The sequence below is a fragment of the Brevibacillus centrosporus genome (assembly GCF_046622605.1).
Lineage (GTDB): Bacteria > Bacillota > Bacilli > Brevibacillales > Brevibacillaceae > Brevibacillus > Brevibacillus centrosporus.
Genome location: NZ_CP176856.1, coordinates 1,113,192 through 2,035,937, shown reverse-complemented (window position 1 = coordinate 2,035,937; position 922,746 = coordinate 1,113,192). Strand labels below are relative to the sequence as shown.

Below are 922,746 nucleotides of genomic sequence, written 5' to 3'. Positions count from 1 at the left end.
CGCCCCTGGATAGATGGTATCGGGAGTCTTGATCTGACTGTTCAGTCGTAATAGCTCCTTGTAATCGACGCCATATCTCTTGGCGATCTTCCACATGGTGTCGCCTTTTTGGACTACGTGGATTCTCACTATTTCTCCTCCCTCGCGGAAACTCCCTATCATGGTATGCACCTATGGGCGTTTTGCTCCTGAGTGAGCCCTTTTCTTGAAGGGAATCTAAAAAGAAAAAAGCCAACTCTAGGAGTTGACCTTTTGCAAGTAAAATGGATATGTTCCCAATTGCCGGACCTGGCAGCCGATCGCTTCAATCTCTGCAAACGCACCTGGAAGCAGCACATCATCCATTTTTTGTTCAATGTCGATCACAAAGAAATAGCTGCCCAACCCTTTTTTGGTAGGACGGGATTCCAGACGGGACAAGTTGATCTTTCGCCAAGCAAAAGCGGCGAGCACCTGATAGAGCGCACCCGGAAAATCCTCAGGGAGGATAACCTGGATCGTAGTCTTCTCCCGATCAGATACTGGCAGCTCAATCGGCTCTTTTCCGACCAAGACAAAGCGGGTATAGTTGTTTGAAAAGTCTTGAATATGAGGCTGCGCCACTTCCAAAGGATAAATATCCGCATTTAGGCGGGTCCCGATGGCTGCCCACGGCTCATCTGGATGTTCACTCACTGTTTGGGCTGCCAGAGCCGTACTGTTTACATTCTCCACTACAGCCTGCGGCAGGTTTTCCCGTATGAAATGAAAGCTTTGGGCAATCGCCTGAGGATGGGACATCACCCGGGTAATAGCCGAGAGCGGCAACGGCTGATCGCGCTTCGCTACCAGCAGATTCTGGGTAATCGGCAGAGCCAATTCTGCGAGGATGGGCAAATCAACCTCATGAATCAACCAATCCAATGTGGAGTTCACAGTGCCTTCAATCGAGTTTTCGATGGGTACAATTCCGTAATTCACTTCGTCTTTAGCTACTGCATTCAACACTTCAATAATGCTCGGATATGGCACGTAATCCATTGGCGTCCCGATCGGTATCGAACGAGCAGCCTCTTCGGAAAACGTCCCTCTTGGCCCGAGAAATGCGAGTTTGTTCAGCATGGCGTTTCTCCTATCCATTTTATCTACGTCTGATGGATTTCGACCTGCACGCCATGTTCATCCGGTTGCAATATCATCACACGATACGGGATGTCGTGACTGTTCATCACACTGTCTACAAATCCTTGTAATTTTTCCCGCTGTTCGTCCGTCGAGAAAAAACAAAGGATTGTCGGACCAGCACCACTCAACGCCGCACCTAATGCTCCGTGGACTGTTGCTCCATCCAGGATGTCTTTTAGGCCAGGAACAAGCTCTGCGCGGTACGGCTGATGCAGCCGATCCCCCATTGCTTGTCCTAACAGGTCCAGCCTGCCTTGCGCCAATGCGGCCGTAAGCAGGCTGCTATGACCAACATTATATACAACATCCTGCTTGCTGTACACCTGTGGCAATACGTTTCGCGCTTTTTCTGTCGACAGAGGGAACTTTGGAATGACTACGAGTGCCTGCAAACCAGCAGGAGGTGCGATACGAATATAGGGGATTGGTGAACCAGCATTCTCAGGCATAGTAGCTACGATAATGCCACCGAACATGGAGGCTCCTGCATTGTCTGGATGGCCTTCCATCTCCGTAGCAAACTGGAACAATTCTTCTCGGGTGAACGGCTCCCCAGCTAAGTGATTGGCAGCGACCAAGGCCCCAACAATCGCTGACGCACTGCTTCCCAAGCCTCTTGTCAGGGGTGCGTCACTAGAAGCGCGAATCGCGAGCTCTGGGGTTGGCAAGCCCGCTTTTTCAAAAAGCGTGCAGGCAACCTGATAAAGCAAATTGCTTTTGTCTGTTGGAGCGCCTTGCAGCTCCTTGCCCACGATTTCAATCGTTGTTTTCTCGCTAAGCTTCATCTCCACGACGGAATACAACTGGAAAGCCAGGCCCAGGGCATCAAACCCTGGACCCAGATTCGCCGTACTCGCTGGAATGGTGACCTTTACGAGGTTGCCATTCATGACCGAACTTCACTCCCTCTTTGGCTTACCAAAGCCATAACGGCTTCACGCGTGGCAGGAACGGAGCGAGGCTCTTCCCCAACCAGCCCCAGTGCGATATTCGGGTCCTTCAGACCATTTCCGGTAAGCACGCAAGCCACTTTCGCACCCTCTGGAAGCTTACCTGCTGCTTTCAGCTTCAGAATGCCGGCAAGAGATGCTGCTGAAGCGGGCTCGCAAAATACGCCTTCGCTTTTGGCAATCAATTGATACGCATGAAGAATTTCTTCGTCTGTCACGCTGTCAACCAGACCGTTCGATTCGCTGATGGCATTGAGTGCGCCATCCTTGCTGGCAGGATTACCGATGCGGATCGCAGTCGCGATCGTTTCCGGATTCGGTACAGGCTGCCCATGAACCAGCGGTGCAGCTCCTGCTGCCTGGAAGCCAAACATGCGTGGCAGGCTTTGCGACTTTCCTGCTGCCTTGTATTCTTTAAAACCTTTCCAGTAAGCAGTGATGTTGCCCGCATTCCCTACTGGAATAGCGAGAATGTCAGGAGCATCTCCCAATGCGTCACATACCTCAAAAGCCGCTGACTTCTGGCCCTCGATGCGGTATGGATTCACCGAGTTGACAAGGGTGATCGGCTCATTCGCCGTTATTTCCCGAACAATATTCAAGGCTTCATCAAAATTGCCATCGATAGCAATGACTTCTGCACCGTACGCAATCGCCTGGGCGAGCTTGCCCAATGCGATGTTTCCGCTAGGGATCAACACGATGCAACGGAGCCCGCAACGAGCTGCATACGCGGCAGCAGCGGCCGAGGTATTCCCGGTGGACGCACACATGATGGTTGTGCTTCCTTCCTCCACCGCTTTTGCTACCGCCATCACCATACCGCGGTCCTTAAAGGATCCGGTTGGATTCAAACCTTCGTACTTCACATACAGCTCGACACCCAGTTGCTTTGACAAATTTGGTGCATGGATCAGAGGGGTATTCCCTTCATGCAGGCTAACTAATGGTGTTTTATCTGTGACCGGGAGAAATTCCCGGTAACGTGCGATAATCCCTGATTGACGATTTTGACTCATTTTTGTTCTCCCCCTTCCACTCGGTAACAGCTTTTGACTTTGGTGACGATGTCCATTTGTTCCATATAGGCGAGCACGCCATCCATGTCACTCTTCGAAGACAAGTGGGTGATCATGATGATCTCTGCCTCTTTATCGTTGTTGTACGGCTGTTGAATGACCTGCTCCAAGGAGATGTTTTTGTCAGCTAACAGCTGGGTAATTTGTGCAAGCACGCCACGCTTGTCGGCCACGACGATGCGCAGGAAATATTTCGAAAGCTTTTGGGAGTCATCCTTGAGGATTTTCTCTTTGTACGGAGCTACCATGCCCCGTCCATTTACACCGAGCTTTCGATTTTTCACGACGGTCACTAGGTCAGAGACAACAGCTGTCGCAGTTGGCAGCTCCCCTGCCCCCGGCCCGTAGAACATGGTCTCTCCTACCGCTTCTCCGTGAACGTATACGGCATTAAATACGCCGTTCACAGACGCCAGCGGGTGGGATTTTGGAATCATCGTCGGCTGGACACTGACTTCGATCGCTTCTGCATCCCGACGAGCCAAGCCCAGCAGCTTGACTTCATAACCGAGCTGCTTGCCGTACGCGATATCCTCCTTGCTCACGCCGCTGATTCCTTTGACGTCGACATCCTCCAGCTTCATGGGGACACGGAAGCCCAGCGTTGCCAGGATCGCCATTTTACGAGCCGCATCATAGCCTTCCACATCAGAGGTCGGATTGGCTTCTGCATATCCAAGCGCTTGTGCTTCTTTCAGTACGTCAGCATATTCTGCTCCTTCCTGACTCATTTTGGTCAGGATGTAGTTCGTAGTACCATTGACGATCCCCATCATTTTTGTGATGCGATCGGACGAGAAGCCCTCCACCAGCGCGCGCAAAATCGGGATTCCTCCGGCAACGCTCGCCTCGTAGAACACGTCACAGCCCTTCTCCTGCGCTTTTTTCAAAATCTCAGCGCCGTGCAGCGCCATTAGATCCTTGTTAGCTGTGACAACGTGCTTGCCTCGCTCCAATGCGCCCAAGATAAAATCCTTCGCCGGGTGAATGCCCCCGATTACTTCCACGACCACTTCAATTTCCGGATCTTCCAGGATATCTGCCGGATTCGTCGTCAATTTGCCTTCCATCGCCACAATATTGCGGGACTTTTCTGCGTCCTGCACGAGAATTTTGGTGATCTCGATTCCCAGTCCAGTTTGTTTTTGCAGATCTTCTTGATGTGCCTGGATGATTCGAACGACTCCGGTACCGACCGTTCCGAACCCCAACAGCCCTAGTTTTATCGTTTGCTTCTCCATGTTCTCTCCCCCTACCCTTTTTCTACCCTCTACCAACGATCATTGCTTTGCGCACGCCGGGTAGTTGTTGTAAGCCATCCAAGAATTCCGTGCTGGAAACCTTCATATGCGCCATATCAACGGACATGGAAATCGTAGCAATTCCCTGCAACGGTATCGTTTGATTGATGGTTAATACGTTTCCGCCCTGATCCGCCATGTAGGTCAGCACTTTAGACAGTAAGCCAGACGTATGCTCCAGCGAAAATGTGATGGTCATAATCGTCTCGTTCATCATGGAGTTGAATGGGAAGATGCCATCCTTGTACTTATAAAAGGCACTCCGACTCAATCCCACCCGTTCCACTGCTTCATTCACCGTATCCACTTCGCCTGATTCGAGCATTTTTTTGGCCTCGATCGTTTTAACGATGGATTCTGGCAGGATGTCGGATCGAATTAAATAAAACTTTTCATCCCGTTTCATCCGTTGTGTCCTCCTGAGAAAAACAGTTGTTTCTTCATAGAGGACATTATAACCTTTCCAACTTGCTGTGACAATCCTTATTAGCCAATTTTTTTCATGGAATGATATTCAGTTCACTTGTGCTTACATGACGATGGCCCGCTTCGTACAGAATAGAAACGATTGATTCCACAGGAGGTGACTTTTACATGGCAGGAAGAGGTAAGTCAGACAAGTCCGAGCGTCGCAATAATCATCCTCCTGGAAAGCCGAGCGATCTTGACCAATTTGGCACGCAGACCCAGGGCAAAAAGATGGCGCAATCCCCTAACATTGTCGAGGATCCAAGCGGTAACGGATAAACGACTGCATAAGAAAACCTCTATCGAGGCCATCTCATGGGGGGCGCGACCGCGATTTAGCGGAAAGTTTTACCGAAGTGATGCCAGAAGAGGACGCTGAGGCACTTCGTCATGGGCTCCGGAATTCATAAGCATTACGCTTATAAGTTCCTACACGTTGAAAAAAACCCGGGAGTAAGCTCCCGGGTTTTGCCTTGTTGTCTGTTCTTCTACATAAAGAGATTAATATGCCAAAGAGGACAATCCATTGATGTGTGACAGGTAACGAACGTTACTTGCTTCCTTCATCAAGGAAGCAGGCAAGCCTTTCAGCTTGATTTGGCTAGCGCCGATGGTACCGATTGCATCTTTGCGTCCCAAGCTGCCCAGTGTACCGGAGAATACAGGTACGAACGTTTCCATTTTGGTACCGTTGAAATAAGCGAAGAGGTTGTAGCCTACTACTTCACCCATTTGCCATGCCAGCTGAGCTGTTGGCGGATATGGACGACCTTCTGGACCCATCACGACTGCGCTGTCTCCAGCCAGGAATACTTCAGGGTGAGACGTGGATTGCAGGTTTTCTGTGACAGTCGCGCGTCCGCGGTTTACTTCGATGCCGGATTCCGCTACAACGTGATTTCCTTGTACGCCACCCGTCCAAACCATGGTTTTCGTTTCGATGGTGTTGCCGTCTTTCAGGAAAACTGTGGTTTCTTTCATTTCCGTTACTGGTACGCCTGTCAGGAAGGTCACGCCGCGTTTCTCCAAGCTTGTTTTTGCGCGTTCAACCAGCTCAGGAGCAAAACCAGCCAGGATGGACGGACCAGCTTCCACACAGTACAAGGATACGTCTGCGAAGTCTACGCCATGCTTGTGGCACAGGGTAGGCAGCATATCTGCGAATTCCCCTACCAGCTCGATCCCCGTCAGACCGCCACCACCGACAACGAAAGTAGCATCTGCTTTATCCTTGCTTTCTTTGTAAGCCACGATGCGCCCTTCTACGTGTGCACGCAGGCGGTTTGCTTCTTCTACAGACTTCAGGGTAAAGCTGTACTCTTGCAGTCCTGGAATGCCGAAGAAAGCTGTTTCGCTACCCAGCGCGACAACAAGTGCATCGTATTTAATGGACTCGCCACTCGCCAAAGTGACACGCTGTGAATCCAAGCCAATTTTTTCAACCGAGTCGATAACCAGGTTAATGTCTTTGCCACGCAGCAATCTTTCCAAAGGCAATGCCACGTTTTGCTCAGACAGGTTGCCTACTGCCAAACGGTGCAATTCGGTGATGATTTGGTGAGTAGGAAAACGGTTTACAACCGTGATAGTAGCTTCTTCAGCTGTCATGTATTTGCGGGCAGTCAATGCGCTCAACAATCCGCCGTAACCGCCGCCCAGAATCAAAATATGCTTCGACATGCGTTGGTCCTCCCGTCCTTGTCTTTCGTTCGTTATGTGTGGTTAGCGCTTTTGCTGCTCGCGCTCAGCGAGTACTTCCAGGAATGCTTGAGCAAAGCGCAAGGTTTTTTGTACTTGCGGATCCTTCAGCATTTTGAGCATACCAAACAAACCGATCGTAGACGACTCGACGTGAGAACGGTCGTTAGCTTCGATTGCTGCTTGGGCGATTCCTTTTGCTTTGTCTTGGATCGGTTTGACGAACTCTTCCATTCCGCCTTTGAGGTCCTGGATCAGCACTTGGTCATTTGCCACTGTCTGTACCAGATCGTACGTTTTGGTCAGGATTGTTGTCATCTCTGCCAATTTAGGCAAATTCGCCACCAAAACAGTTAACGATTCTTGGATTTCCGGTTTCATCAACTGATCGAGCACATCCATTTGCTCGGGTGCCAGAGCCGCTGTAGTAGCTGCTTCAGCTTGTTGCGTAGTTGTTTGTGACATAAGAAAACGTCCTCCTTTGCTTTGGAATAGAGGCCTGGTATTCTCGTTGCCTGTTCATCCGAGTGACGGCCGAAATTCACCCTGTATCCGATAGTCTAACCTATTTGTTCTATTTTTCACAAAGTGCAGTATGCAAACGGATGGAAATATCAATGTGCAATATTTCACAAGTTGATATAACAGGCTAGTCGCTCTTCCAGATCAATTCTAGGGAACAGGCACGAATAAGAACTCTATGCCTATACTATATACCTTCTTCGCAGGAACAGCAAAGGAAAAAAACCGCTTCTTCAGTAAGAAGCGGCGGTCGACAGTTTATTATAATAATCTTTGATGACTTGATGATGCTTGTCATGTATATCCGTAAAGATCAATTCAATCACTGTCTGCGTGTCCTGAAACGTCTTTTCTACCACTTTGGCCATTCCGACAATCTCCATCTGCTGGTTCGGTACCGTAAACGACAGATGGATGAAATCACCCTTTGACACGTAGGAGTCGGTACGAAGCACCAACCGAGTCGGAGAAAATTTGAGCAGTTCCGCTTCTCCTTTTTCCTCGATCGGTCTTGCTCCCATCACCTTGAACGGAACGTGAATCGGCCTGTCTGGTGAGACTAGTCCGTTTTTTCCCATCGTCACGATTTCTACGCCTATCGCGATTGGGATCAATGCCAACAGCTTGACCGGCCATATCGTTTGCTCTTGTACGACTTCCAGATCAACGGTGTTGACAGCCGCATCCGTTTCCCACCGCAAACGCACGGTTGAACCAATCAGTGCTGTCTTGGCTTCCGCGTTCATCTCTGTGGACACTACGAGATACCCACCTTTTACATGCTCCACCATGACTTGCAATGGTGTCTTGACTTGCCTGGAGATCATCATCGGTAAAATGGATCCGCGCTGGAACCGTTTATCTGATAGAAATGGGCTAAGAGATGGGACATCCGTCATGGTTTTCGTCACTCCACGAAATCAAACTCAAGCTTACCGATGCGTACGGTATCTCCATTACGGGCACCGTGCTTGCGCAGGGCTTCATCCACTCCCATGCTGCGCATGATTTTGGCAAAGCGCTGAGCGGCATCGTAGCTGTTCAGGTTGGTCATTCTAACCAGCTTTTCAATTCTATCCCCACTGACTACGAACACGTCATTGTCACGTGTGATTTCAAATGGATCTGGCTCTTTCTCAGCCTTGAACACGACACGTTCTTCGACTTCAGCCACTTCTTCGACAGCTGGCTTGTCCGGAATAGTCGCCAAGAGATCACCGACGGCATACATCAGCTCCTGAACGCCTTCTTGAGTAGCCGCAGAAATTTCGTAAACCGTCACGCCCGGGACTTTTTCCTTGAAGCGCGCCAGGTTCTCCTGGGCCTCGGGAATGTCCATTTTGTTGGCAGCCACGATTTGCGGCCTGTCTTCAAGCTTCAGGTTGTACAGCTTCAGCTCGCGGTTGATCTGCAAATAATCCTCGTACGGGTCACGTCCATCGACGCCAGCCATGTCAATCACGTGCACGATCAAACGCGTACGCTCGACGTGACGCAGGAACTGATGACCTAATCCGACGCCTTCATGCGCCCCTTCGATCAAACCTGGCAGGTCGGCCATGACAAAGCTGTTCTCCCCTACTTCCACCACACCGAGGTTTGGTGTCAGCGTCGTGAAGTGATACGCGGCAATTTTCGGCTTGGCTGCAGTCACGCTGGACAACAGAGTAGACTTCCCTACGCTCGGATAGCCAACCAAACCTACATCTGCAATCAGTTTCAGCTCCATCACGATGTAGCGTTCCTGACCCGGTTCCCCGTTTTCCGAGATGTGCGGAGCTGGGTTGGATGAATTGGCAAAACGCATGTTTCCTCTACCGCCGCGCCCGCCTTTTGCAATGACTGCTTTCTGGCCATGCTCGACCAGATCCGCGATCACTTCTTTGGTATCATCATCGATGACGGTTGTTCCCGGTGGCACGCGCACCAGCATGTCGTCCGCGCCTGCGCCGTGCTGGCCTTTATTGCGGCCATGCTCCCCACGCGGTCCTTTGAAGTGCTTCTGGTAGCGGAAATCAACCAGTGTTCGCAGTCCTTCATCTACTACAAACACAACATCTCCGCCGCGACCGCCGTCACCACCGGCTGGTCCACCTAATGGAACGTATTTCTCCCGGCGAAAGGAGACGGCTCCGTTTCCCCCGTCCCCGCCTTTTACATAAATCTTTACCTGATCGACAAACATGGTGTCACCTCTTTCATTACGCGAATGGAATCCGCAAGTCCAAAATCCATTCCTCTTCCGTATGTATCCACTCGGTGACCTCCACCGTACTCTGTTCATTTTTACGTATCAGTTTTTCCAGTTCTTCCAATCCGGATGCACATAGCTTTCCGGCCAGGTCAAAACGAAAATGAACGCCGCATGCGTCCGCTACCAAGGAAAGCTGCATGCTCGCAGGTTCATAGTTGTTAGGATCTACATGATCGTTCACTGTGCATAATATCTCTGACATCAACTGAAACAATTGCTGCTCACTCAGTGCGACCCTCATCAGATCCACTTCGTTGCACACTTCTACTTCCAAAAGCATTTCCTTGTTCAGCGCATTAAATGTCAAGAAAAAGACAGACAACAGAGAGCTGTTCAAACGGGCGATCATGCTTTCTTGCATAGCCAGCTCCGCAATGCGTTTTAAATGCGCCTCTCCCTGTTCAGTACGGTTCAAATGCAAATAGCCGAGCAGAACCTGAACGTGGTTCAACCAGTCATGCCGCTGCCGGTTCAGTACGGTAAGCAGCTGGTCAGTTTGCTGCGTAAACAGCCTCCGCTCGTCCCTCATCACATTCACCCAAGTCGATAAGATTTCTTTCTGTCCTATTGTACCACAAAAAATTCCCGTATAAATAAGAAAACCTCTACTGAATGAAACAGATCGCTATCCTTTATTTTTCCCCTTTTCTCCAAAGAGAAAACACCAGCTAGAAAAAGAAAAACCCAGCAACAAGGCTGGGTTTCCTTTCATCCACTATTTACGCTTCAGAAGCAACTGGTTCGATCACAACTTGTTTGCGATCGCGGCCCAGACGTTTGAAACGAACAACGCCGTCTGCTGTTGCAAACAGAGTGTCGTCTCCGCCCTTCATTACGTTAGCACCTGGGTAAATCTTCGTACCGCGTTGGCGAACGAGGATGTTTCCAGCTGTAACGAATTGACCGTCACCACGTTTCACTCCCAGACGTTTGGAAATGGAATCGCGACCGTTCTTTGTGGAACCTACCCCTTTCTTCGAAGCGAAGAACTGTAGGTCTACAGGAAAACGAAAGTTCATGTCAGACACCTCCTTGCCATTTTGTATCATGAACCGTAACGTATTTTCCGTATGATTCAGCAATCATAAACAGAGAGACAACCATGCCCTCAGCTAAAAGCTGCTGCTTTTCGCTGACCAGCGGGTCTTCTACAGGACGCACGTTCCATTTCAGGAACCCGCCATCCTTCTCTGCGAGCTGAACATCCGGATCACTATTGAGCAAAAGATCTACGGCATTAATCGTTCCCATACTCACCGCCGAAACAGCGGAGCAGACAATGTCTGAACCATGCTTAGCAGCGTTGGCATGTCCCGAAACGGTAATGGCTTCAATCTCATTTTGCTCATTTCTCTGCACTTTTACGGTAATCATCGGATTCGTCCAAAATTAAGCGTTGATTTTTTCAATCACAACTTTGGTGAATGGTTGACGATGACCTTGTTTGCGACGGTAGTTTTTCTTGGCTTTGTATTTGTACACGATAATTTTGGATTGTTTACCGTGTTTTTCTACTTTACCAGTTACCGTAGCACCAGCAACAGTAGGAGCACCTGCAGTTACTTGACCGTCCTTGTTTACCAACAGAACTTTGTCAAAAGTAACAGCTTCACCTTCGTTGCCAGCCAGTTTCTCGATGAAGAGAACAGAACCCTCTTCAACTTTGTATTGCTTTCCACCGGTTTCGATAATTGCGTACACTGTGTGCACCTCCTATACTCAGACTCGCCCCAGCAGGTGCGTCGCAAGCGACGACTTATGTACCTGATTCGTGCGGTTACAGTATGCACGAGACATAGCTGCATGACAAACCTTAGGTTATCACAGCACAGAGCGCCCAGTCAAGTCATTTACTCTTGTTTTCCGTACAATCGTTTGGCTTCTTCTGTACGACCGGCGTACACGATTCGATACTCGTCCGGCTTTAACGCAGGAGCTTCAAGCAGGAACAAGTGCACAGGCCACAGCTTCTGCTGCTCGCTGCCCAGCTCAGACAAAGGATGATACAGCCGTCTCGGCAGTTCAATTACCGCTGCCTCTGCCTCTTGGCCTTTCGCAAGAGACGTCAGCTCGCTGCATAGACGGCGCTTCATTTCATCGACCGACCTTACTCGACCACGGCCATCGCACGCAGCACAAGCTTCCGTCAATCTCTCCGACAAGCTCGCACGCACGCGCTTCCTGGTCATTTCCACAAGTCCAAGAGCAGTCATGCCTAAAACGGTGGACGGCACAGGATCACGGGCTAGCTCCCGTTTCAGCACCGCCAATACCTTTTCCTTGTTCGCCGCTTCCTTCATGTCGATGAAATCGATGATGATAATCCCGCCAATATCGCGAAGCCTAAGCTGTGCTGCAATTTCTACAGCAGCTTCCACATTCGCGGCAGTAATCGCCTGTTCCCTTTGCTGGCCGCCTTTCCCTGTGAATGCGCCTGTATTGACGTCGACAACCGTCATCGCTTCTGTTCGATCGATGACCAGATGCCCCCCGCTTTGCAGTGGTACTTGCCGGTTCAATCCCCGCTGAAGCTGCGCATCGATTCCCAGCTGCGTAAATAACGGCTCTCTGCCCTGGTACGCGCGCAGCTTGTTCAAGTCTTCCTCGGCAAGCAGCTGCATTACTTCTTTTACCTGCTGAAGTGTAGGAGCGTGCTCCACCAGCACTTCCTCCACACCCCAAGCAGCCAAGTCTCTGATGATCGACTCTAGCAACGCCATTTCTCTCGTCACAAGTCCAGTACCTTTTAACTGGTCGGCATGAGCCATGATTTCGCTCCAACGCTTCTTCAAATATTCCAGTTCTTCGCGGAGCCTATCTTCTGGCGCGTCTTTCGCTTCCGTCCTTACGATGACGCCTTCTTCAGTTGCGAGATGCGCCGAAAGCCTCTCAGAGAGCTGCTGTCTGACTGCCGGATCGGTAATCTTGCGGGAAAGGGATACACCTGCTTCCACCGGGAGATACACGAGGAACCTGCCCTGCAAGCTAATCCGCGCCGTCACTTTCGGCGCCTTCAGCTCCGTGCCTTCCTTGCTCACCTGTACGATTACCTTTTCACCGACCTGCACTCGCTCGCTGATATTCGCTTTGCCAGGTGCAGAACCTCTCCTCGGCAAGGTGTCATCCACATACAGATAAGCATTTTGACCGACGCCAATATCGACAAAAGCGGACGAAATCCCCGGCAAGACATCCGCGATCCGACCGCAATACACATCTCCTGCCAAAACTCCCTGCCCTTCGTTCTCCTCACGCCACTCAAGCAACCGCCCGTTTTCGAGCAATGCTGCTCGCAGCACACCACCGCTCCCGCTAATCGCTACTTGTCTCAACGCATTCACTCTCCTACTCCCTGCTTGTCCCGTACCTATTTGCCCGAAAAAAGGACTTTCGGACTTCCAGGAAGTAATCCTATCACAGGTATTTGGAAAAGAAAAGGCAAGCTGCCAAAGGAGAAATGACGATGAGAGCTGACTTGTTGAAAATGCGCCCCCTGCTTCAGCAGGATGCTCCTTTCTTGGTTAAATGGCTTTCGGACGAGCGTGTGCTGCACTATTACGAAGGACGTGACCGCCCTCATGATCTACAGCTTGTTCATGAGCATTTCTACCCGAAAGATGACGATACGTCCCGCTGCCTCTTTCTCTATGACGGACATCCTATCGGGTACGGGCAGTATTACCCGTTGGATCAGGAGAGCAGGCAGGCATATGGCTATGATGCTTCTACCATCATCTACGGCATAGATCAGTTCATCGGGGAACCGTCGTACTGGGACAGAGGCCTCGGGACCTTCCTCGTTCAAAGCCTTCTCGTTCACCTGTCTACGCATTTTGGTGCTCAGAAGGTTGTCCTCGATCCGCAGGCTTCCAATGCTCGCGCGATACGCTGCTATGAAAAGTGCGGCTTCCAGAAAGTAAAATGGCTTCCTCGTCGCGAATGGCACGAAGGAAGCATGCGAGACTGCTGGCTTATGGAGTGGAATTCCCTTTCCTAGACAAGCTGACCGATCTTGGCATCGTGCTTCTGCTCAAAAAGCAAGGCATGCAAAAGCTGTTCCTCCGCGAGCAGCCCGGCTCCCTGAACGTAAAACAGGTGGGAGCACCCTCGCCTCAGCTTGTGCGCAACCTCCAGAACAGTCTCTCCCGGCTCGACACTGAGTGCCTGAACCGCGTATTCATCCGGCTGCCGAACGTATTTTTCCATGAGAAAACGAAAGAATTGATAGGGAAAACGAAGAAACGCTTGAATATTGACCGCAAGCAGGTATACCCCGATCACAAGCACATTGATCTTAAGCTCCCATGCCGACAAGCCTACCAAAAGACCCGCCAAGAGCGTACTGCCTGTCAACGAAATAATCGCTGCTTGGCGGTAAGGCATAAACCAGCACAGGATCGCCTGGACAATCCGTCCGCCATCGAGCGGCCAGATGGGAAGCAAATTAAACAAAGCGATCGTCACGTTGCTGATCAGAAAGAAGTACGCCCATTCCTCTGTCCATATGCCCGTGTACCAGAACAAGTAGGAGACAGCCATCATCACGACATTCAAGAATGGTCCAGCCAGCGCGACCACGATTTCATCCAGAGGGTCGGTCGCATAGGCATCCTCCATTGTTGCGACTCCACCGAAGGGCAGCAGCTGTACTTCTGTCACGGTCCAGCCCAGCTCACGCGCCATCGCTACATGGCCAATCTCGTGGATGAGCACAATGACGAACAGCGTAAGTACCTCTAAAAAATGGCCCGTCATGATCGACAGGCCAATAACCGCCCAGAACAGCAAGTGTATGCGAATTCGAACCCCAAAGAAAGCTCTACTCAAATGGGATCACATCCAGCGGATTCACGAATTGATCCTCCTGCTTGACCCCCAGATAAAGATGCCTGGAGCTGTTGTTCACCGCCCTTGCCACTCCGATTTCCTGCCCTGCCTGCAAAACGTCATCTTTTGCTACAGCGACTCGCTCCAGATTTCCAAACCACACTTCGCGGTCTTTCGTTAAACGGACAACTACCGTTGTTCCGTATCCTTGCTTTTCCCCCACATACGTGACCCAACCCGTTTCACCAATCGTTACCTGATCATCCAAAGCCGTGGTCAGTACGACTTTCGCACTTTTTGGTTCAAAGGATTTGACTACCTTCCAGTTCGCCGGCAGTTTCCAAGCATCCACCTGTTTTGTCGTCGTACCCGCTGCAGGTATAGCATTCGGACCATGAAGAGAAGGAAGCAGAGTAGGCAACGAGCCAAACCGTGCTTCATACCAATCGGCCACACCCGAAAAATTAAAGTCACGAGTCATGACTTCACGTGCTGAGTTTTTCCACGTCGCAGGAATGAGCGACGTCTGAAAGAGCAAGTAGGCTGCACCGACTAACAGTACCGATGCAAGAATTTGCAGCCCCCACATTTCATGTGAATGGCGGTGATTCACCGGATCTTCCTCTTCTTTGAGCGAAAAGGCGAACGGCTCCGCAGTAGGCTCAATAGGGTCCTTCCAATCGTCCACAAAAGGCGAAAAGCTGTCCCGCGGCTGCATGCGGATCCGCTCTAACCTCTCCCGTCTTCTCTCTTTCACCCGATCGACTTCACGAAACATCCTCATCCCTCCGCAGGCCAAGCCTTTGTACCATCTTATGACTTGTCTACCTGCTTTATGACCCGTGTCCAAGTGGGCATTTCGTATCAATAGGCTCTTGAAAAACAAAAAAGACAGTCTCCCCATTGAGAGACTGCCTCTGAATCTGCCGAAGTTAAATTACAGTTTAGTTACACTAGCAGCTTGAGGTCCACGGCTACCTTGAACGATTTCAAACTCAACCTTTTGACCTTCGTCCAGAGATTTGAAACCTTCTGACTGGATCGCGCTGTAGTGTACGAATACGTCGTCTCCACCTTCAACTTGGATGAAGCCGTATCCTTTTTCCGCATTGAACCATTTTACGATACCTTGTTGCATGAAACAAAACCTCCCTGAACATTACGCCCCACGAGGCGAAAAAGTGTAGCGTCAACCCTTTTTTACAGAAAGCTTTTTGCGTCAAGGAAAAAAGTCGTACATAGCTGAGATTGACAAATGGTTCGTCACACTCAACCGGTACGACTCCATAACCAATCCATCAAACACTATAACTTGTAAAAATGGTTAACTTAGGATGATTTTATCACAGCGCCTTCCATTTGTCACGCTTTTTAGTCAAAACGCAGCTTGTCCTTGCGCATGCCTACATTCAAAACTACACCGATAATCAGGAAGTTCGTAATCAGCGAGCTCCCCCCGTAGCTAATAAAGGGAAGCGGAATCCCGGTGATCGGCATCAGCTGAATGGTCATGCCGATGTTCTCAAAGATTTGGAAGGTCAGCATGCCGACCACACCCGCTACTACATAGGAGCCAAATGGATCTTTGGCTTCCATCGCGATACGGATCATGCGATAAATCAAAAAGAAGAACAGGATCATCAGAAGCCCTGCACCCATAAACCCAAGCTTTTCTGCAATGACGGTGAAGATAAAGTCGCTCTCTCCAACCGGAACCCAACCAAAGCTCGCTTGCGTCGGTGTATCGATACCTTTTCCAAAGAGCTGACCAGAGCCAATCGCGATCAAAGCCTGCTTTAGCTGAAAGCCTCTTCCCATCGCCTCCAGATCCGGATCCATCCAGAAGATGATCCGATCCCATTGGTACGGCTTTATAATCTTAAAGAAAATCTCTTGCTTGTATTGATAAAGCAGCGTCATGCCAGCAAAAAAGCTGCCTACAAGAGCTCCCGCGTAGACGACGTGCTTCAAGCGGATCCCCCCGACAATCAGCATCGTTGCGAGCATACCGGTATAGACAAGGGCCGTCCCCAAGTCAGGCTGTACCAGAATTAACAGCAACGGAACGCCTACGAGCGAAACCACCGGGATCAGCTTGTAAAAATAGTAAAACCGATCCGGATCCTCTGCCCGCTTTGCCATGAACCGGGCTACCGTCAAGATGGTGAACAGCTTCATCGGCTCTGACGGCTGCAGCAGCACTGGGCCGAGATCATACCAGCTTGTTGTATTGTTGATCGGCTTAGTCTGAAAAACTCCGATCAAGAGGATCAGTCCGATCGCGTACAAAACATACGACATGTTGTAGAACAGGCGGTAGTCAAACAACAAGGTACCCACTAGTACCACAAATCCAACGATGTACCAGACGACCTGTTGATGAGCTTTATCGACACCTGCGGCAGAACCGGAGATTCCCAGGTAACTGAAGATCCCGAGTCCCACCAAAATCATGATGATGGTCCAGTCGACAGTTTTCAAATGTCGTTTTTCCAGGTCCATGCTCGTCCTCCTAGAAAACGTGGCTCCCACCTTTTTCAGACGGGAGCCATGCCTAACCTATTTCAAGCCAAAAAACTTGCGCATTTTATGGAGCATCCCTGCTTTTTCTTCTAATGGCTGCAGGGGTACAGCTTCACCCAAAAGTCTGCGGGCAATATTGCGATACGCAATCGAAGCGCGAGACTCGTGGTTCATCACAGCTGGCTCCCCTTGGTTTGCTGATTTGATGACATGATCATCATCCGGTACCACACCGATCAAGTCAATGGCGAGCAAATCCAGAATGTCCTCTACATCCAGCATATCACCATTTTTCACCATATGCGAACGCACACGGTTGATAACCAGCTTCGGCATGCCTACCTTTTCCCGCTCCAAGAGTCCAATAATCCTGTCAGCGTCACGCACTGCCGCTTTTTCCGGTGTCGTAACGACTATCGCCTGATCAGCACCTGCCACTGCATTGCGGAAGCCTTGCTCAATTCCGGCAGGGCAGTCGATGATGACGTAATCGAATTCACGTTTCAATTGCGTAACGATTTCTTCCATTTGTTCAGGTGTAACTGCAGACTTGTCTTTCGTCTGGGCAGCCGGCAAAAGCGACAGATTTTCAAATCGCTTGTCCTTAATCAACGCCTGCTGCAATCGGCATGCGCCTTCTGCAACATCGACCAGATCGTAAATGATCCGATTCTCCAAGCCCATGACAACATCCAGGTTGCGCAGACCGATATCCGTATCGACCATGCACACCTTTTGACCCAGCAAAGCAAGTGCAGTACCTAAATTCGCGGAGGTGGTCGTCTTACCCACGCCGCCTTTACCCGAAGTTACGACTATTCCTATCCCCACGTCCGTTCCCCCTCTTCACTCTACCCACAAGCCTCAAGCCTTCTTTTCTCCCAGTTCTGGCCGGATCCGCGCCAGATAGTTCATTTTCGCCACCAGCATCGTTTCATTTTCCAGGTACGCAAACTCTGTACCCCCGGAATGATTGGTCCACTCTTCCCCTGGCTTGCTGATTACATCGGCAATCCTCAGCTGGGTAGGACTCATCACGGCTGCGGCAATAATGACCTGACTGTCACCATCGATCCCTGCATGGGCATAGCCTCGCAGATGACCCAGAACATAGATATTTCCCGTACTGCGAACGATTCCTCCCGGGTTGACATCCCCCAAAAGGAGCAAGTCTCCGTCGTACTCGAGCACTTGACCGGAGCGAACCGTGTGTACCTGGACGGAAAAATGTGTTTTCAGGCGTTCGGCAAAAGCTTCCTCTTTTGTGATCACATCCGCCTCAACGGTATGAATGACCAGATTCCCCTTTTGCCGAATAATTTGAGTCAACTGCTCCTGTTGTTCTGGTGAGCAGTACCTTTTCCCCAATTTAATGGATACCCGTATCAGCGGTCCTGACAAAATCTGTTGATGGCTATGCTCTATTTTTTCACGCACATCGGTCAGCAGTTCTTCGAAGGAACAGGTATCGTCCATGAAGAAGACGAGCCCCTCTTTTGTTCCTTTGATTGTGACCTTGCTTTTCACAGTCGTCACCTGTTTCACCTCGACCGATACCATTCGCCATACAGAAACTTTTTTCCTGCTCTACTTGAAAAATTTGCCGAATCGGGTCACATCACGCCGTTTGAACCTTTAGGGCTTGGTTGTGGATGAAGAAGTGGGCGATGCTGGGTGCAGAACACCCGGGTTTAATTCGTCATACGCCTCCAGCAAGCGACGAGAAATGGGACCTGTCGCATCCGAGCTGGAGGTTCCGTCCTTCAAACTGTTAGGTGCCACGACGACAAACACGATTTGCGGATTTTCGTAAGGAGCAAACCCTACGACCAGCGCGTTCTCTGCCCGACGCCCAGTCTGAGCGGTACCAGACTTGGCAGCGACATTGTACGGCAAGCCGGTAAAGGCACGGGAAACGGTACCACCTGGCTGCGTAACCAAGTGCATCCCTTCTTTTACGACCTGAATGTACTTCGGATCGATGTTTACCCGATTCAAGACTTGCGGCTCAATCAAAGTCAGCGTCTGTCCCGGTTTTTTCGGATCTGTTGTCCCTCTGCGGATTTCCTTGACGAGATGCGGACGAATCCGGTAGCCACCGTTGGCAATCGTCGATATATACTGCGCGATCTGAATGGGGGTAAACAGATCGTACTGCCCGATCATCGCATCCGCCAAGTTACCGTAGTACAAGTTGGGGTTTTCCCAGCCTGTCTTTTCTCCCGGCAAGTCAATACCAGTTTTTACCCCGAGACCAAACTGCGCATTGTAGAAATCGAGTACGGAAAACTGTTTCTCCCAGCCTTGTGTGCCTTTTTTCGCCAGACGAATCGCCATTTCGTACATGTACGTGTTATTGGATACTTGCAGCGCACGTCTCGCATTGACCGGACCGTGTCCCCCCGCTTTCCAGTTCCGCTTGTACGAAGTCCCTACCTCCAAGCCTCCGCGGTCATAAATGGTTTCATTCGGAGTTGTCAACCCTTCCTGCAGGGCAATCATGACAGACAACGGCTTATACGTGGAAGCCGGCGGGTAAGGCGTGTAAATGAAACGGTTGGATTCGTTCGGGAGAATCAACGAGGAGTATACCTTGTTAAATTCTTTCCGGTCGTAGTACAGATTCAGATTGTAGTCAGGGTAGCTCGCCATAGCCAGAATTTCCCCCGTATTCGGGTTCATGGCCATTACGTGAGCATCCTTAAATTCCTTTGGCGTGGTCGGCTTCTTTTTGTAGGCTTCGACTTCTTCCTTTAAAATAGCCTCTACCTTGCTCTGGAAGCGCCAATCCAAGGCAAGCACGAGATCATTACCCGGCTCAGGTGCCTGACGCATGGTCTTCTCTACCGTCTCCGAGTTTTTGTTGACGTGGACATCCATGATCCCGTCTTTTCCACGCAGGTATCGCTCGTAGTAGGCTTCAAGTCCGGTTACCCCTACACGGTCGATTGCATTATACCCTTGCGCCTCGTATTCCTTCAGGCTCTCCGGGCGAATGGCATTGATGTACCCGAGGAAGTGCGTGCCAAAAGCTGTACCGTCGGGATCGGGCATGATTTGTCTTACCGGCTCCAGCTCTACGCTGATCCCCGGCAGCTCTGTCCGCCTCTCTTCGATCTGGAACATTTCCTGCTGTGTGATGTTTACCTTCACACGACGCGGGATGTAGCTCGCCATTTGAGGAGAGCGCATTTCCTGGAGCAGGGACAGCTTATGCCACTGGAACTGGCGCTGTTGATCCGTCAAAGGCAGAGGAACGTCCAATTCGAACAAGGAGGCGTAACGGAGCAAATCCATGTCAGACTTGTCCGAGAGCTGAGCAGGTGTCGGCAGCTGTCTGATTTGTGCCTTTACTTCCTTAATCAAATCATCGCGGTCTTCTTTATCCAGTGTAAGGGAGAACTGGACGTTTGCATTGAAGGCCGTCTTTAGCAGCTCCAGGTCGGACAGTCCATCTAGAGCAGTAGCATTGCCGTTCTTCATACTCGTTTTTAATTTGTTGATGACGTTCTCTCTCTCTTTATCATCAAAAGGAGAGCGTACACGCAGCCCCACGTACAGAGCTGTCTTCACCAGGTTGTAATCGGACATCGAATCGACCTGCTCCTGCTTTGGAACCAGCTGGAGCTTCGGCGTGATCAGCGCCTTCAGCTCATTCGTTTTCTTCTCATCAAAAGCTACCGGCAATGTAGACCGCAGCTCAATGGTCTTTTTCAGCAGCTCTTTGTCCGTCCCCAATTTCCCACCATCGGGAATCAGGATTTTGGCTAGGCGATCTGCTACTTTTTCTTCATCAATATCCTGTCCTTGCTCTTCCACATACTGCACCGTATAAACCGGCTTGTTGGAGACGAGCACCGCTCCATTCTTGTCGAGAATCCTGCCCCGCGGAGCTGAAATTGGCAGCTCGCGAATGCTGAATTTCTCCAGCTCATGTCGGTACTGCTCTCCTTCTACCAGTTGCACGAAAGCGAGACGCAAAATGATAGCGGCAAAAAACAGGAACACGATCAGGAACAAAATGTTCAGCCGAATCGGTATATGCGATTTCGGTTCTTTCGTTTCCTCCACGAGTTCTCCCCTCCTTACAGATACGCCGTAACCATGGTTATTCTGCGTGCAAATCTCGCTTCTTCGCCTGAATCTTGTTGCACATTCTCATGATCGGGACATAAATCAGCAGTGTCACAACGAGGTTGAGTATGACACTGGGCAGAATTTGGCGGTTCAGCATCCATCGGACGTCATAGGGCGCAGCCGAAAACAGTCGGAACAAGCTGTAGAGCAGCCACTCATGACCAAACAGGATCAGGGCGCTTGTTACGAATACCATGCCAAATCCACGCTGGAACAGCAAAACGATCAAGCCTGCAAAATAGCTCGCTACCATCATGGACATCGTGTAAATGCCGATGACCTGACCGAAAAGCACATCCTGCAAAAACCCGAACGCGAGTCCGTAGTAGAGACCTTCCCGCCTGCCCATGAACATGGAGATGAGAATGCAGCATACTAGCGCAAAGCGGGGTACTGTCATCCACGACAGACCCCATGTAGCTGTTGCAATCACTTGAACGACAGTTCCTTCTAGAAGGAACAAGACCAGTACTGTTAGCGTCAAAATAAAGCGTTGCATTACTGCCCACCCCCAACCTGCGATGTCGAGGTCCCTTGATTCGGTACATTCGTTGTCTGGCCAGCATTTTGCTGAGGGATCAGCTCTCCGGTCGGGGAGATGGAAAAGTTTCTTTCCACGATCATGACTTCATTTAATTGTGAGAAGTCGGCACTCGGCTGAATGTAGGCCGTTTGGGTCAGACCGTAATCGTCAGGTTCTACCCGAACAATGTAACCGATGGGCAGGTTACGCGGAACTACTCCGCCTAGACCCGAAGTGATGACTTGCTGCTTTGCTTCAATTTTCTGTCCCCAAGGAATCTTCCGCATGATGAGCAAACGCTCCTGTGGATCGTATTCCTCAACGACCCCGCTCACAGGGTGCACCGTCGTTTGACCGTTCACGACCTGTGTCGTTTGGACAACAGCCGAAATATGGTCGCGTCGTTCATAACTGGTCAAGAGTTCAACCGAAGATGAAAAGTTGGCTACACTCTGTACTCGCCCGATCAAGCCCTTGGACGTAATTACCGCCATGTCTTTTCGGATCCCCTGCTTCAGTCCCTTATCGATTGTTATGACGTTGTTCCAGGTATCCGGGTTACGGGCAACGACCTCTGCAAAACGGAGCTGGTAGGATTTGAGTGATTCTTTTGCCTGAAGCGCTTCTCTCAAACGCGTATTCTCCGCTTGCAAATCAAGCAATTCGGCAGACATACGGGCGTATTGATCGAGTCCAGCCTTCAGTGCCTTGTTTTCCTCGTAGACATTGTAAGCATCGTCTACTTCCTGAAAAAAGCCAGAAACAGCCTGGGCAGGGCGATAAAAAAAGCCCTGCACCACGCTGAAGGTATCTTTAAAAAACATCTCGGGCCAGGTCAGCTTCACTCGTTCACGGGAAGTAAAACCCACGACAGAGATGAGCAGAACCAAGCCGACGAGTACAATAATCAGCCGCTTGTTCCCGAAAAACGACATGCCCTAACCTCCGTTTATTTACCCCGTTTTTGTCGGGAAGAGGTGATGCCGTGCTTTGACTTGAACAGGTGAATGTTCTCCAATGCACGTCCTGTTCCGATCGCAACGCAGTCCAGTGCATTTTCTGCCACATGTACAGGCATGCCTGTTTCTTTGCTCAGCAAGCGATCCAGATTTCGCAGCAATGCCCCGCCACCAGTCAGTACGATGCCTCTATCCATGATGTCGGCAGCCAGCTCTGGCGGACTTTTCTCCAGAGTCACCTTCACTGCTTCCACGATAGCAGATACGGTTTCTGCCAAAGCATCTGCAATTTCCGAGCTGCTGACGGACAACGTCTTCGGCAGACCTGTCACCAGATCGCGACCGCGGATTTCTACATTTTCAGGCTCTTCCGGTGCGATCGCAGAACCGATTTCCAGCTTCAGCGTCTCAGCTGTGCGCTCCCCGATCATCAGATTGTATCTGCGTTTGATGTACTGAATAATCGCTTCGTCCATCTCATCGCCTGCTACGCGAATCGAACGGGAGGTAACGATCCCACCCAAGGAAATGATCGCGACTTCAGTCGTACCGCCACCAATATCGACAACCATGCTCCCTGTCGGCTCCCAAACAGGAAGATCCGCACCGATTGCCGCTGCGAATGGTTCTTCAATCGTGTGCGCTTCCTTCGCTCCCGCTTGCTTCGTCGCATCTTCCACCGCACGTTTTTCTACTGCAGTAATACCGGATGGCACACATACCATGACATTCGGACGGCGGCTGAACAGGCCTTGATTTTTTTGGGCCTGGTTAATAAAGTAGCGCATCATGGTTGCGGTCGTATCAAAATCCGCAATGACCCCGTCCTTCATCGGGCGAACAGCCACGATATTGCCTGGAGTACGTCCGATCATGCTTTTCGCCGCATTCCCTACCGCTTCAATCGAATTGTTGTTGGTGCGGATCGCCACAACGGACGGTTCCCTTACCACAATTCCTTTGCCTTTTACAAACACCAGTGTATTGGCAGTGCCGAGGTCAATCCCCAAGTCACGTGTAAATCCACCAAACATAAAAAAACTCCTTCCGATATTTACAGTTGCAAGCAAATTGTCTTTTAGAAGTACCCCTGCTCTTTCAAGCTGACATACTTTCCATCCCCAATGATTACATGATCCAAGAGTGCAATTCCCACCAGCTCGCCTGCATCTCGCAGTGTTTGCGTAATCGCAATATCTTCCCGGCTGGGTGTAGGATCGCCGCTTGGATGGTTATGTAGGCAAATCACCGATGCACTGCTGCGACGTATGGCTTCCTTGAAAACCTCTCTAGGGTGCACGATCGAAGCGTCCAAACTGCCTACAAAAATCGTCTGCTTGCCAATAACCCGGTTCTTGGTATTGAGGAAGAGACAAACAAAGTGTTCCTGTGTCAAATGAGCCAACTCAGGTATCATCAAATCAGCCACATCACGGGGCAATCGAATAGCTGCACGGCTCTGCCGCGGCACACCCGTGAGCCTTCTTCCCAGCTCAAATGCGGCGTGCATTTCGATCGCCTTGACCTGACCAATTCCCTTTTGTTCGATTAACTCAGCGTGAGAGGCCTGGGCCAATTCCCTCAAGTCGCCGAACCTGGCCAACAGATTCTGTGCCAGCTCATATGCCGTCTCTTTCTCTGTGCCTGTCCGCAATAAGATGGCCAGCAGTTCTGTATCAGACAGATGGTCCGCTCCCACGCGAAGCAGTCTTTCGCGTGGACGGTCATAGTAAGGGACGTTTTTGAGCACGTTTTTGTTACAGGTATTTGTTGGCATTTGAACCGACCTCCAGCCATTCGATAATTCGGAAACGGCTGGCTCGGAGACGAACATGTGATGGAATGCCGTTGCCGCTTGAAACCAGGCAATGTATTGCTTACAAAACAGTGATTCCAAAGCGGGAAAGCATCTTGGCTGTGAGACAGAGAGGAAGTCCGACCACGGTAAAATAATCACCCGTGATGCCTTCCACGATCGTCGCACCGATTCCTTGGATCGCATACGAGCCAGCTTTATCCATCGGCTCTCGCGTCGCAATGTAAGCTTTTATTTCGGATTCCGAGAGAGAACGAATCCGCACCTGTGTGTGACTGTGTGCAACCTCTGCTCGTCCTGTAGCTGCATCAAGCAGTGCCACTCCGCTGTATACAGTATGCTCGCGGCCTTGCAGCATGGACAGCATGTGAAACGCATCAGCCTCATCCACCGGCTTACCTAAAATCTGATCGTCGAGAACGACAATCGTATCCGACCCCAATACTACCCCTTCCTTGCAGGTAGAAGCGACCGTCTGCGCCTTTCGAACCGCCAATTCTTCCACTACTTCTTTTGGGGACATGCCAGGCGCAGTCGTCTCGTCCACGTCACTCGTCTGCACGGTAAAAGTGAGCCCCAAGGTGTGCAGCAATTCTCTGCGACGTGGCGAGGATGAGGCAAGAATAAGAGATGTTTGTGTTTTCATCGTTTTTCAACCTACTTCATTCGTCGATGTATCCAAAAAGCGAGGGCTAACCCTCCTACACTGGCTAGATTTAGTTTTACCTGAAAGTTCAGGTCGTACTTCAAAATTTCTAAATCCGCCGAGGGTGACCATCTTAATTCTTTGCTCTTCATGAGGAAAGGGATCCAGGGCTCCAAAATCTCCCCGATAATGCTGCCACACAATAGTCCACAAGCCAGAAGAAGCAATAGTATTAGTGTATCTTTCCCCATAACCTTCCCACTCCCTGTTTACTAGGGATTCTCTTTTTGCCATCAATAAGTGTAGCAAATGGGAGGGTACGAAACAATCCCCGAATACTCCTGGTAGTTACTGTAAATAAAGAAAAGACCTCCTGCAAGAAAACCTTTGCGGAAGTCTGTTCCATGGCTGATTATTCGGTTTTTTGCGCCTGTTTGACCCATGCCGCATAATTCTCCAAATACTTCAACACGCCTGCCTGAACCTGCCAGGCATACGATTCAGCACTTTGCGCCTTCTTGCCTGCATTTGCCTCCGCCATTTTATCGCGTGCATCCATCGCCTGATTGATGCCATTCACCATTTCACTAAAGTATGGCGTAGTGCCTGCCTGCGCCGAAACGAGACGGCTTTCCTCCAGGAATTGGCGATGCTGCTCCTTCATCGCGGCTGCCTCTTCCGTGGAAAGAACGGGCTGGGCGTTGGTAATCACTTGCCCGGAGTGAGCGGAAAGCGTCTGTGCAAGCTTTGTTCCGTTGGCAAAAAATACGTTCAAATCTGGAGCGGCGGAAGAATTGGCTGAGGCCACACCCACTGTCCCTTGATAGGTCGGAAAGGAAAATTCCTTTACATACACATCGACACCCTTGCTCTTCAGGTTCGTCGCAAAACCGAGCACGGCATCTCTTGTCGGAGCGGCTGCCGCAAACATGTACTGATTGGCCGTGTCCTTGTAAAGCAGGTGCGGCACACCCAGCTTATCGAGCGGCTCGACGGCAGCTTGCGCCGAGGCATCTGGCGAAAATACCCCTGCTTGTGCGACAAACATCTTCAAATCCGGAAGCTGCACTTTGACATCAGTCGGTACCCCGGAGGCTGGTGCTGCAGGCGCATCTGTCATTGGCCGATCCATTCCTGGCAAAACGGGACCCGCGATAGGCAGCTGTCCCTCGGGAGACCCTGCTGCCGGATTTGCTGTCAGCGTTTGGACTGTGTCGCTCAGGACATTCCGATACGACTGGGACAGCTCCTTTTCCGAAAAGACGGTGAGGACGAGGAAGCCGAACAAGAGGCCGATCGCAATACCGCCACCCGTTGTCAGCACCGTCCGAAAAATGGGTCTCTTCGTCCATGAAGAAAACAAACGTGTCGCCGGCCTTTTGCTCAGCACACTCTCCTCTTGTTCGTCTTCAAAGCGAGCTTCTGTGGATTCTTCCAAAACGATTCCCGTCTCTCTGCTAGGCTCCCGCTCTGCCCGGCTTCGCAGCTGCATCATGCGTTCCCAGGCTTCGTTTCCCTTTTCAACGATCGGCTGAGCAGGAAAAGGGATCGTGCGTTTCCCCGTTCCTTTTTCTGTGTTCACCGTTTTCACCGTTTCAGCCGGCTTGGCACTCTCTCTTTTTTCATCCCAGAACTTTCCGTTCATTTTGACAGTGACATTGCTTCTTTTATCTCCGCTCACAACCATGCCCCCCTGCAACAGGCTCTTTCTACTAGCTTACGTTGTCCAAGGACAGGTTATGACTACGAGATGCCAAGCCCATACACGAGCAGTCCAACAGTTAGAAACGGAGCAAAAGGAATGGGGGTACGGCTGTCGATTCGTTTTAGCAGCAGCAAGAGCAGGGATACCAGAAACGCCATCGCACACGCCCATGTCATGGTGAAGACAAACCCTCTTATACCTAGCGAAAATCCTAGAAGTCCTAGCAGTTTTACGTCCCCCATCCCGATGAGTGCCGGTCGATGCCAGGCAATCAGGCCAAGTGCGAGCAGGATTCCTCCTGTGAGGAAAAGATGCTCCATCCACTGCTCCCATCCCCAAAGAAAGGCCCCGGAAAGACCCGTGAAAATGCCGCTTACCAAAAGTACCATGTTCGGTATCCGTCTTTGTCGCATATCTGTCCAGGAAAGGTAGAAACAAATCACCACAAGTAGCAGCCAATGTATGTGCACGGTCTCCCTCATTTCCGATAAGATCCTCCCCGCAACGTACGAAGAGATTCATGTTTGGCGAAGCTGCATGTCCATTTTCCGCTTGCTCACTGGCACAAAAAAAGTCGCCCTGCGAGGTTGATTGACCCGCGGACGACTTCAAGGTATTCAGGAGCGATTGGAAGGATTCCAGGTTATGAGCATGCCGGCGTGGACGAGGCCACCCCCAAATCCGTACAGCAAGAGGGTGTCTCCCTCTTTTACCGATCCTTCCCGAATGCCTTTGTCCAAAGCGAGGGGAATCGTCGCTGCCGAGGTATTGCCGTAATACTCCAGGCTATAAAGCGTCTTCTCGATGGGAAATTCACTCTTTTCACAAACGGATTCAATCATGCGCAGGTTGGCACTATGCGGGATGAACCAATCTACTTCCTCCAGCGTCGCGTCTGCTCGGTGAACGACCTCCTTCATCCCACGGGGAATGGTTGTCGCCACCCATTTGTACACTTCTCTGCCGTTTTGGACGATGCACCCTTCGCCAGTAAGCTCACGATCAGCCATCGTTTTGGCAAGCCCCGATCGATATACGTGTATACCCCCGTCCCCTTTTGTCCCCAAGTAAACAGAACGAAAGCTTGGATTGGCTTCGTCATACTCCACCAGTACCGCACCAGCACCGTCTCCGAATAAGATGCAGGTCGTCCGGTCCGTATAGTCCGTCACCTTCGAAAGCGTCTCCGCACCGACAACCAGCACTTTTCGATGCATCCCGGAGCTGACTAATGCGTTTGCTGTATGCAGTGCGTACGTAAAGCCCGCACAGGTGGCACTCAGATCCATGGCTCCGGTTTGCTCGATGCCAAAGTGCGCCTGTAATTGACTGGCGACGCTCGGAAACGGATAGTCAGGGGTCGAGGTCGCCACGAGAATCATATCGACATCTTCGACTGACTTGTCGTATTGCTTGATCATATTTTCTACAGCAGCTATGGCAAGATGGCTGGTGAATTGCTTTTCGCTGGCGATTCGGCGTTCATGAATCCCGGTTCTTTGCAAAATCCATTCATCGGATGTATCCACCATTTTTTCCAGATCAGCATTCGTCAGTCTGCGGTCCGGAACATAAGTGCCGATTGCCGTAATTCTAGCTTGGGAGCGAAGCGTCATGATTCATCACCTCTCCTTTTTATAACCTCATTATAACATCAACTATTAGTATCTGGTACTAAAATATATTTTGTCTTAAGAAATAAGAAAAAGGCTTGAACCGAATGGGTCCAAACCTTTTTCTGCACGAGCGTCTTCTTTATTTACCAAGCTTTTCTGCAAGCCAGAAAGCTGACTTCCAAATGTCGCCCGCCCCCATGGTCAGCACCAGGTCGCCAGGCTTCAGATCGTGAAACAGCTGTTCCTGCAGCTGTTCTTTCGTCGGGATGTACTGCGCCCGTTCATGACTGTTCACCCGAATTTTTTGCACTAGTACCTCAGAGGATACACCTTCGATCTTGGCTTCCCCTGCAGGTGAGTAAATATCCGTGATGATGACCTCATCTGCGTCCGCGAACGCACGACTGAACTCATCCATCAGGAAAAAGGTTCTCGTATAGCGCTGCGGCTGAAATACCGCGATCACACGTCGCCCAGATGCCTTGGCACCTTTCAGTGTCGCTATGATTTCCGTCGGATGGTGCGCATAATCGTCTACCACGAGAATGTCACGCGCCTCTCCGATGATTTGGAAACGACGCTTCGCACCCCGAAACGAAGTCAGGGCGTTTGCAATTTGTTCAAACGACAAGCCCATATCGAGGCAGACGATGATTGCAGCCAGCGCGTTCGCAATATTGTGCTTGCCCGGAACAGTCAGGATCAGCTCTCCCAACAGCTGCTCGCGATGATACACTTCGCAGCGGCTGCGCCGATCCCCACACTCGATGGAAACTGCCCGATAATCTGCCGTGTCCACGAACGGCTTTTCAATGGCATACGTGACAACTGTTTCGGTCACAGACGGCAGCACTTCCCTTACATGCTGGTCGTCGATACACAGGACCGCTTTTCCTCCTGGTTTTAGGTGACTCAGAAATTTCACGTACGCTTGTTTCAGGTTATTAAAGTCACCATCGAAATGCTCCAGGTGATCGGGTTCGATACTGGTAACGATCTCATATACAGGGCGATACTCGAGGAAGGAACCATCACTCTCGTCCGCTTCCGCAATAACATAGTCACTGCTGCCTGCTTTTGCATTCGTTCCAGCGTTCATCAGCTCTCCGCCGATGATAAAGGTCGGATCGACTCCACACTCCTCTAAAACATGGGAGATCATGGAAGTCGTCGTCGTTTTCCCATGAGCTCCTGCAACCGCAACACCGGTACGTTCGTTCAAAATTTGGGCAAGCATTTGCGAACGATGCAGGACGGGAATACCTTTTGCTTCTGCCGCAACAACCTCAGGGTTATCTTTTGGAATACTGGTGGAGTATACAATGATGTCTGCTCCCTCCACATGGCTTGCAGAATGGCCTATATGTACGGCCGCCCCTCTTGCTTCCAGCTTCTTCGCCAAATCGTTCATGGCGACATCGGAACCGGTTACCTTGTATCCAAGGTCAATCAAGACGCGGGCAATAGCACTCATACCATATCCGCCTATACCCACAAAGTGGACGTGCTCTGCCTGATCCACCCTATTCACCTGCCTCTTCTACTGTAGTGGGAAAGAATGCGCGCACTTGGGCGATGAAGTAGAGCGATCCGCAGACGACTAACCAGTCATCCGCCTTCGCTGATTGCTTCTCACGCATCCAAGAAAGGAGAAATGCTCGCCAGTCAGGGACTGCCTCCAGTTTTTCCGCTTCCCATCCTCCTGTGTGGAAGGCATCGTGCAGCATTTCGCTCTCTGCAGCACGAGGGAAGTCGAAAGTCGTTACATAGAGGGACTCTATCCGCGACTGTAGCGGCAAAAGCGTCTCAGCCATTTGGGAAAGCGGCTTATCCGCCAAGCCGGAAAACAGCAGATGCAAACGGGCACCCTCTGGCAACAGCCTCTCCAGACTGCCTGCGAGCGCCTCCATTCCTTCCTGGTTGTGTGCCCCATCCAAGATCACCAAAGGTCTCGGGGAGACGATTTCTAGACGACCAGGCCAACGCGTTTGTTGCAAACCGCGAAATATTTCTTCGTCCTCCAGCAGGAATGAGAAGTAGTTCCGTAGGATATCGATCGTCATTAAAGCGATCGATGCGTTGTCCGTCTGATGGATGCCATTCATGGTCAAACGATAGGTTTCCTCGTTGCGGCGGAGCCTGCTTCTGTAACGGAACTGCTGTTCACCCAGCTTCTCCTCGACTTGCTCACCGGCAAAATGGTTCCCGATCTCGTAGACCGTGCTTCTCGTCTGCTTGGCTTTTTCATGGAAAACTGCGAGCACTTCAGCTCGACGCTCTCCCGTGACTACAGGCACACCTGGTTTGATGATACCGGCTTTTTCCCCTGCGATATCGACCAGATTGTCGCCTAACACACTTGTATGATCCAGCCCGATGTTCGTGATGACGGAAACCAGTGGAATCACCACATTTGTGGAATCCAATCGACCACCAAGCCCTGTTTCCCATACAACTACTGCGGGAAGCTTTACTCTCGCGAAATAGAGAATAGCGATGAGCGTGATCACTTCGAACTCGGTTGGAGAACCGAATTCCGTCTCTTTTTCGCAGCGCTCTACCAGCACACGGACTTCGTTTGCCAGCTGCAGCAGATCCTCTTCCTCAATCATGCTGCCATTGTAACGAATTCGCTCGCGAAAATCGATTAAATACGGAGAGGTAAACGTTCCTACGCTATACCCTGCTTCCATGAGCATTTGGGTCAGGAATGCGCAGGTCGATCCCTTTCCATTCGTACCTGCAACGTGAATAAAAGGAACTCTGCGCTCCGGATTGCCCAGCTCACCAAGCACCCACTGCATCCTCTCCAGCCCCGGCCGTTGGCCGAAGCGGAGAAGTCCATGCAGCCAGTCAAGGGCTTGCTTGTATTCCACAAATCGTTCTTCTGCATGCATACTACCATGCTCCATTCTCAAAAATATGCGCTGGATCAGCGGATCATTCGCTCTTCAATTCAGCCAGTCGAGCAACGACCTTATCCCGCTTTTCCATGTAATCCGCCATTTTCGCTCTTTCTTCTGCTACTACTTTTTCCGGTGCTTTTGCCATGAAGCCGGCGTTGTTCAATTTCTTTTCAATCCGGTCCACTTCATTGTGCAGTGTTGCCAGTTCTTTTTCCAAACGCTTGAGCTCTTGATCCAAATCGATCAAGCCTGCCAAAGGCAAGAACAGCTCTGCTCCCGTAATCACAGCGGACATCGCTTTTTCTGGAGTCGTCAGCTGCTCACTGATTTCCAGGCGCTCCGGATTGCAGAAACGACTGAGGTAGTCTTCCCCACGCCTTAGACGCTCACTTGCGAGGGCGTCGCTTGGCTTGATCAGCAGCTCGATTTTTTTGGACATTGGCACATTCACTTCCGCACGGATGTTGCGGACACTGCGAATGACTTCCATCAAAAGACCCATTTCCGCTTCTGCATCAGCAAAGATCCACTGCTCGTTGACCGTTGGCCATGCAGCGACAGTAATGCTCTCCCCTTGGTGTGGAAGTGCTTGCCAAATTTCTTCCGTGATGAACGGCATGAATGGATGCAGCAAGCGCAGCGTCTGGTCGAGTACCGTTACAAGTACGGATTGCGTCGTTTTCTTTGCAGCCTCATCGGTACCGTAGAGCGGCAGCTTCGCCATTTCGATATACCAGTCGCAAAGATCGTCCCAAATGAAGTTGTAGAGAACACGGCCAACTTCACCGAACTCATATGCATCTGTCAAGCGGGTCGCATCGGCAATCGTAGCTTGCAGTCGAGACAGAATCCATTTATCCGGTGTAGAGAGCTCGCCGCTAAGGTCGATATCTTCATAGCGGAAGCCTTCCAGATTCATCAGAGCGAAACGAGAAGCATTCCAGATCTTGTTGGCGAAGTTGCGGTTCGCCTCCACCTTTTCCCAGTAGAAGCGTTGGTCGTTGCCTGGAGAGTTCCCTGTTGCCAAGGTGTAGCGCAGCGCATCTGCCCCGTATTTCTCAATCACTTCCATCGGATCGACACCATTTCCAAGCGACTTGGACATTTTGCGTCCTTCCGAGTCACGGATGATTCCGTGGATCAGTACGGTTTCAAACGGATTTTGTCCGGTGAACTCCAAGCCGTTAAAAATCATGCGGGCAACCCAGAAGAAGATGATGTCGTAGCCTGTTACCAGAACGTTTGTCGGATAGAAATACTTCATGTCCTCGCTATCTTCTGGCCAGCCTAGTGTGGAGAACGGCCACAGGCCGGAAGAGAACCAGGTATCGAGAACATCGTTGTCCTGCTCCAGCTTGTGGCTGTGGCAGCTCGGGCACTCCGTCACGTCTTCACGGGAGACGATCGTCTCGCCGCAATCGCCGCAGTACCAAGCCGGAATGCGGTGACCCCACCAGAGCTGACGGGAGATGCACCAGTCGCGGATGTTTTCGATCCAGCGCAGGTAGTTGTTTTTAAAGCGCTCCGGAACGAATTTGACGCTCTCCTCGCTCGCTGCATTCGCCAGCGCCGCATCAGCGAGTGGCTGCATGCTCACGAACCATTGCGTGGACAGATACGGCTCTACTACAGCATCGCTGCGTTCGCTGTGCCCTACCTGGTGGATATGCTCTTCGACTTTGAACATTACGCCTTGCTCGGTCAGATCCTTGATAATCTGCTTGCGGCAGGCAAAACGATCCATGCCTTTGTAAATGCTCGCCTGCTCATTCATCGTGCCCGATTCATCCATGACCACGATTTGCGGCAGGTTGTGGCGCAATCCCAATTCAAAGTCATTCGGGTCATGCGCTGGAGTAATTTTGACTGCACCTGAACCAAACTCAGGGTCTACATAGTCATCTGCCACGATCGGAATTTCACGTCCTACGATTGGCAAAATAACGGTTTTTCCGACCAGGTGCTTGTAGCGTTCGTCCTCTGGATGAACCGCAACAGCTGTATCCCCCAGCATCGTTTCCGGACGGGTAGTCGCAACCTCGATATAGCCCGTGCCATCTGTGAGCGGGTAGCGCATGTGGTGCAGAGCGCCTTTTACCTCCTTGTAGATTACTTCAATATCGGAAATGGCAGTGCGCGCCGCTGGGTCCCAGTTAATGATGCGGTTGCCGCGGTAAATCAGGCCTTTTTCATACAGGCGAACAAAAACTTCGCGAACGGCACGGGACAATCCCTCGTCCATCGTGAAGCGCTCGCGGGAGTAATCCAGCCCCAAGCCAAGCTTTTCCCACTGCTCACGAATGTGCGTAGCGTAAATATGCTTCCATTCCCAAACCTTTTCTACGAACTTTTCACGGCCGAGGTCGTGACGGGAAACGCCTTCCTCGCGCAGGGTAGCTTCTACACGGGCTTGTGTCGCGATTCCCGCGTGGTCCATCCCTGGCAGGAACAGGGCGCTGTACCCTTGCATCCGCTTGGTACGAATGATGATGTCCTGCAGTGTCGTATCCAGCGCATGCCCCAAATGCAGCTTACCTGTTACGTTCGGAGGGGGAATCACGATCGTAAACGGTTTTTTGTTTGGGTCGCGCTCGGCCTTGAAAAATTGTTTGTCTATCCAGTATGGATACCACTTGGCTTCAGCTGCTTTTGGATCGTAATTCTTGGGCAGCAGCTGATCGATGTCTTGTGTCGGTTGAGATGACATACGTGACTCCTCCTAAAAAAAGCATGTATTGAAGCACTCTCGAAGAAGGTGGTTCTTCGTTAGAGGAAGCTTTTTATGCGTTCCGGAAAGTCAATTTCAACTTTCCTACACGTAAAAAAAAATAAAAAAACCCTTCATCCAAAGGACGAAAGGATATTTTCGCGGTACCACCTTTGTTAACACGCACGATAGGTAAACACCATGCGTATTCCCTCAAACACGATAACGGCTGCGAACCGTTTCCGGCTGAACGAACATGCGTCTCACCGGAACAACTCCTGGGCGACCTTCAGTCATCATATTCCTTAGAGAATCTCGCAGCTGGTGATTCTCCTCTCTGCCAAGGCATCATGACCTACTCTTCCCATTCAACGTTGATTACATATGGAATTATCATTGACAGTTCATTGCTATTATATACAATCACTCGCTTACGCGTCAAACCCAGTTTCAGCAGCCTTTGCCACGGAAATACCCAATGCCTCTGTGAAGCCAAGCACACTCAAAATATCTAGTATTTCCTCCCGCACATTCACAATCTCTACCTTTTTGCCCAATGCCAGCAATTCTTTCGTCGTAAAAAACAGACTGCCTATTCCCGAAGAATCAACAAAAGAGACGCCCTGGAAATCTACAGTAACGGATTCATTGCGCGTCCCGTACTGCTGGAGCAATTCGCCTACTCGGTCCCCCACCGCCATGTCCAGTTCACCGTCAAAAAACAGCGTGGCTTGTCCATTTGTTTCTGTTGCTCGATAGTCCATGCACAAACTCCTCTCCTTGATGATAGGTCCCTTCAGGTTCACCCTCTATCCTTGTACCCCCTTTTTTTGTCTAGCAAACATTTGTTTATCCCTCTCTCATTCTTCCACGGGGGATACGCATTCCAGAATGAGCTTGGTCCCTGCAAACGAGCTGCCGAGGTACACCCTGTCACAATACTGCAGCATCACCGAAAAGCCAGCCCCGAGTGATTCACGCGTGGAATACCCCTGCTGCAATGTAGCGCGCGGCAATTCCTCCAGCAAAATGCCCTGGCCTTGATCGTGAATCACCACCCTGCACATGTGCTGCTCGAAAGATGTGTAGACCGTGATCATGCCGCCATCGCCATGCTTCAGCGTATTCGACGCTGCTTCACTGACGGCAACCATGAACTGCAAGATCCGCTTGTCCGACAACCCAAGCGGTTCCAGTGAACGCTTGCAGGCCCTGCGCAGATCTGCCAGATGCTCGGGTGCGCGTAAGTCCATGGCAAACGATTTTCGGCCGTTTCGCAACAGAAAAAACAGCTCTTCATCACTTAGCAAGAGCAGCTTGTTTTGCGTAACCACCCCGAGAATGTCCCGGTAAATTTCCCACTCGCGCCTCTGCCGGCGACGCTCTTCTGTGATCGCCTCTGTCACGTCGATCAAGGCGATTCCACAAGTTTGATCAGGCAGTAGCGAGGCATACATCTCGTAGAGCTTCCTGCCATCCTCAGATACGAGCTGCTCCCGTATCGATACGCCTGTACTCACATCATTCTGGATCAATCGAAACATTTCCTGCTCGATTTCCCTCTCTGCCCGCGTTGTCCCCAGCGGTCGAAGCTTGCCTTCATCGAACAGATAGAGAAAAATGGTCCCGATTTGGCGCAAGATGGACAGCTTTTGCAGCTCTTGCTTAATCAGGCGTTCTCTTTCCCCATCCCGCTTTTTCACATCGTTCAAAAGCGCAGACGGGTCCAGCTCTCCACTCATGTGCCAATTGTGAAATTCTTCGAGCAGCAGCCGCCCTAATACCTCATCCCGGCGCAACACCTTTTCGATATCAATCACGTAGTACGGCACGCCCTCAATACCGTGCAGCCCGTTCCCAATAATCCGAAAATCTCCGGCCAGCTCTATCTCCAAACGTCCATGCAATGGTTTATCCCGACTGATTATGCCAATCGCCGTTCGGCTGACTGCAATCAACTGCGCATTACAAACTTTCGCTGTTGACAGGTTCGTAACTCTTACCGTCCGAGCCGGTATCACCTTTTGAGCCGATCCTCCCATACCGAGTTGATCAAGGCAATTGTGGCAACCGGGATTGTCGGGACATCCCTCACACAAAATCACAGGTTATCCTCCTTTCATGACCAGTAGTGAGGTCAAGATACATCCGCGTCCGCGAAGAGCTGTTCCCCGGCAGACTGGAATTGAATAATCAACACAGACATATCATCTGTCTGCTGTCCTTCTCTCGTCTTTTCCCAAATATATGTCTCCACATGATCCATCGTAGCTTCTTTTTCTTTTCCATACCTGTCCAATATTTGGGTCAGGTCATGCTGCCACGTATGCAAGCAGCGGTATAATTCTTTTCTCCCTGATTCTACGAGCCCATCCGTATACATGAGCAGCAAGCCCGCTTCTTTTAATGGTACTTTTTCCAGCTTGTAAGTGCTATCAGGCGAAAGCCCTAGGCCTATTCCCCCTGCCAAGGGTAGCACAGTTCTCTGTGTTGCGGTCAAATAGAGCGGCTGCGGGTGTCCGGCGCGGCTGAGGAGCAGAGCATGCTCCTGTGCATCATACAAGCACACCAGCATCGTAATATACGTTCTCGTCTTTGACAAATCCTCAAAGAGCAGCTGATTCAACCGCTCTAGCACTTCATCAGGCGAGATGCTTTTTTGCAGCACGGCGCGAACCGCAGTACGAATCCCTGCGGCAAGCAGACTGGCTGGCAAGCCATGTCCGGAAACGTCCGCGACAATAAAGCAAGTATACCGCTCATCCACGCCTATGTAATCAATATAATCTCCACCAACATAAGTAAACGGAGCATATACCGACCGTGCCCGCAGGCTTTTTAACGTCAGCTGCTCTTTTGGAACAAGCATGGATTGGATTCGCTTGGCAAGCTCCATCTCAGACTCCATGAAACGCAGCTCAAGCTCCTGATGCTGGTGCCGACAGCGCAAAGCCAGGTCGCGAACATTCACTAATAGTAATTGAAAAAAGGACTGCTCCAGCTCTTTTTTCAGACAATCATCTTCTTTTACAAAAGCTTCAAGGGTGACAAAGCGGGGAGTCAAGCCTGAATCCAGCGTTTCGTGGACCACGATCTGCTCCTGGAACTGATGAATCCCTGCCCACTCCCTTCTCTTCCCTCTCTCCGCCTGAAAGTAGACGCGACGATCGGAGGACTCCAGCGAGAGCCGTAAATAGACGAGATTATCCAGCTTGGAATACCACGTCTCAACAAGTTCTTCGATTACCTGCTGCATCGTTTCATACGTAACCTTTTTCAACCTCTGTTGATTGCTTGCCACCAGCAAATGCTCGTAGTTTTGCTTCAGCCCCAGTACCTGCGTCAGCTGCTGGTTCGATCGCTGGGTCAATGCGAGCTGTTCAATCAGCTGATGCTCCAAACGGGTGGCGGACATCAACGTCTGGTTGACCAGCAGCTGGTGGTCGCGAATCGTCAGATACACACGAATGCTGCCAAACAAGATGGCGACCCACAGCCCGAACTGGCCGTCTTCAGGAATCGCCGGAACTCCAAGCAGCAAGGCTCCTGATAGGACCAGCAAGACTTGGACCATAAATGCATCCCGCTTGACAAAGTTCAGCTTTTGAAACAGGTAGCGATACTCAGGCTGCTCCATTCGAGCCCGTGATATTCCAGGAGCACGGTAATGGGCCAGTATGAGAAAGGCGATGCTGACAACACCTGCGGCAATGCGGGCGACAGAAGGAACAAACGGGATTAACATCGTATAGACGATAAACACGCTCGTAGCCAAGATCAATGTCCGATGCTGTTTTCGCTCCTTCATCGCTTGTCCAGATGCTTGTCCTTTCTGAGCACACGTGGTGATGGCGGGGATCAACAGAAAGACGCCTCCCAGGATATGCATCATAACCGGCAAGTGGCCGCTTGAGGTGTAAGCGAGTTCATGGACAACGACAATAGCTGTAAACGTTACGATCAAGGTGACGCTATCCCAAACCGTCTTCCAGGATTCATACGCTAAAGTCGCATGCTGAAGGGCATGCAGGGACAACAGAAAGAACGTATACGTAAAAAAACAGGCAGGCATGCAAATCTTTTGCACCCAGGCAACCGAAGAAAGCGCCAGCAGATTGCCAAGCCCCCATGTGAGCAATCCGATTCCCTGTAAGAACGAAACATGATACCACCGTCTCACCGAGTAACGACCATATATGCGTGTCATTATCCAAATCCCTACGAGCATTTCCAGCCCGTACAGAAAGGCTTCCAAAATCATGTCAATCACCTTCGTTTACGTCCTATTGGTACCTGCCCATTTACGTTCCCCTTTGATTCCCTTTTGAAACCTCCTTCTGCCAGCCCTCGCTTCCCGATCGGCCTGCTTCTCATCTTTTTGCCTATCTAGCACTGTCCCTTCCATTGGCGCATAGGATAGTAATGAGGTGATTGTGATGAATTTTCGCTGGAAGTACAATCCTACCTACCTGCGTATCAAATACGGATTAAAGCAAGTGTTGATTCCCCTGATAATCTTTCAATTCGTCCGCACGATCATTTTGCCAACCTCCTTTGACGTCGTCATCCTGGGAATCCTGGCGTTGACCTATGTAGCAATAGCGCTGGACTGGTGTTAGCGCAAAGAAAAACAACGCCCCACACGTGAGACGCTGCTCCCTAAAACGCTTGCTGGACCCAACGATGCAGCCGCATCAAGCGGTCCATATCTTTTTCCAGCCGTTTGACGGCATACAACTCGCTCCATTCTTGACGTCCATTGTAGTAGATATCGACATCCCGCATGATGCGCTCCGGATACGAAAGAAACGCAGCCAACAGCTCGATCTCTTCGGGCCGCAGCGGGAAGATGGCAGAGTAATGGCGGAAAAGCTGCGAAGCGCCGGTTTCATCTCCAGCCATTTGAAAGTACGTCCGATAAAACAAGGTCAAATCCCTGATTGGCGTATCAAATGTCGCACGATCGAAATTCAGCAGCTTGCCTTTTCCAAAGCGGTCCAATATGACGTGGGCAGGATGCGGGGATCCATGGATCAATGACAGTCGAAAATGCGCGTGCGTCTCATGTCGCTCCCTCCAGTCAAGTAACAGATCCGCAGCTGACTTGGCCAACTCTGCGATGAACGCTCGATTTGCTAGAAAGACCAAATCAAACGGAGACTGATAGGGACGCTCGCTTGCAATTTGTGCCGCCTTTTCCACTTGCTTTTGCCAATAGTGCCAGCGATTGAGCAAGGAATCAATCAACGGCTCCACCTGCCGCGGATCATCGAAGCGGTAATTTTGCGTCAAATGGTGAAGCTCTGCCAATCGCTCCAAGGTAGGGGTAGCCCAAGCAAGCGGTTGATCCTCTCCTGGCTCACTGCTCGGCTGCCAGGAGGTTAGATAGTAGGTCGCATCCTGGTATTGGACGAACGGATCGTCATATTTGGTGTGCAAAAATGGGACAGCCCCATCCCATCCCCGTCGTTTCAGCTGACGCAATACATCGCTCACATAGAGAAGGCGCTGTCCAGGAGCCTGTGTTCGTTTGCAGACGTACGAGCCATACGGAGTGATCGCCTTGAAGACGTTTGGCTCCTTCAGGACATCGATGTTCTGGGCAAACATGTCATACTCCTGAAACAGTGGGAAGATGTCTTCAAAGCGGCTCATTGGCGCTCTCACTCCTTGGTCGCTCGGCCCGGTCAGCAATGTGCCGCAGCAAAACATCCACGGACTGCTGGCTCTTAATGGCCTGCTCGATTCCGGTTATCGGCATTTCCTTGTTTTTCGATACGCGATTGACGTAGGCTTCCACACTCCGCCAAATCTCCCTTGGACGTGCCATGAATGCGAGCATCAAGGTGTAATCTTCACGGGTGAGAGGCTTCACTTCCTCATAGCCATCCAGAAAAGCATCGACTTGGCTCAGATCGAGCTGTGTCAAATACAGGTGGCGTAAATATCCGGCTACGTCACGCTGCTGGACGGAGAGAGTAGGTCGGAAGAAGCCTCGCAAATGCAGCCTTCCGTTGGCAAGTCCCCAGTTGTCAGGTATCAGATCTTTATGAGAAACACTGAGCACATCCGCTGCGATCCGGTCATCTCCGAGCATCGTGACCGAGCGTTCCATTCGCTGCAGCAATGGCTGCATCAAGCTGACTACCCAGCGCTTTTCTCCTTTTTCCTTGGCGAATTTGGCACGATAGGATTCGAACAGGGACTTGGCCCGCGTCCATTCCGTCTCTGCCTTCATCTGCTCCTGCCGTAAATAATCTGCACCCGCCAGCAAATTGCTTTCCTGTTGGGAGAGATGCATCATGGCGACGACACGGCCACTTTGATAGGCCGTATCCCGCTCAGGATGAAACGCCTCCAGCTTCCTTACGTGATCGGTCATCGTGACACCCTGCTTGCCTACGAGGACATACGGTTTGGACTCGCGTGTGCGGATAAAGCGCTCCACCTCACGAAAACCTTGACGCGCCAGTCGTTCGCGCCAGGCAAACGACCAGCGCATCACGTCGATACGCGGCCAGACATGCAGTTCTTTGGGGCCCCGGTTTGTCTCCAGCAAATAGCAATCATCGAGTGGCGTGACACGGATTACGCGTGCTCGATAGTTTTGACAAACCTCGGATAAATCGATCTTGTCCACGGTCCCCCACTCCTCACTGTGGAATGTACAGGATTTGTCCGGCGACAAGCTGCTCCGATGCGAGTCGATTCACTTCCACAATTTTGGAAACGGGCAGGGAATAGCGTTGGGAGATCAGCTCCAAAGTCTCATCTCGCTGAATAATGCACATCTTCAAACGACTGGAGCGCTCCTCTTTATGGCGAATAAAGGAGGTCAGGTTTTGCATCGCTTCCACAGTGGACGGAGTGGCATTGGCTGTCGAGCCTCCCCTGCGTGAGGAGCTGGAGGATTCTGCTGCCTCCTGGGCCAATGCTTCCTGTTTTGCACGACTGGCTTGCGAAAAGATGGAGGTAATATTGACATTTCCCGTCTCTTCGCGCGAAGGCTTGCCTGAAATCGCTACACGCAGTTCAACTTCTTCACTGGCTTCTGGCTCTGCCATTACCGGAACAGCTTCCTCCACCTGCTCTTCTGCCTGCGAAGTCTCTTCCGTAGCTATCGGTGTAAAATCCGGATCATGATGGTCGTGAATAGCCAGGGTCGCTTCTTCCGGCTCATCTCTCTGCAGGGGAGCATCGCCCCATTGATTATCTACCTGATCCACATTCGTTACTTGCGGTTCATAAACAGGAGACTCCTCATATCCCGCTGATTCGATAGCGGGTGTATCTGCTCCCCAGGCTATCGAAGTATCGGTATACGCCTCTTGTGGATAATAGGTAGGCTGCTCCTCTGTCGATTCGGTCACTTCCCCATAGCTTTGAGGCTGATAGTAGTCATGTGTTGAAACCTCGACAGCCGGTGCATTGTATAACGAAGTCGAGTCTTCTTCCTCGTAAGCGATTGGTTCTGCCTGCCTCTCCATCTGCTGCTCAAGCTCAACCAGCTTTTGCTCGATTTCCTCGAGTGAAGCGGGCTCCACTACGTTGTCTGGTTGCTCGGATGCCACATGTGCGAACTCCCATGCCTCTTCCTGACGGGCAGACTCTGGTTGGGCAGGCGATTCTGCCGTCTGATCCGAAAGCATGATTCCAACGATCTTCAGCTCTGCTTCGATCAGCAGTTGATGCGGGGATTCCATGCTGTAGTCAAAGCTGTCCACGATCGCGTAGATATCGCCGATCTCCGCAATACGTTCTAGTGGAATCGTGATGTTGAGCGGTACGCGATGACTGATCTGCTCCTCCCAGCCGTAATACGGCCCCTCCGAACCTTCTGGCCGAAATGGCGCGAAAGTCATTGCCTCAACCAGAGTTTCCGTTCCCCCGCCGTTCGCTGCAGCGGTATCCCTGATCGGCTCGTACTTCCCGAACAACTGCAAGCAGCCTGTGATGGAGATGTAGGATTCATTCTCCAATACCTCTACATCCGGTACCAGTTCCAGCTCTTGCAACTCGCCTATTCCAGCTCTATCGGATGAGAGGAAAATGGTCTCCTTGATGGCAAACGAGAGCAATCCATCCTGTAATGCCATTCATGCTCCTCCTTTCAGGTGCAGGACATTTCCCTATACTATATGGACAGGACAAGTCGTTTAGCACCGGAAATTCTAGAAACAGTGAATGGCATGCAGGATGGGAAGATGCTGGCTTGGGATCGAGCTTTGGCGGAGGGGAGGAAAATTTTCTCCCTTTTCCTCGGCCAGCTTTTCCTTTCTGCGGCAGCTGCGGCATTTCACGATGATCCGGGTTCAAGAGCATAAAAAAGAAGCCCGCTCCACAAGGCGAGGCTTCTTTGCACTAATCATCATTTTCTCAATCTCTGAACAGTCTCTAGCAAATGGGGGACAGCCTTTTTCCCCTGATCGATGCAATCCGGCACACCTACACCGTTGTACGATGCCCCAGCCAGCATGACTCCCGGGAGGCTGCTCGCCACTTTTTCGGAAACGTCCCGCGCCCATGCCTGGTGGCCCACGACGTACGGAATGGCGTTCTGCAATCGCGTCACGCGGTAGAAGTCTGGTTTCTGACGGATCGTCATGGTTTTGTGCAAATCGCGCAGCGCGAGCTCCATGACTTCTTCATCGGTCAGCTCCATGAACGATTGCTCCTTGGCTTTCCCTACGAAACAGCGCAGCAGTGCCGCTCCTGCGGGAGTCGTATGCGGCCATTTACGATGCGCCCATGTACACGCTGTGATTTTCGCACCAGCGTTGCGAGGAACGATAAAGCCCGTTCCCTCCAAGCCTAAGTCAACAGCTGATTCCGGAAACGCCATGCTGATCGTAGCCACCATATGGGGCTTTGCCTGTGGCAAGGAAGGTACAGACGTATAAGGACGTAATAACGGTTCGGCAACAGCATGAGGAACGGTGAACAAAACGGCATCTGTTTCCATCCGCTCCCCGTCTTTCATAACGAGCGTATATTTTCCGGATTCCTGCTTCAGCAGCTCTTTGACCCCTGTATTTTTACGGATGGCACTGGCTGGCAGCTCCTTCTCAACCCCCTCAACCAACGATTCCAAACCGTTTTTCAGGGTGAGAAAAATTCCTTTGGGCTTTCCTTGCACCTTCGCCTGCGGCCTAGACTTTTTCATAGCCAGGATGAGACTGCGGTGCTGCTTCTCCATCTGGGCGAATTGCGGGAAGCTGGCGAGGAGACTCAGGTTGTCAATATCGCCCGAGTAGACGCCAGACAGCAACGGCTGAATCAGATTTTCAATGACCTCATCACCCAAGCGGCGGCGGAAAAATTCTCCGACCGAGATGTCCCCGTCACCACTTGATGCAGGCAAGATCAAGTCAGCAGCGGCACGAATTTTCCCTGACCAGGAAATCAGATCGGTCGTGACAAACGGCATGAGCTTGGTGGGAACGCCCATGACAGCCCCTTCAGGAATCGGGATCAGCCGTTCGTTGTGCCAGATGTAGGCCTGTCCCGTGCTGTTTCGAACGAGCTCCTGCGCAAGCCCGAGATCCGTCGCTAGCTGCGCCGCGCTTGTTTTTCGCTCCAGGAAGGAATCTGGCCCTTGCTCGATGACAAAGCCTTCATGCCGCCATGTCTGAATCTTGCCGCCGAGTCGTCCATTTTCCTCAAGAAGCTGGAACTGAATCGGCAAGCCTTTTTCTTCAATTTCCTTCTGCAAATAAAAGGCGGCGGTCAAACCTGTGATGCCGCCACCTACTATCGTAATATGATAGGTTTTGTCACTCATACAAATCGATCCCCTAGTCCGCCAGCTTTTTCCCGACGGCATCGGCCAGACAGGAGATAAAAGCAGGTCTGGCATTCGGCATCGGCGGGCGGTAATATTGGACGCCCAGTTCTTCGGTGACCGTCTTGCATTCATAATCGTTGTCGTACAACACTTCCAGATGCTCGGCAACGAAACCAACTGGACAGTATACGTAAGTGGTAAAGCCGTATTTCGAATAGAGCTCGCGCGTCAGATCCTGAACGTCGGGACCCAGCCATGGCTCAGGCGTGTTTCCCGCACTTTGCCAGCCGATCGCAAAATCAGGAATCCCCGACTTTTCCGCAATCAGCTTGGCGGTTTCCTCCAGCTGGCGCGGATACGGATCGCCCGCTTTCAAGATTTTTTCCGGCAAGCTATGGGCAGAGAAAATAACGACTGCCTTTTCCCGATGCTCAGCCGGCATTTGGGCAAACGTATCGTTGATCGCTTTGACCCAGTAGTCGATAAAGCCTGGCTCGAGATACCAGCTCTCGATGCTGTGAATCTCTGGGCCATTAATCGCCTCAGCATGCTCCTTGGCCCGGCCGTTGTACTCTTTTACGCTGTAGCTGGAGTAGTGCGGCGCGAGGACCAGGCTGACCGCTTCCGTAATTCCGTCCTGCTTCATCTGTTCCACGGCATCCTCGATAAAAGGGGCAATGTGCTTCAGGCCGAGGTATCCGACGAACTCCCGATCCGGATAACGCTCGTTCATTTCCTTCACCAATGCCGATACTTGCTCGTCTGTAATCTCAGCGAAACGGTTCAGCCCTCCGACAGCCTCATAGCGTGCCTTCAGATCGTCCAGCTGCTCCTGTGGAGGTCTTCTTCCGCGTCGGATATGTGTGTAGTACGGTTCAATATCTTCGCTGCTGCGCGGTGTGCCATAGGCCATCATCAGCAGCCCCGTCTTTCTTTTTGCCATCGTCCATACGCCTCCTGGCTTACAAGTTGCGTTTGTAGCTGTGAATGAACTGGGTCAGCTTTTGCAAAGTCTCTACCTTCGCATCAGGGAAGACACCGTGGCCCAGATTGAAAATGAAGCCTGGCTGACGGGTTCCCTCATCCAAAATTTCCTTTGCCTTGGACTCGAGCTTTTCCCATGGCGCCAAGAGCAAGGTAGGATCCAGATTGCCCTGCAGCGTCTTGGTTACGCCCATTTCTCTCGCCGTAGTGATCGACGTGCGCCAATCCAGACCCACGACGTCCACCGGAAGAGCATTCCAGTCCATCAAGAGATGTCCCGCACCGATTCCGAAGTAAATGGTGGGAACGCCCGTGTCCTTCAATGCATGGAAAATGCGGGTCATCACTGGAGTAATATATTCACGGTAGTCCTCGTCGTTCAATGCACCTACCCAGGAGTCAAACACCTGAACAGCCTGTGCACCTGCTGCGACCTGTGCTTTGAGGTACGTAATCGTCAAGTCGCCTAGTCGGTCCATCAGCGCTTGCCATGCTTGTGGCTCGGTATACATGAATGCTTTTGTTTTATGGTAATGCTTCGAAGGGCCGCCCTCAATCATATAGCTGGCAAGCGTAAACGGCGCACCCGCGAAACCGATCAGCGGCACAGACAGCTGCTGGCGCAAAATCTTGATCGACTCCAAAATGTACGGAACATGCGTTTCTGGTTCCAGCTCATGCAGTCGCTGTACATCTGCAAGTGACTGAATCGGATTGGCAATCACTGGACCAATTCCCGATTCAATGTTCACATCGACCCCAATCGGCTTGAGTGGCGTCATAATATCGGCAAACAGGATAGCTGCATCCACGCCCAGCTGCTCCACTGGCAAACGCGTTACTTCCGCACAGACTTCCGGTATGTAATTCATTTCAAAAAAGCTATGCTTCGCCCGGATCGCACGGTATTCAGGCTGGTAACGTCCAGCTTGCCGCATGTACCAAACTGGTACATGGTCCGTCGCTTCCTTTCGACATGCTTTCAAAAACGTATCGTTAAATGGTTTTGCGGTCATGAATAAACCTCTCTTTACACAAGAATCTTCCCCTACCCTATGATACCATTGGGCATTCGACAATGTAGGGACCTTTTGTGTCAAAATCTTTTCGTTTCTCGTTTTGCCAAGCTATTCCATCAGTCTTTCCAATCTTCCCCTATTGAATGCGAATATCGCCTGTCGATGTTTTTACGGAAAGAATGGAACCACCCGAACCAGCCGAAGCTTTCACGTAATGCTCTTCTTTTTGTTCGTAATTCAACCCTGGCCAATCCACTTGAATATCGCCTGTATCTGTTTGCAGCTCCAATTTGGCTTCTTGTGGCTTTTTCTCAGTGAGGAGGCGTATGTCTCCTGTGTCCGTACGAATATCCACATCGTGCATAAGCTCAGGCAGCGCTAATTTGGACACGTCTCCTGTACTGCTTTCGATAGTCAGAGCCGATCGAATGTTCAAAAGCTTCATATCCCCGGTATCCGTTTCGAGAGTGAGCCTGTCTCCCGTAAATCCTGCGATGTCGATATCTCCTGTGCTCGAGGTCACATTTGCTTCCTTGGCTGCGATCGCTTCGCTCTTGATATCGCCCGTAGCCGTTTCCAGGGAAATGGAATCGTAGACTGCTTCCGGCAGCATGACTTCTACCCGCAAATGGCCATTCCCCATGAAAAACGGTTTGAACTGCATGGGCTTTCGCACACTCACGCGCAGCGTTCCATCTGCGTCCACATTGCTCTCAAATTGAATTCTGTCCACATCGTCTTCTGCCGTTTCCCCTACCAGCCGGACCATGGTCGAACCCGTATCGCTCTTTTTGATCAAGACATCCGTCGTGTCGACCGACAAATCCAATGCTTTGACCTTCTGTTCCATGGTTCGAGCCTCGTCGATTGTCTTTAAGGAAAATGCAAACTGCTCCTGCTTGGAAAATAGCCAACCAAGTCCGGCTACTCCAATGATAAAGAGCAGCAAGCAGAGACCGAACAGCTTCTTTGCTACGTTTCTCATTTTATTTCCCCCTGATCATTTGCACGTTGAACTGGAGATACCGCAAAAATTGCCGATACATCCATCTGGTTAGACGCAGCAGGCCGATGATCAGCATGCCACCCAATCCAACAGAGGCCAGACTGCCGAACAGCAAAAAGAGCCTTTCCTGGGAAACCGTTGGGATACCGTACTGAACCACCATCCCCAGCGGCGCCGCCAGCAGAGTCACAGCTACACAATAACAGGAGATCAGCACCCCGATCAAAGCCAAGAACGGCCCCAGCACGAATATCAAATTAAAAAAGCCGAGACTGACGGTGGCCACGATGGCACGGGTCATGTTTCCAACGGAAGCGTTGGACTGCGCCTGATTGATCCGGTACCCTGCAAGCAGCTCACGAGCCAGCAGCTTGGGACTTCCCAATGCCTCTGCGATCTCATGCTCATTTTTTCCTTCCTGTATCCCCATCAAAAAATGCTCGGTATAGTCTGCCAAAATATCGAGCCGTTCCTTGTCTGGCAATTCGCTTAGCAACGAGCCCATTTCATCCATGAACTCACGTCTCGTCATAACCGAGTCCCTCCCCTATGATCTGGTTGACACCGCGGTCAAAAATGCGCCACTCCAAAACAAGATCGTTCATATACTCACGCCCTTGCTTTGTCAACCGGTAGTATTTGCGCGGCGGCCCTTCCTGTGATTCCATCAGATATGTGGTAAAGTAACCATCCTGAGTCAACCGACGCAGCAAGGGATAGACCGTACCTTCGGCGATGTGAAACTTTTCCGAGATGCTCGCAACAAGCTCGTAGCCGTACCTGTCACGCTTGGCCGTCAAAACCAAGACACAAAGCTCCAAAACGCCTTTTTTAAATTGCACATTCAATGCCCATCACCCATGTCAAAGTTTACCAAACAGGTACTGTATATTGCAAGGTACTTTACGAAGAAAAGGACAGGGTGCCTTGCAGCGCCCTGCCCTTGCTAAACGTCCTTATTTGACTTCTACAATGCGGCCTTCCACTTTTGGATTGACCACTTGGCGCTTGATCAGTGCTTCTTCTACGACACTGTACATCGACAAGCCTGTATTGAAGAATGGCTTTTTGAAGGACTCATAGCCATCTCCGCCAGCTGCCAGGAAGTCAATGGTAGCCACTTTGTACGTTTTGGTCAGGTCAAGCAGCTTGTCGCCAACTTTTACCTCGATCACACGTTCGCCAGCCGGTTTGGTCGGGTTGTACGAGAAGCTCATGCCGCTGATTTGCGGGAAGCGTCCAGCACCTGTTTCTACTTGGCTTACCCCGTTTTCCAGTGCTGCTTTCAGCTCTTCACCGGTTACTTCTACGATGGACAAGGTATTGTTTTCAAACGGCAGGAGCGTGTACAGGTTTTTCTTGGTGATGTCGCCTGCGTTCAGCTGGGTACGGATTCCTCCGCCATTTGCCAGTGCTACATCTGCTTCATGGCCTTTGATGGACTGCGTGCGCTCCAGCATGATGTCCGCGATCAGGTTTCCGACGTTGGTTTCTTTCGCACGAACCAGTGCGCGGTCGCCATCCAAAGGTACTTCGGACTTCGCGATCACTACGTTCATTACGCTGTCAATCTGAGACACGACGTCTTTTACCATTTTGTCCACTTCTGGATCCGCTTGGACGGTTTCATCGTACTCTTTCAATCCGCCGGAAAAGGCAACGAGCTCTTCGCCCAGATAGTACAAGTCAGCACGTCCGAGAGACTTGCCGTACTCCCAGTCTTGAACGATGTAGGTGCCGTTTACTACTTCTGGTGCTTTCAGTGGCGTATGGGAATGACCGCCTACGATCAGATCGATTCCCGGTACGTTTTTCGCGATTTCACGGTCTACGTCCACACCGATATGGGAGACTACCACTACGTGATCGGCTTCCTTTTTCAGCTCAGGCACGATCGTTTTAGCCACTTCTACCGGGCTTTTGAACGTCAGGCCTTTTACGTTGTTCGGGTGAGTCAGAACAGGCGTATCTTCTGCTACAAAGCCCACAAACGCGAACTTCTTGCCGCCGATCTCCGCTTTGTACGTCGGTACCAGCAGGTTTTTGCCATCTGCGGTAAATACGTTTGCATTGATCACGGGATGATCCAGGGAATCGCGCAGCTTCAGCAATTGCTCGTAGCCAAAATCAAACTCGTGGTTACCAGCCGTCATCAGCGTGTAGTCCAGGCTGTTGAGGATAGGCAGGATGGACTCCCCTTTGAACTGGTTCACAAATACCGTTCCTTGGAAGGTGTCACCTGCATCCAGCAGCAAGAAGTTTGGATTTTCTGCGCGCCACTCTTTAATGAGCGTAGCGATTTTCGCATAGCCGAATTCTTTTTGTGCGGTGTCTTCTTGGATATGTCCATGTGTATCGTTGGTATGAGCAAGCGTGATATGCGTAGTAGCAGCTTCACCCAAGGCGTTGAAGAAATCGCCACGCGTTACTGTCGCTTTGTTTTCCAATGCGATCTTGTAGCCCAGTTTGCTTGCTACTTCTGCCAGCTTGGTGGAGGTGAGAACTTGCGTTGCTTTTGCCGCATCCTCTGCAGAGACAGCGCCTTGTGCTTTTGCCCAAGCCAGGTAAGGAGCAGACCAGCTTTCGCCTTTTGCAGGTGCAGCGATTTGTGCGCCTTTCAGTTTTGCAAAGACAACCGTTGCTTCTGCCAGTGTTACGCTGCGATCCAGAGCCAGATCGCCGTTTTGACCAGCGGAGATGATGGATTTTTTGACCATCCAGTCAGCGTGCTGTACAGGATGAAGCGGTGCAGCAAATGCAGAGGTAGCCATCATGGAAGCAAAGACCACCGATGCAAAAGCTGTCATCGTGATACGACGTGCCTTTTTCATTTGGGAATTCCCCTCTCTCATATGTATCTATATTGATAGAATTTCCTTGTCCATTATAGCAAAATTTACTAGGCCATTGGTGAGAATTATCTAATTTTTCGACACGAAACGGACGATTGCTTCTGTCAGCTGTTCCGGTGCCTCCAGCATCCCCATATGACCAGCACCCTGCAGTTTCACTTGCTCGATGTTTTCCCCATTTGCAGTGAACGTTTTTTCAGCAGGAATGATTTGATCCTCTTCACCCGCGACTAATAGCACGGGGAGCTTTGTTTGCTGCAGAACTTCGGTACGATCTACGCGATCGCGCATTCCTTTTAATGTCTGAATGGCTCCGACTGGCTTCGTGAACAGTCCGATCTCCTTTGCCAGCTGCACGTTTTCAGGCATCGTCGCCACATGACCAGGCGCAAACAGTTTCGGGATCAGTGCCTTGATAAATGGCTCCATGCCGTTTTCCCGAATGTTTTCAGCCCCTTTGTCCCGATTTGCCTTCGCTGCCTCATCGTCTGGATAGCCTGTCGAATGAATCAGCCCAAAACTGGCCAGCTTGTCCGGATACTTCTGCGCGAAGGCGAGGGTCACATACCCGCCCAGTGAATGCCCAAACAAATGAATGGGTCCCACCCCAAGCTTGTCCACAAACTGGGCGAGATCTTCTGCAAATGTTTCCATCGAATACGTCTCTTCTGGAGCGGAGCTGCCCCCATGACCTCTCAAATCAACCGCGATGACGCGAAAGGATGGAGAAAGCGCAGGGAGAACTTTCTGCCAATAACCAGAGCTGCCGCAAAAACCGTGCAGCAAAACGACCGTTTTCGTGCCGCTGCCTTCCTCCTGATAGACGACATGCACGTCATTTTCGAGCTGTATCTGTTTTTCCAAATGTGATCTTCCTTTCCAGGCTTTTTTCAATAGAGCTTTCAAAGGATAGTATTCCCTCTTTTGATGGGGCTCGTACACAAGAGATCGAACAGCCGGTAGTCAGTCCCGGACTAGGAACTCAGGGGCAGGTAGATTTCGTACGCATTTTCTTTGCGCTCGGAAGCATGCACCGAGGGGACGAACCGATCGTCGTACCGCTCCATACGCAGCGCTTGCTCATCTACCAGATGCCCATTGTCTTTCACCCATTGGAACGCACCGAGATACGTTTGCTGCACCTGCTCCATGGGGCCTTCATGCCTAAAACGGGCATAGGTCTTCTCGGGCAGCGTCAAACCGACCATACCTGCGGGAATCTGGGCAAATGCTTCCACTTCGACAGCGATGTACTCCGTAAAGAATTGGTACTTCTGATTTTCGCTGCTGATGTCGTAACGGACATGCGGGTCGATCACTTGGGCAATTTCTGGCTGTCTTTGCAAAAACATTTCCCATACTTTTGGCATTTCTGCAGCCAGGGCTGGGAAAGTCCCTGAAAAGCTCACTCCAATCAGCAACTTCTGTGGTACGACCACGATTCTTCCTTCCACCTGCTTCACGCCCCTATTCCCATTTTTTTCTTCTATTTTACCATAGTCGAAAGGACAACCCGCAAAAAAAGAAAGCCTCTCCTGATCCGTTCAGGAGAAGCTCTCAGTATACTTCCTACAGTTTTTTCATCGCTTGATAGCTTGCTTCAATCGTTCTTTCGATATCCGCTTCCGTGTGTGCCAGGGAGACAAACATGCCTTCAAATTGGGACGGTGGGATCATGATGCCTTCCTCCAGCAGATGGCTGAAGTAGGCAGAGAACCGCTCCAGATCGGAGGTTTTGGCTGTCTCGTAGTTGATAACCGGTGTATCGGTAAAGAACAGACAGACCATGGATCCAACGCGATTGAGCGTATGCGGGATGCCGAGCTTCGCAGCATTGTCCGCCAAGCCTTCTGCCAGACGCGCGGACAGCTTTTCTAGATACTCGTAAGCGCCCGGTTTGCTGAGCTCTTGCAGCGTAGTCAGACCCGCAGCCATTGCCAGCGGGTTGCCGGAGAGCGTCCCTGCCTGATAGATAGGACCGGCCGGTGCGATTTGCTGCATGATTTCCCGTTTGCCGCCATATGCGCCGACTGGCAGTCCGCCACCGATCACTTTCCCCATCGTGGTCAGATCAGGTGTAATGCCAAACAGCTCCTGCGCTCCACCGCGTGCGACACGGAAGCCTGTCATCACTTCATCGAAAATGAGCAGTGTTCCGTATTGCTGTGTGATCTCACGCAAGCCTTCCAGGAAACCTGCAACCGGAGGAACTACCCCCATGTTGCCGCCGATCGGCTCGACGATCACTGCAGCGATATCGTCTCCATACGAGGAGAAAGCAAGCTTTACGCTTTCCAAATCGTTGTACGGAACGGTAATGGTATTGATCGCGGTTCCTTCAGGTACGCCTGGGCTGTCAGGCAGTCCGAGCGTCGCGACACCGGAACCGGCCTTGATCAGAAGGCTGTCGGCATGACCGTGATAGCAGCCTTCGAATTTCATGATTTTATTGCGCTTGGTGTAGCCGCGAGCGAGACGCAATGCGCTCATAGTCGCTTCCGTACCGGAGTTTACCATCCGCACCACTTCTACCGATGGCACCAGCTCGCATACGAGCTTTGCCATTTCGGTTTCGCGCTCGGTTGGTGCACCAAAGCTCGTTCCAAGTGCTGCGACTTCCGTAATCGCTGACAGCACGCGTGGATGCGCATGTCCGAGAATCAGCGGACCCCAGGATCCGATGTAATCAATATAGCTGTTGCCGTCTACATCAAAGATATGGGAGCCTTCTCCCTTTTCGATGTAAACCGGGTTGCCACCTACACTTTTGAAAGCACGTACCGGGCTGTTAACCCCGCCTGGAATGTAGTGCTGTGCTTCCGCAAAGAGCTGTGTCGATTTTTCTCTCTTCATGCTCTCGTCACCCTTTCAGCCATTTGGAAACGTCTTTGGCGTGATATGTAATGATCAGATCGGCACCCGCACGCTTGAAGCCGACCAATGTCTCCATCACGATACGCTCTTCATCGATCCAGCCATTGGCAGCTGCTGCCTTCACCATGGAGTACTCGCCGCTCACGTTGTAAGCCACGATAGGCTGGTTGAAGTTTTCACGCAGACGCACCACCATGTCCATGAAAGCCAAGCCTGGCTTGACGATCAAGAAGTCCGCGCCCTCTTTTACGTCAGAGGCAGCTTCACGCAAGCCTTCACGCGAGTTGGACGGATCCATTTGATACGTTTTGCGGTCGCCGAACTGTGGAGCAGAATTCGCTGCATCGCGGAAAGGACCGTAGAAAGCAGAAGCGTATTTAACCGCATAGGACATGATCGGAATATGCGTAAAGCCAGCTTCGTCGAGCGCTTCACGGATGGCAATCACAAAGCCGTCCATCATGTTGGAAGGCGCGATGATGTCAGCTCCGGCCCTCGCTTGGGATACAGCCGTTTGCGCCAAAAGCTTGAGCGACTCGTCGTTATCCACATCTCCATCGTGGATGACGCCACAGTGTCCGTGATCGGTGTACTCACACAGGCAGGTGTCCGCGATCACGATCATTTCTGGGTAAGCTTCTTTAATCAGACGAATCGCCTGCTGGGTAATCGCACTGTCATCGTACGCGCCAGTACCGCACGCATCTTTCGCTTCCGGTACACCAAACATGATGACCGATTCAATACCTGCCCCAACGACTTCCTTCATCTCGATTGCCAATTGATCCAGGGAAAACTGGTACACGCCTGGCATGGAAGGAATCTCTTTTTTCACATTGCTTCCTTCTACAACGAACAGCGGGTAGATCAGGTCCTCCATCCGTACGTGGTTTTCCCGAACCAGATTGCGCATGGCCGCACTACTACGCAGGCGGCGATGACGGTCAAATGTTTGTGCCATGTCTATTCCCTCCCAGTTTCTCTATCAAAGCTGTAAGCAAGCCCTCCACAGTAAACTCCGTTGCGACCACCTGAACCTTCAGCCCATTTTTCTGTGCCGTTTCCGCTGTGATAGGACCGATGCAGGCGATTGTCACCTGATCGAGCCATCCTTCCTGGGCAAAAGGAGCCATGGCCTGCACAAAATGAGTCACGGTGGAAGAGCTGGTAAACAGGATTCCATCAATGTCGTGGTTATGAATGCGCCGAGCCGCTTCAGGTGCCAGCTCAGCATCGATGACGGTATGATACACATCTACTTCCGTCACTTCCAATCCTAGTCGAACCAATTCTTGCGGCAAAGTTTTGCGAGCAATGTCCGCCCTTGGGAGCAGCACACGCTGACCGGGAACAAGCCGATCATGCAAGCTCGAAAGCAGCCCTTCTGCTACATAATCCGAAGGGATGACAGCAACGCTCAGCCCCTCTTTTTGCAAAGCTGCGGCTGTTTTCGGGCCAACTGCTGCCACCTCGGCACGGATCATTTCGATACCAGCTCCGACGGCTCGCATCCGCTCCAAAAAGAACTGAACGCCGTTCACACTGGTAAAGATCAGCCAGTCAAACGTCTCGAGCTGAGCAATCGCTTCATCCACCTGACTTGGATCATCGGGCGCAACCATTTTCAGAAGAGGAAAGGCATAAGCCTCTCCTCCCAGAGCCTCTATCTTTCCTACGAGCTCCCGCACCTGGCTGCGAGCCCGCGTGACCATGATGCGCTTGCCTGCCAGCGGTCCAGCAGATTCGAGCTGCGCATCTGTCATTCTCATTGCTCATTCTCCCGCAGCACTTGGGCCAGCACCTCTCCGGCGCCTTGGGCAAGCAGTGCCTCCGCTACTTGTATACCCAGAGCAACAGGATCCGTACCGCTCGCGGTATTTTTAAACATTTGCTTGCCATCCGGGGAACCGACCATTCCCGTCATCGTGATCAGGTCGCCTTCTCCAATCGTCGCATACGCACCGATCGGCACCTGGCAGCCGCCCTGCAGTTTGTGCAGGAAGCTGCGTTCAGCTGTTACCGCCAATCTCGTCGGTTGATGATCCAGCTGACGCAGCAGCTCTAGCGTCTCTGTATCATCAGCACGGCATTCGATTGCGAGTGCACCCTGCCCTACTGCAGGCAAAGAGATTTCGACTGGCAGGTACTGAGAGATCGTTCCATCGAAGCTCGCACGCTCCAATCCAGCTGCGGCCAGGATGATCCCGTCGAAGTTTCCTTCCGCAAGCTTGCGCATACGAGTGTCGATGTTTCCGCGCAAGGACTCGATCTGGATGTCAGGACGATACGCCATCAGCTGTGCGGCACGGCGCAGACTGCTCGTTCCCACAATCGCTCCTTCCGGGAGTTCATCCAGCGTTTTTCCGTCCTTCGAGAGCAGCACATCTCGCGGATCCACTCGTTTGGGAATCGCGCCAATGACCAGCCCCTCCGGAAGCTCTGCAGGCATGTCCTTCAAGCTGTGTACGGCAAAATCCGTTTCTTTATCATACAGAGACTGTTCAATCTCTTTTACAAACAAGCCTTTTCCCCCGACCTTAGACAAGGTCACATCGAGGATGCGGTCGCCCTTGGTCACGATCTCATGCAGAGCAAAATCCGCTTCCGGCGCGATCTCCTTCAGACGGTCTACCACCCAATTCGTCTGAATCAGCGCCAATCTGCTGCGCCGCGTACCCACGTTCCATTTTTTCATGACTGCCTCCTAGAACAGCTTTACCACCAGCTGTGAAATGTTGAAGTATTCGCTCCAAAAAAGTTGATCAAAAGCAAAGCGAATGCAAGGATGTTCCAAATCTGCATTTTGCGAATCGGCATCGTATCCCTGTATCTTTTATAAACCCAGAAGGAATAGCTGGCTAGCACGATGAGAGAAAGGACCACCTTGGCATCCAGCATAAATTTATCCGGCAGTACCATTTTCGCCCAAATAATCCCCAATACAATCGAAAGCAACAGCATGGGCACACCGAGCATGTTCATCCGGTATGCGTAGCTCTCCAGCTGATCGAGGCTCGGTAGCCTCCGCAGCAGCGGTGTCCATCGGCGTTCCTTGAGCATTTTATGCTGCAGCAGGTACATGCCGGAAAAAATCAGGGACAAGGAAAATGCGCCGTAGCTGAACATCGCCAGCGTTACATGTGTCAACAGCAGCTCGGACTGCAAAACGCTCGATACGGCGACGATCGGTGTCTCCGGCAAAAACATGGACATGACCAGAACGACAAACCCGATAATATTCGTAAAAAACACCAGTAAGTCTATTCGAAAAAAATAGTGAATGGCAAGTGAGAGACTTACCAACACCCATGAATAAAAAAAGAGCGTTTCAAACAAAGTGATGACAGGAAAATACGTCTTCATGATTGTCTGTGAAACAAAAAAAGCAGTTTGCAAGGCCCAAACGACAACAAGCAACCCGAAAGCCAAACGATTGACTTTCCGGTTGCTTTGCAAGAAGTCGTTAAAATAGAAGAGAACACTTGCAGCGTAGAGAAAGATCGTCAGGTCGTAGATCCATCTCACCTCGGCCATGCACTCTCTCCCCTCTTTCCCATCGGTTTCTATCGGTTTGCTCTAATCGCGGGCGCGGGAGAAGCTACTTGTTTGGTTTTCTCGTCTGCCCACTTGGCTTCCTTTTCTGTACGTTCCAAAATATCCTCCAAGGCAAACATCTTGGAGAACATCTCCAAAACTTCCTCGCCATCTTTTGAAGCCGCCATCTCTTTCAAGCGCACCACCGGATCATGCATGAGCTGATTCACGATCCCTTTTGTCGTCTTGCGAATGATATGTAGGTCGCGCTCTGTCAGGTTAGGCAGCTTGTTTTCGATCTTGCGCATCGCTTCCACCTGGACACCCAGCGTCTTTTCACGCAGAGCAGCAATCAAAGGTGCCACGCCAAGCGTTTGATACCAGTTGGAAAAAGCGAGGATCTCGTCCTGAATCATGGCATCGATGCGATCTGCTTCACGGGAACGCTCAGCCACGTTGCTCGCCACGATGCCTTCCAGATCGTCGATATCATAGAGAAACACATTGTCCAGATCGTGCAAATCAGGGTTTAAATCACGCGGTACCGCGATATCGACCATGAACAGTGGACGATGCTTGCGCTTTTTCATGATCGGAGCCAGTTCGTTTTTGCCCAGGACGTAGCCGTTTGCCCCAGTCGAGCTGATGACGATGTCTGCTTCGAGCAGCGCCGCTGGCAGCTGCTCCATCGTACAGGAGTCCCCTTTGAATTTCTCGGCCAGCAGCTGCGCTCTTTCCAGTGTGCGATTGGCCACGATCACTTTTTCCGAGCCATTCGCATGCAAATGCTTGGCTGTCAGCTCACTCATCTTGCCTGCCCCTACGATCAGCACCGATTTCCCTGCAAAGGAACCGAAAATCTTCTTCCCGAGCTCAACAGCCGCGTAGCTGACCGATACGGCATTTTGACCAATCGCTGTCTCGGTATGCGCACGCTTGGCAAACGTAATCGCTTGCTTGAACAGCATGTTAAACACAGTGCCCGTCGTCGCATGCTCCTGCGCCAGCAAGAAAGCGTCACGCACCTGTCCCAAAATCTGCGTCTCTCCTACGACCATGGAATCCAGTCCAGAAGATACACGGAACAGATGGTCTATCGCCTCTTCGTTTTCCTTTATATACAAATGATCCTTAAATTGCTCTTTCTCCACACCAAACCATTCCGCTAAAAAGCGACGTGTATAGTCACGGCCGATGTTGGCCTGATCACATACGACATAAATCTCCGTGCGATTGCACGTACCGAGAATGATACATTCCGCAATACTCTTCGTCTGGGAGAGTAGATGAAGAGCACGGGCGGTCCCATCGTCACTAAACGTAAATTTTTCGCGTATTTCGACAGGCGCCGTTTTATAATTGAGGCCCAGCAAAAGAATATCCATAATGTCCTCCCAGCATGACGTGCTTACATACACCATGTGTAAAATGCACTATTATTATAACATTATGTCCAGAATCGACCACGAGTAATTGTGAAAAATTTATTAACGGCGTGCACTTTCCATCCGGCGGAGTCGGTTTTCATATCGAAACTCATGGTTCCATTCCCTTGCTTTCCCCTGTAGAATGGCTTAAGATGCAGGCTAGATAAGAGAAAAACCATAACATTTCGAATGTTGGTGGAGGGGAGATTAGAAGCATTGAAAAAACCATGGGTGGCAGATTTCACACTGCTATTAATTGCTTTTATCTGGGGGTCTACTTTCCTGGTCGTCCAACAGGCGATCGAGTTGCTTCCTCCAAACACGTTTAATGCGGTTCGCTTTACCATCGCTGCACTCTTTTTGCTCATCATACAAGTCTTCTTGTACCGTCATCGTTGGAAGGATTGGAGCCGCCAGCTGGTCAAATCCGGCGTGATCCTCGGGTTTTGGCTCTGCCTCGGCTACGCTCTGCAAACAGTGGGGCTTCTCTACACGACGCCATCGAAAGCAGGCTTCATCACAGGTCTGTCTGTCGTTCTGGTACCGTTGTTCTCCATGCTTCTATTAAAAGAGCGTGCCAAACCGGCAGCAGTTGTCGGGGTTATCCTTGCTGCATTTGGTCTGTACCTTCTAACACAAAATCAAGAGTTCTCTTTTAATCTTGGTGACATTCTCGTATTCGGCTGTGCGATCTGCTTTGCGATGCAAATCGTCTTTACCGGAAAGTACGCGCCGCAATTTTCCGCCCTGCCGCTTGCCATCACCCAGCTTGGAACCGTAGCGATCATGAGCTGGATCTACGCGTTCTTCTTTGAGGATTACAGTCGTGCCTTTGATCCACACATTTTGTTCCAGACAGAAGTTGCATTCGGGCTCATCATCACTTCTATCTTTGCAACAGCCTTGGCCTTTCTGGCACAGACGGCCCTGCAAAAGCAGACCAGCTCGACCAGGGTCGCGCTTATTTTTGCACTGGAACCCGTATTCGCCGCACTGACCTCCTACATCTTCATCCACGAAGTCTTGAACGGACGACAGCTCGTCGGCTGTCTGCTGATCTTCATCGGGATGATACTGGCAGAGCTTCCCATCCAGGAATGGATCCGCAGCAGTCGGGTAGAAAAGAACAAACCGAATGATAGCAGCGAATCTGTATAAGATAAGTTCCATCTGATACAAAAAGGTTCCCTTCTCACGGATCGAGAGGGGAACCTTTTTGTTTTTCTGTAGGGGCAATCAGGTCGCCTTCCGAACCTCCTGCATGACCGCCTCGACAAACAGATTCATGACTTGCCCGCATACTTTTTGCGGCAGCTTCTCCGTCCGCTTCAGCCATTGCTTCAGCTTCAGCAGGTGAAAGGCAGCCTGTGTCAGCCTTCCACTCGTCCCTGCCTCGACCAGACCGACAGCCGATTGGCCGACTTTCGCCCAGTGGCGGTACTTTTCGAGCCATGGCCTGCATTCGAGTGCGAGCTTTTGATTGGTCATTCCCTGCAGCAGCTGCTCTGCGGCTTCCTCCATTTCGACAAACAGAGACTGCAGCTGCGCTACCGCCTCCTGTCGGTCTCCCTGAAGAAATTGAAAGCGAAACTTGAGCAGGGCTTCCATCATCCGCGGAGATTCGATTTCGTTCAGAAAGGAGCTCTGCACGTTATCAGCGAAGCGCATAAAGGCAGCTGCGTCCTTTTCACCGACTACCTCATTTACAGCTTCTTCCCACGCCGTCTGCGGATCGTAGCCCAGCGGATCGCGCAGGTAAGCCGCCGTCGTAATCAAAGGAATCTTCGAGCATTCCGGCCTGGACATCGCATTCGCCACGTAGCCTTCAGAATGACTCCACAGATCGGGGTCCCGGTGACGCAGCGGACCGATATGCAGCTCGTTTGCCATCGCCAAATCATTCACGGGATAATTGTCCCAGTACAAAGGCTTGTGATTCGTATATTTCTGAAATCGCTGTGCGTCGCCATCCGTTAAAAATGGGGAGCAGACAAAACGACCTGTCCAGAAAAGATCGATCCCCTTTGGCAGATGCATTCCCACATACTGGACGTACGGTTCTTTTCCAAGCCCGTTGTACTGGGTTGGACAGATTGCCAATTTGATCGACTGCGACCAGCTTTTCAGCTCACTCCACACACGCATCGTGACATCGACATGGGCTGCCGCCAAATGATCGTATCGCGCTGTATCCGCCGCGTGCAGGAGGTGCATCGGAATATCATCAAACAGCAGAGCAAAAAACCGAACCCCTTTGTCGTACATCATGCGGTATTTCCTCAAAAGCAAGTTGGTATGCTCCTGATTGCTGTACTCCATACTCAATCCCGGACTGAGGCAGTAGACGAATTGGACCTTGTCTTTTACGGTCTGCCGGATCAGCTCGTCAATTTCACGCTCAGCCGCTTCTGGATGCTTTTCCATCCATTTTTCCCGCAAGTACAAATCGTCCTTTGGGGAATAAAAATAGGTGTTGTAGGCATGTCTGCCAAGGAAATGGATCATGTCCAGCCGCTCTGCATGCGTCCAGGGCGTTCCGTAAAAACCTTCGATTACGCCACGTATGGCAAAGCGTGCAACCTCGCTCACGAATGCTGCCTCCCCTTCCCCCTCCGGAAATAGCGTCAGTCGTTTTTACCTGCTACAGGCGCAGGAGTTTCCACGGGTGTCTCCGCCACTTCTGCCGTCTGATCGCCACCACGCAAGCGGCGGAGAATTTCTCCCCATAGCTCATCTTTACCCTGTCCTGTCTCCGAGGAGAAGACGATGATTGTGTCATCTCCGCGCAAACGCAGACTTTGACGGATTACTTTTGTATGCTGCAGCCAGCGTCCACGTGCAATTTTATCGCCTTTGGTCGCCACCACCACAGTCGGAATCCCGATTTGCTTGCACCAGTCATACATGGCGATATCGTCCTTGCTCGGTGCGTGGCGAATATCGACCAGCTGAATCACGAAGCGCAGCTCCTGGCGATTCTTCAAATAGCCTTCAATCATCTTGCCCCATTGCTCTTTGATGGTCTTCGCTACTTTCGCGTAGCCGTAGCCAGGAAAGTCTACAAAATAGAGCATGTTGTTGACGCGAAAGTAGTTCAAGGTTTGCGTTTTCCCTGGACGGGAGCTGATACGCGCCAGACCTTTGCGATTCATCATTTTGTTCAAAAGGGATGACTTACCGACGTTGGAACGGCCCACGAGAGCGATCTCATGCAGGCCGTCCTCCGGGTATTGCTTGGGTCCAACAGCGCTTATGATAAACTCGGATGATGTTACTTTCATTTCTTTTCACCTACCGGTTGTTTCGTTAGAGCATGCTGCAGCACTTCGTCCAAATGCTCAACCGGATAGAAAGTAAGGGCTTCGCGAACGCTTTCTGGAATGTCCTCGATGTCTTTTTCGTTGTCCTTTGGCAAAATGATCGTCGTCAAGCCTGCGCGGTGTGCAGACATGCATTTTTCTTTCAGGCCACCAATCGGCAGCACACGGCCACGCAGGGTAATTTCGCCCGTCATTCCGACTTCCTTTTTCACCGGAATTCCTGTCAGAGCAGACACCAATGCGGTTGCCATCGTAATCCCTGCAGACGGACCGTCTTTAGGAATCGCGCCTTCTGGTACGTGGATGTGGATGTCGTTCTTCTCATGGAAGTCGGGGTCGATCCCCCATTCGTTGGCACGAGAGCGGATGTAGCTGAATGCAGCTTGCGCCGACTCTTTCATTACGTCGCCCAATTGACCAGTCAGAGTCAGCTTGCCTTTCCCCGCCAAAATGCTCACTTCTACATTCAGCGTGTCGCCGCCAGCCTGTGTCCATGCCAATCCTGTGACGGAACCAACCTGATCCTGTTTCTCAGCCAGACCGTAGCGATAGCGAGGTTTACCGAGCAAAGCTTCCAACGTTTTGGCCGTAACCACTACGCGCTTTTTCTCTCCGCTCACGATGATCTTGGCCGCTTTTCGACATACGTTTGCCGCTTCGCGATTCAGATTGCGCACCCCGGCTTCGCGCGTGTACAAACGCACGAGCTTGAGCATTGCATCCTCATTTACTTGCAGCTTATCTTTACCCAGACCGTGGTCTTCCATTTGCTTAGGCAGCAGGTAGCCACGCAGGATGTTCAGCTTCTCCAGCTCGGTGTAGCCGGAGATCGAGATGACCTCCATCCGGTCGAGCAGTGGACGCGGAATGGTGTCGAGGCTGTTCGCCGTCGTAATGAACATCACGTTCGTCAGGTCATACGTTTCTTCTATATAATGATCGCTAAACTTGTCATTCTGGTTTGGGTCGAGCACTTCCAGAAGAGCGGAAGCAGGATCGCCGCGGAAGTCAGATGCGAGCTTGTCGATCTCATCCAGCAAAAATACAGGATTAATCGTGCCAGCCTGCTTCATTCCCTGGATAATCCGTCCTGGCAAGGCCCCTACGTATGTGCGGCGATGACCCCGAATCTCTGCTTCGTCCCGCACACCACCGAGGGAAATACGGACAAACTCACGGCCGAGTGCACGAGCAACTGAGCGAGCGAGTGACGTTTTCCCTACCCCAGGAGGGCCGACCAGACAAAGAATCGGGCCACGCATGGAATTGACGAGCTTTTGGACAGCCAAGTACTCCAGCACGCGCTCTTTTGGCTTTTCCAGACCGTAGTGATCTTCGTCCAGTACTTCTTCTGCATGCTTGATGTCGAGGTTATCCTCGGTCGTCTTTGTCCACGGCAACGCAAACAGCGTATCAATATACGTACGAATGACAGAGCCCTCTGCGGAGGTCGACGGCATTTTTTCCAGACGCTCCAGCTCTTTTTCGATCTTGGTTTTGATCCGCTCAGGTGCATCGGACTTTTCCAGCTGAGCACGCAGCTCATCTACTTCGCTCTGGCGGCCGTCCTTGTCGCCCAGCTCTTTTTGAATCGCCTTCATTTGCTCACGCAGGTAGTATTCCTTCTGCGTGCGCTCCATCTGCTTCTTTACTCGGTTGCCAATCTTGCGCTCGAGCTCCAGCACCTCGCGCTCGTTGTTCAGGATCGTGAGCAGAATCTCCAGACGCTCCTGGATGTTAATCGTCTCGAGAATTTCCTGTTTGTCCTTCATTTTCAAAGGCAAATGAGAAGCAATCACGTCAGCAAGTCTGCCCGGCTCCTCGATGTCCTGTACGGATGTGAGCGTCTCCGGAGAAACCTTTTTCGACAGCTTGATGTATTGCTCAAAGTGGTTGAGCAGCGAACGCATCAACGCTTCCACTTCGTTTTCCTCAGCTTTTTCTTCCTGCAAATATGTAATGGACACGACGAAATAATCTTCCTGTTGAAGATATTCCTCGATTTTGGCACGCTGCAAGCCTTCTACCAATACACGAATGGTACCGTTTGGCAGCTTCAGCATCTGTTTTACGCGCGCAACGGTTCCGATGCTGTAGATTTGCTCAGCATCTGGTTCCTCTATGTGTACTTCTTCCTGTGTCGCAAGCAAGATCTTGTTGTCGTCCACCATCGCTTGCTCCAAGGCACGAATAGACTTTTCACGTCCCACGTCCAAATGGAGCACCATAGTCGGATACACAAGCAAGCCACGCAGCGGGAGAAGCGGTAATTCTCGTTTACCGGAACGTTCGCCCAAGCGGATGCACCTCTCCTTGTTGAATCTATCCCTCTTGCAATGAGTCAGCTTAAGAGTTTTCAGTCTTTTGGTCGTACATGCAAAAACGGCTGAAATAGCCGTTTTCGCTCCCGTACGGCGCCCCCAAAAGCAAAGCGGGCCAAGGAATAGCGGCCCCCTACTCTTTGCAAGCAGAAGCTTTTTTCCATTGTAGCGCAAACGCCATGCGATGTCTAATTTGCATGCGCTCCCGAGTGTTACAAGGAAAATGGCGAAGATGCCAGATCCTCAGCAGGAAGCTGCAGCGTAAAGCCCGTCGTTTCCGCCTCGGGCTCGGCCTGTTCAGGTACCGCGAGCTCCATCACTTGGGCAACCGTCGATACCGGGATAATCTCAATGCCTTTCATCTCTGCAAAAATGCTTTGCCAGTTCTCCTCAGGAATGAGGACGCGTGTCGCCCCTGCTTGTCTGGCCGCTTCGACCTTGGCAACCACCCCGCCCACTGGCTTCACTTTCCCATGTATGCTGACTTCACCGGTCATCGCCAAACGGTTGTCAACCGGAATGCCGCGGATTGCAGAGTAAATCGCTGTTGCAATCGTAATTCCTGCTGATGGTCCATCTACAGGAATCCCACCTGGAAAATTGATGTGCAGATCGTAATCGTATGGACGTATGCCCATGCGATGCAAAACGGTCAACACGTTTTCCACGGAACCTCTCGCCATCGATTTTCGGCGAATGGTCCTGCTGCGACTGCCCATTTCCTCTTCCTCTGCCATTCCCGTAATCGCCATTTTCCCTTGGCCGTTGACCATGGCTGGCGATGCTGTTACCTCAAGCTCCATCACACTGCCCATGTTGGGGCCATAGACGGCAAGACCGTTGACCAAGCCGATTTGCGGGGTTTCATGCACCTGTTTTTCCGGGCGCGGCGATTTCTGGCTGCTGTGCATCACCCACTCTACATCTGCGGCGACGATATTTTTCCGTTCCTCCGTCAAAGCGATCCCAGCGGAGATTTGCAGCGTGTTGATCGCTTCCCGTCCGTTTGTCGCATAGCGCTCAATGACAGAAACTGCCGCATCCTCAATATCCAGTTCCATCTTGGCAACTGCCGTACGCACGATGCTGCCAATCTCACCTGGCTTCAATGGACGGAAAAAGATCTCCAGACAACGGGAGCGCAGCGCGGCAGGCAGTTCCTCCGGCAATCGCGTCGTGGCTCCCACCAAACGAAAGTCAGCAGGCAGCCCATACTTGAACACGTCGTGAATATGCGAGGGAATTTGGCTGTTTTCCTCGCTGTAATAAGCGCTTTCCAGCATGACTTTACGGTCTTCCAGCACCTTCAGCAGTTTGTTCATTTGCACAGGATGTAGCTCGCCAATTTCGTCGAGGAACAGCATTCCTCCGTGTGCTTTGGTAACCGCTCCTGGCTTCGGCTGGGGAATCCCTGCCTGACCGAGGGAGCCTGCTCCTTGGTAGATCGGATCATGGACGGAGCCAATCAACGGATCCGCTATCCCGCGTTCGTCAAATCGCGCAATCGTCGCATCAATCTCAATGAATTTGGCATCCGCAGTAAAGGGGGAAAGCTGATTTTTCTTGGCTTCCTCCAGAACGACCCTGGCTGCTGCCGTTTTGCCTACTCCCGGCGGCCCATATACGATGACATGCTGTGGGTTTGGTCCGCACAGCGCTGCCCGCAATGCACGCAGCCCATCCTCTTGTCCGACGATCTCCTCCAGCGTGGACGGTCTCGTCTTCTCGGATAGCGGCTCCGTCAAAGCCACCATTCTCATCCGCCGAATCGAATCCAGATCCTTTCTCGACTCTTTTTCCGTGGACGTCTTGGTATTCCGTTGTGCTCGCAGCAAATTCCAAAAGTAGGTCCCGATTACGATCCCAACGACTACTTCAATGACGGCAATGACCAATGTCGTATAGTCCATTTGAATCCCTCCCACTGCACCTATGTAAAAGCGTCTCTTGAACTATATCTTGTAGTATTGCCCCGCAATCGTAGACGTAAACCAAGAACCCGCGTCCCCAAAAGGCTTTCGGATACGCAAAAAACCGCCCCGAATGCACGGAGCGGCTTTTTTTCCAGCAAGTGCTTATGCAGTTTCTCCGCGAACTTCATGACCTTCTTTGTTCATGAGCTGCGGCTTCACTTTATCACGTACGGTTTCTTCCGTAATGACGCACTTGTCGACGTCTTCACGAGAAGGCAGTTCGTACATCATATCGAGCATGATTTGCTCGATGATCGCACGAAGTCCGCGTGCACCTGTATTGCGTTTGATCGCTTCTTTCGCGATTTGCAAGAGGGCACCCGCATCGAACTCGAGCTCGACTCCATCCAGACTCAGCAGTTTTTGATACTGCTTCACGAGGGAGTTTTTCGGCTCCGTCAAAATGCGTACGAGCGTCTCTTCATCCAGTGGCTCGAGGGTCGCCAGTACAGGCAAACGACCGACGAACTCTGGAATCAGACCGAATTTCAGAAGGTCTTCTGGAAGTACGTATTTCAGATACTCTCCAGCTTTCAGGTCGCCTTTTACGCCTTCTGTAAAGTCGGCACCGAAACCAATGACCTTTTTGCCCAAACGGCGTTTGATGATTTGCTCCACCCCGTCAAATGCACCACCGCAAATGAACAGGATGTTGGAGGTATCGATCTGGATGAACTCCTGATGCGGATGCTTGCGGCCGCCTTGCGGAGGAACACTCGCAACGGTACCTTCCAAAATTTTGAGCAAAGCTTGCTGTACGCCTTCACCGGAAACATCGCGTGTAATCGACGGGTTTTCCGATTTGCGGGCGACCTTGTCGATCTCATCGATGTAGATAATGCCTTTTTCTGCTTTCTCTACATCGTAATCAGCTGCCTGGATCAGCTTCAGCAAGATATTTTCCACGTCTTCGCCCACATAGCCGGCTTCTGTCAGGGAAGTGGCATCAGCGATTGCGAACGGAACATTCAAGATGCGAGCCAGCGTTTGCGCCAGCAAGGTTTTTCCGCTACCAGTCGGCCCGATCAGCATGATGTTGGATTTTTGCAGCTCCACATCCTCGATCTTGGCGCCGGAGTTGATCCGTTTGTAGTGGTTGTATACCGCGACAGACAGCGATTTTTTCGCCAGATCCTGACCGATGACATAGTCGTCCAGGATTTTGCGGATTTCCACTGGCTTCGGAATTTCCTTCATGTCGATTTCTTCTTCCGTGCCCAGCTCTTCCTGTACAATCTCATTGCACAGTTCGATACACTCGTCACAGATGTATACACCAGGACCAGCTACCAGCTTGCGCACCTGTTCCTGGGACTTGCCGCAGAAGGAGCACTTCAGTTGGCCTTTGTCGTCGTTAAACTTAAACATGCGCTTCACCTCACAACGGGTCAGTTTTTGCGTTCAATAATAGCATCGATCAAGCCATAGGCCTTTGCGTCCTCTGCGCTCATGAAATTGTCGCGATCCGTATCTGCCTCTACTCGTTCGATAGGCTGACCTGTCCGCTCTGACAAAATTTCATTCAGCTGGCGTTTGGTTTTGAGGATCCAATCTGCATGAATGCGGATATCCTCTGCTTGCCCTCGCACGCCGCCGAGCGGTTGGTGAATCATGACTTCACTGTTCGGCAGAGCGAAACGCTTGCCCTTTGCTCCCGCCGCCAAGAGGAACGCTCCCATGCTTGCTGCCATGCCTACACAGATCGTAGAAACGTCAGGCTTGATGTACTGCATCGTGTCGTAGATAGCCATGCCTGCGGTTACAGAACCGCCTGGAGAGTTTATGTATAGCGAAATATCTTTGTCCGGATCTTCTGCCTGCAAAAACAGCAGTTGGGCGACGATCAGATTGGCGACTTCATCATCAATCTCTGTGCCCAAAAGGATAATCCGGTCTTTCAAGAGGCGCGAGTAGATATCATAGGAGCGTTCGCCTCTGCTCGTTTGTTCAATGACCATAGGGATCAGCATATGTATGTTCCTCCTTTGCCGAAAAGCATGCGGCTATGCGACCTCGTAATGCAGTGAGAAGGACCTCGAAAAAATATCCTTTGGTGGAAAAACAAGGCACGAGCGTATCGTGCCTTGTCTTTTCCAAAAGCAGCAAACGGTTGCCCGCCTACTGGTCAATCATTCGTTCTTCCTAAGCTTATGCACTTACTTTGCTTTCTGCAACCAGGAAATCTACTGTTTTGCGAGTTTGAACATCGCGGTACAGGGCTGCCATACCATCTTGAGCGGAGAAGATTTTACGCAGCTCGTCTGCAGGGCGGCCATAAACGCCAGCCAGCTTGTTCAGCTCTTCGTTTACATCTTCTTCTGTTGCTTCGATGTTTTCAGCTTTTCCGATTGCTTCCAGTGTCAGGGATGTACGAACACGGGAAGTTGCATCTGCGCGCAGTTGGTCACGCAGTTGGCTTTCGTCCATTCCAGAGAACTGGAAGTACAGCTCCAATGTCATACCTTGGTATTGGAGGCGTTGACCAAACTCGTTTACCATTTGATCCAGTTCGTGTTCTACCATAACTGCTGGCATATCGATCTCAGCGTTTTCAGCTGCTTTCAGAACGAGTTGCTCACGAACATACTGATCTTTGTCTTGCGCGGATTTTTCTTCGAGTTTTTTCTTGGTGTCAGCTTTCAGCTCTTCCAGCGTGTCGAACTCGCTCACGTCTTTTGCGAACTCGTCGTCCAAAACTGGCAGGTTTTTGCGCTTCAAGCTAGTCAGTTTCACTTTGAATACCGCTTCTTTACCTGCAAGGTTTGGAGAGTGGTATTCTTCTGGGAATGTTACGGTAATGTCTTTTTCTTCGCCAACATTCAAGCCTACTACTTGCTCTTCAAAGCCAGCGATGAAAGTACCGGAACCCAGTTCCAGAGAGTAGTCTTCTGCTTTTCCGCCTTCAAATGCTACACCGTCTTGGAAGCCTTCGAAGTCGATTACTGCCAGGTCGCCGTTTTGTGCAGCGCCCTCTTCAACTGCTACCAGTTCAGCATGACGCTCTTGCATACGCTTCAGCTCAGCATCAACGCTTTCTTCGGTTACAGAGAAGTCTTTTTCTTCGATGCTCAGGTTTTTGTAGTCGCCGAGTTTCACTTCAGGCTTCACAGTTACTGTCGCTTTGAAGATCAGGTTTTTTCCTTGCTCCATTTGTGCTACGTCAACTTCTGGACGGTCAACTGGCTCGATGCCAGCTTCTTTCACAGCTTGTCCGTATGCAGTTGGAAGCAGAATGTCGAGTGCATCCTGATACAAAGATTCTACACCAAAACGCGCTTCAAACATTTTGCGCGGAACTTTCCCTTTACGGAATCCAGGAACCTGAACTTTTTGTACCACTTTTTTAAACGCTTGGTCCAATGCTGCGTCTACTTCCGAAGCATCTACTTCAACCGTCAGGACTCCCTGGTTATTCTCTACCTTTTCCCAATTTGCTGCCACGTAAACTTCCCCTCCTAGATTGGATCAAAGAACACCGCCAGCCGCGCGTCTAAATTCGTTCGCGGGCTCGGACGATAATATTCTAGCCATTATAACCATTCTAGTATAGCACAAAACTTTTCATTTTCAACAAGACCCTGTTTTAGCGTCTAAGAGAGTATTTTCCTCCCAGACTTTTCACCGGGTTGCCCAGATGATCGTAGAAAGAAACCGAGACTTGCACGGCAGTGGATGTCACTCCTGTCTGCTCCAAAATCGCATAGGTCGGGACATCAAAACCGCGCGGCATCTGGAGGCTTCCGGGGTTGAGGAACAGGACATCCCGCTCCACGCCACAGACGGGAACATGGGAGTGGCCAAAAATAACGACGTTTGCACCCGTCTCCTCTGCACGGTAATGAAGACGCAGCAGCGAGCTTTTCACGCCGAACAGATGGCCGTGGGTTTGGAGGATATGTAAATCATTCCATTTCGTCTGCTGCTCCGTCGGGACCGCCTTTGTGGTATCGCAGTTGCCCCGGACGAGCGTCATTTTGGAAAAGGGATCTCGCGTATGATCCACACAGAAATCCCCGCAATGCAGGATTTTCTCTACTTTATGTCTGCCCACAACTTGCGCAACTTCCCTCACCAGACCATGGCTGTCGCTCATCACCAGAATCCCCACCTGCGACCTCACTCTCCCGTTCTCTCTTTTAGCTGGCACCGCTTGCTTACTTTTGCTCGCGCAGGACTTGCAGCAATTTTTGCATGGCACGCGCTCTATGGCTGATCTGGTTTTTCTCCTCCGGCGCCAGCTGTGCCATCCTTTTATTTTGCTCGGGCAAATAAAAGACAGGGTCATAGCCGAAGCCGTTCGTCCCAGCCGGTTCGCGCGCGATCACTCCTTCGCAGGCACCACTCGTGATGACAGGCTCCCCTCCTGGCACAACAAATGCCAGTGTGCAGCGGAAGCGCGCCGTACGAGCCGCATCCGGTACAGCTTCCATTTCCTGCAGGAGCTTGCGCCAATTCTCTTCGTCGGTAGCGTCCTCGCCTGCATAGCGTGCCGAGTAAACGCCAGGTCTACCCTCCAGGGCATCGACCTCCAAGCCCGAATCATCGCCGATCGCAGGCATTCCCAAGTATGTAGAAATCGTCACTGCCTTTTTTATCGCGTTCGCTTCGAATGTTTCGCCATCCTCTACTACTTCAGGCACGTTTTCAAAATTCGCCAGGCTAATACCTTCCCAGCCTGCTTCCGCAAAGAGTCTGTTAAACTCTTTGACTTTTCCCTGGTTGCGCGTGGCAAGCACCACTTGTTTACGCTCAGACATGGCTTTCCTCCGCTACATTGTCTGCAAACGTCAAAGGTACGTCAGCCAGTGCCTCTTTCTGTGCGGCAACCAGCTGGTTGATCCCTGCTTTCGCAAGTGCGATCATGTCTTGCAGCTGTTCAGGCGAGAATGGAGCATCCTCCCCGGTACCTTGCAGCTCAACAAATTTGCCTTTGCCTGTCATGACGACGTTCATGTCTACGGTAGCTGTCGAATCTTCTTTGTAATTCAAGTCCAGCAGCGTTTCTTCCCCGATGACGCCTACCGAGGTTGCTGCCAGAAAATCGTGCAGGGGCAACTGCTTCCAGGTACCGCTCTCCACCAGCTTTTGCATCGCGTCAACCAAGGCGACGAATGCACCTGTAATGGAGGCTGTTCTCGTACCTCCATCCGCCTGAATCACGTCACAATCAATCCAGATCGTCTTCTCGCCCATCGCTTCCAGATGAACGACTGAACGCAGGGCACGCCCAATCAAACGTTGGATCTCCATCGTGCGCCCGCCTACTTTCCCTTTGGACGACTCCCGAGCATTGCGCGTTGCTGTCGCTCGCGGAAGCATGGAGTATTCGGCTGTGATCCATCCCTTTCCGCCACCACGCATAAACGGAGGTACTCGATCCTCCAGAGTTGCCGTACAAATCACCTTTGTATCTCCGACTTCGATCAAGCAAGATCCTTCTGCGTGTTTAATGTAATTGCGCGTAATCGTAACTGGGCGCAATTGGTCATGGGCACGGCCATCCACTCTCATTCCAAGTTCCTCCTAAATCGCTTTGATACACTCCGCTCATTATACCAGAGGCAGGATTTGGTCTGCCACTGAACAAACGCCCAACGGCTATTTGCCTTAATTGCAAATATTCGCATGAATAGGATGATTCCTCCTTCGGGCGAGAAAAAGGGTTGCGATCGATTTATAAATTCGATTACTATCTAATTAGCTAAATGTCTAATTTATAGAAATCAGGTGATACTCATGCAATCGGTACACGTTTTACGCCATCCACACCTGCGCCGGATGCTCACGGCGAATCTGCTTAGCGGCATCGGGGATTGGTTCAACAGCGTCGCCGTGCTCAGCCTGCTCATGGAATTGACGTCAGGCGCAATGGCTGTCGGCATTACGCTTGCTCTGCGAACGCTTCCCCATCTGCTGTTCGGCCCTCTCGGCGGCGTCCTTGCCGACCGCTGGGATAAAAAGAAAGTCATGATTTTCTGTGACTTTGCCCGTGCCTTTCTCGCTTTGAGCTTCTTGCTCATTTCTTCGGCGGACGACATCTGGCTCGTCTATCTCGGGACGTTTTCTCTCGTGGCATTCTCCTCCCTGTATCAGCCATCCCGCCTGTCGATCCTGCCTCATCTCGTCGAACCAGAGGAGCTCGCGACAGCAAACGCACTCGATCAAAGCGTGTACGGAATGGTAATGGCGATCGGCTCTTTGATTGGGGGGATTTTTATCGCCTTATGGGGGACAGAGGCTGCCTTCGTCTACAACTCCTTGTCGTTCCTTTTGTCCGGAATTCTGATTATGCGTCTTGCCTTTCCTCGTCCCAAACGCAGCTGTCCTTCCCCATCAACGCCTCAAGCCTCTTTTCGTGACGTGCTTGCCTTTGCAGCTCACACTCCGATCGTTCGCTCCATCCTGTTGATGACTGCCCTGTGGCCGATTGGAGGAGGAATCATCAACGTTCTGATCAGCGTCTATGCCTATCAGGTCTTCCAGGCGGGTGAGATGGGGATCGGTCTATTCTATGGTGCGATTGGTGTTGGCTTTATCCTTGGGGGATTGGCAGCGGATCGCTTTGCGAAAAAGCTGTACAAAACGTCCTTCTGGAGTCTGGCATTGGAGGGTGTCGCATTAATCCTGACCAGCATGGCTCCAACCATCCACGTGGCGGCGGCCTGCTATGCCTTGTCCACGGTTGCGGGAGGCATCGGAAACGCTAGCTTGCGCACCTTGCTGATGCAGCATGTCCGAAGTGATTATCAAGGGCGGGTATTCGCCCTGGAAGCAACAGTATCCAACGTGCTTATCGGGCTGTCGATGCTGGCTGGAGGCTGGCTGCTCTCTTTTGCGGAGCCCAGACTTGTAGGGTTTGCTGCTGGGACATGTGTCACGCTTTTCTCTGTCGTCATCGGTTGGAGTCTGTGGAGAGCCTCTCGAAAAAGCGCATTCGAAAACTTGGCTCCGCCAAGCTCTGTGACGGAGCCTTAGTTGCACTTATACCGGCCAAGAATCTTACAAATTGTTACTGCACAAAAAAACCACGCTCGCATCACCGAACGTGGTCATTTGCCTCATACAGATTAGAATTGCAGCGGATTTAGCTGAACGGGACGGCTCACCGGTTTGGTGTAGTCGCCATTCGCCAAGGGCTTGCCCTCCACCAATAGCTGCACTTTTGGTGCACCCGTACTCTCCGTCAGGGACAAAACGAGCGACTCCAGTGCATCCGGACTTGCTTCCTTGCCTTCGTCATACTTGAGGATGTCGTTGCTCAGGTTGACAGTGAGCAGGTCTTTCTCCTGTTTGACATCCAGGACGCGGGTCGTACGGAGCAGGGAGCTGAACAGCTGCGAGCCTTCTTTCGGCCCTTTGATCAGCTCTTCTACTGTCGCCTTCGCGATGTCTGCCGTAGCAGGAACCAAACGAGTCACAGGTACAAAATACGTACGGGAGTCATCCAGCTGCCCTTGGAAAAATACGGTCACGGACGATGTGTTGCCCGGAATGGCGCCATCCGCCAACTCGAGATTGACTCCATGACCGCGGTCGAGCTGCGTAATCGGTGTACTGGCTGCCGGCATCTCCGTCAACGGCGTTCCATTCACCCAGATCTGCACCGTTTTGACGTTGCTGAACTCTGTCATGGCCCGAGTCACCGCATCCAGAATCCGCTTTTCGTCTTTTTCCTCATACGTCTTGAACTCTTTGGAAAAGTCGACGGTCGCTACTCCGTTTTTGATGACGAGGCCCTTCACTTCTGTCCCTTGCGGCAGTATGGCAGTGAATCCACCTTGGAGCAGGCTTTCTACTGGCCCACCTTTGACCATGTAGCTCAGAACCTGCTTGGCAACCCCTTCTTCTTTTGGAAGAGTCAAAGATACAGGCACGACGTACCCGTTCGGATCCTGCAAGTACACGGTACGCTCAGCTGTTCCCTGCACAACTGTCTCTGTTCCCTCTGTCGCTGCACCATTGTCAGGCGACGTCAGATCCGGCACATCCACTGCCACCTGTGACTGCGGAGGTGCATCGATACTAGTCGCTTCCTTTTCCGGGCCAAAGAGACCGCAGCCTGATAGCAGCAAAGCGCTGACCCCTAGCACAGCTGTCGCTTGGCTAATGCTTCGAATCTTCATTTCCCAGCCCTCCTCGAGACACTTTGTACTACCATGTATACGAGCAGGGCTTGGGTTTATGCGTTCAAAGTCGACATTTACGACTGAAAAGACTTTTCCAGGGAGTGGTGTTCGACTTGCACCGGGCATTTCAGCCACTCTTCTGCGATGGAGCGGAAACGCGATGTTTCCCCACTCGTCACAAACAAATGCTGTGGCCCTTCCCGCGTCTGAATACTCTTGATCGCCTCAATCTGATTCGCGAGCTCACTGGCCGTTTCTTCGGCAGAATTGATCAAAGTGACCTGATCTCCCATCACTTCCTGAATGATCGGTGCCAGCAGCGGATAATGTGTGCACCCCAGGATAAGAGTGTCCAGCTCTTGGCCGACGAGAGGTGCCAGTGTTTCCCGCACCACGCGGCGTGCCTCATCTGTGTCGGCCATATGGTTCTCCACCAACGGAACAAACGGCGGACAAGCCATGCCCGACACGATCAAATCAGGTTGAACACGCAGCAATGCGCGCTCATATGCTTTCGTACGGATCGTCGTCTCTGTGCCGATGACCCCGATATGACCTGTTTTCGTTGCTTTGACAGCAGCACGTGCTCCCGGATCGATCACGCCGATGACCGGCAGCGGCAAATGCGCCTTCGCTTCTTCCAGAACAACTGCAGTCGCAGTGTTGCATGCAATGACCAACGCTTTTAGCGGAGACTTCATCACAAAATCAATCATCTGAAAACTGTAGGCACGAATTTCTTCCGGTGATTTGGAGCCGTACGGACAACGGGCATTATCTCCCACGTATACGATCCGTTCCTCGGGCAGCTGACGCATGACTTCCTTGGCTACGGTTAATCCTCCCACTCCTGAATCAATGACGGCTATAGCTCGCTCTCTACTCATGCAATTGTGTCTCCCCTGTTGTGATGAATATAGTACAGCATACCACTCTGACATGTGTGCTACTACCATATGCGTAGTTTAAATTTCTTGTACTCCGCGAATGCCGCACACACACTGGGCCCTTTTCATACGTTGGGAATGAGAATTGCCTAAGGCAGGAGGAATTTCCTTGGAAGAGCAAACCAAGCAGCTGCTGGACTGGAGTCAGTGGGGCCGTCAGTGGATTGAACGCATGAGAGACCAGAAAAAATGGAATCGCGAGCTAGAGCATCACCTGCATAAATTCGAAGAAACCTTTATCCAATTGGGCAGGAAGGCAGCACGGCTGAATGCTGACACCCAATCCGAGGAGCTGCCTGTCCTATTGGCGCGCGCGGAAGAAGTACAGGAGCAGTTTCACCGTTTCCTGCGTCTGGTGCAGTTAAACGAGCCTGAGAAGATTGATGCAGTCGTCACTCCCGTTTCCTACCCTTCCCAGCGCGAGCCTGTTCCTGTCGCCCGCCCTCTCGCTGCTGGCCGCCATACACTGCCCCCGCTCCCCTACAGCTACGATGCACTGGAACCGCATATCGACGCGGAAACGATGCGGATCCATCATGACAAGCTGCATAAAAAATACGTAGACGACTTGAATACTGCCGAGCTGAAGCTCGCCGAAGCACGCGCCAACGGAAACTTTGATCTGATTCGGCATTGGGAGCGCGAACTGGCATTCAACGGCGCTGGACACTACCTCCATACCATTTTCTGGCCATCCATGAGCCCAAATGGAGGCGGGGAACCGAGCGGAGATTTGGCCGAAGCAATCCGGCGCTACTTCGGGTCTTACGCCGCATTCCAAGAGCAGTTCACCCAAGCGGCGAAAAAAGTGGAGGGGCCTGGATGGGCCATCCTCGTCTGGTCACCTCGCGCCCAGCATCTGGAGATTTTAATGGCGGAAAAGCACCAAAACCTGTCTCAATGGGATACGGTCCCCCTGCTCGTCCTCGATGTCTGGGAGCATTCGTATTTTCTGCATTACCAAAACGAACGGGACCGCTACGTAAACGCCTGGTGGAACATCGTCAACTGGCGGTACGTCGAGGAGCGCTTTGCCCAAGCCCGCAAGCTGCGCTGGCAGCCATACTGACTTCAAGCAAAAAGTCCCCTCACTATTGGAACTGACCTCCGTCCGGATGACAAATTTGTCTCATATTACGGTGTCAGTCCCTCACGCCATAGGCACATGAAGGGGACTTTATTTTTGAAGTTATTACTCCGCTTTCAGGTGAAGCTGACCTGCAATCGTGACATGGGCAGCGCCACCGACACGAATGACCGGCGTTTCCCCTGTCATTTCTACCGTTACATACAAGGTACCTGGGCGTTGGATCGCATGCCCTTGCCCTACGACGAGGTGATGCACGCTTCCTTTTTCCAAAATGCCTTCCAAAGCAAAGTAACCTGCCAAAGCTCCATTGGCTGCACCTGTTACGGGATCTTCAGGGATGCCAATCGCCGGAGCAAAATCGCGCGTGTACACATCGTAGCCTTCTGGCCCATTCCAAGTGAACAAATGCGTAGTGGTAATTTGGTGTTTCCGATTCAATGCTTCCAGCTCTGGAATCAGCGGTACAGCCCGGTCAATCGCCTCATATGTGCGTACCGGAACCAGCAAATGCAATCCACCAGTGGAAGCCAGCTTCATCGGGTAGCGATCGTCCAGATCTTCCGGGCGAATGCCTACCATACGTGCTACCTCTGCTTGATCTAGCTCGATCTCACGCACAGATGGAGCAATCTGGGTCATTGTCACTTTTTTTAGCTGTCCGTCCTCGACGTCAAGGGTCACAGGAATCAACCCGACATTGGTCTCGAATACAATCGGACGTCCCTTCTCCAGCCATCCTCTTTCGGTTGCCAATAGCCAGGTCGATCCGACTGTGGCATGGCCGCAAAAATTGATTTCGGTCGTAGGGGTGAAGTAGCGGATTCGAAAATCGGCCTCCGGGTGATCACTTGCCATCAAAAAAGCCGATTCAGGAAGGTTTAGCTCGTTGGCAATCTGCTGCATTTGCTGTACAGTCAACGTATCAGCATCAGGAACAACGCCTGCGGGGTTCCCTGCGAAAGAATCTTGCGTAAACGCGTCCACGTGATAGACATTTACCAATTTCATTTTGCTCTCTCCTTTAGAGGTCTCGGATCTGCTTCCTTGTTTATTATCATAATTCTGCCACAATTCTGTGTAAAATGAGAGTTTCCCATGCTAGACATGACATTTCCTTCATGAAAGGACGAGAGGCATGACCTTGTTTCAAATCGAAGTGCTGGTAGCGGTTGCAAGCAAAGGTAACTTCACACGGGCAGGTGAGGAGATCGGACTTAGCCAATCGGGGGTGAGTCATACAATCGGTACCTTGGAAAAGGAGCTTGGCGTCTCGTTGTTTGTGAGGAATCGCACGGGCGTACAGCTTACCGCAGCCGGAGAAGAAATCGTTGCCTCTGCCCGATTGATTTTGCAGCATTCATCACGTATCAAAGAAATTGCAGCAAAGTCATCCGGCCTTTTACATACAACGATTCGCATCGGTTCTTTTCCCAGTGCCACGGAGCATTTCGCGCATCCGCTCATCCGGGAGCTGGGCAGCCTGTATCCCCACCTGGAAACACGCCTTTTTGAGGGGACCTATCCTGAGATCAAAGAGTGGATTCACTCTGGCGTCATCGATGTGGGATTTCACATCCTGCCGGAAGAAGGGCTGGAAGGGATTTTACTCAGGAAGGATCCGCTAAAGGCCGTCCTGTCCTCAGAGCATCCGCTGGCAAATGAAAGAGCGCTCACCTTTGAGCAGCTCGCCTCTGAGCCGTTTATCATGCCCATGGCCGGCTGCGAGGTTCTGCTGCATCAGGAATTTGCCAAAAGAAGCCTAACACCACAGATTAAATACGAGGTCGTCGACAACACGACGATTCTGGCTATGGCAGAAGCCGGCATTGGCGTGACCGTCGTCCCTGAGCTCACGCTGCCCTCTTCGTTGCCAAACGTGAAAGTGATCGAGCTCTCACCGCCTGTCTATCGGCAAATTGGGCTCGTCGTCCGCTCTCTTGCGGCCTGCTCGCCATCCACACTGGCCTTTATGCGGGAGGCAGAGCGGTTGCTCACTACCCCTACATTGAAGTAAAGGACGTGCACCCGCCATGAAAAAATGGACGTACCCGCTACTCGCGCTCATGATCGCGAGCGGCGTCGTGCTAGGATTCATCACCCAGACATCGAGCCTCTTGCCGCTGATTAATAACAGCTTTCTCTACGGACTCTTTTTCGTCATCTTCGGCTGTATCATCCTGGTCATTCGCTCAGGGTTCTTCACCGCTTTCGCACGCGGCTTCCAGCAGTTAAAAGACATGATCTTCCGCAAGCCACGCGTCCTGGAAAGCGATCTTTATTCGGTAGAGGATGCTTCTTTTCGGCGAAAAAAGGAGGCGATCATGCGAGGCGGAACGTCGCTATTGCTCGTATCCGGTTTCGGGATGATCCTGTTTTCCCTGGTCCTCACCTGCTTCTACTACGTGTAACGAAATGGCAGGGCAAGAATTCTTCTATCGAAAGCATGACCATGCACATGTAGAATAGGTCATGCTTTTTTAAGTTCAAAGGATGTTGCCTCTAATACCAAGATAACCCTATCATTATTAACAATAAAAAAACTTAGAGGTATGCCAAGTTTTGTAGAAGAGTCATTGATTACTATGTATTTTACTTTATCATTGATATTTATATGTAAAGGATCGGGATCTGTTTTAAATAAACGATAAAAAGAGTCTGAGTTATAGCATATAAATTCTAGCCTATATATTGGGTTTTTCAGTTCATGTTGATAATCCTTATAGTTTTTAAGTCCTTTTGATGAAAAGAAGTCTTTTTTGATTATAAATTCATCACCAATCATTTTTTGCCCTGTTGGATATTCAGAAGCATCATTGTATGAATTTGCAAACCCCAAAAGTTTCTCAACTTTCCAAGTTCCATAGAAAAGCTTTTCAGTTTCACTATCCAAATTTGTCCATACCCCATCACAATATTCAGCGGTATTTTCTGGAATATTGGGCTCATCCGTTTCAGATTCATGCTCACGGGTAGTATTTGTTTGAGAAATATTTGCAGTTGATGTTGTTTCAACATTTTCACAAGCCGACGATAGCATCAACATGATCGTAATACAAAGCATTAATCCTTTTTTCATATTGGACACCCTTTTTTTATTTTTTTACTAACCTGCCTCGATAATAAAGGGCTACTACAGCATTTTGACAAACGCAAACTTCTAACAAGTTGTCATCTGTAAGGAACCAACACTCTTTCGCCTGTAACAATTGCCCACTGATATAGTAACAAAAAATAGGGTACGGGAACCATTGCGATTCCGTACCCTATTTATGTTGCGAATTTACTATTTGTGATTCAACAGAGAACGTCTTAGCAGGATCGGAACGTCTCTTTTTTCGTTGTATCCTTACCCCTCAAACAAATGACAAGCGACCCAGTGGCCCGCCTCCGCTTCCTTCCAGATCGGCTCCGCCTGTGCACATCGCTCCATTGCCGCCGGGCATCTCGTCCGAAATCCGCATCCGCTCGGTTTGTTGGCAGGGCTCGGCAAATCCCCTTGCAAAACGATTCGCTCCCTTTTGATCGTGGGATCAGGCACAGGTACAGAGGAAAGCAGAGCTTGGGTATACGGATGCAGCGGTCGCGCATACAAGGCATCGCTTGCAGCGAGCTCTACCATTTTCCCCAGGTACATGACTCCGATGCGGTCCGAGATATGCTTCACCATCGACAAATCATGGGCGATGAACAAATAGGTCAAGCCCCGGTCACGCTGCAAATCCTCCAGCAAATTGACGACCTGTGCCTGAATGGATACATCGAGCGCCGAGATCGGCTCGTCCGCAATGATGAATTCCGGTTCCACCGCGAGCGCTCTCGCAATGCCGATACGCTGCCGCTGTCCGCCGCTAAATTCATGAGGAAACCGCTGCGCATGCTCCTTGTGCAAGCCTACGAGAGACAACAGCTCGGCTACCCGCTCCCGGCGCATCCCTTTGGATAGTCTGTGGATATCCAGCCCTTCCGCAATGATGTCTTCCACAGTCATACGTGGATTCAAGCTGGCCTGCGGGTCCTGAAAAATCATTTGAACGTCGCGGTTGAACTGTCCGACTTCCTTCCCGCGAAGCTGATGTACGTCTTTTCCTTTGAAAAGCACTTCTCCGCCCGTATTTTCATAGAGCCGGATAATCGTGCGGCCAAGCGTCGATTTGCCGCAGCCACTCTCGCCTACCAGCCCTAAGGTCTCTCCCTTTTGAATCGTAAAGGAGACACCATCTACGGCTTTCAGCTCAAAATCGCCACCGATGGAAAAATACTTTTTCAAATCGCGAACTTCAACTAATGCGTCCGTCATACGCCTTGCCTCCCTGCTGCAACCAGCTCATCGATGCGCGGCGCTCGTGAATCATGCAGCCAGCATGCTGCTCTGTGATTTCCGCCAAAATCCGTCGCTGCCGGCATCTGCTGATCGCAAATTTCCATTGCAAAGTCACAGCGAGCTGCAAACGGACAGCCTTTTGGCGGATTGAACAGGTCTGGCGGGGTGCCATCGATAGGAACCAACCGCTGTTTTTCCCCTTCATCCAGCCGGGGCAGCGACCTCATCAATCCCCATGTATACGGATGGCGCGGATTGGCGAAAACATCTTCCACCGAGCCCGTCTCTACCACGATTCCCGCGTACATGACAACCATGCGATGCGCAATTTCTGCGACAACCCCCAGGTCGTGCGTGATAATGACGACGGACAGCTCCTGCTCCTCCTGCAATCTGTGCAGCAGATCCAGAATCTGCGCCTGAATGGTCACATCCAAAGCAGTGGTCGGCTCGTCGGCGATCACGAGCTTTGGCTGACACGCGAGTGCAATGGCGATGACGACCCGCTGGCGCATCCCGCCACTAAATTGGTGCGGGTACTGGTCTACTCGATCCTCAGGGTCAGGAATGCCGACAAGCCGCAGCATTTCAATCGCCCGCTTCCGTGCTTCCTCTCGTGTTACCTTTTGACTGCGAACGAAGCCCTCTACAATCTGGGCGCCTACTTTCATCGTCGGATTCAGCGCGGTCATCGGGTCCTGGAACACCATGCCGATCTCGGAGCCGCGAATTTTGAGGAGTTCGCTTTTCGGAAGCTGGCTGATTTCCCGGCCCTCAAAGACGACCTTTCCACCAACGATCTTGCCTGGCGGATTTGGAATCAGACCCATGATGGCCTGCGCAGTCACGCTTTTGCCACAGCCGCTCTCCCCTACGATCGCAACGGTTTCCCCTTTATCCACGTGGAAGCTGACGCCGCGAACCGCCTGCACTTCTCCGCCGTACGTTTTAAAATTCACCTTTAGATCTTCTATCTCAAGCAAATGCTTCGTCATCGCAAAGGCCCCCCATTCCTAATCGCGCAAACGTGGATCGAGCGCGTCCTGCAAGCCGTCCCCAAATACGTTGAAAGCGAACATCGTCAGCGAGATCATCAACGCCGGGAAGAACAGCCGCCACCAGTCTCCAGTCAAAATAACGCCCAAGCCGTCGTTTGTCATCGTCCCCCAGCTAGCTACCGGAGCCTGTACACCCAAGCCCAAAAAGCTCAGGAACGACTCAGCAAAAATCGCCGACGGAATGGTAAAGGTCAGATTGACAATGATGACGCCGAATGTGTTCGGAATCAGGTGCTTCAAAAGGATACGGGAAAATTTGGCGCCCAATACCTGTGCTGCCAGGATGAACTCTTGGTTCTTCAGCTGCAGAATTTGCCCGCGCACGAGCCTCGCCATGCCTACCCAGCCCGTCGCAGAGAGCGCGATGATAATCGTCAGGAGCCCTGGCTCCATCACGACCATGAGCAGGATCACGACAAGCAAATACGGCAAGCCATACAAAATCTCAATGACCCGCATGATGATGGTATCGATCCGCTCTCCACGCTTGCCTCGTCCAGCCATGTAGCCGGCAATGCCCCCGACGGCCACTCCGATGATCAAGTCGATAAGAGCTGCGACTACACCAATAGTTAACGAAATGCGCGCCCCGTACCAGGTACGCGCAAACATATCACGTCCGAGCTCGTCTGTACCAAACCAATGCTCTGAGGATAGCTCCTGATTTTTCATCAGAAGACTTTGATCCGAATAGCTGTACGGCACCAGATTGGGGCCGATGATCGCCATCGCAATGAGCACCACGATGATGACAAGCCCCAGCATCGCCAGCTTGTTTTTCACCAGCTTACGGATGACTTGCTGCCCAAATGAAAGACTCGGCCTCGAAATCGCTTGGGCCTGTGCGTTCTTGGTCAACGGGCGAAATAAAGGGTCTATTCTTTGTTCCATCGCCACTGTTTATCTCTCCTTGTTGGTCAACTTGATCCGCGGGTCAATCAGCGTATACGCGATATCGATGAGGAAGATGGTCACGATCAGGATCGCGCTGTAAAATATCGTCGTTCCCAAAATGACGGGATAATCCCGGTTGAAAATACCGTCTACGAAATACTTTCCGATGCCCGGAATCGCAAAAATCTTCTCTACCACAAACGTCCCGGTAATTAAGGAAGCGATCAGCGGTCCTAGAAACGTGACGACAGGAAGAATCGCGTTGCGGATGCCGTGGCGGATGACGATGAGGAACGTAGGTATCCCTTTTGCCTCTGCGGTCCGGATGTAGTTCTGGTTCATCACTTCAATCATGCTGGCACGCATATAGCGAGTGATAACCGCGACGGGTCCAAATGCGAGAGCCAGGGAGGGAAGCACCGTATGCATCCACGTACCCCAGGTTGCGACCGGAAAGATCGTCAGCTTGATTGCGAAAAAATTGATCAAGAGAGGCGCCATGATGAAGCTGGGAACGGCTACCCCCAGAACGGCAAGGGCCATCGCGATGTAATCAAGCGGCTTGTTGCGGTTTAGGGCAGCGATGATTCCAAATGTGATGCCCAGAATAAGCGCTATCACAATAGCTTGGGCTCCCAGCCAAGCGGAGGCACCGAAACCGTCTGCGATCATATCATTCACACCGCGTGAATCGGATTTGATCGATGGTCCCAAATCGAGCATGACCAGGTTTTTTAAATACAGCACATACTGTACGGGCAATGGCTCATCCAGATGGTATTTCGCCCGCAAATTGGCGAGAATTTGCTCCGGCAGCTGATCGGACTCGGAGGCAAACGGATTGCCCGGGATGGCATGCATCAGAGAAAATGTCAGCGTCACGATGATCCACAGGGTGACCAGCATCATCAGCACGCGTTTGACCAGAAAGTTGGACACAGGTAGCGCCTCCTTGTTTATTTGGCAAGCTCTGCGATGGCATGTGCGTAAATCCCCATCGCACGCAGCAAATCGTTGATGTCGGCATATTCGTCTGTGAGGTGTGCCATGGATTCCTTGCCAGGGAAAAGCGGTCCGAATGCGACACCTTCGCTCATAATCTTGGCGTAGGTGGCTCCTCCCGAAGACAGCAGATGGGCCGGCAAGCCTGTATGCTCCTCGTAGACGCGTGACAGCGTCTGGATGACAGGACGATCCTTTGGCACATAGTGCGATTTGGAGGTACGCAGGTTGGAAATCGTCCAGCCGAGCTCATCCACTCTTTGCGTCAGCTTTTCCACGTACTCTTCACAGGAGACCGTAGCGGGATAACGGATATTGAGCCGCACACTCCCTCCCTCCAAGCGATCGTACCTCAAGATACCTGCATTGACCGTCAGCTTCCCTGACACTTCATCCTCACAGGCCACATGCAGCCGCTCGCCATAAAAATCTTCGTGCAGTACTTCGCCAAGCAGCGATAAGAATGAATAATCGGAAGCTTCAAAATCCAAAGAGAGCAAAAACGCAGCAAGCAGTGTGCCAGCATTCACCCCATTTTGCGGGACCATGCCATGTGCAGGTTTGCCGTGGAGGACAAATGTGAGATCACCAGCCTTAGTGATCTCAAGTTCCCCTGTCGTTGCCTGCGCCTCCAAAAACGCTTCCCAGCCGCTCTTCACTTCTCGCTGCCATTCTGGGCTTGTCTTTTGCGGTGCTTTTACAGCTGCCCTCGCCAATTCCGGTACGCTGTTTCCTTGATCGCCCGATTGAAAGGACAGCAGCTGAAAGCATGCATCAGCGTTAGAGCTCACTTGGACTGGAAGCGCCAAGGTTGGATTGATCTGACCTTTTTCCGCATGTGTCATGGGAAAGGATGAATCCGGCGAAAACCCGATTTGCGGGACTTTATCGTGCAGGGCGAAGTGCTTCATGCACAGCCAGCCGCTCTCTTCGTCCCCTCCGATGATCAGCCGGACTTTTTTGGTTAGCGCGAGGCCTGAGTCCTTCACCATTTTCAAGGCGTAGTAAGCGGCTAGAGCTGGCCCTTTGTCATCGATCGCGCCTCGTGCGTAAATCCTGCCTCCTCGAACATTCGGTTCGAAGGGAGGAGTCGTCCAGCCCTCACCTACAGTGACAACATCAACATGGACGAGCACCCCAATTTCTTCTTCTCCTTCTCCGTATTCAATGACACCGGCATACCCGTCCACATTTCTCGTATGAAAGCCATCGGACTCGCCGCGGGCCAGCATGTATTCCAGCGCCGCAGCGACTCCTTCTCCAAATGGCTTGCCCTCGGCGGCTGTGCTCATATCCTCGATGCTGTTAATGGACAAAAACGAGTGCAGCTCTTTCACGAAACCATCCCGATGAAGCAGTGCCTGCTGTTGCCAATAATCCTTCATATAGTAGCCTCCATTCACTCAAGATCTCGACGACTTCAGATAAGCAAGCAACGCTTCTCCTTTGGAGGATATTTGACTGCCCTGTCTGCCTTTGCCGACATGGATCAGCTCATCCTGCTGGAGCAGCTTCAAACGATAACGCAGCTGCTGCGACGATACCTGAAGGCCACTCTCCTGCAGTTGCTCTACAAGGTTGTAACGCCCTTGCCCTCCTTGACTGAGCTGCTGCAAAATCGCCGTCATTTCCTCCAGAAATCCGCGCTTCCCGTATTCCGCGATCATCGCTTCGCATTCCTGATCCATCACGACAGAAGGCAAAGGAGTGTGCGTGACCTCGCGCAAAAACGGGAGGTGACAGCTGTATGCCTCGTCGTCTACGATGTGGGCCAAATACTCCACGACATTCTCCAGCTCACGAATGTTGCCCGGCCAATCGTAATCCAGCAGGGCTTTCATCGCTTCCGCTGAAAGAGTGAAGGGAGGTCGCCGCAGATCAAACGAGTACTTTTTCACGAAATGCTCGACTAGCCAAGGGATATCCTCCCGCCGCTTGCGCAGAGGCGGCAGATGGATCGGTAAAATGTTCAGGCGGTAGTAGAGATCCGCACGAAAAGTTCCTTCCTGCACCATTTGCTGCAAGTCCTGATTGGTCGCTGCAATGACGCGTATATCTGTGGGAATGACCTTACTCCCTCCGACGCGCATGATCTGGCGCTCTTGGAGGACACGCAAGAGCCTGTTTTGTATCGCGCCGCTGGCATCCCCGATCTCGTCCAGGAAAATGGTTCCTTTATGGGCCAGCTCGAACCAACCGATATGTCCGCCTTTCCGCGCCCCCGTAAAAGCGCCTTCCTCGTAACCGAACAGCTCGCTCTCCAGCAAGGATTCGGAAATAGCAGCAAAGTTCACCCCTACAAACGGCTCTCTACGCCGAGGCGAAGCGTTGTGGATAGCCTGGGCGAGCAATTCCTTTCCTGTCCCCGTTTCTCCCAGAAGCAAGACGGTGGAATTGCTCCTAGCAATCTTTTTAGCAATCTGAATCACCTGCGAAAACGTGGCGCTCGCACCGTAGATATCGTCAAACTGGTATTTCGCTACGAGGCCTTTGCTGTAAAGACGAAGCCGGTATTCGTGCTCCATTTTTTCAATGTCGGCCGCCTTGCGAAACAGGATCAGACTCCCTAGAAAGCTTCCTTCCATCACGATGTGCATCTTGCGAAAAAAGTAGGTTTTGTTCGCCCAATCTACCAATACATCCTCATTTTCCTCACATTGCTGGATGGCTTCATAAAAATCAGGCGGCAGGCAGACCGCTGACTTTTCTCCCACCACATCGACGCCATGCAGATTAAGCGAGTCCACTGCCTTTTGATTGACGAACCGGACGATCTCGCTTTCATCAAACGCGATAACAGCATCCTCAATTCGGTTCACGATGGCTTCCAAATATTTACTCAACAAATGAGCATGCTGAATTTCCTTGTTCAGTTCCTTCGTGATGTAAATTAAGGACTGCATGGCTCGTGCCGTCACTTTTTGAAAATTGTCGCTGTTGAAGTGGGCGTAGATCGCGAGCAGCGTAGAAAGATCGATGACGCGAAACCCGATGTCCACCACCTTGCGGATATGGGGAGGGACATGCTCCGCTTCTCCTGGCGTCACGGCGATCTCGACGTCAGGCGGGTAATCGGCTCCCGGGTAGTACGGATACACTTCAAAGTCCATACCTGATGCGCGTAATAGCTCTACATTTTCCTGCGCGGTTTCCGCTGTATCGCTCACCAGCAGCACCTTGACACCCTTGGGAATTTCCAGCATCTCGCGCAGGTTGTGATAAGGCAGCATTCGCTTGGCAACGATCAGCTTGGATCCAGGTGGCACATACGACTCTACCTGGGGGACTATACTTTTGGTAGAGAGCACGACCAGCGAACCTGGCGTAATCGGACGAAACGGCAGCTGGTCTACCCGGATCGCCTCGATGTGGATGTCCTCCGAGATTCCAAGCTCATGGCACTGACTGACAACTGATTGCAAAAACTCATCCATTTTGGCTACAAACGTGACTGTTCTTTTCTCCATAACATTCGCTCCATACTCTTCTTCGGTGATCGAAAGCGCCAAAACGTGTAAGACGTCGATGAAAACGGGAAAGCGAAGACCAGAGCCGAAAAGCAGGCGGCTCCAGTCTTCCTTCTACCTTACTTCTTCCCAATTTCCACCCATTTGTAATCAATTGTTCCTACAGGGTGGCGGATGATGCCTTTAATATTTGACTGATCCATATACACTTTTGTTCCGAAGTAGATAGGCACCAGTGGCATATCATCCATGAAGATCTTCTCCGCGTCATGCATCAGCTTGAAGCGTTCCGTCTCATTTGCCGTATTGCGGATTTTTTCTACGAGTGCGTCGTAATCTTTGTTGCTGTAATTGATGCGGTTGCCCGGGTGGTCTGTCACGAACAGCTCCAGATAGTTCACAGGATCGCCGTAGTCCGCGGGGATCGTGGAACGGGAGAACTGCAGCTTGCGGGCACGCTGGTCTGCCAGGAATACGTTCCATTCCTTGTTTTCCAGCTTTACATCAACACCGAGGTTTTTCTTGTACATTTCCTGGAGTACCTGGGCGATCGCTTTGTGCGTATCGCTCGTATTAAAGGTCAGGGTCACTGGCGGCAGTGTCGTCCAGCCCTCTTCTTCCATTCCTTTTTTCAGCAGCTCTTTCGCTTGCTCGACATCATTGTCTTTGAAGAAGTCTCCACCCTTTTCGCGGAAATCTCCGCCCTCCGGCTCTGGGAATCCGAGCGGTACGTGTGCAAGCGCAGCTGGCTGTTTGCCTTGTACGACATTTTCGATCAAGGTCTTGCGGTCGATGGCCAGAGCAAACGCCTTGCGCACATTGACGTTAGTAAACGGCGGCATGGTCGTGTTCATGCGGTAGTAGTAGATGGATGCTTCCGGCTCTACCTTTGCCTCACCAGAGTCGATCAATTCCTTTTTCATATCGATCGGAACGGTCTGCACCATGTCCAATTGACTGGTTTTGTACATTTGATATTGCGTGTTTTCATCGTTGACCATGACCCAATCGATTCCTGCGAATTTGACGGATTCCTTGTCCCAGTAGCCGTCGTTCTTCACGACCTTCACGGATTGGTCATGCACCCAATCTTCCATTTTGAACGGCCCGTTCGTCACGAGAGAGGACGCATTCTCTGCCCATTTCGGATTGCTCTCGACTACCTTCTTGTTGACTGGGAAGAAAGTCGGCTGGGTGATGATGTGCAGGAAGTAAGCCGCAGGTGCGTTGAGATGGACTTCAAAAGTCTTGTCGTCCAAGGCTTTCACTTTCACGCCGTCCGCTGTTCCCTCTCCTTTGTTGAACGCTTCGCCGCCATCGATGTAGTACGCCAGGAAGGCCGACGGAAATGCGTTGTTCGGGTCGAGAATCCGCTTGAAGGCAAATTCAAAGTCTTGAGCCGTCACTGGATCGCCATTGGACCATTTGCTGTCGCGCAGCGTGAAGGTATACGTTTTTCCATCTTCGCTGACGGTCCATTTCTCTGCCATCGCCGGTTGAGGCTTGTGATCTTTGTCCAGTCGGACCAAGCCCTCCATGGTGGCATTCAACACCTCATTGGACGTGCTGTCGAAACCTTTCGGCGGATCGAGTGAAGGCGGCTCCGTTTTCAGATTCAACCGGAGCTTGGCTGTCATGTCAGCTTGTCCGCCAGCATCCTGAGTCGCTTGCCCTGGTGTTGATCCCCCTTGCGCACCCTGCTGTGGTGGCGCTGCCGATTGGCTGCAGCCAGTGACTGCGAGTACAGCCAGAAGAGCAGCTGTACTGAGAACCTTCCATGCTTTTTGCCTTTTCATTTGTGTAAGACCCCCTTATTCTTTGCCACATGAGTATATGGATAAACAGCTCCCGAAGAGAGAAGCCATTTATGCACGAAGAGATTGCTTGACTGCCTCGAGCGTAAAGGCGGTTTCAATGCGACCCACTGTCGACCCGCTCATGTTTTTGATCAACGGGTTGGTGTAGGCACCGAGCTCTTCCAAAGGACCATCCGTGCCTATTCCGAGCTGACGAAGCACTTCATTGACCACCGGATTGATCGCTCTGGCACCCCCGTCCTCGATTTTCACCGCAACGCCCAAGCCCGTTTTGCGGTCTCCCAGGCAATAGACGGATTCAGCACCTGCCTTGCCAACGATTCTTCCTTTAAAAGCGGTCATCAGGTCCGTGCAGTATCGGTTGTTGCCGCCTACCATCTCGGGGTGAGCTGTCATGGCATCGGTGATTCGCTGGATCGCCTTCTGACGGTCAGGACTTTTCACGACTTCCGGCTTCGCCAGTTTGGCAAATGCCCAGGCGTAGTTGGCCAAAGGCAGCTCGTGGACCGGCACTCCACATCCGTCTGTTCCCATGTAAATCTTTTCTTTTGGATAGCCCGTGATGTCTTCCACGACGTCGAGAATGCGCTGCTGCACCGGGTGGTCGGGCAAGTGATAGGTGCTGACATCCTCTCCCATATGCGTTGCTGTGGCGATCATACCGGAATGCTTACCTGAGCAGTTGCTAAATACAGGTGTCAGAGGCTTCCCTTCGCGGATCAGCTGTTTGTAGCTCTCCTCATCACGCGGCACATGTGTCCCGCATTGCAGCATAGCTTCCTGCTGACCTGCGCGCGCAAGGATTCCCATCGCACGAGAGCGATGACGCTGTTCCCCACTGTGAGATGCGCAGCAGAGCGACAGATCGGCAGGCTCCAGTCCGAATCGATCGGCAGCTCCCGTCTCCACGATCGGAATCGCCTGCAGCGGCTTCATGCTGGACCTTGCGTACGTGAGTCGAAATGGATCGCCATAGGAGTAGAGCAGAGTACCATCAGGATGTACGACAGCAATATGGCCGAGATGGGAGCTTTCTACCTTCTCGCCCCGGTATACGTTTGCTACCACGTTCATAACAAGTCTCCTTTGACTGCGTTAGTTTGAATGTTTGTACTTTTCTTACTAAGCAAGTCGCGTGCCAACGCTAAAAAATGTACCTCAACTATCGTTTCTTTCCCATTTTCCAAGTAAAAAGGGGACAACCCGTTCCAAACTTCCAAGAAAATAGGTTAACCTATTTTACGCAATAGGTCCATTCATTCCGGTAACAGGGTAACCTCTCCTTGTTTGCACAAAAAAACACCCTACATTCCCGTACTTTCCGGAAATAGGGTGCTGAATTCTTTCTATCTACATGCCATGCGTACGTTAGGGAGCAAACCCGTTTTGACTCACGTAGATTTGATCAGCAGAGAATACCTGCCCCATTCGCTCCAGGACGATTTTGTACGCATCAGGATGATACCATTCCAACAGTCCCAGCTCCTCGTACCTTTTGGAAATACCGAGACTTCGCGTCCTTTTGCCACCGCTGCCATCCCCCATGAAATAGTCGTCCACGCAGACACGATTAACAAGAGGAACTAGCCTATCAGGAAAGGCTTCACTGCTCGGCAATAACGGAGCAATCGTCGCTTGCGTAGGCACTCCCGCTTCTTTTAACCTCTCCAAAGCCTTGAGCCTTGCTTGGATCGGAGGAGCCACAGGCGAAAACGCTTTGCGGATGTCATCGCGGTCTGTCTCTATCGTCATGCTGACCCGTACTTTGTCTTCCAGTTTTTGCAGCAAGTCGATATCGCGGGTGACGAGAGGGCTCCGTGTTTGTACGAACAGAAAATCGGGAGGATCCTCTACCATTACGGTCAGCAACGAACGCGTAACCTCTTCTTTAAATTCGATAGGCTGGTAAGGGTCCGTGCTCGATGACATGAAAATGGTGACCTTCCCTTTGGCTTTGGCTCGTGACAGCTCTTTGCGCAACAGCTTTGCCGCTTCTTTCTTGATATCCACCCATGTGCCCCACTTCTGTGAACGAAAGAGGGATACAGGCATCTGCCTTACATAGCAGTACGAGCAGCCAAAGGAACAACCGGTATAAGGATTCAATGAATGACTGTAGTCTACTAGAAAGCCCGTTCCTTTATTCAAGAGCGTCTTCGGGTGCTTCTCTCCTATTTCCACATGCATGCCAACCCGTTCCCTTCCAGACGCGAGCCTACTTGGCGTCGTGAAAAATAATCCCCAGACTATACCTTGTCCCAGACGCAATCGTACTGACGCCATGGCGAAGGGTCGTCCTGTAGTAACCACGCGTCCCTGCCACCGGCCGATGCTGCGTGGGGAAAATCAGGCCAGCTCCCTGTTCAAGCGCGATGACATGACCTCTGCTCTGAGCACGCGGTCTCTGTTCGATGAGTAAAAACTCGCCGCCCGTGTAATCCCGCTCCTTTTGATTTAACACGAATACTACCTGAAACGGAAAGAATTCCTCTCCATACAAATCCTGATGCAGACAGTTGTAGCCGCCTGCTTCGTACTTTAGGATCAGCGGAGTCGGCCGCGTTTGTCCTAGCTGGTGGCAATGATCGAGATATTCAGACAGCGCAGCAGGATAATAGGGTTCGCGGCCAAGCTGCCCGAGCCAGCGATTTGCCGCTTTGGCAAGCTCTGGGTAGAACCCTTCGCGCAGCTCCAGCAGCAAGTTTGGCAGAGGAGACTGATAGTATTTATATTCGCCGATTCCGAAGCGATAACGCGCCATGTCGATCGTATTGCGAAAAAGCGCGGGGTTCTGATAGGTCTCTATCATTTTGTGGCATTCCCTTTCGTTTAGCAAGGGCGGCAGGACCGCATAGCCTTGTTCGTCCAATGATTGCTGCAAGCTCTCCCACTCGAGGGCAGCAATCCTCTCTCCCATCGGCTTAGACACGCAGTGCACTCCCCTCGTGAGACAGGAGGACTTCCTTCATCTCCATCCCGCCCCGATACCCCGTCAGCGTCCCGTTCTTTCCGATCACGCGATGGCAGGGAACACAGATCAGCACTGGATTCGCTCCAATCGCGGCTCCTACCGCCCGCACCGCAGCAGGCTTTTGAATCTGCGCGGCGATGTCCGAGTACGTCCTCGTCTGTCCAAACGGAATCTGACAGAGGGCCTCCCAGACCGCTCGTTGAAAGGGGGTCCCGCGCACATCGAGAGGGATCGAAAAGCGATCTTTTTCCCCGTCGAGGTACGCGATCAATTCTGTGACATACGGCTGCAATCTCGCATCATCCTGTGTAAGCTTGCTGCCCGGAAAACGCTGGCTAACCCATGAGGACAATTCGTCCCACGGATGGTCCTGCGATCCAACGAAGCATAGGCCCTCCGAGGTCGCTGCCACATACAGACTCCATCCCTCATGGCTCAGCAATGTCCAGTACACTTCCGGCTTCTTCTCCATTTTCATGAATAAATCCCTCCACGGACGATTGTTTATGATGAAATTGGCGATACTCTGTAGGTGTACGCCCTGTCAGTTTTTTAAAGAGTGTCATGAAATAAGACGTATTTGGCATGCCTACTGCAGCGGCGATCTTCGCTACCTGCTGATCGGTATGAGCGAGCATTTCCTTGGCCGTCTCGATCCTCGTTTGCTGGACGTATTCGACCACAGTGACACCTCTGATCCGTTTGAAGGTGCGATGCAAATGGTACGGACTGCCGTGGCACTCTTCTGCCAAACTTTCGAGTGTCAGCCTCTCGCAAAAATGCGTGTCGATATATTGCGTGATCTGCTCTACCCACTCCCTGTCAGGCAAACGCTGACCCGTCGGCTTGCATCTTTTGCAGGGACGGAACTTTGCGGACAGGGCTTGCTGCGCATTTTCAAAGATACGTACATTTTCCTTGTTCGGCGGCTTCGACTTGCAGGATGGCCGACAAAAAATGCGCGTCGTCTTTACGGCGTAAAAGAAGCTCCCATCGAAGGCAGTGTCGTTGCCCACGATGGCCTGCCATTTTTCATCTGTCAGCTGTTCAGAATTGGTTCCTGCTGTTTCCATTTCCCTTCACCTCCAACGTCAGTATACCCGCTGGGAAGGGGTTCTGTACGCATTCTCGAATAGATAAGCAAGATAGTGAAGCTGGATTGCACGTCTGCCTGTGTCTTCCCGATGGACGAATCGCTCATCTTCGGCTATGTTAGGAAAGAGACAATTGCAGCTTTTCGCACTACCTGATAAGAGAGGAATGATTGCTGGATGGTTAAGATCGGATCGCACGTATCGTTCTCGGGCAAAGGACTGCTGAATGCAGCGGAAGAGGCTGTCACATACGGCTCGAGCACTTTTATGATTTATACAGGGGCTCCGCAAAACACGCGGCGCAAACCGATTGAAGATCAATTCATCACGGAAGGCAAGGCCGTGATGGACAAGCATGGCATGGAAGAAATCGTCGTCCACGCGCCGTACATCATCAACCTGGGCTCGTACAAGGATGACACGTATGAGCTGGCCGTCAATTTCTTGCAGGAGGAAATCCGCCGCACGCACTATCTCGGGGTAAAAAATATCGTGCTTCACCCGGGAGCTTATACGGACAAAGATGCGGAATACGGGGTTGCGCGCATCGCGGAGGGCTTAAATGAGGTACTTAACGGCGTCAAGGATACCGACGTCAACATCGCGCTGGAAACGATGGCAGGGAAAGGAACCGAAATTGGCCGCTCTTTCGAGGAGCTTGCCTCGATCATGGAAAAGGTAGAAGACAACCGCCGCCTTACCGTATGTATGGACACCTGCCATATTCACGATGCCGGCTACGATGTCGTGCACGATTTTGATGGGGTTCTCGACCAGTTCGACCGCGTGATCGGCCTAGATCGACTCGCCGTTGTCCACTTGAACGACAGTAAAAACTTCCGCGGCGCAGGTAAAGACCGCCACGCTCCTGTAGGGGCTGGCCTCATCGGCTTTGACGCCATGAAGTACATCGCCGGGCACGAAAAGCTCCGTCACCTGCCGCTGATTCTGGAAACCCCCTGGATCTCCAAGGAAAAAGGCAATGAACGCCCGATGTACGAAGCGGAGATCGCCCTCCTGCAAGGAAAGGCGGAAAATCGTTTTGGCAGTGATTTCCTCGACCACGTCGAGCGCTTGGAATTCTTCTTCCACAAGCAGGAGGTTGACCGTCGCGACTTCGTCGTGAATACGTGGGAGCTTCTGAAAAACGACGCGAAAGCCAAAAAAGCAGACGGTCGCGAGCCAATGGAGCGCCTGTACGACATGGTCGTGGAAGCCAGACTGTTTGAGGATCTCTCCGAGGAAGACATCAACAAGCGCATGATCGCTTGGTTCGCGGGGAAAGCTGCTTTTTAATTAGAAAACTTGGCTCCGCCAAGCTTTGCGGTGGAGCCTTAGTTGCACTTATACTGGCTAAGAATCTTATAAATTCTTACTGTAGCGCAAAAAACGAGGCTGCCTGAAGTGCAGCCTCGTTTTTTCATGGCTCATGACATTTTGGCTACCCGCCGCAGATCCGCTTCGACCATCATGTGGACGAGCTGCTCGAGCTTTGTTTTGGGCGCCCACCCCAGCTCCTGCTTCGCTTTTTCCGGATTGCCGAGCAAAATATCTACCTCTGCCGGTCTGTACAGCGCTGGATCAATGACGACGTAATCCTGATAATTCAAGCCTACGTAATCAAACGCGATCCTGCACATTTCCTCGACTGTGGAGGTCTTGCCCGTAGCGATGACAAAATCATCGGGCGTATTTTGCTGAAGCATGAGCCACATCGCTTCCACATAGTCTCCCGCAAAGCCCCAGTCTCGCTTCGCCGCAATGTTGCCAAGCCGCAATTCCTTTTGTTTTTGATGCACGATCCTGGCGACAGCATCAGTTACCTTCCTCGTCACAAACTCCAAACCCCGCAACGGTGATTCGTGATTGAAAAGAATTCCGTTACAGGCGTACATCTGAAAGCTCTCTCGGTAGTTTTTGGTCATCCAGTAGCCAAACAGCTTGGATACGGCATAGGGACTGCGTGGATAGAATGGGGTATTCTCCGACTGCTGCGGCTCTTGGATGAGTCCGTACAGCTCGCTGGAGGATGCCTGATACATCTTTATGAATGGATCCACTTCCCGGATCGCCTCCAGCACATGCAGGACTCCCATACCAGTCACCTGAGCTGTCAGTATCGGCTGCTCCCAGGAAGAGCCGACGAAGCTTTGTGCGGCCAAATGGTAGACCTCCTGCGGCTTGCATGCCTTCAACCCACGAATGAGAGAGGACACATCCATGATGTCCCCGTCGATGTATTCCACTTGGTCCACAATGCCCAGGTAGTCCAGCCGCCATCTGTCCACCGTGCTGCGACGAGGAACCAATCCTGCTACATGGTAGCCCCTCTCCAGTAAAAACTTGGCCAGATAAGCCCCATCCTGACCAGTGATCCCTGTAAGGAAAGCAGTTTTCATAGACTCCCTCTCTCCTCAGTCACATAAGTTCCCTGGTTCGTGTCAACATGCTTATAAGTATGTCAAGGTCACGAAGTTCGTTCGACTCAGCGCTAGATTGGGTTCACCCGATATGCAGAGGTTATCGCTGTCTGACAGTCTACAGCACACCGCTCCGCTCTTTGTTGCAAAAACAAGGCGATCTCACATAATTTCACATTCATATGATACAGGACAGAGAATGAAAGGGGGCCTCGAGATGAACATACCTATCCTTTTTTTGCAGAGAAATCATCAAGAGCACGTGAAGTACAGCTTGCAGCAAGCAACCGTCAGCAATCCTTCTTCACGCGTCATCCTTCTGGGACCAGAGGACTGCGCTCCCTTGTGCGAAGGTGGCGTAGAGCACTACCTCATCAGCAATTACACAGAGAGTGCTTCTTCCTTTGAAGCTATTTATCAGCACAAATCCACGAATCCCTATATCTACAGCCTTTTTAACTTTCTGCGTTGGTTCATCTTGAAGGATTTCATGAAACAGCACACTCTGTCACAGTGCTGTGTTCTAGACTCCGATGTGCTCTTATACGCCTCCATTGACTCTCCCCGCTTTCATTCTTTTTCTATGGAATTTTCTTGGACGTCCTTTTGTTCCCTCGACAGGCTAGATTCCTTTTGCAGTTATGTGATGAAGCAGTTCCAAAATCCCACGCTTTATTCCCGGACGGTGTACTACGCTGAAAGACTCGGGCATGGTCTCTTATCCGACATGGTGCTTTGCGATCTCTTTCATCTCGACCATCCGAAACTCCCCAAGTGCTTCGGCCTGTTTTCCGACTGCTTTTTTGATCACAACGTGAACTGCCCCCTGCCGAGCTACCTTTTTCAGTTAGAGCAATTGGACGGCAAAAAGAAAGTGTACCTTCAAAGCAACCAGCTCTATTGCAAAAAGGTCGGATCAGGTGATTTCATCCGTATCTGCTCTCTGCACTTCCAAGGACTTGCAAAGCCCTATATGAAGCACTTTGTGTCTCCCGGTTTCTCCACTGTCTCTTCTCCTTCTTATTTTGATTACCAGACCTCTCGATGGATCCCTTGCAGTCTATAAGTTCCTCTGGAATCATATTTCCAAATGTGGGCCAATACGGCGAGGATGACCTCCCTCTACGGGTCCATATGACGGGGGATGATAGGCTTGCTCTGGCGGTTGTTCCTCGAAACCGCTGGCAGCAAGTAAATCACGGCGGATAAAAAAGGCATTGACGCCGCGTGTATCCGTTCCGATAAGCGCGTAGCCAAGCTGCTTGCCAAGCCCAGCCAGGGAAGTCAGACTTGCTCCAAAATGTGTCGTCCCATCCCAAGAAAAGTTTGGATCGTAGACCACAACCATTTTTTGCGGGGGAGGAAAGGATGCATTGTATTCAATCACGACGACACGTGGTTTCCATTCAGATAAGGCTTGCCAGACCCAATAGTCGTTTCCGTCAATGTCGATGGAGAGGAAATCAAACGATGCTGGAATGTGGTTCGCACGGAAAATAGAAGCAATATTCTCCCTCGATACCCGCTCGTGGTGAAGGGTGACACGTAAAATGTGACCAAAGTTCACTTCCAGCTGCTGGAAGTGCTGCGGATCTGCTTCGATCATCAAGCCGGACCATCCGTGATGAACGAGGAGATTGTGGGTCAGGCACTCCAGTCCCACTGAGACTCCAAACTCTACAAAGATTTGGTTAGTCGTCCCGATTCGGGAAAACAGCTCTTCAATCATTCCGTCTTCCCCGTTCTGCGAATAGACTTGTTTTTCGTAGAAAGAAAGGGTATCCATCCCATTTCACTCCCTGTGGTTGAAATTTATCTCTACTCTTTCACGGATATCTTATGTCTCCATCCGAAAAAAGCTTGGTCTTTCCAGCCTCAGAAAGAAAAATAGGCCCTTCTATGATCCTGTTTAACGGAAATGTCCACATAAAGGCTGCCGCCGTTGCTTTCTTCTCTTTCGGTACATATGCTAACAAGAAATTTTTGTCTGCATGTATTTCAGCATCGACAGAGGAGCTGATGCGGTTGAACATCCCTGTGATTTTTATTCATCGCGCAGATGAAGAACACCTCGGGTTGTGCATGCAGCAAGCCAAGGCAAGCAACCCGAAGTCACGTGTCATTCTCATCGGAACCCGCGAAAATCGAAAACATACCCCAGATGGGACAGAGCATCACCTGATTGACGATTACTCCCAAAGCGCCAAGGGCTTCGCCAGCTTCTACCGCCACCTTTCTCCCAATAACTTCGCCTACAATCTGTTTTGTTTTCAAAGATGGTTCCTATTGCGAGACTTCATGAAGGCAAATCAGCTCCAGAAGATTCTTTATCTCGATTCAGATGTGCTTTTGTACTGCGACATCAACAAGCCTGATTACGAGAGACTCGCCTTGGAATTTTCTTGGACAACTGTTTGCAATCGTTCTACACTGGATCACTATTGCGCGTATCTCACCGCTCATTTCAGGGAGCCCCAGATGCTGCACAAGCTGCTGGACTATTGCCGCGTGATTGGGAATGTTCCTCTTTCCGACATGGTCACTTGCATTCATTTTCGCAATTACTATTTGCGGATGGACAGTACCTATGGCGTAATCGGCGACTCGTTCTTCGACCATAATCTGAGTTGCCCGCTCGCTCCCCCTTGCGAACAAATTGAACTCTTGGATGGGAAGAAAAAGATTTATTGGAAGGACGGAGCCCTGCTTGGCAAGTTTTCCGAAAAAAATGGATTCCTTAAAGTAAACACACTGCATTTTCAAGGGGCCGCCAAGCATTACATCCCCGCTTTTCTCACAGGCAATTTGCCCAGTCGCGATGAGCTCCACTACTTTGATTACGCCACATGCCAATGGCTCCTGGCTAACTTGAAAGACTAGTCATGCAAAATCTATGGGAGGCAACTGCCGTGACGTCCTCTCGTACTGGCTCATATCCATACTATGTTAAGCTTTTTGTCATCCGCAGACGATCTTTGCTCCTGTAGGAGGTTTTCTCCCATGAAGGCTCTGATTACCGGAATAAGCGGATTTGCTGGAAGTCACCTGGCAGAGTATCTCCTATCGCGTGGAGATGTCGAAGTGATCGGAACCTTTCGTTCGCCTAGTCGTTTGGAGTCGCTCGGAGCACTACAGCAGAACGTGCAGCTCTTGAAGTGCGAGCTGACAGATGCTGAATCCGTGAATCGCCTCATTTCGCAGACGCAGCCGGATCTGATTTTCCACCTCGCAGCCCAGAGCTTTGTCCCTACTTCTTTGCACGCACCTGCAGAGACTCTCGTGAACAACCTGGTAGGTCAATTAAACATACTCGAGGCTGTCCGTCACTTGGAGGTGGACTGCAAGATTCAGATTGCATGCTCCAGTGAGGAGTACGGAAAGGTCCATCCAAACGAGTCCCCGATCAAGGAAAACAATCCTTTTCGCCCTCTCAATCCGTACGCAGTCAGCAAAATAGCCCAAGATTACCTCGGCTATCAATACCACCAAAGCTACGGGCTGAACATCGTACGGACGCGTGCCTTCCATCACACAGGTCCGCGTCGGGAAGAATGCTATGTGACCTCCAATTTCGCCAAGCAAATCGCTTTGATTGAAGAAGGCTTGCGACCGCCCCATGTCTATGTCGGAAATCTTTCGGCCGTCCGCGATTTTACAGATGTACGCGATATTGTCCGGGCGTACTGGCTTTCCCTCGAATCGGGAGTGCCCGGTGAAGTCTACAACATCTCATCTGGCACGAGCATCACGATCGAGGAAATGCTGCAAACCTTGCTGTCCAAAGCCAATGTCCATGTAGATATTCACATCGATGCAAAACGGCTTCGTCCTTCTGATGTAGATGTCGTTCTCGGGGATTCTTCCTTGTTCCGTTCTGTTACAGGCTGGGCTCCAGAAATCTCGTTCGAGCAGTCGATGGAGGATCTGCTGAATTACTGGCGTGGGATCATTCGGCAGCAAAAATCTGCGGGAGGTGATTGTTGAAGATGAATCAGTCCTTGCCGCTCGTCAGTATCATCACGCCTTCGTTCAACCAAGCCAGCTTTATCAAGCAGACCATCGACAGCATTTTGATGCAGGATTATCCCCACATCGAGCATATCGTGGTAGACGGTGGCTCGAAGGATGGAACGGTCGCGATTTTGCAGCAATACAGTCATTTGGGTGAACGCTTCCGATATGTCTCTGAGCCTGATCGCGGTCAATCTCACGCCATCAACAAGGGGCTGAAAATGGCGCGAGGCGAAATTATCGGCTGGCTCAATTCAGATGATACGTACTTTCCCGGGGCCGTCACCAAAGCCGTAGCAGCGCTCCTCGCTCATCTCGACTGGGGCGTCGTATACGGGAAGGGGATGCACATCGACGAGCACAATAAAATGAAATATCCCTATGTATGGATGGAATTCGATCGGAAAAAGCTGTTTCATCTCAACCTCATCTGCCAGCCCACAGCCTTTCTCAGGAAGCACGCATTTGAAAGTGTAGGCGGAGTAGACGAGGAACATGATTGGTGCATGGATTACGATTTATGGAACCGGATCTCGCTGCATTATCCGATCGGATGGGTGCCGGAACTTTTGGCCAACTCCCGGTTGTATGCAGCCTGCAAAACCATTGTCAATGAGCTGGAACCGGGTTTTTCCGAAATTTTGAAAACAAGTGTCAAGCATTTCGGAACGGTCTCAAATGAATGGCTCTACCACTACACCACTCATCACTACCATAAAGGGGCTCACTGGTTCTTAAGCAAGCTCAAGCACTACCATGCCTTTGGCATAGGCCCGCAGCTGGTCACTTCCAATCGCTATGCGGACCGATGGGCTCCACAGCATTTGCGTCTGTCGATACAGATTCCTCCCATTCTGCCTATGCAGGTACTGGTTATGAAAGGACGCAGTACCATGGTGGAGCTTCCCTTGCATTTTCACGTCATGGTAAATGGTGCCCTCGTGCACAGCTTCAAAGTGACACAGCCCCTTTTCGATATCGCGATTCCCCTTTATTCCCGCGGTCCCAGCTGTGATGTGAGCATTATTTGCAACCGCCAGACACTGCTCTGGCAACCGGACGGAAGCTCTCGATCGGTCAGCTATCACGCCCTGGAGATCCTTCCTCTCTCCGCAGAAGAATATGCCTTTTACCAGGAGTTCACAAAAGGATCTGCCCACATTCAGAACTGGGTCAATAACCGCAAACCAACTCCCTTACACTACTGACATTCGGAAAGGAAGGTGGATACCATGCTGAATCTGGCGGAAAAGCGAATCGTCGTCACGGGAGGAGCTGGTTTTTTAGGAAGACACGTTGTGGAAAAGCTGCATCGTGCATCCTGTGAGCACATCTTTATTCCCAGGAGCCGTGACTACGATTTGCGGAAGGAGCACGACATACAAAGCATGCTGCAAGACTTTCGCCCGGACATCATTATCCATTTAGCCGCGGTGGTTGGTGGAATCGGAGCGAACCAAAAAAATCCCGGGAAGTACTTTTACGATAATCTGATCATGGGAACGCAGCTTATCGAGCAGTCGAGGCTGTTTGGCGTCGAAAAATTCGTGGCCATCGGTACGATCTGCTCCTATCCCAAATTCACGCCTGTCCCCTTTCGCGAAACGCATTTGTGGGACGGTTATCCTGAAGAAACGAATGCTCCCTACGGATTGGCCAAAAAGATGATGCTCGTCCAATCACAGGCCTACCGCGAGCAGTACGGCTTCAATTCCATTTATTTGCTTCCGGTCAATTTGTACGGACCCCGGGACAATTTTGACCTGGAGACCTCTCATGTCATACCGGCGATCATCCGAAAATGCATAGAAGCTGCGCAAAATCAGGAAAAATCGATTGTACTTTGGGGAGCAGGAGAAGTAACCCGTGAGTTTATCTACGTCGAAGATGCTGCAGAAGCGATCGTGGCAGCCACTCGCTCCTACAATCAGTCTGAACCTGTCAATATTGGATCTGGCGAGGAGATGTCTATCCGGGAGCTGGCAGAGGTCATCAAATCTTTATCCGGCTATCAGGGCGACATCCTCTGGGATTCGAGCAAACCTGACGGACAGCCTCGAAGGCTGCTAGACGTCAGCAAAGCAAAGGAACACTTTGGCTTTGAAGCCAAAACCTCCTTGCTTGCGGGCATTACGCGAACCATCGATTGGTATCGCAACCATATCCAGCAGGAAAAGGGGGGTTCAGATTGAGGATTGGCATTAACCTGCTTTCTGTCATCCCCGGCAAGATCGGCGGCATGGAGCAATACGTGCGAAATTTGCTCTCCTACTCCATGAATGCAGGAGATGGCAAGACGTGGTTTCTCTTTCTCACCAACCATAATTTCCATACCTTCGAAACGCAGAGCAACGTCCATAAAATCATGATCCCGGAGAACGCGAACGCACATCACCTCTTCCACCACTGGATACGTACCCTGAAGCTTGATCTGTGGTTTTGTCCGTTGCTGGTGCTCAACCCGGCAGATGTCACGATCCCGAGCGTTATCAACATCCCGGATATCCAACACGAATACTACCCGCAATTTTTTGAGAATCATGCCTTGCGATGGAGACTGGAAAACTACAAATCCTCTGCCTTACGCAGCAGCGCTGTCCTGACCCTCTCCGAATTTTCCAGGCAAACCATCCTCCAAAAATACGGGCTTCCTGCGCACAAAGTACATGCTATTCACTTGGATGCATCCAAAGAGTTTTCCTTGCCTTTTGACGAGGGCATCAACCAGCACGTGATCCAAAAATATCAGCTGACCCCAGGCTACGGCTTTTTCCCCGCCAACACCTGGCACCACAAAAACCATTTGAATTTGCTGAAGGCGCTCGTCATCCTGCGGCAAAAGTACGACCTGCGTATCCCGATGGTCTTCACCGGCTTCGCTCAGGAGGCCAATCAATCCGTCGTCAACTTCATTTCCCAAAACCAGCTGTGGGATCAGATCAAATGGTTGAATTACGTTCCACAGGGGGAGATGCCTTACTTGTACAGAAACGCGGGCTTCCTGTGCTTCCCTTCTCTTTTCGAAGGCTTCGGCATTCCGCTGGTTGAAGCCATGCGCTCGCAAATCCCCATCACAAGCTCCAATTGCGGCAGTATCCCTGAGGTAGCAGGTGACGCTTCACTCTTGTTCGACCCGACCATTCCCGAGGACATTGCCGTGAAGCTGGCGGCTATTTTGCTTCCTGACATCAGAGATGATCTCATCGCAAAAGGAATCAATCAGGCAAAGAGATTTTCTTGGGAGAAATGCGCACGAGAGACTCTCGCCGTCTTTCGTTCCGTCGTTCGAAAATAAACGTTGAAAGGAGGGGGACCTGCCATGTCACGGATGAAAGAAATTGTGCAAGCGTGGAGATCAGAGATGAAAATACCTTTCGCACTGACTGAACAGGAGACTTGGGACTTTTGGATGCACGAGATACCCACCGTGCAGTTGAAGGTATCCACGATTTCGCTTTACGCCAAAGGCTACAACATCCACAGCTTTTTCGAAACGGGGACATTCAAGGGAGACATGGTCGAGTGGATGAAGCACAATTTTCACAAGCTTACATCGGTTGAGCTGGACCCGCAGCTGTATCAGGCTGCAAAAAGCCGCTTTGCGGGCGATACCAACATCACCATTCTCCATGGGGACAGTGCCCGTGTATTGCCGAGTATTTTGGAATCCGTCACGGAACCATGCCTGTTTTGGCTAGATGGGCACTACATTCCGCTGTCTCTGGAGTCAGCACGAGGAGACATCGATACCCCCATCCTCCAAGAGCTGGAAGCCATCCTGCAGCATACTGTCGACAATCATGTCATCCTCATCGATGATGCGCGTTGCTTTATCGGTCCGAATCCCTTGCTGAAGGATTATCCGACCATTGCGCAGCTGGAAGAATTTGTTCACCAGCTGCGGCCTGACATGTCGTTTTTCGTTCAAAACGATATCATCCGCATTTGCAAACCTGTAGAAGGAGCGACAAGCTCGTTGAAAAAAGAAGAATTCCTCCTGCCATTTGATGAAAAGTCTTTTACCGTGTATGGAAGTGAATCAGATGAAAGTGTCCTTCACTTTATTGGGACAGAAAAGGGCTACTATGAGCACTATGTGATTTCTCCCCTGAAAAAAGTCATCCAGCCTGATTTCATTTGCCTGGACATCGGCGCCAACATCGGCACCATTTCACTCGCCCTCAGTTATTTGGCGAACCAAGGCAAAGTGTACGCCTTTGAGCCATCTCACATCAATTATCCCTATTTGGTGAAGAACATCGCGGAGAATCAGGTCAAAAACATCGAGCCCCTGCATCTTGGGGTATTCGACCGAAATGGAACCATCCACTTTCACGAAGATTCCCGCGGAGGAGGCTGGTCCTTTATTCCCCCAGATGAAAAAGTGGCTGCGCAATCCAACCAGAAAGTCAATTGCGTGCGCCTGGATGACTGGATGGATCAAAACCTGATTCCGCGTGTAGACCTGATCAAGCTTGATGTGGAGGGGTCGGAATATACCGTCCTGGAAAGCGGATTGAACACGATTCGAAAATGGAACCCCGATTTGATCATCGAGTTTAATCTGGACAGCATTCGGGAAAATTTCAACCGGCATCCGCTCGTACTGTACGTCCTCTTAGAAAAACTGTTTTCTCACATCTACATTTTGAAGAGAGACGACACGGTCGTGAAAATCAACAACTACAATCAGCTGCTCGATGAAATGAAGCCGTTCCACGCCGACTTGTTTTGTACAAACAAAACCTTCCTCGTTTGATGTCGATTGCACCTTTGATCCAGCATGGCTCCCTTACAGCCATGCTTTTTGGTGTTCGCCCATGCTCGCCGAAATTAGAAAACTTGGCTCCGCCAAGCTTTGTGGCGGAGCCTTAGTTGCACTTATACTGGCCAAGAATCTTATAAATTCTTCCTGTATGAAAAAACCGGCAAAGAGTACCCTCTTTTACCGGCTCGTATCCCGTTTGATCATGTTACGGATCCCGTCTGTGAGTGTTGTCTGTGGGGACCAGCCCAGCTGCTCCAGCGGAAGCGTATTTGCTTGTGACAGCATGATTTCGTGCGCGGCATAAGGGAGCGCACCGAAGCGCAGGATCGTTTGGGATGCTGTCAGACCGTGAACCAGCCGAACGAAATCACGAACGGAAGTCGCCTCACCGGTTCCGACCTCATACTCCAGAAACGGCTCCTCAGAATCTCCCGCACGTCTCAGGACCGTCAGAAATGCCGACACCACATCGTCAATATAAATGAAATCACGCTTTTGCTCGCCAAGCGTCAGCGCAAGCTCGCCTTCCTGCTGAAGACAACTGCGAATGACAAACGGAACAAATTTGTTTGCGCTGTCCATAGGCCCATACACATGCTCCAAACGCAGGCTGCGAAATCGGAGGGTTGGCGAGGAGCTCGCCAGCAAGCTTCCCCATTCGAGAAACTGCCTCTTGGTAAGATTGTAGCCAGACAGATGGGAGGAGAGCACAGATGGCACCCTTGAGAAGGTATCCGTATTGAGAAAAAAGGGAACAGCACGCCGGATGGCCAGCTCGAGCAGCTGCAAGGGAAAGGTCACGTTTGATTGCACCAGCTCCGCCAAACTCTCACCCTGACGGCCGTAGCTTGTTGCTGCATGGATGATCGCCTCTATCTTCCCGCACGCTTCGAGCTGTTCCTCCCAATCGGCCCGGTCCACATCAAAGGCGCACAGCTGCGGCAAAATATCGGAAATCCGCGAGCAATCTGAGCGGCTTCTCTTCAGGATCGCAACTTTGTGACCGTCCCTGAGGAGCCCTCTGGCAAGATGACTCCCCAAGAAACCGGTCGCCCCCGTCATGAGCACGAGCATGTCTTTACACCCAGTTCAGATCAATGTTATGAATCTGCTGCTCTGCCATTAGCTTTCGAAAATTGGCTGCGATCGGCCTTAGATGCTCAATCAGCCATTCGTGATTTTCCACGACGATTTTCTCGATCCGCTTGTGCTGACCTTTAGCTACCATCTTCTCCAGCAATTCAAATTCGGCACCTTCAATATCGATTTTGACCAGCTTGATATCGCGATTCAAGCTATCGATAAATTGTGTCAGGTCAATGATTTCTGCAACAACGAACTGGCTTGTGTCGGTGACGGGATGCTGTGCCAGGATGGAAGATGCATAGGCAGACCCTACTGGATCCAGCTGATAATGCTGGTGCAAATACAGGCGCAGCTGGTAATTCTCATGCCACACACCCTTGTTGATACATATGACATTGGGATAGCCCTTGAATCGATTCCAAAGGGCCTGGTACACAAACGGATTTGGTTCAAAGGCAAAGACGAACGCGCCTTTATCCGCCAGCCGCTGCGTCACTTCCCCCACGTTTGCCCCACAGTCAATGGCGATATCTCCTGGACGGATGGAAGCAAACAATTCCTCGCTGTTTTCATTCAACACTGCTGCGCTACCCCCTCGTTGGTCCCGTCTACTTTACGGTTCGTGACTCCATTCTGCCTTGCCTGATCTCCACAGCTCTTCCAAGTAATTTTTGTCCCGCAGCGTGTCCATCGGATGCCAGAAACCGTTATGCTTGTAGGCCATCAGCTGTGACGTGCGCGCAAGGGCTTCCAGCGGCTCTTTCTCCAAAACGGTGTCGTTACCTGAAATGTAATCAAACACGCCGGGCTCCATCACAAAGAAGCCGGCATTGATCCAGCCTCCATCCCCTTTTGGCTTTTCGCGAAAGCCCGAGACCGCACCATTCTCCGTCAGATCAAGCGCCCCAAACCTTCCTGGAGGCTGCGTCGAGGTGATCGTCGCCAGCTTTTTATGCGCTCGGTGGAACTCAACCAGTTTCGCGATATCTACGTTGGAGACTCCATCCCCGTAAGTGAGCATGAACGGCTCGTTCCCGATATACTTCTGGATTTGTTTGACCCTGCCTCCTGTTGCCGTATCCTTCCCCGTATCGATCAAGGTCACTTTCCACGGATCCGTCTTATGCCGGTGATAGTGAACCTGGTTGTCATTGCGAAAATCGAATGTCACATCGGAGTGATGCAGAAAGTAATGGGCAAAGTACTCTTTAATCATGTACCCTTTGTACCCGAGGCAAATAATGAAGTCATTGTAGCCGTACCGCGAGTAGTGGGACATGATGTGACAAATGATCGGCATCTCTCCGATCTCGATCAGGGGTTTAGGCCTGATGTGCGTTTCCTCTCCGATTCTCGTGCCATACCCTCCAGCAAGTATGACTACCTTCATTCAGCTTTCCCCCCCTTCCTTGAACTTTTTGGCTGCTCGGTTTCCCCTTGCATGAACTGTTCAATCTGGGAGAGACAAACCGCCCTCATATCTTCTCCGCGCAGGTATGCCTGATTCCATTCCACGATTTTGTCCAGCGCCTGTTCGAGTGACCACAGCGGCTTCCACCCCAGCAGGCTTTTCGCTAGCGAGCAATCGAGCTTCAAATAATGGGCTTCATGCCAAGTAGTGTCCGTAGCCCGCTCGTAGCCGGGATTTTCTCCCCAGCTTGCCAGCAGCTTTTCAACCACCCACTCAACCGGCTTGGCATCGCCATCCTCAGGGCCGAAGTTCCAGCTCTGCGCGAAGGAAACGCCTTCCTTCCACATGCTTTGGGCAAGCATCAGGTACCCTCTCAGCGGCTCCAGCACATGCTGCCAGGGGCGGATTGCACCGGGGTTGCGGATCTTGATTTTCCGCCCTTCTCCGATCGCCCGAATACAATCAGGGATTAGCCGGTCCTGTGCCCAATCCCCGCCTCCGATGACATTTCCCGCACGAGCTGCTGCGAGTGCCACCCCGTGATTTGCGTAGGTGGCGGCAGAAAAAAAAGAATGACGGTAGCTCATCGTCACCAATTCGCTGCACGCTTTGCTATTCGAATAGGGGTCGTAGCCTCCGAGGCGGTCATTCTCCCGGTACCCCCAGCTCCACTCTTTGTTCTCATAGCATTTATCCGTCGTTACATTAATCACGGCCCGTATGGGAATGCCGCTGTCGACTGCTTGGCGCACTGCCTCCAGAACGTGAACGGTTCCCAGTACGTTGACTGCATACGTTTCTACCGGGGATAGGTAGGAAAATCGCACAAGTGGCTGAGCCGCCATGTGGATGACGATATCCGGCATCGCCAGGAAGAGAGCTTCCTGTACCTGTTCCTTTGAGCGGACATCGCCGATGATGGAATGCACGAGCTTGTCGATACCGGCAGACTCAAACAGATTGGGCTTCGTTGGAGGAGCCAATGAAAATCCGGTTACATTCGCTCCCAGCTCGTGAAGCCACAAGCAGAGCCAGGAGCCTTTAAACCCCGTGTGCCCTGTGATCAACACCTTTTTGTTTCTCCAAAAGCTTTTGTCAATCATGAGCATCACGTTTCGTTTGGCAGGGTTTGGCAATCTGATCCGTGATTTCCTCCCAAGACATCCCCAACCGGACGATATCTTCCTCAATGAGCTGGCTTCCCATCTGTACTTCGATGAACTCCAAATCTTTCAGCGCCCGGATGGAGTGCTTGGCCCCCACGGGTATTTCCAAAACATCGCCAGGACCGACGCGCCGAAGCTGATCATCGAGAATAAACTCGCCCTCTCCGGTGACGACCATCCATACCTCGCTGCGCTTGTTATGGTATTGGTAGCTCAGATTTTTCCCCGCGTGGATGTGCAGCCGTTTCGTGAGCACCTCTCCCTTTTCTTCCGTTTTTTGGAAGTGAAGAACATGATACCAGCCCCATCGCTTTTCTTCGTACATCGGCCTGTGATTCCAGTCCGTGGCGATATCTTTGACCAAGTGACTTTTCTCTTTTGCCGCTACAAGAATCCCGTCCGGACTGGCTGCGACGACTGTGTTCGCAAGTCCGATCGCTACGACAGGTATGTCCAGCTCACTTAATACATGGGTGTTGGAGCTGCTTTCAATCAGATGCACCCGCCCGACCGATTCCACGTTCATCTCTTCAGTCAGCGTGTTCCAGGTGCCCAGGTCCTTCCAATCTCCGTAATAGGGGACGACTACTACTTTTTCTGCTCTCTCTACAATCTCGTAATCAAAACTGATTTTCGGCAGCTGTCCGTATTGCTGCACGAGCGTGTGATAATCCGTTGGCCACTTTTTGCTAGCAAGCTCCCGGATCAGATAGCCTAGCCGGAAAGCAAATACCCCGCAATTCCACAATGCCCCCCTTGCGAGTAACGCTTTTGCCTGTTCTGTTGCCGGTTTTTCTTTGAAAGACTGCACCTCGTAATAGAGCGGACTGTCTTTGCTCTCTTCCTTGATGTTGCGAGGGACAATATAGCCGTATTTGGTAGAAGGGTAGGTAGGCGTCACTCCGATTAGAGCCAGATCTGCTTCTGATAGGCGTAGGACCGACTCCAGCTCCTTCATTTTTTCCATGAAGGGCAGCTCTACGTACGCATCCACCGGCATGATGGTAACTACCTCTTCCAGTCCGACACCTTCGCACGTGTGCAAATAGGATGCAGCCAAAGCAATGGCAGGGAACGTATCGCGCTTCTGTGGCTCGATGATCAGCGGGACGTCTTCTCCTAGCTGGCTGTGAATCAAATCGATATGCGCGCTTCCAGAGGAAATGTACACCGGCTGCTGCCAATTTGTTTCTGCCAGCTGCCTCCAGACGCGCTGGACCATGGCTTCTTGTTCCCCCAAGGGATTGTGGAGCACTTTTAGAAACTGTTTGGATCTGACATCATTGGAGAGCGGCCACAGTCTTTTTCCTGAACCACCCGATAGCAATATCAGTTTCACTCAGGCCACCTCAGTCCATTAATCTCGTTGCTTGACTCATCATATGCGTATCGTGAAATGGATGCTCTACTGTCCCATGAAAATGGTCAATTCACTAGGGTAGGGAAGATAGCTGCCCACAGCAAAAAGCCCGGCGCAAACAGCACCAGGCTCCTTTCCCTATGCGTGTACGGGCTGCCATTTCGCCCTCTGATAATCAAAGTAAAAGGAACCTGCCTGCGCGAGGGCGGGAGAGTAAAAGAATTTCATATAATGCTTCATGATCGTCCCCTGAAAATGCAAGGTATAGAGCTTGTGATCACGCATTGACTGACTGTCTTTGCAATAGAGGGCGCCATTTTTCAAATAGACTTTCTTTTTCCCGTCCAGACTCTCCGTCAAATACGACTGCTGTATGTTTCCGTCAAAGAAGGCGTCGGGAAACAGACCGTGCTTCAATCGATATCCCGCAAATTGCCTCAGATACATCACACTCAGCACCATGTCTGTGATCAGGGGCATGCCGTCCCTGACGTGATCCTTGCTTTTATGGGCAAACGAGACCACTTGCCCAAACAGTCCCAAGTCTTCGAAGTGGCTTGTGACAAAAGCGCAAAACCGATCGAGCCGCTGTATATCAACGAAATTGGTCCAGACAAATTCCATAAAAAACGATTCAAATTGGGTTTGATTTACGTCCGTGTACAGCATTACATCGGAATCAAGATAGCAGCATTTCTGGATATTGTGACTCTTCATGAAATCGCGCAAAATAAACCATCTTTGAAAACAAAACAGATTGTATTCAAAGGGCATGTAATGAATATGCTTGTATACTTTCGCAAAATGCGCAGCGGTCTCCATGTAATCGTCCATCCTCACATGGATGACCCCATTTTGTGCGAACTGCTGATTCAACGGCTTTCCTAGCAAAAAAATGGGTGAGTTGGGATTGCTCCATTTTGCCTGCGCCAGAGCATAGGCAAGATACTCGTCATCCCCCCGATGGATGAAAACAATAGGTAAAGACATTTAATTACGCCTCCTGCCTCTCTCCTAATTCCCTGCATTACTCTATGTCTTTTGCAAGCAAGGAGAACCGGACAATTGCCAGCATGCAGAAGAGGTTTTCTCGCATTTACAAAAATGGGGACAAAAATAATATTTCTATCCCGTTTCCATGAAAACACCTTGTACATATGGTATAGAGCAACAAATTCACAGCAATACCAGCATGGCCGAAAATAAAGGGGGAAGCAGGAAATTGGGAAGGCACTGGACCAATGAGGAAATTCTCCAAGAGATCAAAAAACGCGCCTGGTATCATAAAATTCAGCTGCGACCAGGCATCGTGACTCCAGGTATTGAGCAGCTAGTCGATTTGTGGAACATGACCCGCCAATCCAGGGGTCATATCTCCTATACGGGTAAACGTGTTTTGGACCTCGCCAGCTTTGACGGCATGTGGTCTTTTGAAGCAGAAAAGCTCGGGGCAAGCCTGGTCGTAGCGACAGATTGCCTGCATCTTCTGTATTCCAATTTCGAATTCTGCAAAAACATCTTGCAGAGCAAGGTTGTACCTTTTTACAACATCACACCCTACAAGCTTTGGGAAGGGCTGCAGGTCCTCCTGATGGATGACGTCACCGTTCCCTTGCCGTTTCCGAAGCAAATTTATTACAACAAATTTGATGTCGTGCAGCACCTTGGGCTGCTCTATCACCTTCGTGACCCGATGTCGACTCTGTCCCAGAGCAGAAGCGTCTTGAAAACAGGCGGGCATTTACTCCTGGAGACAGCCTGCATCCTGGATATGAATCAATCCATGATGGTGTACAACGGCCCTCCCGGTAAACAAAATCGGCTTTATTCGGACATCACCACTTGGTGGCTGCCAACCGTTCCTTGTTTGATGGAAATGCTGCGTGGCACCATGTTTGAGCCTATTCCCGAATCGATCCGCACCATCCCGTCCGGATCGCTTGGCGGCTATGAAGGCGGGCGGATCAGTCTGGTAGCACGAGCCATTCCAGCCAGTGAAATGGACCGAGAAGCCTATGCCGAGCTCCTCCGAATTTACCGCAACCCTGGATTGGTCCCTGATTATTTGTAGCTGCAAATAGAAAAAAGGTGCACACAGCTGTTGAAGGCTTGTGTACCTTTTTATCGTGCTTGCCTCACGGAGAGCTGGAAAATCGGGCGGCCACCCCGATGCAGAAAGGAGCCCTTGTACATAATCTGTAGGTAGCACGTTTTTGTTCGTGTTGACTTCACGCAAGGGAGTGTTCCAGTTGTCTCTACCACAGCTGCCTTTAGTGAGCGTAATTACGCCCTCCTATAATCAAGGAAAGTTCATCCGCGAAACGATAGATAGCATATTGAAACAGGACTATCCAAACATCGAACACATCGTCGTAGACGGAGGCTCGACTGATCAGACCCTTTCCATCCTGCAGGAGTATGCGCAAAAAGACCCACGCTTTCGATTCATCTCGGAGCCGGACAACGGACAGTCTCACGCCATTAACAAAGGCCTGGCATTGGCAAAGGGACAAATCATCGGCTGGCTCAACTCCGATGATACGTATTTGCCAGGTGCGATCCGAAAAGCTGTCCATGCATTCCAACAGCAGCCCGCATGGGGCATGCTTCATGGGCGAGGTCAGGTTGTCGATGAGTCCGGTACAGCTTACAGTGCCTATCCCTCTGAAAAAGCAGATGCCAAGTCCTTGTACCAGTCCTGCGTCATCTGTCAGCCAACCGCTTTCATTCGCACCCATGTTTTTCGTCAAATGGGCGGCGTCGATGAAAGACTTCAATTTTGCATGGACTATGACCTGTGGATGCGAATTGCCAAGGCTTATCCAATCGGTTTCATCCCCGAGTTTTTGGCAAGCGCGCGCATACACGGTGCCTGCAAATCAGCTACGCAATGGCATTCGGTCGGGGTACCAGAAGTATTGAAATCTCTCGCCAAAAATTACTCTTCGATCCCACCTGGCTGGGTGTCCTACGTCCCCCAATATCGGGGCATGGGCGTCGTCGATTTGCTGAGACAGCTCAAAACGCTCCGTTCCAACTCATCAAAGATTACGAGCATGAATCGGTACAGAGATCTTTGGGCCCCCCCGATCCTGCGCATCACGATGGAGTCTGACCCTGCGGCCCCAGCCCAGTTTTTGCTGCTAAAAGGCAAGATTCCGGGTGTTCCCATGCAGCTGCCGAAGCCTTTTACGCTGACTGCGTTGGTAAACGGAATGCTGGTAAAGAGCTTCACGGTCACGAAAGCACTCTTTGCCCTGGAAATCCCGCTCGATCCACGAAGTCTGACTCATCGGATCGATATTTCTTCCACCAGCACGAGCGTCCCTGCCATGCCTCAGATCGATAACATGCGCGTAGGCGGTTATTTGGCCGAAGACGTGCTCCCGCTCAGTCACGAAGAAGCCATCGTGTATCGCGCGTTTCGCAACTGATCGTTAGCTCATGTACATCTTGGTTTCAATCACGGCTGCCGCTCCTGCGATCGCCAGCAGGAGAAGAAGCGGATAGGCAGCCGGTACATACAAGTACAGCCCCACCACTACCAGCGCCACCCAAATGCCTACGCACCAGTAGCAGCTGAGCAGCCGCCCGATCCAGCTGCGAATTTTGCCCCCTTTAAAGTCGATCTGTCGCAGGAGCTGACCGGTTGCATCTGTCACATAGGTCACCGTAAAAAAGGGATTCCGAAGAAACGCCGTGATTTCGTCGAAGACTATCAAATGGGTGAGACGAAAACTAGCCAGCACCAGTATGGTCAGGTCAATCCATGAAAGGTCGAACACAGGCCATTTTCCTCCCTTTCCAATATTTTTCACTTTTCATCTATCACAGCACTTTGTTAACATTGGTCAGGACAAACCAGAGAAAGGCGTGATGACATGAATCGCCACGTAACGAAGATTGCAGCTATCCTTTCCCTGTCCGTCTCCTTCACCATGATCGGACAAACAGCTGATGCAAAAACCACGTTTACTCCTCTAAAAAAGGGTATGAACAACTCCAGAGTCCTTGAAGTGGAAAAGATGCTGGATGCTTTGAAGTTTGACTATAAACTCAAAGTGGACAAGATTTACAACGTCAATACTGTTTACAATGTCAAGAAGTTTCAGAAGAAGTACAAGCTGAAGCAAACAGGCATCGTAAACCTCGCAACGTACAACAAATTGAAGCAAGTGTACAATGCTTCGAAAAAACCGGCGACGAAGCCGGAAACCAAACCGACCAATCCCACGAAGCCAAGTGATCAAGCAACAACTGCTACACTGAAGCTTGGCTCTACCGGTGAACGAGTCAAAGATTTGCAAAAAATGCTGGCTGCACTTGGCTACAAAGTCACGGCTACCGGTACTTACGACGACTCTACCCGCTTCGCTGTCATGCTGTTCCAATCTCGAAACAAGCAAACATTGACTGGCGAAGCTGATTCGAAGACGTATAGCGAAATCTCTAAGCAATTTAAAAATATCAAACCAGGTACGACAACACCTACGACACCACCGTCTCAAAACAATGGCTCCTCGCAAAATCCAGGAACGGGTCAAAATCCAAGTGCCCAAGTTCCATTGCCATCTGAACTGACTGCAGACGAAAAAGAAATGGTGCAGCTCGTCAATCAAGAACGCGTGAGTAAAGGGCTGACTCCTTATCAGGTCGATATGCAGCTGACGAAGGTCGCACGCGTAAAAGCACAGGAAATGGTAGACAAAGGCTATTTCAGCCACACGTCTCCTACGTACGGCTCGCCATTTCAAATGATGGAATCTTTCGGCATTAACTATATGGCCGCAGCTGAAAACATTGCGCAGAACCAAACCGTAAGCGGTGCTCATCAAATGTTCATGAATTCTTCGGGACATAAAGCCAACATCATGAGCAGCTCCTACGACTATGTCGGGATCGCCGTAGTCAATGGCGGACCGTACGGGAAAACGTTTGTACAAATGTTCCTGAAAAAATAAGATACGAGGATGAACCCATCATTTCACGAGGAAATGGTGGGTTTTTCTTTTAGAACGAAATGGCGATCCGATTATTGGCAGAAAAATTTACTTCCTGATTGTTGCAAAGGACGACTCCTTCGACCGTGACACCCTTTCCGGAAGGCTGCTTCAAAAAGGAGATTTGGAAATTTTGGAAGGCTTCGGTCGCTTTCGGCTCGATCAGGACCGGCTGAATCGGTGCGATCCAGTATTCCCCGCGTTCCTGCGCTTGCACAAACCAGTCATCGTTCAAATACCTCCATCCACTTAAGCCCGAAGCTCCTTGAACGGCCATCGTTTCCACAAACTTCGGAGGAAGTATCTGACCACCCATTTTGATCGAATCAGCCGGTGTCACACGCAGGCACACAATCGGGTTGTAGAGATCCGCTGTCCCTGTATTTTTGACTTGCAGGGTCCCGATCAGCAAAAAGGGTCTGTCCTCGGAATCGGAGTGGATCAACGTGTAGTCAAAGTAAACTTCTGCCTCCAGGGTCTGGGCTGTCTGCATCGATGCGGGAATGGGATGATGAACGGTCGGTTCCGCTAAGACCAGAGATGTCTCGCCCCTATTGGTTTCCTCGATCGGTGCTTGATTTACCGGGAAGTCTTGTTCTTCTACAGCGGATGATTCCTCCGCTTTAGCTTGGCTTTTTGCTTCGACTTGGTTTTCCGCTTCCGTCAGGTTTGCTTCCGCTTCTGAGCTCTGCTGCGACTCTTCCGTGACCTCATCCAGCACCGGCTCATCCTCGGGTTCGTGTATCGTCAGAATCAGCTCATCTTCTCCCAGTTCCTGAAGCTCCTGAAGCTCGTCGAGTTCCTGCATTTCATCCCCATTGAGCTTGTCGTCGTCATCTGACTCCTCGTGACTTGCTCCTGACGCATCCCGTTCATCGCTGTCCTGCGGATCTTCCACGTCTTCGTCTGCATTCACCTGCTCGGATTCGCCATCTCCTTGCAACGATTGACCAAGCATCACGCTGTCAAAGAACACTTTTAACAGATTTGGCGGCAAATACGCAAAAGGTTGAATATGCAAATCTTCCTGAAAGTAATTCAAAATACCGGATGCTAGGTAAAAAGCAAGTTTTTCTGCATAGGTCTTCCGCTTGTAGATTTCCGTAAACTGAGGAATCTGCAGCTGCAAATGGACGGCGGCATTCCCAGATTTAGCCGCTTTGTTCGCTCGAATCAGGCACGGCATCCCTGTCTGCTTTAATTCCGACTGCAAGGATTTGACCAGCTCTCTGCGATCCTCCTGCTGAAAGAGGAGAATTCTCGGCTTTTCCAGCAAACGCATCTCTTTTACACTTACGCGAATGGCAACGTCAGCATTCGCAGCAGCTGCACTGTTTTTTGGCCCAAATACAACCTCCATTCGATATTCGGAAACGAACCGCTGGACCTTTTCCACGATTTCCTTTTCATAGGCGTTCTCCGTGGAAGCAGGTCCTGTATACAAGACACATACCTTTCCTTTTAACCCTGAATCCAGATCGACTCTTTTGTTCTTAGGGTCCCACTTGAGCTGAAAACCATTCTGTTTACAAAACAATCGAAAAGCAGGCAGTGCCGTATATGGCATCGTTCCCCCACGCTGCCCGCCGTAATATACCTCGACGTCCATCCCTGTCACTCCTTCACAGCACTAACGGTATCCGCGATATTGTATGAATGCCCATCGCCATGAGTGAACATCTCCCTCTATGATTTTGGGCCTCCGGGCGTTCCCCCTACAGCAAAGCGGCATACCATGGCTTATGAGAAAGGAGTGGTCATATGTCCATACACCAAAAGCCGCTGGTTTCCATTATCATTCCCGTGAAAAACGAGGGGGACAACGTGCGCTCTACCATCATGTCCCTTTTCAATAGCAGAACCAGCTTTCCTTATGAGGTCATCGTGGTCGATGATGCTTCCACCGATCACTGCTGTCACTTTCTTTCCCAGCAGCCGAAATCACCGCAAATCACCCTGATTACCACCAAAGGAATCGGCGCAGCCGCAGCTCGTAATCTGGGTGCCGAGCGTGCGAGAGGGAGCTACTTCATTTTTTGCGATGCCCATCTGACGTTTGAAAACTTTTGGATTGACCGATTGATGGAGATGGTTCTTGCGAAAAAGGCAGATGGGGTGGCACCAGGTATTGCTTCCATGACGGAGCCGCACAAAATCGGATATGGGCAAAATCTGGATCAGCGTCTGGGGATTACGTGGAATCCCCATCCTCAAAAGCCGATTCCAGTTGCCATCTTGCCTGGGGGATGTTTTCTCGTATCGAAAGAAGTCTTTCAAAAAGTAGGCGGCTTTGATCGGGGGTTTCGTGTTTGGGGATTTGAGGATATCGAATTTTCCATCAAGATGTGGCTTTTCGGCTACACCTGCATGGTCCAGCCTTCTGTAAAAATTCTCCACCTGTTCCGACAGACACATCCTTATTCTGTTGTACATGAGCATGTCTACTACAACATGCTTCGAATGGCGTACAGCCACTTCAGTGAGCCGCGTGTGGAGGCGACGAAAAAGCTCATTCTCTACGCAAAAGCGTCTGAAATCGATGACGATGTTCTGACTCATGGGGCAGCCGCACAGCGCATGCGCTACTTCGCCCAACGGAAATACGACGACAGCTGGTTCTTTAAACGATTCAACATTCCATTTTAATCAGTTGATTTACCTAAAAATAGGCATTCGTTGACAAGCAAATTTCCCATTGCCCACATAGTATGTAACTGCAAAGCAAATCCCCTAGGAAAGGAAGGATTCATACGGTGAATCATGTGAAGCCCATTAAGGGTCGCCAGCTCCCTACACCGACGCCTACCGCCACTCCACCGATCTCCAACAACCTGCAGCCAGAGTGCATTCGCGTCAACAAAGTGTATGACTGGGTCGTTCTTGCCAACAGCTACCGTAACAAGATTGCCCTTCCCGACGATTGTCGAGCTCTGGTAGACGCAGCTATTCGTGCCGGTCAAGAGATCACCATCTCCTGCATCGAGCCAGTCGTACCAGGTCCTACTTGCAATGTCGTAAGCATTCGTCGCGAAAACATTGTAGTTGGTGGTACTTCTGTTCGCGTTGGGGTCGTTCGCTTCGTATTTGGTGCGACTGTTGTCGTGCGCGTTTTTGCCGACAGCACGCCTCTGTGCGAATTTACGACAACCGTTCAGTTCGATCAGGAAGTCGTCTTGTGCCTGCCTGAACCGCTCGATGAAAGCAACATCGTTTGCCGCATCAGCGCAATCGAGTGCAACCCAATTGGAAATGTCCTCCTGGGTGGCATGGTGCAACTCGACGTCATTGTGTGCGTAGAAATCCAGGTGGAAGCGGAAGTTAAACTCGAAGTGCTGGCGAAATTCTGCTCTCCTCGTCCAAACAACATTCCTGTTCCATCGCCAACACCTTCCTTCCGTTGCCCACCAATCGTCTTCCCGCCACAATGCCCGCCAATCTTCCCTGTGGCGAACTGCGATTGCCAAGCGTCCGTCAACGCACTCGTACCAAACATCTCCGTATCCCTCGGTATTCCGCTTACGCTTGCAGTCGGTACGATTCAGCTCATCGCCGATATCTGCCCAGTCTGCGATCCTTCCAGCAGCTCGTTTACCTTTAACTTCTTTGATAATATCCTGCCTGATGTACTGCCTGGCGACCAAAGCTTCAGCTTCTCGCCTACGTCCATCAGCTCGCCAACCTGCATTACCGTCCTGCCTGGTCTCGCCATTTTGACAGGACTCACCGTAACCGGTACAGGTGTACGCACCTTCACATCCAGCGGTGTACAAGAGACGATGACTTACTCGCTGACCGTTGCCGAAACTGGACTCGGACTGCCAGACGTCATTATCCTGACACTGACCGATGTGAATGGTATCCTCGTGTTCTCTGCAACCGTCACGGTCGTTCCAGACGAACAATTGCTGGTTGCCGATTGCGTAACCTTCGGCGATATCGTCATCACTACCCCGTAAGCTATTCCTCTTCAGACAACTTTCCTTCCATAACTCGACGGGAGAAGGCCATGGCTTCTCCCGTCTTTTCTTTGCTCGACTGCTCCCCGGGATACAGGCACCAATCCCTGCCCGTTACATATGTCTATAGTGGATACCTATATGAAAAAAGGAGGACAACACTATGCTCAAAAAAAGGACCTCCACCTCTGGCCAAAGTGTGTCGAGCACCACTACCAGCAAGGGAAAGAGCGGAAAAGAAAAGCTGCTGTTATTAAAAAAGCAAGCGTACTATTATGAAGCAAAAGCAACGCAATACAGTCTGGAAATATCCCAGCTTCAGGAGCAGCTGCAAGCCTTAGTAGAGAAGGAGCAAGCCTATCAGGATGTCGTGAATCAATACGAGCAGGCGCTGCAAGACCTCCAAGAAAAGGAGCAAGGCACAAGACGCTCTCTCGGCCAAACACAAGCCAAGCTCGAGCAGCTTGAAGAAAAGTTCAAGCAGCATCAGCAGGCGCTTGAGCAGCGAGACAAGACCATCTCTCTCTATAAGGAACGCGAGGGCAAATGGAAACAAGTGGCGGAAGATCTCAGAGAAGAACTGTTAGAGGCAAAAAACGCCACCACCATCGATGAAGAGCTTCTCCTCGCGCAGCAAGAAGCAACCGAGGTGCATTTGAAGCAGCTCACTTCGCAATGGGAACAGCAGCTTGCGCAGATCGCGAATCGCGCCGCTGAAGCCGAAAAGCAAAGCCAGCAAAAAGATGAGATCATTGCGCGTTATCAGGAACAGGAGGCAGCGTTCCAGCAGGCAATCGAAAGCTTGCGTCAGCAGCTTCAAGAACATGAGCTGGATTCCTCAGACCAGCTGAATCAGAAGCTGGAAGCGGCTCAAAAACAGCTGGGAGCCGCTGCGAAAAGAGAATCGGAGCTCATCCAGCTCGTCGCGGATCAGGAGCATGTCATCCTCTTGCTGCAAGAGCACGAGCGCGTATGGAATGGAAAGCTGGAGGCAGCGCAGAATCAAATCTCCGCTGCTGGTCAACGCGAAGCCCAGCTGCTTCAAGAACGCGAGCAGCTTGAGGAAACCATCGCCAAGCAGGAAGCACAAGAAAACGAATGGAAGCTCGCTCTTGAGCAGAAAAACGAAGAGCTCCTGGCAGCCTTAAGTACCCACGCTGTAGACAGCGATCAATTGGCTGAGAAGCTGCGAGGCGCATTGCTGCAAATCACGAAGCTCCAGCAGCGCGAAACGGAGCTGCTCGAAGCTCAGTCACAGGTACAGCTCGCTCTTGATCAAAAAACGGAAGAATTGCATGCGGCTCTAAGTACTCATGCCGAGGACAGCGATCAGTTGGCTGAAAAGCTGCAAGACGCTTTGCAGCAAGTCGCAGAGCTCCAGCAGCGTGAAGCTGAGCTGCTCGAGGCGCAATCACAGGCTCAGCTCGCTCTTGATCAAAAAACCGAAGAATTGCATGCGGCTCTAAGTACTCATGCCGAGGACAGTGATCAGCTGGCGGAGATGCTGCAGGCCGCTGCGCAGCAAGTCGCAGAGCTCCAGCAGCGTGAAGCTGAGCTGCTCGAGGCTCAATCACAGGCTCAGCTCGCTCTTGATCAAAAAACGGAAGAATTGCATGCGGCTCTAAATACTCATGCCGAGGACAGTGATCAGCTGGCGGAGATGCTGCAGGCCGCTGCGCAGCAAGTCGCAGAGCTCCAGCAGCGTGAAGCTGAGCTGCTCGAGGCGCAATCACAGGCTCAGCTCGCTTTCGACCAGCAAAACGATGAGCTGAAGACTGCTTTGAGCGCACAGGCAGCAGAATTCAAGGAACAGACCGAGAAGCTGCAAGACGCTTTGCAGCAAGTCGCAGAGCTCCAGCTGCGCGAAGCTGAGCTGCTCGAGGCTCAATCACAGGCTGATGAGACGCTTGCTCACTGGGAAGTACAGATCGCTGAATGGCAGCAGATGCTTGATCAGCACAAGGAAGAACTGCAGGCCGCATCACAGCAGATCGAGCAGCTTCAACAGCGAGAAGCAAGCCTGCTCCAAGCTCAGTCCCAGACAAGCGAGACGATCGCTCACTGGGAAGCCAAAGAAGCTGAGTGGCAAGAGGAACGCCAAGCACTTAATCAGCAGCTGGAAGAGCAAATAGTCCTCTTGACCGCTCAAGCCGAAGAAATCGAGCAAACGTCCCAAAAGCTGCAAACCTCCTTGCAACAAATCGAGGAACTCCAGCAGCGCGAAACTCAGCTACTCCAAGCACAGACGCAGGCAGACGCTCACTGGGAGGCCAAAGAAGCTGAGTGGCAGCTCGCGCTCGATCAGCAAAAAGAAGCGCACCAGACGCTGGGCCAGCGGTATGAGGAGCTGCAGGCTCAGCTGAACACGCAAACCGAGCAAAACGAACAACAGGCAGAGCAGCTGCAAGCAGCCTTGCAACAAATCGAAGAGCTCCAGCAACACGAAGCTCAGCTACTCCAAGCACAGACGCAGGCAGACGCTCACTGGGAGGCCAAAGAAGCTGAGTGGCAGCTCGCACTCGATCAGCAAAAAGAAGCGCACCAGACGCTGGGCCAGCGGTATGAGGAGCTGCAGACTCAGCTGACCAGGCAAACCGAGCAAAACGAACAACAGGCAGAGCAGCTGCAAGCAGCCCTGCAGCAGATCGGGGAGCAAAAGAAACGAGAAGCGCAGTTGCTCGAGGCCCAAGCGCAGGCAGATGAGACCATTGCCCAGTGGGAAGCCAAGGCAGACGAATGGAAGCTCGCTCTCGACCAGCACGATCAGGAGCTGCAGGCTACCCTGACCAGCCATGCGGAATGGAAAGAGCAGCAAGCGCAGGAGCTGCTCTCCGCTATGCAACAGATCGAAGACCTCCAGCTGCGAGAAGCAACGCTGCTTCAGGAAAAAGCAGATGCAGAAGAAGCTATCTCCCATTGGAAGGCGCAAGCGAAGGAAAGTACGCTCAGCCTTGAGCAGCGCGAGCATGAGCTCAAGCTGGCAGCATCCGCTGAAGCCACCTGGAGGGAAAAGCTGACCGAAGCAAGCAAATCGCTGGAAGCTGAGAAACAAAAAACGGCGGACTATGAGCAGAAGGTGAAAGACGCCAATGACGCAGCCGAAAACTACCAACAGCTGCTCTCGAAAATGACGATCATCGAGCTACAGTACAAACAAATGCAAAGTGAAAAGGATAAGCAATATGAGCAGCTCGCCGCACAAGAGAAAGTGCTTAAGAAAACAGTCGATGGGCTCAAACAGATGGTAAAGGAACTCCAAGACAAGGAAGAAAGATACAAACAAGCCATCAAAGACTTTACACAGAAGGAAGCCCGCGCAAACAGAATGCTCAGTCAGCTGCCTAGCTCCTATACTTCACCCGGCAATTCCGTATCTGGGCAGTCCTCTTCACAATCCCAGCAGATCCAGCCACAAAACCAGCAATTCTCCAACTCGATTCCTGCCAACTTTCCACTCCCTCCACACTTGAACCGAGGCAACACCTTTAATCCGTTCAAGTGAACTCTCTGCCAATGTGCAATAGCCGTTCCCACGGTGCCAGACACTGAATAGAACATAGTACAGTAAAGAAAGGGAGGGAAATACCATGACACCTGAACAACTACGCGCATACCATCAACAACGCCAGCAAATGGCTATCCGTCAAGCTCAACTCCAGCAGCAGCAAGCGGCTAGAGGGCAAGTTCAAGCGCCTAGACCTATGACTCCATTGCCCAAAACAGGCCCTGTTCACAACGTCAAGCCTCACGTTCAATCGAAAACAACCGGGGGCTGCTGCGGCAGGCGTTGGCAAGCCTGAGTCCTCCACGCCACCTTTCTTGGTGTCCCATTCGGTCTGGAACGAAATGATCCGACACTGTATGGAGGAGCGCCCTTTCGAAGCCTGCGGTTTGCTTTCGGGACGAAACGGTTGTGCAGAAACCATCTGGAGAATGGAAAACATCGAAAAGAGTCCGGTTGCCTTTTCCATGGACTCTCGTCATATACAAAAAGCACTGCAGAAAATGGCGTTAAAGGGGGAAGCTCTGGTAGGGATCTATCATTCCCATCCTACGGCTCCTCCCTTGCCATCCCCTGAGGATATCGCGTATGCCTACTATCCGGAAGCAGCCTATCTGATCGTCTCACTCGCCTCCAAACAGCCAAATATCGGCTGTTACCGGATCGTCGGGTCACGAGCACTGCCTCTGCGCGTAGAACTTAGGTAGCTAGGTTTTGAAAAAGAAACAGCGGGTGCCCTCGGCCCCGCTGTTCTTTGTTTTTGCTATCGGAAAATTTTCATGAATCGTTCGGCTCCAGACGCAAAAGCTCGATCTTTTCCCAACTGACAAACTCATCCTCCCACAAGACGTGGCAACGATCTGCTTCGACACGGATGACTATTCCGCGAACCCCATCCTTCAGAAATACTACTTTGTCGCCCTCTTGTATCATCGTGCTTCCCCGCCTATTAACCGAGTCTGAAAATGATTCCGTGACCACCTTTTGGGTATTCCCACTTGATGTTTTCATAGGGACAACCGATCCGGCAGCTTCCGCATTCGTGGCACCCTTCGTATCCCACATGCATCCGCACCTCTTCCCATTTGTAGACTTCCGCTGGGCAAAAGATTGTACAAAGCTTATCCGGGCATTGGGTAGCACAGACATCTGCACTCAGCACGTGGAGATGAGACTGAGTATCAGCCTTAAACCGAACCAAATACTGCTTCTCTTCGATCGACTGGCCTTTGGGTATGTTCGCCATCACTTCATCACCCTCCATGCATTCATCAGATCGCGAGCCATTTTCCATTTATCCTTGGCTGTCCCAAGTTCGCTCCAGATCTTCTTCTGCTTGGTCCATTTTGAAGTGCCGTCTATGGTAAACATCTGGCTCGCTGCCTTGTTCATCATCGGAATGTACTGTTCAAAATACTGCGGGAACTTCTCAAAGTGATGAGTAGCATCCTTGTATTTTTTTAGATCCTGGCCGACAAAGCTGTTCAAAAGATTTGTCCGATAGGAATCGAGCATTCGCTCTGAAAAATCGCCGGCTTCGCGCGCTTGCATGATGGTTTCAGCAGCCATCACTCCGGAAGCCATGGCCATATTGGAGCCTTCCCGGTGGATCGCATTGACCAGCTGAGCCGCGTCTCCCACAACGATGACCCCGTTTCCGACAACCTTTGGCATCGAGCGGTAGCCTCCCTCTGGGATCAAGTGAGCCAAGTATTCCTGCTGTTCACTTCCTTGTATATATGGTCGAATCATCGGGTGGTTTTTGACATAATCCAGCAGCTCATACGGTTTGATCTTGTTCTTGATCAGACCGGAGAGCATCGTGCCTACCCCGATGTTCAAGCTGTCTTTGTTCGTATACAGCCAGGCCGTCCCGAGAATTCCCTTCGTCGAGTCCCCAAAAATTTCAATGGTACAGCCATGATCCCCTTCCAGATTGAAGCGGTCCTCGATAATTTTCCGATCCAGCTTGAGAACCTCCATGACGGCCAGCGCAACCTCATCCGGACGGAACTCTTTATGGAAGCCCAGCGATTTGGCAAGCAGCGAATTGACACCGTCTGCAAGGACAATGACATCCGCGTACACATCCCCATCGGGGCGGTCTGTTCGGATTCCGACGACCTTTCCGTTTTCTACGATACAATCGAGTGCCACCGTCTCATTGAGCAGCAGCGCTCCCTCCTGCACGGCCTTGTCGGCAAACCACTGATCAAATTTCGCCCGCAGCACAGTGAAGTTGTTGTACGGCTCCTGTGCCCATTCCATCCCTTTGTAGCTGAAATTAAGAGCGGATTCTTTGTCCAGCATCATGAAGCGCTGCTCCACGATCGGCCGCTCCACAGGCGCTTCCTTGTAGAACCCAGGTATGATGTCCTCCATGGTTTTCCGATACAGGACGCCGCCCATCACGTTTTTGGAGCCGGGATACTCCCCCCGCTCCATCAACAGGACATTCACGCCTTTTTTCGCCAGTGTATATGCACAAGCCGTTCCCGCCGGACCTGCTCCCACCACAATGACATCAAACTTTTCCGCCATATTGAACCTCCTTGTCCGGCTCCTTTTGAAACGCTTCCATTAATATCGGCACGATTTCAAAGGCATCACCAACGATACCGTAGTGGCACGATTGAAAAATAAGCGCATTGGGGTCTTTGTTGATGGCGATAATCAGACCGGAATTGCGCATTCCGACCAGATGTTGAATCGCCCCTGAAATGCCGATCGCGAAATATACTTTGGGGGTGACCGTCACACCCGTTTGCCCGACCTGATGCTCGTGATCAATCCAGCCAGCCTCAACGGCATCCCGGCTTGCCCCGACCGTCGCCCCGATCTTTTCGGCAAAGCGGTGAATTAGCGCAAAGCCCTCTTTGCTTCCCATGCCTTTCCCGCCTGCGACAATCACGTCGGCTTCGTCCAGTCGGACCTTTTCTTTCGTTTCGCGCACGATCTTGAGTACTTTTGTGCGAATGTCTTCCTCACGCAGGGTAATCGTTTCTTCGATGACTTCTCCCGTTCGATCCGCGTTCGGCTCCAGCGCTTTCATGACCTTGGGCCGGACGGTTGCCATTTGCGGTCGATGCTTTTTGCACAAGATCGTCGCCATGATATTGCCGCCAAATGCCGGACGGCTCGCTTCCAGAAGGCCCGTTTCTGCGTTCACATCGAGCATCGTCGTATCCGCTGTCAGTCCAGTCTCCAGATCCGTGGCTACCGCGCTCGCCAGATCTTTTCCCGTGGAGGTCGCCCCGTACAGAATGATTTCAGGCTTGTGTTTGTTCACACACTCGATGACTGCACGCATGTAAGACTCCGTTCGATAATCGTGAAAGATCGGGTCGTCGTATACATAAACCTGGTCTGCCCCATACGGAAAGACCGTTTTTGCCAGCTCCTTCACCTTCTCTCCGATCAAAAGACCTGCGAGCGGCACTCCCCTTTTGTCTGCCATTTGGCGTCCAGCACCCAAAAGCTCCAAGGAAACCGGCGCGATCTTACCGTCATTCACCTCCAAGTACACCCAGATGCCGCTATATTCCTCGATATTCATGCCTGCCCCTCCTTAACCCGGAACAACCGTTGTTTCTCCTGTAAAATCTCCATGAGCCGCGAAACCTGTTCTTGGGCTGTTCCTTCCAGCATCTCGCCGCCTTTTGGCTTTTCGGGCGGCCATACCTTGGCTACGATGGTTGGCGAGCCTTTCAGTCCTAGCAGGGTGCGATCGATATCCCCCAAGTCGTTCACAGCCCAAATGACAGGATCGTAACGCGCTGCCCGCAGCATGTTGGGCAAAGGTGAATACGGCACCTCATTGATCTCCTTTTCTACAGAGAACAGGCAGGGCAGCGAGGATTGGATCACTTCGTAGCCATCCTCTAATTTGCGGTGAACAATGCAGTAGCCTTCTGCTTTGTTTACTTCCACTACCTTTTTGACACTCGTCAACGGGGGAATGTCGAGCCTTCTCGCAATGCCTGGACCTACCTGCCCGGTATCGCCATCGATGGTCATTTTTCCACAAATCACCAAGTCTACGGGCTGCGTTTCCGAAATCTTCTCAATTGCCTTGGTAATGGCGTAGCTCGTCGCCAGCGTATCTGCTCCAGCAAAAGCCCTGTCTGTCACCAGATACCCGGCATCCGCGCCGATTTCGATGCATTTCCGAATAGCCTTGACTGCTGGTGGCGGCCCCATCGTAACGACCGAAACGACACCGCCATAACGCTGCTTCAGCCTTACCGCCTCTTCAACCGCATGAGCGTCATAGGGGTTGAGGATCGCAGGTGCGCTCGCCCGATCCATCGTGTTGGTCTTGGGATTCATCTTGATGATTTTCGTATCCGGCACTTGCTTAATACAAGCGACGATGTGCAGCATGTTCTATCCCTCCTTGCTGCCCAGCCGCGTATACTTGTACCACTGGTTGTCTCCTTCGCGCGCGAAGCTACGGGCAGCTTGTCGTTCATTGTTATAACCTATTTCAGAATAGGGAGGCTTAGACCAGTTACACGGGCAATCGAAGGCACGAACAAGAGAATGAAAAAAGAGGACACGATACCCTCATTCTGGGTATGCATCCTCTTTCTATGACGATCACGCCTATTCTTATTTTTTGATCGAGAACTGCACACGAGCATTCGTAAACTTCTTGCTCACGCTCAACAGCTTGATTTGCAGACCGATCTCCGGCAAGATTTTCCCTATTTCCGGCGCCTTTGGCATCGAATAGTCATTGCTGTCTTTAAATTCGGTAACGCCTTTTTCCGACTTGTAATCCATCGTACCGAGCTTGTAATCCAGATTCACAGGAGATGTTTTCTCTGGGCTGAATGCCGCATCGTTCAATTGGTAACGGGATTCTGCGATTGCATCTTTATTTCCCTCATCGTTATTCCAATAGTGGAGTTTTTGATGGGAATCAACTACGCCCAGCATACCGTAGCCTGGATGGTTGCTCGTATTGTTATCTTGCGTTTTTCCATAACGGCCATCGTAGTACCAGATAACCATACCTGGATCATACGTCATGAACGTATCGTTGCGACGGAAGTACTTCAGGCCGATATCTACTCCTTCATGGGAGCGTAGCTCCACCAAGTAATAGGCATCGTACATTTTGCCTTTTCCATCGAATTGGAGGAAGCCATCCAAGTCAAACTTCTTGTCGCCTTCCGCATCGTCAGCGAACACAACCTCTCCGTCTGCTTCGACTTCAAAGTTGTCCAGATAGAAGCCGGACATTGCCAAACCGCCGTCTGTTACGTAATTGAATTCGACCTGAATCTTTTTACCGACGAAATCTTTCAGGCTGATTTCTTCTTTATCCCAACCCTTGGTTTCGTCGTCGTATGACTCGATTCTTTCGCTCTCACCTGTGTCAGCGTCAATAACGTTCACATAGAGGTAGTCATAGCCCGTTTCAATCGATCTCCAGGAATCAAAACTCATGGAAGCATCGCTTGCCCCTGTCAAGTCAATGACTTCAGACGTCATTTTTGTGTTCAGGTTATCCCCTTCATCAGAAAAATAGGAATAGTCTCCATCTTTCGGCTGGATGGGTGGCAGCTTCTCAACCTGTGGCATGTTCAGCTTGATCACTTTTCCACCTTTGTCAATACTGCTTCCATCGATGAGCGACAAAGTTTTACTGCGCTTCTTAAGATCCTGGTAGTTAAGAACTTCCGGTTGAATCCATCTGTCGCCGTACATCTCCTGCAGCATTAATTTGGACCAAGGATCGAAGCCGGTTGGCTGGGTTTGGAACACTTCGCCTGTATGGCTGCCAGAAGACATCAATGACCATACCCCTACCGGAGAATCAAGGCCAGCTCGAGACGTGTCGTAAAGGTCTGGCAGTCCCAAATTGTGGCCATATTCATGCGCGAAAACACCTGGTGCTCCATTTTCGGGCTGAATCATATAATCATACGCTTTCAAGTCAGTACCAGGAATTTTAATTGGCTCTTCCAACGTCCAGCGATGGGACCAAATAGCATCCTCATCTTCCAAGGTTTCTTCCCCGATCCCGGAGTGAACGAGCATCAGGTTGTCCAGCATGCCGTCCGGTTCCATCAGATCGCCATCTTCGTCCAAATCGTATGGATCACGCTGGTCGTAATCGTCTTCATGTCCAGCGATTGCATCCCCTACTGATTCCAGCGTCTCAATCACCAGTTCGCGAGGGCGCGCATCGTTACCGTTCTTGTCATTGGCACCGTAGTATTCCTTGTCATTCTCTGCAGTAAGCCATGGCGTTACGACTCCATCAACTGTCCAGGTATTTCCGGACTGTTCGTAATAGTATTTCGCCATTGTCGTCATTTTCGTGCCTTCAGGTGTTTCATAGCCTTTGCGGTCAAAGAGCATCTTCTCGTAATGCTCTGGGTTGAAATCCTTTGTCCACAAGGTGTCGCTCTTCTTCTCCAAACTGTTATGTTCCAGGTCAGAGAACTCTACGAGTGCAATTACTAGATTATCCGTATGTACCCCTCTGGAAGCTCGTACTTGATTGTCATCCTTCACCTTGGTAACTTTATTGACTGCTTTTGAAACGGCTGCCAGCTGAGACTTGCTCGCTTTTTTTCCGAAGGAGCTGGACTCATCGATCCCATGTGGAACTTTTTTGCTGCGCAGAAACTTCTCGACCGCCTTGTCGATTTCCTCTGGATCTGCGTCCTCGTCGATCTCCCCTTGCTCCACCAACGCTTGAATCAACTTATCCATGTTGACCGTTGCCAAGTCCATTTCAAGCGGGGGCTTGTCCTTTGACTTGGCCATACCTACTGCCGGAAACGCTACAAAGCTGCTGAAAACCAAGGAAGAAGAAAATAAGATGGATAAAAACTTCTTGCCACTCTTCACTGCGTTCACCCTCTTCTATCTCTCGTGATTGGCCGGAAAACCGATTACCCCCCAGTTCCGACACAAGTCAATTATGACACGCAGACTGTTTTTTACCAATTTTAATTATTCGACAAATATATCATGTTTGATCAAAAGAGTTTATTCCACAAAAAGGAAACCCACCGAAAGTCCTAGCTTGATTCCCTCGAAAAAAGTCGTAAAAGCTCGAAATATCCATCCGATCGAACTAGCATATTCATGATGGTAGCATCATAAACGAAGCGGCAAATGCACCGTGAATTTTGTCACACCCTCGCTTGACACGGCCTCAATCCTACCACCGTGCTTCTTCACCACCGACTGCACAATACACAGACCCGCTCCACGCGCCCTTCCTCCGACGGAGTGCTTCGTCGAATACCCAAAGTCGAAAAGCTTGTCCATTTGTTCTCGCAGTATTTCGGGGCCAGAATTCTCGATCTCAAATCGATACTCCCCCTCTACATGCTTGCAGGCGACTCGAATCCACTTTTCCCCTTGGCCGGATGCTGCTGCATCCAGCGCATTATCGATCAGGTTGGACATCAATTTGATCAGGTCAATCGAGGGGATCTCGTCAAATTGATCCGGGCATTCCGCAAATTGCATCACGATATTTCGCGATTTCGCCTGCTCCCATTTGGTGTGAAACAGAATCATGAGCGCCGGGTTGCTGATGCGAACGGAAATATCCAGCAGCTTGGTCTCCTGTAACAAGGACTTGACGTATTCACGCGCTTTGTCAAAGTAACCAAACTCAATCAGTCCGTACAATACCTGGATATGGTTGATGAAATCGTGACGGACAGAACGGATCGAGGAGATCACGGAGCGCAGCTCGTCTTGATATGTCCTCTCTGCATCCCCAACAGCCGCTTTCAGTTCCTGCTGATACCAACGCTGCAGCCCAAGAATGACGAATACGAGCACAGCGACAAACAGTCCTTGGAAGAGGAAGAGGGGGACGCTTCTTCGGACTACATCGCTGCCGATTCCATCAACAGACAGCACATCCATATCCACCCCTACAATTCCTAGAAGCTGGCCGCTTTCCCCCAAGAGAGGTGCCCCTGCCGATAGGTATTTGCCGTGTATTGGATCCGAAATAACATCGGAGTAGTAAGTTTGACCGCTCACGATCATCTGGATTTGCTCTGCGTTAATATAGCAGGGCTCTCCGATTTGCATCGTGTAATCCAAGTCTGGAGGAAGGGAAGCAATCATGACACGCCCCCCTTGCTGATCCGCATCAATCTTTGAGATGTATAAAAATAGCGCTCCAAACTGCTCTCTCGCCTTTGCCAGCTCTTTCTCCAGCTGCTTATATGCCGGATTTTCTTTTACCGGGTTCTCGAGAAAGGCTTGGTAGGCCCGCGTATCCAGCTGGCTCGCGACAAAAGAAGCCGCCTTCATGCTCTGGTTGGCAATCGAAAGGCGGACGGATTGAATCGTATTGAAGTAAGAAGCGGCGATACTCACACATGTCATTACGAAGAAAAGTACAGCCGAGATGAGCATGATGAGCAGAATCCGATAGTTTTTCAAATAGGAAGTAACCATGTCCTTGAAACCATTGCCTTTCTTTTTGTAGTCGGCACGGTTTCCATTCTAGTCTATCGGAAAAGGAAATGTCCAGTTAGGCCTCGGAAATCAACACCTGCTCCAGTGCATCCAAAGCCAGCCTTGCATCTGCGCCTTCTGCCGTCAAGGTGACCGTATGCCCCTTTGCGACCGCCAGTGACATGACTCCGATGATGCTTTTCCCATTTACGTGCTTGTCTTCTTTTTTTACTCCGATTTCACTGGAAAAGGAAGCCGCCAGCTTCACAAACAATGTAGCAGGGCGAGCATGCAATCCTTGCGACAGCTGAACGGTCACCTGTCTTTCATTCACTTGAATCACTCCTTACTTGATCATTATTTGTCTACGGCAGCCAGCAGCTCTTCTACCTGCTCAAGCCGGGTCAGACCTGTTGTTTTATCCACGATCGAGGTGTAGATATGAGGGATGACCTGCTGGACGCCTGCTTCCAAGCAGACCTCGACAATCGGACGGATCGAGGTGGCATCGATTCCCCCTGTCGGTTCAAAAACGGGAATTCCGAAACGGACGGCAGCTCTCGCCATTGCTTTGATCTCATCCAGCTTCTCCATTCCGTTTACCGGATAAAATTTGACCGAATGCACCCCGATTTCCGCCAGCATGGCCGCAGCTGCCTCGCAGGAGAGCACTTCCCCCACCTTTTCACTTACAGGCCCCGTAGTCACTTGCACTTTTCCTGCCTGGTTGCTTGGGGTGATCAATGCATTCACAAGCGTATGGCTGTTGCCGATTGCCTGCAAGGCGCCCAGCGTATAGCCTGCTGCGGGAAAGATCTGGTTGACATGATCGGGCCTTGTTTGGATTGCCACCTGCGCTACTTTTTTCCATTGTGCTGGATCGCCCGCTCCTAATCCTACTGAAACGGGTATCCCCTCTTGCTGGTATTGCTGGACGGCTCGAACGGCCGCTTCGACGGTGGCAAATCCTTTGACCATCACTCCGATCAACACGCGGCCCTTTGCCAAGGTATTGATCTGCATTGCGTTTTCTACATCCTTTGCCAGTACATTCAAGCGTATGTTTGTTGTGCGCACGCGGACTACTCTCCTTCTTTTCGTTTTTCCAGCAGCTCTTTCATCCGAGCGGCAATGATTTTCTCCTGCCCTGCATGAAACGGCCGAGGATCAAAGGCGAACACGTCTGTATTAATAGCGTGGTTGCGCGTGAATATGGCCGGGTCGCCCTGCTCCAGCAAGCGAACCAGCTCCTGTGCTGTCCTCCCCGTCACTTGTTCGTCCATGCGTACCTGCACGCGGTAGATAGCTCTGCCTGCTTCGTCCTGGACGATGTTTGCTGTCACGCCAGCGATGCTGCCCAGCTCCCCTGCCAGCCACTCTACCCGTGTGCGCTGCCATGATGCGTCCTGATTCTCCGGGTCGTATTGCTGCAAAGCTGTCAGTAGGCCTACGATCGCCTCTTTCCCGACCTTCATTGCCCGGCCAATCCCTTTATACTGAGCGCGGCAGGCTGCAATCAAAGGCGCTCGACCTGCAATAAATCCAGAGGTCGGCCCGCCGACCGCCTTTCCTCCACTGTAAATGACCAGATCCGCTCCCTTGGCTAGATAATGTCGCAGATCCTCCTCCGCTGCAGCGTCGACAATGACAGGTATCCCTTGCTCGCGGCCTATCCGGATCATCGTCTCGAGCGATTGCATCCCCTTTTGGATGGCATGATGGGACTTGACGTAGAGCAGTGCTGCCGTCTGTTCATCGATGGCCTCGCGCAGATGAGCTTCCTCAACATGATTGGCACTTCCAGCTTCCACTGCTCTGCCACCGCCCAGTGCAATCATTTGCTGAACCGGCGCACCGAAATGGACGGCGTGTCCTTTTTGGATCACGATCTTGTTTTTCAAGCCTTCCGAGCAAGGCAGTTTTTCGATCAAGCTCAAATGCGTGCCCGTGATCACCGCTGCTACACTGATGGCGATACCCGCCGCTGCCCCCGAGGTCGGACAACCATCCTCCGCCCCAGTAGCCGCTGCGATGTGCTGGCCAGCCGCGAGCATCAGCTCACTCATTTCTACGTAATCCATGGCGGCATCGCCCATCGCTTGTGCGACAGAAGGAGCGACGGCACTTGCACCCAGCGCCGTCATCTTCCCGCTCGCATTGATCACCTGCTTTAGTCCCAGCTTTTGATAAATGCCCATTCGGTGTCCATCCTTCCCGTTGATCGTACTCATTGTGTCGGTATGGGGAAAATCGCGCCGAGGATCATCGCACCGATAATCGCTCCACCCGCAATCGGTTTATTGTAATAGTAGAAAATCGCCGCTCCCGCCGTGGCACCCAGTCCTACGGGAATGGAAGCCATGATCGCCGAAATCACGATCAGAGGTCCCAGATAACGTCCCGCAGCATTTCCCGCTCCCATCATGACATCCGCACCAAATGTGGAGTTGGCCGCATTGATCGTATACTTGCGAATCAAAATGATGATGGAACCAATGACGAAGCCGAGCAATGCCCCTGTCACCAACGCCAATGGGAAGGAAGTCAGGGGAGCCGTAAAGCCTGCACCCAGCATAAGGGCAGGAACGCCGATCCCGATCCCCGTCTGCAGGGAGCCCCCGATGTCAAGAATCCCGACCAACGGCCCCTCTAAAATTCGCGCGAACAGGAAGCTTGCTCCGAACGCAGCAGCTGCGCCGTATCCTCCTCCCTTGATCCCTGCTTCCAGCATCGCGACGATCGCGATATCATTGAAAGCCCCGATATGATACACGTAGTAGAGATGAGTACCGGCAAAAATTCCTGAAGCCAAGCACGCGACAAAGAGAGGAAACGCCCATTCGGAATACCAAAATCCTTTTGCTGTAAGTTCACCCATTACTTTTTCACCGCCGATCCAAACGTTTCGTGAAGCTGTACCAGCCAGTCAGGAATTTCTACATGCATGCTCTTCAGTAGGGCGACATCAAAGGCACGGAAGAAACCGCTCAGTACAAACAGCAGGATCACGGCAACCAGCATCGTCTTCGTGATTTTGTTCCAGCCGCTGTCGTCCAAGCCTTTTCCGATCAAGATCCCCAAAACGATCCCCGGAACAGCGTTGCCCATGACCAGATGCGACATACCGCCCAGGACAGTTCCCCATATCCCTGTCCGCTTGCCCGCATCCATAGCCGCCATCCAGAATACGATCGGCATGATCGGATTGATCAGCCAGTTCGCGGCTGGCACCAGCACTTTTGTCGCCACGAGCTGCATCGATTCGGGAATCGCCGTCGCCGTGGAATTCAGGAGAGTCACCACAACTACCCCTACAGCCGCTCCTGCGATCGCCATCCGCTTTGGATTGTGCAAAGTCTCTTCGACATTCTTGTTTTTCCACAGCAGGATTGCCGCCGCCCAGTTCGGAATGACACGATGGTCCACATCCTGTGTCAATGCACCGGCACCAACGACGGATGCCCAGGAGTTGAACAAAAAGCCCAGTCCGAACGAAAAGTGGGATATCGGATCGCCCGCACACGCATTAAGCTCACCGAATGTCCGGAACGCCCCCATCCCCTGGACATTGGGCGCATGAAACATCCTCGCCGCCCCTGCCCCAACACCGAAGCCGACCAACGCTCCGATGACGATGGACTTCAAAATGATCATCAAAGTTACCATGAACCTTCCCCCTGTTTGTTTCTATCGCTGACGAACGAGCTGCCAGGCATCTGCAGTCTGCTCGGTCTGCTGATGAAACGAAATGTTTTCTACCTGCACGACGCCGAGCCTCACCTGCATATCGACTGTGATGTCATAGCGCGTCCGTTTCCGTGGGAAGAACAAGCCGAACAGCCGCTCCTGGCGAACGGTCTCCGTGGCCGAAATCACCTCTAGACCAATCGGTTCGATCCGCACGACCAAATCGTTTGTCTGTCTCGCCACCACGTGCTTGATCTGGGAAAATATCTTGTTGAAGGCCCCTTCTTTCGTATCGGCGCTTCCGGATAATCGCAAGGTCTGCGTCGTTTCCTTATACATGCCCTACCTCCCTCCCAGCTTGACGAATTCTTCCACCATGCGCCTGCCCAGCTCCTCGGTGTCCATAAAGCCAAATCCAATCACTTTTTTACCGCTGCGCAAGGCGGTGATACCCGCGTCGATTGAACGCAGTCCGTACTCGACAGGAAAGCCGTACTTGGTCTTGGCTGTGAGCGCTCCTGCCCCTCCGCTCCCGCAAAACGACAGCCCGAGGTCTGCTCCCTCCCGTACCATCACGTCCCCTACCTTCATATCTGCTCCAACACCTGGTATGATGATGGCCGTCCCGCCAGCGGCTTCAATACCTCTGGCAATGTTTTGCCCTTTTCCCAGACGATCCCCGATCACGATCTTTACTTTGGACATGTGTAGACACCCTTTCTTTCCTACCCGTTTTCACTGCGATGGATCTGTCTGCATGACGCGAATGGCCTCAAAATGTACAGCAAGCAAAAAGGCTTCTGTTTCATCCACTTGCCAGGCTTCGCCCTCAAATGTCAGCACCCGGCGTGAGAGCGCGACCATGTCCGGATGGATTTCTGCAAACAGCTCCGCTTCAATTACGGGCAGCCTTTCCTTGTTTTTCATGCGGCGTACAAACCCGAGAACATGAGCGCCGATGGCTAGCCACCTGTCTTTTGGAATGTCAATGCCCACGCGCCGGGTTTCCCCTTCGATCCTTTGAAGAATCGCCTTACATTCAGAAATTTCAGATATATTTTCTGATTTTGATTCTGTCAACTCTTTGAGGATGTCATCCATCATTTGCATGTCAGTACCTTTCCTGAAGTAATCACTTGATGAGCTACCAGTCGTTCACTTGTCTCTATGGTTTCCTTTTCACAATCCGTTAAAAGTGTCGGCTCTTTTCGCAGCTGCAGAATAGTAACGTCTGCGCTGGCTCCTGGCTTCAGTGTCCCGATCTCGTTTTCCATTCCGAGGATGCGCGCTGGTGCGCTGGTGCATGCGGCGACGATCGCTTCGAGCGGATAGCCATTTGCGAGAAATTTGGTGAGCGTATGCGTCAGGCTATGCACGGGACCATCCAAATTTCGCCGATGCACGTCTGTGCTGATCACATGAGGGGCGACTCCTTTTGCCTGCGCGAGACGTAATGTGCGAAAGCTGAAGCTGGACTCCCCATGCCCGATGTCGAGCAAAACACCGCGATCCAGTGCATCCTGCGCCTCTGCTATCAGCTCACCACCCTCGTCAAATATCCCTCCCGCTTTTCCGTGAAAAGCATGTGTAACCACATCCCCTCGATCCAGCAATGCCAGAACTTCCGCCAGCCTGGGTGGAGCGTTGCCAATATGAACCATCATGGGAACACCGGCTTCCCTCGCCGCCTCCTTGGCTATATGCAAGGGTCGAATCCCATTTTGCTTGACTACCGAGCTGCTCATGCGGGCCTTGATTCCCCGAAGGAGCGGCTGCTCGCGGATGAGCGCGGCAGCCTCGCGTGGAGTCAGGCGGGACATATCCCCTAGCTCTCCTCCCCCTTTGCACAAGCCGTCACCGGATATATTCAGAAATGCGAGAATTCGCGTGACAGAAGGACGTACCGCTTCTTCAAGAAAAGCATCAAAGGCCCATATCCCTGTGCTCCCTGCGTCGACGACTGTAGTGACTCCTTGCTCCACTCCTACCCGATCAGCTTCCACACCGAGGAAGGTTTGAGTCGGGAACACATGCGCATGAAGGTCGATCAGACCAGGCGTGATCAGGCAGCCTTCCGCGTTGATTGTCTCGTTTGCTTCGATTGGGTAGGGAAGGGGCTGTTTTTCCCCTGCCTGCTGCTTTTCATACAAGCCCACAACTCTGCCTTCCCGTATAGCAAGATCATAAAGCCCGTTCAGGCTCTGGGAGGGATCGATGACTCGCCCACCCTGTACCAGCAGATCCACTTTCACTCTCTGAAGTCCCCTTTCCTGAAAAATAGCGCAGAATGGCTGTCACTTCGCTCGGAGGGACATGAAGGTCCGCCTCTGCCAGGAGCTCATTTAGCTGCTCACGCCAGCGCTTCCATTCACTCGACTCGGCATCACCCACAGATTCCCATTCCTCCTGATACGGAGAGCCAAAGACAAGTCGATTGACCATGAGCAGCAGGTGCAGGGTAAGCCCGCTTGCCGTCTGCTCGGTCAAATAGTCCCGAAAAGCTTCCACGATACGGTGGCTGATCTCGTAGCCCTTGCAGATGACATCCTGGGACAGTCTTTCCACCACAGGCAAATCTTTGGGGTTCAGATCGGAAACGAGACTGGGAATCCAGGCATCTTGTCTAATGGGTGCCGCCTTTGGCTTGTCGGCCATTTCCGGAAGCAGTCTCTCCAGACACCGCTGGATTTGGCTGATGTCCTGGCGAGTCGGCAATGGGCTGACGACGACAACTGGAACCTCTGCCTTTACCGGAAGCACACTGATGATGACATCCACTCGACGGCTCGCTAGGTACTTATCCACTTCTGTGCTGGAACAAAGCCCTACGACTCGCAGGGAGCGCAGCTCGTTTTCCAAGTACGCTTTCAAAAATCGCGAGGAGCCGCGTCCTGTCCCGCAAACCACGAGCGCATCCGCTTTTTTCTGTTCGAGCCACCGATCGTAGCCTGCCTGAAAATGAAGCACGAGGTAGGCGATATCTGCATCGAGCAAATAGACTCCGCGATGCCAAAACACTTCTTCACACGAGCGTTTCACAGCATCAAACATGCGGGAGTACGTCCGTCGAATCTCATCCGAGAGCGGATTGGCAAAAAGCACACCCTGGCGATAGCGGTTCAGACTGTCGTCCAGATGGGCGAACAGCAGTCTGCCCAGCTCCTGATCATCGTACAACGGAGCTTGCATCCGGCTGCTGACGGCATGAGTCAGCTCTTTCCCCGCCTGATATACGTCCAGTACCGTACGCCGGAAGGGCATCTCAAGCAAAGGCAAGCACGCGTAGGCAAGCTCTTGCTTCGGTATGTGGACAGCCAGGCGATGACACAAGGCCATGACTTCACTGGAAAATCGATCGTAGCCCTGCCACTGCTGCACTTCGTCTGTCTCGGCATCGTCCTCCAGCACCAGCTGGCCTCGCTGTACGCGATGGACCAAGATGCACAGGCGAATAAGCAGGCTGATCAGCGTTCGGTCTGGCAGGCTCTGTTCGGCAGCATTCATCCACGCTTTGATGCTTCCGATGATTGTTCCGAGCTCCTCTCGGCTGATCAACCATTTCTCCAATAAGGTGCCAGTCCAGGTATCCGGTCCATGCTCCGGCAATAAGCCTTGCACGATTCGGTACATATCTGCTCCATCCAGCAAATCATGGATAAGACTTTCAAGGGCAAACCTCTTTTGCCGCTCACTGCCGTCCACTCGTATCCCGTAGCGCTGCTTCGTTACCAGTTCCAGGCGCCACCCGTCGAGCAGCTTCTCCGCTTCCTTGATATCAAGCGCGACCGTGTTTCTGCTGACCGCCATGTGATCAGCCAGATCGTTCATCCGCAAATACCCTTCCGCCAGAAGCAGGATAAAGGTCAACAGCTTTACGCGATCTTTTTGATGCAGGATGAGGGTTTTGCTCTCCTCTCCCTGCAGCATCTCGCGCAAAGTCCCTCTTCGCTCTTGATCCTCGCTGATCCACAGCCCTTTATTCGGTTGGGAATGGAGAGTGACATTTCGCTCTTTTAGCCATTGTCTGACGTTCTCCAGATCGTATTTGACGGTTCGTTCACTTACCTGAAAATCGCGAGCGATATCCTTGATTTTCAGCGGATAGGAGCTGTCGAGTATGACTTTCAGTAACGCGTGGGAGCGTGCTGTTAAAAAGACCATTCCGTTCTCCTTTCCGTCCAAATGCATCCTGTCCTTGCTTGAGACTCATTATAGAAAACGCTTTCGCAGCGGTAAAGAACGATTCCTTTCCCCATCAATCGTGCAATTTTTGTAATTATCAGTTTCATTCGACAGCAATCTCTCCCCTTTGCCATTTTCATAGATGGATCGCGCAGAAAATAGGGATTGCCAATGGTTTCTGAATATTTCTATAATGATAGAGATTGGTTACATAAATCCCTTTCAGACAAAGGAGTGGGTAGCGTGCGTGAAAAGCTTTTTGCCCGATTGCAGGAGATTTATCCGGAGCTCGTCCAATTCAGACGTGATCTGCACATGTACCCGGAGCTTTCTTTTCAAGAGGAAAACACAGCGAGAAAAGTAGCGGCCAAGCTAGAGTCCTTTGGCATCGAAGTAAAAACCGGTGTAGGCGGCATGGGTGTTGTGGGGCTGCTGCGTGGCGGTAAGCCAGGAAAAACAGTTGCGCTGCGTGCCGATTTTGACGCCCTGCCCATCCAGGATGAAAAAGAAGTAGAATACAAGTCTCGCATTCCTGGCGTAATGCACGCCTGCGGCCATGACATTCATACTGCAGGGCTGCTGGGCGTCGCTCAAGTCCTCAGCGAATTCCGGGACGAGCTGCCAGGAAACGTCGTCTTCCTGCATCAGTTTGCCGAAGAGCTTCCTCCTGGCGGTGCGAAAGCCATGGTAGAAGCCGGGTGCCTCGAAGGCGTCGATGTCGTGTACGGTGCGCACGTCGCCTCTGATCTGCCTCTTGGACAAGTGGGAATCGGAACCGGTTTTGTGACGGCAGCTGCGGATGGATTTGAGATCGTTCTCTATGGAAAAGGCGGTCACGGTGCCTATCCGCATACCTCCATCGACCCGATCGTCCTCGGCAGCCAGATCGTTATGAATCTGCAGCAGGTCGCCAGCCGTCAAGTGGATCCGCTGAAGCAAGTCGTGCTCTCCGTCTGCTCGTTCATCGGAGGCGGCGAGGCGTTCAACGTCATCCCTGACCAGGTTCGCCTGAAAGGGACCGTGCGTACCTACGATGAGCAAGTGCGCGATGCGGTCGAAGCCTCGCTCATCCGTATCGTCGAGGCAAACTGCCAGGCTGTCGGTGCGAAATGCGAGATCAAATACCAGCGCGGCTATCCAGCGACCTGGAATGATCCGGTCGAAACGGCCTTCGTCGAGGAAGAAGCGAAGCGACTGTTTGGCGAGGAAGGCTTCTACCGGATGCCTCCGGGGATGGGTGGAGAAGACTTCTCGTACTTTGCGAAAGAACGTCCAGCTACCTTCTTCATGACAGGCGGACGCAACCCTGACATCCAGGCGACGTACCCGCATCACCATCCAAAATTCGATGTGGATGAGCGCTCCATGCTGCAAACCGGTCAGCTGTTCATCGGTGCGCTGCTCTCCTATCAGGAACGTCATCAGGAAGCGGTTGTCACGAAATAGTGCGTGCGAAGTAAAGAAGGGCAGTGGAGCTTCGGCTCCCTGCCCTCTTTATTTTACCGTGAGAATGGATCAGATTCTTAGACAGTAAAGGCTTGGCCGAGCCAAGTTTTCTAATGGCCTTTAGAAAAAGTTCATGCTCAGGTAGCGCTCACCGGTATCTGGTGCAATGCAAACGACCTTTTTGCCCGCTCCCAGACGTTTGGCAACCTCAATGGCAGCAAAGACCGATGCACCCGAGGAAGGTCCGACGAGGATTCCCTCTTTGGCACCCAGAGCCTTCATCGTCTGCAAAGCGTCCTCATCCGCGATTTGAATAATCTCGTCGTAAATGTCGGTGTTGAGGATTTTCGGCACGAAGCCTGGGCTGGTACCGACCAGCTTGTGCGGACCTGGTTTTCCTCCCGACAAAACGGGAGATCCTTTTGGTTCGACCACAGCGATATACAGCTCCGGCAGCTTTTCGCGCAATGCTTCCCCTGTCCCGGTAATCGTCCCGCCCGTACCTGCAGTCGCCACGAATGCATCGAGCTTTCCATCCATCTGCTCGTAGATTTCTTTCGCCGTTGTGACACGGTGGATGTCGGGATTCGCCCTGTTCTCAAACTGCTGGGGGATAAAGCTGCGCGGGATTTCCTTTCTCAGCTCCTCCGCTTTGGCAATAGCTCCTGGCATTCTCAGCTCGCTTGGGGTCAATACCACCTGTGCCCCGTAGGCTTTCAGCAGGTTGATTCGCTCCTTGGACATGTTGTCCGGCATGACCAAAATCGCTTTGTAGCCTTTCGCCGCTGCGTTCATCGCAAGGCCAATACCCGTATTGCCGCTGGTTGGCTCGATGATGGTATCACCTGGCTGAATCAACCCTGCCTGCTCCGCGGTCAAGATCAGGTTGTAGGCTGCCCTGTCCTTGACGCTGCCGGATGGATTGAACTTTTCCAGCTTCACGTACACCTCCGCTGCGCCAGGCGGCACGATGCGGTTGAGGCGTACGAGAGGGGTATTTCCAATCAAGTCGGTTATATTCTGATAGACGCTCATAGGAACCTCCTGGGAAGACGCGAACTGCTCGAATCAGTCTGTCTTTTCCCTAGGATAATACAAGTAAGTCGATATGAAAACCCCATTTCCGGTATAAGGAATTCCTAAAGCTTACCGAATCCACCTGGTGACTTGATCGATCGTCCGCCGTGTTTTTGCGCGCGGCTCGATGGCGCGATAACCAAACGCGATCATGGCGCTGACGCCGAATTCGCCGCCACCCAGTAGGCCATGTCGATCGAGTATGCGGTCGATCTCGGCAGGAGCGAACCCTTCGATCGGACATGAATCGATGCCGATCATCGCGGCGGCCGTCATCATGTTGCCCATGGCAATGTATGTCTGCTTTGCGGCCCAATCGAATATCGCCTTCTCTTCTTGCAATTGGAAGTCTTCGAAAAACATCTTCCACGGGTCAGCCATCCCGTCAAAAACGTCTCTTGGGATTCCCTTGACCTCGGTCAGTTGTTTGATGACGTAAGGGGAGTCGTAAGTGAGGCCTTTCCTAGCCAGCACGACGACAAAGTGGCTTGCCGTATCCAGTTGCCGGTACGCCCCATAAGCATGCTCTCTTAACTCCGCCCTCAATTCCTCATTCTGGACGACAAGAAATTTCCAGGGCTCTAAGCCGTTCGAGCTCGGCGACAGCCTCCCCGTTTCCAGAATGAATTGGAAATCATCCTCCGGAATGCTACTTCGAGGATCGAACTGTCTCGTCGCATGCCGAAAATGATAGGCGTCAAGTATCTCCTTCTTGCGATTCTCTTTGTCCATCACCATGTTGACCACTCCTGTCGTTGCATCCCAAATGGAATGAATGTAATTTTTTTACCGTTTTTTACATGAAGCTGTATGACCGATCGTCATTCGTTCGAGGCGTCCACGTACTGCTCTGCCCCCGTACGGGATGCGGCCATGATCGTATCGTATAAGCGGTGGCGCTTCACGGCGTGGGCGAAATCTGGCGTCAGGCGTGTCCCTTCTCGGATATCCTCGGCCAGGCTCTCGTAGACTTGAGCAATGTTGCTGTACCGAGCCGGTCCTTCGGGAAGATCTTTGAGAATGGCCGTATAGCGTTCCGGAATGTCGATCTCGTGAAGCGACTTCTCTTCGCCTTGTCCGCCTTTCAGCTTAAGCTCCGTATTTTGGATGTTGCCGTTGAAGTCCGCTGTAATGACTAGTTCGCCTTTCGTGCCAACAATCTCCCAGCGAAGATCGACATCTCGGGACGTGCCGCTTCGGTAAAGTACCGTCGCAAGCGCACCGCCTGTAAGCGTTCCGGCTACGGCCAGATGATCGGGAGCAGTGACCTGCAGCTTGTCCCCGGTCTCCGTGAGCGTTACCTCCGGATGGCGCACCACCAGCTTTGCTACGAGAGACTCATACTCTCCTAGCACGAAAATCAGTCCGTCGATGGCGTGCAGTCCCACAGAAGCCAACATCGTCGCCCCGCCATTCACGTCGTAAATGTAATCGAATTTGGACGGACTGGCTGGTCCCCAGATCAACGCCGTGCCGGAAAGAGCCGTCGACAACACCTCCCCCACGTAGCCATCTACAACGAGATCACGGGCATAGCGAATGGCCGGTGAAAACCGCGCTTGCAAGCCGATAATCGTACGGACGCCAGCACTTTCGGCCAGCTTGGCCAATTCCTCGGCTTCTTTTGTATTCATGCCGAGCGGCCATTCGCTGTAAACCATCTTACCAGCCTCGATCGCCGCGCGAGCGATTTCGTAATGGTGCGGTACTTTGACTGCGATGACCACGAGATCGACACCAGGATGTTCTATCAGTTCCTTGTAGTTATCGAATGCCGATACGCCAAATTCGCGTGCAGCCGCAACTGCGGATTCGTGATTGCTCGTGCTGACGGCTACCAGTTCGTAATCACGCAATTTCCGAATCGCGGGTATATGAGCCCCTACCGCCCATCCCGGATTATTCGGGCTGGCACCGATTATGCCGACTCCAATTTTATGTTGAATGTCTGTACTCATCATCATCTCTCCTGTCACGGTTTTTATAAGTCGGTTCATGGTCCATAGGTCATCGATCTTGACGAGAAGTCAGCCTTTATCGGTGCACTCATTAATCGGACCACGTTCCGCTTATGCAATCAACAATAACCGGACTACGGTCCATTTGTCAAATGGTATTCATTTCGTTTGTCGCCAGTGCAACCAAAGTTTTATGCAAAGCCGAACTTACAGGCAGCTACACGCCTGTTAGAAAAAAAAAAGCCGCACAGAGCAATTGGCTCATGCGCAGCATGTACTGGTTTAAAACAAGGGCTCGACGAACGTCTGGTACAGTCGAAGCTTGATGTCCTCTGGCGAGAGTTGGCGATGCTCCCGCAGGAAAATATAAACATCTGGCCTTAAAGTCGCCATAATTGCATCCGCATGGAATATGGGATCCGGAAGGCGCGACGTATGAGACGCCTGCCGCTCCTTCAACAGCCGGACCAAGACCTCGTGGATGGCCTCGTAATGCTCCGAATAAAACGGAAGGCCTCCCTGATCCTCTCCCCCTCCACTCGCCTGAATGGCAGCAAGCACAGAAGAATGGGTCTCCAGCGATTCCAGATGATACAACAGCACGGTTTCGAGCCGTTCCTTAAGGGAATGTCTCATCTTATGCTCGTCCAAGTAGTCGTTCATCCTGGCATAGTTCTGGACGCAGCTTTCCTCGATCAAATCCCAGCACAGTTCTCCTTTATTGGTATAGCTTCGGTACAACGTGCCTTGGCCGACGCCCGCCTCGCGCGCGATCTGACGCATGCTGACGTTCTGCACGCCGTGCTCCGCGAATAGTCTCGCCGCCTTTGCCAAGATTACCTGACGGCGTTCCTCTGCATCCTTACGCAGCCCACGTTCCTGCATGCTGACTCCCCTCTTTCCTATCCTCATCCATTGTTGCAGAGAGCTGCTCATCGATAACGTATAGCATCCCGGTTATCACTATACTCCTAATGTACCGTTTATGAAGAAAGGGGTCAAATATGCGATCGCTGCCCACACCGGCAGAAAAAAGGGTTCTCCTCGTCTTATTTCGGCTTGGACTTAGTCAAGAGCGCATTGGCTTCGCTATACAGTTGCGCAGCCTTCTGCCCGGCGGATGCCTGCTGCTTGTCGATGGCAGCCATACGCTGCTTCGCTTGGGTAATTGCTTCAGAAGCGGTGCTCACTGCCTTATCCTGCGCTTTTTGGCGCTCATCAGGCTTCGGCACCCCTTTGGTTTTGATCTCCTCCCACGTCGCCTTCACTTCAGCCAGATCGGCTTCTATCACGCTCATAATGTCCGACATGCGCTGCTTTTTGTCTTTGATGGATGCATCCATCGCCTTTATGCCATCCACGAGAACCTCCATGGCACTCACATGTTCTTTCATGACCGCATACTCGGTCTGTTGCAACCCTGGTTGCTCGGCGTACAGCTTGACTTCTTCCAGAAGCCCCTGCATATCCGTCACCTGTTCCTGGCACAGCGAGGCTTCATCCGCAAACTGCAGGTCAGTCAAATACTGCGAGTTCTCCACCAGATCCGCAACCAGCCTGTCCGTCTTCTCGACCTTCTTGGCAAACTCCACCCGCGCCGCTTCCTTTGCCTGCTTCTCTTCCAGCTCTTTTTTCTTCACTTCGGCCTGCTCATTAATGCGCGCAGTCATGGCCGCAAGCTGCTTCTGATAGGCTACGTCCTGGCTCGCCACCAGCTTCGGTAGAGCTTCTCCTCCCTCCTCCAAAGGTCCCTGGAAGACCAGCTCGTCCGCCGTCACAGTCGCTTCGACCGGCTTGGCCGGCTGCTGCGCGGACGTGAGTGCCAGTTTGCCGTTCTCTGCGCTTCCCTTATAGACATAGGACGCCGTCTTGAGAACGGGAACACTGTCTTTCTCCTCCACATACGTGTCGGTGACCTCTACCTTTATTTGGCTCTGCTCCTGAACAGGAGTTACTTTGGCGTAGATCATGCGGTTCTCTTCTTCGTGCAGGTAGCCTTCTGCATACGAGACTCCCCCAAAAAACCGGCTGATCGCAAAGCCTGCCGCCGCGATGACGATGAGTGCGACCACGATGATCGCGAACCTGTTTTTGTTACGCATACGGTGACTCCAACCCTTCCTCTGTCTCCCCCACCCGGCCTTTTTTCTTGCCAAATGGTACCATATCACCATCATACATGATCGACAGGGAGAAACCCTATAAGTCGAAAGGCCAATAATCGCGTCGAGGCATGGCAGATAAAAAGACTAAACGGCACGATTGGAAATAAACTCCCAAAACATCTCCAAAAAGGAATGCAGGACCTCCGACTTCTCGCCCTTCCTGTACGCAATTCCCCCTTCTGTAGCCACAGCCCGTTCGGCCAGCTCTCGAAACACCACACCACTCGCCCGAGTCCGTATGAGAGGGGTCAAGGATATCCCCATGCCGGCAGATACGAGAGCAAAAACGGTCGGCATATCATGAGTCTCCACCGTAATTTTGGGAGAAAAGCCAGCATCGTGACAAATCCTGGTCACGGAATCATAAAAGCCTTGCCCGATCGAACGCGGTGTAATCACGAAGGATTCTTCCGCAAGTTCCGCGATAGCGACAGGCCCACCTCTTTCCGCCAACGGATGATTCGCGGGTAAGACAACTCCCAATGGGGGATTCTGGAATTTCGTTACCAGTATTTCTTCATTGGTAACCGGCGGAGTGAGAATCCCGACATCGATTCGTTTTTCTTGGAGTGCTGCGACTTGCGCAGTAGTCCCCATCAGCTGGAGATTCAGACTGACTTCTGGGTATTTCCTTCGATAGTCGGATAGGAGAGGCAAAAGATTTTCAGCCGTGCCTGTAAAACCAATAATGAGCTTTCCGTGCTCCGCTCTGGCTGCCATCCGGGCTGTATCGCATGCATCCTCTACCAAATCGATCATCTCAAACGCCTTTTCCAAAAATGCTTTACCCGCATTCGTCAATTCCACCCGACGCTTGTTACGGTAGAACAAAGGAACACCCACCTCGTCCTCCAGCTGCTGAATCTGCCTGCTGAGCGGCGGTTGAGCGATATGCAATCGTTCTGCCGCACGACTGAAATTCAGTTCCTCGGCTAGTGCCAGAAAATAACGGATATGTCTGAGTTCCACAGCAAGCTCCCCCCACCCTCTTATACTTTAAAGGTATCATTATCCCTTTTTTCAAATATTTCCGCAATTGCAGATACCTTTTTATACTAGGAATATCCCTCATCAGACAAGCTGAACTTCAAATTCAGTAATAGCTGATCCGGTGGCGAAACACGTATCTCTCATGGGGATCCTCGGCGTTATCCTCACGCAGTTGGGTTCCCTCCTACCTCATGAATGTCAGGTAGATCAACTTGCTGGACGCAGGTCTACGCCTCCTTTCCTAACGCCAGCTATCATGGGAGCCCTGATCCAAGCCTTTCATGGGTCTTATGAGATCGCTTTTGCTTATTAAATTGTGGGAAATCTCGTTTCACTCGTCATGGGACTGTACCTTGGCAAGACCAAGAAGCTTTTTGCAGCGACACCCCATTCCTGATCACTGTACGATAAAACGATAGTATAGGAGGACAATCATGTCACATCCAAAACGTCTGGAAATGATGCAACAACTAATGAACAAGCACCAACTTACGGCCATCGTGCTATCTTCTCCTACCAGCCAGCATTATGTAAGTGGCTATAAAGCCATCACGTATTCCCGTCCGCTCTTTTATGTTCTCTCCCAAAAGGAAAGCGCTTTTATCGTGCCTGGGCTAGAGGAAGAACACGCTCGTCACGTTGCCCGGGTGGATCGTGTCATCGTGTATTACGAGCATCCCGAGCAGGCACACCAAGGAACGAACCCTGTCACCTCCCTCCTGTCATACTTGCAGGCAAGCGTGCCTGGTGGAAAATTAGGCGTCGAGTTCAACGCCGTTTCCATAAAGGTAGAAAAAGCATTGATAGAGGCAGGCTGGGAGCTGGTCGATGTTTCGGATGATCTCCTGGGTGCACGCGTCGTAAAAGATGCCGAAGAATTAGATCTTTTACGTTCCGCAGGAAAAATGGTCAGCCTGGCTGTTCGCGCATCTCTAGAAGCAGTAGCCCCCGGCGTCACTGAGCTTGAGATTGATCAGCAGGGACATCGAGCCGCTCTCGAAGAGGTCTCTCGTCTTTACCCGAATACCATTGCAGCCGTAAATGCAATGACCCCATCTGGAGTAGTGCGTACAGTCATGCCTCACGTATATTCCAATACGCGCAGGCTGGAGAAAGGAGACATCCTGATCCACACTCACCACGTTGTGCTAAACGGCTATATCGCGGAGTGTGAACGAACCTGCTTTTCCTGGGAAGCCAGCGACAGTCAAAAAGAAGCTTTTTCCGTCATGCTAGCCGCTCAGCAGGCTGCCTTTGCCACAATCAAGGCAGGAGTACCTATGTGTGACGTTGACCTCGCTGCTCGCGCTGTCATTCAAAATGCAGGCTTTGGCGATTATGCGATTCACCGCACGGGACACAGCATGGGATTGGATATTCATGAGCCTCCCTTTTTCCGATTTGATGAGAAGGCCCTCTTGCAGGAGGGGATGGTCTTTACCGTTGAGCCTGGATTTTACGTTCCCGGATTGGGTGGATTCCGCCACTCCGACACCGTCATCATCACGAAGGATGGCTATGAGCTTGTTACCAATGTGGCAAGCGACTTGGAAAGCATGATTTTGTAGGACTGCTTTTCTCCTGCCTACGAACATACAAATAACCTCCCGACTGCTCATTGGCTGCCGTCGGGAGGTCTTTCCGCATTTCTAGAGCTCTACGTTCATGACCAAAAAAACAGTCTCTTTGCTTGGAAAGGATCCTACTTCCTGAAAGCCCATCTTTTCGTACAAACGGATCGCTCGCTTGTTAAAAGCAGCTACACTCAATCTCAGCTGACTCGGTGCATAGTGCTTTACAGCAAACTCCATTCCTCGCTTCATGAAAGCAGCCCCAAGTCCAAGTCCCGTAAGCTCTGGCTTCATCCCAAGCCCAATATCACACACATTTTCCCCCTCGTACAAGCCCGCCGCGAAACCCGCTGGCACCTGTGCGTTCTTCCCAAAACAAAAAAAGCCGATCAGCTGATTGCTTCTTTTTTCTCGATTTTTACTTGCTAGAAAGGATTTCTCTCACTTTAACAGAAGCTTCCATGTGAAAGAATCCTTTGATGAAAATCCGTCACGAAAAGGAGCTGCAGCCATGTCTGCTTTTTTCAAACGCATTGATACCGTTTTTGTCCCCACCCGAGATGTCGATCGTGCACTGGATTGGTACGTCACGGTGCTGGGGGGTACTCCCGGCTGGCGAAGCGAGAAAGGAGAGTACCAAAGTGTGACCTTCTCCGATACGTCCATCACCTTGTTCCTGACCAGCGATGAGAACGAATTTACTCCCAGACATTGCGCCTTCAACTTTTACGCACCCAGTGCAGAAGCAGCCTATCAGCACTTGGTTTCCCATCAGGTAAAGGTCGAAGAGATCGCCGAGTGGGGAGCGAAATACTTTGTTTTCTATGATCTCGATGGAAACCGCCTAGAAGTGTGCGAATACTAAAGCAAAAACCACCCTGCGCTTTTCAGGGTGGTCTCTCTTTTGCTTATCCGACTTGCTGTGCTTGTGAAAACTGGCTGTTGTACAAATCTGCGTAAAAGCCGCCCTTTTCCAGGAGCTGTTCATGATTTCCTTGCTCGATCACTGTTCCTTGATTCATGACAAGGATCAAGTCTGCATCGCGGATCGTCGAGAGCCGGTGAGCGATGACGAAGCTCGTTCTGCCCTCCATGAGACCCTCCATTGCCTTTTGGATCAGTAGTTCTGTTCGCGTGTCCACGCTGCTGGTTGCTTCATCGAGAATCAGGATGGCAGGGTCAGCCAGAAATGCCCTGGCGATTGTCAAAAGCTGTTTTTGTCCCTGGGAAATGTTCGAGGCTTCCTCATTCAAAATCGTCTCGTATCCGTCAGGCAGCGTGCGCACGAAATGATCGACATGCGCTGCCCGCGCGGCTTGCGCGATTTCCGCTTCACTCGCTCCCGCTCGTCCATAGGCGATATTTTCCCGAATGGTCCCATTAAACAGCCATGTATCCTGCAGCACCATACCGAACTGGCTTCGTAGCTCTCCCCGCGGCATGCTGCGGATGTCCTGCCCATCGATCGTGATCGTTCCGCCCTGGATCTCATAGAAGCGCATGAGCAGATTCACCAGCGTCGTTTTCCCTGCTCCGGTCGGTCCTACGATCGCTACAGTCATGCCGGGCTTCACGTCGATGTTCATGTCTTGAATGAGCGTCTCGCCTTCCTTGTACCCAAATGAAACATGCTCAAACCGTACATGCCCTTCCACCCCTGTTGCCCCTGCACGCGAAACTGCATCCTCGGATTCCTCCGATTCATCGAGGATCTCAAAGACCCGCTCAGCTGATACGAGCGTGGATTGAATAATATTGGCGATGTTGGCTGCTTGTGTGATGGGTTGGGAAAACTGCTGGGCGTACTGGATAAATGCCTGGACATCCCCAATGGCAATGCTGCCGAGGGTGACGAGCACACCGCCAACTACACAGACGAGAACATAGCCGATGTTTCCTACAAACATCATGAGCGGCATCATGATCCCCGAAATGAACTGAGCCTTCCAGCCCGACTCGTACAGCTTTTCATTGATGGCATCGAATTTCTCCATCGCTCTCTTTTCACGTCCGAAGGCTTTTACGATCTTGTGCCCTGTGTACATTTCCTCGACGTGGCCATTCAATGCCCCGAGCGCTTGCTGCTGCCCTTTAAAATGTGGCATCGAACGCGACGCCACCTGCTTGATCACGACAAAGCTGAGCGGAATGGTCACAAGTACAATCAAGGTCATCAACGGACTGATCGTCAGCATCATGATGATGACACCGATCAATGTGATGACAGAGGTGATCATCTGCGTCAAGCTTTGCTGCAGCGTGCTGCTGATCGTATCCACATCGTTGACGACGCGGCTCATCACTTCCCCATGCGTGCGGCCGTCGAAGTATTTTAAAGGCAGCCGGGCCAGCTTTTCATTGACTTCCTTGCGCAGGGTGTAGACGACTTTCTGGGCGATGCCTGCCATTAAAAACTGCTGGATATAGGCAAAAAGCGCCGAAAACAAGTACAATCCGATCAATACCAAAACGATCTGCCAGACTGCGGCAAAATCAAAGGTTGCTCCCGGTACGCCTTTTACTTTTCCCATGAAGCCCTCGAAAATCGTCGTGGTTGCGTGTCCCAGCAATTTCGGGCTTACGATGCTGAAAACCGTACTGAGCGCTGCTGTCAAAAATACGACGATCAGCTTCCAGCGGTACGGCTTCAAGTAACGAAGCAAGCGCCCAAGCGTTCCCTTGAAGTTTTTTGCCTTTTGCCCTGGCATCGTCATCATCCCGGGTCCACCAAATCCCCCTGGCCGAGGGCCTGGCCCTGGCCCTGGAGGTGTGCGCCGTTGTTCTTCACTCATGCGATTTCCTCCTCTGTCAGCTGGGATGTAACGATCTCCTGATAGACGCTACAGGTCGAAAGAAGCTCTTTGTGTGTTCCGATCCCTGCAACTTCGCCTTCCTCCAGCACGATGATCTGGTCAGCATCCATTACCGTATTCACACGTTGCGCTACAATAAGGACAGCTGCTTCCCCCATCTCTTCCTTCAGAGCAGCGCGCAGGTTGGCATCCGTCTTGTAATCCAGGGCGGAAAAGCTGTCATCGAAAATATAAACCTCTGGCTTGCGGACGAGAGCACGTGCGATAGAGAGCCTCTGCTTTTGCCCCCCGGACAAATTCGCTCCGCCCTGCGCCAGGATCGTTTGAATCCCGTCTTTCATGCCAGCGATAAAGTCAGAAGCCTGTGCGACCTTCGCAGCATGTTTGACTTCTTCGTCGGTTGCGTCCTCTTTTCCGTAGCGAATGTTGTCCGCGATCGTCCCCGTAAACAGGAGTGCCTTTTGCGGAACGAAGCCGATTTTGGAGCGAAGGGTACTCTGCGGCATGTCCCGCACGTCGGTCTCGCCCATTCGAACACTGCCGCTTTCTACATCGTAAAAGCGGGGAATCAGGCTGACGAGGGTCGTTTTTCCGGCCCCGGTCCCACCGATAATCGCCGTAACCTGCCCTGCTTTTGCGGTAAAGGATATCCCGGACAGAGCAGGCTTCTCTGCACCCGGGTAGCGAAACGTCACTTGATCGAATGTAATGTGTCCTCGTGAATTCTTTTCTGCTTCTTTTGTCTGCTCCCTGTCCAGAATGACCGGAGCTGTCGCGAGCACTTCATGGATGCGCAAGGCAGAAGCAGAAGCCCTCGGCAGCATGCTAAACATCATGGAGGCCATCATCAGCGAGAACAGGATTTGCATGGCATACTGCAAAAAGGCCATCAAATCGCCTACTTGCATATGTCCCGTACTGATTCGCAGTCCTCCGAACCAGATGATGGCAATCGAAGTCACATTCATCATCAGCATCATGACAGGCATCATTCCCGCCATGATCTGATTGGCTTTGATCGCTGTTGCCGTGACGTCCTCATTGGCGTCATTAAATCGATTCTGCTCATGCTCTGTCCGGTTGAAAGCCCGTACCACCCGGATACCTGTCAAGTATTCGCGCAGGACGAGATTCAGTCGGTCTATTTTCGTTTGCATCGCTTTGAAATACGGAATCCCTTTCGATCCAATCCAAAAAATCGCCAAAGCGAGGATCGGGATCGCGACGATAATCACCAGAGACAGATGCGCATCCTTGGACAAAGCCATGATAATCCCACCGATGCACATCATCGGCGCCATCACCATCATCCGCAGCATCATGTTAAGTACTTGCTGGACTTGTGTAATATCATTGGTCGTCCTTGTTATCAAGGAAGCCGTACTGAGTGTGTCAAATTCCTGCAGCGTGAATTTTTCGATGTGGCTAAATACGCTGCTGCGAAGTCTCTTGCCGAATCCAGACGCAGCGCAGGATGACAAATAGCTGGCGGCAACAGACAGTGCAGCTCCAACTGCCGATACGATCAGCATCAAGCCGCCAATCTTCCAGATATAGGCTGTATTTTCGTGCACAATACCTTCATTGACGATATCGGACATCAACGTTGGCAGGTACAGGTTCGCTATGGATTGCAGCAGCACAAATACCATGGTCATCACGACCATATACCGGTAAGGCCGCAGGAAATTCATTAACTTAAGCAAAGGTCTCACCCTCCGGTATGATTAGTAATGGACTAGGAGAGCATATCCGAACGGATCGTCGCCGCGCACGTGTCTGTCGCGTCTTGGATCTCACTCGAAAGAAGCTCTCGCATCTCGTCCAGGCTTTTCCCTTCTTGCAGCAAAGCCTCCCTTTTTCTGTACAAGAAAAGCATGCCGCTCATCATCGTTCCCCAGAATTGCTCGACCAAGAGATCAGGTGACATGCGCCGGACATGGCCTTCTTCCATTCCCTTTTCAAGCGTTTGCGCTACGGTGCGCATATTATTGTCCCGCCAAAGGCCCGTCTGCAGCTCCTCTGGTGCAAACAACTCCGGCAGATCAAAACGCATTCGAAAAAAGAACATCACGTGCTCAGAGTTTTTAAACAGAGAAAGATACATGCTGTTCGCAAATGCCCGGCACAGCTCGATCGCTGTCCCCTCTTTGGCAAAATGGTTTTGCGTATGTGTGTTGGACATTTGAAACATATGCGTGAACAAATCGCGAAACAACGATCGTTTGTCCTTATAGTAGTAGTACACGAGCCCCCGAGCGACACCGGCGCGCTCCGCAACATCCCCGATATCAGCCGCTGCATATCCTTTTTCCACGTAGACGCTCAATGCGCCCTTCATGATCGCTTCTTTTCTGCGAAGACGTATCTCTTCGTTTTGCTCTTTTGTGCGGGGCACGCGCACTTCCCCTCCCGTGCTTTTTTTATTGACTTTTTTGTCAGTCAAAATATAAACCTCATCGCAGGATGTGTCAATAGGTGATACGAAGGTAGGAGGGAATCAGGTACATGTCATATTTCTTCCAGACTTAGTAAAGAGTAACCCATGTAGGTAGTAGCTTGCTGGAGGTCAAGATATGCCCCTTTATTCCCGTCACTTCCCTCTCGAGCGGTCTCGGTCAAAATGTCACACCGGACTTGTACTGCCTTTGCATTCAGGTCGTAAACGTCTGCTTTATCGGCCAAGTGGATGAACCTAACGGGTGGTTTCTGGAATGTGCCTGTCTATGCCCATGAAAAGGAATTCCCCTATTTGACACGGGAACAGAATTATCCGGAAGCAGATTTCACTGTTGAAGGAGGATTGGTCGCCAAGCTGTCCTCGCTTTTTCCAAACGAAGCCATCACAGTAGGCAAGCCTCTGAAAAAGCTTCCAGACGATGGGAGCATCCCCGGACTAGCGGGCTGGCGCTGGATTCATACGCCTGGACACTCTCCTGGGCACGTCTCGTTTTTCAGGGAAAAGGACCGCGCCTTGATCGCTGGCGATGCTTTTATTGCCGTCAGACAGGATTCCCTTTTTCAGGTATTGACGCAGTTACCGGAAATAAGCGGTCCGCCCCGCTACTTCACGACGGATTGGGTAGCGGCTCGAGATTCGGTTCGGAGACTAGCGGACCTCCAACCATCTGTAGCGATTACGGGTCACGGTCCTCCATTATCAGGCGAGACTCTCTCCTCTGGCTTACAAAAGCTGGCCGCCGATCTCGATCGCGTCGCCGTGCCGGATTATGGACGGTATGTAGAAACGTAAAAAGTCACCCCTGGAGCTTCATCGGATGATCCCATTTCATGGGGGCGATCCCATGTGTGCACCTAGGGGTGACTTTTTTCATTTCTTGTCCCATATATTGTCGATGAAAAGTGCGACTTTTTCCCGGCATCCCCTGCTTGCTAGACTTCCGTTTTCATTCTGGTATTTATTCCATGTCACTGCGTTGATGCTTGAACCGCACTTCTTCAAGAGAAACCTATCGTGTAAATCTGGAAAAGGTAGTCGCTATTGAAAATGACTATTTATGAAGACAAGCGTGATGGTAGTCCCCCCTGTCTGCTATTAAGCATAGTGTAAAAGTAGAAAAAAAGGGGGAACAGAACAACTATGCGCAAGACTCAACTACGTCTTCCAAGGCTTACGCTATAAAGTGACGAAAACTTTCGTGGAAGGATCAGGATTTTTCGCGGCAATAGGGCGATCCGCAATACAGAGAGAATCTTTGACGAACCCGAAAGCTTACGATTCCGCTCAAACGGCAGAGGTGCAACTTTCGTTTTATTCTCAAGAAACATATTTTAAAGGCACCTTTCGGATCATTCGGATAAGCAGAAGTATTGCTGATGTGGAAAGAGCCCTCGGCTTCGAGGTCCACTCCATCATCATGTCGAGCAGCCGATTAAGCTGCAACAAGTATTAAATATTCGCAGGACTGGAAACCTCCCGAATAGGTTTAGAGTTTTTTAGGGAGGGATCTTTCCTAGTCGTCTTTGGAATACAGGAGGGATGCATGCGCCCCCTTTTTAAGTCCCAATTAGTTAAACAAGATTGAAAAAAAGCAAAAAAGAACGGGAGCAGTACAGGTATCACGTGAATAGACTGAAGTGTCGGGGGCGGTGTTGGCCTTGGGTTCCGACGCCAGACTCCTTTCCGTGAGCTGGAGAAAACTGGCGGCCATCGTCGTCCTAGAATTGCAACGTGTTCGCGACGCCTGCCGAACATGCAATAAAATTTCATCAAGCACGAACCTAAGGCTCGAGACATGGTTCTTGAAAATGAGACAGCAGAGATGTAGGTGTTCGGAACCCATTGCCCATTTTTTGAATAGGATGTATGGCAAAAGCCTAAAATCCTTGAAATTCCGGCACCATCACCCACCCCCCATCATAGGATAAGGTGACTCTGTAATCCCTCAACCTTGTTCCTGTAGAGCCCACAAGGAGGGGTGGCACGATTGAAGGGTAGCGACCAAACCAAGCCGTTGTTAACGAATCGCGAAAGAGAAGTGTTTGAACTCTTGGTCCAAGATAAGACAACCAAAGAGATTGCCGGACAACTCTTCATCAGTGAAAAGACTGTACGCAATCACATTAGCAATGTTATGCAAAAATTAGGTGTAAAAGGTCGATCTCAAGCAGTAGTCGAACTCGTTCGACTTGGTGAACTAGAGATTTGAGCCCAGTCCACCCAGCCTCCCTTTTCTTCCCTAGGTCGGAAGGGAGGTTTTTTTTATTTATGCGGAATGTTTTCATGAAGTGCTGTATCCTTTTGCATTGGTCTCCCTTTCATGGTCATTGCTACACAGCGCTCCTCCACAAAAAAAGCTCCGGATCCGCGAAAGATCCCGAGCTTTTTGTCCTTACCTTTTTAGATAAACGGTGTCCGATGATACGTCTGTTCGAACTTTTCCCGCAGTCCTTTTGCCAGCAAGGTAAAAGAACCGATCGCCCAGACGAACGCCACCAGCGGCGTGAGAAAAATCCACGTGTAGTTGCTGTATACAAATCCGCGATACGACCCGAGCAGCCCTGCCCATTCATGGGTGATGGAGTGGTACAGCACTGGATCCATCGTCATTTTCGTACCGCCAACGAAGAGATCAAACATGCCCAACAGCCCCATCAAGGTCATGATCGCCACCATCTCCGTGACGAGAATGATGATGAGCTGCTCTTTTAAATGCGGAACGATATGTCGAAAAATGATTTGCTCTCTGCCCGCCCCCAGCGATGTCGCAGCCAAGACGTACTGCGTCTCCTTGATTTGCTCTGTTTTTTGCCGGATAGAGGAGGCTACACTCGGCGCTCCCAAAACAGCCACGACGCCAATAAAAAGGGCTACCAGCGTTGACGTCGGCATCAGTGGGTTGATGCTGACACCTTTGAGCAGGAAATATACGGGGATGAAGATCGGCATGTAGCTCCAAGCATTTTCAATCGCCAGCCACCAGCGCTGCGGCTTGTCCTGCACACCGATGTACAATCCGATCCCCATACCGATCACCAAGCGGACTAAAGCTATCGCCAGTGTAACAAATACCGTATAAGGAGCCCCGTGCAGGAGCAGCGTCAGCATGTCGTAGCCCCACTTGTCCGTCCCGAAAACATGTTCATCTGACGGGGGCAGCGGTGGCGAAATGATGACCGTCTTGCCGCCTACCACTTCATTGCGCAGCTTTTCCTGAAAGTCCAGTTCATAGGGAGCCACGTAAGGCCCGATCACTCCGACAATGAGCAGGAGCAGCACCAGGAAAGCCCCCATCCATAGCGACCAATTCATTCGTTTTTGCATAGAAAAACCTCACTCATGACAATAAGAGTACCGCCTACTTGTAAACGACCGCGCGTTCGAACAGGTACAAGATCACGCGGATCAGGAGATAGACGAGAATGGACAAAAAGATGATGCCTAATAGCCCCATGACAGCTGCGTTAAATTGATACGCTCCGCTTTTGCTGAAAATGAACCGCGTCAGCCCTACTACATTGAGCAGGTATTCGACGATAAACAGGTTGGCTACCGTAATGGCGATTGTTTTTTTCAAGTCAGCCAAGAGAAAGGGCTTAATATTCTTGTATACGTGGTGAATGAGGACATGCCAGACTCCCATCCCTTTTGCCAGGGCCGTCTTGATGTAGTCCTCTCCGCCGATCTGGGTATATTTCAAGCTGATGACTTTCATGAGAAAAATCGTAGGGCCAATCGCAAGCAGAGTCATCGGGAACCAGCTGTTGGCAGAATCGCTCGTAGGAGATAACGTAATAATCCGTATGTTGGTCATCTTGTAAAATCCAATCGCTGCTAGAATCGACACAAAAATCAGAATAAAGTCCGGAATCGTCGCGAGCAGATTCAATCCTTTTTGAAGATGCCGCACGATGCGAAAACGCTGCAAAAACAAACCAAACACGAGACTTGCGACTACGGCGATCAAAACACTGGAAAAGAGCAGTTCAAACGTACTGATGGCGAACGGCACGATGTCCTCGGCTATGCTTCTCTCATTTTCTCCCAAATAATAGGTTCCCAGAGAGCCCCCAGCGATTTGCTGGATCAGATACACCGTGTGCACCACGACATTTTCAGGTGCAAACACAATCTCTTCTTTTACCGTATACAACATGAACGGCCCGCCACAGACGGCAATGACCAGGAAGAACATTCCCAGCAGTTGTTTCACATATGACAAGCATTCATACCCCCTTGCTAATCCAACAATACACTATCTAAAAAAATTCATCCAGACAATCAAAAATATTTTATGTTTTTTTATATTTCAGATAATAGATTGGAATAATAGTCAAGAAAAATCCCCTTTCTCCCCAAAGCGAAGCCCCAAATAGAAGACTTCTCGAGAGGAAAAGGGGAGGTGGCCTATCCGCGAAATCAGCGAATTACGTAAAAAGCTGTCTGTCTTTTTGCCAGGTAGTGCAGCTTGTTATGGATGTAGGAAACGGGCTCTTCCATATAGAGCGAGATTTCCTGATCCCATTCCTGAATGTACTGCCGGATATTGAACTCCATTGCGTAGCACGTGTTGTTTTGCAGCGCCAAGTCCCCACGTACCGGTATCTCTTCCTGTCTGTCGTACATCCCGATCAAGGGACCAGCCGCATGACAATGATTGCCGATCGGGTGAGAGTAAATCATCGGCTGTATGCCTTCCGCTTTTGCTTGCTGCATGCTCGCAGTGAAGATCTCGTTGCCTGTGCGGCCTTCTACGAAATTTTCTGCCAGGATGTCCTCAAACCGAATGGCTGTACGCATCGCAGCCTGCAAGCCCTCTGGCACTTCCCTCTCACCCGCACGCAGTACGTAAGCCAGCTGCTGTGTGTCTGTCGCAAGTCCCAGATAATGAATGCCAAAATCGATATGCACGATATCCCCTGGTACGATGATGACCCCTTCCAAGCGATCACCGTCTTTTCTCACGACGTCCACCGTTGGGTAAAAGGATGTAAGAATCCCCAAATCGCTGACCCGCTGCCGGATCCAGTCCACTACATCGTTCGTTGTCGTAATTCCAGGGTGTATCACTTTATTCGAGAGAGCTTCTTGTGCGAGGCATCTTGCTGTTTCTGCGATCGTCGGATAAGCGATCAGCTCTTCCTCACTCCGGATCTGCAGCCAGTCGAGTGCAACGCTCTGTGCGCTGACTACGTTGGCCGCAAGCTCACTGCCTACTGCGCCGATCAGCTTCTCGTAGAATGTATGAGTAAGTCCATCGCAAAAGCTGTATTGGCTGGATGTATTCACACCAATCTGTCTCGGGCTTCTCTCCCGAATGATTCGCCCAAGACACTCCCACTGATCCTCGCGCCCAGGCTTCCATACCCGCTCGTAAAAAGGATCGTAGGCAGGATTGGCATGAAGGACATACCGGCTCACCGTTTTGTCCTGGTTTAAAAAGAAAGCAAAAATCGTCAGTCGACGCGAGCTGTCAACAGCCGCAGGGAACAAGGTTTCCATGATGGGATCCTCGTGGTATTCCCTCCCGACGATGACCCATACGTCCAACTGATGCTTGTCCATGATTGCAGGCAGGAGCGTCTCCAGTCTGTGCTTGAGCCACCGATCCTTTGTCCGTCCACGCTCTTTTAAGGAAAGGATCGTACCGCCAAAACCGAAATCTTCCACTGTTACATCCCCCTCACACAAATGCCGTTCTCCATTTTCTAACATTTATGAGTATCACGATAAAGCATGAGAAAGAGGGTCGTCAATCATTCGAAAAAGTCATTGCTTTTCTGCATTAGAAAACTTGGCGCCGCCAAGCTTTGCGGTGGAGCCTTAGTTTCACTTATACTGGATCAGAATCTTATAAATTCTTACTGTATAAAAAATAGACGGTCTCAGCCGTCTCTTAGTCTATTACCACCATCTGAATTTCCATCCGTCCCATATCATGAAGATCCAAGGGTGCGGATAATGCTGTCCCCGATATTCCTTGCATATCATCCTGAAACAAGAAAAGCGGCGGGGTAATATCAACGGTTACTCCTCGATTGGAGAGGATTGTACTTGCATTCCCTGAAATCATATTGCCCAATTCGGATATGGCACTTTTGCTCATCTCATCCATTTCCTGAATAGGGAAGCCACCCATCATGGCAGACACAATGCGCAAAGCCAATTCTTCCTGCAGTCCGAAAAAGACTGTTCCTTGCAGCTGACCCGTCATTCCGATCCGTATCCAGGTATGATTCTCCGGATAAATCCACTCCTTTTCAGCCATTTCCCCACGAGATATGCCTACATTGCAAACTTGCTGAATCACGGACGTTGCAGATTCTAGGAATGGATCCAAAAAGTCATGGTCTTTCATTTAAGCAATCTTCCTTTCCCGGGCAATTGTCTTTCTATAAGCCTTATCATAATGTCGATTTTTGGCAGAAGCAAGCCATTCAACAAAACTTTATAGGAATTTGGTCCCTCCAGCATGGAATGCTCGGAAAAAGCTCCTCTACTTTGGCCTCATGCAAACTAGTAAAAATGTAGGAGCATGTTCGCAAATCCAGTACCTCTACCCCAACTTCGTGACTGCTCAACTGCCACATCGGCAGGCGAAGCCGCTTAAACATAAATACGGTATCCCCAAACGCCAGGCACTCCTGAATGCAACGTTCTGGAGGATAGCTGTCATCGTCTTCCAGCAAATGGATCGGCTCAAGCCCAAATTGCTGAATCAAATGCAGGCGATCCAACATTTGTTCCTCTTTTTTGGCATTCACCGTTCTTCTAGGGGAAAGCAACGGATACTCCCTACACACATATTCCCATTTTATGCCGTGGTAAAACATACTTTTTCCTCCAAAAATGAAAACACCCGGATATAGCATGAACATACGCTACCCCGGGTGCCTCCTTACCGCTTTTTGCCTTGCACCAACACTTCGGCTCGGGCTTCGCGACCCAGAGCATCTTTTGCTTGAAGCGAAAGCTTGTGTTTGCCGTCGAGAACCTGATCCACGATAATCCGGAATTCGCCCCGATCGTTGATATCTGCCTGCAGCTTTCGATCGCCGTAAGTGCCTGTCAAGGAAACACTGCCCGTCCCTGTCGCTTTCCCATGAATGGCAACGGTATCACCCGACTTTGCTTCTACCTGCTTTTGGGCGATGGATACGGTAGGAGCTGCGCTTGCTCTCGCCTGATACGTAAAACGCTGCTCTCCTTGATTCAAGACAACTGACCCTGCGTTGGCATCTACATATCCATAAACGACCAAAGCGCTCTGGTTGCCTGCTCCATCCTTCCCTTCTATGAGTATCCGGTTTTCTCCTTGCTTGAGTGCCAGTGTCTGCGTCACATTCTTTTGGACTGGCTTTTCCAGTTGATCTTCCTCAAAGCTTGAGATGATTTGCCCATTCAGACTGACCTGACCTTTGTAGGTTTGATCCCGGTACATGAAGCGGATCGGTATCATGACCTGCTTGGCATTGGCATCGAAAACGACATCCTCTGTCCCGTCATTCTGGAATTGCAGCAATGGGGCTGTCGTGTCCACGATCACTCTTTGCGTAAACTGACGTGTGTTGCCGTACATATCCTGTACGCTGTAGACCACGTAATTGAGCCCTTCCGGCAAGTGCAGGATGGTCTCAAATGCGCCATCTGCCTCCACCTTCACGGGCGCTTTGTTGATCGAGAGACGAACACGATCGAGCATATCTTCATTGGTTACTTTTCCGCGAATCGCTACATCTGCCTGCTTGGATATTTTCACGTAGGTAAACAGATCATCCGGGAACTCTACAAATGGCGGTACGGTATCGCTTTTTCCATTGATATCCACGACACTCACATTGCCGGCAAAATCGTAGGCAACCACGCTCATTCGCTTATCCGGCTGATTGACGATCGTACTGCTGACGCTGCTCGAATACGGGCCACCTGCCTTTTTCCCGTTCACATAGAGCAGATAGCCCTGAACGTCTTTGTCTCGACTGCTCCACTGCACGCGATTTCCTGAGAGCGATGCCGAGATGACTGGCGGCTTGGTGTCCACTCGCACGGGCAGCGTGAGCGTTTGCCAATTGGCATTGCGCGCGTCAATTTTGGCTTTGATGACGAACTGATAGGCTCCATCAGGGACCTTTTCGTAAATTCCTTTTTCCGGCGAAAAGGCTTTGCCATCCCAGCTCCATTCTTCCCGCTCTGTATAGTAGTAGGGTGTTCCCAGCTTGGACTGATCAAATTTGCTGATCCGCTCGACACGGGTCAGCGGACGAACCAGCTTTCCGTTTGCATCTGTGACATCTACAACTACCTGGCGTGCATTTCGCAAAAACGTGATCGAGGGAGCTGCCACATCGTAATGGCCATCCCCGTTTGGAGAAAAGGCGACCTTCGTCGGATCGATTTGCACACTGCCTTCTTCCCCTACCCCTGTCACGCCCAGATAATCCCGATACTTCCACTTGTCATTCTGCTTGTCATGGAACCACGTCGTCTTGATTCCCGTCCGTTTTTCCTGACTACCTACCTCCCACATCGGTGCATCCATGATCCGCGGCTCATCCCATTTTCCGTAAAACCCGTAATAAGGAACGCGCAGCTTCGGCAGATCCGTGTCGTCAGGCTGAAAGGAAATATAGCCTTCTGCGAATTGATTTCGCGCAGCGCCCTTCGGAATTTGCAGCGTCACCTTTACTTCTGCCTTGCTGCCGGGAGCGACTGTTACCTGCTGTTTGGAAAAGCTCAGCTGTGCGCCGTCCATGGCAGTTTCCGTCAGCAGATTCACGCCATTTCGGCGCATGTCCGTCAGCACCCCAAACTCATCCTGAAGCTGATAAGTAATCGGGTTTTTCCCAAACTTGTTTTCCACAAACAAGGAGAACGTAGTCGTCTCTCCCACCTCTCCCAAGGAGACCCCCGCTTTTCCTCTCCGGTCTACAACAATGACCGGTGTTTGGATCGCCTTGGCGATTTGCATCAGGCCCGCTCCTTGGACACGCGGACTGTACGGCAGTTTTTTCTGCTGCTTCTCTGCAAAGACAGAAACGGCTTGCTGTGGGTCAATAATAGGCTCCGCCGTGTTCATCGCAGCTGCCTTCAACGTTTCAACCAGCTGGCGTCCGGAAAGCGCACGTCCTTGCTTCTGGTAGGCTTCTTTCAGCAGGGCCATGCCCCCCGCGACATGCGGCGTTGCCATGGACGTTCCGCTTTTTACCGCGTACTCCGATTCTCGTACCGTCGATAAAATTCCTCCACCGGGAGCGGAAATCTCTGGCTTGAATTGCAGGTCAGGAGTTGGCCCCCAGGAAGTAAACGCCGATACCGTCCCCCCATCCGGATATGGCATGGGGTTTTGCGCGTACTGACCGTCAAAGCTGATCGTTACCTTTTTGCCCTTTTTCAGTGCCTGAGCTAGCTGTTCGCCCATCTGCTTTAAAATGGACACGGCAGGAATCTGCTTCAAATGCTCCGCACTGATGAGCAGAGGTCCTGGTTCGTTATTGTAAATGACAGCTCCGACAGCACCAGCTTCACTCGCGAGACGAAGCTTCTCATCAAAGGAGATATCTCCGCGCTCCAGAAGCACGACTTTTCCTTTGACAGAGACGTTGTAGTCCTCCTTTTTGCCTTTTCCCATATAAACCAGCGGATACGGCTTCAACAGGGCGGAAACCGGTGTGATTACCGCACCGTTTCCCACGTGTCCATGCAAGTACACAACGCGTGCAATTCCCGGCACGCCTTGTACCTGGAAGCTGTACCCGGCCAGCGTCGTCGCATTGACAGAGGCTACCGATAAAGCGTCTGGCGCAAGTCCTGGCGAGCCGATCATCGCTACGTCAGGGTTTGTCTCCCGTACCTTGTCACTCCCGAAATAGGCGTCATTCCCCGCTGCTGCGACGACGATGACACCGTTGTCTACCGCCCGCTTGACCGCGTACTGCTCCGTATTCGCTTCATCCACGTAGCCTGCCGAGGAACCTAGGCTCAGGTTGATGACATCTGCTTTTTTCGTGATCGAATCGTTGATCGCAAACAAAATCGACTCGCTTAGCCCTGGTACTTCCCCTTGATAATTGGAAAAGACCTTTTGGCTCAAAATCTGTGCCTCAGGTGCGACCCCTTTCAGCTTTCCGTTGGCTGCAATAATTCCCGACACATGTACGCCGTGCTGCGATTCACTTACATCCTCAGTCGTCTGATTCCGGTCTGCCCAGTTGAAGCCTCGCAGGACCTTTTGTGTCGAGCCGGATTTTTGCTGGGCCAAACGTTTATCCCGTGGGGCCGGCATGTCGGGATGTGCGGGATTGACCCCCGTATCAATCACAGAGACGAGCATTCCTTCCCCCTTCACCCCTGCCGTCTCCCACGCTTTCGGGGCTTCAATCATGTCCAAGGTTGAATTCGAAGCAGACGATACCTGCTCGCCTAAAAACGAATGACTCATTCGCGTCCATTCATCTGCCGAGGCCCACTTCTCCTGTTGGATCGCTGCTGACAACGTTCCTGTATATGGCTGCCAGTCGGTTTTGCTTAAATCGTGTATGACCTGATCGTACAAAGCCGTTGACGCATCTGCAGAATCTGCCTGTACGGACCGGATGTCCCATGCGGTAGGAGGAAGCAAAAGCAACGCCAACCCTAAGCTGATCATCTGTTTTTTCATCGTTTGCCCCCTTTTGGAAAAGCTTCCATTGTCATTAAGTTTTCACTGGGAACCGCTCAGGTATTCCCTCAAGTGAAAATGTGTAGTTGACAAACCTAAGGGACAAGCATATATTTAATTACGTTAACTTTTCTACACGTGAAATATTCGCGTTAGGAAATGTAGGATAACTTAGGAGCTGAGGCTATGCAACAAGATCTCACAGTGGCCATGGAGCGCCTTCAAGAGGCTGTCCGATCCACCATGCGTGTGCTGGGTCCACAACTGTCCGAGCCTATCTTTGGTCTGACGGGCCCCCAATTTTACATTTTGCATCAGCTTGATCAAAAAGGGAAATGCACGGTCGGTGAGCTGGCAGAATCCATGGCAGTCAAGCCCAGTGCCATCACCGCTATGATTGATCGTTTGGATAAGCATGAATTCGTCGTTCGTGATCGAGATGAAAACGATCGGCGTGTCGTTCATATTCGACTTACGGCATCTGGCATCGAGACACTGAATCAAGTCAAAGCGCACAGGCTGGAAATCCTGCAGCACTACCTGTCTCATCTAAGCCCTGAAGAGCTGGAAAGCCTCATTCATGTCTTTGAAAAGATGGCAAAGGTTGCGCCTCCAGTCAAAAGTGAATAAGTAATTTGTTTGCTTCTGTCCATTCCCTCCGTCCACACAACAAGAAGCGTTTCAACAAGTCTAGGAGTGATCGAAATTGGAAGAACAAATGAAAAATCGAGGCTTATTAATAGCAGGTTTACTCGTAGCGATGCTCTTCGCTGCATTGGACGGAACCATCGTCGGTACGGCGATGCCGCGAATCGTGGGTGAGCTCGGCGGATTGGGTGTCATGACGTGGTTGACCACTGCGTACATGCTGAGCTCTACATCCGTCGTCCCCATTGCAGGGAAACTGGCCGACCTGCTTGGGCGAAAATCCGTCTACGTGACAGGCTTGATTATTTTCATGGTCGGCTCGATGCTGTGCGGCATGGCCGAAACGATGAACCAGCTGATCTTCTTCCGCGCCCTGCAAGGGATTGGCGGCGGGATCATGATGCCGATGGCCATGATCATCATCGGGGATATTTTCACAGGTCAACAGCGTGCGAAATGGCAGGGCGTGTTTGGTGCCATCTACGGCCTATCCTCCATCGTTGGCCCACAAATCGGTGGATGGATTGTCGACTCCCTGAACTGGCGTTGGGTGTTTTACATCAACCTGCCCGTTGGGATTATCGCCACCATTTTGATTTCCATTGCTTTGAAAAGCTTTAAAGCCTCAGGTCCTGTGAAAATAGACATTTGGGGCATGTTTACCATGATCGCCGGTGTCGTCAGCCTGCTGTTGGGGCTTACTTTCGGAGGAAAAGATTATCCGTGGGGCTCCTGGCAAATCCTCTCGTTGTTCGGCTTGGCAATCGTGTTTTTGACCAGCTTCCTGGTGATCGAATCCAGAGTCAGCGAGCCTATTTTGCCGCTGCGACTCTTTCAAAGCAAGACGTTCTCTTTGCTGTCCGGCATCGGCTTCCTGATGTCCGTCGGTATGTTCGGCGCAATCATGTTTGTCCCTTTGTTTATGCAGGGTGTGATCGGGATTAGCGCCTCCGAATCAGGTACCGTTATGATTCCGATGATGCTGTCGATGATGCTGACCAGTATTTTTGGCGGGCGTCTGGTCCACAAGCTCGGTTTGCGTACCCAGATGCTGATCGGTATGCTGACGATGAGCGCCGGCTTCTGGCTCCTTTCCGGCATGAGTCTGGATACAACGAAGCTGAGTGCGATGTGCTACATGGTAGTGCTCGGTCTTGGCATGGGTCTCGTCATGCCGCTGATCACGATCGCTTTGCAGGAATCGTTCCCCAAATCAGAGCTGGGTGTCGTTACATCCTCCAGCCAGTTCTTCCGCCAGATCGGTGGGACTTTTGGGATGACGATTCTCGGAGCCGTGATGAATGTTCAGTCCAGTGGTCTTTTGCAGACCAAGCTCGTTCCGTTTCTGGAAAAGCTGCCTGCCCAGTCTCATGAAATGGTGCAGCAGATGGAGGGCATGATCGCTACCAATCCACAGGGACTCTACTCGATGATGTACAGCCCTGAGACACTGGCGCAGATCCCCGCCGCTATTGGCGATACACTGCTGCCGATTCTGAAGTCTTCCATGGTGGACTCCCTGCACTACGTCTTCCTGTACGGAATGCTCTTTGTCCTGATCGGTGCGGTCTTGACCTTCTTCCTAGGAAAGATCACGATCAGCAAGCCTGTCAAAGACGAAGACGATAAAGAAGTGGCAGCCTAAACCAAAACAATAGCCAGCAGCCCCCAAAAGGCTGCTGGCTTTTATTCATGCCTGTAACTCCCCCATTTTTGTCCCCATTTTTCCATTTCTTTTAAAGCGGCCTGAAAGTCGCTCCCCTTTTCCGTTAACGAATACTGGACGGTGACTGGAACGGTCGGGAACACTTCTCTGTGTACAAGACCGTTTTGCTCCAGGTGCCGCAGCGTATCTGTGAGGGATTGCGTCTTGACGATCGAAAGTCTTCGCTTCAGCTCATTAAACCTCTGTGGTCCTTTCAATAACTCATCCAGAACGAGAAACGCCCATTTCGCTCCTAGAATCCGCAGTACGGCACATATCGGGGAATTTTCGGAGTCGCTTGCGTTCTGGCTGTTTTTTCTAGCATCCTGCTGATTCATGATCGATCCTCCTTTACTAACAAAAGGTTAGTAAGTCAATGTAGTTGGATAATATCCAAAATCTTTGCCTTCTTACATTATGTAATGACGTATTTTATACTGTCAATCAATGACAATCCCTGATACCCTTCTTCAGCAAAACGAAGCGGTGTCCAGCAGAAAGAAGGCGAATAATAGCATGGAACGCTCTATCCTATATGTACTCACTCTCGGGATTTTTTTAACGGCGACTTCCGAATTGATTGTCGGGGGGATCCTTCCCATTATGGCTCAAGACCTGCATATATCCGTTGCTCTTGCTGGTCAGCTCATTACTGCGTTTTCCCTAGCCTATGCGATCGGCACTCCTATTGCGGTGACTCTGACCTCTCACCTCGAGCGCAAGAAGGTCTTGCTCGGCGCTTTGCTCGTATTTATTCTTGGCTGTTTGCTTGCCCTCTGGAGCCCTTCATTCCTGATGCTCCTAGGTTCTCGTGTCGTAGTAGGCACGAGCGCTGGCTTATTTCTCGTCGTCTCGTTCGGCGCTGTATCCCGCTTGGTGTCACCAGACAAAATCGGAAGCAGCATCAGTACCCTGATTCTCGGGTTTAGTGCAGCTCTCGTCCTTGGTACCCCAATCGGTATCGCCATTTCCAATTCGATGGGCTGGCGTGTTATCTTTCTTTTTCTGGCAGTTCTCGGCGCAGTCCTTTTGCTAGTTCTGATCCGCTTGCTTCCGACTATGGAAGGAAGCCCCCCTGTTCCTATCCGTTCCCAGCTTCAGCTCCTCCTGCATCCCGTGCTTCTCTTGACCTTTTCCTTCACCCTCTTTCGGGAATCAGGAATTTCGATGATGAACACCTATGTCAGCCCGTATCTCATCCAAGTCCTCCACTACAGCATCTCGGAAACAGGCCTTCTCATGCTCGTCTTAGGCCTGATCGGAGTACTTGGCGCAAGACTAGGTGGTCATGCCGCAGATAAATGGGGGACACGACGGATCATTCTGTCCTCTATCGTCGTTCTTGCCACTTCATTTGCGTTGTTACCACTTATGGTTACCAGTCCGATCATGGGAGCAGCCTTGCTGGGAGTCTCATTCGGTACATTGTTCTTCGTGTCACCGTCTATTCAGACCTATTTGATTCAGCTGTCTCCCGCCTCGGCCGATCTGCTGCTCAGTGTTCACTCCTCCTTTATTCAGCTCGGACTGGCGAGTGGTGCTGCGATCGGCGGCCTCTTGATTCATACGACTGCTACTGTCGCCTACAATCCTTGGGGAGCTGGCCTGTTTCTCATGATCGGGCTCGGATTCATTCTGCTCGCCTTTTCCAAGCAAAAGCAGGCTCAGATCGTTTCCGACTAATCTCTCTTCTGCTCCCGCTATAACAAAAAGCGTGCAACCCTCTATCGGATTGCACGCTTTTTTGATCACGCGATTACGAGAAGAAGAATTTCTTCACAGCGTGTTTGGTTGTTTCTTTGTTCATGTGAGCGATCGACGTTGTGAGTGGAATGCCTTTCGGGCAAGCCTGTACGCAGTTTTGCGAGTTACCGCAATCACCGATACCGCCATCTTCCATCAAAGCTTCCAGACGCTCATGTCTGTTCATTTTACCAGTTGGATGCTCGTTGAACAGGCGAACTTGAGAAATCGCGAAAGGACCGATAAATTCGGATTTCGCATTTACGTTCGGGCAAGCTTCCAGACATACACCGCAAGTCATGCATTTGGACAGCTCATACGCCCATTGACGATCAACCTCGGGCATACGTGGACCAGGACCGAGGTCATGTGTACCATCGATTGGGATCCATGCTTTTACGCGTTTCAGTGCGTCGAACATACGGCTGCGGTCAACGGACAGGTCACGTTGTACCGGGAATGTGCTCATAGGTTCGAGACGAATCGGCTGTTCGAGTTTATCGATCAACGCAGAGCAAGCTTGGCGTGGTCTTCCGTTGATGACCATCGAGCACGCACCACATACTTCTTCCAGGCAGTTCGATTCCCAGTTTACCGGAGCCGTTTTTTGGCCTTGTGCAGTCAAAGGATTACGCTGAATTTCCATCAGCGCCCCGATGACGTTCATGTTCGGACGGTAAGGAATTTTGAACTCTTCCTTGTACGGAGTGCTGTCAGGGCTATCTTGACGAGTAATAATCAGATGTACTAATTTTTCTGCCATGATCAGTTACCTCCTATCTATTAATGCTTTGTCGTATAGTCACGCTTACGTGGCGCGATCAGGGAAACGTCGATTTCTTCGTAGTAGATTTCTGGCGCAGTTGTTTCTGCATTGAACTTCGCCATAGTAGTCTTCATGAAGTTCTCGTCATCACGCTCAGGGAAATCTGGTTTGTAGTGAGCGCCACGGCTCTCGTCACGCTTGAGCGCACCGATCGTGATCGCACGGGACAGAACCAGCATGTTCCACAGGTGACGGGTAAACGCTGCACCCGAGTTGCTGAATTTGTTCGTATCGTTGATGTTGATATTTTTGTAGCGTTCCATCAGCTCTTGGATTTTGTCGTCTGTTCTTTGCAGACGATCGTTGTAACGCACAACGGTTACGTTGTCCGTCATCCACTCACCCAGTTCTTTATGGATCAAGTAAGCATTTTCGGTACCATCCATTTTCAGGATGCTATCGTATTTCGCTTGCTCTTTGTTGGTGAAGCCATCGAAGAGTGTAGAGGACAGATCGTCTGCGGACTGCTTCAGACCTTCGATGTACTCGATTGCTTTTGGACCTGCTACCATACCGCCGAAGATCGCGGACAGGAGGGAGTTTGCACCCAGACGGTTCGCACCGTGTTGGGAATAATCGCACTCACCTGCTGCGAACAAGCCAGGGATGTTGGTCATTTGGTTGTAATCTACCCACATACCACCCATGGAGTAGTGAACAGCAGGGAAGATTTTCATTGGAACTTTGCGCGGGTCATCCCCTACGAATTTCTCGTAGATCTCGATGATTCCGCCCAATTTAACATCGAGCTCTTTTGGATCTTTGTGAGACAGGTCGAGGTAAACAGTGTTTTCGCCGTTTACGCCCAGCTTCATGTCTACGCACACGCTGAAGATTTCACGTGTTGCGATGTCACGAGGTACCAGGTTACCGTACGCTGGATATTTTTCCTCCAGGAAGTACCAAGGTTTACCGTCTTTATATGTCCATACGCGTCCACCTTCACCACGAGCAGACTCAGACATCAGGCGGAGTTTGTCATCGCCTGGGATCGCTGTCGGGTGAATCTGGATCATTTCGCCGTTCGCGTAGATTACGCCTTGTTGGTAAGCTGCAGATGCTGCTGTACCTGTGTTGATGATCGAGTTGGTCGATTTACCGAAGATGATACCAGGTCCGCCAGTCGCCAGGATAACGGCATCCGCGCGGAAGGATTGAATTTCGCCGGAACGCATGTTTTGCGCCGTGATCCCTTTACAGGTACCGGTATCGTCCAAAACAGCTCCGAGGAAATCCCAATATTCATACTTGGTAACCAGACCTTCTGCTTCGTAGCGACGTACTTGCTCATCCAAAGCATACAAGAGCTGTTGACCAGTGGTTGCACCAGCAAATGCTGTACGGTGGTGCTGCGTTCCCCCGAAACGACGGAAGTCCAAGAGACCCTCAGGTGTACGGTTGAACATAACACCCATGCGGTCCAGCATGTAGATGATACCAGGTGCTGCGTCACACATCGCTTTAACTGGCGGTTGGTTCGCCAGGAAGTCGCCGCCGTAAACGGTGTCGTCGAAGTGAATCCAGGTGGAGTCGCCTTCCCCTTTGGTGTTTACCGCGCCGTTAATTCCGCCTTGGGCACAAACAGAGTGAGACCGTTTCACCGGAACCAGGGAGAAAAGCTGGACGGGAACGCCTTTTTCTGCTGCTTTGATGGTAGCCATCAAGCCGGCCAAACCACCACCGACAATGATTAGTTTACCTTTTGCCATAATGAAGTCCCCCTATCCCTATACAATGAAAGCTGACATCGCACGCAAGCCGATGTAAGTCACAACTACGAATACGATCAATGTGAAGTAAGTAGCGATACGTTGGGAACGTGGTCCAACTGTAATACCCCAGTGAACCAGGAACGACCAGATACCGTTAGAAAAGTGGAAAACAGTGCTGATGATCCCGATGGTGTAGAACACGATCATTGCAGGGCTGCTGAAAATGTTCGCCATCATATCGAAGTCTACGGTTGCTCCCATTGCTTTAGCAATGCGGGTTTCCCATACGTGCCAAACAATGAAAATGAGCGTAATGATACCTGTTACCCGTTGCCACAGGAACATTTGGTTCCGGAAGTAGCCGAAGTTCCCTACATTTTGCTTTGCCTGGAAAGCAATGTAGATACCGTAAATCGCGTGAAACAGGATCGGGATGTAGATGAAAACGAATTCAACTACAAGAAGAATTGGAACGGATTCAATCGCGCCGACCGTAGTGTTGAAGGCTTCCGCTCCGCGGGTTGCTTGATAGTTTGCTGTCAAGTGGAACAGCAGGAACAGCCCGATTGGAAATAATCCGAGTAGTGAGTGTAGCTTGTGACTGAGAAAGCTATTGCCTTTCGCCATACTATGGTCCCCCTTTCAATGTATGTAACGCTCTTTTAATAGACCTTTCCCCCATATCCTAACCCATTGGATCATCCATTAGACATGACATGGTTCTCTCCACCACAATGTCTATATGCGTCGAAATGTGTCAGAACACGAAAAAAAGTTGGGCAAAACTTTGACCAAAACAATTGTACTCCTGTACTCGGGGAGCGTCAAGACAGTTAATAGACTAAATCCATTGATAGATCATACTTTTCTATCGGCGTTATTTTCCTATTATTCTGTCATAACAAATACAGGTTCCTCATAATCTAGTACAGACAGGAGGGAAGCAGAATGAAAGAGACGGATCAACTGTCCGCTTTACTGCCGCAAAAGTCTATCGCATATGCCGAACGCATGAACATGCCCTATCTCGGCTATCACGTCTTGCGAGAAGCACTCACCCACACCATGCTCGGTGAAAGCGAAAGCCCTATCCTTTATTGGCTCGGAAAAGACATCGGTGGGAAGATTCCCATCCAATCGGCAAACGGGATTGTTATGCCCTTCATTCGGCTAGGCTTGGGGCAGCTCGACTTGTTGGAAGAGTCGGAATCACGCATTCTCTTCAAGCTCTCTCACGCTATCTTCCCCTATATGTCCGAGCAGCGAAAAAGCCGTGCTCTTTCCCTAGAATGCGGTATCGTCGCAGGGGCGGTAGAACAGTGGAGAGGAAAGGAAACGACTGCTCAGCTCTTGCTCGAAGGCGAGAGTGAAATACGCATTGAGGCATCCCATTAAAATCCTCGATGAGAACAAACATGGGAAACCCCTCTTCCCAGGCAGGAAGAGGGGAGTATAGCCGCATCGCAAAATTCAAATGCCTACAGTCCGTGTACGACAGCGGTTTCTGCCACGTCCAGTCCGTAAGCCGAATGCAGGCTGCGCACAGCGAGCTCCGTCAAATGAGCTGGAATCACGCATGAAACCTTGATATCAGAAGTGGATACCATTTTAATAGAAATTTCTTGTTCAGCCAAAACGCGGAACATTTCAGCTGCAACACCTGGATTGTTGATCATGCCGGAGCCGACGATCGATACTTTCGTCAAGCCTTCTTCATGATCCACCTTTTCAAAGCCGAGCGTTTCCTGATGGGCTGCCAGGGTATCCAGCGCCTTCTTCAAATCATCGGATGCGCACGTAAACGAAATGTTTGTTACAGCTGCATCGTAGGAGCTTTGAATAATAATGTCTACATTGACTTGATGATCTGCCAGTGTATTGAAAAGGCGAGAGAGGGTTCCTACTTTCGCAGGCATCCCGACAACCGTAATTTTCGCAACATCTTCATCGTGAGCGACTCCACTTACCACTCTTCCTGTTTCCATGTTGGCAACCTCCTCTACGTACGTACCATCTTCAGCGGTAAAGCTGGAGCGGACCACCAGCCGTACCTTGTATTTTTTTGCGGCTTCTACTGAACGCGGATGCAGCACACCAGCTCCGAGATTCGCCAGCTCCAGCATCTCGTCATAGGAAATGCTGTCGAGCTTGCTGGCTGCCGGAACGACGCGTGGATCAGCCGTGTACACACCGGACACGTCTGTAAAAATCTCGCATTTCTCAGCATTCAAGCTGGCTGCCAAAGCCACTGCCGACGTATCCGAACCACCGCGGCCGAGCGTAGTGATCTCGCCCTCTTCACTGAGGCCCTGGAAGCCTGCCACGATAACGACGCGGCCACGCCCCAGCTCCGACTGAATGCGCGCGGCATCAATTTGCTGGATTCGCGCTCTCCCATGGATCGACTCCGTCGTGATACCGGCCTGCCAGCCAGTCAGCGAAATGGCATCGTAGCCTTTCGTATGCAAAGCCATCGACAAAAGCGCGATGGATACCTGCTCCCCCGTGGTCAACAGCATATCCATTTCCCGCTCAGACGGGTAATCCGTAATTTGCTTGGCCATATCCACCAAGACATCTGTGGATTTTCCCATGGCAGAGACTACCACAACGACATCGTGTCCCTCTTCTTTATAGCTGATAATCCGGTCCGCTACTCGCAATATACGCTCAATGGTACCAACGGAGGTGCCTCCGTATTTCTGCACGATCAACCCCATGCTGGCTTCTCTCCCTTTTCCTATTCTCTCGTTTCCTATATGGTTTCGTATGGTTTCTATTTTTTCTCCATGCGTATTATTACATTTACGCCATTTCCTGTCATTTTCCCATTCTGATCAGGCAGACTATTCATGAAGTTATGACATTCGCAATTAGTAAAAAAGACACCGACGAGGTAGCACCTGCCGCTGTCTATTGTTTCGACATCCCGGTTCCTCCCTTCCAATACACGCGGACAGCAAAGCATGACAAAACCATTCATCATGACTCACACTGACACACCGTGAGATAGCTCTCCATCTGGCAACTGGTGATTGCGCAGATGACAGTCCTGCATTTGTTCAATGCAGACCCAGCATGGAGAGAGGCGGGTCAATCTCCACACTTCGGCGAATTCCCCTTTCCCATACCCTTCACAGATTCCCGATCTCAGGGAGGTACTCTTGGTTTTCGCGCCTCTACCTCACTCCATAATGGAAGTGAGGCTTACTATTCTGTTTGAATCGCATTATATCATGCGAATGCGTGAGGTTCAATTCCTTTTTGTCGGCCTATTACGATTCCAACTTGCGTAAATGCGAAATGATCTCTTTTGCGAGCTTGTCGCCAATCCCCAGCTGCCTGAAGTCTTCTACCGTAGCTTCCCGCATTTTTTTCAAGGAGCCAAAGTGAGTGAACAGTAGCTTGCGGCGCTTTTCCCCGATTCCCGGAATTTCGTCGAGTTGCGAGGAAAGCATCGTTTTCGAACGAGACTGACGATGAAACGTAATGGCAAACCGGTGCACCTCGTCTTGTACGCGCTGCAGCAGGTAAAACTCATAGCTGTCCCGCTTGAGCTCTACCGGTTCAGGTGGATCACCGAACATCAGCTGTGCGGTTTTGTGCTTTTCATCCTTGGCGAGACCACAAACGGGGATGTATAGGCCCAGCTCATTTTCCAGCACGTCCATAGCCGCGCTTATTTGGCCCTTTCCGCCGTCGATGACGATCAGGTCAGGCATACGGCCATCTTCCTTTAAAAGGCGCGAATAACGGCGTCTGATGACCTCACGCATGGAGCCGTAATCATCCGGACCCTCCACCGTTTTGATTTTAAACTTGCGGTATTCCTTTTTATCGGGTCGTCCGTCCGTAAAGACAACCATCGCAGACACGGGCTCCGTCCCCTGAATATTCGAGTTGTCAAACGCCTCAATCCGGTTTGGTGTGCCAATCCCGAGAATATGACCCAGGTTGTGAACAGCCTGAATCGTACGAGCATCGTCCTTGGACATCAGCGCAAATTTCTCCTGCAGGGCAATCCGCGCATTTTCCGACGCCATTTGCACGAGCTCGCGCTTTTTGCTGCGCTTCGGTGCGTGGACTTTGACACCTAGCCATTCTGCCAGCAGATCCGGGTCACTGCTCTCCGGAAGCAAAATCTCTTTTGGCAAGGCATTTTGCTTGTCGTAGTAAAATTGGCTGACGTACGACATGAAGTCCTCTGCCTCGTCTCCATAATAAGGAAAGGAAGTCGTATCCCGCTCGATCATCTTGCCCTGTCGCATGTAAAAGACCTGTACGCACATCCAGCCTTTTTCTACTGCATAGCCGATGATATCCCGATCCACTGTATCCATCATGGTGACCTTTTGTTTTTCCATCACCGCATCGATGCTGATGATCTGATCGCGGAATTCCTTTGCTCGCTCGAACTCCATGTTTTCGGCAGCCTCATGCATTTTTCCGGTCAGCTGCTGCTTCATTTCCTCATGCCCGCCATCGAGAAACTTGCTGATTTCCTCTACAAGCCGTTGGTTTTCTTCTTCTGCGACGTCCTGAATACAGGGCGCGAGACATTGCCCCATATGATAGTACAGGCACACCTGCTTTGGAATCGTCCGGCATTTGCGCAGTGGATAGAGCCGATCCAGCAGCTTTTTCACTTCGGAAGCTGCCCCGGCATTCGGGTATGGCCCAAAATAACGCGCTTTGTCCTTGATGACCTTGCGTGTGATTTCCAGCCGCGGCTGCTTTTCATTCGTAATTTTAATGTATGGATAAGTCTTGTCGTCCCGCAGCATGACGTTATAACGCGGGTTATGCTGTTTGATCAGGTTGCACTCCAGGACCAAAGCCTCAATAGCCGAGGAGACGACGATATATTCAAAATCGACGATCTCGCTGACCAGAAGCTGCGTCTTCCCGTCGTGGCTACCGGTGAAATACGAACGGACGCGATTCTTCAGGACCTTTGCCTTCCCGACGTAAATAATCTCACCGCTCTTGTTTTTCATCAGGTAGCAGCCTGGCTTTTCCGGAAGTACAGCCAGTTTATCTTTCAAGGAGCTGTTCAAGGCTGCTCCCTCCTTTTATCTTTCATTAGGAAGACACCCGGCCTCAGCGACCAGATGCAGATGGCTTTTCCAACACGTACAATTCGTCCTCCAGCGACGCAAACCGCTCTTGCAAAAGCTTTCTTGCGTCCTGCACACCCAGATTATAGAGAATGGGACCTAGCTGCTTCCAAAAAAAGTCGATCATCTCTTCCGTCTCCAGATTCCCCAGCTCTTCTCCACGCTGCTCGTGGAAAAAGCGCTGCACCTGATGGACGAGGTATTCTTTTTGTTCCCGGGACATTTTTTCCGCCATAGGCCGTTTGCGCACCCTTCCTCTATAACTCACGAAATAGGAATATACGTTCTTTCTCCATGTTACCACGGATCGTAGATGAAAAAAACTGCCGCCCTTTTGGTAAGAGCGACAGTTTTCTGGCTGTCTGATGATCTTAATGCTTGCGGCCACCCAGATACGCTTCTTTGACACGCTCGTCGTTCAAGAGCGATTCAGCCGTTCCGTCGAGTACGATCTGACCTGCTTCTAGCACGTACCCGTAATCCGCGATTTTCAACGCCTGCTTGACGTTTTGCTCCACGATGAGAACCGTCGTGCCTTCCGCATTGATCTGCTTGATTACTTTAAAAATATCCGATACGACAATGGGAGCGAGGCCCATAGAAGGCTCGTCCAGCAAAAGCAGCTTCGGACGGGACATTAATGCACGGGCAATCGCCAGCATCTGCTGCTGCCCTCCCGACATCGTACCACCAAGCTGAGACAAACGTTCCCGCAAAATCGGGAACCAATTCATCATCTTTTCCATATCGTCTTTGATGCCTTGTGAATCGTTGCGCTGGAAAGCACCCATCTCCAGGTTTTCCAGCACCGTCATTTTCCCGAGAATTTGACGGCCTTCCGGGACAAGCGCCAAACCTGCTTTCACGATCTGGTGCGGCTTGGAACCGTCAATCTTCTGCCCGCAAAACACGATGCCCCCGCTTTGCGGCTTTAGCTGCCCTGCAATGGTTCTCATCGTCGTTGTTTTGCCGGCACCGTTTGCACCGATCAGGGAAACGATTTTTCCCTCCGGCACTTCCAGAGAAATTCCCCGGATCGCTTTGATCTGCCCGTAGGAAGTCGTCAGGTTTTGAATACTCAGCATGCTTATTCCTCCTCCTTGCCGAGGTAGGCTTCAATTACGTCCGGATTGTTCTGCACCTCTTCAGGTGTACCATCGGCGATCTTCACACCGAAGTTGATGCAGACGACTTTATCGCACAGAGTCATGACCAGACCCATATCATGCTCAACCAAAAGCACGGTAATGCCGCTGTCGCGAATTTTGCGCACGAGCTCCGTCAAGGACTTCGTTTCACTTTCGATCATCCCTGCGGCTGGTTCGTCCAGTAAAAGCAGCTTTGGCTCAGTAGCTAGCGCGCGAGCAATTTCCAAGCGGCGCTGCTGTCCGTAAGCCAGCGTATCGGAACGAACGTCTCGCACGTCAGACAGCCCAACAAATTCGAGCAAAGCCTCTGCTTTTTTCTCGACTTCGCGCTCTTCCCTTCGTTGGCTTGGAGTGCGGAGCAGCGCTGCCCAGAAGCCAGCCTTCATCCGGGAATGGCAGCCGATCTTGACATTATCAAGCGCACTTAAATGACCAAACAGGCGAATATTCTGAAACGTCCGGGCGACGCCCATTTCTGTAATTTTGTTTGGGGCAACCCCGTTTAGCTCCTGCCCTGCAAACGAGAAGGTCCCCGTCGTCGGTGCAAAAATACCCGTTGCCATGTTAAAAATCGTCGTTTTCCCCGCTCCGTTCGGGCCGATCAAGCCGACGATCTCGCCTTCCTTCACACCAAAGGAAACGTCACGCAGGGCTGTGATCCCACCGAAGCTTTTTCCTACGTTCTTCAGTTCTAGCAGCACGTCACATTCCCTCCTTCGCTTCATTTCCCGACTTGCCTTTGCGGCGGCGGAAAAGCTTTTGGAACGTATCGGCACCGATCAAGCCGTGCGGTCTAAATGCCATTACCCCTACCATGATCAAGCCGTACATCAGCATCTTGTACTCCGCCAAGCCACGCAGCACCTCTGGCAGAGCAGTCAGCACAAGCGCACCAAACAGAGGACCCCAAACAACTTCGCTTCCTCCGATAACGGCATAGGACAAAATCTCTACGACTTTGTGATAGTTAAAGTCGTCAGGTGTAATCGTCGTCGTGATGTGCGCATACAGACCGCCGCAAATCCCTGCCAGCACAGAGCCAATGATAAAGGCGAGCATTTTGTAATACGCAACCTGCAGCCCCATCGCACGAGCAGCTGTTTCGTCCGCTTTGATCGCTTCAAAGGCACGGCCCAGACGCGAGCGGTTCAGACGCAAAGTCAGGAACAGCACAACAGCGAACAGGAGCACCATAAACACGAATGTCGTCAATGACTTCATCTGAATGACGGAAATACCCAGCGATTGCGCTTTCAGCCCCATCGCTTTTTCGAAATCATATAAATAGTTCCCGATGGACTGCAGACCAGTAAGTCCCAGTGCACCGTTCGTAATTTTCATGTTCAGCAAAATAACGCGAATGACTTCACCAAACCCAAGCGTAGCGATCGCCAGATACAAGCCGTGGAGCTTCAAAGTCGGGGCTCCGATCAGCAAAGCGACGATCCCCGCAGCCAGTCCTCCAATGATGATCGCGATAAACAGCGGCACGTCCGCTTGCTTGGACAAAATACTCGCCGTAAAAGCACCAATGCTCATAAACCCTGCATGTCCCAACGAGAGCTGGCCGGTCGAGAGCGTGATATAGATACTAATCGCAAGAATGCTGTTTAGCAAAATAAATGTGAATACTTGTAAATTGTACGGATTCAATATATCCATCTCGTGTGCACCTCCTTTACGCTTTTCGTCCGAATAGTCCTTCCGGTTTCAACAGCAAAATGACGATAATCAAACCGAATGCCACTGCATCCCGGTACGAGGAATCCCCGTACGCTACTGTGAACACCTCGATCACCCCGAGTAGTACGCCGCATACCATCGCACCCGGAATGCTGCCGACACCACCCAAAATCAATACGGCCAGTCCTTTAAATCCAAGAGTCATCCCCATGGTTGGAATCAAAGCAGAGTATGCCATCCCGATCAAAATACCCGCTACGCCCCCAAGAGCAGAAGCCAGCATGACGGTAACAATGATGACCATGTTCGTATTGATCCCCAGGATATTGGCGGTATCGGTATTTTCCGCTGTGGCCCGGATCGCTTTTCCCATTTTGGTCTTTTGAATCCAGAAGTGCAGGACAAACATCAAAATCAGTGCAATAGCGAGAATGATAAGATCCACACTGCGTATTTGGATGACGCCTAAATCAAACGTCTTGTCACCGAATGATTGCGGAAACGCACGAGAGTCTGCACCAAAGATTTTGTGCATCGCCTCTTCCACGAGAATCGCAAAGCCAATGGTACTGATCAAGGACGCCAAGTGAGGAACGTTCTTTTTGCGCAAGGGACGCAAAGCTGTATATTCCAAAATAAGTCCCAGGATCGCAGATATGACGATCGACGCAACCAGCGCTACTCCAAGCGGCATCTGCATGCTCGTCATCAAGACGAGTCCGACCAGCGAGCCAAAAATAAAGATCTGTCCATGCGCCATGTTAATGATGCCCAAGACACCGAAAATGAGCGTATAGCCCAAAGCAATCAACGAATAGGTACTACCAACTGTCAAGCCATTGACTAATTGCTGCCAAAACAACTGCCTCACCTCACTGTAAAGTGGTTCTATCACCTTCGAGACGCACGCCTAAAGTCCTGGTCAGACCGCTGGAGCGCGGAAAGTTATTCTGGCTGGATCAGCAAGTAAAAGATCGGCGTTTATACTTACTGATCCAGTTAGAAAACTTGGCCCCGCCATATTAGACGGAGCCCCTTCTTACTGGTAGGACATGCGCTTGGCAGATGACGAACGTAGTTTACTTCCTCGTTTGTTGAAAGAAGAGCCCGGGAGTCCCCGGGCAGCATCCCTTATTCAAAAGGAACGAATTTACCATCCTTTGCTACTACAACAACGGCATCTCCAATTGGGTTGCGTTTTTCGTCAAAGGACAATTTGCCGGATACACCGGTAAAGTCTTTCAGCTGAGCCAGTTGGTTACGCAATTCTTCACGGTCAGCTTTGCCAGCACCCAGGAGGGATTGGGACATGATGTACAGAGAGTCGTAAGCTTGAGCAGCGAATTGGTCAGGCTTCTTGTTGTATTTGGCTTCGAATGCTTTTACGAAGGCTTGTACTTTGTCATCTTGTTTTTCTGGGCTGAAAGGTGTTGCTACGATCAAACCGTCAGCTGCAGGACCTGCGATTTCAAATACTTTCGGGTTGTTGAAGCCGTTACCGCCCAGGATCGTTGCTGTGATACCCAGTTCACGAGCTTTTTTCACTACCATGGAGCCTTCTTTGTACAGGGCGGATACCAAAAGCGCATCCGGGTTGGTTTGCTTCAGCTTGGTCAGCTGAGCGGAGAAGTCAACATCGCCGTTGGAGAAAGTAGCTTCGCCAGTGATCTCCAGACCCATTTTTTCAGCAGTAGCTTTCATCACTTTGTAGCCGTTTACGGAGAAGTCATCGTTTGATGCGTAGATCAATGCTACTTTCTTGATGCCTTTTTTCTCCACAGCAGCTTTCATCGCGGTTGGAATCGCGATGGACTCAGGCAAGGAGTTGCGGAATACGTATTCACCGATATCGTTAATGCCTTCAGATGTGTTGGAGATACCAAAGATCGGAACTTCCGCTTCGTTCGCTACTGGACCTGCCGCGAACATTTCACCGGATAGAGTTGGCCCGATGATCGCTACCACATTATCCTGATTTATCAGTTTATTTACAGCGTTAATTGCTCCTTCTTTCTCTCCGCCAGAATCTTCAAACTTTAATTCCATCTTGAGTTTGCCTTTGTTCGCTTCGTTCAACTCGCCCAAAGCCAACTCCAGACCTGCTTTTTGTGCTTCGCCGTACGCTGCACCCGAACCGGACAAGAACCCAACCACACCGATTTGTGCTGTAACTTCTCCACCGGCACCTTCTGCTGCTGGAGTCTGTGCTGGTGTGGAACCTCCGTTTGCTGCTGGTGCTGCACTATTTCCGCTAGAACATCCTACCATCAATACGGCACCCAATGAAATCGTCGCCAGTGACTTGAGTAAGCTGAACCCTTTCATCATGAAAAGCCTCCCTTAATTTTTATAAATCTTTCTAAAAAATTGAATATATGAATTTTAATCAATGTATTACGAAAACGCAATCAATTTTCTCTCTTTAAACTTTGTTTTTTGACAAACGATCGCTCAGAATTTTTATGCTCTTGTTAAAAATCCAATCCTTTCGGCGATGTCGATTCAGGCCAGAAAGCTAGTGGCCTCATGGGTTTTCCCCTACCGAATAGACCGCCATACTTCCGTTTAATCACACGAAAAAACGGCACCCTCGAAGGATGCCGTTCCCTACCTGTCAGCAGGTATTTTTTTACAGATGTTTGCCAACGGTTGCCATCAAAGCTTCTTTTGGTTGGAAGCCGATGACTTTGTCAACAGGTTGACCGTCTTTGAAAACGATCAGGGTTGGGATGGACATTACGCCAAAGCGTCCAGCGGAGCCTGGGTTGTCATCCACGTTTACTTTTACGATTTTGAGCTGGGAGCCCACTTCGCTGTCGATTTGCTCCAAAACAGGAGCGATCATTTTGCAAGGGCCGCACCAAGGTGCCCAGAAGTCAACCAGGACAGTACCGCCTTGCTCTACTTCCTGGGAAAAGTTTTGGTCCGTTCCATTTACAATTGCCATGAGTAATTACCCCCTAGAATTCAATTACGGAAAAAGGTTCCACACGCACAGTATATCATCCAATCCTGAAAATGACTACGGCGCCGAGCACTTTGGACGCACTTCACGCTTTAGTCTATCCACTCTTATGCTGCTCTCATTCATCGTGTGAAACACAGGGGCATGGACAAGGAAAAAAGCGCCCGCTATTTACGGACGCTTTTGTTCTATAAGTCAGGCTGGACTACACCAATACCTTTTTGAATTCGGCTGTCAGAAGGGGAACGACTTCGAACAGATCTCCTACGATCCCGTAATCGGCCACTTGGAAAATCGGCGCTTCCGGATCCTTGTTGATCGCGACGATGACCTTCGAGCTGGACATCCCAGCCAAGTGTTGAATGGCTCCGGAGATGCCGCACGCGATGTACAGGTCAGGAGTAACGACTTTCCCTGTTTGACCGATTTGCATGGAGTAATCGCAGTAGTCAGCATCGCACGCACCACGGGATGCGCCGACCGCTGCACCCAGTACATCCGCCAGCTCATTCAGCGTGTTGAAGCCTTCCGCACTCTTCACGCCACGACCACCGGAAATGATCACTTTGGCCTCGGAAAGATCCACTTTGCCACTGGTTTTGCGTACGACTTCCTTCACGATAGAACGCAGATCCTTGATTTCCAGCTCCACAGGAACCACCGTTGCCGTTTTGGAAGCGTCTGCTGCGCCAATTGCGATATTGTTTGGTCGTATAGTAACGAAAGTTTTTCCATCAACAAATTTACGTTGTTGAAAAGCTTTTCCTGCGTAGATCGGACGTACGAATACTTCTCCTGCTTCCAGGCTTGTTACGTCGGAAACCAGACCGTATCCGAGACGGGCAGCTACGCGCGGTGCCACATCGCGTCCGATGGCCGTGTGACCGAGGACAACCGCATCCGGATTCGCCAGCTCAATCAGTTGAACCAGCGCCTGTGTATAAGCATCCGGTGTATATTGTGCAAGTGCACTGTGGTCAGCTGTATAAACGGTGCTTGCACCATGCTGTCCGAGAGTCGCTGCGAGTTCTGCTGCATTTGAGCCAAAAACAGCTGCTGTCACTTCACCGCCGTCTGCCAATGTAGAAGCGGCAGCCAAAGCTTCCAGCGACACGTTGCGGAGTTGTCCGTCACGAACTTCTGCCAATACCAGTACTTTTTTCATGGATATCCTCTCCTTCTCGCTTAGATCACTTTCGCTTCGCTGCGCAACAATTGCACCAGTTCTGACGCCTGAGCCGCCAGTTCACCAGAGAGAATTCGTCCTGCTTGCTTTTTCGGTGGCAGCGTTTGATCCACGATCTCTGTTTTTGCTTTGACAGCAGCTACATCCAGCCCCAGATCATCTGCAGACAGGCGATCCAAAGGCTTTTTCTTCGCTTTCATGATCCCTGGAAGGGAAGGATAGCGCGGTTCGTTCAGACCTTGCTGTGCCGTGATCAGTACTGGCAGGCTCGTTTCTACTACTTCGTGGTCGCCTTCCACGTCCCGTTCTACACGCACGGCTGTGCCGTTCACTTCCAATTTCACGACAGTGGACACATGGTTGATTCCCAGCTCTTCCGCCAGACGAGGCCCGCCTTGTCCCGCGCCAGAGTCTACCGCCATCTGTCCGCCGATGATGATGTCATAGCCGACCTTTTGTGCGACAGCTGCCAGTACTTTTGCTGTCGTAAACTCATCACCGAAGAGCTCCTCGTCGTCTACGAGAACGGCTTTGTCTGCGCCCATCGCCAAAGCAGTACGCAGTGAGCTCTCCGCGCGATCTGGACCGATGCTGATGACGGTTACTTCCCCGCCGTGCTCTTCTTTCAGCTTGATTGCCTCTTCTACTGCGTACTCATCGTACGGGTTGATGATAAACTCTACACCATCTTCGGAAATTTTTCCGTTTTGGATAACGATTTTTTCTTCGGTATCAAAGGTTTGCTTCATCACAACCAAGATATTCATTTCGTTGCCCTCCCTCGAAATGGTATTGCTGAAATGACCTTTTTAGCGGTCAGCGAAATTTGGTTTGCGTTTTTCTAAAAAGGCACCTACGCCTTCTTTTACATCTTCGGAGGTGAATGCTTCGCCAAACAGGGTTGCTTCTTTTGCCAAACCTTCTGACAAAGGAAGATCCACTGCGCCTTGGACGGCAGCAAGCGCCAGCTTTAAGGTAACTGCGCTCTTCGTCGCGATCGTAGCAGCCAGCTTTTTGGCTTCCTCCAGCAGCTGCTCTGCCGGATATACAGCTTCCACAAGACCGATGCGATGAGCTTCCTCGCCACCAATCATCTCGGAAGTGAGGATCAGCTGTGTCGCTTTCCCGCGACCGACCAGACGAGGCAAGCGCTGCGTACCTCCGTATCCAGGAATCAATCCCAGATTCAACTCAGGCAATCCAAGCTTGGCTTCTGGTGCAGCCAGTCGAATGTGGCAGGCCATCGCCAGCTCCAGCCCTCCACCCAGGCATGCTCCATTAATAGCGGCAATGATCGGCTTTGGAAATTTCTCCATACGGTCAAACAGCGCTTGGCCATTTTTCGCCATGACTTCGGCGTCGGCCGGCAGCAGCTCAGTAAATTCCTTGATATCTGCTCCTGCAACGAAAAAACGTCCTTCCCCGGTCACGACGATTGCTTTGATCTCGGTATCTTTCTCCCATTGATCCAGCAGTTCACCAAGCTGTGCCAGCACAGGCTTGCCTAGTGCATTGGCAGGCGGGTTGGTGATCGTAGCTACAGCTACACGATCGACGATCTGCACATTCCAACGCGAATCCATTTCTCTCCCCCCAAGCTCTATCTTAAGTAAGTTTTTATTGAAGTTCTTTCGTTTCTGAGCGATCGCTCAGTCTCGCATTCTTATTGTATCAAAGGTGTCACTTCAAAAAAAGCTTTTTCTTTCATCATTTTCCTTTCAAACCGTACAGGAAGAGGTTATGAACGGAATCCGTATAAGAGACCAGGTCGTACTTGCACTGCTTCATCACCCAAGACGTCGTAACTTCATCCAGCGTACCAAAAATCATTTTCCGCGCTACCCGCACATCCAGGTCTGGGTTCAAAATGCCTTTGTCGATCCCTTCACAAAGCACTTCGTCGATCAGGTCGAAGTACTGCTTCATGACATTCCCGATCCCTTCGCTGATGACAGGATTGGACTGGCGCAGCTCGATTTGCGTCACTTTCGCAAACTCATGATCCAATGAAAGCTGGCTAAAGTGAGCATGAACGAGTACATATAATTTTTGCTCGATGGATGATGCCTCTGCGATGTGTCTCCGGTTTGTTTCAACAAAATGACCCATCTTTTCGTTGAACAGAGAAATCAAAATATCATCCTTGTTTTCAAAATAGAGGTAGATCGTGCCGTCCGCTACCTTCGCCTCTTTTGCAATCTTGGATACCTGGGCATTATGATAACCCTGACGAGCGATGACACGAACAGCTGCATCAATAATGGCCTGATACTTTTCCCCCGTTTTCTTTGCCATACATACCTCCATCTTTACTAGCACTGACAATAAAATGAATGACCATTCATTCATAATCAGTTTATATCAGCCGATGATTCATGTCAATCATCGCTGGCTGCAATTCCAGAATTGTGTCTACACTTTCCAGCCCGCAATTCGGGGCAGGTCCATCTCCTACCGTTTGTGGGAAACAGACCTGCTTCGTTTTGCTCCTAGCTGGTTTTACTTTCACTGCTCTCTGCTTCTCTTCGCTTTTTATCCTCGTCCTGCAGCTGACGCCGGAGTACCTTGCCTACCATCGTCTTAGGCAGATCAGAACGGAATTCGTATTGCCTCGGGATTTTATAAGCTGCCAGCCGCTCGCGACAATGCTTTTCGATCTCATCCTCGCTCGCCTGCTGGCCTTTCTTGAATACGATGAACGCTTTGACCGTTTCTCCGCGGTACGGGTCGGGAACCCCGATGACAGCTGCCTCCTGAATCATCGGATGCTCGAACAGAACCTCCTCGACTTCTCGTGGATAAATATTGAAGCCGCCTGCGATGATCATGTCCTTTTTGCGATCTACGATGTAGAAATAGCCCTCTTCGTCCATATACCCCATATCGCCTGTCAAAAGCCAGCCATCCTGCAAGATCGCCGCTGTCTCTTCCGGGCGGTTCCAGTAGCCTTTCATCACCTGAGGTCCTTTGACTGCCAGCTCTCCGATTTCCCCTTGTGGCAAAGCTTCTCCGGTAGCGGTATCGACAATCCTGCAGTCGGTATCCGGCCAAGGCAATCCAATACTTCCGGAAATTCGTTTGTCCCAGATCGGATTCGAATGAGTCACTGGCGAGGCTTCGGTCAGTCCGTACCCCTCTACAAGCTTGCCGTGCGTCAGCTCCTCGAATTTGCTCTGCACCTCGAGCGGCAATGGGGCTGATCCGCTCACACAAGCCTCGATGGAGGACAGATCATGATTTTTCAAATCGGGATGATTGATGAGGGCGATGTACATCGTCGGAGCGCCTGGAAACAGGGTAGGCTTTCGCTTGTCGATCATCTCAAATATTTGTTTGACCTCGTATTTGGGCACGAGAATGATCTCTGCTGCGATCGAGATCCCTTTGTTCATCACCGTCGTCATCCCGTACACATGGAAGAGAGGCAGGGCTCCAAGGATTCGTTCCTTGCCCTTTTTTAGCTTGTAGAGCACAGCCTGGCATTGGATGGCATTGGCAATGAGATTACCATGTGTCAGCATCACGCCTTTGGCTACCCCTGTCGTACCACCGGTATACTGCAAAAGGGCGATGTCTGCCTCTGGGTCCATTTCTGTTTTCACCGGTGTGGTAGCGCTTTCTTTTATAATAGAAAGAAAAGGCTCAACTTCGCTGCCATACGGTATTTGCGGATTGTGGCCTTGTTTCTTTTGGACCAACGGATACAGCATTTTCTTGAAGAATGGAAGGAAATCTCCAACGCTCGTTACGATTACTCGTTTCAGTGGAGTGGATGCCTTTACAGAAGAAACGCGCTTGTATAACAAGTCAAGGGTGATGATGGTTTCTGCGCCTGAATCATTCAGCTGGTGGATGAGCTCCCTTTCTGTATAGAGGGGATTGGTCATCACGACAATGGCACCTGCAAACAAGGCACCGTAATAGCTGACGACCGCCTGTGGAGTGTTGGGCAGCATGATGGCAACGCGATCGCCCTTTTTCACTCCACGACGAATGAGTCCGTGGGCGAATTGGTACGACATCTGCAACAGCTCACGATAGGTAATACGCTTTCCCATAAAATAAATCGCATAGCTATCTGGATACTCTGCGGCTGACTGCTCCAAAAAAAACGTCAAAGGAACACGGGGGTATTCCAATGAGGGTGCAGTTTCTGGCGGGTAATTCGCAATCCAAGGCTTGGCATTTGACATGGGCGTTCCCTCCATCCAAAATTGGCCTTGCCTCTCCCGTAAGATCCGCTTTCACAACCTCTTCCTTCTTCTTATTTTATTCGAAAAATAGCTAATTTTACAACTAATTAGCAAATTCGCCTTCCCACGATTTTCTTGCTATCCCTTCAAAGCGAAAACAGCAAAAAAGGGCTGCCAATCATGCAGCCCTTCTGTTGCTTGAAGGAAGAGATTTATGGGGTCGTTGCGTGGACGATTTGCTGACGCACGCGCTCCCGTTCCGAGCTTGGCACCAAGTGATACCAGCCCCAAATGCCATTGTGCCAAATGCGTTCGTCCTGACCAATTAGGGTGTCCGTATGAATCTCATTCGGTGTCGGATCCCCGTAGGAGATGAGCAGCGAAGCGATCTCCCCTTCTGTCAAATCCGTTTTGACGTGATTGCCCACAATCTCCATCAAAGAAAATGCCTTCGCATACGCCTGCACGCTCGATCCCTTGGAAGCAAGCGCACGGACGATTTCCTGCTGGCGATTGATGCGCTGGTAATCACTGTCCTCTTTGCCAAGATCACTTTTTCGATAACGCGCGTAGTCGAGCGCCTGCTCCCCAGATAGGGTTTGCAAGCCAGGCTTGATGTCGATATAGGTGTCATCGCTTGGGTCACTGTATTTCATCCGCTTTTTCACATCGACCGAAACGCCTCCGAGCTCGTCGACGATTTGGCGAAATCCATCAAAATCTACAGACATGTATCGATCGATCTTTACTTGTAAAAATTTCTCCAACGATTCCTTCACCATTTTGGGACCGCCAAAAGCCATCGCGTGGTTGACTTTATCGTATCCCTTTCCGCCAAGCTCCATATAGCTGTCCCGTGGTATGGATAAGAGATAAGCGCCTTGCTTGGCAGGATGAATTGCGGCCAGCATGATGGTATCCGAGCGAGCACTCTCGCCATCCCTGCTGTCTACCCCGAGCAGCAGCATCAAAAAAGGCTTCATTGGCTCTGTACCTGCCAGAAAATCCCGAGGCGGCAAAGAAGCAGAGGCCTGCGTGCTATTTCCGTTTTTTTCTTCGATAGGGGCATACCATTTTTGTGTCATCTGTTTGTATTGATAGGCTGTGTACGCTACCGCGACGAGCGCTCCTATCAACATGCACGATATCGTGTGAAACGCGATTTTTTTCCAATTCTTCCTCAAAAAAGAAAAGAGCATCATAGCAAAGAGCCTCCCCCTATTCTAGCAAAACCCCCGTCTTTACGAATTCAGACAGGGACTTGCTTTCATTCTTAACAGGGGAGGCTCTCTTTAAACATTTTGGAGTATTCGTTTTTCTTGGTGGATGCTGCTTTTAGTCGCGTTCCACAACCATGGCCATTCCCATTCCGCCGCCAACGCACAGAGCTGCGAGGCCACGTTTTAGCTGACGGCGTTTCATTTCATGGAGCAGTGTAATGACAATACGGCAGCCTGTAGATCCTACAGGGTGGCCGAGCGAGATACCGCTTCCATTTACATTCGTGATTTCGCGCGGGAGCTCCAGCAGCTTTTCTACCGCCAGATACTGGGCAGCAAAAGCTTCATTGACCTCAATCAGCTCGATGTCAGACAAGGAGAGTCCTGCTTTCGCCAGCGCCTTTTTGACAGCGGGCACAGGGCCATACCCCATCAGATCTGGCTCCACGCCTGCCCACGCCCACGATACGATTCGTCCGAGCGGCTCAATCCCGAGCTCTTTTGCTTTTCCTTCCTTCATGAGGATCGCAGCAGATGCCCCGTCATTCAGTCCCGATGCATTGCCTGCTGTCACCGTTCCATCTGCGCGGAAGCCTGGCTTCAGCTTGGCAAGCCCCTCCAGCGATACGTCTCTGCGAGGAAATTCATCTGTGGTCACGAGTGTCTCCTGCCCTTTCTTTTTGACAGGTACAGGGATGATTTCTTCTGCAAACAGACCGTTGTCGATGGCTCGAATCGCATTTTGCTGACTGCGCAGTGCAATCACATCCTGCTCTTCCCGGGTAATGCCGTAGCGATCAACCAATCGCTCTGCCGTTTCGCCCATTAAAATCTGGTGGTGTGGATCGGTCAAGAGATCCCACATGGCATCCGTCATTTCGCCGTGCATCAGGCGTTTTCCCCAGCGAGCGTTTTTCAGCACATAAGGAGCATTGCTCATACTCTCTACGCCACCCGCGATCACGATCTCACTGTCACCGAGCAAAATTTCAGACGCGCCGCTTGCCAAAGCTTGCATGCCGGAAGCGCATTGACGCTGCACCGTAAAGCCCGTCACTTCTTTCCCGAGTCCGGCATCAATCGCGACGACACGGGCGATGTTTGCTTCATCACTTCGTTGAATGCAGTTGCCGAGGATCACTTCATCAATCTGGCTCGCCTGAACTCCCGATTTGTCCAATACTCCCCGAATAACGGTTTCCGCCAGCTTGCGAGCGCTTACATCTTTCAGTACACCACCAAAAGAGCCGATTGGCGTACGCCCAGCAGCGGCAATGACTACTTGCTCCTTCATTGTTTCTCCCTCCATTGCGGCAAAGCTTCCGCCAGAGCAGCCTTTGGCAGAAGCTTTCGTATTTTTCTCTATTATCGCACAGATGAGTTACAAGTTCACTTCATCGTGATTTTTCGCAGCAGTAAAGTAACCCACTCGTCACTGTGACGCTCTTTTTCCAGTCGATAGCCAGCTTCCTCGTAGGCGGATAACACATGGCTGCGATTCCAATCGACGATTCCGGAGAGAATGACCAAGCCGTCCGGCGCTATATGCTTGTCTACCACTGGCAGCATCGCAATATCCTCGTCTCCTCCGATATTGAGCAAAATAAGGTCTGAGCGCTCTGGAAGCCTCTCCGCTACTTCCGGCAAGAGCGCATCCCCAATCACAACTCGTACAGCCGAATCGGGCAAATGATTGTTCGTTGCATTGACCAGCACCTGGTATTCGCTCTGCGGATTGATATCGACTGCGTAAACAGGTTGACGAGCTCCGCTTAGAACACAGTAAAGGGAGAGAATCCCCGAGCCTGCCCCGATATCCAGCACGTTTTTTTCTGTCAAGGAAAGCTCCTGAAGGAATAGCAGGCTGTCCTGCGTCGTTCCATGATAGCCAGTCCCGAAAGCAGCACCCGGATCGATCCAGAGCACATGCTCTGCCCCTTCCAAAGCCTGCGGGTCCGTCCACGTCGGAGCTACCCACCAGCTGCCTATCTTTACCTCGCGAAACTCCTCTTTCCAGGAATCGTTCTCTTCAGGAACCTGCTCTACTTCTTTTAGCGTGACATGGCCATTCCAGCGCTGTATGTAAGCTTGCAATCTCTCTACATGCGCCTCTTCCCCATCCTGCATGGGCTCGAACAAATAGCCGACTGCCGGTCCGTCCGTGTTTTCCGCATAGTCGTAGCCATTTTCCGTCGTCAGCACTTCAATCTGTGGCTCGATCCACCCGAGTGTATAGGGACTCCCCAAAACCTCTGCCACGAACGTATCTTCTGTTTCCCTCTCTACCAGCAAGGTGTATTTCAGCCACATATTTTCCATGATTGCTTTCTCCTTTCCTTGGTGCCATCCCTGCGTAGGCTCCATCTGCTAATGGCGAGGTTCCTACTCTACGTGGTATGATAGTAGAATGGACTATTTTTCCGTTGGGAGGCTTACCATGTTTGACGAATTCTTTTATCGACGCCGCAAGAACAAAGGACTTCTCGTCACGATGATTGCCCTGATCGTTCTTGGGATCGGCATGTTCGTTATGGGATTCCTCTATATGTTTTCGTAATGTAGCCTATTCATTATACCCTATCAGGTTGCAGACGATGTAGAGGAAGCAAGTTTTTACTAGGGTTGCTTTACTTCCCCTTGTTTACTCGATTATACTTGAGAATGTATTTTTCCTGTACGTTTGATATAGAAAGAAGGTTCACTCCATGTCGCGAATTCTCATCTCCGGGTATTACGGATTTAATAATGCCGGAGACGATGTGGTCCTGTACGGCATCATCAGCTCCCTCAAGAGGGAACAACCAAATATTTCCCTGGCGGTTTTGTCCAATCAGCCAGATCGCACAGCGGAACTGTTTGGGATTGAAGCGTATGACCGCTGGAGCTTCGGTACCATCGTCCGCGAGCTGATGCGAAGCGACATGCTGGTGATGGGCGGCGGTACGCTGATGCAAGACGTAACCAGCCCGCGCAGTGTCCTCTACTATTTGGGCATTGTCACGATCGCCAAGCTGCTGGGCAAACCTGTCGTCTTTTACGCGCAAGGTTTTGGTCCGATCCTAAAGCCACTCAGTCGTTCCATGATCAAACGAGTGGTCAACCGGGTAGACGTCATTACCGTGCGTGACTACGAGTCCGGCGAAGACTTCAAATCCTGTGGGGTAGTAAAAGCGCCCATTCATATAACAGCTGACCCAGCTCTGACGATCTCTCCGGAGGATATATCGGACGAGCGCGGCCTTGAGCTTTTGCAAGGCAAGTTTGCAGATCCTGCCAAGCCTCTGGTCGCCATCTCTGTTCGGAACTGGAAGCAGGAGCAGGCTTTCAAAAAGGTCATTGCCAGGGCCGCTGACTGGTTTCTTTTGCGCGGGTGGAACGTCCTGTTTTTACCGATGCATGTTCCCAGCGACCTTGCGCCTTCCCGTGAAATCATGGATCAGATGCAACAGCCTGGTGCCAGGCTTCTTGATGAGCCAGTGACCTTCCATGACATCATGTCCGTCTTAAAGCAATGCGATTACGTGGTGGGCATGCGCCTGCATTCGTTGATTCTCGCTTGCATGCTGCGAACCCCTTTTATCGGAATCTCCTACGATCCGAAAATTGATCGGTTTGTCGAGCGCGCCGGTATGCCAAATGCAGGGCATATCACGAAGCTTGCGGAAAATAGCTTGCTTGCCCTCTTGGCAGAGCGTCTGGACCGCATGGATCAGGAAATTGGCGTGGTGACAGAGCACTCCCGTCTGCTCGAAATCGAAGCAGCCAAAAGCAGCGAATTGGTGCTGCAAGCTTTGCGAAAAAAACACTGATTCGTAGAAGGGGCTTTGTCCAGCTTTTGGCGCAGGCGAAGCCTCACCTGCGCTTATACTACCTTCCTTGAGAAATTTCCATTTCTACAGGAATAGGATAAGGAGGACTAGCAAATGTCCGTTTCCTCTCAACTATTAATTGGCATGAATCGATTATTCCCTCTCCCCGTTCACCCGTTTAATCTGGCCAACAACGGAGAGATGAGCTATACCGAATGGCAGTTTCAAAAAGGGGACCAGACAATCCAGTTCTTCCTCCCCTTCCACTCCCAGGAGCAAATGTTCCGGGACAAAACAGTACTGGACATCGGCTGCGGCGGTGGTGGGAAAACCTGCTACTACGCCACATATGGTTCGAAAAAAATGATCGGCATCGATATCGTCCCTCACTATGCAGAGGAAGGAAATGCATTTGCCAAAGAAAAAGGGCTCGCAGACGTCGTTTCCTTCATGACAGGCGATGCTGCGCGAATGATCTTCGAGGATAACACCTTTGACACCATCATCATGAATGACGCGATGGAGCATGTGGGAGAGCCGGAGAAAACGTTAGAGGAATGCTTTCGGGTGCTGAAGCCAGGCGGTCATCTCTATATCAACTTCCCGCCTTACTACCATCCGTACGGAGCCCATCTTTCGGATGCGATCGGAATTCCATGGGTACACGCCCTCTTTTCCGAACAAGCATTGATTGATGCCTACAAAGAGCTCGTTCGCGATTTGCCAGACGGTTCTGACCGTATCTCTTTTCGCTTTGACAAACGTCCGGACGGCAGCGATACCATCTCCTATATCAACCGCATGACGATCAAGCGTTTTCGCCGGATCCAGCAAGGTGTCACGCAGCCTGCTGTCTACCAGAAGGAAATTCCTCTGCGCAGCCAGCTACAAGGTCTCGCACAGCTACCTGGTTTCCGAGAATTCTTTGTCAAAATGGTCGTATGTGTCTATCAAAAGAGGTAATTCCATAAAGAAGCCCGGGTGATTGAAACTCACTCGGGCTTGTTTTTCTTCGTTACATGCGTCCCCTTATACAAAACAGGTATGGCCGCCACTATTAGAATGCTCCCCATAAAAGCGGGGGCGGCATGACCAAGTGATACATAGATTTGTCCTCCAATAATAGGTCCAGCTATTCTGGCTAAAGCCTGAATAGATTGGCTCCCTCCCTGAATCCTTCCTTGCTCACTTGAATCGACAGACTTGGATAGCATCCCATTGAATGAAGGCCCAAAGATCGAATCGCCAAAACCAAAGAGAAACATTCCTGCGATTATAAGCGGATAGAAGGAGAACAAAGCTGATGCTGCAATCAGAATGTAGCCGATCACCTCCGAAACCATTCCCAGAATGGCTATCTGTGCATCACTGCGTTTTTTCAAAAGCTTTGGCATAATGAAACCTTGTGAAATGATGTCTTGGACGCCCAATATGGAAAACATAAGTCCAATGAGTGCAGGCGCCCAATGGAAAGTATCTATTGTCAATTGGGAGAAAACTGCCTGTAAAGATCCGTTGGGTACCCAAATTAAGAATGCGGAGACCAGCAGCCTTTTTACGTTTCTAACGGAAAGTACGTTGACAAGCTGTGTGAATGGATTCAGTCTGACAAAGGTAATCTTTTTCAGTCTACTCTTCTCGTCAAGGCTCTCCGACAAAAAGAAGAATCCAAAAACCACATTTATTAGGGTGATGATCGCACCAAAATACATAGGGGCAGCGTAACCAAACCTGGCAATCAAACCGCCTAGAGCTGGACCAATGGCGGAGCCTACACCTGCTGCCGCACTCATCCACCCAAAGTAATTGGTGCGCTGTTCTCTAGGGGTGATGTCTGCAAAGTATGCGAAGAGAGTGCTGATGCTCCCGCCTGCAATTCCTTCTATGATGCGACCAGCAAATAGTACCCATAGCGCACCTCCTAAGCCAAAAACGAAGTACCCGATTGCGGAGCCCAATAGACATAGTAAGAGCAAGGGACGACGACCAAATCTGTCGCTCAAAGCTCCAAGTCCAGGGGCCGCAAAAAACACGCAGATCGCGTTAACAGAGGTCAGCAGTGTAACAACGATCGCTTGATCTCCCGGATTGTTTATATAAGGCTGCACCAAGAATGGGCCGACGGGTGCTATGATACTGAAGCCAAGCCCGCAAAGAAACACAGACATCAGTCCGAATAGTAACGCCCTTTTATCTATGGCAGTTTCTGTGCTCTGTTCATGATGTGATCGAAATGTAGACACTTACATGCTCCTTTCAAGGCTGCGATTTTCCTTCCTCGGAAACAAAAAAATCGTACTCCATTTTTCCTTCCTTGGCAACAAAATAATGCGAATAAAAAAAGACAGCCCGCTCTCCGTAGAGTTGGGCTGCCTGTGTTGTCCTTTTCATTCATCCATTATTCTGACCGAATATTTATACCCAGTTTCTTTATTTCCTCATCCAAATGCCTGCTATATCTTTCTATGAAGCTCAGCATACTGTCAAATTGTTCCTCGGTTACCTGCTCAAATACGGCTTTATCCCGCTCTTGAAACTCTTTGTGCAGGTCCTCATGGATTTTATAAATGACTTTTCCTTGCTCCGTTAGCCTAAAATAAATTTCTTTTTTATTCTCCGGCTTTTGGTAACTTTCGATCAAGCCTTTTTTTATGAGCTTCTGCGTTAATTTACTGATGGCACCGCTAGTCATATAAAGGGACTCCGCAAGCTTTGTCACGTTGGAGTCTACATTTCTTTCGATGTATTCGATGCAATGTACTTCAGAAGGCTTAAAGCCCTTCAGACTGTCTTCCATCTTACTCTTATTCAGCCAAACCATTTTGTTGAATAAGTCCCTGAACTCCATGATGACCAGCTCTTCTTTATTCATGGCTTGTCCTCCCACACGTTGGTACATTAGCAATATGTAAATTGCGTTCAAACGCTCATTCTTTACGGTATATCTTATTATAAGCAACCTGACCTAATAAACCAATCCTGCTTCCACCCCCTAACGTTTGCATGCATGCTGCATCATGTTTAGAAACTTGGCTCTACCTAGCCTTTTGCACCCAAAGAGTACAGACCTCACCTTAGTTGCCCTTATCCTGGATAAGAATTCCTCAAATTCTTCCTGTATAAAAAAAGGTGTCCCTCTATCACTCATCGACAGAAGGACGCCCTTTTTCATTTTACCCTTTATTGAATCTTGGACTGCGTCTGTTTTTTGCGAATGGCATTCATCAAGGTTCGCAGTTTATTGCCTCCAGGCAGCCATTCCAGCTCTTTTTCCTCAATCAGCGGGATGAGCAGCAGCAGACCCAGGTAGATGATCAGACCTACACCGACTCCTGAAACGGTCTCCAACGCTCCCAGCAAGCGCACCTTTTCTTTGCCAGCAAGCAGCAGCTCAACAGCCTCTGTCGCTCCCCATGCCAGAAGCAGCATGAGATTGGCGACGAGAAGGGGATAGAGCGTATCAAATCGCCAGTTGATCGGCACCGTTACCAGACGGTTGATCGTCCGCATGTTGAGGATGCAGACAAATGCTGTCGCGCACAGCCAGGACAGAGAAAGACCGTCCATGCCCAACAGCGACGTAAAGACGAGAGTCGCAGCTACCTTCACCAGCACACCGTAGAGCAAATGGCGTGCCGGGATTTTCTCTTTTCCAATCCCTTGCAAAATGCCGTTGGTCGCGAGAAGGAGGGACAATGGAATCGCACTGATTCCTAGAATCGCCATCGCTCGTGTGCCCTCCATATCACCGTAGAGAGCCAGGTTCGCGCCTTCTGCTACAGCGGTCAAGCCCAGTCCGGCTGGCAGTCCAATCAGCCACGCATAGCGCAAAGACAGCTTGGTCAAGGTCGTGACACGTTCAGAGTCCTTTTGCCGTACTGCTTCAGCAATGGCGGGAACGATAGAAAGAGCAATCGAGGAGCCGAACAAGCTCGCCATCTGCAATAGAGGACCACCACGGCTATAGATTCCAAACCACGTATCTGCAGTGAGTCCATCCACGTTCCAAATATAACGGAAAATATTAATCGCAAGAAAAGAGTCGGTCAGAGAAAAGATCGGGATCACCAGGGCAGAGATACAGATCGGCCAGGCAATGCGCCACATGGATGCGAAGAAGGCACGATCGTACCACCAATCTACGCGCTTCCACTGAGCACCCGTGAATACTGAATCTTTGCGATTGTGCATCCACATCAGCAAGGCCAAGAAACCGAGACTCAAAAACGTACTGATCATCGTACCAAAATTGACACCGGTAATCACTGTGTCGGTATCCTCACCCAGCGAAACCAGATAGAGCGAAGCGACCAGAATAAAGACGACACGCAAGGTCTGCTCGACGATCTGGGACAAGCCGACGTACAGCATCTTTTGATAGCCGTAAAAAAATCCGCGAATGACCGCAATCAGCGGGACGAACAGCAGGGATAAGGATATCGCACGGATCGGCTCGATCAAATGCGGATTTCCCATCATCTTTGCAATCAGAGGAGATGTCACATACAAAATCGCAAACAGAGCGACACCGATAGCTCCCATCATGACCATGCTCCGCGCCAGAATCTGTCCGACGGAGCCTTGCTTGCCCTCTGCCAATGCTTCCGCTATGACTCTGGACAAAGCTACAGGAACACCCGCAGTAGCCAGAATCAGAAAGGTCAGGTAGAGCGGATACACCTCTTGATAGAGTCCGAGACCGTTGTCCCCCACAATTTCCTGAAGTGGAATGCGGTAGAACATCCCGATCACTTTGGACAAAATCCCCGCCACGGCGAGAATTAACGCGCCTGCGAGAAAATGACTTTTTTTCAACATGGGAAACTCCTTTATAGGGGGGATCCCCCGAATCGACATGAACCCACTCTCTATCCTACTATCATTTACCCTTTCCAGCAAACAGGTATAACGATGGAATTTGGCAGGAATACTGTTGAAACGTAGATTGATCGACTTCTTAGAATCGTCTGCCATGAATAGGAGGGGTAATCATGCCTGTTACCGGATTTTTGATCCGAAACGTTCAGTGGCCACTAATGGAACGACTGAAGGAGAATCGGACACGCCACTACTTGCGAGATTTGCAGAATGCGCAGGGCTTTTCTCAGGAGCAGCTGCTAGATCGACAAAGACAAAAGCTGGGACGCCTGTTGCAGCATGCTGTGCACAATGTCCCGGCTTACGCGTCGTTCGCGTCTGAGTGGGACACGAGCCGCATTCCTCCTGAGCGTTTTTTACAGCGCATCCCCATCCTCAGCAAAACTCATTTCCGCTTGCATGCGGACGATTACGTAACGAAAGGCGTAAATTCCGCCCAGCTCATCGGAAACCGGACAGGCGGTTCAACCGGAGAGCCCACTCGCTTTTATCTGGACCGCATCGCCGTCGAGCACTACGAAGCGGCTCGCTGGCTTGGACTATCGTGGCACGGCATCCAGATCGGGGATCCTTCTGTGATGATCTGGGGATCCCCCTTGGAGCTGAACCAGCAGCAAGCCAAACGGTATCGCTGGAAGGAACGCTGGCTGAAAAACCGGCTGCTTCTCTCCGCCTACGAACTGGACGAACGCAGGCTGCAGACTCATTTGACGCTCATTCAACGCTTTCGGCCTGCTTATTTATACGGGTATGCCTCTGCTCTTCATATACTTGCCGAAATGATGCTGAACCGAGGCTGGACGATTGGAATCCCGCTAAAGGGCGTCGTTTCAACGGCAGAGAGCCTGCATGAGCATCAGCGAAAAGCAATAGCAGAAGCTTTTCAAGCTCCCATCATCAATGAATACGGAGCCCGTGATGGGGGGATCATCGCCTATCAGTGTCCTGCCGGCAGAATGCACGCCTTCAGTGAGAATTGCTTCCTGGAGGTCGTCGATCCCATCACCCATCTCCCCCTTTATCCAGGGGAATCCGGTGTCTTGCTCGTCACGGATCTGCACAATACGGTCATGCCTCGCCTGCGCTATCAGTTGGGCGATGTCGTCGCGCTTTCCCCAGAATTATGCTCTTGTGGCATCAGCTATCCACTCCTGAACACGATTGACGGAAGAGAAGACGACATGTTTATTTCGCAAAATGGGCAGTATGTCCATGGTCATTATTTCAACCACATCGTGCGCAATTTGGAAAGCTTTCGCACCTTTCAGCTCATCCAGCATGAGCCGCAAAGTCTGAGCCTGAAGCTGGTAAAAGAGCCCAGTCGCTTTCACACCGCTGACGAGGATCGCCTGCTGGCGGGCATTCGGATGGCACTCGGCGAAGTCAGTGTACAGGTAGCGTACGTTGACCATATCCCACCTACCGGCTCAGGAAAATTTCGTTATGCCATTCGGGAATGCCCGCTCAAGAGCGTCCAGCCGCTGGAGTAGAACGTCTGCGTACCTTTTGCAGCAGCTCTGAAACCAAAGGCTCTCGCAGGATCGCGAGCACAGCCAAATATAGCAGCGCTGCAGCCACAATCCCGAGCGGCAGATAGATCCACAGAGGCAACAGGGACAGCCACGGATCTGCCAGCACAATCGCAGCACCCATTACCAGACAAGCGATCAGCGTCTTGGCGAGCGTTTTCAGGAAGCCGCTTTGCACAGGGACACCTACCGCCTTCCACAGCCAAATAAACAGCAAAACAGCTTGACTGAGGGCTGAAAGGGCATTGGCCAGGGCGATTCCACCGTGCCCCATCCAAGGAATCAAAAGCCAGTTGGCAGCTGCGTACACTCCGATCCCGATCGCTCCGATCACCACGGGAGTACGCGTGTTTTCCAACGCATAAAACGCTCTTGTAAGCAAATCGCGTGCTGCCAGAAAATAAAGCCCGAGGCCATAGAACGGCAGCGCCCACGCTGTCAAAGCGACGGAGTACTCATCAAAAGCGCCACGTTGAAAAGCCAGGCGGACGATTGGCTCCGCGTACAAAGCCAGACCGACCGTCACCGGGATGAGCAGGATGAGCAGGTAGGCCAGCCCTTTTTGCAGGATTTGCTTCATCTCTTTCATCTCGCCGCGCTTCACGTGACTGGCGAGCAACGGAAAGAGAGGCAGCGTGAACGCTCCTACGAATATCGCCATAGGCATTTGCACGATCTGGTTGGCATTCGCAAGTGCAGAAATCACTCCTGTCCCTACTCCCTCTGCGAAACCGCGCTCCAGAAATGTCGTCGCTTGCGCCACCACAGCCCCGATCAAAATCGGGATGACACGCTCACCCATACCTTTTAGTGCCTCGTCATTTTTCCAGGCAAATGACAGGCGATGGTCGTAGCCGAAACGGCGCAAGGTTGGGATCATGGTCAGCATCGCTGCCAAGTAGCCCAAGGTAGTGGCAATCACCAGGCCGTTCGGTCCGTAGATCGGCACGAGAACGTACATGCTAACAATGACGACAGCCCCGTTCGCCACTGTCCCGAGCGTCGGTGTAAAGAAATGCTGATGCGAATTGCAAATGCTCGACCAAAGCCCGGTCAAGCCGATAAAGATCGCGGATGGCCACATCCAACGCAGCATGTCAGCCGTCATTTCCAGCTTTGCACCCGACAAACCGAACATGGCAGCCAGTTCCCTCGAGAATCCTACTCCCATTCCAGCCAACACGACGAATATGACCAGAATGACCGTCAGCATTTTGTGGTACAGCTCCGTTGTGCGCTGCTGCTTTTCCATCAGCCCGCGCATGGTCGGAATCAGGATGGCATTGACAGCTCCAGGCACGACCAAGAACAGCGTGAGTGGAATCGTCGCCGCAATGTTAAAGGCATCCGACTCCATTCCCGTGCCGTACAAGCTGGATAGATAGATGCTGCGGAAAAAGCCGAGCAGCCTTCCTACCAGCGTCAATACGACGATCATTGAAGCGATTCGTAACAAACTCATGTACCTTATCTCCTATCTCTAGTAAACGACGAATGCTGTTAATACCTTGATATCATATCTTATTTCTATGGTTCCTACCAACCTCTTTCCTGCCTGGGTTGCGGCGAGATAGATGGATTCATTATAATAGACAGGTTAATCCTAAGCGTGTAGGAGGACTACAATCAAAATGAGAGAAACCGTGTTGAAGTGGGGAAGCCAATCAACTACGTGGTTGTATTTGCTTTTGGCCTATCCTGTCATTGATTATGTGTTGCGGAAAATTCTACCGATTCCTGTCGTTTCGTCTTTTTGGGATGAAGGTCTGCTCCTGATCCTTTTAGGCTTTACGTTCGTTGCCTATTTTCAAGGCAAAAGGACGATGCCCAAGATCAAGCACCTGTTGATCGCCTTTCTGGTCCTCGGCATCGCCTTGATGGTAACCGACATGGCCAACTGGGATGCGAGCGTGGAAGGTTTCCGTTCGGTCTATCAGTACATCATTGCCTTCCTGATGGGCTTTTACCTGCTGCAGTCGATGGAGCAGCTGGACAAGCTGATGAAGGGACTTGCCCTCGTCGGATTTTTGGCAGGTCTCGTCGGTGTCATGCAGGTAGTCCTGGGTGTACAGACTCCTGAATCCTGGGTACAGGAAGGAGAAGCGATCACGACTCGCGCTTTTTCCTTTGTGACAAGCCCCAACGTTCTGGGAAGCTACATGGCTCTGATTGCTCCTGTGGCTGCCGGACTTTTCCTGAAGGCACCATCCCGGAAAGAAAAGATTGTGTGGGCAGTCGTTACGTTGACTACACTGCTTGCGCTGCTACTTACCGGATCTCGCGGCGCTTGGTTTGCTTTAGCGTTTTCGCTGTTCATATGCTGCTACATATGGAACAAGCGCATTGCAGGCTACCTCGTTCTCGCTGGAATCATCGGGGTCGTGGCTCTATTCTTTGTTCCTGAGTCAGTCCCACTCGTAGGTACGATCAAAAACCGGATTTTCACTCTGTTTACGGCTGACTATATGTCTTCCAGTCTGGAAGGCGGACGCCTCGGTCGCTGGGGTGAAGCTTATGACAAAATGCGTGTCGAGCCACTGTTTGGCGTTGGCCTCGGTCATCACGGCGGAGCGGTTGCTTCGCGTCATTTCGGAACCATTTACTCGGACAGCTACTTCTTCAAGAGCCTTGCTGAATTTGGCTTGATCGGGATTATCATGCTGATCGGCCTCGTCGCGCAAATTCTTCGTTACAGTACTAAAGTCATTCGCAGCCTGACAGAGTCGCCGTATTTCTTCGCCCTGTTGGGACTATTCGGTGGACTCTTTGCGGTCGCCCTGCACAATTTGGTGGAAAACATTTTTGAGGTGCCGTTCATGGCCCTTTACTTCTGGCTGTTTGGCGGCTTCTTCTGCGCTTTATTCGTCGACCAAACCCAAACAAAAAGGTGGTGAATCCCATGCGACGCAATCCTATTCTAACTACGGTCGGCTGGGCATTGTACGCCATTGCTCTGCTGCTCATTTACCACTTGCTCATCAAACCTGCATTTCTCGACCTGACGTGGATCGCTCTCTTGGTGTTTCTGCCACTTCTGGCCTTCTGCTATTACGTGGTCCATCCAAAGGAACGCAGGCAAGTTCTTGCCTTCACGATCGCTGTCTTGCTGCTTGACCGTGCGCTTACACGGGTCGATGTGAAAACAACGGCAGCTCTTTTGATAGGCGGAGCCATTGCAATCATCGTCATCGCGCTCCTCGCCAAATGGTATGGACGTCTGAACTGGAAAGCGGTTGGCTCCCTCGTGATCGTTGCCCTGCTCGCCAATGTGACCTTCAATCGGGACACGCTGGCTGCCCTGAGCCATTTCACGGTGAAATACGAATCCGATCGCCTCTACAACGGTCAATGGGTTGACTACTTCCCGATGGCTTTGTACGACGTGGATCACGACGGCAAGCAAGAGATTATTACTTATGGAAATGCTGAAGAGCTCCCTCTTCCGGAAGAGGCGGCGAAAAAGCCGGAGACCGAAGAAGAGAAAAAGGCACTGGCTGACAAGCTTCTGCACCTGCAGCCTGAACCGGTCTCGTTGTACGTCTTGACCTGGAGAGATGGCAAAATGGTTCGCATGCCAAATGACCAGATCCCTGCTGAGACCATGACGGTTCTGAAGCAACAGCTGCCTACAGACTACCCTGGCTTTCCGTACTATACGATGAAAGACGGTCAGCTCGTGCCAAACGTACAGCGCCAGCCTTACGCGGAAGCTATGCTGCAGGTAGGAACTGCTCCTTATCGCGCTTTCATGCTGGATATGGACAACATCGCCAATCAGCTGGAGGAAAACGACGGAAGCATGGACCTGCGCAGGCAGATGGGCAGCAAATACAAAGATTTGCACATCAAGGGCGGCATGCTGACAGGTACGTATGATGGCAAACCGTTTGGCGGAACGACCAAAGCGACAAAGCTCATGACAACCATGATGCTCCCGGATGGCAGCGAAGGCTTGGTCACGATGGGCGAGCACCTGAGCGTCCTGAAGGTAGAAGCAGATGGTACACTTACCGAAGCCTACACACTTACTCGTAAAGAAGCGGAGCTGGCTACAGGTGAATTCATCCCGGCAGATATCGACCATGACAAAGTAGACGAGCTTTTGATCGCAGGAAAGCCGTCCTACATCCTGAAGCCGAAAGCAGATGGCGCCTGGGAGATTTTGTGGGCAAGCGCTGAAAACGACAAGAGCTTCCGCTTCTCCAACTTCGCCTCTGTCGGAGCTGGACAGCCGGAAATTATCGCCAAGGCCAAAAGCTGGGTAAGTACGACAGACAGCCGCTATTTGAGCGGATACAACTATACCCCAGATGGGCTGGAAGAAAACTGGCGGATTTACCTGCCGCTGATCAACGTCCAAGTCGGTGACGTCGATGGCGACAAGCAAAACGAAATCGTCGCCACCATTTACAACACACATCGCGTGCTCGTATTCAAACCACACAACGTCCCAGTGCTCACACTCACGATTATTCTGTTTATCGGGCTATTGGGTTACGGCGTAGTAAGGAGGGTTCGCCATGCGTAAGCTTACGAAGGCATCGGCATTGCTCGCTGGCATCTGCGCGGCTGCCCTGCTCGGCGGTTGCACCTATGAGTCTGGTCCAAAATCGTTCGCTTCCACCAATTTTGGGACTACACCGGAGCAGACGACAACGGCGCAGACGGAATCCGGAGCGGACTGGCTGAAAACCGCTTTGGAAAAAGCGAAAACAGACCCGGAAGCTCAATCCTACTGGTATAAAGGACATGTAAAAAACATGATCCTCTCCCGTTCCACGACCAGCATGTTCAACGGAGCCGTCGTCAACGGCAAAGGCTACAACGTAGATGCCCGCATCGCGGCACAGCCATACCAGTACTACCGCATCGACGACAAGCGCTACATCCGCGCCAACGATTACTGGCTGACGGCAAATGAAGATCCACTTGCGTTTGACGTATTGGCTGGCTTTGACGACTGGCTGCCTTTCATGGACAAAGCCGTTCAGCTGCCAGATGATAAAGTATACGGAACCGTATGCGTTCCTTTCCAGCTCAAAATGACGGGTGCAGATTGGCTGAAAACCAGCCAAAGCGCTCTTCTGGATCCGCTGAAGCAGAAGCTGGGCAATCGACCTGATCTGGACTACATTTTGAATGAATCCACGATCAAAACAACGTTCTGGATCGGCAAGGACGACCGTCTGATTCACCAGTACGAAACATGGATCATCCTCCCGCTGCCGGAAGCCGGGACAATGGATCAACAGGTGCTGTTCCAGCTATACAAATACAACGATCCGGGTATTCATATCAAGGATCCGTCGGAAGTCGAAAAGTACCTGCTTTACTAATCAAGTCTGCAACATGAGATACAAAAAGAGCTGACGCGGCAAAGGCGATCAGCTCTTTTTTTGCTTACGATTGGATTTCTTCAGTGCGCTGTGACTTCCAGAGCGTCAAGCTATACCCACAGGCAACTAGCGAGAGGACGCCCATGACCATGTACAAGGCCGCTCCTCCCCATTGCTGAAACACCCATCCCCCAGCGATCGATCCGATAATGCCGGAGATTCCGAAGAACAGGACAGCCAATATCGTTTGTCCGGTTGCTTTCCACTCCTCAGGAATGATCCGATACAAGTACTGAATGGTCGCCGTATAGAAGATGACAAAGGTTACGCCTTGGGTCAGCTGCAAATATACGACCCACTCGGCAGACGGCGCCATCGCACACAAAGCGTAACGGATCGTGTACAAAGCGGTTGCCCACGTAATCAGCTTGATCTCGCTCCACTTTTGCAGGATACGTGCACTGAGGGCGAAAAATAGCACCTCGCTGATAGCCGCAAAAAACCACGCCTGTCCCACATCGCCCGTGCTCCCGCCGAGACTCTGGACGAAAACGCCGAGAAAGCTGTCATTCGTGCGATGCGGTGTCGCCGCGATCAGCACCAGCAAAAAGAATTGCAGGGTCTTGGGATAGAAGAAAAATTGCTTGAGCTCCTGCCTGGACAGCTTCTTGCTGCTGGAGGGTGCATCAGAGACGACAAGCGCAAACACAAACGCGAGCAGTCCATAGCCCAAAAAGAGCCAGCTAAGACGATCCATCCCCAGCTGATCCACCGTCCACCCGATGATCAAGGACGCTGTGGCATATCCGATCGCGCCGAACGTCCGAATCGATCCGAAGCTGATCTGATGCTGCTGCGCCACTCGGTAATTGAGGCTTTCCGTCAACGGGTCCGTAGGCAGCAGGAAGAAGTACATCGCGCCAACTAACAGAAACAAAAGGGAAAAATGGTTCGTGGTAAACAACGTCATGCCTACCAGTATGGATGCTCCCAGTGTGAGGAGGATAATGCGCTTGATTGTCTTGTACTTGTCACTCACCATCCCCCAGAAAGGCTGGGAGAGAATGCCGATGAACGAGCCAAAGCCAACCATCATCCCGATTTCCCCTGGGGTAACGCCGCGGAACGTCAAGTACACGGGCACAAATGAGATGAAGATGGACAGAAGAGAAAAATAAAAAAAGTTATAAGCGCGCAAGGTTTGAATGCCCAGCTTCACTGTATTCAGTCTCCATTTCCGACGAAAATCCCCGTAACCTGTGGCTACGGGGTATGTGATTTCCTCTTTCTACTCCACCAGATCCGTCATGAGCTCAGCCAGCTGTCTCGCCTGCTCGCGGCGTTCGTACGGCTTGACTCTGCTTGCGAAGTCGGCTCCGCGCTCCGCCTGGCTCCGAATCCCCTGAGCTTTCCAATCCTTGTACAGCTGCAGGTAAGCCTCTTTGATCGCATCCTTTTCCTCAGGGTCTGCAACCTGGCCCAATTGGAACTTCTCAATGATTTCTGTCGCTTCCCCAGCCTTGTTCAGAGCGAGAATCGGATTTCCGATCCCCATGTACTCATAGAGCTTACCCGGGATGTACGCACCTGCGTCAGCAGAAACATCGCCAATCAGCAGCAGGGCGTCTGCTCCTTTCATCAATCCGAGGGCATCCTTGTGCGGCAGGTTGCCCAATACACGGACAATGCTTCCCAAGTTTAGCTTCTCTACGCAGTCGCGATTTTCGGAATAGCCCGGATAGTCAAACACACCTGCAAAGCTGAGCAGCAGGTCATTTTGATCGACTTCTCCTGCGTCAATCAGCTCGCGAATGGCTTGCAACAGCAGCCGTGGATTGCGTTTTTGATACAGAATTCCAGCGTATACGGCGTGGAATTTGCCTGGTGCTTCATGGCTCGGCGCAAGTCCTTCGAAGTCAGCCTGATCAAATCCGTTGTAAATGAGCTCAAGGCGCTTGATGCGCTCCTGATACTTGTCTTGAAAATTTTTCGCAAACGTCGCTGTCACCGTCGTGATCGCATCCGCTTCCAGCATGACATCGGCTTCCATCCGCTCTTCCATCTGCTCGCGCCATGCGATCCCCGATGTGTGCATGTTTTGCGTCCACGGATCTCGGAAATCGGCTACCCATTTGCAATCAAACTGTCGCGCCAGGTTGCGGGCGACCAAGTGGTTCGTAACAGGTCCCGATGTGGAGAAAATCACGTCGATCTTCTCACGCTTCATGATTTCGCGCCCAAGCTTCACAGCGTTCGGCAGCCACAATATTTGATCGTCCGGAATCAGCAAGTACGGCTTGGCTTTCTTCAGAACGTTGATCACCTGTTTTTTCAGCGCGGCCTTGGCAGAAGGCTTCGACACTGGTACTCCTTCTGAAGCCGGCTTCGCTGGTACTGCCGCTGCTCCCCGATTTGGCAGCAGCTTCCACTCCTTTGCCCGATGAATGGTCACTTCAGCTGGAAGCTGTGCTAAAAGAGATGGATCCAGCGTGGCATGATAGGCAGGCTCCACTGTCAGCACATGAACTCTCCAGCCAAACTCCCCCAAATATTTGGCCATTTTCAGAGGTCTTGGCACACCACCACCTCCGATGGGAGGAAAGATGTAGCAGATGATCAACACGTTGCGCTTATTCATTTCTGTAACCGTCCTTGTCCTTTTCATTTTCCTGAATACACGATACCATAAGTCCTGGCTTATTGCGAATCTATCAGGCATCTGCTATAGTGAAAATGGCTTTTTATTACGATTCGGGTGAATTTAGATGAGCAAATTACGAGTCCTCCACGTGATTGGCGGGGGGGAGTTTGGCGGAGCGGAACAGCATATCCTAAATCTTGTCTCCACGTTTTCCGTCGAGGAAGTAGAGGTAGCAGTCGTTTGCTTTTATGACTCCCTCTTTGCCAGCAAGCTGAGACAAGCGGGGATCACTGTCTTTACGCTGAATCAGTTCGGGCGCTTTGACTTACGACTGCTCCGGGCTTTGCGGAATACGTTCCACGCCTTTCAACCAGCAATCATACATACACATGGTGTCAAAGCGAACTTCTTTTCCAGACTGGCGGCCCGCGGACTGAGAGTCCCGATGCTGACGACCGTCCACAGCTCGCTGCGCTACGATTATTCCAGCCCTCTCGCCTACGCGATCGTCAATCTGATGGAGCGGAGTACCCGGCAGTGGAATCAGCACTACATCGCGATCAGCGAAGCTTTGGCGAGCATCTTGCGCGAGCAGGGCGTCGCTTCTCGTGATATCAGCGTCATTTACAATGGAATGGATTTGTCTCCCTATCGCCAACATCAGTTGCGCGAAGAGGATCGTACTCGTTTGCGAACGGAGTGGGAGCTTCCCCAGGATGCTTTTGTCTTTGCCACAGTCGCACGCTTCGTCCCGGTGAAAGGACTGCCTGTCCTCGTCGATGCCTTTTCCAAGTTTGCGGCCAATACCGCCAGCAGTCCCTACCTCGTGCTCGTAGGAGACGGTCCTGAACGGGAGAGCCTGGAAGCGCAGGTACGCAAGCTCGGTCTGGAAGCACGTGTCCGCTTTGCCGGCTTTCGCCAAGACATTCCTGCATGCCTGCACGCTTGTGATGCCTTCGTACACTCCTCGTTTTACGAAGGTCTCGGCTACACCATCATCGAAGCGATGGCCTCGGAGGTTCCTGTCATTGCCAGCAATGTCGGCGGAGTAAAAGAATTTGTCTTCCACGAGGACACCGGGTTGGTCGTCGAGCCTGGAGATCCATCTGCCTTGTCAGGCGCCATGGAAAAGCTGCTGAACTCGCCAGAGCTGTCAGATGCGATGGTCCAGCAGGCTTTATCGCGGGTCGAACGCTCCTTTACGATCGAAAAAATGACGGAGCAGATCGTGAGTCTCTACCGGAAAATGCTCCACTAAAAAGCACGACGTGTCGTCTTTCAAACGCCGTCGTGCTTTTTCTTTGCGTAAGGTTTTTCGTAGTTGCCTGTTGTCGAACAATCTGGTTTCATAGAACTGAGGCAATTTTTTGAAACATACCCGAGAGGATGAACAACGGATGAAACTATTTCTATCAGTTGACATGGAAGGGATCTCAGGCATCGTCGATAACAGCTATATCAATCCTGATGCGGGTGTCAACTACCAGCGCGGCCGCAAGTTTATGACAGACGACGCCAATGCGGTGATTGAAGCCGCTTTTGATGCGGGCGCGACAGAGATCGTCGTTGCTGACAGCCACAACACGATGAACAATATTTTGTGGGAGTCCTTGCATCCAAAAGTAAAGCTTCTGGCTGGCTCCCCTCGCAATTACTCCATGATGCAGGAACTGGATGAAAGCTTCGACGCCGCCCTGTTTGTTGGCTACCACACACGTCAGGGCGTACCTGGTGTACTAAGCCACACGATGTCCGGTGTCATCCGCAACCTGTATATCAACGGGCGTGTCGTGGGCGAATTCGGCTTTAATGCCATTTACGCTGGAATGTTTAAAGTACCGGTCGTCATGGTATCCGGCGATGAGCTAATCGCAGAAGAAGCCAAGGCCCTGATCCCTGGCATCTCAACAGCCGTCGTCAAGAAAGCCGTATCACGTACCGCTGCACTCTGTCTGTCCCGCGAAGCTGCAACGGCTGAGCTCAAAACAAAAACGATGCTGGCACTCTCCCAGATCGGCAGCATCGCGCCGCTTGAATTTGGCGAGCCTGTAGAGATGGCTGTGGAGTTTTCCCATGCCGGACAAGCAGAAATGGCTGCGATCACGCCAGGTACCCGCTATGAGACCGAAACCAACACCCTGTATTACACCGTGAAGGACGCACATGACCTGTACAAAACGATGCGTTCCATGCTCAATCTCGCTGGGGGAGCTGAGTTTTTCTAAAAGGCTTTCTCACAATAAGACAGTGGCAGTCATGGACGCAAAATCCTAGACTGCCACTGTTTTGTTTGTTTATCTCCGCCTAGTGAAGACCCCATCCAAGAATCAGCTCTCTTAGCTCTTGGAGCATCACTCGCTGATACTCGTTTCCATCTCGGTAAAGCTTCCCGATATCCCTATAGGTCTGATTCAGGCTTTCTTGGTATTTCGGATCTTGTTTATCGGGATGTGTGGCTTTAAAGTGATTCATCACTGCTTGAATATAAGCTGGACGAGCCCCCCATCTGCCTAGTACCTCTCCACTTCTCCTTAAAAATACTGCGATCGGCTGAGCCCGGCCACCATCCGTAAGAAATTGGTCCATCGTCTCCAAGTGATCTTCCATTATCAAGACTTCTGTCGTCATTCGTGCCTGTTCCATTACTCGAAATAACACTGGCACGTTCCAGATGACATCTGGACACCAATCCGTACACAGGATGAGACAATGAAGATCCTCATGCTCGGGAATGGAGCCAAAGAATGCTTTGTCCTCTGCACTTGCCCACGAGAAATGCTCGTAATTCGCGATCATCTTTTCTTTCGTGTTCGGGATCCCGCTGAGCTCCATCGTCCTGATCTCCATGCTCTCCATGAAGGTATGTGGTGAGATTCCCTGTCCTATTTTATGTTTCAGGTTCAACGTCTTGTTCATTGCGGCACATCCTTTGCTAGGTCGATTGTTACAAAAAGCTTACAAAAAAACTGACCCTTTAAACAGGGTCAGTTTCTCCTGAAATGTCATGGTCAGTTTTTTGTATTTTGCTGAGCGTCCTCTAAAAATAGAAAAACAGACTCAAGGAATGAGTCTGTTGGTTGTTTGGTTAGACTTTCTGGACGTTTGTTGCTTGCGGTCCACGTTGGCCGTTCTCGACATCAAACGTAACTTCCTGTCCTTCATCCAGTGTCTTGTAGCCATCCCCTTGAATAGCCGAGAAGTGAACGAATACATCCTCTCCGCCTTCGCGCTCGATGAAGCCAAACCCTTTTTCGCTGTTAAACCATTTTACTTTACCGCGTTCCATTTTTGCCTCCTAGCATGTAACCCTTACATGAAGTTAAAATTTTGTCTTACCTTGACTAGCTTTCCCTTCCAGATGAAATCTATTCAGCATGGCTCATCCTCTAGAGGAACACATTATACAAGTACAGGAGGTGATCGATTCATGGCTGGTCAAAAGGAAAGGCAGGCTGACCTCGAAAAGCAAGCTGAGCTGCAGCAAGCCGCCCTGGACGAAAAGGAAATCGAGATTCGCCATCAGTATCAGATGTTTCCAACCCCCGACGAAAAGTTCGCATCCGAGGTCATTACTGAGCTGAAGGATTAACTGGCATGCAAGCAAAAACCTCCACGTGACCTGTGTCTGTGGAGGTTTTTCGCTGGGAGTACTTTCCCTTCTAGATGCGCACCACAGTAGCCTTGCTCACCAGGTCTCGCGGGATGCGGTTTTTCGTATCAAACAGGATCGGCGAATCAGCCATTTGTTCGGCTACCGCTGCCCAATCCGCTTCGGCAAACTCTTTTTGTACTGCTGTAAGGAACAGTGCGTCTGCATCCTTGACCGCCGCCTCAAAGCTATCTACCTTGTGCTCGTATCGTGTCGGCACAGCTGGGTCATAGGAACGAACCTCTACTCCTTTTGTCTGGAGCAGCCCGATCAGATCATTGACAGGGCTGACACGGTCGTCGTTGGAGAAGTCCTTCATAGCCAGTCCCAGAACGGCTACACGGCTTCCTGCCAGCGTTTTGCCCTTTTCCTTCAGCACGTCCTCCAGCATGTTGATCAGCACTTCCGGAACAGCATCGTTGGTCATGCGAGCTTGCTGCAGGATCGGAAGGCTCACTTCCAGTTCTCTCGCCTTTGGCTGCAGGTAGTACAGAGCATTCGGCAAGCAGAATCCTCCCACTCCTGGCCCTGGCGTCAACAGGTTTACGCGGGTATGCGTATTCGCTACTTTAATCAATTCGAACGTATCGATTCCGAACGCCTCAGCAAAACGGGCAAATTCCTGAACCATGGCAATATTGACATCGCGCTGGATGTTCTCAATCACCTTTGCCGTTTCCACGACGCGAATATCCGAAATCGTCACGTCAGTTTCACTAATAAACGAGAGAAGTTCTTTCCCTTTTTCCGCACTTGCCTCGTTGATTCCGCCCAAAACGAGAGGCATGTGGATGAACTCTTCGAAGGCTCGTCCCTCCGCAATGCGCTCCGAGCAATAGGTCAGATAGAAATCCGTGCCGGCAACCAGGCCGCTGACTTCTTCCAGAATGGGCATAACCACTTCTTCCGTCGTCCCTGGCACGACCGTACTGCGGATCATGACCGTATCACCTTTTTTCAGTACACTGCCCAGCGTTTCTGCACAGCTTTTCAACGGTCCCAGGTCCGGGTCTCCGTTATGAACAGGCAGCCCTGCTGTTACAATATAATGATTCACGTTTGCCGCTGCTTCCGCATACGAGGTCGTGGCATAGAACCGCCCCGCGTCAATCTGCTCACGAAGGATTTCAGGTAAGGTCTTTCCCTGATAAGACTCCAGATGATGGGAACGCCCCGCATTAATCTCTTCGACAACACGCGGTACAACGTCAATACCGATCACGCTTGCTCCTTTCATGGCATAGGTAAGGGCCAGCGGCAAGCCGACAAACCCCAATCCCACAACAGCTACGCGTACAGGCTGAGTCATGTTTCTATCTCCTCTTTCACGTTCTCTAGATATCGTCCACGCAAGTTGTTACGCAGACATCTGCAAATTGGTTACGACAGATAGTAAATCCCTGCCGCTAAAAATACGACACATAATCCCAGAAGGACCTTGTATAACGTTTCCAAGGCTAGTTCCTCCTCATAGGTTTCCATCTAGTCCTAGGCAGCAGCCCTAGAAGGAACCGGGCGCTTTGCTGCCAAAACCTAATTATACTCTCGATTTCCTCGTCGTTCAATCACGGTTTCACGGCAGAAACACACGCATATTTCCCGTTACAAACACCTGACAAGCCAGACGATAGCCTTTGGCAATCGCCTCAATCCCCAAGCGATACTGCTCCGTCTCGGAGGGTGGCTTTGCAGAATCGCCAGTCATTTCCACCCGCAAGCGACAGGTTGTGCACTTTCCAGTCGTACAGAAGAACTCCACGGGCAAATTCGCGAGGACCAGCCCCATGAGCAGATTGTCTCCATCCGCCAAATATACAGTTGACTCGACTTCGCCCTGCACAACCGTCACAACGTTTTGTTTCAAGTCAGGTTGTTCCATCTCTCACCCTCCCTAGAAATCAACGCAATGCCTATTCCTAGCGCGTCAAGCTTGCACCAATGATGTACGAGAAGCCGATGGATAAAACCATGGCGATAAATCCGATCGCCCGGTTGTCTTTGGCGATTTCTTCATCAATATTGTAGCTGGGTGTCATAAACTCAAAAATAAAGTAGCCAACCAACAGGAGGAAGTACCCGAATGTCGCCCCAATCAATGCCTGCCCCATCGAGGCATGCTCCTGAATGGAATAGCGAAAAATATTGGCGATGCCGAATATTTTCCCTCCTGTTGCCATGGCCACGGCCATATTCCCTTGTTTTAGCTCATGCCAGACACGGTAGCGCGTCACCAGCTCAAAAATGGATAGGAACAGGATCATCATCAGCCCTGTTACGGTAAAGTAAGCAGCCGTAGCAAAGTATTGATTGTGCAGCATGTTCCCCATGGTGTCCCCTCCCGTTTATTTCAATTCGGCAATGGTAGCACCCACTCCGCCTTCTCCTTGACCGCCCAGGCGAAAGGATTTGACGTTGCGATGGTGGCGCAAGTACTCGTGGACACCTTTACGTAGAACACCGGTACCATGTCCGTGAATGATCGAGACGGAGTGCAGCCCCGCCAGCAAGGCGTCGTCGAGGAATTGATCGATTTCGCGAATGCCATCCTCTACATTGTAGCCGCGCAAATCCAGATCCATCTTGATGTTGTCGCTTCTGCGCTTGACCGAAGTATAAGGGGTCGCCTGCGGCTTTTGCTGCACCGAATTTTGGACGTGCATGTCTTCGCGCTTTACCTTCATTTTCATGATGCCAATTTGCACGAGGAACTCATCGTTATTGACTTTTTCCAGCACAGTCCCTTTTTGTCCAAAGCTCGTCACCATGACCTCGTCGCCCACTTTAATCTGTGTCGCACGTACCGCCTTGGCTGGTTTCTTCACTTTTTCTTTGTCCAGCTCGAGGACAGCATTGCCGAGGCGCTTCTTGGCATCGATCAGGCGATGCTCTTTGATTTCCACACCTTCTGCCATCATCTCACGCAGCTCGCGGATAATGGTCTCCGCTTCTTCCTTGGCCAGCTGAACGGCGATGCGCGCCTCGTCTTCTGCCCGCTCCATCCGCTTGTTTTTCTCTTCGGCAAAACGCGCACGCTCTTCTTCCAGCTCACGTTGCAGTCTTTCTGCTTCCCGTCTGATTTCAGCTGCCTTTTGTCGATCTTCCTCCGCTGTCTTGCGGTTGCGTTCCAGGGAGGCAATCATGCTTTCGACCTGGTTGTCTTCTTCGCTGATGGAGCCGCGCGCAGCATCGATGATCGCTTCTGGAAGCCCGAGACGTCTGGCAATGGCAAACGCATTGGAGCGACCTGGCACCCCGATCATGAGGCGGTAGGTTGGCCGCAGCGTCTCCACATCGAATTCCACACTCGCGTTGATGACCTCCTGCTTGTCGTACGCATACGCCTTTAGCTCGCTGTAGTGTGTTGTCGCAACCAGACGAGCACCCGACTCGATGACGTGGTCGATAATGGACATCGCCAAGGCAGCGCCTTCTGTCGGGTCTGTACCTGCCCCCAGCTCGTCAAACAGAACCAGGCTTTTCTCATCCATCGTTTCCAGGATGTGAATGATATTTTTCATATGGCTGGAAAACGTCGAGAGGCTTTGCTCGATGGACTGTTCGTCTCCGATATCGGCAAACACGGAAGAAAATACCGTCATCTCGCTCTCTTCCTCGGCTGGCACATGCAAGCCCGCCATCGCCATCAGGGAAAGCAGGCCGATCGTTTTCAGGGACACGGTTTTCCCCCCGGTATTGGGACCAGTCACGACGATCGCCTGATACTCTCCACCAAGCTCTACATTGACCGGTACGACGACATCGCGGGGAATCAAAGGATGCCGCGCTTTACGCAAATTCAAATATCCACGATCGTTCATGCGCGGACAGATCGCCTTCATACTCCAGGACAGCTGCGCTTTGGCAAACAGAAAGTCAAGCTCTGTCAAAGCCTCGACATTTTCCAGAAGCGCCTCTACAGCAAAAGCTACCTGTTCAGTCAGCAAGTACAGGATGCGCTCTACCTCACGCTCCTCGCGCAGACGCAGTTCGCGAAGCTTGTTGTTCATGGAGACGATGACCTCTGGTTCAATAAAGAGCGTGGCCCCCGAAGCAGACTGATCGTGGACGATTCCCCCGAAAACGTGACGGTATTCCTGTTTGACCGGAATGACAAACCGGTCTCCGCGAATCGTCACGATACTTTCCATCAGCATTTTCTGGTACGAGGAAGAACGCGTCATCTGATCCAGCTTTTCCCGTATTCTCGCTTCCAGCTGACGAATTTCTTGCCGAACGGAACGCAGCTCTACGCTGGCACTATCCAAAATGTCGCCGCTCTCATCGACACAGCGGCGAATCTCCATCTCCAGCTCTCGCAAGCCCTCGATCCGCTCTGCCTGATCGCGCAGCAGCGGCAGCTCATGGTCGTCGCACATATCCAGCAGGAAATGCTTGAGCTTGCGTCCTGCCGCAATGGTACTTGCTGTATCCATAAGCTCCAAAGGCGCCAGCATCGCGTTGAGACGAGCGCGTTGAACAGGGCCACGGATATCACGGATTCCTCCGAGCGGTACGCTGCCTTTCAAACGCAGTACGGTAGCGGCCTCAGACGTCCCTCTTTGGGCGATGCTCACTTCCTCCATACGTGTAAACGGGAGCAGCTCTGCCGCCTTTTCTTTTCCATATGTGCAAGTCGCTTTATCCACCAGGAGAGCAACGATTTTATCGTATTCCAATGTTTTTAACACTCGTTGTTCCACTTAAATCCTCCTTACTTTCCGCCAATGGCACACCTTACAAGAACCTGCTGATCATGGGGAATGATAAACACATGCTGTATGAGCCATTCGTACTAACCATTATATCATGCTAGCCGTTCCAAGGATAATTTTACACGCCCTTCTGTAGCATAGTTCGACACCCAAAGAGCCAGAATGAGTATGAAACAATTTAAAAGGAGGAGTACACATGACGATCATGCGCCATATCGTCCGCTTTATCGTCGCTGCCGTAGTCCTGATGTTTGTCGGATTTCTCGTACCTGGCTTTTCCGTTAGCAGCTTCTGGACAGCTCTTCTCGCAGCTGTTGTCATTGCCCTGCTGGGCTGGGTCATCGAAGCGATGTTTGGCGATCGTATCTCCCCTTACAATCGGGGGATCGTCGGCTTCATCGTCAGCGCCGTCGTTATCTACCTCACCCAGTATATCGTTTCCGGTTTCCACGTAACGATCTTGGGGGCGCTGCTCGCTTCGCTTGTCATCGGGATTATCGACCTGTTCATCCCGATCAAGACCCATATGGATCTGCACAACGGAGACGCTGGGAACAAGCAAGAGACGTAGCTGAAATGAAAAAAGAGCCAACTCTTCATGGGTTGGCTCTTTTTTCTGTTAGACAGACTTTCGCAGTAAAAAGTTATAGAAAATCGGGCTAGCTTATGCCTGCCTCCGCCAGCTTCTCGTCCAGCTTCGCCTTCTGGCGCAAATGGTGCCTGCTGTGCATACCAACCATCTCAAACCAATCACGCGCGTTGAGCCAACCAAACCAGCCATGGCGCACCTTGCATTCCGGATTTGCCTCATCTACACGACACTCCCAGTGGGCTAACTTCTCTATCACCTGTTCCAGGCCGGCTATGATCTCATCCTTGCTTTCGGGGTTTTTTGTCGCGTTTGGCGGTTGCTCAAGCTTCACACTGATGTTGGGCCACTCTTTTTCGGCAAGTGCCTTTGTTCCGACTTCCGTCTTGCCTCCAGGCTCTTCGTTTGTTGCCTTGGTACATGTTTCAATATGCCCGATGTACTCTTTCGCCACATCGATCACGTGAATATACATTTGTCCGACCGACCATACGTCTTCGTCGGAATTAAATCGCAGCTGTTCTATCGAATATCTGTCCAGTTCCCTTATGTATTGCTCGATAATAGCCGAAGAATTATTCAACATCCAGATCCTCTCCCTGCTATTTCAATTCATTACAGTACCTGCGCGATCTCCCACACATGCCCGTCCGGATCAGCTAAACAAGCCGTCCGCCGCCCCCAGGAACGCGTTATCGGTCCGTTCAATAACGTAACGCCCCGCGCTTCCAGCTCATCGCATACCCGGTCAACGTCCGGCACTTGGATCGTGAACTGAAACCGCGCGCCATCTCCGCCGTGACCAACCTTCGCGGGCTCAATCTTGTGATTTCGGTAATTTTGTTTACCCAATCGGCTGTCGCCATCTGCACACGACCCCATTTTCAATTTTTTACAATTCTAAATTTGATCATACGAATTGCCAGTTCCATTGTCAATGTGAATAGGGAGGCTGCGCACGTCGCGCGAATTGCGCGTAACTGCTCGTTAACGCCCACGCCAGTCTAATCCTATACTTTCCGTGTCTACAACTAAATTTCCCAGTCTAAAGCTTTATTTCGTCGAGCATCTATGTATCATTCCCGCCATGTAGCCGGCGCCAAAGCCATTGTCAATGTTGACGACAGCCACTCCGGTAGCGCACGAATTGAGCATGGACAGCAAAGCAGAAACGCCGCCGAAGTTTGCTCCGTAGCCAACGCTGGTCGGCACTGCAATTACCGGGATATCCACCAGCCCCGCGAGCACACTGGCAAGCGCACCTTCCATGCCGGCCACACAGACGACCACGGACGCTCCCCTGATTTCCTCCAATCGCTCGAACAAGCGGTGAATGCCTGCCACTCCTACATCTGCGATGACTCTCGCTTCACTGCCAAAGCAGCGTACGGTCCAGGCAGCTTCTTGCGCCACTGACCAATCAGACGTTCCTGCAGCCACCACTGCCACATAACCTTCGCGCACGGGCTTTAGCCGTTCTCGACTGGAAATGAGCAGAGCAGCCTCCTTTTCATACTGAATGTCTGGCCAACGCTCCTGGACATGCTGTGCCTGGTTATCGTTCACTCTCGTCACCAGCACCAGCTCCTGATGTTCGCGCAGCCGCTCCATGATCCCGATCAGCTGCTCCACACTTTTCCCAGCCCCGTACACCACTTCAGGAAATCCGGTTCGCTCGGCACGCTCTAAGTCCAATGTAGCGTAATCAAGCTTTCCCGCTGCTTGCAAAAGCTCACTCGCCCGCTCAATATCCAGACGGCCAGCCTGCACTTCCTGCAAAATCCGCTTCACATCAGCCATGCTGTTTTTTCACGTCCGATCCCAATACAGCGTTCATACTACCTGTCTGGTAGCCAAACAAATCCAGCGTCACGTAGGAAAAACCGATATCTCGCAGAACCTTGTTTATTTGTGCATGATGAGACAGCAAGCGGCTAAAATCATCCGGGGCAACTTCAATCCTCGCAATCGTATCGTGATGGCGGACCCGCACCTGATGAAATCCGAGACTGAGCAAATAGCCCTCAGCCTTGTCGATTTGATCAATTTTTTCCAAGGTGATGTGAGAGCCATAGGGTATTCTGGAGGACAAACAAGCAAAAGACGGCTTGTTCCAAGTGGATAAGCCCATTACCTTGGAAAGCGTGCGGATGTCTTCCTTATAAAATCCTGCCTCCTGCAGCGGGCTTCTTACTCCCCTTTGTGCAGCAGCGACCCGGCCTGGGCGATAATCCCCCTGATCATCCATGTTTGCTCCATCGCAAATGATCGCCTGCCAATCGTTTTCCTCCGCCATTTTTCCCAGGTGTTCGTACAAACCGTCTTTGCAAAAAAAGCAGCGATTTACTGGATTTGAGACAAAATTCAGATTTTCCATTTCGCGTATTTCCGTGGTCATAAACCGTGCACCCAGCTGCGCTGCAAGCTGTTTGGCTGCTTCGAATTCCCTTGTCGGAAAGGTCTCGGATGCAGCGGTAACCGCAATCGCTGATTCGCCGAGCTCTTGTACGGCTCTCGCCAGCAAAAAGGTGCTGTCAACGCCGCCAGAGAATGCGATCAAGACAGCCTTCATCTCACGCAAAATACGTCCAAGCTTTTCGTCTTTTTCCGCCAATGCTTCATTCGCAAGCACGCTCATCCCTCCGTCTCCCCTGTTTTCTTATTAGAAAACTTGGCTCCGCCAAGCTTTTGTGGTGGAGCCTTAGTTGCATTTATACTGGCTAATAATTTTATAAATTCTTACTGTAGAGTAGAAAACTGAAACTTTCGGGCGACCTTGAGGTCGCCTTACTTGTTTCAGCTCCCCCTCATCAAACCGTACGTGAGGTTTTCCCTCATACGGCTTTCCGATGTTCTTCTTTCTTTGGCATTCGGCACTGCTTATCCGGCAAGTTTCACAAGTATTCCTTGAGTATCTTTAATGACTTTTCCTTCCCACGAGTGTTTCTTTCGCACATTCCTTTTCTTGTTAACGAAAAGGGTAAGCCTTTCAATAACATACCAGTCAATCCGATTTAACCATCTTGCAGCTATTGGCGATAGCGAGTAGTAGTTCTTGAAGCCTTGAAGTTTTCGATTTAGCCCCTGTACTAACTCCGTTAACGACCAATACAACTTGCTGCGAGGTTCGGTATACACTTTTATTTTCCGGCGCATTTCCTTCATAGCTTTCTTACTCGGAATATGGGACATGACAAACACCTTCGATCCGCCCTTGTTAAGGACCGGAAATTTCCGGTGATGTAGACCAAGGAAATCAAAGCCCGAAGTATTATCCCAGATGTTGACCAGTCGAGACTTGTCCTTACTAAGTGCAAGATCCAATTTGTCCATAATAGCTTTAATGACCTGAATACTTTCCATGGCATCCTTTTTCGTTTTGCACATGATGACGAAGTCATCGGCATATCGAATCAGTTTTCCCAAATGGGCAAATTGCTTTCCCCATACCGTATCCATGTAGTTGAGATAGATGTTGGCTAACAGTGGGGAAATGACTCCTCCTTGCGGAGTACCCAATTCGGTGTCATGAAACTGTACATCTTCCATCACGCCTGCTTGTAGCCAGTTCCGAATCAGCTTTAGTACCCTACGGTCAGAAATCCTCTGCTCAACTAACTTCATCAGCTTCTCCTGATTGATGTTGTCAAAGTACCCTTTGATGTCTGCATCAACCACCCAGTAAGCATTTTTACTTGCTTTCCTGATTTGTGCAATCGCTTGATGAGCGTTACGTTTTGGGCGAAATCCGTATGAGCAATCTTTAAAGTCCGCTTCAAAGACTGGCTCAATGACCATCTTTGTCGCCATCTGAACAACCCTGTCTCGAATAGTTGGGATTCCGAGTGGTCTTTGTTTCCCATCCGCTTTCGGAATGTAAGTACGCCGTACCGGTGCTGGATGATACTGATTTCTCTTTAGGTCGAGATAAATTTCATTAAGGAATTTACTCTCTCCATACTCATGCACAATCTTATCTATCGTTTGACCATCCACTCCGCCACTTCCTTTATTGGCTCGTACTCTACGCCAAGCTTCTGCAAGAATGTCTGGTCTGTATACTTTGTCGTACAGAGCATGAAACCGCCGTTTTGGCTTTTCCTTGGCACAAAGATATAGAGTTGTCCAAAGTTGTCGAGCTTTTGCATCGGTGTAGTTAGCAAGTTTACTTGCATTCACTCACTCTTACCTCCTTTCAACTCTTGAACAAAGCAGGGCTCCTTCTCTCCATAGAGTTTTGTTGTCTCTACTTCATCGGTACTATGAACCCCTCCGACTCCCTTCCTGCCGTCCTCCATTTCCCTTTCGGTTATAGGATTCCGCTTTACGCTCCAACGGAGCGTGCAGGGGAGGGTCTCCCCAGTTCCGTTAGCTACTTTCTCAACATACCGCTCCCCATACTCCGGGAGGTTCCTGGGTGCTGCATTCCAAGTGCTACACACCTTCCATGGACTTCGCCCAATATCCCAAGGCTCGTCTCCCCCTTGTCCATCTTCCGATGGTCTCTTTTAACGAAGCGGCAGGATTCACTTTATGTTACGGTCTGCTGATTTGCTCGCACTCCTGTCGGAGTTACTTTGTCACAGGGCTTCAACCTTAGGATCTCTCCACCAGTTGCCTGTCAGCTACGAGGCGACTTGGCTCTTACCTCGGTCGGACTTTCACCGACTAGCAATTAACGGCTTGCTGGGCGCGCAGACAACGTGAAAAGAGGGGCAGCTGCCCCTCTTTTAGTCTATCTCTTTTCCATTTGCATCTTCCTGAAGAATCTTCAGCAGCTCTTCGTACTCCTGACGCAGGCGGAAGTATTCATCCGCAATATTGACTGCCGAAAGTACGGCGATTTTGGCCGTGTCCAAACGATGGTTACCGTTGGCGATTTCGTTCATCTTATCATCAACGAAACCGGCCACCATGCGTATGTGATTGACACTAGCTTTCCCACTGAGCCGGTATTGTTGGCCAAAGATATCCACCGTCAAACGATTTTTCCCATCACCTTGCACGAGGGGTTCCTCCCTACTGCGACCTTTGCTCTACTTTTCCATTTTAGGTTACTGAAAATGTCAGATTTCGTCAAGCTATCTTACATGCGAAGCTCAGCACCTGTATTGACTTTCAGAGCTTCGATAACAGCATTCGTCACCTGCTGGATCTCTTCATCCTGGAGAGTACGCTCTGCATTGCGCAGAACCAAAGCAAACGCCATACTTTTCTTATCCGAAGCAATCCGCTCGCCTGTGTATACGTCGAACAAGGTCACGGACTCGAGCAGCTCCCCTGCCGCCTCGCGGATTGTCGCTTCCAGCGCACCTGCTGGAACAGTGCGATCTACGACAAGAGCAAGGTCACGGGTCACAGCCGGGAATTTTGGAAGCTGGTTATAGAAGCCCATACCTGTTGCGGCCTCAACCAGTTTCGCTACATCCAGCTGGAATACGTACGTTTCGTTCAGATCGTACGCCTTTTCCGTACCTGGATGGGTTTGACCCACATAGCCCAAACGAAGCTCCTGCGCCCACACTTCTGCCGTACGGCCTGGATGCGTGCCCTTCAGATCAGATACAGCTTTGTATTGCACATTTTGGATACCGAGGCGCGCCAAGAGAGAATCTACAATCCCTTTAGCCTGATAAAAATCTACCGCCTGTTTTGCACCCATCCAGTTTTGAGGAATCCATTGGCCTGTCACGGCACCACCGACATACAGACGCTCTTCTGGCAACTGTGTTAGTGTTTCTTCTGTGCTAAGGAATACTCGACCCAGTTCAAAGATCCCTACATCGTGGTTTTGGCGGTTTTTGTTATAGGCGATCGTCTCCAGCAAGCTTGGAATCAAGCTCGTGCGCAAGACGCTGCGCTCTTCGCTCATTGGCATGAGCAGAGCAACCGGTTTTACCTGCTCCTGATGCAAGCCTGCCGCATCCTCTACGCGGTCTGGATGCAGCAGTGCGTAAGAGATCGCTTCGTTCAGTCCGACTCCGATCAAATGGCGGCGAATGGTACGGCGCAGCTGCTGCTCAGGTGTCAGGAAGCCTTGACTGGTCACTCCGCTCGGCAAGCTAGTCGGGATGTTGTCGTAGCCGTACAAGCGAGCCACTTCCTCTACCAGGTCCTCCGGCAGGGTGATGTCGCCACGGCGGGTTGGCACGGTTACCGTCCAGCTGTCGTTTGCTGTCTCATAAGGGAACTGCAGACGATCAAAGATAGGCGATACCTCAGAGGCAACCATCGATGTCCCCAGATGCTGATTGATTTTTGCCAAAGTAACGCTAACCACGGCAGCTTGCGGTTCCTTTTCAACTGCAGACGCAATTCCTTTGGAAATAGTTGCACCGGACAGCTTTTGAATCAGGGAAGCTGCACGCTCACCCGCTTCCTGTACACGCTTCTGGTCTACGCCTTTTTCCCAGCGAACGCAGCCCTCTGTGCGCATCCCGAGCAAACGTGCTGTGCGACGAACGGTTTTCGGCGTGAACCAGGCTGCCTCCAAAATGATCTCGGTCGTTTCGCCTGTGATCTCGGAGTTGGCTCCACCCATTACCCCAGCGATCGCCAAGCCTTTGGTGGGATCAGTGATCAACAGGGTTTGCGCGTCCAGCTTGCGCTCCTGATCGTCCAGCGTCACAAGCGTTTCGCCTTCCTGTGCAAGACGTACGATGATGGAACGATCCGCTACCTGTCCCGCGTCGAAAGCATGGAGAGGCTGACCGTATTCGAGCAGAACGTAGTTGGTTACGTCCACCACGTTGTTGATTGGGCGTACCCCCGCGGCCATCAGACGGTTTTTCATCCATTGCGGGGAGCTTGCAATCTTCGCGTTCTTGAAATGACGTCCATGGTATTGGTAGCACTCTGCACTCGCATCGATTTTCACGCGAAGCGGATTTTGCTCGTCGCTTTCTACGAGGTCGATTTGCGGCAGCAGCACTTCTTTTCCTAAGATCGCACCTACCTCATAGGCAACACCCAGCATGCTCAAGCAATCGGAGCGGTTTGGCGTGAGGCCCAGCTCCAGAATAGAATCGTCCAGTCCCAGATAAGATACGGCATCCATTCCGATTTCCGCATCTTCTGGCAGGACCATGATGCCTTCTTGCTGATCTTTTGCCAGCAGCTTGTCGTTGAGACCCAGTTCTTTTGCCGAGCAAATCATCCCTTGAGATTCTACTCCGCGCAGTTTCGAGCGCTTGATGCTCAAGCCGCCTGGCAGTTTGGCACCGATCAGGGCTACGATTACCTTTTGTCCTTTGTCTACGTTTGGCGCACCGCAAACGATTTGCAGGTCCTGCTCTTGGCCGGCATCTACGATACATACGTTCAAGCGGTCCGCATCCGGGTGCTTGCTGCGCTCCTTCACATAACCGATCACACAGCCAGAAACGCCAGCATTGCGCGATTCAACTGCATCTACCTCTACCCCACTGCGAGTCAGCTTTTCCGCCAGCTCTTGAGGCGTGCAATCACTCAGATCCACGTATTCCGATAACCATTGGTATGATACCTTCATCTTTGCCTCTCCTCTCTACTCTCGATTGAACTGACGCAAGAAACGAACGTCGTTTGTATAAAAATGGCGAATGTCTTCTACGCCGTATTTCAGCATCGCGATGCGTTCTACACCCATACCGAATGCAAAGCCGCTCACTTCTTCCGGGTTGTAGCCCGCCATCTCCAATACGCGCGGGTGGACCATACCGGAGCCGAGGATCTCGATCCAGCCTGTTTGCTTACAAACGCGGCAGCCATGTCCTCCACAGTTGAAGCACTGTAGGTCAACCTCTGCGCTAGGCTCTGTGAACGGGAAGAAGCTCGGACGCAGACGAACCTGCTGATTCTCACCGAACATTTGGCGAGCGAAAGTCAGCAAAATGCCTTTCAAATCACTCATCCCGATGTTTTTATCGATGACCAGACCCTCGATCTGCGTGAATTGATGGGAGTGAGTCGCGTCGTCATCATCACGGCGGAACACTTTACCCGGGCAGATGATTTTCACCGGTGTTTTGCCTTCTTTTTTCAACATCGTACGCGCCTGTACAGGGGAGGTATGCGTACGCAGCAGGATCTCATCGGTCACGTAGAATGTATCTTGCATGTCACGTGCCGGGTGGTCCTTTGGCAGGTTGAGCATTTCGAAGTTGAAGTGATCCATCTCCACCTCTGGACCCTCTGCTACCTCAAAGCCCAGCCCCACGAAAATGTCTTCAATTTCTTCAATGATGCGGGATAGCGGATGCATGCTTCCTGCTGGAACAGGACGGCCTGGCAGGGTCACGTCTACTGTCTGCGACGTAAGCTTTGCGTTCAATGCCGCTTCTTCGAGCTGCTGCTGTTTACCAGAAAAAGCAGACTCCAGCGCTTCTCGCACTTCATTGACCAGTTGGCCTACCAGTGGACGCTCTTCTGCGGAGAGGCTTCCCATGCCGCGCAAAAGCTCTGTCAGCTCCCCTTTTTTCCCCAAGTACTTGACTCGCAATTCCTGAAGTTGTGCACTTTCCGTCACTTGGCCAATCTGGCCCAGTGCGGCGTCTTTCATCTCTTGCAACCGAGTTTGCACTTCGTATCGCTCCTTTATTGGTTTTTGGTAAGTAAACCCTTTATCGAGGCCTATTCAAGGAGGAGCGACCGCGTTTTTGCGGTAAGTTTCCATGCGCTCCGGAATTCATAAGCGTAACGCTTATAATTCCTATACGTTGAAAAAAAAGAAAAACCCGCCCCTCAAAAGGGACGAGTTACTTTTTTTCTCGCGGTACCACCCTTGTTAGACAAGTCCACAAGCCTACTTTCCGGCGTGACTATTGTCTCACTCAAGACCACTGGTAACGGGCGTGACCCGGCTGGCTCCTACTGCGTAAAAACGGTTCAGAGTGCGGCTATGGAGTGAATTCGGCAGCTACAGTGCTAAAGATGCTCTCAGTCTGTGGCATCCTCTCCCTGAAAACATGTAGGACCTGCGTACTATTCTCCGTCATGGCTTTACGTTATAATTAGACGTAGGGAAATTATAGCGTAAGAAAAGCAAACTTTCAATTGCACAAATCGTACATATAGATCAGCATTTCCAGACCGATCGATTTTTATAAGAGAAAGGGGACTTTTGCCATGATCGATAAGGTTTCCGCATTATACGACAGGTCTTGCACATGCCGGCACTGCCAGACTCCCTTTTCAACCAAGCGAATTCGCGGCGGTTCGCTCGCAATGGCACATCGCGATTCTGATTTTTATACCCGTTTCAAGGAGCAGTCACTCAATCCCATTCTCTATACGGTAAACGTTTGCCCGGCATGCGGCTTTGCCTTCACGGACCAGTTCAAGCCCAAGCTCAGCCCATGGGAAAAGCAAGCGGTGGAAGAGCAGATCTCGTCGAAATGGACTCCAAAAGACTTTGGTTCGATCCGGCAAGTCCCGGAAGCGATCGTCAGCTACAAGCTCGCGATATACGCGGCAGAAATAACCGATCAGCCCCATTCCGTGAAAGCAGGTCTATACCTGAGGCTGGCTTGGCTGTACCGCTCCCTGGAGAAAACAGAGGAAGAGCTGCGCTTTCTGGGTATGGCCGTCGATGAGTACGAACTGTCTTACATACACTCCGACTATACGCAGGGAGACAAGGAAATGTCCGAGGTTCGCCTCTTGTACTTGATCGGTGAGCTGTATCGCCGTCTGAAAAAATTTGATCTCGCCATCAAATACTTCGGCAAAGCTCTCGCCTTTCGAAATACGACCATGGAAAGCGGGATTATCCGCATGGCCCAGGATCAATGGCAGCTGGCTCGCGAAGAATATAAAGAAAAGCAAAAGATCGGCTAAATGAGCCGATCTTTTCAGATTGTTGAGAAAGCCTTGCTTTTAAGCAGGGCTTTCTTGCTTCTAGTTGGTTCAGTGGAAAAAAGTTACTTTGTTCTTGAGAAAAAAGGATTGCCCTCCATTTTACCCCTGCTTCGCAAGGTGGAGGGCAATCTTTTTCATGTTCTGTACCGCTGCGGTCATCAGTGCCTGTTCACTGACGTTGTGCAACCCTCGCAAACGGCAATAGCGAAACCCGTGGAGCTGTTTGGCATCCGCGAAGCTTCGCTCAATCGTTTCTCTTCTTCTTTTGTAGAGCTTTTTCCCTGATTTACTTAGTCGGTTTGTACGCACCCAATCCTTGCTGTCTTCCCAGACATGTCTAGTGACCACTTTGCGGTGGTTCTTCGATCGGGTGCATTTCGAGAGGAAAGGGCAGGTTTTACAAACCTCCGGGTTTGATTTGTAATGACGGTACCCTTTGCGGTCCGTAGTGCTGTATGGCAGTTCATGATTCTGAGGGCACAAATAACTATTCGTTTCGGAGTTGTATGTAAACTGCCACTTGTGAAATAAGCCTTGAGTCGGATGGTACCTACGGTGTGCAATAACGGCAAAAATGTTTTTCTCTTTTAACTTGTTGCAAATCGGGTTTGTTAAATAGCCAGAATCTAAAGCAACAGCTTCTACTTTAAAGCCAAACCGCTCGGTTTGGCGTTCTAGGCGATCAAGATAAGGGATCGAATCATGTACGTTTCCTGGTGTAACATAGACATCCGTTATGAGATTGTATTTTGCATCCACTGTGCGATGATCCAGATAAAAAAATCCTTCGGGCTTACCCTCTCTCACCATATAACCGCTATCTGGATCTGTTGTGCTCACTTTTACTTCTTTTTGTTCAACCACTTCTTTCTCAGGTTTTAGAGCTTTTTTCCGTTGTTCTTCCGATCGATTTCCACAGCAGCATTCAGTTCATCCATATAGCTTTTGGTGTTTTGTAATACCTGCTCTTTCGTGTATTTATTCTTGTTTGCGTTGGCTTTTACATGCGTAGAGTCAGAAATAAGCATCCGCCCTCCCACCATTCTGTGACCAATGGCTTGAAGAACGATTTCATCAAAAATGTCTTGAAAGATAGTGGAATCTTTAAAGCGAACACGACGGTTTAAACTGATGGTACTGTGATCAGGCACCCGGTCCGTCAAACCCAATCCAAGAAACCAACGATAGGCCACATTGGTTTGGATTTCTTGCTCAAGACGCCTTTCCGAGCGAATGCCGTAAAAGTATCCCAAAAAGATCATTTTAAATAAAACCAATGGATCAATGGCAGGGCGCCCATTATCCTCGCAATAATAGGGCCGAACTTTTTCAAGGATAAATGAAAAGTCGATGTATTTATCTATTTTACGGAGCATGTGGTCTTGGGGGACGAGTTGCTCAATCGAAACAAATTCGTATGCGGTTTGTTTATCTTTATTTGAACGTAACATTACGATCACCTACAGTTATAGTATACTTATATTATAACACATTAACGCGGAGTCGTATTGAAATTTTTAGGTATTAAGAAAGGCTGCCGACTTTATCGACAGCCTGAAAAGATCGGCTAAATGAGCCGATCTTTTCTTTTTCGCTGGGCCTCATACACAAACACACCCGCTGCCACAGCGGCATTCAATGATTCCGCTCGTCCGTAAATTGGGATGTGGACCAGGTAATCCGCCCGCTCTACCATTGCGGCAGATACACCTCGTCCTTCATTGCCAATCACGATAGCTGCTTTTGGTGCGTAGGGAACGGCATCGTATGAAATACTTTGCTCATGGAGGGTCGATACGAGCAGCTGCCCGCCCTGCGCCTGCCACTCATCGGCTACTTCAGGCAAGGAACGCGTGAACACCGGCAGCCTGAATAATGCCCCCATCGTCGAACGCATCACTTTCCCATTGTACAGATCGACACTGCCTTTTCCTAAAACGACGCCATCGACTCCCGCAGCTTCCGCCGTGCGCAAGATCGTCCCCAGATTGCCCGGATCCTGGATTTCATCGAGCAGCAACAGCAGCATCCCCTCTTGCCCTGCCGCCTTTTCCGTCATCCAGTCATCCCAGTTGAACTGCTTCTTTTTTACTTCCGCCACAATTCCTTGCGGGGATTTCGTTTCCGAAAGCTTCGCCAATACGGCAGCGGAAGCGGCAATCACCTGTACGCTGTGCGGATGGTTGTTCAAAGCTTGTCTACAGACCGCGTCCATATCCCGCTCACTGTCATACAAAATCGTCAGCACCTCAGCTCCGCTCTTCAGCGCCTCTTCAACCAGATGCGCTCCTTCCACGAGAAAACGGCCCTGTGCTTCTCTCCCTTTTTTCTCCAGCAATTGATGCAGCCGCTTGATCTGCGGATTTTGTACCGACGTAATGCTTTCCTGTGCCATGTTTCTATGCCCGCTCCTCAAATGCCTTCAAATCCTTGTTGTTCCCGATAACGACGAGGACATCCCCGTATTGGATCACTTCTTCTGGATTTGGTGCGATGTTGAATTTGTCACCACTCTTGATGGCGATTACGTTAACCCTGTAATTCTTCCGGATGTCCAGCTGACGCAGATCCTTTCCCACAAACTTGGAGGATACGACGACCTCCGCTACGCTGTAATCGTCTGCCAGCTCGATAAAGTCCAAGACGTTAGCCGAGATAAGATTATGGGCGACCCGCACTCCCATGTCTCGTTCTGGAAAGACGACTCGATCTGCCCCAACCTTGTACAGAACCTGTCCATGCCGTTCGTTTTGCGCCTTGGCTACGATTTTTTTCACGCCAAGCTCCTTTAACGTCAGCACAGTAAGGATACTCGCTTGTATATCCACGCCGATGGCAACCACCACGACATCAAAGTTACGGATACCGATTTCCTTTAAAGCCCGCTCATCTGTCGAATCAGCTGCGACTGCATGGGTAACGTACTGAATGTTTTCGTTAATGCGTTCCTCATTTTCATCGATCCCCATAACCTCGTAATCCATTTCGTACAAGGTCCGGGCAACACTGGAACCAAAGCGTCCCATTCCAATAATGGCAAATTGCTTTGACATCCTGATCTACTCCTCCACGCCGCTCACCTAGCGGCTTTTTCCAATACCTTGCATTATAACACAACCCTGTCCCCACCTACAAAAGACGTATGAGGCATGGCTGTGGGACAAATACTAAGTGCGATTTCATTTTCCCCAAGAGAGGTGTGCGGTCCGTCATGAACATTGCCTCGCTCAATCTTCGTCAAGCCATCATGTACAAAATGCAGGGTTCAGATGCATCAGCGGTAGAAGAGACGATCACCGATGCCATTTCCAGCGGTCAGGAAAAGACTCTTCCTGGGCTGGGCGTCCTGTTTGAAGTTCTGTGGCAAAACAGCGATACCTCATCCCGCCAAGATATGGTGGAAACAATCGCTGGTCACTTGCCGGAGCAGACAGAAAAACCGATGTAAAAAAGCGCTGACCGCTTGCGTTGGCAGCTTCTACCAAAAAGGGAGCGACGAATTATGTCACTCCCTTTTTGCTGTCTTGCGTCTCATCGAAAGTCTTCTTTCGCAGCCAATGAATGATCGCTAAAAGCACAGGAATCAGCACCGTGCTGATATATCCATAATAGGTCAGGTACCTGGCATAGGCAAAGAACTCCACAATGCTCTGCGGTAAAAGCGTGACGTACAGCAAAGGAATGAGTAGCACGAACGAAAGAATTCGCTGAAACCGAATGCTTTTCCCCAGTAACAATCGGATCCCGTACACCGTGGAATAAAACATATTCCCCAACGTCGTAAACACCGATGCGACCCAGATCGCCAGAAACGCAGATTCCAGCCGCTCCAGAAACCATCCGGTGCGGGTTGCGGTCTTGACCAGCTCCAGTGTCGGCCAGATCATGTTTTGCAATTCTTCATAGCCAAACACGACGATGCCCGCTACTGCCGTCAGTGCGTAAGAAACTATTGTGAATACGAGTCCAATCCAGGTAGCCAGTCCGATTTTTGCTCCAGGCATCGCCAAACCAAAAAAGATCATCAACAGCTCATATCCGGTATAGAGCGAGAAGGTATTGATTCCGGTTTCAACGAGCGCCTCGAACGAATCCAGATGCAGCGGCAGCAAATTGTTCCAATCCGCGCTTGTTAAGGAGACATAAGGAATCAGGAAAACCGGGATGAGCATGATGGGAAACAGGAGCTCGTTGACGCGAACTAGGACATCCACTTCATGCATACAGAGAAACAATACGATCAAAAATAGGGTGATCAGGATGGCTTCCAACGGCGTTTCCAAGAGAACTGCTGTCACAACGACTTCTCCGAACCCCCTGGCAACCATCCCTGCATTTAGGAATTGGAACGAGAAGAAGATGAAGAACCACGGGATGCAGAGAATTTTCCCCCATTTGACGTGCTTCTCTCCACATAGAATCAATGGGCTGTACTCAATAAAGGTAAGTCCGGGATACTCCTTGCTTAAGTACACCATCCCAAGCAACGGCAGCATCGCGATGAGCCCCCCAACGATCGGCCCCATCCATCCCATTTCATTTAAAGTTTCACTGGCTGTGCGAGGCATCGATAAGATCCCGACCCCAATCATCGAGCTAATCATAAAACTGATTAGTTGCCAGGTGCTGACGACTCTCCGTTGACTTTTCATTCTCTCTCGCTCCTATTGCATTTCCATACCCAACCGGCGAATCTTGATGGTATAGACAGCCTCGACCGGAAAGTCTTTAAATTCCTTTTTCCAATCGTGTTTTTCCCAATAATCGCGGTAATGATGGGCACGCAATGCGAGTCCAATTCGCAAGATATCGCTGTTGTAGTCCTTCTGCAGCTGGGTGAACAGTTTTTTCGCCCGATTTTCCATTTCTTTCTTGATCAATGTCTGCATTTTCTTGATGAATTCTTCTGGCGGGATATGCAGGTCTTTGGTTACTTCAACAATGTCTCCCTGAAGCTCGCAATAAAACGTGGCTGAGTGCTGATGGTTTGACTTCTTTTGATTGCCAAGAGAATGACTGTCATTTAGCTTTAACTTGGTCTTGACAAAATGCGGGCGAAACGTTACAAAGCCCCCTTGCTCGCCTGGGAGAGGGATAATGACATCGCCTCCACGCTGTTTGTTTCGCAGCTGCAGCAAGGACCAGGATTGAATATCGTTGATCGCACCTACCATTTTGTGACCACGAAAGACGGCTATGCCCTTCCATCTCACTTCACTCTCGCTAGCCTGTACGTAATTGAGGAACGGCTCCATCGACTTGTTCGAGGTTTGATTAAAATAGTCTCCTAACGTCTGATCCGGGATCGTCCCCATCTTCGCGCCATTCTCGATGAGATCCATCAAAAACACCACAGGGATTTGCGCCAGCTGCGGCTTGATTTTCAAAAGGGAGGCAGCCTCGCCCTTCACAATGATCGGCCACATCAGCCTGCGGATCTGCGGTTCGCGGCGATAGCCGTCCATGATGTCCTGAATCCCTCTTTTTGCCACCTCTTCACTGATGGCAAGAACGCGGGTATGGCCGAGAAACAGCTTTTGATTGAGCCGCAGCTGCAGGTTATTTGCTGCATCTGTCACGGTCCTGCCCGTCACGCTCATGATTTTGACGGCGTCCGAGTTCCCTCCGCCGCCTTGTCCACTGCTCCCCGCGATCTTGATCGGAATGGGAATCTGGACAGTCATTTTATACAGATCCTCTCTGCCCTCCACAATATCGACCGCGACGGCTAACACAGAGGTACGCTCCTCCAGCTCCCTCCGATCCCAGCAGCCTGTCAGCATCGTCACGAAAACCAAAAGAACAGCGAATCGGCACCAGTGTTTAGCCACCCGCTTTCCTCTCCTTCGCCTTGCTCCCCATTCCTCGAGCAAATACTACGAGTAAATAGAGAAGCGGAATACCCAGGTTGAGGTAAAGGCTAAAGATCCCTAAATAAGAGCTGGCACGAAAAATATCGACGATGTTTTGCGGCCACAGCGCAATAAAAAAAAGAGGAACAAAAAGGAGGGCAGAGATAATTCGCTGGAACTGTATCCCTTTGTTAAACAGCTGTCGCAAGCTGTACACAAAGGCATAATAGACATTAGCCACCGTAGTGAACACGGCGGCTACCCATACGGCCAAAAAGGCGGATTCCAGACGCTCCAGAATCAGGCCCGGGACTTGAGTCGTTTTCACAAGCTCCAGCGTCGGCCACGAGACTCTCTGCAGCTCCTCAAAGCCAAATACTACGATGCCAGCCAAGACAATGAGCGTATAGACAAACGTAGCAATGCCAATTCCATAAAACCCCGCCTTCACCTTACTCTGGTTGACATGGGCGTACGCGTAGAAAATCAACATGATTTCATAGCCGGAAAAGGAGTAAACCGTTTCATAGATTCCTTCAAAAAGAGCCTTTCCCGACGCGCGATACAAAGGGAGCATGTTGTTCCACTCCGCTTTTTGAAAGGATGCTATCGCAATGACAAGAACAGGAAACAAGATCAGAGGAAACAGCAGTTCGTTAATGCGGGCAAGCACATCGACCTCATGCATACAGAGCATTTGCGCGAGCAGAAACATCGTGATGATGATAACCTCCAGCGGGGTATCCAAGAGGACAGAGGTCACGACCACCTCACCGAATACACGGGCGACAATAGCCGTAGATAAATACAGGTAGAGCAAATAGCTGATCACCCAGGGAAGACTCAGCCATCTCCCCAGCCGCGGATTCTTTGGAGAACCCCAAACAATGGGACTGTATTCGATAAATGTCTTCCCCGGGAATCGATTGCTCAATTTGGCGATCATCCATACGGACAAAAAGACCCAAAAGGAACCGACAAGAGGAGCGATCCACCCCGCCTCATACAGCTTGGCGCTTGTCGTCCTCGGCAGCGTCAAGACACCTACTCCAATCAGCGTGCTCGCAATCAGGGAGGTTTGCTGCCACAGCGAAAAGGTATTGATATCGCGGCTCACCTGCTTATGACTCATGGTTTATCCTCCTCTCGTATCCGGACTTTATCATGAACATGAAACATGCTAGGACGCGTTTTCAATAAATGATGCGGAGCGCGTATGAACAAATCGCGCATGCCGAGCAAATTCAAGGGACTGAGTGGTGACATATACGGGACACCAAACGACTTGATAGACGAAAGATGCACGAGAATGACAATCAGGAACAGCATGATTCCGTACAAGCCGAACATTCCCGCCAAAAGCATCACTGGAAAACGCAGCATGCGAATGGCAATCGCGGCACTGTAGCTTGGAGACGCGAATGAACCGATCGTCGTCACAGCGACGATAATAACCATGACTGGACTGACGAGTCCCGCGGAAACCGCCGCTTCCCCTACCACCAAAGCTCCGACAATCCCAATAGTAGGCCCAATCGGACCCGGCAGGCGCACACTCGCCTCCCGCAGGATCTCAATCGCCAGTTCCATGAATAGCGCTTCCACGAGGGAGGGAAACGGCACAGTGGAGCGTCCGGCCGCCATCGCGATCACAAGCCGTGATGGGATCATCTCCGGATGAAAGGAGCTGAACGCGATGTACAGCGAAGGCAGCAGCAAGGCAATGGAAATACTGATGACGCGGATGAAGCGGATCAATGTCGCAATGTAAAACCGTTCATAGTAATCTTCCGGGCTTTGATAGAACTGGGAAAAGACAGCAGGCGCAATCAATCCGAACGGAGTCCCGTCGACCAAGATCCCCACTTTTCCTTCCAACAGATTGGCGACGACTTTGTCAGGCCGTTCGGTATTTTGAATCTGAGGAAAAGGAGACCAGCGGCGATCTTGAATCATTTGCTCGATATAACCACTCTCCAGTACAGCATCTACATTGACCTTTTCGATCCGGCTAATAACTTCTTCGACGATCGGCTGATGAGCCAAGCCCTCAATATACATGACGTAGATATCGGTTTGCGTCCTCTGCCCTACGACCAAATGCCGTACTCTTAGATTCGGGTCTTTCAGCCGAAACCGTATGAGGGCCGAATTGACACAGAGTGTCTCGCAAAAGCCGTCACGGGGCCCACGCACGACGGACTCTGTCTGCGGCTCTTCTACGCTGCGTCGATCCCAGCCCCGCGTATTATTGAGATACGCCTGATTGTTGCCATCAATCAACAGAACTGCCGTACCAGACAAGATATTGCGAATGACCTGCCTCAAACTGTCTGTGGCTTCCAGCTCATTCGTTGCCGGTCCCTCATAGGTGACATCCTTCGTCGTCGTATAGCGAATAATAAAGTCGCTGATGATGTTTCGGTCAACCATTCCATCCAGGAAAAAAATCGCGCAATCCTTATTATCTTTGTTTTGAAATCGGCGAATGACCAGATCGTCGCATTTTCCAAGCTCCTCGCGAATGAGCGAAACATTTTCACTCACATCTTCACAAAGAATCAGGTCAGAGACGCTTTCCATACTTTTATCCGCATGCAGATTCAAGGATTGTGACTGCAGGGTTTCCTTCCGTCTCTGCCACGCCTTCCAAAACTGGCTCAACGCTCTCACCCCTTTGATTCGCTCTTTTCGATAAAGATGTACGGATAGTGTGCCCAAGAAAGGAAATGAAAACCCAATAAAAAAAGGACCTCGCACGCCATTCATGCGAAATCCTTCTTTTCTCCTAGGTAAGTGACTGCAAAAGCAGGAACAGTTGCAAGATACAGAAAACAGGGACGACAATCATAAACGAGATATGCTTTGTCTTGTGACGAAGCGTCAGCATCCCGATCAAGGCACCTATTCCTCCACCCAAGATCGCCGTCAGAAAGAGACTCGCCTCCGGAATTCGGAAGCTTCGTTTGGGAGCGAGCCGTTTGTCGATTGCCATCAAATAATACGCATACCCATTCAGGAGCAAACCGCCAGCTCCCCATAGCCACAGGATCGACGAGACGCAGCCCGCGGTTACCAATACCCACCCTACAGCAAGCAGGAGATTGCGGTTTCTCCGATGTGTGTGCAATTGCTTATGAAACATGACCTACCTACTCTCCTTTTGCCCGATAGGCCCGATTCCCCATGACGTATTTGCGAATGACCAGGCCGATCACGAGCAAGGCAACCAACACGAGCAGCGTGTAGAAGCCGTAATGACGAATCATGACTACAATGGCCTCCACGTGGTTCCCAAACACGTATCCCAGCAGGTAAAACGCGATCGTCCATACCAAACCGATCGGGTAAGAGAGCAGGGCATAACGGCGATAGGTCATGCCCCCCATCGCTACCAGATAAGGAACGACATGTCGTACGACTGGAAACAAATAACTAATACAAAGCGCCGAAGTCCCGTACTTTCGCAATAGCTCCGTCGAGCGTTCTACGGCGTGCCTCATTTTCTCGCTTTTCGACAGCCACTGTAAGATAGGCTTGCCAAAAAATTTTCCAAGCAAAAAGCCTATTGTCAATCCGGAGGCCACACCTAGATACCCTGCCAAAAAAGAGTACACCGGGTCAAGCAGGCCAATCGATACCAAAAATCCTCCTGTCGCCACAACAAGCTCGTCAGGAATTGGCAATCCTACGATTCCCAGCCAGAGCAAGAAGAAAATGGCCAGGTAACCGTATTGCTCTATGATTGACATCAGCAGGTTGATTTCCATGAGCAAATTCCCCTATCCTCGCCACTTTGCGGCTGTTTCTAGGATTGCATGTGAATCATTGTCCTTCCGATCTTTACCCCTTCTAATACGAAACAATCCTCCAAAAAGGTACTCGTCTATTTTGCAATAGAAGCCTTCTTTTTATCAAGGGAAGAAAATATGTCTACGAGCTAGAAATGCTTGAGCGCTTCTCTTCTGCTCAGACTCGCCAGCGGCGTCTGCTCGACAAAACGGAGCACCGCATCGGCATCCGTTTTTGCATACTCCCTTAATGACCAGCCTATCGCTTTTTGGATGAAAAATTCCTGGGAGTCTTTATAAATTCGAATGTTGCTGAAGAGCAGCTCCTGATCTGTCCTTTCCTTGTAAGAAAGCTGAAACAGGATCGTCGTCCGTTGCAGCCACAGATTCCCGCTGGCGATCCATCTTTCATTTGTCGGAGCGATCAGCGCAGGAAACAGACGAAACAGAGTCCCGACGGTATGAGCTGCCAAATAATCGACGGTGTCCCACCAGGATTTTGTCGTGATCAGCTCTTCCACCAGTCTCAAATGGCCCGCTTCGAGCTTTTTTTTCACCTTTTCAAGCAGGTCCATGGCCGCATATTGAAACTCGCGTTCTGGCATCGTCCAAAGCTGCCGGACGACCGCCTCCCAGTCGTCCGGAATTCCCTGCTCTTTCAACAGTCTTTTGCTCAGTTCTTTTCGCACGGGAGCTTTGATCCCCAAGAAAGGAAAATGGTCCTTCATATATTTTCTCATCGGCCCAGCAAGCTCCGGGTTTGCATGCTCTTGGAACAGACGGACAGCTTCCTCTACAAATGGATGGATCATAGCTGTCATGCGCTTGCAATCGTATTGGCATCTACCATCGTAAAGGCATTGTGCTCGCCCTCCACGTATGGATAGTAGACGACCAGTGTATAGTCTCCCTCGATCACGTCTCCGGTTTTAATCCAGGTATCAATGTCAAAGGATACTTTAGCTGTGAGCGTATGCTTGAAATAATCTTTTTCTAAGGAAGCATGGCGAGCGAAGTCTTCCCGCAGCTGGTCCCTCTGTTCAAAGACCGCCGAGAATGTAGCCTGCATCTCCTGCTTCTCCATGACATCTTCCCACCAAAGCTTGCGCGGTCGATGCTTCTGGTTGTGCAGGAAGTCGAATTTCATCAGGCTGATGACATGCTCGAGCTTCTCCACCTGCTGCGTTTGCAAAAAGCTTTGCAGGCGGGTGAACAGATCCTCCAGCTGGTGTCCAATCCGGCTCCAGCCTTTTGATTCCCAGTAGTCGCCAAATGACTGGAAGAAGTCGAACGGCGATTCGAACACGTGCTCCAGCAACCATTCCAGCGTATGGTCCATCCGATGGGCATTCCAGTATTTCTCAAGTACGTCTTCTACGCGTTTGATTTTTTGCATGTCGCCAAATGACAGGATGTTGTTCCCGAGAATCTCATACGGGGATTCATCCATGAAGACGTAGCCATGATCTTTTGCACGCGCACGTACACCGGTTCCGCGCAGCATTTTCAAAAAGCCCAGCTGGAGCTCTTCTGGCCGCAGGGCGAATACATCGTTGAACGTTTTTCGGAAGGACTGATAGTCTTCTTCCGGCAATCCGGCGATCAAGTCCAGATGCTGATCGATTTTGCCGGAGTTTTTGATCTGTGTAACCGTCCGAGACAATCGGTCAAAGCGCTGAATGCGTTGAACGAGTCGGTTCGTCTCGTCATTGGTCGACTGTACGCCGATCTCAAAACGGAAAACTCCCGGTGGGGCATTCTCGGTCAAGAAGTCGAGGACATCCGCACGCAAAATATCGGCGGTAATTTCAAATTGAAAAACCGTGCCGTTGTGATTGTCGATTAAAAATTGAAAGATCTCCAATGCGTACTTTTTATTGATGTTAAATGTACGGTCAACGAATTTGATCGTCTTGACCCCGTGGTTGATCAAGCGAAGCAAATCTTCCTTTACCCTCTCCAGACTGAAGTAGCGAACGCCGTCTTCAATGGACGACAGGCAGTACTGACATTTGAACGGGCAGCCTCGGGACGCTTCGAAATACACGACCCGGTTGTTTAGCTCATCCAAATGATCCTGATACGGAGAAGGAATGGTATCCATCTCCTCGATCTGGGCACGAGGCATGGAGAAACGGACGTGCTCCTGGTCCCGATAGGCGATCCCGGCTACGTCCCGCAAGCGCGGAGGCTGTCCCGTCACTTTCGCCTCCTGATATGCCTGGAGCAGCTCCAGGAAGGTCTGCTCCCCCTCACCGATGGCAATGACATCAATCTCCGGATGCTTTTTCATCCAAAAATCAGCGTCGTACGTGACTTCAGGTCCCCCTAAAATGACAGGTACATCTGGGCAAACCTTTTTCAGATTGCGAATAACGTCTAGCGTTTCACGGATATTCCAGATGTAACAGGAAAACGCCACTACATCCGGCTCACGCTTGTAGATGTCTGCCACAATGTTTAACGTCACATCATTAATGGTATATTCGACCAGCTCAATTGTTGGAAAGGAAGCCTGCGCATAGCTGCGCAAATAGCGTAGGGCCAATGAAGAATGGATAAACTTTGCATTTAACGTCGATAACAAGATATTCATGTTTCTGTCTACTCTCCTTGCACGATCTGGCTCATGCCTTGACTTGTATTTTGACTGCATGAGTCATATTCCTTTGGTAACAGTACCATAAGCGGACAGAATACGGCAAATCCCGTCCACTCTTCCTGCGAACCATCTGCATGAAAAAAGGGCAACATGCGCGCACCGCCACGTCGCCCCCCTCCCTATCTTTTAGCGGTTCAGCTCTCGTACCACATGCCCAAGCTCGGGTACGATCAGCTTGCTCATCGCCAATCGAACGGCTCCCGTCGATCCCGGTGTGGAAAAGATCGCCTTGCCGGCTCTCGTTCCTGCGATCGCTCTGCTGAGCATTGCGGCAGGTCCGATGTCTTCGGTGTAACTCAGCATCCGAAACAGCTCGCCAAAGCCTGGCAGCTCTTTTTCCAGCAAAGCAGAAACGGCCTCAAACGTGTTGTCGCGAGGTGAGATACCTGTTCCACCGTTTAACAAGATCACTTGTACATCTGCATGATTCATGCCGCTCTCGATAGCAGCGCGTACTTCAGTAGGCTCGTCCTTGACGATTTGATACAGAGCGACAGCATTTCCCGCTTCTTCAAGCAGCGCTTTCATCAGCTGACCACTTTTGTCCGTCTCCTCTGTTCTCGTATCAGAGACAGTGATGACCATGCACGTTACCTGCTTGGGCGATAGTGCTTTATGTTCCTGCGTACTCATGTCCGCTTTGTCAGCTCCCATCCGTAATCTCTTTGATTATCATACCATGCGCGCGAATGGCAACGGGAGTTTTTCTAATTGTTCGCTACCTACATCCGCTTCTTTTCCTATATAATTCTCTTGACTGCTATTTTTGACAGACAAGGAGGCGCAGCCGAATGGCAAACCGCCCTTTTTTCGCGTTTCACTTTCACAAGCAGGCACACACGCCCATGTACATACAGCTTGCCGAACAATTACAGACAGCGATCCTGCACGGCGCTTTTCTCGTAGACGGGCAGCAGCTGATCTCCTTGCGCGACATGAAAACCGTGAGCGGCTGCTCGCTGGAAACCGTAAAAAAAGCCTACGATCATCTGGCTGAAGAAGGCTGGCTGGAAGCGGTCCACGGCAAAGGCTACTATTTGACGCAAAGAGCCAAGGAAGCTCGGCTGGAAAGCCGGCTGCCGCTCACCGATATCCCGATCGCCTCGCTCGCCGACTCTTCTCCCCGCCCTGGCGAAGAGCTGGTAAAGCGGCTGCGCAGTGCTTTTAACGACAGTCTGGCCGTGCTGGATGAGCCATCTGCCCAAAAGAAAGTCCGGCTCGCTCATGCTGCAAGAGTCTTTGCGGACCATTTGAGCCGCAGAGGACTCCCCCATTTCCCGGAGCGCGTGCTGTCGTTTAACCGCAGCACCAGCGGCTTTGCTTTCCTGGCACAGCGAGTCATGAATCCTCGGGATGTGGTTTACGTCGAAGAATACAGCTATCCGGTATTTTTGCGTCTGCTCAGTCAATGCGGGATCACCGTCCGTCCCATTCGCATGGATGAGGAAGGCATCTCCATACATGCGCTCGACGAAGAGCATGAGCATTACCCTGCCAACTGGCTGCTCATCAACCCGCACCATCACTTCCCTACAGGGATCAGCTATTCGCACCAACGAAAGGAAGAGCTGCTGCAATGGGCGGCTCAAAAGAACGTGCGCATGGTAGAAAACGACCACTATGGAGATCTGTGGTTTTCAGAGCCCAGCACTCCTCTGTACCAGATGGCCATCGATGCGAAAATCTCCGTCCAAGTCTATTACCTGCACTCTTTGTCCAAAACACTCGCACGGGATCTGCAGCTCGGTATCCTGTTGCTGCCAGCTGAGCTTAGCAAGGAAGAGCTGGAAAGATCCCGTCAAATCGTATCCATGACTGGTGCTGAGCCCTCTCTCGTCGTAGTTGAGGCTGCGATCAAGCTCTTGGATGATCCGTGGTTTTCGGATGTGTACCTGGCTGACAGGCGTGCTCTTTTTCATTCCCGTTTTCAACGTCTGTGGGAGGAGCAGCGTCACTCCCTGCCTGCCCATGCCCGCATGTATCCGATTTCGGGAGGCTTAAACACGTGGATCGAATGGGGAGTAGCATCTGACAGAGCGGCTGAAAGTGAGGACAGGATCGTCGCCATGCTGCTGGAGGAAGGCCTGGAGCTCACGCCCGGGCACGCTTTTCGGGTGGCCGATGAACCGGAAGATACCGTGCGCCGCCCCGCCGTGCGCTTCCCGCTCGCTCCTATGGAGGAACGCGAGCTCAAGCACTGGCTGTATCGTCTGGGTGCAGCTTTGATCCGATAAACGCATCTCGTTATATTTCCAAGCATTCCTACCATACTAAATGGAAGCGAGTGCCTAGATCGTCCCTACTTTGAAACATCGAAAAGTCGAGGTCATCCCTACTATGATACGGAAAGTTGTTGAGAAGCTTCGCCTGGACCCGCCCAAGACACTTGTCATCGGGTTTGCTCTCATTATTCTGATCGGCTCCTTCTTATTAACCCTCTCTTCTGCTACCGTGGATGGAAGAGGACTAAATTGGCTGGATGCCTTGTTTACCGCCACTTCAGCTACCTGTGTCACCGGACTGGTAGTCGTAGATACGGGTACTACCTTTACCGTTTTTGGCCAGATCGTCATTCTTTCGCTCATTCAAATCGGCGGACTCGGATTTATGACACTCGCCACTTTTTTTGCCTTACTCATGCGAAAAAAAATCTCTTTACGTGAGCGCCTTATCCTGCAGGAATCGCTAAACCAGCTTTCCATAGAAGGAGTCGTGCGGCTCGCAAAAATGATTCTGGTCTTTACTGCTTTAGCCGAGCTAATTGGTGGGATCTTGTTGTCCATCCGCTTTGCTTTTGATTTTCCTTTGGGGAAAGCCATTTACTTTGGCTTCTTCCACGCGATCTCCAACTTTAACAACGCCGGCTTTGACTTGATGGGGGATTACGCCAGTCTGACTGCCTACGTAGATGATCCCTTCGTCACACTCGTCGTCTGCGCACTGATCATCGTAGGCGGGATCGGGTTTATGGTCGTAAGCGAGGTATATGACTATCGCCATACACACCGGCTATCCTTGCATACAAAAGTCGTTCTATCTACGACCGCTTTCCTCGTCGTCTTAGGAACTGTCCTGATTTTCGCACTGGAATACACAAATCCAAAGACGCTTCAGCCGTTGTCCATTCTAGGTAAAGTTCTCGGTTCTCTCTATCAGTCCGTGACGGCACGGACTGCCGGCTCCAATACGCTCAGCATTGGCGATATGCATCAATCTTCCTTGTTCCTCATCATTCTGCTGATGTTTATCGGGGCTTCTCCCGGATCAACCGGCGGCGGGATCAAGACGACCACCTTTGCCACGCTGATAGGGGCTGTTGTAGCCCAAATCAAAGGGAAGGAAGATGTCATCTTCTTCCGTCAGCGCATTCTGCCTCACATGATCTACAAGTCTTTGACTGTTACGATGATCGGTCTATTCATCGTGATCGCCGTCACGATGATCCTTGCCATTACGGAACCGAGTGCACCGTTTCAGATGATCTTGTTTGAAGTCACCTCTGCCTTTGCCACTACTGGCTTATCGATGGGGTTAACGCCTGAGCTATCGCCTTTTGGCAAGATTCTGATCGTGCTGACGATGTTTGTAGGCAGGTTGGGGCCACTGACGATCGCCTTTGCCCTGGCTCAACGCAAGCAGAAGGAATACTTCCGCTATCCAAAAGGCAAGATCACAATTGGGTAGAATCGTGCGAAAAACCCCGTACTTCCTTCTAAAAAGGCAAGTACGGGGTTCGCTTTCTTCCACTACCGTGTATCCACATGCCGTAGAGACATGTCATTTTGCCGCAGCTCTTTGCGCACTAGCTGAGCCTGCACTCCATACTGCAGCCCGATCAGCTCTGGCAGCGTCTCCACCTGCATTTGACGAAAGCGTTGCGCTGTAAATCCTAGCAGGATCACTGCAACACCGCCCCCCAAGGTAAACCAGAGCGAAGCGAGTCCATGCGAAAAGGCCAGCTCCCCCGTACCTACGATCGACGTCCCGCCGACAAACCCGCCTACCAATGCCCCCGCGACCATCCCTGACGTCAAAGAGCCGCTCGCATTGGTAAAATCACTCGTTTCCTTCACTCTTCGTTTTGCTGCCAATCCGGCAATCACCGTGAGGAACAGAACGAGTAAGAAACAGATGAAAAACGGTATGGAAGCCACAGTATGTTCCCTCCAAGATTACCTATCTACAGTATATTATAATACTTAGTACAGTTATTTGGTCAAACAAAAACCCTGCCATTCATCCCAAGGGAAAACGGCAGGGTTTGCTTGCTTACTTCTGTACCCAAGTTTTGGACAGCTCGTCGCGAACCAGTTGCCCCATCTCCACTGTGCCGATAGCTTTGCTGCGATCGCTGGAGATGTCACCTGTACGATGGCCAGCTTCCAGAACCGACCAGACGGCATTTTCCACTGCATTGGCTGCCTCATCCATCCCGAGGGACAGACGGAGCATCATCGCTACAGACAGGATGGTTGCCAATGGGTTGGCAATTCCTTTTCCTGCGATGTCAGGCGCAGAGCCGTGAACAGGCTCATACAGCCCGAAGCTGCCTGCAGCCAGACTTGCAGAGGACAGCATACCGATGGATCCGGTCAACATAGCTGCCTGGTCACTGAGAATGTCCCCAAACATGTTCTCGGTCACAATGACATCGAACTGCTTCGGTGCACGTACCAGCTGCATCGCGCACGAGTCAACCAGCTGGTGCGACAGCTCCACATCTGGATAATCCGCAGCGACACGCTCAGCAACTTTGCGCCAGAGGCGGGAGCTTTCCAGCACGTTTGCTTTGTCAACAGAAACGAGGCGCTTTTGACGCTTGCGAGCAATGTCAAAGCCTACGCGAATGATTCGCTCGATTTCTGCCTCATTATAAATGCATTGATCTTCTGCTACTTCCCCATTTGGGCCATCGTAGCGTTTTTTCTCTCCGAAATAGATACCGCCTGTCAGCTCACGAACGACGATCAGATCCACACCCGATACGACTTCCGGCTTGAGCGTGGAAGCTTCTACCAGGGAGCTGTGCATCGTTGCTGGGCGGATGTTTGCAAACAGTCCCAGCGCCTTGCGGATTCCCAAAAGACCCGTCTCTGGGCGCAAATGGCCTGGATTTTGATCCCATTTCGGCCCGCCAACAGCTCCCAGCAATACAGCATCTGCTTGTTTTGCCAGGTTCACCGTTTCTTCCGGCAACGGCGTTCCGTCCGTATCGATGGCGATCCCACCGATGCGGCCTTCTTCACACGTAAAGGTGACTCCTTCGCGTTCTCCTACAAGAGTGAGGACTTTGACCGCTTCCTGCATGATTTCCGGTCCAATACCGTCTCCTGGAAGAACGGCAATACGATACTCTTTTTTCATCGTCTATCCCGCTTTTCTATTCTGTAATGGTTTCCGTTCTCTACTGGTTCCCTCATCCTACCCAAAGGGGGAATGCGGTTATTAGTTGACACCTACTGGCACGGATTCGCCCCGACGCTCGAGAATCTTGTTGATGGCACGTACATAGGCGATCGCACTCGCTTCCAAAACGTCTGTGCTCACACCGCGGCCAGTCACCGTGAGATCACCCTGCTGCAGACGGACGAACACTTCACCTAATGCGTCCTTCCCTTGTGTAACGGAAAGGATCTTGTAGTCAACAAGCGTCACATCTTCGCCTGTCGCACGGTCAATGGCTTTGTAGATCGAATCGACGGAGCCATTCCCGACTGCTGCTTCTTCCACCGCGGAGCCATCTGCGCACATCAACCGCACACTCGCTGTTGGCACGGAGAGGTTTCCGTAAGTGAGCTGGACAGATTCCAGCTGGAAGGCTTCCTGGCCTTTTACCATTTTGGTATCGACCAGCGCGAGAATATCGTCATCGCTGATTTCTTTTTTCTTGTCGCACAGTACCTTGAAGGCAGCAAACGCTGTGTTTACTTCTTCCTGCTCCAAATGGTAGCCGAGCTCAATCAGCTTCTCTTTAAACGCATGGCGACCCGAGTGTTTACCGAGCACCAGTTTGTTCGACTTGAAGCCGACCGACTCTGGACGGATGATCTCGTACGTGGTAACTTCCTTCAGCACGCCGTCCTGATGAATGCCAGATTCGTGTGCAAAAGCGTTTGCTCCCACAACGGCTTTGTTCCCCGGAACGATCATCCCTGTCAAACGACTGACCAGTTGGCTGGTACGTGCGATTTCTTTCAAATGAAGCTTGGTCGTCGCCTGGTAGTAATCCTTGCGCGTTTCCAGAGCCAGTGCGACTTCTTCAAGGGCCGCGTTACCGGCACGCTCGCCGATCCCGTTGATGGTTCCCTCTACTTGTGTCGCTCCTGCTTCGACAGCAGCAAGGCTGTTGGCTACCGCCATACCCAGATCGTCATGGCAGTGGCAGCTCAGGCGAATGCCTTCCGTTGCCGGTACGAGGCGTCTTAAGTCACTGAAGATCTGTCCGTACTGGATTGGCGTCATGTAGCCAACCGTATCCGGAATATTGACCGTGGTAGCGCCGGCCTTGATGACCGCCTCGACGACCTGTGCCAGAAAGTCGATTTCTGTACGAGCCGCATCCTCTGCGGAAAATTGTACCTCTGTGAAGTACTTTTTCGCGTAGGTGACCGCTTCGACAGCGCGCTCCAGCACTTGCTCCTTGCTCATATTCAGCTTGTACTGACGGTGAATCGGAGATGTTGCAAGAAAGACGTGGAGGGATGCGTTTTGCGCGTCGCGAAGCGCTTCGTATGCTTTATCCATGTCGTCTTTAACGGCACGTGCCAGGCTTACGACAGTCGAGTTTTTCACCCGCTTCGCCACTTCGGCCACCGACTTTTGGTCACCAGGGGAGGCAGCTGCAAAGCCTGCCTCGATCCTCGTTACGCCCAACTTTTCTAGTTGAAGGGCAATCTCCACCTTTTCGTTCGTGCTGATATTGACGCCAGGAGACTGCTCTCCATCCCGCAGGGTCGTATCAAAAATCTCAATGGTCCGCATGAACTTTTCACCTCCACTTTATTTCCTACATTATATATTGTCTGTGAGCAGGCCAATTATTGACCGATTTTCGCTTCTTCTTTTTTCGTTTCTTTATTCAGCCAAGACATCATGCCACGCAGCTGCTCCCCTACTACTTCGATGCCGTGTTCTGCTTCCAGGCGACGGCGGGAAGTGAAGCCAGGACGGTTTGCTTGGTTTTCCAGGATCCAGTTGCGAGCGAAGGTACCATCTTGGATTTCAGCCAGTACTTTTTTCATTTCTTTGCGCGTTTCGTCAGTGATGATACGGCGGCCTGTGCTGTAGTCACCGTATTCAGCTGTGTCGGAGATGGAGTAGCGCATACGAGCCAGGCCACCTTCGTACATCAGGTCAACGATCAGCTTCAGCTCATGCAAGCACTCGAAGTAGGCGATTTCTGGAGCGTATCCAGCTTCTACCAATGTGTCGAAGCCAGCTTTTACGAGCTCGCTCGCGCCACCGCAAAGGACAGCTTGCTCACCGAACAGGTCTGTTTCGGTTTCTTCACGGAAGGTTGTTTCGATAACACCTGCTTTGGTGCAACCGATCCCGCTGGAGTATGCAAGAGCCAGGTCTTTTGCATTGCCAGTCGCATCTTGGTAGATGGCGATCAAGCCAGGTACGCCAAAGCCTTCTTGGTATACGCGGCGAACCAGGTGACCCGGGCTTTTTGGAGCTGCCATGATTACGTCAACGTCAGCTGGTGGCAAGATTTGAGCGTAGTGGATGTTGAAACCATGGGAGAAGCACAGAGCTGCGCCGGATTTCAGGTTTGGAGCTACTTCATCGCGGTATACTTGTGCTTGACGCTCGTCTGGCATCAGGATTTGTACCACATCAGCGCGTTTTGTTGCTTCTGCTACTGTTAAAACTTCGAAGCCGTCTTTTACTGCAACGTCCCAAGATTTCCCTGGGCGCAGACCTACAACTACTTTATATCCGCTATCGCGCAGGTTCTGTGCTTGCGCGTGTCCTTGGCTTCCATAACCGATGATCGCGATTGTTTTGCCACGCAGTACCTCTTGTTTTACGTCTGCTTCATAATACATTTTTACCATTTGTGTAGCCTCCCTAAAATGATGTTTAGTGTGAATTTCTATTCAGAATTTTGCAATTTAAACCATTGCAGCGGCTGTTGCTGGAACAATACTGCGAGCCATCGCTACTGAGCCGGTTCTCGTCAATTCGAGTACACCATAGCTTTGCAGCAATACGAGCAGCGCGTCAATCTTCTCAGAATCACCTGTGACCTGAACAATCAAGGAGCTTGGCCCTACGTCGACGATCGCTGCACGGAACGGTTCAACAATCCCGTTCAGCTCAGCCAATTGACTAGGTGATGCGCTGACCTTAATGAGCGCCAACTCCCGAGACACGTACGGGTTTGCACTGAGATTGGTCACGGAAATAACGTCGATCAGCTTGTGCAGCTGTTTCATCAGCTGTTCAATCTGACGGTCATCTCCCCCGGTGGTGATAATCATCCGCGACAGGCCTGCCTCTTCTGTGCCCCCTACCGTGATGCTGTCGATGTTGAACGCGCGTTGACCAAACAAGGTGGATACGCGGGTCAACACCCCGGGGTAGTCGTTGACGAGTACGGCAATCGTGTGCTGCTGCATCTTACTCTTCCCCCAATTCCATCTGATCTAGTGTGTCTCCAGCAGCTACCATTGGATAGACGTTTTCTCCCTGTGCGACACGGAAGTCAACCACGACTGGACCGTCATGTGCCAGCGCTTCTGCCCACACTGCTTCGGCTTCTTGCGGAGTTGATGCCCGCAAGCCTTTGACGCCGTATGCTTCAGCCAGCTTGACGAAATCCGGGCTGCAGGTCAGGTCGATTTGGCTGTAACGGTTGTCGTAGAACAACTCTTGCCATTGACGAACCATCCCTAAGCACTGGTTGTTGACGATTGCGACCTTCACCGGAATGTTGTATTGGGATACGATTGCGAGCTCCTGATTCGTCATCTGGAAGCCGCCATCTCCCACTACAGCAATGGTCGTGCGTTCCGGGTGAGCGATTTGCGCCCCGATCGCAGCCGGGAAGCCAAAGCCCATCGTGCCAAGACCACCGGAAGAGATGAAAGAGCGAGCGTTTTTGAACTTGTAGTATTGTGCTGTCCACATCTGGTGCTGTCCTACGTCAGTAGTGACGATCGCTTCCCCATCTGTGGAGCTGTACAGCAGTTCAATGACAGCTTGCGGCTTCAACGTATCTCCGTCTGTCTTGTACTTGTACGGCTGTTTTTGCTGCCAGTCTTTCAGCTGCTTGATCCATGCCTCTGATTCACATGCGGTCACCAGCGGAATCGCTCTTTCCAACGTGTTTTTCACATCGCCAGTGACGGTCACCGCTGTGGATACGTTTTTACCCAACTCGGCCGGATCGATATCGACGTGGACGATGCGAGCATTTGGTGCGAATTCCTTGGTGCGACCCATGGTGATCCGGTCGTCGAAGCGGACACCTAAACCGATGACACAATCGGCGTTGAGCAGCGCTTGGTTCGCCGTGAAGTTACCGTGCATTCCTGGCATTCCGAGAGACAGCTCATGTGTTCCCGGAAAACCACCCAGACCCATGAAAGTATTGATAACCGGAATCCGTGTTTTCTCTGCAAAAGCAAGCAGTTCCTTGTCGGCACTGGCTGCGATGATACCGCCACCTGCCATGATTACGGGACGCTTTGCCGTTTTGATTGCATCGATAAACTTTTGAACCTCTTCATCCTCCGGAACTACCTCAGCTCGGTAGCCGCGAATTTCTACATGATCTGGATAGGTGAACGGTGCAATGGCATTCGCGACATCTTTAGGGATATCGATCAACACAGGGCCCGGACGGCCTGTCGTGGCGATGTGGAACGCTTCTTTTACGATGCGTGGCAGATCGCGCACGTCCCGAACGAAATAGCTGTGCTTCGTAATCGGAACCGTGATCCCCGTGATATTTGCTTCCTGGAAAGCGTCTGTCCCAATCAACGACTGAGCGACGTTACCCGTGATGCACACCAGCGGAACCGAGTCCATTTGCGCAGTCGCAATTCCTGTTACCAGGTTGGTTGCCCCTGGACCGGATGTTGCGATACATACTCCCGGTTTGCCCGTAGCACGAGCGTACCCGTCAGCTGCGTGGATCGCTCCTTGTTCATGGCGGGTCAAAATGTGTTTGAAGTAGCTCCCGTACAAGGAATCGTAAATCGGAAGTACTGCCCCACCTGGATAGCCGAAGATGTATTCTACTTCTTCGAGGAGTAAACACCGAAGCAATGTTTCTGCCCCCGTAACCTCTTCGCCGAACTGAATCGGTGGAATACTATTCTTTCTCTGCATTTCGGCCATTTCAACACTCATTTCCTCTCCTCCTCCCACTTTCCAACAGGTATTGAAAATAACTATAACAACATAGAAAAACCCTTTCGCCCCGACACGGTTCGATTTCCATGTCTTTTGGGGCGAAAGGGTTCGCGGTACCACCCAACTTTATCGGCGCCTCACGGTCAGCCGATCTCAGCCAGTCACAACGTATTGTGGACTGTAACACGCTAACGGGTGTTAAACGGTTCTGCCTACTACCTACTTGCGCAAGTTTCAGCGAAACAGCTCGGAGGCGAGCAATGCGAGCGCTCTTTACCCGGTTCTCAGCAATCCGGGCTCTCTGGAAAAGAGTTGACGCGCATCCTCCTCGTCATAGCCTGATATTATAACAATATTTTCAATATTGTTGTTGTCAGAATATAAAGTGTTACGTCTGATTATAGCTAGGCACCTAGGGGGTGTCAACGAAAAGAACGACATTTTTTTAGACTTTCGTCCGAACGAACGTTCAATAAAAATCGGCGACATAGCAAGGGTTTTGGATGAAAGCGCATACAAGAACAAGCTGGCTCGTCCTCATAAAAAGAGAGGAAAACGGAACGGCACAACCCGTTCCGCACTCTCTCACTCACGCTTTTCGTGCCTTCTCACTCAATCCATCGATCAATATTTTCGCCACTTCCGGTCTACTGAATTGCGGAGGAGGGACGATACCGTTTCTCAGCATTTCACGTACCTTGGTTCCGGATAAAGTCACATGCTGACTCTTATCGTGCGGGCACGTCTTGGTCGTGGCCATCCCTTCGCAGCTCTTGCAATAAAAGCTGTGCTCGAAAAACAAAAGTGATATCCCCAGCTCTTCTGGCTCGAATTCCGAGAAGATATGCTGGGCGTCATAGGTTCCGTAATAATCGCCTACCCCTGCATGATCGCGTCCCACGATAAAATGAGTGCAGCCGTAATTTTTGCGCACCATCGCATGGAAAACTGCTTCTCTCGGGCCTGCGTAGCGCATCGCAGCGGGAAAGGCAGCGAGCAGGACACGATTGGCTGGGTAGTAATTTTCCAAGAGTGCCAGATAGCTTTCCATTCGCACGACAGCCGGAACGTCATCTGATTTCGTTTCACCCATCAACGGATTTAAAAACAGGCCATCGACGGTTTCCAATGCTGCTTTTTGGATATATTCATGTGCCCTGTGCACGGGATTGCGCGTTTGAAAGCCCACGATGGTTTTCCAGTTTTTTTGCTGAAAAATCTCTCGCGTCTGAGTCGGAGTGAGGTAATAGTCAGCGAATTGCTCAGGTACTGGCCGCTGTAAATATTCCAGCGGTCCGCCCAAGTACACCTCGCCTTTTTGCATCAGTTTTTTTACCCCTGGATGCTCCAAATCTGTCGTCCGAAAGACCTGCTGGGCTTCCCGCCTTTTGTCTGGACGATAGCTGCTTTCCACGTGTAAAATCGCATAGTCGACACCGTCTTCGCCACGCAGCAAGACACGCTCGCCGACCTGGATGGTGCCATGCTTTGCCTCGTCTACAGCCAGTGTGACCGGCAGCGGCCAAACGGCTCCACTCGCCAGTCGCATCGTCTCGACAACAGCGTGATAATCTTCTTCTCCCATGAATCCGGCAAGGGGTGCAAATGCGCCAATCGCGAGACAATCAATGTCAGATAGCGTCCATCTGTCGATGATAATGGTCTTTGTCAGCAGGTTTGTCTGTGTCATTTTTTCTCCTCCCCTGCCGCTCATTTGTGCAGCCCGCATTCCGTTTTTTCGTGACCTGCCCATCTTCCCGATCGAGGGTCCTGACCCGGCAGTACCGCACGCGTACACACGCTGCAGCCGATGCTGGGAAAGTTTCGATCGTGCAAAGGATTGTATGGGACATCATTGACATGTATATATTCCCAGACTTGGCGCTCGGTCCAATCTGCGAGTGGATTGAACTTCACCAGGTTGAACTTTTCATCCCATTCCACTTTTTTTGCGTTTGCCCGGGTAGGCGCCTGCTCTCTGCGGATACCCGTCACCCAAGCCTGATACTGGGAAAGCACCCGCTTCAACGGCTCTACCTTGCGAATCTCACAGCAGAGATTCGGTTCTCGCTCCCACAGCTTGTCGCCATGCTGCTGGGCTTGCTCCTCTAGCGTCAGTTGGGGCAGAACCTGAATAAATATTGTCCCGTACCGCTCCTGCAGCCGATCACGTGTATCGTACGTCTCGTTAAAATGTTTGTTCGTGTCCAAATAAAAGACAGGAATCGTGGGTGCTAGCTTGTGCAGCATGTCGATCAATACGACGTCTTCCGCACCAAAGCTAGATGCGAGAACGAGTCCGCTCGCATAATTTTCCACCGCTGTCACCAAAACGTCCATGGGCGCCTTGGCTTCCAGTCGGTATGCCCAGACCTGCAGATCCTCATCCGCCATCATGTGGCGATCGCTCATCAGCCAAACTCCTTTCTTGCATTGATTCACCCACCATCATATGTGGGAGGACAGCAACTGGCGATTCGTCCCCCGAAAAGAAAATAGCCGCCAGACCTATCCCAAGTCTGACAGCTTATGTCCATCAACCGTTCCTGGCTTTAGCGATCGTTGTTCTCGTTTTCTGGTGGTGCAAAGAAATGGGCTGGACCGTATGTCGGCAGCTTCTTCTCTCCAAACAAAGCCTGCGAACCAAAGACGCTGGAAGGCGCTACATACGAATCGTCCTTCTCTTTTGCGAAAGCACCTGGCACAAGCATAGCGGCAGCTACCAGCATAGAAGCACCTGTCATCATCCATTTTTGTTTTCTCATCTAGTCTCTCTCCCTATCCAATGTTTTCCTGTAACGCTTTTTATTGTATGGCGACAGTAAGTCAACCCGACACAGACGTTTGATGGTTTTTTCTTCCGACTTGGGTCGGAGCTGCAGTTCCCGCTTTTTCCTGATGTCTAGTACATGCAAATGAAAAAGCACTCAGGAATTCCCGAGTGCCTGCAGTATTTTATCCTTCAAAGAGGCTATTCCTATAGATCCACCGCTGCTCTTGTCTGCTTATACAGCTCTTCCATCGTCTGGCCCTTTGCTCTTGCCAGCACTTCCATGCGCACCGCCAATTGCTTTTTGGCAAATTGCTGGACTTCCTCTACACGGACGCCGTATGCGCTTGCCTTTCTTTCCGGATCGACTCCCTGGTACAGCTGGGTCGCTAACGGAGCTAGCTCTGCCATCTTTTTGACGATCACGTCGTGGACATGCGGATGCTCACAGATCAGTCGCTGCAAGAGAAAGGTGCCATAGCTAATATGCCGGGCCTCATCGGTCTTGAGGTAGCCAATCCCTTTCATCAGTCCGGGCATGACTCCCGCTTTGTTCAGACCTTCATAAAAGGCGTAATATCCCGTTTCCGCCAAGACCCCTTCTACGAACATGTTGTACACAGTCGATGCTTCTGCAAGCGCTTCTGGTGATTCATCCGTCAGCAGCCGGTTCAATGCGGTAGGGAGTATATCGTGAAAGATCTTTTTATAGACATCCCCATGAAACTGACTTAAATCTCGTTTCTCTCCAATTTCATCAACAGCCAGCCGAAAAAATTCGGTATGCTTCGCCTCTTCGAACAGGAAGGTCGTCAAAAACATCTCTTCCTCAAGTCGGCCCTGCTTGGCTATTACCATGATCAAAGGCAGCAGATCCAAAGTAACGGCTTCTTCTCCTCCTAAAAATCCGGCGATTCTGCCCAAGGTCTCGTTTTTCTGCTCCTCTGTCATCGCAGCATAGTCTTCGCGATCCTGAGAGAAGTCGATATCTTGGGGGTCCCACATGCCAAACCGCTTCGCTTTTTGATACAACTGGTAAGGCAGCAGCTCTGTACGCAATCCTCGCTGCTGGGTCGAAATGAACTCCTGTCTCATCCGTTTACCCTCCCGTAGGCATCGTCCTGATAAGCTCCCACAAACCCTTTGACCGCTTCTAAAACCTGCTCCGTCTGCTCCAACGTCACGAGATGTGCCGCCTGATCGATCACCACCAGCTCGGAACGGATGATGCCCCTGCAAAAATCCTCCGCGTACGAAACAGGGATGAAGCGGTCTTGCTGTCCCCAGATCAGCAGTGTCGGCGCTTTGATTCGGTGCATTCTGCGCCCCAGTCCTTTATCTGGGATGGGCCAAAGAAATTTTGCTGCCGCCTGCATATTTTGCATACGCTGAATCGTTGCTTCGATCCGTTTTTCCGTCTCCCTCGGCATATATCGCAGCATCTCAGCTACGGGTGAAGCCGTGTCCGCTACCATGATATTTGCTACCTCATCTGGCAGCATAGCGAACAAATCCGGTACGGGCTCTTCGTCTTTAAACAATCCTGTTGGCGCGATCGCGACAATTTGTTTCACACGGCTTTGATCAGAGGCGGCCAGCTCCAGGGCTATCATCCCGCCCAGCGAATGCCCAATCACCGTAGCGCTATCCAATCCCAATCCGTCAAATAAATCGTAATAGCAGAGAACCAAATCCCACAAATCCCGTATGTTTTCCAGCCCGGAGGAATTCCCTGTTCCCGGAAAATGCGGCGCGATTACCTGGTAATGATTGGACAACTCATCGAGAAACGGATCCCAAGTAAGGCCTCCTGCACCGGCCGTTGTAGGTCAGGATCTCATCCGTCTTCCACGTCTTCGTGATCAGGTCGTGTGCCTCGTAGTAGCGTTCGCGAAGCTCGGCAGGATTGATCCCGTACGCGTAGTTTTGATCCATGGACGTCCCTACCGGAAAGCCAGCGATAAACTTGCCACCCGAGAGCACATCCAGCATCGCCATTTCCTCCGCCACCCGAATCGGTGGATTGTACGAAGCCAAACTGTTTCCTAGGACGATCAGGCTTGTTTGATCACTGTGCCGCACTTTACGGGAGAGAATGGCACCCATCAGATTGGGCGAGGGCATCAGACCGTACGCGTTGCTATGATGTTCATTTACGCCTACAGCGTCAAACCCGAGGTCCACCGCAAACTCCAGTTCATCCAGATAATCGTGGTACATCCGATGACCTTTTTTCGGGTCATACAGCTTCTTGGGAGGCGTGACCCAGACGCTTGGGTACGTTTCCTCAAAATCGGCAGGCAGCTCCCGATAGGGCATCAAGTGAAAGGCGACAAACTTCATCGACGATTCCCCCTCATCACCAGCGAAAAGTCCTTTTTTTACAGTCGCTCAAAAACCGACCGTAAGCGACTCGATACCTGCGAAATAGCCTGGCCGCCTTGGTCCATAATGCCCGCCATCCAAAAAAAACCATGAATCATTCCATCATACCGTGTGAGCTCGACCGATACCCCTGCCTGCTTCAGCCGTTCCGCGTACATTTCTCCCTCATCCCGCAGCGGGTCGTATTCTGCAGTAATAACCAAGGCCGGCGGCAGCCCGCGCAAATCTTCCGCGAGCAGCGGGGACACACGCACGTCCATCTTCTCTTCGTCCGTATTCAAATACTGCTGGAAGAACCACTGCATGCTATCCGCCGTGAGGAAGTAGCCCTCTCCATTTTCACGATAGGACTCGGTGTCACTCCCTACCTGTGTGACCGGATATATGAGTACCTGGAGAGAGATCTCTGGACCTTTGCGTTCTTTTGCCAGCTGGGAGACGACCGCTGCTAGATTTCCTCCCGCGCTGTCTCCTCCTACAGCGAGACGCGAGGCATCTTCTTGCAATTCCTGCGCATGCGAAGCTACCCACTGCACGGCCGCGTAGCAATCTTCTACAGGTACTGGAAATTTATGCTCAGGTGACAATCGATAGTTGACAGAAGCCACCACACACTCGGACTCGTGCGCAATATTGCGGCATACCGTGTCCACCGTCTCTACATCCCCGATGACCCAGCCGCCTCCATGAAAATAGACAAGCAACGGAAAGGATCCCGAACCTTCAGGCGTGTAAATGCGCAGCTCAATCTCTGCTCCCTCTACAGGAATCATCCGGCTCTCTACTTTTGCTACCGGCTTGGGCTCTCCCGACAGTGCCTTCAAGCCCGCTGTGCGCTCTCGGTTTTGCTCTGGGGTCAGGGTACTCATAGGTGGGTCCCCTGCCGCTGCCCCCATGTCCAGAAATGCTTTTGCTTTCGGATCCAGTGTCATCGCGAGCTCTCCTCCTGTACGGATAATGGTGCACCTGCTACCTCCTGGCAGATTTGCACGATCGTATCTGATGGGATTTTGAAGGCGAGTGCGGTTGGATCACTCAGCACCGCCGGAACCATAACGGCGATCCTTTTCTCATCGAATCCAAATTCAGCGAATGTGTCTGGCAAGCCAATTCCCGAGCGCAGCTCTCGAATAAAGGCAATGACCTGCTGCAAGCATGCCTTTGGTTCGACATCGTGGACCGATAGCCCGAGCGCTTCTGCAAACCCGTTGATTCTAGGCAGGTACAAGTGAGGGAGAGCACCCATCACATTTGGCAGCAAAACGGCATTTGCCAAACCATGCGGGATCCCGATTTTCGCTCCAAACGCATGAGCCATATTGTGAACAGGGATGGCAGTGATCGCGAGGCTAAAAGAAGTAATGGCCATCGCGCTTGCCATCAGCATGTTTGATCGTGCCTGCAAATCGGTTCCCGAAGACACCGCTTTTGGCAAATTCTCGACAATGATCTTCGTCGCATGCAACGCAAAGGCATCCGTCATAGGATTTGCTCTCGGGGAAAAGTAAGCTTCGACTGCGTGTGTGAGCGCATCATATCCCGTGAAGGCAGTAATTCGCGGCGGAAGTCCGACTGTAAGCTCAGGGTCCAGCAAAGCAATATCCGCGCTGATGAACGGGCTCGACAAATTCGTTTTTATTTGCAACCGATCATTGTACACCACTGCGATCGGGGATACTTCTGAACCTGTTCCCGCTGTGGTCGGAATCGCGATGTGAGGAATGGGAATCGGCTGTACCTGCGGCCACGTCTCTCTCGTGGAGCCCTGCATCAAATCGCGGATGTCAGGGTGATTCTTGTGCAGCAACCACTTTGTCGCCTTGCAGGCATCCAGAACACTCCCCCCACCCAAAGCGATCAACGCATCCCCTTGACATTCCTTTACAAACATCGCTGCCTTGTTTATGTTTTCTGCCTTGGCGTCCTGCTCAATTTCGTCGAAGACGCCTACCAGCTGAACCGATTCCGGCATTTCCTGAAACAGCTCTGTAATTTTTTCTGTAATCCCGGCACGATTTAATCCTTGATCCGTGAAGAGTACAGCGCGCCTCGCTCCCAGCCCTCGCAATAGCTCAGGCAGCATGCTGCGCACCCCAGCTCCGTTGATCACTTCCGTCCTCACACCGAAACGCGATGAAGCTATCGTCATAAACTCACCTGACCCCTCTATTCTTCTTCTAAAAAATCCATGCCCATAGGTGCTTCCTTTGCTCGGATACCAGTGTCGTGTGGACAAGCTTGGTCCAGCACGTGACTCCAAAGCTCACGGCAAATTCACTCGGCTTCGATCTGCCAAGTGTTCGCGCTGGATGCGAGCCAGCTGTGTAGTCGTTTTCGTAAACACCCCTTTTATTGTCGAATTATTCCGACAATACTTCCTTTACGCCTAGATAAGCCTTTTGTTAAAATGAAAGCGCTACAATTCTATTATATTTCGTGAAAAAAAACGGATATATCCCCTAAAAACAGGTAGTGCACGACCCCTAAAATGGAGGGAGGATACCACTCCATGGTCAGTCCGGCATTGCGAGCGTATATCCAGCGTATTGAAACGGCTGCTTATCACGAGGAAAAATTAGTGTTAACCGTCCGCGGATTCATTGATTTGTTCCCATTCATGGGTGCTGTCCTGTACAACTATTCGATGCTTAGCCATATGGGAGAAGGATTACTCAGGGCAAATGCACAGGGACTGTATTCCGTCAACGATCAGCGTGAAGACATCCGAAACATGCCCCCTATCTATTCAGCTATTCGTGAAAAGCGAGCTGTCCTGCTCGATTCAGATCTGATCAGACAAATTCCAGCGAAGTATGTACATGGTACCACCTACGCCCTTATTGTCCCTATATTTCACGGCTCTAACGTCATTGGTTACGCAGGCATTTCCGGACATCCAGATGGCTGTGATGGTATCAACAGAAACTTGATCGACGCTCTCAGCCAATACGGCGAGCAGGTAGGAAAGGCGCTAGCTACTGAATTTCCACTATCCAAAGCAATCAAGCTGACCAAGCGCGAGGTAGAGGTATTGCAGCGAATGTCTTGGGGAGAGAGCATCAAGGAAATGGCTGATCACATCGGCATCAGTGAATTCACCGTTCAGGACTATGTCAAGTCTGCCCTAAAGAAATTAGGTGCCCAAAATCGGACACAAGGTGTCGCCGATGCCTTGCGACGACGAATCATCAGTTAAGTAAAAAGAACATCCGGCGTCCGCATCAGGGAACCGGCTGTTCTTTTTCTGTTTATGAGTCGATTGCAGTCGGTACACTCTTGGTCAATGGCCGCTTGAACCAGCGGCCTTTGCCCATAATTAGAGCCCGATGTCCCGTAGCTCCAAAAGCCAAATGACAGCGCCCTGCCCATCCGTGGTGAAAAATCCCGTACAAGACCCGCCGTAGCACCTATAAATCCACCTTCAATAAAGTTGAGCAGCAACCGCATAAATAATAGAGAGCCAAAAGAATGGACAAAGCCATGCCAAATACGCAGAGAACGGTCAGTAACAAGCCTGGAACCAGGATCAGCGTGCGACCATAACGATCTGACAGAGGTCCTCCGAGCAAGGCACCAAATGCAGCCGCTACGACTGACAGGGAGACGATTAGGCCGTACTCAGGGTTTGAGATTCCGATATCTTTCAAAATTAAGGAAAGCACCGGAGCTATCTGCGACTCGTAGTTGGCAACAAAATTGGCTAATATCACAACGAACAAAAGAAAAACCCTTCTTTTCCCCGTCGGATACGCATCCAGCTCCCTTACGAAAAACATCCATTTCGGCCGCCTCATTTTACCTGCCCTCCCTTTTTCCTAAATGACGGAATATTCGAATTAATTATAGCTTGACTCATGGCATGGCGATATTCCACCTAAACAGGGGAGGGCACCCTTATTTCGGGGAATGCTTCGCAACTCCTAGATACATGTAAAAGCTCAGAAAAATTCCTGAGCTACTTTCATTTTCCTTGCCTTGTTTTATTTTTTATGAGGCTTGCCACATTTTTTGCAGCAGTGCTCTTTCCGTTTCTTTCCTTTTTTCATCTGCCGCAATTACATTCGTCCTCATCTTCGTCATCGTCTTCCTCGTATTCATGCTCCCAGTCGCCATTCATCCTCGCCCACTTTTCGGCAGCAACAGCAGCACTCACACTTGCGCTCCCGCTCCCTACAGCAGCAACAGCATGCACTTTTTCGTTCTCGCTTTTTCCATTCGTATGCATCCCTCGGTTCTGGCCTTTTGTAGCAGCAGTGGCACCTATGGTTCGACTCACGCTTTTTTGCGCTGTGATCGTAATCCTCATAGTCATGCTTACAGAATGTTTGAATATCCTCTCTCCCCCCTTCCTTTCGCGTCATTATTATCCATATGGTTTGTCCGCCAAATTGCTTGTACGGAAGCCCTCCAAGAAGCGCTCTTTTTGCTTTTTGTAGCGGTTAAAATAAAAAAGCCGACCCTCCCTTTTGAGGAAGATCGACTTCATCGGCAAATCTTACGCGTTCAGTTTGCCTTTTGCAACTGTAGCCAGCTCGTTGAAAGCTGCTTTGTCGTTCACAGCCAGGTCAGCCAGCATTTTGCGGTTAACTTCGATGCCAGCTACTTTCAGGCCGTGCATGAGACGGCTGTAGGACAGGCCGTTCAGGCGAGCTTGTGCGTTGATACGAGTGATCCACAGTTTGCGGAAATCACGTTTCTTTTGACGACGGTCACGGTATGCATACAGCAGGGATTTCATTACCTGCGCATTAGCGGATTTAAACAGGCGATGTTTGGAACCGAAGTAACCTTTCGCCAGCTTCAGGATTTTCTTATGACGACGGCGTGAAACAATGCCACCTTTTACTCTTGGCATACTAAACTCCTCCTGGTCTTTCCAGCATGGCGGCCTATCACTAGGCGCTTAGGGAGCTCATGCTGCGTAATGGTGTGTAATAAAGATAAACTTACAGGTAAGTGAGCATTTGCTCCATACGTTTTTGATCGCCTTTGGATACCAGTGCAGCTTTACGCAGGTGACGTTTAGCTTTAGTGGATTTGTTAGCGAACAAGTGGCTACCAAACGCGCGGTCGCGCTTCAATTGGCCGCTTCCGGTTTTTTTGAAACGTTTCGCAGCAGCCTTGTTGGTTTTCATTTTAGGCATCTGAAAAATCCTCCTGTCTAAACTACTATCTTACTTTTCCGCTTTCGGAGCCAGAATCATGATCATGCTGCGGCCTTCGATCTTTGGCTTGCGCTCAGGCGAAGCGAGATCTTCACACTGGGCTGCAACACGTTCCATAACGGCAAGTCCGATTTCGGAGTGGGTGATTTCACGTCCACGGAAACGGATCGTACACTTCACCTTGTGTTGATCCTCCAAGAACTTACGGACGTTACGAAGCTTTGTTTGGAAATCGTGTTCCTCGATGTTGGAAGAGAAACGCACTTCTTTGAGCTCGATGATCTTCTGGTTTTTACGTGCTTCTTTTTCCTTTTTCGCCTGCTCGTACTTGAACTTTCCATAGTCCATGATACGGCATACAGGCGGCTTGGCTGTAGGAGCAACATTTACCAGATCCAATTCAGCTTCCTGGGCGATGCGCAAAGCTTCCCTAAAGGCTACGACTCCCAATTGGCTCCCGTCAGCACCGATCAATCGGACTTCACGGGCACGGATCGCTTCGTTAATCAACATTTGATCCTTGCTAATACTTGCCACCCCCGTCAATTTCGAGAAGGAACAAAAATGTGCGAACGCATTATGCGCCCGCACATATCTCACCTAGCAAATTCATCAGATCCAAGGATCTTTGCGTAAGAGTTACCTGTCAACAGTCGTGTAAGACGTCGACCCAGGTGAGAAGCTGGGCGCCTCTGCTTGTTCTCGAAGTATGAAGTGTTTCGTGTTTATACACGCTCTTTATAATACAGGGCGTATTCCCCTTTGTCAAGCGCTGTTTACGCTTTGTGTTAGCCGCCGATATGGGACATTTCCACCTTGTCGGGCTTGTTCAGTCCCGGGGTATCGTTCAAGCGCACTTCCGAGTACCGGTCATCGCGTTTCCCCCAGATCGTGCGGATCTGCTCCCGGATTTCCTCGTCGCTTTTCCCTTCCCGCAGCGGTGCCCGCAAATCATCCCCAACGGAGGCGAAAAGACAGCTGTACAGCTTGCCTTCTGCCGACAGCCGCGCTCTGGTACAAGTCGAGCAAAACGCCTGTGTCACGGACGAAATCAGCCCGATTTCCTGATCGGTCCCCACGTAACGGTAACGGGAAGCCACTTCCCCGAAATAATTCGGATCGATTGGCGTGAGAGGCATTTCCTCGTGAATTCTCTGCACAATTTCGCTGGAGGGAACTACTTGATCCAGCTTCCATCCGTTACTGTTCCCTACATCCATGAATTCGATGAAACGAAGTGTATGCTTTTGCTCGCGGAAAAAGCGGGCCATCGGCAAAATATCCTCATCGTTCACACCGCGCTGCACGACCATGTTCAGCTTGATCGAAAGTCCTGCTTCCGCTGCGGCTTCAATCCCTTTCAACACGTCAGACACGTGATAGCCTCTGCCGTTCATCCGTCCGAACCGCTCATCGTCGAGGCTGTCCAAGCTGACAGTTACCCGATCCAGCCCCGCTTCCTTCAGCGCTTTTGCGTGGCGGGCGAGGAGAGAGCCATTGGTCGTCATCGCAATATCCTGAACACCTTCTACCTGTCTTATCATTTCAATTAATTTTGGCAATTCCTTTCGCATGAGCGGCTCTCCGCCTGTGATCCGGATCTTGCCAACACCAACGGAAGTAAAAATTCGAGTCAAGCGCGTAATTTCTTCAAATGACAGCAGCCTGTGCTGAGGAAGGAATTCGAAGTCTGGACCAAATATTTCTGCGGGCATACAGTATTGGCAGCGAAAATTGCATTTGTCTGTCACGGAAATACGCAGATCTCGGAGAGGGCGATTTCGTGTATCAAGAATTTGCTCAGACATTGGTGATCACTCTCCTTTTCCATGATGGGCAGATTACATTCTCATATTTCTGACATTGCCGCTGAGTAGACGATTTGTCCAGAGTCCCGGCAACTGTATCCACCTAACGCTTCCATTTCCAAAGCGAACGCTTCTGAACGAATGCAGGCTAAGAGCTCCTGGCCTCGACTGCTGTGATAGAAAGCTTGGGTCATCAACAAGTCGTAGCGCTCTTCTGCAACGGGGATAAAATCCAGATCCATCGCAGCTGCCGCAGAGTAAATCCCGAGGCCTACATCAGCAGTCCCACCTGCGACTGCTGCAGCCACACTCAAATGGGAGACTGCCTCTCGAGAATAGCCGTAGATGCCATCTCTGTCCACCGCTTCCTGCTTGAGCAGATAGTCAAAGAGAAGTCTGGTTCCAGCCCCTCGTTGGCGATTGATATACGTAATGCCGGGCTTCGTCAGATCATGTACAGACGATATCCCCAGCGGATTGCCTTTCTTCACAAACCAGCCTTGCTGCCGATACACCAATTGGACGAGCACGACTTCTTTGTCCTTCATGTATTTTTCTACATAGCTCTGATTATACTCTCCTGACTCCTCATCGAAAAGATGGACACCCGCGATATGTGCTTCCCCTTTTTGGATAGCCAGGATACCACCCATACTGCCAACATGCGAAGAAACGAGGAAGCGCTCTGGATTCTTTTTGCGCAGAAGCGAATGCAGCACGTCCATCGATAGATCGTGACTGCCAGTCGAAACAATCGTATTTTGTATCTGCTCCACAGGTCGGTACAGCTCTACCTCCACAACCTCCCCCTGTTCGTAGCCAAGGTTTCCCGGTGGTATACGCAACAGCCCATCCGCACGTACCATCGACATCGTGACACCAGCAGAGCGAGTCAAAGGATTGGCAATGAATTGTCCATCCATACAGCCTATGGTAACGCGGATGAAGTCCTCCGCTCCCATGACAGATACGATACGCCTTCCGACTGTGGCTTTGATCCGCTGCCTTTCTGGCTGAAGCAGTCCATAATAATGATAAACGAGGGAACGTGCGAACCATTCCAGATTCAAATACGCGGATACCGGATAGCCGGGCAGTCCAATCACCGGCTTTTCCTCGATGACACCGACTACAACCGGCTTACCTGGACGAGTAGCTACGCCATGCGTCAGCACTTCTCCCAGCTCTTCTACCACATGGACGGTGAAATCTTCCCGCCCTGCGGATGAGCCTGCATTTAAGAGTACCATATCGGCACCCTGGAGAGCGGTCTTAACTGCCCTTTTGATCATCTCGTAATCGTCTTGCACGATTCCGTGGTACACGGGCTCAGCTCCCCACTCCTTCAAGTAGGCGGCAAAAACGGTGCCATTAAATTCGATAATCTGCCCTTCTGCCACATTCTCCGAAGGCTCGATAAGCTCGGTACCTGTGGGAATGATGGCTACACGAGGCTTACGAAAAACCGGCACCGTGACATTGCCACCCGCCAGCAATGCTCCCAAATCCACCGGACGCAGCCGATGTCGGTCTGGGACAATGACCTCGCCGATCACAACATCCTCTCCGATTGGCCTGATATGCTGCCAAGGAGCGACTGCTTCCAAAATCTCAATGGTCTCCTCGTCAATCTGATGAACGTTTTCGATCATAATCACCGCATCAAAGCCATTCGGGATCGGATCACCTGTATCAACCTCCACGTAATCCACGAGATGGCGCAATCGAACGGGGTGCTGCTCATCCGCCCCGTACGTTGTTTCTGCTTTTACCGCAATCCCATCCATCGCCGAAGCATGGAAATTAGGCATCGATACTTTCGCGTAAATCGGCCGTGCCGTGACTCTCCCCAGCGCCTCTCGCGTCGGAATGACCTCCACTTGCGGCTGGAACGAAATCCGATTCGCGATTCTTCGCTGCGCTTCGTTCAGGGGTGTGTCTTCCAGGTAGATTTTGCGCATCGTTCTCCTCCTGCCATTCCTTCTTCTTTATCTTTTTCCTTGCTATCTCAATTCCGAATTTATTGAAATAAATGGACGTGCACAGCTTCGCCTTCCAGTATCCCTTCCTTGTTTGCTGATATTTCCACCATTCCATCGCTTTTCACTAATGTCGAGATCAAACCTGATTTTCCGAAGACAGGTACAGCCCAAAGCCCGTCCTCTCTCTCCTCCAGCTTAACACGGATGTAGTCCGAGCGTCCCACCGCCGATGCAATGTTGCGAGAAATTCTAGCCGAAATCCGCGAAACGTATGCGGCTGGCTTCTGTCCCTGCAGCCTTTGGATCAGGGGTGCCACAAACAGATGGAAAATAATCAAAGCAGAAGCCGGGTGACCAGGCAATCCCACAACGGGCTTTGCGCCTGCTTTCGCGATGATTGTCGGCTTGCCTGGCTTAATCGAAACACCGTGGACCAGAACGCCCGGATCTCCCAAAGACTGCATGACCTGTTCCGTATAATCGCGAGTCCCGACAGAGCTTCCTCCCGACAAGAGCAGCAGGTCGGATTGGTCAAACAGGTCTTTGGCTCTTTTGGCGAACGACTCATAGTCATCCGGGACGATCCCCCCGTAAATGACTTGCGCCCCGCATTGACGTGCTGCCGTAGCCACTGTAATGCTATTGATGTCGCGTATTTCTCCTGGCGACAGTACCTTCTTATCCGCCGGAACGATTTCATCCCCCGTCGATAAAATCGCGACAATCGGCCGGGGATACACACGTATACTTGTCTTGCCAATCGCTGAAAGGACTCCCAGGTCTTGCGGGCGAAGCCGCTGTCCTGCTGCTATCACCAGTTCTCCCTTTTCCACATCGTCCCCCGCGCGAATTACATTTTCGCCCGGTGCCACCTGACGATAGACATTGAGCAGATCATCTACCTCTTCTACATGTTCGATCATGACAACACTGTCTGCCCCATCTGGTACCATCCCACCTGTCGGGATTGACTGTGCCTGTCCTTCCTTGACAGGCTGCACAGCCGACTTCCCCATATCGATTTTTCCTGTCACATCGAGAAAAGCCGGTAACGAGTCAGAAGCGCCGTACGTATCGCGCGCACGCACCGCGTAGCCATCTACGGTCGAACGGGAAAAATGAGGAACCTGCTCATCGGAAAACACGTCTTCAGCCAGCACCATATCCAACGCATCGATCAACGATACCTCGATGGAAGGCCTATTTGGTTTAAATTCGCCTGCAATCACTTCTAACGTTTCTGCAACTGTCTTTACATGGAAGAATTTCATGATTGCCTCCATCCATTTCCTTCATTTTGCTTCTTTGTTAAATCCAGTATAATAAAAAGAAAAAGGAGAATATTCAAATATGAAAGTAAAAGTCTTTGCCAATTTTCGTGAGATCTGTCAGGCCAAATCTGTGGAAGTTCCCATGGACAGTGGCAATCGAGTCATTGATATTCTCGAAGCCTTGATTCAGATGTATCCTGCTTTGGATGAAGAAATCTTTACACCGGAGCGAACATTCAAACCGTTTGTCCATGTGTTTCTAAACGGGCGCAATGTCATTCATGCAGAAGGACTCCAAACCCGCGTGCTAGAAGATGATCAATTTGCTTTGTTCCCGCCGGTGGCAGGAGGATAAGATGATCGAGAAAGTTATGGAGCTGCGCGGGATTCCCGTGTCCGCGCTCGTTACCTATTTGACCGAGTGCGGGGGCGAAGCAAAATCGGAAAGCTTGCCAATCCAGGTTGTGGGCGATCAGTGGCAAGCAGAGATTTTGCGAGAAGAGCAAGTGAGGATTACTTCCCGCTTTCATGTCAACGCCGTCTTTATCCGCATGACAGCGCTTGGACCGGAAAGCTTTGAAAGGCTCATGGCTCAATTTCGCCTCAAAATCTTGAGGGTCGGAGGCTAACTACGCGATCACGGAATAGAAAGAGTGCAAAAAGGTGGAAAGCAGGTTTCCACCTTTTTGCTTTGCCACGAGAGGCAAGTTTATACGATGTGGAGTTCTTTTAGTTTTTCCTCAGGAACGACACCATCTACCCAGCCGCGCAGCTGATAGTAGTCGTTCAGCATGACTTCAAGCTGGCTAACGTGCCCTGCACTGTTTCCGCTTGCAGGCTCTTGCATAAAGCGTTTTGGCAAATAGTCATCCTCGCGTTTGTCAAAGCCCGCCAGGTTGTTGTAATGTCGCTCCAGATTGTAAATCCGTTCGCCAATTTTCATGACGTCATCTGCGGTTACTGGAACGCCTGTCATCGTCGAATACTGCTCTGCGTAATTCTCCGCGTTTTCCGAGAACGACGAGAACTTGCAAATATTCATGGAATCGGAGAAAGCCAAGAGATCCTGGAATATTTTGAGCAGCTCGCCTTTTCCTTCTGGCACCAGGCGATCTGTCGGTACCGGGATTCCTGCAATCTCGCTCGCAACAGTATAGCCGCGCAAGTGACATGCACCGCGGTTGCTGGTCGCATACCCGAGACCGATTCCCTGGATTCCGCGCGGGTCGTACGCAGGGATCGCTTGCCCTTTGACGCACATCGCCAGATTTTCATCGCCAAATGCTTTGGCAGCACGAGCTGTTCCCTCGGCCAGAATATCTCCCACGCCTTTGCGGAAGACCATCATCTCGGTCAGCTCGATCATGCGATCAGCATCGCCCCAGTCGACCTTTTCCTCTGTTAATCCTCTTTCGTAGGCCTCCATCATACAGGACAAGGTGTTGCCGAGCTCAATCGTGTCCATGCCGTACTCGTTGCACAGATTGATCAGGAACGAGATCGGTGCAGCATCACTCACGCCACAGTTGGCGCCGAGCGCCCAGCCTGACTCGTATTCAAAGCTCTCTACCCGCGTCTTGTACTTGCCTTCTCTCACTTCAACTTCCTTCTTGCATGCCACAGGACAAGCATGGCAGGTGTTATCTGCTACCAGCAACGTGGCATTCACGGTTTCTCCGCTATGCCCTTCTGCTCCGTCCCAATGCGTATATTTGGAGTTCATGGTCGGAAGAGCACCTACTTCATTAATGATGCTGGTCAGTACGTTGGTACCGTAGACGGAGAGTCCACCCTTTTTCGGTGCTGTCAAGCCGCCCTCCATGATGGCCTTGAGCGCCTTTTGATTGGCCTTTTTGTACTCCTCATCTTGAGCAGGCTGTGGCATATTGCCTTTTTGGGCAGCCTTGATGACAATCGCCTTGAGCTTTTTGGACCCTGCGACTGCACCTGTACCTCCCCGACCAGCTGCACGGTCATTCTCGTTCATAAAACCCGCATAGCGAACGAGATTCTCTCCCGCTTGTCCGATACAGATGACACTCAAGTCTTCTTTCCCATATCGCTCTTGCATAGCTGCTACCGTCGCACGAGTTCCTTTTCCCCACAGCTCGCTGGCATCTCGCAGCTCGCCTTGGCCATTCTCGATATACAAATAGACAGGCTTGTCACTCGCACCCTTGAAGATCACGTTGTCAATACCGGACCATTTCAGGCGCGCCGCAGACCATCCGCCCATATGCGAGTCCGTAACGGTACCCGTCAAGGGAGATTTGGTGACCATACAGAGACGCCCACTCATCGATGAACGGGAGCCTGTCACCGGCCCTGTCATCATACACAGTATGTTGTCTTCCGAAAATGGCTCTACCTGCGCCCCGTTGTCATAGACGTACTTGACTCCCAATCCGCGGCCACCGATGTATGTCCTCGCCAGGCCTTCGTTAATCGGACGATAATCAACCGCACCTGAAGTGAGATCGACCAGCAATTCACGGTTTTTGAATCCCCCCAAAGCCATCGCTCTTTCCCTCCCCAATCTTCATTCACATTGAACTCACAAAATATACCTACTATTACGACTATTATATGGGTAATCCTTCCTGAATACCACGAAAATCCAGCAAAATTGCTAATTTTTCGATTATTTTCTTGCCTATCCACCTGCTGGTAAAGTATGTTATTTATAGACCAAAACATGTAAAACAAACTAAAACTAACTAAAACCAATTCAACCAAACTGAAAAAGAGGGTGACACTTTGGAAAGCGATTACCTGACTCCAGACGAGGTTGCTGCGGAGCTAAAGCTTACCCGGTATACCGTCTATGAGTTGATCAAACGCAAAGAATTGCCTGCCTCCAAAATCGGGCGCACACTGCGCATTTTACGCACGGATCTCGACACCTTCATGCACAAGAGCAAGGCGCGGGACGAGCAGCTTTCCTCAAACGGCTTTTCTTCTCCCCAGAGACAGACATCCCAGCCCTACGAAATCATTTTTGCAGGGAGCCATGACCTCACCATCGACCTCTTGACGAGGAAGCTGGCAGAGCGCGGAATTACGCTGCTACCTGCCTTTTCTGGAAGCTTGGACGGGCTGATCGAGCTCTACAAAGGGCGCGTAGAAATGGCTGGCACCCATCTTCTCGATCGAATGACAGGCGAGTACAACCTGCCTTACATCCGCTGTCTACTTCCGAACGAAGGAGTCACTGTCGTCAATCTGGTCAGCCGCTGGCAAGGCTTCGTCGTGCCAAAAGGCAACCCGCGGATGATCACCAGCTGGGAGGAATTGTTCAGCGGAAAACATCGCATCGTCAATCGCCAGCGCGGATCCGGGACTCGGGTACTTCTCGATTTCAGCATGCAGCAGAAGAAAGTATCCGCGCAAGCCATTCCTGGCTACGATGTCGAGCTGACGACGCATTACGCTACCGCCTCAGCCGTCTTGCAAGGTACGGCAGATGTAGCATTGGGCATAGAAAGTGTGGCCCGCGGAATGGGACTAGACTTTTTTCCGATCCAGGAAGAGCGCTACGACCTCGTAATTCCTGAGCGCTTCGTCAAGCAAGAACGCTTTCGCGAGCTTCTCTCCCTCCTGCGCGACCCTTCATTCAAGCAGGAAGTCGTTGCTCAAGGCGGCTACAACGTCTCTCAAACTGGCAAGGAAATAGACAGAATGTATTGACGAATCCCATCAATTTGATTAGGAGTGATCATGATGAAGAATCTGCGTTTTGCCAAAGTCTTTTTGTTATTTTCGCTGATCCTGTTACTTGCTGCCTGTTCTCAATCTAGCTCTGCTCCGGCGCAGTCTCCCACTGCTACTCCCGCTCCTGAAACGCAGGAAGTCAAGGAAATTACCCTCGCTACTACAACGAGCACCCAGGATTCCGGCTTACTCGACTACCTGCTGCCAATCTTTGAGCAACAATCTGGCATTAAAGTAAAGGTAGTCGCTGTCGGAACTGGACAAGCCATCAAGCTTGGGGAAGACGGAAACGCGGATGTTTTGCTCGTTCACGCTCGCAAGTCCGAGGATGAATTTGTCGCAAAAGGATTTGGCGTCAACGCTTTTGATGTCATGTACAACCAGTTCTACATCGTAGGTCCAGCAGACGATCCTGCCGGAGTCAAGCAAGCGAAAACAGCCAAAGAAGCGTTTGGCAAAATCGCCGAGAAAAAAGCAACCTTTATCTCGCGAGGGGATGACTCGGGTACAGATAAAAAAGAAAAAGGCATTTGGACAGAAGCCAAGATCAAGCCAGAAGACAGCTGGTATCTCTCGTCAGGCCAGGGAATGGGCGAGACGCTGCAAATGACGGATGAGAAAAAAGCCTATACCCTGACGGACGAGGCTACCTTTCTCTCTCGAAAGCTCAATCTCGATGTGGTCATGCAGGGTGACAAATCGCTTTTGAATCCATACGGGATCATTCAGGTCAAGTCTTCTGCCAAGCAAGAAGAAGGCATGAAGCTTATCGAATTTTTCACAGGGGCTGAAGGCCAAAAGCTGATTGGAGAATTTGGGCAAAAGGACTACGGAAAAGGACTGTTCGTGCCTGATGCCAAGAAACGCTAGGAGACTCTTTTCATGATGCTCACACAGGATGTCTGGGAGGTCATCTCGCTCTCCCTGAAGGTAACGACTTCTTCTGTTCTGCTCGGGATGCTCATGGGAATACCTTTTGGCGCTATTCTAGGGCTGTACTCCTTCCCAGGAAAGCGACTGATCATCGCCCTGATCTATACCTGCATGGGACTGCCTCCCGTTTTGGTCGGTGTGATCGTTTACCTCCTCCTCTCCCGGTACGGTCCACTCGGTTCGCTCGACCTTTTATTTAGTGCCGAAGCCATGATTATCGCTCAGGTCGTACTTGTAACGCCAATACTGGCCGGCTTAACCATGGCAGCTGTGCACGGAAAGGAACGCACCTATTGGGAAACAGCGAAAAGCCTGGGAGCTACTCCCCTGCAGATGATGCTGACCATTATTCGCGAGGCGCGCGGGGGGATTTGGTCAGGAGTTGCCGCTGCTTTTGGCAGAGCGATTTCCGAGGTCGGTGCTGTCATGCTGGTTGGAGGGAACATTGAGCACCACACACGCGTGATGACAACGGCCATTATTCTGGAGACGCGAACAGGGAATTTCACAGCAGGCCTGCAATTGGGGCTCGTCCTTTTGGCAATCAGCTTCTTGTTCAACAGCTTTCTGATGGTTGGCATGATGAATCAAATGAAATCCAGGCGGAGATGAATAGATGAACCGATTGAAGCTCAAAGATCTCGAAGTCTCTTACGAAGGAAGAACCGTTTTGCAGGTCGAGCAGGCTATTTTTGAACGCGGTCGAATTTACGGTATCGTCGGTCCGAGCGGTGCGGGGAAAAGCACGTTATTGCGCGTCATGAATCTGTTGGAGAAGCCAACTCGCGGGAGCATGCAGCTTTTCGGAACGGATGTGGAGCTGCCTTCCCTCACCTATCGCAAGGGGGTGCCGATCCAGCGCAAAATGGCTTTCGTCGCACAAAGACCCTCCATGTTTCAGGCGACCGTTTTTGACAACGTAGCATTAGGACTGCGGTATCGGAACCTAGATAAGTCTACTGTCCAAAAAAGAGTAGAGCATGCCCTGGGGCTGGTGGAGCTGTCACCCCTCGCGAGACAGCGAGCCCAGACCCTATCCGGTGGAGAAGCACAGCGAATCGCTTTGGCACGCGCACTCGCCTGCGAGCCTGAGCTCCTGCTGCTCGATGAACCGACCGCGAGTCTCGACCCGTACAATATTTCCATTTTTGAGCGCGTGATTCAGCAGGTTAATCATCAGCAGCACACGACGATCCTCATGATCACACACAACCTTCCCCAGGCAAAAAGACTCGCAGATGCGTGCCTGTTTTTGCACAAGGGGAGACTCGTCGAGTTGGCTGACACCCATACCTTCTTCCACCACCCTGCAAGTGCAGAACTGCAGGATTTTGTATCAGGACGAATGATTTGCTGATCGACGGAAAGGAGTCAGCTATGGATTCCAGCACGCGCTACTCTAGGCAACTGTTATTTTCCCCTATTGGACCACAAGGGCAAGAGAAACTGGCGAATAAAAAAGCTGTCATTGTCGGGATGGGGGCTTTAGGTACAGTACTTGCCAACCATCTCGTTCGCGCAGGTGTCGGACACGTCCGGATGATCGACCGCGATTTCGTGGAGCCAAGCAATCTACAGAGACAGATGCTCTACGATGAAGCAGATGCAAATCAACATACCCCAAAAGCGATCGCTGCTGCCGATAAGCTGCGGACGATCAATTCCACCGTGAGCATTGAGGGCATCATAGCCGACCTGCATGCGGGAAATGCCGAAAGCCTGCTTTCAGATGCTGATGTCATTCTCGATGGATCCGATAATTTTCAAGTACGCTACCTGATCAACGATGTCGCGATCAAATATGGAAAGCCGTGGGTGTATGGAGGTGCTGTAAGCTCTCGCGGCATGTTTGCAGTCATTCGCCCGGGCATCACTCCATGTTTTCGCTGTCTGTTCCCCCATGCACCGGCAGGAAGGGGGGAAACCTGCGACACGGTCGGCGTACTCGGTCCCCTCGTCTCCATCATCGCTTCTTATCAGGCGACAGAGGCAATGAAGCTTTTAATTGGGGATCTGGAGCATCTCAACCCACATCTGGAGCAATTCGATATTTGGCAAAACGACCATGACCAGCTCCCTATTTCCTCAGGGCAAAATCCAGCATGCCCTGCCTGCGTCAAAAAAGAGTTTGAATCATTAACGTTGAAGGATACAACGGAAGAGTTTGCTACACTCTGCGGTCGCGACACCGTTCAGATCCGCCCGAGCTACCCTGTGTCTGTCGATCTGACCCTGCTTGCCAAGCGATATGCGCCTTTGGGGGGGATCGAACACAATCGCTTCTTGCTCCGTTTTCGCACGGATGATTACACCCTCGTTTTTTTCCAAGATGGACGCGTGCTCGTACAAGGAACTGATGACGTTACCATTGCACGCTCTCTGTACGCCCGGTACGTCGGGCATTAGAAAGCATGTAAAAAAGGGGCAGCACCTTCAACACGGAAGGAGCTGCCCCTTTATCCATTTAAAACCTAGGCGTCGGACGCCTCTTACTTCATTTCGTTGATTTCGGCACGAATTTTTTCAACGAACGCATCCACGCTCATTGCACCTTCATCCCCTACTCCGCGTTTACGCACGGACAGAGTGCCGTCTTCCATTTCTTTTTCCCCAATGACGAGCATGTATGGGATTTTTTGGACTTGGGCTTCACGGATTTTGTAACCGATTTTCTCATTGCGCGCATCCAGCTCTACGCGGATACCTGCTTGCTGCAGCTGTTCCTTCACTTTTTCTGCGTAAGGAGTGTGCACTTCGCTGATGTTCATCAGGCGAGCCTGGATTGGAGTGAGCCACACTGGAAATGCCCCTGCATAGTGTTCGATCAGGATACCGATGAAGCGCTCCATGGAACCGTACATCGCACGGTGCAGAACGACTGGACGATGCTTTTCGTTGTCTTGACCGACATAAGTCAGGTCAAACTTCTCTGGCATTTGGAAGTCCAGCTGGATAGTACCGCATTGGTGACGGCGTTTCAGCGCATCTGTGATGTGGAAGTCGATCTTCGGTCCATAGAAGGCACCGTCGCCTTCTTCGATACCGTATGGCATTCCGGATGCCTCCAGCACTTTTTTCAAAGCACCTTCAGCTGTTTCCCACAGCTCGTCGGAGCCCATGGAATCCTCTGGACGAGTAGACAGAGACACACTGTATTCGAAGCCGAACACTTTATAAATACTGTCGATCAGCTTGATCATGCCTTTGATTTCGGTTTCGATCTGATCCGGACGAACAAATACGTGCGCGTCATCCTGGCAAAAAGTCCGTACGCGAAGCATACCGTTCAGAGCACCGGAGTACTCGTGGCGGTGAACCTGACCAAACTCGGAGTAACGGATTGGCAGATCGCGGTAGGAATGCATCGCATTTTTGTACATCAGCATGTGTCCTGGACAGTTCATCGGCTTCAGAGCGTAAGTCGCATTATCTACTTCAGAGAAGTACATGTTCTCTTGGTAATGCTCCCAGTGGCCGGATTGCTTCCAGAGGCGCTCGTTCATCAGGAACGGAGTGCGTACCTCTGTGTATTGCGCCAGCTGCTGCAGACGGCGGGAGAATTGCTCCAGCTCGTTGCGGACAGTAAAGCCTTTAGGCAGGTAGAACGGCATACCTGGAGCTTCCTCAGAGAACATGAACAGCTCGAGCTCTTTTCCCAATTTGCGGTGGTCGCGTTTTTTCGCTTCTTCGATGAAGTGCAGATATTCTTCCAGCTCGGCTTTTTTCGGCCATGCAGTACCGTATACACGCTGCAGTACTTGGTTTTCCGATTTTCCGCGCCAGTAAGCACCCGCTACGTTCATCAGCTTGAATGCTTTGATGAAGCCAGTGGAAGGCAAATGAGGTCCACGGCACAGGTCGAAGAATTCGCCCTGTTCATACAGAGTGATGGTCGCATCTTCTGGCAGGTCGCGGATCAGTTCCAGCTTCAGATGGTCATTCAAGCCTTGGAAAATCTCTGTTGCTTCTGCGCGGCTAACGACTTTGCGGCGAATTGGCAAATCCTCTTTCACGATTTTTTCCATTTCCGCTTCGATTTTTCCGAGGTCTTCCGGGCTCAAAGATACAGGAATATCCATGTCGTAGTAGAAACCGTCTTCGATTACTGGACCGATCCCGAATTTCACTTCACTGCCGTAGATGCGTTTTACTGCTTGTGCGAGCAAGTGAGCGGTACTGTGACGATATACTTCAACGCCGTCTGGGGAGTCCAGCGTCACGATCTCGATCGCTGCATCCTCTTCCAGCGAGGTGTACAGGTCAACGACTTTGCCGTCTTTTTTACCAGCGACGGCTTTCTTTTTCAAGCTGGCGCTAATGGAACCAGCGATGTCTTCGATGGTAGTCCCGGCCTCGTATTGACGAACTGCGCCATCCGGGAAAGTCACGTTAATTTGTGCCACGTTAGGTTCTTCCTTCCTTTACCAAGATTTGAGATTTACTAAACTCGGCAATGCCAAGTAAATAAAAAAACACCCATCCCAAAAAGGGACGAGTGTCATCTCGCGGTACCACCCTAATTCAAGTCTGTCAGTCTTGCCCAAACAGACTCCTCAAGGAATTTTAACGGTTATTCACCGGCTGACCGATACTGGAAGGCAAATGCCTTTGTTCCCGGTGGCTACTCAAAGGGGGTAGATCCATATGGGTGCGCAGCGGGCTTCCAGCCATGTCCCGCCTCTCTGAAGCGACCTGCATATCGTCCATGTCCTTCTCATCGTATTTCCTGTAAAGTTGTTGTTGCTATTATAGTTTAGACGGATTGTGCAAGTCAAGTACACGTCTGTCTGCCAGACAAAGGGGGCAAGACTGGCACGTACTCAACCGGCTGTCGAAAATGCTGCGAATCGTCTGCGTCAGTCCTGGCCTCTCCGTTGCCATGTGCAGGACGATACTCTCCGGTGCCAAGGTCACGAGGGCGCTGACCAAATAGTCTTCGTCCCGGCAGTTTTGCTCTTCCATGCTCAGAACGGAATCCAGCTGATCCAGCCACAGGCGATCCCCTTTTTTATCATAGAGGTGGAAAGGTTTGTCCACACTAGGAACGACGTGAACCACTTCCTGCTTGGTCTCCTGGACGGCGATGAAATAACGCAGCAGTTCCACAAATTCCTGATATTGCTTGTCTTCCAGATATTCGTCGATTCCTGCCTCCACCAGCTCAAACAGTTCATTCCAATGGTCCTGCAGACGAAAACGGACGAAGCCCAAAACGTTGACGGTTCTCTCGTATTCCAAATACGTAAATGCCTTGCGATAGACATTCGCCTTGCGTGTTGTAGCGGTAAACAGCTCCGTGCCGGCAGGTTCATGCTCTTGGCACATACGCTGGATGTAGGGAAGGATTTCTGCCCATTCTTCCTCCAGCTGCTCGGACTGCAGCAAATCCTCTGCCATTTCCTCGATGATCTCGGATTCCTTTACCTGCATGATCCACTCAGCTAATGACAATGCCACGAAAGCACGAGCCCAATCAATCGTCTGCGCATCGTATTCTTCTTCGCACCAGCTCTGAAAGAAGAACACAAGGTACCCGTTCTGGTCCTCCTCTTTATATGTAATACGCACCGGTGCAGTGTTGACCCGCTCCGTCATCTCTTGCAAGATGGCGCGATACGTGCCACTATGCGCAGGGACATTCTCCAGCAATACGCGGAACGCTTGCATAACCATCCCCCCAACCCGCAATTGTACTTACAGTATATGTCCCGACAGGAGCGATATACTTTTAAACGGTTGGAAACGGAGGGAAGGATAGATAGAAAAAGCACGCTTCCGTCAGTCCCATACAAGGGACCAAAACAGAAACGTGCTTCCACTCGATATCGTTTTCGTCGCAAAGCTTAGTTCTGCATCACAAAATCTTTTTCCGCCATCTCGCCATCCTCGAACACGCGCAGGATATCGTACTGAGTGTTGCGTTGCGCAGGAATCTTGCCTGCTCCGCGAATCAGCTCCAGAATTTGGTTGGTGTTCACTTTGTGGGTACAAGCTGCTGCAGACACCACGTTTTCTTCCATCATCGTCTGACCGAAGTCATTGGCTCCATAGGATAGAGACAATTGGCCGTAGTGTGGGCCCATCGTTACCCAAGACGACTGGAAGTTCTCCACATTGTCCAGCATCAGTCGGCTGATCGCCAATGTTTTCAAATACTCTTCCGGCGTGTTGTTGACTGCCTTCATGTTGGTATTGTCTGGCTGGAACGTCCATACGATGAACGCTTTGAAGCCGTGCGTCTCATCCTGGGCTTCACGAATGCGCAAGAGAGAAAGAACGCGTTCTTCCATTTCCTCACCGAAGCCGATGACCATCGTCGCGGTTCCTGGCAAGCCTGCGCGATGTGCCGCTTTTTGGGTGTCGATCCAATCCGTCCAAGAGCCTTTCAGTCTGGAAATCTTCCGACGAGTACGATCATCCAAAATTTCTCCACCTGCTCCTGGCAAGGAATCCAGACCAGCAGACTTCAGTTCTCTCAATACATCCTCTACGGACATATTCGAAACCTCGGCAATTTTCATAACCTCAGCAACAGACAGAGAATGCATGGTGATTTGCGGGAAGCGTTGCTTGATCGCCCGCAGCAGGTCGGTATAGTAGTCGAGCTTTAAGTCCGGATTGGTTCCGCCCTGCATCAAAATTTCGGTACCGCCTACGTCTACCGTTTCTTGAATTTTTTGGAAAATGGTCTCTCTTGGGAGAACGTATCCTTCCGAAGATCCAGGCGCGCGATAAAACGCGCAAAAGCGGCAATACGTGTCGCAAACGTTGGTGTAGTTGACATTACGGCTAATGACAAATGTTGCGATTGGGTCTGGATGGTGCTTTTGCATCACCAGGTTCGCGTAATGCCCCAATTTTTCAATTTCATTACTTGCAAACAAGGCCAAACCATCTTCAAGGCCCAGGCGTTCGCCTGCAAGAGCCCGTTCCAATATACTGTCGATCATAAGGATCACTCCTTGTTACCTACGTAAATTCCACTCCACATGATATCACACTTGGCCTACCCCGGCTATTCCCAAGGTGCATAGGTGTAAAAACTTACATATAAAAAAACAACCCTGCAGAGGGCAAGGTCGTCTGTGTTTGCTATTCGAAACCGATTTGCTCGTATACTTCTGGCTCCCAATAAATGACGGTCTGAGCGAGTGGCAGATTCGTCTCACGAGCGCCGTTTGGCTGACCATTAAAGTAGATGATTTCCGTAACAGAAACGCGTTCTCCTCGAACGTCAATTTCACCGGAAAGCTGCAGATTCGTTCCATCTGGTGCATAAAAAATGACTTTCCCCGAACCTAGTGTTTTCACTTCGGCCCCTCCCACTGATGTTTGTCCTTTCTCTATAGTAGTGGATATTATTTCCTATCGTCAATGAAAAAACAAGTACCTATTGACCAAGCAGGGAATCCGAAATGGTATTCTTTTTGCGACTTCGGTTCTGCTTCCCTTCTGCTTGCTGGTACAAACCGCCTGTCGCTTCGATCCCTTGTGTCTGTAACGCATCGGTAGTCATCGCCGTATCTTCAGAAGGCCCATTGAAATCCGGGCGGTACGGCTGAGGGGAAAAAATCGGTGCCGCATTCACAGGGCTCAGCGGCTGGTCAGCTGGGGAAGAAGCTCTTGCGCCGCTTACCGTCTCTCTCTGCAAGTGGGCGGAAATGGTGCCTTTTTCCTGAGGCGGCTGCGTCGGAGCTGCCGCTGGAGAAACTGCTTGCTCCATCATCCCATTCTCGGGGCGCAAAGGCTGATAACCGCGCAGCAGCTCGGCATTGGTCGACTCAGACATCGTTGCCAGCGGATAGAACCCTCTGCTTTGCATGTAAACCCATATTTCGTGAGCCTGATGCGCACAATTGACGGCTCCCTGCAGCAGCAGCTCACGAATCTGCGGATGTGCTGCCTCGAGTGCCGCTGCCAGCTTGGTTTTGGCTCCTGTTTTATGCATACCGAGAAAAGCGGACGCTACATCGCGGTCATCGATTTGGGGTGAATAAGCATGTGGTTCACTCATTTGCGCAGCCATGGCTGGAGCTGCTGATGCAAACGTCCGATTCGGGCGATAGGGCAGCATCTCTCCTGCGCCAAGCCCTTGCACGGTATAAACGAAAGTATTGTACTCATTTTGCATGAATTGCAGCTGATGAGCTGTGATTTGGGCCAGCTGTGCATCGCGAATAAATGGGACGTACAAATGGGCCGTATTCATCGCGTCAACCGCTCCGTTCAAAACCTCATGAAGCTCTATGACTTCGTGTGCACCATAGGGATGAGATTGCATAGATGGTTACGCCTCCTTTTTGTCTCTCGTCAAAATCTCTAACAGTATGTCCGAAAATTTTCCGTCCTAGAAGCTGGTGCTGACTTTGGACAAACGGACATATCTTAGCTACAGAAACCAGAATCTTTCCTGTATAATGGCTAGGGAAGGAAAAATCGCAAGGAGATGCCCATGCTGGAACAAATCACGCAACTGTTTATGAATTACGGAATATGGGGACTCTTCGGAATGGCATTTTTGGACTCGTTTATCAGTCCAGTTCCACCTTTCTTCATGCAAATTGCGATGAGTTTGCTCGATCCTGGCTCCGCACTGCGATTTGCGACTGTAGCTTTCACGGCTTCCATACTCGGTGCTCCCATCGGATTTATGCTGGGAAAATGGCTAGGGAAACCGCTTTTACAGAAACTGCTACCCGCAAAATGGACAGCTCTCGCGACCGAGCAATTTGCGAAAAACGGAGATGCTGCTGTACTGATTGGGGCTTTTACCCCCATTCCCTTCAAAGTTTTTACCGTGCTTAGCGGGGCATTCAATTACTCTTTAACGAAGCTGATGCTCTTCGCCATCGTCGGGCGGGGATTAAAATTTTTTCTAATCGGCACTCTGTTTCATTTTTACGGAAAGCACGCAAAAGTACTCCTGGATGAATATCTGGAGGTCACGATACTCGGGATTGGTGCCTTGGTCGCGATCGCCTGGTTCATCTGGAACAAGCGCAGGAAACGGTATTTGTAAACAGAAGACAGCCTCATACAGAAAAAGCGTCCAAGCCATGTCACTGGCTCACGGACGCTTTTTTCATGTCACTTGAAAAGGATGGACTGACAAAGCCAGATGCAAGCCCACAGAAAAATTCTCTTCGGTAATCACCGATCGCACATGCGCCCATATATTGTAATTGTGAGTTTTTGGAGGAGGTGAGGCAATGGCCGTAATCAAAGCGAACTCGAATGACGTGGATCTGCTAGCTCGATTGCTTCGTGCTGAAGCGGAGGGAGAAGGCGAGCTAGGCATGCTGATGGTCGGCAACGTGGGTGTAAACCGCATCCTTTCCAACTGCCTTGACTTTAAAAACATCCGAAGCATGAATGACATGGTGTTTCAGTCTCCAGGTGGCTACGAATCGGTGCAAAAACCGTATTTTTACCAACGCGCGCGAGATCGAGAAAAACGTTTAGCCAAACGCACGATCAATGGAGAACGGACGCATCCCGCGTCAAACGCTTTGTGGTTTTATCGCCCTGCCGGGAACTGTCCGCCAACCTGGTGGAATCAACGAAATTCTGGACGTTACAAAGCGCACTGCTTCTTCGTTCCGACACCTCAGGATTGCCCACGCGTCTATTAGAGTAAGATAGATAAAGGAGCGAGTTCATCATGAGCCAACAAATGCCTTACCCTCAGTATCCGCAGTACGGATACGACATGTACCAGTCCCCGCAAATGCCCTATGGAATGCCACAACAGCAGCAGCCTCAGCTGGTACCCATGCAGCCAAGCGGTTCCGCTATTCCTGGCATCCCGTTTACACCTGGCCAAATCGTCGAGGAATCTTATATCGAGAACATCTTGCGCCTGAATCGCGGCAAAGTCATCACTGTGTATCAAACGTTTGAAAACAACAGTCAATGGAATGCGAAAATCTTCCGTGGTGTGCTGGAAACAGCGGGCCGTGACCACATCATTCTTAGCGATCCGCAAACCGGCAAACGCTACCTGCTGCTCATGGTCAACACCGATTACATCACTGCCGATGAAGAATTGAACTACGTTCCTCCTACCCTGCCACAAGGCATCCGTTAAGAAAGCCTCGATCGCGGAGTTGCGCTTACGCTGGATAAAAATATCTGTATAAAAAAGACAGACTTCCCTGCAGCGAGCATTCGGAAGTCTGTCTTTTTCCATTCTGTGAATCCATTCTGTTATGATAAGGAGAGTAAAAGAAATAGCCCAAAGGATGAAGAAACGTGGCATTTGGAATCACTCGTGCAGAATTAAGCCGCTGGAAGCAAGCCGTGACGAGGGAGGAGATCGCCTATCTCACCCACTATTGGATCGATCCCCGCTTTCCTGGCGTAAAAACGGTCACCAAGGTTGGCTGTGCCAACCGCGCCCTTCTCACGCAATGGTGCTTGGAGAATGGCTTAAATCCTGCCTACATACACGATCGACCACCTTTTCCTCACTTTGACCTAATCGGTCCTAAGCAAAGGGAAATCTTGAAAAAAGAAGGCTTATGGGATCAGCTGGAGCGTTTTCACCTGCTCGACTGATTCATAAGCCTAACGGCGGTATATTACCGCTTTTTCTTTTCGTTGTAGCCTTTCTCTTCATAGGGCTGAAGCTGGTCGAGCCATTTGTTCTCCAATTTTTCCAAGGCATCCTCTAAATCGAAAAAGGGATCTGGCTTTTGCTCCAATACCTCCAGCACTTCAAATACGAAAGCATCCTCTCCGTATTCGTTCCATTCCTTTTGGAGTGCTTTGTTGGTATGCGACCCGTGCTTGAGCGTAAATTGTTTGCCATTCATTGTTTTCAGGTTTTTCGTCGCATCGACCCATACTTTGCCGTTCTGTATGTTTTTGATCTGATAAACGCCGGCTTCTGTTTTGACTTCCCTGTACATCTGTTTGAGCTCTTGCTTGCGATTCATCTGTTTTTCCTGCTCCTCTCCGTTGCTTCTCACCCAGTACTCGCTGCCATCTGCTGCTCGATCCAGAAAGCCGTGGTCAATCAGGTACCTCCTGATCGTCACGTAATCCTCGTAGGCAGTTTCCAACACCGCATTCACTTCTTTTTCGCTGTAGATTTTCTTTGGATCAAAACGCTTGGTGATCTCCTCCAGAACGACCAGCCGATGCTTGAGCTTGCGTGGATAATGCTCCAGGCGGCCAAGCGTTCCCTCAGGAAAGTATTTTTGTGTAATTTCCGCATACTCCGAAGAGGACACTTGTAGCTCATCGTCTTTCTTTTTCGTGGACCTTGGCGCATCCGATATCACGGCTGTCACAGGCGATTTCTTGGCCGTCCCTTTCATCAGCTCCATCATCACCAGAAAGACCTTGGCCTGACGCTCCTTTTCCTTTAATGCAAAGCGATGATTGCGAATGGTAGACGCGCTTCCAATGCCCATCTCCTTTTGCACTTCCTGATCGCTCTTCCCTTGGAAGAATAGGCGCATGAGCTGATTCTGGTGATCGGACAAGCCCGTGATCTTTTTATCCAGCTCACTCAAATACAGAAACACGGAGCCATGCGCTTCTTCTATGTGATGGTGGGTAAATTTCGCCGCGTCATAAAGACGTCCCTCGACAGGATAGATGATTCCTTTTTCAATGGATTCCCCGCAAAGCAAACAGAAATAGTCATGCTCGCGCTCACAATATCCCTGTGTTACCTCCTCAAAGGTAGCACTCCAAAATTGTTCTGTAAGTGACATACATAAACACTACTTTCTTTTGTTTGTCTTATAATAGATAATTTATCATTACGTTTATAAAATGTCAAACATTCAAGAAACCTGTCTATACAAAGTCCTGGATCTATGCAAAAAAGCTCCCCGTTCGCCAAAGGCTAAACGCAGGAGCTTTTCGTTTATGGTCAGGTTCAAGTGGACTCCATCGTAAGATTCGCCTGTGCCGTGAGAAAGGCACGTCGATCTCCCTTCCAAAACAGGCTATCCTTGACCTCTTTTTGATTCCGATAGCGTATGGCAAGGCGGTTGACCAGTCTATTGATCTCGAGATGCTGGGCTTCTTCCATCGTAAAGCGCACCGCGTATTCATAAAAGCTATCTTCCCAGGAGCCCGTGCGAACGATATGGCCGTACATCGTAATCGGCTCCCCGCACAGCTCCGTGGCAAATTGCAGGACGAGCTGGTCGTTGGCAGGCATTTTTAAATGGGATAAAAAACGCAATCCCCCTGCGCCAATATCTTCGATCAAAACGTGAGCGCTTCCAATTTCCATCATCTTGCCCTTGATGAGCACGATCGTCATCTCTGCGCACAAAGGCTGCACCAACTTCAATCGAAAGTATTCCCGTTGATGTACCCCTGTGACTCCAGTCAATCTGCTCACCACCTTGGAAGGAATAGGATCTTATCACATCGGACAAATTGGCATTCCTATTTTTTCTGCTTCGGATAACGCATGTCCTGCAAGTCGACTTCGTAATGTTCCCACAGCTGGCGCTGGTCGTAGATGATCGAGTCGCGTTTGTCCAGACGGAAGAGGAGCTTAACCACGAACCAGACAACCAATAGGAAACCAAAAAAGATCACGAGCGTTAAATAGATCACCGACTTTCCCCCCTCCCATTTTGTACCATGATATGGGAGGAGGGAAAAAAAGATACCTAAATGTGTCTGATTCGTGACAATTTTCACTTTAAAACGGAGTTGTGCTTCTCGGCTTGTCTCCCGTGGCAAACAACCTGTCCACGAATGGAATCTGTTTTTCATCACTGATGTCTGCAAGACCGTACAGATGCAGCTTACGCAAGCTGATCACCCCCATGACAAGAGAGGAAAAATCCGAAATATCCATCCCCAGCTCGACATCCGGCTCTCCTGCCTCTACCACCTGCGGATGGCCTTCCGAAAATTCGATTAGCCAGCTCCCCTCATTTTCCGGGAGAAAGGAATCACGAATGTTCAGACGCACAAGTCCGCTTTCTCTGCCAAAACGACATGGCGCGAGCTGATGGAAAAATCCCGGCACATCGATCACGCGGTACATCAAACCGACACCAGAGACATGACTCTCGTGGTAGATGCTTGGAATCAAGCGGTCCGTTCCATTTCCAGGATCAGAAAGCAGCATGTGAAAATCCTCGTCCGCCGTAGTCAGCACAACACGCTGGATCTGATCAGACTGACTGTGCAAAAAGGACAGGAGCTGCAGTAGCGCCTCTTGATTTTCATATAAAAATTCTTTAATGACAAGATCATTATGCAATCGATTCTCTTCGTGAGTACGTTGAAAGTGGAAAACGAGATAGCCCGTGACTCTGCCGTCTTTTTTGCACCCGACGATCACCTGTTCCGGTTGATCCAGGAAGGTCTTCAGCTCCCGCTCTGTCTTTTTAATCATCCCGTGCGTGCAACGGACGATGCGGTGATAGCAGGCAAGGATCTGCTCCCGATCTGCCTCTCCCAAATAGGAGACCTTGTCCTTCGCAGTATAGGGAAAGCTGGCTGGAGCGATCCGATATTGATGGACTTTGGTCCCTTGGCCAAATCCCATCTTTTTGTAAAAATCGACGCGAAACGGATAGAGCGACACCAGACAGACACCACGCTCCCGGTACGTCGCAAGGAAGCCTTGCAGCATCGCTTTCGCTACTTTTTCCTTTTTATGCAGCAATTCAACAGCGACCGTGCCGATTCCACCAGTCAGCATCTGAATTCCGCGGACATTCATAAAAAAATCGTACCACTTCATGACACCGAGCAAGCGCTCTTCCCGAAACAGTCCGTGGAAGCTGGCATTTTGGTCATTCTCCAGTGTATCCTGCACACGCTCCGCAAAACGCTGCCGATTGTCGGGGGCAAGGAGATTGCTTCCGGGGTACGCCAACGCTGTAATCCTGACAACATCATGGATATCCTCGTGTGAAATCGGTCGAATTTCCTCCATCGTCCTGCACTCCTGTCCATCGCAATATTGGAAGCATCCATATTCTTACAGGGACATCGTACCGAATCGGTAGGGGGATAGGCAATACGTTTTCGTTATTACGGGTGAAAAAAGGCATCGACTGATCGCCGATGCCTTTTCTGTACCTAGTATTCTCTACGTGCATCTGCAGCTTTTTGCGCTCTCGCAATCATCAAGGCGATCACCAGACAACCAATGGCCACGATCCATGTTCCCGTGAAGACGACGTGTACCCCGGAAGCCAAAATGCTGCGAACGTGGTCGAGCTGCTCGACAGGCAGACCGCCGCTTTCAAACGACGCCCCCAGATTGGTCTGTCCGCTGGCTACCGTCACCATATTGAAAAACATCCCGAAAACCGCAGCCCCAAAGGTCTGGCTAAACGTCCCTGTAAACGTGTTTAGAGCAATCGCTGTACCTCGCTTATCTACCGCAACGGAAGCCTGAATCTTGACCATGACAATCGGACTGATGAATCCCATCCCCAAGCCAATTAACCCGACAGCCACATAGATCAGGAATCCTGGCGAACTCTCCGCCAATAGGAATAGAAGAAACGAAGCGATCGCAAGCACGGTTGTCCCTGTCGTCACCAGCTGCTCTGCGCGAAGGCGTCCAAGCAGGTTCCCGGACAGCACAGCGCCAAACGTCCAGCAAACAGGCATGGGAGTTAGGACAAAGCCTGCCATGGTCGCACTTTCCCCCAACACGCCTTGGCTCCAGATCGGCAGGTAGACGACCAGGCTGATCACAATGGCGTTGGACAATAGCGTCAGCAAGTTGATCATCGTCACATTGCGATTCGTAAACAAGCTGAGCGGGATTAAAGGCTCTGGTGACTTTCTCTCGACGGTCACGAAGATGAAATAGGTGATCAGACTAAACGCAATCAATGAAAGGATGGTCGGACTCAGCCAGGACTGGTTTTGGCTGCCGGTCAAAAGCGCGTACAGCAAAGCGATGGTCCCGATGCTAAAGATCAGCGCACCTGGGTAATCGATATGCCGCTTTGTTTTGGCCCCGAACTTTTCCTTGTAGTACAACATGAGCATGAAAAAGGACAAAAGCCCAAAAGGCAGGTTCAAGAAAAAGATATAGCGCCAAGACAGCATGTCGACGAGGAAGCCCCCCACAAGCGGCCCTGCTACACCAGAAAGTCCCCACACGGCACTGATCCAGCCCTGTGCCTTTGCACGTGAGGATTGGTCGTTGTACAAATCCCCGATAATCGTCATCGTAATCGGCATCACGGAGCCTGCACCCAAGCCCTGCAGCGCCCGAAAAACGATCAGCTGCTCCATGGAACTTGCCAGTCCGCATAAGGTGGAGCCAGCAAGAAAAATGCCGATCCCGAACATCATGACATTTTTTCTGCCAAACAAATCGGCCAACTTTCCGTAAATGGGCGCGGAAACCGCTGTTGCCAGCATATAGATCGCATACACCCAGCTGACTTGTTCAAATCCAGACAAATCACTTGTAATCCGAGGCACGGCGGTACTCACGATCGTTCCTTCCAGCGCGGCCAGGAACGTCGAGAGCATCAGTGCGATCATGATTTTTACCCTCATACAATCTCCTCTCTATCTATGCACGCATTCTCTATCTAAAAACATTGTAACAGTATAGCACGAAAAGCCACTCGTACAGCATGGCCGCCAAAACAAAAATACCCTCCCACCATGTGGCAGGAAGGCACCCCAAACCATCCTTTATTTTGCTTGCCGCTTTTTGCCCAGAGAGCGCACCGCTGCAAACACTTGCTGATAATAGTGAGCCTCGTGAGGGACAAAAGCCGACTGCTCCACGCGAAGCTCGACTTCCTGCTTAGTACCGTCCGGCTCGGATAAAAAGCCGTGCACCGCAATCGTGGACATTTCTCCCGCGAATAGTCGTTCCACCTCATCCAGCTCAGCCCACAATAGCCCCGTTACTTCTTCCGCTTGCAGCACATACGCTTGCAGGGGCTGATCACAAGCATAGGCAAACACATGGCACATTTCTTTGTCGATGAGCTCTGGAGCCTCCAAGACATCATTTATTACTCCAATCTCATCGAGCACATCGAACGAGACAGTCAAGCCCAGCTCCTCCTCCAGCTCTCGGACGCCGTCTGCCGGACCCTCGGACGCTACCAGATGGCCAGCCGATGTAATGTCCAATAAATTGGGGCATGTATCCTTCTGCGGGTGGCGCTTTTGAAACAGCAGCCATACCTTGGATTGCTCTACGCGATAGATCCAGCAGTGAAACGTCTGGTGCCAATGCCCGAGTCGGTGTACTTCTGTGCGCGGCGCCACGCCTATAGGTGTTCCGGATTCGTCAAAAATGTCCAGTATCTCCGCTTTCAATTCTCTCCACCTCTTCCTATCGCTCTTGTCTTCTCTACCTTACCAGTCCTTGTGCATACTGGCTACAGCAAGGAGTGGTAGCCGTCGAGGAACACTTTTCCGGCAAAGTACAAAAAGAGCAGTGCAGATACAAATGAGAAGCCCCGAACGAGACGATGTCCCAGCCATTTGCCGCCTTGGCTCGACACGCCTGCCATAAACAGGGACCATGTGATCGAGGCCGTAAAAAAGCCGCTGAAAAAGAGCAATAGAGCAGACGCCGAGTTTGCATCGGAAGAAGCGATCACGCTGCCGCCGATCGTCGCAAACCACAGAATAGCCGAAGGAGAGGCCAGCGCCAAGCCAAGCCCTGAGGAAAAGTCTTTCCAGCTGCGTTTCCGATTGTTCTGCTCCCCGCCCTGTTCCTCTAGGTCAATTTTTTTCGGGCTTCGAAATTCTTTGATCATGTTCCAAGTCATGTACAAGAGAATCAACGTCCCTCCCAGCCAGAGCACCCAGCGGATGACCCGATTTTCCATCAGGAGCGAGATCCCGACCATGGAAAGCAAAGCGTAAATCAAGTCACCGAAGCTCGAGCCAACACCAATGAGAAAGGATGGGAGCAAGCCTCGTGCTACTCCTGTGCGAATGATCGCGACATTGACGATCCCCAAATCCAGACAGAGTGATAAGGATAGAAAAAAGCCAGAAAGAAACCAGGTCAAATGAATCCCCTCCACCAATAAACAGATGTCAGAAAACCTAACCTATTTATAACATGAATTTGTTCGTAATGGGTATGATTTCATGAAAGGAGAGCAGCAGCATGAACGATCCCGTAACCAGCGGGGTAAACCACATCGCAATCCGATGTGCCACTCGGCTGATCAGGAGCAGGAGCACTCCAGCCAGGATCATTCCACCCGTCAGTAAGGATAGCGTAGCTGAGGGATCGCATGATGAGGAGTCCTCCCAACAAAATCGGGGATAGCGCATTCCGCCATCCCCGTCTCTTTTTTCACTATTGGATCGTTACTTCATCCAGCATCAGGTATCCTACCGGACTCAACCAGAAGCCGCGTACATCTTTGGCCGTTACCGACACGTGATCGATCGTGCGGATCGGAATGAGCGGTACTTCCTTCAGCTCGATTTCCTGCAGCTTTGCATAGATTTCATTGCGTTTTTGCGGATCTTTTTCACGACGGCCTTGCTCGATCAGCTGGTCAACCTCAGGATTGCTGTAGAAGGCAATGTTCCCCATACTGCCTTTCGAGGAGCTGTGGAAGACGTTGTACTGGTTGTAGTCACCGTCTCCTGTCGCATTCCCCCAACCACCGATGAACATATCGTGCTCGCCTTTGTCAGTGAAATCGAGGTAGGCGCCGTACTCCATTACCTTGATTTCCACGTCGATGCCAATCCCTTTCAGCTGGGATTGAATAACCTCTGCTACGTTCATGCGCTCTTTGCGGTCATCTGTGACGATTGTCGTCTTAAAGCCGTTAGCATAGCCAGCATCGCTCAACAGCTTCTTCGCTTCATTTACATCGTAGGTGTAGTCCGTAAGGTTCGGGTTGTAGCCGATTACTTTAGAGGACATCGCAGATACCGCTTCGTTCCCTACGTTGTTGTATACGCCTTTGACGATCGCTTCTTTTTCCACAGCGTGGGCAACCGCTTGACGGACACGAATATCGTCAAAAGGCTTCTTCGTTACATTGAAGCCGATATACTCGACGCCCAGGCCCTCAGCGCGAACCATGTTCATGTTCGGGGAAGATTGGGCACGTTCTACCTCTGTTACAGGCAGCTGGTCACCAATGTGAGCTTCTCCTGCCTCTACCATCGCGATACGAGTCGTGTCCTCAGGAACCACCTTGTAAACAACTTTGTCTACCTTAGGCTTTTCGCCCCAGTAGCTGTCATTTTTCACGAGTGTCATATCTTGGCCAGGTGTCCATGATTCAAACTTGAACGGACCTGTACCTACAGGCTGCTTGGACAGCGTGTCCGAGTGCTCAGCGATCGCCTTTGGACTCAAGATGCTGCCTTCTGAGCTAGCGAGAATGGAGAGCAATGGTGCGAAAGGATAGTCCAGGATAAAGTGAATGGTCTGCTCATCCACCACCTTGACTTCTTTGATCATGGAAAAGTTGGATGCACGTGGAGAGCCTACCTTCGGATCCACCGCTCGTTCAAAGGTCTTTTTTACAGCTTCTGCATTGAACGGAGTACCATCGTGGAAGGTTACGCCGCTTCTCAGCTTGAACTCCCATGTCAAATCGTCCAGCTGCTTCCACTCCGTTGCCAAGGTAGGCTTGTACTCGGAATTTTTATCCCGCGAAATCAAGCTCTCGTACACTTTTCCATAAATGTAGTTCGCGGAAGGAATGTTGGTGATGAATTGAGGGTCGAGATTGTTCGCGTCTGCCTTGCGCGCTACAATCAGTGTTCCCCCTGCTTTTGGGCCGTCCGCTGGTGCGGATGCTCCCGATCCCGATTGCTCTTGCCCTGCACCGCAGCCGGTCAATACGGCACCGACGGTCAGCGTCAAAGCGAGCAAGGATCCAAACAAACGTGCTTTTTTCATTGGATTGTCCCCCTGTAAGATGCTGTCGAAATTTCTGCAATGTTTGCTTAACTGCATTATACGGTAAGGGGCCAAGCAAGCCTTTCAGCATCTTTACATCTATTTATAATATTTTTACTTTTGTTTAACTTTACACTTCTTCTTGCCAAACTATGTTTCCCTGAAAAAACACTGCGGCTTTTGCTGACTGACGGGCTACTGCTTCCGCCGAGCAGCTCGCTTGCAAAAGCACTGCATCCGCCTGATCGCCGACTTTCGGCCAGACACGTACGCCAGTGTCATCAAGCGAAGTCACCCCACCTGTCACATATCCGAGCGCACGAGACAGCCGGAATTCATCCGTCCATCGGAACCGCTCCGCCAAGCGATTGGCCTTTTGCAGCATGTCTCCCGTCCCGAAGGAATCCCAGTGATCCGTGATGTTGTCGTTGCCCAGAGCAAGTTGAATGCCTTTTTCGCTCAGAAGAGGAACGGGAATCGTCGGAATATCGATCGGGATCGCAGAGACGATACGAATCTGTAAATGCGCGAGAAGCTCCGCTGTGTCGGGAGCAATCGCTTCGGGAACCTCCCCCAATCCATAAGCGTGGCTAATCGTGACACGTCCTTGCCATCCTGCCTCCTCGGTCAAAGCTGCGATCCGCTTCATGATGAAGACACCCAAGTAACCCGGCTCATGCAGATGCAGGTCAATATCTGCGTTTGCTTCGACGGCCAGATCCATAACGGTATGCAGCGATTTTTCAATGTCGTCGTCAAATGTCGCAGGATCTACTCCACCAACCAATCCAGCACCATTTCGCAGTGCTTCTCGCATCAGTCCGACCGATTGACTGCGGAGCAAGCCGTGCTGAGGAAAGGCGACCATTTCCCAGGAAAGTTTCCCGCTGTATGCCTCCAAAGCCCGCAGCGTCTCCTCCATGTTTTTCAGGCCGATGACCGGGTCAATGTTGCAATGTGTACGAACATGGGTAGCCCCGTTTGACTGGAGCAAATGCAGCAGCTTCTCCGCCCGCTCTCGCACAAACGGTAGTTGCTTAGGTAACAGATCTTGCTCCTGTTCGATCCGAAAAAAGCGATTCGGAGCAGGAACGCACGCTCGCCATGGTCCCCCGTAAAAGGTCTTGTCCAGATGAATGTGCATTTCCCGAAAGGATGGCAGCATCAGGTGTCCGCGCGCATCCCAGCTCGGTACCTCATCTGGCAGTGCCTGCGCTGCTGGCACGATCTGTGCGATACGCCCTTCCTGTACGCGAAGATGGAATGGCTCCGTGCGAGTACCATCCACTCTCCCATCCTTCCATTCAAAGCCGGTTTCCAAGGTTGCATTGGCAATCCAGAAGCTGCCCTTTTTCTCCGTCATCCGTCTCTCTCCCTATCACTCAATCGTAATGTCGTTAATCATCATGTACCCGGATGGGCTGATCCAAAATCCTTTGATATTTTTGCCAACGGCTGCGACATTCTCCAGATTGCGGATCGGTACCATTGGCGCCTCGCTCGACTCGATCTGCAGCGCACGGGCGTAGATGTCTCTTCGTTTTTGCGGATCCTGTTCCCTGCGACCTACCTCGATTAGTTGATCAACCTCTTTGTTTACGTAAAAGGTGGTATTTCCCCCTTTGCCCAAAGAGCTGGAGTGAAACAGGTTGTACTGGTTGTAGTCACCATCGCCAGTGGCATTCCCCCAGCCACTGATGAACATATCCGTCTCTCCATTATCTTCCGCATCCAGATAGGCTCCGTATTCGAGAACTTTCACTTCCACTTCGATCCCGATACCTTTTAATTGCGATTGGATCACTTCTGCCGCATTGATTCGCTCTTTGCGATCGCCTGTCCAGATCGTCGTCTTGAAGCCGTTCGGATAGCCAGCTTCCTTCAGCAGAGCTTTCGCCTTGTTCGGATCAAAGGTGTAGCCCTGCACGCTATCGCTGTAGCCCAGCACCTTTGGACTCATGGCAGAATTGGCTCTCGTGCCAACACGATTGTACACGCCTTGAATGATAGCATCTGTCTCAATCGCATAGTTGATCGCCTGGCGGACACGTACATCGTCAAACGGCTTTTTCTTCGTGTTAAATCCGACAAACTCCGTGCCCAGCCCCTCGCTGCGATACAAGTCGAGCTGCGGTGAGGTTTTTACGCGATCAATTTCTGTGACAGGCAACGGCTCTGCGATGTGCGCTTCTCCGGTCTCAACCATCGCAATCCGTGTCGTATCTTCCGGAACTACTTTGAATACAGCCTTGTCTACCTTGACCTTTTCTCCCCAGTAGTTTTCATTTTTTGCCAAGACGATTTCCTGACCAGGTGTCCACGATTCAAATACAAATGGTCCCGTCCCTACCGGATGCTTGCTCAAATCTTTTCCGTACTGTTCGATCGCCTTCGGTGAGAGAATGCTGCCCTCATGATTTGCGAGGATCGAAAGTAGCGGCGAGTACGGATACTCCAGCTTGAATTGAACGGTGTAGTCGTCGATGGCCTTCACTTCTTTTATCATTTTAAACTGAGTAGCACGAGGAGAGCCTACTTTTTCATCGAGAACACGAGCAATCGTCGTTTTCACGGCTTCGGCATTGAAGGGGGTGCCGTCGTGGAATTTGACATCCTGACGCAGCCTGAATTCCCACGTCACATCATCTACCTGTTTCCATTCCGTCGCCAGCATCGGCTTGAACTCCATGCTCTCGTCCCGCTGGATCAGCCCCTCATACACTTTGTGATGGACAACGCTTGCAGCATTGATCGCCGAAATGAAATGGGGATCCAGGTTGTTGGCATCGGACTGACGGGCAATAATCAATATCTTTTGCGCTGAGTCAGAGGCTTCTGCCCCTGCTTGCTTGCTACTGCCTCCTGTCTCACCACCGTTCGAACAACCGGACAGCAGAAGACCGACGCCCAGTACGCCCGTAAGCATCCATTTCCACGTTTTGTTTTTCTCCATGTGACACGCCCCCAAGTATGGTTATCTATCTTTTTGTATAGAGCAACAGCATAGCTCGACCCCGCAGGAATCTCGCTATGCTGCTCATCTGTCTAGCTTTTACGGAAGAACCACGTCGTCGACTTCAATGTGACCAGCTGGGCTGATCCAGACGCCTTCTACCCCTTTTTGGATCGCAGCGAGATTCTCAGAGAAACGGTACGGAATCAACGCCACGTCGTTCATTTCAATTTGTTGAGCTTGCTCATAGATTTGCTTGCGTTTTTCTGCATCCTTTTCCTTGCGGCCGTCCTCGATCAGCTTGTCCACCTCTGGATTGCTGTAGAAGGAGTGGTTGCCTGGAGCACCTTGGGATTTGGTGTGGAACAGGTTGTACTGGTTGTAGTCCGCATCACCCGTTGCATTTCCCCAGCCACTGATGAACAGGTCAGTTTCGCCTTTGGAAGCGGCATCGATGTACGCCCCGAATTCCAGAACCTTCACTTGCAGGTCGATCCCGATTTGCTTCAGCTGTTGTTGCAATACTTCCGCCACATTGATACGAGCTTTGTTGTCGTTGAGGTAAATCGTTGCTTTCAATCCGCTCGCGTAGCCAGCTTCAGCAAGCAGCTGCTTTGCCTTTTCCAGGTTGTACTCGGTGTCTTTTACATTTTCACTGTAGCCTACCATGGTTGGGGTAACCGAAGAGTGTGCGATCTTCCCTACATCGTTGTATACCCCTTTGATGATGGAATCCTTGTCAACTGCAAGTGCAATAGCCTGACGGATACGAATGTCATCAAACGGCTTTTTCTTGGTGTTGATCCCGATGTGGTCGCTGGAGAAGGAAGCGTAGCGTCCCAGCGTCATGCTGCTGGAGTTTGTCACACGATCTACCTCGGTCACAGGCAGCTGCTCAGCTACTTGCGCCTCGCCTGTTTCTACCATGGCGATACGAGTCGTGTCTTCCGGAACGGTTTTAAAGACGACCTTGTCCAGCTTTGGCTGACCACCCCAGTAGCTGTCATTTTTCACGAGCACGACCTCTTGTCCAGGCGTCCACGATTCGAATTTATAAGGCCCGGTACCTGTTGGATGCTTGGTCAGATCCTTGCCGTACTCCTCGATGGCTTTCGGTGAAAGAATGACGCCTTCTGCGCTTGCCAGCACGGACAAGAGCGGGGCATATGGATAGTGCAAAATAAATTGTACGGTTTGGTCATCCACGACCTTTACTTCCTTGATCGCTTCAAACAGATTCGCCCGGTTGGAGCCGACATTTGGGTCTTGCACGCGAGCGATTGTCTTTTTCACCGCTTCTGCATTGAATGGAGCTCCGTCATGGAAGGTTACGCCTTGGCGCAGCTTGAATTCCCAAGTCACGTCATCCAGCTGCTTCCATTCTGTCGCCAAAGAACCGACGTATTTGCTTTCCTTATCCATCCGCACAAGTCCCTCATACACTTTGTGATGAATAATAGCAGCTGAGTTGATTTGGGTGAGGAAATGAGGATCCAGATTGTTCGCATCGGAAAGCCTTGCGATGACCAAGGTGCCGCCTGTTTTCCCTGCCGCAGGTGTGCTTGCACCCGGCTGTGCTGCTCCATTTGTCCCCTGACTAGCTTCCTGACCGGATGAGCAGCCAGCCAGTGCAGCCGAAACCGCAACGGTCAGTGCCATTAGCGTCTGGAAAAAGCGCGTCTTTTTCATGAAGATGTCCCCCTCTTTCGCGCGTTCTTATTGTGTTAATTTTTTCACCATTCGCGCATATTTCATTTTACCTACTATTCTGGCTATATTTTTTCACTCTCTTTACTACTATTTTCAATTTCTTTACTTTCGTTCGGCCAACTGATCCTCCATGTGACTTCTCACGCCAAATTATTTCTTTCATCGAAATATTCACGCATGCGCCATTTCATCTACTATTCCGCCTTATCCCATTAAACTAACTATCCCGATGGTTAATTCCGATATAAAACATTGTTGAAGCGATTATGACTTTATACCTACACACCACGAAAGGATGCTAAGCATGAAAAATCGCAGTGGAAAGACCCCTCGAGGAAATTTCAAAACGAAGCTCATTACTGCGTTTCTCTTGATTCTGGTGATTCCTTCCCTCGTCATAGGCACACTGGCTTATGTCCAGTCACGTACCGAGATGGAAGCCCAGATCATGAAAAGCGCAGACGAGAATGTCAAGCTGGTGAATTCCATCGTCAGCTCTACCTTTTCTCCCAAAATGAAGGATGCCGACTACTTGGCTTCTCTCATTACGAGAAGCATGTATAAAGAAGGAGATAGTCCAGAGGTCACTCGCCTGTTTGAGATGTACATAGGAATGCATCCCGAAGTGGCCAGCATCAGCATGGGCACCGATACAGGCAGCTACTATCGCTTTCCAAAGCAGCAAACCAAGGCTGGCTTTGATCCCCGTACTCGAGACTGGTACAAAAGCGCTATGGAAAGCAAAGGCTCTGCCATCATTACCGCTCCTTATCTGTCTGCGGTAACAGGAGAAGTCATCGTAACGATCGCGCAATCGACAGACGACGGCTCCGGTGTCATCGGTATTACACTGGGGATCGAGCAAATCAAAAATGTCGCTTCCTCTGTTCAAATCGGGAAGGCAGGCTACGTTCTGATTTTGGACAAAGACAAAAAATACATCGTCCATCCTACGATGAAAGCCGGAGAGGTAGCGGAGGATGCGTTCTACGAGCAAGCCTATCAGAACCATACAGGCCGCATTTCCTACAATCTAAATGGCGATGAAAAAATGATGTCCTTTACCACCAATGAGCTGACAGGCTGGAAAATTGGCGGGACGATGCTTATGAACGAGATCGCGGATTCCGTTCAACCGATTTTCATCAATACGCTCGTCACCATCATTGCCTGCCTCCTTATTGGGGGAGCGCTGATCGCAATCATCCTGCGATCTATCATCCGCTCTATCAAGCAGCTGAGCCAGCAAGCTGTCAAGGTCAGCAACGGCGTCCTTACCGAGACCATCCACGTTCAGTCAAAGGATGAAATCGGGGAGCTCGCTCAAGCGTTCAGCCAAATGCAGCAAAATCTTCGTACGCTGATTCAAGACGTAGAAAGCAGAGCCGAGCAGGTCGCAGCTTCCTCCGAGCAATTGACAGCCAGCGCCCAGCAAACGAGCGCTTCCTCCGAACACGTCGCTGCTTCTGTGCAGGAGGTTGCCAGCAGCGCGGAAAAACAAACAACCGGAGTCGATCAGAATGTCCACGCTTTAGAGGAAATCTCCCACGGAGTCGATCGGATCGTGGAGAGTGTGCGTGTACTCGCAGACCTTTCGAAGGATACGTCCGTTCAGGCGGATGAAGGCGGCGTGTCCATCCAGCAGGTCATGGGACAAATGAATTCAATCCACGAGTCCGTAGAAAAATCAGATGCGATGATCAAATCGCTGTATGATCGCTCCAAGGAAATCAGCAACATTTCCGAAGTCATCAGCGGAATTGCCCAGCAGACGAACCTGCTGGCACTAAACGCGGCGATCGAAGCAGCCCGCGCCGGAGAACATGGAAAAGGATTTGCCGTAGTCGCAAACGAGGTACGCATTCTGGCTGAGCAATCTCAGCTTTCCGCTACCCAAATCTCCGAGCTCATCACGGAAATCCAGCGGGAAACAAAAGAATCGGTAGCCACCATGGAAAAAGTACGCCAAGACGTTGCCGGCGGTCTGGAGGTTTCCACCGAAACCATCCACAAGTTTAAACAGATTTTGCTCAGTACGCGCGAAACCGCACCACATATTGACGAGGTATCCAGCATCGCAGCGCAAATAGCAACCGGTGTGCAAGCCGTCAGCCAAGTGGCTAGCCAGCTTGCCCAGATCGCGAAAAGCAATGCAGAGTCTGCAGAAGAAGTAGCCGCCTCGACAGAGGAACAGCTCGCCTCCATGCAAGAGATTTCTGCATCCTCGCAGTCCTTGGCAACACTTGCGGAAGAGCTCAAGGCGCTTCTCAACAAATTTACTTACTAATGTAGAGTAGAAAACTGAAACTTTCGGGCGACCTTGAGGTCGCCTTACTTGTTTCAGCTCCCCCTCATCAAACCGTACGTGAGGTTTTCCCTCATACGGCTTTCCGATGTTCTTCTTTCTTTGGCATTCGGCACTGCTTATCCGGCAAGTTTCACAAGTATTCCTTGAGTATCTTTAATGACTTTTCCTTCCCACGAGTGTTTCTTTCGCACATTCCTTTTCTTGTTAACGAAAAGGGTAAGCCTTTCAATAACATACCAGTCAATCCGATTTAACCATCTTGCAGCTATTGGCGATAGCGAGTAGTAGTTCTTGAAGCCTTGAAGTTTTCGATTTAGCCCCTGTACTAACTCCGTTAACGACCAATACAACTTGCTGCGAGGTTCGGTATACACTTTTATTTTCCGGCGCATTTCCTTCATAGCTTTCTTACTCGGAATATGGGACATGACAAACACCTTCGATCCGCCCTTGTTAAGGACCGGAAATTTCCGGTGATGTAGACCAAGGAAATCAAAGCCCGAAGTATTATCCCAGATGTTGACCAGTCGAGACTTGTCCTTACTAAGTGCAAGATCCAATTTGTCCATAATAGCTTTAATGACCTGAATACTTTCCATGGCATCCTTTTTCGTTTTGCACATGATGACGAAGTCATCGGCATATCGAATCAGTTTTCCCAAATGGGCAAATTGCTTTCCCCATACCGTATCCATGTAGTTGAGATAGATGTTGGCTAACAGTGGGGAAATGACTCCTCCTTGCGGAGTACCCAATTCGGTGTCATGAAACTGTACATCTTCCATCACGCCTGCTTGTAGCCAGTTCCGAATCAGCTTTAGTACCCTACGGTCAGAAATCCTCTGCTCAACTAACTTCATCAGCTTCTCCTGATTGATGTTGTCAAAGTACCCTTTGATGTCTGCATCAACCACCCAGTAAGCATTTTTACTTGCTTTCCTGATTTGTGCAATCGCTTGATGAGCGTTACGTTTTGGGCGAAATCCGTATGAGCAATCTTTAAAGTCCGCTTCAAAGACTGGCTCAATGACCATCTTTGTCGCCATCTGAACAACCCTGTCTCGAATAGTTGGGATTCCGAGTGGTCTTTGTTTCCCATCCGCTTTCGGAATGTAAGTACGCCGTACCGGTGCTGGATGATACTGATTTCTCTTTAGGTCGAGATAAATTTCATTAAGGAATTTACTCTCTCCATACTCATGCACAATCTTATCTATCGTTTGACCATCCACTCCGCCACTTCCTTTATTGGCTCGTACTCTACGCCAAGCTTCTGCAAGAATGTCTGGTCTGTATACTTTGTCGTACAGAGCATGAAACCGCCGTTTTGGCTTTTCCTTGGCACAAAGATATAGAGTTGTCCAAAGTTGTCGAGCTTTTGCATCGGTGTAGTTAGCAAGTTTACTTGCATTCACTCACTCTTACCTCCTTTCAACTCTTGAACAAAGCAGGGCTCCTTCTCTCCATAGAGTTTTGTTGTCTCTACTTCATCGGTACTATGAACCCCTCCGACTCCCTTCCTGCCGTCCTCCATTTCCCTTTCGGTTATAGGATTCCGCTTTACGCTCCAACGGAGCGTGCAGGGGAGGGTCTCCCCAGTTCCGTTAGCTACTTTCTCAACATACCGCTCCCCATACTCCGGGAGGTTCCTGGGTGCTGCATTCCAAGTGCTACACACCTTCCATGGACTTCGCCCAATATCCCAAGGCTCGTCTCCCCCTTGTCCATCTTCCGATGGTCTCTTTTAACGAAGCGGCAGGATTCACTTTATGTTACGGTCTGCTGATTTGCTCGCACTCCTGTCGGAGTTACTTTGTCACAGGGCTTCAACCTTAGGATCTCTCCACCAGTTGCCTGTCAGCTACGAGGCGACTTGGCTCTTACCTCGGTCGGACTTTCACCGACTAGCAATTAACGGCTTGCTGGGCGCGCAGAAATGAAAAAGGGATAGACAGCCAGTTTGACGTGGCTCTCTATCCTTTTTTTCGTGGTTGGCAACGCGATTGTTTACTGAATCGTCACATCGTTGATCTCTACATAACCAGATGGACTGATAGTGATGCCTTGCACGTTTTTCGCGATCGCGGCCAGATTCTCACTGCTGCGGTACGGGATGAGCGGCACTTCGTCGATCTCGATTTGCTGTGCTTGCTCATAAATTGCTTTGCGTTTCTGCGGATCTTTTTCTTTGCGTCCTGCTTCGATCAGCTCGTCGACCTTTGGATTGGCGTAGAAAGAGTGGTTGCCTGGTACTCCCTTGGACGTGCTGTGAAACAGATTGTACTGGTTGTAGTCAGCATCTCCTGTCGCATTTCCCCAGCCGCTGATGAACATCTGCGCTTGGCCTTTTGCTGCCAGGTCTAGGTAAGCCCCAAACTCCATCACCTGAATCTGCAGGTCGATTCCAATCCCTTTCAGCTGGGACTGCAGAACTTCGGCTACATTAATGCGCGCCTTGTTGTCATTGAGATACACGGTCGCCTTGAAGCCGTTGGCGTAGCCTGCTTCGGCGAGCAATTGTTTCGCTTTGTTCAGATCGTAATCCGGCGTTTTCAAGTTCGGGCTGTATCCGATTACTTTTGGACCCAGTGAAGAAACGGCTACTTTCCCGACATTGTTGTAAACTCCCTGGATGATCGCTTCCTTGTCGATCGCGTGGGCAATGGCCTGGCGTACGCGTACATCGTCAAACGGCTTTTGCGTTACGTTCATCCCGATGTGATCGACAGCGAAGGACTCATACCGCCCCAGCGTCATGCTGGAAGAATTTTTTACGCGATCGATTTCGGTCACGGGCAGCTGCTCGGCGACGTGAGCTTCGCCTGTTTCCACCATTGCTACACGGGTCGCATCTTCTGGCACGGTCTTGAAGACGACCTTGTCGATTTTGGGCTTGTTCCCCCAGTATGCTTCATTTTTTACCAGTACGATTTCCTGACCGGGCGTCCAAGACTCGAATACGAATGGACCGGTGCCTACAGGGTGCTTGCTCAAATCCTTTCCGTATTGCTCGATGGCCTTTGGACTAATAATCCCGCCTTCTGCACTCGCGAGTACGGATAGCAGCCCTGCAAATGGATAGTGAAGAATAAGCTGCACTTTATGCGGATCGACAACTTTCACTTCTTTAATCATGCCAAACATATTGGCTTTCGGCGTAGGCGCATTCTTGTCCAAAATGCGGTCAATCGTCTTTTTCACAGCTTCGGCATCAAACGGTGTTCCATCGTGGAAAGTGATTCCATCCCGCAAAGCAAACTCCCACGTGAGGTCATCGAGCTGCTTCCACTCACTGGCCAAGAGAGGCTTGTACTCGCTGTTAGCATCCAGCATCACGAGCCCTTCGTACAGCTTGTGCTGAACAACGGCCATAGAATTGATCTGCGTGCTGAAATGCGGATCGAGATTGTTGGCATCGGACAAGCGGGCGATGATCAGAGTCCCCCCACTGGATGCCGCTGGAGCTGGAGCTGCCCCTGGCTGACTGCTCGTTGGCGCATTGGCGCCGTTTGGACTGCTGCTTGCCTGCTGCCCGGTCGAACAACCCGCGAGGACGGTAGCCAACAGTACAGATAGGGCGAGCATAGAACGTAGCCTGTTTTTTCTTTTCACGAGAATGACCCCCTCTTTCTTCAGATGAGAATGGAAGAATAACTACGTAGTTCTAATTTTAATAATTTTCTAACTTTTTTCTTTCGACTATCTTTACCTTTCTTTTCATTATTTTTACTATTGTTATTTTTCGCGATCATAAACTTCTGATCGATAATGTGAAAATATAACGGGAAAAGCAGCTAGGAAAATAGCAAAAAGCACAGTCCCTTCCTCGTTGGAAGGCAACTGTGCCTGTCAGCAAAAACTCGTTTATGCTTTTGTTACTTCAACAGACCAACCGAACTTGTCTTCCACAAGTCCGTACTGGATGCCTGTCATCTGATCGTACAGCTTGGAAGTCAATTCTCCGATCTGTGCGTTGTTGATGACCATTTTGTGCTCGTTCCAGCTCATTTCGCCAATCGGAGAAATCACTGCCGCTGTACCTGTTCCAAAGGCTTCTTCCAGCTCTCCTTTGGTATAAGCCTCGTACAGATCCTCCATGGAAATGCGTTTTTCCACAACTGGAAGGCCCCAGTCCTTCAGCATATGGATGGTGGAATCTCTCGTAATCCCCTCGAGGATGCTGCCGTTCAATTCCGGTACCCACACTTCCCCGTTTACCTTGAAGAAAACGTTCATGCTGCCGACTTCTTCTACGTATTTGTTTTCAATTCCATCCAGCCATAGAACTTGCTCGTAGCCCTTTTCCTTTGCTTCTTCCTGTGCTTTCAGGCTGCCTGCATAGTTACCAGCTGTTTTTGCATTTCCCGTACCGCCACGAACTGCGCGTACGTAATGGTTTTCTACATAAATTTTTACCGGCTTCATGCCACCAGCGTAGTAAGCACCTACCGGAGACAAAAGAATGATCAATTTATACGTATGAGATGCACGAACACCAAAGCATGCTTCGGTCGCAATCACGAAAGGACGAATATATAGGGACGTTCCGCTCTCTGTTGGAATCCACTCTTTTTCCGTGGCTACCAGCTGCTTGAGCGCCTCGAGCATGAAATCCTCATCAATCAAAGGCATGCTGAGTCGGCTCAGGGAACGATTCAATCTTTTGAAATTTTGATCCGGGCGGAACAGCCACGCGCGGTCTTCTTTATTGCGGTAAGCCTTTAGTCCTTCAAAAACAGTTTGTCCATAATGGAAAACCATTGCTGCCGGATCGAGAGTGACCGGGGAGTACGGTACGATTTGTGGATCGTGCCACCCTTTTCCCTCTGTGTAGTCCATCGTAAACATGTGATCGGTAAAATGAACACCGAATCCAAGTTTGTCGCTAGCAGGCTTTTCTTTTCTCTGTTCGGTCAGGGTAATTTTTAACTGACACTCCATCTTCTACATCTCCCTTAGCATTTAAAAATCCTACACTTCTAGTACTACATAATGTTATTAAAATATCAACAATTTTGAACGATTTCCACCGTAAGTTTATTCCGAAAAGTTCATCTTTGTACAAAAAAACACTTTCCGCTTGTTTTCTACACGTTCTTCATAAAACTTCATACTTTTTTCAGAGCTAATACAGAAATGTCGTTTATAACTGGGTATGTAAAAAGATTTCCCTCGAGGGAAGGGAAAGATGGAGGATGAAAAAGATGAAAAAAACCTGTCGTTTTCTTACATTCACAGCTATGATGGCTGTTGTTGCTTCTTTGGCTGTTCCGGCTTTCGCTGCTAGCGAGCCAGGCGAAAATGAAGGAACTCCTAGCTTCTTCAGCTCTTTTGTTGGCCAAAACCACATTGTTGTGAACCCAGCTGCAGAAGAAGCTACTACTTCTACTGGCACAGCAGCTCCAGCTACAGAAGGTACTGCTCCAACCACAACTGTTGATGCAAGCGTTCCTGCTTACACACTGGGTGGCGGATGGATGAACTTCCCTGCGCAAGCTGACAACAACAACGATCGCTAAGAATTCGCAAGAGAAAAAGGTGCTCCGCTACACTGGAGCGCCTTTTTTTTACTGGGAAGGCATTTACTCCTTATATGCCTAGGTAACGCAACTATTTTATAATAATGGTGAATAAGGAGGTCTCTCTAAATGAACAGCCCTACGATTTTAATCGCTGACGACGATCCGGATATTGTCCGGTTGCTCGCCGAAAGCTTTCAGGATGAAGGATTTCTCACGATTGAAGCGCATAACGGCAAGGAAGCCATGGAAAAAGCGCTTGATCCCTCTCTCTCCTTGATCCTGCTCGACATCATGATGCCGGAAATGGACGGTCTTGATGTTTGCCGGAAAATACGTAATGTCGTCAATATTCCCATCTTATTCTTGAGCGCCAAAGATCGGGAGCTGGATCGGATTATCGGCTTGGAAGTCGGTGCGGACGATTATATTTTGAAGCCTTTCAGCATTTCAGAGCTGATCGCCCGGGTACGCGCGCATCTGCGCAGGGAGAATCGATACATATCCGCCGCCAAAACGATTCACAGTGGAAGCCTGGTTATTAACAAGGACACCTTTGAAGTCTTTCATCAAGATAAACGGATCGATCTGTCGACCAAGGAATTTCAGATTCTTTTATATTTGGCGGAAAATGCGAATCGCGTACTCAGCCGCGAGCAAATCTACAACGCCATCTGGGGAGAAACCGAGTACGGAGATATCAATACGGTCACCGTGCACATTAAAAATTTGCGCTCGAAACTGGAGCATGACAAGCATTACATCAAAACGGTCTGGGGTATCGGATACAAATTTGTTGGTGACATGCAGTGAGACATCATATTCAGTTGAAAATGCTAATCGCGCATGGCATCGTCCTTCTGCTAAGCCTCATCCTACTTGGCCTTTATTATTGGAAATTTGAAATTGCGGACTTTGCCACGGAATGGGAAAAACTGCGCCACCAATTCCAGCAGCAGGACCGCCAATTTATTAACGAAATCAATGAATTCCGTGGGAAGCCAGACGAGACTCGGACATTTTTGTACAGCTACGCGCAGGATCACTCTATGCGCATCAGCATGTTCGACCGTGAGAAGGGAAAATCCATTACAGCTGATTCGCTGTCGCACAACATTTTCTCAGTCACGCTGCAGGATGATCAGTACACCGATCAAAAGCATCGGTACGACTTTACCTTTACACATCCCGTCACCTGGAATATGCTGCGGCCCGTTCAGTCTTCCAGTCACATTCTCGCCGTAGCCGTTTTGCTCTTTTGCCTGTCAACCGTCTTCCTGGGCATCTATAGTAGGAGGTTAGCCATGCTGCCGCTCGTGACATTCTACAAAAAGCACAGTGATCTCATCAAATCCGATTTTCCTCACTACCCGAACGAGATGGAATGGGAAAAAATCTACAGCTCCCTGCTAAAAGCCAATGAGACCCTCTCCCTGGAAAAGCACAGGCAGTCTGCAGCCATGGCTGCAATCTCGCATGATCTAAAAACACCGCTCACCTCGATCAAAGGGTATATGGAGCGTCTGATGCGAGGACGTGTCCAATCGGAGGAAAAGCGTCAGGAATACTACCAAATCATCTACCGCAAAGCGACGGAAATTGAAAAGCTGACCCAGGACCTCACTGAGTACGTACAGAATGCCAATCACCCTCTCCTCGTCAGGAAGAGAGTGCCACTTCATTCTTTCGTGCGATCGATCGCTTCGGAATACGAAGAGGAGCTGCCGACATTTTCTGCCAAGCTCAGCTGCTCCTGCTCCATTACCGGAAATCCGAATCTATTCGTAGACGAACAGCGCATTCGCCGTGTCTTTGCAAACGTCATTCACAACTCGCTCAACCACTCATCGACACAGTCCGAGGTTCACATCTCTTTCCGCGTCTATACGGAAAACGATATGGCGATATTCGAGCTGGAGGATAACGGACCAGGAGTCCCTAAAGAAGAGCTGCAAAAAATATTTGAGCCTTTTTATCGCGTAGACAAAGCGCGGTCTAAGGTCAAAAACGGCAGCGGTCTCGGGCTTGCGATCTGCAAAGGAATGGTCGAGAAGCAAGATGGCCGCATCCATGCGTACCTGCCGGAAAAAGGCGGTCTCGGCATCAAAATCGCACTCCCTCTACAAGCGGCGGAATGAAACAAGCCCAGTCTCCTATAGACTGGGCTTGCTCGATTAACCTGGGATAGTGAATCAAGAGAAAAACGCTTCTAGCACTTGCTCCTGCTCATGAATGGCGACTCTCGCCTCGTAGTCTCGTACGGCCTGATTACTCGCAGCCATAAAGGCCTGTGCCACTGCCATCAACACATCGCGATGCTCGGAAACACCCTTGAAATGACTGCCGTTTGCACTGACTGTCACGATCGCTTCCCCGGTCGCGTGTTCTCCAGAAGAAAGGGAATACAGCTCCATATCGGTGAACTCCACTTCGATCGGCAGCGCCTGCTTGATGCCTGCCACCAAAGCCTCGACTGGACCTTCGCCTGTGCCAGAGTACGTTTGCTCTTCTTTTGTGACGTTGTTTGTGATCGTGCAGGATGCCATCCGGTTGCCGGAAGTTCCGGTCAGCACCTGCGCATTGACCAGTGTAAATGGCTCCAGCACTGCGTTGACGGTGTGTCCGACCAGCTCGAGCAGCTGATGGTCCTGTACCACCTTTTGCTTGTCGGCCAGCTCCTTGAATTGATTGTACAGGGCTTCCATCTGTTCCTCATTCAGCTGTACGCCAAACTCGTTTACACGATGCTTGATCGCATGGCGTCCGGAGTGCTTGCCGAGAATGATCATGTTGCGCGGCACGCCCAGCTTCTCTGGGTCCATGATTTCATAGGTGCTGCGCTCTTTCAACAGGCCGTCCTGGTGAATGCCCGCTTCGTGCTGGAAAGCGTTGCGGCCGACGATCGGCTTGTTGAAAGCGATTGGGAAGCTCATCGCACGGCTGACCTTTTGCGAAGTCGTGTAAATATGCTCCGGACGAATGCCCGTCTCGGCATCCAACGCTTCCTTGCGCGTTTCAATCGCCATCACCAGCTCCTCAAGTGAGCAGTTTCCTGCACGCTCTCCGACACCATTTACCGTTACTTCCACCTGTGTCACACCCGCCTTGATCGCGGCCAGGCTGTTGGCAACGGCAAGGCCAAGGTCGTTGTGGCAATGGGCGCTAAACTCCACTCTGTCGCTGCCACGGACGTTTTTCATGACGCGGGTGAACATCGCCCCATACTCTTCCGGCAGTGCGTATCCCACTGTATCCGGGATGTTGATGATCGTTGCCCCCTCTTCAATCGCCGCCTCGATCATTTCAAACAGGAACTCGTCTCCTGTACGTGTCGCGTCCATGGGGGAAAACTCAATTCTGTCCACAAATTGCTTCCCGTAAGCAATCATCTCCCGAGCAATCTGAATGACTTGCTCGCGCGACTTGCGCAGCTGGAAGTCCAGATGAATGTTGGAGGAAGACAGGAACATATGCAGTCTGCGTCGCTCAGCTGCCTCTGTAGCGCGAACGGCAGCATCGATATCCTCCTTCACTGCGCGGGCAAAGCCACAGATTTCGACGCCATGCACTTCTTGGGAAATTCGTTGCACCGCCATAAAATCACCAGGGCTGGAAATCGGGAAGCCCGGCTCAATGACATCCACACCGAGTTCTGCCAGCTGTTTTGCGATTACGATCTTTTGCTCGGGATGCAGGGATGCTCCTGGCGCTTGTTCGCCGTCACGCAGGGTTGTATCGAAAATATGGATTCGTTTTGTCATGGGTATTGCCTCCTCAAAGGTTGTTTTTGTTTTTCGGAAATAAGAAAACCTCTATCGAGGCCATCCCATGGAGGAGCGACCGCGTTTTAGCGGAACGTTTCCATGCGCTCCAGAATTCATAAGCATTACGCTTATAAATTCTTATACGTTAAAAAAAGCCCGCCGTCTCCTATACAAGAGACGACAGGCCTGTCAGCTGCCGCGGTACCACTCTCGTTGATCCCCCTTCGCTGGGGATCCACCTCATAACCCCGATGACGTGGGGTGATTCCGTCAAGGTCTACCGTCCCTAGTAGGGGGTTCAACCTTGCCGCTCCCGGGTGAGATTCAAGCTACTCTTGACTGCGTCGCACCGTCCCGCAGCTCTCTGGACAAAAGTTTTGCTTTACTAGCTCCCGTTCTTCGCGTTTGTTTCTATGCTATTTTGGGAATTTAGAAAACTTGGCGGAGCCTTAGTTGCCAACAAAAAAGGCCCGCCGTCTCTATCGAAGAGACGACAGACCTTGTCTATCGCGGTACCACTCTCGTTGACCCCAGCTTACGCCAGAAGTCCACCTCATGTACGGAATCAAACTGTTCCGCACGACCCGATCACGGAGGTTAACCGTCAGGACTTACTGGCTTCGGTGCAGCGCTACATCCGATTTCAGTCCTGCCGCTCCCGGGCGAGCTTCACTGGCTTCTCTGACTGCGTCGCACCGTCCCGCAGCTCTCTTTACAGATCAGACCACTTACTGTTCCCGTTCTTCGCGTTATACGTTGTTCTTGTTGTTTGAAATTCTATTCGCTTTGGCTGTCCTTGTCAATGACTCTTTTTGAAAAAATTCATTTGATCCATCAACATTTCGTCTTTTCAAGAATTGCTCTGTTCTGTAAGCCAATCTACGATTTTCTCCTGCAGCTCCCCTACTTGTCGGGCGAAGCTATGGTCCGCATCCTCCATCAAGAATAGGTCGACGCGTCCCTCGTAAGCTTGGGCAAACTGCTCGGAGCCTTCTGCCGGTACCGCTGTATCTGCTGTTCCATGAATGAGGAGTACAGGATTTTCATAGTTTTTAGAAGCCTTTATGGGAGCATGTCCCTTCTCGATCAGATCCCGAACAAAATCCGGCTGCAAGGACATCGCTTTGCCATAAAAATGTGAGATGGTCTCTCCGGACTCTGCCGCAGCCCAAAGCTCAGGGCCCAAGATGATGTCATGGAAGTTTTCCCTGGGATGGATGACTGGAGCAAGAGCAATTCTTCCTGCTACCGGTATTTTCGTGTCATCGTGAAGCAAAGCGATGCACCCTCCCAAACTATGGCCGAGCACATAGATCGGAGACTTTTGAAAAGCTGGCTGCTCATGGACCCATTCCACGACTGTGTTCAGGTCATCCTTCCATCCGGAAATGGTCGTATCACGAGCAAATTCTCCTGCACTTTCCCCAGAGCCGGAGAAGTCAAATCGAACGGCTGCAAAGCCTGCAGCTTCCACCGCATTTGCCAGACCTAATACGAACTGATTGCCTCCGACTTTTTCCCCTGTAAACCCGTGACAAAGAATAACGACTGGTGGGTTTTCTACTACTAATTCAGGCATGTGAATCATTGCAGATAAACGTTTTCCGTTACGCTCAATCCATTTGTGGTCTTTCACGGAGCTCCCCTCCTCATAAGCATTGATTATACCTTTCTGCTCATCATTTTTTCAATATTTTGCATAAAAACCCTTTGACTGACTCTACCTACCTGCAAAAAAGCACAGCCTGCTCTTTCGAAGCGAGGCTGTGCTTGTGTTTTTATTTAGCTCGATTGAGGCTTCCTACTTTTGAACGCGAAACGAAGGCATAAACAGCTCCTCTTCACCGAGCTGCTGGTAGTCTCTCTCAACGTAGCCCAGTTTCATTTTTTCAAAGTAGCGCTGTCCTCTTGCCTTGATTTCCTCCAGATCGAGCCCTGGAATCAGGCGGTCCTTCATGACGACACGTCCATTAATGATCGACAGCTTGACGTCGCGGCCTGAGCCCGACATGATCAGTGTGCGAATCGGGTCTTCGATTGGTCCCAAGTGGAAGCCGTCCAGGTCGATTGCGATCAAATCCGCTTTTGCTCCCGGCGCCAGTCTACCAAGATCCTCTCTGCCGAGGAAGCGAGCTCCCCCCAAAGTAGCTGCACGGAAAATATCTGCGTAAGACGAATCGGTGACATCTCTCTCCAGAAGGCGGGAGAACATGCTTGCCGTACGGATGTTTTGAATAAAGTCTGGCGGGAAGGTGTCCGTACCGATCGCGATGTTGATACCACGACGCTTGTAGCGCGCAAAAGTCTCCAGCGCATCTCCGTGACGTCCAATTACCAGTGGGCAATGAATGACGGTCGTACCCGTCTCCTGTAAAATCGCGAGGTCGTCCCCTTCTCCGATCGTCGCGCCACTGTACCCTGGAACGTAGTGAGCGTGCGGAATGGCCGTACGCTCCCCCAGGAAACCGATGCTGTGCAGGAACTGAACAGGTGACATGTTGTGACGGCGGTGCATCTCGCTGTATTCAAAGCTGCCCTGTGCTGCGTGCAGACGAATCGGACAGCCCAGCTCTTCACTGTATCGTTTTGTTTGGATCAGGTTTTCCGGTGTCTGCGTCTCGATGCGCTCTGGTGCGAGCATTCCCCGGATTAGGCCGTTATGCGCTCCATCGAAATCTTTGACGAACTGAACGGCGCGCTCAAGTCCAGCACGACCTTCTTCTTCGTTCCACAGTACCTCGATTTCTCCGTTTTCTTTGACCACACGCATCCCCGACTGATAGCTTGGCCCCATGTACATCCGCAGACCCAAGCGACCTGCATGATTGGCTGCTGCCGCCAGCTCCTCGTACGTTTCCGCCCAACGCTTGTAAAAGACGGATGTGATCGGCATCGCAGTCGTCACGCCATTTAAGATCAGCTGGCTGTAGGCATATAAGGATTTGAACGCCTCTTCTTCCGGAGTCATGACTTCATGGTAGCCACTCTCGTAATACTGCTCGGACCAGAGCAGATTTTTCGATCGGCTGGCAGGTACCTCCAAATGCACGATATCATGATCAATGTCGCCTAAGGCATTCAAATCGATAAATCCCGGGCTGATCACCGCGTTTCCTGCGTCAATCACTTCATCGGCATGTCCCTCGTATTTTTGGCCCACATACAAAATCGTGTCATTCTCGTATACCACTTCTCCATTGCGGATGATGATGTGGTCGTCCCCATCAAAGCCGATCACGTATTTGGCTGTGACTTTCGTTTTCATCCTGCGATTCCCCCTCGTATTTTCTCCCAGCGATGTGTCCAGACCTACCTCAGGCTATCGTATAAAATATTCTGGCAACTGTGTTTCATTCGCTTTACCTGTATTTGCACAATCTTTACTCCTTCGCGAAAATAGCGACCTTTCCCCCAATACGTAAAGATCATGCAAAAAAAAGTAAAGAACCTGAACCTAGATGTTCGAAATATTCCGTACAATTTACTAGTGAGGAGTTTCCTCTAAGAGAGATTATGGATAGAGATGAATGCGAAGGGACGGATCATTGCATGACGAATGCTTTTTGGTTAACGAATGTACGCCTGGACAGCGGTTTTGAAACGGGAGACGATGGGGTCGACCACACGCTCACGGAGCTGTCTCACTTGCTCGTTGAAGACGGACGAATTGCGCGAATCGAGTCGGCGGAGCAGCCTTTGGACACAACGCTGCCGATCCAAGATGCAAAAGGGCTTTTGGCACTCCCCTCATTTGTAGAAAAGCATAATCATCTGGATAAAACGTATGCCGGTGCAGCCTGGAAATCATGTCTGCCTCCGAAAAAGCTCATCGATCGTCTGCAGTTTGAAGAAAAGGAAATGCCGCTGATCTCGGGTACGACCAAGCAGCGTGCACAAGCCATGCTCTCCTGGCTGCTCGCGGGCGGCGCAACTCATGTGCGGACGCATGTCAATATCGATCCGTTTATCGGGCTGAAAAACCTCGAGGGTGTACGTAAAGCCCTCGAATCCTACAGCGACAAAATGACCTACGAAATCGTGGCGTTCCCGCAGCAAGGCCTGCTTCGTACGAAGGCTAGCGATCTCATGAGACAGGCTATGCGCGAAGGGGCAACCCACGTCGGCGGATTGGATCCTGCTGGCATCGATAACGAGCTGGAAGGCTCCCTGCGCGAAATGATGGACATCGCGCTTGAAGCCAATGCAGATGTCGATATCCACCTGCACGATCCCGGTACACTTGGCTTCTATACAATCAAGCGTATCATGGATCTGACAGAAGAAGCTGGCTGGCAAAACCGGATGGCGATTAGTCACGCTTTTGCCCTGGGTGATGTCTCCCCTGAGGAAAGCGCGGAAATGGCAGACCGTCTCGCCCAAAATGGTGTGCAGATTATGACGACGGTTCCGATTAATCGTCCGATGCCGCCTGTACCCATCCTGCATGAAAAAGGCGTTCGCGTCGCTCTTGGCTACGATGGCTTCTACGATTCCTGGTCTCCTTATGGCACCGGGGACATGCTGGAGAAGCTGAACCGTCTTGTGGAGCGATACCGTTGGGTAGATGAGCGTTCTCTTGTTCAGTCGCTGTTCTTCATTACCGGTGGAAAAACGACATTGGACAAAGAAGGAAATCGTCTCTGGCCAAAGGTTGGGGACGAAGCAAACATCGTTTTTGCTGAAGCGAGCTGCTCGGCAGAAGCCGTGGCGAGACGTTCTCGTCGTCCAGCTGTTATGTTTAAGGGGTGTATCGTTTTGGGGGAGCTATCTTAAAAAGTTGCTTCCGGGGCGAGAAGAATTTTTCCATTCTTCGCTCCGGGCTCCGTCCCGCTGGGGGTTTCACTGGTCGCTGCGCAACGTCTGGCGGGGAAACGCAAAAGCGGTAGCCGCTTCGTCGTTTTTACAGGTTGCGTTTCTTTTGCCCGCCAACCGTCGCTCCGCTGGGCTGGACTCCACAGTCGCTCCGCCTGGAAAAATTCTTCTCTGGCGTTGCTTTTTTTCGATAGCTTGGGCTTGGTAGCATTGTGAGGGCGCGTTCAGGGGGGCGCTTTTTTCTGAAATGTGGCTTCCGCGGGGGAGAAGAATTTTTCCATTCTTCGCTCCATGCTCCGTCCTGCTGGGGGATTCACTGGTCGCTGCGCAACGTCTGGCGGGGAAACGCAAAAGGGGTAGCCGCTTCGTTGCGTTTACAGGTTGCGTTTCTTATTGCCCGCCAGCCGTCGCTCCGCTGGGCTGGACTCCACAGTCGCTCCGCCTGGAAAAATTCTTCTCTGGCGTTGCTTTTTTTCGATTGCTTTGGCTTGGTAGCATTGTGAGGGCGGGTTCAGGGGGGCGCTTTTTTCTGAAAGGCGGCTTCCGGGGGGAGAAGAATTTTTCCATTCTTCGCTCCAGGCTCCGTCCCGCTGGGGGATTCACTGGTCGCTGCGCAACGTCTGGCGGGGATACGCAAAAGGGGTAGCCGCTTCGCTGCGTTTACAGGTTGCGTTTCTTTTGCCCGCCAGCCGTCGCTCCGCTGGGCCGGACTCCACAGTCGCTCCGCCTGGAAAAATTCTTCTCTGGCGTTGCTTTTTTTTCGATTGCTTTGGCTTGGTAGCGGCAGCTTTGGAGCCTATTGGGGCACAAGGCTGCCGCTTTTTTTTGGCGTCTGGCTTCCCGAGCAGCCTCGTCATCCGGACACAGGTTTCCCAAAATGTGATAATGTTGTGATCAATTTTCTATTTGACCTCTTTATTTATGGAAGTTTAGTACCATCTAGTAAGAAAATGGTAGGAGGTTTGTCAATGCCTAGTTTCTTGCTGGTGTTTTTCTTGTTTAACTTTTCTCTATTTCTCCTGCACGAAATGGATGCGATTAGACGGTCTGAGTGGAAATTGTTTATCGTGCTAAAGGATATGGAAGAATCTAAAGCTTATCGAGTCTTCACGTTTATTCACCTTCCGCTTTACACAATCATTCTCTGTTTCCTTTTTAGTAAATATCAGACGGTTACTTTTTGGGTCCTAGATTCATTCTTTATCATACATGCGATCCTACACCTATTTTTTGAAAAGCACCCCCGTAATGGACTTAAAAATACCTTTTCGAGAACCATAATTTACCCCATGGGACTTCTTGCGACTATCCATTTCCTGCTTCTCTTTCAAAACTGAGTACAAATCAGGTCCGAAGTACGAAGCGGATGGGCAACCTTGTAATCAGGCGGATGACGTGTGGATTATCGTACAATTAAGGGACGCTTCCTGCGCAGATTGTAGGTGAGCGAGCAAATTGGAAGATACGAGGTTCCTATCTATGAAGTATAAACTCGTGTTAGCCTTCATGCTGGTTGCCCTGCTCGGTACGGTTAACTCTATGCCAGCTTTCTCCGCTTCCCCAGTTCTAATCGCGGTAAATGGAGAGACGGTAACATTTCCCGATGCCGTTCCTTTTGTTGAACCGGGGACGGATCGGACGATGGTTCCAGCGCGGTTTCTGGCGGAAGCGCTTGGACTGAGTGTGAAATGGAATGAGCAGTCGAAGCAAGTAACCCTCAAGAAAAATGACACCACGATCCTGCTCTCGATTGATCAAAATCATGCTCTGGTGAATGGGAAATCCGTCGCATTAGATGCCCCTGCGATGATTAGGAACGGCCGCACGATGGTACCTCTTCGCTTCATTGGCGAAGCCCTTGGCGCCGGAATCACTTGGGAAGCCGAGCGTAATCTGGTTAACGTGACGACGCACTTTCAGCAAGGAACGTGGATTTGGGATGCTACACTCATCCAAACAGAGCCGGATAAGATTTTGGCGTTTGCCAGCGAAAATCAAGTGACCTCGCTCTACCTTCAATTTGATAAAAGTGTACCTTCCTCCTACTACGAGCAATTCATTCGACAGGCAAAGGAAAAGCAGATTGAAGTAGAAGCACTCGCAGGGCGGCCGCAGTGGGCTCTTCCCGAATATCAAGGCCAGATCCGCACATTCATTTCCTGGGTAAAAGCCTTTAATGAAAGCGTGGAACCAGAGGCGCAATTCGCAGGTCTTCACTTCGATATTGAGCCTTATTTGCTGCCTGAATGGAAGACGAACCAGCAGCAGGTCGCCCTGCAGTGGATGGACAATATGCGTTTGATTGAGCGGGAGGCAAAAGCAAGCAGCATGAAGCTGACCCTGGATGTCCCTTTCTGGCTTCCCATGGTTAAAGTCCCCGACTCCAGCTACAGCTTTAGCGCATGGCTGCTGGAGAAAGCCGATACACTCGTCATTATGGATTATCGGAACACGGCTTTAGGGAGAGATGGGATCGTTGCCAACGCCAATGCCATCCTGAGAGAAGCACACACCCTCAAAAGGAAAGTGATTATTGCAGTGGAAACAGCCCCGAATTCGGAAGGCGATTTCACTTCGTTTTATGAATTAAGTACAGGAGCGATGGAATCCGAGCTGCAAATTGCAAGGGAGCAGCTTTCTAGCTTTTCAAGCTTTGCAGGATTTGCTGTTCACGACTATACGAGTTGGGCAGAATTAGCTAAAAAATCGGAGCGACCACGATAACACGGGCTCCTCCCTTGAAACAAGGGGGAACATAGAGACTCCGTAAATTGGCAGAAGAACGTATGTATATAGCGCTCCCTGTTTTCAGCAGGAGAAAAACCCGCATGAGCGGGTTTTTGTGTTTCTTGTACACGATTACTGAAAAAATTGGAGAAAGCCAAAGGATACAGCAGCGGTTAGGATTACACTCCAGATCACAATGCCAACCGACATCCACCACATTAGCTTACCTGTCGGGGCACCGAGCGATATCCCAATCGCCGCTCCCAGTGGGGCACCCGTGATCAACGGCGAAGCTAATCCAAGTCCGATCACTCCATATTTGTCCCAAATGCGAACCATCCGCCCTTGCCTTTTTCCTTTTTTCTCAAAACGCTTGATTAGCCAGCTGCGAAGTGATCCTCCCAAGAAGATGACAATGCCGGCACTCGCAATCGCTCCGATAGCACTGAGGATGCCGGTTACTACCGCGGGAAGCTGCAGGGCAAAACCAAGCGGAATGGCTGCCCACAGTTCCAGCATGCTCGTTCCGAAAACACTACCCCATTTCCATACCACATCCATGGTGATCCGCTCTGTCCCCTCTCGTTGTCTTTTCCCTATCTATTATTAGACGGTTACAGCAAACATAAAGTTACTGTTTTGGAGAAGATATGCAATCTCATGTAAAAATCTAAAGGGTGCCTCTTCAGCAGCTTCCACTGCTTCTGGAGACACCCATCTCTCTTATTTTAACGCTTTCTAAACAGCTGCTTACAAAGAACCGTGAACGACCTTACCTTTAAACATCACAGCTTGGCGCTTGGAGCGACGTGCCACTGCTTCTCCCGCAGATGCTGCATGGAGGAAGACGATGTCGGCATCGTCACCAACGTTTGGCCATTGACGGTTGCCTTCTTTGTCCAAAGGCGTCTTGTGGCCCGTGATAAAGCCCAGCGCTTGCGAGAGAGATCGCTCGTCCTGCATGCGGAATCGCTCTGCGAGGCGGCCTGCTTTCTCCAAGCTGTCCCCTTGGCCAAATGGCGACCAGTGGTCTGTGATGCTGTCGTCCCCAAGAGAAACCGACACACCTTTTTCATGCAGCAAGGGGATCGGGATGGTCGGTTTGATTACGGGAACCGTGCTGGTGATGGAGATGCCTTGCTCTGCCAGCATTTCCGCTACCTCTGCTGCTTCTGCCAGGCTGATGTCTCCCAATGAGTTGGCGTGGCTGATCGTGACTCTTCCTTTCCATCCCGCGTCCTCCGTCATTTTTGCCAGACGCTTGAATGTAAAAATCCCCAAGTAATCAGGATCGTGCAGATGCAAATCGATTGGCGCATCCGCCTCAACGGCCAGTTCAAACACAGTTGAGAGCGACTTCTCGATGTTCTGATCCACATTAGCTGGGTCGACACCGCCAACGTAAGTCGCGCCCATTTTCAATGCCTCGCGGATGTTCTCCACCTGGTTGCTGCGCAAAAGCCCTTGCTGCGGGAATGCCACGATCTCGCAGCTGAGCTTGCCTTTGAAGGTCTCGATCGCAGCCAGCGTTGCCTCCAGGTTTTTCAGTCCGATATATGGATCGATGTTGCAGTGCGAGCGAACATGCGTCGTTCCCGAAGAGAGCAAGAGAGCGAGCATTTTCTCCGCGCGTTCCTGTGCTGTCGGCAAGAGCTGCGTCATGAGGGTAGCTTCTTCCGACAGGCGATCCAAAATGGTCTTGATCGGCGTTACTGCTTTCCACGGGCCGCCATAATAGGTCTTGTCGATGTGGATGTGCATATCGCGGAAGCTGGGCAAAGCCAGAAGTCCAGCAGCGTCCTGCTTCGCGAGCTCCGTCTGCGGCAATGCTCCGTATGCGATTTGCGCGATTTTGCCGTCTTCGATCAAAAGATGTGCGACCTGTGTTTCCGTAGCCACAATCTTGTCATTTTCCTTGCGGTATCCGCTCTCCAAGCGGACGTTGGTGATCCAATAGCCTGTAGACATCTATCCTGACACCCTTTCTTTGTATGATGATCTATCTACCACTCACCGGAGATACGATTTCCTTGGTACAGCACGACACGGCGTTGGGCTCTCCTCGCCACCGCTTCTGCCGAGCAGGTCGCCTCGACTGCCATCAAGCTGGCCTCATCTCCTACTAGCGGCCAAATCCGGTTGCCCTCCTCGTCAAGCGGAATTCTTCCCTCTGTAACATATCCGAGAGCGACACCCAACGAGCGCTCATCCGTCAGACGAAAACGTTCCGCCAGGCGCCCCGCTTTTTCCAGAAGATCCCCTGATCCGAAAGGCGTCCAGTTATCCGTCAACGAGTCGTTGCCAAGCAAGACGGCGACTCCAGCAGCTTGCAGCAAAGGAATGGGAATCGTAGGGCGATTGATCGGCACGGTAGAGGCGATCGAAATGCCCAGAGCTGCTAGCTGCTGTGCCATGTCCCGCGCTTCCTCTACGGACACATCTCCCAGGCCCATCGCGTGACTGACCGTGACGCGGCCCTGCCAGCCCGCTTCTTCTGTCAGCGCCGCCAAGCGCTTGATGGTAAATGTTCCGAGATGGCCCGGGTCATGCAAATGCATATCGATATCCGCATCGGCCTCAACTGCCAGCTCCATCATGGTCACAAGCGACTTCTCGATGTTTCCGTCTACCCCGCCAGGATCGACACCGCCTACGTGTGTCGCCCCATTCCTGAGCGCTTCCCGCACGCTGTCTGCCGCGTTTGTACGAAGCATGCCGTAGTGAGGAAAAGCTACAATCTCATGCGACAGTCTTCCTGCGTAGGTTTCAAATGCTCCGAGCATGCCTTCCAAAAAACCAAGCCCTACCTGCGGGTCAACGTGGCAATGCGTGCGTACATGGGTGACTCCTGTCTCTACTAGCAAGGACAGGATGTTTTCCGCCCCCTGTCGCGATTGCTGCAAGTATCTAGGTAACAATCCCTTGTCTTCCTCGTGCCGTTCAAACAAGTTTTTTACCGGCGTGGTCGCCTTCCAAGGTCCACCGTAGTAGGTCTTTTCCAAATGGATGTGCTTCTCCGCCATCGACGGCAGGATCAGCAGTCCACAGGCATCCTTTTTCGGCAGACCATCCTCCAAAATCTCACTGGAAGGCACTATCCGGCTGATCTTTCCATTTTCAATCAGCAAATCGCAAAGCTCCGTCTTGGTCGCGCAGATCACACCTCGCTCTCTCTCGTATCCGCACTCCAAGCGAGCATTGACAATCCAATACGGGGACGGCATGTCCGATCAAGCCTCCTCAGCGTTCACAGCATCAAGGGCTCCAGCTGCCAGTTTGCCCTTGAAGAATACGGCTTTGCGGTCCGCACGACGCGCCACTGCTTCTGCGGTGCAGCTCGCCTCAACCAATACTAGGCTGGCGTCTCCACCTACTGCAGGCCACAGCTGTGTACCATTTGCGTCCAGCGTCGTTTTGCCTCCTGTAATAAAGCGCAGCGATTGGGACAGGGACAGCTCATCCAGCCAACGGGAGCGTTCAGCCAATCTCCACAGACGCTCCAGCACATCCCCGTTTCCGTACGGCTGCCATGTATCGAAAATGTTGTCGCAACCAACGGCTACGTCGACGCCGTTTTGATGCAGCAAAGGAACGGGCGGGATCACGCGGCTGTAAGGCACGCTCGTGATGATCGTAATACCTGCCTCACTCAGAATCGTCGCCATTTCTTCCGCTTCCGGCGCAGGAATGTCACCCAGTGCAAATGCGTGGCTGATCGCCACCTTCCCTTGCAAGCCAGCCTCTACGGTCATCGCCGCCAAGCGCTTCATGGTAAACGTTCCGAGGTGTCCCGGATCGTGCAGATGCAGGTCTACTCCCGCATTTGCCTCTACTGCCAGATCGATCATCTGATGCAGTGATTCCTCGATATCGCCATCCACCATCGCAGGGTCTACCCCCCCGACATGTGTCGCTCCCTGCGCCAATGCCTCGCGCAGCAAGCCCTTTGCTCCTGTACGCAAGAGACCATGCTGCGGAAATGCCACGATCTCGTGGGAGACGCGGTCCTTGTAAGTCTCAAGTGCTTTTTGGACCTCCAGCAGATTGGCAATGCCCACCTCTGGATAAATGTCTACATGTGTGCGTACGTGCGTAGATCCGTACGAGAGCAGTACCGCGAGCAGGTTTTCCGCACGCTCCTGCGTGGTAGTCGGCAATCCGGGAAGCACACGCTTTTCGATTTCGCAGCGCTCAATGATGTTTGCGACTGGAATCACCGCACGCCATTCTTCGCCCAGCAACGTCTTGTCGAGATGCACATGCTTCTCCACAAAGGAAGGCAGTGCCAAGAGTCCGCCTGCATCGCGCTGGTCGATTCCGTCGGATAGCACCTCTGTCGCCGGCGTGATCCGCGCAAATTTTCCGTCTTTTATCAAAATGTGAAACAATGCAGCATCCGTTCCGCTGACGACTCCGTTATCCCGACGATAGCCTGTCTCTAAACGAACATTGGTTAACCAATAGGTAACGCCCATCCACCATCCATCCTCTCTGTTTTGGGTTCTCTCCAAGCCTTTCTCCCCCATTATCAGGCAGGCGGAAAGACTAGATTTGCACAATCTTTACGTCTATTTTCACTATTTTTACGAGTTGTTCAAATTGCCTTTACTTCATACATTTTTCTGATAACTTTGGACTAAGCAAAAGGAGGGTTGCACCATGAAGGTTGAGTACGCTACGCCAACCAATCAAGCCATTCCACCCAAAACTGCGGCTGCACGCCCAGGCAGGTGGCGCACTTTTTATCGCAAGCTTCGCAAAAACAAACTTGCCATGGTCGGCGGCTTTATCGTTGTGTTCTACATCGCGATCGCCCTGCTGGCACCGCTCATCGCTCCACATGATCCGTATGCCATTGATCTGGTGGGCAAGCTTAAGCCGCCATCCGCTGAACATTGGATGGGAACAGATGACAAAGGCCGCGATGTATTAAGCCGCCTCTTGTACGGCACGCGCTTGTCCATGTCCGTCGGTTTTGTCGCCGTATTTATCGGAGCATTCTTTGGAATCATCCTCGGACTCTTGGCTGGCTACTACGGCAAATGGGTAGATACGGTTATCTCCCGTGTCATTGATGTTCTCTTGGCATTCCCGGGTATCCTGCTTTCTCTGGCAATTGTAAGCGCACTCGGACCAAGCTTGTTCAACGTGATGATCGCCGTCGGTGTGTTTTCCATTCCCGTATTCGCCCGGATCGTTCGCGGTTCGACCTTGACCGTGAAGAAGCTCGAGTACATCGATGCGATTCGCTCACTGGGCGCCAGCGATTTCACTATCATCTTCAAACATATTTTTCCAAACATTCTGTCACCGATTATCGTTCAGGCAACCATGCGCCTTGCAACAGCGATTCTGTCGGCAGCCGGACTTTCCTTCCTCGGCTTGGGTGCACAGCCTCCCCTGCCGGAATGGGGTGCCATGCTGAGTAACGGACGCGACTTTTTGTTCACGGCTCCTTACCTCGCCATGTTCCCTGGGCTTGCCATTTCGACGCTTGTTCTCGGCTTCAACATCTTCGGAGACGGCCTGCGGGACGCTCTCGACCCACGGATGAAACAATAGGAGGGAATGCTCAATGTTCGTCTACTTGATACGTCGCTTGCTGCAGATGATTCCCGTCCTGCTCGGTGTGATTCTGGTCGTTTTCCTGATCATGCAGATGGTCCCTGGTGACCCTGCTGTCCTGCTCGCAGGGGAAGGCGCTTCTGCAGAAACGATTGCCAATATCCGCACACAGCTCGGTCTTGACCAGCCTGTCATGGTTCAGTACTTCCATTATGTAACAGATGTTTTCGCTGGTGATCTGGGAACTTCTCTGCGTTCGAATCTGCCCGTGTTTGACGAGATCATGGCTCGTCTGCCCGCTACGATCGAGCTTGCCATCGCCAGTATTTTTGTCACCATCGTTCTCGGTATGATCGCCGGTATCATCTCCGCGACCAAGCAATACTCTGCTGCTGATATCACGATCATGATCGTCGCCCTGCTCGGGGTATCCTTGCCAAGCTTTTGGCTCGGTCTGAGCCTGATCTACTACTTCTCGGTCAAACTGCATCTTCTGCCTGTAGCCGGTTGGGGTACATGGAAGCACGTGATCCTGCCAGCTATCACACTCGGAGCAGGGGGAGCCGCTATCGTGGCACGGATGACTCGCTCCAGTATGCTGGATGTCGTTCGCCAAGACTACATTCGTACAGCGAAAGCAAAAGGTCTGCGCGAGACAGTCATTGTTTACAAGCACGCCCTGAAAAACGCGCTCATCCCGATCATCACTGTAGTCGGTCTGCAATTCGGTTACCTGCTCGGCGGTACGGTTCTCGTCGAATCCGTCTTTGCGATTAACGGCTTGGGTCGTTTGATCGTCGACGCGATCCGCATGCGCGATCTGCCAGTCGTCCAGGGCGGCGTCCTGATCGCCTCCATTATCTTCGTTTTCGTCAACCTGCTCGTCGATGTCCTGTATCGCTATTTCAATAAACGAATTGACTTGAACTAAGGAGGGAGCACCATGCCGGGACAACAAGAAAAAATCCTGGACGTTCGCAATCTGCAAACGCACTTCTTTACAGACGATGGTGTCAGCAAGGCCGTCGATGGCGTTGATTTCTCTCTGAACAAGGGAGAGACGCTCGGTCTCGTTGGCGAATCAGGCTGTGGAAAAAGTATCACATCCCTTTCGATTTTGCGATTGATTGCCAGTCCTCCGGGAAAAATTGTAGGAGGAGAAATTCTTTTCAAAGGCCAAGACCTGCTGAAAAGATCCGAGCCGGAAATGCGTGCCATTCGCGGCAACGAAATCTCGATGATTTTTCAGGAGCCGATGACCTCGCTTAATCCGGTATATACCGTGGGTGAGCAAATCGCTGAGGTATTGCGACTGCACCAGAACATGGGACGAAAGGAAGCTTGGGATAAAGCCGTGGAAATGCTGAGGCTTGTCGGGATCCCTTCACCGGAAAAACGGGCTACACAAGAGCCGCATGAGCTGTCCGGTGGTATGCGTCAGCGCGTAATGATCGCCATGGCACTCGCTTGTCGTCCGGAAATTCTCATCGCTGACGAGCCTACCACTGCACTGGATGTAACGATCCAGGCGCAAATCCTGGAGCTGATGAAAAAGCTGCAGATAGAGCTCGGCATGAGCATCATCATGATCACCCACGATCTCGGCGTTGTTGCGGAGACGTGTGATCGCGTGGCCGTTATGTACGCAGGAAAAGTCGTGGAGTACACCACTGCGAAAAACCTGTTTGAAAGCCCTCGCCACCCGTATACGATCGGCCTGATGAACTCCCTCCCCCGCCTCGATGAAGACGTGGAAGAGCTGCAGGCGATCAAAGGGAATGTTCCAAGCCCGTTCAACATGCCACTGGGCTGCCGCTTTGCCCCTCGTTGTCCGCATGCGACACCGCTATGCGAGACTCGCTTGCCTGAGCTTCTCGAGCAAGCAGACGGCAGCCAGGTACGGTGCTGGATGTACACTCCGGAATGGGATGGACAAACGAAGATGGCTACGGAAACGGGGGTATAACACATGACTGGACTCGCTCCAAACGAGAAAAAACCGTTGCTTCAGGTAAACAATCTCAAGCAGCACTTTCCGATCAAAGGCGGCATTTTTGGCCGTACTGTCAACCATGTAAAAGCGGTAGACGATATCAGCTTCACCATTTTTGAGGGCGAGACGCTCAGCATCGTTGGCGAATCCGGCTGCGGGAAATCCACGACGGGACGTGCGATTCTGCGCCTGGATGAACCGACGAGTGGCTCTGTATTGTTCGAAGGAAAAGACCTGCTCGCCATGTCCAAATCGCAAATGCGCGACATGCGAAAAGATCTGCAGGTCATCTTCCAGGACCCGTTCGCTTCGCTCAATCCAAGGCAATCCGTTTCCCAGATTCTTGGAGAAGCTTTGGCGATCCAAAACGTCATTCCTGCGAACAAACGCCGTGAGCGCATCATCGAGCTGCTCAGCTACGTAGGTCTTCGCCCGGATCAGATCGACCGTTTCCCGCACGAATTCTCCGGCGGACAGCGCCAGCGGATCGGGATCGCCCGTGCCCTCGCGATGCAGCCCAAGCTGATCATCTGTGACGAGGCCGTTTCTGCTTTGGACGTTTCCATCCAGGCGCAGGTGCTGAACCTGCTGAAAAGTCTGCAGCGCCAGTTCAAGCTGACGTATTTGTTCATCTCCCATGACCTCGGTGTCGTGCGTCACATTTCCGATCGCGTCATGGTGATGTATCTGGGTAAAGTCGTAGAGATCGCGGATAAAAAATCGCTGTTCGACAGCCCGAAGCATCCGTACACCCAAGCGTTGCTTTCGGCGATACCGGTACCAGATGTGACCAAGAAACAGGAGCGAATCATCCTGCGCGGCGATGTTCCTTCACCGATCAACCCGCCAACGGGCTGCCGTTTCCACACACGCTGCCCTTTTGCGGTTGAGCGCTGCAAGACAGAAGTACCTGGCCTGACGAGCCTGCATTCCACACACCAGGTCGCATGCCATCTCGTTGAACAATAAATCATTAAAATTGATAAAAAACCTCTACCGAGGCATGTTCATGGAGGAGCGACCGCGTTTTATCGGAAAGTTTCACCGCCGTAATGCCAGATGCGGACGCTGAGGTACTTCGTTATGCGCTCCAGAATATAAAAACGTTCATGTTTTTATATTCTTTTACGTTAAAAATGAAAAGCAACACCTTCCTCATGCTATGATGGACTGTAGCAAATCAAGTGAGAAATCATCGTACAGAAGGGATCTCATGATTAGTTTTGAAGGTTTCACGTTGCTCATTCTGTTCTTCATTTTGGCTCCTATCATAGGAGCTATTGCTTTATTGTTTCTGTTTATTTTTGAGAAGCGGATCGACCTGTTGGAAAATCGAAACGTGAAAATCGAGCTGGAGAAAGAGCTGCAGCAAGCCTTGTACAACCAGCTGAATCAGCAAATCCAGCCTCATTTTTTGTTCAATACCTTGAATGTCATCCTCAGTCTGGCCAGGCTGAACCGGACGCGCGAGCTGGTGCGTGCACTCGAGGTATTGTCCCAGTTTCTCAAATTCAAGTACAAGTCGACGGAGCCGCTCATCTCGCTGCAAAGAGAGATCGACTACACCGAGCAATATTTGGAGATTCAGAAGCTGCGTTTTGGCAGCCGCCTCTCCATCCAGCTCGACTGCGCGGATGATCTGTTATCTGCCTGCATCCCTCCGTTCGTCCTGCAGACTTTAGTCGAGAATGCTTTCAAGCACGGACTGGAGCGCAAAATGGGAGAGGCGCTTCTAGAGATCCGAATCAGCTCAGAAGACGAAGAAGTCCGTCTCGAAGTCATCGATAACGGATCTTCGGGCATGGAAGACCTCTCTCATGAGGCTCCCCCGACAGAGGAACCTCAGCTGGAAAAGAGCGGCCACGGCTTGGACAACATCCGCCGACGGCTGCACTTATGCTTTGGGGACCATGCCCAGCTGTCTTTATCCCCTATAGAAGAAGGCGGAACGCAGGTGCTGGTCGTATGGCCTTTTGTATTATGCGACCCCTATGAGAGTGAGGTGAGAGGATGAACGTGCTGTTAGTGGATGATGAACCGTTGGAGCTGGATCAGCTCGAGTTTCTGATTCAGCCCATGTTTCCCTTGTGGAATCTATACAAGGCAGCGGATGGTAGTCAGGCCATGGCGATCAGCCAGAAGGTGCCTCTTCATCTCGCCTTTCTGGATATCAATCTTCCTGGAAAATCCGGCCTCGCCTTAGGCGAAGAGCTGCGTGCCCAGCATAGTGACATCGATCTGATCATTGTCACTGCCTATCAGGATTTTCACTACGCCAAGCAATCGATCCGACTCGGCGTGGAAGACTATTTGACCAAGCCGGTCATCGAGAGTGAGCTGGTGGAGATCCTGCAAAAGTATCAGAAAAGCCCTGCTCTGGCTGCCTACACGCGAATCATTACAGACGCGATGAACATCATCCACCAGAAATTTGCGGAGAAGCTCAACCTGGCCGATCTTGCGTCAGAGGTGCACATCAACCCGACCTACCTCAGCCGGCGTTTTCACGAGGAGGTTGGCGTCTCCTTTTCCGAATACTTGATGCAGTACCGGATTCAGATGTCGAAAAAGTTTCTGCTCGCCCATCCGGACTGGAGCATCTCGACGGTAGCCGAACGGACAGGCTTTAACAGCCAGCATTACTTCAGTACAATTTTTCGCAAAGTCGTGGGGAAAACGCCTAAAGAATACCGGGACAAGGGGAATGCATCTTGACCTACCAATCCTTTCGCGAGTACGTCTTAGGCGCTTTTCATATCGGCATCGGACTAGGTGTCGTCTCCATCCTCGCCAGGTGGGTGACGGGAAATACCATCTTTGGCTCCCCGGAAGCATTGGTCAAATACGGCATGTTCGGTGGAATCGGCTTCTCTTTGATGGGTGCTTTTGCCCTGATCGCCTTTGGCTGGCTCGGCCGCAAAGTCCGCAGTGATTTGGCTGGCGGAATGACCATCGGTGACTACATGCGCAGCAAGCTGCATCCCTTTGGTTATTGGGCCATGATCGCTATTCTGCTCATCACCAGCATCGAGGGCATGTTTGTCCAAGGCATGGCTGGCGGCGTGCTGCTGAACATCCTGTTCGGCTTGCCGATCCCTCTGGGCCTGCTCTGTTTTTTTGTCTTCTGTGTCCTGTTTGCAGGTATTGGCGGCATTCGAACCATTCATCGTTTTGCGAATGTGCAGATCGTGATCACCTTTGCCACGGCGATCTTGATTCCGGTTTACTTTTTTATCGGAAAAGGGGTCGAGCACGTCTTCAACGGCTTGCGGCTCTATCATCCGTACCTGTTAGTGCTGAACAATCACGAGGGAATGCTCTTCATCGTGACAGGCGTGCTGATCGGCTTCGGGCAGGTATTCGTCGATCAGGCGACGTGGCAGCGGCTCTATATGATGGAGGAGAAAAAAGTCGTCCCTACCTTTCTCTTGTCTGGCTTGATCTTTGCTACAATCCCCCTCGCCTTTTCGGCCATGATCTTCATCGTGCTGTTTTCCGGCGGCTTTCATGACATCTTTTCCCTGTTGTTTGAGCTTGTCAGAAAGATCGATACACTGTTTTTGCTCGTGCTTTTCGTGCTCTGTTCCTTTGGCGCCATCACCTCTGCCTTCGGAGCCGGGCTGCACTCGATGATCAGCCTCATGGTGAACAACGTCTATCAGCTGTTTCGACCGGAAGCGAGTGAGCGGCAAAAAATTCGTCTCGGCTACACCCTCGCAATCGTGACTGGTGCAGTCTCCTTTTGTCTGACGTTGTACTTTACGCCGACTCTGCTCGACCTTCTCTTTTTCTTTGGCATTATTTACGCCTCGCTGTTCTTGCCCGTGATCGTCATCATCCTGACGAGGGGCAGAGCGAGCAATTTCATCATCATCAGTGCCATTGCCGGGCTTGCGAGCGGGTACATCAGCAGGCTGTACGTGGACAACATGAAAGCGATCTGGATCGCGTCGTCTGTCACGGCCCTCGTCCTGCTCCTTTATTTGTGCATTGCCAGCGTACACAAGCACTACATGCGCACGAAAGCCCGTACTTAGCTGCACTTCGGAAGGAAAGAATGTCACATGCTGCGCTCCTATCTTCTGCTCATCTTTTGCGTCACGGCATGGGGGAGCAACTTTGTGTTCGGCAAAATGCTTGTCTCAGAGTTCTCCCCCTTGCTTTTATCCGCCTTGCGCTTGCTGTTCATCACGATCTTTTTGCTCATCTGGGCTCGCGGCCGCCTTTCGATGCCCACTCTATCACGGACGGATTGGCTGCTGCTCGGCACACTCGGGATCGTCGGTGTCTTCATCAACCAGTGGTCCTTTTACAAAGGTCTTGTCTCGGCTGATCCGACCACTTCTGCGCTTGTATTGGCTTTGACTCCAATCGTCACGGCAATGTTGGCAGCAATATTTCTGAAGGAGTCCCTGACCCCGCGCATGGCGATCGGCTCTGTCATCGGTACCGCAGGCGTTCTGTTCGTCATCTACAACGGAGCCGAGCTGCATTTTGACGCTGGCATCCTGTGGATCTTTTTGACGATGATCACCTTTGCCATCTCGATTATCCTCGTTCGACTGCTTGGCCATCGACTGCCGCCGCTCGTCACGACTCTTGCATCCAATCTCATAGGGGTTGGCTCGATGCTGCCGTTCGTTCTGATCAGCGCACCTGCAGCGACCGTCAGTCTTCAGCTTTCTTCGTGGCTTCTGTTATTCGTGACAGCTGTCGTCATGCACGGGATCGTCACCTTGATCTGGAATAGTCAGCTGCAAAAGGTCGGTGCCGCCAAAGCGGCGATGTTCTCCAATCTGGAGCCTTTTATCGCCATGCTCTTCGGTTTTTTCCTGCTTGCCAAGCCCGTCACGTCAGTACAGCTCCTCGGTGCGCTTCTGATTATTGCTGGTGTGACATTGACAACGACCTCCAAGGAAGCGACAACAAAGCGAAACGAAAGCCTTTCCTTATCCAACTAAAAAAGTCGGAATAAATACAGCAGGTCAGTTGTGATTCCCCCTCGCACTCCTTTATACTAGTAAGTATCTGGGTTTCCTGGCGGATCAATGATGCATACTACATACAGGCGAGGAGGAGCTTTCATGTCTACCGTCAAGCTTTCACAATGGGAAATGATGCTGCTGGAGACGGCTCGTGCCAACGGTTTTGTCGATGAAGAAATCATCCACAAGCTGCGTACTGACAATCGTCATGCCTTCGCAGATGTCGAGGGCGGCCGCTACGATTTCAGCGATTTGTTCGAGCTTGCCCAGCAAGATCCATTCACATTGGAAACAGCCATTCGTGAGGGCTATCAAATCAAATTCACGACGATCAACGGTGTCAAGTTCCTGCTGAACAAACGCTTTGGACTGACTGCCGAAACAGATTATCAGGTACAGGAAACGGCGCTGGATCAAATCCGTTTGACGGATGACGCACTCGCTGACGTACATTCTACGCTTTCTCCAAACTGGCGTATTATCGAGCTGGAAAAACAGCCGGTTCAAAAAGAAACCATCGTTCGGATCGAGCTGGCCCAATAACAGTATGAAAATGAGAAAGAGCACATCCTCTGTGAAAAGGATTGTGCTCTTTTCGGTTCCTACCCTTTTACAGCCCCCTGTGTCAGCCCCTCCACTAGGTATTTCTCGCAAAAGGCGAACAGCAGCATGGTCGGGATCACAGACAGCACGGTGGCTGCCGACATGGCCCCCCACTCGATGTCGTACTTTTTGATGAAAGCATTCATGGCGACTGGGATCGTCTTGACGGACTCCTCGTCGATGAACAAGACCGCCATGATCAGCTCGTTCCAGCATTGGACAAACGCGAAAATAAAGGTCGCGGCAATGCCCGGCAGCATAACGGGTACGATGACCCGAAACAAGGCATGAGTTCGCGAGCAGCCATCTATCATCGCCGCTTCCTCCAAAGCGTTTGGAATCCGCTGAAAAAAGCCGGACATGATGATGGTGCAAAAAGGGATCAGCATCACCGTGTAGACGAGCATCAGCGATACCAGACTGTTAAGGATGTGCATGCGTGACATCATCACGTACAGGGGCGCCATACCGATGAACATCGGGATCATTTGGGTGAGTAAAAATCCGAGCATCACCTGTCTTTTGCCGCGGAAGGAGAAACGCGCCAGCACATACCCGCCCAGCATCGCAATCAAGACGACCACGGAGGAGGCAACCAGCGATACGAGGAAGCTGTTCCAGATGTACACCTGAAAGTGAGAGATCCGAAAGATTTCAATGTAGTTGAGCAGCGTAGCCGATTCCGGCCAATAGCGTATGGGCAGCTCAAAAATCTCCTGCTGTCCTTTGAGCGAAGTAATGACGATCCAATACAGCGGGAAGATCGCGAATGCCAGGAACCCTCCCAGCACGACGACCCTGCCTGTTTTCCACCAAACGTTATCTCGCTCCATCAGAAGTCACCTCCCTTCTCCACTCGTGTCGCCTTGACGTAAAACACCGTGAACAGCAGCAAAATCAGCACGATGATGACACCAATAGCCGATGCCTGGCCGTAGTCCTGTCCGAAAATGACCTTCTCGATCATGAACGTGGCGAAAATATGCGTAGATCCGGCTGGTCCTCCGTTTGTCATCGCGTAGATGATGTCTGGGAAGTTCAAGATCCAGATGACGCGCAAAAGGATCGTCACCAGCATGGTCGGCAGGATGTAAGGCAGTGTGATTCTCCACAGCTGCTGGAAACGACTGGCCCCATCCATCGCGGCTGCTTCGTACAGCTCTTCCGGGATCGATTGCAGCGCCGCCAAAATCATGATGGCGAAGAAAGCCACTCCGTACCAGATGTTCGCGATGATGACGGCCGCCATCGCCCAGATTCCATCCGCCAAAAAAGGAATAGGGACATCGATGAGTCCCGTTTTCATCAGCAGATCGTTGATGACCCCAAACTGGGCATTAAACATCCAGCGCCAGATCAGCCCGATCAAAAACCCCGACATCGCCCAAGGAAAAAACACAAGCGCCTGATAAATTCCTCTGCCACGAAACCTCCGCCGCATCAGTAAGGCGAGAGTCAATCCAAAAAGCAGCTGGAAAAACAGCGAGCATACGACCCAGAAAAAGCTGTTAAGCGCTACTCGAGGGAAGTCAGGGCTCGTCACGACATTGACAAAGTTGTCCAGTCCGATGAATTGTATGTTCAACAAATCAAAGAGGGTGTAGTTTTGAAAGGACATGACGACTCCACGCAGGAGCGGATAGTACGTAAAGACAGCTACGAACAGCAGGGCCGGGAAGAGGCACCAGAAAATGAACTGGCCCTCTCCCTTCAGCCGAAACGGTTTTTTTCGCTCTGCAGCCGCCCGCTTATTCGTCATGACGACGGGCTTCTCTGATTGCACCTAGGACTTCCTCCCTTCGCCTATTTCCGCTCTGCTTTTTCTTTTGTCCAATACTCATCCCATTTTTTCAGCAGGTCTTCAGCCGTGATCTTGTCGAGCAAATAGCTCTGAATATCTTTGTCGGCCGCGCTTTGCCATGCTCCCCAGCCCTTGTAATCAACCGGTCTGGAAACGTCGATGAAAACGTCAGCTTGTGCGTTCATATCGATGAAGGCTTTGAAATAGCCTGTCTTGTAAAACTCGTCCTCGGCTGCTGTTTTGACGACCGGAATGACCGAGGTCCGCTTGGCATACGTCGTACTTTGCTCGGGATCGGAGAGAAATTCGATCAACTTCCACGCCTCATCCTTGTGCTTGGAGTATGCTGTCATCCCCCAGCCTGGACCTCCGACGACCTGCTGCGCCACTCCGGACGGTCCGATCGGAAGCGGAGCTGTCGCCCAGGTGCCCTCTTTCATTTTTTCTTTTGCTCCATCGATGACGTCCGGGTCCTGAATCAGCATAGCGGTCGACCCTGAAACGAAGCCCTGCACCATCTCCTGGAAGCCCCAGCTGACAGAATCGGCAGGCGACGCCTCTTTATAGAGCTGTTTATAGAAGTTCATGGCTTGCAGAGATTCCGGAGTCGCAAACACGGTACGTCCGTCCTTTAAGAAAAAAGCAGAAGCAGGATCGACCTCTTTGCCGTTATACGCCCAGATGGTGATCAGCGCATAATCCCAGCCAGTCGGTCCTCCGCGGAAGCTGTAGCCGTAGCGGTTTTTAGCCGGGTCTGTCAGCTTTTTCCGGCAGCCAGCAGTTCATCCCACGTTTTGGGCACCTCCAGACCCGCTTCTTTCAGCCAGTCTGTCCGATAAAACAACACGCGCTGGTACAAGCCATTTGGAATGTAGTACGGGGTGTTATCCACCCAGGTCGCCCGTCGCTTGGCGATATCCGTCAGCTGGTCGTAATTCGTCCATTTGTCCGTGTACGGCTTCAGATTTTCAATAAAGCCGTTCATGGAAAACTGCTTCGCATTGAACTCACGCACCTCCAGCACATCGAGCTCTTCTTTGGCCATCAGCATCTGGGTAATTTTCTGATCGGCCCCTTCAAAAGGGGGGGGAAATCAAATCGACCTTGATGCCAGGATTTTTCGCCTCGAACTGTGCCAGCAATTCCTTGAGCAGCTCCGTTCTCTGTGGACCCGTGATACTCTCCACCATCTTCAGTGTAACGGTCTGCCCAGCTTGACCATTGCCTCCACCAGAGCTAGCAGCTGGCGGATTGCTTGCAGACTGGCTACACCCGGCGACTAGCCCCACAGACAGAGCCAGACTCAGTACAGCCGAGAACCATTTGGAAACTTTCATGCACAAACCCCCTCAATCTACGGATGAATGCCAGTGCGCTTGCATTGTACTAAATATTCAGAATAGTAAGCTTCAATATATTCACCTCTTATTTCACTTTCTTTACCATTTGTTGGGTTTTATTGCTGGCGTCTTCGCTGCGGTTATACTGAAGAGGTAGCAGCCTTTTCTTCCCCCAAAAAGAAACGGCAGCCCGGACCGAAGAAAAGTCCAAGACTGCCGCTATTGCTCACGATTCTATTTTCACTGCTTAGGGTCACTACGGCTTGGCAATCTCGCTCTCGATGACCCACTTGTGGTTCTTCACTTCTCCGCCGCCAGTCGTTGGCGTATAGTCAACCATGTAGACCGTAGTGGATTCTGCCGATTCGATTTTGGCGGAGGCATCCATCATTCCTTTTTCGTGATCGGCTTTCAGAATGACCTCTGTTCCCGGCTTATACGCGGTTGTTTTGTGATTTTTGATTTCTTCTTGAATGATCCATTTATGGTTGGTCACTGGCGCTCCACCTGTTGTAGGCGTGTAAGTAACCGCATAGGCCGTCGTATCGTAGGCAGCAACGATCTTGCCTTTTGCCCCTTTCATCCCGGGCATATGGTCTGCATTGATGATCACATCACTACCAACGGGAAAGGCCGCTTTTTGCACATCCTTGACCCCTTCTGGTGCCTTGGAAGTGTCCGCACCGCAAGCACTCAAGCCCATTGCAGCAACGAGCATCAACGTAATCAGTCGCAGTTTTTTCATTCAAAAACACCTCCATTTTTCATAGTCGTCCACATGAACAGTATACACATTGTGACGAGCATGTCCAAATTCGCCCCGTCTTTCCTGTGCACGGATAGTCGGAGCTCTCCCTTCAATCCTTGCTATTCTACTAGATGAAAAGGAGGTCTGCCGTATGGATTTGCTGGAAAAGCTGAATGACGCCCTCTCGTACATCGAGGATCATTTGACAGAGGAAATTGATTTTCGTGAAGTGGCGAGGCTGGCGGTTTGTTCCGAGTATCATTTCAAGCGCATGTTCCCGTTCCTCACTGGTGTGTCGCTCTCCGAGTATATCCGTCGCAGAAGACTGACTCTCGCCGCATTCGAGCTGTCAAATACGGACGCTCGCATCATCGACATCGCAGTCAAATACGGATACAGCTCTGCTGATGCTTTTACGAGGGCGTTTATCGCGCTGCACGGAATCACTCCCTCGGAGGCGCGCCGTCACGGCCATGTGCTAAAAGCTTATCCACGCATGACCTTCCATTTATCAATACAGGGAGGTACAGAAATGAACTATCGAATCGTGGAAAAAGAAGCGTTCACCATCATAGGCATCCAAAAACGAGTCCCCATTCAATTCAACGGCGTAAATCCAGAGATTGCCGCCATGTGGGCAACGCTGGATGAAGCTGCTATTCACCTGCTGAAGAGTCTGTCCAACGTCGAGCCTAACGGGCTGCTCAGCGCTTCGACGAATTTTTCGGAAGGGCGGATGGACGAGAAGGGAGAGCTGGACCATTACATCGGTGTAGCCACGACATCCGCATGCCCAAGTCACCTGACTGCACTCCAGATTCCCGCTTCGACCTGGGCGGTATTCGAGGCAATCGGTCCATTCCCGGATACACTGCAAAACGTGTGGGGACGAATCTATTCCGAATGGTTCCCCTCCTCGATCTACGAGCAGGCGCCCGGTCCTGAAATCTTGTGGAACGAGCACAAGGATGTCTCATCCCCTGTCTTTCGCAGCGAAATATGGATTCCGGTTGCGAAGCGAGCCTAAATAATGAGAAAGATCCAGCTGCCCATGCTGGATCTTTTGGCTTGCCCTTCGGCTATTCATTGCTCCCCGTTTGCTCGTAGGATAACCCATGTCCATACGGATACAGGACATTTCCTTTTCCGTCCGGGATCGTCACTGGCAGTCTTCCCCTCGGCTGATTTCCGCCAAAAAGGGTGTCCGCCATTGCGGCAAAGCTGGCTGTGCGGTAGCCGTATTGGACGAGGTACGCATCGACCAAAGGATAAGCCATGATATCGTAGGGATTGCGGATGGCTACGCCTACTACAGGCCCTACCCTCTGCTCGATGAGTCGCCTGTACTCTTTCATGAGCGGGTCCTCCATAGACCGGCCCTTTACATCCGAAGTGTAGGAAGCGAGAATCACCGAATCTGCCTGGATCACCTGCTTCCACTGCTCTGGGGTAAAGCCTTTGTTTCCTAGGTGGACAGGGGTTGTTTGGGCGTGATATTTCTGAATCGCTTCTGCCAGCTTGTCGACGTACTCCTTGCCCACTACTGCAATTTTCTGGGCTTCCGTCAGCTTCAGCGGCAGCACACCGCTGTTTTTCACCAACGTGATGGAGCGCAATGCCGCTTCCGCCTCTACCTGCCTATGCTCTGCCGATCCATTCACTTCCCGCGCTTTCATCTGCTTGACCTCGATGCTCTCTGGGTCTTCCTCTATCAAAATCCCACGCTTGATTTTCAAGGACAGTATCCGTCTGACGGACTGATTGATGCGCTCCTCGCTGATTTTCCCCTTTTTCACCGCGTCCACAATACCGGCTATGACCTTATCCAGTTCAACCGGCATCAACAGGATGTCTGCACCTGCCTCAATGGCTCGGAGCGAAGCATCCACTGGCCCAAAATGATCGGAAATAGCCTGCATATTCATTGCATCCGTAAAAATCACCCCATCGAAGGCGAGCTGCTCCCGGATCAAGCCTGTGATGACTTTGGGGGAGAGGGTGGCGGGGAGAGCGATTTTTGACCCGTCCTTTTGAGACAGCACCGTTGTCGCATCGATTTTGGGAAAGGTGACATGAGCCGTCATGATCGCGTCCACTCCTGCCGTGATCGCTTGGCGAAACGGCAGCAGCTCCAGCTGCGCGAGTCGTTCGAGATCATGGGGAACCTGAGGCAGACCTAAATGGGAATCGACCGCTGTATCTCCGTGCCCAGGAAAGTGCTTGACCGTTGCCACGACTCCGTTTTGCTGAAGCCCCCGCATATAGGCCACCCCGAGCTCTCCCACCAAATTCGGATCTTCCCCGAACGACCTCACTCCAATAACGGGGTTGTCCGGGTTGTTGTTCACATCCATGTCAGGGGCAAAATTGGTGTTGATCCCCAAGCTCGCGAGCTCACTTCCGATGACGTCGCCAGCTTTCCATGCCAACAGCTTGGAGCGAGCTGCCCCCAGTGCCATGTTGCCAGGCAAATCCGTTCCTTGCTGCAGCCTGGAGACGACGCCTCCCTCCTGGTCAATCGCGACCAGAAGACCGTATTTTTGCGCAAGCTGCTGGTATTCATGCACGAGGCGTACCGTCTGCTCTGTATTCCCGACATTCTCCCGAAAAAGAATGACACCACCCACCTGATTCCTCTTGATGGTTTCTGCTACTTGCGGCAGCAGAGTGGTTACGTTTTTCCCTTGCACCCGGCGAAAATCAGGCATCATCATTTGCCCGACCTTTTCCTCCAAGGTCATGTTCGCAATCGATTTGCCAATGACTTGATAGCGTTCTCCCTTTTGCTTGATTACAGTCACCTGGGGTCTTCCCTGCTCCCGGTATACCAGCTCGATCCGATCCTCTACTCTGCCGTCAGAAACAGAAAGAAAGACGGTGCCTTGGTCACTGGTAAAATGAACCACCCCCTGTCGATCGACGGTGGCGACATTCTTGTTTGAGCTTTTCCATTGCAGTCGTCTTGTCACTTTCTCGACATGACCATCCCGATACACATGAAGCGCCTGCAGAGACAGCGTGTCGCCGATCCGCTGTTCCTTGATCTCGGGCAGATTCAAATGAATGAGCAGGTCCGGGATCTGCGCCTGTGCCTTCACATTCGACGGATAACCCGACGTCCCCGTGTTTACGAGTACAGCGAGCAGCACAACCGTACATACGAAAAAAACGGTGTGCATACGACCTTTGCTTTTGGTCATCTGTCTTCCTCCTTCCTCGTTTGCTCCAGCTTCCAGCCTTCCGCTTTCCAGATAACGCTCAATTCCTCACCGCTTGGTTGAAGAAGGACAGGCTGATGGAGAAACCAGCCTCTTCCGTTAATCGTCTCATCTGTCGCGTATCGGAAACGCACATAGCGCGTCCCCTGCGGCACCTGCAGCGACACCCGCGTCCAGTCGCTCTCGCCTGTAGCCGGGCTTCCGAGCAGCCTCCATTCCTTCCCGTCCACGGAAGCTTCGATGTAGCCGAAATCGTACTCATTTTCCAAGCGATACCATGTGTCAAAAGCAAGTGTGCCGCCAGCCGCCAGATTTGCGGCCGCGGTTAGCGTTGCCTGAGCATCGTCCCCCATTCCCGCGAACCAGGCTCCTTCCTGCCAAGGGATATCAACGGGGATCGAACGGGCGACTTGCCGAAAGACCTGATTTCGAAGCGGCGTGATCGACTCGGTATCGCGGATGGGGTGCACCCGGTTCGTAAGCAAGATTCCGATCGTCTCCTGATTGGGACTGACGACGAGGGAGGTCCCCGTAAATCCGGTATGCCCCATCGATTTGCTGTCGCAAAGTGCGTCCATATACGTACCACGAGCCAGCTCCCACCCGAGGCCTTGCTCGTCTCCAGGAAAGGCTGGCAATTGATTTTCCGTCATCCAAGCGACAGCCTGCTCGGACAAGATCCGCTTTTCTCCGTAGCTTCCTCCATTTAGCATCATTTGCGCGAAAACAGCCAAATCACGAGCGGTGCCGAAAAGTCCTGCGTGACCTGACACACCTCCAAGCGACCAGGCATTCTCGTCCTGCACTTCTCCCCAGACAAGCCCGCGCTTCGGCACAGATTGGTATTCCGTCGCGGCGATATGCTCTCGCAGCTGTCCAGGTGGCTTGTACATGGAATGCGACATGCCCAAGGGCCTAAGGATGTTCGTTTGAACGTAGGCATCGAGCGTTTGTGCAGAGAGCTTTTCTACCACAGCTCCCAAAACGATCATGTTCAAATCACTATAAACATAGGCGCTCCCCGGCGGTTGAACGAGTGGCTGATCCAGTACGTACTGCATCCGCTCTTCCCGACTTTTGCCTTTCTTGAACAGGTGGATATACGCTGGAAACCCTGACGTATGCGACAACAGCTGGCGGATCGTGACTTGCTGCTTTCCGTTTGCTGCAAAATCAGGTAAATAGCGGGCGACAGGAGCATCCAGCTGTAGAAGTCCTTGATCGACGAGCTGCATAACGGCTGTCGAGGTAAACAGCTTGCTGATCGACGCCAGATCAAAAATGGTGTCCGTCTGCATGGCAACGGGCCGCTGCATGGGCGTGAACTCATCGTCCTTGTATTTAGCCGCGAAGCCATAGGCCTGCTCTTTGACGATTACCCCTCTTCTCGCCACAAGCATGACGGCACCGGGTATCTGGTTTTGCCGGATGGCAGCTTCGAGTTGCACATCGATTTCGCGAAAAGGCTCCTCTGCCATCCCGACCTCGGACGGTTTACCTGACCGAAGGATGTTCAGCGATTTGCCGGGGCCATCCCATGCATGAGAGATGGGCTTCGCCACGGGCTTTGCCTTTTTTTCTCCTTCAGGCCCATCCATCGCGAGAGTTGACCACGTGGTGACCATGCAGAGGCACAGCATGATGACAGCGCCTGTGCGTTTTTTCATTCTTCATCACTCCGAGCTGTACAGCAAAAAAAGCTTTCGCTGGTTTTCAAAGCTATGCAATCTGTCCTGCCATTGGACCACGATCTCGTCCACAGAGGTTCCTTGGTCGATCGCTTTGCGGACCGCGTCCGTCCCGATCAGCTTGTCGATAAAGTGGTCATGACGCCAGGCAAAATGCTTCGGATACTGCTTTTTCACTTCTACGATCACAGAGAGGGCTGAACGGATGGGATCATACGCCTCGCGATCCGTCACATAAAACTGCACTCCGCCTACGTTTTTGCCTGCGTGCTTGGAAAAGGCTGGCTGAAAGTACGCCTCGCGAAACGCAACGCCGGGCAGCTTGAGCAAATTAAGTCTCTGCGCGAGCTCCCAGCTGTTGATATAAGGCGCCCCGATCCATTCAAAGGGTCGCGTCGTCCCCCGTCCCTCTGACAGGTTGGTCCCTTCAAACAAGCCGTTCCCCGGATAGACAGTCGCTGTATCCACTGTGGGCATATTCGGAGAGGGCGGCACCCAGGGCAAGCCTGTTTCTTCATAGGACATCCCCCGCTTCCACCCTGTCATGGGGATGACGGTCACTTTCACTTTGGCACCAAACTCCTTTTCCAGATACTGCTTTTGGATATATCCAGCAAGCTCACCTACAGTCATCCCATGGCGAACAGGAATGGGATAGAGTCCCACGAAAGACTGGTACGGCGGCTCGAGCACAGGACCCTCTACTTTTTCGCCGCCGATCGGATTGGGTCGATCCAACACGATAAAAGGCTTGTCAGCGATGGCCGCTGCTTTCATCGCGTAAGCCATAGTGGCGATGTACGTGTAAAAACGAGAGCCGACATCCTGAATATCGTAAAGAACCACATCGACATCGCGGAAAAGGCGAGCAATCTCTTTTGGCTTCTTTTCGTACAGATTATAAAAAGGCAGGCCCGTTTTCGGATCGCGGAATGAGCCGGTTGCCTCACCTGCTTGTTCGGTTCCACGGACCCCGTGCTCCGGTCCGTACACGGCAACCAGCAAAAGCTTTCGGGCAAGCAAAGCGTCAACATCATGAACGAGATTCCTCGTAACCCCCGTTTGATTCGTGATCAAGCCGATCCGTTTTCCCGTGAGCATTTCGGGATTTTCCAGCAAACGTTCGATCCCGGTCTGGACGATGGGCGTATCCTGTTTGGCGGCTGCCCCCCTCGAAACCGAAACAGCCAGAAGCAGCGTCAGGAAGAGCCGTACTCCTACGGATGACCTCATCCTCTTTCACCTCAAGTATTTTCTTCTCATTATGGGTTACTTTTGATGCGGGCAACCCTTCCCATCAGGTGAGTCCAAACATTAGAAAACTTGGCTCCACGAAGCTTTGTGGTATAAATTCTTACTGTAAAAAAAAGAGCGCACCCCTGATCGTGATATGATTCCCTCATAGTAGACAGAAAAAAGCAAGCATCTTACTCTGTCTATTATGGGGGGATTTTCACATGGGAAAAATTAGGACAACGTATGATACTGCTTTCAAGAAAAAAGCGGTTGATCTATACCTGAAAGACGGGATGGGTTACAAGAGCGTAGCGAAAGAATTAGGAATCGATCACTCTATGGTGCGTAGGTGGGTGGAATATTTCCAAGCGGAAGGACTCGCTGGCCTTGAAGAAAAGCGAGGAAAAGCAAAAGGTCCTGGCATGGGAAGACCACGAACAAAGCCCGAAGATCCAGAGGCCAAAATCAAACGACTTGAAGCGGAGAATGCCTTATTAAAAAAGCTCTTAAAGATGTGAAAGGTGGAATGGATTCGGTACCGTGCAACCAAAAGTTTGCTGTCATCCGCAAGAAAAGGCCTTATTACGGTAAAAAAGAAGTATATGTCATTTCAGGTAATCTGTTGAACAGGGATTTTCACGCTTCTAGAGCAAACGAGAAATGGGTGACCGATATTACCTATGTAATTTTTAATGGGCAAAGGCTATATCTATCGCCGTTAAAGACTTATATAACAATGAGATCATCACCTATCAGCTTAGCCAAAGAAATGATCTAAAGCTTGTCATGGATACAGTGAAACAGGCAAGAAAAAAACGGAATGTGAAAGGAATCCTCCTGCATGGAGAATTTCTTTAGCCATTTCAAATCTGAATGTTTTAATCGTTACACCTTCCGTACGAGTAAAGAAGTGAAGTATGCTGTCAAGCGCTACATCCAATTCTACAACCAGCAACGTTTTCAGCAAAAACTAAACAACCTAAGTCCGTATGGATATCGGACTCAGGCTGCTTAATGTTGCTTTTTTATTTCTGTCTACTTGGCAGGGGTCAGTTCAGATCGAGGGTGCGCTCTCTGTTTCTTCTTACTCTGCTCTCGTCAACATCCGCATCCCCAGAAGCACTGCCCATGCCTGCTCCCCGGCTTCAGGCTTGAAGAAAAAGCGGAGCGGCATTTCCGTTGCGACAAAGACCAGCGTGTCCACTCCACTCGGGCGCAGCTCTAACTCCGTGCCCGCTACGTCCGCCACCGGAGTGCCATCCCGCAAGAAAATGCGCGCTTGTCCTCCCTCACGGAGCTGTATGTACCCATCAGTCTAGCCAGCTCGTCTGGCGATGCCGTATATTGCGGCTCTCGCTCTTCCCGTCTTTCCAAAGGAAGACCCAGACATGCATTAATGGCAGTCAGCCAAACATCGCGGATCGGCACCTGGTCGATGTTGGACAAGACGGTCACGACGAGCTCTTTTTCCGGCACAAAGCCAAAATGCGAGGAGACGCCTGGCTGACCGCCACCGTGCTCGACCAGCGTAACGCCTTCTGCATAAGCAGGGACCACCTTCAGTGCATACCCGTACCAGGCAGATCTCGTCAGCTGATGCACAGGCTGCCACATGCTGCGAAGCCATTTCTCTCCAGCAAAAGCTCGCTCCCTCATGCGCCCGCCCTTTACGTACAGCTCGCCGTATTTCAAAAGATCCAGCACGTTGGAGCGAATCCCACCGCCCGCTTCATAGTTTCCGATGCTCGGCCATTCCACTCGCAGCGGCTGCGACTGTCCCGGCTGATTGACATAGGGCACGGAAACATCCTGCATACGTAACACTTCTTCCAGACTGTACGTCGAACGGTTCATGCCCAGTGGTTCCAACAGTTCAGCGGTAATGTAGCGCCGAAACATCCGTCCGCTCACTCGCTCGATGATTGCCCCCAGAAGCAGGAACGTATCATTGCAATAACTGAAGTACTCCCCTGGCTCGCCCAAAGGCTCATAGGCAGCCGATGCTACGTAATCCAAGTGGTCATCGAAGTAATTTAATTCCTCTCGGCGCGTCATCGGCGGCACACCGGTCGTATGGGAAAGCAGGTGATGAATTTTTACACGAGAAGGATCGCTTCCGTCGGATAACCGGAACGCAGGGAGATGCACAACCACCGGATCGTCCACAGACAGCTTGCCTTCAGCAGCCAGCTGCATGATCGCCGCAGCGGTAAAAGACTTGCTCACAGAGGCAATCCCAAAGATCGTCGCAGGCGTAACAGGCTCTAACGTCTCTCTATCTCGCACGCCAAAGCCTTTCTGGTAGATGACTTCTCCCCCACGCGAGATGGCGACCGCAAGTCCGGGTACTTGCTCTTTCTCCATGAAGCTCTCTACAAACGCTTCAAAAGCTGCCTCGTTCCACAAATGATTCGTCACTGGACGCTCCCCCTTTTCCTTCTCTATTGATTACTGAATCTTTCGAACGGAAAGGCGTAAACGGTATTTCCTTTTCTGCCTGTCGTTGTCTTTGCCTGGGAGAGAGAATTGTAGATGGCTTCCTCCGTCGCCTCTGCTGCTGCCGCAAACAGCTGGTTCATCACGGCATGATCTTCTCGCAGCTGCGTGCGTATCTCCGCAATCCCTTCGGCTTTATGCGGGATTTTATGCGCCGTGGAAAAGGCAATCACGATGTCTCCGCTACCATGCCCGAAATGACTGCCTGTCCGTCCAAGGCCGATCCCCGCGCGTTTTGCCACCCGCAGCAGCTGGCGGTCACTGAGCGGTGCATCTGTTGCCAGCACCATGATGATGGAGCCATCGGTAGGCTTCTCTACAGCAGGAAGGGGGTTTTCCCCCGCAGGGAAGAAGTTCTCTCGCGCAGGAAGGGGGTTTTCCCCCGCAGGGAAGGAGTTCTCTCGCGCAGGAAGGGGGTTTTCCCCCACAGGAAACAGCTTGTCGACCAAAAACTCCTGCTTGCTCCCGAAATTGCTCAAGACAAGCACGCCGACAGTATAGGACGCGTCTGGTGCGGACACGATGCGGGAGGAGGAGCCGATCCCCCCTTTATACCCAAACGTGACCATGCCTGTTCCTGCTCCAACCGCGCCTTCTTCAACGGGTCCGTTCGTTGCCTTCTGGATGGCCTCGATCGCGTCCTGCGGCTGTACCACGCATCTGCGTATGGAATTCAGACTGCTGTCATTGCACTCGCCGACTACGAGATTGATCGTCCCTGTCTTATCTCCGATTTCTTCATGTCCTGCAAGCATGTATTCGAGCGTCCCCTGCGTGACAGCTGGGACGGAAAAGGTATTGGTCAGCATGATCGGCGACTCCAATACCCCGAGCTCATTGACCTGCACCAGTCCTGTCGTTTTCCCAAAGCCGTTGATCACATAGCTGGCAGCGGTCACTTTTTCCCGAAACAGACTGCCACCGTGCGGCACGATTGCGGTGACACCTGTGCACGCATATTCCTGGTCTCCCTCCAATTCGCGCTGGATCGTCACATGTCCCACGCGAACATCAGGCACGTCTGTAATGTCGTTCTTCTCTCCTGTTGGCAGCTGCCCGATCGTTACCCCGTACTCGCGGATTTTCATGCCTTTGCTCCTCCTCTTGTTCACAATCCTCTTACACCGGTCGATTTCGCAGAAAATTCTCACCGGCAAATCCGCGCACTTCCTCCTCGGAATAATGCTTCAGCAGTTCATTGATGAGATTTTGGGTCGTTCCCGCGTGCTCCAAGCCCACGACCTTGTTCGTAATTCCATCAAAGTCAGAGCCAAGACCGATATGCCGCACTCCCCCCAGCGCACAGAAGTGATCGATATGGCGAATCATATCCGCGATTGTAGCCTCGCCTTCTTCTTTTACGAACATCGGGCAGTAGACGACGTGCACATTTGCCCCTTTGGCAAACATCGCTTTTGCCTGCTCGTCCGTCAGATTGCGCGGGTTGCTGCACACAGCTTTCGCGTTGGAATGGCTGGCAATCGGATACTTGGCGATCTCGAGCGTTTCCCAGAAGCTTGTCTCACTCAAATGGGAAACATCCGTCAAGATCTTGTGCTCGTTATGGAATTGGATGATTTCTTTGCCAAAGGTGGTCAGTCCCGCATTTCTCGGCTCCAGTACACCATCTGCTGCGAGATTGGCATTGTTCCAAGTCAGACCGACAGCACGCACGCCCAGCTGATACAGGATGTGCAGCTTTTTCAGGTCGCTGCCGATTGGCTCTACGCCCTCCAGAGTCAGCATCGCCCCGACCTGTCCGTCCTCCAGACGATCAAAGTCGCTCCATTCCCGAATCTGCTTCATCTGCGGATTGTTGCCCAGCACGTCTTTGTAAAAGTAGTGGATTTGATCGAGTGCCGCTTGAAAACGCTGCTCTGCCTTCATATCAGCGTTGGTGTAGATCGCAAAGCATTGTACTTTGACCCCGCCTTGCAGCAGCCGTTCCTTGTTCACATCCAGCTCTGCGGAGTCAGCAAAAGAGATTTCTCCGTTTCGTTCCCATAATTTCAATAGCGCATCGCAATGCAAGTCAATCACGTTCATGGCTGCCATCGGTTATCGCCTTCCTCATCTAGGTTCTAGCCAGTCTTATGTTTTTACGTTAATGTAATTGTAACGACATATCCAATAAAAGATTGCTATAGGCGTGTTCAAAATTTTGCATAATGGAGCCATCCCTATGAATATGGAACAGATCGAAGCATTCATTTTCGTTGCTCTCACAGGAAGTTTCAGCAAAACGGCGGAGCTGCTCTACCTCTCTCAGCCGACGGTCAGCATGCGGATCAAAGCCTTGGAGACATCCATGGGCTGCAAGCTCTTTCAGCGGACGGGTCATACGATTTCGCTGACAAAGGAAGGCGATCTGTTTCTCCCGTACGCGAAAAACATTTTGCACATGCTGCAGGAGGGGCAGCAGGCCATCCAGCGCTCCTACGGAGATGTGGAGGGCGAGCTGGTCATCTCTACCGTTTTTGTCGCAGCCTTTTACATCCTGCCTGACCTGGTAGAGCAATTTCAAAAGCTTTATCCCAAGATCAAGCTGACCATCCTCACCGGGCACTCTCATCAGGTTCTGGACATGGTGCTGAATCACGAGGTATCGTTTGGCATCGCCCGTGAAGTGACCCACCCGCAGATCAACCGGATTCAGCTCATGCCGGATGATATGGTTCTCGCCATCTACCCGGAGCATGCCTTTTTCACCCGACATCAGGTTTCGATCGAAGAGGTCGCACGCGAGAGACTCATTTTGTTCAATCGCGGATCGCTGGATTGGAAGCTGATCAGCAGTGCCTTCTCTCACTATCAGCTGCAGAACAACGTCGTGATGGAAGTAGACAATATTGAAGTCGTGAAACGGATGGTCAAACAAAAGCTGGGCATCGCCTTTCTTCCCCGCTTCTCGATTCAAAAGGATTTGTCCGAGGGTGAGCTGTTGGAAGTATCCGTTCAAAACCTGCCCCAGCTCAACCGGAATTTTGAGCTGATTTACCTCAAGGATACCCCGCTCAACGGCATCATGCGCACCTTTATCGACTTTTTGATGCAAAGCAAGGTACTTCAAATGTAAAACAAATGGTAGAAAAAAAACCGCGAGATTTCCCCCGCGGCTATTTTTCTTTTCCAAGGCTGATGATTACTCGTTCCCCAGCAGTGCCTCTAATACTTTTTGCACCTTAACGCCAGTCTCGAACGTCACCAATCTCGCTTCCTTGCCCTCCATCGCTTGCGCAAACTCATCGAGCAGCAGGGTGAGTCGATCGATCAAAGGAATCTCCACCAAAGATGGCGCCTGATTATCCCCGCCTATGAAGAGATTGGTCCAGTTTTGCAGGCTGAGCGTCCCTTCTGTTCCGTAAATGCGGTAATCTAGATGCTCCACATGCGCGATGCCTGCCAAGCCGTTGATCGTCATCGGCGTACCGTCTGCCAAGCGCAGGAAGGCCGATACCCCTGTCTCGCATGCTTCTGGATCAGCCGGATAATCTACTTCCGAACGAACGACCTCCAAATCCCCAAACAGCGCATACGTCAAATGAGTGAAGTGAGGCAGTACTTCCCGGATGAAGCCGCCTTGTTCTCTGCCGGAGAGCCAAGGTGTTTGCTGCCAAGGCCGCGGCCATTGATGGAAATGTGTGAGGATATCGACGCGCCGAATCGTTCCCAGCTGAGCGATTCGATTCTTCAGCTCAGGAAAAATCGCCTGATAGAAGGTCGGGAAATTCATAGCATGAACGACTCCTGCCTCTTTTGCTGCCTGCAGCATTTCCTCTGCCTCAGAAAGCGAGTTTGCCAACGGCTTTTCGCAAAGCAAATGCTTTTTGGCCGCGAGCACATCCAGGGCAATCGCATGATGGAATTTCGGAGGAACTGCCAAATAGACGGCATCCAGATCTTCACGGGCGAGAAGCTCCCGATGGTCGGTATACCATGCTGCATCCCCACTCAGCTTTGCCGACTCCTGTGCCCGCTCAGCCGATACATCGCTGATCGCGGCAATACGAAACAGACTGTGCGTACGAAGCGCATTCATCATCCGCTCCCCCATCACACCTGCACCAATGACCCCTATTTTGTAAACTGGCTTACTCATCTGGGTATCCCTCGTTTCTTGTTATCTGATCAAATTTTTTCAACTATCACTATATACCCCATTTCTCCATTTGTCTGGACAATCCTTGTGCAAAACCTGCAGGAAGCAAAAAAAAGAGAGTCCTAGGTGCCCTCTCTTCCGTGTACGTAAATCCTTTTTATACGCTAACGAATATCGTCGTTGCCACCCATGATGGCCATCTGTTTTCTTTTCCGTATGGCTCCAATCATCCATATAAATAACGGGATGCCGATCACATTCACAGGATAAATGACTGAACCCCACAGCTTCGCGAAATCCATAGTGTCATTCGTATTTCGCGGCAACAGGGATATGACAAAAACAATAGACGCTACAAACCAAATGGTACGTCTCCAGTTTTTTATGTGGAATAATTGTGCGGCACCGTAGCTGGTTATAAATACATAAAGGGATAGCTTTATAAAAATACCGATGATCCAAAGCAAGACAATCAAAACATCAACGTTCTGGATAAAATCCATGACAGAAATAAAAGATACAGCCGAATACAGAGGATAAATAAATTTAGCTGGCAAGTTCGGACCAAACATCAAAATAGCAACTATGGTCATAGCCAGGATGGCGACTGAAGCGACCAGCACACCTAATAAGGAAGCGATCATTGCTCCTTGCGGTTTAGTCAAAAAAGCAATTAACATGACGACCAAAAAGGATTCTCCTAAGAAGGACGCGGGAATGAAACTTCCTTTTAAAATGTGCATAGCTCCTGTATTGTAATAAACCGGTAGTATTCGAAGCCAGTTCCAATCCTTAATGCTTAAAATGATGATGAGAATACCTCCTATCGCGCTAATAGGGCCGATAATCTCGCTGCATCTACCAATTCCCCTCAGCCCTCCCGAATAGGTTACATAGACGGCAGCTCCTAGCATAATAAGAATGACGCACCAAAGAGGCGTTGAACTAAGTAAGGCAAGGAATACAAAGTCCGCATATTCCCTTAAGACATTTCCCGTTACCAAAAGCCACATCAAAAAGTAAGGAACGAGAATGAATGTTCCTAGCCATTTCCCGAGAATCGTCTGACTGTATTGAACGAAGGTTTGCTCCGGGTAAAGCAAGCTTACTTTAACGGCAACAAATGTATTGAATAGGCCTATCAAGGCTGCGATGATGATGGAAATCCACGTATCCTGTTTGGCAAGAAAAACGACAGGCGAGACGGTAAAAATAGCCGTCATCCCAAATTCCATCGTGAAAATCAGCCAAAACAGCTGATATCCGGAGATTTTCATTTTGTAATCTCACTTTCCTTTAATTGGAGCGGTGGACCAACTAAGCCGATGTGCTTCAAATTTATCTTTACCTTTGTAGTGACCTCTATGGCTGGGAATATAGAAGCCCACTGCCCTTTTAATTGGTTCCATTCTCGTGGATGCTGACGATTGAAAGCATGATTGAATTCAAATACATCCGTACCAAACTGCTTTTGAACTTTTTTGATCGTTTCTAGAACACGCTGGCTCATTTTTGCGTTGATCGCATTCTGAACAAGCAACAAATTTTTCTGCTGACTAAGGTCCAAGTTCGTATTGTTCTCCCCCACATGTCCCTCTCCTGTTAGCTCTATCTCCATCTTCACTTTTTTTGTCGATGATAGACTGCTCTTCATTTCCCTTCCAAATTTTGTCACAAAAATACCTACACTTCCACCTGCCTCTGGAATATCTTCCACAATGTCGAGGTAGGATATTCCATCGAGAAGCCATTGTCGATAAGCCCCTTCCACAAAGTTTAAATAACCAACCAGTTTATAATCTTTGCTAAAAATAGCTCGGCCATAGAACCGAAGCGTTTTTTGTGGGGAGTCTCCCTGTACGATATCTACCACAGGCAAAGTTGGGCTGCTTCCTTCCGCGCTTGTTGCCATCAGGAAGTCGAGGTAAGAGGTCCCCGTGTCCCCTCCAACCGCTCGATGTATTTTAAGTGATGCGACGGAGGGGATTTTCTCCAACGGGTAAGGCACTTGTAAAGCATCCAAGCCCGTGCTCCCTTTTACCACCCAAATATCTAGACGAATTCGATTGCCTGGATCTCGAGAAAAGACATCCATCATCCCCTCGATTCCTTGCTTTGCAAGAGCCTCTCCCACGTAATAATTGCGACGATGTCCGCGGCTTATGACACGGGATAGCTTTTGTCTTAATTTTTGAATGGATTCCAAGTTGCTTTTCCCTCTACCCGTCTCAATAAAGAAAGGTTTATCACTCCCGGTTCCTCCTGTTGAGCTTTGTCCTGACCTGGAAGGAATGATGATTTGAGCGGCAGTTACATAGGTCCCATCCTTGTTAAGATCAGCTGATGCCGCTAGATCAAAAGCTCTATCCGAAAGCTCTTCCCGATCCCAACAACCTGATATAAGAAAGCTACAGAGCACCAAAATAAGGAAGATCGTCAGACGATGATTCATTGAGTACCATCTCCTTTATTCCCTCCTGGTTTTTGACCTTTGGGAAATCGCCATTTTTTTCGGATAGATCGTGATAAGGGGAGCGTAAACAAATTCCACCTAGGCGCACGGATTAATACATCCTTTAATTCCGTTCTAGTCAATGGAGCAACCGGACTTAAATAAGGGACACCAAATGATTCCAAATTGGTTAGATGAATAAGAAGGAATACAGTTGCCATCGTAACCCCGTATAATCCGAACATCCCTGAAAAAATGAGCATCGGAAAACGGAGCATCCGAAATGCCATCCCCATGCTGTATCTCGGGCTGATGAGGGATGCGACTCCTGTCAAGGAAACAACAATGACCATCGGGGCAGATACGATTCCCGCCTGGACAGCAGCTTGGCCAATAACAAGAGCTCCCACGATACTGACTGCTGATCCAGCCGGCCTTGGCATTCGTATACCCGCTTCACGCAGGCCCTCAAATAATAATTCCATTAAAACGGCTTCAATGACCGCTGGAAAGGGAACCCCTTCACGAGCAGAAGTGATGCTAAGCAAGAAATTTGTGGGGAGCAATTGTGGATGAAACGTTGTGATCGCAACATAGATAGATGGCAAAAATAGGGAGATGATGATCAACAGCATTCGCAGCCAACGTATTAAGGTAGCATAAATAAATCGCTCATAATAATCGTCAGCTGATTGAAAGGTACTCCAGAAGGAACAAGGGACGATTAGAACAAAAGGTGTACCATCGATGAAGATCGCTACTTTTCTTTCTGCAAGGCACGAGGCAACTATATCGGGGCGTTCGGTGTTTTGCACTTGTGGAAATACCGTGAACGGGTAATCTTCTATGAACTCTTCTATAAAATTCCCGCCTAACACGGTATCCAGTTGAATACGACTGATTCGTCTGCGAACTTCTTCAATGATCGAAGTTTTTGCGATCCCGTCTATGTATGCGATGACAATCGTGCTTTTCGAAAGACTACCAACGGTCATGGACTCCATTTTCAATTTCGGGCTTTGAATTTTCCTGCGAATCATGCTTGTATTCACAGAAATGTTCTCTGTAAAGCCCTCTCTCGGACCACGAATCGTAGTCTCTCCTGTTGGCTCTTCGATGGCTCGTTTCTCGAAGCCTTTCAGTTCAGCGATCACGGCAGCGTTTGTTTCGTCAAACAGGATCACCACATTTGCGGACAAAATACTTTCGATAACTTCCTCCATCGCCTCCGTGGTTTTCGTTTTTGCGATGGAAACCAGCTGCTGTTCTACCATCAAATCGAAAGCATCCAAACTGGCTAAACCAGGACGAGGAGTTTCCAGCATCCAAGGTTTTAGCAGAACATGCTCTAATGTCTTGGTATCCACCAAGCCATCCAAATAAATCAATAGAACCTCGATTTGCCCAAATACTTGTATACGCCGAAAAACAATATCATAGCAATTCGTAAAAACATTCCTCATCAAGAGTTCATTTTGATCTAAAGATTTGCTTAATCTTGGAGATGTATGGACAGAACCTGCGTTTTGCTCAGTAGACATGACACTCCACCTCCGTTTACACCAAGAATAACAGGTGATGATTTTTTATCCTTTCTCAAACAACTTTGGACTATTCCTTTTGCGTGACAAGGTTTACCTCCTATCAATAAAAACAGCGACAGGCTAGGAATGCTATCATCCCTAGCCTGTCGCTGTTTGCTATCTTCCTATCTAGCTATCCAATCGTAGCCGATTGGCTTTCCGAAAGCTCAGTATCTTTGCGGAAAACTCCCTCCCACTTCGCCACAGCGATGCAGGAGAAGACATGTCCAAACACGTTGACGGCGGTACGAGCCATATCGATGACACGGTCGATGCCGATGATCAAGGCGACACCTTCAGGCGGCAAGCCAACAGCAGTCACAGTAGCGAGCAGAATGACCATGGAGGAAGAAGGTACAGCCGCTACCCCTTTGCTCGTTACGATGAAAAAGAGCACCATCATCAGCTGCTGCTGCCACGACATGTCGATCCCAAAAGCTTGAGCTATAAAAGGACCCGCAATCGTCAGGTACAGGGTGGTTCCATCTGAGTTGAGCGGCATGCCGGCAGGAATGACAAAGGACGTAATGTATTTCGGTACACCGTACTTCTCCAGTCGCTGCATGAGCTGCGGCACGACCGTCTCCGTACTGCCAGTCGATGCACCGACGATCATCAGATCCCAGACCATCTTATAGATTTCCTTGATCGGCACACGCAGGAGCAGGGCAACCAGTGAGAAGAGGCCAAACACGACGACAGCAAGACCGAGATAGGCTGTCCCGATCAGCTTCAGAAGCGGCACGATCAAAGCGATGCCGTAAGTTCCGATCGTATTGGACATCAAGGCGAATACACCGATCGGCGCTGTCAGCATCACCATGTTTACGAGCTGAAACGATGCTTTGGATGCGATTTCCAGCATGGAGACAAAAGGCTTGGCATCATTGCCTAGCTTGACCAGCGCGATCCCGAAAAGCATACAGAAGAAAATGACGGCGAGCAGATCGTTCTTCGCCATGACGTCGACGATATTGGTAGGAATGATGTGGAGTAAAAGCGTTTTCCCATCGAGAACAGTCGAAGTATTGGAAGCGATGGCAGTCAAATCAGCCTGGGGAAGATTGGTCAGATCAATGCCCTTTCCGGGCTGAACCAGATTGGCAATCGCGAGTCCAATAAATAGGATCAGCGTCGTAATCAGCTCAAACCAGAGGACCGTTTTGATGCCAATTCGCCCCATCCGTTTGATATCCCCGATCCCTGCAATCCCAACCAGCAAAGTCGTAACGATAACAGGAATGACGATCATCTTCAGCATACGGATGAAAGCGTCACCGAGAAACTTGATATCCTTGCCTAGCTCAGGAAAAAAGTGACCAAATGCTGCACCCAGTACGGTTGCCCCTAAAATATAAAAGGCAAATCTAGTCTTCATAAAATTCCCCCAGTTCTTAAAATTCGCTTGTATGAAATGATTATTGCAAATAACCTCAGTGCATGCAATAATAATTTCACAAATAAGGAGGGAATGAAATGAAAATTTCATCATTGCAAGCTACCTTTCAACAGAGCCGACCTAATTCTGCCGCTTTCTTTGAGCGTGCTAAGCATACGATCTCCGGGGGTGTAAACGGCAACCTGCGTTACTTCGCTCCTTTTCCTATCATTTTTGAAAAAGCGGATGCAGCCAGCCTGATCGACCTCGACGGTCACCGCTACGTCGACTACCTGCTCTCGTACGGTGCGCTGATGCTCGGTCACGCACACCCGGAAGTGCTGAAAGCGACCCAAAAGGTATGGGAAGAGCAAGGCACCAGCAGTTTTGGAGCGACGCATCCACTAGAAATGGAAATGACCGATGAGCTGCTCGAGCTGTATCCGAGCTTCGATCAAGTGCGTTTTACCAACTCTGGCTTGGAAGCGACACTGTTTGCGCTGCGTCTGGCTACCGCCTCTACTGGTAAAACCCATATCGCCAAATTTGAAGGACATTATCACGGCGCTCATGATCATGTGCTGCAAAGTGTCAATCCAACCGCTGACCTCGCAGGGACTACCGATTCGCCGCAGCCAGTACCGGAGTCTCTCGGAACCCCAGACTACTACCGCGATCACAGCGTCATCCTGCCGTTCAATGACTGGGATGCTTGCGAGAAGATTTTGACGAAAAAGGCGGATCGGATCTCAGCCGTAATCATGGAGCCACTGCTCTCCGGTTACATCGCTGCGGATCGCACCTTCCTGAAAAGCCTTCGTGAGTTGACAGCACAGCTTGGCATTATCTTGATTTTTGACGAGGTAAAAACAGGCTTCCGCATCGAGGTAGGAGGTGCACAGGCTTTTTATGGCGTTGAGCCTGACCTGACTGCTTTGGGGAAAGTCGTGGGCGGCGGCTTCCCGATCGGTGTCGTCGGTGGGAAACGGGAAATCATGGAGCTTGCCTCCCCGCTGCGCTCGAGCAAAAAGTCCGAGGTCGTGTTCCACAGCGGTACCTTTAACGGAAACCCGTTGTCCATCGCAGCAGGCTTGGCAACGATCCGCTATTTGAAACAGCCAGGGAACTTTGCCCATATGATCGCGAGCACCAACCAATTGCGCGCTGGCATCGACGCTCTCGCCAAGCAATACGACCTGCCCTTCCAAACACTCGGGGAAGGTACCATCTTCAATGTGATGGCGACACAGGACAGCGTAGAGAGCTACCGCGATCTCGGCAAAAACAACAACCAGCTGCGTCTGGCGCTCGACTACCTCTTGATGGAAAACGGCGTCTACTCCAAGCCGATGAACCGCTTCTCCATTTCGGCTGCGCACGGACAAACAGAGATTTCCACCACATTGGATGCATTTGAGAAGAGCATGGCTGCTCTCAAGCAGGACCCACTTGTCTAAGGGATGCAATTGTCACCTTTCCTGATCCTGTCGTATACTTAACCGAAGCATTTGTACCGGACAGGTCAAAGAGGTGAAACAATTTGGCGCAAAGCCCATCTGTATTGCAAAAGCTATCCCATATGTACCCGCAAATGAGCCCATCCCAGCAGGCGATTGCGGATGTCATTTTGCGTGACCCCGAATCCTCTGCATTTTACAACGTGGCGGAAATGGCCAAAGAGGCAAACGTGAGCGAATCGACCGTCACAAGGTTCGCCACGTTTCTTGGCTGCTCCGGCTTTCCTGGACTCTCGCGTGAGCTGCAGGAAATGGTCCGCTCGCGGTTGACCACAGGGCAGCGATTTCAGCTCTCCCGCAGCATTACCAAGGAAGAGCAGACCGTCATGCAGCATTTCGAGGAGGATGTCCACAACCTCAATCTGATGATCGAGCGCATCGATCTCCAAGCGCTGGAGAGAGTGGTAAAACTCCTATTGGCCGCGAAACGGATTGGGATCGTCAGCTCTCGAAGCACGCTTGCACTCGGGACGTTCTTTGATTTCTATCTGAATTTGCTGCACAAGGACACGCTGTTGTTCAGCGGAGAGCCCCGGACTGTCGATCGGCTACACCGTCTGCAAGCAGATGACGTGATTGTCGGAATCGGCTTTGCCCGGTACACGCGCTTTAGTGTCGACTGCCTGGCGATCGGGAAACAGCGCGGAGCCAAAATCGTAGTCATCACCGACTACCCTTCCTCTCCCTTGTGTCAGTATGCGGACGAGGTATTGTATACCCCCACAGGAATCGCGTCGCACATGGAATCCTTCGTCGCGCCGATGTCCCTATTGACCGCGATCCTGCGCTCGATGTTCCATCAGGATTCGGAAAAAGCGACGAGGTTGCTGACGGAGATGGAAGATGCCTGGAGCGGCTTGGGTATTTACTTTGATCCAAACAAGTCGTAAGCGGTTTTGAGAATGGAAAAGGCAGGAGTAGATGCGGACGTGGAAAGACCGTCCCAGACTACCCCTGCCTTTTTATCGCATCAAAAAAGGCGCTTCCTCTATGGAGCGCCTCTGCATTTCAGAACAAACGTTCGTTTTGTGAATCATGCAAACTAGTGACATCCGTATTTCGCTTTAACATTATTAGTATAACCGAGTCATAATAATAAGTCTATATTTTATCGTCAGAAAGCTCTATAGTTTAGATACCTGGCCGGGTCACTATTTGCACGAGGAGGACAACCATGCAGCTGCGTTTGTGGGATCTCAATCTAAAAATCCGGTTAATCGGCGAAGCCCTTTTTAATATGCTTTTTTGGATGTATTTTCCCTTTATCACCGTCTATTTTGGCACAGCATTAGGCAATCATATCGCAGGAATCCTGATGACCGTCCCCCCGCTTTTCAGCCTTATCGGCAGCTTGCTCGGCGGAGCTTTGGCAGACCGGATCGGGCGGCGTCCGGTGATGCTATTCGGGGCTTGTCTCCAAGCTGTCATGTTTGCCTTGTTTGCGGTGTCGCCCTCTCACTGGATCGACTATATGGCCTTTATTGGACTCGGGCTGGGGGGTGCCATCTATCGGCCTGCCAGCTCTGCGATGGTCGCCGATCTCGTGCCCGCACATAGCCGCCGTCAAATTTTCGCGACGTTTACGACAGCCAACAACATCGGTGCGGTACTCGGTCCTGCACTCGGAGCCGTCTTTTTCTTCCACTACCGACAGGAGCTTTTGTGGTCTTGTTCCCTGGTCTTGCTACTGTATTTCGCTGCGATCTATTTCCTGGTTCACGAAACATTGCCCGCAGCAGCGAATAGGTCTAAGGATTCTGCCTCCTTGACTCGAGTATTTCAAGAACAGTGGAAAGGGTACGGTATCATTTTTCGGGATAAGGTGTTTCTCGTCTATACATTGGCAGGCATCTTCGCCCTCGTCTCCATTATGCAGCTAGACCTCTATTTGCCTGTGTACATCATCCATGAGGTGCCTAGTCAGCCGCTCTTCCCGTGGGCTAGCGGGTCTCTTTTACTCGGCAGCACAGAGATTTTTGGCTGGGTGCTTGGGTTTAACGGCCTATTGTTCGTCTTGTTTATCCTCCCCGTCACGAAATGGTTCCAGCATTGGAAAGAACGCGATGTCTTTATCTTCTCCTCGCTTCTGTCCGGGGTGGGAACTTTTGCCCTCGGCTTGAACAGCCAGCTCTGGTTCCTGTTTCTAGCTACGATCGTCTTTACCTTTGGAGAGATGGTACGCTCTCCGGTCACCCAAAGCTTCATCAGCCGCTATGCACCCGAGGAATCGAGAGGGCAGTACATGGGAGCTGACAGCCTGCAGCCCACGATCGGACGTTTTATCGCGCCCGTGACCGTCTTCCTTTCCAGCTGGGTCCCGCCCCTCGGTATCTTTACGCTCATTTTGGTGTTTTCGCTCATAAGTGTCCTCTTGTACATTCAGTTGTTTCGGATGTATGTGGAGAAGCCGGAGTCAGTGAAATGATTGGTTTTCATTGAGGAATAGGGAAAGCTGGTTACCCCATCCACAGGAGTAACCGGCTCTCTTTATGCCGACATGCTTTCCGATTTGGCCACTTTCTTGCTGCTTTGATACCAGATGCCCACAGGGATGAGCAGCAGCGCCAGAAAACCTCCAGCAAGAGAGAGCGTCGCATAGCTCGAGCTGGCGACGACCATACCGGATAACGCCCCGCCGGAAGCACCTGCCAACGCAACCAAGACATCAATGCTCCCTTGTGTTTTTGCTCGTGTGGTCGGGTCTGTAGCATCTACGATGAGAGCCGTTCCACTAATCAGGCCAAAGTTCCAGCCCAGCCCCAGCAATGCGAGCGCTGTGACGAGCAGAAACATCGAATCGGCAGGAGCCAGTGCTGCGGTGAGTCCCGCCAAAAGCAGGATGGCTCCGGAAGCGAAGGACATCGCCGTACGTCCGATCTTGTCTACGAGTACCCCCGTCAAAAGGGACGGCAGATACATCGCACAAATGTGGATGCTGATGACCAGCCCTACCTCACTCAGTCCATGTCCGTGATGCTTCATGTGAACGGGAGTCATGGTCATAATGGCAACCATCACGATCTGCGTCAGGATCATCACGGTGGCTCCAACGATAATCCCTCGGCCGTTGCTGCCTGCCTTGCCCATGCTCGTACGCACGTCAGATTGGCTTCCCAGTTCAGATTTTTGGGCCTTTGCGATCGCGTTCGCCACGAGTAACGGGTCCGGCCTCAGGAACAGCAGGAAAACGAGACCAGCCAGCAGAAAGGCAGCCGCCCCTAAAATAAAGGGTCCAGCCAATGCAGGCACACCGATGGAAGTCGCGAAGCCGCCCATCACTTCCACCAGATTTGGACCCGCTACTGCACCAAAGGTGGTGGAAACCATCGCTGTACTGACTGCAGTGGCACGTTGGTTTGGCAGAGCCAGGTCTGTTCCCGCGTACCTTGCTTGCAAATTAGTCGCTGTACCCGCCCCGTAAATAAGCAAGGATAAAAACAGCAGAGGCACACTGTGGGCAACTGCGGCAAGCACAACCCCGACCGCACCAATCCCTCCGGCAAAGAAGCCTGCCGCGAGCCCGATCCGACGTCCGGCGCGCTGAGACAATCTTCCGACGAGCAGAGCTGCTACTGCGGAGCCTAGCGTAAGCAAAGCAGATGGAATCCCGGCAAAGCTTTCCGTTCCCAGCATATCCTGAGCGAGCAGTGCCCCGACTGTCACACCGGCAGCAAGTCCTGCACCTCCAAAGATTTGAGAGAGAACGACAGTCATGAGCGTACGTTTATACAGCCTACGCCGCTGCTCGGGTGAATCGATCAAACATCGCAGGCTGGACGTTTGCTTTTCGAGGGTTAATTCATCCGGTTCATGGGACATGGACAAAACCGCCTTCCTTATTCATTCTTCGTGACCACGCTGATTTTGCTCTGCATCATCACCTTCCCTAAAACTTACATTGCATGCATGGATTTTACAATGCTTGGGGTGTATATCAACAAAAAAGCCGACTTCTCCACCGAAGTCAGCTCTAAAACGCGATTTGCTTATGATCTATCGACCCTGAAACGCCACCTTCAGCCCTAACCCGATGTAGATCGCACCAACCAGCTTGCCGCTCCATCTCCCCATCCAAGGGACGCGCTTGACGAGCCTTCCTAGCTGGCGAACACTTACCGCTATGAGCGTTGTGTACATGACACTCATCGTCACGAAGATCAGCCCGAGAACCAAAAATTGCACGAACGATGCTCCGCTCTCGGGATGGACAAACTGAGGGAGAAAAGCTAAAAAGAACAAGGCTGTTTTCGGGTTGAGCACTTCAACCAGAATGGCTTCACCGTAAGCACGTAAACTGGACTTGGGTGCTACCTCGGGCATGGTCGGGTCCATCGGCTTTTCCAGAATAGCTCGAATACCAAGGTACAAGAGATAGGCAGCCCCGGCGTATTTCACAACCTGGAAAGCCATCGCAGACGTCATCAGGATCGCAGACAGGCCGACTGCAGCAAACAAGGTATGGATCAAATCTCCGGTCGCGATCCCGAGACCCGCCATGATGCCTGCCTGTCGTCCCCCCTGCACCGTACGAGTCGCGGTTAACAGGACAGCCGGACCTGGTATCAAAAACAGACCAATGACGATGATAATGAAAGTACTGAGCGTAGCAAAGGTAAACATGCGCGCATCCCATCCCCTTACCTTTTCTTTCTTCTTCCCCTCATTGTAACCGCGACAGGCCGCTCAGGTAAACGGGAAACGCTTGACGCGAAACCTTTTGGTTGCCTATAATAAACGCGAAACCTTTTCGTTTCCTTTTCTGTCTCTCAAAGAATACATACCACTCGGAGGTACACTGATGACAGCCATTCCTGATATTGTACAGACACTCGTTTTCAAAGCGCCTATTCAAAAAGTGTGGGAGGCTGTTTCTACCCAGGAAGGCATCGCCGCTTGGTTTATGCCAAACAACTTTCAGGCAGTAGAAGGACAAGCCTTTACGATTTTTTCCCCGTACGGCGACTCCCCGTGCGTCGTCAAGGAACTCGACCCGCCAAACCGCCTCGTCTTTTCGTGGGGCAAAGACTGGGTGGTCACCTTTTCTCTCAAGGATCTCGACGGACAAACCGAATTTACTTTGGTTCACTCGGGCTGGTCAGAGGATACGGTTACCGAGGTTGGCGAAACTCACACCGTTGTACGCGATCGCATGAACCAAGGCTGGGGTTCTTCTGTACTGCCGAAGCTGCAAGCCTATGTGGAGCAGTAAATGAGCGCTTCTGCCGCCAAGCATGATGTTTTTCAAGCCATAGCGGATCCTACTCGCCGCCAGCTGCTGCATCTGCTGGTTAACCAGGAGATGTCCGTCACGACACTCAGCGGACATTTTCCCATGAGCCGTACAGCGGTATCCAAGCATTTGCGTGTGCTGTCTGAAGCAGGTCTGGTAAAAGAGCAAAAGATTGGCCGTGAGACGCGGTATCGCATGCAGCCCGAGCCTTTGAAAGAGTTGAAGGATTGGCTTTCCTACTACGAGCTGTATTGGGAGAATAAAATGCAGGCTCTCAAACGTTTCGTGGAAGAAGAGGATATTGCAAAATGAGTGAAACGGATTGCCTTTCTCCTCGTCCCATAGAAGGAAGTAAACACAACATGAGACGAGGTGGCTCTTCATGAAATCCCGTTTTCTGATGGCACTGCCAATCGCAGCTGTACTCACACTCTCTATTGGCCAGCAAAGCTTTGCTGCAACACCTTTTGCTGACATCAATCAGGTCGCAGAGAAAAACATCATTATTGAATTGCAGGAAAAAGGCTATGTTCACGGTGTAGATGAGCAGCGCTACATGCCGGAAGCAATCATGACAGCGGCTCAAGGATTTCAGCTGATCGTAAATGCCTTAAAGCTTGAGGCAGATCCAGTAAAATCGGAGCAGCCGATTCAAAACGTAGATCCGGATGAATGGTTCGCTGACGTCTTGCAGATCGCCGCTCAGAATGGTATCGAGATGCCAGCTGAATTTGATCCCAACCGCTCGTGGACACGCGAAGATTTCATCTATCATCTCATGCTGTCGATGGAGCATAAGTACCCGTTTCCCATGATCAAAATTGCGCCGGTCGAGTTTGCTGACAGCGACGAGCTCACACTCCAGTACCAAGGAGCGGTACAACGCGCGATTGTACGCGGGATCGTCAAGCTGGATGAAGACCGGATGCTGCATCCGAAAGATGAGCTGACCCGAGCAGACGCAGCGGAGCTGATTTATCAAGCGATTGCCTACCTGGATGCCCATCCCGGACCAGCAGTTGAACCTACCCAACCATAAAGCGAATAGGCCCGCCAACTGCTTGCGTGCAGAAGGCGGGCTTTTGAAATGCAAAAAAGTGGTCCCCGCTCAGAGGTGAGCAAAGGGTCCACTTTCGCATGATTAGGATTGTGCTACAACCGGTTTCATCTTACTGCGGCTTTCTTTTCTCGAAAGGAACAGGCTAATGATCAGGATGATGGCTCCGAACAGATAAGGAGCATCCAAATGAACATCGTACAACGTACCCGCTACTGCTGGCCCAAAGATGTTGCCCAGACTCATGTAGGCATTGTTCATCCCAGCCACAAAGCCTTGCTCGTCACCTGCTCGCTTCGAGATGAGCGTATTAATCGCAGGCCGCATGATGGACGTGAGCGTAAAGAAAATCACGGTCAGCACCAGCATATACCAGAAGTTGCCGGACAAGAGCATCAGCACCATGCTGACAGCAGAGAACAGGAACGTCCAGTTGATCAGGTTTTTCTCCCCGAAGCGTTCGATCAGCTTGCCGATCAAAGCCGCTTGCACCACTGTACCTGCCAACGCTCCCACCGTGATGATGATGGAAATGTCGCGGGCGGTATAAGCGAATTTCGCATCGACAAACAACGGGAAGATCGCTTCGAAGTTAGCCAACCCGAAGGTCATCGTAAAAATGAGGATCAGCATGATAAAGTAAGGCGCACGGACCGACCTGCCGAGCTGAACGAAGATGCTTTCTTTCTTTTCCTTTGCATTTCGAGCAGCCATCTGTGCATCCTTGGAAAGCGACTCAGGCAAGAACAACAAGGAACCGACTGTCGCCAGCGCCCCTACGCCTGCCGAAACATACAGCGGCATCCGCAGGCCCAGCTCAGCGAGGAAGCCGCCGATTCCAGGTCCAATCACAAAGCCAAGCGACATCGCTGCCCCGAGGAGTCCTAGACCTTTTCCGCGTTTTTCTTCTGTTGTGATATCGGCCACATAAGCCAGCATCGAAGGGATCATGAATGCCGCGCCAATTCCCCCGATTAAGCGGGAGATATACAGCATCGAGATATGCTCCGCTACCGCGAACAGAAGATTGGAAATAGTGAACAGGGTCAGTCCAGACACAATCATGATCCTCCGACCGTATTTGTCGGACCACTCCCCTGCAATCGGTGAAAAAATGAACTGCGTCAATCCCAGAGCCGCGATCAAATAACCCGCGGTCTTGCCTCCAGCGCCAAATTCCTTTAAAAACTCGGGAAGGATGGGGATGATCAGGCCGATTCCCAGCATTGCAATGAACATGTTAACCATGAGAAAAAGAATCGGTCGTTGATTATTCTCTGCACTTCTCATTATGTTTTTTATCCAGTCCTATCCATCATAGATTATTTGTCTATGCGTCACTCTTTAGCCTTGCAGCTTTGCTTTTACACTTTCGATGACAGTACGCCAAATGGCAGTATCGGTTGTAATCTGCTGCTTGAAATCGCGATAGACATTTTTTTGCTTTTCTTCAAAATCCGGTGCATCTTTTGCAGGCAACTGGCTACGCATGCCAGTGATCAAATCCTGTACCTCTGGTGAACGCGGCCCCCATACTGCCTTCATTTCCCCTGCCTCATCGATGAAGATGAAGATGGGAATCGCACGAGAGGTCCCGTTTGTCAAATACTGATCCATCAGCTCGAGGTTTTCATCGCGGTTCAGGTAACGCAGCTCGATCTGACTTTGCTCCGCAATCTTTTGCACAACAGGCACGTTCAGGGCAGCATCTCCACACCAGTCCGCAGTCAATACGATTCCTCTCCAGCTGCGCTTGGCTACGTCGTTCCAAACTGCCAGATCCTCTGGAGAAAACGTCAGTCCCTCATAAACGCGAGTAACTTCCTCACGATTTACTTTCATGGCTTCCACGTACTGTGCGAAAGTCATGCCTTTCTCGAACCAGGAATTATGATCGATTGTCGCCATTGTTTTTCCTCCTAGGCATTATACTGTATAAATCGTTATTCCCAGATAGCAGATGTTCCCAAGCGATTGCGGACGTGGCGCTGCTCTGCGCTCCTGTTTTTTCCGGCTTTCTCGTTCTTCTTCCATGACGCTGCCATGGCAGAAAGCTCCATAAACCATTCCCGATCCTTGGTTGCCAGCGCGAGGTCAATCAAGTCGTACACCTGCTCCTCACCGATCAGACTGGTCTTTGCCATGGCTTCCACCCAGCTGGCTCTGGTCGCTACGACTTTGCCGAGCGTCATGTCGTTATCACTGTTGACCACATACACATGAACGGTACTCCCTGTTGAATCGACATTCTCCACAAAGCCGTGGATCAGCTCTCCCTGTTTTGTCTTGCCTCGAACCCAATCGCCTACTGCCAGTTTTTGCTCACGATTCATCATACCGCACCACCTTACGTGTATTTGGAAAAGTTACAGTTTGGATATCATTCTCCCTGCTACGGCTGCTTGATTTGATCCAGTACCGATTGAATGGTGATCTGCTCTAAGTATTTCTTGTAGTGAAATTCAGCTTGGTTGAAGATTTGATCCATGACGCAATGCATTTTGGAAGAAACGACACAGGCATCTTCTGGATCCCCTGTACACCAGTGAGGCTTTAGCGTACCACTGGAGATGGTCTCGTAAATCTGGGCCAGATTCAACTCGCGCGGGTCTCGGTCCAAAATGTAGCCGCCGCCGATCCCCTCTTTGGTGCGTACAAAGCCGTGCTTTCGAAGTATACTCATGATCTTCCGGATTCTTGCCGGATTCGTACACACATTCTTCGCAATATGCTCACTGCTTGCCATGTGATCGGGAAGGTTTGCGAGCAAGGCTAAGCTGTGGACAGCAATCGTAAATTCACTATTCAAATCAGCGACTTCCTCTCCAGAAGAGTACTGTAATCATAATGCGTACAGTTTAAAAAGTCAACGGGTCCTGACACTTGCAAATAATCCTGCATGCAAGAAAGCTCCCGCCGCCAGGACGAGAGCTTTCCGATCCGATCCATTCTGTTACTGGCGTACATCCAGCAGCACTTTGCCTGTGCTTTGCCGACTTTCCACCCACGCATGTGCATCTGCTGCTGCTTCCAGTGAAAAACGTTTGCCGATCCTGATCTGAAGTCTGCCATCGGCCAGCAAAGGAAGGACCTTTTCTGCCGTGTCCTGCAATAGCTCCGGACGTTTGGAGCGGGTCGTTCCAAAGCTGAAGCCGAGCACGGAGCGGCAGCTCGCGTGCAGATCGATTGTGCGAATGGCTCCAACCTCTCCGCTTGCATTGCCGAAATGGACGAGTCGTCCGTACCAGGCGAGACAATCCATACTCCGCTCGGAGACTGCTCCCGAAATGGAGTCGAGGATCACGTCTGCACCTGCACCGCCTGTCAGCTCGTTCACCTTTTCCACAAAATCCTCGGTGTCGTTACAAATCACATGATCAGCACCTGCTTCGAGCGCGATGGCCGCTTTACTTTTGGTCCCCACGGTGCCAATGACCTTGCCCGCCCCCAGCAGCTTCGCCAGCTGGATGGCTGTCGTACCAATCCCACCGGCAGCAGCGTGAATCAGGACGGTCTCACCAGGAGAGAGACGGGCCACGTCGGCCAGCAGCTTGTAAGACGTAAACGAGACAACCGGACTTGCAGCTGCGGTATCAAAATCCATGCTGTCGGGAATGGCAAACGTCAACGCTTCACTGGCTACCACATACTCCGCGTACGTCCCGTTTGCCGGAAATGCGATGACGCGCTGGCCAGGCTGGAATCGCTGCACTTCAGAGCCGACTTGTTCAATAACCCCTGCCGCATCCAAACCAGGGACAAAAGGAAGCTTCCCCGCTCCTTTTTTTCCGTATCGAGATTTGATGTCGGCAAAATTCACGCTGGTTTTTTCGACGCGAATCAGGACTTGCTTGGGGCTTGGCACTGGTTTTTCTACCTCTGCTACCTGCATGTTCTCTGGACCACCCAAAGCGGTAACTACGACAGCTTTCATGACAACTCTCCTCCCACTTGTACCTGATCCCTTTTCTTTCGTTTACCCGTTCAAAATGTTTAGGATTTCCTCTTTTTTCTGATTGTATTTCGCATCGGACAAAACCGGCTCGAAGCGTTGCCCCGGGATGGCATTCACCAAATAATGCCAGGACTTGCAGCCTTTGTACGCTTCTTCTATGAGAATCTCCACTGGCTGCTCCAGACGGTATACGCGAGCGAACAGGATATGGAGCGGCTTTTGCTTTTTCCAGTGCAAGCGTACATCCGCGAAGTTGTCCGTCCAAATATGGTAGGGAGAGATCGCGCGCAGCTTCTCCTCGTCCAACAGCTCTATGTCGTCTGTCACTTCGGCAAAGTAAGCAACCTCTACCGTCTCCTGCTCCGGTGTCCAGCCTTCCCGTGTAGCTGCCAGCAAATCGTGATACTGCGGCTTGACCATGTCCTGCTTTTGATGCTCATAGGTCGGGTACAGGTAAAACTGGTTGTTTTCCAGTCGGAACTCCCGTGTTTCTTCATATAAACCGCCCTTGCGGATCGTGATGATCTGGTGTCCTTCCCCGAGGGCTTTGACGGCTACTGCCCATTCCTTCAGGGACAAAGGTGAGGCAGGCTGTGTGATGGTAGGCAATGACATGCAGCTCCCTTCCTATGTTGCCAATTTCCTTATTGGCTATAGTCTATCCGAATTTTCAGCTATTGAGAAGGCTTGTGCAGCAATGCGTCCACATGATCCATCGCTTGCCGCAGCCGCTCGTGATAGCTCCCTGCGATCGATACATAGGCGATATGACGATCATTTAGCATTCGCTTCAGCTTTTCATTATTTTCGTGGCGGACCTGGTTCTCCCCGTGCACACGCAGGCCATCATCCACCCATGGCACATCCGGCTCCATGTACAGCCACAGATCGTACTGCTGCTCTTTTGCCACCTGATCGAGTACAGAGAAGGTGCGTCCGGTGTACAGCTCGGAGTAAAATTGGGTAACAACCGCTTCTGTATCCACGAATACAACCTTGTTTGCCTGCTTGATCGCTTCGTATTCTTTCATTTTGTGCCCGTAGGCGATGTGCGGGTAATAGTCTTCGGTCAAAATGGTCTCGCACCCGCCGACTTCTTCGCAGACCGTTCTCCCGTACTCTTCCACAAAAACGGTGTTGTACAGCTTCGCCAGGTAACGGGTAAGCGTCGATTTGCCGCAGCTTTCCGTGCCGACCACCACAACCTTTTTGACAAAAGTCGGCCTGACAATGGTCGGGATGTGCTCCCAATGGGCGAATATGCCTTCTTCCCGGATACGCGTTGCCGAAATCGGCACCTGTTTCCGCTCCGCATCGAGGATGATGTGCCTCGCTTCCGGGTAGAGCTGCTGAAAAATAGGCTCGTAGGAAGTCTCTGAGCTGAAGACGTAATCGATCGGCTTGCCGATTTTCCTGCGAATATTCGCTGCGCCTGCCGCCCAGTCGTACGTCTCGTCTGTCTCGGCTGTATCTTCAACGGCCAGCACGTGCACATTTTCCATATCCTTCACGAGGCCAGACAGCCAGCGCAGCCTGACCTCATAAGGCATGATCTGAATGCCTGCCTTCTCGCATAGCTTGCGGTCGCGAGCCTGGCTAAAGGAGAGGACGACATACAGCTCATCGCATAAGCATGCCGCCCGGGTAATCGCATGCACATGTCCGAGATGCAGCGGCAAAAATTTTCCACCGATAAAGCCTACCTTGCGCATGCTTGCCCCTCCTTTTGCAGCAGATACTGCGATCTCCAGTTCAGCCAGCCATAAACGGCATTCACCAGGTAAGCAATCCACATGACGAGGATCGAAACGTCGCTGCCATCACCCATGAAGGCGACCAGCCACATGTAGATCGTCAGCACATCGATGATGATCCAGACGATCCATTGCTCCACCACGCGCTTCACCATAAAGATCATCGCCACAATCGACAGAACCGCTGTCAACGAGTCGATGAGTGGCAGTGCCCCGCCCATTGCCTGCAGCACCCAGGCATAGGCGGCTGTGGCCGCAAGACATGTCATTGCCCAATACAAGCGGGTACGGTTCGTCATGACTGCGACCCGCACGTCGTGTTGCTTCTCTTCCGATACTTTGTTCCTTCGCCACAGGAGTAGTCCGATAAACTGCATCGGCAAAAAATAGAGAAGATTCAGCATGACTTCGCCGTAGTACTTTTGTCCATACGCAACGATGGCGTACAGCACCACGTTGATCATGCCTGGATAGTAATTCCACGTTTTCCCTTTTGCCACCAGAACGACGCTGAGCATCCCGGTCAAGGAGGCGCACAGCCCGATGAACGTGTCATCCAGAGCGAAAAACAGATAGACATTCACGACGGTAAACGTCAGCAGCCACAGTCTTTCAAACCAGCTCCAGTCAGCAAAGTAACCAGCTATTCTTGTTCTCATAGGAATCTCTCCCGAAATGCCCTCAGGTTCTCCTGCCGGGCAGAGTGGTCCAACACGGCAAACACGATATGGTCAAAATGTTTTTCAAAGGCTTCATCAAACAGCACTTGTGCAAAATAGCCCGCCACATCTTGGACTCGATTGCGGAAAACTCCGCATCCATAAGTGCTCGATGGCGTCTGCAATTCCGTTTGGATGGACACTTTCTCCCCCAGGCTGTTGAAGTAATAGCCCCTTCCCAAAATTTTTATCGTTTCCTGCGCGGTCATGACGCGCTTCGTACGGTTCATTCCCGTTTTCATTTGGTTTCCTCCCCATCTGCTGGTTCGAATGACTTTTACGTCCACTCTGGATTGAAACGGTAGTATTTGGATGGCCGATGCCCCGCATGCTTGCGATAGTGATTGGTCTCGATCACCTTGTCTGCCACCTTTCTGCGAAAAGCAGCCGCCAGCAATTCCTTGCCTAAAATGACTTCGTAAACTTGCTGCAGCTCCGTCAGTGTAAATAGCTCCGGCATGAGAGCAAAAGCGATATCGGTATACTCGATCTTGTTCCGCAGCCGCTCTAAAGCATATTGAATAATCTTGGCGTGATCAAAGGCAACCTGGTTGGTTTCCACGATTTCTCTTTCCTCACGTACGATCCTACCTGACACGGTACGTGTGATTTTGATGGTCGCCGACAGCTCTTCGGCCTCGTTCCAGAAACGCAGTTCGACCCATTTTTCCGTGATCGTTCCAGATTCTGTGGCCATCTTGTTTTCGCGCAGCCATTTGTCCTCGATGCGAAACCACTTGGCATCCTCCGCATCATCCCCTGCTTTTACTTCCAGTGCTTCGCTATCCACCAGTGCCATGTACGAGGTGCTAATGACACGTGTGCGCGGATCTCTGTTTACTTCTCCCCACGTATACAGCTGCTCCAGATAAATGTTGTCGATATTGGTCTCCGTCCAGAGTTCACGCAAGGCCGCTTCCTCCAGACTTTCATCGTGAGATACAAAGCCCCCCGGCAGCGCCCAATGGCCCATGTAAGGATGATCTGCACGTTTGACGAGCAAGATCTGCAAGGACTTGGGAGAGAGCTTGCGGTAATTCGGTTCCAGCTCCTCGGCGACAGTAAAAATAAGCATATCGACGGTAACCGATGGCCGCTCAAATTGGCTCGCGTCATAACGCTGCAAAAACTGCTCCTCTGTCAATCCGTCCTTATTGGTGGGTGGTTGGTTCATATTTTCAAACGCCTCCGTTTGTATACTCATTTGTTTATCTCTTTTTGTTATTATCATTTTGTTAATATCATCTTGTTGGTATGATCTTACTCTTCCTGTTTCTCCCTGTCAATAGGCTGCCGGAAAGTTAGAAAACTTGGCTCCGCCAAGCTTTGTGGCGGAAATTACTGTACAAAAAACCAGCTAATGTTTGTCAAGCTTTAGAGGCTTGGTCTGCAGAAGAATAGTTGTTATAATTTCAGTGCACACCAAATAACCTCCATTGGCGTGGAGGGTTTTGGCAAAATATGGTTATTTGTGGTAGGGCTGGCCTTTCTTCAAGATGGCGTATATGTGATGCAGTAGCTTGTTGGCGCAAGCAATCACCGTCACCTTGTAGGGCTTGCCCTCTTCTCTTTTCCTGTCGTAGTACGCCCGTAGCTTCTCGTTCGTACTTCGTCTAATTCCGCATTGCACGGCTAAATAAAGCGCCCGGCGTAGCCGTTTTGAGCCTCGTTTTGTTATACGGGTGCTGGATGCTACGAATTGACCCGAGCTATGCACGCTTGGATCTAGCCCTGCGTAAGCAACCAGCTGCTTGGGATCCTCAAATTGCCCGGCATCCCCGATCTCCGCAATGAGCGCGGCGGCCAGCTTATCCCCGATGCCTGGAATCGTCTTTAGCAACTCCACTTCCGGAATTTCCTCCGCCTCCTCTTGGATCTTCAATTCCAGTCGACTCAATTGTTCTTGTTGAGCAAGTAGAATCTCCACCATGCACAATAGGGCTGTTCTTTGAGCCGCACTTTGTTTCTGAGGTATTTGCATCGCTTGAATTCGCTCCACTTTGGACTGAATCCATGCCTTCCCGTGCGAGCTGCCTGCTGTTTCGCGTACCACTTCCTCGGTAATAACCGCCCCCTGAAGCATATGAAGCAGCACGTGCAATGAAGTCTTCGAATATAGATCGTGAAACACGCCTTCATAGGCAGGGCAAACCTGATCCAGTAGCGCCCTCGCGTTCAATTTCGACTGGATGAATTGCGTCGTCATAAACTCATGTTGCCGCGTCAAATGCTGCAACTCTATTATTCGATCTGTCCATCTACGGTGTGGTTTTACATCGCCACGATAGTACATCTCAGCCAAATGCCATGCGTCCGCTGCATCCGTTTTCACTTTTCGCAACTGCGCGCTTTTCGAGCGTTTGGATAACAGAGGATTTAGGATGAAATGCTCGATATTCATCCGCTCCAAATGCGCTACAACCGTCCGGTGATAGTGTCCCGTTGCTTCCAAAACAACGACGGGGCTAACGCCTGTTTGCATCTCTAACTGACGAATGACATCGTCCAGCCTTTCAAGTCCACCGGCATGCCGAATGGTTTCCGATTTCCCGTATGCCTCACCACGCTTCGTAAACGCTTGAAATACACTTGTCCCTTTCGCAACATCCAATCCAATAACCGGTTCCATGTCAGCTCCTCCTGCTGTGAAAATAGCCGGCAATCCCACGATGGTTCCAAACCCATAGCTTCGCTTGTGATACGAGGTCAAATGCCCCAACCAGCTCAAACATGGTCATTGGAGGTAGTGGGAGAACAGTTTTTTTGACGGGGTCTATGCCCCTAAAAGCCCCACGTTCTCCCGGCTACCGCCATCATAGAACGTCTAAAAAAATAGGCCAACCAGAAATCTCTGGCTGACCTGATAATACGAAAAGCCCCCTGTCTGGATCATGCCAGACAGAAGGCTTCATGCGTTCATTTCTGATTATGCCGCTTTTGCATTTACTTCTTTCAGGTATTGCTCGGCTTTTTTCTTGTCGAACTGACCTTCCCAACGAGAGATCACGACAGCAGCCAGCGAGTTTCCGACTACGTTTACAACGGTGCGCGCCATATCGAGCAGTCGGTCGACACCAGCGATGAATGCGAGACCCTCGAGCGGAATGCCTACAGATCCCAAAGTCGCCAGCAATACGACGAAGGATACGCCCGGAACCCCAGCAATGCCTTTGGAGGTTACCATCAGTACCAGCATCAGTGTGATTTGCGCACTGATCGGCATGTGGATACCATACATTTGCGCGATGAACAGCGCAGCCAGTGCCTGGTAAAGAGTCGAGCCATCGAGGTTAAACGAGTAGCCAGTTGGGATTACGAAAGACGTAATGGCTTTCGGACAGCCCAGACGCTCCATTTTCTCCATGATTTTTGGCAGTACCGTCTCCGAGCTGGAGGTGGAGTATGCCAGGAGCAGCTCATCCTTCAAGATTCGCAGGATTTGCGTAATTTTAATTCCACTGATTCGAGCAATGGTGCCCAATACGACGAGAATAAAGAACAGCATCGCCAAGTGAACCAAAATAACCAGCTTGCCTAACGGAACGAGTGAAGAAAGCCCAAACTTGGAAACGGTTACACCGATCAGAGCAAACACCCCGAATGGTGCAAAACGCATAATCGCATTTACTACCCAGAACATGGCGTCAGCGACACCCTGGAAGAAGTTCAGGACCGGTTTTCCGCGTTCCCCTGCAGCTGCGACCCCTAAACCGAACAAGACGGAGAAGAAGATAATCGCCAGCATGTCGCCACGGACAAAGGCGTCAAAAATATTTTTTGGAACAATATTTACAAAGGTATCAATCATGCTGTGACTTTGAGTCGTCTCAGCCGTCTCTACATACGAATGAATATCTGTTTTTTGCAGGTGTGACATGTCAACGCCCACACCGGGTTGGAAAATATTTGCAGCCAGAAGCCCGACTACAATCGCAATTGTGGTAACGATTTCAAAATACAGAATCGTCTTCCCACCGATCTTCCCGAGTTTCTTGACGTCACCGACACCTGCAACACCGACGATTAGCGTCGCGACCACAATCGGAATGACAATCATTTTGATCAACCGCAGGAATATATCACCAATTGGTTGCAAATAGGTTGCCACAGCAGGATTACCAAAGAAAATGGCGCCCACCAGGATACCCAGAATGAGACCGATGACAATTTGTATTGCTAATCCAAACCGCTTCATTCTGACACCTCACTAATAAAAATGTAATTTATATCTACACCATTCACGACAGTTTTTTGTCGAAATGTGTCGATTTCAATTCACATTCTAGCAACGAATGTTTATATTCACAATGTAAATAAATACCTTACAGCTTATTGGCTGCGACCATATAAACCTTCGTCTTTAGAATCCGAAATCATATAGAGGAACATCATATCACAAAATTTATGCACACTTAATTTTTTGCATTCTTTTTTCAATGCTGCTTTTTTTGAAAATTACTTTCACTCATACCTTTTCTGACATTTTGAGCGAGGGGAATGCATTGTTTTCCTCTATGCAACAATGATAAAATAGATAAGATTGGATATAACCCTTTACTTATAAGAATGAGAATGGAGTCTTTTGATGACGATTCGGAAAATTTTTCTGCTCGTGTTCGTTCTGGCCATCCTATTATTTTTGCTGCCCTATTCCGTTCCTTTTGTTCTCGCTTTGGTCACTGCCATACTGCTTGAGCCCCTCGTGCTCTTTCTCATTCGAAATTTGCGCCTGAATCGCCTAGGTGCCGTCATAGGCTCCTTTCTCTTGTTTCTTTTGTCGTTTGCTGTCATCGCCTACTGGCTGGGTACGCAGATCGTCGTGCAAAGCGTAGATTTGGCGCAAAAGCTTCCCGCCTACTCGCGGCATCTGTTTGATTTTCTCGAGTCGACGTTTGGACAATGGGAGCTTTACTATGCCTCTCTGCCAAAAGAAACGGTCATCCAGATCCAGCAGGTGTTCGACAGTTTAAAAACATCTGCCATGAATGCCGCCTCGACGATCGGCAAAGGCATTCTCGGTGCGGTCGCGACTATTCCCGGCTTTTTGATCAGTACCATTATTTTTTTGGTCGCTCTCTTTTTGATCAGTCTGGACCTCCCTCGTTTGCGCGCCGGTTTTATGCGAATGTTTACTGTCTCTGCCAGGGAAAAAATCAACGTCGTGTTCACCCAGCTTAATCGAGCTACCATCGGATTTTTACGGGCCCAAATCATTCTCAGCCTGGTAACTTTTTTGATTGCTTGGCTCGGATTGGTTATTTTGCACATCAAATACTCTGCCGTCATCGCGTTATTGATTGTGCTGGTTGACATTTTGCCGATTTTGGGAACTGGCTCCTTTCTCGTTCCTTGGGCTGTCTACAACTTTTTCACGGATAAGACCCACCTCGCCATCGGACTGATCATCCTTTTTTTGGCGATTACGGTCATCCGCCGCATCATCGAGCCGAAGATTTTGGCTTCCAACCTTGGCATCAGTGCCTTGGCTGCTCTCGTCAGTCTTTTTCTCGGCTTTCAGGTTATGGGCTTCTTCGGCCTTATTCTGGGACCGGCGCTGGTCATTATTTACGAGGCACTTCGCAAGGCTGGCTTCCTGAAGTTCAAAATCGATTTTTAAAAAAGGAAAACGTGACGACAAATAAGCCAGTACAAATCCTCCTAACCGGGACTGTACTGGCTTACCATTTGTTCATGCGTGATTGCTTACAATTCGTTCCCAAACCAATGCTCTTTCAAAAAAGTGTCTCTTCCGGACTTTTCTCGATCCGCTTTATAGTGCTTCGGGTTTTTCTTATGATAGCCTTGATGGTATTCTTCCGCAGGGTAAAAAGCAGTCGCCGGGAGAATTTGCGTAACAATCGGTTTTGAAAAGCGACCGCTTTGCTCCAGTGCGATCTTCGATTGTACCGCAGATGCATACTGTTCCTCGCTATGATAAAAAATAACAGTACGATATTGCGTGCCCAAATCGTGAAATTGGATAGATCCCTCCAATCCCAGGCAACTCTTCAAACGGGGTTACCATGCACCAAAAGCATCCACCGGTAAAAGCATCCATCGGCAAAAGTAGCTTTTTGCATCATCTGCCATCCGCCATCCTTTTCCCTCATCTATTTCCAGCTCAACAGCCGCCTAAAAATGGACCTGCTCCAACCATTCGTAAAGACGGTCAGTTGATCCGCGTCCTCGACATCGATAGCCCGAGGAAAAGTCGTTTTGATGAAGTCGATCAAGTCTATCTCGAGCAATTTGTCCAAGCATTGCTTCCTTTTCTCTAAATAGCCGAAAGACCAGCTATCCTGCTGGTCTTTTTCGCACTTGCACATCTATTTATCGTGTTCCTTCGAACGCATAGAAAGGCCAGGTTTTCTCCCCGTCTGCGGTCAGCTTCAGCGCTTCTGTCAGAAACGGCATCCGAGCCTTGGCATCTTCGTAGTCAGCCCACATGACCTCCAAAATTTCTTCGTCAGGGTCATTGATCTGGATCGCGCCATCGATGATTTTTGCGAAAAAGGAAAAGAAAATGACATGATTCCCCCATTTTTCAAAGAACACCTCTCTCACAGAGCTCAAACCCATCACATGAATCCTGTAGCCGGTTTCTTCCCTAACCTCCCGAATGAGAGCCTGTTCAAGCGTTTCCCCTGCTTCCACTGCTCCTCCTGGCGGCCCCCAGTAATGAAAGTCACCTTGTTTATTTTTTACCAGTAAAATTCGTCCGCCTTCATCGCGGATAATGGCTGATACCACATCGACTCGCTTCAAATAGCTCTCTCCTTTTTCGTTAAACGGCTGGTTGGCTCCATCACCGTACACGCATTCTGGATAGGTGGTCATTCCCCAAATACAGATGAATTCCTCTCTGAAAGCGATTCTCCTACCAGAGTAGGGTACCGCCATCCCATTTACAAAATAAGGAAATTATCAAGAAACTTACCACTTTCTGCAGCGTCTAATGATCAAACGACGTTTCGAAGGTGGTTGGAAAATGAGCCAAAAACGACTGTTAACCAGCATCCTCCTAAGTACGCTTTGCCTAACCCCGATGATCTTGCCCTCACCTGCTTTGACGCCCGCCTTAGCCGCTTCCTCCCCCTATACCATCACGTACAAGCTTCCTTTGAACCCGGAAAAATACTTGTTTCTCAACGTTCAGATGGTCACGATCACGAATCCGCAGGTAGTCGCCGTGCAGCCACCGTATGTACAAGAGGATTATTTAGTAGACATGGATAGCGGCGGTTCGCATTGGAAGACGTTCCAGGACGACAATTTGCGTTTCCAGTCGTCGAAGAAAGGATTTCTCTGGAATATCTATAACTTCATCGGGGTGCTCCCCCCTTTTTATCCTCCGAATACGAATCTCATCGAGCTGAATCAACGGATCGAACGAGCAGAACCGTATTCCCCAGAGGAGCGAACGCTGCGCGAAAGCAGAGCACAGCTCCAGATGAATGCTCATCTGCAGCCACTCATCGATGCTGGCTATGTCCTGCCCGAGGAAATAGATGACGGGAAGGCAACAAAGGAATTTGTCGCGACCGTCCTGTACCGAATGTTCGCGGAAGTACGGCCCTACCACGGTGGGATCGATCTGAAGGACTCGGACAATATCGCTGTGCGCTGGGCTGTGGAGGTTGGATTGCCTGGGTTTGTCGTAGACAGCAAGGGGTATCTATATCCTGATATGCCTTTGCGGATGGAGGCCGGGCCAAGTATGTATGCACAGGAATATCCCTATGACCGCTTGTTTCAGTTTATCAACCTGATACTCCCAGGCAGAAAAACGGCTACAGGCTGGGAGTACTATCAGGTACAGCTTTTGCTTGGGATGGTGCCCGCTCAGCCTCGCACGCTCATTTCTATCAATGGGAAGCCGTATGATCCTTTTGACTACAGCCGTGACGTTTACGCGGCTACCCAGACCAACGCGTATTACCAGGCAAGCAAGAAAATCAGCCAATACATCACCCCGCGCTTTGCTGCCATGCTCGACCAAGCACGAAAGGATGCTTTGAAGCCTCGTGTGTGGGATTGGAGCCGGGATGTCATTCACCATCCAACGTTCTCCCCGGACGTGGCTGCCTATCGAAAAAACAAAAGCAGCTACAACCTAAGCAAAGTATATCAAGCGATCAGAAAGCATTATAACCTGAGCATTCCACAGGATTCGATCTCCAACATCAAAAGTGTACTGGATCACGTGAAGTAAGAAAACCTCTATCGAGGCCTGTTCAAGGAGGAGCGACCGCGTTTTAGCGGAAAGTTTTACCGAAGTGATGCCGGTAGCTGACGCTGAGGCACTTCGTCATGCGCTCCAGAATTTATAAGCTTTACGCTTATAAATTCTTATACGTTAAAAAAAGGCCAGTCACTCACGCGGCTGCGTGTGTTGACTGGTCTCTTCTATAGTGCTTTTCTATGAAAGAAACTGCTATTGGACCGCTTTCTTCTGTACCCTTGCCAGTAGATCGACGAGGTGAACGGCTTCCATCTGCCCTTCCAAGCCCGCTCTTTTGATGCCTGCTTTCATTTGCAGCAGACAGCCTGGATTGGATGTAACCAGAATATCGGCTTGGGTCGCTGCCACGTGCTGCATTTTCTCATTCAGCAAATTGCCCGCCATTTCCGGCTGCACAAGGTTGTAGATGCCTGCCGAGCCACAGCAGCGGTCGCCCTCCCGCAGCTGCACATAGGTAGCTCCAGGAATGGATTGCAACAGATGAACCGGCTCTTTGGTAACCTTCATCCCGTTGCGCAAATGGCAGGACGACTGATAAGTAATCCGTTTCGATTGCGGCAAAGCGTCCCATGTCTCAGGTGCGACCAGCTCTACCAGCAGCTCGCTGATATCTTTCACGCGCTCCGCGAACCATTTCGCGTCATCGTGCCACTGCGGATCGTTTGCCAGTAGATGGTCGTACTCCTGAAGCATGGCGCCGCAGCCACCTGCATTGGACACGATCACATCCACGTCTGCCTGCCGGAAAGCCGCAATGTTTTTCCGTGCCAGACCTCTCGCCTCTTCCCGTTCACCGCTATGGGCATGCAGCGCTCCACAGCATACCTGTCCTTCGGCGATGACGACCTCGCAGCCCGCCTCGGTCAAAAGCCGTACCGTGTTGACATTCGTCTCGTTGAAGAGTACATCCATGATGCATCCGTGAAACATGCCGACACGCCTTTTCCGCTCGCCTGCAGCAGGGATGACGGTCGTGCCAAAACGCTTCTTGAGCCCTGTTCCCGATGCTTCCGGCATGATCGCTTCCATCTCGCCCAGCTGCTTCGGGAGGATGCGCATGACCCCCAGCTTTCGCACGGCCTTTTGCACTCCTGATTTTTGATAGAAGCGCAGCATGCTGCCCAAACGATACATGCGGTCCTGACGGGGAAACAGATGCTTGAAGGCCACTTTCCTGACCGCTTTTACCCATGTCGGATGCTCCTGTACTTCCTCGATTGCCTCTCTCGTCTGCTCGATCAGCTGACCGTAGGGAACGCCTGCAGGACAGACCGGCTCACACGCGCGGCAGCCAAGACACAGATTCATCTGGTCGACAAAGTCCTGATCCGGCTGCATGACACCATCGGCTACCGCCTTCATCAAGGCGATTCGCCCGCGGGGAGAAGCCGCCTCGTAGCCCGTTTCCCGAAAGGTCGGACAGGCGGGCTGACAAAAACCGCAGCGCATACAGTTCGAAAGCTCGTTGTAATCCAGTTTCTCTATCAAGGCTTCTTTAAGCACGATTGACCACCACTCTGTTCCGCGTTTCTTTTGCGAACATTTTGCCTGGGTTGAGCAGATTGTTCGGATCAAAGGCCTTCTTGATGCCTTTCATGACTTCGATCCCTGCTGCGCCCACCTTCCATTCCAGGTATGGAGCCTTGACGATGCCCACACCATGCTCGCCCGTAATGGTTCCGCCCAGATCGATCGCAGCCGCGAAGATCTCCGCAAAAGCTTCTTCTACCCGTTCGATTTCTTCGTGGTTGCGCGCATCGGTCATACAGGTGGGATGCAAGTTGCCATCACCTGCATGACCAAAGGTGCAAATGTGCAGTCCATACCGCTCCGTGATTTCCTGAATAGCGGCTACCATAGGAGCGATCTCGGCGCGAGGGACAGTAGCATCCTCGAGGATCGTGGTCGGACGCATCCGGGAAAGAGCCGCCAGGGCACTTCGTCTCGCCGTCATGACATCATCGGCTTCCTCAGGAGTCGTCGCTACTTTGATCTGTACCGCTTCATTGTTCTTGCAGATGGCCGCGATCTTCTCCATATCCTGATCCACGGTCTGCGGTTCGCCGTCCTGACCGATCAAAAGGATTGCCGCTACATCCGTAGGCAGACCGATCTGCTTGAAGTCTTCCACCACGCGGATCGTCCCTTGGTCCAAAAATTCCAGGGTACCTGGGATGATCCGATTGGCGATAATGTCAGAAACCGAGCGAGCCGCCTGCGCCATATCTGCAAACATCGCCAGCATGACGCGCTGGGTCTGCGGTTTGGGTATCAGCTTGAGGATCGCCTGAGTAATGATCGCCAGCGTCCCTTCACTGCCGACCAGCAGCTTGGTCAAGTCATAGCCCGCTACGTCTTTCATCAGCTTGCCACCCGTACGGATGACCTCCCCATTCGGCAGGACGGCTTCCAGTCCGAGTACGTAATCCTTGGTCGTTCCGTACTTCAGCCCGCGAAGTCCCCCAGAATTGAGCGCGATGTTCCCGCCAATTGTTGAGATGACCATACTGCCCGGGTCTGGCGGGTAAAACAAGCCTCGTCCTTCGACTGCCTGATGGATATCCGAGGTGCGCACACCAGGCTGTACGGTGATTGTCAGATTCTGCTCGTCGATTTCCAGGATCTGATTCATCCGGCTCAAAACGAGCACGATTCCCCCTCCGACCGGAATGGTTCCGGCGCACAGATTGGAGCCTGCTCCGCGAGTGACGATCGGGATCTGGTGCCCCGCAGCTACCCGCATGACCTGCTGCACTTCTTCCGTGCTCTTCGGCATGACCACGACATCTGGCAGGGCTTGCTGCATGGGCGTCGCATCATACGAGTAGGCCACCAGCGCTTCCTGCCGATCCAGACAATACTGCTCGCCCACGATCGCACGCAGCTCGGAGCGAATGTGTTCTGGCAACATGGAAATCCTCCTCATGAATCAACTGTTCATTAGCTGTACTTTTGAATCGCTTCCCGAATCCTTCCATTGGTAAGATTCAACAGGCGCGTTGCCTCTTCCCTGCTGGTGTCCGTCAGTTTCATCAAAATCGCCGTTTTTGCGTCCCCTTTTGCCTGCTCAGCCAGCATCTCTGCTTCGGCATAGCCTACTCCGGTCACTTCCATCACGATCCGTTTTACCCGTTCCTTGAGCTTCAGGTTTGTCGCTTGGACGTTGACCATCAGATTGCCATATACCTTCCCCAGCTTGATCATCGTCGCTGTCGTCAGCATATTGAGAACCAGCTTTTGTGCGGAGCCAGCCTTGAGGCGGGTGGAGCCTGTCAAAACCTCAGGTCCCACGACAACGTTGATCGCCACATCTACCCCTTTGTTAATAAAGGAAGGCTGGTTGCAGGATAACGCAATAGTACGGGCGCCAATTCTCTGCGCTTCTTTCAAAACGCCAAGCACATAGGGAGTCCGACCGCTTGCCGCAATCCCTACCACAACATCCTTCTCGGTTACTCCATAGTTGTGCACATCCTCTTGTCCGAGCTCAGCCGAATCTTCCGCGCCTTCGACTGCACGGATCATAGCGGATGGTCCACCGGCAATCACACCCTGTACCAGCTCTGGATTGGTACCAAAGGTAGGCGGGCATTCAGACGCATCGAGAATCCCCAGGCGTCCGCTCGTTCCCGCTCCAAAATAAAACAGTCTGCCACCCTGCTCCATGGCTGCGACGATCAGCTCGACTGCATCGGATACTTGATCCAAAACGCGTTCTACAGCGAACGGTACTTTTTTATCTTCATCGTTCATTAACTGTACGATTCCCCGGGTACTCAAGCGGTCCAGGTCCCGAGTGCCTTCGTTTTTTCCTTCGGTGGTCAAATCTTGTAAGTTCTCCAGCTTCAATGTCTCCGAACCTCCTTTTCTATTCATGTGTGCGACCCGATAGTGTCCGCATCCTCGAGATGGCAGGATACAAAGTGATCGGGTGCCAGCTCACGCACAGGTGGAGCAGTCGTTCTGCAAATCTCCATGCAATGGCGGCAGCGAGGATGGAAGGTACAACCCGATGGCGGATTTGCAGGGCTTGGCAGGTCTCCCTCCAAAATGATGCGCTGGGTCGTCACGTGTGGATTCGGAACAGGTACAGCAGATAGCAAAGCTTGCGTATAGGGATGTGTCGGTTTTTCGTACAACGACCTCTTATCCGCTACCTCCACCACTTTCCCCAAATACATGACAGCGACCCGGTCGGAAATATGGCGCACGACGCTCAGATCGTGCGAGATAAACAAATAGGTCAAATGAAATTCCTTTTGCAAATCCTGCATCAGGTTCAAAATCTGTGCCTGAATCGATACGTCCAAAGCAGAAACTGGCTCATCGGCTATAATCAGCTTTGGCCGCAAAATCAGTGCGCGGGCTATCCCGATCCTTTGGCGCTGCCCCCCGGAGAATTCATGCGGGAAGCGATCCAAATGCTGTTTGGAGAGACCCACGATCTCGATCATCTCTTCCACCTGACGGCGACGCTCCTGTGCCGTACCTATCTCATGGATGATCAACGGATCTTCTAATATTTGTCCGATCGTTTTTCGCGGATTAAGCGATGCGAAAGGGTCTTGAAACACGAGCTGCATGTCGCGGCGAGTACGTCGCAAATCCTCTTCGTTCAGCTTGCGGATGTCGTTTCCTTCAAACAAAATCTCGCCGTCTGTCGGCTCGATCAGGCGCAGGATACAGCGGCCCGTCGTCGACTTTCCACAGCCAGACTCCCCTACGATGCTGACGGTTTCCCCCGGATAAACCGTGAGATTGACCCCATCTACCGCACGCACAACTTTTTCCTTGCTGAAAAAGCCTTGCTTGCTCGTAAAATGCTTCGTGAGCGATTTGATTTCCAACAATGGTTTTGTCATTGTGCTTCCCCCTCGCTATACAGCCAGCACCGGCATTTTTGCGAATCGGAAACAGCCAACAGCTCCGGATTTTTTTGATGGCAAATATCCATCACCTGCGAGCAGCGCGGCGCAAAACGGCACCCTCGCGGCATTTCGCTCTGCAGCGGCACGGAGCCGGGAATCGCGTCCAGTCTCTCCTGATTCACGTTCACGCTCGGCATGGACTTCAATAGTCCCCTTGTGTAGGGATGCTGGGGATTGTCAAACAGCCCTTTGACGTCGGCTTCCTCCACGATCTGCCCCGCGTACATGACGATGACCCGATGGCACATCTCCGCTACTACCCCCAAATCATGGGTAATCAGCATGATCGACGTCCCTTGCTCATCACGTACTTTTTTCATCAGCTCCAAAATCTGCGCCTGAATGGTCACATCGAGTGCCGTCGTTGGTTCATCGGCAATCAGCAGCTTCGGCTCACAGGCCATCGCCATGGCGATCATGACACGCTGACGCATCCCTCCGGACAGCTGGTGCGGGAAGTCAGAGATGATTTCATCCGCACGCGGGATGCCGACGAGCTTGAGCAGCTGTATCGCCCGCTCTTTTGCCGCTTGCTTGGACAAGCCTAGGTGACGTCGCAGCGGCTCGCTGATCTGCTTTCCTATCGAATGCAGCGGATTGAGCGAGGTCATCGGCTCCTGAAAGATCATCGCAATCTGGTTGCCGCGTATTTTTTGCATTTCTTTATCGGAAAGGGTCAGCAGCTCCTTGTCTTGAAAGCGAATGCTGCCGCTCATTTCTACGTTTTTGCCTAATAGCTGCATGATGGACATGCTGGTTACGCTTTTCCCACAACCTGACTCGCCGACCACCCCGACGGTTTCACCAGGCTCGACTGTGAAGCTGACCCCTTCAATTACGGTCAGCTTCTTGCCAGATTGGAGAAAAGACGTTCGCAGATTATCGATTGTTAGCATGGCTGTCATGGGTTACTCCCCCTTTCACCTGATGCGTCGACTAGCTCGATTCCGTTCCAAATTTGATTGTGATGCGCGATTCGCCACGAACCGATGAGTGGACTTGCGACCGGATGCACACGATTTGTCAGCGTGATGACAGTCGCTTCCCGCAAAGGATCAGTCCAAATCGATGTTCCCGTAAAGCCCGTATGGCCATATGCGCGCTCGGAGACCAAATCTCCCCCCGTACAGCCAGCCGCCAGCTGATCGAGCGAGCCGCCCGTTGAGGAAGCGATCCATCCCAGCCCTCTTCGCTGTGCAGAAAAATCCGTGTGCGACCTCGTAGCTAAAGACCGCAAAAGCGGATCGATATAGACCGGAGCTTTCTGTGACGTCCAGATTTCCATATACCGTTCTGTATCACGAATGGTCGAAAAGAGTCCGGCATGACCGCTGATTCCGCCCAAGCCGTAGTGTGCGTTGCAGTCGTGCACCGTGCCGCAGATTACGCCTTGACGCCACTTAAAATGATCCAGCTTTTCCGTCCATTCTGTCCCTTTCGAAGGATCAGATGATACAAGGTTCGCCAAGTAGTTTTGCGCCATGTTTTGCTCGAAGCCGTTGCCGTTCTCGGTCTGCGCAATTCCGCTAATTGCGAGTGAATGGTGCTGCAGAGGAAGATAACAGGTATTCTTCATCCCACTCGGCTGAAACAAAAGACGGGTAGCGAGCACGTCCAGCTCCTCATCCCAGATCCGTTCGAGCACAAAGCCCAGCAGCATGAAGCCCAAGTCGCTGTACACGACATGGCTGCCCGGATTGCTTTCCAATGTCTCTTCCTTCATCAACTGAATGTAGTCTACTCTGCCCTGACCGATTAGAAAATACGGCCGCCAAGCAGGCATTCCAGATGTATGAGTCAGCAAATGGACGATCTTGATTTGCGATTTGCGTTCCGTGTCCTGCCCCTCTCCCAGCTCTGGCACATGCGCCAGAAGCGAATCAAAGAGAGACAGCTTTCCCGATTGCACGCTGAGTAAAACCAGCGGCAGCGTCACCATGACCTTGGTCAAGGAAGCCATGTCGTAGAGTGTCTGCGCATCGACTTGCGGCGCGTCTTCTCCCGCTCCCGTTTTTCCTTTGAAGGTCGTCAGCGTAGGCGCTCCTTTTCTCATCAGACTGACAGCTGCACCCGGAAAAATACCACGGTTCATGCCGTCCTCCAGGCTTTGCTCCATCCGAACCATCAGCTCGATTCCGTTCATATCGATTCCTCCCGCCTACTTGCCGCGATGACGCGGATCGAGAATGTCGCGCACAGCATCACCGAACATGTTGCATGCCAAAATCGTTACGGTCATCGCAAGACATGGCCAAATGATCATTCCCGGCGCCAGCTCCATGTAGCGGCGTGCTTCCGAGATCATTCCACCCCAGGATGGGTCTGGCGGCTGAATCCCCAAGCCCAAAAAGCTCAGAGCAGATTCTGTCAAAATAGCACCGGAGATCGCCAAGGAGGATTGCACCAAGAGAGGTGCCGTCACATTCGGGAAGATTTCCAGGAACAAGATTCGCTTCGTACTCGCCCCGATCGCGCGGGCGCTTTCGACGTATTCCAAATTCTTGATGGAGAGCACCGCTCCCCGAACCGTTCGCGTAAAAATAGGAATATTCACAATCCCGATCGCCATGATCGTATTGAAGGTCCCCGGCCCTAATGCTGCCACGATCGCGAGCGCCAGCAATATTTCCGGGAAGGCAAACAGCACGTCCATACAGCGCATGATAAAACCGTCTACCCAGCGTCCAAAATATCCGGCAATCAAACCAAACAGCGTTCCAAACACGACACTGACCAAGACAGCCGAGACCCCTACCACGAGCGATACACGCGCGCCGTAAATAATCCGGCTCAATAAATCCCGCCCGAACTGATCTGTACCGAGCATAAAATCTCCAGAGCTGCCTTCCATCCGATGCTCCTGAAACATCTGGGTCGGGTCATGCGGTGCCAAAACAGGCGCCAATGCCGCCATCAGACAGAGCAGTAACAGCAACACGGAACAGAAGACTGCCGTTTTATTCGCTAAAAATCGCTTTCGAAATGTGCTCATGTCGCATTCCCCTTGTCAATACTTGATACGCGGATCAATCCAGGTATAGATCAGGTCGATGAGCAGATTGACCAGGACAAATACCAGAGCGACGAAAAGTACGCCTCCCTGCACGACCGGATAATCCCGCTGATAGATTCCTTCTAAAATGTACTGACCCAATCCTGGTATCGAAAACAGCTGCTCCACGATGACTGATCCGCCCAACAGGTATCCGATCTGCATCCCAGCGATGGTCACGATCGGAATCGAGGAGTTGCGGAAAGCGTGACCGATTACGACGGTCCATTGACTGTTTCCTTTTGCGCGTGCCGTACGGATAAAATCTTTGTCCATTGTTTCCAAAAAGGCAGAACGCGTCATCCGCATGACACCGGCAGCGACGACGATCCCCATGGTCACGGCTGGAAGAATAAATACCTTGAATGCCTCCACCGGATTTTCCCAAAAGCTGACGACATCAATCGGCGGAAACCAATTGAAATAAAGAGAGAAGCCGAGCAGCAGCAGCGTTCCTACAGCAAAGTTCGGTACCGAGATCCCCAAAAGCGTAGCGACACGGACGATAATGTCGGTCTTGGAATGCGCACGAATCGCCGAAAGAATCCCAAAAGGAATCGCGAGCACCCAACCGATCAGAACACCAAACACCGTCAGCTGCAGGGTGATAGAGAAGCGTTTGATAATTTGCGGCAAGATTTCCTCACCAGAGTGCACAGAAACGCCAAAGTCGCCCTTCAGCATTCCGCCAATCCAATGCAAGTATTGCGTAAGTAACGGCTGATCCAACCCCATGCTCTTGTGCAAAGCAGCGATGGCTTCCGGCGTAGCATTGGTGCCCAGCATGATGGATGCGGGATCGCCCGGCACCAAATGCAGGATGGTAAACACCAATACAGAGATGCCAAACAGGATGGGAATCAGGCTGATGATGCGTTTGATTAGATAAGATACCACTTTGGTTCCCTCCAAATTAGAAAACTTGGCTGCGCCAAGCTTTTGGCGGAGCCTTAGTTACACTTATACTGGATAAGAATCCCGTAATTCTTATCTGTATTAGAAACTTGGCTCCGCCAGTGGCCAGGCGGAGCCTTTTATCATCCCTATGTTACTTGATGGAAGTCTTCACCAAAGAGTAGACTTCACCCGCTGCCGTTGGTGTGAAATCGATGTTGTCACGTACAGCGTAGTAGTTCTTCGGAGATGCCAGGAACAGGTTTGGCGCATCTGCTACGAGCATGGTTTGTGCTTGCTCATACAGTTTTTTACGCTCTGCCTGATCTACTGTTCCCAATGCTTTTTCGACCAGCTCATCGTAAGCCGGGTTGGAGTAATTCCAAACGTTTGCAGAACCAGTGCTAGCGAAGAAGAAGCGCATCGAACGGTCAGCATCTACACCGGAAGTGTTGCGTCCTACCATCAGGTTCATGTCCTTGGACTTCCATACCTCGATGTAGTTGCCCCACTCCAGCTGATTGATCTTCGCGTTGATTCCGATTGCTTTCAGTTGTTGCTGAATCACTTGAGCGGTTTCTACCATGTCTGGGTACGTAGCAGCTGTTTCGATTTGCGTTTCAAATCCGTTCGGGAAGCCCGCTTCCGCAAGCAGCTGTTTCCCTTTTTCTACATCTGTTTTGTAAGTAGGGTAGCTCGCTGTATCCAGTGCCCAGTTGGTGATAGCTGGAGCGATTGGACCTGTCAGGGCAGCTTCGCCTTTCCAGACGGTTTGCACGATCTGGTTGCGGTCAACTGCATAGCTGATCGCTTCGCGTACTTTTGGATTGTCAAACGGCTTCTTGTTCACATTGATCCCCAAGTAGCTGTACTCCAGGGACTGATAGTTTTTCACTTGTACGCCTGGCTTGCCTTCCAAAAGCTTCGCGGAATCGGCAGAAATGGTGCTGATGTCGATTTTGCCGGAGCGAATCGCTGCCAAACGTTCAGCTTCGTCTTTCATGATCTGGAATTTGATTGTTTCTACTTTCGGCAGGTCTTTATTGAAGTAGTCCGGGTTTTTCTTCAACAGAACGTATTGGCCCGGCTCGCTTTTTTCCAGCTTGAATGGTCCTGTTCCGATTGCATCTTTGGTCAGATCGGTAGATCCGCTTGGAACGATGGAAGCATAGGCACTAGCTGTATTGGCGATAAACGCTGCATCCGCAGTTTTCAGCTTGAATACCACAGTCGTAGGGTCCTTCACTTCAATCGCCTCTACACTTGCGAAGTACGATTTTGCGATGGCACCTGTGTCAGGGTTCATGATGCGTTCAAAAGAGAACTTCACGTCGTCAGCTGTCATGTCTTTGCCGTTGTGGAACTTCACGCCTTTGTGCAGGAACATCGTAATGGTTTTGCCATCCGGTGCGATTTCCCACTTTTCCGCCAGGTTCGGAACGATGTTCATGTTCTCGTCCAGCTTGGTCAGGCTGTCATAGATGAGCGCATATACACGTACGCTGGATGCAGCTGGAACCTTGTGCGGATCATAACCCACTGGCTCCTGCTCGGCTGCGACAACCAGCTCTGTTTTGGCTGCCGATTGTTCTTGTGCTTGACCTTCTTGCGGCTTCGCCTGGTCCGCTGGAGCAGCTGTTCCGCCGCCGCCTGAACAAGCGGTAAGCATCAGGGATAAAGATAGGAAAAAGCCTGCCAACACTCGTTTTCTCACGATGGTACCCCCTACGTGTCTTTTGTTTAAAAGCATATATTTCCTAACGGCACGGCTCTCTTGGCACCTGTTACAGAAGGCACGTTCGATGGTCGTCCCATTAGTGTCTCATGACCCAAAATGGCAAATGCGACAGCTTCCTTCGCGTCATCCGGCATTCCGAATTGCTGGGTTGTCGTGATGTGGATTCCTGCTCCCAGTTGACTTTGCAGCATGCGAAGAAGTGTCTGGTTGTGCGCGCCTCCACCGGAGACGATCACTTCCTCCACCTTGGTTGTGGGTAAGACGAATTGTAAGTAAGCCTGGGTGATGGAGGTAGCGGTCAGTGCCGTTGCCGTTGCAATCAGATCATGCCCGCCAAGTCCAAGCACTCCGCCCTCTGCCAGAAGCTCCTGAGCAAATGCGCGTCCATAAACCTCGCGTCCTGTGCTCTTAGGCGGCTTCATCTGATAGTACGGATCCTTCATCAGGCGACCCAGCAGTTCTTCAGAGACCGTACCGGCTTCTGCCAGCTTTCCTCCTTCATCATACCGGAGTCTTCCCTCGGTCACGATCTGGACGATCTGGTCCATGATCATATTTCCCGGCCCTGTATCAAAAGCGACGACTTCCTCGATGGATGCACCAGCTGGCAGGACAGTCACATTGGCGATTCCACCAATATTTTGCAGCAGCCTGCCCTTATTCGGATCCCGGAACAGGACGTAATCCGCGTACGGTACGAGCGGTGCTCCCTCGCCATCCGCTGCCAGATCTCTCGCCCGGAAGTTCCCTACCACCGGGATTCCTGTTCGTTCTGCCAGGGTAGACAGCTCCCCGATCTGCAGGGATGCGCGTACCTGCATCATGCCTGTCGGCCCGGGAAACGGCGTGCGTCCCGCAATATGCCAGATCGTTTGACCGTGCATGCAGACAGCATCGACTTCGTTTGCCGTAACCTTTGCCTGATCCATCAGCTGCTTGACAGCGTAGGCATACCACTCGGAAAGACCGTAATGAACGGCCGTGAGCTGATCGACACGAGCTGTCTCTACACTGCACAAGCTCATGACCCATTCTCGCAGTTCATCGGAATAAGGCATGTAATAAAACTCCCGCAGGGCTACGTCTTCGATCTCTCCCTCATCGTTTGTCCGGACCGCCACCAGGGCAGCATCGATGCCATCCAGCGAGGTGCCAGACATAAGACCGATGAGCAAATGCTCCTTTTTTGAGCGATAATCTAGCAGTTTCGCAGGCTGATCCATGATGCATCCCTCGCTTCGCTATGAAGAATAGTGAAAATATTCGCTTGTTTCCGCTTTCATTATAAGAAATAAAATTACATCAGTCAATCTATAATTAGTAAACTTTATTTCTTTTGGAGTTAATTTTGATAGAAAAAAGGGAAACGAGCCACTAGACAAAATCTAGGGCTCGTTTCCCTTTTTCCATTCTCATTAAAAATCAAAGTTGTCTGGATCTGGACCTACACGGAGGTTTTCATTCAACGCATCGATTTTCTCCATATCATCTGCAGACAGCTCGAAGTTGAACACATCTGCGTTTTCCACGATGCGGTGCTCTTTAATCGATTTCGGAATGGTGACTACGCCGTTTTGCAAATCCCATCTAATGATGACCTGGGCCACCGACTTCTGATGACGCTCGGCAATTTCTTTCAGCACAGGATGATCGAGCAGCTGGCCTTGCATCAAAGGAGACCACGCTTCCATCTGAATGCCATTCTCCCGGCAAAAAGCTTGCAGCTCTTTTTGGGTCAGTCGCGGATGGAATTCGATTTGATCGATCATCGGCTTCATTTCTGCGTCTTTCATCAAATCCTCGAGATGGTGCACATGGAAGTTGGACACACCGATCGCTTTTACTCTTCCTTCTTTATAGATCGTCTCCAGCGCTCGCCATGCTTCTTTATACTTGCCTTCTACCGGCCAGTGAATCAGATACAGATCGAGATAGTCCAGTCCCAGCTTTTTCAGGCTTGTTTCGTAGGCTGCCAAAGTAGACTCGAAGCCGAGATCCGAATTCCATACTTTTGAGGTGATGAACAGATCCTCTCTCGCAATACCGGCATCCTTCATCCCGAGTCGGATCCCTTCCCCTACGCCTTCTTCATTGCCGTAAATGGCAGCTGTATCGATGCTGCGGTAGCCGTTTCGGATGGCTGTGCGAACGGCATCCACAACCTCTGCTCCTTCTTCTACTTTAAACACGCCCAAACCCAGCCATGGCATTTTGACGCCGTTGTACAGTGTTGTTGTATCTTGCAAATGTTTTGTCATGAGAATGAAACCTCCTCGTTGTTTGGATTGTTTTTCCTTACCCTAGACTTTCCATCCTTGCTCTCCAATACTCTGCTTATAGCAGTCAGGATGACGGCCCCGGCCACCATGATGCCTCCGACCCATGTCGTGTGAATGAGTCCGATCGTGTCCGTAATCACGCCTCCCAAGTAGGCGCCAATCGCGATGCCTGCGTTGAAGGCTGCGATGTTGATCGCGGACGCAACATCCTTCGCACTCGGTACAAACCGTTCTGCGAGAATAACCACGTACACCTGAAGACCAGGGACATTCATAAACGCCATGATGCCCATGAAGAAGATCGTGATGAGCCCGGCTACCTTAAACGGTACAGTGGCAAACAAGACGAACAGGACGATCGCCTGAATGACGAACATGATAAACAAGGCAGTCAATGGATTTCGGTTAGCCAGCTTTCCACCCATCATGTTGCCAATCGCGATGGCAATTCCGTATACCAGCAGGATGACAGCAACCTGTCCTGCTGTGAAGCCAGTTATATCAGTAAGCAATGGCGACAGATACGTAAAGACGACGAATGTCCCGCCATAGCCTAGGGTAGTAATGATGAACATCAGGAGCAAACGGGAATTTGTAACCAGCTTGAGCTGATCGCCAAACGTCGTTTTGACTCCTTTGCGCAGGTTTGATGGAACTAGCAGCATGTTGGCAATCATCGCAATCACTCCCACGATGACGATCGCCATAAAAGCCGTGCGCCATCCGAGCTGTTGCCCCAGATACGTACCCAGTGGCACTCCAGTCACCGTGGCGACAGTCAAACCCGTGAACATGAGTGAGATGGCACTCGCCCGGCGATCATTGGGTACCAGGTCAGCGGCAATCGTCGAGCCGATCGACATGAACACGCCGTGAGCAAACGCGGATACGACACGCCCGATCAAAAGCATCGTGATGCTGGTGGCAGTTGCTGCAATGGCATTTCCTACAAGGAAGAAAGCCATAATCCAGAAAAGCAGCATTTTTCGCGGAACCCGCGAAGTCAATGATGTGAGAACAGGGGCTCCAACGGTAACGCCTAGTGCGTATAACGTAACGGTCAGTCCTGCTGTTGTGACCGGGATTTGCAAGTCTAACGAAATCAGCGGCAACAACCCTACGCTAATGAATTCAGTTGTACCGATCGCGAAAGCACTGATCGCCAAAGCTAGCAATGCCAGCGTGCTTCGCTTTTTACTTTCAGACACGTCAATTCCTCCTTATGAAATGAATGAATCGTTCGTTCACCTGGGAACGATCGTAAATAAATGAGTATGGTGAATACCAGCTAGCAAATGCTATTATGGGTGATAGAATTCCGAATGAAAAGTACCCACTTTTTTGTACTGTAGTTACCAAAAAGTGATACAGGCACTTTTTAGTGCCTATCTAGAAGGAAGGTATGGTCATGAAGAAAAAGAAGTACAATATCTCTGTGGAAGCCACGCTTGAAGTGATCGGCGGCAAATGGAAATGTGTGATCCTCTGCCATTTGACCCATGGCGAAAAACGAACGAGCGAGCTGAAACGCCTCATGCCTGGCATCACCCAAAAAATGCTGACGCAGCAGCTGCGGGAGCTGGAAGAAGACGGGATTATCAACCGGATCGTCTATAATCAAGTTCCGCCAAAGGTCGTTTACGAGCTTAGCGAATACGGCTTGAGCTTACGCGGCATTCTCGACACTCTGTGCGCGTGGGGGGAACGACACATCATTCGCGTGTATGGGGATACAGCGGACATGCTGGAGGATAGTATTTTAAATCACAAGAACTGATGTGATTCTTTTCACTCGCATCCGTCCACATTAGAAAACTTGGCTGCGCCAAGCCTTTTGGGGCAGTCTTAGTTGCACTTATACTGGATAAGAATCTTATAAATTCTTACTGTATAACGAAAAAAGCCGATTCCAATGAATCGGCTTTCCCCTATTTTACCCTCGGTTTTTATACAAACAGGCTGATCAGATTGCCATCAGGGTCGGCGACAATCGCATAGCGCTGCCCCCAGAAAGCGTCCCACGGTTCCTTATGTCCGTGGTAACCATGCTCCACCAGTTTTTCGTACAAGGCATTCAAGGCATCCGGGCTCTCGCACAAAAACGCCAGCTCGATGCGATGCCCCGTAGGCTCTTCCCATCCCCCGTAAACACCCTTTGCCACCTCTACCGAGTCAAAGGCAAGACGAACACCCTCCTGCGCCACTTCTACGTGCATCTCGTTGTTAGCGCTCTCCGGAATCTCCAGTCCGAGCAGACGATAAAAATCCAGTGCTCTCCTCATGTCCTGCACGACGATTCCAACCATATCGAGTTTGATTCCCATTGTATTGTGATCACTCCTTCTTATTCGGGGAGGGAAAGCTCCTGTCTCACACGTTTCGGCAGCTTTTGAAGGACCATCTCATGAGCGTGAGCGATGAGCCGCTCCCACAGCTCCTGTGGAATATCTGCATCAAAGTAAATGGAATTCCAATGCGTCTTATTCATGTGATAGCCGGGTATGATCCCCTCGTAAATTTCACACAGCTCATCCGCGCGAACCGGATCACATTTTAACGTGAGAATGTCTTTTCCTTTCGCAGGCAGCATTTCCCGCCCTTCCTCTTGCTTCCAGTATAGCCAAAGAACGAATGCCCGACTTGTAAAAAACGGACAAGTTTACGAGCGTACTTCCTTTGGCTTGCCGGCCATAAATACGTGGGAGGGCGGTATGCCGTAGTACCGTTTAAACTCTTTGATCAAGTGAGGCTGATCAAAATAGCCGTATCGATGCGCAAGCTGCGTCAGCTGTTCCTTCGGCGTCCGGTATAGCGCTTGCAGCATGCTTTGAAAACGTATAATCTGCGCCAGCTCCTTGGGGGAGACTCCCAGCTCATAGTGGAACATCCTGCGCAAGTGGCGTTCACTGTAGCAAAGCTTTTCCGACAGCTCCGCTACGGACAGGCTGCCGTGTGTGTCGTACAGATAAGCCATACTCGTTTGCAAAAGGCTCTCCGAGAGCGATACCTGCTGCTCTAGGCAGTTGCACAGCTTTCTTTCTACGATCGCAATCCTGCCTTTCACGTCTTGTGCTTCCCGCATTTCTTCTACCAGCAAGCCCGACTCACTCCCCCATAGATCTTCGAGAAGGGGATGACTGCCGCGGAAAGCAGAAACCGGGTAACGCAGAAATTGCCGAACCGTCGAGGAAAAAAAGCGAATCCCAAAAAGCGATTGAGGTTCCATGAGATGGATCACCTCAAAGCTTGTCATCAGCTCCGAGATAAACGCTGCCTTGGCCATGTTCGCAGCGCGCAAATCGACGATGATATCGATGCAGCCATCCGGAACAATGCGATGCAGCTGTGTCTGCTCCCCTGGCACAAACTCGCTCGTCCAATAACACGCCACATAGGGCTCCAAGCTTTTGCCAGGCTCGTACTCGCGATATAGATAATGCGGCTGTGAAAGCCCCTTCTGAAGGATCGGCGGCTGCAGCGGGCGATGCTCGCGATTCATAGTAAGGTATCTCCCTCTCATTCTTTATGATCGGTAGGTAACCAGCCCGACAGGACAGCCCCTCCACTCGGGTGATTGCCTGCTGTAAGCTCTCCTCCGTGACGCTGGATGATCCGCTTTGATATCGTCAGACCCAGTCCCGCTCCCCCCGTAGCGCGATTTCTCGACTGCTCCCCCCGATAGAGCGGCTCGAAGACACGGTTTAATTCGTCCTGTGAAAAACCCTGCCCTGAATTGTGAATGGTGAACGCCACTCGGTCTCCTTCTGAGCAGGTTTCAATCATGATCCTTCCATGGACAGGCGTGTAGCGCACGGCATTATCCAGCAAATTGTTCATCGCTCGCTCCAATAAGTGTGCATCTGCCTGGATGACACAATCATTAGGTGTGAAAGCCGTGACGACCGTTATTTGCTTCTGTTGCGATTGAAGTTTCAGGCTATCGATCGATTTCTGAACAATTTCGTGAAAGCTTGCCTCTCTCATCGCAAGCTCGTCTTCCTGGTACTCCATCCTGGTAAAGGTGAAAAGATCCTCGACCAACCGATCCAACTGCAACGACTTCTCCTTGCAAACCGATACATACTTCGCCACTTGATCCGGCGTTTTTACGATCCCTTGCTCGAGACCGTCCAAATAACCCCGCAAGGCAAACAACGGTGTCCGCAAGTCATGCGCTACGGCCGCAATGACGAATCGCCGTTCCTCCTCCAAATCAGCTTGTTTGCGGTAAGAGTTTTGTAGTCCATTCACCATGACTTCAAACCCATCTCGAACCTCATCTATTTCTTTAACCGTCGTTTGGGGAAGCTGTACATCCAAATCGCCAGCAGCAATCTGCCGAGCAGCCTGTCCCATCCTCTCAAGAGGTCCGAGAAGCAGCCTTCGCATTTGGAGGCCAATCATAAAGAAAGCGAGCAGCAGCCCTGCAAACGCAGCGATCATGGGAATCCTGTACGAATCCTGCCTTTCCACTCCCAATTGTACAGAATGGGTCGTGATGAAGAGTGTCGCGACAAAGAAGACCCATGGCAGCAAGGAGAGAAGCACCAGGCTTAACAAGGAATAGGTGCGTATACGAAACTTCCTCATATCACACCCCCTCAAATCGATAACCTACGCCCCAGACGTTGGTCAAATGTTGGGGATGGTCCGGATCCAGTTCAATTTTCTCGCGGAGGCGACTCAGGTGAACTCGGATTGTATGTTTGTCACCGACGCCGTCCCAGAACTTCGCGAGCAATTGCTCATAGGTAAACACCTGCCGAGGATGTTCTGCAAATAAACGCAGAAGCTCATATTCCTTTGGAGTAAGCGAAGTGCTCCTCCCCTCTATCCATACCTCTCTTGTAGACAGGTCGAGCTTGATTCTTCCGTAATCCAACACCCGAGAAGCGCCCTCTTTCTGCATTCCCGCACGTCGCAAAACAGCCTTTACACGAGCTACGATCTCTTGGGCTGAAGCTGATTTTACGATATAATCATCGCCGCCGAGTGTCAGTCCGCGAATCTTGTCCACATCGTCACTGCGAGCACTGAGAAACAGAATGGGAACGCTGCTCTGCGTCCGAATGCGCCGGCAGAAATCATATCCCGTTTGACCCGGCATCATGATGTCCAGGATGATGCAATCAATGGTGCTCTGTTGATATACAGCCCATGCTTGCTCTGCGTCATTTGCCATCTCGACCAGAAACCCGTCGTTCTCCAAAAAGTCCCGCATTAGCTCCACGATGCTTTGGTCATCGTCTACGACCAAAACAGTAGGTCTTTCACTCACGCTAGATCCCGCCTTCACTTCCACGTTGTTTCCTCTAAGTGTATCATCACAGCTGGAAAAACAAACAAGCAGTGTGCACATTGTGATGGTTTGTTGATCGTTTTGTTACCCTTTTCTTACGTGGTTTGTGAGATTCACTTGGTATCCTTCTATCCGTGACTGAATAGAAGGAGGTCTTTTTGATGCTGAATGTTCAAATTGTGCTGTTTGATGGCTTTGATCTGTTGGATGCCATTGCCCCTTATGAAGTATTTTGCGCGGCCGGGATGACGGCCGGCGGAGGCATGCATGTGGAATTCGTCTCGGCGGACGGTCCAAGACACGTCATAAGCGGTGTCAACGGAGTGAAGGTCGAAGCGAGAGGCAAGCTTTCCCCCGATCAACAGGGCATTATTTTGGTTCCTGGCGCTTCGGGGGAGCTGGCCGGGGATGGCCCCGACTCCATTCCTGTACTACTCGCCCGAGCCTCAAATACGGAATTGACTGGGATGCTGGTGCGAGCACTGGAGAATCCAAAGATCGTAGTTGCTACCGTCTGTGGAGGTTCTCTCGTGCTGGCCATGGGAGGAATGCTGGAAGGAAGGCCCGCAGTTACGCATCACTTAGGGATGGATGTGCTTGGGGAGACGGGTGCCATTCCTGTTAACGCCCGGGTCGTCGATGACGGAAATCTCGTTATGGGAGGTGGTGTAACCTCTGGTCTCGATGTCGCTCTCTATCTGGTAGAACGAGAACTGGGTCCTCGCATTACGCATGAAGTAGAGCAGCTTTTCGAATATGAACGGAGAGGTACAGTCTGGCGCAGCACTGGAATTTCCCCCGGAGATGGGGCGAAGATCGGTGATCCAAATGCTTCGAAGGATTCTTCAAGCTTTTTGGAAGTGAGAGCAACTGCAAACGCGAGTACGAGTTCCAGCGCTTCACCCTCTTTATTCGAAGGAGAGTGGGATGCGACCATCGAGACCCCTGTCGGAGGGCTGATTGTCAAACTCCACATCGCAACTGTTCATGGTGTAATTCAAGGTACCTGCATGCACGGGGATGAAGCGAGCCCGTTTATCGATCCTGAGTTCACGGGAAATCTGCTTCGCTGGTCACTGCGTGTGACAAAGCCCATGCGACTGACCTTGAAGCTTGAGGTTATGGTTGATGGTGACCAGATGACGGGAATTGCCAAAGCTGGTGTATTGCCCTCGTCCCGTTTAAGCGGGCATCGGATATAGGCTGGCGAGAGCATGGATAGACGCTATTCCTTTTACAAGCTGACCGCGTTTGCCATTTTGCTTTACATTCTTTATGTCATTGCCACCCATTTCATCCTCGATCCAGGTGCTGAGGCGTTTCTTCAGCATAAAGTCGATATTGAGCATGAACTGAAGCCCCAAATCTGGTTAACGGTCATGTACATCCATGTAGGATTCGCCTGCCTTGCCATGGCATCTGGGTTCATCAATTTTTCAGCCCGTACCTATGAGACGCACCGCCGCTTTCATCGCGTGAACGGCTATGTGTATGTATCGTCCGTGCTCATTGTCATTCTAACCTCAGGATACATGGCACCCTACGCTACAGGTGGAAAAATAAGCAGCATAGGCTTCAATCTGCTCAATATTCTCTGGCTCTTTCTCACATCGACAGCACTGGTCCAAATCTTTCAGAAACGGGTTCTTCAGCATCGTCGATGGATGATCCGAAGCTTCGCCTTTTGCTTTACAAATCTGTTTATCCATCTGCTCACGTTTGTGTTTCATCAGATGATCGGTATTGCTTTCGTAACCAGCTATACGCTTGGACTTTACAGCACGATCTTGCTCGTGCTCCTGATTCCGGAGGTGCTAATACGGATGGGCAAACCGCTCCAAACCTATCCCCATCCAAGAGAGAAACAGCGGCCTCATGTCTGATGACGGATTCAACCGAACACCTCCTCACGCTTCTCCTGCCTGCCGTATATCATAGCGAGAATGGACTATTTTTCAAGCGAGGTGCCTGGTGTATGATCTCTTCCTCTAAATGGAGTCTCCACAAGTTCTTTGCCAAAAGCCCGCACATCCGTCCTTTTTTGCCGCCGACCTCTCTGTATCAGCCCGCTTTGCTCAGCACCTATCTGGGCAAGTACGATACCGTCTACATTAAGCCGACGAGAACGCATATGGGAAAAGGCATTTTACGCGTACAAAAGCTTGATGGCGGCTATCAGTTCGTAAAGGAACGAGGGGAAGCGGTTCGCGTCTCCACTCTCGAAGAACTGCAGAAAATGCTGGATAAGCAGCTAGTGGAGAAAAATTACATCATTCAGAAAGGAATCGATCTGGCACAGTTGAATGGACGTCCCTTTGACATCCGGGTCATGATGATGCGCAACGGCCTCGGCAGATGGCAATACGCGGGAATGCTCGCAAAAGTAGCTGGGTCTGACAGCGTGATTACAAACGTAGCCCGTGGTGGCGGCTATGCGGTCTCCGTACCTCATGCACTGGAAAAATCACTGTCCATGGATGCCAGCGAAATTCGCAAAATCGAACAAAATCTCATTCGACTGAGCTATCAGGTGTGTTCTCATTTCAATAAATACAGGCACTCGGCCCAAATCGGCGTCGATTTTGCCATCGACAAGCACGGGGAAATTGTGGTGATCGAGGTCAATTACGACTTTCCCTCTCATGGACTATTCGCCAAGCTCAAGGACAAAACCTACTTTCGAACGATCAAACGTCTCCATTACCAGTACCGCAATCGGGTGAAACGAAAAAAGGCAGTGAAAAAGCGGCCAGTTACGTAGTTGTCTGTGCCGCTTCCTTTCATGACGCTTCAGCAAAAAGGAAACAACCTGAGTCGCATGAATCCCGAACTCAGGTTTCCATCACGCCCTGATTTCTACGAATGGGCAGGCTGCGTGCCTTCCAGCATGGAGGTGCAATTCGGGCAGCGCGTCGCTTTGATCGGAATGGATGTGATGCAATGCGGGCATTCCTTTGTCGTTACTTCCGGTTTGACCTCTGCCTGCCTGCGCTTGAAGCGGTTCAGCTGCTTGATGACCATAAAGATCGAGAAGGCGATGATCAAAAAGTCAATGATGCTGTTGATGAACAAGCCGTAGTTGAGTGTCGCTGCTCCTGCAGCCTTTGCATCCTGGAGTGTCGCATAATGCGATCCGTTCAGGCTGATAAATAGATTGGAAAAATCAACTTTGCCAAGCAGCAATCCGATTAAGGGAGTAATGATGTCATTTACTAAAGAAGTCACAATCTTACCAAAAGCCCCCCCGATCACGACACCGACTGCCAGATCGAGTACATTTCCTTTCAGGGCAAACTCTTTAAACTCTTTTATCAAGGCTATCCTCTCCTCATTCCCGTTTTAAACTCCATATGCTCTACATGACGTACTTCAAAAAGTGCTCGACAAAGCGCTCATGGTCAACCTCGAGGCAGACATCGACATTTGGCGCGGAAGCAGGCTGCTCCCGTCTGTCCCCAATGGTGCGCGCATCGCTGGCACTTCCTGATGTATCGACTTGGACGTGCATTGGATATGCCGTCACAAAGCTAGGGTCAATCACAACACCGACTGCAAGCGGATCGTGCAGGCCGCAGCCGAGTACATTTCCCACCTTGGCGTAGGCGTCCATATAAACCTCGCACATATCCGCGAAGAAATGGCTGATCTTCGTATCACTCTCTCGCCATTGCTGCAGATGCTCTCTCGTGAGCAGCGTCTGCATCGTGACATCCAAGCCAACCAAGGTGATGGGGATACCCGACTGAAAAACGTAGGATGCGGCTTCTGGGTCTGCACAGATGTTGGCCTCTGCTACCGGCGTGCGATTCCCTGGCACGGTCACCGCTCCCCCCATCACGACCACTCGCTCTACCAGTGAGACGATTTCGGGCGCTGCCATGATCGCCAGTGCCAGATTGGTCATGCTTCCAACGGTAATCAGCGTGATTTTCTGCGGATGTTCTTTAATCGTCGCGATCATAAATTCAGCTGCACGCATCACCTGTGGTGCTGCGGAAGGAAGCGGCAGCTCGACGTTTCCCAATCCGTTATCCCCATGAAACAGCTTTGCTTTTTCCTTCAGCTCACGGACGAGCGGCTTGGATGCTCCGGGGTAGACCGGAATCTCACCTGCTCCTACAAGCTCCAGCACCTGCAGCGTATTTCTCGTCGCTTCCTCCACTGTGATATTGCCAAAGGTCGTCGTCACGCCACAAATCTCCAGATCAGGAGAATGTACCGCGTAGGAAAGCGCCATGGCATCGTCAATCCCCGTGTCTACGTCAATGATGACCTTTTTCATGTCTACCCGATGCCTCCTTCTGCTCTGCAAAGTCCACGCAGCCACTCTCGGAGGGAATCTCTTTCAACAGCAGCTGCAACTTCCGTATCGATCCCCACACTCGGCTTTTTGCGCAGATCCGCCAAGACGGCTCCACGAGACAGCGTGCTGCGACACTCTATGGAAAGCTTCATCTGCTGCTTATGTATGAATTCCGGATGGATGGCGGCGACCATCGCGCCCCATGCGTCCAAGCGGGCACTCGGCCTTAGCGCCTGGGCGACTGCTTCTTCTGACGCTGGCAACATTCCTTTTTGTATGGCTGCTGCCAAAATCGCTTGCCACTCTTCCTCTGTCAGCCGCAAACGCTCTGTCGAGTCAAGTGGGACCAGCACCAAGGGAAAACCAGCTGCCCATACGAAAGCAGCGGCCTCCGGGTCCGCATACATATTTTTTTCCGCGACAGCCGTCACATTCCCCGGTACACGAATAGCACCGCCCTGCACGACGACCTGCTTCACTTTTTCGGGCAGTCTTGGATCGATTGCTGCTGCCTTTGCCAGATTGGTCAAGCTTCCCAGCGTTATCACGGTGAGCTCTCCCTTCCATTCCTGCGCCTTTTCAACTAACAGGCGCACTGGCCCCTCTCCCTCTACTTTGGGAGTAGCAAAAAGGGAGGCACCGTCTCCCATTGCAACAGGAATCTTTGCACTTGGCTTGACCATCTCGATGCACTTTTGGATAAGCGCTCGTCCCTGCCCTGACTCGTCACCGCTATATCCGATCCCCACGATCTCTGTTGCTGGCGATTGCAAGGCATACCATAAGGCGATCATCTGATCACTGCCACCGCTGCAATCGATAAACAGCCTTTGCTTTCCAGTCAATGTACTCACCTCTTACCCAGCCTCTCCTATCAACCAATCAGGTACTACCCTATGTAGGTGTATTCATACTACTTCTCGCCTATTGCATCCTGCTAGCAACTATTTTACACTTAACGATGACTTCGACAAAATCCGCCACATTTCGCAAATTTCCTGACACGACCCGTCGGCTGTCGAAGCAATGAACCATTGGTCATGAACCAACAAAGGAGACAGGGTCATGTTTTCGCTTGAATCCTCGACAAATGAACTACTTTCCCTAGCCAAAGCACAGCTCCTACGTGCACTGCATCAACACAGAACAAAGCCTTATTTGCCCATATGGGGGGAGCTTTACACCTCTTTGCGTGACATCGTGCGGCACGGCCAGCAATGGAAGGAAGACGTTCTCGTCTACCCGATGCGCCCTACCGGAACCCTTTGGTATCTGTACAAGGACAATCACTTTCTGGCTGATCTCCCTGATCCGGGCATTACCATATCCATGACTCGAGAACAGCTGTTGGAAGCACTGCTCAAAGGCAGTTTTCCTCCTCAGCATAGCGAAGATAGGTCCATCGAAGGATAGTCGATATCCAGATGGGCCTTTTTATGTATGCGGCCAATAGACAAAAAAAAGCCCAGGTATCAAAACCTGGGAAGAGGTAGTACGGAAGTAATTACGTGAATAACTTTATTTTATATCGAAAGACCTATATCATCTAGCTGTATTTTTAGGTATAAATGCCTAATTTCACCTATTACAAAATGATTCAAAAAAAGTAGGCGGCCCTCCTGCACAGTTTGGGTGCCGCCATCCCGAACTTCCCCAAGTTCGTTCATACAGGCATTGTACTATGAATCTCTGATATCGAAAAGTGTCAGGTTTTGTTTTATATCAAAATATTGAAAAAATCGATAGCTTTGTCCAAGTTTTTATGAAAGTGCCCTGGTTCTGTGTGAAGAGCCAGGGCAGCTTCTTTATTTGTTATCGCCACCTACCGCATCAGCTGCCCTAGGCCCAAAGAGAATGTACAGATAGACGTATTGACTTACACTCACTCTGGGAAAAACAAACGCGATGCTCGTCTTGCCTTCCATTTGCCTGACCATATACCGCAGGTTGCTCGTTTTGATCTTTTTCATAATGCGGGACGCTTCTCGCCACGTTACGGAAAATTGGACGTTTTTTTCCATCAGCCATACACCTCACGCGGCTAGTATGCCCGAATTGGAAAAATCCAACACCTGGTGTCATTCGTAACGCAGCGCGTCAATCGGTTTTAACTGTGCTGCTTTTCGAGCCGGATAGACCCCAAAGACGACCCCTACCAGAGAAGATGTCAAGAACGCATAGAGAATAGGGGATACACTAATCGCGGTCGTCATGCCTCCGAACTTGCTGATCAATAGAGCTGCCCCCACGCCGATCACGATTCCGACAATTCCCCCGATGAGACTGAGCGTCACTGCCTCGATCAAAAACTGGCGCAGGATGTCTCCCCGCTTTGCCCCAATCGCTTTGCGGATACCGATTTCCCGCGTACGCTCGGTGACGGAGACAAGCATAATATTCATGACACCGATCCCGCCGACAATCAAGGAAATCGCGGCAATTCCTGACAGCAGCGCCGTCATGGAGCTGGATACCTCCTGTGCCGTGCTGAGGATGTCAGACTGGGAGGTAATGCGGAAGTCGTCTGCTGTTTGCGGACGGAGATTGTGATTGGAACGCAGCGTGCTCTGAATGTCTGCCTGCGCCTGCTCCATCTGATCCGCAGAAGCCGCTGATACATAGATGGTTCCCACATTTTTGCCTCCCGTCAGCCGACTCATCGCTGTGGTGATCGGGATGAGAATTCTGTCGTCGTTGTTCGTCATCCCGGAGCTTCCCTGGCTTTTTAAAACCCCGATAATCGTAAACGGTATCCGGTTGATTTGCACCGTCTGCCCAATCGGGTTGGTGCTATTGTTCGCAAACAGATTGCTGGCTACCTCGGTTCCGATTACCGCAACGTTGAACTGCTGCTTGACCTCAAAGTTGGAAAAGAAGCGCCCACTCTCCACCTGCGCGTTTCGCACCTGCAAAAACGCAGCTGTCGTCCCTTCCAAGGAGCTGGAGTAGTTGCTTGCTCCCCAAACAATCTGGGCTCTCCCATTGACGCTCGGTGCGACTCCAGACACAGACTCCTTCTGTTCGATCGCTTCTGCGTCCGCCAGTGTCAGTGTATTGAGAGAGCCCGCTCCCAGATTGACTCTCCCCTGCGTCGCCTGTCCCGGCGATACGATCAACAGATTACTCCCCAGCCCATTGATCTGGGAGGCCACGCTGCTGGATGTCCCTTCCCCGATTGCGACCATCGCGATCACGGCTGCGACCCCGATGATAATACCGAGCATGGTGAGAATGGAGCGCAAACCATTGGCCCTGATGCTTCGAAATGAGATGCGTACACACTCGATAAAACTCATCGCTTCACTTCCTCTAAAAACGCTCTTCTACGCTTCGTTACCACTTCATTGGAGACGATTTGCCCATCCCGGAAGCGGACGATCCGCTTGGCATATTCTGCGATATCCGGCTCATGCGTTACGAGAATAACCGTCTTTCCGGCATCGTTTAGCTGCTGAAAGATTCCCATGATTTCTTCACTGGTCCGGGTATCCAAAGCACCCGTCGGCTCATCTGCCAGCAAAATAACAGGGTCGTTGACCAAAGCTCGTGCGATGGATACCCGCTGCTGCTGACCACCGGAAAGCTCATTGGGCTTGTTGTTCAGCCGCTGTTCCAAGCCTACATCGATCAAAGCCTTGATGGCCCGCTCCCGTCTTTCTCGGGCAGGCGTGCCTCCATACAAAAGCGGAAGCTCCACATTTTCGACCGCTGTCGTACGCGGCAGCAGATTAAAGTTTTGAAAGACAAACCCGATTTTTCGATTCCGAATCTCCGCAAGCTCATCATCGTGAGCTTCCGATACGGGATAGCCATCCAAGTAAAACTCCCCTGATGTCGGTTTATCCAGACAACCGATCACGTTCATCATCGACGATTTCCCTGAGCCGGACGGGCCCATGATCGCGACGAAATCTCCTTCCTCGATCGTCAGGCTGACACCTCGCAGCGCTTGAATTTCCTGATCTCCGATGCGGTACAGCTTTTTTAGGTCCTCGATTTGTATGACTGGTTTCATTTTCTATCGACTCCTCATTCCGCCGCCTCCCCCGCTTGGGAAGCCACCACCCATTCCTCCACCGAAGCCGCCCATGCCGCCGCCAAAGCCGCCCATTCGGCTGGAGTTTTGATTTGTCGTGGGAGAGGTCGCTGTATTCGCCAAAATGACGACTTTGTCCCCTTCGCTCAAACCTTCTGTAATTTCTACGCGATCTGAGGCAAAAAAGCCGATCTTCACAGGCTGGAAGCGATACTGTCTTGCCCCATTTCCTGCGTTGCCGCCGCTTCCGCCGCTTCGCGTGTTACTGGCGTTCTCTGTACCGCCTTTGCCTCGCGCATTGCCTGTGTTCTCTGCATTTTCAGTAGAGGCCGTATTGCCTGCTGTGTACAGATAGACACCGTCTTTCCCGTTCAGCGTTTGCAGGGCTTGAGCTGGAACGACCAGAACGTTCTGATGAGTACCGATTTCGATGGAGACATTCATATTCATCCCGATTTTCAGCATGCCATCCTTATTAGCTACCGACAGCAGGACATCGTAGGTCGTCACCCCGGATTCTGTCTTCGCCTCCGGATACACCAGCTTCACACTGCCTGTAAAGGTTTCGTCCGGATACGAGCTCGTCGTAAAGTTGACCTTCAGCCCTTCCTTCACTTTTCCAATGTCGCTTTGGCTGATTTGCGCCATGACTTCCAGATTTCCTGAGTTGGAGTTGTCCATAATGATGAAATCGCTGCCGGGTATTTCGCCAACATTCCCATTCAGCTGTACGATCACACCGTCCATCGGCGCTTTTAACGTTACGGCATTCAAAGCCTTCTGGGCTTGCTGGAGCTGCGCTTTCGCCTGCTCTACCGCTGCCTTTGCCGACAGAACCGTCGATGCGTCTGGCCCTTCGTTGGCTTCATTGACAGCTTCTACAGCTGTGTCATAAGCAGCCTGTGCCTGCTCGATTTTGCTGCCGGATTGGCCTTTGGTCTGGCTCGCTGTCAGCACAGCTGTATTGTAGTCCCGCTGAGCAGAATCAAGATCGGTTTGCGCCGCATCGTACTCTGTCTTGGAAATCGCTCCTGCTTCATAGAGCGCTTTTTGGGAGGCATACGTTTTCTGTGCATTTTGCAGGGCAGCCTTCGCCTTTGCTTCATCGTTGGTCGCTTTTTGCGAATCTATCGACTGCTTCGCCTGGTCCAGCTCGATCTTCGCCTGATTGACAGCTGCAAGCAGCGTCTTCATCTCTGCCGAGGTTTTGCGTTTCTGCGCTTCCTCCAGCTTGGCCTGGGCCGATAAAAGGCTTGCTTGCGCATTTGTTACCTGAATTTGCGCTACAGAATCATCCATCGTTGCGAGCACTTGGCCGGCTTTGACCTGATCGCCTACCCCGATCTTGATGGAGGAAATCGCATCCTTGGCGTCCTCGGCATCCGAAAAGGACAAGGAGGTACGCTTCGATGCCTGTACAGCACCTGATGCCAAAACCGTCTCTGAGACGTCACCTTTTTGTACATTCACGACCTGAAAGGCAGCCTGCGCTCTGCTCGGCGTTGATAGAGACTGATAGCCATATACCCCTCCTCCGATCAGTACGACTGCCAACCCTACTATGATCCATCGCTTTTTGTTCGTTCTCCCTTTGGAGAAAAACGTGCGTTTCTTATCGGTCTGGGTCACTTTTCAAACTCCTCCCGTGGCTTTCTTGTTTGCAGCTAGTAGCATCTGATGGGATCAATATACGGAAGAAATACGTCAGCATCGCGTCAGATTTGAGGAATGAATGGCGAAAAAAAACGACTCTGCCAAAAAGGCAGCGCCGTTTTTTTCCTAGCTATTTTCGTAGAATCAACGTAAAGGTCGTCCCTTTTTCCGAGCTTTGGGTCAGCACCAGATTTCCGCCCAATGCCTGCGCGATCATCCGACTAAAGGAAAGCCCTAAGCCAAGACCCCGCACCGTATGCTTCTTCTCCTCTCCTCGATAGAAGCGATCGAATACATACGGCTGCTCGGACAAGGGAATCCCCATCCCATTGTCCTGCACGACGATCAAAATCTCATGATCCGTCTCGGACAAGCGCACATCAATCCGTCCGCCAGGGCCTGTAGCTTGGGCAGCGTTGTTCAGCAAATTGTACAGCACCTGCTGGATGCGCAGGGGATCTGCCTGGGCAACGATGGGCTTCGTCGGCTTTTCAAGCTGCAGCATCAGCGTGTCATCTTCTTGACCAATCCGCCATTGATGCGTGATTTCCTGGACCAGCTCGTGAATGTTTTGGCTCTCAAGGCGAATACGAATATCCCCTACCGCAAACGAATTAAAATCGAGCAGATCTTCCACCATCTTTTGCAGGCGTGCCGTTTCCTTCGAACAGATTTCCAAAAACTCTTTGGCTTCCACGCCACTGACGATATCATCCTTGACCGCCTGAACCAAACCGCTGATCGAGGTGACAGGCGTTTTCAGCTCGTGTGTTACTCCTGCGAGCAGCTCAGTCCGCATCATTTCCAGCTGGCGCAGGCGATCCGCCATCTCTTTGAAGGAGTGAATCAGCTCGTAGATTTCCGTTTCCCGACTGCTTTTTTCCAGATGAATATCGTAGTCGCCTGTGACGATTTGCTTGGCCGCATCCGCCACGTCCTTGATCGGCTGAGACAGCTTTTTCGTCAGCAGGTAGATAACGAGCCAACCGAGCAAGCCCAGACTGATCAGCATGATAAAGAGCAGCTGAAACTCCGTGGTGCTGCGGATCATTTCTTTTTGCGGGGAGAACAGGACGACCCAGCCGATCTGCTTCTGCTGATACGTAATCGCCCGCTTCACAAAAAGCAGTTCTTCTCCGCGCGAGGAAGTCAGCTCTGTCACGTCCTCCTTCGCACCCACTACTTCAGCCGCTCTCCTGGACAGCTCGCTGGCAAATGGACCTGGGCCATCGAATAAGGAGTGTTTGTCCGCGTCAAGAATAATCATGGATGGCTTGTAGCTCAGCCGCAGGGATTCCTGTCGGCTATCCAAAATCCGAAACAGGAACGGCGCAATTTTGATGTTCCCTTCGCTGTCAACCACGCGCTCTGAAATTTCCGCTGCCGTCAGCCTCATAAAATCCAGACGTTTTTGCTTCTCGTTATAGGTGATCCACAGGCTGGAGGCAATTCCTACGACTAACAACCCGATGCAAAGTGTAATGAGGTAACGTGTCGTCCAGTAGCGGAACAGCGTCGTTTGCTTTCCTTTACTCATACACACACAGCTTGTAGCCCAGTCCGCGATAGGTGCGAATTTCCCCCTCTGAGGCTGGCCAGTTCTCCAGTGATCTGCGGATGCGCTTGATCGCCAGGTCCACGGCGCGGTCGCTTCCTTCGTAATCCATCCCCCACACCTGCTCAATCAGCTGCTCCCTCGTAAACGTCTGGTTCTTGTATTGCGCCAAAAACAGAAACAAGGAGAGATCTTTTGGGGTGAAGGCCAATTCAATTCCGTGCAAGGTGACGGTATACGCCTTGAAGTCTACCTTCAGGCTGCCGAACTGCTTGAGAGAATTGCCCCGGGTAATATTCGTCGATCGGCGCAGCACCGCCTGGACACGGGCAACGACCTCATCGGCGATGAACGGCTTGGTGATGTAGTCGTCTGCCCCCTGGTGCAAGCCCATCAGTTTATTGTCTATTTGTCCCAGTGCCGTCAGCATGATCACCGGGCACGAGCTCTTTTTTCGTATGTATTCCAAAATGCTCCAGCCGCTTCTGCCTGGAAGCATCACATCCAGCAAAACCAATGCGGGGCTTACCGCATCAAATTTTCGGACGGCCTCGTCGCCGGTAAACGCCTGCTCTACCTGAAACTGGCTCTTTTCCAGGTACGCCTTCAAGACGCGAGAGATCGGCAGTTCGTCCTCCACAATCAGGATGTTTTTCATTCCGGCTTCACTCCTCTCTCGATTGCACAGACTCTCCTCTTAAGCGTATGAGAGGAATATGTCAAGCAGATGTCTGGATGAAATCCTCGTTCCCTATTAAAATGAGAGGAAACAGCTAGGATCAGGAGGGCTTTTCCAATCATGATTTATTTGACAGAGGAAGAAAAAATCGGATTGTACAAAGCGATCAGCAATCGTCGGGATATCCGCTCGTTTCGCAGCGACTCCATAGAGTCTGAAAAACTGAGCATGATCCTCTCGGCTGCTCATCACGCCCCTTCCGTCGGGTTTATGCAGCCATGGAATTTTATACTGGTTACCGCGGATTCCCTCAAGCGCGAACTCGCTGACAGTGCGGATAAGGAGCGGCGTGCACTGGCCATTCACTATGAAGGAACGGGCCGCGAATCTGCCTTTTTGGAGCTGAAAATACAGGGAATCAAGGAAGCGCCCGTTACGATCTGTGTGACCTGTGATCCAACCCGTGGCGGTGACCACGTCCTCGGGCGAAACTCGATCCCGGAGACAGATATCATGTCAGTCAGCTGTGCCATCCAAAACATGTGGCTCGCGGCTTATGCGGAGGGCCTCGCTATGGGGTGGGTCAGTTTTTACAAAAAATCGGACGTCCGCCGAATACTGGATATCCCGCCGCACATTGATCCTGTCGCTTTGCTGTCGGTTGGGTATACGGACCATTATCCGGATCGTCCATTGCTGGAAATTCACCAGTGGGAAAAACGGCAGGAGCTGCAAAAGCTCATTTTCCGGGAACGCTGGGGACAAAGTTCGTCTTAGCCCTTACAGGATTCGTTCGTAGAACAAAAAAATGGGCTGCTTGCGTACAAGCAACCCAATGAGTAGAGGGGTAGTTACGAAATACACTTACCTCCCAGACGTAGCTACCCTTCATGAAAGTTTCAGAACATTGCCTACTTACGAATATGGAACTACATAAATGAGTGGATACTCCCAAAGCTTCCAAAGGTCAACTAGGAACGCGGTCGCGTCCGATTGGTGGGAATCGCCTGCAGCGGATCATCCGGCCAATAATGCTTTGGATAGCGTCCCTTCAAATCTTTCTTCACTTCGAAATACGCGTTCTGCCAAAAGCTCGCCAAGTCTCTCGTCACTTGTACAGGACGCTGGGCGGGTGAAAGCAAATGAAGCGTGAGCGGTATACGGCCCATGCCGATGCGGGGCGTCTGGCTCCAGCCAAACAGCTCTTGCAAACGAACGGATAGAGCAGGCGCCTCTGGGCTGCTATAGTCGATCGGGATTCGAGAGCCGCTGGGAACCACGATATGGGTCGGAGCATGCTCATCCAGCTCCCGCCGCTGATTCCAGCTCAGCATCGCTTCCAAAATCGCGGTAAGGGAGAGGCGAGACAGATCATCCCGGCTTCTGCAGCCATGCACATGCGGTCCCAGCCACTCTTCCAGCGCTGCGAGCAAAGCTTCGTCCGATACATCCGGCCAGGCGCTGTCCAAACGATGCATAAAGACGAGCCGCTCCTGCATCTGACGGGCAGAACGGCTCCAGGGCAAGAGACCAAGCCCCTCCAAAGCAATCCCGTTCAGCAACGCTGCGGTCACCGCCTCAGGATCAGCCTGGGAAGCAGGTGTCTCACGCAAGATCAACGCCCCAAGCCTCGTTCGCTTGCGGGCACGCACCGATTGGGACGATTTTTCCCACCATACGGCCGTCTCTTCCTCGATGCTCTTCGCGTAGACCTCTTCCAGCTGGGCTTCTGTCACACTGGCTGCCAGCACAATGCGGCTGTCTGTCCCTTGATCATCCAGCTCTGCCGCTACGATGTACGGGGCATACGCCAAGGCTTGCTCAGATGCGAATGCTGCCCCTCGTCCATTGCGAAGCAAATACTTTCCGCTATCCCTGCGTTGTCCGATACGATCGGGACAGGCTTCAGCCAGCAAGGAACCGATCTGTCTGAGCGGATCGCCCGCCTCGTAGTTCTCCTTTTGTCTGTTGACCCAGCTCTGTTTGAAATGGCTAGCCTCCTGCCAGATTCTTTGGCAGGCACCTTCGTCGACTTCCACGCCAGCCAGACTTGCCACTCCCTTCTGGCCAACGGAGCGCAAGGCTTCCAGCCGCAGACGCAGATCAGCATCGAGATGAGCCCTTCCACGCAAAATATCGCGCTCTCCTAGCAGCGCTGCCACCTCACACGCCACTTCTGCCAGTCCTCTTTCTATTGCTGCCCGAATCATATGGGCGATCCGCGGATGCAGCCCCATTTCCACGAGTTCTCTACCATGCGATGTGATTTTTCTGCCAGAATCCATGGCACCTAGCTGAATCAACAGCTCCTGCGCGTGCTCAAGCGCTGCTTTTGGCGGTTCGTCCAGCCATGCCAGCTCAGCAGGATCATCGACACCCCATGCTGCCAGCTCCAGTGCTAGAGAGGTCAAATCCGCCTCCCTGATCTCCGGTGTGGTATGCGCGGTGAGCCCACGCTGCTCCTGCTCCGTCCACATCCGATAGCACACACCTTTTGCAAGACGTCCGGCGCGGCCCCTGCGCTGATCTGCCGAAGCTTTGGAGACCCGAGTCGTCTCCAGACGCGTCATCCCTGTTCGGGGCGAGAATCTCGGCGCCCGCTTCAAACCGCTGTCGATGACAATCCTCACACCTTCCACCGTCAAGCTTGTTTCGGCGATCGATGTGGCGAGAACAATTTTTCGTTGCCTTTCTACACCGGGTTGGATGGCCATATCTTGTGCTTCCTGCGAAAGGGCACCATAGAGAGGGGCTACGACGGTATTCGCGGGCAAGCTGCCCTCCAGCAAGCCTGCCTCCACTCTTCGTATCTCTTTTGCACCTGGGAGAAAGACCAAGATGTCCCCTTCGTCCTGCATCAGCGCTTCTCGAACCTTTTGGACCACAGTTGGCTCCATGCGCCCGGACATCTGCCGGTTGAGATACCTCGTTTCTACCGGAAATGCCCGCCCCTCACTCTGAATGACAGGCACTCCCCCCAGCATCTCGGCTACTGCCGCTGCATCGAGGGTAGCCGACATGACAACAATGCGCAGGTCCTCCCGAAACAGATTTTGCGTTTGCAGACTGAGTGCTAGTCCAAGATCGGCGTGGAGGCTTCTCTCATGAAACTCGTCAAACAGGATGAGTCCGACATCCTCCAGCGCTGGATCTGCCTGCAGCATCCGTGTGAGTACCCCTTCTGTGATCACCTCGATCCGCGTACGGGGGCCTACCTTTGCATCCATTTTCACCCGGTAGCCGACCGTTTCTCCTACCTGCTCCCCGAGTGCTTGAGCCATATATCTCGCGGAAGTCCTCGCAGCCAGGCGCCGGGGCTCCAGCAGGAGTATCCGACGTCCTGCAAGCCACGGCTCATCTCGCAGCGCAAGTGGAACGCGTGTCGTTTTGCCTGCTCCCGGTGCCGCGACGAGAACGGCGTTTGTATGCTCCCGAAGCCTCGCGATCAAGGATGGCATGATTTCTTCAATAGGCAGTTGCATTCTTCTTTCACCTCTTGCCAAACAGCTTCATCCTCTCATCTTACACACCTTCCCTCGCAGCAAAAAGACTCTTGTAAATGACAGAACAGTCAAACAATCGTATAATAAGCAGGTGAGCTTGCTTTTTTCCACGGACAGAGGATCTTAAAGCAGGAGGGATTCCATGTGATTCACATCCACCATCATGAAGATGTCGTCTGCGTAGAAGGGATTGTCAGCAGGCAAGGACGCGATTCTTCCATCTATGTCTTTTTGACGGATGGCACGCTGATCGATACCGGACCAAAATTGCTCGAAGCCTCGTTAATCCCGTTCTATCAGTCTTCAGCCTTTGAGTCGGTCGTTCTCACGCACAGTCATGAAGACCATGTCGGAACAGCCGCCTGGATCGAAGCCAATCTCCAGGTTCCCATCTACATCCACGAGAAGGGAGTGACTCGTTGTTCCCGCCCTGCCGATTACCCGGAGTATCGAAAGCTTACCTGGGGGGTTCGCGATTCTTTTGACGCCCATTCCCTCGGAAAGTCGTTCCATTCTCGCACGCTGGACTGGAAAGTGCTCGAGACCCCTGGCCACGCCCAGGACCATATCGCTTTGATTCACGAAAAGACTGGCCGTTTGTTTGCTGGAGACCTGTATCTGGGAGTAAAGACAAAAGTCATTTTGCAGGAAGAGTCGATCCCCACTATCATGAACTCGATTCGGTTTGTACTGGCTCACGATTTTCAGGCCATGTACTGTGCACATGCCGGCTATGTTCCCAATGGAAAAGCAATGCTGCAAAAAAAGCTCGAGCATCTGGAAAACCTCACAGGTGAGATTCTGCACCTGCACAGCAAAGGAATGAAAGCTGACGAAATCAATCGTGCCCTTTTTCCCCTGCAGCTTCCACTCGTAGAAGCATCCGAAGGCGAATTCGATTCGATACATATCGTCCATTCCATCCTCGCAGCCTATGAACAGCACGAGAGCATATGCTGAGAAAATGGAATTGAACCAAAAAACGCGGAACCGTTTTTGCACGGCTTCGCGTTTTTTTGGCTGTTAGTCCTTTGGAAAGATCTGTTCCAAAGTGAAGCCCCTCTCCTGATAGAAGTCGTACATCGATGTGATCCGGCTTCCTTCCATGCGAATGTCGGGAAACACGGATTCTGCCACAAAAGAGGTATGCAGTGCGATGGGCTTGTGATCTACGAGGCGCAAGCGGCCGATTTTAAACACGCTATCCTTCTCGTCAACACCGAGTGTCTGTGTGAACATGGAACGGTCTTCTACTTCCTCACAGTAAATATTGCGGGATTCGTAGTTGTACCCGAGCTCGATCATTTTTTTGCTGAAGCTGGTATTGCCCGTGAGAACCAGCGGAATTTGCTGCAGCCTGTCTTTCACATAGCTCCCCATCCCTTGTCTGGAATACACATACCCAAGCTCCTGCAACCGATTGTAGACTTTGCGCGCTGTCATCCGGGGAACCTTGTACTGATCTGCCAGTTCATTTTCGGAAGGCAGCTTGTCGCTTGCCTTGTATTTGCCCGCGTGAATCTCTGCAATCAAATGATCGATCATTTCCATTTCCTCTACCAATTCCAACCGCCCCTTTGTCCTCACGATCAAAGGAAAACGGCATACCCAACCGCCCTGCGAGGTATGCCGTTTTCCTTTGTGATTGAATCAAAAAGCTGTTCCCTTCCGATCCGTCATTATCCAAAGTGTCCGTATTTTTCTATAAAGCTCTCCAGGTCATTCAGTTCATGGAAGCGTTCCTCGATTATCTCGCGCGGCCACTCCCACCAGGCTATTTGCAGCAATTTCTCACGTATTTCCTCCGGGAAGCGCATCTTGATCGGTTTGGCTGGGACGCCAGCGACGATCGAATACGGCTCTACATCCTTGGTCACGATCGCCCCGGATGCGACGACCGCTCCTGTGCCGATGGTGACTCCCTTCATGATGATCGCTCCGTGACCGATCCACACATCGTGGCCGATTTTCACCCGATTTTGCCGGCGCCAGTCAAAAATGGACTCGTCATCTGTATCTGCGAAGCCGTAATCGATTCTGCGGTAGGTCATATGATGCTGGGTGACACGATCCATCGGATGCTGAACGGGATTGATGCAGACGTGAGAGGCAATCGAGCAGTACTTTCCAATCTCGGTATAGTTGATCGTGACGTCATCCATCGTGTAGGTATAGTCGCCGAGGACAGATTCGATGATCTTGTTGGAGGAACCTATGGACGTCCAAGCCCCTGCCTCGGAATTGACGACATTTGCTGTCTCATGGATCATCGGCTCGCCGGACGAACGGGTAGGCTGTGCAACTTGGTGAATGGTCTTCATATCGCTTTGCACCTCTTATCGCTGTGTGATTTGTTGTTCGGCAATCGCTTTTTGGCGGGCCTGGATCGCGTGTACCGTAGAGATACCCGGACTTTTTTCTCCCAGCACAACCTCTTTTTCGCCGTAAAAGCCGTGGAAATCTGTGCCTCCCGTCATAATGAGATCGTATTGGATCGCCAGCTGCTTGGCTTGTTCCTCCATAGCCGCATCATGCAAAGGGTGACGGACTTCGATGCCTTCCAGTCCGCAGTCAACCAGCTCCGGTACGGCTTCAAAGTTGCCGTATTGACCCGGGTGAGCCAGAACCGGAACGCCTCCTGCCTGGCGAATCGCGGAAATGGCGTCTTTTGCAGCCACATACTCGAGCGGAATGTACGCAATCCCTGGCTTTTCACCATTTTGGCCTCGAGAAAACAGCTTTTTGTACAAGTCCCCGTATATCGATGCTGTGTAGCCTTTTTCGATCAACCCATGCATAATATGCTGCTTGTAGACGCCCGTCCCACCTTTGGCATATTCCAAGACCTGCTCCCACTCAATTTCATAGCCTGCCTCCATCAGAGCTTGTACCATGGCAGCAGAAGCCTGGTGGCGCTTTTCGATCAGCGGCGCGCAAATTCGATCAATCGCAGGATGTCCGGGCTGGATATAGTATCCGAGTACGTGGACTCTCCGGTTTCTTGCAAAGTCGTAGGCAGATATTTCAATTCCGGGAATAATCTCTACGCCTTTTTCTTTCCCCAGCTCGACCATCTCGGCAAGCCCCCCGGTTGTATCATGATTGGTAATCGCCAAATGCGAGACTTGTTCGTTTACAGCCAGCTCTATGATTTCTTCAAAGGTAAGTGAACAATCCGATAGCTTCGTATGGCAGTGCAGGTCTACCTTCATAAAATGACCTCCTCGCTTTCCATTTCCGAGTGGGCGGTACGTATGAAGTAACTGTAACTTGGCACCAAGCAGCACGGGTTAATTCCACTTGAACCCGGCGTAAATATCCTGTAAAGGCACATTTACAATGGAAGCTCCAACCATTGAAACAAAAAAAGGCCTCCCGGACGACACGCGTCCCGAAAGGCCTCTTGGGTCTGTTCCTTATTTTTCTACTTGGATAAACGGAGTCGCTCCCCCTGTTACATTTGGCAGCTTTCCGTCCCATTTGCGGATGGCTTCCAGCTGCGCCTCGATCTGTCTGAGCTGAATCAGCTCCGGAGTGACCTCCTGTTTTTGCAGACGCAATGCTTCAGCCTGAGCCTGCGCTTTCGTAATCTCCTGCTCTTTCTCGATCTTGATCCGCTCGAGGTCCAGCTTGGATTTGAGCGCTTGCTGCTCTGCTACCTGCTTGGATTCAATCGCTCGGTTGAACTCGTCGCTAAATGTGAACTCGCGGATGTTGATTTCATCCAGAATGATATTGTAGGTCGAAAGCTTTTGCTTCAGAGCATCTTTTACTTTGTTGCTCACCTCGGACCGCTTGGAGATCAGCTCCTCTGCTGTATACTGAGCAGTTACCGCCTTGAGTGCTTCCGCGATCGCCGGGTCTACAATTCGGCTGGCGTATTCGAGTCCAACCTGCTGATACAGCTTGTTGACGTTTTCTGCGTCCAGATGGTGGTTGACCGCAATCGTAGTGGAAACTGTTTGCAAATCACGCGATGCAGAGGTCTGACTCGTCTCGGACTTTTGCACCCGTACCTCCATAGGAATAACCGTTTGAACGAACGGAATCTTGAAATGAAGCCCTTCCTGTAAGACCTTTGGCTGTACGGCTCCAAGCTGCAGGACCACTCCACTGTGCCCCGCTGAAATGATCGTAAAGGATTGAGTTCCGAGCAACACCACAACAAGAATCACTACGATAGCTGTAAGCAGCCGCCCGAATTTAAAGGGACTCATTTTCACCACATTATCGTCTGCCATGTTCCGCCTCCCCTTTTCTTTTTTATATGTCTATATAGGCATACGGATAGGGGGGATATAAGTTTCGTTTGATTTCTTTCTGGTTCCTGGTAAATATATGAGGCGGCTGAAAAGATTAGACGGTCGTTCCTGTTTTCCACTGGGATGCCCATATTCCCAAGCCTCCGCTTCAGCCTACCCCTCCTTGAACGGCAGTTTCCAAAAGGGGCAGTTTCTGCATCTAGCGGCTTGCAAAATCGATGTAGTAGACCTTCTTTGGCCGACCTTTTGTTGCATCTGCTATCGAGGGGTTAGTGGAATGGTGGTTTACCAATGAAAGGCCAGTGCCGCATCAAGTGCTGGCAGAACAAATGGGGAAACTGCTGGAGAGAAATCTCTAAAAAAAGAGTGGTAGCCTGCTCCTCGGCTACCACCATCCATTATTCACAATCATCTTGGGAACTCGCTGCCTCAAGCAGAACCCGTCCCATCCGCTCGGCCTCAATCCGGCAAAAGCTCAAATTCGACTTCGCCAGAGACGTGGGAGATGAGCTGGATGATTTCCGCACAACCGTGGCTGCAAATGAGAAAGGACGCCCACTTCACTTCCGCTCGCGGGACTTTTCTGGCGTGAAAGCCGCTTTGAAACCCGCCAAGGCTCACACTACCACACCCTCCTTTTTTCTTTTACCACCTGAAAGCTAATCAGCCACACATGCAGGTATAACAGTGAGGCGAGCATTCCCCATACCGCTCCCGAGGACAAAAGAGAATTTGTCAGGGTTCCAGCCGACGTGACGAACTGAAACATTATCATCAGCAGCATACCTGCAACCGCATACGCGATGAAGCGAAACAAGTACACAATCACGGGATTCGCCCAAGCGATTTGACGGTTCAATGCTTCTATTCCTATAGAAACTGGCACGCCTCCCACTACATAGACGGGGATCGCATAAATAAGATAGATCGCCACCAGTGAAAAAAATGACCAGTAGTACGTGTTCGGCTGCTGCTGTGCTGCCGGGATGTAGTTGAACCACGCCAATACCACGCAAAACAAAAGCGAGGAGATCAGCGCGACCACCACTTTTCGAATCATGAAACGTATACCTCCTTCCTTTCGGTTTACCAAACTGCCCACCTAACTATACCCTTAATTTGGAACTACGGAACCTATTTTCACAAAAATTGTTTTGATTTCGACTTCGCTTCCTTGATCGCGGATTGGCTCCAAAAAGAAAACACCTGCCTCTAAGCAGGTGCTCTCCTCGTTAGTTTCCATTTTCAGCTTCAAATTCGCGGGCTATCCGTTCCAAGGCTTCTTTGATGACAGGTCTTGGCGAAGGGAGACAAATTCTCTGATAATGCCGCCCCTCTTCCCCAAACATGCCCCCGTCCTCCAGCAGTACATTGGCTTTATTGTAAATCCGATCATGGACCTCCTCTGGAGACAGTCCATAGCCGCTAAAGTCCAGCCACATCAAATACGTTCCTTCGGGAATCCTCGTTTTGACTTTCGGCATTCTTTCCGCCAAAAAGCCCATGACATACTCGATCGTGCCATCGATGTATTCCTTTAGCTGGTCCAGCCAATCCTCACCCTCTGTATAGGCGGCGATCAGAGCGGTGATCGTAAATGGCGACGCTAAGTGCATGCCCAGTGTTTTACGGAACGTCTCCCTATGCCCTTCGTTGGGTATGATGACATTCGTACAGTGCAGCCCTGCTACGTTAAAGGTCTTGTTGATCGCCGTACATGTGATGATAGGATCGGCACTCTTTGCTGCTTTTGCTATTGGAATGAAGGTTTGATTTCGCCTGATGAGATCTCCATGAATTTCATCTGCGACGATCAGCACGTCATTTTCCGCACAAATGTCTGCCAGCTTCTCCAACTCTTCGCGGGTAAACAGCCGTCCCGTCGGATTATGAGGATGGCACAAAATGAACATCTTCGTGTTCTCGTCTTTCGCCTTGCGTTCGAAATCCTCGAAGTCGATCGTGTAAAAGCCCTCTTCATCACAGACAAGCGCGTTGTTCACCACAGTTCTTCCGTTTCCTTCTATGGCCCCTGTAAAAGGCGGATACACAGGGCGCTGAATGATGATTCCGTCTCCGGGGTTTGTAAACGCCTTGACCGCCACATGCAGGGCATGAACCGTTCCTGGACTGTAAATGATCTCATCCTTTTGAATCTCCCAGTCATGCCGTTTTATAAACCACTGCAGGATCGCTTCAAAGTACGCTTCCGGAAAAATAGAGTAGCCGAATATTTTATGATCGACCGTTTTATGCAGGGCATCGATCATAGGCTGCGGTACGGGCAGGTCCATGTCTGCTGTGAATAAAGGAATCGTCTCCTCGTCATATCGCTCCGTCAGCCCATGACTTTTGATGAATTCCCCTCCATCCCATTTCAGTGAATACGTCCCTCTGCGTTCCGTGATTTCATCAAAATTGTACTTCATGGGACAGCCCCCTCTCGTTTTTTCGTCCTGTGTTTGGTGAACCGGCGATTTCTCGCAATACCCAAAAGCCCAAAAGACAGCTAGTCAACTGTGCAGCGCATACTGGATATCCACGATCTCAATCTTGGGGTCCTCCCGCAGCTGAGACCTCTCAGGCAGACTTTTCACGTTCGGCCCCTCCAAATAGGCTTGGAGTGCCTCCCCCGTCTCCCACAAATAAACTCCCCCAACTTCGCCTGTTTCTTCATAACGAACGTAATATTTTTGGATGAGACCTGGCAGCGAACGAAATTTTTCGAATCCTCCCTCTGACAAAAAGCATGATCAACATTTTCATGAAGCGAACCTCTCCCTTCTACCTTATGCATAGTACTTGCTTCGCTTTTTATTTCTTCTTTCTAGCTCGCAGGCTCCCTTTTATTGATTGACTCCGATTTTATGATCATGGATGGGACCTACGTTTATCGGCCGTTCGTCCTCAAACCCGGACATCTTTCGGTTCTTCATCCGCGGGGTTCCTCCTACAATCCACACGTACAATGCCGCAAATGCGATGAAGCCGATCGAAAAATACAGACCCGTAGCTGGAATTTCCTTCATGAGCAAAAATCCATGGAGCCAGCCGTCATCACAAGCAATGAGGAAGCCTTTGGTCACCCAGGAAAGGGTAGCATTCAGCGTCGATGCGATGGCGAACAGTGAGCCTACGATAATGAAGAACAGAAATAAAGGCTGAGGAAGAATGGCTTTCGCTACTTCATCGAGATGCTTCCCGGCGACTTGCTCAATCAGCAGAACACCAGATGCTACGGCTGCCATGAACGCGTAGATAACGGCGATTGAGGCAGTCGTTAATATGATTGTTAGCGGAATGTCTCTTTTGGGGTTCTTCCTCTCTCCCCCCAACTCGGCGACAATGCTCGCACCCCCGGTTGCAAACGAGACCAGGCCCGTCGCCGTTAAAAAACCGCCTAAGCCGCTGGGAAGCATCCCTGTCACTGCGAGCGTATCCCACTGAATCTTGGAAACACCCCACAAGATGAAAACGAACACAGCTATTACTTTTACCACGACCAGAAACCCTTCCGCGGAAGCAGCCGATTTCACCCCGAACATATTCACTACATAGCAAAGAGTAAGGATGAGGACAGCAATCAAGGTAAAATTCACAGAGGGGAGGAGGGATTGAAAATACTTGGCGAAGGAAATGGCGTACGTGGCAAGTGTCAGCATGGCAGATCATACGAATGCCGGAGTCACACCGCTTCCCGTTAATGCGATCGCTATCCCTGTCAATGACATGACACCTGCACCGATAATCTGTCCGATAGCCATGACAACCACATGCAGTTTTTATCTCTTTCTTCCCTCGACCCACGAAAAGAGCTACAATAGTTTTTGTAAGTAATTTCCATATTCAACGTGTAACAGGCACAGGCACAGAGTCATCTGGGAAAGGAGAATTCCAATGATTGACCAAGTAAGAGCCTTGATCCTCGAGCAGGGACTGCAGGAAATGGCCGAGCATATCCTCCACCATTTGCACGAGTGCATCTATGTAGAGCCCACTGCAGCTGTAACCCATCTGCTGGGTGCAAGCAGGCTAGGCGGCAACCCGGATTTGCCTGCCGGATGGAGCTATCCCGTATTCCACGACGAGCCGCTCGTTTTCATCGGGCAGCTAAACCTCGAGGAAATTCAGTCCATCGGCGTCCCGAACGAACTTCCGCAGCGCGGTCTGCTGTACTTTTTTTATGAGGCAGTTGAACAGTCCGTATACGGAGAGCTGGCAGATCGGGATGGGTGGAGAGTGCTTTTTTATGAGGGAGACTTCTCTGCACTGACTCCTGTTCCGTATCCTGGCGACGATCCACATGGGACACTCCCGGCAAACAATCTGCATTTTTCCAAAGGGCTCTCTCTTCACATGGAAGCGATCTCGGTTCCTGATGCATGCAAGGCTGCCTACTACGATCGTTTTCTTTCGGCCTTTGCCAAAATAAATGGTTCCTATGCGTGGAATCATCAGATTTTGGGTCACCCGCACAACATTCAGGGAGACGTCTTCGAGGAGATCGATTCCTTCCGCAACGTAGAGTCAGGCTGCCCCTACACCTTGCTGCTCCAGGTCGATACGGATGAGACGAACTTGAAGATCATGTGGGGCGATGTTGGGACGATTTATTTTGTCATTGCCAATGACGATTTGCGTGCCAAACGCTTTAACCAAACTTACTTTTCTTATCAGTGCTGCTGATTCTGGTGAACAACCATGCAAAAAAGCCGAAGAATGGATTCTTCGGCTTTTTCTCTACCCAAACGATTCTATTATTGGTAGTAACGGTTCATCCAGGTAAGGAAGTTCGCTACAACCGTATCGAGGAACTGAACGGTAGGTTCGTGGATCAGCTTGCCCTCGGCATCAAACTTCTCATGAGCAGCACCCACATACACTTCGTTGCCTGGGAGCAAAGGCGAGGAGACGCCCATAGCAAACAGGATGTCGCGAAGGTGCAGCTGTGCTTTCACGGTTCCCAGCTGCCCCATGGAAGCACCCATGATCCAAGACGGCTTGCCCACGAGAACTTTATCCACACGGGACATCCAGTCAATCGCGTTGACCAGTACGCCTGGGGCAGTACCGTTGTACTCAGGAGTGAGCCACAGGACAGCATCAGCGGCTTTCACTTTTGCTTTGAAGGAATCGACTGCCTCATTTGGCTCGTTTTCCAGATCTTGATTGTAAAACGGAAGTGGCTTCAGATCCAAAATTTCTAGTTCGAACTTGTCTTGATAGCGGTTTTTTACATGCTCGGCCAGTTTGCGGTTAAAGGATTCCTTGCGAATGCTCCCAACGATTGCTACGATTTTCATTTGGTTTCCCTCCATACGATCCAAGATGGAATCTGCCACACTCTTTTATTATAAAACCAAATTTATACATAGCAACCTTTCTAAACACTTATCTAGCATAAGCAGCACCCGCAAGTGGCCAACCTATTTCTTTTCGACTGCATGTCCACCGAATTCATTGCGCAGGGCAGCTACGACTTTCCCATGGAAGGTATCCTGCTCGAGCGAGCGATAGCGCATCAACAGGGACATCGCAATCACAGGTGTCGCGGCTTGCAGATCGAGTGCTGTCTCGAGTGTCCATTTTCCTTCTCCGGAGGAATGCATAACGCCGCGAATTTCGTCCAGCTTCGCGTCTGTGCGGAAAGCGCGCTCCGTCAGGTCCATCAGCCATCCGCGAATGACCGAACCATTGGCCCAGACGCGTGCTACCTCTGCGAAATCGTAGTTGTACGGGCTCTTTTCCAGCACCTCGAAGCCTTCCCCGATCGCCTGCATCATGCCGTATTCAATCCCGTTGTGAATCATCTTCAGGAAATGCCCGGCACCAGCTTCTCCTGCGTACAGGTAGCCGTTTTCTACATTGATGTCACGGATCATCGGCTCGATATGATCAAACGCCTCCTGGTCACCGCCGATCATCATACAAGCTCCATGACGCGCTCCTTCCATTCCCCCACTCGTACCTGCATCCAGGAAGTGAATGCCCTTTTCCTTCAAACGGGCATATCGATCAAGCGACTGTTTGTAGTGAGAATTGCCCCCATCGATTACAATATCTCCCGCAGAAAGCAAAGTAGAAAGCTTGTCCACCAGCTCATCTACGATTTCTCCCGCCGGAACCATCAGCCAGATCACGCGCGGTGCGTCCAGCTTGGAGACGGCGTCCTCGATCGAATAAGCAGGAATGGCCCCTTCCCGTCCCAGTTCATCCGCCCGCTTTGGCTCTACGTCGTATGCGACAACCTCATGCTCGTGGGAAAGCAAATTCAGTGTCAAATTGTAACCCATCTTCCCTAATCCAAGAATCGCCAGTTTCATCGTCGATACGTCACTCCTTTGAGAAAGTCTCTTGTTAGCTTGATTATATGATAATAATTTTCATATTTCATCAGAAATGAAGAAAATTTTTTTGAAACTAGGAATTCGTCCCCATCCTTTTCTATAATGAGTAGCAGATCGCCATCTTTTGGAGGTGCTTTCCTTTTGGCCGATACATCTACCCATCATCCACCCAGCGTTCTCACTCAGCTGCGTGCCATCTACTCACAACTGAGCGGCAAGGAGCAGCAAATTGCCGATTACATTTTAGAGCATGCCAGTGACGTTGTTCATCTGTCGATTACCGAGCTTGCCGATCAGAGTCAATGTGCCGATGCGACCGTTTTCCGTCTGTGCCGACGCCTCGGCTTTCGCGGATATCAGGCGTTTAAAATCGCTCTGGCAAGTGAAGTGACAAACCCGAAGCAATCCATCTATCAGGAGATCAATCTCGACGATGACGATCTCGGCTCCATCGCCGAAAAAATTTTCACCGCCAATATAGAGACCTTGCGTGACACCCAGCAAATCATTGACAAGGAAGCTCTGATGAAAATCGTCAGCTGTCTCGAGAACGCGCGGCGGATCGAGTTTTATGGCTCGGGAGGCTCAGCTGCTATCGCGCAAGATGCCTACCACAAGTTTATGCGGACAGGCATCCCCTGTATCCATCACTCCGATGCCCATTACCAGGTCATGTCTGCCTCCCTTCTTTCGGAGGGGGATGTAGCCGTTGGGATTTCCCATTCCGGCTCCAATGAAGATATCCTGGAAGCGCTCCGTGTCGCAAAAGAAGCGGGTGCTACAACCATTGGGATCACCAGCTACGGCAAGTCTCCGCTCGTGCGGCTCGCAGACATCTGTCTGTACACGACTTCACGGGAAACGGTCTTTCGCACGGAAGCACTCTCCTCCAGGCTGGCACAGCTCAGTCTGATTGATTTGCTGTACGTCGCCGTTTCTCTGCGCCGCCAAGAAGAGACTATCCAAAACATCCAGCATATCCGGGAAGCCATTTCGCTCAAACGCCTGTAAATTCTACAGGCGTTTTTCTTTTTCGGTCCGGTGGGTAATACTACCACCGAGATACAGAATGATATGAAATAATTTTTTTCTTTAGTATTAACAAATGAAAAAAATTTCGTTATAATCGCGTTATCCTTTAGAGCCATCATGAAAGCGTATACAAGAGAAGGTGAACCCGTATGAAGCAAACCTATTTTATTGGACTGGATATCGGGACGACGAGTACCAAGGCGATCGTCTTTACGCCGTCAGGTGCTGTACGCGGTGTCGGTAACGTCGATTATCCTTTGCTCGTTCCCCAGCCATCCTGGGCAGAGCAGGATCCGGAAACCATTTTTGCTGCCGTTATTTCGGCACTAAAAACAGCTATCGAGAAGGCAGATGTAGACAAGCGTGCGATTGGCGGGATCGGCTTTTCCACCGCCATGCACAGTTTGATTGCGGTCGATCACCAAGGCAGTCCTTTGACGCACAGCATCATCTGGGCGGATAACCGCAGCACCTCCCAGGTAGATCAGCTCAAGCAGGATGGCGTCGGACACAGCATTTACCTCGCGACAGGGACACCGATCCATCCGATGTCTCCGCTGCCAAAAATCATGTGGCTGCGTGAACAAGCGCCGGACACATTCCGCAAGGCAGCCAAATTCATTTCCATCAAAGAGTACGTCATTCATCGACTCTTTGGGCAGTATGTAGTAGATTACTCCATCGCATCAGCAACAGGACTTTTTCATTTGCGCAAGCTCGACTGGGACGAAAATGCCCTGCAGGTAGCAGGCATCACGAGACAACAGCTGAGCGAGCCCGTACCGACTACCCATATTTTGCGCGGCATGAAGATTCGTTACGCTGAGGAAATCGGGCTGGATGCGGATACGCCCTTCGTCGTGGGTGCCAGTGACGGTGTTCTCGCCAATCTGGGAATTGGTGCCATCGATCATGGACAGGTCGCCATCACGATCGGGACGAGTGGTGCCGTACGCACAGTCGTACCCGAACCTATCACGGATCCAAAGGGCCGTACCTTTTGTTACCTCCTGACAGAAAACCACTGGGTGATCGGTGGGCCGTCCAACAACGGCGGGATCATGCTTCGCTGGTTCCGTGACGAGTTTAGCTGGCCAGAGGTAGAAAAAGCAAAGCAGATGGGAGTCGATCCCTACGATGTTATGATCGAGGCGGCCGAGCATGTTCCTGCTGGTGCCGAGGGTCTGCTGTTTCTCCCCTTCCTCTCCGGTGAACGCGCGCCTTACTGGAATGCGCAGGCTCGCGGCTCCTTTTTCGGGATCGGGTTGCATCACAAACGGGAGCATTTTATCCGGGCCGTTCTCGAAGGCATTCTCTTTTCCGTCTACAGCATCGGCATCGCCCTGCGCGACCTGGCCGGTGGTGCGACTGAAATCCGCGCCTCGGGAGGCTTTGCCCGCTCGCGGCAATGGCGGCAAATCATGTCCGATATGTTCGGCTACGAGGTACTGATTCCCGAAAGCCACGAAAGCTCCAGCTACGGTGCAGCACTGCTCGCCATGCATGCTCTCGGCGCCTTGAACGATTTGCATGATGTGAAAAACATGATTCACATTTCGCATCGGCATGAGCCCAATCTGGAGCGCTCCAGCACGTATTTGCAGCTGTTTTACATTTATGAGCGCGTCTATTACAACCTGCTGGAGGAGTACAAGCTCATCTCCGAATTCCAGAAGCAGCTGAATAAATAGATATCCCAATCCATCACGGAAGCATTCGACACCAAGGGAGGGTCTCTCATGCCATTAGTCATTACGTTGATTTCTATCGTTTTGCTGCTCATCCTCATTACCCGCTTTAAGGTAAATCCATTCGTCTCCCTCTTGCTCGCTGCCGGATTTGTAGGGATCGCATCTGGCATGCCACTCGTCAAAGTGGTCGATTCGATCAAAGACGGTATGGGCGGAACACTTGGTTTTATCGCCATCGTACTCGCCCTGGGAACCATGCTCGGAAAAATGATGGCCGAATCGGGCGGTGCCGAGCGCATTGCCCGGACACTGATCAACCGGTTTGGCGAGAAAAACGTCCATTGGGCGATGATGTTCGTTGCCTTTATCGTCGGGATTCCGGTCTTTTTCCAGGTCGGCTTCGTTCTGTTGATTCCGCTCGTCTTTACGATTGCTCGTCAAACAGGGGTATCCCTCGTCAAAATCGGGATTCCTCTCATCGCGGGCCTTTCCATCGTACACGGCATTGTTCCTCCACACCCGGCTGCGATGGCCGCGGTCGATCTGTTCCAGGCCGATGTCGGAAAAACCATCATGCTGTCCATCATTGTCGCGCTGCCTTCTGCGATCATCGCGGGTCCTCTCTACGGTACCTGGATCAGCAAACGAGTCCAAACAAGCATCTCGCCTGAGCTATCCGCACAGCTGAGCGAGCCAAAGGACGAGCGCGATTTGCCGAGCTTCGGTATCACGGTATTTACCGTATTGCTGCCTGTTTTGCTCATGCTGCTTGCGACTATCGCGGATGTGAATTTGCCGAAAGAAGATATGCTTCGCGAGTGGGCTGACTTCATCGGAAATCCGATCACGTCCCTGTTGATCGCCGTCATCATCTCGTTCTGGACGCTCGGGTTCAATCGCGGGTTTACGAAGGATGACATTCTAAAATTCACCAATGATTGTCTGGCTCCAACCGCTACGATCCTGCTCGTCATCGGTGCAGGCGGCGCCTTCAATAAAGTGCTGCTCAACAGCGGCGTTGGCGACTACATCGCCGAGCTGGCTACTGCATCCGCCATTTCTCCCATTTTTCTCGGCTGGCTGATCGCTGCTCTGATCCGTGTCGCGACTGGCTCTGCCACCGTATCCATGATGACAGCGGCAGGGATCGTAGGACCGATCGCCCTGCAGATCCCGGGTACCAGCCCAGAGCTGCTCGTCCTGGCTACCGGTGCCGGCTCCTTGATCTTGTCCCACGTGAACGACTCTGGCTTTTGGCTCATCAAGGAGTATTTCAACATGTCCGTGCAGGATACCCTGAAGACTTGGACCGTCATGGAAACTATATTGTCCGTCGTAGCCATTATCCTGATCATGGCCTTGTCCCTTGTAGTGTAAATATATGAAGGACCGTCGCCCTCACGATATTGTGAGGGCTTTTTGATGGAATCACCCCCTGTTTTTCACCCATTTAATATTTAATCAAGTATAATGTTTTACTATAAAAATAAAATACGATAGAATGAAATACGTATGTATGGGAGCTGACAGAAGCTGGAGGTGAACTTCTGCACCCTAATGAAAAAAGAGAATAAGCTTTGCCTAACTGGTTCAGTATTTAATTAATGTGACACTACTTTGAAGGAGTCCCTTCTTTTATGGAAATTTTACTCATGGTGCTCGTGCTGTTATTGCTCATCGGCGTTTCAAATGTCATTTCACGCTTCGTCCCCTTCATTCCCATCCCGCTCATTCAGATTGCACTTGGAATTGTTGCCGCTTTTTTGCCCAGCCTGCATCACGTTCCGCTTAATCCTGAGTTATTTATGGTCCTATTCATTGCCCCACTCCTGTTTAACGACGGAAAAATCACACCTCGCGATGAGCTGTGGAAGCTGCGCACATACATTTTGCTGCTTGCCTTAGGCCTCGTTTTTGTCACCGTACTAGTAGCAGGTCCATTCATTCACTGGCTCATTCCTGCCATTCCGCTCTCTGCTGCATTCGCGCTCGCTGCCATCCTTTCTCCAACGGATGCTGTCGCCGTCGGTTCCATTGCGGGAAGAATCAAATTGCCCGGGAAAATCATGCGCTTGCTCGAGGGCGAGGCACTGATGAACGATGCTTCCGGGCTGGTTGCGTTTAACTTTGCGATTGCCGCGACGGTCACCGGCTATTTTTCCCTGACAGAAGCAGCGGGTAGCTTTATCGTCATCGCAGCTGGGGGATTGCTGATCGGTGCTCTGCTCGGCTTTGCGGTCGTCTGGCTGCGCCTCCTGCTGCGCCGTCTCGGAATCGAGGATGTGACGCTACACATGCTGATCATCATCCTCACACCTTTCATTATTTACATCGCAGCGGAGGAATTCCACGTCTCGGGGATTCTTGCCGTCGTCGCTGCCGGTGTCGTCCATGCCATTGAACGAGATCGCGTGGAATCGGCGTCTTCCGTTCAGCTTCGCGTCGTGTCTGACAGCACCTGGTCAGTCATTCTCTTCTCGCTGAATGGGCTTGTGTTCCTCCTCCTCGGACTGGAGATCCCCGGCGTGATCACGAAAATTTGGGAAGACCCTGCCTATCAGAATGGGCAAGTAATCGGATATATCTTCCTGATTACCGCCGTGCTCATGATTTTGCGCTTTCTCGTCGTCTGGGCGAGAGATCGTCAGCTCCAAACCTCCTTGATCACCGCCCTTTCGGGTGTTCGCGGCGCGCTGACTCTTGCCGCTGCTTTCTCCATTCCCTTGGTATTGCAGGACGGTAGCCCGTTCCCAGAGCGCAGTCTGATTCTGTTTATTTGCGCCGGGGTCATCCTCTTGACTTTGATTTCCGCCAGTATTTTTCTACCTATGCTCGCCAGAAAATCGGAGGGTGCCACCCATCAGCCAGAAGATCGCAGTGAAGAAGAACGATCGGCCCGAATCCGCGTTCTCGATGCCGGTCTGCGCACAGTGCGTGAAGAGATGGACGACGAGAACAGGCAAGACGGTCTGGAACTGATCGGAGAGTATACCCGTCGAATTCAGCAAACCAGACTGGAAGGCATAGCCGATATGGGCGAGGCTTGGAAGCAGGTCGTAGCCATCCGTCTGGCAGCCGTACAAGCGGAACGAGAGGTTGGCGAGCAATGGCTCCGTGAGGGTCGGATCTCGCCACAGCTTGCCGCTTATTTCAAGGCTTCCTTGAACCGAGTCGAGCTGCTGCTTACCAACCGGGTAAAAATCAAGCTGTTGATGGTACTCGCCTGGACAGCCATCCGCCGCATGTTTCAGGGAGGCAACCGAATTCCGGCTTCCATCACTCCTTCCGACCCTCAGTGGGACAGCTACAAAGCGTTGAAGCTGGAAGCTGTCCAAAGAGCGATCAGCCAAGTGAAGCAGCTGGAAAATGAGGGAAATCGCGATGCCGTGCTCACCGTACTCGCGGCTTACAAAGGGCTCGCTTTGCAATATCAAACCAACAAGCGTCGGGCAGGCAGCAGACGCCAAGTGAGCCTGCAGCGCAAAGAGCTCGAGCTGAAGGCGATCCAATCCGAACGCAACGAAATTCAAGCGCTGTACGAAAAAGGCGACATTGACCGCCAGTTCGCAGGGAGACTTCGCTTGGACGTCAACTATCGGGAAGCAGGTCTTTTTGAATCGCAGGAAGGCCACTGAGAAAATTTTCGTCTCCACGCTGGCACGGGTAACAAAACAGCGGCAATCTAGGACTATCCTTTTTGTCCTGAGTGCCGCTGTTCCTTTTTTATTTGGCTATCGAAAGCTTTTCGGTTCCTTTTTTATTCGCCAAGGCTACAGCCGTTGGGATCTTGGATAAGCAGGCAGCGAGTACAAGTCCGAGCAGCAAGAAGCCTGCAATCATCCCGACGACGCCCCCCCAGCCAAAGGAGGACCAGAACAGACCGCCCAAGGTTCCACCAATACTCGAGCCGGCATAGTAAAAGAATAAATAGAGCGAGGAGGCCTGGGCTTTGTCGTGCAAGGCCCGTCGTCCAACCCAGCTGCTGGCGATCGAATGGCTTCCGAAAAAGCCAAAGGTCAATACGGGCAAACCTAAAATTTTCACCCACAAGTGCGCGTCGAGCGTAAGGCACGCCCCCAGTAAAGTAATGATCAGGGAGACAATCAAAACTTTTGCCCGTCCGTGCTTTTCAGCCTGTTTGGCCATCCAGACCGAGCTGACAGTCCCCACCAGAAAGACGATGAAAATCCATCCGACGAGCGACTGGCTCAAAGCGTACGGCTGTGCAGTCAGCACGTAGCCGATGTAGTTGTACAAGCCTACGTTGCTGCCCAGGATGAGGAAGCCGATCCCGAACAAGCAGAGCAAGCCCGGGTCCTTCAAGTGGCTGCCCATCGAGGAAATGAGCTTTCCTACCTCTGGTGCGCGCGGATGGAAATTTTGCGACTTCGGTAAATTCAGCCAGAAGATCAGGCTCGCGATCAGGCTGATGACACTGATACTGCCCATCGCTACATGCCAGTTGAAAAAGTCCGTCAGCATGCCGCTGATGATCCGACCGCTCACGGCTCCCACGGAGTTGCCACTGATGTACAGCCCCATCGCTACCCCCAGACTGGATGCCTCCACTTCTTCCCCCAAGTACGCCATAGCGATAGAAGGAAGTCCGCCTAAAGCAATCCCTTGGATAATCCGAAACACCAGCAAGCTCTCAAAGCTGGTGCTGCACGCCGTCAAAATGGACAGGACGGAAGCGAGCAGCATGGACACGATCATAACAGGCTTCCTTCCCCACACCTCGGATATGCTTCCGAAAAACAGCATGCTGACTGCCAAAGCAATCGTCGTAACGGACAGCGACAAGCTCGCCATCGTCGGGGATACGTGAAACTCCTCGGAAAATACCGGCAATAATGGCTGTGTACTGTATAAAATCGCAAATGTGTTGAATCCAGCCGCAAAAAAGGCAAGATTGGACTTGCGAAAAGCAGCTGTGCCTTGCTGAATGTAACCCATGATGATGCCAACCTCCCAAAAGTCCGTTCCTTTCCTGCCTTTATACTATCATTGACAATTCATAATGTATAATTTATTGTATTCATGATTTTCATGCGTTTGGGTAATGATTTGAACACATACATCTCATCGGGAGGACGCCTATGGAATGGCAGCAGCTCGAATATTTTCAAACACTCGCGCGCATCCAGCACGTCACCCGCGCCGCAGAGTCCTTGTCTCTGTCACAGCCGGCCCTGAGCCGTTCCATCGCTCGGCTGGAGGAAGAGGTCGGCGTTCCCCTCTTTGACCGCCAAGGGCGCACGATCGTACTGAACCGTTACGGCCAGCTTTTGCTGAAACGGGTCAACCGCATCCTGAAGGATTGGGAAGACGGCAAGCAGGAGCTGCAAGACTTGACTCACCCTGAGCACGGAGAAGTCTCGATTGGCTTCCTGCACACGCTGGGAACGAGCCTGATTCCCGATCTGATCGGTGCCTTTCGCGCGCAGGCTCCCCAAATCAGCTTTTCCCTCATGCAAAACCACAGCTATTCCCTGCTTGAGCATCTCGACGCCGGTGAGCTGGACCTCTGTCTGCTTGCTGAGCCGACGGAAACGAAAATGAAAATACAATGGACTCCGCTGTGGGAAGAGGAGCTCTTTGCCATCGTCCCCATCGGACACCGCTTGGCGGATGCCGACAGCATTTTGCTGAAGGAGCTGGCAGATGAAGCATTCATTTTCTTGAAAAAGGGCTATGCGCTGCGCCGCACGACAGACCGCCTGTTTGATGACATCGGCGTTAAACCGCGCATCACCTTTGAAGGAGAAGAAGCCGCTACTGTAGCAGGACTGGTTGCGGCCGGTCTCGGCGTATCCCTGCTTCCCGATCTGCGGGGAATCGATAAAAGCAAAATCATTTACATCCCGATCCGCGAGCCGCAATGCCACCGGGTGATCGGCATGGCGCTGATTGAGGGTGCTTACTTGTCTCCTGCCTCCCAGCGCTTCAAAGACTTCGTTCTCGCTCATTTTGGGCGTACAGAATAAGAAGCTGTCTCCAATCACGAGTAGTGTCGGAAAACAGCTTCTCTCATCCCTTCTGCCTCACTCCGCCGAGGCTTGCAGGTTTTTGAACTGGTTGAAAAACAATTGATGGTAGACTCCCTGTTGCTCGATAAGAGACTCGTGACTTCCTTTTTCCACGATCTCCCCGCGATCCACGACCATAATCGTATCCGCATCCCGAATGGTATTGAGACGGTGCGCGATGACAAAGCTCGTGCGGCCATCCATGATCGTGAGCAAGGCATCCTGAATGTGAAGCTCGGTACGCGTATCGATACTGCTCGTCGCTTCGTCCAGGATGAGCAGCGAAGGCTTGGCGAGAATCACACGGGCGATCGCGAGCAGCTGACGCTGACCCTGACTCAGATTTCCACCGTTTTCGGTCAGCTGTGTATCGTAGCGTTTGGGCAAGCGATTGATAAAGACACTCGCATTGGCCATGGCAGCCGCTGCCTCGACTTCTGCATCTGTCGCATCTGGTTTGCCGTATTTGATATTTTCCTTGATCGTCCCCGAAAACAGATACGTATCCTGCAGCACAAAGCCAAAGCTGCGCCGAAGACTGTCACGGGTGTACTCGCGAATGTCTTTGCCATCCAGATAGATAGTCCCGCTCGTCACATCGTAAAAGCGAGTGAGCAGGTTCACCACCGTGGTTTTTCCTGCCCCTGTTGGACCGACCAGCGCGGTCGTGCTTCCTGCCTCGGATTCGAAGCTGACGTTTTTCAAGATCAATTGATCCGGTTTGTACCCAAAGCTGACATTTTCAAAGACGACATGCCCTTTTGGCTGGGCAAGCGTCTTCGCATCTGGTACATCTTCCGGCTCCTCCTGCTCATCCAGCACTTCAAAAACCCGCTCCGCACCAGCTACTCCTGACTGCAGGACGTTGAAAATATTCCCGAGGTCGTTGAGCGGCCGCACGAACTGACGTGAATAGCTGAGAAAGCTGGCGATCACACCAACAGTAATCATCCCTTTGACGGCAAGCACTCCGCCGACCACCGCCACGACGGCAAAACCGAGGTTGTTGATCACGTTCATGATCGGCATGAGAAAGCCTGACAATATCTGAGCCCGCATCCCGATCCGGCAAAGCTCCGTGTTGATCTCATCAAATTCCTGCGTAGCCTTATGCTCGTGGTTAAACGCTTTGACGACTTCGATGCCGGAGACGGTTTCCTCGATATGACCATTCAGCTTCCCTAGCTGGATTTGCTGGTTTTTGAACAGTACGCTGGTCTTTTTTGCAATAGTGCGCGTGAGTAAATAGACGAGCGGCACGGTAATCATACACGCAATCGTCAGGATCGGGCTCAAGATGAGCATCATGACCAGCGAGCCCACGATCATGATCGCCCCGGACATCAGCTGTGCTGTTGATTGTGAAATGGAGTTGCTGACGTTGTCAATATCGTTGGTAAGCCGACTCATCAGCTCTCCGTGGGGACGGGAATCGAAAAAGGCGACAGGCAGCTTCTGCAGCTTTTCAAACAGCGACTTTCGCAGGTTTTTCACGATCCGCTGGGAGATGCCTGCCATCAGCCAGCCCTGCAAAAGCGTCAGCGCTCCGTCGAGTATGTACGAGATCAAAAGGGCAAGCACCGTGACCCCCAAAAGTCCGAGCGTCGCTTCTCCCCCCGTCATCGCATCCACGGATTTTCCGATCAAATACGGCGCCGACAGCATCAGCAGCGCATCTACCAGCACGATCAGGAACACGAGCGGAAGCATGCGCTTTTCCTGGCCAAACGCCTGCCACAGCCGGCGAAGTGTCCCTTTGAAGTTTTTTGGCTTCACCACAGGTCCTCTCGCCCCATGCCCGATGCCACGTCCGGGCCTGCTCGGAAAGACCGGCGGCTGTTGACTTTGCTGGGACATTCTATTGCACCTCCTTGCCGATCTGGGATTGGAAGATCTCCTGGTAGACACGGCAATCCTTTAGCAAGCTCTCATGGGTCCCGATTCCGACCAGCTCTCCCTGATCCAGCACGACAATCTTGTCCGCATCCATCACCGACGTAATCCGCTGTGCGATTAATAGGCACGTCAGACCTTGAGCGTACTCACGCAAAGCCTCTTTGATCTTCGTCTCTGTCGCCACGTCTACCGCACTCGTGCTGTCGTCGAGAATGAGAATCTCCGGTTTGCGCACCAGTGCCCGAGCGATGGAGAGGCGCTGCTTTTGTCCCCCGGAAAAATTGATGCCGCCCTGTCCGACCCTTGCCTGATAACCGTCCGGGGTACGCTCGATAAAGTCGTGGGCCTGTGCCATTCGGGCTGCCAGCTCCATTTCCTCATCCGACGCCTCGTCCTTCCCCCAACGAATGTTTTCCTTCACTGTCCCGGTAAACAGCACCGTCTTTTGTGGGACGATGGCCATTTTCTCGCGCAGCAGCTTCGGGTCCACCTCTCGGACATCTACTCCATCCACCCGCACGGTTCCCTTCGTGGCATCGTAAAAGCGTGGGATTAGACCGACCAGGCTGCTTTTCCCAGAGCCCGTCGACCCGATAATGCCCACCGTTTCCCCCGGCAGGCAAGAAAAGGTGATATCTTTTAAGACACTCTCTCCATGCCCGCCTTCATAGGAAAAGGATACATGCTCGAAGTCGATCCGTCCCTTCCCATCTCCCTGAAGGCTTCCCTGCTCCTTCCAGGTCATCCGATTTTCCTCGGCAAACACTTCACCGATGCGCCCTGCTGAAGCCTTTGCCCGCACGAACATGTTGAACACCATGGAAATCATCATGAGCGAAAACAAAATTTGCGTCATGTAGTTTGTAAACGCGATGATGTGACCGACCTGCATGTCTCCTTGCTCTGCAGCCAAGCCTCCCATCCACAGTACAGCCACAATCCCCAGATTGACCGTCAGCATAATGGCTGGACTGAAAATGGACATCACGCGAGTAGCCGAGATTGACTTGGTCTGAAGCTCCTCATTTGCATGGCTGAACTTGTCGACCTCAAAATCGAAGCGGTTGAACGCTTTGACAACCCGAACCCCGGACAAGTATTCCCGCATCACACCGTTTACCCGATCCAGCGACTGCTGTACTTTCATGAAGAAGGGAAACCCGATTTTCATGTTCAGGTAGATAAACAGACCCACAATCGGCACGACCACGGCCAGCACCACAGCCAGTCGGGGATTTAGCTGTGTCGCCATGATCAGACCGCCAATGCAAGTGAGCGGTGCCTTCACGAAAATGCGCATCATGCCGTTGACAAATACCTGCACCTGGTTGACATCGTTGGTGAGCCGGGTCACGAGAGAGGCACGATCGAACCTGTCGATGTTCTCAAACGAAAGGGACTGAACCTTTTTAAACAAATCCGATCGCAGCTGAGCTCCGAAGTTCTGTGAAACGTAAGTGGACAGCAGGTTGCGCATCGTGGCGGCGACTGCACCGATCGCGGTCACGCCCAGCATCAGCCCCCCGGTCGACAGCACGTAATTCAAATCGCGCTGCGCCACACCCACATCGACGATTCGCGACATGATCGTTGGCTGCAGCAGGTCGCACACCGCTTCCAAGGTTAAAAAGAAGAGGGAGACACAAAAAACGACTCCGTATTTTTTGATGTATTTGGTGTATAAACGCATGTCCTCACCCCATCTTCACAATTGCACGAAAAATCCTACTCTATCACATCATACCACTCGGGATTTGAAAAGGGGGTTTTTGGGATGGGTTTGCTTCCTTTCAGCTATCACCTTTAGGTTATTGCCTACATATGATGTTTCCAAAATAATCCAAGGGGATCTGTATGGAAAAGGCTTTTCCACTCTCTCAAGAGTCCACTGATTTCGATCATCCGAAATGGTCTTCCCAAAACCACTTCTCCCAAACAAATCGTGGTCGTTGGGGCAGGGATGGCTGGGCTGGTTTCCGCCTCTCTACTGAAAGAAGCCGGGCATCAGGTCACGATCCTCGAAGGCTCCGATCGGGTTGGCGGCCGTGTCTTCACCCTTCGTTCTCCTTTTCATGATGGTGGGTATATTGAGGCTGGGGCGATGCGAATTCCTAGCACCCACCTATTGACGCTGGAATACATCTCGAAATTTCGTCTCCCCCTAAACGAGTTTATTAACACGACACCCAATGATCTGTTCTATGTGAATGGAGTTAAAGCACGTCGGTGGATGTATGAAAAAAAGCCGAGCATCCTTCGTTTTCCGGTAGCTCCCAAGGAAAGAGGGAAGACGGTCTGGCTTCGAAGGGTTCCCTGAGCTTTCCTTCCTGGAAATCTTGCGCGACTTTATCCTCTTCACGCCTTCTACTCGGTTTTATGAAATCACAGGCGGTTTTGACCAGCTGCCTTATTCGTTCCTTCCCCAATTACAGGACAACATTTATTTCAACTGCAGGATGACCAAAATCAGGGGCAACGGGAACAGCGTAGCGATTGCTGGCGATTTTACCGACCAGGCAAAGCCGTTTGAAGTAACGGCGGATCACGCCATCATTACGGTTCCGTTTACCGTCCTCCAATTAGTAGAAGTGGAGCCTAACAACCTGTTTTCTTATCACAAATGGAATGCCATTCATCAGCTTCACTACGTCTCCTCCACCAAGATCGGCATCCAGTTCTCGCGTCGCTTCTGGGAAGAAAATGGATTGTACGGGGGGCAAACAGTCACAGACTTACCGATTCGCCTTTCCTATTATCCCAGTCATCATTTTGGCGGAGCTGGTGGTGTTGTCTTGGTGAGCTATACCTGGGAAGATGATGCCTTGCCCTGGGTCCATTTGTCGGAGGAAGAACAGGTCAGGAAGGCACTGCAAGTCTTGGCTCGCATATATGGGGAAGTCGTTTACGAGACTTTTGTCACAGGGACTGCGCATAACTGGGTGCTGCAGCCATTTGCGGCTGGCGCTTTCACCATGTTCAAGCCTTTTCAGGAAACGGAATTGGGTCCCTACATCTCTACTCCAGAGGGTAGAGTCCATTTTGCGGGTGAACACGCTTCCGATTATCACGGCTGGATCCAAGGAGCGATACAATCGGCGATTCGAGTCGCGGTTGAGATTCATTCCAGCACTCGGTATGCCTAGACTCGTCCTACACATATTTTCTTTCCAGCAAATGCTTCAGTTTTCCTCTGACTTCTGACCATTCCGATCGAGTATGCTCAGCTTGTTCGAAGCAGTATTGCAGCAGGAGGTACTTGCATTCTGTATTGACTCTCGCTCTCCAGTAAGCAGGAGAAAGCCATGTCCAACCGATCTCCGCATTGCGGTTTGTCACTTCGATATCGCCTATGCGCGTGGTACGGATGACTTTGCCGGACACCTTTTCCAGGATAGTGAAGGGGATATGCGTTCCCTGATTTTTTTGCTCCAATGCCAAGCTGACGATATTTTCCGCCAGGTATACTCCCAAATTTCCGGATGATGTAAGGCTTTACGCAGCTCTTCTCGATGACTTTCCTCCAACGGAACTAGAACAATACTGGCTAAGAATTTTAAATTCTTACTGTACAAAAAAAAAAAAAGAAGACACGGCCTCACAGCCGGATCTTCCTTGCTTTCAATTGTTTTATTCGATTTCCTTTTCAGAAGCTCATGGCTGGTAGGATAAGCCGTGGCCAAACTCGTAAAGGGCGCCACCCTTGCCATCCGGGATCGTCACTGGCAGCTTGCCGGTTGGGTTGTTTTTACCAAAAATCGTGTCTGCCGTTGCGGCGAAGCTTGCATTTCGGAAGCCGTACTGGGCGAGATAAGCATCTACTTCCGGATAAGCCATGATGTCGTACGGATTGCGGATGCCGACAGCGATTACGGGTTGATCCGTTTTCTGGATGATTTGCTTGTAAATGCCCATCAGAGCGTTATCTGGTGCCCGGCCTTTGACATCGAACGTATAGGAACCGATGATCACAGCGTCTGCCACCTCCACCAGCTTCGCTTGCTCGTTGGTCAGTGCCTCGCCTGCGATTTTGATCGTCGCTGTATTGGCGTGGTGTTTTTTCACGGCGTCAGCCAGACTGTCGATGTAGGTCGTCCCTACCACCACGATCTTTTTGTCTTCCAGAAGCTTAAGTGGCAGTGCGCCGCTGTTTTTGACCATCGTTACGGAGCGGGCTGCAGCTTCAGCCTCTACTTGCTTGTTTTCAGCAGAGCCGATGATCGCCTTGGCACGCTCGATTTGCGCGTCTGCACCTTCTGGATTTTCTGCTTTAAAGATTCCCCGCTTCACCTTCAATGTCAGGATGCGTTTGACGGAATGCTCAATCCGCTCTTCGCTGATCTCTCCCTTTTTCACGGCTTGGAGAACACCAGTCGTTACCTCTTCCAAACCGATCGGCATCAGCACGATATCTACGCCCGCTTGCACGGCTCGAATTGCCGCATCAACCGGTCCAAAATGATCAGCGATTGCCTGCATATTCATGGCATCCGTCGATACGACGCCATCAAAGCCGAGTTCTTCGCGGATCAAGCCTGTGATGACCTTGGGTGACAGCGTGGCAGGCAGCGCAATCTCCGTGCCGTCCTTTTTGGAAATTACTTTGGTGTCATCGATTTTCGGGAAGGTGACATGCGCCGTCATGATGGCATCGACGCCCGCCTCCATCGCTTTTTTAAACGGATAGAGCTCCACTTTTGTCAGACGGTCTTTGTCGTGGGGGACTTCCGGCAACCCCAGATGCGAGTCGACGGCTGTATCGCCATGACCTGGGAAGTGCTTGGCTGTAGCGGCGATCCCGTTTTGCTGCAGTCCTTTTACGTAGGCAACACCCAGGTCGCTCACCAGCTGTGGGTCTTCTCCAAACGACCTGACTCCGATGACCGGGTTGTCCGGATTGTTGTTCACATCCATATCGGGAGCGAAGTTGGTGTTGATCCCGAGGGCAGCCAGCTCTTTGCCAATGACATCTCCCACTTGCAGAGCCAGCTCCTTCGAACGCGTAGCGCCTAGCGCCATGTTCCCTGGCATATCTGTCCCTTGCTGCAAACGGGTCACGATCCCACCCTCCTGGTCTATCGTTACCAGGAGGCCGTATTTATCTGCTGCCAGCTGATAATCATGGACAAGGCGTATGGTCTGCTCCGTGTTGACCACGTTTTCACGGAACAAAATCACCCCGCCGACCTTGTATTTCTTGACCAGTGCCTCGATTTCCGGCAGCATGTTTGTCACGTCCTTGCCGTTCCATTTGCGGAAATCGGGCATCATCATCTGCCCCACTTTTTCTTCCAGCGTCATGCCCGAGATTGCTCTGTCAATGATCTGGTAACGCTCCCCTTTTTGTTTCACGACCGTTACCTTCTGCTCTTCCTTGTTTTTGTAATCGAAGGCGATCCGGTCTTCAAACTTGCCGTCGGTCACGGAGATGAAGGTTCTGCCGGGATGCTTGGCGAAGCTCACGATGCCTTTTTCATCGACTGCCGCCACGTTTTTGTTCGAGGTTTTCCATTTCAAGCCTACGGATGCTTTCTCAAAATGACCGTCTCGGTAAACATGGAGCGCTTGCAGCTGCAGGGTGTCTCCTGCTGCCATGCCCCATTCCGCTTCAGGAGCGTTCAGACTGATGATCAGATCGACAACATCTGTCCTCTCTTCCGCATTCGTTTTCACAACACTCTGTGAATAGAAAGCCTGACTGAGCAGCAAAGCAAGTACCATCAGCAGCGCGCTGATTTTCTTTCTCCCAACCCTCATGGCTTCATCTCCTCTTATTTTCCTTCTCGCGACCAGCCATCGGACAGCCAGTCGAGATCGATTTCATGACCCGCTTCATCTTTCACTTCCGGATCATGGACAAACCAGCCCCGTCCATTGACGGTCGCATCGGTCGCATAGCGAAAGCGGATTTGCTTGGTCCCGGAAGGAAGCTCCCTTGAGACGTTTTCCCAGTCGCTTTCTCCCGTTGCGGCATGGCCTACCTCAGTCCAGTTCTTCCCGTCCTCAGATGCTTCGACGTAGCCGAAATCAGACTCGTTCTCCATCCGGAACCAGGTATCATAGGTGAGCGTTCCCCCGTCTTCAAGGTCTACCTCGGCGGTTAACGTGTGTTCCTGTTCATCGCCGACTCCTGCAAACCATGCTCCATCCTTCCACGGGATCTCCACTGGTATCGCCAGGGCAGCCTGACGGGCTACTCCCCTCCGGACCGGATTGGTGGAAACGGTATTGCGCGTAGGATGAACGCGGTTGGTGAGAACGATGCATATGGTTTCGTTGTTGGGACTGACCACGATCGAGGTGCCTGTGTATCCGGTATGCCCCATCGTCCTGCTGTCGCTCAAGGCATCCATGTACCAGCCTTGATACAGCTCCCAGCCAAGTCCATGATCATCTCCCGGGAACTCGGGAATCTGGTTTTCTGCCATCAGCTCGACCGATTCTTCGGAAAGAATTCGCTTCCCGCCGTACTTGCCACCGTTCAGCATCATCTGGGCAAAAACCGCCATGTCACGTGCGGTGCTGAATACTCCTGCGTGTCCTGCCACACCGTCCAGCGACCAGGCATTCTCATCGTGTACTTCTCCCCAGACCATCCCTCTTTGTGTCCATGGCTGGAATTCGGTTGCAGCGATCCGTTTTTTCAGGCGCTCTGCCGGATTGTACATCGTATCGGACATGTCTAGCGGCTTCGTAATGTGCTCACGGACGTACTGATCCAAGCGCTGGCCTGTCAGCTTTTCCACCAACGCCCCCAGTGTAATCAGGTTCAAATCGCTGTAGACGTAGTTGCTTCCCGGGCGGTTGACGAGTGGATGGCGCAAGACGATTTCCATTCTTTCCTCCCTGCTGTCTCCCATTTGGTAGAGCGGGATGAACGGTTCAAATCCAGAGGTATGGGTCAACAGCTGGCGGATGGTCACCTCTTCCTTGCCGTTGTCCGCAAACTCGGGAAGGTAGTCAGCGACGGGATCATCCAGGTCGAACCTGCCTTTTTCGTACAGCTGCATAATCGCGGTGGAGGTGAACAGCTTGCTGACAGATGCCATATCGAAAATGGTGTCCGTATCCATTCGTATAGGCCGATCCAACGGCGTTTTTTTATCATCGGCGTACTGCGCGGAGAAGCCGTACGCCTGCTCTTTTACGATTACTCCGCGGCGTGCGACGAGCACGACAGCGCCGGGCATCACGCCCTCTTCCATCGAAGTTTCGATGAGTGAATCGATCTCTTTTAGCGGCGCGGCGGTCATGCCAGCTGCGGAAGGCTTCCCCGGACGCAGCTTTCCGTTGCTTGTGCCGGGCTTGTCCCAGGGATGGGAGAGCGGACGTTTGACTGGCTTCGTTTTTTTCTCCTTCTTCTCAATAGACGGGGCATCCCCATCCCCCCGTTTTGCGGCGGCTGCCGGAACAACCATCGCTCCCCAAGCCATACTGACACATAGACTGGCAATGGCAATCCGTTTTTTCATCGGAATCACTCCTAGTGGTAGAGCAGATACGTCTTGCGCAGCTGCTTGAATGCGTTCAGCTCAGCTTGCCAATCTGCGATGATGTCGTCCACAGATGCTCCTTCGTCAATCGCTTTGCGGACCTTGTCCGTTCCCATCAGCTTGTCGATCCAGTTGTCGCTGCGCCAGGCAAAATCATCCGGGTACAGCTCTTTCAATTCCACCATAATAGTAAGAGCTGTACGTATCGGGTCATACTTCTCGCGATCTGTCACGTAAATCTGCAGTCCGCCGACGTTGATACCGGCGTGCTTGGAGAAGGTAGGGTTGAAGTACGCTTCCCGAAAAGCTACGCCTGGCAGATTCAGACGATTCATTCGCTCCGCTATCTCCCACCCTTTTATGTACGGGGCACCGACCAGCTCGAACGGACGAGTGGTTCCGCGGCCTTCGGAAAGATTGGTTCCCTCGAACAGGCAGTTGCCTGGATAAACCAGCGCAGTATCAGGAGTAGGCATGTTAGGCGACGGCAGCACCCAAGCCAGTCCCGTCTCGTCATACTGCATGTCCCGCTTCCAGCCCTTCATCTGGACGATTTGGAGATCTGCCTTTTTCCCTATCTCTTTGACAAGGAATTGCTCATTGAATAAAACAGCGAGCTCTCCCACCGTCATGCCATGGCGGACAGGAATCGGATAAATGCCCACGAATGACTCGTAAGCAGGATCGAGAACGCTTCCCTCTACCTTCTCCCCGCCAATCGGATTGGGCCGATCCAGCACGATGAAAGGCTTGTCCTCCAAAGCTGCCGCTTTCATGGCGTAGGCCATCGTGGAAATGTACGTGTAGAAGCGCGAACCGACATCCTGGATATCGAACAGGATGACATCTACATCGCGGAACAAAGGGGAGATTTCCTGCTGTGTTTTTCCGTACAGGTTATAGAACGGCAGTCCTGTTTTTGGATCTTCGTAGGTGCCAGGGACCGATCCCGCCTGCTCCGTTCCCCGGATCCCGTGCTCCGGACCGTATACCGCTACCAGATTCACGTTCTTTTCGAGCAGCGCATCCACATCGTGCGTCAGATCCTCCGTTACTCCAGTCGGGTTCGTGATGAGCCCTACTTTCTTCCCTTTCAGCATTTCGGGCTTTTCAAGCAACAGCTCGATTCCCGTTTGGACAGCTGGACCATTCTTTTTTTCCTTGGCTAAACCAAGATCGGCAGCTCCTGCAGCAGTCAGCGTGCAGAACAAAACGAGTGACGACAAATAGCGAAGCCAGCGAGTCTTTTTCAAAGCACGATCACCTCCACTTTTCGTAGAATACAAGGGATGAACGGCCACTACCTCCTCTCCTACATAGTCGAGTCTGGTGCGCTCACACAGAATCTGGAAGCATCTACCATCGATGATAAAGGTTTCATTCTGTTTTTTCGTGGGAATCATTTACCAAATTTTCTAACAAATAAACCGTCATTCTCTTGATTTCATAGTTCTTTCTATCTACCATGAATTGGAAATCACCACATAAAAAAAACCGGAAGACCCTAGCATCGCTTGACGCTGCAAAGTCTTTCCGGTTATTTGCCTGCTTAGGCGAGTCCGAGCACGAGTGCCAGCAAAATGGCCGAAACGCCGCCTGCAATCGAGCCTGCGATATTGACGGCATCGTTGTTCCAGCCAGTGCGACCTCGTGTCCGCACAGCTTGCCTGCCGCAGTGGCGGTCCTGCTCGATATCGCGACCACACACATCGCAACGGTACATTTGCTGCCAGGTCGCACCAATCCATGAATCCGCCAGCGCCCCCATCATGCCAGCCAATCCGGCAATTCCGGTCCAGGCAAAAGGTCCAAGTCCGCTCGCAGCCGTATCCGGTGCAAACGGGGTCACCGCCAGCATCAGCCAGGCTACAGCACCGATAAAGAATCCGCCCGCCAGTGAAGCACCCATGCCGAGACCAGAAACACCTCCGGACGTCCCCGGCGGAACGGGGCGTCCTGTCTTGATCGAGATCGGCGGTGTCCGACTCAAGCCACCGATTTCGGTAGCCCACGTATCAGACGTGACCGCCGCCATCACACCGAGAAAGGCATACCACCAAAGGGGATGGGGATACATCCAATTGGCCGCACACAGCAGCATCCCCAGACCTCCGTTGGCCAGCACCTGTCCAGCATCGCGCCTCCCACCCTTCTCATAGCCGCTCTCTGCCTCTTCTTTTGCATGCCTTTTCCATTTGGACCACAGGGTCGAAGAGACGAAAAAGGCGATCAGACATCCGAACCAGATCGCGCTTCCCAGTGCGTACATCACCGTGCCCACAATCACTGCCGCTGTAAAACCGGAGCCGGACAGCGACCGTCTTGCATAGGCCATGCCCGCAATACCGGCGCTGCAGGCCAGCCCTATCAACCATTCCAAAATACGCCGCCCTCCTTTGCTATAAACTATTATACTTGAGCGCACGAGACTAGGACCTTTCTTTCTGATCCTAATCTGACGCTGATTTTTACGAGAAGAGATCGCCTCATTTTATGTATGACCTGCAGCGTGTATAAGCTAAAATAAACGTTAAAACCTTGGGCGAGGTGAGGGAAGCATGGATATTTTGATCCGAAGTGCGCAGCCAGATGATTACGCATCGTTATTGTCTTTGTTTTGGCAGGTTCATCATTTGCACGTTGTAGAGCGACCAGACCTATACAAAAAAAACGCGACTCCAGTAGGAGAAGAGTTGTTTCATAACCAGCTGAAGGATGATAAGCAGCAGATCTTTGTAGCTACCCTGGGAAATGAAATCGTCGGCGTCGTAGTTTTAAAGGAAGAAGAAATACCCGAAAATTCATTTGTGAATGCGAGAAGGATCTTACTGGTTGATAGCTTATGCGTGGCTGATTCGCATCGGAAAAAGGGCATCGGACGTAAACTGCTGCAATATGCTTTTGACTTTGGAAGAGGCTTGAAAGTAGATAGCATTGAATTGGGGGTAATCGAGGCGAATCAAAATGCGATCCATTTCTATCAATCTATGGGAATGACAACGAAAAGCAGGAAAATGGAGTTTCGCTTGGACTAACCGGGAGCTGCTACAAACAACAGCGGCGGCCTCAGACTTTCCTATCCGGTCTGCGGTCGCCGCTGCTTCTTTATTCTATTTACTCTGGTGCTAATTGGCGCAAGCGATTCAGGACCGCACAGCCCTGGCAGCATTCACTCGTCCAAATTGCCAGAAGGTACCCGTTCCCGGTATTGGATTTGAGGTTGTCTGAATAACGCTCTGGATCTGAACGTTCGTTTTTCCCTGAGAAGCCAGCAGAGCAGCCAGGCCGGCGACGTGGGGAGAAGCCATAGAAGTTCCGCTCAGATAAGCGTAGTAACTGCCGGGATAGGTGGACAAGATATTTTCTCCGGGAGCCGCCACATCCACCCAGCGGCAGTAGTTGGAGAATCCGGACTTCACGTCATTGGCGTTGGTCGATCGTATGTATTCGCGATCATTTCAAACTTATCCGTATTTCCCATTACTCCCTCTCCCATCTGTCTAGCTAAAATTCTCGCATCCAATCCGATTCTATCGAAGCACTTGCATTTCGTCTCCAGTCTTATTCACGTCCTTCCACCGTCTGAACCTGCTCGGCTGTGACTCCGCTGGCAGAATTAGGCCATCGCCTCAGAGCATTCACCTAGATTAAACATATACTGCTCGGGAAGGAGGAGTTTGTATGCACCATCCCGATTATCCCAACCTGCCGTATCAATATGATCGGCAGCTGAACCCTGTATATGCCGGTAAGACCTTTCGTTATGATTACGAAGATGGCAATGTATTTATCATTGATTTCTTCGATCGCACTCATCGCCATGATCTAGGGGTTGCGGGACCATTACTGAACTTGACCGCTTCTCATGGTGAACGCTCCCTGCTTTTCCTTTCAAAGAAGCTGCCGAATTCGCATCGGCAGCTTTTTTCGTTCTCCTAAATACTGAAATTGTAATGTTTCCATAAAGGCACTATAATGAATTTCGTTGTTCAGAAAGCTGGACGTTCATTGACAGTAAAATTTGAATTTTTTGCAGTCAGCCGTACGGTATTTCATTGCTTCCAGGTTCAGGCTGATAGGAGGATTTTTATGTTTCAAAAAGTGCCGTTTTCTTTTCTGGTGATTATAGGATTTATGTTGTTTGCCTTGTTTTTTGGAGCCGGTAATTTGATTTTCCCGCCTATGCTCGGTCAATTGGCAGGAACAAATGTCTGGCTAGCCAATGCAGGATTTCTAGTTACAGGCGTGGGATTGCCGCTCCTTTCGATCATTGCCTTTGTTTATTCTGGACAAGACGACTTACGTTCGTTAGCAAGTCGTGTTCATCCGCTATTTGGTATGATCTTCACGGTTGTTCTATACTTGGCTATCGGTCCCTTTTTCGCAATCCCTAGGTCCGGCAATGTATCCTATGAAATCGGGGTCAAACCATTCCTATCTGACCAGGCAGGTTCCATCCCGCTCATTCTATTCACCATCCTGTTTTTTACCACTGCATGTCTCTTATCTCTCAATCCTGTCAAGATCGTCAGTGTGGTCGGGAAAATTCTAACCCCAATCAAATTGACGTTTATCGGATTTATTGTCATTACAGCCGTGATCCGTCCGATAGGAGCACTGCAGGTACCATCGGAAGAGTACACGAGTCATGTATTTTTCAAAGGCTTTCAAGAGGGCTATTTAACCTTGGATGCTCTCGTCGCTTTTGTTTTCGGGATCATTATCGTGAATGCCCTTAAGGAAAAAGGAGTTACGACCCAAAAACAGCTGTTAGCCACGTGTGCAAAGGCGACATTGATCGCCGGCACGCTCCTCGTGCTTTTTTATTCGGCTCTCTCCTATATGGGAGCTTCCAGTGTGGAAAAATTGGGCCATTTAGAAAACGGAGCCGAGGTTTTGGCTAAGGTTTCGAGCTATTATTTCGGTTCCTACGGTGCCATATTATTAGGCTTCATGATTACAGTGGCTTGCTTGACCACAAGTGTAGGGCTCATAACCGCTTGCTCTTCCTTCTTCCATCTATTGATTCCGACTGTCTCTTACAAAAAGTTTGCCGTTATTTTATCGGTTTTCAGTACACTTGTCGCAAATATCGGACTAACGCAGCTGATCAAGGTGTCCGTTCCGCTCTTAATGACGATGTACCCGATTGCGATCTCCCTCTTATTCTTAACCTTTCTACACAGAGCATTTCGTGGTTGGTCTGAGGTGTACCAAGGAAGCTTGCTTTTCACCTTGATCATCAGCTTGTTCGACGGCCTGAATGCGGCCGGCGTGCACATCGCCGTCATTGAAAACTATTTCACTCATTATCTTCCCTTGTATGAGGTAGGCTTAGGCTGGCTGCTTCCCTCTCTCCTAGGCGGCTTGTGTGGATACCTGTTTCGTGCATTCCGCAGAAGCAGCTCACCGCGCCCTCGGACGATCCGGTTGCAGGATGGAAATACAGACAGATTGTGAATGAGGTCAAAGCATGAGAGATCCCGTTGAACTTCGGGGAAAAACCTGCTGTCGGCGGCTCTCTAAACCCGAGCAAGCTTCTCCGGATTTCGAACGGCATACATTCTCGCGAGCTTTCCGTGCCGCAGTTGTATCAGGATAGCAGCCAATGTTTCCTCTCCCGAACGAATGATGAATCCGGTCTCTCCATTCAAAGTAGCCACTTCGAAGCAGAGTTTTCCCTGATAAATGGTCCCTTTGCCCTGGAATCCGTCGAGAAGGACTCGAGCCACATGATCGCGCGTCTGTATCGGATGCCGGAACGCGGTTACCTTTCCGCCTCCGTCTGCGACGAGCATGACATCCTCGGTCAACAGAGACAGCACATGCTCGACGTTCCCTTGCTCGAGGGAGGTAAGGAATCGGTTGACCCATTCCAATTCGACTGTTTCGGCTGCGACCGCCTCCTGCTCGGATATCTCCATCTTGCTTTTGGCTCGGCTCACCAGCTTGCGGCAATTCGCCTCTTGCTTGCCGAGCAGTTCAGCAATTTCCGAATAATCGAAGCCCAAGCCTTCACGCATGACAAAAACCGCCCGCTCTGTCGGTGTCAGCCGCTCCAAAAGTACGAGCATGGCGTAGGACAAAAGATCGCGGCGGGCAACCGTCATCTCGAGCGTTTCTGTCTCCGGTGTCCGAACCGGCTCGGGAAGCCACGGACCGACGTACACTTCCCGCCTTTTCCGCGCCGACTTCTGCTGATTGAGGCAGTGATTGGTTACCATTTTGCACAAATACGCCTTCGGTTTCTCCAGACGTTCCAGATGTAAGTCGAACGACTTCATGAATACGTCCTGCACCGCATCTTCTGCGTCTGCCGCTGAGCCCGTCAGCTGATAAGCCAGCGTGAACAGCAGTGCCCTATATTGGTCGTACAGTTCTTTCATTCGCCGCCCCACCTTTTCCTGTTTGTTGGAAAACGTTCCATTCTTATCCTCTCTTTTTCTATCGTAGCATGCTTCCTCCATCCCATGCCAGATTCCTGAATTTCCAGGCAGGCTTTCCTGTAATCATCATCGTCAGTCCCCATTTGCGCCCCCACACTAATCCGCGATTTTCCCCCAAGCCGATGCAGTAGAAATCCAATGGTACTGATTTGTGTACGGGCGCGGGGCTGCCCTTTAAATCGGCCATCACGACTTTTCCCAGCCGGTCTGCCTGCAGCACGCCTTCTCCGCACCTCATCTGATCCGCCTTGCCTGTGCGCGGATCCACAATTCTTGCGCAGTCCCCAATGCTGTATACGCCAGGCGCCCCTTTCACGCGATAGCATTCATCCACCTGCACTTGACCTTCAGGAGTAAGCGGCAAGCCCATGCGGAGAAGGGCCGGATTCGGGATCAGACCAATCATCCAAATACATAGGCCAACCTCCAGGCTCTCGCCATTGCTGAGTGTCACCACACCCGCTTCTTCTCGCATCGCCTTGCAATTGTGAAGCACTTTTACTCCACACTCACGAAGAGTCAGCTCCAGCTTCCGACCAACTTTCTGCGGCGCTTCTGGGAACAGCCGCTCCTGCGTGTTCAGCAAATAGACAGCGGTATCCAATGGGTTCAGGCCCATTTCCGCCGCTTCCACCCGCATCGCCAGCGCCAGCTCGGCGGACGTCTCGATGCCGCTGATCCCCGCTCCCGCAACCACAACCGAGAGCAACCGTTTACGTTCTTCCGGATTCGTCTCACCAGCAGCCTTGCGCAGGTTGGCCTGCCAGCGCTCCCGGATGTCCGATGCGGCTTGCGGGTCGGTCAAGGCGATGCCACCCTGCGCCGGATCCGGTCTCCGAACGATGCTGCCGACCGTCACAACTAAAAGGTCATAACCGATTTGCGCTTCCTTTCCTTGCGCATCCGTATAGGCAAGCTGTTTCTCACCACTATCTATAGAAGTAACTGTCCCTTGTACGAATTCGACTCCTTCGGCAGCCCAATGCGACCAGGGAACTGTAATCTCTTCCCCACTCACTGCAGGACGGAACAACAACACCTTGCGTACATGCCCAGGCAGCTTATCGAACAAAACAAACCGAATCCGCCTTCCGTTCGCCATGCCCCGAGTCGTTTCCTTGATTGCTTTGAGCGCATGAAGCCCTGCATGGCCGCCTCCGATGATGATGCATGTCATGTCGTTCATTTCCCTCAGCCCCTTTACGTTTTACACATATAACAAGGTAGGCTTCGGATTTGTGACATCGGAAACGAAAATAAACCTTTTTTACGGACCCCAGGATATTTTTGTGGAAGGAATAGGATGGCGGACTTTATACTAAAGAAATCGGAATTTTCAACGAAAGGATGTCCGGGATTGTGCAAAACTACCTGAAATCCCAAAGTGCATTTGAAAATAGTCTCCATAAGTGGAGAAGGCTCGCCCCAAGCATATGGAACTCCCACTGGACGGCGGACATCTCCCTGCTGCTTATTGCGATGATCTGGGGCTCCAATTACATTGTCATCAAGGGTGTCGTAGAAACGGTTCCCGTCTTCCAGCTGCTCTTTATCCGGTTCACACTGACTGCCATCATCATGCTTCCTTTTACCTTCAAAGTACTGCGTCATGCCGACCGTTCCGCCTGGACCAGCGGCATGATTCTCGGGCTGATCCTCGGTGCTACCTATTTCCTCGAGACTTTCGGCCTGACATCGACCTCGGCTTCCAATGCCGGCTTCATCATTGGCATGTATGTCGTCTTGGTCCCCGTCCTCGATCATGTGATTCATGGAAGGCTGCTGAAGATTTCGTTGGCAGGTGTCCTGCTTCTCTCTATCACTGGGACTACTCTCTTGACGATGAAGGACAGCTTTGACCCCAAAATCGGGGATGTGCTGGTGCTAGCTGCCGCATTCGGGTATGCGATTCAGATGATCATGGCGAAGAAGCTGACAGCGGGACAGACCATGGATTCACGTGCCTTGACCGTCATTCAATTTTCCACAGTCGCGATCGTGTCCGGCTTGCTTTCTCTTTCCCAGCCCTCCTCCTGGAGCTATCTGACCCCATCCTTTTGGCTTGCGATCGGGTACCTGGTGGTGTTTGGAACCATGTTTGCCTACTACATTCAGCTGGTCATGATCCGTCGCACTTCTCCTTCTCGGGTGGCACTGTTGATGAGCAGCGAACCAATGTTTGCCGCCATCTTTTCCATCCTGATCGCTGGCGAGCATCTCTCCATCTGGCAGTTTATCGGAGGGTTGTGCATCATTACTGGGATACTTTTGGGCAGGAGATTTCAGGAGTAGAGCTACTGTGGAATATGTCGGGTATCCCAACTCAATACCAGGTTATTTTTCAAAATTTACGCTTCCGAATCCACGAGACCGATGAATTTCCGGATCGACTGCCGTCTATATAAACAAAGGCATAAATGAACACAAACTAATTTGACGAAGAGGTGTTTTGAAAATGGCATTAACGTCCGCATTCACGAGCTTCAACCTGCCTGTAAAAAACGTAGAACAATCGAAAGCGTTCTTCACCGGACTCGGATTCGAGCTCAACCCGCAATTCCCCGAGAACGAGAATTCGGTAGCCATCGTGATCGGTGACAACCTGCAGGTCATGCTGATCAATCAAGCGTTCTTTCATACGCTCACGGAGAAGGAATCCGTCGATACGAGCAAGTATGCGCAGATGACGATCGCATTGGCCTTCGAGAGCCGGGAAAAGGTCGATGAAATTGTGAATACCGCGCTCTCCTTGGGCGGGAAATTGCACGCTGAACCTGAAGAACATGGGTTCATGTATCATTGGGGCTTCGTGGACTTGGACGGCCATCTGTGGGCCATTAACTACATGAACATGGACCAGGCACAAGGTTAAGGCTAACAGAGAGCACGCTCGTACTAAGGTTCAAAAAGAAAGACGCCGGGCATCTTCCCCGGCGTCTTCTTCGCGATGATTAGTTTTGTTCGGTGTAGGCTTTGAAATTGTCCATGATCGATTGCCAGCCTGCTTGCTGGAACTCGACGGGATTGGAGCTTTCCGCGTCGAACGTTTCAATGACCTTCGTCTCATTCCCTTGATCGACGAAAGCAATATCCACTCTTCTTCCGTCTTCCATGGTGTAGCCGATCGCCTCATGCTGATTCACGACATCGTAGACGCCCCCAAAATCAAAGCCCATGCTGCCATCCTTCGCTTCCATCCGTGTCAAAAACTTGCCGCCGACTCGCAGATCGTTTTCGGCTCTCGGCGCATGCCAGTCCTCGGACGCTTGATTCCACTTCGTGATGTGATCCGGCTCGGTCCAATAGCGCCATACCTTCTCTACAGGCGCTTGAATGACAGCTTGCACCGTTACTTTCCTCGGTTGACTCGTTTCCATTTTAAATAGACACCTCTCTTCGTTTGGTTGTTCTCAATCATATAGACGTAAGCCAATGACGAAATTCATTGGTCAATTCGCTCAGGCAGCCCAAATCGCGAAAATAATGGCGTATGAATGAAGTTTTGAACGTGCAGAATTTGATTTTCTTTGGTTTCGATGACGTGGATGCCCCAGGGTACCAGGCCAGATCCCTCTTTGCTCGGCATATACTGGGCAAACGCCGGATAACCGCCATTCACCGTAATGGGCACAAATCGCGAACCTTCGCAATGCCAGCGAGTAAGCGAATAGAAAGCGGACAAATCTTCCTTGCCGCGGATCCACATCTCGTAGGGCGGCATCGACATGCAGCCTTCCTCGTGGAACAACGCGACGAGCGCAGCAATATCGAATTGCTCGAACGCCTCCACATACCGGGACAGCAGCTGCTGCTCCGGTTGAACGTCCATGCTGCTGAGCTCATCCGAACGAAGCTGCGCCCGGTCCATCGTCTCTCGGGCTCTTTGCAAGGCGCTGTTCACCGCTGCCGGCGACATCGCCAACGCTTCCGCGATCTGCTTGGAGGACCATTCAAATACATCCTTCAAAATGAGTACCGCGCGCTGCCGCGGAGGCAAGGTCTGCAGGAGAGCGATGAAGCACAGTTGAAGGGTATCTCTGCGGACGAGCCGATCTTCCGGATTGCCCCCAAAGTCGGGAGACGGCCAGATCCAGGCAGAGTCCGGCAGCGTGTCGCGCGGCTCGACGATGGCGACGGCTGGATCGAACAGGTCAACGGGAAGCGCGCGGCGTTTGGATTGTCTCAGCTTGTCCAAGCACAGGTTGGATGCAATCCGATAGACCCAAGTTTTGAACGAGGAATCCTGTCTGAACGTGCTCCAGCTCTGCCAGACCCGAATACTCGTCTCCTGAACGGCATCATCCGCATCGTCCATGGAGCCTAGCATTCGGTAACAGAACGAGGTTAAGCCCGGCTTCAAGCTTGCAAATAATGGTTCGTCAAATGCGGTCTCGTTCATCGCGGCCTCCTTTAACGATCTCCCCGAGTAAAAAAGCTCGCCCACAGGCAAGCCAGTAAAGACTTGTTATAAAACGTCACTCCCTTATTTATTCCCGAGTTGTTCTGCCAGCCCGATTAGAATTCCTTCGGTTCCACGAATGTAGCAGAGCCGATACGAGTCCTTGTACTGAACCACTTCGCCAACGAGCTGAGCGCCACGCTTAATGAGTCTGGACACCATTTCGTCAATGTCTTCAACAGCGAACATGACGCGTAGATAGCCGAGGGAGTTTACAGGAGCAGTCCGGTGATCTGAAATAGGAGGAGGGGTGAGAAATCGCGAAAGCTCAAGTCTGCTGTGGCCATCTGGGGTAACCATCATCGCAATCTCTACACGCTGAGAACCCAGTCCGGTTACGCGACCAGCCCATTCCCCTTCGACAGTGGCTCGCCCTTCGAGGGTCAAGCCAATCTCCTCGAAGAAAGAGATTGCGTCATCAAGGGATTCTACAACGATGCCGACATTGTCCATTCTTAGTAATTTGTTTTTTGCCAAAGTTTTATCTCCTTCTATGTTAAAATTGACTACCTGATCATCTTCCTAATTATTCTAATCAAAAATTACAAATTCCTTCCAAACAAAAAACACCTTGTCACCGTATGTTCATTGAATATTGAAATGATTTCACACGCAGCTGTAAAAATGGGGTGAACAATAACGTACAAGCTGAAGCTAACAATCCAATGCCACCCGCAAGTAAAGCGAACCGTAAACCCATTGTCCCCCCTATCATCCCTCCAAGTAACGAACCTAGCGGCAAAGCCCCCCACGAGATAAAGCGAAATGTAGCATTCACACGACCTTGAAAAAGTTAGCGGCGACTAGAATAGGCCGCCGAGGAAATCTGTCTATCCATACACCAGCGAACAAACCGAAAATGATAAATGGCGCATACTCGGCAAAACCAAGCAACCCCATTTTTCGTCACAACTAATTGCCTTTTTTAGTATAGGGGAATATAAATTTCAAGATCTTGCGCTTTCATTACCCTACCGTTCGTGCAGAAAAGGCAGCCGGTTAATTCTAGTGCCTTTCCACATTGTTATTGCACTATCAAACTCGTTCGCTTAACAAACCGATGTTGGGTAGTCTAATTTACTCCGCTCCTCGTATTGACCTCCTGTTCAACCGTAGGCAGCTTGTCACAACAGGTGGCTCAGCAGAGGAAAGATCTGTTTGTCAGTACATTAGCTGTATCCTCGGTGATCAGCCAAGCAGTCAACGAACGGGCGTGTAGCTGAGCAGCACGACGCCGGAGCTGAAGGGTTTAGTCCCGGTCAGCTTCAGATTCAGTCGATCATGAACTCCCCCCAATAATTGGGGGCCACGTCCGGCAACGATTGGATGTACCAGGAAGTGATACTCATCCACCACACCTAGTTGTGCCAAGGTGGAACCGAGGCCGGGACCGCCGTTAACGAGTAGGTTCTTCCCTTCTGCCGTAAGCTGTGGCACCTCTTCGGAAACTGGCCCCTTCAACAAGAAAGAGTTCTGCCACGACACGTGATCCAGCGTTCGCGAGACAACGTACTTGGGTTTCTGATCAAGCTTGCGTGCGAAGTCGACCATGAATTGAGGTCCGTCGCCGCTGCTGGCTATCGCTGGCCAGAAACGCTCCATAAGCTGGTAGATTTCACGTCCAAAAAGCAGACCATCTGACTGGTCCATCATGTCCACCGAATACTGGTGGAGCTCCTCATCTGCAATCATCTGCGTGTGGTCACAGCAACCGTCCAGTGTCACATTCATTTGCAAGATTACACGTCCCATAAGCCGCCTCCTTTTTGTCTGCATTTTATCATCCAACACTAGACCTGGTTTCTCTTAGATTGCTAATGTGCACAGTCCTGCCCCATTATTTTCATCTAAATGCCACCGCCGTTTTTGTCAAATGTTCAAACTAAATCTGGGGAAAAAAACTTGGTGAGGTTTGCAACAAGAGACATTGAGGAAATCCAGCGAATCTCCTAAACTATAATTCTGTCGAAAACAACTTCTGTAAATCAGGACATAGATAGCAGTATAATTTGATTGCCCATTGTAATTCTTGTTTCTTTTCCGTTGATGGAACGCCGTGTGCGATGAAAGTCGCTCGCACGGTGTAGGCTCGAACGAAACCCTTAGCAGAATGGGATAAGTCGAGAATAGCAATAATGTGCCCATAGTTTTAGGTTCAGGAATTCCGGATGTCACTATCCCTCTTTATGGAATGTCTCAACTTCTTTCTCTTACAGATTATTTTGATGATCTCGATGGAGACAGCCTAACCTTTACCATTGAGTTTGAATTTGGAACTGGCTTTGTATACACTTTCAACAATGATATTACAAGTCCAAACTATGGAAAAATTGTATTTCATGATGCTCCGGGCAATTCCACCTATGACATTGTGAAAGTAACAGCAAGCGATAGTAAAGGCGGTACAGTGACAGACCAGTTCGAGGTAAGGATATCCTGATTCTTATCCATCAACGAACCCTTAGGGAAACCTAAGGGTCTTTATTTTGCGTTAACAACTTCTCAACTCCCCTGCCCATTTTGATGAGGACCTCTTTTTCCTTTTCGATTAATGAATCGCCTATCAATAAGGAAAGCAGCAAGAAATGCAGCTAAACCAAGCAAAACGGAGATACCGAAAGCTTCATAGGAAAACGGACTGCCTTCGAAGGTTAAATGGGTGGCACGGTATTCCAATCGCTTGGCACCATATTTAGCGGTTAGGACGTCTTCTTGTTTGGCTAAATCTTCAAGTGGAGCATCAAAGATAAATCGGTCAGCGGAGCCACTGTGAATGAACTGTGGCACCACGTTGTTACTCTTTTCGTTCCACTGGCTGACATCTTCCGCAGCTAAAGACTCCGCCTCCACCCCGGGAACGAACATTCGATCCAGCTTCGGCGCATTCGACATATGATATCTGGAGACTAGGTTAAGGTGATACTTCGTGACGATAGGCTGCTTGGCGTCTGAAACGGTGTGGACCCTTGTTGTTCCAGAAGCGGCATACGTATCAAAAATCGTCGCAAGTGCACCGTCATCCATCCCGTTATACAACAATACCCCTGCGTCCTTTTTGCTCCATTGGAATGCTTGGTTGAACCAAAAAATCAATTCGGTTCCATCCACATAATAAGGATCTACCTTCGGATTTTTTACGAAATGATAAAAAGGGTAATTCATCTCTTTTGCTATTTTTTCCGCTGTAGATTCGCTCACTTGCTGGGAGATCACATAAAGAACAGCATCGATTCCTGAGGTGAGAGCTGCTGAAGAGACGATATTCCCGTCCACAACATAACGAACATCCCTTCTCCACTTTGTTTCAGGATAGTTATTGATTTCGCCATAATCGAAGCTTTTCCAGTCGGTGATTGCTTCTTTCCCTTTTAATAGACCTGTATCGGCCAGATTCACCGCTCCAGCGCAAATGCTTAACAGCTTCGTATCCGCATGTTTTTGAATCCATTCCCGGACTGGTTTATACTTGGCTTCGTCAACTCTAGGCATGGCCGGGATCACTATTAGGTCGGGACTTTTTCCTAATAAGCGATCCAGTTCATCAAAAGAATAGTGCGGCATCAGATCCAAACCGCCAGAAAGTGTCTTCACATTTTTGTCCGGGGCAACTGCATAGACGTTATAAGCCCCCGTCATCGCGAACATTTCATACGGAACCATGAAATCAAAAACCTCTGTCGTCGGATTGGATAACATGACTGCTACTGTAGGCTTTTCCGGATGATGCTCAGGGACGCTCACCTCTTGTAAAGCAGGCATCGAAGTTTGCCGAGTGGGGAGCCAATATCCCTGATTGGAGTGAATATACCCAAACGCACCGATCCCTCCGAAAAAGATAACGAGCGTCATTCCATAGACAACGATACGTAATAATGATCTCATCTCGATTCTCCTCTGATCCTAATTTTTCGTATTTGTTTCCTCAAATTACGATAAACCAGCTCCATGAACTGAATATGAACGGATAGGATAGACAAAAAAATACCGCCCCCCGCGGGCGATATTTTTCCTTTAGAAAAATCGTAGGTTGGTTTGCTAGTTCTCACGCGGTAGTGCGACCGTAAAAATGGTTCCGGCACCAAGACTGCTAGACACATGGATTTCTCCGTTATGCATTTCTATGATTTGCTTGACGATGGATAAACCAAGCCCATTTCCCTTTACAGAGCTGCTACGGGCTTTGTCCACTTTATGAAACGGCTTGAAAATATCAGCAAGTTCTTCTTCAGGGATTCCGATTCCACTGTCTGATATCGATACGATATTTTGATGAGTATTCCCCAACGAATGGATGCGTATCGTCCCGTGAGGCGCAGTAAATTTGATAGCGTTGTTCAGCAAGTTAATCCACACCTGATCCAATTGATCTTTGTCCGCTTGAACGGTTATGGCCTCAAGATCAACGACCATGTTGATTTCTTTTACGGTCCATAAAGGCTCCAAAGTGATGACAGCCCTCCGCAGCTGCTCATCCAATTGGTAGGTAGTCACCTTCAATGGATGCTGCTCCTGCTGTAAATAAGAGAGCTGAAGCAAATTTTGCCCCAAGCGGGATAACCTCTCGCTCTCCTCCTCGATGATCGTCAAATAACGCAGACGCGTCTCTTCGCTCATTTTCTTCTGCTTTAAAGCTTTCGTAAATCCTGAAATGGAAGTTAACGGTGATTGAATCTCATGAGAGACACTCGAGACAAAGTCTTGCCGCATTTGATCCAGTTTCGCCAGCTCTTTTGCCATCTCATGAAAACTCACGCTTAATTGACCAATTTCATCCCTACGATTCATGGGGAGGCTCGCCGAATCGAAGGTCCCTTTTGCCATCCTCTTCGTCGCTTCCGTTAACTGCATGATCGGATTTACTACATAACGGGCGGCAATCAAAATCAGAAAGCTGCCAATCAGCAGAACAAGAATATATAATGCATGAATCCACGGCATATTTTCTTGCTCTTGCTCTACCGTATTCTTATCCAATGTGAGAAACAAAGCGTAGGGATTACCTTTCACGGAAAAAGGAACCCCCACGATTGGAAGATCTTGCGTTTCTGCATCGAGACTGCGTGCAATATCGCCACCAAGCACCTGCTGAATTTGACTCTGTTCCACATGTATGGGCTCTTTTTCTTCAAGCAGGGGCACGCCTTCTTTATCGTATAGTTGGACACTGTAAATCGAAAGACCAGAGAAACCTTGCACATACGACCCCACATCCGCAGATGGGTTCGACCGATATGCTTCGATGATGTTTATGCCGTCTTTTACTAACGTTTCTTCGATAAAAGTATGCTTCCGCCCTTCAAACATCCATGTACTGACCAAAAACGCTGCGAACAAGCTCAGCATCACAATAAAGATAAAGACCAATACGACGCGGGTATACAGCGATTTAATCCGGACGCACCTCCAGACGATAACCAAGTCCCCTGATCGTGACGATGCGAAAATCAGACTCACAGTCAGTAAACCTCTCCCGAAGCCTCTTAATGTGAACATCCACTGTCCGATCGTCACCTTCATAATCGATACCCCAGATGTGTTCAATCAGATGGCTCCTTGTAAATAACTGCCCGGAATTACTGCCCAGTTTGTACAGCACCTCGAATTCTTTCATGGGAAGTGTCATGGTTTGTCCATTGCTGTAGATAACCTGATAACGCTTACGATCTAATGTAATTGTGCCCAGCTGTATCTCGCTTGCAGTAGAGATGCGGTACCGCTTTAGCAAAGCCTTTACCCGAAGAACCAGCTCCACCGGATCAAATGGCTTCACCAAATAATCATCCGTGCCGAGTTTAAATCCTTTTATGCGATCAGTTGCTTCCCCTTTCGCGGTAATCATCAGGATGGGCATCTCACCAAATGCACGGAGATTCTCGCATAAGACCCAACCGTCCATTTTCGGCATCATTATATCGAGAATCACCAGATCCACGATATGATTTTCAGCGTATTGCAACGCTTCCTCCCCATTCGATTTCTCGATTATTTCAAAGCCCTCATCCTCCAAATACAAACGGACCAACTCTCGGATATGAGCATCATCGTCTACCACTAATACCTTTGCCAATGTTATTTCTCTCCCTTTATTTCTACTACAAAAGGAAATGCCCTTACTTTTCCATCCTGTTTGAACTCCGCCCAAATTTTATAGATCCCGGGCTTCACAAACTGCGTCTCAAATACTGGTTCCTCCTGTTGAGCTGGATGAACATGCAGATACTGCTGTGCACCTTCGTCTACTATCACCACATGGCCCATGGCACCTAAATACGTAGTTAAGTTGGTTCTGTCCAAATCAAACGTTAACGTGACCGGTTGATTGATCGCAAAGCTACTCATCTTTAGTGTGACGGTTTCTCCATCGATCTGTTGAGTCAACGTTTTGTCTACCTTCATCCCAATGTTCTGATCTGATACACTTGGATGGCCGACGATAAACGGGACCGGCGTTACCTGATAAGTAAGATTTTTGGGCTTCATATCAATAAATGCCTTATAAAATCCTTCAGGCAGGGTGCTTTTGATTGTAAACTGCCCCTTTCCTGTTTGTTCCGGATGCAAGTGGTAAAACTTTTGCAAATGCTCATCCACTACAATAAAATGGAGAATTTTCTCGTGATTTACTTCTAGTTCATGAACTGGATTTCCCGCCTTATCTTTTACATAAATCTTGATTTCTTTTTCATCCGCTTGAACAAACGTATTTACTTCACTACTACCTCCTTCATGCAAATCAGAACTATGCCGCACGCCGTGACTTTCATGGCTATCCTGGCTAGCCAAAGCAACCGCTTGTTTATCATTGGCAGTCACTTTTTCGTAAACCGTAAAGCCACCTATTACCAGCGCCACATACAAAACAGCCCCGATTACCCATTTATACATTCTAAGATCCCTCCAGAGAATTCCGCTTTAACAGCATAGCGCCACTGTAATACACCTCTGTGAACTCAATATGAACAAAAAAAAACCACCCAAAGGTGGCTCTGTTCCTTCTGATGATTGGCTTAGGAAAGTTATCATTACTACCAGCAGCCGTTACTTGGTGTTTCTTGCACGATTGTCCCCGTTCGTTGACACCCTTTGCCCGTCTATGACAGCAATTCTTTACTCATGTTATACCACGTAACGCCAGCATGTTTAGAGCTCGAGACACCTTTGTTGATATATCCCTGCTTTTCATAGAAATGGATCAAATTCTCTTTACATGTAAGCGTAATTGTTTTACGTTTTTTCTCTCTTGCTTCGTTTTCTAGATGCGCCAATAGTCTTGCTGCTACTCCACGATTTTGAAAATGAGGAGAAACCGCCAATCCCAAGATGCTTTGATGCCAGCCCGCCGCTGGATTTTCCTTACTATCCCGAAATAAATCATCGGTTATGAACGCCGTTTCCATTACAGGGCCGTTCACAAAACCCGCAATTACCCCATCCTCTTCCGCCACATAAAAGCTATCTGGAATGAGCGCAATGCGTTTTTCCAGCGTTTCTTTCGTTGCCGCTTCTTCTTTTGAAAAGCAAAGCTGTTCAATGGCTACAAGCTGAGGCAAATCTTCCATTTTTACATTCCGTATGTTTAGCATAAAGGGAACCTCCACTTTTTGAAGTGAGCAAAGCAATGGATGAGTACAGATTTTCAAAGCCTGGATGCAATTTCCACTGTTTAGAAAATAGCAATTTTCATGGATGGATGTAAAGGCTAATCATCACAACCCGAGCAAAAATAAGTTTTTAACACAGGTGCACCGCGTGAAACAGAAAATCATCGATGCACAGAGATGATTGCGGCTACCCAAAGACGTCGCGAAAAGCTACCAACGCCTCATGACCCATCCGCATTTTCCCATCATCCGCGCTAGCAAAACACAGTAGGAAGAGAATATAGCAATTTAGAAGAAACATCCACTCCCTTTTTGTGGTTTACTTCCCTTATGAGCATGTGCATCCTGTTCCTACAGGAAATTTACCATAGAGGTGATTGGATCATGGCAACGAACAATATCTTCGTCAATCTTTCGGTCAAAGATCTGGAGAAAACAAAAGAATTCTTCTCCAAAGTAGGCTTTGAGTTCAACCCGCAATTCACCAACGAGCAGGCAGCTTGCATGGTCATCAGTGAAAACATCTACGCTATGCTTCTCGTCGAAGAGTTCTTCCACTCTTTCATTCAGAGCACAAAGAAAGAAATCGTGGACGCTACTCGCCATACAGAAGTAATCGTGGCACTGTCCGCGGACAGCCGCGACGAAGTAAATGAGCTGGTGAACCGAGCACTGGAAGCAGGTGCGACTCCTTATAACGAGCCTGTTGACCACGGCTTTATGTACGCCTGGAGCTTCCAGGACTTGGACGGTCATCTGTGGGAAATCGTGTACATGGATCAAAACGCGGCGCAGCAATAATCTCCCCTGTAAAAAAAGCACAGCAGCCTCGAGGGCATGTTCTCCATGCTCCTTCTGGTCGCTGTGCTTTTTTCGTTTTTACTGGCAAGCCTGCATGCTGTGGCTCATCAAGGAACGGCCCATTTTGCCCTGTATGAAGCGAGCGGCCTCCAGCAATTTATCTGTGTCGATCCCAGTCTGCATCCCAAGACCATGCAGCATGTACAGCAAATCGTCTGTTGCGATATTTCCTGATGCACCTGGAGCGTACGGGCAGCCGCCCAGCCCGCCCAGCGAGCTGTCAAAGGTGGTCATCCCCATTTCCAGTGATACGAGGACATTCGCCATCGCCATACCGCGTGTATCGTGGAAGTGCATCGCCAGCTTATCTGCCGGGAAGCGTCGGAGCAACACCTCCAGCACCTCCTGCACCTGCCTAGGCTGTGCGATCCCGATCGTATCTCCGAGCGATATTTCCTGTACGCCCATCTCCAGCAGTGTTTCCGTGACGCGAATGACCTCGTCTACCGCGACTGCGCCTTCATAGGGGCAACCAAAAACGGTGGAAACATAGCCGCGGACCGACTTGCCTGCCGCCAAAGCTGCCTTCGTCGTTTCCGCCAGAATCGGATAGGTTTCTTCGCGTGTCTTGTTGATATTTTTCAAATTGTGCGTTTCACTGGCTGACATGAATACCGATACTTCATCGATATTGGCGGTTAACGCCCGCTCCAATCCCTTTGCATTTGGAACCAGAGCCGCGTAGGTAACACCTGGCACACGCTCGATGCCTGCCGCCACTTCAACTGCATCCGCCAAGGCGGGTATCCATTTTGGATGGACGAACGACGTTACTTCGATATAAGACAAGCCGGTATGAGACATCTGATTGATCCAGGCAATCTTGTCAGCAGTGGGGACAAAGACAGACTCGTTCTGCAAGCCATCTCGCGGCCCCACTTCTTTGATGGTGATTTGTTTCGGATCGAATTTCATCGTCATCAAGCTCCAAGCAGTTTTGACATCATGTAGGTGGAGCCGTAGAAGATCATGAACTGTACCCCGGAGCTGACGCCCAGTACGCGGTTCATCAATCCTCCGACTGCTGCCATAGTCAGTGTAAGAATAACCCCAACGAGTTGTGCTTCATGGAAAGCAAGCAGACATGCCAGACCGATGAACATACCGACGATGGCTTCCTGACTGATGTTTTTCATGACAAACACAGTTGCTTTACGTGCGTAGTTCATTGCGAACGGATACGCAATCAATGCAGCGATCACCAGACCGATCAGGCCGTACAGGAAGAACTCCCACGGTGTCAGCATGTTGTGCAAGTTGTTCACAGGATCACTCGTAAAGACAGGTGGTGCGTTGAACAAAGGAGATGCCGGGCCGAGTGCAACTGGGCTGAGCGGAATCCCAAATGCCAGCAAAGGAATGATCGCTTCGGCAATGTAGGTGGACTCGGTGACACCGTTCATGGAAGCCAAGCTGGAGGATGCCTTTTTGTACACACCCTTGTTGCGCGAGCCTACGATTTCCCCCATCAGGGAAGTCATTCCCACAGGGCTGAATGCAAAGGTCAACGAAGAGACAAAGGAAGTCGCTGCCGTGTGAGCCGTCTGTCTGCCTGTCAAAACGCGGAACGGATTGGGAAAATACCCCCTCCAGGATTTCGTTTCCGGTGCGAGGTGATACTCTTTGGCTTTCGAGCGAACCAATGCTTTCCGTGCGCTCGGAGACAAGGAAAACAGAATGTCCGAGAGCATCGGTCCAATCGCGATCCCTAAAAAGAAGCTCGTGCTCAGATGCTTTTCTACTACGCTAAAGCTGAAGGTATCAATACTTTTAATGAAGAAGGCAAACGGGATGATCATCAGGACGCTTACCCATTTTCCTTTGGAGAAGTACGCAATCAGAATGGCAGCCAGCGTAAAGATCAGGCCGGAAGCCGATTTGAAAAAGTCAGCGAACTGACCCAGGAACTGACCGAACAAAACCGCTGTAGGCAGTGCGATGAAAGCGCCGATCAAACCGCCGGACAGCATTTTGCGCAAAGCCACGTGAGGCACGCCCAATCGGCGCAGCGATGATGCGTGGTCGATCAGTGGTACTGCCGTCGTATCGCCCGGGATCCCCATCAGTGCCGTCGGGATCGCGTGCGTAAGGTGCTTGGCCAATACAGCCGCCATGAAGAAGGAGAAAACAGCTTCTGGAGGTGCACCGAGCAAAATGACGAGCAGCGTGAACGGAACCATGATAGCGGTTTCATCTGTACCCGAAACTAGGCCGATCAGGGAGAAAATAATGGCACCCGCCAGTGCGAGCAAAATAGATATCATTAGTACGCTCATTACTCAGTTCGCCCCCCGCTGCGCTTGAATGTTTCCAAAATCCCCAACTCTTCCATCTCTTTTCTTGTGATAGGGTCGTCTTTAATCAAGTCGTACTCCGCTTTCGGATCTACCTGCATGCTGAGCAGAATCTCTTCCAGACCCTCAGAACTCGTTTCCTCTTCTGTCAAAATACGGCTAGGTTTAAACAGGTTGGCACAGATGATCAAGCCAATCACACTGCCCAAGATGCCGAGCAGAAGGGAGTATGATCCAACCATCTTCGCCTCAGCGAACTTGGGGAAAATGCTTTTCCCCAAGAAATAACCGCCGATGCTCAGACAAATGCTGATCACGATTGCCGATAGAATACGGACGGGAACGACTGTGTCCCCTAAAATCTCGATGTATTCTTTCTGCGACGTCGCTTTTTGCTGCTCGTTACGAACCATTTCAGTTTCCATGGACAGCCCCCTCTTGCAATTGTTTGGTCAGCTCCAGAATGCGGTCATAGCGCACATCCTTCTCTTGAATCGCTTGCTTCACGATCTGGTCGATCTGATCATCTTGTGCGCCTGCCATCATGGCAAGGTTGCGTGCATGCAGCGCCATGTGACCTTTTTGAATGCCCTCTGCCGCCAGCGCCCGCATCGCTGCTAGGTTTTGTGCGAGACCTACAGCGGCGATTGCTCCTGCCAGGTCCTCTGCGTTTGTGATGTCCATGACCTTCAGGCCGAGACGAGCCGTTGGATGAGACTTGGTCGCCCCTCCGACAATCCCGACAGCCATCGGCAATTCGATGGTTCCCACCAGATTGCCCTCACGATTCAGCTCCCAGCGAGTCAGGGAACGATAGCGGCCTGTCACAGATGCAAAGGCATGTGCCCCTGCTTCAACTGCGCGCGTGTCGTTACCGGTCGCCAGTACGACAGCGGAAATACCGTTCATAATGCCTTTGTTGTGGGTTGTTGCGCGGTATGGATCGCACTCTGCAAATTCGTAAGCGCGGATGATATTGTCTACGACTTCACTGCCACCCAGCTCTTCCGTCGAGAAGACGGCACGTGCACGCACCAGACGGCGGTCTGCCAGGTTGGAGATGATACGCAGCACGACGCGGCCGGAGGTAATCTCCTCGATATAAGGCGCTACGGCCTCTGCCATCGTATTGACTGCATTCGCGCCCATCGCATCCCGCGTATCTACGAGCAGATGAAGCACGACCATCGGCTGCTTCGCCCGTTCAATCACGTGCACCTCGATGTCAATCGCGCCGCCACCCAAAGAAACGAGCGTCGGGTCTTTTGCATTACAGCGATCCAGAATCTCTTTTTTGTTTTCATAGATTCTCGCCATCGCGCCATATGGATCCGTAATATCTACAACCTGGATCTGTCCTCGCATGATCGAACCGCTCAAGGATGTGTGGAAGCCCCCCAGATCGTAGGATGTACGGGCAGCGTTGCTGGCTGCCGCCACGACTGACGGCTCTTCCGTAGCCATCGGGATGAACCGATCGACACCGTTGATTTTGAAGTTGGTCGCAATTCCCAGTGGAATAGACATCACACCCACGACGTTTTCAATCATTGCATTGGCGGTACGCAATGGAAAAGGAGCTGCTCCTGACAAGATTTGTTTGTCTTCCTCGCTCAGGTTACGTGCCTGCGCTACCTTCTCTAGTCTTTCCTCAGGTGATAGCTTGTAAAATCCGGATACCCGACTGGTAGTCATCTCGCATTCTCCTACTCTACGTTGAATTATACGGGTACATTGCTCACTTCGCCCGACTCTTTCAAAATGAAACGCTTTCATTCGCAAATAAAAACGTTATCGCAAAAAAGAGTCAAGAACTGACTTTGCGCTCACTTTGTACTCGTGTTTCCCTCTATTCAACTTTGTTGAATGACCATATACTACTACAACTTTTCGCGTCTGTAAATGGGGAGCATTCGAAATTGTTCGATAGGTTTCGATACAAAAAAGCGCGATCATAAAGACCGCGCTTTTCTCGACTTATGAATGGGAGAGAAGCATACGTAGCTTGGATGCCGTTTCTCCATCGTCTCTTGGCATGTTGATCGTAACGGTGAGATGAGGGGCATCGGAGAGAAGAAAGGAGACCTGTTCAAATACGAGCTTCCTACGGACGGATGATAGTTGACTTTCAGCCCCTCCGGACCATTCAAAACATCATGCCTCGGCCACCACTCACGAAACTCTTCACTCGCATGGCTCAAATCCTCAATGAGCTCCATCCACCAGGGATCTCCGCTATAGCTTCCATAGCAGGCTCGAAAGTGTGCCAACCGATGCCGGGCATGCCTCTCCCAATTTTCCTGCAGCAGCTCTCGCACGTATGGAGAAGTAAATGTCCGCCAAACCGAATTTCTCTCCCGCGCTGACATCGTTTCATATGTTCCGTATATCCTGCTTGCCACCTGATTCCATCCGACGATATTCAGTCGTGGGTCTGTTACATAGGCAGGACATATCCCCTGAAGATCCAGGAATTGCTGCAGCGCACGGCTAATCTCACTAGCTGGCGGTACCGGATCAGCCGGCAGCTGTTGCAGGGCCAGCAAAAAAAAATGTCTGCGCTCAGTAGCGTCCAGTTGAAGGGCGCGGGCGATGCTTTCGATGACCTGAGTGGACACTTGAATATCCCGTCCCTGTTCCAGCCAGGTGTACCAGTCTACGCTGACACCGGCGAGCTGCGCGACCTCTCCACGGCGCAATCCCGGCGTTCGACGCCTCCCTGCCTGGGGAAGACCAGCCAGCTCTGGCGAAATACGCGCACGCCTCGTTTTTAAAAAGTGAGCAAGCTCCAAGAGTCGTTCTCGATCTCCATGCTCCATTTTTGCACCTGCCATTCCCTTTTGCAGCTATTACACTAGGAGCGTTACTCCTAGGATAAACTGTCATCTTTTTTGGGTTCAACGCTCATTTTACACTTTCCATGCGGGATCGCGTACTCCCAGCTCAATTGGAAAGGGGACTTCCCTTGGAAAGAGAAAAATTATCCAGAGCTCTCCTCCTACTCGGCCTTTCACTCGGCTATTTTATGGTCCTCCTGGATACGACGGTCGTCAGTGTTGCCCTGCCCGCTATTCACAACGATTTAGGGGGAGGAATCATCGGCCTGCAATGGACAGTCAATGCTTATACGATTGTATTTGCAGGCTTGCTCCTCTTGATGGGGTCACTTGCAGACAAGCTGGGAGCCAAACGGGTGTATATCGCAGGCTTGCTCATTTTCCTCGTTGCCTCTGCCATCTCTGCCTTTGTCACCTCGCTCGCAGGACTCATCGTGATTCGAGCCGTTCTAGGAATCGGCGGAGCAGCGCTGCTTCCTGCTTCGCTCACGCTCCTCTCCCATGCCTACCCGGCTTCTGCCGAGCGAGCCCGTGCGCTAGGGATTTGGGCGGCCGTGACCGGACTATCTATGGCTGGGGGTCCAGTCGTTGGTGGTATTTTCGTAGACATGCTAGGCTGGCGTAGTATTTTTCTGTTGAATGTGCCACTTGCCCTCATCAGTTTAGCCATTACGATTCGACTCGTTCGTGAGACTGATCGAAATCCGGGAAAAAGTCTGGACCTGGCTGGCCAAATCACCATTTTTACCGCAATTACCGCCTGGTCCTTTGGGCTGATGGAGGGCGGAGCGATCGGCTGGAGCTCGCCTGTTATCCTCGCTGCATTTGGTATCGCGCTTGCGGCAACTCTCTCGTTTTTGTTCATTGAGACAAAGGTGGCGGCTCCCATGCTCCCTTTACACTTATTTCGTAGACGCAACGTCTCTGTAGGAATGCTTGCCGGTATGGCCATCAACATCGGATTGTCGGGTATCCTGTTTTTGCTTCCCTTGTATTTTCAACAAGTACGCGGGTTTTCCGCTCACCTAACTGGCCTCGCTCTCCTGCCGATGACGATCCCGCTCGCCTTCAATCCGATCGTTACGGGCCGAATCGTCGGGAGGATCGGAGCTCGGCTTCCCATGAGCGCTGGCCTTTTTCTCACAGGACTGGGAGCATGGATGCAAGCCTTGTCAAATAGCGGCACGAGTTACGCCCTTACGCTGGCAAGTTTGTTGCTGATTGGCTTCGGCGTGTCGTTTACCATTCCCTCGCTGATGGCAGCCGTCCTCTCATCTGTTTCCAACGAACAGACCGGCACGGCATCCGGTGCTCTGAATGCATTTAGACAGCTGGGAGCAACGATCGGTGTCGCGATGATCGGCTCACTCTTGAGTGCGAGCCAGTCATTTCTTTTAGGCATGCACGTATCTTTTGTTGTTCTGACTGTTATTTTATTGGGGATAGGCATCGTTTCATTCGCCTGCATCGACAGATAGCTCACTAGGAAATACGTCAAAACGCCGGCAGAAAGAACAGAACAGGCATAGGACCGTTCCCCTTCTGGGAAGCCCTATGCCTGCGTGCTATTGAAGCGATTCCTGCAAGCTTTTGACCAGGTTGTCTCCTGTCCGCTTGATGTGGCCATGAACCAGTCTGCCTGCTTCTGCTGCATCCCCGTTCTTGATGGCATCCAATATCTGCCGATGCTCTTTGTTTGATTTTTCAGTCTGATCACTGAGCATTTGGGGTGTTTGCTGAGGAAAACCGTTCCACAGCGTTTCGATAAATGTCACCAAGCGTTTCCATGTACAGCGGCTGATCAAAAGCCGGTGAAATTCAATATTGCATTCGATAAATACGGTGGAGTCCGTCGATTGCTCCATCGCGACGACCAGCTCTTCCAGCTGTTGGATGTCTTCCTGGCTCATATGCTCGACGCTCATTTCCACAGCCATCCGTTCAAACTGAGCGCGAAGACCGTATATTTCCTGTATATCTTCCACAGACAACGATTTGACGATGGCACCGCGATGCGGCTCGATGATGACCAGACCTTCTGTTTCCAGCTTGCGGAGCGCCTCTCGGACTGGCATACGACTAACACCTAGCGAAGAGGCCAGCTCTTCCTGAACGAGACGTTCCCCCGGCTGGAAATGTCCTCGCAATATCGCTTCCCGCAGAACGCGACACACTTTGATATGCAGCGTATCCAATTCGTGGCTTTCCAACCGCAATTCATATTTTCTGCTCATCTATGGCTCGCCCTTTCGCTTTCACTGTATCTGTCATCCAGATGTTAGAATTAGGATAGGGTATCCGCCTTCCTTTGTCTAGTCATTCCGAGTGGAATCAAGCGATTGCTGATACAGATCCCCACCCACCCCATCATTGATGACGATGACAGGAAATCGTTCCACCTCCAAACGGTAAATCGCTTCTGTACCCAGGTCGTGATAGGCAACCATTTCTGCAGATCGAATCGTCTTGGCGATCAGAGCTCCCGCCCCGCCAATCGCTGCGAAATAGACAGCCTCGGATTGCACGATGGCATTCTTGACTGCCTCGCTCCGGCTGCCTTTTCCGATCATCCCTTTTAACCCCTGTGCGAGCAGGACTGGTGTGTACGGATCCATACGGCTGCTTGTAGTCGGACCTGCTGAACCGATTACCTGCCCTGGCTTGGCAGGCGTCGGACCCACATAGTAAATCGTCTGTCCCGCTAGATCCACAGGCAAGCTGCCACCCGCTTGCAGCGTTTCTGCCATGCGCTTGTGGGCGGCATCCCGTCCCGTGTACATCATTCCGGTTAGCTCCACCCGATCCCCCGCACGCAGTTCCCTGATCTGCTGTTGATTCAGTGGGAGTATGAGTTGTTTGGCTGACATCGGCTCCTCCTACAGCGTGACATGCTTGTGGCGGCTGGCATGGCAGTTGATATTGACCGCGACAGGCAGCCCCGCGATATGGGTGGCGAACAGCTCGACATGGACGTCCAGAGCAGTGGTGCGACCGCCCATTCCCTGTGGTCCTAGCCCAAGCTGGTTGATCTGCTCCAAAAGCGCAAGCTCCAGCTGTGCCGCGTCTTCCCGTTGATTTCGTTCTCCGATTGGGCGAAACAAGGCGCGCTTTGCCAGATAGGCGGACATCTCAAAATTTCCTCCCAGACCAACACCAACTACAACCGGCGGGCAGGCATTCGGCCCCGCAAGCCTCACCGTTTCAAGGACAAACGCTTTGACTCCCTCGATCCCATCAGAGGGCTTCATCATTTTCAGCCTGCTCATATTTTCACTGCCAAAGCCTTTTGCCGTCATATGAATCGTGCATGTGTCGCCTGCCACCAGCTCCACATGGACGATGCCCGGTGTGTTGTCCCCGGTATTTTTACGCTGGATCGGATCGTGAACGATGGAGGCGCGCAAATACCCCTCTCCGTAGCCCCTGCGAACCCCTTCATTGATCGCATCGTACAGGCTCCCTCCGACGATATGGCAATCCTGTCCCAGCTCGACGAGGAAGACGGACATCCCCGTATCCTGGCACATCGGCACCCGTTCAGCTGCAGCAATTTCTGCATTTTGCAAAAGCTGTGACAGCACCTCTTCTGCCACCGCTGATTTTTCCCTTTTTCTCGCTTCCTGCATGGCACGTACGACATCGAACCCCAGATCGACATTCGCCTCGATGCAAAGCTGTTTCACGGCATCGACGATTTGTTCATAGGTCACTTCCCGCATCTGTGTCACCCTTTCAAAAGCTTTCGCAGCATGAAGCGGTTTGCATCCCGATTCAGCTCGGCAAGTGCTGTCGTCAACGGGATTTCCTTTGGACATACCTGCACACAGTTTTGTGAATTGCCGCAGCTTGCGATACCTGCGTTGCTAATGACAGCTTCGAGGCGCTCCTTTGCCATCATCTTGCCGATCGGATGGCTGTTAAAGTACTTGGCCTGTGCCATCGCTTGCGGCCCCAGATAAGGCGAGTGGTCATTGACGTTCGGACAAGCCTCCAGACAGCAGCCGCATGTCATGCACGTCGCGTATTTGTAGGCTTCCTGCTGCTCATCTGGCGCAATGCGCGGACCGGCTCCCAGCGGATAGGTACCGTCGATTGCGATCCAGCCTTTGATTTTTTTCAGGCTATCAAACATGATTTGACGATTGACAATCAAATCCTTCTCCACGGGAAATGTACTCATCGGCTCGAGTACAATCGGCTGCTGCAGACGGTCAATCAGGGCAGAGCAGGCTTGACGTACCTTGCCGTTGATCCGCATGCTGCAAGCCCCACACACCTCTTCCAGGCAATTGTACTCCCAAAATACGGAGCGTACACGCACACCATCTACACGTACAGGATTGCGCTGAATTTCCATGAGGGCCGAGATGACATTCATATTTTTGCGGTACGGGACGTCGAACTCCTCCCAGTACGGCACCTGATCAGCAGCGTCCTGCCGTTTGACCTTGATACGAATGAGCTTCTCTGTCATCGGATGATCCCCTCCTGCTCTTTCGCAGGCTCTACTTCTTTGACCACGTCATATCTTCGCGCTCGCGGTTGAATATGAGAGATGTCTACGTCTTTGTAGTGAAAAATGGGTCCCGCTGCGGTATGCGTTGCCAATGTCGTTTTCAGCCACTTGGCATCATCTCGCTCTGGAAATTCCGGCTTGTAGTGAGCGCCCCGGCTTTCGTTGCGATTACGTGCCCCGAGTGTGATGACGCGTGCGAGCTGCAGCATGTTTTGCAGCTGGCGCGTAAAGGCAACAGTCCTGTTCTGGTAGGAAGAAGTATCGTCGACACCGATCCGCTGCCACCTCTCCAGCAGCTCCTGCAGCTTCTCGTCCGTCTTATCCAAACGATCGTTGTAGCGCACGACTGTCACGTGCTCCACCATCCAGTCGCTCATCTCCACATGCAGCTGGTACGGATTTTCCGGTCCATCCATCCGAATGAGCTTTGCAAAAGCTTCCTCCTGTTTCTTTTGCTCCCTCTCATAAAAATGCGAGGACAAATCCTCTGCACTGCTCGCGAGGCCAGAGACATAGCGCAAAGCGGCCGGACCTGCGACCATCCCGCCGTAAACCGCGGAAACGAGCGAGTTGGCCCCCAGTCGATTGGCGCCGTGGTATTGGTGGTCGCACTCTCCGCAAGCGAACACCCCTTGGATATTGGTCATCTGGCTGTAATCGACCGCAAGACCGCCCATCGAGTAGTGCATCGCAGGGAAAATATGCATCGGGACTTTGCGCGGGTCATCCCCCACAAATTTTTCATAGATGTCCAGAATCCCACCCAGCTTTTCATCCAGCTGCTTCGTCGGGAGATGAGAGATGTCGAGGTAGACCATGTTCTCGCCGTTGATTCCCAGCTTCAGGTCGACACAGACGTGAAAAATCTCGCGGGTGGCAATATCACGGGGTACGAGATTCCCGTAGGCCGGGTATTTTTCCTCGAGGAAATACCAAGGCTTGCCGTCCCGATACACCCACAGCCGTCCGCCCTCTCCCCTCGCCGACTCCGACATCAGCCGCAGCTTGTCGTCTCCTGGAATCGCGGTCGGGTGGATCTGGATGAACTCGGGATTGGCGTAATGCACGCCTTGCTGGTAGGCGATGCTGTGCGCACTCCCTGTATTGATCACGGAATTGGTGCTTTTGCGGAAAATGTAGCCGATGCCGCCTGCCGCCAATATCACGGCATTCGCGCGAAAATGGCGAATTTCCATCGACCGCAGATCCTGTGCCACAATCCCTCGGCAACGCGGCTCGTCATCCAAAATGAGGGACAAAAACTCCCAATACTCGTATTTCTCGATCAAGCCCTCCGCTTCGTACCGCCTGACCTGTTCATCGAGGGCATACAGCAGCTGCTGTCCCGTCGTCGCTCCGGCAAAAGCCGTCCGCGAATACTTCGCTCCGCCCAGCCTGCGAAAATCGATCTGCCCTTCCACCGTCCGGTTAAACTGCACACCCATCCGGTCAAACAGGTAGATGATCTCGGGTGCAGCCTCGCACATCGCTTTCACAGGAGGCTGGTCTGCCAGAAAATCGCCGCCATAAATCGTGTCATCGAAATGCTCCCAGGTCGAGTCCCCCTCGCCTTTTGTATTGACGGCGCCGTTGATCCCGCCTTGGGCACAGACAGAGTGGGACCTGCGGACAGGTACGAGGGAAAACAGCTTGACGCGCCCCCCTTTTTCCGCGATCTGGATCGCTGCCATCAAGCCGGCCAGCCCGCCTCCAATTACGAGGATATCTTCCTTTTTCATCTCTCTCACATCCTTCTTCTCGTCGCAGTAGACAGGCAAGTACAAGGAGGGCTCATTCTGCCGTCCCGAGCCTGCCCACGAATAAATGCGTGAAACAAAGGCGAGGGTGCTCGCTACACAAATGCCAGCATACTCCCCAAGCCAACAACACTGAGCAATGCGAACAGCACCAGCAAAATCCTCCCTGAAATCTGCTGGGCACGCGGTCCTGTCGTGATCCCCCACGTGATGAGTCCCGACCACAGGCCGTTAGTAAAATGGAACGTCACAGAAAGAACGCCCAAGACGTAGAAAGCAAAAATCCACGGATTGAGCAAATGCGCAGAAACAGCGTGAAAATCTACCTCTGTACCAAAAAAGGCGCTCTTTAGCCGGAAGCTCCAGACGTGGTAGACCACGAACAAGAGGGTCACGATGCCGCTTACCCGCTGCAGTAGAAAGCGCCAGTTGCTTCCGTATCCATAGGTGCGGGTATTTGGGCTTGAAAGAAGCGACACATAGATTCCGTAGCCAGCGTGATAGAGCAAGGGAAGCAATATCAAGAAAATTTCCAGTAGCCATACAAACGGGATGCCTTGCAGCGTCGCCACCTGCTTGTCATAGGCGAAAGCTCCTTGTAGTGCGACCGCATTGGAATACAGAAGCTCGATCAAGAAAGCCCCAAGCGGCACGATTCCTGCCAGTGAATGCAGCCGCGAGAGAAGAAAATGTTTTTGAAGCAACGGGGTTGAAGCAGGAAGCGCATTGCTCGAGCTCACACCCATCCCCTCCCCTGTGCAAAGAGAAGCGCCACATCAGGGACTTGCTCCAGCCGCTCGACCATCTGCAAATCGTGCAGAATGCTATCCTGTGGCAGGTCAACACTGAGCGCCAGAAATTTCTGAACGATATCATCGTGCGAAACCGGATTTTCCGGATCTCCCTTGGGGTACTCGGTATGCTTTTTCAAAGTCGTTCCGTCCGTGAAGGTCAGCTCAACAGTCGCCTCCCAGGTCTCGGGATAGCGCGCATCCATGATAGGATCGACGGCAACTTCCACACGACTCATCACTTTGCGGATGGCTGGATCGTAGAGGGCTTCCTCGGAAAAGTCGTGCATACCCGCACTTCCCTTTACTAATGCGAGGGCTGTACAATACTGCAAACTGAATTTGGCGGCATAGACACTCGCGGGACTCGGATTGTCTGTAATCGTCAGTGCCACCTGATATGTCTGGACGCGGACTCGTTCCACTTCACTCCACGATATGGCGTGCTGAGCAATCATTTCGAGGATCAAGTCAATCGCATGGTGCGTATGCCGACAGGAAGCGTGAATTTTAAAGGAATTCTCCATGATTTTGTACGTAGAGCCTAGCCCCTGGGTCATCTGCTCGGCGTTTGCCTCCTGTGACATGGCGCGGACAAAGCCGCGTTTGCCCTCCAGTATTTTGCTGGCTGCCGTAAAGCCCTTCTGCGCCAAAAGCGCTGCCAGAATGCCGTTCATCGCTGCTTTCCCCGGGTGAAGCTGCTTGGACATCGCCCCATCCTCGATAAACTCCCAAAGGCCAGCTGCCTGTGTCCCAGCACTCCCCAAAGCGTGCACCAGCTGTTCTTCATCCAGCCCCAGAAGCTTACCTGCTGCCACCGCCGCTCCAAACGTGCCGCACGTAGACGTGTTGTGCCAGAAATAGTAATGCGACGGCGAAACAGCCTCACCGATGCGATAGCACACCTCGTAGCCTGCTACAATCGCCTCGATCAGCTCCTCCCCGCTTTTTTGCTGCCACTGTGCTACAGCGAGCGCCGCTGGGATTACCACTGTCCCTGCATGGATGATAGATGCTTTATGAATATCATCCAGCTCTACGATATGGCTCGCCGCTCCGTTGACCAGAGCTGCATGAGTCACGGAAGACCTGCCGCCTGTCATAAGCGTGGCTTGCTCGGCTCCCCCGAGTTCAGCTGCTACCTGCGCCATCATTTGAACAGGCGGCTTCTTGGCCCCTGCGTATGCAGAGCCCAGCCAATCCAGTATGCAGGTTTTCGTAAAGGCCACTACTTCTGATGGTAACTGCGCAAATGTCAAACCAGTCACATAACGGGCGAACTCTTTGCTTACGCTCATCGCTCTTCTCCTTGGTTGGAATGTAGGGACAGCTTTCTCTTTCGCGCCTCGTCGACGATTCTTTTTGCCCGTTCATACACAGGCAGATCTACCATTTTTCCGCCTAGCTGGATACTGCCAATCCCCGAAGCCACCGCTGCTTCATAGGCTGCGACGATGCTTTCGGCTTCTCCAAGTTCTTCGCGGCTGGGAGCAAATACATCCCTTACCGCTGCGATTTGACTGGGATGAATGAGCAGCTTTCCCCCGAAGCCGAGCTGCTTGGCGCGCTGTGTTTCGCGAATCAACCCTTCTAGATCACGGAAATGAGGGTAAACGGCATCAATCGGTGCACCGATTCCGGCTGCGCGAGACACGACGACCAGCTGCGATCGCGCGTAGAGCAGCTCCAGCCCATCCGCTGTCAGCTCAGCGGATATATCCAGTGCAAAATCGATCGAGCCGAACATCAGCCTCTGTACTCGCTTGCTCGACCTGGCAATCTCATAGGCGTGGTGCAGCCCGCGTGCAGACTCGATCAGCGGCACGATTTTCAGGGATTCCCGCTGCTGTCCCCTACGACCGTCGCTCGCTTCGGATGACTCCCATTCACTCAGCCATGCATCCAGCCTGACAATCGCATCCGTTTCCTCTGCTTTCGGCAGGACGATCCCACGCAGCTTTGCAGCAAGGCATGCTTTCACATCTTGCTCGAAGTAAGGGGTATCCATCGCATTCACTCTCACGAAACGAGCGGGCGTGTCCGGAGAGGATGGCTTTTGCAGCTCGACTTTTACCAAGTCTCGCGCCATCGCCTTTTCTTCTCGTGCGACGGCATCCTCCAAATCGTAAATAATGGCGTCCACAGGTGATTGCGCTGCTTTCTCCAGCTTCCTCGCATCTGAACCGGGTACAAACATCCATGTGCGGGCGCCTCTCATCTACACGACACCTGCCTTTTGCCACTTACGGATCGTCTGGGCATCAAAGCCGCACTCCAGCAAAATCTTCTCGTTGTGCTGCCCAAGCGCCGGGATCGGTCCCATGCATGGCTCCACGCCCTCCATCGTGACGGGGGGAAGCAAGCTTTGGACAGGGCCTGCCGGAGTCTCCACCTGACGCCAACGATTTCGCGCCTTCAGCTGCGGGTGTTCCCAAAAGTCCTGCACGGTATTCAGTCGAGCGTTGGCGATCTTGGCCTGCTCTAGACGGGCAATGACCTCTTCTGCTGTCAGCTGCAAAAAGACTTCATCGATGATGCCCTGCAGCACGGCTTTGTTTTGCAAGCGATCCGAGTTAGTCGCGAATCTCGCATCATCAGATCTTCCCGGCTGCTGGAGTACCTGATTGCAAAACATCTCCCACTCCCGCTCGTTCTGGATCGCGAGAAAAACGGTTTTGTCATTCCCGGTGCGAAACGGCCCGTACGGATAAATCGTCGCGTGACTCGCTCCGTTTCGCTTGGGCTCGTTTCCGCTGTAATTCGTATAGTAAAGTGGAAACCCCATCCATTCGCCCAATGCCTCAAGCATGGAGATTTCCAACACGCTTCCTTTTCCTGTCCTCGAGCGCGCGATCAATGCTGACAAGATGCCGCTGTACGCGTACATCCCGGCAGCAATATCCGCAACAGAGATTCCTACCTTGGATGGCACTTCCTCCGAGCCTGTCACCGAGACAAGGCCCGCCTCACATTGAACAAGCAGATCATACGCTTTCTTCTCACGATAAGGCCCGTTTTCGCCATAGCCAGAAATGCTGCAAATAATCAGCTGCGGGTACTTCTCCTTTAATACGTCGATGCCAAATCCCAGGCGGTCGATTGCCCCAGGTCCAAAATTTTGGATAAAAACGTCTGCCTTCGCCAATAGCTGGTCGAGTATTTCCTTGGCTTCCGGTTCTTTCACATTCAAGGTCAGCGATTCCTTGGAATGATTGCACCAGACAAAATGACTCGACATCCCATTCACTGTCGTATCGTAGTGGCGAGCAAAATCTCCCACCTTTGGCCGTTCAATCTTGATTACTCTCGCTCCCAGCTCCGCTAGTTGGCGGGTCGCAAAAGGGGCGGCAACTGCCTGCTCCAATGCGACGACTGTGATCCCATCCAATGGGCGCATCCCTATCACCTCTATCTGTATTCTGTGTCAGGATATTGTATTTTGGATCCAATGCTTGTAAGGTCAAACCCCCCGTCTTCCAACGAGGGGTAGACTCGTTTATCCATTTACTTTGATCGCTACGTTCTTCACCTGGGTGTAGTACTTCAGTGCTTCGAGACCTTTTTCTCGGCCAAAGCCGCTCTTGCGATAGCCGCCAAACGTCATCTCGACTCCACCGCCGGCGCCGTAGTTATTGATGAAGACTTGACCGGACTTCACGCGGCTGGCAAGCCAATGCGCCTTGTGAATGTCCGACGTCCAGACGCCTGTGACCAAGCCGTATTCGGTACCATTTGCAATGGCGAGTGCTTCTTCTTTTGTCGTAAACGGCAGCACGACGAGGACCGGTCCGAAAATCTCCTCTTGCGCCAGTCTGCCTTCGGGTTTGACTCCATCGATGACAGTCGGCTGGAAAAAGAAGCCGTCTCCTGCCTCTGTGTGTCGCCGCCCCCCTGTGCGGATGATCGCTCCATCCTCCTGTGCCACCTGCATGTATGACTCGATTCTCGTGAGCTGCTTCTCGGAGATGATCGGTCCGATTTCCGCATTTTCCAGGCCTTGGCCGATTCGTAGCGCAGACATCAGCGAAGCTACCTTCGCTACGAACTCCTCGCGAATGGATTCCTCTACCAAAAGTCTGGACCCCGCCGAGCAAGTCTGGCCCGCATTTTGCGTGATGGAACGCACGACCCAATGAGCGGCCTCATCCAAATCCGCGTCCGCAAACACGATATTCGGCGATTTTCCGCCAAGCTCCAGCGTCACCGGCTTGATTTGCTGGGCGGCCGTTTTCATGATCGTCATCCCCGTCACGACCGAGCCCGTAAAAGTGATATGGTCAATATCAGGATGGGCAGCCAGAGCGGCACCTGCCTCCGCTCCGTAACCGGTTACAATATTGATGACACCCGCTGGAAAGCCAGCCTTTTCACACAAATCAGCAATACGCAGTGCCGTCATAGGGGTATCCTCAGCCGGCTTCATGACCACCGTGTTACCTGCTGCAACCGCTGGAGCCAGACTGCGCACCGCAATCTGAATCGGATAGTTCCACGGTACGATGTGTGCCGTGACTCCCAGTGGCTCGCGGATGGTGTAGTTCAAGATATCGGAGCGGATCGGAATCGTCTCGCCCAAAATCTTGTCGGCAGCCCCTGCGTAGTACTCGCAATAGCGCGCCGCTACTTCTACATCTGCTAGAGCCTGTGCCAGTGGCTTTCCTGTATCCAGCGTCTCCAGATGAGCCAGTTCGTCCTTTTGCTCGCGAATGAGCTGGCACAGGCGCAGCAGCATCCGCCCCCGCTCAGCAGGCAAAATCTCCCGCCATTCGTTCGACTCAAAGGTCGCCCGCGCTGCTTTGACCGCACGATCCACATCGTCCTGATTCCCCCGTGGAAAAGTAGCCAATGCCTCTTTGGTTGCCGGATTGATCGTGGTAATGACATCGCCGGATGCGCTGTCTGCCCAGACTCCGCCAATGTACATCTGCAGTTTCGTTTGCAATTGATTCATTTCCTCTCTCGTCCCCCCCCTGGTTGATCTATCTATTGGCTACGATCGTCGCACGCGTGATTTCCCGTGCCGCCGATTTGTCGAGGGCAATGTTGACATCCTCGAGATCAAACTCCGCATCGAGCAGTTCATCGAAAGGATATTTCTCGATGTTTTTCGAAATAAATTGCAAAGCCTTGTTCAGGTACCAAGGGTCATAGCGCATGTAGGAGTATATCGTCAGGGCTTTGCGCGTCATCAGACCTGGATCAAACGGAGTCATCTGGCCCGGCGAGATGTTGCCGATGCTGATGTATTTGCCGCCGTAGCGAAGCAGATTCACACCCTCGTTCAGAGCGGCTGGGACGCCTGTCAGCTCCATGCAGACATCTGCCCCTTTTCTACCTGTCAGCTCCTGCACGGCTTTTACCCGTTTTTCTACTGTGTCGTACTCCCCCATATGAACGACGTGATCAGCGCCGAATTGTCTGGCTTTTTCCAGACGGCTCGTCACAGAGTCGATGACGATCACTGTCGCTCCGTACTCTTTTGCTACCGCACTGGCATTCAATCCCAATCCGCCTGCTCCCTGAATCACGACAGTATCGCCGCAGCGCACCCCTGTCTTGTCGATCCCGAAATACACTTGGGAAAGCGCGCAGTTGGCACTCGCTGCAGCCGAATCCGGAACGTTGTCAGGCACTTTGTAGAAGTACTGATCTGGCGGCAAATAGTAGTGCGTGCCAAATGTACCATGGAAATGCGGTGCTTCCTCTGGATCCTTTACCCAATGCTTGTAAGCGTTCTCACACAAATTCATTTGCCCCTGCTGGCAAGGCGCACACTTACGGCACGTAATGAAATACGCTGCTGCGACACGATCTCCAATCTGAACGGGATTGCCTGCATAGTCCGTGACTACACCTTCACCAAGCGCTGCGATTTCCCCAACCATCTCGTGTCCCATTACGCCGGATTTTTTCGTAGGGTGATGACCTTGCCAAATATGTAGCTCTGAACCGCACACATTGGTTCGGATCACCTTTACCAAAACGGCACCTGCTCCTGGGTCTGGCAAACCGTACTCCGCAAACGACAGCTTGCCTGGCTCACTCATGACAGCTACTTTCCCTTTCATGCCCAGCCCTCCTTTTTCTATGGAATTACTCGTAGAAGCCTTCTGTCGATTTGATAAACTTCTTGAACTGGTCGTTGTCGTGACCGAACCAGACCTGTGAGTTCGTCCGCTCGGCATACGCCTTGATGCGCTCTACGGTACTCGTAAAGCCGACAGAGTCGTAAATAATTCCTGGTATTTTAATAGGTGGGCCGTAATTTTCAGCAGAGTACACGGCATCTGAAGCCAAAATGATTCCGCCTGCTCCTGGCAGCTCTACGTGCAAGCCGAGCATTCCCCATGCGTGACCTGCACCGAAGTTGAGAATTTTGATGCCATCGACGAGCTGAATTTCCTCGTCTTTCGGGCGGATCGTCTTCCAGTTCAAGCCGTTCCTCACCCACGCATCGATATCCGCCCACACGTAAGCACCCATGTCTTTATTGATAGCATACGTTTTCATCGTGTTCGCCAGCTCATGCTCGTGGACGATGATCGTCGCATTCGTAAACATCTCCAGGCAGCCCGCATGATCGAGATGCAGATGAGAAGCAACGACGTATTTGATATCTTCCGGACGCACTTTCAGCTGCGCGAGACGGTTGATCAGGTAGCATTCCTCGGACATCGCCAGTGGGAACAGCTGCTGAACCCCTTGTGGCCAGCGTCCTTTTTCCCCCATGCCTTCCGGGTTGCAGCCGGTATCAAAAAGAATCTTTCCATCGGGGTGGTCAATCAAGACAGCATAGACTGGAAATTCAATAAACTCAGCAGGAGGATTCGGGTTGAGCACAGATGCCGGATTGTACATCGAGACCATAAAGCCTTTGTCCATTTGCATTCTGCCAGTATCTAGAACGAACAATTTCGGTTTTGACATGAACGTTCATCTCCTTGAAAAGTGATTTCCATTCCTTTTCCCTTCACTAGATCTGCTCTCTTGATGAACCACCTCCAGACATGCCTTTTTCTTCGCGATAAGAGATCCAAAGATGCGCATATATTGAATCCTGTATATTGGATCCAATTATCACCTAAGCTCATAGTATTTTGAATTAACAGAATTGTCAAGCTTATTCATTTATATTAGCCTAACGACCAAAAAAGCACAGCCTTGTCTTTTGGCTGTACTTTTCTTCGGTAGAATGCTATTTTTACTGCCCCTATCGATCAGGAGGATGGCTGGATAAACACGCTCAGCACCTTGGCTTCCTCATCCCCGTACGGCAGGAAGATGTGTGGCTTGCTTCCGGCAAAGTACGCCGTATCGCCTTCCTCGAGAATATGCTTGTCGCCGTCGTAATATAAAATAATCGTCCCACTCACAATATAGATGAACTCTTCTTCCGGATGGGTAAACGGCTCGGTCGTCGGCATATCGACAGGAACCGTGACCAGGACAGGTTCGATTTTGCTAAAGCGAGAGCGATTGGCCAGCGTTTCGTACAAATAGCCCATTTCCTTGCTTCCGAGTTTGGATGTACGTTGCCCTTGCGGAGACAATACGAGGTAATCGTTTCGGTCTTCTTCTAGGAACCATGCGAGCGGCGTTTTCAAATGAATCGCTATTTTTGACAAGGTCGCCACGGCAGAAGCTGTTTGTCCGTTTTCAATTTTTGATAAAAGGCTCTTGGTAAATCCGCATTTGTCCGCTAGCTCTTGCTGGGTGAAGCCCTGGCTCAAGCGCGCCTGGCGAATGCGTTTCCCAATTTTGGTCAGATCGATGACAAACATCCCCTTCTCCACTTGTTCATCTTTGATTATAGCGATTAACGAAAAGCCGATCAACAAGGTTGAATATCGTTCAATCTAAGAAATAATCGAGATCGAGCTAATACTGCTGCAAGGAACCGCCACTATGCCCGTCGCCGTGCTCACCTGGACCAGCTCAGGAGACAGCGGAGCCGTCATGGTTCCAATGATCGTGTTCCCTGTGACCGTCTGGATTTGCACAGTGCGGTTTCCGAACATCTCATACAGCGCATAGGCACAGCTCGCATTTTCCTGGTTTCTCAGCAATTTCGCAATGCGTCTGTTGATTTCCTTCCGCAATTTTCGCTCCCGTTTTTTCAGACGCTTTTTGAGTCGTTTTCTCAGCTGCTTTTCCCGATCCTTGATCCTGCGCTTGATACGCTTTTTCAGACGCTTCAGGTTTTTGTTCAGCTTCGCTTTTTGCTGATTTAATAGGGCGGTCGTTTGCTGGGTGCATTGCTGCGGACAGCTCTGTGGCTTCTTCTTGGGCTTTTGCTTCGGCTGTTTCTGACAAGGCTTTGTCCCCGAGCAGGGAGCCTTGATACAAGATTGTGTGTTCACCACCTATGCACTCCCTTCCCATTGGTATCGGGCGAGATAGACTATCGACGAATCGTCATTCCATAGCATATTGCGGCTCTCTCCCAAATGCTTGCTTTCTCCTATAGGGCAATGGTGGAATTCCATGGAAAGGTTAGGAGGGACTTGATATATGGGTGCGGACCCTCTATTATGGATATTAACGATCCATAATGAAATTTGCACGATAACGAAAGGCGGCCTCTCTCATGCAATACACCAAAAGCACAGGCTATGCCCTGCATGCCCTCATCCACCTGGCTCAAAAAGATTCTGGTCAGTACGTCGGGATCAAGGAGCTGTCAGCTGCACTCGACGTCTCGGAAAGCTATTTATCCAAAATCATGTCCAAGCTACGCCAGGATGGCATCGTTCGTGCCGTAACCGGTGCGAGTGGCGGCTATGAGCTGGCCAGGTCAGCTGATCGGATCACGTTTCTCGATGTCATCCAGGTCGTCGAAGGCAGACAGCATTTGTACGAGTGCTTTCACGGGGAAGAATCCACTCCCGATGCCATCTACGATATGGACAGCGAGGAATGCTTGGTCAAGAAAGTGATGATCGGCGCCGAAATGCATTTGCATAGCTATTTGGAGCAGCATACGATTCAGGGTGTATTGGACGCAGCGGCACAGAGAGGGAGCCGGGCTGGAAACAAGAAGGCATGATCTTCTTGTGCTTTCATTATGGATATTAACGATCCAGAAAGGCGTTGATTAATTATGAATGAGCAGAAGAAAATGGACGTTGTCATTATTGGAGGCGGACCTGCTGGCATGAGCGCGGCGCTTGTCTTGGGAAGAGCAAGGAAACGTGTAGCAGTAATCGATGCGGGGCTGCCGCGGAATCGGGTAACACGGGAGTCTCACGGCTTTCTGACGCGCGACGGAATCGAGCCAGGCGAATTTCGGCGAATGGCGAGGGAAGAAATTGCTGCTTATCCTTCCGTCCAATTTGTGGATGAGCAGGTCGTCGCAGCGGCTGGTTCCGATGGCGATTTTACTGTTACGACTGCACAAGGTGTGGACTTTCACAGCAAGAAACTGCTTTTTGCAGTCGGCATGAAAGACCTTCCACAAGACATAGATGGATTGTCCGAGGTATATGGAAAAAGCGCCTTTGTCTGCCCGTATTGTGATGGCTGGGAGCTGCGTGATCAGCCGCTCGTGCTCATTGCAAAAGGCTCTCGAGCGCTGCATCTGGCAAAAACGATAGCAGGCTGGACCGATCACTTTACCCTTTGCACCCATGGAGACGATGAATGGACAGAAGAGGAACGAGAAGACCTCAGACAGCATGGCGTTCCTGTCTTTTCCGCTCCGATCCAGCGAATTGAATCACAGGATGGAATGGTGAAGCACGTGCTGCTGGAAGACGGTACCGAAATCCCCTGCACAGGGATCTTCTTTGCCCCCAAGCTTGCAACCGGCTCAGACCTGCCACAAAAAATGGGCTGCCAGATCACCGACGCAGGCACCATTGTCGTCGATGCCCTCGGCAAGACAAGCGTGCCCGGTATTTACAGTGCAGGTGATTCCGCGTCAGACAAATACCAGTTGATCTTTGCTGCCGCCCTCGGCTCTATGGCTGCTGTGGCTATTAACGGAGAACTGCTCGCCGAAGCTTGGGAAAGAGGAAAGTAAGGATACTTCCCTCTTTCCACTACATGCTTGCAGGGGACTGGCGAATGACTGCCACGCTCGATTCCCGCACAATCAGCCGCGGCTCGAACTGTACGCGTTCATACTCGCCCGCTCCGTGCTCGCGAAGCCGCTTCATCAGCAGCTCGGTGGCAAGTCGAGCTACTTCATCCCCCATAATGGAAACAGAGCTGATCTGCGGGCTTGTTACCGTTGTCCAGAGGTTGTTGTCAATCCCGACAACGGCCACATCCTCAGGTACTCGAACTCCCAGCTCCTTGAACCGATTCACGATCCCGATGGCCACCATGTCGTTTACGGCATAAATGGCGTCGGGCATATGCTTCAAGCTGTAAAAGTAATCGGCAGCACGCAAGCCTGTCTCAAATGAAAAATCTTCCCCAAAGTAGACGAGGGACGGATCGACCTGTGGCAAAGACTGCTCATAGGCGAAGTACCGTTCCTCGATTTTGTTTTTCGGCGCTCCTGCGTAGGCGATCCTTGTCCGTCCGATCTTGATCAGATGCTCCATGACGAGCCGGCCTTCCTGGCTTGCAAGGCTGACAATATCCGCCTTGACGTTGTCATCCAGCTTTTTTCCGTAATTGATAATCGACACAGGAACCGTCGCCTTGTTGATCAAATCCACCAAGGTTTTCGGATACGCGAGCGGCATGATGATCAGTCCGTCCACATGCAGCTTTTTGACTTCGCGCACAATCTCCAGCTCCGCCCGGGCGTTGCCGGCTGTGTTGATCTGCACGACGCGGTAGCCGTGCTGCTTGGCTGTCTGCTCCACGGACCAAGCGATTTCCGGGATGATCGCGTTGCGGATATCCGGCACCGCCAACGCGATTTGGTGAGTCTGCCTCACCTTTAAGCTCTGCGCGGACGTATTGGGCGTAAAGCCCATTTCCTCAATCACCTGCAGGATCATGGCTTTGGTCTTTTGACTGATGCCCCCGCTGTCATTAATGGCGCGTGAAACGGTGGCAATCCCTACCCCCGCCCGCTTCGCTACATCCTCTATCGTTACTTTCTTCTTTGTGGTCAAGAGAGAGTGTTCCTTTCCATTTTGGAATCGTTTTCGGTCTGACGAAACATCGTCCACTTTTTCTCCCTATTATACCACATTCAAATGCCTGACAGACGCAGCGAGCCAAGCACCGAGCCACTTCTCGTGCCTGCTGCTCCATCGCCGAAACAGCACGATTGCTTCGATACTTTGCCCCCCTCGTTATCCACAAATCGAATTGACAAGGTAGCAAAGTTATGACATATTAATTCCGGAAACGTTTCCTATTCTATTTCTCTGATTTCATTTTCTTATTAGAAACCACCAAGGAGATGGCAGATATGAAAGCACTCAGATGGCATGGCCTAAAAGACTTGCGCTTGGAAACGATTTCAGAACCTCAAGCGCTTACAGGAAAAGTAAAAATCCGCGTGGAATGGTGCGGCATTTGCGGCAGCGACCTGCACGAATACGTAGCGGGCCCGATCTTCATTCCCGAGGGCACTGCTCACCCACTGACGAACGAAAAAGCACCGATCGTGATGGGGCATGAATTTTCTGGGCAGGTCGTGGAGATCGGTGAGGGTGTCACTTCCATCCAGGTAGGCGACCGCGTCGTCGTTGAGCCTGTTTTTGCTTGCGGGACATGCCCGGCTTGCCAGCAAGGCAAATACAATCTGTGCGAAAAAATGGGCTTCCTCGGTTTGGCAGGCGGTGGCGGAGGCTTCTCCGAATACGTGGCTTGCGATGAACACATGGTCCATAAAATTCCGGACAGCGTCTCCTATGAGCAAGGCGCTCTGGTTGAACCATCCGCTGTTGCCCTTTACGCAGTACGCTCCAGCCAGCTGAAGGTCGGCGATAAAGCTGTCGTCTTCGGTACAGGTCCGATTGGCCTTTTGGTGATCGAAGCATTAAAGGCTTCCGGCGCGTCCGAAATTTACGCAGTCGAGCTTTCTCCAGAGCGCAAGCAAAAAGCAGAAGAGCTCGGTGCGATCGTCATCGACCCGAAAGAATACGACGTCGTTTCGGAGATTCACAAACGGACAGGCGGCGGTGCGGATATCGCTTTTGAAGTGACTGGGGTTCCTCCTGTGCTCACACAAGCGATCGAGTCTACAAAAATCGCCGGTCAAATCATGATTGTCAGCATCTTCGAAAGAGAAGCGCCAATCAAACCGAACCACATCGTCATGAAGGAGCGCAGCATGACAGGGATCATCGGCTACCGCAATGTTTTCCCAGCCGTCATCAAGCTGATGGAAAAAGGCTTCTTCCCTGCCGAGAAGCTGGTTACCCAGCGCATCAAGCTCGACCATGTCGTGGAAAAAGGCTTTGAAGCCCTGCTGAAGGAAAAAAATCAGGTGAAAATTCTCGTAAGTCCGAGAGCGTAGCTTTCCCTCTCTTTGCGTAGCACGGTCTCCCAACGCATCCGCTCTGTCCTTTGACGCAGCGGGTGCGTTTCTTCCTTTATAGCCGGATGGGGGACAAAATGAAAAAAGCAGCGTCGGTCTTGATCCCGAAGCTGCTTTCCTTATGCAATACATACTTTGAACCGCTTGTTTAAATTAAGGCCAAAGAAACGTATTTCACTTCCAAATACTCTTCGATCCCGTGATGACCACCCTCACGTCCGAGACCGCTTTCTTTCATCCCGCCAAACGGAGCTTGTGCCACTGATGGCCCACCGTCGTTGACACCCACGATGCCGTACTCGAGATTTTCAGAGAAGTAGAAGGCTTTGGTCAAGGACTGGGTAAAGACGTATGCGGCCAGGCCAAATGGCGTATTGTTCGCGCGCTCCACCACTTCCTGATCGTCTGTATACGTGCTGACTGGCGCGATTGGACCAAAGGTTTCTTCCTGCATGCACACCATTTCATCGGTTACACCGGAGAGAACCACTGGCTTCATGAAGTAGCCAGTGCTTCCTTCCAATACCGGGCTGCCGTGCAGCGTAGCACCTTTTGCCAATGCATCGTCGATCTGGTGCTGTACCTTGCTTACAGCGCGATCATCGATGAGTGGACCGATCTCCACGCCTGCTTCCGTCCCGTTTCCAACGCGAAGCTCTGCTACGGCTTTTGTGAAAGCGGTAAGGAACGCATCCTTCACCTTTTCATGCACGTAGATACGATTTGCGCAAATGCAGGTTTGACCCGCGTTGCGGAATTTGGAGAGCATCAAGCCTTTCACCGCTTCCCCGATGTTGGCGTCCTCTGTGATGATGAACGGTGCCAATCCGCCAAGCTCCAGGGAGACCTTTTTCACATTGTCTGCGGCTTTGCGCATCAGCATTTTGCCTACTGGCGTCGATCCGGTGAAGGTAATTTTCTTCACGCGGGAATCCTCCATCCAGACGTCGACCAGCTCTCCTGCGTTGGAGGTCGTCAGGATGTTGATGACACCCGCTGGAATTCCGGCTTCATGGGCGCACTCTGCGAGTAAAAGCGCCGTAAGCGGTGTTTGCTCAGCTGGCTTGGAAACCGTTGTGCAGCCTGCTGCCAGGGCTGGTGCGATTTTGCGTGCGATCATCGCCGCCGGGAAGTTCCACGGCGTCACGGCCGCTACGACACCCACTGGCTGTTTTTGCACCAGAATCCGCTTGGAGCCGGAAGAAGCCGGGATGGTTTCTCCGTAAATCCGTTTTGCTTCCTCCGCGTACCATTTGATATAGCTGTTGGCATATTGCACCTCGCCTTTTGCTTCTGCCAGCGGTTTGCCTTGTTCCAGCGTCATAATCAGTGCGATCTCATCCAGACGGGATTCGATCACTTGATGCCAACGCTCCAAGAGAGCTGCCCTCTCATACGCTGTCGTTTTCGACCATGTCTTGAACGCTTCATGTGCCGCATCAACGGCTTGCTTGGCTTCGACTGCACCTGCATCCGGTACGCTGCCGACTTCCACAAGCGTAGCGGGGTTGAGTACTGGGATCGTTTTGGACAGCTTGACCCATTCCCCGTTCACATATATGCCCATGTTCATTTCTGTTTGTTTCAAGATGCTTTCTCCTCCTTCAAGCTGACTTTCTCACCTTCGTTTGCTGCAAACAGCTTTTCTTTTTCTCCACGTAACCAATCTTTACCGTAAAGAAGGACACAAAGCAAGATCCCCGCTGCAAATGCCATAGAAGCGCCTTTGATTACGAGAACAGCACCGACGACACCCGCGATTCCGAGGTCACGCTGGCTACGCGCCTGCATGACACCAATGCGTACGCTTACATACCCTTGAACCAGCAGAGTCAAAGCCACGGCTACACCCAAGATCGGCTGTACCAGACTCACGATCGGGAGCAAGAGCAGACCTGTATTGGTACCCCAGCGGAAGGAACCTGCTCCCCCAAAGAAGGAGTTCATCGCCTTTTTCCCTTTTTTGAAACGCTCTACCACAACTACCTGCATCGCAGCCCACAGCGGACCGCACATCGTGATGTCTGGGCCGATGAGGCTCATGATGAAGTTGCGTCCACCAAAGATCATGTGCGCACGGTCCGCATTGTAATCGACTTTCTCATCGGCACGTACCGCATCGGATTCCGATAAAAGCGCTTTCGTTTTCAGCACGTCACCAAATACGACGAGGTACGTAGCAAATACGGCCGGAATCGCCGTCAAGAAGTACGACCAGTTCGGAAACCCTAATCCAAAAATCGTGTATTGCGACCACAGTGCAGCAAAGTCAGGTTTACTGAAGCCCCATTGAATATCGGGCCATTTCGCTTCACCAAAAAGGGGAGCTACGAATACCGCCAGCAGAATCGCAGGCAGGATTCCCAGGTTACCGATGAGGGCCCAGCCCTTGCCTTTTACTTTCAGAGCTTCAAAATGCTTGGAAAAGACCAGATAAAAGCAAAAACCGATACAAATGGCAATGGTATACGGGAATACATCAAACTTCCCGCCTTTTTCAAAAATAGACGTAATCGCGCCGATCCCGGCTCCGAGGATGATCCCCGACTTGATGGCATTCGGTACAAAGTTCACGACTTTTTTCGCCAGACCAGTAACGCCTAGGAGAATGGATAATATCCCGAGTGACATCTGGAAGGCGATGAGGGCGTAAATGCGCTCCGGCCCTTCCGGGAACTGCTCGACGAACAGGACGATCAGCGGAATAGCCGGGGTGATCCAGCCTGGAATGACCGGGTCCCCGAGCAGATGGTGCAGCAAGTACATGAAACCATTTAAAATGACGATGGCCAAGCCGACTTCAAACGGCATGCCCAGATGATCCGCCAAAAGCGTGATCGCTCCCAGATCTACCGCGCACATGAACAGCCCTTGCACATAGTCGGGCCATTCAAACCGGTAGTGAAGAAACGGCAAACGAAGCTTAAACGGGCCTGCCGGGATGTAAGGCGCCTCAGCGCCTTCCTTTCTTTGCTTCCATTTCATGGAACTTCCCCCTCTTAATATGCTGCTCGATAGATGTCTTCCATATCTTTTTTCCGCAAGGTCCGAGGATTGTTTTTCAAGAGGCGAGTCTGTTTCATCGCTTCTTCTGCCATTTCCACCACTGCTGATTCCGGAATATTGAATTCGCGCAAAGACTGCGGGATTTCTACGTAACGGCACAGACGAGTCATCGCTTCAATCGCCGCATCAGCCGCTTGATCCGCATTTAAACCCTCTACGTTTTCACCCAGCGCTACAGCTACATCACGCAGCTTTTCCAGGCACGCAATCTTGTTCCACTTCATGACATAAGGCAAAAGCAGCGAGTTGCTCACGCCATGCGCCATATGATAACGTCCACCGAGCGGGTAAGCCAGCGCATGCACAGCACCTACGCCTGCGTTTCCGAAAGCTAGGCCAGCCATCAGGGAAGCGGTGATCATCGCTTCACGAGACTCGATGTTGTCCGGGGAAGCGTACGCTTTTGGCAGGTGAACCGCGATCAGCTTCATCGCACCGATCGCCAGGGCATCCGTAACAGGAGACGCAAATTTGGAAATGTACGCTTCTACTGCATGAACCAGGGCATCCACACCGCTCGCAGCTGTAACGCTTGGAGGGCAGGTCAGCGTCATGATCGGAGAGACAATCGCCACGTCCGGCAGCAGGTAAGGGCTTACAATCCCTTTCTTCACTTGTTCTTTGGTGTCGGACAAAATCGAGATGTTGGTCACTTCAGAGCCCGTCCCTGCAGTTGTTGGAATCGCTACAAGTGGCAGACCCGGCTTCTTGACCAGATTGGTACCGAAGTACAATTCGATGCTGCCTTCATTTGTTGACATTACCGAAGAAGCTTTTGCGATATCGATCGCGCTGCCGCCGCCTACGGCAATCAGACCATCGTAATTGCCTTCCCGGATCATTTGAACACATTGGGCCACGATCTCAATTTCCGGCTCTGGATTTACGTCAGGGAAAATGCCGGCCTTCATCGGAAGAAGCTCTTCCACCTGTGCAACCACGCCTGCTTGGATCAAGATTTTGTCTGTTACAATCAGAGGTCGTTGCACACCCAGTCGAGCAATTTCTTCGGGAAGCTGCTGCAGGGAATCCCGCCCTGTAACCAATTTGTTCGCTGCTGCAAATGTCGAGATATTCATGCTGTTCTCTCCTTTCGTCTATGCAGCTATCTATACGCAACTTCCATGCCAACCAGAAAAAACCGTGAACATTTGATGTCTTTTCTGAAAGCGCTGCAATAAAAACCGGCGTCCTGTATAGGTTGGTACTACTGGCTTCAAGTCATTTTCTGACAAAATGAACCCGTTCTCAAAAACAGTCGCAATCACAAAAATGAGTAGAAAACGAATCAAAGTCATCTACCTCGATTCGTTTTCTACTCGCAAATAGAGCTTCTTCATTTTTTGGACGATGGCACTTTGGCTGATTCCCAAAGCTTCGGCTGCCGCTCTGGTCGTCCCATGGGCCTGAATTGCATTCGTAATCATGGTCCGCTCCAGCCTGGCGACAGCATCCTTGAGGGAAGCAGGCTCGGAAGTTGGAAATACCTGCTGCAGAAAGGACGGCAAGTCACCGACATCAATCGAATCATGATAGGTCGTAACCACGAGCCGCTCAACCAGATTCGCCAGCTCCCGGATATTGCCCGGCCATTGGTAGTTGGTCAGCCATTCGTAGCATTCCAGCGTCATCGTCTTGTTTTCCTGATATTTTTCGTTGAATTTGCCCAAATACGTTTCGAGCAACGGAACGATTTCTTCTTTGCGGTTGCGCAGCGGAGGAACTTCAAAGGTGACGATGTTCAACCGATAATACAAGTCCTCCCGAAACAGCCCTTCCCGTACAAGCGTTGCCAAATCCCGATGTGTAGCCGTAATGATCCGGACATCGACATGGCGCACTTCCGTGGATCCTACCCGCATAAACTGGCTTTCTTCCACGACCTTCAGCAGCTTGACCTGCAGCTCGAGCGGCAGATCGCCGATTTCATCCAGAAACAGCGTTCCCCGGTGTGCACTCTCGAGAATCCCCACTTTCCCACTCTTAAGCGCGCCTGTAAATGAGCCTGGCTCATAACCGAACAGCTCCGCTTCGACCAGATGTCCAGGAATCGCCGCGCAGTTCAGCTCCATGAATGTCTCCTTGCTGCGCGCGCTTCGGGAGTGGATATACTTGGCGATCATGCTTTTTCCTACCCCGGTCTCGCCCTGCAGCAGCACTTTTGCATCTGTCTTTGCCACTTTTTCTGCCAGCTGAAATAACGATCTTGTGGCTGGCCCTACCACGATATTGCCCTGCCCAAGTGCGGGTCGCTCGAGGGCGTCTTCCTTCAGGCTTTGCCTCCGCAGCTTCTGGCTGTCCAGCTCGTGCTTGAGTCGAATCAGCTCCGTGATGTCCCGCACACTGCTGATGACGTACAAGATTTCTTTGTTAGGAGCCAGAACCGGCGTAGCGGACACGATGATTTTCCTGCCATTCCGAATGGTTTGGATGAGGGTCACAGGCCGCTTCGTACGGATCGTTTCCAAAGACGCAGATACAGAAATGATGCCCTGCTTGATCAGCGCCTCCATGTGCACGCCCTTAACTTCTTCTTCGCTGATCCCGGTAATTCGCTGATAGGCTTGATTGATAAACAACGTGATGCCCACGTCATCCGTGATGTAGACACCATCGTACAACGAATTGAAAATGATGCCACTTATCGGACTTTGAAAAAAGGCGTGCAGCTGCGATCGTGAGCTCGTCTGCTGCTCCTGATCTTGCAAGGATACCTCGGGAACCACGAACTCCAAAATCGGCCGGGTCAGCTCCCCTCTCTGCATCGCTAGGGAAATCGACTCCACAGTCAAATAGCCGACAAATTCGTCTTCCTCGTTATAGACCTCCTGAACTTCCGCACTGCCGGGAGAAAAATGGGCGACAGCTTCTTCTACCGTCATGGAAGGGCGAAGTGGATGCATGTTCTTCTCTCCTAGTTGTCACGAATGGCCGAGTTGCCTCGTTATTTTCATGCTTATTATTTTACACTTATCCCATCTCGTTACCATACCAACGATCTGGTGAAAAGTTTTCGATCTACTGACAGCTTTTGTCAGGCAAGAGCCCATACAATTAAGCCATCAAAGATTCAGGAGGCGAACACAATGAGCAACCATGTTATCACGATGTACGATTATCACGTATGGGCCAATCAAACCTTGATCAATCGTTTGAAGGAAGTACCCCGCGAGCTGTACACCCAGGAAATGAAAAGCGTTTTTCCTACGATCGCAAAGACGCTTGTCCATGTTTATCTCGTCGACTCCACGTGGATCGAAATTATGAAGGGAGCGGAAATGAAGGACGCAATGGCAGCCAACCTCTCTCAAATGGAGCAGCTGGAAGCGAAAACCCTCGAAGAACTGGAAGTATTCTTTCACGAGGTCGCGCAAAAGTACCGGGGGTTCATCAGCGCCCACGACGATTTGGATCAAAACATTGTCCTCGACAATCCTTACACGAGGGTTCGTGAAACGAGCTACACCGAGATTCTTATGAATATCATCACGCACGCTACCTATCATCGGGGAAACATTAGCGCCATGCTGCGCCAAGCAGATTATGCCTCTACCATGACCGATTATGCCCTGTACTGGTATGCAAAAGAATAAGGATCTCGCAACCGCGGAGAATCGTTGCGAATAAAAAGGACAGCTGCAGCTAGGGACTCCATAAAAGACCCTGACTGCCTCTGTCCCTATTTTTTAATATTCATCATCTGTCTGCGTGCTCAATGGCTTCGCCTTGCTGATCCCAAACGCATAGAAGCTGATGACGACAGTCGCCATGAACACGAGCCCCGCAATGAGGGAGACACGCGTCTCATCATTGATCCACATGCCGACGAGAACCAGCAGCAAAAAGACAATCGTCACGTAGTTCGTCACTGGGGCAAAGGGCATTTTGAATGGATGCTTGTCCATTTCTGCTCCCTTGGCTTTCCGAAAATTGATTTGGCTGATCAGGATGACAAACCACGGTACCATACCCGGCAGCACACTTGCGCTGTAGACATACACAAACAGGTTTTCGGGAGCAATGTAGCTCAAGATAACACCAACAAACAACCCGATGAGTACGCCGATGGTTCCCAATAGCGGTACGCCATTCACAGACAGCTTCGTAAAAACTTTCGGGGCCTGACCGTTTACACCGAGTGTATATAGCATTCGACCCGCGCTGTAGATGCCGCTGTTACAGCCAGACATCGCTGCGGTAATCACCACGAAGTTGATAACACCTGCAGCAGCGGTAATCCCGATTTTGGCAAACGTCGCCACGAACGGACTGCCAATCGCCTGCAGCTCGTTCCATGGGTACACCGTGACAATGACAAAAATCGCTCCGATATAGAAGATCAAAATGCGCCAGATAATGCTTTGGATTGCACTCGTCAGTGTTTTTCGAGGCTCCTTTGCCTCACCTGCGGTAATCCCGATCAGCTCGACGCCTTGGTAAGCCCCGATCACCAATGAAAGAGCAAAAAAGAAGCCTGACCAGCCACCGGTAAAGAAGCCTCCGTGTGCCCATAGGTTGGACAATCCGATCGCGTTTCCTCCGTTGCCAATTCCAAAGAAAATCAAGCCCAAACCGATAATAATCATCACGACGATCGTTACGATCTTAATCATGGCAAACCAGAATTCAAATTCTCCAAATGATTTTACCGAGAACAGATTCGCCGCTCCCAGAATCACCATGGCGATAATGCCAGGTATCCACGGCGGAAGATCGGGAAACCAGTACTGCATATAGGTTCCTACCGCAATAATTTCGGACATGCCTACAACCACCCACTGAAACCAGTTGCTCCAAGCTGTGAGATAACCGGCAATGGGATGGATGTACTTGTGACCAAATGTAGCAAAGGAACCTGTGCTCGGCTCTACGTACAGCATCTCGCCCATCGCTCGCATGATGAGAAAAATAAAAATTCCTACAATTGCATACGCCAGCATGACGGATGGGCCTGTCCATTTAATTGTGCTTGCAGACCCCATAAACAACCCGACACCAATCGTCCCACCGAGCGCGATCATTTGGATATGTCTGGCTTCCAAACCTCTTTTCAACTCTTTGTTTGCCACTTCCGCTCCTCTTCCTCTCTGCTACTTCTAGCTGTCCATTTCGGAAAGGTAGGAGAACCCATCTCCTGATTGCTTTTTTTAAGGATTCCTAATTATTGGTACGGTTATGCATCATGAAGAAAGCCCCTTGGCTGACCAAGAGGCTTTTCCTTTTGCTTTTCCCCTTACACCATAATCTTGCAAATATCGTTTGTAAATTCGACTGGGTCCTGCAGCGGCAAGCCTTCGATGAGCAGCGCCTGGTTGTACAAGAGAGCAGTGTACAGATCCAGCTTCTCCTTGTCGTTTGCCAGCGCAGCCTTCAGCGATTGGAATACCTCGTGGTTGACGTTGATCTCCAGCACCTTGTCCGCTTTCACATTCGGATTGTTCGGCATGGCGTTCAAGATTTTTTCCATCTCGATGGTGATCTCGCCCTCTGTCGTCAAGCAAACAGGATGGGAGCGCAAACGTTTAGACGCTCGCACGTTGCTGACTTTTCCGGCGAGGAGGTTCTTCATGTAGTCAAACAGCTCTTTGTTTGCTTCGTTTTCTGCATCCGTATTTTTATCATTGTCGTCTGCTTCGATGCCCAAGTCGCCGCTAGATACGGATTTGAATTCTTTATCCTTGTACTTCTGGAGCATCTTGACTGCAAACTCGTCGATATCCTCGGTAAAGTACAGGATATCGTAGCCTTTTTCCAGGACGAGCTCCGTCTGTGGCAGCTTCTCGATCCGTTCGTTGGACTCCCCGGAAGCGTAGTAGATGTACTTTTGGTCTTCCGGCATTCTGGACACGTATTCATCCAGGGTGACCAGCTTTTTGTCCTTGGAGGAGGTAAACAGGAGCAGGTCCTGCAATACGTCCTTGTTCATGCCAAAGTCGCTGTACACGCCGAATTTGAGCTGTCTGCCAAATGCTTGGTAGAACTGTTCGTACTTCTCGCGCTCGTTTTTCAGCATGGTCTGCAGCAGATTTTTGATCTTGCTCTGGATGTTTTTGGCGATCAGCTTCAGCTGGCGGTCATGCTGGAGCATTTCCCGGGAGATGTTCAGCGACAGACTTTCGGAATCGACCATTCCTTTGACAAAGCTGAAATAGTCTGGGAGCAGATCCGCACACTTGTTCATGATCAAAACGCCATTGGCATACAGCTCCAGCCCTTTTTCATACTCCTTGGAGTAGAAATCAAACGGGATGTTCTCCGGGATAAAGAGAATGGCCTGATACACGACAGCTCCGTCTGCACTGACATGCAGATGCTTCAGGGGCTTGTCAAAGCCGTAGCGTTTTTCCTGGTAGAACTGCTCGTAATCGTCGTCGGTCAGCTCGCTTTTGTTTTTCCGCCAGATCGGCACCATACTGTTGATGCGCGTCTCTTCGGTTACCTCTTCGTATTCGCTCTCGCTGCCCTCCACAAGCCTGCTGCTGGACACATCCATTTTGATCGGGTAACGGATGAAATCGGAGTATTTCTTGATGATCGCTTTGAGACGGTATTCGTCCAAATACTCGTCGTAGTTCTCATCCTCCGTATTTTCCTTGATTTTCAGGATGATGTCCGTACCTACAGCGTCTTTAGCGGCCGGCTCGATCGTATAGCCATCTGCTCCTGTCGATTCCCATTTGTACGCGGTGTCACTGCCAACAGCCCGGCTGATCACGGTGACGACATCCGCCACCATGAAAGCGGAATAGAATCCGACCCCGAATTGCCCGATGATCGTGTGACCGTCTTTTGTTTCGTTTTCCTTTTTGAAAGCGAGAGAGCCGCTTTTTGCGATGACCCCAAGGTGACTTTCCAGCTCATCCGCTGTCATCCCGATCCCGGTGTCTCGGATCGTCAGTGTCCGGTTATCCTTGTCGGCGATCACTTTGATGTAGTAGCTGTCTTTGTCAAAGACCAGGCTATCATCGGTGAGCGCTCTGTAGTACATCTTGTCAATGGCATCGCTGGCATTGGAGATCAGCTCACGCAAAAAGATCTCCTTTTGGGTGTAAATGGAGTTGATCATCATTTCCAAGAGGCGCTTGGATTCAGCTTGAAACTGCTTCTTTTCCATTCGAATCTCTCCCTTCTAATGTAGACAGGCTTGAATTTTCGTAAGTATGCTCGTTGAAAAAGCAATTAGCACTCTCAGCAACAGAGTGCTACTCACTATTTTTATAGCAGTCCTGTTTTTTTCTGTCAATACGAGGAAGAGGTTCAGGAGTTGTTTGAAAAAGAATTCCCCCCATACCTCTCCCCTACTTGATAAGTGTCGGGTTTACCCCCGCAGCTCATCAACAGCACTCAGGTAATTTTCGTATGTTTGTTGTCCAAAAGCGCACAGATCCCCTTGAAAAAAAGTTTGCAATGTATACGCAGTGGCTTGATCCAGATCAAATCCCCTGGAGTTCATCACCAGCTGAAGATAGGACAGGAAGTAGGCTTTGCCAAGGACACTCCCGCTGCTGATTTTTTTCATGGTTACTTCGCGCTCACATCCATATTCGCTACCCATTTATCTGCACTGGACTCGTCGTTGTCAAAAAGCACAACATCCTGCAGCTTGATTTCGCTTACCGTGCTGATCGCTTTGGACATCTCATCGGCGAGCTTTTGCATATCGATATCTTGATTCACTTCCACGTCTAGCACGAGAACCATCTTCTTTTTCATCATTCTTCCATCCTTTTTAAGTACAATTTACAATTTCATTCCCACATCATAGCAAACCCACACGCAACTTAAAATACCCACAAGGCTTGCCATTCAGACGTTTACTCGCCTTTTGCCTGCTGAGTCGCCTGAAAGACAAATTCTTTGAGTAACGGATGCACCATTCCCTGAAAGGCAGAGCGCTCCGGCTGAAACAGCGTGCCTATGAAAAAAGGATGCTGGACGTACTCCATGAGCCGTACCTCTCCTTTGGTATCGATCCCGCCGACGCAGAGCCCTGCTTCCTCAAGCTTTGCTGTATACGCTGCATTGACTCCGTAGTTACAGGTTCCGTATTGTTCGGCGATTTCCGGCCTTCCGTATATTCTGGCAATCCGGGAACCTTCCGTTAAGGTAAAGATGTGGGTTTGCTGACTGACCGAGCATGTGAGTGGCGCGACAATCAAGAGAGACGCAGCTGGATTGTCCTCTGCATGATCAGCTTCTGCCAGACCCAGTACGTTGCGGGCGAATTCAATAACCATGTGCTGAAACCCACCGCAAGTCCCCAGAAAAGGAATCAGGTTCTCCCGGGCATACGAGATCCCCTGAAGGACGCCCTCCTTGCTCTTATAGGGACTTCCTGGAACCGCCCATAGACCATCAAAATCGGAAAGTACTTCTTCAGGGGGTGCCTGCAAAAGTCTAGGAGTCAAAATCCATTCGACCTCCACTTGTTTTCCCAAGTCTTTTGCAGCCAGCTCGATTGCTCGAGGAATAGCACCATGCGCGACCACCTCCGGATTGTAATCGCCAATCAATCCGATTCGATACATAGCGAAGCCTCCTTTTGGTTCTTCTCTTATTTTTTCTATCAGTGGGAATCGATCATTGGTGTATACCCCGTCTGTTCGACCAGCGTCTGTCCCTGGGAAGAGCGGATCCACTCAATAAAGCGGCCGACATGTGGATTGCTGCTGCCGTCAGTCACTGCATAAAATTCTGCGGTGAGCGGATACGTGCCGTCTCGAATAGTCTGCTTGTCCGGCTTTACCCCATCGACCTCTAGCAAGCGAATATTGCCGTTCTGCACCATTTCCGTAGCGAAATACAGAAACGAGTACCCGATCGCATTTTTGTAATTTTTATAATCGGCGGTTTGACTGATGATCCCTCCCATCCCAGAAGCTATATCCTCCCTGGGTGCCGCCATCAGTTGTTTGTTGCCCATGACCTTCAGAAGCATCGTTTGGCTGCCGCTGTTTTCAGGGCGTTGAAACGCCTGTATCGCCCCTGGCTTACCGCCGACCTCGCTCCAATCCGTAACACTTCCTGTGTAAATATCCTGTATTTGCTTGGTCGTCAGCCCCGTTACGGGGTTTGCAGCATTGACAAAAAAGACAAAGGCTTCCTTGCCAATCGGGGTCAGAGTCAGCTCGACCCCTTTATTTTTCGCCATCTCCCGCTGCTCTTCAGATGGTCCGGCAGCAAAAATGATGTCGACCGTTCCGTTGATGAGGTTCTCGTATGCCTGTGGAGTCGTATTTGCCATGACTTCGCTCTCGTACAAATCGTAATTTTTTTCGGGATAGACCGCTTGAACAAAAGCGGAATACAAAGGATACAGAGCTGTGGCGCCATCCAGTCGTGGCAGGTCATCCCGCAAGACAAGCTTCGATGACGGCTCCAGTCTCTTGGCTTTGGTATGCTCGGCAAAAGGCTTGTATTCTTGCAGATCCACATCCTGATCACTCATCATGGTAATGCTCGCCTCGTAAGCTTGAAAGCCTTCGCGGCCTGCGACTGACAAAGCCCCTAGCACAATAAATCCGATAATCACCCTGGATAACAGACGCCGATTTATCGACGTAAACATATAGACAATGACGAGTGTGATACTTCCGATGGTGATGGCTGCCGTCAGTAGCGTATAAAACGTGAGCCCTCCCAAAAGGGCTGAAAAGAACATCACAATCAGGCCTACCACGGCGATCCCGATACTCAAGAAGATACAGTCTATGATTCTCGCTACAAGACTTCGCTGCATGATTTCCCCCTTCTTTTTTCTCACGCTCCCTATTATACAAAATTTGGAATCTTTTAGGAAATGGGTGCACAAAAAAACCGAAAGCTCGGTTTAAGAGCTTTCGGTCTTCCTTTTCAAGATGCAGCGGGATCAGCAAGCGATCTTACTGGCCTACCATACCACCGTCTACGGTATACAGGGACGCGGTCACAAAAGAAGCTTCGTCGGAGAGCAGGAAGTTCATCACGGCTGCAACTTCCTGTGGTTCTCCATAGCGGCCCAAAGGAGTAGCTGCTTTGTTCGCTTCTTGATACTGATCTGCTGCACCGGAGTTAGCCTCGATTTGGCGCATCATGCGGGTGTTGATGGTTCCAGGCAGAACAGCGTTGACGCGAATACCGTAGGAAGCGACTTCATTGGCCGCTACACGGGTCAGCCCGATCACCGCATGCTTGGACATGATATAAGGAGCCATGCCCGGCGCTCCCATCAAGCCTGCGAGAGAAGAAGTGTTCAGGATCGCACCGGATTGCTGCTTTTTCATGACAGGAATCACATAGTGCAGACCCAGGAAAACCCCGCGCACGTTTACGTTGTATACCAAATCAAGTGCTTTCACGCTTTGCTCGTCGATATTTCCCATAGGGCCTTCAATACCCGCATTGTTCGCAAAATAATCGATGGTGCCGAATTTCTCGACAGCTTTATTCACATAATTTTGAACGTCCTCTTCCTTCGAAACGTCAGCTGCGACGATCAGGGAATGGGTGTCGTCCAAGTTCAACTCTTGTACAACTGCTTTCAAGGCATCCTCGTTCAGATCGACGAGCACCAGATTGACACGGCGTTCAGCCATGCGACGTGCAAGCTCTTTGCCGATGCCGCCTGCTGCCCCTGTGATAACGGCTGTTTTTGCTGTTGTTTGACTCATAGCGTATTCGCTCCTTTTCTCTTGCCTTTTCTTTCGAGCGATAAATCCGGATTTATTCGTTCCTCTTACAACTCTAGGATACCTCTCGATCAGCGGAGCCCTCAATAAGCATTCCTTTGCCCACTGTCCACTACCCGACACGAGCAATAGCGTACGTCTAGAATCCTTGCGATTTTGTACATTTCGGTGCGAATTGTTCAATTTCCATGCAAGTTCATTTGCCGTATCCGTTGCGATATAATAGAGGAAACCTATCCCATAAAGGCAGGATCCCTTCCAAAATGGAACCACTAGACCGCAGAACGAAACGAACACGCCAAGCGATCAAATCGGCCTTTGTCGCCCTGATTCTAGAAAAAGGCTATGAGTCTGTTACCATTCAAGATATTGCACAACGAGCTGACTATAATCGCGGAACGTTTTACAACCACTATCTTGGCAAAGAGGAGCTCTTGCAAGATATTCGCGAGGAATTCCTGAACGGTTTTGCCAACACGCTGCTCGCCCCCTACGAAGGGATGAAGCGAGTGGAAGCCACGCAATTCTATCCGTCCAGCCTGCAGCTATTTGACCATATCGAAAAGAACAAGGACGTGTTCATGGCCTTGCACGCGGTGGACAAAAGCATCTACTTTGAAATGAATCACAAGCTGCGCGAAGCCATGCGCCGGGACATGCACATCGAAATGGAGAAAACCGACCCGCCGATCGATTACGAAATCATGCTCAGCTATCAAATGTCTGCTACGATCGGAATGATCATGTACTGGGCGGAAACGAATTTCAAATATTCGGCTGCGTACATGGCAGAGCAGCTGCTTACTCTCGTCAATGCCCGTATTGATCATGTGGAGTTTAAGCATTGAACCCTCCGCTCCCAGAACGACTAGAAAAAGGTTGCTGGCCTCCCTAAGGGGACCAAGCAACCTTTCTTCTGTGAGAACACACCTTCTTAGGACTGCTCCACTAGGCTCAAGCTCTCGTTTGCCACATCCAGCAGCACGGCATTGATTCCGTTTAGGAACGCCATCGCACTGGCTTTGATAATGTCGGTGTCCATCGCGCGACCCGAGTATGTTTTGCCTTGGTATTCGATGCGGATATTGACGCGACCGATCGCTTCCTTTCCGCGGGACATGCTGTTGATTTTGTAGTCCTTCAGCTCAACATCAAGACCCACGAGTGTTTTGATGACGCTGTACAGGGCATCGATCGGACCGTCTCCAACCGCGCTTTCCTTGAAGATTTCCTCCCCGCGCTTCAGCTTGACTGTCGCTGTCGGATACATGTCATTGGTCACGACTTGGAAGGATTCCAATTCGTACAGATGGCTGTTTCGCGTGTCCATCGTGCGGTGGTTGGTCACCAGATAAAAGACATCGTGGTCGTATACTTCTTTTTTCGCATCAGCCAGGGTGAGGAATTTCGCAAACAGCTCTTCAAACTCCTCGGCATCGCTTGCATCAAAGCCCATTTTTTCTACAGCGTTCTTGAAGGCATGGCGTCCAGAACGGGCGGTCAGGATCAGCTCCATGCTGTCTGCGCCTACTTCCTCCGGCGACATGATTTCGTACACCTGTTTATCCTTGAGCAAACCATCCTGATGGATACCGGATGAGTGAGCAAACGCGTTATCACCCGTGATCGCTTTGTTTACCTGGACATCGAGACCTGTCAAGTAGGTGAGCAAGCGCGAAGTACGCAGAAGCTCTTTCGTCTTGATATTGGTTCCGCTTTGGTAGTAGTTTTCCCGTACCTTCAGTGCCATCACGACTTCTTCCAGCGATGTGTTACCCGCACGCTCACCCAAGCCATTGATGGTACATTCCACCTTATCTGCCCCGTTTTTGATCGCAGCAAGTGTATTCGCGGTCGCCAAGCCGAGGTCGTTGTGGCAATGCACGCTGAGGATGACGTCCGGGTTCAGGTTTTTGAGACGGTCGTTCAGTTTTCGGATCAGCTCGCCGAATTCCTCAGGAACCGCGTAGCCGACCGTATCCGGTACGTTGATAATCGTAGCCCCTGCCTTCACCACTGCTTCGATCGTTTTCCACAAGTATTCAAATTCAGAGCGAGATGCATCTTCGGTAGAATACTGTACGGCTGGAAGCAATGTTTTCGCATATTTGACCGCATCGACCCCTTGCTGCAATACAGCGTCCTTCGAGCGATTGAATTTCTTTTCCACGTGAATATCCGATGTGCCGAGTACGATATGAATAAATGGATCTTGAGCAGGCTTGATACTGTTGTAAACAGCGTCGATGTCACCTTTCACTGCGCGCGCCAGTGCCGTAATGGTGACGGCATCTCCTACACTGCGAGCGATCTCCTGTACAGCGAGAAAATCCCCCTCCGAGGAAGCCGGGAATCCCGCTTCAATCATATCCACCTGCAGACGTTTCAGCTGTTGGGCAAACTCCACCTTTTGATGTACGTTCAGCTTGGCACCTGGCACCTGTTCTCCATCACGCAAAGTCGTATCCAGCATAATAATTTTTCTTGTCATCTTTCCATCCTCCTCCAATGTCTCGGTTATCTATATGTTCAAGCGGGATTGGTTAAACCCGGTCTTTAACCAATTAGAAAACTTGCTCCGCCAAGCCTTTTGCGGAGCTTAGTTGCCCTTATACTGGATAAGAATCTTATAATTCTTACTGTACAAAAAAACCCCGCCTCTACGTATAGAGGCGAGGTATATCCCGCGGTACCACTCTACTTCATCTCACTAGGAAATGAACTCAATTCGATGGCTATCACCATCTATCCTAAATAACGGTGGAAATCCGGCTTACCCTACATTGTCAGGCAGCAGTTCATAGACGAGTTCGAAATGAACGATACTGCCGTTTCGCACCAACCAACGGCTCTCTGAAAGATCGGTTCAGATCTACTATTTCTAATCACAACATTTAATTATTTGATAATTGAAATTATATGCCGTGATCTTGGGGCTGTCAACCACCTATTTCCAAAAGGGAATATTGTCCTTGTTCCCTTTCCCCTGATGGACTCATCCTTCGTTCTTGGCAAAGGGCACGAGATTGCGGACCTTTTCATGCCTCAGCCATATCCCGCCCCACATCAGCACCGCCAAGTACACCGGGAATAGGGTGTGCGTAAACAGCGGGGCATCCATCCGAATATGGGTAGCAATAACGCCGCCAAAATAGCCGGTTAACAGGACTGCGCCCAGAAACGTCGTGCGTGGAAATAGATACAAAAGAGTAGATATCAGTCCGAGAACGCCAATCACCGCGATATGATGCTCGGCATACCCGAGCTGCAGGGTTCCCTCCACAACAGGGGCAGGCTGAACAAACTTCATGATGCTATCGAACAGCATAAACAGGATCACCAGTCCGGACATGATTCGAGCCGTCCACAGACGGCCTTTGGAAATCGTCGTGTACAAAAAGATTCCTCCTTTTTCGCGGGAGTTCCCTTTACTCCCTTGCCATGCCCCTATCGTAATGAAAAATTTGACAGGGCGCTTCTTCTCGATTGCGATATTTTGAATGGAGCGATCGATCCTCCAGTCAAACCTGAGAAGGCGCCTGGCTCCCCGTTTGCAATTTTGCGATCCCGCCTGAAACCTAGATTCTATTGATTGCGATTTTTGTAGAGCAGGTAAATAAAGAAGGGTGCCCCTATGCTAGCGGTAAAGACCCCTGCAGGAATATCCTGCGGCTGAAACAACGTGCGGGCAACAGTATCCGCCAGCAGCAGCATCAGACTGCCGATCAATGCCGCTACCGGAATTAGTCCCCCATGTGCAGATCCAACGAGCTTGCGCGCAATATGCGGGGCGATGAGCCCGATAAATCCAATCGCTCCCGCTACCGCAACCGCCGAGCCTGCAAGTGCCACACTGATAAACAGCAGGATGACACGATGAAGCTGCACAGATGCTCCCAGGCCTCTCGCCATGTCGTCCCCCAGCTCCTGAACGTTGACGCTGCGAGCATACAGAAGGGCGACGGGAATAAAAATGAGGACCCACGGAAGCAGCGAGTACACATTTTCCCAGGACGCACCATAAATGCTTCCCGTCATCCAGATATACGCCTTGCTGGCTGCCGTAATCGGACTGAGGACGAGCATAAGCATGGTCAGCGCACTGGTCGTCGCGGCTACGCCGATCCCGATCAAGACGAGTCGTGTCGAGGTGACTCCTTTGTTCCATGCCAGAAAATAAATGAGGGCAGACACCAGTGCGGCTCCGCAAAATGCGGCTAACGGGAGCCACCTCACACTCACGGCACCGGCCGTGTAAGTAATAAAGGCGACAGCCGCGAACGCCGCTCCTCCTGTAATTCCGATAATATCCGGGGAAGCCAGCGGATTGCGCACCACACCCTGCAGAAGCGCTCCGGACACACTTAGTGCAGCTCCTACGAGGACGGCGAGGATCACGCGAGGCATACGTAGGGTTCCGATTACCAGCTTGTTATCCGGGGTGCCTTGTCCTAACAGCGTTAGAACCACATCCCCGAAAGAAATCGTCTTGCTCCCCGCTTGGATGCTCAAGATCAAACCAGCTACTGTGCAGACAAACAATACAGTCAGAATAACTACGGTCTTCCTATCCACCAGAAAGGAAAAACGCCCCGTTTTGCTACGCATCGTAAAGAGCCGATTCATTGGGCTGCCCCCTTTGCACGATACTCTTTGCGGGCCGTGTAGACAAAAAACGGCGCTCCTACCAACGCGGTCATCACTCCGAGCGGCATTTCCGAAGGCATGATCAAAAAGCGTGCCGCGATATCTGCGATCAACAGCAAGATACCGCCCAGCACTGCGCTATACGGAATGACCCAGCGATAATCCACTCCGACAAAAAACCGGGCAATATGCGGAATGACAAGTCCAACGAATCCGATGGACCCTGCCACGGCAACAGAGCTTCCTGCCAAGAGAATGACCGCTGCGGCAATCGCCATTTTGACGAGAACCGTTTTTTGTCCCAAGCCTTTAGCGACATCCTCGCCCGAAGACAAAATGTTAACCGCCTGCCCGAGTGCGAGCGCCAAAATACCTGCCGCCAGCATATACGGCAGCACGGGAAGCAGTCCGTCCAAATCCTTTCCCGCTACCGAGCCCGCCAGCCAGAACAGTACGTTTTGCAAGCCCGATTCATCAAGCACCAGCATGCCTTGCGTGAAGGAAGCAAACAGTGCTGACATGGCCGAGCCCGCCAGCACGATTTTGATCGGCGTCATGCCGTCTCGGCCCAGCGAGCCAAGAAAATAGACGGATAAGGCAGCCACCCCTGCACCGAAAAAGGCAACCCAGATCAGTTGATCCATCGAAGAGACGGGCAAAAAGGCCAAGGCCAGAACCACAAAAAACACCGCCCCGGAATTGATGCCAAAGATGCTGGGTGACGCGAGTGGATTGCGGGTCAGAGCTTGCATCAGTGCACCTGCCACCGCCAGATTCCCACCGATGAGCGCTGCATAAATGGCACGCGGGAGCCGAGTCGTCTGGATGATGACATGTGCGTCCGAGGAACCATCGTAATGAAGAAAGGACTCGATGACCGTTTGAAAGCTGATCGGCGTGGTACCCCAGGCAATGCTGGCGACAAACAACAGCAAAAGGAGCAGGATGCCGATCGCAAGCCCGATTGCTTTGACAAAGGTCTTGTGTATGTATGAACGCACAAAAATCCTTCCTCGCCTTTTTATTTTTCAGAGCAGAAGAAAACTGTTGAAACCATCGCTGGTCAACAGCCTTCTTCTCGCGCATTATTTCAATTGGTAAAATTCGTACAGATCATCCACCATGCCGAGCGCAGCCAATGGACCCGAACCGTTATTCCATACTGCTGTATCTACCGCAAAGACGCGATTTTCTTTTACAGCACGCAGGTTTTTCCATAGCGGATGCTCCGTCCATTCTTTTCTCAAATCCATCCGCCCATCATCGCGAGTCGTACTGGTCTGATCAAACAGAATGTCTGCATCCATTTGCGAAATGTTCTCTTTGGAAGTAAGCTTCACTCCCCACTCTTCCCCTTTTTGGTTCATCGGTCGGGAAATTCCCAGCTCATCTAGGACCAGTGCAGAGAAACCTGTGTAAACGATACGTGCATGATCGGGACGGAAGTCGACGATCCCCACTTGCAGCTTCAGCTTGTCGCCCATTTTCTCTTTGAAATCAGCCACTTTTTTCGACCATTCCTCCAAAAATTTGGCCTCTTCCGCCTTTTTGTTCATTGCCTCTGCTGAGAGGCTCAGCGTATCCTTCCAAATATGCACCTCTTCTGTCATGACGGTTGGCGCAATCGCAGACAGCTGATCATAGATTTTTTCGTGACGAGTCTTGGAAGCGATAATCAAGTCCGGATGAAGGGAAACGATTGCTTCTATATTCGGCTGATTTTCATTCCCTAGATTCGTCACGCCGTCCATCTTGTCTTTGATGTAGTTGTACCAAGGCTGCTCAATCCACGATTCAACCGCACCCACAGGCTTGACGCCCAAGAGCAAAGCCGTGTCCGTCGCGCCTTGGAAAAGGGTAACGACTTTCTGCGGGGTTCCTTTTACTTCTGTCGTACCCATCGCATGCTTAATGACTCTGACATCCTGTTTGTCTGCTTCTTTTGTCGGTTCTGGCGCCGGCGTTGTTTGTGCTTGCGCCGCTGGCTGCGTTTGTGCTGGCTGTGCAGGAGCCGCTTCCTGCTGTTTTCCTCCGCATCCTGCAAGCACAGCTACCGACAGCAGCATGGCGATCAATAACCAAGACCATTTTTGTGAACGAATCACTTGTAGTTCCTCCCCTAATGAGTATCATCATTTTTATTTTTATTTCTCCGCGCTGACAAGAAGCTTGGGCACTACCAGCAAGCGCATCCACAGCTGGTTGACAATCAGCAAGAGCGTCTGCCCGATAAAAATGAGAGACAATCCGAAATGCGTCGCAATCGCCCCCATCAGAAACGTCCCTGCGATCCCTCCCAAAAACACCGCGCAGTTGTGGTAGCTGTATGTCCTGCTCTCCATCCCTTTCGGGGCATACTGGCGGATCAAAACGTGCAAGGAAGGCATCATGCCGCCGAGACAGGCTCCTGTACAAAAGCGTAGGGCAATGAAAGGCCACAGCTGTTGGACAAACGCCTGCGGGATCGAGAACGTGATCGTGCCGAGAACTGCCAGATTAAAAACGCGTTCCGAGCCAAACCTGTCTCCCCACTTCCCCAGCTGGGGGGCCGAAAGCATGTTGGCAATGCCCATTACAGCTGTAGCCACTCCCGCCAAAATGACCACGTTGTCCTGGTGAGGCACCAGCTGCTGCACGTACAGCGGAATGAGCGGCAGCGTTCCTACCATCGCAGCTCGAACTAGAGCGGCGGAGACAAACAAAGCACCGATCGGCTTTCTGGCTACAATTTGCCGGAAATCTTGTACAAAATCTGTTTTTTCCCCATTCCGTTCCTTCTTCTCAAAGCTCTCCGTTATCCAAAAAATTACTATAATAGCAGCAAGCAAGATACAGAGGCCGGTTGAGCTAAAAACAGCGCGAAAACCGAAATGTACAGCAAGCAGGCTCCCCAGCAGCGGTCCGCAGATGGTTCCACCTACCGCACTCGCATGCAAAATACCGAGGGCATAACCGCTCCGCTCCGGTGGAGTGTTCGTAGCCGTAAAGGCGATGGCCGCAGGACTAAAGCCTGTCATCATACCGTTGATCAGCCGCAGGATCAGGAGCTGTAGCGGACTTGTCACAAACCCCATCAGCGTAATGGTTACCGCCATCCCGATACCGGAGCGAACGAGCATGGATTTGCGTCCATAGCGGTCAGCGAGCTTTCCCCATATCGGCGAAAACAAAAAGGCAGTGACGAGATTGGCGGCGTAAATCAGCCCGGTCCAGGACAGCACTTCCTTTGGATCCGTAAGCCCCATCTGCTGTAAATAAAGCGGTAGAAAAGGCGTGACACAGCTTAGGGACGACATGGTCAAAAATTGTCCGGAGCACAATATGTACAGATTCCGCTTCCATTTTTCCACGTGGATGACACAATCCTTTCCCTATGTCATCGCCTGTTCGCTCTCGGGCAAGCATCGCAATAATCTTCGTCTTTCGCGACCTGATAATAGTAGCAGCATGTTTTTCGGATGCGCGCTGGTCGATTGGAAGCATGGACAGCTGGCTCTTCCCCGTAAAACGGAGCAAATGGATGGCTGTCTTCACCAAAGAGTGCGGGTGGCGCTAGCTTTACCAGATACGAGAAGTCATCCCGTATGCGCTCGATGATCTCACCCGTTGCCTCTTTTTCCATCCGCTTTTCGTATAGCGAAAACAATCGCACCGCTGCGTTTTCCCATAGAATCGTCCGAGGGATTCTCGCCAGCTTGGAAAGATTTCGCCAGACTGGGACTATGTTATCGGCAAATAGACCCGCCAGGACGCGATCACGCCATTCGTTTCGAAACCCGTCTTTCGGGGAGCTAACCGCCAAAGTCCGCATGCCCATATGAGACAGCCACGGATCGCTCGACTGCTCGGATAAGACGAGACAGTAATTCCCGATGGATGCATCCAGCCCTTTGTTGTACATGGTCATCGCGTACAGCGTCGGGGCGACGGTCAGAAACGCATATCGCTTCGCAAGCAAAGAGGCGGTCACCTTTCTAGAAGGCGACGCCATGAACGCTGTCATTTGATCCAAATAGCCTGCGCACTTCTCCTCATCCAGCAAATGAGCAGCCGGATGGGTTGGCGTGAGCTGTAGAGCGGATGCCTCGTTCATGCGAAAATGCTTCTTCAAATACTCCCATTCATCTGCTTCAAGCAGATCGTTTTTCATGACAAGCGCTCCCTTTTCGGGGACATGGATTCGGCTTCTTTTACAGCAACGCTTCTGCGATCTGATCCACTACCCGGTTAATGGCAATCGGACCATAGTAACCGATCCACATCGTGGTATTGAACGTGCTCACCTGATTGGCTTTCACCACGCGAAGGCCTTTCCAGATTGCAGACTTCTGGTATTCACGAGTCAGCTCCTCGTTTGAATCGTCCTTCAGAACGAAGAGGTGATCGGCATTCAGCTCTGTCATCGCATCAAGTCCGATAAACGAACTCGTCCTCTTGCTGTCTATTGCCATAGACGGCGCTGCCATTCCGAGATCGCGATACAAGATTTTGGCTGTTCGATGCGCGGTTGTATGCAGTCTGATCATATTGTCCCTGGGGCGAATCAAAGAGACGGTCTTTCCATTCATCTTGGCAGCTAGCGCATCTTTCAAAGAGACGATTTTCTGATTGAAATCATCGATGACTTTCTGCGCTTCTTTCTCTTTTCCAAGCATTTTTCCCAGGACGGGGAGCGAGACTCGCCAATCTTCATTTCTATCCAGCACAACGGTTGGCGCGATTGCGACAAGCTCTTCGTATAAATGCTCATGGATCTGCGTGCAAATGATCAACTCAGGTGATGTCTCGGCGATGGCGACCAGATCTGGCTCATCCTTTGTCCCTAAACGCTTGATTCCTTCGAGCTTTCCCGATAGGTTCTCCGGCAATAAGACCGACGTATCACTCGTACCGAAGACACTTCCGATCGGCAAATGTCCCAACGAAAACAATTGATCAATATACTGATAATCCAATACGACTATCTTTTCAGGCGTATGAGCGAGGTCTAGTTCACCTTTTCGATGACTGATTGTTCGGTATGTTGCTTCTGTCACTCCCCCCTTGGATTGGGCCAATCTATGAGCTTCACTGGTGATAGGCGACGAGCCTGTGTTTTGGCATTGATAATGAATCGCATTCTCGTCAGTAACACTATACATGGGCGTTTTTTGGGACACAATGTACGATGGCGACAAATCGGATGGATTATCACGACAACCAGCTTGTTCTCTGAACTGTGAGGGGGAAAGCCCGCTGTACTTTTTGAACATCCGGCTGAAGTAATAGCTGTCTGAATAGCCCACCGCCTCCGCGATTTGAATCAAAGGCGCTTGCATCCGCGTAAGCAAATCTTTTGCCCTCTCCAATCGCAGCCGAAGCAAGTACTCCATGGGACCGATTTGCAGCTCTGCTTTGAACAAGCGTTGCAGCTGCCGCGGATTGCAGCCTAGCTGATTTGCCAGTAGATCCAAGGAAATCTTTTGGGCATAATTTTCTTCCATGAATTGGACTGCTTGTTCAAGCAATCTTTGCGAGGTTGCCGTTTCTTTATGTACAGAAAGCTGCTGAAGCGTTTCATAGATAAACTGATGGAACAGCGCCTTGGCATGAAGCTTGTCGAGGGCACTGTTTTTTAGCCACTGCTGGTACAGCTTTTCTACCGTAGCCAGGAGAGAAAACGGGGCATGCGGGGCAAATCCAAACGCACTTTGAAAGGGATCACTCGCTCTCTGCATCCGAAGCAGCTCTTCCCTGCTTGGCATAATCAGGCTTGCCTTGTAGAGGATCATATAATATTCGAGCGGTTCGCTTACCTCCACGACTGTATAAGACGTCCCCTTCCCTGTATGACAAACGGGATAAAGATCGGTCGCATAAGGAGTTTGATCCAGCCACAGCTGCGCCCGTCCCCTGACTGTACATAGAAATGTGCTTGCCGCAAGCTTCGACGGGGGAAGAACCTCTCCCGGCGCGAGGATACTGCGGCGAACGTCCACTACCTTAAGAGCCGCGTGATTCCACAGCATCAATTGATCCTGAAAGGACAACTCCTATCCCTCCTACTACGTGCTTCACTGTGCGAATTGATTGTGATTATTATATATGATAATGATTATCATTAACAACAAAAACGTACCACAAAACTGCATGCATCTTGACAGTTTTCATCCAGTTCCTGTAAGCTTCATATAGTTAAGACCTTAACTATTTTTTCGGTGGTGTGTTTACAATGAAAGAGGATTTGCAAAAATACGTCCAGGAATTGCCGATGCCCTCTACCGTTTTCTTCGCTCTGGTCGAGACAACAGCCAAGCTCGTCGACCACTCCGAAAAATATTGGCAGTCGCAGGGGCTGACCGGGGCAAGAATTCGCATCCTCGTCGAGATCATGAAGGAAGGCGGCTCGCTCCTCCCCTCGATGCTCGCCGAGCGCATCGGTGTGAGCAAAGCCAATATCAGCCTCCTGCTCGGACCTCTGGAGAGCGAACAATGGATCCGCAGAGAACCTCATGCAGTCGACGGAAGAAAAACGGTCATTACCATTACAGCTGCGGGGCAAAATGTTTTGCTGAAGCATTTGCCTGGCAATCGTCAGCGCATCGAAGACAGCATACATGCTCTCGATGAAACAGAGCAGCGCCAATTGCTTTCCTTATTAAACAAACTCCGGCGGGGGTAGAGCTCTATCGTTATGTCCATTTAGTTAAGAACTTAACTATATACCAGTGAAAAGAGGCGAACAGATCGATGTCGATTGCCATTACAGGTGCAAACGGAAAGCTTGGAACTCTCATCCTCTCCCACCTCCTCGACCACATACCTGCCCGGGATATCATTGCCTGCGTACGAAATCCACAAGCCATGCATGCGTATCAAGCGCGAGGAGCAGACATTCGTTTCTGCGATTACGACCAACCCGCCTCCCTTGCCCAAGCTTTTCAAGGCGTGTCACAGCTCCTCCTGATTTCCAGCCCGATACTGGATAATGCTGCACGCTTGCAGCAGCATTCCCAAGTGATTGCGGCGGCAAAGCAAGCGTCCGTCTCACACATTCTGTATACGGGCTTTGCGTTTCCCGCTCCTGGCGCAAGCTCCCTGGCGGATCTTCATCTGGCTACCGAGCAAGCCATCCTCGACACCGGGATTCCTTTCACATTTTTGCGGAACGCCTTGTACATGGACTTTGTCGGTTCTCTTCCGCTCCATTCCGCCGTGGCAAATGGCTGCCTCACCGTCCCTCCTGGTGATTGGCGCTTCAATGCGGTCTCTCGCGCTGATCTGGCCAAAGGGATTGCTGCTGTTCTTGCAGAGCCAAAGAAGCATCTCAACAAAACCAACGAGCTCACCGCCTCCCATCCGTGGACATTTCATGACCTGACAGCTGCTTTGTCCGAGCTGAGTGGAAAGCCGCTTGTGCTGCAGGAGAATCCCGAGATGGAGAGCTGGCTGTACGGATTTTTACGGCAGATCAACACGTCCAGCGTCTCCCGCAGCCTGGAGCAATTGCTGGGGCATCCAACCACAGTTCTCAAAGAGAGCATTCGTCCATTTCTCTAGACGAGTGGACCGAAAAAAACGCAACCTCCACGGGCTGCGTTTTTTCGTATCATTTGCTTTCGATAAATGTGATTTTTCTCATAATATACTTGCGAATAAGCTTCGGAAACATGTACGCACACGGAAAGGCGAACATGAACGCCGCCGGCCAAGCTTTCAGCCATTTGCCCAACAACTCCGCGTTAAAGCCGAAATTGATCAGCATCATATAAAAGGAAATAATGCAGGACATCCCCAGTGCCATAAAAAAGGTGAACAGAATTGCTTCATATTTTTTGTTGATTTTCAATAGTATCTCCCTTTTGTCTCTGTATTTTTCTATTGCGTAAGTAAGTATTTCGATGAAATATACGTGATGAGAGCAGTTCTCTCTCCGCTTCTATAAAATACCTAACTATCATATCGAATTTTAAATTTCCCATCAAGGAGTTCGTGAAAGGCCAAATGCTTCCACTGCCATGATCCGTTAACCTGGGTAAGCCAAATATGGAAAAGCTTCTTCTGCATGAAAAAACACGCCTGTGTGGGGCGTGTTTCTCATTGTTCAGGTAAAAGCTTTACGCTTAAACCAGTGTTTTCAGAGCTTCAGCCTGGAATGGGATCAGCTCATCCAGTCGATTGTCCCGGATCTTAGCCGCCCAAGCAGGATCAGCCAAAAGCGCGCGCCCGACAGCAACCAGATCAAACTCGCCTCTTTCCAAACGTTCGAGCAAGCCATCGATGTCAGCCACATCCGCGCCTTTTCCTTCTCTAAAGAGCTGCATGAACTCTTCATTTAGACCTACTGAGCCCACCGTAATGACGGGTTTTCCTGTCAGCTTTTTCGTCCAGCCCGCGAAATTCAGGTCAGAGCCTTCGAATTCCGGCTCCCAGAAACGGCGCGTAGAGCAATGGAAAATGTCGACGCCTGCCTCGACGAGCGGCTTCAGCAGCTGCTCCAGCTCCTCTGGCGTTTTCGCCAGCTTCGCATCGTATTGCGCGGATTTCCACTGCGACAGTCGCAGGACAATCGGAAAATCGGGTCCTACCGCGGCGCGGCATGCAGCCACGATTTCCGCTGCAAACCGAGTCCGCTCTACCAGGTCTCCACCATAACGGTCCGTGCGTTGGTTCGTCCGCTCCCAGAGAAACTGGTCGATCAAGTAGCCGTGTGCCCCATGAAGCTCGACGCCGTCAAAGCCCAGCTTCTTGGCATCAGCCGCCGCTTGGGCAAATGCCGCAATGACTTGCGTGATTTCCTCTTCTGTCATGGGTTCCTCGACTTTTTTCCCCTCGAGCGTCAAACCGGATGGACCAATAGAATGAGCTTCCGGATGAGGGAGGGAGTTCGGCTTGCGCGTCATACCGACATGCCAAATTTGCGGAATGATTTTCCCGCCGGCAGCATGGACCTCCTCTACGACCTTTGCCCAGCCTTGCAAAGCTGCTTCCCCATGGAAATTCGGCACATTCGGATTGTCCGTCGCCGCTGGATGGTTGATGAGCGTGCCTTCCGTTACGATCAAGCCTACGCCATTCTCCGCGCGTCTGCGGTAGTAAGCGGCCACATTCTCACCAGGCACACCATTGGGAGAAAGGGCTCGAGTCATCGGAGCCATTACAATGCGGTTCGCAAGCCTCAGACCTCCAAGCTCAATCGGTTGAAACAATATGTCCAAGGCAGTAGTCATGGGCTTTTCCCTCCAGATATGGTCTTGTGAATGAAGCGGAATGCTAAACAAATAGAGTCACATGGGAGATCACCAAGGAGAGCAGCGATACACGAGCGGCGACAAACCTATTTCAGCAATTGTAGTAAGGTGGACAAAGAGTCCTCCACGAATTCTCTTTCCGGCTTTGACTTCAGCGTCACCAAAAGTCCAGCCATGTACACAACGAGCGATCGCGATACTGCCGCCGCATCCAGTTTCTCGGCAAGCTCCCCCGTCTCCATTCCTCGCTCGATTGCCTGTTGAAATAGTTCTTGCAGCTGCGTTTGATTGTGTCTGGTAATACGAGCGAATTCGGGATCATGCGGTGCGAGCTCAACCATCGTATTGATCGAGAAGCAGCCACGATTGGGCTTGGCTTCATAGGCGGCAGCAATGATGTCTGCAAAGCAAGACCGTATGGCTTCTCGAATCGTCGTCTCCTTCTGAAGCTTTGCTTGATAATAGGCCATGGTGGCTTCCGAATACTTTGCCAGGCATGCTAGAAAGAGAGACTGCTTATCGCCAAACGTCGCATACAAACTCGTCCGTTGGATGCCCATTCGTGCAGTAAGGTCGCTGAGCGAGGTTGCCTCATAGCCCTTTTCCCAAAACACCTGCATGGCAGCATCTAATGCGGCTCGCTCGTCGAACTCCTTGCTTCGTGCCATGAATGCTCTTTCGTCTCCTTTTTGTACTGATCGGTACGGAATTATCTTACTGTTCACCATTCGTTGCTGTCAACCAATCGCTGCACTTTGCCGCACATCACAGAAAAACCACTGCCTTTTATGGTTCCTTATACAATGATTGCTATTCGCATTGTTATTTCTTTCAAGCGAAACTGTGCCTATCTTTCTACCGTACACTCTAGTAAAATATACAGAAATTTACATGATGAGAGAGGTGTAAGCACCATGGAATTGATTTCGATCGTCCCCTACCGACCGGAGCTGGCAGCAGCTGTGGCCGACATGTGGAACGCAAGCCGGGACAGCTGGGGTGGCGGCAATTCGATCTCTACCGCTGAGCAGATTCAACAGGAAGAAGCGAGCTCCGATGCCCTTTTTGTCTACCTGGCAATGGAAGGGGAAAGGGTCGTAGGCTATTGCAGCCTGGGAGAATATCGGGAAGATACTGGTGCACTATACATACCCCTCCTCAATGTACGCCCGGACTATCATGGAAAAAGGGTCGGCCGCATGCTGCTTGCCCGCGCGTTGGAGAAAACCATTGAGCTCAGATGGCCGCGACTGGACCTCTATACGTGGGCGGGGAACACCAAAGCCGTGCCGCTTTATAAAAAGTTCGGTTTCTTCTGGGAAGACCGGGATGACTCGACTCATCTGATGAACATGATCCCCACTGTGATGCATACCGAGGCGCTCGCTCCCTATTTTGAGCATCTCGACTGGTATCAGGATTCCACCCGAGAGATCGTGGTCGAGCCGGATGGAAGAAAGGAAAATGGCTTCGACTACTTCACCTACTCCTGGGCAAAAGGAGACACGAGCTTGCGGGTAGAGTTTGAACGGCTGGGCCGTGGCATGCGTCTCATTGAAACCGAGGATTATCTCGTGTCAGCTGAGGTAGAGAAGCTGAAGCTCGTTTTTGGCAGAGAGTATCAAATTCATTACCGCATCGTGAATAAATCAGGCAAGCCGCTCCAGCTTTCCTTGCAGGGGGAATCCAACGAGTCGATCCGCTTTGATTACCAGCAGGAGCTTATCGTTACAGGAGAGGCGGCTTTATCGGCAGGCTTTTTCGTCCATCCGATCACAGAAGAGCAAAGCGTCTGGCGCACACACCCCCGGGTCAGCACAAATCTGGTGATCAACGGAAAATCAGCTGTATTCCATGTTGGGATTGTCCCCAAGTTTCCCGCATCTCTCACCTTGCAGCTGCCTGGTCTCGCCTATCCGGGTAGGTCTGTGCAGTTTTATTTGGACGTAGAGAACAATTTTGCCGAAGAGGCTGTGTTTGCTTTTGAACTGCCTTCCCGCTCCTTTCTCTCCATCTCAGATCAGCCGCGTACACTACGACTTCAAGGCAAAGAACGCACCTCCGTTCCTCTCGTCGCAGACCTGCATGATTACGGGTTTTACGGGGGAGACGTGCAGATCAGCGCACAGCTATCAGACGGCACCTCTGTCTCGTTTTCCAAAAAGATCGGCGTTGCCTTTACCGGGCCGGGTGCTTTGTTGTCTGGCGAAACGGAGCAAACCTGGCAGGTCCATCATGGCTATCATTCTCTGTATTTCAGCAAGGACGACAACGAGATTACGATCTTCAGCGGTACGGGAGGGGAGCCGACAACTCTCCTAAATCCGAAAGTCGGCAAACCGTATTCCAGCGAGTTCTCGAAGAAACGAGCGGAGCAGATCACCTGCATCCAAGAGAGGGGCGGTATCGGGATCCGTGCTGTCTATCAGCCAGGAGCACACCCGCACATTCGCCTGATCGGAAAGACTCTCCTCTTCGGAGATGGCACTGTCGAGCACGGGTTTGAAGTAGAAAATCTGTCAGCCGATCAAATGTCTCCAGAGCTTTGGCTGAATCAAGGGATCTCTCATGATTTAGAGAGACCCATCTTTCCCTATCAAGGCCGCTATGTCGAAATCCCCTCCTCCTATGGCAGTGACCTGGACTATTGGGATGGAGAGCTGATCAGCGAGAATTGGCTGTTTTCACGGGACGAGTCCGCACCATGGGGGATGACTTGGCCTAAAGAGTGTCGCGCCGACTTACAAGGCTGGTATATTTCCGTTGAAAAGGATGTTGGACCTGTAGCACCGCTCGGAAAAACAACGTACGGGCCACTTCATTTCACACATGGCAGCTTTCCCGATTGGAAGGAATTCCGTGCATTTGCCAGAAAAGAAGCTCTGCCCCAAGACGTCTCCTTGACGCCTCATATGGAGCTGGTTGCCAACGATTACAATCCTTTTATCCATGACGAAGAAATACGCGTCCAAGTAAACGAATACAAGCAGCAGTATTTGGATGGCGAATTGACAGCATCCTTCGCGCATGAAGCCGGGGCTGTTCAAATCCAGCATTTCACGGAGGATGAGGAAGTAACAGAGAGCAGCTTTTCGCTCGCCACTCCTGATCAGGGCTATGCGCTCATACAGGTAGATGCCCGGTTTGCTACGCATGAGTCTCCACTGCGAAGCGCCATATTTCCTGTCGGACGTGGTGAAGTGATCCGGGAGAAGGTCGTGGATCAAGGACAAGAGACGTTCCTCGTCGACAACGGTCTGTTGCAGCTGAAAGCAGCACCCGCTTTTTATCCGGCGCTCTACTCTCTCGTCATCAATGGGGAGGAATGGCTAGCCAGCTCCTTCCCCGAGCGTCAGCCCAAATCCTGGTGGAACCCGTGGACAGGAGGAATCCGCACAGAGATTGAAGGATTGAGTGCCTTTTCTCTCGTAAAGGAGGAACACACCGCCGCCTTCGTCGAACTGACCGATAATCAGCAAAACAGGTGGCAAGGAATCAAGCTGAGCTACACGGTGAACAAACAAGAGAAGCTACGCAACATGACGTGCCACCAGTACTTCTTGCTGCTTCCCGGAGTACCGCTCCTCTGCCATACCGTAGAAATCGAACAGAAAACCGGTACCTATTTTGCGTCGAAGGGCTGGACGACTGACGTATTCCTGCAACCAGGTGACGAAGACGCGCCCGTTTGGCTGAAGACGACCGGAGCAGATGGCATGCAGCTCACCTATCAGCTGGCACAGGGCGAGCTGGCTGTAAACGAGGCCTCTGATTATACCGTGGGCAGCGCCGCCCGCAAAGATATCATGCAGATCATCACGGACTTGGACCAGTCCGATTTGAGTGCATACGCCAACAAAGAAGTGGCTGTCGCCTCGGTTGTACGCGAGCTAGATTTGCCAACCAACACCGCGGCCTTTACCCCGCCCGTCTTTTTCCTGTTCGCAGACAAAGAGCTTCCTTCCACGTCTTTGGATGCTTTGCGAGCGATTCGATTTACGAGCCAAGGGAGGATATCGGATGAAAATCATTGATGCCCATATGCATTTATCCCAGATTGAAGAGTTCAAACGTACAGCGGCTGAGAAATCGTTCGTCGATTACTCCGTCACAGGCATCCTGCAGGAGTACGCGGAAAATGGCGTCGTGCTCGGGATCGGCATGGGGCTAACGGAGACGCAGCCGGATGGATTTCCCGATGCAAAAACGGTCACGCCAATGGGACTGGACCTCACGGAGGAGCTTCCCCCTCAGCTCGTTTATTGCCTGGGGATCAATCCGTTCACGCTGGATCAAGCGGCAGTGGCACGACTGGATGAGGACTTGAAGAAGCCAAACGCAGTCGGGTTGAAGATCTATTTGGGCTACTATCCCTTCTACGCCTACGACAGCGTCTACGATCCGGTCTATGCGCTGGCAGCGAAGCACCAAGTTCCTGTCGTCTTTCACACGGGCGACACCTACTCGGAGCGCGGACTTTTGAAATACTCCCACCCACTCACATTGGACGAAGTAGCGGTAAAGCATCGGGAGGTCAACTTCATGATGGCTCACTTTGGAGATCCCTGGGTGCTGGATGGGGCGGAGGTCGTTTACAAAAACCGCAACATGTTTGCCGATCTATCTGGCCTCATGGTCGGGGACGCAGCCAATTGCCAGCGGCTGAAGGATTCCCCGCTGTTCTTCGCTCATCTGCGTCACGCCATCACCTACTGCGATCACTATGAAAAGTTTTTGTTTGGAACGGACTGGCCGCTTGCGCCCATCAGGCCTTATATCCAATTCGTGCAGGAGCTGATCCCTGCCGAGTATCACGAGGATGTGTTTTATAAAACAGCTTTGAAGGTGTTTCCGAAGATACGGTCGTTGGTCGAGTAGGCACCCTCAGACTCCCTATCCGATCGACAGCAAAAACCCCCTTGGTCTCCCAAGGGGGTTCTTGTTACTTCTTAACTGGTCTAAAGCATTTTCACCAAGCTGTAGTTTTTCTTACCTTTGCGGATGATGATAAAACGTCCGCCAATTGCCAGATCCGGTGTTACTTCGAGAGCCAGGTCGCTAAGCTTCTCTCCGTTCATGGAAATCGCGCCATTGTTGATGTCCTCACGCGCCTGGCGCTTGGAGGGCTCGATGCCGAGATCGACGAGCCAGTCGACGATGTTTTTCGCTTCCTTCGTCGCTTCAAAAGTCGGCATTTCTTTAAAGCCTTGCTCAATCTCGTCGGCCGTCAGCGATTTGATGTCGCCCGTAAACAGCGCTGCGGTAATGCGTTTTGCCTGCTCCAGCATTTCTTCGCCGTGCACAAATCGGGTCATTTCTTCTGCCAGCGTTTTTTGCGCCTCGCGCTTGTGCGGCTCAGTCTGCACTTTTTCTGCCAGCTCCTCGATTTGCTCTTTGGAGAGGAACGTAAAGTACTTCAAGTATTTCACGACATCGCGGTCATCGGTATTCGCCCAGAACTGGTAGAATTCGAATGGCGTTGTCTTGTTCGGATCCAACCAGATCGCGCCACCAGCTGTTTTCCCGAATTTCGTACCGTCGGATTTCAGCATCAGCGGAATGGTCAGTCCGAATGCTTTGGATTCGTGTCCTTCTTTTTTACGGATCAGCTCCAAACCGCTAGTGATGTTGCCCCATTGGTCCGAGCCGCCCACTTGCAGCTGTACATCCTCATGTTTGTACAGGTGCAGATAGTCGAGGGACTGCAGGATTTGGTAGGAGAATTCAGTAAAGGAAATACCACTCTCCAGTCGACTCGCTACCACGTCTTTTGCCAGCATGGAGTTGATGCTGAAGTTTTTCCCGTAATCACGCAAGAACTCGATCACGTTGATTTTATGCGTCCAGTCGTAGTTGTTGACCATGCGGATCTGGTTGTCGCCTTCTGTCACGAACAGCTTTTTCATTTGGGCAGTCAGCGCATCCACGTTTGCCTGGATTTGCTCCAAGGTTTGCAAGGAACGCTCGGATTGACGTCCGCTTGGGTCTCCGATCGTACCTGTAGCGCCCCCAATCAAAATGACGGGACGGTGACCAGCAAGCTGGAAGCGTTTCAGCACCATGAAAGGAATCAGGTGCCCAATATGCATACTGTCTCCAGTCGGGTCTACGCCACAGTACACGGAGATCGATTTTTGGCTGGTCAATTCGCGAAGACCTTCTTCATCCGTCTGTTGGTTGATGGCTTCGCGCCATGCGAGTTCGTCGATAATGTTCACTGCTAAGCACTCCTTCATTTTCATAGATACTTAAAACCGAATTAGATTGCGAGAAAGTAGAAAACTTGGCTCCGTCAAGCATTGAGGCGGAGCCTTAGTTGCACTTATACTGGCTAAGAATCTTATAAATACTTACTGAATAAAAAATCGCCCCTAGTCATGAAGACATAGGGACGATTGATTAACCGTGGTACCACCCAGATTGCACGAATGGACTTTGCGCACATCGCGCCCATTCCTGCCGCTCTCGGCGAGTTATCGTTCGCCATTCCGCTCAGCATTACCCGAGATACTCCAGAGTTGTAATTCGCAGGCTTCGTGTGTACCGGATTCCATCACCCCCGGCTTTCTGAAACAGGGACCAAGCTGCTACTAGGCTCTTTCAACGTATATCGCATATAAGAATACAGACAGTATAGTGAATTCCTGATGTAGTGTCAACTGGTGGGGGGAGACACATCAAATACGCTCATTTCCCTCTAGCCCGGGACTCCCACACCATTTGCCAAAATAGAAGCAACGAACCGCTTGGGAATTCCGTGAAATAGAAGGTCTGGCGGTGCCTTTTCCTCCTTCACGATTTTCTTAGAGGTCGAAATCCGTACTCATCCAGCTCCAGCTCGTATTCATGCGGCGCATGACATTTCCTTACTTAGTCTTTGATAATCCACCTTGGAAGCTCTCCTTTCTTTTGCCTAACTACGTGGCTCTGCCGTTTTCAATACTTTCTCGAAAATCTCCCTATCGTGAAAAAGAACGGCTTTCCCGTACATCATCGCTTGCTCTGCACAGTTGGAAGTGATTCCAGCTTCTATAACTTCCTTTGTTATTTGTTGGCTGTTTTTGGAATGATATTACTATACACGCTTCGCCTTGGAAACCCTATGGTTAGATTCCCAAACAAATATAGTTATGCACCCTCGTACATAAGTAGCACATACCATATTTATTAATTGGTTGATTATGAGTATGATAAGAGAAAAAAAGAAAGAGGCAATCATATGGGTTCCTTATCTTCGAGAAACACATCACAAACCAAGACCTTGGTTATCAACGCCCTTTTCATCGCTTTAACTCTCGTATTTACCATGTTCATCAACCTGCGGCTCCCGATCATGGGGAACGGTGGCCTCATTCACCTCGGCAACGTGCCTCTGTTTATTGCTGCCTTTGTTTTTGGCAAAAGGACCGGAGCCATCGCAGGCGCTTTCGGGATGGGTCTCTTTGACCTGATCTCGGGATGGACGACGTGGGCACCGTTTACCTTTGTCATCGTAGGTGCGATGGGCTATGTAGCTGGCCTCCTGGCAGAAAGGACACCGGGTAACAGAATCTGGGTCTATTCTCTGGCAATTATCGTTGCGCTGGTCATCAAAATCGTGGGCTATTATTTTGCCGAAGTTATCCTGTACGCCAACTGGATTCAGCCATTCGGCTCGATCCCTGGCAATCTGCTTCAAGTCGTTGTTGCTGGAATTATCGTCTTGCCGCTTGTAGGGCGATTGAAAAAAATAGCAGGGTGACCCTACCAACTGAACCCAAAAACCGCTCAAGTGATCCTTCCTTCACCTGAGCGGTTTTTTATTGAGAAGCCTGCTATTCCTTATTGGTCCAGATGCTTTTGCACACTTTCCAAAAACTTGATTCGGCTATACGCGGGACCGCCTTCCATTAGTGGATCAACCACGTTGACAAAGACGTGATTCTCTTTAAAGGCATTGATGCTTTGGACAACAGGATTCTTTTCCCATTCATCTAAGGCATGGGTCGAATCCTGATTTTCACTCGTGGAAACTTGTACAAACAAATAATCCGGATTCATATCTCCGAGCTTCTCAATAGAGAGGGCCTCCTGCGTTTTCGCCATGCGGATCTCTATCCAAGCGTTTTAAACGATTACCAGAAGCATTCTATCCTTTTTCCCTTTTTACGTACGGCGCATATAAGCACGTACCGTCAGCGGCGCGAAGATCGCCACGATAACAGCGGCGCTCACGATGGATATGATAAACTCGAAGCCGATCGTTCCGTTATTGGCAAGCTCCCGGACGGCGCTGACGAGATGGGAAATCGGGTTGATATTGACAAACCATTGGAGCCAGGTCGGCATGGTTTCCACGGGTACGAAAGCGTTGGAAAGAAACGTGAGCGGAAACAGAACGATCATGGAGATCCCTTGTACGCTCGCGGCCGTTCGGGCAATGACACCGAAAAAGGCAAAAATCCAGCTGACAGCCCATGAGCAGGCAATGACGAGGATCGCAGCAATGGCAACAGACCCCAGACCACCGACTGGCTGGTATCCCATGATGTACCCCATGACAAAGGTCAGCACGGTAGCAATGGTGTAGCGCACAGTATCTGCGAGCAAGGCACCGGCTAAAGGAGCAATACGAGCGATCGGCAGTGATTTGAATCGGTCAAATACGCCTTTATCCATGTCTTCTCGCAGCTGTACGCCCGTGACAACAGAAGTCCCGATAACGGTTTGCACGAGGATTCCCGGAATAATGATCGGCAAGTAATTTTCCACATTGCCTGAGATGGCACCACCAAAAATATAGGTGAACATCAACGTAAACAAAATCGGTTGAAGCGTAACGTCAAATAATTGCTCAGGTGTGCGGCGGATCTTCAACAGACCGCGGTAGGCCACTGTCAATGAGTTGCGAAGCGTTTGACCAAAGCTGGTATGATTTTTTAATGGACGACTCGTCTCTCGCCCTAAAGATGTGCTATTCATGCTCTGACTTCCTCCATTCTCTCCTGTTGGCCTTGAGCTTTCGTTTCATTCGCAGCAGCCCCATGTCCCGTAATCGTGAGGAATACTTCGTCCAAGGTCGGCTTTTGGACGCTGATTTCAGCGAGTTGAATTCCTCTCGTGCGAAGAGCAATCAGCAAATCCGTTACTTGATCCGCATCCGCCATGGGTGCCGTAATCTTGGCTACTTCTGCGGTTACACTGGAACGAACCTGGAGGACCTGCTCCACGATTTCCTGGGCACCCGCAATGTCTTTTGCATCATGCACGCGCAGATGCAGGGCCGATGTCCCGACAGATGCTTTCAGTTCATCCACCGTACCTTCTGCCACGACATGCCCCCGATCAATCACGGCGATCCGGTCGGCCAGCTGGTCTGCTTCATCGAGGTATTGCGTGGTGAGCAGCACAGTCGATCCGGTGACCACCAGGCGCCGAATCGTATCCCACATTTGCGAACGCGTACGCGGGTCAAGACCTGTCGTTGGCTCATCAAGGAAAATGAGGGGAGGCTGGGCAATCAGACTGGCTGCCAAATCCAACCGCCTGCGCATCCCCCCGGAAAAATGCTTCAGCGGACGCTTCGCCGCTTCTGTCAATCCAAATTCCTCCAGCAGCTCCTCTGCCTTTTTCCGTGCTTCCGATCGTCCCAGCCCGAGCAAGCGTGAAAAAATAATCAGGTTTTCCGTAGCGCTGAGCGACTCATCTACCGAGGCGTACTGTCCCGTCACCCCAATCAGCTGGCGCACAATATGCGATTCTTTCACGACATCGTGCCCAAAAATGCGCGCCTGCCCGGCATCCGGCCGAAGCAAGGTCGCTAGCATGCGAATCGTCGTCGTTTTGCCTGCTCCGTTCGGCCCGAGCACACCGTAGATCGAACCCGCCCGCACATTCAAATCCACTCCGTCTACTGCGCGATTTTCGCCAAACGTTTTTACCAGCCCTCGGGCCTCGACCGCCCATTCCGTGTTGTACGCATTACTCATTGCCGCATCTCCTTACCCCATGTTTTATTTGATACGGATACAATATCGTGCGAATTTAAACGGAATGTAAACGGGGTGGCAACTTTTCCTTTGCAAAGTGGAAAGGGCTATTTTATCTTGGGCTTTATAGGCTGATCCTCTTTTCGGCAACAAAAAAACGGCATCTCTGCCATTTCCGTAGTTGTTATTGCTATTTGGAGGTCAAAGAAAGATAGATCGAATCGTGCCTCTTTCATGTCAGTAGAAGGAGGGTTTTTTCAAGCTCATGCAGCTTCATCGATCTTTCATTCAGTCGGACTTCTGGGGTTCCAACGACTTTGGGGATCATTACTTGTACGCCTTTTGTGATGGTGAAGGAGCGGTCACATTGCTGCTAATAACTAAAGTTGTATTAGCGTTGCTCCTACTCCAATGGGTCGGCGCGGAAATTATCTTCTCTCCTAGTTCAAAAAAGCTTACAGCTAGGGTATCGTTTTTCATCGCGTTAGTGGTAATCAGCGGGGCAATTTACTGGATTGGCGATTGGTTTTGATGTCCTGCTTGCACTTCCTACACAATTAATGTAATGCTTTTTTCCTTCATCTTTGAATTGAAAAGAACTATTCAGAGTGGGGATATTTCCCCTCTGTGAATGTCAATCAAAAAGTTGACCACCGTGCTCATCAAAAAATTGACCACCATGGCAAAAATCAATCCACCCTACGGGTGGGTAACTTTTTCATGATCACGATCTTTGGATGCTTTGCTTAAAGCGATAGCTGTCCCCATTCATGGCAAAGATATGGGCACGATGTGTAAGCCTATCAACTAAAGCTGCTGTCATTTGTTCATCTTTAAAAATTTGCGTCCAATCCGCAAATTCAAGGTTACTGGTGATGATGATGCTCCCTTTTTCATAGCGAGCTGCACAAAATTGAAATAATAATTCCGCCCCTGTTTTGCTTAGGGGAACAAATCCGACTTCATCTAGAATGATCAAATCGGTTTTGAGCCATTGTTTCTCCAACTGAAGGATTCGCTTTTGGGACTGGGCTTCCATGAGCTCGTTGCATATTTTCGCAGCTGTCCAAAATTGTACGGAATAACCATGGTGACAAGCCTCCTTCCCAAGAGCAATCGAGAGATGTGTCTTACCCGTACCGGAGTTTCCGATAAACATGATGTTTTCTGCCTTCTCGATGTAATCACAACGAGCAAGTTGTAACAATTTCGGTTTATTAAGAGACGGAATCATAGAAAATTCATATTGATCGAGTGTTTTCGTTGAAGGGAATTTGGCATGCTTGATCCGACTGGCGATTTGATTTGCATCCCTTTGCTGCACTTCTTGTTCCAAAAGAGCGAGAAGGAATTCCTCATAAGGGACTTGTCGTTCGGCAGCATCATTGGCCATTTCCTTATAGAAACGTTTAATAGCCGGTAATCGAAGCCGTTTAGCATAGGTTTCAAGCAAGAAAGTTGTACTCAATGCACCACACACCTCTTTTGTAACAGACGATTGTATTGGTTAAGATCGGGAGTTTTTACTTGAATACGCGGAACAGAACTATCTTCAGTCAACGAGAGTTGAGGCATACGATGCTCTGGTAACGTACGATGAAACAACAATTGCCTTACGGCATCATACTGAAACATCCCCTTTTGGCAAGCTTCCTCTAATGATTCCTCCACAAGAATAGTATCGAATTCACGATGTAATAACAGGAGTCGAACAAACTCCTTCATTCCACCTGGTCGATGGCGGCACTTGTCTAAGAACTGTTGGTAAATTGGGGGTAGCCCCGCCTGATGCAAAGGTCTGGCATACAAAACGGCACCTGGTCGAGTCAGAAGCAAATCCAGGTAGTGATCGTATTGCAAAAGCTCTTTGCCACTTTCTAAGCATCTCTCATGCTGAGCAATCAATTTGCTACCATGGTACACTTCAATCCGTTCGGCAAACACCTTGCAAGTAAGCTCGGTAGATGCGTGTGAAACAGGAACAGAATAGGCATTTTTCTCAAAGTGAAGCATAGACAAGGTATTGCTTTTCACAGACACGATACGGCAACAATCCAGTGGTTGTGGAGGCAAGGGGAGCATAACGTGCTGCTCTTGTACAAAGGCTTCTCCAACGGTTAAAGATGACCTAGGAACGGTAGTTGTCTCGTAAGAGATACATTTCTCAAGAAGGAAATGATTTAATTCCTCTAGAGAAGAGACACTTGGAACCGGGGTAAAAAACTGCTTTTGGATGAACTTTACGAGATTTTCTACTTGGCCTTTTTGATGCCCTTTTCCCGGATCGCAGAAATGACTTTCGAACAGGTAGTGAGAACGAAGCTGGACAAATCGCTCCTGTTCCTCGCGGTTCTTACCTTCCAGCACCTTCTTTACGGCTGTTGTCAGATTGTCGTACGTAACAGTCTGAGGAACAGCACCGAAAAATTCAAAGGCATCGACATGTCCTTGAAGAAGAGCTTCTTGCTTTTGATGAAAGAAAGTTTTGACAAAAATCTTTCTGCTGAAGGTGCAACGCATACAAAAGACTTGAACTTTTACCTGCTTACCCTGTAAAAGAACAGTAACCTCGCCCCAGTCAAATTGGGCAAATTTCCCTGGCGGGAAGTCGAGGGGGACGAACGCTTTTGGAAGAGAAACGCGTAGTTGTCTGACGTAACGTCGAACTGTAGATTCACCACCGGTGAATCCGTATTCGTCGACAAGTCTCTGATAGATACGGGTGGCAGTATGACGCTGCTTAGGGGGAGCCTGTTCATCTTGACGAAGCCATTCCATGATGATGGGTTGCACAGAATCAATGACTGGTTTCGGTTTTGGTTGCGAAAGCTGGTATACAGGGATCTCCGTTGATTTCAAGGCTTTTCGTATGACTTGACGGGAATATCCGGTTTCGCGAGAAATTTGCCGAATCGGCTTCCCTAGCAGAATGTGTTGTTTCCTGATAAACTCATAATTAGCCATCTGAAGCATTTCCTTTCCTCCTATACCTTGATGTCTCAGCAACTTCAAGATACAGGAAAGAGGAGCTCAGGTGGTCAACTTTTTTATGAGCGATGTACCACTAGGTGGTCAAGAATTAGATTAGCATTCACACCCCTCTTCGTGTTTGTGCATTTTATCATTTCCATGATGTAATTCTTAATAAAAAGGAATACTCCACTCATTCAAGCAAATCACTGTTTATTGTTCAAAGTCTTTTTTCTTTACCGCACTCTTTTTTGAATGATCACTCCAAACACCTGCGGGACTCGATAATGTCTTTGCAATGAAATGAGATGCAATCAGCAATACAGCAAATGTAAGGCCGTCATTTTTAATCTTAAATTCCAGTAGTGGATATAAGATAAAAAGAAGCACCTGTATACCCACAAGATAGAGAACATATAATCCCTTATCATGCATAGCTGCTTCACCTACCTTCTAGTATTCAACTTTCCTTTTTGATCGAATGCGTACTACCAAATCGGATGCACATACTCGGACAGCATTACAGAGGTTCCGATCAGCCCCTCATCTCTTGCTACTTACCAAGCAGCCTGTATAGAGTTTATTCAACAACACTTACTGTAAACTCCTATCTTATCCTAGAGGATAGACACGGGCATCAACCTTTGTTACGCGTACAAATGGAAAAAAATCTGAAGTACCTAGTGATAATTCGTATCGGTTTGGATAAGCGAAAATGAAAGATGACTCGAATATTCTAGATGTAACCATTGCACTAAAAGCACTAGTCCAGGAGAGCTTGAAAAACTGAGCTTTGCGAGATCGGATATCCTTCATGCAGATGAAACTTACTTACTCCATCATGCAGTTACACTTTGTTACTCTTCCCCTACACTCCGCGAATTTCTGCGATAAGTGAAAGTAATTATTAATTCCCAACATCATTTTCCAATATTATCTATATATTCCATTAAAATTAATCCCTTCTAATCAAACATAAAACGGCATCTCTGCCGTTTCCGTAATTCCTTTATGGTGGAGCAGCATAGCGGGATCGAGCTTCTGCCTTTATACTGCCAATGTAGCACTCTCCCACAAGGTTTGTTTCACTGCCCATGAATCCGAAACAAGCTAAAAGACACGTAATGGACGAGACACCTGGAACATCTTTTTATTGTAGTGAGAAAGTTATGCAAGCCACATGTTTACCCCGCCAACAATACTGCTGCTAAAAAGACTACCTGAAGCACTATACGGAGAGGAAGCTTAGGTACAGGTCTCCCCCCAATCGTTAAATGTTCGCTGGCCGCCCGCACATTGGCTGGAAACATCGCCACCAGCAGCACTGCCAAGCCTATGGAAGTCGCCTGAGAGGTGGCAGGGAACAGAATACCGATGGCTCCGGCAATTTCAAGCAGCCCGGTAGCTGTCACGATCAAACCCGGCTTCGGAAAAATCGGAGGAACCATGCGGATTAGGTCAGGACGCTTTGCCCCCCAGTGGGCAGAAGCGGTAAGCAGCAGCATAACGGCTATCGCCCCCTGAAGCGAGGTATGCCACCCTTCGAAATAGGTCCAACCGATTAGCCAAGAATTTTGAACAGCAGAAAAGCTCCGACAAGCACGTAAAAAGGCACCATTTTAATCTCTCCCTGTAGGAATTTTCTTTATAAGGAACGTGACGAGCGTCAGACCCTTATTTAATTCGCTGTTGTCCTCAGCCTTTCAGAAGCCTTTCACTGCCAAAAGGTATGCTATCTACCATCACAATGGGCAGTAGCCGTGTGGCTAATGCCGAAAACTGCTCAAGAGCGAGAAGTGTCACGATACTTCCTTAGCGATTTTGCCGCTTTTGATGCAGCGCGGCACCTGTATCGATTCATTCAGAACTTCAGACGAATAAGTACGGCTAACCAGGCTAGTTTTTATCTTTATGTCAGGCATTTGGGTCTATATGGCAATCATAAATACCGACTGTCGGTTTGTGAATGGGCGATTTTTTTTGAGATATTTTATCCCCTGCGCTTTTCTTTTCTCCATAAAATTGAAGTGTCTTAGGTTAAGTAGAGATGCTCATATAACGTCTGGAGCACAATAAAAAACGGCATCTCTGCCGTTTTTTCTACGTTTCATATGGTGGAGCATAGCGGGATCGAACCGCTGACCTCTACACTGCCAGTGTAGCGCTCTCCCAGCTGAGCTAATGCCCCATATGTATATTCCCAGCGATTACCGCTCGCTTTTGTGAATTTAGTATAGCATATACTTTCGTACGCTGCAAGCGAAAAAATGACTTCCTCCCCCCGTTTATCCCTCTTTCTCCAAAATAAAGTTCTATAAATACAATTCCGAGTATTCAGGTTTGAAGCCATCAATATAGCGGGTATGGATAGTAGGAAAAGACAACATAGACATGCTTGTAAGGGGAGCCGATCAGATGAAAACACCCAGACTTACCGTCAAGAGTAAATTGATCACCGCATTTGCCGCAATCCTTATCATTCCGCTTCTTTCCCTTGGTTGGCTCTCCTACCAGAGCTCCAAAGATCAGCTGGAGACTGAGCTTTTGACCACAGCCTCGGAAAATGTGCGCCTGGTGGACGAGCTGCTGACACAGACGCTGGATTCCCAGTCTCTCGATGTGGAGCTCATCTCCTCTGAATTGGGCCAAGCCGACTTGCTGGAGTCTACTCGCTCGATTACCCGTAAAAAGCTGCAGACCTTCCATGCCCTGCATCCGGAGATCGGGGAGGTGTACATCGGGGACCATACAGGTGGCATGCTGACCTCTACGGATACCAAGCTCCCGTCAGATTTTGATCCTCGCAAACGCCCTTGGTACCAGGCAGCCATGCAACAGCTGCAAACGACCATCATCACCGATCCGTACATCGATGCTGGCACAGGAAACATCGTGATTGGTCTGGCTCGAACGCTGCCAGATGGCTCGGGTGTGCTCGGTATCGACATCCAGCTGTCTGCACTCGACGAGACGGTCAAGCAAGCGAAGATCGGGGAAAAGGGCTACCTTTCCATCTTTGACAAGAACCAGCAATACTTGATCCATCCCACCGGTAAAGCTGGCACGCCAGCTGCTACCTCCTGGATCGGCTCGCTCTACGGTGAAAAAGCAGGCATCTTCTCCTTCTCAGATGCAAATCAGGCAGCCAAAGCCGTTCACCTCACGAACGAAAAAACAGGCTGGAAGCTCATGGCCGTCATGTACGAGGTAGAAGCTGTCCAAGCTGCCAGCCCTATCTTTTACAAGACCTTGCTCGTCATTGCTGTCGCACTGGCGATTGGCAGCCTGGCCGTATACTTCATCCTGAAATCCATGCTTCGCCCTCTGCGCAAGCTGACCGAAGCCGCACAGAAAATGAGCGAAGGCGACGTTACTCAGCAGGTGCAGGTAAGCAGCGACGACGAGCTCGGGACTTTGGCGAAAAGCTTCAACCATATGGCTCAATCGCTGCGCTCGCTCCTCCATGCGGTCAACGATAACGTCCAACAGCTCGCCGCTTCCGCAGAGCAGCTCTCTGCCAGTGCAGACCAGACCAGCAAAGCGACCGAGCAGATTGCCGTTACCATGCAGGAGATGGCTGTCGGCACGGAGCAGCAGGTCTCCTACACCAAGGAAAGCACGGAAGCCGTCGACCAAATGTCTTTGGGGATCACCCAGATTGCCGACTACTCCCAAAAGGTCTCGGAGGCTGCTCGTCAAACGGCCGATCTCGCCTCGACGGGGAACGGCTCCATCCAGTCTGCTGTGCACCAGATGAATGCTTCGAGCCAGTCCATTCACGATCTGGCTGCAGTGGTAGAGCGGCTCGGTGTACGCTCCCAAGAGATCGGGATCATCGTGGAGGTCATCACCGCCATCTCCAACCAGACCAATTTGCTGGCTCTCAACGCTGCGATCGAAGCAGCACGCGCGGGCGAAGCAGGAAGGGGCTTTGCTGTGGTAGCAGACGAGGTCAGGAAGCTCGCGGAGCAGTCCTCCCTCTCCGCCAAGCAAATCACCACACTGATTGCTTCTATCCAATCGGAAACAGAGCACGCCGTCATCGTCATGGACAAGAGCAAACGCGAAGTGACAGACGGGATAGAGAAAGTGTACGAAGCAGGACACTCCTTCGAAAGGATTCAATCGGCAATCGAAGAAGTCGCGGAAAAAATCGGGCAGGTCTCCGGCGCCACCCAAGATATTTCCGCTCGTACACATCTCGTCGTAACGCTGATGAACCACATTTCCCAAGTGACATTGTCTGCTTCTGACGGTACACAAAACGTGTCTGCCGCAGCCGAAGAACAGCTGGCATCGATGCAGGAGATTGCCACCTCGTCTGTGTCACTGGAACGAATGGCTGAAGAGCTGCAAAGCCAGATCGGACATTTTAAAATCTGATCGCAGTTTATCTGGAGCCTTCCGACAGATACGATGAGTAAAAGAAAAGCCAGTCAAGCATGAACCTCAGCTCCAACTGTTAGGTATGTCTAACAATTGGACTTCCGTTCCTACGCTTGACTGGCTTCTTTGTCCTCTATGTGCGAATTCTCGCCTGCCTATGACTACCTGACTGTTACGACAATTGGGGTTTTCTTTCCACCATAGGTGACGTAGATCGTTGCTTTACCGGAGCCTGTCGCCTTGATGATTCCATCCTTTACGTCTGCCACGAGCAGGCGCGAGGTAGTCCACAGAGCAGGCTTGGTTACGTTTTGCTCAGAGCCGTCCATATAGGTCGCTGTCGCTGTTACCTGCTTGGTCTCGCCTTTGGCCATGACCAGTTGGACAACATCTGACTTCAAGTATTTCAGCGTGTCTACATCCACAGGGATCGATACGCTCTTGTCATTGTATTTCCCCGTAATGGTCGCTTTCCCGAAAGCACGGCCTGTGATCAAGCCTTTGGATACATCCGCTACCTTGTAGTTGCTCGTTTTCCAATCCGCCAGCGAAGTGACGTTCAGAGTACGTCCGTCCGCGAATGTAGCAGTCAAGGTAATTTGCGACGTGGTGTTGGATTTGATCGAAGCGTAGCGTTTGTCCGCTTCCAGCTTGGTGACGATACCTACTTCTACTGGGATCGTGATTGACTTTCCGCCGTATTTGGCTGTGATGGTTGCGCGTCCGTTCGACAAGCCCGTTACACGTCCGTTGGCTACGTCTGCAACCTTGATAGCGGAAGATGCCCATTCTGCGTCAGTCGTCACATTGCTTGTATTTCCAGCAGAGTCTGTCGCTGTCAGCTTGATTTCAGCCGATTCGTTCAGGGTCAGAATCAACAGGCGTGGGTCAACCGACAAGGTCGTTGCCTGATCGACTTCCACGGCAATACTTACAGATTTTCCGTCAAACGTAGCGGTAATCGTGGTTTTCCCAGGGCCTTTTGCGGTGATTTTCCCTTGGGTTACTTCCGCAACGGCAGCCGATGCGGATGTCCATGCCGCTTGCTCATTGACGTTTTTCGAAGTGCCATCGGCATAGGCTGCCGTGACATTTACCGTTTCGCTCTTGCCGTTGCTCATAACCAGCTTTTGCTTGTCTACCGTCAAGGTCTGCAGCACACCGACGGAAACAGGAATGGTCACGGTACGGTTGCCGTAGGTGGCCGTAACGGATGCTGGACCTGTCGCGATCCCTGTGATCAAGCCTTGACGCACACTTGCTACCGCTGGGGCATTGGATGCCCACGTTACTTTTTGCGTGACGTTCTCATTCGTTCCGTTCGGGTAATTCGCAGTGATTGTAACCTGCTTCGCCCCGCCTACTGGAATAGCGACGTTCGTCACGTCAGCTGTCAGGCTTTGCGGTACATCTACGTCGACCACCAGAGTAGCCATCTTCTCCCCGTATTTCGCGGTAATGGTCGCGGAGCCCGCTTTATAAGCAGAGATCGTTCCACCTTTTGCAAAGACGATATCTTCATTGTCGGACGTCCAGGTTACTTTGTCGGTAATATCCTCGGTAGCACTGGCTCCCGCAAAAGATGCGTTTACTTTCACAGTTTCATTCGTACCGCTTTTCATAACCAAGTACGATGGCACGATGTCGAGTGCGCGCGGCACTTCTACGTCTACCTGAATTTGAACGGTTTTGCCTCCGTAGCTCGCCGTAATGACAGCTTCCCCGGATGCGACTGCATGAATCTTGCCGTTGCTGTAGTAGGCGACCTCTTCCTTGCTGGAGGTCCACTCAGCCTTGCTCCCTACATCTACAGGCGTACCTGCGCTATTCGCATAGGTTGCAGTCAGCTTGATGTCTTCCGATGATTCCCCTACATGCAAAAAGATGCTTTGCTTGTTTACTTCCAGCTTTTGTGTCGTGTCGACATCAACTGTGATGGTTGCTGTCTTCGTTCCGTATTTGGCTGTTACGGTTGCTTTCCCCGCACCATAGGCCGTGATTTTCCCTTTCAGCGCATCGGCTACTGCCGGATTGTCCGAGGACCATTCTGCTTTCGCCGCTACGTCAGGTGCATCGCTGCCGTCTGGGTAAATGGCACGCAGCGTGATCTGCTCGGAGCCGCCCAGAAGAAGCGATACCTGGTTTTTATTCGGCTCCAGTCTGTGAGCGATCTCTACGTTGACCGGGATCGCAGTCGACTGGCTGCCGAACTTCGCTGTAATAATCCCCGTACCGGAGCTCAAGCCTTTCACTTGCCCGTTAATAACCGTTGCAATGGTTGTATTGTCAATGGACCAATCTGCCTTGGTCGTCACATCCTCAGATGCGCCATCGCTGTAGAGCGCCGTGAGCTTCAGCTGTGGAGCCGGATCCTCATCGATTTGCACGTTCAACGATTGCTTGTCCAGCGTCAGCGCCTTTACCTTTTTCGTGACGGTAACGGCAACCAGGACGCTTTTTCCCATGTATGTAGCTGTCACTGTCGTACTACCAACGGCTTTTGCCGTAATTCGGCCCGCGTAAGCTGCCGCAATATCTGGACTTTGACTTGTCCAATCTGTCGTGATCGTGACTTCCTCGGTCTTTCCGCTCACATAAACAGCCGTAGCCGTCAATGCAGTAGAATCTCCCATTTCCAATGTCACTTCATTTTTCGATAGGACCAATCTGCTGATTTCGTCCGCAGCGTATCCAATTCCAGCGTTTCCAGCCCCGCACAAGAGCAAGATAGCCAGTAACAAGAGCGTCGTTTTTTTCCAGAACATTGCTAGCCTCCCCCGCAAGTATGAAATCTGCTTCTCGTAAAACCCATGCCTCGATTACTATATCGGCTTCTGCGAAAAATAATTTACTAATTATTTGTGTCTGTCATGTGTCAAACCTTGTAACCCTGCTCCGGTTTTACCGTCTTATCCCTAAGAAGAAGCGAGCAAATGGCTCATCGGGAAATCCACACAAAAGCTTTGCCAGGAGGAAAAAAATCGTGAAGACACGCAAAAAACCAGGCTGGATGCGAAGGCTCCTCTTTTGCCTTAGCATACTGATCGGAGTCGGAGGAATCTGGTCTGGCTATGTCATCTATCAAATCAAAGCGACGATGCAGGAAGCCGTACCGCATAAGGCAGATGTGGGAATCGTATTGGGTGCCGCCGTGTGGGGAGACGGTCCAAGCCCAGGTCTGCGAGAAAGACTGGAGAAAGCCCTCTGGCTCTACCAGAAAGGGTACGTTTCCACGCTATTGGTTACGGGAGGTTTGGGGGAAGGGAAGCGCCGAACAGAGGCCGCCGTCATGCAAGAGTACTTGATCGAGCATGGTGTACCGGCAGAGCACATCCTCCTGGAGTCAAAATCCACGTCTACATACGAAAACCTGCTGTATGGTCAGCAGGTTCTGGCTACTCATCCTATCAAAAACACATTGATCATCAGTCACGACTATCATTTGTATAGAGCTATGACGATGGCAAAATCCCTTGGATACAACACCGCCTCACCTGTCGGGGTTCACTCGCAGGTGCTCGTCACACCGTACCACGAAGCGCGAGAAGTGCTCGCCATTACGTACTGGCACCTCTCGCGCCTCTTCTCCTCAACCCTCTAGGCGCTGGTTCTTGCGTAAAATCTCGTGAACATCTACGAAGTGACGGATGCGCTCCATGATACGAGCTGCCTTGGTCCGTTCGATCCGGTTGCCGTTGGAAATCGACAGATGCTCCTCCAGCTCCTCGAGCGAATAATTGGAGGTGAACAAAGTCGGCAAATGATTGTTTGCCCGCTGGTTCAAGATCACACCCAAAATTTCGTCACGCACCCACGGCGTAAGGTTTTCCGCACCGATATCATCCAGGATCAGCACGGGCACTTCTTTTAACAGCTCCAGCTTGCCCACGTAAGACTGGTCCGAGATGGAATCCTTCATTTCGCGGATGAAGTCGGGAACATAGACAAGCAAGGAAGCGATATGGTTCTCCGACAGCTGACGTGCGATGGCCCCCATCAGATAGCTTTTTCCTACACCAAAAGAACCGTGCAGATACAAGCCTTTCGATCGTTCTCCTGTTCCCACCTGGTTGCAGAACTGGATCGCTGCCGCCACTGCCGAACGATTCCCTGCATCATGCTCCAGCTTGTCAAAGCTCGCAGACATCGTTTCCTCTGACACGTAGTAGCTGCGCATCATCCGTCTGCGCTTGAGATCTTCCTCATGAGAGAGCTGCTTTTTACAGGGAGCAATCGCGCTAACGATCGTGGTACTCATCAGATCAAGCTGCGTCCGGTGGCCTTTGACCAGGTTCGGACATTCTGTCAAGCCCGGGCAGCGCTCGCACCAGTACTGCTCTTTCACAGCCGTGTACACGTTGGAGAGCGAACGCAGGTAATCGTCACGAGTCAACTCGGGATGCTCTTGGGAAAAAGCTTGCAAATACGCACTGGAGCGAAACATTTTGTCGAGCTGTTCATCGGGAGTCAAGAGCTGACGAGGCGTGCGCTTTGCCAGCTCCTTCATAAATTGACCTACAGATTCCATCTAGCGATCACTCTCCTTTCTGACTCTTGCGCATGGATTCCAGCAATTTGCTAAGCTCAGGGTCATCCGAAATCAGCTTTCCTTTGGCTGCTGGCTGACCACTCTTCTCCTGCTCTCTTTGCCATTCTACAGATGCCGGCAGCTTGTCCTGCAAAACGGCTTTTCCATTTCGCCGCACCGCCCCTGTATCTTTTCTGGGAGCTTTCGCCTTTTCCACAGACTGCGCTCTTTGATCGGCGCGTTCCACGATTTGCTTGACCGCTTCGTCTACCGTAGCGATCCTCTTCGCCTTCCAGCTGTCCCGGATGGTCTCCATGTACGCCTTTGGCAGTTCCATCTGCATACTAGCCAGTGTGTGTACCAATAGGGCATTCACGACTTCCGGCTGCATCCCGTCTGTAAAAACGAGCGACTCCGCGCGATCCAGAAAGACTTTGCTCACTCTGCCGCCGACGACTCGCTCCAGGAGTCCCAGCGGCGACAGCACCCGACAGGCACGCACGAACGCTTCACTGCCCGGCTCTGGCAATTGACCAGGTCCCCAGTCATCCTCGCCTGCACCTGCACTGTCTGCTGGAGCAGCTCGATACAGCTTGTCCTCTGAATAGCGCTGGATCAAACGCTTGCGCAGCACTTCCGTATCCAGACTGCGATCCGGCTTGTACAGCGTCCAATCGCGCAGCTCCTGTCCCATGCCCCAGCTGTCCATCTGATAGAAGTGGCAAAGCAAGTATAAAAACTCCATACTCGAACCGCTCAAAACTTTGGATGCGTCGGCATTGTCTGGCAAATACAGGCGCAGTGACGATACACTGAGCGGATGCTGAACTTGTGCTTCAAAACCAGATTTCATCGCGGCAGGTGGGAAGTCCGACTCCATTTTCGTCAAAAACTGCTCCCGCTCCGAACCTTTTTTCACTTCCAGCTCAGAAGGCTTCAACGATTGAAAAACTTCATGGAAATCCTTGGTTACATTTTCCACAATGGTATATTCCTGATCCAGCTGTGTCGCTACTGCATCAGCATATTGCTCCCGCAGCTGCTGGAAGCGGATATTTTCAATTTTATTTAACAGCATGAGAGAAAGGACGTAATCTCCAAAAAACTCGCCAGGTGTCAGCGGCGGCTTTACCAGGTAATCGTAGTAGTAGTCGCGCTGCAGGTTTTCTCTCCGGCGTACCTCCAAGAGTCCCATGGCTTCCAAACGCTCTCGTGCATCCAGTAGCCGATCCAGGGAGAGAGACGTGGAAAGCATCAAGCTGCGATGTGTCCCTTCGGTTGAAGCACCGCTCACTTCCTGTACGCCATGTACCAGCAGCTGGTAGAGCGTATACGACTCGACACCAATGATCGGCAAATACAGCTGCGTGACATAGCCCATTTCGGCAAAACTAAGCGGTCTCGCCACCCTCGCCAAAAAACGATCCTTTGGCAACAATTCGTTCCAAACTAAACGACGCATGGGCTCTTCCCTTCCTGACTATTTTCGTTTCCCTATTATAGCATGGCTCTTCCTACTACGTGCGCAAATCCAATGGAAAGCCAAAAACACCCTAGCAAAATTACCGCGAGGGCGTGGTATGAACAGTTGTTTCCCTGATGTCTTCTTCTATTCCTTTGTAAAAGGAGTCTGACTGTTTCGCGCTTGAGAAAGCAGCTCCTCCAGCTCCTTCATGAAGACACTGATGTCCTTGAACTGACGGTAGACGGAAGCAAAGCGCACGTAAGCGACCTCGTCAACGTGGTACAAACGCTCCATGACTTTCTCCCCAACATCGTTACTTGGGACTTCTGCCTGCCCGCAGCTGCGCAGCTCCCTTTCGATGTCGTTCACTACATTTTCCAGCACTTCGAGTGAAACAGGACGCTTCTCGCAGGCGCGCACCAAACCGCGCAAAACCTTCTCGCGACTGAATTCCTCACGTGTGCCGTCTTTTTTGACAATCAGCAAGGGAGTTTCCTCCACCATTTCAAAGGTCGTAAAGCGGCGCTCGCACTGCTCACATTCCCGACGGCGGCGGATGGACTTGTTATTATTAAACGGACGCGAATCTAGGACTCTAGTCCCATTATATTCACAGAATGGACAACGCATCGCAACGATCAACTCCAGTACGGACAATCCTTGATTACAGTGTCCCTCAATTTCCCTGCAGAAGTCAAGTCAATCCTTGTACCTATTTAAAGCATAAGTCGAATGGAGTACAATATGGGTATTGTTGGAGGGATTGGAATGAGGTTAGTATCTTTAAGACAGGTTCGGCCAGGAATGAAATTGGGTCGCACCATTTTCACAGAAGATGGAAAAGTGTTGTTAGGTACGGGTATGGTCTTGACCGAACGTCTTATTTCGGGTCTGACAAGGTCCAAGGTTGACGCTGTCTATATAGATGATCCTCGCACAGCAGACATTCAGGTGGAAGAGGTTATCCGTCCACAGACACGGCAAATCGCTGTGGAAGCCATCGAGAAAACGTTCAAACAGATTACCAACTCAAACAAGCTCGCCCGGAAAATTTCATTAAAAGAAATGGGATTGCATTTTCAGCGGGCTTTCAGCTCAATCCTGGATGACCTTTTGCTCAACAAGCAAATGATCGGTCACCTGACCAACATTTCTTCGCATTCTCCGTCTATGTACCATCACGCAGTCAATGTGGCCGTGCTCTCGACTGCTGTAGGCATGTCTCTCGGCTACAACCGGCAGCGACTGATAGACCTGGGGGTCGGCGCCATGCTTCACGACGTCGGCAAGCTGAGTCTGCCAGAGGAAATGCTGGCGAAGGAAGAGCAATGGACAGCAGAAGAAAAAGAAATCGCGAAAGAGCATACCCGCCACGGCTTTAATCTGCTGAGAAAGCAGCATGACATATCCCTCTTGTCTGCCCACGTCTGTCTCCAGCACCACGAGAGACTGAACGGCAGCGGCTACCCTCAGGGGCTGCAAGGGAAGCAGATTCACGAGTACGCCCAGATCGTGGGCATTGCAGACGTATTTGATTCTTTGACCTCCCCTCGACCTTGGCGCAAGCGGTACATGCCGCAGGACGCTCTGGAGTATTTGCTCGGTTCCGGCGGTCATCTGTTTGAGCACCATCTCGTCAATGCCTTTATCAAGCATATCGCGGTCTTCCCCATCGGGAGCAGCGTCGTGCTGGGTACGGGCGAGGTAGGCGTCGTCAGTCGGGTAGATCCTGATTATTCCCACCGTCCAACTGTTCGCATCATCAAGGACGGGAGAGGAAACGATGTCCTCCATCCCTATGATCTCGATCTCAAGGCGAATCTCCAGCTGTTTGTAGTTGGATTCGAAGATGATGATTTATTCCGCATGAGCGATGTATCCAGTACGCAGACAGAGACGAACCCACCTGATGACCTTCCATGATGGAAAAACCCCTTTGCCTCGTTTGCGCAAAGGGGTTTGCTATTTCTTGGGTTAGTTTACGCCAGCAGCAGCAGCTTCTTTGCTGGCAACTTGATTGTGCATTTCGGAAACGTGTCGCACCAGGTCTACTACGCGGCAGGAGTAGCCCCACTCGTTGTCGTACCAGGAGATGACCTTCACTTGGTTGGTCCCCATTACCATCGTGGACAGTCCGTCTACGATAGAGGAGTTATCGTTGCCGTTGAAGTCGCTGGAAACAAGCGGCTCATCGCAGAATTCCAGATAGCCTTTCATATCGCCTTCAGCGGCCTCGCGCAGAACGCGGTTTACTTCTTCTAGGGTAACCGGTTTTTTCGTATTGATAACCAAATCCACTACGGAAACATTTGGAGTCGGTACACGCAGGGCAAAGCCGTTCAGCTTGCCGTTGAGCTCTGGCAGTACTTTTCCTACCGCACGCGCAGCACCTGTCGTAGTCGGGATGATCGATTCACCGGCAGCACGAGCACGACGCAGGTCTTTATGCGGATTGTCGATGTTGACTTGGTCGTTTGTGATCGAGTGAATGGTTGTCATCAGGCCTTGCTCGATACCGAAAGCATCGTTCAGCACTTTTGCCACGGGAGCCAGGCAGTTGGTCGTGCAAGAAGCGTTGGAGACGATATGATGATTCGCATGGTCGTAGATCGAATCGTTCACGCCCATCACGATTGTCGCATCTTCCTCTTTAGCAGGAGCAGTGATGACTACTTTTTTCGCGCCGCTTTGCAGGTGCTTGCCAGCGCCTTCGCGGTCCTTGAACTTGCCTGTTGCTTCTACGACGATTTCTACACCCAGTTCGCCCCAAGGCAGCTTGAGCGGGTCGCGGTCGGAAAGGACAACGGTTGCTTTCCCATCGACCAGGATCTTGTTGTCTTGTACTTCCACTTTATTCTGCAGACGTCCATGAATGGTGTCGTATTTCAACAAATGCGCGAGCGTCTCTGGAGGATAGCTGGCGTTGATCGCGACGATTTCGATGTTGGGGTCCTGAATAGCGCGGCGGAATACCATGCGCCCAATACGGCCGAAACCATTAATACCAATTTTGATTGTCATATATAGAAACCCCTTTCGCAATTGAGTTACGCTTATCTGATACTTTTATTATAATAAGTATGACACAATTATCAATGTGTTTTACTGAAAAATAAATATTTGGACGATTTCCCCCTCCTATTTTTTGGTCAGGCGTGCCCTCCCCAAGACAAAAGCCGCCTCCTTTTTGAAAGGAAGCGGCTTTCACTGCAAATCTTTCCCGTATACTTTTTTATACCGATCGTGATAGTAAAGAACGCGTTGCACATACTGTCTCGTCTCTCCGAACGGAATGTCCTCGATGTGTTCCCGCTGACCGCTCCACTGCTCGTTTGACAGCCATCCACTGACCTTTCCCGGGCCTGCATTGTAGGCGGCGATGACTTTGACCAAGTCTCCCTCATACCGCTCCAACAGGAAATTTAAATACCAGGTACCGATGTGAATGTTCATGACCGGATCGTACAGGTACTGGTTGTCCTTTGGCTTAAAGCCCGCTTGCTGAACAATCCATGCTGCCGTATCAGGCATGATTTGCATCAGGCCTACCGCTCCTTTTTTCGATACACGGTCCGTCTTGAAGCTGCTCTCCGAACGGATCACAGCCAATATGAGATAGGGGTCCACGTTGTACTCGTTTGATGCTGTAACGATCTCCTGCTGGAACTTGATTGGATACATCCACTTCCAGACCAAAGGAGTATTGAGCAGCAGGAAGACGCTCATCAAAATGAGCAAAATCAACGCTGCCCGCCGTCCTGGCTTCATGACTTCAACTCCGCTCGAATCACAGCAAGCATTTGCTCAACCTGTTTGACTGTTTCTTCTCTCGACGCTGAGTTGTCGATCAAAAAATCCGCTTCCGATTTCTTCTGATCAATCGGAAACTGCGCCCGCAGCCGTTTATGCGCCTGCTCTTCTTCCAGCTCATCCCGCTCGATCATTCGGGCGAGCTGCATGTCGGCAGGTGCATACACGACCGCAATTTTCTCCACCATGTGCTGCAGTTTGCTCTCAAACAAGAGAGGGATGTCCATAAATACAATCTCAGCCCCGCCCGCTTCTGCCGCTTCGGCTTCTTCGCGCATGACGCGACGTACCTCAGGGTGGACGATCGCGTTCAGCTTTTGGCGCTCTGTCTCATCCGAAAATACAACCTCGGCGAGCTTTTTCCGATCAATCTGTCCATCTTCGAGCAAAATCTCCCGGCCAAAATGACGGACAATCGCTTCGTAGGCTGGCTTTCCTGGCTCTACGACCTCTCTAGCAATCTGGTCCGCGTCAATGACAGGAATGCCACGCTCGCGCAGCATACCCGTTACCGTGCTTTTTCCCGTGGCGATTCCACCAGTCAATCCTAATATCATGCACATCCTCCTCTCCGAGAAAAACGTCATTTACTGTTTCTGGCAAACAGGACAAATATGCGTGCCCCTGCCTCCAACGACAAATCTGACAATCGGCGTACCGCATTGGACACAGGGCTCATCCTTGCGTCCGTATACTTTGAGAGACTGCTGGAACATCCCCATCTCCCCCTGACCATTGACATAGGACTTGATGGAGCTTCCGCCCTGTTCTACTGCCTCAGAGAGCGTGGCAACAATGCTTTCTTGCAGACGAACGACCTGTTTTTTGGTCAGCTTGCCTGCTGGGGTTTCGGGATGAATACCAGCTAGAAAGAGTGACTCGTCCACATAGATATTCCCCAGCCCCACAATACATTCCTGATTCAGCAGCAGCGGCTTGATTTTTGTCGACCGCCCATTCAGGAGCTTGCTGAAGGCCGCCGCTGTAAAGCCCTCGTCCAGCGGCTCTACTCCCAGCTTAGCCATTGGGCCCGCGGTTGTTTCCGTTCCAAGCGCAAATAGATCCATCGTCCCAAATTGGCGCACATCCCGATAGCGCAGCTCCGTGCCATCCGTAAAGTGAAAAACGACATGGGTATGTTTTTCCACGGGCTCCTCTGCTTGATACAGACCGTAACGTCCTTCCATTCGCAGATGGGAGATGAGCACATCCCGATCCAAAACAAATTGAATGAATTTCGCTCGGCGCTTGATCGCATGAATGGTTTGACCGGCCACCAGCGACTTGAATTCTTCCACATCATCTGGTGTTCGTATGATTCTGCCCAAATGCACACTGACCCGCTCAATGGTCTTGCCCACTACCAACCCGGTCAGCGTACGGACAACCGTTTCTACCTCTGGTAATTCTGGCATCAGGCTTCCTCCTCTCGCTGTATCTCTCTTGGTTGCAAGAACAATTACTTGGCTTCGTACCAGGTGTGTCCGAAGCTGACATCCACCTTGAGAGGAACATCCAGCTTCAATGCGCTCTCCATGACTTCTGGCACAAGCTGCTTCATCATTTCCAGCTCATCCTGCGGAACTTCAAACACCAATTCATCGTGTACCTGCAAAAGCATCCGGCTCTTGAGGCCTTTTTCCTGCAAGCTGTCCTGCATGCGAATCATCGCCAGCTTGATGACATCTGCTGCCGTTCCCTGAATCGGTGTGTTCATCGCGGTCCGCTCAGCAAAAGAACGCAGATTGAAGTTGCTGCTGCGGATGTCAGGCAGGTAGCGGCGGCGGTTCAAAAGCGTCGTGACAAAGCCATCCTGCTTGGCCTGCTTGACGATTTCCTCCATCCAGAGCTTGACGCCGGAAAAGACGGAGAAATAGCGTTCGATAAAATCCCCAGCTTCTTTGCGGGTGATATTCAAGTTTTGAGAAAGTCCGTAGTCGCTGATGCCGTATACGATTCCAAAGTTGACCGCTTTGGCTTGGCGGCGCATCAGAGAGGTGACTTCCCCTTCTTCCACTCCGAAAACATCCATCGCCGTGCGCGTATGAATGTCCATGCCTTTTTGGAACGCATCGATCAAGTTCTCATCTCCGGATATATGCGCCAAAATGCGCAGCTCGATCTGAGAATAGTCTGCTGCGAGCATGTACCAGCCTTCCTCGGAAGGGATAAAGGCTTCGCGAATCTTCCGCCCCTCTTCCATGCGAATCGGAATGTTTTGCAGGTTTGGCTCTGTGCTGGACAGGCGGCCCGTTGCTGTCGTCGCCTGATTGTACAGCGTGTGCACCTTGCTGGACTTGCTGTTAATTTCTTTCGTCAAGCCTTCGATATAGGTAGAACGCAGTTTGCCCAGCTGACGGAAGGTCAAGATCGCATCGATGATCGGGTGGTACGGCGCCAGCTTTTCCAGTACATCGGCACTCGTCGAAGGACCGGTTTTGGTCTTTTTGAGAACGGGCAGATCCAACACGTCAAACAGGATTTCCCCAAGTTGCTTCGGTGAATTGATATTGAAGGTCTGTCCAGCCAGCTCGTAAATCTGCTTGGTCAGCCCCTCCAGCTTGGCGTCCAAATCTACGCCCATTTGCGCCAAACGGTCCCGATTGACTTTGATGCCTTGCTTTTCCATGAGGGCAAGCACCATACTGAGCGGCGCTTCCAGATCATTTAACAGCTCATTCATTTTGTTTTCTGCCAGCTGCTCACGCAAGACCGGCACGCTCTGCCAGATTGCCGCTGCCTTGTGCGCGACATGCTCACTGATCACGTCCTCTTCCGGCAAGAGACGCTTAGCCCCTTTTCCATAGACTTCGTCATCCGGCCGTACCCGCACCTGCGCGTACTGGGAAGCGATCGAGTCCAGCGTCGGGTTGCTCTCTGTCGCATTGAGCAGATAGGATGCCAAATAAACGTCAAAGCCGATCCCCTTGATGTCCTGATCGTGCCAAGCGAGCCCTACTGTGTCACGCTTTCCATCAAACGTCCATTTTTCTTTTGTGCTGTCCTCGAGCCATTGGCTAAATGCCTTCCATTCCTTTGCCTGATCCCAGGGAACATACAGATTGACGTCATCTGCCGACAGCCCAAAACCAATGATCGGGGCATGATGGTAGTTGTCTCCATCCATCTCCACGTAGAACGCCATGGGAGAGGTAAGCTTTTCCGCAAACTTCGCAGCCGATTCTTCCGTTACGACTTCAAAATGGAAAGGAGTCGCGTTCGCGGCTTGACCCTCGCCCTCTACAGGTGCATCCACCTTGATTTTGGACAGGAGCGACTTGAACTCCATCCGCTTAAAAAACTCGCTCAACAACGCGCCATCATAACCGTCGTACCCAGTCTCCTGCACGTCCAGCTCGACAGGCGCTTCACGCAAAATCGTAGCCAATTCCTTGCTCATCTTGGCCTTGTCTACATTTTCACGCAAGTTTTCCTGCAGCTTTTTGCCCGAGACGCGATCGACGTTCGCCAAGACTTCCTCGACAGAGCCGTACTCGTGCAAAAGCTTCAGCGCCGTCTTTTCCCCCACTCCTGGAACGCCGGGAATGTTGTCTGACGTATCACCCATCAGCCCTTTTAAGTCGATGATTTGCAAAGGCGCAAGACCGTACTTGTCCTGAATCTCCTGAGGCGTGTACAGCTCGATCTCACTGACACCTTTGCGTGTCAACGCCACAGAAACATGCTCTGATACCAGCTGAAGCATGTCCTTGTCTCCGGTAATGACAGTCGTTTTCCAGGCTTGTTCATCTGCCCTCTTCGTCAAGGTGCCGATGATATCGTCTGCCTCATAGCCTTCCAGCTCAAAACGTTGAATCGAGAAAGCATCCAGCAGCTCGCGAATCAACGGAAACTGCTCAGATAGCTCGGGCGGCGTTTTTGCACGCCCTCCTTTATAATCGGCATATTCGCTGTGGCGGAACACGACTTTGCCCGCATCAAACGCAACCATGATGTGAGTCGGTTTCATTTCCTCTATAACCTTCAGCAGCATCGTTGTAAATCCTAACACCGCATTGGTATGCAGCCCTGTCGATGTAGACAAGAGCGGTAACGCATAAAACGCACGATTGGCGATACTGTTTCCGTCAATCAACACAAAATGGCTCAAGCAATCCGACCCCTCTCGTCACAAAACTACTATCTTTAATCGTAACATAGGGTGGACATGGAAGCCAAGCCTAGGGAAGTTCTCGGGTAAAGGTTGCCCAGCTTGAACAGACTAATGAAAAAACAGAAGGAAGGCGATCCCATGTATGTAATGAAAAAGAGGGTTTGCATCTCTCTCTTGAGCGCCGTTTTTCTCTTTCTCGGCATCAGCGCACTGACGTATGCCGCTGAACCAATCTCACCCAAAAAGGTCGTCGCCTTTGTCATCGATGACTTCGGAAATAACATGGCTGGCACAGAAGAGATGCTGGCGCTTCCTGTTCCTCTGACGGTTGCTGTCATGCCTTTCATGCCTAGCACCAAGCAGGATGCCGAGCTTGCTCATCAAAAGGGACATGATGTTTTCGTACATATGCCGATGGAGCCGAACAAAGGGAAGAAATCGTGGCTAGGTCCAGGCGCCATTACAGCTGACCTATCAGATGAAGAGATCAAGAGCAGGGTGCAAAAAGCCATCGATGACGTTCCCCATGCGATCGGGATGAACAACCATATGGGCTCCAAGATCACGGCAAATGAGCACATCATGCGCATCATCATGGGTGTCATCAAGGAGCGCGGACTCATCTACCTGGACAGCAAGACGACTGACAAAAGCGTCGCAATCAAGCTAGCCAAAGAAATGGGAGTCCCGTATGCAGAAAACCAGATCTTCCTCGATGATGTCTACTCCGTCCCTCACATCACGCAGCAGATGGAAAAAATCTGCAAGCGGATGAATACCATGCCGATGACCGTCGCGATCGGGCATGTCGGACCACCTGGAAAGAAAACAGCCTCCGTTCTGCGCCAGTATATCCCGCGCTTGCAGAAGGAGGCCGAGTTTATTACGATTTCCAAGCTAGTTCGTCAATCGCTCCAATAGCCCCTTCCAAAAGCTTTCCTCGATCCTCTCCTCCATTCTCAGATTGCCTGTTAAAATGGCATATTCGCTCACGGCTGACTTGATCGCCTGAGCGATTTTTTCTTGCCCTTTGGGACTGGTAAGCATTTCGCGATCAGCGCCATTGCTGATGAACCCCATCTCTACAATGACAGTCGGACAGTAGCTGTGCCGCAAAACGTAATACGTTCCTCCCTTCACTGGCTTGTCGTGCGTGCCTGCCATCTTATTCAAGGAGTCCTGAATCAGTTGCGCCAGCATGTAGCTTTGTTCATTGCTCTGGTACAGAACGACCGGGCCTCGGCGCTGCTTGTCCTTGGACCAGTTCACGTGCAGGCTGAGCATCATCTGCGGAACGAGCTCTTTTGCCAGATTTTTGCGCTGCGCAAGATCACGAAGATGCCGGGAACGCGAATTCAGCCAACGATTGTCATCACTAAGCGCTACGTCTTCCTGACGGTTCAACGCCACGCGATACCCAGCTTTCGTCAGCTCTTGATACAGCTGCTTGGCAATTGCCAAATTGATATCCTTTTCAAGCAAGTCTCCAAATGACGTGCCAGAATCCACACCTCCATGACCTACATCGATCAACACCTGAATGGGTGTTAGTGGAATGGCATTGCTGCGAACGGGAAAACCGGTAGTGAACAAAATCAGGGCTACGAATATCAGGATGCTTTTTTTCATGCTTATAGGATTTCCCGTTTAAAAGTAAACCTTTCAGCCAGCTGGGTAAGCATAACATTGTGAATTTTTCAGCCTGACGTTACAATAGAAAACATCGTGATTCTCCACATAATAAGAAGGTGCACTAATGGAACCATCCTTGGAAAAACCAGTATTTCCCCCTTATCTTGCTCTATTTTTGGGGGTTGTCGCCGTATCCACCTCGGCGATTTTTGTCAAACTGTCTCATGCTCCTGCTCCGATCATCGCCACGTATCGGCTGGTGTTCTCCGTCTTGCTCACGCTGCCTTTTCTGCTGTGGAACCGCGGAGCAATGGCGGAAATCGGGAAGCTTAGCCGTAAAGTATGGCTTCTCTGTATTTTGTCCGGAGCGTTTTTAGCGAGCCACTTCCTGCTCTGGTTTGAATCCTTAAACTACACATCAGTAGCAAGCTCTACGGTTCTGGTTACGCTCCAGCCTTTGTTTGCCTTTATCGGAGGCTATTTCTTTTTCGGCGAACGTGTCCGGCTGCTGGCACTCTCAGGTGGGCTGCTAGCGATCGTGGGGAGCTTCGTCATCGGCTGGGGGGATTTTCGTGTAGGGGGAATGGCGCTGTGGGGAGATTTTCTCGCCTTGCTCGGCGCTGTAACCGTGACAGGCTACTGGCTCGTGGGTCAGTATGTCCGCCAGCACATGTCTTCCTTTGCCTACACCTTGGTCGTGTATTCAGCGACTAGCGTCATTCTCGTTGCCTACGATTTGGTTCTGGGCTATCCACTGGCTGGATATCCGGCTGCTGACTGGGGCTGGTTCTTCTGTCTGGCTCTGTTCCCGACCTTGCTCGGCCACTCCATTTTCAACTGGATCATCAAGTGGCTGAACACCACAACGATCTCCATGGGAATCCTGGGAGAACCAATCGGCACTGCGATTCTGGCATACTTTATTTTGGGTGAAGTCGTGACTCCTCCTCAATGGATCGGTGGTCTGATCATTATTGCCGGTATCTATCTGTTCATTCGTTACAATCAACCCGCCAAAGGAGTGAGCTCTGTTGAACAATCAACCACAACGCCGGAAAAGCTTGCGTGAATGGATAAAGGGACTGAGTGTCTGGTCCAAAATCGGGTGGACAATTTTGCTTGGCTACATCGTTGGGCGAATCGTGTACTGGATTGCGAAAGCCATTACTTCTTAGCATGCTTGAATGAAAGATCAAGAGCCTTTCGTTTGTTCCTTTTTGGGGCTGCGGAAGGCTTTTTTGCTGGTTGTCTCAGTGGCTGTAGTGGAGGGGAGGAAAAGAGGGAAAACGCTCTGTTAGTAGGGCCACTTGCGCTGGGGTCATCCCTGTTCGGCTCCGTTCCAAAAACCGGAACCCGCGTCCAAAGTGGTTGGCTCTCGGATGCTTGTTCAGAGGTGGACGCTAAAGGCAGGTTCCGTTTTTTCCACTCCGCCTGGGCTGTGTCCCTAATGCCTTCGCTTTTTTCCCTCTTTTCCTCGGCCAGCTAGCCTGTTGTTCGGTTCATGTAATACGCACCAAGAAAAGGCGCTGGAGCTTACTGCGAAATTCCATTATTACTGCCTCAAGAATGGACCTCAGCCAAAAGCCCCCACATTGTTCATGACCGTAAATCAATCTCATGGCTCACTTCAGTGATATAGCATGATTCACACAAACAAAAATCAGCCTGCTGAGCATCCTCAACAGGCTGATCTTATCCGCAGCTTTTTTAGGCAGCAGGTTTTTCTTGTTTCGGTGTTTCTGGGCTCTTCTTCTCTGGCTTCTTGTGCAAGAAGTACAACAGGAAGAGGGAAAGCGCGATGGGTATAGTGGAGATGAGGAAGGTATCCCCGATTCCCTCTACCAAAGCTTCTTTCGCCATGATTCCATAGAGAATCGCACTGGCTCCCCCTTGCGCACTGGCTGCGTCTACTCCGACCTGCGTATACAGCCCTGAAAGGCCACCGATCAGCTGCGTCGCAACGTCTGTGTTCATGTTGTCTGAGATCGACGCCATATGGAACGTTTGACGCGCCTGCATGATCACGGTCAGAATCGCAATGGCAAAGGAGCTCATAACCTGTCTGAGTACGTTGGAAAGGGGAGACGCATCACCGACGCGGGTACGCGGTACTGCGTTCATCCCGACCGTCGACAGGGTCATCATACACAAGCCGATCCCCAGACCACGAATGGTCAAAATCATGTTCATCCATTCATGCATACTGTCCGATGCCAGCTTGTGAAGCTCGAATGTCGTTACGGTCATGATCGACAAACCGACGAGACCGATTGGGCCTACTCCGTATTTGTCCATCAGCTTCCCGCTGATCGGCATCATGATAGCCATCGCAATGGACTGAGGCATCAAGAGAAGCCCTGACTCCATTGCCGTCATTCCCTGAACGTTTTGCAGGAAGATCGGCATCAGGAAAACCCCGCCCATCATCCCCATCATAACGAAACCCGAAGTCAAAATACTGATCGTAAACACCGGAATCTTGAGGAGCCGCAGATCAAGCAATGGCTGCTCTTTCCCCAGCTCTACCCAAATGAACAGGGCGAGACTCATGATCGCGACGAAGAACAGACCCACGATAAAAAATGACGTCCATCCTTCCGCCTGCCCTTTACTGAACGCGAGAAGCAAGGTACCGAAGCCGAGGATGGCCAAAAAGGCTCCCAGATAGTCAAACTTCAGATCCGGTTTTTTCGGTGTTTCTTTCAACAAAACACTACTCATGATGACCGCGAAAATCCCGAACGGTACACCTACCAGAAACAAAAACTGCCAGTTCAAAAACTCAATCAGGTAACCACCCAGCGTCGGCCCGAGAGCAGGCGCTGTCATCGAGGCAATCCCGAAAATCCCTAAAGCCATCCCGATCTTTTCGCGTGGTACGATCATGTAGATCATGGACATCCCGAGCGGCATGATCATACCGCCGCTGACGCCCTGGATTACACGAAACGCAATCAGCGACGAATCGCTCCATGCCAGTGCACACAGCACCGATGAGATAGTAAAGAACGTAAGTGATAAAACGAAGACTCTTTTTGCTCCAAACTTCGCGGACAAAGAGCCACTCATCGGGATCATGACAGCGTTCGCCAGCATGTATCCCGTGAGTACCCACTGCATGGTTTCGGTCGTCGAACCGAAGATGTTCACCATGGTAGGGAGAGCAACGTTAATCAAACTGTTGTTCAGGATCGCGACGAAGGTTCCGGAGAGGATAGCGAGAAGGGACAACCACATTCCGCCGCTTCCGCCTTTTTCCTCTTTCTGTGCCACCGCTTCCGCCATGTCCTCACCCCCGTTAGTTTGCGATCACCTTGGTGCCCTCAGCCAATTTGTCGGTCGGATTCAGCACCACTTGATCGTTGTCATTCACACCCGCCGCAACGGTTGCCCAGTCGCCATTTGTACCGCTCACAGTTACTTCTACTTGGTGAACTACATCATTATCCACGGTGTAGATGTATTGCTTGCCGTCTTTTTGCAGGACAGCTGTCGAAGGTACTTTTGTTCCTTGCTCAGCCTGACCTTGCAGCATGACTTCTGCGACCATACCAGCACGCAGCTGACCGTCTTGGTTTGGCACGCGTACTTTCACAGGGAAGGAGCTGCTATTGGCATCAGAGATCGGAGACACGAATTCCACGTTTCCTTTCAATACTTTGCCACCCAAGCTGCTTACTTTTACATCGACAGTCGAGCCTACTTTTACGTTGTTGATCTGTTCTTGTGGAACACTTGCTTCTACTTTAACCTCATCCATTTTCACCAATACCAGAAGAGGAGAGCCAGCTGCGGCCATCTCGCCTGGATCCACGTTGCGTTTTGCTACGATACCTGTAATAGGTGCACGGACGATCGTGTTGTCATAGTTGGTTTTTGCCAGCTCCAGGCTGGAGTTCAAACGGCTAACTTCTGCTTGCAGGGCTGCAACGGTATCAGAGGTTGGACCTGCTTTCGCCAGATCGTACTGTGCTTGCATTTGGTCCAGCGTGGTGCGTGCTTTCTCCAAATCCAGTGTTGTTTTCTCCAGTTCTGCCGCCGACAATGCACCGGAGTCAAAAAGAGCTTTCATACGGTTGTACGTGCTCTCTGCTACCTTCAAGCTCGCTTTTGCTTGCTCGACAGTACTTGCGAGCTGCTGCAGCTGCTCATTGCGGGCACCTGCTTTGGTATCGCGCAGTTTTGCTTGCGCTCCAGCAATCGCTGCTTGTGCTTGAACGATTTGCTGCTGATATTCTGATGCTTCCAAGGTCACCAGGACGTCCCCTTGTTTGACCACGGAGCCTTCATTTGCATTGACTGCTGCTGCTTTACCGGAAACCTTGGAAACTACTTGGATTTCTTCTGCAGCTGTGATTTTACCGCTGGCAATGGCACCTGTTTGAGTAGAGGTGACTTTCCATGTTTTTACGACCGGCACACTTTCATCTGTCGTACCAGATGAAGCCTCGCTACAGCCAGCTGTGATCAGCGAAACGGCTGTCAGCACGGCGCCGATTGTTTTCCAATGCTTGTTTTTCATATCATTACATCTCCTTCACATGCACTTTGATCTCGACGTTCAGACCTGCTGCCAGATGCAAGCCAGCAGTGTCATCAATGGCAATCTTGATTGGGATACGCTGGGTGACTTTCGTGAAGTTACCGCTTGTATTGGTCGCAGGCAGCAAGGAGAAAGTAGAGTTAGTCGCTTTCCCGATTTCCATCAGATGTCCACTCAGTTGCTTTCCTGGGTAAGCATCGACGGTAAAGTCAACCTTTTGGCCCAATTTCAAACGCGCGATCTCAGTTTCTTCCAGGTTTGCGGAGATGTACAATTTGTTCTCATCGATAACGAGAGCAACGGAAGTACCTGTGGATACAACCTCACCCTCTTTTGCTTGTGTCTTAATCACAGTTCCTGTAATAGGCGCACGCAGCACGCTGTTTTCCAACAGGTTCGTTGCGATGTTCGTAGTGTCTTGTTGGCCGACGATTTGATCGGCTACTACAGTATCGCCTTCTTTTACAGCGAGTCCGGTCAGCTTGCCTGTCATTTTTGGCATGACACGATAAATATCTCCTGTAATACGAGCGTCTTGTGTGGTCACATAATGTGCGCCTTGATACCAGTAGTAGTAACCGATGCCGCCACCACCCACCACGATCAGGAGCAAAATGACATACAATACCAGTTTTCGCTTCATGGTTTCTCCTCAGCTTTCTATCTCTTCTAGTTTGGTAACCAACGCTTCTAAAGAGTTAATAATGTTATTGAGTTCTTCTTCGGAAAAGCTGTTAAAATGCTGCTTGTAAATTTCACCGGATAAAAGATCAACCTTTTCGAACAGTTCTGTTATCTTCTCCGTTTTCCGAATCCAGACAACCCTGCGGTCATTCTCATCCCGGACCCGTTCCACCAATTGCTCTCTCTCTAGGCGATCAATGATTCCAGAAACAGTGCTATACGAAAGGTCAACGGCTTTACTGATCTGCCCGATTGTTCTTGGTTCTATCGAGATTTGCCGAATAACAACGAGTTGTGGTACAGTTAGCCCGTATTTGCACAGCTCTTTCGTCGCCATTGTGCCGAAAGTTTTATTTAAACGTTTCAGCAAGTCCCGGATATGCAATGGTCTATTCATGATGCACTCCTTTCCTACATAATGTTTCGTACACGAAATTTTATCACACGAAACACTATACGACTTTTTTGGTTCCGTGGCAACTATTTCTTTTGTTTAAATTTTAACTAAGTAATAAAATCTCAATAAAATCTCACTTCGCTCTTCCGCCAGAAGTTGCGTCCTTGCAGCATTGGAACCGCTTTACCCTTTTGGAGGGGAAAGTGCAAAGAAAACGCAAAAACAGCACCTTACTCAGGTGCTGTCGGTTCATTCGTGATGGGTGGAGTCTGCAGCGGTGGTGCTGCCGGTCCTTCCTCCGGAGTCTTGCGGCTTACACTCGGTACGTGACGCGGCTCGTACTCGATCTCTGGAAAGGAATGCACCGAGACATACATACTCCCGCCATACGCCTTCGCCCGGATTAAGACGGGATAGGCGTATTTGTTTTGAAAGACGAAATCAGGGCCATACCAGCTAACAGTAGCATCCCGTCCTGGCCGCACATAAGCGACGTGCCTGCTATGTGAATAGCGCTGGACAATTTGCAAACCAGCCTTGTCCACCGCATTAAAAAGCGTGGAGGAAACCTGGCAGATGCCTCCACCGATTCCTTCCGACAGCTCTCCTCTGACGATGACAGGGGCTTGGAGATAGCCTTTTGCTTTCGTACGCTTGCCGACCACCTTGTTAAAGGAAAAGATCTCACCAGGCAAGACCACCGTGTTGTTGATCGCCTGTGAGGCTAGCGCGATATTATGTGAACGGTTTCGGTTGCCCGAATTAAAGTAGGTCGTATACTGTCCAATCACTTTTTTGCGCACCTGTGCCATCAAGGCTTGATCTACCTTGGGGTAAATCTCCTGGTAGGTAGCCTTCAGCGTTCCTGAGCCTGTTCCGTAATAATATTCATAGAATTGCTGTAGAAAGTCCGTCTCATTCAGCTTTCGTCCCTTTTTGTCCGGAACGACAGCGCCACTTTCGTTGATCGTCGCATTGATTGGCTCGACGTGCACTTTCTTTCCCAACCGTTCCATCGTCATCCTCAGATGGTTTTCATCAACGGTAGGCACGCCCTCCCATGGCACGGTGTAGTCGGATCTATCCAGCATCGCGACCGTCTCCCCTTCCATCTCTACTTGCAAAAAAGGAATGGGATCGAGGGGATTGACCAGCATCAGCAAAGCCAGAGTCCAAGCATAACCCATCCGGCTGCTCACCTCCTATGTGTAGTATGAGCAGCCTTTCGGGTTTCATGCGATTATTTGGTTGGGGGGCTCACTGCTCGCCAAAAACCGGCTCACTGCTCACCAAAAACCGGCTCACTGCTCACCAAAAGGCGGCTCACATCCTCGCCAGTCGGCTCATGATGGCCTGGGCTACTGCTTTTAGCCGCTGCTGATCGGTCGCTTCGATGTAGATGGCATTCAATTGATCACGCAGCTCCTTCGCCACTGCGAGTGCAGCTGTCCCTTCTTTCATTTTTTGCGTGTACCGGGCTTTGATGTCGAACAGTTCATCTGCGTACTTCTCGTCTGTTCCGGGGGTAATCGCTCGTTCGTACATGTCTACAACTTCATCGGATGGCTTGCTCGGGAAGTATTCATGTGGTGCTGTACTGTCGAAGAGCGCCACGCTCTTTTCCGGCAAAATCACCATGTCCAAGCTGTGCGGATCCAGACCACAGTGGTAAACTTCTACGTCCAGGCCTTGCTTCTGCGCTTCAGCGACCAGCTTTTTCAGCATGGTTGATTTTCCTGATCCAGGGCGTCCTTTAATGAAGTATCGTTTGTCCAGATGATCCGTCAGCTTCATGATGTGGTCGACTGGCCCCTGAGGCGTGGCTGCACCCAGATACATTCGTCTGACATGGGCGGTCTTGTTCAGAGGCTCTCCGGCAAAAAGCAAGCCCTTCAGCTCTTCCGTAACCTGATCGGCTTTTTCGCGATCCAGGTTTTCAATGTAGGGAGCCTCCCATTCGTCGTGGATTCGCAGCGCCTCCCCATAGGCCGCATACGCCTCCTGGCTTTTTTTGTCGATGCCTTCGAACCACCCTGCGATTTGAACCGCGTAGGGAGTCAGCAGGTCCACGTTCAATGCGGTCTGCAGATTTACATGAATCTCAATGACTCCCGGTGCCTGCGGCCGATATAGCCTCGGATAGCTGCTATCCATGATCGCAACCTTCCAGTCGTGTAAGATGACACCATCGTATTTTCCATTTTCAAAAGGGGAATGAATCCACTCCACCTGCTCTATTTTTCTGCCCATCTCTTTGCCGATGCTCTCGATGATAGGAGACGTAATGCCCTCTACGACACCAGACAGGTAGTAAATTCGTCCGATGCCCTCCAATACCGAATCGTAAAACGTCCGGTACCCTCGCGCTGTGTTTCCTGCAGCATAAATATGTCGCTCTCTCTTTGTCAAAGCCATTCCCTCCTGTACTTCCTGATGCAAGTGAAATCCCTGTATTGTATGCATCAAGACACAATTAGGCATCTGCCTCCTTCCGTCAACGTTAGAAAACTTGGCTCAGGCACGCCTTTTGGAGGAGCCTTCGCTGCACAAACAAAAAAGCCGATGCAAGCGATGCTCGCAACGACTTATTCCATCCATGACTATCGTTTTTATTTATTTGTTCAAATCCGTCATTTTGCCGGTGGACATGTAAATAATCCACTCGCATATATTCGTCACGTGATCGGCAATCCGCTCCAAATATTGGGCAACCAGAAGCAGATGTGTCCCTTGGGAGATCGCCGTACCGTTTTTGGTCATGACTTCCATCAGGTCGCGGAAGATCGTTGAAAACAACTTGTCGACGATATCATCGCGTGCTGCGATTTCTTCTGCCGCGTCTTTGTTGCGTGCGATATACGCATTCAAGCAATCACGTACCATCGCTTTGACGTGATCCGCCATCAATGGAATATCGATGAGCGGCTTGACGTACGGCTCTGCCATGAGTCGTCGTGTCGTCTTGGAGATCGAAACTGCGTGATCGCCCATCCGCTCCAGATCCGTCACCAGCTTGAGCATCGTCCCCAAGCGGCGCAAATCGCTCCCCACCGGCTGCTGCAGAGCAATCAGCCGAAAGCATTCGCTTTGGATTTCCTGCTCCAGCTCGTTGATCACATGGTCGTTGCCAATGACCTGTTCAGCCAATTGCACATCCCGCTCGACCAGGCTTTTGATCGATTTATGAATCGCTTCTTCTACCAGCGTTCCCATCGTCATCAGCTTGCGGTGCAGGACGTCTTGCTGTTCTTCAAAAGCATGTCGTGACATATCCTCGTCCCCCTTTATTTGCTCTATCGCGCATCCATTTCGCATGTGTTTTTATCTGTCACGACAAATAGTACAAGGGGATTGTATAGAGTCGGTGAAGGCAATATGATCTTTGTGTAAAGGTTTTACAAGAACGGCAGCGTGACCGTAAATGTCGTTCCCTGCCCTTCCCTGCTTTGCACACTGATCTGCCCATGCAAATTCTCTACGAGATGTTTGACGATCGCAAGACCCAGCCCTGTTCCTCCAGAGTCGCGGCTGCGCGCTTTGTCTACCCGATAAAACCGTTCAAAAATACGTGGAATGTCCTTTTCTGGAATCCCAATGCCCGTATCGGATACTTGGATCAAGACTCGCTGTGCATTTTGTTCCGTATGGATGGTGATGGCCCCTCCCTCGGGGGTGTAGGCGACCGCATTTGAAAGCAGGTTGAGTACGATCTGCTGCAGACAATCCCGATCAGTCATGAGCAAAATCTCAGGCGTCTGATTCGGCAATGCGATCGACAGCTGCTTACGCTGTGCCTGATCATTCATGATCGCTACAGCTGACGTGATGAGTTCCTGCAGATGAACCTGATTCATTTGCAGTGGCAAACGTTTTTGCTCAATCTTGGACAAGTCCAAAATATCCCGGATCATCCGATAGAGCCGTTCACTTTCATCAGAAATGATCTGCAGGAAGTTGCGGCAGGTCTCTTCATCCTGCATCGCTCCCTCAAGGAGAGTCTCCGTAAAGCCTTTGATGGAAGTAATCGGAGTACGCAGCTCATGGGAAACGTTGGCGACGAAATCACTGCGCATTTTCTCCAGCCGGCGAATTTCTGTAATGTCATGGAGCACCACGACTACTCCTCGCGCTTCCCCTTTGAAGTTGATGTAGGGGGCGAAGTTGACATCCAGCACACGCTCCTGCGGGTAGTAAATGTGTACTTCTTCCCGGAACTTTTCGCTGTTGTCCAGACAGCGGTCGATATATTTGCTAAGCCCAAAGCTTTTACCTGCCTCGATGTGCAGCTTTCCTACGATTTCGTGACCCGCCGTCCCGAGCAGCTTCTCTACGGCCGGATTGACCAGCATGATCCGCCGCTGTTCGGAAATAAAAATAACCCCGCTCGTCATGTTCGTCAGTACGCCAGATAGACGCTGCTGATTTTCCGAGATTTCGTACATCTGCTGTTCCAGGCTGGAGGCCATGAAATTGATGGCACCGGCTAGCTGACCAATCTCATCCTTTGCCTTGATTCTGACGCGGCTCTCGTATTGTCGCTGCGTAATATTGCGGGCTACTCGGGTAATTTCCTCAATCGGTCGAATAATAGAAAAAGAAATGCGAGAAACGACAATCGATCCCACCACAAGTGTAACCAAAAGTCCTGTAAGCAAGCTGTACCACATGTTGTGGATGGTATCCGTAATATCCTTCATAGACATGGCGGAGCGAACGGCACCCACGATCTGCCTGTCTTGTATGATCGGAACAGCTACATACATCATGTCGTGACCGAGTGTTTCGCTGTAACGACGCGAAATGCCCGTCTCACCCTTTAAGGCGGCAAGAAACTCTGGCCTGTCATGATGATTTTCCATCTCCGGGGCATAGGTGGAATTGTCGTAAAGCACATTTCCCTTGGTGTCGATCAGGGTGAGTCTCACTTCATCCGTTGGGGCAACTTGTAGAATACGCTGCTCCAGTGTCTTCCTATCAGAGAAAACATCGGGAAATTGAACTGCCTGGGCGATCAGCTTCGATTCCCGTGACAGAAGCTCATTTAGAGACTGCAGGTAGGAGTTCTCCAGGACCTTTGCGAAGTACATCCCCATTAGCAGCAGAACCAGTGAGATCAAGCCGAGAATGGTCAAGGTTAGTTTGATGCGAAAACGAGTCAAAAGTATTGCCTCCCGTTACCCTTCCAATTTATAGCCAAGCCCCCGAACCGTTTTGATGTAGCGTGGATTCTTCGTGTCATCCTCCAGCTTTTCACGCAAATGGCTGACGTGCACGTCTACAATACGGGAGTCGCCGATAAAGTCGTAGTTCCAGACAGCATTGAGCAGCTGATCCCGGGTCAATACACGTCCGTGGTGGCTGGCCAAATAATGAAGAAGCTCAAATTCCTTTGGCGTCAGTTCGACTTTGGCGTCTTTGCGAAACACTTCGTATTTTTCCGGATAGATGCGAATATCCCCGAACTGCAGGACGATATCCTCCTGGGTAACGGATACTTCGGGAGTCGCCTGAATCCGACGGAGAATCGCCTTCACCCGTGCAACGACCTCACGCGGACTGAACGGCTTTGTCAGGTAGTCATCTGCCCCCAGCTCGAGTCCCAAAATTTTGTCCAGCTCATCATCTTTCGCTGTCAGCATCAGGATCGGGGTGTTTACCCGATCTTGGCGCAAGGTTTTACACACGTCCATGCCATCCATTTTGGGCAGCATCAAATCAAGAATAATGAAGTCAGGCTGTTCGCTTTTCACCATGTCCAATGCCTGTTTTCCGTCAAAAGCGGTTACCACCTGAAATCCGGACTTCTCCAAGTTGAATTGCAACAGCTTCACGATGGAAGCTTCGTCATCCACTACTAATACTTTAATCATGTAAAATTCCCCCTAGAGTGTTACCTTGTTGCTGGCATAGAACTGGATCGTATGGAATCGCTTTTCTTCTCTCTACCTTCTCAGTCTGCCAAATCGGAGTTACGAAAGACAAGTTATTTTTTTGTAAAGACACCTTAACAATCCATTTACGTCATGTCGAAAAGCGGGGCTTTCGCTTTTCGGCAAATGCAAGACAGCCCTCAGGAAAATCGACGGGATCCACAAAGCTCCATGGCCCCTCCTGCTTCCACTGGCTCAGCTGAGCGGCTTTCTTGACCGCTCGCAGGACGGCACCGGACTGCTCCATGATCGTACCCGCCAGGCTTAATGCTGCTTTGTCCAAGTCCTCAGAAGGGAGCAGCTGATTCAGCAGGCCGATTCGCAATGCTTCCTGTGCTTCTATTACCTTTCCTGTGTAGATCAGTTCAGTAGCGCGACTGGGTCCAATCAGTCTGATGATTCTCTGCAGAAAGGATGGGCCGATGGTGATGCCCAGCTTGCCTACCGGTATCCCCATTCTCGCATTCGCCGTCCCTACGCGCATGTCACAAGCCAATGAAAGGATAAAGCCTGCCCCCATCGCTGGGCCATCCACCACTGCCACGACTGGCATGGGCACATTTTCAAAAACACGGATGGCTTCTTCCATCTGTTGAAAAGCATGCTCTGCCTCTTCAATCGACATTTCACAAAACTCTTTGATATCTGCCCCCGCCGTAAATTGGCCCGGTGTGCCGCGCAGCAGGATCACTTTTGCTTTTGACGATTGGCCCGCCAGTCGCCCCAAACGAGCCAGCTCTCCCCACATATTTGCGGTCAGCGCATTGCGAGCAGCTGGTCGATTGATGGTGATGATGGCTATCTTTGACGTCTCCTGCAGGGTTATTTTCCCATCGGGTACGCGTTTGATGTGGACTCTCATGACAGGCAATCCCCTCTCCCTGTTGTTCAGATTTTCACGTCATTGTAGTCTATTATTCCTCCGGGCATTTAAAAAGACGCCTTCCAGATGAAAGGCGCCTTTTGTATAGCGTTTGTGATCTTTATTTCAAAACAGCCAGTACGTTGCGTACGGAGTCAGCAGACTTGTCGAGAGCTACTTTCTCCTCAGCAGTGAGTTCCAGCTCAAAGATTTTCTCGATACCGTTTGCACCGAGCAGAGTCGGTACGCCCAGGTATAGATCTTGGTAGCCGTATTCGCCTTGCAGCAGAGCGATGGAAGGCAGAATGCGCTTCTTGTCCTTCAAGATTGCTTCCGCCATTTGAACCAGAGAAGCGGCTGGAGCGTAGTAAGCCGAACCGTTACCCAGCAGGTTGACGATTTCGCCCCCGCCAGTGCGTGTACGCTGTACGATCGCATCCAGACGATCTTTAGGAATCAAGGTTTCCAGTGGAATACCACCCGCGTAGGAGTAGCGTACCAGCGGAACCATGTCGTCGCCGTGACCACCCAATACAAAGCCCGTCACGTCTTCTACGGATACGTTCAGTTCCATAGCCACAAAGGTACGGAAACGAGCGGTATCGAGTACACCGGATTGACCAATGACGCGCTCTTTCGGGAAGCCGGACGTGGTGTAGAATGTGTAGGTCATCGCGTCGACCGGATTGGATAGAACGATAACAATGGAGGCAGGAGCATGCGTTTTTACCTGCTCCGCTACGGATTTCATGATGCCAGCGTTTGTGTTTACGAGATCATCGCGGGACATACCAGGCTTGCGTGCGATCCCTGCTGTGATGATAACCAGGTCAGCATCCTTGATGCCTGCATAGTCAGCCGTACCTGTAATGGTTGCATCAAAGCCGAGTACCGGAGCAGATTCCATCATGTCCAGTGCTTTACCCTTTGTCGGGTTTTCCAACTGAGGAATGTCAACCAGAACGACGTCACCCAGTTCTTTTTGAGCCAGGATGAATGCTGTAGTTGCACCTGTAAAGCCGCTACCAATCACCGCAATTTTTTTGCGTTGGAAAGCCATGAATAATCCCCTCCAAATGTGTGGTTTCTTATCCAATCAAGTACAACTTCTATCTTACATGTTTTTGATCAAAGCGTCAGCAAACTCGGAGCATTTCAGCTCGGTTGCGCCATCCATCAGACGTGCGAAATCATACGTTACTGTTTTCGCAGAGATGGTTTTTTCCATGGAGTTGATCAAGAGGTCAGCTGCTTCGTTCCAACCCAGGTGACGGAGCATCATTTCACCGGACAGGATCACGGAGGATGGGTTTACTTTGTCCAATCCAGCGTATTTAGGAGCTGTACCATGCGTTGCTTCGAAGATCGCATGTCCAGTCAGGTAGTTGATGTTGGCACCTGGAGCGATACCGATACCGCCTACTTGAGCAGCCAGAGCGTCAGATACGTAGTCACCGTTCAGGTTCAGGGTAGCTACTACATCGTACTCAGCTGGACGAGTCAGGATTTGTTGCAGGAACGCGTCAGCAATCACGTCTTTTACGATGATTTTGCCAGCTGCTTCTGCTTCTTTTTGTGCTTTGTCAGCGTCGCCGCCTTCAGCTTTGATGCGATCGTATTGTGCCCAAGTGAACACTTTGTCGCCGTATTCTGCTTCAGCCACTGCATAACCCCAGCTTTTGAACGCGCCTTCGGTAAACTTCATGATGTTACCTTTGTGTACCAGGGTAACGGATTTGCGTTTGTTATCGATTGCGTAGTTGATCGCTGCACGAACCAGACGCTCTGTACCGTCTTTGGAAACAGGCTTGATACCGATACCAGAAGTTTCTGGGAAGCGGATTTTCTTCACGCCCATTTCTTTTTGCAGGAACTCGATCACTTTTTTCACTTCTGGAGTACCTTCAGCCCACTCTACGCCAGCGTAGATGTCTTCGGTATTCTCACGGAAGATGACCATGTCAGTCAGTTCTGGGTGTTTTACAGGAGATGGAACGCCATCGAAGTATTGAACAGGACGTACGCATGCATACAGATCCAGCTCTTGACGCAGCGCTACGTTGATGGAGCGGATACCGCCGCCAACTGGAGTCGTCAAAGGACCTTTGATTGCGATCAGGTATTCACGAACAGCAGTGAGGGTATCTTCTGGCAACCACTCGTTGAATTGGTTGAAGGATTTTTCACCAGCGAATACTTCGAACCAAGCGATTTTCTTTTCGCCTTTGTATGCTTTTTCTACAGCTGCATCCAGAACGCGTACAGAAGCATTCCAGATGTCAGGACCAGTACCGTCGCCCTCGATGAAAGGAATGATTGGATTGTTAGGTACTACCAGTTTGCCGTTATCAACAGTGATTTTTTCACCAGCAGTTGGTTGCGTCAGGTTTTTAAACACAGGAACCCCTCCAGAGTTGAAATAGTTGTAATAGGATTATTTCCAGACGTAGGGAGAACTACCACGGTTGGTGGTAGTTCTCCAGCAGGAACGGGACAGATCACCCGTTCCTGAAACAGGAAAGATCACCTGTTCCTACACGCTCGGAAAAGCAATGAGTGTAAGCTGCGCTAAATGATTGGTTTAGCGGCGGTCGATCGGCACATAGTGCTGATTCACAGGACCCGTATAATCCGCGCGTGGGCGAATCAAACGGTTGTTTTCATACTGCTCCATGATGTGTGCAGTCCAACCGGACATACGGCTGATTGCAAAGATCGGTGTGAACAGATCGATTTCCAGACCCAGTGAAATGTAAACAGATGCGGAGTAGAAATCCACGTTTGGCTTCAGGCCTTTTTCGCCGGTAACCATATCGTCGATTTTTACAGACATCTCATACAGCTCAGGACGTCCGATTTGGGTAGTCAGTGCTTTGGACATTTGTTTCAGCCATTTCGCACGTGGGTCACCGTCTTTGTATACACGGTGTCCGAAGCCCATGATTTTTTCTTTGTTGTCCAGTTTGCTGCGTACATAGCCTTCTACTTTGTCCATGCTGCCGATTTCTGTCAGCATTTTTGCTACTGCTTCATTCGCACCACCGTGCAGAGGGCCTTTCAGTGTGCCGATTGCAGACACGATGCCGGAGTAGATATCCGTCAGAGTGGCAACGGTTACACGCGCTGCAAAAGTGGACGCGTTCAGCTCATGGTCAGCATGCAGGATCAAAGCTACATCCAGAGCTTTTACAGCTGTTTCAGTAGGCTCTTCCCCTTTGAGCATGTACAGGAAGTTTTGCGCGATGGTGTACTCAACTTTTGGAGCAACTGGCTCAAGGCCATTGCGCAGGCGTGCATAGGCTGCGATCAGGGTAGGAGTTTGAGCCATCAGGCGAATTGCTTTTCTGTAGTTGGCTTCAGTAGACATGTCCTGCGCTTCTGTATCGTAGAGCGCTAGCGAAGAGACAGCTGTGCGCAAAGCAGCCATTGGGTGAATGCCTTGTGGGTAGTTGCGGATGCTTTCGATCACTTCCGCAGGTACTGCGGCAGACTCGCCCAATTGCTTTTTCAAAGTTTCCAGCTGATCACGCTTCGGTAACGCTCCATGCCAGAGTAAGTATACAACCTCTTCAAAAGTTGCATGTTCTGCTAGCTCATCGATGTTGATCCCGCCGTAGCAGAGAACTCCATCTACGATCGAACAGATTGATGATTCGGCTGCAACGATGCCTTCCAGTCCACGGGTTGCTGTCATAGAACTCCCTCTCCTTTTCCACTTAAGTAATAATGCCTGACCAGTCGTCGCTTGTCCCGCTGACTGGAACACGCAGTGACGTAAAGCTATATAAATTTTGCAGGCAGCGGTTTCTTTCATCCACCACTCTTGTATAGAATGTCATCCACGCAGTCAGAAGTTGGTGCATGGAGAGAGAAAAGAATCCACTCAAGTCGACCCAATTATAAAAGATTATTGCAGTTTTGTGAATAAGGTTGGCGAAAAAATGTTTCAAAGGGTGAAACCCGGTTTTGTTTTTTTCGTTAACTTGCTCGACCTATCCGCATATTGCATAATAGTTACATAAGTATTCGCCCTCATGAATGGGACAGAAAGGAGAACACTTTGAATCAGCAAAACTGGGTGGAGAGATTGTTCCAAATCATTCGGTTTTTATGGGTTTGCGTGCTTGTCTATCTGGGAATCTGGGTCTTCCAGTTTGCAACACCCTTACTTTACCCATTTCTAATTGCTTTAGTCATTGCGCTCCTGATCAACCGGCCCGTTACGTTCATGACGAGGAAGTTCAAAATCCCTCGTTGGTTGTCCGTGACGATCTCACTTCTGCTCCTTATGCTTCTGGCCGTAGGTGTGGTTACTCTAGTCGTGACAGAGACAGTCGTAGAAATTGGCGAGCTTGCGAAACGTCTACCTGGTTTTGCGGCTGAACTCTCTGATTATCTGCAGCGGACGATTTCCCAGGAGTTTCTCATGGGGCTATACAATCAAATCCAATGGATCTACACGCAGCTTGATCCTGACTTCAAGTTAAAAGTGGATGCTACGATCGGCAGCGGGATCTCGACCATCACACACACCGGGCAAGATCTGATTGTTACGTTCTTGAATGGTCTTAAAAATTTCCTCGTTTCCTTGCCGAACATGGCAACCGTATCCGTCATTTCCCTGATGGGTGCCTTCTTTATCTCCAAAGACTTTCACTTGTGGGAAGCACGCTTTCGCCGCATTTTGCCGAAAGGCTTCAATAGCCGGATCGACCAAATCTTTCGAGATCTACGCAATGCCTTGGTCGGCTTTTTGAAGGCACAGCTGACACTCATCTCCCTGACAGCCGCCATCGTCATCATCGGGCTTTTAATCATGCGTGTGGAATACGCCATCACGATCGGGCTGATTACCGGGCTTGTGGATTTGCTGCCTTATCTGGGTACCGGGACGGTTTTCGTTCCATGGATTATTTACCTGTTCTTCAAAGGCAACTACACACTCGTGATCGGGCTGTCGATCCTGTACGCCGTCGTCCTGATCTTCCGCCAAATCATCGAGCCGAAAGTCGTTGCTGAAAACGTGGGTCTCGACCCGCTGCTGACGCTGGTTGCCCTGTTTGTCGGCCTGCAGCTCTTCGGATTTTTGGGACTTATTATCGGACCCGTCGCGCTTGTGATGATCAACGCCTTGGTCAAAGCGAATGTCTTTTCGGACGTATGGGGGTACATCAAGGGCAAACATACATAAGCAACGAAAAACCGCTCCGGGCATTACGCCTGCGAGCGGTTTTTCTAACTGCCTATCTTTATCTGCGAAACAAAAGCTGGATTTTCCCAGTGGAAATCATGGACCACAGCCATTTTTTCAAGAAGTGCCGGATAATCAGACGCGTGTACGGGAGCAGCAGAATCAGCCCCACAACGTCCGAGAAGAACCCTGGCGACATGAGCAGGATACCGCCTGCCAGCACAAGAGCGCCATCCAGGAGCGTCTCTGTGGGCATCTGCCCCCGCGAGAGCTCAAACTGGAGAGTTCGAATGACCGCAATCCCCTGCTGCTTGGCGAGCCATGCCCCGACGACGCCAGTCAGGATCACCAGAGCGACGGTGTTCCAGCCGCCAATAATACTCCCTATGGAAATCAGCCCCCACAGTTCGATTGCCGGAATTACAATGAACAGAACCACAAGAATACGGAACATGATGCTCGCCACCCCTTTCTGCTGAATAGCCTGGACAGTCTGGACAGCGCGCAGCCTACCCGACAGTCACACCAGCATGCTGCTTCGCCAGCCACTCGTATAAGTCTGGCTCCGTACGCGATAAACGAATCGGCTTAAACTCGGCGTTCGTAAAGACATGCATGGTCCTGCCTGTCACCAGTACTTCCGAATCATCCACCCTCACGATCTCATAGGAAAAAGTAAGGCGAACCGGACTGATCTCAGACACATGTGTGCGTACTTCGACCTCATCGTCATACTTTGCCGGTCTTTTATAAGAAATGTCAGCGTCGGTCAATGGCAAAAGGATGCCTTGCTCCTCCAGCTGGCGGTAGGTTAAGTCCGCATGACGAATGAATTCGGTACGTCCGACCTCAAACCAGTTTAAATAATTCGTATGGTAAACCACACCCATTCGATCCGTTTCGCCGTAGCGGACACGCAAGCGATGGGAATGAACGACGGGATTCACTTTCAATCGCCCCTTTCTCTTTCTCCTTATTGTACCATAGACAAGCGGTTCTTTTGACTCACTACGTATGTCCATTTTGCCGTTTCGTCCATACTGGTACGTATGACTGCTATTTTTCCAAAAGAAGGCGGGGTGGGCTCATGTGGGGGGTTTTTGGGATTTTACTGGCCGGCATCTTCCTTGCCTGTCTGGAAGTGCCCTCCCTTCGGCGTCCAGGCTACCGCAAAGATTTGATCGTCTTTTCCATCCTGCTTATTTTCGGTATCAGCCTCGCCTGTGCCAAAGTGCTCAATGCCCCCATCCCGAATCCGGGGGACTGGATAGCCGCCCTCTTTCGCCCACTAAGCGATGCGTTTTCCCCATTACTACACTAGGAGGAAGTCCGTAAGATCACGGTCCGTCAAATGATGATCATCATCATCATGTTCACGATCGGAACGACGATTCTCGTGGCACCGTCCACGATGGCACAGGCTTCGGGACAGGACGCCTGGATCAGCGCATCCGTCGGTGTCCTGGTCGGTTTGGGCATTGGCTGGCTGTACGCCTCTATCGGAATGCTTTACCCAGGACACAATCTGCTACAAATCCACGAGCTCATTTTGGGAAAATGGATAGGAAAGCTTGTATCGCTTCTGTTCGTCCTGACGATGCTCCTTTTTTGCTCGCAGGTTCTCTATTACATTGGCAACTTTCTTGCCACGCAATTTTTTCCGAGTACCCCTATCCAGTTTCTGATTCTCTTGTTCTTGATTATTCCAGTTGTATCCCTGCGCTTGGGGATTGAACCCTTTGCCCGTGCCGCTGAAATCTTTTTTCCCTGGTTTCTTTTTTTGTTCCTCTTTCTCGTGCTATTCATCCTGCCCAAGGCGGAAATCACCAACATCCAGCCTGTTTTGGAGGCAAGCCCCAAAGATCTAGTAAAAGGTGTTCTCTGGTTCATCAGTATCACCTATTTGACGGCACCCGCCCTGCTGATGTTTTTCCCGCTGTGCATAAACGACACGTCTACTTTCAGAAGAGGATTCATGCTAAGCAACCTGATCGGTGGTTTTATGCTCGTATTGATCATCATGCTGAGTATTCTGGTTCTTAATCCGAAAATTACCGTTCTGTACAACTACCCTAGCTTTATTCTCGGGCGTCAAATCAATATCGGTGACTTTTTTCAGCGAATGGAAGCTATCGTTGCCATTATCTGGTTTCTTACGATCTTTGTGAAGCTGACGATGTACTGCTTCTCTGCCATCACGGGTTTGGCTCAGCTGCTCAAGCTGCGATCCTACCGCTCGATCATCGTGCCCACAAGCGTGTTGATCGCCACAGGGGCGCTGATTGTGTATCCCAACAACGCTTACATGCAGAAGTGGGATACGGACACCTGGATCCCTTACAGCTTGCTGCTAGGCATCCTCTACCCTCTTCTGCTGTACGTCATCGGAAGCATACGAAAAAAACAGGGAAGGACGAAAATCTAGTCCTTCCCTGTTTCTCTTTTTCCTCTATAGCTAGCGGATTAACGAATGGGGCAAGCGCCACCCTCGCAAGATTCAGCAGTCGACAGGTCGGCATCTCCACCGGTTTCGAATTGCTGCAAAATCGCAGGGTCAAACGGCTTCATCGTTTGCTTCAAAGCCTCGTATTCAGCCTGTGTGCACTCCTCGTATGGAGCAAGCTGGTAGTTTCCTCCATCCAGCTGCAGGAAGGAAACCCCTACGAAGTTGTCCCAGTTGCCGTAAACGATCTCTTCCACTTCGCTCCACTCTTCTTTGCGAACCGTGATGGTGTTGGAAGAATTGTGCTCGGTGTATTCCTTCTGGAAACGGAAGTAGGTATCGAACTGGCGTTTTGCGCTCACCTCGTTCTTCGTTTCCTTCGCACCGGAAGCAACCGGGAAGTCGATAACCAACGTACGGGCATTTGCCATGCGCTCTTCATACGTATCGCCCGGCGTACCTACCTCTGGGTTCACTGTCCAGCCAAGCGCTTGCACCGCTTTTGCCAGTGGATCTTCCGCATTAATACGGATGCGGCGAATGTAGTAAGGCGAGTGAGACCAGTGCAGACCGCTGGAGACGCCGCCTGCTACCTGTGAAAGCGTACCCTCTGGCTTTACTGTGGTTACGAGCAGTGGCGAGTTCACGCGCAGCTCATATGCATAACGGTTGGCTTCATCACGTGCAGCATCTCCCAAGAGGCGGAGCAGCTCCAGCTCTTGCTCTTCGGTATAGCCCAAGGAAGCCAGGGCGTCTTTTACACCTGTCAGCGAGGTACCGAGCAAGCGGTCACGCTGCTGTACCGTATCCCAGTGCGGCAGCTCCAAAGTCACCAGTGTCATACGCAGACCGGCACGCGCCGATTTTCGTTGAGCCTCCAAAAGGCCGTCCAGATCCAAATATTTGGAGCCATCCGGGCTGGTCTTCACGAACTCAGCCAGATTGACGGTAGTCAGGTTGCAGACACCATAGGAATCCAGCAAAATTTCCGCGCAAGGATTCAGGCCTTCTGCGTTTGGACGGCGGCGATTGGCTTCTTCCAGATTGACGAAGCCAGGCTCACCTTCCAGCTGCATCAGGGTGAATACGAGATGCAAAAACTCGCGAGTCGGTTGCTTGGTAAAGGCGATCGAGTTGTTCGACATACGGCGATGGTCCAGTCCATGACGACCATCCCCAACTTTCTGGATGCTGTCAAACCATACAGGCTTGTGCTCGCCCAGCAGTTCCCCCACCCGGCGATGGTGTGCCAGCTGATCTTCTGTCCAGAAGCCGTTAATCCCGTATTTTGCCATCATGCACTCATAATCGTCATGGTCGAACAAGAAGATCTCCGCTGTACGGCGCACTCCGCCAACCACAACGTTTGCTCCAATCAGATTGCCGATGTCCAGGATGTGGATCGGGCGAATTTTGCCGTAGCCCTTTTCATCGCTGCCGATCGGTGCCAGATGTTGATCGATCTGGTTTTTCAGAACTTTATCGATACCCTCAAACATTTCGCGAAGCGGCTCATGTCCACTCGCGGTCCCGCCAAAGCGCTGCAGACGCTCTCCTTTTGGACGGACGCTGTTGTAGGAGATTTTCACGGTATGAATATGCTCATAGGTCTTGTCAGTCAAGATTTGCAAGTATAGGCGAAGCGATTCTACCCAGCCTTCTTTGCTGTCACCCACATAAATTTTGGCAAAGCCGTTTTCCAGTACGTTCAGCTCAGAGCGCTCCAGGCGTTGGTGCTTCGGCAGAGGCTTGTACTCAGAAGACAAGAGAGACACATTTGTGCGGATCGGCGTCAGTCCCTCTGCCATCTCCTTCGTGCACTTGAAGCCTACTCCAGTGCCTACCAGCAGCAGATAGAACAAGTCTCCGAGGTCATCCCAGGACTTGATGTTCAGGAAGGAGCAGTTGAAGTTGGCTAGTGGATACAGGTCTGCCACGCCATTCTCTGCGCCTCCAACCCACAGTGTACGACCGGAAAGAAACTGGCGAAGGTTGAACATGTTGTCAAACAAGCCTTCCGCTTCTTTTTCCATCAGGCGCGAATCTGGGCGCAAGCCGATTTTGTTCAGATGTTGATAGGCGAGCTTGATATTGTAATCCACCGAGCGACGGCAGGTTTCCTTCCAGGTTTCCCGTCTTCCTTTTTCCGGTATAAAGCGAGAATAAGTACGGTAATAAACAAACTGCCCAAGCGGACTCATATGTTCAGGAAAATCTGGATATTGTTGCAAGAAATCATCCGTCAGAAAACGGGTTCTGGTAATCAGCTCAGTGGCCAGCATATCGGTTCCTCCTCTAAATGGTTCCTCTCTAGTTAACTATCTTTATCTAAAAAACTCAATAGTTTTACCTACATATAGTACGAAATAATTTTCGACAACACTAGATATAGTATTCCTGATAAAAAAACACTTGACACAGATTTCCCAGCGATGACGGGAGTATCTCCCTTTGCAGTCCCTATATGTATCGGTTTTCCTATCTGTGACAAATATGATTCTTTTACCCCAAAAATAGGGAGACCCTTGTCGAACGGTTCAAAATCTGCATCTCGTAAATGCTCCTCTAAGAGGCAACCAAACGATTTTACCAGATTGCCCCCCGCTTTTCATTACCTAAAACCAACCGTTATCTGGTAAATAACAGCAAATCAGGCGCTCGTTTTACTCGCAAAGCGCATGACAAAGAGGGTGACGAATAGTCACCCTCGAATCGGCTATGCAACAAAATGATTCTTAATACCTAAAACTAAAGTACGCGTGCGTGTCCAGAATAAATATGTCCCCGCTCGGAGTCAACGGTCACGACTTGACCTTCCTTCAGGATCTCCGTAGCAAACGGCACCCCAACAATGACCGGAACGCCCACGTTGAGCCCTACGATCGCGGCATGAGAAGTCAAACCGGCCTCTTCCGTAATGACAGCGGCCGCTTTTTTGAAGGCATCAATCATGTCAGAATCCGTTCCGATGGTCACCAGAATGGAGCCTTCCTCCGTTTTTGCCAATGCTTCCTGTGCCGAACGAGCCAGCACGATTTTCCCTGTCACGACTTTGCGCCCAATTCCTTGGCCTTTGGCTACAACATCGCCAATGACATGGATTTTCATCAGATTCGTGGTACCTACTTCACGAACCGGTACACCCGCAGTAATGACCACGAGATCGCCATGGCGTACAAAGCCTGCTTCCAGCGCTTCCTGTACAGACATGTCCAGCATCTCGTCTGTCGTATTCGCCATTTCACCCAGGACAGGATATACCCCGTTGATCAGCGACATACGCCGAATCACGCTTGCATGCGGAGTCACCGCGACAATCGGTGCCTTTGGACGGAATTTGGCTACCATGCGCGCTGTATGACCGCTCTCTGTAGCCGTAATGATCGCAGCAGCATTCAGGTCCAGTGCTGCATTGGAAACGGCCTGGCTGATCGCGTCCGTGATCGTTACTTGCTTCAGCTGTGCTTGTGCGTACAGGATCTCCCGATAGTTGAGCTCCTGCTCAGCGCGCACGGCGATACGATCCATTGTTTCCACCGATTCTACCGGATATTTCCCCGCAGCCGTTTCCCCGGAAAGCATGATGCAATCTGTTCCATCAAAGATCGCATTGGCTACGTCACTCGCTTCCGCACGGGTTGGGCGTGGGTTGCGCTGCATGGAATCGAGCATTTGTGTCGCCGTGATAACCGGCTTTGCGAGCTCGTTACATTTTTTGATCAGCTTCTTCTGTACCAAAGGCACTTCCTCAGCCGGAATTTCTACCCCAAGATCCCCACGCGCAACCATGATTCCGTCTGTGACGACGAGAATTTCATCTACATTGTCTACGCCTTCCTGGTTCTCAATCTTGGCAATGATATCGATTTTGGCGTTGTGGCGTTCCAGAATTGCGCGGATCTCCAGAATGTCAGATGCTTTACGCACAAAGGAAGCCGCGATAAAGTCCACCTGCTGGGCAATCCCAAACTCGATGTCCTGTGCGTCCTTTTCCGTAATTCCTGGCAGATTGATTTTCACACCTGGAACGTTTACGCCCTTCTTGCTTTTCAGCGTGCCGCCGTTCTTGATAAAGCACACGATGTCTGTGCCTTTTACTTCTTTTACGGTCAGCCCGATCAGACCATCATCAATCAGGATCGTATCGCCTGGCTTGACATCCTCTGGCAGCTCTCCATACGTGATGGACACGCGCTCAGCCGTTCCTGCTACCTCTTCCGTTGTGAGAATCATGGTATTTCCTTCTACCAGCTCCACTGCATCGACAGCCAATGTACCCGTACGAATCTCTGGTCCTTTCGTATCGAGCAGGATCGCAATCGGCTTGCCTGTTTCCTCAGCGGCCTTGCGAATATTTACGATCCGTGCTGCGTGTTCTTCATGAGAGCCATGTGAGAAATTGAGCCGAGCTACGTTCATCCCGGCATGGATCAGCTTTTTCAACGTCTCGACCGACTCGCTCGCCGGTCCAATGGTACATACAATTTTCGCTTTTCTCAACATAGGATTCTGCCTCCTCTTTTACCTAAAACCTGTCCTGTGTTAAATGGACAGCGTACGTGCCAGCTGATAAACGGATAAGTCCAGTTGGTGCTTCTTCGCCAATGCTTCATTGAAGTCGACATCGACAATTTGATTGTTTTGGATTCCTACCATACGGTCCCGCTTGCCTTCCAAGAGCAAGTCAACTGCTGCCGCACCCATACGGCTTCCCAGCATGCGATCCATCGCCGTCGGAGAACCGCCGCGTTGGATATGCCCAAGTACAGTTACGCGTGTCTCCCAGCCGGTTGCCTTGGTGATGGCATCCGCGTAGGAGGAAGCACTCCCGACACCTTCTGCTACGATGATGATGGAATGCTTCTTGCCGCGGCGCTGACCAGCATGGAGCCGCTCCAGAATGTCTTCCATATCCTGCGCTTCCTCCGGGATAATAATGGACTCTGCCCCTGCAGCAAGCCCTGCCCACAGAGCCAAATCTCCGGCATCGCGCCCCATTACTTCAATGATATAGGTGCGCTCATGCGAGGTAGCCGTATCGCGGATTTTATCGATCGCTTCCACAATCGTATTCAATGCGGTATCAAACCCGACCGTAAAGTCCGTGCACGGAATGTCATTGTCAATCGTCCCTGGAACGCCAATCGTCGGAAATCCTTTTTCCGTCAGTTTTTGTGCCCCGCGAAACGATCCGTCTCCTCCGATGACAATCAAGCCTTCGATCCCAAACTTGCGCAGCTGCTCTACAGCCCTCTGCTGTCCAGCCTCTGTCTTGAACTCCTCGCTGCGTGCCGAATATAGAATCGTTCCGCCCCGTTGAATAATATCCCCAACGGAACCAAGCGACATCTCTTGAATATCCCCACTCATCAGTCCCTCATATCCATGGTACACGCCGTACATTTGTACCCCTTGATAAGCAGCTCGTCGAACAGCCGCCCGTACAGCAGCGTTCATTCCTGGAGCATCGCCACCGCTGGTCAGAACCGCAAGCTTTTGCATGGAATCCACCTCTCCAATCGTGTCATCTTTAGCATGTCATGAAACGCCAACAGTATGTACCATATAGGGTATGAATCACACTGTATCATTTCACTTTTCATATCTGTTATACTAAGAAAAAGATATGTGTCATACTTTTCAAAAGATCTGATGATTTCTTGATTCGACTACGATTGTAGCAGATTTCCCTTGCAGAAAAAAGCCAAAAAACGCCCCCTGCAATCACAGGGAGGCGTATTCACCAATCTGTTTAAACTTTTCGTAACGATCCTGTATTAGTTCATCCGGAGTCATTTTACCGAGCTGTTCCAGTTGGTCTACGATCGTGGCTTTGACCATACTCGCCTGCTGAATCAAATCGCGATGCGCTCCTCCAAACGGTTCTTCGATGATGCCATCGATCACACCCAGCTCAAGCAAATCTGGCGCCGTAATTTTCATCGTCTCAGCTGCACGCATACCCAAGCTGGAATCTCTCCACAAAATGGCAGCGGCACTCTCCGGAGCAATCACGGAGTAATAGGAATTCTCGAGCATAAAAATACGGTTGCCCACACTGATCGCGAGCGCTCCGCCACTACCGCCTTCCCCGATGACAATGCAAATAATCGGTACACGGAAAGTAGCCATTTCACGCAGGTTGCGAGCAATTGCTTCACTTTGGCCGCGCTCTTCAGCAGCCTTGCCGGGATAGGCACCCGACGTATTGATAAAGCAGATGATCGGGCGACCGAATTTGTCAGCCTGCTCCATGATGCGGAGCGCTTTGCGGTAGCCTTCCGGATGCGCCATCCCAAAATTCCGCTTGATGTTATCCTTGGTATCTTTCCCTTTTTGATGCCCGACGATGGTTACTGGGCGTCCATCCAGCTTGGCGATCCCGCCCACAATGGAATGGTCATCCCCGTATAACCGGTCTCCATGCACTTCGATAAAATCAGTAAAAAGTAACTGTATGTAGTCCAGTGTTGTCGGACGTTCCGGATGGCGAGCCAGTTGTACACGCTGCCACGGTGTCAGGTTTCCATAGATTTGCTGAGCAAGATCTTTTGACTTTTGCTCCAGTCGCTTGATTTCATCCGAGAAATCAATGCCTTTTTCCTCGGTAAAGCGACGCAGCTCCTTGATCTTGTCCTGTAATTCGACTAATGGCTTTTCAAAAGGGAGTTCTCCTGCCATGCTTCCACTCCTTCCCGCGACGTGTGCATCTCTACCAGTTTGGCTAGTGTAGCACGCATATCTTTGCGGTGCACCACCATATCGAGCTGACCGTTCTTCAACAAGAATTCCGCTGTTTGGAAGTCTTTCGGCAACTCCTGGCGAATCGTTTGCTCAATGACACGACGTCCGGCAAAGCCGATCATAGCTCCTGGTTCGGCGATATTGTAATCTCCCAATGAAGAAAAGCTTGCAGACACGCCGCCATACGTTGGATTTGTCATAACCGATACGAACAGCAGACGCTCCCGATCGAGTCTGGACAAAGCCGCACTTGTTTTTGCCATTTGCATGAGGCTGAGAACGCCCTCTTGCATACGCGCACCACCTGAAGCAGAGAACAAGATGAACGGCAAACGACGAGCGATTGCTTGTTCGATCGCTCTAGTAATCTTTTCACCTACGACAGATCCCATACTGGCCATACGGAAGCGGGAATCCATTACCCCTATCACAATCCGGTTGCCGCCAAGCACACCTTCACCGGTAATGATCGCTTCATTCAGGTTCGTATTTACCTTGTCCTGCTCGAGTTTTTCCAAATACCCTGGGAAACCGAGGGGATTGGCTGTAGTCAAATTCACGTCGAATTCCTCTGTCAGTGCACCTTCATCCAAGAGAGACGCCAGACGCTCAGGAGCAGACATGGAATAATGGTATTGGCACCCTTTACAGACGCGCAAATTTTTCTCCAGATCCTTGGAATAGTGAATCGTCCCGCAGTGAGGACATTTATTCATCAATCCTTCAGGGACTTCCTTTTCTCTCGTTCCCGCTTCCTTAGAAGGGTCGGTGGAAGCAGGGACACGTGCGAGTGTCTCCGAAGGGACTGTAGCAAACTTGCGCTTTTTCCCAAAAAGATCTTTTAGCACTGGTACACCCCACCTTTCTCTTCAGTGAAGGATCGTGGCGAGTACTTCCTGGACTTCTTGCAGCTCGCCCTCCGGCACCAAAATCTCGTATTGCTTCGAGACTTTTGCCTCGCGAACCTTTACCAGGAATCCTTCATCTGTCAAACGTTGTTGAATCCGTTCTGCGATTCTTGCGATAGGAGCGATGTAGATGACAGTCCACACGCTGGCTTCCTCCTTCATCGTCCAATACAGGTCTGCATCATCATATCACAGCCTTTGCGCCTGTCGCAAATGGGGGAAAATCATAGCTTACTGTTCTCCAAATGATGCCTCATTTTTTCAACGGCCGCTGTCGCATCGCCTGCGCGGATCGCTTCCATGATCTCGCGATGCTCCCCAACAGCCATCTTTGCCCTGCCCTCGCGTGACAATGACTCGATGCGAACACTGTTGCTGTATTCGACAAGAGGTGCCCAGATCCGATGCAGGATCGAATTGCGGCTGGAGCGGCAAATGACGCGATGGAACAGGTAGTCTTCTTCCGTGGGTACTTCCCCCCGCTCGACCCGTTCCTCGGCAATCGCCAAAATGCGTTCCATCTCTTCAAAGTGCTTGTCAGTCGCTCGTCTGCAGGCGAGCCGCACCGCATCCAGCTCCAGGATTCGGCGCATCTCGATCAGATCCTTCTTTGTCTTGGCATCCCGCAGGATGAAAAATCCGAGGATGTCAATCAGCCGATTGTGCCGGTAACTCTTTAAGAATGTGCCTTCCCCTCTGCGAGTCTCGATCAATCCGAGAAGCTCCAATGCTCGGAGCGCTTCACGGACAGAGGAACGACCTGCACCCAGCTGCTCCGACAGTTCCCGCTCGGACGGAAGCTTGTCGCCGGGACGCAGATTTCTCTCTTGAACGATCTCATGAATCTGCAGGAGAATCCCTTCGTATACCTTTCTCTCTTGGGATGAGTCGAGCACCATTCGTCCTCCTTACGTAACACTTACTGTGAAGTGAAGCACCCCCCGGCGGCGCCTGGAAACACGGTGTCTCGGAGGGTGATCTTTACACGATTCCTATACTTGCTGGTAGGAGATCGCTGCCAGGTTCATGGTTTTTTGTTTCACATCTTCTGGATCGACAGTGATGCGAGCTACGCCGCTTTCCATTGCCGCTTTCGCTACCGCTGCAGCTACATTTGGAGCCACGCGAGCATCAAATGGAGCCGGGATTACTTTATCGGCAGACAGCTCTTCTGGCGTGATCAAATCTGCGATTGCGTACACAGCTGCCAGCTTCATTTCTTCGTTGATGTTGGTAGCACGAGTATCCAGAGCACCGCGGAAGATTCCTGGGAAGGCCAGTACGTTGTTTACTTGGTTCGGGAAGTCGGAGCGTCCGGTTCCCACTACTTTTGCACCTGCCGCTTTTGCTACATCCGGCATAATTTCCGGAACCGGGTTTGCCATCGCGAAGATGATTGCGTCGCGGTTCATGGAGCTTACCATCTCAGCTGTTACAGCGCCCGCTACGGAAACTCCGATGAATACGTCGGCACCTTTCATCGCATCTTCCAGGTTGCCTTGGATCTTGTCGTGGTTCGTGATTTTTGCCATTTCCTCTTTTACCGGGTTCATCCCGAACGGACGGCCTTCATATACGATCCCTTTGGTGTCGCACATGATTACGTCTTTCACACCCATGGAAACGAGGAGCTTGATGATGGCGATACCTGCTGCTCCAGCACCGTTTGCTACGACGCGAATGTCCTCGAGCTTTTTGTCCACCACGCGCAGGGCGTTGATCAGACCTGCAGCGGTTACGATCGCTGTACCGTGTTGGTCATCGTGGAATACTGGAATGTTGGTTTCACGCTTCAGGCGCTCTTCTACTTCAAAGCACGCAGGGGCCGCGATGTCTTCCAGGTTTACGCCGCCAAAGGTAGGCTCGAGCAGCTTCACGGTTTCTACGATTTTATCTACGTCTGTGGTATTCAGGCAGATTGGGAAAGCATCCACACCTGCAAAGGATTTGAACAGAACGGCTTTCCCTTCCATAACCGGCATAGCAGCTTCTGGGCCGATATTGCCGAGGCCGAGTACAGCAGTCCCGTCGCTTACTACCGCTACGAGGTTGCCTTTCATCGTATATTCGTACACTTTTGACTTGTCGTCAAAAATATCTTTGCATGGTTCGGCAACCCCTGGAGAATAAGCAAGGCTCAAGTCACGTGCATTGCGAACTGGCACTTTTGTGACAGCCTCCAATTTACCTTGATGTTTTCTGTGAAGTTCTAATGCTTCCTCTCGCAGATTAGACACTCATAACCACTCCATTCACGTTTATCTTTTTCTAGTACTGCTTCTAAAACCGCCTGTTGCTTTCCAATAATCGTCCAGTGGTCTGACCACTTTTCAAGTTATGTTCTCAATATATAGCAAACCCGTTCTTCTGTAAACCTGCCGAAAACGGCGAAAAAGGGAGGACATTCTTCATCCTCCCCACATTATGGGCATTTTTTTCGAGATTACGCTGTCACGTCCCACAATTTCTCTTGCTAGCTCCAAAAATGACTCGTCCAGCTCGACAGCAATCGTCTCTGGCAAGCGAATTGTCTGTCTTTTTCCCTCGTAGAACAAAATGACAGGAATCGTTCCTTTTTTTTCGACAAACAGCTGTTGAAGCTGTTGAAGCGTCGAATCTCGCTCCTGCGCCTCTGAAATTTTGACAAAAAGCACAGTCTCCTCTGTCGGCTTCGGAATCGCATCGGCTGACCAGAAACGGGATGCTAAAAGCTTGACCAGGTCATCCTGATGGTCGATGCGCCCCTCGACTACCACCATGCTCTCTTTGGTCAAAAGCTCGGCATGCTTGGCAAACACCTGCGGGAACACGACTACTTCGACCAGCGCCGTTTTGTCCTCGATGGTGATGAAAGCCATCGGGTCTCCTTTTTTCGTCTGGATGCGCCGCTCCTCCGTAATCATCCCGAATACCTTCACCGTTTTTTCCCGGGGCAGCTCCCCCAGTGCAAGGATCGCCGTCACCTCAGAACGACTGGCCAGATGCGCGTACTGATCCAGAGGATGTCCGGAGATGTAAACACCGAGCAGCTCACGTTCTTCCTTTAGCTGCTGGGCGCGCGAGAATGGCGGAACCTCCGGGTACTCCGAAAGCTCCCGCACCGGGGCAGCATCTTCCCCTGCAAAAAGGTTCATCTGGTCGGCATCCCGCTCCACGCGTTTGCCATTTGCCTTGCCCACTGCTTCATCGAGCAGGACCAGAAGCTGACTGCGGTGTCCTGGCAGCGAATCCAGTGCGCCGCAAAGTGTCAACGACTCCACCACTCGCCTGTTCACGAGTCTGCCGTCTACACGAGCGCAAAAATCAAATACATCGCGATAGGGTCTGCCCTGCCTCTCCTTCACGATCGATTCGATCGCACTGTACCCGACATTTTTGACAGCCGCCAGACCAAAGCGGATGGCATCCTGCTCGACAGTAAAATGCGCCTCACTGCGATTGACGTCAGGTGTGAGTACTTGCAAATGGAGACGGCGGGCTTCCTCCGTATACTCTGCGATGCGCGTCTGGCTGCCGATGGACAGAGACAGGAGCGCCGCCATAAAGGCCAGCGGATAATTGGCTTTCAAATACGCCATCTGATACGCAATGATGGCATAGGCGACCGAGTGAGCCTTATTGAAGCCGTAATCGGCAAAGCGCACAATCAGGTCGTAGATTTCGTTGCCCAGCTCATCTCCATAGCCTTGCTTGACGCAGCCCGCGACGAATTTCTCCCGCTGCTCGGCTAAAAGATCCCGTTTCTTTTTCCCTACGGCCCGGCGCAAAATGTCCGCTTCCCCCAGACTAAAGCCCGCGAGCGTGGAGGAAATCTGCATGATCTGCTCCTGATAGATCATAAAGCCATTCGTCTCACGCAAGATCGGCTCGAGTACAGGATGAGCGTAGTGGACCTTGGTCTGACCGTGCTTCGCCGCGATGTACTGCGGGATGATCTCCATCGGTCCCGGGCGATACAATGCCAGGACAGCAATAATGTCGTCCAAGCTCGTCGGCTTCAAATCGCGCAGCACGCTGCGCATACCGGAGGACTCCAGCTGAAAGACACCCGTCGTCTCCCCGCGCGTCAGCATGCGATAGGTCTCGGGATCATCAGTCGGAATGGTCTCGAGATCGACGTGGATGCCTTGCTGTGCAAGATTGCGCAAGGTTTCCGAGATGATCGTCAGGTTGCGCAAGCCAAGGAAGTCCATTTTCAAAAGTCCGACCTCTTCCAAAATCTCCATCGGGTACTGCGTGAGCGCCAGACCTTCGTTACCCGTCTGCAATGGCACGTATTCCGTCAGCGATTCACGGGAAATGACCACTCCCGCAGCATGCGTGGAGGCATGCCGCGGCAGCCCCTCTACTCCCCGCGCCGTCTCAATCAGCTGAGCCGCCTGCTTGTTCTCGGCACACACCTTGGCGATGTCCGGATTGATTTGCATGGCACGCTCGATCGTCATCCCGGGCGACTGCGGAATCATTTTCGCCATCCGGTCAATCAGCCCTAGCGACAAGCCTAAAGCACGCCCTACATCCCGAACCGCCGCACGCGCCGCCATCGTCCCAAAGGTAATGATCTGGGCAACGCGGTCATGGCCGTATTTTTTCGCCACGTAATGAATGACCTCGTCCCTGCGCTCCACAGCGAAATCGATATCAATATCCGGCATCGTGACCCGCTCTGGATTGAGGAACCGCTCAAACAGCAGGTTGTAGCGCAGTGGGTCAACATTGGTGATCTTAAGCACATAGGCAACCAGACTGCCAGCTGCCGACCCCCTGCCCGGACCGGTAGAGATTCCGTGCTGATGTGCGTAGCGCATGAAGTCCCAGACGATTAAAAAGTAATCGGTAAAGCCTGTCCCCGTAATAATTGCCAGCTCGTGGTCCAGACGCTCGCGAATTTGCGGTGTCAGCTCATCATATCGCTCGCGGCAGCCCTGTTCGCAAAGCTCCCGTAAGAACGTCGTCGAGTCTTGCCCAGCAGGCAAAGGGAACTTCGGCAAAATATGCTCACCGAATGAGAGCGTCACCTGGCAACGCTCGGCGATCCTAGCGGTGTTGTGCAGAGCCTGAGGAGCAAAAGCAAAGGCTGCTGCCAGTTCCTCCCCGCTTTTCAGGTAGTACTGATCTGTCTCATAACGGAAACGGCCTTCTTCGTTAACCGTCTTTCCTTCCCCGATCGCGAGTAAGATGTCGTGTATGGCATGGTCTTCTCTTTGGATGTAATGAACGTTGTTGGTGACAACCAGCGGTATGCCCGTCTCCTCGCTCAGCCGAACTAGGCGCGCATTCAACCTTCGCTCCGGCTCCAGCCCGTGGTCCACCATTTCCAAATAGTACTGGTCCGCTCCGTATGTCTCGCGATACCACAATGCCGCTTCCTTCGCTCCTGCAGCATCTCCTGCCATCAAGAGTCGGGCTACCTCTCCCTCGCGGCTTGCCCCAAGTGCAATCAACCCTTCCGTGTGACAGGCAAGGGCTTCTTTATTCAGTCTCGGTAGAATGTAATTTCCTTCTGTCTGTGCGATTGTCGCCAGCTTCAACAGATTGCGGTACCCTTGGTCGTTCTCCGCGAGCAGGATCAAATGACTGGGAGCCGGTGCATTGCGCACGCGATCAGAGAGATTCCCCTCTATCACGTACACTTCCATGCCGATAATAGGCTTGATCCCAGCTTCCAGACAGGCTTTATAAAAAGGAATGGCTCCGTACAGATTGGCATGATCCGTAATGGCAAGCGCGTGCATTCCTAATTCTTTTGCACGCGCTACCAGCGCTTCAATGCGTGCCGCACCGTCCAGCAAGCTGTATTCCGTATGAACGTGCAGATGGACAAAGGTGTTCATCTTTGTTCCTTCCTCTCTCAATTCCGCTTCCGAATCGTTATCTGTTCTTCGCTTCGCCTTCCATTATACCCAAAAGCGCAAAGACTGTGGGAAAACAAGAACAAATGTTCTTTGTAAATTTGCCACACCGTCTATCTTTTGGTAGGATAATACCAGATTGGTAGAGAGGATGTATGCAGGATATGTGGTCCGCCTTTTATTTGACTGGCGTGCTAGCCTCGCTTGTCGCCAGCGTTTATTTCAGCATTCATGCCCGCAGACAGGGTACCCACCCGCTTGCTTCCCGCATGATATTGGGAAAAATGAATATCGCCCTGGGGCTTTTGGTTACTTTGTTCGGGATCAATCAGTTTACCTTTGAAGAGCTGGATACGATCCGCATCGTGGTCGCTCTCGTGATGCTTGTCGTGGGTGTGATCAATCTTTATTTGGGGACGCGCAATTATTTCCGTTATAAGACGCTTTGGCTTGCTGAAATGAAAAAAGGCGTATAGGGCTGCTGCCAGCACCTAGCGGATGGGAAGAGAGCTGGAAACATCTTTCCTCCGTTTCCAGCCGTTTCGTGTAGCAGACTGTTTTTCGGTACGCTATAATGACCCTTGTGTGATATCTTATTGCTTCAGACAACCCGAGTGCAGTGCCGACGGTTGTCCTTTTTTATTTTCTCCCTGTTGGCTCGCTTACGGCTTCGCCCACAGCTCCTCCGGGTTCAACTCGTAGATTCCGTTTTCCCGATACATATATTGATTCATGACAAATTCGCGCCGAATCGTGGCAAAATCCTCATGGAACGTCTTGATATACTCGTTGATTTCCTTTTCCTGATACTTTCTTCCTCTCTCCAGACCGCGGACCATGTGCTCGAACACAAACAGCTTTTTCTTGCGCTGGGCCGGGATTTGCTTCAGCTTTCCATCCGGGGTAATAAAGCTTCGAATCACCTGCAGTGCCTCTTGTGCCATGCTCTCCCTCCTCTGCTCTGCTACCGAAATGTCATCCTGGAACTCATCGACACTCTCGTCCTTTGCCTTTGCCAGGAGATCCAGAATTGCCTGCGACTGTCGCTTCATATTGGCTTCATGCAGATAAAAATAAATGGTGTTCTTGTCCCTTCTCTCGTACACCGCTCCTGCCTCACGCAGCTTTGCCATATGGTGGGTAATCGTTGGGGCAGTCACGCCCATTTTTCCTGCCAGTGCCTGACCGTGCAGTGGTCCATTCGCCAAGACGGCGAGGATGCGAATGCGTGTCGGATCGGCCAGTGCTTTATGAAAGGTCACCAACTTATCTAATTGCATTTGTTATCACCTTTCTCCGTTTTACCTAATCCACATCCCCGATCGGGGAGAACATCTAATTAGACCTATATTTAATCAGATCGTACTCATTTTCTCCCCGTCTGTCAACGCGCTGGAAATTTGAAACAAGCCACTCAGTGGACAAACGACAACGTAGTCCACGAGGATTTCATGAGCGGAGCGGATCAGCTCGACATTGACGGCGAGCTGGCAGGCGGCACCCGGGAGCCGCTTTTACGCCAAGGGACCTGGGTCCTTTTTCTTTAAAACAAAAAGCCATCTGACGAAGAAAATTCGTCCAGATGGCTTTCTCTCGTATTATCTTTCAATGATTTGCGCAGTCACCATTGCCTGACCCACTAGCTGATCCCCTTGGTAGACCATTACTTCTACTTTTCCAAAGCGACGGCTGATGTCGAGCAGACGGGGCTGCACTTCGATCTGGCTCTCCATTTGCACCGGCTTTAAGAAGTAGACCATCACATTTTCGGGAACCATATCTCCTCTGCGGTGCTGACGCAAAAGGTTACAGGCTGCCTCCACCATTACCGTCGTCATGATTCCGCTCGCGATCGTCCCAAGATGATTGGTCATCTGCGGGCTGACCTCTCCCAAATAAAGAAGCTCATCTGATTTTCGCTCTTCCCGGAAATGGGACATGATCAGATTCGGGAACGTCTCGCTCATCTGCGGTTGCTTGGCTGTGTACTGCAAAGCTTTTAGCACGTCATTTCGGCTGAGGACCCCGACCAGCTTGCGGTGATTGTCTACGACAGGCAAAAGCTCGATTCCTTCCCACACCATCATGTGCGCGGAGGAAGCTACTGATACACGTGGAGACGTCGTGATCGGATTTTTGGTCATCACTTTATCGATTGTCGCGGTTTCATCATGTCCGATGATATCTTTAGAGGTCACAATCCCGATCAGGCGCATTTGCTCATCCACGACCGGAAAACGGGTATCCTGGTAAAGCTCTGTGTACTGATGCCATTTTGCCACTGGATCGGAAGGCAAAAGGACGGGTGTTTCCGCCAGTGGCTTGAGCACATCCTCAACCATGACGATTTCCTTTTTGATCAGACGGTCGTAAATGGCCCGGTTGATCATCGAAGCTACGGTAAACGTATCGTAGCTGGAGGAAATGATCGGCAGCGCGAGACGATCAGCCAATTGCTTGATTTCCTCGCTCGTGTCGAAGCCCCCGGTAATCAATACCGCTGCCCCTTGCTGCAGCGCAATTTTATGCGCCTGATAGCGATTCCCTACAATCAACAGGCTGCCTGCATCGATATAGCGCATCATCGCTTCGAGCTGCATCGCACCGATGACGAATTTATTCAGCGTCTTGTGCAAGCCTTCTCGCCCGCCCAAAACATGCCCGTCTACAATATTGACTACCTCGGCGAAGGTCAGCCGCTCTATGTTTTCCTTCTGTTTTTTCTCAATTCGCACCGTTCCGACACGCTCAATGGTACTGACGTATCCCTGGGTCTCTGCTTCCTTGATGGCCCGGTATGCCGTACCCTCACTTACGTCCAGGTCTTTGGCAATCTGCCGTACCGAAATCTTTGAGCCGATCGGAAGGCGATCAATGTATTGCAAAATTTGTTCGTGTTTCGTTGTCAAGTCGCGTATCCCCCTTCCTAATCTCCCACCCGTTCCATCTCTGGCTCCTTGGAACAATATACCCGAAGGAGAGGCAAAAAAAAAGGGTAGCTTTTTCAAGCTACCAAATCAGAAAGTATATCATTAAGGGGGTTTTCATCGTATGTTTATCTTATCCTTCTTATATTACAGGAATATTACAGGCGGTTTACAGTTTCTTTTCAGTTTTGCTAACCCAGCCAAATCGCTAGGAAGCTTTGAATCAAACCAATGATACCGCCCAATATAAAGCCCAGAATGGTAATCATACGGAACTCTTTTCCTGAGATTCCCACTACCATCTCCTCGATCCTCTCAATCGGGAAGCCTTCTACCTGGCGCGTCACGATCTCTCGAATCGCCAGTCTCTGGAAGATTCGCTCCACATTCTTTTCCAAAGAATCTACCATCCACCGCGCCATGCGTGGTACGAGTGAAGTGGTTACCGCCTCTTGAATGGGGGAAGTTAACCGCGACACAGGCTCGTCCACAATACGCAAGCTCTGCTCCTCCAGCTTTGCAAACACAGCACGGGACCAATCCTCGACCTGCTGCGTTCCAATCCACTGCACAATCTCACCTACGTTTTTATCCAGCAGCTTGTCCGCTTCGCCACCGAGCATCTCACGCAATTTCTGGGATAGCTCCGGGCGCCCTAACAGATCGTCGAGATGAGGCAGCAGCTTGCCCAAAATCTTGTCGTCTCCGAGGAACATCCCAACCAAGCCGCCGAACATCCCCCCTCCACCACCAAGCAGCCCACGAATCATCGATTGCAGCGACTGCTGGCCCTCCGGAGAGTGCAAAAATTCACGGAATCTTTGGAGCAAAAGCTGGCTTACTGAATCCAATGCGCTTTCCAGCCGTTCTTTGCCTGCTGCTGGAATCAGCTCCCGCAATGTTTTTTCTTCATACTGATAGAGCTTACGATTGACAAAGGACTGCCAATGCAAAAGCACGGGCTGGCGAACGGATTCGCTCCACGCGCCATCCTCCTGGAACATCTGTGGAGCAGCCGCTTGTAAAAAATGACGCAGGCTTTGCTCGTCCTGCATCCAATTTTGCGCCACCCGATTGAGCCAGTCCGCCAGCTGATTCTCAAGCCCGCTCTGGGTAAGGGCACGCCTGACCCCTTCCATCGTTAGTAAGTGTTCTTCTACTAATCTGCCCATTTGTATGGCGATGTCGTCTCGCCGACTCGGGATTAAACCCGGAGTAAAGGGAACGCGCCAACGCCCGATATACCAAGGCTTCAGCGGACGGAAAAGCATTCGGATCGCCAGTTCATTCGTCACTCCACCAATGACGGAACCGATTCCAACGTTTATCAATATCATCCAAAAGTTCATAAACACTAACAACCTCTCTTCTCTGCAAGGAACCAAACCATTTCCCTACTCATACCATAGACTAACTTCATGCCTGATGGGAAGGGGATAACCATGTCTTACGTTCCAACCATCGTTCAAGCATACGAGCCAAAGTCGGAAGTAGACCTTTACCTGCCCCAGGCGCACATGCGCAAATGGAATCTCTCTTCGCCCACCCTCACCGTTCAATTCGGAAGTAAACAAGTTCGTGCCCGTGTAAGCAGTATGGATCGTACTAACCGTACGTTGATACGCCCTTCCATTGCCCAAGCGCTCCATCTGCCTACGAGAATTCCCCTGCTGGCCCGATACCAAGCGAACCAGCAGTCCCTTGTATTCGGCCCTTATGTGGGTGTACTTGTCTCGACCTACAACGCGCAATTCCCTCAATCCCCTTTTGGACCCCTGACTCCGTTCTTCAATGAAGTAGCGGATATTTGCCGAAAACGCGGTGGCGTCATCTGCGCGTTTCGATTGCAGGATGTCAACTGGGATGCGGGAATTGTCCGTGGTCTCACGAGAGTTGGCAGCGTCTGGCGACAAAGAGTTTTGCCGCTTCCCCAATGCATCTACAACCGTCTCGTTTCCAGGCAACGGGAACGAAGCGAACAGATGACCAATTGGGTGCAGCGATGTAAGGACGCTAACATCCCGTTCTTTAATGAGCAATTCCTAAATAAGTGGCACGTGCATTCCGCTTTAGAAAACCAGGAAGCTGCCGCCGATCATCTCCCCAGTATGGTCCGCTATCAGAGCCTAGATGATGTAAAGAATATGCTGTCCGCGCATCGCGTGGTTTACGCAAAACCGGCGAACGGCAGCATGGGTCGGGGAATCATCCGGCTGCGTCGAACAGATCAAGGCTATCAGCTCGCCAAACCAGGAGGACTCACCAAGACCTTCTCCAGTATACAAGGGCTGAACCAGTATCTCACCAAACAGACAAAAGGCAAACCATACTTGCTACAGCAGGGTTTACCACTGATTGGCATCCAAAATCGACCAACTGATTTTCGCGTATTGGTCCAAAAAGATCGAAAAGGGGAATGGGCGGTCACCTCAATGGTGGCGCGTTTGGGGCAAAATCGGATCGTCTCCAACATTTCTCGAGGCGGCTCCATGCTGCCTCCCCAACAGGCTCTGCGCCTTTGCGGTCCGTGGGTAAGCGGGAATCGCCCCACACCGCAGACACTCAGAGCTGTTGCTTTAAAGCTGTCCGTGCTGTTAGAAGAAGCACTTCCAGGGAATTACGCGGAATTTGGGGTCGATCTCGGTGTAGATGTCCGGGGGCATGTGTGGCTGTTAGAAGTAAACAGCAAACCATCCAAGACGGCCAACACCGTACCCCTTCCAGAAGGTGAGGAAGAACCTCCCCGCCGCGCAAGGCCATCGGTTGTGCGGATGCTTGAATATGCCGCATATGTAAGTGGTTTTCCCCGGGCAGCTAAACCAAAGCCAAAACCAGCAGCCAAGAAAATCAGGCGAAGGTGACCTTCATGAGAGCAAACCAGAGAACCTTAGGCATCATGACTCGCTGCCAAGGCTCCCACTTTATTGACAAAGGCTATTACAAAAAGCTGACGCTCTTCGGACGCAAGCAAGGCATCCGTGTCTTTGTGTTTTCCCCGCGCCAGGTAAACTTTTCCTCCCGAACGGTAGCGGGCTTTGAATACAGAAACGGCGCCTGGCAATCGGACACATTCCCATTGCCAGCGTTCGTTTACGACCGATGCTTTGTCGGCCCAGCTTATCGCAACTATAAACCATTTGTGGAAAAGTTGCAAAACGATCGCAACATTACATTTTTGGGGCACGGCCTGTCCGGTAAATGGCAGGTGCATCAAATGCTCATCCACTCGAAACAGCTCTCTCCACTGCTGCCTCCCACCGAGCTTTTCACGCACTCCGCCCTACAGGAAACACTGGATAAATACAACGCCGCCATCCTCAAGCCAATGGCGGGAACCCATGGGATCGGTGTCGTACGAGTCAAGAGGCGCAAGGGAGATTTTGAAGTATCCGGGAGAAGCAAAGATAACCAGCCTTTCCGCCGCATTCTCCAGGGAGAGGCCGGACTCAAACGCTTTGTCTCTACCTTTACAAATGGACGCAAGTTTCTCGTACAGCCTTACCTCGAGCTGCATACACCCGATGGCTCACCATTCGACGTCCGTGTGCTGGTGCAAAAAAACGGGGAAGGAGAGTGGGAAACCACCGGCCGTGCTGTGCGGATCGGTGATAAACGAAGCATTACCTCCAACCTGCACGGTGGAGGCAAGGCTGTCCCGCTCGCCCCCTTCCTCTCTCGCCATTACAAGCCAGCGCTGCAGACGCGGATCATGCAAACTATCGATCAGGTGGCAGTTGAGCTCCCCCGTTTTTTAGAGCAGTCCCACGGCAGACTGGTAGAACTCGGGATCGATGTCGGGATTGATACAGCAGGCAACGTCTGGATCATCGAAGTGAACAGCAGACCTGGCCGGACTGTATTCACCATGATCAACGATCCTGCTGCCCAATTCCATTCCATCACCCAGCCTGTTCGTTATGCTCACTATCTCATGAAAGAGCGTGTAGGAGGTTACTAAGCATGGAAACAACCCGAGTGCGACTCCGCTTCCTTCCTCATCCCCATGTCTACGGGATCATCCTGCCGATCAATCTCATGCAACAGCTGCAGCTGAGACCCCGCCAACGAATTACGATCACGCTGGGTAAAAAGGAAGCAGTCGCCGTTGTCCTGAATGACAAGCGAAATCCCGATAGCAACGTCGTGAAAATCACCAGCCTGCTGCAAGAGGAGCTGAGCATTCCCCACGGCGGCTTAATCAATCTGAAGCGCGAAGGAGAAACGCTCCGGATCGGACCTGCGATCGGCATCGTCACCACAGGCGTTCGCAGAGATCCCCGAAATCCAATTGGACCTAGGACCTCGTTCTTCCAAAAGCTCTTGCAGGCACAGGAAGGCAAAGGCGTGTTTTACTATATTTTTTCTCCCCACGATGTTGACTGGAGCAAAAACGAAGTCGTTGCCTGGTTTTTGCGCAAAGGCAAGAACGGCAGCTACGTCTGGCGAAAAATGAAAACTGCCATGCCTGATGTCATCTATGACCGTGTTCCTTCTCGTTCTGCCGAAAAACACGAGGCCGTACGGGATTTCAAATACAAGCTGGCAAACTACCCGAACACCCCAATGTTCAATCAGGGCTTTTTCAACAAATGGGGCGTTCACCAGCTTTTGTACCCCAATCCAGAAGTCAACGAACACATTCCAGAAACCTATACCTCCCCATCCCTGCAAACGGTTCGCAATCTGATAAAAAAATACCCGATTGTCTATCTGAAGCCGAAAAACGGTAGTCTTGGATACGGAATCGTCAAGGTCGTGCGGAGTGGCGGCGGATACGATGTGTCTTACCACAACGGCTCTGGCAACGTCAAACGGCATTTCACCAAGCTTTCTGCTCTGTATCAGCATATTTTTCGCAGCCGTCGTGTCAGCTCCTACCTCGCACAGCAAGGGATCTCCCTGATGACGTACCAAGGGCGCCCTTTTGACTTCCGTGTTCATCTTCATAAAAACCAGCTGAATCAATGGGTCGTTTCCTGCACAGCCGCCAAGGTCGCAGGCTCTGGAAGCGTCACTACCCATGTGCGCACAGGAGGTACCGTCATTCCTGGAGATGAATTGCTCCAGCATCTCTTTGGCAGACAAAAAGCGATGATGGTGGAGCGTATATCGGATGCTTCTATCCGCCTCGCCACAGCCATTGAAATGGCGAAGGGCATTGATCTGGGTGAGCTCGGACTCGATATGGGTATCGATACGCATGGTCATGTCTGGATGTTCGAAGCCAACTCCAAGCCAGGGCGTTCTATCTTTAAACACGCAAGGCTCAAGCAAGCGGACTATGAATCTCGCAAGCTGCTCGTCGATTACAGTTGTTATCTTGCGAATTTTTAATCCATGCGAACACGACCGTTTTTTCAGGAAGGAGGAACACCCATGCCTAAACTGAGCTCCGGGTGGTTAACCATCCTCCCAAGCGGCAAATGGTTTCTGCAACTTCCACGGCAAGCCCTAGCCAACCGCCCCAAAAAGCCGTTAATCGCCAGTCTTGGACCATTCGCTCATCAGAAACGGCTGCATACGGGTCTACCCAATCAACAGCCTGGCCGCATCTGCACACGGATCAACTGGAAGATGGTCAATAACTCCGTGCGACTCGGGCCATTGATCGGTATTCTGACTGTCGGCGATGGGGCAGCATTCTTGGGAAATCGGGATAACTTCAAAGACATTGCCCTCTCCGGTAAAAAATGGGGAGCACTTGTTTTCGTATTTACGCCGCAAGGGATCAACTGGGAAAAAAAGAAGGTCCGCGGTTATCTGTATAACGAGCGACAAAACCTCTGGCAGGAACTGATTCTCCCGTTCCCGCATGTCGTCTACAACCGCATACCCACCAGGAAAGCGGAACAGCGGTCGGAAGTACGCAAGACCCTTTCCCGGATCAACGACTTGCCAAATGTCACTCTGTTCAATCGCTGTTTTTTTGATAAACAGGAGCTTTTTCAAATGCTTGCCTATTACCCAAGCGTCCAGTCCTTTTTGCCAGAGACGAAAAAACTCGATAATCTCGCTCGCTTCCGCACTTTTTGCACCGAGCATCGCTTTGTCTACTTAAAGCCGGTGCGCGGGAAAGCCGGAGAAGGAATCATGCGGATCGACTACAAGAATGACATGTGGCGACTGGAACGGTTAAAGGATCAAAAAGCGATCATCCGCCGCTTTAGGGATTTGGAGGATCTCTGGAAGCACGTCAAAGGTCATACCCGGGATAAACGGTATATCATGCAGCAAGGAATCAAGCGTGCCAGGTATATGGGCAAACCTTTTGACGTACGGGTTCTCGTCCAAAAGGATGGAAAAGGAGAATGGGGCGTCACAGGGGTGGGCATCCGAAGATCCGGATCCCAAAGCATTACCACCCATGTCCCTCGTGGAGGTTCCATTCACTCCCTGTCCAGTGTGCTGCATGCACTCTTCTCGACCGATCCAGAGAAAATGGAGTCGACGATCCACCATACCTCATTGACGATCGCGCAAGCACTAAACGAGGAGATTAAAGATTTGGCGGAAATGTCCATGGATTTGGGGCTGACGGAGGACGGGAAGCTCTGGTTTTTTGAGGCAAATGCGAAACCCGAGAAATTCGACGAACCTACGATCCGCCGCTTGTCACTGTCCAATCTCATCCATTACGCACAGTATGTATCCCGCCTGCCAAGCGGGCGAGGAGTAGTAGCGGGGTAACGAACATGAAGCTGAAATACATTATCATGCCGCCACAGGCATTGGCCGAATCCCAGACGACATTGGTCCGATTTACCCGCCAGGAAGGGGACCGCCGGATTACCAAGCACGCCATCAACTGGCTCACACAGCTCACTCCCAAACGGATGGCGGAGCAAGGGACTACCTTGGCTCTCGCAATGAATGGCAAACGGGTTGTCGGATTGTTCGCTGTCTCTCGCTGCGGTCTCGGCCAGTCATTTCTGGTAGTCGACAAGCGATATCGCAACCGAGGAATCGGGAAGGCGCTCACGGCTCATCTCTGTCAAAAGCTGCCGAAGCTCTATGTACGAGTCGCTCTCGACAACGAAGCCAGTCTCGCCTTATTTCGCGGGATGGGGTTCGAGCCGGTCAAAGCAAGCATCGGTCCTACGGGAAAGCCAACGCTGTGGCTTGCCTTCGGGCATTGGAATCCGAACGATTTGCAGGAGCATGCCGGTTGATTCATCCGGCATGTTTTTCATGCTTTCCCTCTCCAAAATATTGAATTTTCTTGTTTTACCACTTCATGCATGAGTTGGCCATCCATGGAAATGATATGGTTCAGGAGGTGGTCTTCTCATGACCTACAACAACAATATCATGCACTCACAACAACTACATATTCCAGGAGCAATGGGCCAAGCTAGCGCCATGTTCCAACCTGGCTACGCCAACACCAACACGCAGGAAGTCCAATACTGGAATCAGGGTGGTCAAACTTCGCATGCCCAAATTCCTTCCTATGGCATGTCCTATGGCGGCGGATTGGGTGGCACGCAAGCGATGTTCCAGCCTGGCTATGCAGGCACCAACACGCAAGAAGTTCGTCAGTTTAACCAAGGCTACTCCACCCCAAGCCAGCAAGGTTACCAGCAAACGCAAATGAACAGCTACCAGCAAGCGCAGCCAATCAACTATCTCCATCCAAACCAAGGAACAAACTACGTCCAGGCACAATCCACTTATCAGCCTGCGTTTGGTGCTGCTACGAACTCCATCTTTTCACCAGGCTTTGCCGGCACGAACGTCCAAGAAGTGCAACAACGCAACAACACGGGCTATGCGGGCATTTCCAACTATCAAGGCCAGGCTAACTACACCAACAACACTGGATATTCAGCCCAAACAGGAGGCAGTATTTTCTCTCCTGGCTTTGCAGGAACCAACGTTCAAGAGGTTCGTCAGCTCAACCATGGCGGCACCGCTTCTTCCGGGCTCATGAATGCTGGATACAATGCTGGATACAGCCAACAACCACAGCAACAAATGAGCCAGCAGCCCTACCAAAATTATGGCAATGCGATGGGAATCGGTTCCCAATCCGTCTTCTCCCCTGGCTTTGCGGGCACGAACGTTCAGGAGGTTCGCAGCCTGAACAACGGCGGTCAAGCGACTGCGCATACGGGCTCTATTTTCCCAGGAAGCTTCTAGGGAAATCTACGTAAAAAACCTGGCTGCGTTTGACGATGGTGCCGTACAAAAAAGGTGTGGCTGTCTTTTCCGACAGCCACACCTTTTCCTATTTTCGCGCCTGCAAAATCGCCTCGTACAAGGCATGCAAAGCTTGCAAGCTCCGTTCATCCACAGTAAAGGAGATTCCTTCAAACCAGTAGGCATCCTCCTTCACGCACGTCCATTCCGGTCCGCTGTGCATCAGCTGCGCTTCGATACACACCGCTGTCTGATCCAGCTGGGATCGAACGCTGACATGCCTTTCCAACTCGGTACGAAAGCGCGCAAGCACCGCTGCCTGCCCCTCGTCCTGCTTAGCCAGCCGGAAAAGCGCCATTTCGATTTGCAGCCAGCAGGTCACATAAAAGTGAAACTCGAGAAACAACGTATGCACGGCCTCTCGAAGCTGGGCGTCATCGCCGCCTGCTTGCAGACGCTCCCATGCAGTACGCACCTCGTCTTTTTTCTCCTGGATCAAATCGTAATGACTGACAGCACCCCGATAAAACTTGCGCACGATGTTGTACAGCATCTCTGGTGTGCGCGGTGGAAGTGAGCTGTGACGGTTGGATACATCCCGCATGGCTTCTGTCGCCTCTTTCTCTGCACTCATTTTTCCCTATTGTACATGAAATCGGCTCGCCGTTGCGCTATGCGTGAATCAGTCTTTGCCGTTTTTCCAATATTCATAGGCATGCACAGCTTGACCCAGGTAAGAGGAGTAGCCTCCCAAAAGCTGCGCCACTAGCTGCAGCTGCTGGTTCATCTCTCCCATGCCTTCTTCAAAGAAGGTGACAAACTCTCCTTCGTGACTCTCTTTTGTCTCTACGGCTACAACCAGCTTCTTCCCTTTGCTCTCGGCATACTTCATCTGGCTTTCCACTAAATTCACGATTTGCTCTGCCTTGTCGCGAAAGGCCATCAATGTCGTATGATCCAGCTGATCGATCATCCAGTGGGAGAGTGGGACATCCGGATTTCCCGGTACAGCGGTATTATCCAGCCACGCAGCCAAATCGACACTGGTCTTTAGACCGTCTTTCTTTGCCTCAGCCACAAAGGACTCGATATTCCCCATCCATTGACGCAGAACTTCTTCTTTGTTTTCTTGCCAGCGCGGCAGCACGTACGGCTCGATGTCCAGATGCACCCCGCGAAGCTGTTCATCCGAATCCGCCTGCGCGTTGTACGCTTTCACCCAGTTGACCAGCTTCAGGATCTTGCTTCTGTTTTCCTTGAGTGCCCAAATAGGGTGACCTCCTAAAGCGTGCACTTCGATTCCAGCTGCGGTTGCCTTCTTGAGAAACCTCTGATACATTGCCGGCGGCTGCTGCATGTCGATTCGGATATACAGCAGGTTGATCTCATTCTTTTCGGCAAAGGCGAGGATCTCGTCCTCCTCTGATTTCAATGTCTCTGCCCGCCAGATGTAGGTTCCCCGATACTGGCTCGGAGCTGGTGGTGGAGCCGGTATCGTTCCGCTGGCTTCCTGCCAGTACCGATAATCGTGAATAGCCGTGCCGCTGTAAGACGAATGCTCACCCAGCCTGTCCGGCAGCTGATCCAGCATCCGATTCATTTCGCTGGCACCTTCTTGTGCGAAAGAAGCGTGGTCATCCTCGATTTCCTTCATATTGACAGCGATGAGAACCCTTCGTTCCAGCTTGTCGGCCTGCTCCATTTCCTCGTCTACCAAGGATAAAAGCCCATTTGGCCCGTCGAGCTTGTCCCGATAGGCCATGATGTTAATTGTATCGAATCGGGAAATCATCCATTCGGATAGTGGCAGATCGGGATTGTCTGGCGTGGGGATGTCATCCAGCCAAAAAGGAATCGCCACACTTGCCTCCAAATTCCCGATCTCGTTCAACTCAGCTGCAAATACCTTCACGTTTGATTGCCATTCCCGGATCACACGCTTCTGCTCCGTCTCCCATTGCGGCAGCAAATACGGCTCGATATCCAGCTGAATCCCCTTTATTCGTTCTGCTTGGGCCACAGATTCATTGTACTGCTTTACCCAATTCACAATCTTCAGCATTCTCTTCTGGTTGCTGACCAGTGCCCAAGCTGGGTGTCCCGCGACCGCATGGACCTCTACACCCTTCGCGGAAGCATCCCGGATAAAGGAGCGGTAGTAGTCATAAGGCTTGTTCATATCGATGCGCAAATAGATCAAGGTAATGTCGTTCTCTTCGCAAAAGGTCAGGACCTGCTGCTTGTTCTCTCCGACCGTCTCGGACTGCCAGATCCACGTGGCTTTACTCTTTTTTTCCGCAGGGGAAAATCCGTATAGAAAGCCGAGCGTAAGGCAGAGAACGCTCAGATAGATGCGCGCGGCTTTCAATCGTCATTACTCCTCTCGTTTGCTCGCATGAAGCCAGCTCTCGTAATCGTGGATCGCGCTGCCAGCAAAGGAAGGATTCTTTGCCAGCTCCTCTTGCAGAATCGCCAGCTGCTTCTCCATCTCTACCGTGCCATCTGCATGAAAGCTGGTATTTGCACCTTCCTTGGATTCCAAAATGTTGACACCCACCACGACTGAGCCGCTTTTTCGAGAGTCGGCATCCGCCACAACCCTGTGAACGATGTCAATAATGCCATTCTGCCCCATGGCGTGATTTCGGTAGGCCATCAGTGTAATACTGTCCAGTCTTTCCACCATCCAGTTGCTGACCTTTTCCTTTTCTCCCGGAACAATCACAGAATCGATCCAAAAGGGAAGATCCGCACCGACCAATAAATCCGAGTCTTTCTTCGTCTCGGCGACCAAGTAGACAATGTTTTTCATCCATTGCTCAACGACAGCATCCTGGTCCTTTTTCCACTCCGCTAGCAGATACGGCTCGATATCCACGTGTATGCCCTGAAATCGTTCATCCGGCTTGGCGGAATGGTTGAAGGCTTTCACCCAGGACACGAGATCGCCGATGCTGCCGCGATTGGCGGCCAATGCCCAATTTGGATCACCGCCCAAGGCTTCAACCTGAATGGATGCCCTTTTCGCCGTGCGGATGAAATCGCGGTAAACCTGTGGGGAAACCGTAGTCGGCTCGACGTGCACATAAATCAGATTAATCTCGTTTTGCTTGGCGAAAGCGACAATCTCTTCGGTATGCGCAGGCAATATCCGGGCATTCCAAATCCAGGTCGCTTTCGTATAGGCAGGTTCAGGACGTAATTGCAGCATGCTCCCAGCGACGACCGATACACATAGGACAATCAACAGCCATACCCAATTGCGATGTATGGCTGTCCTTGCCCAACGCAGAATCAGCATCTTCCTCCTGTCATCTGCGCTTTCGGTGCTTGACTGTCATCGCTATTCTGCCATTCCTGAACCTCGCCGCCTACAAAAGCATACGGACCGACGATCGTATTCATCGGAACCTTGCTGCCTACTACGGTAGAGGAACTCACCTGCACGCGGCTGGAAATCACACTGTCCAAGATATGGGCGTTTGGACCGATCGCGCATCCATCTGCAATCCGTGTGCGTCCACTCAGGTAAGACCCCGGGTAAATGACGGTATCCAGCCCGATCACCACATCTGCCTCGATATACGTCGCTGCCGGATCAATGATCGTCACCCCATTCTTCATGTGGCGCTCGTTGATTCGCTTACGCAGCTTGTTCTCCATCTGTGCCAGCTGGATGCGGTCATTAACGCCTGCCCCTTCATCCGGATTGGCAGCCGCATACGCTCCGATCAGGCAGCCTTGCTCCTGCAGGATCGCCAAAACATCCGGCAAATAGTATTCTCCTTGCGCATTATCGTTGGATACTTGCGGAATGGTCTCAAACAGCTTGCGATTGTCGAAGCAAAAGATGCCTGTGCTGATTTCGCAGACCTTTTTTTGGCCTAAGGTAGCATCTTTTTCTTCCACAATCCGTCGGACATTTCCACTCTCGTCCCGAATGATCCGTCCGTAGCCAGTCGGGTCATCCACGATGGCGGTCAGCACCGTTGCAGCAGCGCCCCTCTCCTGATGATAGGAAAGGAGCTGATTCAATGTCTCTTTTTGTACGAGTGGCGTATCCCCATTCAGCACGATCGTCATGCCGTCCTGATTTTCCAAAGCCTCTCGGCACATCCAAACCGCATGCGCCGTTCCCAGCTGCTCTTGCTGATGGGCGTACTGGACACGGTCGCCGAGCTGATGCATCACGGCTTCTGCCCCGTGACCGATCACGACGACCGGCTTGTGGAAAGCAAGGTCTTCTACTGCTGCGACAACGTGCTCGATCATCGGCTTGCCGCACACGGGGTGCATGACTTTGTACAAGCTTGACTTCATGCGCGTTCCTTTTCCTGCTGCGAGTACGATTGCATGTATATTCATCCGATTCCCCCCGTTCCGTCCAGCTCGCCTTTTCGATAGGGGCGAAGCTGAACGTCATGCTCGAAGTAAGGCTTCAATTCGTAAGTTAAATTGTCAATCATCATTCCCAGGTTGATGTCTTTCCTCTGCACGCCCAGCTGATAGGCCTGGAGCATGATCTCCAGCAAAACTTCCTGATTCAACGTCCGATTCGAGGTGCTCATTTGCCAGGTCCTCCTTTTCGTCCTTCATTGAGAGTAAGGACGAGAGTGGCTATTCGACTGTTACACTTTTGGCCAAGTTTCGTGGACGGTCCACGTCATTTCCCAGAGCAACCGAGGTGTAGTAAGAGATGAGCTGCAACGGAATCACACTCAGGACCGGGGTAAGCAGCGATTCTGTCGAAGGGATCAAGCACACATCATCCACAGATCGATGCAGCTCCACGTTGTCTTCGAGTGCGATTCCAAGCACGTTTGCTCCACGCGCCTTCACTTCCGTAATATTGCTGACCATTTTCTCGTGAAGCTCCGCTTGCGTAGACAACGCAATCACTCGTGTCTCCTCTTGGATCAGGGCGAGTGTTCCGTGCTTCAGCTCTCCGGCTGCGTACGCTTCCGAGTGAATGTAGGAGATTTCTTTCAGCTTCAAGGAGCCTTCCAGAGAGACCGCATAGTCCAAGCCACGGCCGATGAAGAACAGATGACCCTCGTCCTTGATCGAGTGAGCGAAAGAGTGGATGCCCTCTGCGTTAGCCAGCACCTGCTCCACCTGATCAGGCAGCTTTTGCAAAGCGCTGATCAAAGTCTGTCTCTCCTGTGCAGGCAGCGTCTCTTTCTCCTGTGCCAAATAAAGCCCGAGTAGATAAAAAGCGATCAGCTGCGAGGTATACGCTTTTGTCGATGCCACGGCGATTTCCGGACCGGCATTCGTCGTGATCAAGTGGTCGGCTTCCCGTGCAATGGAGCTGCCTACGACATTGGTAATCGCCAGAATGCTCGAGCCGTGGCGTTTCGCTTCCCGCAAGGCCGCGAGTGTATCCGCCGTCTCTCCCGACTGGCTGACGACGATCGTGAGGCTCTTCCCTTTGAAAAGGGGGCGTCTGTAGCGAAACTCGGATGCTACATCTACCTCTACCGGAATTTGCGCCAAGCTCTCGATAACATGCTTGCCGATCATTCCCGCATGATAGGCTGTGCCGCAAGCTACTATGTAAACTTTCTCAATCACTTTGATTCCTTCCGTGGACAATCCCAGATCCGGGAACAAAATGCGTTGGCACCTCTGGTCGATGCGTCCCGTCATCGTATTGCGCAAAGCGCGAGGCTGCTCATGAATCTCTTTGAGCATGTAGTGCTCGTAGCCATCCTTTTCCGCCTGCTCTTTGTCCCACTCGATCCGCATCAGGTCACGTTCGATCCATTCCTTTGTATCCAGACTCATGACTTGGACCGAATCCTTGGTCAATATAGCCAGATCGCCATCCTCGAGGACGTAGACATCGCGTGTATGCTCCAGGACAGCAGGAATATCCGAACCGATGAAATTTTCGCCCTTTCCTACCCCGATGATCAACGGGCTGGCGAGCCGTACCGCAATCAGCTTGTCCGGCTCATATTCCGTCATGACGCCCAGTGCGTATGCGCCGCGAATCTTTGCTGCCACCTTTTGTACAGTGGAAACGATATCTCCATCGTAAGCCTCGGCGAGCAGATGGACGATGACCTCGGTATCCGTCTGCGAGGTAAAGACGACGCCTCGCTCCTCCAGCTCCTGCTTGAGATCCAAGTAGTTTTCGATGATGCCGTTATGCACGATCGCAAATTTTCCGGATTGGTCAAAATGCGGGTGCGAGTTTTCATCAGACGGACGGCCATGTGTCGCCCAGCGTGTATGCCCGATGCCGATCGCTCCCTGGAGAGCGGATTTCCCGGCTTGCTCCTCCAGCACATCGATGCGTCCTTTGGCTTTGCAAATCGAGATATTCTCCCCGTCGCACACGGCTATCCCTGCTGAGTCATAGCCGCGGTACTCCAGTTTTTTCAGTCCATTGATCAAGATGGATTGTGCTTCTCTGTTGCCGATATATCCCATAATTCCACACATGTTACGCAATCCTCCCTTTTCCAAGCTTCCTAGTGAAAAGCTTCCATGCTTTACGCGAGCATGCTGACGACTTCTTTTTCCTGACGGATCGCAACGGGATTGCCCAGCTTGTAAATGTTCGGGTTGGTGATTCCGTCAAAGGCATTTCGGGTATCAATGATCGCCACTCCCAAATCAGCGAGCGCCTGATAGTCAAAAGAGCGATGGTTCGTGATCAAAACCATGCAATCGTACTTCTTGAAGGCTTCCGGGTCGTTCTCGATGGACTGGACGACTCGCCCTTCCTTGTCTCGGAAGCTTTGGGCATACGGGTCAAAATAATCGACCTTCGCCCCGTTTTTCGCGAAGAGCTCATAGACTTCCAATCCCGGTGACTCGCGCAGATCGTCTATGTCTGGCTTGTACGCCATGCCCAGAATCAAAATGCGAGAGCTGTTGATTGCTTTCGCGTAAATATTGAGTACCTGACCCGTCTTGTTCAGGACATAGTCTGGCATATTGTCATTAATCGACTGTGCGATTTCAATAAACTGGCTGTGGAAGCGGAAGCCTTTAGCTTTCCAGGACAGATACATCGGGTCGAGCGGGATGCAGTGTCCCCCAATTCCCGGTCCTGGGTAGAACGGCATAAAGCCAAATGGCTTCGTGGATGCCGCTTTGATTACTTCCCAGACGTTGATCCCCATCTTGTCGCACATCATCGCCATTTCGTTCATGAACGCGATGTTGACGCTGCGGAACGTGTTTTCCAAGAGCTTGGACATTTCCGCCACTTTCGGGGAGGAAACCGGTACGACTGTTTTGACGAGGTTGCCGTACAGCATCGTCCCCAGCTCGATGCATTTCGGAGTGGTTCCTCCGATAATTTTGGGTGTGTTGTGTGTCGAGAACGAGCGGTTGCCCGGATCGACGCGCTCTGGCGAGTAGCAGAGGAAGAAGTCTACTCCTGCCTCGTAGCCGAGCTTTTCGAACTCCTGCTGGATCAATTCCTCTGTCGTACCCGGATAGGTGGTGCTCTCGAGTGTGATCAGCAGGCCCTGTCTCATATACGTCTTGATCTGGTCGACGACATGGATGATATACGAAGTGTCCGGGTCCTGATTGGGACTGAGCGGAGTCGGTACGCAAATGCTGACGGCATCCAGGTCTGCCAGAATACTGTAGTCCGTCGTAGGAAGGAATCTTCCCTGTGTCATGCACTCCTGCAGCGTTTCATTGGTGATATCCTGAACATGCGAGATTCCTGCCTTCAGATTCTCTATCTTTCTCGCATCCAGGTCGATTCCTGTTACGGGATAGCCGCTTTTGAGCGTTTCGATAGCCAAAGGCAGTCCCACATAGCCCAATCCGATAATCCCTACCTGTGCGGTTTTCATTTGAATCTTTTGTTTCAGTTCCTCGTATCTTCCCATTGTTGTCCCACTCCTTGTCTCTTTAGGAAATCAGTCGTTTTACACGCGCCGCAAGCTCCACGGGGGAAAAAGGCTTCGTAATATAATCAGAGGCGCCCAGTGCAAACGATTTTTGAACATCTTCTTCCAGACGTTTGTCTGTCAAAATCACGATTTTACTTTCGCGGTCATTCTCCGCATGCTTGATACGCTCCATTAGCTGATAGCCGCTCATCACAGGCAGATTCAGATCGGTGATGACCAAATCCGGCATGCTTTCCTCGTACTTCTGCATGCCTTCCACCCCATCGCTCGCGACAATGACCTGATAGCCTTTGCGCTTCAGATAGATTGTCAAAAAGTCGTTCACCGTTTGATCCGGGTTGACCAAGAGAATACTCGTCGGATCTTTTTCACTGCCTCCCGATACAGGATCAAAAATGTGGATCTCACCCTGGCTCTTTTGCTGTTCGAGGTTCTGCAGCATTTTCAAGAGCATCTGTGGAGTCGTGCGGGCGTTTTCGGGAAAGCTCGCAATCGCCACGCTGCCTGCCAGCAGCTGCTTCTCCCGTAAATAGTCTTTGACTCGCAAGGCGTGAAAATGGGTTGTTCCCAGCTTTTGCTCTTCCAGCAACACACCCAGTATATTTTTTGTCTTGTCGTAGTTGTAATGGGTCACAGCTGCAGGTGGTTCCTGCTCAAAATGGTTTTTCAGGACTTCCAGATCATCCTTCGAGAGATTGCTGCAAGCCACGAAAATAATCCCTGACGATGTCTGTTTCGCTTCCATTTCACTCAACAGCTGAAAAAAAGCGGGTACGAGATTACTCATCCTCTTGCCTCCAAGCTCGAAATATTTTTGTTGCCCTCAGCCTGCCAGCTCTTGCGCGTCATCGTTCCCCACGAATTGTTGTTTCGCAGAAATTCGATGTGGCCCAAAAATCTCCAGATGACGCCCACCTGGCGATAGCCGAAGAACATCAAGATGGTATAGAAAAGCATTTTGACGATATCCCGAATTCGTGGATAGCGTCGAAACGCGATTTCTTCAAGGAGCAGCGCACCGACTCCCAACAGTACGCCGTAGATGACATTCAGCAGTCCATAAAGCACCAGAACGTTTGCATTCGTCATGTCCAGGAGCGTGTAGCCGATCAGAGCCAGCAGCCCTGTGATGCGGAAGTACGGATTGAGCGTCTCAAACAAGATATTGAAAGGCAAAGTAAGCATCCCGAATAACTTGTATTTCGGACGCAAAACCATGTGTTGTCCGTACTCGATCATGTTTTTCAGATTGCCGCGCCCCCATCTGCGACGTTGACTTCCCAGGATTCGGAACGAGTCCGGGGCTTGTGTCCAGCAGACCGCATCCGGGCAGAAGGCGACGCGATAAGGGAGTTTGTTTTCCAGCATGTATTTATGCAGCTTGATGATGATGTTCATGTCTTCACCCGGATAGCCTTCACGATAGCCGCCGACTTTGATGACGTAATCTTTGCGGAAGACGCCAAAGGCCCCTGACACGATAATCAAGCCGTTGATCGCACTCCAACCGATCCGTCCTCCGAGAAATGCTTTGAGATATTCGACTGACTGCATCATCGGCAAAAACTTGTCGGGCAAACGGATGTCGCTGACTACGCCGTCTTCGATTTTGCAGCCATTGGCGATCCGGATATCTCCGCCAATCGCGACCGTCTCTTCCGGATTTTCCATGTAGACCTTGGCGATCCGAATCAACGCATCCTTTTCCAGCAAGGAATCGGCATCGATCGAAGCGATCAGCGGATAGTGAGACAGGTTGATCCCTGCGTTCAGCGAGTCTGCCTTTCCCCCGTTTTCCTTGTCGATCAAATATAGATTGGGGTAAGCCGGATTGTGGTAAATCCCTCGGATGTTGGACGTTTGCAGCAGTGGCTGTATAGGCATATGCGCCGATGCTTCCAGCTTGAACTCACGAGTCAGCACCTGCAGCGTATCGTCTTTCGAGCCGTCATTAACGACGATCACCTCGTACCGCGGATAGTTGAGTGCCAGCAGCGACCGAACATTTTCAATGATGGTCAGCTCCTCATTGTAAGCCGGTACGAGAATCGAAATCGGTGGAACATGCTCCGAGCCTGACAGCTTCTGAAACCTAGAATAGACGGAGCTTTTCAAGATCCCGAGGATGTTCTTGAAGGAGAACATCATGATGATGAAGTACAGCGAGTTAATCGCGATTACATAGTAGACGGCGAACATGCCGTAGTAGAGCAAAAAATCCCGCATAGCTTCCTCCCCTCCTGCTTATCTTTGCATCGCCTGCACGGGCGAGATCGTTTTTCGTCTCGAGCTCTGATAGAGATGCAGCTTTAGATTGTATTGCAGCTGTTTTTCCTGATCGGCAAGCTCCAGCTGCATTTTCGCTTTTTCCAGCTCCTCCAAGGCAACCTGATGAGCGATTTCCAGATGTCTCCCAAAGCGGCCCTCCTGCAAAATCTCGCAAAGTGCCTGAAAGCCTGCGACTTGAAGCTGTGCCAAAGAGTAGGCACTGTGATGGCTGACCCACCAGTTGGAATCGCCTACTGCCTTTTTCAGCGAAGGGATATGGGCGGATAGCCCGTGTGCACCGATGGCTTTAGCTGCCGCTGCGCGAATCTCCCAATCCTGGTGCGCCAAAAACTCTCGCACGCGCTTGTCTGTCAGCAGGCGCGAATCTTTGCACAGCAGCTTGACCGCTTTGATCCGTACCTCTTTTTCCTGGGCATGTACGAGCTTATGCAAATAAGGCTCCACATCGGATGGATTGTGCACTGAAAGGCCGATCAGCCCGATCTCGATCAGATCAGCATCTGTCTCCTGCAGCAGGGCGATAAGCAGCTTCCCTGTATCCAGCTCGGATTCACTCAGGATATCGACGATCAGCTGATGGCAGTTTTTTCGATGCTTCACAAGCTGCCGGATCATGTCCCCCAAATCGTTTTGGCTGCGCGCGCACTTGGCGACCGCTCGCGCCACAATAAACAGGCTGGGATCGTACTCGAGCTTTTCCAAAAGCTGCAGCAAGCCAGGTACAGCCCGCTGGGAGCGCATGACTCCCAGATTGTAGGCCGCATCCACTCGCGTCCATTTCCACGTCCCATCCAGTCGCTTCAAATCAAGCTCTACCAGCCCCATATCCTCGCAAAGCGCTGCGAGCTTTTGACGATGCACGCCCGTGAAGGACTCCATCAGCTCAAACAGCTTCTTCTGGATGATTCGCTTCTCTTTCTGCTCCAATTTGCCATAGGGTGTATGCAGGCGCTCTTCCTCTTCTCCATGAGCCTGCAGGTAAACAAAGTAATCCTCATATTCTGCCAAAATGCGCTTGGTTCGTTTCTCTGCCGCTATATTGCGCAGCTTCAGTCCGAACAGAACGATCAGACCTAGCGTGGTTACCCCACACAGCACGTACAGAAATACGTATGCCGTCGCGAATGGTGTTTGCACCTCTTTCACACTCCTCTATCACTTTTGCAAGATGGACGGCTTGATTTCGCGATAAGCTTTTTGCAGGATCGAGTAGCTCTGTTTCTTACGTTCGTGATAGCGTACTTGCTCCCATGTCGGCCACGAATAGAGAGGAAGCTCGGTGACCCGAAACGGAGTCGGCGACTCTGGCAGACTCGTCGTCTGCGGCTTCTCCCGATTGACAATCCACGGCAAGACACGAATTCCTTTCGTCGTCACTGTTTTGAACGTCTTGCCTTCTCCCTGATAGCTCATGACAGCAAGCGAGCTCGGATCCGTAAAACCGAGGAGCATCCACGGCACGCGCATCTCCACGACCTTGCCTTTTGCTTGCCACGCTGCCAACGAGTTGTAGTTGGGATCTTCGGAATTGGATGTCCCTTGCAGCAGCTTCCCTGCATCTACTTCTTCCATCGGGTAGTATTTTTTGCTATCTGGCGGCTCCATCTCAAGTCCCACCGCCAGCTTCCACGGTTTGAACACCCCAGAGTCATCTCGCTGCTCCTCTTCTTTGAGAGGAAGCATTCCGTACGCTTTTCCGTAAAGCCTCGTGTGGAAATCGTAGTTGGAGGCGATCCGCACCTCACTCTCGTCGTCCTTCCCCAAGCGGATGAGCGTCTCCAGCCCTTCATCGAGCTTAGTCCCGCCGAGCTCCGGTGCATGGCGATTTCCGCCTGGCGTTGTGTCTACCCCGAAGTAGAGCTGTTCGTTTTGCGGATCAAACGAATGATCCAGCTGCGCCATCAGATAGACATAGCCTTCGTCGTGCGCCATCCATATTTCCTCAAAACCTGGAAGGGAGAGGTTGAGCTTCTGCTTTTCCTCTGGCTGCAGCTTGTCCCAGTCCGATCGTTCCCCATCGATGTTCAGCACACCATCCTTGTTCGGGTACATTCCCAAAATTCCAAACAGTGATTCGTTCGTCAGCACGTTGACCCAAAAGGAACGGCGATCCTCCGGCAGCTCAAAGCGCATCGTATTCCAGGTCTTTTTAAACCACTCATCCTGCCATGCAAACACGATTCCGCCTGCGTAGCCTTCCTCGCCGATTTCCTTCATCAAGGCTGCATTAATCTCGCCTTGCTCCTTTTCGGTATGTCCGCCTTGATCTCGCCCGAGGTTGCCCAAATGTGCGATTCCCCAGGAGGCAGGAACACCGAATTCCGTCACCAGAATGGGCAGATCTTTGTGATAGGCTTTCAATTGGCGTAAATAAGCTTTGTAGGTATCGATCTCTCCTGCCTCGTTCTTCACCTGCTGCAGCGCTGTATCGTGTCTGAACAAGTCTGGATAGTACGGATAAACGTGATAGGAAGCGAAGTAGCCCGCCTCCCACGAAGCCGCCTTTACGTGCGTAGGGTCTACACTAACCAGGTCTTCCTGGTAGAGCGGCTCTCCCGGATGAGACAGCGGATCGGTTGTTACCCAATTCGTGAAGGTCATCGGGTGCTGCCAGCCTTGCTTGCTCTCCTCTTTTGCAACCGTATCTACCATCTCGGCCAGCCATGCTTCAAATGCAGTAGACTGCTCCGTAGTTCGGAAATAGGCACCTTGATAGGATGCTGACTTGGCATGGAGCTTGTTCGTATTCTGCACCATCACGGGATCCCATTCCGTTCCTGTGTGCCAGCCGATGAGATACTGCCCCGCATTTGCCGTGTATTTCCCGCTTGCCTTCCCTTGTTTTTCGGGCAGTGTAATGTCTCCGTATACCGCCCCTACTGCATCCTGAATCTCGTGTCGAAACTCCTCTCGAATCTCAGGCAGGTAGGCGTCCTTCTTTTCGATGAGCATCTCCTCTGGGCTCCAAATCCCTTGCATTAAATAGAGAGGCTCTCCCTCCTTTTGGCGATTGTAGGAAACCAGTGCTTCATAGAAAGCAGGAGGATGAATTGTATACACCCGGATGACGTTGGCTCCCATCTCGTCAATCATGGCGAACCAGCGCAGGTAATCTTCTTTTGTAATTGGCAGCTCACCGGGATAATGACCGGGTAACGATGCCCCTAAATTCACCCCTTTTACAAAAAACGGCTGCCATTTCTGATCTTGATAAACTTCAATCTGGTCTCCCGTGGTGCGGAATTTCATATGGAACCCGCTTGCTGACTCCATACTCTCGACTCGGCTGCTATCCCAATACCACCAGAGATAGCTTATGCCTGCCACCATCAAGACGGTGAGACTCACCCATTTCACGCGACTTTTCTTTTGTTTCACACCCGTCAACCTCCGATTCATCGCCTAGCGCTTCTGATCAAATCAGCAGCCTACCGACATAGTCATTGTAAACATAGGGACAAAAGCCTTCCCATAAGCTGAAATCACTATTATGCTTTTGTGAATGTTGTAACCAAAATGTAATATTCCATCGCAATAACCCAAATTGTCCTACGTTTTTTGGCGGTAAGTCCTGCAACCTCCCCTGCCATCCGTACCAGAACTTTTTGTAATTAGGTACATATGCTTGAGCCTTTTTTTTCCTGATCTCAAAGAAAAATGGTAGGTTGCTACCAACTAAAAAAATGGTTGTAAAGATTTCATGACCCTTTCTGTACGCTCTGTATGAACCTTTTTATCCGAACGCAAAAAATCCGTTGCCTTTTCTGGCAACGGATTCTCCTTTTTATGTGAGATTTACTTGTACGTCCTACCTAATTTGAAAAGCTTCCCAGCATACGACCAGTTCGCAAGGCGCATCTCCCCCTATGCAAAGCTGGCAGGATCTGTGATTTTCGTCTAGGAACCGATTGCAAATACGGACGTGCAGTTCTTTCCTCTGCGCTTGGAGCGGTATAAAGCCTCGTCGGCAGCTCGCTTCAAGCCGTCAGCCGTGTTTGCATCAGCCGGAAAACGGGCGATTCCCACACTCACGCCAATCGGAATAACGCCGTCCTCCAGCACGAGTGGATGCGCGTGCAGATAATCTCGAATCGCCTGTACCTTTTCCTCTGCCTCTTTCAGGGTAGCTCCCGGCGAGAGGAGCATAAACTCATCTCCCGCATAGCGATAAGCGGAGTCCCTGCTGTCCAGGTTCACCTTCATTGCCTCCGCGATACGCCTGATCAGCTCGTCTCCGGAATGATGGCCATACTGATCGTTTACCGATTTCAAGTTATCGGAATCAAGCATGATCAAAGCAACAGAGGAACCGTCCTCGCCAAGCAGCTTTTCCAGCTCATTGTGAAAAGCTCGGTAATTACAGATCCCCGTCAGCTCATCCATAAAGGACATCTGATACACGCGCTCGTACAATCTCGCTGTCTCGATCGCACTGGCTACCTGGAAGCCAATGATTTTGAGCAGCTCCTCATGCTCCTTTTTGTACGCGAACTCCCGATAGGACTGCGCGGAAATGACACCCTTCACCTGATTCCCCAGCATGAGAGGAACAAAAATACACGTGCTGGTGTCGATTTCCGGGCTGCCCCAGCGAATCATCTCCGGTTCGCTCGGCTCCTCTGCCCTGGATCGGATGTGAATGGTCTGCCTCGTATCGATGACATGAGAGATCATTCCTTGTCCGTACGGAACGGTGATCGGCCCGTAGTTTATCCCGCTATCGATGCTGATCGGTATGCGAATCTCGCTGTCTCCCTCGTCAAAAAAGGCGATGAAAAAAGCATCCGCCCGCATGACTCTGGAGACTAGCTCAAATGCTTTCCATAAAATCTTGCTCTCTTCAAATGTTTTCGCAAAGATGTGGCTGAGATCGTGCAAGATTTTCATGTGCTCCGATATCCACAGCATCTCGGTCACTCTACTTTGCAATTCTTTGATCTGCTTCATGACTGTACCGTGAAGACGGCTATCCTCTTCTGAGAGAAACGCTTCCAGCTCGCTGGCGACCGCTTCAATCTCCCGGCAATCCACTTCTTCGATACGGCTCAGCCATTGGCTATAACGTTCCAACAACTGCCGTGCATATGCTTCTCTTACAGCGAAGTCGTCATGCATGTACACCCCTCCGGCTTGGGTAGCTTACATTTTTTTCTCATGATATCGCTCGACAGCAGCACGGATCGCTTGCAAAACAGCCCCCTGACCTGGTGCCAGAAATCGCTCCTGCACGACTTGCGTTATTTCCTGCATGCCTCCTGCTACAGATTTTCCTATCAGCAGTGCAACGAGAAACTCGCTTGTCTTGTCCATGATAAATGTAAAGCTAGCATCGCAAATCACATCATGATCCATGTCAATAATGAGTACACAGCCTATCATGGTGGAAACTTCATAGAGGGAGGTTCCTTTTGGAATTTGGGCAAAGCCCGCTGTCAGAACTGTCTTTTTCCCAGCATGATCAGCCATTTGTCGCTCCTCCCTCCCCATCTCTCATCCCCTGTTCTGCTTATCCATGAACAGGCAAGGACACTTCAACCGTAGTCCCTTGTCCGAGAACACTCGTCAGCCGCAGAGTCCCCCTGTGGTTTTCAATAATTCTGCGGCTGACCATCAAGCCGAGGCCCGTACCTGACTCCTTAGTGGTAAAAAAGGCCTCGCCCAGCCTCGCCAGCTGATGAGGGGGAATCCCTACCCCGTTGTCCTCGAAGCGGATCACGGCTCGGTTGTCCTCGCAGCGCAGGCGCACGACGATCTCTCCGCCCCCCTGCATCGCTTCTATCCCATTTTTCAGAAAGTTGATAAAGGCCTGCTTGAGATGATTCTCATCACAGCGAATCATCGGCATATCCGTCTCAAAGATCACTTGAATCATTACTTTTCGCAAAATCGCTTCTGTCTCCAGCAACGCCACCACATGACTGACCAGGTTAGATAAATCACGAGTCTCGAATGCAGCTTCGTGCGGCTTTGCCAAAACCAACAATTCATTGACGATCAATTCAATCCGAACAAGCTCAGAGCTCATGATGGAAAAATATTCAGCTTTTCTCATTCCATCTTTCTGCATCAATTGAACGAATCCTTTTAAGGATGTTAAAGGATTACGTATTTCATGTGCAATCCCCGCAGCCAGCTGCCCTACTAAAGCAAGTTTTTCCGAGTTTTGCAAAAATTCTTGCGCTCTTTTCCGCTCGGTAATATCGCGGATCAACAAGTAACAAGACGGCTTCCCCGATATGACCGCGTACGTCCCGAGCACCTCCGCATCAATCATGATCCCATCCATGCGAACCAACTCAATCTCGAGAGGATGAACCGTCTCCCCACGCTCGGTCCGCTTTAACATATCATCTACAACCGGGATGTCATGTGGGTGAAACAGCGAGAAAAAGGGCGTCTGCAGCAGCCTGTTCAAATGCGGAGCACCTACCAGCTTCACCCCGACCTGATTGGCATACTGCAAGCTGCCCGAGCGATAAATAAACACGCCCTCCTTGGATAAATCCGCAGACGCACACGACTCGCTGTCATTCCTCGTGCCCATGATCTCCTGGACAATCGCAAAATACCCGACAACTTCGCCATCTGTTTGGAACGAATCAAAAGTAATGCTCACTTGTACCGCATAATCAGTCTGATGCGCCAAATACGTACAAAATGGCCGCGGCTTTCCCTCCATGGCAAACTGGGTCTGTAATCTCACCATTTCCCTTTCTTCGGGGATCGCTAAACTCCAAAATGGCTTGCGCTCCCATTGCCACGGATCATATCCTGTCAAAGACTTACAAGCAGGGTTGCCGGTAAAAACCATGCCTGTCCGATCTAATAGAAAGGCTGCCTGGCCCAATTGGTCAAAGAAGGAGCGATAGAAAAGACCGCTCCTGATGCCACTCTCCAACAAGTCTCTCATCGTTTCCCTCCTCCTGGGACAAGAAAACGGCTACCCCAAAGTAAAGGAAATAGCCTTACCCGCTCTCAATCCAGCTTTCATACCCAATATTACCCTATTCCCTGTGCTGTTTCCATCCCTTCCCATCGGAAAATATGCTGGAATCATTTTCGATAGACATAGAGAATGCCAGATTTCCAGATCAGACCGTCCAGGAAAAATCCTATTAAATAGGGAGAGAGTTCTTCTGAACGGCGAGAAGCAGCGTTATCGCTCCCAAAACGCGAAGAATCGGCTCAGCAAAAAAAGAGAGCGGCCACCCCAAATACAAATCCCATCCCTGTCTTAGGCTGTGGCCTCTTCTATTTTTCCTGCGCCGATGCTCAAAGTGATGAATGAAGAAACCGAAACCGATATCCCCGCTGCCGTAATATTCGCCATGAACACAAGTATCATGGCATTCACTAACCTCTGCGGCGATGTCAGGATCAGGCCGATCCTTGCTCGCCTAGCACATCCTCGATTGCGGGACGAACCTTGCTGCCTGCGCGCTGCAGTCTTTCCGCTGCCTCAGCGCGAGGCAAGCCTGATTTTTGCATCACGATTGCCAGCTTGACGTCCCCCATTGCCTCTGTAATCAGGCGCTCTGCTTCTGGATAGTCGACCCCTGTGACCTGCATGACAATATGTTTGGCTCTTTCCTTTAGCTTGTGATTGGTCGCCTGCACATTGACCATCCAGTTGCCGTATACCTTGCCTACACGGACCATGCTTGCGGTCGTCAGCATATTCAGAACCATCTTGGTGGCACTGCCCGCTTTGAGTCGGGTCGATCCGGTCACGACCTCGGGACCTACTGATAGATTGATGCAAACATCCGCCTCCTGATTAATATCGGAATCGGGATTGCACGAGAGAGAAATCGTGACAGCAGATCGTGCCCTCGCCTCGGCCAAAGCGCCGATGACATACGGGGTTCGACCGCTCGCTGCTATGCCGACAACAACGTCACCTGCCTGCACACCTCTTTCCCGGATGTCCTCCTGGCCGAGTGCAAGCGAGTCCTCGGCTCCTTCTACTGCGATCGTGAGCGCTGCGGGACCTCCTGCGATAATTCCCTGTATGAGAGCAGGATCTGTGCCAAAGGTTGGCGGGCATTCCGCTGCATCCAGCACACCGAGTCGGCCACTCGTGCCGGCTCCGATGTAAAACAGGCGCCCTCCGTTGTTCAACGCCTCGGCAATCAGCTCAACCGCTTGCGCTACTTCCGGCAGCACTTGCTGTACAGCCTGCGCGACCTTTTGATCCTCTTGATTCATCAATGTCACGATTTCGAGCGTGGACATCTGATCCAATTGCTCACTTGCAGCATTTCGCATTTCTGTCTGGAGCTGGTGCAAGTTTTCTCCCACTGCCTTCACTCCTCTTCTGATACCCTACCACTCAGCTGCAGCTGGTGTTGGATGTCTGCATGTATGGTCCATCCTGCCCTCTTCATGGCAGCGACTAGAGCACCTACTACTGGCGCCACATTTGGAATTCGGGCTTCAAAGGTCGCTTTTAGAAGCAGTTCTTCGCGCAGTCGCGTATTCGCCGTGAGCAGCCCTCCCGCGAGCACGACAGGCAAAAGGCTCTCTAATTTCCTTTGGCAGGCGGAGGCGAGCTCCTGCAAATCATCGGCTGCCAAAGAAATCAGCTCGCAAGCAATCGGATCGCCAAGTCTCGCCGCTTTTTCCACCAGCGTACTGGTATCCGCCAGGTCCTTTCGGGGATTGCTCGCTCCGTAAATGCAGGCAATCAGCTCCTCGGGACGGCTCACTTGGTAATGCTCGAGATAGAGTTCGGTGAGCAGCGTCTCTGCTCCACGGCCATCCGACGCCCGCATCACGGCAACTGCTGCCCTGCGACCCAAGTCAAAGCCGCTCCCCTCATCTCCGACCAGATAGCCCCAGCCACCTGTGCGATACCTCTTGCCTTGCTGCGTGACCGCATAAGCGATCGACCCCGTGCCCGCGATCAGCACGATCCCCGGCTCCCCCCAGGTTCCCGCGTAAAGAGCAGCTACCGCGTCGTTGTCGAGCAGCAGTCGCTCGCCCCATTCGGCTCCAAATTCCGCCTGCAGCCGCTTCGTGATTTCTGGACGATCCGCTCCTGCAAGTCCGAGATAGACGGCTGCTACCTCTTCTTTTTTCACCCCTGCGTCTTTCATGACCTCGCTTATAAGCTGGCGAATCGTGGACGCTACATCCTCAAAGGAGCGAGAGAGCGGATTGCTCGCTTCGCCGTCAACGATTGCCTTGATTTCCCCTTTGTCATTGCAAATAGCGGCTCTCGTCTTGGTCCCTCCGCCATCAAGCGCGATAAACCATTGCGATTGATTATTTGACTGCACCAGCTGTCAACCCCTCCATGAACTGCTTGGACGCCATGAGGAACACGCCGATCATCGGCAACGCAGACAGCGTGAGTCCCGCAAACAGCAGGCTCCAGTCCGTTTCATACTCGCCAAACAACACCATCATGCCAACCGGAATCGTTTTTAAGGTATCTTCCTGGATGAATATCAAGGGAAAGAAAAAGTCGTTCCAGGCGTGGATGAAGTTGATGATGACAACCGTTGCCAGCGCAGGACGTATCAACGGCAAAAGCACGCGCCAAAAGACTTGAAAGTTGTTGCAGCCATCGATTCGCGCCGCCTCCTCCAGCTCTACGGGCAGCGTTCGGAAAAAACCGGTCAAAATGAAAACCGCCACTGGAATCCCGCTCGCCGTGTAAATGAGGATGAGCGACCAGAGGGAATTGAGCAAGTTCAAGCTTTTCATCAATAGAAACAACGGCACAATCCCCAGCTTGACCGGAATCATCAGTCCCAGGAGAAACACGAAGTAGAGCGCGGCTGTCCACTTGAAGGAAAAGCGCGCCAGGTAAAAAGCAGCCATGGCTGAAAAGATCGTGATCAAAAGGACAGACATCAGGCTGACGAAGATGCTGTTCCACAGAAAGTCAGCAAAAGGAACGACTTCCCACAGCTTTTGGTACGTCTCAAAGCTGAACGCTTTCGGCAGCGACAGTGGACTTGTAAATATTTCCATATTCGTTTTGAACGAGGAGGCAACCATCAAGACGATCGGATATAGTGCTACCAACATAAACAGATACGCGACCACGTATTGCACGGCTTTGCCACCCATGCTCGTTTTCAAATGGATCTCCCCCTTTCTCGCCAAGCAGTACGTCTCAATGCTGGACCTCACGCTTGCGCATCAGGTAGACGGAGATTGCCGACACCGATGCTACGATAATGAACAGAACGACAGCCAGCGCCGAGCCAAGACCGAGAGCGGTTTCCCCTGCCCCACCACTGCCTCCAAACGCCATGCGGTAAAAATAGACAGCCAGTGTGTCCGTGGAATAAAATGGTTCCCCCATGGATCCTTGCATCGCGTATACCAGCTCGAAGGCTTCAAAGGCCTGAATGAACGTAAATACAGTCATAATGGTGATCGAAGGCATGCACAGCGGCAGAATGATCTTCCAGAGCATCGTCAAGCCCCTAGCTCCATCCAGCCTCGCTGCCTCAATCAGCTCCTCCGGAATAGATTGCAGCCCCGCCAGAAAGATCAGCATGGCAAAACCGACACCGAACCAGCAGTTGACGAGGATGATGGCCATCAGAGCCGTATCCGGGTCTCCCAGCCACGGCTTCGCCCAGTCCGCGAGCCCGACGCTCGTCAGCACGCTGTTTAACGCACCGTAGTTCGGATTAAAAATCAGCTTCCACAAAAATCCGATGACGATCACAGACAACAGGCGTGGCATGAAATAGGCGATCTTTAAAAATCCTGCGCCGCGAATTTTCCGGTAAATAAAGAAGGCTAGCATAAAGCCAATCCCGTTTTGTACCACCATCTCAACCACGAAATACAGGACGTTATGGCTCAATGCATTCCAGAACATTTCATTGAAGGGCTCCACCGTGAACAAGGTTGCAAAGTTTTTTAGACCAATGAACGCACCGCGCTTGATCCCTTGCCAATCGTACAAGCTGTAAACAAAGGCAGAAAAAATCGGGTAGACCAGAAAAACGAGATAAATGGCCAGAGCCGGAAGCGGAAACAGGTGGATCAACCAGCTTCTTCGTCTCTTTGGCCGGATGGATTGACTGTCTGTAGCGATGGTACCCACCCCTTTCTGTAGAGACGGAGGGAAAAGCCAGCTCTCCCCTCCGCACCCTACCCAAGCGCCCTTATTTTTTAAACGGTTCAAACCACGTTGCGGCCGATTTTTGTACTTCATCCACGACCTGCTCCGGTGTCAATTTGTTCAGGTACATCCCCTGAAGGGCATTCTCCAACGTTTTCTTGGTTGTCGGATTGCCTTCCGAGAAATGAACGATCATCAAGTAAGGAGTCGCGTTTGTTTGCGTCAGCTCTGTCAGTCGATTTACGAGTGGATCCTCTGCGGATACTCCCGGAATCGGGCTGATCATTTTGAACTGGTTCGCATACAATTCACCAAACTTTTTGGTAGTCATAAACTCCATGAATTTCAACGCTTCCGCCTTGTGCTTCGATTTTGCGTTCACCGCGTAAGAGCCATCTACCCATGTCGTGATGACCTGTTTGCCATCATCCGTAGGCATCGGGAAAAAGTCCAGCTGCAAGTCCGGATTCAGCTTCTTGATCCCTTCCATTTCAAAGCTTCCGTTGATAAACATGGCAGCTTTGCCAGTGGCAAACAAAGTCCGCATATCATTTAGCTCAAGCCCAACAAAATTTTCCGGGAAATAAGGAATCAGTTCCTGCATGCGTTGAATAGACTTGAGGAATTCTGGGCTCTTCAGGTCGCTTTCGCCCTTTAACAATTTGTCCATGTAGCCATTTGTAAAGCTCGCGGGTGCAATGACACCGTGGCTCAGGGAAAGCAACCAGCCTTCTTTTGCTCCAAAGGAGATGGGGATGATGCCTTTTTCTTTCAGAGCTTTTGAGGCAGCAATCAGCTCATCCCAGCTCTTCGGTATACTCACACCGTTGTCGTCAAAGATTTTTTTGTTGTAGAAGAACTGTGTAGTACTGAGCGTCAGCGGAACTCCGTATACTTTTCCATCTTTGCCTGTCGCACCCGCTAGTACCTCTTTCGGAATGTTGCTGATGCCAGGAAGGTTGTCGAGCGGCTCTAAATATCCGGCTGTAGCCAGGGCAGCACCTGTCGCATACGGGCGGAGCTGCAGGATGTCAGGACCGCTGTCGCTTTGCAATGCCGTGTTTAAGATCGTGTTGTACTCCGTTGCCTTGAAAGGCTTGAAATCAATCTTGATATTCGGATTCTCTGCCTCAAATGCAGCAATGAGCTTGGCATAGCCCTCTGTGTCCTCCACACGCCAGCTGTGCATGGACAAAGTGACCTGCTGGCCTCCCCCTGCTTGATTCCCCCCTGAGTTGTTTCCTGGATCACTTGATGGCTTCGCCTCATTTCCTCCGCCACCACTGCAGCCTGTCAGCGCCAGGGCAGCTGCGAGCACGACTGATGCTGCTGTGTGTAACCGAAATCGCTTCATACCTAACCCTCCCCCATTTTTCTCATGCCTTATTGTGACTCATGCTCTATCAAGTCAAGCCCGCTTTAAGTGGGCTGTGACTGCATCGTGAATCATTGGCCGCAGCCGCCGCAATTGATGATCGCGCCCTAGATGTACTGCGTTTGTAAGAAAAATGACGGCCCACTCGTGTACAGGGTCGATCCAGATGCTCGTTCCTGTAAATCCGGTGTGACCGTAGCTGTCCGGATGAAAGGTAGAACCGCAGCTGAGAGGATGGCTGGGATCGTTGGACTGCCAGCAATACCCTCTGCGCTCTGTTCCTGCAGGTGTCTGACAGCGAATAGCAGCCGTTCGCCACTCTTTGCTGATGATGGCGCGATCCTCGTCCATCCAGCTTTGTGCGTACCGAGCCAAATCGTCTGCTGTGGCAAACAGCCCGGCATGTCCGGCGATTCCGCCCATCACGAAGGCCTTCTCGTCGTGAACCTCTCCGACGATGTACGCCCCCGTGAGCGAATCAAACTCTGTATTGGCAATATTTTTTATAGAATGATTATTCGGACAATAAAGAGTATGATTCATCCCGAGCGGCGCGAAGACGCGCTGGGTCACAAACTGATCAAGCCGCACGCCCGTTACCTTTTCAATCAAAAGGCCGAGCCAGATCATTCCCAGATCACTGTAGATGACCTTTTTTCCGGGTTCTTGGAGAAGCTTCTGCTGATATAGCAGGTCTGGCAGCAGAATTTGGCTTTTGCGCGTACGCTCCTCGAGGTCGGCAGGAAGACCGGACGTATGGGTAAGCAGCTGAGCGATGGTGATTGCCTTTTTGTCAGTGGGGCAATCGGGAAAGAAATATCCGATCGGGTCCTCCAATCGGATCTTCTCTTCTTGCAGCAAGAGCAGGAGGGCTGGCAGCGTCGCCGTTACCTTCGTCAGGGAAGCCAGATCGTACAGCGTCTCTCGTGTGACTGGCTGGCTTTTATCCACACTTGTAGTGCCTACATCGCAGGAGAAGGCTAGCTCACTCCCCTGCAAGACGCGCAGGGCTGCTCCTGGAAGCCACCCTTTGTCCACCCACTCCTGCAGCAAATCCTTCACATCGTCCATAGCCTCTTCCCCCTCAATTGGATGAGCGTTTTGTCCGACTCACAGCTACGCGCGTTTTTTCCAACAGCGGAATGACGTCCTCCTGCTTGCGGCTGACCATGGCGATGAACAAAATGTCGATTACATTCAGCTGAGCAATCCGCGACGCCATTGCGCCGCTGCGCACGCTTTTCTCGACCGAGCTGGTAAACAGCCGAATACTTGCCAAATCCGCCACAGGCGATGAGCCGAACTTCGTCAGACTGATGATCGTCGCCCCCTGTTGCTTGGCCTCCGTCAGTGATTGGATAATATCCTCCGTTTGGCCGGAGTAGGAAATGCCAAATGCCACGTCCTGCTCCGTCAAATTGACGGCAGAAGTCAATTGGGCATGAAAATCGGAATAGGCTTCGCACCACAGATTGATGCGGGAAAGCTTTTGTTTGATATCGTCAGCGATTACCGCAGATGCCCCTACACCATACACGTCAATCTTCCGCGCCCGGGACAAAGCGTCAGCAGCCCGCATGACTTCTTCACTGGACAGAACAGACAGGGTATCCTGGATCGATTGGATATTATTCCAGCTTACGGCCTGCATGATGGAATCAACCGAGCCCTCCATCATGATTTCCTGGTAGCTGCCGACTGCGGATGTCTGCTTGTTCAAATCACCTGCAATACGCAGCTTGAGCTCCTGGTAGCCTTTCATATTCAAGGATCGAGCCAGTCGAATGATGGTCGCTTCGGATACGCCGCTCAGCTCCGCCAGCTTTTGCACAGACAGTTTTACTACGTCTTCTGGATGAGCCAGAATGAACTGAGCCACTTTTCTCTCAGATGGCTTCAACTCGTCCAATATCGCTTGTAGACTGACAAGACCCCCATTTAGCATAAATGACACCGCTTTCTCCAGATCTTACCTCTCATTTTATGAAGCAATATTTCTTTAGTCAACCATTATCTAATAAACAATATTTCAAAAGCAGGAAAATAATGACTTCTCTGTCGATTCTCCCTCTTGACCTTTCCGTCGCGTGAAGCCTTACGCTTAGTACCAGAACGTGAATGAAGGAGGATTTTTCATATGAATAGCAGCAAACGTTTCGTAATCAAAGGGTGCCAGATCCTCACAATGGTCCGGGGAGACCAGCCATTCTTCGGAGACTTGCTCATCGAAGGCGGATACATCACCCGCATCGCAGCATCCATCGATCAACAGGCGGATCAGGTAATCGACGGAAAAGGCAAGGTCGCAATGCCCGGGCTGATCAACGCCCACAACCATGCCGGGATGTCCTTGCTGCGCGGTTTTTCTGATGACCTGAAGCTGATGGATTGGCTTGACAAAAAAATGCTTCCCGCCGAAGCTCGGATGACCAAGGAAGACATCTATTGGGGAACCATGCTCAGTGCTGCGGAAATGATCGCTTCCGGCACAACTGCCTTTGCTGATATGTACGTACAGATGGATGCTGTCGCACAGGCTGTCGTGGACAGCGGCATGCGTGCTGCGCTGACTCGCGGGCTTGTTTTTCTGGAGGATGACGGTGGACAGCGTATGAAAGAAGCCCTCGATCTCATTAAAAGCTGGACAGGCGCTGGCGACGGACGCATTACGACCATGCTCGGCCCGCATGCTCCCTACACCTGCCCTCCTCAGCCTTTGAAAGAAGTGATCGATCTGGCGCGCAGCCGGAATATCCCGATCCACATTCATCTGGCAGAGACGGTCGAGGAAGTGGAAAAAATCCGTGAACGGTATCAAAGGACGCCAACGGAATACTTGCATGAGCTGGGACTTTTCGCTGGCAATCACGTCCTGCTCGCCCACGGTGTTCACCTCACACACGCGGACATAAAGCTCTTGTGCGGCATGCGCGGCGGGGTGTCCCATAATCCCGTCAGCAATCTCAAGCTGGCTTGCGGCATCGCTCCCATACGCGGGATGATCGAGCAGGGAATTACGGTCGGTATAGGGACAGATGGAGCTGGGAGCGCAACGACGCTCGACATGTTTGCCGAAATCAAGGCTGCGGCGTGGATGCAAAAGCTGGACGCCGGTGATCCAACCGTCCTGCCCGCTGAACAAGCCTTGCGCATGGCGACGATCGAAAGCGCCAAGCTGCTCAGGATCGACTCGGAGGTAGGTACATTGGAGGTCGGAAAACGCGCTGATCTCATTCTCATCGACCTGAACAAACCTCATTTGCAGCCTGTGCACGACCTCTACTCCCTGATCGCCTACAGCGCCACCGGAGCTGATGTCGACACGACCATCGTCAACGGTCAGATCCTCATGCAAGGCCGTCAGCTTCTCAGCCTGTCCTGGGAGGAAACCCGCCTGGAGGCAGCAAAGCGGGCGAAACGATTAGTGGCGGGTTTATAGAACAGATGCCATAGGAGAACCCTTTATGGAGCCTTATGCTTATCCGCATTAGAAAACTTGGCTCCGCCAAGCTTTGCGGTGGAGGCTTAGTACCCGAAGGGCACAAGTCTCGCTAACTCTCTTCGTTCGAAGTCTCACTATGTTGCACTTATGCTGGCTAAGAATCTTATAAATTCTTACTGTACAAAAGAAGCCGCCTTCCTCTCGCAAAGGAAGACGGCTTTTCACGCTCGCGTGCCTTACGACAAACGCAACGATTCTCCTGGCTTCAATGCTTTCCCGCGAATATCCTTCTCCGCCAGCTCTGCTACAAACGCTTCGCCATCTTGCTTGATCGGTGGGAAGGTGTCGTAGTGAATCGGAATCACATAATCTGCTTTCACCCACTCTGCAGCTGTCAGTGCATCTTCTGGACCCATCGTGAAGTGGTCACCGATCGGCAGAAAGGCAAGATCGATATCGTGGCGATCACCAATCAGCTTCATATCGCCGAAGAGACCTGTATCCCCTGCATGGTAGACGGTTTTGCCACCGATTTCAATGACAAAGCCACCTGGCATTCCCATGTACACGATCTGTTTTTGATCGTCCAAAACAACCCCTGAGCTGTGGAAGGCTTGGGTCATTTTTACTTTACCAAACGGTAGCGTAACCGTTCCGCCGAGGTTCATCCCGATCGTTTTGGCGCCTTGCCAAGCCAAGTAGGTCGCCAGCTCATGCGTCGCCACGATCGTCGCATCATTGGCCTTTGCCAGCTCGACCGCATCCAGAATATGATCCTGGTGACCGTGAGTCAGCAAAATATACTTCACCTGGATGTCTTCCAGCTTTGTTGTCGCCTGACCATTTCCCGTGATGAACGGATCGATCATGATGGAGTGTCCTTCTGCAGTCAATTGAACGGAAGAATGTCCGTGAAACCTTACATCTAACATCGTTTCCCCTACCTTCTTCGTAGTCTTTCAATCTCCCTACTATGTTACCACGAAGGGGCGTGGGAATAAAATCCACTGCACGGGCGCAAATGTGCCGCCATCTCGCCAAGCTTTGTGGCGGAGCCTTAGTTGCACTTATACTGGCTAAGAATCCTATAAATTCTTACTGTACGAAAAAAGCTGCCGATTGCTCGACAGCTCGAGGGACCATGCAGGCTTTGTCAGTATGCGCGGTCTACTCTCTTAGCAGTTAGGGTCGTGTTCGGTTACCGCAATAATTTTGGAATCGCGAATAATGGTCCTGCGATTATTGTCATGCTCGCGGAGGATCAATGTCGTCGATTTTACTTCAACCAGTCGTCCAAAAAAATTGCCACGTACCGTTTCTACTTTTACATTTTTTCCTTGAAGCTTCTTCACCTGGTCACTAAATGCCATAGTCAATCCCTCCTTCTACAGCATCCTATGTACATTTGGCGTAGCCCTACTAGAGCAAAAGCGGAGAAGGACAGAAAATGTACTTGTACCCCTACATCATCTGTCCCGATTCCACGACTTTCATCACAGTCCGCCGGTATTTGTACGAACACTGCAGGAATTTGTCGCACGATTCGTTACAGGAAAACCACCATCTATCCAGAAACCGTATGGAAGATGGAAGGAAGAAAGACTGGAGGGATGAACGATGGGAAATGTCATTGAGCTTGTGGCACGGGAACGTACGTACAGCGGCAGAGAGGTTGCAGAAATGCTGGGGATTGGTGCAAGCACGCTGAGAAAGTGGAGCATGCTGCTCGAACAGCATGGCTACTGGTTTTTGCGAGACAGCCAAAACCGGCGGGAGTACAGGCAGCTGGATGTTGCCGTACTGCAGCGCTTTTACCGTTTAACCAAGGATCAGCTCTTCCCACAGGAGCAAGCGGCCCTCATGGTCGTCAATCATGTGACTGATGGTCCGATGCTTGCACAGCAAGAGACCGCTGTCACACTCGCTCCTGCGTTGAGTGTTCCTGCCTCCGTACCCGCTCCTGTTCAAACCAACAACTGGGAGGAAAAGCTGCATGCCCTTGCCGCTCACGTCCAGCAGCAGGACGCAGCCCATCACGCTTTGGTAGAACGTGTAGAAAAGCAGGAAGCCTATATCCGCTCCAGCCTGAAGGAACGGGATCGACGGCTGCTGAAAGCGATGAACGATATCATGGACGCCAAGGTACAGCTCGCCAAAATGAAGGACGAGCAGCGCAAAACCTCGATCTGGCACAAGCTGTTTCGCATGCAATAGCCAAAGGACAAGAAAAAACCTCCCGTCGCAAAGGACAGGAGGCTGATCATAACTGTTGCTGCGTGTTTATTCCACTTCCATCACGATTTTTCTCGCAGCATGGACGAACATTTTTACGCCTACCGCAAGCGCATCCTCGTCGATCGTAAAACGTGGATGGTGATGTGGATAGGTGATGCCTTTCTCCTTGTTGCCTGCTCCTACGTAGAAGAAGCAGCCCGGAGCTTTTTGCTGGAAGGCCGAGAAGTCTTCCCCGCCCATGGTCGGGCGCATATGATCAACCCACTCAGCTCCCAGAGCTTCTACGACAACGTCTTCCATCAACTGGGTTACTTCGGCATCATTGATGACTGGACGATAGCCAAATTCATAGGTGAATTCATAGGTTGCACCATGCGCCTCGGTAATCCCTTTGATTACACGCTCCATGAGCTTTGGCACTGTCTCGCGCAATTCTTTGTCAAAGCTGCGCACCGTTCCGCAAATTTCTACAGCTCCCGGAATGACGTTGTGCGTCGTACCGCCCACGAACTTGGTCACAGAGAGCACCAGATTGTCCAATGGATCGGTAGTGCGGGAGACGATATGCTGCAGGTTGGTTACGACCTGCGACGCAATCGCGATGCTGTCGATGGTTTGATGCGGAAGTGCTGCGTGACCGCCTTTCCCATACACGTTGATCCAGAACGTATCAGGGGCTGCCATCATCGGTCCAGGGCAGATCCCGATGGTTCCGTACTCCATAGTCGACCACAGATGGGTACCGATCACCAGGTCAACGCCGTCCATTACGCCTGCTTGCACCATTTCTTCTGCGCCGCCCGGATAGATTTCCTCAGCATGCTGAAAGAAAAAGCGCACTTCCCCTTTGATTTTATCCTTCATGCCAGACAGGATCTTGGCCGTTCCGAGCAGCATGGAGGTATGCCCGTCATGACCACAAGCATGCATGACACCCGGGTTTGTGGAGATGAAATCGAACGTGTTTTCCTCCGTGATTGCAAGCGCGTCAATATCCGCGCGCATCGCCAGCACCTTGCCCGGCTGGGAGCCGATCAGACGTGCCATGACACTGTTTTTGGTTGGACGTGAGAGCTCCAGATTGTCAAAGGTCGACAAGATATCATAGATGAACTGCGCCGTCTTCTCTTCGTGAAAGGACAGTTCTGGATGCTGGTGCAAATAACGCCGCCATTCAATTACTTGTTGCTTGACCTGCTCTACCGCTTGGTTTAGCTCTGCTGCTACTGTCATTTCCTTCTCCTCCTCCAAATGCCTCTCGTTTATCGCTTATTTCCCACTCGCCATAGAAAGCACGGTACGATACAGGACTTGTGCGCCGTTCCCACAATCTTCTTTGCTCGTATACTCCGCCGGATTGTGACTGATACCATCCTTGGATCTGGCGAAGATCATCCCCACGGGACACAGCTCGGTAAGCTGCATGCAATCGTGTCCAGCCCCGCTTGGAAGGGTAATCGTCTCGAGTCCCTCGGCCGCACACGCAGCCTGAATCGCCGCCCGAATTTCCTCGGAGCACACAGCTGGATTGATCCGCTGCAGCAGTTCTACTTGCAGCTTGACACCACGTTTGGCACAGATCGCTTCTGCTTCGGCCATGATCGCTTGCTCGACCTGATCACGCACCTGAATATCCACGTCCCGCAAGTCCAGCGTAAATTCTACGCGTCCCGGAATGATGTTGACGCCTCCCGGGAAAACCTGCAGCTTTCCGACGGTTCCGACACTGATTTCCTGACGAGCTGCCTGGCGCTCGATGACGAGCATCACTTCTGCTGCTGCTGCCAACGGGTCTTTTCTCATGTTCATCGGCGTGGCACCTGCGTGACCGGCCTCGCCCTCCAGAATGAACTTCAGCCAGAGCGGACCTGCTACCCCACTGACGATTCCGACAGACAGATCGCGGCTTTCCAGTACTTTTCCTTGCTCGATGTGCAGCTCCACGTACGCCTTTACGCTGCCAGGCTCTCTCGCTGCCTTGCTGATCTGAGCTGGGTCAAGGCCGACGTTTGCCATCGCTTCGGCAATCGAAATCCCTGCTTCGTCCCGACTGACCAGCTCGTCCTCTTTCAGCAAGCCCGCAATACCGCGGCTGCCGATCATTCCGTAGCCAAAGCGGGTACCTTCTTCATCTGTAAAAGCAATCACTTCGATGGGATGCTCGGTCTCAACGCCATGCTCATTCATGGTTTGCAGCGCTTCGACACCGGAGAGCACGCCGAGCGGTCCATCGAAATTCCCTCCGCTCGGTACCGAGTCCAGGTGAGAACCAATCAATACCACAGGAGCATTTGGGTTTGTTCCCTCTTTGCGGCCGATCAGATTGCCTACCTCATCTTCTCTCACAGAGAGTCCCGCTTCTTTCATGAATCCTGTAACCAGGTCTTTGGCTGCACGCTCTTCCGGGGAAAAAGACAGCCTCGTGATTCCTCCCACTTCCTGAGTACCAATGGAACTCAGCTGCATCAATCGGTCCCACAAACGATCCGCATTGATCAAGATGAAGCACCTCCTCGTACGTCTATTTTTTACGTCGATTCTTTAATAACGGTTGATTTTCGGTTATGTCCTTTAATTGTATAGTAGTCTGTCTATTTTGAAAAGGATAACCCGAGTTGTCGATTCGGATTTTTTCTAGAAAGCTACCACGTAATCCGGTAAACTTTGCGAGGACGTCCCCGCGGATTCGGGCTTTCTTCTCCAACCACCTTCGCGAGCCCTTTGGATTCCAGCTCCATGAGGATTCGGCGAGCGCTGCGCGGCAAGATTTGCATCGACTGCGCCAGCTCATGGGCATTGATCTCCATGGTCTTTCGCTTGCGGAGAATCGAGTCCAGCTTGGATAAGGTGAGCACGCTGAGCGATGTTTGTTCGCCGAGCTTCTGCAGCCGTGCAGAGACACTGCTGTAGGACAGCTGCTCACTGCTGCCCAATGGGCCAACAATGCTCTTGTCGTCAAAAAACACCATCCAGTTGGCAGCCCCTCTCTCCTTGGCATGGAGCAAAGCCGTTCCCGCATGGATTTCCGCTTCGTTGGCCGTCTTGCCAATCCCGATCCCGCATGTGACAGCGTCCGCCTCGATTCCAAAGCCTTCCTCCAGATCCGGCATCGTCGTAAAGCCAGTCGTCGCGTTCTGCAATATGCCTCGGGTCGTAAAGATGGCATAGCGTCCCGGTCCCGCTGTTTTTAACGAGCCGTGCAAATGCTTGGCGTAGCGCAGCAGCTTTTCCATCGTCTTGATTTCCGCATTTTGCCAGTCGTCTGTCGCAAACGTGCCTCCTGCCAGCTCGCGGAACGGGTCGATCTCCATCATCTGCACCGCGATCTGTGTGTCTTTGAAGTGCAGCATTTCATTGGTTCTCAGCAGCATGTGGATCACTGCCTGCACACCTGAACGAGTCGGAAGGACACGATGCACGGGTACCCCCCTTTCCCGCAGCTCCAAATCAGCCGTACGCAAGCAGGTCACCGCCGCACGGGTCTTGCCTTCCTTCCACAGCTGCTCATGGTAGTCGGCGAGCTCGCCTGCCGTGATCACGCCATCGTAATGCTTGAGCCAGCGATGACCGCCCTCGATCCCTGCTTCCTGCAGAAACAGGTCCAGCTCATCGACAGAAAACGTATCGAAGCTGACATCCTGAACCCGGATATTTTGTTGATGGGACAAATAAAGCAGTGTTCGATACAGGCTTGCCCCCATATGCGGGACATACGCCATGGGGACCTTCACCTTCCCCCATGCCTTCACCAAGCTGTACGGTACTTTACCGGAAAATAGCCACATATCCGCATCGTGAACGTGCGGCTCTAGTAAATCAACGATGTCTTCTTCCTTCCAATAGACGATTTTCAGACATTCCAATTCCGAAAATTCTCGTGTGACAGACTCGATAATCTCCAAGGAATCGTCCGCGCCCAAGACCCCTAGACGTAGCTTCAAGGCGTGCCCTTCTTTCCTTCGATGTTTCTTTTACGATAGCAGATATGCGTTTGCGAGGAAACGCATGCTTCTTACGTATCCTTTGGCTTGCTGACAAACTGCCCCAAACGATGGGCGCCATACAGGAGCGGGATGATCAAAACGACGTACGGCAGCGTGCTGAACACAGTCGACCAGGTGATCACTCCCTCGGCAAACAAGCGGCTATACGCGAATAAGCCGTAGGGCAGCGTCAAAGTGACTGCAGTCACCACACCTGGCGTGTATGTGCGCAGCAGAAGACTCTGACCGATGTGGGTAAAGCTGTGCAGGAAAAGCACGTGCAGGCAGACGAGAAAAAACGGCAGAAACGTTCTCTCTTCCCAAGTGAAAATGGTTAGTATGACAGCGGAAGCCAGTACCACGAAGATACAGGTGACCGCTACTGCAAACTGCGCCGTACTCATGGTCAGCGACGGTTCGACCATCCCTTTGAACCAGCGCGGAGCTTTCCTGATGACGACCCCTTTGTGCTTTCCCAGCCACTTTTCTACGACGATCAATTCTTCCATGTCATGCAAGACAAAAACGACCAGCAAGAGCCAAATCCAGCTCGTTACCTCCAGCATCACGCTACGCCTCCCATGCTTGATTCGGATTAGGCTTGAAGCATACCGCCCGCCAGCAGAGCCACGGCTTCATCTGCGAGCTGCTCCGCCGTCTTTTCTCCGGTCAGCAAAAAGCGAATGGTTAGCCGATACAGCATCGCCACGATGGACTCAGCTGTTACCTCGACAGACAAATTCGCCTTCACATGACCTGCCTCCTGATTGCTCCGCAGATTGTCGGCTACGATCCCAGCCAGCTTGCGATGCAAGTCTTCCCCCTCCGCTGCCTGAGTCAATACGATGGTGGTCAGCTCTGGCATTTCCATGAAAAAGCGAAACAAGTCCAGCAGATTTTCCTTCAATCTGCTTTGCACCTCGTGCGATTTCAGCGGTGTTACTTTGCGTCCCGCATCGGATAGCTCCCAAAGCTTTTTGAAAAAACGATCCATGAGCTCCTGATAGAGCAATTCCTTGCTTTCGAAATACAAGTAAAACGCTGCCTGCGTCAAACCAGCCCGGCGAACGATGTCACTGACTCGCGTGCGATGGTAGCCCTTGGCAGCAAATTCGGATGCCGCTGCTTGCAACAGGCGCGCACGGCTCATCTCTCCTTTTCCGACTTTCGCTTGTGTCATGGGTTCACCTCAAAAAGTAACTCCGAAGTTATATAACTCTAAAGTTAGTTTTACATTTTCTGGATCACCAGTCAAGTACCCCTTGCTTTTTTCAAAATCACTAGGTAAAATGATTGCTCAAAGGGAAACATTTGATGGCAATGAGGAAGAAGAGTAGGCATTTGATGAGACTTCAGAGAGCTGATGGTTGGTGCGAATCAGTGTCAAGTGGATGTTGAATGGGCTTCCGAGCTCCAGACCGAACCCGCTTTTTTGCTGGCGACAGTAGGCTCTGGCGTATTCGTCCGTACGTTATCATCGGACACCGTATCATAGGTACGGGTTAAGAGATTTTGCGCATGACTTTTTGTGTGCGTGAAATAACAAGGGTGGCACCACGGTTCATTCGTCCCTGTCCAGGGCGGATGGACCTTTTTGTATTTATGTGAGCTTTTCTCCAAACGACTATGGGAAACAAGAAAGGAGCTTCACCACTATGAAAACCATTTTCTCCGGCATTCAGCCCAGCGGTATTCTGACCTTGGGCAACTACCTGGGCGCCATGAAGCATTTCGTACCCCTCCAGGAAGAATTCAATTGCTTCTACTGCATCGTGGACCAGCATGCGATCACGGTTCCGCAAGACCCTGCCGTTCTGCGCGAAAACATCCGTCGCCTGGCTGCCCTCTATCTGGCTGTCGGCCTCGATCCTGAAAAGGTGACCCTGTTCATCCAATCCGAAGTGCCTGCTCATGCCAAGCTGGGCTGGATCATGCTCTGCACCTCCTACCTCGGCGAGCTTGAGCGCATGACCCAGTTCAAAGACAAATCCGACGGGCGCGGTGAATCTATTCCTGGCGGTCTCTTGGCTTACCCGCCTCTGATGGCAGCAGACATTCTTTTGTACGACACCGACTTCGTGCCGGTTGGCGAAGACCAAAAGCAGCATCTGGAGCTGACCCGCGACCTAGCGACCCGTTTCAACAACCGCTACAGCGAAGTCTTCAAGATCCCCGAAATTCGCTTGCCGGAAACAGGCGCACGCATCATGTCCCTGCAAGACGGCACGAAGAAAATGAGCAAATCCGACTCCAACGTAGGCGGATTCATCTCCATGCTGGATGACCCGGATACCATCACGAAAAAGATCAAGCGCGCGCAGACCGACTCTGACAGCGCGGTACGCTACGACAAAGCCGAAAAGCCTGCCGTATCGAACCTGATGACCATCTACTCGCTTTGCTCTGGCAAGTCGCTGGAAGAGATCGCGTCGATGTACGAAGGAAAAGGCTACGGCGCTTTCAAAGGCGATCTGGCTGAAGTCGTGGTAGAGACCCTGCGTCCGATCCAAGACCGCTACAATCAGCTGATCCAGACCTCCGAGCTGGACGATATCCTCACAAAAGGTGCCGAAAAGGCGAGCGAAACAGCAAACAAAGTGCTTCATCGCGTGGAAAAAGCAATGGGTATGGCTCGCCTCGGATAATCGAGGAGAAAACGAAAAAGACGGGCAGAGACATCTCTGTAGCCCGTCTTTTCGCTATTCGGTCAGTCTTTACTTCGTTGTTTCCGAAACCGTCATCTGTCCCGGCTCTGTTACTTTTCTCGTAGCGAGGCTCGCCACCAGCATCACGATAATATTGACCACCAGGGCGAATACCCCGTTGTTCAAATCCTGAATCCACTGCGGCATTCCTGCGAACAGCATCGCCATCGTCGTTTTGGTAAAGGTCATGTAGACCACGATCCCTACCCCAAAGAAAATCCCCAAAAACGCGCCCTGCTTGGTAATGGCATTGCGTTTCATCAAGCTGCAATAAAGAGCGGGTGCGAGCTGTGTCACGAGCGAGAAGGACGTGAGGTACAGCGTTGCCAGTGTGTTGTTCTCGCCGAGAGCCATTCCTCCACATACGAGAGACAAGAGAACGACAAACACTTTGGCTACCTTTGCCGAATTCTTTTCCTCTGCCTGCGGTCGAATGTAACCGTATACATTCTTGGTTAGCATGGTTGCCGTCGACATCAGCATCATGGAGCCTGGTACCAGCGTGGACAACAGACCTGTCGCACCGATGATACCGACAAACCAAGGATCAAAGGTCTTCATCGATAGCTTCAGCAGGGCGTAGTCGCCATCTGCCCCCACCAAGCCCGGTACTTCCACAATCGCGGTGAATCCGACGAAGTAAACAAACAGGATCATCAGGGCATACAGCGGAAGTAGAATCGCATTGGTTCGGAAGGTTCGAGCACTTTTGGCGGCAAAGATCGTCGGCGCATTGTGCGGCCACATGAAATAGCCAAACGCACTGATCGCGACTGTTGAAATGAACCAGCTTAGGCTCATGCCTTTTTCAGGGAAGGTCAGAATGCCTTCTTTAGCTGTATTCACTGCTTCAAACATTTGTTGAATGCTGCCATGGTAATGGATAGGCAAATAGATTCCGAGGAACAGGATCACAAAGAAAATGAGAAAATCTTTGACGGTAGATGTCCATGCCGATCCGTGAATACCGGAAATCATCACGTACACCACCAGCGCCACCATCCCGATCAGAATCGCGACACTAGGAGATATCGCTCCATAGGACGTAGCGGATACGAGAATCCCCATCGATTTAAACAAGAGGACAATATAAGGAACCAGCGCTACAACCCCGACGATCGTTACGAACACACCCAAAATCGGGCTGTCGTATTTCGAGGCGAAGAACTCCGATTGGGACACCAGATTATGCTTTTTGGCATATTTCCAGATCGGAGGCAAGAGCCAATAGGAGGTCATCGCGCCCAGGGTCGTAAAGGCGATCAGATAAAAGCCGACTGCCCCTTTCGAGTAAGCAAGACCGCTGGTGCCGAGCAAGGTAAAGACTGAGTAGGTTTCACCCGCAAGCAGCAGGAAGACAAACAAGCTGCCGAAGCCACGGCCACCAATCGCCCACTGCTCCATCCCCATGTCCTTCCCTCTGCGCGCCATGATGCCAAGAAGCAAGCTCACCAGCAACGCACCGAAGATGATCAGCATCGCACTATTCATTCGGCTTCCTCCTCTTGCTTATTGATCGGGTCCAGCTTATAGATGATGCCCATGATGACCGCTGTCATGACGGTCCAGAAAAAGAACCAAAACATCAAGAATGGAAGTCCGAATACGTATGGCTCCACTTTATTGACAAAACCAGTGCCCACGAGAATAGCCAGAAACGGCAGCACTCCGAGCAGATAGTATGCTTTCATGCAGTAAGCCCCCTTTTTCGTTGCGGGTATCTGAAGTGAGCGGCCGTACCACCGATCTGTAACAAGGAGTGATACGACCTTCCCTCTACACGAGCTTATTGATATTTCTCGATCAACAGCTGCAGTGTTTCTAGCATGACATTGGCGCCTGCCTCGATATCCTCCCACGAGGTGTACTCCTCTGGATGGTGGCTCACACCGTCTTTGCTAGGAACAAAGACCATCCCGACATCGGTAAGCGCAGTCATTGAATTGGCGTCGTGATTAGCGCCGCTAAACATGTATTGGTACGACTCGCCGCGCTTCTGGCTGGCTTCGTCGATACACGCCTGCATGGAGTTCGGCAGCGATTGCGGATGCTTTTCTACTGCAATCTCGATCTGCGCCTCAATTTTATCGCTCGCCCATGCTCGAATCTGCGCTTCGATGCCTTTCATCTCTTCCCAGCGGCTACCGCGGATTTCGATCATCAGGTCGGCTTGTCCAGGCACGACATTGGCCAGATTCGGTGAAATGGAGATCTCCCCTACGGTCGCGACGATATCGCTATTGGCAGCGACAGCCAGACGGTTGACCTCCTGGATCAAGCAAGCGGCATCCACAAGTGCGTCTTTACGCAAATGCATCGGCGTTGTACCAGAATGGCTGGCTCTCCCCATCACTTTTACGGATAGTCTCAGGATTCCCGCAATGGCAGTCACGATGCCGATTTTCTTTTCATTCGTTTCCAGCAGAGCACCTTGCTCGATGTGCAGCTCTACGTAGCATAGATAGTCTTCTCGGCTTCGTTTTACCGCCTGCACATCCTCCCAGGAAAAGCCCACTTGTGCGAGCTCCTGCTCAAAATCCTCCGAGCTCTTCACCAAGCCTGCTACTGCCCTGCTTCCGAAGGTTCCTCCGAGAAGGTTGGCTTCTTCCCCGACGAAGGCGATGAGCTCCAAAGGAACTTTTGGCTCACATCCACTCTCGCGCATCGTTTCCAAGCATTCCAGCCCGACGATGACGCCTAACGCTCCGTCGTACAAACCGCCTTCGGGCACGGTATCCAGGTGAGAGCCGAATGAAATCGCCGGTTTTCCTGAATCCCCCCATCTGCCAAAGACATTCCCCACTCGGTCTTGTGTGACAGTAAGTGATTGATCAGTCAGTTTCTCTTTTAACCAATCGAGCGCCTTCTTCTCTTCGGCGGAGTACGCCAGTCGCGTATAGCCTTTTTCGCCTGCATTCGCGATGGCGCCAACAGCCAGCAAATTGTGTTTTAAGCGCTCCAGATTAATCTTCATCGCTTTCATTGTGATCCAGCTCCCCTCTTTCCCGTCGATGCGGCAAGTCGCTCGAGCCACTCACCAAAATCGTTCACATCCGGCAAAGCTAGAGCTTGATCGATGATCTCGTTCGTTTGATCGCCGCTGCAGACGCACACAGCCAGCATGCTGGCAAATTTGCCGAGCAGCTCTTCTCGTGGAAACGGCTGATCGTAGTTGCCGGAGGCCGCATCGACAAACGCGCGATACGTGACTCCCTGATGGTCGGTGACTGTGACGCGGGCAGCCCGCTTGTTTGGCAGCATCGCCGTCATTTCGGGGTCTTCGGTTACCTCGATCCGCTGCGCCAATTCCCGTACAGACCTATCGGAGAAAATCTCTCCCGCAAACGAATCGTAGAGAGAATGCCCATGCAGGATCGCCGATAGCAGGAACGGTATGGAGAACTTCGCGGACAAAGCGTTCACCGGGTTTGGATCGTTCAAGCGTGCTGCCAAGCTATAGGTCTCCACTTTTGCCGAAGCGATCTGCGAAGCATCCAGCCTCTCTTCCTTTTGCAGAGCGAGCAGAGCATCGATCGCAGAATGCGAGAAGCGGCAGGACGGGTACAGCTTGAAGTAGTTTTTGTCCAAAAGAGGCGGTGCCCACAGATCCGACTCGAACAGCTCGTAGCGGATTCCTTTGGACAGGATCGTTCCCCACAGATGATCGACGACGTGCTCACTGCTGCAAAAGCCCGCCTCTTGGAACGTCCATGCCTGCAGGGCGAGAAAGCTCCCAACACCGGAATACAGATTGCGGACGGTCATACCGGTGACAGCTGCCTCCCACGAAGTAGCGATCGGCAGGGAAGCGGTCAGGAGCGCAGCCTCTACGATTGCCTGTTTGTCCTTTTTCATCAGCAAGCCTGCTGCAACTGCGCCCCCGACATTTCCCCAGGTACCGTGCGGATGCATGTCGTCGTTCATGTTGCTGGCATAAGCCAAACGAGAAGCGACTTCGTAGCCGATGACAAAGGCACGTAGGATTTCCATCCCTGTCGCTTTCTCTTCCCACGCCGTGATGAGAATGGGTGCCAGCATGTGAGCGGCGGGATGTCCTTTGGCAAACTGGTTGCCTTCATCGAGCTCGTTGCTCACAATCGCCGTACCGTACAGCATCGCAGCGTGCTCCTTCGTCGTGTACAGCCCTGTACCCAGCACCGGAATCGAATGCTTCTCATCCTTTTGCGACACACCTACTACCGCAAGATACCCTTGCAGCTCTGGAGCGGCGAATCCGAAGCAGGAGGAAAACACCGTGTCTGCTACCATCCAGGTTGCCCGCTCTCTCGTCGCTTGCGGGATGTCCTCGATCCGTTTGTCCAGAAGCTCGCTTAGCATGTGCGTGAATCGGCTGATCATAGGCCGCGTTTCCCCCCTACAGGCGCCCCTTTATAGGCAGACCCTGGTACAAAGGAGCCAAAGCCCGGCTCAACCGTTACTTGCTCGCCATCGTATACACTCGTTCCGCGAACGATCGTTTGGATGATTTTGCCTTTTACCTCTTTTCCGTGGAAAGGAGAGATTTTGGAGTGGGAACGGAATTGGTTTTCATCGATTACCCACGTCGCTTCCGGATCGATCACGGCGAAGTCAGCATCGAAGCCGACTGCGATTTTCCCTTTGCCCGGGATTCCGAATACTTCGGCAGGGTGCTGGGACATTACTTTCGCGAACTGTACTGGTGTCATGGTGCCTTTGGCTACCGTGCTGTCAAACATGAGCGGGGTCATGATCTCTACTCCCGGCATGCCAGAGGATGCTTTGAAAATGTTGTCTTTGCCTGGATCTTTATGCTCTGCTCCCCACGGTGCGTGGTCAGAGGAGATCAGCTCGATATCGCCTGCCTCCAGATGCTGCCACAGTCCTGCTACTTCCTCCGGATGACGCAGCGGCGGGTTGTTTTTCGCTTTTGGACCAAACTCATCCAGAGCGTTTATATCCAGCAGCAGGTACGGGTAGCAGGTCTCGCAGGTCACTTTTACGCCTTGAGCTTTGAACTGCTTGATCAAATCGATGGTACGAGGATGGCTCACATGGACGATGTGCAGCTTGACGCCTGTCCAGTACGCGAATTCCATCAGCTTGAGCACAGCACTCGTCTCCGTCAGAGGCGGGCGCGTCTCGTTGTGCGCTTTTGGATATACCTTGTTCGCCTGTTTGTATTCATCGATCATATCTACGATAATCTCGTCGTTTTCCGAGTGGAAGGCTGCCCGCAAGCCTGTCTGTTCGATCAGCTGCATCGCCTTGAGGATCTCTGGATCGGGAATGCGCGGGAAGCGATAGGCATCCGTCTCGAAGGTCGACATTTTAAAGGCAACGGCTCCTGCTTCTGCAAGCGGCACGATCTGTTCGGTACCGCCTGTTTTGGAGATCGTTCCCCACAAGCAGATGTCGACAACGGCTTCTTTCTCGAGCTGTTGTACCTTTTTTTCAAAGATTTCTACATTGGAAATGGGATTCGGCAGGTCGTAGGGCATGTCTAAAAAAGTCGTGATGCCTCCTGCTGCCGCGGACATGCTTGTCGGAATGAAGCCCTCTTTCGGATTACTGAAACAGTGGACGTGCACATCAATGGTACCTGGGAACACATAAGCGTTTTCAAAATCGAGTACCTTGTCTCCCTGAAGCTGCTCTCCCGCAGGCTGGATGGTCGCGATCTTGCCATCCTTTACCCCGATCTGTCCCGAAATCACGCGGTCTTCGCCAACAATCTTGCCTCGTACTACCAAATCGTACTTCTCCATTATGTCTCCCACCTATCTTTACAGATAGCGCTGGATCGACTCCACAGCTGCTTTCAGCATGGCAACCAGTTCTTTTCCGTCCTTCTCGAGCATTCGGTCACGCGGTCCCGCGATGCTCAGCGATGCGGCTACTTGCTGATTGGAATCTAGGATGGGTACACCGTAGGAAACGACTCCTTCGTCGATCTCGCCGTCCGAGAAGGCATAGCCTTTTGCTCGTATATCAACGAGGTCTGCTCGCAAGGCAGCCAGATCCGTAATCGTCTGATCGGTGTGCTTGCGGACATGTCCCTCAGCGAACAAGCCTTCGAGGACCTCGTCTCCCAAATAGGCCAGCAGCGCTTTGGAAGAGGCGCCGCCATACAGAGGGACGATTTGTCCTTGCTCCGAGGAAACCTTGATCGGCTGATGCGAAGGGACGGCCTCGAGGCAAACTGCCTGCAGATTGGAGTGAACCAAAAGAATCGACGTCTCTCCCGTATCTTTCGTCAGCTGTCTCATGACCGGCTGCGCAATTGCGGATATGTTCATGTCCAAACGAACGATTTTCGCCAGTTTCAAAAAGCGGTAACCCAAGCTGTAGTGGCCATTGGCCGATTCCATGACGTAGCCTTTTTCTTTCAGCAGCCGCAAATGACGGTAAACAGAGCTCTGGGGCTGACCCAGCTTGTCAGCGATCTGCGGAACGCTCAACGCTCTTGTATCAAAATCAAATAAATCCAAAATGTCTAATGTCTTTTCAGCGCTCATCGGTATGTGTATCCTTCTTTCTTCTAGTGATCTCCCTCCTAACAGATTAGCACATGAGCGGATCATGCACCATTATCAATATTTGATAATTGATTATCAGTTATTAAATTTTATGTATTTACTATAGCGTACGTGGAATCCAAAACACAACTCATTTTTTCATTTGCCAGAAAATAAAGCGCAAAAAAAAAGCCGCCATCCTTGTCGGATGGGGCTTTACGCTGCTTTTTTGTTTTCTCCTCGAAGCGGGATTCTCCATTTTACGATGGCCGACCCCAGCATAAGGACTAGACCAGAAAAGACAAACACATACGACACCGAGAAATGACCAGCGATAAAACCGCCGATCAAAGGCCCTGTCAAGTTGCCGAGAAATTGGCAGCTTGAGTTCAAACCATACGACCTTCCCGAAATGAAGTCAGGCGAACGCTTTTTGATCAGTGTCTGAATCGAAGGAAGCATCCCCCCGAGCAACAGTCCTTGGCAAAATCTCCAGGCATACAGCGGATAAATGGAATCTGTCCAGACCTGTTGAAAAATGACCAGCCCTGTGCAAAACATGATAATGGGGAGAATCTTGCTCTGACCAAACCTGTCCCCCAGCCTCCCCAGTATAGGAGAACCGATGATGTTCGCGATGCCTGTAACGGAGGTGACCAATCCCGCGAGAAACGCCAGATTGTTCACATCACCTACAATCGATCGCACAAAGATGGACATCATGGAGCTGGTGCTCATCGTCGCTGTCTGGATGGCAAAGGTCGCAAAAAACAGGATTGTCAGATTGGGATTGGCCAAAACTTCGCGAAACGTGCCTGTTTTTCTTACTTCCCCTGCTGCGACCTCTACCCGATCAGGAGGCAGAAGCCACTGCACCAGAAGCACTGTTATGATCATCAAGCCCCCCGTGACAGCAAAGACGGTATGATAGCCAAACCAGTCGGACAGAGCCCCCCCAAACAGCGGTCCGATAATCCCGCCGCTCATTCCGCCCGTATAAAGAAAACCGATTGCCTTCCCTAGCTCCTCCCTCGGCGTCGTCTTCGATAAGTAAGAGTAAGATACCGTGATAAAGCCGGAGAAAAATCCGAACACAAAGCGCAAAACGAGCAAATACAACGGAGTCGTGGTGAAAAACATCAGGATGTTGATGATCCCCATCCCAATCCCTGCTCTTACCAGATTTGTCTTCTGGCCGTATTTGTCCGCTACAGCCCCCCATACCGGCGCCATAATCGCCGCAGACAAAAAAGTGGCCGAGAAAATCATCCCGGTCCACATACTGACTTCCTTCCCATGAGGCACTCCCATATCCATCAGGAACAGTGGGAGAAAGGGCATAATCATACTCATCGAGCCTGAAATGATAAAGTTGCAGATCCAGAGGATTCTCGCATTTCTTCTCCAACTCATGGCGCATCCTCCCTTTATTGTTAGAATATACCGAAAATTACTTTGTTCTGCTCATCCATTCCCCATGCTTGCTCATAGGGACCCGTAGCGGAGGCAGCTCCACGTGCAGCATTATATACCTAAGTAATTAAATTGTCCAGTTAGAGCCGCCATAGATCAATCCGCCATATGAATATCAATAAAAAAGGCATGCTTGCCTGCGAGGAGGCCTGCATGCCTTTTTCTCCCAAACGGAGCTGCTCTTACTCCTCGGGTACTTTCATATTGCGAGCGATATACAGGATTGGCGTCGACGCCGCAGATACGAGGAATTTGATCAAATACGTAGTCAACAGGATCTCCCACCATACATCCATCGGGTACACGCCCCAAAAAGCAATGGTGCAAAAAATGATGGAGTCAAGCAGCTGACTGACCAGCGTGCTGCCGTTATTCCGAATCCAAAGCTGATTGCGTCCGGGACACTTTCGTTTCAGCCAGGAGTAAATTTTCACATCCACGAACTGACTGATAAAATACGCGCACAGACTTCCCAAAGCTACTTGCGGCATGAGCCCGAATATCGTTTTCAAGGCTGGCTGGGAAATATCCGATGCTTGCGGCTCGAACAGCAGAACAAGCTGCATGATGATCGTCGTCGCAATCAAGGTAAAAAATCCAAACCAGACGACTTTCTTGGCGGCCTTCTCGCCGTATTTTTCATTCAAAAGATCGCTTGTCAAATAGATCGACGCATAAATCGTGTTTCCCAGCGTCATCACCAGTCCGAACATCTCGATCGTTTTGACAACTTGAATATTGGCTAGCACAGTAGCCATTCCAAGCCACGCATACAACCCCATTCTCCCGAACAGGCGGTAGCAGAGCAGAAAGAGCCCGTAGTTTACCAGGGCAAATCCCACTCCCAACAGCACATTAAACATAGATAATGCCTCCTAGTTTTGATAACGCGGGAGTTTACGAACCGCGGCCCTTTTTGGGCATTTCATCATTGTACTTTTTTTCATATGCCTTGGCAATCCTGATCCTTCATCGATCCAGAAAACAAAAAAACAAAAAAAGCCCGTAACAGCTATTTGCCGTTACGGACGACTCCATCATTTATTTTTCGCGTACAGCCAGTTGTAATAACTGGCATGCTTCATCTCATCGGTCATGATTTCGAAAATGGTATCACGATATTGAACGGGAATGTATTTGTAAATCACTCGATATTTCTCAAACGCCTTCAACTCACCCATCAGTGCTTGCTCAATCCCATCCAGATAGCTTGCTGGCTTCTGAAAGGTTTCACCCTCTTCACTCACCCGCGGACGCTGGCCCGTCAGTTGCGTGTAAATTTGCCGGAAGTAACTATTGTGCTTTCGCTCGTCATTTCGGATCCCTGTAATGACCTGCTTTTCTTGTTCGGTAGGAGCAACGCTGAGCAAATAGTCGTAAAAAAGCTCGTCATGTCGTTCACCAGCAATCGCTTCTTGGATAAGTCGAAGAACGGTTTGCATCCGTTCCTGTTCTTGGCCGTGGTCATCGTGCTGCATAAACGGTTGGTAGGAAGCGTAGGCATAAGGGCCGTACCAATAGCCATTCATCGGAGAACACCCTTTCTTTTTTAACAAGTTATTCGCCTATGATTGAATGGGAGCCTGACCCGTTCCTGTCCCTTTTTACCAGATGCTTCATCTTGATGCGAACTTAGCCAATCTTTCCACTTTTTCAAAGTCTTCGTGGTACTCAAAAAAGCCGATGCGATTCCCCCAGGGATCGGCGAAGGTGGCCCCCTCTCCATATCGGCGACACGGAGCTGTATGGTCATCTCGTAGATCCTCAAGTGAACGCCTCCTCTCTTTCTTAACCAATTCGTGACAAATGAGCCGATTCCTTGAATAAGAGAAAAACCTCGCCGGTGCATAACCGTGGCGAGGGCTTCAACTGTTTTCCGCATGTATTTTATAGCACAAGCTCGTACGATTCGTGACGTTAAACTTGCGGTAAATGCTTTGCAGATGCTTTTTCACCGTATTGATACTGACAAACAACCGCGCAGCGATCGCTTCGTTTCCATAGCCTTTCTGCACGAGCGCAAGCACTTCCTGCTCCTTGGCGGTCAACTCCCTCTCCTGTCCGGATTTGGCGGAAGCCTCCGGTTTGGAAAGCATGAGGGGAGCCATGCTTCGGCTCAGGAAACGGGCGATAAGCTCGAGGCACATCCGCTCTCGTTCTTGAAACGGGCTTTCTTTTTGCGAACGGACAAACGCGATACTGCCGAGCATCTGCCCATCGTTTATCAGGTAGGCCACCATCTGATGATAATAGTTGTGGCGAGACATAAACTCATGATAGTATTCGCTTTCCTTGTACTCATTTTCAGACAGCACGTCATGAATGCGCAGAACATGGTGATCACCTAAGCGTTGAACAACCTTGTGCGGCATCAGTATATCGTGCTGGTAGCAGGAGGAAAGGTAGCTGTCCATGGCGTTGTCATCGATATTGTGCATGACGGGCCGGATGAGCTCGTCATGCTCATTGACCATCCAAAAGTTTGCCCTGTACAAGCCAAAGCGTCTTTCAAAGGACTGCAGAGCTCGATGGCGGAAATCTTCGACAGAGCCAGCCATATCGTCCATGAAAGCAAGCACATTTTGGTAATCCCTGTTTGAGAACGCTTCCATAAAGAATCACTCCCAGCCACAAATCTTCCCTGTCCCTGTATTATAGCAAATTTTCTTCGAACAAAAGATTACCCGATCGGGTAATTGTTCGAAGCAAACCCGTTTTTCCATAATGGAGGTAAGCCTATCGACGAGGAGTGACACTATGAGCTATTTAAATCTGGCACTGGTTCAAATCGCTTCCCCTAGCACAAACCCTGATCTGGAGGCACGAAAACGAGAAAATTACGAGAAGCTTGCCTATTATGTCGATACGATTGCCGGGATGAATCCGGCGGTTGATCTGATCGCTTTTCCCGAATTGTACCTAAACGGTCTAGACCCGGTGAACTGGCTGCAGATGGCAGAGACCATCCCCGGACCACTGACAGATTTGCTTTGTGAAAAAGCCAAGCAGCATAAAAAATGGCTCGCCCCCGGCTCTTTGCAGGAACGCGCTGAGAATAGTGATGAAGCCTACAATACCGCCATTTTGATTTCTCCCGAGGGAGAGATCGTCATGAAGTACAGAAAAGTGTTTATTCCTTATCCGCTCGAGCAATCAAAGCCCGGGAGCGATTTTCCTGTCTACGAGATTCCCAATATCGGCAAGGTCGGCTTCATGATCTGTGCAGATGGTCACTATCCCGAGGCTGCGCGCAATCTCGCGCTGAAGGGCGCGGAGGTAATTATCAAGCCAACCCTGCAAGGGGATTGGATCGGGGGAACGAGAAACAACCTTCCGATCGCTATCACCCGTGCCATCGAAAATCAGTGCTTTGTCGTCAGCATCAATCATCCGAACCCAATCGGAATGGGCCACTCGGTAGCCGTAGACCCTGAGGGCAGAATTATCGAGGAGCTCGGCGACTCCGAGTCCTTCACGATCGTTTATCTGAATCTGGATGAAGTGCGCCGTGTCCGGGAAAACGGATCGCTCGGCATGTTCGGCTTCCTGAAAATGCTCAAGGGCTTTAAGGAATCCGGCATTGAGGTGGATGAATGCTATGCCGCCGACCTTACAAAGGCAGCTGTCTATCAGACTTTGCAAAAGCCATACCCGAAAACACCTGCTGACATCGAGAAGTATCGAGGCAGCGAAGAAAAAGTGCAGCCTGTACGCAGCTAGTTCTCCCAAAAGAAACCACTGGTGAAAGAAATCACCAGTGGTTTTTCTACGTCAGGACGGGCAATACCAGATTGAGCAGGAACAGCCCGGAAATGACGTACATGAGAGCAGGTACCTCTCTTCTTTTGCCCAAAGCCAGCTTCAAGAGCGGGTACGCGACAAACCCAAAGGCGATACCGTCCACAATGCTGTAAGACAACGGGATGATCGCAATGATCAAAAAGGCGGGGAAGCCCTCTGAGAAGTCCTTCAGATTGATGTTTTGCACGTTTTGCAGCATCAATGCACCGATGATGATCAGGACCGGAGCGATGGCGCCATCCGGGATCATTTTCACCAACGGAATGAGTCCCAGTGAGCCCAGCAGAAGCGTGCCTGTCACGAGCGAGGTGAGCCCTGTCCGTCCGCCTGCAGCGATCCCGGCAGCACTCTCGACTGTCGCTACGGTTGGGCTGCTTCCCAGCATTCCCGACAACGCCGCAGATACAGCATTTGCCTGAAGCGCCCTGCGAAACTTCTGTGGCTGTCCCGCCATCGCCGTATGTCCATGGATCAACCCGATATTTTCAAAGACGATGACCATCGCCAGCGAAAACGTCGCGATCCAAAATGGCAGCGTCCAAATTCCGCCAAAAGAGAAGCCGGAAAAGACATTTGCGTATTCGGCAAAGGAAAACGAGCTGCCACCGCCTGGCGTAACGATCCCAAACAAAAAGCCAAGCCCGGTACCTGCCGCAATTCCGATCAGGAAGTTACCTGGCACGTTGCGTACAAACAAAATCAAGGTAATGACCAGAGTCGCCAGTGTTACAATCACATGCGGACTGGACAACTCCCCCAATGCCACAAAGGTGGACGGGTTCGTCACAATCAAGCCACCCTTTTGCAGACCGATAAAGGTGAGAAACAGGCCAATCCCGACTGTAATGGCCTCTTTGAGGGAAGCTGGAATGGCGCGGGAGAGTACAGTCGCAGCCCGGGTGAATGCAATCACGGCAAACAAAATTCCCGAAACAAAAACCGCAGCCAAAGCTTCCTGCCAGGAGAGCCCCATCGTATGGCACAGCGTATATGTGAACAACGCATTGATCCCCATCCCAGGAACCAGTACAATCGGCGCATTCGCCCAAAAGGCCATCAGCAGCGCCCCGGCAAAGGCAGTGAAAACGGTAGCGAGTATGCCTGCCTCCATAGGAATCCCCGCATCCTGCAAGATCGAAGCGTTTACGGCAACAATGTAGACAATAGTGACAAAGCTGATAAAGCCAGCCATTAATTCTCGTCTGATCGTCGTGTCGCAAGCGCGCAGGTGAAAAATATTCTCCATCCACGTACGCACAAATCGTCCCTTCTTTCCGTTGTATCTTTTCTTAGAAAACTTGGCTACGCCAAGTCTATTGGCGGAGCCTTAGTTGCGCTTATACTGGATAAGAATCTTATAAATTCTTACTGTACAAGTCATGTGATGCAGATTATGCTATCATAGCGAGATCAATATGAAAAATATCCAGTAACTCTGTTTTCCATATCGAAATCATATAGTAATGTATTTGGTTGAAAGAAGGGACACCTATGGATATACGTCAGCTGCGCTACTTTATTGCCATCGCGGAGGAAGGACAGATTACGGGTGCTGCCAAGCGCCTCAAAATGGCTCAACCGCCTTTAAGCCAGCAGCTCAAGCAAATGGAGGAGGAACTGGGTGTCATACTGGTGGAACGCTCCGGAAAGCGCATGGAGCTCACGGAAGCTGGCCATATTCTTTACCGGCAAGCGCTCAGCATCGTTCATCAGATGGAAGAAGCGCTCTTTGAAGTAAAAGAAACAGGCGAAGGAATTCGTGGGAGCCTGTCCATTGGTGTCAGCGCTTTATCCGCCTACTTCCTCCCTGAGCAAATCCGCCTGTTTCAACAACGATATCCACGCATTACCTACAAAGTCTGGAAGGGCGACACCCAGCTGCTCAATCAATGGCTGGAGCGTCGGACGATCGAAGTCGCCATCGTGCGCTTGCCTCATTCCCTGACGAACTGCACCACGATTCCGTTGGAAGAGGAATCGTTCGTGCTGATTGTGCCAGCGGATACCTCGCACGCCTCCCTCCAGCAGATCCACATGCGAGATCTCGCCGAGGTCCCGCTCATCATGCCGAGCATCCCTGGTCTCGGGATTTACGATCTGATTGTGAAGGAGTTTTCCCGGCTTGGCGTCGAGCCGCATGTCATCTGCGAGTGCCCTGACATCTCCCTCATCGTCAGCATGGTCGCGGCCAAGGTCGGTGCCTCTATCGTCCCTCGTTCGGCATGGGAGACGCACCGCAGCGAGCAAATCCACGCCATCGAGATCGTCGGAACCTCCATCACATCGTCTGCCGCTGTGGTCTGGCAAACCGGACGACATCTGTCCAAGGCGGCCAAGCGCTTTATTGAGATGTTTTCGTAACAAATACGCGATTTGCCTGTGCCTGCTCGATCATGCGCATCGCGGCTGCGACTTCCTGTTCCTTTTCACTGCCTGTTTCCAAGCGGGAGATGATGGCCAATCGATCCTGCTGGCTGCGGTTCTGGCTCAGCTTGTATTTCGCCTCCATGCGCTCGACCTTGATTTCAAAACAAGTGATCCCCTTGAGCAAACCATCCATGAGCTTTTCCGGCACGGCATCCCATTTGACCGGTGCTGCTTGCCCTTGCTCATACTTGATCAGCAGCGCTTGCATCATCTCGGTGATCTTCGCCTGTTCGCGAACGATCCGTGCATGTCCGTAGGCGTGTACCGCCATATAGTTCCAGGTCGGCACGTTTGGCTGGCTGTACCAAGAGGAAGATATGTACGCATGCGCTCCCTGAAAAACAGCCAGGACCGAAGCTTTTGCCTGCTCAAGCATGTCGCCAATGGAGTTGTTGCGCGCAATATGTCCTGTCAGGTACAGCTCCTCGCCCCGTTGCTCTACCTCCAGAGGAATATGGGTTGCTTCCGGCTCTCCGCCTCCTGCCGAAATCAGCAGGGCGAACGGATGCTGCTGCATGAAAGCAACCATCTCATCTCGCTGTGTTACTTCAAAATGTGCTGGTGTATACATCCTGTCGTTCACTCCCTTTTTCCCCATCGTAGCATGCAGACAGCATTCTGCTAGGGGCAATTTCGTTGGAACGGGCGAGGTCAATTCATGATTTTCGAAGGAGGCATGTGCGTCATGGATCTTGTTTTTCGCACTCACGAAGGCGTGTTCAATTATTTTTCCAGTGGACTCCACTATCTCAGCTTCCCCAGACAAGCCTGTACCCTGCTTTTCTACGGACAGCGCTCACAGATCTTCCCGCCCATCCACGGCATCTCGTTGTACGAGAGCCTTAGCCGAGCCGTTCAAACAACCGCTTTGGCGGACTGGACTCCACGATATGCCCGACAGTCAGCTCACACAGATACTGCTCCCACGCCCACTGCGTCGCCTGATCCTTTTTCATTTTCCGAACGATCGAGAAGAGAATTTGATTCAGGAATTTCTATTCGTGCAATAAGGCATTTACGCTCATCAGTGATCCCCCTTTTAAAGAGTCTTTCTTTTTCAAAAGAAGGAAGATCGAAAAAATGTAATATGGTATAATATGTAAAAATTACAAAGGATTTGATAAGATTGCTTCCCCTGCAAAAAGTCCAGGTCGAAAATAAAACGTATTGGCAATTGGCTGCTATCGTTTTGTATCTCATTGGTGCACTCGTCACATGGAATGCGGTGAAGGATCAAAACAGGCAATTCAATGAAGATGCTTGGTCACAGCGTTCTCTGTTTACAGGGTACATGTATCAGATCGAGTTCGACAAAGTGATTGATGGCCGAAAAGGGGATCTGTACACATTCGGTACCCCCAGCGAGAAGTTGGAGCGAATGCAATATGATCAAGATGTTCAGCATGTGTTTTCCAGGATGGAAAGAGAAATCCGTTCCATGGCAAACGAAGAGGATGAAATTGTTTTTTCTGTCATCATGCTGTCATACGTTTGGCTCTGCTGGTTGGTCCTGCGCAAGTATCTTTTCCATACCAACATTCTTTTCCTTCCTGTCCTCGCTTCCTACTATTTTGGCATGTCGATCTGGCATGATTGGCAATCTCTTCAGGATCGTGCGGAGGATGTCGCAAGATTTGTAAGCAGGCTGTAACATTACTTGATGGACAAAAGGAAAAAAAGCTCTCCGACAAAAGAATGGAGAGCTTGCGTATTTCCTATGATTTTCTCGAGACGAGAATCCTCGCGGCATGACGATGCGGGATTCCGCTCGATTGGCAATCGAAAATCATTTCTTCCGTTTGTACAGTTTCCCAGTCCGGAGCGATCTCCACCTCGGGATGCCGGGTGAAGGCAAACAGGACATGCAAACCGGCCGGCGCGGTGCATTCCTGCCACTGCTTGAATTGTTTGGCCCGATTTTCGGGATGACCTGTAGAACCACCTGTAAGACTACCTGCAAACTTACCTGTAAACCTACTTGAGGGATATAACCTATAAAACCAATAGAATCAATACATACAGCATTTACTTGGATACGTATAAAAAATATCTTTTTTTATTTACTTATCAAAAACCGCCAGAAATGTAAACACATATATAATTTGCTTGGATGTGTCAAAGGTATTTTCTCCTAAAATTAGAAAATGTGTATATTTTACCAATTTATTTGTAATTATTGCCATTTAATATTTTGTGTGGAATAATTCTAAATGAACCCAATAATAGGAGATGATGTATAAGTGTTGAAAAAGGTTGCGGCTTTTGCGGTTCTTACAAGTTTTGGTGCACTACTACTTGCCTTCAACAATGCTTCAGCTGCTATCACACGAGCCGAATCCTATATCACCATTGATAGCGCTACTTCTGATGATTACACACTGGATTTCAATGCAGTGACGTATAACAATGTTTCTAGCAATACTTTGTATACTGAAATGGGACTGTATAAGGGGTCAAAGTTCATTGGATTATGGGATGGTACTGTCCGAGCTGATGGCTCTTATACAGAGGATCATGGGTCAAAAACTACGTGGAAGGTATTAACAGATCATTACGAATATAAGGGTAGCACAAGTACGGTAGCAGATTTTGACCAAACAGATGATACCGTCACCTATAAGCCGGCTGATTGGACATTCGCTGCCAAAGAAAAACTAGAAGAGACTGTGGAGTCGAAGGAAGCTAAAAAAGCTGAGGTAGAGTTCGAAAACGCCGTCCTCCAAACGACTAATGTCATCGCACTAGATACGGGAATCGACCTGTCTGAATACACCAAAATTGATAAGAAGCAAGTTTTCGAGCTGGATGCAGACCTATTCCAAGAAGTTAACGAGTTGACAAGTATGCGTACTCTTCAACCTGGCGATTCTATGCCTCAGATTTATCTGCATGGGTCTGGTGAAAGCCTGTATGTACTTAAACAATCGAGTGATGGCGTAAGCAGTGCAACTGAGTTCGTTTTGGATAACGGAAAGTGGAAAAGGGAATAAAATATACGATTTAAACAGACGTGGCGAAAGCCGCGTCTTTGTTTTGGCTTACGGGAAATGTTCGCGAAGGGGGTGGTGTGATGAATGTCATTATGAGCGCGTCTGGAAGCGCTTGACCCCCACAAAAATGGATTATTCGGTATAAGCCAGAAAATAAAAACTGCCACTAGTCTTGCTAGAATAAGGCAGCGAAAATATATATATTGCAAGGCTCCTATCGAATAAAGCAGGTCAACAGGCTCCGTAAGAAGAAATTGATTGATATCACCTTCCACCGTATGGAGCGTCGTTCCCATTTCCACTGCCAGTCGTTTGGCTTTCTCCAGACCGGCAGGAGCAAAGTCCATAGCCGTTACAGCAAAGCCTTGTCTGGCGAGAAATACGCTGTCTCTTCCCTCTCCTGCCCCCAGGTCTACGGCGCGTTTGCCTTGAACAGGTTCATCCTGGTAATAATTTAGGACGCTTTTAGCCAACTGATTCGGTTCTTTTCCCCAATAGTACTCTTCTTGTAAATAGAGCGTCTGCAATTGTTCCTTGTCCAAAGGTATTCCCCCTACGTTTTTTCTTTTTCATCGTAGGGCTTCACGCGGCGTTAAGGTCAATCCTTTTTGAAAAAAAGATAAGAAAACCTCTATCGAGGCCTGTTCAAGGAAGAGCGACCGCATTTTAGCGGAAAGTTTTACCGAAGTAATGCCAGAATCGGACGCTGAGGCACTTCGTCATGCGCTCCGGAATTCATAATCGTAAAACGCTTATAAATTCCTACACGTTCAAAAACCCTCTTGCACCTTACGCGACGTCAGGTTTTAAGCTAAAGTCACCGGTAAGCAGCTAGCGCCTTGAAAGGAGTGGATTATGCAACAGCATTGGAAAGTCGGGGATCTTGCCAGTTTGACTGGACTTACTGTCCGCACTCTGCGTTATTACGATCAGATCGGCCTGTTTTCACCATCCGGGCATTCTGGTTCAGGTCATCGCATGTATAATGAAGCGGATATCCAGCGGCTGCAGAAGATCCTGTCTCTCAAAGATTTGGGATTATCCTTGGAAGAAATAAAAAGAGTCCTGGAAGGTCAGACGTATAGCTCTTCGGAAATCGTTGCGATCCAAATTGAGCGCGTCCGAAAGCATATGAAAATCCAGCAAAAGCTTCTGGCTGAGCTGGAGCGTGTAGCCGAAAAAATGAACCAGCAAGAGCCGCTTTCCATTGACGCCTTTCTTTCCCTCTTGGAATCGATGAAGCAAAGCCAAGAAAAGTACATCATCGACCATCGGTTAAACTGGGAAAGCCATTTGGATTTGCTCGGCGAATTTCTGAACGATAAATAATGGGGATGCCTTTTCCTACAGGGAGGTTTTTTGGATGAGCCAACGCTTTACCACTCACTCTACTTTCAAAATTGAGCGGATGTACCGCGCTACCTTGGAACGTGTCTTTGCGGCGTGGTCGGAGCAAAACGCCAAAGCTCGCTGGTTTCAGCCAGCTGAGGAGTTCGATTTCCGCGTCGGTGGCCGTGAAGTTAGCCGCGGGGGTCCCCCAGGTGGACCTGTCTTCACCTTCGATGCTCTCTACCAGGAAATCGTGCCGAATGAACGCCTCGTCTACACCTACAGCCTGGACCAGGAGGATATCCGGATATCCGTCTCCATCGCAACTGTCGAATTTATGCCCACCGCTGAAGGCGTGAAGCTGGTTTTCACCGAACAAGGAGTGTTTTTCGATGGGCACGACACTCCAGCGCAGCGTGAACAGGGCACGCATGAAATGCTGGATCTTCTCGGCATCTCTCTCGGGGAAAGCCATCCCGACCGCTTCGAGCTTCTGTCTCGCCGGACACTGCCTGCCCCTCGCAGCCTCGTCTACAGGGCTTGGACAGAGCCTGCACTGCTCGCCCAGTGGTGGGGCCCAAACGGTTTCACAAACACCTTTCATACGTTTGATGCCAGCCCAGGAGGCATCTGGGAGTTCACCATGCACGGGCCGGAGGGGACCAACTTCCCAAATCGAAATGTGTTTCACGAAGTCAGCGAAGATCGTATTGTCCTCCGGCACGAATCCAGACCCCACTTTATTCTGACCGCCACATTTTCGGACGTCAGCGGCGGGACCGAGATTACTTTCCGCCAAACCTTCGAAACCGCAGAGGACTACAACAATCTCAAGCCCATATGCGAGGAAGCGAACGAACAAAATTTAGACAGGCTCCGTGCTGTTTTGAAAGGACTGTCTTCCGCTGATTGACAGTCGCAAGGGGTAGTGTAGTGCATCAAACAAAAAGGGTCCAGACCTGGACAAACCACCAGGTGGACCCTTTTTCACGCTTTTAGAAAGGCAGCTCGATTTTATTCCCCATGCGTTTGCTCCGACTGTACTTCGATGCCATGCCGGCGAAATAGTGCTGCTGTCAAACCTGTCCCCGTCACCTTTTTGCCAGAAAACGTCCCATCGTATACGAACGTGCTGCCACAGGATGGACTGTTTTCTTTCAAAATCGCAGACGTGGCTCCCACGGTTTGAGCCAGCTTTAAAGCTTGGCGTGCCCCAGCGAGAAATTCTTCCGTTACGTCATTTCCTTTTTGATCGACGATGCGTGCTTTACCGTCCAATACGTCAAAGCCGTCTCCTCCCACGATCTCGGCTGGTGGACGAGGGGTAGGCAATCCTCCCAGCTGCTCTGGACATATCGGGATGACCTTGCCTTCTCGCAGCAGCTGCTCCAGCTCCTGGTCGCGGCAAGACTTTTGATCGTAACGGCACTCACAGCCGATCAAGCAGGCACTGATCATTTTCATCGTCTATCCGCACTCTCCTCTATAGCTTGCGAAGCTTTACACTCTGCACCATATGATCCTGCCCCTTATCGAGAATCAGCTGCGCGCGGACACGGGTTGGCAAAATATTTTGGCGGAGGTTGGCTCCGTTGATTTCTTGCCAGATGCCTGTCGCGACTTCCGTAGCTTCTTCATCAGAGAGGCTCGCATAGCGGCGGAAGTAGGAGGATGGATTGGAAAACGCCGTCTGCCGCAGCAGCTTGAACCGCTCGACGTACCAATGGCGAATATCTTTTTCATCGGCATGAACGTAAATCGTAAAGTCAAAGAAATCGGAAACGATCACTTCCGAGATGCGCTGATCTTTATCCGTATCTCTTGGCGGCTGCAGCACGTTCAGGCCTTCGACGATCAGGATGTCGGGCTGGCGAACCATTTGCCATTCGTCAGGGACAATATCGTAAACCAAATGAGAATATACAGGTGCTTTTACTTCTGGAATCCCTGACTTCACATCGGACAGGAAACGTATGAACTTGCGCAAGTCATAGCTTTCGGGGAAACCTTTGCGTTTCATGATCCCCCGCTCTTCCAGCACACGGTTTGGATACAAAAAACCGTCTGTAGTCACGAGATCCACCTTGGGATGGTTTGGCCAGCGGGACAGCAGCGTTTGCAGAATCCGCGCAGTCGTGCTTTTGCCTACAGCCACGCTGCCGGCAATCCCGATAATAAACGGGACTTTCCCGTCTTGATTCCCAAGAAACATATGGGTCGCCTGGTACAGCTCCTGAGTGGCACCTACATGCAAATTGAGCAGGCGTGAAAGAGGCAAGTAGATCTCCGCTACTTCTGTCATGGAAATATTCTCGTTCACGCCCTGCAAACAGGCTAGTTCCTCGTCAGATATGGTTAGCGGCGTGGAAGCCCGCAGAGCTCTCCACTGCTCGCGGTTAAACGTAACGTATGGTGATGCCATGGGAACGTACATCCTTTCCTGCATGAAAGTGCTTTCTTTTTATCATCACACAGCTAGTTTACACCAGCGGACGACTCTTGGGAACAAGGGGGTTGTCCTCATAACCGCAGAAAAGCATTTTCAAGATCGAGAAAACCTTGGATGGAGACTCATACTTGGAAAAGCGAACTCGCCTGATACCATGATCTTCCAATCCCTGCATATTAAAAAAGACAAGCCAATACCAGCACTACCTGGCATCAGCTCGCCTTTTTGTCTCTCATGCTTATTTACCTAAAAACGATTTCAGCATCCAGACGTGTTTTTCCAGCGTCTCGGTCATGCCTAAAAACATGTCGCCAGTGGCTTCATCATCAGCCGCCTCTGCAGCTGTGATTCCTTCTTTCAGTTCGCTGACCAAGGTCGTAAAGTCGCTTACGACCGCTTGCACCATTTGGTCGGCAGACTCTCCCCCAGCTGCTTCCTTGATGGACGCGTTCTCCATACAGGATTTCATCGTCGACACAGGCTTACCTCCGACAGCCAAAAGGCGCTCTGCCAGATCATCCACGTACTGAGCTGCTTCGTTGTAAAGCTCCTCGAACTTGGCATGCAGGGTGAAAAAATTCGGGCCTTGCACGTACCAGTGAAAGTGATGGAGCTTTATATACATCACCGACCAGTTGGCCACCTGTTTGTTCAATACCTCAGTCACGGGACGGGTCATGGTCATGCTCAAAGAGACGCACCTTCTTTCCATGGGAATAGGTAGATCGTCTGTATTGTGCCGCCGCCCACCCCCAGATATACTCGTTATCCTCTGGAATCCGTTTACTTTTCCGTCTGCAGACGCTTTGCGCGCTCCTGCAAAAAGGTCATGGCATTGAAGGCTTGCATCGCTGCTCCGACAGCCAGGCTATTTTCATCCAGATCGAAGCGCGGGTGGTGAACAGGGTAAACGCAATCCTTTTCCTCATTGCGTACTCCCAAATGGTAAAAGGCACTCGGAACATGCTCCGCAAAGAAAGCGAAGTCCTCTACCCCCATCATCGGAAAATCGTTTACGCGAACGTTTTCTGCCCCTAGCAGCGCTTCCCCGCAGCGTTTTACCTGATCCACCATTTCACTGTTATTGATCAGAGAGGTGTACCCTTCCTCGAAGAAAACCTCTGCCTCGCCCCCCAGGCTGCGTGCTGTCAAATCGGCTACCTCGCACACGCGCTCTTTTACAAAAGCCCGGACGTTCTTATCCAGTGTGCGGATCGTTCCCGTCAGCTTCACTTCCTGCGCCAAAATATTCGATGCCGTGCCGCCGGAGATGACGCCCAAGGTAATCACTGCTGCCTCACGCGGATCTACGTTGCGACTGACAATGGTCTGCAGAGCTGTGATCACATGAGCCGCAATCACGATGGCATCCTTCCCTTTATGCGGATAGGCGCCATGTCCGTTCTCTCCACGCACCGTGATATGCAGATCGTCCGATGCGGCATTCATCTGCCCGTATTTCACGGCGATTTTGCCCACCGGCAGATCAGCTGAGACGTGCAGGCCAAAAGCAGCCTCGACGCGCGGATTTTCCAGCACGCCCTCACGAATCATCGGCAATGCTCCGCCTACCGTTTCCTCAGCCGGCTGGAAGAACAGTTTGACGACTCCTGCCAGCTCCTGCTTGGAATCGTTCAGAATCCGCGCCGCTCCCAAAAGGCAGGTCATGTGGGCGTCGTGTCCGCAGGCGTGCATTTTTCCTTGAACCTTCGAGCGGTAGGGCGTCTCGTTGCGTTCATCAATCGGCAGGGCATCCATGTCCCCGCGAAGCGCGACGACCGCGCCAGTCGTCGCCCCTTCGATCAGCCCGACGACTCCCGTGCCAGCGGACTTGTAATAAGGAATCCCCATTTCCTCCAGGTAACGAATGATCTGCTCTTGTGTGCGGAACTCCTCCATGCCAAATTCGGGGTACTGGTGAAAATCACGGCGAACCTCTGTCAGCCACGGTAAAATCTCCTGCGCTTGTCGCCAAATGCGAGCGGTTTGTTCTGTACTCATACCGTCACACTCTCCTCGATCGTCAATTCGCAGCCCGTTGCATCCAGACTTGCTTCCACCCCGAAAGGCAGAGCCATATTGGTCGTGCCGTGTCCGATCTGCACATTCCAGAGCGTAGGTTTTCCATACGGTACGACGATGTTTTGAAAGACATCCAGAACGCTGAAGCCGTCCCGTTTTTTCGGCAAGCAATCCGTCCACGTCCCGATGATCACCCCTGCGCAATCGTCGAACAAGCCGCCAAGAGCCAGCTGTGTCAGCATGCGATCGATTCGGTACGGCTCCTCGTCGATATCTTCGAGGAACAGCAGCTTTCCTTTTGTATCCACTTGGTAAGGGGTGCCCATCAATGCAGCGACCAATGCCAGATTTCCACCCACGACCTGACCGCTTGCCTGACCTTCCACCAGACACGAGATCTCTTCACCTGGCGGGTTGACGATTTTTCCCAATGGCTCTGGACGTGTCATCGCGCGCAGCAAGTATTGCTTGGTCCAGTCGTTCAGACCGTGTGCAATATCAGAGGTCGCCATCGGGCCGTGCAGCGTTGCCAGACTCGCATGCTGCCCAAATGCCGAATGCAGGGCAGTAATATCGCTGTAGCCGATGAACAGCTTTGGGTTTTGCGCGATTAAATCGTAATCGAGGTAGTTCAGGATTTGAGGAGCCCCATATCCGCCCCGCATGCACATGATTCCGTCTACTTCCTCATCCGCAAACATCGCATTCAGCTCAAACGCGCGCTGCTGGGGAGTTCCCGCAAGATAGCCTCCATACGTTTCCCGGCATGTACCGGAGACTTTCACCTTGAACCCGAAGTCCTCCAAGGCTGCTATCGATTTGACGAGCACTTCTTCTGTCGCCGGACTCGAAGTGGCAACTACTCCAATCGTGTCACCTGCACGCAACGCTTTTCCTTTGTTCATCCCGCATTTCTCCTCTTAGTCCATATATGCCCATTTGAAGTCGATTTTGCCGAGTGGATGGATTCGCACACCTTTGACCTTGTCGCTCTGCACCCAGGTGTTTACGTCGCTGAAAATGCCTGTTACCGGCATTTCCTCCATCAACAACGCTTCGGCTTCCAACAGGATTTGGGCTCGTTTTTCTGTATCTGACTCTGCGTAAGCCTTTTGTATCAGCCCGGAATAGGTGGGGCTGTGCCAGCGCGTAATGTTGGTTGCGCTGTACTTATCTTTGAACTTCTGCAAAAAGTTGATCGGGTCGTTGTAATCCGCTGCCCAGCCAGATCGGGTGATCGCAAACTTGCCTTGCTCCTGATCGTCCAGATATACCTTGGTCTCTTTGTTCAGCAGCTTGACCTCCACACCCAGCACGTTTTTCCATTTTGCCTGCAGCGTTTCTGCGATGGCCTTGTTTCGATCGGACGTATTGTAGAGATAGGTGATCGGAGGGAGCTTCGTGATGCCAAGCTCCCGCATTCCTTCGGCCAACAGCCTTTTCGCCTCTTCGGGTTGATTGTCCGCAAAAAAACCTTCAGGCTTCAGACTGGCCGTGTACGCGGTAATGCCCATCAACGGCTTTTGGCCTGCCTGACCGATATACTCGGCAATCTCTTGCCGGTTGATGGCATAGGCAAAGGCTTTACGTATTTTCGCATTCGTAAATGGTGGACGCTCGGCATTGAAGCGCAGGTAGTAGGAACTGGCCTTTGCCTGGCTCCTCAGCCTGCCTTCCCGCTTGAGAGGCTCTACAGCATCGACAGGCAGTGCGCTGATCGGACCTCCCGCCCAGTCGAGATCGCCATTTTCAAACATGGCCAGCTCTGTGCTGGGATCCGCAATCATGGAGAACTCGATTCGCGCAAGCTTCACGACATCCTTTTCCCAATAGGTGTCGCTCTTTGTCAGGACGATTTTATTCTTATGCTCCCACGCTGCAAGCCTGAACGGTCCATTGCTGACCAGCGTCTTCGGGTCGTTCGCCCATTTTTCATTGGCCTGCACCGTCTCTTGGTGAATCGCCGGAAGAAAAGCAGCTGTGGTCGAAAAAAACGGAGAAGGATGCTCAAGCCTGACCTGCAGTGTCTTGTCGTCGAGTGCCTTAACCCCTACCTCTTCCGCTTTTGCCTTTCCCATCGTAAACGCCTGCCCATTTCTCAGGACATAGTACCGGTAGGAAGCTGGCGATCCTGTCTTCGGGTCCAGTGCATGCTTCCAAGCAAATTCAAAATCGTGAGCCGTGACTCTATCACCGTTCGTCCATCTAGCGTCTCTGAGCGTAAAGGTATAGGTCAGCTTATCAGCAGAAACCTCCATGCCTGAGGCCATCGATAAGATCGGCTCCCCTTTGTCGTTCAATCGTGTCAGTCCGTCAAAAATAGCGTAGATAATCGCTCCAGAGGTAGAATCCTCCGCAAAGGTAGGATCGAGCGTTGCTGGCTCCTCCGCGTTCATACGCAGCACTTGCGGCACGCTTTTCTCAGGTTCCCTCTGCTCTGCAGCTGGCGAATGAGAGAGAGGGGATGCCGCAGCGTGTGCTGCTCCATCACCTGCCATGCTCGCTGCCAGCAAGGTCGCCATGATGCTTCCAGAACGAATCAAGGTAAATAGAAACGACAAGTCATCCCTCTTTTCCATGATTACTGTTTCAATTTTGCAAAAACGATGCCAATCCGAATTCCTTTTGATTCGTGATCAGCCTATTCAACGGAGAATACGGATTCTCCCAAACGCCCGGTCAGCTTGTAGTTTCTCACTATTCCACGCTGAATACGACTATTCACGAGAGAATACCCATTTACGCAGCTTTCGACTGGCAGAAGGCTGGCTGATTCCGAGCGCTTCCGCTACCTTTATCGACGTCTTATGGATGTCAAAGGCGCGCTGCATCAGCTGCTTCTCCACCTCCTCCATCGCTTCCTGCATTTGCATGACCCGCTCCACCTTTATTCCCTGACTCGCACTCGCCTCCTGAGCATGGATGTATCGCGGGATCTGGGCCGGGGTGATCACCTCTTCATGCGAAGTCACAACCAGTCTCTCCACCACATTTTCCAGCTCGCGAACATTTCCGGGCCAGTCGTAGTCCTCAAGGATGCGGTAGCACTGGTCGCTGAGCTGCCGATCCAGGCTGTACTTTTCGGAAAAGACGCCGAGAAAGTAATGCACGAGCACGGGAATTTCCTCTCTTCGTTCTCGCAGCGGCGGGATCTCCAGCGGCACGACGTGAATCCGGTAGTACAGATCCTCGCGAAACTTGCCGTCCCTCACCATCTGCCGCAGGTTTTTATTCGTTGCCGTGATCAGCTTGACGTCCACTTTTCTCGGTACGGAGCTGCCAATCGGAGTGATCATTTTCTCTTGCAGTACCGTCAGCAGCTTCACTTGCAAATTGAGCGGAAGTTCACCAATCTCGTCCAAAAATAGAGTGCCCCCGTTCGCCTTTTCAATCAATCCTGATTTGCCGTCTTTATCCGCGCCTGTAAACGCCCCTTTTGCGTAGCCGAACAGCTCCGATTCCAGCAGCATCTCCGGAATGGCACCACAGTTGATATGCACAAAAGGCTTGTGCGTGCGGGGACTGCATTCGTGAATGTATTTCGCGAGTACGCCTTTGCCGACGCCGGACTCTCCCAGCAGGATCATGGAGGACTCCACCTGCGCTAGCTTTTCCGCCATGGCGGCAACCTGCTGCATGGAAGGGCTGCGGTAGATCAGAGCGGTATTTCCCTTTTGCCGCCCTCTCTCCTTGGTGATTTCACTTTGGTAAAGTGTCCCAATGTATTTGATTTCATTCAGCCCTTGCTCCAGCTTGTCCTGATCCGTGATGTCCACGTACGTATGCACGACCCCGCTTAAGCTGCCCTCCTGATCCCAGATCGGGGTTCCCTCCACGAAGAGCTTGCGGTTGCGGATGGTAGTCTGAATCGTTTGCACCTTTTTCCTGTCCCGAATCACACGCATGGTAATCGTGGGTAATAAGAGACCTTTGTGAAAAAAATCCTCGATGGGCTTGCCGAGCATATCCTGTGGATCGATGCCGAAGTACTCTGCATATCCGCTCGAGCAGTAGAGCGTCTTGCCTTGCGCGTCCGTGACATGGACCATGTCAAACAGCGAACCCAGGACGACCTCATGATCGATCATCTGGCTGCCCCCTCCCGTTATTATTTGTGCACCTGCATGTAACGATTGGTCGGTCTGCCGATTCCACCGTAGCTGACGTCCAATCGTACCTGTCCGACCTTCACCAGATAGTCCAGATAGCGTCTGGCTGTTACCCGTGCGATCCCGACGCGCTCAGCTACCTCTTCGGCAGAGAGAGACTGGCTTTCCTCGGCCAATTGACGTGCTATTTGATCCAGTGTAACAGCGTGCAATCCCTTGGGCAATGCCTCTGTTTCCCGAGCTGCATCGCCAGCTCGACCGGCCGGCTCGGACGTTTTGCGAAACAGGAGACGATCCACCTCCTCCTGCGAGGCAAAGCCGCCTTGTCCCAGCTGTAGACGGTACTGCCGGTACGATTCGAGAGATTGCCGAATCCGCTCGAACTGGAAGGGCTTGATGATGTAATCCACCGCTCCATTTCGCAGCATCGCCTGGATGGTCGGCTTGTCCTTTGCAGCGGTGATGACGATGACATCAACGGCCTCGTTATTGACACGCAGCTCCGCCAGTGCTTTTAACCCGTCCTGGACAGGCATGAACACATCCATGACAACCAGATCGGGCGACAGCTCCCCAACCAGCCTCACTCCCTCTGCGCCATTTCCGGCGACGCCCACAACCTGATAGCCTGCGACACGCTCGATGAACTGCGTATTGATTTCCTGCACCATCGGATCATCCTCGATGACGACTACCCGTATCACTTCCTCTTTCACTGCTCGTCCACCTCCTTCATAGGAAACGTAATGAGAAAGCTGGCCCCTTCTCCTTGCCGAGACTGGCAGGACAGCTCCCCTCTTCCTTTTTTCACTTGCTGATGCACCAGATACAGGCCCAGTCCCCGATGCTGCCTTTCCTTGGTGGAATACCCGCGCTCCAGCATACGCGACAGTATCTCTTCGTCCATACCGTCTCCATTGTCCTCTACCAATAGGGAGCAGATCTCGCTGTCCTGCTCGATGCTGATAGTGATTTCCTTGTCGGGGCGATCACTCTTTTCCAAGGAGTCAAAGGCATTTTCGATGAGGTTCCCCAGAATGAGAACAAAGCTGTGATGATCCATATAGGGAGGAAATTGCTCCAAATGGCTGAATCGGTCAATCGTGACACGGATGCCCAGCTCTCTGCCCCGGCTCACTTTGCCGAGCAAGAGGCCGGATACATTCTCGTCCGCAATCTGGCTGCTTAAAAAGGAGGTCAGCTCCTCCTGCTGATCGTGGATTTCAAACAGATAAGCAAGCGCCTTGTCGTACTCCTGGAGCTGGAGCAAGCCTGCGATCGTGTGCAGCTTGTTCATATGCTCGTGGTTTTGGACGCGCAGGGCTCCCACGAACTCCTTGACCCCTGTCAGCTCCTCCGCCATCCGGGCCACCTCCGTGCGATCCTGGAAAATCGCCAATGCACCTACGACCTTGTCTTCCACCCGGATCAGAAAACGATTGGACCACAGCAGGGTATTTCCTACGTGGATTTCCGTATTCGTGAAGTTCGTTTGCAGCTCCAGCACCTCTGGCAGTCTCGTATCATGCAAAATGGAACGAATCGGCTTGCCCAGCACCTCGATGTCGTTATCGATACCGAAGATCTGCTTGGCGCGATCGTTGAATATCGTAATCCGCTCGTGGTTGTCAATCGCGATGACCCCCTCATGCATCGCATGAAAGGTCGCTGTCCGCTCTACCAGGATACGGGCGATTTCATCCGGCTCCAGATCAAACATCTGCTTCTTCATATGGCGGGCCAGCCGATACGAACCCCACACTCCAAATACCAAGGAAAGAAAAAACGTCATGACGATATTGGCACGCTCGCCCTGCATGATTTCCCATACTCCTGGCATGACACGGCCGACGAGAACCACGCCTACCTGCTGATGCTGATCGTCCATGATCGGCACATACGCCCGCAGCGCCACCCCCATTTCGCCCCTCACCTTTTGCAAATACGAGTGCTCGGCATACGCTGCTTCTACGGCAGTGTCTTGAAACACCGTACCAATGCGCTCATCCAGTGGATCTGAGTAGCGGACACGATCCTTGTTCAGCACCACGATATAGGTGACGTCGTTGACGATACGCAGCCTGCGTGCAGTCGGGCTGATCGTCTTCCAGCCATCTGCTTCCTGAATGCTTTTCTGGACATTGGGAATCTCCGCTACGGTACGAGCGGTCGTCATCAAGCGCTGCCCCAGCTGAGTCTCTGTCAGGCGAATCACTCCACCGATCAGAATCAGGCCGCCGATCAGCAAAGAAAATAGAACGATCCCAATCGAGAGCAGCATAATCTTCCATTTAATGCTCAAGCGTTTGAACAAAAAGTCTCTTCCTTCCGGGATGATTGCTTGCTACCCTATATTTTGGTACAGTACTCCCAGCAAATCAACTCATGGTAAGTGGGTGGCTTCTATGAAATCCTTTGTGTTTGTCCTGCTCGGTCTAATCAGCGCCGTAGTCATTGGGTTTGGTCAGGATTTCTCTCTTGCAAAATGGAGCTATGACGAGGAGCAGGAGAAGCTCTCAGAGCGTATTATTATAAAATTTAGTCACGTCGTCGCCGAAAACACGCCGAAGGGACTGGCGGTCGACCGCTTTGCCCAGCTAGTAAAAGCGAAGACAAAAGGCCGAGTCGAGGTACAGGTCTTTCCCAACAGTACGCTGCATTCTGAAAAAACGGAGATTCCCGCCTTGGTCAAAGGCGAAATCCAGATGATTGCTCCCGCCTTCTCGCATTTATCCGGTACGATTCCACAGTGGGCGGTTCTCGAGCTGCCTTATGTCTTCCGCGATCAAAAGGATGTCGATGAAGCCTTTCGCGGAGAGATCGGCCGGATGCTGTTCTCTACCCTGAACCAGTCCAATATGAAAGGCATGGCTTTCTGGGCGAATGGCTTCAAGCAGATCACGGCCAATCGCCCGATGATCACGCCGGACGACTTTTACTCGCAGCGAATCCGGATCATTCCCAGCGAAGTGCTGGATGCCCAGTTCCGTACGCTCCATGCCATTCCGATCGGCTCTTCCTTTAACGATCTGTACAGCATGCTCGCCAGCGGAAAAGTCGACGGGGAGGAAAATACGATTTCCAACGTCTATACCAAACGGCTCTATCAGGTCCAGAGTCATATGACCGTCAGCAACCACAACTATTTAGGCTACGTCGTGATCATGAACCAGTCTTTTTGGAACAAGCTTCCTGCGGATATTCAAAAGGCGATTGAAGAGGCGTTGGCAGAAGCGACACAGTTTAACAATGAACTGTCCGTATCCATGAATGAGAGCCAGTTTGAAAAGCTCAAAGAAATGAGGGTTATGGAAATTCACGAACAGACGGAGGAAGAACGTGCCATGTGGCGTCAAGCTCTCCAGCCTGTCTACGATCAGTTCGCCCCCTCCATCGGCAAGCCGCTTATGGATCAAATCAAAGAGCTTCACAAGCTTCCCAGGTGAATCGGATCGCCTATATAATGGAATCAGATCCTTTCCGGGGAGCATCGACTGCGCCGGCCCTTACGATGGGCGAAGGACTTCCTTTTTTGCCACGTTCCCTACCGCTTTTGTGCTCAGTGCCTGCGGGTTGCCTGTCACGTTGCACAGCAGCCGATCCCTATCGCCAAAATGGGGAATGACGCTGTCCGATATTCTGTCGGAAAACGGAATCGCTGCGGAGCAAGAGCAAGCGGCGAGCAAACGATTTGTGCAGGCAGCTGCGCAGCATTGCGCGACATAAGGCCACTTCGCATGGAAATCGGCATTCGCACGATGTTCAACACGGTAGAAAAACTGCTTCGCTTCACAGACGCGCTCTACATGGCAGTCGGTGTCTATCATGGAACGGTATTTGAAAAGGTTGCAGCCCTGCTTTTGCGTCTGGGTGTAGAAAGAGGCATCGTGGTGCAGGGATGTGACGGTCGCCAAGCCAACCCGCACGCTGATCGTAGAAAACGGCGATTTCTCCCCCGCTACGATCGATCCCGACTCATTTGGACTTATGGCTGACGTACCAGAAACGGAATGGACAGCCGAGCTGCACTGGCAAACGGCAGACGCCGTTCTGCGCGGCGAGTCCCATCTGGCTTATCTGCTCAACAGCGGCCTTAGACTGTGGGTCACGAAACATGCAGAGTCGCTCGAGGAAGGCATCTCCAAGGCCCGGACAGCGCAAAAGGCCCGCTCCTTGTCAGCAACGCTGTCAGGGGCAGGCCTTTTTAGGCAGCAGATTTTGGCAGGATCAAGGTAAAGGTAGAGCCAGCACTCGTACTCTCCTTGAGCAGCAGCTCCCCGCCAAGCGCTTTGGCAATCATCCGCGAAAAGGAGAGGCCCAGTCCTAGTCCCCGTACCTTGTCTTTCTTGTTGCTTCCACGGAAGAATCGCTCAAAAATCAAAGCTTGCTCCTCTTTGGGAATTCCTTGTCCGTTATCTTTTACATCGATCCGCATGTCTGCATTTGTCTCGTACAGCTCCAGCTCGATTTTGCCGCCTTCCCCGATGGCCTGGCGCGCATTGTTTAGCAGATTGATCAGGATCTGCTGGACACGCCCCGGATCTACGAAGACTGTGACCTGTTTTTCGGGTATGTTCGTATAAAGAGACACCCCATCCGGGTCCTGCACGATTTTCCATTGGGAGGCAATTTCTCTGATGAGCTTGTTCAGATTCTGCTCTTCCTGCGCCACGGCGATAGCTCCTACCGCAAACGAGTTGAAATCGAGCAAATCCTCCACCATCTTTTGCAGACGCCTCGTTTCCTTCAGGCAAATCTCCAGAAACTCTTTTTCTTCCTCACCCGTGACTACTTCATCGTTGATCGCCTGCACGAGCCCGCTAATGGATGTGACCGGCGTCTTCAGCTCGTGCGTTACGCCCGCCAAGAGCTCTGTCCGCATACTTTCCAGCTGCCGCAGACGATCTGCCATCTCTTTAAAGGTGTAGACGAGCTCGTGAATTTCCCGTTCCTTGATCGCCTTGTTGACTGGCACATCGTAATTGCCCTCCACGATCTGTCTGGCAGCCATTACTACATTCTGAATCGGTTCTGATAGTCGCCGGGAGTGAAAGTAGATGACCGCCCAGCCCAGGATGCCCAGGCTCACTAGCATGATCACCAGATATTGGAGCTGTTCCTTGCTCACTTTGATATCCGCCTCGGGAAAGAGCAAAATAACTTTCCCGATTATTTTGTCATTATATTCCAAATTCTTTTTCACCACGTACAGGATGTCGCCATTTGGCTGCTTCACTTTTTCCGATCGATCGGCGCTGGAGAGCATCCTGTCGAGACCTTGCTGAAGCAAAGGAGGCAGTTGATCTGGACGGCTGTAGATCAAGTCCCCCTGCTCATTTCTGATGAACAGCAAGAGATTGCGGTCTACACCCATGAACTTGCGTCGATTGTCCAATACCTGATGCAGCGTCGCGCCCACGAGCAAATGACCGTCATCATCAACGACACGGTCTGCTACTTCCTCGGCAAATAGCCGTGTGACCTCCAGCTGCTTTTCTGTCGCCGCGTATTTGATCCAGTAGCCGGAGACGATCCCGACGATGACCAGCCCACAAATCAGTGTAATCAGGTAGCGCACCGTCCAATAACGCAGGAGGGATACTGGCTCACTGTTTTTGTTTTTGGTAAACACAGAACTGATACCCCACCCCTCGCAGCGTCTTGATCTCCCCTTCAAAGGAAGGCCAGTTTTCCAACGTTTTGCGAATTCGCTTGATCGCCAAATCTACTGCGCGATCGCTCCCGCCATAATCCATTCCCCACACCTGATCGATCAGCTGATCCCGCGTAAAGGTCTGATTCGGATTCTGTGCCAAAAACAGCAGCAGCGACAGATCCCGCGGATGAAACACCATTTCCAGTCCATGCAGCGTTACGTTGTGGGACTGAAAGTTGATTTTCAAGCTGCCATAGATGCGCGTCTCCTGGTCCTTTATCAGAATGGCTGATCGCCTCAGCACAGCATTTACACGCGCCACAACCTCTTCCGCCACGAAAGGTTTTGTGATGTAATCGTCCGCCCCTTCATTCAACCCCATCAGCTTTTGATCGGTTTGTCCGAGGGCGGTGATCATAATGACCGGACAGGCACTTTTTTCACGTATGTACTGCAGGATTTCCCACCCGTTGCGCTCGGGCAGCATGACATCCAGCAGAACCAGATCCGGCTTCTTTTCATCGAACAACTGCGTAGCCTCAAGTCCATCGACTGCCTGCCATACCTGATAGCCCGCCTTTTGCAAATAGGCTTTCAGCACTCTCGAAATTACCAGCTCGTCCTCTACCAATAGTATGTTTTTCATGGTAGTCGTTCCTGACTGATCGACATATCATCATTCCCCATTCGCGATCACCTTTTGATTCGCCCTTCTCTCTTTCTATACTATCAGTTTACCTCTTTCTTTTTATATGTGGATTTGCTCTTTTTGGAAATAGGAAAAAAGCCTTGCTTTCCCTGTTGGGGTGCAAGGCTTTTTGTTTGTTCTATTAGTTGATTTGGTCGCCGTCCAGTTCGATCACTTCGTCGTCATCGCTGTCCAGGTAGCCTTCGAAATCGTAGAGATCTTCGTCGTCATCGCTGGTGTCATAGATAGTACCTGAGATTTCTACATCATCGTAGAATTCATCCCATACGTATTCTACGACGTCATTAACCAGATCTTCCAGTGCTGCTGCATCCAGATCGTCACCAGTTTCTTCTTCCCATGCATCTTTGTCGATGTATATATCTACTGTCAGATCCTCATCATCGCCATCCAACGAGAAGTCTACATCTTCAAAATCATCGTAAGTCTCGAATTCATCAATCAGAGAATCTTCCAGGTCGGAAACTTCTTCATCGATGTCATCATCATCGTCGTCTTCATAATCAGCCAGATCGTCTTCCAGGCCATCGATTTCGTCATTCAGATCGTCGATTTGTGATTTCAGTCTTTCGATCTCCGCATCTTTTTGAGCCAGCATCGATTCATATCCAGGGTCTGCTTGGTCTTTCACGTTGATCGTGTAGTTAGTACCATCCCACGTGATGTCTTTGTTGAAAACGCCTGCCATCATGCGCAGAGGGATGTAAGTGGTTCCGTTTACGATGAATGGCTCGATCGTAGTGGAAACTTGGCTGCCGTTATACAGGACTTTGATGTTGTTGTAGTTCGCTGTCAGGTTCTTCTTTGCTACTTGTGCGTCGGAGCTAGCAGGAAACAGTCCCGCTGTCAGAATCAAAGCAGAAGCAACCGCCAGATACTGTTTTTTAATCATGGTAGATCCTCCATTCTCCCGGTTGTAAATACGTAACGTACGTTCTATGTACAAGTACTACTTTACCTGCGATTCATGTCGAGAGTATGTCAATGCCGACATTTTCCCTTGGCAATTTTCGGTACACGTTGCGTCCCTCTGGCAAGACCAAAAAGACCAAAACAACCAATATGACCGTATTCTATGAAACCGCTTCCCCATTCTATAAAATGCGAACTAAGACTATTGAAGACGCTTTCATCACAGACGGGAAAGGACGGGGCCACATGCGGATCAATTTTAAAAATCTGACTGTGCAAGTTGTTATCGCCATTATTCTTGGAATCATCGTCGGTCATTTTGCTCCCAAGTTCGGGGCAGAGCTCAAAGTATTGGCGGACGTGTTTGTCAAACTGATTAAGATGGTAATTCCTCCAATTGTCTTCTTCACCGTTGTCAACGGAATCGCCAGCATGGGTGACATGAAGAAGGTCGGCAAGATCGGTGGAAAAGCGCTGATCTATTTTGAAATCGTTACCACGATTGCTCTGGCGATCGGGCTGCTCGTAGTGAACCTGATCAAACCAGGAGCTGGCTTTGACAAAACCGGCTTGACGAGCGGGGATGTCTCCCAGTACACGAAAGCTGCAGCGGAAAGCAATCACGGCTTTATCGACTTTTTTGTAGCCATCATTCCGGAAAACATCGTCGGAGCCATGGCCAAAGGCGAGCTGCTGCCGATTTTGTTCTTCGCCGTGCTCTTCGGTCTCTCGCTGGCAGCCATGGGTCCAGCCTCCCAGCCTGTCATCAAGCTGTTCGACAAATTGACTCACGGGTTCTTCGGAGTGGTCAACATGATCATGAAGGTCTCTCCGATCGCCGCTTTCGGTGCCATGTCCTACACGATCGGCAAATTCGGGATCGGCTCGCTTACCAGGCTCGGACTCTTGATGACCGCTGTGTACATCACGATGTTCCTGTTTATTATCCTGATTCTTGGCGGTATTGCCCGCTACTATAAATTCAGCATCTTCTCCTTTATCTCATACATTCGCGAGGAAATCCTGCTCGTGCTCGGAACTTCCTCCTCGGAGTCCGCTCTGCCGCGCATGATGGCTCGCCTGGAGAAATACGGCTGCTCCAAATCGGTCGTAGGTCTGGTCGTTCCGACAGGCTATTCATTTAACCTCGACGGCACCTCAATCTATCTGTCGATGGCTGCCATGTTCATCGCCCAAGCCTATGGAGTAGATCTGAGCATTTGGCAGCAAATCACGCTGCTTGGCATTTTGATGATTACCTCCAAAGGAGCAGCAGGTGTGACTGGCTCCGGGTTTATCACACTGGCTGCCACCTTGGCTGCCTTCCCGATGATCCCGGTAGAAGGAATCGCACTGCTCCTCGGGGTCGACCGCTTCATGTCCGAAGCGCGCGCGATCACCAACCTGATTGGAAATGGCGTAGCCACAGTCGTAATCGCGAAGCACGAAAATGAATTCCATCCTGAAAAGGCAGCCTCGGATTCCGAGCCTGTCACAGCCTAACGAAGAAAACCCCTCTTTTCGCATAGCGGTGAGGATCGACTCCTCTGCCGTTTGCGATCAGGGGGTTTTCTATGCTTACCTTCCCACTATCGTCAAATCAAGCCCAGCAGCTTTTGCATACTCGAGCGGCAGCTCTACGCGGGCCGTCTTCAGTGGGTCAACTACCTGACAAACACGCAAATCTCCGGCGGCAGAGAGCAAGAAGGTCGCTTCCGCTTTTGGCAGATCCAGTTCGTCATGCAGAAAACGGACCATGTTGATCACCGCACGATCAGCTGCTTTGTCGAGTTCCTTTTCCGAAGCAATCGTCATCAGATGCTCCTCGTTGATCGCCATGGGTAACGGCCAGCTCTTTCCCTTAATGACGTCTAGCTTCACGGTCACTTCTCCCGCGATTTCCACGCCACAAACAGCAACTTCTCCGTCCGCCATCGCTGCGTGCAGGTCGCCTAGTGCAAACAGAGCCCCCGGCACATTTACCGGCAAAAGCAGTGTGGTTCCTTCCCGCATTTGTTTGCAGTCCATGTTACCTCCATGGTCTCCCGGTGTCCCGCAAGAAATGCCTTCCTTTGCCGGAGCTGTTCCAATCACACCAATCATCGGGTTGAGTGGCACCTGCAGCTTGTCCGACAGAATGGCTTTTCCATCCTCGATGGGAATCATCTTGATGACGTTTTCTTGCAGCTCGAAGCCCATCACACCTAAATTCGGCCCCGTAACCATGACACCTCGGCTGTTAATCTCAATTTTCTGAATATGTACAGCGAGAATATCTCCTGGCTCTGCCCCTTCGATAAAGACAGGCCCGGACGCAGGATTGATCCGATTCCAATCCAGCTCACCAAAGGGTGTGTCGGCTGACTGGATCTGATCCTCAAAGCAGTCGCAGGTTTCAAAAGTGACCACACTGCCACTCTCGACGCGAAGAGTTGGCGAGTGATCAGGAGACATCGTATAAATCAGATCCTTTTTATCTACCTTGTACATCGTGCTTCATCCTCCCGCAAATCTTTTTGATCTTTTCCCAAAATCAAATGGCTCTCCGTGAAGTTCGTCGTTGTCTTCCTCTAGTAACAATATCATGAAAACAAAATCAAAGCACAAGGGTTCTGTACGAGTTTTGTAAATAGTATGTCACTTTAAGATTAATGTGTTGTTTAATTTCAGAATTATGATTATATTAGTATAACACAATAAATTCTGTTTCCTTCTATGATCGAGGGGGTATTCACGTGGACCATCTGAAAACGACACTCAAGCAGTTCTCCTTTCCATTGCTGCTCCAGCAGATTTTGAACGCTTCGCTCATTTTTCTCGCAGTCATCCTTATTTATTTGCTTGGCAAGGAACTGATTTACTTTGCCCAAATGACTTTCCTGCACGAGACGTCCCTTGGTGAATTCCTCGAGAAGATCCTGATCTTTTTTCTTTACTTTGAGTTCATCTCCATGATCGTGAAGTACTTCCGGGAGAACTATCACTTCCCCATGCGCTACTTTCTGTACATCGGCATTACCGCTATGATCCGGCTCATTATCGTCGACCATCACAATCCCGTACATACCTTGTTGTACGCGGGTGTGATCCTCACCCTGATGATCTGCTACTACATCATCAACAAAACCCCTGTCGAGCGTCCGGGGCGATAGGCAAAAAACCGGCAGTCCCGTCTTTAGAAAACAGGGTTGCCGGTGTTGTCGTTTAATCCTGTGGCCACGTATTGCGTATTTCCTGCTCAAACACACGCAGCTGATCCGTCCGCTTTTGCAGCTGCTCCACTTCCCGCTCCCAGCTAGCCCTCTGCATCTGGCAGATGCTCTCTGCCTTCTTCTCCAGCTCTTTGACCTCAACTCGAAGCGCGATCACAATATCCAGAATCCCCTCCATGTCCATCTCCCGCATTTCCTGAATAAAACGCCATTCAGCCTCTGTAAGCCGGTACTGCTTGTTTGCCATTTGCGAACACCCACCCTAAAACATGTGTCAATTTATTATATAATTGTTTCATTTTGAAACTTTTTTGTCGTCATTAGTATATAATTATATTGTAATATCTTTGTCGACAAGTGAATCGCGGAAAAGGGGGACATTACTAAAATATCACTGGAATGGCGATCATTCCAAATCTTATTTGCTTGTAGACAGTAAATGGTCAAAGGAGGTTGCGCATGTTTTCAATCAGAGAGTCAGATTTGCCGGGTATCGGACGGAAATACCAAGTAGAAACAAGAGGTGGCGACAAGCTCGTCATTATCATTCACGATGACGGACGACGAGAGCTTTTTCACTTTGACAAGGACGATCCGGATGAGACTATCTCCATGGTGACCCTCGACGACGATGAAGCGAGACAAATCGCGGCTATCGTGGGCGGGCTGACGTATAAGCCGTCTGCACTGGAAACCGTTGAAGTCGCTCTGGATAAACTCGTCATCGAATGGTACAAACTAGAACCCGGAGCGCGTTGCATGGGAAAAACGATCGGCGAAATGAACATCCGTCAGGAAACGGGTGCCACCATCATCGCGATTATCGAAAAGGACCACCGTCAAACCATCAATCCAGGTCCAGAGTATGTTCTCCAGGCAGGGGCCACTTTGGTCGTAGCTGGCGAGCGGAAGCAGGTGAAAGCGCTAAAATCTACATTTAGCACAGGGGGTGAGTGATTTGGAGCACATTGTCTTTGAAGTCGGCCTCGCCCTCGCTTTAATTGCGCTGGCCGGCTTCCTCTCCGTCAAATTAAAATTCTCCATTGTTCCTTTTTACATTCTCGTGGGAATGGTCGTGGGCCCGCACGCTCCCGACATCGGCTTGTTTGACCTTCGTTTTATTCAAAGCGCACCACTCATTGAATTCATGGGCCGAGTCGGCGTACTCTTCCTGTTGTTTTATCTGGGACTTGAGTTTTCTGTAGGCCGTTTGATCAAAGCCGGCCGTTCCATCGCAGTCGGCGGTACCATCTACATCGTCATCAACTTTACCCTGGGCCTTTTGTTTGGTTGGGTCGCAGGCTTCCCTTTGAAAGAAATCCTCATTATCGCTGGAATCACAACGATCTCCTCCAGCGCCATCGTGGCTAAAGTCCTGGTGGATCTCAAACGTACTGCAAATCGCGAAACAGAGATGATCTTGGGGATCATCATGTTCGAAGACATATTTTTGGCCGTGTACATCTCCATCGTGTCCGGTCTCGTCTTGAGCGGAGCCACCTCTCTCATGGGTGTTCTCAGTTCCGCCCTGATTGCCCTCGGTTATATGCTGCTCCTCATCATCGTGGGGCGCAAACTCGTTCCCTTCCTCAATCGTGCCTTGAATATCAAATCAAATGAAGTGTTTATGATCACTGTTTTTGCCGCTCTGTTCCTGATTGCGGGCTTTTCCGAGACCATCCATGTTGCGGAAGCGATCGGTGCCTTGTTGGTCGGCCTCATCCTGGCAGAAACGCAGCACATGAAACGTATCGAGCATATGATTTTGCCTTTCCGTGACTTCTTCGGAGCGATGTTCTTTTTCAGCTTCGGCCTGACCATCGATCCGCTGTCACTAGGAGGCGCTGTGTGGCTCTCGATCGGTGCCGTCATCGTCACCATCATCGGGAATGTCGCAGCAGGTATGCTCGCCGGGAAAAGTGCTGGTTTGAACGCCAAGGCTTCTACCAACATCGGACTTACCATCGTCTCCCGCGGTGAATTTTCTATCATCATGGCCAATCTGGGAAAAGCCGGGGCACTCATGGAAATTCTCCAGCCGTTTGCAGCGCTTTACGTGCTCATACTGGCGATTCTAGGTCCACTATTGACCAAAGAGTCCAAGAAGATTTACGGCTTGCTTAGCAAGATTCTTCCCATAGACAAAACGGTCCCTGCCAAACAGACAGAAAATAACACAAATACTTGATCCGTTGGAAATCGAAATCTACCGAATGATTCCTTTTGTACGGATCTGAGAAAAAAAACAGCGGCGGTCTAAGAACGATCCATCATGTCTTAGACCACCTCTGCTTTTTTCTAGAGTGTGCAATTTGCCGTAGCAATTTTACCGCGCTTCAATTGCAATAATCTGTCCACAACAAAAGTTGATGTTACGCCCGCCAGTCCGGATTGCCCGCAAGATTCGGTCGGTAGCAGTCACATTTTCCCTCAGCGTCAGATTGAACGTTTGTCCGGAAGCTGTATATACCGCGACCGCTGTGCCGGCAGCTGTTCCGATGTCCTTATGGTATTCATCCATTTTTGTTTCACATTTACTCCCAGTGAATATCCTAAATAGAGCTAATCCAACTGGGGGGAACAATTGGTGTGCATACTAAACAAAAGAATTACATTGGCTTCTTGGTGCCGACATTAAAAAGAGCGGCCATCCTTAGAAAATATGCTAACTATCAGTCCCATTCCCCCCTGTTTGCCTTCTCTTCGAAAAGCATCAACTGGAAATCGAAACGAATTACTGGACTCGAATATGTTAATGGAAGATGGAACAGGCGCTCGTTTCCTTTCCCGAAAGTGATCTATAATTGCTGCTATGGCGACAAAAGAGCCTTATTGATGCGTTTCGAGAGGATGATCGGTCCCCAAAAGTGCTTCAATGCGCTTAGCCGGTTTAGCAAATGGGCAATTTATCAAATCCTTGCTGATTCCCCTTTTCAAAGCTATCTCCCGAAATCGCATACCTATGACTCTAATCAGCTGATAACGTTCCTGGAAGAGTGCAGGACCGCCTTCCTGAAGCCGCATTACGGCTCAAAAGGCCAAGGAATACTGCGGGTGGAATGCTGCTTGACCGGAACTTATACACTGGCCGAACAGACTTGGGATCCCTCCTTTGTTACGAGCGACCCGAGTGCTTTAATCACTTTGCTTGAAAACAAAATGGGCACGAAAAAATACCTGATCCAAAAAGAAATCAGGATGAAGAAAATAAATGACCGCTCTGTGGACTTCCGCGTCATGGTTCAAAAGAACGGGCAAGGCAATTGGGCGATAACAGGTGAGCTGGTCCGCTTTGCCAATAGACAGAGCTATCTATCGAACTTGTTTACCAGATCCGATTCTCTACAGAACGTGCTTGCCGGCCTTTATCAACAGTGGCCCCAAAAAGCCGCTACCCTCATTCACGAAATCCATAAGGTGTGCTTGGGCGTTGCTGAAAGGCTTGATCAGCACTACGGACACATCGCGGAGCTCGGCATCGATATTACCATTGATCACAGTGACCAAATTTGGCTGATCGAAGTAAACAGCCGTCCATCCAAGATGATTTTTAAAGATTTGGACCAATCCAGCCTGGAGCTTCTTTATCAAACAACCATCGATTATGCCGAATACCTCATTGCGCTCCATAACTCATGATCAAGAAGGTCATTTCGCCTTTTCAATCACGCGAATCAATGTTTGCTCGATTTCTTCCGCTGTTTCATTCAGCTCAGAGCTGTTCAGAATCCCGAGCAAGGCAGTCGGCCTGGGCAAGCCAATGCGCACGTGACTTTGATCGACATACACAACGATCTTACAAGGCAAAAAGTACCCGACCAGTTCGTTGTGGCTCAGCACCTTTGCCGCCTCGTGCGGATTGCAAACCTCCAGAATATGAAAAGGCCGCGTGTAATCCTCTATTCCTTTGTCCCTCAGCTTTTGGGTCAGATCCAATTGCCACAAGATGCCGAAATGTTCCGCTTTCAGTTGCGCATCCAATGCTTCGATGACGGCCTCGATCGATTTATGGGAAGTAACCGTGTAATGAAATTCCATTTTTCCTCATCCTTTCCCTGGTAGTATGCGGGAATCGGGAAGGCTTTATGCTGGAATCCACTCTATCAGAATACCTACTCCATGGACGAAATCATCTTCTCCATTTTTTCCTGATCCATCGGCCCAATGAATTTTTCACGGATGACTCCCTTGGAATCGATCATGTAACTCGTCGGTATCGATATCGCCTGAAACTGATTCCCTACCTGCTTGTCGATGTCTAAAAGTACAGGAAAGGTCATGCCGTACTCTTTGACAAAGGCAGTGACGTTCTCTACACTGCTCTCCGTTGCAGTCAGGTTGACCCCAAGGATGATGACATCCTTGGCTTTGTATTGCTCGTAAAAGGCTTGCATATCCGGTATTTCTGCTCTGCACGGCGGACACCAGGTCGCCCACAGGTTGACGATCACTTTTTTCCCTCGCAAATCAGACAGCTTGATTGCTTCCCCTTCTGCTGTCATTAGCGAGAAGTCGGGTGCCAAGTTTCCCCTCTGGATACCGACTGTTTGCGATACTGCTTGTTCGGGGGCAGCATCTTGCGAAAACCACCCCCAGCCAAGCAAAGCTACGAGCGCGATCAGAGCCAGCCCGCTACTTCTTTTCATGCGATGCACCTCCCATATCTCGCGCTCGGCTGACCAAGATCCATGCTAGTACTGCAAACAGGTAGGAAAGCCACTGTTCACGGGACAAACCTGCGAGCACTGGAGAATGCTCTTGGGAAAAGAAGGCCACATACACCTGACTAATTCCAAACCACATCAACAGGTTCAGCCAGTGAACCGCATTCGTCAGTGTTTTCCACTTGCGAATGACCAGCAGCAAAAAGAGGATGCCGATCGCCGCTTGCTGGGCAGAATACCAGCCATCCTGACCTTCCACAGCCCAAGTAAGAAGAAAAGCCGCAGCCCAGGCCGTCCACCCGCCGAGTGCAAGCGATGCGGCGAATACTGGTATAGGTATCTCTCTTTTGCGGACCGTTACCACCAAATAGACAAGAACAGCGATCATTGCCAGCCAAAATCCCCGGTCTCCCCCTGAGAAATAGAGAATAGATGCTGGCTGTTCCATGGCTTTTGACGGATAGAAAAGGATGTAACTGAACTTCCAGACCACAAACCCCAAGAGAATTCCGCCGCTCATTATCTCCCAGATGGTCTTTTTCAGCTCTCTCTCCTCTCGCAGTCGCAAGTGAACGGAAGCGAAAGCAAGCAGGATCGAAGCAACACGAATCAGCATACTCATTTTGACCAAGAACGGTCCGAGCTGTATAACATCCGGTAAGCTCATCTAACTGGTTCTCCTCCATTTTCAAGCCTTTGTCCTAGGAATCGATCCATTCTTATCTGCAAAAAAAGCCTATCCTTTGAAACAAAGAATTGGCTTTTTTCCTTTCTCTAACATGCTAGCATAAATCTTACGCACCGCCAGTACGCAATTTTAAAAAGAAAGGCTGACATTGGCGTCTTTGGCAAAGTCGAGGAAAGTCACGGCACCGCCTACCTCAATTCCGTCCACGAAGTCTTCCTTGGTCAAGCCGATGACATCCATCGTCATTTGACAAGCGATCAGCTTGACGCCCAGCTCCTGCGCCATTATTACTAATTCGGGAATCGCAGGGATATTGGCTTTTTGGAATCCTTGCGCCATCGCTTCCTTCCCTGCTGGCAGAGGCAGATTATGATGAGCTTCCTTATGAATGAGTTGCAGACCTTCAAAGGTACATGTTACTGCCTCCTCTTTTTTGGTTGTTTTCATTACATATACCCCTATAGGTAAAATACCTTCACCTCGATTGCTTTGTCAACAACTCAGGTTTTTTCCAAACTTCTCCTGCTCCACTTGTTTTTGTGCTATTTTAAATAAGACAACGTCGGATACGAGGAGGCTCACTGCCTTGACTGCTCTGCATACGCTTTTGCATAACAAGAATATTTCATTTGAAATGATTGCACACCCGCAGCCCATCCGCTCTGCACAGGATGGCGCCGATTATTTTGGCATCGAGATCGGGCAAACCGCTCCCACTCTTGTACTGGAGACGGATAGAGGCTATATCTCGGCAATCCTGTCCGGGGATCGTGGACGTTTGGATTTTCAGAAAATCGCAGCGATTCTTGGCTGTCGGGAAGGTGCTGGCCTATTTGGAGTACCCTTAGATATACGTAAAGGAGCGATATGTTTTGGATTCGAAGCAACAAAAGATGTTCGCTTTATGGGAGGTTTTCCGCGTATCATCGAGATTAGGTTTGACCTCGTTCGGAGGGCCAATCGCCCATTTGGGTTACTTTCATGACGAATACATTCGACGTCGAAAATGGATGGATGAACAGAGCTATGCAGAGCTTGTAGCGTTGTGTCAGTTTTTACCGGGACCAGCAAGTAGTCAGGTCGGTATTGGTGTCGGGATCATAAGGGCTGGACTCTTGGGAGGAATCGTCGCGTGGTTAGGATTTACGTTGCCCTCTGTAATCGCGTTGGTTCTCTTTGCGCTCCTGCTACAAGGCTTTGACATTGCAAATGCAGGATGGATTCATGGGCTTAAAATCGTTGCCGTAGCAATTGTAGCCCAAGCTGTACTCGGAATGGGTCAAAAACTTACGCCCGACCGTGACCGCGTGACAATCGCTGCAGTCGTTGCCTCTGTTGCGCTATTATGGCCAACAGCTTATACGCAAGTGTTCCTAATTCTGGCTGCTGGTCTTCTTGGGCTTTGGCTGTACGGAAAGAATCCCGTTACTGGAGGCCGATTCCTACCCATTGAAATTGGCAAGCGGTTCGCTATCTCTTGCCTTCTCTTGTTTTTTGCACTCCTTATCGCGTTACCTCTCTTCAGGCAAACGATGCATTCCGAATGGATCGCGTTGTTCGACAGCTTCTACCGCTCTGGAGCCTTGGTCTTTGGTGGAGGACATGTCATGCTTCCCTTGCTGGAACGCGAGGTTGTTCCGACAGGATGGGTAAATCAAGAAGAGTTTTTAACTGGGTATGGAGCCGCGCAAGCAGTGCCCGGGCCATTATTTACTTTTGCCGCATATCTCGGAGCGATGGCCCGTGGAATCGGCGGGGCGGTGGCAGCAACGATTGCGATTTTCTTGCCTGCATTTCTCCTGGTTGTCGGGACGCTGCCGTTTTGGAACGAACTCCGAAGCAGCCCGAGAGTGCACGGCGCACTGACCGGAATTAATGCAGCAGTAGTGGGAATTTTGCTGGCTGCGTTATACAATCCGCTTTGGACGACGTCCATCCAAAATCCCGCTGACTTTGCTTTTGCCCTTTTCTTGTTCATCCTGCTTGTATACTGGAAGTGCCCACCTTGGATCATCGTTCTTGCTGGTGCTCTTGGCGGCATCCTGATTGCGTATGTATAATAGGTAACCCCGAGCGAAAGGGTGGCCAACGTAAGAAAAACGCAGCTTGAGGACTGCGTTTTTTCATGCTGTGTTAGTCGTTAAGCTTTGCCGAGAAACCCTTCCTTAAAGATTTTCAACAAATTTTCGAGTGTGGTAGGGTCGCTATACGAGGACGCCTCTGTGTCGATTTCAATCATGTGGTTTTGACTGACCGCAGGGATATTTTTCCACGAATCTGTCTTAAGGAAAGCATTCTCTTCACCCGTTGGCTTGCTCAAGATGATGTAATCTCCAGCAAATTGAGGGATCACTTCCACTGACATCATGTAATATCCGGGGCCAAGCGCTTCCTTTTTCACTGCGTCCGGCATGTTCAAGCCCATCGCCTGATACAATACCTCTGTTCCTCGCGCCCAGTTGTTCCCAAATACATAAAAGCTCTTCGCATCGTACTCAAAGACCGAGACAGTAGCTTTTTCGCCGATCTTGGCTTTGATCTGTTCACCCGTTTCCTTGGCACGTTTCGTAAAATCATCGATCCATGCCTTGGCTTCTGCTTCCTTGTTCAACACTTTCCCGATCTCCAGCTGCTGAGTCAAATAATCGAGCTTGCCCCACGTGTACACGATCGTTGGCGCAATTTTGCTCATCTTATCCAAATTTTTCATGGTGGAGCCAGCGATGATAAGGTCGGGCTTCAACTCGATGATTTTCTCCAGATCTTCCTCTGAGACGGTTTCTACATCTTCCAGTTTGTCCTTGAAAAGAGGATTCTTTTTGGTCCACTGGTCTACCCCTACCAGCTTGCCGTCGAGAGACAGAATGTTCGGGGCGTTGGTCAGACCGATAATACGCTTCGGATCGGCCGGTATCTCTATAGGGCCATTTTCTGACTGATAGGTCACGGTTCCCGTTTTCGTTTCAGTTTTCGTTTCATTTCCTGCAGCAGCAGCATTCTCCTGTGGTGCTGGTGCTTCTTTTCCGCATGCACTCAACACCATCGTCAGGATGAGCAGTACAGGTAGCAGCATTTTTCTCATGGCTGACTTCTCCTTTTATGTAAATGATCGCGCCTTTTCTTCAACGTGCTTCTTCCCTACGGTGTGCCTCCCTTATGTATGGAAAAGTCCATTGCCTATACTTATTATCGATATTGATAATCATTATCAAAAACGAGCATACCAAACCGAATTCTGCCTGTCAATTGTTTCTTTCATTGGCTTTGCGCCCAGCGCTGATCCGAAGCACTTGCTCTACATTGCCGTAGATGATCCCCAAACAGAACTCCCCGCAGGAAATCATCCTCCCCTTATTCACTGAGATCATGGGAAAGAGCATGCACAGCCTCACTCGCAACGAAAATAACCTTTCGCATCCTACACAAAGAGGCTGCCGGATCGCTCCAGCAGCCTCTGATGTACATGAAATTGAATAGGGGGTATCCATTTGCTAATGAATATCTTTCTTCTTAAACCGTCCACCATGCACGGCGGATACATCCGTTGCAATCGTAAAGGCTTGCGGGTCCAATTCGCGGATGATATCTTTCAGCTTGGTTTCCTCTAATCGGGTAAAGACACATAAAATGACGCGTTTATCTTCACCGCTGTAAGAACCTTCACCGTGTAAATAAGTGACCCCGCGACCCAGGCGCTCTGTAATGGCGTCTGCAATCTCAGTCGTATTGTCACTTATGATGTACACGGATTTCATGTCGTCCAAGCCTTTTACGACAATATCAATCGTTTTAAAGGCAACATAATAAGTGATCATCGAGAATAATGCATTTTCTAAAGAGAACACAAAGGCTGCGATCGCGAAAATAATCACGTTCACGAACATGATGATCTCGCCAACCGAGAACGGCAGCCGCTTCTCCACCAAAATCGCCAGAGTCTCCGTTCCATCTAAGACCCCGCCATTACGGATGGTCAAGCCTACCCCTACCCCTAAAATGACGCCACCGAAAACTACGGCAAGCAATTCATTTTCGACTGCCGGTTTGACATGGTGCATAAAGGAAGTAGCAATGGAAAGCGCTACGATACCATACAACATGCTGATCGCAAAGGTTTTTCCGATTTGCTTATATCCCAGGAAAAAGAAAGGCAAGTTTAAAATAACCAAGAACAAGCTTAGATTGATCGTCGTGACATGGCTCAAGATCATGGACAAACCTGTGACTCCGCCGTCAATGATATTGTTCGGGATGAGCACAGCTTCCAGGCCGTACGCCATAATGACGGCACCAATCGTAATAAAGATCGCCCTTTTAATAATATTTCGGATGGTTAATCGTCTATGATTCGCCTTCTTTTTTTCTTCCGTTGTGTTCATTCATTTCTCCTCCTGTTTTGCAGTCTCTCTATCCTCGATCTATTTTACCACATTCAAACCATGGATATATTTCCCTGTCCCTAGCACCTGTGAATCCATGCCCATTTTCCTCTACGCTTGTCGCGTTTTTACAAGACTTGCTTCTGTATTTCCTATATGATGGAAAATGATTACAATAACTGTCTGGCTAATAGAAAGGGAGGTCTACTTGTGGAACTCACGTATGTCACTTATATTGGCGCTAAACCGGAGGAAGTATGGAATGCCCTCCTATCACCAGAAGGAACCAAAGCAATCTTTTTCGGAACTGTCTTGCAATCTACCTTTGAGATTGGGGCTCCCTATGCGTATGTAGGTCCTGGAGCAGACGGGGAAGAGACGGTTCACGTCTACGGCAACATTCTTGCCTTTGAACCCTATCGTTTTATGAGCTATACCGAGCATCCTGGTCCTTCTTACAATGAGAGACATGCCGAGCTGGAAACGAGGATCTCTCTGACACTCGAAACGGTAGGCAGCTGCACGCGCCTCACTCTGGTGAACGATCAGTGGCCGGCTGATCATCCTTCCTACGAGCGTACAAAGGACAGCTGGCATTACATCATCAGCAGCATCAAAACCTATGTAGAAACCGGAAAGGCCCTCGATTTTGGCTGGTAATAATCAAATCTACGTCGCCCTGCTGCGAGGAATCAACGTAGGCGGCAAAAACAAGATAAAGATGACAGAGCTGCGGTCAGCGCTTGAAAATATCGGTCTACGCCGTGTCAAAACGTACATCCAGAGCGGGAATGTTCTCTTTGAATCCTCCGATGCGGAAGCCACGGTCCGGCAGCGCATCGAGCAGGAAATAGCAGCGGTGTTTGGCATTACGCTTACCGTTGTTATCCGAACGGCGGAGGAGATGGAGAAAATTGTCCGCCACTGTCCTTTTTCTTCAGAGCTCATTGCAGAGGCGGCTGCCACTTGTGTGGGAGAAAGCCTCTATGTCGCACTCCTGCCTGAGCCGCCTCTCCCCTCCGGCATCGAGAAGCTGGCGGCAGCCAACAACGACGATGATGCGTACGAAATAGTTGGACGAGATGTCTATCTCTTGTTCCGTCACAGTGTCCGCGACGCCAAGCTTTCTGTCCATTTGCAAAAACTCGGCAAACCTGTCACCGTACGCAATTGGAATACGATGAGCAAACTCGTGGAAATGGCCAAGGAGCTGCGAGAATAACGAAAAGGGAGGCTGCCCTGCGCAAATGCAAAGCCGCCTCCCTTTTGCTTTTCACTTCTCAAACTGCTCCTTCGCAAGCACGTACAGCAGCTCGCCGTTACACTCTTCATCATCCCCGGATAGTCCTTGCAGTTCGCGTTCAAAAGTAAAGCCCAGCTTTTCAAAGATTTTCAAAGACCCTTTATTACGCGGATCAGCCTTCGCATAAATACGGTCTAGACCAATGACTTCAAACGAGTAGGCCGTCAGTGCACGTGCTGCCTCTGTCGCATAACCTTTGCCCCAGTCGTTTCGACCAATCAGATAATAGAGCTCTTTTTCTGGTGACATAAAATCCAGGACTCCTACTCCACACCAGCCGATAAAGGCACCTGTCTCCTTTTTAAAGATGGCAAAGGAGTATTTAAACGAAGCATCAAATGGCGTTTGATAGCTATTGATCAACCAGCTGAACAGCTTCTGATAGCTTTCTTGCGACATGACCCCGAAATGCAAATACGTGAACAGCTCTGGATCTTGCATCAGCTCAAAAGATTCCATCAAATCACTCTCGACGTATGGGCGGATGATGAGCCGTTCCGTTTCCAAACGCATCTTGGATAAAGCAGTATTCATACAAAATTCCTCCTAGTTTTGGGTTTTATACTCTAGGCAGACTAGCAGTGGATACTGGCATCGAAATCCCCACTTTCCGTTTCTTACCATTATTATAGAGTGATTAGCGGGCAGAAAAAAGCCATTCCCCTGACAGGAGTGGCCCTCGCCTTACGCGTCCCTATACCTTTTTCACAAACTCCGATTTCAGCTTCATCGCGCCAAAGCCATCGATTTTGCAATCAATGTCATGGTCGACTTCCACCAAACGAATGTTTTTTACGCGCGTTCCTATTTTCAAAACGGAAGAGCTTCCCTTTACCTTCAGGTCCTTGATGACCGTCACGGTGTCCCCGTCGTTCAAGACATTCCCATTCGCATCTTTCACGATCTTCTTTTCTTCCGTGCTATCGGCACCTGCTTCTTTGGACCATTCATGGCTGCATTCCGGGCAGACCAGATTGGCTCCATCCTCGTACGTGTATTCGGAGTTGCATGTTGGACAGTTTGGCAAAGTTGACATGAATTCACATTCTCCCTTGGTCTTTTCAATTATGGTAGGGCATTTGACTAAATTGCATTTTGGGCATGAAAAACTCCCCTTCAGTAGAAGGTTTTATTATTTCACCTGTCTACTTAAAGGGGAGCATATCACATGTACATGTTTGGACTGGCTTTTGTATGATGCGAGGAGTCCTGTCCCTCTATGATTTTCCTGGACTGGCAAAAGCGGAGAACACACCCAAAGAAATATAAATCCAGCCTGTGATCCGATTTTGCAGCCTAGCCCCCACCTTGCTCCCCGTCATCCGCTGACGAATATGCGCGGCAAGAAGGGCATAGCTGCCATCGGTGAGAAAGGCCAAGACAAGAAAGAGAATCCCCAGCCCGATAAACTGTCCAGGGACGGAGCCTGCTGCAGGTGAGATAAACTGCGGAAAGAATGCGAGAAAAAACAATGCCGTCTTCGGATTCATGATTTCTACTAGCGCCGACTGGTAGAGAATCTTCTTCAGATTGACAGCAGGTGCTTCTTCCTCTGTTTCAGCTGCCTCAGCTTCATTTCGAGAGAACAAAGTCTTGCATCCTAAATAGATCAGGTAAGCTGCCCCTACATATTTCACGATGGTAAATGCAGTCGCCGATGTCATGAGAATCGCTGAAACTCCCAGCGCCCCTGCCACCACGTGAACGGCTCCACCAAGCGATACTCCCAGCACGGATATGACTCCCGCTCTTTTTCCCTGGTTGATACTTCTCGCCATAATGTAGAATACAGCTGGTCCCGGTATGATTAACATAGCTAGCGCCGCAACTACAAACAGCCAAATCGTTGTCCACTCCACCAAGCATGCCTCCTTTTCTTGAAATACCTTAAAAGAAGATTGCTCTCACCAAAAGGGGCAGTTTTCAATGGATGCTACAGGTCAGTGTGCTTATATCTCGCGACGATATCTGACTAAAGCAAAAGCTGACAAACTTCAATACCTTATAGAAGCTGCTGCTTCGCTTGGTAAAGGAGAGTGGGTCAAACAGTGGGAAAAGGCAAGAAAAAAATCATTGTTGGGATTGCTTTCAACTCGAAAAAGCTAAAGTACAACCGCAAAAAGAGATTCTCAAAGCGTTGGATCAAGAGTCGCATGAAGATCTTTATGAAGTATACGAGAAGGAGCCTGCAAAGACAGACCAATCAAGGCTTTGATGCTCTCATAGAGTACGAAGACCGTTCCCGAAAACACATCAAGAAGCAGCTGCGAAAATACAAAAAGCTCCCGAGAAATATCAAGTTCATCCCGAAAAGCATGTATCAGAGAAGCATCAAGAAGCGTCTGAAAGGCTATCGTTATTTATACCTCGTCCGCCTGGATTCGGATGACCTGTACCGCAGAAGCTACATCCAGCAGCTCAGGAATCATCGCAGAAGAAAAGGCGTCAAAGCAATCATTAACCAGAATGGCTATATGTACGACTCGAAAAAGAAGCGAATTGCCCCGATGTATGCGAAGTCCCCTGCCTTTTATACGCTGATCTATAAAGCCAAAAGCTATCGCCGCGGCAAACGGTATAAGCTTCGCGGAGGGCATCCGGCTGTCATTCGCCTGCGTCATGACAAGCTGCGCCTGCGAAACTATGTGCATATCATCCACTCAGGCAATACGACTAGCAAATTTCGCTCAAAGCGCAACAAGATAATCGATAAACGTCGTGTGGTCAAAGATCGCCGCAGAGTCAGGAGAATCCTTTCCTCTTTCATGTAAAAGAAGCTGCCTAGTGAACTAGGCGGCTTTTTCTCACTCCAGCTCGGATTGACTTTGCGAGATTCGGATTTCGACACGTGTCCCTACATTCGGCTTGCTCACGATTTCCAGCTTGCCGCCCATATTCTGAAGCCGCCTTTCTATATTGCGGAGCCCGACGCCCTTGCGCTTCATTTGCTGGGTCTTTGCACCAGCCGAAAATCCAGGTCCGTTGTCTTCTACCTGAATCACTGTCTCGTTGTTTTCAGCGTAGACAGCAAGCTTTACTTTCCCACCCGACAGCTTGGTCATCACGCCATGACGGATGGCATTCTCCACGATCGGCTGTATGGTCATTGGCGGGATCCTGCCAGACAGATCCCCCTCCACTTTATAGATCATATCCAATCGCTCTCCAAACCGTATCTGCTCAATACGAAGATAGGCCTCTACCAGCTCCAGCTCTCGTTCAATGGGGATCAACTTTTCATGCTGCTCGAAATCAAAGCTATGTCGCAGATACGTACTAAAATCAAGCAGCAAATCTTGCGCCTTTTTCATATCGTCTTGGCTGACTGTCAGTATGGCCGTTAAAGCATTGAACAAGAAATGAGGTTTGATTTGGGAACGTAAAAACGCCATCTCTGCTTCGATCGAGTCACTGACAGAGCGTTTCATCTGCAAAAGCGTCTTCACCCTAGCTCGCAGCTCCAACGCCTCGACGGGCTTGGTGATATAGTCGTTTGCTCCTGCGGCAAAGCCTGCGAGCAGATCTTCCTTTTGGCCGCGCGCCGTCACCATCAGTACAGGCAGCTCAGAAGCTGAGTACTTTTCCCGCAGTCTCTGACAGACTTCGTACCCTGACATTTTCGGCAGCATCACATCGAGAATAACCAGGTCCCAATGACGCTGCTTCTCCAATGCCTCCAGCGCCTCATGCCCGTCAGAAACGGCTACAATCTGGTACGGCTCTGTCGCGAGCAGCCTCATCATCACATATTGATTGGTCGGTTCATCATCCACCAGCAAAATGGTAGCTTCCTTTTTCTCTTTTGCTGATGCCTGCGTAAATGGTAAAAAGGGCAAGAGGAAGATCCTCGGAAGCAGCAGCTGTCAAACGCGCAACAGAACGCATCATGGCTGGCTCGATGTTACTTGGGTGGATGGGGTCTCCACTCCTGCTTGCTGCAGGCATGGTAAAGGAAAAGCTGGTGCCTTGACCGACTGCAGAGGTGACGGAGATCTCGCCTCCGTGCCGTTCCACGAGCATTTTGCATATGTAAAGACCGAGTCCTGCTCCCTCCTGACTCGTTCTACGATCTCCCTGTTCAAATCTGTCAAAGATTTTTTCCTGTCGATCCTCCGCGATTCCGATCCCCGTATCGGTAATCCGAATCTTCACCATCTTTCCTATTTGCTCCGCTTCGACTGTGATGGTTCCAGCCGGTGTAAACTTAATGGCATTGTACAGCAAGTTAAAGATAATTTGCTGGAACCGCTGCTCGTCCGCTTCTATCCAGTGCAGCTGCTTCGGCACTCGATTCACGAGTCGTACCGATTTTTCATCCGTCAAATAACGCATGACATCTAGCGCGACCGCCGTCACGTCGTGCACATCCAGACTAGACAGCCTCAGCTCCATTCCCGCCTGCAGATGGGAAATATCCAGAAGATCGTCCAGCAGATAGGTGAGCCGCCGTCCGATCCCCACGGCCAGCTCTAGCTCCGCTTTTTGCCGGTCAGTCAGCTCACCAGCCCCTCCATCCACAACGGCTTGCAAAATGCTTAACGTAGCGTGCAGCGGGGTACGCAGCTCATGCGATGTATTGGCAAGAAACTGGTCCTTGGTCTTGTCCAGAATCAGCAGTCGCTCGGTCAATTGCTCTGCTTTTTGCAAAGCTGTAAAGTACCCGCGCGTGCTTAGCATCGCCAGCGATAGTGAAAATCCGATGATCTCCAGCGGAATCCAGCCGTCATCCTGCGTCCAGCCAAGTGCCCGCAGGTTTTCAAAGACTCCGTAGAAGAGCAGACTCAACGTGCTGATAACCACCCATAGCACACTGGATGGATTGTGCCACACTCTGCGAAGCATGAGGAGGAAATGGTACATGACCGTCATCCAGCAGATGAAAATATAGACGCTTTGCAGAAAAGTAAATTGCTTGGCTTCCAGCAGCAGGACCGAGATCGCAGAGAGACTGATGAGCGCCAGAAGCACTCTGCTGATCCTGTCCTTCGCTTTTGGTAGCACGATCTGTTTCATGAAGAGCGAATAGGCAAAAGCAAGTGCCAGCATGGAGAGAAACTGGATGCGTGTCGCCCAATCATAGGACAAGTCAAACCAGTCCAGTGCCACGCGCTCACGGCCGGTAACAAGATACAAAGCCGCAAAAAAATTCGACAAGGAGAAATATATGAACTCCCGGAAACGACGATTGTAAGCATACAAAAGCAGGAAATACAGACTAAATAAAAAAAGGACGCTTCCTGCCGTCGTATCAAAATATTCAGAACTGCGCTTGCTCGCCAAAGTTTCTTGTATAGGGCCAAGCATAATCGTACCAAATACGCCGCCACCTGCTGCAAAGTCATAATTGGCTACCTGCAGGACGATATCCGCCTGGTTTCCCGTTACGTTTGCAAAAGACAAATAAGGGACGTTTTTTGCGATCACTTCTTCTGGATGAGGCGATGGCTGGCCCTGCTGCCCTACGACCTGCCCGTTGATAAGCAGCAGATGGGAGGACCGTATATTGGAAACCCGAATTCCCCAGATGCTCTGTTTCGCTTCTGGCAGCAGTACCTTAAGATGATACGTGCCGTAGCCGAGGGACGTCTTCTTTTTGTCGGACACGTACTTGTCCCACTCCCCGGGAAGCTGGACCATGAGCGGTGTGGCTCCATCCATCGGCAGCTGCTCGCTTGTGACCAGCTCTCCTCGATAGAACTCCCATTCTCCGTTCAGTTGGATACTGCCATTCCCGGTGAAGTCCCAGCTGCTTGCGTCCAGAACACCTTGCTTGGCAAAAGGCATCACAGCCGGTTGGTACCAAAAGCCCCATGCTAGCCGAATCCCCATGAGCAGGAAAAAAAGAGTAAAGATCATTAGCAGTTTACCTTTATTGGCCATTCTTTCCCCCTCTTTCCTGATGGTCCACTCCACATTTTGCCAGATAAGAGGTTCAAGTTGTCAAGGACTAATAGAAAAGACCTCGCCAAAGCGAGGTTTTCAGCCTTAACCCAAGAGGGTCATTTCTCTATGATGAATATCCAGCACTTCCATTCTCACCGTTCCGCCAAGATGCTGGGAGACGAGTTCTGAAAGCTCTTTTTGCGCCCTATGAAACTCATCGCTTCTGGATTCATCTATCAATTCCATGCAAAGGAACGCATTTCTCGTATTTTCTGTCAGCATCGTTCTCTCGGCTTCTCGCCAATTCCAGCATCTACAGATGGCGCCTGCATCATCCTTGTAGACGATCTCTCCCTCGTACGGTGAAGCATTCTCATCGCTTCCCAATGGAATAAACGGTTCGCTGCCATTTGCCTGGGTAAGCCGAATATCGCCTACAAAAGTATCCAGATCTTCGCCACCACACGGAAGCCCATAACGTAGCGAAATGGAATTATAGATGTCCACCAGCGGATTTATCGTACCAATGTGATTGCCATTTTTCACCCTTTTTAATAAAGCTTCAATGGAGCATCTCGCGCCTTTCTTTGTCTTGAATTTCTGATAAGCTTCCCGCCAAACGGATATGACTGGATTGCTGCTAAACTCTTCCAACCGGAGAAATTGATCGGCATCTTTCTCTGCCTCCCTCAGCAGCTTCTCGTACAGTTCTACGTCTCTTATGGAATTATCCATTCCTCGGCTAATCACCACTCCGATTTTGGCCTGCGGAAACAGCGACCAAAACTCATCTTCCACGATAAATCTAGACATGAGATACTCATTCCTTTCCTTTTTCCGTGTTGAAAAAATCGCTACTGCTAGATTGCAAATAGACAATAGCAGGCTTAGCGCGAGCAAGAAAAAGCTCTCACCCTATGTATGAGAGCTTTTTCATATTATTCTCCAGATTCCTGTCCTTGCAGCAAACGTTCTGCCTCACGATCTCTACGCCCAAGCTCGCCGCTCCTCGTCCAGTCCAAAAAACGCTCGTCAAGCAGCTTTGCGAGAATGGCACGCTTCTGGCTCTCGGCCAAATGCAAGCGAAGAACGCGCTGCCGCATTTCTCCGAGAAACCGCGTGTAGTCGCCATACTCAGGGCCTACCCATTTCTCTATCTGCGAACGCAGCTTTTTCGCAAGTCCAGGGTTATTGCCTCCCGTTGAGATGGCGATCTGCATGTCACCTCGCTCCACCACTGCCGGCACAGTGAAGGTGCACAGGTCGGGCCGATCTACGATGTTGATCCACTGTTGAGGCTGACATGCCTGGTAGACCGCTAGATTAATGTCTGGCTGGTTCGTAGCCGCTATGATCAGCACCGCTTTCTCTGTGTCCGTGGGTTCAAAGAAACGGCGCTCCCAAGCAATTTCACCTTGCTGTGACCACGCGTCGATCTGATCCGTACACGAAGGGGCGACGACGTACACATCCGCGTCCGCATCTAGCAGACCGCGGATTTTCCGCTCTGCCACCAGCCCGCCGCCTACGACCAGACAACGCTTCTTTTGCAGATTGACCATCATCGGGTAATAGCGCACCAGGCATCGCCCCTTTCGATTTAGCCTATAAAATGTTCATTCGTTTCTGCTTGTGCTGCCTCAAACCAGTTGATCTTGTCCCGCAATTGTACCACGTTACCTACCAAGATAATCGCCGGGTTGGTGAACTCACGGTGTCCAGCCAAGCGCTCCTCGATGTCAGCAAGTGTACCTGTCAGCGTCACCTGCTGGGGAAGGGTCCCCCACGAGATGATCGCGACAGGCGTCTGTGGATCTCGCCCGTGCTTGATCAGCTGTGTGCGGATCAGCGGCAGGTTGGCGACACCCATGTAAAAGGCGACCGTATCGATGCCGGTAGCAAGCGCACGCCATTTCTCTGTCGCCAGCTCCGGTTTGTCTTCACGCAAATGTCCTGTGACGACAGCAAACGACGATCCGTGCTCACGATGCGTCACGGGAATCCCGGCATAGGCAGGGGCTGCTATGCCAGCAGTTACACCTGGCACGATCTCAAAAGGAATGCCACGCTCTGCCAAATGCTCCGCTTCCTCACCTACACGCCCAAACACGCAGGGGTCTCCCCCTTTGAGCCGCACTACCACGTTTCCTTCCAGAGCCTTTTCCGCCAGCAGCTCGTTAATCCGCTCCTGCTGCAGCGTATGGTTATCTGGCAGCTTGCCGCAGTAAATGCGCTCTGCTGCAGCTGGCGCGTGCTCCAGCAGCGCAGGATTCGCCAGACGGTCGTATACGACTACATCCGCCTGCTGCAAGCTCTCCAGCCCTTTTAGGGTAATCAGCTTGGGATCTCCCGGGCCTGCTCCAACTAAATAAACTTTGCCCGTGCTGCTCATCGGTCACTTACCCCTGCAGAGGCAAAGGTCGCCATTTCACTCACCATCCGAGCAGCCGCTTCGACAATCGGGAAAGCGAGCGCTGCGCCGCTGCCTTCACCCAAGCGCAGGTTCAGGTCTAGCAGAGGCTCCTTGCCTAAAGTCTTCAGTACAAAGGCGTGCCCTGGCTCCTGCGAGCGGTGTCCGCCGATCAAATAATCCGCTGCTTCCGGCTGCAGACGGACAGCCAGGAGTGCCGCTACGGTAGCGATAAATCCATCCAGCAGGATCGGGACGCGACGGGAAGCCGCTCCGAGGATTGCACCTGCCATCGCCCCGATTTCCATCCCGCCTACCTTTGCCAGCACATCGATTGGATCATCGGCATCTGGTCGATGCAGCGCGAGCGCTTCTCTCACCACTGCTTTTTTTCGCTGCCAGCCCTCATCCGTCAGACCGGTTCCGCGTCCCACGATCTCATCCGGGTCTGCGCCCGTCAAAGCAGACAGGATCGCACTGCTCGCGGTCGTATTGCCGATGCCTACTTCCCCGACGATTAGAACTTTCGCTCCCTCTTCCACGATCTCGAGGGCCGTGTCCATACCGATCTGGATGGCGCTCTCCGCCTCCTCGCGAGTCATAGCGGCTTCCCGCAGGATATTTCCCGACGCAGCCTTGATGCGCTTTTTGGTGATGCCAGGTGCATCGATCTCCACCGCTACCCCTACGTCTACGAATTTCTGCAAGGCACCGATCTGACGCGCAAACACGTTGATCCCTGCTCCACCCCTCGTCAGGTTCAGCAGCATTTGGGCGGTTACTTCCTGCGGATAAGCGGACACGCCTTCAGTCGCAACACCGTGATCTGCAGCAAAGACGATGACTCCTGGTGGGGTCACGGCCGGGAACGCCATACCTGTCATTGCAGCCAGCTCGACTGCCAGCGTTTCCAAACGTCCCAGGCTGCCAAGCGGCTTGGTCAATTGATCGATATGCTGTCTGGCTTGTGCTGCCGCTTCTTCATTTATTGGCTCAATCGCGATAAGCTGTTTCGTGGAATCTGTCATCCTGCATGCACCTCTTTTTCCTGATAAAGCCTCATTTGCTCTTCGATAGCCTCTATGTTGACGTGCTTGCGGACGGTATCGCCCAACAGATCGTAGCCTTGCTCCCGCAGCGCCACAAAGGACGGGCGATCCATGATCGGGGAAAGTCCTTTCTGTTGTCGAATGGCATTGAGCAGCTGTGTGCGGAATTCATCGTTGTGGAATAATCCGTGGAAATACGTCCCGATGAGCTTCCTCTCCTGCGTGCAATAGCCGTCCGTGCGATCCGCAAGCTGAATAAACGGTGCGTCGTTCTCTGTGTAGACTGATTGCCCCATGTGAATCTCGTAGCCTTCCAATTCAAGCAGGTGGCCAGCAAAACGGGCAGTACCGCGAGAGAGTACTGTCGTCTTGCGCGGCTCCATGGTCGTAACCATCGGGATCAGGCCAAGCCCTGCCATCTCGCGCAGCGGCGACTCCACCCCATCTGGATCATGAATGGACTGGCCTAGCATTTGATAGCCGCCGCAAAGACCAACTACATACGTCTTTCCTCCGCTATGCAGCTCGTGGATGCGCTCTGCCAAGCCTGTTTCCCGCAAGAACTGCAAATCCTCCAGCGTGTTTTTGCTGCCCGGCAGAACGATCAGATCAGGGTCACCGAGCTCTTCCAGACGGCTGACAAAACGCATGCGGCAATCCGGCTCCACAAAAAACGGATCGACGTCCGTAAAGTTGGAAATGCGCGGGTACCGTATGACTGCGATATCAATATCTCTCGGTGTCTCCCGCTGACCCTGGTAGCGATGCAGGATGAGCGAATCCTCCGCATCGATCCACAAATCAGGGATAAAGGGAACGACACCGAGCACAGGCTTGCCTGTATACTCCTCAAACCAATCCAGGCCCGACTGCAAAAGCGTCAGGTCTCCGCGAAAACGGTTGATGACGACTCCGATCACCCGCTCCCGGTCCTGTGGCTCAAGCAGCTGAAGCGTCCCCACCAGACTGGCAAAGACGCCGCCCCGCTCGATATCCGCTACTAGAATGACAGGTGCATTCGTCAGACGGGCCACTCGCATGTTGACCAGCTCACGGTCGTTCAGATTGATTTCCGCCGGACTTCCCGCGCCTTCAATTACGATTCGGTCGTAGCTTTCTGACAGTCGAGCATAGGACTCGCTGATGATTCGCAAGCCTTGATCGTAAAATTCGGTGCGATACGCCATCGCTTTCATGTTTCCGTACGGCTCTCCGTTGACCACGATTTGCGACTCGGAGTCCCGCGTCGGCTTGATCAGGATGGGGTTCATATCCGTCGTGGCGAGCACTCCTGCCGCTTCTGCCTGCACGCCCTGCGCCCTTCCGATTTCCTTGCCGTCGATCGTCACGTAGGAGTTGAGTGCCATGTTTTGCGATTTGAAAGGAGCTGTCTTATGACCTGCCTGGGCGAATATTCGGCAAAAGGCAGTCGCGATGGCGCTTTTCCCCGCATCCGAGCTGGTCCCTTGAATCATCAACGGAAGGGCTTTAGGCACGCGCGCCCACCTCCAGGCAGCGTTCGATCCAGCGCGTAACCAGCTCTGGATTCGAGCCAAAGTGCAGATGCGTATAGCCTGCAACCAGATTCCCCGCTGCAAAGCCCTCCGGTTTGGTCCCGCGAAGGCCCTTTGTCTCGTAGGCATGCGGCAGCTCGGCATCCGTAGCGTACGTGGAGTAGTGGAATTCATGTCCTTTTGCCTGCTGCTCGGTATCCAGGAGGAAGTTTCCTTCTTTTCCACGCACCTCGCGATAGCCCAGTGCAGCCAGTTTCTTTTGCATCGTCACTTTACCTGGGATCAGTCCGACCATCGGATAGCTCTCTCCATCCGTCGTTACGATGGCTTCCGTCAAAAACATGAACCCGCCGCACTCAGCCAGCGTCGGCAGTCCGCCGCCAACGGCTGTGCGGAACGATTCCAGTACCGTTTGATTTTGGGAAAGCTCGGAGGCAAACTCCTCCGGGAAGCCGCCCCCTATGTACAATCCGTCCGCCTCAGGTGGAACTGTCTCCCCGGCTAGCGGTGAAAAGAAATGCAGCTTGGCACCGTACGCTTCCAGAAGCTCCAGGTTTTCTGGATAGTAAAAATGAAAGGCCGAATCCTTGGCCACGGCGATCGTGACACTTTTTTCTTCCGGCATCTGTGCAGCGATTGGTGCAAACAGCTTCGGCTCTGCCTTAAGCTCCTCCGCTTTCGCCAGCTCCCAGATCAGCTCCAGGTCTACCGTTTCCCCAATCAGATCCGCCAGCTTCTCGAACAAAGGAGACAGCTCTCCACGCTCTACAGAAGGAACCAGGCCAAGATGCCGCTCTGGAATCTCCAGCTCGTTCTCCCGCTTCAGGTAGCCGACCACCGGAATCCCGCACTCCTGCTCGATGGCTGCCTTGACGATTTTGTGATGGCCTTCGCTGCCGACCTTGTTAGCAATGACGCCGACGATTCGTGCCGCAGGATTCAAGAGCTGAAAGCCTTTGACGATAGCTGCTGCACTGCGCGCCATGCTCTGGCAGTTGACCACGAGCAAGACGGGTGAGCCTGTCAAAATGCTGATCTCTGCTGTGCTTCCTTTGTCGCTGGTCGCTTCCTTTCCGTCGTACATTCCCATGACACCCTCGATGATGGAAATGTCCGCGCCCGCCGACCCACGAACGAAAATCTCCTTGACCGTGTCATGGGAGAGCATGAAGCTGTCCAAATTGCGTGAGGCACGCCCCGTCACCGCTGTATGGTAGGTCGGATCGATATAGTCAGGGCCGCATTTGAAGCCTTGCACGACGTGCCCCATGCGCTTCAGTGCCGCCATCAGTCCGATGGTCACCGTCGTCTTGCCTGCTCCGCTTCCGGTTCCGGCGATAACAATGCGTCGACTTTCGCCTATGCTCGCCCCGGCGATACCGATGCGTCGACTTTCGCTCATGAGCGCTCCTCCTTCCCATACGGCATCAAGCCGACGGATATCGTTGTATTTCCTGATTTTTTCTTCGTCAGCACCAGCTTCTCAACACCCGCATACAGCTTGACTGCCGGTTCGCTCACACCATAGGCGCCTGTGTATTTAAATACCGTCTCCGATGGGTCCTCGATCGCTGCCTGGTTCAATTGCTCAGGTGAGTACCAGACAAAGGGCCAGCCGTATTTTTCGCAGACGGCGATCAGCCCGGCTTCGTCCTTCTTCAGCTCGATAGTGGCGAGCGCCTTTACGCTTTTGATCGAGAATTGCAGTTCATCCAGCGTCTCCTTGATCACGGCTTCGATCTCTTCCGACGATGTGCCACGATTGCAGCCCATCCCCAGCACGATCACCTTTGGACGGTACAGCACACCGTTGTCCAGGATCGACTGCTCCTCTGGCTGAAGCAGTCGGTGCGTGACGACCAGAGCGGCTTGCGGCTCGGCTGCCTGTGCCTCTGCGATGGTCGGGTACTCCTGGATAGAGGGAGGCATGGGCGTATCGTGCATCCACCAGTCTCGTTCCCCGGATTCATTCACAACAGCCACTCGTTCCTCGTTCACTACGGATGCACTGACTGGCGTTAGCTTTTCAGCCGAATCCCACTCCCAGCCGAAGCGGCGTCCGAACAAGTCCACCGGAATCGTCTTCTGTACATCGGAGGCCGTTGTTATGATCGGGCGTGCACCCATGACTGCCGCTACCTCGCGTGCCAGCTCGTTTGCCCCGCCGAGGTGACCGGACAGCACGCTGATCACGTTTTCTCCGCGATCATCGACTACGACGACTCCCGGATCCTTTTTCTTGTCCTCCAAAAGCGGTGCGATCATCCGCACGACAGCTCCCAGCGAAATGATGATAATAAGACCTTTATACGCAGGCCAGAGGGCGGGAAACAGCATCCGCACGCTGTTCGTAAACAGCTGAATCCCGCGCAATTCTTCATCTCCGCGCTCAAACTTGCTCATGTAGTACAGGTCCGTCCCCGGAAACTTCTGCGCCAGATCGCGTGCCATCTCGACGCCATGCTTGGTAATCGCCACGATCGCGTAATCCCCGCGCTGCTGGATGACCGGGATTTCTCCCTCTTTTAGTTCAATGACCATTACTCTTTCACACCTTTTCTGTACCCGTGCGTGAAGGTTTTGTCATAAAGCTTCGAGCGGTACTGCTCGTTTTTCTCGTGGATATGGGGATCAAGTGCCCAACCAGCCAGGATCATGGCATGCTTGCGGATTCCGTTTTTGCCCATGTCTTCGTCGAGGTTTTTCAGCGTCGTACGCAGGATGAACTGATCCGGCCAGCTTGCACGCTGCACCACTGCGACAGGTGTGTCCTCGCTCCAGCCCGCCTCTACCAGCTCACGCACGACCTTTTTGGTCAAGGTAGCGCTCAAATACAGGGCCAAGGTGCTATGATGCTCCGCGAGTGCACGCAGCTTTTCCCGCTCTGGCACAGGCGTACGCCCTTCGGCACGAGTCAGGATCAAGGTCTGTGTCAGCTCGGGAATGGTCAGCTCGGCACCTACTGCTGCCGCTGCTGCGAATACGGAGCTCACGCCAGGGACAATCTCCACTTCCACACCCGCTGCTTTCAAGAGCGCGATCTGCTCCATAATCGCTCCGTACACGGACGGATCGCCTGTCTGCAAACGCACGACCGTTTTGCCCTGGCTCACGCGATCTACCATCAGCTCTACCATTTCTTCCAAAGCCATGCCAGAGCTTTGCAGTACCTCCGCATCCGGATTGCCCAAGGCTACCAAATCCTCGTTTACGAGAGAGTCCGTATAGAGAATCACGTCTGCCTTTTGCAAGAGCTTCAAGCCTTTTACCGTAATGAGATCGGGATCGCCCGGGCCTGCGCCTACGATGTACAGCTTCATGATTTTTTCACCACCATCAAGGTAAGATAGCTGAGCTCAGCGCGCTCCAGCTCCCGAACATCTGTCCACACCATTTCCTCTGAAGAGGTCACTTTCGTAGCAACAGCAGCTTTGTCCACCAGATTCATTTCTTTCAGAAGTCCGATGATCATCGGGAGCACTTTCGCCACTTTCAGGAAGATGACGCAGTCGTGTGACGCAATCGCCTGACGCATCGCTTCCCTGTCTTCCGTCGCCGGGATGATCCCGATCTGCTCGTCGCCGTCTGCGAGCGGCAGATTAAAGCGGGAAGCCGCTCCCAAAAACGAGGAAACGCCTGGAACGGTCACGATCGGTACCTCGGGGTGCTCCTCCTGCATCACGCGCATCATATGGATAAAGGTGCTGTAGAACATCGGATCGCCCTCTGTGACGAACGCCACGTCCTTGCCCTCGGAGAGACGCTCCCAGACCAGCTCCACCGTGTTGTTCCATTCGCGCTCCAAAATCTCCGGATCACGGGTCATCGGGAAAACGAGCCCGAGCATTTCCTTATTGCCGGCAGCAGGCTGCACATACATCTCCGCGATTTGGTGCGCGTAGCTCTTGCTGCCCATTCGCTTTTTCGGATAGGCGATAACCGGCGTTTGCTGCAGCAGACGAAACGCCTTTACCGTAATCAGCTCTGGATCGCCGGGACCTACTCCCAGTCCGTACAAGGTACCGATCTTGGTCACTTGCTGTCTCCCCCTTTTTCTTCCTCGACCTTTTTGGCCCATGCTGTGATGATGTAGATCGGATTTAGTGCTTCAAATCGAGTCAGAGACAAGATCGGCTTGCTGCGCGACAGCTGTGCGAGCGTGACGGACGTCTCAAAGCCCTCTGCTGCAAAAGCCTGTGTCGCCTCATACAGCGTTTCGATGGTAGCGGCGTTCACTACGATCCGGCCATTTGGACGCAGACGTGTGCAGCAGATGTTCAAAAGCTCGCGAAGCTCTCCTCCGCTTCCCCCGATGAAGACGGCATCCGGGTCCGGGAACTGGTCCAAACCGTGTGGCGCCCGCGCATGTACCACGGTCAGATCCGTGCGAAACTTGGCCATATTCTGGCGGCAGTTTTCCAGGTCATCCGCGTTTTTCTCAACGCCGTATACTTCGCCTTCCCGTGCGATACGCGCCGCCTCAATCGCTACCGAGCCTGTGCAGGTACCGATGTCCCACATGATGCTCTTGGCATGTAGCTGCAGCTGAGCAATGCTCAGAATGCGCACTTCTTTTTTCGTGATCAAACCTTTGTCTGGCTTGCGCTGGGAAAATTCCTCATCTGCGATGCCAAAAGGCCAAACCGGACTTTCCCGACGCTTTTTCAGGATGACGACATTCAGATCGGAAAAGACGCCGTCGGCCATTTCATCCAGCGTGTACCATCCCGTTTTTTCCTCGTCGCTCCCCAGATTTTCCGCTACAAACGCGTCGTACTCCGTCATCCCAAACGACAGCAGGTAGCCTGCAATCGCTGCTGGACTGTTTTGGGCGTCCGTCAACAAAGCCACTTTTTCCTTGCCGTCGATGCGCTGCGCCAGCCCCTTGATGCTGCGGCCGTGTACGCTCAGCAGCGCCGCATCCTGCCACGCTTCTCCCATTTTGGCAAAGGCGAGCTGAATTGAGCTGTGATGCGGATAAATCTCCACGTTCAGCTTTTTGGCGAGTAGACTGCCGATTCCGTAGAACATCGGGTCGCCCGATGCGAGAATCACAGTCTTTCTCGTCTCGCTGCGCAGCTCTTCTACCAACGCCGTGAGTCCACCTTTTAGCACACGTTTTTCGCCAGCGTACTCAGGGAAAAACGACAGATGTCTCTCGCCGCCGACTAATAGTTCACTTTCTTCTATCCATGAACGGTACAACGGCAGCAGGCTTTGCTGTCCGTCATCCCCGATCCCGATCACTTTCATGGTCTGTGTCATCGATCGTCACCTTTCCCAACAGGGACCCTTTCATCGTAATGATCACGGTCTCCACCTCGATCCCGCCGCCTACTTCCTTCAGGGCGGCACGGCAGCATTTTTCGCACATAATTTCAAAGAAGGCAGGCGTGTCAGCCATCAAATCGCCGACCTGCGCAGCTGTATTCGCCTCGCGAATCTGGACGAGCAGCTCTTCGGATGCTCCTGCTTGCTCCGCCATCTGGGCGAGATGTCCAAAGTCTATGGGCGCGCTTTTGGAATGCACCATCATGACTCCCTGCGCGACCTTGGAGAACTTGCCCATCATCCCGACGAGCGTCACCTTCTTCATTTTCTTGCGCTTGCATTGCTGCAGGGAAAAACCGACGAAATCGCCCATTTCTACAAAGGCCTCCTCCGATAGCTCAGGGTACATCTCGATCCCGTAGCTTTCGGTTTTGCCTCCTGTAGAAAGGACGATATGCTCGCAGCCAGCTTCCTTGGCGACATTGACAGCCTGTGCCACACTCGCCTTGTAGGCAGAAGTGGAAAACGGCACCACGATACCGCGCGTCCCCAAAATGGAGATGCCACCGAGTATGCCGAGCCTTCCGTTCAACGTTTTCTTTGCAATCTCTTCACCAGCTGGCACAGAGATCACAATCTTGATTCCCCGATCGATTTCAAACTGATCAAGGACCTCCTGCGCGGCTTCGCGGATCATTTTTCGCGGAACGGGATTGATCGCCGCCCCGCCGATAGGGACAGGGAGCCCTGGCTTGGTCACCCGTCCTACACCGACTCCTCCGTCCAAAATGATTCCCGGCTCATCCAGCCACTCCACCGTACTGATGATCAAGGCACCGTGCGTAGCATCCGGGTCGTCACCGCCATCCTTGATAGTAGACGCAGTCGCCATAGCTTCGGTGAACTCGCAGCTCTCCATCTGGAAAGTCACGGTTTCACCGATCGGCAGACGAATCGTTGCTTCCCGCTGCGGCTCTTGGGTGATCAGCGCGATCAAAGCAGCCTTCGTCGTCGCCGTTGCGCAGGATCCTGTTGTATAACCGTGGCGAAGGGGTTTTGCCTCTTTATCATCCGTCGCTGCTTTTGCCGCCATGGTTTTAGTCCAACCGTTCCGCCATGATGGAGATCGCATTCAATGCCGCAACCGTTACCGTACTGCCGCCTTTGCGTCCGATGTTCGTAATGAACGGAATGTCCAGCTTCGCCAGCTCTTCCTTGGACTCAGCAGCGGATACAAAGCCAACTGGCATTCCGATGACGAGGCCTGGTTTTGCTTCGCCTTCTTTCACCAAGCGGATCAGCTCGAGCAGGGCGGTAGGCGCATTTCCGATGCAGTAAATGCCGCCGTCCGCTTCCTTGATCGCTTTGCGCATGGAGATAATCGCACGCGTGGTGTTCAGGCGCTTTGCTTCCTCCATGACATCGCGGTCGGAGATGTATACCTTTACCTCGCCGCCATATTTTTCGATGCGGTTTTTGCTGATCCCCACTTGCACCATCTGCACGTCAGCTACGACCTTTTTCCCGCTGCGGATGGCTGCAATCCCTGAATGGATGGCATCCTTGTGGAATACCAGGCTGCGTCCGAGATCAAAGTCTGCGGATGCGTGGATGACGCGCTGTACGACAGGGAACTGCTCATCGGTAAAAGGATGCTCGCCCAGCTCGTCAGCGATCATCTGGAAGCTCAGGTCTTCAATTTCTTGCGGCTGTACCGTCACTGGTTTGAAATCTGTACGAAAATCCATGGTTAGTTTCCTCCTGTTACTAGGTTCAATTGGCCCAGCACATTTTCGTAATCAGAGAACTTGGTGCCATAGTCGATCTGAGGGCGGCCGATGACGATTGTTTCGATCCCCATCTCAAGCGCAGCCTCCACCTTTTCATCAAAGGCGCCTACCTTGCCGCTCTCCTTGGTAATCATCAGCGTCACGCCGTAATGGTCGTAGAGGGCTTTGTTCAGCTCTTTGGAAAATGGCCCCTGCATCGCGACGATGTTTTTCTGTTCGAGCCCCAGCTCTTCGCATTTTTGCATGTTATCAATGCGCGGCAGCATTCTCGCTACCAACGTCGTTTCTGGCAGTCCAAGCAATCTGTCTGTAAAGGTCTTCAGCGTCTTGCTTCCAGTCGTCAGCATGATGACTCCGCGTTTGTCAGCAGCCAGCTCAGCCGCCTGCACGTAGTCATCCACCATGATCAGCTTTTCGCTGCCCGGCGCAGAAAGGCTTTCCCGCTCGTAGCGAATGTAAGGAACCTCAGCTGCCTTCGCAGCCGCCATCGCATTTTTGGATGCTTCCTCTGCAAATGGATGACTGGCATCGACGACTGCCCGCACGCCTTTTTCCACGATCAGTGCCTGAATATCCGCAGCGGTCAATCGGCCTACCTGAACGGGGACCCCCGCTTCCTCCATGCTTTTGGCGGCGTTGTCCGTCACCACTGTCGTGAGCAGCTCGTAACCGGCTTGTTGAATCATGATTGCCAGCTCCCGCGCATCGCTCGTTCCAGCCAATACGAGAATCATGTGTCGTACCTCCTACTTGGTCACGTGGTCGTGGTCGTGCTTGTGATCGTGTTCATGGTCATGGTCATGATCGTGGTGGTGGTGATGCCCATGATGATGGTGATGATGTCCGTGTTCGTCATCGTGGTGGTGATGGTGATGATCGATGTGCTCCATCGCTGCCAGTCGGTACTGACAGGTGTCGCAGTTCAGCTTGACTTCGCCGTGCAAGGCTTCCTCCACGCGGTCTTTCAGCACCTCTTTCAGCAGGGGATGGAATCCGAAATACTCCGCCATCGTGAACTGTGCGTCTGGATATTTCGCACGGAACTGCTCCAGCTGATCGCTCATCCGCTTGATCAATACCCCAGTGAACAGGAAGTAAGGCAGCACCACAACATGGCGTGCACCCAGCTTCAGGCAGCGCTCGATTCCTTCGTCATAAAGCGGATAGGTCACACCCATGAACGCCGTTTCCACCCACTTCGCTTTATAGCGCTCCCAGAACAGTCGGGACATTTTGTAAATATCGCTGTTGGCATCTGCATCGCTGCTGCCGCGTCCAATCACGAGAACAGCCAGGTCTTCATGCTCTTCGCCAGAGGCAAAGCCAGCATCGTTCATCCGGGTCGTCAGGATGTTGATGACTTCATCGTGAATCCCGATCGGGCGTCCGTAGATGAACTGGACGTGCGGATGCAGCTCCTTCGCCTCATCGATTGCCGCAGGAATGTGGATTTTCGCATGTCCTGCCGAGAACAGAATGATCGGGATGACGGCTACGCGCGTCGCTCCGCGTTTGACGCAGGTGTTCAGCCCTTGCAGCATGTCCGGGCGTTCGAACTCCAGGAAACACGTCTCAATGATCGGTACATCCAGCTCGGGTGCAAGTGAATTCACAAACTGCCTAATTTCTTCATTCCCCTCTGGGTCTTTGCTTCCGTGTCCGACAAATAATACTGCGTCCATGTAATCTCCTCCTGAATTCTGTTTGGTTGTATGGCGAAAGGTCAGCGCTGCTAGTCGCCGCAAGCCGCGTTTTCAATCTCTGCTTTCGCTGGTTCGCGCCAAGCGTAGCCTTCCAGCTCGCCTACCCGTTGGAAAAACTTGTGGAATCGCTCGTTCGGGAAGGCTTCCTGTTTGAAACGCGTCACGATGCGCTCCACCACGGAGACGATCTCTTCCTTCGGGATGCCCTCAGCGACCGGGGTACCGGAATGCGCGTTGCGTCCGACTGTTTTCGCTCCGAGGAACAGATCGAACTTGCCTTTGCGAAACACGATTCCGATATCCTCCTTGACTGCGCCGTAGCAGGCCATCCCGCAGCCGTTGAAGCCGATTTTCAGCTCCTTGGGCATTTCCTTGCCGCCCAGCTTTTGATGCAGCTCTTCCGCGAACGGAATACCATCCTTTTTCTCGCCATCGCAAAAATCGCATGCTTTCACCGATACGACGTCACCAATCGGGCTCAGAATCAGTCCGAGCTGACGGAGCTTTGTCGTGATACCATCCGGATTGGCAGTCGGGACCCGCAGAATAATCTGATGATGCGGCGTGTACTCCAGTTCGCCTTTTTCCCCGGCTACCTCGGCGAGTGCCATCATCTGCTGCGGCGTTATCTTTTTGTTCGCAACACCCGGGCTGACCGCACACTCGAAAATCATTTCCGGCACAAAGGAGGATGCGGTACGCGCAGCTGGACTCGCGCTCTGTGGCGTGACGATTCCTTTGGCTTCATTGGCAATGGTCAGTGCCTGCATCGCCCAATCCAGCGGTGTTGCCTTAGACTCTGCCGCAGGCGGTGCCTCCAAAACAGCTGTCGCCGTCGTAGTAGAGGTATCCGCTAGGCTGGATGCGACTGGCCCTTCCAATGGCAGGGAGAGCGTCACCGACTTACTGCCCTTCTCTTCGCGGGCGGATGGAGCAGATGCGATCGAGCCTGCCGCTTCTGGCCTCATCTCGGCTTCTTCCGCCGCCTCCAGCGACCACGGCTCATTCTCTACACGCAAACGCTGATGCGGCTTAAGCGGCTGTTCATCCGCAGACAAGGTGTATTTACGCTGGTAGCCGCGCGGGGTAATCATCTTTCCATCGTAAACAAACGTCGAGGTGTTGCCGATAATCACGGTCGTCAGCATGCCGATATCGTGCTCGAGCATCTGGGCAAGCGTAGTGACTACGACATGCTCCCGTTCGCGAAACGCACTTTTGACGATCCCGACAGGCGTGTCCGGCGAGCGGTATTGGAGCAAAATGCGCTGTGCTTCTACAATCTGGCGCGTACGGCGACCACTGCGCGGGTTGTACAGCGCGATGACGAAGTCTGCCATCCCTGCCGCATCGATCCGGCGGGCGATCAGCTCCCACGGCGTCAAATGGTCACTGAGACTGATCGTGCAGGCATCATGCATGATGGGTGCGCCCAAAATCGCACCACAGGAGTTGATCGCTGAGATTCCCGGTACGATCTCGATGGGAACCCCGGTCGCTTCCGTCCAGCCCTTTTCCACCAGGACTTCGTAAACCAGACCAGCCATGCCGTATACACCGGCGTCGCCACTGGAGATCACGGCTACCTTTTTGCCCTCCTCCTCAGCTTGTCGCACGGCCTCCCGTGCACGAGTCACCTCTTCGGTCATCCCGGTGCTGACCACTTCCTGATCTGTCAACAGCTCGCGAATCAGATCCACATATGTCGAGTAGCCAATGATGACATCCGACTCCTGAATCGCTTCCCGCGCCCGTTTGGTGATATGCTCAAAACTTCCCGGGCCAAACCCGATCACAAACAACTTGCCGCTCATACGGCCCCTCCTCTCCACTGGCGATGCCAGCGCTCCTTTTTCGTACTTTCTCTCACGGTTTCTATGCGTTTGACACGTTACCCCAGCATGAAAGCTATCGCCATACAAATGAGTAGACATAGCAAGGAAACCAAATACATCAGTCGGACGGTCGCCTGAATATCTCCTGAACTCAAGGGTCTTAGCGGATCACCCATCCTCGCTCGATTGGACGGGACTCCCTGATAAAAATTCAGACCGCCCAGCTGCACCCCTAGAGCCCCTGCCACGCCTGCTTCTGGCAGACCGCTGTTTGGGCTTGGATGCAAATGCGCGTCACGGCGAATCATCGCCCAGCACTGCCGATAGTCCAGATTCGCCAGTTGACTTGCCAACACCAGCAGAAGGGCCGTGAGCCGAGCAGGAATGTAGTTCAGTACGTCATCAAAGCGGGCAGACGCCCAGCCAAGATTCAGATACTTTTCATTCTTGTAGCCCACCATCGAATCCAGCGTATTGGCTGCCCGATACGCCATCGCCAAGGGTGCACCTCCGATGGCTGCGTAGATCAGGGGAGAAACGATCGCATCCACGATGTTTTCCGCCACCGTCTCCACTGCACCCCTGCAAATTTCCGATTCGTCCAAATGTTCGGTATCGCGACCGACTACCATCGAGAGCGAGCGCCTCGCCTGTGCAAAGTCACCTGCCAGCAAATGCTTCGCAATGTCCAAGCCCGCATCTGCCAAGCCTTTTGTCGCGATCGTCGTCGAAATGAACCAGGCACTTACGCACCAGCCAAGGAGGGGATGAATCCATGCGGCAACCCAGACGATCAGCCACACTGCTGCATAGCTGCCTGTGACAATCAGCAGCGGAAACAAGAGCCCCGCCCTTTTCAAATGCTCTTCCTTTTTGACTCGTGCGCGGATGACAGTCTCTAACCGTGAAATCCACCAGCCAATGATGACAACAGGATGCGTCAAGCCGCGCGGATCACCTACCACCCGATCAATCAGGTAGGCTGCACCCAATATCAAAGCCTCGTTCATCTTGATCCTCTCTCGTTTCTAAGAGATTGCTTTACAAAGCATTGGCCGTTCCATTCCACGAGCATGGCTTCGCCGTTTTTCAAGCCTTCTGTCTGCCAATAGCGACTTGGATCCTGCAAAAGCCAGGCTGACTGAAACCAGCGGATAACGCCCCCGTGCGTGACCAATACCTTTGTCGTTCCTTGCTTTTGCGCGAGTGCTTCACGAAGCATTCCGCGCAGCCACCCGTCGACCCGCTCCCCCAGCTGCAGCAAGCTTTCGCCGTCTGGCGGGCTGTTCGCAAAGGGATCTTTGTACCACTGTGTTGCCCGCTCTTTGTCTTTTTGCATCAGTTCGTCGTATGTAAGCAGCTCCCATTGGCCAAAGGACAGCTCTCGCAGCGCAGGAACCGTTACGATCGGCACTCCCCGGCGAGACGCGAGGGGCTTCGCCGTCTGCACGCAGCGCTGCAAATCACTGGAATAGAGCTGAACAGAACCATACTCATCCCCCGCCAGTCTCTGTGCGAGTTCCTCTGCTTCATGCAGCCCTTGCTCGTTCAAAGAGACATCACTGTGGCCTAAATACCGCTTTTGCCGATTCATTTCTGTCTCTGCGTGGCGTATCCAGAGCCATTTCATCTCCACCAGCTCCCTGCCAATACGAGCAGCATGACTGCCTCGCTGCTCTCGATCACAGCCCCGTAGCAGTCGCCGTTCAGACCTCCAAGCTTGCCTGCGACCGTACGCGAAAACCACAGGGCAAACAGCAGCGATACCGCGATGGCTGCCACCGCTGCCCATCCACCGACAAACCATCCAGCTGCGAGCAAGAAGAGATAGCTGAGCCAGATCGCAAATGAGGACAGCCCCTCGCTGATGCCCTTGCCAATCCCTTTCTCAGCGGATAGATACGGCCAAAAGCGGATCGACAGCAGCACATGCGTCCTCGCCGCGAATGGCACAAGGACGAGCAGCGCCCATTTGGCAGAAGCCAGTTCAGCCAGGGAAGCCGTTTTGAGCAGCAGCAGCAGAATCGCTGCCAGCACGCCCATCGCACCTACACGGCTGTCTTTCATAATGGCGAGAATTTGCTCCCGCGGTCGGCTGCTGCCCAGACCATCCGCCAAATCCATCCACCCATCCAGATGAAGTCCTCCCGTCATGTACACCCATATCACGAGAGTCAGAACAGCTGCCAAAAAAGGACTAAACAGGTGCAGGGCAGCTTGATGTACGGCCAATAAAATCAGCCCGATTACGATCCCTACAACGGGATACCCATTGACACTCTTCTTCCAAGCCGTATCCGAAGGCTTCAGCCACGGGACGGGAATTCTCGTAAAAAACGCAATCGCATGCCACAACGCATTCATCCTTTTATCCTCCAAGGAATCCCGGACAACACCGCGTAGACAGCATCCGCCTGCCTTGCCGTCATTTGATTGACGTCTCCCAGCACATCGGCGAACCAGCGCCCCAGTCGGCTCAAGGCTACTCCACCGAGTCCGACCTCGCTGGTAACGACGATGACCGTCTGCTTTTGACGAGCTGCCTTTATCGTCTCCAGCCATTCCTGCGCGTCACGAAGCACTTCCCGCGTAATGGCCTCGCTTCGCAGCTCCTGCTCGGGTACGCCCATCAGCCGATTGCTCACCCAAGTCGACAGGCAATCGATCAGCACCACCTCATAGCCGACTGCTGAAGCAATAGTTGCGGTCAAACGCCCTCCTACCTCTACACATCCCCAGCTGGCGGGGCGACGTGCCTGATGCAGCGCGATTCTCGCTGTCATTTCTTCATCCCAGGCTTCACCCGTTGCTACATAGAGGACTGATTGGCTCGTCTTTTCTGCCAGCTCCTCTGCAAATCGACTCTTTCCAGAACGCACTCCGCCTGTTACGAGGATGAGACTCATCGCTCCCACCTCCCGCCGCACCAGATGTCAAGCAGGGCTGACACGAGCTGTTCGTTTTCCTCTCGACCACGAACAGCCAAGCGTACATCATGGGCAGTCAAGCCGGGATACATGGCACAGCTGCGGATCAGGATTCCTTTTTTGCCGAGCAGCTCTTGCAATTGCTCCGCTGTCTTCTCTTTGGGAGAGCGAACCAGCAGGAAGTTGGCTTCCCCAGCCCATACCTTCCACCCCAGCTCTTCCCGAATGAAGCTGGTGAGGAACGTCCGTTCCCCGGCAATCAGCTCTCGCGTCTTTGTCTCGTACTCCTGCTCCTGCAGACACAGCTCGCCTGCCCGCAGCGCCAGTGCATTCACACTCCAGCTCACCTGCTTTTCACGCATCCGACAGATCACATCTGGATGCGCTATGGCATAGCCGAGCCTCAGTCCGGGGATCGCGTACATCTTGGTCATGGAACGCATGAGGATGACGCGTGGAAAGCTTTCCAGCTGATCGGCCAGCGTATACTGTCTCTCCTCCTCCACGAAGTCGAGAAACGCTTCATCCACGACCAGCCACGTCTTCGTCTGCTCCGCCCAGTCCGCCATTTTCACAAGCTCATCCGGCTGGTACAAAATGCCCGTCGGATTGTTCGGAGATCCGACGAAAACCAGATCCGCCGCTTCGAACAATCGGTACACCTCGACCATCTCTGGCTTATAGCCGTTTTCTTCCACGCCGTAGCAGCTGACGACTTTTGCACCAAATTGGGTGGCCAGCTGCGCGTATTCGGAAAAGCACGGATAGACTACTCCGACCGTCTGCGGTTGAAGCCCTAGTATTGCCAGTGCCATAGCTTCCGCTGCTCCATTCGCTGGCAAGAGCCACTCTTTTGGCAAGCCCAGACGTGTAGCCAAAGCGGCCCGGAATACTCGATGCCCAGGGTCTGGATACTGCGTGACATCGGCAATGGAAGCCACCAGCATTCGTTTGACACTCTTTGGCATCCCGAGCGGATTGATATTAGCGCTGTAATCGAGAAAGTCCCCCGGAGACACTCCAAATCGCTCTGAAGCTGTCAGCAGGTTCCCTCCATGCCCAAACGTTTCTATGACGTTCATCAGAATTCCACTCCAAGGACGGCAGGAATTCCTTCGTCGTAATAGTGCTTGATCGGCTTCATCTCTGTGACCAGATCTGCCATGTCCATGATCTCCTGCTTGGCGCTGCGTCCGGTAATTACGAGGTGAATGTGCTTCGGTCTGCTTTTGATCGTCTCTAGGACGTCTTCCAGCGGCAGCACGTCATCAATCGGGAAGCGGTCGATCGCCAGCGCATTGTTCAGCTCATCGAAAATCACGACATCGTAGCCCCCGTGAAGGAGCTGCTCTTTTGCATAGCCCCACGCAGCTTGCAGCGCCTCGCGATGCTCTTCTGGCGTCTTCGTCCAGGTAAAGCCAATTCCTTTCTGCACGATGTCGATGCCAATCTTGTCAAACACGAGCTTTTCGCCATAGGTACGATCCGGTGATTTGATGAACTGCACCATCAGCACTTTTTTCCCACGTCCCGTCGCACGTACAGCCAGCCCGAGCGCCGCCGTCGTCTTCCCTTTTCCGTCTCCTGTATAGACCAGCAGCAAGCCTCGTTTTGCGTCTTGTTTACTCATACAAAATCCTCCTGAAAATCAAATAAAAAAACGCTTTGTTCTCCCTCATGCAAAAAAAGGAAAACAAAGCGCGGATGGCAAGCAAGCAACGATCCTCACCTCTTCCTTTGACCCGAAGGAAATCAGTGTAAACACAAAAACAGGCAGGTCTCCTGGCTCGAGGATCATCGCTTTCCTTCTCCTTCCCGCTCCCTACTGGGCAGTGGATGGCAGACGCCGTGAAGAAAAGCTCCTCTCTTACAGTGGCGGGACCGCGTTGGCATTTCACCAAACTTCCCTTTTAACCTTGCTCCTGCAAAAGGATTTCGCAGAAACAAGGACCTGTTTGTACTAACTTATTCAGTTGTCATTCACTCCTATGACAAACACTTGTTTTAATAATAGCAAATGCCTGTCGGGATTCAAGCAAAAGCTGGCAAAAAGGTGTTTTCCCCCTATTTTCCATACAAGGTGAGAGAGAGATGTCATCTACATGGTTCAAAAGAGTCCAGCGTTTTCCGATCCGCTCATCACCTGGAATCGCCCGGTCTTGATAAAATCTTCGGAACTTACGTTGAAGAGCTCGGCGGATACAGATATCTCTATCGCTTCCATCCAGAGAAAAAAGGCACCTACAATCTCGAGGTAGCCTTCCAAATGGAAAGCGATGGTCAGAAAAGAGAAGGGAAAGCGAAAACAAAAATATACGTTCGGTAAGGAAAAACGGGTACTCAGCAAGTCATTCTCTGGCTTGCCAGAGGTACCCGTCTTTTATTTGCATAAGGAGGCTCCACCTCCCGTCTCTCCTTTCCTTGGATATTTTGGCAACTCTCTTAACAAACTAGTCTTAATAAGGAGAAAGTTGGAAGGGAGTGAGCGAGTAACCAATGCTTGATGCCGTCCTGCAGAAATTGTCTTTGTCGATGGATGTAGCCGTTTACCCTGTCGTCTCCTCGCCTTACAAAATATCGCTTGTCTATGTGTCGAGCATTGTGGACAAAAACCAGCTGCTCCAGTTTGTCATCCGACCTCTAACTGAGCATATGCCATGCGTGACAGATGATCCCGCTGAGAGCTTCCGATGGTGCAACGAATATTTGCCTGCTGCTGAAAAACAACAGGCCTCATCCGTACAAGCGTGTGTGGAAGGAATTTTAGCGGGGAAATGCCTGATCGCCATCGACGGATTGTCTACTTGCCTCCTACTCGATACAGCCAAATTTCCGACCCGCGCCATTTCCGAGCCGACTGCGGAGACTTCGATACGAGGTCCCCAAGAAGGTTTTACCGAAGAGCTGGAGATCAATATCTCTTTAATCCGCAAGCGCCTGCGTGATCCCAGGCTCCATTTTGAAAAAATCATCATAGGCCATACCACAAAGACAACGAGCAGTGTCGTTTACATATCTTCTATCGCGGCAGATGAGACGGTGGATAAGATATGCTCACGTCTGCGTTCCATACAGACAGACAGCGTCTTGGAGAGCGCTTACCTCGAAGAATGGCTGCAGGAAACCATTTGGTCCCCTTTTCCAACGCTCTTGAACACAGAGCGCCCTGACGTAGTGACTGCCCACCTATTAGAAGGAAAAGTAGCCATTTTGACAGAGGGCACCCCGACCGCCATATTGGCTCCCATGACCTTTTTTCAAATGTTCGTCACCCCCGAGGACTATTATCAACGGGCGGAGTTTGCCACCTTGCTGCGCTGGCTGCGGATACTGTCGTTTCTTTTGGCAGTGTTTACGCCTGGTTTGTATATTTCCATCGTGTCCTTCAACCAAGAGCTGCTCCCCACACCTCTTTTGATCAGCCTTGCCGCCCAAAGAGAAGGAGTACCTTTTCCCGCTTTTCTCGAGGCACTCCTGATGATGACCATTTTCGAGGTACTGCGAGAGGCGGGACTGCGGATGCCGCGAATTGCGGGACAAGCCATTTCTATTGTCGGTGCCCTGGTCGTCGGTGAGGCTGCTGTCGCAGCAGGACTCGTTTCCACGGGTATGGTCATCGTAGTCTCTGTGACCGCCATCGCCAATTTCGTCGCTCCCAATTACAGCTTTGGCATCTCACAGAGAATCATCCAGTTCCTTTTTCTATTCCTTGCAGGCTTCATCGGGCTATTTGGCCTTTTATGCGGCTTCCTGCTCCTGTTGATCCATCTCGTTTCCTTGGACTCATTTGGTACCGCCTATTTCGCTCCTCTTGCCCCGACTGTCCTATCTGACTGGAAAGACACGCTGGTCCGTGCACCTAAAAAGTGGATGCATACGATGCCGAGAATCTTTCGCCCCAAGCGGAAAGTGAGGTGAATGACTGATGCCCCCTGCCATATGGAAGCTGCCCGTTGTTATGATCCTAGCCTTTCTTCTCGCTGGATGCTGGGATATGAAAGAAATCAATCAACTGGCGATCGTCAATCTGATTGGGGTAGACACTCACAAGAATACTGACAAGCAAGAGCTGTACTATCAAGTGATTAACCCAAAGGGGATCGCGACACAGGCAGGAGCTCCCGAAAAAGCGACGGTTTACACGTACAGATTTATCGGAAGACTGGGCGATCAATTTGAAGATATTTCTCCCGACGTCATCCCCCGCCAGCTTTTTACGCAGCATTACCAGGCGATCGTCGTCTCCGAGCGGTATGCAAAAAGCGGTCTGCGAGAGTTGCTGAATTTTAAGGAGGGCCATCCTGAGCGCGGCACGAACGTCTATCTTCTTGTATCCGATGCGCCTATTGACCGGATCATGGATTCTTTCATTCCACTCGAACCGCTCCCTGGCCGTTCCATGCGATCCATCATTGAAAATCAGTCGGAAATGACCGGAAGAATCAGTACCCACACAAGAATGAAAGACCTGATCGAAAATATGGAGACGGGCCAAATCAGTGTCTTTCCGATCATCACCTACATCGGGGAAAAATCATCAGAGAACTCCAACCGACTCGAACATATTCAGGGCACCAATGGCAATATCGCTCTGCTCGGAGGGGCTCTGTTTATTCATGACCGCATGGTTGGAAAGCTAACCAAGGATGAAATGAAGTGGTATAACCTCCTGAATAGAAAGCACGAGCGCTTCCTGGAAACCCTGGTCATAAACGGCGAGTCTGTGCAAGTAAAGACGTTAAATACACGACTCATGAAAAAACTGGAGCTTCACGGTGAAGAGTTGATCCTGCACATCCAAATCTTTGCCAACACGAATCTCATCTTCAATGACCAAAAAGTCCCTACCACCACTACCCTCTTCAACCAGATTGAAGCCGAATTCAATCAGAGGATCCAAAAAGAGTCGCAGCGATTCATTGAGGACTCTCGCAAAAAGGGCTGGGACGTCCTGGGGATCCAATATCTGCTTCACTTAAAAAAAGGGGCCCAATGGAAGCGGCTTGCCGAAGATAAAGACCGCTGGAAAAAAGTAAAGGTCGTCATCTCTTCCCACAACAAAATTGAGACGATCGGAAGCCTAATCAGCCCGTACAAAGGGGAGTAATCATGGAAAGCAAGAGCATTACAGCATGGCAGATGTTTCTCTTGGTTTTTAGCTACACATTGGGTACGGCCATTTTTCTGAGACCGGGAGAACTCATTTTCACAACCAAGCAAGATGCTTGGCTTGTCCCGCTGTGGTGCGGCCTAGCCGGGACGGTTCTCGCTATTTTCTGGCTGCTGCTAGCCCGGAAGTTTCATGGTCAAAGCATCGTACAAATCTGCTTGACGGTTCTCGGGAAAAAAGCAGGGACGCTCTTTGGACTCCTTTATGCCTGGTACTTCATCCATTTATCCAGCTGGGTGGTCCGAAATTTGGGTGATTTCATGTCAGCCACCATCATGCCGCGAACACCGATCACTGCCTTTCACCTCTTGTTTTTGCTCGTCTGCACCTACGCTGTCATCCAAGGAATCCGAACGATCGGCAGGGTTTCGGAATTTTTGACACCCTTGATCTTTTTGACTTTTTCCCTCGTCTGGATTACGAGAGGTGGAGATTGGAACTTTGAGAGATTCTTACCGGTTTTCGAGCTGAACTTGTGGAAATCGATTATTGAAAATCGGCAAATGCTTGCTTTTCCGTTCATGGAAACGAGTGCCTTTTTGATGATCTTCCCACTCGTCCACGACGGCAAGTATGTGAAGCCGTTTCTAAAGGGTGTCGTTTTATCGTCCTTGACGCTTTCTCTCGTGACCTTCCTTACGATTGGCATACTAGGTGTCGTCCGCGCATCGCATTTGACCTACCCCCTGTTTACGATCGCGAAGGAAATCGATTTCGGCAACTTCATCCAGCATGTAGAGGCGACTACAACCATGTTTTGGATCTTTGCCATCTTTGTTAAACTAACCGTCTCGTTTTACTGCGCTACATTGGCGCTTTGCCAGCTATTCCACATCCAACAGCGGGGGGTTGTCGCCTTTCCACTCATCTGGCTGATTGCAGGCATTGCCCTCTCTGATCATGCAAACGTCGTGGAGATGATGGATTGGGATCACAAGTATGACTTCGCCTATCAGCTCCTATACAGTCTGTTCATTCCGCTCCTGCTCATTGCTGTCAGCTGGGTGCGTAGAAATCATGTACGTCATGGGAGTGAGGAGTCCGTATGACCATGCTGGTCCTGATCTATGCAGCGGTAACCTTCCTGCCGATGCACGTCTTCGCTCGAAGGGGCTATGAGAAAGGGGAGATCATCCTCTTTTTTATCCTCTCAACCCTGGGCTTGTTCGTGTGGCTGAGCATTCTGCTCAAGCATCCGTTCAGTCCAGATACCATTGTTGCTTGGACTATCGATCGTTTTTTTGATCTTCTGCCTTAAGAGATTTTCCTTGGAAACACAAGGAGCAACCCTATATACTCTTCGATCTGCGACGAATAATGGTATGATTAGAAGATAGTGGTTGTGACTCTCGCGGAGGTGGAAAGTGAACAATCAGCATGTTCAATTAAACGAGCTTATACAAATTTCAAGCGGCCATATCCTGTATTTTTACGAAGATCTTGAGAGCTATTTGGAAAATGCCGTTTCTTATATTCGAACGGGGATCGAACAGGGGCATCATCTGCTGCTGATTGATACCAAGCAGCATCTTTGGAAGATTGGCCAAAAGCTTAAACAGGAAACTTCGCAGGATCGGATGGGATTGGTTCATTTTGTTGACAGCCATGAATTTTATGCGGCACATCATGACTTTCATTCGCATACGATTTTGGAGCATTTTAAAAATATTCTGCGTCCCTTGCTGCATCAAAATCTCACAATCCGAACATGGGCACTAGTGGAATGGAAGGAGCAGGAGGAAATTCTCCAGAAGCTAAAGCATTTTGAAACAATTTCAGACCACACCGTGAACACTCTGGGGCTCCTGTCCGTTTGCGCGTACAATGGCAGGCAAGTATCCGCCTCTTTTATGAATGAGATGATGAAAACCCATGAGTACTTCATGACGGATAAAGAATTGAAGAAGTCTAGTTTTTATGAGAAAAGATCCGTCACCTTTCCGTCCCTGTCTCTTCAAGAAGAGCAGCAGCGGATCTTGGAGCAAAATAAGCATTTACATAATGAAACAAAGAGCAAGCTAAAGACAACCACCTATCAGCTGGAATCATTCATTACCCGAAATTTAGACCCGATTTTGATTTTTAATGATGACAATCAAGTCATTCGGACAAACGCTTCATTCGAGAAAGTATTCGGCTGGAGCTCCGAAGAAATCATGGGAGTACACGCTGAAGATCTGCCGCTCATCCCTCATGAGCGAAAGTGGGAAGTCCAAAAAAATCAAGCGGAAACATTATTGGGGCGATATATTCAAGGCTTCGAAACCATTCGGAAAACAAAGGCCGGAAACGAGCGCAATGTGAAAATATCCTGTTTCCCATTGCGGGACGAAAGCGATCAAGTCAGTGGATGGGCTTCGATTATTCGCGATTTTACGGAAGAAAAACAGGCACAAGAGCTTTTGCTACGAACAGAAAAGCTGTCTGTCGTAAGTGAGCTTGCCGCCGGTATCGCCCATGAAATCCGCAATCCTTTGACTTCTGTTAAAGGTTTTTTGCAATTGCTAAAATCTCAAGCTTTGGAAAACGGTATATACTACGACATCATGCTGTCGGAAATTGACCGCATAGACTTGATCCTCGGTGAAATGCTCCTGCTGGCCAAGCCGCAAATAGCTCATTTTCAGCGAAAGAATGTCTGCTCGCTGCTGAAAGAAGTGGTCACGCTTTTAGAGGCCCAAGCAAACATGTGTAACGTACAAATCGTGATGAAGTCCGCTGCGGATGACATCTATGTAACCTGTGAGGAAAACCAGCTGAAGCAAGTGTGCATCAACTTTATCAAGAATGCCATTGAAGCCATGCCAGATGGCGGGGAGCTGACGATTCAGCTGGAGGTGGAAAAGGAGACCGTCTCCATTCGCTTTATTGATCAAGGAGTTGGAATTCCCAAAGATGTCCTGGAGAAATTGGGACAACCTTTTTTTACAACCAAAGAAAAAGGAACCGGTCTAGGATTCATGGTAAGCAAAAAAATAATCGAAAACCACGATGGAACCGTTCACGTATCCAGCGAGGAACAGAAGGGAACAACCATTGAGATTCGATTATCCGGGCTGTAAAAAATCATAAGGATTTACGAATGTTTTTTTATAAAGTGAAGCAGAGTTTGACCAAGTGCAGTTAAGATAACTCCTCTCCCGTCACACTTTGGACAAGCTGCCTTTTCCTCGTTCGAAATTACATATTTTTTCCCATTGCAATGCGGGCATGGCAGCTCTAGATCATCGGTTGATATCGTGACTGACACTTTTCTCACCTTCCTTTTTTGGTGTACGCGTTCTACTGGATCTGCGAGCATCCAACACTTCCATACTTAGGTTACCATACCAAAAGATTAGAGGGTCCTTCAACTCATTTGGCGGCGGTTCAGACGATACTTTTTCGTCTTGAACCGCCCCTTTTGCAGCTGGAGGTCTCCGCAAACTCGCTGGCGATACCCCTTCTTCCCCCTTTCCATCAGATAATTGCAGAAAATTAAATATAATTGCAGTTTACTAAAAACGAATTTTCCGTTACCATATTTCCTAAAGTCATCCAATCCTACCAAACATCAACCTACCAAGGAGGTGAACGATATGAACAACTATCCTCTGATCCCAGCAAAACACGATGATCGAACGGCTTATACGCCTCCAGTAGTGGAATGCGGCGAAGCGATGATCCCTCTCTCTACCATCTCACCCCGAATCACGGTCTACCCAGCCTACTATCATCTCGGCTATCCAGGCGCTCAGACAGAAGCTTACCTGCGCAAAGGAGTCGCTGACAGGCTGATCCTTGCCGCTGACAGTCTTCCCACTGGCTTGCAGCTGGTTGTGCTCGACGGCTGGCGCTCACATGAAGTACAAGCGTCCCTGTACGAAGGCTTTCGCCAGGATCTGATTGCACAGGGCTGGACGGACGAAGAGGAGATCACAAAAGAGCTGAGCAAATTCGTGGCCAAGCCTACCACCGATATTTTGATTCCCTCTCCCCATCTCACGGGAGGAGCCGTCGATCTGACAATAGCAGGACCAGAAGGCTGGCTTGACATGGGGACAGACTTTGACGATTTTACCGAGAAGGCGCTGACTCGCCACTTCGAAGAGCTTTCTGCGCCTAGCGAAAAGGACATCGAGATTCGCAACAATCGACGTCTCCTCTATCACATCATGATCGATGCCGGCTTCACCAACTATTCCAACGAGTGGTGGCATTACGAGTACGGCACCCGCTCCTGGGCACGTCAAACGAATGGGCAGCCATTCTACGGCGGGATTTTGGAAATGAACGAAAAAATTGTTGAATAACGTCAATATTTGAAATATATTAAAAATTAATTAAATATACTATAGTAATTGGGGGTCGAATTCATTGAAGCGTCGATGGTCATCTCTCTTCACTTCTTCCCTGCTCGTCCTCTCCCTGATGGTTTCTGCGTGTTCAAGCACGCCAGCGAGCCAATCCCAAGGAGAAGCCAAGCCAGCGGAAAGCAAGCCTACCGAGGCCGCGAAGCCAGCGTCTACTACGCCTGCTGACACGCTCTTCGTCGGGATCACATCCGATCAAGGCACACTGGACCCAGCTGTCACATTCGACAACAGCGCTTGGAAAATCACCTATCCTACCTACCAGCGCCTGGTCGAATACGACGGTGGCACGACTGAAGTGAAGCCGGGTCTGGCAAAAGAATGGAAAGTGAGCGAAGACGGTCTTACCTGGACATTCACGCTCGCAGAAGGCAACAAGTTCTCCGACGGTACGCCTGTCACAGCTGAAGCAGTCAAATTCACCTTTGATCGCACACTGAAAATCAAAAAAGGTCCTGCAGATGTCTACAGCGTCATTAAAGAAATAAAAGTAGACTCTCCGACCAGCGTCACCTTCGTACTCTCGAAAAATTTCCCGCCGTTCCTCTCCACCTTGGCAGCCAACTATGGCGGCATCGTCAATCCAAAGGTCATGGAAAAGGAACAAAACGGCGATCTCGGCCAAAACTTCCTCGCAAACAACACCATGGGCAGCGGTCCCTATCAGCTTTCCGAATGGAGAAAAGGCGAATACCTCAAGCTAACACTCAATCCCAACTCCTCTGTGAAGCCTGCACTCCAAAACATCTTCTTTAAAATCATCCCAGATGCTACAGCGCAACGCTTGCAGCTCGAACAAGGCGAGATCGATATCGCCGAAGGTATTCCAAACGAACAGCTCAAAGCTCTCAAAGACCTGCCAAACCTGGAAGTCCTGCAGCAGCCTAGCCTGTTTGTCGATTACATCTACGTAAACTCCACAAAAGGTAACCCGGCTCTGCAAAATCCAAAAGTACGCCAAGCGCTCAGCTACGCAATCGATTACGATGCGCTGACAGAATCTGTACAGGAAGGCTACGCGACGCAAATGCGCGGCCCAATTCCAAAAGGTCTGTGGGGCTATGACGAATCCGCCCCTCAATACAAGCGTGACGTCGAAAAGGCAAAAGCACTTCTGGCAGAAGCAGGCGCTACTAACCTGACGATCGACCTCTTGTACTCGGACAACAAAGCCTGGTGGGAAACAGAAGCACTCGCCCTGCAAGCCTTCTTCTCCGACATTGGCGTAAAGCTGAATCTGAAGAAAATTGCGTATGCGACTTCCCGTGAAATGATCGACAAAGGCGAGTTTGACCTCGCGATGGGTGTATGGAGCCCTGACTTCGGTGATCCGTACATGTTCATGAACTACTGGTTTGACTCCGTGAACTTTGGTCTCGCTGGAAACCGCGCTTTCTATAAAAATGACAAAGTGGACGAGCTGGTTCGCAAAGCCGCTTCTATCAATGACAAAGCCGAGCGCGAAAAGCTGTACAAGGAAGCTCAACTGATCACAATCGACGAAGCTCCTTACCTCTATCTGTACCAGAAGGATTTCTTGCTCCCTGTCAGCAAGTCCGTAAAAGGCTTTGTTTACAACCCGATGCTAGAGGGGATTTACAACCTCGCCGAAATGTCAAAATAAAGCCGTTTGAAGGAGTGTCTTCCTCATGAGACAAATCATCACCAAACGCCTGTCCATGCTCGTGCTGGTTCTTTTGGGTGTGACGCTGATCACGTTCTTTCTCTCCCATGTCATCCCCGGAGATCCTGCTCGAATGATGGTAGGGCAACGCGCCAGTGAGGAAACACTGCAGGAAGTCCGCCGTCAATTGGGCCTAGACCAGCCGGTCTGGGTCCAATATTTTACGTATATGAAAGGACTTCTCGCAGGTGACTTTGGCAGCTCGATCCGTACACAGCAGCCCGTTGTCGACGATCTGATCAAATTTTTCCCTGCCACGCTGGAGCTAGCCTTGACCGCATTTATCATCGCGATTGTCATCGGGATTCCCATCGGCATCCTGTCCGCCGTCAAAAAGGATACAAGCTGGGATCACGCCGGGCGCTTTTTTTCCATCGCCGGTATCTCGACTCCCGTCTTCTGGAGCGGACTGATCGGGATTTTGGTTTTTTACAAGTTTTTTGACCTGCTGCCGTCTAGCGGCCGCATCGATTTGACTGTAACACCGCCACCTACCATCACAGGATTGTACCTGTTCGACAGCCTCATCACGGGCAATTGGACAGCTTTTGGCAATAGTCTTTGGCATCTCGCTCTGCCTGCTTGCACACTCGCTTTTGCCCAGCTCGCGATCGTTACCCGCCAGGTACGCGCCAGCATGCTGGAAGTTCTCGGCCAAGAATACATTCGCACGGCTCTTGCCAACGGCATTCACGGGCCTGTCCTGCTTTTCCGCTACGCCCTGCGCAATGCGCTGATTCCCACCATAACCGTCGTTGGACTATCCTTCGGTTCCCTTTTAGGCGGAGCCGTCGTCACGGAAACGATCTTCAGCTGGCCCGGTATGGGAAAATACGTCGTCGAATCCATCGCGTTCCTCGACTTTCCGGCGATCATGGGCTTTACGTTTGTCATTTCGTTCGGGTACGTGATCATCAACCTGCTCGTCGACCTCACCTATTACGCACTCGATCCACAAATTAAGGAATAGAAAGGGGATTTCCGATGTCTGGCATGACTGCGAATACAGAAAGCATCTCGAAAGTGGCAACCACGAAACCGGTCAACCCCTTTTGGTATAAAATCCGCAGAAATCCGCTGACGCTGTTTGGCTTGTTTCTGCTGCTTCTCATCCTGCTCGCATCGATCTTCGCACCCTTGATCAGCTCGTATGATCCGACCAAAATCAACATCACCCAGCGCTTCGCTCCACCGAGCGGGGATCACTGGTTTGGCACCGATGAAGTCGGCAGGGACATTTTCACCCGCATCCTGTACGGAGCGCGCCTTTCCCTCGGCGTTGGTGTCGCCGTCGTATTCGGCGCAGGTCTGATCGGTACCGTGATCGGAGCGATTTCCGGCTATTTCGGAGGAAAGCTGGATCAGATCATCATGCGTCTCATGGATATCGTGCTGGCGTTTCCTTCTCTCGTCCTGGCTATGGCCGTTGCTGCCACGCTGGGTCCCAACCTGCAAAACGCCATGCTCGCGATTGCCATCATCAAAATTCCTGTTTACGTCCGTCTGGCGCGTGCCGAAACGCTCGCCTTGCGGGAAAAGCTGTTTGTCAAAGCAGCTGTCACATTTGGCATCAAGCCTTGGCGCATTATTGCCCGTCATATCATTCCGAACTCACTCTCCCCTGTCGTCATCCAGGTCACCCTGGACATCGGCGACGCCATCCTGCTGGTCGCAACTTTAGGCTTCCTCGGATTGGGCGCACAGCCGCCAACTCCAGAGTGGGGCGCGATGATCAGTATCGGCTGGAAGTACTTGTTGGACTACTGGTGGTATCCCACATTTCCAGGGCTTGCGCTGTTCTTGGCTTCCTGCGGCTTTAATCTGATCGGCGACGGAATCCGAGACATTCTCGATCCAAAAGCCAACCGGTGAATGAAGGGAGAAATGGCACATGCTGCTGGAAATCAAAGAACTGACTGTTGAGTTTACCTCCATGCAAGACAAGATCAAAGCGTTAAAAAATGTCTCGATCTCCATCAACCAAGGAGAGATCGTCGGCATCGTCGGTGAGTCTGGATCGGGCAAGTCCGTTACCGCTCTGACCATTTTAGGCCTGCTGGAGAAGAATGCGTCCATCCCGGCAGGTTCAATTACCTACAAAGGAAGAAATATCCTCACTCTCGATAAAAAAGAATTGCAGGCTTTGCGCGGAAAAGAGATCGGTATGGTCTTTCAGGAGCCGATGACAGCCTTGCATCCTACAATGCGCATTGGGGATCAGCTCGCAGAGGTCATTCATCGCCACCGCAGAATCTCCTACCGCGAGGCCTACCAGCAGGCGGTCATCAGCCTGGCAGAGGTACAGATCAACGACCCAGAGCTCGTCGCCCGCAAATATCCGTTTGAACTGAGCGGTGGGATGAGACAGCGCGTCGTCATCGCGCTCGCTATGTCAGCTCCGCCCGATCTGCTGATTGCAGACGAACCGACTACCGCTCTGGACGTGACCATTCAGCACGAAATCCTCAAGCTCATGCAGGATCTCGCCGCCAAGCGCGGGACCTCTATCATGCTGATTACGCACGATCTGGGTGTCGTCGCCGAGGTATGCCAACGCGTCGTGGTCATGTACGCGGGTGAGGTCGTCGAGACAGGAACGACAGAGGAAGTGCTGCATAGACCGAATCATCCTTACACGAAGGCGCTGATTGGTGCCCTCCCCGATCTCGCAGTGCCGGGACAGGCGCTTTCCGCCATTCCAGGTGAATCCCCCGATCTGCGCAATCGCCCGCGTGGGTGCGTCTTTGCTTCGCGCTGTGCAGATTCGCTTCCGATTTGCGTAGAGGAATCTCCTGTGCTGGAGCAAGCGTACAACGGAGTTCATACCCATCAAGTCGCGTGCTGGAGGAGGGAAGCAGAATGAATCCATTGCTGCAAGTAGCAGGTATCGGCAAAGAGTACCGAAAAGGCAGTCAAAGCTTTCACGCTGTCTCCGGAGTCGATTTTTCCATCGCTCGAGGCGAAACTTTCGGTCTGATTGGCGAATCCGGCTCGGGAAAAAGTACGATCGGTAAAATGATTACAGGTCTGGAGCATCCGACAAGCGGCTCACTCCTGTATGACGGCACTCCACTTTGGACGGACAACAAATTCAATCGACTGAAGCCGGGCGAAATGCAGATCGTCTTTCAGGATCCGCAATCCTCGCTCGACCCTCGCATGCGGGTGCAATCAATCATTATGGAGCCGCTACAGGCCCTGCCGGCTGCGGAGCGAAAAGCCAAGGGAACGACTGAAAAGCTGCATGCCCTCATCACACGTGTCGGGCTGAAAGTCGAGCATCTGAATCGCTTTCCGCATGAATTCAGCGGTGGGCAGCGCCAACGGATTGCAATCGCCCGTGCCTTGATCACAGATCCGGCTTTTGTCGTACTCGACGAACCTACTTCTGCGCTGGACGTGTCCGTGCAGGCTCATGTGCTGAATCTCCTGCAGGAGCTGAAGCGTGAGCGCAATCTTACCTATTTGTTCATTTCCCATAACATGTCTGTCATCCGCTATATGTGCGATCGCATGGCCGTCATGCAAAAGGGTCGCATCGTGGAAACGGGAACGGTCGCCGACATTTTCAACAACCCCAAGGACGCATACACCCAAACCTTGCTGTCCTCCCTACCTAGTCTCCATGCAAAGAAGGTTGATAATGAATGTTCAACGGAGCAGAGCTTAGAGAAATCCGCAAGCAAAAGCAGCTGACCCTGCAAAATCTCGCCGATAAGACTGGACTGAGCATGAGCTTGTTGTCACAGATCGAACGCGGACTGGTAGACCCCACCGTGGGCACCTTCTGGAAAATCTGTTCCGCATTGGAAGTGCCGATCAACCATTTCTTCCGAGTAAAGGACGATCATGAACCCGTCATCCGCAAAGGGCTGCACAAGATTATCCAGCTGAAAAATACGATGACGAAATACCATGTGCTCACCCCTCTGCAGGAAGGCAAAATCGAGTTTCTGCTGATTGAGATCGAGCCAGGAGAAACACTGGAGCAGGAGCAAATCTCCCACTCCGGGGAAGAGTGCGGCTACATTTTGCAAGGCGAGCTGAAAGTACTGTTGGCCGATCGGGAATACCACCTGTACGAGGGCGACAGCATCGGCTTTAATAGTACCTCGCCCCATCGCTTTATCAATCCAGGCAAGTCAGTCTCCCTAGCAGTCTGGGCGAGAGCGACGTAGCCATAGTGAAAAGAGGAGTTTTCCCCTGCTTCATCGGTGGAAGACTCCTCTTATTTTTAATTATTATAATTTGATATTGAATATAATCTAATATCGTGTTACTTTATTACCAGGATTTACATACCTACGATCTACAGAAACGAGGAGAGACTTACATGACAGCACGCATCGGACTTCCTGCACCTGATTTCACCATGGACACCGTTACGTTTGAAAATGGCTTCCCCATCCCCAAGAGCCTGGTCGATTACCGCGGCAAATGGCTCATGCTGTTCTTTTATCCTTTTGACTTTTCCAAAGTGTGCCCGACAGAGCTTCTCAGCCTGAATCGCAGAATCAGAGAATTTTCGGATCTGAATGTCGAGGTACTGGGCATCAGTGGCGATAGCATTCACACCCATAAAGCTTGGATGCGCGCAAGTGACGGGATCGGCCCGCTGTCTTTCCCTCTCGCATCTGACTATAGCAAAGAAACGACCCTGAACTACGGCGTGCTCGATGAAGCGACGAAGGCTCCGCTGCGCGCAACGTTCATCATTGACCCCGAAGGTATCGTGCAGTATTCTGTCATCTCCAATTCAAAGGTGGGCCGCAGTGTAGACGAGACGCTTCGGGTCATCTCCGCGCTGCAGTCTGGTGGACTGTGCCCGATGGACTGGAATCCTGGGCAAAAAACGATTTCCTAGTCGCTCTGCACAAATAACCGCACGGCCCCGGAGGATCGTGCGGTTTTCTTATGCAAAAAGCAGCTTTAATCGTACCGTTCGTCTTCCATTCTCTCCTGTCCCTCTACGATCAGCTCCAGCTCCGTTTCAAAATTCAACTGAAGCTCGACAGGCAGAAGCTCCATGCTGGTTGCCATTTCTGGCAGGAGCAGCGCGTCCTCCAGGCTCGTTGGCTTTTGTTCCAGCCCTCTGTACCACTGACGTACCGCCTCGATCCACTTGTAAAAGGAAGCCTCGAACTGCTCGGCATCATCTGCAGCGTCATCTTCGTGGCTCTTCTTCATCTTTTCCCAGTTGTCGAGTACCGTCCGCAAAGCTTTTTCCAATGTTGCATGCATCATGACCGTTCCTCACTGGCAGCTTACAGAACAGCTGCTTTTCCTCCATCAATGTTCACCGAAGTACCGGTGACGTAAGAAGCAGCACCTGATACCAGGAACGTGATTACCTTTGCCGCCTCTTCCGTTTGGCCAATTCGTCCGAGTGGAATCGCATGGCGAGGGTCTTTTGCAAACTCATCCCACGTAAGCTCTGGCGCTGATGCTTGCCAGAAGCGCTCGATCTGGTCGCTGCGAATCAAACCGATGCACACCGCATTGACTCGGATGTTGTCTGGTGCGAGATCCTTGCTCATCGCTTTGGTCAAAGCCAGACCAGCAGCCCGACTCACAGAGGTTGGCATCGAGGAAGCGGACGGTGTTTTGCCGCCGACCGCCGTCACATTCAAGATCGCTCCGCCTCCATTTTGACGCATGTACGGAACAGCTGCCCGCGAAAAATGAACCGCTCCGAACAGCTTCAGATCCAGGTCGGCTTCCCACATGTCCTGGGACACTTCTTCAAATGGACGCGCAGCAGACGTGCCTGCATTGTTGACCAAAATATCCACGCTGCCAAAGCGCTCTACCGTCTTCTCCACAGCCATGCGAACATCTTGCTCCTCGGACACATCTGCGGCAATGACCAACGGCTCCTGTCCCGTCTGTGCAGCAATCTGCTCCGCTGCCTTTTGCAAAGCCTCCAAACCACGGGCAACAAGCGCTACATTCGCTCCTTCTGCTGCCAATGCCATGGCGGTTGCAAATCCGATGCCTTTACTGCCTCCCGTAACAATCGCTGTTTTACCTTGCAAACCCAGATTCATCGCCTGATACCTCCTGCTCCATACCGATAGGTTGATAGGGACGTCTACATTCTTTGCATCTTTTTCCCATTCATTATACCGTCCCCCTGTCCTTTCAAACAGACGCTTCTTCCTTGGAAGTGCAGCCTCGGTTTCGGCTCTCGGCAGGAGTTAGTATCAGCGATCGATATACATGGGCAGGCTGGTCAGTGTAGAGCCATGGGAAACGAGATGATCCCAAGGGCGGTACCCCTCTACGAGACGAATATTGGCGAACTCCTTCATAAAAGATGTCATCGCGTAGTGCATTTCCAATCTCGCCAAAGGAGCGCCCAAACAGAAGTGCTGCCCGTTGCCAAAGGAAAGATGCTCCTTGCTGTTCTGCCGGTGAATATCAAAAGTCTCTCCGCCTACAAACTGGCGCTCGTCGCGATTTGCAGAAGACATCCAGGCGATCACGATCTCGCCACGCTTCATGGGTACGCCGAGAACGTCGGTATCCTCCTTCACGGCACGGTCCAGGCTCGCGATAAAATGATAGCGCAGCACTTCTTCACAAGCCTGCGGAATTAACTCCGGCTGTTTGCGCAGCTGCTCATCGAAGAAGATCGGGTTATGCTCCCTCCTCACCGTTCAGAAAAATGTAGCTCCACTGCCACACTTTGGCGTACCTATTTTGTCCTGCCGTCCTATCCGTTACCCGTGTAAATCCGGATGACCAGCAAGAACCCGTTTTCTTGTCGGGCCGTCCATAGTAAACTAACGATAAATAAAATGCACGGCTCTTGGCTTGGCAAGTAGGATAAGGTGATATAACGGTGAGTAAAAACAAAACGATTCAACGAACACGCATGTGGAAATATTTTGTGGAGGCTACGGCGGATATCATTCTGGAGGAAGGCGTACCCAACGTCACGATCCGTAAAATTGCCGATCGGGCAGGCTATAACAGTGCGACGATCTACAACTACTTCAGCGAGCTTTCCCATCTCGTGTTTTTTGCCGCCATGAAGTTTCTCAAGCCCTACACGGAAGCAGTTGTTCAGACCTATCAGGACCCACAGCTTTCGGCACAGGAGCGCTACCTGCGCGTATGGGAAATCTTTTGCCAGCATTCCTTTCAAAATCCGCAAATCTTTCATGCGATCTTCATCGCTGACCTGGGGAGCCAGCCCGAGGAGCTGCTCTCGCACTATTACAGCGTCTATCCTGCTGATCTGATTGCGATCCCGGAAGAGCTGCAGCCGATGCTGGGCACGTACAACATCAACAGGCGCGGCCTCATCAGCCTGGAGCTTCTCGTCAAGGAGGGCTTTTTGCTCCAGCAAAAAATCGAGGCTGTCAACGAGCTGACCCTCTTGATCTGGCAAGGCATGTTTACCGCTTTCCTGAACAATCGCAGCAGCTACGCGCCAGAGGAAGCCGCACGGCATGCGGTCCGCTACATTCGGGAAATCGTGCTGAATGCCAACCAGCTGAATCTCGAGGACGAAACGAGGGCAGGGAACACGTCCCCTCTGGCCCCCTCTCTATGAACGAAACAGAAAAGCCAGCGAAAGCCCTCATATAGGGGCAACCGCTGGCTTTTTTTCATGTTTTTCCGCTCAAGGGCGCAGGCGCTTCACCCAAAATCCGCCTCGTAACTGCTTCGGTTCCAGGGAGATAACAAACGCTTTCGGAGCAATTTCATAAATGTGATTCCACAACTTCTTTTCATTCGTGCGCTTGGTCAGGACCTGCATCATCAGGCGCTGGCCATCGCGTCCTTCGGCTACCCAAGATGTCACGCCAAATCCACATTGGCGCAGCTTATCCGGCAGCTCCAGATCGACTGAATCGACAACCACTTGCAAGGTGACATAGCCGAGAGCCAAAAATTCCTCAATCTTGCTCCCAACAAACACACCCAATCCCCAACCAATGCAATACGCCGCCAGATTGACGGGATTGTCCAGGTTGTCTAGAACCAGACCCAGCCCTTTCAAGTAAACGAAAACCTCGACCATGGCGATGATTGATGCCAAAAAACGATACCCTTTGATCACCATCAGTAACCGTAGCGTAAAGAATGACACGTACAAAATGTTAATGCCAATGATGATCAAAACAAACTCCCAACCCATTGCGCTCCTACCCCCACCCAAACCGGGCAATCCTGTATTTTCGTAATCGTGATTATAATATAATCCATACGAAATACAAAATCCAGATGGAAAATTTGCACACAAAAGCGATTGGGAAAACCTCACACAAAGCATCGCGCTATCGCATTTTTTCCTTTGTGGCTCTCGTTCAGCTCATCCGTTGCCAGCTTTTCATCCGTCTGCGTAAGAGTAATGATCTGCGGAAGAACGAGAAAATACCGGTTCTCCATCAAGGTTTCAAGAAAGTATTTGTTCTCCTGGTCCCACGAAAGAATACCTGAGATAATTCTGGTCTCCACATGCATCCTCCCTCTCTCATTTCAACTGCGGCTTGATTATATAGCAAAGACGGGTATGTTTACCCGCCTTCGTTGTCGTGTTCGATCCTGTTGTCTACGCTTTACGGCTGTTCCCGCTTGAGACGTGCGTCCAGTACAAAATTGCCAAATGGAAGCAGTGACGCGATAAACGCACCAGCCACTTTCAAAATGGACCATCTTTTTTGGAAGGTCACATGTGCAAGTGCAAGTAGATAGAGTACGAAGAACAAGCCATGCAGGGATCCTGCCACTTTTACGGCAACGGGCACATCCAGCCAATACTTCAGAGGCATTGCGATCCCGAGCAACACCAAATACGAGATTCCTTCCACAATACCGATTATACGAAAACGTCCGAGAGCCGTATTCATCATGAGCGGGTACCATCCTTGAGTGTAATTACCATCATTATAAACGAAACACTATCAAAAGAATGGTAATTGTCCAATGTTCATAATAATTTCAAAATCGGTCGCCCATCCCACTTCCTCCATCGAATCCAGCACTTATGACCCGCCTCGCCCCGGATTTGGTTCTTTGTGCCCTGTGGCATTCACCTGCACGCGCTCATTGCCCATCAGGATGATAAAGACGACGGCCAATCCCGCAGGAACCAGCGCCCACAGAAACGTATGGGCGATAGACGAGGCGAGGAAATCCGTGATCTGATCCAGGATGGGGGAAGGTATCGCTGCACGCGTTTCTGGTGTCAGGATCGCTCGTGGATCGCCTACGATTCCCTCTGGAAGACCGGATTGACCCGCAAACGCGTTTTTCATATCGCTCTCGAACAGGTTGCGCTGCACGATCCCAAAAATCGTAATTCCAAGCGTCATACCCAATGAACGGAAAAACGAGCCTGTCGAGCTGGCCGATCCTCGTTGCCGCATATCAAACCCGTGAATGACCGCCATTCCCAGTACCGAGAAAGAAAAGCCTACCCCAAAACCAGTCAGTATCATGTAAATAGTGACGAGCCATCTCGGCACTTCCGGGCTCAGCGTGCTTAACAGGAAAATACCAGGGACAAAAAAGACGGCGGATATCAGCATGATGCGGCGAAAGCTTATTTTCGTAGTGAGCATCCCGCCCAGCTGGCTGCCTACGACGGAGCCTACCATCATCGGTGTTAACAGCAGACCGGAATTGGTGGCCGATCCCCCGTACACCCCCTGAATATAAATAGGAAGATAGACCGTTGAGATAATAAAAGCAGCGCCGTACAAAAGGGCAACGGCATTACTGGCCGCAAACAAACGGCGCTTGAACATCGCAAACGACAGGATCGGCTCTGCCGCTTTCGTTTCGATCCATAAAAACAGGAGAAACAGAACCATGAAGCTCGTGAGCAAGCCCAGTATTTGCACCGATCCCCACGCGTATTGATTGCCGCCTAGCTCCAGGGAAAACATCAGGCTGACGACAGCTCCCACGAGGGTGATCGCGCCCCACCAGTCGATGCTTTGCTTTCGATGCTCCAGCGATTCCTTGTAATACACCGAAATGAAATAGAGGGAGAGGGCACCGATCGGCACGTTGATATAAAAGATCCAGTGCCAGCCGATGTACTCGGTGATATACGCGCCAAGCAACGGCCCGAACACACTGGACGTTCCAAATACGGCACCGAAAAGACCCGTCATTTTCCCCCGTTTTTCTGGCGGAAACACATCAAAAATAATGGTGAAAGCGATCGGCATCAGCGCGCCGCCGCCAATTCCCTGGATCGCGCGGTAGATACTCAGCTCGACAATGCTGTTCGCTGTTCCACACAAAATCGACCCTAGCAGGAATACGATCAACCCGAACACATAAAACCGTTTTCGACCATACATATCGGACAGCTTCCCGAAAATCGGCATCCCTGCCATCGTTGCCACCATGTACGCCGAGGTCACCCAGACGAACTTGTCTAGTCCGCCTAGCTCCCCTACAATCGTTCCCATCGCCGTTGCTACGATTGTATTATCCATCGATGCCATCAACAGGCCCAGCAAAAGACCTGCGAGGACAAAATTTACTTTGCTCTCCTTGGTGATCAACCAATCATCTCCTTCATTACGGCACTTCCAGTTGCTCTTCCAAATGTATCCGCTTTTCATTGCCTTTATAATTGTTCTACACGAAAAAAAATGCTCCTGCGCAAGGAGCATGGAAACCATCTCGTTCATTTATCTGGTACTAGGGCAGCCAGCTGTACATGTAGTTCGGATCCTCGTAGGAATAGGCCTGCTTGACGACTCGAAGCGGACGGAAGGTATCGATCATGACAGCTAGTTCCTTTGTTTCCTTTTTGCCGATGCTGCCTTCCATTTTCCCTGGATGCGGACCATGAGGCAGCCCGCTTGGATGCAAAGTGATCGAGCCCTCGGAAATTCCTTTGCGGCTCATGAATTCGCCAGCAACGTAGTACAGGACCTCATCGCTTTCTACGTTGCTGTGCACGTAGGGAGCCGGGACTGCCAGAGGATGATAGTCGTACAGACGAGGAACAAAGGAGCAAACCACGTAGTTGTGCCCCTCAAAGGTTTGGTGCACCGTCGGCGGCTGGTGGACACGACCTGTAATCGGCTCAAAGTCGTGAATGCTGAAAGCATAGGGATACAAATAGCCGTCCCACCCGACCGCGTCCAAGGGATGAAAATCATACAGGTACGAAGTCAGCATCCCCTGCGCGCGTACGCGAACCTCGAATTCTCCCCGTTCATCCTTTGCCTCCAGTCGTTCGGGCACTCGAAAATCCCGCTCGCAAAACGGCGAATGCTCCAGCAGCTGTCCATGTGCATTGCGGTACCGTTTCGGCGGGACGATTTCCGAATTCGATTCGACCACCAGAAAGCGGGCCTCGCTCGTTTCCAGAACAACACGATAGGTCGTGCCAATCGGAATGATCAGGTAATCGCCCGGATAGAAGGAAAGCTCGCCAAAGATGCTCTCGATTTTCCCTTCTCCCTCGTGGACAAAGATCAGCTCGTCGCCTTCCCCGTTCCGGTAAAAATAAGGCATGCTCTGTGTCGGACGTGCCACTCCGATCGTCAAATCCTCATTTCCCAGAAACATGACTCTCGCTTCCAGGAAGTCCCCGCCTGCTTCCACGCTTGCCGTCCCAAAATGGCGGTGCTTGAGGGCGTCCTTTTCTTCCCATTCATAGTGAATGTCTTTGATTTTCTTTACGGCTTTCACCTGTGTAGGCGGGTTGATATGGTAGATCAACGATTGAATTCCGGAAAATCCCTTGGTCCCCATCAGCTGCTCATAGTAGAGTCCGCCGTCCTCTTTTCGAAACTGCGTATGACGCTTCGGGGGTACGTTTCCCAGCTTTACATAGTGCGGCATACATGCTCCTCCGTTTCCTATCCTTTATCACGTCTGTCTGTCAGCTCGATTTTCCTGCTGGAAGAACGCGCCCCGTCACTTCACCAAATCCGATCCGATAGCCTTCCCCTTGACACCATCCGGTTATCGTCAGACGATCTCCATCCTCAAGCCAGACTCGCTGTTCGCCGTTTTCCAGCTCAAGCGGCTCCGTTCCGCGCCAGGACAGCTCGAGCAAGCTGCCTCGCATCTCTTTTTCCGGTCCGCTGATCGTTCCCGAAGCCAACAAATCACCAGGTCTCAGGTTGCAGCCGCCTACGGTATGATGAGCGATCTGTTGCGCCATACTCCAGTAGAGATAGCGGAAGTTGCTGGCGGCAATCCGCTGTGGCTTCCCCATACTCGCTCCCTGCAAGGACACCTCGAGGCGAATGTCAAACGAACCTGCTCCAGTGGACCGCAAATAGGGCAACGGCTGCGGCTCCTGTTCGGGTCCTGCCACGCGGAAAGGCTCCAAAGCCTCAAATGGGATGACCCAGGGCGAGATCGACGTCGCGAAGTTTTTCGCAATAAACGGCCCGAGCGGCTGGTATTCCCACGTCTGAATATCGCGGGCGCTCCAGTCATTCACCAGGACAAGCCCGAAAATATGATCCTCCGCCTCTTCTACCGGTATTGGCTCTCCCAACGAATTGCCCGGACCGATCAGCCAGCCCATCTCCAGCTCGAAATCTAGCTGCTTGCAGGGACCGTAGACGGGTGCTTCTGCTGCCGGTGGCTTCATCTGGCCCTGTGGCCTGCGCACGTCCGTCCCGCTGAGAACAACAGAGCTTGCCCGGCCATGATAGCCGACAGGAAGATGCGTCCAGTTTGGCATGAGGGCATTGTCATTTCCACGGAACATGATCCCGACATTCGTCGCATGCTCCTTGGATGCATAAAAGTCAGTGTAATCGCCGATCTGTGCTGGCATGAGCAGCTCGACGTCCGCCATCCGGTGAAAAGCCTTGTCCCGAAGCACGGCATCGTCGCGCAGGGTCGCTTCATCTGCGCTGAGCATCTGCTGGATTTTCGCCCTCACTTCCTTCCATACCTTGCGCCCAAGAGCCATGTATGCGTTCAAGGAAGGCTGGTTAAATACGTTTTTGCCAGCCACACCAGTCGTCTGGAAGTGCCCGAATTTGTCTAGAACAGAAAGATCCAGGACGAATTCTCCGATGGCGACACCGATACGTGCAGTTCGGTCAGAGTGAGGACGAAATACGCCGTACGGCAAATTCTGGATGGGGAAGGGAGATTCTGCTCCAACCTCGATAAAGGAACGCATCATGGTCATTTCTCCTCCTGAGAGTAAAAGTGCAATTCTCGCAAATCGTCCCGTGGCTCGTCAAAGCTGCAGCTGCCATACGAGCACAAGGCCACTTCACGAAATCGTCTAATGCCTGCGGCAGAGATGGAAAGCCCTCGCCAAGTCAGCTCATCCGACTGAAAAGAGAAGTGCTCGGCTCGCTCATCCCCGAGTATTTCCTGAACGGTCTGTGCATCCAGCTGATGGGCGCAGGCAAGCAAGCCTGCTGTAAAAACGTTGAGAAAGCCATGCATCCGGGTCTGAACTTCCTCGCGGTACATACGAATGGGATGGTGCAGCCCTGCTGTAAATTTGAGGGCAATCCCGCGATCCCGACAACCGATGAGAACGGCTGCGACCTGCTCCACAGTTGGGAACGCGTCTGCCGTCACTCCTCCGGTACGCAGCTTCAGGCCCAGCTTCATGTCCCCTTGTGCATTGATCGCGGCGATGGCATCGAGAGCTTCCATCAAACGAGCTTCCCGCTCTGGATGAAAGGGTTCCGCGAGCTCGCAGAAAACGCGCAAGTCTCGCTTTTTCGCCTCCTCCGCGATGAATGCTAGCAGTCTGCCGCCTTCCCAAGCAGGAGGAAGGGGCTGCTCCCAGACCCCAACCTTTCCCGACTCAGCGAATTCAGCGTGAAAGGACGCCACCTGGTTCAGGTCTTCCTGCAAGTACTCCCTGCAGCTTTCCTCATCTGCACTTTTCCGTCCCAGTGCAGCGATCTTCAAAGGCTGCTCTTTGGAAAACAGCGTCTTGTAAGGAGCCAAATCCATCAAGGCCGTAGCCGGAATGACGAAGTGCCCCAGAATCCAGGCGTCAGGATCTGCCTGATAGGAAGCGTAATGACGTACCGATGTCTCCAGCGGCAGACTAGCTGGAGGAAACAATCCAGCGTAGTCAATCAGATGGGTCAGAAAAGCTTGTATGCTCCCCACTTCCAACTTCCCCTCCCGATATACTTACATATTTCCACGCCGTTCTTGTTCGCGCTCGATTGACTCGAACAAAGCTTTGAAGTTGCCATCGCCGAATCCTACTGCCCCTTTGCGCTGAATGATTTCGATGAATAGAGTTGGCCGGTCCACGATCGGCTTCGTGAAAATTTGCAGCAGGTAGCCTTCATCGTCACGGTCTACCAGGATATTCAGCTCCTGCAGCTTTTGCAGATCCTCATCAATATCCCCTACGCGGCTGGCCAGCTCTTCGTAATAGGTTGCAGGTGTCGTCAGGAATTCGATGCCATTTGCTTTCAGAGCAGCTACCGTTTTAATAATGTCATTGGTCAGCAAGGCCAGATGCTGCACACCTGCTCCATTGAAATATTCCAGATATTCCTCGATCTGCGACTTGCGTTTTCCTTCGGCAGGCTCGTTGATCGGAAACTTGATTCGACCCGTACCATTCATCATCACTTTGGACATCAAAGCGGAGTACTCGGTAGAAATATTCTCATCGTCAAAATGCTTGAGCACCCGGAAGCCAAACACGTTTTCATAATAGGAGACCCACTTCTCCATCTCCTCCACGTTCCCTACGATATGGTCGATCCCGATCAGACCCGTAGACTCGGCTGCAATCGCTCCCTCGTACGGCTCAAAGCCCGGCATAAAGGCACCCGTGTAATCCGTCGTTTCCACCAAGGTATGGATGGTGTCCCCATATGTACCGACTATCGCCTTTTTGACAGTTCCGTTTGCGTCCTTCTCTTCCCACGGCTCGCGAATCGCAATCGCCCCGCGCTCGACTGCTCCCCAGTAGGCCGCCTCCACATCGGAAACCTTTAGAGCTATGTCGCTTGCTCCCTCTCCGTGAAGCTTGACGAAATCAGCAATCTCGGTATTCGCAGAAAGCGTTCCTGTCACGACAAAGCGGATCGCTCCCTGCTCGAGAACATAAGAGACTCGGTCCCGGCAATTCGTTTCCAGCCCTCGATAAAAAGTCATTTGAAAACCAAAGGCTTTGCACAAGTAATAAGCAGTCTGTTTGGCATTTCCTACGAACAGCTCAACATGATGAATGCTTTGCACAGGGAAAATCTCTTCTCTTTGCTCGACTTTTCCAGTTACTTGTTGAACGGACATGAACATTTCCTCCTAGTGGTTTCCGAGTTTTCTTTTGAGGTGCGACTGAAATGATGAATGATTTTTACAATTCAAAATAGTAGAAGGAAATGATTGTCCGTGCAAGAACACGCGCCAACGCAGACGTGCTTTACCGGACTTGCCATGCGCTACATTAAAGCGGTTGGGATTTGATGCATGCTCTTGCTGAGATTTCCATACGGCTTATAAAATTCATTCCAGAAGATCCAATACCGTTTTATGCAAAAGGGGCGAGGAATATGGAGCATATCATCAAATTTTGTCCGTGCAATTTTGAGGGACAGCTGTGCGAGGTAAAGGACAGGCTGAGGCAGCTGCCAAATATCACCGTGACGGATGAGCGTTGCCTCAATTACTGTGGTCAGTGTCTGGAGAAGCCTTTTGCCCTGCTCCATAAAAAGAATGTTGTTGGCAATACGGCTGAGGAGCTCTATCGTCTTCTCGTGGAAAGGTTGGCAGCTGTGGAATTGTAGGAAGGCGCCAGTTTTAAGTGGTCGGTGTAGCTGTTGGGGAGGAGAGGAAAAAGGAGAAAACGCTCCGTTAGTAGGGCCACTTGCTTGGGGGCGTTCCTGTCCGGCTCCATTCCAAAACCTTACCCGCATAAAAAAACACCTTTCCTGTTTCCGCCAGAAGGCAGAGCTCCAAAAAAGGTGTCGTTTGGGTTTGTCCGTTTAGTTTGTTTTCAAAACATCGTGGTCCACATAACGCTCGCCGTTCAGCTCGCTGATGACATTGATCGCTACTTTTGCTCCATCACCGGAAGTGATGATAGTATGTACGCTCACGCCAGCAACCGTACCTGCAGCCCAGATGCCTGCCACGTTTGTTTTTCCTTGTGCATCTACATCCACAACGGTCTTGATGCGAGGTTCTGTACCCGCTTTGGTAGCCACTCCCGCTTTTTCAGCCAGGTCTACTAGAGCACCAGTAGCCAGGATGACATGCTTCGCTTCAAAGGAGCCTTTTTCAGCCGTTTCTACAGTCAGGCCTTGCTCCCCTTTTACAATATTCGTTACTTGATCGGTAACCAATTCAGCTCCGAATTTGGCTGCTTGCTTTTTCCCCGTTTCAATCAGGTCAGGGCCGGAAATTTCCATGATTCCGTAATGATTTTCCATCCAAGCACGTTTTGTCATGCTTTTATCACTGTCGACCAACAATGTTTTTTTCCCTGCTTTCGCAGCAAACAAAGCTGCACTACCACCTGCGGGACCCGCTCCAATAATCACGATATCGAACAAGACAAGCAACCCCTTTCCAAAATGTGTTTCACAACATAATTATATACTATGTCTAAAAAAAGAAAACCCCTGAAGTGCAGGCTCTAGCAGATTTGCCTTTCGAATCAGCCAACGTACTCACTTATTTTGGCAGGAACGAATGACTTCATTCACCAGATCCAGCTACTGAAAAAGGCCAGCCGTACGAGGTTCTCGTATCGGCTGGCTCTTTGATAGGGCCCGCTGCCTGAACAGCTCGCCATCGCTTTCTAGATTTCTACCAGGTTTTTGTTACCTCCGTTTTCATAGCATACCTCTCCACCGATGATGGTTCTTTCGATTTGCGTGTTCAAAATCTCGTCGGCTTCGACCTTCATCAGATCCTGCGAATAGACGGTCATGTCGGCAAACTTCCCTCGACTCAGGGTACCTTTGACCGTTTCCTCGTTGGTAGCGAGTGCGCCGCCATAGGTAAAAATGCGGAGAGCTTCTTCGATCGTCAGGTTTTGCCCCGGGTTGTAGCCCGCATGCGTATCTTTCGGTGCACGGCGTGTAACCGCAGCGTGAATCCCGAGCAGTGGCTCCAACGGCTCTACTGGTGCATCTGAGCCCCCGGCACACATGATTCCTGCCTCCAGCATGGTCTTCCAAATATACGCTTGATCCGCTCTGCCTTGTCCAATACGATCAGCAACCCAAGGGAAATCGCCTACCACAAATCTCGGCTGGATATCGGCAATCATCGTAGGACGCTTCAGTCGAGCAAGCTGATCAGGACGCAGGAGAGACGTGTGAATCATGCGATCCCGCAGCGCAACCGCAGGAAAGCGGTCCAAGGTATCCAGTACGTTGTCCAGCGCGAGGTCACCAATGGTATGCACCGCGATGGGCATATTCGCTGCCCGAGCCTCGCGGAAGATCTCATAAAGCCTGTCGTTGTCGTGAATCTCACTGCCTACGTTGCCCGCATCATCTGTGTAGGGAGCGGATAGCAATGCCGTTCGGCCACCAAAGCTGCCGTCCGCAAAGACTTTGACTGCACCGATTTGCAGCGTTTCATTACCGTACCCTGCGTACATCCCCAGTTCCCGCACTCGCTGAATATGCGGATAGTAGATGAGCAGATTGCAGCGAAGTCTTTCCTGCTCCTGATTCAGCAGTTCATCGTACAGCTGCCAAGTCTGGTCGATGCCGCCAAAGGTGCGCAAATCCTCTGTATGTACGCCAGTCAAACCAGTACGAATCGCGTAACGAATGGCTTCTCGCAGGGAGTCCTTGTACTGCTGATAGGTAGGCTCCGGGATGTGTCGCTCGATAATCTCCGCAGCGGTTTCCAGCAGCATGCCTGTCGGCCGCTTCGTCTGAGGATCCAAGACGACCGTTCCTCCAGACGGAATTTCCATTTCAGGAGAATACCCAGCAATCTCAAGCGCTTTGCTGTTCACCATATCGACGTGACCGCACACCCTCGTGAGGATAACCGGCCAGTGAGGGGCTACCCGATCCAGCTCCTCGATAGTAGGCATACCGCCCTCGGTAAAGCGGTTCTCGTCCCAGCCTCTTCCCTGAATCCACCCATTCACTGGTGTTTCGTCTGCCTTCTCTTTGATTGCCTGGAGCAGTTGATCCTTTGTCGTGATCGATCCGAGATCCATCGTCATCATCTTCGTCGCAATGGAAGACAGGTGCAGATGGCTGTCAATCAGACCTGGCGTAACCATGCTTCCGCCAAGATCCTTCACCGCCGCATCGGCACGCCCCCACTGCAAAAGCATGTCACTGTGGCTTCCCAAATCGATGATTCTTCCATTTCGCACAACCACTGCCTCGACTGTCGGCTGATTCTGGTCAAACGTGTAAAAGCGGCCATTCGTATAGATCGTTGTCATAGATATCCGTCCTCCATCATTTGATAAACATCGCTGTGCGCCTCCACAATATCGTCTCGGGAGCGCATGCTGATCTGCACAGCTGCTTCCTGTGCTTGTCGAATCGCTTCCTTTTCGTCTATCGTCAGCAGCTTGCGGTCCTCCATGATGATTTGCCCATCGATGAGGACCGTCTCCACCTCGCTGCCTTTCGCCGAATATACGAGATTGGGTACGATATTGCGGATTGGATTGGTATAAACGGGGCTAAGACTCGGATCCTGTAAATTGATAAGGAGAAGATCGGCTTTTTTCCCTTTTTTCAAGCTGCCGATTTCATGCGCCAGACCGATCGCTTTGGCGGATTCGATCGTTGCCAGTCTCAAGGAAAGCCATGCCGGAAACACCCGGGGATCGGATCGTTTCACTTTATTTAAAATAGCAGCGAACTTCATTTCATTGAACATATTGTTGCAGTTGTTTCCGGGCGCCTGATCCGAGCCAAGTGCTGCTTGACCTCCTGCCTCCAGAAAGTCCATGATAGGTGGGACCAGTCCATCAATGATCCCGATACTGCCTGCGCAGTAGATCATCGATGCACCGCGTCTGGCTACCAGCTGCGTCTCTTCCACAGTGGCCTCCGTCAGATGCACCGCCATCAGGCGAGAATCCAGATAGCCAAGCTCATCGAGATACGGGATGGAACGTTTGCCGTACCGCTTGACCATCTGATTGATTTCGCGGTCACCCTGCGCCACGTGCATATGGATGCGCGTATCATACTTTTCTGCCAATGCTTTGACTTCCAGCAGCAGCTCCGTACTCATCATGTCTGGTCCCTGCGGCCCAAACAGCACCGTGATCCGCCCATTTTCCTGCCCATGCCATTCCTCGAACAGCCGAATATTGTCCTGCAGTCTCTGTCCCCCTAGCCCTCTGTCAAAGGGATACAGCTCCCCGACCGGATTTTTCCCGATGTCATTCGGCAGCTCGTTGACCGTTTCCGCTACTCTGGCTCGTGCCCCTACTTTGGCGTAATGCTGTACGATCCGGTTCATACCGTAATCATAGTCACAGAACGTCGTCGTCCCGGACTTGATTCCTTCGATGATCGTCACCAGAGAGCCGGCGAGTGACTCTTCCTGGGTCGTATTTTTCTTGAACGGCCACAAGCCTTTCTGCATCCAATGCGACATATCCTGAGCCATTCCTCTGTAAATGGAAATGCCGCTGTGAATGTGTGCGTCAATTAATCCGGGCATGACGAGCTTTCCCTTTGCTTCTATCACTCGATCTGCCTGATAGCCTGCAAGAATTTCCTCTGTTGTTCCTACATCGAGAATCGTGTCGCCTTTTACAGCGACCGCCCCGTTCTCGATCATCCCGACACCCTTGCCCTCCATCGTCATGACATACGCATGAGAAATGATCAAATCCGCTTTCACATCCACGCCTCCTTTTTCTCGAACGCAGAAAGTCTAATGATTGAGTACTTTGGAAAGGAAATCCTTTGCACGCTCGGTCTTAGGATGGGTAAAAAACTGTTCAGGTGGTGCCACTTCCACGATCGCTCCATCCGCCATGAATACGATCTGATTGCAAATTTCCCGGGCAAACCCCATCTCGTGCGTCACGACCACCATCGTCATTCCGGTAGAGGCCAAGCTCCTCATCGCATCCAGCACCTCTTTGATCATCTCGGGATCGAGAGCAGACGTCGGTTCGTCAAACAGCATCACTTTTGGATCCATCGCCAATGCCCGCGCGATCGCCACGCGCTGCTGCTGCCCACCTGAAAGCTGGCTCGGATACGAACCGAACTTCTCGCCCAAGCCGAGCGAGGTTAGCAGCTTTTTCGCCTTTTCCTCCGCCTGATCCTTGGGAACCTTCTTGACCTGGACCGGAGCGATGGAGACGTTTTCAACAGCAGTCAAATGCGGGTACAAATTGAATGACTGGAAGACAAAGCCGATGTCCGAACGCAGCTGGTTGATATTCGTCTTTTTTTCATGGACAGAAATTCCGTCCACGATGATCTCGCCCGTCTGAATCGACTCCAATGCATTTATGCTGCGAATGAGTGTGCTCTTTCCCGCTCCACTCGGTCCGATCAGTGCAAAGACATGCGATTCCGGCACCTCTAAATCGATGTTTTTCAATACCTGCACACTGCCGAAGCTTTTATTTACCTGTTTAATCTGAATCACTGGCGGGCCTCCTTCTTACGTTGATCGTACGGTTTCCCTATTCGGACACCCGGTATCTCCGCTCAAATGCACGAATGACTTGAGACAGAAAAAAGGTAATGCAGAAGTACATGATGGCAACGAAGCTCCATACTTCCAAAGATCGAAAAGACGTGGAAACGAGATTCTTGGCTACCAGCGTCAGGTCCACTACGGAAATGACAGAGACGAGCGAGGAGTCCTTGATCAGCGTAATGAACTGAGAGGCCATTGGCGGCAAAACTTTGCGCATTGCCTGCGGAAGCACGATAAAGCGCATCGCCTGCACGTAGGACATGCCCGAAGAACGTGCCGCCTCCATCTGACCGCGCGGTACCGCTTGGATACCCGCACGGACGATTTCTGCAATAAACGCTGCCGAGAAAAGACCTAATCCCATAACTCCTGACAGGAATGGTCCCAGCTTCAGCCATTTGCCTAGCACAAAGTAAATCCAGAACAACAAGACAAGCAAGGGAACCCCGCGTACGAATTCCACATAGCTGACAGCCAAAAACGATAAAATACGATTGCGCGAAATACGGAGCAATCCCAAAAGAATCCCAATCGGAATACTGACAACCAATGCGCATGCGGATAATTGCAGCGTCAGCCACAATCCGTCCATTAATAAACCAATATTTTGAGGAATCACGTCCCAAGCGCTACCCATGTTGAGCAAGCCTCCTTCTGTACGGCCTTATTTGGTAGTAGGAGCGGGTAGCTACTGCTGCTGCACCTGATTGATCCAATCGTTGGATTTGAACCATTTTGTCGTCGATGCCTGATCATCCAATCCGTTGCGGTACGATGCCAGGAAGGAGTTTACCCACTGGATTGTCGCTTGATCGTTCAGAGGCAGAGCGATTCCCAGGTTTTCGGAAGACAGGATCTCATATACGCCGCGGACCGAATCGCTGTTCATCATTTCAAAGACGCGAACACCGGGCTCGTCAAAAATCAGGGCATCTGCCTGGCCCTGCTTCACTGCCAAAGCTGCGTTTGTAAAGCCGTCAAAATCCATGACCTGTGCATTCTTAAATAACTGCTTGGCGAGTAAAGAGCCAGTCGACCCTTGTCCGACGGCAATCTTTTTGCCTGCCTGATCGAGCTCCTGCCAGCTTTTTGTCGTCGTATCCTTCTTTGGCACCATCACGACCTGCCCCGACGAGTAGTACGGATCGGAGAAGCTGACGGCTAGAGCACGGTCTCCGCGAATCGTCATGCCGGAAATGACCATGTCGATGTCACCTGTCTGCAAAGCAGGAATCAAGCCGCCGAAATCAGTAAAATCTTTAAATTCCACTTCAACCTTTAACGCGTTTGCAATCGCAGTCCCCAAATCCATGTCATACCCAACGAATTTGCCGTCTTTATCTTTCATTTCGAACGGAAAGTAACCACTGGAAGTACCAATAACAAGCTTTTTCTTGTCCAGCACCTTTTGAATCGTGGATGGCCCGCTCACTGTGCCTCCCGCTTCCTGCGAACATCCCGTTACGATCGCGAGCAATAATGCCAACCATAAAAACGCCCATTTCTTCATCTCTTTACCCCCTGGATTTGTTTTTTGTTCCTTTTGTTGTAAATCAATTACAAAATAATAGAGCTATTTATATAAGCCAACTGGTGCTGGGTTATATACTTCATCCGAAAATGTTGTGTTTAGACAAGGGTGAGATAGCGAATGAATGAGAAGACCGATTGGTGGACGCCGTGCGGTAAGTTGTGAGGTCTGGATGGATGTCTGTCGGAGGTTGCTATCGATATATTCATGATATTTTATCTATAGGCGACTAAGCAAGAATACCATTCTGAATATAAAGAATATTGATGAATTGCGCAATTTTCTATAACATTTCCATATCAAGAAATATCTACCGAGGAAGAATCGTTGACTAGCATCGGAAATGAATGCAGGAAAAATCACGGCGGTTTTAGACCTAAAGCTCGATCCAAAACCGCCGTACGACATTTCCATCTTCTTCTATGAAGGCTGATTCAAATACGCCACCGTTTTTGGCAATCGTCTTTTCCGAGCCGATATTCCCTTCGTCACAGGCAACCATGACCCTCGTCAGTCCCAGCTCTCTTGTTTTTTGCAAGGATTGGGCGAGGATTCTTGTCGCGTATCCTTTTCTTCTCTGAGAGGGGACGACTCCGTAGCCGATGTGTCCACCCGTGTTCAAAAGCTTTTCATTCAAGGAATGACGAATATTAACCGCTCCGACGACCTGCTCCTGTTCATCCACGAGCCAGTAGGTAGAGTTAGTCACCCAGCCTGGTTGCAGATTCTCTCCGCTCTTTTCCACCTCCAAATACTGCAGGTACGCTGCAAGATCAGATGGATCTTTGTCGACAACCCAGGGAACAATCGGCTCTTGGGACTCTTTCCATTCCCGATAAAAAGCTAGATACGACTCTCGATATTGCATGGATGGCTCGACAAGATAAGCCTTTCCCATTGGAATCCCCTTCCTTCCCGTATAAATTCCGTTTATCTTATCACGCTACAGACAGGCGCTCAAGCGCTTTTTTATTTGGCGAAAAAAAGAAGCGTGACACCGGCAAACTTCTGCCAGCATCACGCCTTGGTGTATCATAACTGTTTTGCTTAATACTTGTTGAACATCATGATCCAGATGGAACCCGCAATGATCGTAAACACGATTACCAGACCCAGGACCAATGTCTGTACGTTGTAGCGTGGCTTTTCGCCTTCACGAACGTGCATGAAGAAGAACAGCTGAACGATAAATTGCAGGACCGCCATCACCAAGATCCAAATCACTGTAGTGGTCTTGTCGAGCATGTTGTTCATGACCATCACCAGTGGAATAATGGTGAGCACAATCGACAGGATAAACCCGATTACATAGGATTTCAACGATCCGTGATTGTGATGATCTCCATGGTTTTCATGTTGTGACATCCTACATCACCCCCATCAGGTAGACGACTGTGAAGAGGAAGATCCACACAACGTCCAGGAAGTGCCAGTACAAGCTCAGGTTGGTCACTTTGCGGCGTGTTACTGGTGTAATACCGCGGCGCTTCAGCTGAATCATCAGCGCCACCATCCAGAACAAACCAACCGAAACGTGAAGTCCATGTGTACCGACAAGCGTAAAGAATGCGGACCAGAAAGCACTGGTTGCCATGGTTGCACCCTCATGCATCAGGTGCGTAAACTCGTTGATCTCCAGCACGACGAAGGCCAGACCGAGTACAGCCGTTACTGCCAGCCAGGAAATCATTTCTTTGACTTTGCCTTTATTCATTGCCAGAACGGCCAGACCGCTCGTAAAGCTACTAGTCAACAGGATAAAGGTCGATGCGATAATCCCTGGAAGTTCGAACAATTCTTTTCCTGTCGGGCCACCCGCGAAGTTATGCATCAAAACCGCAAAGGTGGCAAACAGGGAACCGAATAAGATACAGTCAGTCACAACGAAGATCCAAAAACCGAGGACCTTTAGTTGTTCATGTTCTTCATGGCCATGTTCATGATCGTGTCCATGAGCGTGGTCGTGTTGAGTCGCCATTAGTAAACCCTCCCCAGTGAAGCCTCCGTGCTGCGCACTTCCTCCACTGGTACGTAATAATCCGTATCATATTGGAAGGAACGTGCCCACATGCACAGCGCCACGCCGATAAATCCAATTACCGCCATCCATACCCAGTGGAACGTAAATCCGAATCCGATCAAGAAGAAGAAGAGGGACATAATAAACGGAATACCCGAGTTTTTCGGCATGTGGATTGGCTCCAGATGCGCCGGCTCTTCTTTATACGTACCATTTTCTTTTGCTTGCTTGGTCAGCCACCAATCGTCGGCACCTTTTACCTGTGGAACGACGGCAAAGTTGTAAAACGGTGCTGGAGAAGGAATCGACCATTCCAGCGTACGTGCATTCCACGGGTCACCCGTTGTGTCGCGCTCACCGTGTTTGATGCTGTAAGCGATCTGCCATACTTGGAAGATGAAACCGATCCCCATCAGGAACGCCCCGACGGTAGAGATCAGGTTGAGGTCTGCCCAGCCGCGATCCCAGCCGTATGTGTAGTAACGGCGAGTCATACCCATGAAGCCCAGTGCGTATTGCGGCATGAAGCACACGTAGAAACCGATATTCCAGAACCAGAAACCCCATCTTCCGAGTTTCTCATCCAGTTTGAAACCGAACAGTTTTGGCCACCAGTAGTAAATACCTGCCAGGTAACCGAACACGACCCCACCGATCAGTACTTGGTGGAAATGGGCAATCAGGAAGTAACTGTTATGGTATTGATAGTCCGCAGGAGCAACGGCCAGCATGACGCCGGTCGCACCACCTACGACAAAGCAAGGAATAAAGGCGATGGTCCAGAGCATTGGCTGTTTAAAGGATATCCGACCTCGGAACATTGTAAACAGCCAGTTGAATATCTTCACCCCAGTCGGGATCGCAATGACCATCGTCGATATGGCAAAGAAGATGATGACGCTGGCACTAGTACCCATGGTGAAGAAGTGGTGAGCCCATGTGAAGAACGATGCAACTGCAATCGACATCAGCGCCCACACCATGGATTTGTAACCAAAAATCGTTTTCTTCGAGAATGTCGCAACGACTTCTGAGAAGATACCAAACGCTGGTACAACTACGATGTATACCTCTGGGTGACCCCACATCCAGATGAGGTTGAGGTACATCATCGGGTTACCGCCGCCGCCCATGGTAAAGAAGTGAGCACCTGCGAAACGGTCAAGGAACAAGAGAGCAATCGTTACTGTCAAGATTGGGAAAGCAAAAATGATCATGATGCTGCTGGACAGTACAGACCAGCTGAACAATGGCATTTGGGAAAGCTTCATGCCAGGCGCACGCATTTTCAGAATGGTTACGATGAAGTTAATCCCCGTCGCCAAACTACCAATCCCTGAGATCTGAATACCCCAAATCCAGAAGTTCTGACCTGGACCCGGACTGAAATCATTTTGAGACAATGGCGGATACGACAGCCAACCTGCATCAGGAGAGCCCCCGATAACGAACGACAGGTTGAACAGCATCGCACCGAGCATGAACAGCCAGAAGCTGACTGCGTTCAAGAACGGATACGCAACATCTCGTGCGCCCAATTGCAGCGGAACGACCATGTTAAACAGACCAAACATCATCGGCATCGCCATGAACAAGATCATGATCGTACCGTGAGTCGTAAAGATGGCATTGTAGTGATCCGAATGCAGGAACTCTACGTTCGGGAATGCCAGCTGCACACGCATCAGCAGGGCGTCGACCCCACCGCGGAACAGCATCAGCAGAGATGCGATCAAGTACATAATCCCGATTCGTTTATGGTCAACAGTAGTCAGCCATTCACGCCAGAGCCAACCCCATTTTTTATACTTCGTAAGGACAAAGACGATCGCGACCATAGTCAGAGCAATCGAGACGTCTGCACCGTAAATCAACGGGTCACCAGTAACAAAGAACGTGGACGCAAATTCCTTAATGTTCTCCCACACTTGGTATTCCTCCTCCCTTTCTACTAATGTTTCATCCCGGAATGATCCATCCCAGGCATATTACTCATATCAGACATTTGATGCGTTTCATGTGAAGTTTCCTCTTTCTTTTCACCTGTCTGTGCGGCAGGTGCTACTGGATCCATCACATGATGCATATCGTGACCGTGACTATATTTCTGGACGATTTCTTCAAACAAGCCTTCTGGGAAAGCAGAATACATCTTTTTCTCAGTCAAGCCAGGCTTTTTCAATTCCTCATAATCTTGCTTGGTCATTGCCGGTGCCGTGCCCTTCACCTGCTGTACCCACTGGTCAAATTCATTTTGCGGCTTGGCAACGACTTTGAATTGCATATGGGCGAATCCTTCTCCAGAGAAGTTCGCACTAAAGCCCTGGAACTCTCCTGGCTCATCTGCTTGCAAATACAATTCTGTTGCCATTCCAGACATCGCATAAATCTGGCCACCAAGCTCTGGTACCCAGAACGAGTTCATAGGAGCTTCCGCTGATACTTGGAAACGAACAGGAACACCAGCAGGAATTTCTAAATAGTTGACGGTTGCGACGTTTTGTTCAGGATAAGTAAACATCCATTTCCAATCCAATGCCGTAACCTGAATCGTGATCGGCTTCACTTCTTGATTCGGCGACTCTTTCAAAACGTAGGTGTCACGCACTGTAAAATATCCCAAAATCGCAATGATGATTACCGGAATGCCCCACCAAATTACCTCAAGGGTTGTACTATGTGCCCAATCAGGTTTGTAAGGTGCTTTGTTTTTCGGTGTATCCCGATATCGATAAACGATAAAAGCAGTAATCGCAAGAACCGGAACGATAATAACGGCGCACAATATCACTGAGATGACAATGAGATTGTACTGCGTTTCGGCTACAGGTCCCTTCGGATTCAGGACCAGATAATCACTTCCACATCCCGAAAGCAGGACGGTCGCTAGTGCTGCCAAGACCCAAAAATGAAATTGCCTCAGCATTTTTCCTCCACTCATTCTCCTAATCCCTCCCTCTTTCACACAACAACAGAAGCAATGCTTCTTTCTATACTTTTTTAGCACAAGTGAACACTTGGCGTAACCGCAACTACATACTATCAGAGCCAAGATGTTTTTGTACTCGTTTTTTCGCACGTTCAAGATTTCGTAGTTTTTCTGTTACAAAGTGTTCACGAAGCGGTCACTAGTTGATCATAATATTGCTATGAATATCCACTCCTCCCCAAAAATCCCCTTTTCCCCTTCATATTCAGGCACGCCAAAAAGCCCAATGAGGCCTTGGCATCACTGGGCTAATTCACTGTCAATAAAATTTTACTGTGTAGAAGACAAGCAGAACCGTCCTTTATCGGTGACCGTCACATTTGTGAACGCCTAGGTTCACCTCTTGTCACTTTTGACATTCCTGCCGAACAAACAAAAAACCTCTCATTTCATTAATATAGCGAAAATGAGAGGTCTCGTTTCCTATGCTTTTGTGATTGCAACTTTCTCACACTTCTTGTTTCCGGATGTTCATCAGACGAAATACCGTGCTCAGAAGGAAAATGTTCATACCTGCGATCAGGAAGCCGATGGATACCATCAATGGGAAATTCTCTGATCTGAAATCGCTTACATTAAATACAAACAATAACACTCCAACGATCGTAGCGGTCCAAGCCATCCATTTCAGTGTATCAGCTGCTTTTGTCTCATTATTCATATCACAAGACCCCTGTCTTTTTTATTTTCGTTTCTCTCTTATGAACACATTGTAACATAAAATTCATTTGTTGTTCATGTTTTGTTCAAATTTTTATTGAAAATTTGTCAAAAGTTTTTTCGCAAAGCTATTGGGGACTGCCTTGTTACATTTTTCCTTTGTGTCGCAAATGTGAAAGGCCCTTTATTTCGCCATAAATGGACAAATGGCTCTTGTCCCGAAAACGCGTAAGGACGGGCTTACTAGAGAGTTTGTCTCGATCGTGGGTACGCTATACCCGAAAAAGCAGCATGGGATGAAAACAAGTGGCCGTCCTCATGACCATATTGTTATATAATATAGGTAAGTAAACGGTTTCATACTTCCGGATCTGTCATCAAAGGTGGTTTGCCCATGGTTTTCGCTCGCAAAAAAACGAGGGTCAGCCTCTTGACCCAAATGGTCCTGCTCATCTCTATTGTCGTTCTCATCAGCATGGGCATCGGGACCGCTCTCTTTTCCTTCATTTTAGATGACATTCTGGATCGCTACATCGGACAGCAAGCTATGACGGTTGCCAAAATGGCCGCCATGGATGATGACATTATCGCCGCTTTTGAGAAAGAAGATCCCTCGCGATGGATCCAGCCTCTCGCTGAAATGATTCGGACCACGACAGGCGCCAGCTATGTGGTCATCGGCAACAAGGAAGGCATCCGCTACTCCCACTACGATCCAGATCAAATCGGATTACCGATGGGAACGAGTAACGATCCTGTCTTTCTCGAAAACCGTTCCGTCATTTATCGCGGCTCAGGTATTTCTGGCCCTGCGATCAAGGCAAAAACCCCTATTGTCAACAGCAAAGGAGAAACCATCGGCGTCTCATCCGTCGGCTTTATTATGAGTGACGTCGAGAAACGGGTGGCGGAATATAAAGAAAGAGTCGTGGCCTTCTCCATGCTGCTTCTCATCGTAGGAATCATTGGCGCGATTATCATCGCCCGGCGAGTGAAGCGATTGATTTTTGGACTGGAGCCGGAAGAGATCTCCTTTTTATTCACGGAGAAAACAGCGATACTCGAATCCATCCGGGACGCTACGGTCGCTGTCGATATGCAGGGCCGTGTCGTGTCTATGAATAAGCGCGCCCGTGCTCTCCTGCAGGAAGATTTGACGCTGGGCAAACCCATCTCCAGCCCGCAAATTCGGGACATCATTCACACCATCAATCGAAATACACAGGATATGAACCAGAAAATTTTGCTGGGACACGAGATCTTTATTACGGATTACTCTCCCATTTTGAGCAATAACGAGGTCAGAGGTGTCGTTTTCACTTTCCGTCCGGAGTCCGAAATCGAACAGCTCACAGAGGAGATCACGAAAATCAGCTCTTTCTCCGACAATATGCGGTCGCAAAATCACGAATATTTAAATCGTTTAAACACCATTTACGGGTTGCTCAAACTCAAGGAATATGACAAGGCTTTGGAGATGATCACGGATGAAGTGAAGGAGAGACAGGATATTCTCGCCTTTCTCATGAGTTCGGTACAGGAGCCGTTCATCGCTGCCTGTCTGCTCGGGAAAATCAACCGCTCGAAAGAACTGAAGGTGTCATTGGAAATCGATCAGGAAAGCCATCTCGGGAATGTTCCCGCGCCGATCGATCCCAAAATCCTTGTCACCATACTCGGCAATGTGATCGACAATGCGATGGAGGCTGCGCTTGCAAAAAACTGCTCCGATGCCATGGTACACGTCTCCTTTACCGATTTGGGTCAGGACATTATTTTTGATATTGAGGACAACGGTCCTGGCGTTCCTGCCGATATGGAATCCCGCATTTTTGAAAGCGGTGTTACTACAAAGCCAGGCGAAAATCGCGGGCTGGGTCTCGCCCTTGTCAAAAATTCGCTCGTACATTTGGGCGGTCATATAGTAATCGGAAAAAGTGATCTGGGAGGGGCTCGCTTCTCCATCGTCGTACCCAAACAGAGAGAGTAAGGAAAAAGGGGGTATCTACCATGTCTGATCAACCTATTACCGTTATGATCGTAGAAGATGACGAAGTAGCGGCCAAAATCTACGAGCAATTCACGCTCAAGCTGGAAGGATTCCAGATCATCGCCACGGCCTCTACTGGAAAGCAGGCGTTGGACATGCTCCACGTCGTCACTCCTGATATGCTTCTCTTGGACATTTTCTTACCGGATATGAACGGCATCGACCTTTTGCGGGATGTTCGGAAGCATTTTCGCGGTATTGATGTCATCATGATTACAGCCGCGAATGACGTGGAAACGGTCCGTGAGGCAATACGAGGCGGAGCGTACAGCTATATCATTAAGCCGATTATGATCGATAAATTCATGTCGACTCTGGCGCAGTATGCGAGCACCCGAAGCCAGCTTCAGCAGCATACCACCATGGATCAAATGGCCGTCGACAAGCTGTTTACCAAAGCTTCCATCACGCCAGCTGCCAGAACAGCCGAGAACGTCACCACGCTCCCGAAAGGAATCGATAAGCTGACGCTCAAGCTCATTCGCGACAAGATGCAGGTGACGGCGCACAGCGTCAATGCCGATGATTTGGCGGCACTCGCTGGCATGAGTCATTCGACTGTGCGTAGATATCTGGAATTTTTGGTCTCCATCAATGAGGTTACCGTGGAGACATTTTACGGAACGGTCGGTCGACCGGAGCGAAAGTATCGTTGGGCAGGTGCGTAAGAAGAGTGTAAGGGCAGTCTTCCTTAGTGACTGCCCTTACATGGGGTTTTTTCTTCTATTTTCTTTCTGTTATCTAGCCTGAAGCTTTCCTTCCTCTTTTCTGGCAGCCGTTTGATTCTGCCGGGCGCCCTTGCCGCGAAAAATCGTGATTATCGCAACTGCCGCGATAATCAAGGCCGCCGCGACCCACGACTGGGTAGACAGCTGCTCATCCGCCAGCAGCCAGCCTAAAAATACGGCGACGATCGGATTCACAAAAGCATAGGTGGACACAAGTGAAGGCTCTGCGTTTTTTAGCAGCCAAATATACGCCGTATAAGCGAGAATCGAGCCAAATACGATTAAATACCCGAGGGCGACCCAGGAACGTAGGGATATTTGCGTAACATGCAGCTTCGTCCAGTCGTCGAGAAATAGGGATGTTATGCTGAGCAGAATTCCCCCTACAATCATTTGCAGGGCAGTCGACATCAAAGGAGATGCGGGGAGCTTTGCCGTACGAGAATACAGGGACCCAAACGACCAGCTAATCGAGGCAGCCAGCAGCACGATAATCCCAATCGTATCGGCACCTTTACCTTCCGAGCCACCGGGGTGGACCACCAAAACAGCGACGCCCGCGAGCCCAACCAGGATTCCTGCCATCACTCCGCCCGACGGTTTTTGTCTGCTCCCTCCGGCCCAGTTGAGCACCAGAATCCAAAGCGGGACTGTTGCCACCAGCAAGGAAGCGATCGCAGAGGGCAGTCTCAGCTCCGCCCAGGCGACGACTCCATTGCCTCCGAGAAGCAGCAGCGCCCCCACAATACCCGCACCTTTCCACTCGGCAGCACTTGGCAGTTCGGCTCCCTTCAAACGACTGAACAGGAAGAGAAACACACCAGCCAAAGTGAATCTCACCCCCGCCATAATAAAGGGCGGAATCGATTCAATGGCAATTTTCATGCCGAGATAAGTGCCTCCCCAAAATAAGTAAACGGTCAGCAAAGCGATCGTAATGGCAAAAAGCTTCGTATCCTTTTTTCCTGTCATCGCTTATTTTCCACCCTTGCTTTCAAATTTCTTTCCACCCATCTTCATACATGGTTGACAAGATAAAGGTCGTCGAGGTTTCCAACACTTCTTCATGCTTGACCATTTCATCTATCAGATTCGTGAGATCCTCCGGTGCATTCACGCGCACCTTCAGCATCATGCACCACTCCCCTGCGAGTCTCTGGCATTCCACGATCTTGACGTTTGGCACCTGCAGCTCCACGATCTTCCCTGCCATTTCCTTGAAGTTTTGACATCTCGCTTTCACAAAGATCAGCACCTTGATTTTTTGCTCCATCAGTCTCCAATCGATGATGCTTCGATATCCTTTGATCACTCCATTCTTCTCAAGCTTGCCGACCCGCTGATGGACAGCCGGACGAGAAATGTGCAAGATCTTGCTGATTTCCTCATGAGACAGTCTTCCGTTTTCCTCGAGCAGCTCCAAAATCCTCAGATCCACGTCATCCATCGCTGATCCCTCCTGTGGAAATAGTAACACAATTCCGTCATTAAGAAACCATTCGTAATCGTCAGCCTTTAAACTCAAACGAATCGTAAAAAACAAGCAAGATTTCAAATAAAAACGTCAAAATCCCAGTCGGATTTCCGCTTAACGATTACGGATCGTTCGCCGTCATTTGTACAAATAGCTGCCCTGCTGCTAAATCGAACAGCGGCTGCCTAAGACCTAAAGACACTGTCTTAGACAACCGCTGTTTTCTTGCACGATTTTCAACCTCATGCCTTGAAGAAGGGAGATGAGCCCTACTCTTTTCCATCCCATTGATAAATGAGCTGCACCACGCCAGAGGAGAACGTTCTGGCTTCAACCTGTTTGAAATTCAACCTCTTTTTGATATCCATAAACAACGGTTTGCCTTCTCCCAAAACAACCGGGTGAACAGACAATCTAAATTCATCTACAAGCCCTAGGCTGATAAAGGTTGAAATGAGGCTCGATCCACCGTACAGCCAGATGTCTTTGCCAGGCTTGTTCTTTATTTTATTTACCTCTTCAAGAATGTGATCGTTCATAAAAATGGCTTTATCCCCAGTCCCTTTTTGCGTCCTGGAAAACACGTATTTCTCCTTGCTATGAACGACTCTCCAGATTTCTTTTTCCATATCGGAATGTGCCAGCTCCGGATGAAATTGTCCCCATAGCTCATAGCTTTTTCTGCCATAGAAAATCGTATCAATTTGATGCAAGAACGAAAGAAACCCCATCTCCTCGTCCATCATGCACCAATCCACTTCTCCATTTTTTCCTTCAATAAAACCATCTAACGTAACGGCTACATCCAAAATGATTTTCCGTGCCATGGTTGATTCCCCTTTTCGTTGAGCTACCACCCATTCTAGCCATTCCAATATGCCAGCTTGTGTCATATTAACAACTGAAAGGGGAACAATCTTTTCCCTATTTCTTCCCGATCCGCTCTGCATAGAAACGGATATTTCACCCAAAATAAAACAGCCTAACCAGATTTATTCCAAACGCACAGAGGAGCAGATGAATTTGAAAAACAAAGGGATGCTTGCTTTAGTGATATGCAGAAGGCGTGGATCGACCATACGATCTGGACAAGAAGCTATATTGTCAGCGTCATGTCGAATCGTCCAGATGCGAAGGACGTATTGGATCGGCTTTTGCAGAATCAGCAGGACATCGGGAATCTGATCAAGCCTTATTATGGGGAAGAAGCCGGGAATAAGCTGGCTGAGCTTTTGAGAGAGCACATTCAAATCGCAGGGAAAATTGTCGCAGCTGCCAAAACAGGCAATCAGGCGGATCTGAAAAAGCTCGACGCCGATTGGCATAGAAATGCTGACGATATCGCCAAATTTTTAAGCGCCGCGAACCCGAACTGGCCGTTTCAAACAATGCAGGATATGCTTTATGCGCATCTTCAATTGATCACTGAAATTGTCCTTGCCTGTCTCAAAGGGGATTGGAAGGCTGATATTGCGGCAACTGACAAAAACGAGATTCATATGATTCATTTAGCCGACATTCTGACAGAAGGCATTGTCAAACAGTTTCCCCAAAAATTTTGAGTGATTCCCTTGACTCAGGAACAATCAAAAGTCCTTGATCTGAAACGATCAAGGACTTTTTTGCATTCGTTGAATCCGGGTAGCTTAGTAGTGATAGAGAAAAGAATAATGTAAGGAAGATTGTGTAAAAATACAACAAACGAATTCCACCGGAAATTAGGGTGCCCTTATGAAAAAGATCACATGGAACAAAAAAGGATTCAAAATAAATCGAACATCTGACTCAGTCCCACTATCCATTAACGAACAATTAGAATGGCTCCGCCAGCAATTCACAGACCGCTTTGATGTTGTTTACCATTTGTTTGTGATAGGCTCTTCACAGCGATGTGCCTTAGTTTATTTGCAAGGTATGGTGGATACCCAAATCCTCCAAGAAGAGCTCCTTCGTCCCCTCTTTGCTCTCTCGCAAATGAGCTATCAGGATATTCGTGAGTGTATCTTTGAGCGCAGGCAGCTGCCCATCACTGATTATCACATATCCAGCCTGCGCGACGGCTTAGCCTCTTTGCTCGATAGTTCTGTGCTTCTTCTGATTGATGGAGAAGAGAGGGTTATTCAGCTTCCATTCGGCTCCCAAGAGCAGCGCTCTATTGATGAACCTGCCAATGAAGCTACCGTCAGAGGACCGCGCGAAGCCTTTATCGAAAATGCTGAGGTTAACCTTTCCTTGATTCGAAAAAGGCTGAAAACCCCTCTGTTCAAGAACGAATCCATGCGCCTCGGTACGCATACCCAAACCGTAGTCATGATTCTCTATATCCAAGGGATCTGTAAGAAGGAACTCGTAGATGAAGTCAGGACAAGACTGGGGAACATCGAGATCGATGGAGTTCTTGGCAGCAGCTACGTCGAAGAGTTTCTCGATCATTCTCGTTTCTCACCTTTTCCCCAAGTACAGTATACGGAACGGCCAGACGTCGTTTCGGCCGCACTTTTGGAAGGCCGGGTCGCTATCATCGTAGATGGTACGCCCATGGTGCTGCTCGCACCCGTCACGTTATGGATGCTGCTTCAATCAGCTGAAGATTACTATCAACGGTATATCGCGGGAACATGGATTCGGTGGATACGTTACTTGTTTGTATTCATCTCCTTGTTGCTCCCCTCGGTATATGTTGCGATTACGACGTTTCACCCGGAAATGATCCCTCCTAAGCTGCTCATGACCATTGCCGCTTCACGTGAAATTGTCCCGTTTCCCGCATTGATTGAAGCCTTTATTATGGAAATTTCTTTTGAAGCCTTGCGGGAAGCCGCTGTACGTATCCCCAAATCGATCGGTCAAGCCGTATCCATTATTGGGGCTTTGATTATCGGCACAGCTGCTGTCCAGGCTGGGATCGTTTCCGCAGCCATGGTCATCATCGTCTCTTTTACGGGTATTGCTTCGTTTATCATCCCTCACTTTGATCTGGGTCTGTCTATTCGCTTATTACGCTTTCCCATCATGATCTTCGCGGGGTTGTTTGGGCTTTTCGGCATCATTTGCGGTCTGCTTTTGATCTATATTCATCTCATCAATCTACGGTCGTTCGGAATGCCCTATCTGGCACCCATGACACCTTTAATCATAGGTGATCTTAAGGATACGTACGTAAGGGCCCCCTGGTGGTACTTGCGCAAAAGACCTTCCACTGCTGGAAAGAACAAGATCAGGCAAGGAAGCAAAAGAATCCAAGAGACTGAGCTAGAGGAGGATGGCGATTGAGCACGATTCTACCTTGGCGTGTGGCTATGCTTTATATCGTTGCTTTCCTCTCCTGCTTCGGATTGACTGGATGCTGGTCGTCTGTAGAATTGAATAATCGAAGTTTTGTACGCATCATTTTCTTAGATAAAGTCAACGATGGGGTCGAGGTCACCCTCTCTTTCCCCTTAGCGAACCGTCTCATTCCTGGACAGTCGGGTGGAATGGTGAATTAACCGGCAAGCCTTATACTACTGTAACCAAGACTGGCCATGACATCGGTGAAGCGTATCGCCTCATCCAGTCCGATCTATCTCGTAGAATCACCTTTGGTCAAACAAGCGTCGTGGTAATCGGAAAGGAATTTGCCAAAGCCGGGATCAGTCAGGTTCTGGAATTCATTTCTCGAGAACCGCGGTTCCATATCAATACCAACGTGTATATCGCACCTGGTAAAGCAAAAGAAATAACGACGATCCCCATCATCTTTGAACGCTTTCCTGTAGATATATTGCTCGCCTATAGTAGAGAGCTTGTGACGCTCGATACGACAGCAAAGGATTGTTTGGCTGCTTCTTATTACGGTGGCGACATGTTAATTCCCATGCTAAAAGTCGAAACCAAAGCCATCCCGAGCGAAAAAAAACAGGTACAAAACTGGCTGGGAACAGACGGAGCAGCCATTTTCAAGAACGGAAAACTGGTGAATACTCTCACGACTTATGAAATGAGGGGGGCTATGTGGATTCTAGGGAAAATGAGGGACGCGGAGATTACGGTAATCGCTTCAACTGATGGCAAACCACTCGATTTTATGATCAACCAATCCCATTCCAAAATAAAGCCAATCATCGAGGGAGATCAAATCACGATACACATTCATTGCAAAGCGGATGCTTCCTTGATATCCTCGCAATCCACCATTCCATTGCAAGATCCGGAGCAAATTAAAAAATTGGAGGACAGCCTTGAAGAATTGGTAAAGAATCGGATCAAGAAAGCCATTGAGTCCTCGCAGAAAGTGGGTGCCGATGTCTTTCAATTCGGTTCGTACCTGGATTGGTATCTTCCAAGCGTTTGGAAGGAAGTTGCTCCTCGTTGGCGGAAAGTGTATCGCGAAAACGTGAAAATCGCTCCTCATGTAGAGATCACTATAAAACGGCTGGGAACCACTGAGAGCGTAAAAAGTTTTGTGTAAATGGTTAAACTTGCCATTAAGGAGATGATCATTTATGCAAGACAAAAGGGATCTTACGATCAAAGAATTAGCAAAGGATTGCCGCACCATCGAGGATGTCCATGTGATGCTGAAGGACCTGTTTCGTGACACAATCCAGCAGTTGTTTGAAGCTGAAATGGATGATCACTTAGGCTACAACAAGCATAGTTCCGACGGCGACCATACTGGCAATAGTCGAAATGGCTACAGCAAAAAGACGGTGAAAACGAAGTTTGGCAACACCGAACTTCGTGTGCCTCGTGATCGCAACGGCGAATTTGAACCTCATATTGTGAAAAAACACGAGACTACCGTAAATGGTTTAGAAGAGCAAATCATTGCTCTCTATGCGAAAGGAATGTCTACGCGAGACATCGAGGAGCACATGAAGGATTTATATGGGATCGAGGTGTCAGCGGCGATGGTCAGTAAAGTAACGGATAAGATCATGCCAATGGTAGCGGAATGGCAATGCAGACCGCTTGACCGCGTTTACCCCATTGTATTTCTTGATGCTATCCACTTTAAAGTTCGCCAAGATAATCGGATCATCAATAAAGCAGCATACAGCGTTCTAGGTATTACCATGTCTGGACATAAGGACATTTTGGGTATATGGATTGGTGAGCACGAGAGTGCTAGCTTTTGGCTAAATGTGTGTACGGAGTTGAAAAGTCGCGGGGTAGAAGATATCCTGATTGCTTGTAAGGACGGACTTTCAGGGTTTTCAGAGGCAATTCATGCTGCATTCCCGAGAACTCAGATTCAGCTATGCGTCATCCACCAGATACGGAATTCCATGAAATATGTCCCCTTCAAAGAAGAAAAGCTAGTCTTGGCAGACTTAAAGAAAGTCTATCAAGCTCTTACATTAGAAGAAGCCGAGGTTGCCTTCTCTACTTTTAAAGACAGATGGGAGAAGAAGTATCCTATTATTATACGTTCCTGGGAAAATAACTGGATTGAGTTGACCGCTTATTTTAACTATCCTCCAGAGATTCGCAAGATGATCTACACCACGAATGTTATTGAGGGATATCACCGTCAACTCCGCAAGGTAACAAAAACGAAAACTGCCTATCCATCTGACGATGCCCTACGAAAGATCATCTATCTTGCAACTATTGAGGCTTCGAAGAAGTGGACTATGCCAGTCAGGAGTTGGAAAGAATGTATATCGCAGCTTGCCATCCATTTTGGAGACCGATTGCAAGCGGAGCTGTCCGCCTAATCCAACTGTTGAGCCGGCTTGACATGGAGCCTCTGCGGGCATGAGATCTTGCGATCGGGCGATTCTTGTAAAGACATGCATCGCACGGCGAACCAGCCTATCATGCCCGCCCCTCCATGTAAAGCCTTTGATGTAGCTATTCATTTCTTAAAAACCCATTTACACAAAATAATTTACATTCCCGAACCACTAAAAATCCTATTCGCTTCCATCCAGAAGAGTCATCATCAGGGGGTTGAAATGATCATCGTAGCCATGGTATTTGCAATCATCTTTGGGTATGAGCTTCGCTATCTACATCATCAAAACCGAAAAAAGCGAACAAAACGGATCGTCGTAGGGATGGTACTTTTCTGCTTTCTCAGCTTTGAAGCCCTCTATTATTTTCGGGATTCTTTCCAGTTTGCCAAAGTAATTGAGTATGTTTTTCACCCGATGGAAAAGTTCATTATTTGGAGAGGCGAAAATGAATAAGGAGCTGGGGCAAGTATCACAATCACAGCTTTATATGTTGTTCACCCAGTACCTTTTTACAACTATGCTTGGCTTTCGCTTGACCGCTTTGGTAACGGAGGCAGGTTTTTCTTCATGGATTCCCCTCCTGATCGGAGCAATATGTGGCCTTGCCATTACCTATGTCTCCTTTCGAGTGGCCATAAAACGTCCAACCGCTTTCTTTGCTACCTATGGCAAATACATTGTTGGAAAGTGGCTGCACTATCCTCTCATCAGCATCATGATTTTTACGAGCTTGTTCAGTGCAGCTTTCGTCTTGCGCGAATTGCAGGATTTCCTGGTCGAGGTCTACCTTCCCGAAACACCTGATTGGGCGGTTACAGCGCTTATTAGCATTTGTATTGCCTATGCCGTCCGTTCAGGCGTGCATGCTATCTTTCGGTGTGCGCAAGGGATCTTCTTCTTAACCATCCTCGGAATGCTGATGATACCCGTATTCGTCGTCCGTGATATGAATTTCCAAATGACCATTGCATTTTTTCAGCATATCCAGCAGGACAAACTCGGGACTGCCAGTTATTTAGTCACAGCCTTATTTGGCGAAATGTCCTTCACCCTGTTTTTGTTCCCCTATTTTTCACACCCACAAAAATCTTTCAAGTCTTTGGGATGGGCAGTCATAACCTCGTTATTCATCATCTTGACTAGCCTCATTTCAACCTTGCTCGTATTTGGACCACATTTAACAAGTGAACTGATTTACCCCGAGCTAGAGCTCATTCGTTTCATCCGAGCAGGTTCTTTTCTGGAGAATCTGGATCCTGTCCTGATTGCAGTGTGGCTCACCAGCCTTTTTATCAAAATCAGTTTGTTCCTCTTTATATCTGTGATAGCACTTACTCACAGCTTTTCCTTACAGGATCACAAACCATTTGCTCTATCCATGACAGCCATCATGGTGGGACTCTCTTTATTCATGGCCAGATCTAAAATGGAACTTGCTCATTTGACCAATCACGGTATGGTAAGCCTTCTTTTGGTAGCGGAAGTCATCCCTGTCCTTTATTTTGTTGTAGACTGGACGCGTACAGCTTTGACTAAACGGTGAAAGCAGACCATGTTGAAAAGGCACCAGCCGCAAGATGGCTGGTGCTGCTCAGAGATATTACCACCGCTTACTTCCACCCAATGTTTTACTATCCGCTCTCCATGACAAAGGCTCTTTCTTGATGTATTCAGCCATTACAGTATCTCGATATAGCCTACTGTCCCATGCACACGAATTCGCTGTCCGTCTTTTATCAGCTTGGTAGCATTCTCCACGCCGACAACTGCGGGCAAACCATACTCTCGTGCGATCACCGCTCCATGGGTCATCAGCCCACCGACTTCAGTGACGAGACCTTTTATCGATACAAACAATGGTGTCCAGCCAGGATCGGTAAAAGTGGTGACCAATATATCTCCCTCTTCTAAATCAGCGTCTTCCATGCTTAAGATGACACGTGCGCGCCCCTCTATTACTCCGGAAGAAACAGGTAGACCTGCAATCGCTTTATCCGGAAGATTTTCCCTTTTGTACTCACCTGTAATGATTTCCCCATCAGACGTGATTACACGTGGCGGAGTTAGTTTTTCAAAAAACTTGTAATCGTCTTTTCGATTGCTGATGATCCGATCATCCAGCTTTTTTGTGCGCACAACCTCGTGAAGCTCTTCAAAAGTAAGATAGTAGATATCCTCTTTTTCATGAATCACGCCAGCTTCGACCAGCTGTTCGGCTTCCTTTAGCAAAGCCAGCTTATAAACCAAGTAGCGATGAATCATGCCGTATTTGGGATACTCCCTATACCCGCTAAAATTTCGGATTCGGTCGATCATTTGTTTGGTTTCTTCCGCTTTTTGCTCACCATCCGGTAATGTTCTCAATCGCTCTAGCAATTCTTGTTCTTTTTCCAACGCTTCCTGTCGCCCTTGCTCAAATTTTTGTTTTCCCGCATTCGGCTCAAAGTTTTTGATGTTGCCTAGAATCAGGGGGACAAGTGTCAGTGGTTTTTCAATCCAACGCGTTCTCGTTATATCGATTTCTCCGGCACAGCGCATTCCGTATTGCTGAAGATAGGAATAGATCGCGTCTCGGGCTTTCTGTCCACCATCAATTTCAGCCAGCGCCTCCAAAAAGCTATCGTCTTTAACATGCTGCAAAAAAGCAATGACTTCCGGAAAAGGACGAATCACATCTGCGACATCCATTAACGCCAGACCCATTTCCGAAGTAATATTGTTCGGTACGGATTGGGAAAGCGTATCTGCTGCGTTTTTTTCCCCTAACCATTCGTACAGGTTTTCATTGATCCATGCTGAAGCGTTCATAGCGGTCATAAACACAGCCGTACTTTGAGGATCAAATAAAATTTTCTTTAATTGCTCGATGTCTTCTCGAATAAAATCGAGCAAGTCTGGCCCTGATTTCGCTTGGATGCTGCGCTTTAGCTCTTCGATCGAGGCTTGACTGCGCTTCATCAAATCAGAGACGATTGCGGAATCGCTTTCGATTTGAATTTGAGGACCCACAGGCGGCATACCTTTCTGATTTTTACCAGGCCCCGGTGCTTTTTTATCTTCTGGCAACGCTTGTATAAAATCTTCTCGCCCTATGATGGTCGTAAGTGCGTCCTTTAAGAGCGGATCGGATTTTCCGAGGGTATCCACCATGACTTGTCTGCTGTCAGGGGAAGCAAGCATATCGGTAATATCGACGAACAACCTACCCCCAGCTGTTCGCATAGGCGCACGAGTCGTTAACAGGAAAAAAGACAAGCCCAGTGGTTTAATGGGGTCAGTCATCATTTGCTGATGGCCTACAGATATATAGACGTGATTTTCTTGATCGTTCACCTCAGGGATGGGGTACAACGTCGTGATTGGCCGACTCTGGACGATAGAAAAAGTGTCATCAGCCAAGCACCATTCAATATCTTGCGGGCTGCCAAAATAAGCTTCAATCTGCCTTCCAATACGGGCCAGCTGTAAAATCTGTTGATCCGATAAAGTTTGCGTCTTTTGCAGATCTGGATCGATCTCTTGTGTCACTGTCCCGCCTTCTTTTCGCCCGTAGATCGCCAGTTTTTTGGCTGCAATCCTCCGATCGACGACTTCTCCCTCCAGTACTTTATAGCAATCGGCAGATACCACCCCAGAGACCAATGCTTCTCCAAGTCCAAAGCTGGCATCGATGGATAGCAGCTTCCGATTGGACGTGATCGGATCTGCGGTAAATAATATTCCAGATACCTGTGGGAAAACCATTCTTTGTACGATCACGGATAAATAAACTTGACGGTGGTCAAATCCATTTTGCATCCGGTAAATGACCGCTCGTTCCGTAAACAGGGAAGCCCAGCATTTGCGGATATGCTCCAGAATGGCTTCGATGCCGATGACATTTAAAAAGGTGTCTTGCTGACCCGCAAAAGAGGCATACGGCAAATCTTCCGCGGTCGCGCTAGAACGAATGGCATACGCGTGTTCTTCTCCAAGCTGGGTGTGATAATGAGCTACGGCCTCCGCGACATCCGCTGGAATTTCCACTTCGCTAAGGATTTGTCGAATTTGCCTGCTGATTTCACCAATTTGTTCTCGCTCTTCTCCTTTTAGGATCGCTAGTTGATCCAACAAGGCACGGTACGTCTGGTTATGTGCGATGGCCTTTTGAAATCCCACTGTTGTCACGCAAAATCCTTCTGGTACGTGGATTCCTTGCATTTTTGCCAATTCCCCTAAATGCAGCCCTTTTCCGCCAACGAGCAGAAGCTGGTCTTTGTGTATTTCCTGAAAGCCGAGAGCCAAAGAACTCATTCCATATCTCCCCTAACCATTCAATTGAGAAAAAGCATTTGACATGAGGTTGCCGGCATGATACAATTAAAATGTAAGATGGGATGACTATTGGAAATTTAACAAAACAGTCGTATTTCGATTATAGCATCGTGACTGTTTTTACGCTATAGAAAAGAACCTGGTAAAGCTGTCCAGGTTCTTTTTTGATTTTCGTTGCCATTTTGCACAGCAAAAAGCCCCCACCGTAAGGCTGAAGTGCACCCCTTAGAATAGACATTGGAAAAACCCCTAGGGAAATCCGATGTAATTCTAGGGGGTGTATTTTTATGGCAATGAAAGGTCAGAAGTATAAGTCGTATCCTGAATCCATGAAAATGGAGGCGATTCGTTTACATCTCGAGGAAAAGTGGACTTATCGGCAGATCACCGAGCACTTTGGTATTCAAGATAAAGACCGCGTAAAGAAATGGATGAAAAAGTATAAACAACTTGGAGAGTTTGGCTTTCTCGATCAGCGAGGTCGACGCCAGGCGTATATCGACCAGGATCGATATGTTCAACAATTGAGGCGGGAGAATCACATGCTAAAAAAGTGTTGGGAAATTTGGATGCGGGAGGTGCAGCACAGAAGTACTCCATCATAAAAGCAGCAGTTGGCGAGTACAGCGTCACGGAACTTTGCAAGCTGTTTGGCGTTTCAAGAAGTGGATACTATGCGTATGTAAAGCGACAGAATGTTGATCGAGACAGACCGGTGAGAGATCTCATCCAGAGTGTGTATACGAAGTATGATGGGAAATATGGATATCGACAAATCCAATTGTTTTTGCTGCACGATCATGGAGTGTGGATCAATCATAAGAAGGTTCTGCGTTTGATGCAAGAAATGGGACTCCGTTCTCGAATTCGTCGCAAGCATCGTAATCATTATGCTTCATCTGAAGGAGGACGAGTTGCTGAGAATGTACTGCAGCGTGATTTCAGAGCACAGGCTCCCAATCAAAAGTGGGTAACCGATATCACGCAGTACCGTGTGAAAGATACTTGGCTGTACGTATCGGCCATTAAAGATTTATTCAATAACGAGATCGTGGCTTATCACATGGACGTTAAAAATGACAGACAACTCGTCCTTCAAACCTTTACGAAAGCCTTTGAAAAGACGAAAGACGTGACTGGACTGATCGTTCATAGCGACCAAGGATGCCAGTACACGTCCTACGATTACCACGACATGCTGCCTACGGTTGGCGCCCAAATCAGCATGTCGAGGAGAGGCAATTGTTACGATAATGCCTCTATGGAGAGCTTCTTCTCGCATCTCAAAACGGAAGGACTCTACCCTTATGATATCCGAAATCTGGATGAGGCACAAAGACGAATTGAAGAATATATCCAATTTTATAACGAAAGTCGACCGCAACGAAAACTGAAAAAGCTGACGCCGGTAGAGTACCGACGCCAGCTTACTGCCTAGGGCTTTTTTCAATGTCCACTAAATGGGGTCTTGACCAAGGCTAAAGGTAGGGGCTTCTCTCTTTTTTCATCTTTTTGCTTGCGGCTTTTCAAACAGGGCCATCCATTCATCCACCTGAATGGATACGACCTCCTCGCCTGCCTTTTCCACTGCAAAGTAGGTTTGGACTTCTGCTTTCGCCTCGGTAATATGAGCCGTGACCTGAGCTACCTGTTCTTCTGACTCCGTCGTTCGTCTCACCCAAGTCGCATACGGGAAGGTCTTTTTGCGAATACGGGACTGGCCTTCTGCAAGACCTGCCTGCTCGATCCACTTCCGCCATTCCGAGCAAGAATAGCTGCGTACATGACTGGTATCCCGCAGCTTCTCCAGCGTGTTCACAAAACGATCCAGCTCCTCCTCCTCCGGCGCGATGTTGTCAATCAGCACGAACTTGCCACCGGGCCTCAGGACACGTGCGACTTCCTGGACAAATGCCTGGGGATTGGGGAAGTGATGAGCGGCAATTCGGCAGCCGACTGCATCGAAGGTATCGTCGAGAAACGGGAGTGCCTCTGCGTCCGCTACGACATAAAAGACATTTCTGCAGTGCGCCTTTAGATGATTCCGAGCTGCAGCTAGCATCGGCCCGGTCAAATCCGTCGCAAAAACCTGACCTACATGCGGAGCGATTTTTTTGGTAAGATGCCCCCCTCCTGTCGCCACGTCGAGAAAGACCCAATCAGGCGATGGATTCAGCCAAGGCGCCAGCAGGGAGAGATCATCTCCCGTCGCGTGTGTCTGGCTGGTCACATACTTTTCGGCATTGGCGCCGAACTGCTGTTTGACTTCCTCTTTGATCTTTTTGTCATCTCGCATGCGTTTCACTCTCCTTTACCCTTCTACGTTCACCACTACTTTTTTCCCTCGCATTTTCATGATCAACGGAACCGAGATCCACAGAACCGCGATAATCAGGAAGACCAGAGATACTGGCTTTTCAATAAAGATGGAGAAGTCTCCGTTGGACGTCGTCAGTGCGCGACGCAAGTTATTTTCAATCATCGGCCCAAGCACCAAGCCCAAAACAAGCGGTGCCATGGGGAAATCGTTTTTCGCCAGAAAGTACCCGACTACCCCACAGATCAGCAGCAGCACGAGATCAAATACCGAGACGCGTACTGCGTACACACCGAAAATGGAGATTGCCACAATCATCGGGATCAAATACTTCGGCGGTGTCTCAATCAGCTTGGCAAAAACTTTGACGAGAGGCATGTTGAGAATCAGCAGCATCAGGTTACCGATAAACATACTCGCGATCAAGCCCCACGCGATGGTCGGATGCTCGTCAAACAGCAGGGGACCTGGCTGCACGTTGTACATGATCAAAGCACCCATCAGCACAGCGGTCGTCCCTGTTCCCGGAATCCCCAAGGTCAAAAGAGGAATCATGGCTCCACCCGAAGCTGCGTTGTTGGCTGACTCAGGAGCGGCCACACCCGCGATTGCCCCCTTTCCGAACTTCTCGGGATTTTTACTGATTTTCTTTTCGAGCAAATAAGCGAGGAAAGACGCCAATGTCGCACCTGACCCTGGAACAATTCCTTTAAAGAAACCAACCAAGGACCCGCGGATGATCGGCCCTGCACTTTCTTTCAAATCCTCTTTGGTTGGCAAAATGCGAGAGATTTTGGCGATCTCCCCTTCATTCGCGTCGCGCTCAAGAATCGTTTTGAAAACCTCTCCGAGAGCAAATACCCCGACTGCAATCGTCAAAAATTCCAAGCCGGAATAAAGCTCGGGCATGTCAAAGGTAAAGCGCGCCACACCAGACACGTTGTCCATGCCGATCGTCGCGAGCAAGAGTCCGAATACCGTCATGATCAATGCCTTGGTGACTGACTTTCCTGCCAATCCGCTCAAGGCGCACAGCCCGAGGATCATCAGGGAAAACTCATCGGCAGGACTGAGCTTGAGAGCGACATTTGACAGTGGCTCTGCCAAGAATACCAGACCGACAAGCGAGACAATCCCTGCTACAAACGAACCGATCGCAGCGATCGCCAGGGCGACTCCCGCCCGTCCCTGCTTGGCCATCGGGTATCCATCCAATACGGTAACAACTGAGGATGACTCACCTGGCGTATTCAACAGAATCGAAGTCGTGGAGCCCCCGTACATCGCCCCGTAATAAACACCCGCCAGCAAAATAATCGCGCTGGTCGCAGCCTCCTCTGGCGGAAGCCCGCCTGTCAGCGATGCAGTTACGGGAATCAGCAACGCGACGCCGCTAATCGGTCCAATCCCTGGCAAGACGCCTACTACCGTCCCGATCAGTACACCGACAAACGCAAAGATGATATTTTGCCATTGCAGGGCTGTAGCAAAGCCATTTAATAAGTAATGAAACGCATCCATTTGTCATCCACCTCCTAAAAGCCTAACCATGCTGGTAAACCGGGCAAGCTGCCATCGAGAACATTGACGTACAAGAAGTAGATACCAAAGGAAAACGCGCCGGAAATAAGCAGTGTCGAGAGCCATTTTCCCTTTGACATGGTCTGGAAGCCAACCAGCAAAAAGAGGAAGGTGCTCACCACATATCCGATTTCCTCCATTAGCAAAACGTAAAGAAGCGCCGCTACGAGTATGATGAGAAATCGTTTGTAATCGAGCGCAGGTCCCTGCTTTTTCTCCTCTTGCTTGTATTTGAATGTTTCGTAAAACAAGCGCAGGCTCAGCAAAACCAAAAGAGCTCCGAGGCCGAGCGGAAAGATATTCGGCCCGACATTGCTTCCGTACGCACTCGAGGAAATGTTTTGGCTGCCAATCAAAAATGCCGCTCCCAAGACGAGAAACAACAGGCTGGCGTAGCGATCAAATGTTTTGCTCACGTGCTCCTCCCCTTCTCACAAAAATTTAAGAATGGAGGAGGAGAAGAATCACTTCTTCTCCGTCTCCGCTCTCCCTTTGTTTATTTCGCCATATTGAGCAGACCTAGGATTTCTTTGAACATTTTTTCTTGTTCGCCCAAATAAGTTTTGAAGTCTGCCCCGTTTTTGTATCCGTCATCCCAGCCGTTTGTTTCCAGCTCCGCTTTCCACTCAGGCGTTTTCGTCATGGCTTTCAGCTTCTCTTCCCAGTACGCTACCGCATCCGGCGTCATATCTTTTGGCCCAAACACGCCGCGCCAGTTGATCAATTCGGTGTCATAGCCAGCTTCCTTATAAGTCGGGATGTCCTTGAATGTGCCTTTCAGCCGCTCTGGAGAAGAAACGCCCAAGATTTTTACCTTACCCGATTTCACATATTCACCAGCACCCGATACATCCGTAGCGAGTACGTCTGCATTTCCGCCCAAAAGCGCTGCGATCGCCTCACCGCCACCGTCGTAGGAGATGTATTTTACTGATTTTGGATCGATGCCTGCTTTCACCGCCGGCATCAGGAAGGTCAAGTGATCGAGGGAGCCTGGAGCAGATCCGCCTGCTACGGTTACCTTTGTCGGATCAGCCTTGATCGCGTCCATCAGGGATTTCAGATTGTTGTATGGAGAGCCAGCTGCCACAACGATGGCGCCGTAGTCCTTCGTCAGCTGGGCCAACGGTGTCATATCATTGTAAGAATGAGGGCTGTTCCCTTCCTTTTTCAGGTTGTTGATGATAATCGGTGTAGAAGGAAGCAGAAGCTTGTAATTGTTTTTCTTGTCCTGCGTCACGAAGTCTGCCAATCCTACTGCCTGACCGCCACCTGGCTTGTTTTCGACGGTGATCGTCTTCTCTACCAGCTTGCTTGCTGACATGACCTTTGCAACGGATCTCGCTGTTTTATCCAGGCCACCACCTGCACCCGATGGCGCTGTTATGACAATTGGCTTTTCCGGATAAGTGGAAGCAGCCTTCCCGCCACCTGCTGCGGTTTGCCCACCGCCGCCTCCACAGGCTGCCAGGCTCAGTGCCATCGCTGTCGTAAGAAGTACGCCGCTCCACTTCTTCCATTTCTTTGTTTGATTCATCTGTATATCCCCCTTTGTTGATAGCGTTTTCAACTAAGGAGATCATAGCACCCTATGAAAGCGCTTCCTAGTTTGTTCGGATTTTTTGGATAAACGCTATTTTTATGATTATTTTCATATTTTTCACGCGAAACAGACCTGCTTCTCCATCTCGGGAGAACACAGGTCTAGCTGTTGAAAAAAGACTTCATTCTTGCGTCATGCACTCGTTTCTTGAGGCGCCCCTCCTTCGCGGCGGCGACGGTTGATCCATGTACGCACCCCGAAGGAAAACAACGTGAGCACAAACAGAACGCGAAACAGCTGAAAGGCTGTGACCAAGAGCGGGTCTGCCCCAAGGGTCAAGGCAGTCAAACTCATCTCTGCAATTCCGCCTGGCGCAGAAGCCAAAATCATGGTGATTGCCTCTGTCCCCATCCCATACGAGATGCCTACGGCCAGAGCGATTACCATCACGAACAGAAGAACAGAATGCATGAGGCCGAGCAGAAAGAAGCGGCGGCTGCGGGCGATGTCCTCTCGCTTGAAGCCAAGACCGATCCCGACTCCGATCAGCACCTGAGCTCCTTTCACCAGAAAACCTGCCAGGGCTGGATGTCCGGTGGCAAGTGGCGTGTTCAGCATCACGACAGTGGTGAGCATCAGCGCTCCGAGCAAAAATGGGGCGGGAAACGAACAGCGGGAGGCAATCCACGCCCCTCCTATTCCGACGACGAGGATCAGCAGCGTCTTTCCGAATCCCAGCACCTGATCAGGCACAGCCGCCTGCATCGCGGCATGATGCGGCAGCCATGTTACGAGGAAAGGCGTGCACAGCACGATAATGACAGCGCGAATCGAGTGAAAAATGGAGATGATCTGCTGGTTCCCTCCAACCGTCTTACCGATCGTCACCATTTCGGATAAGCCTCCCGGGACGTTGCTGAAAATGGCGGTTATGCCGTCAACCTTGCCCACTTTCCAAAAGATCCAAGCATTGATAAGACTGATCAAGACAGTCAAGATGGTGGCGATCAGCATCAAACCGATGTGACCCGTCATGGCCTCCCAGATTTCGGGTGTCATGCGCAAGCCAAGCGATATGCCGATCACGATCAAGCCTGCTTGGCGAGACCACTTTGGAAGCCATAGGTTTCGAACACCGAGAAACGTACATACAACCGTAGTAATCAAAGCTCCGAGCAACCATGGAAGCGGGCTGTGAATCGCAGTAAACAGCAAGCCTCCCAGTGCTCCAAGCAGCAATGTAAACGTTGCGCGCAGCAGCATAGACGTTTCCCCTTTGACGATCTGACGTGAAGTGCGGTTCTTTGGTAAAGTACCCCTAGTGTAGTACAGCCGCTCTCGCAGAAAAAATACAAAATGGTTATCGGCAGCGATTCCTTGGGTGAATGATGGCGGGCTGTTGTGGTCGACTCCATCCGATGATACAAAAAAACCTGCTGCCTCCAGCATGACTTCCATGCGGGTGCAGCAGGTTTTCTTTTCTTTTACTGAGGGACTTCTATATCGATCTGTTCCATGAATTGTACAAAAGCTTTGACCATCTGCAGACCTAGCGCGTCCTCATGATAGAACATCCACGTCTTTCGCTTGATCGGTTCGCCTGCTGCGCTCGTCAGTCCGATCATGTACAGATCGTCTTTGCCGCTCAGAACTACCCGGGGCAAAATGGCGTAGCCCAGTCCGCTCGCTACCATTTCACTGCACGTATCCGCCTTGTCGACCTCCATGCCGATCTGCGGCGGCTGGGAAAAGTTCTCGGTCCACCAGCCGTCAACCAGTGCTCGCAGCATGGGATCCGTCTCGTAGTCAATTCTCGGCAGATTAGGCAGGTCTTCTATCTGGATCGGTTCCCGGGAGACAACACAGACGGCTTCTTCAAACAGCAGCAGCTTTTTGTCCGTCCAATTGTAATTCCCCCGGACGAAGCCCACGTGGACATCTTGATTGTACACGCTTTTGTAGACATCTTTACTCCAGCCGGTGATGACCTTGTAATCGATGTTCGGGTAAGCTTCTTTAAACCTCTTCAAAATCATCGGGAGCTTGTAGCGCGCGAAGTAATTGGAAACCCCCAACCTCAGTGTTCCGTTTACTTCGTTCCCCATGTTTAACACGTTTTCCTTGATGTTGCGCAGCCGCAGCAGCATCTCATCTGCGCATTTTGCCAGATATTCGCCTTGGGGGGTAAATTGCACCCCTCTGCTCCCACGCTGCACGATCTGCACCCCAAAATCTTTTTCGATCTGGCGCAATCGTTTCGTTAGAGCAGGCTGGGAAATATACAACGCCTCTGCTGTTTTCGTGATATTCTGCTCACGAAACAAGGTTTGCAGGATGTGCCAGTCGCGATATTCCATGTATTACAACGTCTCCGCGTGATCTTGTCCGACCTGATTGGCTTTTTCCTTTTCCGCTTTGCGCTTGAGGTAGTTCCCCACTGCGATGACAACCAGTGCCAAGGCAACTGGCAAAATGATGTGCAGGGCCGGCAAGGTCTCTTCGATAAATCCACCGACCAGCTTGTCTCCTACGATCATCTCGCCCGCCGTATAACCGAGCAATGCCGCTCCGAGCAGTACGATAATCGGAAAACGGTTCATCAGCTTCATCAAAAGCTGGCTTCCCCAAATGATCAGCGGAATACTGATGGCCAGACCGATCAGCACCAGCAGCATGTTGCCGTTGGCTGCACCCGCGACCGCGATGACGTTGTCCAAGCTCATGATCAGGTCCGCGAAAATAATAGTTTTCAGCGCTTCCATCATGTTCGCACCGCCGCCGATGTGACTGTCCTCATCCTCACCTTTCAGCAGCTTGACTGCAATCCAGATGAGCAAGAGTCCGCCAACAACCTGTACCAACGGAATTTTCAACAGATAGATTGCGATAAAGGTCAGAATGACACGAAGTCCGATAGCCCCAAAGCTTCCCCAGAAGACTGCCTTCTTTTGCAGCTCCGGGCTCAAGTTTCGACAGGCAAGAGCGATCACAACCGCGTTATCGCCACTCAGTACGATGTTTACAATAATGATTTGCAAAAGACTTAGTAAAAACTCTGTCATGATTGCTCCCTCCTCAAAATGTAACCGTACTGTCAATAATAGACCTTTCTCTATTAATGTGCAGTAGTAATTTAATTACTTGCATAAATTTTATGGGAAGAAGCCCTGATTCGTCTTGTTACCTCTGACGCAAAAAGCACCATAACTTTTTTGCTGCGCCAAGCGTCTAACTAGGAGGAAAGCAGATAGAAAACGAGGTGAGATCATGGAGAAATATACAGGAAGCCTGCTGGGACTTGCAATCGGGGATGCTCTCGGAGCCACTGTTGAGTTCTGCAAACCCGGTACGTTTGAACCAGTTCGGGAAATTGTGGGTGGAGGCGTTCACAAGCTTGAGCCCGGAGAGTGGACAGATGATACTTCTATGGCGCTCTGCTTGGCGGAAAGTTTATTGCAGGCAAACGGGTTCGACCCGACGGATCAAATGAAACGGTATCTCAAATGGTTCCGCGAAGGATATTTAAGCAGCAAGGACCACTGCTTTGATATCGGCAATGCAACCCGGGATGCCCTCCTCTCCTTTGAAAAAACAGGGCGTCCCTACGCCGGCTCAGCGGATCCTTGGTCTGCCGGAAACGGTTCGATCATGAGGCTAGCTCCTGTCCCGCTGTTTTATGCAGAGGACCCTGCTCTCGCCTTGGAAATGTGCGCTCGCAGTTCAGCTACGACCCACGCTGCGAAAAATGCCGTAGACGCCTGTGTCTACTTCGGTGGATTGCTTCTAGGTGCCCTTCGGGGAGAGGAAAAAGAAAAGCTTCTCGCAGATTTTTACTCACCGATCGAGAATGGCTCCTTCTTTGAAGAGATGACACCGGAGCTTTCTGCTGTCGCCCGTGGCTCCTATAAACGCAAAGACGCCTCTCACATAAAAGGGAGTGGCTACGTAGTAGAATCACTCGAAGCTGCATTGTGGGCGTTTCATCACAGCAGCTCTTTTGAGGAGGGGCTCTTGCTCGCCGTAAATCTAGGAGATGATGCCGATACCACGGGTGCTGTGTACGGTCAGTTGGCAGGTGCTTATTACGGCATGGAGGGATTGCCGCCAAGAATGTGCGCGATCATTAAAAATCGAAAGCTCATCGAAGCCATTGCCGTCAGACTTTATCAGAACAGGTATCAGACATCCTAGCCGCCTCTTTCCTTAAGAAAACCTCAATCGAGGCCATCTCATGGAGGAGCGACCCCGTTTTAGCAGAAAGTTTTACCGAAGTGATGCCGGAAGATGGCGCTGAGGCACTTCGCCATGCGCTCCAGAATTCATAAGCATTTCGCTACTAAATTCTTATACGTTGAACAAAAGACCCATGTGCCTCGGAAATTCCGGTTCACACGGGTCTTACTCGTCCTTCTTACCTATTCGCCGCCTCATCCTCTTCCGATGGCCAACCGCCCCATAAATGGTTGATGTGTCCATCAGGGTCACGAAGTTGAAAGCTGTAGCCCCCGCCTTGCTTGTAGAGCATCTCGCTCAGTTTATAGCCCTTTTCTGCAAGCTCTTGATAGACCGTGTGGATATTTTGGACCTGCAGAGAAATGATCGGCTGGAACTGCCCCTCCATGTTGCGAAAATCGAGACTCGGGACATTTTCCGTGCGCACAAGACCAAGCCCTACTCCACCTACGTTCATCCATGCCTCGTTGTCTCCAGGTGTAAACGCAAATGTAAAGGGAATGCCAAGCACTTCATTGTACCATTTTACAGATACTTCCACATCTTTTACAGGCAGTTGCACAACGGCAAAATTGGTGATGTTGACCGACATTTCCTTCGCCCCTTCAAATTATATCCACTTCATTTTACCATTTCTGCAGTGTCATCTGGCAAATAATTCTAAAATAGGGAAAATAAAAAGGGCAGGCTCCGATGCACAAGGCCTGCTCCTTTTATCCCACCTAATCCTAAACCGACTTCATATACCGATACATCGCGTAATCCGTGCGTACCTTCCGAATCGCTAACCAGACCGGCAAGCCTCGCGCGACCCAGCGCAGTGCGGACAGGATATTTTGTTCGTCTTCAAACTGCTCAACGATGACCACTGTTTTTTCATTGATATACTGCTGAAGCTCGTCCCAGCCCATTTCGGAGTAGGCATCCCGCCCGTACGTTTTCAGGTCCAGAAAGTCCTGGCGCTTCGGCTCTTTGATTTGCATGAGACGGCTGATGGCTCTCGCGCAATCAGGGTGAATTGGATGGTGAGATGACATGCGATTATTCCCTTCTTTCCTTTATAACGGTACGGTCCTCAAATGAAAGGGTCGTTTTTTCGAAATCGAGAATAAAAAAAAGCAACTGTCCGTAAGAACAGTTGCTAATTTCTATCATTAGACTACAGTTTTACAACATTCTCAGCTTGTGGGCCACGTTGACCTTGAGTAATGTTGAATTCAACACGCTGACCTTCATCCAAAGATTTGAAACCATCGCCTGTGATTGCGGAGAAGTGAACGAATACATCGTCTCCACCTTCAACTGAAATGAATCCAAAGCCTTTTTCAGCGTTGAACCATTTAACTGTACCTGTTGTCATCAATAAAAACCTCCAAATTTCAAGTGAGCCATATGTGCCGCATAAGCACTAGTACTCTAACAACTACTATAACACATTTCATTTAACTATGATAGAAATATAAAAATATATCGTTCGCAAATTTGTTTCCAATTTTATTTCACTGTTTAGCCTCTTCAAGCGAATCATAAACGAAAGACTGTCGGGTAGAGAAAAAGAAAAGCTTAGTACCCTATTGGCACTAAGCTTTTCCCCTCTCCATCCACCAGCAAACAGGCTACTGAACAGTCGTGATGGGTTTATGTTCCACTTTCTTACGGAGCCATGGTCCTTTTCCAGCAAACAGGCATGGAATGTAAATGATGACTCCCACTCCCACCGCAATCCACAGCCAGGAATCCCAGCCGGACGCAGCCACGACCAGAGGAGCAATCAAGGTAGTCAAAATGCCCATCATTTTGGATACGAGCCCAAACACCGCCCATGCAGAGGATTGCAGGGAAGGGTTGACGTCCTCTGCATTCTCCGAAAACAGGGCACACCATGGACCATAAGCGATACCGATCAGACCACCGAGAATGGAAGTATAGATCATCATGGCACCATCGGATACCTCTTTGCCAAACAGCGAGAGGAAGAACAGCATATAGAGGGCAAACAGAATAGCTCCTGTCAGCGATACGATTTTTCGCAGCTGAAGTCGGTCAGAGACCCAGCCTGCAATAAGCAGTGTCAGCAGGTTAAACAGCCAGAAGTACTTGGCGATGGATGCCGCCGCGTGAGGCTCATAGCCAAAAGCATCTACCAGCATTTTCGGGCCGAATGATGCGATCGTCAAATAGGTAAGCAAAAAGAAGGAAACACCGATGCTGAGCATCCAGATGTGGGGAATCCCCAAAATGTCGCGCATCTTCGGTTTGGTGATAGCCTTTTTGTCTTCTGATGCTTTTTTGTTTAGCTCCACTTCATTTTCAATGACATGAGCGCGAAGCTTTGGAGAAAGGTCACGAATATTAAACATGATGACAATCGCTGAAACGGTCGCAACGGATCCTCCTATAATAAACTGCGACTGCCACGACTGATAGATGGGCAGTGTCCATCCTGCCATTGCTGCTGCAAAAAAGTTGGAGCCCACTGGCCCAAACGTCCAAAAACCAAAGGCGAGTGCACGGCCGAGACGTGGCGAGAAGTCACGCACCAAGCCTGCCGTCGTTCCCAGAGCCAGACCATCGACGAATGCGAGCAAAATACGCAGGAGTAAAAGTCCCGAGAGCGAGCTGACGAGAGCCATGCAAAAGACGCAAACAGCGGTGAGGAACAAGCCTGGAACCAAAAAGCGGACGCGGCCGTATTTATCTGACAGAGGTGCGACGATCAATCCCGAGATGGCGGAGGCAATGACGGAAATCGCAGAGACGACGCCGTACTGGGCGAGCGTAATGTTCAAATCATTCAACAAGAGCGGCAGCACCGGTGCGATCTGAGCTTCGTAGGATGCGATAAAATTCGCGAGAATGGCGATAAACAATAACCAGATCCTTTTTCCTCCGACTGGATATTCCGTGAGTTCCCGGGACAATAATCCCGTGCTTTTTGGCATTTTTCGTCGCCTCCTTTAGTGGTAAAGCGCTTACAAATCCAAAGAATAAAAGCAAACTCAAACGAAACGCACCGAGTCACTAGCGTTGCATTTGGTAGGTGATGGCGTCCAGCAGACCTTGACTCGGTATCTTGCTGAACGCCGCGAAAGAAATGTTATTGGGAGACGACTCTATCCGTTTGTTTCCACTTCATCAAGGCATCGAGCGCCTCGACTTGCCCGCCATTTACCCAGAGTGGATTGATTTCCAGCTCCTGCAGACTTTGTTTTGCAGAAAAGGCAAGCTGACTCACTTTGTAGATCGCATCCGTTACCTTCTCCAGATCGGCAGCGACTCTGCCGCGCGTTCCCTTCAGCAAAGGAATGCCGCGCAGCTCTTCCAGCATCACTCTGATCTCATCACGCTCAACCGGCAGCACACGCAGGCTGGTGTCCTTGAACACCTCGACGAAAACGCCGCCTATTCCTACCGCCAGTACCAATCCCCACAGCGGGTCATTGACAATCCCCACCAAAAGCTCCGTTCCCGGCGGCCGCATCGGGCTGACAAGCATACCTTCGATTCGACTGCCTGGTGCTCGTTTTTGTACATTCTCTAAGATCTCCTGATAGGCATCGGCTACCTCTGCCGCGGAAGCAAGTCCCAGCTTCACGCCGCCAATATCGCTTTTATGGGCGATATCCTCGGATTGGATTTTCATCGCTATCGGATAGCCTACCTTTTCAGCTGCCGAGAGGGCTTCCTCCAGCTTCGTCGCGAGCAAGCCAGGAACGACCGGTACGCCGTGCTCCTCCAGAAACTTGCGCGCCTGGTATTCGGACCATTCGCCGCCCGATACATCTACAGCCAACTGGGCAACAGGATGCGCTTTATTTGCCGCCGCCGCTTTCGTCGCCCGATATTTCTCGTTCCACCAGACCGCTTTTCCTAGTGCGGTAAGCCCGTGCTCCATCCCTCCCACGAAATGGAGGCCGTACTTGTCAGCCACCTTCTGTCCGAACGGCGTCATCTCCAGTGAGGTGTTCATCACGAGAATGACTGGACACGCGGCATTATTGACGATTTTGGACAGCTCTTCGTACTGCTCGTAGACGGGGGCGACGTCCTCCGGCTCCACCCTGGGCGGGTCTACCAATGAGATGATGAAATCCAGCTCAGGGTCCCTCGAGACTGCCGCCAATGCCCGCCGCATCAAGGTTCTGTCAACAACGACGTACCCTGTCACATCGAGCGGATTGTGCACGGTGGAAAAGCTGGGGACGATCTCCTTGAGCGCTTGCACCGTTTGCGGAGAAAACTCTGGCAGCTCGATCTTCTCGTCGGCAGAGCGATCCGACAGAATATCGCAGGCCCCTCCAGAAGGTGTTACGACGCCCATTCTTCGTCCAAACAGCGGCGGTGTGTAACCTAATAGCCCAGCAGTCGTGAGCAGATCCTCCAGTGAGTTGACGCGAATGACGCCGAGCTGACGGAACGCCGCGTCATTGACCGCGTCATCCCCGACCAGTGCACCGGTATGTGCCATCGCGGTATGTGCGCTTTTTTCACTGCGTCCGATCTTCAGCGCAACGACCGGTTTGCCGTACTGCAGCGCTTTTTTGGCTACCCGCGCAAACTCTTCAGGCTGCCGGATCGACTCCAGGAACAGGGCAATGACCTTTGTCGAGTCATCCTCAATCAAATAATCGATGATATCCGTCGCAGAAATCATCGTCTCGTTGCCCATCGCTACGAGAAAGCTCAGGCCCACATTGCGCACCTGCGCCAGCGTCATAATCGAGCTGGCCAATGCGCCGCTCTGCAGAACCACACCGACCGGCCCTGCCTTGAGCGGCGGCGTGATCGGCAAACCATACGGCGTCAGACTCGAGGTAACGTTGACAAACCCGTTGCCGTTTGGTCCCAGAATCAGCTGATCATGCTCTTTGGCAAAGGCGAGCAGCTCCTGCTCCAGCTTTTGTCCCGCTTCCCCTAGCTCACTAAAGCCAGCCGTCAAGAGGACCAGATTGCGGATTTTTTTCTCTGCCGCTTCCTTCATCACCTGCATGATGTGACTGGAAGGGACCATGACGTATGCCAAATCAATCGAGTCCTCAATATCTAGCAGGGAGTGATACGCTTTTTGCCCGTGCACGACATCCCGATTGGGGTTGACGCAGTAGATTTCACCACTAAAATTCATAATCTTCAGATTTTTATAGGTAAAAACCGACCACATGGACTTGTCTGTTGCCCCGATCAGCGCTACATTGCGCGGATGGAAAAACTCCCGCAAACGTTCGGGGGATACGGCTACTTTTGCATTTCCACTCAATACCGACACCTCCAGTTCAATTCAACCTGCTTTGTAGCTAGACTAGCTTGAAATAAGGCAGAGTGAGATCATCGTCCACTTTCTCGAAGGTGACCGTAACCGGTTTACCGATGGCAATGTCCTCCCGATTCCCGGTGATCCGCGTCATCATCCGCACGCCCTCTGCCAGCTCAACGATCGCCACTACATAGGGAGCCTGATCAGCAAACGGACCAAACGCTCGATGAACAACGGTATAGCTGTAGATTTTTCCCTGTCCGCTCGCCTGTGTCCATGAGATCTGATCGGAAAAGCAGTGTGGACATAAGAGCCTCGGATAAAAAATGTGCTTGCTGCAATCATCACAATGCTGGATCATGAGCTCGTGGTTGTTCAAGCCATCCCAGTACGGCTTGGAATCGCTGTCGACCACCGGCTTTGGAATTTGGCCCGCCATATTAATCCCTCCCCAGAATAACCGTTGATGTGGATGAGAGGACGCCGCCTGTACCGTTGACCAAAGCAAGCTTGGCATCTGGCACCTGACGCTCTCCGCTTTCCCCCCGAAGCTGGCGAGCCGCTTCGATCAGCAAGAAGATCCCGTACATGCCTGGATGGGTATAGGAAAGCCCTCCGCCGTTGGTATTCATCGGGAACGCCCCGCCTGGTGCGGTTCGCTGACCGCTGACAAACGCCCCGCCCTCACCTGGCTTGCAGAAGCCGAGCGCTTCCAAGGTGAGCAGTACGGTGATGGTAAACGAATCGTAAATTTCTGCCACATCGATCTCATCATGCGTCACTCCCGCCATCTCAAAGGCACGGCGACCGGACTCACGCGCTCCTGTCATCGTCAAATCAGGCATGTTGGCAATAGAATTGTGGGTATGCGTCTCCCCGTGTCCGAGAATCCAGACCGGACGTTTTTTCGCACGAGCCGCTGCCCGTGCAGACGCCACCACCACAGCCCCGCCGCCATCCGTCACCAGGCAGCAGTCCAGAAGATGCAGCGGCTCTGCAATCATCCGGGATTTCAGAACATCCTCGATCTCGATCGGCTCGCGCATCATCGCTTTTTCATTTTTCATCGCCCATTTGCGCGTAGCTACCGCGATCTCTGCCAGCTGCTCCGATGTCGTCCCGTACTGGTGCATGTGCCGCATGGCCGCCAGCGCATACGCCCCGACTGTCATGGGCAAGCCAAAGGATCGCTCATACTGCTCCGTGAGAGGAGCAAAAGGGACGGCAGCGCCCCGTGCAGGGTTGGAGCGCTGGGTGCTTCCATAAGTGATCAGCGCTACATCGAACAGTCCTGCTCGAATCCCTGCCAAGGCATGCCCGACATGCGACTCAAATGAAGAACCGCCTATATTGGTTCCATCCGTAAATTTCGGCTTGATGCCCAAATATTCTCCCAGCATCAAATTGGGCGCCCATGCCCAGTTCCCCGCGGTAAAGAGTGCATCCACATCATCTTTTGTGAAGCCAGCATCATCCAGCGCCGCTTTTGCCGCTTGTGCCTGCAGCTGCAGCACGTTTTTCCCTGGCACCAAACCTAAATCAGACTCGGCGACCCCCACAATCGCCGCTATACGCTCCGATTTCAAAACCACTCACCCCCACTAAACTGTTTTCTGAACGGTATTGGATTGCTGATGTCCAGACGTTTTCCTCTCCCGATGCGTCCAGAGCAGAAAGGCGCCGACCGTCAGAAGCAGCAGCCCACCGGAGAAGAAGAACGGACTGCTCGCATGCACCGAGAACAGCCATCCGGCAATCAACGGCCCTAGCGTACGTCCCAAGCTGCCTACTGTGTTGTAGGAACCAAAACCGCTGCCCTGCAATGCCGACGAGATTCGCAAGGAAATCCCGGTCGTAATCGAAGGAAAAGCAAGACCGCGACAAAGGGAAAGGAGCGCTACTGCGCCAAATGCCCACACCAGCAATTGAGAGAGTCCCAGAAGAAAGAAGCCGACTGCTCCAAAGGAAAAGCCAATCACAATCGTCATCATGTCTCCATAGCGGGTAAAAATGCGGGCAAAGACGGTTGCCTGGGCAATCGCACTCACCCCTGCATTCATCATGAACGCCCAGCCCGCCATCGTCTGCGTCGACTGAAGCGGGCCTGTGATGTAGTAGGAAAGCGTTGAGGATATGCTCGCGTCCGCCAATGCGATAACAAACGATCCGAACAAAAGCGGCGCGATCATCCTGTTTTTCAGCAGTAGGCCTAATCGTTTTACCCCAGCTACCCATGCATTTTCTTTGTTCACTTCCGGGCGGATCGCTTCCGAAGCCCCTTCCGCAGGCTTACTCCCTCGCGGCAAAAAGCGCATCGCCAAAAGTCCGTTGAGAATCGAAAGCAATCCGACACTGGCAAAGGGCACCCCAATGCCGAAGATACTGAGAAACGCTCCAACCGGCGGTCCGAAAATAAAACCAATGCCATTGATCGAGCCCATATAGCCCAGTATTCGCGGCCGTTCCTCGGCACTGGTCAGCTCTGTCACCAATGCCATCGAAGACGGAGATACGGCTGATGCCATCATCCCGGCCAGAAACCGCAGGATCAGCAATACCGTGATATTGGGTGCCAGCGCCAAGAGTGCGGAGGACAAACCATAGCCGACGATGCCCATGATCAGGACGGGGCGACGTCCGAGCCTATCGCTTGCCGCGCCCCAGAGAAAGCTGGAGAATAAGGAGGCGACCGAAAAGACGGAGATCGCCAGCCCCATTTCCAGAGGCGTAGCACCCAAGTGTTTTGATAAAAAAGGCAAGGTGGGCAAGATTACCCCAAATCCCAAGCTCGTGAGAAACATGGTTGAGAGCAGGAGCCAAATGGATGCCTTTCGCGTGAGATCCACCCTCTTTCATGCAAGACAGGAGGGATGGTCAGGCGGTCTGATAGTACGTAAGCGACGCTTCCCCGACTGTTAAGGCTTTTCCCTCTTCCCGTTCAATCCGAACCTCCAGGCCAACGGTACGCTCTTTCTCGTCCTTGGCTACCACCTTTGCATGGCAGGTCAGCACGTCTCCTGGAAAAACCATTCCGGCAAAGCGCACCTTCAAGCGGCTTACAAACCCATGCGTTCCCACGATCCCGGCAGCATGCTCGGCGAGAAAGCCCATGCTCAGCATGCCGTGGGCGATCACTCCAGGAAGGCCTACCTTGCGTGCCGTCTCGTCATCCGTATGAATCGGATTAAAGTCACCGGAAGCTCCTGCGTATTTCACCAATTGCACTTTTTCTATAGCCGTTTGAATCAATGGTTCCAGCTGCTGTCCTACCTCGATTTCGTCCCAGCGAATCGACTGCATCGACCTATCCTCCTTTCCTGACCAGCCTTACAGAATGATTGTGCTTCTTCCCGTGAATACCAGATTCCCATCTAAATCCTCGCCGCGAATTTCCGTTACCAGAAAGGTCATCGCCCCTAGTTTTCCTGCGCGCTCGTACACATCGACTACCTTGCTCGTGCAGCGCAGCGACTCTCCTGCGACGATCGGACGTACATAGCTATACTCCTGCTCGCCATGCAGCACGCGCGCCGCCTTGATTTGAAGATTGGGATTGGGTACACGGAATGTCGTCGGGAATGTCGGAGGTGCGACCAAGCTGGCAAAGCCGTGTTTTTTCGCAAATTCCTCATCCGTATAGAGAGGGTTGGGGTCGCCAATCGCATTGGCAAACGTCCGGATTGCCCCTTTTTCGATCTCTATCACTTTCGACTCGCTTGTGCTGCCAATCACACTGCGATCAAGCACCAAAGAAGAGCCCTCCTTTCATAGAATCGATTCGGTTTTACAAGAGCTCGCCCACTTTCACATGGCCTTTGAGCAGGTTGCGGGAGATCGTCCGTTTTTGGATCTCATCCGTTCCTTCAAAAATGCGCCACAAGCGAGCTTCGCGGTACCAGCGCTCGATTGGCAGCTCCTTGGTGTAGCCCATGCCGCCGTGAATTTGCAGCACGCGGTCCACGACCTGGTTCGCCATGACAGATCCAAACAGCTTGGCGATAGAGGATTGGTGACGGGCATCCATGCCGTTTTCCACCATCCATGCGGCGCGCAGCACGATCCATTTGGCTGCTTCGATCTCTACAGCAGAATCGGCAATCATCCATTGGATCGCTTGACGCTCTGCGATCGGTTTGCCAAAGGTAACACGCTGCTTGGAATAATCAATCCCCATTTGCAGCAAGCGTTCGGCTGCCCCTACTGCACGTGCTGGAATCGCCCAGCGCCCTTGACCAATCCATTTCATACTCAGGTTGAAGCCTTTGCCCAGCTCGCCCAAAATGTTTTCTTCCGGCACACGGACGTTTTCAAAGACGAGAGAGGCAGGTCCCCATTCGCCCATCGTCGGGATGTTTTCCGAGCGCCAGCCCATGTCACGGTCCACCAGGAAGCAGGTCACACCGCCATCTGCGCCTTTTTCCTTGTCCGTTACCGCGAATACCATCACGAAGTCTGCTTCATTTCCGTTCGTGATGAATGTCTTTTCCCCATTCAGCACGTACTCGTTGCCATCCTTGACCGCAGTCATGCGAATGCTGCGCGCATCCGACCCCGCTCCTGGCTCTGTGATCGCAAAGCAGGAACGACGCTCGCCATTAATCAATGGGATCAAATATTTTTGCTTTTGCTCCTCGTTGCAGTGATACAAAATGTTATCTGCACTGCCGCCGAAGTTGAAGGGGACGAAGGTTCGGCCCAGCTCCATGGTAATCAAGGCACTCATGATCGGACCGAGATTGGCTCCGCCGTATTCCTCAGGCGTATTGATTCCCCAGAAGCCCGCTGCTTTCGCTTTTTGCTGCAAAGCTTTCACTTCTTCACGGGAGATCCCTGGCTTGCCTTCCCGTTCATTGCGCAGCACCTGCTGCTCATAGGGCATAACTTCCTTTTGTACGAAATCCCGTACCGTACGTTGTATCATGCGTTGTTCATCGGTTAATGTGAAATCCATCCTGCATTCCTCCTCTTAATTAGCGGCTGCCGCCGTTGATATAAATGACTTGACCAGACACATAGCTCGCATCGTCACTCACCAGATACGCCACCAGATTTGCTACGTCCTCCGGCTGACCCACACGCCGCAATGGGATTCGCTGCGAAGCCAGGCGCTGGTTTTCTTCAAAATCAGCCCCTACCCGCTCTGCTGTCTGGCGTGTCATGTCCGTCGCAATGAAGCCAGGAGCAACGGCATTGACGTTGATGTTGAATGGGCCAAGCTCTATAGCCAGTGTCTTCGTAAAGCCCTGCAAGCCTGCTTTTGCTGCGGAATAGTTGGCCTGCCCGCGATTGCCCAATGCAGAAGTGCTGCTCGTATTGACGATTTTTCCGTAGCGCTGTTCAACCATGTACTTTTGCGCCGCGCGACTGCACAGAAAGCTCCCCTTTAGATGCACGTTCATGACCGTATCCCAGTCGTCGTCGCTCATCTTGAAGAGCAGATTATCCCGCAGCACGCCTGCATTGTTCACCAGGATGTCGAGTCTGCCAAACTTGGCGGCCACTTTGGCAAAGGCTCCATCTACATCTTTCGAGTCTGCCACGTTGCAGCCAATGGCGATCGCTTCACCGCCCGCTTCCTGGATCGACTGCACGGTTTCCAGGCAGGCTTCCTCTTTCAGATCGATTACGCCCACCTTTGCACCGTCTTTCGCCAGTCTTCGTGCCGTCGCCGCTCCAATGCCGCGACCAGCCCCCGTCACCACCGCTACCCTGCCTGTCAACTGCCCCATTCCCAAGCCTCCTTTTCTAAATCGCCCGATAGTGGGCCACCTTGCCAACCATCTGAACGGCAGCTCTAGCCTGCTCCTCCAGCAGGTCCAAATGCCCCTGAATTTCCGATAGCCCTAAAAAGATCGACCTTCCCTGTAAGAATGGAAAAAGTGCGTGGCTCAACTCATAAACCGAATGTGGATTCTCTCTCAAATGCTCGTAGATCCGCTCGCAGCGCTCCATTTGTTCGGTAAAACGCTTGTCAATTACGCGCCGATGCCCGCAATAAGCGGTACCATGACCCGGATAGATGGTCTGAAACGACAAATCGTACGTTTTCCGTAACGACTCGCGCAGTTGGATGAGCGGCTTTTCTCTCTCTTCCTGCTCTTGATCTGGCGGAGTAATGAAAGCGTTTGCGGAAATGTGTTCCAGCAGGTAGTCACCGACGAATGCGTCCCCCGTCCTTTCATTCCACAAACAAATGTCGCTCTGACTATGTCCAGGCACATACAGTACTTTCAGCGCTGCACCACCGGCCATTACCGTATCGCCATCTTTCACGTACCGAACGTGCCTCCACTCTTTCTGGCGATAGGGCTGCCTGCGCTGAAAAATATCTGCGGCTCCACACCGCGCAATGAACGAGTCAAAAAATGATTCCGACTGCTCGTGAACAGCTTTGCCGCAAGCAAGCTGTCTTCTTGCCTGCTCGTGGACGTAAATCGGAATGTCTACGTGCCTCTGGATGTCTGCCACGCCGCCACAGTGATCGTCGTGCATATGGGTCACAATGATTTGCTGCAGGTCGTGAAGGGAAAGCCCATGCTTGGCTAAGCCTGCTTGCAGCTGCTCCAATGACGCTTGCCCAGGTATCCCGCTATCGATCAGGGTAACGGGGTCACCCGCCAGCATGTAAACGTTCACGTCTCCTTCCATGTAGGTTGTTTCGATTTCAATTTGGATCACCTCAGAGATTAGACGCCCCTCCCCTCATTATCTATCTGAATGTTCACACTATTTACCTTTAGCAACAACCGTGCCAGTGAAGAGCAAGCTGGAATCCCTCCTGCTGTTCCACCCTGTCAGCCTGCGCTGTGCCCTGCCAAGTCAAATTTGATTTGCTCCCCGTCTTTCAGATGCGTTCATCGTAAGCCACAACTGAGTAACTTATTTTTGACTCATTAATTCATTTTTGTTTCACTGCCCGCCTTTGCCGCGCCCACGAAGGCGGGACGCGTAAATTGGTCCACATGCTCCGGATTCAGCTTGTGAGCCATGGCGTACTCCAGAAAGTAATCACCCAACGGCTCTCCCTTGCGAATCATTCGCTTCAAATGCTTGGCGATTCCCATCTGCTCATTACGTACGATAAAGGTTGCTTGCCCATGGTCCTTGCGAAAATAGATCACATCCTGCAGGATCAGCTCTGCCGGCGAGCAGCCTTTTTTGATTGCCTGCTTGATCCGCTCCTCGCGACGCTCGATAATCTCCAGGTACTGCTCCAGCTTCCTCGGATACTCCTCCCGTAATACCATGCCCTTCTGGTGGGAGGTGAGGAAGTATTTCGCGTCTACCTCAAGCGTCATGCGAGCAGAAGCAATGAACTGATCGATGTCGCTGTCAGGGCCAAAATACCAAGGCCCGAAGCTGGTCAAATCAATATCGCCGATCATCAGAATGCCATGCTCCGGGATATAGGGGCAGCAAAAACCCTCGCTGTGCCCAGGTGCATGGAGCATGATGACCGTCGTTCCTGACATGTTGATCTCCTGCTCATAGGGATAGATCAGCTGGGGGGTTCCGGCTGCTTTTCTGGCATCCGTGCTGCCGCTTCCTCCAGTCTTCCTCATTTCCGCAAACTGTAGGAGCCTTGTGTAGTCATACGGATTGATCAAGATTTGCGTCTGATCAAACAAAGGCGTCCCACTCGTATGGTCAGGATGAAAGTGCGTCAAAAAAATTTGTCGGATCGACTGCTGCTGCAAATAAGCGAAAACGGAAGGGCCGCCGCCGCAATCGATTAGTGTGCTCTCCCCACCACTCTTGTCGCGGATCAAAAGAGAGGTAGAGAATGGCGAACGGCTCTGACTCTCTCCGGGGACGATTTCCACGGGACCGATTTTTTCGTAATTCATGACGTTACCCCTGTGTCAGCAGCACGTTTTGAAATTCCGCCGTCAGAAGCGGTACCACCTCAAAGAGATCGCCCACAATTCCATAATCCGCCACCTGAAAAATCGGAGCTTCCGGATCTTTATTGATAGCTACGATGCATTTGGAATTCGACATTCCCGCCAAATGCTGAATCGCTCCAGAGATGCCGCAAGCAATGTACAGATCAGGGGTCACGACTTTTCCGGTCTGCCCGATCTGCATCGCATAGTGGCAGTATCCGGCATCGCAGGCACCGCGTGATGCGCCAACCGCACCTCCAAGTACGTCAGCAAGCTCCTTTAATACGGCAAAGCCTTCTGCGCTTTTAACCCCGCGCCCGCCGGAAATGATGATCTTTGCTTCACTCAGATCGACACCGCCCGCCGTTTTGCGCACAATCTCTTTGACAATCGTTCGAATATCCTTGATCTTTGGCTGGAAGGGAACGATCTGCGTCTGCACTGGGTTCTCCACCGGCTGAAAGTTGTTGGCACGCAAGGTCGCAAAGATGACCCCTTCCTGGAATCCCCGCTTCTGAAATGCTTTTCCCGCGTAGATAGGACGGTCAAAGGCAATGCTCCCCTCTCTGTCTTCCATCGCGGTGCAATCGGTGAGCAGACCTAGCCCCAAACGAGCGGCCACTCGAGGTGCGATCTCTTTTCCGATCGCGGTATGCCCCATCAGGATGACATCGGGAGAAATCGTTTGGACCAGCTGGAGCAGCGTTTGTACATAGGCATCAGGCGTGTAAACAGCGAGGGCATCATCCTCCGCCACATACAGCTTGCTGGGACCGTACTTGCTGATGGCTTCCACATGAGCAGCTCCGCCATTCCCGATGAGAGCGGCGACAACTTCCCCGCCTGCTGCCAGCTTCTGCGCCACCGTCAGCGCTTCAAATGAAACATTTCTCAGCTTTCCATCCTTTGTTTCCGCAAGCACCATGACTTTTTTTCCCATGGGTATTCCTCCTCTATTAGATGACTTTCGCTTCTTTGCGCAGCAGTTGGACCAGCTCGCTCACCTGCTGCCCGAAATCGCCGGCGAGGATTCGTCCCGCCTTTTTTTGCGGTGGATAAAATTGATCGAACACGACCGTCCGTGCAGCCAGCTCTTCTTTGTTCACTCCCAAATCATCGACAGCCAGGTACTCCAGCGGCTTTTTCTTCGCTTTCATAATGCCCGGCAGAGAAGGGTAGCGCGGCTCGTTTAATCCTTGCTGTGCTGTTACCAGAAGGGGGAGTGGGATCTCGGCAATCTCGACGTCTCCTTCCACGTCGCGCTCGACGGTAGCTGTATCTCCCTCGATCACGAGCTTGGTCACCGCCGAAGCATGCGCGATACCAAGTGCTTCTGCAACGCGCAGCGCCACTTGGCCTGCTCCCGAATCTACTGCCATATTGCCCCCGATCACCAAGTCAAATGGTCGTGTCTGGATCGCAGCCGCGAGCAGCTGGGCTATCGTCCATTCGTCACATTCGAGGTCTTCCGGATCAATCCGTACGCCACGGTCAGCTCCCATCGCTAATGCTGTGCGGATCGCATCCTCTGCCCGCTGCGGACCGACCGTGATCACCGTTACTTCACCGCCTACCTCTTCCCGCAGCTTGACAGCCTCTTCCACCGCGTACTCGTCGTACGGGTTGATGATAAACTGCACGCCATCTTCACTGATTCTCCCATTCTGCAGGACGACTTTTTCTTCTGTATCAAATGTTTGCTTGAGCAGCACCAAGATGTTCATTTGTGTTCCTCCCCTTTTTCCAGCCTTTTCGAAATGATGGATACGTAGGTTTCTTGAAGCACAAAGCGTGCCAAAAGAAAGAGTGTTCTCCCCGTAGCAGGGACAAAAAAAGACAGCCCTCCTGTCCCACGGAGGCTGCCTGAATGCTTCTCGTTTTTCCTTACAGCTTGTATTTTTTCAGCTTTCTGACGATCGTCGCCTGACTCGTTCCCAGCTCCTCCGCCATCTTGTAGGTGCTATGGAACTTTTGTACGGCCAGCGCAAGAATCTCCCGCTCAGCGATCTCGGCAGCTTCTTTTAACGTCATCACTCTATTGAGTTCACTGGTTACGGAATGGCTTCCTGCACATTCACACTCGGCATAGTCTACGGGCAAATCCTCGACCATGATAATACTTGACGGAACAGTGAGGACCAGACGCTCGACCAGATTCGTCAGCTCGCGGACGTTTCCCGACCACTTGTAATGGTAGAAGAAGCTCTCCAGCTTGTCATCGAATCGCTTCTCCGTACTGTATTTGCGATTCACTTTCTCGAGCACAGAATTGGCAAGCGGAACGATATCTTCCTTTCGCTCGCGAAGCGGCGGGATCGAAATCGGCAAGACGTTGAGCCGGAAAAACAGGTCTTCCCGAAACTTGCCCTCTGCCACCATCTGCTTCAAGTCGCGGTTCGTAGCTGCGATCAAGCGCACGTCGATTTTTTTCGATTTCGTCGCACCGATGCGTTGAATTTCCTTTTCCTGCAGCACCCGCAGCAGCTTCACCTGAAGAGCGAGCGGCAGCTCACCGACTTCATCCAAAAATAGCATGCCATTGTCCGCCAGCTCAAACATGCCCGGCTTGCCCGTTTTGTTGGCTCCCGTAAAGGCACCCGCCTCGTAGCCAAACAGCTCCGACTCCAGCAAATCGTAAGGGATCGCACCGCAGTTTACTTTGATGAACTCTCCCTTTTGGCTGCGCTTGGAGGAGGCGTAGAGATGCCGGGCCAGCACGTCCTTTCCGACACCCGTTTCACCTAAAATGAGAACGGTCGCATCGACATCTGCCACCCGCTCTGCCATATCGTATATATCAATCATTTGCTTGCTTTCGATGACGACATCCGAGTCGATCAGCTTCAGCTTGCCTTTCAACAGGTCCAGCTCACGGCGGTACTGGCTGTTCAATTCAAAGGCCCTCTGCAGCTCGTTGTAGTAGTGATTGACCTCCGTCAGATCTCTTACGTTCGTGATGATCTTGTCAATTTCCCCGTTTTCTTTCAAAATCGGGATCCCTGTCGCGAATGCCTTCCGCTCCGATAACTGATACACGTAGTCGACTCGCTTTCTCTCCTCCAGCACTTTTAAGGTAATGGAGCGTTTCAGCGTCCCTTCCTTGACCAAATCGGCTACATTGTGCCCCACAAAGCAGTGCTTGGGATAGCCGGTCATCTTTTCAATCGCGCTGTTGACCTTCAATGTCACACCCTTCTCGTCAGTGATGTATATCCCGTCATTGGAGCTTTCCATCACGGCCTCCAGCTGCGTTTCCAGATTGGCGACCTCTTGGCGCAGCTGCTGTACCGGTGTGGTATCCGCTACGATGTACAAGGTGAACGGCTGCTCTTCTACCAGGATGGAATGGTGCAGCAAAACATAAGGACGGTTATGTAAGGTAACGGAAACAAGAAAGGATTCTTCTGGCTTCCACTGATCAAACACGGTTTTCACATCCGCACCAACCGTATCTCCACCAGCAAGTCTGGCAAAAAGGAAATTGTAATGCTCGATACAGTCCTCTGCATTCGTAATCACCAAAGGAAAGGGTAGAAACTCCAACCATTTTTGACAATGCTGCACTTTGGTTCCCTCCTGAGTTTCATGATCGAAAGCGTTTTCAAATTGACAGCTGACGAAAAGTCCACCAAGAAAAAAACACACGAATGAGCAATCCCGTGCGAGCTTCCCTTGCTATTCAGTTTCCCTTAAATTGCCATTGTTTAAATAGTACAACATTTCTGAATACTTGTCTTGATCATTTTTGAATTTTTGATTCAACATTGAATTACGGTCTTTTCCGTTCGCTTTAAAAATGATGTCTGTATGGCTTCAGTGGAGAGGAGGAAAAGCGAGAAAACGCTCCGTTAGTAGGGCCACTTGCTACGGGGTCATCCCTGTCCGGCTCCATTCCAAAAGCGGACCCCGCGTCCAAAGTGGTCGTCTCCCGGATGCTTGTTCAGAGGTGGACGCTAAAGGCAGGTTCCGCTTTTTCCACTCCGCCTGGGCTGTGTCCCTAATGCCCTCGCTTTTTTCTCTCTTTTCCTCAGCCATCTATTTTGATTGAACGGGCTTTTTGTGGGACTTTTCAGGGAGTTCATAGATAGATCTTTTCTTTCTGACTTTGCGGAGGGGAGGAAAAGCGAGAAAACGCTCCGTTAGTAGGGCCACTTGCTACGGGGTCATCCCTGTCCGGCTCCATTCCAAAAGCGGACCCCGCGTCCAAAGTGGTCGTCTCTCGGATGCTTGTTCAGAGGTGGACGCTAAAGGCAGGTTCCGCTTTTTCCACTCCGCCTGGGCTGTGTCCCTAATGCCCTCGCATTTTTTCTCTCTTTTCCTCTGGCCAGCTGATTGTTTTCGAGAATCAGCAAAGGCAAAGAACTTTTCTTAAAAGACACAACACCCCATTTCCTTCCTTGCGCCTTTATCAAACCAAAAACCCCTCACGGACGATCCATCCCATCCGTGAGGGGCTTGCTAACCTGCGATCAGCGATTTTTCTACGATTTCTGCGATGTCCAGTGCTTTTACTTGTTCCTCGGCTTCCTTTGCTTTGATTCCGTCGCCAAGCATGGTCAGGCAGTAGGGACAATTGCTGCCGATCGTCGTTGGGCCAAGCTGGAGTGCTTGTTCGGTGCGCTCTACGTTGACGCGTTTTCCCTGCGTTTCCTCCATCCACATCATGCCGCCGCCAGCGCCGCAGCACATCGCGTCCTGCCGGTTTCGCTTCATTTCCAGGATCGAGACGCCTGGGACGGACGCCAGGATTTTCCTTGGGATGTCGTAAATGTCGTTGTAGCGGCCAATGTAGCAGGAGTCGTGATAGGCGACGGCTTCTTTCACCTCATTGGCTGGGACGATGCGCCCTTCCTGTATCAGCTTCCAGATCAACTCGGTATGGTGGTACACCTCTGCTTCCAGACCGAACTCAGGGTACTCGTTTTTAAACGTATTGTAGGTGTGCGGGCAGATCGTCACGATCTTCTTCACATCGTGAGCCTGGAATGTCGCGATGTTCTCCTGACAGAGCTGCTGGAACAAAAATTCGTTGCCCATACGTCTTGCCGTATCTCCAGAGTTGCGCTCTTCGTTGCCCAGGATTGCAAATTTGACGCCTGCTACATTCATGATTTTAGCGAAGGCTTGCGCGATCTTCTGGCTTCGGTTGTCAAAGGAGCCCATCGAACCGACAAAGAAGAGATATTCGAACTCATCTGTTTCCTTCACAGTCGGGATATAGAGATCCTCCCGCCCTTCCCGCCATTTGATCCTTTCCTTGCGATTGATTCCCCACGGGTTGCTTTGACGCTCGATGTTTTGGAAATAGCGGGTCGCCTCGTGTGGCATGCTGCCTTCGGTCAGTACGAGAAAACGGCGCATATCAATGATTTTCTCCACATGCTCATTCGCTACTGGACACTGATCCTCGCAGTTGCGGCAAGTGGTGCACGCCCACAGCTCTTCCTCTGTGATCACATCGCCGATCAGCTGCTTCGCCGTATGCTCCGCTGTGACGGCAACCTCATCCATCCCCGGACCAGCAAGGACAGCTGCTGCGTTCGGCTGAAAAACAAATCGGGGCATCCATGCGGTGCGAGAGGTGATTGCCGCTCCCTTTTCAGTAAGGTGGTCGCGCATTTTGACGATCAAATCCATGGGAGACAGCGTCTTTCCTGTTCCTGATGCCGGACACATATTGGTGCAGCGCCCACACTCCACGCAGGCGTACAGATCGATCAGCTGATTTTGCCGGAAATCCTCGATCTTCCCCGCTCCGTACTGCTCCAGCGTTTCATCCTCAAAATCGATGGTGGTTAGTTGCCCGACCGGCTTGGTATCTCGCAGCAGCACATTGACTGGAGCGAACAGCAAGTGCGCGTGCTTGGACTGCGGTACATACACCAAAAACGAGAGCAGAGTCAGCAGATGAATCCACCAGAAGAGGTAAAACAACCCTCCCACAGCTCCTTCACTCAATCCGGCAAACAAATACGCGATCACAGAGGAAAACGGAGCAAACCAGCTCGCTTCCTCCCCCACCCAGCGCTGCTCGGCAGCAAGACTCAGCAGAATCGAGGACATGAGCACTGTCAGAAAAATGATCACCAGCCCCGACTTCAGCCCTCGTTTCAGTCGCTTCAGCTTTTCCACATACCGGCGATAAAAAGCGTAGATGACGGCAAGCAAAACGAGAACCGCGGTAACCTCCTGCAGCAGGCTGAAATATTTGTGGGCACCGCCAATCGGATAGGCAAAGCCTTTGACGAACCCTTTGATGATTAACTCGAGTGCTCCCAGCTGCAAAATGATAAAGCCATAAAACATGATGACGTGCATGATTCCGCTTTTCTTGTCTTTTAACAGCTTCTTTTGCCCAAATACGTTCACGAGAACTTCCTGTAATCGCTGCCTCGTATCCTCTTTCAGATTCGACTTACGGCCCAGCCTGATGAAGACGACACGGCTGTAAACCACTTGAGCAAACATGTACAAGGCAAGTCCCGTTACCACGATAAAAGCGAGTGCGTTCAGCAGATCCAACATCGGCATTCTTCCTTTCCTTGGTTGCTAGCTTTTCCTACTCAAAATGGAATTGCAACACCCATGCCAATATTTGCACAAAAGAAAGCCACCAAGCCAAAAAGCCTGGTGGTCCACACAAGCTGCGTGGAGAAAATCGATCTGCCTGTTATTCGCCTGCTACGTTCCCCATCGTTTGGAGCCTTTTCATCGAGCCATAGCGGCTGAGAATATGGGCGTATTCGGCTTCGTCATAAAAAGTAGTGACGCCGTTCGTAAACTCTTTCGCGACTTCCACCGCGAATTTGACAGCAAGCGCGATATCGGACTCATGGCTGGCACCCGTGCCGCAGCCTGGAACCGCTGTCTGCGCCGTAATGGCGACCCCGACTACCGGAGCATCGGTAGCAACAGCAGGCTGCAGGATGCTGTTGATGTGGAACAGGTCATTTCCGTAAGGCGTGATGTCCTGCATCGTAATTGGGAAAGTGACCGGGAGCTGACCTGTTGTCATTTCCATGATGCGGAGCAAATCCTCGCTGATGCGCAGGATGTAGCCTTCCTTGACTGCTGGGGAGATCGCGATCCCTTTGTGGTTGATGATGCGATTTCCTTTTGTCGTATCGATCGAGAGGATCGCTTCCATCTCTGGGATGACCTCGTAGCGGTTCATGGTCAAAATATCGACGGGCGAACCCATGAAATCAACGGGTTCATGTGGCTGTGTCGGTGCGTTCGGGCAAATATGCGTGCTGATGATGACATCCCCTGCGAGGACGTCCCCTTTGGTTTGCATATCCGCCAGCTTCAAAGCAGAAGCAATCGCGGCAATCGCTCCATCTGCATCCGATACCATGCCGATCCGGCTAGGACGTGCTCCGATTCCGCCCAATCTTCCGATGATCCCGAAGGTTGGTGCAGTACCGCCCGTCGATTTTCCGTTTTTACCCGGGATGACGATCTTCACGAAATCGGTACTGCCTTCTTCTCCTGTAACGGTTTGGACGCTAACCGTCACCTCTTGATAAGGGGCAAAAATCTCCTTGATCGTCTCCCCGCTGACATGCGCACTATCCAGCGCCTCAAAAACGGTGATTGTTTGTTTCCAAGACATGCACGTTACCTCCTTGTTGTCGCTCTCGTTGTTCTTACGCAAAGATGTAGGAAAGAATCTGTTTGTTGACGGCACCTTCGACGGAAGCCATCAGCTCGCGGTTTCGCATGGTCGCACCTAAAATCAGATTTTCTTTAGGTACGTGGATGATCGCGAGCTTTTGACCCTTCTCCACCGCGGCGGAGACAATTGGCCTCGCTGTCTCGGCATCCAGCGTCATGATGAGATCCGGGAATGTACCCAGACGCTCTCCGTTCACTTCGAGCGTCATGTATTCGTTCCAAAACGTCATCTCATGGCCGTTGACCACCACTCGTCCTACGTCAAAGCCGCCAGCGGTATTCAAGTCGAATTCATCTACCACCCCTGCTGTGACGACACGTCCGCCGAGCTTTTTGCAAACCGCATCGATGGCGGCTTCACCTTTTGCCCCGAGCAGCGCTTCCCCTACCTCAATCGCTTGCTGGATCGCTCCAGGCGCACCGTTGGCCCGAGCGTACGCTGCTGTCACCGGATTGCGGGCAACGACAACCAGTCCACCTGCTTCTACGGAAATCTTGCGAACCAGACCAGCTGCCTGGTGCAAGCGGCCACTTACACATACCTCGTGATAGCGCTCATCCTTGCCACCCACAGCGGCTTGATGGGAAATGAAGCCTTCCAGCTCGTGCAGATTCATCGCACCCATCAGACCGGTAGGATGGGCACGACCATTGCACGGGGAGTCGATCACAGGAAGTCCGGTTACCGCTGCCTGGAACCAGCCGTTTACCGTCGTTCCTGCACCGTTTTCATTGGTGATGATCCCTTTGATCGGCTGACCGATTGTCTTTTCCAACAGCTGCAGGGCACGGACGTAATGCATCGGTTTGGTGTATTGATCCGTGGCGGCAGGTGCCCCCACCAGTGCAACCGTCGCCAGCAGAGCTTCATCGTTCATTTCATCTGCCGTGAACAGCTGTGGTGCTCCTACTTCCAATGCGAGACGTCCTGATTCCAGTCCATCCTCCAGCCATCCGCCTCCGCCTCCGCCCAGTACGCATCCGCCGTATACAGCTGCTTCCATCATGGAAGTCGTTAAGGTCACTTTCGCCATGTTGTTTCTCCTCCATCTCCTGATGCTTTTTATTTCTTAGCAAATTTCACAACAGAACTAAAGAAGCTGTAGATCGCATCCCCGGCGATAAATCCAGCCGCGAGAATGCTGAGCGTGCTTTCTGCTTCCTTGCCTTTCAGCTTCAAAACGATCATACGAATCAAAATACCGCCCAGTACCGCCCAGCCTGCGTTTGGATTGAGGATCAAAAGACCAGTTGCAAACATAACCCCAACTTGACGACTGGACCCGCCAACCAGCTGCAGGATCGCGCCAGGAATCGCCCACATCAAGAGCTGCTTCGCTACCTCTGGGGATGTACCCGCTTCAATCGTGCTGGCGTACACTTTATCTACCGGCGGGATGAGCCCTTGGGAGAAAAAGCTGTTGTACGAGAATGCTACAGTGATCAGCGCCACACCAAATGCGATCAGACCCGCGATGTACTGCTGCTTGCGGCCTTCCAGCTCAGCATGAGCATCTGCACCGTTTCCACGCAGGATGTAACCGGTTTTCAGGTCGTAGCCCATGTCAGCAAAAGCAGGACCTGTGGCAGCACTAAAGCCAACCAAAAGCGCCAACGCCACTGGCGGGAATCCGATCATCATCCCGATGATCAGCGTGATCAATGCAATCGCAAACGCTGGGAACCAACCGGAGTGCATCGCGGCGATCCCGACGATCAATTCGTGAACATACGCAGCAAAAGCAGCAAAGAGCAAGAACCCGATCAGCATGCCGAACGACATGTCCGTCATCAGGCCGCCAAGCAAAGCGACGATCAAAGCGACAACCAGGTAAGCGATAAACCCGAGTCCCAATGTCCGAGAGGTTTGCTTGTCCCCTACGGTATAGGCCGCTTCTTCAACACCAGCGGAGGCTGTAATCGGTTTCTTTTTCCGGAAAATTATAAACGCCACTTGGAACAAGGCAACGATACCAGCCCCGATCATGAAGCCATGTGGGACGTACATCGTGTTTACATCGACATTGAAAAGCGGTACAGAGTACTGACGGAGCAAAAGCCCTATCCCAAACATCGCGAGCGCCCAGATGTTTCCGATAAACGCTACCCCGAATGCAGACATCGAAATGCCGAAATAAGAACCAAGCAAACCAACGACAGTACCTACTCCCAAAAGCGCCCCGCGTTTTCCACCTTTATCACCGGCGATGATCGCTTCGGCAGTTGCCACACCAGGAGCCCATGTGCCAGATGCCGGGAACACTTTGGAATCAAAGAGCTTGTACAGCAAAGCAGTATCTACAAACATCGCAAGACCTGCCCCGATCAGCATCGGCATGATCAGCTCGGGCTTGCCCATCGCAAACGGAATCCCGATTGGTATCAGCAAGCTGTTTGCCGCACCGAATGTCGCAGACGAGATCGACGTTTGCACCAGGTTTTGCCGGTGGATCGATCTGTATTTTGAAAAGATCTCCATCGGAATCCTAGCGATCAGCATCGCAGCCAGCGCACCAATGATCGAGGTACTCGGCGTTACCCCCAGCGATGTAATCAACTGCATCCCAATAATTGCCCCAAATACGGACAAACCAACGTTCAATAGCAGTGAAAACGGCTCAAAAACAGAGGGATGTTTTTCTCTAGGTGCTTTATCCTTGGCCATGTTCCTACCCCCTTGTAAAATTTTCTGTATGATTGCACATATCCCGATAAGCGCTCTTCCTTACTACTGTTTCTTCCTTTTGCATATGGGATACGTTCACGCAAAAGGTCTTGAAAATCGGTGTTGCTGCGAGGGAACTGGTGAAACGATTAACTTGAGATTTTCTCTCCTTTCCAAAGGATCGTTGTTGCTTATTTATTCTGTTTTTTTGCTTTTCGAAAAACTTGACTTAGCCTCAACCGATGGCGAAAGTTTTCGTTTTTCCTATACTTTCAATCTTTATTAAACTTTCTGAAAGTATAACAAAAATAAGCCGCTTTCCCCTATGGGAAGCGACCCAAAAGATGACCCCCAATTTTGGGCATCACCACAAAACACTGATTGTACGAATGCTTTTACTTCATCTGATTGGCATGAATATCCTTCGTCTTCCATACCCGCATGGCAACATCTAGGCGAAAGCGCACCTCCGGATCGTTCAGGTCATTCTGGATGATCTCGTTTACCCGATCCAGTCGATACAGGACCGAATTGCGATGGATGAACAGCTCCTCTGCTACCCGCTTTGTATTTCCGCCCAAACGCAAAAACGCATGCAGCGTAGCCAGAAGCTCCGTGCCATACTCTTTGTCATACGCCACAATCGGCTCGATCAGCATCGAAGTGAGAGCGGTCAGCACAGGATGTCCGGCAGCACCCAGAAGCAAATCCTCCACTAGCACCTCGTGAAAGTGAACGATCTTCTGCTTGGGCTGCGTGTGCAAGCTGATTTCCATGGCTTTATGCGCTTCCTGCCGGCTCATCGGAACATCGGACAACAGCTCACGAATCCCACCGATCCCGATAGTCAGCTGTGTACTTGGAGATATCTCCTCTGCCGGGGCCATCAGCTCACGCAGCAGCTGTTCGGCTTCCGCCCGCTGCTTCTCCGCCGAGTCGTGAACGGTCGCACACAAAATGATCAGGGAATCACTGATGACAACCGCTTTTCGCGTGTACACGCCAGGCTTGTTCACTCGCTGAACCAGCAGGTTGTTCAAACGGGTCAAGGGCTCATCTCTGCTCTGTTTGTCTACTGCTGAACGGTTTTGCAGCACCATACAATAGACAAATTTGCCGAGTGGAATACCGAGCTGCTGGGCACGATAGCGCAGCAGCTCCTCTTGATGGGAGGAGCCGGAGAACAGCTCCACCAAAAAAGACTCCTGCTCCCGCTCTCGCTGCATCTGCTGCGACTGGCGAATCGTAAACTCGATAGCGAGCACGGTAACGGCGTGATCGAGGCACATCTCTTCGAAGTGCTCCTGCTCCCCGAGCTTACGGGAAATGGCCAAATACCCCATGACTCTGCTGCCTACCTGTACTGGCCGCTTTTCTACATAATCTACGCCACCAAACCGTGTCGTACTGCTCTCTACTTCGCCTGCCTCGTTTATGACCGCTGCCTCACATCCCAGCAAATGCCCGATCAGGACCACCAGCTCTGTCGTTCGGCGGTTCAGCACCAGGTTTGTAAACTGCTGATTGATCTCGCGTACCTCTCGCAGCAAGAACGCCTGCCGTCCGAGAATATGGTCAATCACCGTGTGGGTCATATCGATAAACGTCGTCTCGAGGGGAATGTCAAACAGCGGAATCCCGTACAAATTGCTTTTGTCCAACGCCTCCTGCGGCACTTCGTGAATGAATCGCTTCGTTTTGATCCCGATTGCCGTACCACCTGCCCGATGCATCTCATCCAACAGCCTGCATAGGTGAGTCGGGTCATGGCGAAATGAATAGCCAGTCGTCAAAATCAGTTCATTTGGCCGTAGAAAGCCCGTCAACGTAGGTGTTTCCATACTGTCGATATAATAAATTTCCTTGGAAATGCCGCTCTCGCCAGCCATGATCTTCGCCTCTTTAAACAAAGGCAGCTGAAAGAGACGTTCTACGGTAAAGGGCTTGTTGTTTTCCATGCAATCACCTCGTCGCGCTCCATCATCTCCGTATGCTACCACATTTGTCCACCGTAGAGTAGAAAACTGAAACTTTCGGGCGACCTTGAGGTCGCCTTACTTGTTTCAGCTCCCCCTCATCAAACCGTACGTGAGGTTTTCCCTCATACGGCTTTCCGATGTTCTTCTTTCTTTGGCATTCGGCACTGCTTATCCGGCAAGTTTCACAAGTATTCCTTGAGTATCTTTAATGACTTTTCCTTCCCACGAGTGTTTCTTTCGCACATTCCTTTTCTTGTTAACGAAAAGGGTAAGCCTTTCAATAACATACCAGTCAATCCGATTTAACCATCTTGCAGCTATTGGCGATAGCGAGTAGTAGTTCTTGAAGCCTTGAAGTTTTCGATTTAGCCCCTGTACTAACTCCGTTAACGACCAATACAACTTGCTGCGAGGTTCGGTATACACTTTTATTTTCCGGCGCATTTCCTTCATAGCTTTCTTACTCGGAATATGGGACATGACAAACACCTTCGATCCGCCCTTGTTAAGGACCGGAAATTTCCGGTGATGTAGACCAAGGAAATCAAAGCCCGAAGTATTATCCCAGATGTTGACCAGTCGAGACTTGTCCTTACTAAGTGCAAGATCCAATTTGTCCATAATAGCTTTAATGACCTGAATACTTTCCATGGCATCCTTTTTCGTTTTGCACATGATGACGAAGTCATCGGCATATCGAATCAGTTTTCCCAAATGGGCAAATTGCTTTCCCCATACCGTATCCATGTAGTTGAGATAGATGTTGGCTAACAGTGGGGAAATGACTCCTCCTTGCGGAGTACCCAATTCGGTGTCATGAAACTGTACATCTTCCATCACGCCTGCTTGTAGCCAGTTCCGAATCAGCTTTAGTACCCTACGGTCAGAAATCCTCTGCTCAACTAACTTCATCAGCTTCTCCTGATTGATGTTGTCAAAGTACCCTTTGATGTCTGCATCAACCACCCAGTAAGCATTTTTACTTGCTTTCCTGATTTGTGCAATCGCTTGATGAGCGTTACGTTTTGGGCGAAATCCGTATGAGCAATCTTTAAAGTCCGCTTCAAAGACTGGCTCAATGACCATCTTTGTCGCCATCTGAACAACCCTGTCTCGAATAGTTGGGATTCCGAGTGGTCTTTGTTTCCCATCCGCTTTCGGAATGTAAGTACGCCGTACCGGTGCTGGATGATACTGATTTCTCTTTAGGTCGAGATAAATTTCATTAAGGAATTTACTCTCTCCATACTCATGCACAATCTTATCTATCGTTTGACCATCCACTCCGCCACTTCCTTTATTGGCTCGTACTCTACGCCAAGCTTCTGCAAGAATGTCTGGTCTGTATACTTTGTCGTACAGAGCATGAAACCGCCGTTTTGGCTTTTCCTTGGCACAAAGATATAGAGTTGTCCAAAGTTGTCGAGCTTTTGCATCGGTGTAGTTAGCAAGTTTACTTGCATTCACTCACTCTTACCTCCTTTCAACTCTTGAACAAAGCAGGGCTCCTTCTCTCCATAGAGTTTTGTTGTCTCTACTTCATCGGTACTATGAACCCCTCCGACTCCCTTCCTGCCGTCCTCCATTTCCCTTTCGGTTATAGGATTCCGCTTTACGCTCCAACGGAGCGTGCAGGGGAGGGTCTCCCCAGTTCCGTTAGCTACTTTCTCAACATACCGCTCCCCATACTCCGGGAGGTTCCTGGGTGCTGCATTCCAAGTGCTACACACCTTCCATGGACTTCGCCCAATATCCCAAGGCTCGTCTCCCCCTTGTCCATCTTCCGATGGTCTCTTTTAACGAAGCGGCAGGATTCACTTTATGTTACGGTCTGCTGATTTGCTCGCACTCCTGTCGGAGTTACTTTGTCACAGGGCTTCAACCTTAGGATCTCTCCACCAGTTGCCTGTCAGCTACGAGGCGACTTGGCTCTTACCTCGGTCGGACTTTCACCGACTAGCAATTAACGGCTTGCTGGGCGCGCGAATAGAAAAAAGACCTGCACGCAGGTCTCTCTCTTTTCTTTCTTCCATATATAGACGTTTCGGGCACACTGAACTTAATAGGCGATTGCGTGACCGATCAGGACAAACACCGCACCCGTAATAACCCACATCAGCATCAGCGGCCACATGAATCGAAACCATTGCTGATAGGTGATTCCGGAAACTGCCAAGCTGCCCATTAAGGCTGAGGAAGTCGGCAAAATCATGTTGGTAAAGCCATCTCCCATCTGGAAGGCGAGCACGGAGGTTTGACGTGTCACACCGAGCAGGTCCGCGAGCGGCACCATGATTGGCATCGTCGTTGCAGCAAGTCCCGTACCCGATGTAATAAACACGTTCATCACGGTCTGGAAGAAATACATTCCCAGGACTTGGATCGAGCCATGCAAATGACCAACGGCATCAGACAAGCCAAACACAACCGTATCGATGACATTCCCTTGCTCCAGCACGATCAGAATCGAACGAGCAATCCCGATGATGAATGCCCCGTACGTAATCGCGCTTGCCCCTTTTACGAACTCACTGGCAATGCGGCTTGGGCCAAACTTCGCGCAAAAGCCTGAAACAATCCCCATCGTGAGGAACAGAGCCGAAAGCTCCTCCATCCACCAATCCTTTTTCGATACACCCCAAATCAACAAGGCAAAGCTGGCGATGATCGTGATCACGGTTAAGATGTGCTTCGCCTCCAGCGCCGGGAGGGAATGCAGATCGAGCTTTTGCTCTGTCGTCGATTCCTCGAGATTGCGAACGATGCTGGCCTGCGGTGTCTTTTTCACTTTACGTGCATAGCGAATGATGTACCAGCTCGTGATGGCCAAAAGCGTGATTAGCAAAATCGCCCTCAGCCACATCCCTGAAAACATCGGAACTTCTGCAATCACCTGTGCCAATCCTACGTTGAACGGATTCAGCAGTCCCGCCGTAAAGCCAACGGATGCGCCTAGTGAAACCATCGCCGTTCCCGTCAAGGCGTCATAACCGAGGGAACGGGCAATCGCGATTCCCAATGGAACGAACACCATGACCTCGGAGGACATGCCCATCGTAAATCCGCCGACGGAGAACAACCCCAAAAATACCGGAATGATCAATATTCCACGCTTGGAAAACGTCTTGGCGACCCGGCTGGTCACCGCTTCGATGGTGCCCGTTGCCGTGATGACCTGAAAAGCTCCACCAATAATGAAGATAAAGAAGACAATATCACTGGAATCAATGAGTCCTTTTACAATCGCTTTGGGTACCTCGAGCAGACTGACTGGGTCCCCCTCCACTGCATGATAGGAGTTGGGCACAACCAGCGTTTTTCCCGAGGTCGGATCCTTGGCACGCTCGAACTCCCCGGACGGCACCATGTACGTGAGTGCCGCCGCGAGCAGAGTGAGGATGACCAGAAGAACGAAAGTATGGGGCATTTTGATATATTTTCGCCAGGATGACGTCGGCTGGCTGGAATTAGACATAGCTGGCTGTGGCGAATGTGCGCTCATCCTTATGCCTCCTCTGTTTCTTTATTCTTTTTCCAATTCTCAAACTCTTCACGAACGCTTCGCAAAAGACCTGGGTCCGTGCAAAGATCATACGTGGTCATAGCTAGGGCTTTGGCCGCTTGGTTCATTCCCACCAAACCTGCCTCCGATGCAGTCGCTACGGTAAACTCAGGTGTGTGCGTACCCGCCTCCGTAATTTTGATGTAAGGATGGATGGTCGCCGTCACTTGACCGACATTTCCGATATCCGACGAGCCGATCCCGCCTTTTTTCGGAGGATCACTTACTTCGATGCCCATTGCCTCCAAATTTTCCGCGAATAAACCCGCGAGCGCATGATTGTTGTTGCGTTCGGCGTAGACAAGACCTTCCTTGATTTCAGCTCTCGCCCCTACCGCTTCCGCTGAGTGATGAACCGTCTTGTACACCTTTTCGGTCAGCTCGCGAAGCTCCCGCACATTGGCCGCCCGGAGGATGAATTTCGCTTCGCAGTACTCCGGCACTACATTTGGAGCATCTCCGCCTTTTGTAATAATGCCATGAATTCGCACATCATCCTTGCAAAACTGCCTTAGGGAATTAATGGCAACGAAGGTATGAATCAGCGCGTCCAATGCACTGATGCCTTTTTCCGGGGCTGAAGATGCATGCGCCTGTTTGCCGTAAAAGCTGAAGGTCGCATCTACACAGGCCAAGGCTCCGCGCAGAACCATCGTCTTTTTATGCGGGTGGCACATCATGGCTGCATCGACTTCATCAAATAGTCCCTGCTCACACATGATGATTTTGCCTCCGCCGTCTTCCTCGGCAGGCGTCCCCATCACGATAATGCGGCCAGGCAGCTCGGGAAAAGCCTGCTTCAATGCCAATGCCGCTCCGACCGCCGACGTCCCGATCAGATTGTGGCCGCAGGCATGCCCGATTTCCGGAAGCGCATCATACTCTGCCAGCAACGCAATCGTCGGTCCTCCTGGTTTTCCTTCCCATGTCGCGCGGAAAGCGGTTTCAAGTCCGGCTACGCCTCTTTCTACTTCAAAACCTGCTGCAACCAATGGCTCTGTCAGCCACTGAGATGCTTTATGCTCAAAAAAACTGAGCTCAGGGTTTGCGTGAATCGTCAAGGCGATCTCACGCAGCTGGGAATCCAGCTCATCGACGGCTTGTACAATCCATTGCTTGTCCTCCAAAATCTGTCCCATCCTGACCTTGCCCTCCAATCTCCCTCGTAGACATTTCAAAAAATTAAATCACCTTTAGTACGCCCTCATTGTACGACCCTGCTTTCTATAAGTAAAATCTAAATAATTTAACCCCTAACTATAAATTTCTTTATAGCTAATCGAAAAAAGGACAAAAAAAAGAGACCATCATCACTTGAAAAGGATAACGACCTCTTGTGCTTTTGCTGGTTCCATTTCTCTGCTTTCGTTTTGGTCTTGCGCTGTCTCATATCGGCCAAGGCGAAAATGCTCCGATTCAGCTCCGGGTTGCGCTTGCCTTCGCGCGCCAGCTTTTCCCTCGCTTTTTTGGCACTGCTTTTTGCCATATCAATCACTCCTTTGTATGATTATGATAATCCTGTTCCAGACAGGATGCAACGAAATTAGGGGAATCACCAGTAGCACTTGTCCATTCCTTTTTTCCGCATGCGAATAAGCTGTAGAGAAACGGCAGGTGATTAAGGATGAAAAAAATAACGGTAACCAGGACCGAAAATCAAGTCTATTCCACTCGTGTTCTTCGCTCGGAATTTGATAACAAGTGGCGCGTCTTCATCACTGGCAGCGGCTATGTGATGTATATCGCGACGGCGAACCGCGCCAAGGTTGTCGTCTTGCTTGCCAACGGATCCAGCAAGCTTTTGACCTTTCCCAAAGGCGGGAGAGTGCTGGTCGGCGGCGGTGGTACGAGCCACTATAGTAAACCACATGTCGCAACAGATCTGTAGTTGATTCATGGTAAACTTGCTTTTGTTTTCCCCTCCCTCTGGAGCTCTCCAGGGGGATTTTTTATGAAAAGAAAAAGCCCGGATGAAACCGGGCCTTGTCGTATACTCACCGCAGTTCATACTGCTTTAAAAATGCCACAAATCGATGGACGACAGTAAACTTCATGGTGGCCTCTCGATACAGCATCCACGTACGCCGTGTGATCGGCTGTCCGTCCAGCATCGTCAAATCTACGGTGTAAAGCTCTTCACTCGGCCGTATAAAAACACGCGGGATAATCGTATAGCCCAATCCGAATTTCGCCATTTCCTTGCAAGTCTCATAGCTATCCACCTGCATGGTAATGGACGGGGGCTCTGTATAACGCTCATGCCACCATTGATCGATCGCGTGCTTAAGCGAAAAGGACATTTGGTCCCCCAGCTTTACTGCCAGCTTTGGTGCCCGATAGTTAATCCGAGGCAGGGAAGGCAGCTCGTCCAGATTCAGCTCTTCCGTTGATACGAGGCAAATATTTTCTTCCTGAATCAAATGCTTCTGATCCAGCCATTGAAAATCCCCGCGGATGATGCCTACCTGAATCTCCTCTTGGAGCAGCATGTCATAGATTTCAGAGCTGAAGCCCGTGTCGACATGAATTTGGACCTTGGGATATAGCTCCAGAAACTTTTTGATGATCAAAGGAAGCTCGTACTGTCCAAAGTAGATGGACGCTCCAATCCGTAGCGTTCCCTGTACCTCCTGCTGCATATTCACGATATGATCTCGCGTATCCCGCAGCTCAGCCAGCATTTTCGCTGCGTACGCCGCCAAGTATTCGCCTTCTGGTGTGAAACGAATCCCTTTGCCGTGCTTCACGATCAGCGAGACACCAAACCGTTTTTCCAGCTGCTGCAGCCGATAGGTCAGGGCAGGCTGCGTCATGTACATGCGCTCCGCTGCTCTGGTCAAGCTTTTCTCTCTGCTCAAGGCTTGCAGCAAGAGCCAGTCCTTTTCATCCATGCGATCCCCTGCCTCGCTATTTTCTCTTTATCCGCGCTTCATTTTTGCCAGTCGAATGAATTGCTCGTCTCTTTGCTTCCATTTTTCCTCGACGGACGTATCCGCATACGAGTAGATGCCTGAGCCTGTTTTCGTCCCCAGCTCCCCTTTTTCCACCAGCTCATCGATGAGCTCAGGAGCCTTCTGGGATGCATTCAGCTCAGGCGCCAAATTGTCAATTACGCGCTTCCATGTATCGAGTCCACCGAAATCAGCCGTCTCGATCGGACCGACAAACGCCCAGCGGAATCCGATCCCGTCCTTCATCACCGTATCGATCTCACGCGCGTCCGCGACTCCTTCTTTCAATAGAGAAAAGGCTTCGCGCATCAGGGCTGTCTGCAGGCGGTTAGCGATAAAGCCGGGAACATCCTTTTTCAGCAGCACCGGAGACTTCCCGATTTCCACCATGAGCTCCATGGTCCGTGATACAACCGCATCCGACGTTTTTTCATGCCGGACGATTTCCACGAGGGGAACGAGCTGTGCCGGATTGAAAAAATGCGTGATGATGATCCGCTGCGGCGTTTTTGCCTTTTCGATCAGTCGCGCAATCGAGAAAGTGGAGGTGTTGGATGCAATGATAGCATCTTCTTTTGCAAATTGCTCCAATTTCTCGAACAAATCCCACTTCATTTCAATGACTTCCGGAATCGCTTCCGTGATGACGTCAGCTTTTGCGACGGCTGCCTGCAAATCCGTTGTAAGTTCGATCCGCTCCAGTGCGTCCTGCTTGGCTTGCTCTGAAATGACCTGCTCTTTGACCAGCAAGCTCAGGCTGTTTTCCACACTCCGCTTGGCTTTGAGCAAAAATGATTCCTGTAAGTCGTATAGGAAGACGGTGTAACCAGCCAGCGCATATTCCTGTGCGATACCATGACCCATTACACCTGATCCAATGACTGCTACTTGTTTTGCCATATGAAATTCCTCCTGAGATGTAGATGGTAAACGCTTTCTTTTCGACGCATACGAAAGAACTGTCCCGTTCCCTTATGCTTTAGACACTGTCCTTTTCACACTACCCCTTTATAGATACAAAAGCGTTACAAAAGCTCATCTCTTCCTGCTGGAATCTGCAGTCGCAACTGCCCTGTTTACACCCGTTCAACGGCGCCTTTTTGCCTTTTTTGGTCCTTTCCGAAACGCGCGGCGCTTATATGGACTTGCTCGTAAATTCTGCTTTTGAGAAGAGATTGGCAGCTCTCCCTGCTTTCCCTGTTGGGCATGCGCCTTCACACACGGCCAGACTTCTTCCTGCAATGCCCACAGCATAGCTTTACACGAATATACCATAACTTGTTTTTTGACTTCATACCGCTTGTTCTTCTACCCAATTTTTGCTAGGAAAATCCGCAATACACTCATGGTGGAAGAAAACATGAAGAAAAAAATGCTGCTGAAGCTTCTTGCTTCAAAAGAGGAGACAGAGAATAAGGGAGGGGCACAGGAATGAAAGGTGGAAATATCTCGATCACCAAATCACGCTCGAGCCCAATATCTCAATCGTCGTCCAGATCGATGTGACTAACGCGCATGACTTGTATGACCTTGCGTTGAGCAGTAATTCGGGCGGCGGCGGAATGTCCATCAAACAGAGCAGCTCCATGCTCGACCAGGGCAAAAAATATGCCGTAGAGGTTGTCCTGCGGTAATTCACGGATGCTGATGGCAACTCGTGTGGCTGCCTAGATAAAAAAAAGACCTCTTCCCCCGATGCAAGGCTGGGGGAGGAAGTCTTTTTGCTTTCCCTTTTCGACTCACTGATCTTTACAAAAACCGGCGATGCACCTTTTTTCCATCGTACGTAAACAAGACCTGCCGATCCTCGATGACCGTCTCCAAATGCACATTTTTCCCCCAGAGGGTATAGACGTGCGGCAATGTCTTCTCGACGTACTTCACATCCAGCTCCAGACCCTCAAAGTGATGCTTCAAAAACAGCTCGCCTGCGCGCAAATAGTCGCCATCGTGCACCATCACGTAAGGGAACCCACCGTTGACCCGCGTGCCTGCCAGACCGTCTCGCACCTGCTCCCATTGTTTATCCGTTACGATCCAGTCATTCCCCTGCTTGCCGAACATGTACAAATCCAGATCGCTCACCAAATCCTTGGTCATGAAGTTGCTGATGAAGCTGATATCCGACTCCAGCTCGCGCACTTCAAAAATCTTGGCGCGTCCTTCACCTGGCTTGCGGCCAAACCGCTCCTGCTCTTCCTTCGTCGGCTTATCCCAGCGTCTTTCGATATCCTCGAAAATTTTGAGCCCCAGATGGTACGGATTAATGCTCGTTGTCGAAGGCTGAATAACCGAGGAGTGCAGCTTCGCAAAATCGATCGTTTCTGCCTCTGTCAGCTCCATCTCCCGCAAAATGCGCATGTGCCAGAAGGTAGCCCAGCCTTCGTTCATGATCTTCGTCTCCATCTGCGGCCAGAAGTACAGCATTTCATCGCGGACAATGGTCAAGACATCGCGCTGCCAATCCTCCAGAACACTGCTGTACTCCATGATGAACAGCAGCAAATCCTTTTCCGGAGACGGTGGGAATTTGCGGAGAGGCTTTACCGGTTCGGTCTCCGTCTTCTCTTGACGGTCCAGACCCCACAGGTCGTCGTATGAAGAATGGCGGTCTGTCTTTCCTTTCTTTGCAGATTTTGCAGGCTCCTCCGGCTCGCGTTTCCAGCGCAGCTTGGGTCGCATCAGGCTCGGATCGATATGCTCCTGAATCGCCAGGCTCGCATCGAGCAGATCCTCCACGGCTTCCTTGCCGTATTCGATTTCGTACTGACGGATGCGCTCCGAGCTGGCAGCCATGCTCTCCACCATGTCTCGGTTCGTGTTGGAGAAGCGCATGTTGTTCTTGAAAAAATCGCAGTGTGCCAAGACGTGGGCTACGATCAGCTTGTTCTGGATCAGCGAGTTGCCATCCAGCAAGAAGGCGTAGCACGGATTGGAGTTGATCACCAGTTCATAGATTTTGCTCAAATTGAGATCGTACGACAGCTTCATGCGATAAAAGGATTTTCCGAAGCTCCAGTGCGAGAACCGCGTCGGCATTCCGTAGGCTCCAAACGTATAAATAATATCCGCCGGGCAGATTTCGTAGCGCATCGGATAAAAGTCGAGACCAAACCCCTTGGCAATTTCGGTAATTTCATCAATCGACCGCTCTAGCTCTTTGCGTTCTTCGTTGGTCACAGTCTTTCCCCTCCCATTTGCCAAAGCCTATTTTATATATATGGAGAAGGATGACAAAAGAAGCCAGCATTCGGAGAAAAGAGAGGCTGACTTGCACATTTTTCTTAGAAAACTTGGTGGCGGAGCCTTAGTTGCACTTATACTGGCTAAGAATCCTATAAATTCTTACTGTATTAGAAAACTTGGCTCCGACAAGTTTTGTGGCGGAGCCTTAGTTGCACTTATACTGGCTAAGAATCCTATAGATTCTTACTGTATTAGAAAACTTGGCTCCGCCAAGTTTTGTGGCGGAGCCTTAGTTGCACTTATACTGGCTAAGAATCCTATAGATTCTTACTGTATAAAGGAAAAAGGCATCTCCCGCAAAAAGGAGACGCCTCTTGATTTGCTTTACGCTGGGACGCCGCGCATTACTTCTGGAACCAATCGCGTACACCTGCATAAATAAGAGCACCCGAAAAGACCAGCATTGCGATCAGGCCAATCCCATCTACCAACGGATTCAGTCCGTTCAGGAAGGTACCATCGAGTGGAGTTTTCAACAAAGCGTAGCCACCAACAAGACCGCCAGCAAGAGAGAGCCATTTGTTCATCTTATCTATTCACCTCCCGAAACAGCGGCGGTTTACGTTGCCACTGCGTACTACACTTTATGTCGGGAGTTGACAAGCGGTCTGTACGGTAGTCCAAGACACTGTTCATCAAATTGCAATTGGGCAATGTGCGCCCCTATACTGTAAAATAGTCACGATGACGATGATAGGACGTGAGGAGTGAAACACGCATGAAACTGTTTCTGCTGCTAGGCAGTATCAGCGGATTTTTGTCTGTTGCCTTTGGTGCCTTTGGAGCCCATGCCCTTAAAGAAAAACTGGACGAGTACTCCCTCGGCATTTTCCATACCGGGGTCACCTACCAAACGACACACGCTCTGGCACTGGTGCTGGTCGCGTTATTGCTCAAATGGTATCCGGGTGCCGCAGGACTTTCTTGGGCAGGCTGGTGCTTCTTCGTAGGAACGATCGTCTTTTCCGGCAGTCTTTACGCCTTGGCGCTGTCGGGTGTCAAAGTCCTGGGAGCGATCACCCCGATTGGCGGCGTACTGTTTCTCATTGGCTGGGCATTGCTCGCCATCCACGCCTGGAAGGTCGTATCCTAAGCGAATCGAACCGACTTCTTTGCAAAAACGTCCGCGGCTGCGTCTAGCAGCAGTTCGGGCGTTTTTTGCTTCCCGCACCTCGCTTGGGCGTACGCCATATGCTGTAGGGTTACTACACCCAAAGGAGAGGAACCGATGGCAAAGTCCTCGTTCAACCAATCCCCTTATTACTACGGCGTCCCAGATGTCTACATGCAAATGGGCTACTATCCCTTTCCTACACCACCCATTTCGGATCAGACACCTAAGCAAATTCATGTTCCCTACCCCATGTCGATAGCCGCTCACTGTAAATATTTTCTTGGCCAAACGGAAAAAATAACCGCTGGTGGAGAAATTCATGGATTTGGGGCCCTGTCCAATCCCTTCCGTTCTGGCGTGATTCTCTTTGTTCATAGCTTGCAGCTGACCAATTACTCCGAGCACCCCGCCGAAGTCCAAATCTGGTTCGGGAAAACCGAGTCCATCACGGGGGCCAAAACCTCCACGGCCGTTAGTGCGAGCTATGCCCAACTCAGCGCCTGTCCACCCCCTCAAGGAAAAATACTGTTCGCTACAGGAGACAACGTTCTGCCACGCGGGGGAGCAGCCGTCACGACCCGGATGGTACCGCCTATGAGCACCATCGAAGCCAAGCTAAACGGGCAGTGGATGCTTGGGCCCGGGATGACAATGATGGCCGTACTTCCTGCAGAAGGGAAAAGCGCCACCATTCTCTTTTCCACGAGCTGGTGGGAGCAGTCTGTTTATTGAAGGAGGAGCGGCGAGCCAGTTCATCACAGCCCTTGCGTCGGAAAAACCTTCTATCGATGCCTTCTCAAGTAGGAGCGACCGCTATTTATCGGAAGGCTATTCATGCTGAATCAGGTAGATGGCTCACGTCGTTTATACTTTCTGATTCAGCAAAAAAGCGGAGTGCCTGCGCACCCCGCTACCGTTTTCGTAAAAGTTATATACATGTTGAAACACCAAGTCCTCTATGCTACAATGGGAATTGGTCTTTTGATGTAGATTTAATATATCGATTATTTTTACCCAATGTTATCTTATCACATCACCGGGGTAGTTGTCAAACCCCTAAGACCAAAAATGGGCAAGAAAAGGAGCGGTATCATGAACGAAGCTGACCAAGACAGACAAAAGGAACAACAGCGGGTCGTGCAGGTCATTTCCGAGATCAATCGACAGATCGACAGCCTGCAGGAGCATGTCACCGAAGTCAGTGCTGACATCGTTGGAATCCGCAAGCATTTTTGGGACGATGTCACTGTCAACTTCGAGGATGCCAGTGAAGCAGCCGAAACCTATGCCAGCATCAAGCAGCAATCAGAGGTGCTTTCTGAGAGAGAACGTGTCCATCGCCACGCGATACAGCAACTGCGGACTCTTCGGAGGCTGGTTCAATCTCCGTATTTCGGCCGAATTGACTTTCGGGAGGAAACCGATTCTGCGTCAGAGCCCGTTTATTTGGGAATTGCCTCCTTACTCGATAAGAACGAGGAGCAGTTTCTGGTCTATGACTGGCGCGCTCCGATCTCAAGCCTCTACTACGATTACGCTCCTGGACCTGCCACATACGAGACCCCGAGCGGCACGGTCACGGGTGAAATTACTTGCAAGCGTCAGTACGTCATCCGCGATGGAAAGCTGCTCCATCTGTTTGATACGGGTGTGACCATCGGGGATGAGCTGCTGCAGGAAGTGCTGGGCAAGCAGGCTGACTCGCAAATGAAGAGCATCGTCGCGACGATCCAGCGCGATCAAAACCGCATCATTCGCAACGACAAGAGCCGTCTCGTCATCGTTTCCGGAGCAGCCGGAAGCGGCAAAACGTCGGCCGCCCTGCAGCGCATCGCCTACTTGCTGTACCGTTACCGGAAAACCCTGCGTGCCGAGCAAATCGTATTGTTCTCCCCCAATTCGTTGTTCAACAGCTACGTCTCCACCGTGCTGCCTGAGCTGGGGGAAGAAAACATGCAGCAGACGACCTTTCAAGAATACGCGGAGCATCGTCTCGGCTCGATCTTTCAGCTGGAGCACCCACTCACCCAGATGGAATACGTGTTGACGGCCATGGAAGAGCCCGGCTACCCTGAAAGGATCGCTGGCATCCGGATGAAAACATCTCCGCGATTCATGCAGGTGATCGATGACTACGCGACCGCTCTCAAAGAAAGCGGAATTTTGTTCCGCCCGCTTAAATTTCGCGACCGGACCCTCATCAGCGCCAATCGTATCAGCGATCACTTTTATTCCCTGGATCCCTCGATTTCGATTCCCAATCGGATGACCCTGGTCGCCAGATGGCTGCTCGGCGAACTGAAGAAGCACGAGCGTGTAGAACGCAGCAAGCCGTGGGTGGAAGATGAGCTGGAGCTTTTGGACAAAGACGCTTTTGCCGCTGTCTATCAGGAGCTGCGCCGGAAAAACCAGTTCCGGGAAGATACGTTCAACGACTTCGATCGCGAGCAGGAGCTCTTAGCGGCGAAAATCGTAAAAAAACAGTTTCAACCGCTGCGCACGTGGGTGCGTGAGCTGCAGTTTATTGATTCGACAGCAAAGTATCGTCAGCTCTTCACTGATTCTCCCCTGACCATGTCTATTTTTGGTGCAGACGAGCGCCCCTCCCAATGGTCCGAAATCTGTGCCCAAACCATAGCGCGACTGGATCAAAACGAGCTGACCTATGAGGACACACCGCCGTTTTTGTATTTGCAGGAAAAGCTGGAGGGCTTTCAGACCAACAACATCGTCCGCCATGTGTTCATCGACGAAGCCCAGGATTACTCGCCATTCCAATTTGCTCTGCTGCAACGACTGTTCCCGCGCGCCAAAATGACGGTTCTGGGAGACTGGAATCAGGCGATCTACGCCCATGCCTACGAAAGCTCAAGCTTTGAGGCAGTCGCCTCGCTGTATGAGCCGGAGCAGACGGAAACGTTTGTCCTGACCAAAAGCTACCGTTCCACAGAGCCAATCGTCACCTTTACCCGCCAGCTAGTGAAGGACGGGGATCGCATCGAGCCATTCCAGCGCGCCGGGCGAAAGCCAAGCGTGACGGTCGTCCAGGATCGTGAAGCACTCGCAGAGCAAATCGTCGGCCGAATTGCGGAGCTCAAAGCTGAAGGACATCAAGCCATCGCGGTCATCACAAAGACAGCGCAAGAGGCTCAGGAGGCTTATGAAACTCTTCGCGACAAGCTGGATATCCGCATGATCGGTACTCGCGCGATTTCCTATGAGACCGAGGTCTTGATCATCCCGTCGTACTTGGCAAAAGGGGTGGAATTTGACGCGGTTCTCATCTATGATGCTTCAGCAGAGCGTTACAGCCGCGAGAGTGAACGAAAGCTGTTTTATACAGCCTGCACACGTGCTATGCATGAGCTGCATCTGTACAGCATCGGCAAAGTGAGTCCTTTTCTCGATTCTGTCTCTGCCGATAGCTACGACTTTCTCTCCTCATGATCCATGGAAAAAGAGACCAGGAAAAGCGCATCTCACATGCGTTCAACCCGGTCTCTTTTCTGTTTTTTCAGCCCTACACATACTGTGACCGCGAGCAGGATGAGATTGAATTCGTAGCCGTTCTGCCCGCCACTCCCCAGAAAACCATGCTTCCACTTCACCGTCGCGATTGCACCCGCCATGATGACCGCCAGCCCCCAGGCCGCAACTCGTATTCCTACTCCCAGGATCAGTGCCAGACCCCCGATGATCTCGATAGCCATCACCGGATACGCTAGCCAAGTCGGCAATCCGAGGTCGCCGAACGAAGACATGACCACAGCCATTCCTTTCTGCAGCTTGGAGACGCCATGCACCAGAAAAATGATGCCTGTCACGATTCGCAGCGCTACAAACGCCTTTTCTTCCGCCATCCTATCCCCCTCCTCCCCACTACCATATGCCAGGAGAAGGACAAACATTTCAAATGGCTGCGCGTGCGAAACCGTTGCCTCTACACGCCAATGACGAAGTGAGACGCCCGATCACGCAGCGTTTTCAAGACGCTCATGGCGACAATATACCCGGTTTTCGGATTGCGCGCGGACGGTGTATTTTGAATTTGCAGCTTGATTTGCCCGAACTTTCCTCTGGCTTCAATCTCATGCGTGTTGTGTGTGATATGCGGGTCGACGAACACCTTTACTTTCGTTTGGTCAAATCCGATTCCAGCCAGACTCAGAGCAGCGGACACGTTTACACTCTCGGGAAACAGCCTTGCCGAATCTCTCGCCACTCCTTCAAACGCGCAGTACGGCTCTGTCAAGTCAGCCAAGGAAACCTGCTGCTCAATCATCGTGCCATACCAGGCTTTCGGAGGCTTGCGTGTAACGAGTGTGACTTCCTCCATCGGCCCCAGGCTACCTGCAGCGATCCGATCCAACCCTCCGATGGCTGCAGACGGGACAATGATCTTGCGTCCGAGTTCCGCCGCTTTTTGCATGAGGCGTGTATGCAGCTCTTCGTCCGCAAAGGCACCTACGCTGACGATAATCAGATCGGCTCCATGCTCCAGAACCTTTTCCCCATACAGCTTTACCGCTTGATGCCCCGCACTCTCCACGACAAGAGCAAAATCGTTTTCAAAAAAGTCCGACTCGTTCTCCGTCATCAACGCCGCAATGTCCTCTGTCACCTGATACTTGGATCGATCGCGGACCAGAATGGACGTGACCTGTATCTCTCCCTCTTGGCCCTGCCTGATTGCTTGTACGACATCTTCCCCGATGGTTCCGTAGCCAATAACCCCAATCTTGATCATAAGTCCTCCTGTAAACATGTGATTTCCCTCTATCATAGCAAAAACATCGTATTTGGTATACCATAAACCAAATCTCTGTGATATACTTGTTTTATAACAACGAGGGAGGGAATCTTGTGCCATCTATTACTTTTCATACGTCAGGAAAGACCATCGAAGTGGATAAAGACGCAAATCTTCTCAGGACTTCCATTCGGTACGAAGGAGCCGTTCCATTCAAATGCGGTGGCGGACTATGCGGTACCTGTCGCGTACAGATCGTAGATGGACAGGAAAACCTCAGCAAGGTCATGAAAAAAGAAATCGACCGCCTCGGAAATGACAAGATCGGGCAAGGCTTCCGGCTGGCGTGCCAAACCTTCGTAACGGGAGATGTGACCGTTTCCTGGGGGGAAGAAGACGTAGAGCGTCTCAACAAAATCGCCCAAAGACGCATCAACGCCGCTCAATAACAAAAACAGGCAGAATACTCTGCCATTTACGAAAAAACATGCATTCGCAGGGAGCGTGAGAAACGTTTCCGGGATGCATTTTTTCGTTTCCTACCCGCCTCCCCGCCTCCGTACAAAGAAAAAAGGAACCGGCTCCTTCGCCCGCTCCTCGTTTTTCCACGATCCGCTTAATGGACCTTCACAATCTTGCTGTCGTCGTCCAAATCCAGCTCGTAAATCTCTTTTTCGATTTCTGTCGTTGTCTCAAATTTCGGGAACACCTTGATCGGAATGCTGTTGTCCGGGAACACTTCCGAAACACCTTGAATCACAATTCTTGTAATCGGGTTTTTAATTTTGCAGATGGAGAACGTCGTCTTTTTCTTGCCGAAGAAATAGTATTCGTATGCAGAGACTACTTCCAGATCCGGATTTTCGGTAACTGTCTTGTACCGTTCGGTTGTGGATACCATAATATATTCGCTCATCTTCAAACCCTCCATTTGTAAGAATGTGATAGTAGAAATTTCTGGAGCTCCTACGTTTCCTGACAGATCTCGATGTCTTCGTGAATGTAGAGCTGGCACGCCAATCGATAGCCTTGGCTGATTTTTTCCCCGAGCATCTTGTTTTCCTTCCAGTTTGGCTCAGGAAGACTCTCCCCGCCTGCCAATACCTTGACCGTGCATTTCGTACATTTGCCCATACCACATCCATACTTCAGATGAGGGAATTTTTTAATTCCTGCCAAAACGACCAAGTTGCTGTTCGCACCGATTTCTTGTTCATATACTTGACCGTTTTGATGTAATTTTACGTTTGGCATTGAAACACCTCCATCTGCAGTAAGAATGTGGGACGGCCTGCGCTGCTATTGCTTGTCGAGCGCTTCCAAATACGCTCGTTTGGAATTCTCCAAATGAATTTTGGTTAAGCTCTCAACCAGCTCTGCTTGACCGTTGTATACCGCCATGGCAATCTCCCGATGCTCCTCCATGGCTTTGCGCTGCCTGCCCGGAAGCTCATAGCCCACATGCACAAACGCTCGGATATAATCGGACAGACCATCCAGCATTTGCGTCAGTCTTGGGCTTTGAGCCGCCCGGAAAATGACGTCGTTGATATCGAAGTGGAAATTTTTATATTCCTGGTTCACTTCCGGCTTGGAAAACTCAGCGTCGATCTCATCGATAATACGCTTGAGCTCCTCACGAGCCTCTGGCGTTGCTTTTTGGGCTGCCATTTTCATCGCCAAGCTTTCCAGGGAGCCAAGAATTGTGAAAATTTCTACGACTTCTTCCGGAGATAGCTGGGAGACGACAACTCCTTTGCGCGGCAAGGTTTTCACGAAGCCTTGGGATTCCAGTCGGAACAGTGCTTCACGGATCGGGGTGCGGCTGACATTTAGCTGATCCGCCAGCTCTCTTTCAATAATTCGTTCCCCTGATTTATAGACGCCTTGAACGATAGCCTGCTTGATATAATCGTATACTTTGTCCCGAATCGGGCTTAAATCCTCATCTTTCCAAATTACTGGCGTGTCTGGCATCTGGTATACCTCCGAGAGTTGTTTTCCTTAGTTTAATCGATATGATTATCGATATACAACAACCCTTTCAAAGACACAGCCATTGCCCTATTGCAAAAATACGCCTCCGTAAACTAGCGCGCCCGCTACTACGATCCCTGGATGGATTTTCAGCTTTTCCAGTGTGAGGAGGCTGATTGCAGTCAGTGCTGCTGTCTGCCAGATTCCAGTGGCCTCATAAGCGCTCGCGAAGAACTGAAAGGCCAGAATTCCTAGCAAAACGGCTACAATCGGTCGCACGATTTGCGTCATCGCCGATACCTGAGGCGAGTTCTTGAAAAGATGCAGAAATTTATACAGAATGACCATCGCAATCGCAGTCGGGGCAATCGTTGCGATCAGCGCGACAATCGCTCCGGGGATTCCCGCCACCTGATAGCCGATATAGCCAGCCAGCTTGGTGGCAATCGGACTTGGAAGGGCATTGCCTAAAGCAAGCACATCCCCGAATTGTTCCAATGTCATCCAGCCGTAATGATCGACGACTTCAGCCTGCAGCAGCGGGATAATCGGCGGCCCACCGCCATAGCCCAATATGTTCGGGATGAAAAAGGCCCAAAATACGTGTAGCAGGATCATGCTGATATACCCCTATCTGGCGAATCAGCCTGTTTTTTCTTCTGTTTTCTGACCAGATAGGTCGATTCGGTGAAGGCGTATGCAAGTGCGATCCCGATGAGCAGGCCAGGATTTACATTCAACAGTGCCAGCGCTACGAGAGACACGATCGTCCAGGCTATTGTCTTGCTCTTCACCCAGCTCTTCCACGATTTCAGAAAAAACTCGTACGCCATGACCGCCATCATGACTCCGATCACAGGCTGCACACCATGCGTCATGCCTCCAACGATGCCTGAGTCCTTCAGCTTGTAAATGAGTCCCAGGAGCAGAATCATCGCGACGAGCACCGGTATCACCATCGCCACGATCGCTACCGCAGCGCCTGCCGCACCCTTTACCTTATAGCCGATATACCCTGCCATTTTCGTAGCAATCGGTCCCGGCAGAGCATTTCCCATCGCCAAAACGTCCGTGAATTCTTCGTCCGTCATCCAGCCGTATTTCTGGACGGCCTCGGCGTGAACGAGGGGGATCATCGTAGGACCTCCACCGTAGCCCAGGATGCCGATTCGGAAAAATCCGAGGAACAGATTCCAGAGCACCATCGCCCCTCTTCACCTACCTTTTCATGGATGGCATGATCGGGCTGCCTATATCCTACTTCTTGATGTCTGCTTGCGTCATCACTTCGTACTCAGCCCCCAAATACTCCTGCAGGGCTCTCAATGCTGCCGTGCCTACCGCCGTATCCTGCTCCCCATTTCCTCCGCTGACGCCGACTCCACCGATGACGGCTCCGTTCACGACGATTGGGAAGCCTCCTACGAAAATGGCAAATTTACCTGGCAGCATCACGTGGATGCCGAATGCTTCCCCTGTAGTCGTCGCGGGTCCGCCCGGTTGGTTGAACAGATGGGTGGAGCGTTTGTGACCGCTCGCGGTAAACGCTTTGGCAATGGCAATTTCCGGTCCTGTGATGCGTCCTCCGTTCATTCGCTCCAGCGCGATCACGTACCCGCCATCGTCCACGATGCAGATCGACTCGAGAGCGTTGACCTCTTCTGCCGCCTTTTTTGCCGCTTCAATCATCACTTTTGCTTCGTCTAGTTCCAGCTTCATAACCGATTTCATCGTTGGCATTGCCTCCTATTCTCTCATCTCTTACATGCCGTGATAGACACTCTTGATCTGCGTATAGAATTCCAACGCTCCCCTGCCGGATTCACGGTAGGTAGCCGTGCTGGACATTTTGACGCCGCCAAAAGGTACATGTGGTGCATTACCGGTAGTCGGACGATTGACTTTGACGACACCGGACTGGATGTTGTTCACAAAATGCTGAATCCTCGCTGAATCCTGCGTGCAAATCGCCGCCGACAAGCCGTATTCGACGTCGTTTGCCACCTTCATTGCCTCTTCAAACGAGCCGACACGGATGACGGAAATGACAGGTCCGAATATTTCTTCCTGCGCGATTCGCATAGAAGGAGTCACATTCGTGAAAATCGCGGGTCGGACAAAATAGCCCTCCTCATATTCACCGCCTGTCAGCTGCTCTCCACCGTATGCGAGAGAAGCTCCTTCTTCTTTGCCGATTTCGACATAGGCGAGCACGTTTTTCAGCTGGCTGGCATTGGCTAGCGGGCCAATCTCCACGCCCGACCTGCTTCCGTTTCCAATATTCAGCTTCTTCGTTTTTACGATCAGCGCCTGGACGAAACGGTCATGCACGGATTCCATCACGATGACACGACTGGTGCCTGTGCAAGCCTGGCCTGTCAGCTCGAAGCCGCCCTTGATCGCAAGCTCGGCTGCCTGCTCCGGATCCGCATCCTCCATGACCAGCAGAGGGTTTTTCCCTCCGAGCTCGAGCTGTACGCGCGTGGACAAACGCACGGAGCGTTGAATCACTTCACCAGCACCGGTCGAGCCTGTGAAAGTAACCGCTTTGACTGCTGGATGCGTGACGAGCGCATTTCCTGTTTGAGAAGCAGAGCCGGTGATGAAATTGATCACACCTGCCGGAAGTCCAGCTTCATGCAGTGCCTGGACAAGTCGCAGGGCTATGAGCGGCGTATCCGAAGCCGGCTTGAAAACTACCGTGTTCCCAGTTACCAGCGCAGGGGCGATTTTCCGAACCGGAATGGAGATCGGGAAGTTCCACGGAGTGATGACAGTGACGACGCCAAGCGGCTCCTTTTTCGTGTAGATGGAGATCGTCGGGTCCTCGGAAGGGAGCGTTTCCCCGGCAATATTCAATCCTTCGAATGCGTAATAGCGCAGGGTTTGAGCGGATCGCTTCACTTCCATTTTGCTGCTCGCGAGTGTCTTCCCCTCTTCTCTGGTCAACTCCTCCGCGTACTGATCCAGCTTGGCTTCCAGCAAATCTGCTGCCTTGTACAAGATCTCTGCACGTTTCGTAGGGGACACGCTGCGCCAGGTTTGAAAAGCTCGCTCGGCTGCTTCCATCGCCTGATTCACATCTGCTTCGACCGAAGCTTGGAACCGTCCGACGACATCGCTTTCCTTTGCCGGATTTTTGCTCTCAAAGGTGGCGTTGCTAAGTGAGTCTACCCATTCGCCGTTGATCAGGTTTTTAAAGGTTTGTACGGTCGTTTCAATCGCCATGTCGTTCCCCTTTCGTTCCTATCATTGGGGTCTTATTTAGAAAGATACCCGAGAAGATAGTCGTTCTCGGGTATGTTTGAATGCTATGGAAGACAGACTATTCTAAACAAAATTCACGAGAGATAGCCGCAATGTACATTCTGCGCATTTTGGTGGCTTCCTGCACGATCTCGATGCAGCGTTGTTGATCTTCTGGCGTTCTTGCATATTCCAGAACGATTTGATAGCCGCGCTCGCCGTGGATCTCATCGGAGACGATGTGCAGATCGAAGAATTCCACTTCTTCGTCTGTAAAGCCGTATTTCTCGCGGAGAACCGGAGTTTGTCTGCGGTAAATCGCAGGTACTTGAGATTCGAGACCAACGACCAGAGCAGCTGTCGCGAACAGGAAGTTTTCTTTGAACGCCATGCGGTAGCACCAGGATTGCAGACCAATCGTTTCAGGAAGCAGATGCTCCATCGATTCTACACGCTCGCGAGTCGTTCCGCAGGCTTCCCCAAAGCGGATCAAGAGGTCGGTGTGGCGATCTCCCCCGAGCTCTTCCTCCCACATGTTTTGGAGCAGGAAGTCTCTTGCGTCCTCATGCGGGCAGTTCGCGTAAATGTAAGCGAGGTATTCAGCGAATGGGCCAACGTAAGCGTAGTGCTGTTCTACCCAAGCGGCAAAGTGCTCCTTCTTCAATTCTCCGTTTGCCCACATCGTCGTGAAAGGTGCTTTCGCAACCGCATTCCCTTCAATCGCTTGCTCCAGTGCATAACGGAACTCTTCTTTGTTCATCAAAGCTGGTTTTGTCATTGTTTCTGCCATCTAAAAGCACTCCTCTCAATTTGGAAAAAAGTAGGGTGAGCAGATTCAGTTGTATTTTGTATATTGTATACCAAACTTCTTATGAACCAATTATTGCGTACCTGGGCTCGTCTGTCAACACACTTTTTTCAGAATAATTAGTAAGAACATCGACATGACCAGGTAAGCCAGTGTAAAAGGCGCATTCCAGTTGGAAATTCGTATGGAGCTCTGCTTGGTGAGATTGGCCATCATCCCTGCCGTGGCATTGTACGGCCCCATCAGAAAGGCAGTAGCGGCTCCTGTCAGCATCGCAATCGCTGTCAGTTCCGGGGAGATGCCCAAAGCGTGAGGATTGAGCGACTCCGCCGTCAGCGCCAAACCTACAGCTGGATGCAGCCCGACAAAGGCAAGCCCGAGTGGAATCAGCGGAATCAGCAGCAGAAACAGATCCGCTCCCACCAGATTCTCTCCTGCCATGATCCAGCCATTGAGGACATGCCCTGCCCCAGAGGTCTGGATCGCGGAAATCATGAAGCCCGCGCTCAGGAACACAATGAACTGCTCCTTCATTTTCATCAGCTGCGCAGGGAGCAGCGTTTTGCTTCTCTGCAAAAACAACCCGCCTGTACCGATCATAACCGACCACAGAAGAGCAAACGGAATGACGGCTACCGATACCAGCAATAAAAAGCTGTAGGACGTATACCTCTCGAGCAAAGCAATCAGACCCGTAAAGATGAGAATTGCCAGCAGAATATGAACGGGATGGCTTGGCTTACCTGCCTGCTGCTTTTGCTCCTCCACCACTTGCCGTGCTGCCGCCATTTCACGGATCACTACGGAATCCAGCTGCTTCCTTCTTCGTTTGGCGATCCATTGTCCCATGAGCCCATCCAAGAGCAGACCGAATAGACTGAACGGAATCATGATGGGTAAAATCGCGCTCCAGCGCACGCCTGTCATCTCCACAATGATCCCTACGATCGGAGCGACCGGCGTCCAAACGATTGGCATGCTGTACCCATGGGTGATCGCCCGGCTGATGAAGCGTTCCTTTTGTTCGATAGGAAATAATTCCAGGGATGGTCGAATGGTTTGATACACCATGGGCAAGGTCGCGATATTCATAAAGGAACTTAAAATATACGAGAGACTGGCGGTCATCGAATACAGCAAGCCAGACCGCTTGATCGTCCGCTGGATCATCTGCTGAATCCTGTTGGCGTAGTTCCCGAGCTCAATCGGCAGCGCAATAAAGGGAATCAGGGCAAAGAGACTCAAGATGTTCAGCATGTTGCCAAAGCCCGTGACAAACTGTGTCCACGCAGCACCACTTGCCAGCAGCAGGCTCCCTCCAATCAGCAGGAACAAGGCACTGAGCCCCTGTACAAAGCGCGGCACAAAGGGAAACACCATCAAGATAATGAGAATGCTCAGTACGGAAATGACCCCATGCAGGAACGGTGAGGGATAGAAGGCGGACAGCAAATAAGCAGCAATGGCAGAAAGAAAAACGTACGGCCTTCCTTTAGATAAGTTCTTTGACAGCATGAGCCAGTCTCTCCAGAGCGGTCTCCACGATTTCCTGCCCGATTTCATAGCTTGCCTTTGTCGCGTCCCCTATGCATCCGTTGCGCGTCATTTCTTCATAATAGTAGAAGCCTTGCAGTGGATTTCCCGGACGCAGCTTCTTCCATCTGCCTTCCTGATAGTCTGCCGCCTCTAGCCGATCCTGCCGGACGATATGAGGGGCTAGATACAGGGCTTCGGATACCTCGCGATCACAGCTGTGGCCATACAGCTTGGATTCCAGACGCCGATCCATGACATCCTTGGCAGATGCCGTCGTCTTGGCATAGTAGATGCGGACATCTAGCTCCCGGGTCAGCGTCTCCGTAGCCACTCCGAGTGTCGCCTGGTTTCCTCCATGGGCGTTCAAGATCAGAAACTGCTTTATGCCATGCTGTTTTAACGATTTGATCATATCGCGCAAAATTGCAATCACCGTTGTCGGCTCCAGAGAGATCGTCCCAGGAAAATGAAGATGATGGGGTGACACCCCCATATTGATCGTCGGGGTCAGGATGGCTTCCGGATACAGCTTCTCCACCAGTCGTTTTCCCATCTCTTCAGCCAAAACGGCATCGCAGCTTTCCGCCATATGTGGCCCGTGCTGTTCATGTGCGCCCAGAGGAATCACCGCTATTTTCACGGTACGCAGCGCTTCTTTCACTTCTGGCCATGTCATTTGTGTTAACAGAAATGCCTTAGTCATCCTCATTCACACATCCTCTCCATAATGGTATATTGTATACCGTATCTATTTATAAAAATGACAAACACTTTTAACTTTTTCTGTATTTCTTGATTCCATCGCCATGGTTTACAATTAAGTAAGGAAGAAAGCAGGTGAATTGCATGCTGCATTATTGCCACTACCTAGATAAAAAATCAGTGGCTTCTTTATCTGACGCCTTAATTCAACATTACGTAAACAATCCCGGGTATACCGAGATTGTGATCGTCTGCATTGGTACCAATCGCTATTCCGGTGATTCCTTAGGACCGATGGTTGGCAGTCAGCTTCTCCAACAGCTGAAGGGACAGCGGCACGTTCATATTTACGGAACGCTGGACAATCCCGTGCACGCCCTCAATATGCAAAAGACGCTTTCCCACATCTCCCAGAAGCATATGCGTGCATACGTGATCGCCGTCGATGCCTGCCTCGGGCAATTTTACAAAATCGGTACGCTCCAGGTCGTGGAAGAGCCTTTGCAGCCAGGAGTCAGTCTCGATAAGCAGCTGCCTCCCATCGGCCATATTCATCTCAAAGGAATCATTAACAACTACGGACCGCTAAATCACAAAGTGCTGGAGCACACGAGCCTCACCTTTGTGCAGGAAATGTCCGGAGTCGTTACCCGGATCCTGGCAAGAGCCGTCCAAGAAATCCTACCCAAGCTTGCTTCTGAGCCGCCTCTGGACGACAGCCCTGCGGCTACCAGAGAAAGAGAGCCGCGATTGTGGCAATCGATAATCCCAAGACGACAGGGATAAAGTTTTTCCGTGCCAGTTCAATGACGGATACTCCGGCAAAGCCGGCTACTGCAACCAGGGAAGACCATGCGATCAAGGTTCCGCCTCCGGACCAGACCGAGCCCATTTGCCCGATCGCGGCCAGCGTCGAAGGATCGATGCCCACAGTCGGGCCCAGCGCACCAGAGAGCGAGCCTGTCAACGGCAGTCCGGAGAATCCCGATCCTTCCAATCCCGCGATGATCCCGATAATCAGGATGCCAAATGAAGTCAGGAACCCGTTTGCCGGAATCGCGTATTGGACGGACATGACCAAATCATACAAAATCGCGGGGGCAGGAACCGACTCACCTAGCGAGAGAATGCTCTTCGAAAAATCTGCATTTCCCAGGAAGAAAAATCCTGCGATTGGAATCACTGGTCCCATGGCTCTAAAGGCAAAAACGAAGCCTTCCGTCAGATGGTCACTGATCTTATCCAATGCAGCAATCTTCGAAAACACCGTACAGGACAGAATCAACAGGATCACAGCTACCCCACCGATGAAAGCTGCCCCGTCTCCCCCTTCGAAGCCCCCCATGTTCGATCCAAATTTACTCGCTGCCATCACAATCATGACACCCAGCATGGACAGAGGAACCAGAACCGCGAAAATCTTCGACCATTTCAGAATATTTGGCGGGAGAGTTTCTACTGCCGCAGCTGCCTGCGCAAATTCTTGCGTTTCCTCCGCTGATCGAAACTCTACGACTTGGTTTTGAACGAGGGGTGCGTCAGCCCTGCGGATAGCCTTGCGGTGCATGAGGTAAGCGACGGCAATGGACACGCCGCCTGTAATTAGCGACAGTACCATCGCTTTGTCTGCGACCATTCCTGTTTCTACTCCTGCTCCTTTTGCGCTTAGCATCGGAGCTACTTGCATGATGTAGTCGGAGGATAGCGCCATCCCTTGCCCCGCCAGTGCGACTGCCATCGCAGCAGCCATCGGTGGGAGACCGACACGAATCGCTGCAGGAAAAAGCAATGCGCCGATAAGCGGCACAGCAGGAGTGGGCCAGAAAAACAAGGAGATCACATACGTAACGATAGCAAGCACAAAAAACGCCACATGTCCGTTGATCATCAGCTTCTGGATCGGGCGAATCATTCTGCGGTCTGCTCCAATATCCCGCAGCGACGCCAATAACGCAACCATGAAGGTAATGATCAAAAAGATTGTAAACAGTTCTTTTGCTGCCGTAAGATTGGCGTTGTACACGGCTTGGAAGCCACTGATCACATCCCCTTTGAAAATCCAGCCAACCAAAAACGTACCGATTAAAGATGGAATGACAACACCGCGCCGGAACAACATAACAATAATGACAGCGACTGTAACAATTGCATACACAACATGTGACATAGTGATCATCTGCATCCCCCCTGCACCATTAGATTAGGTCTGTCCAAAAAAATTGTAGCACAATATGCGCACGAAAAATAGGTATTTGGCTTATTGTATACAATTATTTTCTGAAAATATGGTTTATTTGGGATTTCTCAGGTTTTCTCAAGGTTTTATGTAGAAAATCCTTCCAGGAGGGATGCTGGTTTTGTCGTTCTAGGGCTGGTTTTACGAGTGTTTCCAGCCCTCTTATCCTTGTTTTTCCATAGAATTGCCGTATATGGTATACAATTTTTTCCTTTCGTAAATGACACTGCCTAGCTTGTAAAACACCAGACTGAACAGTGCAATCGCAGCCATAATTAGAAACATCGCAGGTCCTCCGTAAGCGGACAGGATCATCCCCCCTACCCACGGACCCAGGAAGCTCCCCAGCTCACTGAAGCTCTGCGCGCCGTAGTAGGTTCCCCGCATATTGGCTGGGCTGATCTGATCGATCTGGGCGTACTCCGCAGGCACGATCAAAATCTCCCCGATCGTAAATACGACCATGGCAGCTACCATGAAGGTCCATCCTGTCAAAAAGGCAAAACCTATTTCCCCGGCGACCATCAGCAGCGCTCCGCCTGCAATTCTCGCAAACAGCGTGTATCTCTCTACCAATCTCGTCAGTGGAATTTGCAGAAGCAATACGGTAAACCCGTTTGCACTCATCATCATGCCAAAAAGAGCTACCCCTTCTACTACATGTTCCCGCAAATATTGGGACAGTGTAACCGACATTTGGCCGTGAACCGTGACGAGCAGAATGCCGCCAAAGACAAAAGCCAATAGAGCCGTATCCCGGCTGAGCACCTTCCACATTTGCCGAAGCCCCGGCTTCTCTTCCGCCGCTTCCCCCTGCCCATCTCCTACCGCGTACTGCTTGCAGGCGACACCTAATAGAATCGCAAACAGCACATAGGCGAGCGCGGTCAACAGAAAGGCTGTACCGCTGCCGGCTATTCCGAGAAACGCCCCGAGCATCGGTCCAATCGCGACACCCAGGTTATTCGCCAAATATCGGTTGGAAAAGACCCGAAACCTCTGGTCTGCTGGCGTCAAATCCCCCATCATCGCTTTGGACACCGTCCCGTAGAACGATCCCGCCAGCCCTTTTACGAGACTGACGAACAGCAGGGCAAGTGGATGGCTGACGACTACGAATGCGGCAAAAGCAGCTGCCATGACCATCATCGAGAGAATCATTAGCTTCCGTCTGCCGAACAAGTCAGACAAGATCCCCCCGAGAAAACCGCCGACGGTGCCTGCCAGTGGGCCAGCTCCCGCAATCATCCCAATGTACGCCGGTCCAAGCGTCGTCGTTTCACTCAAATAAATCGCTAGAAACGGCATGCTCATCGCTTGGGTGAGACCTACAAACACAGTCCCTGCCATCAGCAGATGAACGACTGGATGATACGCATGCCAATACTTCCGAAGTTGGTTCATTTAGGCTTCGTCCCCTTTTCCCAGAAAAGCATGCAGCAAGCTAGGAAGCTGATCGATAAACGATTCTCGCAGGCTGTAGTAGGAGATCGTCGTGCTTCCGGTGTAATGAGCGCGGATCAGGCCCGCTCTGCGCAAGGCTGTCACATGGTGGTGCACCGTGCTTTTCGCAAGCCCTATTTGCTGTGTCAGCTCCGTCAACGTACTTGGTCTTTCTGCCACGATACGCAAAAGTCCTAGCCGCTTTTCATCCGACAAGCACTGGGTGATCGGCAGTAATTTTTGCAGGACGGCTGTAGAATCGTCTACGGGATACAAGCACGTCGCCATCCCCCGGTAGAAATCCAGGACAGACAGCGGTGCGCAATGGAATTGAGGAATTAAGACAACCTGCTGCAAATCCGCCGTCGGCTCGAGCCAGATGCCGTTCGTTACCTGATCGATCAGCTCCATGGGGGACTTTTGCCCGAGCTGTTTCGTCAGCCGGCGTGTGCTTTCCTCCAGCTTCTCCAAAATACTATCCTCTACCTTGGAGAAATAATGCTCGTTCCAGCGTGTGAGCAAATACAAGCTATGGTCCCGGATCTCCCCTAGATTTAAGGGAATCGTATCGACCCACGGAGCCATGCGTTCATAGATTTCTCCTGGAGGCACCTGCGCTAGCCAATCGAGAAATTGCTCGACAGAACCTTTTTGCGGCGACTGTGCAACGAGAAGCACCAAGCGATGCAGCACTTCCCATCGTTCGTCCTCCAGCTCCTTTGCGAAATCAGGTGGCAGCAGCTTTGCCGTTTTTTCCTTCCACTCGCTGCCTAGCTGATAATGCTTTCTCTCCTTTTCCTGCAGATACACATACAGACTCACAATACATTCATAGGCAGTTGAATATTCGATTTTTATTGAATACATTTTGTTCATTCGATCACCATCGAACATTTTTGTTTTATATTACCATGAGTCTTTCATTTCGTATAGAGACTTTTGCGCAGCGACATTAAAAAACTTGGCTCCGCCAAACTTTTTGGCAGAGCCTTAACTGGCTGAGAATCTTCAAAAATCTTGCTGTACAAAAAAGCCAGCCGAACATCTCTGTGTCCGACTGGCCTGTCTTCTTGATAGCCTTTCACTAATGCAGCAGCTCGATAAAATCCTGCAAGGAATGAGACATCCACTTCTTCGGCCGCATCACGATTTGCAGGTCCAAGCGAATGTCGGGATGCTGAAAGGGAAGAGCCGCCAGCTCCCCGCGTTGAATCTCCTCGTTTGCTGCCATGAGCGGAAGCAGTGCAATACCGGCCCCTGTGACCAGACAGCGCTTGATCGCTTCCGGATTGCCCAGCTCAAGTCCCACTCGGTAAGGTACCTTCTGTTCCTGCAGCACCCGCTCCAGCATGATCCGATAGTTGCAGCTTGCTTCCGTCATGATCCACTCGATGTCGCTCAAATGCTCCAGGGTGATTGTTCCGATTGCAGCTAACGGATGCTCGGGACTCGCCAAGAGCACAAGCGGCTCCTCCCTGATCTTCACCCATTCGAGAGTCGGATCGGAGGGCTTGCTCTCGAGCAGAAGCCCGATGTCATAATCCCCTTCTCTCACCTTCTCGACGATGGCAGTTTCCCGGTCGGGCTGCAGCCTGATTGTCAAAGTCGGATACTTTTGCCGCAGATGCTGGATCAAGGCGGGGAGGTAGTAGGAAGCCAGTGAATCGATGGTTCCGATCGTCAGCGTTCCTCCCCCCTGCAAGGTCAGCGTTTCCTTTGACTGCTGATACAAATTCAGCATCTGAACCGCTATTTTCAGCAGCTCTTCCCCAGCAGAGGTTAGGCGCAGGCTTTTCCCGTACCGTTCAAACAGCTTGACGCCGTACGACTGCTCGAGCTTCTGGATTTGCATCGTCACACTGGACTGGGCATAGCCCAGCTCGCCAGCTGCTTTTGTAAAGCTCTGATGATAGGCAACCTCGCGAAATGTCTGAAAATAAGTGAGATCCATATCGTCACCACTTCAAAATTATTGATATTACATATCACTTATTATAGATAACACTGATAACGAATGCTATGGTAAAGTACTTACATCAAGCATAACGGGAGGAACACACATTGCTACAAGCACGCGATTTGCATGGCATTTATGCACCCGTCATCACGCCCTTTTTGCCAAATGAAGAGCTGGATCTGGACTCTTACCGCAAGCATGTTCAGGAGCTTTTACAACATAACATTCAAGGCATCATCGTCAACGGAACGACAGGCGAATCTCCAACTGTATCCTGGGAGGAAGTTGTCCAGCTTTTCCAAGCGACCAAAGAGGTCGTACAAGAGAGCGGCAAGCAGCTTCCTCTTATCATCGGCACAGGTACCAACAGCACGGTATCGACCGTAAAGCGGACTGAGCTTGCGGGCGAGCTGGGAGCGGATGCCGTCCTCATCGTCACACCGTACTACAACCGCCCACCTCATGCAGGTGTCATCGAACATTATCGTCGGGCATCTCAAGTAGGCGTTCCTGTTATCGCCTATGAAGTCCCTCATCGTACAGGTCTTCGTTTGAATGCAGATACCGTCAAAGCCGTTCTGGATCTAGATGGCGTGATCGGAATCAAAGACAGCACAGGCAGTCTCGACCTCCTTCACGAGCTTACCAAAGGAGATACGAAACCAGTCCTGTGCGGGGATGATGTCCTGTTCCTGTCCATGATGCAGCACGGAGCAACAGGCGGTATTCTAGCTTCTTCCATGATTCAAACCGAAAAATTCGTGGAAGTGTATGAGCTTGCCAAGCAAGGTGATTTTGCTCAGGCGCAAACGAAGTTCGATTCCCTCGTACCGATGATTCAAAAGCTTTTCCAAGAGTCGAATCCAGCACCGATCAAGTGGATTTTGACCCAGCAAGGCATTTTGTCTTCGGATACCCTGCGCCTGCCGATGAGCCCAATCAGCCAAGGCTTGCAGCAGGAATTGATCGAGTTGTTCCCTGCATTAGCGCGATAAAGCTGAGTCAAAGCGTGGAATCCCTCAGACATAGGGGGGATCCCACGCTTTTTTGCGCCATCCCAGGCGATGATGCACCACGTTGAGATCGTGGTCCAGCCGGACATCCACCCCAAAGGGCAGCTTGCGGTTGTACCAGAAACGCACATCGCTCCACACGACCTCATAGCCGTCCTGGCACTCTTTCCATGTGACGTGAATGCGTTGGGCAAACCCGAGAAAAGCGCGAACCCCATCGACCCCGATCGTCGCCTGTATGATATCATTGCGCTGCTGCTTGGGATAAACCTCTTCCAGAAGCACATGTGCGTACTCAATCTTTCCTGTATAGAACCGATCGCCTGTCTCTACGACGAAGCGCCAATGAAAGGGATGGAAGCTGGGAATGACGTGGCAGACTCCATTTGTATCCAGAGCCGAGGCTACGCGCTTGACTAACCGAGCATGCTGCCAGGCTCGCACCCCAATGTAGACGAAAGTGATACCGTACGCCGCGGGAAAGAGCATCACGGCATCTCCCCCAAAGCCTAGCCACCAGACAGCTGCTGCCACATGCAGCGCAAACACAAACGGTTCAAAGATCGCCAGCACATCCATGTGAACCCAGCGGCGGTTCAACGGCCGGATGCATTGGACACCATACGCATTGAGCATATCGAGAAAGACATGGAAAACGACTGCGATCCACGTCCAGAAATAAAGGGTGGCGAGCTGCCCCATCACATCGAACCCCCAAGCGAGCGGGACGCTGATGATGAGCGGCCAGAGAAACAGGGCGGGGATGGAATGAGTGATACCCCGATGAAAACGGATGTAAGAAGTGATGCCTCGCAATCTGACTACCGTATCAAAATCCGGTGCATGCGATCCCACCACAGTGGCGATCATTAGCGCCTGACCCACTGCCGGATCCGTACCGACAAATCCGGTCGCGTTCGCCAGTCCAGCCAATGTAACGCCCAACAAGAGATGGCTTCCTGTATCCATTACGATACCTCCCCAGCATGATAGTCTTCGGTCGTCCATCTTTCGTCCACATAAAACCAGTACAGCCATTCCGCGGGCACCGCTCTCACGGCATCCTCCAAAAAGGAGTAGAGCTGCTTCATCGCCTCTGCTGTTTGGTTTTTTTCGTAATGCTCATGCAAGTTGAGAGGAGCGAAAAAAGTGAGCTGGTGTGCAAATCCTTTTTTTCTGCGACAATAAAACGGTATGACAGGCGCGTTTCCCTCCAATGCCAGCATAGCTGCTCCACGTGGCAGCGGCGTCTTTTTTCCAAACATGTGTCCGAGTGGAAACTCCGGCCGCGAAAAGTCTCCCAAGAGAAAGACCACCCCATTTTGGGACAAATGCCTCCGCAGCTTCCGTAGCATGACCAAAGGCGGTGTCTCGTCATAGTCCAGCCCCTCGCAACCGAGCTCCTGGAAAATGAGATACAGCGGCCGCAGCTCGGCGCTTTGAGCGGTCACCACCGCCAGGCACGGGTAACGCTGACTTAAATACCAGTAAGCGAAAAAGAAATTGCCGATATGCGGTGCATACACGATCGCTCCCTTACCTTTCTGCAGAGCGGATTGCAGATGCTCTTCGCCTTCCGGATAAAATCGTTTGAAGCCTTGCTTAGGCAAGCGGTGGCTGACAAACAGCAATTCATAGAGCGCAACGCATACCTGGTAAAAATATTGTCTGCGCAGTCTTTGCACAGGTGCTTGTGTACCTAATACCGCACTCATATTGTCTTTAACCCGTTGGCTTACAGCCCCGCCAAATCGAGCCAACAGATGGGAAACTCCGAAGAAGAGAGCCAGCAAAAAGGGCGGGGGAATCCAGGCTAGCAGCTTGCCGAGCAAGTGCAGCCGATCTGGTCGTGTCAACCATCCAATCCAACGGTACATGGCGACCACCCTCTCCCTTTTTTCTGTTTATTTATCCAGAAACCGACGACGGTATTTTTCCGTGATTTGCTTTTGATCGAGGACGACAAAGTAATCCGTACTTCTTAGAATGGGATCGTACGCAGGCTCCTCGGCAAGCTCGGCACCTAGCCAAAGGTAGCCTTTCATTAAGGGAGGAAGAAGGCGATACATCTGCTTTAGGCTCTCCTCTGCATCTATCGGCCGCAGCCCCGTTTGCCTCGAGGACGGATGCGGGTGCACGCCATATCGCTCTGTAAGAAAGGAAAAGCGCTTCAGCAAGGCATGAATGCGGCTCAGCTGTTCATGATCTGCCTCGCGGAGGCTCGCGCAACCAACCAGATAGTCATACCCGTGCAGGTTCACATAGTCGGCGATCCCCTCCCATAGCAGTTGAATGACTCTGCCATTGCGGTAAGCAGGATCTACACAGCTTCTGCCAAGCTCCAGCATGCGTGTACGAGGGAGCGATGAGTGGCTTAGGTCAAATAACGTTTCCGAGTAAAACCCGCCGTTTGTCCCTGCTTTTTTCCCAGGCAGGAGGCGATACGTCCCAACGACTCGTTTTGTACCTACTTCCTTGACGATCAAATGGTCGCACCAGTCGTCAAAACGATCCTGATCCAGCCTTTTCCCCTCCATTTGATCTCCCCCTTTGCTTTTGCCGCAAGGTACTGATCCGTTCCGTTCTCTTTCACTCTACTCGCCATTGACTTTTATTCGATGAATCGCAGGTAAAGATTTTCTGAAGATTGTGGTAAGCTTCTGAACAACAAAAAAACAGGCCGCCAACTTCCGGATGGCGTACCTGTTCGTGCATTTGGTTACTTTCTCTCGACTGTGATTTCGGGTTGAATAAATACTTCAAACAACCGCTCCCAAGGCAGGACAATTTCTACGTCATCGAGACTTGTAAGCTTTCCAGTGAACGTGTGGTTGCCGCGCTTGCCGATGTCGATGGTTTGATCCGCGAAGTAGTTCTCATACCAATCCTCTACCTCGGGTGCGAGCTCCTCCACGACGAAATCGTTCACTTCCTCAAAATCGTCGCCAAGTCCCCATTCATTTCCGCCCAATTCCTTGACCAACTCCCGGGCATCTGCCATGACTTCGTTCCGGTAGTTGTGATCGTTGACAAACGAGGAGAGCAGCAGATTCACGTGTGCCTCAGCAGCATCCACCGTCAACGGCACGCCAAACTGATTTCCCTTTTCCAAAAAGGCGGTGCGCTGAAGAGCTTGACCCAAGGCGCTGCCCATATTGTTCCCCGCTGTGCCCCATCCGGTATAGGAGAGAAGGGCTGGCAGCTTCACATCGTCCTGCAGACGCTCGATGAGATCGGGGTCTGCCTTGTTCGTAATCGTCACATCCGTCACGGCGACTCGCTTCCCGTCCTCGAGGTGCTCGTTGATCACGTCGACAAAATCATCCAGCGCTTCCCTGCGGTCGGCTTTGCTCTCCCCTGGTTCCGATGGCGTATTCACCATCAGGACGAGATCCGCATCATCTGCATCACGTACCGCCTTGCCACCTGCCGCAACGATATGCATGTCCACGCTCTCGTCAAACGTCGTATCTTCAAACGACGCCGTCCAGTCGCTGCCATCTATGCCCGAATACTCGACGGCTACTTTGGGGTGGATGCCGAGTTGATCGAGTGACAGACGGCTGACGAGCACTGTTCCTACTTCATCGGCTCCGGGAAACACCGCTGTGCGATCCTCGACACCGAGGTCCTCCGCTTTTTCCACCAACGCTTCCCGTTCTGCGCGGTGCAATCCGTGTGGAGCTGCGTCATCCTGAGCAAGCACGAGGTAATCGATGGTTCCGTCTTTGACCCAATCGATGAGCAAGGAATTGATTTTGTGATTGCGTTCACGGGCATCCAGATAATCCTGCAGTACGGCTTCGGGAATGAGCTCCTCCAGCTCTTCCAGACGATCCTCTTTTTCCGTCATCCCGAGGTTGTGCACTTCGTCATAGAGAATGGCCCACTCCCGGATCTGATCGTAATATTTCAGTGTTTCGGGATCGGTAGCTGTTACTGCCAGCCGCTGAATCGTATCGAATACGAAGATCGGCTTCTTCGGCTTCTTGGCTTTCAGTCGCTTGATCGCCTTGATATTGGACAGCGCATCCTCGTACGATTGATCGGCGGTACGGGAAGCCACAAGTCCCCCGTATGCGAGCATGCTGACGGAAATGACCGAGCCATCGACTTTGTCTGCCTGGTCGAGCAGCCAGTCGCCAATCTCCTCCCCATCTCCCGGGGTAGTGAAATGACCGAGCATGTCTTCATCCGGCATGATCGTCTCCACTCCTCCCGCCTTCGCAGTCATCTGCGGAAAATACGTATTGACTGGACGATCATCCAGTGGCACCAGCGCGATTTTGGCGATCGGCTTTGGCGACGTTTTTGCCTGTGCCCCATTCATTTGCCCAAACGGCAGCATGCCTGTCAGCAGCGTTGCCATCGCAACCGTAGAAATTACAAATCTCCACTTCTTCATCGTTTCGACTCCCTTCATCGCAAGCGAAAGTAACGGACGACTTACAGAACGGCATTTGCTTTTCGCAATTCTAGCTGCAGCTTGGATACGTCAATCTTTCGTGGAATCGTTCGATCCAGATGAGCGATGGCTGCCGCCGTACCTGCTGCCTGACCGGTAGCCATGCAGCTCGGAGTGAGCCTCGTCGTCGCCAGCGCCTCATGCGTGGTCGAAATGCACCTCCCTGCCGCGAGCAGGTTTTCGATCCTTTTCGGCAGCAGACAGCGATACGGGATGTCGTAAGCGCCGTCCCCCTCGATATCCGCGGCGATCACGCCTTTTCCGGATGGATCATGGATGTCGACAGGATAGCCGCTGCGTGCGACCACGTCAGCGAATTTGCGTCCCTGCACCACGTCCTCGATCGTCAGGCTGTACGCTCCTGCGATTCTGCGCGTTTCCCGAATGCCGATCTGCGTTCCGACTGCAGAGATGGAGGCACCAGAAAACCCTGCGATCTTACTTTTCAAAAATTCAGACATCATTAAAACCTGACGTCTCCCTATCTCCTCTGCCTCCGTCAAATCCTCCACATCCGTGCCATCCAGTCCTTGGACGCGCGTGCAGTTGATCAGTACCTCATCCTTTTCCGGACCGGTGAAAAAGAGAACCTGATCACGGTTGATCGGCACTCCTGATGCCTTCCACTGAGTGTAAAAGCCTTGGACACCTGTCAGCGGTATCTCTCTAAGCTTTGCAAACGGCGTCTTGTGGTAGAAATCCTCCGGGTGTGCCAGCATGTACGCTTTGACCTGCTCCAAATCCACCCCGCGCATCCGAAACTTCATCGTCATCGGCTGCGTGCGTCCGTCGCTTTCCCTGCCCTGGTACGTCGGCGCTCCAGACAAATACGCCACATCTGCATCTCCAGAGGCATCGACGAAGATATTTCCGCAAATCTCGTACTTGCCGGATTTGGTCGTGATTTGGATCGCTCTGATCCGGTCACCTTCTACGACAGCCTCGTCAACAAAGCTGTGAACGAGCAGCTTGACTCCTGCTTCCTTCAGCATTTCGACTGCCAGAAGCTTGTAGATTTCAGGATGGTACGGCGTGACTGTATGAACGAAGCCAACTGTATCCCGCAGATGCCCCGGAGAGCCGCCGCGCTCCTGCAGCCGCTCCACGATTTCCTGGGCGATGCCCTTGATCACCTGCTCTCCTTTTTCCGTATGAAACGTCATCCAAGGGTACACCAAGGCAGCTGTAGACATGCCGCCGAGAAAGCCATAGCGTTCGATCAGAATCGTCTTGGCACCCAATCTTCCGCTTGCCAGCGCCGCATTGATTCCGGCGGGTCCCCCACCTACGACCACGACATCCGCTTCAAGTATGCGGTCCATATCCTCCACCTCCGTTAATCCTTCATTCCTGTCATCGATACACCCTCAATGAACTGCTTTTGGGCGAAAAAGAACACAATCAGCAGGGGCAAGGTCGCCATCACCGAAGCACTCATCAGGTGATGCCAGGCCGTACCCGCTTCGTCTGTAAACAGGGAAAGAGCGAGCGGCAGCGTCATCAGCTCTCGGTCGTTCAAGAAAATGAGCGGATCGTAAAAGTCGTTCCAGCTGGTCAAAAAGGTAAAAATCGTCAGGGTCGCAATCGCCGGCTTGGCAAGCGGCAGCATGATGCTCCAGTAGATTCGCCAGCGCGAGCAGCCGTCGATCATCGCGGCCTCCTCCAGCTCCTTCGGGATCCCGAGGAAAAACTGGCGCATGACGAATACCCCGAAGATTCCTCCTGCTCCAAATATGGGGAGGACGATCAGCGGCACATGTGTATTGATAAAGCCGAGTGCACGCATGAACAAAAACATCGGAATCGAGGTCACTTCATTCGGGATCATCATCGTCGACAGCAGAAGCAGGAAGACGAGATTGCGCCCTCTAAAAGGAATTCTCGCAAACGCATAGCCGGCGATAGATGCAAACAGGACCGTACCGATTGTCACAAGAATCGCGATGTACAGGCTGTTCCAATAGAACAAGTGGAATGGCGTGTTCGCCAGTACCTCCGTGTAATTTTCCAGCCGGATCGGCGATGGAATCAGCTCAGGGGGAAACACGAAGATTTTGGCTGGCTCCTTGAGCGATGTCGAGAGCATCCATAGGAACGGAACGAGCATGATGAGGGAGACGACAGACAGCGTCAAGTAATTCAACCCGATCCCGAGGATTTTTCCGGGACTCTTATTCTTCATGGAATACCCACCTCTTTCGATACTGCCACTGGAGTAACGTAAATACAAAAATGATAAAGAACAACACAAAAGCGAGCGCTGACGCGTAGCCAAACTCGAAGTTTTTGAAGGCCTTCTCCCAGATGTAGTAGACCAGCACCTTCGTACTGTCGCCTGGTCCTCCTTGGGTCATCACGTAGATTTGGCCGAACACCTTGAGCGATCCAATAATGGTCAATAGCGTCGTCAAAAAGATCGTGGGCGAGATCATTGGGACGGTGATCTGGAAAAACTGACGTGCCCTTCCTGCTCCATCAATCCTCGCTGCCTCGTATAAGTGAACGGGCACCTGCTGCAGAGCGGCAATAAACAGCACCATGTTCAAGCCCACGTTTTTCAGGACGCTGGTCACGATGACGACAGGCATGGCCAACTGCGGATTGTACAGCCAGGCTGGACCCGTGATCCCGAACAGCTGCAGGATCTGGTTGATAAAGCCTGTATCGGTTGCAAACAGGTACTTCCAGACAATTGCCCAAACGATCAGCGAAGTCATGACCGGCACGAAGATGGCCGTACGGAAGATGCCAATCCCGGGCAGCTTGCGGGCGAGCAGAAGAGCCAGACCCAGGGCGAGGACGATATTCAGCGGAACGAGCCCTGCCGCAAACGTGAACGTATTGCCAACAACCGTCCAAAACTCCTCATCGGAAAAAATGGCCTTGTAGTTGTCCATCCCAACAAAGGTCGGCTCTCCCAAAAGCGGCCAATCCGTCAGACTCATGTAAAAGGCGAGCAATAGCGGCCCGAGCAGCAGCACGAGAAATCCGAGCACCATCGGACTGACAAACAGCCAGCCACTCACATTGGCTTCCCGATGAAACGGATTTCTTTTCGGCTTCGCTTTTTTCTGTTCAGGAGAGATGGGAATATTCATGTTGCTCTCCATACGCATTCCTCCTTCGTGGGCGAAGCTGCCTCTTCCTTTTTCTTACGAGGCCGCACCCGGTTCCCTTTGCGTGCTTATTTGTCGATTGCATTGCGTAGGGCTGCGACCGACCTTTTGATCTCGTCTGTCGTCGTCCCAAGTGCCATCGCCCCCGCCAGCAAGACACGCACGCCCGTATCTCGCAGGGCCGGAATATCTGCTGGCACGACTTTTCGCTGGGTAGGAACCATCACCGGAATCCCCGCCTTTTCCACCAACAACCGATATTTCAGCAGATCGGTAAATACCAACGGCGTTCCGTATTCCGCACCTGGGACGATAGAGGCTTCCAAGGCAGTCATGGGAAAATGCTTCATTGAATCTAGCAACGCCCAATCGAATTGATCGTCAATGGCAAAGGTGCTCGCTACCCCCTCGATCCTCATCTGTGCTGCTGGCAGGTGGTGTCCGTAAATCGAGATAAAGTCGATGCCAATCGAGGAAAGCTGCGCTAGCTCGGCTGGGTTCAAGTCTTGTGGAGAGCCAGCAGGAACGATGCCAAACGGTCCGTCAAACTGACTGCGGATGGATGTGAACAGCTCAAGATAATTGGCGAGGGGACCAAAGCTGTTTCCACTCGCTCGATGATGCACGTTCATATGCACCTTGAGTCCATCTGCTCCTTCCGCAAGCGCTGTATTCGCCAGCGACTCCTCATTGCGCGGCAGACTGACGAACAGCTGAAACGGCTTTTCAGAAAGCGCACGCTCCAATCGATTCATCACGAAGCCCCCCTCCCTTCAAATGGTTGGCGGCCTGTTTTCCAGACCGCCACAGCTCAGCTATTTTTTCAAAATCGGGTTGATCTTCTCTTCCAACGACTTCATGATGTCCTGCGGCTGTGCCGTTTGACCGAACAGCTGGTCAAAGCCGGCGAGAATCGTATTGTCGATTTTTTGCCATTCCACATGGCCTGGCTGGAAGTGCGCTTTTGGCATTTCATCGATCACGGCTTGCTTGATGTGGGCTGGGTCCGGATTGTCAGGCTGCTTCAAGAACAAATCCGAGTTGAGTACCGATGTGCGCGGTGGCACGAAGTAAGCAGATGTCGCCTGGACGCCTTCCTCGCTGGCGATGAATTTGAGGAACTCCTTTGTTTCCTGCAAATGCTTGGTTCCTTTGAAAATCGAGTAGCCTGCCTGGCCGAGCATCGGGGCAGAGCCTTGGGAACCGGATGGCATCGGCGCGATGTCCCATTTAAAATCTTTGATCGTGCGCGCTTTGGAGACGTAGCTGTACACATCGAAGAACATCCCGATTTTGCCTGACTCAAAGCTCACCTGCTCCCCGGCTTTCGGATGCGAGCCATCCGTAAACATCATGCGCTGCAGCATGCTGAGCGTCTCCGTTCCGTATTGGTCGTTCCAGGTGAATTGCGTCATCTCTTTGTTGAAAGGTCCGCTGCCATTTGACCACGAGTACGAGGATAGGAGGATCCACGTTTTCCAGTCCCGGAAGAAGTTGGCCCCGTAGATTTTGCTCGCGCCCGTCCCGCTGGTGATCGCTTTTGCTGTCTTTTCAAACTCTTCCCACGTCCACTTGCCTTCTTTTGCCAGATCGTTCGGTGATTTCAGACCGGCTTTCTCGATCAGGTCCTTGTTGTAGAACATCACGCTTGGCGGTGTAGAAAAGGGGATCCCGTAGAGCTTTTCATCTTTTTGGAACAGGGCGAGCGTGGACGGAATGAAGTCGTCCATTTTAAAGTTGGCGTCCGAATTGAGGTCCGTCACGTCCTCCAAAATGCCATTTGCCATAAACTGCGGCACCATGCGCTCCGATACCCAGCCGATGTCCGGCAGCTCCTGTCCTGCTGCCAGCACGGTCACCTTTTGCTGATAATCCGGGAAAGGCACAGATTCCAGCTTTACTTTGATATTCGGGTGAGTCTGTGTGAATTTATCGATCAGCTTCTGGTATAGATCGAGGTGAGCTTGATTGCCCCATGTCAAAAAGGAAAGCTCCACAGGCTCATCGCTTTTCGCCGCAGGATCGCTGGATGCTGCCGGCTTGCTGCTGCACCCCGCAAAAGTAAACGCTGTCAAAAGTATAGACAATGCCAAAAAGATTGCCTTTTTCATGATGTACCCCCTATTTTCTGGAATCGTTTCCTAGCACAAGTATAGATTTGAGGGAATATTGAGATAAATCATCTGATTTACAGATTTGGTATGGGATTTAAAGGTCTTCTTCTCCTGACGCCCCATCCCGGTAACCGCCGGGGGTCATCCCGACTTCTTTTTTGAAAACGATCATGAAATGCTTGGGGCTCTGGTAACCAACCAAGCGAGAAATGTCGTAGATCTTCAGGCTCGTCTCACGCAACAGCTGCTTGGCCCGTTTCATCCTCGTCCTCGTAACGTAGTCAGATACGTTTTCTCCCGTCTCAGTCTTGAACAGCTGGCTGAGGTAAATCGGATTGAGATGGACGAAATCTGCCAGCGTTTGCAGACGTAGGTCGCCATCTGTATGATCCTGGATGTAGTTTTTGACTTTGCGGATGATGTGCCGCTCTTCCTTTTGGCTTTCGGTCTGCTCAGCTGCGACAGACTGTTTCTTTCGCTCCAGTGACTGCCGGATTTTTTCCAGCGTTCCCACCAGCTCGATCCGGTCAATCGGCTTGAGCAGGTAGTCTGTTACTTTGTGCTTCAATGCTTTTTGGGCGTACTGAAAGTCACCGTATCCACTGATAATAACGATGGGCAGCTCTTCATACATCTCGCGAATCTTGCCGATCATCGCCAGCCCATCGATTTCTCTCATGCGAATGTCCGTGATGATCAGATCAGGCATGTCCGTGCGCAGATAGTGCAGCGCCTCTTTCCCATCCTGCGCCTCTGCTACGACACAAAAGCCTGTAGTCACCTTTTCGATCAAGGTCTTCAAGCCTTCCCGGATGATCCGCTCATCCTCCACTAGCAAGACTTTGTACATGTCTCATCGCCCTCTTTTCATTTTCTATGGGGATTCGCAAGGAAAAGATCGATCCTTGTCCTGCCTGACTGTCCATCATCAGGTGGTATCCTGCGCCGTACAGGAGGGTAATCCGCTGGTAAATATTGCGGAGAGCCGTCCCCGTACGCTGGCTGCTTGCTGCTTCATTCTGGTGAAAGGGGATGGTGACACTGGAGCGCAGCCTGATCAGCTCTGGCTGGGTCATCCCTTTGCCGTTATCGCGCACACTGATCTGCATAGCCTCAGCATCCCGTGCGACTGAAAGCCAAATGGTACCGCCTCTCTCCTGGCGCTCGATGCCATGGTATATCGCATTTTCCAGCAAGGGCTGCAAAAGCAGCTTCGGAATGGGCGCGTCTCGCAGCGACTCATCCACTTCCATCACCACCTGGATTCGATCCCCGAGACGTGTCTGCTGGATACGAACGTAAGAGGACAGTGATTCCAGCTCTTGCGCCAGTGTCACAAAGCCATCTCCCCGCTCTACGGTGTAGCGCATCAGCTTGCCTAAAGAGGACACCATGTCCGATACATCGTAGTTGCCTGCACGGATCGCCATCATGTTGATCGCCTCGAGCGTATTGTAGATAAAATGCGGGTGGATCTGACTCTGCAGGGCCGCCAGCTCCGCCTCCCGTTCGCGCAAGCTGATGACGTATACTTCGTTGACGAGTCGGTTGATCTCTTCTACCATGTGGTTAAACTGCTCGCTCAGCTTGCCGATCTCATCTGTGGAGGAGACTGGCACACGCTCGTGAAAATGTCCTTGCTCGACCTGGAGCATTTTTTCCTTAAGCGAAACCAGCGGCTTGCTGAGTGAATAGGCAAAATAGCTTGCGAGTCCTCCCGCCACGACCAGAAAGATCGCCGCGATCAGAATAGTAAAGCTGCGCAGGTCATTGGAGTCTTTCAGCAAGCTGTCTATGGGGATCATGCTGATGACTGTAAGTCCCGTCCTCGCTGATACATTGTCGATCAATAAGTAGCGCTGTCCCTGCAGGCTGATCGTTCTACCTGACTGCCCCGGATGTACGAGCCCGGCAGTTTCCTGCAGCAGCGCCTGGTAGCCAGGTGTAGTCTCGTTCTCTCGCTTCTCGTAAAAAAGCTCCTGCTGCTGATTGACGATGATCAGGCTGCCTTCTTTCGTAAAGGGCATGTTGGTCAAAATCTGGTCGATCATCTCCATCTTCATGTCGATCTTGATGATTCCGAGCGGCAGATTGGTGTTGGGCTCTCTTAAAAGACGTGCGACAGAAAAGTAGCGATCCATCGATGAATCAACATAGTAGGCGGGGCGGTGCGAAGGGATAATGACGGACGCACCGTTTCCTGCAAGCACGCGACTGTACCATTCCTCTTTTCGCAGATCGACCTGTGCCTTCATCGTCGACGGATCGAGATTGGAGAATACCAGCCCATTTAGGGACATGATCTGGATGCCTTTCACTTCCGGTCGGCTGTAAGAAAGGCTTGATATGTACAGCGTCATTTTTTGCCGTTTTTCTGTGGAAAGGTAGAGAGGTGCTTGCGCGCTGCCACCAAGCTCCCGGAGAATCGACAGAATGCTGTTATCGTAGAGGGGCATCAGGGAGAGGCGCTTCATCTCTTCCATATTTCGGTCCAGGTTTTGGTTGATTTGGTGGACGATCTGCGCTGTGTATGCGGAGGTTCTCTCTTCGGTGGAGGTAGTGAATTTGCTGTAGGTGATCATACCTTGCAAGCTAAGCGGAATGGCGATCAGGCAGAGAAACAACGTGAGCATCTTCGTGCGTAGCGTTCCGCGAAACAGGTGCAAAGGATGCTTTTTCATCCGGTGGTTCATGGCAGGCTCTCCACTCCTTATCTACAATCTGAGAATTCGGACTACTTCTTCTACCATTCTGTTAAATCCTTTTTCAGGTGCATCGGGCTGTTGTGGAGGGGAGGAAAAGAGAGAAAACGCTCCGTTAGTAGGGACACTGCTCGGGGGTCATTCCTGTTCGGCTCCGTTTCAAAATCGGAACCCGCGTCCAAAGTGGTCGGTTCATGGATGCTTGTTCAGAGGTGGACGCTAAGGGCTGGTTCCGCTTTTTCCACTCCGCCTGGGCTGTGTCCCTAATGCCCTCGCTTTTTTCTCTCTTTTCCTCGGCCAGCTATTTGTGTTGCGTGGGCTTTTTTTGCAAGTATCCCAGGGTTGCTTTATAAAAACATTTTCTGTCTGGCTTCTCGGGGGAGAGGAAAAGAGAGAAAACGCTCCGTTAGTAGGGACACTGCTCGGGGGTCATTCCTGTTCGGCTCCGTTCCAAAATCGGAACCCGCGTCCAAAGTGGTCGGTTCATGGATGCTTGTTCAGAGGTGGACGCTAAGGGCTGGTTCCGCTTTTTCCACTCCGCCTGGGCTGTGTCCCTAATGCCCTCGCTTTTTTCTCTCTTTTCCTCGGCCAGCTATTTGTGTTGCGTGGGCTTTTTTTGCAAGTATCCCAGGGTTGCTTTATAAAAACATTTTCTGTCTGGCTTCTCGGGGGAGAGGAAAAGAGAGAAAACGCTCCGTTAGTAGGGACACTGCTCGGGGGTCATTCCTGTTCGGCTCCGTTCCAAAATCGGAACCCGCGTCCAAAGTGGTCGGTTCATGGATGCTTGTTCAGAGGTGGACGCTAAGGGCTGGTTCCGCTTTTTCCACTCCGCCTGGGCTGTGTCCCTAATGCCCTCGCTTTTTTCTCTCTTTTCCTCGGCCAGCTATTTGTGTTGCGTGGGCTTTTTTTGCAAGTATCCCAGGGTTGTTTTATAAAAACATTTTCTGTCTGGCTTCTCGGGGGAGAGGAAAAGAGAGAAAACGCTCCGTTAGTAGGGACACTGCTCGGGGGTCATTCCTGTTCGGCTCCGTTTCAAAACCGGAACCCGCGTCCAAAGTGGTCGGTTCATGGATGCTTGTTCAGAGGTGGACGCTAAAGGCAGGTTCCGCTTTTTCCACTCCGCCTGGGCTGTGTCCCTAATGCCCTCGCTTTTTTCTCTCTTTTCCTCGGCCAGCTATGGCTGTTTCACAGGCTTTCTTTGAAAGGATCTCTGGGAGCTTCTAGGGAAGGCATTTAAAAGCTGCAAGGGAAACAGATACCGAATCGCGTTAGACTGAAAACCTCTTTGTGTACGGCATCATACAATTTCGGATCATAAAGTTAAGCTTGTCTGTTCCCAGTGGAGCTGACACAGTCGGGTGACGAATGTAGTGAATTTCGCAACTGTGCCCGAATTAACGCATTTCAACCCTAAACAGCAAAAAAGCCTGTCATCATCGTGACAGGCTTCCTGCTATTGCGTTGCTTATCCGTTTTTATGCTTCTTCGGTCAGTCGCAGGAACTCATCGATATCGGCTACAGCCAGGTCGACAGCGGCTTGCCAGAATTCTACCTGCGTCATGTCCTCACCGAGATGGGTTTGTGCGAGGTCTTCTACCATCAGGCGGCCCGTGTCGCGCAGGAGGGCATCGTATTTGTCCGCGAAGCTTTCTCCTTCTGCCAGCGCACGGGCGTAGACGCTCAGGCTGAACAAGTATCCGAATGTGTACGGGAAGTTGTAGAACGGATACGTTGTGATATAGAAATGGAGCTTGGAAGCCCAGAAATGCGGCTCGTATTCGGCGAGCGCACCGGCGTATGCTTCTTGCTGCGCTTCTGTCATCAGGCGGTCGAGGTCGGCAGCGCTAACCAAGCCGTTTTTACGTGCTTCGTAGAAGTTTTTCTCAAACAGGAACCGCGCCTGGATGTTCATGAAGAAAGCGAGAACAGATTGCAGCTTGTCTTCGAGCAGGACCAGTTTTTCGTCGTCGTTCGCTGCGTTTTTCACCGCTGCATCTGCGAGGATCATCTCGGCAAAGGTCGAAGCTGTCTCTGCTACGTTCATCGCGTAGTTTTGCGCGAGGGGCGGCAGATCCCACATGACTTGCTGATGGTAGGCGTGCCCCAGCTCATGGGCAAGGGTAGAGACGTTGCTCGCGTTGCCAGCGTAAGTCATGAACACGCGGGATTGCTTGCTCACCGGGAAGCTGGTGCAGAAGCCGCCTGGACGTTTTCCTGGGCGATCCTCTGCTTCGATCCACGCATCGTCAAAGGCAAGCTGTGCGAACTCCGCCATTTTCGGGTTGAAGCGATCGAAGTTCTCCACGATCAATGCTGCCGCTTCGTCGTAGGAAACCTTTTTGTGTGTGCTCCCTACAGGTGCCGAAATGTCATACCAGCTCAGCTTCTCTACGCCAATCAGCTTCGCTTTGCGCTCCAGATAAGCAACCAGTCGATCCTTGCGATTGTTGATTGCCTGCCACATCGCATCCAACGTCTTTTCCTGCATCCGCCCGATGTCAAGTGGCTCGCGCAGGACCGAATCCCAGCCGCGGTGACGATACAGCGCCAGACGGAAACCACCCAAGTGATTCAAGGCTTGCGCGCAAAGCTCTGTTTCGTTGCCCCACGCTTCCAGCCATTTTTCAAACGCTTGCTTGCGCACGGCACGGTCCGGATGGCTCATCAGGTTGGATGCCTGCCCTACTGACAGCTGCTTCTTCTCACCGTCCAGCTCCACCTCGATGGTCATGCGTCCTACCACTGCGTTGTACAGGTCCTGCCAAGCGTGATACCCGTCGACAGCCAGATCGTTAGCGAGCACTTCTTGCTCTGGGGACAGCTTTTCCTGTGCACGACGGCGGCGCTCGTTCAAGTTAAAGGCGATAGCAGACAGCTCTTCCTCTGCCAGCAAAGCTTCCCATTTCGCCTCGTCGATTTTGAGCAGATGCTCCTCCCAGCGAGTCAAAGCTGAGCCAAAGGCTGCAGAGATGCTTTTCACACGTCCACCGAGCATTTTCGCGGCTTCGTCCTTCATGTTTTGGGCAGTCAGGCAGGAGATAAACGCGCCGGCCTGTCTCGTCCGAACAGAGATCGCTTGTACGCTGTCGATGATCTCTACAAATGTTTTCTTTTCCTGCAGTGCCAAGTCCGCTTTCTCTACCCTGGCTTGCAGTGCGGCGATATCTTTTTCCAGCTCAGCGAGAAAGGAACGAAATGCTTCGGATTCGCTCCCTCCCGGAAACAGTACTTCCAAATCCCAGCGCTGTGGCAATGTTTTTTCCATCGAAATCCCTCCCGTATCTATGAAATACAGCTTTTTTCCCGTTCTTACTGTTTACCAGTAAGCACCATACTAAAACTCTATCGATAAATTAATTTCTGCTGAAATTTCCGAACTCCTGCTCTTTTTTGACCCAAATTGTTTTCTCGGTTTCCTTTTGCTGTTCCTGCTTTGAGGCTCATTGTAAGTGTAAATGCCAATCAAGTGGGTGGCGTAGCTTTCGTGGAGGGGAGGAAAAGAGAGAAAACGCTCCGTTAGTAGGGACACTTCTCTGGGGGCACCCCTGTTCGGCTCCATTCCAAAACCGGAACCCGCGTCCAAAGTGGTCGGCTCTCAGATGCCGGTTCAGAGGTGGACGCTAAAAGCAGGTTCCGCTTTTTCCATTCCGCCTGGGCTGTGTCCCTAATGCCCTCGCTTTTTTCTCTCTTTTCCTCAGCCAGCTGTCTTGCTTTCAAGGGCTTTTATTTGGTCGATTCATGGTCGTTCATTAAGTACTAAAGAACTAAAGAACTAATTCAAGTGGTCTGTCGGGCTTTACGGAGGGGAGGAAAAGAGAGAAAACGCTCCGTTAGTAGGGACACTTCTCTGGGGGCATCCCTGTTCGGCTCCATTCCAAAACCGGAACCCGCGTCCAAAGTGGTCGGCTCTCAGATGCCGGTTCAGAGGTGGACGCTAAAAGCAGGTTCCGTTTTTTCCATTCCGCCTGGGCTGTGTCCCTAATGCCCTCGCTTTTTTCTCTCTTTTCCTCAGCCAGCTGTCTTGCTTTCATAGGCTTTTATTTGGTCTATTCATGGTCGTTCATTAAGAACTAAAGAACTAAAGAACTAAAGAACTATTTCAAGTGGTCTGTCGGGCTTTACGGAGGGGAGGAAAAGAGAGAAAACGCTCCGTTAGTAGGGACACTTCTCTGGGGGCATCCCTGTTCGGCTCCATTCCAAAACCGGAACCCGCGTCCAATCGTCTTCTGGCTCTGCCCTGCTTCCATAAAAAAACCGACTCTAGCAGTCGGTTTCAAAGCTTTGCTATTTGTGATCCTCTAAAGGCAATGTATAGGTCTGCCCTTGCTTCTCCATCACAATCAGGTGCCGTTCCTCTCCGGCGGCAGCTAGCAGCCGCTCCATGGGCTCTTCTACTGGCTCCTGCGACAAAACGAAAGTATTCCAGTGAATCGGGACTAACCATTTGCCGCCGGACTGCTTGAACATTTGCCAGGCTTGCTCGGGTGTGCAGTGAGCTCCCTGATACGAGTCGGGCTTGTAGGCGCCAATCGGCATGAAGACCAGATCGATCGGGCCGAATTCCTGCTTCAGATGCTCCATGGACATGTACGCGGTATCTCCCGGATAGAGGATGCGCACGCCATTTTTCTCGATGACGTAGCCTTGGTAGCCGTAGTCGTGATTCCACGGGAAGCGGTTGCCCCAGTGCCTTACCGGAATCGCGGTAATTTTCACGCCATCTTTTGTAGTCTTGGTCTCATGCGGCTTCATTTCCTCGATCGACCCGTATGGCATGCCTTGCAGCAGCGGACTTGTATTCGCAGCAGTAATGAGATGCGTGGACGGACGTGCCAACTGACGGAGGGTGGGCAAATCCACATGATCCATGTGGGCGTGGGACAGCAAAATCAGGTCGGCTTCCCCAATCTCTTCGTCCGATAAAGCAGGCGGCGTAAACCGCGTGGGTCCAAAGTGAAGCCCTGCGATGCGAAGACCGAGCCTTTTGCCCAGCACAGGATCTGTGATGATTTTCGTCCCAAAGAAATGAAACAGGATCGTCGAGTGTCCAATCCAGGTAAACGTCACTTCGTCCTTTGACCATTCCGTTGGGATCGGCTTGTGCTCCAAATCGCGGTAGACAGGCTTGGGCAGACTTCCCATGTGATACCAGTAGCGATAACCGATATAGCCAAACAATGCCAAAATCAACAAGCCAATGATGGCACCAATCCATGTGAGTATCGTGATCAGCATCGTGAACCCCTTATCCAGTGCAGTTTTTTGATGCCATCATTATAGCAAACGGGTAGCAGGAGAAAGCAAGAGACGAGCGTCCTCAAACTGTCGGACAAACGAATTCCCCTCATTCCAGGCGAGAACGAGGGGTTGAATTTACAGCCGTTTGCTTTTCTTACAAGCCGTACAGTACAGGAAGCTTCACATGGGAAGGATACTCTGTCCCATGATAAATGGTGTTCACCGCTACCACTGGCGCAGGATCTTCATATGGGTTGATGCCTGTATTGGTGTTCGGGAAAAACTCGTAGTAGTTGCTGGATGTGATGTCGATCCTGATCTTGTGCCCTTTTTTGAACACATAGCCGTTAAAGTACATCTCCATCTCGTACTTCTCTACCTTGCCTGGCTCCAGAAGCTCCGGCTTGTCATAGCCCTTCCGAAATTCAGCCCGGATGACATTGTCCGAAATTTTTCTGGCGATTCCCCTCTCATCCACATCGGACACGCGAACGATAAAGTCCGTATCGACGGCGCTTGAGGAAGCGTAGAACTCGGCGTACACATTCCCCGCCATGGCGACATCAGTGGAAAGGGTCTCTGTATCGTAGACCAAGCAATCACTTCGCAGCTGGATAGGGTTGCAATGATACGGTCTCACATGGCCGCGATCACCGATGGGCTGCTCTGGATCATAAATATACGTATCTGAACCGGTTTCTTTTTCTGGCTGCAGGACGATCCTGCCGTCTCCAAACATGGAATTGGCATGCCCATTGCTTGCGAGATAGAGGTTCACCAGCTTGCTTTCACGAGGATTCCATTCCTCCGATTCCCGCCACTGATTTTCTCCCACTACGTAATACGCGGCGCGCGGCTTTTGATCCTCTCCGTTTTGGATCCCTTTCAGATAGCGGTCAAACCAGCGGATGATTCTCGTGTCAAAGTCATAGTCTACCGCATTGTCCCCGAACTCCAGATCGTCGCAGTCCCGAAAAGCGTTCAGGTTGTGCGGCCACGGCCCCAGGATGATCCGTCTGCCGGGGACATCATGCTTCGTCAGGAATCGCCATGTCTCCTGGACTCCCAGTGCGTCCCCATCGTACCAGCCCGACATGATCAGCATCGGAATTTTGATTTGATGACTGTGCGCTGTATTGTCGGAATGCCACCAGAACTCATCGTAATAATAATGCTCGCGCCACAGATCCCATGGCCCCGACTTTTTCCCGATGATTTTTTCAGGGATTTCCGTGATGGGTCTGTGTCGCACAGCTTCCTCCACGTTGATCGTTTCCCCGGCAAATACCCCAAAATCAATCCGGTTGCTCATCGACTGACCGAGCGTCCAGCAAAGCAGGGGCCACGAGCAAATCGTTCCACCGCGTCTCGCCGTATCCGTAAAAGGGGAGCCTACATTTACTTCACTGATGGCCGTTTTCAAATGAGGATTGCCGCTGGTGGCTGCTGCTGTTGTCGTATAGCCCAGATAGCTGGCTCCCCACATCCCGATGCTGCCGTCACTCCATTCTTGCTGCACGATCCAGTTGAACAGGTCGTCGGCATCCTCTCTTTCGTGCTGGAAAGGCTCCAGCTCTCCATCGGAGTCCGAGCGTCCGCGCACATCCTGAATGACAAACGCATAGCCTCTTGCCGTCCAGTGCCAGCAGCGCAGGATATCCCTTGGCTTTCCATAGCAGGTTCTGACGACGATGGCTGGCACTTTTTCGCCCGGCTTGATTCCCTCTGGCAAAAACACCTCCGTCGCGAGATTCAAGCCGTCTCTCGTCGGAACAAAGAGATTCCCCAGATGGTTGATGCCGTACTCTGCCTTTGACAGCAGAGGATCGTCAAATTTTACGAGGGGGGTCAGCTTTTCATAGCCCGGCACGACCGCGATTTCCGAAGAAACCCGTCCTGGATTGGAGAAAGCCACGATTTCCCCATCTACCGTCACGATGTCGAGCACACCTGTGGATTTGCGCTGCGCCCAGAGCTGCGAGGTGACCTCCTTGCCGTCGACTATGCCCGTAGCCGTCAAGTATTTGCTGTAAATACTGCCATCTGCGAGCGTCACCTTTTCCCCCTCCCACTTGCAATCGGCATAGGCGGCAAGCTTGCTATGTATGAGTGGATAGTCGATCAGGGTATTTTTCTTGTTCTTGTCAAAAGGCTCACGCTTAAGCTGGGCTCTCGTTTTTCGATCCACATCGCAGAGCTCCACATAGGTCTCTTTGAAGGTGATATTGCCGTTGTAAACGCCCGAAAAATAGATATCAAATCTTCTGTCCAGCAAGTAGTGGTTCATAGTCTCATCTCCTCTAGTTCATGGACTCGGAAGCATCGAACGGTATGTCCGCCGCCCAGATCGGTAATTTCAGGTGTCGAGCTGCGGCATTCATCGGTGGCAAAGCTGCACCTTGCCGCAAACCGGCATTCGTTTTTGGGATTGATCGGAGACGTGATTTCCCCCTGCAGCAGGATTCTCTCCTTCTTCTTTTTCAGGTTGGGTACTGGGATCGCGGAGAGCAGCGCCCTGGTGTAAGGATGTCTAGGATTGGCGAAAAGCTGTTTTACGGGCGCTTTTTCAACCACCTGTCCCAGGTACATGACCATGATCTCCTCCGTGAAATGCTTGACGACGGACAAGTCATGCGTAATGAACATGTACGTATATCCGAACTGCAGCTGCAGCCTTTTCAGCAAATTGAGAATCTGCGCCTGGATGGATACGTCCAGCGCGGATACCGGCTCGTCACAAACAATAAACTCAGGGCTGAGCGCAAGTGCGCGGGCGATCCCGATGCGTTGTCTGCGCCCTCCATCGAGCTCATGCGGATAGGAATTCACAAACCGCTCAGACAGGCCAACGAGCTCCATCAGCTCGTACACCCTATTTTCCTTGTCCGCTTTGTCGCGATACACCCTGTGTATATCCAAAGGCTCTACAATGGAATGAAAGACCGTCTTTCGCGGGTTGAGGGAAGAAAACGGGTCCTGAAAAATGATCTGAATCTTTTTCCGGTACTCCGCCATCCCTTTGTGGCTGAGCTTGGTGACGTCTGTGCCATTGAAGAGGATTTCCCCTTCTGTCGGTTCGAGCAGCATGGTCATCAATCGGCCCGTTGTGCTTTTCCCACAGCCACTCTCCCCTACGACACCGATCGTTGTTCCCTTCGCAATCGAAAAATCCAGGCCGTCCACCGCATGCAGATTTCCCGCGGGGGTTTGAAAATACTTTTTCAAATTTTTGACTTCAATATAGGAATTACTCATACTTCTTCACCTCTTTCACCGAGAGCTTCCCCTCGTGAACAAAGCACTTCGTAAAATGGCCGGGGCTGCATTCCCGAAAGGAGGGATCCTCTACACGGCAAAGATGCTGCGCATACTTGCATCTGGGGTGAAACTTGCAGCCAGCGGGCAAATCGGAGGGGTCTGGGACGAGTCCCTCGATCGGTGAAAGAAACTCCACTTCTTTATCGATATCCGGAATGGAGCCAAACAGCCCGTTCGTATACGGATGCAGCGGATTTTCAAAAATATCCTCCAGCGAGCCACTCTCGACGATCTCTCCCGCATACATGATGGCAACCTTGTCGCAAATCTCGGATACGACACCAAGGTCATGGGTGATCATGATCATGGAGGTTTTGGACTTCGTTTTTAAATCCTTCATCAGTTCGAGCACCTGCGCCTGAATGGTAACGTCCAATGCTGTCGTCGGCTCATCTGCAATCAACAACCGCGGGTTACAAGCGAGAGCGATGGCGATCACGACCCGCTGCTTCATCCCTCCGGAAAATTGGTGCGGGTACTCGTAGGCCCTTTCCGCAGGAATTCGGACCAGCTCCAGCATCTCGATCGCCTTTTGCTCCGCTTCTTTTTCTCCTAGCTGCTGGTGGTTGACAATAACTTCGGCGATCTGCTCAACGACGGTAAACACCGGATTCAAAGACGTCATCGGATCTTGAAAAATCATCGAGATTTCCTTGCCGCGAAGCTTGCGGACCGCCTCTTCCCCCAGCTTCAATAGGTCCGTGTCTTCCAGCAGGATACTCCCACCTTCGATTTTTCCGGGCGGGCTGTCTACCAGCCCCATGATGCCAAGCGCTGTCGTCGTTTTGCCAGCTCCGGTTTCCCCGACAATCCCAAGCGTCTCCCCTTCCTGGACAGACAGGCTCACCTTATTGACCGCCTCTACCACGCCGTCATCTGTCCGGAATTTGATTGTAAGGTCCTTCACATCCAGTAATGTCTTTTGCATAGAGGCCTCCTACCTTTTCATGCGCGGGTCCAGTGCGTCTCGCAGTCCATCTCCTACCAGCGTCAACGAGACGACAGTCAACACCAGGGCAAGCCCCGGAAATGCGGTCACATGCCAAACGTCTCGAATATGCTCCCTGCCGCTGGATAGCATCGCACCCCACTCAGGATCGGGCGGCTGTACGCCCAGACCGATGAAGCTAAGGCCGCTGATCGCCAAAATTAACCCGGCTATCTCCATCACAAACTGGGAGATCAGAGGGCTGATTGCATTTGGTAAAATATGCATAACAATGATGCGAAAATCGCTTGCGCCTTGCGCGCGTATGGCTTCAATAAACTCTTGGCCTTTGATGTACAGCACTTGGGCTCGTACCATGCGAGAAACGGAAGGCACGCTTCCAACTGCGAGGGCAATGATGAGATTCGTAAGCGTGGGCTTCATGACACTGACCAGCGTGATCATCAAGAGCAAGCTGGGAATCGCCATGAATACGTCAAGCGAACGCATGATAATCCCATCTGTTTTTCCGCCGTAATAGCCTGATAAAGCACCAAGGGTACAGCCGATGATGCTGCTGAGGAGCATCGCCATAATGCCGATTGTAATCGAGATTCTGCCTCCCCAAAGAATCCGGGCAAGAACATCTCTCCCCAGCTCATCCGCCCCCAGCAGCTTGCCCTCAGCCGGAAACTTCAGCGTCTGGGACAAATTTGGTTTGACCACGTCATTGTCATAATCGAGATACAGAGGAGAGGTATACACGACAAGTAAGATGGTGGCAAGCATAATCATCCCCACGACTGCCGATTTGTTTTTTCTCAGTCGCAGCCAGGCATCGGCCCATAAGCTTCTTTTTTTCAGATGCTTTTGCCTTTGCTTGGCAGTCGGCAGGGTCGTATTAATTTGAGCCATTTCCCGCCACCTCTTTTCTGATCGTCCTGCGTCTTGCGTACATCGATCGGATTCTAGGATCGACATAGGAGTAAGCCAGATCTGTCAGAAGGTTCGCAACAGCGATGATGACAGACGTGATAATCACTCCCGCCATGATGGTCGGTATATCCTTTTGCCGCAAAGCATCGATCATCATTTTTCCCATGCCGTTGATGCCAAACAGCATTTCCATAATGACAGATCCACCAAAGCATCCCCCTACAGCCATCCCCACAGAGGTAATGGTCGGGAGCAAGGCGTTTTTCAAGGCATGCTTTCGGATGACCACGCTCTCTTTCAGCCCCTTTGCACGCGCCGTCCGAATGTAATCTTGGCGGATGACGTCCAGCATCGAGGCTCTCGTAATCCTCGAATTTACTGCCCATCCCGCAATCGAGGAACAAATAATCGGCATGATCATCGCGGACGGTTTATCAAAGCCGTTTGCCGGAAGCCAACCGAGCTTCACGGAAAACAGGATAATCATCAAAATGCCGATCCAAAATCCTGGCATCGCCGCAAAAAACAAGCTGACCACCCTCATGATGTTGTCGAAAGGAGAGTTCTGCTTGACCGCCAAAGCAATGCCAAGGGGAATCGCCACAATCAATATGGTCAGCAGCGATCCAAAGGAAAGGATGAGCGTCGGAGGGAGTCGAACCGCAATCATCTCGATGACACTCTGCTTCGTAGAGTATGAAGTCCCGAAATCTCCGATGAGGACATTTTTCATGTAATGAAAGTACTGCAAAGGAATCGGATCATTCAGTCCGAGCTGCTCCCTCATCAGCGCCAATTCCTCTTCCTTGGCGTTTAGACCGAGAATCATTTTGGCAGGATCCCCTGGACTGAGGGAAAGCAGTAGAAAAACAATGACGGAAACGCCGATCACGATCGGTATCATCTGAAGCAGTCTTTTGAGAATATATCTGCTCACACGTTGGCCTCCTCTCTGCTGCCGCTAGAAAACAAGGAAAAATTCGGACAAGGGAGGCTAAACGTTTCCTTTGCCTCCCCGCGCCTATCAAAGCTTTATTTTATTTTGGCTCCTCGGAAGGAGATCAGTCCGCTTGTGCGGATTTCGACACCCTCCAGGTTTTTGTTCATGGCATAATAGCTCATTTTGGTAGCCGTCGGAATCATCGGTACGTCCTGTGCTGCGATGTCCTGAATTTCCTTTGCCGCCTCTTTCAGCTCTGCCTCGGAGGTCGCTTTCTTCGCTACCGCGTACAGCTCCTCGACTTTTGGATTGGTATAGAAGGTAATATTCATCTGGCCAAAGCTTCCCGACCAGTAGCTTTCCAGCGAGCTCAGCGTATTTCCGGTCGTGTCGCTCCAGCCGCCCACGAGTAGCTGATACTCCTTATTCGCCATTTTCTCCAGGAAGACACCAAACTCCAGATTCTGAATGTCCATTTCCACACCGATCGTTTTCAGCTCTGCCTGGAACGCCTCCAGCTCCGGATCGTTTCCTTGATAGGTCCATGCGGTAAATTGCAATGGCTTGCCCGCACCATAGCCTTCCTTCTCCAGAAGCTCCTTCGCTTTCTGCAGGTCGTACTTCGGAAGATTCGGAGAAGAGTAGTAGGTGCTGAACATTTTTGGCACCATGCTGTCAATGATCGTCTTCCCTGGCGTAATCGCGCTGATGCCCTCGTTGTTGTAGGCATACGCCATCGCTCTGCGGATATTTACGTTATCAAAGGGAGCAGCTGTCGTATTCATCGCTACGAAGCCGGTGAAGGTGCTCGGCCCCTCAAAGAAGGTGAGCTTATCGTTGCCCTGCGCCCGATCCTGGTCGCGGGCTGCGATCCCGGCAAAGTATGCATCTCCGGTCTCGACCGCGATGTATTTCGCAGAAGCTTCTTCAATCGCCTTGAAGGTGATCGTTTGAATGCTCGCCTTCTCAAACGGATAGTCAGCCCAAGCCTTCAGGACCACTTTGCTCCCCGGAACATATTCCGCTACCGTGTAGGGTCCCGTACCAATCGGAGCGTTGGCGTACTTATCGCCTGCTTCCTGCAAGTATTTTTTGCTGACGATGACCACGTCACCGAAGTTTCGGATCGCGCCGCTGTTCGGCTCTGTCAGCTTTACAGTTACTTTGTTTCCCGAGCCTTCTACGCTTTTGATCATACTCATGAAGGAAGCCTTTTTCGGCACCTTCGCAAGCCTTTCCACCGAGTAAACCACGTCATCTATCGTCATCGGGTCGCCGTTGTGAAATTTGTAGCCTTCCCCAATCGTGAATTCAATGGTCGTGCTGTCGGGCTGGCTCCATGCCGTTGCCACGCCGGGAAGAATGTTGAAGTCGTTGTCAAACTTGATAAAGGTGTCGTAGACGTGATACATGATCGTGGACGTGTCCAACGAATTCGCTTCCGCAGGGTCCAGATTGTTCCCTATTTTCGTAAGCACGACGGAAATATCCGATTTAGGTGCAGCCGTTGCGTTGTTCTCAGCCGCGCCTCCCTGTGAAGCGCTCTGTGAGCAGGCGCTGAGCAGGGAAGTCATCACGATGGCGATGAGCATGATGAGTGAGAGTTTTCTTTTCATTGCCGGATCCCCCATTATCTAAATTGATTTGCTTTCTATCAGGCTAGCTCCACACTTCTTTAAAGACTCTCATCCAGTTGCCACCGATGATTTTGACGATCTCTTCATCCTTGTAGCCCCTTGCCATAAGCCCTCTCGTGATATTGAGGAAGGAACGGTAGTCGGTAAGTCCTTTGACGATTTCGGTGGAAGGCCCGTCTCCCGGTGCAAAGCCCATTTTGGGGGCAAACAGCTTTTTAAAAGCGATCGCCATCCATTTTGTCTGGGGCATCGGCCAGTCCGTTCCAATGCCTACATGGTCCACACCTGCGAGGTTTACCACATAGTCGATATGATCGAGGAAGTGCTCGATTGTGGTATCTTCCGGATTCTCAGCGATAAACCATGGCATCGCGAAAATTCCGACCACCCCGTTGGTTTCGGCAATGGCGCGGATCTCCTCATCGGATTTTGCCCGTGAGTGGAAATACACCTGCTCTGCTGCCGTATGCGAGGCAATGACAGGCTTTGTCGAGTATTTGCATGCATCCAGTGTCGTCTGCTTGCCGCAATGTCCGGTATCCACCACGATGCCAAGCTCGTTTAATTTCGCCACAAACTTTTTCCCAAAAGTGGAAAGGCCCGCATTGTTTTCCTCCATGCATCCTGCTCCGACGTAGTTATGATTGTTGTAGGTCAGCTGGACGACTCTAAGCCCGAAGTGATACATCTGTTCCAGCAGCTTCAAGTCTTTCTCAAAGCCAAGTGTCTCCTGACAGGTGACAATGCCCGCCTTCAGCTGATGCTGGTGCGCATACTCGATATCAGCTGCCTGCTTGACCTTGATCAGCCAAGGCTTTTTATCAAATTCCTCCTGCAAGTCGATGGCCGAAGAGTACAGCGAAGCTTTATCCGATACGTTCAGCTGTCTGTTTCCAGCCGTAAGCCCGCTCTCGTACCAGCACTCCTTGTACAAGTCCGCGAGCTTGCCGTCCACGTACCATCTTCTGATGACATCTCCTGCAAAATGGACTCTTTCCGACAAGCTGTCCGGATGTCTTTCCAGCGCTAAGCGTTCGGTCTCCTGCTCGATTTCCTCCCCTAGTGAGTACGTGCCGATCGGGCCTTGGAAAAGCATGTCGATTACGATGTTTCCGTAGTGAAGCTCCCTCGCTCTTTTCTCCTGCTCCTCGGTCAAACCGAAGCTGTACAGCTCTTTCATCCCTTCTTCAACCTCCATGTTTAACCGAAATTATCGCGACATTTCCCGTTGTGCAGCCTGATTGATCACAAAATCCGCAGCAGCCAAGTCCTCGACTGCCAGACCGAGCGCTTCAAAAACGGTGATCTCCTCCCCATCTTGTCTGCCCGGAATCTTTCCTATGAGAACATCACCGACCTCTCCCAATAGATGTGTCTCGTCAATAGCGCCCTCCCTTAATGGAATGAGATAGTCGCCTGCTTCGTGGTTCGCTGATTCCATACGATCTGTGTACAGCTTGCTGGCTTTGACTAACTCCGTATCGAGCTCCCGGCAGTCGGGAGTGCAGGAACCTACCGCGTTGATATGCGCCCCCTTCTGTACATGCCGTCCGAAAAGCACAGGCTCCTTGGCGGCAGTCACCGTACAAATGATATCCGCATGCTTTACCGCTTCCTCTGCAGTCGCACATGGCACGACGGAAATGTCAAACTTTTCGCTCATTTCTTCCGAGTACTTCACAGCGGACTCCGGCCTTCGATCCCATACATACACCTGATCGATCTTTCGTACCAGCCGGATCGCCTCCAGATGCATCCTCGCCTGCACCCCCGTTCCGAGTATGGCTAGCGAATTTGCGTCCTTTCGAGAGAGGACATCTGTTGCAACGGCACTTACAGCTGCTGTCCGAATGGCAGTAACCGTCTCCCCCTCCACGATCGCTTTTAGCGAGCCCGTTTCGGCTTCAAAGACTACAACGACTCCTTGATGGGACGGCAATCCCTTGTATGCGTTGTCCGGCACAATCGTAATCACCTTCGTCCCGACAACGTTCTTCGCTAATAAGGCAGAAGGCATGACCCCTAGAACATTTCTTCCCTCCAGCCTCATCGCTGTTCTCAATACCTGGATCGCTTCCCCTCTCGACAATGCCGACAAGGTCTCGCGCATCAGCTGAATGCAGGTTTGCATGTCCAGAATTTCGTTAACCTGATCACCCGAAATAAAATTCAAAAAATTCACACTCTCTTTCCGTTGAATCTATCTGCTAGCCCGATTATATTTCGATATGACTGTGACCGTATATTGACTTTAAATTGACTGTATATAAATATAACTTTAAATACGACTCCGGGGGATTCGGTATGAACTTCAAGCTGGCTGTCATTGGACACGCTTCGTCTGTGGAAGAAATCGAGGAAATCGTCAAACACAAGTTTACGAACATGGATGTGTTTAAAATTGAATGCAATGATGACGAGGATGTAGAACACGCCGTAGCGGAGTTGAAAAAAATCATCAATCAGTGCAACGGCATTCTGTACACGAGAAAAGAGCCCTACAAGCTTTTATCCAGCAGAATCGAGCACAATGTAACCGTGCGCTACGCCGACATCGATACGTCAAACTTTATCCATAGCCTCCTGCGGGCTTCCTTTCATTTCGGCGCTGATATCACGCGCGTCAGTGTGGATACGCTTGACTATGCTTCCATTATTCGTGCGTACCATTCCCTCGGCATCCCTACGGAGAGCGTCAGTCCGCAGATCGTTCCCATCGATACGAATTCCAGCCATTTTGTCCAAAGAGCGCAGGAAGAGCATATCAAAAATGTGCAAAGCGGACTTAGTGATGTATGCACAACCAATATCCGTCAGGTCAGCAAATACCTCACGGAAAAAAATATCCCCTGCGTGCTGATTGCCCCCAGTGCAGAAACCTACATCTACGAAATACGCCGCATTCTTCTGAGCCATAAGCTTAAAGCTGAACGAAAACAACATCGCCTGTGTCAGTATCTCCGTCAGCCCCCGGGATAATTTTTACGTCTTCCATCACACGGTACTGCAGGAGGTACTGGACCTAAACAAAATCGCGGAGACCATTGCCATCTTTGCCCAAAAGATCGACGGTGCCCTGATTACCCTCAGCAACATGGAATATATCCTGATGTGCAACAGCTCCAATCTGGAAATCACGACAGAAAACTTTGCGCGGCTCGATATTCTGACCAGCGTCTACACCAACACGGCACATGTACTCAGCATCGGGATCGGCTACGGGGATACTGCCAAGATTGCGAAGGCAAACGCAGTAGTGGGTATGCACCAAGCCAAAATAGAGGGAGGAAACAGAGCGTATGTCGTCTATAGCCCCGATGATATGTTTGGTCCGATCGAACCAAACGAGACAAACAACCGAAAGCCGAACATCTTTGATTCCCAGCTGGAACAAATTGCAGAGACCTCGGGACTGAGTGTCAACACGGTTTTCAAAATCGATTGCTTGGTCAAACAAAAAAACAAACGGAATTTCACTTCCATCGAGCTTGCAAAAGAAATTGGCGTAAGTGTCAGAACGGCGAACAGAATCATCGTCAAGCTCGAGCAATGCGGCTATATCGTGGAAGTCGGCCGGCATGTCATCAGCGAAAGAGGGCGCCCCACCCGCGTTGTCAAAGTAGTGTTTTAGCCCAGTTTCCCCCCTGCGATGTGCTAAAATAACAAAAGCATCATTTTTCCAGCACGAACGAGGTGAACGCAATGATTTTGCACAAAGGTGAGACCCTTTTTCGCCAAGGCGAATCTGGTTCTCTCTACCATCTCAAAAGCGGGATGCTGAAAATCAATCGCTTGCATGCTGACGGGGCCATTACCTTGGTCAACATCATCGTGCCTGGCGAAATCATCCCCCATCACTCGCTTATCAGTCCGAACCCGTATTACGGTACGGCGGTTGCTCTGGTCAGCTGTGAGATTGAAGTACTCGATGCGCCCAGCTGGTATCGGGAGCTTGAGGGCGACCATGTAAAATGCCGTGACATTGCCCTGCTGCTGCAGTCCAAGCTGAGGATGATGCAGCAGCGCATCGATCAGCTGTCCGAAGTCTCTCCAGCAGAAAGGCTGCGCAAGCTTCAGCAGTGGTTTCAAACGTTTGTGTCTGTCTCCTCGCTCACAGACGTGCTGACCCAGGATGAAATCGGTCAGCTCATCGGCCTGCGCCGTGAAACAGTCAATCGATTGCTGCGCGCACAAACAAATCGAGCTCGCGAATAGACGAGCTCGATCCCAAGTGGTTCTGATTCGATTTGTTTACAAGCTTGCGGCAGGGCCGAAAAACTCGTAGTGCATACGGTCTGCGGAAATCCCCCGTTCGGTGAGTGCCTTCTTGACCGCACTCATGAACGGTACAGGACCACAGAAGTAGTAGCTGGCATCTTTCTCAGGAGCAACCTGCTCCAGCCACTCCGCATCCAAATACCCTTCCTTATGAAACGCCTCCGACTCCCGATCTTGCTCAGTCGGCTCGGAATAGCACCAGTAGGCGGAAATTTGCGGATTGTCTTTCGCCAAACGCTCGACCTCTGCGCGCAAAGCATGCTTTTGACCATTTTGCGCCGCGTGGATAAACGTCACTGGACGCTGCTGCTTTTCTGCCAAGGAAGCCAGCATCGAAAACATCGGTGTCAAGCCTACTCCTCCGCTGATGAGAACGACTGGCGCCTCCGATTGCTCCAGCGTAAAATCGCCTGCTGGTGCGGACAGCTGCAGCACATCCCCTTCTCTGATTCCCTCATGCAGGTAGGTCGATACGATTCCCGCCGGCTTTTCAGCATTCGCCTCTTCGCGCTTGACCGAGATCCGGTAGTACGGTCTCCCTGGTGCATCCGACAAGCTGTACTGGCGAATATGCGTGTAGCGCTCTCCTGGAATCTCCAGCTTCACGCTGATGTATTGACCCGGCTCAAAGGTAGCCAGCGCCTGCCCATCCTGCGGTACCAGATAAAAAGACGTGATGACATCGCTCTCCTGTACCTTTTTCTCCACGATGAACGGACGGAAATCTGCCCAGCCCCCGACTTGCTCGCGGGATTGCTCGTACATTTCTGATTCTATGCCGATGAAAGCATCTGCGATCACGCCGTACGCCTCTGCCCAAGCCCCCAGGATTTCATCTGTCGCCGCATCTCCCAGCACTTCCTTGATCGCAGCCAACAGGTTTTCCCCGACAATCGGATAATGCTCAGGCTTGATTCCCAGACTGCGGTGCTTGTGTCCGATCTGTTTGACGACAGGCAGGATTTCCGCCAGATTGTCGATGTGGACGGCTGCAGCGTAAACGGCATTCGCCAGTGCTGTCTGTTGACGACCTTGCTTTTGGTTTGCGTGATTGAAAATATGAAGCAGCTCGGGATGCTGCGTAAACATTCTTTCATAAAAACGTTTCGTGATCGCTGTCCCATGCACCTCAAGTACAGGTACAGTCGATTTGATTATTTGAATGGTTTTTTCGTTTAGCATCGTCTTTCCTCCCTATCAATCCATCAGGTATATCTTGATTGTAGAGAAAGAACGAGGGATCCTCTGTGATTTCAATCACAGGAAAACGAAACGATTTGTGACACGGACGCATGCTTACTCCGATATCGCCAGGAAGCTCATAAAGGGAAACAGGCCAAAGAACCGACCGTCCCGCACCCGCTGATGCGCTTCTTCCTTCAGGGCAGCTGCTGTCTGTTTAGTGATTCGTCCCAGATCAGCCAGCCGGTCTGCACCTCGCTCGATGTAGTTTAGCAGGTAGTCGGGATTTTTCCCTAGGTAGGGATGACTTGCCGACTCGATGGCGGTAAAGCCCGCCGCCGCTAGCATCGCTGGCAGCTGCCGCACGAGCCACGGATTTTGCGTGTTGTGTTTTTTCATGATTTCCACGCAAGCCTGTATCGGATCATCCTCCCCGATCGCGACAGAGCGCATCGCATAATCGCCGTCAAAAATGGCGATTTGACCGCCTTTTTTCAGCACACGCTTCGCTTCCAGCAGAAAGTGCTCGGGAGACGGTACGTGGCCCAGCACGGTATGAAAGACGACGACATCAAAGCTCTGATCAGCGAACGGCAGCTCTCGCCCATCCCCAACGACAAACTCGACACACTCCTGCTCCCCTAGCTCGTTTGCTTTTTCGATAAAGATGGCGGAAGGATCGATTCCCGTCACTTTGCGCACACCCGGTCCTTGTGCCAGCAGCCGCGTAATGGCTCCCGTCCCACAACCAACCTCGAGTATTTCCATGCCCTCCGACCAATTCAGACGAGACAAATACGAGGTCACGAGCGTGCGCATCTCCTGATCAGCAGCTCGCAGCTCCAGGCTTTCACTCAATTTCCTTTGAACACTCGGATCGACTTCCGCGATTTTTGCATAGGGATCTAGCATCAGTCAGCGCTCCTTCGCACAGCAGAGATTTTTTCTCTACATTCATTCGCGTACGAAGGGATAAAATCTTGCCTCACATGCAGATTTTCCCATCCCCTCTGATAACATTCATACGATTCTGCCGATGTACTGCCCGATCCAAACGAACAAAATGCTGAAGGCAACAGAAGTCACAACATAAATGGCTGCCGGACGATTCTCTTTTCTTTCGAGCATTTGGATCGTCTCATAGGCAAACGTAGAGAAATTGGTAAACGCTCCGAGAAAACCGATGCCAAGGAGTAGCCACATCCAGTCAGGTGCCATGTTTTTCACATGCAGGGCAGCAAGCAGTCCAAGCAAAAGGGAACCGCTGATATTGATTCCCCATGTGCCTAAAGGGAAGGAAGTATTTATTTTGCTTGTAACCCACTTCCCTAAAAAAAACGCGTTACTGCACCAAACATGCCTCCAATCGCCACTAGCCACATCGTTACATCTCTCCTTTCACCTGCTCGGTTTGCCGTTCTTTTCTGGACGCGACACGAGCGCCCACTACAGCGCATGCAATCCCGCCAGACATGCTCAGCAAAACGTAGAGCAGTGCGAGAAAAATCCGGTCGTGCTGGATTAACGTAATGGTTTCCAGGGAAAAGGAAGAAAACGTGGTAAACGCTCCAGTGAACCCAGTTCCGATGGCTAATTTCAGCCGTGGATGTATCGCGATTCGCTGGGAAGATGCCGTGAAGAACCAAGCCAAAAACATAGATCCTGATAAGTTGATGAGTAAAGTGATTACCGGAAAGCCCTCATTTGTCGGGACGAGCAACCCCAATCCATAGCGCGAGCACGCGCCAAATACGCCTCCAAGCATGACCGCAATCGCATTTCCCAAACCCAAACCTCCTTTTTTTACTGAAAATAAAGAAACTCCTACCAGGGATATCGCATCTCTGGTAGGAGTCATTAGTCATTTTAGTGACGGTTATGGCGAACTTGTTTATTTTCCCGTTGACAGCGCCATTTGCTGTTTCACGAACAGATGGATGGCCTGCGTATCGTCAATGGCAAATTGGGGCCATTTTGAGGCTGTGCCGCTCTCCCATGCGACGACTCCCACGATACTGGTCAAGGTGTCCAATAGCTCGTGATCCTCCGGCTTTCGGATCAGCACCAGCTTTGGATACGCCTCCCGCTTGAAGCCTTCCACGAGAACCAGGTCAGCTCCTGCCTGTGTCAGTCTCTCCACCAGCTGCGGCAGCGTAGTAGGTCTTTGCTCAACGATCGCCGTCTTGGTCGCGGAGGTGATCGCCACAAGCGTTGCACCTGCCTCGCGATAGCGCCACGTATCCTTTCCGGGCTGATCCACCTCAAAATCATGGCCGCCATCGTGCTTGACTACCCCTACCCGCAGACCGGATTGTTCAAACAGGGGGATCAGCTTCGTCAGCAAGGTCGTTTTGCCGCTGTTCGAATAACCGACCAGCTGCAGTACATACGGTTGTTGTTTCACAGCCTCTTTCCCTCCCGTACCTTCCAGCTTGGCATCGTATGCGACAGGACTTCAACGAGCTCGCCAGCCTGTTTGCCGCTGCCTCCTGCAGGAATGATAATAAAGCACTCGCTGTTCTTCAGCGTGCCGAGGTTGCCTGCTTTTTCATTGAAATCCGGCTGGGCGTACAAGACACCCTCCTCCTCGACCAGCCAGCCCCGCAAATAACGCGGATAGGGACAAGGCTTGGTGTAGGAAATCGCGAGCTTCGCCTGTATGGTACGCTTGCGAACCTCCTGCCTACCGGAGAGCGAAAGGATCGTCGGACGAACAAACAGTTCAAAACCGAGAAAGCACGCACCTGGATTCCCCGACAAAGCGATGATCGGTTTGCCCTGCAGCATCAAACTGGTCGTGGGACTTCCGGGACGCATGGCAATTCGATTGAACAATAGCTCCGCTTCCGGTTCATCCGTGAGTGCCGCCATCACGTCGTAGTCACCTACTGACACACCGCCGCTCGTCACAAGCACGTCGACCAGCTTCAAATGCTCTGTCAGCGTTCCTTTGGCTACCTCCAGATCATCCGGCATATTCGGAAACAAAAGAGGAATGCCGCCCGCCTCGGCAATCAAAGCGGACAGCATCAGCGTATTGCTGTTTCGGATTTTTCCAGGAATCAGCGGCTGATCGACATCCAGCAGCTCAACTCCTGTAGACAATAGACCGATCCGCGGCTTGCGGACGACCGGGACGTGCGCGTAGCCAAAGGTCGCGAGGATGGCCATCGTTCCTGCATTGATGTTCTCTCCCTCACGCGCTATGATCGTCCCTTGCCTGATTTCTTCCCCGCGTCGGGACACGTTTTCACCAGGCTTCAATGACCGCCGGATGCCTACTTCCGCTGCAATTGCGGCGGGCTGCTGCGTCTGCTCGAACATGATGATGGCGTCCGCTCCTGCCGGCAGCATCGCCCCTGTCATAATCCGGCTGGCACAGCCTTCTGCCAGCGCGACGGTTGGCACATCACCAGCCGCGATTGTCTCCACGACTTTCAACCGGACAGGCTGATCGGGGGAAGCTCCCACCGTATCGATGGCTCTCACGGCAAACCCATCCAATGGAGAACGATCAAAGTGTGGCAAATCTTCCGTGGCATACATGTCACAAGCCAGCGTTCGACCGTATGCCTCACCGATATGCACCTCTTCACTTCCCTGCTTGCCGAGACGCTCCAGCAGTCTGTGCAGCGCATCCTCCACCGTTATCATTTGTCGCGAAAAGCGCATCTTCCTGTCCTCCTCTGGCCTCTACAGCCTCCTGCTGCATCTGTTGCTTAGCCGACGTTGACTTCCAGGTCCTCAATCGGTCTTTCTTTATACTTCAGATCTTTGTTTGCATGAAAGGTATCAGCCTTTTCGATTTTGACGGCTGCATTGTATTCCGGAATACCCGCATACGTTTCATATACGCCTTTCGGAATCAACACATTCCCTTCCGGCCAGTGCACCTGCACATTGCCTCGTTTGGTCGCCTCGAACTTGGCGCGCCCTTGGAAGGTGCCATACTTATTATACACGACGATGCTCTCTCCTTCCGCTATTCGCAGCTCTTTGGCATCGTCAGCGTTGATCAGCACGTCGTAGCGATCCGCGTTGTTGAATGGGTCCTTGTTGCTGTAAATCATCGAGTTGAACTGCTTGCCCCGTCGAGTCGTCACGTAGAAATGACCCTCGGGCTTGTGCAGATTCGGGATCTCGATCGGAATCAGATTGGCGCGGCCATCTTCTGTCGGGAAGCTGCCAGCCTCGCACAGCCAAGCCCCCCCCCACTGGAAGACATCTCCCCGCTTGCTGAGGTGCTGGATGCCGTCGTAGTTCGGATTCGCCTTGGCGATCTCTGCCCGAATCTCCGCTGCACTGCCGAAGTGCATCAGATGCTTTTTCTCTGGATGGACACGCGCTGCGAGATCGACGTAAATTTCCCATTCGGAGCGCGCTTCTTCAATGCGCGGCCCTTCAATTTCAGCGCTGAAGTAAACCATTCGCTCTGTACTGGTCGATGTGCCTCCGCCCGGCTGCTCGTAGCGCGTCATCGCCGGCAGGACAATCACCTCTTCTTTGGCATCCACGAGTGTCGATGTATTGAAAATGATATCCTGATGCACGCGCAGCTCCACGCTCTCCAGGCATTTGCGCATAAAATCGGGATCAGGCATCGTCTCGAGGAAATTCCCTCCACTCGTATAGAACAAGCGTGTTTTCCGCTCGTGTCCATCAGGCAAGAGTGAATTTTCCAGCGTCACGCCGACAATGTCGCCTTGCCATTTGGGAATGGGAAAGCCCCACAGCTTTTCGATCCGCGTCCAGCTCTTCTCTTCAAAATCCCCGCCCGGCAGACTGAACGGGTCAGCCCCCATTTCCCCGGAGCCTTGTACACCGGAGTGACCGCGGATCGGCATCACGCCGCAGTGCTTGCGTCCAATAAAGCCGCGCAATACTGCCAGGTTGGCTACCTGCGAAATATTGTCGGTGCCAAACTTGTGCTGGGTCAGTCCCATGCTCCACACGAATACGCCTGATTTGGAGTTCGCGAGCAGCACAGCGAATTCTTTTAAACGATCACGGGTGAGACCGGATGATTTTTCAATTTCCTCCCACGACTGCTTCGCGATATGCTCCCGCAGCTGCTCGATGCCATTGGCGTGTTCTTTGACAAAGGCGTGGTTGATCGCTGAACCAGGCTTCTCCTTTTCCATCTCAAACCAGTGCTTCATCACACCGTTCATGAACGCGATGTCTCCGCCGATGTTCACTTGGTAAAAATCATCGACGATTTTGGTTCCAAACAGCGCACTGTCAGGGACGGACGGAATCCAGTACTTCTCCATCGCTGGCTCTTTGTACGGATTGATCAGGATGATTTTGGTGCCCGCTTTTTTCGCCGCGTACATGTACTTCGTGGAGACCGGCTGGTTATTCGCCGGAACCGAGCCCCAGAACACAAGGACGTCTGTGCCGATCCAGTCCTGGTAATTGCAGCTGGATGCCCCGATGCCGAGCGTACGCTTCAAAGCGGTTTTACTCGGGGAGTGGCAAATGCGGGAAGCGTTATCAATATTGTTTGTCCCGAGGAATCGCGCCATTTTTGCCGCGGTATAGTACACTTCGTTGGTAATGCCGCGTGCAGTCAGGAAAAAAGCCAGCTGCTTGGGATTGATTCCTTTGATTTTATGTGCGATGCGGTTCAGGGCTTCGTTCCAGGTAATCCGGGTAAATTTGTTCTCGCCAGGCTTGCGGGACAGCGGAAACGGGATTCGCCCCAGCTTGCGCAGCTCCACGCTGGACAGCTTTTGCATAGCGCTCACGTCCTCCAGCCACTTCGTATCCATGGCAGGCATCGTATTGAGACGCAGCACGTTCAAACGGGTCGTGCACAGATGCGGCCCCGTCAATGTCTGGTCGTACAAACCGGAAACGCCGAGTGCACAGCCATCGCATACCCCTTGTGTCAAAATGCGATAGGCGTATCCGAGATTGTCCCGGTTATCGTACATGACCTTCATCGTGTCGCGGATGTGATGCGGTTTTATTTTTCCCAGCCCCATCGGCATCAAGGACGCCCACAGTGACGGCTCCCATGATGTGTCCAGCTTGATGGGCCCGCTATGCTTGGTTTTGCCCATTTCCATTACTCCTCTCTTTTCCCTGCTCTCGTCTTCTCATTCAAGCAAAAAACCACCATAAACCGTCCCTTGTCCTGAGGAGAAGAGCGTGTTCACGGTGGTTGTCTAAGGCAGGTTCGCTACCTAGTCTCAACTGCGTGTTTGTTCGCGAAACCCGTTTCGTCTAAATCAGTGAACAGGGTCGCTGCTTCGTTTAGACTTACGGCTCGTTTTTCCATTTTTTCTCAATATCTTGATCAAATACAAAGATCGACATCCCGAAATCACGTTCAATATCAATGTCGACGAACAAATCGACGAGCTTGGCTCCCAAAAAGTTCTCCATGTCTACTGGCGTGTTCTTCCGGTACATCTCTTTGACCATTTCGGTCCGTGCAGCTCGCAACGTCTGCTTTCCCTCTTCGGAAGTGGCGATGAACTTTTCCACCGGCGAAAGGTTGCCTTCCATTTCACAGATCGCCCAGTTCTTGCAAAACGTGGTGTTAATCTTGCTCGGTCCCTTACCCATGTGGCGCTTGCGGAAAGCTCTGACCAAATTGCTGAACTCTGCTTCGAACTTATTCATCTAGGAAACTCACCTTTACTTCTTTTCCATTCTCTACTACGACTTTACCATTGTTCAGCCAGCCAATTCAACAGAGTTTTCTCTTTGTTTGGCTTCTGCCTGCAATTTTTTGATGTCAAGCCGGATAATCAGGGAAATAACCAGAGCCACGACGAACATAGCTGCGAAAATGCTCAATGTACCTGTGTAGCTCTGTGTAGTGTTGCGCACCCATGCAGCAAAGATCGGTCCTGCCAGACCAGCAGCTGCCCACGCCGTCAGGATGTAACCGTGAATGGCACCGAGCTGCTTCGTGCCGAACAAGTCACCGATATAAGCTGGGATAGAGGCAAAACCTCCGCCGTAGCACGTCATGATGACGAACATCGCGATCATGAACAGGACGGGATTGGTCAGGTTTGGCAGCAGGAAGAACAAGACCATCTGGATCGCAAAGAACGCCGTGTACGTGTTTGGCCGGCCAATGAAATCCGACAGCGATGCCCAGCCGATGCGTCCTCCACCGTTGAACAGGCCATTGAGCCCTACCATCAGGGCAGCTGCTCCTACCGACATCCCTACCATCTCCTGCGCCATCGGGGAGGCTACGGAGATGACGGCGATTCCGCAAGTCACGTTGATAAAGAGCATGAGCCACAGCCAGTAGAAACGGCGGGTCTTGATCGCTTCGTTGGCCGTCAACTGGCACAGGTCCTTCTTGATTTGCTTTTTCCCCTCAGCCGCATTCGCCGAGAATCCTGCAGGGACCCAGCCTACTGGCGGTGGAGAGAGATACTGAGCAGAGGTGAACATGACGACGAAGTAGATAATTCCTAAAATGTAGAAGGTATTGGCGATGCCCACGCCTTCAATTAGTGCGTTCATAATCGGGCTTGCAATCATCGAAGCGAAGCCGAAGCCCATAATGGCGAGCCCTGTAGCAAGACCGCGACGATCCGGAAACCATTTGACAAGGGTAGATACAGGTGTGATATAACCTACTCCAAGACCAATCCCTCCAAGAACGCCGTAGCATAAATAGAGGAGCGGCAGACTGCTTAGCTGGATAGCCAGACCGGATCCGATAATTCCGATACCAAAAAAGATCGAGGCGAGTGTACCTGCCTTGCGCGGTCCGTGCTTTTCCACATAGTGGCCGAGAAAAGCAGCAGACAGCCCCAAGAAAAGGATGGCGATACTAAAGGTGAACTGGACATCTGTCAATCCCCACCCAAACTGCTTGGTGATCGGCTTCGTAAACACACTCCATGCATAAACGGAACCGATCGAAATGTGGATCCCAACCGCTGCTAGTGCAATCAACCAACGATTTTTCGCGTGTTGCCCCATTTGACACATCTCCTTTACGATGATAGATAATGGCCCGGCTACTAATCACCAGAGCTGCTTTCTAAAAAAAGAAAAACTGCTGCGCTCACCCACGTTCTTCTTTTCGCTGCATGCAAAAAGAGAGAATGTGGTGAAACACAGCAGTTAATCATCAGCAGGAACGCTACTTCAGCATCAACCAGCAAGTGCTCACTATTCAAATGAAAGCGAGGATCGAAATAAACCGGTGACAGGATCGCTATCCCGTGTCAATTCCGTTCTCGGATGTACAAGAGTTTGAAATCATGAAAATTTTGTGACAATACAAATCTCAAATAGTATACTACCATGTAAGCGCTCACTCTACAATATATTCCTCTAAAATAAACGATTTCACCAAATTGTTTTTAGCAAAAAAGGAGGCCATCATGACAAATCTCGAAAAGACGATCCACCGACCGGTGCTGAAAATTTCCCTCGATCAGCATGCGTGGGAAGAGGACGAGATCGTCACAGAATACCCGCTGACGATCTTTTTAAACGACGAGGAGTTCGCAACCATCGTCTGTACCCCCGCTGATCTCGAGGAGATGGTCATCGGCTTTCTCGCAGCAGAGGGCGCCATCAAAAGCTTTGAGGAAATCAAGCAGCTCGTTATCGATGAGGCGCAGGGCTTTGCCTATGTGGATCTGCACAAGGAAACGATCCTCTCGCAAAGCTTTTATTCCAAGCGCAGAATTACTTCCTGCTGTGGTAAGAGTCGGCAGTCGTTTTACTTTTTCAGTGACGCCCGTACCGCCAAGCCTGCGGAAGGTGCCATCTCCATCACCCCTGGGCAATGCATGCAGCTCATGCGCGAGCTGCAATCCTCGTCCGACATCCACCGCCAGACAGGTGGGGTTCATAACGCAGCACTATGCACAGCCGATCAGGTTTTGCTCCAGTATTCCGATATCGGACGGCACAACGCTCTGGACAAGATTTATGGAAAATGTCTGCAGGACCAGATCGAGACGAAGGACAAGGTTCTGGTCTTTTCAGGGCGCATTTCCTCCGAGGTGCTGTTGAAGGCAGCCAAAATCGGCGCAGCAATCATCCTGTCCAAATCTGCACCTACCGATCTCGCACTACAGCTGGCCGAGGAGCTGAACATCACGGCGGTCGGTTTTATCCGCCAAGACAAGATGAACGTCTACACCCACGCGCATCGAATTGAGGTTGCGGCGAATTAGGGCATGGAGGAGGAGCTTACCTTGTCTGTTCAAGCCATACTCTTTGATCTGGATGGAACCCTGCTGGATCGGGAGTTTTCCCAGACATTGTGTGCCGTTTCCGAATCTGTTACCTACCTTGACGCAAATCAAAGCGGCCGGTGTGAAGCTGGGGTTAATCTCAAATGGCTATGGTGATTTTCAATTCGCGAATCTCCAAGCGCTGTGTATCGATCATCTGTTTGACGAGATCCTCATTTCGGAATGGGAAGAGCTACGCAAGCCCGACCCTGCATGCCGTCGGAATGAAAGCCATCTGGAAACGAAACGAGCTGTTTGACCAGGAAGTCGAAGTCGAGGCAGACGCTTGTATGGATGATTTGAGTGAAATACTCCGTTGGCTGCTTCCCAGTCCCAGACAAGCATGAGCTGCTATGAAAGTTTCGGAGAAGGCTATCCGTCTTCTCTTTTTCTCTTTTTCTCCAATTCGAGTGCGGTCTGATACTCCTCGGGCGTGTTTGCATTAAAGGCAGCCCATTCCTCGAGAAGATCTTCGGGAGTGGTATGTACGCGCAGTCTGTCGAGTGTGTGCATGACCCGGTATTGACCTTCAAACAAGGCTTGCTCCCACAACGGCTGAGTCCTGCGGTGATACAAGGCACATAAAGGATGGAGCCTTCCGTTTTGTTTGACGGCCACAACATCCCAGTCTTTCCAGCCTTTTGCGAAATGAATGAGCTTTTCCATCTGCCCTCGATCCATAAAAGGAAGATCACAGGATAAAAGGAGCAGCACGTCTTCCTCTGTTGCACGAAAGGCAGTCACGATGCCGCTGACGGGACCGGCTGACGGAACCAGGTCAGGTGTGACTTGCACCTCGGCTGACTTGATGTCTTCCCTTTTCAATCGCTCAGGCGTATTGGAAACCACCAGGCACTCCAGCCCCAGCGCCCTCACTTCCTTGATCAGCTCGCTTAGAATGGTTCCGCCCCGCCATCGCAGCAGTTCTTTTGGCGTTCCCATTCTGCTGCTTTGCCCGCCAGCGAGAATGACGGCTTTCATTGTTGTTTCTTGCATGTGCCCCTCCGTTCCCCTGCGTACAGGCGACGATCTTCCCACTACTTTTTCTTACATGGGTTCCTTTGTCAAGCATGCCCACTCCTGAAAATAGACAAAAGCTTGGGATTTCCCCAAGCTTTGTTTTAATGAAATCTGCTTTCCGTATAAAAGAGAGGTTAATTGTCGTCCTCTTCTTCTTCGTCCTCTTCTTCGTCGTCGCCTTCTTCGTCCTCTTCTTCGTCGTCGCCTTCTTCGTCTTCTACTTCTTCGTCGTCGCCTTCTTCTTCGTCGTCGCCTTCTTCGTCTTCTTCTTCGTCGTCGCCTTCTTCGTCTTCTTCTTCGTCGTCGCCTTCTTCGTCCTCTTCTTCGTCGTCGCCTTCTTCGTCCTCTTCTTCGTCGTCGCCTTCTTCGTCTTCTTCTTCGTCGCCTTCTTCGTCTTCTTCGTCGTCGCCTTCTTCGTCTTCTTCTTCGTCGCCTTCTTCGTCCTCTTCTTCCTCGTCGCCTTCTTCGTCTTCTTCGTCGTCGCCTTCTTCGTCCTCTTCTTCTTCGTCGCCTTCTTCGTCCTCTTCTTCGTCTTCTTCCTCTTCTTCTACCTCTTCTTCTGCTTCGGCTTCTTCGTACTCTTCTTCATCGCGTTCATCGATGTTCAACATACTGCCAACCTCCTCCTGTGTAATCACTAATATTCATACGAAAAAAAACGCATCTTGTTTGTATGTTTGTCCTCTCTCAGTAGCCTGTTTTTTTCAATGATCTTCTCTAGGCGGGTTGACATTGATGGGCATTAGTTTATAATAAGTATTAATCAATAATAATTATAAACAAGGAGAGATTCTAATATGAAAACAACTGTTGAAGTAAACATCTCCACTGTCCTGAACAAACAAGTCGCAAACTGGACTGTTCTGTATACAAAGCTGCACAACTTTCACTGGAATGTAAAAGGACCGCATTTCTTTACCCTACATCAAAAATTTGAAGAGCTTTACAACGAGGCAAGTGCCAACCTCGATACGTTGGCCGAGCGCGTCCTGAGCATCGGTGGAAAGCCAGTTGCAACCCTGTCTGTTTGTCTGCAAACAGCAAGCATCGCCGAAGCCACCGGTAACGAGACCGCCGAGCAGATGGTCACAAGTATTGTTCAAGATTTCACCCTTGTGGTGGACGAGCTGAAGGATGCGATGTCTGCCGCAGAAGAAGCCGGCGACGAAGCGACCTCCGATATGCTGCTCGCCATCTCGAGCAGCCTGCAAAAACATATCTGGATGCTGAAAGCTTTCTTGCAATAACTTAACTGACAACCATTACGGCTCGGGCAGGTCCTCCTCCCTCTGCCTGAGCCTTTAAAGGGGAATATTTTCAAATAGAAAAAGGGCTCGTGCGGCTTGCACGTTGCCCTTTTTTACTTACAAAGAGAAGGTCAGCTTTCGACCATCCTTCTCAATTTTTACTTGGGGTAAATATTTCAGCGACTTTTGGACACCTATGTACGGACTTGCAAAGTCTACCTTATGTCGCTTTTTCAATTCATCACAAAGCTCCACCAATGACATCGGCATCATCGACTCTCGCAGCAAGTCCTCGATGTGCTGCGCTACTTCGAGATAGTTATGCCGTATGTGAGCTTTTCTTATTTTCATTCTTCTCGTTAGTTCCACAGGGATTTCATCTGCTGCAGTGGCTGCCTCTTCCTCGGCATCCTCACTGCCCACCATTCCTTCTTGGCCATCCAACTCCCGGATTCGAATTAAGATCTGTTTGATGTCCATTCCTAGCTGCTTATCCTGATCTACATACTGCCGGCGCAGTACCGTACGTTGTTCCAGCAAGGATTGCAAAGTCATCTGCAACGCTTTCCGTTCGTTAAACATCGCGTAATATTTTCCCCTTTGCGTGTAAGTGTAGATATTCGTGGAATTATACTCAATGATAATATATTAAGAGCAGCTTGAAAATGGCGAAATTCAGATAATTCCTAGACGAATCATTCGGAATCCTGCCTTTTCTTTTTTCGCGCAAATGAGTACAATATTCTTGTATATCCACAGAAAGGACTGGCAACATTCCATGTTATCCCAGCGCTTACGCACAGCCCGTAAGGCAAAAGGTCTCACCCAGGAAGAGTTGGCAGAACATGTCTGCACGACAAAAGGGACGATCAGCAACTACGAGAACAACCACAGTACCCCTCCCAATGACATGCTGCGACACTTAGCGGACATCCTAAACGTCACAACCGATTGGCTATTGGGTCGCACGGACGTAGCTTCCCCAGCCTCGATTCCTGCTTCGGATTCTGGAGAAAAACGTTCGTTGGACGAGCTGTTGCAGGAAAAAATTGACGATCCTGATGATTATTACTTTTTAGATGGCTATTTAGAAGCTTCTGAAGAGGAGAAAAAGGAAATTCGCCGCTATTGGTACGATCTGAAAAAGCAATGGAAGGCTCGCCATGTCAGGGAAGATCGCTCTCCTTCCTTGTTCGACATCACGGAAAATTTGAAAAAAAAATAGCCCCAGAAACGGGGTTTTCTTTTCCGCCCAAAACAGAACGTACGTTCCGAATAGATACAGGAGGTTTCAGATGCTTGCTGCTATTCTACAGGAAATTGGTGAGCCAAAAACGTGGCTGGAAAGTCGCGTCTACCTGCTGCTGCAGCACCTCAGGATAGAAGAACCGGAGCAGATCGATTTGCATCGTCTCTGTTCCACCTACGGGATCGAAATTTGGGAGCTGGATGGCCGCAGCAGAGCGCATGCTCACCCGACGATTGCCGATCGTTATGTCATTGCGGTTGATGAGCGTCTTGATCACACTCACAAGCGCGTGAAAATTGCCCATGAGCTGGGGCATTTGCTGCTCCATGTAGGAGTTCAGCCCCACAGCCATACCTGGATGATCGACTGGCAGGAGTCGCAAGCCAATCACTTCGCTGAACATTTGCTGCTTCCCCTTTTCATGATTCCTCCCCTGCTTGCTGAATGCAACCGCTATCAAGCTCCCGCGTATTTGGCAGAGCGCTTTCAGGTTCCTTTGTCGCTCGCCCGCTGCCGGTTTGATCGCGTATTGTCGCGTCTGCACGCAAAGGGCTTGCCTGTTTTCTGGTAGGCATTGTTATAGAAGGAGGCTTTTTCGTTGAAACACGTATTTATTGCAGGCGATGCTTACAGCACGCATTTTTTTGAGATGGATCTGGAATCTGACGAGGAGCTGTCCCTCTTGCCCTCCCTGCGTGTAGCCAGCTACCATACCGCTCGATTTGCTCTCATCATGCGTGATCATGGACTTGCAGGAATCGGAATTTTCCCGGGCAATGCTCTCTTGATCAGCGACTACTCGCTGGAACCCATCATCGGCAGACCTGTGCTGGTTCGTCAGGAGGGACAATTTCTCGTTCGGATCGCAGCTGATGTCAACCCTGTGGAGTGCTGCTTCACTACGACCCGCAATGAGGATTCTCCTCTCATTCTGCCATCGGAAAACATACGGATCGTCGGCGTTATCTCGGGAATTCTTCCTCGGGAAGATTGACCGCCGTCTGCAGCCATTCCTTGATCACTGCTACGGTTTGCTGCCATTGCTCCTGTGGCGTAATCGCGGCAGGCTGATCGCCCTCTTGAAAGCCATAGCTGCCAAACTGGGAGTGGTTTCCCCCTTCGATGGTCATGTAGCTCGTGCTATCTGGCAGGTAGCTCTTGGCCGCTTCGTACGCCTGTCGATCGACGACACCATCCCGCGAGCCCAGCAAGGACAGCACAGGAATCCCGCTTTCCTTCAAATCCCCTTTTTTATCCGGGTAAGCTGCCAGAAAAAAGACGCCCGCGATACGATCTTGATGATTCACGGCATATCGTGCAGCCATGACACCCCCGAGCGAATGTCCCCCGATCACGAACGACTGATGCGGATAGGCCTTCAGCACTTGATTGGCCCTCTCTGCGTCACTCACGGCCAGATTCAGCGGCATCCTGGCGATGAACACGCGATAGCCGTCTCCCGCAAGCGACCGAGCGAGAGGGGCGTAGCTCTCAGGCTTTATCAAGGCTCCCGGGTAAAGAATAATGCCCGGCTCACGTGTTTCCCCGCCTTCAAAGACCAACCAATCCCCTGTATCGATGACCGTGATACCTTCTCCCCCCTGCATCGCCGACTTGGCTGCCTGATCAGGCGGGTAAGGCCGCAAATACCAGATAGCTGCACAGGCGACGATCAGTACGACTAGAACAAAGCCCTGCAGCCACCTCTTGCGATAACGCCCCACGCTGTCACCTCATTTCCGATCCCATACCGTTTGCTTTTTATTATGTCTCAATTTCGGTCATCATGTGCCCATTTTCCTTTGAAGCGTGCTTTTTGCTGAAATTACGATCCGATCAGCTTTTTTCCAGAGGCACCTCGGCGGCTTGCAAAGCGCGTATACAGAAGGGGGTAATCAATGTGCCGAACGCAATGACGGTGAAGGCCACTCCCCAATTGCCGTGATCGAGAAACAAACCAAAGACAGCCGGCGAGATAATCGTAAAGCTGAAGCCCAAAACGGATTGCACTCCGAGTGCCACGCCGAGTACCTCCGGGTCGGTAATATCCGCGATCGCCTTATTGTAAATAGGAGAGTCCGCGATAATCGTAAAGCCGTAGAGCAAGGCAACCGCGACAACCAGCCAGATGGGAGCGAGGAGCATCCACCCAATGGAAAAAGAGCAAGCAATGCTGAGCAAAATAAACAGACGGATGGCTCGTACATTTCCCCAGCGATCGGAAAGCATTCCTCCGAAATAGGTGGCGATCCCGCCGATCATCACGATGCTCGAAGCACTGAGGTTCCCCCAGGTAAGCGCATTAGCGATCCCTTTTTGCTGGTAAAAATAGACCATAAACGGTCCGATCCACGCCCACATGGCATAGAGCTCCCAGCAGTGACCCGCATAGCCGAAGTTGACCAGCAAGTTCTTTTTGGCCACTATTTTTTTAAGCAGGGCAAGCGTCACAGGCGTCGAGGAAAGCGACACAACCGGTATTTTGGACACCAGGATCAAGACACACGACAGAATCGCAGCGCAAGAGGTAACCAGGATGACCCCTTGCCAGCCCCATGCATTTTGCAGGACGCCTGAAACAAACAAAGAAAATCCCGATCCAACCACGAGGGAGCCTACAAAGATCCCCATCGCTTTTCCACGCGAAGCTGGCGGGGACAGCTGTGCCACCATCTTCATCCCTGGCACGTACACACCCGCAATCCCGATCCCTGAGAGCAGGCGTAAAATCATGGCCGACCAAAAGCCTTCTGCAAAGGCCGCAAAAAGCAGTCCGCTGATTCCCGCCACCAATGAGCCGTAGGCAAACGAATATTTGGGGTTGTACTTATCACTGGCAAAGCTGTAAAAAATAACGGCAAGCACATAGCCCAGATGAAAGGTCGCAACGATGATCCCAGACTGTGTTGAGGAGAGCTGCCACTGCTCTTGAACGAGAGGCATAATGGCAGAAAAGTTAAACCAGACTTGCATGGAAAGAAACTGAGCGATCGATAGCAGCCAAAGCACGCGTTGGTTCATCGGAGCCTCCCTGTCTTCGGGCGAAACGCAGCTGCGCCTCACCCTTTTTCTTTTTCCTTTTGCCGTTCACGAAACCGTCGTACCTTCATGATGTTTCCGCACATCTTGTCGTCGCACCAGCGCCGTACGCGATTGCGGCTCTCATCAAAAAAGATCCACTGACAATCCGGATTGTCGCATATTTTGATCCGGCTGGCTTCTTCATGTACGAGAAGATCTACAAACGAACGGGCAATTCGAGACATGACAAGCTCCCAGCCATGCACAGGGGTCACTTCTTCCAGATGATAGCCCCCCTCGTCATGCAGCAAACGCGGGTAAAAAGGCGCAAGAGCAAGCACCAGATTGAATGCCTCCAGATCCTCTGGGACCACAGCTTCCCCGCGAACCGTACACTCCGTCATTCGTCTCATACACTCCCGCAAATTCAGCAGCTTGGCTCCCATTTTTTGCTCGACAGGCAAAGGAGCTTGCAGATTCCACTGCTGCAAAAAATCAGCTACCCATTCCTCCTTCTCCAGCCTGTTTTCTCTGCGGCCAGAACCACGCCAATCACGCCAGTCACTATTCAAAAAATCGATGCATAACCATTCCATTTCTGCAGTCCCCATCTCTTTTCCACACGCTTGATTTCTCTCTTGTTTCCAGTATTCGGTTATGATATGTTTTTAACGTAACGATCAAAATGAATTTCGTAAGTTACAAACATTTGTGTCTTTGCCTTATTATACCGCTGCACCAATCTGTTTTACAGACGAGGAGGATGGACAAATGAGTCGTAAAGAATTGCTGCTGCAAAACTGGATGTATACGTATGAACAGGAAGACTGGTATCCCCCTTTGCGCGGTGCACTAGCTGGCGTGACGGCTGCCCAGGCAAGCTGGCGTCCAACCGGCGAAGCAGCAAACACGATCTGGGAAACGGTCAGTCATCTGCTGTTCTTCAAAGAACGACTGCTACACCGACTCTTGGGCACGGAGTTTCCCCTTTCGGCAGAAACCAATGACGATACGTTTGTGCCTTCTGGCGGTGCCGCGGATGAGGAGGCTTGGGAAAAAACAATGCAGCGCATGGAGGATGTCCATCGTCAGATTCAGGAAAAACTGGCTTCCTTGAGCGAACATGATCTCGATCAAGCTCTACCTTCCATTCCCGCCAGCCAAAGCGTCATGAGCATCATGCTGCACGATGCCTTTCACACGGGACAAATCATTCAAATCCGCAAGCTGCAAGGCTCCTGGCCTGCTAAACGGACCTTCCTGTAGAAACGATCCCGATTTTTTCTAATTGATTCCTGATGCAAAATTTTATATAGTTTATGAATCAATCAATTTCATATAATCATCCTCATCATTCACGGTGAGGATAGAGGTCGCGGCTTTTATAGTATTCTGTACGAGATTCAGACGAAATCTAAGACTACAGAAGAGGGAAAATCCGCCGAAGTCCATTGTGCATCGCTGTGCTCATGGGCTGGGTCTGTTCTCGAAAGGGACAGAACTGTCACGTTTGCTTGCCCGGCAAACGTGGTGCGCTATCTTCAGTGAAGACATGGTGGGGATTGGCTAATACCGCCCTGTGCCATTCTTTGGCTTTGAGGCGGTTTTTCGTTTTTGTTCTCCCTGTCTACAAACACCCTAGAGAAAGGTCGTGCATCACAAGAATGTCAGACAATCAATTGCAACGAGGCCTGAAAGCTCGCCATCTGACGATGATTGCCATCGGCGGTTCCATCGGTACGGGACTATTTCTCGCGAGCGGCGGCTCTATTCATACGGCGGGTCCTGGCGGAGCTCTGGCAGCCTATATCGCCATCAGTATCATGGTGTACTTCCTGATGACCAGCCTCGGGGAAATGGCAGCCTTTATGCCTGTCTCCGGTTCCTTCAGTACGTACGCCACCCGCTTTGTCGATCCGTCATTGGGCTTTGCGCTCGGCTGGAACTACTGGTACAACTGGGCGATTACCATCGCCGTCGAGCTGTCGGCTGCTGCCCTGATCATGAAGTATTGGCTGCCGGATGTTCCGTCGATTATTTGGAGCGCCCTGTTCCTCGTCCTCATGTTTGTTATCAATGCCCTATCCGTAAAGTCTTTCGGTGAGTCGGAGTATTGGTTTGCTCTGATTAAAGTCATTACAGTCATCGTCTTTATCGTCATCGGTGTGCTGATGATTTTCGGCATCATGGGCGGACAGGCAGTCGGATTCACCAACTTTACCAAAGGAGAAGCGCCTTTTAACGGTGGCTTCATGGCGATTCTCGGCGTCTTCATGATCGCCGGATTCTCCTTTCAAGGTACAGAGCTGGTCGGTGTCGCGGCAGGCGAAAGTGAAAATCCGGCTCGCAGCATCCCCAAAGCGATCCGCCAAATCTTCTGGCGCATCCTGCTGTTCTACATTCTGGCGATCCTGATCATTGGATTGTTGGTACCGTACGACAACCCGAATCTGATCAGTGGGGACATCACCAATATTGCCATTAGTCCTTTTACCATCGTGTTTGAAAAGGCAGGCTTCGCCTTCGCTGCATCGGTTATGAATGCGGTCATTCTTACCTCCGTGCTGTCGGCAGGAAACTCAGGAATGTATGCCTCGACCCGGATGCTGTGGGTCCTCGCCAAAGAAGGCAAGGCTCCCAAATGGTTTGCAAAGGTAACCCGCAGCGGTGTTCCGATCAACTCGCTGATCGTGACCGCACTCATCGGGGCACTCGCCTTTTTATCCTCGCTCTTCGGGGAAGGCGCTGTGTACGTGTGGCTGCTGAATGCCTCCGGGATGTCCGGCTTTATCGCCTGGCTGGGAATCGCAGTCAGCCATTATCGCTTTCGCAAGGCGCTCCTCGCCCAAGGCCGCGATTTGTCCGAGCTTCCTTACCGTGCGAAATGGTTCCCGTTTGGCCCGATTTTCGCCTTCATCATCTGCTGTGTGGTCATTGTCGGTCAAAACTACACGGCGTTTACAGGGGAGGCCATCGACTGGAACGGCGCTATGGTCTCCTACATCGGCTTGCCTTTGTTCCTCGTAGTCTGGCTGGTGTACAAGTTCAGCAAGAAGACCAAGCTGGTTCCCCTCGAAAAAGTGGACTTCAGCATGGACGAGAACACCCATTAGCATCAGAAACTTGGCTAAGAATCTTATACATCTGACTGTATGAAATAAGCTCCCGGTCTCCCACTTCCCTGAAATGGTTGACCAGGAGCTTTTTATTTGATCATTTGGCCGTATAGCGAGCTGGCAGGCTCTCCTGCGAAAAGCGGATCCATTCCCGCATGGCAAAGGACTGGTAGGCGTTTTTCCGCCAAATCATCCCGAGATGCCATTTGAGCGAGGAATTCACCAACGGAAGGATGCGAAAACGCTCTGTGTCCAGCTCGCTGCAAATCGTTTCGGGCAAAAGGGTGATCCCGATATGGGCGGCGACCATTTCACTGAGAAAATCCCATTGGGAGCTTTTGTAGACGACGTGGGGGTGGAAGCCGGCCCTCACGCATTCATCCACGATCCGGTTATGCAGTGCGAAGTCCTCGTGAAAAAGCAGGAACCGCTCTCCCTCCAAATCGCTGAACGGCACCTCGGACCGATCGGCAAAAGGATGGGAAGGATGCACAACCAGCATGATGTTTTCGTTTACGAACGAATAGTAGTCAAAGACGCCCTCTCTCGCCGGCAGCAGAATCACGCCGCAATCCAGAATGCCTGCGTCCACATCCGCCTCTACCTTATTGGAACCTGCTTCGAACAGCTCCAGACGAATCCCTGGATACTGATCGCAAAACTGCCCGATCAGCTGCGGGAAAAAGCTCGCCCCGACCATAGGCGGAAGTCCGATCCGCAGACGCCCTCTTTTCAGATCCATCAGCTCATTAATATGGACCGTCATGTTTTCGAACGATTTGACCATCACCTCCGCCTGCGAGAACAGAACCCACCCGGCATCGGTCAAAGAGACCCGCTTCCCAACCCGCTCGAACAGCTCAACACCGATCTCCTCTTCCAGATTTCGGACCATCTTGCTGATAGTCGGCTGGGTGATATACAAGGCTTGTGCTGCTTTCGTAAAGCTGTTGTGACGGGCAACTTCCAAAAAATATTGCAAATGACGGATATCCACCTGACACCCCTCCGCTGAACGATAGATATCGTGAATGCGAATAATTCTATATATGCATTTTACCTATAGTTTAGGACGATGTACACTTTTCCTAGAGGGAGAGGGACATCTTGAGAAAATGGCTCAAAATTATTGCACAAACTGCATTTTTCGTGATCGTTTCCATACTGATGAACATCCTAGTGGAATGGCTCGACATCGCGATTCCTGGCAGTATCATCGGCATGTTTCTGGTGTTTTTTCTGCTGCAGATGAAGTGGATTCGCCTGGAGTGGATTGACGCCGGAGCGAGCTTTCTGTTGGCAGAGCTGCTGCTGTTTTTCATCCCGCCATCAGTGGGAATTATTTCGTACCAAAATCTGATGCTCCATGAAGGCTTTCAAATCTTTATCGTCATCGCATTTGGCACAGCCATCGTCATGGCCGCAAGCGGTCTTTTGGCACAGCGCATTGCCAAACGGAAGGAGCATTCACAATCATGATTGGCGGAATCTTAGGCTTCTTCATCACTATCTTTCTTTATCTGATTGCCAAAAGGCTCTATCGCTACAAACAGATTCTTTTGTTTTCACCTTTGCTGTTCACCCCTGTCGCACTGGTCTTTCTGATCCTCGGCACTCATACGGCATACGAAGCCTACAACGCAGGTGGAAAATGGCTGGCGTACATGCTGCAGCCTGCTACCATCGCATTCGCGGTACCGCTCTACAAGCATTTTCCGTTGCTGAAAAAACACGCTTCACAAATCGTAGTCAGTGTCACAGCAGGCTCTGCAGTCGCCGTCGTCTCTTCCGCCTTGCTGGCCTTGCTGATGCATGTAGACAAACAAGTCATGTTCAGTCTGATCCCGCGGTCCATCACTACACCGATCGCCATGAACGTGTCTGAAATGATTGGTGGTGTCCCTTCGATCACAGCTGTCCTCGTCCTGATTACAGGGCTGCTCGGCTCGGTGATCGGTCCGTACATCATTTCCTATCTGCGCATTCAGGATGACATCGCCCGTGGGGTTCTTCTGGGTACGAGCGCACACGGGGCAGGGACGTCCAAAGCCTTTGAAATCGGCTCATTGACCGGAACGGTTTCCAGTATTTCCATGATCCTGGCTGCATTGGTTACACAGCTCGTCACGACGATCGTTGTATAAACGAAAAAGGCAATCCCTTTCGCGGGGACAGCCTTTTTTCAATTTCTGCTTATTTTTTCAAACGATACGGTACGGTCGCGATCTTCACATCCTGCCGGGCAAACAAATACGCCCGCAAGAAAAAGCTGGTCTGGTTATGCAGCAGATTATGCCACCAACGCTTTGTGATGAACTGTGGGATCATGACCGTCACATGATCCGTATCGGCTTTCTTCCACTCCACGGTATCGATGAACTTGAACAGCGGCTTGATGATACTTCGATAATGAGAGCGCAGAACGATCAGGCGTACTCCTGGATTCCACAGCTCCCATTTTTCCTCCATCTTTTTGATGTCCTCATCGCTGAAGCCCACGTAGACGGCCACGATGTCATCAGACAGTGACTGCGCGTAGCTGATGGTATTTTTCACTACCTGCGAAATACCCGCCACCGGAATCACGATGACGCTGCCTTTTGCCTGAGGCTTGTCGGTCGTGATGTCCAGCCTCAGTTCGCTTGCCAAGTCCTGATAGTGACCGTTGATTTTGCGAAAGATAAAAATCACGATCGGTAGAAAAATGAAGATCGTCCAGACTTGGGAAAATTTCGTGATCAGGAATATCAAGCAGATCGTCAGCGTAGTCAGCATCCCAATCGTATTGATGAGAAAAGGAACCAACCATCCAGCAGGCTTTTTCGTCACCCACCGCTTCATCATCCCGGCTTGCGACAGCGTAAATGGGATGAAGACACCGAGCGCATACAGCGGAATCAGATTCTCAGTTTCTCCGCCAAACGAAATCACTAAAATTGCGGACAGAATGCCGAGAAAAATGATCCCGTTGGAGAAGCCGAGCCGATCCCCTCGGACCATGAACATGTTTGGCATAAACCGGTCCTTGGCCAGCATAAAGGCGAGCAGGGGAAACGCTGCAAAAGCAGTATTCGCTGCCAGGAACAGGATAAGAGCCGTAACGGCCTGGATAAAATAATACAGGACCCCTCTGCCAAAGACAGCGGATGCGATTTGCGAAACGACTGTTTCCTTCGCGCTGGGAGCGATGCCAAAGACGTAAGCCAGCAAGCTGATGCCCATAAACATCACACCGAGAATCAGCCCCATCATGATCAAGGTCAGGGCTGCATTTTTCGGAGCCGGACTTCGGAAGTTGGGAATCGCATTGGATACCGCTTCTACGCCGGTCAAAGCTGAACAGCCTGAGCTGAATGCCCGCAGCAGCAGAAAGAGCGTAATTCCCGGGACAGCAGCGCCGTAGACAGGTGCGTGCGCTTGGACGTTTCCCGTCAACCATTGATAAGCACCGCCCAAAATCAAGAGAAAAATCGCGACGACAAACAAATAGACCGGGTACATCAGAATCGTCGCTGACTCGGTGATCCCCCTCAGGTTCAGGATCGTTACGGAGATGATCATGAGCAGCGCAATCAGGACACGATGATCATGCAATATCGGAAACGCTGAAGTAATCGCGTCTGTCGAAGCCGAGGTACTCACGGCTACGGTCAAAATGTAATCGACGAGCAGCGATCCGCCAGCCACCAGTCCAGTCGATGTGCCAAAGTTGTCTTTGGCAACGATATACGCTCCGCCGCCGGTTGTATAAGCAAAGATCGTCTGGCGGTAAGATAAAATAAGAATGGTTAAAAGTCCCGCGACCGCAATGGAGATTGGAATGGAATACCATAGCGCAGCAGCTCCGAGCGTAACTAACACAAGCAGAATTTGCTCGGTACCATAGGCCACAGAAGATAACGCATCAGATGACAAAACGGCTAATGCCTTGACCTTCGAGAGCTTTTCTTCACCCAGTGCGTTTGACTTCATCGGTCTCCCGATTAAAAGTCGTTTCAGCCCCATTATCATGCTGATCTCCTCACATACTTTTTCAGATAGTTTCTCCTCTTGATGTAGGCAGCTTCCACTCAGATATTTCCTAAACCCCCTCCTTTTTCTGAAAAAAAGAACAAAAAAGAAGCCAAACGAGAAGGAAACTCACTTGGCTTTCAGGGCATAGCGAAATTAGGCTATGTCATTTATACACAAAGTAAATGTTGCCTCTCTTGGTACGCTTACGGAGTTAGCTGACGGATTCGGGTGTAAGAGTCACCCTACTCGAAATCTTCAAGATTCACCCCATGTGGCACGACAAGTCCCTCCACGTTTGGTTCCCCCGCTCCCATTCAAAAATGGGACTCAGCGAATCGGTTACTTCCATTTGTCTTTATCACGAAACAAATATTACTCCCGTAGGAAGCGCTTGTAAAGATCTAATTCTCTTCATTTTTGATCATAAGAAAACCTCTATCGAGGCCACCTCAAGGAGGAGCGACCGCGTTTTAGTGGAAAGTTTTGCCGAAGTAATGCCAGGGGCGGACGCTGAGGCACTTCGTCATGCGCTCCAGAATTCATAAGCAGTACGCTTATAAATTCTTATACGGTGAAAAAGATGCCCCATAAGCAGTTTGATCTGCTTCAAGGACATCCCCCATTCTTCGAAAAAGAGTGAGGATTGAAAAGTACGCTTTTTCTTCAGACTACGTCCTGAAAACCGTAACATGGATGACAACTCGGTTGTGGGCAGACATGCACGATGGCACCAAGCGATTCGGAGAGCTGCGGCGCATGATCGGGCGAGAAGAGAAACAAAAAGAGTCCTCAAAAGAAAGCGACCCTTCTTTCGAGAACTCTTCTTCTATATATATGGGACAGCCTACGACAGTTTCCCCATCAAACGCTCCATCCGCTCCAGCGCTTTTTTCAACTGCTCCATGGATGTCGCATACGAGCAGCGGATATGACCATTACCGCTCTCGCCGAATACATCGCCTGGAACGACAGCTACTTTCTCTTCCATTAACAGCTTCTCGGCAAACTCGGCCGAGCTCAGCCCCGTAGATGCGATCGAAGGGAAAGCGTAGAACGCACCATCCGGCTCGTGGCAGCTCAGCCCGATTTCACGGAAGCCATCCACGACGTAATTGCGGCGTTGGCGATAGCTCTCGATCATCCGTTCCATGTCCGAGCGTCCGTGACGCAGCGCCTCCAGTGCTGCCATCTGCGCCATCGTCGGTGCACACAGCATCGTATATTGATGAATTTTCAGCATCCCTGCCAGCAGATCAGGGGTGGCGCAGACGTAGCCGAGGCGCCAGCCTGTCATGGCAAACGCTTTGGAGAAGCCCGAGATCAGAATCGTGCGGTCCTTCATTCCCGGAAGCGCCGCGATGCTGTCGTGCATGCGTCCGTACGTCAGCTCGGCGTAAATCTCATCGGAAATCACCAGCAGATCGTGCTTCTCGATGATAGGCAGCAAGGTTTTCCACTCTTCAGCGGTCATCGTGCCGCCTGTCGGATTGTTCGGATAGCAGAAAATAATCGCTTTGGTCCGTGGCGTGATGTGCGTCTCCAGCTCCTGCGGTGTCAGCTTGAACTGGTTTTCCATCGTCGTCTTCAGAAACACTGGCACACCGCCAGCCAGGCGAATGACCGGCTCGTAGGATACGTAGCACGGCTCGACGACCAGCACTTCATCTCCCGGATCCAGGACGGCGCGCAGCGCGATATCGATCGCCTCGCTGGCTCCTACTGTCACCAAAATCTCCTTCTCCGGATGATAGCTGACGGAAAAACGCTCCTCCAGATACTTCTGGATCTCTACCCGCAGCTCGAGCATACCCGCGTTGGATGTGTAGGCGGTATGGCCGCGCTCCAGTGACGAGATCGATGCTTCGCGCATGCGCCAAGGAGTGACAAAGTCAGGCTCCCCGACCCCGAGTGAAATGACTCCCTCCATCGAGGCTGCAAGATCGAAAAAACGGCGAATTCCCGATGGCTTCAGGGAAGCGACTGTAGACGACAAACGGCTTTTTACGGATAGCTGCGTACTCATGGAGTTACCACCATTCTGCGATCTTCATCGCGATCTTCCAATTCAATCCCATCATGCTTGTAGCGCTTCAAGATAAAGTGAGTGGCTGTCGAGACCACGGAGTCGAGCGTCGCCAGCTTTTGCGAAACGAACGTCGCGACTTCCCGCATCGTCTTTCCTTCCAGCACCACGGACAAGTCGTAGCTCGCGCCTGACATCAGGTATACGGCTTTTACTTCTGGAAAACGGCAGATGCGCTCCGCTACCTCATCAAAGCCAACGTCGCGCTTCGGCGTTACCTTCACGTCGATCATCGCATTGACGTACGGATGATCCTCTACCCGCTCCCAGTTGATCAGAGCGGGGTATTTGACGATGACTTTTTCCTCTTCCAAAGCGGCGATCGCCTTTTCGATCACCTCTGTTGGCTCTGCCAGCATTTTACCGATCTGCTCAGCTGACATGCGGCTGTCCTCTTCCAGCAAGTGCAGAAGTTCCCGCTGCTTTTTCGAATCCATAACCCACCACTCCATTCTCTCTACGTATGTCTTTTAAAAATCAAAAAGCCCCAGCAATCACATCCATGGCTCACATGAACGTGATTGCTGAGGCGAAGGTATCGCGGTACCACTCAGCTTTTTTCCCCTTTTCGCAAAAGGGAAACTTTGGCAGTCATTACTGACATGCGCCTGATAACGTAGGCTAATCGCTGCTTTCTACTCAATTTCAAAAGCAGAGCTCCAAGGTGGCTTTCAAAAAGAGTTCGCGGCCGCCCTCCCAGCTTACGGGCGACTCTCTGGACGTCAAATCCCTTTTTTACTTTCCTTTTCACGGCGTTTCTTCCGTATGGGTCTTATACGTTTTCTTGAATGTCTCAGATTATAGAAAGGTTTTGAGCTGTTGTCAACCGACATCTTTTTGGGATGTCCGGCGAGTGCAGCACTGGCGCGTGAAAAAAGAATAACGTGATCATGTCAGGAAAAATAGTTGATCAACAAAATAAATGTCCATACATTTTCAGCAAGATTCCCTCTGTTTTCCCCTCCCATAACGAAGCAGGCATGCCCTTCCAATCTGTGGCATAATGGGAGGTACTCAGAACAGAAGAACGCAAAGTGGGGAGTAGCATGAATCGTAATTTCGGTGTCATTGATCTAGGCTCAAACACTGCCAGATTGGTCGTCTACGAGCAAGATTCACAAGGTCTCGTGACAGAAGTGGACAATATCAAACGCGGACTGCGACTCAGCAATCATGTGCAAAACGGCCGTATGGATGAAGAGGGGATCACCAAGACCATCGACTGCATGCGACAATTCAAAGATCTGCTGGAAGCAAGAAATATAAGGGACATCATTGCCGTAGCAACTGCTGCCGTACGCCAGTCGGATAACGGCAGCGAGCTGATCGATCGAATATCCAAAGAAACAGGAATCAGCGTCCTCGTCCTCGGCGGCGAAGACGAAGCTCGCTACGGCTATCTCGCCGTCGTAAACAGTATGAGCATCGACGAAGGGATCACCATCGATATCGGCGGGGGGAGTACCGAAGTCACCTTTTTTTCCAACCGCGAGCTTCTGGCCTCTCACAGCTTTCCTTTCGGGATCGTCTCCCTGACGCGCATGTTTTTGCACAGCGAGGTACCGACTGCTGAGGAACTCTCTTCGCTGGAGCATTTCTTGAGCACTGCCTACTCCTCCTGCCCTTGGCTGCTAAACAGGCATTGTCCGATCATTGCCATCGGCGGCACAGCCCGAAATCTAGCCAAAATTCATCAGCGGGCCGTGCAATACAGCATGGACAGCTTCCACCACTACCCGCTCGATACCGAGCAAGTAACAGGGATATTGGAGCAGCTCAGTCTGCTTACACTCGAAGAACGCAGACAGGTCCCCGGAATCTCCAAGGACAGGGCAGATGTGATTCTTGCTGGCATCACGGTGTTTGAGAGCCTGCTTCGTCATGCAGGAAGCCCAGAGCTGATCGTCAGCAACAAGGGGCTGCGCGACGGGATATTATCCGAAGCCGTCTGGGGAACCGCCGCTCCGACCTCCATCCGGGTGGTGCATGAGCGAAGCATCGACCAGTTCATGAACCGCTATCAGGTCAACAAGCCGCACGCCATTCACGTCAGCAAGCTCTCCTTGTCGCTGTTCGATCAGCTCCAGACGTTTGGTCATCACACGTATGGGCAAGGGGAACGCGATCTGCTGGAGGCAGCCGCACTCCTGCACGATGTGGGGCGTACAATCAACGTCCATGAAGCTTCCGAGCATACGTTTTATTTACTGTCGCACGTACTTTTGGCAGGGTACACCCATCGGGAAAGACTCCTGATCGCCATGATTGCCTCTTTTAAAAGCAACAAGCTTCTGCAAAGCCAGCTGGCGAAGCATACGGACATCGTTTCGAAGACGGACAAGAGCCTCGTCGAAAAGCTCGGTCACCTCGTCCTGCTGGCACGGATGCTGGATCGCTCCATGTCACAGGCTATACACACGATCCGGCTGACGGATGACGACGGACCATTAACGCTCCTTTGCATGGGAAAACGAGCTGGACTTCTGGAATATTCTCTTCTGGACGAACCGCTCGCCAAGCTGAGCAAGGCATGGAAGCTGGCCATCTCTTTTCGTCCAGTCGTAGTCGATAGCCCTGCCAAACCTTAACAATCCCTTAACACTAGACTGCTATACTTGTCCTGATCAGTGGTCAATTTCCCCATTTTTCCTAAAAAGGTTGGGCCAGGATGAAGGACTTTCGCATTCCAGACTATTACATTAATCGAGAACTAAGCTGGATCGCCTTTAACGAGCGCGTGCTGATGGAAGCCAAGAGTGAGAGCAATCCTCTCTTTGAGCGTCTGAAGTTCATTGCGATCGCCAGCAGTAATTTTGATGAATTTTTCATGGTACGGGTAGCTGGCTTGAAGGACCAGGTCAAAGCGGGTCTTACCAAGCCGGACAACAAGTCGGGGATGACACCGCTCGAGCAGCTGCACGCCGTGTGGGAGCGCACCCATGAAGTCATGCAGAACATGTTCGCGATCCTGCGGGAGGATATCACACCCGAGCTGCAAAAAGCAGGCATTCGCTTCCTGAAAGCGAAGCAGCTGGACGAGGAGCAGGAGGGTTTTGTACACTCATTTTTTCACCACCAGCTGTATCCGGTGCTAACCCCGATGGCCGTAGATGCCAGCCATCCGTTTCCCATGCTGTTGAACAAAAGCCTGAATCTCGCCGTTTTGCTCGAGGATGACGATGTGGACAGCGAAGGGCCCTTGTTTGCAGTGGTTCAGGTGCCCTCCGTCGTCCCCCGTTTTCTCGAGCTGCCCTCTCCTGTAGGCGAGGCGCATTTTATTCTTCTCGAGGATGTCATTTCCGTGCATATGGACAGCTTGTTTCGCGGCTACAATATCCTGGAAACATGTCCATTTCGCATCACCCGCAACGCTGATTTGACCATCGATGAGGACGAAACCGAAGACCTGCTGGAAGCAATCGAGCAGGAGCTGAGAAAACGGAAGATGGGAGAGCCTTCCCGCCTCGCAGTGGATGCGTCCATGAGCGAGTTTCTGCAAGCGACGCTCCTGGATTGGCTGGAGCTGGACGAGCCGGAAATCTATCGGTTTGACGGTCCGCTCGACCCTACCTTCTTCTTCCGCTTCCACGCGCTGGAGGGCTATGATCACCTGCGTTTCGAACCGCTTACCCCCCAGCAGCCACTGGATTTCTTTGGCGATGGTGACATCTTCTCTGCTATCGAAAGACGCGACCTGCTGCTTCATCATCCGTACGAGTCGTTTGATCCAGTGATTCGCTTTGTGCAAGAGGCTGCTGAGGATCCAAAGGTACTCGCGATCAAGCAGACGCTGTATCGCGTCAGCGGCGATTCCCCGATCGTCAACGCCTTGCTGAAAGCAGCTGACAACGGCAAGCAGGTGATGGTGCTTCTGGAGCTGAAAGCCCGCTTTGACGAAGAGAACAACATCGTCTGGGCGAAAAAGCTGGAAAACGCGGGCTGCCACGTCATCTACGGACTCGCGGGCTTAAAGACCCACAGCAAGATCACGCTCGTCGTACGTGCAGAAGAAAACGGCTTGCGCAGATACGTGCACTTGAGCACCGGAAATTACAACGACAAGACGGCGGGAACCTATACGGATATTGGAATGTTTACGGCACACGAGGACTTTGGGACAGACGCGACGCACTTTTTCAACCATCTGTCCGGCTACTCCTGCCCGCCTGAATGGAAAGTCATTTCCACGGCTCCTACTGGCTTGCGTGACACGTTTCTTTCGCTCATCCAGCGTGAAATCGAAAACAGCCTTGCCGGGAAGCCGGCATATATCATAGCCAAGATGAATTCGTTGACAGATAAAGAAATTATGATGGCTCTCTATGAGGCATCCTGTGCGGGAGTCAAGATCGACCTGATCGTCCGTGGGATCTGCTGCCTGCGCCCGGGCATCCAGGGGGTCAGCGAAAACATCCGCGTCATCAGCATCGTCGGACGCAACCTGGAGCATAGCCGCATCTTTCATTTTTGTAACGGCGGCGATCCACAAATCTATCTTTCCAGTGCAGACTGGATGACGCGAAACATGATGGCGCGTGTTGAAATTCTCTTTCCCGTCCTGCAGCGGGATTTGCGCAGAAGAATCAAAGCGCTTCTGGAGACGATGCTTCAGGACGATACCAAAGCGCATCAGCTCATGCCGGACGGCACGTACGTCCGCGTGCAGCCGAAGAGCGCGTTTCCTATGAACAGCCAGCTGTTCTTTTGGGAGGAGACGTTTATACATAATCAAAAAAGGGAGCTCGAACTCGCCGTTCCCCGTATGAAACCGATCACGTCCCTCCTGCAGTAAACACTCCCATGTCTTTTTAGGTAACAGCAGCTGACGCCGCCTCTCTGCAGGCGCGTTGGCTTTTTCTTTTTTTCCCTGCCAGTCGGTTGTGCAATTCGTGTTTTTTGGCTTTAATGGAGAAAACAGCCTTTTTGGAAAAGGAGAGACCTCGCGATGAAAACGCCGCTTCACGACATTTTTGAGGAGCACCGCATTGGACTTTCCTCTGAGATTGGCCTGAAAACCCTGTTGGACAAAGCCTCTTTGGAGGAGCTCTCCCCCGCTTCAAACGATTCCGAGAAAATTCTCTTTCTGGCCATTGATATGCAAAATGACTTTATGGAAAAGGGTCAACTGGCGGTACCTGGCTCACACCAAGATATACACAATTCAGTACGCTTTCTGTACACACATCTGGAGAAAATCACACGAATTGCCGTTTCCCTCGATACCCATCAGCCCGATCAAATCTTTCACCCCATCTGGTGGGTGGACGCAGAGGGGAATCATCCTGCCCCCTTTACGGTCATTACACCAGAAGACGTACTGAGCGGAAAGTGGCTGCCTGTCCATGACGCTGAGGAGAGTCTTGCTTACGTCCAAAAGCTCGCGGAGCAAAGCAAAAAAGAGCTCTGCATCTGGCCGTACCATTGCCTCGAAGGTTCTTATGGCGCAGCCTTGGAGAGCCAGTTTGCCAATATGGTTTTCTTCCATTCCGCAGCTCGTCGATCGACGCCTTTGCGAATTGTCAAGGGCCAGGATCCCTTGAGTGAAATGTACGGCATCATCAAACCGGAAGTGGCTCCCGCTGACGAGCCAGGCAACGAGGAGCTTTTGCGCGAGCTGAAAAACTACGATCGGATCATCGTGGTCGGAGAAGCAAAATCTCACTGTGTACTGGAGTCCCTGCGACAGATTCTGGAGTACTACCAGGCGGAGCCGGACGTGACTTCTCGCATCGTCGTTCTTTCCGATTGCATGAGTCCAATCCCTGGCTTCGAGGAGAGCACCGAAGAGACTCTTGCCCACTTTCAGGAAACGTATGGAATCACGGTCACCACCTCTACCGCTTGCACGCTGTAATAGCAGATGACGACGAAAAGGAGCGATCTGGATGAGAATCGGTATATACGGCAGCAGCTTCGATCCCATTACCTACAGCCATCTCTTCACGGCAGCCACAGTTGCGCGCCGCAGACGCCTGGACAAGGTGATTTTTGTGCCCTGCTCTTCCCTGCGGCACGACAAAAAGCTGCAGACCGATGATGAGCACCGCCTGAACATGCTGAAGATGGCCCTTGAGACCAGCGCGCATAAAAAGAACAGCTTGGGAGAGCCGCTCTTTGAAATATCGACGGTCGAAATGGACGCCTTGCCGGGAGAGACCTATACGTACGACACCATGATTCATTTACGAAAAAAATACCCGAACGACGAGCTGTACTTTATCATGGGCTCTGATCTGCTCGCGGGCCTGTCTAGCTGGGGCAATGCCGAGAAGCTCGTATCACAATTTCAGTTCATCGTCATGTCTCGTGAGGGCTATCCATCCGCCGATCTGATCGCAGAGGACCCGCTGCTGCGCAATCATGACGAGCATTTTTTAATCATGAGCAAAGGAATCAACATGGGCATCAGCTCGACCTACATACGCGACGAAATTCGCAAAGGTGGCGACCCCAGCTTTCTTTTGCCTGATGTCTGCCTGCAATATATTTATGAAAAAGGTATTTACCGCGAGATTCGCGAGTGAGTCATTTCTGCATCCCGCTCGTAAAAAAACACAGCCGGCAAATAAGAGCGACTGTGTTTTTTACTTTTCAATTTGAAAGACAAAGCGCCACTTTGCGGTGTTGCCCGAGTATCTTCCCCGATTTTCCGTTACAACCACGTCCATTTGGACAGTTGTTTGCTGCTCGGTCAGAGAGCTCACTGCTATTTCGCTGCTGGCAGCCGTTCATCGTTAAAAAATAATGGACGTCCTTACGCAAAAAAGGCAGTCAGGACTGCTTTTCCTAACTGCCACTTGCATCGTTCGCTTATTCGCTACTTTGCTTCTTCCAGTCTTTTTTGCCCGAAAGGCAGCAGCTTGTCTACGGCCAAGAGAGGACTGCCTGCGAGCACCAGGTAAAGGGACATGGTAAGCAAGGCAATGTGCAGCTCGTTGCCCGTGAAAAATCCTCTTTCGCTTGGCATGACAACCATGACGACGATCATGATCCATGCAAACAAAAGTGGGACGATTCGTGTTCCCAGCCCGATCAGGACGAGGATTCCCCCAAACAGCTCGATCGTTGCCACGACATTCGCCATCCATCCTGGAATGCCCAGCGAAGAGAAAAATCCTGCTGTCCCCTCCAACGCCTGAAACTTGTCCAGTCCGTGATTGATGAAGACCAGCCCCAGAATGACACGTACCAGCAATGCTCCTACTTCCTGCATCGTTTTCTTACTCATTTCGACTCCTCCTTCAAGATATTGGGTAAGCTGATTTTAAACTACATAGTGTAGTGTAATCGTGTAAAAAAAATCAGGCCATGGAGACCCAGAAAAGCTGACTTAACAAGAAGATGACACCCAGGGAAATACATACGGATACTGTCGGCACTTGAAAAGGTGCCTCTTTTTTCGGATCCAGCAGCCGTTGAATACGATAGTTGATCGCCGTATCAGCAAAGGACACATGAGCAGCCTGTGTGACCGAAGCGATTTGCCTTTGCTTCAGCAGCTTCAGGAGTGCTCTGCCCAAATCGGCCATTCCCCCTGTCTGCTCCATCGCATGACGGTCAGCCAGCACTTCACGCACCACTTTGTAATGCGAATGAATATGCTTTAAGACGGGCAAGTACCAGAAAACGTTGGCAAGCAGGGAAAGGAAAAATACCTTCAACGGATCAGCGTGTTCCTCGTGGTACGCTTCATGATGAATCACGGCCGCCAGCTCTCTTTCGTCCAGCAAATCCAGCAAGCCTGTCGAAAGCACAATCCGGCGTCGGCGCAGTCCCACCGTAAATGCCAAAGGCTCGCGACTGTTGACCACGTAAACATCGTCTTTGCCAAAGCGATAGGCGCCTCTCAGCTGATTGGTCTTTTCCACATGCAGATTCCGCAGCAGAGTCGCATCAAACCGGCGGCACAGCCGAATTTGTCTGACTGTCATCCAGATCGCCCATACAAACGTATACAGTACCAGCACGTCGAGCAGATAGCCCGCCGAGGAAAAGCCAAGGGAATGAATCGTCGTTTTGCACAGCTGCAGGAAGTTGAAATGCAGATCCCAACCCATCATGGTGTAAAACAAGTACATACCCATTTGAATAGAAACGAGTGCGGCTATCGTAAGCCCCGACAAAAAGAGCATTCGCGATCGATTTTCCCACATGGCTTATTTTCCCTTTTTCAAAGAATTGATTTTTTCTTCTAGCAGCTCCAACAGCTCTGGATCCGCATCCTCCAGCTCATCGAGCATATGCGTGATCGCGAGTGGTCCGAATTCCTCCATCAGCTCATGCGTCAGTTCCTTGGATTGATTATTGATAAAATCCTCCTTGGACTGTACGGGCTGAAATAAGGAGGAGCGCCCAGCCGCTCTTTTTTCTAGAAAGCCTTTTTCCACCAGCCGATTCATGACGGTCATGACCGTGTTGAAATTGACTTGCTTGTCCGATTCGAGCCTTTGCTGTACGTCTTTAATACTCAGCTCATGCGCGAGCTCGCGGCTGTCCCACAGTATTTCCATGATCTTCGCCTCAAGCGGGCCAAAAAAACGATTCAAGCCGCTCTCTTTCATCTTAAAGTGCTGCAGTTTCATTGCATTCACCTCACACTACCAATTGTAGTGTTGGTATCTATGGAAGTCAACAGGCCCGGGACTATTTTCCAGCCCGAGCCTGTTGACTTTCCTCACTTTTTCAAGCTTCAGATGCGATCCGAACCTTTTGTTTCTTGCTTCGATAGTTTACCAAGCAAATACTCAAGACAATCAGTACCAACCCGGCAACCAGCGAAAACGTAAACGGCTCGTGCAAAAACAGCGTACCCGTCGCTACCGCAATCAAAGGTACTAGGAACGTGAAGGACGCAATCTTGCTAGCATCGCCGCTATTCATCAGATGGAAGTAGATGACAAACGCAACGGGTATGCCGAGTGTCGCACCAAACCCTAATCCAAACACGTAGCCGCCGCTCCAGACGATATCTGACCAGCTCTCGAAAATAGTCCCTGCTCCTGTCAGCAGCGCGCCGCCAATCACAAATTGCAGGGCAACCATCCACAGGGAATCTACCTTGCTGCTCTCTCTTTTCACATAAATGACGCCGAGTGCCCAGCTGATCGCAGTCAAGATCGCAAGCACAACACCGACGATCGATATTTGTCCTTGCAGGCCATCTGCACTGACCGCCAAAATCCCGCAAAACCCAATCAGCAAGCCCACGATCTTTAGAAGGGACATCTTCTCGCCTAACCAAAGCCAAGCGAACAAGCCGATCAGCACTGGCTGAAAATACACGAGTACCGAGAACAGCCCACCTGGCAAGTACACCAGACCCGCTGTTTGCATGCCATAAAAAAGAGCCGCATTGAGCAGAGCGGACACACAGTAACGGGACCAGTTCTGTCGCCATTTCATTTTCTTCCAGGTAGGAATTAAAAATACTGCCAGCAGCAATCCTCCTAAGAACGCCCGCATTCCTGCGAATAGAAGAGGTGGAGTATAAGGCAGCGCCGCTTTATAGATGGACCAAGAGATACCCCAGATCAGGACTAGGCAAGCGATGGCGAGTGTGGTTTTCCTCGTCGAATTTCCCATGAGGGACCTCCCTTTTCTTACTTTTCGGCAGTCACTCTCTAAATGAAAGGAAAGCCTGAGCATCGTCTAGTCTATACCCATTTGCCTGCTCATTACAAGACCCTAAATCCGCCATCGGTGTGCAAACGGTTCCCTGGCGTTATGCATTTGAAAAAATTTCACTTGGAAATTTGATTACGAATCGTGCTTACAATTTTATCTTTTTGGAAAGGCTTCACAATAAAATCCACCGCTCCAAATTGCAGCGCCTCAATGACCATTGCCTTCTGCCCCATCGCCGAGCACATCATCACCTTGGCTTGCGGGTCAAAATTCTTGATCAGTTTCAGCGCGGCGATCCCATCCACCTCTGGCATGGTGATATCCATCGTGGTAAGGTCCGGTCTTTCCAATTTGTATTTTTCAAATGCCTCTTTACCCGTTGAAGCCTCTATCACTGTATAGGCAAATTCTTCCACGATCATATTTTTCAGCACGCTTCTCATAAATGCCGTATCATCCACAACCATTATTTTTTTCGTCATATGGGTGCCCCTTTTCCATTTGTGTGAAGTAGAAGCCACGTTACAAGGAGCGTTACATCCCTACACGACTGCGGTAGGAAAATGGAACGCTTCTGTATTTCATGAAAGTGCAGAGGTAACTGCTCGGGTAAAATAGGGGGACTGAATAGGTACCCCTGAACCTGCCGACATTGTTGTTCCCATAAGAAATCTAATTGGTCTACGTGCTCCACACCCTCAGCAATCACCTCGGCGATAGAGACAATCATGGAGATGATCGCTGCATCATGCTTGTTCGTAGTGACATACCTTCACCTTCGAAAATAATCAATACCCAGATAAGAGAATAGGCAAGAGAAAGGCAGTAGGCCAACCATCTATGAAAAGGTAGCGCTTGTTTTTCTTTTGCAAATACAAAAAGCAGCAGCCCGATCGCGAGGGTCAGACGGGAGATCAAATAAAACCAAGTCGCCTTGTAGGCAGAGCATTCCGATAAAAAGAATGGCATTCCTTTATAGGAAAGCGCATGGAATATCTCTAGCACCCCAACAGACAGGAAAAGAGCCCCCATCCAAAGTCGTTTTTGAGAAAAGACATGGGAAAAAACATCCATTCCTAACGCTTGCTGCGCACCAAGCAGATTGCCTTTTTCATAGGATTCTACCGCTTGCACGGCAAACTGATGAACAGCCTTATGCGGTTCTTCAAGTTGTCTAAAGGAAGGCTGATCTTTTGCGGCAACTGGCCATAATACCAGGCCACAAGCCTGCAGGTTTTATGGGAGGCTGCTTGCTTGGCATCGATCTAATAGCATGTTATAGATTTTCCATTTCCAGAGAAGATGCCCCCAATAATTTCGAATGATGGATCCTAGACAGAGAAATTTTCACACAAAAAAACCGACCTTATTTTTACGAACAAATAGGGTCGGTTGCACTACTCGCTCCCTGCCATTCAAGTGCCCACATACGAATGACAGATCATCGCTTCCACAGTCATTTAGTTAAGTTGAGGTCATAATTTCGAATACTGCAACGCTTTAACCAATCAAAGGTGTTATAGTCGTATTTACCTATACAGTCTGTGAACACATAGTGAAAAGGAGCGAAAAAAATCAACTCTTTCATTATTGATTCTTTTTTCCTATTACTCAATACCCTGTTTCCTATAAACGAAACATCCCAAGCAAAACTTTTTTGAGTTCCATGCTGCACACGATCAAGTCTCAATTGGCTTTCTTTTTCTTCTGGCGATACATCCTGCTGTCCGCAGAAAAGATCATATTTTGACTAAAAAAAGAAATAGCAGGTATGCGGGCTGGTTCCCTTTGAAGTTGGCACGCGAAACAAAAAGCCCGTATATTCGTGATATACCGGGCTTGTTTTACAATCGTCTTCAATTTCGTTCCGCTAAAAACTGCTCAAAATCATCCGTCGCCAGCGGTCTGCTGAACAGGTAGCCTTGCCCGTGAGCACAGCCGTTTTGCTGCAAAGCTTCTGCTTGGTCATCCAGCTCGATGCCTTCCGCGATGACGTTCATCTGCAAGCTGTCCGCAATCGTCACAATCGCCTTCACGATCGCCTGACTCTCCTGATTATGGTGAATATCCCGAATAAACGATGCGTCTATTTTGATTGTATCGACTGGCAAGCTCTTGATGTAGCTAAAGGAGCTGTAGCCAGTCCCGAAATCGTCGATCGAGATGTGAATGCCCGCTTCTCGCAGCTGCTTGAGAACCGCCGTCGCTTCTTCCATTTTGACAAAAATGCTCTCGGTAATTTCCAGTTCCAGCCACTGTGCCGATAGCCCAATCTCTTCCAAGACCCCTGTAATTCTCTCTACCAGATCCTTCTGGAAAATTTGCCGCGCGGATAGGTTTACGGACACCTTTAGCATATGCCCTTGATCATGCCACTTCTTGTTTTGCTTACAAGCTTCTCTCAGAATCCACTCGCCAAGCTCGAGGATCATCCCGCTCTCTTCTGCAATTGGAATGAATTTGCCTGGAGATATGACTCCCAGCTCCGGATGCACCCAGCGTACGAGTGCTTCCATTCCCGTCAGCTTCTGGGAGCTGATATCCATTTTCGGCTGGTAATAGACGTGGAATTGCTGCTGGTCAATCGCTTTGCGCATCTCGTTTTCCATCAGGATACGCTCCAGCGATTTTGCCTCCATCGTTGGATCGAAAAACGAATATCCGTTGCGTCCTTGCGATTTCACGGAATACAAGGCGGTGTCGGCTCGTTTCAGCAGGTCCTCCGCTGTGTCGCCATCCTGCGGAAACAGCGCGATCCCGATGCTGCACGAGATGTTCACCAGATGTCCACTTAACTCGAACGGCTTTTGCAGCTGTCCCATGATCAAGTCCGCTACTTCCTCCGCTCGCTTGGAGTCTCCCTGCTGGCCTAGCAGAATCGTGAATTCATCCCCGCCCAAACGTGCCACCATGTCTGACGGCTGTATGCAAGATTTTAGGCGCTTCGCCATTTCGACCAGCAGCAGATCTCCGATATCGTGCCCGAAGGAGTCATTGATGTCTTTGAAACGGTCCATATCGAGAAACAAGACGGCCAGGTTGGACTGGAAACGCTTGCCCTGCATGATTTCCTTGGTCAGATGCTGGACGTACATCCGGCGATTCGGCAGGTCCGTCAGAGAGTCATGATAGGCCAAATGATGAATCATTTCCTCCGTCAGCTTGCGTTCCGTAATATCGCGCGTAACGAGTATCAGCTTGGTCACGTTTCCCTGTTCGTCGAAAACCGGACTGGTCTTCGTCTCCGTCCAGATCGCAACCGCACGCTCGGATTTGATGCGGCATTCCGCCATGTAGCCTTTTCCCGTGGAATACGTATAGCGGATCGCATAGCTCATGATGTCCCGATCCTCTTCCACGATCCATTCGAGCAGATTTTGAAACTTTTCAGCTGGCACATCGTGTTCCCACAGGGTTTGATGCGAAGGCGACAAATACAAAAAATCCCCATCCGAATTGATCACTGAGATGATGTCGGACGTATTTTCGGCGATGATGCGATACCTGGCTTCGCTCGCCAGCATTTCTGCCTCCATTGCCTTGCGGTCGGTGATGTCGTTGCGAATAGAAACGTACTGATAGATTTTCCCCGCCTGATTCATAAAGGGAACAATCGTCGTGTCAACCCAGTACAAAGTACCATCCTTCGCTTTATTCTTGATTTCCCCGCGCCATATTTGACCCGATCCGATCGTTGCCCACATGTTTTTGAAAAATTCTTTGGAATGATGACCGGAATTCAACAGGCGGTGATCCTGCCCGATCAGCTCATCTCGACTGTATTTGGATATGCGGCAAAATTGGTCATTGGCGCTCTGGATAATGCCCCGATGATCCGTGATCGCCACAATGGTGGACTTGTCCAGCGCTCTGCGTACATCAGCAAGATCCCGCAGGGCGCGCTTTAGTTTTTCGTCTTTTTCTTGCAGCAGGTCTTCCCATTCCTGCGGCGAGAGGTCTACTATCGCTTCGGTTCTCATCTATCTATCACCAGTTCCCCTAGTCTATGTACAAAAAGGACCCTATCCCAAACGGATTGGATCATGGCTTCATTGTACCATGAACTTCCAAAAGGTCTATGGGCGGAGATGAAGAGCTTTTCAACATTTCTGTAAACGTTGGCTTCAGGTGCGGAAGCAGGATTCGTTAGGCGTTTCTTTCAAAGGAAATTATCATAGAGCTTTAGTATTCTTATACTTCGTCAGGCAACAGTATGTAGTAAAGAATGTTATGTAGTAAAAAATGCGATGGACTCAGCCCATCGCATTTTTTCTATAGACGGAAATTTACGGAAGACAGATATTGCTTAACATCGTCGTAAAAATTTTCTCTTGTACCAAACCAAACGAAGTAAATATGCTGTTCGGTCGGATCATACAGATAGCAGAGTCGAACGGCAATTCCATTTATCATCCAATCATAGGACCAAAATGGGCGAAGATTCTCCTTGAGCGGGTACCCTAGCGTAGGTGTTTGAAGAATTGCGTCGCGTTTTTCTTCAAACTTTCTAACCAGGGCACTTTGTCTGGTTTCAAGTTTCTTTAGTGTTTTCTCCAATTTCTTGGTCAAAGAATACGTCAAGTCCATTGAAATCATCTACCTCGCCATCGTCGACCGAATCACCCGACATATCACGTTCAAACTCCTGAATACGACGATCCATCAGCTTATTCAATTCTATAATACGACGCGAAATTTCATCGGCTAACTCATCACCTGTTAGCCCCTCCGCAATCGCTTCCCGGACAATCTCTCTGGTGTCAAAATCAATCGTGGTGTTAGCATCTTCCTTCACAGGCTCAAGAAAAATACCACCGTCTCTTAAATATGCTGCAACCGTAGTACCAAAGCCGAGATGATCGAAAAAGCTCTTCGGTATCGTAATCTGCCTTTTTCCAGTTACCGTGATTTTCTTGTATCCAACTATCCCTGCTTCGCCCGAATGCAGGTTTTTCATCATAGTTTAAATTCAACTCTCTTCACATTAGACTCAATGGTCTTCACATTAGACTTATGGTCTTCACAATTAGACTCTACGGTCTTCACAATTAGACTCTATGGTCTTCACAATTAGACTCTACGGTCTTCACAATTAGACTCTATGGTCTTCACAATTAGACTCTACGGTCTTCACAATTAGACTCTACGGTCTTCACAATTAGACTCTGTTCTTAATGGGCGGTTAAAGAATAGTGGAATAACTAATCACTGCCAACTTTAATCAAGGACAAATCAAGGATATAAAAAATGGATGTATTTGTCAAGATCAAGGATGTATCCTTGAAAAAAGTTTGCCCTAGCACGTTGCTTAATTATCTTGTCTACTCAAAAAAGACCAGTTCCTTATCTGAAAATAGGAACTGGCCCTTCATGCACAATTTAGATTACCTTGTTTTCCTCCAGCTGTCGGATCGTCTCTTCCGAATACTGCAGCTCCTGTAAGACCTCGCGCGTATGCTGACCGAGCAGCGGCGCAGGACGCTTGATCTGACCGGGCGTCTGAGAAAATTTCGCTGGAAATCCGAGACTCTGAATCGTTCCCGCCAGCGGATGCTCGTACTCGATCACCATGTCTCGCGAGCGGATATGGGGGTCATTTAGAGCCTCGTCATACTGATAGATCGGGCTGGACGGCACCCCAGCTGCATCGAGCTTTTCCAGCCAATATTGCGAATCCTGTTGGACGAGTACGGACTCAATGATTTTTTCCAGCTCCGGCAGATTAGCCGTACGCTCGCTGTTGGTCAAAAAGCGCGGGTCGTCGATGAGCTCTTCCCTTCCGATCACTTCCTTGCAAAACTTCTCCCACAGCTTCTGATTTCCCGCCCCAACCAGAATGTTTCCGTTTTTGGTCGAGAACCCTTGATAAGGAGCTGTCACTCGGTGAGCGGAGCCGTTTGCTTTTGAAACTTCACCTGCTCCGAAGTAAGCAGCAGACTCCCAGACGGTCCAGGCAAGTCCTGAATCAACCAGCGACAGATCAATATGCTGGCCTTCCCCAGTCGTCATTTTGTGGATGTAGGCTGCCATGATCGAGTATATGGCTGTAACCCCTGCGGCGATGTCATGAATGGCAATGCCGTTTTTGACCGGACGTCCATTCTTTTCTCCCGTCATGCTCATGAGCCCGGACAAGCCCTGCGCCATGATGTCATAACCGCCCTTGTGACTGTAAGGCCCTGTCTGTCCGTACCCGGAGATCGAGCAATAAATCAGGCCTGGGTTCAGCTCGCGCAAAGTCTCGTAGTCGATCCCCAGCTTTTTCGTCACACCGGGACGGTAGTTCTCGATAAACACATCCGCAGACCGGACGAGATCGTACAGGATTTCTCGGCCTGCCTCTTCCTTGATATTGAGGCGAATCCCCCGCTTGTTGCGGTTCGCCATCATGAAGCTGTAGCTCTCTTCCTCGAAATACGGGCCCATGATGCGGCTATCGTCGCCATTCGGGTATTTTTCTACCTTGATCACATCGGCTCCCAAATCGCCCAGCACCATCGTGCAATACGGTCCTGCGAGCACCTGCGTCAAGTCTATCACTCTCATGTGTTGTAACGCCTGCTGCATCTTCTGCCTCCTACTCGTTACAAGCGAATCAGTATACTCCTGTTCAGCTCCGCGACGGAATTGCTACCGGACAATGCTACGGATACATCCAGCTCGTTGATCAATGTGTCGAGAACACTTGCCACGCCTTTTTCGCCCGCAACCGCGAGACCGAACATGAAAGGTCGTCCGATCAGAACAGCCGTCGCCCCCAGTGCGATCGCCTTCACCACATCCGCCCCTGTGCGCACGCCACTGTCGAGCAGCACGGGAATACGTCCGTCTACCGCTTCTGCGATCGCCGGCAAAGCATCCAGTGTCGAAATGGCTCCATCTAGCTGACGTCCACCGTGATTGGATACGATGATGCCATCTACGCCGCGTTCTACAGCCAGCTTCGCATCGTCCGGGTGCAGGATGCCTTTGACCAGGATCGGCAGCTTGGTGTGCTGGCGCAGATAGTCGATGTCATCCCAGTTGAGCGTCGGATGATAAATGTTGCGGAGCACTTCCTCTACGGCATTTTCCGAGTTTACTTCGGACAGTCTGGAGCAGAAAACAGGATCCGAAACGTAGTTCGCCAAGCCTCTTCCTTCACGCAAAGGAGAGTAGCCATTGCGGAAATCGCGGCGCTTCCATCCGAGCATGATCGTGTCCACAGTAAGCACGATTGCCGAGTAGCCAGCCGCCTCCGCACGCTTGACCATGCTGGCGCATACTTCCCGATCGTTGGACCAGTACAGCTGGAACCAGCGAGGGGCATCCCCCATGGTTTCGGCGATTTGTTCCAGCGTATGAGCGGAAACGGTGCTGACGACCATCGGTACGCCAGCCGCTGCTGCTGCACGGGCCGTAGCCAGCTCGCCCTCTTCATTCGCGATTGCTTGCATGCCTACAGGTGCCAGCAGTACGGGTGTTTTCAGCTGCTGACCAAAAAGCTCGATGCCCAGCGTACGCTTGGAAACATCGCGCAGCATCCGTGGCACAATCGCCCATTTGCCAAAGGCAGCGCGATTGGAGACAAGCGTCTCTTCTGCTCCTGAGCCACCAGCAATATAGTCAAAAGGTCCTGCTGGCAAAAGCTCCCGAGCTTTTTGCTCCCAGTCCTCAATCGCGATCGGCAGCGCTTGTGTATCCTTGTTTACACGGGTAAAAAGCAAGCTTTCGTTTTTTTGTTCTGTTCCTGCCATGAAAATTCCATCCCTTCTTTTTCAGCGAAACTGCGGTTTTCGCTTCTCCAAAAACGCTTGCACGCCTTCCTTGTAATCTCCTGAATCAAATGATTGCAAGATTAGTTCGGCAATTTCGGCGTTTTCTTCCGTATGTCCATTCAGAATCGCCTGTACGATTTGCTTGGTTCCCCGCACAGACACCTGTGAACGCTCGGCGATCAAGGCAGCAAACGCATAGGTATGCTCCACAATTTCGCTGTTATGGTAAATGCGGTCGATCAGCCCGATCCGATACGCCTCTTGTACATCCAGTGATCTTGCTGTGTACAAGATTTCTTTCGCCTTGGATGGACCAACCAGGTCGACGAGTCTTTTTGTACTAGTTAAATTATAGACGATTCCCAGCTTGGATGGGGTGATCGCAAAAATTCCATCTTCTGCGCTGAAACGAAAATCACACGAAAGCGCAATATCCAGTCCCCCGCCTACCGCGTATTTCTGGATCATGGCGATCGTCGGTTTGGGAAAACGGTGCAGCCTGTCTACCGACTCCATGGACAAATCGTTGTATTCCTTCGCCTTCTGAGCGGAGGAGCGGTTGGACAAAAATTCGCTGATGTCTGCCCCCGCCGCAAACGAGGTATCATCCGCACCGCGAATGACCACTACTTTCGTCTGCTCATCGGTCTCCAGCTCCGCCAGCCGCTTGGACAGCGTAAACCACATTTCCAGGTTCAGCGCATTGCGTTTGCTCGTACGGTTCAGCACGATCGTCGCGATCGGGCCTTGCTTCTCTACGTAAATCAGCTGCTCTTGATGGCTCATACTCGTGTCACCTCGCCCCTCGTTTTATCCCTTTTTGTATTTTGCCGCCAGCTTGTTCCCGATCGTTTGAATGCATTGAACGAGCAGGATCAGGATAAAGACCGTCACGTACATGACATCGACCTCATAGCGCAGATGTCCGAAACGGTAAGCTAGATCGCCCAATCCCCCTGCGCCGACGAGCCCAGCCATAGCCGTTCCGCCAATCAGCGTGATGAGCGCAATCGTCAACCCGAGGATAATAGACGGACGTGCTTCGCGGAGCAGGACATGCCAGATGATATGCCTCGTCCGTATGCCCATCGACCTGTACGCTTCAACCACACCGCTGTCCACCTCCAAAAGTGCGCTTTCCATCAGCCGGGCGATGTTGGGAACAGCATGGACGATCAACGGAACGATAGCGCCCTTGATGCCGATAGACGTACCCACCAAAAGCTTGGTGAACGGCAGGATAAAAAACAGCAAAATAATGAACGGGATCGAACGAATGATGTTGACTACCACGTTTAAAACCTGGTAAACAACCCGATTCTCCAGCGCATTCCCCGGTCGGGTCAGGATCAGAAGAACCCCTAGCGGCAGACCGAGCAGCACAGAGAAAAGCAGGGATACCGAGACCATCTGAAAGGTTTGCACGACGGACTCCCAAATAATCGGGAGACGTCCCTCGATGAATTGTTGAATATCAGACATGGGCTACCTCCACTCCCTCGATCATGACTCCTTGTTCCTCCAAATAGGCGATGGCTCGCTTCGTTTCTTCCTGATCGCCATTCAGATGAACGACCAGTGCACCAATCGTCTCCTGCTTCAACTGGATAATACCGCCGGCCAAAATATTGGGAGACACCTGAAATTTCGAACTGACCGATGCCAGCACAGGCTTGCTCGTGCTCTCCCCCACAAAGGACAGCCGCACGACCGGCCCAGTCTGGATCAGCTCCTGCAGGACATTGGCAGGCAGCTCCTTGTGATACGTACTGTTCACAAAGCGCTTCGTCGTCGGATGAGTTGCGCGCGCATAGATGTCGACCGTCCGCCCCTGCTCGATGACTTTCCCGTTTTCCATAACAGCCACACGATCGCAAATTTTCTGGATGACGTTCATTTCGTGGGTAATGAGCATGATGGTAATTCCCAGCTCTTTGTTGATCTTGAGCAGCAGCTCCAGAATCGACTCAGTCGTCTCCGGATCTAGCGCACTGGTCGCTTCGTCACTGAGCAAAATTTCCGGCTCCTGCGCCAGTGCCCGGGCGATGGCTACTCGCTGCTTTTGACCACCTGACAGCTGGCCGGGATAGGCATCATGCTTGTCTTCCAGCCCGACGATTTTCAGATACTTGGTGACTCGCTTGTCCAGCTCCTCTTTGTCGACCTCCGTCAAACGAAGCGGAATTGCGATATTATCGTAAACATTAGCCGTCTTCAGCAGATGGAAGCCTTGAAAGATCATGCCGATTTTGCGTCTGACCTGCAGCAGCTCTTCCGCGGACAGGTTCGTTACCTCTTTGTCATTGATGACTACGGAACCGGAAGTCGGTGCTTCCAACAGATTTACGCAACGAATCAAGGTACTTTTCCCGGCACCGCTGTAGCCGATCACTCCGAAAATTTCACCCTTCTTTACTTCAAGTGAGACGTCGTCGATCGCCTGGATGGCTCCCTTTTTAGTCTGAAAGCTCTTTGAAACATTGGATAGCTTGATCACGCTGTACCAGAACCTCCTTTATTTCCTCAAACTCCTGTTAACGCAAACGGGGCCCCGCCATTTCACTGGCGGAGCCGGGTGATATTACCAGACAGGGATAACGGAGCCCTCAAAGGTATCCTCCACAAATTTTTTCACTTCGTCTGTTTGGTACGCCTTCACCAGCTTTTGTACAGCGACGTCGTCTTTGTTTTCCGTGCGAACGACGATGACATTGTGGTGCTTGGAGTCCTTTTGCTCCAGGAAGATCGCGTCTTTCCCTGGGTTCAGGTTGTTCTTGATCGCATAGCTCGTATTGATAGCCGCTGCCGTTACATCATCCAGCTGCTTGGCGATCTGTGCGGCGTCCAGTTCAACGAATTTCAGCTCGCGTGGGTTTTCGGCGATATCGAGAACGGTCGCTTCGTCCCCCGCTCCATCCTTGAGCTTGATCAAGCCGGCGCTTTGGAACAGGAGCAGGGCACGCAGGCTGTTCGTCGGGTCGTTCGGGAGTCCAATGGTATCTCCCGCTTTCAGCTCATCCAGGCTTTTGATCTTTTTGGAGTACATGCCCATTGGATTGAGGACGGTCTGACCCACCGCTGTCAGGTCTGCCCCTTTTTCTTTTTTGTACGTTTCCAGGAACGGAATCGTCTGATAGCTGTTTGCATCGATTTCTTTTTCAGCCAACGCGATATTCGGCATTTGGAAATCGGAGAATACTTTCAGTTCTACTTCCAAGCCATCCTTCGCAGCCACTTCTTTGACCTTTTCCAAAATTTGTTCATGCAGGCCGGACGTTACACCGACAACAATCTTCTTCTCGTTAATCGCCGTGCTTGACTGCGCGCCGCCCCCGCATGCTGTAAGCGCCAGAACGAGGAGCCCGGATGCTAGAATACCAAGAGCTTTTTTCATGGTGCCTTTCCCCCAATATACCGATTATACAACTATGATTACTATGAATAATAATTACAAAAAGCCCTTGCCTTAGACGCTCGCACCATCCAAGACAGCTTTTTATTATTATTCAAATAATTACAAAACGTAATATACTATACAGCTTATATCCTAGTCAATTACTATGTTTATTTTTTCGACAAAAAGAGCAGATGCACGGCAGCATCTGCTTTCTCCTTTTAACCTGTTGGCGCTTCTATTTCTTTCCTCTTCATCCTTGACCGGAATATCGCTTTGATCAGAGACGGCACCACCAAAAAGATAAACAGGGTACGGAACAGCTGATAGCATATGACGACTGACAAATCAGCGTGAACCTCTGCTGCGATAATCCCCATCTGGTCCATCCCTCCTGGAGATAGACCTAAAAAGGCGGTCATGAAGGACACCTCATGAAACTGTGTCAGCAAAAAGCTCAAGCCCATCGAGCAGCCGATTAACAATACGCCGCTGAGAACGGCCAAGATCGCCATGAGCAGCTTGTTCTTCAGCTTTTCCGGCTTCAGCAGCAAGCCGATATACCCTCCTATCATGAGCTGGCACGCATTGAGCAGAACGGAAGGCAGTGCCGGACCATGGAAGCCGGACAGATTGATCAGGATGGTAGCAATCATCGGCCCGAGAAAGATGGCAGATGGAAAGTGAATTTTTTTGCCCACGTAGGCAGCTGCCGTACATGCAATCGCAAAGACGAAGATATTCGGAAACAGTCCACTCCAACTCACCGCTGCCTTTTGGGCAAGCAAGTGCTGGCCCATACCTTCCAACCCAAACAAGGGACTGAATACAAGCATCGGCACAAAGAAAATGATCATCAGCAAACGTGAAACCTGCAGAAACGTAACAACCGTCAGATCCACTCCCTTGATCTCTTGGGCGAGCGGTATCATCTGACTCAGTCCGCCCGGGATGCTGCCCATCAAGACAGTAGGAAAAGAGGTGCCAGACAATTTGGAAACCAGGAAGGCGATACCCGCCGCGCAAAGCAGTGTCATGGCTGTCAGCAAAATCATCAGCGGCAGCTGCTGGCCGATTTGCTGGAGGGCCGCCATCGTAAAGGACAAGCCGATCGTGTAGCCGATCATGATCATGCCCGTACTTCGAACTACACCGGACCAATAAGGCCGAAACGATTTCCACAGCTTGGAGACGATCAGCACGAACAGCATCGGACCGAGCAGCCACGGGATCGGCAGATGCAGCCATTGAAATACCAAGCCGCCCACAATCGCGATGAACAAGGTAATGGAAAAGGAAGCAAAGCGTTCACTGTTCATCTTACTTCACCGCAGCTGCGATTTCCTCGAGCCGTTTTTTCACATCGCCCTTGTAGATCCCGCCGTGATAGCAGACAACTGTTTCAATAGGCAGAGCCATGAGTCTTTTTAACGAGCGGAGAGCTTCTTCCATGTCAGGAGTAGCATGTGGATTCGGCCCCTGCAGCTCGCCGTTTTCAACGACCAGCGCGTCTCCTGCAATCAGCGTCTTGCTCGCGGGGTGGTACAGACAAATGTGTCCGGGAGTATGACCTGGGGTATGAATCACCTGCAAGCCTCCGCCAAACGGCAGTACATCGCCGTCAGCTGCGACATGATTGACGTTGGCCCCTGTCTCTGGAGAAAAAGCCTGAACAAACTCGTTTCGCTCTTTTTCAGGCAGCGATTGCAGAATTCCATCGCGCATCTGCGGCTGCATTTTGATCAAAGGAAGCACGCCGTCGATGTACGACTTGTCGTCAGCATGCGCGTATACATCCAGCGGCTGCTTTGCTTCCGCCAAAAAATGCGGCAGACTCCCCACATGGTCGATATCCTGATGGGTCAAAATAACAGCATGCGGCCCATCTGCAGGCAGGCCCGCTTCCGCGATGAGACTTTGGATGGTGTCATAGCAGCCAGGCATGGCCGTATCAATCAAGGTACAAGTTTGATCGTCGTACACCACCATAGGATTGATCACCAGTTTTCTCGGCCCGATCTCGAAAGTCAATTGCAGCATTTCCAATCCTTCTGCGATTTTCATAAGTCCCATCCTCCTCTTCACCGTTACAAAACTTACGAGTTCATTATATGACCCATGAGTTTTCACTGTCAATTCCATATATTGACCTTGCTTTTCTGGCATGTCAGAATACGGAGGGGTGAGTTCAATGGAAGAAGCAAAAAAACAGCAGATTCTGCACAGAGCAAAGGAAGTTTTTCAGGAAAAGGGCTACGTTTCCGCTTCCATGCAAGAAATAGCGGAATCCTGCGGAATGGCCAAAGGCAGCATCTACAAAATCTTTCCCTCCAAAGAGGATTTGTTCACCGAGGTCTTCGTTGCTTGCCATCAAACGATGTTCGATCACGCGCGGGAAATGGATCGAAAAAACCACGCCGAGCACTTGTCGCCAAAGGAATGTCTAAGGCAAAATATAGAGTTCCAGCTTCAGTACATGCTGGAGAATTTCTTTTTTATGTTTGAATTCACTGAGCTTCCTATCAAGGAAAACGAAAAATTTATAGCGGCATGGAAAAAAAAGCGGGCAACTCTTTTAACCTTGCACAGAGACTGCATATTGGAAACCTATGGGAGCCCCGTCGAAGTCTTCGTGTGGGATGTCGTTGCCATTTACCGTGGAATCCTGCGCGAGTATTTGTACTATACCGTCCGCAAAGTAATTGCGCTGCCGATGTCGGAGCTGGCCCAGTTCATCGTGGAGCGAATCGACGCTGTTGTAAACGATTTGCTCGCTTCAGAAGCGAAGCCCATTTTGCAATCGACCAATACATACTTTCAACATCTCAATCCGCTCGACCCGCTGCACCAGCAGCAAAATGTCTCTGGCTTTCTGGATGCCTTGGCTGCCAAAATTCAGAATCTGTCGATGCCTGCGCCAGCTCGCGACGAGCTTTTAGAGGTCATATCCCTATTGCAGAAAGAGCTGGCACAAGATGCCCCCAACCGCACGCTCATTCACGTGTTCATGACCTACCTGGAGACGATTCCCCAGCTTCGTCCTGATGTGCGCCAGCTTGCCTTGCTTATGTAATGCAAAAAACCACCCTCTCGATGGGTGGTTTTGCTTGATCACGCCTTGTTTTGCAGAAGCTCGCTTTTCAAGCGGTCCAGCTGGCGGAAATGATGACGGTAATGCATTTCGACGAGCTGGAACCATTCCTGACCATTCAGCGCCCCAAACCCGGGGTGCACGATTTTATGCGCAAGTGAGATCTCGTGCAGATGCGGCTCAACCTCTTGCATGCGAGCTGCTGCGGCATTCAGGCCCTCCAGGATTTGCTCCTTGCTCTCTGGTTGGACAGGGGTGTACGCAGGGGAAGGCGGCACTTGAACCCGGATCGGAGGAATCTCTCCCCCTGCAAAGACTTTCTGTCCGATTTCAGTCTTGTCACCTGTCGTCACATCTGATCCAATCCGGCACTTCTCTACATTGGCGAGTTGCATGTATAGGGCGGACTGGTACAAATGCACGTACATTTGACCGATAGACCAGTCGCTTGGGCTTGGCTGTGTCGTGAGCTCCTCCATGGTAAAATGACTCAGCTCTTCGACGTAGCGAGCTGTACTTTCTTGAAAACGTTGCAGCAATTCCTTGGTATTCATCTATCCCCACTCCTTTTGGTTGATAGCCTGATCATACAAAAACGCTACTGACAGCATCATGTCAGTAGCGTTTTATCATTTTTTCGATTTCCTCACGAATTTCTCTCCGAAACATTTCCGGTTCCAGCACCTCAAGATGGGCTCCCCAGCCTAATACCCATTGCTTGACTTCCTCCGTCTGACGAACGCGCAAGGTGATAAGCAAGCCATCGGACGAATCCTCCCACCCTTCGAGGAAAAAATAGTTGGATTCCTTGATTCGCTCGGCAATGTCACTTTGGGCAAGCAGACGCACGTACGTTTTCCGGTCATCCATCGGTTTGTACGCATGAAGATTGAAATCGAGCGGGCGTTGGTACCCCTCTTCTGTTATCGCAAGCTGGCTCATCCGTGACAGCCGGAAGTGCCGCAGGTCGTCGCGCAGATCACAATGCCCGATCATGGTCCATGATCCACCTACAAGAGCTAGCCCGTACGGTGCGACTACGCGGACACTGTCTCTGTTTCCGTCCTCCTCTGCCAAGCTTTTGCGATAATGAAAGGATACTTTTTTGGCATCCAGCAATGCCTGCCTGATCTTCTCCACCCACTCTTTTTCCTGCTTTCCCGCTGGAGTATCACTGGCAAATGCGAGAAGACGCATGGTCGTGAGGATGTTGGCCGCTTCTGCGCGGACTTGTTCCGGGAGCACTGCCTCGATCTTGCTCCGGGAGCTTTTCGCTCTTTCCTGATAGCGCGGATCGAATTTCTGCTCGACAAAATGCGCTCCTATCAGCAAGGAAACGGCTTCCTCCACGGTAAAGCTGACGGGTGGCAAGAAAAATCCCTCCATCAAGGAATAGCCCACTCCCGGTTCTCCTACGATCGGAACGCTCGCTTCGCTGAGTGCCTGCATATCTCGGTAAATGGTTCTCACACTTGTTTCAAAGCGGGCAGCCAAATCTTCTGCACGCACCACACCCTTGCGCTGGAGCTCCAGCACGATGGCGAGGAGGCGATCCGTCTTGTTCATGGCCGGCTTCTCGCTATCAATCTAAGCAGCATGTCGACGTCAGGCAGGCGATAGCCCTCGATTCCTTGGGCATTCAGCACCATGAGGCCGGAGAGGACAGACAGGTAGGAGGAAATGAGCTCTTCCAGGCTGCCTTCTACGATTTCCCCTGCTTGCTGTGCCTCTCGGAATACAGGCAAAAGCCGCGCGATAAACGCATGCATATCGTGGCGGGCTATGAGCTCCTTCACTTTTTCCGGCACACCGTCCGATGTCCGTGCATGATGGATCAGCATGAAATATGGCGTGCCGCTTTCGTCGAGCATTTCCATCGACAGCGCCCGTATTTTTTCGAGTGGCGTTCCCGGCAGATCATACACACCGCTTGTAGCCTCTTCTGCTCCCTTCATCGCATCCTCGATCAGTGTCGTAAACAGCTCTTCCTTGGATGAAAAGTAATGGTACAAGAGGCCATGGCTGATACCCGCCTCTGCCGCAATCATACTCATTTTGGTCCCGATGATCCCGCGGCGGGCAAACACCTTGAGTGCCGCCCGCATGATTTGTTCTCTTCTTTCATCACGAATTTGATGCAGCTGTTCTTCGTTTAATGGCGCCAAAGAATATTTCACTCCTTAAACGGGATGATTTCGTCCAGTATTTCTTCCAGTGACATTCCCTGATGTGTCTGTTGCAGCTCTGCCAACAGCTGCCTTCCCTCGTCACTTGTGCCGAGAATCTCTGACACGGTTTGCGCATTGAAAATGTCGCGTGGCGATTGCGACAGCGTATTCACTCCCCAGTACAAGCCATACCAAGGAAGGTTTTGCTTGGCCGTAGCCTCCTGAAGCAGAAGACTCATGACTCTGCTTACAAAAGTGATGCCCTGCAAAGAATCAGAGCCATCGTACTCGACACCCTCCCACTGGATATCCGTTGCGCAGTTCAGCCACCACGCCGGTTCGATGGCAGCCTGCATGCAGACGAGGACTTGCTTCTCAAAGTCGCGCTGGGGATTCACCTGCTGCTGCCGCAAGCAAGCGTCCAGTTTTTCTGCTTCGATGGCGGCTACCGTCATTCCTTGACCGAAGATCGGATCAAAGATACAAAAAGCATCGCCGAGAATCAGCAATCCAGATGGCCATCGCGTCATCTGCTCATAGCGGTGACGGTACAGCTCAGGGACACGGTAGCTGCGTATGGTCGTCAACGGTTCTAGCCCTTCCAATATTTCTGCGATCAGGGGGCTGGGCAGCTCCGCGATCGCTTGTCTGTATCCTTTCTCATCTGTCGGAGGGTAATTACCGCCTGGCCGATAGAGAAGCATCTCCGCCACTTGATTTTCAATAAAGGAAAATACTCCGGTAAAGGTACCAGTGGCAGGCTGCCCTGCGATGTTGATGACATCCCATTTCTCGATCAGATACGTAAGATGATGGGGTACTTGAAAGCGTTGCGTGCTGTACCCGATGTTTGCTCTCAGAACATCGGGACGTGGCACTTCGTAGCCCATTTCCGCAAGCCACTGTGGCAGCTTGGAAAAACGCCCGCTCGTATCTACTACCAGGTCAGCCCTAGCTTCGGTCACTTGCCCCGGTTCTTTGCGATTCCGGACGAGGACACCCGTGACAGCCGTATGATCGGGAGACGGGAGAAGGCCGATGACATCCTGCCTGTCGAGGACATGGACGTGAGGGATATCTTGCACGCGCCTGCGAATGACCGACTCCAGATTGGCCCTACTGAACTTGATATCGTTTCGCTGGTAAGGACCCGTAATGCTGCCATATTGATTGCTGTTACATACGGTTTTGTTGAAGGACGATGGAGCGCCGTTTGCAACGAGGTCGTTCTCAAAACCTGGAAAGAAGCGTTCTGTTATCATCTTACCACGTGCGGTAAACCGATGGGGGTGAAAAGCATGGGGAGTGCCTAAGCGCTCCTGTGGCTCTGTCGGAAGCTCATCCTTATCCAGGATCAGCACCTCGGTATAGTAATCGGACAGCACTCGCGCCGCCAATAAACCGGCGATGCTCCCTCCAATAACAATTGCCTTTCCTGCCTTTTCCATTTCGTCCATTGAAATCGCTCCTTTTGATAACTTCATGATATAGATTGACTAAATCAGTCAATAAAAAACATGTAAGGAAGAATCCAAAGCAGGAGTGAGGGTTGTTTTTGATTGACTTAATCAGTCAATTGTAAATTACTTCTTTTTTTCGATTCTGTCAATTGAAAAAAAGCCCTTTTGCAGATTGGGCTGCAATTGGGCCTTTCCCCCTTATGCATGAGTATAAAACCCCCGATAAAACAAAAAAATCCGGGCGAACACTTCACCCGGATCTTGCTGCGGCGATTTCTTATTGAGCCGTATAGCCACCGTCTACCAGAAGACTTGTCCCTGTAATGAACGAAGCATCGTCGCTTGCCAGAAACAGCACTGCTTTTGCGACTTCCTCCGGTTTGCCCAGTCGCCCCATTGGATGCAGGCTGACGAGGTGGTCATTCATCGCTTCATTTCGTCCAGCGATCAACGGTGTATCGATGTAGCCCGGACATACAGCGTTGACGCGGATTCCTTCTTTTGCGTAGTCGATTCCCAGCGTCTGGGTCAGCAGCTTCACGCCGCCCTTCGCTGACGCATAGGCAGTCACTCCCGCTTTTCCTGCGTGGCTGTGGATAGAGCCGCAGTTGACGATGGCCCCACCGCCGCCTTGTGCGAGCATTTGCTCGATGACGTATTTGTCGCAGAGGAATACCCCTGTCAGGTTGATATCGATCGTACGGCGCCAGTCATCCATGCTCAGTTTCGCAGCAGGTGCATCCTTCGCAATACCAGCATTAGCAAAGAGAATGTCTACCCGGCCGTATTTCTCGACAGTGGCGCTGACCATATGCTTGACCTCTTCTTCATGGGTCACGTCCGTTTTCACGAAAAAAGCGTCGAAGCCGTCTGCATTCAGCTTGTCCGCCAGCTCCTGACCACGCAAAGAAAAGTCGGCAATAACCACTTTCGCTCCCTCTTTGGCAAACAGCTGGACAGTCGTTTCCCCGATTCCGCTTGCTCCGCCTGTGACGATTGCTACTTTATTGGCAAATCTCATCTTGTTTCCCTCCTCGTTTAACCTGTTACCTGAATTTCTTTATTGTGCAGTACCGCCGCCGTCAATCACGAACTCAGCACCCGTCACATGACCTGCCTCGTCAGAAGCCAGGAACAGAACCACATTGGATACGTCCTCGACAGTACCGAGACGGCCTGTAGGCACGCCTTTTGCCAATTCTGCTGTGGAGTGCTTGGTTGTTTCTGCCGCATATTCCACCATTCCCGTCTGGATGTAGCCAGGGTGAATGGAGTTTACACGAACGCCTTGCTGTGCATACTCGATCGCTGCATCCTTGGTCATGATGCGTACAGCCCCTTTACTCGCGCCGTACAATACATGTCCTGGCGCGCCGATCAGACCTGCGATGGAAGAAGCGTTGATCACGGAGCCTGCTTTTTGTTTGGCCATGACTGGCATTACGTGCTTCATGCCTAGGAATACACCAGTAACGTTGATGGACATCAGTCGGTTCCAATCATCCAGCGTGATTTCTGCCAAAGGTTTAATGATATAAATGCCTGCGTTGTTAAACAGGATGTCTACTTTTTGGTATTGTTCAACGGCTTGCGCCACAACCTGCTGCCACTGCTCTTCTTTGCTCACATCATGAGCGATGGCGAGTGCGGAACCACCCGAATTCTTGATTTCGTCTACAGTCTGATTCGCACTGTCCAGATTAATATCGGTTACCACAACTTTTGCGCCTTCCCTCGCAAATCGAAGAGCCGTATGCTTGCCGATCCCGGTTCCTCCGCCTGTGATAATCGCTACTTTTCCTTCCAATCTAGCCAATGTAAACGCCTCCGTCCAATTTGGGTTTGCTGCATCATATCTTCCTTACAACCTCATTATAGACTTCCTTTTCATTAAAAAATATGTAAAGATATTTATCGTTAGTTTAGTGAAACTTAAGTAACGAGGTGACTGTTTATGAACCTGGAGCAGCTCGAATCGATTATCGAAATCGCAAAATCCGGGTCTTTGACCAAGGCCTCCCAATCCCGGCATGTGACGCTTTCCGCTATCAGTCAATCCTTGTCCAGCTTGGAGGCAGAGCTCGGGATTACGTTGTTCACTCGCTCGCGCATGGGGGCCGCTCCGACAGCTGAGGGTCTCAGCATCATTCAAAAGGCGTTTGAAATCCAGAAAAAACTGCAGGAAATCCAGGAGGAAGCGCAGGGCTATGCCAACACGATGGTAGGCAATCTGCGGCTTGCGACCATCCCGGGGCCAATGAACTTGCTGGTAAATGCGGTCGCGCGCTTCAAAAAGGATTATCCCCAAATCCGACCGGAAATCGCCGAAAAGGGCTCTCAGGAAATACTGGAAGATATTCGCCACGATAAAATCGACATCGGTTTGCTCATCGTTTCCGAGAGCCTGGTACAAAAAAATGCCGGCTTGGTGTTCGAACACCTCCTGGAAGGAAAAATGGTCGTGGGTGTCAGCAGAAAATCCCCGCTTGCCCTAAAGCAATCCGTGACACCGGAAGAGCTGCTCCCGTATCCGTTTGTCCTGTACAATGACGAGTACGTGAAAAGGTTTGTCGACGATTTTGCCGTGAGATACGGCCCCATCGACATCCTGTTCACCACGAATAATACGGATGCGATCCGCAGTGCCGTACGAGAGGAAATGGCCGTCACCATAGGCTTGGACTACTCCTTTATTAATGAGCCAAACAACCTTCGCGAGGACTTTGTCGCTCTCCACATCGACATCCCCAAGCAGCAGCCTATCTATCTGGGCTGGGTACAGTCGGAGGAGAGGCATTTTGCCCGGGTCGCCAGAGGGTTTACCCAACGATTGAAATACGACCTGCGAAACTATCACGAGCTTTTTCTCGCTAGAGAGTAAAGGCAGTGTCGCTCATCACGAGCAGCACTGCCTTTTTGTCAAAACATGCCTTATTGATTCGGTGCAGCAAAGGTCGCTGTTTCCTTCCCGTCGATGACAAGCGCGGAGTGAGCTTTCACGATCTGATTCTCATATGAAAAATCGCTTGCCGAGAAGTTGGCGATCACCTGCAGGTCCGCTCCAAAAGATGTTCGCTGTACCAGCCGGTCCTCCGTTAAAATCGCAAAGTCCGTCATAGCGCGCTGAACCGCTTTTTGATGCAAAGGGGACCAGACGCTCAGATGAGTGGTGATCAGCTCCTTGTTCGCCTCCCACGCCTTATCATCGATATGATAGAGCGGCGGCACATTGTAGAGCAGCTCGCTCAGCATTCTCGTTCCGACCTCGCCTTTGATTTTCAAGCTGTCCCACTCCCAGTGATGCGTTGTAATCACCGAGTCGTTGTAGACCAGCTTGAACAGTGGCAGCGAATAGGCCGGATCGATGTAAACATGACGGTACACCTCTTTGATCGGGACCTGCTTGCTGTAGCGCTGTGGAATTTCTCCTGCTGGCGACCAGTAGCCTCCTACATAGTACGGGCTCGTTTTGTTTTCCCGCATATCCGGATCTGCCCATTTGATCACTGGCGTCTCGATTCCGTGGGCAAAGGCGATCGTCTGGCTCGCAAAGTCATTCCCCGTCTCCGAGCCGATGACCAGCTGCTTTTCGTCGCGAATATAGTCCATCCGCGCCAGCTTTGCCTGCATATCCTGCTCTTGTGTCGTGGTGCGTCCAGGGGTGTAGTCATCGTTAAAATCTCCGGCTGCGTCCACATCAATAAACCAGGAATTGAAAGCCACACCTGTACCCATGATTTCATCCATGCGCGCTTTTACGCTGGGGAGAGACAACGTCGGGTTGAGCAGTCTCCCCTCCCCGAGAAAGCCCGCTTTTTTCTCGCCGTTTTTCTTGGTGATGGTGGCGTTCTCATACAAGGTTTTATCTGGGAAAATGGCGGTGTTCCAGTCCTGGTTTTCCTCCTTGTGAATGGAATGGTACGAATCGTAGCTGGCGATCAAATAGCCCATTTCACCCGCTTGTTTCACAAACTCGGGCTTCATGTAAGCTGCCGTCCAATCAGCAAGCCCGATCCACGCATGCGAAATCCCCGCTCCCTGCAGCTTATTCAAAAGCTTCGTTGAATCGGTCGCGCCCCATTGCTCGACCTCTGTGGCCGTCTCTTGTAACACACTTTTCAGCAAGCGCTTGTTTACCTCGTACAGCTCTGGCTCGTTCAACTGCGCGACCCCTTTGGCAACCAGCGCCTTCGCTTGCTCGTCCAGCCGGGGAAAGATCTGCGGGCTGTAAAAGTCTCGGGAACGCAGGACGTAGTTGAAGCCGTTCAAGAGAGCTTTCTTTTGATAGGCATCGACGTAATCCTGCTTTTGGATATCCTGGAATTGCTGGATACTCTCTTTTCCGTCTTCGCCGTTTTGTTGCAGCAGCTCCGTCATCCAGTCGAGGAATGCTCCCTGTACCCGATTTTTCAGCTGCCCCCATTTGAGGTCGTCTTCCCCTAAAAAGGATTTGTTCCACAGGTAGAAGTGCGGCGCGCCGTACAGCTTTTCTACGTTCGGATTGGCCGCAGCTTTTTCCGCCAGCGCCTTGTATTCGCCCTTCTCCTTCACGTAGTTTTTGTACACTTCCGCGATACTTACCGGATCGTTGTCGGTCACGTACAGACGAAAGCTGTAGCTCTTCTTTGGATTGACAGTAGGAAACTCGTGCGTAAAGGACAGGGAGATGGCGGGATCCACTTCCCCTCTCCCAGCGGAAGCATGTAGCTCGTCCCACTTACTGTCGGCCATGTAAAGCTCTCTGCTCCGGTAGACTCCAGCTGAACCTGCAGGTAATCCCCCTTCTGCTCGATGGCGATCTTCATCTGATCATCCGGGTACGTCCAGCTCACCCGATGTTCGTCTTTTTGTAAATTGGACACCTTTCGTTTGGGCAACGGCTCGGACACGCTCTCTTTTACCGACACTCCCTGCTCGCATCCCGTAATCATCGCCAGCGCTAGGAAAATGGCTGCTAGTTTTTTCATGTTATCCTCCATATATCGTATTACTACTTAAATCGTATTACGAGGTACTAGGCGCAAGACGTCCGCCACAGATGAGCTTATCTCCTCCTGCGCGACCGCTTTTTAGTCCTCTAGTGACAGACCTGCCTCGGGGAACCGCTTTTTCTTTTGCCTGTCTACGAACCACTCGGCTGAGCGGAACAGAAGATATCCGAGTAAAGCACCTATTATGTTTAGCAGCAAATCATCGACATCAAAGCTGCCCAAGGCAAACCAAAACTGCAAAAACTCGATCGAGAGACTAGCTGCCATTGCCGTAAGAAAACCTCTATCGAGGCCACCTCAAGGAGGAGCGACCGCGTTTTAGTGGAAAGTTTTCATGCGCTCCAGAATTCATAAGCAGTACGCTTATAAATTCTTATACGGTAAAAAACACCCGATGGATGCTTTGAAAGGAGGAGAACAAGATCGGCACGAGTATCCCCAACGGCAGAAACAGCCCTACATTCCCAAGCAAGTTGTACAGCATGTTGGACAAACCGATGCTCTCCGTGTGAAAAAAGTAATCCTTTAACGTATGAAGCGGCTTCGTATTTTGAAAGATGTGGGTGTATTGAGGAACACCGTACTCCAGCATGCGCTGCTTCCCAGCAGCCATCTGCGTATGTACTTGTCCACGAGCGGCATAGACTCCGAAAGCTGACGGCTGCAAAACAGCTTGCTGACCACTTGTTCTGCATACTCTTCCAATTTCATCGCTTATTCACTTCCCTCATGACAGAGCGCGACCAAGTGGCTCAGTGTCTGCCAGTCTTTCATTTTTTCCTGCAAGATTCCACGTCCCTGCTTGGTAATGCGGTAGTACTTGCGTCGTCCTCCCTCGTTTGCTTCTCCCCAGTAGGACTCGACTGCCTTCAGCGTTTCCAGCCTCTTCAGCGCAGGGTACAAGGTCCCTTCGCCGATCTCGTAGACTTCGTTGCTCTTTACGCGAATCAACCGGGCCAGCTCGTAGCCGTATTGATCCTTCTGGGCAATCAGCGAGAGCAGCAACAGATCGATGCTCCCTTTTAAAAGCTCCTTGTTCACAGTAACAACTCCTTCCGTGACATGAATAGAGAGTACCACAGCATACATCGTAATACAAGGTACTTTGAAACCGGTAATATATGCTTCCTGTCTGTTTACGAATATTGACAAAAAGAACAAATGTTCGTACAATAAAAGAACAGATTATTCTCCAGGAGGCGCATGTATGGCAGCTCAAACGAACCTCGCTCAAACCGTTCAGCTTGCTTTTTATCACCCTGACCATAAAGATATCCTGTACTCTTTTGACTTGCCACAGGAGCAAATGCAGTTCACTGGCATGCCCACTGACGTGCTCGAGCCTGCCATCCAAGACGAGCAGCAGTATCCGATCGTCATTCTGGCAGATTCCCGGCCAGTAGGTTTTTTCATTTTGCACAATAGCGAGACCCGTATCGAATACACAGACAATGAGACAGCCCTCCTCCTGCGCTCCTTTTCGGTTAACAATGCCGACCAGGGAAAAGGGTATGCCAAGCAAGCCCTCTTGCAGCTAAAGGATTTTGTCCAACAGAGCTTCCCTCAGGTAGAAGAGATCGTGCTCGCTGTGAACATGCGAAATCTCGCTGCTCGTCAGGTCTACTTGAAAACAGGCTTTCTGGATGAGGGACGTACGAGAATGGGTGCAATTGGCCCACAACATGTACTCGTCATGCCTGTTCGCTAGAGTGTCAAAAAATGCAAAAGCCGCCGAGCAAGAACCTCGACGGCTTTTTGGGTTGGAATCCATTGTCCTGTTTTTATCTTCTCATTCTTTTTTCTTAGGGAACGTTGTCGTGACATACTGATCGTTTAATCGAGCCTTGGCAATATAGAAGATTTGCCCCGCATGTTCAGACAAATGAGCAAGCATCTGCAGACAGATGTCCAGGACAGTGGCTTCTTTGTTCATTGCACTTTGTGCTGGCGGATTATCCATGTAAGGCTGCTTGAGAAAGTCTTCCTCTGACATTCCTTTCACGACTTGAATGAGAATGTCAAAGGATTGCTCGAATGCAGCAATAGCTTCATCCTTGCTTACCACCAGCGACGAGTGAAATTCCTTGTCCCTGTCGCGAATTTCTTGTGGGCCAAAAAAGATGGCTTCAACGCGATGGCGGACGGTCTCCCGAATGTGTAAGGCGAGATTCGCGATGCTGTTGCTCTCTTCGTTGGGTGACCAGAGGATGTCTTCCTCGGATAATTGACTCACGACTGCAACACTCCGGCTTTTGAGGAGAACAAACTTCGAAATCAGACTATCTGCTAAGTTCGAGTGCATATCCATTCCTATCATCACCTTCACCAAATGTTTGTTCCCTTATTATACCATTTGGCTATCATGCAGGATAAAACTTTATTCTCATCCGGCATCCTGTAGTAACATAAGAGTGAACAGGAGGAGATTGCAGATGACCATGCCGGAAGAAATCTTGGACAAGCTCAAGCTATTTATCTACCAGCAGGACGAGATCGCCAAGAAAAAGCAGCAGTACATCCAAAAGGAGATTATCGAGCTCGCGTTGATCAGCGAACCAATCTCTCTCGCTGAAATTCACGTTCTCGATTACATAGGCAGTGACCCCAACCTGAATGTGATCGGCATTTCCAAGCAGATGAACATGACCCGGGGCGCCATTTCCAAAATTACCGCCCGCTTAGAGCGAAAAGGCTTGGTCGTGAAAACCCAGCTGCCCTCCAACCAAAAAGAGGTTTTCTTTCAGCTGACGCCGACTGGCCAGAAGCTTTGGGACCTGCACCGCCGTGATAACCAGAACAAACGCAATCACTTTTTGAATCTGTTCCAAGGCTACAGTGAAGCAGAGCTTTCTGGCATTATTCACTTTCTAGATGATATCCTGCGCGAAGGCAGCCGCATCCTGGAAGCAGATACCTAAGCTAGATCCTGTCTGCCTGGTCCAGCCACAAGCGATAGCTTTTTACAGTCGCTTCCCCGTTAAAAAAGTCTTTCTCTACGGCTCGTTCAAAACCGAGCCTTTCATAGAGCTTCACGGCCGCTTCCATCATGTCGGTCGTGTGCAAATGCAGCGTGGAGGCACCGATGGCCAAGCATCGCCGGATACTTTCGCGGATGAGCTGAACGGCAATTCCCTGCCCTCTCGCTTGCGGCGATACGGCAAGAAACCGGATAATCGGGGAATGAATCGCAAGCTCGGGCTTGCCATAGGCTGCCTCTGAAGACGCGAACAGCTGCACGCTGCCTACGATCTCTGTCTCCTTGCGCGCCACGAGAAAAGCAAACGTGCGCTCTCCTGCTGCAGACTTCCTCATCTCTTCCTTGTAAAGCTCCCATCTTTTCGCCGACAGCTTCTGTTCATACTGCTGATAGGCCTCGATCAGATGTTTCTCGAGCGATTCACGGTCCCTCCCTTCTGCGTCCTGTATCGTGATGGAGTGAATTCCTCTCATGTCGATCGCCCTCCTGGTTTCCCTACGTTAAAAGGCAGGCACTACTGCAACACCGTATTTGTCTTCGATGAATTTTTTCACCTCAGGGGTCGTCAGGGCAGCGTCCAGCTTCTTGATTTCCTCACGATTCTCGTCACCTTTGCGTACGACGATCACGTTTGCGTAAGGAGAGTTAGCCCCTTCCCGGAACAAAGCGCTGTTTGGATCGATTTTCGCTTCGAGTACGACATTCGTATTGATAACCGCTCCGTCCAGATCGGGGAGTGCACGCGGCAAGGTAGCTGCCTCTGCCTCGATAAACTCCAGCTTCTTCGGATTTTCCGCGATGTCTTTTGGGGTAGCCTCATATGTCGTCAGCCCATCCTTGAGCTTGATCAGCCCTTGCTCCTGCAAGAGGGTCAGCGCTCGAAACTCGTTGGAAGGGTTGTTCGGTATGCCGATCTTCGCGCCTTCCTTGATTTCGCCGGCAGATTTCAGCTTATCGGAGTAAAATCCGATTGGCTCTACATGTACCTTGGTCGTAACGGCAAAATCAAACCCTTTTTCCCCGCGAACCGAGTCCAGATAGGGGACGTGCTGGAAGAAGTTGGCGTCGATCTGGTTATCCTTTAACGCCGGGTTCAGCTGCCCTTCATCATCGAGAATCACGACCTCCAGATTGACTCCTTCTTCCTTCAGCTTCGGCTTGATAAACTCCAAAATCTCAGCATGTGGCACAGGGGCCGCTCCTACCTTCAGCGTAACCTCTTTTGGAGCCTCCACTGTTTGCCCTGCGCTGGGGCTTGCCTGAGCGGCTCCCCCACCAGATGCCTGATTGCTTGCGTCAGAACCGCAGCCAGCCAGCATCACACTAACCCCCACTAGCAAGCTGAAAACGACGACCAAACCTTTCTTCATGCCCATGCCACTCCCTTATCAGATCTATGTTTTCTCTTTGGACTTACTCGAATTTGTAACGCTTTTTGTTGATCGATTTCGCGATAGAGTCACCTGACCATTGAATGATCTGAACCAATAGAATAATGACGATGACGGTGGCGATCAGGACGTCCTCACGAAATCGTTGGTAGCCAAAGCGGATAGCCAGACTGCCCAGCCCGCCAGCGCCAATCGCTCCCGCTACCGCCGTAAACTCGGTGATGCCGATGATCCCGATGGTAATCCCGCGAACGAGCGCAGGAAGAGCTTCCGGGATGAGTACCCGAAAAATGATCGTAAGAGGAGTCGCTCCCACGGATTTCGCCGCTTCGATCTTCCCGGCACTTACTTCTTTGAGCGAGTTTTCGATGATCCGTCCCAGAAAGGGAGCTGCTCCGATGGAAAGAGAGACGATCGCAGCGGTCGGTCCCAGTGACGTGCCCACAATCAGCCGGGAGAGAGGCAGCAGCAGGACGATCAGAATGATCAGCGGCAGCGACCTCACCCCGTTGATCACGGTGCCAATGGCCTTGTTCAGCTTGGGCTCCTCCAAAATGCCTCCCTTTTCCGTAACGACGAGCGTGACACCGAGCACAATCCCGATGGCAAGGGCAAACAGAGACGACCAGAAGACCATGTAGAGGGTTTCGAGCAGCCCTTCCCAGAGCAGCTCTAGCAAATCGTCTTTCATATCCCTGCCCCCACTCCCTCCATCACATTGCGTTTGTCGCGGTAATGATCGATGATACTGACGAAGCGTTTGGCCGTATCGCTTTCCGGGCGCAGGAAAAATTTTTCTACCGAACCGGTTTCGACGATTCTGCCTTTTTCAAGAACGGCCATGTTGTTGCAAATATGCTGCAGCACGTCCAGCTCATGGGTAATCAGCACGATCGTCAGGTTCAGCTGGCGATTGATTTCTTTCAGCAGCTCCAAAATGGAGTACGTCGTCTGCGGGTCGAGCGCAGATGTCGCCTCGTCACTGAGCAGCAAATCCGGCTCGTTGACCAACGCACGGGCGATTCCCACGCGCTGCTTCTGCCCGCCGCTCAGCTGAAACGGGTAGACGTTTTCCTTGTCCCCGAGTTGAACCAAATCGAGTATCTCGCGGACCCGCTGCTGGATATAGCGATTGGGATGGCCCGCTACCTCCAGCGGAAACGCGACGTTCTGGTAAACGGTCTTCGCATCGAGCAGGTTAAACTGCTGAAAAATCATCCCGATCTTTTGACGCGCCTGCCGCAGCTCTTTTTCGTTCAGATTCGTCACGAGCCTGCCGCCGATCTCGATGGTGCCGAAGTCCGGTTCCTCCAGCCGGTTGAGGCAGCGGATCAGGGTCGATTTCCCCGCGCCACTGAAGCCGATGATGCCAAAGATGTCCCCTTTTTCGATGGTGAGATCAATATTTTGCAAAACGGTGATCGAGCCTTTTGCCGTCTTGTAGGTTTTCGTGAGGTTGTGAATGCCGATCATATGGCTTACCTCCCCTCCAGTGCGGCCAGCGCGGCTTCCGCCAGATAGTGCACGCTCTGTTGCAGGGCTCGATCATCCAGCGTGAATCCGGGGTGATGCCATTCATGCGTACCAGATGTCCCGATAAACACAAACGATCCGGGTATCGCGGACTGATAGTAGGCAAAATCCTCTCCCGCAGGAGACGGCACGGGGGCGACGACCGCAAGCCCTGCCTTTTTGGCCGCCTCAACGGACAGCCTCGACAGTCTCTCATCGTTGCGAACAGCAGGTGGCCCCTCAAACCAGCTCAGACTGATTTTGGTTCCATAGGCAGCCGTCACGCCTTCGATAATCCGTCGGAAGTGCTCGGGAATTTTCGCCCGCACCTGCTCCTGGAAGGTTCGCACGGTCCCACCCAGAACCACTTTGTCCGGGATCACATTCCAGGTCGATCCCCCGTGGATGCTGGTAACGCTGACCACCGCATTGTGCAACGGGCTGATATTGCGGCTGACGATGGTCTGCAGGGAGGACACGATCTGGGCAGCAGCCACGATCGGATCGACGCCCGCCTCGGGGATTGCCGCGTGTGTTCCTATCCCTTCGATCTCGATATCAAAGCCGTCTACTGCTGCCATCAGAGGACCCGGCAGTATTCCCACGGTTCCGGTTTTCAAATCCGGTTTGTTATGCAATCCGAAGATCGCTTGCACACCTTCCAGTGCACCGCTCTCGATGATCCGTTTTGCCCCCGTCCCTTTTTCCTCAGCAGGCTGGAAGATAAAGCGCACCGTTCCTTTTAGCTGCTTCTCCTGTGTTTTCAGCAGATAGGCAGCGCCGAGAACAGCCGCCGTATGAAAGTCATGACCGCATGCGTGCATCTTTCCCGAGATTCGGGAAGCGTATGGCAATCCCGTCTCCTCCTGAATGGGCAGGGCATCGATGTCAGCCCGCAACGCAACGATCGCTCCATCCGCACTGCCGCTCACTTCCGCTATCACCCCGGTTTGCAGAGGGGCTTCTAGGATACGGATACCCGCTTCCGCAAGCCACCCACGGATGGAGCGTGTCGTCTCCACCTCTTCATAGGCGACCTCCGGGTATTGGTGCAGGTGACGGCGTATTTGTATCAGCTGGGGGGTGAGCTGTGCTGCCATTTCAGCAAAATCTTGAATTCCCATCCACCGTCCTCCTTTTCAGCTACGCCATTTGTCATTACGATTCAACGAGTGAATTTCGTGCGACGAATCGGTTGACCGGCTTGTGAAGTCCGAGATGATCGCGCAGCGTATCTCCTTCGTAATCCAGACGGTACAAGCCCCGCTCCTGCAAGATCGGAACGACTTTGTCTACAAAATCCTCCAGACCTTTCGGCAGGATCGGTGCGACGAACATGAAGCCATCTGCCGCCCCTTGGGTAAACCATTTCTCCAGGACGTCCGCGATTTGCTCTGGTGTGCCGATCAGCTCTTGATTGACTCCGCCCTCCAGCAGCGCGTACAGCTCGCGCAAGGTCGGGTTCACTTTTTGGATCAGCTCCGTCATCCGTTCAAAATGGCTCTGAATGCCGTTGTCTTGCGGGAACTCCACTTCCGCTGCCAGAGTGTCCAGCGTGTATTTGCTGAAATCCACCTTGCCCAGATAGCCTGATAAAAAGCGCAGACCTTGCTCAGGCAGCAGCAGATCGCTCAGCTGCCGATGGATCGCTTCGGCTTCTTCCTTCGTATCTGCCACGATCGGGGAAATGCCCTGCAAAATATGGAGCTGGTCAGGAGTTCGACCATAATCCGCCAGCTTTCCTTTCAGGCTCTTGTAAAATTCCTGCGCCTTTTGAAAGTCCTTTACGTGCGAGAAGACGACTTCCGCGGTTCTCGCCGCGAGACGCTGTCCGGGCTCCGATGCTCCCGCCTGGACGATCACGGGCTGCCCTTGCCGCGACCTGCCGATGTTGAGCGGGCCTTGGACGGAGTAATACGTCCCTTGGTAATTCAACCGATGCATTTTCTGCGGATCGAAGTACACCCCCAATTCCTTGTCTTGCACAAAAGCGTCGTCTTCCCAGGAATCCCATAGCCCCTGCACCACATCGATGAATTCTTCCGCTTGTTTATAGCGCTCGTCGTGCTCTACGTGACTCGCACGGCTGAAATTGCGTCCGGTTTCCCCTGTCGCATCTCCTGTCGTGACCATGTTCCAGCCTGCGCGGCCATCGCTGATGTGATCTACGGACGCGAACAGACGCGCCAGATTGTACGGCTCGTGATAGGTCGTCGAAGCTGTCGCGACCAGACCGATCTTGGAGGTAGCTCCCGCCAGAGCTGCCAAAAGTGTCGTCGGTTCAAAGCGATTCAAAATATTTGGATGGGAATTTTCATTGACCGCCAGACTGTCCGCGATAAAAGCAATGTCAAACTTCCCCCGCTCGGCGATCTGCGCCATCTTTTGGTAAAACGCAAGGTCAATGCTGGCATTGCGCTGCGCTTCCGGCAGTCGCCATGACGCTACATGAATCCCGGTTCCCACCAGATAGGCTGAAAAATGGATTTGCCGTTTTTGGGTCATCTTTTCTCCTCCTGTTTCCTGCCCTGAGCTTTCCTGATCCGTCACTTATTTGCTGGCATACGCGCTCTTGAAGTTTTTCAGTTCGTCTACCGTGACTTGTGTCGGAATGTAGTTTCCTTTGTACGTCTCGGTGATAAAGTCAGAGACTGCTTTGGACTGATAGATTTCCACCAGCTTTTTGAGGTCTTCGCGGTTTTCGTTTTGCTTGGTTGTCGCGATGATATTGATGTATGGTTTCGCCGTATTGCTCTCATGGAAAATAGAGTCCTTCAGCAAAAATCCTGCTTCCACTGCTACCCCGTTATTGATGATGGAAGCAGCAACGTCCTTCATGACACGCGGCGTAGTCGCTCCATCGACAGGGACGATCTCGAGATGTTTCGGGTTTTCCTTGATTTTGTCCGCGCCGCCAAATCCGTCGAAATTGTCTACGACTGTAATCAAGCCCGCTTCCTGCAAGAGAACGAGTGAGCGCCCCCAGTTGGAATCGTCGTTTGGTACTGCGATCTTGGCGTTGTCCGGGATTTCTTCGATTTTCTTGAACTTATCCGAATAGATCCCCAGCGGCGCGATGATCGTGGAACCGACAGGAACGATCTCGGAATTGTTTTTCTGGTTGAACTGATCGAGGAAAGCGACGTGCTGGAATGCGTTTGCGTCGATATCGCCTTCGAGCAGGACGGTGTTCGGGTTCACGTTGGCGTTCAGCTGAACCAGCTCGATGGAAAGCCCCTCTTTTTGCGCCTGTTCTTTCACGAAATCCCACGTACGGCTTTCCGACCCGCGAATCCCGATTTTCAGTGTTTTCGAAGTGGATGCTTCATCTGCTTTTCCGCAACCGACTGCTCCTACTGCTGCTAGAATGACGAGTAAAAACAAAATGGCTATTTTCTTCATGGATGTCTCTCCTGTCCGTTACGATGACGGTTCTATTTTCTGCGAATTTTACGTGCCAGCCGGTTGCCGAGCGACTGAATGCCCTGTACCAGAACGACCAGAATGATGACGGTCGCGACAATCGTAATCGTGCTAAAGCGTTGATACCCGTAGGTGATGGCCAAATCGCCGATCCCCCCGCCTCCAACGGCCCCCGCCATTGCCGTAGCACCGATCAGTCCAATCGTAGCTGTCGTGATGGACAGAACGAGTGAACCGAGCGTCTCCGGAATGAGGAAGCGGAAAATGATCTGCAAGGGTGTCGCTCCCATCGCTTCTGCGGCTTCGATGATCCCTGCGTTTACTTCCAAAAGCGAGTTCTCGATCAGGCGGGCGATGTACGGTCCCGTGTAAATGACCAGCGGTACGATCGCCGCAGTCGTTCCGATGGAGGTTCCGACGAGTAATCGCGTAAACGGGATGATCGCCACCAGCAAAATGATGAACGGGACGGAGCGCAGTACGTTGATGATCGGGTTCAAAATCGAGAATATCGCTTGGTTCTCCAAAATGTGGCCTTTGCGCGTGACGACCAAAAGAATCCCCAATGGTAATCCGATTAGTGTGGCAAAGACCAGGGAGACCCCTACCATGTACAGTGTCTGATAGATGGCTTGCCATATTTGCTCTGAGCTGACTTCCATCGCTACGAAATCTCCTTCACGGTTACATTTTGCTGCTGGATGTATTGGTAGGCACGAGCAATGTCCGCCGCGCTGCCCCCTATTTCCACGATCATGTTGCCAAAGGGCACGCCTTGCAGCTCCGAGATGTTGCCGAACAGCACATGGACCTGGGTCTGGAACTGCTTTGAGACCTGGGACACAACCTGCTGGCCCGAGTTTTCACCAACGAAATGGATTTGATAGATTCTCGATTGCCCCCGGCTGTTTGCCAATGCCTTGTAAACACTTGGCGGAATGTCGTCACGGATGACCGATTTCACGAAATTACGTGCGGTTTCCGTCTGTGGATGCGCGAACATATCCAGAACCTCGCCTTGCTCCACAACCGTTCCATGCTCCATGACCGCTACCCGGTTGCAAATCTCTTTGATCACATTCATTTCGTGCGTGATCATAAGAATCGTGATGTTGTATTCCTTGTTCACTCTTTTTAAAAGCTCCAGAATCGATTCCGTCGTTTGCGGGTCCAGTGCGGAAGTCGCTTCATCACTCAGCAGAATGGACGGGTTTGTCGCCAAGGCCCGCGCGATCCCTACACGCTGTTTTTGTCCCCCGGATAATTCATCTGGAAAGCTTTTCGCCTTATCGGATAGTCCCACAAAGGACAGCAGCTCGGCTACTCGCTCCTGCACGACTTTTTTGGGAGTCTGACTCAGGAGCAGCGGCATTGCCACATTTTCAAAGACGGTTTTGGATTCCAAGAGGTTAAACTGCTGAAAGATCATCCCGATGTCCTTTTTCACGCGGCGAAGCTCTGCAACAGACAGCATCGTCAAATCTTTTCCATCGACAATGACTTTTCCCGAAGTTGGCCGCTCCAATAGGTTCACCGTACGCAGCAGTGTGCTTTTTCCAGCGCCTGAAAAACCGATGACCCCAAAGATGTCACCCTTTTCTACCGTGAGCGTAACGCCCTTCAGCGCTTCGATAATCTTCCCGCCGCTTTCGAACTTCTTTTCGACCTGCAAAAATTCAATCTTTTTTTCTTTGGGCAGGGCGTGCCTTTGCTCTTGTACTTCATTTCGCCCACGGAATGTAACTGTCTGCTCCAGCAAGCTCAATTCGTTTCCCACTCCTTTTTTCATGTGCGGGGATAAGCAGGGTTTGCCCGCCCTCCGCTTCACCCAGGCTGAGGATTTACTCGGCTTTCAGGAAGGATTCCAGACGATCCAGCTCCGTGTGAAGCAAAGCCTCAAACTTGCCATCCCCTCCAATTTCGACTACGGGAATCAGACGCGAGCCGTATTTGACCTCCAGCACATCGCGCAGCACGTCCTTGCCCTCTACATCAATCCATTCGTACGGGTAATCGTGCGCCGCCAAAACGGATTTTACATTGTCGCAAAAGGAGCAGCCATTTCGCCCCCAGAGAATTACTTTTTGTTGAACTGCCATTTTCATTTCCTCCCTTAGGCATCTGGCCAAAAAACAAAGAGACCCCAATGCCCGCTCCTAATGAAAGAAAGAGGAAGGCGAAATGAGGTCTCCAGTGGTCTGGTCGACGATTTCTTTAAATTCATATGTGTTTACTTGGTATTTGTATTCTAGCGCTCGTTTTCGCATTCGTCAACCGTCTTTTCTCGTTCATCCGACAGGAATTTTCATTGACTTTCCCCCATGCGTTGGATAAAATCCAAGTAAATAAATAAGAAATTAATGTTTTGACTTTTCCCACTTCCATCTATCCATATTTACCAGCTGACTGGACCACCAGAGGCCGCTTAGTACATCTACGACTAAGGGCCTTTTTGCGTTCATTTTACCGATAAGGAGAGATATGACTGTGACACTTACCTTGAGCATTTTGGATCAAACCATTATTCAAAGCAAAGAGACGTCCACGCAAGCATTTCAGCATACGATTCAGCTCGTCAAAATTGCGGAGAAGCTCGGCTACCATCGCTTCTGGGTATCGGAGCATCACGACCTGGACAATGTAGTCGGTTCCTCTCCTGAAGTCCTCATCTCCCATCTGCTTGCCCATACCACGCGCATCCGCCTTGGCTCCGGCGGGGTGATGCTGCAGCATTACAGTCCTTATAAAGTAGCGGAAAACTTTCACATCCTCGCCTCCCTTGCCCCAGGACGAGTAGACCTCGGAATCGGCAGAGCGCCAGGGGGACTCCCGCTATCCACACGTGCCCTGCAACAGGAGGGGGGCTCGACTCGCTCCCTCGAAGAAAAGCTGGTGGAGCTGGAGAAGTTCCTCCACAACAACCTCGAGCCCGAGCATCCGCTGCATGGCTTAAAGGCGATTCCCAATCCCTCTCAGCCAGCAGACCTGTACTTGCTGGGAACCAGTGTCGCGAGCGCTGAGCTGGCCGCACAGCGCGGTGTTCCCTACGTCTTCGCACAGTTCATCAACAGCGATGAGTCCGTTAGTCTGGAAGCGATCACGACGTATCGGGAACGGTTTGTCCCTCGTGCGATCGCCAAGCCCCAAGCGATTCTCGCGCTGTCTGTGATCGTCTCAGACACAGACGAGAATGCGAGGAAGCTCGCTAATGAAAACGAGTTCGTCAAAATCAATCTCGCAAGCGGCAAGACGATCACAGTAAACAGCCTGAAAAAAGCGGAGGAATACGGGAAGCACACGAGCGAGCCGTACACCATCGAGGTAAAGGAGCCAAACATCATCGCTGGCTCAAAAGAGACCGTGCGCAAGCGGCTGCTGGAAATCCAGCGAACCTATCAGGTAGAGGAAGTCGTCATCATCACCCCGGTTAAAGACTTCCAAAAGCGCGTCACTTCTTATGAGCTGCTTGCCGAAGCTTTTTCGGAACAGCCCGTCACGAACAACCTATAATAACGAAAGAAGCTGCCCCTCTGTACAATGCAGGGAGCAGCTTCTATTTTTGTGTCCTGCTAGACAAGCGCTTCATCAGATTTGGCAGCATAACGATTGACCGGAACAGGAATCCCCAGGTTTCCGCGCAGCGTATCCGCTTCGTACTCCGTGCGGAATAGTCCACGCTCCTGCAAGATCGGAACGACCTGATCGACGAAATCGTTTAGGGCTTGTGGAAGACTGGAGCTAACAATAAAACCGTCTGCACCGCGCTCTTCAAACCACTCCGCAGCGAGATTCGCCACCTTTTCCGGGGTGCCCATGAACAATGGACGGGGCGTCGTCTCCTGAAGAGCGACCTGCCGCAGAGTCAGATTGCCTTCCTTTGCATCTCGCTTGATTCGCTCTGTTGTACTTCGAAAGCTGTTTTGGCCGATATCGCCCAGCTCAGGGAATGGCGCGTCGAGATCGTAGACGGAAAAATCGTGATGATCGTAGTATCTGCCCAAGTATGCCAGGGCCTGCTGGATCGATACCAGATTCGCCAGCTCCTGATACTTCTGCTCCGCTTCCTCCTCCGTACGTCCAATGATCGGCGCGATCCCCGGCATGATGAGCACCTTCTCAGGATCTCGCCCTGCTGCAGCGGCCCTGCCTTTTACATCCTCGTAAAATGCCTGGGCATCCGCCAAGTTCAAGTGCCCCGTAAAAATCGCATCGGCCCATGTCGCAGCAAAGCTTTTCCCATCCTCTGAAGCGCCCGCCTGAAAAATAACTGGCTGTCCCTGCTTCGATCTGCCGATGTTCAATGGGCCCTGCACGGAGAAAAACTCCCCTTTATGGTTGAGCGCATGCATTTTTTTCGGGTCAAAAAACACGCCGGATTCCTTATCCCGCACAAATGCATCTACTTCCCACGAATCCCACAGCCCTTTGGCTACTTCCAAATACTCTGTCGCGATCCGGTAGCGCTTGGCATGATCGGGATGCTCCTCGACGGTTTTGCTGTAATTCAAGGCAGAGCCCTCCAAAGGCGAGGTCACGACATTCCACCCCGCTCTTCCCCCGCTAATATGATCGAGAGATGCGAGCTGTCTGGATACGGTGAAGGGCTCGCTGTACGAGGTCGATATGGTCCCGACAAGCCCGATGCGTGACGTTACCGCAGCGAGCGCAGACAGGATCGTGAGCGGCTCAAACCGGTTCAGGAAATGGGGAATGGACTTTTCGTTAATAAACAAGCCATCCGCGATAAAGACAAAATCAAACTTTCCTGTCTCCGCCTTTTGTGCCTGTGAGGTATAGAACCCAAAGTCGATGCTCGCATCCGGTTGGGCGAGTGGATGTCTCCACCCCGCGATATGCCCGCCCACCCCATGAATGAACGCACCAAGTTTGATTTGCCTGGAAGTGCCCATCGTATGAATCCTCCTTTGTTGTGAAAAGAAAAAGGCTCCCTCACGATTGCTTCTGCAAAGTCAGGGAGCCTTCAGTTGTCTGATCGGCTAATGATACATTCAGTTTAATTTAATTAATTCCTATCGGTCAAGTAAGAATCATATTTTCCACATAATCGGTCACTCGCTACTTATGGCACTACTCATCTTCCAGCGTAACCATCGACTTGATCACGCCGCGATTGGGCTGAATCAGCTCTTCGTGATTTTCGGCAAACTGCTCGAACGGAATCTTCTCCGTGATATAGGCAGAGGAGTTGATTTTTCCTTCGTTCATACACCCAATCACGTATTGAAAATCCTCCAGCGTCGCATTGCGGCTTCCCATCAAGGTAAGCTCCTTGGCATGGAAGTCCGGATCAGAGAAGGCGATCTGTTCCTTGACCAGACCGACATAGACGAGAGTCCCACCATGGGCGACGAAATCAAAAGCGCCCGTCATGGAATGCTTATTGCCGGTCGCATCGAAAACGACTGTCGGCAGATCCTGTCCGTTGAGCTGACGTATGCGTTCCTTTGGCTCAGAAGAAGCCAGCACGATCTCGTCACACTCTGCCCACTCCTGGCAGAAGGAGAGTCTCTCTTCGCTCATATCCATAGCGATGACCTTTGCTCCCTGCAGCTTGGCAAAGCGGGCGACACCCAGACCGATAGGACCTGCTCCGATCACAAGTACGGTCTCGCCAGGCTGGATTCGTGCGCGACGAACCGCATGGGCACCGATGCAGAGCGGTTCAACGATCGCCGCTTCTTCCCAGGAAAGATTCGGTACGGGCAGGACATGTGTCGCCGGAACGACGATCGATTCGCGCATCCCTCCGTCGATATGTACCCCCAGTACTTTCATTTGCGTGCAGCAGTTCGTTTTCCCGCTGCGGCAGGAAATGCAGGTCCCGCAATGCATGTAAGGAATGACCGCCACTCTGTCTCCAGCCTTCAGATTGGTGACAGCAGCTCCTACCTCTGCGACCTCACCTGACAGCTCATGACCAAGCACACGCGGATAGGCAAAAAACGGCTGATTGCCGCCAAACGCGTGGATGTCCGTTCCGCAAATACCGATTCGTTTGATGTTCAGCAATACCTCGTTCTCTCCTGGGCTTGCTGGAGCTTCCGTCTCGATGAGCTCCATTTTTCCCGGCTCCTGGCATACGATTGTCTTCATCCTCTCTATACCCCTTTCCTAGTCGCTTATCCCAAATTCCGTAAAGCCTGTCGGATACCGTGCTGCGCGATTTCCTCCGCATACCTCGTGGCCTGTGCCGTTAGATCCGCTACTTCGTTCAAGTCCTCTCCCCAAATACTCGCCATGCCGAGGTAGCTTTCTACTGCAAGAGCCAGGGACGCTGTCGTGCTGTTTTCCCGCACCTGCTTCCACAGCTCGCCAATAGCGTGAACATGCTCTGCCTGATCGCGAATCTCGTATTCCGTACCGTCTTCTCGCACACCGTAAAGGCTCTCTCCTTCCATGCGTGCCACCCGGTAAAAGAAAAAGCTGGCCACAAGCCCAAACACCAACGCCTGCGGCAGTGCTCCTTTTGCCTTTTGATAGGCATGCATGCTAGGAAGTACGCGAGTCACGAGCTTGGATAATCCATTCAAGCTAATATCGAGCAGACGGTGCTGCAAATACGGATTGGAAAAACGCTGCAGGACGTCTTCGATATACGCATCCGCAACTGCCTGAACCTCTGGTGCCAGCGACTCTTTGATTTCCTCCTGCATGGCACGCAGCAGGTAAGCCCGAAGCTTTGGATCATCCACCGCTTCCCGCACTGTATCCGCACCTGCCAAATAGGCAACAGAGGCAAGCAGCGTATGAGGTGCGTTCAACAGCTTCACTTTTCGTTCGCGATACGCATCAATCCGGTCGAAATAGACGCGCAAATCCGGCTGCTGAAACGGCAGCTCCTCCGCCAAGCCTTCTGGTCCTTCTATGACAAACAGATGGTACGGCTCACTCACTGTCAAAAGCTCATCGCGATAGCCTAGCCTGTCCTCCCACACGTTTTCCTCGCCGTGCGGATAGCCTGTCACGATCCGATCGACCAGCGTATTGCAGAAGACACACGCTTCCTTCATCCAGGTGAAAAAGGCTGAGGGCAGGCCCCAATGCTTGGCTGCCCGTTCGCAAAGCTCCTGTAGCACTTCGCCATTTTTCTCTACCAGCTCGCACGGCAAAAGAATCCAGCCTGCATCCGCCGCCCCGGAAAAATGCAGAAAGCGATGGTACAAAAGAGCCACCAGCTTGCCTGGATAGGAAAGGGGAGCAGTCAGCGGATCGTACGCCTCCTCACTCCATTGCAGTCCAGCTTCTGTCGTATTGGAAAAGACGAACCGGATGTCGCGCGACTCTGCGACCTGCAATACTTCCTGCCAATTCTCATATGGATTGATCCCTCGACTGATCACGTCAATCCGCTCGACTCGCTCGACCGCCTCTCCCTTTTCCAGCCCGCGCTGGACCAGTGTAAACAGACCATCCTGGCGGTTGAGCTTGGGTACGACTTTGCCCCTCGGTGTCGGCTGAATGGCGACAGAACGTCCATGGAAGCAGCCTCTGCGGTTCATGCTGTAGAGCATCCAGTCAATAAATCCACGCATGAAGTTGCCTTCTCCGATTTGCAGGACGCGCTCAGGGAATTCACCCAGCTCCACGCTTACTCCTGAAGCTTGAAGGGCGCCGCGGCTCAAGCCGGGAACCTGCTTTTGCTCCATAGCTGATCTCTCCTCACAATGTGACGCCATCTTTGAAGATCGCGATCTCTTTGTACCCGTACATCTCGTTCTTCGTGCGGATTCGACCAGAGGCCAAATCAATGACATATTGGAAAAAGTCTGCGGATACGTCTTCCATGTTGGCTCCTTGTACCAGCTTGCCTGCGTTGTAGTCGATCCAGTTTTTCTTGCGTTCATACAGCGCTGTGTTGGTCGACATTTTCACCGTTGGCACCGGTCCCCCAAAAGGAGTGCCTCGTCCGGTCGTAAACAAGACGATTTGACAGCCGGATGCGGACAATGCCGTAACTGAAACCAGATCGTTCCCCGGCCCCTGCAGCAGAGACAGCCCGCTTTGCCGCACGCGATCACCGTATTGCAGCACGTCATCTACACGCCCGAAGCCGCCCTTTTGCACACAGCCCAGCGACTTTTCTTCCAACGTCGTGATCCCGCCCTTTTTATTTCCCGGCGATGGATTTTCATAGATAGGCTGATCATTCTTGGCGAAGTAGTGCTTGAAGTCGTTAATCAGGTCAACGATTTGACTGTATACCACCTCATCCTTCGCCCGCTCCATCAGCATCGTCTCTGCGCCGAACATCTCCGGAACCTCTGTCAAAACAGTCGCGCCCCCAGCCGAAATGAGCTGATCCGAAAATACGCCCACCAACGGATTCGCTGTAATCCCGGAGAGGCCATCCGATCCACCGCATTTGAGCCCCACCTTCAGCTTGGAAACAGGAACCTCCTGCCGCTCGAAGCGGGAAGCGTATGTGACAAGCTCCTCGATCAGCTCCATACCTTGCTCCATCTCGTCCTCCACCTGCTGAACGGCGAGGAATTTGACACGGTCGGGATGATAGTCTCCGATCGCTTCCTTGAACAAGTCGATGTAGTTGTTTTCACAGCCTAGGCCGAGCACCAGGACGCCACCCGCATTGGGATGATGCACCAGGTCCGCTAAAATCTTTTGCGTATGCACGAGATCGTCTCCTAGCTGCGAACAGCCAAACGGATGAGGAAAATGGTAAACGCCATCGATATTTTCATGCGCGAAGCTCTGGTCGGCCATTTTTGCCAGCTGTTCCGCAACCTTGTTGATACAGCCTACCGTGTTGACGATCCAGATCTCGTTGCGCACCCCGACATCCCCGTTTTCACGCACATAGCCGGCAAATGTCCGCTCGCTTTGTGCTGCCTGCGGAAATACATTCGTCGGTACAGGTTTGTAGGAATAGGAAAGCTCCCCGTCCAAATTGGTTTTAACGTTGTGACTATGAACCCATTCGCCACTTGCGATATCTACTGTGGCATGTCCAATGGGAAAGCCGTATTTGATGATGTCCGCTCCAGCTGCGATCGCTTGATTGGAAATCTTATGGCCGCTCGGAATATCTTCCTGTGCAACGACAAAGCTGCCGTTCACCTCTACGCTATCGCCCTTTTTTACATCCTGAAGGCAGATCCAGACATTATCGGCCTTGTTGATTTGTATAAACCCCTTTTGGTTCTCTTCCACATTCCCACCTCATCTACGTAGAAACAGTATGAAAAGCTCAGCGGCGCACTGCATCCTCGGATTCCCTCTCCGTTTGCGTCAAGCAAATCTGTGGAAGCATTGCCAAGAAAGCTCATTTATTAATAAATCGGTTTAGTAATTCGGTTTATTACGATCATAAACGAGCGTCTGCGCATAAATCAAGCTAATTTTCTTAACAATGGGAATAAAATATCATTCGCACAGGAAAATTTCACGGCAATAAGTAATTGGAAATATTGACAAATTAATAATTAGTAATATAGACTTAATTCGACATATTCAAGCATTAATCGACATAATTCATCCGGTATTTCCGTCTATATTCGCACCAAGAGATAGGACCAAAGAACCGAATGGCGACGATACCTAGAAACACGTTTCCGAACTCTTTTTCGACTAGGAGGCTCAACATGTTCTCTACTATTCCAAATGTCGCAGTGAGCGCAGTTCTTTTCACCTATCTTTGTATCGGTGTGTTCTTTTTATATTCCGAATCGAGATTTTTAAGTAAAATAAAGAACTCAGAGAAATAATCCATCATCGAAGATTACACAAAAAGGAGTTACCATGAAATTACAATCGCTCTTTCGGCAGTTTGTTTCTTCTTCTGCTCCTTCCGAGCAGGATCAAGAACCAGCCTACAAAGAACTGGATTCTCGTCTGATCAAATCCACTCGCTACGATTTCGACTCCCAGCATCTGTACATCCGGTTTCAAGACGGCCGCGAAATGGTGTACTGCCGTGTCACTCCGTATGCCTACAACGCCTTTTTGAACGCAGAATCGTTCAGTGACCACTTTTACTCTTTCATTCATATGCGCTATTTGAAATATCCGCTGATGTAGCCGCCTTCGCGACTCCCCTCTTTACCGCCTTGGGAGTCGCTCGTCTCTATCCCCCGCCCCCAAAAGAAAAAACTCCAGCTACCTGCATAGCTGAAGTCTATTTCAATGATTTCTGGAGGAAAGCCCGCGTCCGTTCAAACTGTGGGTTTCCAAACATCTCATCCGGCGTCCCCGATTCGATAAACTCGCCGTTGTCCATGAACATCACCTTGCCCGCAACCTCTCTGGCAAATCCCATCTCGTGCGTCACGACCATCATCGTCATGCTTTCCTTGGCGAGCTGTTTGATCACCTGCAAAACCTCTCCCGTCAGCTCTGGGTCAAGTGCAGAAGTCGGTTCGTCAAAAAGCAGAATCTCCGGATCCATCATGAGTGCCCTGGCAATCGCTACGCGCTGCTTTTGCCCCCCTGACAGCCTCGCAGGGTAATTGTCGGCTTTGTCAGACAAGCCTACTTTCTCCAGCAGCTCCGCACTTTTTCGCCGTACGGTTTCGTCTGCCTCGCCTTTGACCGTCCGTGGCGCCAGCTCCAGATTTTCTCGCACGGTTAAATGAGGGAACAGGTTGAAATGCTGAAACACCATCCCCATTTTGGCTGTAATCTGCTTGATCTGCTGTGGAGAAGCATAGACGCCTTCCCGTACGAGATCTTGATCAAGCAAGCGGATCGTGCCACCGTTCACCTGCTCGAGGTGGATCAAGCTTCTCAGCATGGTGCTCTTCCCCGAACCGGAAGGCCCGATGACCGCCACCACATCGTTTCGATTTACTTCAAAGCTGACATTTTTCAATACGTCCAACGTCCCGAACGACTTTTTCAATTGGGAAACTTGTATGATCGCCATAGTACGCCAATCCTTTTATTCAAATTTAAAACGCTTTTCCAGCCACTTAAAGAACAGCGTCAATAAGAGAGTCATCACCAGATAAATCACACCCGCAATGAAAAACGGTACAATCGTGAAGTCGCGATTCACTGCTGTCTGGGCGTAGTGCAAGAGCTCCGGTACGGCAACTGCGTACAGCAGGGCGGTATCCTTCACCAGCGTGATCGACTCATTGGAGACGGCAGGCAAGGCTACGCGAAACATTTGCGGAAGAATAATCTTCGTGGTGGTTTGCCATTTGCTGAAGCCCAAAACCTGCGCCGCCTCGTACTGACCTTTATCGATCGCCAGCAGGCCGCCGCGGAAGATCTCGGCAAAGTAGGCAGCATAGTTGAGAACAAACCCGATGCACGCCGCTACGAACCGGTCAAAGACCAAATATTCACCGACGATGGGGAGCAGCGGCAGTCCGAAACAGATGAACAGCAGCTGCAGCAAAAGCGGCGTTCCACGCATGACGTACACATACGCATGGGCCAGCCGCGCCACGGCCCTGATACTGCTTTTTGCCAGAAGCGTGATGACGAATCCCAAAGGAATGGCCAGTACAATCGCCACGAGAAACAGCAGGATCGTCATCTGTGCGCCTTCCAGCATCGGCTTGGTAATGTTGAGAATGTATTCTGCGCTCATACTTGTTGGCTCCTAGTAAAAAGATCTATTCCTACTGCAAAAAAACATGGCTTCGCCCAGGTGCGGCGAAGCCCTTGCTGCTTTCCTCGATTACTTCAGTACGCGATTCTCACCAAACCATTTTTCCGAGATTTTCGCCGCTGTTCCGTCCTGATTCATGGTGTCCAATGCTTTTTGCAATTCGTTCAACAGCGCTTCATTGCCCTTTTTCACGCCGATTCCGTATTCTTCAGGTGCCAGCGATTCATCCAGCTGCTTGAAGGTTCCTTTGTCTTTTGCCATGTAGTAGTCGGCGACGATCTGGTCGATTACCACTGCATCGACGCGTCCGATTTTCAAGTCGCTCAAAGCGAGGACGTTGTCAGGAAACTCGGTAATGGTTTTGATGTTGTTTTTGATGGGGCTAGCGTCCAATGCGTCTGCTGCCGAGGACAGTTTTTGCAAACCGACGATTTTACCGGACAGGTCGTCCAATTTGGTAATGTCGGAATTCGCCGCCGTCACAATGACTTGTGCATTTTTCAAGTAAGGCTTGGTAAACAAGACTTTTTCTTTTCGTTCATCCGTAATGGTATATCCATTCCAGATCAAATCGATCCGGCCACTGTTCAGCTCTGATTCCTTGGAGCTCCAGTCGATGGTTTGAAAGACAACCTCTTTCCCCATTTTCTCTCCGGCAGCCCGTGCGTAGTCGATGTCAAAACCGACGATCTCATTTTTATCATCGCGGAAGCCCATTGGTGCAAACTTGTCGTCGATTCCGATGATCAGCTGCTTGCCGCTTCCGCCTGTATTTGTGCTGGAGCATCCAACAACGAGCGACAGCATAGCGGTAAGCAGGATAGAAATAGCTGCAAATCTTTTCATGATGATCCCCCTAAAACCTTTTGTGTATGTTTACTATGGTAAAGTGGTAATACGTTAACAAGGTCTCATGATAGCACATCATCGAAAAAGAGTCGAGGAAGTTTAGCAAATTTAAACATTACAATCCATTCCAATTGCGTACGACTAACAAATGCATGTCTTTTTCTTGTGGCCGATCTTCCCGCGTTCTTCTATCTTTTTGATGTATTCCGTAGCTAGCGGTACCTTGCAAGCCGTCTGTCCCATGTCAACGCGAACGGCTCCTATACGGGCTGCCACATCGACGGCTTCATGATGCAAGGCAGACACATAAGCACCGACAGCGATCACGAATTGATTCATGGTGTAGCGCACCCGATTTCGTTCCGAATGAATGCTGTTTTGAATGAGCTGCAGGAGGTCTTTGATTTCGTCCAAATCGAGCTTTTCATCTGGGGTGATGGATAGATAATTGGAGTACGTATTCCAGCCGCAAGCGGCGATCATCTCTTCCTCGGAGTGGATCCATTCCCGAGCCAGCTCCAGTGCATAGGCACTCTCTGCCGTGACGTTCGAGACCGTGTATTCCGCCAGCATGTACCAGTACGCTTTATGCACCCATGCTTGCAGATCCTCTTTGGACATACGCTTTGGATCGACAGTCAGCCCTGCCAAATACATCGCATCGGAATTGCCTGTCTCATAGAGCGCCCGTGCCAGTTCTTGGTCGCGTTTCACCTCTTTGACAAGCTTTTTCATATCGCCGACACGCACGCCAAAGAAAGGCTCCTTTGCCCCATGGCGCAAAAAAGTCTTCTTGGTTTGCTCGGTTCCCATTTCCTCGAGTTTTTGCATGACCTCATCGACTGTCATGAAACCCCTCCGCTCCGCTTTCGTATTTCCCTATTCTTTCCACAGGATGCTGCGTACAGTCAAGCCTCTTCTTTCCCCAAAGAAAAATCTCCCCGGGATCAGCTCCCAGGGAGAAGGTACGTTCCATTCCATTACTGGCTTAGCTCCACCTGTCTTTTTTGCTCGATCTTCCACACCGTACAAATGAGGATAACCAGCACAGCCATCATCGCCACCAACGCAGGTGTATAGCTGTTGTCAAAAATATCAAGGGTCAGACCGATTACAAATGGTCCGGTTGACCCAATGAGATAACCGCCAAATTGGGTCTGGGCCGACCAGGAAGTGGCCTCTTCTGGCGTGCTTGCCTCACCGAGCGGAAGCAGCAGCGCCAAAGGAAACAGACCTCCTGCGCCCATTCCTAAAAAGACGGTCGCTGCCCATACGGACATATGCCCAAGCAGCAAAGCGACTCCGATCAGCTCCGACACAGCGCAGAGCAGCAGCCACCGTTTTCGGTTTCCTTTTCTGCCTACCACGATCGGCAGCAAAAAGCTTACCGGGATTTGAATGACGGTAAACAGCGTCAGAACGAGTCCCGATTGCGCAGCGCTCATCCCCATCGATTGAGCCACGGGTGCCAGCCACGCCGTGATCGAGTAAAACATCGCGGACATGCAGCCAAAAAACAGCAGGAACAGGTAGACGCGCTTGTTGGTTATTTTAAGCGACGGCATCCCCCCTGTCTGGATTTGCTTTCCTTTTGTCAGGAGTGGAAGCATAAACACCGTCCCAAGTAGGGCCAATCCCCCCCAGAAGCCCAACGACCATTGCCACGAATCATTCAATAGATGAAACAACGGGATGGAAAACGTCGTAGCAAGCGCCGCTCCTATGACCAACGATACCGAATACACACTCGCCACACCGAGACTGCCTGGAAAGTGCAGCTTGATAAAGCCGGAGATAAGGGGTCCCGCGATCCCGATTCCAATCCCTGAAATCAGCGACGTCGCAAGCAGCAGCCAGCTGCTGGAAAGAAATCCACGTGCCAAGGTAGCTACCAAGATCAGTGCCATCGCGATGAACAGCGACTTTTCAATTCCTACCCGATTGCTTAGTTGAATGGATAAAAGAGCAAAGACTCCCATGCACAGCACAGGAAGCGTCGTAAGCAAGCTCACTATACCACTGCTCATTCCCAAATCTGTTTTGATCACATCAAGCAAAGGACCAATCGATGTGATGGACGGCCGCAGGTTCAAGGATAGGACAAAAATGACAACGATTAGATACATCAAACGCATCTGTGCGACCTCCTTTCTTTTTCCATGCTCTCAGTGTAGGATAGACTCAAGTATAGCTCAATACTATTTTTCCTATCTAAATAATAGTTTCAAACTATAATAAAAGGTGATTTCCCGTGGAGCTTAGACAGTTACAGTATTTCCTCACTCTGTGCAACGAACTTCATTTTTCCGAGGCTGCCTTCAAGCTCGGCATTTCTCAGCCCACTTTAAGTCAGCAAATACGCGTGCTGGAAGACGAAATCGGTGTCCCATTGTTTGATCGAATCGGCAAGAAAACGCTCAAGACGGAAGCAGGAGCTATACTCGAGCATTACGCTTTGGAGATTTTCCAAAAGCTCGAAAATGCCAAAAGCGCCATCAACGATCTGACCGATTTGCACGCTGGTCACCTGCGGGTAGCCGTTCTCGCCTCTGATCTAGATTATCGTTTTACATCGCTGCTGGTTGATTTCCATAAAGAATTTCCGCAAACCAAAGTGCAAATGATTCCCTCCATTAAAATCGTAGAAAAGGTCTTGGACAATGTCGTGGATATCGGGGTTGGACTCGCCTTCAAGACAGACAGCCGCTTGAACAGGATTCCTTTTTACACGGAAACCTACAGCCTGTACGTTCACGAAGACCATGAGCTCGCAAATCACGCTCAAGTCGATCCGCAAGAATTGGTCGATCTTCCTTTCGTCATGTATCCAACAGGCTTCTACGGCCGCAACTTAATTGATACGTGGTGCCAGGAGAACGGGATCACGATATCGACCATCATGGAGACAGGGTCCGCCACCTCACTTTTGCAGCTTGTCCACGAAGGTGTAGGTGCCACGATTCAACCGAGCGAATTGATTACCAGCTTTCGATCGTTGCGTATTCGTGCCATCCCGATCCGCAATTCCCCGGTTCGCGAGCTGGAGATCTACTATCGAAATGATAAATATGTAAGCAAAGCCGCGACAGCGTTTATGAGAAAGCTGGAGGACTACTTCCATCGCCCTGGGTGATAGCCGCCTTCCACTCTATGTCCATAACAAAAGAAGAGGACCCTGCCAGGTCATGCAGCCCAGCAGGCGTCCTCTTTGCGTTGGGAATACGTTAGCTAGAGCACGCTCACTCTCCGTCCTTTTCACTATTAAAAGAGTCGCTCCCCGCCACTGACCTTTCCCTTTTCAAGCGATCCATTGTTTTTTGCAGTCGTCTGATCTCCAACGGCTTTCGCATATAGTCGAACGCGCGCAGCTCAAGCGCATCCATGGCAAATCTCCCATCTCCGCTTACAAACACTATTTCTACATCCGGGACTGTCGATTTAAGCTGTCTCCCCATTTCCAAACCGTCAATCCCCGGCATGTAAATATCTGCGAACACGACATCCGGTTTTTGTTTTATTACGGCATGCATCGCTGCAACCGGATCTGTAAATGTTCCAATGACCTCTACATCGAGGCTGACCTGCTCCAGCATGTTTTTCAGATGTAACAATGCCAATCTCTCGTCGTCTATTAAGATTGCTTTCACCAAATTCCACTCTCCCTGCCAATGCCGTTGAACACCACGATAGCAAGTGGACCTCAACAAAAACTATACAAACGCTAGTACGACCGAGAGGCAGGTTCCAAAATCTGCACAAAAAAACACCCCGCTTTTCGCGAGGGCTGAAAAAGGTTGTTAACAGTGTAGTTAGTATCATTTCCATATTTTCACTTCTTCATACGTGGGCGTCCGATTCTAGGTCACTCCACATATGCTACCTATTTTCCTTCTAGCAAATACCTATCCTTCTGCTTCTTTACCGTTTCCTCATCCAACATCGTATTTGTCAGCACTTGACCAAGCAGCGCTTCTCTTACCTGCTCTTCACTCTCTACCTGGACAGGTTGCGGCTTGGATTTGCTGAGCATGGAATCTGCAATTTTATTTTTCATACTACCTCCGAAGATCCGTCTTGATGGTTATTCTTTCTATTCCTGCTGGATCGCATTCACCCATCTTATTCGTATCTTTCGCAGGGAATGGAAAAAATTACGAGCGTGAAACCCACCCTACATGCCATTGACCAGCCCGTGCAGCAGCCAGCTATCACTGTAGAACAGGCAAAAACAATCGCTCTCCAACAGAAAAAGAAAACGACTGATGATCCGGCGGCACTAGCGATTTTGCATATGCTTTCCCCATCTGGCAAGGGCCTCAAGCGCAGGTACGAGGTCCTTGCCTTCTTGCGTCAGCGAGTATTCCACTCGTGGCGGAATTTCTAAATATTGCTTGCGCACAATCAGCCCTGCGATCTCCATCTCTTTAAGCACCTGCGACAGCATCATATTCGTGATTCCATCAATTCGTCGTTTCAGCTCGTTGTAACGCAGGGTATCGTTCTTCCACAATGCCCAAATGATCGGGAGACGCCACTTGCCGCCAATGACATTCATGGCATACGTCAAAGGACAATTTTGAATATCCCGTTTTTGACTTTCCTCTTGCTGCATACCGACGCCCCTCTCCTTTACTCAGTTTTACCTGACTTAGTAGGCAAAACCTGCATACTTGTTTTCGTTTCTCTATGTAATAAGATTATATCGTAGCTGCGAACACTTTTAAAATTTTCTGATATTTATTGAGGGAGTGATTGTAATGGAATTGCGTTATGAAATTTTGCCAGATTCTCAAATAGAAGAATGTCGGGACTCCTGCAACGAGCTCATGGCCTTCCAAAAGTCGAAAGCGACCATCAAGCCTGAGCTTTTTGACAGCATGAATTTTGAAACGCGCTTGGTCCCTTCCGTGAAGGCGGCTTTGCACAATTATACAGTCGTTGTAAAAGATGGGGAACAAATTGTCGGGTACGTATATTCCAATATCTCTCCCAAGGAAGCTTACTCCAATTCCTTTGCTACCTTTTTTGATCTCTCCACTGTCCGTCAGAAAAATGTAGGCTGTCTCTCCCAATTCTATATAAAAGAAGGGTATCGACAATACGGCATCGGCTCCAAGCTTTTCGATCTGTCGATGAGCTGGCTGCAGCAATTTGAGGATGTAGAAGATTATTTTATCTACGTCTCAAACGGCAATGACAACGCCCTGGAATTTTACAAACGGAAAGGCTTTGCCGTAAGTCATCAGATTTTGGATGGGTTTATCACCGTTTTGCGCAGCAAAAAGGCATCTTGAAACCTTCTATGGGATTCCAATACGGCCTCCCCTTTGCTCCTTGTAAAGCAGGCTACGATTCCGGCAGGTGGCATTTGGGGGGGCGGGCATTTACGATTTCCGAAGCCGCTGAGATTACCGGACTCGTCGCCTCTCCCGAAAGAGGCGATAAGATAAGAAAAGGTGCCTTCGTACACTTCACTGTTAACAAGAAAAGCTCTCCACCGTCTGTATCGGTGAAGAGCTTCTTGTTTTTTGCTTCCTCTATCCTTTTCCACTTCCTGCCTTACACGCCCACTTCCTTCTTCCCAAAAAACGCTCGCAGCGCCTTGTATACCTCTCCCTTTTCTCGGATCACGCAGTGCATGAACTTCGGCTCCTTGATGTGCCGGTAAGCGGACATCAGGGTGGAGTGGCGATTGTACTGATTGACATCTTTATGATATATACAAATTATTCATTATTCCCATTGTCCACTTTAAATATACGTTCTTACTCATCGTCCCACAAGTCTGACATTTTGGCTTGTGGGATTTTCTTTTTAACCGCTTCAAGTATCAGCTTGCGCGTAGATCGAGTAGGATTTTGTGTTTTTTTACCGATTGTAAAAATCCTGGTCAGCGTATCCATACTCAGTCCTGTCTCTTCCGCGATAAATTTGTGACTGATACCGTGAAGATCAATATATTTACCCGCTTTTTTCCTTGGCTTATTTAGTCCACCCATACTCCTCACCTCATCAGCAGTCTGGACAAGGTAACGAAAATTTATTCGGAGAAAGCCGAATAATGGACAACCCGTTCGACATCTTCTAATAACACAACGCAGCGTAACGCTCTGCTGCACAACCCCAAACAGGGAGGTAATCAGATGGCTACGGAACGCAAACCAGTCTGTTTTAATGTAAATGATCCATTGGAAAAGGCAATGTGGGAGGTTTCCAAGACATTAAACTTCAGCGCATGGGCAAAAGAACTCCTGAAGCCGATGGCTTTAGCCAGGATTGCCGAGCGTCAGGCAGTAGGTGTGCAGAAAAGAGTAGGCGTCCCAGTGCCCGTCCGAAAGGTGGTCGGATCAAATGGCCCGCAAGCGTAGGTACTACCGGGAGGAACGGCGCAGACCGGCATATTGGGAGGAAGAGGACGAGTTTGAGGATGATGATGACTCACTTGAGATAACCGAAAAATTCGTCAGGAACACTTCCTGGACATTGTTAGCGGTATTGGGCTTAGGGGTCGCACTCTCGATAGCTCAGTCATTCTACACACCTACAAATACCGCTCGCACGGGAGGCGGGTATAGAGTGGTGTCCGTCAGTCAGGGGCAGCTACATACCGAGGAAGTAACAACCGGTCGGGAAGTCAGCTTTTACGACCAAAACCTAGTCAGGGCAGCCCTAAATGGTTCGATCAAGCGCGGTGATGTAATTCACCGATAGTGAGTTGTGCTGCATAACCTCTCCTCTGCCTCTTGAGACATGCCCTTTCAATGCGCACTGTGTGGAATGATATTTTCAAATCAAGGTATTTTTCTGACGATTTCGAATTGAGCCTAGAAAGGAGTAGAGGACATGGACTTGGGGGAGACACACGAGGAATTACCGCGAGTAACATCAACACATTCGCGAACGATGTACAGCAATCTCATTAAAGTAGCAGACAACCTGGACTTCAGGAATCCGATCTTTTATGGTAAGGCCAAACGTAACCGGTCAATCGGAAGCGCACAGGCTTTCGTGGTCGAACTGGCTCTTGCTGACCCGAAGTTTCGGATGAAGCTGCAGGAGTTCATGATCGGCGGCGGGAAGCGATTCGTATACACTTCAGACTACATGGACAGGTACTAAAATTTGCCCGACTCTGCCTTTTGCCGAGTCGGGCATGTCTTTTATACATAGCTCACCCTCATGATATCGAGAAAGGGGATTTTTCTTGTCATCCCGTCACTCTCGACATGGACTAGTCTTGTCCGTGAATCTAAATGTGTGATCCGTCCACACACTTTATCATCCATGCCCCACACTGATAGAGTTCTTTCATCCCCATCCTCTTTTGCTTCCACAAGCTGATTGCCTAAGTCCTCTAGTTCGAACTCATCTCGAGTCGGTCGTTTTGGCGTAGATGCCTTTGCCATCATATTTACCTCCTAACCTTTTACATCGATTATACTATCCATTGGAATCCATTGGACATCTTCATCAGTTAGCAACTTAACTCTTCTGGTATTCAACTCGATCCACTCTACCTTTCCCCACATCATGCAGGTGGTTCCCAAATTGTTCTTCTTGTGTCTCCACCAGGTTAACGTTACAGCGTAATTCCCCTGCTGAGCATCCTGAAGTATATAGTGGAACGATTCGAATTCGTCCTGTTCGATCGTAGGCATAGAAATCAGCTTCTCGTCTTCCTTCAACTGTAAGTACAGCTCGCGTTGCTCAGGCAACACAAAACGACTTGCTGCGAACATATTGTCTATCTTCCTAGCCATGATACCGACCCCTTTCGCTCCCACGCCTCCAGCACAGTCATGTTGTCCGGCGCTGATCGCTGCCATTCGATATATTCCTCTCGAGCTAACACTTCCAGCACCGTCATGATACCGCCTCTGCTTCGTCCTGTTTTAATGCACAATTCTTCCACTGTTGGCGTCCTACGTCTCCCAGCTGAGTAGTTGGCGAT

General features: G+C 51.1%; 883 protein-coding genes, 1 tRNA gene, 9 pseudogenes, 5 riboswitches and 8 other annotated features (1 of these 906 cut by a window edge). Of the genes and pseudogenes, 221 read left to right on the top strand and 672 right to left on the bottom strand.

The window, feature by feature from the left end; translation table 11 throughout:
* From safA to ACLIN2_RS10420, 6 genes are all read right to left on the bottom strand, one after another.
* Positions 1–129, bottom strand: partial view of a SafA/ExsA family spore coat assembly protein gene (gene safA / locus ACLIN2_RS10445; protein ID WP_411503993.1) — the start only. It extends 1,245 nt beyond the left edge of the window; the window shows 129 of its 1,374 coding nt (coding positions 1–129); its start codon is at positions 127–129; the stop codon falls past the left edge of the window.
* A gap of 108 nt (positions 130–237) precedes the next feature.
* A complete protein-coding gene (gene pheA, locus ACLIN2_RS10440) occupies positions 238–1,101 on the bottom strand; it encodes a prephenate dehydratase (RefSeq protein WP_411503992.1) in 864 nt (287 codons plus the stop codon).
* 23 nt (positions 1,102–1,124) lie between these two features.
* Entirely contained in the window at positions 1,125–2,054 is a 930-nt protein-coding gene (gene thrB / locus ACLIN2_RS10435) for a homoserine kinase (protein WP_411503991.1), read from the bottom strand.
* The gene (gene thrC, locus ACLIN2_RS10430) at positions 2,051–3,133 is read right to left on the bottom strand and encodes a threonine synthase (protein WP_411503990.1); all 1,083 of its coding nucleotides are present in this window, start codon (positions 3,131–3,133) and stop codon (positions 2,051–2,053) included. Before thrC ends, thrB begins: the two co-directional genes overlap by 4 nt.
* Positions 3,130–4,434, bottom strand: a complete 1,305-nt coding sequence (locus ACLIN2_RS10425; RefSeq protein ID WP_122959649.1) for a homoserine dehydrogenase — start codon at positions 4,432–4,434, stop codon at positions 3,130–3,132. The genes thrC and ACLIN2_RS10425 overlap by 4 nt, the downstream gene beginning before the upstream one ends.
* A gap of 22 nt (positions 4,435–4,456) precedes the next feature.
* A complete protein-coding gene (locus ACLIN2_RS10420) occupies positions 4,457–4,900 on the bottom strand; it encodes an ACT domain-containing protein (protein ID WP_400582661.1) in 444 nt (147 codons plus the stop codon).
* 188 nt (positions 4,901–5,088) lie between these two features.
* Here ACLIN2_RS10420 and ACLIN2_RS10415 point away from each other — a divergent pair, with 188 nt between their 5' ends.
* Positions 5,089–5,241 carry a hypothetical protein gene (locus ACLIN2_RS10415; protein ID WP_170184398.1) on the top strand — a complete coding sequence of 51 codons (153 nt, stop codon included), beginning with the start codon at positions 5,089–5,091 and terminating at the stop codon, positions 5,239–5,241.
* A 222-nt stretch (positions 5,242–5,463) separates the two neighbouring features.
* On the opposite strand, the gene ACLIN2_RS10410 is transcribed toward ACLIN2_RS10415, so the two are convergent.
* The 9 genes from ACLIN2_RS10410 to ACLIN2_RS10370 form a co-directional block, all read right to left on the bottom strand.
* Positions 5,464–6,642, bottom strand: a complete 1,179-nt coding sequence (locus tag ACLIN2_RS10410; RefSeq protein ID WP_092269530.1) for an NAD(P)/FAD-dependent oxidoreductase — start codon at positions 6,640–6,642, stop codon at positions 5,464–5,466.
* Between the two features lie 42 nt (positions 6,643–6,684).
* Positions 6,685–7,125 carry a DUF1641 domain-containing protein gene (locus tag ACLIN2_RS10405; protein ID WP_092269533.1) on the bottom strand — a complete coding sequence of 147 codons (441 nt, stop codon included), beginning with the start codon at positions 7,123–7,125 and terminating at the stop codon, positions 6,685–6,687.
* A gap of 290 nt (positions 7,126–7,415) precedes the next feature.
* Positions 7,416–8,081 (bottom strand): PilZ domain-containing protein, encoded by a 666-nt coding sequence (locus tag ACLIN2_RS10400; RefSeq protein WP_411503989.1) that lies wholly within the window; start codon positions 8,079–8,081, stop codon positions 7,416–7,418.
* A gap of 8 nt (positions 8,082–8,089) precedes the next feature.
* Positions 8,090–9,367: a GTPase ObgE gene (gene obgE / locus ACLIN2_RS10395; protein WP_411503988.1), complete on the bottom strand. Its 1,278-nt coding sequence runs from the start codon at positions 9,365–9,367 to the stop codon at positions 8,090–8,092.
* Positions 9,368–9,383: 16 nt separating this feature from the next.
* Entirely contained in the window at positions 9,384–9,965 is a 582-nt protein-coding gene (locus ACLIN2_RS10390; RefSeq protein ID WP_411503987.1) for a Spo0B C-terminal domain-containing protein, read from the bottom strand.
* Between the two features lie 190 nt (positions 9,966–10,155).
* Entirely contained in the window at positions 10,156–10,455 is a 300-nt protein-coding gene (gene rpmA / locus ACLIN2_RS10385) for a 50S ribosomal protein L27 (protein ID WP_055743112.1), read from the bottom strand.
* Between the two features lies 1 nt (position 10,456).
* Entirely contained in the window at positions 10,457–10,810 is a 354-nt protein-coding gene (locus ACLIN2_RS10380) for a ribosomal-processing cysteine protease Prp (RefSeq protein WP_092269546.1), read from the bottom strand.
* A gap of 15 nt (positions 10,811–10,825) precedes the next feature.
* Complete coding sequence (gene rplU, locus ACLIN2_RS10375) at positions 10,826–11,137, bottom strand: 50S ribosomal protein L21 (protein ID WP_122924804.1); 312 nt, start codon at positions 11,135–11,137, stop codon at positions 10,826–10,828.
* A 10-nt stretch (positions 11,138–11,147) separates the two neighbouring features.
* Positions 11,148–11,225, bottom strand: a sequence feature (ribosomal protein L21 leader region).
* Between the two features lie 61 nt (positions 11,226–11,286).
* Positions 11,287–12,768: an Rne/Rng family ribonuclease gene (locus ACLIN2_RS10370; protein ID WP_411503986.1), complete on the bottom strand. Its 1,482-nt coding sequence runs from the start codon at positions 12,766–12,768 to the stop codon at positions 11,287–11,289.
* Positions 12,769–12,893: 125 nt separating this feature from the next.
* Between ACLIN2_RS10370 and ACLIN2_RS10365 the strand changes: the two genes are divergently transcribed.
* Complete coding sequence (locus ACLIN2_RS10365; protein WP_411503985.1) at positions 12,894–13,433, top strand: GNAT family N-acetyltransferase; 540 nt, start codon at positions 12,894–12,896, stop codon at positions 13,431–13,433.
* Here the strand turns inward: ACLIN2_RS10365 and ACLIN2_RS10360 are convergent.
* From ACLIN2_RS10360 to ACLIN2_RS10255, 22 genes are all read right to left on the bottom strand, one after another.
* Positions 13,430–14,191 carry a M50 family metallopeptidase gene (locus tag ACLIN2_RS10360; RefSeq protein WP_373863317.1) on the bottom strand — a complete coding sequence of 254 codons (762 nt, stop codon included), beginning with the start codon at positions 14,189–14,191 and terminating at the stop codon, positions 13,430–13,432. The genes ACLIN2_RS10365 and ACLIN2_RS10360 overlap by 4 nt on opposite strands.
* Before the next feature lie 64 nt (positions 14,192–14,255).
* Positions 14,256–15,041, bottom strand: coding sequence for a peptidoglycan DD-metalloendopeptidase family protein (locus ACLIN2_RS10355; protein WP_411503984.1), 786 nt, complete (start codon positions 15,039–15,041; stop codon positions 14,256–14,258).
* Between the two features lie 159 nt (positions 15,042–15,200).
* On the bottom strand, positions 15,201–15,401 hold the full coding sequence (locus ACLIN2_RS10350; RefSeq protein WP_005832370.1) for a cold-shock protein: 201 nt from the start codon (positions 15,399–15,401) through the stop codon (positions 15,201–15,203).
* A gap of 233 nt (positions 15,402–15,634) precedes the next feature.
* Positions 15,635–16,765, bottom strand: a complete 1,131-nt coding sequence (locus tag ACLIN2_RS10345) for an FtsW/RodA/SpoVE family cell cycle protein (protein WP_411503983.1) — start codon at positions 16,763–16,765, stop codon at positions 15,635–15,637.
* A 57-nt stretch (positions 16,766–16,822) separates the two neighbouring features.
* A complete protein-coding gene (minD, locus tag ACLIN2_RS10340) occupies positions 16,823–17,617 on the bottom strand; it encodes a septum site-determining protein MinD (protein WP_092269570.1) in 795 nt (264 codons plus the stop codon).
* Between the two features lie 33 nt (positions 17,618–17,650).
* On the bottom strand, positions 17,651–18,322 hold the full coding sequence (minC, locus tag ACLIN2_RS10335) for a septum site-determining protein MinC (protein ID WP_092269735.1): 672 nt from the start codon (positions 18,320–18,322) through the stop codon (positions 17,651–17,653).
* A 99-nt stretch (positions 18,323–18,421) separates the two neighbouring features.
* Positions 18,422–20,857 carry a peptidoglycan D,D-transpeptidase FtsI family protein gene (locus tag ACLIN2_RS10330; RefSeq protein ID WP_400582648.1) on the bottom strand — a complete coding sequence of 812 codons (2,436 nt, stop codon included), beginning with the start codon at positions 20,855–20,857 and terminating at the stop codon, positions 18,422–18,424.
* 37 nt (positions 20,858–20,894) lie between these two features.
* Positions 20,895–21,422, bottom strand: a complete 528-nt coding sequence (gene mreD, locus ACLIN2_RS10325; RefSeq protein WP_411503982.1) for a rod shape-determining protein MreD — start codon at positions 21,420–21,422, stop codon at positions 20,895–20,897.
* A complete protein-coding gene (gene mreC, locus ACLIN2_RS10320; RefSeq protein WP_400582646.1) occupies positions 21,422–22,381 on the bottom strand; it encodes a rod shape-determining protein MreC in 960 nt (319 codons plus the stop codon). Before mreC ends, mreD begins: the two co-directional genes overlap by 1 nt.
* Before the next feature lie 14 nt (positions 22,382–22,395).
* The gene (locus tag ACLIN2_RS10315) at positions 22,396–23,439 is read right to left on the bottom strand and encodes a rod shape-determining protein (protein ID WP_092269584.1); all 1,044 of its coding nucleotides are present in this window, start codon (positions 23,437–23,439) and stop codon (positions 22,396–22,398) included.
* A gap of 44 nt (positions 23,440–23,483) precedes the next feature.
* Positions 23,484–24,182, bottom strand: coding sequence for a RadC family protein (gene radC / locus ACLIN2_RS10310; RefSeq protein WP_092269587.1), 699 nt, complete (start codon positions 24,180–24,182; stop codon positions 23,484–23,486).
* 100 nt (positions 24,183–24,282) lie between these two features.
* Positions 24,283–24,867 carry a Maf family protein gene (locus tag ACLIN2_RS10305; RefSeq protein ID WP_092269591.1) on the bottom strand — a complete coding sequence of 195 codons (585 nt, stop codon included), beginning with the start codon at positions 24,865–24,867 and terminating at the stop codon, positions 24,283–24,285.
* A gap of 11 nt (positions 24,868–24,878) precedes the next feature.
* Positions 24,879–25,019 (bottom strand): DUF4321 domain-containing protein, encoded by a 141-nt coding sequence (locus tag ACLIN2_RS10300; RefSeq protein WP_246011114.1) that lies wholly within the window; start codon positions 25,017–25,019, stop codon positions 24,879–24,881.
* A gap of 260 nt (positions 25,020–25,279) precedes the next feature.
* Positions 25,280–26,554 carry a hypothetical protein gene (locus ACLIN2_RS10295; protein WP_411503981.1) on the bottom strand — a complete coding sequence of 425 codons (1,275 nt, stop codon included), beginning with the start codon at positions 26,552–26,554 and terminating at the stop codon, positions 25,280–25,282.
* Positions 26,555–26,610: 56 nt separating this feature from the next.
* The gene (locus tag ACLIN2_RS10290; protein ID WP_411503980.1) at positions 26,611–27,054 is read right to left on the bottom strand and encodes a prepilin peptidase; all 444 of its coding nucleotides are present in this window, start codon (positions 27,052–27,054) and stop codon (positions 26,611–26,613) included.
* A 135-nt stretch (positions 27,055–27,189) separates the two neighbouring features.
* The gene (locus ACLIN2_RS10285; RefSeq protein ID WP_174769295.1) at positions 27,190–28,188 is read right to left on the bottom strand and encodes a ketoacyl-ACP synthase III; all 999 of its coding nucleotides are present in this window, start codon (positions 28,186–28,188) and stop codon (positions 27,190–27,192) included.
* Positions 28,189–28,327: 139 nt separating this feature from the next.
* On the bottom strand, positions 28,328–29,710 hold the full coding sequence (gene murC / locus ACLIN2_RS10280; protein ID WP_411503979.1) for a UDP-N-acetylmuramate--L-alanine ligase: 1,383 nt from the start codon (positions 29,708–29,710) through the stop codon (positions 28,328–28,330).
* Between the two features lies 1 nt (position 29,711).
* A complete protein-coding gene (locus ACLIN2_RS10275) occupies positions 29,712–31,085 on the bottom strand; it encodes a bifunctional folylpolyglutamate synthase/dihydrofolate synthase (protein WP_092269613.1) in 1,374 nt (457 codons plus the stop codon).
* Between the two features lie 43 nt (positions 31,086–31,128).
* A complete protein-coding gene (locus ACLIN2_RS10270; protein WP_411503978.1) occupies positions 31,129–33,801 on the bottom strand; it encodes a valine--tRNA ligase in 2,673 nt (890 codons plus the stop codon).
* A 138-nt stretch (positions 33,802–33,939) separates the two neighbouring features.
* Positions 33,940–34,182 (bottom strand) — a binding site (T-box leader).
* Between the two features lie 50 nt (positions 34,183–34,232).
* Positions 34,233–34,565, bottom strand: a complete 333-nt coding sequence (locus tag ACLIN2_RS10265) for an STAS domain-containing protein (RefSeq protein ID WP_122924787.1) — start codon at positions 34,563–34,565, stop codon at positions 34,233–34,235.
* Between the two features lie 96 nt (positions 34,566–34,661).
* On the bottom strand, positions 34,662–35,906 hold the full coding sequence (locus ACLIN2_RS10260) for an ATP-binding protein (protein ID WP_122959659.1): 1,245 nt from the start codon (positions 35,904–35,906) through the stop codon (positions 34,662–34,664).
* 32 nt (positions 35,907–35,938) lie between these two features.
* Complete coding sequence (locus ACLIN2_RS10255; RefSeq protein WP_400582937.1) at positions 35,939–38,062, bottom strand: PP2C family protein-serine/threonine phosphatase; 2,124 nt, start codon at positions 38,060–38,062, stop codon at positions 35,939–35,941.
* A gap of 175 nt (positions 38,063–38,237) precedes the next feature.
* Here ACLIN2_RS10255 and ACLIN2_RS10250 point away from each other — a divergent pair, with 175 nt between their 5' ends.
* Positions 38,238–38,420 carry a hypothetical protein gene (locus tag ACLIN2_RS10250; RefSeq protein ID WP_174769294.1) on the top strand — a complete coding sequence of 61 codons (183 nt, stop codon included), beginning with the start codon at positions 38,238–38,240 and terminating at the stop codon, positions 38,418–38,420.
* Between the two features lie 40 nt (positions 38,421–38,460).
* Here the strand turns inward: ACLIN2_RS10250 and ACLIN2_RS10245 are convergent, their stop codons facing one another.
* The 18 genes from ACLIN2_RS10245 to hemA all read right to left on the bottom strand — a co-directional run bounded on the left by ACLIN2_RS10245 (position 38,461) and on the right by hemA (position 57,239).
* Entirely contained in the window at positions 38,461–39,456 is a 996-nt protein-coding gene (locus ACLIN2_RS10245) for a phosphotransferase (protein WP_400582627.1), read from the bottom strand.
* Positions 39,443–40,441: a phosphotransferase gene (locus ACLIN2_RS10240; protein ID WP_411503977.1), complete on the bottom strand. Its 999-nt coding sequence runs from the start codon at positions 40,439–40,441 to the stop codon at positions 39,443–39,445. Before ACLIN2_RS10240 ends, ACLIN2_RS10245 begins: the two co-directional genes overlap by 14 nt.
* Positions 40,442–40,454: 13 nt before the next feature.
* Positions 40,455–41,897, bottom strand: a complete 1,443-nt coding sequence (locus ACLIN2_RS10235) for a LysM peptidoglycan-binding domain-containing protein (protein WP_411503976.1) — start codon at positions 41,895–41,897, stop codon at positions 40,455–40,457.
* Between the two features lie 272 nt (positions 41,898–42,169).
* A complete protein-coding gene (gene hemY, locus ACLIN2_RS10230; RefSeq protein WP_411503975.1) occupies positions 42,170–43,582 on the bottom strand; it encodes a protoporphyrinogen oxidase in 1,413 nt (470 codons plus the stop codon).
* Positions 43,583–43,595: 13 nt separating this feature from the next.
* Complete coding sequence (hemH, locus tag ACLIN2_RS10225; RefSeq protein ID WP_092269642.1) at positions 43,596–44,528, bottom strand: ferrochelatase; 933 nt, start codon at positions 44,526–44,528, stop codon at positions 43,596–43,598.
* A 19-nt stretch (positions 44,529–44,547) separates the two neighbouring features.
* Positions 44,548–45,585: a uroporphyrinogen decarboxylase gene (gene hemE / locus ACLIN2_RS10220; protein ID WP_092269645.1), complete on the bottom strand. Its 1,038-nt coding sequence runs from the start codon at positions 45,583–45,585 to the stop codon at positions 44,548–44,550.
* Positions 45,586–45,724: 139 nt separating this feature from the next.
* On the bottom strand, positions 45,725–46,573 hold the full coding sequence (locus ACLIN2_RS10215; RefSeq protein WP_411503974.1) for a DUF4097 family beta strand repeat-containing protein: 849 nt from the start codon (positions 46,571–46,573) through the stop codon (positions 45,725–45,727).
* A gap of 1 nt (position 46,574) precedes the next feature.
* The gene (locus ACLIN2_RS10210) at positions 46,575–47,126 is read right to left on the bottom strand and encodes an HAAS signaling domain-containing protein (RefSeq protein WP_122924777.1); all 552 of its coding nucleotides are present in this window, start codon (positions 47,124–47,126) and stop codon (positions 46,575–46,577) included.
* Complete coding sequence (locus ACLIN2_RS10205; protein WP_092269654.1) at positions 47,113–47,442, bottom strand: PadR family transcriptional regulator; 330 nt, start codon at positions 47,440–47,442, stop codon at positions 47,113–47,115. Before ACLIN2_RS10205 ends, ACLIN2_RS10210 begins: the two co-directional genes overlap by 14 nt.
* A gap of 108 nt (positions 47,443–47,550) precedes the next feature.
* Positions 47,551–49,425 carry a bifunctional metallophosphatase/5'-nucleotidase gene (locus ACLIN2_RS10200; protein ID WP_411503973.1) on the bottom strand — a complete coding sequence of 625 codons (1,875 nt, stop codon included), beginning with the start codon at positions 49,423–49,425 and terminating at the stop codon, positions 47,551–47,553.
* Between the two features lie 90 nt (positions 49,426–49,515).
* Positions 49,516–50,310 carry an alpha/beta fold hydrolase gene (locus ACLIN2_RS10195; RefSeq protein WP_411503972.1) on the bottom strand — a complete coding sequence of 265 codons (795 nt, stop codon included), beginning with the start codon at positions 50,308–50,310 and terminating at the stop codon, positions 49,516–49,518.
* 110 nt (positions 50,311–50,420) lie between these two features.
* Entirely contained in the window at positions 50,421–50,909 is a 489-nt protein-coding gene (locus tag ACLIN2_RS10190; protein WP_411503971.1) for a GyrI-like domain-containing protein, read from the bottom strand.
* Between the two features lie 106 nt (positions 50,910–51,015).
* Entirely contained in the window at positions 51,016–52,299 is a 1,284-nt protein-coding gene (gene hemL, locus ACLIN2_RS10185; RefSeq protein WP_400582612.1) for a glutamate-1-semialdehyde 2,1-aminomutase, read from the bottom strand.
* 7 nt (positions 52,300–52,306) lie between these two features.
* The gene (gene hemB, locus ACLIN2_RS10180) at positions 52,307–53,281 is read right to left on the bottom strand and encodes a porphobilinogen synthase (protein ID WP_411503970.1); all 975 of its coding nucleotides are present in this window, start codon (positions 53,279–53,281) and stop codon (positions 52,307–52,309) included.
* A complete protein-coding gene (locus ACLIN2_RS10175; protein ID WP_411503969.1) occupies positions 53,265–54,089 on the bottom strand; it encodes a uroporphyrinogen-III synthase in 825 nt (274 codons plus the stop codon). The genes hemB and ACLIN2_RS10175 overlap by 17 nt, the downstream gene beginning before the upstream one ends.
* A complete protein-coding gene (gene hemC / locus ACLIN2_RS10170) occupies positions 54,086–55,015 on the bottom strand; it encodes a hydroxymethylbilane synthase (protein WP_122959665.1) in 930 nt (309 codons plus the stop codon). The genes ACLIN2_RS10175 and hemC overlap by 4 nt, the downstream gene beginning before the upstream one ends.
* 20 nt (positions 55,016–55,035) lie before the next feature.
* On the bottom strand, positions 55,036–55,854 hold the full coding sequence (locus ACLIN2_RS10165) for a cytochrome C assembly family protein (protein WP_122959666.1): 819 nt from the start codon (positions 55,852–55,854) through the stop codon (positions 55,036–55,038).
* Between the two features lie 29 nt (positions 55,855–55,883).
* Positions 55,884–57,239: a glutamyl-tRNA reductase gene (gene hemA / locus ACLIN2_RS10160; RefSeq protein WP_411503968.1), complete on the bottom strand. Its 1,356-nt coding sequence runs from the start codon at positions 57,237–57,239 to the stop codon at positions 55,884–55,886.
* A gap of 258 nt (positions 57,240–57,497) precedes the next feature.
* Between hemA and ACLIN2_RS10155 the strand changes: the two genes are divergently transcribed.
* Positions 57,498–58,439 carry a DMT family transporter gene (locus ACLIN2_RS10155; RefSeq protein WP_246070948.1) on the top strand — a complete coding sequence of 314 codons (942 nt, stop codon included), beginning with the start codon at positions 57,498–57,500 and terminating at the stop codon, positions 58,437–58,439.
* A gap of 78 nt (positions 58,440–58,517) precedes the next feature.
* Here ACLIN2_RS10155 and ACLIN2_RS10150 read toward each other — a convergent pair whose 3' ends face one another.
* The 10 genes from ACLIN2_RS10150 to rph all read right to left on the bottom strand — a co-directional run bounded on the left by ACLIN2_RS10150 (position 58,518) and on the right by rph (position 70,406).
* A complete protein-coding gene (locus ACLIN2_RS10150) occupies positions 58,518–59,870 on the bottom strand; it encodes a protein O-GlcNAcase (RefSeq protein ID WP_411503967.1) in 1,353 nt (450 codons plus the stop codon).
* 35 nt (positions 59,871–59,905) lie between these two features.
* Entirely contained in the window at positions 59,906–60,562 is a 657-nt protein-coding gene (yihA, locus tag ACLIN2_RS10145; protein WP_092269680.1) for a ribosome biogenesis GTP-binding protein YihA/YsxC, read from the bottom strand.
* Positions 60,559–62,898 (bottom strand): endopeptidase La, encoded by a 2,340-nt coding sequence (gene lon, locus ACLIN2_RS10140; protein ID WP_400582601.1) that lies wholly within the window; start codon positions 62,896–62,898, stop codon positions 60,559–60,561. The genes yihA and lon overlap by 4 nt, the downstream gene beginning before the upstream one ends.
* Before the next feature lie 236 nt (positions 62,899–63,134).
* Complete coding sequence (gene lonB, locus ACLIN2_RS10135; RefSeq protein ID WP_301171171.1) at positions 63,135–64,832, bottom strand: ATP-dependent protease LonB; 1,698 nt, start codon at positions 64,830–64,832, stop codon at positions 63,135–63,137.
* Between the two features lie 165 nt (positions 64,833–64,997).
* Entirely contained in the window at positions 64,998–66,263 is a 1,266-nt protein-coding gene (clpX, locus tag ACLIN2_RS10130; RefSeq protein WP_092273951.1) for an ATP-dependent protease ATP-binding subunit ClpX, read from the bottom strand.
* Between the two features lie 20 nt (positions 66,264–66,283).
* Positions 66,284–66,865: an ATP-dependent Clp endopeptidase proteolytic subunit ClpP gene (gene clpP / locus ACLIN2_RS10125; protein ID WP_092273954.1), complete on the bottom strand. Its 582-nt coding sequence runs from the start codon at positions 66,863–66,865 to the stop codon at positions 66,284–66,286.
* A gap of 178 nt (positions 66,866–67,043) precedes the next feature.
* A complete protein-coding gene (gene tig, locus ACLIN2_RS10120; RefSeq protein WP_301171172.1) occupies positions 67,044–68,336 on the bottom strand; it encodes a trigger factor in 1,293 nt (430 codons plus the stop codon).
* A 142-nt stretch (positions 68,337–68,478) separates the two neighbouring features.
* Entirely contained in the window at positions 68,479–69,003 is a 525-nt protein-coding gene (locus ACLIN2_RS10115; RefSeq protein WP_328203101.1) for a metallophosphoesterase family protein, read from the bottom strand.
* A 46-nt stretch (positions 69,004–69,049) separates the two neighbouring features.
* Positions 69,050–69,652 (bottom strand): XTP/dITP diphosphatase, encoded by a 603-nt coding sequence (locus tag ACLIN2_RS10110; RefSeq protein ID WP_301171174.1) that lies wholly within the window; start codon positions 69,650–69,652, stop codon positions 69,050–69,052.
* The gene (rph, locus tag ACLIN2_RS10105) at positions 69,645–70,406 is read right to left on the bottom strand and encodes a ribonuclease PH (RefSeq protein ID WP_301171175.1); all 762 of its coding nucleotides are present in this window, start codon (positions 70,404–70,406) and stop codon (positions 69,645–69,647) included. Before rph ends, ACLIN2_RS10110 begins: the two co-directional genes overlap by 8 nt.
* A gap of 225 nt (positions 70,407–70,631) precedes the next feature.
* On the opposite strand from rph, the gene ACLIN2_RS10100 reads away from it, so the two are divergent.
* Complete coding sequence (locus ACLIN2_RS10100; protein ID WP_411503966.1) at positions 70,632–71,870, top strand: MFS transporter; 1,239 nt, start codon at positions 70,632–70,634, stop codon at positions 71,868–71,870.
* A gap of 92 nt (positions 71,871–71,962) precedes the next feature.
* Here ACLIN2_RS10100 and ACLIN2_RS10095 read toward each other — a convergent pair whose 3' ends face one another.
* Both ACLIN2_RS10095 and racE read right to left on the bottom strand, forming a co-directional pair.
* The gene (locus tag ACLIN2_RS10095; RefSeq protein ID WP_301171177.1) at positions 71,963–73,018 is read right to left on the bottom strand and encodes a GerMN domain-containing protein; all 1,056 of its coding nucleotides are present in this window, start codon (positions 73,016–73,018) and stop codon (positions 71,963–71,965) included.
* A 77-nt stretch (positions 73,019–73,095) separates the two neighbouring features.
* A complete protein-coding gene (gene racE / locus ACLIN2_RS10090; RefSeq protein WP_411503965.1) occupies positions 73,096–73,908 on the bottom strand; it encodes a glutamate racemase in 813 nt (270 codons plus the stop codon).
* Positions 73,909–74,077: 169 nt separating this feature from the next.
* On the opposite strand from racE, the gene ACLIN2_RS10085 reads away from it, so the two are divergent.
* Positions 74,078–75,037 (top strand): superoxide dismutase, encoded by a 960-nt coding sequence (locus tag ACLIN2_RS10085; protein WP_411503964.1) that lies wholly within the window; start codon positions 74,078–74,080, stop codon positions 75,035–75,037.
* 123 nt (positions 75,038–75,160) lie between these two features.
* On the opposite strand, the gene ACLIN2_RS10080 is transcribed toward ACLIN2_RS10085, so the two are convergent.
* Positions 75,161–76,066 carry a PhzF family phenazine biosynthesis protein gene (locus tag ACLIN2_RS10080; protein WP_411503963.1) on the bottom strand — a complete coding sequence of 302 codons (906 nt, stop codon included), beginning with the start codon at positions 76,064–76,066 and terminating at the stop codon, positions 75,161–75,163.
* A 127-nt stretch (positions 76,067–76,193) separates the two neighbouring features.
* Between ACLIN2_RS10080 and ACLIN2_RS10075 the strand changes: the two genes are divergently transcribed.
* On the top strand, positions 76,194–77,072 hold the full coding sequence (locus ACLIN2_RS10075) for a LysR family transcriptional regulator (RefSeq protein ID WP_411503962.1): 879 nt from the start codon (positions 76,194–76,196) through the stop codon (positions 77,070–77,072).
* 16 nt (positions 77,073–77,088) lie between these two features.
* Complete coding sequence (locus tag ACLIN2_RS10070) at positions 77,089–77,466, top strand: DUF3899 domain-containing protein (protein WP_122924755.1); 378 nt, start codon at positions 77,089–77,091, stop codon at positions 77,464–77,466.
* A gap of 59 nt (positions 77,467–77,525) precedes the next feature.
* Here ACLIN2_RS10070 and ACLIN2_RS10065 read toward each other — a convergent pair whose 3' ends face one another.
* The 13 genes from ACLIN2_RS10065 to ACLIN2_RS10005 form a co-directional block, all read right to left on the bottom strand.
* Positions 77,526–78,134 (bottom strand): hypothetical protein, encoded by a 609-nt coding sequence (locus ACLIN2_RS10065; protein ID WP_411503961.1) that lies wholly within the window; start codon positions 78,132–78,134, stop codon positions 77,526–77,528.
* Positions 78,135–78,404: 270 nt separating this feature from the next.
* The gene (locus ACLIN2_RS10060) at positions 78,405–79,355 is read right to left on the bottom strand and encodes an ABC transporter ATP-binding protein (protein WP_122959673.1); all 951 of its coding nucleotides are present in this window, start codon (positions 79,353–79,355) and stop codon (positions 78,405–78,407) included.
* On the bottom strand, positions 79,352–80,374 hold the full coding sequence (locus ACLIN2_RS10055) for an ABC transporter ATP-binding protein (RefSeq protein ID WP_411503960.1): 1,023 nt from the start codon (positions 80,372–80,374) through the stop codon (positions 79,352–79,354). Before ACLIN2_RS10055 ends, ACLIN2_RS10060 begins: the two co-directional genes overlap by 4 nt.
* 18 nt (positions 80,375–80,392) lie before the next feature.
* On the bottom strand, positions 80,393–81,328 hold the full coding sequence (locus tag ACLIN2_RS10050; RefSeq protein ID WP_400582935.1) for an ABC transporter permease: 936 nt from the start codon (positions 81,326–81,328) through the stop codon (positions 80,393–80,395).
* Between the two features lie 9 nt (positions 81,329–81,337).
* Positions 81,338–82,270, bottom strand: a complete 933-nt coding sequence (locus ACLIN2_RS10045) for an ABC transporter permease (protein ID WP_092274001.1) — start codon at positions 82,268–82,270, stop codon at positions 81,338–81,340.
* Positions 82,271–82,287: 17 nt separating this feature from the next.
* The gene (gene pepV / locus ACLIN2_RS10040; protein ID WP_400582577.1) at positions 82,288–83,718 is read right to left on the bottom strand and encodes a dipeptidase PepV; all 1,431 of its coding nucleotides are present in this window, start codon (positions 83,716–83,718) and stop codon (positions 82,288–82,290) included.
* 18 nt (positions 83,719–83,736) lie between these two features.
* On the bottom strand, positions 83,737–85,800 hold the full coding sequence (locus ACLIN2_RS10035; protein WP_092274008.1) for a sigma 54-interacting transcriptional regulator: 2,064 nt from the start codon (positions 85,798–85,800) through the stop codon (positions 83,737–83,739).
* Positions 85,801–85,919: 119 nt separating this feature from the next.
* Positions 85,920–87,596 (bottom strand): peptide ABC transporter substrate-binding protein, encoded by a 1,677-nt coding sequence (locus tag ACLIN2_RS10030; RefSeq protein WP_400582573.1) that lies wholly within the window; start codon positions 87,594–87,596, stop codon positions 85,920–85,922.
* Positions 87,597–87,665: 69 nt separating this feature from the next.
* Entirely contained in the window at positions 87,666–88,691 is a 1,026-nt protein-coding gene (locus ACLIN2_RS10025) for an asparaginase (RefSeq protein WP_092274014.1), read from the bottom strand.
* Between the two features lie 294 nt (positions 88,692–88,985).
* Positions 88,986–89,804 (bottom strand): SPL family radical SAM protein, encoded by an 819-nt coding sequence (locus ACLIN2_RS10020; protein ID WP_411503959.1) that lies wholly within the window; start codon positions 89,802–89,804, stop codon positions 88,986–88,988.
* 28 nt (positions 89,805–89,832) lie between these two features.
* Entirely contained in the window at positions 89,833–90,534 is a 702-nt protein-coding gene (locus ACLIN2_RS10015; protein WP_411504535.1) for a 2OG-Fe(II) oxygenase, read from the bottom strand.
* 4 nt (positions 90,535–90,538) lie between these two features.
* Positions 90,539–91,066, bottom strand: a complete 528-nt coding sequence (locus ACLIN2_RS10010) for a methylated-DNA--[protein]-cysteine S-methyltransferase (protein ID WP_400582569.1) — start codon at positions 91,064–91,066, stop codon at positions 90,539–90,541.
* Complete coding sequence (locus ACLIN2_RS10005) at positions 91,017–91,661, bottom strand: bifunctional transcriptional activator/DNA repair enzyme AdaA (RefSeq protein WP_411503958.1); 645 nt, start codon at positions 91,659–91,661, stop codon at positions 91,017–91,019. The genes ACLIN2_RS10010 and ACLIN2_RS10005 overlap by 50 nt, the downstream gene beginning before the upstream one ends.
* Before the next feature lie 198 nt (positions 91,662–91,859).
* On the opposite strand from ACLIN2_RS10005, the gene ACLIN2_RS10000 reads away from it, so the two are divergent.
* Positions 91,860–92,978: a deoxyribonuclease IV gene (locus ACLIN2_RS10000; RefSeq protein ID WP_411503957.1), complete on the top strand. Its 1,119-nt coding sequence runs from the start codon at positions 91,860–91,862 to the stop codon at positions 92,976–92,978.
* Between the two features lie 131 nt (positions 92,979–93,109).
* Here ACLIN2_RS10000 and ACLIN2_RS09995 read toward each other — a convergent pair whose 3' ends face one another.
* On the bottom strand, positions 93,110–94,081 hold the full coding sequence (locus ACLIN2_RS09995; RefSeq protein ID WP_411503956.1) for a GDP-mannose 4,6-dehydratase: 972 nt from the start codon (positions 94,079–94,081) through the stop codon (positions 93,110–93,112).
* Between the two features lie 1,099 nt (positions 94,082–95,180).
* Positions 95,181–95,888 (bottom strand): FkbM family methyltransferase, encoded by a 708-nt coding sequence (locus ACLIN2_RS09990; protein WP_411503955.1) that lies wholly within the window; start codon positions 95,886–95,888, stop codon positions 95,181–95,183.
* 239 nt (positions 95,889–96,127) lie between these two features.
* Between ACLIN2_RS09990 and ACLIN2_RS09985 the strand changes: the two genes are divergently transcribed.
* The 6 genes from ACLIN2_RS09985 (at position 96,128) to ACLIN2_RS09960 (ending at position 102,872) form a co-directional block, all read left to right on the top strand.
* A complete protein-coding gene (locus ACLIN2_RS09985) occupies positions 96,128–96,982 on the top strand; it encodes a hypothetical protein (protein ID WP_411503954.1) in 855 nt (284 codons plus the stop codon).
* A 120-nt stretch (positions 96,983–97,102) separates the two neighbouring features.
* Positions 97,103–98,086 (top strand): GDP-mannose 4,6-dehydratase, encoded by a 984-nt coding sequence (locus ACLIN2_RS09980; RefSeq protein WP_411503953.1) that lies wholly within the window; start codon positions 97,103–97,105, stop codon positions 98,084–98,086.
* Positions 98,087–98,088: 2 nt separating this feature from the next.
* Positions 98,089–99,321, top strand: coding sequence for a glycosyltransferase family 2 protein (locus tag ACLIN2_RS09975; protein WP_411504534.1), 1,233 nt, complete (start codon positions 98,089–98,091; stop codon positions 99,319–99,321).
* A 24-nt stretch (positions 99,322–99,345) separates the two neighbouring features.
* Positions 99,346–100,305, top strand: coding sequence for a GDP-L-fucose synthase family protein (locus tag ACLIN2_RS09970; protein ID WP_411503952.1), 960 nt, complete (start codon positions 99,346–99,348; stop codon positions 100,303–100,305).
* On the top strand, positions 100,302–101,408 hold the full coding sequence (locus ACLIN2_RS09965) for a glycosyltransferase family 4 protein (RefSeq protein ID WP_411503951.1): 1,107 nt from the start codon (positions 100,302–100,304) through the stop codon (positions 101,406–101,408). Before ACLIN2_RS09970 ends, ACLIN2_RS09965 begins: the two co-directional genes overlap by 4 nt.
* Positions 101,409–101,432: 24 nt before the next feature.
* Entirely contained in the window at positions 101,433–102,872 is a 1,440-nt protein-coding gene (locus tag ACLIN2_RS09960; RefSeq protein WP_411503950.1) for an FkbM family methyltransferase, read from the top strand.
* A 186-nt stretch (positions 102,873–103,058) separates the two neighbouring features.
* Here ACLIN2_RS09960 and ACLIN2_RS09955 read toward each other — a convergent pair whose 3' ends face one another.
* From ACLIN2_RS09955 to ACLIN2_RS09930, 6 genes are all read right to left on the bottom strand, one after another.
* On the bottom strand, positions 103,059–103,955 hold the full coding sequence (locus tag ACLIN2_RS09955) for an NAD-dependent epimerase/dehydratase family protein (RefSeq protein WP_327931735.1): 897 nt from the start codon (positions 103,953–103,955) through the stop codon (positions 103,059–103,061).
* 4 nt (positions 103,956–103,959) lie between these two features.
* Positions 103,960–104,547 carry an FkbM family methyltransferase gene (locus ACLIN2_RS09950; protein ID WP_301171202.1) on the bottom strand — a complete coding sequence of 196 codons (588 nt, stop codon included), beginning with the start codon at positions 104,545–104,547 and terminating at the stop codon, positions 103,960–103,962.
* A 33-nt stretch (positions 104,548–104,580) separates the two neighbouring features.
* Positions 104,581–105,357 (bottom strand): glucose-1-phosphate cytidylyltransferase, encoded by a 777-nt coding sequence (rfbF, locus tag ACLIN2_RS09945; RefSeq protein ID WP_327931737.1) that lies wholly within the window; start codon positions 105,355–105,357, stop codon positions 104,581–104,583.
* Positions 105,354–106,481 carry a CDP-glucose 4,6-dehydratase gene (gene rfbG / locus ACLIN2_RS09940; RefSeq protein ID WP_411503949.1) on the bottom strand — a complete coding sequence of 376 codons (1,128 nt, stop codon included), beginning with the start codon at positions 106,479–106,481 and terminating at the stop codon, positions 105,354–105,356. Before rfbG ends, rfbF begins: the two co-directional genes overlap by 4 nt.
* On the bottom strand, positions 106,474–107,883 hold the full coding sequence (locus ACLIN2_RS09935) for a sugar phosphate nucleotidyltransferase (RefSeq protein WP_411503948.1): 1,410 nt from the start codon (positions 107,881–107,883) through the stop codon (positions 106,474–106,476). Before ACLIN2_RS09935 ends, rfbG begins: the two co-directional genes overlap by 8 nt.
* A 159-nt stretch (positions 107,884–108,042) precedes the next feature.
* Positions 108,043–108,894 (bottom strand): hypothetical protein, encoded by an 852-nt coding sequence (locus tag ACLIN2_RS09930; RefSeq protein WP_411503947.1) that lies wholly within the window; start codon positions 108,892–108,894, stop codon positions 108,043–108,045.
* Positions 108,895–109,126: 232 nt separating this feature from the next.
* Between ACLIN2_RS09930 and ACLIN2_RS09925 the strand changes: the two genes are divergently transcribed.
* Both ACLIN2_RS09925 and ACLIN2_RS09920 read left to right on the top strand, forming a co-directional pair.
* Positions 109,127–109,975 (top strand): DUF1698 domain-containing protein, encoded by an 849-nt coding sequence (locus ACLIN2_RS09925; protein ID WP_411503946.1) that lies wholly within the window; start codon positions 109,127–109,129, stop codon positions 109,973–109,975.
* Positions 109,976–110,144: 169 nt separating this feature from the next.
* Positions 110,145–111,338 carry a glycosyltransferase family 2 protein gene (locus tag ACLIN2_RS09920; protein WP_411504533.1) on the top strand — a complete coding sequence of 398 codons (1,194 nt, stop codon included), beginning with the start codon at positions 110,145–110,147 and terminating at the stop codon, positions 111,336–111,338.
* A gap of 3 nt (positions 111,339–111,341) precedes the next feature.
* Here ACLIN2_RS09920 and ACLIN2_RS09915 read toward each other — a convergent pair whose 3' ends face one another.
* Entirely contained in the window at positions 111,342–111,689 is a 348-nt protein-coding gene (locus tag ACLIN2_RS09915; RefSeq protein ID WP_411503945.1) for a DUF1360 domain-containing protein, read from the bottom strand.
* A 96-nt stretch (positions 111,690–111,785) separates the two neighbouring features.
* On the opposite strand from ACLIN2_RS09915, the gene ACLIN2_RS09910 reads away from it, so the two are divergent.
* Complete coding sequence (locus ACLIN2_RS09910) at positions 111,786–112,865, top strand: peptidoglycan-binding protein (protein WP_092274079.1); 1,080 nt, start codon at positions 111,786–111,788, stop codon at positions 112,863–112,865.
* 49 nt (positions 112,866–112,914) lie between these two features.
* On the opposite strand, the gene ACLIN2_RS09905 is transcribed toward ACLIN2_RS09910, so the two are convergent.
* Entirely contained in the window at positions 112,915–114,513 is a 1,599-nt protein-coding gene (locus ACLIN2_RS09905; RefSeq protein ID WP_411503944.1) for a hypothetical protein, read from the bottom strand.
* Positions 114,514–114,665: 152 nt separating this feature from the next.
* On the opposite strand from ACLIN2_RS09905, the gene ACLIN2_RS09900 reads away from it, so the two are divergent.
* From ACLIN2_RS09900 to ACLIN2_RS09880, 5 genes are all read left to right on the top strand, one after another.
* Complete coding sequence (locus ACLIN2_RS09900) at positions 114,666–115,550, top strand: glycosyltransferase family 2 protein (RefSeq protein WP_411503943.1); 885 nt, start codon at positions 114,666–114,668, stop codon at positions 115,548–115,550.
* 107 nt (positions 115,551–115,657) lie between these two features.
* On the top strand, positions 115,658–116,860 hold the full coding sequence (locus ACLIN2_RS09895; RefSeq protein WP_327931748.1) for a hypothetical protein: 1,203 nt from the start codon (positions 115,658–115,660) through the stop codon (positions 116,858–116,860).
* A 163-nt stretch (positions 116,861–117,023) separates the two neighbouring features.
* On the top strand, positions 117,024–120,362 hold the full coding sequence (locus ACLIN2_RS09890; RefSeq protein WP_411503942.1) for a hypothetical protein: 3,339 nt from the start codon (positions 117,024–117,026) through the stop codon (positions 120,360–120,362).
* A gap of 85 nt (positions 120,363–120,447) precedes the next feature.
* On the top strand, positions 120,448–120,660 hold the full coding sequence (locus ACLIN2_RS09885; RefSeq protein WP_411503941.1) for a hypothetical protein: 213 nt from the start codon (positions 120,448–120,450) through the stop codon (positions 120,658–120,660).
* 22 nt (positions 120,661–120,682) lie between these two features.
* Positions 120,683–121,069 carry a M67 family metallopeptidase gene (locus ACLIN2_RS09880; protein ID WP_281274572.1) on the top strand — a complete coding sequence of 129 codons (387 nt, stop codon included), beginning with the start codon at positions 120,683–120,685 and terminating at the stop codon, positions 121,067–121,069.
* 70 nt (positions 121,070–121,139) lie between these two features.
* Here ACLIN2_RS09880 and ACLIN2_RS09875 read toward each other — a convergent pair whose 3' ends face one another.
* The 17 genes from ACLIN2_RS09875 to ACLIN2_RS09795 all read right to left on the bottom strand — a co-directional run bounded on the left by ACLIN2_RS09875 (position 121,140) and on the right by ACLIN2_RS09795 (position 136,658).
* Positions 121,140–121,295: a hypothetical protein gene (locus ACLIN2_RS09875; RefSeq protein ID WP_170184507.1), complete on the bottom strand. Its 156-nt coding sequence runs from the start codon at positions 121,293–121,295 to the stop codon at positions 121,140–121,142.
* A gap of 16 nt (positions 121,296–121,311) precedes the next feature.
* Positions 121,312–121,608, bottom strand: coding sequence for a ferredoxin family protein (locus ACLIN2_RS09870; protein WP_092274099.1), 297 nt, complete (start codon positions 121,606–121,608; stop codon positions 121,312–121,314).
* On the bottom strand, positions 121,608–122,903 hold the full coding sequence (locus tag ACLIN2_RS09865) for an FAD-dependent oxidoreductase (protein WP_411503940.1): 1,296 nt from the start codon (positions 122,901–122,903) through the stop codon (positions 121,608–121,610). Before ACLIN2_RS09865 ends, ACLIN2_RS09870 begins: the two co-directional genes overlap by 1 nt.
* Complete coding sequence (locus ACLIN2_RS09860) at positions 122,887–123,918, bottom strand: electron transfer flavoprotein subunit alpha/FixB family protein (RefSeq protein ID WP_328210507.1); 1,032 nt, start codon at positions 123,916–123,918, stop codon at positions 122,887–122,889. Before ACLIN2_RS09860 ends, ACLIN2_RS09865 begins: the two co-directional genes overlap by 17 nt.
* On the bottom strand, positions 123,915–124,745 hold the full coding sequence (locus ACLIN2_RS09855) for an electron transfer flavoprotein subunit beta/FixA family protein (RefSeq protein ID WP_092274108.1): 831 nt from the start codon (positions 124,743–124,745) through the stop codon (positions 123,915–123,917). Before ACLIN2_RS09855 ends, ACLIN2_RS09860 begins: the two co-directional genes overlap by 4 nt.
* Before the next feature lie 228 nt (positions 124,746–124,973).
* The gene (locus tag ACLIN2_RS09850; protein ID WP_411503939.1) at positions 124,974–127,229 is read right to left on the bottom strand and encodes an immune inhibitor A domain-containing protein; all 2,256 of its coding nucleotides are present in this window, start codon (positions 127,227–127,229) and stop codon (positions 124,974–124,976) included.
* 252 nt (positions 127,230–127,481) lie between these two features.
* Positions 127,482–128,810, bottom strand: a complete 1,329-nt coding sequence (locus ACLIN2_RS09845; protein WP_411503938.1) for a sensor histidine kinase — start codon at positions 128,808–128,810, stop codon at positions 127,482–127,484.
* A gap of 76 nt (positions 128,811–128,886) precedes the next feature.
* On the bottom strand, positions 128,887–129,144 hold the full coding sequence (locus ACLIN2_RS09840; protein ID WP_092274113.1) for an HPr family phosphocarrier protein: 258 nt from the start codon (positions 129,142–129,144) through the stop codon (positions 128,887–128,889).
* A gap of 23 nt (positions 129,145–129,167) precedes the next feature.
* On the bottom strand, positions 129,168–129,887 hold the full coding sequence (locus ACLIN2_RS09835) for a KDGP aldolase (protein ID WP_411503937.1): 720 nt from the start codon (positions 129,885–129,887) through the stop codon (positions 129,168–129,170).
* Between the two features lie 5 nt (positions 129,888–129,892).
* Entirely contained in the window at positions 129,893–131,008 is a 1,116-nt protein-coding gene (locus ACLIN2_RS09830; protein ID WP_411503936.1) for a DgaE family pyridoxal phosphate-dependent ammonia lyase, read from the bottom strand.
* A gap of 29 nt (positions 131,009–131,037) precedes the next feature.
* A complete protein-coding gene (locus ACLIN2_RS09825) occupies positions 131,038–131,688 on the bottom strand; it encodes a DUF4310 family protein (protein WP_122959694.1) in 651 nt (216 codons plus the stop codon).
* Complete coding sequence (locus ACLIN2_RS09820; protein ID WP_092274124.1) at positions 131,688–132,476, bottom strand: DUF4311 domain-containing protein; 789 nt, start codon at positions 132,474–132,476, stop codon at positions 131,688–131,690. Before ACLIN2_RS09820 ends, ACLIN2_RS09825 begins: the two co-directional genes overlap by 1 nt.
* A 21-nt stretch (positions 132,477–132,497) precedes the next feature.
* A complete protein-coding gene (locus ACLIN2_RS09815) occupies positions 132,498–132,836 on the bottom strand; it encodes a DUF4312 family protein (RefSeq protein ID WP_092274127.1) in 339 nt (112 codons plus the stop codon).
* Between the two features lie 3 nt (positions 132,837–132,839).
* A complete protein-coding gene (locus ACLIN2_RS09810) occupies positions 132,840–133,202 on the bottom strand; it encodes an SFCGS family glycine-rich protein (protein ID WP_092274130.1) in 363 nt (120 codons plus the stop codon).
* Between the two features lie 30 nt (positions 133,203–133,232).
* Positions 133,233–133,607 (bottom strand): hypothetical protein, encoded by a 375-nt coding sequence (locus tag ACLIN2_RS09805; protein ID WP_411503935.1) that lies wholly within the window; start codon positions 133,605–133,607, stop codon positions 133,233–133,235.
* The gene (locus ACLIN2_RS09800) at positions 133,598–134,749 is read right to left on the bottom strand and encodes an amidohydrolase/deacetylase family metallohydrolase (RefSeq protein ID WP_411503934.1); all 1,152 of its coding nucleotides are present in this window, start codon (positions 134,747–134,749) and stop codon (positions 133,598–133,600) included. The genes ACLIN2_RS09805 and ACLIN2_RS09800 overlap by 10 nt, the downstream gene beginning before the upstream one ends.
* A complete protein-coding gene (locus ACLIN2_RS09795; RefSeq protein WP_411503933.1) occupies positions 134,679–136,658 on the bottom strand; it encodes a BglG family transcription antiterminator in 1,980 nt (659 codons plus the stop codon). Before ACLIN2_RS09795 ends, ACLIN2_RS09800 begins: the two co-directional genes overlap by 71 nt.
* 264 nt (positions 136,659–136,922) lie before the next feature.
* On the opposite strand from ACLIN2_RS09795, the gene ACLIN2_RS09790 reads away from it, so the two are divergent.
* Positions 136,923–138,125 (top strand): amidohydrolase, encoded by a 1,203-nt coding sequence (locus ACLIN2_RS09790; protein WP_092274142.1) that lies wholly within the window; start codon positions 136,923–136,925, stop codon positions 138,123–138,125.
* Between the two features lie 120 nt (positions 138,126–138,245).
* On the opposite strand, the gene cysK is transcribed toward ACLIN2_RS09790, so the two are convergent.
* From cysK to ACLIN2_RS09760, 6 genes are all read right to left on the bottom strand, one after another.
* On the bottom strand, positions 138,246–139,160 hold the full coding sequence (gene cysK, locus ACLIN2_RS09785) for a cysteine synthase A (protein WP_411503932.1): 915 nt from the start codon (positions 139,158–139,160) through the stop codon (positions 138,246–138,248).
* A 111-nt stretch (positions 139,161–139,271) separates the two neighbouring features.
* Positions 139,272–139,934 carry an NAD(P)H-dependent oxidoreductase gene (locus ACLIN2_RS09780; RefSeq protein WP_411504532.1) on the bottom strand — a complete coding sequence of 221 codons (663 nt, stop codon included), beginning with the start codon at positions 139,932–139,934 and terminating at the stop codon, positions 139,272–139,274.
* Between the two features lie 89 nt (positions 139,935–140,023).
* Positions 140,024–141,160: a Gfo/Idh/MocA family protein gene (locus ACLIN2_RS09775; RefSeq protein WP_411503931.1), complete on the bottom strand. Its 1,137-nt coding sequence runs from the start codon at positions 141,158–141,160 to the stop codon at positions 140,024–140,026.
* Positions 141,161–141,442: 282 nt separating this feature from the next.
* Positions 141,443–142,045 carry a TetR/AcrR family transcriptional regulator gene (locus ACLIN2_RS09770; RefSeq protein ID WP_400582472.1) on the bottom strand — a complete coding sequence of 201 codons (603 nt, stop codon included), beginning with the start codon at positions 142,043–142,045 and terminating at the stop codon, positions 141,443–141,445.
* Positions 142,046–142,209: 164 nt separating this feature from the next.
* Positions 142,210–143,262 carry a hypothetical protein gene (locus ACLIN2_RS09765; RefSeq protein WP_400582470.1) on the bottom strand — a complete coding sequence of 351 codons (1,053 nt, stop codon included), beginning with the start codon at positions 143,260–143,262 and terminating at the stop codon, positions 142,210–142,212.
* 147 nt (positions 143,263–143,409) lie between these two features.
* Positions 143,410–144,294, bottom strand: coding sequence for a LysR substrate-binding domain-containing protein (locus tag ACLIN2_RS09760; RefSeq protein ID WP_411503930.1), 885 nt, complete (start codon positions 144,292–144,294; stop codon positions 143,410–143,412).
* Positions 144,295–144,749: 455 nt separating this feature from the next.
* Here ACLIN2_RS09760 and ACLIN2_RS09755 point away from each other — a divergent pair, with 455 nt between their 5' ends.
* Complete coding sequence (locus tag ACLIN2_RS09755) at positions 144,750–145,883, top strand: M24 family metallopeptidase (protein ID WP_411503929.1); 1,134 nt, start codon at positions 144,750–144,752, stop codon at positions 145,881–145,883.
* A gap of 81 nt (positions 145,884–145,964) precedes the next feature.
* Here ACLIN2_RS09755 and ACLIN2_RS09750 read toward each other — a convergent pair whose 3' ends face one another.
* Positions 145,965–146,276, bottom strand: a complete 312-nt coding sequence (locus ACLIN2_RS09750; RefSeq protein WP_411504531.1) for a GNAT family N-acetyltransferase — start codon at positions 146,274–146,276, stop codon at positions 145,965–145,967.
* Positions 146,277–146,397: 121 nt separating this feature from the next.
* Here ACLIN2_RS09750 and ACLIN2_RS09745 point away from each other — a divergent pair, with 121 nt between their 5' ends.
* The gene (locus ACLIN2_RS09745) at positions 146,398–146,751 is read left to right on the top strand and encodes a VOC family protein (RefSeq protein ID WP_301171230.1); all 354 of its coding nucleotides are present in this window, start codon (positions 146,398–146,400) and stop codon (positions 146,749–146,751) included.
* A 43-nt stretch (positions 146,752–146,794) separates the two neighbouring features.
* On the opposite strand, the gene ACLIN2_RS09740 is transcribed toward ACLIN2_RS09745, so the two are convergent.
* From ACLIN2_RS09740 to ACLIN2_RS09730, 3 genes are read right to left on the bottom strand one after another with little or no spacing between them, the layout of a single operon-like run.
* Positions 146,795–148,678, bottom strand: coding sequence for an ABC transporter ATP-binding protein (locus ACLIN2_RS09740; RefSeq protein ID WP_411503928.1), 1,884 nt, complete (start codon positions 148,676–148,678; stop codon positions 146,795–146,797).
* On the bottom strand, positions 148,675–150,405 hold the full coding sequence (locus tag ACLIN2_RS09735; protein WP_411503927.1) for an ABC transporter ATP-binding protein: 1,731 nt from the start codon (positions 150,403–150,405) through the stop codon (positions 148,675–148,677). The genes ACLIN2_RS09740 and ACLIN2_RS09735 overlap by 4 nt, the downstream gene beginning before the upstream one ends.
* A 32-nt stretch (positions 150,406–150,437) precedes the next feature.
* The gene (locus ACLIN2_RS09730) at positions 150,438–151,145 is read right to left on the bottom strand and encodes a TetR/AcrR family transcriptional regulator (protein WP_246071121.1); all 708 of its coding nucleotides are present in this window, start codon (positions 151,143–151,145) and stop codon (positions 150,438–150,440) included.
* Positions 151,146–151,258: 113 nt separating this feature from the next.
* Between ACLIN2_RS09730 and ACLIN2_RS09725 the strand changes: the two are divergent.
* Together ACLIN2_RS09725 and ACLIN2_RS09720 are read left to right on the top strand one after the other, a co-directional pair.
* A pseudogene (locus ACLIN2_RS09725) lies at positions 151,259–151,952 on the top strand (MBL fold metallo-hydrolase).
* Between the two features lie 1,195 nt (positions 151,953–153,147).
* On the top strand, positions 153,148–153,369 hold the full coding sequence (locus ACLIN2_RS09720) for a helix-turn-helix domain-containing protein (RefSeq protein WP_003387736.1): 222 nt from the start codon (positions 153,148–153,150) through the stop codon (positions 153,367–153,369).
* Between the two features lie 191 nt (positions 153,370–153,560).
* On the opposite strand, the gene ACLIN2_RS09715 is transcribed toward ACLIN2_RS09720, so the two are convergent.
* The 6 genes from ACLIN2_RS09715 to ACLIN2_RS09690 all read right to left on the bottom strand — a co-directional run bounded on the left by ACLIN2_RS09715 (position 153,561) and on the right by ACLIN2_RS09690 (position 161,817).
* Complete coding sequence (locus tag ACLIN2_RS09715) at positions 153,561–154,484, bottom strand: ABC transporter permease (protein ID WP_411503926.1); 924 nt, start codon at positions 154,482–154,484, stop codon at positions 153,561–153,563.
* 34 nt (positions 154,485–154,518) lie between these two features.
* Complete coding sequence (locus tag ACLIN2_RS09710; protein WP_327931792.1) at positions 154,519–155,382, bottom strand: ABC transporter permease subunit; 864 nt, start codon at positions 155,380–155,382, stop codon at positions 154,519–154,521.
* A gap of 197 nt (positions 155,383–155,579) precedes the next feature.
* Entirely contained in the window at positions 155,580–156,830 is a 1,251-nt protein-coding gene (locus ACLIN2_RS09705) for a M24 family metallopeptidase (protein ID WP_411503925.1), read from the bottom strand.
* Between the two features lie 226 nt (positions 156,831–157,056).
* On the bottom strand, positions 157,057–157,518 hold the full coding sequence (locus ACLIN2_RS09700) for a chemotaxis protein CheX (protein WP_122924698.1): 462 nt from the start codon (positions 157,516–157,518) through the stop codon (positions 157,057–157,059).
* Between the two features lie 79 nt (positions 157,519–157,597).
* A complete protein-coding gene (locus tag ACLIN2_RS09695; protein WP_342769211.1) occupies positions 157,598–157,900 on the bottom strand; it encodes a hypothetical protein in 303 nt (100 codons plus the stop codon).
* Between the two features lie 158 nt (positions 157,901–158,058).
* A complete protein-coding gene (locus ACLIN2_RS09690) occupies positions 158,059–161,817 on the bottom strand; it encodes a S8 family serine peptidase (protein ID WP_411503924.1) in 3,759 nt (1,252 codons plus the stop codon).
* A 186-nt stretch (positions 161,818–162,003) separates the two neighbouring features.
* On the opposite strand from ACLIN2_RS09690, the gene ACLIN2_RS09685 reads away from it, so the two are divergent.
* Together ACLIN2_RS09685 and ACLIN2_RS09680 are read left to right on the top strand one after the other, a co-directional pair.
* On the top strand, positions 162,004–162,447 hold the full coding sequence (locus tag ACLIN2_RS09685) for a MarR family winged helix-turn-helix transcriptional regulator (protein ID WP_122924696.1): 444 nt from the start codon (positions 162,004–162,006) through the stop codon (positions 162,445–162,447).
* A 76-nt stretch (positions 162,448–162,523) separates the two neighbouring features.
* Positions 162,524–164,110 carry an MDR family MFS transporter gene (locus ACLIN2_RS09680; RefSeq protein ID WP_411503923.1) on the top strand — a complete coding sequence of 529 codons (1,587 nt, stop codon included), beginning with the start codon at positions 162,524–162,526 and terminating at the stop codon, positions 164,108–164,110.
* Between the two features lie 41 nt (positions 164,111–164,151).
* Here the strand turns inward: ACLIN2_RS09680 and ACLIN2_RS09675 are convergent, their stop codons facing one another.
* A complete protein-coding gene (locus tag ACLIN2_RS09675) occupies positions 164,152–164,508 on the bottom strand; it encodes a winged helix-turn-helix transcriptional regulator (protein WP_411503922.1) in 357 nt (118 codons plus the stop codon).
* A 178-nt stretch (positions 164,509–164,686) separates the two neighbouring features.
* Between ACLIN2_RS09675 and ACLIN2_RS09670 the strand changes: the two genes are divergently transcribed.
* A complete protein-coding gene (locus tag ACLIN2_RS09670; protein ID WP_301171242.1) occupies positions 164,687–165,853 on the top strand; it encodes an MFS transporter in 1,167 nt (388 codons plus the stop codon).
* A gap of 73 nt (positions 165,854–165,926) precedes the next feature.
* Here the strand turns inward: ACLIN2_RS09670 and sdhB (ACLIN2_RS09665) are convergent, their stop codons facing one another.
* From sdhB (ACLIN2_RS09665) to ACLIN2_RS09655, 3 genes are read right to left on the bottom strand one after another with little or no spacing between them, the layout of a single operon-like run.
* On the bottom strand, positions 165,927–166,676 hold the full coding sequence (gene sdhB / locus ACLIN2_RS09665; RefSeq protein ID WP_092274192.1) for a succinate dehydrogenase iron-sulfur subunit: 750 nt from the start codon (positions 166,674–166,676) through the stop codon (positions 165,927–165,929).
* Between the two features lie 20 nt (positions 166,677–166,696).
* Positions 166,697–168,448: a succinate dehydrogenase flavoprotein subunit gene (sdhA, locus tag ACLIN2_RS09660; RefSeq protein ID WP_092274195.1), complete on the bottom strand. Its 1,752-nt coding sequence runs from the start codon at positions 168,446–168,448 to the stop codon at positions 166,697–166,699.
* A gap of 18 nt (positions 168,449–168,466) precedes the next feature.
* Positions 168,467–169,078 (bottom strand): succinate dehydrogenase cytochrome b558 subunit, encoded by a 612-nt coding sequence (locus ACLIN2_RS09655; protein WP_092274197.1) that lies wholly within the window; start codon positions 169,076–169,078, stop codon positions 168,467–168,469.
* 321 nt (positions 169,079–169,399) lie between these two features.
* On the opposite strand from ACLIN2_RS09655, the gene ACLIN2_RS09650 reads away from it, so the two are divergent.
* On the top strand, positions 169,400–169,846 hold the full coding sequence (locus tag ACLIN2_RS09650) for a DUF2507 domain-containing protein (protein WP_092274200.1): 447 nt from the start codon (positions 169,400–169,402) through the stop codon (positions 169,844–169,846).
* An 83-nt stretch (positions 169,847–169,929) separates the two neighbouring features.
* On the opposite strand, the gene ACLIN2_RS09645 is transcribed toward ACLIN2_RS09650, so the two are convergent.
* From ACLIN2_RS09645 to ACLIN2_RS09565, 17 genes are all read right to left on the bottom strand, one after another.
* A complete protein-coding gene (locus ACLIN2_RS09645) occupies positions 169,930–171,171 on the bottom strand; it encodes an aspartate kinase (RefSeq protein ID WP_411503921.1) in 1,242 nt (413 codons plus the stop codon).
* Between the two features lie 282 nt (positions 171,172–171,453).
* Positions 171,454–171,641: riboswitch (Lysine riboswitch) on the bottom strand.
* 85 nt (positions 171,642–171,726) lie between these two features.
* The gene (uvrC, locus tag ACLIN2_RS09640; RefSeq protein ID WP_411503920.1) at positions 171,727–173,508 is read right to left on the bottom strand and encodes an excinuclease ABC subunit UvrC; all 1,782 of its coding nucleotides are present in this window, start codon (positions 173,506–173,508) and stop codon (positions 171,727–171,729) included.
* Positions 173,509–173,551: 43 nt separating this feature from the next.
* A complete protein-coding gene (locus tag ACLIN2_RS09635) occupies positions 173,552–173,803 on the bottom strand; it encodes a DUF2164 domain-containing protein (protein WP_092274209.1) in 252 nt (83 codons plus the stop codon).
* Positions 173,804–173,939: 136 nt separating this feature from the next.
* On the bottom strand, positions 173,940–174,653 hold the full coding sequence (locus ACLIN2_RS09630) for an ABC transporter ATP-binding protein (protein WP_411503919.1): 714 nt from the start codon (positions 174,651–174,653) through the stop codon (positions 173,940–173,942).
* Positions 174,654–174,655: 2 nt separating this feature from the next.
* The gene (locus ACLIN2_RS09625; RefSeq protein ID WP_400582441.1) at positions 174,656–175,417 is read right to left on the bottom strand and encodes an ABC transporter ATP-binding protein; all 762 of its coding nucleotides are present in this window, start codon (positions 175,415–175,417) and stop codon (positions 174,656–174,658) included.
* A 1-nt stretch (position 175,418) separates the two neighbouring features.
* Positions 175,419–176,378, bottom strand: coding sequence for a branched-chain amino acid ABC transporter permease (locus tag ACLIN2_RS09620; RefSeq protein WP_411503918.1), 960 nt, complete (start codon positions 176,376–176,378; stop codon positions 175,419–175,421).
* A 16-nt stretch (positions 176,379–176,394) separates the two neighbouring features.
* Positions 176,395–177,261, bottom strand: coding sequence for a branched-chain amino acid ABC transporter permease (locus tag ACLIN2_RS09615; protein ID WP_092274224.1), 867 nt, complete (start codon positions 177,259–177,261; stop codon positions 176,395–176,397).
* A gap of 269 nt (positions 177,262–177,530) precedes the next feature.
* Positions 177,531–178,724, bottom strand: a complete 1,194-nt coding sequence (locus ACLIN2_RS09610; protein ID WP_092274362.1) for an ABC transporter substrate-binding protein — start codon at positions 178,722–178,724, stop codon at positions 177,531–177,533.
* A 304-nt stretch (positions 178,725–179,028) separates the two neighbouring features.
* Positions 179,029–179,346: a thioredoxin gene (gene trxA, locus ACLIN2_RS09605; protein ID WP_055742968.1), complete on the bottom strand. Its 318-nt coding sequence runs from the start codon at positions 179,344–179,346 to the stop codon at positions 179,029–179,031.
* 223 nt (positions 179,347–179,569) lie between these two features.
* On the bottom strand, positions 179,570–180,529 hold the full coding sequence (locus ACLIN2_RS09600; RefSeq protein ID WP_327931821.1) for an electron transfer flavoprotein subunit alpha/FixB family protein: 960 nt from the start codon (positions 180,527–180,529) through the stop codon (positions 179,570–179,572).
* Between the two features lie 20 nt (positions 180,530–180,549).
* Complete coding sequence (locus ACLIN2_RS09595; protein ID WP_411503917.1) at positions 180,550–181,317, bottom strand: electron transfer flavoprotein subunit beta/FixA family protein; 768 nt, start codon at positions 181,315–181,317, stop codon at positions 180,550–180,552.
* 42 nt (positions 181,318–181,359) lie between these two features.
* Positions 181,360–182,133 (bottom strand): enoyl-CoA hydratase, encoded by a 774-nt coding sequence (locus ACLIN2_RS09590; RefSeq protein WP_411503916.1) that lies wholly within the window; start codon positions 182,131–182,133, stop codon positions 181,360–181,362.
* Positions 182,134–182,257: 124 nt separating this feature from the next.
* Positions 182,258–182,845, bottom strand: a complete 588-nt coding sequence (locus tag ACLIN2_RS09585; RefSeq protein ID WP_092274238.1) for a TetR/AcrR family transcriptional regulator — start codon at positions 182,843–182,845, stop codon at positions 182,258–182,260.
* 194 nt (positions 182,846–183,039) lie between these two features.
* Positions 183,040–184,743: an AMP-binding protein gene (locus ACLIN2_RS09580; RefSeq protein ID WP_411503915.1), complete on the bottom strand. Its 1,704-nt coding sequence runs from the start codon at positions 184,741–184,743 to the stop codon at positions 183,040–183,042.
* Positions 184,744–184,955: 212 nt separating this feature from the next.
* Complete coding sequence (locus ACLIN2_RS09575; protein ID WP_411503914.1) at positions 184,956–185,945, bottom strand: LCP family protein; 990 nt, start codon at positions 185,943–185,945, stop codon at positions 184,956–184,958.
* Between the two features lie 133 nt (positions 185,946–186,078).
* Positions 186,079–187,257, bottom strand: a complete 1,179-nt coding sequence (locus ACLIN2_RS09570; protein WP_411503913.1) for a thiolase family protein — start codon at positions 187,255–187,257, stop codon at positions 186,079–186,081.
* Between the two features lie 95 nt (positions 187,258–187,352).
* Positions 187,353–188,282: a 50S ribosomal protein L11 methyltransferase gene (locus tag ACLIN2_RS09565; RefSeq protein ID WP_400582430.1), complete on the bottom strand. Its 930-nt coding sequence runs from the start codon at positions 188,280–188,282 to the stop codon at positions 187,353–187,355.
* A gap of 386 nt (positions 188,283–188,668) precedes the next feature.
* On the opposite strand from ACLIN2_RS09565, the gene csaB reads away from it, so the two are divergent.
* Positions 188,669–189,772 (top strand): polysaccharide pyruvyl transferase CsaB, encoded by a 1,104-nt coding sequence (gene csaB / locus ACLIN2_RS09560; protein WP_411503912.1) that lies wholly within the window; start codon positions 188,669–188,671, stop codon positions 189,770–189,772.
* 114 nt (positions 189,773–189,886) lie between these two features.
* Positions 189,887–190,735 carry a class I SAM-dependent methyltransferase gene (locus ACLIN2_RS09555; protein ID WP_411503911.1) on the top strand — a complete coding sequence of 283 codons (849 nt, stop codon included), beginning with the start codon at positions 189,887–189,889 and terminating at the stop codon, positions 190,733–190,735.
* Between the two features lie 29 nt (positions 190,736–190,764).
* Here the strand turns inward: ACLIN2_RS09555 and ACLIN2_RS09550 are convergent, their stop codons facing one another.
* The 3 genes from ACLIN2_RS09550 to ACLIN2_RS09540 all read right to left on the bottom strand — a co-directional run bounded on the left by ACLIN2_RS09550 (position 190,765) and on the right by ACLIN2_RS09540 (position 194,590).
* A complete protein-coding gene (locus tag ACLIN2_RS09550; protein WP_411503910.1) occupies positions 190,765–192,015 on the bottom strand; it encodes an MFS transporter in 1,251 nt (416 codons plus the stop codon).
* A 155-nt stretch (positions 192,016–192,170) separates the two neighbouring features.
* Positions 192,171–192,644 (bottom strand): MarR family transcriptional regulator, encoded by a 474-nt coding sequence (locus ACLIN2_RS09545; protein ID WP_092274264.1) that lies wholly within the window; start codon positions 192,642–192,644, stop codon positions 192,171–192,173.
* A 308-nt stretch (positions 192,645–192,952) separates the two neighbouring features.
* Positions 192,953–194,590: a putative polysaccharide biosynthesis protein gene (locus ACLIN2_RS09540; protein WP_411503909.1), complete on the bottom strand. Its 1,638-nt coding sequence runs from the start codon at positions 194,588–194,590 to the stop codon at positions 192,953–192,955.
* A gap of 173 nt (positions 194,591–194,763) precedes the next feature.
* Between ACLIN2_RS09540 and ACLIN2_RS09535 the strand changes: the two genes are divergently transcribed.
* A complete protein-coding gene (locus ACLIN2_RS09535; protein ID WP_411503908.1) occupies positions 194,764–196,140 on the top strand; it encodes a phenylacetate--CoA ligase family protein in 1,377 nt (458 codons plus the stop codon).
* On the opposite strand, the gene murJ is transcribed toward ACLIN2_RS09535, so the two are convergent.
* A complete protein-coding gene (gene murJ, locus ACLIN2_RS09530) occupies positions 196,115–197,641 on the bottom strand; it encodes a murein biosynthesis integral membrane protein MurJ (protein ID WP_411503907.1) in 1,527 nt (508 codons plus the stop codon). The two genes, ACLIN2_RS09535 and murJ, sit on opposite strands and share 26 nt — an antisense overlap.
* Before the next feature lie 169 nt (positions 197,642–197,810).
* Between murJ and ACLIN2_RS09525 the strand changes: the two genes are divergently transcribed.
* Genes ACLIN2_RS09525 through ACLIN2_RS09515 form a run of 3 tightly spaced genes read left to right on the top strand, consistent with a single transcriptional unit; the run spans position 197,811 to position 201,515 of the window.
* On the top strand, positions 197,811–199,073 hold the full coding sequence (locus ACLIN2_RS09525) for an O-antigen ligase family protein (protein ID WP_411503906.1): 1,263 nt from the start codon (positions 197,811–197,813) through the stop codon (positions 199,071–199,073).
* A gap of 5 nt (positions 199,074–199,078) precedes the next feature.
* Positions 199,079–200,707, top strand: coding sequence for a hypothetical protein (locus ACLIN2_RS09520; RefSeq protein WP_411503905.1), 1,629 nt, complete (start codon positions 199,079–199,081; stop codon positions 200,705–200,707).
* On the top strand, positions 200,700–201,515 hold the full coding sequence (locus ACLIN2_RS09515) for a hypothetical protein (RefSeq protein WP_092274282.1): 816 nt from the start codon (positions 200,700–200,702) through the stop codon (positions 201,513–201,515). Before ACLIN2_RS09520 ends, ACLIN2_RS09515 begins: the two co-directional genes overlap by 8 nt.
* A gap of 64 nt (positions 201,516–201,579) precedes the next feature.
* Here the strand turns inward: ACLIN2_RS09515 and ACLIN2_RS09510 are convergent, their stop codons facing one another.
* Together ACLIN2_RS09510 and ACLIN2_RS09505 are read right to left on the bottom strand one after the other, a co-directional pair.
* Positions 201,580–202,734, bottom strand: coding sequence for an MFS transporter (locus ACLIN2_RS09510; RefSeq protein ID WP_411503904.1), 1,155 nt, complete (start codon positions 202,732–202,734; stop codon positions 201,580–201,582).
* A 69-nt stretch (positions 202,735–202,803) separates the two neighbouring features.
* Positions 202,804–204,153 (bottom strand): glycosyltransferase family 4 protein, encoded by a 1,350-nt coding sequence (locus tag ACLIN2_RS09505; protein WP_411503903.1) that lies wholly within the window; start codon positions 204,151–204,153, stop codon positions 202,804–202,806.
* A 127-nt stretch (positions 204,154–204,280) separates the two neighbouring features.
* On the opposite strand from ACLIN2_RS09505, the gene ACLIN2_RS09500 reads away from it, so the two are divergent.
* Positions 204,281–205,414, top strand: coding sequence for a glycosyltransferase (locus ACLIN2_RS09500; protein ID WP_411503902.1), 1,134 nt, complete (start codon positions 204,281–204,283; stop codon positions 205,412–205,414).
* 139 nt (positions 205,415–205,553) lie between these two features.
* Positions 205,554–206,381, top strand: a complete 828-nt coding sequence (locus tag ACLIN2_RS09495; protein ID WP_092274293.1) for a M55 family metallopeptidase — start codon at positions 205,554–205,556, stop codon at positions 206,379–206,381.
* A gap of 79 nt (positions 206,382–206,460) precedes the next feature.
* Here ACLIN2_RS09495 and ACLIN2_RS09490 read toward each other — a convergent pair whose 3' ends face one another.
* Together ACLIN2_RS09490 and ACLIN2_RS09485 are read right to left on the bottom strand one after the other, a co-directional pair.
* Positions 206,461–207,072: a thioredoxin family protein gene (locus ACLIN2_RS09490; RefSeq protein WP_411503901.1), complete on the bottom strand. Its 612-nt coding sequence runs from the start codon at positions 207,070–207,072 to the stop codon at positions 206,461–206,463.
* Positions 207,073–207,241: 169 nt separating this feature from the next.
* Positions 207,242–207,442 carry a cold-shock protein gene (locus tag ACLIN2_RS09485; protein WP_092274297.1) on the bottom strand — a complete coding sequence of 67 codons (201 nt, stop codon included), beginning with the start codon at positions 207,440–207,442 and terminating at the stop codon, positions 207,242–207,244.
* A 141-nt stretch (positions 207,443–207,583) separates the two neighbouring features.
* Here ACLIN2_RS09485 and ACLIN2_RS09480 point away from each other — a divergent pair, with 141 nt between their 5' ends.
* Positions 207,584–207,745, top strand: coding sequence for a hypothetical protein (locus ACLIN2_RS09480; RefSeq protein WP_170184433.1), 162 nt, complete (start codon positions 207,584–207,586; stop codon positions 207,743–207,745).
* A 70-nt stretch (positions 207,746–207,815) separates the two neighbouring features.
* Here ACLIN2_RS09480 and ACLIN2_RS09475 read toward each other — a convergent pair whose 3' ends face one another.
* The 4 genes from ACLIN2_RS09475 to ACLIN2_RS09460 form a co-directional block, all read right to left on the bottom strand.
* Positions 207,816–209,114 (bottom strand): nucleotide sugar dehydrogenase, encoded by a 1,299-nt coding sequence (locus tag ACLIN2_RS09475; protein WP_411503900.1) that lies wholly within the window; start codon positions 209,112–209,114, stop codon positions 207,816–207,818.
* Between the two features lie 264 nt (positions 209,115–209,378).
* Complete coding sequence (locus ACLIN2_RS09470; RefSeq protein ID WP_411503899.1) at positions 209,379–209,684, bottom strand: 2Fe-2S iron-sulfur cluster-binding protein; 306 nt, start codon at positions 209,682–209,684, stop codon at positions 209,379–209,381.
* Between the two features lie 37 nt (positions 209,685–209,721).
* Positions 209,722–210,132 (bottom strand): DUF350 domain-containing protein, encoded by a 411-nt coding sequence (locus tag ACLIN2_RS09465; RefSeq protein WP_400582405.1) that lies wholly within the window; start codon positions 210,130–210,132, stop codon positions 209,722–209,724.
* Between the two features lie 15 nt (positions 210,133–210,147).
* On the bottom strand, positions 210,148–212,505 hold the full coding sequence (locus ACLIN2_RS09460; RefSeq protein ID WP_411503898.1) for an endonuclease MutS2: 2,358 nt from the start codon (positions 212,503–212,505) through the stop codon (positions 210,148–210,150).
* Positions 212,506–212,713: 208 nt separating this feature from the next.
* On the opposite strand from ACLIN2_RS09460, the gene ACLIN2_RS09455 reads away from it, so the two are divergent.
* On the top strand, positions 212,714–213,088 hold the full coding sequence (locus ACLIN2_RS09455) for a phage holin family protein (RefSeq protein WP_092274311.1): 375 nt from the start codon (positions 212,714–212,716) through the stop codon (positions 213,086–213,088).
* An 88-nt stretch (positions 213,089–213,176) separates the two neighbouring features.
* On the opposite strand, the gene ACLIN2_RS09450 is transcribed toward ACLIN2_RS09455, so the two are convergent.
* From ACLIN2_RS09450 to pheS, 8 genes are all read right to left on the bottom strand, one after another.
* Positions 213,177–213,692: a DinB family protein gene (locus ACLIN2_RS09450; RefSeq protein ID WP_411503897.1), complete on the bottom strand. Its 516-nt coding sequence runs from the start codon at positions 213,690–213,692 to the stop codon at positions 213,177–213,179.
* 29 nt (positions 213,693–213,721) lie between these two features.
* Complete coding sequence (locus ACLIN2_RS09445; RefSeq protein WP_411504530.1) at positions 213,722–213,988, bottom strand: VOC family protein; 267 nt, start codon at positions 213,986–213,988, stop codon at positions 213,722–213,724.
* 171 nt (positions 213,989–214,159) lie between these two features.
* Positions 214,160–214,906, bottom strand: a complete 747-nt coding sequence (gene larB, locus ACLIN2_RS09440) for a nickel pincer cofactor biosynthesis protein LarB (RefSeq protein ID WP_400582400.1) — start codon at positions 214,904–214,906, stop codon at positions 214,160–214,162.
* The gene (gene larE / locus ACLIN2_RS09435; RefSeq protein ID WP_400582398.1) at positions 214,899–215,744 is read right to left on the bottom strand and encodes an ATP-dependent sacrificial sulfur transferase LarE; all 846 of its coding nucleotides are present in this window, start codon (positions 215,742–215,744) and stop codon (positions 214,899–214,901) included. The genes larB and larE overlap by 8 nt, the downstream gene beginning before the upstream one ends.
* Positions 215,745–215,986: 242 nt before the next feature.
* Positions 215,987–217,285 carry a group II intron reverse transcriptase/maturase gene (gene ltrA, locus ACLIN2_RS09430; protein ID WP_411501843.1) on the bottom strand — a complete coding sequence of 433 codons (1,299 nt, stop codon included), beginning with the start codon at positions 217,283–217,285 and terminating at the stop codon, positions 215,987–215,989.
* Positions 217,286–217,836: 551 nt separating this feature from the next.
* Positions 217,837–218,112 (bottom strand): cell division protein ZapA, encoded by a 276-nt coding sequence (gene zapA / locus ACLIN2_RS09425; protein ID WP_092274322.1) that lies wholly within the window; start codon positions 218,110–218,112, stop codon positions 217,837–217,839.
* 80 nt (positions 218,113–218,192) lie between these two features.
* Entirely contained in the window at positions 218,193–220,616 is a 2,424-nt protein-coding gene (gene pheT / locus ACLIN2_RS09420) for a phenylalanine--tRNA ligase subunit beta (RefSeq protein ID WP_411503896.1), read from the bottom strand.
* Positions 220,617–220,631: 15 nt separating this feature from the next.
* Positions 220,632–221,666 carry a phenylalanine--tRNA ligase subunit alpha gene (gene pheS / locus ACLIN2_RS09415; protein WP_122924655.1) on the bottom strand — a complete coding sequence of 345 codons (1,035 nt, stop codon included), beginning with the start codon at positions 221,664–221,666 and terminating at the stop codon, positions 220,632–220,634.
* A gap of 545 nt (positions 221,667–222,211) precedes the next feature.
* Between pheS and ACLIN2_RS09410 the strand changes: the two genes are divergently transcribed.
* On the top strand, positions 222,212–222,922 hold the full coding sequence (locus ACLIN2_RS09410) for a DUF2225 domain-containing protein (protein ID WP_411503895.1): 711 nt from the start codon (positions 222,212–222,214) through the stop codon (positions 222,920–222,922).
* A 120-nt stretch (positions 222,923–223,042) separates the two neighbouring features.
* Here ACLIN2_RS09410 and ACLIN2_RS09405 read toward each other — a convergent pair.
* The 3 genes from ACLIN2_RS09405 to ACLIN2_RS09395 all read right to left on the bottom strand — a co-directional run bounded on the left by ACLIN2_RS09405 (position 223,043) and on the right by ACLIN2_RS09395 (position 225,996).
* Positions 223,043–224,394, bottom strand: a protein-coding gene (locus tag ACLIN2_RS09405; RefSeq protein ID WP_411504510.1) for an IS1182 family transposase whose coding sequence is annotated in 2 segments (ribosomal slippage) — positions 223,043–223,827 and positions 223,827–224,394 — 1,353 coding nt in all. Because the reading frame shifts where the segments join, the coding sequence is not laid out codon by codon here.
* Between the two features lie 116 nt (positions 224,395–224,510).
* Positions 224,511–225,338, bottom strand: coding sequence for a TrmH family RNA methyltransferase (locus tag ACLIN2_RS09400; RefSeq protein WP_411503894.1), 828 nt, complete (start codon positions 225,336–225,338; stop codon positions 224,511–224,513).
* A 4-nt stretch (positions 225,339–225,342) separates the two neighbouring features.
* The gene (locus ACLIN2_RS09395) at positions 225,343–225,996 is read right to left on the bottom strand and encodes a potassium channel family protein (protein WP_092274342.1); all 654 of its coding nucleotides are present in this window, start codon (positions 225,994–225,996) and stop codon (positions 225,343–225,345) included.
* A gap of 158 nt (positions 225,997–226,154) precedes the next feature.
* Between ACLIN2_RS09395 and sspI the strand changes: the two genes are divergently transcribed.
* Entirely contained in the window at positions 226,155–226,391 is a 237-nt protein-coding gene (sspI, locus tag ACLIN2_RS09390; protein ID WP_092274345.1) for a small acid-soluble spore protein SspI, read from the top strand.
* Positions 226,392–226,443: 52 nt separating this feature from the next.
* On the opposite strand, the gene ACLIN2_RS09385 is transcribed toward sspI, so the two are convergent.
* The 9 genes from ACLIN2_RS09385 to ACLIN2_RS09345 form a co-directional block, all read right to left on the bottom strand.
* Positions 226,444–227,595, bottom strand: a complete 1,152-nt coding sequence (locus ACLIN2_RS09385; protein ID WP_411503893.1) for a GerAB/ArcD/ProY family transporter — start codon at positions 227,593–227,595, stop codon at positions 226,444–226,446.
* 12 nt (positions 227,596–227,607) lie between these two features.
* Entirely contained in the window at positions 227,608–228,774 is a 1,167-nt protein-coding gene (locus ACLIN2_RS09380) for a Ger(x)C family spore germination protein (protein WP_411503892.1), read from the bottom strand.
* A complete protein-coding gene (locus ACLIN2_RS09375; protein ID WP_411503891.1) occupies positions 228,767–229,927 on the bottom strand; it encodes a GerAB/ArcD/ProY family transporter in 1,161 nt (386 codons plus the stop codon). Before ACLIN2_RS09375 ends, ACLIN2_RS09380 begins: the two co-directional genes overlap by 8 nt.
* Complete coding sequence (locus ACLIN2_RS09370) at positions 229,924–231,459, bottom strand: spore germination protein (RefSeq protein WP_411503890.1); 1,536 nt, start codon at positions 231,457–231,459, stop codon at positions 229,924–229,926. The genes ACLIN2_RS09375 and ACLIN2_RS09370 overlap by 4 nt, the downstream gene beginning before the upstream one ends.
* Positions 231,460–231,583: 124 nt before the next feature.
* Positions 231,584–231,940, bottom strand: a complete 357-nt coding sequence (locus tag ACLIN2_RS09365; RefSeq protein WP_411503889.1) for a DUF1294 domain-containing protein — start codon at positions 231,938–231,940, stop codon at positions 231,584–231,586.
* 7 nt (positions 231,941–231,947) lie between these two features.
* Positions 231,948–232,565 carry a DedA family protein gene (locus ACLIN2_RS09360; RefSeq protein ID WP_092275999.1) on the bottom strand — a complete coding sequence of 206 codons (618 nt, stop codon included), beginning with the start codon at positions 232,563–232,565 and terminating at the stop codon, positions 231,948–231,950.
* Between the two features lie 170 nt (positions 232,566–232,735).
* On the bottom strand, positions 232,736–233,395 hold the full coding sequence (locus tag ACLIN2_RS09355) for a DNA alkylation repair protein (RefSeq protein WP_411504529.1): 660 nt from the start codon (positions 233,393–233,395) through the stop codon (positions 232,736–232,738).
* Positions 233,396–233,403: 8 nt separating this feature from the next.
* Positions 233,404–235,182 (bottom strand): B12-binding domain-containing radical SAM protein, encoded by a 1,779-nt coding sequence (locus ACLIN2_RS09350; protein ID WP_411503888.1) that lies wholly within the window; start codon positions 235,180–235,182, stop codon positions 233,404–233,406.
* A 192-nt stretch (positions 235,183–235,374) separates the two neighbouring features.
* Positions 235,375–235,881, bottom strand: a complete 507-nt coding sequence (locus ACLIN2_RS09345) for a MogA/MoaB family molybdenum cofactor biosynthesis protein (RefSeq protein ID WP_092276237.1) — start codon at positions 235,879–235,881, stop codon at positions 235,375–235,377.
* A 158-nt stretch (positions 235,882–236,039) separates the two neighbouring features.
* Between ACLIN2_RS09345 and ACLIN2_RS09340 the strand changes: the two genes are divergently transcribed.
* Both ACLIN2_RS09340 and ACLIN2_RS09335 read left to right on the top strand, forming a co-directional pair.
* Complete coding sequence (locus ACLIN2_RS09340; RefSeq protein ID WP_411503887.1) at positions 236,040–237,482, top strand: PLP-dependent aminotransferase family protein; 1,443 nt, start codon at positions 236,040–236,042, stop codon at positions 237,480–237,482.
* A gap of 103 nt (positions 237,483–237,585) precedes the next feature.
* Positions 237,586–238,932: a TrkH family potassium uptake protein gene (locus ACLIN2_RS09335; RefSeq protein WP_122959897.1), complete on the top strand. Its 1,347-nt coding sequence runs from the start codon at positions 237,586–237,588 to the stop codon at positions 238,930–238,932.
* Between the two features lie 62 nt (positions 238,933–238,994).
* Here the strand turns inward: ACLIN2_RS09335 and ACLIN2_RS09330 are convergent, their stop codons facing one another.
* The 14 genes from ACLIN2_RS09330 to ACLIN2_RS09265 form a co-directional block, all read right to left on the bottom strand.
* Positions 238,995–239,402, bottom strand: coding sequence for a sodium:solute symporter family transporter (locus ACLIN2_RS09330; protein WP_411503886.1), 408 nt, complete (start codon positions 239,400–239,402; stop codon positions 238,995–238,997).
* A gap of 115 nt (positions 239,403–239,517) precedes the next feature.
* Positions 239,518–240,612 carry a 3-isopropylmalate dehydrogenase gene (leuB, locus tag ACLIN2_RS09325; protein ID WP_411503885.1) on the bottom strand — a complete coding sequence of 365 codons (1,095 nt, stop codon included), beginning with the start codon at positions 240,610–240,612 and terminating at the stop codon, positions 239,518–239,520.
* Positions 240,613–240,693: 81 nt separating this feature from the next.
* On the bottom strand, positions 240,694–242,229 hold the full coding sequence (locus ACLIN2_RS09320; protein ID WP_092276015.1) for a 2-isopropylmalate synthase: 1,536 nt from the start codon (positions 242,227–242,229) through the stop codon (positions 240,694–240,696).
* A gap of 56 nt (positions 242,230–242,285) precedes the next feature.
* Positions 242,286–243,308 (bottom strand): ketol-acid reductoisomerase, encoded by a 1,023-nt coding sequence (gene ilvC / locus ACLIN2_RS09315; protein ID WP_092276018.1) that lies wholly within the window; start codon positions 243,306–243,308, stop codon positions 242,286–242,288.
* A gap of 57 nt (positions 243,309–243,365) precedes the next feature.
* Entirely contained in the window at positions 243,366–243,872 is a 507-nt protein-coding gene (ilvN, locus tag ACLIN2_RS09310) for an acetolactate synthase small subunit (RefSeq protein WP_400582373.1), read from the bottom strand.
* A gap of 1 nt (position 243,873) precedes the next feature.
* Positions 243,874–245,610: a biosynthetic-type acetolactate synthase large subunit gene (gene ilvB, locus ACLIN2_RS09305; RefSeq protein ID WP_092276024.1), complete on the bottom strand. Its 1,737-nt coding sequence runs from the start codon at positions 245,608–245,610 to the stop codon at positions 243,874–243,876.
* A gap of 592 nt (positions 245,611–246,202) precedes the next feature.
* Entirely contained in the window at positions 246,203–247,303 is a 1,101-nt protein-coding gene (gene sat, locus ACLIN2_RS09300; RefSeq protein WP_411503884.1) for a sulfate adenylyltransferase, read from the bottom strand.
* Between the two features lie 20 nt (positions 247,304–247,323).
* A complete protein-coding gene (locus ACLIN2_RS09295) occupies positions 247,324–248,025 on the bottom strand; it encodes a phosphoadenylyl-sulfate reductase (protein WP_411503883.1) in 702 nt (233 codons plus the stop codon).
* A gap of 140 nt (positions 248,026–248,165) precedes the next feature.
* Positions 248,166–248,378, bottom strand: coding sequence for a hypothetical protein (locus ACLIN2_RS09290; RefSeq protein WP_411503882.1), 213 nt, complete (start codon positions 248,376–248,378; stop codon positions 248,166–248,168).
* A 212-nt stretch (positions 248,379–248,590) separates the two neighbouring features.
* Complete coding sequence (locus ACLIN2_RS09285; protein ID WP_092276035.1) at positions 248,591–249,478, bottom strand: R2-like ligand-binding oxidase; 888 nt, start codon at positions 249,476–249,478, stop codon at positions 248,591–248,593.
* Positions 249,475–250,161 (bottom strand): alpha/beta fold hydrolase, encoded by a 687-nt coding sequence (locus ACLIN2_RS09280; protein WP_411503881.1) that lies wholly within the window; start codon positions 250,159–250,161, stop codon positions 249,475–249,477. Before ACLIN2_RS09280 ends, ACLIN2_RS09285 begins: the two co-directional genes overlap by 4 nt.
* A 1-nt stretch (position 250,162) precedes the next feature.
* A complete protein-coding gene (locus ACLIN2_RS09275; protein ID WP_411503880.1) occupies positions 250,163–250,726 on the bottom strand; it encodes an LLM class flavin-dependent oxidoreductase in 564 nt (187 codons plus the stop codon).
* 38 nt (positions 250,727–250,764) lie between these two features.
* Positions 250,765–251,700: an alpha/beta hydrolase gene (locus tag ACLIN2_RS09270; RefSeq protein WP_411503879.1), complete on the bottom strand. Its 936-nt coding sequence runs from the start codon at positions 251,698–251,700 to the stop codon at positions 250,765–250,767.
* Entirely contained in the window at positions 251,697–252,917 is a 1,221-nt protein-coding gene (locus ACLIN2_RS09265; protein WP_411503878.1) for an iron-containing alcohol dehydrogenase, read from the bottom strand. The genes ACLIN2_RS09270 and ACLIN2_RS09265 overlap by 4 nt, the downstream gene beginning before the upstream one ends.
* Positions 252,918–253,277: 360 nt before the next feature.
* Here ACLIN2_RS09265 and ACLIN2_RS09260 point away from each other — a divergent pair, with 360 nt between their 5' ends.
* A complete protein-coding gene (locus ACLIN2_RS09260; protein ID WP_411503877.1) occupies positions 253,278–253,964 on the top strand; it encodes a response regulator transcription factor in 687 nt (228 codons plus the stop codon).
* A gap of 52 nt (positions 253,965–254,016) precedes the next feature.
* Here ACLIN2_RS09260 and ACLIN2_RS09255 read toward each other — a convergent pair whose 3' ends face one another.
* The 9 genes from ACLIN2_RS09255 to glp (ACLIN2_RS09215) form a co-directional block, all read right to left on the bottom strand.
* The gene (locus ACLIN2_RS09255) at positions 254,017–254,175 is read right to left on the bottom strand and encodes a hypothetical protein (RefSeq protein ID WP_411503876.1); all 159 of its coding nucleotides are present in this window, start codon (positions 254,173–254,175) and stop codon (positions 254,017–254,019) included.
* Complete coding sequence (locus ACLIN2_RS09250; protein WP_411503875.1) at positions 254,176–254,562, bottom strand: MFS transporter; 387 nt, start codon at positions 254,560–254,562, stop codon at positions 254,176–254,178.
* Between the two features lie 248 nt (positions 254,563–254,810).
* On the bottom strand, positions 254,811–255,044 hold the full coding sequence (locus tag ACLIN2_RS09245; RefSeq protein ID WP_411503874.1) for a hypothetical protein: 234 nt from the start codon (positions 255,042–255,044) through the stop codon (positions 254,811–254,813).
* Between the two features lie 219 nt (positions 255,045–255,263).
* Positions 255,264–255,623, bottom strand: coding sequence for a 50S ribosomal protein L20 (rplT, locus tag ACLIN2_RS09240; RefSeq protein WP_092276058.1), 360 nt, complete (start codon positions 255,621–255,623; stop codon positions 255,264–255,266).
* 91 nt (positions 255,624–255,714) lie between these two features.
* On the bottom strand, positions 255,715–255,912 hold the full coding sequence (rpmI, locus tag ACLIN2_RS09235; RefSeq protein WP_092276061.1) for a 50S ribosomal protein L35: 198 nt from the start codon (positions 255,910–255,912) through the stop codon (positions 255,715–255,717).
* Between the two features lie 30 nt (positions 255,913–255,942).
* Positions 255,943–256,446 (bottom strand): translation initiation factor IF-3, encoded by a 504-nt coding sequence (gene infC / locus ACLIN2_RS09230; RefSeq protein WP_400582355.1) that lies wholly within the window; start codon positions 256,444–256,446, stop codon positions 255,943–255,945.
* Positions 256,447–256,487: 41 nt separating this feature from the next.
* Positions 256,488–256,637: a sequence feature (ribosomal protein L20 leader region), on the bottom strand.
* An 84-nt stretch (positions 256,638–256,721) separates the two neighbouring features.
* Positions 256,722–257,741: a GTP 3',8-cyclase MoaA gene (gene moaA, locus ACLIN2_RS09225; RefSeq protein ID WP_411503873.1), complete on the bottom strand. Its 1,020-nt coding sequence runs from the start codon at positions 257,739–257,741 to the stop codon at positions 256,722–256,724.
* 41 nt (positions 257,742–257,782) lie between these two features.
* The gene (locus tag ACLIN2_RS09220) at positions 257,783–259,702 is read right to left on the bottom strand and encodes a molybdopterin biosynthesis protein (RefSeq protein ID WP_411503872.1); all 1,920 of its coding nucleotides are present in this window, start codon (positions 259,700–259,702) and stop codon (positions 257,783–257,785) included.
* Between the two features lie 59 nt (positions 259,703–259,761).
* On the bottom strand, positions 259,762–260,994 hold the full coding sequence (gene glp, locus ACLIN2_RS09215; protein ID WP_411503871.1) for a molybdopterin molybdotransferase MoeA: 1,233 nt from the start codon (positions 260,992–260,994) through the stop codon (positions 259,762–259,764).
* Between the two features lie 79 nt (positions 260,995–261,073).
* Between glp (ACLIN2_RS09215) and ACLIN2_RS09210 the strand changes: the two genes are divergently transcribed.
* Positions 261,074–261,349: a ubiquitin-like small modifier protein 1 gene (locus ACLIN2_RS09210; RefSeq protein ID WP_122924622.1), complete on the top strand. Its 276-nt coding sequence runs from the start codon at positions 261,074–261,076 to the stop codon at positions 261,347–261,349.
* Position 261,350: 1 nt separating this feature from the next.
* Positions 261,351–261,623 (top strand): hypothetical protein, encoded by a 273-nt coding sequence (locus tag ACLIN2_RS09205; RefSeq protein ID WP_092276081.1) that lies wholly within the window; start codon positions 261,351–261,353, stop codon positions 261,621–261,623.
* Between the two features lie 80 nt (positions 261,624–261,703).
* Here the strand turns inward: ACLIN2_RS09205 and ACLIN2_RS09200 are convergent, their stop codons facing one another.
* Complete coding sequence (locus ACLIN2_RS09200; RefSeq protein WP_411503870.1) at positions 261,704–263,512, bottom strand: aldehyde ferredoxin oxidoreductase family protein; 1,809 nt, start codon at positions 263,510–263,512, stop codon at positions 261,704–261,706.
* A 239-nt stretch (positions 263,513–263,751) separates the two neighbouring features.
* On the opposite strand from ACLIN2_RS09200, the gene ACLIN2_RS09195 reads away from it, so the two are divergent.
* The 5 genes from ACLIN2_RS09195 to ACLIN2_RS09175 are packed head-to-tail and all read left to right on the top strand — an operon-like array spanning position 263,752 to position 268,044.
* Positions 263,752–264,681, top strand: a complete 930-nt coding sequence (locus tag ACLIN2_RS09195; protein ID WP_411503869.1) for a substrate-binding domain-containing protein — start codon at positions 263,752–263,754, stop codon at positions 264,679–264,681.
* A gap of 33 nt (positions 264,682–264,714) precedes the next feature.
* Complete coding sequence (locus ACLIN2_RS09190) at positions 264,715–265,575, top strand: substrate-binding domain-containing protein (protein WP_411503868.1); 861 nt, start codon at positions 264,715–264,717, stop codon at positions 265,573–265,575.
* A 12-nt stretch (positions 265,576–265,587) separates the two neighbouring features.
* Positions 265,588–266,250, top strand: a complete 663-nt coding sequence (locus ACLIN2_RS09185; RefSeq protein WP_411503867.1) for an ABC transporter permease — start codon at positions 265,588–265,590, stop codon at positions 266,248–266,250.
* A 4-nt stretch (positions 266,251–266,254) separates the two neighbouring features.
* On the top strand, positions 266,255–266,995 hold the full coding sequence (locus ACLIN2_RS09180) for a phosphate ABC transporter ATP-binding protein (protein ID WP_400582342.1): 741 nt from the start codon (positions 266,255–266,257) through the stop codon (positions 266,993–266,995).
* A gap of 20 nt (positions 266,996–267,015) precedes the next feature.
* Complete coding sequence (locus ACLIN2_RS09175) at positions 267,016–268,044, top strand: ThiF family adenylyltransferase (protein ID WP_411503866.1); 1,029 nt, start codon at positions 267,016–267,018, stop codon at positions 268,042–268,044.
* Positions 268,045–268,127: 83 nt separating this feature from the next.
* On the opposite strand, the gene thrS is transcribed toward ACLIN2_RS09175, so the two are convergent.
* From thrS to ACLIN2_RS09150, 5 genes are all read right to left on the bottom strand, one after another.
* On the bottom strand, positions 268,128–270,041 hold the full coding sequence (thrS, locus tag ACLIN2_RS09170) for a threonine--tRNA ligase (protein WP_092276099.1): 1,914 nt from the start codon (positions 270,039–270,041) through the stop codon (positions 268,128–268,130).
* Positions 270,042–270,384: 343 nt separating this feature from the next.
* Positions 270,385–271,305 carry a sporulation protein YtxC gene (gene ytxC, locus ACLIN2_RS09165; RefSeq protein WP_411503865.1) on the bottom strand — a complete coding sequence of 307 codons (921 nt, stop codon included), beginning with the start codon at positions 271,303–271,305 and terminating at the stop codon, positions 270,385–270,387.
* A gap of 176 nt (positions 271,306–271,481) precedes the next feature.
* Positions 271,482–272,588: a cyclic dehypoxanthinyl futalosine synthase gene (mqnC, locus tag ACLIN2_RS09160; protein WP_411503864.1), complete on the bottom strand. Its 1,107-nt coding sequence runs from the start codon at positions 272,586–272,588 to the stop codon at positions 271,482–271,484.
* 142 nt (positions 272,589–272,730) lie between these two features.
* Positions 272,731–272,949, bottom strand: a complete 219-nt coding sequence (locus ACLIN2_RS09155; protein ID WP_092276108.1) for a hypothetical protein — start codon at positions 272,947–272,949, stop codon at positions 272,731–272,733.
* A 79-nt stretch (positions 272,950–273,028) separates the two neighbouring features.
* Positions 273,029–273,919 carry a spore coat protein gene (locus tag ACLIN2_RS09150; protein WP_411503863.1) on the bottom strand — a complete coding sequence of 297 codons (891 nt, stop codon included), beginning with the start codon at positions 273,917–273,919 and terminating at the stop codon, positions 273,029–273,031.
* A 171-nt stretch (positions 273,920–274,090) separates the two neighbouring features.
* On the opposite strand from ACLIN2_RS09150, the gene ACLIN2_RS09145 reads away from it, so the two are divergent.
* From ACLIN2_RS09145 to ACLIN2_RS09130, 4 genes are all read left to right on the top strand, one after another.
* Entirely contained in the window at positions 274,091–274,657 is a 567-nt protein-coding gene (locus tag ACLIN2_RS09145) for a YqaA family protein (protein WP_092276113.1), read from the top strand.
* A 190-nt stretch (positions 274,658–274,847) separates the two neighbouring features.
* Positions 274,848–275,270, top strand: coding sequence for a cell wall hydrolase (locus ACLIN2_RS09140; protein ID WP_411503862.1), 423 nt, complete (start codon positions 274,848–274,850; stop codon positions 275,268–275,270).
* A 29-nt stretch (positions 275,271–275,299) separates the two neighbouring features.
* Positions 275,300–275,725, top strand: a complete 426-nt coding sequence (gene gerQ, locus ACLIN2_RS09135; protein WP_400582329.1) for a spore coat protein GerQ — start codon at positions 275,300–275,302, stop codon at positions 275,723–275,725.
* Positions 275,726–275,889: 164 nt separating this feature from the next.
* Positions 275,890–276,195 (top strand): hypothetical protein, encoded by a 306-nt coding sequence (locus ACLIN2_RS09130; RefSeq protein ID WP_400582327.1) that lies wholly within the window; start codon positions 275,890–275,892, stop codon positions 276,193–276,195.
* 23 nt (positions 276,196–276,218) lie between these two features.
* Here the strand turns inward: ACLIN2_RS09130 and ACLIN2_RS09125 are convergent, their stop codons facing one another.
* The 12 genes from ACLIN2_RS09125 to ACLIN2_RS09070 all read right to left on the bottom strand — a co-directional run bounded on the left by ACLIN2_RS09125 (position 276,219) and on the right by ACLIN2_RS09070 (position 289,148).
* Positions 276,219–277,361, bottom strand: a complete 1,143-nt coding sequence (locus ACLIN2_RS09125) for a DUF2087 domain-containing protein (RefSeq protein WP_400582326.1) — start codon at positions 277,359–277,361, stop codon at positions 276,219–276,221.
* Between the two features lie 167 nt (positions 277,362–277,528).
* Positions 277,529–277,993, bottom strand: a complete 465-nt coding sequence (locus ACLIN2_RS09120) for a PilZ domain-containing protein (protein ID WP_411503861.1) — start codon at positions 277,991–277,993, stop codon at positions 277,529–277,531.
* A gap of 56 nt (positions 277,994–278,049) precedes the next feature.
* Positions 278,050–278,223 (bottom strand): hypothetical protein, encoded by a 174-nt coding sequence (locus ACLIN2_RS09115; RefSeq protein ID WP_183192930.1) that lies wholly within the window; start codon positions 278,221–278,223, stop codon positions 278,050–278,052.
* A gap of 88 nt (positions 278,224–278,311) precedes the next feature.
* Entirely contained in the window at positions 278,312–279,562 is a 1,251-nt protein-coding gene (eis, locus tag ACLIN2_RS09110; protein ID WP_411503860.1) for a GNAT family N-acetyltransferase, read from the bottom strand.
* Positions 279,563–279,708: 146 nt separating this feature from the next.
* Positions 279,709–281,154, bottom strand: coding sequence for an MDR family MFS transporter (locus ACLIN2_RS09105; RefSeq protein WP_411503859.1), 1,446 nt, complete (start codon positions 281,152–281,154; stop codon positions 279,709–279,711).
* A gap of 141 nt (positions 281,155–281,295) precedes the next feature.
* Positions 281,296–281,934 carry an NUDIX hydrolase gene (locus tag ACLIN2_RS09100; protein ID WP_411503858.1) on the bottom strand — a complete coding sequence of 213 codons (639 nt, stop codon included), beginning with the start codon at positions 281,932–281,934 and terminating at the stop codon, positions 281,296–281,298.
* A gap of 62 nt (positions 281,935–281,996) precedes the next feature.
* On the bottom strand, positions 281,997–282,638 hold the full coding sequence (locus ACLIN2_RS09095; protein WP_092276139.1) for a LysE family translocator: 642 nt from the start codon (positions 282,636–282,638) through the stop codon (positions 281,997–281,999).
* Positions 282,639–282,684: 46 nt separating this feature from the next.
* Positions 282,685–282,909 (bottom strand): solute carrier family 23 protein, encoded by a 225-nt coding sequence (locus tag ACLIN2_RS09090; protein WP_411503857.1) that lies wholly within the window; start codon positions 282,907–282,909, stop codon positions 282,685–282,687.
* 25 nt (positions 282,910–282,934) lie between these two features.
* Positions 282,935–284,506 carry a glutathione ABC transporter substrate-binding protein gene (locus ACLIN2_RS09085; protein WP_327931976.1) on the bottom strand — a complete coding sequence of 524 codons (1,572 nt, stop codon included), beginning with the start codon at positions 284,504–284,506 and terminating at the stop codon, positions 282,935–282,937.
* Between the two features lie 130 nt (positions 284,507–284,636).
* On the bottom strand, positions 284,637–285,869 hold the full coding sequence (locus tag ACLIN2_RS09080) for an amidohydrolase family protein (protein ID WP_411503856.1): 1,233 nt from the start codon (positions 285,867–285,869) through the stop codon (positions 284,637–284,639).
* 15 nt (positions 285,870–285,884) lie between these two features.
* Complete coding sequence (locus ACLIN2_RS09075) at positions 285,885–287,459, bottom strand: glutathione ABC transporter substrate-binding protein (protein WP_411503855.1); 1,575 nt, start codon at positions 287,457–287,459, stop codon at positions 285,885–285,887.
* Between the two features lie 99 nt (positions 287,460–287,558).
* Entirely contained in the window at positions 287,559–289,148 is a 1,590-nt protein-coding gene (locus tag ACLIN2_RS09070) for a glutathione ABC transporter substrate-binding protein (RefSeq protein ID WP_122960036.1), read from the bottom strand.
* Between the two features lie 325 nt (positions 289,149–289,473).
* Between ACLIN2_RS09070 and ACLIN2_RS09065 the strand changes: the two genes are divergently transcribed.
* A complete protein-coding gene (locus ACLIN2_RS09065) occupies positions 289,474–291,456 on the top strand; it encodes a methyl-accepting chemotaxis protein (protein ID WP_310236633.1) in 1,983 nt (660 codons plus the stop codon).
* Positions 291,457–291,593: 137 nt separating this feature from the next.
* Here the strand turns inward: ACLIN2_RS09065 and ltrA (ACLIN2_RS09060) are convergent, their stop codons facing one another.
* The 3 genes from ltrA (ACLIN2_RS09060) to ACLIN2_RS09050 form a co-directional block, all read right to left on the bottom strand.
* The gene (gene ltrA, locus ACLIN2_RS09060) at positions 291,594–292,892 is read right to left on the bottom strand and encodes a group II intron reverse transcriptase/maturase (protein WP_411501843.1); all 1,299 of its coding nucleotides are present in this window, start codon (positions 292,890–292,892) and stop codon (positions 291,594–291,596) included.
* 592 nt (positions 292,893–293,484) lie between these two features.
* A complete protein-coding gene (locus tag ACLIN2_RS09055) occupies positions 293,485–295,089 on the bottom strand; it encodes a glutathione ABC transporter substrate-binding protein (protein WP_400582307.1) in 1,605 nt (534 codons plus the stop codon).
* A 252-nt stretch (positions 295,090–295,341) separates the two neighbouring features.
* Positions 295,342–296,418 (bottom strand): branched-chain amino acid aminotransferase, encoded by a 1,077-nt coding sequence (locus ACLIN2_RS09050; protein ID WP_411503854.1) that lies wholly within the window; start codon positions 296,416–296,418, stop codon positions 295,342–295,344.
* Between the two features lie 263 nt (positions 296,419–296,681).
* Between ACLIN2_RS09050 and ACLIN2_RS09045 the strand changes: the two genes are divergently transcribed.
* The 3 genes from ACLIN2_RS09045 (at position 296,682) to ACLIN2_RS09035 (ending at position 299,134) form a co-directional block, all read left to right on the top strand.
* Positions 296,682–296,996: a hypothetical protein gene (locus tag ACLIN2_RS09045; RefSeq protein WP_092276156.1), complete on the top strand. Its 315-nt coding sequence runs from the start codon at positions 296,682–296,684 to the stop codon at positions 296,994–296,996.
* A 129-nt stretch (positions 296,997–297,125) separates the two neighbouring features.
* Complete coding sequence (locus ACLIN2_RS09040) at positions 297,126–297,809, top strand: response regulator transcription factor (protein ID WP_092276159.1); 684 nt, start codon at positions 297,126–297,128, stop codon at positions 297,807–297,809.
* A complete protein-coding gene (locus ACLIN2_RS09035) occupies positions 297,806–299,134 on the top strand; it encodes a sensor histidine kinase (protein WP_411503853.1) in 1,329 nt (442 codons plus the stop codon). The genes ACLIN2_RS09040 and ACLIN2_RS09035 overlap by 4 nt, the downstream gene beginning before the upstream one ends.
* A gap of 54 nt (positions 299,135–299,188) precedes the next feature.
* Here ACLIN2_RS09035 and ACLIN2_RS09030 read toward each other — a convergent pair whose 3' ends face one another.
* From ACLIN2_RS09030 to ACLIN2_RS09020, 3 genes are all read right to left on the bottom strand, one after another.
* A complete protein-coding gene (locus ACLIN2_RS09030; protein WP_092276165.1) occupies positions 299,189–300,757 on the bottom strand; it encodes a 2-isopropylmalate synthase in 1,569 nt (522 codons plus the stop codon).
* A gap of 173 nt (positions 300,758–300,930) precedes the next feature.
* Positions 300,931–301,169: a binding site (T-box leader), on the bottom strand.
* Positions 301,170–301,243: 74 nt separating this feature from the next.
* Positions 301,244–301,514: a binding site (T-box leader), on the bottom strand.
* Positions 301,515–301,610: 96 nt separating this feature from the next.
* Positions 301,611–302,396 carry an alpha/beta hydrolase family protein gene (locus tag ACLIN2_RS09025; protein WP_411503852.1) on the bottom strand — a complete coding sequence of 262 codons (786 nt, stop codon included), beginning with the start codon at positions 302,394–302,396 and terminating at the stop codon, positions 301,611–301,613.
* A gap of 165 nt (positions 302,397–302,561) precedes the next feature.
* Positions 302,562–304,025 (bottom strand): amidohydrolase family protein, encoded by a 1,464-nt coding sequence (locus ACLIN2_RS09020; protein ID WP_411503851.1) that lies wholly within the window; start codon positions 304,023–304,025, stop codon positions 302,562–302,564.
* Positions 304,026–304,309: 284 nt separating this feature from the next.
* Between ACLIN2_RS09020 and ACLIN2_RS09015 the strand changes: the two genes are divergently transcribed.
* From ACLIN2_RS09015 to ACLIN2_RS09005, 3 genes are all read left to right on the top strand, one after another.
* Positions 304,310–305,533: an amidohydrolase family protein gene (locus ACLIN2_RS09015; RefSeq protein WP_411503850.1), complete on the top strand. Its 1,224-nt coding sequence runs from the start codon at positions 304,310–304,312 to the stop codon at positions 305,531–305,533.
* Between the two features lie 989 nt (positions 305,534–306,522).
* Positions 306,523–306,909 carry a DUF6713 family protein gene (locus ACLIN2_RS09010; protein WP_411504528.1) on the top strand — a complete coding sequence of 129 codons (387 nt, stop codon included), beginning with the start codon at positions 306,523–306,525 and terminating at the stop codon, positions 306,907–306,909.
* A gap of 142 nt (positions 306,910–307,051) precedes the next feature.
* Positions 307,052–308,296 carry a copper amine oxidase N-terminal domain-containing protein gene (locus ACLIN2_RS09005; RefSeq protein ID WP_411503849.1) on the top strand — a complete coding sequence of 415 codons (1,245 nt, stop codon included), beginning with the start codon at positions 307,052–307,054 and terminating at the stop codon, positions 308,294–308,296.
* Positions 308,297–308,431: 135 nt separating this feature from the next.
* Here the strand turns inward: ACLIN2_RS09005 and ACLIN2_RS09000 are convergent, their stop codons facing one another.
* The 4 genes from ACLIN2_RS09000 to ACLIN2_RS08985 form a co-directional block, all read right to left on the bottom strand.
* Positions 308,432–308,860, bottom strand: coding sequence for a small multi-drug export protein (locus ACLIN2_RS09000; RefSeq protein WP_310236613.1), 429 nt, complete (start codon positions 308,858–308,860; stop codon positions 308,432–308,434).
* Positions 308,861–309,049: 189 nt separating this feature from the next.
* Positions 309,050–310,267 carry an amidohydrolase family protein gene (locus ACLIN2_RS08995; RefSeq protein ID WP_411503848.1) on the bottom strand — a complete coding sequence of 406 codons (1,218 nt, stop codon included), beginning with the start codon at positions 310,265–310,267 and terminating at the stop codon, positions 309,050–309,052.
* A gap of 35 nt (positions 310,268–310,302) precedes the next feature.
* Positions 310,303–311,523 (bottom strand): amidohydrolase, encoded by a 1,221-nt coding sequence (locus ACLIN2_RS08990; RefSeq protein ID WP_411503847.1) that lies wholly within the window; start codon positions 311,521–311,523, stop codon positions 310,303–310,305.
* A gap of 6 nt (positions 311,524–311,529) precedes the next feature.
* Positions 311,530–312,774, bottom strand: coding sequence for an amidohydrolase (locus ACLIN2_RS08985; protein ID WP_411504527.1), 1,245 nt, complete (start codon positions 312,772–312,774; stop codon positions 311,530–311,532).
* A gap of 184 nt (positions 312,775–312,958) precedes the next feature.
* Between ACLIN2_RS08985 and nikC the strand changes: the two genes are divergently transcribed.
* The 9 genes from nikC to ACLIN2_RS08940 all read left to right on the top strand — a co-directional run bounded on the left by nikC (position 312,959) and on the right by ACLIN2_RS08940 (position 321,385).
* Complete coding sequence (gene nikC, locus ACLIN2_RS08980; protein ID WP_122924576.1) at positions 312,959–313,861, top strand: nickel transporter permease; 903 nt, start codon at positions 312,959–312,961, stop codon at positions 313,859–313,861.
* Positions 313,862–313,874: 13 nt separating this feature from the next.
* Positions 313,875–314,795: a nickel ABC transporter permease gene (gene nikB / locus ACLIN2_RS08975; RefSeq protein ID WP_400582280.1), complete on the top strand. Its 921-nt coding sequence runs from the start codon at positions 313,875–313,877 to the stop codon at positions 314,793–314,795.
* A 12-nt stretch (positions 314,796–314,807) separates the two neighbouring features.
* Entirely contained in the window at positions 314,808–315,830 is a 1,023-nt protein-coding gene (locus tag ACLIN2_RS08970) for an ABC transporter ATP-binding protein (protein ID WP_411503846.1), read from the top strand.
* A 3-nt stretch (positions 315,831–315,833) separates the two neighbouring features.
* Positions 315,834–316,826: an ABC transporter ATP-binding protein gene (locus ACLIN2_RS08965; protein WP_411503845.1), complete on the top strand. Its 993-nt coding sequence runs from the start codon at positions 315,834–315,836 to the stop codon at positions 316,824–316,826.
* Positions 316,827–317,070: 244 nt separating this feature from the next.
* Positions 317,071–317,871, top strand: a complete 801-nt coding sequence (locus tag ACLIN2_RS08960) for a sensor histidine kinase (protein WP_411503844.1) — start codon at positions 317,071–317,073, stop codon at positions 317,869–317,871.
* Positions 317,868–318,572: a response regulator transcription factor gene (locus ACLIN2_RS08955; RefSeq protein WP_411503843.1), complete on the top strand. Its 705-nt coding sequence runs from the start codon at positions 317,868–317,870 to the stop codon at positions 318,570–318,572. The genes ACLIN2_RS08960 and ACLIN2_RS08955 overlap by 4 nt, the downstream gene beginning before the upstream one ends.
* On the top strand, positions 318,569–319,894 hold the full coding sequence (locus tag ACLIN2_RS08950; RefSeq protein ID WP_411503842.1) for a sodium:solute symporter family transporter: 1,326 nt from the start codon (positions 318,569–318,571) through the stop codon (positions 319,892–319,894). Before ACLIN2_RS08955 ends, ACLIN2_RS08950 begins: the two co-directional genes overlap by 4 nt.
* 27 nt (positions 319,895–319,921) lie before the next feature.
* Complete coding sequence (locus ACLIN2_RS08945; protein WP_411503841.1) at positions 319,922–320,818, top strand: DMT family transporter; 897 nt, start codon at positions 319,922–319,924, stop codon at positions 320,816–320,818.
* A 123-nt stretch (positions 320,819–320,941) separates the two neighbouring features.
* Positions 320,942–321,385 (top strand): hypothetical protein, encoded by a 444-nt coding sequence (locus ACLIN2_RS08940; protein ID WP_411503840.1) that lies wholly within the window; start codon positions 320,942–320,944, stop codon positions 321,383–321,385.
* 59 nt (positions 321,386–321,444) lie between these two features.
* On the opposite strand, the gene ACLIN2_RS08935 is transcribed toward ACLIN2_RS08940, so the two are convergent.
* The 5 genes and pseudogenes from ACLIN2_RS08935 to ACLIN2_RS08915 all read right to left on the bottom strand — a co-directional run bounded on the left by ACLIN2_RS08935 (position 321,445) and on the right by ACLIN2_RS08915 (position 325,331).
* Positions 321,445–322,278, bottom strand: a complete 834-nt coding sequence (locus tag ACLIN2_RS08935) for a carbohydrate ABC transporter permease (protein ID WP_411503839.1) — start codon at positions 322,276–322,278, stop codon at positions 321,445–321,447.
* Positions 322,278–323,204 carry a carbohydrate ABC transporter permease gene (locus ACLIN2_RS08930; RefSeq protein WP_411504526.1) on the bottom strand — a complete coding sequence of 309 codons (927 nt, stop codon included), beginning with the start codon at positions 323,202–323,204 and terminating at the stop codon, positions 322,278–322,280. Before ACLIN2_RS08930 ends, ACLIN2_RS08935 begins: the two co-directional genes overlap by 1 nt.
* Before the next feature lie 44 nt (positions 323,205–323,248).
* Positions 323,249–324,270 (bottom strand): annotated as a pseudogene (locus tag ACLIN2_RS08925) (ABC transporter substrate-binding protein).
* Between the two features lie 52 nt (positions 324,271–324,322).
* The gene (locus ACLIN2_RS08920; protein ID WP_411503838.1) at positions 324,323–324,583 is read right to left on the bottom strand and encodes a hypothetical protein; all 261 of its coding nucleotides are present in this window, start codon (positions 324,581–324,583) and stop codon (positions 324,323–324,325) included.
* Positions 324,584–324,842: 259 nt separating this feature from the next.
* Complete coding sequence (locus ACLIN2_RS08915) at positions 324,843–325,331, bottom strand: YdhK family protein (RefSeq protein WP_327932029.1); 489 nt, start codon at positions 325,329–325,331, stop codon at positions 324,843–324,845.
* A 154-nt stretch (positions 325,332–325,485) separates the two neighbouring features.
* On the opposite strand from ACLIN2_RS08915, the gene ACLIN2_RS08910 reads away from it, so the two are divergent.
* Positions 325,486–326,361 carry an AraC family transcriptional regulator gene (locus tag ACLIN2_RS08910; RefSeq protein ID WP_411503837.1) on the top strand — a complete coding sequence of 292 codons (876 nt, stop codon included), beginning with the start codon at positions 325,486–325,488 and terminating at the stop codon, positions 326,359–326,361.
* Positions 326,362–326,413: 52 nt separating this feature from the next.
* Here ACLIN2_RS08910 and nagZ read toward each other — a convergent pair whose 3' ends face one another.
* From nagZ to ACLIN2_RS08895, 3 genes are read right to left on the bottom strand one after another with little or no spacing between them, the layout of a single operon-like run.
* Positions 326,414–328,534, bottom strand: a complete 2,121-nt coding sequence (gene nagZ / locus ACLIN2_RS08905; protein ID WP_411503836.1) for a beta-N-acetylhexosaminidase — start codon at positions 328,532–328,534, stop codon at positions 326,414–326,416.
* Positions 328,531–330,219, bottom strand: coding sequence for a serine hydrolase domain-containing protein (locus ACLIN2_RS08900; RefSeq protein ID WP_411503835.1), 1,689 nt, complete (start codon positions 330,217–330,219; stop codon positions 328,531–328,533). Before ACLIN2_RS08900 ends, nagZ begins: the two co-directional genes overlap by 4 nt.
* Positions 330,220–330,225: 6 nt before the next feature.
* Complete coding sequence (locus ACLIN2_RS08895; protein ID WP_411503834.1) at positions 330,226–331,473, bottom strand: exo-beta-N-acetylmuramidase NamZ family protein; 1,248 nt, start codon at positions 331,471–331,473, stop codon at positions 330,226–330,228.
* Between the two features lie 224 nt (positions 331,474–331,697).
* On the opposite strand from ACLIN2_RS08895, the gene ACLIN2_RS08890 reads away from it, so the two are divergent.
* On the top strand, positions 331,698–331,994 hold the full coding sequence (locus ACLIN2_RS08890; protein ID WP_122924559.1) for a transposase: 297 nt from the start codon (positions 331,698–331,700) through the stop codon (positions 331,992–331,994).
* Positions 331,995–332,317: 323 nt separating this feature from the next.
* Positions 332,318–332,491: an IS3 family transposase gene (locus ACLIN2_RS08885; protein ID WP_411503833.1), complete on the top strand. Its 174-nt coding sequence runs from the start codon at positions 332,318–332,320 to the stop codon at positions 332,489–332,491.
* Positions 332,492–332,560: 69 nt separating this feature from the next.
* On the opposite strand, the gene ACLIN2_RS08880 is transcribed toward ACLIN2_RS08885, so the two are convergent.
* Genes ACLIN2_RS08880 through ACLIN2_RS08865 form a run of 4 tightly spaced genes read right to left on the bottom strand, consistent with a single transcriptional unit; the run spans position 332,561 to position 336,027 of the window.
* Positions 332,561–332,725 carry a hypothetical protein gene (locus ACLIN2_RS08880; protein ID WP_411503832.1) on the bottom strand — a complete coding sequence of 55 codons (165 nt, stop codon included), beginning with the start codon at positions 332,723–332,725 and terminating at the stop codon, positions 332,561–332,563.
* Positions 332,713–333,894, bottom strand: coding sequence for a serine hydrolase domain-containing protein (locus ACLIN2_RS08875; protein ID WP_411503831.1), 1,182 nt, complete (start codon positions 333,892–333,894; stop codon positions 332,713–332,715). The genes ACLIN2_RS08880 and ACLIN2_RS08875 overlap by 13 nt, the downstream gene beginning before the upstream one ends.
* A gap of 23 nt (positions 333,895–333,917) precedes the next feature.
* Positions 333,918–335,060, bottom strand: coding sequence for a P1 family peptidase (locus ACLIN2_RS08870; protein WP_411503830.1), 1,143 nt, complete (start codon positions 335,058–335,060; stop codon positions 333,918–333,920).
* A gap of 31 nt (positions 335,061–335,091) precedes the next feature.
* A complete protein-coding gene (locus ACLIN2_RS08865) occupies positions 335,092–336,027 on the bottom strand; it encodes a dipeptidase (protein WP_328210257.1) in 936 nt (311 codons plus the stop codon).
* A gap of 127 nt (positions 336,028–336,154) precedes the next feature.
* Between ACLIN2_RS08865 and ACLIN2_RS08860 the strand changes: the two genes are divergently transcribed.
* A complete protein-coding gene (locus ACLIN2_RS08860; protein WP_411503829.1) occupies positions 336,155–337,048 on the top strand; it encodes a LysR substrate-binding domain-containing protein in 894 nt (297 codons plus the stop codon).
* A gap of 66 nt (positions 337,049–337,114) precedes the next feature.
* Here ACLIN2_RS08860 and ACLIN2_RS08855 read toward each other — a convergent pair whose 3' ends face one another.
* The 5 genes from ACLIN2_RS08855 to ACLIN2_RS08835 all read right to left on the bottom strand — a co-directional run bounded on the left by ACLIN2_RS08855 (position 337,115) and on the right by ACLIN2_RS08835 (position 343,484).
* Entirely contained in the window at positions 337,115–338,071 is a 957-nt protein-coding gene (locus ACLIN2_RS08855; protein ID WP_411503828.1) for a Gfo/Idh/MocA family protein, read from the bottom strand.
* A 164-nt stretch (positions 338,072–338,235) separates the two neighbouring features.
* Positions 338,236–339,348 (bottom strand): GerAB/ArcD/ProY family transporter, encoded by a 1,113-nt coding sequence (locus tag ACLIN2_RS08850; RefSeq protein WP_092265919.1) that lies wholly within the window; start codon positions 339,346–339,348, stop codon positions 338,236–338,238.
* The gene (locus ACLIN2_RS08845; protein ID WP_301171373.1) at positions 339,345–340,523 is read right to left on the bottom strand and encodes a Ger(x)C family spore germination protein; all 1,179 of its coding nucleotides are present in this window, start codon (positions 340,521–340,523) and stop codon (positions 339,345–339,347) included. Before ACLIN2_RS08845 ends, ACLIN2_RS08850 begins: the two co-directional genes overlap by 4 nt.
* Complete coding sequence (locus ACLIN2_RS08840) at positions 340,520–342,064, bottom strand: spore germination protein (RefSeq protein WP_092265921.1); 1,545 nt, start codon at positions 342,062–342,064, stop codon at positions 340,520–340,522. The genes ACLIN2_RS08845 and ACLIN2_RS08840 overlap by 4 nt, the downstream gene beginning before the upstream one ends.
* 175 nt (positions 342,065–342,239) lie before the next feature.
* Entirely contained in the window at positions 342,240–343,484 is a 1,245-nt protein-coding gene (locus ACLIN2_RS08835; protein ID WP_400582242.1) for a dicarboxylate/amino acid:cation symporter, read from the bottom strand.
* A gap of 98 nt (positions 343,485–343,582) precedes the next feature.
* Here ACLIN2_RS08835 and ACLIN2_RS08830 point away from each other — a divergent pair, with 98 nt between their 5' ends.
* From ACLIN2_RS08830 to ACLIN2_RS08820, 3 genes are all read left to right on the top strand, one after another.
* Complete coding sequence (locus tag ACLIN2_RS08830; RefSeq protein WP_411503827.1) at positions 343,583–344,941, top strand: aspartate aminotransferase family protein; 1,359 nt, start codon at positions 343,583–343,585, stop codon at positions 344,939–344,941.
* 83 nt (positions 344,942–345,024) lie between these two features.
* Positions 345,025–345,891 carry a MurR/RpiR family transcriptional regulator gene (locus ACLIN2_RS08825; protein WP_122960008.1) on the top strand — a complete coding sequence of 289 codons (867 nt, stop codon included), beginning with the start codon at positions 345,025–345,027 and terminating at the stop codon, positions 345,889–345,891.
* Between the two features lie 284 nt (positions 345,892–346,175).
* Entirely contained in the window at positions 346,176–347,426 is a 1,251-nt protein-coding gene (locus ACLIN2_RS08820) for an MDR family MFS transporter (protein WP_411503826.1), read from the top strand.
* Positions 347,427–347,488: 62 nt separating this feature from the next.
* Here the strand turns inward: ACLIN2_RS08820 and ACLIN2_RS08815 are convergent, their stop codons facing one another.
* Together ACLIN2_RS08815 and ACLIN2_RS08810 are read right to left on the bottom strand one after the other, a co-directional pair.
* Entirely contained in the window at positions 347,489–348,820 is a 1,332-nt protein-coding gene (locus tag ACLIN2_RS08815) for an MFS transporter (RefSeq protein WP_122960006.1), read from the bottom strand.
* Positions 348,821–348,994: 174 nt separating this feature from the next.
* Positions 348,995–349,621, bottom strand: coding sequence for a LysE family translocator (locus tag ACLIN2_RS08810; RefSeq protein ID WP_411503825.1), 627 nt, complete (start codon positions 349,619–349,621; stop codon positions 348,995–348,997).
* Positions 349,622–349,799: 178 nt separating this feature from the next.
* Between ACLIN2_RS08810 and ACLIN2_RS08805 the strand changes: the two genes are divergently transcribed.
* From ACLIN2_RS08805 to ACLIN2_RS08795, 3 genes are all read left to right on the top strand, one after another.
* The gene (locus ACLIN2_RS08805) at positions 349,800–350,210 is read left to right on the top strand and encodes an SRPBCC family protein (protein WP_411503824.1); all 411 of its coding nucleotides are present in this window, start codon (positions 349,800–349,802) and stop codon (positions 350,208–350,210) included.
* A complete protein-coding gene (locus ACLIN2_RS08800) occupies positions 350,211–350,543 on the top strand; it encodes an ArsR/SmtB family transcription factor (RefSeq protein ID WP_411503823.1) in 333 nt (110 codons plus the stop codon).
* Between the two features lie 70 nt (positions 350,544–350,613).
* The gene (locus ACLIN2_RS08795; protein ID WP_411503822.1) at positions 350,614–351,270 is read left to right on the top strand and encodes an S-layer homology domain-containing protein; all 657 of its coding nucleotides are present in this window, start codon (positions 350,614–350,616) and stop codon (positions 351,268–351,270) included.
* Positions 351,271–351,372: 102 nt separating this feature from the next.
* Here ACLIN2_RS08795 and ACLIN2_RS08790 read toward each other — a convergent pair whose 3' ends face one another.
* The 12 genes from ACLIN2_RS08790 to ACLIN2_RS08735 form a co-directional block, all read right to left on the bottom strand.
* Entirely contained in the window at positions 351,373–352,578 is a 1,206-nt protein-coding gene (locus ACLIN2_RS08790; RefSeq protein WP_411503821.1) for an MFS transporter, read from the bottom strand.
* A 54-nt stretch (positions 352,579–352,632) separates the two neighbouring features.
* Positions 352,633–353,196: a thioredoxin family protein gene (locus ACLIN2_RS08785; protein ID WP_411503820.1), complete on the bottom strand. Its 564-nt coding sequence runs from the start codon at positions 353,194–353,196 to the stop codon at positions 352,633–352,635.
* Positions 353,197–353,231: 35 nt separating this feature from the next.
* Positions 353,232–353,621 (bottom strand): IDEAL domain-containing protein, encoded by a 390-nt coding sequence (locus tag ACLIN2_RS08780; protein WP_092266505.1) that lies wholly within the window; start codon positions 353,619–353,621, stop codon positions 353,232–353,234.
* Positions 353,622–353,680: 59 nt separating this feature from the next.
* Positions 353,681–354,097, bottom strand: coding sequence for an RrF2 family transcriptional regulator (locus ACLIN2_RS08775; protein ID WP_411503819.1), 417 nt, complete (start codon positions 354,095–354,097; stop codon positions 353,681–353,683).
* Positions 354,098–354,241: 144 nt separating this feature from the next.
* Positions 354,242–355,222, bottom strand: a complete 981-nt coding sequence (locus ACLIN2_RS08770) for a quinone oxidoreductase family protein (protein WP_411503818.1) — start codon at positions 355,220–355,222, stop codon at positions 354,242–354,244.
* Between the two features lie 42 nt (positions 355,223–355,264).
* Positions 355,265–355,858, bottom strand: a complete 594-nt coding sequence (locus ACLIN2_RS08765; protein WP_411503817.1) for a DUF1802 family protein — start codon at positions 355,856–355,858, stop codon at positions 355,265–355,267.
* Between the two features lie 59 nt (positions 355,859–355,917).
* Entirely contained in the window at positions 355,918–356,955 is a 1,038-nt protein-coding gene (gene nadR / locus ACLIN2_RS08760) for a multifunctional transcriptional regulator/nicotinamide-nucleotide adenylyltransferase/ribosylnicotinamide kinase NadR (protein WP_411503816.1), read from the bottom strand.
* Positions 356,943–357,656 (bottom strand): nicotinamide riboside transporter PnuC, encoded by a 714-nt coding sequence (gene pnuC, locus ACLIN2_RS08755; protein ID WP_411503815.1) that lies wholly within the window; start codon positions 357,654–357,656, stop codon positions 356,943–356,945. The genes nadR and pnuC overlap by 13 nt, the downstream gene beginning before the upstream one ends.
* Positions 357,653–357,958 carry a hypothetical protein gene (locus tag ACLIN2_RS08750; RefSeq protein ID WP_411503814.1) on the bottom strand — a complete coding sequence of 102 codons (306 nt, stop codon included), beginning with the start codon at positions 357,956–357,958 and terminating at the stop codon, positions 357,653–357,655. Before ACLIN2_RS08750 ends, pnuC begins: the two co-directional genes overlap by 4 nt.
* A 35-nt stretch (positions 357,959–357,993) precedes the next feature.
* Positions 357,994–358,920 carry an NUDIX hydrolase gene (locus tag ACLIN2_RS08745; RefSeq protein ID WP_411503813.1) on the bottom strand — a complete coding sequence of 309 codons (927 nt, stop codon included), beginning with the start codon at positions 358,918–358,920 and terminating at the stop codon, positions 357,994–357,996.
* A 261-nt stretch (positions 358,921–359,181) separates the two neighbouring features.
* Positions 359,182–360,345, bottom strand: coding sequence for an IS110 family transposase (locus tag ACLIN2_RS08740; RefSeq protein WP_122927073.1), 1,164 nt, complete (start codon positions 360,343–360,345; stop codon positions 359,182–359,184).
* A 297-nt stretch (positions 360,346–360,642) separates the two neighbouring features.
* Positions 360,643–361,911, bottom strand: a complete 1,269-nt coding sequence (locus tag ACLIN2_RS08735) for a cation:dicarboxylate symporter family transporter (RefSeq protein ID WP_122959998.1) — start codon at positions 361,909–361,911, stop codon at positions 360,643–360,645.
* Positions 361,912–362,301: 390 nt separating this feature from the next.
* On the opposite strand from ACLIN2_RS08735, the gene ytvI (ACLIN2_RS08730) reads away from it, so the two are divergent.
* A complete protein-coding gene (gene ytvI / locus ACLIN2_RS08730; RefSeq protein WP_092265939.1) occupies positions 362,302–363,333 on the top strand; it encodes a sporulation integral membrane protein YtvI in 1,032 nt (343 codons plus the stop codon).
* Positions 363,334–363,419: 86 nt separating this feature from the next.
* On the opposite strand, the pseudogene ACLIN2_RS08725 reads toward ytvI (ACLIN2_RS08730), so the two are convergent.
* Positions 363,420–363,780 (bottom strand): annotated as a pseudogene (locus ACLIN2_RS08725) (peptide-methionine (S)-S-oxide reductase).
* Here ACLIN2_RS08725 and ACLIN2_RS08720 point away from each other — a divergent pair.
* Complete coding sequence (locus ACLIN2_RS08720; RefSeq protein ID WP_400582954.1) at positions 363,740–363,994, top strand: hypothetical protein; 255 nt, start codon at positions 363,740–363,742, stop codon at positions 363,992–363,994. The pseudogene ACLIN2_RS08725 and the gene ACLIN2_RS08720 overlap by 41 nt on opposite strands.
* Positions 363,995–364,046: 52 nt before the next feature.
* Here the strand turns inward: ACLIN2_RS08720 and ACLIN2_RS08715 are convergent, their stop codons facing one another.
* Complete coding sequence (locus tag ACLIN2_RS08715) at positions 364,047–364,553, bottom strand: NUDIX hydrolase (RefSeq protein ID WP_411503812.1); 507 nt, start codon at positions 364,551–364,553, stop codon at positions 364,047–364,049.
* Positions 364,554–364,704: 151 nt separating this feature from the next.
* On the opposite strand from ACLIN2_RS08715, the gene ACLIN2_RS08710 reads away from it, so the two are divergent.
* Positions 364,705–365,928 carry a hypothetical protein gene (locus tag ACLIN2_RS08710; protein ID WP_411503811.1) on the top strand — a complete coding sequence of 408 codons (1,224 nt, stop codon included), beginning with the start codon at positions 364,705–364,707 and terminating at the stop codon, positions 365,926–365,928.
* A gap of 222 nt (positions 365,929–366,150) precedes the next feature.
* Here ACLIN2_RS08710 and ACLIN2_RS08705 read toward each other — a convergent pair whose 3' ends face one another.
* The 12 genes from ACLIN2_RS08705 to ACLIN2_RS08650 all read right to left on the bottom strand — a co-directional run bounded on the left by ACLIN2_RS08705 (position 366,151) and on the right by ACLIN2_RS08650 (position 380,057).
* Positions 366,151–367,461, bottom strand: a complete 1,311-nt coding sequence (locus tag ACLIN2_RS08705) for a (Fe-S)-binding protein (RefSeq protein WP_327933596.1) — start codon at positions 367,459–367,461, stop codon at positions 366,151–366,153.
* On the bottom strand, positions 367,454–368,869 hold the full coding sequence (locus ACLIN2_RS08700) for an FAD-binding oxidoreductase (RefSeq protein WP_092265941.1): 1,416 nt from the start codon (positions 368,867–368,869) through the stop codon (positions 367,454–367,456). Before ACLIN2_RS08700 ends, ACLIN2_RS08705 begins: the two co-directional genes overlap by 8 nt.
* A 29-nt stretch (positions 368,870–368,898) precedes the next feature.
* The gene (gene murQ / locus ACLIN2_RS08695; protein WP_092265942.1) at positions 368,899–369,807 is read right to left on the bottom strand and encodes an N-acetylmuramic acid 6-phosphate etherase; all 909 of its coding nucleotides are present in this window, start codon (positions 369,805–369,807) and stop codon (positions 368,899–368,901) included.
* A gap of 23 nt (positions 369,808–369,830) precedes the next feature.
* On the bottom strand, positions 369,831–370,820 hold the full coding sequence (locus ACLIN2_RS08690) for an ABC transporter ATP-binding protein (RefSeq protein ID WP_328210241.1): 990 nt from the start codon (positions 370,818–370,820) through the stop codon (positions 369,831–369,833).
* Complete coding sequence (locus ACLIN2_RS08685) at positions 370,817–371,791, bottom strand: ABC transporter ATP-binding protein (RefSeq protein ID WP_328210240.1); 975 nt, start codon at positions 371,789–371,791, stop codon at positions 370,817–370,819. Before ACLIN2_RS08685 ends, ACLIN2_RS08690 begins: the two co-directional genes overlap by 4 nt.
* Complete coding sequence (locus ACLIN2_RS08680) at positions 371,788–373,029, bottom strand: serine hydrolase domain-containing protein (RefSeq protein WP_411503810.1); 1,242 nt, start codon at positions 373,027–373,029, stop codon at positions 371,788–371,790. The genes ACLIN2_RS08685 and ACLIN2_RS08680 overlap by 4 nt, the downstream gene beginning before the upstream one ends.
* Before the next feature lie 15 nt (positions 373,030–373,044).
* On the bottom strand, positions 373,045–373,878 hold the full coding sequence (locus tag ACLIN2_RS08675) for an ABC transporter permease (protein ID WP_092265946.1): 834 nt from the start codon (positions 373,876–373,878) through the stop codon (positions 373,045–373,047).
* A gap of 15 nt (positions 373,879–373,893) precedes the next feature.
* A complete protein-coding gene (locus ACLIN2_RS08670) occupies positions 373,894–374,835 on the bottom strand; it encodes an ABC transporter permease (RefSeq protein WP_092265947.1) in 942 nt (313 codons plus the stop codon).
* A 151-nt stretch (positions 374,836–374,986) separates the two neighbouring features.
* Positions 374,987–376,546: an ABC transporter substrate-binding protein gene (locus ACLIN2_RS08665; protein WP_411503809.1), complete on the bottom strand. Its 1,560-nt coding sequence runs from the start codon at positions 376,544–376,546 to the stop codon at positions 374,987–374,989.
* Between the two features lie 26 nt (positions 376,547–376,572).
* Complete coding sequence (locus ACLIN2_RS08660) at positions 376,573–377,793, bottom strand: anhydro-N-acetylmuramic acid kinase (RefSeq protein WP_411503808.1); 1,221 nt, start codon at positions 377,791–377,793, stop codon at positions 376,573–376,575.
* Between the two features lie 192 nt (positions 377,794–377,985).
* Complete coding sequence (locus ACLIN2_RS08655; RefSeq protein WP_411503807.1) at positions 377,986–378,828, bottom strand: aldo/keto reductase; 843 nt, start codon at positions 378,826–378,828, stop codon at positions 377,986–377,988.
* The gene (locus ACLIN2_RS08650) at positions 378,825–380,057 is read right to left on the bottom strand and encodes an MFS transporter (protein WP_092265951.1); all 1,233 of its coding nucleotides are present in this window, start codon (positions 380,055–380,057) and stop codon (positions 378,825–378,827) included. The genes ACLIN2_RS08655 and ACLIN2_RS08650 overlap by 4 nt, the downstream gene beginning before the upstream one ends.
* A gap of 200 nt (positions 380,058–380,257) precedes the next feature.
* Between ACLIN2_RS08650 and ACLIN2_RS08645 the strand changes: the two genes are divergently transcribed.
* Positions 380,258–380,626, top strand: a complete 369-nt coding sequence (locus ACLIN2_RS08645) for a winged helix-turn-helix transcriptional regulator (RefSeq protein WP_092265952.1) — start codon at positions 380,258–380,260, stop codon at positions 380,624–380,626.
* A gap of 169 nt (positions 380,627–380,795) precedes the next feature.
* Here the strand turns inward: ACLIN2_RS08645 and ACLIN2_RS08640 are convergent, their stop codons facing one another.
* The 5 genes and pseudogenes from ACLIN2_RS08640 to ACLIN2_RS08620 form a co-directional block, all read right to left on the bottom strand.
* Positions 380,796–381,173, bottom strand: a complete 378-nt coding sequence (locus tag ACLIN2_RS08640) for a VOC family protein (protein ID WP_092265953.1) — start codon at positions 381,171–381,173, stop codon at positions 380,796–380,798.
* A gap of 20 nt (positions 381,174–381,193) precedes the next feature.
* Positions 381,194–381,454, bottom strand: a pseudogene (locus tag ACLIN2_RS08635) (MmcQ/YjbR family DNA-binding protein); the annotation flags it as partial.
* Positions 381,455–381,508: 54 nt separating this feature from the next.
* Positions 381,509–382,348, bottom strand: coding sequence for a DUF6597 domain-containing transcriptional factor (locus ACLIN2_RS08630; RefSeq protein ID WP_411503806.1), 840 nt, complete (start codon positions 382,346–382,348; stop codon positions 381,509–381,511).
* A gap of 17 nt (positions 382,349–382,365) precedes the next feature.
* Positions 382,366–383,439, bottom strand: coding sequence for a sensor histidine kinase (locus ACLIN2_RS08625; RefSeq protein WP_411503805.1), 1,074 nt, complete (start codon positions 383,437–383,439; stop codon positions 382,366–382,368).
* A gap of 1 nt (position 383,440) precedes the next feature.
* Complete coding sequence (locus ACLIN2_RS08620) at positions 383,441–384,127, bottom strand: response regulator transcription factor (protein ID WP_411503804.1); 687 nt, start codon at positions 384,125–384,127, stop codon at positions 383,441–383,443.
* A 182-nt stretch (positions 384,128–384,309) separates the two neighbouring features.
* Here ACLIN2_RS08620 and ACLIN2_RS08615 point away from each other — a divergent pair, with 182 nt between their 5' ends.
* The 3 genes from ACLIN2_RS08615 (at position 384,310) to ACLIN2_RS08605 (ending at position 386,909) form a co-directional block, all read left to right on the top strand.
* On the top strand, positions 384,310–385,350 hold the full coding sequence (locus ACLIN2_RS08615) for a DJ-1/PfpI family protein (RefSeq protein ID WP_411503803.1): 1,041 nt from the start codon (positions 384,310–384,312) through the stop codon (positions 385,348–385,350).
* 12 nt (positions 385,351–385,362) lie between these two features.
* Complete coding sequence (locus tag ACLIN2_RS08610; protein WP_411503802.1) at positions 385,363–386,031, top strand: DUF2306 domain-containing protein; 669 nt, start codon at positions 385,363–385,365, stop codon at positions 386,029–386,031.
* A 92-nt stretch (positions 386,032–386,123) separates the two neighbouring features.
* A complete protein-coding gene (locus ACLIN2_RS08605) occupies positions 386,124–386,909 on the top strand; it encodes a YheC/YheD family protein (protein WP_400587586.1) in 786 nt (261 codons plus the stop codon).
* Between the two features lie 95 nt (positions 386,910–387,004).
* Here ACLIN2_RS08605 and mscL read toward each other — a convergent pair whose 3' ends face one another.
* Genes mscL through ACLIN2_RS08590 form a run of 3 tightly spaced genes read right to left on the bottom strand, consistent with a single transcriptional unit; the run spans position 387,005 to position 389,305 of the window.
* Positions 387,005–387,463, bottom strand: a complete 459-nt coding sequence (gene mscL, locus ACLIN2_RS08600) for a large conductance mechanosensitive channel protein MscL (protein ID WP_411503801.1) — start codon at positions 387,461–387,463, stop codon at positions 387,005–387,007.
* A gap of 40 nt (positions 387,464–387,503) precedes the next feature.
* Positions 387,504–388,430 carry a nucleoside hydrolase gene (locus tag ACLIN2_RS08595; protein ID WP_411503800.1) on the bottom strand — a complete coding sequence of 309 codons (927 nt, stop codon included), beginning with the start codon at positions 388,428–388,430 and terminating at the stop codon, positions 387,504–387,506.
* 2 nt (positions 388,431–388,432) lie between these two features.
* On the bottom strand, positions 388,433–389,305 hold the full coding sequence (locus ACLIN2_RS08590; RefSeq protein WP_411503799.1) for a nucleoside hydrolase: 873 nt from the start codon (positions 389,303–389,305) through the stop codon (positions 388,433–388,435).
* A 211-nt stretch (positions 389,306–389,516) separates the two neighbouring features.
* Between ACLIN2_RS08590 and ACLIN2_RS08585 the strand changes: the two genes are divergently transcribed.
* Positions 389,517–389,864 carry a hypothetical protein gene (locus ACLIN2_RS08585; RefSeq protein ID WP_092265963.1) on the top strand — a complete coding sequence of 116 codons (348 nt, stop codon included), beginning with the start codon at positions 389,517–389,519 and terminating at the stop codon, positions 389,862–389,864.
* Positions 389,865–390,256: 392 nt separating this feature from the next.
* On the opposite strand, the gene ACLIN2_RS08580 is transcribed toward ACLIN2_RS08585, so the two are convergent.
* From ACLIN2_RS08580 to ACLIN2_RS08555, 6 genes are all read right to left on the bottom strand, one after another.
* Positions 390,257–390,472 carry a hypothetical protein gene (locus tag ACLIN2_RS08580; RefSeq protein ID WP_092265964.1) on the bottom strand — a complete coding sequence of 72 codons (216 nt, stop codon included), beginning with the start codon at positions 390,470–390,472 and terminating at the stop codon, positions 390,257–390,259.
* 57 nt (positions 390,473–390,529) lie between these two features.
* Entirely contained in the window at positions 390,530–391,747 is a 1,218-nt protein-coding gene (locus ACLIN2_RS08575) for an ABC transporter permease (RefSeq protein ID WP_411503798.1), read from the bottom strand.
* The gene (locus ACLIN2_RS08570; protein WP_400587578.1) at positions 391,744–392,466 is read right to left on the bottom strand and encodes an ABC transporter ATP-binding protein; all 723 of its coding nucleotides are present in this window, start codon (positions 392,464–392,466) and stop codon (positions 391,744–391,746) included. Before ACLIN2_RS08570 ends, ACLIN2_RS08575 begins: the two co-directional genes overlap by 4 nt.
* Before the next feature lie 3 nt (positions 392,467–392,469).
* The gene (locus tag ACLIN2_RS08565; RefSeq protein ID WP_411503797.1) at positions 392,470–394,116 is read right to left on the bottom strand and encodes an efflux RND transporter periplasmic adaptor subunit; all 1,647 of its coding nucleotides are present in this window, start codon (positions 394,114–394,116) and stop codon (positions 392,470–392,472) included.
* 154 nt (positions 394,117–394,270) lie between these two features.
* Positions 394,271–395,677 carry a HAMP domain-containing sensor histidine kinase gene (locus ACLIN2_RS08560; RefSeq protein ID WP_092265968.1) on the bottom strand — a complete coding sequence of 469 codons (1,407 nt, stop codon included), beginning with the start codon at positions 395,675–395,677 and terminating at the stop codon, positions 394,271–394,273.
* Positions 395,670–396,353, bottom strand: a complete 684-nt coding sequence (locus ACLIN2_RS08555; RefSeq protein WP_092265969.1) for a response regulator transcription factor — start codon at positions 396,351–396,353, stop codon at positions 395,670–395,672. Before ACLIN2_RS08555 ends, ACLIN2_RS08560 begins: the two co-directional genes overlap by 8 nt.
* Before the next feature lie 141 nt (positions 396,354–396,494).
* Between ACLIN2_RS08555 and bluB the strand changes: the two genes are divergently transcribed.
* Positions 396,495–397,151, top strand: a complete 657-nt coding sequence (gene bluB / locus ACLIN2_RS08550; RefSeq protein WP_411503796.1) for a 5,6-dimethylbenzimidazole synthase — start codon at positions 396,495–396,497, stop codon at positions 397,149–397,151.
* A 194-nt stretch (positions 397,152–397,345) separates the two neighbouring features.
* Here the strand turns inward: bluB and hrpB are convergent, their stop codons facing one another.
* On the bottom strand, positions 397,346–399,856 hold the full coding sequence (gene hrpB / locus ACLIN2_RS08545) for an ATP-dependent helicase HrpB (protein WP_411503795.1): 2,511 nt from the start codon (positions 399,854–399,856) through the stop codon (positions 397,346–397,348).
* A 165-nt stretch (positions 399,857–400,021) separates the two neighbouring features.
* Here hrpB and ACLIN2_RS08540 point away from each other — a divergent pair, with 165 nt between their 5' ends.
* On the top strand, positions 400,022–400,837 hold the full coding sequence (locus ACLIN2_RS08540) for an MBL fold metallo-hydrolase (protein WP_411503794.1): 816 nt from the start codon (positions 400,022–400,024) through the stop codon (positions 400,835–400,837).
* 63 nt (positions 400,838–400,900) lie between these two features.
* Here the strand turns inward: ACLIN2_RS08540 and ACLIN2_RS08535 are convergent, their stop codons facing one another.
* The 9 genes from ACLIN2_RS08535 to ACLIN2_RS08495 all read right to left on the bottom strand — a co-directional run bounded on the left by ACLIN2_RS08535 (position 400,901) and on the right by ACLIN2_RS08495 (position 407,801).
* Positions 400,901–401,446, bottom strand: a complete 546-nt coding sequence (locus ACLIN2_RS08535) for a GntR family transcriptional regulator (protein ID WP_411503793.1) — start codon at positions 401,444–401,446, stop codon at positions 400,901–400,903.
* Between the two features lie 110 nt (positions 401,447–401,556).
* Positions 401,557–402,198 carry a DapH/DapD/GlmU-related protein gene (locus tag ACLIN2_RS08530; RefSeq protein WP_411503792.1) on the bottom strand — a complete coding sequence of 214 codons (642 nt, stop codon included), beginning with the start codon at positions 402,196–402,198 and terminating at the stop codon, positions 401,557–401,559.
* Between the two features lie 15 nt (positions 402,199–402,213).
* Positions 402,214–403,089, bottom strand: coding sequence for a PHP domain-containing protein (locus tag ACLIN2_RS08525; protein ID WP_411503791.1), 876 nt, complete (start codon positions 403,087–403,089; stop codon positions 402,214–402,216).
* 204 nt (positions 403,090–403,293) lie between these two features.
* Complete coding sequence (locus ACLIN2_RS08520; protein WP_411503790.1) at positions 403,294–404,118, bottom strand: prohibitin family protein; 825 nt, start codon at positions 404,116–404,118, stop codon at positions 403,294–403,296.
* Between the two features lie 480 nt (positions 404,119–404,598).
* Positions 404,599–404,760, bottom strand: coding sequence for a hypothetical protein (locus ACLIN2_RS08515; protein WP_411503789.1), 162 nt, complete (start codon positions 404,758–404,760; stop codon positions 404,599–404,601).
* Between the two features lies 1 nt (position 404,761).
* Entirely contained in the window at positions 404,762–405,199 is a 438-nt protein-coding gene (locus ACLIN2_RS08510) for a hypothetical protein (protein WP_400587538.1), read from the bottom strand.
* Positions 405,200–405,371: 172 nt separating this feature from the next.
* Positions 405,372–406,568, bottom strand: coding sequence for a MalY/PatB family protein (locus ACLIN2_RS08505; RefSeq protein ID WP_411503788.1), 1,197 nt, complete (start codon positions 406,566–406,568; stop codon positions 405,372–405,374).
* An 84-nt stretch (positions 406,569–406,652) separates the two neighbouring features.
* Positions 406,653–406,883 carry a YdhR family protein gene (locus tag ACLIN2_RS08500; protein WP_411503787.1) on the bottom strand — a complete coding sequence of 77 codons (231 nt, stop codon included), beginning with the start codon at positions 406,881–406,883 and terminating at the stop codon, positions 406,653–406,655.
* A gap of 102 nt (positions 406,884–406,985) precedes the next feature.
* Complete coding sequence (locus ACLIN2_RS08495) at positions 406,986–407,801, bottom strand: APC family permease (protein WP_411503786.1); 816 nt, start codon at positions 407,799–407,801, stop codon at positions 406,986–406,988.
* A 235-nt stretch (positions 407,802–408,036) separates the two neighbouring features.
* Here ACLIN2_RS08495 and ACLIN2_RS08490 point away from each other — a divergent pair, with 235 nt between their 5' ends.
* On the top strand, positions 408,037–408,825 hold the full coding sequence (locus tag ACLIN2_RS08490) for a YwqG family protein (RefSeq protein ID WP_411503785.1): 789 nt from the start codon (positions 408,037–408,039) through the stop codon (positions 408,823–408,825).
* A gap of 71 nt (positions 408,826–408,896) precedes the next feature.
* On the opposite strand, the gene ACLIN2_RS08485 is transcribed toward ACLIN2_RS08490, so the two are convergent.
* Together ACLIN2_RS08485 and gnd are read right to left on the bottom strand one after the other, a co-directional pair.
* Positions 408,897–409,442: an NADPH-dependent FMN reductase gene (locus ACLIN2_RS08485; RefSeq protein WP_411503784.1), complete on the bottom strand. Its 546-nt coding sequence runs from the start codon at positions 409,440–409,442 to the stop codon at positions 408,897–408,899.
* Between the two features lie 123 nt (positions 409,443–409,565).
* Positions 409,566–410,462: a phosphogluconate dehydrogenase (NAD(+)-dependent, decarboxylating) gene (gene gnd / locus ACLIN2_RS08480; protein ID WP_411503783.1), complete on the bottom strand. Its 897-nt coding sequence runs from the start codon at positions 410,460–410,462 to the stop codon at positions 409,566–409,568.
* Positions 410,463–410,627: 165 nt separating this feature from the next.
* Here gnd and ACLIN2_RS08475 point away from each other — a divergent pair, with 165 nt between their 5' ends.
* From ACLIN2_RS08475 to ACLIN2_RS08460, 4 genes are all read left to right on the top strand, one after another.
* On the top strand, positions 410,628–411,497 hold the full coding sequence (locus ACLIN2_RS08475; RefSeq protein WP_246070977.1) for a MurR/RpiR family transcriptional regulator: 870 nt from the start codon (positions 410,628–410,630) through the stop codon (positions 411,495–411,497).
* A 170-nt stretch (positions 411,498–411,667) separates the two neighbouring features.
* Positions 411,668–413,209, top strand: a complete 1,542-nt coding sequence (locus ACLIN2_RS08470) for a gluconokinase (RefSeq protein ID WP_400587528.1) — start codon at positions 411,668–411,670, stop codon at positions 413,207–413,209.
* A 48-nt stretch (positions 413,210–413,257) separates the two neighbouring features.
* Positions 413,258–414,586, top strand: coding sequence for a GntP family permease (locus ACLIN2_RS08465; protein WP_327933540.1), 1,329 nt, complete (start codon positions 413,258–413,260; stop codon positions 414,584–414,586).
* Between the two features lie 260 nt (positions 414,587–414,846).
* Entirely contained in the window at positions 414,847–416,844 is a 1,998-nt protein-coding gene (locus ACLIN2_RS08460; RefSeq protein WP_411503782.1) for a Na+/H+ antiporter, read from the top strand.
* An 88-nt stretch (positions 416,845–416,932) separates the two neighbouring features.
* Here ACLIN2_RS08460 and ACLIN2_RS08455 read toward each other — a convergent pair whose 3' ends face one another.
* Positions 416,933–418,165, bottom strand: a complete 1,233-nt coding sequence (locus ACLIN2_RS08455; RefSeq protein WP_411503781.1) for an MFS transporter — start codon at positions 418,163–418,165, stop codon at positions 416,933–416,935.
* A gap of 143 nt (positions 418,166–418,308) precedes the next feature.
* Here ACLIN2_RS08455 and ACLIN2_RS08450 point away from each other — a divergent pair, with 143 nt between their 5' ends.
* Entirely contained in the window at positions 418,309–419,196 is an 888-nt protein-coding gene (locus tag ACLIN2_RS08450) for a LysR family transcriptional regulator (RefSeq protein ID WP_411503780.1), read from the top strand.
* A gap of 57 nt (positions 419,197–419,253) precedes the next feature.
* On the opposite strand, the gene ACLIN2_RS08445 is transcribed toward ACLIN2_RS08450, so the two are convergent.
* Both ACLIN2_RS08445 and ACLIN2_RS08440 read right to left on the bottom strand, forming a co-directional pair.
* Positions 419,254–421,095, bottom strand: a complete 1,842-nt coding sequence (locus ACLIN2_RS08445) for an ABC transporter ATP-binding protein (protein WP_411503779.1) — start codon at positions 421,093–421,095, stop codon at positions 419,254–419,256.
* A gap of 1 nt (position 421,096) precedes the next feature.
* Entirely contained in the window at positions 421,097–422,824 is a 1,728-nt protein-coding gene (locus tag ACLIN2_RS08440; RefSeq protein WP_411503778.1) for an ABC transporter ATP-binding protein, read from the bottom strand.
* A 198-nt stretch (positions 422,825–423,022) separates the two neighbouring features.
* On the opposite strand from ACLIN2_RS08440, the pseudogene ACLIN2_RS08435 reads away from it, so the two are divergent.
* A pseudogene (locus tag ACLIN2_RS08435) lies at positions 423,023–424,277 on the top strand (flavin monoamine oxidase family protein).
* A 7-nt stretch (positions 424,278–424,284) separates the two neighbouring features.
* On the opposite strand, the gene ACLIN2_RS08430 reads toward ACLIN2_RS08435, so the two are convergent.
* The 5 genes from ACLIN2_RS08430 to ACLIN2_RS08410 form a co-directional block, all read right to left on the bottom strand.
* Entirely contained in the window at positions 424,285–424,572 is a 288-nt protein-coding gene (locus ACLIN2_RS08430; RefSeq protein WP_411503777.1) for a GNAT family N-acetyltransferase, read from the bottom strand.
* Positions 424,573–424,785: 213 nt separating this feature from the next.
* The gene (locus ACLIN2_RS08425) at positions 424,786–426,888 is read right to left on the bottom strand and encodes a glycoside hydrolase family 3 protein (RefSeq protein ID WP_411503776.1); all 2,103 of its coding nucleotides are present in this window, start codon (positions 426,886–426,888) and stop codon (positions 424,786–424,788) included.
* A gap of 14 nt (positions 426,889–426,902) precedes the next feature.
* Positions 426,903–428,603, bottom strand: coding sequence for a serine hydrolase (locus ACLIN2_RS08420; RefSeq protein WP_411503775.1), 1,701 nt, complete (start codon positions 428,601–428,603; stop codon positions 426,903–426,905).
* Positions 428,604–428,614: 11 nt separating this feature from the next.
* On the bottom strand, positions 428,615–429,877 hold the full coding sequence (locus ACLIN2_RS08415) for an exo-beta-N-acetylmuramidase NamZ family protein (RefSeq protein WP_411504525.1): 1,263 nt from the start codon (positions 429,875–429,877) through the stop codon (positions 428,615–428,617).
* Positions 429,878–430,173: 296 nt separating this feature from the next.
* The gene (locus ACLIN2_RS08410; RefSeq protein ID WP_411503774.1) at positions 430,174–431,004 is read right to left on the bottom strand and encodes a DUF92 domain-containing protein; all 831 of its coding nucleotides are present in this window, start codon (positions 431,002–431,004) and stop codon (positions 430,174–430,176) included.
* Between the two features lie 178 nt (positions 431,005–431,182).
* On the opposite strand from ACLIN2_RS08410, the gene ACLIN2_RS08405 reads away from it, so the two are divergent.
* The gene (locus ACLIN2_RS08405; RefSeq protein WP_411503773.1) at positions 431,183–431,659 is read left to right on the top strand and encodes a GNAT family N-acetyltransferase; all 477 of its coding nucleotides are present in this window, start codon (positions 431,183–431,185) and stop codon (positions 431,657–431,659) included.
* Between the two features lie 108 nt (positions 431,660–431,767).
* On the opposite strand, the pseudogene ACLIN2_RS08400 reads toward ACLIN2_RS08405, so the two are convergent.
* Positions 431,768–432,061, bottom strand: a pseudogene (locus tag ACLIN2_RS08400) (S8 family serine peptidase); the annotation flags it as partial.
* 244 nt (positions 432,062–432,305) lie between these two features.
* On the opposite strand from ACLIN2_RS08400, the gene ACLIN2_RS08395 reads away from it, so the two are divergent.
* Complete coding sequence (locus tag ACLIN2_RS08395) at positions 432,306–432,563, top strand: hypothetical protein (RefSeq protein ID WP_411503772.1); 258 nt, start codon at positions 432,306–432,308, stop codon at positions 432,561–432,563.
* 150 nt (positions 432,564–432,713) lie between these two features.
* Positions 432,714–434,084 carry a branched-chain amino acid transport system II carrier protein gene (brnQ, locus tag ACLIN2_RS08390; RefSeq protein WP_411503771.1) on the top strand — a complete coding sequence of 457 codons (1,371 nt, stop codon included), beginning with the start codon at positions 432,714–432,716 and terminating at the stop codon, positions 434,082–434,084.
* Between the two features lie 62 nt (positions 434,085–434,146).
* Here the strand turns inward: brnQ and sigJ are convergent, their stop codons facing one another.
* Positions 434,147–435,010 carry an RNA polymerase sigma factor SigJ gene (gene sigJ, locus ACLIN2_RS08385; protein ID WP_411503770.1) on the bottom strand — a complete coding sequence of 288 codons (864 nt, stop codon included), beginning with the start codon at positions 435,008–435,010 and terminating at the stop codon, positions 434,147–434,149.
* Positions 435,011–435,068: 58 nt separating this feature from the next.
* Positions 435,069–436,256 carry an NAD(P)/FAD-dependent oxidoreductase gene (locus ACLIN2_RS08380; protein ID WP_411503769.1) on the bottom strand — a complete coding sequence of 396 codons (1,188 nt, stop codon included), beginning with the start codon at positions 436,254–436,256 and terminating at the stop codon, positions 435,069–435,071.
* A 173-nt stretch (positions 436,257–436,429) separates the two neighbouring features.
* On the opposite strand from ACLIN2_RS08380, the gene ACLIN2_RS08375 reads away from it, so the two are divergent.
* Both ACLIN2_RS08375 and ACLIN2_RS08370 read left to right on the top strand, forming a co-directional pair.
* Positions 436,430–437,362 carry a DMT family transporter gene (locus ACLIN2_RS08375; protein WP_411503768.1) on the top strand — a complete coding sequence of 311 codons (933 nt, stop codon included), beginning with the start codon at positions 436,430–436,432 and terminating at the stop codon, positions 437,360–437,362.
* Positions 437,363–437,525: 163 nt separating this feature from the next.
* Positions 437,526–437,942 (top strand): VOC family protein, encoded by a 417-nt coding sequence (locus ACLIN2_RS08370; protein ID WP_411503767.1) that lies wholly within the window; start codon positions 437,526–437,528, stop codon positions 437,940–437,942.
* Positions 437,943–438,021: 79 nt separating this feature from the next.
* Here ACLIN2_RS08370 and ACLIN2_RS08365 read toward each other — a convergent pair whose 3' ends face one another.
* From ACLIN2_RS08365 to ACLIN2_RS08350, 4 genes are all read right to left on the bottom strand, one after another.
* Positions 438,022–438,447, bottom strand: a complete 426-nt coding sequence (locus tag ACLIN2_RS08365) for an SRPBCC family protein (protein WP_411503766.1) — start codon at positions 438,445–438,447, stop codon at positions 438,022–438,024.
* 65 nt (positions 438,448–438,512) lie between these two features.
* The gene (locus ACLIN2_RS08360) at positions 438,513–439,469 is read right to left on the bottom strand and encodes a sigma-70 family RNA polymerase sigma factor (protein WP_411503765.1); all 957 of its coding nucleotides are present in this window, start codon (positions 439,467–439,469) and stop codon (positions 438,513–438,515) included.
* A gap of 84 nt (positions 439,470–439,553) precedes the next feature.
* Entirely contained in the window at positions 439,554–440,006 is a 453-nt protein-coding gene (locus ACLIN2_RS08355; RefSeq protein WP_411503764.1) for a VOC family protein, read from the bottom strand.
* 723 nt (positions 440,007–440,729) lie between these two features.
* A complete protein-coding gene (locus ACLIN2_RS08350; RefSeq protein ID WP_411503763.1) occupies positions 440,730–441,281 on the bottom strand; it encodes a dihydrofolate reductase family protein in 552 nt (183 codons plus the stop codon).
* Positions 441,282–441,666: 385 nt separating this feature from the next.
* Between ACLIN2_RS08350 and ACLIN2_RS08345 the strand changes: the two genes are divergently transcribed.
* Positions 441,667–441,969: a hypothetical protein gene (locus ACLIN2_RS08345; RefSeq protein WP_411503762.1), complete on the top strand. Its 303-nt coding sequence runs from the start codon at positions 441,667–441,669 to the stop codon at positions 441,967–441,969.
* 62 nt (positions 441,970–442,031) lie between these two features.
* Here the strand turns inward: ACLIN2_RS08345 and ACLIN2_RS08340 are convergent, their stop codons facing one another.
* The 5 genes from ACLIN2_RS08340 to ACLIN2_RS08320 form a co-directional block, all read right to left on the bottom strand.
* The gene (locus ACLIN2_RS08340) at positions 442,032–443,411 is read right to left on the bottom strand and encodes a DJ-1/PfpI family protein (protein ID WP_411503761.1); all 1,380 of its coding nucleotides are present in this window, start codon (positions 443,409–443,411) and stop codon (positions 442,032–442,034) included.
* A gap of 153 nt (positions 443,412–443,564) precedes the next feature.
* On the bottom strand, positions 443,565–444,983 hold the full coding sequence (locus ACLIN2_RS08335) for a sensor histidine kinase (protein WP_411503760.1): 1,419 nt from the start codon (positions 444,981–444,983) through the stop codon (positions 443,565–443,567).
* Complete coding sequence (locus tag ACLIN2_RS08330) at positions 444,916–445,596, bottom strand: response regulator transcription factor (protein ID WP_411503759.1); 681 nt, start codon at positions 445,594–445,596, stop codon at positions 444,916–444,918. The genes ACLIN2_RS08335 and ACLIN2_RS08330 overlap by 68 nt, the downstream gene beginning before the upstream one ends.
* Before the next feature lie 2 nt (positions 445,597–445,598).
* Positions 445,599–446,414, bottom strand: coding sequence for a hypothetical protein (locus ACLIN2_RS08325; protein ID WP_411503758.1), 816 nt, complete (start codon positions 446,412–446,414; stop codon positions 445,599–445,601).
* Between the two features lie 206 nt (positions 446,415–446,620).
* Entirely contained in the window at positions 446,621–447,112 is a 492-nt protein-coding gene (locus ACLIN2_RS08320; RefSeq protein ID WP_411503757.1) for a GNAT family N-acetyltransferase, read from the bottom strand.
* A gap of 402 nt (positions 447,113–447,514) precedes the next feature.
* Here ACLIN2_RS08320 and ACLIN2_RS08315 point away from each other — a divergent pair, with 402 nt between their 5' ends.
* Positions 447,515–447,931, top strand: a complete 417-nt coding sequence (locus tag ACLIN2_RS08315) for a VOC family protein (RefSeq protein WP_411503756.1) — start codon at positions 447,515–447,517, stop codon at positions 447,929–447,931.
* A 78-nt stretch (positions 447,932–448,009) separates the two neighbouring features.
* Here the strand turns inward: ACLIN2_RS08315 and ACLIN2_RS08310 are convergent, their stop codons facing one another.
* The 5 genes from ACLIN2_RS08310 to ACLIN2_RS08290 all read right to left on the bottom strand — a co-directional run bounded on the left by ACLIN2_RS08310 (position 448,010) and on the right by ACLIN2_RS08290 (position 453,104).
* The gene (locus ACLIN2_RS08310) at positions 448,010–448,906 is read right to left on the bottom strand and encodes a hydroxymethylglutaryl-CoA lyase (RefSeq protein ID WP_092266009.1); all 897 of its coding nucleotides are present in this window, start codon (positions 448,904–448,906) and stop codon (positions 448,010–448,012) included.
* Between the two features lie 5 nt (positions 448,907–448,911).
* Positions 448,912–450,267 carry a tripartite tricarboxylate transporter permease gene (locus ACLIN2_RS08305; RefSeq protein ID WP_092266010.1) on the bottom strand — a complete coding sequence of 452 codons (1,356 nt, stop codon included), beginning with the start codon at positions 450,265–450,267 and terminating at the stop codon, positions 448,912–448,914.
* Positions 450,267–450,710 carry a hypothetical protein gene (locus tag ACLIN2_RS08300; RefSeq protein ID WP_092266011.1) on the bottom strand — a complete coding sequence of 148 codons (444 nt, stop codon included), beginning with the start codon at positions 450,708–450,710 and terminating at the stop codon, positions 450,267–450,269. Before ACLIN2_RS08300 ends, ACLIN2_RS08305 begins: the two co-directional genes overlap by 1 nt.
* On the bottom strand, positions 450,700–451,980 hold the full coding sequence (locus ACLIN2_RS08295; RefSeq protein WP_411503755.1) for a hydroxymethylglutaryl-CoA reductase, degradative: 1,281 nt from the start codon (positions 451,978–451,980) through the stop codon (positions 450,700–450,702). Before ACLIN2_RS08295 ends, ACLIN2_RS08300 begins: the two co-directional genes overlap by 11 nt.
* A 257-nt stretch (positions 451,981–452,237) precedes the next feature.
* Positions 452,238–453,104: a helix-turn-helix transcriptional regulator gene (locus ACLIN2_RS08290; protein ID WP_411503754.1), complete on the bottom strand. Its 867-nt coding sequence runs from the start codon at positions 453,102–453,104 to the stop codon at positions 452,238–452,240.
* Between the two features lie 146 nt (positions 453,105–453,250).
* Here ACLIN2_RS08290 and ACLIN2_RS08285 point away from each other — a divergent pair, with 146 nt between their 5' ends.
* Positions 453,251–454,600 (top strand): MFS transporter, encoded by a 1,350-nt coding sequence (locus ACLIN2_RS08285; RefSeq protein ID WP_411503753.1) that lies wholly within the window; start codon positions 453,251–453,253, stop codon positions 454,598–454,600.
* 87 nt (positions 454,601–454,687) lie between these two features.
* On the opposite strand, the gene ACLIN2_RS08280 is transcribed toward ACLIN2_RS08285, so the two are convergent.
* From ACLIN2_RS08280 to ACLIN2_RS08215, 14 genes are all read right to left on the bottom strand, one after another.
* The gene (locus tag ACLIN2_RS08280) at positions 454,688–455,356 is read right to left on the bottom strand and encodes a GntR family transcriptional regulator (RefSeq protein WP_092266014.1); all 669 of its coding nucleotides are present in this window, start codon (positions 455,354–455,356) and stop codon (positions 454,688–454,690) included.
* A 78-nt stretch (positions 455,357–455,434) separates the two neighbouring features.
* Positions 455,435–455,989 (bottom strand): Fe-S-containing hydro-lyase, encoded by a 555-nt coding sequence (locus tag ACLIN2_RS08275; RefSeq protein WP_411503752.1) that lies wholly within the window; start codon positions 455,987–455,989, stop codon positions 455,435–455,437.
* A 9-nt stretch (positions 455,990–455,998) separates the two neighbouring features.
* A complete protein-coding gene (locus tag ACLIN2_RS08270) occupies positions 455,999–456,841 on the bottom strand; it encodes a fumarate hydratase (RefSeq protein WP_411503751.1) in 843 nt (280 codons plus the stop codon).
* A gap of 5 nt (positions 456,842–456,846) precedes the next feature.
* Positions 456,847–457,596, bottom strand: a complete 750-nt coding sequence (sdhB, locus tag ACLIN2_RS08265; RefSeq protein WP_122959958.1) for a succinate dehydrogenase iron-sulfur subunit — start codon at positions 457,594–457,596, stop codon at positions 456,847–456,849.
* A complete protein-coding gene (gene sdhA / locus ACLIN2_RS08260) occupies positions 457,593–459,377 on the bottom strand; it encodes a succinate dehydrogenase flavoprotein subunit (protein ID WP_411503750.1) in 1,785 nt (594 codons plus the stop codon). The genes sdhB (ACLIN2_RS08265) and sdhA (ACLIN2_RS08260) overlap by 4 nt, the downstream gene beginning before the upstream one ends.
* A 113-nt stretch (positions 459,378–459,490) precedes the next feature.
* Entirely contained in the window at positions 459,491–460,135 is a 645-nt protein-coding gene (locus ACLIN2_RS08255) for a succinate dehydrogenase (RefSeq protein WP_411503749.1), read from the bottom strand.
* Positions 460,132–461,484, bottom strand: coding sequence for an MmgE/PrpD family protein (locus ACLIN2_RS08250; RefSeq protein WP_411503748.1), 1,353 nt, complete (start codon positions 461,482–461,484; stop codon positions 460,132–460,134). Before ACLIN2_RS08250 ends, ACLIN2_RS08255 begins: the two co-directional genes overlap by 4 nt.
* Positions 461,481–462,404 carry an HpcH/HpaI aldolase/citrate lyase family protein gene (locus ACLIN2_RS08245; protein ID WP_411503747.1) on the bottom strand — a complete coding sequence of 308 codons (924 nt, stop codon included), beginning with the start codon at positions 462,402–462,404 and terminating at the stop codon, positions 461,481–461,483. Before ACLIN2_RS08245 ends, ACLIN2_RS08250 begins: the two co-directional genes overlap by 4 nt.
* Entirely contained in the window at positions 462,405–463,583 is a 1,179-nt protein-coding gene (locus tag ACLIN2_RS08240; protein ID WP_411503746.1) for a CaiB/BaiF CoA transferase family protein, read from the bottom strand.
* A gap of 99 nt (positions 463,584–463,682) precedes the next feature.
* Positions 463,683–465,137 (bottom strand): aldehyde dehydrogenase family protein, encoded by a 1,455-nt coding sequence (locus ACLIN2_RS08235; RefSeq protein WP_411503745.1) that lies wholly within the window; start codon positions 465,135–465,137, stop codon positions 463,683–463,685.
* A 28-nt stretch (positions 465,138–465,165) separates the two neighbouring features.
* Positions 465,166–466,254 carry a zinc-binding dehydrogenase gene (locus ACLIN2_RS08230; RefSeq protein WP_411503744.1) on the bottom strand — a complete coding sequence of 363 codons (1,089 nt, stop codon included), beginning with the start codon at positions 466,252–466,254 and terminating at the stop codon, positions 465,166–465,168.
* 25 nt (positions 466,255–466,279) lie between these two features.
* On the bottom strand, positions 466,280–467,113 hold the full coding sequence (locus tag ACLIN2_RS08225) for an AhlS family quorum-quenching N-acyl homoserine lactonase (protein ID WP_092266025.1): 834 nt from the start codon (positions 467,111–467,113) through the stop codon (positions 466,280–466,282).
* Positions 467,114–467,403: 290 nt separating this feature from the next.
* On the bottom strand, positions 467,404–467,967 hold the full coding sequence (locus ACLIN2_RS08220; protein WP_092266026.1) for a helix-turn-helix domain-containing protein: 564 nt from the start codon (positions 467,965–467,967) through the stop codon (positions 467,404–467,406).
* A 75-nt stretch (positions 467,968–468,042) separates the two neighbouring features.
* On the bottom strand, positions 468,043–468,546 hold the full coding sequence (locus tag ACLIN2_RS08215) for a hypothetical protein (protein ID WP_411503743.1): 504 nt from the start codon (positions 468,544–468,546) through the stop codon (positions 468,043–468,045).
* Positions 468,547–468,773: 227 nt separating this feature from the next.
* Here ACLIN2_RS08215 and ACLIN2_RS08210 point away from each other — a divergent pair, with 227 nt between their 5' ends.
* Both ACLIN2_RS08210 and ACLIN2_RS08205 read left to right on the top strand, forming a co-directional pair.
* Positions 468,774–469,232 carry an RrF2 family transcriptional regulator gene (locus ACLIN2_RS08210; protein ID WP_092266030.1) on the top strand — a complete coding sequence of 153 codons (459 nt, stop codon included), beginning with the start codon at positions 468,774–468,776 and terminating at the stop codon, positions 469,230–469,232.
* 54 nt (positions 469,233–469,286) lie between these two features.
* Entirely contained in the window at positions 469,287–470,207 is a 921-nt protein-coding gene (locus ACLIN2_RS08205; RefSeq protein ID WP_122959952.1) for an NAD(P)/FAD-dependent oxidoreductase, read from the top strand.
* A 19-nt stretch (positions 470,208–470,226) separates the two neighbouring features.
* Here ACLIN2_RS08205 and ACLIN2_RS08200 read toward each other — a convergent pair whose 3' ends face one another.
* The gene (locus ACLIN2_RS08200; protein WP_411503742.1) at positions 470,227–471,258 is read right to left on the bottom strand and encodes a LacI family DNA-binding transcriptional regulator; all 1,032 of its coding nucleotides are present in this window, start codon (positions 471,256–471,258) and stop codon (positions 470,227–470,229) included.
* A gap of 302 nt (positions 471,259–471,560) precedes the next feature.
* On the opposite strand from ACLIN2_RS08200, the gene ACLIN2_RS08195 reads away from it, so the two are divergent.
* On the top strand, positions 471,561–472,613 hold the full coding sequence (locus tag ACLIN2_RS08195) for a 2,3-butanediol dehydrogenase (protein ID WP_411503741.1): 1,053 nt from the start codon (positions 471,561–471,563) through the stop codon (positions 472,611–472,613).
* A 169-nt stretch (positions 472,614–472,782) separates the two neighbouring features.
* Here the strand turns inward: ACLIN2_RS08195 and ACLIN2_RS08190 are convergent, their stop codons facing one another.
* From ACLIN2_RS08190 to ACLIN2_RS08175, 4 genes are all read right to left on the bottom strand, one after another.
* Entirely contained in the window at positions 472,783–474,201 is a 1,419-nt protein-coding gene (locus ACLIN2_RS08190) for an NAD-dependent succinate-semialdehyde dehydrogenase (RefSeq protein WP_411504524.1), read from the bottom strand.
* A gap of 17 nt (positions 474,202–474,218) precedes the next feature.
* Positions 474,219–475,619 (bottom strand): hypothetical protein, encoded by a 1,401-nt coding sequence (locus ACLIN2_RS08185; protein ID WP_411503740.1) that lies wholly within the window; start codon positions 475,617–475,619, stop codon positions 474,219–474,221.
* 14 nt (positions 475,620–475,633) lie between these two features.
* Positions 475,634–476,779 (bottom strand): iron-containing alcohol dehydrogenase, encoded by a 1,146-nt coding sequence (locus ACLIN2_RS08180; RefSeq protein ID WP_411503739.1) that lies wholly within the window; start codon positions 476,777–476,779, stop codon positions 475,634–475,636.
* A 219-nt stretch (positions 476,780–476,998) separates the two neighbouring features.
* The gene (locus tag ACLIN2_RS08175; protein ID WP_411503738.1) at positions 476,999–478,603 is read right to left on the bottom strand and encodes a sigma-54 interaction domain-containing protein; all 1,605 of its coding nucleotides are present in this window, start codon (positions 478,601–478,603) and stop codon (positions 476,999–477,001) included.
* A 183-nt stretch (positions 478,604–478,786) separates the two neighbouring features.
* On the opposite strand from ACLIN2_RS08175, the gene ACLIN2_RS08170 reads away from it, so the two are divergent.
* Entirely contained in the window at positions 478,787–479,293 is a 507-nt protein-coding gene (locus tag ACLIN2_RS08170; protein WP_411503737.1) for a DinB family protein, read from the top strand.
* A gap of 93 nt (positions 479,294–479,386) precedes the next feature.
* Here ACLIN2_RS08170 and ACLIN2_RS08165 read toward each other — a convergent pair whose 3' ends face one another.
* The 7 genes from ACLIN2_RS08165 to ACLIN2_RS08135 form a co-directional block, all read right to left on the bottom strand.
* A complete protein-coding gene (locus ACLIN2_RS08165; RefSeq protein ID WP_411503736.1) occupies positions 479,387–480,769 on the bottom strand; it encodes an amino acid permease in 1,383 nt (460 codons plus the stop codon).
* Between the two features lie 164 nt (positions 480,770–480,933).
* Positions 480,934–482,814 (bottom strand): molecular chaperone HtpG, encoded by a 1,881-nt coding sequence (gene htpG / locus ACLIN2_RS08160; RefSeq protein ID WP_411503735.1) that lies wholly within the window; start codon positions 482,812–482,814, stop codon positions 480,934–480,936.
* 204 nt (positions 482,815–483,018) lie between these two features.
* Entirely contained in the window at positions 483,019–483,219 is a 201-nt protein-coding gene (locus tag ACLIN2_RS08155) for a hypothetical protein (RefSeq protein ID WP_092266049.1), read from the bottom strand.
* A gap of 2 nt (positions 483,220–483,221) precedes the next feature.
* A complete protein-coding gene (locus ACLIN2_RS08150) occupies positions 483,222–483,413 on the bottom strand; it encodes a hypothetical protein (RefSeq protein WP_092266050.1) in 192 nt (63 codons plus the stop codon).
* 101 nt (positions 483,414–483,514) lie between these two features.
* Positions 483,515–484,228, bottom strand: a complete 714-nt coding sequence (locus ACLIN2_RS08145) for a CTP synthase C-terminal region-related (seleno)protein (protein WP_411503734.1) — start codon at positions 484,226–484,228, stop codon at positions 483,515–483,517.
* A gap of 38 nt (positions 484,229–484,266) precedes the next feature.
* Positions 484,267–485,439, bottom strand: a complete 1,173-nt coding sequence (locus ACLIN2_RS08140) for a PstS family phosphate ABC transporter substrate-binding protein (protein ID WP_411503733.1) — start codon at positions 485,437–485,439, stop codon at positions 484,267–484,269.
* A gap of 142 nt (positions 485,440–485,581) precedes the next feature.
* On the bottom strand, positions 485,582–486,349 hold the full coding sequence (locus ACLIN2_RS08135; RefSeq protein ID WP_122959949.1) for an SDR family NAD(P)-dependent oxidoreductase: 768 nt from the start codon (positions 486,347–486,349) through the stop codon (positions 485,582–485,584).
* 281 nt (positions 486,350–486,630) lie between these two features.
* On the opposite strand from ACLIN2_RS08135, the gene ACLIN2_RS08130 reads away from it, so the two are divergent.
* Complete coding sequence (locus ACLIN2_RS08130) at positions 486,631–487,215, top strand: TetR/AcrR family transcriptional regulator (RefSeq protein ID WP_411503732.1); 585 nt, start codon at positions 486,631–486,633, stop codon at positions 487,213–487,215.
* An 86-nt stretch (positions 487,216–487,301) separates the two neighbouring features.
* Here the strand turns inward: ACLIN2_RS08130 and ACLIN2_RS08125 are convergent, their stop codons facing one another.
* The 8 genes from ACLIN2_RS08125 to ACLIN2_RS08090 all read right to left on the bottom strand — a co-directional run bounded on the left by ACLIN2_RS08125 (position 487,302) and on the right by ACLIN2_RS08090 (position 497,043).
* Positions 487,302–488,858: a 2-isopropylmalate synthase gene (locus tag ACLIN2_RS08125; RefSeq protein WP_328204047.1), complete on the bottom strand. Its 1,557-nt coding sequence runs from the start codon at positions 488,856–488,858 to the stop codon at positions 487,302–487,304.
* A gap of 174 nt (positions 488,859–489,032) precedes the next feature.
* Positions 489,033–489,265, bottom strand: a binding site (T-box leader).
* A gap of 97 nt (positions 489,266–489,362) precedes the next feature.
* Positions 489,363–489,764 (bottom strand): DoxX family protein, encoded by a 402-nt coding sequence (locus ACLIN2_RS08120; RefSeq protein ID WP_092266513.1) that lies wholly within the window; start codon positions 489,762–489,764, stop codon positions 489,363–489,365.
* A 188-nt stretch (positions 489,765–489,952) separates the two neighbouring features.
* Positions 489,953–490,993, bottom strand: coding sequence for a FecCD family ABC transporter permease (locus ACLIN2_RS08115; protein ID WP_411503731.1), 1,041 nt, complete (start codon positions 490,991–490,993; stop codon positions 489,953–489,955).
* Positions 490,990–492,015, bottom strand: coding sequence for a FecCD family ABC transporter permease (locus ACLIN2_RS08110; protein ID WP_411503730.1), 1,026 nt, complete (start codon positions 492,013–492,015; stop codon positions 490,990–490,992). The genes ACLIN2_RS08115 and ACLIN2_RS08110 overlap by 4 nt, the downstream gene beginning before the upstream one ends.
* Positions 492,016–492,099: 84 nt before the next feature.
* Positions 492,100–493,119 carry an ABC transporter substrate-binding protein gene (locus ACLIN2_RS08105; RefSeq protein WP_411503729.1) on the bottom strand — a complete coding sequence of 340 codons (1,020 nt, stop codon included), beginning with the start codon at positions 493,117–493,119 and terminating at the stop codon, positions 492,100–492,102.
* 39 nt (positions 493,120–493,158) lie between these two features.
* Positions 493,159–494,364, bottom strand: a complete 1,206-nt coding sequence (locus tag ACLIN2_RS08100; protein ID WP_411503728.1) for an MFS transporter — start codon at positions 494,362–494,364, stop codon at positions 493,159–493,161.
* 26 nt (positions 494,365–494,390) lie between these two features.
* Positions 494,391–495,164: an IucA/IucC family C-terminal-domain containing protein gene (locus tag ACLIN2_RS08095; RefSeq protein ID WP_411503727.1), complete on the bottom strand. Its 774-nt coding sequence runs from the start codon at positions 495,162–495,164 to the stop codon at positions 494,391–494,393.
* Positions 495,165–495,204: 40 nt separating this feature from the next.
* Positions 495,205–497,043 (bottom strand): helix-turn-helix domain-containing protein, encoded by a 1,839-nt coding sequence (locus ACLIN2_RS08090; RefSeq protein WP_411503726.1) that lies wholly within the window; start codon positions 497,041–497,043, stop codon positions 495,205–495,207.
* 182 nt (positions 497,044–497,225) lie between these two features.
* On the opposite strand from ACLIN2_RS08090, the gene ACLIN2_RS08085 reads away from it, so the two are divergent.
* Both ACLIN2_RS08085 and ACLIN2_RS08080 read left to right on the top strand, forming a co-directional pair.
* The gene (locus ACLIN2_RS08085; protein ID WP_411503725.1) at positions 497,226–497,675 is read left to right on the top strand and encodes a MarR family winged helix-turn-helix transcriptional regulator; all 450 of its coding nucleotides are present in this window, start codon (positions 497,226–497,228) and stop codon (positions 497,673–497,675) included.
* 68 nt (positions 497,676–497,743) lie between these two features.
* Positions 497,744–498,553 carry an NmrA family NAD(P)-binding protein gene (locus ACLIN2_RS08080; protein ID WP_411503724.1) on the top strand — a complete coding sequence of 270 codons (810 nt, stop codon included), beginning with the start codon at positions 497,744–497,746 and terminating at the stop codon, positions 498,551–498,553.
* 49 nt (positions 498,554–498,602) lie between these two features.
* Here ACLIN2_RS08080 and ACLIN2_RS08075 read toward each other — a convergent pair whose 3' ends face one another.
* The 3 genes from ACLIN2_RS08075 to ACLIN2_RS08065 all read right to left on the bottom strand — a co-directional run bounded on the left by ACLIN2_RS08075 (position 498,603) and on the right by ACLIN2_RS08065 (position 500,912).
* On the bottom strand, positions 498,603–498,842 hold the full coding sequence (locus tag ACLIN2_RS08075) for a DUF2798 domain-containing protein (RefSeq protein ID WP_411503723.1): 240 nt from the start codon (positions 498,840–498,842) through the stop codon (positions 498,603–498,605).
* 274 nt (positions 498,843–499,116) lie between these two features.
* On the bottom strand, positions 499,117–500,223 hold the full coding sequence (locus tag ACLIN2_RS08070) for an NADH:flavin oxidoreductase (RefSeq protein WP_411503722.1): 1,107 nt from the start codon (positions 500,221–500,223) through the stop codon (positions 499,117–499,119).
* 107 nt (positions 500,224–500,330) lie between these two features.
* Positions 500,331–500,912, bottom strand: coding sequence for a TetR/AcrR family transcriptional regulator (locus ACLIN2_RS08065; protein WP_411503721.1), 582 nt, complete (start codon positions 500,910–500,912; stop codon positions 500,331–500,333).
* Between the two features lie 246 nt (positions 500,913–501,158).
* Here ACLIN2_RS08065 and ACLIN2_RS08060 point away from each other — a divergent pair, with 246 nt between their 5' ends.
* Together ACLIN2_RS08060 and ACLIN2_RS08055 are read left to right on the top strand one after the other, a co-directional pair.
* Positions 501,159–504,278, top strand: a complete 3,120-nt coding sequence (locus ACLIN2_RS08060; protein WP_411503720.1) for a GNAT family N-acetyltransferase — start codon at positions 501,159–501,161, stop codon at positions 504,276–504,278.
* Complete coding sequence (locus ACLIN2_RS08055) at positions 504,265–505,122, top strand: amidohydrolase family protein (protein ID WP_411503719.1); 858 nt, start codon at positions 504,265–504,267, stop codon at positions 505,120–505,122. Before ACLIN2_RS08060 ends, ACLIN2_RS08055 begins: the two co-directional genes overlap by 14 nt.
* Before the next feature lie 80 nt (positions 505,123–505,202).
* On the opposite strand, the gene tyrS is transcribed toward ACLIN2_RS08055, so the two are convergent.
* Positions 505,203–506,462: a tyrosine--tRNA ligase gene (tyrS, locus tag ACLIN2_RS08050; protein ID WP_122959940.1), complete on the bottom strand. Its 1,260-nt coding sequence runs from the start codon at positions 506,460–506,462 to the stop codon at positions 505,203–505,205.
* Positions 506,463–507,463: 1,001 nt separating this feature from the next.
* On the opposite strand from tyrS, the gene ACLIN2_RS08045 reads away from it, so the two are divergent.
* Positions 507,464–507,985 (top strand): ECF transporter S component, encoded by a 522-nt coding sequence (locus tag ACLIN2_RS08045; RefSeq protein WP_310228842.1) that lies wholly within the window; start codon positions 507,464–507,466, stop codon positions 507,983–507,985.
* A gap of 80 nt (positions 507,986–508,065) precedes the next feature.
* On the opposite strand, the gene ACLIN2_RS08040 is transcribed toward ACLIN2_RS08045, so the two are convergent.
* From ACLIN2_RS08040 to ACLIN2_RS08005, 8 genes are all read right to left on the bottom strand, one after another.
* Entirely contained in the window at positions 508,066–508,329 is a 264-nt protein-coding gene (locus ACLIN2_RS08040) for an ABC transporter substrate-binding protein (protein WP_122959939.1), read from the bottom strand.
* A 60-nt stretch (positions 508,330–508,389) separates the two neighbouring features.
* Positions 508,390–509,205 carry an ABC transporter permease gene (locus ACLIN2_RS08035; protein ID WP_411503718.1) on the bottom strand — a complete coding sequence of 272 codons (816 nt, stop codon included), beginning with the start codon at positions 509,203–509,205 and terminating at the stop codon, positions 508,390–508,392.
* Entirely contained in the window at positions 509,202–510,212 is a 1,011-nt protein-coding gene (locus tag ACLIN2_RS08030; protein ID WP_411503717.1) for an ATP-binding cassette domain-containing protein, read from the bottom strand. The genes ACLIN2_RS08035 and ACLIN2_RS08030 overlap by 4 nt, the downstream gene beginning before the upstream one ends.
* 724 nt (positions 510,213–510,936) lie before the next feature.
* Positions 510,937–511,680 (bottom strand): IS21-like element helper ATPase IstB, encoded by a 744-nt coding sequence (gene istB / locus ACLIN2_RS08025; protein ID WP_411502740.1) that lies wholly within the window; start codon positions 511,678–511,680, stop codon positions 510,937–510,939.
* Positions 511,677–513,185, bottom strand: a complete 1,509-nt coding sequence (istA, locus tag ACLIN2_RS08020) for an IS21 family transposase (protein WP_411502739.1) — start codon at positions 513,183–513,185, stop codon at positions 511,677–511,679. Before istA ends, istB begins: the two co-directional genes overlap by 4 nt.
* Before the next feature lie 210 nt (positions 513,186–513,395).
* Positions 513,396–513,617 (bottom strand): hypothetical protein, encoded by a 222-nt coding sequence (locus ACLIN2_RS08015; RefSeq protein WP_411503716.1) that lies wholly within the window; start codon positions 513,615–513,617, stop codon positions 513,396–513,398.
* A gap of 749 nt (positions 513,618–514,366) precedes the next feature.
* Positions 514,367–514,687, bottom strand: coding sequence for a DoxX family protein (locus ACLIN2_RS08010; RefSeq protein WP_411503715.1), 321 nt, complete (start codon positions 514,685–514,687; stop codon positions 514,367–514,369).
* A gap of 607 nt (positions 514,688–515,294) precedes the next feature.
* A tRNA-Ala gene (locus tag ACLIN2_RS08005) sits at positions 515,295–515,370 on the bottom strand.
* A gap of 227 nt (positions 515,371–515,597) precedes the next feature.
* Between ACLIN2_RS08005 and ACLIN2_RS08000 the strand changes: the two genes are divergently transcribed.
* On the top strand, positions 515,598–517,565 hold the full coding sequence (locus ACLIN2_RS08000; protein WP_411503714.1) for a methyl-accepting chemotaxis protein: 1,968 nt from the start codon (positions 515,598–515,600) through the stop codon (positions 517,563–517,565).
* A gap of 164 nt (positions 517,566–517,729) precedes the next feature.
* Here ACLIN2_RS08000 and ACLIN2_RS07995 read toward each other — a convergent pair whose 3' ends face one another.
* Positions 517,730–520,333 (bottom strand): Ig-like domain-containing protein, encoded by a 2,604-nt coding sequence (locus ACLIN2_RS07995; RefSeq protein WP_411503713.1) that lies wholly within the window; start codon positions 520,331–520,333, stop codon positions 517,730–517,732.
* 218 nt (positions 520,334–520,551) lie between these two features.
* Here ACLIN2_RS07995 and ACLIN2_RS07990 point away from each other — a divergent pair, with 218 nt between their 5' ends.
* On the top strand, positions 520,552–521,169 hold the full coding sequence (locus ACLIN2_RS07990) for a YdcF family protein (RefSeq protein WP_400584401.1): 618 nt from the start codon (positions 520,552–520,554) through the stop codon (positions 521,167–521,169).
* Here ACLIN2_RS07990 and dnaI read toward each other — a convergent pair.
* The 3 genes from dnaI to nrdR all read right to left on the bottom strand — a co-directional run bounded on the left by dnaI (position 521,158) and on the right by nrdR (position 524,191).
* The gene (dnaI, locus tag ACLIN2_RS07985) at positions 521,158–522,096 is read right to left on the bottom strand and encodes a primosomal protein DnaI (RefSeq protein WP_411503712.1); all 939 of its coding nucleotides are present in this window, start codon (positions 522,094–522,096) and stop codon (positions 521,158–521,160) included. The two genes, ACLIN2_RS07990 and dnaI, sit on opposite strands and share 12 nt — an antisense overlap.
* A gap of 7 nt (positions 522,097–522,103) precedes the next feature.
* Positions 522,104–523,558 (bottom strand): DnaD domain protein, encoded by a 1,455-nt coding sequence (locus tag ACLIN2_RS07980; protein WP_310228890.1) that lies wholly within the window; start codon positions 523,556–523,558, stop codon positions 522,104–522,106.
* Positions 523,559–523,705: 147 nt separating this feature from the next.
* On the bottom strand, positions 523,706–524,191 hold the full coding sequence (gene nrdR, locus ACLIN2_RS07975) for a transcriptional regulator NrdR (protein ID WP_092266087.1): 486 nt from the start codon (positions 524,189–524,191) through the stop codon (positions 523,706–523,708).
* 138 nt (positions 524,192–524,329) lie between these two features.
* On the opposite strand from nrdR, the gene ACLIN2_RS07970 reads away from it, so the two are divergent.
* The gene (locus ACLIN2_RS07970) at positions 524,330–525,484 is read left to right on the top strand and encodes an HD-GYP domain-containing protein (protein ID WP_122961491.1); all 1,155 of its coding nucleotides are present in this window, start codon (positions 524,330–524,332) and stop codon (positions 525,482–525,484) included.
* A 51-nt stretch (positions 525,485–525,535) separates the two neighbouring features.
* Here the strand turns inward: ACLIN2_RS07970 and ACLIN2_RS07965 are convergent, their stop codons facing one another.
* The 5 genes from ACLIN2_RS07965 to polA all read right to left on the bottom strand — a co-directional run bounded on the left by ACLIN2_RS07965 (position 525,536) and on the right by polA (position 531,482).
* Positions 525,536–526,582: a glyceraldehyde-3-phosphate dehydrogenase gene (locus ACLIN2_RS07965; protein ID WP_122924365.1), complete on the bottom strand. Its 1,047-nt coding sequence runs from the start codon at positions 526,580–526,582 to the stop codon at positions 525,536–525,538.
* 183 nt (positions 526,583–526,765) lie between these two features.
* The gene (locus ACLIN2_RS07960; RefSeq protein ID WP_411503711.1) at positions 526,766–527,329 is read right to left on the bottom strand and encodes a lytic transglycosylase domain-containing protein; all 564 of its coding nucleotides are present in this window, start codon (positions 527,327–527,329) and stop codon (positions 526,766–526,768) included.
* On the bottom strand, positions 527,326–527,928 hold the full coding sequence (gene coaE / locus ACLIN2_RS07955; protein WP_327930301.1) for a dephospho-CoA kinase: 603 nt from the start codon (positions 527,926–527,928) through the stop codon (positions 527,326–527,328). Before coaE ends, ACLIN2_RS07960 begins: the two co-directional genes overlap by 4 nt.
* Before the next feature lie 30 nt (positions 527,929–527,958).
* On the bottom strand, positions 527,959–528,786 hold the full coding sequence (mutM, locus tag ACLIN2_RS07950; RefSeq protein ID WP_411503710.1) for a DNA-formamidopyrimidine glycosylase: 828 nt from the start codon (positions 528,784–528,786) through the stop codon (positions 527,959–527,961).
* Between the two features lie 44 nt (positions 528,787–528,830).
* Positions 528,831–531,482, bottom strand: coding sequence for a DNA polymerase I (gene polA, locus ACLIN2_RS07945; protein ID WP_411503709.1), 2,652 nt, complete (start codon positions 531,480–531,482; stop codon positions 528,831–528,833).
* 150 nt (positions 531,483–531,632) lie between these two features.
* Between polA and ACLIN2_RS07940 the strand changes: the two genes are divergently transcribed.
* A complete protein-coding gene (locus ACLIN2_RS07940; RefSeq protein WP_411504523.1) occupies positions 531,633–532,406 on the top strand; it encodes a divergent polysaccharide deacetylase family protein in 774 nt (257 codons plus the stop codon).
* On the opposite strand, the gene ACLIN2_RS07935 is transcribed toward ACLIN2_RS07940, so the two are convergent.
* Entirely contained in the window at positions 532,383–533,114 is a 732-nt protein-coding gene (locus ACLIN2_RS07935) for an N-acetylmuramoyl-L-alanine amidase family protein (protein ID WP_411503708.1), read from the bottom strand. The two genes, ACLIN2_RS07940 and ACLIN2_RS07935, sit on opposite strands and share 24 nt — an antisense overlap.
* Positions 533,115–533,241: 127 nt before the next feature.
* Here ACLIN2_RS07935 and ACLIN2_RS07930 point away from each other — a divergent pair, with 127 nt between their 5' ends.
* Both ACLIN2_RS07930 and ACLIN2_RS07925 read left to right on the top strand, forming a co-directional pair.
* Positions 533,242–534,186 carry a DMT family transporter gene (locus ACLIN2_RS07930; RefSeq protein ID WP_092266096.1) on the top strand — a complete coding sequence of 315 codons (945 nt, stop codon included), beginning with the start codon at positions 533,242–533,244 and terminating at the stop codon, positions 534,184–534,186.
* Complete coding sequence (locus ACLIN2_RS07925; RefSeq protein ID WP_170184525.1) at positions 534,149–534,292, top strand: hypothetical protein; 144 nt, start codon at positions 534,149–534,151, stop codon at positions 534,290–534,292. The genes ACLIN2_RS07930 and ACLIN2_RS07925 overlap by 38 nt, the downstream gene beginning before the upstream one ends.
* Positions 534,293–534,824: 532 nt before the next feature.
* On the opposite strand, the gene ACLIN2_RS07920 is transcribed toward ACLIN2_RS07925, so the two are convergent.
* From ACLIN2_RS07920 to citZ, 13 genes are all read right to left on the bottom strand, one after another.
* Positions 534,825–536,402 (bottom strand): DHA2 family efflux MFS transporter permease subunit, encoded by a 1,578-nt coding sequence (locus ACLIN2_RS07920; protein ID WP_411503707.1) that lies wholly within the window; start codon positions 536,400–536,402, stop codon positions 534,825–534,827.
* Between the two features lie 13 nt (positions 536,403–536,415).
* Positions 536,416–537,639, bottom strand: coding sequence for an efflux RND transporter periplasmic adaptor subunit (locus ACLIN2_RS07915; protein ID WP_411503706.1), 1,224 nt, complete (start codon positions 537,637–537,639; stop codon positions 536,416–536,418).
* 4 nt (positions 537,640–537,643) lie between these two features.
* The gene (locus ACLIN2_RS07910; protein ID WP_092266099.1) at positions 537,644–538,303 is read right to left on the bottom strand and encodes an HlyD family secretion protein; all 660 of its coding nucleotides are present in this window, start codon (positions 538,301–538,303) and stop codon (positions 537,644–537,646) included.
* 9 nt (positions 538,304–538,312) lie between these two features.
* A complete protein-coding gene (locus ACLIN2_RS07905; RefSeq protein ID WP_092266100.1) occupies positions 538,313–538,741 on the bottom strand; it encodes a MarR family winged helix-turn-helix transcriptional regulator in 429 nt (142 codons plus the stop codon).
* Positions 538,742–538,971: 230 nt separating this feature from the next.
* Positions 538,972–539,928 carry a VanW family protein gene (locus tag ACLIN2_RS07900; RefSeq protein WP_411503705.1) on the bottom strand — a complete coding sequence of 319 codons (957 nt, stop codon included), beginning with the start codon at positions 539,926–539,928 and terminating at the stop codon, positions 538,972–538,974.
* 136 nt (positions 539,929–540,064) lie between these two features.
* Entirely contained in the window at positions 540,065–541,150 is a 1,086-nt protein-coding gene (locus tag ACLIN2_RS07895) for a PRK06851 family protein (protein WP_411503704.1), read from the bottom strand.
* A gap of 204 nt (positions 541,151–541,354) precedes the next feature.
* A complete protein-coding gene (gene phoU / locus ACLIN2_RS07890) occupies positions 541,355–542,011 on the bottom strand; it encodes a phosphate signaling complex protein PhoU (RefSeq protein WP_092266102.1) in 657 nt (218 codons plus the stop codon).
* A gap of 125 nt (positions 542,012–542,136) precedes the next feature.
* Positions 542,137–543,900: a two-component system histidine kinase PnpS gene (gene pnpS, locus ACLIN2_RS07885; RefSeq protein ID WP_411503703.1), complete on the bottom strand. Its 1,764-nt coding sequence runs from the start codon at positions 543,898–543,900 to the stop codon at positions 542,137–542,139.
* A gap of 15 nt (positions 543,901–543,915) precedes the next feature.
* Positions 543,916–544,611 (bottom strand): response regulator transcription factor, encoded by a 696-nt coding sequence (locus ACLIN2_RS07880; RefSeq protein WP_092266104.1) that lies wholly within the window; start codon positions 544,609–544,611, stop codon positions 543,916–543,918.
* A 151-nt stretch (positions 544,612–544,762) separates the two neighbouring features.
* Positions 544,763–545,533 carry an enoyl-CoA hydratase/isomerase family protein gene (locus ACLIN2_RS07875; RefSeq protein WP_122959717.1) on the bottom strand — a complete coding sequence of 257 codons (771 nt, stop codon included), beginning with the start codon at positions 545,531–545,533 and terminating at the stop codon, positions 544,763–544,765.
* Between the two features lie 121 nt (positions 545,534–545,654).
* A complete protein-coding gene (gene mdh, locus ACLIN2_RS07870; protein ID WP_411503702.1) occupies positions 545,655–546,593 on the bottom strand; it encodes a malate dehydrogenase in 939 nt (312 codons plus the stop codon).
* A gap of 54 nt (positions 546,594–546,647) precedes the next feature.
* Positions 546,648–547,931: an NADP-dependent isocitrate dehydrogenase gene (gene icd, locus ACLIN2_RS07865; protein ID WP_400584361.1), complete on the bottom strand. Its 1,284-nt coding sequence runs from the start codon at positions 547,929–547,931 to the stop codon at positions 546,648–546,650.
* A 183-nt stretch (positions 547,932–548,114) separates the two neighbouring features.
* Positions 548,115–549,227: a citrate synthase gene (gene citZ, locus ACLIN2_RS07860; RefSeq protein WP_092266108.1), complete on the bottom strand. Its 1,113-nt coding sequence runs from the start codon at positions 549,225–549,227 to the stop codon at positions 548,115–548,117.
* Between the two features lie 366 nt (positions 549,228–549,593).
* Here citZ and ytvI (ACLIN2_RS07855) point away from each other — a divergent pair, with 366 nt between their 5' ends.
* On the top strand, positions 549,594–550,724 hold the full coding sequence (gene ytvI, locus ACLIN2_RS07855; protein ID WP_411503701.1) for a sporulation integral membrane protein YtvI: 1,131 nt from the start codon (positions 549,594–549,596) through the stop codon (positions 550,722–550,724).
* A 58-nt stretch (positions 550,725–550,782) separates the two neighbouring features.
* Here the strand turns inward: ytvI (ACLIN2_RS07855) and ACLIN2_RS07850 are convergent, their stop codons facing one another.
* Positions 550,783–551,178: an FxsA family protein gene (locus ACLIN2_RS07850; protein WP_310228924.1), complete on the bottom strand. Its 396-nt coding sequence runs from the start codon at positions 551,176–551,178 to the stop codon at positions 550,783–550,785.
* A gap of 55 nt (positions 551,179–551,233) precedes the next feature.
* On the bottom strand, positions 551,234–551,671 hold the full coding sequence (locus tag ACLIN2_RS07845; RefSeq protein ID WP_122959830.1) for an acyl-CoA thioesterase: 438 nt from the start codon (positions 551,669–551,671) through the stop codon (positions 551,234–551,236).
* Positions 551,672–551,811: 140 nt separating this feature from the next.
* On the opposite strand from ACLIN2_RS07845, the gene ACLIN2_RS07840 reads away from it, so the two are divergent.
* Together ACLIN2_RS07840 and ACLIN2_RS07835 are read left to right on the top strand one after the other, a co-directional pair.
* A complete protein-coding gene (locus ACLIN2_RS07840; RefSeq protein WP_327930318.1) occupies positions 551,812–552,045 on the top strand; it encodes a hypothetical protein in 234 nt (77 codons plus the stop codon).
* A 15-nt stretch (positions 552,046–552,060) separates the two neighbouring features.
* Positions 552,061–553,149, top strand: coding sequence for a GerAB/ArcD/ProY family transporter (locus tag ACLIN2_RS07835; protein ID WP_411504522.1), 1,089 nt, complete (start codon positions 552,061–552,063; stop codon positions 553,147–553,149).
* Positions 553,150–553,187: 38 nt separating this feature from the next.
* On the opposite strand, the gene nrdJ is transcribed toward ACLIN2_RS07835, so the two are convergent.
* The 9 genes from nrdJ to ACLIN2_RS07790 form a co-directional block, all read right to left on the bottom strand.
* Positions 553,188–555,449, bottom strand: coding sequence for a ribonucleoside-triphosphate reductase, adenosylcobalamin-dependent (gene nrdJ, locus ACLIN2_RS07830; RefSeq protein WP_122959719.1), 2,262 nt, complete (start codon positions 555,447–555,449; stop codon positions 553,188–553,190).
* Positions 555,450–555,915: 466 nt separating this feature from the next.
* Entirely contained in the window at positions 555,916–557,670 is a 1,755-nt protein-coding gene (gene pyk, locus ACLIN2_RS07825) for a pyruvate kinase (RefSeq protein WP_411503700.1), read from the bottom strand.
* A 39-nt stretch (positions 557,671–557,709) separates the two neighbouring features.
* Complete coding sequence (gene pfkA / locus ACLIN2_RS07820; RefSeq protein ID WP_411503699.1) at positions 557,710–558,669, bottom strand: 6-phosphofructokinase; 960 nt, start codon at positions 558,667–558,669, stop codon at positions 557,710–557,712.
* A gap of 222 nt (positions 558,670–558,891) precedes the next feature.
* On the bottom strand, positions 558,892–559,848 hold the full coding sequence (gene accA, locus ACLIN2_RS07815; protein WP_092266117.1) for an acetyl-CoA carboxylase carboxyl transferase subunit alpha: 957 nt from the start codon (positions 559,846–559,848) through the stop codon (positions 558,892–558,894).
* Positions 559,815–560,759 carry an acetyl-CoA carboxylase, carboxyltransferase subunit beta gene (accD, locus tag ACLIN2_RS07810; protein ID WP_411503698.1) on the bottom strand — a complete coding sequence of 315 codons (945 nt, stop codon included), beginning with the start codon at positions 560,757–560,759 and terminating at the stop codon, positions 559,815–559,817. The genes accA and accD overlap by 34 nt, the downstream gene beginning before the upstream one ends.
* A gap of 21 nt (positions 560,760–560,780) precedes the next feature.
* On the bottom strand, positions 560,781–560,963 hold the full coding sequence (locus ACLIN2_RS07805; protein WP_411503697.1) for a glutamate decarboxylase: 183 nt from the start codon (positions 560,961–560,963) through the stop codon (positions 560,781–560,783).
* An 80-nt stretch (positions 560,964–561,043) separates the two neighbouring features.
* Positions 561,044–561,715 (bottom strand): FadR/GntR family transcriptional regulator, encoded by a 672-nt coding sequence (locus ACLIN2_RS07800; protein WP_092266517.1) that lies wholly within the window; start codon positions 561,713–561,715, stop codon positions 561,044–561,046.
* Between the two features lie 96 nt (positions 561,716–561,811).
* Positions 561,812–563,056 (bottom strand): NAD(P)-dependent malic enzyme, encoded by a 1,245-nt coding sequence (locus ACLIN2_RS07795; protein ID WP_092266120.1) that lies wholly within the window; start codon positions 563,054–563,056, stop codon positions 561,812–561,814.
* 171 nt (positions 563,057–563,227) lie between these two features.
* Positions 563,228–566,653, bottom strand: coding sequence for a DNA polymerase III subunit alpha (locus tag ACLIN2_RS07790; RefSeq protein ID WP_411503696.1), 3,426 nt, complete (start codon positions 566,651–566,653; stop codon positions 563,228–563,230).
* A gap of 182 nt (positions 566,654–566,835) precedes the next feature.
* Between ACLIN2_RS07790 and ACLIN2_RS07785 the strand changes: the two genes are divergently transcribed.
* Positions 566,836–567,147: a YtpI family protein gene (locus ACLIN2_RS07785; RefSeq protein ID WP_092266122.1), complete on the top strand. Its 312-nt coding sequence runs from the start codon at positions 566,836–566,838 to the stop codon at positions 567,145–567,147.
* 186 nt (positions 567,148–567,333) lie between these two features.
* On the opposite strand, the gene ACLIN2_RS07780 is transcribed toward ACLIN2_RS07785, so the two are convergent.
* Positions 567,334–567,951 carry a metalloregulator ArsR/SmtB family transcription factor gene (locus ACLIN2_RS07780; protein ID WP_092266123.1) on the bottom strand — a complete coding sequence of 206 codons (618 nt, stop codon included), beginning with the start codon at positions 567,949–567,951 and terminating at the stop codon, positions 567,334–567,336.
* Positions 567,952–568,071: 120 nt separating this feature from the next.
* Between ACLIN2_RS07780 and ACLIN2_RS07775 the strand changes: the two genes are divergently transcribed.
* Entirely contained in the window at positions 568,072–568,218 is a 147-nt protein-coding gene (locus tag ACLIN2_RS07775) for an aminopeptidase (RefSeq protein WP_258957525.1), read from the top strand.
* Positions 568,219–568,269: 51 nt separating this feature from the next.
* Here the strand turns inward: ACLIN2_RS07775 and ACLIN2_RS07770 are convergent, their stop codons facing one another.
* A complete protein-coding gene (locus ACLIN2_RS07770; protein ID WP_411503695.1) occupies positions 568,270–569,580 on the bottom strand; it encodes a DRTGG domain-containing protein in 1,311 nt (436 codons plus the stop codon).
* A gap of 209 nt (positions 569,581–569,789) precedes the next feature.
* Positions 569,790–570,947, bottom strand: coding sequence for a DUF445 domain-containing protein (locus ACLIN2_RS07765; RefSeq protein WP_400584340.1), 1,158 nt, complete (start codon positions 570,945–570,947; stop codon positions 569,790–569,792).
* A gap of 93 nt (positions 570,948–571,040) precedes the next feature.
* Here ACLIN2_RS07765 and ACLIN2_RS07760 point away from each other — a divergent pair, with 93 nt between their 5' ends.
* The 6 genes from ACLIN2_RS07760 to ACLIN2_RS07735 all read left to right on the top strand — a co-directional run bounded on the left by ACLIN2_RS07760 (position 571,041) and on the right by ACLIN2_RS07735 (position 577,737).
* A complete protein-coding gene (locus ACLIN2_RS07760; protein ID WP_411503694.1) occupies positions 571,041–572,459 on the top strand; it encodes a YheC/YheD family protein in 1,419 nt (472 codons plus the stop codon).
* A gap of 5 nt (positions 572,460–572,464) precedes the next feature.
* A complete protein-coding gene (locus tag ACLIN2_RS07755; protein ID WP_092266126.1) occupies positions 572,465–573,556 on the top strand; it encodes a YheC/YheD family protein in 1,092 nt (363 codons plus the stop codon).
* A gap of 2 nt (positions 573,557–573,558) precedes the next feature.
* Entirely contained in the window at positions 573,559–574,932 is a 1,374-nt protein-coding gene (locus ACLIN2_RS07750) for a YheC/YheD family protein (protein WP_411503693.1), read from the top strand.
* Positions 574,933–574,974: 42 nt separating this feature from the next.
* Complete coding sequence (locus ACLIN2_RS07745) at positions 574,975–576,285, top strand: YheC/YheD family protein (protein WP_411503692.1); 1,311 nt, start codon at positions 574,975–574,977, stop codon at positions 576,283–576,285.
* Between the two features lie 5 nt (positions 576,286–576,290).
* Entirely contained in the window at positions 576,291–576,767 is a 477-nt protein-coding gene (locus ACLIN2_RS07740; protein WP_092266129.1) for a GNAT family N-acetyltransferase, read from the top strand.
* Between the two features lie 118 nt (positions 576,768–576,885).
* Positions 576,886–577,737, top strand: coding sequence for a hypothetical protein (locus ACLIN2_RS07735; RefSeq protein WP_092266130.1), 852 nt, complete (start codon positions 576,886–576,888; stop codon positions 577,735–577,737).
* An 88-nt stretch (positions 577,738–577,825) separates the two neighbouring features.
* On the opposite strand, the gene ACLIN2_RS07730 is transcribed toward ACLIN2_RS07735, so the two are convergent.
* The 21 genes from ACLIN2_RS07730 to ACLIN2_RS07630 form a co-directional block, all read right to left on the bottom strand.
* Positions 577,826–578,371, bottom strand: a complete 546-nt coding sequence (locus ACLIN2_RS07730; RefSeq protein ID WP_307723925.1) for a hypothetical protein — start codon at positions 578,369–578,371, stop codon at positions 577,826–577,828.
* A gap of 48 nt (positions 578,372–578,419) precedes the next feature.
* Entirely contained in the window at positions 578,420–580,105 is a 1,686-nt protein-coding gene (locus ACLIN2_RS07725; protein ID WP_411503691.1) for a hypothetical protein, read from the bottom strand.
* 6 nt (positions 580,106–580,111) lie between these two features.
* On the bottom strand, positions 580,112–581,038 hold the full coding sequence (locus ACLIN2_RS07720) for a hypothetical protein (protein ID WP_328210176.1): 927 nt from the start codon (positions 581,036–581,038) through the stop codon (positions 580,112–580,114).
* On the bottom strand, positions 581,032–582,102 hold the full coding sequence (gene glmU, locus ACLIN2_RS07715) for a bifunctional UDP-N-acetylglucosamine diphosphorylase/glucosamine-1-phosphate N-acetyltransferase GlmU (RefSeq protein WP_411503690.1): 1,071 nt from the start codon (positions 582,100–582,102) through the stop codon (positions 581,032–581,034). Before glmU ends, ACLIN2_RS07720 begins: the two co-directional genes overlap by 7 nt.
* Entirely contained in the window at positions 582,099–582,305 is a 207-nt protein-coding gene (locus ACLIN2_RS07710) for a hypothetical protein (RefSeq protein WP_411503689.1), read from the bottom strand. Before ACLIN2_RS07710 ends, glmU begins: the two co-directional genes overlap by 4 nt.
* 49 nt (positions 582,306–582,354) lie before the next feature.
* Entirely contained in the window at positions 582,355–584,187 is a 1,833-nt protein-coding gene (gene glmS / locus ACLIN2_RS07705; protein WP_411503688.1) for a glutamine--fructose-6-phosphate transaminase (isomerizing), read from the bottom strand.
* A 50-nt stretch (positions 584,188–584,237) separates the two neighbouring features.
* Positions 584,238–585,599 (bottom strand): nucleotide sugar dehydrogenase, encoded by a 1,362-nt coding sequence (locus ACLIN2_RS07700; protein WP_411503687.1) that lies wholly within the window; start codon positions 585,597–585,599, stop codon positions 584,238–584,240.
* A 22-nt stretch (positions 585,600–585,621) separates the two neighbouring features.
* Positions 585,622–586,410 carry a response regulator transcription factor gene (locus tag ACLIN2_RS07695; RefSeq protein ID WP_411503686.1) on the bottom strand — a complete coding sequence of 263 codons (789 nt, stop codon included), beginning with the start codon at positions 586,408–586,410 and terminating at the stop codon, positions 585,622–585,624.
* Positions 586,407–587,849 carry a glycosyltransferase family 2 protein gene (locus tag ACLIN2_RS07690; protein ID WP_092266139.1) on the bottom strand — a complete coding sequence of 481 codons (1,443 nt, stop codon included), beginning with the start codon at positions 587,847–587,849 and terminating at the stop codon, positions 586,407–586,409. Before ACLIN2_RS07690 ends, ACLIN2_RS07695 begins: the two co-directional genes overlap by 4 nt.
* 18 nt (positions 587,850–587,867) lie before the next feature.
* Positions 587,868–589,049: a HEAT repeat domain-containing protein gene (locus ACLIN2_RS07685; protein ID WP_092266140.1), complete on the bottom strand. Its 1,182-nt coding sequence runs from the start codon at positions 589,047–589,049 to the stop codon at positions 587,868–587,870.
* Positions 589,050–589,067: 18 nt separating this feature from the next.
* Entirely contained in the window at positions 589,068–591,311 is a 2,244-nt protein-coding gene (locus tag ACLIN2_RS07680; protein ID WP_411503685.1) for a hypothetical protein, read from the bottom strand.
* Positions 591,312–591,809: 498 nt separating this feature from the next.
* Positions 591,810–593,027, bottom strand: a complete 1,218-nt coding sequence (locus ACLIN2_RS07675; protein WP_310228967.1) for a sensor domain-containing diguanylate cyclase — start codon at positions 593,025–593,027, stop codon at positions 591,810–591,812.
* Between the two features lie 24 nt (positions 593,028–593,051).
* Positions 593,052–593,378 (bottom strand): DUF3870 domain-containing protein, encoded by a 327-nt coding sequence (locus ACLIN2_RS07670; protein WP_411503684.1) that lies wholly within the window; start codon positions 593,376–593,378, stop codon positions 593,052–593,054.
* Between the two features lie 40 nt (positions 593,379–593,418).
* Positions 593,419–594,822 (bottom strand): ATP-binding protein, encoded by a 1,404-nt coding sequence (locus ACLIN2_RS07665; RefSeq protein WP_411503683.1) that lies wholly within the window; start codon positions 594,820–594,822, stop codon positions 593,419–593,421.
* Positions 594,823–595,289: 467 nt separating this feature from the next.
* Positions 595,290–596,213 (bottom strand): N-acetylmuramic acid 6-phosphate etherase, encoded by a 924-nt coding sequence (gene murQ, locus ACLIN2_RS07660; protein WP_092266145.1) that lies wholly within the window; start codon positions 596,211–596,213, stop codon positions 595,290–595,292.
* A gap of 5 nt (positions 596,214–596,218) precedes the next feature.
* Positions 596,219–597,193 (bottom strand): N-acetylglucosamine kinase, encoded by a 975-nt coding sequence (locus ACLIN2_RS07655; RefSeq protein ID WP_411503682.1) that lies wholly within the window; start codon positions 597,191–597,193, stop codon positions 596,219–596,221.
* On the bottom strand, positions 597,180–598,004 hold the full coding sequence (locus ACLIN2_RS07650; RefSeq protein ID WP_092266147.1) for a carbohydrate ABC transporter permease: 825 nt from the start codon (positions 598,002–598,004) through the stop codon (positions 597,180–597,182). Before ACLIN2_RS07650 ends, ACLIN2_RS07655 begins: the two co-directional genes overlap by 14 nt.
* A gap of 34 nt (positions 598,005–598,038) precedes the next feature.
* Positions 598,039–598,986, bottom strand: coding sequence for a carbohydrate ABC transporter permease (locus tag ACLIN2_RS07645; RefSeq protein WP_400584309.1), 948 nt, complete (start codon positions 598,984–598,986; stop codon positions 598,039–598,041).
* Between the two features lie 61 nt (positions 598,987–599,047).
* On the bottom strand, positions 599,048–600,358 hold the full coding sequence (locus tag ACLIN2_RS07640) for an ABC transporter substrate-binding protein (RefSeq protein WP_122959730.1): 1,311 nt from the start codon (positions 600,356–600,358) through the stop codon (positions 599,048–599,050).
* 54 nt (positions 600,359–600,412) lie between these two features.
* Complete coding sequence (locus tag ACLIN2_RS07635; RefSeq protein WP_411503681.1) at positions 600,413–601,450, bottom strand: serine hydrolase domain-containing protein; 1,038 nt, start codon at positions 601,448–601,450, stop codon at positions 600,413–600,415.
* A 13-nt stretch (positions 601,451–601,463) separates the two neighbouring features.
* Positions 601,464–602,324 (bottom strand): MurR/RpiR family transcriptional regulator, encoded by an 861-nt coding sequence (locus tag ACLIN2_RS07630; RefSeq protein ID WP_122924314.1) that lies wholly within the window; start codon positions 602,322–602,324, stop codon positions 601,464–601,466.
* A 192-nt stretch (positions 602,325–602,516) separates the two neighbouring features.
* On the opposite strand from ACLIN2_RS07630, the gene ACLIN2_RS07625 reads away from it, so the two are divergent.
* Positions 602,517–603,818, top strand: a complete 1,302-nt coding sequence (locus ACLIN2_RS07625; protein ID WP_411503680.1) for an amidohydrolase — start codon at positions 602,517–602,519, stop codon at positions 603,816–603,818.
* A 239-nt stretch (positions 603,819–604,057) separates the two neighbouring features.
* Here ACLIN2_RS07625 and ACLIN2_RS07620 read toward each other — a convergent pair whose 3' ends face one another.
* Positions 604,058–604,753 (bottom strand): metal-dependent hydrolase, encoded by a 696-nt coding sequence (locus ACLIN2_RS07620; RefSeq protein WP_411503679.1) that lies wholly within the window; start codon positions 604,751–604,753, stop codon positions 604,058–604,060.
* A gap of 243 nt (positions 604,754–604,996) precedes the next feature.
* Positions 604,997–605,191 carry a hypothetical protein gene (locus ACLIN2_RS07615; RefSeq protein ID WP_327930346.1) on the bottom strand — a complete coding sequence of 65 codons (195 nt, stop codon included), beginning with the start codon at positions 605,189–605,191 and terminating at the stop codon, positions 604,997–604,999.
* Between the two features lie 247 nt (positions 605,192–605,438).
* Here ACLIN2_RS07615 and ACLIN2_RS07610 point away from each other — a divergent pair, with 247 nt between their 5' ends.
* Entirely contained in the window at positions 605,439–606,035 is a 597-nt protein-coding gene (locus tag ACLIN2_RS07610; RefSeq protein ID WP_092266155.1) for a hypothetical protein, read from the top strand.
* Between the two features lie 66 nt (positions 606,036–606,101).
* Here the strand turns inward: ACLIN2_RS07610 and ACLIN2_RS07605 are convergent, their stop codons facing one another.
* The 5 genes from ACLIN2_RS07605 to ACLIN2_RS07585 form a co-directional block, all read right to left on the bottom strand.
* Positions 606,102–607,289: a M20 family metallopeptidase gene (locus tag ACLIN2_RS07605; RefSeq protein WP_400584298.1), complete on the bottom strand. Its 1,188-nt coding sequence runs from the start codon at positions 607,287–607,289 to the stop codon at positions 606,102–606,104.
* A gap of 36 nt (positions 607,290–607,325) precedes the next feature.
* Positions 607,326–608,555 carry a Zn-dependent hydrolase gene (locus tag ACLIN2_RS07600; protein ID WP_411503678.1) on the bottom strand — a complete coding sequence of 410 codons (1,230 nt, stop codon included), beginning with the start codon at positions 608,553–608,555 and terminating at the stop codon, positions 607,326–607,328.
* A 143-nt stretch (positions 608,556–608,698) separates the two neighbouring features.
* Positions 608,699–609,997, bottom strand: a complete 1,299-nt coding sequence (locus ACLIN2_RS07595; RefSeq protein ID WP_092266158.1) for a transcriptional regulator — start codon at positions 609,995–609,997, stop codon at positions 608,699–608,701.
* Between the two features lie 71 nt (positions 609,998–610,068).
* A complete protein-coding gene (locus tag ACLIN2_RS07590) occupies positions 610,069–610,605 on the bottom strand; it encodes an HXXEE domain-containing protein (RefSeq protein WP_411503677.1) in 537 nt (178 codons plus the stop codon).
* A gap of 29 nt (positions 610,606–610,634) precedes the next feature.
* The gene (locus ACLIN2_RS07585) at positions 610,635–611,219 is read right to left on the bottom strand and encodes a TetR/AcrR family transcriptional regulator (protein WP_411503676.1); all 585 of its coding nucleotides are present in this window, start codon (positions 611,217–611,219) and stop codon (positions 610,635–610,637) included.
* Between the two features lie 131 nt (positions 611,220–611,350).
* Positions 611,351–611,615, top strand: a binding site (T-box leader).
* A gap of 79 nt (positions 611,616–611,694) precedes the next feature.
* Between ACLIN2_RS07585 and trpS the strand changes: the two genes are divergently transcribed.
* The gene (gene trpS / locus ACLIN2_RS07580) at positions 611,695–612,684 is read left to right on the top strand and encodes a tryptophan--tRNA ligase (protein WP_122959734.1); all 990 of its coding nucleotides are present in this window, start codon (positions 611,695–611,697) and stop codon (positions 612,682–612,684) included.
* Between the two features lie 69 nt (positions 612,685–612,753).
* On the opposite strand, the gene ACLIN2_RS07575 is transcribed toward trpS, so the two are convergent.
* The 10 genes from ACLIN2_RS07575 to ACLIN2_RS07530 form a co-directional block, all read right to left on the bottom strand.
* Positions 612,754–614,235, bottom strand: a complete 1,482-nt coding sequence (locus ACLIN2_RS07575) for a sodium:solute symporter family protein (protein WP_310228992.1) — start codon at positions 614,233–614,235, stop codon at positions 612,754–612,756.
* Complete coding sequence (locus tag ACLIN2_RS07570; RefSeq protein WP_122924304.1) at positions 614,232–614,435, bottom strand: DUF3311 domain-containing protein; 204 nt, start codon at positions 614,433–614,435, stop codon at positions 614,232–614,234. Before ACLIN2_RS07570 ends, ACLIN2_RS07575 begins: the two co-directional genes overlap by 4 nt.
* A gap of 95 nt (positions 614,436–614,530) precedes the next feature.
* Positions 614,531–615,727 carry a Zn-dependent hydrolase gene (locus ACLIN2_RS07565; RefSeq protein ID WP_411503675.1) on the bottom strand — a complete coding sequence of 399 codons (1,197 nt, stop codon included), beginning with the start codon at positions 615,725–615,727 and terminating at the stop codon, positions 614,531–614,533.
* Positions 615,724–617,103 carry an MmgE/PrpD family protein gene (locus ACLIN2_RS07560; RefSeq protein WP_411503674.1) on the bottom strand — a complete coding sequence of 460 codons (1,380 nt, stop codon included), beginning with the start codon at positions 617,101–617,103 and terminating at the stop codon, positions 615,724–615,726. Before ACLIN2_RS07560 ends, ACLIN2_RS07565 begins: the two co-directional genes overlap by 4 nt.
* Positions 617,100–618,491, bottom strand: a complete 1,392-nt coding sequence (locus ACLIN2_RS07555) for a dihydroorotase (RefSeq protein WP_411503673.1) — start codon at positions 618,489–618,491, stop codon at positions 617,100–617,102. The genes ACLIN2_RS07560 and ACLIN2_RS07555 overlap by 4 nt, the downstream gene beginning before the upstream one ends.
* Before the next feature lie 18 nt (positions 618,492–618,509).
* Positions 618,510–619,241: an IclR family transcriptional regulator gene (locus tag ACLIN2_RS07550; RefSeq protein WP_301171715.1), complete on the bottom strand. Its 732-nt coding sequence runs from the start codon at positions 619,239–619,241 to the stop codon at positions 618,510–618,512.
* Between the two features lie 216 nt (positions 619,242–619,457).
* Positions 619,458–620,654 carry an MFS transporter gene (locus ACLIN2_RS07545; protein ID WP_122959738.1) on the bottom strand — a complete coding sequence of 399 codons (1,197 nt, stop codon included), beginning with the start codon at positions 620,652–620,654 and terminating at the stop codon, positions 619,458–619,460.
* Positions 620,655–620,896: 242 nt separating this feature from the next.
* Positions 620,897–621,577, bottom strand: coding sequence for a queuosine precursor transporter (locus ACLIN2_RS07540; RefSeq protein WP_122924298.1), 681 nt, complete (start codon positions 621,575–621,577; stop codon positions 620,897–620,899).
* A 174-nt stretch (positions 621,578–621,751) separates the two neighbouring features.
* Entirely contained in the window at positions 621,752–622,243 is a 492-nt protein-coding gene (locus ACLIN2_RS07535) for a ferritin-like domain-containing protein (RefSeq protein WP_092266170.1), read from the bottom strand.
* Between the two features lie 336 nt (positions 622,244–622,579).
* Positions 622,580–623,326 (bottom strand): helix-turn-helix transcriptional regulator, encoded by a 747-nt coding sequence (locus ACLIN2_RS07530; protein ID WP_411503672.1) that lies wholly within the window; start codon positions 623,324–623,326, stop codon positions 622,580–622,582.
* A gap of 145 nt (positions 623,327–623,471) precedes the next feature.
* On the opposite strand from ACLIN2_RS07530, the gene ACLIN2_RS07525 reads away from it, so the two are divergent.
* Positions 623,472–624,434: a carbon-nitrogen hydrolase family protein gene (locus ACLIN2_RS07525; protein ID WP_170184375.1), complete on the top strand. Its 963-nt coding sequence runs from the start codon at positions 623,472–623,474 to the stop codon at positions 624,432–624,434.
* Between the two features lie 46 nt (positions 624,435–624,480).
* Here the strand turns inward: ACLIN2_RS07525 and ACLIN2_RS07520 are convergent, their stop codons facing one another.
* Positions 624,481–625,761 carry an NCS2 family permease gene (locus ACLIN2_RS07520; protein WP_411504521.1) on the bottom strand — a complete coding sequence of 427 codons (1,281 nt, stop codon included), beginning with the start codon at positions 625,759–625,761 and terminating at the stop codon, positions 624,481–624,483.
* 245 nt (positions 625,762–626,006) lie between these two features.
* Here ACLIN2_RS07520 and ACLIN2_RS07515 point away from each other — a divergent pair, with 245 nt between their 5' ends.
* Positions 626,007–626,876, top strand: a complete 870-nt coding sequence (locus tag ACLIN2_RS07515) for a LysR family transcriptional regulator (RefSeq protein ID WP_411503671.1) — start codon at positions 626,007–626,009, stop codon at positions 626,874–626,876.
* On the opposite strand, the gene ACLIN2_RS07510 is transcribed toward ACLIN2_RS07515, so the two are convergent.
* On the bottom strand, positions 626,857–627,513 hold the full coding sequence (locus tag ACLIN2_RS07510; protein ID WP_411503670.1) for an FMN-binding negative transcriptional regulator: 657 nt from the start codon (positions 627,511–627,513) through the stop codon (positions 626,857–626,859). The genes ACLIN2_RS07515 and ACLIN2_RS07510 overlap by 20 nt on opposite strands.
* A 555-nt stretch (positions 627,514–628,068) precedes the next feature.
* Between ACLIN2_RS07510 and ACLIN2_RS07505 the strand changes: the two genes are divergently transcribed.
* Both ACLIN2_RS07505 and ACLIN2_RS07500 read left to right on the top strand, forming a co-directional pair.
* Entirely contained in the window at positions 628,069–628,593 is a 525-nt protein-coding gene (locus ACLIN2_RS07505) for a hypothetical protein (protein ID WP_411503669.1), read from the top strand.
* Positions 628,594–629,182: 589 nt separating this feature from the next.
* Positions 629,183–629,932 (top strand): hypothetical protein, encoded by a 750-nt coding sequence (locus ACLIN2_RS07500; protein WP_411503668.1) that lies wholly within the window; start codon positions 629,183–629,185, stop codon positions 629,930–629,932.
* Here ACLIN2_RS07500 and ACLIN2_RS07495 read toward each other — a convergent pair.
* Entirely contained in the window at positions 629,824–630,474 is a 651-nt protein-coding gene (locus ACLIN2_RS07495) for a class I SAM-dependent methyltransferase (RefSeq protein ID WP_310229008.1), read from the bottom strand. The two genes, ACLIN2_RS07500 and ACLIN2_RS07495, sit on opposite strands and share 109 nt — an antisense overlap.
* 313 nt (positions 630,475–630,787) lie before the next feature.
* On the opposite strand from ACLIN2_RS07495, the gene ACLIN2_RS07490 reads away from it, so the two are divergent.
* Complete coding sequence (locus ACLIN2_RS07490; protein ID WP_310229010.1) at positions 630,788–631,261, top strand: MerR family transcriptional regulator; 474 nt, start codon at positions 630,788–630,790, stop codon at positions 631,259–631,261.
* Positions 631,262–631,295: 34 nt separating this feature from the next.
* Positions 631,296–632,174, top strand: coding sequence for an SRPBCC family protein (locus ACLIN2_RS07485; RefSeq protein ID WP_411503667.1), 879 nt, complete (start codon positions 631,296–631,298; stop codon positions 632,172–632,174).
* Positions 632,175–632,275: 101 nt separating this feature from the next.
* On the opposite strand, the gene ACLIN2_RS07480 is transcribed toward ACLIN2_RS07485, so the two are convergent.
* The 9 genes from ACLIN2_RS07480 to ACLIN2_RS07440 all read right to left on the bottom strand — a co-directional run bounded on the left by ACLIN2_RS07480 (position 632,276) and on the right by ACLIN2_RS07440 (position 642,122).
* On the bottom strand, positions 632,276–632,725 hold the full coding sequence (locus ACLIN2_RS07480; protein ID WP_092266181.1) for a DUF523 domain-containing protein: 450 nt from the start codon (positions 632,723–632,725) through the stop codon (positions 632,276–632,278).
* A gap of 19 nt (positions 632,726–632,744) precedes the next feature.
* Positions 632,745–633,683, bottom strand: coding sequence for a type I pantothenate kinase (gene coaA / locus ACLIN2_RS07475; RefSeq protein WP_246011056.1), 939 nt, complete (start codon positions 633,681–633,683; stop codon positions 632,745–632,747).
* A gap of 265 nt (positions 633,684–633,948) precedes the next feature.
* Positions 633,949–634,389 carry a Dps family protein gene (locus ACLIN2_RS07470; RefSeq protein ID WP_327930609.1) on the bottom strand — a complete coding sequence of 147 codons (441 nt, stop codon included), beginning with the start codon at positions 634,387–634,389 and terminating at the stop codon, positions 633,949–633,951.
* A gap of 104 nt (positions 634,390–634,493) precedes the next feature.
* Complete coding sequence (locus ACLIN2_RS07465) at positions 634,494–635,711, bottom strand: M20 metallopeptidase family protein (protein WP_411503666.1); 1,218 nt, start codon at positions 635,709–635,711, stop codon at positions 634,494–634,496.
* Positions 635,708–636,637, bottom strand: coding sequence for a S66 peptidase family protein (locus ACLIN2_RS07460; protein ID WP_092266185.1), 930 nt, complete (start codon positions 636,635–636,637; stop codon positions 635,708–635,710). Before ACLIN2_RS07460 ends, ACLIN2_RS07465 begins: the two co-directional genes overlap by 4 nt.
* Positions 636,638–636,652: 15 nt before the next feature.
* Positions 636,653–638,293 carry a peptide ABC transporter substrate-binding protein gene (locus ACLIN2_RS07455; RefSeq protein ID WP_411503665.1) on the bottom strand — a complete coding sequence of 547 codons (1,641 nt, stop codon included), beginning with the start codon at positions 638,291–638,293 and terminating at the stop codon, positions 636,653–636,655.
* A 156-nt stretch (positions 638,294–638,449) separates the two neighbouring features.
* Positions 638,450–639,820, bottom strand: a complete 1,371-nt coding sequence (locus tag ACLIN2_RS07450; RefSeq protein ID WP_411503664.1) for a sigma-54 interaction domain-containing protein — start codon at positions 639,818–639,820, stop codon at positions 638,450–638,452.
* A gap of 20 nt (positions 639,821–639,840) precedes the next feature.
* On the bottom strand, positions 639,841–640,512 hold the full coding sequence (locus tag ACLIN2_RS07445; protein WP_411504520.1) for a response regulator: 672 nt from the start codon (positions 640,510–640,512) through the stop codon (positions 639,841–639,843).
* Between the two features lie 41 nt (positions 640,513–640,553).
* Complete coding sequence (locus ACLIN2_RS07440; RefSeq protein WP_411504519.1) at positions 640,554–642,122, bottom strand: ATP-binding protein; 1,569 nt, start codon at positions 642,120–642,122, stop codon at positions 640,554–640,556.
* A gap of 124 nt (positions 642,123–642,246) precedes the next feature.
* On the opposite strand from ACLIN2_RS07440, the gene ACLIN2_RS07435 reads away from it, so the two are divergent.
* From ACLIN2_RS07435 to ACLIN2_RS07425, 3 genes are all read left to right on the top strand, one after another.
* Positions 642,247–643,287, top strand: a complete 1,041-nt coding sequence (locus ACLIN2_RS07435; RefSeq protein ID WP_411503663.1) for a DctP family TRAP transporter solute-binding subunit — start codon at positions 642,247–642,249, stop codon at positions 643,285–643,287.
* A 168-nt stretch (positions 643,288–643,455) separates the two neighbouring features.
* Positions 643,456–643,836, top strand: coding sequence for a hypothetical protein (locus ACLIN2_RS07430; protein WP_411503662.1), 381 nt, complete (start codon positions 643,456–643,458; stop codon positions 643,834–643,836).
* Entirely contained in the window at positions 643,742–644,077 is a 336-nt protein-coding gene (locus tag ACLIN2_RS07425) for a hypothetical protein (RefSeq protein WP_411504624.1), read from the top strand. Before ACLIN2_RS07430 ends, ACLIN2_RS07425 begins: the two co-directional genes overlap by 95 nt.
* Here the strand turns inward: ACLIN2_RS07425 and ACLIN2_RS07420 are convergent.
* The 3 genes from ACLIN2_RS07420 to ACLIN2_RS07410 all read right to left on the bottom strand — a co-directional run bounded on the left by ACLIN2_RS07420 (position 644,046) and on the right by ACLIN2_RS07410 (position 647,098).
* On the bottom strand, positions 644,046–645,473 hold the full coding sequence (locus ACLIN2_RS07420; protein ID WP_411503661.1) for a HAMP domain-containing sensor histidine kinase: 1,428 nt from the start codon (positions 645,471–645,473) through the stop codon (positions 644,046–644,048). The genes ACLIN2_RS07425 and ACLIN2_RS07420 overlap by 32 nt on opposite strands.
* On the bottom strand, positions 645,448–646,143 hold the full coding sequence (locus tag ACLIN2_RS07415; protein ID WP_310229028.1) for a response regulator transcription factor: 696 nt from the start codon (positions 646,141–646,143) through the stop codon (positions 645,448–645,450). Before ACLIN2_RS07415 ends, ACLIN2_RS07420 begins: the two co-directional genes overlap by 26 nt.
* Positions 646,144–646,327: 184 nt before the next feature.
* Entirely contained in the window at positions 646,328–647,098 is a 771-nt protein-coding gene (locus ACLIN2_RS07410) for a stalk domain-containing protein (protein WP_411503660.1), read from the bottom strand.
* Between the two features lie 266 nt (positions 647,099–647,364).
* Between ACLIN2_RS07410 and ACLIN2_RS07405 the strand changes: the two genes are divergently transcribed.
* A complete protein-coding gene (locus tag ACLIN2_RS07405; RefSeq protein WP_411503659.1) occupies positions 647,365–648,621 on the top strand; it encodes a dicarboxylate/amino acid:cation symporter in 1,257 nt (418 codons plus the stop codon).
* Between the two features lie 75 nt (positions 648,622–648,696).
* On the opposite strand, the gene ACLIN2_RS07400 is transcribed toward ACLIN2_RS07405, so the two are convergent.
* Positions 648,697–649,608: an acetamidase/formamidase family protein gene (locus tag ACLIN2_RS07400; protein ID WP_411503658.1), complete on the bottom strand. Its 912-nt coding sequence runs from the start codon at positions 649,606–649,608 to the stop codon at positions 648,697–648,699.
* A gap of 245 nt (positions 649,609–649,853) precedes the next feature.
* Between ACLIN2_RS07400 and psiE the strand changes: the two genes are divergently transcribed.
* Positions 649,854–650,270 carry a phosphate-starvation-inducible protein PsiE gene (gene psiE, locus ACLIN2_RS07395; RefSeq protein ID WP_400584243.1) on the top strand — a complete coding sequence of 139 codons (417 nt, stop codon included), beginning with the start codon at positions 649,854–649,856 and terminating at the stop codon, positions 650,268–650,270.
* Positions 650,271–650,322: 52 nt separating this feature from the next.
* On the opposite strand, the gene ACLIN2_RS07390 is transcribed toward psiE, so the two are convergent.
* Positions 650,323–650,577: a hypothetical protein gene (locus tag ACLIN2_RS07390; protein WP_411503657.1), complete on the bottom strand. Its 255-nt coding sequence runs from the start codon at positions 650,575–650,577 to the stop codon at positions 650,323–650,325.
* Positions 650,578–650,789: 212 nt separating this feature from the next.
* On the opposite strand from ACLIN2_RS07390, the gene ACLIN2_RS07385 reads away from it, so the two are divergent.
* Complete coding sequence (locus ACLIN2_RS07385) at positions 650,790–651,287, top strand: cation:proton antiporter regulatory subunit (RefSeq protein WP_092266199.1); 498 nt, start codon at positions 650,790–650,792, stop codon at positions 651,285–651,287.
* 1 nt (position 651,288) lies between these two features.
* A complete protein-coding gene (locus ACLIN2_RS07380; protein WP_092266200.1) occupies positions 651,289–652,518 on the top strand; it encodes a cation:proton antiporter in 1,230 nt (409 codons plus the stop codon).
* A 138-nt stretch (positions 652,519–652,656) separates the two neighbouring features.
* On the opposite strand, the gene ACLIN2_RS07375 is transcribed toward ACLIN2_RS07380, so the two are convergent.
* The gene (locus tag ACLIN2_RS07375) at positions 652,657–652,851 is read right to left on the bottom strand and encodes a hypothetical protein (RefSeq protein WP_400584240.1); all 195 of its coding nucleotides are present in this window, start codon (positions 652,849–652,851) and stop codon (positions 652,657–652,659) included.
* 68 nt (positions 652,852–652,919) lie between these two features.
* Here ACLIN2_RS07375 and ACLIN2_RS07370 point away from each other — a divergent pair, with 68 nt between their 5' ends.
* A complete protein-coding gene (locus ACLIN2_RS07370) occupies positions 652,920–653,969 on the top strand; it encodes a YheC/YheD family protein (protein ID WP_411503656.1) in 1,050 nt (349 codons plus the stop codon).
* A gap of 9 nt (positions 653,970–653,978) precedes the next feature.
* Here ACLIN2_RS07370 and ACLIN2_RS07365 read toward each other — a convergent pair whose 3' ends face one another.
* From ACLIN2_RS07365 to ACLIN2_RS07350, 4 genes are all read right to left on the bottom strand, one after another.
* Positions 653,979–654,368, bottom strand: coding sequence for a DUF302 domain-containing protein (locus ACLIN2_RS07365; RefSeq protein ID WP_310229043.1), 390 nt, complete (start codon positions 654,366–654,368; stop codon positions 653,979–653,981).
* Positions 654,369–654,442: 74 nt separating this feature from the next.
* Positions 654,443–654,976: a peroxiredoxin family protein gene (locus tag ACLIN2_RS07360; protein ID WP_411503655.1), complete on the bottom strand. Its 534-nt coding sequence runs from the start codon at positions 654,974–654,976 to the stop codon at positions 654,443–654,445.
* Positions 654,963–655,661, bottom strand: coding sequence for a hypothetical protein (locus ACLIN2_RS07355; RefSeq protein ID WP_411503654.1), 699 nt, complete (start codon positions 655,659–655,661; stop codon positions 654,963–654,965). The genes ACLIN2_RS07360 and ACLIN2_RS07355 overlap by 14 nt, the downstream gene beginning before the upstream one ends.
* 150 nt (positions 655,662–655,811) lie before the next feature.
* Positions 655,812–656,129: a DsrE/DsrF/DrsH-like family protein gene (locus ACLIN2_RS07350; RefSeq protein ID WP_310229048.1), complete on the bottom strand. Its 318-nt coding sequence runs from the start codon at positions 656,127–656,129 to the stop codon at positions 655,812–655,814.
* On the opposite strand from ACLIN2_RS07350, the gene ACLIN2_RS07345 reads away from it, so the two are divergent.
* Both ACLIN2_RS07345 and ACLIN2_RS07340 read left to right on the top strand, forming a co-directional pair.
* Positions 656,071–656,667, top strand: a complete 597-nt coding sequence (locus ACLIN2_RS07345) for an aminoacyl-tRNA deacylase (protein ID WP_411503653.1) — start codon at positions 656,071–656,073, stop codon at positions 656,665–656,667. The two genes, ACLIN2_RS07350 and ACLIN2_RS07345, sit on opposite strands and share 59 nt — an antisense overlap.
* Positions 656,576–657,742 (top strand): chromate transporter, encoded by a 1,167-nt coding sequence (locus ACLIN2_RS07340; RefSeq protein WP_310229082.1) that lies wholly within the window; start codon positions 656,576–656,578, stop codon positions 657,740–657,742. The genes ACLIN2_RS07345 and ACLIN2_RS07340 overlap by 92 nt, the downstream gene beginning before the upstream one ends.
* A gap of 80 nt (positions 657,743–657,822) precedes the next feature.
* On the opposite strand, the gene ACLIN2_RS07335 is transcribed toward ACLIN2_RS07340, so the two are convergent.
* Positions 657,823–658,764 carry an iron-hydroxamate ABC transporter substrate-binding protein gene (locus tag ACLIN2_RS07335; RefSeq protein WP_411503652.1) on the bottom strand — a complete coding sequence of 314 codons (942 nt, stop codon included), beginning with the start codon at positions 658,762–658,764 and terminating at the stop codon, positions 657,823–657,825.
* 409 nt (positions 658,765–659,173) lie between these two features.
* Positions 659,174–660,061 carry a YitT family protein gene (locus ACLIN2_RS07330; RefSeq protein ID WP_092266209.1) on the bottom strand — a complete coding sequence of 296 codons (888 nt, stop codon included), beginning with the start codon at positions 660,059–660,061 and terminating at the stop codon, positions 659,174–659,176.
* A gap of 210 nt (positions 660,062–660,271) precedes the next feature.
* Here ACLIN2_RS07330 and ACLIN2_RS07325 point away from each other — a divergent pair, with 210 nt between their 5' ends.
* Both ACLIN2_RS07325 and ACLIN2_RS07320 read left to right on the top strand, forming a co-directional pair.
* Positions 660,272–660,721, top strand: coding sequence for an SRPBCC domain-containing protein (locus tag ACLIN2_RS07325; RefSeq protein WP_411503651.1), 450 nt, complete (start codon positions 660,272–660,274; stop codon positions 660,719–660,721).
* The gene (locus ACLIN2_RS07320) at positions 660,711–661,283 is read left to right on the top strand and encodes a DUF1697 domain-containing protein (RefSeq protein ID WP_411503650.1); all 573 of its coding nucleotides are present in this window, start codon (positions 660,711–660,713) and stop codon (positions 661,281–661,283) included. Before ACLIN2_RS07325 ends, ACLIN2_RS07320 begins: the two co-directional genes overlap by 11 nt.
* A 51-nt stretch (positions 661,284–661,334) precedes the next feature.
* Here ACLIN2_RS07320 and ACLIN2_RS07315 read toward each other — a convergent pair whose 3' ends face one another.
* The 3 genes from ACLIN2_RS07315 to ACLIN2_RS07305 all read right to left on the bottom strand — a co-directional run bounded on the left by ACLIN2_RS07315 (position 661,335) and on the right by ACLIN2_RS07305 (position 663,223).
* Positions 661,335–661,898 carry a GNAT family N-acetyltransferase gene (locus tag ACLIN2_RS07315; RefSeq protein ID WP_092266210.1) on the bottom strand — a complete coding sequence of 188 codons (564 nt, stop codon included), beginning with the start codon at positions 661,896–661,898 and terminating at the stop codon, positions 661,335–661,337.
* Between the two features lie 160 nt (positions 661,899–662,058).
* Positions 662,059–662,400 carry a zinc ribbon domain-containing protein YjdM gene (locus ACLIN2_RS07310; RefSeq protein WP_328204288.1) on the bottom strand — a complete coding sequence of 114 codons (342 nt, stop codon included), beginning with the start codon at positions 662,398–662,400 and terminating at the stop codon, positions 662,059–662,061.
* A 181-nt stretch (positions 662,401–662,581) separates the two neighbouring features.
* A complete protein-coding gene (locus ACLIN2_RS07305) occupies positions 662,582–663,223 on the bottom strand; it encodes a LysE family translocator (protein WP_328204290.1) in 642 nt (213 codons plus the stop codon).
* A gap of 67 nt (positions 663,224–663,290) precedes the next feature.
* Between ACLIN2_RS07305 and ACLIN2_RS07300 the strand changes: the two genes are divergently transcribed.
* Together ACLIN2_RS07300 and ACLIN2_RS07295 are read left to right on the top strand one after the other, a co-directional pair.
* The gene (locus ACLIN2_RS07300) at positions 663,291–663,470 is read left to right on the top strand and encodes a hypothetical protein (protein WP_411503649.1); all 180 of its coding nucleotides are present in this window, start codon (positions 663,291–663,293) and stop codon (positions 663,468–663,470) included.
* Between the two features lie 47 nt (positions 663,471–663,517).
* Positions 663,518–664,135 (top strand): glycosyltransferase family A protein, encoded by a 618-nt coding sequence (locus ACLIN2_RS07295; RefSeq protein ID WP_411503648.1) that lies wholly within the window; start codon positions 663,518–663,520, stop codon positions 664,133–664,135.
* A gap of 33 nt (positions 664,136–664,168) precedes the next feature.
* Here ACLIN2_RS07295 and ACLIN2_RS07290 read toward each other — a convergent pair whose 3' ends face one another.
* From ACLIN2_RS07290 to cobO, 23 genes are all read right to left on the bottom strand, one after another.
* The gene (locus ACLIN2_RS07290) at positions 664,169–665,137 is read right to left on the bottom strand and encodes a response regulator (protein ID WP_411504518.1); all 969 of its coding nucleotides are present in this window, start codon (positions 665,135–665,137) and stop codon (positions 664,169–664,171) included.
* On the bottom strand, positions 665,130–667,244 hold the full coding sequence (locus tag ACLIN2_RS07285) for a sensor histidine kinase (RefSeq protein ID WP_411503647.1): 2,115 nt from the start codon (positions 667,242–667,244) through the stop codon (positions 665,130–665,132). The genes ACLIN2_RS07290 and ACLIN2_RS07285 overlap by 8 nt, the downstream gene beginning before the upstream one ends.
* Positions 667,245–667,349: 105 nt before the next feature.
* Positions 667,350–668,060: a B3/B4 domain-containing protein gene (locus tag ACLIN2_RS07280; protein WP_411503646.1), complete on the bottom strand. Its 711-nt coding sequence runs from the start codon at positions 668,058–668,060 to the stop codon at positions 667,350–667,352.
* A 125-nt stretch (positions 668,061–668,185) separates the two neighbouring features.
* Complete coding sequence (locus tag ACLIN2_RS07275; RefSeq protein ID WP_411503645.1) at positions 668,186–668,827, bottom strand: precorrin-2 dehydrogenase/sirohydrochlorin ferrochelatase family protein; 642 nt, start codon at positions 668,825–668,827, stop codon at positions 668,186–668,188.
* Positions 668,828–668,847: 20 nt separating this feature from the next.
* Positions 668,848–669,639: a uroporphyrinogen-III C-methyltransferase gene (gene cobA, locus ACLIN2_RS07270; protein WP_092266228.1), complete on the bottom strand. Its 792-nt coding sequence runs from the start codon at positions 669,637–669,639 to the stop codon at positions 668,848–668,850.
* Positions 669,636–670,685, bottom strand: a complete 1,050-nt coding sequence (gene cobT, locus ACLIN2_RS07265; RefSeq protein WP_411503644.1) for a nicotinate-nucleotide--dimethylbenzimidazole phosphoribosyltransferase — start codon at positions 670,683–670,685, stop codon at positions 669,636–669,638. The genes cobA and cobT overlap by 4 nt, the downstream gene beginning before the upstream one ends.
* Entirely contained in the window at positions 670,682–672,202 is a 1,521-nt protein-coding gene (locus ACLIN2_RS07260) for a cobyric acid synthase (RefSeq protein WP_411503643.1), read from the bottom strand. The genes cobT and ACLIN2_RS07260 overlap by 4 nt, the downstream gene beginning before the upstream one ends.
* Entirely contained in the window at positions 672,195–673,583 is a 1,389-nt protein-coding gene (locus tag ACLIN2_RS07255; RefSeq protein WP_411504517.1) for a cobyrinate a,c-diamide synthase, read from the bottom strand. The genes ACLIN2_RS07260 and ACLIN2_RS07255 overlap by 8 nt, the downstream gene beginning before the upstream one ends.
* Before the next feature lie 35 nt (positions 673,584–673,618).
* Positions 673,619–674,761 (bottom strand): cobalt-precorrin 5A hydrolase, encoded by a 1,143-nt coding sequence (locus ACLIN2_RS07250; RefSeq protein WP_411503642.1) that lies wholly within the window; start codon positions 674,759–674,761, stop codon positions 673,619–673,621.
* The gene (cobM, locus tag ACLIN2_RS07245) at positions 674,761–675,540 is read right to left on the bottom strand and encodes a precorrin-4 C(11)-methyltransferase (RefSeq protein WP_122924244.1); all 780 of its coding nucleotides are present in this window, start codon (positions 675,538–675,540) and stop codon (positions 674,761–674,763) included. The genes ACLIN2_RS07250 and cobM overlap by 1 nt, the downstream gene beginning before the upstream one ends.
* Positions 675,537–676,256 carry a precorrin-2 C(20)-methyltransferase gene (gene cobI, locus ACLIN2_RS07240; protein ID WP_310233312.1) on the bottom strand — a complete coding sequence of 240 codons (720 nt, stop codon included), beginning with the start codon at positions 676,254–676,256 and terminating at the stop codon, positions 675,537–675,539. The genes cobM and cobI overlap by 4 nt, the downstream gene beginning before the upstream one ends.
* On the bottom strand, positions 676,253–677,485 hold the full coding sequence (gene cbiE / locus ACLIN2_RS07235) for a precorrin-6y C5,15-methyltransferase (decarboxylating) subunit CbiE (RefSeq protein WP_411503641.1): 1,233 nt from the start codon (positions 677,483–677,485) through the stop codon (positions 676,253–676,255). Before cbiE ends, cobI begins: the two co-directional genes overlap by 4 nt.
* Positions 677,448–678,584 (bottom strand): cobalt-precorrin-5B (C(1))-methyltransferase, encoded by a 1,137-nt coding sequence (locus ACLIN2_RS07230; RefSeq protein ID WP_092266235.1) that lies wholly within the window; start codon positions 678,582–678,584, stop codon positions 677,448–677,450. The genes cbiE and ACLIN2_RS07230 overlap by 38 nt, the downstream gene beginning before the upstream one ends.
* A gap of 4 nt (positions 678,585–678,588) precedes the next feature.
* Positions 678,589–679,239 carry a precorrin-8X methylmutase gene (locus tag ACLIN2_RS07225; RefSeq protein WP_411503640.1) on the bottom strand — a complete coding sequence of 217 codons (651 nt, stop codon included), beginning with the start codon at positions 679,237–679,239 and terminating at the stop codon, positions 678,589–678,591.
* Between the two features lie 2 nt (positions 679,240–679,241).
* Positions 679,242–680,015: a precorrin-6A reductase gene (cobK, locus tag ACLIN2_RS07220; protein ID WP_411503639.1), complete on the bottom strand. Its 774-nt coding sequence runs from the start codon at positions 680,013–680,015 to the stop codon at positions 679,242–679,244.
* A gap of 12 nt (positions 680,016–680,027) precedes the next feature.
* Positions 680,028–680,963 (bottom strand): sirohydrochlorin chelatase, encoded by a 936-nt coding sequence (locus ACLIN2_RS07215; RefSeq protein ID WP_411503638.1) that lies wholly within the window; start codon positions 680,961–680,963, stop codon positions 680,028–680,030.
* Between the two features lie 50 nt (positions 680,964–681,013).
* Positions 681,014–682,798 carry a precorrin-3B C(17)-methyltransferase gene (gene cobJ / locus ACLIN2_RS07210; protein ID WP_411503637.1) on the bottom strand — a complete coding sequence of 595 codons (1,785 nt, stop codon included), beginning with the start codon at positions 682,796–682,798 and terminating at the stop codon, positions 681,014–681,016.
* A gap of 77 nt (positions 682,799–682,875) precedes the next feature.
* Positions 682,876–683,829, bottom strand: a complete 954-nt coding sequence (gene cbiB, locus ACLIN2_RS07205) for an adenosylcobinamide-phosphate synthase CbiB (protein ID WP_411503636.1) — start codon at positions 683,827–683,829, stop codon at positions 682,876–682,878.
* Positions 683,826–684,449, bottom strand: coding sequence for a histidine phosphatase family protein (locus tag ACLIN2_RS07200; RefSeq protein WP_411503635.1), 624 nt, complete (start codon positions 684,447–684,449; stop codon positions 683,826–683,828). Before ACLIN2_RS07200 ends, cbiB begins: the two co-directional genes overlap by 4 nt.
* Positions 684,446–685,183, bottom strand: coding sequence for an adenosylcobinamide-GDP ribazoletransferase (gene cobS / locus ACLIN2_RS07195; protein WP_411503634.1), 738 nt, complete (start codon positions 685,181–685,183; stop codon positions 684,446–684,448). Before cobS ends, ACLIN2_RS07200 begins: the two co-directional genes overlap by 4 nt.
* The gene (gene cobU, locus ACLIN2_RS07190; RefSeq protein WP_411503633.1) at positions 685,180–685,725 is read right to left on the bottom strand and encodes a bifunctional adenosylcobinamide kinase/adenosylcobinamide-phosphate guanylyltransferase; all 546 of its coding nucleotides are present in this window, start codon (positions 685,723–685,725) and stop codon (positions 685,180–685,182) included. The genes cobS and cobU overlap by 4 nt, the downstream gene beginning before the upstream one ends.
* Positions 685,722–686,828 carry a threonine-phosphate decarboxylase CobD gene (gene cobD / locus ACLIN2_RS07185; protein ID WP_411503632.1) on the bottom strand — a complete coding sequence of 369 codons (1,107 nt, stop codon included), beginning with the start codon at positions 686,826–686,828 and terminating at the stop codon, positions 685,722–685,724. The genes cobU and cobD overlap by 4 nt, the downstream gene beginning before the upstream one ends.
* Positions 686,828–687,376, bottom strand: coding sequence for a cob(I)yrinic acid a,c-diamide adenosyltransferase (gene cobO, locus ACLIN2_RS07180; protein ID WP_122924231.1), 549 nt, complete (start codon positions 687,374–687,376; stop codon positions 686,828–686,830). Before cobO ends, cobD begins: the two co-directional genes overlap by 1 nt.
* 124 nt (positions 687,377–687,500) lie before the next feature.
* Positions 687,501–687,716, bottom strand: a riboswitch (cobalamin riboswitch).
* A 526-nt stretch (positions 687,717–688,242) separates the two neighbouring features.
* Here cobO and ACLIN2_RS07175 point away from each other — a divergent pair.
* The 5 genes from ACLIN2_RS07175 to ACLIN2_RS07155 all read left to right on the top strand — a co-directional run bounded on the left by ACLIN2_RS07175 (position 688,243) and on the right by ACLIN2_RS07155 (position 693,978).
* A complete protein-coding gene (locus ACLIN2_RS07175) occupies positions 688,243–689,664 on the top strand; it encodes a spore germination protein (RefSeq protein ID WP_411503631.1) in 1,422 nt (473 codons plus the stop codon).
* Between the two features lie 7 nt (positions 689,665–689,671).
* Positions 689,672–690,853, top strand: a complete 1,182-nt coding sequence (locus ACLIN2_RS07170) for a Ger(x)C family spore germination protein (protein WP_411503630.1) — start codon at positions 689,672–689,674, stop codon at positions 690,851–690,853.
* A gap of 2 nt (positions 690,854–690,855) precedes the next feature.
* Positions 690,856–691,965: a GerAB/ArcD/ProY family transporter gene (locus ACLIN2_RS07165; protein ID WP_092266249.1), complete on the top strand. Its 1,110-nt coding sequence runs from the start codon at positions 690,856–690,858 to the stop codon at positions 691,963–691,965.
* Positions 691,962–692,174 carry a hypothetical protein gene (locus ACLIN2_RS07160; protein ID WP_139228055.1) on the top strand — a complete coding sequence of 71 codons (213 nt, stop codon included), beginning with the start codon at positions 691,962–691,964 and terminating at the stop codon, positions 692,172–692,174. Before ACLIN2_RS07165 ends, ACLIN2_RS07160 begins: the two co-directional genes overlap by 4 nt.
* Positions 692,175–692,280: 106 nt before the next feature.
* On the top strand, positions 692,281–693,978 hold the full coding sequence (locus tag ACLIN2_RS07155) for an ATP-binding protein (RefSeq protein ID WP_328204330.1): 1,698 nt from the start codon (positions 692,281–692,283) through the stop codon (positions 693,976–693,978).
* A gap of 14 nt (positions 693,979–693,992) precedes the next feature.
* Here the strand turns inward: ACLIN2_RS07155 and ACLIN2_RS07150 are convergent, their stop codons facing one another.
* Complete coding sequence (locus ACLIN2_RS07150; RefSeq protein ID WP_122959781.1) at positions 693,993–694,217, bottom strand: tryptophan RNA-binding attenuation protein; 225 nt, start codon at positions 694,215–694,217, stop codon at positions 693,993–693,995.
* 277 nt (positions 694,218–694,494) lie between these two features.
* On the opposite strand from ACLIN2_RS07150, the gene ACLIN2_RS07145 reads away from it, so the two are divergent.
* The 8 genes from ACLIN2_RS07145 (at position 694,495) to ACLIN2_RS07110 (ending at position 701,816) form a co-directional block, all read left to right on the top strand.
* Positions 694,495–695,208: a M15 family metallopeptidase gene (locus ACLIN2_RS07145; RefSeq protein ID WP_092266254.1), complete on the top strand. Its 714-nt coding sequence runs from the start codon at positions 694,495–694,497 to the stop codon at positions 695,206–695,208.
* A gap of 64 nt (positions 695,209–695,272) precedes the next feature.
* Positions 695,273–696,892: an ABC transporter substrate-binding protein gene (locus ACLIN2_RS07140; RefSeq protein ID WP_411503629.1), complete on the top strand. Its 1,620-nt coding sequence runs from the start codon at positions 695,273–695,275 to the stop codon at positions 696,890–696,892.
* A 25-nt stretch (positions 696,893–696,917) separates the two neighbouring features.
* On the top strand, positions 696,918–697,922 hold the full coding sequence (locus ACLIN2_RS07135) for an ABC transporter permease (RefSeq protein ID WP_092266255.1): 1,005 nt from the start codon (positions 696,918–696,920) through the stop codon (positions 697,920–697,922).
* A gap of 14 nt (positions 697,923–697,936) precedes the next feature.
* Positions 697,937–698,824, top strand: coding sequence for an ABC transporter permease subunit (locus ACLIN2_RS07130; protein ID WP_411503628.1), 888 nt, complete (start codon positions 697,937–697,939; stop codon positions 698,822–698,824).
* A 19-nt stretch (positions 698,825–698,843) separates the two neighbouring features.
* Positions 698,844–699,815 (top strand): ABC transporter ATP-binding protein, encoded by a 972-nt coding sequence (locus ACLIN2_RS07125; protein ID WP_174769288.1) that lies wholly within the window; start codon positions 698,844–698,846, stop codon positions 699,813–699,815.
* Positions 699,812–700,648 (top strand): ATP-binding cassette domain-containing protein, encoded by an 837-nt coding sequence (locus tag ACLIN2_RS07120; protein ID WP_092266256.1) that lies wholly within the window; start codon positions 699,812–699,814, stop codon positions 700,646–700,648. Before ACLIN2_RS07125 ends, ACLIN2_RS07120 begins: the two co-directional genes overlap by 4 nt.
* The gene (locus ACLIN2_RS07115) at positions 700,600–701,130 is read left to right on the top strand and encodes a cupin domain-containing protein (protein WP_092266528.1); all 531 of its coding nucleotides are present in this window, start codon (positions 700,600–700,602) and stop codon (positions 701,128–701,130) included. Before ACLIN2_RS07120 ends, ACLIN2_RS07115 begins: the two co-directional genes overlap by 49 nt.
* A 155-nt stretch (positions 701,131–701,285) precedes the next feature.
* On the top strand, positions 701,286–701,816 hold the full coding sequence (locus ACLIN2_RS07110; RefSeq protein ID WP_411503627.1) for a peroxiredoxin: 531 nt from the start codon (positions 701,286–701,288) through the stop codon (positions 701,814–701,816).
* 65 nt (positions 701,817–701,881) lie between these two features.
* Here ACLIN2_RS07110 and ACLIN2_RS07105 read toward each other — a convergent pair whose 3' ends face one another.
* From ACLIN2_RS07105 to ACLIN2_RS07095, 3 genes are all read right to left on the bottom strand, one after another.
* Positions 701,882–702,196, bottom strand: coding sequence for a hypothetical protein (locus tag ACLIN2_RS07105; RefSeq protein ID WP_411503626.1), 315 nt, complete (start codon positions 702,194–702,196; stop codon positions 701,882–701,884).
* A 20-nt stretch (positions 702,197–702,216) separates the two neighbouring features.
* Positions 702,217–702,999 (bottom strand): SDR family NAD(P)-dependent oxidoreductase, encoded by a 783-nt coding sequence (locus ACLIN2_RS07100; protein WP_411503625.1) that lies wholly within the window; start codon positions 702,997–702,999, stop codon positions 702,217–702,219.
* A 156-nt stretch (positions 703,000–703,155) separates the two neighbouring features.
* Entirely contained in the window at positions 703,156–703,608 is a 453-nt protein-coding gene (locus tag ACLIN2_RS07095; protein WP_411503624.1) for a cytochrome P450, read from the bottom strand.
* A 188-nt stretch (positions 703,609–703,796) separates the two neighbouring features.
* Here ACLIN2_RS07095 and ACLIN2_RS07090 point away from each other — a divergent pair, with 188 nt between their 5' ends.
* Positions 703,797–704,513 (top strand): TetR/AcrR family transcriptional regulator, encoded by a 717-nt coding sequence (locus ACLIN2_RS07090; protein ID WP_246070931.1) that lies wholly within the window; start codon positions 703,797–703,799, stop codon positions 704,511–704,513.
* Between the two features lie 69 nt (positions 704,514–704,582).
* On the opposite strand, the gene ACLIN2_RS07085 is transcribed toward ACLIN2_RS07090, so the two are convergent.
* The 8 genes from ACLIN2_RS07085 to hppD all read right to left on the bottom strand — a co-directional run bounded on the left by ACLIN2_RS07085 (position 704,583) and on the right by hppD (position 712,189).
* Positions 704,583–705,101 carry a DUF2179 domain-containing protein gene (locus ACLIN2_RS07085; protein ID WP_411503623.1) on the bottom strand — a complete coding sequence of 173 codons (519 nt, stop codon included), beginning with the start codon at positions 705,099–705,101 and terminating at the stop codon, positions 704,583–704,585.
* Positions 705,102–705,223: 122 nt separating this feature from the next.
* Positions 705,224–705,427, bottom strand: a complete 204-nt coding sequence (locus ACLIN2_RS07080; RefSeq protein ID WP_174769287.1) for a hypothetical protein — start codon at positions 705,425–705,427, stop codon at positions 705,224–705,226.
* Between the two features lie 95 nt (positions 705,428–705,522).
* Positions 705,523–705,816 (bottom strand): DUF3817 domain-containing protein, encoded by a 294-nt coding sequence (locus ACLIN2_RS07075; protein ID WP_411503622.1) that lies wholly within the window; start codon positions 705,814–705,816, stop codon positions 705,523–705,525.
* A gap of 132 nt (positions 705,817–705,948) precedes the next feature.
* Complete coding sequence (locus tag ACLIN2_RS07070; RefSeq protein ID WP_411503621.1) at positions 705,949–707,484, bottom strand: MDR family MFS transporter; 1,536 nt, start codon at positions 707,482–707,484, stop codon at positions 705,949–705,951.
* Positions 707,485–707,623: 139 nt separating this feature from the next.
* Positions 707,624–708,778 (bottom strand): homogentisate 1,2-dioxygenase, encoded by a 1,155-nt coding sequence (locus ACLIN2_RS07065; protein WP_411503620.1) that lies wholly within the window; start codon positions 708,776–708,778, stop codon positions 707,624–707,626.
* A 40-nt stretch (positions 708,779–708,818) separates the two neighbouring features.
* A complete protein-coding gene (gene fahA, locus ACLIN2_RS07060; protein WP_411503619.1) occupies positions 708,819–710,087 on the bottom strand; it encodes a fumarylacetoacetase in 1,269 nt (422 codons plus the stop codon).
* A gap of 2 nt (positions 710,088–710,089) precedes the next feature.
* The gene (locus tag ACLIN2_RS07055) at positions 710,090–711,043 is read right to left on the bottom strand and encodes a hypothetical protein (protein WP_411503618.1); all 954 of its coding nucleotides are present in this window, start codon (positions 711,041–711,043) and stop codon (positions 710,090–710,092) included.
* 24 nt (positions 711,044–711,067) lie between these two features.
* Positions 711,068–712,189 (bottom strand): 4-hydroxyphenylpyruvate dioxygenase, encoded by a 1,122-nt coding sequence (gene hppD, locus ACLIN2_RS07050; protein WP_411503617.1) that lies wholly within the window; start codon positions 712,187–712,189, stop codon positions 711,068–711,070.
* A 260-nt stretch (positions 712,190–712,449) separates the two neighbouring features.
* On the opposite strand from hppD, the gene ACLIN2_RS07045 reads away from it, so the two are divergent.
* Positions 712,450–712,683 (top strand): DUF1450 domain-containing protein, encoded by a 234-nt coding sequence (locus ACLIN2_RS07045; RefSeq protein ID WP_400584128.1) that lies wholly within the window; start codon positions 712,450–712,452, stop codon positions 712,681–712,683.
* A 198-nt stretch (positions 712,684–712,881) separates the two neighbouring features.
* Here ACLIN2_RS07045 and ACLIN2_RS07040 read toward each other — a convergent pair whose 3' ends face one another.
* The 12 genes from ACLIN2_RS07040 to ACLIN2_RS06985 form a co-directional block, all read right to left on the bottom strand.
* On the bottom strand, positions 712,882–713,451 hold the full coding sequence (locus tag ACLIN2_RS07040; RefSeq protein WP_092266267.1) for an FAD-dependent oxidoreductase: 570 nt from the start codon (positions 713,449–713,451) through the stop codon (positions 712,882–712,884).
* A 248-nt stretch (positions 713,452–713,699) separates the two neighbouring features.
* A complete protein-coding gene (locus tag ACLIN2_RS07035) occupies positions 713,700–715,319 on the bottom strand; it encodes an amidohydrolase (RefSeq protein WP_411503616.1) in 1,620 nt (539 codons plus the stop codon).
* Positions 715,316–716,743, bottom strand: a complete 1,428-nt coding sequence (locus tag ACLIN2_RS07030) for an amidohydrolase family protein (protein WP_092266269.1) — start codon at positions 716,741–716,743, stop codon at positions 715,316–715,318. Before ACLIN2_RS07030 ends, ACLIN2_RS07035 begins: the two co-directional genes overlap by 4 nt.
* A gap of 33 nt (positions 716,744–716,776) precedes the next feature.
* Positions 716,777–717,505, bottom strand: a complete 729-nt coding sequence (locus ACLIN2_RS07025; protein WP_092266270.1) for an amino acid ABC transporter ATP-binding protein — start codon at positions 717,503–717,505, stop codon at positions 716,777–716,779.
* Positions 717,506–717,542: 37 nt separating this feature from the next.
* Positions 717,543–718,196, bottom strand: a complete 654-nt coding sequence (locus ACLIN2_RS07020; RefSeq protein ID WP_092266271.1) for an amino acid ABC transporter permease — start codon at positions 718,194–718,196, stop codon at positions 717,543–717,545.
* Between the two features lie 51 nt (positions 718,197–718,247).
* On the bottom strand, positions 718,248–719,069 hold the full coding sequence (locus ACLIN2_RS07015; RefSeq protein ID WP_092266272.1) for a transporter substrate-binding domain-containing protein: 822 nt from the start codon (positions 719,067–719,069) through the stop codon (positions 718,248–718,250).
* A 397-nt stretch (positions 719,070–719,466) separates the two neighbouring features.
* Positions 719,467–719,988: a GNAT family N-acetyltransferase gene (locus ACLIN2_RS07010; RefSeq protein ID WP_411503615.1), complete on the bottom strand. Its 522-nt coding sequence runs from the start codon at positions 719,986–719,988 to the stop codon at positions 719,467–719,469.
* Positions 719,989–720,137: 149 nt separating this feature from the next.
* On the bottom strand, positions 720,138–720,455 hold the full coding sequence (cyoD, locus tag ACLIN2_RS07005) for a cytochrome o ubiquinol oxidase subunit IV (protein ID WP_092266274.1): 318 nt from the start codon (positions 720,453–720,455) through the stop codon (positions 720,138–720,140).
* A gap of 1 nt (position 720,456) precedes the next feature.
* On the bottom strand, positions 720,457–721,068 hold the full coding sequence (gene cyoC / locus ACLIN2_RS07000; protein ID WP_092266275.1) for a cytochrome o ubiquinol oxidase subunit III: 612 nt from the start codon (positions 721,066–721,068) through the stop codon (positions 720,457–720,459).
* The gene (locus ACLIN2_RS06995) at positions 721,068–723,038 is read right to left on the bottom strand and encodes a cbb3-type cytochrome c oxidase subunit I (protein WP_411503614.1); all 1,971 of its coding nucleotides are present in this window, start codon (positions 723,036–723,038) and stop codon (positions 721,068–721,070) included. Before ACLIN2_RS06995 ends, cyoC begins: the two co-directional genes overlap by 1 nt.
* A 23-nt stretch (positions 723,039–723,061) precedes the next feature.
* The gene (gene cyoA, locus ACLIN2_RS06990) at positions 723,062–724,051 is read right to left on the bottom strand and encodes a ubiquinol oxidase subunit II (protein ID WP_411503613.1); all 990 of its coding nucleotides are present in this window, start codon (positions 724,049–724,051) and stop codon (positions 723,062–723,064) included.
* A 496-nt stretch (positions 724,052–724,547) separates the two neighbouring features.
* The gene (locus tag ACLIN2_RS06985) at positions 724,548–724,760 is read right to left on the bottom strand and encodes a hypothetical protein (RefSeq protein ID WP_092266278.1); all 213 of its coding nucleotides are present in this window, start codon (positions 724,758–724,760) and stop codon (positions 724,548–724,550) included.
* A gap of 393 nt (positions 724,761–725,153) precedes the next feature.
* On the opposite strand from ACLIN2_RS06985, the gene ACLIN2_RS06980 reads away from it, so the two are divergent.
* On the top strand, positions 725,154–726,749 hold the full coding sequence (locus tag ACLIN2_RS06980; RefSeq protein WP_411503612.1) for an ATP-binding protein: 1,596 nt from the start codon (positions 725,154–725,156) through the stop codon (positions 726,747–726,749).
* A 20-nt stretch (positions 726,750–726,769) separates the two neighbouring features.
* Positions 726,770–727,477 carry a response regulator gene (locus tag ACLIN2_RS06975; protein ID WP_400584111.1) on the top strand — a complete coding sequence of 236 codons (708 nt, stop codon included), beginning with the start codon at positions 726,770–726,772 and terminating at the stop codon, positions 727,475–727,477.
* Between the two features lie 69 nt (positions 727,478–727,546).
* Here the strand turns inward: ACLIN2_RS06975 and yedA are convergent, their stop codons facing one another.
* From yedA to ACLIN2_RS06960, 3 genes are all read right to left on the bottom strand, one after another.
* Complete coding sequence (gene yedA / locus ACLIN2_RS06970; protein ID WP_092266281.1) at positions 727,547–728,509, bottom strand: drug/metabolite exporter YedA; 963 nt, start codon at positions 728,507–728,509, stop codon at positions 727,547–727,549.
* A 22-nt stretch (positions 728,510–728,531) separates the two neighbouring features.
* Positions 728,532–728,984: an Lrp/AsnC family transcriptional regulator gene (locus ACLIN2_RS06965; RefSeq protein ID WP_400584109.1), complete on the bottom strand. Its 453-nt coding sequence runs from the start codon at positions 728,982–728,984 to the stop codon at positions 728,532–728,534.
* Between the two features lie 296 nt (positions 728,985–729,280).
* The gene (locus tag ACLIN2_RS06960) at positions 729,281–729,838 is read right to left on the bottom strand and encodes a dihydrofolate reductase family protein (protein ID WP_411503611.1); all 558 of its coding nucleotides are present in this window, start codon (positions 729,836–729,838) and stop codon (positions 729,281–729,283) included.
* Between the two features lie 225 nt (positions 729,839–730,063).
* Between ACLIN2_RS06960 and ACLIN2_RS06955 the strand changes: the two are divergent.
* From ACLIN2_RS06955 to ACLIN2_RS06925, 7 genes and pseudogenes are all read left to right on the top strand, one after another.
* Positions 730,064–730,573 (top strand): annotated as a pseudogene (locus ACLIN2_RS06955) (glycosyltransferase); the annotation flags it as partial.
* Positions 730,574–730,742: 169 nt separating this feature from the next.
* Positions 730,743–732,284, top strand: coding sequence for a spore germination protein (locus ACLIN2_RS06950; RefSeq protein ID WP_411503610.1), 1,542 nt, complete (start codon positions 730,743–730,745; stop codon positions 732,282–732,284).
* Entirely contained in the window at positions 732,281–732,499 is a 219-nt protein-coding gene (locus ACLIN2_RS06945; RefSeq protein ID WP_411503609.1) for a hypothetical protein, read from the top strand. The genes ACLIN2_RS06950 and ACLIN2_RS06945 overlap by 4 nt, the downstream gene beginning before the upstream one ends.
* A 14-nt stretch (positions 732,500–732,513) precedes the next feature.
* Positions 732,514–733,461, top strand: a pseudogene (locus ACLIN2_RS06940) (Ger(x)C family spore germination protein); the annotation flags it as partial.
* Between the two features lie 34 nt (positions 733,462–733,495).
* Positions 733,496–734,713: an IS256 family transposase gene (locus ACLIN2_RS06935; protein ID WP_411502676.1), complete on the top strand. Its 1,218-nt coding sequence runs from the start codon at positions 733,496–733,498 to the stop codon at positions 734,711–734,713.
* Between the two features lie 240 nt (positions 734,714–734,953).
* Complete coding sequence (locus ACLIN2_RS06930; protein ID WP_092266286.1) at positions 734,954–735,187, top strand: hypothetical protein; 234 nt, start codon at positions 734,954–734,956, stop codon at positions 735,185–735,187.
* Positions 735,180–736,277, top strand: a complete 1,098-nt coding sequence (locus tag ACLIN2_RS06925) for a GerAB/ArcD/ProY family transporter (protein ID WP_411503608.1) — start codon at positions 735,180–735,182, stop codon at positions 736,275–736,277. The genes ACLIN2_RS06930 and ACLIN2_RS06925 overlap by 8 nt, the downstream gene beginning before the upstream one ends.
* Positions 736,278–736,411: 134 nt before the next feature.
* Here ACLIN2_RS06925 and ppsA read toward each other — a convergent pair whose 3' ends face one another.
* Positions 736,412–739,027 carry a phosphoenolpyruvate synthase gene (gene ppsA / locus ACLIN2_RS06920; RefSeq protein ID WP_411503607.1) on the bottom strand — a complete coding sequence of 872 codons (2,616 nt, stop codon included), beginning with the start codon at positions 739,025–739,027 and terminating at the stop codon, positions 736,412–736,414.
* Between the two features lie 308 nt (positions 739,028–739,335).
* Between ppsA and ACLIN2_RS06915 the strand changes: the two genes are divergently transcribed.
* Positions 739,336–739,653 (top strand): helix-turn-helix domain-containing protein, encoded by a 318-nt coding sequence (locus tag ACLIN2_RS06915; RefSeq protein WP_122923884.1) that lies wholly within the window; start codon positions 739,336–739,338, stop codon positions 739,651–739,653.
* Positions 739,614–740,486, top strand: coding sequence for an IS3 family transposase (locus ACLIN2_RS06910; protein ID WP_411502845.1), 873 nt, complete (start codon positions 739,614–739,616; stop codon positions 740,484–740,486). Before ACLIN2_RS06915 ends, ACLIN2_RS06910 begins: the two co-directional genes overlap by 40 nt.
* A gap of 66 nt (positions 740,487–740,552) precedes the next feature.
* On the opposite strand, the gene ACLIN2_RS06905 is transcribed toward ACLIN2_RS06910, so the two are convergent.
* From ACLIN2_RS06905 to ACLIN2_RS06875, 7 genes are all read right to left on the bottom strand, one after another.
* Entirely contained in the window at positions 740,553–741,344 is a 792-nt protein-coding gene (locus tag ACLIN2_RS06905) for a class I SAM-dependent methyltransferase (RefSeq protein ID WP_411503606.1), read from the bottom strand.
* Between the two features lie 15 nt (positions 741,345–741,359).
* On the bottom strand, positions 741,360–742,886 hold the full coding sequence (locus ACLIN2_RS06900) for a tripartite tricarboxylate transporter permease (protein WP_122924184.1): 1,527 nt from the start codon (positions 742,884–742,886) through the stop codon (positions 741,360–741,362).
* 14 nt (positions 742,887–742,900) lie between these two features.
* Positions 742,901–743,362, bottom strand: coding sequence for a tripartite tricarboxylate transporter TctB family protein (locus ACLIN2_RS06895; protein ID WP_301171604.1), 462 nt, complete (start codon positions 743,360–743,362; stop codon positions 742,901–742,903).
* An 80-nt stretch (positions 743,363–743,442) separates the two neighbouring features.
* The gene (locus ACLIN2_RS06890) at positions 743,443–744,483 is read right to left on the bottom strand and encodes a tripartite tricarboxylate transporter substrate binding protein (RefSeq protein WP_411503605.1); all 1,041 of its coding nucleotides are present in this window, start codon (positions 744,481–744,483) and stop codon (positions 743,443–743,445) included.
* Between the two features lie 198 nt (positions 744,484–744,681).
* Positions 744,682–745,752, bottom strand: a complete 1,071-nt coding sequence (locus tag ACLIN2_RS06885) for an AbrB family transcriptional regulator (protein WP_301171602.1) — start codon at positions 745,750–745,752, stop codon at positions 744,682–744,684.
* 221 nt (positions 745,753–745,973) lie between these two features.
* Positions 745,974–746,846, bottom strand: coding sequence for a LysR family transcriptional regulator (locus ACLIN2_RS06880; protein ID WP_301171601.1), 873 nt, complete (start codon positions 746,844–746,846; stop codon positions 745,974–745,976).
* 3 nt (positions 746,847–746,849) lie between these two features.
* Complete coding sequence (locus tag ACLIN2_RS06875; RefSeq protein WP_122924180.1) at positions 746,850–747,551, bottom strand: TerC family protein; 702 nt, start codon at positions 747,549–747,551, stop codon at positions 746,850–746,852.
* 205 nt (positions 747,552–747,756) lie between these two features.
* Here ACLIN2_RS06875 and ACLIN2_RS06870 point away from each other — a divergent pair, with 205 nt between their 5' ends.
* Positions 747,757–748,680 (top strand): ADP-ribosylglycohydrolase family protein, encoded by a 924-nt coding sequence (locus ACLIN2_RS06870; RefSeq protein ID WP_411503604.1) that lies wholly within the window; start codon positions 747,757–747,759, stop codon positions 748,678–748,680.
* A 220-nt stretch (positions 748,681–748,900) separates the two neighbouring features.
* On the opposite strand, the gene ACLIN2_RS06865 is transcribed toward ACLIN2_RS06870, so the two are convergent.
* From ACLIN2_RS06865 to ACLIN2_RS06740, 26 genes are all read right to left on the bottom strand, one after another.
* Positions 748,901–749,314, bottom strand: coding sequence for a VOC family protein (locus ACLIN2_RS06865; protein WP_301171599.1), 414 nt, complete (start codon positions 749,312–749,314; stop codon positions 748,901–748,903).
* Positions 749,315–749,450: 136 nt separating this feature from the next.
* Entirely contained in the window at positions 749,451–749,759 is a 309-nt protein-coding gene (locus ACLIN2_RS06860; protein ID WP_092266298.1) for a hypothetical protein, read from the bottom strand.
* A 122-nt stretch (positions 749,760–749,881) separates the two neighbouring features.
* A complete protein-coding gene (locus tag ACLIN2_RS06855; protein WP_092266299.1) occupies positions 749,882–750,082 on the bottom strand; it encodes a cold-shock protein in 201 nt (66 codons plus the stop codon).
* A 256-nt stretch (positions 750,083–750,338) separates the two neighbouring features.
* The gene (locus tag ACLIN2_RS06850) at positions 750,339–751,664 is read right to left on the bottom strand and encodes an MFS transporter (RefSeq protein WP_122959804.1); all 1,326 of its coding nucleotides are present in this window, start codon (positions 751,662–751,664) and stop codon (positions 750,339–750,341) included.
* 155 nt (positions 751,665–751,819) lie between these two features.
* Entirely contained in the window at positions 751,820–753,979 is a 2,160-nt protein-coding gene (locus ACLIN2_RS06845) for an acetate--CoA ligase family protein (RefSeq protein ID WP_400584075.1), read from the bottom strand.
* Positions 753,980–754,016: 37 nt separating this feature from the next.
* The gene (locus tag ACLIN2_RS06840; protein WP_092266301.1) at positions 754,017–754,415 is read right to left on the bottom strand and encodes a Zn-ribbon domain-containing OB-fold protein; all 399 of its coding nucleotides are present in this window, start codon (positions 754,413–754,415) and stop codon (positions 754,017–754,019) included.
* A gap of 1 nt (position 754,416) precedes the next feature.
* The gene (locus tag ACLIN2_RS06835) at positions 754,417–755,568 is read right to left on the bottom strand and encodes an acetyl-CoA acetyltransferase (protein ID WP_246011048.1); all 1,152 of its coding nucleotides are present in this window, start codon (positions 755,566–755,568) and stop codon (positions 754,417–754,419) included.
* A 9-nt stretch (positions 755,569–755,577) separates the two neighbouring features.
* Positions 755,578–756,822: an MFS transporter gene (locus tag ACLIN2_RS06830; protein ID WP_411503603.1), complete on the bottom strand. Its 1,245-nt coding sequence runs from the start codon at positions 756,820–756,822 to the stop codon at positions 755,578–755,580.
* 28 nt (positions 756,823–756,850) lie between these two features.
* Positions 756,851–757,276: a MaoC/PaaZ C-terminal domain-containing protein gene (locus tag ACLIN2_RS06825; protein WP_092266304.1), complete on the bottom strand. Its 426-nt coding sequence runs from the start codon at positions 757,274–757,276 to the stop codon at positions 756,851–756,853.
* Positions 757,277–757,303: 27 nt separating this feature from the next.
* Positions 757,304–757,723, bottom strand: a complete 420-nt coding sequence (locus ACLIN2_RS06820; protein ID WP_092266534.1) for a MaoC family dehydratase N-terminal domain-containing protein — start codon at positions 757,721–757,723, stop codon at positions 757,304–757,306.
* Between the two features lie 37 nt (positions 757,724–757,760).
* Entirely contained in the window at positions 757,761–758,927 is a 1,167-nt protein-coding gene (locus tag ACLIN2_RS06815; RefSeq protein ID WP_092266305.1) for an acyl-CoA dehydrogenase family protein, read from the bottom strand.
* Between the two features lie 19 nt (positions 758,928–758,946).
* Positions 758,947–759,705, bottom strand: coding sequence for a beta-ketoacyl-ACP reductase (locus ACLIN2_RS06810; protein ID WP_092266306.1), 759 nt, complete (start codon positions 759,703–759,705; stop codon positions 758,947–758,949).
* A gap of 16 nt (positions 759,706–759,721) precedes the next feature.
* Positions 759,722–760,654, bottom strand: a complete 933-nt coding sequence (locus ACLIN2_RS06805) for an MBL fold metallo-hydrolase (RefSeq protein WP_411503602.1) — start codon at positions 760,652–760,654, stop codon at positions 759,722–759,724.
* Between the two features lie 215 nt (positions 760,655–760,869).
* Complete coding sequence (locus tag ACLIN2_RS06800) at positions 760,870–761,823, bottom strand: MBL fold metallo-hydrolase (RefSeq protein WP_411503601.1); 954 nt, start codon at positions 761,821–761,823, stop codon at positions 760,870–760,872.
* A gap of 4 nt (positions 761,824–761,827) precedes the next feature.
* Positions 761,828–762,802 carry an electron transfer flavoprotein subunit alpha/FixB family protein gene (locus tag ACLIN2_RS06795; protein ID WP_092266309.1) on the bottom strand — a complete coding sequence of 325 codons (975 nt, stop codon included), beginning with the start codon at positions 762,800–762,802 and terminating at the stop codon, positions 761,828–761,830.
* Between the two features lie 16 nt (positions 762,803–762,818).
* A complete protein-coding gene (locus tag ACLIN2_RS06790) occupies positions 762,819–763,586 on the bottom strand; it encodes an electron transfer flavoprotein subunit beta/FixA family protein (protein WP_411503600.1) in 768 nt (255 codons plus the stop codon).
* 160 nt (positions 763,587–763,746) lie between these two features.
* Entirely contained in the window at positions 763,747–765,426 is a 1,680-nt protein-coding gene (locus tag ACLIN2_RS06785; protein WP_327930488.1) for a sigma-54 interaction domain-containing protein, read from the bottom strand.
* Between the two features lie 894 nt (positions 765,427–766,320).
* Entirely contained in the window at positions 766,321–768,387 is a 2,067-nt protein-coding gene (locus tag ACLIN2_RS06780; protein ID WP_411503599.1) for a (Fe-S)-binding protein, read from the bottom strand.
* A gap of 145 nt (positions 768,388–768,532) precedes the next feature.
* On the bottom strand, positions 768,533–769,477 hold the full coding sequence (locus ACLIN2_RS06775) for a DUF1177 domain-containing protein (protein WP_411503598.1): 945 nt from the start codon (positions 769,475–769,477) through the stop codon (positions 768,533–768,535).
* Between the two features lie 34 nt (positions 769,478–769,511).
* Positions 769,512–770,573 carry a DUF917 domain-containing protein gene (locus tag ACLIN2_RS06770; protein ID WP_411503597.1) on the bottom strand — a complete coding sequence of 354 codons (1,062 nt, stop codon included), beginning with the start codon at positions 770,571–770,573 and terminating at the stop codon, positions 769,512–769,514.
* Between the two features lie 29 nt (positions 770,574–770,602).
* Positions 770,603–772,204 (bottom strand): OPT/YSL family transporter, encoded by a 1,602-nt coding sequence (locus ACLIN2_RS06765; RefSeq protein ID WP_411503596.1) that lies wholly within the window; start codon positions 772,202–772,204, stop codon positions 770,603–770,605.
* 395 nt (positions 772,205–772,599) lie between these two features.
* On the bottom strand, positions 772,600–774,162 hold the full coding sequence (locus tag ACLIN2_RS06760) for a PucR family transcriptional regulator (protein ID WP_411503595.1): 1,563 nt from the start codon (positions 774,160–774,162) through the stop codon (positions 772,600–772,602).
* A 189-nt stretch (positions 774,163–774,351) separates the two neighbouring features.
* A complete protein-coding gene (gene ltrA, locus ACLIN2_RS06755) occupies positions 774,352–775,650 on the bottom strand; it encodes a group II intron reverse transcriptase/maturase (RefSeq protein WP_411501843.1) in 1,299 nt (432 codons plus the stop codon).
* A gap of 592 nt (positions 775,651–776,242) precedes the next feature.
* Positions 776,243–777,685 (bottom strand): YfcC family protein, encoded by a 1,443-nt coding sequence (locus ACLIN2_RS06750; RefSeq protein ID WP_246071084.1) that lies wholly within the window; start codon positions 777,683–777,685, stop codon positions 776,243–776,245.
* A gap of 2 nt (positions 777,686–777,687) precedes the next feature.
* A complete protein-coding gene (locus ACLIN2_RS06745) occupies positions 777,688–778,884 on the bottom strand; it encodes a M20 family metallopeptidase (RefSeq protein ID WP_411503594.1) in 1,197 nt (398 codons plus the stop codon).
* Positions 778,885–778,991: 107 nt separating this feature from the next.
* Positions 778,992–779,231 carry a hypothetical protein gene (locus ACLIN2_RS06740; protein WP_411503593.1) on the bottom strand — a complete coding sequence of 80 codons (240 nt, stop codon included), beginning with the start codon at positions 779,229–779,231 and terminating at the stop codon, positions 778,992–778,994.
* A 138-nt stretch (positions 779,232–779,369) separates the two neighbouring features.
* On the opposite strand from ACLIN2_RS06740, the gene ACLIN2_RS06735 reads away from it, so the two are divergent.
* On the top strand, positions 779,370–779,633 hold the full coding sequence (locus ACLIN2_RS06735; RefSeq protein ID WP_092266319.1) for a hypothetical protein: 264 nt from the start codon (positions 779,370–779,372) through the stop codon (positions 779,631–779,633).
* 106 nt (positions 779,634–779,739) lie between these two features.
* Here ACLIN2_RS06735 and ACLIN2_RS06730 read toward each other — a convergent pair whose 3' ends face one another.
* The 4 genes from ACLIN2_RS06730 to ACLIN2_RS06715 form a co-directional block, all read right to left on the bottom strand.
* Positions 779,740–780,636, bottom strand: coding sequence for a LysR family transcriptional regulator (locus tag ACLIN2_RS06730; RefSeq protein WP_411503592.1), 897 nt, complete (start codon positions 780,634–780,636; stop codon positions 779,740–779,742).
* Positions 780,637–780,663: 27 nt separating this feature from the next.
* A complete protein-coding gene (locus tag ACLIN2_RS06725) occupies positions 780,664–781,596 on the bottom strand; it encodes a 3-hydroxyacyl-CoA dehydrogenase family protein (protein WP_411503591.1) in 933 nt (310 codons plus the stop codon).
* An 849-nt stretch (positions 781,597–782,445) separates the two neighbouring features.
* The gene (locus ACLIN2_RS06720; protein WP_411503590.1) at positions 782,446–783,876 is read right to left on the bottom strand and encodes a SpoVR family protein; all 1,431 of its coding nucleotides are present in this window, start codon (positions 783,874–783,876) and stop codon (positions 782,446–782,448) included.
* Between the two features lie 410 nt (positions 783,877–784,286).
* The gene (locus ACLIN2_RS06715) at positions 784,287–784,469 is read right to left on the bottom strand and encodes a hypothetical protein (RefSeq protein WP_122924156.1); all 183 of its coding nucleotides are present in this window, start codon (positions 784,467–784,469) and stop codon (positions 784,287–784,289) included.
* 191 nt (positions 784,470–784,660) lie between these two features.
* Here ACLIN2_RS06715 and ACLIN2_RS06710 point away from each other — a divergent pair, with 191 nt between their 5' ends.
* From ACLIN2_RS06710 to helD, 3 genes are all read left to right on the top strand, one after another.
* Positions 784,661–785,035, top strand: coding sequence for a DUF423 domain-containing protein (locus tag ACLIN2_RS06710; protein ID WP_092266371.1), 375 nt, complete (start codon positions 784,661–784,663; stop codon positions 785,033–785,035).
* Positions 785,036–785,170: 135 nt separating this feature from the next.
* Positions 785,171–785,788, top strand: coding sequence for a DUF6143 family protein (locus ACLIN2_RS06705; RefSeq protein WP_411503589.1), 618 nt, complete (start codon positions 785,171–785,173; stop codon positions 785,786–785,788).
* 360 nt (positions 785,789–786,148) lie between these two features.
* Entirely contained in the window at positions 786,149–788,503 is a 2,355-nt protein-coding gene (gene helD / locus ACLIN2_RS06700; RefSeq protein WP_411503588.1) for an RNA polymerase recycling motor HelD, read from the top strand.
* Between the two features lie 32 nt (positions 788,504–788,535).
* Here helD and ACLIN2_RS06695 read toward each other — a convergent pair whose 3' ends face one another.
* Together ACLIN2_RS06695 and nadX are read right to left on the bottom strand one after the other, a co-directional pair.
* Positions 788,536–788,916, bottom strand: coding sequence for a DoxX family protein (locus ACLIN2_RS06695; RefSeq protein WP_411503587.1), 381 nt, complete (start codon positions 788,914–788,916; stop codon positions 788,536–788,538).
* An 80-nt stretch (positions 788,917–788,996) separates the two neighbouring features.
* Positions 788,997–789,803, bottom strand: a complete 807-nt coding sequence (gene nadX / locus ACLIN2_RS06690) for an aspartate dehydrogenase (RefSeq protein ID WP_092266375.1) — start codon at positions 789,801–789,803, stop codon at positions 788,997–788,999.
* A 116-nt stretch (positions 789,804–789,919) separates the two neighbouring features.
* Here nadX and ACLIN2_RS06685 point away from each other — a divergent pair, with 116 nt between their 5' ends.
* Positions 789,920–790,255 (top strand): 2Fe-2S iron-sulfur cluster-binding protein, encoded by a 336-nt coding sequence (locus tag ACLIN2_RS06685; protein WP_092266376.1) that lies wholly within the window; start codon positions 789,920–789,922, stop codon positions 790,253–790,255.
* Between the two features lie 167 nt (positions 790,256–790,422).
* Here ACLIN2_RS06685 and ACLIN2_RS06680 read toward each other — a convergent pair whose 3' ends face one another.
* The 10 genes from ACLIN2_RS06680 to ACLIN2_RS06635 form a co-directional block, all read right to left on the bottom strand.
* Positions 790,423–790,722, bottom strand: a complete 300-nt coding sequence (locus ACLIN2_RS06680) for a hypothetical protein (RefSeq protein WP_092266377.1) — start codon at positions 790,720–790,722, stop codon at positions 790,423–790,425.
* A gap of 50 nt (positions 790,723–790,772) precedes the next feature.
* Positions 790,773–791,060 carry a 2Fe-2S iron-sulfur cluster-binding protein gene (locus ACLIN2_RS06675; RefSeq protein ID WP_310230516.1) on the bottom strand — a complete coding sequence of 96 codons (288 nt, stop codon included), beginning with the start codon at positions 791,058–791,060 and terminating at the stop codon, positions 790,773–790,775.
* Positions 791,061–791,105: 45 nt separating this feature from the next.
* Positions 791,106–791,783 (bottom strand): GntR family transcriptional regulator, encoded by a 678-nt coding sequence (locus ACLIN2_RS06670; RefSeq protein ID WP_122924149.1) that lies wholly within the window; start codon positions 791,781–791,783, stop codon positions 791,106–791,108.
* A gap of 87 nt (positions 791,784–791,870) precedes the next feature.
* The gene (locus ACLIN2_RS06665; RefSeq protein ID WP_092266380.1) at positions 791,871–792,401 is read right to left on the bottom strand and encodes a chromate transporter; all 531 of its coding nucleotides are present in this window, start codon (positions 792,399–792,401) and stop codon (positions 791,871–791,873) included.
* On the bottom strand, positions 792,398–792,988 hold the full coding sequence (locus tag ACLIN2_RS06660) for a chromate transporter (RefSeq protein WP_092266381.1): 591 nt from the start codon (positions 792,986–792,988) through the stop codon (positions 792,398–792,400). Before ACLIN2_RS06660 ends, ACLIN2_RS06665 begins: the two co-directional genes overlap by 4 nt.
* Before the next feature lie 52 nt (positions 792,989–793,040).
* Positions 793,041–793,514, bottom strand: a complete 474-nt coding sequence (locus ACLIN2_RS06655) for a GlcG/HbpS family heme-binding protein (protein WP_122959820.1) — start codon at positions 793,512–793,514, stop codon at positions 793,041–793,043.
* A 30-nt stretch (positions 793,515–793,544) separates the two neighbouring features.
* Positions 793,545–795,011 (bottom strand): aldehyde dehydrogenase family protein, encoded by a 1,467-nt coding sequence (locus ACLIN2_RS06650; protein WP_411503586.1) that lies wholly within the window; start codon positions 795,009–795,011, stop codon positions 793,545–793,547.
* A gap of 97 nt (positions 795,012–795,108) precedes the next feature.
* Positions 795,109–795,819 (bottom strand): TenA family transcriptional regulator, encoded by a 711-nt coding sequence (locus tag ACLIN2_RS06645; protein ID WP_411503585.1) that lies wholly within the window; start codon positions 795,817–795,819, stop codon positions 795,109–795,111.
* Positions 795,820–795,933: 114 nt separating this feature from the next.
* On the bottom strand, positions 795,934–797,352 hold the full coding sequence (locus ACLIN2_RS06640; protein ID WP_411503584.1) for a hypothetical protein: 1,419 nt from the start codon (positions 797,350–797,352) through the stop codon (positions 795,934–795,936).
* Entirely contained in the window at positions 797,330–798,076 is a 747-nt protein-coding gene (locus tag ACLIN2_RS06635; protein WP_310230521.1) for a creatininase family protein, read from the bottom strand. Before ACLIN2_RS06635 ends, ACLIN2_RS06640 begins: the two co-directional genes overlap by 23 nt.
* Before the next feature lie 143 nt (positions 798,077–798,219).
* On the opposite strand from ACLIN2_RS06635, the gene yyaC reads away from it, so the two are divergent.
* Complete coding sequence (yyaC, locus tag ACLIN2_RS06630; protein ID WP_411504516.1) at positions 798,220–798,861, top strand: spore protease YyaC; 642 nt, start codon at positions 798,220–798,222, stop codon at positions 798,859–798,861.
* Here the strand turns inward: yyaC and ACLIN2_RS06625 are convergent.
* The 4 genes from ACLIN2_RS06625 to ACLIN2_RS06610 form a co-directional block, all read right to left on the bottom strand.
* Positions 798,803–800,257 (bottom strand): hypothetical protein, encoded by a 1,455-nt coding sequence (locus tag ACLIN2_RS06625; protein ID WP_411503583.1) that lies wholly within the window; start codon positions 800,255–800,257, stop codon positions 798,803–798,805. The genes yyaC and ACLIN2_RS06625 overlap by 59 nt on opposite strands.
* Positions 800,258–800,473: 216 nt before the next feature.
* Complete coding sequence (locus ACLIN2_RS06620) at positions 800,474–801,715, bottom strand: MDR family MFS transporter (protein WP_400584016.1); 1,242 nt, start codon at positions 801,713–801,715, stop codon at positions 800,474–800,476.
* Positions 801,716–802,630 carry an ArsR/SmtB family transcription factor gene (locus tag ACLIN2_RS06615; protein WP_400584015.1) on the bottom strand — a complete coding sequence of 305 codons (915 nt, stop codon included), beginning with the start codon at positions 802,628–802,630 and terminating at the stop codon, positions 801,716–801,718. It lies immediately after the preceding gene.
* Between the two features lie 208 nt (positions 802,631–802,838).
* A complete protein-coding gene (locus ACLIN2_RS06610) occupies positions 802,839–803,705 on the bottom strand; it encodes a LysR family transcriptional regulator (RefSeq protein ID WP_400584013.1) in 867 nt (288 codons plus the stop codon).
* Positions 803,706–803,815: 110 nt separating this feature from the next.
* Here ACLIN2_RS06610 and dapA point away from each other — a divergent pair, with 110 nt between their 5' ends.
* Positions 803,816–804,706, top strand: coding sequence for a 4-hydroxy-tetrahydrodipicolinate synthase (gene dapA, locus ACLIN2_RS06605; RefSeq protein ID WP_327930515.1), 891 nt, complete (start codon positions 803,816–803,818; stop codon positions 804,704–804,706).
* Positions 804,707–804,730: 24 nt separating this feature from the next.
* Here dapA and ACLIN2_RS06600 read toward each other — a convergent pair whose 3' ends face one another.
* The 21 genes from ACLIN2_RS06600 to ACLIN2_RS06500 all read right to left on the bottom strand — a co-directional run bounded on the left by ACLIN2_RS06600 (position 804,731) and on the right by ACLIN2_RS06500 (position 832,292).
* On the bottom strand, positions 804,731–805,693 hold the full coding sequence (locus ACLIN2_RS06600; protein ID WP_411503582.1) for a metal-dependent hydrolase: 963 nt from the start codon (positions 805,691–805,693) through the stop codon (positions 804,731–804,733).
* Positions 805,693–806,601: a lysophospholipid acyltransferase family protein gene (locus ACLIN2_RS06595; protein ID WP_411503581.1), complete on the bottom strand. Its 909-nt coding sequence runs from the start codon at positions 806,599–806,601 to the stop codon at positions 805,693–805,695. Before ACLIN2_RS06595 ends, ACLIN2_RS06600 begins: the two co-directional genes overlap by 1 nt.
* Before the next feature lie 27 nt (positions 806,602–806,628).
* The gene (locus ACLIN2_RS06590; protein WP_411503580.1) at positions 806,629–807,261 is read right to left on the bottom strand and encodes a GNAT family N-acetyltransferase; all 633 of its coding nucleotides are present in this window, start codon (positions 807,259–807,261) and stop codon (positions 806,629–806,631) included.
* A gap of 182 nt (positions 807,262–807,443) precedes the next feature.
* The gene (locus ACLIN2_RS06585) at positions 807,444–809,129 is read right to left on the bottom strand and encodes a DUF4127 family protein (protein WP_411503579.1); all 1,686 of its coding nucleotides are present in this window, start codon (positions 809,127–809,129) and stop codon (positions 807,444–807,446) included.
* 41 nt (positions 809,130–809,170) lie between these two features.
* Entirely contained in the window at positions 809,171–810,511 is a 1,341-nt protein-coding gene (locus ACLIN2_RS06580; protein ID WP_411503578.1) for an FAD-dependent oxidoreductase, read from the bottom strand.
* A 14-nt stretch (positions 810,512–810,525) separates the two neighbouring features.
* The gene (locus ACLIN2_RS06575; protein ID WP_411503577.1) at positions 810,526–811,371 is read right to left on the bottom strand and encodes a carbohydrate ABC transporter permease; all 846 of its coding nucleotides are present in this window, start codon (positions 811,369–811,371) and stop codon (positions 810,526–810,528) included.
* Positions 811,361–812,299 carry a carbohydrate ABC transporter permease gene (locus tag ACLIN2_RS06570; RefSeq protein WP_411503576.1) on the bottom strand — a complete coding sequence of 313 codons (939 nt, stop codon included), beginning with the start codon at positions 812,297–812,299 and terminating at the stop codon, positions 811,361–811,363. Before ACLIN2_RS06570 ends, ACLIN2_RS06575 begins: the two co-directional genes overlap by 11 nt.
* A 74-nt stretch (positions 812,300–812,373) precedes the next feature.
* Complete coding sequence (locus ACLIN2_RS06565; protein WP_411503575.1) at positions 812,374–813,060, bottom strand: hypothetical protein; 687 nt, start codon at positions 813,058–813,060, stop codon at positions 812,374–812,376.
* Positions 813,061–813,120: 60 nt separating this feature from the next.
* Positions 813,121–814,416 carry an ABC transporter substrate-binding protein gene (locus tag ACLIN2_RS06560; protein ID WP_092266400.1) on the bottom strand — a complete coding sequence of 432 codons (1,296 nt, stop codon included), beginning with the start codon at positions 814,414–814,416 and terminating at the stop codon, positions 813,121–813,123.
* 97 nt (positions 814,417–814,513) lie between these two features.
* Complete coding sequence (locus tag ACLIN2_RS06555; RefSeq protein ID WP_411503574.1) at positions 814,514–815,269, bottom strand: response regulator transcription factor; 756 nt, start codon at positions 815,267–815,269, stop codon at positions 814,514–814,516.
* Positions 815,241–817,112, bottom strand: coding sequence for a cache domain-containing sensor histidine kinase (locus tag ACLIN2_RS06550; RefSeq protein ID WP_411503573.1), 1,872 nt, complete (start codon positions 817,110–817,112; stop codon positions 815,241–815,243). Before ACLIN2_RS06550 ends, ACLIN2_RS06555 begins: the two co-directional genes overlap by 29 nt.
* 1,484 nt (positions 817,113–818,596) lie before the next feature.
* A complete protein-coding gene (locus tag ACLIN2_RS06545) occupies positions 818,597–820,387 on the bottom strand; it encodes a M3 family oligoendopeptidase (protein ID WP_411503572.1) in 1,791 nt (596 codons plus the stop codon).
* Between the two features lie 1,019 nt (positions 820,388–821,406).
* Entirely contained in the window at positions 821,407–822,357 is a 951-nt protein-coding gene (locus ACLIN2_RS06540; protein ID WP_411503571.1) for an MBL fold metallo-hydrolase, read from the bottom strand.
* Between the two features lie 157 nt (positions 822,358–822,514).
* On the bottom strand, positions 822,515–824,647 hold the full coding sequence (locus ACLIN2_RS06535) for a CocE/NonD family hydrolase (protein WP_411503570.1): 2,133 nt from the start codon (positions 824,645–824,647) through the stop codon (positions 822,515–822,517).
* Positions 824,644–825,615 carry an ABC transporter ATP-binding protein gene (locus tag ACLIN2_RS06530; protein ID WP_411503569.1) on the bottom strand — a complete coding sequence of 324 codons (972 nt, stop codon included), beginning with the start codon at positions 825,613–825,615 and terminating at the stop codon, positions 824,644–824,646. Before ACLIN2_RS06530 ends, ACLIN2_RS06535 begins: the two co-directional genes overlap by 4 nt.
* Complete coding sequence (locus tag ACLIN2_RS06525) at positions 825,608–826,606, bottom strand: ABC transporter ATP-binding protein (protein WP_411503568.1); 999 nt, start codon at positions 826,604–826,606, stop codon at positions 825,608–825,610. Before ACLIN2_RS06525 ends, ACLIN2_RS06530 begins: the two co-directional genes overlap by 8 nt.
* A 9-nt stretch (positions 826,607–826,615) precedes the next feature.
* The gene (locus ACLIN2_RS06520) at positions 826,616–827,521 is read right to left on the bottom strand and encodes an ABC transporter permease (RefSeq protein WP_092266406.1); all 906 of its coding nucleotides are present in this window, start codon (positions 827,519–827,521) and stop codon (positions 826,616–826,618) included.
* Positions 827,508–828,479 (bottom strand): ABC transporter permease, encoded by a 972-nt coding sequence (locus tag ACLIN2_RS06515; RefSeq protein WP_122924123.1) that lies wholly within the window; start codon positions 828,477–828,479, stop codon positions 827,508–827,510. Before ACLIN2_RS06515 ends, ACLIN2_RS06520 begins: the two co-directional genes overlap by 14 nt.
* 95 nt (positions 828,480–828,574) lie before the next feature.
* The gene (locus ACLIN2_RS06510; protein WP_411503567.1) at positions 828,575–830,098 is read right to left on the bottom strand and encodes an ABC transporter substrate-binding protein; all 1,524 of its coding nucleotides are present in this window, start codon (positions 830,096–830,098) and stop codon (positions 828,575–828,577) included.
* A 43-nt stretch (positions 830,099–830,141) separates the two neighbouring features.
* Positions 830,142–831,299 carry a dipeptidase gene (locus ACLIN2_RS06505; RefSeq protein WP_411503566.1) on the bottom strand — a complete coding sequence of 386 codons (1,158 nt, stop codon included), beginning with the start codon at positions 831,297–831,299 and terminating at the stop codon, positions 830,142–830,144.
* Between the two features lie 30 nt (positions 831,300–831,329).
* Positions 831,330–832,292 (bottom strand): ornithine cyclodeaminase family protein, encoded by a 963-nt coding sequence (locus ACLIN2_RS06500; protein ID WP_411503565.1) that lies wholly within the window; start codon positions 832,290–832,292, stop codon positions 831,330–831,332.
* 131 nt (positions 832,293–832,423) lie between these two features.
* On the opposite strand from ACLIN2_RS06500, the gene ACLIN2_RS06495 reads away from it, so the two are divergent.
* The 3 genes from ACLIN2_RS06495 (at position 832,424) to ACLIN2_RS06485 (ending at position 834,334) form a co-directional block, all read left to right on the top strand.
* Positions 832,424–833,098 carry a hypothetical protein gene (locus tag ACLIN2_RS06495; RefSeq protein ID WP_411503564.1) on the top strand — a complete coding sequence of 225 codons (675 nt, stop codon included), beginning with the start codon at positions 832,424–832,426 and terminating at the stop codon, positions 833,096–833,098.
* A 130-nt stretch (positions 833,099–833,228) separates the two neighbouring features.
* Positions 833,229–833,750: a helix-turn-helix domain-containing protein gene (locus tag ACLIN2_RS06490; RefSeq protein ID WP_411503563.1), complete on the top strand. Its 522-nt coding sequence runs from the start codon at positions 833,229–833,231 to the stop codon at positions 833,748–833,750.
* Positions 833,751–833,821: 71 nt separating this feature from the next.
* On the top strand, positions 833,822–834,334 hold the full coding sequence (locus tag ACLIN2_RS06485; protein WP_411503562.1) for a Crp/Fnr family transcriptional regulator: 513 nt from the start codon (positions 833,822–833,824) through the stop codon (positions 834,332–834,334).
* Between the two features lie 36 nt (positions 834,335–834,370).
* Here the strand turns inward: ACLIN2_RS06485 and hmpA are convergent, their stop codons facing one another.
* From hmpA to ACLIN2_RS06440, 9 genes are all read right to left on the bottom strand, one after another.
* On the bottom strand, positions 834,371–835,579 hold the full coding sequence (gene hmpA, locus ACLIN2_RS06480) for an NO-inducible flavohemoprotein (RefSeq protein WP_411503561.1): 1,209 nt from the start codon (positions 835,577–835,579) through the stop codon (positions 834,371–834,373).
* Positions 835,580–835,693: 114 nt separating this feature from the next.
* The gene (locus ACLIN2_RS06475; RefSeq protein WP_411503560.1) at positions 835,694–836,491 is read right to left on the bottom strand and encodes a methyltransferase domain-containing protein; all 798 of its coding nucleotides are present in this window, start codon (positions 836,489–836,491) and stop codon (positions 835,694–835,696) included.
* A 108-nt stretch (positions 836,492–836,599) separates the two neighbouring features.
* On the bottom strand, positions 836,600–836,959 hold the full coding sequence (gene crcB, locus ACLIN2_RS06470; protein ID WP_411503559.1) for a fluoride efflux transporter CrcB: 360 nt from the start codon (positions 836,957–836,959) through the stop codon (positions 836,600–836,602).
* Positions 836,960–836,963: 4 nt separating this feature from the next.
* On the bottom strand, positions 836,964–837,365 hold the full coding sequence (crcB, locus tag ACLIN2_RS06465) for a fluoride efflux transporter CrcB (protein ID WP_400583955.1): 402 nt from the start codon (positions 837,363–837,365) through the stop codon (positions 836,964–836,966).
* 105 nt (positions 837,366–837,470) lie between these two features.
* Positions 837,471–837,983 carry a molybdopterin-guanine dinucleotide biosynthesis protein B gene (gene mobB / locus ACLIN2_RS06460; RefSeq protein ID WP_411503558.1) on the bottom strand — a complete coding sequence of 171 codons (513 nt, stop codon included), beginning with the start codon at positions 837,981–837,983 and terminating at the stop codon, positions 837,471–837,473.
* Positions 837,980–839,251 (bottom strand): molybdopterin molybdotransferase MoeA, encoded by a 1,272-nt coding sequence (glp, locus tag ACLIN2_RS06455; protein WP_400583951.1) that lies wholly within the window; start codon positions 839,249–839,251, stop codon positions 837,980–837,982. The genes mobB and glp (ACLIN2_RS06455) overlap by 4 nt, the downstream gene beginning before the upstream one ends.
* 47 nt (positions 839,252–839,298) lie before the next feature.
* Positions 839,299–841,647 (bottom strand): FdhF/YdeP family oxidoreductase, encoded by a 2,349-nt coding sequence (locus tag ACLIN2_RS06450; protein ID WP_122961719.1) that lies wholly within the window; start codon positions 841,645–841,647, stop codon positions 839,299–839,301.
* A 199-nt stretch (positions 841,648–841,846) separates the two neighbouring features.
* Complete coding sequence (locus ACLIN2_RS06445; protein ID WP_400583947.1) at positions 841,847–842,212, bottom strand: DUF2294 domain-containing protein; 366 nt, start codon at positions 842,210–842,212, stop codon at positions 841,847–841,849.
* Positions 842,213–842,266: 54 nt separating this feature from the next.
* On the bottom strand, positions 842,267–843,541 hold the full coding sequence (locus ACLIN2_RS06440) for an L-lactate MFS transporter (RefSeq protein WP_310230571.1): 1,275 nt from the start codon (positions 843,539–843,541) through the stop codon (positions 842,267–842,269).
* Positions 843,542–843,948: 407 nt separating this feature from the next.
* On the opposite strand from ACLIN2_RS06440, the gene fdhD reads away from it, so the two are divergent.
* From fdhD to ACLIN2_RS06425, 3 genes are read left to right on the top strand one after another with little or no spacing between them, the layout of a single operon-like run.
* Complete coding sequence (fdhD, locus tag ACLIN2_RS06435; protein ID WP_400583942.1) at positions 843,949–844,752, top strand: formate dehydrogenase accessory sulfurtransferase FdhD; 804 nt, start codon at positions 843,949–843,951, stop codon at positions 844,750–844,752.
* Positions 844,753–844,773: 21 nt separating this feature from the next.
* Entirely contained in the window at positions 844,774–844,929 is a 156-nt protein-coding gene (locus tag ACLIN2_RS06430) for a hypothetical protein (RefSeq protein ID WP_400584539.1), read from the top strand.
* The gene (locus ACLIN2_RS06425) at positions 844,859–845,071 is read left to right on the top strand and encodes an HAD family hydrolase (protein WP_400584510.1); all 213 of its coding nucleotides are present in this window, start codon (positions 844,859–844,861) and stop codon (positions 845,069–845,071) included. Before ACLIN2_RS06430 ends, ACLIN2_RS06425 begins: the two co-directional genes overlap by 71 nt.
* Before the next feature lie 113 nt (positions 845,072–845,184).
* Here ACLIN2_RS06425 and ACLIN2_RS06420 read toward each other — a convergent pair whose 3' ends face one another.
* Positions 845,185–845,808, bottom strand: coding sequence for a molybdenum cofactor guanylyltransferase (locus tag ACLIN2_RS06420; RefSeq protein ID WP_411503557.1), 624 nt, complete (start codon positions 845,806–845,808; stop codon positions 845,185–845,187).
* 158 nt (positions 845,809–845,966) lie between these two features.
* Positions 845,967–846,443 carry a hypothetical protein gene (locus ACLIN2_RS06415; RefSeq protein ID WP_411503556.1) on the bottom strand — a complete coding sequence of 159 codons (477 nt, stop codon included), beginning with the start codon at positions 846,441–846,443 and terminating at the stop codon, positions 845,967–845,969.
* 186 nt (positions 846,444–846,629) lie between these two features.
* Between ACLIN2_RS06415 and ACLIN2_RS06410 the strand changes: the two genes are divergently transcribed.
* Entirely contained in the window at positions 846,630–847,079 is a 450-nt protein-coding gene (locus tag ACLIN2_RS06410; protein ID WP_411503555.1) for a Dps family protein, read from the top strand.
* Positions 847,080–847,196: 117 nt separating this feature from the next.
* Here the strand turns inward: ACLIN2_RS06410 and ACLIN2_RS06405 are convergent, their stop codons facing one another.
* Positions 847,197–847,661, bottom strand: coding sequence for a hypothetical protein (locus ACLIN2_RS06405; protein ID WP_400583935.1), 465 nt, complete (start codon positions 847,659–847,661; stop codon positions 847,197–847,199).
* A 196-nt stretch (positions 847,662–847,857) separates the two neighbouring features.
* Between ACLIN2_RS06405 and ACLIN2_RS06400 the strand changes: the two genes are divergently transcribed.
* From ACLIN2_RS06400 to ACLIN2_RS06390, 3 genes are all read left to right on the top strand, one after another.
* Entirely contained in the window at positions 847,858–848,304 is a 447-nt protein-coding gene (locus ACLIN2_RS06400; RefSeq protein WP_092266541.1) for a helix-turn-helix domain-containing protein, read from the top strand.
* Between the two features lie 70 nt (positions 848,305–848,374).
* Positions 848,375–848,899, top strand: coding sequence for an ImmA/IrrE family metallo-endopeptidase (locus ACLIN2_RS06395; protein ID WP_411503554.1), 525 nt, complete (start codon positions 848,375–848,377; stop codon positions 848,897–848,899).
* A gap of 27 nt (positions 848,900–848,926) precedes the next feature.
* Entirely contained in the window at positions 848,927–849,322 is a 396-nt protein-coding gene (locus ACLIN2_RS06390) for a hypothetical protein (RefSeq protein WP_411503553.1), read from the top strand.
* On the opposite strand, the gene ACLIN2_RS06385 is transcribed toward ACLIN2_RS06390, so the two are convergent.
* The 3 genes from ACLIN2_RS06385 to ACLIN2_RS06375 form a co-directional block, all read right to left on the bottom strand.
* Positions 849,291–850,052, bottom strand: coding sequence for an alpha/beta fold hydrolase (locus tag ACLIN2_RS06385; RefSeq protein WP_411503552.1), 762 nt, complete (start codon positions 850,050–850,052; stop codon positions 849,291–849,293). The two genes, ACLIN2_RS06390 and ACLIN2_RS06385, sit on opposite strands and share 32 nt — an antisense overlap.
* Positions 850,053–850,164: 112 nt before the next feature.
* Complete coding sequence (locus tag ACLIN2_RS06380) at positions 850,165–851,349, bottom strand: MFS transporter (protein WP_411503551.1); 1,185 nt, start codon at positions 851,347–851,349, stop codon at positions 850,165–850,167.
* A 38-nt stretch (positions 851,350–851,387) separates the two neighbouring features.
* Complete coding sequence (locus ACLIN2_RS06375) at positions 851,388–851,945, bottom strand: CGNR zinc finger domain-containing protein (RefSeq protein ID WP_328210084.1); 558 nt, start codon at positions 851,943–851,945, stop codon at positions 851,388–851,390.
* A gap of 175 nt (positions 851,946–852,120) precedes the next feature.
* On the opposite strand from ACLIN2_RS06375, the gene ACLIN2_RS06370 reads away from it, so the two are divergent.
* Positions 852,121–852,615 carry a DinB family protein gene (locus ACLIN2_RS06370; protein ID WP_411503550.1) on the top strand — a complete coding sequence of 165 codons (495 nt, stop codon included), beginning with the start codon at positions 852,121–852,123 and terminating at the stop codon, positions 852,613–852,615.
* A 93-nt stretch (positions 852,616–852,708) separates the two neighbouring features.
* Positions 852,709–852,895, top strand: a riboswitch (Lysine riboswitch).
* 118 nt (positions 852,896–853,013) lie between these two features.
* On the top strand, positions 853,014–854,462 hold the full coding sequence (locus ACLIN2_RS06365; RefSeq protein ID WP_400583919.1) for an amino acid permease: 1,449 nt from the start codon (positions 853,014–853,016) through the stop codon (positions 854,460–854,462).
* Positions 854,463–854,562: 100 nt separating this feature from the next.
* Here ACLIN2_RS06365 and cidR read toward each other — a convergent pair whose 3' ends face one another.
* Positions 854,563–855,462 (bottom strand): cidABC operon transcriptional activator CidR, encoded by a 900-nt coding sequence (gene cidR, locus ACLIN2_RS06360; protein WP_400583917.1) that lies wholly within the window; start codon positions 855,460–855,462, stop codon positions 854,563–854,565.
* Between the two features lie 110 nt (positions 855,463–855,572).
* Here cidR and ACLIN2_RS06355 point away from each other — a divergent pair, with 110 nt between their 5' ends.
* Both ACLIN2_RS06355 and ACLIN2_RS06350 read left to right on the top strand, forming a co-directional pair.
* Complete coding sequence (locus ACLIN2_RS06355; RefSeq protein WP_411503549.1) at positions 855,573–855,944, top strand: CidA/LrgA family protein; 372 nt, start codon at positions 855,573–855,575, stop codon at positions 855,942–855,944.
* Entirely contained in the window at positions 855,941–856,609 is a 669-nt protein-coding gene (locus ACLIN2_RS06350) for an LrgB family protein (RefSeq protein ID WP_411503548.1), read from the top strand. The genes ACLIN2_RS06355 and ACLIN2_RS06350 overlap by 4 nt, the downstream gene beginning before the upstream one ends.
* A 49-nt stretch (positions 856,610–856,658) precedes the next feature.
* Here the strand turns inward: ACLIN2_RS06350 and ACLIN2_RS06345 are convergent, their stop codons facing one another.
* From ACLIN2_RS06345 to ACLIN2_RS06335, 3 genes are all read right to left on the bottom strand, one after another.
* Positions 856,659–858,476, bottom strand: a complete 1,818-nt coding sequence (locus ACLIN2_RS06345) for an APC family permease (RefSeq protein ID WP_092266435.1) — start codon at positions 858,474–858,476, stop codon at positions 856,659–856,661.
* A 187-nt stretch (positions 858,477–858,663) separates the two neighbouring features.
* Positions 858,664–858,822: riboswitch (cyclic di-AMP (ydaO/yuaA leader) on the bottom strand.
* A 501-nt stretch (positions 858,823–859,323) separates the two neighbouring features.
* Positions 859,324–860,502 (bottom strand): aminotransferase, encoded by a 1,179-nt coding sequence (locus ACLIN2_RS06340; protein ID WP_411503547.1) that lies wholly within the window; start codon positions 860,500–860,502, stop codon positions 859,324–859,326.
* Positions 860,499–860,999 (bottom strand): Lrp/AsnC family transcriptional regulator, encoded by a 501-nt coding sequence (locus tag ACLIN2_RS06335; RefSeq protein WP_092266437.1) that lies wholly within the window; start codon positions 860,997–860,999, stop codon positions 860,499–860,501. Before ACLIN2_RS06335 ends, ACLIN2_RS06340 begins: the two co-directional genes overlap by 4 nt.
* A gap of 85 nt (positions 861,000–861,084) precedes the next feature.
* Positions 861,085–861,322 (bottom strand) — a binding site (T-box leader).
* Positions 861,323–861,608: 286 nt separating this feature from the next.
* Between ACLIN2_RS06335 and ACLIN2_RS06330 the strand changes: the two genes are divergently transcribed.
* The 4 genes from ACLIN2_RS06330 (at position 861,609) to nadD (ending at position 867,086) form a co-directional block, all read left to right on the top strand.
* Positions 861,609–863,150, top strand: coding sequence for a hypothetical protein (locus tag ACLIN2_RS06330; protein ID WP_411503546.1), 1,542 nt, complete (start codon positions 861,609–861,611; stop codon positions 863,148–863,150).
* A gap of 80 nt (positions 863,151–863,230) precedes the next feature.
* Complete coding sequence (locus tag ACLIN2_RS06325; protein WP_411503545.1) at positions 863,231–865,354, top strand: RNA degradosome polyphosphate kinase; 2,124 nt, start codon at positions 863,231–863,233, stop codon at positions 865,352–865,354.
* Between the two features lie 153 nt (positions 865,355–865,507).
* Positions 865,508–866,416 carry a hypothetical protein gene (locus tag ACLIN2_RS06320; protein WP_411503544.1) on the top strand — a complete coding sequence of 303 codons (909 nt, stop codon included), beginning with the start codon at positions 865,508–865,510 and terminating at the stop codon, positions 866,414–866,416.
* Between the two features lie 31 nt (positions 866,417–866,447).
* Entirely contained in the window at positions 866,448–867,086 is a 639-nt protein-coding gene (nadD, locus tag ACLIN2_RS06315) for a nicotinate-nucleotide adenylyltransferase (protein ID WP_122924085.1), read from the top strand.
* A gap of 293 nt (positions 867,087–867,379) precedes the next feature.
* On the opposite strand, the gene ACLIN2_RS06310 is transcribed toward nadD, so the two are convergent.
* The 18 genes from ACLIN2_RS06310 to ACLIN2_RS06225 all read right to left on the bottom strand — a co-directional run bounded on the left by ACLIN2_RS06310 (position 867,380) and on the right by ACLIN2_RS06225 (position 883,401).
* Complete coding sequence (locus tag ACLIN2_RS06310; RefSeq protein ID WP_411503543.1) at positions 867,380–867,790, bottom strand: DoxX family protein; 411 nt, start codon at positions 867,788–867,790, stop codon at positions 867,380–867,382.
* A gap of 73 nt (positions 867,791–867,863) precedes the next feature.
* On the bottom strand, positions 867,864–868,715 hold the full coding sequence (locus ACLIN2_RS06305) for a M56 family metallopeptidase (RefSeq protein ID WP_411503542.1): 852 nt from the start codon (positions 868,713–868,715) through the stop codon (positions 867,864–867,866).
* A 3-nt stretch (positions 868,716–868,718) separates the two neighbouring features.
* Entirely contained in the window at positions 868,719–869,144 is a 426-nt protein-coding gene (locus ACLIN2_RS06300) for a BlaI/MecI/CopY family transcriptional regulator (RefSeq protein ID WP_411503541.1), read from the bottom strand.
* Between the two features lie 100 nt (positions 869,145–869,244).
* Positions 869,245–870,144, bottom strand: a complete 900-nt coding sequence (locus ACLIN2_RS06295; RefSeq protein ID WP_411503540.1) for a DMT family transporter — start codon at positions 870,142–870,144, stop codon at positions 869,245–869,247.
* Between the two features lie 158 nt (positions 870,145–870,302).
* Positions 870,303–870,668, bottom strand: a complete 366-nt coding sequence (locus tag ACLIN2_RS06290; RefSeq protein WP_400583889.1) for a response regulator — start codon at positions 870,666–870,668, stop codon at positions 870,303–870,305.
* Positions 870,665–870,916 carry a hypothetical protein gene (locus ACLIN2_RS06285; protein WP_411503539.1) on the bottom strand — a complete coding sequence of 84 codons (252 nt, stop codon included), beginning with the start codon at positions 870,914–870,916 and terminating at the stop codon, positions 870,665–870,667. Before ACLIN2_RS06285 ends, ACLIN2_RS06290 begins: the two co-directional genes overlap by 4 nt.
* Positions 870,913–871,320 carry an MASE3 domain-containing protein gene (locus ACLIN2_RS06280; protein WP_411503538.1) on the bottom strand — a complete coding sequence of 136 codons (408 nt, stop codon included), beginning with the start codon at positions 871,318–871,320 and terminating at the stop codon, positions 870,913–870,915. The genes ACLIN2_RS06285 and ACLIN2_RS06280 overlap by 4 nt, the downstream gene beginning before the upstream one ends.
* 243 nt (positions 871,321–871,563) lie before the next feature.
* Positions 871,564–871,647, bottom strand: a riboswitch (cyclic di-GMP riboswitch).
* 395 nt (positions 871,648–872,042) lie between these two features.
* Entirely contained in the window at positions 872,043–874,166 is a 2,124-nt protein-coding gene (locus ACLIN2_RS06275; protein ID WP_411503537.1) for a sensor domain-containing protein, read from the bottom strand.
* Between the two features lie 292 nt (positions 874,167–874,458).
* Entirely contained in the window at positions 874,459–874,773 is a 315-nt protein-coding gene (locus tag ACLIN2_RS06270) for a type II toxin-antitoxin system RelE/ParE family toxin (protein ID WP_411503536.1), read from the bottom strand.
* Positions 874,718–875,146, bottom strand: a complete 429-nt coding sequence (locus ACLIN2_RS06265; RefSeq protein ID WP_246071089.1) for an AbrB/MazE/SpoVT family DNA-binding domain-containing protein — start codon at positions 875,144–875,146, stop codon at positions 874,718–874,720. Before ACLIN2_RS06265 ends, ACLIN2_RS06270 begins: the two co-directional genes overlap by 56 nt.
* 419 nt (positions 875,147–875,565) lie before the next feature.
* Positions 875,566–876,753, bottom strand: coding sequence for a CaiB/BaiF CoA transferase family protein (locus ACLIN2_RS06260; RefSeq protein ID WP_411503535.1), 1,188 nt, complete (start codon positions 876,751–876,753; stop codon positions 875,566–875,568).
* 17 nt (positions 876,754–876,770) lie between these two features.
* Complete coding sequence (locus tag ACLIN2_RS06255; protein WP_411503534.1) at positions 876,771–877,922, bottom strand: alpha-hydroxy-acid oxidizing protein; 1,152 nt, start codon at positions 877,920–877,922, stop codon at positions 876,771–876,773.
* A 21-nt stretch (positions 877,923–877,943) separates the two neighbouring features.
* Positions 877,944–878,729 (bottom strand): enoyl-CoA hydratase/isomerase family protein, encoded by a 786-nt coding sequence (locus ACLIN2_RS06250; RefSeq protein WP_411503533.1) that lies wholly within the window; start codon positions 878,727–878,729, stop codon positions 877,944–877,946.
* A gap of 24 nt (positions 878,730–878,753) precedes the next feature.
* Positions 878,754–879,425, bottom strand: a complete 672-nt coding sequence (locus tag ACLIN2_RS06245; protein WP_400583877.1) for a methionine ABC transporter permease — start codon at positions 879,423–879,425, stop codon at positions 878,754–878,756.
* Positions 879,418–880,440, bottom strand: a complete 1,023-nt coding sequence (locus ACLIN2_RS06240) for a methionine ABC transporter ATP-binding protein (protein ID WP_092266455.1) — start codon at positions 880,438–880,440, stop codon at positions 879,418–879,420. Before ACLIN2_RS06240 ends, ACLIN2_RS06245 begins: the two co-directional genes overlap by 8 nt.
* 84 nt (positions 880,441–880,524) lie before the next feature.
* Positions 880,525–881,337: a MetQ/NlpA family ABC transporter substrate-binding protein gene (locus tag ACLIN2_RS06235; RefSeq protein WP_092266456.1), complete on the bottom strand. Its 813-nt coding sequence runs from the start codon at positions 881,335–881,337 to the stop codon at positions 880,525–880,527.
* 221 nt (positions 881,338–881,558) lie between these two features.
* Positions 881,559–882,656: an AbrB family transcriptional regulator gene (locus ACLIN2_RS06230; RefSeq protein ID WP_327930582.1), complete on the bottom strand. Its 1,098-nt coding sequence runs from the start codon at positions 882,654–882,656 to the stop codon at positions 881,559–881,561.
* 1 nt (position 882,657) lies between these two features.
* Positions 882,658–883,401 (bottom strand): MBL fold metallo-hydrolase, encoded by a 744-nt coding sequence (locus tag ACLIN2_RS06225; RefSeq protein ID WP_411503532.1) that lies wholly within the window; start codon positions 883,399–883,401, stop codon positions 882,658–882,660.
* Between the two features lie 127 nt (positions 883,402–883,528).
* Here ACLIN2_RS06225 and ACLIN2_RS06220 point away from each other — a divergent pair, with 127 nt between their 5' ends.
* The gene (locus ACLIN2_RS06220) at positions 883,529–884,410 is read left to right on the top strand and encodes a TetR/AcrR family transcriptional regulator (protein WP_328210067.1); all 882 of its coding nucleotides are present in this window, start codon (positions 883,529–883,531) and stop codon (positions 884,408–884,410) included.
* A 38-nt stretch (positions 884,411–884,448) separates the two neighbouring features.
* Here ACLIN2_RS06220 and ACLIN2_RS06215 read toward each other — a convergent pair whose 3' ends face one another.
* The 6 genes from ACLIN2_RS06215 to ACLIN2_RS06190 form a co-directional block, all read right to left on the bottom strand.
* Positions 884,449–884,982, bottom strand: coding sequence for a DinB family protein (locus ACLIN2_RS06215; protein WP_411503531.1), 534 nt, complete (start codon positions 884,980–884,982; stop codon positions 884,449–884,451).
* A 61-nt stretch (positions 884,983–885,043) separates the two neighbouring features.
* Positions 885,044–885,994, bottom strand: a complete 951-nt coding sequence (locus tag ACLIN2_RS06210) for a helix-turn-helix transcriptional regulator (protein WP_411503530.1) — start codon at positions 885,992–885,994, stop codon at positions 885,044–885,046.
* Positions 885,991–886,593 carry a TetR/AcrR family transcriptional regulator gene (locus ACLIN2_RS06205; protein ID WP_092266462.1) on the bottom strand — a complete coding sequence of 201 codons (603 nt, stop codon included), beginning with the start codon at positions 886,591–886,593 and terminating at the stop codon, positions 885,991–885,993. The genes ACLIN2_RS06210 and ACLIN2_RS06205 overlap by 4 nt, the downstream gene beginning before the upstream one ends.
* 8 nt (positions 886,594–886,601) lie before the next feature.
* On the bottom strand, positions 886,602–888,053 hold the full coding sequence (locus ACLIN2_RS06200; protein ID WP_411503529.1) for an FAD-dependent oxidoreductase: 1,452 nt from the start codon (positions 888,051–888,053) through the stop codon (positions 886,602–886,604).
* A 280-nt stretch (positions 888,054–888,333) separates the two neighbouring features.
* The gene (locus ACLIN2_RS06195; RefSeq protein WP_411503528.1) at positions 888,334–889,077 is read right to left on the bottom strand and encodes an SDR family NAD(P)-dependent oxidoreductase; all 744 of its coding nucleotides are present in this window, start codon (positions 889,075–889,077) and stop codon (positions 888,334–888,336) included.
* Between the two features lie 39 nt (positions 889,078–889,116).
* Positions 889,117–889,872, bottom strand: coding sequence for an SDR family NAD(P)-dependent oxidoreductase (locus tag ACLIN2_RS06190; protein WP_411503527.1), 756 nt, complete (start codon positions 889,870–889,872; stop codon positions 889,117–889,119).
* Between the two features lie 138 nt (positions 889,873–890,010).
* On the opposite strand from ACLIN2_RS06190, the gene ACLIN2_RS06185 reads away from it, so the two are divergent.
* On the top strand, positions 890,011–890,937 hold the full coding sequence (locus tag ACLIN2_RS06185) for a LysR family transcriptional regulator (RefSeq protein WP_328210063.1): 927 nt from the start codon (positions 890,011–890,013) through the stop codon (positions 890,935–890,937).
* A 50-nt stretch (positions 890,938–890,987) separates the two neighbouring features.
* Here ACLIN2_RS06185 and ACLIN2_RS06180 read toward each other — a convergent pair whose 3' ends face one another.
* The 5 genes from ACLIN2_RS06180 to ACLIN2_RS06160 form a co-directional block, all read right to left on the bottom strand.
* Positions 890,988–892,736: a glycoside hydrolase gene (locus ACLIN2_RS06180; RefSeq protein ID WP_411503526.1), complete on the bottom strand. Its 1,749-nt coding sequence runs from the start codon at positions 892,734–892,736 to the stop codon at positions 890,988–890,990.
* Entirely contained in the window at positions 892,652–893,023 is a 372-nt protein-coding gene (locus ACLIN2_RS06175) for a hypothetical protein (RefSeq protein WP_411503525.1), read from the bottom strand. The genes ACLIN2_RS06180 and ACLIN2_RS06175 overlap by 85 nt, the downstream gene beginning before the upstream one ends.
* A gap of 102 nt (positions 893,024–893,125) precedes the next feature.
* Complete coding sequence (locus tag ACLIN2_RS06170; protein ID WP_122923435.1) at positions 893,126–893,314, bottom strand: VanZ family protein; 189 nt, start codon at positions 893,312–893,314, stop codon at positions 893,126–893,128.
* 106 nt (positions 893,315–893,420) lie between these two features.
* Positions 893,421–893,714 (bottom strand): hypothetical protein, encoded by a 294-nt coding sequence (locus ACLIN2_RS06165; protein WP_411503524.1) that lies wholly within the window; start codon positions 893,712–893,714, stop codon positions 893,421–893,423.
* A 47-nt stretch (positions 893,715–893,761) separates the two neighbouring features.
* On the bottom strand, positions 893,762–894,088 hold the full coding sequence (locus ACLIN2_RS06160; protein ID WP_122923437.1) for a PadR family transcriptional regulator: 327 nt from the start codon (positions 894,086–894,088) through the stop codon (positions 893,762–893,764).
* A gap of 166 nt (positions 894,089–894,254) precedes the next feature.
* On the opposite strand from ACLIN2_RS06160, the gene ACLIN2_RS06155 reads away from it, so the two are divergent.
* On the top strand, positions 894,255–894,755 hold the full coding sequence (locus ACLIN2_RS06155) for a GNAT family N-acetyltransferase (protein WP_411503523.1): 501 nt from the start codon (positions 894,255–894,257) through the stop codon (positions 894,753–894,755).
* A gap of 81 nt (positions 894,756–894,836) precedes the next feature.
* Here ACLIN2_RS06155 and ACLIN2_RS06150 read toward each other — a convergent pair whose 3' ends face one another.
* Positions 894,837–895,349 (bottom strand): DUF1572 family protein, encoded by a 513-nt coding sequence (locus tag ACLIN2_RS06150; protein WP_281274559.1) that lies wholly within the window; start codon positions 895,347–895,349, stop codon positions 894,837–894,839.
* Between the two features lie 130 nt (positions 895,350–895,479).
* Here ACLIN2_RS06150 and ACLIN2_RS06145 point away from each other — a divergent pair, with 130 nt between their 5' ends.
* Positions 895,480–895,965 carry a MarR family transcriptional regulator gene (locus ACLIN2_RS06145; protein WP_122923440.1) on the top strand — a complete coding sequence of 162 codons (486 nt, stop codon included), beginning with the start codon at positions 895,480–895,482 and terminating at the stop codon, positions 895,963–895,965.
* A 1-nt stretch (position 895,966) separates the two neighbouring features.
* Here the strand turns inward: ACLIN2_RS06145 and ACLIN2_RS06140 are convergent, their stop codons facing one another.
* The 10 genes from ACLIN2_RS06140 to ACLIN2_RS06095 form a co-directional block, all read right to left on the bottom strand.
* Complete coding sequence (locus ACLIN2_RS06140; RefSeq protein WP_411503522.1) at positions 895,967–896,497, bottom strand: GNAT family N-acetyltransferase; 531 nt, start codon at positions 896,495–896,497, stop codon at positions 895,967–895,969.
* A gap of 27 nt (positions 896,498–896,524) precedes the next feature.
* Entirely contained in the window at positions 896,525–897,400 is an 876-nt protein-coding gene (locus ACLIN2_RS06135; RefSeq protein ID WP_411503521.1) for a MetQ/NlpA family ABC transporter substrate-binding protein, read from the bottom strand.
* 37 nt (positions 897,401–897,437) lie between these two features.
* On the bottom strand, positions 897,438–898,106 hold the full coding sequence (locus ACLIN2_RS06130; protein ID WP_411503520.1) for a methionine ABC transporter permease: 669 nt from the start codon (positions 898,104–898,106) through the stop codon (positions 897,438–897,440).
* Positions 898,103–898,888, bottom strand: coding sequence for a methionine ABC transporter ATP-binding protein (locus ACLIN2_RS06125; RefSeq protein ID WP_411503519.1), 786 nt, complete (start codon positions 898,886–898,888; stop codon positions 898,103–898,105). The genes ACLIN2_RS06130 and ACLIN2_RS06125 overlap by 4 nt, the downstream gene beginning before the upstream one ends.
* A gap of 5 nt (positions 898,889–898,893) precedes the next feature.
* Positions 898,894–900,051 carry an amidohydrolase gene (locus ACLIN2_RS06120; RefSeq protein ID WP_411503518.1) on the bottom strand — a complete coding sequence of 386 codons (1,158 nt, stop codon included), beginning with the start codon at positions 900,049–900,051 and terminating at the stop codon, positions 898,894–898,896.
* A 34-nt stretch (positions 900,052–900,085) separates the two neighbouring features.
* Positions 900,086–901,432, bottom strand: coding sequence for an LLM class flavin-dependent oxidoreductase (locus ACLIN2_RS06115; protein ID WP_411503517.1), 1,347 nt, complete (start codon positions 901,430–901,432; stop codon positions 900,086–900,088).
* A gap of 45 nt (positions 901,433–901,477) precedes the next feature.
* Positions 901,478–902,329, bottom strand: a complete 852-nt coding sequence (locus ACLIN2_RS06110) for a MetQ/NlpA family ABC transporter substrate-binding protein (protein ID WP_122960472.1) — start codon at positions 902,327–902,329, stop codon at positions 901,478–901,480.
* 32 nt (positions 902,330–902,361) lie between these two features.
* Positions 902,362–903,012, bottom strand: a complete 651-nt coding sequence (locus tag ACLIN2_RS06105) for a methionine ABC transporter permease (RefSeq protein ID WP_411503516.1) — start codon at positions 903,010–903,012, stop codon at positions 902,362–902,364.
* Positions 903,013–903,014: 2 nt separating this feature from the next.
* Complete coding sequence (locus ACLIN2_RS06100) at positions 903,015–904,031, bottom strand: methionine ABC transporter ATP-binding protein (protein WP_411504515.1); 1,017 nt, start codon at positions 904,029–904,031, stop codon at positions 903,015–903,017.
* A gap of 160 nt (positions 904,032–904,191) precedes the next feature.
* On the bottom strand, positions 904,192–904,449 hold the full coding sequence (locus ACLIN2_RS06095) for a glutaredoxin family protein (protein WP_400583829.1): 258 nt from the start codon (positions 904,447–904,449) through the stop codon (positions 904,192–904,194).
* Positions 904,450–904,837: 388 nt separating this feature from the next.
* Here ACLIN2_RS06095 and ACLIN2_RS06090 point away from each other — a divergent pair, with 388 nt between their 5' ends.
* Positions 904,838–905,860 carry an LLM class flavin-dependent oxidoreductase gene (locus tag ACLIN2_RS06090; RefSeq protein ID WP_411503515.1) on the top strand — a complete coding sequence of 341 codons (1,023 nt, stop codon included), beginning with the start codon at positions 904,838–904,840 and terminating at the stop codon, positions 905,858–905,860.
* A 59-nt stretch (positions 905,861–905,919) separates the two neighbouring features.
* Here the strand turns inward: ACLIN2_RS06090 and ACLIN2_RS06085 are convergent, their stop codons facing one another.
* The 4 genes from ACLIN2_RS06085 to ACLIN2_RS06070 form a co-directional block, all read right to left on the bottom strand.
* Positions 905,920–907,260 (bottom strand): LLM class flavin-dependent oxidoreductase, encoded by a 1,341-nt coding sequence (locus tag ACLIN2_RS06085; RefSeq protein ID WP_411503514.1) that lies wholly within the window; start codon positions 907,258–907,260, stop codon positions 905,920–905,922.
* Between the two features lie 178 nt (positions 907,261–907,438).
* On the bottom strand, positions 907,439–908,464 hold the full coding sequence (locus ACLIN2_RS06080) for a zinc-binding alcohol dehydrogenase family protein (RefSeq protein WP_411503513.1): 1,026 nt from the start codon (positions 908,462–908,464) through the stop codon (positions 907,439–907,441).
* A 26-nt stretch (positions 908,465–908,490) separates the two neighbouring features.
* Positions 908,491–910,017 carry a tagaturonate reductase gene (locus ACLIN2_RS06075; RefSeq protein ID WP_411503512.1) on the bottom strand — a complete coding sequence of 509 codons (1,527 nt, stop codon included), beginning with the start codon at positions 910,015–910,017 and terminating at the stop codon, positions 908,491–908,493.
* 13 nt (positions 910,018–910,030) lie between these two features.
* Positions 910,031–911,539: a UxaA family hydrolase gene (locus ACLIN2_RS06070; protein ID WP_400583815.1), complete on the bottom strand. Its 1,509-nt coding sequence runs from the start codon at positions 911,537–911,539 to the stop codon at positions 910,031–910,033.
* A gap of 588 nt (positions 911,540–912,127) precedes the next feature.
* Here ACLIN2_RS06070 and ACLIN2_RS06065 point away from each other — a divergent pair.
* Positions 912,128–912,406, top strand: coding sequence for a KTSC domain-containing protein (locus ACLIN2_RS06065; protein ID WP_092266483.1), 279 nt, complete (start codon positions 912,128–912,130; stop codon positions 912,404–912,406).
* A 97-nt stretch (positions 912,407–912,503) separates the two neighbouring features.
* Here ACLIN2_RS06065 and ACLIN2_RS06060 read toward each other — a convergent pair whose 3' ends face one another.
* The 5 genes from ACLIN2_RS06060 to ACLIN2_RS06040 all read right to left on the bottom strand — a co-directional run bounded on the left by ACLIN2_RS06060 (position 912,504) and on the right by ACLIN2_RS06040 (position 916,930).
* Positions 912,504–913,250 carry an amino acid ABC transporter ATP-binding protein gene (locus ACLIN2_RS06060; protein WP_411503511.1) on the bottom strand — a complete coding sequence of 249 codons (747 nt, stop codon included), beginning with the start codon at positions 913,248–913,250 and terminating at the stop codon, positions 912,504–912,506.
* Positions 913,251–913,265: 15 nt separating this feature from the next.
* On the bottom strand, positions 913,266–913,925 hold the full coding sequence (locus ACLIN2_RS06055; RefSeq protein WP_411503510.1) for an amino acid ABC transporter permease: 660 nt from the start codon (positions 913,923–913,925) through the stop codon (positions 913,266–913,268).
* A gap of 90 nt (positions 913,926–914,015) precedes the next feature.
* A complete protein-coding gene (locus ACLIN2_RS06050) occupies positions 914,016–914,792 on the bottom strand; it encodes an amino acid ABC transporter substrate-binding protein (protein ID WP_092266486.1) in 777 nt (258 codons plus the stop codon).
* Positions 914,793–914,936: 144 nt separating this feature from the next.
* Positions 914,937–915,644, bottom strand: coding sequence for a DNA alkylation repair protein (locus ACLIN2_RS06045; RefSeq protein ID WP_411503509.1), 708 nt, complete (start codon positions 915,642–915,644; stop codon positions 914,937–914,939).
* 131 nt (positions 915,645–915,775) lie between these two features.
* Positions 915,776–916,930 carry a CynX/NimT family MFS transporter gene (locus ACLIN2_RS06040; RefSeq protein WP_411503508.1) on the bottom strand — a complete coding sequence of 385 codons (1,155 nt, stop codon included), beginning with the start codon at positions 916,928–916,930 and terminating at the stop codon, positions 915,776–915,778.
* Between the two features lie 116 nt (positions 916,931–917,046).
* On the opposite strand from ACLIN2_RS06040, the gene ACLIN2_RS06035 reads away from it, so the two are divergent.
* Entirely contained in the window at positions 917,047–917,928 is an 882-nt protein-coding gene (locus tag ACLIN2_RS06035) for a LysR substrate-binding domain-containing protein (protein WP_411503507.1), read from the top strand.
* A gap of 106 nt (positions 917,929–918,034) precedes the next feature.
* Here ACLIN2_RS06035 and ACLIN2_RS06030 read toward each other — a convergent pair whose 3' ends face one another.
* The 3 genes from ACLIN2_RS06030 to ACLIN2_RS06020 form a co-directional block, all read right to left on the bottom strand.
* Positions 918,035–918,442 carry a LytR/AlgR family response regulator transcription factor gene (locus ACLIN2_RS06030; RefSeq protein WP_411503506.1) on the bottom strand — a complete coding sequence of 136 codons (408 nt, stop codon included), beginning with the start codon at positions 918,440–918,442 and terminating at the stop codon, positions 918,035–918,037.
* A 233-nt stretch (positions 918,443–918,675) separates the two neighbouring features.
* Positions 918,676–918,849: a hypothetical protein gene (locus tag ACLIN2_RS06025; RefSeq protein ID WP_327929677.1), complete on the bottom strand. Its 174-nt coding sequence runs from the start codon at positions 918,847–918,849 to the stop codon at positions 918,676–918,678.
* Positions 918,850–919,071: 222 nt separating this feature from the next.
* A complete protein-coding gene (locus ACLIN2_RS06020) occupies positions 919,072–919,407 on the bottom strand; it encodes a winged helix-turn-helix transcriptional regulator (protein WP_411503505.1) in 336 nt (111 codons plus the stop codon).
* 145 nt (positions 919,408–919,552) lie between these two features.
* On the opposite strand from ACLIN2_RS06020, the gene ACLIN2_RS06015 reads away from it, so the two are divergent.
* Positions 919,553–920,089, top strand: a complete 537-nt coding sequence (locus ACLIN2_RS06015; protein WP_092266491.1) for a GNAT family N-acetyltransferase — start codon at positions 919,553–919,555, stop codon at positions 920,087–920,089.
* Positions 920,090–920,354: 265 nt separating this feature from the next.
* Here ACLIN2_RS06015 and ACLIN2_RS06010 read toward each other — a convergent pair.
* Positions 920,355–920,504 (bottom strand): annotated as a pseudogene (locus ACLIN2_RS06010) (sporulation protein YhbH); the annotation flags it as partial.
* Positions 920,505–920,560: 56 nt separating this feature from the next.
* Positions 920,561–920,794, bottom strand: coding sequence for a transcriptional regulator (locus tag ACLIN2_RS06005; RefSeq protein WP_411503504.1), 234 nt, complete (start codon positions 920,792–920,794; stop codon positions 920,561–920,563).
* A gap of 144 nt (positions 920,795–920,938) precedes the next feature.
* Here ACLIN2_RS06005 and ACLIN2_RS06000 point away from each other — a divergent pair, with 144 nt between their 5' ends.
* Together ACLIN2_RS06000 and ACLIN2_RS05995 are read left to right on the top strand one after the other, a co-directional pair.
* The gene (locus tag ACLIN2_RS06000) at positions 920,939–921,163 is read left to right on the top strand and encodes a hypothetical protein (RefSeq protein WP_411503503.1); all 225 of its coding nucleotides are present in this window, start codon (positions 920,939–920,941) and stop codon (positions 921,161–921,163) included.
* 475 nt (positions 921,164–921,638) lie between these two features.
* A complete protein-coding gene (locus ACLIN2_RS05995; RefSeq protein WP_411503502.1) occupies positions 921,639–921,914 on the top strand; it encodes a hypothetical protein in 276 nt (91 codons plus the stop codon).
* Positions 921,915–921,955: 41 nt separating this feature from the next.
* Here the strand turns inward: ACLIN2_RS05995 and ACLIN2_RS05990 are convergent, their stop codons facing one another.
* Both ACLIN2_RS05990 and ACLIN2_RS05985 read right to left on the bottom strand, forming a co-directional pair.
* A complete protein-coding gene (locus ACLIN2_RS05990; protein WP_411503501.1) occupies positions 921,956–922,201 on the bottom strand; it encodes a YolD-like family protein in 246 nt (81 codons plus the stop codon).
* 12 nt (positions 922,202–922,213) lie between these two features.
* Complete coding sequence (locus ACLIN2_RS05985; RefSeq protein ID WP_411503500.1) at positions 922,214–922,621, bottom strand: YolD-like family protein; 408 nt, start codon at positions 922,619–922,621, stop codon at positions 922,214–922,216.
* Positions 922,622–922,746: the final 125 nt, after the last annotated feature.

What these genes read in the sequence shown, in the direction of transcription:
- ACLIN2_RS06300 (WP_411503541.1), bottom strand. Translation starts at nt 869,144, where the DNA reads ATGAAACTGCAGCACTTTAAGATGAAAGAGAGCGGCTTGAATCGTTTT.
- ACLIN2_RS06815 (WP_092266305.1), bottom strand. Translation starts at nt 758,927, where the DNA reads ATGGATTTCACATTAACCGATGAACAACGCATGATACAACGTACGGTA.
- ACLIN2_RS06415 (WP_411503556.1), bottom strand. Translation starts at nt 846,443, where the DNA reads ATGTTGAACATCGATGAACGCGATGAAGAAGAGTACGAAGAAGCCGAA.
- ACLIN2_RS07120 (WP_092266256.1), top strand. Translation starts at nt 699,812, where the DNA reads ATGAATCCATTGCTGCAAGTAGCAGGTATCGGCAAAGAGTACCGAAAA.
- ACLIN2_RS06045 (WP_411503509.1), bottom strand. Translation starts at nt 915,644, where the DNA reads ATGACAGTCGATGAGGTCATGCAAAAACTCGAGGAAATGGGAACCGAG.
- ACLIN2_RS09780 (WP_411504532.1), bottom strand. Translation starts at nt 139,934, where the DNA reads ATGGACAAAGAGAATCGCAAGAAGGAGATACTTGACGCCTATCATTTT.
- ACLIN2_RS10100 (WP_411503966.1), top strand. Translation starts at nt 70,632, where the DNA reads ATGCAATCGGTACACGTTTTACGCCATCCACACCTGCGCCGGATGCTC.
- ACLIN2_RS08010 (WP_411503715.1), bottom strand. Translation starts at nt 514,687, where the DNA reads ATGCTGCTGCTTACCGCTTCTGCCCACTGGGGGGCAAAGCGTCCTGAC.
- ACLIN2_RS06505 (WP_411503566.1), bottom strand. Translation starts at nt 831,299, where the DNA reads ATGAAAGAGCTGTACAGCTTCGGTTTGACCGAGGAGCAGGAGAAAAGA.
- ACLIN2_RS07160 (WP_139228055.1), top strand. Translation starts at nt 691,962, where the DNA reads ATGACCATGCTGGTCCTGATCTATGCAGCGGTAACCTTCCTGCCGATG.
- ACLIN2_RS07110 (WP_411503627.1), top strand. Translation starts at nt 701,286, where the DNA reads ATGACAGCACGCATCGGACTTCCTGCACCTGATTTCACCATGGACACC.
- accA (WP_092266117.1), bottom strand. Translation starts at nt 559,848, where the DNA reads ATGGCAGGAGAACTCCCTTTTGAAAAGCCATTAGTCGAATTACAGGAC.
- ACLIN2_RS06440 (WP_310230571.1), bottom strand. Translation starts at nt 843,541, where the DNA reads ATGGGGCAACACGCGAAAAATCGTTGGTTGATTGCACTAGCAGCGGTT.
- ACLIN2_RS06555 (WP_411503574.1), bottom strand. Translation starts at nt 815,269, where the DNA reads ATGTACAAAGTCTTGCTAGTGGAGGATGAGCGGATCATCCGGGAAGGC.
- ACLIN2_RS08655 (WP_411503807.1), bottom strand. Translation starts at nt 378,828, where the DNA reads ATGACAAAACATTTGCAAGATACAACAACACTGTACAACGGCGTCAAA.
- ACLIN2_RS07970 (WP_122961491.1), top strand. Translation starts at nt 524,330, where the DNA reads ATGAGGTTAGTATCTTTAAGACAGGTTCGGCCAGGAATGAAATTGGGT.
- ACLIN2_RS09365 (WP_411503889.1), bottom strand. Translation starts at nt 231,940, where the DNA reads ATGTTTCATAAGCAATTGCACACACATCGGAGAAACCGCAATCTCCTG.
- ACLIN2_RS06715 (WP_122924156.1), bottom strand. Translation starts at nt 784,469, where the DNA reads ATGAACAAATGGCTCTCTCTTGCTGGCGGTCTTGTTGGTGGCTACGCT.
- ACLIN2_RS09875 (WP_170184507.1), bottom strand. Translation starts at nt 121,295, where the DNA reads ATGATACAAGAGGGCGACAAAGTAGTATTTCTGAAGGATGGGGTTCGC.
- ACLIN2_RS07880 (WP_092266104.1), bottom strand. Translation starts at nt 544,611, where the DNA reads ATGATTAAAGTATTAGTAGTGGATGACGAAGCTTCCATCGTGAAGCTG.
- ACLIN2_RS07565 (WP_411503675.1), bottom strand. Translation starts at nt 615,727, where the DNA reads ATGAAAGCGATGAAGATTAATCTGGAGCGCTTAAAACACAATTTGCTG.
- ACLIN2_RS09485 (WP_092274297.1), bottom strand. Translation starts at nt 207,442, where the DNA reads ATGGAACGCGGTAAAGTAAAATGGTTTAACAGCGAAAAAGGGTTTGGC.
- ACLIN2_RS08970 (WP_411503846.1), top strand. Translation starts at nt 314,808, where the DNA reads ATGCCGGGACAACAAGAAAAAATCCTGGACGTTCGCAATCTGCAAACG.
- ACLIN2_RS09525 (WP_411503906.1), top strand. Translation starts at nt 197,811, where the DNA reads ATGAGAGAAACCGTGTTGAAGTGGGGAAGCCAATCAACTACGTGGTTG.
- ACLIN2_RS08370 (WP_411503767.1), top strand. Translation starts at nt 437,526, where the DNA reads ATGGCATTAACGTCCGCATTCACGAGCTTCAACCTGCCTGTAAAAAAC.
- ACLIN2_RS06705 (WP_411503589.1), top strand. Translation starts at nt 785,171, where the DNA reads ATGGCAAAGTCCTCGTTCAACCAATCCCCTTATTACTACGGCGTCCCA.
- ACLIN2_RS10360 (WP_373863317.1), bottom strand. Translation starts at nt 14,191, where the DNA reads ATGACGGGCCATTTTTTAGAGGTACTTACGCTGTTCGTCATTGTGCTC.
- ACLIN2_RS07410 (WP_411503660.1), bottom strand. Translation starts at nt 647,098, where the DNA reads ATGATTAAAAAACAGTATCTGGCGGTTGCTTCTGCTTTGATTCTGACA.
- pheA (WP_411503992.1), bottom strand. Translation starts at nt 1,101, where the DNA reads ATGCTGAACAAACTCGCATTTCTCGGGCCAAGAGGGACGTTTTCCGAA.
- ACLIN2_RS08040 (WP_122959939.1), bottom strand. Translation starts at nt 508,329, where the DNA reads ATGGCGAAAACGCAGGAGGCCCTCTCTATTGAGAAGCTCGGAGATATG.
- ACLIN2_RS08525 (WP_411503791.1), bottom strand. Translation starts at nt 403,089, where the DNA reads ATGAAGGTAGACCTGCACTGCCATACGAAGCTATCGGATTGTTCACTT.
- ACLIN2_RS08490 (WP_411503785.1), top strand. Translation starts at nt 408,037, where the DNA reads ATGATTGACCAAGTAAGAGCCTTGATCCTCGAGCAGGGACTGCAGGAA.
- hrpB (WP_411503795.1), bottom strand. Translation starts at nt 399,856, where the DNA reads ATGCAACTGCCTATTGAAGAAATCATGCCATCCTTGATCGCGAGGCTT.
- ACLIN2_RS09080 (WP_411503856.1), bottom strand. Translation starts at nt 285,869, where the DNA reads ATGACGGAGAAAAAGGGCAGCTTCTGGATTGCCAATGCAACCTTGGAA.
- ACLIN2_RS09220 (WP_411503872.1), bottom strand. Translation starts at nt 259,702, where the DNA reads ATGCGCAAAATCTACCTGGAAGACACACCCCTGAACGAAGCGCAGCGA.
- cobS (WP_411503634.1), bottom strand. Translation starts at nt 685,183, where the DNA reads ATGAATGCGTTGTGGCATGCGATTGCGTTTTTTACGAGAATTCCCGTC.
- lonB (WP_301171171.1), bottom strand. Translation starts at nt 64,832, where the DNA reads ATGGACTATACGACATTGGTCATTGCCGTCATTGAAGTAGTCGTTGGG.
- ACLIN2_RS06840 (WP_092266301.1), bottom strand. Translation starts at nt 754,415, where the DNA reads ATGGCGGGCCAAATTCCAAAGCCGGTGGTCGACAGCGATTCCAAGCCG.
- ACLIN2_RS07850 (WP_310228924.1), bottom strand. Translation starts at nt 551,178, where the DNA reads ATGTTCCGTATTCTTGTGGTTCTGTTCATTGTAATTCCGGCAATCGAA.
- ACLIN2_RS06195 (WP_411503528.1), bottom strand. Translation starts at nt 889,077, where the DNA reads ATGAGATTTGCCAATAAAGTAGCAATCGTCACAGGCGGAGCAAGCGGA.
- ACLIN2_RS10055 (WP_411503960.1), bottom strand. Translation starts at nt 80,374, where the DNA reads ATGACGAAGCATTTGCTTGAGATAGAAGATCTAAAGGTGAATTTTAAA.
- ACLIN2_RS08195 (WP_411503741.1), top strand. Translation starts at nt 471,561, where the DNA reads ATGAAAGCACTCAGATGGCATGGCCTAAAAGACTTGCGCTTGGAAACG.
- pheT (WP_411503896.1), bottom strand. Translation starts at nt 220,616, where the DNA reads ATGAAGGTATCATACCAATGGTTATCGGAATACGTGGATCTGAGTGAT.
- ACLIN2_RS06530 (WP_411503569.1), bottom strand. Translation starts at nt 825,615, where the DNA reads ATGAGTAATTCCTATATTGAAGTCAAAAATTTGAAAAAGTATTTTCAA.
- helD (WP_411503588.1), top strand. Translation starts at nt 786,149, where the DNA reads ATGAACGAAGCTGACCAAGACAGACAAAAGGAACAACAGCGGGTCGTG.
- ACLIN2_RS09765 (WP_400582470.1), bottom strand. Translation starts at nt 143,262, where the DNA reads ATGCGTAACAAAAACAGGTTCGCGATCATCGTGGTCGCACTCATCGTC.
- ACLIN2_RS08900 (WP_411503835.1), bottom strand. Translation starts at nt 330,219, where the DNA reads ATGAAAAAACGCACAGGCGCTGTCATCATGCTGTGCCTCTGCATGGTC.
- hemY (WP_411503975.1), bottom strand. Translation starts at nt 43,582, where the DNA reads ATGAGTGACAAAACCTATCATATTACGATAGTAGGTGGCGGCATCACA.
- ACLIN2_RS07125 (WP_174769288.1), top strand. Translation starts at nt 698,844, where the DNA reads ATGCTGCTGGAAATCAAAGAACTGACTGTTGAGTTTACCTCCATGCAA.
- ACLIN2_RS09960 (WP_411503950.1), top strand. Translation starts at nt 101,433, where the DNA reads ATGTCACGGATGAAAGAAATTGTGCAAGCGTGGAGATCAGAGATGAAA.
- ACLIN2_RS09445 (WP_411504530.1), bottom strand. Translation starts at nt 213,988, where the DNA reads ATGGGGTCGTGTGCAGATGGCGACAGCCGATTGGGTAAACAAAATTAC.
- ACLIN2_RS06145 (WP_122923440.1), top strand. Translation starts at nt 895,480, where the DNA reads ATGACCATGCCGGAAGAAATCTTGGACAAGCTCAAGCTATTTATCTAC.
- ACLIN2_RS09030 (WP_092276165.1), bottom strand. Translation starts at nt 300,757, where the DNA reads ATGACAAAACGAATCCATATTTTCGATACAACCCTGCGTGACGGCGAA.
- ACLIN2_RS06225 (WP_411503532.1), bottom strand. Translation starts at nt 883,401, where the DNA reads ATGAAAATCGCAGAAGGATTGGAAATGCTGCAATTGACTTTCGAGATC.
- ACLIN2_RS08360 (WP_411503765.1), bottom strand. Translation starts at nt 439,469, where the DNA reads ATGAACGAGACCGCATTTGACGAACCATTATTTGCAAGCTTGAAGCCG.
- ACLIN2_RS06175 (WP_411503525.1), bottom strand. Translation starts at nt 893,023, where the DNA reads ATGAAAAAACTAGCAGCCATTTTCCTAGCGCTGGCGATGATTACGGGA.
- ACLIN2_RS08700 (WP_092265941.1), bottom strand. Translation starts at nt 368,869, where the DNA reads ATGTTGCCAGAACACATTCGCTCCGAGCTGCGTGCGATCGTGGGCGAG.
- ACLIN2_RS06890 (WP_411503605.1), bottom strand. Translation starts at nt 744,483, where the DNA reads ATGAATCAAACAAAGAAATGGAAGAAGTGGAGCGGCGTACTTCTTACG.
- ACLIN2_RS10030 (WP_400582573.1), bottom strand. Translation starts at nt 87,596, where the DNA reads ATGAAAAGGCAAAAAGCATGGAAGGTTCTCAGTACAGCTGCTCTTCTG.
- ACLIN2_RS07310 (WP_328204288.1), bottom strand. Translation starts at nt 662,400, where the DNA reads ATGTCAACTTTGCCAAACTGTCCAACATGCAACTCCGAATACACGTAC.
- ACLIN2_RS09185 (WP_411503867.1), top strand. Translation starts at nt 265,588, where the DNA reads ATGATGCTCACACAGGATGTCTGGGAGGTCATCTCGCTCTCCCTGAAG.
- ACLIN2_RS08420 (WP_411503775.1), bottom strand. Translation starts at nt 428,603, where the DNA reads ATGAAAAAACGGATTGCCATTGCCAGTCTATGTGTCAGTATGGCTTGG.
- ACLIN2_RS09900 (WP_411503943.1), top strand. Translation starts at nt 114,666, where the DNA reads ATGTCCATACACCAAAAGCCGCTGGTTTCCATTATCATTCCCGTGAAA.
- ACLIN2_RS07100 (WP_411503625.1), bottom strand. Translation starts at nt 702,999, where the DNA reads ATGAATCTGGGTTTGCAAGGTAAAACAGCGATTGTTACGGGAGGCAGT.
- cobA (WP_092266228.1), bottom strand. Translation starts at nt 669,639, where the DNA reads ATGAGCAGCACGGGCAAAGTTTATTTAGTTGGAGCAGGCCCGGGAGAT.
- ACLIN2_RS09180 (WP_400582342.1), top strand. Translation starts at nt 266,255, where the DNA reads ATGAACCGATTGAAGCTCAAAGATCTCGAAGTCTCTTACGAAGGAAGA.
- gerQ (WP_400582329.1), top strand. Translation starts at nt 275,300, where the DNA reads ATGAGCCAACAAATGCCTTACCCTCAGTATCCGCAGTACGGATACGAC.
- ACLIN2_RS06520 (WP_092266406.1), bottom strand. Translation starts at nt 827,521, where the DNA reads ATGGCTCAAATTAATACGACCCTGCCGACTGCCAAGCAAAGGCAAAAG.
- ACLIN2_RS09290 (WP_411503882.1), bottom strand. Translation starts at nt 248,378, where the DNA reads ATGAGAAAACAAAAATGGATGATGACAGGTGCTTCTATGCTGGTAGCT.
- ACLIN2_RS10025 (WP_092274014.1), bottom strand. Translation starts at nt 88,691, where the DNA reads ATGAACGTGGTAGCAAACGTATACCGGGGCGAGAAGGTAGAAAGCTCC.
- racE (WP_411503965.1), bottom strand. Translation starts at nt 73,908, where the DNA reads ATGAGTAGAGAGCGAGCTATAGCCGTCATTGATTCAGGAGTGGGAGGA.
- ACLIN2_RS05985 (WP_411503500.1), bottom strand. Translation starts at nt 922,621, where the DNA reads ATGGCAGCGATCAGCGCCGGACAACATGACTGTGCTGGAGGCGTGGGA.
- ACLIN2_RS10070 (WP_122924755.1), top strand. Translation starts at nt 77,089, where the DNA reads ATGAAAAAATGGACGTACCCGCTACTCGCGCTCATGATCGCGAGCGGC.
- ACLIN2_RS06365 (WP_400583919.1), top strand. Translation starts at nt 853,014, where the DNA reads ATGTCAGACAATCAATTGCAACGAGGCCTGAAAGCTCGCCATCTGACG.
- ACLIN2_RS07405 (WP_411503659.1), top strand. Translation starts at nt 647,365, where the DNA reads ATGCGGATCAATTTTAAAAATCTGACTGTGCAAGTTGTTATCGCCATT.
- ACLIN2_RS07330 (WP_092266209.1), bottom strand. Translation starts at nt 660,061, where the DNA reads ATGAACACAACGGAAGAAAAAAAGAAGGCGAATCATAGACGATTAACC.
- ACLIN2_RS09125 (WP_400582326.1), bottom strand. Translation starts at nt 277,361, where the DNA reads ATGTCACTTACAGAACAATTTTGGAGTGCTACCTTTGAGGAGGTAACA.
- ACLIN2_RS07015 (WP_092266272.1), bottom strand. Translation starts at nt 719,069, where the DNA reads ATGAAGAAATGGGCGTTTTTATGGTTGGCATTATTGCTCGCGATCGTA.
- ACLIN2_RS06080 (WP_411503513.1), bottom strand. Translation starts at nt 908,464, where the DNA reads ATGAAGACAATCGTATGCCAGGAGCCGGGAAAAATGGAGCTCATCGAG.
- ACLIN2_RS06875 (WP_122924180.1), bottom strand. Translation starts at nt 747,551, where the DNA reads ATGACAGAGTTTTTACTAAGTCTTTTGCAAATCATTATTGTAAACATC.
- ACLIN2_RS09570 (WP_411503913.1), bottom strand. Translation starts at nt 187,257, where the DNA reads ATGAAGGAGCAAGTAGTCATTGCCGCTGCTGGGCGTACGCCAATCGGC.
- ACLIN2_RS06155 (WP_411503523.1), top strand. Translation starts at nt 894,255, where the DNA reads ATGGCAGCTCAAACGAACCTCGCTCAAACCGTTCAGCTTGCTTTTTAT.
- ACLIN2_RS07630 (WP_122924314.1), bottom strand. Translation starts at nt 602,324, where the DNA reads ATGCTAAATGGGGGTCTTGTCAGTCTACAAGCGATATTGGACGAGTTG.
- ACLIN2_RS06110 (WP_122960472.1), bottom strand. Translation starts at nt 902,329, where the DNA reads ATGAAGAAAATAGCCATTTTGTTTTTACTCGTCATTCTAGCAGCAGTA.
- ACLIN2_RS09565 (WP_400582430.1), bottom strand. Translation starts at nt 188,282, where the DNA reads ATGGAAAATATGTGGCTGAAATACACCTTGCTGGTAGAGAGGGAAACA.
- ACLIN2_RS08965 (WP_411503845.1), top strand. Translation starts at nt 315,834, where the DNA reads ATGACTGGACTCGCTCCAAACGAGAAAAAACCGTTGCTTCAGGTAAAC.
- ACLIN2_RS10020 (WP_411503959.1), bottom strand. Translation starts at nt 89,804, where the DNA reads ATGCATGTGGAAATAGGAGAGAAGCACCCGAAGACGCTCTTGAATAAA.
- ACLIN2_RS09010 (WP_411504528.1), top strand. Translation starts at nt 306,523, where the DNA reads ATGGTAGGAGGTTTGTCAATGCCTAGTTTCTTGCTGGTGTTTTTCTTG.
- rplT (WP_092276058.1), bottom strand. Translation starts at nt 255,623, where the DNA reads ATGCCAAGAGTAAAAGGTGGCATTGTTTCACGCCGTCGTCATAAGAAA.
- ACLIN2_RS06330 (WP_411503546.1), top strand. Translation starts at nt 861,609, where the DNA reads ATGAATCGTAATTTCGGTGTCATTGATCTAGGCTCAAACACTGCCAGA.
- ACLIN2_RS06450 (WP_122961719.1), bottom strand. Translation starts at nt 841,647, where the DNA reads ATGGGCAAAACCAAGCATAGCGGGCCCATCAAGCTGGACACATCATGG.
- ACLIN2_RS08145 (WP_411503734.1), bottom strand. Translation starts at nt 484,228, where the DNA reads ATGTATCGAATCGGATTGATTGGCGATTACAATCCGGAGGTGGTCGCG.
- ACLIN2_RS07740 (WP_092266129.1), top strand. Translation starts at nt 576,291, where the DNA reads ATGAAGCTGAAATACATTATCATGCCGCCACAGGCATTGGCCGAATCC.
- ACLIN2_RS06445 (WP_400583947.1), bottom strand. Translation starts at nt 842,212, where the DNA reads ATGAATAAGTTCGAAGCAGAGTTCAGCAATTTGGTCAGAGCTTTCCGC.
- ilvB (WP_092276024.1), bottom strand. Translation starts at nt 245,610, where the DNA reads ATGAGTGTTGAAATGGCCGAAATGCAGAGAAAGAATAGTATTCCACCG.
- ACLIN2_RS09045 (WP_092276156.1), top strand. Translation starts at nt 296,682, where the DNA reads ATGAAAAAAACCTGTCGTTTTCTTACATTCACAGCTATGATGGCTGTT.
- ACLIN2_RS07075 (WP_411503622.1), bottom strand. Translation starts at nt 705,816, where the DNA reads ATGATGAATACGGCTCTCGGACGTTTTCGTATAATCGGTATTGTGGAA.
- bluB (WP_411503796.1), top strand. Translation starts at nt 396,495, where the DNA reads ATGATTTATTTGACAGAGGAAGAAAAAATCGGATTGTACAAAGCGATC.
- gnd (WP_411503783.1), bottom strand. Translation starts at nt 410,462, where the DNA reads ATGAAACTGGCGATTCTTGGATTAGGGAAGATGGGTTACAATTTGACA.
- ACLIN2_RS09700 (WP_122924698.1), bottom strand. Translation starts at nt 157,518, where the DNA reads ATGAAAGACCATGACTTTTTGGATCCATTCCTAGAATCTGCAACGTCC.
- ACLIN2_RS08960 (WP_411503844.1), top strand. Translation starts at nt 317,071, where the DNA reads ATGATTAGTTTTGAAGGTTTCACGTTGCTCATTCTGTTCTTCATTTTG.
- ACLIN2_RS09250 (WP_411503875.1), bottom strand. Translation starts at nt 254,562, where the DNA reads ATGAGGCGGCCGAAATGGATGTTTTTCGTAAGGGAGCTGGATGCGTAT.
- ACLIN2_RS07300 (WP_411503649.1), top strand. Translation starts at nt 663,291, where the DNA reads ATGGATGCTACAGGTCAGTGTGCTTATATCTCGCGACGATATCTGACT.
- ACLIN2_RS06560 (WP_092266400.1), bottom strand. Translation starts at nt 814,416, where the DNA reads ATGAAAAAGGCAATCTTTTTGGCATTGTCTATACTTTTGACAGCGTTT.
- ACLIN2_RS08235 (WP_411503745.1), bottom strand. Translation starts at nt 465,137, where the DNA reads ATGAATCAATTGCAAACGAAACTGCAGATGTACATTGGCGGAGTCTGG.
- ACLIN2_RS08865 (WP_328210257.1), bottom strand. Translation starts at nt 336,027, where the DNA reads ATGGCAGCCATGAACGTGATTGACTTGCATTGCGATGCGCTATTGAAA.
- ACLIN2_RS08065 (WP_411503721.1), bottom strand. Translation starts at nt 500,912, where the DNA reads ATGGCACGAAGCAAGGAGTTCGACGAGCGAGCCGCATTAGATGCTGCC.
- ACLIN2_RS08455 (WP_411503781.1), bottom strand. Translation starts at nt 418,165, where the DNA reads ATGGGTTACATTCAGCAAGGCACAGCTGCTTTTCGCAAGTCCAATCTT.
- ACLIN2_RS10270 (WP_411503978.1), bottom strand. Translation starts at nt 33,801, where the DNA reads ATGTCATCTCAACCGACACAAGACATCGATCAGCTGCTGCCCAAGAAT.
- ACLIN2_RS07570 (WP_122924304.1), bottom strand. Translation starts at nt 614,435, where the DNA reads ATGAAAGCATACTATCTGCTCGGAGTGCTGCCGTTTCTGGCTATTCTC.
- ytxC (WP_411503865.1), bottom strand. Translation starts at nt 271,305, where the DNA reads ATGCAAGCGTTCCGCGTATTGCTGGAGAATGTCCCTGCGCATAGTGGC.
- ACLIN2_RS06125 (WP_411503519.1), bottom strand. Translation starts at nt 898,888, where the DNA reads ATGATCGGCATTCACAACCTCACGAAAACCTACAAGACGGCAAAAGGC.
- dnaI (WP_411503712.1), bottom strand. Translation starts at nt 522,096, where the DNA reads ATGGAATCTGTAGGTCAATTTATGAAGGAGCTGGCAAAGCGCACGCCT.
- ACLIN2_RS08835 (WP_400582242.1), bottom strand. Translation starts at nt 343,484, where the DNA reads ATGAAGACTAGATTTGCCTTTTATATTTTAGGGGCAACCGTACTGGGT.
- glmS (WP_411503688.1), bottom strand. Translation starts at nt 584,187, where the DNA reads ATGTGTGGAATTATGGGATATATCGGCAACAGAGAAGCACAATCCATC.
- ACLIN2_RS08070 (WP_411503722.1), bottom strand. Translation starts at nt 500,223, where the DNA reads ATGACTACTGCCTTGGACATATTGTTTCAACCGATTGAGCTTGGAGGT.
- ACLIN2_RS09385 (WP_411503893.1), bottom strand. Translation starts at nt 227,595, where the DNA reads ATGAAAAGTCAACGGAGAGTCGTCAGCACCTGGCAACTAATCAGTTTT.
- ACLIN2_RS08995 (WP_411503848.1), bottom strand. Translation starts at nt 310,267, where the DNA reads ATGTCTACAGGCTATTGGATCACCAACGTCCGCTTGGAGAGCGGATAC.
- phoU (WP_092266102.1), bottom strand. Translation starts at nt 542,011, where the DNA reads ATGTCACGACATGCTTTTGAAGAACAGCAAGACGTCCTGCACCGCAAG.
- ACLIN2_RS08945 (WP_411503841.1), top strand. Translation starts at nt 319,922, where the DNA reads ATGCTGCGCTCCTATCTTCTGCTCATCTTTTGCGTCACGGCATGGGGG.
- istA (WP_411502739.1), bottom strand. Translation starts at nt 513,185, where the DNA reads ATGCTTCAGATGGCTAATTATGAGTTTATCAGGAAACAACACATTCTG.
- ACLIN2_RS09090 (WP_411503857.1), bottom strand. Translation starts at nt 282,909, where the DNA reads ATGCGCTATCCCCGATTTTGTTGGGAGGACTCCTCATCATGCGATCCC.
- citZ (WP_092266108.1), bottom strand. Translation starts at nt 549,227, where the DNA reads ATGACAGCAACCCGTGGACTGGAAGGCATCGTTGCAGCCGAATCATCA.
- ACLIN2_RS08630 (WP_411503806.1), bottom strand. Translation starts at nt 382,348, where the DNA reads ATGAATCGCGAGCATCGCCCGCTGCAGCCGCCGATCCTTCAGAAGGGG.
- cyoA (WP_411503613.1), bottom strand. Translation starts at nt 724,051, where the DNA reads ATGAGTGGAGGAAAAATGCTGAGGCAATTTCATTTTTGGGTCTTGGCA.
- ACLIN2_RS06040 (WP_411503508.1), bottom strand. Translation starts at nt 916,930, where the DNA reads ATGCGTTTGATGTATCTAATCGTTGTCATTTTTGTCCTATCCTTGAAC.
- hmpA (WP_411503561.1), bottom strand. Translation starts at nt 835,579, where the DNA reads ATGCTAAACGAAAAAACCATTCAAATAATCAAATCGACTGTACCTGTA.
- ACLIN2_RS06405 (WP_400583935.1), bottom strand. Translation starts at nt 847,661, where the DNA reads ATGTTTAACGAACGGAAAGCGTTGCAGATGACTTTGCAATCCTTGCTG.
- ACLIN2_RS07085 (WP_411503623.1), bottom strand. Translation starts at nt 705,101, where the DNA reads ATGGGTTGGGAGTTTGTTTTGATCATCATTGGCATTAACATTTTGTAC.
- ACLIN2_RS07545 (WP_122959738.1), bottom strand. Translation starts at nt 620,654, where the DNA reads ATGAGTTGGAGAAGAAATGCGAGAATCCTCTGGATCTGCAACTTTATC.
- ACLIN2_RS07935 (WP_411503708.1), bottom strand. Translation starts at nt 533,114, where the DNA reads ATGAAAAAAAGCATCCTGATATTCGTAGCCCTGATTTTGTTCACTACC.
- ACLIN2_RS09150 (WP_411503863.1), bottom strand. Translation starts at nt 273,919, where the DNA reads ATGCAATCTCATCCCTATGGTGCACACGAAGTCATAGAGCTTCATGAG.
- ACLIN2_RS08930 (WP_411504526.1), bottom strand. Translation starts at nt 323,204, where the DNA reads ATGACGAATAAGCGGGCGGCTGCAGAGCGAAAAAAACCGTTTCGGCTG.
- ACLIN2_RS10035 (WP_092274008.1), bottom strand. Translation starts at nt 85,800, where the DNA reads ATGGAGAAAAGAACAGTCACGTTTGTAGCCAAAATGGATGAGTTTTTG.
- ACLIN2_RS09040 (WP_092276159.1), top strand. Translation starts at nt 297,126, where the DNA reads ATGAACAGCCCTACGATTTTAATCGCTGACGACGATCCGGATATTGTC.
- ACLIN2_RS06220 (WP_328210067.1), top strand. Translation starts at nt 883,529, where the DNA reads ATGGAAGAAGCAAAAAAACAGCAGATTCTGCACAGAGCAAAGGAAGTT.
- ACLIN2_RS07360 (WP_411503655.1), bottom strand. Translation starts at nt 654,976, where the DNA reads ATGAAAAGAAGTAGCGGGCTGGCTCTGATCGCGCTCGTAGCTTTGCTT.
- ACLIN2_RS08085 (WP_411503725.1), top strand. Translation starts at nt 497,226, where the DNA reads ATGAAAGAGGATTTGCAAAAATACGTCCAGGAATTGCCGATGCCCTCT.
- ACLIN2_RS08295 (WP_411503755.1), bottom strand. Translation starts at nt 451,980, where the DNA reads ATGACTACCAGTCGGGTATCCGGATTTTACAAGCTATCACCTGAGGAA.
- ACLIN2_RS08555 (WP_092265969.1), bottom strand. Translation starts at nt 396,353, where the DNA reads ATGAAAAACATCCTGATTGTGGAGGACGAACTGCCGATCTCTCGCGTC.
- ACLIN2_RS08735 (WP_122959998.1), bottom strand. Translation starts at nt 361,911, where the DNA reads ATGAAGCGGTTTGGATTAGCAATACAAATTGTCATCGGTCTCATTCTG.
- ACLIN2_RS10285 (WP_174769295.1), bottom strand. Translation starts at nt 28,188, where the DNA reads ATGACGCTTCGCTCCCAAGCTAGAATTACGGCAATCGGCACTTATGTT.
- ACLIN2_RS06665 (WP_092266380.1), bottom strand. Translation starts at nt 792,401, where the DNA reads ATGATCCTGCTACACGTATTTTGGGCCTTTTTCATCCCGAACATATTG.
- coaE (WP_327930301.1), bottom strand. Translation starts at nt 527,928, where the DNA reads ATGATATTAGGATTGACTGGTGGAATCGCCACGGGAAAAAGCACGGTA.
- hemB (WP_411503970.1), bottom strand. Translation starts at nt 53,281, where the DNA reads ATGGCACAAACATTTGACCGTCATCGCCGCCTGCGTAGTAGTGCGGCC.
- ACLIN2_RS08180 (WP_411503739.1), bottom strand. Translation starts at nt 476,779, where the DNA reads ATGAATATCTCGACATTTGCAGCAGCGAACAAATTGGTTACAGGGCGG.
- ACLIN2_RS08605 (WP_400587586.1), top strand. Translation starts at nt 386,124, where the DNA reads ATGATCTCTTCCTCTAAATGGAGTCTCCACAAGTTCTTTGCCAAAAGC.
- cobT (WP_411503644.1), bottom strand. Translation starts at nt 670,685, where the DNA reads ATGACAGATTCCACGAAACAGCTTATCGCGATTGAGCCAATAAATGAA.
- ACLIN2_RS06825 (WP_092266304.1), bottom strand. Translation starts at nt 757,276, where the DNA reads ATGCAGTCGATTCGCTGGGACGAAATCGAGGTAGGACAGCAGCTGGAA.
- ACLIN2_RS10380 (WP_092269546.1), bottom strand. Translation starts at nt 10,810, where the DNA reads ATGATTACCGTAAAAGTGCAGAGAAATGAGCAAAATGAGATTGAAGCC.
- ACLIN2_RS05990 (WP_411503501.1), bottom strand. Translation starts at nt 922,201, where the DNA reads ATGGCAAAGGCATCTACGCCAAAACGACCGACTCGAGATGAGTTCGAA.
- ACLIN2_RS06250 (WP_411503533.1), bottom strand. Translation starts at nt 878,729, where the DNA reads ATGAGCCATCAAGAGCAGCTGATTTACGTAGAGAAGCAAGGCCCGATC.
- ACLIN2_RS07115 (WP_092266528.1), top strand. Translation starts at nt 700,600, where the DNA reads ATGTTCAACGGAGCAGAGCTTAGAGAAATCCGCAAGCAAAAGCAGCTG.
- ACLIN2_RS08595 (WP_411503800.1), bottom strand. Translation starts at nt 388,430, where the DNA reads ATGAAAAAGGTCATCATTGACGTAGACACGGGGATTGACGATGCCATG.
- ACLIN2_RS09350 (WP_411503888.1), bottom strand. Translation starts at nt 235,182, where the DNA reads ATGAATATCTTGTTATCGACGTTAAATGCAAAGTTTATCCATTCTTCA.
- ACLIN2_RS09000 (WP_310236613.1), bottom strand. Translation starts at nt 308,860, where the DNA reads ATGGATGTGGTATGGAAATGGGGTAGTGTTTTCGGAACGAGCATGCTG.
- leuB (WP_411503885.1), bottom strand. Translation starts at nt 240,612, where the DNA reads ATGAAAAAAGAGTATCGTATTGCCGTTCTTCCAGGAGACGGTATTGGA.
- hemL (WP_400582612.1), bottom strand. Translation starts at nt 52,299, where the DNA reads ATGAAGAGAGAAAAATCGACACAGCTCTTTGCGGAAGCACAGCACTAC.
- ACLIN2_RS08250 (WP_411503748.1), bottom strand. Translation starts at nt 461,484, where the DNA reads ATGAGCGTAAGCAAAGAGTTCGCCCGTTATGTGACTGGTTTGACATTT.
- ACLIN2_RS07515 (WP_411503671.1), top strand. Translation starts at nt 626,007, where the DNA reads ATGGATATACGTCAGCTGCGCTACTTTATTGCCATCGCGGAGGAAGGA.
- ACLIN2_RS06965 (WP_400584109.1), bottom strand. Translation starts at nt 728,984, where the DNA reads ATGGATGACGTGGATCTGAGGATTTTGGAGCTGCTCGAGGAAAACGGA.
- ACLIN2_RS07995 (WP_411503713.1), bottom strand. Translation starts at nt 520,333, where the DNA reads ATGTTCTGGAAAAAAACGACGCTCTTGTTACTGGCTATCTTGCTCTTG.
- cbiB (WP_411503636.1), bottom strand. Translation starts at nt 683,829, where the DNA reads ATGAACGAGGCTTTGATATTGGGTGCAGCCTACCTGATTGATCGGGTG.
- clpP (WP_092273954.1), bottom strand. Translation starts at nt 66,865, where the DNA reads ATGCTGATCCCTATGGTCATTGAACAAACGAGCAGAGGCGAACGCTCC.
- ACLIN2_RS06620 (WP_400584016.1), bottom strand. Translation starts at nt 801,715, where the DNA reads ATGAACCAACTTCGGAAGTATTGGCATGCGTATCATCCAGTCGTTCAT.
- ACLIN2_RS06740 (WP_411503593.1), bottom strand. Translation starts at nt 779,231, where the DNA reads ATGGCAAAAAGCAGTGCCAAAAAAGCGAGGGAAAAGCTGGCGCGCGAA.
- ACLIN2_RS10295 (WP_411503981.1), bottom strand. Translation starts at nt 26,554, where the DNA reads ATGGTTGTGAGCGGAGATAAAAGAAGCAATGTCACTGTCAAAATGAAC.
- ACLIN2_RS08815 (WP_122960006.1), bottom strand. Translation starts at nt 348,820, where the DNA reads ATGTCCCATGAACCGGATGAATTAACCCTCGAAAAGCAAACGTCCAGC.
- ACLIN2_RS06670 (WP_122924149.1), bottom strand. Translation starts at nt 791,783, where the DNA reads ATGCCAGACACGCCAGTAATTTGGAAAGATGAGGATTTAAGCCCGATT.
- ACLIN2_RS10175 (WP_411503969.1), bottom strand. Translation starts at nt 54,089, where the DNA reads ATGAGAATGACAGATGCGCAGCTCGAATCTGCTGGACCGCTGGCAGGC.
- ACLIN2_RS06930 (WP_092266286.1), top strand. Translation starts at nt 734,954, where the DNA reads ATGATCATCGTAGCCATGGTATTTGCAATCATCTTTGGGTATGAGCTT.
- ACLIN2_RS08675 (WP_092265946.1), bottom strand. Translation starts at nt 373,878, where the DNA reads ATGAGCACATTTCGAAAGCGATTTTTAGCGAATAAAACGGCAGTCTTC.
- ACLIN2_RS09690 (WP_411503924.1), bottom strand. Translation starts at nt 161,817, where the DNA reads ATGAAAAAACAGATGATCAGCTTAGGGTTGGCGTTGCTTTTGCTTCCT.
- ACLIN2_RS08485 (WP_411503784.1), bottom strand. Translation starts at nt 409,442, where the DNA reads ATGAAAATCGTAGCAATCGTTGGGAGCATTCGCAAGGAATCCTTTAAC.
- cobM (WP_122924244.1), bottom strand. Translation starts at nt 675,540, where the DNA reads ATGAAGCTGTACATCGTAGGCGCAGGCCCGGGCGATCCCGATCTCATT.
- ACLIN2_RS08585 (WP_092265963.1), top strand. Translation starts at nt 389,517, where the DNA reads ATGTTTTCGCTTGAATCCTCGACAAATGAACTACTTTCCCTAGCCAAA.
- ACLIN2_RS06980 (WP_411503612.1), top strand. Translation starts at nt 725,154, where the DNA reads ATGGTTTTCGCTCGCAAAAAAACGAGGGTCAGCCTCTTGACCCAAATG.
- ACLIN2_RS06900 (WP_122924184.1), bottom strand. Translation starts at nt 742,886, where the DNA reads ATGGATGCGTTTCATTACTTATTAAATGGCTTTGCTACAGCCCTGCAA.
- ACLIN2_RS08465 (WP_327933540.1), top strand. Translation starts at nt 413,258, where the DNA reads ATGCCATTAGTCATTACGTTGATTTCTATCGTTTTGCTGCTCATCCTC.
- ACLIN2_RS08955 (WP_411503843.1), top strand. Translation starts at nt 317,868, where the DNA reads ATGAACGTGCTGTTAGTGGATGATGAACCGTTGGAGCTGGATCAGCTC.
- ACLIN2_RS08280 (WP_092266014.1), bottom strand. Translation starts at nt 455,356, where the DNA reads ATGAGCAGAAAATATGAATTGCGGTTGGAAAGCCACGAATTGGATACG.
- ACLIN2_RS08625 (WP_411503805.1), bottom strand. Translation starts at nt 383,439, where the DNA reads ATGAGGAAGTTTCGTATACGCACCTATTCCTTGTTAAGCCTGGTGCTT.
- ACLIN2_RS09555 (WP_411503911.1), top strand. Translation starts at nt 189,887, where the DNA reads ATGTCCGTTTCCTCTCAACTATTAATTGGCATGAATCGATTATTCCCT.
- ACLIN2_RS07020 (WP_092266271.1), bottom strand. Translation starts at nt 718,196, where the DNA reads ATGGGTAGCGCTTGGGACGTGATTCCTCAAAATATTGGTTTATTAATG.
- ACLIN2_RS10050 (WP_400582935.1), bottom strand. Translation starts at nt 81,328, where the DNA reads ATGGAACAAAGAATAGACCCTTTATTTCGCCCGTTGACCAAGAACGCA.
- ACLIN2_RS06540 (WP_411503571.1), bottom strand. Translation starts at nt 822,357, where the DNA reads ATGCTGATCACGATACTCACATGGATTGGTGCCATCATTGGCTTGTTG.
- ACLIN2_RS09295 (WP_411503883.1), bottom strand. Translation starts at nt 248,025, where the DNA reads ATGAGCGATCGCCACATGATGGCGGATGAGGATCTGCAGGTCTGGGCA.
- ACLIN2_RS08205 (WP_122959952.1), top strand. Translation starts at nt 469,287, where the DNA reads ATGAATGAGCAGAAGAAAATGGACGTTGTCATTATTGGAGGCGGACCT.
- ACLIN2_RS09630 (WP_411503919.1), bottom strand. Translation starts at nt 174,653, where the DNA reads ATGCTGAGTATTCAAAACCTGACGACTTCCTACGGGCAGATCAAAGCG.
- ACLIN2_RS06915 (WP_122923884.1), top strand. Translation starts at nt 739,336, where the DNA reads ATGGCAATGAAAGGTCAGAAGTATAAGTCGTATCCTGAATCCATGAAA.
- ACLIN2_RS08150 (WP_092266050.1), bottom strand. Translation starts at nt 483,413, where the DNA reads ATGAAAAAGAAGATGGTTCTCGTGCTAGACGTGGAAGTGAATCAAGAT.
- ACLIN2_RS08115 (WP_411503731.1), bottom strand. Translation starts at nt 490,993, where the DNA reads ATGAATCGGCTCTTTACGATGCGTAGCAAAACGGGGCGTTTTTCCTTT.
- ACLIN2_RS06000 (WP_411503503.1), top strand. Translation starts at nt 920,939, where the DNA reads ATGGCTACGGAACGCAAACCAGTCTGTTTTAATGTAAATGATCCATTG.
- ACLIN2_RS08155 (WP_092266049.1), bottom strand. Translation starts at nt 483,219, where the DNA reads ATGAAAAAAATCAGCAGCGGGAGTGTCCTTGGCAAAGCCTACTTCCTG.
- ACLIN2_RS06950 (WP_411503610.1), top strand. Translation starts at nt 730,743, where the DNA reads ATGAAAAAGATCACATGGAACAAAAAAGGATTCAAAATAAATCGAACA.
- ACLIN2_RS09070 (WP_122960036.1), bottom strand. Translation starts at nt 289,148, where the DNA reads ATGAAAAAGACGCGCTTTTTCCAGACGCTAATGGCACTGACCGTTGCG.
- ACLIN2_RS07215 (WP_411503638.1), bottom strand. Translation starts at nt 680,963, where the DNA reads ATGGACGCAGTATTATTTGTCGGACACGGAAGCAAAGACCCAGAGGGG.
- ACLIN2_RS08685 (WP_328210240.1), bottom strand. Translation starts at nt 371,791, where the DNA reads ATGACAGCCATGCTAACAATCGATAATCTGCGAACGTCTTTTCTCCAA.
- mdh (WP_411503702.1), bottom strand. Translation starts at nt 546,593, where the DNA reads ATGGCTTTCCAACGCAAAAAAATTGCGGTGATTGGTAGCGGCTTTACA.
- ACLIN2_RS10060 (WP_122959673.1), bottom strand. Translation starts at nt 79,355, where the DNA reads ATGACGGACGCATTAGTTGAAGTTCGCGATTTGAAAAAGTATTTTTCC.
- ACLIN2_RS09345 (WP_092276237.1), bottom strand. Translation starts at nt 235,881, where the DNA reads ATGAGTACGCAGGAACATAAAGCACTATCGCCCAAGCAGGTAACGTGC.
- ACLIN2_RS06490 (WP_411503563.1), top strand. Translation starts at nt 833,229, where the DNA reads ATGTGCAACAGCTCCAATCTGGAAATCACGACAGAAAACTTTGCGCGG.
- ACLIN2_RS09635 (WP_092274209.1), bottom strand. Translation starts at nt 173,803, where the DNA reads ATGGCGGAAAAAATGTCCCGGGAACAAAAAGAATACCTCGTCCATCAG.
- ACLIN2_RS07780 (WP_092266123.1), bottom strand. Translation starts at nt 567,951, where the DNA reads ATGCAATTAGATAAGTTGGTGACCTTTCATAAAGCACTGGCCGATCCG.
- ACLIN2_RS08270 (WP_411503751.1), bottom strand. Translation starts at nt 456,841, where the DNA reads ATGCGGGAAGTGACCTATGAACAAATCGTCGATGCCGTGAAACAGCTT.
- ACLIN2_RS08340 (WP_411503761.1), bottom strand. Translation starts at nt 443,411, where the DNA reads ATGAGATCATTATTACGTATCGTTGTCTATGGAATGACGCTCGTTATC.
- ACLIN2_RS08060 (WP_411503720.1), top strand. Translation starts at nt 501,159, where the DNA reads ATGGAATTGATTTCGATCGTCCCCTACCGACCGGAGCTGGCAGCAGCT.
- ACLIN2_RS09360 (WP_092275999.1), bottom strand. Translation starts at nt 232,565, where the DNA reads ATGGAAATCAACCTGCTGATGTCAATCATAGAGCAATACGGTTACCTG.
- ACLIN2_RS07415 (WP_310229028.1), bottom strand. Translation starts at nt 646,143, where the DNA reads ATGAAAAACATACTATTGGTAGAGGACGAGCTGGTAATTTCGAGAGTG.
- ACLIN2_RS06510 (WP_411503567.1), bottom strand. Translation starts at nt 830,098, where the DNA reads ATGAAAAGAAAACTCTCACTCATCATGCTCATCGCCATCGTGATGACT.
- ACLIN2_RS09990 (WP_411503955.1), bottom strand. Translation starts at nt 95,888, where the DNA reads ATGGATACCCTTTCTTTCTACGAAAAACAAGTCTATTCGCAGAACGGG.
- cobU (WP_411503633.1), bottom strand. Translation starts at nt 685,725, where the DNA reads ATGAGTCTCATCCTCGTAACAGGCGGAGTGCGTTCTGGAAAGAGTCGA.
- ACLIN2_RS08935 (WP_411503839.1), bottom strand. Translation starts at nt 322,278, where the DNA reads ATGGAGCGAGATAACGTTTGGTGGAAAACAGGCAGGGTCGTCGTGCTG.
- ACLIN2_RS06475 (WP_411503560.1), bottom strand. Translation starts at nt 836,491, where the DNA reads ATGCTAGATCCCTATGCAAAAATCGCGGAAGTCGATCCGAGTGTTCAA.
- ACLIN2_RS08440 (WP_411503778.1), bottom strand. Translation starts at nt 422,824, where the DNA reads ATGCGTTTATACACCAAATACATCAAAAAATACGGAGTCGTTTTTTGT.
- ACLIN2_RS07535 (WP_092266170.1), bottom strand. Translation starts at nt 622,243, where the DNA reads ATGAATGGCTATTGGTACGGCCCTTATGCCTACGCTTCCTACCAACCG.
- ACLIN2_RS10080 (WP_411503963.1), bottom strand. Translation starts at nt 76,066, where the DNA reads ATGAAATTGGTAAATGTCTATCACGTGGACGCGTTTACGCAAGATTCT.
- ACLIN2_RS06710 (WP_092266371.1), top strand. Translation starts at nt 784,661, where the DNA reads ATGAAACTGTTTCTGCTGCTAGGCAGTATCAGCGGATTTTTGTCTGTT.
- ACLIN2_RS10250 (WP_174769294.1), top strand. Translation starts at nt 38,238, where the DNA reads ATGAATTTTCGCTGGAAGTACAATCCTACCTACCTGCGTATCAAATAC.
- glmU (WP_411503690.1), bottom strand. Translation starts at nt 582,102, where the DNA reads ATGAATATACATGCAATCGTACTCGCAGCAGGAAAAGGAACGCGCATG.
- ACLIN2_RS09260 (WP_411503877.1), top strand. Translation starts at nt 253,278, where the DNA reads ATGGTCAGTCCGGCATTGCGAGCGTATATCCAGCGTATTGAAACGGCT.
- ACLIN2_RS06595 (WP_411503581.1), bottom strand. Translation starts at nt 806,601, where the DNA reads ATGTACCGTTGGATTGGATGGTTGACACGACCAGATCGGCTGCACTTG.
- ACLIN2_RS09475 (WP_411503900.1), bottom strand. Translation starts at nt 209,114, where the DNA reads ATGACTCAGCCTGTACGCGTAGCTGTTGTGGGATTGGGGTTTGTCGGC.
- ACLIN2_RS07980 (WP_310228890.1), bottom strand. Translation starts at nt 523,558, where the DNA reads ATGCGTCGTTTAGTTTGGAACGAATTGTTGCCAAAGGATCGTTTTTTG.
- nrdJ (WP_122959719.1), bottom strand. Translation starts at nt 555,449, where the DNA reads ATGCTGGCCACTGAGCTGATTACCAGAACCCGTTTTCTGACGGATGAT.
- cobD (WP_411503632.1), bottom strand. Translation starts at nt 686,828, where the DNA reads ATGAACGTCATAGAAACGTTTGGGCATGGAGGGAACCTGCTGACAGCT.
- ACLIN2_RS09715 (WP_411503926.1), bottom strand. Translation starts at nt 154,484, where the DNA reads ATGCAAAAACGAATGAATTGGTCGCTATGGATGGGGGCTTTCCTGGTG.
- ACLIN2_RS07375 (WP_400584240.1), bottom strand. Translation starts at nt 652,851, where the DNA reads ATGGATGAATACCATAAGGACATCGGAACAGCTGCCGGCACAGCGGTC.
- ACLIN2_RS06115 (WP_411503517.1), bottom strand. Translation starts at nt 901,432, where the DNA reads ATGACCCAAAAACGGCAAATCCATTTTTCAGCCTATCTGGTGGGAACC.
- ACLIN2_RS08580 (WP_092265964.1), bottom strand. Translation starts at nt 390,472, where the DNA reads ATGGAAAAAAACGTCCAATTTTCCGTAACGTGGCGAGAAGCGTCCCGC.
- ACLIN2_RS06150 (WP_281274559.1), bottom strand. Translation starts at nt 895,349, where the DNA reads ATGCACTCGAACTTAGCAGATAGTCTGATTTCGAAGTTTGTTCTCCTC.
- ACLIN2_RS08780 (WP_092266505.1), bottom strand. Translation starts at nt 353,621, where the DNA reads ATGAATCGTGAGCAAAAACTGGCAGTAGGCGATTGGGTTCGAGGCAAG.
- ACLIN2_RS08720 (WP_400582954.1), top strand. Translation starts at nt 363,740, where the DNA reads ATGCACCAAAAGCATCCACCGGTAAAAGCATCCATCGGCAAAAGTAGC.
- ACLIN2_RS07225 (WP_411503640.1), bottom strand. Translation starts at nt 679,239, where the DNA reads ATGGATTTTCGTACAGATTTCAAACCAGTGACGGTACAGCCGCAAGAA.
- ACLIN2_RS06015 (WP_092266491.1), top strand. Translation starts at nt 919,553, where the DNA reads ATGGAATTGCGTTATGAAATTTTGCCAGATTCTCAAATAGAAGAATGT.
- ACLIN2_RS08225 (WP_092266025.1), bottom strand. Translation starts at nt 467,113, where the DNA reads ATGTCAAAACCGAAATTGTTCGTTCTAGATACTGGCAGAATGCAAATG.
- nikB (WP_400582280.1), top strand. Translation starts at nt 313,875, where the DNA reads ATGTTCGTCTACTTGATACGTCGCTTGCTGCAGATGATTCCCGTCCTG.
- mreC (WP_400582646.1), bottom strand. Translation starts at nt 22,381, where the DNA reads ATGTCGTTTTTCGGGAACAAGCGGCTGATTATTGTACTCGTCGGCTTG.
- ACLIN2_RS07605 (WP_400584298.1), bottom strand. Translation starts at nt 607,289, where the DNA reads ATGACAGTAGCAGCAGAGCTAAACCAAGCGGTAGAGCAGGTCAAGCAA.
- ACLIN2_RS09585 (WP_092274238.1), bottom strand. Translation starts at nt 182,845, where the DNA reads ATGGCAAAGAAAACGGGGGAAAAGTATCAGGCCATTATTGATGCAGCT.
- trxA (WP_055742968.1), bottom strand. Translation starts at nt 179,346, where the DNA reads ATGGCAATTGTAAATGGAACGGACCAAAACTTTTCCCAGGAAGTAGAG.
- ACLIN2_RS07200 (WP_411503635.1), bottom strand. Translation starts at nt 684,449, where the DNA reads ATGAAATGGCTCTGGATACGCCACGCAGAGACAGAAATGAATCGGCAA.
- ACLIN2_RS07335 (WP_411503652.1), bottom strand. Translation starts at nt 658,764, where the DNA reads ATGAGAAAAATGCTGCTACCTGTACTGCTCATCCTGACGATGGTGTTG.
- ACLIN2_RS09695 (WP_342769211.1), bottom strand. Translation starts at nt 157,900, where the DNA reads ATGTTGGATCGCCTGCATTTGATTCAGCAATTTGGGCTTGAGCCGATC.
- sat (WP_411503884.1), bottom strand. Translation starts at nt 247,303, where the DNA reads ATGACACAGACAAACCTGCTGACAAAGACCATTATCATCGACAGATGG.
- ACLIN2_RS09410 (WP_411503895.1), top strand. Translation starts at nt 222,212, where the DNA reads ATGATCGATAAGGTTTCCGCATTATACGACAGGTCTTGCACATGCCGG.
- ACLIN2_RS07045 (WP_400584128.1), top strand. Translation starts at nt 712,450, where the DNA reads ATGGAGCATATCATCAAATTTTGTCCGTGCAATTTTGAGGGACAGCTG.
- ACLIN2_RS09200 (WP_411503870.1), bottom strand. Translation starts at nt 263,512, where the DNA reads ATGGCTTTGGGGGGATTCAAAAACCGTGAATTGCTGGTCGATCTCACT.
- ACLIN2_RS08220 (WP_092266026.1), bottom strand. Translation starts at nt 467,967, where the DNA reads ATGTTTGTCATCGATCTGACCAAAATTGGGAAACGCATTCGCCAGGCG.
- ACLIN2_RS06185 (WP_328210063.1), top strand. Translation starts at nt 890,011, where the DNA reads ATGAACCTGGAGCAGCTCGAATCGATTATCGAAATCGCAAAATCCGGG.
- ACLIN2_RS08855 (WP_411503828.1), bottom strand. Translation starts at nt 338,071, where the DNA reads ATGAGTAAGCCAGTTTACAAAATAGGGGTCATTGGTGCAGGTGTGATG.
- nadX (WP_092266375.1), bottom strand. Translation starts at nt 789,803, where the DNA reads ATGATCAAGATTGGGGTTATTGGCTACGGAACCATCGGGGAAGATGTC.
- ACLIN2_RS08140 (WP_411503733.1), bottom strand. Translation starts at nt 485,439, where the DNA reads ATGCAGCGAAGTCTTGTAGCGAGAATCATAGACTGTATCTTCTTGAGT.
- ACLIN2_RS06545 (WP_411503572.1), bottom strand. Translation starts at nt 820,387, where the DNA reads ATGGAAAAAACATTGCCACAGCGCTGGGATTTGGAAGTACTGTTTCCG.
- ACLIN2_RS08895 (WP_411503834.1), bottom strand. Translation starts at nt 331,473, where the DNA reads ATGAGGTCATCCGTAGGAGTACGGCTCTTCCTGACGCTGCTTCTGGCT.
- ACLIN2_RS08320 (WP_411503757.1), bottom strand. Translation starts at nt 447,112, where the DNA reads ATGCTAAACATACGGAATGTAAAAATGGAAGATTTGCCTCAGCTTGTA.
- rfbF (WP_327931737.1), bottom strand. Translation starts at nt 105,357, where the DNA reads ATGAAGGTAGTCATACTTGCTGGAGGGTATGGCACGAGAATCGGAGAG.
- ACLIN2_RS09685 (WP_122924696.1), top strand. Translation starts at nt 162,004, where the DNA reads ATGCAACAAGATCTCACAGTGGCCATGGAGCGCCTTCAAGAGGCTGTC.
- ACLIN2_RS06870 (WP_411503604.1), top strand. Translation starts at nt 747,757, where the DNA reads ATGGAGAAATATACAGGAAGCCTGCTGGGACTTGCAATCGGGGATGCT.
- ACLIN2_RS09285 (WP_092276035.1), bottom strand. Translation starts at nt 249,478, where the DNA reads ATGAGACAGGAGTTCATTTCGACCCAGCAGCGAGGATTGCGTACAGAG.
- ACLIN2_RS06640 (WP_411503584.1), bottom strand. Translation starts at nt 797,352, where the DNA reads ATGCTGTCAAAGAACTTATCTAAAGGAAGGCCGTACGTTTTTCTTTCT.
- ACLIN2_RS07445 (WP_411504520.1), bottom strand. Translation starts at nt 640,512, where the DNA reads ATGGTGCAGGAAATCAATACGCAGTTCATCGAGCGTGTCGCAGGCTAT.
- ACLIN2_RS06750 (WP_246071084.1), bottom strand. Translation starts at nt 777,685, where the DNA reads ATGAGCGCACATTCGCCACAGCCAGCTATGTCTAATTCCAGCCAGCCG.
- ACLIN2_RS07480 (WP_092266181.1), bottom strand. Translation starts at nt 632,725, where the DNA reads ATGAAAATGATCAGTGCCTGCTTGATCGGCTGTGAGTGCCGTTACGAT.
- ACLIN2_RS07400 (WP_411503658.1), bottom strand. Translation starts at nt 649,608, where the DNA reads ATGTACAAGGTAGATAAAAAGGATCTGATTTATACGATGTCTCCTGAT.
- ACLIN2_RS06325 (WP_411503545.1), top strand. Translation starts at nt 863,231, where the DNA reads ATGAAGGACTTTCGCATTCCAGACTATTACATTAATCGAGAACTAAGC.
- ACLIN2_RS06590 (WP_411503580.1), bottom strand. Translation starts at nt 807,261, where the DNA reads ATGGAGGGGAAAAGGCTGGATCAGGATCGTTTTGACGACTGGTGCGAC.
- csaB (WP_411503912.1), top strand. Translation starts at nt 188,669, where the DNA reads ATGTCGCGAATTCTCATCTCCGGGTATTACGGATTTAATAATGCCGGA.
- ACLIN2_RS07615 (WP_327930346.1), bottom strand. Translation starts at nt 605,191, where the DNA reads ATGGCATTTAGTGACCAGGTGAAGAAGCTTCAAGGAAAAAATGTAAAA.
- ACLIN2_RS08795 (WP_411503822.1), top strand. Translation starts at nt 350,614, where the DNA reads ATGAAATCCCGTTTTCTGATGGCACTGCCAATCGCAGCTGTACTCACA.
- ACLIN2_RS08055 (WP_411503719.1), top strand. Translation starts at nt 504,265, where the DNA reads ATGAAAATCATTGATGCCCATATGCATTTATCCCAGATTGAAGAGTTC.
- ACLIN2_RS06985 (WP_092266278.1), bottom strand. Translation starts at nt 724,760, where the DNA reads ATGAATAATGAGACAAAAGCAGCTGATACACTGAAATGGATGGCTTGG.
- ACLIN2_RS06345 (WP_092266435.1), bottom strand. Translation starts at nt 858,476, where the DNA reads ATGATAATGGGGCTGAAACGACTTTTAATCGGGAGACCGATGAAGTCA.
- ACLIN2_RS10000 (WP_411503957.1), top strand. Translation starts at nt 91,860, where the DNA reads ATGGTTAAGATCGGATCGCACGTATCGTTCTCGGGCAAAGGACTGCTG.
- ACLIN2_RS07145 (WP_092266254.1), top strand. Translation starts at nt 694,495, where the DNA reads ATGAACAACTATCCTCTGATCCCAGCAAAACACGATGATCGAACGGCT.
- ACLIN2_RS06765 (WP_411503596.1), bottom strand. Translation starts at nt 772,204, where the DNA reads ATGGCCAAGGATAAAGCACCTAGAGAAAAACATCCCTCTGTTTTTGAG.
- ACLIN2_RS08570 (WP_400587578.1), bottom strand. Translation starts at nt 392,466, where the DNA reads ATGAAACCAGTCATACAAATCGAGGACCTAAAAAAGCTGTACCGCATC.
- ACLIN2_RS06340 (WP_411503547.1), bottom strand. Translation starts at nt 860,502, where the DNA reads ATGAGTACGCAGCTATCCGTAAAAAGCCGTTTGTCGTCTACAGTCGCT.
- ACLIN2_RS08645 (WP_092265952.1), top strand. Translation starts at nt 380,258, where the DNA reads ATGAAGAAAAAGAAGTACAATATCTCTGTGGAAGCCACGCTTGAAGTG.
- ACLIN2_RS07700 (WP_411503687.1), bottom strand. Translation starts at nt 585,599, where the DNA reads ATGGGAAGATACGAGGAACTGAAACAAAAGATTCAAATGAAAACCGCA.
- ACLIN2_RS09770 (WP_400582472.1), bottom strand. Translation starts at nt 142,045, where the DNA reads ATGCAGGAACGTGGGCTGCGTAAGGATGCAGAGGAACGCCGTCAGGTA.
- ACLIN2_RS08575 (WP_411503798.1), bottom strand. Translation starts at nt 391,747, where the DNA reads ATGAGTTTTATCGAGTGTGTACGCATCTCATTTCGAAGCATCAGGGCC.
- ACLIN2_RS10275 (WP_092269613.1), bottom strand. Translation starts at nt 31,085, where the DNA reads ATGCATGCAGAAGAACGATTTGTGGAATACAAGCAAGCCCTTGACTGG.
- ACLIN2_RS07695 (WP_411503686.1), bottom strand. Translation starts at nt 586,410, where the DNA reads ATGAGTAATCTCGTACCCGCTTTTTTTCAGCTGTTGAGTGAAATGGAA.
- ACLIN2_RS10215 (WP_411503974.1), bottom strand. Translation starts at nt 46,573, where the DNA reads ATGAGAAACGTAGCAAAGAAGCTGTTCGGTCTCTGCTTGCTGCTCTTT.
- ACLIN2_RS06235 (WP_092266456.1), bottom strand. Translation starts at nt 881,337, where the DNA reads ATGAAAAAAGCTCTTGGTATTCTAGCATCCGGGCTCCTCGTTCTGGCG.
- infC (WP_400582355.1), bottom strand. Translation starts at nt 256,446, where the DNA reads ATGTTGATTAACGAAGCGATCCGTGCCCGTGAAGTCCGATTGATCGGT.
- ACLIN2_RS09670 (WP_301171242.1), top strand. Translation starts at nt 164,687, where the DNA reads ATGGAACGCTCTATCCTATATGTACTCACTCTCGGGATTTTTTTAACG.
- ACLIN2_RS06375 (WP_328210084.1), bottom strand. Translation starts at nt 851,945, where the DNA reads ATGGAATGGTTATGCATCGATTTTTTGAATAGTGACTGGCGTGATTGG.
- ACLIN2_RS08470 (WP_400587528.1), top strand. Translation starts at nt 411,668, where the DNA reads ATGAAGCAAACCTATTTTATTGGACTGGATATCGGGACGACGAGTACC.
- ACLIN2_RS06565 (WP_411503575.1), bottom strand. Translation starts at nt 813,060, where the DNA reads ATGAATCGATTGGAGCGTGCGCTTTCTGAAAAGCCGTTTCAGCTGTTC.
- ACLIN2_RS08325 (WP_411503758.1), bottom strand. Translation starts at nt 446,414, where the DNA reads ATGTATAAATGGGTAATCGGGGCTGTTTTGTATGTGGCGCTGGTAATA.
- ACLIN2_RS08125 (WP_328204047.1), bottom strand. Translation starts at nt 488,858, where the DNA reads ATGACAAGAAAAATTATTATGCTGGATACGACTTTGCGTGATGGAGAA.
- sigJ (WP_411503770.1), bottom strand. Translation starts at nt 435,010, where the DNA reads ATGAAAGAACTGTACGACCAATATAGGGCACTGCTGTTCACGCTGGCT.
- ACLIN2_RS06370 (WP_411503550.1), top strand. Translation starts at nt 852,121, where the DNA reads ATGAGTCGTAAAGAATTGCTGCTGCAAAACTGGATGTATACGTATGAA.
- ACLIN2_RS08715 (WP_411503812.1), bottom strand. Translation starts at nt 364,553, where the DNA reads ATGACCACCTATCCAGAATGCGTGTACGGTGATGGAGCCAACCAGCCG.
- ACLIN2_RS08175 (WP_411503738.1), bottom strand. Translation starts at nt 478,603, where the DNA reads ATGCATCCACTTCGCCCTTCCATGACGGTAGAAGAAGCTGTCGCCCAT.
- ACLIN2_RS08315 (WP_411503756.1), top strand. Translation starts at nt 447,515, where the DNA reads ATGGCAACGAACAATATCTTCGTCAATCTTTCGGTCAAAGATCTGGAG.
- ACLIN2_RS08510 (WP_400587538.1), bottom strand. Translation starts at nt 405,199, where the DNA reads ATGATTCGAAAAGTGGTGGTCGCGCTGATCTCCTCGCTTTTGTTTTGC.
- ACLIN2_RS07560 (WP_411503674.1), bottom strand. Translation starts at nt 617,103, where the DNA reads ATGATCAGCCGATTCACGCACATGCTAAGCGAGCTTCTGGACAAACGG.
- ACLIN2_RS07915 (WP_411503706.1), bottom strand. Translation starts at nt 537,639, where the DNA reads ATGAAAAACAAGCATTGGAAAACAATCGGCGCCGTGCTGACAGCCGTT.
- ACLIN2_RS06925 (WP_411503608.1), top strand. Translation starts at nt 735,180, where the DNA reads ATGAATAAGGAGCTGGGGCAAGTATCACAATCACAGCTTTATATGTTG.
- mqnC (WP_411503864.1), bottom strand. Translation starts at nt 272,588, where the DNA reads ATGATCGACAGTATATTGGAACGGGCTCTTGCAGGCGAACGCCTGGGC.
- ACLIN2_RS08660 (WP_411503808.1), bottom strand. Translation starts at nt 377,793, where the DNA reads ATGGATCAGCCTGCGAAACTGCTAGATTATCGCTCAAAAAAGGAGCAT.
- ACLIN2_RS08745 (WP_411503813.1), bottom strand. Translation starts at nt 358,920, where the DNA reads ATGAGTATACAAACGGAGGCGTTTGAAAATATGAACCAACCACCCACC.
- ACLIN2_RS08770 (WP_411503818.1), bottom strand. Translation starts at nt 355,222, where the DNA reads ATGAAAGCTGTCGTAGTTACCGCTTTGGGTGGTCCAGAGAACATGCAG.
- ACLIN2_RS10210 (WP_122924777.1), bottom strand. Translation starts at nt 47,126, where the DNA reads ATGACGAGACGTGAGTTCATGGATGAAATGGGCTCGTTGCTAAGCGAA.
- ACLIN2_RS07575 (WP_310228992.1), bottom strand. Translation starts at nt 614,235, where the DNA reads ATGAATAGTGCGATGCTGATCATCTTCGGTGCGTTGCTGGTGAGCTTG.
- hemH (WP_092269642.1), bottom strand. Translation starts at nt 44,528, where the DNA reads ATGGCAAAAAGAAAGACGGGGCTGCTGATGATGGCCTATGGCACACCG.
- ACLIN2_RS06730 (WP_411503592.1), bottom strand. Translation starts at nt 780,636, where the DNA reads ATGGATGAAAAGGACTGGCTCTTGCTGCAAGCCTTGAGCAGAGAGAAA.
- ACLIN2_RS08080 (WP_411503724.1), top strand. Translation starts at nt 497,744, where the DNA reads ATGTCGATTGCCATTACAGGTGCAAACGGAAAGCTTGGAACTCTCATC.
- ACLIN2_RS07470 (WP_327930609.1), bottom strand. Translation starts at nt 634,389, where the DNA reads ATGACCCGTCCCGTGACTGAGGTATTGAACAAACAGGTGGCCAACTGG.
- ACLIN2_RS08820 (WP_411503826.1), top strand. Translation starts at nt 346,176, where the DNA reads ATGCAGCTGCGTTTGTGGGATCTCAATCTAAAAATCCGGTTAATCGGC.
- ACLIN2_RS07010 (WP_411503615.1), bottom strand. Translation starts at nt 719,988, where the DNA reads ATGGGAAAGGCTTATCTTGTCGAGCCATCCATGCAATATCGAGAGTCG.
- ACLIN2_RS06350 (WP_411503548.1), top strand. Translation starts at nt 855,941, where the DNA reads ATGATTGGCGGAATCTTAGGCTTCTTCATCACTATCTTTCTTTATCTG.
- ACLIN2_RS07315 (WP_092266210.1), bottom strand. Translation starts at nt 661,898, where the DNA reads ATGAATACTGCTTTATCCAAGATGCGTTTGGAAACGGAACGGCTCATC.
- ACLIN2_RS08560 (WP_092265968.1), bottom strand. Translation starts at nt 395,677, where the DNA reads ATGAGTAAAGGAAAGCAAACGACGCTGTTCCGCTACTGGACGACACGT.
- ACLIN2_RS06625 (WP_411503583.1), bottom strand. Translation starts at nt 800,257, where the DNA reads ATGCAGATGATCACTATGTCACATGTTGTGTATGCAATTGTTACAGTC.
- ACLIN2_RS09265 (WP_411503878.1), bottom strand. Translation starts at nt 252,917, where the DNA reads ATGACGATAGCTTCATCGCGTTTCGGTGTGAGGACGGAAGTGATCAAC.
- ACLIN2_RS06675 (WP_310230516.1), bottom strand. Translation starts at nt 791,060, where the DNA reads ATGCCAAACGTAAAATTACATCAAAACGGTCAAGTATATGAACAAGAA.
- ACLIN2_RS06810 (WP_092266306.1), bottom strand. Translation starts at nt 759,705, where the DNA reads ATGGGGCAGTTGACAGGCAGGGTAGCGGTGGTGACGGGGGCTGGTCGC.
- cbiE (WP_411503641.1), bottom strand. Translation starts at nt 677,485, where the DNA reads ATGACACAGACCATGAAAGTGATCGGGATCGGGGATGACGGACAGCAA.
- ACLIN2_RS10110 (WP_301171174.1), bottom strand. Translation starts at nt 69,652, where the DNA reads ATGTCTGAGCGTAAACAAGTGGTGCTTGCCACGCGCAACCAGGGAAAA.
- ACLIN2_RS10345 (WP_411503983.1), bottom strand. Translation starts at nt 16,765, where the DNA reads ATGGACCTGGAAAAACGACATTTGAAAACTGTCGACTGGACCATCATC.
- ACLIN2_RS09600 (WP_327931821.1), bottom strand. Translation starts at nt 180,529, where the DNA reads ATGAAAAAAGTACTGGTATTGGCAGAAGTTCGTGACGGACAACTCCGC.
- ACLIN2_RS10245 (WP_400582627.1), bottom strand. Translation starts at nt 39,456, where the DNA reads ATGAGCCGCTTTGAAGACATCTTCCCACTGTTTCAGGAGTATGACATG.
- ACLIN2_RS06905 (WP_411503606.1), bottom strand. Translation starts at nt 741,344, where the DNA reads ATGCGAGATGACAAAAAGATCAAAGAGGAAGTCAAACAGCAGTTCGGC.
- ACLIN2_RS06780 (WP_411503599.1), bottom strand. Translation starts at nt 768,387, where the DNA reads ATGTTGGATCTGCTGAACGCACTCGCTTTTATCGTGGTAACGGGACTT.
- pnuC (WP_411503815.1), bottom strand. Translation starts at nt 357,656, where the DNA reads ATGAGAACAAGAATAGCTGGTTACTTTGCTGACTGGAGCTGGTTTGAA.
- ACLIN2_RS09065 (WP_310236633.1), top strand. Translation starts at nt 289,474, where the DNA reads ATGAAAAATCGCAGTGGAAAGACCCCTCGAGGAAATTTCAAAACGAAG.
- ACLIN2_RS06885 (WP_301171602.1), bottom strand. Translation starts at nt 745,752, where the DNA reads ATGCTGCTGCGCGCAACGTTTACATTGCTGCTTGGAGCACTGGGAGGC.
- ACLIN2_RS06335 (WP_092266437.1), bottom strand. Translation starts at nt 860,999, where the DNA reads ATGGATTCGAAAAAGCAGCGGGAACTTCTGCACTTGCTGGAAGAGGAC.
- ACLIN2_RS09675 (WP_411503922.1), bottom strand. Translation starts at nt 164,508, where the DNA reads ATGAATCAGCAGGATGCTAGAAAAAACAGCCAGAACGCAAGCGACTCC.
- ACLIN2_RS07905 (WP_092266100.1), bottom strand. Translation starts at nt 538,741, where the DNA reads ATGAATAGACCATTGCATATCCGGGACTTGCTGAAACGTTTAAATAAA.
- ACLIN2_RS09210 (WP_122924622.1), top strand. Translation starts at nt 261,074, where the DNA reads ATGAAAGTAAAAGTCTTTGCCAATTTTCGTGAGATCTGTCAGGCCAAA.
- ACLIN2_RS10235 (WP_411503976.1), bottom strand. Translation starts at nt 41,897, where the DNA reads ATGGCATTACAGGATGGATTGCTCTCGTTTGCCATCAAGGAGACCATT.
- ACLIN2_RS06935 (WP_411502676.1), top strand. Translation starts at nt 733,496, where the DNA reads ATGCAAGACAAAAGGGATCTTACGATCAAAGAATTAGCAAAGGATTGC.
- ACLIN2_RS07680 (WP_411503685.1), bottom strand. Translation starts at nt 591,311, where the DNA reads ATGAATCGGAGGTTGACGGGTGTGAAACAAAAGAAAAGTCGCGTGAAA.
- ACLIN2_RS06575 (WP_411503577.1), bottom strand. Translation starts at nt 811,371, where the DNA reads ATGAAGAATAAGAGTCCCGGAAAAATCCTCGGGATCGGGTTGAATTAC.
- ACLIN2_RS08130 (WP_411503732.1), top strand. Translation starts at nt 486,631, where the DNA reads ATGGAACCACTAGACCGCAGAACGAAACGAACACGCCAAGCGATCAAA.
- fdhD (WP_400583942.1), top strand. Translation starts at nt 843,949, where the DNA reads ATGACAAATCTCGAAAAGACGATCCACCGACCGGTGCTGAAAATTTCC.
- ACLIN2_RS06290 (WP_400583889.1), bottom strand. Translation starts at nt 870,668, where the DNA reads ATGACGAAAAAAATAATGGTTGTGGATGATACGGCATTTATGAGAAGC.
- ACLIN2_RS09830 (WP_411503936.1), bottom strand. Translation starts at nt 131,008, where the DNA reads ATGGGCATTTATCAAAAGCTGGGACTAAAGCAGGTGATCAATGCGAGC.
- ACLIN2_RS09740 (WP_411503928.1), bottom strand. Translation starts at nt 148,678, where the DNA reads ATGAGTGAAGAACAACGGCGCACACCTCCAGGGCCAGGGCCAGGCCCT.
- murJ (WP_411503907.1), bottom strand. Translation starts at nt 197,641, where the DNA reads ATGAGTTTGTTACGAATCGCTTCAATGATCGTCGTATTGACGCTGGTA.
- ACLIN2_RS07450 (WP_411503664.1), bottom strand. Translation starts at nt 639,820, where the DNA reads ATGATCGATCATGAGGTCGTCCTGGGTTCGCTGTTTGACATGGTCCAT.
- ACLIN2_RS09540 (WP_411503909.1), bottom strand. Translation starts at nt 194,590, where the DNA reads ATGTTGAAAAAAAGTCATTTTCTCGCAGGCGCGTTAATTCTCGCCGTG.
- sdhA (WP_092274195.1), bottom strand. Translation starts at nt 168,448, where the DNA reads ATGGCAAAAGGTAAACTAATCATTGTCGGTGGTGGTTTGGCCGGCTTG.
- ACLIN2_RS06270 (WP_411503536.1), bottom strand. Translation starts at nt 874,773, where the DNA reads ATGGACTTGACGTATTCTTTGACCAAGAAATTGGAGAAAACACTAAAG.
- ACLIN2_RS08910 (WP_411503837.1), top strand. Translation starts at nt 325,486, where the DNA reads ATGGATTTGCTGGAAAAGCTGAATGACGCCCTCTCGTACATCGAGGAT.
- ACLIN2_RS06310 (WP_411503543.1), bottom strand. Translation starts at nt 867,790, where the DNA reads ATGAGTAAGAAAACGATGCAGGAAGTAGGAGCATTGCTGGTACGTGTC.
- ACLIN2_RS08610 (WP_411503802.1), top strand. Translation starts at nt 385,363, where the DNA reads ATGGATAGACGCTATTCCTTTTACAAGCTGACCGCGTTTGCCATTTTG.
- ACLIN2_RS10075 (WP_411503962.1), top strand. Translation starts at nt 76,194, where the DNA reads ATGACCTTGTTTCAAATCGAAGTGCTGGTAGCGGTTGCAAGCAAAGGT.
- ACLIN2_RS08030 (WP_411503717.1), bottom strand. Translation starts at nt 510,212, where the DNA reads ATGAGTAATGCGTACAACACGGAATGGGCGGTCGAGGCCCGAGGGCTG.
- ACLIN2_RS08990 (WP_411503847.1), bottom strand. Translation starts at nt 311,523, where the DNA reads ATGCCGTCCCCGTATTGGATTGTCAATGCTCGCTTGGAGTGCGGATAC.
- ACLIN2_RS08170 (WP_411503737.1), top strand. Translation starts at nt 478,787, where the DNA reads ATGAGCAACCATGTTATCACGATGTACGATTATCACGTATGGGCCAAT.
- nadD (WP_122924085.1), top strand. Translation starts at nt 866,448, where the DNA reads ATGAGAATCGGTATATACGGCAGCAGCTTCGATCCCATTACCTACAGC.
- ACLIN2_RS06550 (WP_411503573.1), bottom strand. Translation starts at nt 817,112, where the DNA reads ATGAACCACCGGATGAAAAAGCATCCTTTGCACCTGTTTCGCGGAACG.
- ytvI (WP_092265939.1), top strand. Translation starts at nt 362,302, where the DNA reads ATGACGATTCGGAAAATTTTTCTGCTCGTGTTCGTTCTGGCCATCCTA.
- ACLIN2_RS07105 (WP_411503626.1), bottom strand. Translation starts at nt 702,196, where the DNA reads ATGATGCATGCAACATTGGAAAAAGCTTTGCGGACGGTACTCGACAAC.
- ACLIN2_RS06680 (WP_092266377.1), bottom strand. Translation starts at nt 790,722, where the DNA reads ATGAGCGAATATATTATGGTATCCACAACCGAACGGTACAAGACAGTT.
- ACLIN2_RS07540 (WP_122924298.1), bottom strand. Translation starts at nt 621,577, where the DNA reads ATGTTTAATGTGCTGTTGGGAGTGGGATTTGCCCTGGTAAACTACGGG.
- ACLIN2_RS09645 (WP_411503921.1), bottom strand. Translation starts at nt 171,171, where the DNA reads ATGGGGTTGATCGTGCAGAAATACGGAGGCACCTCCGTTGGTACCATT.
- ACLIN2_RS09995 (WP_411503956.1), bottom strand. Translation starts at nt 94,081, where the DNA reads ATGAAAACTGCTTTCCTTACAGGGATCACTGGTCAGGATGGGGCTTAT.
- ACLIN2_RS08785 (WP_411503820.1), bottom strand. Translation starts at nt 353,196, where the DNA reads ATGGCGACAATCGATCATAATTCCTGGTTCGAGAAAGGCATGACTTTC.
- ACLIN2_RS09480 (WP_170184433.1), top strand. Translation starts at nt 207,584, where the DNA reads ATGGCTGGTCAAAAGGAAAGGCAGGCTGACCTCGAAAAGCAAGCTGAG.
- ACLIN2_RS07965 (WP_122924365.1), bottom strand. Translation starts at nt 526,582, where the DNA reads ATGACAATCAAAATTGGTATTAATGGTTTCGGCCGTATTGGGCGCATG.
- ACLIN2_RS08460 (WP_411503782.1), top strand. Translation starts at nt 414,847, where the DNA reads ATGGAAATTTTACTCATGGTGCTCGTGCTGTTATTGCTCATCGGCGTT.
- ACLIN2_RS08230 (WP_411503744.1), bottom strand. Translation starts at nt 466,254, where the DNA reads ATGAAAGGGAAAGTAGCTGTCATGAGTGAGCCAGGCAAGCTGTCGTTT.
- ACLIN2_RS09795 (WP_411503933.1), bottom strand. Translation starts at nt 136,658, where the DNA reads ATGGTCTTTTTAACAGCACGCTCCCACGCGTTACTGAAAGTCATACTC.
- ACLIN2_RS09595 (WP_411503917.1), bottom strand. Translation starts at nt 181,317, where the DNA reads ATGAATATCTTGGTTGTGATGAAGCAAACCTTTGATACCGAAGAAAAA.
- ACLIN2_RS09145 (WP_092276113.1), top strand. Translation starts at nt 274,091, where the DNA reads ATGCTGGAACAAATCACGCAACTGTTTATGAATTACGGAATATGGGGA.
- ACLIN2_RS09270 (WP_411503879.1), bottom strand. Translation starts at nt 251,700, where the DNA reads ATGACACTGGATCCGAAAGCAAAAGCATTTCTGGACATGGGGGCAGCG.
- ACLIN2_RS08275 (WP_411503752.1), bottom strand. Translation starts at nt 455,989, where the DNA reads ATGTCAGCCAAACAACTCATACTCCCACTGAATCAACAGCAGATCAGG.
- ACLIN2_RS09505 (WP_411503903.1), bottom strand. Translation starts at nt 204,153, where the DNA reads ATGAATAAGCGCAACGTGTTGATCATCTGCTACATCTTTCCTCCCATC.
- ppsA (WP_411503607.1), bottom strand. Translation starts at nt 739,027, where the DNA reads ATGAGTTCTTTGGCTCTCGGCTTTCAGGAAATACACAAAGACCAGCTT.
- ACLIN2_RS06745 (WP_411503594.1), bottom strand. Translation starts at nt 778,884, where the DNA reads ATGGGACAGATTTTGGAGGACAAGCAATGGATTGTACAAGCCGTCGAT.
- ACLIN2_RS07760 (WP_411503694.1), top strand. Translation starts at nt 571,041, where the DNA reads ATGTCTTACGTTCCAACCATCGTTCAAGCATACGAGCCAAAGTCGGAA.
- ACLIN2_RS09975 (WP_411504534.1), top strand. Translation starts at nt 98,089, where the DNA reads ATGAATCAGTCCTTGCCGCTCGTCAGTATCATCACGCCTTCGTTCAAC.
- ACLIN2_RS06055 (WP_411503510.1), bottom strand. Translation starts at nt 913,925, where the DNA reads ATGAGCGCAGAATACATTCTCAACATTACCAAGCCGATGCTGGAAGGC.
- ACLIN2_RS10015 (WP_411504535.1), bottom strand. Translation starts at nt 90,534, where the DNA reads ATGGGAGAGAGGATTGCTGCCCTCGAGTGGGAGAGCTTGCAGCAATCA.
- ACLIN2_RS09450 (WP_411503897.1), bottom strand. Translation starts at nt 213,692, where the DNA reads ATGTTGAATAATTCTTCGGCTATTATCGAGCAATACATAAGGGAACTG.
- ACLIN2_RS05995 (WP_411503502.1), top strand. Translation starts at nt 921,639, where the DNA reads ATGGACTTGGGGGAGACACACGAGGAATTACCGCGAGTAACATCAACA.
- ACLIN2_RS09140 (WP_411503862.1), top strand. Translation starts at nt 274,848, where the DNA reads ATGGCCGTAATCAAAGCGAACTCGAATGACGTGGATCTGCTAGCTCGA.
- ACLIN2_RS06645 (WP_411503585.1), bottom strand. Translation starts at nt 795,819, where the DNA reads ATGGCAGAAACAATGACAAAACCAGCTTTGATGAACAAAGAAGAGTTC.
- ACLIN2_RS08425 (WP_411503776.1), bottom strand. Translation starts at nt 426,888, where the DNA reads ATGAGGGTTGGGAGAAAGAAAATCAGCGCGCTGCTGATGGTACTTGCT.
- ACLIN2_RS06245 (WP_400583877.1), bottom strand. Translation starts at nt 879,425, where the DNA reads ATGTCTGATATTCAACAATTCATCGAGGGACGTCTCCCGATTATTTGG.
- yihA (WP_092269680.1), bottom strand. Translation starts at nt 60,562, where the DNA reads ATGAAAGTAACATCATCCGAGTTTATCATAAGCGCTGTTGGACCCAAG.
- ACLIN2_RS09755 (WP_411503929.1), top strand. Translation starts at nt 144,750, where the DNA reads ATGTCACATCCAAAACGTCTGGAAATGATGCAACAACTAATGAACAAG.
- nrdR (WP_092266087.1), bottom strand. Translation starts at nt 524,191, where the DNA reads ATGCGTTGTCCATTCTGTGAATATAATGGGACTAGAGTCCTAGATTCG.
- ACLIN2_RS06005 (WP_411503504.1), bottom strand. Translation starts at nt 920,794, where the DNA reads ATGGGTGGACTAAATAAGCCAAGGAAAAAAGCGGGTAAATATATTGAT.
- ACLIN2_RS10095 (WP_301171177.1), bottom strand. Translation starts at nt 73,018, where the DNA reads ATGAAGATTCGAAGCATTAGCCAAGCGACAGCTGTGCTAGGGGTCAGC.
- ACLIN2_RS07590 (WP_411503677.1), bottom strand. Translation starts at nt 610,605, where the DNA reads ATGCTGGAGGTAACGAGCTGGATTTGGCTCTTGCTGGTCGTTTTTGTC.
- ACLIN2_RS09955 (WP_327931735.1), bottom strand. Translation starts at nt 103,955, where the DNA reads ATGCTCGTGCTCATGACGGGGGCGACCGGTTTCTTGGGGAGTCATCTT.
- eis (WP_411503860.1), bottom strand. Translation starts at nt 279,562, where the DNA reads ATGGAGGAAATTCGACCGATTTCACACGAGGATATCCATGATGTTGTC.
- ACLIN2_RS06795 (WP_092266309.1), bottom strand. Translation starts at nt 762,802, where the DNA reads ATGGGAAAAAAAGTCATGGTGCTTGCGGAAACAAAGGATGGAAAGCTG.
- ACLIN2_RS07755 (WP_092266126.1), top strand. Translation starts at nt 572,465, where the DNA reads ATGAGAGCAAACCAGAGAACCTTAGGCATCATGACTCGCTGCCAAGGC.
- ACLIN2_RS07670 (WP_411503684.1), bottom strand. Translation starts at nt 593,378, where the DNA reads ATGGCTGATCATGCTGGGAAAAAGACAGTTCTGACAGCGGGCTTTGCC.
- ACLIN2_RS08495 (WP_411503786.1), bottom strand. Translation starts at nt 407,801, where the DNA reads ATGCTGACACTTGCCACGTACGCCATTTCCTTCGCCAAGTATTTTCAA.
- ACLIN2_RS06775 (WP_411503598.1), bottom strand. Translation starts at nt 769,477, where the DNA reads ATGTCTTGGAAACAAACAATCACCGTTTTTGAGGCGCTGGATAGTGCG.
- sdhA (WP_411503750.1), bottom strand. Translation starts at nt 459,377, where the DNA reads ATGAAAAAGGAAGATATCCTCGTAATTGGAGGCGGGCTGGCCGGCTTG.
- ACLIN2_RS09500 (WP_411503902.1), top strand. Translation starts at nt 204,281, where the DNA reads ATGAGCAAATTACGAGTCCTCCACGTGATTGGCGGGGGGGAGTTTGGC.
- ACLIN2_RS10065 (WP_411503961.1), bottom strand. Translation starts at nt 78,134, where the DNA reads ATGAAAAAAGGATTAATGCTTTGTATTACGATCATGTTGATGCTATCG.
- ACLIN2_RS06760 (WP_411503595.1), bottom strand. Translation starts at nt 774,162, where the DNA reads ATGGAAAACAACAAGCCCTTTACCGTAGAACGTCTCTTTCAGCTGCCT.
- ACLIN2_RS09375 (WP_411503891.1), bottom strand. Translation starts at nt 229,927, where the DNA reads ATGAGTCATAAGCAGGTGAGCCGCGATATCAATACCTTTTCGCTGTGG.
- ACLIN2_RS07490 (WP_310229010.1), top strand. Translation starts at nt 630,788, where the DNA reads ATGCAACAGCATTGGAAAGTCGGGGATCTTGCCAGTTTGACTGGACTT.
- ACLIN2_RS06790 (WP_411503600.1), bottom strand. Translation starts at nt 763,586, where the DNA reads ATGAACATCTTGGTGCTGCTCAAGCAAACATTTGATACAGAAGAAAAA.
- ACLIN2_RS08305 (WP_092266010.1), bottom strand. Translation starts at nt 450,267, where the DNA reads ATGAGCGTACTAATGATATCTATTTTGCTCGCACTGGCGGGTGCCATT.
- ACLIN2_RS07875 (WP_122959717.1), bottom strand. Translation starts at nt 545,533, where the DNA reads ATGAGAGTCCACATCAAACGCGTACCCGATGGGAAAATAACCCTGCAG.
- ACLIN2_RS08740 (WP_122927073.1), bottom strand. Translation starts at nt 360,345, where the DNA reads ATGGAACCGGTTATTGGATTGGATGTTGCGAAAGGGACAAGTGTATTT.
- ACLIN2_RS07675 (WP_310228967.1), bottom strand. Translation starts at nt 593,027, where the DNA reads ATGCATGACGACTTCGCTGTAAGAGAAGCATATGCACGGCAGTTGTTG.
- yedA (WP_092266281.1), bottom strand. Translation starts at nt 728,509, where the DNA reads ATGACAGGAAAAAAGGATACGAAGCTTTTTGCCATTACGATCGCTTTG.
- sspI (WP_092274345.1), top strand. Translation starts at nt 226,155, where the DNA reads ATGAACATTGCCTCGCTCAATCTTCGTCAAGCCATCATGTACAAAATG.
- ACLIN2_RS07485 (WP_411503667.1), top strand. Translation starts at nt 631,296, where the DNA reads ATGAGCCAACGCTTTACCACTCACTCTACTTTCAAAATTGAGCGGATG.
- ACLIN2_RS09860 (WP_328210507.1), bottom strand. Translation starts at nt 123,918, where the DNA reads ATGAATATCGAGGAATATAGCGGCATCTGGGTGTACTTGGAGGTGAAT.
- ACLIN2_RS09320 (WP_092276015.1), bottom strand. Translation starts at nt 242,229, where the DNA reads ATGCGGACCATTGAGATTTTTGATACGACCCTGCGGGATGGAGAGCAG.
- ACLIN2_RS10405 (WP_092269533.1), bottom strand. Translation starts at nt 7,125, where the DNA reads ATGTCACAAACAACTACGCAACAAGCTGAAGCAGCTACTACAGCGGCT.
- ACLIN2_RS07910 (WP_092266099.1), bottom strand. Translation starts at nt 538,303, where the DNA reads ATGAAGCGAAAACTGGTATTGTATGTCATTTTGCTCCTGATCGTGGTG.
- ACLIN2_RS09075 (WP_411503855.1), bottom strand. Translation starts at nt 287,459, where the DNA reads ATGGAGAAAAACAAAACGTGGAAATGGATGCTTACGGGCGTACTGGGC.
- ACLIN2_RS08840 (WP_092265921.1), bottom strand. Translation starts at nt 342,064, where the DNA reads ATGTCTACTGAGCAAAACGCAGGTTCTGTCCATACATCTCCAAGATTA.
- ACLIN2_RS07520 (WP_411504521.1), bottom strand. Translation starts at nt 625,761, where the DNA reads ATGGAGAATATTTTTCACCTGCGCGCTTGCGACACGACGATCAGACGA.
- ACLIN2_RS06975 (WP_400584111.1), top strand. Translation starts at nt 726,770, where the DNA reads ATGTCTGATCAACCTATTACCGTTATGATCGTAGAAGATGACGAAGTA.
- clpX (WP_092273951.1), bottom strand. Translation starts at nt 66,263, where the DNA reads ATGTTTAAGTTTAACGACGACAAAGGCCAACTGAAGTGCTCCTTCTGC.
- ACLIN2_RS10265 (WP_122924787.1), bottom strand. Translation starts at nt 34,565, where the DNA reads ATGGACTATCGAGCAACAGAAACAAATGGACAAGCCACGCTGTTTTTT.
- sdhB (WP_122959958.1), bottom strand. Translation starts at nt 457,596, where the DNA reads ATGACAGAGAAGCTCATTCGTATCAAGGTCAAACGGCAGGACGCTGCT.
- ACLIN2_RS08845 (WP_301171373.1), bottom strand. Translation starts at nt 340,523, where the DNA reads ATGAATCATCGTCTGACGATCTTCCTTATTTTGGTGCTCTGTAGCTTT.
- ACLIN2_RS06855 (WP_092266299.1), bottom strand. Translation starts at nt 750,082, where the DNA reads ATGACAACAGGTACAGTTAAATGGTTCAACGCTGAAAAAGGCTTTGGA.
- ACLIN2_RS07170 (WP_411503630.1), top strand. Translation starts at nt 689,672, where the DNA reads ATGCCCCCTGCCATATGGAAGCTGCCCGTTGTTATGATCCTAGCCTTT.
- ACLIN2_RS07285 (WP_411503647.1), bottom strand. Translation starts at nt 667,244, where the DNA reads ATGGCCAATAAAGGTAAACTGCTAATGATCTTTACTCTTTTTTTCCTG.
- ACLIN2_RS07430 (WP_411503662.1), top strand. Translation starts at nt 643,456, where the DNA reads ATGGGGAATGACGCTGTCCGATATTCTGTCGGAAAACGGAATCGCTGC.
- ACLIN2_RS06200 (WP_411503529.1), bottom strand. Translation starts at nt 888,053, where the DNA reads ATGGACGAAATGGAAAAGGCAGGAAAGGCAATTGTTATTGGAGGGAGC.
- obgE (WP_411503988.1), bottom strand. Translation starts at nt 9,367, where the DNA reads ATGTTTGTCGATCAGGTAAAGATTTATGTAAAAGGCGGGGACGGGGGA.
- ACLIN2_RS10410 (WP_092269530.1), bottom strand. Translation starts at nt 6,642, where the DNA reads ATGTCGAAGCATATTTTGATTCTGGGCGGCGGTTACGGCGGATTGTTG.
- ACLIN2_RS10415 (WP_170184398.1), top strand. Translation starts at nt 5,089, where the DNA reads ATGGCAGGAAGAGGTAAGTCAGACAAGTCCGAGCGTCGCAATAATCAT.
- nagZ (WP_411503836.1), bottom strand. Translation starts at nt 328,534, where the DNA reads ATGACCAAAAGCAAAGGTCGTATGCACACCGTTTTTTTCGTATGTACG.
- ACLIN2_RS09825 (WP_122959694.1), bottom strand. Translation starts at nt 131,688, where the DNA reads ATGGGTGAACTTACAGCAAAAGGATTTTGGTATTCCGAATGGGCGTTT.
- ACLIN2_RS08530 (WP_411503792.1), bottom strand. Translation starts at nt 402,198, where the DNA reads ATGAAGACCATTCACCAAGTTGCACAGCCTACCCGTTCGTCCGGCGAG.
- ilvN (WP_400582373.1), bottom strand. Translation starts at nt 243,872, where the DNA reads ATGCAGCAGCACACGATTGCCGTACTCGTCAACGACTACCCCGGGGTG.
- ACLIN2_RS06260 (WP_411503535.1), bottom strand. Translation starts at nt 876,753, where the DNA reads ATGCAGCAGGCGTTACAACACATGAGAGTGATAGACTTGACGCAGGTG.
- ACLIN2_RS06295 (WP_411503540.1), bottom strand. Translation starts at nt 870,144, where the DNA reads ATGGGAAATTCGACGAGGAAAACCACACTCGCCATCGCTTGCCTAGTC.
- ACLIN2_RS10200 (WP_411503973.1), bottom strand. Translation starts at nt 49,425, where the DNA reads ATGAAAAAGGCACGTCGTATCACGATGACAGCTTTTGCATCGGTGGTC.
- ACLIN2_RS09515 (WP_092274282.1), top strand. Translation starts at nt 200,700, where the DNA reads ATGCGTAAGCTTACGAAGGCATCGGCATTGCTCGCTGGCATCTGCGCG.
- ACLIN2_RS08765 (WP_411503817.1), bottom strand. Translation starts at nt 355,858, where the DNA reads ATGTCATTGCCTACCATCACACAGCCTGCCTCACCTTTGTCCCTGAAG.
- ACLIN2_RS06635 (WP_310230521.1), bottom strand. Translation starts at nt 798,076, where the DNA reads ATGACTAAGGCATTTCTGTTAACACAAATGACATGGCCAGAAGTGAAA.
- ACLIN2_RS06255 (WP_411503534.1), bottom strand. Translation starts at nt 877,922, where the DNA reads ATGGCAGGAACAGAACAAAAAAACGAAAGCTTGCTTTTTACCCGTGTA.
- rfbG (WP_411503949.1), bottom strand. Translation starts at nt 106,481, where the DNA reads ATGATTGACAAAAGCTTTTGGAGAAACAAAAAGGTGTTGATCACAGGG.
- ACLIN2_RS07735 (WP_092266130.1), top strand. Translation starts at nt 576,886, where the DNA reads ATGACCTACAACAACAATATCATGCACTCACAACAACTACATATTCCA.
- cobK (WP_411503639.1), bottom strand. Translation starts at nt 680,015, where the DNA reads ATGATTCTCGTATTGGCTGGAACGAGCGATGCGCGGGAGCTGGCAATC.
- ACLIN2_RS06210 (WP_411503530.1), bottom strand. Translation starts at nt 885,994, where the DNA reads ATGAACAAGACGGATCGCCTCCTCGCCATCGTGCTGGAGCTCCAGCGC.
- ACLIN2_RS06860 (WP_092266298.1), bottom strand. Translation starts at nt 749,759, where the DNA reads ATGTCATCTCACCATCCAATTCACCCTGATTGCGCGAGAGCCATCAGC.
- ACLIN2_RS06770 (WP_411503597.1), bottom strand. Translation starts at nt 770,573, where the DNA reads ATGGCGAAAGTGACCTTAACGACTTCCATGATGGAAGCAGCTGTATAC.
- ACLIN2_RS09580 (WP_411503915.1), bottom strand. Translation starts at nt 184,743, where the DNA reads ATGTCAAATGCCAAGCCTTGGATTGCGAATTACCCGCCAGAAACTGCA.
- ACLIN2_RS07900 (WP_411503705.1), bottom strand. Translation starts at nt 539,928, where the DNA reads ATGGGTTATGCTTGGACTCTGGCTTTGCTGATGCTGGTCAATCCCCTC.
- radC (WP_092269587.1), bottom strand. Translation starts at nt 24,182, where the DNA reads ATGCCAACAAATACCTGTAACAAAAACGTGCTCAAAAACGTCCCTTAC.
- ACLIN2_RS07345 (WP_411503653.1), top strand. Translation starts at nt 656,071, where the DNA reads ATGAGTTGCAGACCTTCAAAGGTACATGTTACTGCCTCCTCTTTTTTG.
- ACLIN2_RS06395 (WP_411503554.1), top strand. Translation starts at nt 848,375, where the DNA reads ATGCTTGCTGCTATTCTACAGGAAATTGGTGAGCCAAAAACGTGGCTG.
- rph (WP_301171175.1), bottom strand. Translation starts at nt 70,406, where the DNA reads ATGAGAGTGGATGGCCGTGCCCATGACCAATTGCGCCCAGTTACGATT.
- ACLIN2_RS09085 (WP_327931976.1), bottom strand. Translation starts at nt 284,506, where the DNA reads ATGAAAAAAGCACGTTTGTTTGGATCCTTGCTCGCTTTGACGCTGACC.
- ACLIN2_RS09810 (WP_092274130.1), bottom strand. Translation starts at nt 133,202, where the DNA reads ATGTCCAAAGTAAAGATCGTGATCGGGGATCGTCTGGGAAAAGGGCAA.
- hemA (WP_411503968.1), bottom strand. Translation starts at nt 57,239, where the DNA reads ATGGATATTCTTTTGCTGGGCCTCAATTATAAAACGGCGCCTGTCGAA.
- ACLIN2_RS06570 (WP_411503576.1), bottom strand. Translation starts at nt 812,299, where the DNA reads ATGGAGAGCAACATGAATATTCCCATCTCTCCTGAACAGAAAAAAGCG.
- ACLIN2_RS08805 (WP_411503824.1), top strand. Translation starts at nt 349,800, where the DNA reads ATGACAGCCATTCCTGATATTGTACAGACACTCGTTTTCAAAGCGCCT.
- ACLIN2_RS09275 (WP_411503880.1), bottom strand. Translation starts at nt 250,726, where the DNA reads ATGAAGTTTGTCGCCTTTCACTTGATGCCCTATCGGGAGCTGCCTGCC.
- ACLIN2_RS10390 (WP_411503987.1), bottom strand. Translation starts at nt 9,965, where the DNA reads ATGAGGGACGAGCGGAGGCTGTTTACGCAGCAAACTGACCAGCTGCTT.
- ACLIN2_RS07175 (WP_411503631.1), top strand. Translation starts at nt 688,243, where the DNA reads ATGCTTGATGCCGTCCTGCAGAAATTGTCTTTGTCGATGGATGTAGCC.
- ACLIN2_RS06735 (WP_092266319.1), top strand. Translation starts at nt 779,370, where the DNA reads ATGAAAAAAATAACGGTAACCAGGACCGAAAATCAAGTCTATTCCACT.
- ACLIN2_RS07080 (WP_174769287.1), bottom strand. Translation starts at nt 705,427, where the DNA reads ATGCATGTGGAGACCAGAATTATCTCAGGTATTCTTTCGTGGGACCAG.
- ACLIN2_RS09820 (WP_092274124.1), bottom strand. Translation starts at nt 132,476, where the DNA reads ATGGTAACTTTGATGATCATTTTGAAGTCCATCGTCATCGGAGCGTTG.
- ACLIN2_RS08810 (WP_411503825.1), bottom strand. Translation starts at nt 349,621, where the DNA reads ATGTTTACCTTTGCTACGCTCAGTACTTTCATTATCATCGTCATTGGT.
- ACLIN2_RS08095 (WP_411503727.1), bottom strand. Translation starts at nt 495,164, where the DNA reads ATGAAAAACGATCTGCTTGAAGCAGATGAATGGGAGTATTTGAAGAAG.
- ACLIN2_RS08000 (WP_411503714.1), top strand. Translation starts at nt 515,598, where the DNA reads ATGAAAACACCCAGACTTACCGTCAAGAGTAAATTGATCACCGCATTT.
- ACLIN2_RS06535 (WP_411503570.1), bottom strand. Translation starts at nt 824,647, where the DNA reads ATGAACCACTACTTGCTGGACAGAAGATTTGATATCTATTTTTCGGGC.
- ACLIN2_RS09395 (WP_092274342.1), bottom strand. Translation starts at nt 225,996, where the DNA reads ATGTCAAAGCAATTTGCCATTATTGGAATGGGACGCTTTGGTTCCAGT.
- ACLIN2_RS10305 (WP_092269591.1), bottom strand. Translation starts at nt 24,867, where the DNA reads ATGAAAACACAAACATCTCTTATTCTTGCCTCATCCTCGCCACGTCGC.
- ACLIN2_RS06285 (WP_411503539.1), bottom strand. Translation starts at nt 870,916, where the DNA reads ATGATTGTCTCTATCGCCGAGGTGATTGCTGAGGGTGTGGAGCACGTA.
- nikC (WP_122924576.1), top strand. Translation starts at nt 312,959, where the DNA reads ATGAAGGTTGAGTACGCTACGCCAACCAATCAAGCCATTCCACCCAAA.
- moaA (WP_411503873.1), bottom strand. Translation starts at nt 257,741, where the DNA reads ATGTCTGAGCAAATTCTTGATACACGAAATCGCCCTCTCCGAGATCTG.
- trpS (WP_122959734.1), top strand. Translation starts at nt 611,695, where the DNA reads ATGAAAACCATTTTCTCCGGCATTCAGCCCAGCGGTATTCTGACCTTG.
- ACLIN2_RS06800 (WP_411503601.1), bottom strand. Translation starts at nt 761,823, where the DNA reads ATGAATTACGAAAAAATCGGTCCCGTGGAAATCGTCCCCGGAGAGAGT.
- ACLIN2_RS06215 (WP_411503531.1), bottom strand. Translation starts at nt 884,982, where the DNA reads ATGAATACCAAGGAATTGCTGCAACGTTTTCAAGAAAGTACAGCTCGC.
- ACLIN2_RS08985 (WP_411504527.1), bottom strand. Translation starts at nt 312,774, where the DNA reads ATGGGCGTTACCTATTGGTTAACCAATGTTCGTTTAGAGACAGGCTAT.
- ACLIN2_RS08750 (WP_411503814.1), bottom strand. Translation starts at nt 357,958, where the DNA reads ATGAAAACGGGAATGAACCGTACGAAGCGCGTCATGACCGCGCAGGAA.
- ACLIN2_RS08790 (WP_411503821.1), bottom strand. Translation starts at nt 352,578, where the DNA reads ATGAGAAGTGCAGAGAATAATCAACGACCGATTCTTTTTCTCATGGTT.
- ACLIN2_RS08890 (WP_122924559.1), top strand. Translation starts at nt 331,698, where the DNA reads ATGGGAAAAATTAGGACAACGTATGATACTGCTTTCAAGAAAAAAGCG.
- ACLIN2_RS06120 (WP_411503518.1), bottom strand. Translation starts at nt 900,051, where the DNA reads ATGGGAATTCAAGATTTTGCTGAAATGGCAGCACAGCTCACCCCCCAG.
- ACLIN2_RS07610 (WP_092266155.1), top strand. Translation starts at nt 605,439, where the DNA reads ATGGGAAATGTCATTGAGCTTGTGGCACGGGAACGTACGTACAGCGGC.
- ACLIN2_RS09490 (WP_411503901.1), bottom strand. Translation starts at nt 207,072, where the DNA reads ATGAACAAGACGTTGAACCTGAAACATAAAATAGGACAGGGAATCTCA.
- ACLIN2_RS07460 (WP_092266185.1), bottom strand. Translation starts at nt 636,637, where the DNA reads ATGAACAAAGGAAAAGCGTTGCGTGCAGGTGACACGATTGGAGTAGTT.
- ACLIN2_RS07230 (WP_092266235.1), bottom strand. Translation starts at nt 678,584, where the DNA reads ATGGCGGCAAAAGCAGCGACGGATGATAAAGAGGCAAAACCCCTTCGC.
- ACLIN2_RS06380 (WP_411503551.1), bottom strand. Translation starts at nt 851,349, where the DNA reads ATGAACCAACGCGTGCTTTGGCTGCTATCGATCGCTCAGTTTCTTTCC.
- ACLIN2_RS06095 (WP_400583829.1), bottom strand. Translation starts at nt 904,449, where the DNA reads ATGGCAGTTCAACAAAAAGTAATTCTCTGGGGGCGAAATGGCTGCTCC.
- ACLIN2_RS06495 (WP_411503564.1), top strand. Translation starts at nt 832,424, where the DNA reads ATGAACTTCAAGCTGGCTGTCATTGGACACGCTTCGTCTGTGGAAGAA.
- cyoD (WP_092266274.1), bottom strand. Translation starts at nt 720,455, where the DNA reads ATGTCACAACATGAAAACCATGGAGATCATCACAATCACGGATCGTTG.
- ACLIN2_RS09885 (WP_411503941.1), top strand. Translation starts at nt 120,448, where the DNA reads ATGACACCTGAACAACTACGCGCATACCATCAACAACGCCAGCAAATG.
- ACLIN2_RS07690 (WP_092266139.1), bottom strand. Translation starts at nt 587,849, where the DNA reads ATGCGGGATTTTTTGCTCTACTACGGCATGTTCGCCGTCTACTATGTA.
- ACLIN2_RS07390 (WP_411503657.1), bottom strand. Translation starts at nt 650,577, where the DNA reads ATGGCAAACAAGCAGTACCGGCTTACAGAGGCTGAATGGCGTTTTATT.
- cyoC (WP_092266275.1), bottom strand. Translation starts at nt 721,068, where the DNA reads ATGGCGACTCAACACGACCACGCTCATGGACACGATCATGAACATGGC.
- ACLIN2_RS07035 (WP_411503616.1), bottom strand. Translation starts at nt 715,319, where the DNA reads ATGACAACGATCTATACGAATGGCCGCTTTTACACGTTTGACCAGAAT.
- ACLIN2_RS08505 (WP_411503788.1), bottom strand. Translation starts at nt 406,568, where the DNA reads ATGAAGTACAATTTTGATGAAATCACGGAACGCAGAGGGACGTATTCA.
- glp (WP_411503871.1), bottom strand. Translation starts at nt 260,994, where the DNA reads ATGAAATTCTTCCATGTAAAGACAGTTGCAGAAACGTTAGAAGTGATT.
- ACLIN2_RS06585 (WP_411503579.1), bottom strand. Translation starts at nt 809,129, where the DNA reads ATGAAGAAGTGGAGATTTGTAATTTCTACGGTTGCGATGGCAACGCTG.
- ACLIN2_RS07440 (WP_411504519.1), bottom strand. Translation starts at nt 642,122, where the DNA reads ATGCTGCTCTCGATTGGGATCGTTCTATTTTCTTTGCTGATCGGCGGC.
- ACLIN2_RS08520 (WP_411503790.1), bottom strand. Translation starts at nt 404,118, where the DNA reads ATGGCAGACGATAATGTGGTGAAAATGAGTCCCTTTAAATTCGGGCGG.
- ACLIN2_RS09845 (WP_411503938.1), bottom strand. Translation starts at nt 128,810, where the DNA reads ATGGTTACTTCCTATTTGAAAAACTATCGGATTCTGCTCATCATGCTC.
- ACLIN2_RS08210 (WP_092266030.1), top strand. Translation starts at nt 468,774, where the DNA reads ATGCAATACACCAAAAGCACAGGCTATGCCCTGCATGCCCTCATCCAC.
- ACLIN2_RS06655 (WP_122959820.1), bottom strand. Translation starts at nt 793,514, where the DNA reads ATGAAATCGGTTATGAAGCTGGAACTAGACGAAGCAAAAGTGATGATT.
- ACLIN2_RS08615 (WP_411503803.1), top strand. Translation starts at nt 384,310, where the DNA reads ATGCTGAATGTTCAAATTGTGCTGTTTGATGGCTTTGATCTGTTGGAT.
- hppD (WP_411503617.1), bottom strand. Translation starts at nt 712,189, where the DNA reads ATGTCCGTTCAACAAGTAACTGGAAAAGTCGAGCAAAGAGAAGAGATT.
- larE (WP_400582398.1), bottom strand. Translation starts at nt 215,744, where the DNA reads ATGAGCGTGCTTGCGAATGAAGCATTGGCGGAAAAAGACGAAAAGCTT.
- ACLIN2_RS09815 (WP_092274127.1), bottom strand. Translation starts at nt 132,836, where the DNA reads ATGTATAAGGAAACGACGCAGACCTTGCGATTATCCGGAAGCGCCGAT.
- ACLIN2_RS08800 (WP_411503823.1), top strand. Translation starts at nt 350,211, where the DNA reads ATGAGCGCTTCTGCCGCCAAGCATGATGTTTTTCAAGCCATAGCGGAT.
- ACLIN2_RS06880 (WP_301171601.1), bottom strand. Translation starts at nt 746,846, where the DNA reads ATGGAATATCGCGACTGGCACATCCTGCAAACCTTGTTTCGTGAGCAG.
- ACLIN2_RS10420 (WP_400582661.1), bottom strand. Translation starts at nt 4,900, where the DNA reads ATGAAACGGGATGAAAAGTTTTATTTAATTCGATCCGACATCCTGCCA.
- ACLIN2_RS06485 (WP_411503562.1), top strand. Translation starts at nt 833,822, where the DNA reads ATGATTTTGCACAAAGGTGAGACCCTTTTTCGCCAAGGCGAATCTGGT.
- ACLIN2_RS09775 (WP_411503931.1), bottom strand. Translation starts at nt 141,160, where the DNA reads ATGAGTACAGACATTCAACATAAAATTGGAGTCGGCATAATCGGTGCC.
- ACLIN2_RS09175 (WP_411503866.1), top strand. Translation starts at nt 267,016, where the DNA reads ATGGATTCCAGCACGCGCTACTCTAGGCAACTGTTATTTTCCCCTATT.
- ACLIN2_RS09020 (WP_411503851.1), bottom strand. Translation starts at nt 304,025, where the DNA reads ATGAAAACGAAAGTCACAGCCAAATACGTGATCGGCTTTGATGGGGAC.
- ACLIN2_RS08310 (WP_092266009.1), bottom strand. Translation starts at nt 448,906, where the DNA reads ATGAAATTCGATCCGAAACAAATCACCATCAAAGAAGTGGGGCCGCGA.
- ACLIN2_RS06850 (WP_122959804.1), bottom strand. Translation starts at nt 751,664, where the DNA reads ATGCCAAAAAGCACGGGATTATTGTCCCGGGAACTCACGGAATATCCA.
- ACLIN2_RS10365 (WP_411503985.1), top strand. Translation starts at nt 12,894, where the DNA reads ATGACGATGAGAGCTGACTTGTTGAAAATGCGCCCCCTGCTTCAGCAG.
- ACLIN2_RS07295 (WP_411503648.1), top strand. Translation starts at nt 663,518, where the DNA reads ATGAAGATCTTTATGAAGTATACGAGAAGGAGCCTGCAAAGACAGACC.
- ACLIN2_RS10350 (WP_005832370.1), bottom strand. Translation starts at nt 15,401, where the DNA reads ATGCAACAAGGTATCGTAAAATGGTTCAATGCGGAAAAAGGATACGGC.
- ACLIN2_RS09805 (WP_411503935.1), bottom strand. Translation starts at nt 133,607, where the DNA reads ATGCAAATGATGGATGACATCCTCAAAGAGTTGACAGAATCAAAATCA.
- ACLIN2_RS08860 (WP_411503829.1), top strand. Translation starts at nt 336,155, where the DNA reads ATGAATATGGAACAGATCGAAGCATTCATTTTCGTTGCTCTCACAGGA.
- ACLIN2_RS10255 (WP_400582937.1), bottom strand. Translation starts at nt 38,062, where the DNA reads ATGATTTTGGAAGCCTTTCTGTACGGGCTGGAAATGCTCGTAGGGATT.
- fahA (WP_411503619.1), bottom strand. Translation starts at nt 710,087, where the DNA reads ATGATGCGTTCCTTTATCGAGGTTGGAGCAGAATCTCCCTTCCCCATC.
- ACLIN2_RS09930 (WP_411503947.1), bottom strand. Translation starts at nt 108,894, where the DNA reads ATGTCTTTACCTATTGTTTTCATCCATCGGGGGGATGACGAGTATCTT.
- ACLIN2_RS06420 (WP_411503557.1), bottom strand. Translation starts at nt 845,808, where the DNA reads ATGCAAGAAACAACAATGAAAGCCGTCATTCTCGCTGGCGGGCAAAGC.
- ACLIN2_RS09905 (WP_411503944.1), bottom strand. Translation starts at nt 114,513, where the DNA reads ATGGACGTCGAGGTATATTACGGCGGGCAGCGTGGGGGAACGATGCCA.
- ACLIN2_RS08190 (WP_411504524.1), bottom strand. Translation starts at nt 474,201, where the DNA reads ATGGGCATATATGTGAACGGGGAATGGGTCAAGCTGTCCAAAACGATC.
- ACLIN2_RS09575 (WP_411503914.1), bottom strand. Translation starts at nt 185,945, where the DNA reads ATGATGCTCTTTTCTTTTTTGAGGAAGAATTGGAAAAAAATCGCGTTT.
- ACLIN2_RS07840 (WP_327930318.1), top strand. Translation starts at nt 551,812, where the DNA reads ATGTGGGGGGTTTTTGGGATTTTACTGGCCGGCATCTTCCTTGCCTGT.
- ACLIN2_RS07785 (WP_092266122.1), top strand. Translation starts at nt 566,836, where the DNA reads ATGTGGTCCGCCTTTTATTTGACTGGCGTGCTAGCCTCGCTTGTCGCC.
- ACLIN2_RS07550 (WP_301171715.1), bottom strand. Translation starts at nt 619,241, where the DNA reads ATGAGCGCTGAAAAGACATTAGACATTTTGGATTTATTTGATTTTGAT.
- ACLIN2_RS08135 (WP_122959949.1), bottom strand. Translation starts at nt 486,349, where the DNA reads ATGAGTCAAACAACAGCAAAAACAGCCGTTATCACAGGGGCAGCAGGC.
- ACLIN2_RS07555 (WP_411503673.1), bottom strand. Translation starts at nt 618,491, where the DNA reads ATGGAGAAGTACGATTTGGTAGTACGAGGCAAGATTGTTGGCGAAGAC.
- ACLIN2_RS09910 (WP_092274079.1), top strand. Translation starts at nt 111,786, where the DNA reads ATGAATCGCCACGTAACGAAGATTGCAGCTATCCTTTCCCTGTCCGTC.
- ACLIN2_RS09470 (WP_411503899.1), bottom strand. Translation starts at nt 209,684, where the DNA reads ATGGAACAACCTGACTTGAAACAAAACGTTGTGACGGTTGTGCAGGGC.
- pepV (WP_400582577.1), bottom strand. Translation starts at nt 83,718, where the DNA reads ATGAAGGATTATTGGCAACAGCAGGCACTGCTTCATCGGGATGGTTTC.
- ACLIN2_RS09105 (WP_411503859.1), bottom strand. Translation starts at nt 281,154, where the DNA reads ATGAGGGTAAAAATCATGATCGCACTGATGCTCTCGACGTTCCTGGCC.
- ACLIN2_RS07435 (WP_411503663.1), top strand. Translation starts at nt 642,247, where the DNA reads ATGAAATCCTTTGTGTTTGTCCTGCTCGGTCTAATCAGCGCCGTAGTC.
- ACLIN2_RS07585 (WP_411503676.1), bottom strand. Translation starts at nt 611,219, where the DNA reads ATGACACAAGCGAAAGTCGGAAAAGGAGAGATGAGCCGTGCGCGCCTG.
- ACLIN2_RS10425 (WP_122959649.1), bottom strand. Translation starts at nt 4,434, where the DNA reads ATGGAGAAGCAAACGATAAAACTAGGGCTGTTGGGGTTCGGAACGGTC.
- ACLIN2_RS10355 (WP_411503984.1), bottom strand. Translation starts at nt 15,041, where the DNA reads ATGTTTCGTGAAGTCGATCGGGTGAAAGAGAGAAGACGGGAGAGGTTA.
- ACLIN2_RS08240 (WP_411503746.1), bottom strand. Translation starts at nt 463,583, where the DNA reads ATGCGCCCATTGGATGGGATCACAGTCGTCGCATTGGAGCAGGCAGTT.
- ACLIN2_RS08350 (WP_411503763.1), bottom strand. Translation starts at nt 441,281, where the DNA reads ATGGGACGTGTAATCTTGCAAATGAATGTGACACTGGACGGTTGCTGT.
- ACLIN2_RS09050 (WP_411503854.1), bottom strand. Translation starts at nt 296,418, where the DNA reads ATGGAGTGTCAGTTAAAAATTACCCTGACCGAACAGAGAAAAGAAAAG.
- ACLIN2_RS08710 (WP_411503811.1), top strand. Translation starts at nt 364,705, where the DNA reads ATGAGCCAAAAACGACTGTTAACCAGCATCCTCCTAAGTACGCTTTGC.
- ACLIN2_RS07350 (WP_310229048.1), bottom strand. Translation starts at nt 656,129, where the DNA reads ATGAAAACAACCAAAAAAGAGGAGGCAGTAACATGTACCTTTGAAGGT.
- ACLIN2_RS06020 (WP_411503505.1), bottom strand. Translation starts at nt 919,407, where the DNA reads ATGCAGCAAGAGGAAAGTCAAAAACGGGATATTCAAAATTGTCCTTTG.
- ACLIN2_RS06105 (WP_411503516.1), bottom strand. Translation starts at nt 903,012, where the DNA reads ATGGAAGTCAGCTCAGAGCAAATATGGCAAGCCATCTATCAGACACTG.
- rpmI (WP_092276061.1), bottom strand. Translation starts at nt 255,912, where the DNA reads ATGCCTAAAATGAAAACCAACAAGGCTGCTGCGAAACGTTTCAAAAAA.
- ACLIN2_RS07340 (WP_310229082.1), top strand. Translation starts at nt 656,576, where the DNA reads ATGTTCGCTTTATGGGAGGTTTTCCGCGTATCATCGAGATTAGGTTTG.
- ACLIN2_RS07130 (WP_411503628.1), top strand. Translation starts at nt 697,937, where the DNA reads ATGTCTGGCATGACTGCGAATACAGAAAGCATCTCGAAAGTGGCAACC.
- ACLIN2_RS10290 (WP_411503980.1), bottom strand. Translation starts at nt 27,054, where the DNA reads ATGAGGGAGACCGTGCACATACATTGGCTGCTACTTGTGGTGATTTGT.
- ACLIN2_RS06265 (WP_246071089.1), bottom strand. Translation starts at nt 875,146, where the DNA reads ATGATGAAAAACCTGCATTCGGGCGAAGCAGGGATAGTTGGATACAAG.
- ACLIN2_RS06230 (WP_327930582.1), bottom strand. Translation starts at nt 882,656, where the DNA reads ATGAACAGTGAACGCTTTGCTTCCTTTTCCATTACCTTGTTCATCGCG.
- ACLIN2_RS07510 (WP_411503670.1), bottom strand. Translation starts at nt 627,513, where the DNA reads ATGTATACACCAGCACATTTTGAAGTAACACAGCGAGATGAGATGGTT.
- ACLIN2_RS06580 (WP_411503578.1), bottom strand. Translation starts at nt 810,511, where the DNA reads ATGGACCGCATACTTGAAGCGGATGTCGTGGTCGTAGGTGGGGGACCC.
- ACLIN2_RS08290 (WP_411503754.1), bottom strand. Translation starts at nt 453,104, where the DNA reads ATGGAGCATGGAGATCGAGAACGACTCTTGGAGCTTGCTCACTTTTTA.
- ACLIN2_RS08870 (WP_411503830.1), bottom strand. Translation starts at nt 335,060, where the DNA reads ATGAAAATCCGCGAGTACGGGGTAACGATCGGGCAGCTGCCAACAGGA.
- ACLIN2_RS09005 (WP_411503849.1), top strand. Translation starts at nt 307,052, where the DNA reads ATGAAGTATAAACTCGTGTTAGCCTTCATGCTGGTTGCCCTGCTCGGT.
- hemC (WP_122959665.1), bottom strand. Translation starts at nt 55,015, where the DNA reads ATGAAAAAATGGAACGTGGGTACGCGGCGCAGCAGATTGGCGCTGATT.
- ACLIN2_RS09535 (WP_411503908.1), top strand. Translation starts at nt 194,764, where the DNA reads ATGCCTGTTACCGGATTTTTGATCCGAAACGTTCAGTGGCCACTAATG.
- ACLIN2_RS07250 (WP_411503642.1), bottom strand. Translation starts at nt 674,761, where the DNA reads ATGGTCATTGAACTAAAAGAGGGAGAAATCCCGGTCATCCAGCAGCGC.
- ACLIN2_RS07620 (WP_411503679.1), bottom strand. Translation starts at nt 604,753, where the DNA reads ATGTTAGATGTAAGGTTTCACGGACATTCTTCCGTTCAATTGACTGCA.
- ACLIN2_RS07465 (WP_411503666.1), bottom strand. Translation starts at nt 635,711, where the DNA reads ATGAGTACAGAACAAACCGCTCGCATTTGGCGACAAGCGCAGGAGATT.
- ACLIN2_RS07355 (WP_411503654.1), bottom strand. Translation starts at nt 655,661, where the DNA reads ATGAGCTTACCGGATGTTATACAGCTCGGACCGTTCTTGGTCAAAATG.
- ACLIN2_RS06960 (WP_411503611.1), bottom strand. Translation starts at nt 729,838, where the DNA reads ATGGCACGGAAAATCATTTTGGATGTAGCCGTTACGTTAGATGGTTTT.
- ACLIN2_RS07730 (WP_307723925.1), bottom strand. Translation starts at nt 578,371, where the DNA reads ATGAGTGCAGAGAAAGAGGCGACAGAAGCCATGCGGGATGTATCCAAC.
- cobO (WP_122924231.1), bottom strand. Translation starts at nt 687,376, where the DNA reads ATGAGTAAACAAGACGCAAAACGAGGCTTGCTGCTGGTCTATACAGGA.
- ACLIN2_RS06400 (WP_092266541.1), top strand. Translation starts at nt 847,858, where the DNA reads ATGTTATCCCAGCGCTTACGCACAGCCCGTAAGGCAAAAGGTCTCACC.
- ACLIN2_RS07065 (WP_411503620.1), bottom strand. Translation starts at nt 708,778, where the DNA reads ATGCCGCACTATGTAAAGCTGGGAAACGTACCCCCGAAGCGTCATACG.
- ACLIN2_RS10165 (WP_122959666.1), bottom strand. Translation starts at nt 55,854, where the DNA reads ATGGCCGAGGTGAGATGGATCTACGACCTGACGATCTTTCTCTACGCT.
- ACLIN2_RS08015 (WP_411503716.1), bottom strand. Translation starts at nt 513,617, where the DNA reads ATGCATGATAAGGGATTATATGTTCTCTATCTTGTGGGTATACAGGTG.
- mutM (WP_411503710.1), bottom strand. Translation starts at nt 528,786, where the DNA reads ATGCCAGAATTACCAGAGGTAGAAACGGTTGTCCGTACGCTGACCGGG.
- ACLIN2_RS07960 (WP_411503711.1), bottom strand. Translation starts at nt 527,329, where the DNA reads ATGAAGCCAGGACGGCGGGCAGCGTTGATTTTGCTCATTTTGATGAGC.
- ACLIN2_RS06600 (WP_411503582.1), bottom strand. Translation starts at nt 805,693, where the DNA reads ATGGATACAGGAAGCCATCTCTTGTTGGGCGTTACATTGGCTGGACTG.
- ACLIN2_RS07640 (WP_122959730.1), bottom strand. Translation starts at nt 600,358, where the DNA reads ATGAAGCGATTTCGGTTACACACAGCAGCATCAGTCGTGCTCGCAGCT.
- ACLIN2_RS06320 (WP_411503544.1), top strand. Translation starts at nt 865,508, where the DNA reads ATGAAAACGCCGCTTCACGACATTTTTGAGGAGCACCGCATTGGACTT.
- ACLIN2_RS08690 (WP_328210241.1), bottom strand. Translation starts at nt 370,820, where the DNA reads ATGACAAAACCATTGTTGGAAATCAAATCGCTCACGAAGCATTTTACG.
- ACLIN2_RS08915 (WP_327932029.1), bottom strand. Translation starts at nt 325,331, where the DNA reads ATGAAAAAACTGCGACTGATTACGTTGATGCTCGTTGCTGCAATGGGC.
- ACLIN2_RS09455 (WP_092274311.1), top strand. Translation starts at nt 212,714, where the DNA reads ATGACGATCATGCGCCATATCGTCCGCTTTATCGTCGCTGCCGTAGTC.
- ACLIN2_RS07710 (WP_411503689.1), bottom strand. Translation starts at nt 582,305, where the DNA reads ATGAGCACCTCGAATCGGACGTTGAATCAGGAAGTTTTGCTGGAGATC.
- ACLIN2_RS08380 (WP_411503769.1), bottom strand. Translation starts at nt 436,256, where the DNA reads ATGAACGACATGACATGCATCATCATCGGAGGCGGCCATGCAGGGCTT.
- ACLIN2_RS08300 (WP_092266011.1), bottom strand. Translation starts at nt 450,710, where the DNA reads ATGGAAACTGAAATGGTTCGTAACGAGCAGCAAAAAGCGACGTCGCAG.
- ACLIN2_RS09890 (WP_411503942.1), top strand. Translation starts at nt 117,024, where the DNA reads ATGCTCAAAAAAAGGACCTCCACCTCTGGCCAAAGTGTGTCGAGCACC.
- ACLIN2_RS07790 (WP_411503696.1), bottom strand. Translation starts at nt 566,653, where the DNA reads ATGAACACCTTTGTCCATCTGCACGTTCATACGGAATACAGCTTGCTG.
- hemE (WP_092269645.1), bottom strand. Translation starts at nt 45,585, where the DNA reads ATGACCGCAAAACCATTTAACGATACGTTTTTGAAAGCATGTCGAAAG.
- ACLIN2_RS10300 (WP_246011114.1), bottom strand. Translation starts at nt 25,019, where the DNA reads ATGAAGAGCAAAGAATTAAGATGGTCACCCTCGGCGGATTTAGAAATT.
- ACLIN2_RS09545 (WP_092274264.1), bottom strand. Translation starts at nt 192,644, where the DNA reads ATGAATAAAGAAGAGCTGGTCATCATGGAGTTCAGGGACTTATTCAAC.
- ACLIN2_RS09970 (WP_411503952.1), top strand. Translation starts at nt 99,346, where the DNA reads ATGCTGAATCTGGCGGAAAAGCGAATCGTCGTCACGGGAGGAGCTGGT.
- yyaC (WP_411504516.1), top strand. Translation starts at nt 798,220, where the DNA reads ATGCTGCATTATTGCCACTACCTAGATAAAAAATCAGTGGCTTCTTTA.
- ACLIN2_RS07665 (WP_411503683.1), bottom strand. Translation starts at nt 594,822, where the DNA reads ATGAGAGACTTGTTGGAGAGTGGCATCAGGAGCGGTCTTTTCTATCGC.
- ACLIN2_RS08850 (WP_092265919.1), bottom strand. Translation starts at nt 339,348, where the DNA reads ATGAAAATCTCCGGATATCAGCTGTTTTGGCTGATTTTCACGATGGAA.
- ACLIN2_RS07165 (WP_092266249.1), top strand. Translation starts at nt 690,856, where the DNA reads ATGGAAAGCAAGAGCATTACAGCATGGCAGATGTTTCTCTTGGTTTTT.
- ACLIN2_RS08920 (WP_411503838.1), bottom strand. Translation starts at nt 324,583, where the DNA reads ATGAAAGTTTCCAAATGGTTCTCGGCTGTACTGAGTCTGGCTCTGTCT.
- ACLIN2_RS06050 (WP_092266486.1), bottom strand. Translation starts at nt 914,792, where the DNA reads ATGAAAAGATTTGCAGCTATTTCTATCCTGCTTACCGCTATGCTGTCG.
- ACLIN2_RS06025 (WP_327929677.1), bottom strand. Translation starts at nt 918,849, where the DNA reads ATGAAAAATAAAATTGCAGATTCCATGCTCAGCAAATCCAAGCCGCAA.
- ACLIN2_RS07750 (WP_411503693.1), top strand. Translation starts at nt 573,559, where the DNA reads ATGGAAACAACCCGAGTGCGACTCCGCTTCCTTCCTCATCCCCATGTC.
- ACLIN2_RS09400 (WP_411503894.1), bottom strand. Translation starts at nt 225,338, where the DNA reads ATGGCACAGGAAAGCATTACGTCGGTACAAAATCCGCAGATCAAGCGG.
- ACLIN2_RS08185 (WP_411503740.1), bottom strand. Translation starts at nt 475,619, where the DNA reads ATGAAATGGAAGCAAAGAAAGGAAGGCGCTGAGGCGCCTTACATCCCG.
- ACLIN2_RS09520 (WP_411503905.1), top strand. Translation starts at nt 199,079, where the DNA reads ATGCGACGCAATCCTATTCTAACTACGGTCGGCTGGGCATTGTACGCC.
- ACLIN2_RS09650 (WP_092274200.1), top strand. Translation starts at nt 169,400, where the DNA reads ATGAAAGAGACGGATCAACTGTCCGCTTTACTGCCGCAAAAGTCTATC.
- ACLIN2_RS10010 (WP_400582569.1), bottom strand. Translation starts at nt 91,066, where the DNA reads ATGAAAATGGAGAAGAAGCCGGAAGTGTACTGGACATTGCTGAGCCAT.
- ACLIN2_RS10005 (WP_411503958.1), bottom strand. Translation starts at nt 91,661, where the DNA reads ATGGAAACAGCAGGAACCAATTCTGAACAGCTGACAGATGAAAAATGG.
- cobJ (WP_411503637.1), bottom strand. Translation starts at nt 682,798, where the DNA reads ATGAGCGGCAAGTTGTTTGTGATCGGGTTTGGCCCGGGAAGTTTTGAG.
- ACLIN2_RS06660 (WP_092266381.1), bottom strand. Translation starts at nt 792,988, where the DNA reads ATGGTGCTCTGGAATCTGTTCCTCGGATTTTTCCGAATCGGCATCCTG.
- ACLIN2_RS08365 (WP_411503766.1), bottom strand. Translation starts at nt 438,447, where the DNA reads ATGGAAACGAGTCAACCGAGGAAAGTAACGGTGCAAGCTGTCATTCAA.
- ACLIN2_RS08450 (WP_411503780.1), top strand. Translation starts at nt 418,309, where the DNA reads ATGGAATGGCAGCAGCTCGAATATTTTCAAACACTCGCGCGCATCCAG.
- ACLIN2_RS07920 (WP_411503707.1), bottom strand. Translation starts at nt 536,402, where the DNA reads ATGGCGGAAGCGGTGGCACAGAAAGAGGAAAAAGGCGGAAGCGGCGGA.
- ACLIN2_RS09620 (WP_411503918.1), bottom strand. Translation starts at nt 176,378, where the DNA reads ATGGATATATTGAATCCGTACAATTTACAAGTATTCACATTTATTTTG.
- ACLIN2_RS09190 (WP_411503868.1), top strand. Translation starts at nt 264,715, where the DNA reads ATGAAGAATCTGCGTTTTGCCAAAGTCTTTTTGTTATTTTCGCTGATC.
- ACLIN2_RS09870 (WP_092274099.1), bottom strand. Translation starts at nt 121,608, where the DNA reads ATGGCGAACATACCCAAAGGCCAGTCGATCGAAGAGAAGCAGTATTTG.
- ACLIN2_RS07530 (WP_411503672.1), bottom strand. Translation starts at nt 623,326, where the DNA reads ATGGAAGCGTTCTCAAACAGGGATTACCAAAATGTGCTTGCTTTCATG.
- ACLIN2_RS06695 (WP_411503587.1), bottom strand. Translation starts at nt 788,916, where the DNA reads ATGGCGGAAGAAAAGGCGTTTGTAGCGCTGCGAATCGTGACAGGCATC.
- ACLIN2_RS06075 (WP_411503512.1), bottom strand. Translation starts at nt 910,017, where the DNA reads ATGGAGCAAAAGCAGGTTCCCGGCTTGAGCCGCGGCGCCCTTCAAGCT.
- sdhB (WP_092274192.1), bottom strand. Translation starts at nt 166,676, where the DNA reads ATGGCAGAAAAATTAGTACATCTGATTATTACTCGTCAAGATAGCCCT.
- ACLIN2_RS08245 (WP_411503747.1), bottom strand. Translation starts at nt 462,404, where the DNA reads ATGAGAGGCGCCCGCACATGGATGTTTGTACCCGGTTCAGATGCGAGG.
- ACLIN2_RS06305 (WP_411503542.1), bottom strand. Translation starts at nt 868,715, where the DNA reads ATGTGGGAAAATCGATCGCGAATGCTCTTTTTGTCGGGGCTTACGATA.
- ACLIN2_RS09865 (WP_411503940.1), bottom strand. Translation starts at nt 122,903, where the DNA reads ATGGCGGAAAAGTTTGATGTCATTGTGGTGGGAGCAGGTCCGGCGGGA.
- ACLIN2_RS06135 (WP_411503521.1), bottom strand. Translation starts at nt 897,400, where the DNA reads ATGGGCATGAAGAAAGGTTTGGTCGTCGTTTTCAGCTTGCTAGTGGGG.
- ACLIN2_RS10400 (WP_411503989.1), bottom strand. Translation starts at nt 8,081, where the DNA reads ATGACGGATGTCCCATCTCTTAGCCCATTTCTATCAGATAAACGGTTC.
- mreD (WP_411503982.1), bottom strand. Translation starts at nt 21,422, where the DNA reads ATGCAACGCTTTATTTTGACGCTAACAGTACTGGTCTTGTTCCTTCTA.
- ACLIN2_RS07135 (WP_092266255.1), top strand. Translation starts at nt 696,918, where the DNA reads ATGAGACAAATCATCACCAAACGCCTGTCCATGCTCGTGCTGGTTCTT.
- ACLIN2_RS09610 (WP_092274362.1), bottom strand. Translation starts at nt 178,724, where the DNA reads ATGAAAGGGTTCAGCTTACTCAAGTCACTGGCGACGATTTCATTGGGT.
- ACLIN2_RS08680 (WP_411503810.1), bottom strand. Translation starts at nt 373,029, where the DNA reads ATGAACGGAATCGAGCTGATGGTTCGGATGGAGCAAAGCCTGGAGGAC.
- ACLIN2_RS09015 (WP_411503850.1), top strand. Translation starts at nt 304,310, where the DNA reads ATGACGAATGCTTTTTGGTTAACGAATGTACGCCTGGACAGCGGTTTT.
- ACLIN2_RS06085 (WP_411503514.1), bottom strand. Translation starts at nt 907,260, where the DNA reads ATGGGCACTTCCAGGCAAATCAAACTTGGTGCGTTCATTCATGGGGTG.
- ACLIN2_RS09980 (WP_411503953.1), top strand. Translation starts at nt 97,103, where the DNA reads ATGAAGGCTCTGATTACCGGAATAAGCGGATTTGCTGGAAGTCACCTG.
- ACLIN2_RS09340 (WP_411503887.1), top strand. Translation starts at nt 236,040, where the DNA reads ATGGCAAACCGCCCTTTTTTCGCGTTTCACTTTCACAAGCAGGCACAC.
- ACLIN2_RS06610 (WP_400584013.1), bottom strand. Translation starts at nt 803,705, where the DNA reads ATGGATCTCACTTATTTTCAGACATTTCGCGAGGTTGCCTATCATCAG.
- ACLIN2_RS07280 (WP_411503646.1), bottom strand. Translation starts at nt 668,060, where the DNA reads ATGTCTAGATTTATCGTGGAAGATGAGTTTTGGTCGCTGTTTCCGCAG.
- ACLIN2_RS09205 (WP_092276081.1), top strand. Translation starts at nt 261,351, where the DNA reads ATGATCGAGAAAGTTATGGAGCTGCGCGGGATTCCCGTGTCCGCGCTC.
- ACLIN2_RS06140 (WP_411503522.1), bottom strand. Translation starts at nt 896,497, where the DNA reads ATGAGAGGAATTCACTCCATCACGATACAGGACGCAGAAGGGAGGGAC.
- ACLIN2_RS06410 (WP_411503555.1), top strand. Translation starts at nt 846,630, where the DNA reads ATGAAAACAACTGTTGAAGTAAACATCTCCACTGTCCTGAACAAACAA.
- ACLIN2_RS08035 (WP_411503718.1), bottom strand. Translation starts at nt 509,205, where the DNA reads ATGAATAGCACATCTTTAGGGCGAGAGACGAGTCGTCCATTAAAAAAT.
- ACLIN2_RS07150 (WP_122959781.1), bottom strand. Translation starts at nt 694,217, where the DNA reads ATGCTCGCAGATCCAGTAGAACGCGTACACCAAAAAAGGAAGGTGAGA.
- ACLIN2_RS06865 (WP_301171599.1), bottom strand. Translation starts at nt 749,314, where the DNA reads ATGTCGGTCAACATCACCAATTTTGCCGTTGTGCAACTGCCTGTAAAA.
- ACLIN2_RS08830 (WP_411503827.1), top strand. Translation starts at nt 343,583, where the DNA reads ATGAAAATTTCATCATTGCAAGCTACCTTTCAACAGAGCCGACCTAAT.
- ACLIN2_RS09855 (WP_092274108.1), bottom strand. Translation starts at nt 124,745, where the DNA reads ATGCTGCACATCGTCGCTTGTATTAAGCAAGTGCCGGATACGAAAATC.
- ACLIN2_RS09495 (WP_092274293.1), top strand. Translation starts at nt 205,554, where the DNA reads ATGAAACTATTTCTATCAGTTGACATGGAAGGGATCTCAGGCATCGTC.
- nadR (WP_411503816.1), bottom strand. Translation starts at nt 356,955, where the DNA reads ATGCGCAAGGTAGGCTTTATCGGTGGAAAATTTTTGCCGCTGCATCTC.
- ACLIN2_RS07365 (WP_310229043.1), bottom strand. Translation starts at nt 654,368, where the DNA reads ATGGAATTTCATTACACGGTTACTTCCCATAAATCGATCGAGGCCGTC.
- ACLIN2_RS09745 (WP_301171230.1), top strand. Translation starts at nt 146,398, where the DNA reads ATGTCTGCTTTTTTCAAACGCATTGATACCGTTTTTGTCCCCACCCGA.
- ACLIN2_RS06725 (WP_411503591.1), bottom strand. Translation starts at nt 781,596, where the DNA reads ATGGCAAAACAAGTAGCAGTCATTGGATCAGGTGTAATGGGTCATGGT.
- thrB (WP_411503991.1), bottom strand. Translation starts at nt 2,054, where the DNA reads ATGAATGGCAACCTCGTAAAGGTCACCATTCCAGCGAGTACGGCGAAT.
- ACLIN2_RS07930 (WP_092266096.1), top strand. Translation starts at nt 533,242, where the DNA reads ATGGAACCATCCTTGGAAAAACCAGTATTTCCCCCTTATCTTGCTCTA.
- ACLIN2_RS06065 (WP_092266483.1), top strand. Translation starts at nt 912,128, where the DNA reads ATGAAATTACAATCGCTCTTTCGGCAGTTTGTTTCTTCTTCTGCTCCT.
- ACLIN2_RS06650 (WP_411503586.1), bottom strand. Translation starts at nt 795,011, where the DNA reads ATGGCGATTGAAACGACCGTACAAACCTTTAAAAACCTGATCAACGGC.
- rpmA (WP_055743112.1), bottom strand. Translation starts at nt 10,455, where the DNA reads ATGAACTTTCGTTTTCCTGTAGACCTACAGTTCTTCGCTTCGAAGAAA.
- ACLIN2_RS07720 (WP_328210176.1), bottom strand. Translation starts at nt 581,038, where the DNA reads ATGCTGATTCTGCGTTGGGCAAGGACAGCCATACATCGCAATTGGGTA.
- ACLIN2_RS08640 (WP_092265953.1), bottom strand. Translation starts at nt 381,173, where the DNA reads ATGGGAATCAAACTCGATATGGTTGGAATCGTCGTGCAGGACATGAGG.
- ACLIN2_RS08940 (WP_411503840.1), top strand. Translation starts at nt 320,942, where the DNA reads ATGTCTACCGTCAAGCTTTCACAATGGGAAATGATGCTGCTGGAGACG.
- ACLIN2_RS06060 (WP_411503511.1), bottom strand. Translation starts at nt 913,250, where the DNA reads ATGGCGATCATACAAGTTTCCCAATTGAAAAAGTCGTTCGGGACGTTG.
- ACLIN2_RS10315 (WP_092269584.1), bottom strand. Translation starts at nt 23,439, where the DNA reads ATGTTTGGTGGATTTACACGTGACTTGGGGATTGACCTCGGCACTGCC.
- htpG (WP_411503735.1), bottom strand. Translation starts at nt 482,814, where the DNA reads ATGGAAAAGAAGCAGTTTCAAGCTGAATCCAAGCGCCTCTTGGAAATG.
- ACLIN2_RS06615 (WP_400584015.1), bottom strand. Translation starts at nt 802,630, where the DNA reads ATGAACAAAATGTATTCAATAAAAATCGAATATTCAACTGCCTATGAA.
- ACLIN2_RS09655 (WP_092274197.1), bottom strand. Translation starts at nt 169,078, where the DNA reads ATGGCGAAAGGCAATAGCTTTCTCAGTCACAAGCTACACTCACTACTC.
- ACLIN2_RS06275 (WP_411503537.1), bottom strand. Translation starts at nt 874,166, where the DNA reads ATGAGAACCGAAGCGATAGTAGACCTCTCGCCGCAGGAATGGGAAGAC.
- thrC (WP_411503990.1), bottom strand. Translation starts at nt 3,133, where the DNA reads ATGAGTCAAAATCGTCAATCAGGGATTATCGCACGTTACCGGGAATTT.
- ACLIN2_RS06170 (WP_122923435.1), bottom strand. Translation starts at nt 893,314, where the DNA reads ATGGCAGCTAGTCTCTCGATCGAGTTTTTGCAGTTTTGGTTTGCCTTG.
- ACLIN2_RS07765 (WP_400584340.1), bottom strand. Translation starts at nt 570,947, where the DNA reads ATGAACTTTTGGATGATATTGATAAACGTTGGAATCGGTTCCGTCATT.
- cysK (WP_411503932.1), bottom strand. Translation starts at nt 139,160, where the DNA reads ATGAGCGTCTATCAGAATATAACCGACTTGATTGGAAATACCCCTCTC.
- ACLIN2_RS07745 (WP_411503692.1), top strand. Translation starts at nt 574,975, where the DNA reads ATGCCTAAACTGAGCTCCGGGTGGTTAACCATCCTCCCAAGCGGCAAA.
- ACLIN2_RS08445 (WP_411503779.1), bottom strand. Translation starts at nt 421,095, where the DNA reads ATGTCCCAGCAAAGTCAACAGCCGCCGGTCTTTCCGAGCAGGCCCGGA.
- ilvC (WP_092276018.1), bottom strand. Translation starts at nt 243,308, where the DNA reads ATGGTAAAAATGTATTATGAAGCAGACGTAAAACAAGAGGTACTGCGT.
- ACLIN2_RS07635 (WP_411503681.1), bottom strand. Translation starts at nt 601,450, where the DNA reads ATGGACGATGTGAAGGATTTGCTGCAGGAGTGGGTGGACAAAGGGTGG.
- ACLIN2_RS08045 (WP_310228842.1), top strand. Translation starts at nt 507,464, where the DNA reads ATGGGTTCCTTATCTTCGAGAAACACATCACAAACCAAGACCTTGGTT.
- coaA (WP_246011056.1), bottom strand. Translation starts at nt 633,683, where the DNA reads ATGGCATCACCATACGTTACGTTTAACCGCGAGCAGTGGAGAGCTCTG.
- pyk (WP_411503700.1), bottom strand. Translation starts at nt 557,670, where the DNA reads ATGTTGAGAAAAGCGAAAATTGTATGTACCATTGGACCGGCGAGCGAG.
- ACLIN2_RS07940 (WP_411504523.1), top strand. Translation starts at nt 531,633, where the DNA reads ATGAAAAAGAGGGTTTGCATCTCTCTCTTGAGCGCCGTTTTTCTCTTT.
- ACLIN2_RS08405 (WP_411503773.1), top strand. Translation starts at nt 431,183, where the DNA reads ATGGATATTTTGATCCGAAGTGCGCAGCCAGATGATTACGCATCGTTA.
- ACLIN2_RS09590 (WP_411503916.1), bottom strand. Translation starts at nt 182,133, where the DNA reads ATGGATTCGCGTTGGAATGTGCAGATCGTCGATCGTGTAGCTGTAGCT.
- ACLIN2_RS09465 (WP_400582405.1), bottom strand. Translation starts at nt 210,132, where the DNA reads ATGGGGAACATGCTGCACAATCAATACTTTGCTACGGCTGCTTACTTT.
- ACLIN2_RS06525 (WP_411503568.1), bottom strand. Translation starts at nt 826,606, where the DNA reads ATGCAAAAGACATTACTGGATGTGAAGGACCTTACAATCAAATTCCGG.
- ACLIN2_RS07525 (WP_170184375.1), top strand. Translation starts at nt 623,472, where the DNA reads ATGAGCTATTTAAATCTGGCACTGGTTCAAATCGCTTCCCCTAGCACA.
- ACLIN2_RS08395 (WP_411503772.1), top strand. Translation starts at nt 432,306, where the DNA reads ATGCACCATCCCGATTATCCCAACCTGCCGTATCAATATGATCGGCAG.
- ACLIN2_RS08885 (WP_411503833.1), top strand. Translation starts at nt 332,318, where the DNA reads ATGGAGAATTTCTTTAGCCATTTCAAATCTGAATGTTTTAATCGTTAC.
- ACLIN2_RS07625 (WP_411503680.1), top strand. Translation starts at nt 602,517, where the DNA reads ATGAATAGCAGCAAACGTTTCGTAATCAAAGGGTGCCAGATCCTCACA.
- pfkA (WP_411503699.1), bottom strand. Translation starts at nt 558,669, where the DNA reads ATGCAAAAGCTTGCGGTTCTGACCAGCGGTGGCGATGCTCCAGGAATG.
- ACLIN2_RS07385 (WP_092266199.1), top strand. Translation starts at nt 650,790, where the DNA reads ATGTTTTCAATCAGAGAGTCAGATTTGCCGGGTATCGGACGGAAATAC.
- ACLIN2_RS09335 (WP_122959897.1), top strand. Translation starts at nt 237,586, where the DNA reads ATGATACGGAAAGTTGTTGAGAAGCTTCGCCTGGACCCGCCCAAGACA.
- ACLIN2_RS06130 (WP_411503520.1), bottom strand. Translation starts at nt 898,106, where the DNA reads ATGAAAGACGATTTGCTAGAGCTGCTCTGGGAAGGGCTGCTCGAAACC.
- glp (WP_400583951.1), bottom strand. Translation starts at nt 839,251, where the DNA reads ATGCGCTTTTCGCGACAAATGATAACGGTGGAGGATGCGCTGCACAGA.
- brnQ (WP_411503771.1), top strand. Translation starts at nt 432,714, where the DNA reads ATGTTTCAAAAAGTGCCGTTTTCTTTTCTGGTGATTATAGGATTTATG.
- larB (WP_400582400.1), bottom strand. Translation starts at nt 214,906, where the DNA reads ATGGCTGATGTGAAGCGGATTTTGCAGGAAGTGCAGGCTGGCCGTCTG.